Source organism: Streptosporangium sp. NBC_01639 (genome assembly GCF_045209755.1).
Taxonomy (GTDB): domain Bacteria; phylum Actinomycetota; class Actinomycetes; order Streptosporangiales; family Streptosporangiaceae; genus Streptosporangium.
Genome location: NZ_CP109272.1, coordinates 1,426,139 through 2,348,884, shown reverse-complemented (window position 1 = coordinate 2,348,884; position 922,746 = coordinate 1,426,139). Strand labels below are relative to the sequence as shown.

Sequence of the window (922,746 nt, the reverse complement as noted above, 5' to 3'; positions counted from 1 at the left end):
GTCCGCATCACCCAGCTCGCCCGTGCGGCCGGCATCCACCTGGTGATCGCCACACAGCGGCCGTCGGTGGACGTCGTCACCGGCCTGATCAAGGCCAATGTGCCCTCCCGGCTCGCGTTCGCCACCTCCTCCCTGGCCGACTCCAGGGTCATCCTGGACCAGCCCGGCGCCGAGAAGCTGGTCGGCCAGGGTGACGCGCTGTTCCTGCCGATGGGGGCGAGCAAGCCCATGCGGCTGCAGAACGCCTTCGTCTCCGAAAAGGAGATCGGCGAGATCGTCACGCACTGCAAGACCCAGATGGCGGCCGAGTACCGCTCCGACATCGCGGCCGTGTCCGCCGTCAAAAAGGAGATCGACGAGGACATCGGCGACGATCTCGACCTGCTGGTCCAGGCGGCCGAGCTGATCGTGACCACCCAGTTCGGCTCCACGTCGATGCTCCAGCGCAAGCTGCGGGTCGGCTTCGCCAAGGCGGGCCGCCTGATGGATCTGCTGGAGAGCCGCAACGTGGTCGGGCCGAGTGAGGGGTCGAAGGCGCGGGAAGTGATGGTCAAACCCGACGAGCTGGCCGGCCTGCTCATCGACCTGCGGGGAGAATGACCCTCTGACCTGCGCAAAGAATGACCCCCCGCGGTACGCCTCCCGTCCGGTTACTGATTGAATAGGACTCACTACGCAGCGTCGGGGGCTGAGGGGCGTGCGCTATGAGTATTGGCAGCAACCTGGCAGAGGCACGTCGGGCGGCGGGTCTGACGGTCGGCCAGCTGAGCGCGCGTACGCGCGTTCGAGAGGCGTTGATCCACGGGATCGAACGGGATGACTTCTCCCAGTGCGGAGGAGACTTCTACGCGCGGGGACACGTCCGCAACATCGCCAAGGTCGTCGGGCTGGATCCCGAGGCCATGGTGCACGAATACGACGAACTCCACGGCGGCGTGCCGCTGCCGGTGCGGGCGGCCAGCGTGTTCCAGGCCGACACGCCCATCAAGATCCGGGAAAGCCGTTCGCCCAACTGGACGACCGCCATGGCGGTCGCGCTGGCGATCGTCGTGGTGTTCGGGGTGGTGAAGATGATGGGCGGGGGCGGTGACGACACGCCCGCGACGGTGGCCCACCCGGCCTCGGCGCCGGCCGTTCCGCCGCCGGCCGCGGCGGTCGACGCGTTCGGCCGGCCCAAGGTGCCGCCGGTCGCCGGCAAGCGGGTCGGGCCGGTCGTCCTCCAGGTCAAGGCGGTCCGTCCGGCCTGGCTCGACGTGCGAGAGACCGGGGGGCGCAAACTCTTCTCCGGGATGATGGAGGAGGGGAAGACCTCCGTATGGAAGACGAAGAAGGGGGTGAAGGTCACCTTCGGCGACGGGGGGGCCTTCCGGCTCCGGGTGAACGGCAAGAACCTCGGAACCCCCGGTCCTTCCGGGGAGGTTCTCACCCGCTCCTACGGGGCGTCCGCGCCCGAACCGGGTTAGCCGGGCGATGTTGAACGGGGGGAGGTGCATCGGTAGTGGCCAACTCCCGATACCGTAGTGTTCACCATGTCATCCCGCCGAACCGCATCGCTGATCACACTGGGCTGCGCGCGCAACGAGGTCGACTCCGAGGAGCTCGCCGCGCGTCTTGAGGCTGCCGGTTGGCAGGTGGGCGACGACGATCCCGATGTCATCGTCGTCAACACCTGCGGCTTCATCGACTCAGCGAAAAAGGACTCCATCGACACGCTGCTCGCCGCAGCCGACTCCGGCGCCAAGGTGGTCGCCGCGGGCTGTATGGCCGAGCGTTACGGCGACCAGCTCGCCGACGCGCTGCCCGAAGCGGCGGCTGTCATCTCCTTCGACGATTACACTCAGATCGGCACGCGTCTGGACGACGTGCTGGCGGGCAGATCGCTCGTCCCGCACAGTCCCCGCGACCGCAGGACCCTGCTCCCCATCTCTCCGGTCGAGCGTGCCGCCGCCCCCAAGACCAACATCCCCGGCCACGGCGAGCTACCCGAGGGCGTGGCCCCGGCCAGTGGCCCCCGGCCGCTGCGCAAGCGACTCGGCGACGGGCCGGTGGCCTCGCTGAAGCTGGCCTCCGGCTGTGACCGGCGCTGCACGTTCTGCGCCATCCCCGCCTTCCGTGGCGCCTACGTCTCACGTGATCCCGCCGAGCTGCTCGGCGAGGCCGCCTGGCTGGCCGAGCAGGGGGTCAAGGAGCTCGTGCTGGTCAGCGAGAACTCCACCTCCTACGGCAAGGACCTCGGCGACCTTCGGGCGCTGGAGAAGCTGCTCCCCTCCCTGGCCGCCGTCGAGGGCATCGAGCGGGTGCGGGTCAGCTACCTGCAGCCCGCCGAGCTTCGTCCGGGCCTGCTGGAGATGATCGCCTCAACCGAGGGCGTGGCCCCCTACTTCGATCTCTCCTTCCAGCACGCCAGCGGCTCGGTGCTGCGCCGGATGCGCCGTTTCGGCGACCCCAAGCGCTTCCTCGGACTGCTGGAGACGGTCCGGGAGACCGCCCCCGAGGCGGGTGTGCGCTCCAACTTCATCGTGGGCTTCCCCGGCGAGACCGAGGAGGAGTTCGGCGAGCTGGTGGCCTTCCTCCAGGAGGCCAGGCTCGACGTGATCGGTGTCTTCGGCTACTCCGACGAGGACGGCACCGAGGCGGCCGTGCTGCCCGGGAAGTTGGACCAGGAGACCGTCGACGCCCGCGTGAGTGCGCTCACCGAGCTGGCCGAGGAGCTCATGGCCCAGCGGGCCGAGGAGCGGATCGGCACCGAGGTGGACGTCCTCATCGAGGAGGATCTCGGTGACGGCGGCTACGAGGGCCGCGCGGCCCACCAGGGGCCGGAGGTCGACGGTTCTGTCACGGTCCAGGGCATCGGCCTGGTCCCCGGTCAGATCGTCCGGGCCATCGTGGTCGACTCCGAAGGGGTCGACCTGATCGCCCGCATCAAGGCGGCACCATGAACGCGCCGCCGGGCCGGGAGAGCGTATGACCAACACGCCAGAGACCGGCACCGACCCGACCGAGGCGGCTGCGCACCCCAAGGTGAGTGTGTGGAACATCGCCAACGTCGTCACGGTGATACGACTGGCGATGGTTCCGTTCTTCGTGGTCTGCCTCTTCCTGCCGGGTTCCGGCTGGCGGGTCGCCGCCCTGGTGGTCTTCCTGGTGGCCTCGCTCACCGACCTGCTCGACGGTGAGCTGGCCCGCCGTTACGGGCTGGTCACCGACTTCGGGAAGATCGCTGATCCGATCGCGGACAAGGCGCTGATCGGCGCGGCACTGATCAGTCTCTCGGTCCTGGACGAGCTGTCCTGGTGGATCACCGTCGTGATCCTCGGCAGGGAGGTGGGGGTCACCCTCCTGCGCTTCGCGGTCATCAGGCACGGTGTCATCCCCGCCAGTTACGGCGGCAAGGTGAAGACCGTCCTGCAGATCGCGGCGATCGTCTCCTATATGTGGCCGGGGGTGCCCGAGCCGATCCGCTGGGCCGTGATGGGTGCCGCCACTGTCGTGACCGTGGCCACCGGGCTCGATTACGTGGTCCGCGCGCTCAAGCTGCGGCAGGTGGCGAAACGGGCGCGCGCCCAATGAGTCACCGTCTGCTGGCCGCCACCACCGTGCTCTCGCTGCTCGTCCGCCGGGGCGAGACGGTCGCGGTCGCCGAGTCCCTGACGGCCGGACTGATCGGCGCGGCGCTCACCGGCCCCTCCGGGGCGTCGGCGGCCTTCGTGGGCGGAGTCATCTCCTATGCCACCGAGCTCAAGCACCGCCTGCTGGGGGTTCCAGCGGAGCTGCTGGAGCGTGAGGGGGCCGTGCATCCACAGGTCGCGGCGGCGATGGCGACCGGCGTGCGTGAGCTCACCGGCTCCACCTATGGCCTGTCCGCAACCGGGGTGGCCGGTCCGGACCCGCAGGACGGCAGACCGGTAGGCACCGTGCATCTGGCCGTTAGTGGTCCCGATGGGCGGGTATGGCACCGGGATGTCCTTCTTGTCGGAACGCGCGAGGAGATCCGGCAGGCGACGGTGAATGAGGCCGTGGACCTACTTCAAGGTGTGCTGGAGGCGAACGTGGGGGAACATTTCGGGTGATTACTGTGTTACGTCCCCAGCGAACATGCTCACCACGGTCTGCCGCGGTGTCGGTGGATACGGGTACGGTGGAGATGTGAGTGAGGTAAAGGTCAAGCGATGATGACGGCGAGGAGTATGTACCAAGGGTCGCGTTCAAAGAACGGGCAGCACGAACCGATCGCGCGGAGTGTCGCGAAGACACCCGCACCGGGGAGGGAGCGACAGATGGTCCTGCTGCGTCAGCTGCTCGGCGACGTGTTGCGGCGGCTGCGGGTGCGGCAGAGTCGCACCTTGCGTGAGGTGTCCACACTTGCCCGTGTCTCTCTCGGATATCTGTCCGAGGTGGAGCGCGGTCAGAAGGAGGCCTCTTCCGAGCTACTCGCGTCAATCTGCGGCGCCCTTGGCGTGCCGCTTTCACAGGTGCTCCGCGAAGTGTCCGACCAGTTCGCACTGGCCGAGCTTCAGCACGCCCCGGTGCTCTCCGGCGATGTCCCCGAGCGGGAGCGTCTGCCGATCGCCGAGACCGTGCCCAGTGCCATTGCAGATTCCGTGTTCCCAGAGGTCAACGATATGGTCGCCGCCTGACCGCCTAACCGGCCGGCTGACAGTGACGGCACCAGAAGATCAGCCGTTCCTGCGACTGTGCCCCCATCTCTCCACGACTGACCCGATGCCCGCAGCGTAGGCACGGTCTTCCCGCCCTGCCATAGACCCAGGTGCCCCGCCCCGGACGGAGATCACCGGTTGTCGTCCTGCTGCTGCGCTCTCTGTTGGCGTGCAGCAGTTTCTGCGCGAGCCGCACCACCACTCCCATGTCCTCGACCGCTTCCACGGGCCGCCACGGCGAGATCTTCGTGAGAAACAACGTCTCGGCCCGATAGACGGTGCCGAGGCCGGCCAGGTTGCGCTGGTCGAGCAGCGCCTCCCCGACGGTCAGCCCGGGTCTCCCCGCCAGACGCCGTACGGCCTCCACCGGATCCCAGTCGGGTCCGAGCGGGTCGGGGCCGAGATGCCCGACCAGCCGATCCTCCTCAGCCGTCGCCACCAGGTCGACCACGCCCAGCCGTACTCCCACCGCCTGCCATTCGTCATTGGCCAGCACCAGGCGCACCACGTCGCCCGGGGGCAGTGGGCGGCCGGCGGGGGCGATCTGCCAGCTCCCCTCCATCCGCAGGTGCGTGTGGAGGGTCAGAGCGCCTTCGATCCGGGTGAGCAGGTGTTTGCCGCGCGAAACGGTCTCCAGCACGGCCCGGCCGGTGAGGTCGGCGGTGGCATAACGCGGCACTCGGAAGTCGGAACGCGTCAGCGGTCGGCCGTCCAGCGCCTGGCCGAGCCGCCTCGCGGTGCGGTAGACGACGTCGCCCTCGGGCACGAGATCCCGATCAGTCCCATGCGGCGGGATCGGCGGCGAGCTGGCGGACACGCTCCGGCAGCGTTCCGGTGGCCACGCCGGCCAGCGTGACCTCCTCCAGGATCGCCCGCTCGCTGGCCCGCAGTGCGATCCAGACCTGCTGCAACGACTCCGCGGGTCCCCGATAGCCGACGTGCTCGGGCCGTTCGCCCCGCACATTGGCCAGCGGGCCGTCCACGGCCCGGATCACATCGGCCAGAGTGATCTCAGTGGCGGGACGGGCCAGAACGTAGCCGCCCTCGGGGCCGCGCTGGCCGCGGACCAGCCCGGCCCGGCGCATCTGCAGGAGGATGTTCTCCAGGTACTTGGGAGGCATGTCCTGCTCTTTTGCCAGCTCACCCACGGTGGTTGGTCCGTCACCGGCGGCGGCGAGTTCGGCGGCGGCGCGCAGGGCATAGTCGACACGAGCGGATAGGCGCATGTAGTCGATTATCCCGCCTGCTATTGACTGCTTAGGCGTGAGGTCGCAAGAGAACCGATCGTGTCTGTCGCTCCCCGCCCTCACCGGCGGATCGGCACCGGATCGGTGGACGGAGAGGCTGTCCGGCCGAGACGGGTCCGGCGGCCGGACAGTGCGGCGGGGGCGCCTCCGCGACCCCCTCGACTGCCATGCGCGGGGCTGAACTATCAGGAAGCTTTATTAATGAATAGGATCGCTATTCTTGTACGAATGTGAAGCTGACGGGGAAACGGCGGACAAGAGAGCATGCGTATGGAGCGACGTCCTGGCGTGCCCAGGCTGCTGAGGGAGATCAACGACCGGGCCGCCCTGGAGCTGTTGTTCGACTCGGGACCGCTGACACGGGGCCAGATCGGTGAGCTCACCGGCCTTTCCAAAGTGACGGCGTCGCAGACGCTGGCCCGGTTGGAGGGACGCGGGCTGGTCGAGGTGACGGGGGAGCAGGCGGGCGGTAGGGGGCCGAACGCAGCACTTTATGGAATCATTCCGTCCTCTGCTTATGTAGCGGGCCTGGATGTCGGCCCGGAATTCGTCACCACCGCCATCGCGGACATCCACGGCGAGATCGTCTCCGAGGTGGCGGTCGCACCGAACGGGCACGACGACCCGGTCGCCCTCGTGCACAGTGCGGTCGTCAAGGCGTGCCGTTCGGCCAAGGTCGCGCTGTCCAAGCTGCGGACGGTCGTGATCGGCACGCCGGGTGTGGTCGATCCCCGGACCGGGGACGTGCGGTTCTCCTTCGACCTGCCGGGTTGGCACGAGGGCATCCATGAGGCGCTCGCCCGTGACCTGCGCCGCGATGTAAGGATCGAAAACGATGTGAACCTCGTCGCCGTCGCTGAGCGTGCCCTCGGCGCGGCGCGTGGCGTCGACGACTTCGTACTGCTCTGGGTAGGCCGCGGCATCGGCCTGGGCGTCGTGCTCGGCGGCCGTCTGCACCGCGGCCGGTCCGGCAGCGCGGGTGAGATCGGCTATCTTCCGGTGCCCGGTGTGCCGCTGGCCGCGGACGTGCGGGCGGTGCCCGGGCGGCTGCCCTCGCTGGCCGGCGGTCTGCAGTCACTGGTCAGTGCCGAAGCGGTCACCGAACTCGCCGCCACCTACGGCTTCGGGGGAGCCGGCGCCGCCGAGTGCGTGGCGGCGGTCGTGGCGGCGGGGAAGCGTGGCGAGCCGCTGCTGGACGAGATCGCCGGGCGGCTGGCGCTGGGAGTGGCGTCGGTCTCCGTCGTGCTCGACCCCGGGCTCGTGGTGCTGGCCGGCGAGATCAGCCAGGCGGGCGGCGGCGCGCTGACCTCCAGGATCGAGGAGGCGGTGGCCCGGATCTGCCCGGTCCGCCCCCAGGTGGTGGTCAGCGAGGTGGAGGGGAACCCGGTGCTGCGCGGTGCCGTGCTCGCCGCCCTGGATCAGGCGCGGGAGGAGATCTTCGCGTCCTGAGGGACCTGGCCGCGGATGTGGACGGTCGGGCGGGGCGTCCCGACGGGTTCCGTACGGTTTGTGCCGCTCGCCTGCGGTCAGCGGAGACCTTTGCGGTGCCGGAGCCGCTTCAGCGCGAGCCGGCGGGGGCCGTCGAAGAGTGACCGGCCAGGATTTCAGCCGCAGCCTGGGCGTTGGCACGGGCCGCGCCGTACGTGGCCAGATAGGTCGCACCCTCGGGGCGCCAGATCGGCAGGCCCATCTCCACGACCGTGGCGTCCGGACGGGTGGCCAGCAGCGCCGACACCACCGTCTGGCTGCTCTCGTAGCGGTGGGCGTCCTTGACCACGACGACCAGGGAACGGCCGACGGCACGTTCCAGAATGGCCGGCACGTCCGCGGCCTCCGGTCTGACCCGGACGACCTCCGCCTGCGGCATCAGGAGCGCGAATCCCCACGGTACGTCGCCGACGGCGATGGTCGGCGGGGTGTCCACCTCGACTACCAGCGGGTCGACCAGCGGGGCCGCGGAGCCGGTGAGGGTGACCGCGCGACGGGCCGCGGTCAGGCCGATCACGCTCTCCTCGGCCCGGCCCGTCCGGGGCGCGCCGGACCAGGCACGGAGGCGGGCCACGCGCTCGGCCGCGGCCTCCAGCCTGGCAGCGGGCAGCCGCCCGTCCCCCACCGCGGCGACGATCTCGTCGACGATCCGGCGGACATCGTTCTCGGTCGGTAGCGGGCCCAGACAGAGGAGATCGGCCCCGGCGGCGAGCGAGAGCACCGCGCCGCCGGCCAGGCCGACGCTCTCGGTGATGGCGCGCATGTCGAGGGCGTCGGTGACGACCACGCCGTCGTAACCCATCTCGCCGCGCAGCAGACCGGTCAGCGCGGCCGCCGACAGGGTGGCGGGGGCCGTACCGGTCAGGGCGGGGACGCGGACGTGCGCGGTCATGACCGACTTGGTCCCAGCGCCGATCGCGGCGCGGAAGGGCGCCAGTTCGCGTTCGCGCAGCAGCTCGATGGAGGCGTCGACGAGCGGGATCTCCAGATGGGAGTCCTGCCGGGTGGCGCCGTGCCCGGGGAAGTGCTTGACGCAGGCGGCCACCTGGGCCGACTGCAGGCCGTGGACGGCCGCGACGGTGTGCCGGGCGACCAGTGCGGTGTCCGGCCCGAAGGAGCGGGTTCCGATCACCGGATTGTCGTCGGCGGTGTTCACGTCGGCGGACGGGGCCATGTCCAGGTTGACGCCGCACCGCGCCAGGTCGTCGCCGATGGACCGGTAGACGCGCCGGGTCAGCTCGACGTCGTCGACGGCGCCCAGGGCGGCGTTGCCGGGGTAGGGGCTGCCCACGTGGTAGTCGAGCCGGGTGACGTCGCCGCCCTCCTCGTCCAGTGAGATGACCGGCTCGCCTGCCTCGCGCAGGCGAGCGGTGAGCGTGGAGAGCTGCACGGGGTCGGCGACGTTGAAGCCGAAGAGGGTGACGCCGCCCAGGCCGCCCGCAAGCTCCCGTAGGACCCATTCGGGAGGGGTGACGCCCTGGAAGGCGACGAGCAGGGTGCCGGCTGCGAGACGGCGCAGTCCCTGGTCGCTGGGGTCCGCGAGGTGCTCAGACATGGCGCTGGGTGATTCCTTACCTGAGGTTGGCGGATGTCGGATGTGGCCTGGCCGGTACGGCTCGCGCCTTGTGGACGCGGAGCCGTACCGGTGCCGATGGGAAGGGGTTCAGCCCTTGACGGCGCCCGCGACGAGGCCGGTGACCATCCGCCGCTGCACCAGGAGGAAGAAGATGACGACGGGGATGGTCATCATCGTGGAGCCGGCCATGATGGCGCCCCAGTCGGTCCCTCGCTGCCCGAAGAAGAACTGCAGCGCGACCGGCATCGTGTAGCCCGAGGAGTCGGACATCAGGATGAGCGCGAAGATCAGCTCGTTCCAGGCGGTGATGAACGAGAAGATGCTCGTCGCCACCAGGCCGGGAGCCACCAGCGGGAACAGGATCTTCCAGAAGGTCATCAGCCGGCTGGCGCCGTCGATCCAGGCGGCCTCCTCCAGAGACTTGGGCACCGCGGCGACGAACGTGCGCAGCATCCAGATGCCGAAGGGGAGGGTCAGGCCGACGTTGATGACGATCAGGCCCAGCAGCTGGTCGTAGAGGCCGAGCCGCTTGACGTTGAGGAAGAGCGGGATGAGCAGGGCCTCGGACGGGATCATCTGGACGATGAGCAGCAGGACCAGGAAGCTGCTGCGGCCCTTGAACGTGAAGCGGGCGATGGCGGTGGCCGCCAGCAGTGCGAAGACGGCGCCGATGAGCACGGTACCCAGGGCGACGATCGCGCTGTTGCGCATGTAGAGCCAGATGGAGTTGCCCGCCACGCCCTCGCTGAGCACCCGGTCCAGGTGTTCGAAGGTGAACTGCGTGGGGAACGGGATGAAGTCCGTCGTGAAGATCTGGTCGTTGGTCTTGAAGGAGGTCGAGACCATCCAGTAGACGGGGAACACCGCGAAGACGAAGACCAGGACGCCGGCCGTGTTGAGCGCGATCTTCCCGAGACGCTTGCGTGCGAGCGGGGTCATCACATCTCCTCCGTCTTCACGATCTGCCGGACGTAGACGGCGGTGACGACGAGCAGGAGCAGCGTCAGGATCACCGCGATCGCCGCTCCGGTGCCCATCTTCGGCGGGCTGCGGAAGGCCTCGGCGAAGGAGAACATGGACAGGTTGAACGCCTCGCGGTTGGTCGGCCCGTTCATCAGCACGTAGAGCTGGCTGAAGACCTTGAAGTTCCAGATGATGGACAGGATCGTCAGCACCGAGAAGACCGGCTTGAGCAGTGGGAAAGTGATCTTCCGGAAGGTCCGCCAGGGGGTGGCCCCGTCAACTCTGGCCGCCTCGTAGAGCTCTGCGGGGATGCCCTTGAGACCGGCCAGCACCGACACCGCGATGAACGGGAACGACGCCCAGACCACGCAGAGGACCAGCACCAGGTAGACGGTGATCGCGTCGTTCAGCCAGGGCTCGCCGGTCCAGTCGGCCCGGCCGAACAGCAGGTCGGACAGCCCGTCGGGGAGCAGGTTGAGCGCCCAGTTGATCATCCCGGCGTCGGCGTCGAAGAGCCACCGCCAGATGACGCCCTGGGCGACCGGTGGCACGGCCCAGGCGGACATGATGCCGACGACCACGAACGTGGACATCTTCGTGCCCAGCTTGTTGAGCAGGGTGCCGACCGCGGTCCCGAGGACCAGCGTCAGAGTCACCGTGACGACGGCGAACACGACGGTGTTGCGGAGGGAGGACCAGAAGACCTCGTTGTCGAGGATCTTGGTGTAGTTGTCCCAGCCCACCCAGGTCGCCGGCTTCTTGCCGTTGATCTGGGGGATGCCGACCTTCTGGAAGGAAATGACGATCATCTGGAACAGCGGGTAGAGCAGCAGCCCGGCGATCACCAGCAGGCCGGGAACGAGCAGGACGTACGGGATGGCCTTGGGAGGGAGCCCGCTGGCCTTGACGGGTCGCTGCGGACTGCGGCGCCGCCCCGAGGCGGAGGGATTGCCTCCGCCCCGGGCGATCGTAGACGTGTTTGTCATGTGTCTACTGGTTCAGGATCTCTTCGATTTCCCCGTTGGCCTTGGTGAGAGCCTCGTCCGGGGTGGCCTTGCCCTCGATCACGGAGCGCGCGGCGTTCTGCAGCACGGCCTTGGTCTCGTTGGCCTCGGTCCAGTTGGGGTCGGCGGGGAAGGCCTTGGCCTTGGCGAAGGCCGCCGCGAACGGAGCCTGCGCCGGGTCCGAGCTCAGCTTCGCCAGCGCCTCGGGGTAGATCGGCAGCAGACCGCCTTCGGCGGCGTAGCGGTCGGCCCACTCCTTGTTGGTGGCCAGCTTCAGATAGTCGGCCGCGAGCTCCTTGTTCTTGGCACCGTCCCAGACGGCGATGTCGTTGCCGCCGAAGAAGGACGGGGCCTCGCCGCCGGACTTGGCGGGGAGCGGGAAGAAGGCCAGTTTGTCGGCCTTCAGCTTGCCCTTGCTGTCCACCTCGATGCCGGGCAGGTCCCAGCCGGCGGTCAGGTACATGCCGACCTTGTTGTTGGCGAACCGCTTACGGATGTCCACCGTGTTCTGGGTGAGACGCGACTTGCCGGACAGACCGTCGGTGACCAGGCCGGTGTAGGTGGCGAAACCGGCCTTGAACTTGGGGTCGGTCACCTTGCCGACCCACTTGTCGCCCTCCTTGAGGGCGTACTCGCCGCCCTCGGACCAGGCGAGCGCGCCGAGCAGGTGGTTGGCGTCGGAGCCGCCGTTGAAGGCGAAGCCGTCGACGTCCTTGCCCTTCTCGGCCTGGATCTTCTTGGCCGCCGCGACCAGCTCGTCCCACGTCTTCGGAACCTCGATGCCGAGGTCGGCGAACCAGTCCTTGCGGTAGAGGACCGCTCGGGCGCCGGCGCCCCAGGGCAGGGCATAGACCTCGTTGTCGATGGTCTCCAGGCCGAGCAGGTTCTTCGGGATCTCGGTCTGGTCGCCGGCCTCCACCAGGGCGGTGACCGGGGAGAGTGCCTCCTGGCTCTGCCAGAGCGGCACCTGGTCGTTGCCGATCTCGGTGACGTCCGGGCCGGCGCCGCCCGCCGCGGAGGCGGTGAACTTGTCGTTCACCTGGGGCCAGGGGATCCACTCCAGCTTGACCTTGGCACCGGACTCCTTCTCGAAGGCCGCGTTCAGCTCGTCCATATATTTCTGGGCGGCCGGGTTGCTGTCACCGAGACGCCACACGGTCAGCGTCTGACCGGCATATTTCGGGCCGCTGGCAGCGGCGGAGGCGCCGGCCTGGGACTCGGTCTTGGCGGGCTCATCAGTGGAACCACAGGCGGTGAGGCCCAGGGCCAAGGCGGCGGTGGTAGCAGTCGTAACCGCGAACTTCGTGATTTTCACTTCGGGGTTCTCCCTTCCCGGCTTCGCGTCGGGGTCGCACTTCGGGTGCCGGCGCGGTCCCCGTGCCTCGCCGCACCTGGTCGAAGGCGCCTCCTCACGGTCGGCGCTCTGACATCCCGCGGCCGGCTGTGACACTTGCCTGCGGGCTGACTACGGTTAAACTAACAATAAACTTTCTTAAAAGAAACGATCGTTAGCGGATCGTGACGGGGGGAGCCGACCTTGCCCAGCCATCCGGGAACGCCTCAGTTGCTACGCCGGCTCAATGACCGGGCGGCACTGGAACTTCTGTTGTCCAGCGGCCCACTCACCCGTGCCGAGCTGGGAGAACATACCGGGCTCTCAAAGGTGACCGCAGGTCAGCTGCTCGCCAGGCTCCAGGAGCGCGACCTCGTCACCGTGGTCGGTGAGCAGGCCGGTGGACGTGGTCCCAACGCCGCGCTCTACGGTGTCGTGCCGTCATGCGCGTACGTGGTGGGACTTGACGTGCTGCCGGACCGGATCAGCGCCGGAGTGGCCGACATCACCGGCGCGATCGTCGCCGAGGTGTCGGTGGATCCCAACGGCCACGACGACCCGGTACGGCTCGTGCGCAGCGCCGTCGAGAAGGCATGTGCCTCGGGGGACATCCCCATGGCCGGCCTGCGGGCCTTCGTGATCGGCACCCGAGGCGTGGTCGATCCCCGCACCGGCGACGTCAGGTTCTCCTTCGACCTGCCCTCCTGGCACAAGGGGGTGCTCGCCGGGCTCCGGCGTGACCTCGACGTCCCCGTGACGATCGAGAACGACGTGAACCTGGCGGCGCTGGCCGAGCGCTCGCACGGCGCGGCGCTGGGCATGGACGACTTCGTGCTGGTGTGGGCGGGAGTCGGCCAAGGCCTCGGGGTCATGCTCGGCGGACGTGTCCACCGCGGTTTCACCGGCGGCGCGGGTGAGATCGGCTGGCTGCCCGTCCCCGGGGAGCCGCTCCCCACCGACGTGAACGAGCCGCAGTCGGGCTCGTTCCAGCGTCTGGTCGGCGGCGACGCCGTAGCCGGCCTGGCGAGCGCGCACGGTATCGCCTCCCGTTCCGACGGCTCCGTCGGCGGCTACGTCCGTACGGCCGTCGCCGAGGGGGCCGAGGGTTTTCTCGACGAGTTGGCAGGGAGACTGGCGGTCGGCGTGGCGGCGGTGGCCGTGGTGCTGGATCCGGCGCTGATCGTGCTCGGCGGTGACGTGGGCCGGGCCGGGGGGACCGCGCTCGCGGCCAGGGTCGAGGAGGCCGTGGCCAGGGTCTGCCCGAGCCGGCCGGCGGTCGTGGTGACGGGCGTGCAGGGCAATCCGGTGTTGCGCGGAGCCCTGGATTCGGCACTTCAGCAGGCCCGGGAACAGGTGTTCTCTGAGACGGTGTGAGAATTGCCGCTATGCGCGACATCGTTTTGATCTCCGATCCCCGAGTCACCGCGGTCCCGGTCAAGGAGTCCGGAGAGCGGTTGACGGACGTCCGGGGGCGGCTGCGGGTGGACGGGCGGATGGCCGATCCCAGGGGAGCGTTCTCCCATCTCCGGGAGGGGCTGCTGGTCCGGCTGGAGGGCGCGCAGGCCCACCTTCCGTCCGGGTACCGGCTGCTGGTCGTGGAGGGTTACCGGCCGCTGGCGGCGCAGCAGCGGATCTTTGAGGAGTACTCGGCGGAATTGCGGGTGACATTTCCGAAAATGTCGCCCGAGGAGATCCATGTGGCGGCCAGTCGCTACGTCTCGCCCGTCGAGGTCGCGCCGCACACCGCGGGCGCGGCGGTGGACCTGACCCTGTGCACCGAGGACGGGGACGAGCTCGACATGGGCACCCCGCTCAACGCCACCCCGGAGCAGAGCGGCGGCGCGTGCTACACCGACGCCCCCGGCCTGTCGCCCGAGGCCCGTCACCACCGTGACCTCCTGGGGCGTGCACTCGGCTCCGCCGGCCTGGTCAACTACCCCACCGAGTGGTGGCACTGGTCCTACGGCGACCGCTACTGGGCCATGACCACCGGGGCCGGCTCCGCCGTCTACGGTCCCACCTCCGTCTGATCCCGCGCGGCCGCCGATGGTCGTGATGGGGGAGGAGGCCAGAGGTCAGGGAGAGGGCCGCGCCAGGCCGGGGGCGATCGACGGCCGGTCCTTGGGACGCCGCGGACCCGTCCGTCGCGCCGCGAGACGGACGGGCCCGCACCGCGCGGGAGGCTTCCGGGGGCGGCCTGTGATCACGGGTCGTCCCCCATCCGGTCGGGTCACCGGGGACATGCCTTCCCGGGCGGGCGGGGTGCGGTGTTCAGGCGTTTCTGGCCTGGGCGACTCCACCGGCGTCCATGTAGTCACGGCAGTGGACGATGCGGCCGTCCCTGACCCGTAGCACCAGCAGGCCGGGCACCCGGAACGGGTGGCCTGCGGTGCCCGCGGTGCCCACGACCTCGTGCTCGACGACGATCACCTCGGGGTCGGTGGCCTGGTAGGTGACCACGTTGCGGATCTCCTCCACCCGTGCCGGGGACGCCCCCCACATGGCCCGGTATCCGGCGCGGATCTTCTCGCGCCCCTCGAATCGGGATGGCAGGCCAGGAGTGGTGAAGGGGAACTCGTGGACGGCGTCCTCGGTGTAGAGGTCCGCGAGGGCGTCGGCCGACTTGTGAATCATCGCATCGTGATAGCGGGTGACGACCGCTGTGTTCTGCATGACCGCTCCTTTGCTCAACAACCGTTGAGTGTATAGGTGCGACCCTATTGGGTCAACGACTGTAGAGTCACTCCGTGAACCTCTCCCGGGCCGAGCGGCGGAGCCGCTCCGAGCGGCGCATCCTCGAAGCGGCGCGCGGACTGTTCGCCGAGCGGGGCTTCGAGCGCACGACCATCAGGGCCGTCGCCGCGGAGGCGGGAGTCGACCCGGCCCTCGTCATGCAGCACTTCGGCTCCAAGCAGGAGCTGTTCAGCCGGGCCGTCCAGGACGCTCCGGTGCCGGAGGGCGCGGAGCCCGGGGATCTCATCGAGCGGATGTTGGAGACGCTCGGCGTGAAGTTGAGCGGGCTGCCCCCGGCCTCACTGGCGATGATGCGCTCGATGCTCACCCACCCCGAGGCGGCCGACTCCGCCCGGGCCGCGCTGGGCAGGCAGATCGACCAGGTCGGGGCGGTCCTTTCCGGCGACGACGCCCGTCTGCGCGCGGCGCTGGTGACCTCGATCATGATCGGCGTCACCATCGGTCACCAACTGCTCGACCTCGATCCCCTGCGCGACGCGTCCCAGGAGGAGATCGACCGCCTGATGCGCCCCTGCCTGCTCGCGCTCCTGCACGACCAGGCGTGACGTCAGTGCGATCGATGATCGCTGTCGGGGCGTCTCCGCCGGGGCGGAGGGCGCGCACGTCACGGAGTCGCGGGTTCGCCCGGCAGTTCGGTGGCCCCGCCGGCCCGTAGGCCGTCGAGCATCAGGTGCAGAAACCTGGCGGGCTGGGCGGCCACGTGCACGGGCAGTTCGGCGAGGTGGCAGGTGAAGACGTTGAGCAGCAGCACGATGTCGCCTGTGCCGACATCCGCGCGCATCGACCCCTCGGACTGGGCGTCGCGCACGAGGCCGTCGAGCAGTCCGATCCACTGCTTCCGGGCCCTCGCGAACTCCGGCGTGGCCAGGAACGCCGGATCGGCCTCGCCGGCCAGTTCGCCGAGTAGCACAAGATCCCGAAACCGGGACACCAGTGCGACGTTCCTCAGCGGAGGTCGCGGACAGACGGCCGACGACCGCCGTACTCGCCTATCGGCAGGAACGGCTCGATCAACGTCCACTGTTCGTCGGTGAGTTGCCTGCGCGTCACGACCGTCTTCCTACCGGATCCGCCCTCCAGACGGGTCCGGATCGGCAAAGTTGATCGCGACATCAAACAGACCCTAGCGGCTGGCCGCGAGGAGTTGGTGTGCGTACCCGGCGCGCAGGTCCTCCACGATGCGTCGTTGCCACGGGCGGCGGATCACGGCGTGGGTGAGCCGTCGTGAGGTGCGGGGCGTAGCCGCGATGGCCGAGGCGATCTGTCGGGCACGGTTCATGACGTGCTCGGCCGGGAGGATCTCGTTGACCAGGCCCCACCGCAGAGCGGTGGCGGCGTCGATCTTTTGGCCGGTGTAGGCCAGGTAGGCGGCGCGCTTGGTGCCGAGGAGTTCCTGCAGGACCAGGTGCATGCCGTCGCCGGGGACCGAGCCGGCGGTGAAGTTTCCGTCGGCGATGAGGGTGTCGTCGGCGCACAGGGTGATGTCGCACATCAAGGCGAGTTCCATGCGGGGGCCGGGGCCGTTCACCGCGGCGATGGTCGGGATGTCGACGTCGAAGGCAAGGCTCTCCAGCAGTTTCATCCCGTCGGAGTACTGCTCGTAGAGCACGTCGCTGGGCCATTGCGACGGCGGCTCGGAGAAGGACCGGGGATCGAAGCCCGCGATCCACTGGCGGCCGGTGCCGGTGATGATGAGCACCTCGTTGTCGCGATCGGCGCCGACGTCCCTGAGCACGTGGCCCCAGGCGTTGAGCAGGCCGCGCGAGAACATCGCGGGCCCGCCGCCGGTGTGCATCCTGACTTCCACGATTCCGGCGTCCCGGCGGATGTCGAAGTGCTCACCGTATCTGGGCGCGTACTGATCGAGGCTCGGTCGGTCGACGAAACCGCCGAGGCGCTGGTCGCGGTCGTTCAGCGTGTCAGTCATGGAGTTCCTCACGGGTAGACGGCGTGCGCAGTCTGCCATAATAAATGGGGTCAGACCCCATCTAGTGGCAGGGAGGGACGTTCGGTGAATGTCGGCCGAACCCGTCGCACGCGCGCGGACGCCGTAAGAAGCCGCGACCGCATCCTCACTGCTGCCCGCGAGGTCTTTGCCGAGGAAGGGATCGCGGCCTCCCTGGAGAAGATCGCCCAGCGGGCGGGGGCGGGGTCGGCGACACTGCATCGCCACTTTGCCGGACGGGCCGCCCTGGCCGAAGCGGTGCTGCATGACAGGGTTGAGGCGCTTTGTGCCCAGGCGCGGTGTCTATCTGCCGATCCCGATCCCGGCGCTGCCCTTCGGACATGGCTGCGGGCGGTCGTGGACCATAGCAACTCCTTTCGCGGGCTGGCCGTCCTGCTGTCGGGCAAGGAGACGGCGCACCACGATCGGATCCGGTCGGCCGGCTCTGAACTCCTGCTCAAGGCGCAGGGTTCGGGCGAGGCCAGGGACGATGTCACGATCTCCGAGCTGCTCCAACTCGCCAACGGGATCGCGGTCGCCACCGAGCGATCAAAGGATCGAGCGTCCGATGCCGACCGATTGCTGAACCTCATGATCACCGGCGTGAGACCGCGCAGCCGATAACCCCTCATCATCTTGGGCCAGGCGTGGCGGGCAGGGCCGCGATCGAGCCAGCCTGGGGCCTGCCGTCGGCCATCAGCAGGGGCCAATCGCTGCTCGGCGCCGGGATACCCGGTTTGGTGGCTAGTGACAGCCACGATAACGGCACCCCGAGTTCCTCGACCCGTGAGCGGAGGGCCGATCAGAACCTACTTTGGGGCTGGGGACGCCGACGGCTCCAACCTGCGGGTGCGCTCCTCGGGCATCGTGCACGACGTCGCGATGACCCGCTGGTTCGCCGACGAGCACATGCCCGGCCCGGCCTGCATGGTCGGCGTCGGCGGCTGGGATCCGGCCGCAGCCCATCCCGACCGGGGCGCGGTCACCTGCCGCCGCTGCCTGAAACTCACGCACGCCGAGCCGTCGGCGAGCAGCTGGAGCTGTTCGCGGGCCACGCCTCTACTGAAGACACCCAGTGAAGGCCCTCTGCATCGCAAGCCAGGGCATATCCGACCAAAGTTTCTTCAGGACCACCGGGTCCCCGTGACCATCGGCATTCAATGACTGTCGTGCAGCTCAGCGCGAGAGCCGCACGCCACCGGCCAGGGCCGCGCCTTCCGCCGGTCGCCGCCGGCGCTCCCGCAGCCACAGGTAGAGCGGGAGCCCGACCGAGGCGCCGGCGAGCGAACCGATGACGACCCACACGCGATCGCGGATGTGCAGGGCGCGGTCGGTGACGGCCGCGGCGAGCAATACCACCACCGCGATGACGACGTCCCAGACGAAGAACGCGGAGATGTCATTGGCGAGCATGTCGTCGACGAAACGCGGCAGGTCGAGTCCGTGCTCTCCGAGCCAGCCGATGGCGTGGCGATAGGGGACGATGATGCCAATGGCGAGCAGCAGCAGGTAGAGGCGTTGTCGCGGGGTGCTCATCGGGTCTCCTGACATGTACTGAGGAATCGGGGCAGTGCTGGGTGCAGTGCGCCCTGGTTGGCCTCCGGGGAGGCTGAGTGCAGAAATTAGCTGTAGCACTTTCCGTGACATAGGTGACTGACAGTGCAGGCGCATGTTTCGGTTCGGATGTTCCTTGCGGCGTGAGTGCGTCGGAAAACGAGGGCGCGCTCAAAGGGTCGATGCATCACCGCTGTTCAAGATCTCAGCGTAGATCTCTGTCGGAGTGCGATAGCCATGGATCTTGCGGGGCGGTGGTTGAGCTCGACGGCGCGAGCGGCCACGGCCCCGGAGGGCCTGAGCGCCGAGGCCGCCCGCCAGGGCAGGACGGACGTGTCCCTGGTCAGCGTGGACTCCACGATCGCCCGTGCTCACCACGACGCCGCCGGGATGCTCGTCGGCAAGGACGTCATGGAGGCTCTGGACGAGGCCGCCGCCGAGCAGGAACAGGCCCGGCAAAAGGGGGGGCGACGAGGGGAACAAAACGGGTGGGACGACGGAAACGATCCTGAGCGGGAAGAACGCCGACGCGTCCGCCGCCGCCGCAGGCTCCGAAGGAAGCCCTGCTCGGCAGGTCCCGCGGCGGACTGACCAGCAAGATTCACCTCGCCGCCGATCGTAGGCGCCGGCCGCTGTCGTTCGTTCTGACAGCCGGGCAGGCCGCGGACAGCCCCAGTTCATCCCCGTGCTGAAGAAGATCCGCGTCCGCCTGCCGGTCGCCCGGCCGGCCCCGCACCCGGCCGGGCGCGGTGGCTGCGGACAAGGCGTACTCGTCCCGCGCCAACCGCGTCTACCTACGCCAACGCCATATCAAGGCGGTCATCCCGGAGAAGAAGGACCAGGCGGCCAACCGCAAAGAAAGGCAGCCGGGGCGGGCGGCCCGTCAGCCACGACGCCGACCTCTACAAGGAACGGAACGCCGTCGAGCGCCTGATCAACCGGCTGAAGGACTGGCGCGGCATCGCCACACGCTTCGACAAGCCGCCCGAGAGCTACCTCGCCGGCCTCGAACTCCGCGCCTCGATGATCTGACTCGAAGATCTCTTGCAAGCAGCCAATTGATCGCGACATCACACGGCCCCTAGGCCCGCAGGCGCAGCCCCCGAGGAGTCGGGTGGAACCCGGCGTCCTCCAGAGCGGCGCCCAGCGGAGAGTCGTTGATGGCGGCGCCGTCCGCCCGCTCCACGGTCAGTTTGCCGAGGGCGCCGTCGCGGACGGCCAGGGCCAGCGCGTCCACGGCGGGCCTGAGACGGTCGTCGTCGGTGAAGGACAGCAGGGTCTTGCCGCCGCGTTCGACGTAGAGCACCAGGTGCCCGTCCACGAGCACCACCAGAGAGCCCGCCTTCCGGCCCGGCTTGTGGGACACCTCGCCGGGATGGGCGGGCCAGGACAGGGCCGCACCGTACGGGTTGGCAGGATCGGCCGCCGCCAGCACCACCGCTCGCCGGCCGTCTCCGTCCGGTTTCCGGGTGCTCCACGGGTCGGATGCGCCGCCGCCCGGTGGCGTGGCGGTGGCGCGCATCCGGTCGACGGCTCCGGGGAGGGCGAACTGGGCGCCGCCCAGCCCCTCGACGAAATAGCCCCGGCGGCACCGGCCGCTCTCCTCGAAGGCGCGGAGCACCTGGTAGATCGCGGCGAACCCACCGGGTAGCCGCTCGGCGGTCACCGCGCCCCGCGTCACCACACCGTGCCGCTCCAGCAGCACCTCGGCCTGGGCGTGCGCCCGCTGGGTCGGGTCGCCGGCCGCCTGCGGCAGCAGCCACCAGCGTCCGCCCACGGTCGGCGGCCCGCTCCGGGTGGGCAGCACCGGCCGCCGCCTGCGCGTCGTGGCCGGCCGGTGGGCGGGCCGGCCGGTGCCGAGCGTGGCCCGCAGCGGTGCGAGCGTGTCACCGGTGACCCGCCCGGCCCACGCCAGGTCCCACACGGCGGCGGCCAGCATCGCGTCATCCGGGACCGATCCGGCCAGCAGGGCGCCGGCCCGGCCCGCCACCTCCCGGAAGAACAGTGCTCCGCCACCGCCGAGCACCTCCACGACCGCCTCGTGGAGCGGGGTGAGGGTGATCTCCAGCGGCTCGGGCATCAGCACGGGGGCGGTGTCGGCGAAGTACAGGGCCACCCAGCCGTCCCCGCCCGGCAGGGACCCCTGCCCCGCCCAGACGACCTCACCGGAGGACGTCAGCTCGTCCAGCAGCGACGGGTCGTATCCGGGCACCCTCGAGGGCAGGATCAGCGTCTCCAGCGCGGAGGCGGGCACCGCCGCCCCCTGGAGCTGCTCGATCGCGCCGACCAGCGCGTCGATGGGCGGCCTGCCCCGTTGCGGGCTGCCGGTGATGCCGTGCCAGGCGGGGGCGAAGGCGGCCAGGGTCTCGGGGGTGACCGGCTCCACCTCCTTGCGGAGCCGGGCCAGGGATCTGCGGCGCAGCATCCGCAACACCCCGGCGTCGCACCACTCCTCTCCCCGACCACCCGGCCTGAACTCCCCGTTCACCACCCGGCCGGAGGCGGCCAGGCGGCGCAGCGCGTCGGTGACGACCGCCGGGCCGAGACCGAACCTGGCGGCGGCCGTGTCGGCCGGGAACGGGGTGCGGGTGCGGGCGTGCCGGGCGACCAGATCGCCCAGCGGGTCGTCCACCGGCTCCAGGAAGGCGTGTGGCACCCCCACCGGCAGCGGCACGCCGAGCGCGTCGCGCAACCGAGCGGCGTCCTCGATCGCCGCCCACTGCTCCTGTCCGGCCACCCGTACCCGGATCGCCCGCCGGGCGCCCTCCAAGTCGGCCAGCCAGGTGGGGTCGCCCTCGCGCAGGCTCACGTCGGTCGCGAGGAGGGGACCGTGCGAGCGGAGCAGGTCGGCCAGGTCCTCGGCGTCACGGAGCGGCCGGTCCAGCCGGGCCAGTTCGCGCTCGGTGTCGGCGATCACATCGGGGTCGAGCAGCTCGCGCAGGTCCGCCTGGCCCAGCAGTTCGGCCAGCAGGCTCGTGTCGAGCGCGAGTGCCTGGGCGCGGCGCTCGGCCAGCGGGGCGTCCCCCTCGTACATGAACGCGCCGACATAGTTGAACAGCAGCGACGCCGCGAACGGAGACGCCTGGGAGGTCTCGACCTCGACCAGCCGCACCCGCCGCGCCGAGATGTCCCGCATGAGCTGGACCAGCCCAGGAACGTCGAACACGTCCTGCAGGCACTCACGCATCGTCTCCAGCACCACCGGGAACGAACCGTAGCGGCCGGCCACGTTCAGCAGGTGCGAGGCCCGCTGACGCTGCTGCCAGAGCGGGGTGCGCCTGCCGGGCGTGCGGCGCGGTAGCAGCAGGGACCGTCCCGCGCACTCCCGGAACCTCGCCGCGAACAGCGCCGACCCGCCGAGCTCCTCGGTGACGATCTGCTCGATCTCCTCCGCGTCGAAGGTCGCCACGTCCGACGGGGGACCGGAGAGGGTGTCGGGGATGCGCAGCACGATCCCGTCGTCGGAGTGGACGGCCTGGACGTCGACGCCGTAGCGCTCCCGCAGCCGCCGCCCGATCGCCAGGGCCCACGGCGCGTGCACCCGCGCCCCGTACGGTGAGTGCACCACGACCCGCCAGTCGCCCAACTCGTCGTGGAACCGTTCGACCACCAGCGTCCGGTCGTCCGGCACGTATCCGGTGGCCTCCCGCTGCTCGGCCAGGTAGGAGAGCAGGTTGGCCGCGGCGAACTCGTCGAGTCCGGCCGCTCTGATCCGCTCCAGCGCCCCCCCGCGCGCCGAACCTCCCGGCCCGGCCCCGGTGCCGGCGCCCGCGGCCGACATCTCGCGGAGGAACGCGCCGATCGCCCTGCCCAGCTCCGCCGGCCGCCCCGCGTTGTCACCGTGCCAGAACGGCAGCTTGCCCGGCTGACCGGGCGCGGGGGAGACCAGCACCCGGTCGGCCGTGATGTCCTCGATCCGCCAGGAGGTCGCGCCCAGCACGAACACGTCCCCGACCCGGGACTCGTAGACCATCTCCTCGTCCAGCTCGCCGACCCGGGAGGACTTCTCTCCGACCAGGAAGACGCCGAAGAGCCCTCGGTCGGGGATCGTGCCGCCGTTGGTGACGGCCAGCCGCTGGGCCCCGGGCCGGCCCCGCAGGGTGCCGGTGACCCGGTCCCACACGATGCGCGGGCGCAGCTCGGCGAACTCCTCACTCGGGTAACGCCCCGCGAGCATGTCGAGCGTCGCCTCCAGCGCGCTGCGGGGCAGCGTCCGGTAGGGGGCGGCCCGCCGCAGGAGGGTCTCCAGCTCGTCGACCGTCCACTCGTCGAGCGCGGTCATCGCCACGATCTGCTGGGCGAGCACGTCGAGGGGGTTGCGGGGATAGCGGAGCTCCTCGATCTCCCCGCTTCTCATCCGCTCGGCCACCACGGTCGTCTGGACCAGGTCCCCCCGGTACTTCGGGAAGATCACACCCCGTGAGACGGCCCCCACCTGGTGCCCGGCCCGGCCGATCCGCTGCAGGCCGCTGGCCACGCTCGGCGGCGACTCCACGCAGGCGACCAGGTCCACCGAGCCCATGTCGATGCCGAGCTCCAGGCTGGAGGTCGCGACCACCGCCGGCAGCCGCCCCGACTTGAGCGCCTCCTCGATCTGGGAGCGCTCCTCCTTCGACACCGACCCGTGGTGCGCCCGCACGATCTCCGGAATCGCCCCCTTGGCGGCTCCGGCCTGGGCCATCATCGCCGCGGGCGTGGACAGGGAGGCGGGCGGCGCGGCCGGGCCGACGGGCGGCGTGGGGAACCCCTCCGCCCAGTGCGCGGGCTCCTGCGCCGGCGCGCCGTCGGTCCTGCGCTCCCATGCCAGCTCGTTGAGACGGGTGCACAGCCGCTCGGCCAGCCGCCGGGAGTTGGCGAAGACGATCGTCGAGCTGTGCTCTCCGATCAAGTCGAACAGCCGCTCCTCCACATGCGGCCAGATGGTCCGCCGGGCTGGTGGCTCGACCAGCCACTGGTCGTCGTCATCGGGCCGAGGCGGTCGCGGGGCGCCGTCGAGCTCGGTCATGTCCTCGATCGGGACGACCACCTCGATCTCGATCTCCTTCTCGGAGGGCGGCTGGACCACCGTCGCGGGGCGGGAGCCGCCGAGGAAGGCGGCCACCTCGCTCACCGGCCGGACGGTCGCCGACAGGCCGATGCGCTGTGCGGGCTCGGGGAGCAGGGCGTCGAGCCGCTCCAGGCTGAGGGCCAGGTGCGCACCGCGCTTGGTGGCGGCCACCGCGTGCACCTCGTCGACGATCACCGTCTGCACTCCCCGCAGCGCCTCGCGGGCCTGGCTGGTCAGCAGCAGGAACAGTGACTCCGGGGTGGTGATGAGGATGTCCGCCGGCCTGGCCGCGAAACGGCGCCGCTCCTGTGCCGGGGTGTCGCCCGAGCGGATCGCCACCGAGATCTCCGGCACCACGAGTCCGAGCCGCCGCGCGGTCTGCCGCATTCCCGCCAGCGGGGCCCGGAGGTTGCGCTCGACGTCCACCGCCAAAGCCTTGAGCGGGGACACGTAGAGCACCCGGCACAGACCGGCGGGCCCGTCGTCCTCGGCACGGGAGCGGTCTCGCGTGCGGGTGCCGCCCGCGCCGCCGGACGGCGCCGAGGGCCGTCGGTCCGGTATGGGCCCGCCGCCCGCCGACCCTTCGTCCGGCTTCCCGCCCGGCTCCCCGGCCGCATGCTCGGTGGCCAGGCGGTCGAGCGACCACAGGAAGGCGGCCAGCGTCTTGCCGGAGCCGGTGGGCGCGACCACCAGCGTGTTGTCCCCCCGGGCGATCGACGTCCACGCCCCCTCCTGGGCGGCGGTGGGGGAGGCGAAGGCACCGGCGAACCAGTCCCTGGTCACGGGGCTGAAGTGGTCGAGCGCTGATCCGGTCACGGCTCCATAGTGCATCGCCCCACCGACAGAACCGGTCATCGTCGAAAACGCCCCACGGCTGGAACCGGTTGTCTCCATCCGGCCCTGCCGCCGGAGGCGGGCGCGAGGGGGACGCCGTATGGCATGCCCAAAGATCTACGTTGCTCGTCGCTCCCCGGGGAACCGGACCGGAGAAGATCATGGACGTTCACGCGGCCCGGCCGCCCCGCGGTCCCTCCGCTCTCACCCCGGCCGCCGGTCGGAACGGCTGCTCGCCGGTCGGCTCGGTTCCGTCGCACCGGGCGACCGGGAGGGGAGACCGCCACCGGGTCCGCGTTCCCGGACCCCGGTACGTCCATGGAGACCGTGAAGAAGATCCCCCCACCGCGGCGTGACGGCCGGGGAAGGTTCGCGGCGGCCCGTCGCGGAGATAGAGATCGGACAAGCATCCGACGCATCGGGCAGTGAGCCAGCGAGGTGACCCAGCGGTGAGCATCGACCATCCGGCGATGGAGACGGCACGCGAGAGAATCAGGGCGGAGCGCCTGCGAGAACACCGGCCGCCGAGCAGCGCGCGGGGCCTGCACCACTTCGCACTGATCTCCTCCGACGTCGAGACGACGATCGCGTTCTACCAGGACCTCCTGGAGTTCCCGTTGACGGAGATTTTCGAAAACCGCGACCAGCGGGGATCAAGCCACTTCTTCTTCGACATCGGCGGCGGCAACCTGCTGGCCTTCTTCGACTTCCCCGGGCTCGACCTCGGTCCGTACAGAGAGGTGCTCGGCGGTCTGCACCACATCGCCGTCTCCGTCGATCCGTCGACCTGGGAGCGGTTACGGGGCAAGCTGGAGGCCGCGGGCGTGGCGCACCAGATCGAGAGCGGCGCCTCGATCCACTTCAGGGACCCCGACGGAGCCCGTCTGGAGCTGCTCGCCGACCCGCTCGGCGAGATGTACGGCTCCCGCGTCCTCTGACACAGACGGGTCCGCACGTCCTCATGTCCTCCGTCTCCCGGGTGCGGATCGCCGCGCCGCGCGCCCCTGCCCGGTCACGAGCATGCCGGGGAGGGGCCACACTTGGGGGATGCGCCTGTCGGAGTTCTGGAACCGGATGAAACTGCACTTCGGCGATCCGTACGCGGAGTCGTGGGCCCGCGACTACAACATCGCCGAGCTTGGCGGCCGGACCGTGAACCAGGCGCTGGCCGACGGCATCGCCGCGAAGGACGTCTGGCGGGCCGTGTGCGGAGTGTCCGACGTCCCCGCCCGGCTGCGCTGAAACACGGAGGCGCCGGAGGACCGGGTGCGCGACACCGCCAGGCCCGGGCGCCGGAGGGGGCGGTGTGCGGGGGCGCTCGGACGGTGGCGGAGCCGACGGAGATGTCCCGGGCCAGGCGGCCCTCGGCGGCTTGCTCGGCCTGATCGCGGTCGGCGGCATCTGCCAGGTTCCGTCGGCCGACCAGCGGCGGTGCCGCCTATAGGGTGCCGCCTATAGAGCGTGATCCACGGGCCGAACCGCTCGGACAGATCACGCCAGGGCAGTCCGGTCCGGGCCCGGTGCGACACGCCGTCGATCGTCGGGCGACGGTCATTCCACCGCCCGCCCCGACGGCCACCCTCGGGTAGCAGCGGCTCCAGCCGCTCCCCCTCCGCGCTTGTCGAGTCACCACGACCCACGTACCAATCGTGACAACATCACCACGATCAGTCAGCAGATCTTAAGAACCAGCTCTGGCCGTCAATTCCAACGCCCACAGACATGATCAATCGGGGTTGACCGTGGACGCCTCGCTGCGGCTCTCTGGGACGGCAGTGCCGGCGGTGTTGGCCTGGAGAAACGAGGTGAGAGCGGCGGCGACCTCGGCGGGCCGTTCGGCGTGGGGCAGGTGGCCCGTACCGTCGAAGACACGGAGCTTGGCATGGGGCAGGGCGGTGCGTAGGCGCTCGGGCTCAGGCATCGGAGTGACACGGTCCCTGCGCCCCCAGAGTACGAGCGTGGGAACGCCCCGGTCGTCGTTGCGCCGGTAGAGGGTGCCGGCGTCGTGGACGGGCATCCGGCGCACGGAGGAGAGCACGGCCCGCTGAAATCCGGGCGCGGTGGCGTAGGGACGGAACCGCGAGCGCAACGCCTGGACGATATCGGGCCGGTCGGAGTAATCGGGCAGGCGGGACAGCAGGACGGCGGTGCCGGCGACCGCGAGCAGCGCGTCGCCGAGCACCGGACGCTGCATCAGCCGCACGGCCGGGGACATGCGGACGCCGAAGCCGTCCGGCGCGACGTAGGTCAGACTCGCCACCCGTTCGGGACGGCGGTCGGTGAAGCGGGCGGTGACGAGGGCTCCGAACGCGAGCGCGACCAGGTGCACGGGCCCGGTCGGCTGGACATGGTCGAGCAACTCGGTGAGCTGGCGGTCGAAGGCGTCGGCGTCGTAGGAGATGCGCGGTGCGGCCGAGGCGCCCCGGCCGATCAGGTCGTAGCGCAGTACGCGGTGGCCGTTGGCGGCGACGGTGTCGGCAAGTCCGTCCCAGACGAACATCGGCAGGGTGGCGCCGGGCACGAAGACGACGAGGGGCGCGTCGGCCGGCCCGTCGAGTCGGTAGTGGGTACGGCCGGCGGGCAGATCGAGGAACTGGTCGGTCAGGTCAGGCACCGTCGGGGCTTCCTTCGTTGAGGAGGTGGCGGGTGGCAGAAGAGGACTGGGCGATGGTGTCGTGGGCGAGGCCGCGCATGATTCGCCGCCAACCCTCGATCGCGGCCGGGCCGGCGGCACCGAAGACGGCGGACAGATGGGCGAGCTGGGGGCCGGTGGCGGCGCGTTCGAGCGCCTGCCCCTCGGCGGTGGCCGACAGCGACCGCTCGCGCCCGCTGCGTGCGGAGACGTCGCCCGTGACCAGGCCGCGGCGCCGCAGGTCCGACAGCGGCCGGTGCAGCGCCTGGCGGGAGATGCCGAGCGCCGCGGCCAACTCGCCGACGCTGATGCCGGCACTGCGGGCCACGACGTACAGCACCCGGTGATGCACCCGGCTGAGCCCGTGCTCGGCGAGTACGGTGTCGGCGTCATCGACGAAGGAACGCCAGCCAAGGAAGAACAGTGCAACATCACGCTCGTCTACGAACACATCAACAATGTTGACGCATTCCAGCGGAGCTGGGCAAGTGGGCCCTCCACTCGGATCGGCGTCACCGGGGATGAGGTGGCTGTGAGTGATCGGCTCCCATCATCCGATGGGAATCCGGATCGCATCGTGGCTGTTCATCGGCCCCGTGAGAAGACCGACCCGGACGACCGCGGAGCGCCATGGCTTCGCATCCTGATCGAGGCTGCTGTCGGAAGACTTTGACCTGGCCTTTCTCGCTACCTTGCCCTTGCCGGCGCCGACCCGGGTGGAGGACCACTCTGGCAGCCCCGGTGATCTGGCTCCGCGCGTGATCCAGGAAACGGCTCTCAGCCGTCAGACGCGTTCCGAGGGGTGCCGTCCAGCAGCTTTCCGAGCAGGTCGGCCACGTGGACCGGCTCCTCGGCACGCCCCTGGCCGCCCGGCGACCACAGAAAAAGCCAGCCGTCCGCAGCCGGGCCGGCGAAGACGATCGTCTGTCTCCCGCTGCGCGGATGCCATACCCACAGCACCGGAGCGCCGGTTCCGAGCATGCGGCTCGCCAGCCCCCGGGCGGCCAGTTCGGTGGCCAGGGACTCAAGGTGGGCCAGGCGTTGCCGGGCGAACTCGGCGGTCACATCGGGCACATCGGGCACCTCGGGATCCGTTTTCCTTCAGCATCGCCCCAGGTCAGCTCATTGACAACACGACACATGGAATGCCCGGGAATGTCTCCTCCAAGATGGGGTCCACCGTCCTCCGTGGCCTGCGGCGTCCGGGAAACACGTGACGGAGTCGAGCCACGATCGAACAGTCGTTCGGCTATATTGGTCACGCCGTCACTCGTGGCGTGCTCTCCAGAAAATGTCGGTGGCACCCCGTAGCTTTCTGGCAACCGATTCAACCCGCGACCCTTCAGGGGGCTCCCATGGCTGCTAACGACCGCGAGAAGGCGCTTGAGACCGCGCTGGCTCAGATCGAGCGCCAGTTCGGCAAGGGCTCTGTCATGCGCCTCGGTGACGAGACCCGTGCGCCCATCGAAGTGATCCCGACCAGTTCCATCGCGCTCGACGTGGCCCTGGGCATCGGCGGATTCCCGCGTGGCCGCATCATCGAGGTCTACGGTCCCGAGTCCTCGGGTAAGACCACCGTCGCCCTGCACGCGGTGGCCAACGCCCAGAAGGCCGGCGGCATCGCGGCGTTCATCGACGCCGAGCACGCCCTCGACCCGGACTACGCCAAGAAGCTGGGCGTCGACACCGACGCACTGCTCGTCTCCCAGCCCGACACCGGTGAGCAGGCGCTGGAGATCGCCGACATGCTGATCCGGTCGGGCGCCGTCGACATCCTGGTCATCGACTCGGTCGCGGCCCTGGTGCCCAAGGCCGAGATCGAGGGCGAGATGGGCGACAGCCACGTCGGCCTCCAGGCCCGCCTGATGTCCCAGGCACTGCGCAAGGTGGCCGGTGCGCTCAACAACACCGGCACCACCGCGATCTTCATCAACCAGCTCCGCGAGAAGATCGGCGTCATGTTCGGCTCACCCGAGACCACGACCGGTGGAAAGGCGCTGAAGTTCTACGCCTCGGTCCGTCTCGACATCCGTCGTATCGAGACGCTGAAGGACGGCACCGAGGCGGTCGGCAACCGCACCAGGGTGAAGGTCGTCAAGAACAAGATGGCCCCGCCCTTCCGGGTGGCCGAATTCGACATCCTCTACGGCGTCGGCATCTCCCGTGAGGGCGGCCTGATCGACATGGGTGTCGAGCACGGCTTCGTCCGCAAGTCCGGCGCCTGGTACACCTACGAGGGCGACCAGCTCGGGCAGGGTAAGGAGAACGCCCGCAACTTCATGAAGAGCCACCCCGACACGGCCAACGAGATCGAGAAGAAGATCAAGGAGAAGCTCGGCATCGGCCCGCGCCTCGACAGCCCGGCCACTCCGCCGCCCGCGGCTCCGGTTCCCGCCACGTCCGGTCGCGGTTCCAAGGCGGCCACTCCCAAGCCGGGTGACGTCTGAGCCGGTTGACCGATGACAACGGGACCTGACTCCGGTCCGGCCGACGCGGCCGGACCGAGGGACTGGGGAGCCTGGCCGGATGTGCCGGAGGCCGGTCGCTCCGGGGCGGGCAGACGGGGAGGCGGCCGGTCCCGGCGCTCACGCCGGGATCAGCCTGACGCGTGGGGTGGCTCCGAGGCCGAAGACGACCGCGGTCCCACCCCATCGGACGACTCCGGGCACGAGCCTGGCGACCGCTCCGACACGGAGTCCCGAGGCCGGGGTAGGCGGGAGTCCCGCCGTGGTGGGAAGCGGTCCCAGAGCTCCAGGCCGGGGATTCTGCCCGACGGGCCGGTCGACGGTTCTCCAGCGAGCCAGGGACCGCCGGCGGATCCGCGTGCCGTAGCACGGGCGATCTGCCTGCGGCTGCTGACCATGGCACCGCGCACCCGTGCCCAACTCGCCGAGGCGCTGCGCAAGCGCGAGGTGCCCGACGAGGCGGCCGAGGCCGTGCTGGAGCGGTTCTCCGAGGTCGGGCTCATCGATGACGAGGCGTTTGCCGCGGCGTGGGTGAGTTCGCGCCATGCCGGGCGAGGCCTTGCCCGCAGGGCGCTCGCCTCGGAGCTACGTCACCGCGGGGTGGATGAGGAGACCGTCAAGGAGGCGATGGAGCAGCTCGACCCCGAGCAGGAGGTGGAGACGGCTCGCAGGCTCGTGGCGCGCAAGCTCCCGTCGACTCGCGGACTGGATACGGCGGTCAGGACACGGAGGCTGGCCGGCATGCTCGCCCGAAAGGGATACGGCCCCGGTCTCGCCTTCCGTGTGGTCCGTGAGGCGCTTGAGAGTGAAGAGGCGGAAAATCCCGCATTTTCGGCGGAGTTGGATTATCCGCCTGACGAGTAAGAAACACATCGGGACGGTGCGGGCCGCCAGGTGAGTGGCATCCTACTCAGGTAGTCGGATGCCGGTGCGCCTGGATGGGATCAAGGGAGCGACGATTCACCATGCTCCACCCGCAACGGTGAGTGAAGAAAATCCAACCTTCATGTTTAGCCGATCCCCCATGCTCCTTTGCTTGCCCGTTACCTCTTTGAGGCCTAATCTCGACGGCAGTGAGGAGTTACTCCGCGCAGTGCGGATTGTCATAACGGAGAATTGCGGACGAGCAAGCTTGACGGATGCGGGCAGCCGGAGCGCTGGCGGGATCAGCCGGTGCGGTGGCAGGCCTGAGTTCATATCTGTCCTGGTGGAGCCAGCGCTTGGACATTCCGTGCCGTGCGTGTGACCCCTCGCGTGCTGATATCTGCGACGCGAGGAGAGCGGAGCGCGCATGGATCCGGTTGTGGTCGTCATACTGGCGGGAGCGGTTGCGGTTCTTGCCGTGGTGATGACAGCCGCGCTGATCGTGTTGCTGCGTCGCACCGGTGGACTGAGCGGGAAGAGCGGCCCTTCTCCCGAGCAGGAGGCGGAGATCCAGGCCGTGCTGGAGGCGGCCGGGCACGAAGCCGCCGAGATCCGGGCAAAGGCCCAGAACGACGCGGAAGAAGTTCTACGCAGAGCCGAAGCCGCCGTAGAGGCGGCCACCGGGCTGCGTAAGGAGGCCGAGGCCGAAAACCGGGTGCTGAAGCATGAGCTCAAGGAATTCCGGTCCGACCTGGAGCGCAGGGAGAGCCGGCTGGCCGAGCGAGAACAGCGCCTCGACGAGGAGGCCGGGCGGCAGGCCGACCGGGCGCGAAAGCTCGCCGAGACGGAGATCCAGCTCGCAGACCGTCGCGAGGATCTCGAACGGGTCGCCCAGGAACGCAGGGCCATCCTGGAGCGGGTGGCCGGGCTCACCGGTGAACAGGCCAGGGCCGAGCTGGTCCGGGAGATCGAGAACCAGGCCAAGCGAGAAGCAGCGCTGATCGTCAGGGAGATCGAGACCGACGCCCGCAAGGAGGGCGAGAAGCGGGCCACCAAGATTGTCACGCTGGCCGTCCAGCGCGTGGCCACCGAGCAGACCGCCGAATCCGTCGTCAGTGTCCTGCACCTGCCCGGCGATGAGATGAAGGGGCGCATCATCGGCCGCGAGGGCCGTAACATCCGCGCCTTCGAGTCGACCACCGGGGTGAACCTGATCATCGATGACACGCCGGAGGCGGTGCTGCTGTCGTGCTTCGACCCGGTCCGTCGCGAGACCGCCCGGCTGACGCTGGAGAAGCTCGTCCTCGACGGCCGTATCCACCCCCAGCGCATCGAGGAGGCGCACGAGCGCAGCAAGGCCGAGGTCCAGGAGCTCTGCGTGCGCGCCGGTGAGGACGCGCTGATGGAGCTCGGCATCACCGAGATGCACCCAGAGCTGATCACCCTGCTCGGGCAGCTCCGCTACCGCACCTCCTATGGTCAGAACGTGCTCGGTCATCTCGTGGAGTCCGCCCATATCGCGGGGATCATGGCGGCCGAGCTGCGGCTCGACTCGACGCTGCTCAAGCGCTGTACGGTCCTGCACGACATCGGCAAGGCGCTCACGCACGAGGTCGAGGGCAGCCACGCGCTCATCGGTGCCGAGATCGCCAGACGGTACGGCGAGCACGAGGACGTCGTCCATGCGATCGAGGCCCACCACAACGAGGTCGAGGTCAAGACCGTCGAGGCCGTCCTCACCCAGGCCGCCGACGCCATCAGCGGTGGTCGTCCGGGTGCCCGTCGCGAGTCGCTGGAGGCCTACGTCAAACGGCTGGAGCGCCTGGAGGAGATCGCAACCTCCTATGACGGCGTTGACAAGGTCTTCGCCATGCAGGCGGGCCGGGAGATCCGGGTCATGGTGAAGCCCGACTCGGTCGACGACATCCAGGCCCAGGTGATCGCCCGTGATGTCGCCAAGCAGGTCGAGGAGGAGCTGACCTATCCCGGCCAGGTCCGTATCACGGTCGTCCGCGAGTCCAGGGCCACCGAGTTCGCGCGCTGATCCGCCTCGGAGAGCCGTGTGCGTCCCGCTGGGCGGCGTATCGGCCCCTTTGAGGAGTCCCGGTCTTCTGTGGTCGGCAGAAGGCCGTTCAGTGCCGGAAGTCTCGGGCCTCTGAGGTCGGGAGGCGACCGATCAGCGCCGGAAGTCCCCGTCCTCCGTAGTCGGCAGAAGGCCGATCAGTGCCGGAAGTCTCGGGCCTCTGAGGTTGGGAGGAGTTCGATCAGTGCCGGAAGCTCCGGTCCTTAGAGGTCGGGAGGAGGTCGGTCAGCGCCGGAAGATCTGCTGGTAGAAGGCGAGTTCGGTGGCCAGCGCCGCGCTGCGCGTCTCGGCACGGCGGAAACCGTGGGCCTCGCCTTCGAAGGTGAGGTAGGTGCACGGGACGCCGCGCTCGGCCAGAGCGTCGGCGAAGGCCTGCGATTGGACGGCGGGGACCACCGGGTCGGACAGGCCCTGCAGGAGCAGCATCGGGCAGGTCACCCCGGCGACCTGTCCGAGGGGTTCGCGTGAGCCGTAGAGTGCCGGGTCGGCGGGACCCACCAGCCACTCGACGTAGCGGGACTCGAAGTCGTGGGTCGTCGCGACGAACGGGGCCAGCGTGCTCACGCCGTAGTAGGAGACCCCGCCGGCGAACGCGCCGGACACACAGCAGGCCGCCATCACCGTCCAGCCACCCGCGCTGCCGCCCCGGATCGCGATCCGTTCCGGGTCCGCCAGGCCCTCCTCGGCCAGCCACTCGGCTGCGGCGACCGTGTCCTCCACATCCATCACGCCCCACTGGCCGCGCAGCCGGTCGCGGTAGGCGCGGCCGTAGCCGGTGGAGCCGCCGTAGTTGACGTCGAGCACGCCGATGCCCCGGCTGGTGAAGAACGCCTTCTCCAGATCGAGTGCGCCGGTGCTGTGCCCGGTGGGGCCACCGTGGACGAACACGACGTACGGTGCGGGGCCGTCGCCCCGGGCCCTGGGATTGGACGGCGGGTAGAGGAACGCGTGCACCCGGCGTCCGAACCGGCCCTCGATCTCCACGGCCCGCGTCCGCGGCAGATAGGCCGTGTCGGGCGGCGTTTCGACGTCGCGGCGGAGCGCCTGCGTCTGCCCGGTCACGGTGTCCACCCGGACGATCGACCGGGGCACCGCGGTGCCGTACCCGATCCCGGCCAGCATGTGCCCGTCCGAGGCGAGCACCGTGTCCCAGCCGTCGTAGGGCGTCTCCAGATCGGCCAGCGTGCCGCTGTCCGGATCGAGGATGCCCAGCCGCAGGTCTCCCCGGCCGTGCAGGACCGCGATCCGCCCGTCGGCCAGCACCTGGTACGGCGAGGCGCCGAGCTGCCACAGCGGTCCGGCGAACTCCTCCTCCACCGGGTGGAGCGCCTGGAGTGACGTGCCGTTCATCCCGATCCGGTAGAGGTTCCACCAGCCCGACCAGTCGGAGATCAGATAGAGGTGCCGGTTGTCGCGCCACTGCGGGGCGAGCACCGACTCGGCGGGCCCGCCCTTGACCGTCCAGGAGACGCCGTCGGCCAGTCTGGTGATCCGCAGCTCGGTGCCGTTCCACGGCATGCGGGGGTGGTCCCAGCAGACGTGGGCCAGATGCTCGCCGTCGGGGGAGAGGGCGAGGCCGGCGTAGAAGTCGCTCCCGCTCACCCGCTCGCGCGGTGCCTCGCCGCCGTCCAACGGGACGGACACGATCGAACGGCTGATTCCGCCGTCGTGGTGCCGCTCCTGGACGGACCAGACCTGCCCGTCGTGGACGACCATGTCCGCATAGCGGAGCCCGGCCTCCCGCTTGGGTTCCGGCGTGATCGGCCGAGGCCTCCCACCGGGAGGCAACAGGTAGAGCCGTTGGTCGGTGAGGTTGGCGAACACCACGCCGCCCCCGGGGACCACCGCGTAGGACCGTCCGCCGTACTCGTGGACACGGGTCCGGGCGCTCCAGGGCGCGGCCAGCAGCTCCCGGTGCGTTCCGTCGGCATCCCGGTGCACGATCGTGGTCCGCCCGCCCTCCGCGGGACGGTCCTCGGTCCACCACACCTCCTCGCCGAGCACCGTCGGGAATCCCAGGCGCAGCCCGGACCGGGCCACCCCGGTGCTGGAGATCGGAGAAGGCCAGGTGGCGTACGGCAGGACGACCTGCTCGGGGGACATGGCGTAATCCTGCCCGATAACCCGCCGCCTGTCGCCGGTATGGCGCTCATCCCGCGCGACATGCGGGGATTCTGTTTTCCGGAACGCCGGAGGGCGGCCACCGCGACCGGTGACCGCCCTCGACGGAACCTGGACAAGCCCGCCGGAAGCTGGGCTGCCGACGGACAGAGCCCCCTTTTAGTCCACCGCGGAGATGTCGCCCGAACCGGGCGCCACGACCGCCCCGGGCGGGGCGACCGGCTGGGCCGAGGTCTTGCGGCTGCGGCGGCTGCGCCGCTCCAACCAGATGGCGATGACCCCGGTGATCAGATTGATGATGATGTAGACGATCGCGATGACGATCACTGCCGGGATGATGTTGTTGAAGTTGGACGGCAGTACGCGTGCCCCCGCGTTCAACAGGTCCTCGAACGAGACGATGAACCCCAGGGCGGTGTCCTTGAGGAGCACGACGAGCTGCGCGACGATCGCCGGCATCATGGCCGTGACCCCCTGCGGCAGCAGGATCATCCGCATGACCTGGCCCTTGCGCAGCCCGATCGCGAGTGCCGCCTCCGACTGGCCGCGCGGGATGGACAGGATGCCCGCCCGCACGATCTCCGCCAGCACCGACCCGTTGTACAGGACCAGGCCGGTCACCACCGCCATGAACGGGGTCACGGTCAGCCCGAAGACCACGTTCCCGCCGTACATCACCGCGAAGATCATGATGAGCAGCGGGATGGCCCGGAAGAACTCGACCACCGCTCCCGCCGGGACGCGGATCCAGGCGTGGTCGGACAGCCGGCCGATGCCGAAGACGAACCCGAACGGCACCGCGATCAGCGCGGCGACCGCCGCCGCGCTGAGCGTGTTGAACAGGCCGGGCAGGATCAGGTTGATCCACACGTCGCCCCGGAGGAACGGGGTCCACAGGTCGGCGTTGAGCTGGTTCTTCTCATCCAGCTTGGTCACCATCACGTAGACGGCGAGCAGCGCTATGAGCACCACCACCACCGTGAGCACGGTGTTGCGCATCCGGGCGCGGGGACCGGGCGCGTCGTAGAGGACGCTGACCCGATCCGGTACGGACGCGCGTTTGCCTGTCTGCTTCGGCTCCGCGGTCAGCGTGCTCATCGGATCACCGCCAGTCGCTTGGACAGCCAGGTGAACAGCAGTCCGGTGGGCAGAGTCAGGATCAGGAAGCCGACCGCGAACCCGAAGAAGATCGGGACGACCGCGTCACCGTGCGACTCGAAAAGCGTCTTCATTGTCAGGGAGGCCTCACCCACGCCGATGGCGGCGGCGATGGTGGTGTTCTTGATCAGCGCGATCAGGACGCTGCCCAGCGGGGCGATCACCGCGCGGAGCGCCTGGGGCAGCACGATCAGCCGCAGGTTCTGGAAGAAGGTCAGGCCGATGGCGCGGGCCGCCTCGGCCTGGCCGAGCGGCACCGTGTTGATGCCGGCTCGGATCGCCTCGCAGACGAACGCCGCCGTGTAGCTCGACAGGCCGATGATGGACAGCCAGAGATAGTTCGTGGACAGGCTCGTGGAGAACGAGACGTCCAGCACCAGGCCGAGACCCAGCCCGCAGAACACGATCACCAGCGTCAACGGGGTGTTCCGCACGATGTTCACGTACGCCGTGCCGAGTCCGCGCAGCACGGGCAGCGGGCTGACGCGCATCCCGGCGAGGATCGTCCCGAGGACCAGCGCCAGCAGCCCGCTGGCGAGCGTGAGCCGTATCGTCAGCCAGAAGGCGCCCAGGATGACCGGGAATTCGTCGAAGAGTGCCTGCACTCATCCCTCCAATAGCCGTCGGCCGGAGCGTTCGCACGCCCCGGCCGATTCGTGGCCGATCAGTAACGCTCGACGGCCGGCGGGGTGGTGAAGAACTTTCCGAACTCGCCGAAGTTGGCGTCGACGGCCTTCTTCCAGCTGCCGTCCTTGAACATCTTCTCCACGGCCGCGTTGAGCTTCTCGCGGGTGTCCTTGTCGTCCAGCTTCACGCCGATGCCGTACTTCTCCTCGGAGAAGGGCTTGCCGACGAGGCGGAACTTGCCGGGCGACTGGGTGGCGAACCCGGCCAGGATCGTCGCGTCGGTGGAGATCGCGTCGACCTGCTTGTTCTCCAGCAGGGGCAGGCAGGCGCCGTAGCCCTGCTGCTCGGTGAGGTACTGGCCCTTCCAGGCCTCGCCGAACTTGTCGACCAGACGCTTGGGCGAGGACGACCCCTGGGCGCCGCAGACCTTCTTGGCCTTCAGGTCGTCGACACTGTTGATCGTCGTGTCGTCCGCGCGGGTCAGGATGTCCTGGCCGGTGACCAGGTAAGGACCGGCGAATCCGATCTTCTTCTTGCGGTCGTCGGTGATCGAGTAGGTCGCGATCACGATGTTGACCTGGCCCTGCTGGACGAAGGACTCGCGGTTGGCCGAGATGGCCTCCTTGAACTCGACCTTGTCGTCGGTGTAACCGAGCTCCTTGGCGAGATACTTGGCCACGTCGACGTCGAAACCCTTGAACGAACCATCCGGCTGCTTCTGTCCCAGGCCGGGCTGGTCGAACTTGATTCCGACAACGAACTTGTCGCTGTCGCCGCTGCACGCGGTGAGACTCGCGGCCGCGGCCGCCACCGCGATCACTACGGCTCCAATACGACGTACACGCATCCTGCTACCTCTTCATTCTTTAAAGGGGGTGAGCCGTTAGTGCGTAAGGATCTTGGAGAGGAAGTCCTTCGCCCGGTCCGTCCGCGGGGCGGTGAAGAACTCCTCGGGGGTGTTCTCCTCGACGACCTGGCCCTCGGCCATGAACACCACCCGGTTCGCCGCGCGGCGGGCGAATCCCATCTCGTGGGTGACGACCATCATCGTCATGCCCTCCTGGGCGAGACCGATCATGACGTCGAGCACCTCCTGAACCATCTCCGGGTCCAGGGCCGAGGTCGGCTCATCGAACAGGATCATCTTGGGATCCATGGCCAGGGCGCGGGCGATGGCCACACGCTGCTGCTGGCCTCCCGAGAGCTGCGCCGGATACTTCGACGCCTGGGCGCCGATCCCGACCCGTTCGAGCAGCTCCATGCCCCGCCGCTCGGCCTCTGCCTTGGCGATGCCGCGGACCTTGATCGGCCCGAGTGTGACGTTCTCCAGGATCGTCTTGTGCGCGAACAGGTTGAAGGACTGGAACACCATGCCGACCTCGGACCTGAGTCTGGCCAGTGTCTTGCCCTCCGCCGCGAGCGGCTGCCCGTCGAAGGTGATCGTTCCGCTGTCTATCGTCTCCAACCGGTTGATCGTCCGGCACAGGGTCGACTTGCCGCCGCCCGAAGGGCCGATGACGACGAGGACCTCGCCACGGGAGATCGTCAGATTGATGTCGCGCAGGACATGCAGGTTACCGAAGTGCTTGTTGACATCCGCAAGCACGACCAAAGGAGTCGTGTCCCCGTTCTCCGTCATGGTGGACAAGGTAATTCCGCGGAGGGCACCTCAGGCTAACCCTGTGGTACCGATCAGATCACGACCTGCCCGTTTCCGGTAAAATTTGCTTCAAGATCTGTCAGATCTCCGCCAGATACGTCGGATCAAGAGCAAGATCGCATGTTTCGGTGAGTTACGTCACTTTTCCTGCGGCAATGCAGTGAGTGAGCTGCTAGTCGGCTTTCGCGTTACGGCTGCAGGCGAATGCGACCGGAAGTCGATCACCGGCCCGTCCTCGGGAGAACGGCATCCCGATCCGCCGGAAACGGGGTGTGCCCGCTGCCGCGTGCCGGGCGGGCCGGGTCTTCCGGTCCGGCGCCGCGGCGACCGTCGAGAGGATCCCGGCCGCCGCCGTATCCGGAGGACGCGCGGAGCGCCTACCCTTGTCTGTTGAGATGACTGTCACCGTGGAGAGCGCCCGCACGTACGAGGTTCGTACCTACGGGTGCCAGATGAACGTGCACGACTCCGAGCGCCTGTCGGGCCTTCTCGAAGACGCGGGCTACATCCCCGCGCCCGAGGGGGAGACGGCCGACGTGGTCGTGTTCAACACCTGCGCCGTGCGGGAGAACGCCGACAACAAGCTCTACGGCAATCTCGGGCACCTGCGCCCCTCGAAGGTGGGCAACCCCGGCATGCAGATCGCCGTGGGTGGCTGCCTGGCGCAGAAGGACCAAGGGGAGATCGTCCGCAAGGCGCCCTGGGTGGACGTGGTGTTCGGCACCCACAACATCGGCTCGCTGCCGGTGCTGCTGGAGCGGGCACGCGTCCAGCAGGAGGCCCAGGTCGAGATCAAGGAATCCCTGGAGACCTTCCCGAGCACGCTGCCGACCAAGCGGGAGTCCGCCTACGCCGCGTGGGTGTCGGTCTCCGTCGGGTGCAACAACACCTGCACGTTCTGCATCGTGCCGGCGCTGCGCGGCAAGGAGAAGGACCGCCGCCCCGGCGACGTCCTCAACGAGGTGCGGACCCTGGTCGACCAGGGCGTGCTGGAGATCACCCTGCTCGGCCAGAACGTCAACACCTACGGGGTGGAGTTCGGTGACCGGCTCGCCTTCGGCAAGCTGCTGCGGGCCTGCGGCGACATCGACGGGCTGGAGCGGGTCCGCTTCACCAGCCCGCACCCGGCCGCGTTCACCGACGACGTCATCGCGGCCATGGCCGAGACGCCCAATGTGATGCACCAGCTCCACATGCCGCTGCAGTCCGGCTCCGACCGGGTCCTCAAGGCGATGCGCCGCTCCTACCGGGCCGAGCGCTACCTGGGCATCATCGAGCGGGTCCGCGCGGCCATGCCCGACGCGGCCATCTCCACCGACATCATCGTGGGCTTCCCCGGCGAGACCGAGGAGGACTTCCAGGGCACCCTTGACGTGGTGCGCGAGTCGCGGTTCGCCAACGCCTTCACGTTCCAGTACTCCATCCGGCCCGGCACCCCCGCCGCCACCATGGACGACCAGATCCCCAAGGAGGTCGTGCAGGAGCGTTATGAGCGGCTCGTCGCCCTGCAGACCGAGATCTCCTGGGAGGAGAACAAGAAGCAGGTGGGCCGGACGCTCGAGGTGCTGGTCGCCGAGGGGGAGGGCCGTAAGGACGAGGCGACCCGCCGCCTGTCCGGCCGCGCCCCCGACAACCGCCTGGTTCACTTCACGCCGGGTGCCGAGGTCCCGCGCCCTGGTGACGTGGTGAGCGCCGAGGTCACCTATGCGGCGCCGCACCACCTGGTCGCCGACGGTCCCGCGCTGAGGCTCCGCCGCACCCGCGCGGGCGACGCCTGGGAGGCCCGGCAGGGCGCCCCGGCGAGCGCCGGTCCCGGAGTCATGCTCGGCATGCCCTCGATCGGCCGCCCCGCTCCGCTCCCCGAGGCCTCCGGCTGCTCCATCCCCTCCTGAGCTCCGGCACCGGGGGCTGAGCCCCCGGGGGAAGGCCGCACCCCGAGCCGGAGCCCGGATGCGGAGATCCCCGAGGCGGTCACCGTCCCGGGTGTCTCCGCACCACAGCCATCCCGGGCGGTGTGCCGGAAGCGGTTCCGGATGTTTTCGTGCGCCGGATGTGAGCCGCCCCGCCACGCTCCGGGGCGGCGGGGCGTGGCCGGTTCCGCGGTGCCGCCGTTCATCGGAAACCCCGACGGGAGCGGCGATCCCGGCGCCGGAACGGTTCTCGCCGGAGCGGGTGCGTACGGCAGCGCCGCAGATCTCCTAAATGATGATATTTCGTGATTCAGTTGTTGTTGCTGTGCGAGCACTTCCCTGCTGTGACTACTGTGGTTCCGCACCCTCGGAAGCCGTGGAGGTTTCCCCCCGAGAACCGCAGGGAGTTTTTCTCATGCACGTCCCCCCTCAATCTCCGCTCGGTCCCGGAGAGCCAGAGATCCTCACCGGCCCCGGTGACGGGCCGAACCCCCGCCGCAGGAAAAGCAGGAGAAACGGCCCGGCCATAGCCGCTTTCTCCGTCCTCGCCGCCGCCCTGCTGGGCGGAGGCGCCTTCTTCGCCCTCACGAACGACGGTGCGGACGGACCCGGCGCCGCGCAGGTGTCGCAGCCACCGCAGAGCGCCCAGGACCCATCATCGGATCCCGGATCGGGCGAGAGCGCCGAGCAGGCCGGGAAGCAGAAGCCCGACCAGAAGTCGGATGTCGCGTCTGGCCGGCAGAACACCTCCGGCGGAGACACCGGCACCGGAACCGGCACCGGCACGCGCGCCGACGCCAACGCGGGCAAGGCGGCCGAGAAGGACTCGGGCGGTTCGGGCACCGGCAGGCAGACGGCCGACAAGCCGGCCAAGGAGCAGCAGAGCAGTCCGCAGCAGTCGGACGAAGGTCAGGTCGACTCCCGTAGTGACGGCGCCACCGGATACGTCGCTCCTTATGAAGGCGGGAACTGACGATCCCGCACCGGCCGTACCTCTCGGTCCGTGAGGCGCCGGTGCCCATGACCCGGGGCACGTTGATTCCACTCAAGGGTCCGTGAGGCCGTCGGCCGGGGCACGACAGGGACGCGGGGCACAGTGAACTCTCACCGTGCCCCGCGTCGGCAGTACGAGAACGCCGCGAACCTGATCGCGGGCATGCACGGTGAACTCTCACCGCGCCCCGCGTCGCCGTCCGGGCGGTCTCCTCGCCGTGGAACGGCGAGCGGTCTGTGGAGGACGGCCCGCCGGTCTGGATTAGTCTGGCGGGGTGCTTGTCGCCGCGGCCGTGTGCCCGCACCCTCCCCTGTTGGTCCCCGAGCTGGCCGGTGCCGCGGCCGCGGAGCTCGACGGGCTCCGCGCGGCCTGCGCGGCGGCGGTCGGGGCGTTGCGCGACGCCGGTCCCGACGTGCTCCTCGTGGTGGGCGGCGCCGACCAGGACGTCACCTACGGTGCGGACGCCGCCGGAAGCCTGGCGCCCTGGGGCCTCGACGTCCGGACCGGGCGGGGAGAGCCGGTCCTGCCGCTGTCGTTGTCGATCGGCCGCTGGCTGCTCGAAAGGGAACGGCTGACCGCTTCGGCGTTCCACGCGGTCTCCTTCGACGCCGCCCCCGCGGAGTGCGCGGCCCTCGGCGAGCGGCTGGCGGCGGCGGCCGGACGCGTGGCGATGCTCGTCATGGCCGACGGGTCGGCCTGCCTCACCGAGAAGTCACCGGGTTACCTCGACCCCCGCGCGCAGCCGTACAACGCCGCGATCGTCGAGGCGCTCGCCCGGGCCGAGGCTCCGGCGCTCGCGGAGCTCGACGCCGGCGAGGCCGCCGGGCTGTGGGTCGCCGGACGCGCCGCCCTGCAGGTCCTCGGCGGAGCGGCGAGCCCTCTGAACGGAGAGATCCTCTACGACGGCGCCCCCTACGGCGTCGGCTACTTCGTCGCCCGCTGGACGGGATGATCCCGCGCGCCTTCCTGAGATGTCGCCCGGTGCCCGTGGTGGGCTTCGCCGGGGTGAAGGTCCACGCGACAACCGGCTGGGCGTCGGTCGCCGTCAGCCGGTAGGTGGCGGGCTCGGCCGTCGCGCCTGCCCACCGGCCGCGGGCAGCGTCGGAGGCTCAGGACAGGCGGTACGGCGCCTGGCCCCGATCCGCTGACCTCGTACGGTGGTCAGCCGCGCCTGGGGACCGGCACCCGCATCAGGTCCTTGGCCGGCACCACTTCACCGTCGAAGCTGCGACGGACCTCCTCCAGGAACGACGGTTCGTCCGCCGGGCCGTACCTCTCGGAGAAATGCGTCAGCACCAGCCGCCGCACCCCGCACTCGGCGGCGACCCGGCCGCAGTCGAACGCGGTCAGGTGACCGTACTCCTTGGCCAGCGCGGCCTCCGAGGACAGGAAGGTCGATTCGATCACCAGCAGGTCCACGCCCGCGGCCAGGGCGAAAACCCCGTCGCACAGCCGGGTGTCCATGACGAACGCCGCGCTCTGGCCGGGGCGGGGTTCGCTGCACTCCTCCAGCCGGACCGTTGTTCCGTCGGGAGCGGTCACCGTGCCGGTGCGCTGCAGCTCGCCGACCGACGGGCCCCGGATGCCCCGCTCGGCGAGGAGGGAGGGGACCATGCGGCGGCCGTCCGGCTCGTCGAGGCGGTAGCCGTAGGACTCGACGGGGTGGGAGAGCGGTCGTGCGGTGAGGGCCACCGGGCCCGCGTCGAAGGTGGCGACCGGTCCGGAGACGGGACGTTCGACGATCACCGAGGTGTCGGCGAAGGCACTGGCGTGGCGCAGGCGGCGCCAGTAGGTCTCACCGGCGGCGGGGTAGGCCGCCCGGACCTCGTGGGTGACGCCGTCCCTGGCGATGCGCTGGACGATTCCGGGAACACCCAGGCAGTGGTCGCCGTGGAAGTGGGTGACGCAGATCCAGGTGATGTCGTGGGAGCCCACGCCCGCCCGGATCATCTGCCGCTGGGTGCCCTCGCCGGGGTCGAACAGGAAGCCCTGACCGTCCCATCGCAGGAGATATCCGTTGTGGTTACGGTGGCGGGTGGGCACCGCGCTTGAGGTGCCGAGGACGACGAGTTCGCGAAGGGACACAGTCGACATGGTAGGAACCGTGGCGTTCGGGAGCGTCCCGACACCGCTGGGGGACATGACGGTCGCCGTCACGGAGGACGGTGTCGCGGCCGTCGGCTGGAACGCCCGGCCGGAGGGGCTCAGAGCCCGTGTCCTCGCGGGGCACGGGCTGGTCGAGGTGGACGAGCCCGGCCGGACGGCGGTGGCGCTCGGTGAGCTCGCCGAATACTACGCGGGCAGGCTGCGGACCTTCGGTGTTCCGGTGGACTGGAGGCTGACCTCTCCCACGCAGCGCAGGGTGCTCGGCACGCTGTACGAGACGGTGAAGTACGGCCAGGCCGTGACCTACGGCGAGCTGGCCGCGCGGAGCGGGACGGGTGTCCCCGCGCGGGCGATCGGATCGATCATGGGCGCCAACCCCCTCCCCGTCATCGTCCCCTGCCACCGGGTGGTCGCCGGGAACGGCCTGGGCGGGTTCAGCGGGGGAGAGGGCGTGGAGTCCAAGCGGTGGCTGCTGACCATGGAGGGATACCTGCAGCCGACGCTGGACTGGGACTGAGCGCGGCAGCACGGAAACCGCCCGGGCCGGGCCCGGGCGGTCCGCGTCGGATCACACCGGCCTAGCCGGGGTACGGAGGCGTGCCGGTTCCCTCGGGTCGCTGCGGCGGCCGGGTCTCGTCGGTGCCTTCCGGCGGAGTCGTTCCGCCAGGGGCCTGGGACGTGCCGGGCCCGTCGGGCGTCTGGGGTCTGTCGATCTTGCCGTCCAGCGTGTCCGCCTGCTTTCTGGCCATCTCGGCGGCACTGTCGATCTGCTGGTCGTATTTGCCGCCCGTCTTCTCCTTGGCCAGCTGCGCTGCCTTGTCGATGCCCTGGTTGGCGAGTTGCTCGGCTTTGTCGCCGTGCTCGCCGAGCATGCTCTTGACCTTGTCGAATAGCGACATAGGTGGATCCCCCGATCACCATCATGCATTCCGTAGGGGCAAGAAGAACCATCTCCGTCCTTCTTAGGGGCGCGTGTCCGTTTTATAGTCTGCGGAAACAAAAATTCGCCTCAAAAGAGGGTCTCGCCCTGGCGTCCCCGCGTGCTCCGGCCGGCGGGCCGTCCGGTGCGGGAGATCGCCGTTCCCCCGCACCCCCGGGTAGTTGACACACTTGTTCCGTGCGTCAACTACCAGTCATCGCCGTCGTCGGGCCCACGGCGGCCGGAAAGTCCGATCTCGCAGTGGACCTCGCCCTCCGGCTGGGAGGTGAGGTCGTCAACACCGACTCCATGCAGCTCTACCGGGGGATGGACATCGGAACGGCGAAGCTGTCCGTGGCCGAGCGCCGCGGGGTTCCCCATCACCTGCTCGACATCTGGGACGTGACCAGGACAGCGAGCGTGGCCGAATACCAGGCGCTGGTCCGGCCGCTGATCGACGACCTGCGGGCCAGGGAGGTCGTGCCGATCCTGGTGGGCGGCTCCGGGCTCTACGTGCGTGCGGCCCTCGACGACCTGGAGTTTCCCGGCACCGATCCGGAGATCCGTGCCCGGCTGGAGGCGGAGCTTGAGCGTACGGGCCCGGCACCGCTGTACGAACGCCTCCGCGAGTGCGACCCCAGGGCCGCCGAGGTGATCCTGCCCGGCAACGGCCGCAGGATCGTCCGCGCGCTGGAGGTCGTCGAGTTCTCCGGGCGGCCGTTCTCGGCGACGATGCCGTCCTACGACGCGGTCTACGACAGCGTGCAGATCGGTGTGGAGGTGCCGAGGGAGGTTTTGGACGACAGGGTCGCCACACGGGTGGAACGCATGTGGGAGGCCGGACTGGTGGACGAGGTCCGGGAGCTCGCCGCGAGAGGACTCGCCGCAGGCCGTACGGCCAGCCGGGCACTCGGCTACGCCCAGGTGCTGAGGTTCCTCGACGGGGAGTGGACCGAACGGCAGGCGATGGACGAGACGGTCCGCGCGACGCGCCGGTTCGTCCGCCGCCAGGAGTCGTGGTTCCGTCGAGACCCCCGGGTGGTCTGGCTCCCTCAGCAGGCCCCCGACCTCCTCGACCGGGCGCTCGCGAGGGTGCGCCGCTGATCACGACGCCGGGCGAGGGGTCCCGACCGGCGCGGCTAGAGTCGGGATATGCGATTCGTAAAGGGACACGGAACCGAGAACGACTTCATCATTCTGCCCGACCCCGACGGTGAGCTGGACCTGCCCGCCACGCTGGTGGCCGCGGTGTGCGACCGGCGGGTCGGGCTCGGCGCCGACGGAGTGCTGCATGTGATGCGGACGAAGCTCAGCCCGGAGGTGGCCGACCAGGCGGGAGAGGCCGAGTGGTTCATGGACTACCGCAACGCCGACGGCGGCATGGCCGAGATGTGCGGCAACGGGATACGGGTCTTCGCCCGTTACCTGGTCGAGGCGGGGCTGGTCGATGCGGGCGAGTTCGGGGTGGCGACCCGGGGCGGGGTCAAGCGCGTCCGCCTGATGGAGAGCGGCGACGTGAGCGTGGACATGGGACGCCCCAGGATACTGGGCCGCAGCCGTACGGTCGTGGCCGGCCAGGAGTACGAAGGCCTCCGCATCGACATGGGAAACCCGCACCTGGCCTGCGTCATCGGTGACCCGGTGGTCCAGCTCGACCTGGGCTACCAGCCCGTCTTCGACCCCGAGGTGTTCCCCAGCGGGGTGAACATCGAACTGTTCAACCCGGTCGGTCCGCGCCGGGTCGTGATGCGGGTCTTCGAGCGGGGCTCGGGGGAGACGCGGTCCTGCGGCACCGGCGCGGTCGCCTCCGCGGTGGCGGCCGCGGAGCTGGCGGGAGAGACCACCGGCACCTGGGCCGTGGATGTGCTGGGCGGCAGCCTCACCGTCACGCTCGACGAGCGCACCAGCCACCTGGCGGGTCCCGCCGTCCTGGTCGCATCGGGAGAAGTCACCCTCTAACGGCTCGCATGAGCCAAGTCGTTTGGGGCATGCCCGCCGACCTGGCAGACTGACGTCCCATGGACGTGGACATCTGGGCTTGGGTCGGCGACACCCAGCGGCAACTGCACGAAGCCGGGCACACCGGTCTGGCCATGGCGATCGGTGACGTGCCCGGGCAGGCGCTGGAGGGCCGCTACGCGCAGCTCGACGTGCTGGCGCCGGCCATCGCGCAGCAGGCGGAGAACTTGGAGCTGCCCTGGCTTGAGTTCTACGCCCGTTACTGGCACCTGATCGGCCGGGTCGGCGACCGCGCCCAGGGCGCGGTCGCGATGGCCGACGCGGAGACGTTGGTCGAGTTCGCCCGGCGCGAAGACGTCCGCGACTGCCCGGCGGCCCCCGGCGCCGTCATCGCGCTGGTCGTCGCCCAGGTCAACACCGACGGACCCGGCTACGCGGCCGAGCGGCTGGCGGCCCTGTCCGCCACCGGGGTCGAGCCCGAGTCACTGGCCTTCTCCGCCGTCGCCGAACAGTACGTCGCCGCCCTGGTGGACGCCGGCCGCGTCGACGAGGCGATCACTCACGCCGAGTCCGCCGTGGCGAAGCTGGGCGCCGTCGGCCGTGAGGCGAGCTGGGAGCTGGGGGCGGCCTCGGCCCGTGCCCTCCTCGCCGCCGGACGCGCGGAGGACGCGCTCACCGCGCTCACCGCCGCAGCCGACTTCAAGCCGGACGACCCGGTGGCCAAGGAGCACCGTGACGGTGTGCTGCGCGCGCTCGTGCTCGCGAGTCTGGACCGGGTGCAGGAGGCCGTCGACGCCCTTCCCGATCTTGACGTGGTCGGCGACCACCCGCGCGACTGGGTCGAGTGGGCGCACGCCATCGGCAGGCTCGCCGGATCCGCGCAGATCACCAACAGCTGGCAGCTCGGCCGGGTGCTCAAGCAGTGGGTCGACTACTTCGCCATGATGGGCGGTTACCGCGCCCGGGTCGAGCTCGCGCTCATCGCCGGTGAGCTGGCCGTCGCCAGGCAGGGGGTGTGGCAGGCCCGGTCGCTGGCCGACCTCGCCGAGTCCGCCGCCGGGGAGCTCAAGAACCCCGGTGACATCGCCGAGCGGATCGCCGCACTACGCGCCGGAGCCGACGCGGTCACCCCGCAGGCCGCCCCCGGCCCCACGGCCGAGCTGGTCGGCTACTTCGACGCCGCCGACGGCTTCAACGCCGACCCCGAGCGCTGGGTGGGCTGGCTGACCCCGCTGTCCGGACAGGACCTCGAGGCCACCCGGCGGCACACCACCACGCTGGGCTTCCTCGGTTTCCCCGCCAAGGGCGCCGACATCTACTGGACCATGCTGGTCGCCTCCGGCGACATCGAGACCGCCGACCCGCAGGATGTCTCCTATCTCACCGGTCTGCTGATCGAGGCCCGCCAGGACGAGCGGCTGGAGCAGATGGCCGAGCGGCTCCCCGCCGCCCAGCGCCACCTGGCCCTGGGCCGTCTGCACCGTGCGCGGGAGCGCTGGGAGCAGGCCGCGGAAGAGGGTGAGGCGGCGGTCAACGCCGGTGCGGGTGCCGAGGCGAGCCGCCTGTGGTCCAGTGCCGTCCAGCAGAACGGTGACAACGCCAAGGGCGCACAGATCCTGCGCGGGCTCATCGACGCCGAGGACACCGAGCCCGAGGACGTCTGGCGCATGATCACCATGGCGACGGCCGCCGAGGACTGGGAGACCGTCCGGGTGGGCGCCGCCAAGGTCGGCATGCCGCTCCAGTCGGCCGAGGGGCCGATCGAGGAGGAGATGGGCCTGGTGCGCGTCATCCTGCCCGCTCCCGACGGCAGCCAGCGCGCGGTCATCAGTCTCCGGACCGGTCCCGCCACCGCCCGGCTGGCCATCCCGCAGCCTCCTGGTATGGACTACAACGCCGGTGACCTGGTCGTCTTCGACCCGCAGCTGCTGGAGCCGGTCCCGGAGAGCGCGGAGGAGCAGGAGAACTTCATCCCGCCGTTCGCCGCGGTGAGCATGCTCCGCCCAGGTGGCTACACCAGCTGGTTCTTCGACGGGGCGGCTCCCAGCGAGGCCGACTGGACCGAGTTCAACGAGGTCCTGGCCGAGCGCGGCTGGCCGATGTGGGTCTACAGCGACGAGAACTACACCGTGAGCCACCCGACCTCGGGCGAGCGGCTGCAGGGGGTGTTCGGCTGGATCGCGGTCCCGCCGGATGTCACGCCGGTCGAGGTCGACGCGCTGCTCGACGACGCCACCGAGCGCTGGGTGCACCCGCTGGCCTGGCTCGACCTGGCCAAGGCCGTTGACGTCGAGGTGGAGCGGCACGAGCGCATCACCAAGGAGTACGGCCTGTAGGGACGGTTCCGGCGGCCGAAGGTCCCGGACGCATCGCACCGCCCATGAGGGAACCCCCTCATGGGCGGTGTGCTCTCCATCTCTAGAATCTCATTCTGTCATTCTGTGCGGTGGGTTCCGCGCCGAGGAGGAGGATCTGGATGCTGGACCGATTCCGGTTGGACGGCAAGGTCGCGATCGTCACCGGAGCGTCCTCGGGGCTCGGCGTCGCGTTCGCGCGCGGCCTGGCCGAGGCGGGGGCGGACATCGTGATCGGTGCGCGCCGCAAGGAACGCCTTGAGGAGACCCGCGCCTTGGTCGAGGAGACCGGCAGGCGATGTGTCGCCGCGGTGACCGACGTGGCCCGCCCGGAGGACTGCCGGTCGCTGGTCGAGACGGCGGTCGCGGAGCTGGGCGCGGTGGACATTCTGATCAACAACGCCGGTGTCGGTACCGCGGTGCCCGCGCTCAAGGAGACTCCCGAGCAGTTCCGGCAAGTGGTGGAGATCAACCTGTACGGCACCTACTGGATGGCCCAGGCCTGTGCCCGGGTCATGCGGCCCGGCTCCTCCATCGTCAACGTCGGCAGTGTCCTGGGGGAGACGACGGCGGACCTGCCGCAGGCCGCCTACAGTTCCTCCAAGGCGGCGGTCGTCGGGCTCACCCGTGACCTGGCCCAGCAGTGGACCGGCCGGCGCGGCATCCGGGTCAACTGCGTCGAGCCCGGCTTCTTCGCCTCGGAGATGACCGAGCAGTACGCCGAGGGATACCTGGCGCGGCAGCTTGAGCACCGTGTGCTGATGGGGCGCCCCGGCGATCCGGCCGAGCTCGTCGCGGCGGCGATCTTCCTTGCCTCCGACGCGGGGTCCTACGTGACCGGGGCCGTGATCCCGGTGGACGGCGGAATTCTCGTCACCTGAAACACGGTCTCCTTTCGCCATCCCTTTCGATACATGGGGTAATTTGCCACTTCATGGGTAATGAATGCACGTGAGAGGTGGCATGGCGCAGTCGGCGCTGGTAAGAGGTGCGGTCGTCGCGACGGTCGCGTTCACATTGGCCGGTTGCGGCCTCGAAGGTCAGGGCGGCGGCGACCAGGCCGCCGGAACGGGGCAGTCCGCTGCCTCCGCGCTCAAGGACCTCAAGAAACTCGAGGTCAAGGGGCGCGCCCCGATGACCGGATTCGACCGGGACGAGTTCGGTCCCGCCTGGACGGATGTCGACCACAACGGCTGCGACACCCGCAACGACATCCTCAAACGCGATCTCAAGGACGAGACCTTCAAGCAGGGAACCCACGACTGCATCGTGCTGACCGGGGTCCTCGACGATCCGTACAGCGGCAAGACCATCTCGTTCACCCGCGGTCAGAAGACGAGCACGGCGGTGCAGATCGACCACGTGGTCGCCCTGGCCGACGCGTGGCAGAAGGGCGCCCAGCAACTGCCGGAGAGCAGGCGCAAAGAACTGGCCAACGATCCACTGAACCTGCTGGCCACCGACGGCCCGCTGAACGGTCAGAAGGGCGCCGGTGACGCGGCGACCTGGCTGCCGCCGCGCCGCGCCTACCGGTGCACCTATGTCTCACGCCAGATCGAGGTGAAGGTCAAGTACGACCTGTGGGTGACGTCCGCCGAGAAGGACGCCATGCAGACCGTGCTCGACTCCTGCTGATCAGTCGTCGGAACCGTGCCCGTGCCCGTGCCGGTCCTCATGCTCGCGCTCGTACTTGACGATCTTTCCGGTCCTGGCCGACACGTAGACCTCGTACTCCCGGCCGCCCTTGCGCAGTTCGACCTTCCAGACGCGCTGGCCGTGCTCCCACTCACGCTCGACCTCGGTCACGCGTGCGCCGGGGACGCGCTTCCTGGCGATCTGGACGGCCCTGCTGGAGGAGATGCCCGCTGCGGCCGGTGCGGCGACGGCGGCGGCGGACACGGTCGTGGTGGTGGTGGCGGTCGCCGCCTGGCTCGCGGCGAGGGCGATACCGCCCCCGCCGACCAGGAGAGCGGCGGTTCCGATGGACGCGACGGTGATTCTGGTGATCTGTTTCATGGCTCCAGCTTCGCCGCGATCGAGATAGGGCCGCGCTAAGCCTCCGCTAAGAAGAGCGTCACGCTCGCGCCGCCCGTCTCGGAGGCGCTCAGGGAGAGAGAACCGCCCGACGACTCCGCCGTACGGCGGGCGATGTCGAGACCGAGCCCGGTGGATCCGGCGCCGCTCTCCCCACGCTCCAGCAGGGCGGGCGTGGGGAAGCCGGGCCCGGAGTCGGCCACGGTCAGCAGTGCGCCGCCGCGGGCGGGCTCCAGCCGTACGGCGAAGGAGACCCCCTCGGGAGTGTGCGCGAAGACGTTGCCGAGCAGCGCGTCCACACAGGCCGCCAGATCACCCGCGGCGACCCTGACCTGCAGCGGGCCGGAGGCCAGCTGGAGCGTGAAACGGCGTGACTGGTCCTCGGCGAGTACCGACCAGAAGGCGACCCGGGCCTCGGTCACCGCCGCCGCGTCACAGCGGTCCTGATCCTGCGTCCGCCGTCTGGCTTCGATGATCACCGAGGTGACGGCCCGTTCCAGGGCGTCCACCCGGGCCTCGATCCGGGCGGCCTCCTCGGGGTCGCCCAGGGACTCGGCCTCCAGCCGCAACCCGGTCAGCGGGGTGCGCAGCCGGTGGGACAGATCGGCCGCGTTCTCCCGCTCCTCGGCGAGCAGGCCGGTGATGCGCTCGGCGAGATGGTTCAGCGCGAGTCCGACCGCGTGGACCTCCGGGGGACCGTCCGGCACGGTCCTCGCGGACAGGTCGCCGGCGGCAAGCCGGTGCGACACCCGGGCCAGCGAGGAGACCGGCCGGATCACCGCACGGGCGAGCCGGTCGGCGACGCCGATCCCCAGCCCGATCAGGGCGAGGCCGAGAGCCGCCAGTCCGGCCCACACCCGGGGCACGCCTTGGGCCAGGTCGGCGTCGGCGAGGTAGACCCGGACCACGGCCGTGCCGCCGGGCGCTCCCTGGACCGCGACCAGGATCTCCCGTCCACCGGGGACCGCCGCGGTGACGCTGCGGCCCCGGGCGGCGAGCTCGACGGCGGCGGACCGCGGGGCGGGCGCACCGATCATCCGGCCGTCCGGGAGGAAGACCGTCACCGGGTGCGCCGCCCGCTCGGCGGTGAGCCGCAGGGCCTCGGTGCCGACGGTGCCCACCGCCACCGCGACCGAGTCGGCCTCGCTCCCCGCCCGGCTCACCGCTCCGCTTTCGGCCACCGTACGGACCAGCAGCGCGAGCGGGACCAGCAGGGCGATCAGGACCAGGGAGGTGGTCGCCGCCACCAGCAGGGCCAGCCAGCGCCTCATGCCGGAGCGGCCAGTCGCACCCCGACACCGCGCACGGTCTGCAGGTAGCGGGGTTCCGCGGAGGTCTCACCCAGCTTGCGGCGGAGCCAGGAGAGGTGGACGTCCACCGTCTTGTCCGCTCCGCCGTACGGGATCTGCCAGACGTGGGTGAGCAGCTCACGCTTGGTGATCACCTCACCCGGCCGCGCGGCCAGGTAGTGGAGCAGCTCGAACTCCTTGGGACTGAGGTCCAGCACCGCGCCGTCCAGGGTGGCCTCCCGGGTGCGCGGGTCCACCCGCAGACCCCCGACCGTCACCGAGCTGTCGGCACGGCTCTCGCCGGTCCGCCGGAGCACCGCCCGGATCCGGGCGTCGAGCTGGGCGGCGCTGAACGGTTTGACCACGTAGTCGTCGGCTCCCGCATCCAGCAGCCTGACCATCTCCGCATCGCCGTCCCTCGCCGTCGCCACGATCACCGGGATCCGGCTCACCGCGCGGAGCATGCGCAGCAGGTCGAGCCCGTCGAGATCGGGCAGGCCGAGGTCGAGCACGACGAGGTCGGGACGTTCCTCGACCGCCAGCCGGAGACCGTCGAGGGCGGCGGAGGCGGACGACACGGCGTGGCCCCGGTCACGCAGGCCCCGGGTCAGCGAGGTGCGGATCGCGGCGTCGTCTTCGATGAGCAGCACATTGGACATTTGCCGCTACGTTAGCCCGGCGGAGACCTGCGGCATAAGTTCGTTATCGAGGCCTTAACCGGGTCTTAGCGTCCGGAGTGCGAAAGTGGACGCGTGCGCCGACCCCTCCCTCTCGCCATGGCCGGATGGCTGATCACCGGATCTCTAGCGACCGGAGCGGGGGTCGCGGTGATCAACCTTCTGGGCGAGCCGCTCACGTCCGCCGCGCACCGCCCCCTCTCCTCCGCCGAGATCGGTGAGGCGCTCGCCCGCACCACCCCGGCGGCGGTGCGCCACCCGACGTCCACACCCCGTCCGGCGTCCACGCCCACCGCCTCTCCGGCCGCAGAGGCCGCAGAGGACGCAGAGGACGCAGAGGACCGGAGCCGGTTGATCGGCACCGAAGGCGGGACCGTGATCGCCTGGTGCGAAGCGGGGCTGGTGGCTCTGCGATCCTGGAGCCCCGGAGAGGGCTTCCAGGTCAAGAGCGTCGACCGAGGGCCGGACGAGCGCGCCCGTGTCGAGTTCGAGTCGGATGAGACCAAGGTCAAGGTCGAGGTGCGCTGCTCGCCGTCCGGCTCCCCGATCCACACGGTCGACGACTGACAGCATTGACATCCCCCTCCCCGAAGGGCGGGGATTCCCAGCCTGCGGGACCGCGTGACGACGGGAGGCGACAGGGTCAGCGGACGCGGCCTCGGGGCTTCAGCCGGGTCGTCGGGAGGGCGGGGGCCGGCAGCGGGGCGTCTCCTGCGCCGCGGACGGTGCCGAAAGCCCCGCCCTCCGCCCACTCCTGCCGGAAGGCGACGATCTCGTCATGGTCGCGGCCGATGAAGTTCCACCACATCACGATCTCCTCCTCGAACGGCTCGCCGCCGAGCAGCAGCAGGCGTCCCTGCCCGGCCAACCGGAGATCCGGCCGTCCCGAGCCGAGATACAGCAGCGTCCCGCGGTCCAGCCGGGCACCGGCCACCTCGACATCGCCGGACAGCAGGAGGGCCGCATGCTCGAAACCGGGTTCCAGCGGCAGGACGGCGTCACCGGAGATCGTGACCTCGGCGCCGAGCAGCGGCGTGTAGGCGCGGGCCGGCGAGGTGACACCGCCCAGCGAGCCCGTGATCACGGTGACCCGAGCGTCCCCTTCGGTCAGGACCGGCAGGTCGGCGTGGTGCTCGAAGTGCGGGGCCACCTGCCGGTCACCGTCCGGCAGGGCCACCCAGAGCTGCACTCCGTGCAGCAGTGCCTCGGCCGACTCCTCCGCGTGGGAGATGCCACGCCCGGCCGTCATCAGGTTGAGCTGGCCCGGCCGTACCTCCTGCCGGCTTCCGACGCTGTCGCGGTGCAGCACTTCCCCCGAGAGCAGCCAGGTGACCGTCTGCAGCCCGGTGTGCGGGTGCGGCGGCACCCGCATGGCGGCCGCCTCGGGGCCGTAGTCGTCGATGAAACACCATGCGCCGACCATCCGCCGCTCCCGGTTGGGCAGCGTGCGCGTGACCGTCATCGCCCGCGGCCCGCCCAGCGCCACCGCGTGCCCGGTCAGCCGCTCGACGACCGGTCCGGGGGCGGGTGCGGCGGCGCACAGGGTCTCCTGCGGGGCTGTCTCCAGGTTGCTCACCCCCTGACCTTACGGTGCGCGCGGACACGCCCGGCCGGCCGGAGGGCGGCACCCCACGCCGCCCTCCGGCCGGGCCGCGCGGCTCCGGGCACGCCCTCGACCGGGGCACGCCCTCGCTCCACTCGCGTCGCGCACCGTGGATCGGAGGCACCGATCCTCCCCAGCCGTCAGGGTATGGACGGACTTTTCCTGCGCCGAGCCCGGTGGGCGTGCGGTACTAGGATCCGCCCTCTATAAAGAGGGAGTAAAGGAGAAAAGATGAACGCACAGAAGGCCGGCGCGAGACGGCCGCTGGTGAGGTGGTTCCTGCTGGCGGTCGCCGCGGTGGTGGTGCTCGGTTTGGTGCTCAGCGGCTGCTCCCGGGTCAGCACCCAGCCCGACGAGATGGTCCTGCACTACGCGGGAGGCACCTTCGAGGCCATCAAGTTCGAGAGGTGCATCAACCCCTCCAGCGGTGCCACGATCCTCGGTCCCGGTGACACGTCCTACTCCTATCCGTTCGGCCAGCGGACCTTCGACTTCTCCGGGGTCGAGGACGCCGAGTCCAAGCCGTTGTCCGTCGTGTCGAAGGACAACGTCGAGATGACGGTGTCCGGGGTGGCGACGTTCACGCTGAACACCGACTGCAAGACGCTCCAGTACTTCCACGAGAAGATCGGGCTGAAGTTCCGCGCCTACTACGAGGACGGTGAGTCCGCGGGATGGCGGCGGATGCTCAACACCTACATGCGGCTGCCGCTGGACCGGGCCATGGACGCCGCGTCGCAGGAGTTCGAGTGGCGGGGGCTGTTCAACGACCCGAAGGTGAAGCAGGAGTGGGAGACGCGGGTCGGAGTGCTCGCCCGGCAGTTCATCAAGGAGACGGCCGGGGCCGACTATTTCTGCAACCAGAACTACACCGGCAGCGGTGAGTGCGGCGACATCTCCCTGACCATCCAGAAGCCCGAGCCGCCGGATGAGCTGGTGAGCGCCCTCGCCTCCGAGCAGGCCGCGAAGGCCGAGAACGTGGCCCAGGCCCAGCGCAACGCCAAGGTCCGCACCGAGATCGAGTCCATCAAGGACCTCGTCAAGGTCCTCGGTCCGCAGGGCGCCGTGCTCTGGCAGGCCATCCAGAAGGGCCAGGTCTCGGTGGTCCCGGTGCCTCAGGGCAGCAACCTCAACATCACCCCGCAGTCCCCGACCCGCTAGCCGTACGGCCGGCGTCACCCATCCGAAACGTCACTCCGCAGGCCCCGAACCGCTAGCCGTACGGCCGGCGTCACCCATCCGAGGAGGGCCGTACGGGATCCCCGTCCGGCCCGTCCCACGACCGGACGGGGGGCGCCGGCGGCCGGTCCCGCACACTCCCGTTCACCAGACCGGCAGGGCTGGGGCCCAGTTCGGCTCCGAAGTCACGCGCGATCCTCCGCATGCCGTCGGCGAGCTTCTCCCGGTCGAGCGCGTCGATCCGTTCGGCCGGGCCGGACACCGACATTGCGGCGACCATCCGCGCCCCGTCGTGCACCCCTACGGCCAGGCAGTGCACGCCGAACTCCTCCTCGCCCAGGTCCATCGCATATCCCCGCATCCGCACCCGCTCAAGTTCGGTGAGCATGGCGGGCAGGTCGGTGATCGTGTTCTCGGTCCGCCGGGGCATGCCGGTCCGCATCACCAGCGAGGACACCTCCGCGTCCGCCCGGTCGGCCATCAGCACCTTCCCCACCGCGGTGCTGTGCGGCAGCACCCGCCTGCCGACCTCGGCGAACATCCGCAGCCGCCGGGGCGAGGGCACCTGGGCGACATAAATCACGAAGTCGCCCTCCAACACCGCCAGATTGGCCGTCTCACCGGACAGCTCCACCATCCGCGTCAGGTACGGCTGCGCCCAGGTGCCGACCATCCGCTCGGCGACCCCGCCGAGCCGTACCAGCGCGCCGCCCAGCGCGTAACGGCGGTCGGACTCCTGGCGGACGTACCCCCGGTCGAGCAGGGCGCGCAGCAGCCGGTGGATCGTCCCGTACGGCAGGCCGGTCCTGGCCGCGATCTCCGAGAGTCCGGCCTCACCGCCCCGTTCGGCCAGCGCCTCCAGTACGTCCAGCGCCCGGTCGACCGACTGGACCCCACTCATACGACCCCCTCGCCTGGCGGCTCGGAGTCCGCATTCGCGGACACCCTGTGCTGTTTGGTTCGCTCGCTGTGCTCGCTCATGCGACCCCCTCGCCTGGCGGCTCGGAGTCCGCATTCGCGGACACCCTGTGCTGTTTGGTTCGCTCGCTGCGCTCGCTCATGCGACCCCCTCGCCTGGCGGCTCGGAGTCCGCATTCGCGGACACCCCGCACTGACCGTTGTGCTCGCTCATGCGACCCTCCGCAGGCCCCGCAGGGAGGCGTCCAGAACCTGGGCGAGGTGCGCGACGGGGAGCGCCTCGGCGCCCCGGCGGCGGATGGCCGAGGTGATCTGCATGGTGCAGCCGGGGTTGGCCGAGACCAGGAGGTCGGCACCGGTGGCCAGCACCCGTTCCGCCTTTCGGTCCCCGAGTTCGCGGGCGGCCTCGGGCTGGAACAGGTTGTAGGTTCCCGCGGAACCGCAGCAGATGGCCGACTCGGCGATCTCTCTCACCTCCAGCTCGGGGATGGCGGCGAGCAGGTGACGGGGCTGGGACCGGATCCCCTGCGCATGGGCCAGGTGGCAGGCGTCGTGGTAGGCCACCGTGAGCGGCAGCGGATGCCGAACGGCCGCCGGGCCGAGTTCGGCGAGATACTCCGCCAGGTCGACGGTCCTGATCGCCCGTGCCCGGTCGGCCCACTCGCCCTCGAGGATCTCCGCGTACTCCTTCATGGTCGATCCGCACCCCGCCGCGTTGACCACCACCGTGTCCACGCCCGCCCGCTCGAAGGTGGCGATCGTCCGCCGGGCGAACCGCTCGGCCTGCCCCTGCTGCCCGGAGTGCAGCGAGAGCGCGCCGCAGCAGCCCTGCGAGGGCGGGATCACCACCTCGCACCCCTCCATCGCGAGCACCCGGGCGGTGGCGGCGTTGACCTGCGGGAAGAACTCGCCCTGCACACACCCGGTGAGCATCCCGACGGTGGCCCGGTGCCTGCCTCTCGCGGCAACCCGGTGCGGCAGCCGCACCCGCGCCGAGACCGGGGGAGCGAGGTCGGCCATCGCCGCCATCGACGGGTTGATCCGCTCCAACCTCGGTGCGATCCTCCGGCGCAGCCCACCGCTGAGCCGCAACGGCAGCCGCATCGCCCGCAACCGCCGGGGATAGGGGAAGAGCTGGAAGACCACGGCCCGCAACGCCCGGTCGTCCGGCTCCCTCACGTGTTTCCGCTCCACCTCGGCCCGGGTCTGCTCGATCAGCCGGTCGTAGCGGACCCCGGAGGGACAGGCCGTCACGCAGGCCATGCATCCCAGGCACGCGTCGAAGTGCCCGGCCATCTCCGGAGTCAGCGCAGTGCCCTCGACATGCTGCTTCATCAGATGGATCCGGCCGCGTGGGGAGTCCATCTCCTCGCCCCACAGGACGTACGTCGGGCACGTCGGCAGGCAGAAACCGCAGTGCACGCAGTCATTGATCAGCTCGGGGTCCATTCAGATCCCTCCCACAGACCGGCCAGGAGACATCCTCCTGCCGGGGTCGAACCGTTCCTTGACCCGCCGCATCAGCGGCAGCGCGCCGACCGGACCCCAGCGGTCGAGCCGGCCGGTGAGCTCCTGCGGAGCGGCGAGCACGGTCAGCCTGCCGCCCAGGTCGCCGAGGTCGTCACGGAGACGGGAAACATACTCGGTGAGGGCCGCTCCGCTCAGGGCCGCGGGCAACGCGATCTGCAGGACCGCGACCGCGACCGACCCGCGCACGTGCGCGGGCAGTCCCGCGGCCGCCACCGCCCGCAGCGCGCCGCCCATGCGGGACGGCGGGACGCGCAACTCCAGCAGCACGTCCTGGCCGGGAGGGACCCCCCACCAGCCGGGAGGCCCCGTCGTGGTCCTCGCCGTCCCGTACTCCTCCATCAGTGTCTGTACGGCCCCTGCCCGGGTCCCGGCCGCCGTCCCCTCGACCAGGACGGACACCATGGGCCCGATCCGGGCGTCGGGCCAGTCGACCTCGATCGCGCTCGGCTCGACCTGGGACGCCGCGAGCCCGGCGACGAGCGCGCCGAGGCCCGGCGGGACGTTCGTCCGCGCGGCGGCGGGTGTGTCCGGACCCGGCATGAGGTCCGTCCGCCCGGCGGCTCCGGCCTCGGGTGGTGCGACGCTGATCCAGCGGCGGTCGTCCGGGACGGGGTGGAGGCGGAAGGTGGCCTCGGTGATGACGCCGAGCGTGCCGTAGGAGCCGGTGAACAGCTTGCCGAGGTCGTAGCCCGCGACGTTCTTGACGACCTTGCCGCCTGACCTGGCGGTCGTGCCGTCCGCCAGCACGACCGTGATGCCGATCAACAGGTCGCGGGCCGTGCCGTACCGGAACCTGCGGGGGCCGGCGACCGCGGTGGCGAGCGTGCCGCCGACGGTGGCGCCGTCGACGGGGACGTCGAGGGAGAGTTGCTGGCCCTCGGCGGCGAGGGTCTCGGCGAGGGCGTCCATGGTGACGCCCGCCTGGACACGGACGACCAGGTCGCCGGCGGCGTGTTCCAGCACCTGGTTCAGACAGCAGGTGTCGATCAGCAGGTCACAGCGCTCCGGCGGGTTGCCCCAGTGCAGCTTCGTACCGCCGCCGACCGGGGTCACGGCGAGATCGTGTCCGGCCGAGACCCGCATCAGCGCGGCGACCTCGTCGGTCGTCTCCGGCAGCGCCACCCAGCGGGGCATGACTCCGGCCACGTCGTCATCGGGGCCCGCCTCCCGGACCGTCACGCCCGTCTCGCGCAGCGCGTCCGTCGGAAACGCTCCGCCCATTTCGTACAGCGCGTCCATCAGAACTGTTCCGCCTGCCCTGACTCGACCAGCGGGTGCACACCTCTGCGCACTCCCGGGACCTCACCGCACAGGCGCGGGGTGGGGAAGATCTTGCCCGGGTTCGACAGGCCGCGGGGGTCGAAGGCGCAGCGCACCAGTTGCATGGTGTCGAGATCCTTGTCGGAGAACATTCTCGACATATATCGGGATTTGTCGACGCCTACGCCGTGCTCACCGGTGATGGACCCGCCATGCTCGATACAGAGGTCGAGGATCTTCCCCGAGACCAGCTCCGCCCGCTCGCCCGCGCCGGCCTCCGCGTCGTCGAACAGCACCAGCGGATGCAGGTTGCCGTCCCCGGCGTGGAAGACGTTGGCCACCCGGATGCCGTACTCCTTCGACAGCAGGTCGATCCGGCCCAGCACCTCGGGTAGCGCCGTCCTGGGGACGACCCCGTCCTGCACGATGTAGGCAGGGCTGATCCGGCCCACCGCGGCGAAGGCCGACTTACGGCCCTTCCAGATGGCCGCGCGCTCGGCCGGGTCGGCGGCGACCCGCAGTTCGAACGCGCCGTTCTCCCGGCAGATCCGCGTCACCGCCTCGAACTGGTGGGTCACCTCCGCGTCCGGGCCGTCCAGCTCCACGATGAGCACCGCCCCCGCCCCCTCGGGGTAGGCACAGGCCACGGCGGCCTCGGCCGCCTCGATCGCCAGGGCGTCCATCATCTCGATCGCGGCGGGCACGATGCCGCCGCCGATGATCGCCGACACCGCCTGACCGCCCTGCTCGATGCCGTCGAACGCCGCGAGCAGGGTCGTCACGGTCTCCGGCGCCCGGGTCAACCGTACGGTGATCTTGGTGGCGACGCCGAGCGTGCCCTCCGAGCCGACGAACGCGCCCAGCAGGTCGTATCCGGGATCGGTGTCCGACAGTTCGACGATGTCGCCGTCGGGGGTGACGATCTCCAGGGCGAGCACGTGGTTGACCGTGAAGCCGTACTTCAGGCAGTGCGCGCCGCCCGAGTTCTCCGCCACGTTGCCGCCGATCGTGCAGACCTGCTGGCTGGAGGGGTCGGGGGCGTAGTAGTAGCCCAGGTCGCGCACCGCTTCGGTGATCGCCAGATTGGTGACCCCGGGCTCCACCACGGCACGCCGGTTCGCCACGTCGACGGAGAGGATCCGCCGCATCCTGGAGGTGACGATCAGCACTCCGTCGGTCCGCGGCAGCGCTCCGCCGGACAGTCCCGTCCCCGCGCCCCTGGCCACGAACGGCACGTCGTAGGTGTTGCAGACACCGACCACGGCCGCGATCTGCTCGGCGGTCTCCGGCAGCACCACGACGCCGGGAGTGGCCCGATGATGGGTCAGCCCGTCGCACTCGTAGGTGCGCAGCCGTACCGGATCGGTGATCACCGCTGTGTCGCCGAGCAGTCCCCGGAAATGCCGGGCCAGCTCGTCGAGTGTCCTCGTCCCCATCACTCCTCCTCCCACCTGCGCGGGAGCTCGGCGGCGTGCTCACCTCCCCGACCAGCCGGCCGATCGGGGACGTCACCCCTCCCTGTCGCATTCTCGCTCACCACCGGGGAGGATGGGCGCGGGGAGTCCCGCCGAGGGCTCCGCGCCCCCGGACTCAGGGCATCCGCGCGTAGGCGGGAAGGGTCAGGAAATCCGCGAAGTCGTCGTCCAGGGCGACCTCCTTGAACAGGGCGGTCGCCTGGGCGTAGCGGGCCTCGTCGTAGCCCGGCTCTGCCTTGATCTTCGTGAGCTCCTCGTCGATGATCCGCTCGACGAGCTCCTTCGTGACGACGGTCCCGGTGTCGGCGAGCTCGATGTCGTTGTGGATCCACTGCCAGATCTGGGAGCGGGAGATCTCGGCGGTGGCGGCGTCCTCCATCAGGTTGTGGATCGCCACCGCCCCCAGGCCGCCCATCCATGCGGCCAGGTAGCGGAGCGCCACGTCCACGTTGTTGCGCAGGCCCGCCTCGGTGATGTCGCCGGGTGTCTTGGAGACCGACAGCAGGTCGGCGGCGGAGACCGAGACGTCCTTGCGCAGCCGGTCGAGCTGGTTCGGCCGGGTTCCGAGAACGCCGTCGAAGACGTCCCGGCAGATCGGGACCAGATCGGGGTGGGCGACCCAGGAACCGTCGAAGCCGTCACCGGACTCGCGGGACTTGTCGGCGGTGACCTTCTCCAGGGCGATCTTGTTGATCTCGGGGTCGCGGCGCGAGGGGATGAACGCGGCCATGCCGCCGATGGCGTGGGCGCCGCGCTTGTGGCAGGTGCGGACCAGAAGCTCGGTGTAGGCGCGCATGAACGGAGCGGTCATGGTCACCGCGTTGCGCTCGGGCAGCAGGAACTCCCGGCCCCGGGTGCGGAACTTCTTGATCACGCTGAACAGGTAGTCCCAGCGGCCGGCGTTGAGACCGGCGGAGTGGTCGCGGAGCTCGTAGAGGATCTCCTCCATCTCGAACGCGGCCGGATAGGTCTCGATCAGGACGGTCGCGCGGATCGTGCCCTGCGGGATGCCGAGCAGGTCCTGGGCCCTGACGAAGACGTCGTTCCAGAGGCGGGCCTCCAGGTGCGACTCCATCTTCGGCAGATAGAAGTAGGGGCCCTTGCCCTTGGCGATCTGACGGGCCGCGCAGTGGAAGAAATAGAGGCCGAAGTCGACGAGAGAGGCGGAGAACGGGACGCCGTCAAGCGTGAGGTGCTTCTCCTCCAGGTGCCAGCCGCGCGGGCGGACCACGATGGTGGCGAGTTCATCGTCGTGCTTGAGCGCGTAGTTCTTCTCCCCGGCGGAGAAGTCGATCGTCCGGTCCAGTGCGCTCCGCAGGTTGAGCTGGCCGTTGACGGTGTTCTCCCAGGTGGGGGCGTTGGCGTCCTCGAAGTCTGCCAGCCAGACCTTGGCGCCGGAGTTCAGTGCGTTGATCGTCATCTTCCGGTCGACCGGGCCGGTGATCTCCACTCGGCGGTCCGCCAGGGCGGGTGCGGGCGGAACGACCTGCCACTCCGACTCGCGCACGTGCCTGGTCTCGGGCAGGAAGTCCAGAGTGCCGCCGGCCGACAGCTCCGCCTGGCGTGCCTGGCGGGCGTCCAGCAGCTCAAGGCGCCGGGCGCCGAACTCGCGCTGAAGGGTGGCGACGAAGGCCAGCGCCTCCGGCGTGAGGATCTCGTCGAACCGGTCATGAGAGGGGCCGGTGATCTCAACGCCGTCCATGGGCTTCCTTTCCACATTATGGAAAATAGCTTCTGAATTATGGAATTTACGCTACTCGATGGTCACTGCCCGGTCAAAGACCGGGGTACCCCTCAGGGCGGAGTGGGGGAGTTCCCCGATGAGCCGGGAGTCCTGTTCGGTCACAGTTGAGTCGGCTCCCTCCGCAGAGGGAGCCGGAAACGGGCCGCGAGAGGGAGGCGGAGAACCTCCTGGAAACCGAGGATTGGGCCATGAAGAAGAAAGTGATCGTCGGGGGAGCGCTCCTGGGCTCCGTCCTCGTGCTCTCCGGCTGCCGGGTCGACCTCGACTTCGGCGACCGGCGGCAGGAGGTCGTCTCCTATGACGTCTCCGGCAAGCTGACGGCGCTGGACCTGCACGCCGACTCCGGGGACGTCGTCGTCAACGAGTCGGACCGGTCCGGGGTCCGGGTGACCGAGACGATCCACTGGAGCGGCGACAAGAAGGACAGGCCCAAGACCGAGCATCCCGTGGACGGTGGCACGCTCACGCTGCGCCAGGACTGCTCCGACTGCTCGGTCGACTACAAGGTCGAGGTCCCCAAGGGTCTCAAGGTCACGACGAAGGCCGACTCCGGCGATGTCACGCTGCGCTCGCTGACCGGCGAGGTGAACGCCGCCGCCGACTCCGGCGACATCGCTGCCAACGGCCTGGGCGCCAAGCGCCTGGTCGTCGACGCCGGGTCGGGTGACATCGAGGTGCGGTTCACCGCCGTACCGGATCACGTCGAGGTCGAGACAGGCTCGGGGGACATCATGCTGCGGCTGCCGAAGGCCGGCTACAACGTGGCGGCCGAGACCGGTTCGGGTGACAAGAACGTCAAGGTCACCAACGATCCCTCCGCCTCCAGCACCGTCTCGGCGCGGACGGGCTCCGGCGACGTCGAGGTCGTGCCCTCCTGAACGGCGGGGAGCGGTCGGCACGGTTCCGGCCGGAGGCCGATGTCTCCTTCCGGCTTGAAACGGCCGATCGGAGATGCCGGGCGCGGACCTCTGGCTTTGGCCGTGGGGCAAGCCCAGTGCGGGAGGGCCGCCAGGCCGAGCGTGCGCTGACCTGAGGGGCGTTCTCCTTGAGAAGGTAATCGAATCTTTGAGCGGTAGATGGCTTCCTTCTGCATACTGATCAGGGTGATGGTGACGCTCGGACGAACGGCACCATCGCTTTCCGGTGCGCGTTTCAGGTGGTGGGGTGCCCCACGTGTCGGCGGCGGGTTCTGGGTGGTCGGATCGAAGAGCGGCTTGACCAGGTGATCTGTGAGGTGATCGAGGGGAAGGGGGCGTGGCTGGTGGAGCTCGATGCCATGGCCGACCCCGTTCGCCTGCTGGTCGAGGTGGACCCCCGATTCGGGATCCACCGGTTGGTCAAGGCCGTTAAAGGCCGTATTTCTCGCCTGATTGGCGAGGAATTCCCGGTACTGAAGTCGAAGCTGTCGACCGTGTGGACGGACTCCTGCTTCGTGGCGACCGTGGGTGGTGTGCCCCTGGAGGCGGTCGAGTGCTCCGTCGAGAACCGGAAGAACCGGTGATCGCCGATGCTCACCGGACGTAAGTACCGCCTGGACTTCACCCTTGAGCAGGGTGAGTTCGCCGAACGTATCGGCGGGGCGTGCCGGTCGGTGTGGAACACCGCGCTGGAACAGCGCCGGATCTACCGTCGGCGCGGTGGGTGGATCGGTTATCACGACCAGGCCCGCCAGGTGGCTGAGGCGAAAGATGACTTCCCCTGGCTGGCCGAGGTGCCCGGTCACTGTCTGCAGCAGGCGTTGATCGATTTGGATCAGGCGTGTGCCAGGCACGGCACGTGGAAAGTCCGCTGGAAGTCGAAGGCCGGCAACCCGCCGAGCTTCCGGTTCCCCGAGGGCGGGAAGATCACGGTCGAGCGGCTCAACCGGCGCTGGGCGCGAGTGAAGCTGCCGAAATTCGGCTGGGTCCGCTTCCGGATCACCCGCCCGCTCGGCGGGAAGGTCAAGAACGCCACCGTCAGCCGGGACGGTGGGCACTGGTACATCAGCTTTCTCGTCGAGGACGGCGTCGCCTCGCCTGAGCGGCACGCCGACCCCGGCAGCGCCGTGGGGATCGACCGGGGTGTGGTCAAGGTCGTGACCCGCTCCGATGGCCGCTTCCATCATCGGGTGTTCGCCCGTGATCGGGAGGTCGAGCATGCCAAGAAGCTTCAGCAAGGCTTCGCCCGGACCGTGAAGGGCTCGGCCCGGCGGAAGAAGGCTGCCGCGCGGGTCGCCGACCTGGCGCGGACGGTCCGCAGGCGTCGGGAGGACTTCGCCGCCAAGACCGCTCATACCCTGGCCGCGGGTTTTGAGATGGTGGTGTTCGAGGCGCTCACGATCAAGAACATGACCGCCGGCGTCGAACCCCGGCCAGATCCGGAGCGGCCGGGGGTGTTCGTGCCGAACGGGGCCGCCGCCAAGGCCGGGCTGAACCGGTCCATCGTGGACAAGGGCTGGTATCGGATCGAGCTGGCTACCCGGAGTAGGGCCCGGTATACGGGCACCCATGTGATCACTGTCAATCCGGCGTACACGAGTCAGACGTGCAACGTGTGCAAGGTGGTGGATCGGAAGTCCCGCGAGAGCCAAGCGGTCTTCCGGTGCACCTCTTGCGAACACGTCGAGCACGCCGACGTGAACGCCGCCAAGAACGTACTCACCGCCGGGAGGGCGGAGTTCGCGCAGCCCAGGCCGGGTGTGCGAACTGGGGCGCGCAAACCACGCAACCGTGTGGGCCGGAAGGTCAACCGCCAAGCAACAGCAGCGCAGGCCACCGCAACAGCGGCGTCCGGGCTGGCTGGAATCCCCCGGCTCTAGCCGTGGGAGCGCTTCAAAACCAGATGAGACGCGGGCGTTCCCATGGCACCATCTGAGGGAAGAGACCCGAGGGGTTCAGGCGTTCCACTCTTTAGAGAGGACGCATATGAACCACGCATCTGAATGGAGCAACGACATAGACACTCGTGAGCCGCTGGACATCGACCAGTTCGACGACCTGCCCGAGATCGGTGAGATGGATCTGGCCGAACGCCAGGCGCTGCGCCGGGTCGTGGGACTCTCCACAGAGCTTGAGGACGTCACCGAGGTCGAATACCGCCAGCTGCGACTTGAGCGGGTCGTCCTGGTCGGCGTCTGGACCTCGGGTACGGCGACCGACGCCGAAAACTCACTGCTCGAACTGAAGCTTCTCGCCGAGACCGCCGGTTCGGAGGTGCTGGAAGGTGTGATCCAGCGCCGCCAGAAGCCCGACACGGCCACCTACATCGGTTCGGGCAAGGCCCAGGAGCTCGCCGACATCGTCTCCGCCACCGGCGCCGACACCGTCGTGTGCGACGGTGAGCTGAGCCCCGGCCAGCTCCGTCAGCTCGAAGAGGTCGTCAAGGTCAAGGTCATCGACCGGACCATGCTGATCCTCGACATCTTCGCCCAGCACGCGAAGAGCCGCGAGGGCAAGGCACAGGTGGAGCTCGCCCAGCTCAACTACCTGCTGCCGCGCCTCCGCGGCTGGGGTGGCAACCTGTCCCGGCAGGTCGGCGGACGCGCCGCGGGCGGCGTCGGCATGGGCGGTCGCGGCCCCGGTGAGACCAAGATCGAGTTGGACCGCCGCCGGATCCGTGAGCGGATGGCCAAGCTGCGCCGCCAGATCGTCGAGATGACCACCGCGCGCGAGACCAAGCGGTCGCGGCGGCTGGAGCGCGAGGTCCCGGCCGTGGCCATCGCCGGTTACACCAACGCGGGCAAGTCCTCGTTGCTGAACCGGCTGACCGGCGCCGGCGTGCTGGTCGAGGACGCCCTGTTCGCCACGCTGGACCCCACCGTCCGCAGAGCCCACACGCCCGACGGCCGGTTGTTCACCCTGGCCGACACCGTCGGATTCGTCCGGCATCTGCCGCACCAGCTCGTCGAGGCCTTCCGCTCCACGCTGGAGGAGGTCGGCGACGCCGACCTGATCCTGCACGTGGTCGACGGCTCGCACCCCGACCCGGAGTCGCAGCTCGCCGCCGTGCGAGAGGTCGTCTCCGACATCGAGGACGCCCGGAACATCCCGGAGATCGTGGTCATCAACAAGTCCGACGCCGCCGACCCGGTGGTGCTGGCCCAGTTGACCGCGCGCGAGAAGCACACCGTCGTGGTCTCGGCCCGTACCGGCGCCGGGATCGACGAGTTGATGGCCGTCATCGAGCGCGAACTGCCCCGCTTCGACCAGGAGGTCCGGCTGCTCGTGCCGTACCAGCGCGGCGACCTGATCTCCCGGGCGCACAAGGAGGGCGAGGTCCTGGGCGTCGAGCACACCGGGGACGGCACGATCCTGCACGCCAGGGTCCTGCCCGGGCTCTTCGCCGAACTGGAGAAGACCGCCAAGCCGGTCGAGACCGTCTGACGACGGTCGTCGCGGCCCGCCTCGCCGTACGACGCTCCCCTTCGGGGGAAGGTACGGCGGGGTGCGGCCTACACGCGGCGGAAGGCCACGAGCGCCACGTCGTCCTCCCGGGCGCCGAACTGTTCGATGAGCCGGTCGCAGAAGATCTCGAGGTCGGACTCCACGACCTCCGCCAGTTGCCGCACGACCTCCAGGCTCTCGTCGAGCAGCTTGTCGCGGTCCTCGATGAGCCCGTCGGTGAACATCAGCACCGCCCCTCCCTCCGGGAGGGTCAGCCGGTCGACCCGGTAGGTCTCCTCGGCCACGCCCAGCAGCAGGTTGCCCAGTCGGTGGTAGCGGGGCTCCCCGCCGCCGATGAGCAGAAGAGGGATGTGACCCGCGTTGGCGACCTCCATCTCCCCGGTCTCCGGGTTGAGGAGGACCAGGCATACGGTGGCGGTCATGCCGGGGTGATAGCGCCGCAGCACGTCGTTGAGCAGAGCCATGGACACCCCCAGATCGACCGTGCCGATCAGGGAGGCGCGCAGCGCGTGGCGGATCTCCGCCATGACCGTCGCGGCGAGCAGGGAGTGCCCCTGGACGTCGCCGATGGCGATGAGCACCCGGTCTCCCAGTCGCAGCACCTCGTAGAAGTCCCCGCCGACCTCGATATTGTCGATGGCCGGCTGGTACCGCCAGCTGATCACGAGGCCGGGCGTCTCCGGAATCCGCGCGGGCAGGAGACTCCGCTGCAGGGTGAGAGCGATCGCGTGCTCCTCGGCGTAGGCGCGCAGGGCGTCCACCGCCAGGGCCAGGGCCTGGCCGAGCTGGCGCAGGATGTTGAGCTCGTCCCCGTCGAGAGGAGGGACGGTCTCCGTTCCGAGGTAGACGGCCGGTCGGCCGACCTTGGTGCGGCAGATGACGCCCGAGACGTCGCTCCGAAGGTCGGCGTCGGGCAGCAGCCGCACCCAGTCGGCGGCGGGGACGGTGAAGACCTCCGTCCCCGCCGCCTTCCCCAGGGACATCGCACCCAGGGTGAGCAGGGTGTTCGGGGCCGCGGGCCTGGGGACGGCGGTGTTCTCCGGAGGTCTGGCGGTGAACCTGCGGATCCGGCCGTCCGGTGGGAGCGCGAGCGCACCCGCCCGCCTGCCCAGGATCCGGGTCGCGCCCTCGACGGCCGTGGTGAGGAGCTCGTCGAAGGTGTCGGCGGAGTTCATCGCGAGGGTGACCTCGGTGAGGGCCGCCAGCCGCTCGGCCATCCGCTCCGCCCGCTGCCGGGCGCGGTAATAGCGCAGCGTGGCCTCGACCGTCGCCGCGAACTCGTCCGGCTCGACCGGCTCGGCCAGGTAGGCGTCGGCGCCGCGCTCAAGCCCCTGAGCCCGGTCCGCAGGGGTGATCGCCGCTCCGGAGATCTGAATGACCGGTATCGAGGAGGTCGACGGGTCCGCCTTGATCTGCTCGCAGACCTCGTAGCCGCTGATGTCGGGCAACCGTACGTCGAGGACGACCAGGTCCGGCCGGAGCTCTTTGACCTTGACGAGTGCCTCCAGGCCGCCGGTGGCCTGCACCACCTGATGCCCTGATCGCCGTAGCCAGCTGGACAGGATGTAGAGCTTGGTCGGGGTGTCGTCCACGACCAGCACAGTCGCCGACGTCTCATCCATCGTTGTGGCCCAGCACGTTCCGTACGGCCTCCAGGAGGCTCTCCCTGCGCAGCCCGTGCTTGGAGATCACGGTGCTGACTTCCTGCGGGTAGTGACTGGACGTCGCCACGGTCACCACGACCACGGGCACCTCGCGCAGCCGCTCGTCCCTGGCCATCCGGTGGATCAGGGCGGCCCCGTCGAGCCGGGGCATCAGCAGGTCCACCAGCGCGAGGTCCGGGGGGTTCTCCGCCATCATCTGCAGCGCGACCAGTCCGTCGGGTGCCTCGTCGACATGGACGGCGAAACCGGTGAGCATCCGTCGGACGGCGGCGCGGAAGTCGTCGTCGTCGTCCGCGACGAGCACCCGGCCGACCACCGGTGCGCCGTCCTCGCGGTGCGGCAGCCGCAGGGTCACCGTGGTTCCCGCCTCGCCCGTGCTGGCCAGCTGGAGTGTGCCTCCCAGTGCCTCGGCGAGCCGACGGGCGTACGGCAGCCCGAGCCCGGTGCCCTTCGCCCGGGCCTGGATGGGGCCCGGAACCTGGTAGAACTCCTCGAAGACGCGCTCCAGATGCTCCTCGGGGACACCGATCCCGGTGTCGGTCACCGTGAAGACGATCTCGTGGGTGGTGGTGTCGAGGTTCACCTCAAGCCTGACCTCGCCCGTCTCGGTGAACTTCAGCCCGTTGGAGAGCAGGTTGCGCAGGATCCGGGTGAGCATCACCTCGTCCACGAACACCTCCGCCGCGCTGTCCGCGACCTCCACCGAGAGTGTGACCCGGTCGGTGCCGCTGGTGGGGTGCAGCGTCATGCGCAGCCGTTCGGCCAACGCGAACAGATCCACCGTGGACGGCTGCGGGTCGAGCCGTCCCGCTTCGGCCTTGGCCATGTCGAGCAACTCGCTCACCAGCGACAGGAGGGTCTCCGCCGAGGAGCCGATGAGCTGGATCTGGTGGTGTTGCTCCTCTGCCAGGGGGTCGCCGCCGGGACCCACCAGGAGGCGGACCAGACCGATGATCGAGTTGAGCGGGGTGCGCAGCTCGTGGCTGACCGTCGCCCAGAACCGGTCCTTGGCGAGGCTGGACTCCCGGAGCTGCGCGGATTTCTCGTCCAGCTCCGCGTACAGCGCCACGACACCCCTGTTGGTCTCCTCCAGCTCTTCCGAGAGCTGGTTGTACAGGGCGAGCACCCCCTGGTTGGTCTCCTGCAGTTCGGTGTTGAGCTGCAGGACCTCCTCCAGTGTGGCGGCGAGCTCGTGGTTCTGCTGACGCAGTTCCTCAAGAGCGGTGGCGGGGGTCAGCTTGGCGAGTCTGGCGCGGATCTCTTCCAGAGGGGGCCGGAAGGCACTGGGCGGGAGCCGTTTGACCATGTGTATCCGTCCTCTGGCGAGGTCAAGCTCGATCGTGTCGACGAGAAGTCTCGCCAGCGTCACGCCGTCGCCCGGATGGAAGCCGGCCACCGCCGGCATGGCGATGGTGATGATCAGGCTGTCCTGCCCGAGCAGGAAGACGGCGGTCGCGTCGACGCCCTCGCCGAGAACCTCCCGCCCGATCTCACTCAGCGCCGTGGCCACCCGGATCTGATCCTGGGACTCCAGCCCGACCGCCTCGGCGACCTCGCGGCCCAGCTTGCGCATGGCGAACACGTCCTGGTCGTGCTGGACGCGGATCCGAATCAGCTCGTCTCCGGTCATGGCGCCTGTCATGTCCATGGCCTCAGGGCGACCACGCACGCGTCGTCCCTGCGGGTTCCCGCGTCGCGCAGCAGCGTGGCGGCGACGACGGAGGGGGTCCGCGCGACGAGGCCAGGATAGGAGGTGATGTCCCAGCGGTCCGACAGCCCGTCGGAGTGGAGAACGATCACGCTGTCCGGCGGTGCGTTGTATTCGTACTGGCGCAACGTGCGGGCCGCGTAACCGGCTATGCCCGGCACCGAGATCATCCCCTGACGCCCTTCGGGGTGCGTGATCCACGCCGAGACGTTGCCCAGACCGGCGAAGCTCACCGTGCCCGCCGTCCGGTCGATGCGGGCCACGGCGACGGCGCCCCCCCGCGTCGTGCCGAGGCCGCGATGGATCCGTTCCAGGACGGCGACGGGGCCGAGGTCCATGTGCTCAAGGAACAGGCGTGACGCCTCCTGCGAGGCGTACGCGGCCGCGCTGCCATGGCCGAGGCCGTCACAGAGCATCACGTTCGTCGTGGTGCCGTCGTCGGTGCTCGCGAACGCGTCGCCGCAGACGACCTCCTCGCCGATCGGGCGGGTCAGGCCGCTCAGCCGCGACGCGGGGTGCGGGGCGTCGCGTGCGGTGAAGTACATGTCGAGCACGGTTCCCCGGCCGGGCATGGAGTGAACCTCGTATCCGCTCGTCATCCGTGCGATGCCGCCGAGGCCGATGCCGAGCGTGCCCGTCGTGGAGTAGCCGTCGCGCAGGGCGCGGGAGACGTCGCGCATGCCGGGACCCCGGTCGATTGCGATGACCTCGACCGCCGAGTCCAGTTCGGGATGCGGCCGGACCAGCATGACGCCCTCGACGGCGTGTTTCACCATGTTCGACGCGGCCTCGCTCACCGCGACGGCCACCCGGCCGGCGTCCTCCTCGTCGAATCCCCGTTCCTCGGCGAGCGTGACGGCGGCACGGCGGAGGGCGCCGATCGCACTGGCGTCCTCGGCCCTTACCCAGTTGTCGTCCTGAGAGCGGATCACCTTGCCCATTTCGTCACCGTGACCAGCGTCCCCTCGCCGGGAGCCGACTGCAGGTCGAACTCGTCGACCAGGCGGCGGGAGCCGCTGAGCCCGAGGCCGAGGCCGCCACCGGTGGTCCAGCCGTCGACGAGTGCCTGCTGGATGTCGGGGATGCCGGGCCCGTTGTCGCTGAACGCCAGCCGCAGGCCCTGCCGGAGACCGGTGTGCACGATCTCGATCAGCACCTGCCCCCCGCCCGCGTAGACCAGTGCGTTACGGGCCAGTTCGCTGGCGGCGGTCACCACCTTCGTCTGGTCGACCAGAGAGAGCCCGACGTTGACGGCGGCGGTTCTGACGTGCTGGCGCACCAGGACGACGTCGCCGTTGGTCTTGATGGGCAGTTCGGTGGAGGTCGTCACCGGGCGGCCGTGACGATCTGCGCGCCTTCGAGGTGGTTCAGCAGAACGACGCCCTTTTCGAGGTTGAGGGCGGTGCGCACACCACCGAGCGAGAGACCCAGCTCCACAAGCGTGATCGCCACCGCCGGCCGCATGCCGACGACGACGGTCTCGGCGTCGAGCATGCGGGAGATCGCGGCGATGGTGGCCAGCATGCGGCCGATGAACGAGTCGACGATCTCCACGGCCGTGATGTCGATGATCACACCCCGGGCACCGGTCGCGACCACCCGGTCTGCCAGATCCTCCTGGAGCGCGAGCACGCTCTGGTCCTGCAGGTCGATCTGGATGGAGACGATGAGGATGTCTCCGAGCTTGAGGACGGGTACGCGATCCATCAGCCCTCCACGGTCCGTACGGCGATGCGGGTCGCTCTGTTCTTGACGAACTCGACGCCGCTCTGCCGGAGCGCGTGCGCGAGCGCGTCGGCGAGCGAGGCCTTGGTCACGATGTCGCCGAACTCGATTCCGAGGGTGACGATGGTGTGGGCGATCTGCGGGCGGATCCCGGAGATCACGCATTCCGCGCCCATCAGCCGCGCCGCCACCACTGTCTTGAGCAGGTGCTGGGCGACCTGGGTGTCCACCGCGGGCACACCGGTGATGTCGATGACCGCATGCTCGGAACCGGTGTCCACCAGTGTCTGCAGCAGTTTCTCCATCACCACCTGGGTCCTGGCCGAGTCGAGCGTGCCGACCAGCGGCACCGCGACGATGCCCTCCCAGAGCTTGACCACCGGGGTGGAGAGCTCCAGGAGCTGCTCGGCCTGGTCGATGATGACCTTTTCCCTGGCGGTGGCGTAGGTCTCCATCGTGAAGAGCCCGAGCTCGTCGACGAGCTGGGAGAACCAGATGAAACCTCGCAGTGCCTCGGGGGAGCCGTCGTTCTCCACGATTTCGTACAGCGACTCCTTGAGCCCGAACACCACGACGGCGGTCTCGGTCGGCGTGAATCCCCGGCGGGCACGGGTCCGGGACAGTTCGGCGAGCAAGCCGCGCAGATCGCTGGAGTCGCTGGAGTCGCTGAGCGATCGGCGGAGCGCCTGGTAGATCTCGCGGAGCTGTCCGACCATGTCGACACGGTCCACCTGGCCGCTCGTGGAGGAACCGGCGATCTCCAGCCATCGCTTGAAGATGGGTTCCTCGTTCTCCCGGAGGAGTACTTCGATGCGATGCCGACCGGCATCCGCGTGGACGGACAAGGCAACTCCCATATGTGTGACCTGTGTACAGCTCGCACGAAAGATTACACCAAACGTCCTGCTTAGAGCCTATTTCGCAGGTTGCTAGACGGCCTCCACCGGTGAATCCGACAGCCCCGGCTTCGCGTGCGGTTCAGGGGATTCGGCCTTCCTCCGGAGGCCTCTCCCGGCACGGGGCGAGGTGGCCTCCGCCTCTCTCTCCGGGAACCGTCCGTCCGTTCGGGCGGGACGTCGGACTCCGGCCGCGCCGTGCGCTTCCGCCGGCCGCTCGGTGCCGGGAAGACCGTCGAAGATCGGGCAGTCCTCCTGTGTCGGGCGACGAGGCGTCCTGGTTACAGGCTAGGCAGATTCTGTGACTCCTTTCAATGGACGGGCTTGCCCTGAAAGGGATTCGTGGGCTGCACTGGCAATGCAGGAAAACCGACAAAAGCCTTAAAGGTGACAGTGGTCGGCCAGGGTTTGGGTTGCTACCATAAGGCAAATCTACCGAGATGTTAGGGTGCAAGTTGTCTCGGAGGCTGCTGTTGCAGGCGGGAAAATAGGGCCTTGAGCTGCCCGAACACGCTCGGGGTCCAGGGCGGCCATCCAGTCGGTGCGCCAGAGGTGGTTAGGGCGGAGCGGCGTTCTTCCCAATTAGCCTGTACAGCGAGCTCGCTTGTGAAATAACGTAACTGAACTGAAATCGCCTGATCATGATCCCGGCGATACTGTCGCCGCACCACGAACACGCGGATGAGAGCAGGAGACCCCCCAATGTCGTCCGGACTCACAGCGGACCCGGTGGGCATGGAGTCCGGCAACGGCTGGGCTCGTTCATCGTGTCCGGAAGCGGTCTCCCTTCCGATGTCTTTACCTGCGCACAAGGCGGTGATGCGATGACAGTCCGCCTTCTGACCAACATCGGCCGGCTCTGGACCGGTAACGACGTGTGCAGCAACGCCGCGATCCTGGTCCACAACGACCGGATCGCCTGGGTCGGCCGCGCCGCCGACCTGCCCCAGAGCGTGCCCGGCGTGGTGGACGACATCGTCGATGTCGACCACGTCGAGAACCTGGGCGGCGCGCTGGTCACACCCGGTCTGATCGACGCCCACACCCATCCGGTCTACGCGGGCAACCGTTACGCCGAGATGGCGATGCGCTCCGGGGGCTCCACGCCGTCCGCGATCACCGCGGCCGGTGGCGGCATCGGCTCCACCGTCACGGTGACCCGGGGCACCGACCCGTGGACCCTGTGCAACGGCGTCCGCGAGCGCCTGCGTGACTGGCTGCTCGGCGGCACCACCACTGTGGAGGCCAAGACCGGCTACCACCTCACCAGAGACGGCGAGCTGGCCGACGTACGGCTCCTGCGCGAGCTCGAAAAAGAGCCGATGATGCCGCGCGTGCACGTCACCTTCATGGCCGCGCACGTCGTCCCGCCGGAATACTTCGGCCGCCAGCGTGACTACGTCGAGGCCGTGGGCGCTTGGTGCGCCGACGCGGCCGCCGCCGGCGCCGACAGCGTCGACGTCTACTGCGACGAAGGCCACTTCACCACCGACGAGGCCCGTTGGGTGCTCGCCTCCGGCCGCAACGTCGGCCTGCTGCCCCGGGTGCACGCCGGTGCCTACAGCCGTCGCGGCGCCGTACAGCTCGCAGCCGAGCTCGGCTGCGCCTCCGCCGACCTGCTCCACCACACCTCCGACGAGGACATCTCGGTCCTGGCCCGCTACGGCGTCCCCGCGGTGGTCTGCCCGGGAACGGCCCTCCAGCGCGGCAGCCTGCCCCCGGTCCGCCGGATGATGGCTCAGGGCGTCACGATCGCCCTCGGCAGTGACCACAACCCCGGACATTGCGGGATCACCTCGATGTCCCTGGTCATCAGCCTCGCCGTAGCCGCCTTCGGCATGAGCGTCAATGACGCGCTCCGTGCCGCCACCCTCGGCGGAGCCACCGTCCTCGGCGTCCCCGACCGCGGCGTCCTCGCCCCCGGCCGCCTGGCCGACATCGTCCAGTGGGACGCCGACCACGAAGGTGCCTTCGCCTGGGCCTTCGGTCTCAAGCCCCGCCGCGTCTGGCGTGGCGGCACTCCCGTCCAGTAGAGCGCCTCTCCAGCGAGGCGGCGCTGCCGGGCGGCATGTCGCACGGAGAGCGGCCGGAGATCGTTCCGGCCCTGGTCAGGCGGCACCTTCTGGGTAATCTCTATACATGTCGCCATCGGTCGCCGTCGTCACGGACTCCACCGCGTATCTTCCCCGGGACGAGGTCGTCCGCCTGGGGATCACCGTGGTGCCGCTCCAGGTCGTGGTGGGCGGCCGGGCGCTCGACGACGTGGTGGAGATCGACGGCGTGGGGATGAACGACGCGCTCAGGGAGTGGGCTCCGGTGACGACCTCCCGGCCCGCTCCCCAGCGCTTCGCGGACGCCTACGACGAGGCGGCGGCGCGGGGAGCGGTCGCCGTCGTCTCCATCCACCTGTCGGGAGAGATGTCGGGAACGGTCGAGGCAGCCCGAGTCGGAGCCGAGGACGCGCTGATCCCGGTCGAGGTCATCGACAGCAGATCGATCTCCATGGGCCTGGGATTTCCCGTTCTCGCCGCGGCCGAAGCCGCGGCGAGAGGCGCGACTCCGGCCGAGGTGACCGATGCCGCCCGCCGGTGCATCCGCTCCAGCCGCAGCTTCTTCTACGTGGACACCCTGGAGTACCTGCGCAGGGGAGGCCGTATCGGGGCGGCGGCGACCCTGCTCGGATCCGCCTTGATGATCAAACCGCTGCTGCACATAGCGGATGGGGTGATCGTCCCTCTGGAGAAGGTCCGCACCTCCGCCCGGGCCATCGCCCGCCTTGAGGACCTCGCCGTCCAGGCCGCCGGGACCGGCCAGGTGAACATCGCCGTCCAGCATCTCGCCGCCCGATCCCGTGCCGAGGCACTGGCCGCACGTCTGCCCCGGCGTCTCCCCGGACTCGGCGAGGTCACCGTGGTCGAGGTCGGCGCGGTCATCGGTGCGCACGTCGGCCCCGGCATGCTCGGCCTGACGGTCTCCCCTCCGTCCGGCTCGCTGACTTATCTTGACGTTCCGACGGCCTGACGTGGCCTGTCCACAGCTTCACCGCATGCTCGGACAGGTTGTCCACAGAGCCGGACTCGGTCGGTAACCAGGCGCCGACGCCGCCATAGCGTCCTGGACGTGCGGACCACAGATCAGGCCACCGAGCGCTTCCGGGCCGAGTCACGGCTGCGGGTGCTGACGGCGGCCGACGCCCCCACAGCCGTGCCGGACCTCCCTCGACGTCCGGCCCATCGGGTCGGCCCCGCCCACCCTGATGGATCCATCCGGCCTGATGGCCCGGTCGGGTCCGACGGTCCGGCGGCATGGATGCGCTCCGCACCCGTTCCGCCGTCCTTCGAAGCTCTCCGCGCGGTCGTCGCCACTCAGGGCACCGCGCTCGCCCCCGGCCGCCCGGGAATGCGCCTGCTCCTTGTCATCGCCCTCATCGCGGTCGTCGCCGGCGGCGTCTACGCCTGGCGAGCCCAGCCTGAGCCCGAGCCTCTCGCCCCGCCTCCACTCGTCTCCGGCTCTCCGCTCCCGGTATCGGCCTCCGCTCTTTCCCCACAGCCCGGTCCTCCGCAGTCCGGTTCCCCACGGTCCGTCGGCGGCGCCGAGGTCACCATCCATGTCACCGGAAAGGTCCACCGGCCCGGGGTGCTGACCCTGCCCGCCGGTTCCCGGGTCACCGATGCGATTCAGGCCGCCGGAGGGCTCCGCAAGAGGGCTGCCGCCGGTCCTCTCAACCTCGCCCGCAGGCTCGTCGACGGCGAGCAGATCGTCGTGGGCGCCCCCGGGCCCGTGGCGGCACCCGTCACGGCCGACCCCGCCGCGGTCGTCCTCGATCTCAATACCGCCACCCCGCAGCAGCTCGAACAGCTGCCGGGCGTCGGTGAGGTGCTCGCTCGCCGCATCGTCGAATACCGCGACGGCCACGGCGGTTTCCGCACCGTCGAGCAGCTCCGTGAGGTCAGCGGTATCGGCGAGCGGAAGTACGCCGAGATGAAGGACAGGGTTCACGTCTGATGTGGTGCTTTCGAGGGCCGCCGTCGGAAGAACGACAGGATGCGAACGGCGCGGCGCCGCTTTGGCGCGTGCACGCCCTCCATCTGGTTCTGCCCGCCCTTGCCTCATGGGCGACCGCTCTCGCCCTTCTGGGCTGTCCACCGCTGGTGAGCGCCGCGGTGGCCGGGGTCGCAGCCGTGGGCGCGCTCTCAGCGACCGTGATGATTCCCGCCGATGGGATCGCCGGTTGGCGTAATGCGGTGATCGGGGTGCTGGGGTGTGTGGCGGCCGTCGCCGGGACGGTGGCCCTGCACGTGCACGCGATCAGCACGGGGCCGGTGGCCGAGATGGCGGAGAGGAGGGCTTCGGCGACGGTGGAGGCGGTGGTGACGGACGACCCCCGGGAGCTGGCGCAGCACGGAGGACCGCATCGGCGGGAGAGTTTCGTGGTGCCCGCGCGGATCGAGGCGGTGGGGATCGGGCCGGCCAGGACGACCGTGCGGGTCCCCGTGGTGATGCTCGCCTCCGGAGGCGAGTGGAGATCCCTGCTGCCCAGCCAGCGAATCGCCGTCCAGGGGCGCTTCGGGCCGGCCGACTCCGGCGAGCTGCTCGCGGCGGTGATGCTGGTGCGGGGGCCGCCGCGGGTGTTGAGCGGACCCTCATGGGTGCAGAGCACAGCGGGAGCGCTCCGGTCGGGGCTGCGGGAGGCCGCCGGTGTGCTGCCGCCGTTGCAGAGCGGCCTGTTGCCGGGACTTGTGGTCGGCGACGTCTCCCATCTGGACAGGCAGGTGAAAGCCGATTTCAAGGACGCCGGACTCAGCCACCTCACCGCTGTCTCCGGTGCCAATCTGGCGATCGTGGCGGGTGCGGCGGTCGCGCTGGCCCGGACCGCGGGGCTGCCTCTCGCGGTCCGGGCGGCACTGGCGGTGCTCGCCATGCTCACCTTCGCGATCGTCGCCCGCCCGTCGCCCAGCGTGCTCCGTGCCCTTCTGATGGGCACCGTCGCCGCGACGGCGCTCGGCACGGGCCGATCGCGCGACGGCGTGGCGGCCCTGTCGGCGACCGTTCTGGGGCTGATCCTCTTCGACCCCGTCCTCGCCCGGTCCTACGGCTTCGCCCTGTCGGTCTGCGCCACCGGTGGCATCCTGGTCATCGCACCCCGCTGGCGAGACCGGCTGGCGACGCGGATGCCCCGCTGGGTCGCCGAGGCGATCGCCGTGCCCGCGGCGGCCCAGGCGGCCGTCACCCCGGTGCTGGTCCTGATGTCCGGGCAGCTCGCCCCGGTGGCGATCCCCGCCAATCTGCTCGCGGGCCCCGCCGTCGCACCCGCGACCCTGCTCGGCTCCGTCGCGGCGCTGGTCGCCCCCCTGCACATGGGGTTCGCCCAGGTGCTGGTCCGCCCGGCGGGGCTCGCCACCGGATGGATCATCATGGTGGCGGAACGCGCCGCCGGGCTCCCACTCGCGGTCATTCCGTGGCCGGGGGGCGTCATCGGCCTGGCCGTCCTGGCGGTCACGGCTCCGATCGCCATCCTGGCGCTGCGCCGTCGGTGGTCACGCAGGGTCGTCCTGGCGGTGACGGCAGGGGTGATTCTCGCCGTCACCACGGTCGCGCCGATCGTGGCTCGCTGGCCGCCCAGAGGCTGGTTGCTGGTCGCGTGCGACGTCGGCCAGGGAGACGCGCTGCTGGTCGCGGCGGGACCGGGCCGTGCGGTGGTGGTGGACGCGGGGCCCGACCCGGTGCTGATGGACCGGTGCCTGCGGTCCATGGGTGTCAGCGAGGTGCCACTGGTCGTTCTCACCCACCCGCACTTCGACCACGTCGGTGGATTGGACGGAGTCTTCCGAGGGCGCCGGGTGGGAGCGGTGGTGGTCACCCCGCACCGGGTCGCCGAGCGGGAGAGCGGCAGGTTGAGCAACGATCTCGCCCGTCGCAGGGTCGCCGAGTGGGCGGCGCTGCCGGGTGCGAGCTGGCGCTTCGGTCCCTCCGAACTCACGGTCATCGCCCCGCCGGACGGGAGGCCCCCGGAGGGTGGAGGGGAAGGGGCGGTCGTCAACAACGCCAGTGTCGTGCTCTATGTGCGCTGGGCCGCCGGTGCGGCCCTGCTCAGTGGAGACATCGAGACCGAGACCCAGAGGGAGCTGCTGCGACGGGGCCTACCCCAGGTCGATGTTCTGAAAATCCCTCATCACGGATCAAATGGGCATGATCCAGACTTCTTTGCAGCGTCAGGTGCTCGTGCCGCCTTGATCAGTGTCGGAGCCGACAACGACTACGGCCATCCCGCCCCGTCGACCATGGCCCGGCTGAACATGCTCGGTGTCCGGGCCTACCGGACCGACCTGGCGGGGGACCTCGCCGTGGTGGCCCGGGACGGAGGTCTGGCCGTCGTCACCCGAGGTCCGGCCGGCCGGTGAGCGGCACTTGCCGGTCATGACGACAGGTGACACCGGTCGGGCCGAAAGCGATGAGAGAGCCTGGGCGGTCGGCCGGGGCCGGGATCGGGGTGGATGCGAACAGTCGCGTCATTTCCGCATCCGCACGGAAGATGTTCGACAAATATGTCGTACGTTGTACCGTACAGAGTACGATTCATGCTGAGTCGCCGGGGACGGGTCCGCCCGCCCCTCCAGGTGAGCCCCCGCCCTGGCGTATCGGACAACGTGTGCAGGCAACGAAGGAGTGGACAGTGACGGAAGCCCGGAAATCCCCATTCGGCGGCGGTGCCTTCACCCCGACGGCGGAAGATCGGCGGAGCGTCGAGGCCTGGTTCGCCGAGTACGACGCCCACAGTGCGAAGGCCGACGTCGAGCGCATGGCCGACATGGCGATGTTCCCTCTCAACGTGGTGACCGACAGCGCCGACGGTGAGGGTCTGGCGGCCCAGTGGACGCGTGAGCGGTTCATGCGCACGATGGCCGGGGTGATGGGAGGCGACGGGCAGGGCGACATCCAGATGGAGTCCACCCGTACACCGCACTTCCTGACCGAGCACCTGGTCGTCGTCGTCACCGATGCGACGGTGACGGCGAACGGCGAGCCGTACGGCATGCGTTACGCGGATCTGCTGGTGAAAGCCGACGGCCGGTGGGTCTTCCAGACCATGGTGCAGGGAGGGTGGGCCGAGGCGTGGAAGGAGACCCGGCAGGGCGCCTGACATCCATGCGCGTTCCCGGCGCACCGGCTTCTCATCCGCTGTCCCCGGTGCTGTCCCCGGTTTCCCGTGCGGTGGTCAGACCGTGATCTTGGCCGGACCGCGGAACCCGGCGTCCCGGCCGGTGGCGTAGACCGACTGGCTGCGGCGCACAGAGTGATACATGACGGGACCTTCAACCCGTTGATTGCTCCACAGCTGCCGTGCGGCGCCTGTGATCGGATTGCGAACGGCTTGCTGTCGGCGATCCGGTCGCCGGCACGTGGCATGCTGCTGACATGGTGGCAACCGACCCGGCATCTGTGACCCTGGTAATCGGCGACGAGGAGTTGCTGGCCGACCGTGCGGTGGGGGAGGTGATCGCGGCGGCACGGGTGGCTGACCCGGGCACCGAGGTGCACGATCTCATCGGTGGGAAGGTCGAGCTGGGGGAGCTGACCCGGCTGACCTCGCCCTCACTGTTCGGTGACAGATCCGTGGTGGCGATCCGCTCGGCCCAGGATCTGGCCAAGGACGTCATCGCGGAGATCGTCTCCTATACCGCCCATCCGGCCGAGGAGACCGTGATCGTCCTCGTCCATCCCGGTGGGGTCAAGGGGAAGGCCCTGGTCGACGGGGTCAAGAAGGCCGGTGCCCGAGTGGTCACCGTCACCAAGCTCACCAAACCGGCCGAACGGCTCGCCTTCGTCAAGGCAGAGCTGAAGCGGGCGGGGCGGAGCATCGGGACTGACGCGGCCACCGCCCTACTCGACGCGGTCGGCAACGACCTGCGGGAACTCGCCGCCGCCTGTAGCCAACTCGCCTTCGACACCCCGGGCAAGACCATCGACGAGGCGGCTGTCGCCCGCTACCACCGGGGCCGGGCCGAGGTCAGCGGGTTCACCGTGGCGGACTCGGCCGTCGAAGGCCGCCTGGGTGACGCCCTTGAGCAACTCCGCTGGGCGCTCGCCACCGGAACGGCCCCCGTGCTACTGGTGAGCGCGCTCGCCGGGGGGCTGCGGTCGCTGGCCAAGGTGGGCGGCGCCCCGCGCAACCTGCGGGGTGGACAGCTCGCCAGTCACCTCGGGATGCCGCCCTGGAAGATCGACCGGGTTCAGCGGCAGCTGAACGGCTGGGGCCCCAATGGCATCGCCCGGGCGATCCAGGCCGCTGCCGCAGCGGACGAACAGGTCAAGGGGGGTGGCGCCGATCCCGCCTATGCCCTGGAGCACATGATTCAGACCGTTGTGGCCAGCCGTACGGGTCGTTAGCACTCCGTTCGCGGACGAGTATGGCGCGGGCGGCGCTGATTTTGCTGGGGCCGGCGGTGATGTGCTGCAGGGCGCGTCAGCGTTTGGGCGAGGAGGGCGAAGCCGCGTTCGCCGAGGCGGCGCAGTGTGTTGCGGGTGTGGGTGTCGACATCGAGGATGTTGCCGTCGGCGGGTTGGCGGACCGGGACGCGGATGCCGATTCCGGCCCCACCGTAGCCGGGTCGGCCAGAAGGGGCAGGCCGTGGGCGCAGGCGGGATGCAGGAGCGGTAGGACGTGAATGCGGGCGGCGATGATGTCGTGGACCTATCTCGGTTCGCGCTCATCGACGCTGCTTGATGGCGGAAACCTCAGATGCGCAAATCGTTCTCGCTGAGATCGCCTCGGTGGCAAGCGACCAAGGCGATCAAGAAAACACGAAGGCCCAGGACGGCGTAGCGCCTGTTCAAGGGCCTTCGTGCAGCTGTGCGGCCGGAGGTACGCGAGACCTCAACCTTCTGATCCGCAGTTCAGAGCAGGCACTTTGCCGATGACGGCGCGCACGGATCAGATGGTGAATACGGTGCGGTGGAGTGTGACACCTCGCCAGACAGTTAGGTAACTCCGGCCCTTAAATCTCTCTGGCGCGGGGCAGCGCTAGCCTCGGGCTTTCACGGTGAATTTCGCTGAGCTTGATCGTTTACATGAGAAAAGTGCCTGTGACCTGGAAGGATCGGACTTGTCGAAGGTCCCGTCCCCACCAGTTCACGAGGCACTTTTCACGTGAAGACTACCGCTTCCCACCGCAAGATCACTGTGTCCACCGACGGCTCTGGTCTCGTCTCCCAATCAGGCGCTCTGCTCCTGCTGGAAACCCTGCGCGTCACCGGCCTGGACCAGGCCCTATCGGAGCACCTACAGCGGTGGCGGCCATCTCGTGCGATCCACGACCCCGGCAAGACCATCGCCGATCTCGCCCTCACCCTCGCCCTGGGCGGCGACTGCCTGGCCGACATCGCGCTGCTGCGCTCCCAGCCCGACCTGTTCGGCCCCATCGCCTCCGACCCGACCGTCTCCCGGCTCATCGACCGGCTCGCCGCCGACCCCGACCGGGCGCTCAAAGCGATCCGTGCCGCCCGCGCAGGCGCCCGCTCCCGTGCCTGGCACCTGGCCGGGCAACATGCGCCCGGTGCCGATGGTGAACCGATCCCGATCGATCTGGACGCCACCATCGTCATCGCCCACTCCGACAAACAACACGCGACCCCCACCTGGAAGAAGACCTTCGGCTTCCACCCCATGACCGTCTTCGCCGACCACGGCAGCAGCGGCTCCGGCGAACCCCTGGCCATCACACTGCGGCCCGGCAACGCCGGCTCCAACACCGCCGCCGACCACATCACCGCAGTCCGCCTGGCCCAAGCCCAACTGCCGGCACACCTGCGCCGTCAGGTGCTGATCCGCGCCGACGCCGGCGGCGGCACCCACGCGTTCCTGTCCTGGCTGAGCAGACCCGGCCGATGGCTGAGGTACTCGATCGGCTTCACCCTCACCGACGACATCGGCGCCGCGATTCTCCGGCTCCCGGCCACCGCGTGGACACCGGCCTACGACGCGGGCGGCCAGGTCCGGCCCGGCGCGTGGGTCGCCGAGATCACCGGCCTGCTCGATCTGACCTCATGGCCGAAGGGCATGCGCGTCATCATCCGCAAAGAACGCCCGCACCCGGGCGCGCAACTACGCTTCACCGACTCGGGCGGACACCGCTTCACCTGCTTCGTCACCAACACCAAGCACGGCCAGCTCGCCGACCTGGAACTACGCCACCGCCGCCGGGCCCGCTGCGAGGACCGCATCCGCTGCGCCAAGGACACCGGCCTGGCCAACCTGCCCCTGCACGACTTCACCCAGAACCAGATCTGGTGCGAGATCGTCGCGCTGGCCTGCGAACTCCTGGCTTGGATGCAGCTGCTCGCATTGGACGGCCCGGCCCGCCGCTACGAACCCAAACGCCTGCGACTGCGCCTGCTGGCAGTGGCCGGACGGCTGGTCCGCGGGGGACGCCGCGTCCGCCTGCGCCTGGCCGCCCGATGGCCCTGGGTGATACAGATCATTACGGCCATCGCTCGCCTGCAGGCTCTGCCCGCGCCGACCTGACCAGCGAAAACCCGTGTCCACGACAAGCAAGAAGGATCCAACGGGCCAGTGGAACCCCGCCCACCCGGCGCGACAGCCGGGCCACCACGCTGACCAGAAAGCGAAATCAACCCTCAGCCGAATGCCTCAGCCGACCACACGAAGATCGTGAAAGATCGAGGCTAGAGGCACTTGTCTATCTCTTCCTGGACCTGCTTCTCCTTCGCGCCAAAGGCTTTGAAGTCATTGTCGATGTTCACCTTGCCATCAATGATGCCTTGCAATGTGGCCTGGTCGCCGTGCTTCATCAAGACACCGACCATGCAGTCCATGGTTGAAGTCGGAATATCCTTCGATTCCGGCTTCTCCTTCATCTTGTCGATCAAAGTGGCCTTGTCGACGTTCCCGGCACCAGCACTTCCCGCAGTGCTGTCCCCACCGCCGCAGGCAGAGACCGTCGACACCAGGGCCAGAGCCGTGAGGGCCATCGCGGCGGAACGGACGATACTCGAAATATGCATAAAAGAACCTTCCAATTAATGAGGGCATGGCGAAAGAACGCCTTGAGACGTTAGGCACATCAACGATGTATCGCAGTGCCTGATCGATCACCGATCCATCAGGAACCCGGCGACAGACGCGTCGGGTGATTTAGCTCGGTGGAGAAGCTTGCTGATGATCATAGTACGACAACCGAAGATCGTAATATTTACCGAAGGTGTCCGGTACGTGACGTAGGGTGTCCGTGATGACTTGGGTCCGCGGCTTCGTGACCGGGCACCTGGCCACTACCGAAGCGGTCGCGGTGCTGGATGAGTCCGGGCAGGGGAAGAAGAGCACCGCCATGGCCAGGGTGAAACGCCAGCACATCCGCTGCGCAGGCCGGGTCTCCAACGGGATCAATGTCGTGTACCGCAGCTATGCGTCCCCTGCCGGGCACGCACTGGTCGGCGCCCGCTCCTGTTCGCCCAAGGAGTGGGCAGACGGCATCAAACGCCGTCAGGCGGCCGAGTGCCCTTCGCAGCCAAGCCGGAACCGGGCAGCCGAATCCTCGCCGACCTGCACGAGTGAGGATGATCGCCACAGGCGGTCTACGTAATGATCGTCAAGGGTTACCGTCCTCGGCTCGCTCTCCTCGTCGAGATCGAGGAGGTCTTCTACTACGGGCCGCAGTACGGCCTGGCGCCTGTACGACTGACGAGCCACGGAGGGGCACGCGTGTCCCGGCGCTCTGTTCACGGTGCTGTCAGGAGGTTCAAGAGGAGTCATGCGGGCCGGAATGGTCCGATCGGTGGATCCACAGAACGGCGACCTGGGAGGCCTACCGGGCGGAACGCCAGAACGCCGCACCCCTTTAAAGGGGTGCGGCGTCCGGAAGAGCCTGAACTACTTGGCGGCCGACAGCTCGCCGACGCGCTGGGCGATCGCCGACTTGCGGTTGGCAGCCTGGTTCTTGTGAATCACGCCCTTGCTGGCCGCCTTGTCCAGCTGACGGGAGGCGACGCGCTGCAGCGCGACGGCCTCGTCGACGTTGCCCTGGTCGGCGGCCTCGCGGAACTTGCGGACCGCCGTCTTCAGGGAAGACTTGACAGCCTTGTTACGCAGCCGGGCCTTTTCGTTCTGCCGGTTGCGCTTGATCTGGGACTTGATGTTCGCCACGAAGAAGCCTCGGTGAATGTCGTCGGAGTGGGGCGCGCGGGCAGAGAGGGCGCGCCACACGCAGTTGAACAGGCTACCGTCTGTCCGGACGGTCGCTCAAATCGACTGCCTGGACAGAGGGATGCCTAGTTAGTCTAACGTGCCGCTCTCATGCGTGTGACCAGAAACGCTCGTATTCGGCCCAGTCTTCCGCCGTCGCCGCGAAGTCGACGTACAGCGCCAGCCCGAACCGCTCGCGGGGCCGGCCATGGGCGGTCAACGCCAGCCGAGCGCCCTCGGCCGCGGTCGCGACGCTCTCCGCTCCGTCGACCCAGGGCACGCCGTGGTCGTGATAGGCCGGGGCGCCGAGCAGCAGGGTCTTGTCCGATGGCACGAGCTCCAGCGCAATGGTGCCCTGCCGTACGACGTGACCGCCGTAGAGCAGCTCGGAGGGGAGGAAGGAGTCGTAGGTCATGATCGCAACCTGGTCGGTGCGGGCCACGACCTCCTTGAAGTAGTCGGGTGACCAGTACTTGTCGTGGCCGATGACGGCGCGGACGGCCGGGCGCGTCAGCGGGAACGGTTCGATCTGCGGAGTGGAGCTGGAGACCAGGCCGTCACCCACGACCGCGCGTGTCCGGGACAGCAGATCGAGGAAGTCGGTGTCGCCACTGCCGATCGGCTCGAAGTTGTAGTGCACTCCGTCGAAGCCCAGCGCCATGACACGGCTCACGCTGCCCAGCACGTTTTGCCTGGAGGCCGGGTCGTCGAGGTTCAGGACGCCGTCGACCTTCTGGCCGAGCCAGGCCGATACCCGGATGTCCGGCAGCTCCGCATGCCACCATTTCAAGAAATCGCCAGCTTTGGGGTATTTCGCCGTGGGCAGCGTCCCATCGGAGGAGAAAGGCCCCGAGTGGACGTACACGTCCTTGATCCCCGTCTTGCGGAGCCGTACGGCGAGGCCCTTCACGTCGGCGGCGTTCTTGCGGCCGTCAACCCATGCATGGCCGAGCCAGAGGGCATCGTGACCGGTGGTTTTCGCCCACGAAGCGGGTGTCCCGGTAAACTGGATGGTGAGAGTGGCCGCGGCCACTCCTGGCAGCACAAGGAGCACGGCGGCCACCATCGCGAGAAACCGCAGGCTGCGCCGTGCTCTGGTCCGGGCAATCACCCGGACATGTCACCATGGAAGACGGCTGGTATGCCAGTCGTCGATCGTCATCAATCCCGTCGAAACGGACACCGGTGCGCATTCAGCCTGGCCAGACCGATCCCGCGGTGATCCGCAACTTCTGCATCATCGCGCACATCGACCATGGCAAGTCGACGCTTGCCGATCGCATGCTGCAGATCACCGGCGTGGTCGACGATCGCTCCATGCGCGCCCAGTATCTCGACCGTATGGACATCGAGCGCGAGCGCGGCATCACCATCAAGTCGCAGGCGGTCCGGCTGCCGTGGAAGATGGACGACACCGACTACGTCCTCAACATGATCGACACTCCCGGCCACGTCGACTTCACCTACGAGGTGTCCCGCTCGCTTCAGGCGTGTGAGGGAGCGATCCTGCTGGTGGACGCCGCGCAGGGCATCGAGGCGCAGACCCTGGCGAACCTCTATCTGGCCATGAACAACGACATGACGATCATCCCGGTGCTCAACAAGATCGACCTGCCGGCCGCCCAGCCGGAGAAGTACGCCGCGGAGATCGCCCACCTCATCGGCTGCGAGCCGGAGGACGTGCTCAAGGTCTCCGGCAAGACCGGCGTGGGTGTCCGGGAGCTGCTCGACCACGTGGTGCGCAACGTCCCGGCCCCGGTCGGCGACGCCGACGCGCCCGCCCGTGCGCTGATCTTCGACTCCGTCTACGACACCTACCGCGGCGTCATCACCTACGTCCGGGTCATGGACGGTCACCTGGGCAAGCGCGAGCGCATCCTGATGATGTCCACCGCCGCGGCCCACGAGACCCTGGAGATCGGCGTCATCTCGCCGGAGCCGAAGATCGCCGAAAAGGGGCTCGGCGTGGGCGAGGTGGGCTACCTCATCACCGGGGTGAAGGACGTCCGCCAGTCGCGGGTCGGCGACACCGTCACCTCCGTCGGGCGCCCGGCCACCGAGGCGCTCAGCGGTTACGAGCACCCCAAGCCGATGGTCTTCTCCGGGCTTTACCCGATCGACGGCGACGACTATCCCGAGCTCCGCGAGGCTCTGGACAAGCTCCAGCTCAACGACGCCGCCCTGGTCTACGAGCCGGAGACCTCCGCGGCCCTGGGCTTCGGCTTCCGCTGCGGCTTCCTCGGCCTGCTCCACATGGAGATCGTCCGTGAGCGGCTGGAACGCGAGTTCAACCTCTCGCTCATCTCCACCGCGCCCAACGTGGTCTACCGGGTGATCATGGAGGACGGCAAGGAGGTCACGGTGACCAACCCGTCGGAGTTCCCGACGGGCAAGGTCGACAAGGTCTTCGAGCCGATGGTGAAATCCACGGTGCTGGTCCCCTCGGAGTTCATCGGGGCCATCATGGAGCTCTGCCAGAACCGCCGGGGAAACCTGCAGGGCATGGACTACCTGTCCGAGGACCGCGTCGAGATCCGCTACACCATGCCGCTCGGTGAGATCATCTTCGACTTCTTCGACCAGCTCAAGTCCCGGACCCGCGGCTACGCGTCGCTGGACTACGAGCCCTCGGGCGAGCAGGAGTCCGATCTGGTTAAGGTCGACATCCTGCTCCAGGGGGAGGCGGTGGACGCCTTCAGCGCCATCGTCCACCGGGAGAAGTCCTACGGCTACGGCGTCGAGATGGCCAAGAAGCTCCGGGAACTCATCCCGAGGCAGCAGTTCGAGGTCCCGATCCAGGCCGCCATCGGCGCCCGTGTCATCGCCCGGGAGAACATCCGCGCCATCCGCAAGGACGTCCTCGCCAAGTGCTACGGCGGCGACATCTCCCGTAAGCGCAAGCTGCTGGAGAAGCAGAAGGAAGGCAAGAAGCGGATGAAGATGGTCGGCCGCGTCGAGGTGCCCCAGGAGGCCTTCGTCGCCGCGCTGTCCACCGAGTCCTCCATCGACAAGGCCAAGAAGTAGCCTGACCGGCTCCGGCGCGGGCCGGTGAGCTTCGGCCCGCGGTACGGGGCATCGCGGCCGGAGCGGCAGACTGGGTGTCGTGCCATCCACACTTCCCGACGGTGACCCCGTACCGGCCTCGGGCCGGCTCCCCGACAGCGCGCTCCACGGGCTCGGCGGGCGGCCCTTCGGCTTCTACGTCCACGTGCCCTTCTGCGTGACCCGCTGCGGTTACTGCGACTTCAACACCTACACGGCGTCCGAACTGGGCCCGGGCGCCTCGCACCAGGATTACGCCGACACCGCCGTCGACGAGGTGCGGCGGGCGCGTGCCAACCTCGGCGACGTGGAACTGCCGGTCGAGACCGTGTTCTTCGGCGGGGGCACCCCCACCCTGCTGCCGGCGGCGGACCTGGTCCGGATCCTGGGCGCGATCGAGGAGGAGTTCGGGCTCGCCCCGGGCGCCGAGGTGACCATCGAGGCCAATCCCGAGTCCGTGGATCCGTCCTACCTGGCCGAGCTCCGGGCCGGTGGGTTCACCCGGATGAGCTTCGGCATGCAGAGCGCCCGCGAGCACGTGCTCGCGGTGCTGGACCGCCGGCACACGCCCGGCCGCCCGGCGAGTGCCGTACGGGAGGCGAGGGAGGCCGGGTTCGACCACGTCAACCTCGACCTGATCTACAGCACGCCGGGGGAGAGCGACGACGACTGGCGTGCCTCGCTGACGGCGGCGATCGAGGCCGGGCCCGACCACGTGTCGGCCTACTCGCTGATCGTCGAGGACGGCACCAGGCTGGCCGCCAGGATCCGGCGCGGCGAGCTGCCCATGCCCGACGACGACGTGGCCGCCGACCGTTACCTCATCGCCGACGCGATGCTCGCCGAGGCCGGGTTCGAGTGGTACGAGGTGTCCAACTGGGCCACCTCGGAGGCCGGGCGCTGCCGTCACAACCTGCTCTACTGGACCGGTGGCGACTGGTGGGGCGTCGGCCCCGGCGCGCACAGCCATGTCGGCGGCACCCGGTGGTGGAACGTCAAGCATCCGGCGGCCTACGCCCAGCGTCTGGCCGCCGGCACCTCGCCCGCGCACGCGCGCGAGGTGCTGACCCCGCAGGACAGGGCGGTGGAGCGGCTGATGCTGGAGCTCAGGCTGGTCCAGGGCTTCCCGCTCAAGGAGCTCGAACGGCCGCCGGTGGTGGCCCGGGCACTGGCCGACGGGCTGCTGGAGGTGGAACCGTTCAAGGCAGGCCGCGCGGTGCTGACACTGCGCGGCCGTCTCCTGGCCGACGCCCTGGTCCGCGACCTGACCTGAGACCGTCCGCGTTCACCTGAGGAAGCGGATGCTCAGCGGGTAGCGGTAGTTCTCCCCCCGGTTGGCCGCGACGGCGGCGATGATCATGAAGACGATCGAGCCGATCCAGACCACCGGCATCAGGAGGAAGCCGATCAGCATGAACGCCAGGATCCAGGAGACCACGTAGGCGATCACCAGGGTGAGCTGGAAGTTGAGCGCCTCGGCCGCCTGGTCCCGCACGTAGGGGGACTCGTCCTTCTTGACGAGATACAGCACCAGCGGGCCGATGAACCAGGTCAGCAGCCCCAGCAGATGGGCGAGCGTGGCCATGGTGGTGTCGTCGCTCCCGGGCCGGGGGCCGTACGTCCCCGGAGGCGCCGGATGCCCGTAGCCGGGCGGACGCCCGTAGCCGGGGGGCGGGCCGTACCCGCCATATGGCCCGGGAGGCTGGTAGGCACCCGGGTAGCCGTGCCCACCCGGGCCGTACGGCGGGGCACCCTGGTAGCCGTGGCCGCCCGTTCCGTACGGCGGGGCGGGCGGCGGATAGCCCTGGCCGGCCTGCGGATGGTCGTGGCCGCCCGCTCCGTACGGCGGGGCGGCGGGTGAAGGGTGCCCCTGGCCGGGCTGGAAGGGGCCGGAGGGCTCATAGGCGCCCGGGTAGCCGTGGCCGCCCGTCCCGTACGGCGGGGCGGGCGGGGGAGGGCCCTGGCCGGGCTGGGAGGCGCCGGACCGAGGTGGTCGATCGATGCGCCTGGTGTGCTCCTCGGCTGCGGGTTCCTGTCGTGGATCCTCGGGACGGTCGCTCATGGCCCCTCCTGACGGGGTGCGGCGTGGTCAGTCGTTCTCGCCCGGAGCGGTTACGAAGTCGATCAGCTCCTCGACCGGGCCGAGGAGTTCCGGCTCCAGGTCGGCATAGGTGGTGACCGATCCGAGAATACGGCGCCAGGCGTCTCTGGGCTCCAGGTCCCAGCCTAGGGCGGCGATGACGCCCTCTTTCCAGGGAAGACCGCGCGGGACCGGCGGCCAGGAGGCGATCTTCAGTACGGAGGGTCTGACCGCCTGCCAGACGTCCACGAACGGATGCCCCACGATCAGCACGTGTGGCGAGGAGACCTGGGAGGCGATCCGGCTCTCCTTCGAGCCGGGGACCAGATGGTCGACGAGCACGCCCAGACGGCGGTCGGGACCCGGCCCGAACTCCGCCACGATCGAGGGCAGGTGGTCGATTCCCTCGAGATACTCCACGACCACGCCTTCGACCCGGAGGTCGTGGCCCCAGACCTTCTCCACGAGGGCGGCGTCGTGCACGCCCTCCACATAGATCCGGCTCTCCTTCGCCACCCGGGCCCGCAGGCCCTCCACCGCGATGGAGCCCGAGGCGCTCCTCCGGGGAGCCTGCGGCGCGGCGGCGGGCCGTACCAGCGTCACCACCTTGCCCTCCAGGAGGAAGGCGGCGGGCTCCAGCGGGAACAGCCGCCGCCGCCCGAACCGGTCCTCCAGCGTGACGGCTTCCTTGTCGCAGGCCACCACGGCGCCGCAGAAGCCGCCACCGGCGTCCTCCACGACCAGGTCGAGCTCGGCGGGGACCTGGGGGATCTTCCCCTTGAGAGGGCGTCGCCAGTTCTCCGCAAGCACGTCACGCTCGTACATCAGCCACCGCCCGCTCTCTCATCTCGGATCAAGGGGACGGTAGCAAAAAGCCGCGATCACCCGCCGTGCGGCCGCGGCCTGACGCTGCGGGCCGCAGGGCTGTCGAGGTGCGCCGTAGCCCGGTACGTCCGAGGTGGTCCCGCCGGGGGGCATGTCATAAATTGTGAGTCTTACCGCTTGTGTGGCGATAGGGGTTGCTTGACAACCGCTCGACTCTGTCATCCTGACGTCGTGTTATCGCACCCCGCGGGCAAGGGCCGTACACTTGGCACTCGGGAACACAGAGTGCCAGACCTGGCGTTTCGCGTTCGGGTGCGGGCAAGGAGGTGAGCGCGTTGGTCGACGACCGCAAGTTGGCGGTGCTCCGCGCCATCGTCGAGGACTACGTGTCCACCAACGAGCCGGTGGGCTCCAAGGCCCTCGTCGAACGGCACAACCTGGGTGTCTCGCCCGCGACCATCCGTAACGACATGGCGGTGCTGGAGGAGCAGGGCTACATCGCCCAACCCCACACCAGCGCCGGCAGGGTCCCCACCGACAAGGGTTACCGGCTGTTCGTCGACCGGCTTTCGCAGGTGAAGCCGCTGTCGAGCGCGGAGCGGAAGGCCATCGAGACCTTCCTCGCCGGAGCCATGGACATCGACGACGTCGTGATGCGCACGGTGCGGCTGCTGGCGCAGCTCACCCGTCAGGTCGCCGTCGTGCAATATCCCACCCTGACGAACTCCGCGGTCCGCCACGTCGAGCTGGTCCCGCTGAGTGAGCGCCGGCTGATGTTCGTGCTCATCACCAACACGGGACGGGTCGAGCAGCGCGTGGTCGAACTGCCCGACGTGGTCGACGAGACCCGCGTCGCCCATCTGCGCGCGACTCTCAACGCCTGCCTGGACGGCTGCGGGCTGGCCCGTGTCCCGGACATGGTCGCCGACCTGCCCGCCCGGCTTCCGGCGGAGGACCGGCCGCTCGCGGCCACGGTCCTGTCGGTGCTGCTGGAGTCCCTGGTGGACCGGCATGATGAAAAGATTGTCTTCGCCGGGGCCGCCAACCTCGCGGGAGCCGACTTCACCGTCGGACTCCGCGATGTGCTGGAGGCCCTGGAAGAGCAGGTCGTGCTCATGCGCCTGCTCGGTGAGACCTCGGACCTTTCGGCTCTGACGGTGCGGATCGGCTCGGAGAACCCCTACACGGGTCTCCAGGGCACATCGCTCGTCGCCGCCGGATACGGTTCGGGGGACAAGCAACTGGCCCGGCTCGGTGTGCTGGGTCCGACGCGAATGGACTACCCGGTCACGATGGGCGCGGTGCGCGCGGTGGCACGCTACGTCAGCCAGATCCTGGCTGCATCCTAAGAGGTCAACTAAGTGGCTAAGAGCGACTACTACGGCACCCTCGGGGTGCGCCGCGACGCCAGTGCGGAAGAGATCAAGAAGGCATACCGCCGCCTGGCTCGAGAGTTGCATCCCGACGTGAACCCCGACCCTGAGACCCAGGAGCGGTTCAAGGACATCACACAGGCATACGAGGTGCTGTCCGACGCCAACAAGCGTCAGATGTACGACATGGGCGCCGATCCGTTCGCCTCGGGTGCCGGCGCCGGTGCCGGGGGCTTCGGGGCGGGCTTCCCGTTCAGCGACATCATGGACGCCTTCTTCGGCGCAGCCGGCGGCGGCGGTGGCCGCGGTCCGCGGTCACGTGCCCGACGGGGTCGCAACGCGACCATCCGGGTGGAGCTCGACCTGAGCGAGTCGGCCTTCGGCACCACCCGCGAGCTGGTGGTGGACACCGCCGTGCTCTGCGAGGTCTGCACGGGCTCCGGCGCCGCGGCCGGCACCCATCCTGACACCTGTGACATGTGCCATGGCCGCGGTGAGATCTCCCAGGTCACGCGGTCCTTCCTGGGGCAGGTCATGACCTCCCGTCCCTGCCCCCAGTGCGGCGGGTTCGGTTCGATCATCCGCAACCCCTGTCAGGAGTGCTCCGGTGACGGCCGGGTCCGCACCCGGCGGACCATCAAGGTCCGCATCCCGGCCGGGGTGGAGGACGGCACCCACATCCAGCTCGCCGGCGAAGGCGAGATCGGTCCGGGTGGCGGCCCGCCCGGCGACCTGTTCCTGGAGATCGTTGAGCGCTCGCACGAGATCTTCGAACGCCGGGGTGACGATCTGCACTGCACCGTGCAGATCCCGATGACCGCGGCCTCGCTGGGCACCATCCTGACCATGGAGACGCTCGACGGTCCGGAGGAGCTCGACATCCGGCCGGGCACCCAGTCCGGGCAGACCATCCCGCTCTACGGCCGGGGCGTCCAGCACCTCAACGAGAACGGCCGCGGGGATCTGCTGATCCATGTCAACGTGGAGACACCCGCCCGCCTCGACCCGGCCCAGGAAGAGCTCATGCGCGAGCTCGCCAAGCTCCGGGGCGAGGAGCGCCCGCCCGGCAAGTTCGCCCCCGGCCAGCAGGGGTTCTTCTCCCGGCTGCGGGACGCTTTCAATGGCCGCTGACAGGGGCGCCCGCCGGCACGGCTCCAACGGCCGATGACGGCTCCGGTCTTCCTGGCCGAGGCGGCCGATCTGGCCCGTACGGAGTTCACGTTCGGCGGGCCGGAGGGACGGCACGCCGCGGCCGTACGGCGGCTGCGGGCCGGAGAACGGCTGGACCTGACCGATGGCGCAGGCACCGTGGCCGAGTGCGTGGTCCGCGATGCGGGCAAGGACTCCCTCCGTGTCGAGGTGCTCCGCCGTTACGAGGTTCCGGTCCCGCAGCCGCGCCTGGTCGTGGTGCAGGGCCTGCCCAAGGGCGACCGGGGCGAGCTGGCCGTGGAGATGATGACCGAGGCGGGGGTCGACGTGATCGTTCCCTGGGCCGCGGCCCGGTCCGTGACCCGGTGGAAGGGCGACCGGGCGGCCAAGTCGCTCGATCGCTGGCGCTCCACGGCGAGGGAGGCGGGCAAGCAGTCTCGACGGTTTCACCTACCCGAGGTGACCGGACCCGTGACCACCGCCGGAGTGGCCGCGCTGCTGTCGTCGGCCGCCCTGGGGATCGTGCTGCACGAGGAGGCGTCCTCCGCGCTCTCCGCCCTGGAGCTTCCCGGCGCCGGCGACATCGTCGTGGTGGTCGGACCTGAGGGCGGGGTCGCGGAAGAGGAGATCGTCGCGTTCCGGGAGGCGGGAGCCGTACCGGCGCTGCTCGGTCCGACGGTGCTGCGCACCTCGACGGCCGGGGTCGCCGCGGCGGCCGTGCTTCAGACGCGCTCCGGCCGCTGGTGATCTCCTAGCGGCCGGAGGAGACGGAGGTCGGCGCCTCCGTCGGCATCGGTGGCGCCGGTTCGTCGGGCGGCGGGCACTCCTCGACCGGGCAGGGGGTCTCCGAAGGGGTGACGGAATCCGATGGCTTCGAGGTCGGTGTCTCCTTGCACTCCTCCGTGAGCTCCTCCGGCTCGCCCGGTGTGCTTTCGGGGAGCGTCGTGGGGCAGGTGACGGACGGCGTGGGTTTCGGGGTGGGTTTCGGAGTCGGCTTCGGCGTGGCCCTGGGGCTCGGTCCGGTGCTCTTGGCGTGGGTGGGGAGCGGCGCGGGTGCCGTGGTGCCCGACCCCGACCTGGTGACGACCGGGAGGGGGTTGTGATTGTTCGAGGGAGCCCGCGAGGTGGCGGACAGGTCAGGTGCGGTCGACTGGGTGTAGGTGATTTCCTTGCTGTTCACCGTCTGGCTCACCTGCTCGCGGAATGTCGGCACCACCATGACCACGGTGGCCGCGACCAGGACGGCCCCGGCGACAGAGGCTCCGGCGCGCCACCACATCAGGCCGCGGAGCCCGCGTCTTTCCACGCGGGCGCGGATGATCTCCAGTCCGTCGGGGGAGGGAACGACCGAGTTCGCCTCCGCACTGAGGACACGGCGGAGCAGCTCGCCGTACTCGTCGGGGGAGTCGGTCATGACAGTTGCTCCAGTGAGGTCCGTAAGGCGGCCATGCCACGAGCGGTGTGGCTCTTGACCGCGCCCTTGCTGATGCCCATGGCATGGGCGATCTGCGCTTCTGAAAGGTCTCCGTAATAGCGCAGGACCAGTGCCTCGCGCTGGCGTGCGGGCAGCCCGCGCAGTGCCTCGATGACGGCGGACCGCTCGAACTCCCCGATCGCGCCGTTCTCGGCGCTCGGTGCGTCCGGCATGCCCTTGGGGGCGTACTTCTCCACGACTGCCCGGTGCCGAAGCACCGAGCGGGATCGGTTGACGACCGATTGGCGCAGGTAGGCGAGTGCCTTGTCGGTGTCACGCAGGCGACGCCAGGCGCCATGGATGGCGACGAACGCGTCCTGCACGACCTCCTCCGCGGTTGCCATATCACGGACGAGTAGCACAGCGAGACGCACGAGCGACCGGTAATGCGCGCTGTACAGCGCGGTAACGGCCATGTCGGCATCCCACCCGACGGGCACCGCCCCCAGCGACCTGTCGGCCACGAGGGTCTCGGTGGTCACATCAGTGGGACGCTCGGCCTTCCCAGAGGGTTTACGCTCTTCCGGTTCATTAGGGGGCATGACCCAGTCGTGTCCTCGCCAGGCGGCCATATCGTGCGAATCGTAATGGGCTGTGGTTGTTGAAGTTTTGCATACCCACCATATCCGGGTGGATCTTTCTTTGCTGGCGATGCACCATCACCGATTGGCAACGTCAGGGGAGGATAGGGTGCCTGCATGGTGAGCGAAGCCGACTGCCTGTTCTGCAAGATCGTGGCCGGAGAGATCCCCGCGAAGATCGTCCATGAGACCGATCGCACGCTGGCCTTCCGCGATGTCAACCCGCAGGCGCCCACGCACGTGCTCGTGGTCCCCAAGGACCATTACCCGGACGCGGCCGCGCTGGCCGCGGCCGACCACGGACTCGCCGACGACGTGCTCAAGGCCGCACACGCGGTCGCCGAGCAGGAGGGCGTCGCCGACTCGGGATACCGCCTGGTCTTCAACACCGGGCCCGGGGCGGGCCAGACCGTCTTCCACGTGCACGGACACGTGCTGGGCGGGCGTGGTCTGACCTGGCCGCCCGGGTAAAAACCGGTAAGCGCGACAGCGTCGATCACGGATACGATGGCGGAGTAGTTCCGCGCCGATACCTGGAGGCGAACAGGCCGAAAGGCCCGCCTATGTCCGAGACAAACGATTCCAGCAGAACGTCCCCACCACGATCGAAGGGCCCCAGCCGGACCCAAGCAAAGGTGGTGATTCCGGACGATCATTCGATGGTCAGCCTGCTGGGCTCGCGCGATGAGTTGTTGCGGGTCATCGAGGGTGCCTTCCGTGCCGACATCCACGTCCGGGGCAACGAGATCACGATCACCGGCAGCCCGGAGGAGAGCAGCACCGTGGTGCGTCTCTTCGAAGAGCTGTCGGAGCTCGTCCAGGGAGGGGCAGAGCTCACGACGGACGCCGTGGAGCGCAGCATCGCGATGCTGCGGATGACCTCCGACCGTCCTGCCGAGGTGCTCTCCCTCGACATCATCTCCTCACGGGGCCGGACCATCCGTCCGAAGACCGTGAACCAGAAGCGCTACGTCGACGCGATCGACAAGCACACCGTCGTCTTCGGCATCGGTCCGGCCGGCACCGGCAAGACCTACCTCGCGATGGCCAAGGCGGTGAAGGCCCTTCAGGAGAAGAAGGTCAACCGGATCATCCTGACCCGTCCTGCGGTCGAAGCGGGTGAGCGGCTGGGTTTCCTGCCCGGCACGCTCTACGAGAAGATCGATCCCTACCTGCGCCCGCTCTACGACGCGCTGCACGACATGCTCGATCCCGAGTCGATCCCCCGGCTGATGGCCGCGGGCACGATCGAGGTCGCCCCTCTCGCCTACATGCGAGGCCGCACGCTCAACGACGCCTACATCATCCTGGACGAGGCGCAGAACACCTCGCCCGAGCAGATGAAGATGTTCCTGACGCGTCTGGGATTCAACTCGAAGATCGTTGTCACCGGTGACGTCACCCAGGTCGACCTGCCGGGTGGCACACTGAGCGGCCTGAGAGTGGTTCAGGAGATCCTCGAAGGCATCCCTGACATTCACTTCAGCCGCCTGACCAGTGCGGATGTGGTGCGGCACAAGCTGGTGGCCGACATCGTGGACGCCTACGGGCGTTATGACGAGACGCAGCGGCAGACCAACGCGGCACCGGTGATCAAGGGTGTGGTCAAACGCTCCCGGGAGAGAACATGACGAGCGGGCCGCGGAGTGAGCGGGAAGCGGTGAACGACCAGTGAGCGCGGAGCGAATCCGACGCGGTGAGTGGAGCGGGTCGCGAGGTATGAGCGGGCCGCGGAGTGAGCGAGAAGCGGTGAACGACCAGTGAGTGTCGAGGTCAACAACGAATCCGGGGTGGAGGTCGACGAGGGGCTCATCGTCTCCCTGGCCGGATATGTGCTGGGACGGATGGGCATCAACCCGCTCGCCGAGCTGTCGATCCTGATCGTGGACGAAGACGCCATGGCGGTGCTGCACGAGCAGTGGATGGGGGAGCCCGGCCCGACGGATGTGCTCTCCTTCCCGATGGACGAGCTGCGTCCGGGCCCGGGCTCCGGAGCCCGGCAGGAGGGGGACGCCCCCACCGACCCCGCGCTCCTCGGCGACGTGGTGCTCTGCCCGCAGGTGGCTGCCAGGCAGGCGTCCGAGGCCGGGCACAGCACCGAGGCGGAGTTGGAGTTGCTGTGCACGCACGGCATTCTCCATCTGCTCGGTTACGACCACGCGGAGCCCGATGAGCACAAGGAGATGTTCGGCCTGCAGGGCGAACTCCTGGAATCGTGGCGGGAGGTGCGCACCCAACGGTGAACTTCGCCAACGGGTGGTTGTTCTCAGCCATCGTCCTCGTCGTGATCGGCGGGCTGATAGCCAGCGCGGAGACGGCTCTGGCCCGCATCTCGCGCGTCCGCGCTGAGGAGTTCGGCCGTGACGGACGCCGGGGCGCGGGGCGCCTGCAGGCGATCGTCGCCGATCCACCGCGCTATCTCAACCTGCTGCTTCTGCTCAGACTGAGCTGCGAACTGATCGCCACGGTGATCGCCACGCTGCTCTTCATCGACTGGCTCGACGACCAGGGCTGGGCCTACGCCGCCGCGGCCGCGGTCATGATCGTGGTCAGTTACGTCATCGTCGGCGTCTCTCCGCGCACGCTGGGCCGCCAGCACGCCGAGCCGATCGCACTCGCCAGCGCCCCTCTCGTGTACGGCCTGACCCGTATCTTCGGCCCGCTCCCCAAGCTGCTCATCCTGCTCGGCAACGCGGTGACGCCCGGCAAGGGTTTCCGGGAGGGGCCGTTCACCTCCGAGGCCGAGCTGCGCGACCTGGTCGACCTGGCCGAGGAGCGCAGGGTCATCGAGCCGGACGAACGGGAGATGATCCACTCGGTCTTCGAGCTCGGGGACACCCTGGTCCGCGAGGTCATGGTGCCCCGCACCGACATGGTGTTCATCGAACGCGGCAAGACGTTGAACCAGTCCCTGTCGCTCGCCCTGCGCAGCGGGTTCTCCCGGATCCCCGTGGTCGGTGAGAACGAGGACGACGTCATCGGCATCGCCTATCTCAAGGACATCGTGCGCCGGGTGCAGGAGACCGGTGACGGCGGCCAGGCCGAACAGGTCGAGACGATCATGCGTCCGGCCACCTACGTGCCGGAGAGCAAACCCATCGACCAGCTCCTCCGTGAGATGCAGGCCCGCCAGATCCACCAGGCCATCGTCATCGACGAGTACGGCGGGACGGCCGGCCTGGTCACCATCGAGGATGTCCTCGAAGAGATCGTGGGTGAGATCACCGATGAATACGACCAGGAGGCTCCCCGGGTGGAGCCGCTGGACGACGGCTCGGTCCGGGTGACGGCCAGGCTTCCCGTGGGCGACCTGGCGGACCTGTTCGGCATCGAGCTCGAGGTGGACGACGTCGAGACCGTCGGCGGTCTGCTGGCGCACGCGCTGGGCAGGGTGCCGATCGCCGGTTCCGAGGCGGTGGTGGAGGGACTCAGCCTGACGGCGGAGAGCCTCGCCGGGCGCCGTAACCGGATCGGCACGGTTCTCGTCAGGCGGACCGTCACCGCCGAGTCCGACTCGGTCGGAGCCTCGTCAGAACAGGATTGACCCCATAGGGCGATGAACGACGCCGATTGACAGATCCGGTGCGGGGACACGGCGAGCCGCGGGAAAGCCGGCCGCGTCGACGAGTTCCAAACGTTCCGCAACCGATCTGCAAGCGGTGCCTGTCATTCTCGCATTACGGCACCCGGTCGCGCGGGAGCCGGTGGAGATCGTCTTCGATGCCGGGGGGTCAGTGGCACCAGGGATGGCTCCGTGGGGGAAGAGCGCCAAGGTGGCCGTCATCCGGTCCCGCGTCGCTCACTTAAGGGTGTTCTCAAGCGCATAACGCGGTTGAGAACACCCTTTACGTGTTTCTCGATGATTGCCGCTTTTGCCGAGGGGGAAGAAAGCGGAGCGGCGGGGACAGTATTCCTCGCACGTGACATTCGGGGGAACGGTCATGAGGCGAGGGGTCCGAACGGCCATCGCGGTGGGCGCCTGCGGGGTTCTGGCCGGTGTGTCGGCGGCGTGCGGTGCCGGGATGAACTACAGCGAAAAGACGGGAAAAGACGCCGGCGCGGAGCTGGTGCGGCTGCGGGGGCTGTTACCGAAGGCGCAGGAACTACCGGACGGATTCTCCGCCCAGCCCGGTGAGGCGTGGAAGTCTCCTTTCCGCCCGGCCGGTCGCGACTGCCGGCTCGTCTTCGCCATGGCGGGGGGCAGCGCCCCGCAGTGGGCGCCGGAGAGCCGGGTGGACGCGACCTACGCCGGTGAGGAACTGGGTGAGCTGGCCGGTGTCGGTCTGGCGTCCTACACCGTCGACGGCGCCGAGCATCGCTTCGAGGAGCTGACCGAGGCCCTGAACGGCTGTCCGGTCGCCCGGAGTTCCCGGCCGGGCAGGGGCACCTCCCTGAGGGTGTCCAGTCTGGAGCTGGAGGCCTTCGGCGACGACGTGCAGGCCAAACGGCTACGCGGCCGGCTGGACGGATACCCCTACGAGATGCACGTGGTCTTCGCCCGGGTCGGGGGGACCCTGGTCTCGCTGGTGCACACCGGGCTCGCGGACGTCGATGTCAGGCGCACCCAGCAGTTCGCCCGGTTCCTTGTGGAGCGGGCGACCCCCTGACCAGAGCCGGGCCTCATTCCGGCCGGCGGTACGGGACGGCAGGCAGGTCGATGGGGACCGGAGGCCGGATGCTGGCTACCCTTGCGCTGTGAGTGACGCGACCCTCGACCCCGAGGACAACAAGATCATCGTTCTGGCCCGGTCCGCCCGTGCCCGTAACGGCGCCGCCGAGGGTGCCGCCGTACGCGACGAGACCGGCCGGACCTATGCGGCGACGAACGTGGCACTGCCGTCGCTGACGCTCTCGGCGCTGCAGGTCGCCGTGGCGATGGCCGTCTCCAGCGGCGCGGAGTCCCTGGAGGCGGCGGCGCTGGTCACCGCGGGGGCCGGACCGGCCGACGCGGACGCGCGGGCGGTCCGCGAAATGGGCGGTACGACGCTGCTCGTGGCCGACCCCAGCGGCACCGTGCGTCAGAACTGAGGCCGGCATCGGCGACAATGGTTGACGTGAGTTCCTCAGCTGCTGATTTCCATGCCGGTTTCGCCTGCTTCGTCGGCCGGCCCAATGTCGGAAAATCCACGCTGATGAACGCGTTGGTCGGCACGAAGGTGGCGATCACCTCTTCCAAGCCCCAGACCACCCGCCGGGCCATCCGTGGCATCGTGCACCGCCCGGACGCCCAGCTCATCATCGTCGACACACCCGGCCTGCACCGGCCCCGCACCCTGCTGGGCGAGCGACTGGACAGCCTGGTGCTGTCCACGCTCACCGAGGTCGACGTGATCGGGTTCTGCGTGCCCGCAAACGAGCCCATCGGCAAGGGTGACCGGTTCATCGCCGAGAAGCTCGCCGCGGTCAAGAAGACCCCCGTCGTCGCCGTCGTGACGAAGTGCGATCTGGCCACCCGCGAGCAGATCGCCGCCCAACTGCTGGCGCTCTCCCAGCTCGCGGACTTCGCCGAGATCGTCCCGGTCTCGGCGCAGTCGGGTGAGCAGCTCGACGTGCTGGCCGGTGTGCTGATCGACCGGCTCCCCGAAAGCCCCCCGTTGTACGAGGGCGGCCAGCTCACCGACGAGCCCGAGCAGGTGCTGGTGGGCGAGCTGATCCGGGAGGCGGCGCTGGAGGGCGTCCGGGACGAGCTGCCGCACTCGATCGCGGTCGTCGTCGACGAGATGCTGCCCCGGGAGGGCCGCGACGACCTGCTCGACATCTACGCGCACATGTTCGTCGAGCGGCCGTCGCAGAAGGCCATCGTGATCGGGCACAAGGGCAGCCGGCTCAAGGACGTCGGCAGCCGCGCACGTCAGCAGATCGAGGCGCTGCTCGGCACCAGGGTCTATCTCGATCTGCGGATCAGCGTCGCCAAGGACTGGCAGCGCGACCCCAAGCAGCTCCGTCGCCTGGGGTTCTACGACTGATCCCGTCGGGCTGTGCCGTCCGGGCGTGGCCGTCCGCCTGTGTCCGTCCGCCTGTGGCTGGCTGACTGTGCCCATCCGGGCGTGGCCGTCCGAGCGCGTCCGGCTGACTGTGCCCGTCCGAGCGTGTCCGGCTGACTGTGCCCGGCTGACCGTGCCCGTCCGCCTGTGCCCGGCTGACCGTGACCGATCAACGGAACCCGGTCGGCCGGGCCGAGGGCCGGGTGGTGCCGGTCCGGACTCCGCAGCCGGGACTCCTGCGATCAGGCCCAGGCCGGTGCGTTGCCGGTGTCCAGGTGGGACGTGCCCTCTCTCAGGCGCCGCCGCAGCTCGACGGCGTCCCCGCCGAGCGCGGAGACCAGGGTGCCGGGCCCGGCCAGGGGGAGCAGCGCCCAGCCGTCCCCGATCACCGACGCGGGTGCCCGCCCGCTGGTCAGGACGCTGCCGACGCACCGGGCGCCGCCGTACACGGCGGGGCCGGTGTCGATCGCCGGATCACCCACGACGAGCTCCTGCCGGAGCAGCGGGCCGTCCCCGGTTGTGGCGTCGAAGCGGGAGTGGCATCGGCCGGGGCTTTCGCCGTACCGGCCGAAGACGATCTCCTCGCGCCAGAACACCCGGGCGTCCTCGGCCAGTGACAGCCGTACCACCATGCGGTGCAGGCAGCCCGCCGCCAGCACAGTCGGCTCGGGGGCGAACCAGAGCGACGCTCCCGCGCCCACCCTGGCTGTGATCGTCATCAGCGACTCGGCCGGTCCGGAGCCGGGGAGCACCAGCGTGCTCGCGACCGACCGCACGTCCAGCGTGCTGCCCGGTCCCACCTCGATGTCGAGCGCGAGGTCGTCACCGCCGAGTGGCCCGGCGGCGGTGGACACCAGGTGCACCTGACCCGGCGCGGTCCCGCGCAGTGTAAGCGGCGGGTCGGACCGCATCCTGGCGAGCACGGTCCGCCCGCCCGGGCCGCGTTCGGTGACGATCGCGGCCCGGGCGGTCATCGAGCGCCGGGGGGCCGATCGTTCCAGCCGGCCGGTCGTCGGCATGCGGGTCAGACGTGGGTGTGGTCGTGGGACCAGGACCCGACGAGCCCGAGGACCCATTCGGCGACGGCGTGTGCGCCCGGTTCCTCCCTGACCGAGGTGAACAGCACCGGCCTGCCGCCCCGTACGGCCGCCGCGTCGCGGGACATGACCGTGAGATCGGCGCCGACCATGTGAGCCAGGTCGATCTTGTTGATCACGAGCAGATCGGCCGCCGTCACACCGGGGCCGCCCTTGCGGGGGACCTTGTCGCCGCCCGACACGTCCAGCACGAAGATCTGCCTGTCGGCCAGGCCCCTGCTGAAGGTGGCGGTGAGGTTGTCGCCTCCGCTCTCCACGATCACCAGGTCGAGCGGGCCGAACCGCTCCTCCAGGGTCTCCACCGCGTCGAGGTTGGCGGCGATGTCGTCGCGGATGGCGGTGTGCGGGCAGCACCCGGTCTGCACGGCGGCGATCCGCTCCGGGTCGAGCACCCCCGCCGCGCGCAGGAACTCGGCGTCCTCGGTGGTGTAGATGTCGTTGGTCACCACGCCGAGGCGCAGCGTCCGGCCGAGCGTCCGGCACAGGGCCGCGGTCAGCGCGGTCTTGCCGCTGCCCACCGGTCCGCCGATGCCCAGGCGGAGCGCCCGCCCGTGCGGGTCGGCCGCCTGATGGTGGTCGTCGTGGTTGGCGCCCATGGGCGTTACCGTCCTCTCAGGTGCTGGGGTGACGTCGGGTGTTCAGGAGACGAACAATCTCGATTCGGCGCGGGCGTGCCCTTCGGCGAGCAGATCGAGTGCGGGTGCGGCGTGTGCCGGGAGCGCCTCCCACCTGGCCGGAACGCTCGCGGCGATCCGCTCCAGCTGCGGGGCGAGGTCGGCGAGGAGCCGGTGGACCGGGACCGGATCGAGCCCCAGCAGCCGCACCGCCGCGGTGGCCGGTCCGGTGACGGCGGTGTAGGCCGCCGCGAGAGCGGCCTCTCCGGGGGCGCATCCGGCCGCCGCGGCCGCCGCGCCGAGTGCGATCGGATGATGGGCTCCCTGCGGTACGGCACCGGCCAGGTCGTCGAGCACCGGTGACGGCCAGATTCGCCGCGCGGTGCGCAGCAGCAGTCGGCCCTGGGTGCGCCCGGCCTCCCGCTGGGCAGGGGAGGCGGTCCTGGCGTCGGCCTCCGCGTCCAGCCGGGCCCACGGTCCGGTACGGCCGGCGGGAGCCTCCCGGCCGGCTCTCCCCGCGGACGGGTCGGTTGCGTCCGCGGCGCTGCCCGTCCCCGGAACCTCTCCTGCGAGCCGATGGCCGGGCCGACCGGGAAGGTGGTCACCGTTCGCCGGGTCGTCACCGACGACGCGGCGACCGGGAAGGTGGTCACCGTTCGCCGGGTGGTCGCCGACGACGCGGCCGGACGCGCCGAGTTCGCAGGCGGCCGCCGCCAGGCCCGCCGCCACCAGCCCCGCGGTGGCCAGCCGCCCCCGCAGGAAGGAGGCCAGGCTGGACAGGTCGTGGACCGCACCGGTCCTGATCGCCTCCTCGGTGCCCCCCGAGTGCCCGTGGCCCCCGGCGGGCAGCCGGGAGTCGGCCAGCAGCAGCAGCGCGGCGTGCATCAGAAGAGGAAGTAACGCTGGGTCATGGGCAGGGACGCGACAGGGGCGGGCTCGATCAGCTCGCCGTCCACGCGGACGGCGAAGGTGTCGGGATCCACCTCGATCCGGGGCATGGCGTCATTGAGCGGCATGCTCTCCTTACCCCGGCGCCGGACGTCGGCCACCGGCAGCAGGCGCCGCCGTACGGCGAGACGGTCGGCGAGCCCGTCCTCGATCGCGAGAGGGGCGACGAAGTGGACCGAGGTGGCGGCGGCGGTGACCGGGGCGGCGCCGAACATGGGGCGGGGCATGACCGGCTGAGGGGTGGGGATGGAGGCGTTGGCGTCGCCCATCTGGGCGTAGGCGATGACGCCGCCCTTGATCACCAGGTCCGGTTTGACGCCGAAGAAGGCCGGGTCCCACAGGACCAGGTCGGCCAGCTTGCCCGGCTCGACCGAGCCGACCTCTCCGTCCAGGCCGTGGGCGACCGCGGGACAGATCGTGTACTTCGCCACGTAGCGCCGGGCCCGGAGGTTGTCCGCGCGGCCGTCGCCCGCGAGCGTGCCCCGGCGTCCCTTCATCACGTGCGCGGTCTGCCAGGTCCGGATGATGGTCTCGCCCACCCGGCCCATCGCCTGGGAGTCCGAGCCGATCATCGAGATCGCGCCCATGTCGTGCAGCACGTCCTCGGCGGCCATCGTCGACGGCCGGATCCGGGACTCGGCGAACGCCAGGTCCTCGGGGATCGTGGGGTTGAGATGGTGGCAGACCATCAGCATGTCGAGGTGCTCGTGCAACGTGTTGACGGTGTGCGGGCGGGTCGGGTTGGTGGAGGAGGGCAGGATGTTGCCGTGGGAGGCGACCCGGATGATGTCCGGCGCGTGGCCGCCGCCCGCCCCCTCGGTGTGGTAGGCGTGGATCGTCCGGCCGCTGATCGCCTGCAGCGTGGACTCCACGAACCCGGCCTCGTTCAGGGTGTCGGTGTGCAGCGCCACCTGGACACCGGAGCTGTCGGCCACCGACAGGCAGGCGTCGATGGCGGCGGGGGTGCTGCCCCAGTCCTCGTGCAGTTTGAAACCCGAGGCCCCGGCACGGAGCTGTTCCAGCAGGCCCTCGGTGCTGACCGTGTTGCCCTTGCCGAGCAACGCGACATTGACCGGGTAGGAGTCGAGTGACTCCAGCATCCGCGCGAGATACCAGGCACCGGTCACCGTGGTGGCCTTGGTGCCCTCGGCGGGGCCGGTGCCGCCGCCGACGATCGTCGTCACCCCCGCGGCCAGGGCCTCGTCCAGGATCTGCGGGCAGATCAGGTGGACGTGGGAGTCGATCGCCCCGGCGGTCAGGATCTTCCCGTTGCCCGCGAGGATCTCAGTGGACGGGCCGATCACCAGACCGGGGTGGACGCCGTCCATGGTGTCGGGATTGCCGGCCTTGCCGATCGCGACGATCCGGCCGTCCCGGACGCCGATGTCGGCCTTGATCACGCCCCAGTGGTCGAGGATCACCGCGCCGGTGATCACCAGGTCGGGTGCGCCGTCGGCCCGGGTGGTCCTGGCCTGGCCCATCGACTCGCGGATGACCTTGCCGCCGCCGAACACGGCCTCGTCGCCCGCCCCCGCGGGACCCATCGCCAGGTCGTCGGTGACCTCGACGAACAGGTCGGTGTCGGCGAGCCTGATCCGGTCGCCGGTGGTGGGACCGTACAGCGCGGCGTAACGGGATCGTTCAATGAACATGGGGACTCCCGTCGAGAGGGCCGGCCCACTCCGCGCGCAGGCCGGGGACGATCCGTTGTCCGGTGATCGGCACGAGGGTCACGTCGCGCTCGACGCCGGGCTCGAACCGCACCGCCGTCCCCGCCGGCACGTCGAGACGGGTGCCCCAGGCCGCCTGGCGGTCGAACTCCAGGCCGGGGTTGGCGGCGGCGAAGTGGTAGTGCGACCCGACCTGGATCGGTCGGTCGGCGGTGTTGACGACACGGACGACGACGCGCTCGCGGCCCGGGTTGAGCGGGATGGGCGCCTCGCCGTACTGGATCTCACCGGGTCTCATCGCCCGCGGCTCCCCGGTCACGGGATCGGCTGGTGGACGGTGACGAGCTTGGTGCCGTCGGGGAAGGTGGCCTCGATCTGCACCGATTCCAGCATCTCGGGCACGCCGTCCATGACGTCCTGCCGGGACAGCACGGTCCGTCCCGCTTCCATCAGGTCCGCGACGGTCCGCCCGTCCCTGGCACCCTCCATCAGGAAGGACGCGATGAGCGCGGTGGCCTCGGGGTGGTTGAGCCGGAGTCCCCGGGACCTGCGGTCACGGGCGACACCGGCGGCGACGTGGATGAGCAGGCGTTCCTGCTCGTGTGGGGTGAGCCGCATCACCAGACCATAGGAACCGGCGGTTTCCGAAATGTTGCACGGCGATGTCGGGGCGGTTTCCGCATCCCTCGCGGCTCACCTGTGCCCTGCCGCGTACCCCGAGCATACCTTCGCGTGCCTCGGCGGACGGCCGGCGGCCCCCGCTCCGGCCGCCTCCGGCGTGCCGGCCGTGACCTTCGGCCGGGTCGGCGCCCTACGGCACGGCGACCCGGAGCGGAGGATACTGAGCGATCTTGATCTGCACCGACGAGGCGCCGGTGGGCAGTGCGAAAAGGCTCCAGAACTCCTTCGGCCGGCCCGGCGCGATATTTCCCGTGCTCAGGCGGACGCCCGCCATCTCGGTGCAGGCGCAGTAGGTGTCGGTTCCGTCGTCGGTCTGCACCAGGATCCTGCCCGGCAGGTACTGCCGCCGGGCGGCGGCGTCCGTCAACCGCACGTTGCTGGCGGCATGGTACTTGTACGACATCCAGTCGGCCGACCAGTTCAGCTCGTGGTTCCAGGCCTCCGCGTCACCCTCGTTGGAGATCTTGTAAGTGAGGACGCCCAGGTCGCCCGCGAGCCGCCGCAGGCCGGTCACCTCCACGGCGAACGGCTGCCCGTCGTACTTGGCGCGCGACGTGGGGCCGTTCCCGTCCGGCACCGGATCCGCCCCGGGAGTGGTCGCGGGCCGCGTCTCGGCGGGCCGCGGCTTGGCGAACGTCACGGTGACGCGCCGGTTGCGCCGCCGCCCCTCCTCGTCGTCGTTGCTGTAGAGCGGCTTGCGTGAGCCGTACCCCTTGGCCTGGAAGCGCACTCCCGACCTGGTCAGCAGGCCGGACAGGGCGCGCTGCACGGTTTGGGCGCGGCGCTGGGAGAGCGGGTCGTTGATGGCGTCGGTGCCCGAGGAGTCGGCGTGCCCCTCGACCGTGACCGTGGCGCCCGCGGAGGTGTCGACCAGCTTGGCGGTGCGTGTGAGCACGGCCTTGGCCCGGGACGTCAGGTCGGCCTTGTTCAGTGCGAAGAGCACGTCGGAGGAGAGGTTCACCTGCAGATCCCGGCCGTCGTCCGCGGTCTCCTCGGACTTGTCGAGCGACTCCGACGGCACCGTGACCCGGTGACTGATCACGGTGACCGGCTGGGCGTCGGGGTCGGGGATGTCCTGGCCGGGCGGTGGTGTGACGGGGTCGTCGCTGATGGGCACATCGATCATGGGAGGACCGGGTGGGGCGACGACGGTGGTGGTGGCCGGGTTGCCCGAGGGGGCGGGGGTGACGGCGTACACGGTGATCGACTTACCGGGTTCGATGAAGTAGCCCAGGTCGTCACGCTGCTCGTCGCTGCACAGGCAGGGGCTGTCCGCTGGCTTGTAGGGCAGGATCCACCGGTGGGCCGGGGCGTCGAGCACGCCGATCCCCGAGGCCCAGCGGATCTCGCCGAGCGGGCGGGTGTTGTCCCCGAGTTCGCCGGTCCAGGAGAGCTGCTTGTCGGTGCCGGTGTTGGAGAGCCTGAGCTGGATCACCAGGTGCTTGCCCGCGACCCGGTTCAGACCGACAACTTCGATCTTCAAGGTCGGGGTCTCGGTGCTCTGTGTGCTCGCCAGCGCGGGACGGGTGTCCGCTCCGTCACCGGTCGGCGAGGAGGACGCGGACGTCGACGCAGGGACATTCGGCCGCGCGGTGGGTGCGGCCCCGGACTGGCGTTCCTCACCGCCGCCGCCCTGCCGGACACCCGTCAGCCCGCATGACGTCAGCATTGCCGTCACCACTGTCATGGTCACGAGCGACGTCCGTTTCCTCACCATCGCCAGCTCCTCATCCGAAAGGTCCAAGGGAGTCCTCAGGTTAGTGAGCCGACATTCAGGATCGGCATAGTCCCCCACCGGAGGGCCCGGATGCGGGGCGGCCGGCACCGGGGCACGGGCACCGGCGAGGACGGCCGCCCCTTCTGCCCGCGTCGGTCCCAAAGCGGTGTCGCGGGTGGATAGCGGCTGGTCAAAGCGGTGCTCGTGTCCGCGGTTAGCTCACGGTAAACCGCAATTAACAGATGCGATCTCCATGGGAAATCTCACTCGGTCACCTTGACGGCAGATAGATCGGTGCGGGGGCCGTACCGGCAAGGAGGAAGAGCCATTGAGGAATTCAGCCTGGCGTTCCGGTGTCGCCCTCGCGACGTTGGCCACCGCTCTCACCGCGTGCAGTGGCGGGGCTCCCGCCAAGGAGAGCGCCGCCGTCTCCGGCGGTGGTGACGATATCAAGGTCGGCGTACTGCACTCCCTGAGCGGCACGATGGCCATCAGCGAGGTCACGGTCAGGGACGCCGAACTGCTCGCCATCGAGGAGATCAACGCGGCCGGCGGCGTGCTCGGCAAGAAGCTGGTCCCCGTGGTGGAGGATGGCGCCTCGGACTGGCCGACCTTCGCGGAGAAGGCCACCAAGCTCATCCGGCAGGACAAGGTGGCCACCACCTTCGGCGGCTGGACCTCGGCGAGCCGCAAGGCGATGCTGCCGGTCTTCGAGCGGAGCAAGGCGCTGCTGTGGTACCCGGTGCAGTACGAGGGGCTGGAGAGCTCGCCGTACATCTTCTACACCGGCGCCACCACCAACCAGCAGATCATCCCCGGCCTGGACTACCTCAAGGAGCAGGGCAAGAGGAAACTCTTCCTGGTCGGCAGCGACTACGTCTTCCCCCGCACCGCCAACAAGATCATCAAGGCGTACGCGGCGGCGAACGGCATGGAGATCCTCGGTGAGGAGTACACCCCCCTCGGCCACACCGAGTACAGCACGCTGACCAACAAGGTCGTCCAGGCCAAGCCGGACGCGGTCTTCAACACCCTCAACGGTGACAGCAACGTCGCCTTCTTCAAGCAGCTCAACAGCGCCGGAATCACCGCGGAGAAGATGCCCGTCCTGTCGGTGAGCGTCGCCGAAGAGGAGGTCAAGGGTATCGGCGTGGACAACATCGCCGGTCACCCGGTCGCCTGGAACTACTACCAGACCACCGACACCCCGGCGAACGGGAAGTTCGTCGCCGCGTTCAAGGCCGAGTACGGCGCCGACAAGGTGACCTCCGATCCGATGGAGGCCGGCTACAACGCCGTCTACCTCTGGGCGGAGGCGGCCAAGAGGGCCGGCACCGTCGAGGTCGAGGCCGTGCGCAAGGCCGCCGGGGGGATCACCCTGGCCCGCCCCGAGGGCAAGGTCACCATCGACGGCGAGAACCAGCACATGTACAAGACGGCCCGGATCGGAGTCATCCAGCCGGACGGCCTCATCAAGGAGGTCTGGAACTCCGGCGAGCCGATCAAGCCCGACCCCTACCTGAAGGGCTACCCCTGGGCGAGCGGTCTGGCCACCGGCTGACGCCCTCCACAGAGACGGGCGGCCCGCCGGCCGCCCCCGCAGACCGGCTCCGGAGCGCGACGGTCGAACGACCCGCGGACAGAACCGCGGCGCCGCTCCCGCTCCGGAGCCAGACACTCGTAGGAAAGGGACACCGGTGGAGGCGTTTCTCAACCAGCTGCCGATCGGCCTGTCGATCGGCGCGGTGCTGCTCCTCATCGCCCTCGGGCTGACCTTCACGTTCGGCCAGATGGGTGTGATCAACATGGCCCACGGCGAGTTCATCATGGCCGGGGCGTACACGGCCTACCTGCTGCAGGACCTCACCGGCCGGACGGCCGTGATCGTCGCCCTCCCGGTGGCCTTCCTGGTCGCCGGGCTGATGGGGCTCATCCTGGAACGGACCGCCATCCGGCACTTCTACGGCCGCCCACTCGACACCCTGCTGCTCACCTGGGGCGTCAGCCTCGTGCTCCAGCAGCTCGCCCGCGACCTGTTCGGAGCGCCCAACGTCCAGGTCCAGGCCCCGGCCTGGCTGCGGGGCGGAATCGGCATGCTGCCCTACAACCGGCTGTTCATCTTCGCCCTGGCGCTCGCCACCGTCGCCGGCATCTGGGCCTATATGAACCGCACCGGCCAGGGCCGCCGGATGCAGGCCGTGATGCAGAACCGGCGGCTCGCCGCGGTCAGCGGCATCAACACCGGCCGGGTGGACCAGCGGACCTTCTTCATCGGCTCCGGTCTCGCCGGGGTGGCCGGGGTGGCCCTCACCCTGGTCGGCCCGGTCGGTCCGGCGCTGGGCACCTACTACATCGTCGACGCCTTCCTGGTGGTCGTCGCCGGCGGGCTCGGCCAGCTCCGCGGCGCCGTCATCGCCGCCGCCGGGCTCGGCCTGCTGAACTCCTACGCCGAGTTCTGGACCGATGCCAGCCTGGCCAAGGTGATCGTGTTCGCCGGGGTCATCGCCTTCCTCCAGTTCCGGCCCCAGGGGCTGTTCGTCCTCCGATCGAGGGTGCTGTCGTGAACCTCGCACGTCTGAGAGGACCGGCCGTCTTCGCGGCGGTGGCCGTGCTCGCCCTGGTCGTCGCGCCACTCCTACTGGAGCCCTTCCGGCTCGGCCTGCTGGCCAAATACCTCTGCTTCGCGATCGTCGCCCTCGGCATCGGTCTCGCCTGGGGGCAGGGCGGCATGCTGGCCCTGGGACAGGGCGTGTTCTTCGGGCTCGGCGGCTACGCGATGGGCATGCACCTGAAACTGGTGGACGCCCGGGGAGAGCTGCCCGACTTCATGGTGTGGAGCGGGGTCGAGCACCTGCCCGCGCTCTGGAAACCGTTCGCCAACCCGGTGTTCGCGCTGGCCATGGTCGTTGTCGGGCCGATGCTGATCGCCACCCTGCTGGGGCTGCTGGTGTTCCGGCAACGGGTACGCGGCGCGTACTTCGCGATCCTCACCCAGGCACTCGCCGCCGCGTTCGTCATCCTGCTCGTCGGGCAGCAGGGCCTGACCGGAGGCACCAACGGGCTGACCAACTTCTTCGACCTGTTCGGCCGGGACCTGGCGGCGGACTCTACCCAGCGCGGGCTGTATTTCGTGGTCGCGGTCGTGCTCGGCCTGCTCTACCTCGGTGCGCGGCAGTTGGTGAACAGCCGTTTCGGGCGGCTGCTCGTCGCGGTCAGGGACGGCGAGGACCGGGTCAGGTTCCTCGGCTACGACCCGGCCGTCGTCAAGACCGTCACCTTCGCGATCTCGGCGGGCATGGCCGGGCTCGCGGGCGCGCTGTTCGTGCCGGTCGTCGGGATCATCTCACCCGCGCTGCTGGGTGTGGTCCCCTCGCTCGAACTGGTGGTCGGGGTGGCGGTGGGCGGCCGGTCGGTGCTGGCCGGCGCCGTCCTGGGAGCGGTGGTCATGGGATACGCCAAGACGTCCTTCAGCGAGCAGTTCGCCGACGGCTGGCTGTACCTGCAGGGCGCGCTGTTCGTCCTCGTCATGACCCTGGCGCCCAGGGGGATCCTCGGCCTGGCGGCGACGGCGCGCGACGCCCTCGGCCGCCGCAGGGGAGCCGGCCGTACCGGTCCGGCCGCCCGGTCCGCCGAGCCGGGCGCGGCCCGGGTGATGGAGGAGGTCGGATGAGTCCGATGATCGAGATACGCGGGCTTGAGGTGGTGTTCGACGGTTTCCGGGCCATCGACGGCATCGACCTGACCGTCGAGCAGGGGGAGCTGCGGTTCCTGATCGGCCCCAACGGGGCGGGCAAGACGACCCTCGTCGACGTCATCACCGGTCTCACCCGTCCGTCCGCGGGCGAGGTCAGGCTCGGCGGCCGGGACCTGACCGGCCTGCGCGAGCACCAGATCGTCCGGCTCGGCGTCGGGCGGACCTTCCAGACCTCGGTGGTCTTCGAGGAGCTCACGGTCCTGGAGAACCTCGACCTGGCCGCCTCGTTCCGCCTCCCGCTCTGGTCCTTGGCCCGGCGCAGGCGCGGTGCCGGAGAAGCCGTCACCGAGGCGCTGGAGACGACCGGGCTGGGGCCGTTGACCGACCGGCCCGCCGGGGTGCTCTCCCATGGGCAGCGGCAGTGGCTGGAGATCGGCATGCTGCTCGCCCAGCGGCCCCGGCTGCTCCTGCTCGACGAGCCGGTGGCCGGGATGTCGACGGAGGAGCGTGAGCGCACCGGCGAGCTGCTGACGTCGGTGGCGCGCGATCACACGGTGATCGTGATCGAACACGACATGGAGTTTCTGCGCAGGTACGCCTCGCAGGTCACGGTCCTGCACGAAGGCAAGGTGCTGGTCGAGGGGTCGGTCGAGCAGGTGCGCGGCGACCCTCGCGTGCAGGAGGTCTATCTCGGAAGGAGGCCGAGCGATGCTGTCGGTACAGGATCTTGACGCCGGGTACGGCAGGGCCCGGGTGCTGTTCGGGATCTCTCTGGAGGTCGAACCCGGCCAGCTCGTCTGCGTGATGGGCCGCAACGGCGTGGGAAAGACCACCCTGCTCGACACGGTGATGGGGGTGCTCGGGGCGACCGCGGGATCGGTCACCTTCGACGGGCGCGACGTGACCCGCCTCGCGCCGCACGAACGGGTACGGCTCGGCATGGCCTACGTCCCCCAGGGCCATGAGACCTTTCCCCAGCTCAGCGTCCTGGGCAACCTGCTGGTGACGTTGGAGGCCGCAGGCGGTCCGCAGGAGGCGCTGGAGCAGGCCCTGGAGACCTTCCCCCGCCTCAAGCCCCTGCTCAAGCGCCGTGCCGGATTCCTGTCCGGTGGTCAGCAGCAGCAGCTCGCCATCGCCCGCGCGCTGGTCACCCGGCCCAGACTGCTCATCCTGGACGAGCCCACCGAGGGCGTCCAGCCGTCCATCGTCATCGAGATCGAGGAGGCGATCGAGCGCCTGCACGGCTCGGGGCTCGCCGTGCTGCTGGTCGAGCAGTACGTGGATGTGGCCCTGCGCCTGGCGGACCGCTTCCTGATCCTCGACGCCGGGCGCGTCGTCCATTCGGGGGCGGCCGAGGAACTCCGCGGTGAGGAGGTCCACCGCCTGCTCGCGGTCTGACCGGCTCCGGGCGTGCCCGGAGCCGGTCACCGGTTCAGCGGCAGCGCCTCGAAGGAGTTGAAGCTGACCTCCACGCCGGAGCCGCCACCCGCCGCGTGGGCGAACATGCCGATGGAGCCGGAGGCGAACGCGTCCTTCCTGTCGATCCGGGAGACGACCTGCCTGCCGTTGACGCGCAGGCTCAGGCTGGTCCCCGCCGCGACGCTGCGGCAGGTCGCCTGCAGGCTGACGAGCCGGCCGGGGTGGTAACCGGGCACGCGGCCGCGTTTCACCGTGGCGGGCGACTCGCCGCTCTTGGCGATGGAGGCGGCGCCGTCGCTGGTGATCGAGAACTCGTAGCGCCGGGCGCCCCTGTTCAGGCCGCGGCAGAAGACGCCGAAGGTGCCTTCGCCGTCCAGCATCTGGAGTTTCGCGGTGATGGTGGTGTTCTTCACCGGGGTGCTCACCGGGGCGATGAGCGGGAGGTAGTCGTCCGACGCGGCGACGATCCGGTAGGCGCCCCGGACCGGCCGGTGCTTGCCCCTGCCCCGCGCCGCCACGGTCCAGCCGCTTTGCGGGCCGCTGAAGTCGTCCGTGAACGGCAGGGTCCGTGCCGCTGCGGGCTCCGCCGCCGTCGTGGTGGCGGACGGCGAAGGGGCGGCGGACGGTGCCGTGGTGGCGGCCGGCGACGGGGTCGCGGGCGTGGAGAGCGGCGGGAAGTCCGTGGGCCCGGCCGGACCGCTCAGCTCGACGGCCGGTTGCGTCGGGGGCTCGCGGTCGACCGTCGCGCTGTCGTCCGGGAGGAAGAAGGAGACACCGGCGATGACCAGCGCGACCGCCACCCCTCCGGCGAGGGGAAGGGCGACCGACCGCTGCCACCTCGTCGAGGAGGCGCCCACCGGGGCCGGGCCCGGCGGGCGAGCCGCCGGCCGTTCTCTTACGGCGGGGAGCGCGGGGGGCCGTTCCCGCACGGCGGGCGGGCCGGGAGGCCGTTCCCTCGTGGCGGGGAGCGCGGGGGGCCGTTCCTTCGCGGCGGGTGGACCGGGGGTCCGGGAGAGGCGCGGGTCCGGCCCGGCGAGCGGGATGCGGGGGAGGGCCGGGTTGGTGGGAAGGTCGAGTGGTCCCATGTCCTGCGGGCTCGGCGGGGCGAGCGGCGGGGCGAGGGACGTGATGGGGTTGGCGGCGCCCGTCAGGATCCTGAGGATGTCCTGCACGCTCGGGCGGTGCGCGGGATCCCAGGCGAGGGCGCGCCCGGCCAGGTCGCGGAGCGGACCGTGTAGCCCGCTCAGGTCCGGCTCGACGCTGCCACCGGGCGGTACGGCCGGGCCGGGTTCGAGGCCGTTGCCGTGCAGTCCGGTCAGGCCGGGTCCGACGTGGTCACCGTACAGTCCCGTGCCGCCACCGGACGGGGCACGGCCGGTGGCCGCGTACAGGACGACACCGCCCCAGGCGAACACGTCGGACGCGGCGCCGACCTCCTCGCCCCGCGTCTCCTCCGGCGACACGTACCAGGGTGTGCCCGCCCGGCCGGTGAGATGGGCGACGCCGAAGCCGATCACCCTCGGCCCGAGCGGACCCAGCAGGACGGCGGACGGCCGCAGGTTGCGGTGCACGACCCCGGCGGCGTGGACGGCCTGCAGGGCGACGGCGGTGGAGACGGCCAGCGTGCCCAGGGCCGAACCGGTGAGGGGGCCGTCGGATTCGACCCGCCGGCGCAGGTCCGGACCGTCGACGTACTCGGTGACCAGGTAGGCCTGGTCACCGTCGAGCCTGGTGTCCAGAACCGGGGCGATGCAGGACCTGGCGGCACGGGAGGCGGCGACCGCCTCCGGCTGGAACCGCTGCCGGAACACCGGCCCGACGGCCAGGTGCGGGTGGACGAGCTTGACGGCGACCTGGCGGCCGTCGGGGTCACGGGCGAGGAACACCTCGCCCGTGCTGCCCTGCCCGAGCCCGCGCACCACGCGGTACGGCCCAATGACACGATCCATCGTCCCCTGCTTCCAGAGATCTGCCAGTGGATTTTAAGGGGTATTTCGGTCATTGAGTCGGTAGGACGTTTGATCTCGTCTTATTGGCTTTCTCCTTACGGCTGAATCGGGAGTCTCCGCACTTTAAGAGTTTTGTCGAAGAAGCACCCGATCCCGGTGGCGGCGGCATAGTCTGCCAGACAGACCGGGAGCCCGGAGGTGTCATGAGCAAAGAGCCTGCGGACGTGGCAAGGCCGGCAGAGGATCCGCCGGTCCCCTCCGAAGATCACGGCATCCGGCTCGGGCCGGAGCCCGGGCCGCCGTCGGCCTTCGGCATCCCGTCCGAGCCCGTCCGGCCGCCACGGATAAGACGGTTCCGGCTCGCGGCGTGGGTCGCCCTGATCCTGGCCGCACTCGTGGTCGGGGCATCCGTCATGTGGGTGAACGGGCCGCCCACCGAGGCCGACTTGCGGGAGCAGGCCGGGCTGTTCACCAAGGACAGGCTCCGGATCGGGGTGAAGGCCGACACCCCGGGCATCGCCCTCCAGGAGAAGACCGGCAGGCGTGCCTTCACGGGGTTCGACATCCAGATCGCCTACCTGGTCGCCGCAGATCTGGGCTACCCGCCGGACAAGGTTGACTTCCTGGCCATCGAGACCGAGGACAGGGCGCGCATGCAGGCCCTGGACGACAGGGGCCGGTTCGTCAGGGTGGATCTCGTGGTCGCCAGCTTCAGCGTGACGCGCGCCCGGCAGGAGGACCCCGCCGTCGGATTCTCCACCCCCTACCTCTACACCGAGCAGTCCGTGGTGACCAGGTCCGTTCCGCCGGTGAAGATCACCTCGTTGGGTCAGCTGGCGGGTGAGAAGGTCTGCACGCTCGGCACCTCCACCTCCGAGAAGGAGCTGGAGAGCGCGACCAGGGCCGTCGTCACCGCCAAGAACCTGATCAGTGACTGCATGACGGGTCTGCAGGGGAACGAGTTCGACGCGGTGACCACCGACGCGGCCATCCTGGCCGGGTTCGTCGCCGAGTCCCCCGGAGAGCTCAGCCACCATGACATCGCGCTGGAGAAGACCGAGATGTGGGCCGTCAACGCCGGCTCCAACCGCGCGCTGCGGACCCTGGTCGACCTCGCCCTCTACCGTTCCTACGCCGACCCCCAGGATCAGAGGTGGGAAGAGGCCTACCGGACCTACCTCGACCCGCTGCTGGCGGCCAGTCCCAGCGTGAACGTCGCCCAGGCGGAGCAGCCCTGCGCACTGCCCCCGGCGGTGCGCAGGTGGCCGTGGGAGCGCACGCTTCCCGTCCAGGAGTGTCCGTCCCGTTGAAAAGCGTCGGGCGGGTCAAGGACGCGCCGAGGAACCAGGAGTGGTTGCTCACGCTCCTCCCGATCTTCCCCCTCGTCCTGCTGGTGATGCGGCTCTGGTACGCCAGCCGGCAGGACACCCAGACGTTGCTCCTGCTCCTGCAGAACATCAGCCCGCTGGGTCTGCTCAGCGCGGTCCTGCTGACCACCCTCTGGGTGCTGCCCGCGCTCATTCTCGGCGGCCGGGTGCTCGGCACCCTGTACTGGATCAGCACGGGCCGCTCCTCCTGGCTGGTGCGCGCCGCCGAACGGCTGCCCGGCTGGGTGGTGGTCCTGGCCGTCGTGGTGGGCCTGTTCACCTGGCAGCTGCGGTTCCTGCCGACCCTGGCGATGCTGTCGCTGACCGTGGTGGGGCTGACGGTGCGCGACCGGTTCCCCCGCAACGAGTGGCTGCGGGCCGTCGTCTGCTACGCGCTGCCCGTGACGGTCGCGGTGATCTCCTACATCGTGCTCTGGCCGGCCGTCGGTACGGCGGTCGCCGCACACGACGTGGCCACCTCGCTTCTTCTCACGCTCCCGCAGGGGCTCGCGGTGCTGCTGACCGGCCCCGTTCCCCGGGCGCCCGCCTGGGGACTCACCCACGGCATCGCGGTCGCGATGGCGGTGCTCACGCCGTTCCTGGTGGGTGTGGTCGTGATGAAGGCGCCGATCCTCCCACTGATGGCGCTGCAACTGAGCGAGGACGAGAAACCGCAGGTGCTCGTGGGCTATCTGGTCGCCAGTGACGACCAGATGTCCACCGTCCTGGGGCGCGACGGTGTCGTCAGTTTCGTCAGGAACGACCGGCTGCAGTCGAAGGTGCTCTGTCCGGACTTCGGCGAGGTGCCCAGGACCTGGGCGAACCTGCACGGCTGGTATGTCGAGCAGAGCGTGGTCTCCTGGGTCGCCCCGGCTCCGCCACCGGCTCCGGTCGACCCACGGTGCCAGGGCCGCCCCAAGGACCAGCGGACCGTACGGCCCGCGCCGACACCGTCGGAGGCCTCCCCTCCGGCGTGACGGGCGGCCACCCGGCCGGCCTGCCCGGCGAGGCCGCTACGCGCGGCTCCCTACTGGCGATACTCCTCGACCTCGTCGATCGTCCTCGGCGCGGCCGAGTCGGGATCCTCCCCGAACTCCCGGCGTGCCCGGCGCTGCCTGAGCAGGTCCCAGGCTTGGTCGAGGGCCTCCTCCAACTGCGTGATCCGGTTGTTCTCCTCGTGTGAGGAGATCCCGCCGGAGGCCAGCCGCTGCCGGAGGCCGTGCTCCTCGGCGATGAGCTCGTGGATATGGGTGAGGATGTCGTCGTCCTTCATCGCGTTCTCCCATCATGGCTTATTTCGGACTGTATCCGATCAGCGGATGACCGCTCCGATCAGCCGGAACGTGGGAGCGGGGCGCAGGAGGAAGAACCCGCCTCAGGCCCGGAAGACGGTGATGTCGTGGGCGCGGAGCGCCGCCACCGCCTCCTCGGGGGCGTCGTGGCCGGTGACCACGGTGTCGATACGGGACACCGGCGCGATGCGCACGGCACTGCGGCGGCTGAACTTGCTGTGGTCGGCCAGCACCGTCAGGCGACGGGCGGTCGTGATCATGTTGCGGTCCGTCTCGGCCTCGGCGAGATGGGCCCCGAGCATGCCGTACTCGGGGTCGAGGCCGTAGGCGCTGAAGAAGGCCTGGTCGATGTGGATGTCGGCCAGGGCCTGGGTGGTCAGGTGGCCGAGCAGGGAGAGCTCGACGTTGCGCATGAGGCCGCCGAGCACCAGCACCTGCACGTCCTCGGCGGTGGTGCCGATCTCGTAGGCGATCGCGATCGAGTTGGTGACCACGGTGACGTCGGGCGCCGCACTCAGGTGCGGCACCATCTGGGCGGTGGTGGAGCCGCCGGTGAGCAGGATGGTGCTGCCCGGCGTGATGAGCTCGACTGCTTTTGCGGCGATGCGCCGCTTCTCCTCAAGATTGCGGACGGCCCGCTCCGTTATCGAGGTCTCAACAGGCACCGGCACCTCGTCGCCGTCGACGGCCAGCGCCCCGCCGTGCACCCGGCGCAGCAGGCCTCGCCCGTCCATGTCGTCCAGGTCGCGACGGACCGTCGAGACGCTGACGTTCAGCAGTTCGGCGAGGTTTTCCACGCTGATCGACCCGTTGCTCCGGACATGGTGCAGCAGCGTGCTTCTGCGCTTCTCGCTCAGCATCGGTAGCCGGCCTCTCTGTCCACCGGTTTCAGGCGAGGTTCCCTGACGGTCAGGTGACGCCGGTCGGGCCCGTGAACCGGTGAGCTGCACGGGTTTTCGCGGGGCTCGACTGACATCTCGTTTCTATCAGTTTCGCGCGGAAGGCGGCAATCTCTCTCATTGGTCGCAGGACGGTGCGGAACAGGGTGGCACGGTCTCCGCCTCGGTGGCGTTGACAGGCTCGTGTGCTGCTGTCTACGGTTCCATCGTGGAAGTTATGAGAGTTTTTGAAGGTTTTTGATGCATTCGAGCTTAGGAGATCCGCAGTGACCACGCCCCAGCCCGTACTCGCCCGCCACACGCAGGCCGAGGTCGACAGTCAGCCGGAGGTCTGGCAGCGGGTCGTCGACGCCGCCCAGAGTCTGAGCGCGATCCTGCCCCGGTCCGGAGCCAATGTGCTCGGGGCCGGCTGCGGCACCTCCTACTACATCCTCGACTCCTACGCGCACCTGCGGCAGCGCCTCGGCCAGGGCAGGACCCGCGCGGTGATCGCCACCGAGCTCGACGACACCGACCCCTATGACGTGGCCATCCTGCTGTCCCGCTCCGGCACGACCAGCGACCTCGTCCGGCTGGCACGGGAGCTGTCGGAGCGCATGACCACGATCGCGGTGACCGGCACCCCCGGCTCTCCGATCACCGAGGTCACCCACCGGCACGTCCTGCTCGACTTCGCCGACGAGCGCTCCGTGGTGCAGACCCGCTTCGCCACCTCCGCCCTCACCCTGCTGCGCGCCTCGGCGGGCGAAGACGTGGCCGCGCTGCCCGCCCAGGCCGCCGCGGCACTCGACGAGCCGCCGGTCGCCGATCCGGCGGACTACGACCACCTGGTCTTCCTCGGCACCGGCTGGAGCCGGGGCCTGGCCGACGAGGCCGCGCTCAAGTGCCGGGAGGCCGCCCGGCTGTGGACCGAGTCCTACGCCACGCTGGAATACCGCCACGGTCCCATCGCCTGCGCGGGCCCGCGCAGCCTGGTCTGGTCGTTCGCCCCGCTGCCCGCCGACGTCGTCGCCGCGATCACGGCCACCGGGGCGACCCTGCGCGTGGCCGCCGCCGATCCGCAGGCCGAGCTGGTACGGGTCCATCGCCTCGCGATCGCCTACGCCCGCGCCCGCGGACTGGAGTGCGACACGCCCGAGCACCTGTCCCGCGCGGTCGTCGTCGAATAGCCCCCGTCCCGCCCCTTCGATCCCGATCGCCGAGTGAGCCGCCATGCCCTTCCTCCCGCCCGTCACCGGGGAGCCCGACCCGGACCCCTACCCGCCGTCCGTGACGCCGGCCCGGTCCTGGCACCGTGGCCACACCGGCGAGGGAGCGCCGACGTGATCGTCACCGTCACCCTCAACCCGGCGCTCGACGTCACCTACCGTCTCGACGCGCTGACCCTCGACGCCACCAACCGGGTCGCCGAGGTGTCCTGCCGCGCCGGGGGAAAAGGCGTCAACGTGGCCCGGCTGCTGCACGGCCTCTCCGGGGGGCCCGCGACGGCATGCGGCCTCCCCGGCGGGCCCGAAGGAGGAGGCGGCGCCTTCCCGGAAGAGTTCGGGGGGGTGGAGGTGGTGGCCGTCGGACTGGCCGGGGGAACGGCCGGGACGGCCTTCCTGGCCGACCTCGACGAGGCCGGGCTCGCATACGCGTTCGTGCCGTGTGCGGCGGAGACCCGCCGCACGGTCGCCGTCGTCGACAGCGGCGCCGCCACGGTGACCATGCTCAACGAGCCGGGGCCGGTCGTCACCCCGGCCGAGTGGAAGGCGCTGTGCCACCGGCTGCAGGAGCTCCTCCCCGAGGCCACGGTCGTCGTGCTGAGCGGCAGCCTGCCCCCCGGGCTGCCCCCGGACGCCTACGCCACGCTCGTCAGGCAGGCGGAGCGGCACGGCGTGCCCGCCGTCCTCGACGCGGACGGCGGTGCGCTCCTCGCCGCCCTCTCCGCCGGTCCCGAGATCGTGAAACCCAACATCTCCGAGCTGGCCCGGGCGCTGACCGCTCGGAACGGCGCATCCGGATCCGGTGAACCCGCGGGCCCGCCGGACGCGGCCGGGGGAGCGGCGTGGATGCGGCAGGAAGGGGCGCGCGCGGTGGTGGTGTCGGACGGTCCACGCGGTCTGTACGCCGACACCCCCGACGGGCGGTGGCAGGCCGTGCCGCCGGAGGTGCGGGGAGGCAACCCCACCGGGGCGGGCGACGCGGCCGTGGCCGCGCTGGCACTCGGCCTCGCCCTGGGCTGGGACTGGCCCCGCACGCTCGTCCGGGCCGCCGCCCTGTCGGCCGCCGCCGTCCGTCACCCGCTGGCGGGACAGATCGACCCGGCGGTTTATCTCGACCACGTGGGCCGCGTCCGCCTGGAACGCGCCCGGAGCGAAAGTGAGGACAGTCAGTGCCGTTGACACCGACCGGTGAGCTGGTCGCCGAGGCCGCGCGGGCCGGGCGAGGGGTGGGGGCGTTCAACGTCATCCAGATCGAGCACGCCGAGGGCATCGTCTCCGGTGCGCAGCACGCCGGGAGACCGGTGATCCTGCAGATCAGCGAGAACACCGTCGCCTACCACGGCGCGCTGGCGCCGATCGGGGCCGCGTGCCTGGCCATCGCGCGGGCGGCGGCCGTACCGGTCGCGGTCCACCTCGATCACGCGACCCGCGCCGACCTGGTCGACGAGGCGGTGGAGCTGGGTTTCGGCTCGGTCATGTTCGACGCCTCCGCGCTGCCCTACGAGGCCAATGTGGCGGCGACGGCGGAGGTGGCCGCCCGGGTACGGCGGCGCGGGGTCTTCGTGGAGGCCGAACTCGGCGAGGTCGGTGGCAAGGACGGCGTGCACGCGCCCGGAGCGCGCACCGAGCCGGAGCAGGCCGCCGGCTACGTGGCGGCCACGGGAGTGGACGCGCTCGCGGTGGCCGTCGGCTCGTCGCACGCGATGCTCACCCGCGACGCCGTGCTCGATCTCGACCTCATCGCCGAACTCCGCAGGGCCGTTCCGGTCCCGCTCGTGCTGCACGGCTCCTCGGGTGTGCCCGACGACGGCCTCGCGCTGGCCGTACGGCACGGCATGACGAAGGTCAACATCGCCACCCACCTCAACAAGGCGTTCACCGCGGCCGTCCGGGACAGGCTCGCCGCCCGGCGCGAGAAGGTCGACCCGCGCGACTACCTCGGTGCCGCCCGTGACGCGGTCGCCGCCCAGGTCGCCCACCTGCTGGGCGTTCTGGACCCGACCCGTCGGGGAGCCGGCACCTGAGTGGGAACGCCCCATGCCGTTCCCGGGAGGTTCCGACCGACGGTGAGCAGGAAGATCTCACGATGTGAGCTCGCGTCCCGGGCATCCGCCACCGTCTGCTAGCGTGCTAATCATGCTGCGCGGCCTGCTTCTTAGCTGCCGCGACGAGGGCCTGTAAGAGGTCGGCTCCCTCGTCGCGGAGCGAGCCATGCGTGTCGGCCACGATTGCCTTTCCAGTCGAGGAGCCTCTCCATGTATCCGCAGCAGCAGCCCAGCCCCATGCCGTTCAAGCGCTACGAGTCCTACGCGCCGGTCCGGCTCGACGACCGCACCTGGCCCGGCAAGGTCATCGACCGGGCCCCCCGGTGGTGCGCGGTGGACCTGCGTGACGGCAACCAGGCGCTGATCGACCCGATGGACTCCCACCGCAAGCTCAAGATGTTCGAGCTGCTGGTGAAGATGGGCTACAAGGAGATCGAGGTAGGTTTCCCGGCCGCGTCGCAGACCGACTTCGACTTCGTCCGGCAGATCATCGAAGAGGGCCTGGTCCCTGACGACGTGGTGATCCAGGTCCTGACCCAGGCCCGGCCCGAGCTGATCGAGCGGACCTTCGAGTCGATCGAGGGCGCGAAGACGGCCATCGTCCACCTGTACAACTCCACCTCCACCCTGCAGCGCCGGGTCGTCTTCGGCCAGGACCGCGAGGGCATCACCGCCATCGCGGTCGAGGGCGCCAAGCTCTGCCGGAAGCTGGCCGAGGCCACCGACGTGGACGTCTACTTCCAGTATTCGCCGGAGTCCTTCACCGGGACCGAGCTGGAGTACGCCGTGGAGGTCTGCGACGCCGTCAACGACGTCTGGCAGCCCACCCCGGACCGCAAGGTCATCGTCAACCTGCCCGCCACCGTCGAGATGGCCACGCCGAACGTCTACGCCGACCAGATCGAGTGGATGCACCGCAACCTGGCCTACCGCGACTCGATCATCCTCTCGCTGCACCCGCACAACGACCGGGGCACCGCGGTGGCCGCCGCCGAGCTGGGCTACATGGCGGGGGCCGACCGGATCGAGGGCTGCCTGTTCGGCAACGGCGAGCGCACCGGCAACGTGTGCCTGGTCACGCTGGGCATGAACCTGTTCTCCCAGGGCGTCGACCCGGAGATCGACCTGTCCGACATCGACGAGGTCCGCCGGATCACCGAATACTGCAACCAGTTGCCCGTCCACCCGCGTCACCCCTGGGGCGGCGAGCTGGTCTACACCGCCTTCTCCGGCTCCCACCAGGACGCGATCAAAAAGGGCTTCGAGCACCTGGAGCGCGACGCGGCCGCCGCGGGGGTTCCGGTGGACGAGTTCACCTGGGCCGTACCGTACCTGCCGATCGACCCCAAGGACATCGGCCGCAACTACGAGGCGGTCATCCGGGTCAACAGCCAGTCGGGCAAGGGCGGGGTCGCCTACATCATGAAGGCCGACCACCAGCTCGACCTGCCGCGCCGCCTGCAGATCGAGTTCTCCCGCGTCGTCCAGGCCCGCACCGACGCCCTCGGCGGTGAGGTGAGCCCGGCCCAGATGTTCGAGGTCTTCACCGACGAATACCTCCCGAACCCGGCCAGTCCGTGGGGCCGGCTGGGCCTGCTGGCCCATCGCACCGTCTCGCAGGGCGACGACAAGGACGCCATCAGCGCCGACCTGCGCGTCCACGGGGAGATCCGCGAGATCGAGGGGATCGGCAACGGTCCCATCTCCGCCTTCTGCGACGCGCTGGCCGGAATCGGCATCCAGGTCCGTGTCCTGGACTACGCCGAGCACGCGATGAGCGCGGGCACCGACGCCAAGGCCGCCTCCTACATCGAGTGCGAGATCGCCGGTGAGCCCATGTGGGGCGTCGGCATCGACGCCAACACCACCACCGCCTCCCTGAAGGCCGTCATCTCCGCCGTCAACCGCGCCACCCGCTAAGGCGTCCTGCGGGCTTTTCCGCAGAACACGCCCGGTACGGCTTACGCGGCCCCGGTACGACCTGCCGGGGCGACGCGTCCGACAAGCGCCCACAAGGCCTCACGTCGTCTATTCGACCGCGCCCTCCGCGTGACCCGCGGACGCGCGGTCGAGTCATTTCCTCCGACATGGCGGAGGCCGAGGGCCCGGCCGCGGTCTCCTCGGACCCGCAGGCAGGGCACGGCCGCGTCACCGGCGGTGACCGCGATCTCATATACTTTATGAGTAAAATACTTTCTAAGCACATGAGTGGGGGCCATGAGGGGACGACCGGGCATGCTCGTACGGCGGCTGCCGCTGAAGGGAGCGTTCCGGCTCGGCCGGTTCGGCGACATCTGGCACAAGCACGCGCTCAGCGCGGTCGTCGCCCTGGCGGTCCCCGATCTGATCCTCCTCGCGCTCGGCCGCCTGGACCTGGCGGTCTACCCCTCCGCCGGGGCGATGTGCGCCCTGTACGCGCACGGCCTGCCGTACGCGGCCCGAGCGCGCACCCTGTCCTGGGTGGCGCTGGGCATGATCGCGAGCGTGGGGGTGGCGCTGACCGCGGCCGGCCTCACCCGGTCCACCATCGCCCTGATCCTCGTGACCGCGGTGCTGGCCGCCCTGCACAAGGTGATGTGCGACGCCGCCCGGATCGGCCCGCCCGGAAATGTGATCTTCACCTTCATGGCCGCGACGTGTGCCTTCATGCCCCAGCGGCTCAGCGAGGTGCCCTTCCACCTGGTGCTCGCGATGGCGGGTGCGGTCCTCGCCTGGCTGGTCTGCATGGCCCCCGCGCTCGTCCGGCCCGACGGCCCCCAGCGCATCGCCGTCGCCCGTGCCCTGGAGGCGGCCGGCCGCGCCTTGGCGGCGGCCGCGAGGGGCCCGGCGGCGGACGCCGCCGCGTCCCGGGCCCGCCATGACGCCGCCGCGGCGGTGAACGCCGCCTGGCACACCCTCCTCCTCGTGCCCGCGGGGCCGGGCCGGAGCGCTCTGGAGCGCCTCCTGGCGCACGCCGAGGAGTCCCTCGCGACAGGATCCGCCGGGGAAGCCGGCCGGCTCGCCGGCTGGGCCGGGGACCTGCGCCGGAACCGGCCGCTGCCCGAGACGGGCCTCACCGAGGCCGAAGCCGCCGAGCTGACGGGCATAGCGGTGGAACGGGCCGCCCGCAGCGGCCGGCCGCGTCTGCTGCGGGCGTTTCACCCGGCCTCCCCGCTGTTCCCGATCGGGATCCGCGTCGCCGTCGGATCCGCTCTCGCCGGGCTGATATCGATGGCGGCCGGGGTGGGCCACCCCTACTGGGCGATCGTGACGGCCGCCGCCGTCTTCCAGGCCAACGCCGTGCTGTCCTGGCATCGGGCGCTGCAACGCGCGCTCGGCAACTTCGCCGGTCTTCTCCTCTTCACAGCGCTGCTGCCGGTCAGCCGGACCGGGCAGCTCGCGCTGGTGCTGCTCGTGCTGGTCCTCCAGTTCGTCACCGAGGCACTGATCACCCGCAACTACTGGTTCGGCACCGTGTGCGTGACCCCGATGGCCCTGCTGCTGACCGAGTTCCCCGGATACCGGCCCGCCGGGCAGTTGATCACCGATCGTTGGCTGGACACCTGTGTCGGCGTCGCGGCGGGACTGCTCGGCTGCCTGCTGGTGACCAACCGCCGTACGGCCGGCCGGGTCGACGCCGCCCTCCACCGGGTGGCCGCCACCCAGGCCGCGGCGGAGCGCCTGCTGGCGCCCGGTTCTCCCGGACCCGGTGACGTCTCCCGGGTCCGCGGCCTGCTCACCGCCGCCCTGGTGGAGCTCCGCGAGGCCGCCGAGGTCGCCGCCGGCGAGTGGTGGCAGCGCGCACTGCCGGAGGAGCGGATCGCCGGTGCCGAACAGCGAGGCCACCGGACGCTCGCACGACTGGCCGGGCCGGTCCGGGATAGAGTCTGCTGCGGATCGACGGACGGCTGAGGGAAGCGGGGGCGTGGAGGACATCGTCGCGCAGGTGATGCGCCAGTGGCAGCGCATCAACCCGGAGCTGGACACCGCGCCGATGGCCGTGATCGGACGCCTCAACCGTTGTTTCCTGCTGATCCAGCAGGCCACCGACGCGCCGCTGCGCGGGCACGGTCTGACCCGGCCCGAGTTCGACATCCTCGGCACGCTGAGACGGCTGGACCGGGAACTCACCCCCAGCCAGATCGCCAGGGAGACCTTCGCCTCCGGGGCCGCGGTCACCAAGCGCCTGCGGTTCCTCCAGGAACGCGGGCTGGTGATCCGCCGCCCCGACGACCGCGACCGGCGGGTCTCCCACCTCTCGCTCACCGAGCAGGGCCGTACGATCATCGATCGGATGCTTCCCGAGCAGGTCGGATACGACGCGTCGCTGCTGTCGGGTCTGGACGCGGAGCGGCAGCGGGAGCTGGCGGGACTTCTCGGTGAGCTGCTGCTTCTGCTGGAAGGACGGCTGGGCGCCCGCCAGCCCTGACCGCAGTCCTCCGACCTTCCCGACAATGCCCCCATATACCATCAAACTCCCCACCGGTCCCCCAACCGGTCTGATGAGCCCGGCGCGACCATGAGCGGCCCCGGTGACGGTCATCCCGCCGTCACCGGGGCCGCAGGCGCGCCGGTGCCGGCTGCAGAGAGGACATATCGGTGAGCGAACCGCAGACGAACTGGGCGGGCAACGTCACCTACGGGGCGGCACGCCTCCACCGCCCCGACAGTGTCGAGCGGCTGCAGGACGTGGTCGCCGGCAGCGGCCGGCTGCGAGCGCTCGGCACCCGCCACTCCTTCAACCGCATCGCCGACTGCCCGGACGGCGACCTCGTCTCGCTGGAGAACCTGCCGGCCTCGATGGAACTGGACACCGTACGCCACACGGTCACGGTCTCCGCCGGAGTCCGGTACGGCGAGCTGGCCCGGTGGCTGCACGATAAGGGCTACGCCCTGCACAACCTCGGCTCGTTGCCGCATATCTCGGTCGCCGGAGCCTGCGCCACGGCCACGCACGGCTCGGGGGACGCCAACGGGAACCTGTCGACGGCGGTGGCGGGCATCGAGATGGTCACCGCCGACGGCGAGATCACCGTCCTCACCCGGGAGCGGGACGGCGACCGCCTCCGCGGGGCGGTGGTCGGCCTCGGCGCGCTGGGGATCGTCACCCGGCTCACCCTCGACGTCGTCCCAGCGTTCGACATACGGCAGGACGTGTATGAGAACCTCCCCTGGGCGCGGCTGGAGGATCACTTCGAGGAGATCTTCTCCGCGACGTACAGCGTGAGCCTGTTCACCCGCTGGCGGGGACCGCAGATCGACCAGGTATGGCTGAAACGGCGCGTCGACGGATCCGGGGACGCCTGGGAGGCGGCGCCGGAGTGGCTGGACGCCACCCTGGCGGAGACCGAGCTGCACCCGCTGCCCGGGATGCCGGCCGCCAACTGCACCCGGCAGCTGGGCGTGCCGGGCCCGTGGCACGAGCGGCTGCCGCACTTCCGCCTGGACTTCACGCCCAGCAGCGGGGAGGAGCTGCAGTCCGAATACCTGGTGCCGCGCCGGCACGCGATCGGCGCGCTCCGCGCGCTGGACCGCATCAGGGACGGCGTGGCCTCCGTCCTGCAGGTGTCGGAGATCCGGACCGTCGCGGCGGACGATCTGTGGATGAGCCCCTGCTACGGGCAGGGGGCGGTCGCCCTCCACTTCACCTGGAAGAAGGACTGGCCGGCGGTGAGCCGGGTGCTCACCCTGGTCGAGGAGGCATTGGAGCCCTTCGAGGCACGGCCGCACTGGGGCAAGCTCTTCGTCACCAGCCCGGAACGCCTGCGGTCCCGGTACGAGCGGCTGCCGGACTTCCAGCGGCTGCTCGGCGTCCACGATCCCACGGGCAAGTTCCGCAACACGTTCGTCGACGACTACATCCTCGGCGAAAACCCTCGGTGACGAGCCTGCGCCCGGCCCCATCCAGACCACCGGACTGTGTCGGTTCTCCTACCTCTGGGTAGGTAACCACCGTTTCGATCGGTTCATCTGGGGCCGGGCGGCGGGGGAGGGTGTGACGGACCTCCGGCCCTTCTTGCGGCAATCGGGGGGCGGAAACCATGGGACACAACGCACCATCCGGATATGACAGGCCCCGGCAGCCGACGGCCTCGGACTACTCGGGGCCCGGCGTCGAAGCCGAGTTGCCCGGAGCCGAGGGCGGTGACGTCGGCTACGTCCCCCTTTACACGGCACGCGCCTCCTCAGTGGGCGGCAGAACGGGCCGGGTGCGGACGGACGACGGCCTCCTCGACCTGGAGGTCCGCGCGCCGGAGCAGCTCGGCGGCCCCGGTGGCGCCACCAACCCCGAGCAGCTCATGGCCGCGGGGTACGCGGCCTGCTTCCACAGCTCCCTCGTGCTGGTCGCCGGCAGGGAGGGCCTGAACACCGACGGGGTCAGCGTCGAGGCGACCGTGGAACTGCGCAAGCGCGGCAAGCACGACGACTACGCGATCGGCGTCGACGTGACGGTCCACCTGCCGGAGCTGGACCCGCGGCTCGCCGGTCCTCTCGTCGAGCGGGCCCACGAGCACTGCCCGTACTCCAAGGCGCTGCTGGGAAGCGTCGAGGTCGGGGTGCACCTCGCCTGATCCGGTTCCTGGCTGGGCGCAGTCTCAATCTTGAATCGGACATCAAATCATGAGCCGGATCACATATCCGAATTAGGGTAGTCAACTCCCATCACAGTGTTAACAAGGCGATATCTGCCATTGGAAGCGCGAAATTCGCCACTGTGGCAAAGGGGGAAGCAGATGAAACGCAACACCGTCGTGCGCGCCATGCACGATGTCGGGCTGGCCGCCTGGTTCGGGGGCTCGTTGATGGGCGCCATCGGCCTCAACGGCGCCGCCTCCATCGTCAGCGAACGGAGCGAGCGCATGCGGGTGGCGAACACCGGGTGGGAACGGTGGGCGCCGGTCAGCACGCTGGCCGTCGCCGCGCATGTCATCGGCGGGGTCGGACTGCTGATGGCCAACAGGCAACGGATCGCGCACCAGGCCGGAGTGGGCACGAGCACCCTGACCAAGGTCGCGCTGACCGGCGTGGCGCTGGCCGCGACCGCCTACACCGGCGCGCTCGGCGCCAGGATGAAGCAGGCGGGCGAGGTGCCGGTGAAGGGAGCCGTGCAGCCGGACAAGGACACCCCGGAGGACGTGGCGAAGGCGCAGAGGCAGCTACGGGTCCTGCAGTGGGTCATCCCGGCCACCACCGGGACGCTCATCGTCCTGACCTCCCTGCACGGGGAGCAGCAGCGGCCGGGGGAGATGCTGCGCGGCATGGTGCACAACGCCTTTTCAGCCGGAAGCAGGTAGCAGACCGGACTGACCCGCCGGGCGGTCCCGCGGCGATCGCCGCAGGACCGCCCGGCCCCTGCGTGGAACCGGGACGCGTGTCGCCCGCCGGTCCCCGGGTTGGCCCGCCTCCCACTGGAGAGGTCGCCGGGGAAGGACGGGCCCCATCAGACACCTGGACGGAGCCTTATCCTATGCCCCGCACCGTCGTCGGCCGTCATGTGATCTTGATTTGTCCGTGCCGCTGAACGATCATGTAATAGCCGCGCCTGTGCATCCTCAGCCGGGGATGCAATATCCGTTGTCAGGCGTAGGCCGACCGGTAGTACCTCGGCTGCCGGCCCCCGCCGACCTCTGGAGACAGTCCCATGACCAACGGTGCGCCCCCTCCGGGAAACCCCGCCGAGCCGGACTTCTCCTCCGTCTTTCCGCCGGGAGTCGATCTGAGCACCCCCAGCACCGCCCGGATGTACGACTACTACCTCGGGGGGAAGGACAACTTCGCCTCCGACCGTGAGGCGGCGGAGAGGATCATCGCGCTGGTGCCCGGCACGCGCGAGGTCGCGCTGGCCAACCGCGCCTTTCTCGGCCGGGCGGTACGACACCTCGCGGCGGCGGGGATCCGGCAGTTCGTCGACATCGGCACCGGCCTGCCCACGCAGGAGAACGTGCACCAGGTCGCCGGCCGTGAGGCACCCGGCTCCCGGGTGGTCTACGTCGACAACGACCCGATCGTCTTGGCCCATGCCCGCGCGCTGCTCGCCAACAATCCGGACACGATCGTCGTCGAGGGGGACGCGCGTGAGCCCGAGGCCGTCCTCGGTGATCACAGGGTGCGGGCCCATATCGACTTCGACCGGCCGGTCGCGGTCCTGCTCGTCGCGATCCTGCACTTCATCCCGGACGACGAGCAGGTCGCCGGGATCGTCGCGAGCCTGCTGCGTCCGCTGGCCCCCGGCAGTCACCTGGTCATCTCCCACATCTACGCCGGTGACCACGACGACGTGACCATCAGGAAGGGGGCGGACGTCTACGCCAGGTCCAATGCGAGATCCATCACCGCGCGTGGCCCCGAGCACCTGCGCCGCTACTTCGACGGGCTGGACCTGGTGGGGCCGGGCATCGTCCCGGTGGAGGCGTGGCACCCCGGGGAGGACGTGGAGGCCGACCTCGTCAAGCCCGGCATCCTCGGGGTCGTCGGCCGGGTGCGGTGACCTCTCCCCTCGTCGGACAGTGATCAGCCGCTTCCCTCGGACGGGGTGGCACCGAGATCAGTCGGTCGACGTGTACGTCATCACGGATGGCAGGGTCCTGGAGCCCATCTTGGACAAGTACGTCGAGCGCGGTCCGGCCGAGTTGAGGCCTACGGTGCTGACTCTCCCGCCGCTCAGAGATCTGGGCAGCCCGTCGGAGCCGGCGGTCCGTTCCCGCGGAGGAGCGAAGCTCCGGGAGATCCTGGACAGGCTGGGAGATCGTGTCTATGACGCTGCCTAACTACAAGCCACTTTTAGTTTGATGCTTGATCAACACATCAAACTAAAAGTCGTAGGAGACCCGGCCGCAGCACCAGCACCGCCTGGGCGAAGGTGCTCAGCGCCCGTCGGCCTCGGCGCGTCCCGCTCTTGCTGCGCAGTCGGTGCAGCAACGAGGCCAGGTATTCGGCTGTCTCACGGCGGACATCCAACATGGCGGTGTGGGTGATACTGGAAGACACGCAAAACCCCTCGGTCGACCTCATGTTCGCAACATCGGTCTACCAGGGGTTTTGTGCTGTCCAGGCCCTATCGGAGGTCCTAAAAAAATGATCTCTGTCCATGCCTGGGCAGGCTGTTGAGCGTCGATCTGCACGTGAGGAAGGGTGAACGGCCGCCATGGAAGTACAGGTCCGCGTTGGGCAGTTCGGTCTCGCCCTCGACGCCAGAGGCGTGCAGCGTCCGCCGGCCGCGCGGGCTCGGTCGGCGGCCGCTCGGTCGTGGCCAGTCCCTGTCGCGACAGGCTGAACGTGGCATATGCCGCGCTGTAGCGATCGGGGAGATGGATGGCTTCTCGGCCGGTTCGCCTCAGGAGGGGGCAGGGGCCGCGAGTATCCCGGCGGCCATGACGTGCAGCGCCGCGGCCAGCCGCGGCGCCTCTCCGCGCTCCAGCAGCCGCAGCACCGGTTCGCTTTGAAGGCTGCCCAGCAGGATGTGCGCCAGCAGCTCTCCGTCCAGGTCGGGGCGCCGCTCGGCGATCAGTGCGCTGGTGTGGCCGTGCCAGAACCGGTAGACGGGATGGTCGTCCCGCGAGTCCGGAACGTGGTCACCGCCTTCGCCCCGGTGCTCGCCGTGCTCCTTCCACTCCGGCCTGGGCGCTGCCGTGGCGGCGTGGCCGAGCGCCGCGAGGAGCCCCTTGTTGCGGCCGACGACGTCGACGATCGCGTCCAGGAAGGCCGTCAGTCGCTCCTCGGGCGGGGCGCCGGGCCCCAGCGGCGGAGGTCCGCTCGCCACGGCCTCCTCCAGGGCGTAGGCCCGCTCCTGCATCAGCGCGACCATCAGCCCCATCCGGCTGCCGAAACGATGGAACACCGTGCCCTTACCGACCCCGGCTGCGGCGGCGACCTGTTCCATGGAGATCTGCTCGGGCCGGTGCCGGGCGAGAAGGTCCTCGGTCGCCCGCAGGATGGCGCGACGGTTGCGTGCCGCATCAGCGCGTTCGCGACGTTCCTCGATCATCGGCTCCTCTTCCCGTGGACAACTGGACCGCCGGTCAAGTACGCTCGCACCGAACTTGACCACAGGTCCACTTTATCCTCAATGAGGGAGGACGGCATGCGCCGAATCCGTTACCACACCTATGGCGGCCCCGAAGTGCTCACCATGGAAGAGGTGGAGATCCCCAGCCCGGGCCCGGGTCAGGTGCGCATCCGCACCGAGGCGATCGGCGCCAACTTCGTCGACGTGAAGTTCCGCCAGGGGCCGGAGACCGGCGGGATCTACCGGCGCGACCTGCCCGCCGTGCTCACCGGCGACGTGGTCGGCACGGTCGACGCGGTGGGGCCCGGCGTCGACCCCGGCCTCACCGGCCGGCGGGTCGCCGCGCTGGCCGAGGACGCCTTCGCCGACCACGTCCTCGCCGACGCCGAATGGCTCGCGCCCGTGCCAGAGGGAATCGACGACGCCACCGCGAGCATGCTGCCGATGGGCGCCCCCGTGGCGCTGGGCACGTTGCGCGCCGCCCGACTGTCGCCCGGCGAGACCGTGCTCATTCACGCCGCCGCGGGAGGCATCGGCCACCTGGCCGTGCAACTCGCCAAGATCGCCGGCGCCGGCACCGTGATCGCCACAGCAGGCTCCCCCGCCAAGCTGGACTTCACCCGCACGCTCGGCGCCGACGTGGCCGTCGACTACTCCGCGGAGGACTGGCCCGACCAGGTGCGCGAGGCCGCACCAGGAGGAGTCGACGTCGTCCTGGACTCCGTCGGCGGCCGTATCCTGCTGCGCAGCCTCGACCTCCTGGCACCGTTCGGCCGGGCCGTCGTCTACGGAGCAGCCAGCGGCGGGGCAACCGACATCCCGCTGACCAGCCTTTTCGCAATGAGATCGGTAGCCGGATTCTCGCTGATCGCTTGGCGCGCCGCCGCACCGAAACAAGCACGCGAGGACATGGACCAGGTCATACAGCACGCGGTCGAGGGGAGGCTACGCGCCAGGCTGCACACCCGGCTTCCGCTCGACAAGGCAGCCGAGGCGCATCGGATCATGGAGAGCCGCTCCCAGCTCGGCCGCGTCCTCCTCGTGCCCTGAGTCCACCAAGAACCCCCGACTCGATCATCGACGCGTACCAAGCCCGGAGCCGTGCGGGGTGCGACGGCGGGGCTGTTCGGTTACGGCCCGAGGGCGGCTGCTGCCGCTCCACCTTCGGCAGCAGCCGCTCGATCCGCTCCCACAACTCGTCCGGCACGATCCACGGCGGCTGTTCACCCTGACGCGCAGATCGACGTTCGGCAGCCTGCCCGGGTACGGGCAGAGATCATTTGTTGGGACCTCTCAAGGGCTTCCCGAGACGCCCACCCCACCCGCGCGAACTGCACGCTCCGTGACGAGCCATTGCCGAGAAGGGGGTCAGTGAGGTCGGTCTTCGGGAGGTGTGCGAGGCGACCGGAGGCTCAGGAGGGTTCTACACGCCGAGGCCGGTGATCCGGTTCGCGGCCAGGCGGTCGTTCATGTCGCTGGGGGAGAGCATCCTCGGTCTCTGAATTTTTCGTCGACACGATTGATTGCTGCGACGCTTCTTTGATTTCAAGCCGTACGGGGAAGGCTCTCGATTCTACTGAGGGCCTTCCCCGTGCTGAATGCTTCAGCGGCTAGTCGAAATCGCCGTTTTTCACGCCTCCGATGAATGCGTTCCATTCGTCGGGAGTGAAGACCAGCGCCGGGCCGGACGGATTCTTGCTGTCTCTGACACCTCTGCGCCCACGGGACAACTCAGCGACCTCAACGCAGTTGCCGCCGTCAGGTCCCGACCGGGTGGACTTGCACCATGTGACAGTGTGGAGTTCTTGGATTAGCTCGTCCATCGCGGCAGCGTCTCCTTGATCAGCTCTAGGGATTCGCGCTGGGACAGTGCTTCGGAGCGAATCCCGTCGTATCTGTATGCTAGAACGCTGACGTCCTCTGGTCGCTCTGTTACTCGGCTCATGACTCCAGCGGACTCGACGTACGCAGTGTCAAAGACTCCCTGTGTTTGTGCGATGGCGAATCCGCCAGCAAGGCCGGTCGTGGAGTACGCCTTCAGAGGAAGAACCTGGATGGTGACACGGGGGGCCTGGCCGGCTTCGAGAAGGCGGGTGATCTGCGCCGCCATTACAGCGGGGCTACCGATCGGCCGATGGAGGACCGCTTCGTCGATAACCACCCAGTACAGAGGCGGCTTGGCGCGCTTGAGAATGTTCTGGCGCTCCATTCGAGCGGTCACCTGCTCTTCGGTCTGCTCGGGCGTCACGCCGATATCACCGTTCAGGATGGCCCTGGCATAGTCCTCCGTCTGGAGGAGGCCGGGAACAACCAGCGGTTCCCAGGAGCGGAGGGCCTCTGCGGTGGCTTCCACGTCGAGCCACGGCCGGAACCAGGTGGGGGCCGCCGTGTGGCTGACCATCGGCCACAGTCTGATCAGCGCGCCTTCTGCCTCCAGTGCCTCGTCGCAGTGCCGGGCGAACTCCTCCGACGGTCCCCGGCTCGCGGTCTCGATCATGCTGATCGTTCCGACCGAGTAGGGAATCGCCTTCGACAACCGGATCTGGGACCAGCCTCGGGCCTTGCGGTGCCGCCGCAGCTCAAAGCCGAAGAGAGCGGTCGGGGATTCCGACGGATAGAGATCACTTTCCTTTGGCATCTGACCTCCGGGGGAACTTTCACCAACATTTCAGGGATCACCCCGTCGAAACTGTTGATGACTGCTTGAAGTCGATCGACTACCGAATGTATCCGAGGTTTGGGACAGGGCCCCGGCAAGTTGATGTTTTGAACGGATTCGTTCGTATTCGTCCAGCGGCGTAAGTAGGGGCGGGTAAGGAAATACCAAGCCCGCAACGACGGAAAGGCACGGCTCCCGAAGATCAGAGGTGTCTAAAGCCGCCTGATCGAATGAGGAAACCGTGCCTGTCGCGCCATCATCGCTGATCAACGCTGTCGGCTGCGAGCAAGTTGGGCAAACGGATACCGATTCTTCCGCCCGGCTGAAGCTCACCGACCGGTTCGCCCTGATTTCCGACCCACGCTCAGCGCGAGGGCGACGCCACTCGCTGGCCTCGATCCTGGCGATCGTGGCATGTGCCACCGTGGCGGTGGGCGGCGACTGCCTGACCGCGATCGAACAGTGGGCCGACAACGCCCCCCAGCAGGTCCTGGCCGACCTGCACATCTGGCGCGATCCATTCACCGGCCTGCACCAGCCGCCCAGCGAACGCACCATCCGCCGCGTCCTGGCCGGCTTGGACGGTGACGAACTCGACGCCTGCCTGGCAACCTTCCTCGGCCAGCCGCCCACCGTCGAACCGTACGAGCGCGCCCCAGCACCGGTGAGCCGGCGCACCGAGCGCGAAGCCCGCCGCGCCGCTCGCCGATCTCCCGCGCAGACGCCGGGCCTATTGCCGGCCTACGCCGTCGACGGCAAGCGCCTCAAAGGTGCCCACCACCCCGGCGGCGGCCGCGTTCACTTGATCAGCCTGGCCGCCCACCTCGACGCCACCGTCCACGCACAACGCCAGATCCCCGCCAAAAGCAGCGAGATCAGCGCCCTGGACGCGCTGCTGCGTCAGGCCACCGACACCGAACTGACCGGCGCTGTCATCACCGCCGACGCCCTGCACACCCAGCGCGCCTCCGCACGACTGCTGATCGACGACCATCACGCGCACTACGTCATGATCGTCAAAGCCAATCAGCCCACTCTGCGCGCCGCCGCCATCACCGCACTGACCGGCCCCGACGCCAACTTCATTACCGTCACCCACCGCGAGTTCGACCGCGGACACGGCCGCACCGAGCACCGCATCCTTCGCACAGCCCCGGCCGGCGACATCGATTTCCCCCATGCCGCTCAGGTCTTTCGCATCCTGCGCCATCGAGGTGGCCTGGACGGCATACGTCACAGCAAGGAAGTCTGCTACGGCATCACCGATCTGACTCCGCGGCAGGCCGGACCGGCCCAGCTCGCCGCCTACGTCCGCGGCCACTGGAAGGCCATCGAAAACGGCGTCCATCACGTCCGCGACGTCACCTTCGCCGAGGACGCCTGCCAAGCGCGGACCGCCACCTTGCCCCGCGCCTTGGCTGCTTTCCGCAACCTCGCCACCGGCACCCTACGCCGAGCGGGCCATGTCAATATCGCCCATGCCCGCCGCGATTACGGCTACGACCACCAGCGCGTCCTTGACCTGTTCAACCTCGGACCGAAGTGATCACACCGACCAAATCACAAACTTGCCGGGGCCCTGAGGTTTGGGACGGTGGGAAGGGCGAGCGGGATCGACTTCTCCGAGTGGGTGAGTTCATGAAAGCGACGAGTCCGGAGCCGAAGCTCCATGGCGATGTCAGCCTTCCCAGCGTCCGTGATTCTGTTTCACGAGCGCGCTCCGAAGTGCGCCGATGGCTCGGAAACACGCATCCCGTGATCGACGACGTGGTGCTGGCCACGTCGGAACTGGTGACGAATGCGATCATGCACTCCAACGCGAGAGCAAACGATTTCATCCGCCTCACCGTCACCGAAGCGGAGGAGTTCATCGGCATAGAAGTCAATGATCCGGGTTCAACATTTTCGGGACCTCATGTCCGAAAAGAAGCAAACGCGGAAGATGGCCGGGGCCTGCTGATCGTTCGCGAGATCTCGTTGGCATGGGGTGTCCGCGAGCACGGCTGCGGCCTGGGCCGTACGGTCTGGTGCGCCATCCGAACCGTCCCGCTCCCGGATTGCTCGTCCGCTCCCGAACCGGTCTCCGGGCAGGGCGACGGACGCGGCTCCCCGGCCGGTCGCGCGCCGGTGGCCGGGGAACCGGGTGGCCCTGCCTTCTCCGTGGAGGGGTGAGAGGCAGGGCAACCGCCAGATGTCCGGCCGGAGCTTCCCCCGCGACCCGGCCGGATCGACCCCCCGATGAAGCCCCGTCCCACCCCCATCGGGGGGTCAACCCTTGGCGGAAGGTTCCGGCTACGCCGTACGGTCACCGGGGCGGTTGGACGGACGGGATCTGCCGATCCCGGAGGTCACAGTCACTGCCGGGACCCTTTTGAGACAGCCCGTGCGGTCACTGGTTCAGGCGTGCGAGGACCAGGTCGGTGAACCCGTTGGCCAGCAGGATGACGGCGATGGCGGTCAGCAGGATGCCCGCGACCCGGTCCAGAATCATGGCGCCCTGCAGGGAGATGCGACGTTCGAGGTGGCCGGCCAGGTAGAGGGTGATCCCGGTGACGGCTGCGAAAGCGACCGCGGCGACCGACAGCCACGCCTTCTCCGGAAGGCCCGTGGCCGCCGCGGACGCCGCGACGCCGAAGGCGAAGGTGGTCCCCCCGACCGTCAGCGGGAACGACAACGGCGTGAACAGCACCGACTTCGGGTTCACCGCCTCCGATGGCGTGGCCGGGACGACGGCCGGGACGACGGCCGGGTCGAGCTGCTGCTGCTGCCTTTCCAGCTCCTGTTGCTTCTCCAGCTCCTGTTGCTTCTCCAGTTCCTCGACGGCGCCCGCCTTGCCGCGCATGAGGGGAATGGAGGCGTAGGCCAGGGCGATGCCGCCGGTGGCGGTGAGCGCGGCGGTGCTGATCCCCAGGAGTTTCAGCAGCGGCTCACCGACCCAGAGGGCGGCCAGCACGAACACGAGGACATTGCAGGCCAGTCCCAGCGACAGGCGCACGACCTGTACGTGGTTGAAAGGGCGCACGATCGGCAGGTAGGACGCCAGCGCCGCGACCGGACTGTAGAGGCCGAACAGGGCCAGGAACAGGATCAGCGCGGGGTGAGCGCTCATCGCGCGCCCTTTCGACGACGGTGAGCGGTCACGGAGCGTCCCGCAGGATCGGGCAGGTCATGCAGTGGCCGCCGCCGCGGCCCTTGCCCAGTTCGAATCCCTCGATCTCCACGACCTCGACGCCGTGATCGCGGAGCTTGTGGTTGGTGAACTCGTTCTTGTGATAGCCCACGACCACCCCGGGTTCGAGTGCGACGAAGTTGCTGCCGCTGTCCCACTGTTCCCGGGCCTGCTGGAAGTCGTCCCCGCCGGTGGGGATCACGTCCAGCTTGCCGATGCCCAGGGCGTCGGCGATCGCGGCGGCCAGGCCGGGGTCGCGGTGGACCTCCAGGGTCGCGTCCTTGTCGCCCGGTCGCAGCGAGTACACCTCGGCGTTGTCCACCACCGGCGGGTAGCCGGTGGCCTTGTCGACGTCCAGCAGGGTGAAGACCGTGTCCAGGTGCATGTAGGAGCGGTGGGGCGGGATGTTCACCGCGATCACGCGTGTCGCGGCCTGCTGGGCGAACAGTTCCAGGGCGAGGTGCTCGATCATCCGCGTGGTGGTGCGCTCGCTCACCCCGATCGCGACCGCCCCGTTGCCGATCGGCATCATGTCGCCGCCTTCGAGCGAGGCCTGGCCGAAGTCCTCTTCGTCGAAGCTGCCGTCGTCGCCCATCGGCGGATACCAGTACGTGAAGCCGTCGTCGGCGAACATCGGATGGTGGTGGTAGATGAGGCTCTGGTTGAGCGTCTCCAACCGCCTGGCGTGGAAGTACAGCGGGTTCAGCGACACTCCGCCGTACAGCCACGCTGACGGGTCGCGTTGATAGAGCGTGTTGGGCAGCGGAGGCAGAATGAACGCGTACGGATCGGCCATGGCGGCGACCAGACAGCGTGAGTTGAACCCTTCGCGGCTCTCCGTGGCCTCGGCGAAGAACTCCGCCTTGGTCAATCCGCCGATCAGGTGCCGGGCCAGCTTCGTCCCGTCCCAGCCCGCCAGTTCGCTGCGGACCGCATCGACCAGCACCGGCCCGACCGACAGGTGGGTGACCGTGCGCTCGATGGCGTGCCGCTTGGCCTCGGCGCTGGAATCCAGCGCCTGGGCGAGCAGTTCCTGGTGGTAGAACACCTCGATCCCGCGCTCACGCATCACCGCGACGAACGCGTCGTGCTCGATCTGGGCGCGGCTGACCCACAGCACGTCGTCGTAGAGCAGATCTTTCTTGTTCGAAGGCGTCAGCCGTTTCAGGCTGAGATCGGGCCGGTGCACGATCACCTGCCGCAGCCGGCCCACCTCGGAGTGGACTCCGTATCCGGTGCTCATGGCGCCCCCTGATCGCAGGTGATGAAGAAGCCGAAGACTCAGCCGACGACCGGTCGTGTGCTGCGCCCGCCTGGCGTCAGGCAGAAGGCGCGAATCCGATCCGACGGATCTGGCGATGCATTACGCAGTCATTCCACTGCGGCGGTCCCGGCAAATCTCTCGGTGGCAAAAACCAGGCAAAAGGTAGCGGCTGCCCTGCCGCGGTGCTCCGCGAGAACATCGGCTCAGGCAGGTCCTCCTGCGATCTGCCGGTGCTGACGCGCCGCCCGACGGTGCGGGCCGGGACCGGCCTGAGCCGGAGACCCGGCCCACGGCCGCCGGGCGGCGTCAGCGGCTCACCGGGTGGAGCGCGGTTCGATCCCCCATGAGGACGATTCGGCGACCGCCTTCAACGCTCTTGCTCCTCGGTGGTCACGGGCAGGGCGGCGTGCTGAACACCACGCCGTCCAGGAAGTTGCCGACCGCCGGGCTGCCACCCGCGGCCGACACCGAGTGGAAGGCGAATCGGGTGGTGGTCTGCCCCGGCGGCACGATGTACACCCCGGTGTAGCGGCCCCAGGCGGTGTCATCGTCGGAGATGTCCGCCGAGGAGGCCCCGGTGGGCACCTGAGCCACGGTCGCGCCCGGTGCGCCGATGAGCACCTGCATCACGTCGGTACCCAGCCGGCCTCGGTGATACAGCGACCAGGTCATCGGTGTTCCCGGAACGGTGGGAACGTCTTGGTAGAGCGTGGAGACCTGGGTGGCGTTGAGTTCGGCGAATTGCTGGCCGTCGGCTGCCGGGACCCCGCTCGCGCCGCCCCGCCAGAACTCCAGCTTGTTGTCGGTGGCGGTGGTGTGCCAGCCGACGCTCGGGTTGCTGGAGGCGTCGGGGATGGACCAGTCGATCGTGGCCACGGGCGGCGCCTCGAAGCTGCCGTTGACCAGGTTGACCGGTACGGGGTTGCAGGGGACCTTGACGGTGACCGTCGCAGTGCTGGTTCCGCAGGCGGTGGTGATGGTGTAGGTGAAGCTGTCGGTGCCGGCGAAGCCCGGAGCGGGTGTGTAGACCACGCTGCCGCCGGAGATCGTCGCGGTGCCCTTGCCCGGTTGGGTGAGGCCGCTGATCGTCGGCGAGGTCGCGGTGTCGTTGGCCAGGACGGGCACGCTGACGGCGGTGCCCATTGTGGTGGTGGCGGTGTCGTCGGCAGCCCTGGTGGGTGAGATGGACTGCCCGCCCACGATCTGGATCGGAGGGGCGGCGGTGTTGTTGCCGAGCTGGCCCGGAGCGGCGATGACGCTGCTGATCCCGCTCGGCCGGATGGTCATGCTGTTTCCGATGGTGCCTTGCCTGACCTGGAAGGTGATGGTCTTCGCGGCCGGGTCGGTCTTGGAGCCCTGCGAGGGGATCGTCAGGGTGGTGCCGCCGATGGCGCCGGCCCCCGACTGGGCGATGACGTCGGCGTTGGCCAGCAGGGACGACAGGTCCCAGGTGGTGGTGTAGCTCCTGACCAGCAGCGGCCACTGGGCCGTGCGGTGCGTCAGGGTGAGGGTGAAGGTGCCGCCCGGGGTGATCTGCCCGCCCCACAGGGGCGGGGCGGTGTCGACCGAGATCGACCCGCTGCCCAGCCGCATGCCGAACGCGTTCTTCCAGTAGTACTCGACGGGATAGGCCGCCTGCCCCTGCCGGATGCACGGCGCGGCGGCCCGGGTGGCGGTCTGCCGCGCCGTGGTGGCGGCGTGCGCACCGGTATCGGCCGCCACCTGCGTCCCCGATGCGGCCAGCAGCGCCGACAGGGCGCAGGCCAGCACGGTGAGCGTGGATCTGGGTCGTTGTGACATCAACGCTGAACTCCCACTTCGTTGTGAGGGATGTCTTCGTAGATCGACTTCACAGCGACGTTACTATCTGCGATCGATACGTTGCTCTAGGTGTCGGGTCGTGTGATCTCCGTGTCGCACTCCGGGCCGGTGGGGGTGCGCTGTCCGGTCGCGGTGAGCACGCCGGGGCGGCACCCTATGGCGGGGTGTCCTCGATCTCGTGGGAAAGCCGGTATTCGATCGTGGGCGGGTGGCCGGGTGCGGTGACCTGTGCCCGGCCGGCCGTGGTGCGGCGGGGCCGGCGATCCGGCGCCTTCAGGCGCCCTCGCCCTGCCGGGAGGGGAGGCCGAGCATGGCCGCGGAGCAGCGCATGGCATGGTCGAAGGCCGGGCCGCGGTCGATGATCGTGTTGTTGAACTGGCCGAAGAGTTCGAAGTTGAGCCAGCCGAACAGCCCCGTCCAGGCGATCAGGGCGCGGACGATCACGTCGTCGGGGACGTCGGGGATGATCGATCGGACGCGTGCGGCGTCCTCCCCGAACGAGGCGGGGACGGGCGGGTGGATGTCCGGGGGGTTCAGGGCTCCGGCCTGGTGGGCGTCGGAGATGATCCGGCCGTAGACGACGGTGTCGCGGATCGCCGCGGCGACGGTGTCCTGCGGTGCCTGGTAGCCGGGCACGGGCGAGCCGTACAGCAGGGCGTACTCGTGCGGATGGGCCAGCGCCCAGTCCCGTACGGCGTGGCACACCGCCAGCCAGCGGCCGGTGTGGTCTCCGGGCGGGCAGGTCGCGTCGGCGTTCTCCACGGTCTCGCCGAGGGCGTTGTAGCCGTCGATGATCAGGGCGGTGAGCAGGTCGTCCCTGGAGGGGAAGTAGCGGTAGATCGCCGAGGAGACCATGCCCATCTCGCGGGCGACCGCGCGCAGGGAGAGGCCGCCCGCACCCTCGGTGGCCAGGTGTCTCCGGGCGATGTCGGTGATCTCACTCGTCAGTTCGGCGCGGACTCGTTCCCGTGCCGTGCGGCTTGAACTCATGCCGGTCACCTTATCAGAGCACTGAAAATAAAAGAGAGCACTGCTCTTGACGAGTTGTGCTCTCTTGGTAGAGCATTGCTCTCAGAACGGAACGCCACTCTCAAGGAGCCCCCAGATGCTGTCCCTGGCCAAGAACACCAACCTTCTCGTCATGTTCCTGCTGGAGCTGGGCGTTCTTGCCTCGGTCGGTTACTGGGGCTTCGTCACCGGCCAGAACTGGCCGGTGAAGCTGCTCCTCGGACTGGGCGGGCCCGCGCTGTTCATCGCGGTCTGGGCGCTGTTCGGCGCGGCCAACGGCGCCACGATCCCGCTCACCGGCCTCGCCCGGGTCGGCCTGGAGGTTCTCTGGTTCGGTGGCGGCGCGCTGGCGCTGGTCATGGCCGGCCGCCTCACCCCGGGGATCGTCTTCGCCGCCGTCTACGTCGTCAACGCCGTCCTACGGCTCGTCTGGAACCAGTGAGCTCTACGGCACCGGTGAGCTCCACGCGGCCCGCAGACCGGCGGATCCGCGCAGCGGTGAAGCAGCAGTGAAACGGATGAAATCAGTGAAAGGAAGAACGGCCATGGCCAAGCACGTCGTCGTCGGAGCCGGGCAGATCGGTTCCGAGGTGGCCCGCCTGCTGGCGAGCCAGGGACACGAGGTCGTCCTCGTCAGCCGCTCGGGCTCCGGTCCCGACCTGCCGGGGGTCCGCAAGGTCGCGGCGGACGCCTCCGACCGGGAACGGCTGATCGCGCTGACCGAGGGGGCCGACGCGCTCTACAACTGCGTCAACCCGCTCTACCACCGCTGGATGCAGGACTGGCCGCCGATCGCGGCCTCCCTGCTGGCGACCGCCGAGGCCACCGGCGCGGGATACGTCATCCTCGGCAACCTCTACATCTACGGTCCCCCCAGCGGGCCGATGGGGGAGAGCCACCCGCTCCGGCCGACCAGCGAGAAGGCGGAGGTGCGGATCCGGATGTGGCGCGACGCCATGGCCGCGCACGAGGCCGGCCGGGTCCGGGTGACCGAGGTGCGGGGATCGGACTACTTCGGTCCCGGCTGCCTCGACCAGTCGCACCTGGGGGAGCGGTTCGTTCCCCGGCTCCTGGCGGGCAAGCCCGTCCGTTTCATCGGAGACCCGCTCCAGCCGCACAGCTGGACCTACGTGCCCGACGTGGCCCGTGCCCTGGTGACGGCCGCCACCGACGACCGGTCCTGGGGCAGGGCCTGGCACATCCCGACCGCCCCCGCCCTGGCGGCCCAGCAGGTCGCCGACCGTCTCTGCGCGCTGGCCGGCGTCCCCAACCCGGGGGTCAAGGTCATGCCGCACTGGCTCGTCCGCACGATGGGCACCGTCTCGCCCATGCTCGGCGAACTGGAGCACGTCCGCTACCAGTTCGTCAGCCCCTTCGTCATCGACTCCACCGACTTCCAGGCCACCTTCGGCATGGCCCCCACGCCGGTGGACGAGGCGCTCACCGCGACCGTCGCGTGGTGGCGGGAGCGCCTGGCCGTGGCGGCGTAAGCCGTACGCTTTCATCGTGACTTCCTCCTCGGGGTTGAAGCCCGGGGGCTCCACGCGCAAGGAGATTCGATGAAGACCGCTGTGATCGGCCTCGGGGACATCGCGGAGAAGGCGTACCTGCCCGTTCTCTCCGCGACGTCCGGCCTCGATCTCCACCTGTGCACCCGGGACTCCGCCACCCTCGACCGGCTGGGCGACGCCTACCGGATCGAGCGTCGCTTCGCCTCGGTGGACGAGCTGCTCGACGCCGGGGTCGAGGCGGCGTTCGTGCACGCGGCCACGAGCGCCCACGTGAAGATCGTCGAACCGCTGCTCCGCGCGGGCGTCCACGTCTATTTGGACAAGCCCATCGCCTACACCCTCGCCGAGTCCGAGCGTCTGGTACGGCTGGCACAGGAGATGGGTCGATCGCTGTTCGTCGGTTTCAACCGCCGCCGGGCCCCTTCCTACACGGCGCTGCTGGACCTGCCCCGTCACCTGGTGGTGATGCAGAAGCACCGCAGAGACCTGGCCGAGGACCCGCGGACCGCGATCTTCGACGACTTCGTCCACGTCGTCGACACCCTCCGGTTCCTGGTGCCGGGCACGGTCGAGCACACCGGGATCCGGACCCGGGTCCGGGGCGGGCTGCTGGAGCACGTGACACTGGAGCTGTCCGGGGACGGCTTCACCGCGCTCGGGATCATGAACAGGGTGAGCGGGGCGGCCGAGGAGACCGTGGAGGTCATGGGAGGCGGTGTCAAGCGCCGGGTGGTCAACATCGCCGATGTGATCGACTACTCCGGGACGGAGACGCTGGCCCGGCGCGGCGACTGGACGCCGGTCTCCCGCCAGCGCGGCATCGAGCAGGCCTGCCTGGAGTTTCTGGACGCGGTCCGCTCCGGCGTCGTGCTCGACGCCGACGACGCCCTGGCCACCCACCGGATCTGTGAGGACATCGTCCGGGCGGCGAGCCGGTCGGACGCGTGACCTGATCCGGGCGGTGAGCCGGTCGGACGCGTGACCTGATCCGGGCGGTGAGCCGGTCGGACGCGTGACCTGATCCGGGCGGCCCCATCCGGGGTCACCCGGGCCGCGTCGCAGGGCGGTCCGGATGCCCCTCGGACGAGGTGTCCGTCGTCCCCGGGGCGGGACCGTCCCCGAGCCGTCAGCGCTCGGACAGGTAGCGCCGCCCGAGGTCGCGCAGCCGCCCGTGGGCCGACTCGTAGACGTCGGGCCGGCCGAGATAGGCCTTGGGGATCTTGGCGAGCATCGTGTAGTTGGTGTCGCAGACGTTGCCGACCGGTGCCTCGCCGATCTGGCTGACCAGCTGGTAGGCGTCCAGGGTGTCCAGGCCGGTGAGGTCGGCGGCCCAGGTGACCAGGTCGTGCTGGCTGATCCGGAAGGCGTCCTCCAGCGGGCGCGCCGAGCCGGTCGACATCAGGTGGTCGTCGTCCTCCAGGCGCGGCCACGGGGTGCTCACGCCCTTGATCAGCTCCACCGCGACCACGGTGTTCATCGCCGCCTCGACGGCGGTGCCGCACACCTCGCCGTGTCCCTGACGGGCATGCCCGTCACCCACCGCGAACAGCCCGCCCTCGACGTTGACCCCGAGGTAGACGGTCACCCCGGCGCGTAGTTCGGGGGTGTCCATGTTGCCGCCGTGGGCGTCCGGAGTGATCGTCATCCGGGCTTCGGAGGCACCGGGCGCGACACCGACGGTGCCGTGCATGGGGTCCAGCGGGAGCTCCACCGTGTAGTCGCCCCGGCGGGCGTGGTAGCGAGCCACGCCCTTCTCCACGTCGATGTCGTAGCGCCAGACGACCTCGTCCAGCGGCGGGGTGAGCATGGCGGTGGTGTGCGTCCCGGTCAGCGCGCCGAAGTGCGGGAACGTGGCGGACACCGCCCAGTCCCTGGCCGGCTCGATGGAGACGAAGTGCAGGGCGAGCGTGTCGCCGGGCTCGGCACCCTCCACGTGGAAGGGGCCGGTGACCGGGTTCAGGTAGGGAAAGTCGCAGACGTTCGACGGCAGATCGTCGACCGTGCGCACCCGGCCGGCGAAGCAGTCCTCGGTGTACATCTCGACGATCGTGCCGGGCCGGATCCGGCCGACGGCCGGGCGCCCGCCGAAGGTGTAACTCAGCTCTTCGAGAGCGGGCCGGTAGGAGACGACGTTCATCGTGCCTCCGCCCGGCCAGGGCCCGTCGCCGGAGTGGGTCGTGAAGAGGTGAGCCATTCCTCGGTCTCGAGGAAGATATCGAACATGCGGTCCGTCCTTGGGTGATCGGAAAAGTGCAGGCGGGAGAGGGCCGCTACGGCTTCGCGGCCGTCTCCGGCGTGTCGTGCATACCCGCCAGGGTGGGACGCCGACCCCGGGCGTAGGAGACGCCGAGCAGCACCAGGCCGATGGCGAGCCAGATGATCCCGAGCGTCTGGGCCGCGATGCTCGCGTTGACGACGACGTAGACCAGGATCAAGAAGCCGATCACCGGGGCGATCAGGTGCCGCCACCAGTCGCGGCTGCCCTTGCGGACCACGTAGTGGACGACCACCGAGATGTGCAGCGCGAGGAAGGCGGTCATGGCGCCGAAGTTGACCAGCCCGCTGATCAGGGTGATGCCGTCCTCGCGGCTGGCCAGGTAGAGCCCGACGACGAGGGAGACGGCGGCCACGAGCAGGGTGGCGTTGACCGGCACCTTGTGCTTGGGGTGGATCTTGGCGAGGAAGGAGGGGAGCTGCCGGTCGCGGGCCATCGCGTACAGCAGGCGCGAGGTGGCGGCCTGGGCGACCAGCGAGTTGGCGAAGCCCCAGGCGATGGCGGTGGCGACGGCGGTCAGCACACTGAGCCAGTGGCCTCCGGCGAACTCGGCCATGTCGTAGAACGCGGTGCCCGCGGGGTCGCCCTTGCTGAGCAGCTCGGCCCGGTTGGGGGTGAGCAGCGCGGCCACCCAGGTCTGCACGATGAACAGCGCGCCCGCCAGGCCGAGCGCCGCGACCATGGACTTGCCCAGCTTGCGGCTGTCCACCTTGCTCTCCTCGGCCAGCATCGAGATGCCGTCGAAGCCGAGGAAGGACAGCACCGCGATCGAGACGGCCCCGAAGACCAGCGGCCAGGAGAACGTCGAGGAGTCGAACAGCGGGCTGAGGGCGTTCACCTGGGCCTTGCCCTGGGCCAGCGCCACCAGGCCGACGACGATGAAGATCGCCAACACGATGAGCTCGCCGACCAGCATGATCTTCGTGATCCGCGCGGTCATCTGGATGCCGCTGTAGTTCACGACCGTGTTGAGCACCACGAACACGATCAGCCAGCCCCAGATCGGGATGGCGGGGATGAACGAGGCCATCGCCGCGCTCGCGATGAGGTAGAGCAGGGCGGGCACCAGCACGTAGTCGAGCAGGATCACCCAGCCCGATAGGAAACCGACCGGCGCGGCGATGCCGCGGCCCGCGTAGGTGTAGACCGATCCGGCCATCGGGAAGGCCCGGGCCATCTGCGCGTAGGACAGCGCGGTGAAGGCCATCGCCACCATGCCGATGACGTAGGCGAGCGCCACCATGCCGCCGGAGCCCTGGTAGACGCTGCCGAAGATGCCGAAGGGGGCGATCGGCACCATGAAGATCAGGCCGTAGACGAGCAGGTCGGTGAAGGTCAGGGACCTGCGGAGTTCCTGCTGGTAGCCGAATTGCTCCAGGGAGGGCTCAGTGGTCATGGACGGTTCCTCTGGGTGAGTGCAGCTGTATCAGCAGATAAGGGGAGCAATCCTCAGAATATGGCTATTTCTTGAAAAGGAAAAATTTCCGACTGGAAGCTTTTAACGGACGATGTCGAAGTCCAGCCCGTCCGCCCTCCCGATGTGCGCGCGCAGCCGTACTCCCCGGTCCTGAAGCGTCAGCCGGCCCCGCGCGGTGACGATGGAGGTGCCGTCGGCGATGGCGTCCACCGCGGGTACGGCGAGCGTCCCGGCGCGCGAGCCGAGTGCGGCGAGCATCAGCACCGCTTCGTAGCAGCCCTGTCCATGCCCGTTGAGCAGGGGTGCGCTGCTGCCGAACCGGCGGATGTAGCGCTCGCCGAGGCTCAGGCTGTCGTCGGTGACCATGCTGGCGAAGTAGCCCATCGCCCCGTAGAGCTCGCCGGTCGCGTCCCCGCCGATGCCGAGCAGGCCGTGCTCCTCCAGCGCCCCGCAGAGCCTCGGGCACGACAGCCCCGCCGCGGTGAAGGCCCGGTTGAAGGTGACGAGATCTCTGCCGATCAGGCTGATCAGCACCGCGTCGGCCCGGCTGGCCGCGAGCTGTTCCAGGACCAGGGGGAGATCCCGCATGCCGTACGGCACGAACCGTTCGCCGACGACCGTGACGTTGCGGGCGGCGAGATGGCGGCGGGCGGCCTCGTGGACCAGGCGCGGCCAGACGTAGTCGTTGCCGAGCAGGAACCACCTGCGGGCCCGGCGCCGCTCGATGAGCCAGTCGATACCCGGCCGGAGCTGGCGGCCGGGTGTCTCACCCAGGAAGTAGACCCCGGGCAGGTGGCCACTCCCCTCGTACGGCGGGGCGTAGACGAACGGCACCCGCCCGGCCAGCGCCCGGACCACCGCGATCCGTACGTCGCTGCCGTGGGTGCCGGTCACCGCGTCGATCGCCCCGCCGTCCACCAGCGTCGCGACCTCGGCGGCCACCCGCCTCGCGGGGCCGCCGCCGTCGATCAGAACCAGTTCGACCGGCCTGCCGAGCACCCCGCCCGCGAGGTTGACCTCGTCGGCGGCGAGGATCGCGCAGTTGATCGCGCACGGTCCCACCAGGCCGAGGACCCCGGAGACCGGCACCACGAGTCCGACGCGCAGGGCGTCGCTCCGGATGAGCTGGGCTTCCAGAGGATCGATGACCGATGTGACGGTTTCTGCCACGCAGCCGAGTATCCTCCCAAAAGAAGCTTTGGTGGAGCTTTTGCACAATCGGGATACAGGCGGGAGCCTCACGTGGTGACGACCGGACTGGGATCCTCGCTCGCCTACCTGCTCAGCAGGGCGGAGCGGAGCGTCAACCGCGGTCTCGCCGCCGCGGTGACCGCGGAGGATGTCACGGTCGAGCAGTGGCGCATCCTGCGCGCTCTGGCCGATGGGCGGGGCCACTCGATGGGTGAGCTGGCCGAGGCCGTGCTGATGCCGCATCCGACGCTGACCAAGGCGATCGACCGGCTGATCGACCGCTCGCTCGTCTACCGGGGGCACGACCCGGCCGACCGGCGCAGGGTCGCGGTCTTCCTGTCCGACCGGGGGGCCGAACTGCTCGCCCGGGTGGAGGGCGGGGTGGCCGGCCACCACCGGCTGATCGAGGCGGCCTACGGCATCGAACGCACCGAACAGCTCATGCGTGACCTGCACAGCCTGGTCACGGCCCTGGACGAGCCCGCGCGGCCGGCCGAGAGGCCGGACCCGGGTGGTCCCGCCCGTTCGTGACACACCGGCGTTCGTTCGGCGTCCCGTCCACCGATCCGGCCCGCCGGGGGAGGGCCCGGCCCCCGAAACCGCCGGGGAGACCGGGCCGCCCCGTCAGGGGTGGAGACCGCGCAGCCGGTGGGCCTCGGCGACCCTGCCCACACCGATGAGGTGGGCGGCCTGGCGCAGGCTGACCCCGCGCTCCGCGGACATCGCCGTGACCGCGTCGAAGGCGTTCTCCATGAGCTCGCGGAGCTTGGCGTCGACCTCGGCCGCGCTCCAGGAGCAGGCCTGCAGGTTCTGCATCCACTCAAGGTAGGAGACGATCACACCGCCCGCGTTGGCCAGGATGTCGGGGATCACCGTGGTCCCGGCGTCGGCCAGGATCCGGTCCGCCTCCGGCGTGGTGGGCCCGTTGGCGCCCTCCACGATCAGACGGGCCCCGATCCTCGGCGCGTTCTCCGCCGTGATCACGCCTTCCAGCGCGGCGGGGACGAGCACGTCCACGTCGAGTTCCAGCAGGTCGTCGTGGGACAGCGCGTCGGCGTGGCGGTAGCCGTACACGCCCCCCGTCTCCTTCACCCACGCCCGCAGGTCGTCGATGTCCAGGCCGGAGCGGTCGACCACGGCGCCGGTGGCGTCGGAGACGGCCACCACGCGGCAGCCGGCGTCGGCGAGCCGGCGGGCGGCCGGCGCGCCGACCTTCCCGAAGCCCTGGACCGCGACGGTGCGACCCTCGGGAGAGCCCGGCAGGGCCTTGAGCGTGGCGATCAGCACGCCGCGGGAGGTGGCGCCGGACCGGCCCAGGGAGCCGCCGAGGGCCGCCGGCTTGCCGGTCACCACGCCGGGCACGGAGTAACCCGCACTCACCGAGTAGGTGTCCATGATCCAGGCCATGGTCTGCTCGTCGGTGCCGACGTCCGGAGCGGGGATGTCCTTGTCCGGGCCGATGATGGGCAGGATCTCGTTGACGTAGCGGCGGGTGACCCGCTCCAGTTCCCGGGTGGTCAGCGAGGCCGGGTCCACCGAGACGCCGCCCTTGGCGCCGCCGTACGGGATGCCGACCAGCGCGCACTTCCAGGTCATCCACATGGCCAGCGCGGTGACCTCGTGGATGTCGGTGGAGGGGTGGAAGCGGATTCCGCCCTTGGCCGGGCCGCGGGTGGTGTTGTGCTGGACCCGGAAGCCCTGCACGACGTCCATCCGCCCGTCCTCGCGGCGGACGGGCACCGCGACGGTCAGCGAGCGCCGCGGGGTGGCCAGCATCGTGCGCACGCCGTCGTCCAGGTGGAGCCGGTCGGCCGCCTGGTCGAGCTGGAACAGCGCGGAGTCGAGGGCCTGCCGGCCGGGACTGATGAGGGTGGTGGCTGCCGGCGTCGTTGACGGCACCATGAGAGTCATGAAGGAGAGCCTCCGTATGGGGAGCGGAGCGCCGTTGCTCCGCTCAGGGCTACTGGTAATGATCACACTGTTCCGGACTCTTTGCCGGGCCGCGTGAAATTTTGTGTACTTATGTATGTTTTTTGTGTCTTTCCTCACTTTCAGTCTGCTCCGTAGTTATCGATCAGATCCGATGGGCACGGTGGGGGCAACGCGCCAATATGGCAGGCTTCTGTTGGCATGCCTGCCGTTCTGTAGTGCTGAAGGGATCAACGTGCCGGAACTTGTGGTCGGGCCACTGCTGCGTTACGTGAACGAGACCAGCGCGTCGGTGTGGGTGGAGACCAGCGAGCCGTGCGAGGTGACGGTCGAGGTCGGCGGAGCGCGGTCACAGGCGCTGACGTTCACCGTGCACGGCCACCACTACGCGATCGTGGACGTCGGTGCCGAGGGCGCCTACGAGGTCCGGCTGGGCGAGGAGACCGTATGGCCCCCGCCGGGCCAGCGGCCCAGCCGCATCCGCTTTCTCGGCCCCGGCGGGCCGAACCGGGTGGTGTTCGGCTCCTGCCGGACCAGCGTGCCGCATGACACGCTGCACACCATCTCGCACGGGGTCGACGTCCTGCGGGCGTACGGCTGCAGCATGATGGACAGCCCCGAGGAGGAGTGGCCCGACATGCTGCTGCTGCTCGGTGACCAGGTCTACGCCGACGAGCCGTCGGTGGAGATGCTGGAGTTCATCAAGGGCCGCAGGGACGGCGAGCCGGTGGGCGAGATCGCCGACTTCGAGGAGTACGCCGAGCTGTACCGGCAGGCGTGGACCGACCCGGAGATCCGCTGGATCCTCTCCACGGTGCCCAGCGCGATGATCTTCGACGACCACGACCTGCGCGACGACTTCAACACCTCCGCCTCCTGGCGCGAGCAGATGGCCACGGTCTCCTGGTGGCCGCGCCGGGTGACCTCCGGGCTCGGGGCCTACTGGATCTACCAGCACCTGGGCAACATGTCACCGGAGGAGCGCTCCTCGGACGAGCTGCTCAGCAAGCTCTGCGCGGCCGAGGAGGACGGGGGCGAACTGCTCGACACATTCGCCTGGCACGCCTACGAGATCCCCGCCGACAGCCGGTGGAGCTACTCCCGCGACCTCGGCGACACCCGCCTGATCATGCTCGACTCCCGCTGCGCCCGGCAGCTCACCCCGGGAGACCGGCGGATGATCGACCCGGTGGAGTGGGAGTGGCTGACCGAGGAGCTCCGCAGGGGCGGCGTGGAGCGCTTCGTGATCGGCACATCCGTGCCGTTCCTGCTCCCGGCCGGCATCCATCACATCCAGAACTGGAACGAGGCGCTGGCCCAAGGGGCCTGGGGCAGGACGGTGGCCCGCTGGTCCGAAGCGCTCCGCCAGGCCGTCGACCTGGAGCACTGGGCGGCCTTCCGGCGCTCCTTCGAGGACCTGTCCAGACTGCTGGCCGGGACCGGCAAACCGGTGATCCTGCTCTCCGGGGACGTGCACTACTCCTACGTGGCCAAGGCCGACGGACTGCCCGTCTACCAGCTCGTCTGCTCCCCGATCCGCAACCCGCTGAGCCGTACGCTCCGGCTGGCCAACATCATCGCCCAGTTCGGAGTCGCCACGCTGATCGGCGGCTGGCTCTCCCGCCTGGCCAGGATCCCCAAACCCCCGTTCAAGTGGCGGATCACCAACGGCCCCTGGTTCTCCAACGCGATGGCCACCCTGTCCCTGGACACCACGCCGCTGTCCGTCCGCTGGGACACCGCCACCGGCACCGATCTGTCGGAGGTCACCACGGTGAAGCTGCCCGACCCCAGGTGACGGGCTTCGCGGTGAGCCGTACCCACGCCTTTCCGGGGCCGGTACGGCGAGGCGTTCATCGTGTGGCGGGGCGAACTCGGCGATTCCACTTCGGAAGTTGCTCTCATTGATGAAAGTTCCAGCGAAGTTACTAACACCAATGAGAGCACGGCACGGTGCAGTCCATCGGCCGCAAGCGTGAGCTCGGGGGGCGGAGTCCTTCCGATGATCGCCGTCTCGAGGTCCGGGGTGACCACGGGGGGCCTGGCCGCCGCCTACGGACCCGAGGATCTGCTACAGGCCTGGAAATGAGGTCCGGTACGGCCCGCGCACCGGGGCGCGGGGCCGTACCGGGGGGTCACTCCGCGAACTCGGCGAGGGCGTCGACGAGCTGGTCGACGGCCCAGACGAGGTCCTCCTCGGAGACGACGATCGGCGGGGCCAGCCGGATGGTGGAGCCGTGGGTGTCCTTGGCGAGGACGCCGCGACGCATCAGCGCCTTGGATATCTCGCGCCCTGTCGCCAGGGAGGGATCGATGTCGATGCCCGCCCACAGGCCGCGGCCGCGTACGGTCACCACGCCCTGGCCGATGAGGCCGCGCAGTCTCTCGTGCAGGACCGCCCCGAGCTCCTTGGCCCGTGCCTGGTACTCGCCGGTGTTGAGGAGTTCGATGACCGCGCAGGCCACCGCGCAGGCGAGCGGGTTGCCGCCGAAGGTGGATCCGTGCTGGCCCGGCTTGATCACGCCGAGGACGTCCTCGTTGGCGGTGATCGCCGAGACGGGGACGACCCCGCCGCCCAGGGCCTTGCCCAGCACGTAGATGTCGGGGACGACCCCCTCGTGGTCGCAGGCGAAGGTGTCACCGGTGCGGCCGAGGCCGGACTGGATCTCGTCGGCGATCATCAGGATGTTCTCGGCGGTGCAGAGCTCGCGGACCTGGGTGAGGTAGCCGTCCGGCGGGACCAGCACGCCGGCCTCGCCCTGGATGGGCTCCAGCAGCACCGCGACGGTGTTGGCGTCGACGGCCTCGCGGATCGCCTCGACGGAGCCGTACTTCACCACCGTGAAGCCCGGAGTGTAGGGGCCGAAACCGTCATGGGCGTCGGGATCGGTGGAGAAGCTGACGATCGTGGTGGTGCGGCCGTGGAAGTTGTCCTCCATCACGATGATGTTGGCCTGGTCGGGGGCGACGCCCTTGACCTCGTAGCCCCACTTGCGGGCCACCTTGATCGCGGTCTCCACGGCCTCGGCGCCGGTGTTCATCGGCAGGACCATTTCCTTGCCGGTGAGATCGCCCAGCCCGGCGGCGAAGGCGGCGAACTGATCGTGGAAGAAGGCGCGGCTGGTCAGGGTGAGCCTGGCCAGCTGCTGCTGCGCCGCCTCAACGATCTTCGGATTACCGTGGCCGAAGTTCAGCGAGGAGTAACCGGACAGGCAGTCCAGGAACCGCTTGCCCTCCACATCGGTCACCCAGGCGCCCTGCGCCTCGTGGATCACGATGGGAAGCGGGTGGTAGTTGTGCGCGCTGCGGCGCTCACTGAGCTCGATGAACTCGTCTGTGGTGGTCATCCGATATTTGCCGTTTCTTTAGCTTTGGCCGTTATATCCACTTTCATCCCCGAATTTCGAGCGTGCAGCACTTCGGGCCGCCACCTGCTTTGCGTAGCTCCGACAGGTCGACGGGGATGACCTCGAAGCCGCGCCGCTTGAGCTCCAGTTGGAGGTTGGCCGCCTCGACGTTGATCACCACGTGCGTGCCGTCGCTGACTGCGTTGAGGCCCAGTACGGTCGCGTCGCTCTCGTCCGCGAGGACGGCGTCGGGGAACAGATTCCGTAGCACCTCTCGGCTTCCCGCCGAGAAGGCCCCTGGGAAGTATGCCACGTTATGTCCGTTTAGTGGGAACAGTGCGGTGTCCAGGTGGTAGAAGCGTGGGTCCACCAACTGCAGCGTCACCACCGGACGGCCGAGGAACTCCTGGGCCTCCTTGTGCGCGGTGATGTTCGTCCGGAAGCCCGTCCCGGCCAGCACCAACTGGTCGAGGGTGAGGAAGTCGCCCTCGCCCTCATTGGTGAAGGCCGCCTCGTGCACCCGGTCGTAGCCGTTGGCGACGAACCACCTCAGATACGCCGGTCCTTCGGCGGCGCGTTCCTGGTGGGCGAACCGCGCGCCGTAAACCCGGCCGCCGACGACCAGCGCCCCGTTGGCGGCGAAGACCATGTCCGGCAGACCCTCCACCGGGTCGATCAGGCTGACCTGGTGCCCGAGCTCCTCGTATGCGCTCTTGAGTCCTTCCCACTGCCGGACCGCCACCTCCCGGTCGGCGCCGGCCTCGGGGTGCATCCACGGGTTGATCGCATATTCAACCGCAAAGTAGGCGGGCCGACACATGAGGTAGTGCTTGGACATGGAGAACCCCAAAGGATGTCGTGGTGGGAACGGCAACAGCCTAGGAAGAGAGGTTCACGCAGGCCAAGAGTCCGATCGTGCGCGTTGGCGCAGTTCTCTTGCGTATATCAGGCAATAGACGGCGATTCGTTGTGCGCGGTGAGCAACGGAGCGTCGATCAGCCGGGAGAGCACGATGGAGCTCTTGGTCCGCACCACGAAGGCCTCCGAGGCGATGCGCTCGATCACCTGTTCCACGTGGCGCACGTCGGTGGCCCTGATGTGCAGCAGTGCGTCGGCCTCGCCGGTGATGGTGCATGCCGAGACCACCTCGGGAAGGCGGGCGACGGCCACCCCGATCTCCGCCGGCGAGGTCTTGCCCGCGCAGAAGAGCTCCACGTAGGCCTCGGTGGTCCAGCCGAGCGCCGCGGGCTCCACCCGCGTGGTGAACCCGGTGATGGCCCCCGTCTCGCGCAGCCGGTCCACCCGCCGTTTCACCGCCGACGCTGACAGGCCCACCCGCTGCCCGATCTCCGCATAGGTGCTGCGGGCGTCCTCGACGAGCGCCCCGATGATGTCACGATCCAGCCGATCCAGTTCCACGCTGCTTTGTAACACAACAGTTCACACCGGTGGGCGGCGCCGGTCGTGAAACGGCGGCGAGCCGCTCCGCGGCAGGGGAAGCGGGCGCTCCAGGACGCGGGAAGTGGGCCGCTCCGGACACGGGAAGCGGGCCGCTCCAGGACAGAAGCAGGTCGCTCCAGGACATGGGAAGCAGGCCGTTCCAAAACATGGAAAGAGGACCGCGACGGAATGTCGCGGTCCTCTTACCGTCTTACCGTAGTACGGCGGTCCGGATCCGGTATGTCCCGGCCGGGCGCAGGCAGACTAGGCGGGCTCGGCCTCGCCGGTGGCCTGCTCCATGGCCTCCTCCGGAGACGCCTCCAGGTCGTCGCCCGCCTGGGTGAGCGCCGACTGCTTGTCCAGGCGGACCCAGCTCGTCACGCTCTCGATGGCGAACAGCACACCGAGGTAGAGGGTGAGCGCGGCCAGCACCCAGGTCAGCACGTCGAACGCGGCACCGGCACCGATCAGCAGCAGCCGGAGCTCCCAGCCCAGTCCCGCCTTGAACACCCAGTCGGGCGGCCAGATGCTCTGCCTGGTCCGGTAAACCGTGTCGTAGGTGTGGTAGCCGATCACATAGATCAGCACGAAGAGCAGCCACTTGGGCGCGTCGGCGGCCAGGCCGATCAAAATGATCGTGAGGAACTCGGTGGTCCGGATCAGCGGCGGCATCAGCCAGTCGAGCTTGCCCAGATGGTCGCGGGCCGCCGTCGGCAGCACCAGGACCACCATGACCAGAACAGGGACGAGCAGCACGAAACCCTCGTCCAGCATCCCGGTCACCCCGATCGCGACGATCGCGAGCAGCGCGGCGAGCGCGGCCGGCACCGGGGGCAGCCCCGGCCCCATCTTGTCGCGGAGCGCCATCACCAGCGGACCGTCGTCACGGTAGGCGAGCAGCCGCGCCGTCTGGATGCGCAGCCGTTCCTCGTAGGGGTCGGGGACGGGGCTGGTCTGCGGCTGGGTGATCATGCGAGTGACCTCATCAGACGTCCGGTGAGCGTGTAGGTGGCGGCGATGCCGCCCCAGATGATCAGCGTGAGGAAGGTGACCCGGGCGTCGAAGAGGGCGCTGACGATGGCGATGGCGGCGAAACGCTCACCGATCGGGAAGACGATCATCTTGCGGGCCCAGTACACGGACCGGTGCTTGCCCGCCTTGCTCCACATCTTCAGCAGGCCTCTGATCCCGCCGCTACGCGCGATCTTGCGCTGCTCCAGCGCCGCGCGCAGGTCGGTGTCGGCGCTGACCGTCAGCGACACCGAGGGCAGCGGTGACGGGGGCTTGCGCCGGTTGGCCGCGCCGAACGAGAAGTCCAGCAGGTGCTTGCCGGACTGCAGGCTCAGCGCGATCAGCGCCAGTGTCCACACGTCGCCCACACCGGAGACAGCCGCGCCGATCGCCAGGCCGGCGAAGACCACATACTCCTTGAAACGGTCGAAGGTGGCATCCAGCCAGGCCCCGAGCACACCGAACTTGCGGGCGTAGCGGGCGACCTGCCCGTCCACGCAGTCGAACACGAACGCGAAGTAGATCAGGATGCCGCCGGCGACCATCCCCACCCTCGCCCCGGTGGCGAAACAGGCCGCCGCCGCCACACCCAGGGCGATGGAGATCAGCGTGACCTGGTTGGGCGTCAGCCCCCGCCGGGCCGCCCAGCGGGCGATGAAGCGGGAGTAGGTGCTGACGAAATAGGTGGTGAAGAAGCCGTCGGCACCCTTGACCGCGTTGTTCAGCCGGGCTTTGTCCTCGTTGATCAGGGACATCTCGGCCACCGACTCGTCGGCCTGCTCACGACTGACCAGCCGGCGGAAGTACAGGTCGCGGCGGCCTCGGATGCCGACCGAGACGCCTCGCCGTACCAGCCCCAGGACCAGGAGCTGGACCAGGTCGTCCTCGGGGCCGAGCAGGTGCGCCATGTCGGCGAGCTCGCGGGCGGCCTCGGCCAGCGTGGGCGCGTGCTTGTGGTGCAGGTGCAGCGGGCCGAGCAGGACGGCGTTGGGCCGGGTCACCGCGTGGTAGGCCGAGCCCACCGAGATCACCCGGGACTTGCTGACGCGTGCCCGGACTGGCAGGTCTTCCCAGACGTGGTCGCCGATCTCCGGCTCCGCCTCGTCGATCGGGACGTTGGGGACGATGGTGTCGCCGTTCTCGTCCTCCTCACGAGGCTCCTTGGCGACCAGCGCGAGCGCTCCGCGCTTCGACTTGGTGATCTGGTAGATCAGCTCGTCGTGGATCAGGGAGTTGGCCGGGAGAATGAGCAGGTTCTCCGTGGCGTGCTCGACCGCGTCGGCCACGGCGCGCAGGTCGCCGGCGAGATCGGAGGTCTCCACGAGACGACCGGGGAAGCCCCGGTAGGCCGGAGCGTCGCCGGTGCGGGCGATCGTCACCGGTGCGGAGTCGAGCGAGGCGAGCTGACCGTGCAGCTTGCCGATCACAGTGGGGCAGCCGGGCAGCGCGGGCAGAGTCAGCGCGGCGGACGGCGTCGACTGGGCCGGAGCGGCATCGGGGCCGGGCGATGAGCCCAGCAGGACCACGCGGGGCATGGCACCCTTTCGTGCGGGGGCGGGGTAAAACGTGGCGCGGGGAGGTCGCCAGAGGCCAAAGTTTAGTGAGTTTTGGATGAACAACATGCACTCGTGATCTATCTGTGCCACTTGACCATGATTGAAACCCTGTCACGCAGGGCATCCCACTAGACTGATCCAGTGAGTCTTTACCGTGATGACGGCATCGTGCTGCGCACCCACAAGCTGGGCGAGGCCGACCGGATCGTCACGGTCCTGACGAGGCGCACCGGCAAGATCCGAGGGGTCGCCAAAGGAGTCCGGCGGACCATGTCACGGTTCGGTGCCCGACTGGAACCGTTCACTCACGTGGATCTTCAGCTGCACACCGGCCGCACACTCGACGTGATCACTCAGGCCGAGACGATCCGCCCGTACGGCGAGGCGCTCGTCGCGGACTATCCGCGCTACACCGCGGGCAGCGCGATGCTGGAGACCGCCGACCGGCTGACCCTGGGGGAGAAGGAGCCGGCGCTCCGCCAGTTCCTGCTGCTCGTCGGTGGCCTGCGCACACTCGGTTCGGGAGAGCACGAGGCCCGGCTGGTGCTGGACGCCTACTTCCTGCGTTCGCTGGCCGTCGCCGGTTACGCCCCGGCGCTGGAGTCGTGCGCCCGCTGCCGGGCCCCCGCGATCCGGGCGTTCGCCATCGTGGCAGGGGGCGTGGTGTGCGGGGGCTGCCGTCCCGCGGGCGCCGCCGTGCCCGCCGGGGAGACCCTCGCCCTGATGATCGCGCTGCTGAAGGGCGACTGGCTCGCCGCCGACGCCTCCGCGGGCCGGCACCGCGCCGAATGCAGCGGACTGGTCGCCGCATACCTCCAATGGCACCTGGAACACGGCATACGCTCTCTCCGACACGTAGAAAGGGAGCCTGCCTCGTGAATGTCCGTCCCCCGGTCCCGCACCCCTCCGGTGCTGTCCCGCCCCCCATCCCGCGCGACCTCGTGCCCCGGCACGTGGCGATCGTGATGGACGGCAACGGCCGCTGGGCCAAACAGCGCGGGCTGCCGCGGACCGAGGGCCACAAGGCGGGTGAGGCATCGCTTTTCGACGTGATCGAGGGGGCGATCGAGCTCGGCATCCCCTACCTGTCGGCCTACGCCTTCTCCACCGAGAACTGGAAGCGCTCTCCCGACGAGGTGCGCTTCCTGATGGGTTTCAACCGTGACGTCATCCGCCGCCGCAGGGACGAGCTCCACGCCATGGGCGTGCGGGTCCGCTGGGCCGGCCGTCCCGGACGGCTGTGGAAGAGCGTCATCTCCGAGTTGCAGGACGCCGAGAGGATGACCGAGCGCAACTCCACACTGACCCTGCAGTTCTGCGTCAACTACGGCGGGCGCGCCGAGATCGTGGACGCGGCGCTGCGCCTGGCCGAGGACATCGCCGCCGGACGGGTGAAGCCGGGCCGGGTGCGGGAGGAGACCTTCGCCCGCTACCTCGACGAGCCCGAGATCCCCGACGTCGACCTGTTCGTGCGTTCCTCGGGCGAGCAGCGCACCTCCAACTACCTGATCTGGCAGATGGCCTACGCCGAGATGGTCTTCCTCAACCGGCTGTGGCCCGACTTCGACCGCCGGGACCTGTGGGAGGCCTGCGAGACCTACGCCAAACGCGACAGGCGGTACGGCGGGGCACTGCCCAACCCGGTCTGATCCCCCGGCGGGCGGGCGGGGCCCGGCGGCCGGTGAGACCGCCGGGCACGTTCCGGTTCATCGGAGGGTGGAGGAGACCGTCTTCGGCCTGCCGGCGCCGAGGAAGAAGATGCCGGGGAAGCCCTTCGTCTCGAACTTCCCGCTGCGGTTGTCGCGCAGGATGGACTTTTCGATGGTCATGCCGCCGGTGCGGTCGTTGCTGACGAAGAAGACGGCTCCGCCGCCCTCGGCGGCGCTGTTGTGCTCGATGACCGAGCCGGCGATCCGCACGGTGAACCTGTCGCCGTCGGTGTAGACGGCTCCGCCGCTGCCCCCGCCGGGCGTGCCGCCGCGCGCCGGGTTGGCGCCGTTCCCGATCGCCCGGTTGTGGGTCATGACGCTGTTGAGGATCACCCATGACACGCCGATGCTGCTCAGCGCGCCGCCGTTGGAGCACACACCGCCCTGGCCCGCGGCCCCGCCGAACGTGCTGTCGACCACGTAGACCGGCTGGTCGCGCCACTGGTCGAGCACCCGGATGGCCGCCCCGCCGAGGTCCGGCCCGGTGGGCTCGCACCGGTTGCGGACGAAGGAGGAGCCGACCACCTTGAGCCTGCCGCCGCGCACGAACACCGCGCCGCCGCCTCCGCCGTCGGCCCGCTGCCCGGTGGCGTTGCCGTCGGCGAACGTCAGGTTCTGGACCGTGAGCTGCGGCCTGTCCTGGTCTTGGCAGTGCGAGGTGGTCCACTTCTGCGCCTTGTCGCAGGTGTTCATGTAGAGGATCCGCCGCCTGCCCTCGCCGCTGAGCGTCACCTTGCCGCCGCCGTCGAGGACGACCCGCGCGCTGGTGTTGACCACCTTCGCGGTCGCCTTCATCCTGATCGTCACCGGCTTCGGGCCGCAGGAGAAGGTGATGATGCCGCCCGCGGCGACCGCCGCCACCACGGCCTGCGAGGTGCAGCTCGCAGGGGTGCCCCTGCCCACGACGCGGGTGGGCCGGGAGGTGTCGACCGCGCGTGCCTCGGCCGGGACGGACGCGCGCCCTCTCGGGTTGCCCGGGGCGGACCGCACGCCGCTCGGGGTCGACGACAACGAATCACCGGTGCTCCGGGCTACGCCCGCCGCCACCGGGGGGAGGCCCACCGCACCGCCGGCCAGCAGCACAAAACTTGACATAAGGGAGATAACGCCATGCTTTACGTGCATGCCGGGACCTTACCGGTCTCCGCCTCGGCTCCGTGGTGCTTTGCCACGTTCGATGACCGTCTGCTTCGCCTCGGGAGCGGGACGCCACGGCGACTTCGGTGCGCGCCGAGGAGCGGTCAGGCCTTGACCTCGCGCAGGCGGCCGGTCTCGACGTCGTAGATGAAACCGCGCACGGAGTCGGTGTGCGGGATGAAGGGGTCGTCCTTGATGCGGTTGATGGACTGCACGATGTCCTCTTCGAGGTCGGTGAAGGCCTCGGCCGCCCAATCCGGCTTGATCCCGACCTCCGCCTGGATCTGCTGCTTGAACCCGTCGTCGGTGAAGGTGAGCATGCCGCAGTCGGTGTGGTGGATGAGGATGATCTCTCGAGTGCCGAGCAGGCGCTGGCTGATGGCCAGGCTGCGGCGCTCGTCGGCGGTCACCACGCCGCCCGCGTTGCGGATGACGTGCGCGTCGCCTTCGGTGAGCCCCAGCAGGCCGTAGGGGTTGAGGCGAGCGTCCATGCAGGCCAGCACGGCCACCTGGCGTGCCGGCGGCAGCGGCAGCTCGCCCTTGTCGAAGGTCGTCGCGTAACGCTCGGCGTTGGCCAGAAGCTCGTCGGTGACACTCATGGATTCTCCTTCGGGGGATCGAGTCGTCACAGGACAACCTATCCCCATTACCTACTCAGTCAATAGGTAATAACGGAGTGTAGTGTCAGGCGCGGCGGCGGGCGCGGTAGGCGGCGACGTGCATGCGGTTTCCGCACGTCCGGCTGTCGCAGTAGACCCGGGAGCGGTTGCGCGACTCGTCCACGAAGACGTGACCGCAGTCGGGGGCCGAGCAGGTGCGCAGCCGTCCCCACTCGCCCTCGACGAGCAGGTGGGAGAGTGCGACGCCCAGGTCCGCGGAGAGGTGTTCGGCGAGCGAGGCGCCGGGGGCGAAGTAGTGGACGTGCAGGGCGTGGCCGTCGTGCTCGGTCAGGCGCGGGGTGATGCGGCTGCCGCTCAACAACGTGTTCAGCCGGATGACCGCGGTGGGCTGGTCGGGAGCGGTGAAAACCTTGTGGAAGGCCTCGCGCAGGGCGCGCACCTGGCTCAGGTCCGTGGCGTCGAGATCGCCGATGCCGCTCACCTCACGGCGTTCCACGAACTCGCAGAGCTGCGCCAGGTCGGTCAGCCGGTCCTCGCCTCCGGTGGAGGGAGAGGTGTTGACAAGATCGACCACTGTGGCGAGCGAGTACACCATGTCATGTCCGAATGGCATGTTGACTCCCGTTGATGCGGTTTCAGTGTTGAGTTGAGAGGTCCGTACGGCGGCTCGCCGTCTCGGAAGAGTACCTCTCCGGCATGCGTCCTGGGAGATCATGTGATCGCACAACGTCACACGGTACGGGGTGCGCGACCGGTGTGATGCCCACGGCGTCGTTCCCGGCTGCCGCGTCCCGTTCGGTGGCGGCACGCTCCGTCCCCGCATGCGGTCAGGCCCGCCCGGTGTGGCCCGGGTGCCTGTGGCCCGTCAGGCCCGGCTCGACGCCTCCGCGGGTCTGACGGCCACCGAGCAGGAGCCGCAGGTGCCGAAGACCTCGATGGTATGGGTGATCTCGGTGAAGCCGTGTTCGGAGCCGACCGCCTCGGCCCAGCGCTCCACCGCGGGTCCGGCCACCTCCACGGTGCGTCCGCAGCGGCGGCAGACCAGGTGGTGGTGGTGGTCACTGCTGGTGCACGCGCGGTAGACCGACTCGCCGTCGTCGGTCCTGAGCATGTCGACATGACCGCTGTCGGCCAGCGCCTGAAGCGCCCGGTACACCGTGGTCAGGCCGATCTTCGCCCCTTCCGCGCGCATCTCGGCGTAGACGTCCTGCGCGCTGCGGAAGCCCTTGCTCTGGCGGAGAATCTCGTGGACGGCATCACGTCTGTTGCTCATCGGATGGGCTCCTCTGCTCGGCTCCGGCGTACGAATCTACCGAGCCCGAGGGCAAGGACGAACCCCGCGAGAGCCACGATCACGATGATCGCGCCCGGGGGCACCTCGACGTAGAACGAGGAGGTCAATCCGCCGACCGTGGCGACCATCCCGAAAACCATGGAAAGCCCCATCGTGCTCAAGAAACCCCGGGTGAGCTGTTGGCTGGCGGCCACCGGGACCACCATCAACGCGCTGACCAGCAGCAGCCCTACCACGCGCATGGCGATGACGACGGTCAGCGCGGCGGTGACGGCGATCAGCAGGCTGAGGAAGCGCACCGGCAGGCCGCTCGCCCGGGCGACCTCCTCGTCCTGGCAGAGCACGTACAGCTCGCGCCCGAAGAAGGCCACCACGCCCAGCACGGCGATCGCCAGCAAGCCGATCACCCACACGTCCTGGGCGCTGACGCTGCTGATCGAGCCGAACAGGTAGGACATCAGGGTGGCGTTGCTGCCGCCTGGAGCCAGCGAGATGAGCAGCACGCCTCCGGCGATGCCGCCGTAGAAGAGCAGCGCGAGCGCCACGTCGCCACTGGTCCTGCCACGTGCCCGGACCAGTTCGATCGCCACGGCGCCGAGCACCGAGACCACCACGGCGGTCAGCACGGGCGCGGTACCGGTCAGGAAGCCGAGCGCCACACCGGTCAGGGCGACGTGTCCGATGCCGTCGCCCAGCAGGGCCAGCCGGCGCTGCACGATGAACGTGCCGATGGCCGGGGCGGCCAGGCCGACCAGGAGGGCGGCGATCAGCGCCCGCTGCATGAAGTCGAACTGCAGAAGGTCGATCACGGTACCGGTCTCCAGTCGAGCGGGCTTGAGGGTTTCTCCTCGGCGTGCGGATGCACATGGTCATGACCGGGCAGCGCGTGCGTGCCGACGGCGTGGGGCGGCGGCCCGTCATGGCAGACGCATCCGTCTCTGATCACCACCGCCCGGGTGATGAGCGGCTCCAGAGGGCCGAGTTCGTGGGCGACGAGCAGGACCGTCTTGCCCTGCCCGACGAGCACCGACAGGGTGTCGGCCAGCAGCTGCTGGCTCTCGGAGTCCACGCCCGCCGTGGGCTCGTCCATCACGAAGGCGTCGGGCTCTCCGGCCAGGGCGCGGGCGATCAGCACCCGCTGCTGCTGCCCGCCGGACAGGGCCTGGACCGGGTCTCCGGCGCGATGGGCCATGCCGACGGCCTCCAGTGCGGCGGTGGTCGCCGCACGGTCGGCGGAACTGGTCGGACGGAGCCGCCGCTGCCGGGCGATCCTGCCCGAGGCGACGACCTCGCGGATGGTGGTCGGCACGCCGCCGCCCACCGAGAGCCGCTGGGGGACGTAGCCGATCCGCCGCCACTCGCGGAAACGCGCGGGTGGTGTGCCGTACAGAAGGGTCGAACCACCGGACAACGGGGTCAGGCCGAGCAGGGCGCGGATGAGGGTGGATTTGCCCGACCCGTTCGCGCCGAGCACGGCCACGACCTCACCGGGCTCGATGGTCAGGTCGACGCCGCGGAGCACCGGGCGGTGGTCCAGACTGACCTGGCCGCCGCGCATGGTGAAAACAGTTTGGTTGGATGTCACGAGTCGCCTTTATGAGCAGCCGAGGGCCGCTTGAAGTGCGGTGAGGTTCTGGCGCATGGCGGACAGGTAGTCGCCGGTCGCCGGCTGGCTTTCGACCGGGTCGAGGACCGCGGTTTTGGCACCGACCTCCTGGGCGAGCACCTCGGCGACCTTGGGGCTGACGAGGGTCTCGGTGAAAATGGTAGTCACCTTCTCCTGTTTGGACACCTTCACGACCTCGGCGATGCGGGCGGGAGAGGGCTCGGCGTCCGGATTGAGGCCGCTGACCCCGACCTGGCGGAGCTTGTATCGGTCGGCGAGATAGCCGAACGCGGTGTGGCTGGTGACGATCGCCTGCGAACCGCAGGTGCTCAGACCCTGCGCCAGTTCGCCGTCCAGGGCGTTGAGATCGGCCACGGTCGTGGCGGCCCGCTCCCGGTAACCCTGCGCGTGGGCGGGGTCCGCGGTGGCGAGCCGCTCACCGAGCTTGGTCGCGACCGTCGCGAAACGGGAGGGATCCAGCCAGAGGTGCGGGTCGTAGCCGGGGCCGTGGCCGGGTTCCTCGCCCTCGTGCTCCTCGCCGGCGACCGCAGGGAGGGTCGTGACCGTGGTCGCCGCGTCGAAGTCCCGGCCGGCGGCGTGCTGCGCGACCGCCTCGTCCACGGCGGGCTGCACGCCTTTGATGTAGGCGACCAGAGCGGTCTCCTGCAGCCCGGCCACCTGGAGCGGAGTGAGCTCCAGGTCGTGCGGCTCGACGCCCGGCTTGGTCAGACCGGTGACGGTGGCATCGGGACCGCCCACCCGTTCGGCCAGCCACTGCAGGGGATACATGGCGGCGGTGATGTTGGTCTTCCCCCCGGATGCGCCCCCCGACTGGGCGGTGTCGGCCGAGCCGGAACCGCAGGCGGCGGTGGCGGCGAGAACGGTCGAGAGGGCGAGCGCACTAACCGCACGCACAGGTATACGTCGGGAGAAGTCGGACATCATAGGGACCAGTATGGACGCTAATGAAAACGATTGTCAAAATCAATACGGCGAAGCCGGCCCCTGAGGCACGGGTGGTCCCGCCGACCGGCGGGCTCCGAAGCCGATGCGGCGTCTCCGAACCCCGACCGGGCCTCCCGGACCGGTCCGCCTGCTTCCCGCCGAGGATTTCCCGGTCGGCGTTCGGTGGGAGCCGCTAGAAGGCCCCGAAACGATCGGCGGCGAGCAGGATGAGGAAGGTGATCAGGACGACACGCAGCAGACGGCCCCGGACGCCGAGCGACGGCCAGGACATGTAGGCGAGCCAGCCGACGAATCCGAGCACCGGCAGCACCGCGAGGCCGCCCCAGAAGGACGGCACCGCGAAGCCGACCAGAAGCAGGACCACGAGCGCCACCGGGGCGATCCACCGGGGAAGCTGGAACAGGAAGACCAGCGGGGCCGCGCTGCGACGCTCGACCTCCTTCCGCAGGCCGGTCGCGCCCGGGGTGAAGAACTGCTCGCCTGGCGGGAGCGGGCGTTTCCCCTGCTGGGGACGGCGCTGGGCGAGCGGGTGTGCGGGGCGTTCGTTGCGCTTGTCGGCCACAGGTCCGAGCCTAATGCCGGGATGCCCGGGGCAGATAGGGAGCGGGCGCGTGCGTGGTCACCTGCGAGTCCTGCGGAAGGGAGCGGGCGGCAGGGCTCTGGCATGCTGTGCGGATGCTTGCTCTCATCCGTTACTCGGTGCCGTCCGGCAGGACCGAGGAGTTCTTGTCCCAGGCTCACGACATCGTCGACACCTTCGCCGCGCAGCCCGGTTACGTGCGCGGCAAGGTGGTCCGGTCGGTGGACGAGCCGGCGTTGTGGGCGCTGGTCAGCGAGTGGGAGGGGGCCGGCTTCTACCGGAGGGCCCTGGGCGCTGCGCGGATGGCGATGTATCCGCTGATGACATTGATGATCAATGAGCCGAGCGCCTTCGAGGACGTTAGCCGTTCCTGAAGGGCTTTTCGGGGACAAGGCGGGCGTGATGCTCCATGCGCGCCTGCGCTCCCTGCCGACTCCCCTAAGCTGGGAACTCAATTATTCCTCGCCGACCTCCAGCCGGATGGAGATTTTCCCTTATGGCACGCCGTACGGACATCATGGACACCATCGTCAGCCTTGCCAAGCGACGTGGCCTTGTCTACCCCTCCAGTGAGATCTACGGCGGCCTGCGGGCCTCGTGGGACTACGGTCCGCTGGGTGTGGAGCTCAAGAGCAATGTGAAGCGGCAGTGGTGGAAGAGCATGGTGCAGGGCCGCGACGATGTGGTCGGCCTTGACTCCTCCGTGATCCTGGCCCGTGAGGTGTGGCAGGCCAGCGGCCACGTCGAGACGTTCACCGACCCGCTGACCGAGTGCCAGGCGTGTCACAAGCGCTACCGTGCCGACCACCTCGAAGAGGCCTACGAGGAGAAGCACGGCAAGGCGCCCGCTGAAGGCCTGGCCGACATCACCTGCCCCAACTGCGGCAACAAGGGCTCCTTCACCGCGCCCAAGCAGTTCAGCGGCCTGCTGAAGACCTACCTCGGCGCGGTCGAGGACGAGTCCGGTCTGGCCTACCTGCGGCCGGAGACCGCCCAGGGCATCTTCATCAACTACCTCAACGTGCAGCAGTCCGCGCGCAAGAAGATCCCGTTCGGTATCGGTCAGATCGGCAAGTCGTTCCGCAACGAGATCACCCCGGGTAACTTCATCTTCCGCACCCGCGAGTTCGAGCAGATGGAGATGGAGTTCTTCGTCAAGCCGGGCACCGACGAGGAGTGGCACCAGTACTGGATCGACGAGCGCTTCGGCTGGTACACCGACCTGGGCATCAACCCGGAGAACCTCCGCATCTACGAGCACCCGCAGGAGAAGCTGTCCCACTACTCCAAGCGGACCGTCGACATCGAGTACCGCTTCAACTTCACCGGCAGCGAGTGGGGTGAGCTCGAAGGCGTCGCCAACCGGACGGACTTCGACCTGACCGCGCACGGCAAGGCCTCCGGCACCGACCTCAGCTTCTTCGAGCAGGACACCGGCGAGCGCTACGTTCCGTACGTGATCGAGCCGGCCGCCGGCGTCGACCGCGCCACGCTCACCTTCCTGCTCGACGCCTACACCGAGGACGAGGCGCCCAACGCCAAGGGCGTCCTGGAGAAGCGCACGGTCATGCGCCTCGACCACCGCCTCGCGCCCGTCAAGGTCGCGGTGCTCCCGCTCTCCCGCAACGCCGACCTGTCGCCGAAGGCCAAGGACCTGGCCGCCCAGCTCCGCCGCCGCTGGAACGTCGAGTTCGACGACGCGGGCGCGATCGGCCGCCGCTACCGCCGCCAGGACGAGATCGGCACGCCGTTCTGCGTCACCGTCGACTTCGACACCCTCGACGACCACGCGGTGACCATCCGCGAGCGCGACTCGATGGCGCAGGAGCGGGTGGCTCTCGACCAGGTCGAGTCCTACTTCCGCCAGCACCTCAACGACTGATCTTCACCGGTTCCGGATACGGCTCCCGCCACACAGGTGGGAGCCGTATCCGTCTGTCCGGGGTCGACCGCGCTGAACAGCGACAGCCCGTGTCCCTGCGGACGGCGACGCAGCTCACCAGACGGTCGTCCGGCCGGTCCTCCCGGATGGGAATGACGGGCAGCGAGCTCGACCGGTCCTCCCGGATGGGAATGACGGGCAGCGAGCTCGACCGGTCCTCCCGGATGGGAATGACGGGCAGCGAGCTCGACCGGTCCTTGCTGGGGCTGCGCTCGAACAGCGGGGCGAGCCGCCGGTCGCAGCCCCTCTCGGCCGGATGGTCGACCCTTCTCTGGCCCGGCCACCTCCCCTCGGGCCGGTCGAACCTGGCCGGCACCGCACCCTCGTGCGCGTCGGTGCACTCGGCGGGAATCACGTCCCCCACGGTTTCGTCGAACACGTCATCCACGCACGTACCCGGCACGATGCCGTTGATGTAAGCGATCTTTCTGTCGTCCCCGGCCGACTCCTCTGAATGCCGGGTAATTGGTTTATACCAATTGGTTTATACCAATTCTCAGGACGGCCGATACGGCAGTTGATTTGGCGCCGATTATCATTGGATTAGACCGCAGCATGGTGCTTGAGCTGCTCAAACGTGGTGTATGGCATTGAGTGATGTTTCATCATCTTATTCATCGGTAGAGTCCGAAGAGAGGCGGAACCACGCGTCGTTTGAAGTCGCAGAAGGAGCAACCGTGCCCAAGTACGTTTACGACTTCACCGAGGGCAACAAAGATCTCAAAGATCTGCTCGGCGGTAAGGGTGCCAACCTGGCGGAGATGACCAATCTTGGGCTGCCGGTGCCCCCCGGCTTCACCATCACCACCGACGCGTGCCGCCGTTTCCTGAAGGACGGTGCGCTCCCCGACGGCCTGGACGAGGAGGTCTCCGGCCACCTGGCCGCCCTGGAGCGGCGGATGGGACGTCGTCTGGGCCAGGCCGACGACCCGCTGCTGGTCAGCGTGCGCTCCGGGGCGAAGTTCTCCATGCCCGGGATGATGGAGACCGTTCTCAACATCGGGCTGAACGATGAGTCGGTGCACGGCCTGGCCAAGCAGTCCGGCGGCAACGAGCGCTTCGCCTGGGACTCCTACCGGCGTCTCATCCAGATGTTCGGCAAGACCGTCCAGGACATCGACGCCGCGCTGTTCGACGACGCCCTCGAGGAGCTCAAGAACGGCCGTGACGACCTGGATCTGGAGGCGGCCGACTTCCAGCGGCTCGTCGAGACCTACAAGGGCATCATCCGCACCCAGACCGGACAGGACTTCCCGGCCGACCCGCACCAGCAGATGAGCATGGCCGTCAAGGCGGTCTTCGACTCCTGGAACGCCCCGCGCGCCATCCTCTACCGCCGCCAGGAGCGCATCCCGGCCGACCTCGGTACGGCGGTCAACGTCTGTTCGATGGTCTTCGGCAACTGCGGCATGGACTCCGGCACCGGTGTCGCCTTCACCCGCGACCCCGGTACCGGGCAGCAGGGTGTCTACGGCGACTACCTGCAGAACGCCCAGGGGGAGGACGTGGTCGCGGGCATCCGCAACACCATGTCGCTGCAGGAGCTGGAGGGCATCGACAAGTCCGTCTACGACGAACTCCTGCAGATCATGGGGAAGCTGGAGAACCACTACCGCGACCTGTGCGACATCGAGTTCACCGTCGAACGCGGCAAGCTCTGGATGCTCCAGACCCGCGTGGGCAAGCGGACCGCGGGCGCCGCGTTCCGCATCGCCGTGCAGCTCGTCGACCAGGGTCTGATCGACCTCGACGAGGCTGTCAGCCGGGTCACCGGCGACCAGCTCGCCCAGTTGATGTTCCCGCGTTTCGCCAAGGACGCGGAGCGGACGAAGATCACCACCGGGATGAACGCCTCTCCCGGGGCGGCCGTCGGCAGGGCCGTCTTCTCCTCCGAACGGGCGGTCGAGCTCGCGGCCCGGGGCGAGGCCGTCATCCTGGTCCGGCACGAGACCAACCCGGACGACCTGTCCGGCATGATCGCCGCGCAGGGGGTGCTGACGGGCCGGGGCGGCAAGACCTCGCACGCCGCCGTGGTCGCCCGCGGCATGGGCAAGACCTGCGTCTGCGGCGCCGAGGAGCTGAGGGTCTCCGCCGACGATCGCAGTTTCACCGCTCCCGGTGGCGTCGTGGTCTCCGAGGGAGACGTCATCTCCATCGACGGCTCCAGCGGAGCCGTCTACCTCGGGGAGGTGCCCGTGGTCGCCTCCCCGGTCGTGGAGTACTTCGAGGGGACGGGCGACACCGGCGACGAGCTGGTCCAGGCGGTGCACCGCCTCATGGGCCACGCCGACGCGTCCCGGCGGCTGGACGTGCGGGCCAACGCCGACAACGCCGAGGACGCCGCCCGCGCCCGCCGATTCGGCGCCCAGGGAATCGGGCTGTGCCGTACCGAGCACATGTTCCTCGGAGACCGCCGCCGGCTCGTCGAGGATCTGGTCCTGGCCGTCTCGCCCGAGGAGCGGGAGCGGGCGCTGGCCGCGCTGCAGCCGCTGCAGAAGGCGGACTTCACCGAGATCTTCCAGGCGATGGACGGCCTGCCCGTCACGGTCCGTCTGATCGACCCGCCGCTGCACGAGTTCCTGCCCGACTTCACCGACCTGTCGGTCAAGGTCGCCCTCGCCGGCGAGCAGGCCGATGACAGGGACCGCAGGCTGCTCGCCGCGGTCAAGCGCCTGCACGAGCAGAACCCGATGCTGGGCCTGCGCGGGGTACGGCTCGGCCTGGTCATCCCCGGCCTGTTCGCCATGCAGGTCAGGGCGGTCGCCGAGGCGGCCAAGGCGGTCCCGGGAGCCCGCGCGGAGATCATGATTCCGCTCGTCGCCGCCGTTCAGGAGCTGGAGATCGTCCGGGACGAGGCGCGGGCGATCCTCGCCGAGGCCGGGGTCGAAGCGCTGGTCGGCACCATGATCGAGGTGCCGCGCGCGGCGCTGACCGCGGGGCAGATCGCCGAGGCCGCCGAGTTCTTCTCCTTCGGCACCAACGACCTGACCCAGTTGACCTGGGGCTTCTCCCGTGACGACGTCGAGGCCGCGTTCTTCGCCAAGTATCTGGATCTGGGCGTCTTCGGAGTCTCCCCGTTCGAGTCCCTGGACCGAGACGGTGTCGGCCGGCTCGTCCGGATCGCCGTCGAGGAGGGACGCCGGACCCGTCCCGACCTCAAGCTCGGCATCTGCGGTGAACACGGCGGCGACCCCGGCTCCGTCCATTTCTGCCACGAGGCCGGCCTGGACTACGTGTCCTGCTCGCCGTTCCGCATCCCGGTCGCCCGGCTGGAGGCCGGCCGCGCGGCCCTGGCGGAGGGCGCAGGCACCCGCTGACCCCTCGCTCTCGGGGGCCCTCCACCCGCGGGCGGCGGGCCCCCGAGAGCGTCGTGTGGCCCGATGCCGGGTCGGTGAGGATCGCGACCGGGTGCGTGACCTGGCGGAGGGTCCCCGAGAGCGTCGTGCGGCCGGACGCCACTGATGACCGCAGCTCAGCGGTCGTCAGGTGTTTCCCTGCCATTGGGTATGGGGCGCCACTTTCATGGATAAAATCACTGCACTTATGCACGGTTATGACGAGCACGACCAGGCGAGATGGGTACCGGAACCCCCCGGCAACCCGGAGCGAGGCTCGTTCCAGCGGGATCGGGCACGGGTGCTGCACAGCGCGGGGCTGCGGCGGCTCGCCGCCAAGACCCAGGTGGTCGGGCCCGGGGAGACCCTCGGCAGCGGGCAGCACATACCGCGCACCCGGCTGACCCATTCGCTGGAGTGCGCCCAGATCGGCCGGGAGATGGGGCAGTCGCTCGGCCGCGACCCCGACCTGATGGAGACCGCCTGCCTGGCCCACGACCTCGGGCATCCACCGTTCGGGCACAACGGGGAGACAGCGCTCAACGAGCTCGCCGCCGGGTGCGGCGGATTCGAGGGGAACGCGCAAAGCCTGCGCCTGCTGACCCGGCTGGAGGCCAAGGTCCTCACCGAGGACGGCCGCAGCGCCGGGCTCAACCTCACCCGCGCCTCCCTGGACGCCGCGGTCAAATACCCGTGGACTCGCGAGACGAGTCCCAAATACTGCGCCTACGGCGACGACATGGCCGTCTTCGAATGGATCAGGCAGGGCGCCCCGGAGGGACGGGTCAGCTTCGAGGCCCAGATCATGGACTGGGCCGACGACGTCGCCTATTCGGTGCACGACCTGGAAGACGCCGTCCACTCGGGTGCCGTCGTGCCGGAGGGCCTGCGCGACCCCGGCGAGCGCCGGGAGGTCTGCGCGACCACCCGGGTCTGGTACGCCCCGGAGGCCGACCCCGAGGAGCTGGAGGACATCTTCGGACGTCTGGTCGCCCAGCCGCTCTGGCCCCGCCACTTCGACGGCTCGCTCACCGACCTCGCCGCGATCAAGAGCCTCACCAGCTCACTCATCGGCCGTCTCTGCCGGTCGGCGCAGCTGGCCACCCAGGAGGCCTACGGTCAGGCGGGCGGCCGATACAGCGCCGACCTGATCGTGCCCCGGGCCATCCGGCTGGAGTGCGCCCTGTTGAAGGGGCTCACCGCCCACTACGTGATGACCCGGGACGCGCACAACGCCAACCAGGCCAGGCAGCGCGAGCTCATCCACGACCTGGCCCACCTGATCATGCTGGGCGCGCCCGGCACGCTGGAGCCCGCGCTCCGGCCCTCGTTCGTCAGGGCCGGGAGCGACGCCGCGCGGCTGCGCGTGGTCATCGACCAGATCGCCTCGCTCACCGACACCTCCGCGGTCACCTGGCAGAGACACCTGTCCGGCCGCTGACCCCGGGAGCGGTCAACCGCCCACCGTGATGTGTTCGTCGTTGGCCTTCGGGGGTTTCTCGCTGGGCTTGGGCTTGGCACCCGGCTTGGACGCGCACAGGGTCACGCACTTGGGCGCCGCTCCCGTCTGGTTCATCACGGCCTGCATCTCGTCCTTGGGGGAGAGCGTGCGGTTGCCGTTCAGCCAGGCGTCCAGGTAGTTCCACGGGTTGACCATGCCCCGCCGTACCCACCAGAGCGCGGGGGAGGTCTTCCAGGAGATCGCGAAGTAGAGGTTGCTGGCGGTGGAGCGGGCATTGCCCGAGTTGCCGACCTGGCCGAGGAGTTGGCCCGCGCTGACCCGGGTGCCCGGTGCGATCCCGGGAGTGACCCTGTCCAGGTGCCCGCCGAGATAGCGCACGCCGTCGTCCCCGACGACCGTGACGAACCGGCCCTCGCGGTCGGCTCCCCGGTCGGTGGAGGGCTTCCACCGGTTCGTGGTGTTGACCTCGTCGACCACCCCGTTCACGGGCGAGACGAACGAGCATCCCTTGCCGGACCAGATCGTCGTCTTGGGCAGGACCAGCAGCCTGCTCTCGTAGGTCACCCGGCAGTTCTTCACGGGGAAGACGTAGGTGTGTTCGGACACCTTCGGCGGGGGCACCTGCACCGGAGCGGCGGCCTTGGGCCGTTTGATCACTACCGGCACCTTGGGGGCGGGCGTTCCTGTCGGGGGCGGCAGCGTCGAGGTCACCGCGCCGGGCGTCGCGGCGACGACTTCGGCCGCAGAGGCCGGGGGCAGGGTGCCGACGCCTGCCACACCTCCCGGTGACGCGCAGGCCCCCGTGACGAGCACCGCTCCGGTCACGGCGGTCAATCGTGCTATGTGCCCCGATCGCATGATCTCCACCCAGTTAACTTATCGAGAATCCGCCTTTACCTTTGTAACGGACCTTCCGATTGGTCACGACCCGTTCTGGAAAGTCACCTCTGTCGGCAGAGGTCGAGCCGCCGGAGCAGGGCCTGTCCTGCGGCCTCGCCGTGCCGAGACGCCGCCCGGACGACCGCGGTAGGCAAAAGATCTAGGGGCAGGGCCTAGACTCACGGCGTGGCAGGCCGGATCAGTGACGAGGACATCGCGCTCGTGCGGGAGCGCTCACCGATCGCCGACATCGTGGGTGAGCACATTCAGCTCCGCAACGCGGGCGGCGGAAACCTGAAGGGACTGTGCCCCTTCCATGACGAGAAGAGTCCGTCCTTCAACGTCACCCCCACCCGGGGATACTGGTACTGCTTCGGCTGCGCCGAGGGCGGCGACGTCATCACCTTCGTCCGGCGGTTGGAGCACCTGTCGTTCGGCGAGGCGGTGGAACGCCTGGCGAACCGGGCCGGCATCCACCTCCGCTACGAGCAAGGCGGTTACGTCCCCGGCCGGGAGCAGGGGGAGCGGAGCCGGCTGATCGAGGCGCACCGGGCGGCGGCGGAGTTCTACGCCTCGAAGCTGGCCGGGCCGGACGCCGCGATCGGGCGCAAGTTCCTGTCAGAGCGCGGGTTCGAACGGGTCGACGCCGAGCACTTCGGGGTGGGTTACGCGCCCGCCGAGTGGGAGGCGCTCGCGCGGCACCTGATGGCCCGGGGATTCACCAGCGCGGAGCTGGTCAAGGGCGGCCTGGCCAAGGAGGGGCGACGGGGCCCGATCGACCGGTTCCGGGGACGGCTGGTCTGGCCGATCCGCGACATCACCGGTGATGTGATCGGTTTCGGTGCGCGGAAGCTGAACGAGGCCGAGGACGGTCCCAAGTACCTCAACACCCCGGAAAGCCCGCTCTACAAGAAGAGCGAGGTCCTCTACGGCATCGACCTGGCCAAGCGGGAGATCTCCAAGCGCGCCCAGGCGGTGATCGTCGAGGGCTACACCGACGTGATGGCCTGCCATCTGTCGGGACTGCCGACGGCGGTGGCCACCTGCGGGACCGCGTTCGGGGCCGAGCACATCAAGGTGCTGCGGCGGCTGCTGCTGGACCAGTCGGGGTCGCAGGGCGAGGTGATCTTCACCTTCGACGGTGACGCGGCCGGGCAGAAGGCGGCGCTGCGGGCCTTCGCCGACGAGCAGAAGTTCGTCACGCAGACCTTCGTGGCCGTCCAGCCCGATGGGCTCGACCCATGCGAACTGCGCATCAAGCAGGGCGAAGCGGCCGTACGGGACCTGATCGCCAGCAGGGAGCCGCTGTTCGCCTTCGCGATCCGCAGCGTGATCTCCCGCTACGACGTGAGTACCAACGAGGGCCGGCTGTCGGCTCTGGACGCCGCCGCGCCGATCGTGGCCGCCATCAAGGACCGGGCACTCCGTCAGCTCTACGGCGTGGACCTCGACCGGTGGCTGGGTTTCAACAACGAGCGGTTCGTCATGGACCGGATCGCGGAGATCTCCGCCACCCCCCAGTCGCGTCCCCAGCGACCCTCCGGGCCGCGGAAGGTCGCCGATCTCACCGATCCCGGGGTGCGGATCGAGACCGAGGTGCTGAAGCTGGCCGTGCAGCGCCCCGCGTTGATCGGCCCCGGGTTCGACGCCATCGGTGCCGAGGCGTTCACGCTGCCCGAGCATGCCGCGCTCTACAAGCTGATCATGGATGCCGGGGGCACCCCGGCGGCCGGGCACGGCGGCAGGGAGTGGGTGGACCGGCTGCTGGCCGAGGTGACCGACGCGCTGCGCGGGGTGGTCACCCGGTTCGCGGTGGAGGAGCTGCGCGCGGACGTGGCGAGCGAGGAGCGCTACGCCTCGGCCATGCTGGCCGCGCTGGAGCTCGTCTCGGTGACCCGGGCGATCGAGCAGTTGAAGTCGCTCATGCAGCGGACCAACCCGGTCGACGAACAGCAGGACTACAACCGGCTGTTCGGGGAGCTGGTCGCACTGGAACAGCAGCGCCGCGTACTGAAGGAACGCGCCGCCGGAAGTTGATCGCGTAATTGGCTTTAATTTCCATACGGCGATTCGACCAAACCCTAATAAGGTCTCGGTTCGATAATGATCGCGGCCTTACCTTCGGTGCCAAAAATAGGTCTGCCATTTTGGGGGCCCAATACAGCAGACTGTCTCCCGTGGGTGCATCGGTGCTGCCAAGTGGGCCGCCATCGGTAGACCAGGTGGCCGACCTCGTTGCGAAAGGAAGGGAGCGCGGAAGCGTCACGGTCGACGACGTGGCCGCTGCTCTCGACAAATCCGAGCTGCCGTCGGACGCGCTCGAACGCGTCGTCCGCATGCTCGCCGAGCACGGAGTGGAGGTCCTCGAGCCCCAGAGCGACGAGGAGACCACCCGCTCCGATGAGGAGGATGTCGGTAAAAGGGCTCCGACCAGCGATCTGGTCCGCATCTATCTGCGGGAGATCGGACGGGTGCCGCTGCTCACGGCTGAGGAGGAGGTGGAGCTCGCCAAGTCCATCGAGGCTGGGCTGTTCGCCGAGGACAAGCTGACAAGCGTCGTCTCACGACTGGCCTTCCCGGAGTTCAAGGAACTGGTCTGGCAGGGCACACGGGCCAAGCAGAGGCTGATCGAGGCCAATCTGCGGCTCGTCGTATCGATCGCCAAAAGATATGTGGGCCGCGGGATGCTGTTCCTGGATCTGATCCAGGAGGGCAACCTCGGGCTCATCCGGGCAGTCGAGAAATTCGACTACACCAAGGGATACAAGTTCTCCACGTATGCCACATGGTGGATTCGCCAGGCGATCACACGGGCGATCGCCGACCAGGCGCGCACCATACGCATTCCGGTGCACATGGTCGAAACGATCAATAAGTTGGTCCGGGTGCAGCGCCAGCTCCACCAGGACCTCGGCCGCGAGCCGGCGCCCGAGGAGATCGCACTGGAGATGGATCTTCCGATCGACAGGGTGATCGAGATCCAGCGCATCGCCCAGGAGCCCGTCTCGCTGCAGTCGCCGATCGGCGAGGAGGACTCCGACCTCGGCGACTTCATCGAGGACGCGGACGCGGTCGTACCGATGGAGGCCGCGGCCTTCATCATGCTGCAGGACCAGCTCGACGACATCCTCGCGACGCTGTCCGACCGCGAGCAGCGCATCATCCAGTTGCGCTTCGGTCTCGCCGACGGCCATCCCCGGACGTTGGAGGAGGTCGGCCGGGAATTCGGCGTGACGAGGGAGCGCATCCGGCAGATCGAATCCAAGACCCTGGCCAAACTCCGCCATCCGACCCGAGCGCAGATGCTCCGCGACTATCTCGACTGAGAGTCCGTACGGCGAAGGCCCCCTGGTTCCGTTCCCGGGGGCCTTCGCCGTTCTCCGGCCCGAGTCCCCGATAACGGTGAGTGACTTTTTTTGCCCCATCGGTAACTCTGTGGATTGGCAAGATGAGGTAAGGGAAAGCTAAGTCAGGGATGCCAACCGACCATCGGGAGCCTTGATGCCCTCCACCCTCCGCCCAGTCGCCGCCCACGGCCTTCTCGCCGCACGCACCGCCGGCGGTCCGGCCGGTGACGGTCCCGCCGCCCTCGCGGGCTGATCCTTCCGGGAAGGGGAGACATGCCTGATCTCAGCCGACGCAGGCTCCTGACCGGAGCCGGCCTCGCCATGGGTGCCGGTGCCGCCGCGGCCGCGGGAACCGGTCTGATCCGGCAGCCGGAGCCGGTCCGGCCCGACCCGGCGGGCGCCGTGGTCCCGTTCCACGGAGCACACCAGGCGGGGATCGCCACGCCGGTCCAGGGCCGGCTGCACTTCGCCGCCTTCGACCTGAGCACCGGCTCCCGCGAGGAGGTCAGGGCGATGCTGAAGGCCTGGACCGCCGCGGCCGTCCGGATGACCGCGGCGCAGGAGATCGGCGGCGGGGCCACGGGGGCGGAGCTCGCCCCACCGGACGACACCGGTGAGGCCATCGGTCTGCCCGCCTCGCGGCTCACGCTGACCGTGGGCTTCGGCCCCTCGTTCTTCGACAGGCTCAAGCTGCCCCGGCCGGCCCGGCTCAAGGAGTTGCCGCACTTCCCCGCCGACCGGCTCGACCCGGCCCGCAGCGGTGGCGACCTCTGCGTGCAGGCGTGTGCCGACGACCCCCAGGTGGCGGTGCACGCCGTACGGAACCTGGTGCGGATCGGCTTCGGCACGGCCGCCATCCGATGGTCCCAGCTCGGCTTCGGCAAGACGTCCTCGACCACGCCGGACGTGCAGACCCCGCGCAACCTGATGGGCTTCAAGGACGGCACCAACAACATCGCCGGCACCGACGGCGGGAAACTGGACGAGCACGTCTGGGTGGGTGCCGAGGGGCCCGAGTGGCTGCGCGGCGGTTCCTATCTGGTGGCCCGGCGGATCCGGATGCACATCGAGACCTGGGACCGCACCTCGCTGAAGGAGCAGGAGGACATCTTCGGCCGGACGAAGCGCGAGGGCGCCCCGTACGGAGGCGTGCGCGAGCACGATTCCGTGGTCCTGGACAAGATGCCGATCGACGCCCACGTACGGCTGGCCAACCCGGCGGCCCTGGGCGGGGTGACGATCCTGCGCCGGGGCTACTCCTTCACCGACGGCAGCGACGGCCTGGGGCGGCTGGAGGCGGGTCTGTTCTTCCTGGCCTACCAGCGCGACCCCGAAAAGGGCTTCATCCCGATCCAGCGTGCGCTGGCGGCGAAGGACTCGCTCAACGAGTACATCCAGCACGTCGGATCCGGCATCTTCGCCTGCCCGGGAGGGGTGCGGCCGGGCTCGTTCTGGGGCGCGGGGCTCCTGGCCTGAGAGTGCCGGAAGGAGCACGCGGCACCGCCCGGTGGCGGTGCCGTTCATCAGGCGTTAAACACTTTTTGATGTATTTGAGGAGCATGGGATGGGTAAAGCTCTGTTCTATGAGTGATTGCAGGCGCAGACTGGGCAAATGGAGCTGCGGTCGGCGGTAGACGACGCCGCTCTCCGGCGCGAGGCATGGTCGGTGCTCGACGCGAACTGGACGGGATCCGCCACGGTGCCCGCACCCGGCCTCTACCCCCACCAGTGGAACTGGGACGCGACCTTCGTCTCGATCGGCCTGGCCCGATGCGCCCCACGGAGAGCGGGGACCGAACTGCTCAGCCTGATGGCGGGGCAGTGGAGCACCGGCATGGTGCCGCACATCGTCTTCCACCCGGCCCGAGCCGAGGGCTACTTCCCCGGCCCCTCCGTCTGGCGTTCGCAGGACCACCCGGCGTCTCCCAACCGGGTGGCCACCTCCGGGCTGACCCAGCCGCCGCTGCACGCCCTGGCCGTGTGGCGGGTGTGGCGGTACGCCGCCGACCGTGATGAGGCGGCCGCCCTCGTCCGCCGGGTGTATCCGATGCTGGCGGCCCAGCACGGATATCTCGCCGGGACCAGGGACCTGGGCGGCGGCGGGCTGGCCGCCATCGTGCACCCGTGGGAGTCGGGGATGGACGACAGCCCCGCGTGGGACGCCCCGATGGCCGCCCTGCCCCCGGTCCGGCGTTCCCATCGGCGCGGTGAACCTCCCGGCTGTCATCTCGACTCCTATCAGGACCGCTACGTCTGGCTGGCCACGTGTTACCGCGACACCGGTTACGACGGCGCCTACCTGCGTGAGGACCACCCGTTCGCGGTCGAGGACCCGCTGTTCAACGGGATCTGGCTGGCCTCCTGCCAGGCGCTGGCCGAGCTGGCACCGCTGGCGGGCGCCGACCCGGAGCCGTACCGGGAGGCGGCCGAGCGGATCCGTGCGGGGCTCCTGGAGCGGCTCTGGGCCGACGGTGTCTTCCGCGCCCGCGACCTGCGCAGCGGGCGGTTCAGTCCCGTGTGCACGGTCGGATGCTTCGGGCCGATGCTCGATCCAGGCCTGCCCGACGACCTGGTGAAGAAGCTGGTGAGCGTGCTGGAGTCCCCCCGTTTCATGGGCGCCGCCGGATATCCGGTGCCGAGCTGCGAGATCCGCGCCGCGCAGTTCGACCGGACCCGCTACTGGCGGGGGCCCTCGTGGGTGAACACCAACTGGCTGCTCCGGCAGGCGCTGGCCGTACACGGTCTGACGGAGATGGTGTCACTGCTCGGCACGGCCACCCTGCGGATGGTCCGGCAGGCAGGGTTCCGTGAGTGCTTCGACCCCTTCGACGGCAGCGGGCGAGGCGGCCGGGACTTCTCCTGGTCGGCCGCGCTCACCCTCGACCTGCTCACGGATAACGTTGGTCCATGAAGCTCTTCAACCGCATGCCCGCCGAGGTCCGCACCGCCGTCGCGCCGACCGACCGGGTGCTCACCTACGCCGGAGGGCCGGACGGTTACGTGATCGCCACGGACCGGGCACTCTACCTGGGCGGCACCCGGCTGCCGTGGTTCCAGGTGGATCGCGGCGTGTGGGACGAGCAGGGGCTGACGGTCGTCACCACGGCGGGGGAGTCGTACCGCGCCCTGCTACCCGAGCCGGGGCGGATCCCCGAGGCCGTGCGGGAACGGGTGACCGCCTCGATCCTGGTGAACCAGTACGCCCCTCTCGACGCACGCGGGGGAGTCCTGCTGGTGGCCAGGAAGACCGACGACGACCGGGTGGTCTGGGAGTTCGTCTTCGACGCGGGGCTGGACCCCGCCGACCCCGGCCTGCGGGCCCTCGCCGAGCAGGCGCTGGAGGAGACCCGCCGCAGTTTCGGCGTCTGACTCGCGCCGATCGGCCGCCGGCGCCGCGGGTCATCGGGGCCCGGACAGGCGGAAGGCCCCCGAGGGGGCCTTCCGCAGCCGGTCGATCAGGGATGCGGGGCGTGGGCCCGCTCGTCCTCCGGCCAGCCGACTCCGGTCTCGTCGTGCTTCTGGGCCTGCCAGCCGTTCTCCGACTGCAGGAACGGCAGCCGGTTCCTGGCCACGTGGGACACCTTCGTCCTGGCCACATTGGTGACCTTGGAGATCCGGGCGCCCACCAGACCGGCGGTCTCCTGCACCGAGGGGTTGTCGGACACCCGCTGAGCGAGCCGCTTGATCTCTTCGTAACGCTCCCGGCCGGCCCGGCTCCCCAGGATGTAGCCCACCGCGAGACCCACCCCGAACATCATTCGATAACGCATCTCCACCTCCACAACCGTGCTCCGCCAGGCCCCTACCCACGGACCGCGTGTTCTCTCGGACCTACCCCGGTGGATCGATGCGACACACACCCGCAGAGTGCGCTAATCTATTCCTGCGCCGCAAGGAGCGGGGAAAACATCCCAGGCCAAGCGGCGCAGAGCACGATCCCGTGTAGCTCAATCGGCAGAGCAGCCGGCTGTTAACCGGCAGGTTATAGGTTCGAGTCCTATCGCGGGAGCATCATTCAGAGGCCCCAGGAGCCATGCTCCTGGGGCCTCTGCGTTTGTGTACTGATTTGGAAGACAAAACACCTTCAGTCATAGAAGATGACAGATGTCGCGTCACTATCGCTATGATCGCCTGTCAGCGAGGGCGACGCGGCCGCCGCGGAACACACAGCGATCGCAGTGGGGCAAGGGCCGCTGCACACAGGGCACCGCGCCGCCCGGAACGGCCGTCCGTGCCCGTGCACGCATAGGTGGCTGTTCTGTGCTGATCTGGCGAGGGTTCCCCACCCGTACACCGGACCTGATTCACGGTGTCCAGCGAGTGGTGTCCATGTTCTTGAAGACGAAGGAGTTCGTTCCGGTCGTGCAGGGAATCGACATTGCCGCGGTTGCGGACTTCTTCCAGTTGTTCTACCGGGAGAACCCGGCCGCGGGGCCGATGGAGGCTCGCCTGCGCGAGGTCCAGGTCGAGATCTACCAGACGGGAACCTACACCCACACCCCCGAGGAGCTCGCCTTCGGCGCCCGGGTGGCCTGGCGCAACAGCTCCCGGTGCATCGGGCGGCTCTACTGGCACTCGCTGCAGGTGCGTGACCGGCGGTGGGTGAACACGGCCGAGGGTGTGGCCGTGGAGTGCGTGAACCACCTCAGGGAAGCGGCGCCCAACCGCAGGATCCGGCCGACGATCACGGTGTTCGCCCCGGACCGGCCGGGCAGGCCGGGGCCGAGGATCTGGAACGAACAGCTGATCCGCTACGCCGGATACGCGATGGACGACGGGTCCGTCGTCGGCGACCCCCGATATGTGGACTTCACCACGATGGTGCGCAAGCTCGGCTGGCCCGGAGGGCCCGGCACGCCCTTCGACGTGCTGCCGCTGCTCGTCTCGATGGGCGACGGACCGCCGTTGATGGCCACGGTGCCCGGTGACGCCGTGCTGGAGGTGCCGCTCTCCCATCCGTCCTATCCGTGGTTCGAGAGGCTGGGGCTGCGCTGGCACGCCGTACCGGCCATCTCCAACATGTGCCTGGAGATCGGCGGGATCCACTACCGGGCGGCGCCGTTCAACGGCTGGTACATGGGCACCGAGATCGGCGCACGGAACTTCGCCGACACCGACCGCTACAACATGATGCCGATCGTCGCCCACTACCTGGGCCTGGACACCACCAACGAGCGCTCGCTCTGGCGCGACCACGCCATGGTGGAGATCAATGTGGCGGTGCTGCACTCCTTCGACCGGGCGGAGGTGACGATAACCGACCACCACACCGAGTCACAGCGCTTCCTGACCCACCTGAAGCGCGAGGAGAAGGCCGGCCGGGTCTGCCCGGCCGACTGGAGCTGGATCGTGCCACCGATGTCGGGCTCCACCACACCGGTCTTCCACCGCTACTACGACGAGGCCGACCTCTCGCCGAACTTCGCCCACCACCCCGACTCGCTGGAGCGGGGACTCGGTCATGGGAACGTGGCGGGGTGGTGATCCCGGCGAGCCGGGATCGGGCCGTACGTGTGGGGATCCACCTCGTGGTGGAGCGGACCTGAGGGTTCCGCCAGGCCGTGCCGTGTGATGCGGGTGAGGCCGTACGGCAGTGCGCGGGTGAGGCCGTGCCGTGTGACGCGGGTGAGGCCGTACGGCAAGGGCGCGGGACGGCGCTGAGAGGGGCGGGCGCTCCTGAGCCGGCGCGGTTCCTGTCGTAAAGTCGGGAGCCCGACTGCTCAGGAGGATGCCGTGCGCATCGCATTCGCCGGACTGGCCACCAGCCACCCCTTCACCGACGCCCGCACCGTCGCCCGCCGTGCCGAGCTGGTGGTGTGGGAGGACGACGCCGCGCGGCTGGCGCGTTTCACCGAGGAACACCCGGCGGCCACCGTGGTCTCCAGCCTGAAGGAGCTCCTGGCGGCGGAGCCCGACGGCGTCGTCCTCACGGTGCCCACGCCGCGGACGGCGGAGGCGCTGGGACCGGTGCTGGAGACGGGGGCGCCCTGTTTCGTCAACAAGCCGGCCGCCGCCACCCGTGAGGGGCTGCGGGAGCTGGACGAGCTGATCGCGCCGGTCGCCGGGCGGGTGATGTCCGGCTCGGTGCTGCGCTTCGCTCCCGGATTCGCCGGTTACCGCGTCGACCCCGCGCGGGTGCTGGCGGTCCGGGCGACGGTCCGGCACGACGTGGGGATCTGGGCCACCGGCTACAACCCCTGGCAGGACGATCCGGCGGAGGGAGGCGGCACGATGGTGACGATGGGCATCCACGGGGTGGAGCTGCTCGTCGCCCTGCTCGGTCCCGACGTGCGGCTCGTCGGCGCGGCGGGTGCGACCCGTCACTACGGTCCGCTCCGCTCGGAGGACACCGGTGTCATGGCGCTGCAGTGGGGTAACGGCATTCCCGGCACCGTCGAGATCCTCGGGGTCTCCGAGGAGGAGTCCTACACGGTGACCGTCCACACCCGCGACGCCGCCGAGACGGTCGTGCTCCGGGGCGGGGACGACGTGCTCCGCGCACTGGGCTACGAGGGCACGATCGAGGCGTTCCTCGCCATGGTCGGCGGAGCGCCCAGCCCCGTTCCGTGGGAGCAGACCCGCGCCATCCTCGACGTGCTGATCTCGGCGCGGGAGACCGTCTCACCGAGCTGACGCTCCGCCGTGTCCATTGACATTCGTAGCTCGTCAAATTTACGGTCTGGACCGTAAATGAGAGCGAACGGGCCGCCACGGCGCCGGTGCCCGGATCCGGCCGAGTACCTGTCACCGGGCCGGCTCGCCGAGATCGACCGGCTCCGGCGGCTCACCCCTGGCTTCGAGATGCCGACTTCGCCGCCGGGGGCCTCGACCGGCGGCTGGGCTAGAGGGTCAGCCGGTACATGGTCAGTGGGCGGCCGCTCGAACCGCTCGAAAGGTTTCCGGTGCGTTCGGCGAGTCCCGAGAGCTCCAGGCGGTGCAGCATCCGGCGGGCCGTCCGCTGCTGCACCCCGAGGCGCTCGGCGATCTCGCGGGTGGTGAGCGGTTCGTCGCCCACGGCGGCCTGGGCCTCGAGCAACTTCTCCAGTGTCGGGACCGACAGCCCCACCCGGCGCGCGATCACGTTGAGGTTCTTCCCGCCGACCGGCGCGGCGGTGACCGATTCGAGCACGATGTCGGTGTCGGCGCGGAGTGACAGCACCGCGGCCACATCGCCGATGCGGCGGGCGCGGGCGAGGGCGCGACGCGCCAGGCTCTCGGCCTCCGCCGCGCTGCGGCCCAGGCCGAACCCCACCCGCACGACCCGGTTGTGGCTCGCCAGGCGCGACAGCATGGGCAGCGAGGAGAAGCCGCCCGTCGCGTCGGAGAGCGGGCCGCGCGTGGTGACGAGCAGGTGGGTGCCACCGCGGAAGGCGGCCAGCGTGCCGCCGAGCGCGGCGGCCTCACGCAACAGGCCCTCCTCGCCCTCCACCTCGATCAGCCCCAGCGCGATCTGCGCGTCCTCCTGCGCCTGCCCCTCGGCCGACAGCAGAAGCTGGCGCAGGGCGACACGTACCGAGTGCGCCGAAGGGGCCAGGCGCAGCACGTGCATCTCCTCTCGCAGCGCCTCGTGGACCGAGCTGAGGCAGGTGACCGCGGCGTGTTCCCGCCCCCTGCGATGGAACGCGACGGCCTTCTTCGAGCTCATCCCCTGGCGGTAGGGGAGTATTCGGAGATCCTCGGTGGGCAGGCCCGCCTCGGTGAAGGTCGCCACGATGTCGGCGGCGGCGAGAGTGTCGACGGACAGCCGGGTGACGTCCTGTCCTTCGCGCTGCAGGCGGACCAGCGCGCTGAGCAGGGTGGCGCCGGAGTAGTCGACGAACGCGGCGGGCCGGGTGAGCACGTCGGCGTCGCGTGCCAGCATGTACGGCACGATGCCGGTGAACAGCCACCCCTCGACCGCCGGCGCGTGAGCCTCCACGATCGCGGGCGCCTGCGACTCGTGGTCGTAGTCCAGCCGCAGCGCGCTCACCCCGAGCTGCTCGTCGCAGATCGCGGCCACCTCGTCCACCAGGTCGTGAGGGCCGACGACTCCGATGACTGTGCCCACCCGGGCCTCCTCGTTCCCTATTACGGTCGAGACCGCTATCGTTCGATTCTATCTTTGCGAGGTGCTCGTCGAGCCTGACCTTCCCCGGCGTGGCCGGACCGGACGGGCGGACTCTCGGCGACGAGGAGGTGGCCGCCGCCCCCGATCCCGGAGACGGGATCAGCACGACCCCGTGGACCGGCTTCGGCACGGTGGCCCCCATCTTGGCGCAGAACGCCGTTCCTGTCTTCGCGGACGCCGATCCGCTGACGGGGAAGCTCGATCCGGCCGCGGTGGCCGCGCTCGTCGGCCCGCCTGTCAGGTCGCCGCGGCCGATCCGAGCCGGGCATCGCGGCCGATCCGAGCCGGGGACCGCCGGATGCACGCCGCCGGACGCGGCGTCTAGGCTCGCCGGATGCACATCGATTCACGGGCGGCCCTGCTGCGCGACCGGCTGCGCGGCATGCTGGTCGCGGCGGCGGCCACCCCCATGACCGCCGCGGGTGAGGTGGACCTCGACCTCGCCGACGCCTACCTGAGAGGCCTCGTCGCCGACGGGGCCGACGCCCTGGCCGTGCTCGCACACACCGGGCGCGGACCCTTCCTCGCACCGGAGGTCCGTGCGGGCCTGATCGGCCGTGCCGTCGCCACCGGCGTGCCGGTGGTCGTGGGAGTCGGTGGATCCCCTGGTACGGCGGGCGCGGAAGGACCGTCCGGCACGGAGGGCGCCAGCGGCTCTCCGGCCGCGGATCCGGGTACGGCGGCCGGTGCCGACGCGGTCCTCGCCCGGATGGTGGCCGAGGCGCGGACGGCGGCCGACCTCGGTGCGGACGCCGTCCTGGTGTTCCCCGCCGACGATCCGGTGGCCGCCCACGACGCGATCTGGCGTTCGACCGGCCTGCCGATGATCGCCTTCGACCTCTACGTCAGGCCCTACCCGGCCGACGTGCTGCGCCGGGTGGTCAGCCACCCCGGGGTCGCGGGGCTGAAGACGGCGCTGCTGTCGGACGCCATGGGCTGCCAGGAGGCGATCGCTCTCACCCGTGCGGCGGGCAGGCTCGCCATCACCGGCGAGGACCGGATGTTCGGCCCGTCGCTGCTGTGGGGGGCCGAAGCCGCACTGGTGGGCATCGCGGCGGCCCGCGTCGAGGTGACGGCGGAGGTGCTCCACGCCTTCACCGGTTCCGACCTGCGCCGGTTCGAGTGGGCGTCGGCGCGGCTCGACCGGCTCGCGGCGGCGACCTTCACCGAGCCGATGGAGGGGTATGTCCAGCGCATGCTCTGGCTGGCCGCCGCCGAGGGGCGCATCCCGGACAGCCACGCCCACGATCCGTACGGCCCCGGCCTGGCGGAAGACCGGGAGCTCCTGGTGGCCGGTGAGCGTCACGTCCGCTCGCGTACCGAGGAGGCCGGCGACCTCTCCGCCGGCCTCCTCGGCGAGGGCAGGCTGCCGGCGACCGGGCGGACGGAGCCGTCCGCGACGTCACCGTGAGCCGTCGCCGGTCCGGTCAGCGCCGGCCGGAGATCGCGATGCGGACGAGGTTCCGGCCGCGCAGGCCGTACAGCGCGCGACCCGACGGGTCGAGGGAGAGTTTCGGCTCCCCGCCGAACCACTCGCCCGCCAGGCCGCCGGCGATCGTCGTCGCGGTGAGCCGGGGCAGGTCGACCTTGTAGACGCGGTCGCCGTCGGTGCCGTAGGCCACGAGGCCGGTGACGACGAGTTCGCCGCCGCGGTCGGCGACCTTGGCGGTCCGGGTGACCTTGCGGCGCAGGAAGTCGTACTCGAACAACACACCTGTGTTGGTCAGGCCGTACAGGGCGAGAGGGGTCTGCCCGAGGGCGGCGACGTACTGCGCGCCCGGCACCGGTTCGAGCTCCCAGACGAGCTTGCGCTTCCGGAGGTCGAACGCCGCCAGCCGGGCCGTGGTGGTCACCGGCGGCAGACCGAGTCCCTCCTGGATGTTCGTGCCGAGGTAGGCCGTGCCGAGCCGGGTGGCTACCGAGTACACGCTCTGGCGCTCGACGACCGGCCGGTAGGTGTCGAACGCGCCGGTGCGCGGGGAGTACAGCGACAGCGCCCCGTTGATGTGCCCGGGCTCGGGCTGGGTGGGCATCACGATCAGCCCGGTCAGGGTGTCATAGGCCAGGTCGCGTGGCCGGTCCTGCTGGTTGCCGGTCCGGGCCAGCAGCCGCGCCGAGCTCTCGCCGGGCCGGTGGGCGTAGAGCAGCCCCTGGGTGTAGACGCCGAGATACGTGGTGTCCTTGAGCGTCAGCGCCGTCTTCGGCTCGCCCGGGATGCCCAGCCGGGTACGGGTCCCCGCGGCCACGTCGTGGATGTCGGCGCCGCCCTTCCCGCCCACGTAGACGTGGTGGCCGTCGGAGTGCACGGACATCGGCTGCTCGGGCGCGGCCCGGAAGCCGCGCTGGACGAGGCTGCGGTACTCCAGTGAACCGGTCGCCGGGTCGTAGACGAAGACCGCGCCGTCCTGGATGCCGTAGACGCGGCCGTCGTGGACCAGGAGCCGATGGGTGGCGGCCTCGGGATAGGCCACGCCGAGCGACTCGACCTCGCCTCCGGACAGCGGGCACCGGTACAGGGCACCCGACGGCCGGCCGGCGAAGTAGACGTAGCCGTCGTGGATGACCACCGAGGTCACGTACTTCTCCCCCGGGGCGGTCGCCTTGAGGATCCGGTGGTCGGCGGGGTCGGAGGTGGACAGCACGAGCACCTCGCCGGACGACGAGATGCCCGCCGCGAGGTGGGTCCCGGAGAGGGTCATGCTCGCCACGAAGTCCCGGCTCGCGAGCTCGGCCGGGAGGATCTCCCGCTTCGCGCCCGTGGCGCGGTCGATCGCCACCAGGTGGGCATGCGCGCCGACCCCCGCGTAGACGGTGGTGTCGTCGGCGGCGACGCTGCGCACGTACTGCTCGCCCGGCGTCGCGACACCCAGGTCACGGCTGGTGCCGGCGGCCGGGTCGTACTCGACCACCCGGCCGGTCGGCGACAGGCCCATGTAGACCTTGCCGTCGGGCGAGGCCGCCATGGCCCAGATGTAGTCGTCGGAGTAGCCGGCGGCCTTGGTGACGGTACCGGTGAGGGTGTCGAGCCGGTAGAGGTCGGAGGCGCCTCCGTGGGTGCCGATGTACACGTCGGTGCCGGTGGCGCACATCGCCCACACCCCGATGCCGGTGGGGATGTCGAAATGGGCGGTGACCGCGTCCGCGGCGAGGTCGTAGGAGCCCACCGCGTTGGGGGAGAGCCCGCGGGTGGCGGCGTAGAGGACGCCACCGGCGAACTCGGCGTTTCCCAGGGCGCTGGTGACGCTCGCAGGGCCGAGGTCGGTGAGCGTCCCCTCGGGTTCGCCCGTGGCTCCGTGGGCGGGCGCCGACGGGACGGCCGCCGAGACGGCGCCCGTGGCGACCGATCCCGCGGCGAGTTGGAGGAACCGGCGGCGGGGGATCGTGCGTGGGGGGATCATGCGTGCCTCCGAGAAGTTGGGTCGGGCGCAAGGTATAACGGCCCTAGCCGTAATGTCCATAAGCCTTTCTCTGGCATGCCGGTCAAGGCATTGACGCGCGTTTATCCGTCTGGGAAGATTTCGGTCCGTGCCGAAATTGACGGATCTGTCGGTGGTCGACGCCTGGCGCCTGGTCGGGCCCGTGCCGTTCGACGATCTCCCCGCCGATCCCCGGCCGGACATGGACCGGCTGGGGATCGAAGCGGCCTGCGTCACCCACACCCTCAGCCTTTACTCCGACCCGTCGGCCGGGAACGAGGCTCTGTTCGCCCTCGACGATCCCCGGCTGATCCCGGTGCCGGTGGTGGTCCCCGGGGTGCCGGGGGCGAGCGCCCCGGCGACCCTGGACGAGGTGCTCGCCTGGGACGTCAGGTTCGTGCGACTCTGCCCGGAAAGGCATAGGTTCGAGCTGACCGGCCCCGTCGCGCTGCGCTGGCTGGAGGCGATGGCCGGGCGCGACCTGACGGTGGCCGTCGACCTGGAGGAGACCTCGCCCGAGCGGCTCCGCACCCTGGCCGCCGCGCTCCCGCACCTGCGCGTGCTCCTGCTCAATCCCGGTTACCGGCGGCTGCGCGCGGTCGCCGAGCTGATGGCCGAGCTGCCGAACCTCTGGCTGGAGATCGGCACGGTCAACACCCAGCGCGGGGTCGAGTGGCTGGCCGAGCGGTACGGCGCGGACCGGCTGGTGTTCGGCACCGGCGCGCCGGTGCTCGACGACTGCGGGCCCCGGTTCCTCCTCGACCATCTCGACCTCACGCCCGCCGAGGTGGCGCTGATCGCCTCGGGCACCCTGCGGAGGCTGCTGTGATCCTCGACGCCCACGGACACGTCGGCGCCTGGCCCGACTTCCTCATCCCCGACCCCTCGGCCGCGGGGCTGGCCGCGATGATGGACCGGCTCGGCATCGCCGCGATGGGCGTCAGCGACCTGCTCGGTGTCGGGCCGGACGCGGTGGCGGGCAACCGCCGCGCCTTCGAGACGGCGGCGGCGCATCCCGGCAGGTTCGGAGTCTGGCAGGTCTACAACCCGCACCACCGCACGCCGCTGACCGATCGGCCGGAGGCCTGGGGCGTCAAGCTCCACCCCGACGTGCACCAGTGCCGCCTTGACGACCCGCGCTACGAGCCGGTCTTCGCCCTCGGGCTGCCGGTCCTCGCGCACAGCCAGACCGACTCGCCCTGGGGCGATCCCGCGCAGTTCGCCACGGTGGCGGCGCGCCACCCGGACGTGCCGCTGCTGATGGGCCACACCGGCCTGTGGTCGTACGGCTTCACCCGCGCGGCCCGGCTGGTGGCCGACCACCCGTCGGTGCTGCTGGAGGTCTGCGGATCGAAGATCACCGGTCGCTGGATCTCCCGTCTGGCCGCGCTCGCCGGGCCCGAGCGGGTGGTCTACGGCTCCGACGCCTGCTTCCTGGACCTGCGTGCCGGGCTCGGCCGGGTCGCCCTGGCGCCGCTCGCCGAGGTCGATCGCGACCTGATCCTGGGCGGTAACCTCGCTCGCGTCCTGGGCGACCGCCTGACCCTCCCGTCCTCCCCGTCACCGAGGGCCGGGATCTCCCCGCTGGAAGGAAACGGATGAAACTCGCCATCGACGGGGGAACCCCCGTCCGCTCCGCGCCCTGGCCGTCCTGGCCGCCTCCGCTCTCTCCCGCGCAGCGCGAGCTGGTCGGCGAAGTGCTGGAGAGCGGAAACTGGGGAGCCACCCAGGGATCCCGCTGCGCCGAGCTTGCGGCGGCGTTCGCGGCCCGGTCCGCCGTGTCGTACGGCACGGCGGTCGGGAACGCCACCCTGGGGCTGTTCGCCGCCCTGCGCGGCCTCGGCGTGGGGCCGGGGGACGAGGTGATCGTCCCGGCGTACACCTTCGTGGCCTCGGCCACCTCGGTCCTGCTGACCGGGGCGACCCCGGTGATCGTCGACGTCGACCCGGTGGACCTGCACCTGTCCGTGCCGGCCGTCGAGGCGGCGATCACCCCGAGGACGGCCGCGATCATGCCGGTCCACCTCGCGGGCAGCCCTGCGGACATGGACGGCCTGACCGCGTCGGCCGTACGGCACGGCCTGGCGGTCGTGGAGGACAGCGCACAGGCGCACGGCGCCGCCTACCGGGGCCGCCCGGTCGGCGGCCTGGGTGACGCGGGGGTGTTCAGCTTCCAGTCGAGCAAGGCCATGACCGCGGGAGAGGGGGGCATGATCGTCTGCCGGGACGAGGACGTCCACTCCCGCATCTGGTCGGTGTGCAACCTCGGGCGGCGGATCGGCGGTCAGTGGTACGGCCATCCCGAGGTCGGCTGGAACCTGCGGCTGACCGAGATCCAGGCGGCCCTGCTGCTGCCCTGGCTGGACCGGCTGGAAGAGGAGATCGCGCGGCGGAACGCGTTCTGCGTGGCGGTGGAGCGCGAGCTCGCCCGCCTTCCGGCGCTCCCGGCGGCCGGGTCCGGAGACGGCGGGCCTCCGGTGACCGTGGTGCCGCAGCCGCCCGGGACCACCCTGGACTCCCGGCATCTGCTCATGCTGCGGGTGAACGCCCCCGTCGACCGGGAGTTCCTGCTGGCCGCGATGGCGGCCGAGGGGGTGCCGCTGGAGGGCGGCTATCCGCCGCTCGGCACGATGGCGGCCCTGACGGACGCGGGCGCCCGGGTCGAGCCCTGCCCGTCGGCCGAAACCGCCTCGCGGACGGTGGTCTGGCTGCGGCAGTCGATGCTGATGGACGATCCGGCCGGCGCCTCCGACGTCGCCGAGGCGCTGGCCAGGGTGCTGGCCCGCCGGGGCTGACGGCGGATCCGGGTGGGGCCTCGGCCGATCGGTCGCGGACCCGTGTCGGCAGGGGCGTTGCGGAGAAGATGTAGAACATGATTCGGTAGGAGGCGGGCAAGGAGGCGGGAAATGCTGGATCTGGTGCTGTCGTCTGTCGACCGGGGCGTGTTGACGCTGACGTTCAACCGCCCGGACCGGCTCAACGCGTGGACCGACGCGATGGGGCGGCGCTACTTCGACCTGCTGGCCGAGGCCGAGAAGGACCCCGAGGTCCGGGTGATCGTGGTGACCGGAGCGGGGAGGGGCTTCTGTGCCGGCGCCGACTTCCAGACCCTCGACGCCATCCGGGACGGTTCCTACGAGAGAGAGCCGGACAGGCGGCCCCCCACCTTCCCGACCACGATCGGCAAGCCGGTCCTCGCGGCCGTCAACGGCGCCTGCGCCGGGCTCGGCATGGTCCACGCCCTGGTCTGCGACCTGGTCTTCACCGCCGACGAGGCCAAGTGGACCACCGCCTTCGCCCGCCGCGGCCTGATCGCCGAATACGGTCTGTCGTGGATCCTGCCCCGGCTCGCCGGTCAGGTGCGGGCCATGGACCTGTTGCTGTCCGGTCGCACGTTCACCGGTGCGGAGGCCTACGAGCTCGGCCTGGTCAACCGGTCGGTGCCCGGCGAGCACCTGCTGGCGGAGGTCCGGGCGTACGCCCGCGAACTGGTCGCGCACAGCTCCCCGGCGTCGATGGCCGTGATCAAGCGTCAGGTCTGGGGCGACGGGAGCCGGACCATGGAGGCGGCGGAGACCGCCGCCGTGCGCCTGATGGCCGAGTCGTTCGGCCGCCCGGACTTCGCCGAGGGGGTGGCCAGCTTCGTCGAACGCCGCGCCCCCGACTTCCCGCCGCTGTAGGCGTCTGCGCGGCTCTCAGGTCACCTGGGAGAGCCAGTGGGGGGCGGCTCCGAAGGGGGCGGAACCCGCGGTGACGGCCTTCATGAGCCGGGCGGCCGTGGTGCGGGCGTTCTCGATGACGTCCGGGGGATAGGCGTAGCGGACCTGGTGCTCGGCGAACTCGTCCTCGTCGTCCAGGATGATCCGGCCGTCCCGCATGCGGATCACGTCGAGGTCGAGGTCGACCATGGTCACCTGGCCGTCGCTCCACTGGGGCACCGTCGCGATGTCGCAGTAGATCTCGGTCTTGTTCGGTGCGGCGTTGAAGTTGGCCGTCCACCAGGCGTCGCGAGGGAGGAGCAGCACGAACGCGTGCTGCCAGGTGATCGGGGGCTCGGTGCCCTTGCTGCCGGTGGTCCCCGCGGGGCAGCCCGTCCAGACGCCGTGCTCGTCCTCGCCGAGCAGCCGGGCCCGATGGTTCCAGTGCAGCGAGCCGTCGTATTTCCGATAGATCACATTCACCATTTCATGCGACATCCCCCGACAATAAGGCTTGACAGAGATCTATGCATTTCCTACCTTCTAACTAGGTTAAGAGTGTCAGTGCAGAGCCCCGGCTCACTGACCGGCAACCCTCGCGCCGCGGCGGGGTGCCCCCGGGGAAGACCGGGCGGCACGGTGGGCGTGCCGCAAGCGCGGACCCCTCAACGGGTCACCGAGGCATGCCTGGGAGCAGCACATGTCCGAGATCACACTTACCTATGCCGGTCCCGTGGACTTCGACACCTACGGCCGTTACCGGCCGGGTGGCCGGCCCGGTCCGCGCTACCCCTTCCAGGGGCGGATCACCGTGGACGGCACCGGCGAGTTCCCCGCCGAACCCGGGCGCTACCACCTCTACGTCGCGGCGGTCTGTCCCTACGCGCAGCGCGCGGCGATCGTGCGATCCCTCAAAGGGCTACAGGACGTGGTCTCGCTGTCCTATGTGGACGACGAGCGCGACGGTCGCGGCTGGGCGTTCCGGGAGCGGCGCGGAGCCGACCCGGTGAACGGGTTCGCCACGCTCCGCGAGGCCTACGAGGCGACCGAGCCGGGGTTCGACGGGCATGTCTCGGTGCCGACGCTCTGGGACAGGACGTCCGGGCGGATCGTCAGCAACGACTTCCCCGACATCACGATCGACCTGGGCACCCGGTTCGGCGGTGACCCGGACGTCGACCTCTACCCCGAAGAGCTCCGCCCGGAGATCGACGCGCTCAACGTCAGGATCTACGAATACGCCAACACGGCGGCGGGCCGCATCGCCTCGGCCACCACCGAGGCGGAGTACGGCGCGGCGCGGCGGGCGGTGATCTCCTTCCTGGAGGAGCTCGACGCCCGGCTCGCCGACCGCAGGTTCCTGTTCGGCTCGGGGATCACCGAGGCGGACGTGCGGCTCTGGCCGACGCTGCTCCGCTTCGACCTGAGCGACAATCCGGCGGCCGGGATCAGCGAGCGCCCGCTGACCGCCTTCCCCAACCTCTGGGCCTACGCCAGGGACCTCTACCGGCACCCAGCCTTCCGCGAGAACACCGACTTCACCGCCATCACGGCCCCCGCCGCCGCGGAGACCGCCGCCTGGCGGATCCGGGTGGCCCCGCTCCACGCCGACTGGGACGAGCCGCACCGCAGAGCCGCCGTATGAAGCCGCCGCAGAGGACCGCCGCGTCACCGGGCGGGGGGACCGCATGAGCGCCGCCATCGCCGTCGTCGGAGCCGGGCCGACGGGCACCTGCCTGGTGGAGCGGATCTGCGCCAACGCCGCCGACCTGCTCGACTGGCCGTCGCTGGACATCCACGTCATCGACCCCTACCCGCCGGGCGGCGGCCGGGTCTGGCGTGCCGAGCAGCCCGAACTGCTCTGGATGAACTCCACCGCGGCCGACGTGACGCTGTTCACCGACGAGTCGGTCCAGTGCCGGGGCCCGATCCGCCCCGGCCCCTCGCTGGCCGAGTGGCTCGGCGGCGACCCCGGCAGGTTCGCCTCCCGGCCGGTCCAGAACGCCTACCTGTCGCACGTCTTCCAGCGTGCGGTCACCACCGCCCCCCGCGGCGTCCGCGTCCACGTCCACGCCACCCGCGCGCTGGACCTCACCGACATCCCCGGTGGGCAGGCGGTGACCCTGGAGAACGGCCGGACGCTCGAAGTGGACGCGGTGATCCTCGCCCAGGGGAACGGCGACGTGACCCCGACCGGGCAGGAGCGGCAGCTGGCGGGCGTGGCCGGTCGCGACGGGCTGCTCTACCTGCCCACCGGCTACACCGCCGACCTCGACCTGGATCAGGTGCCCGCCGGTGAACCGGTGATCGTGCGGGGCATGGGGCTGGCCTCCGTCGACCTGATGGTGCTGCTCACCTCGGGACGCGGCGGCCGCTTCGTCCGCGAGTACGACGGGGAACTGGTCTACCTGCCCAGCGGCCGGGAGCCGCTGCTGCAGATGGGGTCGCGCCGCGGTGTGCCGTACCACGCGAAGACCGGATACCCGTTCCGGGGCGCCCGCCCGCCGGTGCCGCGCTTCCTCACCGCGGCGGCACTGGGCGAGGGGCCGTGGACCTTCCGCCGGGACGTGTGGCCGCTGGTCGCCAAGGAACTGGGGTTCGCGTACTACCACGAGCTCATCACCGCCCATCCGAGCCGGTCCCGGGTGAGCTGGGCGGAGTTCGAGGAGGCGTACGCGGCAGAGGAGTGGCGCAGCGCCGGGATGCGGGCACTGATCCGCAGGGCCGTACCCCGGTACCTGGACCGGCTGGACTTCGATCGGCTGGATCGCCCGCTGGAGCGCATGCGGTTCGGCGACTCGGCGGGACTGCGCAGATGGATGAACGGCTACCTGGGCGCCGACCTGGAGCGGCGCTCCGACCCGGCGCACAGCGCCGACCACGCCATGATCCTCGGGCTGCTGTCCGTCTACGGCGTCCTCGCCGAGCTGGGTGTCTCCGACCCGTGGTTCCACGGCTTCTTCAGTTACCTCGCCAGCGGCCCGCCCGGTCCCCGGCTGGAGGAACTGCGGGCGCTCGCCGCGGCGGGCGTGGTCACCTTCCTCGGCGCGGACCTGAGGGTCGAGCACCGTGACCGGAGCTGGTGGGCCCACAGCCCCACCGTCCCCGGCGGGGTGGCGGCCAGGACCCTGATCGAGGCCCGGCTGCCCGCACCCAGCGTGAGCCGGGCCACCGATCCGCTGATCTCCGCACTCCGTGACCGGGGCGAGGCCGGCGAGGACTCCGGGCTGCTGAAGGTCCGGCCCGCCGACCGGCGCGTGCTGGACCGGTCTGACGCCCCCCACCCCCGCAGATTCGCCTTCGGCCCGTGGGTCGCCGGTGGCCGGGCCACCGGCGGATTCGCCCGGCCCGGGCTCAACGCCCCGCTTTTCCGGCACGCCGACGCGCTCGCCCGACTCGTGCTGTCCGAGGCCGTCACCACCCAGATCAGACATGTCGCCTGAGCCGCCTGAGCCGTTCGAGCCGTTCGAGCCGTCCGAGTCGTTGAGGAGAAGAGCGTGAAGGTGAGATGGGGTGTCCTGACCCTGGCCGGGGTGCTGGCGATCACGGCCTGCGGAGCCGAGGCGCAGTCCCCGACGGCCGCGGCCGGCGGCGGTGACGGCGGGTCGCTGACCTGGGCGGTGGAGACGCAGCCCACCACGTTCAACCCCCAGCAGTGGGGCCAGAACAAGGCCCGCCTGCTGGTGCACAACCAGTTCGACTCGTTGATCGCCCGCAGCGGCGACGGCGGGTTCCTGCCATGGCTGGCCACGTCCTGGAAGGTCTCCAAGGACGGCCTGACCTACACCTTCCAGCTCCGCGACGACGTCACCTTCCACGACGGGGAGAAGTTCGACGCGGCGTCGGTGAAGGCCAACCTCGACCAGTTCCTCGTGCCGGGCTACAACGCGGCGGTGGCCGCCATCCAGCTCCGCAACCTCGGAAAGACCGAGGTGACCGGCACGCACACCCTCAAGGTCACGCTGAAGGCGCCGGACGGGCTGTTCCTGGACTTCCTGTCCTCGCCCTACGCCGGTCAGGTCTCCCCGAAGTCGCTGAAGAACGCCAAGGACCTCAAGGCCGGCGGCGTCGACGTCGTCGGCACCGGGCCGTTCATCCTCGACCGGTTCACACCCGGCCAGGAGGTCCACTACAAGCGCAACCCGAACTACAACTGGCCGCCCGCCGGATCGGCCCACCAGGGCCCGGCGTACCTGTCGGAGGTGACCTACCGCTTCCTGCCCGAGGCGGCGGTCCGGGTCGGTGCGCTCACCTCGGGCCAGGTCCAGGTGATCGAGGGCGTGCCGGCCACCGAGATCGGCCTCATCAAGGCCGACTCCCGGTTGAGGTTCGAGACCAGCCTCAACTCCGGCAGCGCCTTCTCCTACTACTTCAACGTCTCCCACCCCCCGTTCGACGACAAGCGGATCCGCCAGGCGTTCCGGGACGCCGTCGACGTCGACACCGTGCTCGACTCGGTCTACCAGGGCACCGCCAAGCGGGCCTGGAGTATCATCGGACAGGGCAGCCCGCAGTTCTACGACGCCTCACTGGAGAACACCTTCGGCGACGACTCGGCGCGGGCCAACAAGCTGCTCGACGAGGCCGGCTGGGACAAGCGCGACGCCGAGGGCTTCCGGGTCAAGGACGGCAAGCGGCTGACCGTGCGGACCGTGGCCTCGGCCCCGTTCGTCAGGGACCGCCGCGACATCCTCGCCCAGGCGATCCAGGCCGCGGTGAAACAGAGCGCCGGCATCGACTTCCAGGTCAGGCTGGTCGACCAGGGCACCGCGCTGAAGGCCTACGAGGGCAACCAGTACGAGGTCTTCGAGAACTCACGCGGCGACACCGACGCCGGGGCGGCGCTCAACCTGATCCTGCCGAAGGGTGCCGCGATCAACCGCACCCACTACGAGAGCGCCGAGCTGGAGCGCCTCCTCGACGAGGCGTCGGCCGGCTCCGACGCCGCCGAGCGCAAAAAGCTCTACGCCAAGGTGCAGAAATTCGTCACCGACGAGGCACTGCTCCTCCCGCTCTACGTGCCGGCCGACCAGGTCGCCTACGGCTCCGGGGTCACCGGGCTCACCTTCGAGCCGGTCTCCGGCACCCCCAACAGTGCTTACGACGTCCGGATAGGGACGTGAGCACCCTCACACTCACCCGGCGGCGGGGGCTGGCCGCCGCCGGGTGGCTCGGCCCGGTGGCCCGGCGGCTCGGATCCGGCCTCGCCGTACTCTGGGCCGCCGCCACCGCGGCCTACGTCTCGTTGCTGCTCGTCCCCGGCGACACCGTCGACGTCCTGATCGGCGACGGCCTCGACACCCCCGAACGGCGGGCGCAGATCGTCGCCGAATGGGGGCTGGACCGCTCGGCCCTGCACCAGTACGGCGACTACCTGGCCCGGCTGTTCCACGGCGACCTCGGCCGTTCCTACATCCTGCAGCGCGGCGTCGGCGACGTCCTGGCCTCACAGATCGGGCCGACGGTCCGGCTCGCCCTCGCCGCCGCGCTCATCGGAACCGTCCTGGCCCTGGCGCTCGCGCTGGCCACCGCCGGGCGCCGGACCTGGCTCGGTGGGCTGGCCGGTCTGTCGGAGCTGGTGGCGGTGTCCGTCCCGCCGTTCCTGATCGGGATCCTGCTGCTCGCCGTGTTCTCCTTCACTCTCGGCTGGTTCCCCGTCTCCGGTGACCAGGGGCTCGTCTCCCTGGTACTGCCCGCCGTGGCGCTGAGCCTCCCGATCTGCGGTGTGCTCGGGCAGGTGCTGCGCGAGGGTTTGGAGCGGGCGCTGGAGGAGCCGTTCGCGGTGACCGCGCGCTCGCGCGGCATCACCGAATGGCGGCTGGTCGCCCGGCACGCCCTGCGGCACGCCCTGCTCCCGGCCGTCACCCTCACCGGCTGGTTCACCGGCACCCTGCTCAGCGGCGCGATCATCGTGGAGGCGGTGTTCGGCCGTCCCGGGCTCGGCCAGGTGACCCTGACGGCGGTGACCGGCAAGGACATGCCGGTGGTGATGGCGGTCGTGCTGCTGTCGGCCCTGGTCTACGTCACGGTCAGCACGATCGTCGACCTCACCTACCTCGCGATCGACCCCCGCCTGAGGAGCAGCCGATGACCGCCGTCACCCAGGCGCCGCCGGTCACGGCCGCCGCCCCCACCCCCGCCGGGCGCCGGTACGGCGTGCGCCCCGGGCTGGTCGTTCCGCTGCTCTTCCTGGCCTTCGTCGCGGTCGCCGCCCTGGCCCCGAAGCTGCTGGGCGGCGTGGACCCGCTGGCCGCCGACCCACTGCACGCGCTCACCGCACCGGGCGCCGGGCACTGGTTCGGCACCGACCACCTCGGCCGGGACGTACTGGCCCGGGTCGTCCACGGCGCCGGGCACTCGCTGGGCATCGGCGCGGCCGCGATCCTGTTCGCCACCGGGGCCGGCACCCTGCTGGGCGTGCTGGCCGGGCTGTCCCCCCGCTACCTCGACGAGCTGCTCAGCCGCCTGTTCGACGTGCTGGCCACCTTCCCCGAGCTGCTGCTGGCCCTGCTGGTCATCGCGGTCACCGGCCCCGGTACCGGCAACGTCATCCTCGCCATCGGCCTGGCCCAGGTGCCCAACTACGCCCGCGTGATCCGGGCCCAGACCTTCGTCGTCCGCCGGTCCGGCTATGTCGAGCAGGCGGTCACCTTCGGCCTGCGCCGCCCGGTCCTGGTCCTGCGCCACGTGCTGCCCAACGTCCTGGGCCCCCTGCCGGTGCTCGCCACGATCGGCATGGGCACCGCCATCATCGCCACCTCGGGGCTCAGCTTCCTCGGCATGGGCCCGCAGCCGCCCAGCCCGGAATGGGGCTCCATGCTGTCGGAGGCGCGCAACTACCTGCGCGTCGCCTGGTGGACGGCGCTGTTCCCCGGCCTCGCCGTCACGCTGACCGTCATCAGCCTCACCCTGGTCGGGCGCCGCCTGCAGCGCCGTTTCGAAGGGAGACACCGGTGAGCCTCATCGAGATCGAGGACCTGCGGGTCGCCTTCCCCGCCTCCGGGGTGGAGGCCGTACGAGGGGTGAACCTGTCGATGGCGGCGGGCGAGTGCGTGGCGATCGTCGGGGAGTCGGGTTCCGGCAAGAGCGTCACCGCCAGGAGCCTGGTCGGGCTGGCCGGTCCCGGTTCGGTGGTGACCGCGGCGAAGTTCACCGTGAAGGGCGGAGACGCACTCCGGTTCGGAGCACGCGACTGGCGGCGGCTGCGCGGCCGGTTCGCGGGTCTGGTGTTGCAGGACGCCCTCGGCTCCCTCGACCCGCTCCGCACAGTCGGCGACGAGATCGCCGAGGTGCTCGCCGCCCATGACGTGGTGCCGCGTGCCGGCCGCAGGGCGAAGATGATCGAACTGCTCGACGCGGTAGGGGTGCCGGAGCCTGAGGTGCGTGCCCGGCAGTACGCCCACCAGCTCTCCGGAGGGCTGCGCCAGCGTGCCCTCATCGCCTCGGCCATCGCCGCCGACCCACCGCTCATCATCGCCGACGAGCCGACGACCGCGCTCGACGTCACCGTGCAGGCCCAGATCCTGCGCCTGCTCGCCGCCCGCAGGGCCGCTGGCACCGCACTGCTCATGATCAGCCACGACCTGGCCGTGGTCTCCTCCGTCGCCGACCGTGTGCTGGTCATGAAGGACGGCGTGGTCGTCGAGGAGGGGCCGACCGGCCGTGTGCTGTCCGCGCCCGAGCACGACTACACCAGGCTGCTGCTGGCCGCCGTCCCCTCGTCCGCCTCGCGCGGCACCCGGCTGTCCGCCGTCGCCACCGGGGGAGTCTCGCTGCGCGTCCCGCTGCCCGAGCGGACCGTGGACCGCGACGCGCCGATCGTGCAGGTCTCGGGTCTTTCCGCCGCGTACGGCTCCCGCCGCGTGGTGGACGACGTCTCCTTCGAGGTCCATCCCGGCGAGACCGTCGGCATCGTGGGGGAGTCGGGCTCGGGTAAGACGACCGTCGCCCGGCTGGTGCTGGGCCTGCTGCCACCCCTCTCCGGTGAGGTGCGACTGGACGGCGCACCCTGGTCGGCGGTCTCCGAGCGCAGACGCCGCCCCCACCGGTCCGCCATCCAGGTGATCTCCCAGAACCCACTCGACTCCTTCGACCCCCGCTACACCGTCGGCCGCCTGGTCGCCGAGCCGCTCGCCGGGGTCTCCGGGGAGCGGAAGGCACGGGTGGCCGAGCTGCTGGCGCGGGTGGGCCTGCCGGCCGACATCGCCGGACGGCATCCCCGGCGGCTCTCCGGCGGACAGCGTCAGCGGGTGGCCATCGCCAGGGCTCTCGCTCCCCGCCCCCGCGTCATCGTCTGCGACGAACCCGTCTCCGCGCTGGACGTGTCGATCCAGGCCCAGGTGCTCGACCTGCTCGCGGAGATCCAGGCGGCCGACGGGACCGCCCTGATCTTCATCTCCCACGACCTGGGAGTGGTGCACCACATCAGCGACCGGGTGCTGGTCATGCGCGAAGGCCGGGTCGTGGAGGAGGGGCATGTGGACGAGGTGTTCTTCCTCCCCAGGCACGACTACACCCGGGAGTTGCTCGGCGCGGTGCCCAAGCTCGTGTCCGCGGCACCCTGATCGGGCCGGCCGGGGGTCCGGCCGGACTGGCGGAGGCCGGTGGGAGCCTGACCGGACGGGTGGAGGCCGGTGGGTTCCCGGCCGGCCGGGGGGAGGTCGCCGGGGGCCTCGCCGGACGGGGAGAGGGGCTCCCGGTCCGGCGGGCCGGCCTCGGCATTCGCCCGGCCGAGCCGGCGCACGTCGGGCAGGGCCAGTACCCCCAGGCAGGAGAGGGCGATCAGGGCCGCCGCGCCGTACAGCGTGGGGGCCGTCCCCGCAACCGCGGACAGCGGTCCGGCCAGGGCCATGCCGAGTGGCATCAGCCCCAGGGAGAGCATCCAGTCGTAGGCCGACACCCGTGAGATCGCCTCGGCGGGGATGTGCTCCTGAACTGCGGTCTCCCAGAAGGGGGACATGAACGCCAGGCCGCCGGCCATCAGCCCGTAGGCCGCCGCGACGACCAGGGCGGGCGCCCCGGCGGCGAGTGTGACCAGGGGGAGCGCGCCGAGCGCGAGCGCGAGGTTGGCCGCGACGAGGGGGCTGCGCGGTCTGGCCCGCAGCGCGAGCAACGCCCCGCAGAGGGCGCCGACCGTGCCGCCCTGCACGATCGTCCCCCAGGCCAGCTGACCGCCGAGGCCGGTGACGGCGATCAGCGGGCCGAGCGTGATCAGGACGCAGCGGCCCAGGTTCCACAGTGCGTGGCCGATGAGGTTCGTCCAGTACCACCGGTGGCGGCGCAACACGGTCCAGCCCTCGACGAGTTGCCTGCCGAACCGCTCACGCGGCGCGGACGGGATCGGCGCGAGCCGCAGACGGCCCAGCAGCACCGCGCTGACCGCGAACGTCGCGGCGTCGAGGATCAGCGCCCAGCCCGGCCCGGCGGTCAGCGCGAGGGCGGTGGCGATCCCGGGACCGAGCAGCATGGATCCGCGCTTGGCGATCGCCATGAGCGCGTTGGCCCGGGCCAGGTGCTCGGCGTCGACGGTGGCGGGCACCAGTCCGGTGGTGGCGGGCAGGAAGAACGCCGTCGCCGCGCCGCAGATCGCGGCGAGCACCGCCAGATGGACGATGTCGACCGTTCCGGTGATCAGCTCGATGCCGATGGCGGTGTAGGCCAGCCCGCGGACCACGTCGGCGACCAGCATCACACGCTGGCGGGGGAGCCGGTCGGCCCAGACACCGCCGGGCAGCATCAGCGCCACCGTGGCCGCCGACTGGGCGGCCAGGACCAGACCGAGGTCGATGGCCGAGCCCGTCGCGGTGACGATCGCCAGGGCGAGGGCGACGGGGGTGACGGCGTCGCCGATGTGCGAAAGGGTCTGGCCGGTCCACAACAGACGGAAGCGTGGATCTCGCAAGGGGGTCATACGGGCGAAGTTACTACGAAATAAAAATATACGCATTCATATAAAGCTGACCGCTAATCTGTGGTCATGTCAGAGCAGGACTCGGTCGACCGCCACATCGCGCACTGGTCACGCGAGCTGTCCGACCTCGACCCGCAGGTCGAGGGGATCGTGACGCGCATGCAGATACTCGTGCGGCTGCTGCGGCGCAACAAGGAGACCTGGCTGGCCTCGTCCGGGTTCAAGCCCTGGGAGTTCGAGGTGCTCCACCACCTCGTCGCGGCCGGCCCGCCCTACCAGGTGACGCCGTCGCTGCTGACCGAGTGGCTGGACACCCACCCCGCCACGCTGACCAACCGGCTCGACCGGCTGGAACGGGCCGGATACATCACCCGCGTGCCCGACCCCGGTGACCGCCGCCGCCTGCTCGTCGCGCTGACCGACGGGGGGCGCGCGGTGTGGGAGGAGCGCATGGAGGAGGGCGACCGGTCGGAAAGGGCACTGCTGGACCTGCTCGACCCCGGTGAGCGCGAACTGCTCGACGGCCTGCTGCGCCGACTGGTCCGCGGCGTGGAGGCGGACGGTCCGCCGCTGATGCCGGACTGGTCCCTGGGCGACCGGAAACCCTCTGCCGTCCCGGGGCGCGGTTCGTCGTGAGGGCATGACGAACCGGGTGATGCTCGGCGGCGGTAGGAAGGCTCAGCCGAGCCGGCGGGCCCCGGCGGCCGGGGTGGCGGGGTAGATCTCCGGCGCGGCCCAGCCGCGCTCGGCGTAGGCCCGGGCGACCGACTCCCGTACCGACTCCACCCGGTCGTCGGCGACCAGTGCGATGGCCGATCCGCCGAACCCGCCGCCGGTCATCCGCGCGCCTCTGGCCCCGCCCCGGACCGCCGACTCCACGGCCACGTCCAGCTCGGCGCAGGACACCTCGAACTGGTCGCGCAGCGACAGATGGGAGGCGTTCAGCAGGGCCCCGATCTCCCGCACCGCTCCGGCGCGCAGCAGCCCGATCAGCGCCTCGACCCGGTGGTTCTCGGTCACCACGTGCTGGGTGCGCCTGCGCTCGTCGCCGCTGAGCCCGGCCAGGGCGCCGGCCAGGTCGGTGACGTCGCGCAGCGCGTCCACTCCCAGGCGCTTGGCGGCGTTCTCGCAGTCCTGGCGGCGGCGGGCGTACTGCCCGTCGGCGAGCTCGTGGCGGACCCCGGTGTTGATGATCAGCAGTTGGAGGCCGTGCTGGGCCAGGTCGAACGGGATGTTCCTGGTGGCGAGGCTCCGGCAGTCCATGAACAGGGCCTTGCCCTGCTCGGCGAGGGCCGACGCCGCCTGGTCCATGATCCCGCACGGCATGCCCACGAAGTCGTTCTCGGCCTTCTGCCCGGCCAGGGCGATCTCCATCTTGCTCAGGCCCAGGCCGTACAGCTCGTTGAGCGCGGTCCCGACGACCACCTCCAGCGCCGCGCTCGACGACAATCCCGCCCCCTGCGGCACGTCCCCGTCGATCACCAGATCGGCGCCCCGCACCGGCTGTCCGGCATCCCGGAGCGCCCAGAACACGCCGGCGACGTAGCGCGCCCACCCCTCGGCCTGGTCGAGGGTTTCGATGGTGAGCGGCTCGCCCGCCTGGAGCGACCGGAGCCGGACGACGTCGTCCTCGCGTGGCGCAACCGCCGCGGTGATCCCCCACGGCACGGCGAACGGCAGCACGAAGCCGTCGTTGTAGTCGGTGTGCTCGCCGATCAGGTTGACCCGCCCCGGAGCGTGCCACACTCCCCGTGGGTCCGCACCGAACGACTCACGGAAAGCATCAACAACGCGCATGATCCAACACCCCTCGACATCGTCCCCCCGTAGATTAGCGAGTCCGCCGAGCGCCGGTTCCGCCGCCAAAGGTCACATCTTGAACGCGTACCGCCCGGCGGATGTGCGAACGGGGCGGACCTTTGGTTGAATGCCGCAGTACGGCATGCGCGCGAGGGGCGGTAGCTCAGCCGGTTAGAGCAGGGGACTCATAATCCCTGGGTCGCGGGTTCGAGTCCCGCCCGCCCTACCTCTCGTGACCATACGAAAAGCGCCCCTGACCTGGGTGATCCCGGTCAGGGGCGCTTTCGTCGTGTCCGGTCGTCCAGGGCCGTCGCCGATCGTTCGCGGCCGGCCGTACGGCTCCCGCGGCGACAATCAGGATCGCCGCGGGAACGCCGCAGGTCAGCGTCCTACGGGACGATCTCCATCTGCGCCATCATGCCGAGGGAGGAGTGCTCGAGGAAGTGGCAGTGGTAGACGTACGTGCCGAGGTGGTCGGCGAAGGTCGCCTGCACGCGCATCTTCCCGTTCTCCGACACGTGCACGGTGTCCTTCAGCCCGGCGTCCTGCGGCAGGGGCTTGCCGCCGTCGCGCTCCAGCACCCGGAAGTTCGTCATGTGCAGGTGGAAGGTGTGCTGGACGCCGGGGATGGTGTCGGCGTTGGTGATGTTCCAGATCTCCGTGGTGCCCCGCTTGATCTGGAAATCGATCCGGTTCGGGTCGTACGGCTTGCCGTTGACCAGACCGACCGGCCCGGTGCCCGCCAGGTCGAAGCTCATCGCCACATCGCGCTCGATCGTGGCGGCGGGCAGCGCGGGCAGCGGGCGCAGCGTGCCGGGCAGGCGGCTGAGGTCTATGGCCGGGCGCACCACGTCGAACCGCAGGACGGGGTCGCTCCCGTTGGAGAGCACCAGTTTGGTGCCGACGGGGTAGCGGGCGAAGTCGATCACGATCTCGGCCCGTTCCGCCGAGGAGAGCACCAGTTCGGTCAGGGGCACCGGTGCGGGTAGCAGGCCGCTGTCGGAGGCGATCTGCACCATCTCCTTGCCGCCGAGGTTCAGCCGGAAGACGTGCTCGTTGGCGGCGTTGAGCAGGCGGAACCGGTACTTGCGCGCGGCCACCGGGAAGTACGGCTGGATCTTGCCGTTGGCCAGGATGGTGGTGCGGTTCGCCGGGTCGTCGAAGAAGACCAGGCCGCCGTCCTGATCGAACTGCGCGTCACGCAGCATGATGGGTACGTCGTACTTCCCCTGCGGCAGCGCGAGCCTGTTCTCGGCAGGGTCATCGATGAGGTAGAAGCCGTGCAGGCCGCGGTAGACGTGCTCGGCCTCGGTGTGGTGGCTGTGGTCGTGGTACCACAGGGTCGCGCCCTGCTGGCGGTTCGGGTAGTCGTACACCCGTGACTGGCCGGGCTGGATGACGTCCATGGGGTGGCCGTCGCTGGCCGCGGGCACGTGGCCGCCGTGCAGGTGCACGTTCGCCTGCTCGGTCAGCTGGTTGACGTACGTCACCTTCACGGGGCGGCCGGTCCTGGCGCGGATGGTGGGCCCGACCAGCGAGCCGCCGTAGGTCAGCACGGGTGTCTTGAGGCCGGGGAGAAGCTCGGCGGTCGAGGCCTGGATGGCGATCTTGTAGACGTCCACGCCGGAGGCCGACTGCACCGGCTGGAGCACCGGCGGCACGGGCATCTGCTCGGTGAACGCCGTCACGGTCGGCCGTACCCCGGTGCCGGCGGCCGGCTGGCCGATGCGGTGGGGATTGTGGATCGGATCCCGATCCTCGGCGTCCACGGGGATCAGCCTGGTGAACGGCAGCGCCGTCGCACCGCCCAGTGTGGCACCGAGCACCAGCAATCGCCGTCGGTTCAGCATGCTTTCCCCAATCGATGACCGGCATGAAGCGGCCCCCGGGGTCCGCCGCTAGACCCTCCGCCAGCGAGACGTTCGCCACCAAGAACGTTGCACGTGTGATCTCCGCGTGTCTTCCTCTAAATTGCTCACCGTTCGCTGTTTCTCGGCGTTCACCGGTGCGAAGCGAGTGAGCCGTAAGCCCCGGCAACCCCTCCGACAGACGGTGAAACAAATGCCGATCACCGGCCACTACCCAGTGATGTTTCCCCGATGATCGGAGAACCGGGTGCAGAGAACGACAAGGTGGGCCGGCGTCGCCGTGCTCACCGCGGCCCTGACCGTCCAGCCACAGGCGGTCGCGGAGGCAGGCGACCAGGCGGTGACCGGCGTGCGGACGGTCACACTGGTCACCGGTGACAAGGTGACGGTGACCGGCCCGACGAGCGCGATCGTCGAGCCGGGCGAGGGCCGGGAAAAGGTCACCTTCCTCACCGACGAAGCACGGGGGCGGCTCCGCGTCTTACCCGGCGACGCCGCGGTACTGGTTCGCGCCGGACGGCTGGACCCCCGGCTGTTCGACGTGACAGGGCTGCTGGAGCTCGGATACGACGACGGCCGCAAGGAACTCCCCCTGCTCGTGACCGGGGCCTCCGGTCCCGCGCCGGCCGTCCGCGCGATGACCGGGTTCAGATCGCTGGGCGCGGTGCGGGGCTTCGCCGTACGGCAGCGCAGAGACGACGCCGCGCGGACGTGGCAGGCCCTCGCGGGCGGTACGGGGAAGGTCTGGCTCGACGGGCGCCGGCGCGTCTCGCTCGACGTGAGCGTCAAACAGGTCGGCGCGCCGCAGGCGTGGGAGCGCGGGCACACCGGCGCCGGCGTCAAGGTGGCGGTGCTCGACACCGGGATCGACGCGACCCATCCCGACCTCGCCGGGCGGGTCACGGCACGGGCCGACTTCACCGAGGCCCAGGACGAACGCGACGTGATCGGGCACGGCACGCACGTGGCCTCCACCATCGCGGGCACCGGCGCCGCCTCAGGCGGCACGTACCGTGGCGTCGCGCCGGACGTGACGCTGCTGGACGGCAAGGTGTGCGAGTCGCTGTGGTGCACGGACTCGTCCATCCTGGCGGGCATGCAGTGGGCGGCCGAACAGGGCGCGAGAGTCGTCAACATGAGCCTCGGGTCCACCGACACCCCCGAACTCGACCCTCTGGAAGAGGCCGTAAAGACGCTCACCGAACGCTACGGCACTCTGTTCGTGGTGGCGGCCGGCAACTACGCCGCCGATCGCACGATCAGCTCGCCCGCCACCGCCGACGCGGCGCTCGCGGTCGGCGCGGTCAGCAAGTCGGGCGAGCAGGCCGACTTCGCCAGCCGCGGGCCGCGCGCCGGTGACGACGGCCTCAAGCCGGATATCACCGCCCCCGGCGTGGACATCACCGCGGCCCGTGGCAAGGACAGCCCGGGCGACGGCTCCTACGTCGCCATGTCCGGCACCTCCATGGCCACCCCGCACGTCGCGGGCGTCGCCGCGCTGCTGGCCGGGGCGCACCCCGGCTGGAAGGGCGGCACGCTCAAGGCGGCCCTCATGGGCACCGCCCGGCCGCTGCCGGGGATCGGGGTCTTCGCTCAGGGCGCGGGGCTCGTCGACGCCGCCCGCGGCACCGGCCAGGCCGTCACCGCCGAACCGCCCGGCCTCGGTTTCGGCCGGCAGGCGTGGCCGCACGACGACGACCGGCCGGCCAGTCAGAAGATCGTCTACCGCAACCACCAGCAGCAGCCGGTGACCCTCCGCCTGGAGGTGCGTGGCGACACGTCCTTCGGCGTCACGCCCGCCACGCTGGCCATCCCCGCGGGCGGGCAGGCCGAGGCCACCGTCACCTCCGACACCCGCGCCGGAGGGCCCGACGGCCTCCTCGGCGGGCACGTCGTCGCCACCGGCGACGGAGGGCTGACCCTCAGCACGCCGGTCGGGGTCAACAAGGAGGTGGAGAGCTACGATCTCACGCTCCGGCACACCGACAGGAACGGCCGGCCGGCCACCCAGGTCTACACGACGCTGTACCGGCTGGACGCCGATCAGACGCCGATCGACCTGGAGGAGCCCGAGGGACCGGTCACCCTGCGGCTGCCCAAGGGCAGATGGCAGATCAGGACCGTCATCGTCGACGATCAGAGCAGGACGCTCCTCGTCCACCCGGACCTCCACCTGGACCGGCCGCAGACCGTGGAGGCCGACGCGCGGCTGGGCCGGCCGATCTCGCTGACGCTTCCCCGCGCCGACGCCGCCCCGCTACTGGCCGAGATCGTCTACCAGTGGCAGGAAGCCGACGGGACGCCGCGTAGCTGGGGCTGGCTCGCCGACTCCTACGACGGTGCGTTCACCGCCCAGCTCGGCCCCGCCCGCGCCCATCCGGGCGTGCGCACCAAGGTCGCCGGACAGTGGGCCGCAGCCCGGACCGGCAGCCCGTACGCCTACCGCCTGACCTGGTTCCACACCGGAGGCATGGTCAACGGATTCGAGCGGCGCGTGGCCCAGCGCGACCTGGCCGCCATCCCCACCGACTACGCCCGCCACCTGCCCGACGCGGAGGCCGAAGCGGCCAGCCGCGCCTGGCCGCGCGACGGCGCCATCTTCTCCTACCTGTCGCAGACCACGTTCGGCACGCCGTTCAAGCAGGTCGAGTACGTCAACACCGACGACGGCATCCGCTGGCAGCGCTACCTGTTCGAGTATGCCCCCGACGGCCGGATCAACCGCTTCGAGTCGCCCTTCACGGTCTACCGGTCCGGGCGCACGTACCCGGAAGCGTGGAACCGCGGCGTCTTCTCGCCCGCCCTGCCCTGGGCGGGCGCGCCGGGACATGGCGGCGTCAGCCGCACCGGCGACGTCATCTCGACCGATCTGCTCATGTACGGCGACGCCAGAGGATCGCTCGGCTACTCCTCCCGGGCCACGCAGCGGACCGCCCTCTACCGGGACGGCACCCTCGTGGGCGAGCAGCCGGAGATCGAGACGAGTTTCACCGTGCCCGCAGGGGAGGCCGCCTACCGCCTCGTCGTCGACACCGAGCGCGGGGCGCCCGCGACGCTGTCCACGCGCGTGTCCGGTGTGTGGACGTTCCGGTCCGGGCACGTCACGGGTGAGACGCCCGAGCGGCTGCCCGTGTCGGTCGTGCGCTTCGGCCCTGCCCTCGACAGCGAGAACTCCGCCCCGTCCGGGCGGCGCTTCACCGTGCCGGTGACCGTTCAGCCGTTGGCGGGAAGCGCCGCCGGCCCTGTCAGGCGGCTCTCGGTCGAGGTCTCCTACGACGACGGCGCCACCTGGACCAAGGCCGAGATCCACGGGTCGGCGGCCGTCCTGCGCCACCCGGCCGGCGACGGGTTCGTGTCCCTGCGCGCCCGAGCGCTGGACAAGGCGGGCAACACCGCGGAGCAGACGGTCATCCGGGCCTACCGGATCCGGCCGTCGTGACCCGGTAGCCGTACCGGACACCCGGTGGAGCGGCCGGCCCCGGCCGGCCGCTCCTGGCCGGCCGGGGCCGTCGAATCTTGCAGGCTTCCCTTATCGCCAGGCTGTACTGCTGTCGGCTGGCAAGGGCTCAGGTCTTTCGGCCGTCGCCCGGGTGTATGTGAACTTTTCATCTCGTGAAAGTTTCATCGTCGATTGACAATGGGAAAACGCTTTCCTACCGTGTCAGTGTTCATCTATGTGTATATCGATCACATATGTGAACGCTGAGTGCTCGCTGGGGGGAACCCGAACCGCAGACCACACCGGTCTGCCGGACCAGCAAGGAGCCCGGAAGTGAAACGAAGGATCAACGGAAAGATCGCCGTCGCCGCCGTCGCCGGCGCACTCGGCGCCTCGGGACTGGTCGCCGGCGTGGCCACCGCCGCGGCGGCCGCACCCGCACCCGGGGCCTACACCCTGGTCAACGCCGCAAGCAGCCTCTGCCTCTCCGTACCGGCCGCCAGCACCGCAGACGGCGTACAACTCGTCCAGAACGGCTGCGCCGGCACCGCCGGCCAGACCTGGAACCTGACCGCCGTCAGCGGCGGATTCCAGCTCAAAGCCGCCCACAGCGGCAAATGCGCCGGCGTCAAAGACGCCAGCACCTCCGCCGGCAAAGCCGTCCAGCAGGAAGGCTGCTCGGGCGCCTCGTCCCAGACCTGGCAGCTCACCGCCTCCGGATCCGACTACCGGGTGGTCAACGCCAACGGCGGCAAGTGCCTCAACACCAAGGACAACGCGACCTCGGCCGGCGCCCTCGTCCAGCAGAACTCCTGCGACTCGGTGGCGACCAAGCAGTGGCGACTGGTCTCCGCGGGTTCCGTGACCCCGACGCCCACGGTGACGCCCACGGCGACCCCCACGGTGACACCCACCGCGACGCCGACCGCGACCCCCACGGTGACGCCGACCGGCTCTCCGGGGAACGCCGCAGGTCTGGAAGGTTTCGCGACCCTGAACCTGTACGGCCGGGCCGGCACGAACGGCGGCGCCGGCGGTGAGACGGTGACCGTCAGCACCTACGCGCAGTTGGCGTCCGCTGTCGCCGACGACGCGCCCCGGATCGTCCGGGTGTCCGGCACGATCAGCGGCAACGGTACGGAGATGCTGGACGTCGGGTCGAACAAGACCGTCATAGGCGTCGGGTCGAACGCGACGATCAGCGGATTCGGCTTCGACGTCAACGGGTGGGGCCCGGACGAGGTCGCGTGGGGCGGCGACCTCTGCGACCCTGCCGAGAAGGACGCGTTCACGCACACCCAGAATGTGATCATCCGGAACCTGACGTTCCGGGACTCCGCCGATGACTCGGTCAACGTGCAGTGCTACTCGCACCACGTGTGGGTCGACCACAACACGTTCTACCCGTCCTACGACGGCTCGGTGGACGTCAAGCGCGGGTCGGACCTGGTGACGGTCTCCTACAACCGGTTCGTCGGCACGGACAAGTCGATGCTGCTGGGTCACAGCGACAGCAACGGCGCGCAGGACACGGGTTACCTGCGTGCCACCTACCACCACAACTGGTTCGACCGGTCGAACACCCGTCACCCGCGGGTGCGGTTCGGGTACGCCCACCTGTTCGCCAACTACGTGGACGTCACCGACTACTTCATCGGCCTGGGCAAGAGCGGCAAGATCTACGCCGACGGCAACTACGTGAAGGCCGCGAAGACGATCACGGAGGACCACGGCGACGCGAAGCTGACGTGGACGGGCAGCAACTTCTACGACATCTCCACGATCACGCGGGCGAACAGCAGTGGCAGCACCATGAGCGACTGGCTGCGCGCCGACGGCAGCGTCGCGCCGCCGCCGTACGGCTACTCGGCCGGTTCCGCGTCCTCCAGCCCGCCGGCCGCGGGCGCCGGTGTCGGCGGCGCGGACTCGGTCCCGCAGTGATCCCACCCGGGTAGACCGGGGCCGCGCCGTCGTCCGCAACCGCTCGATCCGCCTCCGGGGCGGCCGGATCGGTCCGGCGGGGGAGAGGAACCACGGCGTCCGGGCTCGGGACTCATGCCCGCACCACGGGCCTTTCCCGTCCGTGACCTACGGACGGGAAAGGCCCGCCGCGTTACCGCTGACACCGGCCGTCACCACCCGGAGAGGTCTCCACGGTTCCGGCGATCGTCCGGATTCTCGCACCGAGCCCCGTGGTGGGGGCGGGGGCGGGACGGACTCGTCGTCCGGTACGGCGAGCAGCCGGGCGGGCCGGTCCAGGTCATGGTCCACGGTCGTGGCTGTGATGATCGCCGCGATGAGCCGCTCGTTACCGGCCGGACGGCCGCGGTCAGCCGTTCTGGACGTTCCGGGCCAGCGTTGCGAGCACCCGCTCGAAGGCGGCGACGTCCTCCTGCTCCAGGCCCGAGCGCAGCTGCCGGTCGAAAGCCATGGCGGCTTCCCGCAGCCGGTGGAACAGCGCCTCCCCTTCCTGGGTGAACTCCACCATGTGGGCCCGCCGGTTGGCCGGGTCGCGGCGGCGGGTGAGCAGGCCCGTGCTCTCCATCGCGTTGAGGTGGTGGGTCAACGTGGCCCCCTGGATGCCGACCGCCTCGGCGAGCTCACGCTGGTTGCCCAGCTGCCGGGTCTTGAGGGAGATGAGGATCAGCCACACCGGCAACGATCCGCCCGCCGCGGCCAGTGCCTCGTCGAAGGCGCGGCCGACGGATTTGGCGGTGCGGGTCAGGTGCAGGCCGATCGGCGGCCCGAAGGGTGGCGGCATGCGCCAACGCTAACATCGCTCTCTAAACGTTTGACATCGAATCATTAGATATCTATGTTTTTTGGCAGGGGGCCGCCGAGATGCGACCGCCCATCTCGCATCGACAGAGAGCCCTCGCATCCACAGGGAGATTCGATGAACGCCCTCACCTTCACCCGGAGCCCGCGATGACCGCCACGACGCACTCGGCCGGAGACCGGCCGCTCGCCGGCAGGGTCGCCCTCGTCGCCGGAGCCAGCCGCGGCATCGGCGCCGTCACCGCTAGGGCCTTCGCCCAGGCCGGCGCCGCCGTCGTACTGGGTGCCCGCGACGGGCAGGCGGTGGAGTCCGTGGCGGAGTCCATCCGCGCCGAAGACGGTGAGGCGCTGGCCGTGCTCACCGATGTGGGCGACGCCATGTCCTCCGAGCGGCTGGTCCGGCAGGCGCTGGACGTGTTCGGCCGCCTGGACGCCGCGTTCAACAACGCCACCGACGGGCCCCCGCTCGCCCCGCTGGCCGACATCGACCCCGACGACTTCGACCGGGGTATCCGCACCAACATCCGCGGCACGTTCCTGGGCATGAAGTACCAGATCCCGGCGATGCTCGCCTCGGGCGGCGGTGCCATCGTCAACATGGCCTCCACCGCCGGTATCCAGGGCACCGCCAACCTTGCCGCCTACGTGGCCGGCAAGGCGGGAATCATCGGCCTGACCAAGGTCGCCGCACTCGACTACGCCGACCAGGGGATCCGCGTCAACGTCGTGGCTCCGGGGCCGATCCTCACCCACCACATCCAGGCCGCGGGCGAGGAGGCCCAGCGACTGGCCGGTCTCGCCACACCGATGCGCCGCATCGGTCAGGCCGCGGAGGTCGCCGACGCCGTCGTGTGGCTCTGCTCCGACCGGGCCTCTTTCGTCACCGGCGTCACCCTGCCCATCGACGGCGGCCAGCAGGCCGGCAACAAGCCGCCGCAGATGTATCGTCAGGGCAGCCCCGTGCAACCGCGGAATCCGTGACCCCGGGAGAAGGGGGGCTGCCGGCGCCGGTCATCGCTTGACCATCACCTCGACCCGTACGGCCGCCCCAGCCTTGAGCGTCACCTTGGCATAGGGGAACTTGCGCGCGGCGAGCGCCTTGTCCAGCTGTGCCACGGTGCACTTGTGCGGGGCCTTGGCCTTACCGGTGCCCTTGCCGCAGATCGTTCCCAGCGTGTCGAGCACCGCCGCGTCCGGGCTGAGCGTGACCTGCTGGGCGTCGCCGTCACCGATCTGCACCGTGATCCGGCCCGGCTGATCCGCGCTCGCGCTGAGCTCTCCGAGCAGGTAGGTGGCGGGCCCCGCGTCTCCGGCCCCGTCGTCCTCGCCCGGCGCATCCGTTGCCGCACCTGTTGCCGCATCCGTTGTGGGCTCCGGGGACGCGGGCTCCGTGGAGGGGGCCGGGGCGGGAGGCGTGGTGACGGCGGCCTCCGGCCCGGTCGAGGAGGCGGAGGCGGCCGGGGCCGCGGAGGAGGCAGACGAGTTGTCCTCCGCCGAACAGGCGGAGAGGCCGGCGGCGAACGCGGCCACCAGGAGGACGTGTGTCATCTTCAACGATCTGCTCATAAGGCGCAACGATCCCACGAGGCCCGGTGTAACGGCTAACCGTCGCTGCGGCGCGGATGGGGGATGCGGTGGTCCTCGGGGTGGCGCGTGTTCCGAGTCGCCCTACCGGCAGGTCCTACCGGCGGGGAGCCGTCACGGCTCGCGGGCGTTCAGGGCGGGGAGCCGTCACGGCTCGCGGGCGTTCAGGGCGCGGAGCCGTCACGGCTCGCGGGCGTTCAGGGCGCGGAGCTGGAAGCCCTCCTGCTGCCCTTCCTCGATGTCGAACCCGACGGCGTCTCCCTCACGGAGAGTGCGGTAGCCGTCTGCGGCGACCGCGCTGAAACGGACGAAGGCGTCGCCGCGGCCGGCGGGAAGGGCTGTGATGGCGTACTCGCGCGCTCGTCCGGTGACCTGCTTGGCGATCTAGACAAATGCGAGTAGAAGCTTGTATTCTCGCCAAAAGGCGAGCTAAAGCTCGCATGTTTGTTACTCCGGGGAGACGACAGATGGCAGAGAACACAGCTTTTTCCGTCGATCGGCGGTCGATGCTGGCGGCGGCGGGGCTGGCGGGACTCGCGGTCGTGGGAACGGCCGGGCGTGCCGAAGCGGCTCCTGCTCCGGCCAAGGGCGCCGCCCGGCGGTTCGAGGACAAGGTCGTCGTCATCACGGGTGCGACGTCCGGAATCGGGCGGGCCACCGCGGTGGCCTTCGCCCAGGAAGGCGCGAAGGTCGGTTTCTGCGGGCGCCGTACCCAGTTGGGGCGCGAGGTGGAACAGGAGATCCGCAGAGCCGGAGGCGAGGCCACCTACGTCAGGGCCGATGTCCGACGGGAAGACGACGTGCGCAGATTCGTCGACCAGATCGCCGGCAAGTACGGCGGGCTGGACATCGCCTTCAACAACGCCGGTGTCAACTGGTTCGTGGAGCTGGAGAAGACCTCGCTGGACCAGTGGAACGACCTGATGGCCACCAATGTCACGGGGGTGTTCCTGGCGATGAAGTATCAGATCCCGCACATGGTCAACCGCGGTGGCGGGGTCATCATCGTCACCTCCTCGGTGGCCGGCACCGCCACCCGGCCCGGCGGATCCGCCTACGCCGCCAGCAAGCGGGCGCTCGCCGGGATCGTCCAGGCGGCTGCGCTCGACTACGGGAGCAAGAAGATCCGGACGGTCGCGATCGCTCCCGGCACGATCCGCACCCCGATCTTCGAGGTGAACCGTCCGGATGGACTGACCGACGAGCAGTGGGAGGCGGAGGTGGTCAAGTGGGGCGCGGCCAACGTCGACGCGCTCAAACGGATCGGCCGGCCCGAGGAGCTCGCCGCCTCCGTCCTGGCCGTGGCGGAGCCGGGGCAGAGCTTCCTGACGGGCACCGAGATCCTTGTCGACGGCGGGATGACCGCCGGCCTGTAGCCGGGCCGGTCCGATGGGGCGCGGCTCACGGTGTCCGCGCCGAGGCGCCGGGGGCTGCGCGGGGGCGGTCCGGGAGGACCAGGGTGGGGCATCCCCGGGAGGCAGGACCGGCTCCCGGGGCCTCGCCCGGTCAGGATGGTGTCGCGCGACGGTGGCGGGGGTATCCGGCCCAAAGGGGAAAAGACCAGCTGACCGTGCTCGATCGGCTCGGGAAGGATGCGAGACGATGCCTTTGAAGCAACCTCGTCACACCGGCCGCGGAAGCCGGGACCTGGAGATCAATCCGATCTTCAGCCGGGAGCCCGTCCGGGTTCCCCGCCACGCCATGCCGGACGGGGAGATGGAGCCGGACACGGCCTACCAGGTGGTGCACGACGAGTTGATGCTGGACGGCAACGCGCGGCTGAATCTGGCGACGTTCGTCACCACCTGGGCGGAGCCGCAGGCGCAGCGGCTGATGGCCGAGTGCGTCCAGAAAAACATGATCGACAAGGATGAGTATCCGCAGACCGCGGAGCTGGAGATGCGGTGCGTGGACATGCTCGCCCGGCTCTGGCATGCCGAGGATCCCCATCGCGCGACGGGCTGCTCGACCACCGGATCGAGCGAGGCGGCGATGCTGGGTGGTCTGGCGCTCAAGCGGCGCTGGCAGCACCGCCGCCGCGGGGAGGGCAGGCCGGCCGACCGGCCCAACCTGGTGATGGGCGTCAACGTGCAGGTCTGCTGGGAGAAGTTCGCCGACTACTTCGATGTCGAACCCCGGTACGTGCCCATGGAGGGCGACCGGTACCACCTGAGCCCCGAGACGGCGGTCGAACTGTGCGACGAGAACACCATCGGTGTCGTCGCCGTCCTCGGTTCCACCTTCGACGGCAGCTACGAGCCCGTCGCCGGCATCGCCGCCGCCCTGGACGACCTGCAGGCCCGGACCGGACTCGATGTGCCGATCCACGTGGACGGCGCCTCCGGTGCGATGATCGCCCCCTTCCTCGACCCTGACCTGCACTGGGACTTCCGGGTGCCGAGGGTGGCGTCGATCAACACCTCCGGGCACAAGTACGGACTGGTGATGCCCGGGGTGGGCTGGGCACTGTGGCGTGATTCCGATGCGCTCCCGGACGACCTGGTCTTTCACGTCAACTACCTCGGCGGGGACATGCCGACCTTCGCGTTGAACTTCTCCCGCCCAGGAGCCCAGGTGGTCGCGCAGTACTACACCTTCCTGCGACTGGGTTTCGACGGCTACCGCCGGGTCCAGCAGACGTGCAGGGACGTGGCGACCCGCCTGGCCGGGGAGATCGCCAAGCTGGACCAGTTCGAGCTGATCACCGACGGCGGCCAGGCGCCGGTGTTCGCCTTCCGGGTACGTGAGGGGATCGACACCTTCACGGTCTTCGACGTCTCGGCCGCGCTGCGTGAGCGCGGCTGGCTGGTGCCCGCCTACACCTTTCCGAAGAACCGCACGGACCTGGCGGTGCTGAGGATCGTCGTCCGCAACGGCTTCAGCAACGACCTGGCCGATCTGCTGATGGAAGACCTGCGCCGGGTCCTGCCCCGGCTGGAGGGCCAAGGTGAACCGCAGCGCAGCGCCGATGACGCCGGCGGCTTCGCGCACGGCGTCGAGACCGAACGCCCCCGGCAGCCGGGCCGCGGTTGAAAGCGTCCGGTCATCGGCCGGGTACGGCCGCCGGTCGCGCAGGGCCTCCGTGGTGAGGGCCGGAGCCACGGCTCCACGCCGGTGGCCGACGGAGTCGATGGAGAGGAGACCCGAGATGTGCCGTCTGTTCGGACTGAGCAGTGTCCCGCAACGTACACATGCCACCTTCTGGCTGCTGGACGCGCCCGACAGCCTGAGCGACCAGAGCCGCCGTGATCCCGACGGGACCGGCCTGGGCTACTTCGACGCCGACGGCACCCCGGAGGTGCACAAGGCCCCCATCGCCGCCTACCAGGACCGGCGCTTCGCCGAAGAGGCCAGGGACGTGGAATCCGCCACCTTCCTGGCCCACGTCCGGTTCGCCTCCACCGGAGGCCTGGAGACCCGCAACACCCATCCCTTCCTGCAGGACGGGCGGCTCTTCGCCCACAACGGGGTGATCGAGGACATGGCCGGACTCGACGCGGAGCTGGGAGAAGACCGGTCGCTGGTCAAAGGGGACACCGACTCCGAGCGCTTCTTCGCCCTGATCACCCGCGAAACCAGGGCGCACGGCGGCGACGTCACCGCAGGCATCGAGAGCGCCGCCCGCTGGATCGCCCGGAACCTGCCCGTCTACGCCCTCAACCTGGTCCTCACCACCCCGGAGGAGCTGTGGGCGCTGCGCTACCCCGACACTCACGAGCTGTACGTGCTCCAGCGTGCCGCCGGCGGCCACCACGGCGACCGGCACCTCGACCACAGCGGCAGCGCGGGCCGCATGCGTGTCCGCTCCCGCGAGCTGGCCGACGCTCCCGCGATCGTGGTCGCCAGCGAACGCATGGACGACAACCCCCACTGGCGCCTGATGGAGCCCGGCGAGCTGCTTCACATCGGACCGGATCTCAGCGCCGCGCACCAGGTCGTGCTGCCCGACGAGCCGGCACACCGGCTGAGCCTCACCGACCTGCGCCCCGAGGCCGCCGCCTCGCAGCGGGCAACCTGAGAACGGGTTCACCTCCTCGTCGGGCATGCGAGGGGATGGCCGCGGTCTGCGGCATCGGGCGCGAGCGCTGATCGGCGGTCACCCCGCCGTTCGGCATAGGGATCCACCTTCCGGCCGCCGGACAGCCGGAGCGAAGGTCACTTCGTGGTCGCGGCCGGTTTCGCGCAGGAGGAGCGGATGACGAGCTGGGCGCCCACCCGGTAGGCCCGGCCGGCCCGGCCCCTCTGGTCCGGAGCCGTTGACCGGTCGGTCCGTTCGATCTGCTGTAGTAGGAGGTTCATGGCGAGATCCCCGAGCTCGCGGGCCCCGTTGTCGACGACGGTGATGGGAGGTTGCCACCAGCGCAGCCAGGGGATGTCCTCGTAGCAGATCAGCGAGAGCTGCTCGGGGATGACGATGCCCGCGCCGACGAGGGTGGGCAGCATGCCGAACACGGCCTCGTGGTTCGCGGCGAACAGCGCCGTCATCTCCGGGTTGCGGCGCAGCAGCCGCTCCGTCGCCTCGGCGCCGAAGGCGGAGTCGAACGGCCCGCGTTCGACGAGCGACTCGTCGACCTGATGGCCGCGTTCCCTCAGCGCCTGCTCGTAGCCGGCGAAACGCTCCAGTCCGGAGTTGGCGCTAGGCAGGCCGCCGATGAAGCCGATCCGCTCGTGACCCAGGTCGAGCAGATGTGAGGTGGCCGCGTGTGCGCCCTCGCGGTCGGAGGCGAGCACCGACGGTGCGGCGCTCTCTGCGGCGGCGCGGATGACGTTGACGACCCCGATGCCCTCGGCGAGCAGCGCGTTGGCCATGGCCACGTTCCGGCCCGTTCCTATCATGATCAGCCCGTCCACCCCGTGCGCGGCGAGGGTCCGCAGGAAGGACTCCTCCCGTCGCGGGTCCGCGTCGGTGATGCAGAGCATCACCTGGTAGCCCTCGGCCGCGGCACGGCGCTGCACGACCTCGGCGATGGTGTGGAAGGACGCGTTGATGAGGTTGTTCAGCACCAGTCCCACGACGTGGGACTGCTTGGAACGCAGGGCGCTGGCCGCGCGGTTGAGGCGGTAGCCCATCCGGTCCGCTACCTCTTTCACCGCCACCCGGGTCTCCGAGGCGATCAGCGGTGAGCCGCTCAGTGCGCGGGAGGCCGTACTGCGCGACACCCCGGCTGCGGCGGCGACGTCCTTCAGCGTGATCGCCATCGTCCTTCTTTCTGGGATCGATCCCATTCAGAGGAGAATTTTGCCACAAGATCATAAAAACTTGGCGAGGTGGAGGGAAATTAACCCAGGTTAAAAACATATTTCAGCCTTGACCTGAACCTCCGGAGTGCTGCAACCTAATGCAAGCGATCCCAAAAAATGACTACAACATTGACCTCCGGGGGTTCCATGAACCGCGACGACGTCACCTGGCACGGCTACTGGCCGGCCGCTCCCACCCCTTTCGCCAGCGAAGGCGGGCTGGACGAGGACGCGTGGCGCGCGCTGCTCCGGCTCTACGCCGCCCAGGGAGTGCACGGAGTCCTGGTCAATGGGAGCACCGGTGAGTGGTTCAGCCAGAGCGCGGTCGAGCGCCGCCGGGTCGCGGAGATCGCGGTGTCCGAGCTCTCCGGCAGGATCCCGGTGATCATCGGTGTCACGGCCTACACCGCCGCCGAGGCGATCGAGTTCGCGCGGCACGCCGCCGAGGTGGGAGCGGACGGCGTGCTCGCCACGCCCCCGCCATACGTGCATCCGGGTGCTGAGGACATCCTCGCCTTCTACCGGCAGGTCAGCTCCGCGACGGACCTGCCGTTCATGGTCTACAACTGGCCGCGCGGCGTGGCCGTCGACATCTCCGCCCACCCCGGGCTGATGTCGAGGCTGGCCGACCTGGACAACGTGGTGGCCATCAAGGACAGCACCGGCGACTGGCTGCGGATGCTCGGCACGGTTGAGGAGGTCAGCGACCGGGTCCGAGTGTTCGGCAGCTTCCTGCACCGGCGAGGGCTCGCCGTACTGCTGGAACTGGGCGGGGACGGGAACATCGACGGCGGCGGCATCGGTGCTCCGTTCGCGGTCCCCTACTACGAGGCGGTCGCGGCCGCCGACCGCGAAGCGGCGCGCGGCTGGGTCGACCGGTACGCGGGGCTCTCCTCCCGGCTGATCAACCCCGACTACAGCGGCGTGTACGGCACGCCCATCGCCCAGCTCAAGGCCGCCATGGCGATGATCGGCCAGCCGGGCGGGCACGTCCGCCCGCCGCTCCTGCCGATCACCGACCCGGAGAAGCTCGCCGCGATCGGTGCGGTGCTGAAGGAGTCCGGCCTGGTCGGCGCCCTGGGGCAGGAGGGGCGATGACAACGGCGCGGGGCCGCACCGCTCCTCGGACGCGGATCGTCGTCGACGGCGACTCCGTGCACGCCGTCGACGGCATCAGTCTCGCCGCCGTCCTCGTCGGCGAGCGGCGGTGGAGCCTGCGGCGCAACCCGGTGGGCGACGACCCACGTGGCCCGTTCTGCGGGATGGGCGTGTGCTTCGAATGCGAGGTGACCGTGGACGGCCGTCCGGGGGTCCGCGCCTGCATCACCAAGATCTATGACGGCATGCGGGTCGAGACGGCCGTGGAGGAAGAGGCTCCGCATGACCGCTGAGCGCAGCGCGGCCCTCCACGGTGAGGTCGTCGAGCGGGACGTCGTGATAGTCGGCGGCGGTCCGGCGGGGCTCAGCGCCGCCGCCAGGCTGGCCTCCGCGGGGCTGGCCGTGACGATCCTCGACGAGCAGCCCGAGCTGGGCGGGCAGTACTACCGGAGACCCGCGCCCGCGGTGGCGGAGCAGTGGGGCGACCACCGGCCCGATGGCGGTCGGCTGATCGCTCGGGTGCGCGCGGCCGGCGCCGAGTGCCGTACCGGCCATCTGGTCTGGGGCGTGGACGACGACGGGCGCACGCTACTCGCCTCCGACGCCGCCGGGCATCCGGTGCGGTTGCGCGCCCGCCACCTGGTGCTGGCGACCGGCGCCTTCGAGCGGGTGTTTCCCTTCCCCGGCTGGCAGCTTCCCGGCGTGACCACCCCGGGCTTCGCCCAGCACCTGGCCGCCGGCGACCACACCACCATCGGGGAGCGGGTGGTCCTGGCGGGTTCCGGCCCGTTCCTGCTGCCGGTCGCCTGCTCGCTGATCGAACTCGGCGTGACCGTGGTGGGAATCGCCGAGGCGGGCAGGCCGTACCGGCCGAGCCTGCGGGCACTGGGCACGCTCGGTCACCCCGCGCGCCTGCGCGAGCTGGCCGGCTACGTCGCGAGGCTGGCCCGCGCCCGGGTGCCCATCTGGCAGGAGACCGTCGTGCTCCGCGCCGACGGCCGCGACCGGGTCTCCTCGGTGACCCTCGCCGCCGCGGCCAGGCCTGCGCGTCCGGTCCGCACCGTCGAGGTGGACGCGCTCTGCGTCGGGTACGGCTTCCGCCCCCAGACCGACCTGGCCCGCATGCTGGGCTGCGCGGTGCGGGTCGACGTGGCGAGTGGAGACGCGGTCCCGGTGACCGACGCGGCGGGCCGCGCCTCCCGGGCGGATGTGTACGTGGTGGGCGAGGCCGCGGGAATCGGCGGCGTGCACGCGGCGAAGGCCAGAGGACTCGCCGCCGCGCACGACATCCTGACCCGTGAGGCCCACGAGACCGTACCGGTGGCCGAGGTCCGGCGGGTGGCGTCGGCCAGGCGCCGTCTGGCACGTTTCACCGCGCTGACCGACTCCCTCTACCCCGGCCCGGCGGCGCTGCTCGCCACGCTGGCGCCCGCGCTGCCCGCCGACACCATGGTCTGCCGGTGCGAGGCGGTCCGCGCGGAGGAGATCCGCGCCACCGCCGCGGGAAGCGCCGACGGCGATCTCAACGCGACCAAGGCCCGGAGCCGCGCGGGAATGGGTCCCTGCCAGGGCAGGGAATGCGGGTTCGCGGTCGCCGGCCTCGTCCGGTCGGTCGCGCCCCGCCCCGGCGCGGGTGACGGCGAGTCCCGGGTGGAGGTCTTCCCCTCCCGGCTGCCGGTCCGCCCCATCCCCCTCGCCACGCTGCTGGAGCTGGCCGGACCCGACTCGCAGGAAGGCGACCGATCATGACCACGCGGACTGCGGACGCGGTGATCGTGGGGGCTGGGGTGCTCGGTGCCTCGGTGGCCAGCAACCTGGCCCGCAGCGGCCACCGGGTGCTCGTGCTCGACCGCGGCGCGCCCGGCAGGGAGGGATCCGGCACCACTGCGGGCAACCTGCACATGCAGGCGGTGCACACCAAGCGCCCCGGCCAGGCCGTGCCGCTGGACAGCGCGCGATTCCTGCCGCTGCAGCGCGCTGCGAGCGACCGGTGGGAGACGCTGGAGGAGGAACTGGAAACCTCGGTCGAGGTCCGCCGCACCGGCGGCTTCACCATCGCCGAGACCAATGAGCAGTGCCGGGAACTGCACGACAAGCACGGCTGGGAGGCCGCCGCCGGGATCCCCACCGAGATCCTCGACGGAGACGCCGCGCGAGCCGCGCTGCCCCTGCTCGGGCCGACCGTGGCCGCCGCCACCTGGTGCGACCTGGACGGTTACGCCAACCCGCTGAAGGTCACCCCCGCCTACCTGGACTCGGCGGCCAGACACGGCGGCCGGACGCTGGCGTTCGCACCGGTCCGGCGGATCACCCGCAACGGCGACGGCTGGCGGGTGGTCGCCGGGCACGGCGCCGCCGAGCGGGTCGTCGACACCCCCGTGGTGGTCGACGTCGCGGGGCCCTGGCTGGGAGAGATCGCGGCGATGGCCGGGATCACGCTGCGGATGACACCGGTGGCGATCCAGATGCACGCCACGGTGCGCTCGTCGGCCACGATGTCCCACCTGGTTCAGCACATCGGTGAGGGACTGTCGGTGAAGCAGGTCGCCGCCGGCAACCTGCTGATCGGCGGCGGCTGGCCGGCACTGAGCATGGACCTGGCCGGACGGAGCGGCACCAGCCTGGACAGCCTGGTGGGCAACGTCGCGCTGGCCGTCCGGGTGCTGCCGTTCATCCGGGATCTGCGGCTGCTGCGGATGTGGGCCGGGCCGCTCGCGGCCACGCCCGACGAGATGCCGGTGATCGGCGAGGTGCCCGGCGCCCCCGGATTCTACGTGGCCGGAGGCACCTACGCCTTCACCTTCGCCCCGCTGTGGGGGGAGACGCTGCGCTGCCTGATCGAGGGGAAGCCACCGCCGGTGGACATCTCCGATCTCGGGCCCGGCCGGCTGATGGTGCCGGCCGGTGGGTCAGCGCGGGACAACGGCTTGGAGCAGGAAAACCCTCAGGACAGAAGGAGCAAGCGGTGCTGACATCACCTCGGCTACGGCCCACGTCGGAGCCCGAGACCCTCTGGTTGACCGGTGGGCACGTCGTGGACGTCCGATCAGGAGTGATCCGCAGGAACGCCAACGTGCTCGTCGCGGCCGGGCGGATCGAGCGGATCACGGCCGACGCCCCGCCCCCGGGAGCGCAGACCGTCGAGCTGGGTGGCAGGTATCTGATGCCCGGCCTGATCTCGGTGCACACCCATCTGTCGGTGCTCTACCCCTTCTCCGCCACCGACGAGTCGGAGGACTCCGGGCTGACCGCGCTGCGCGCACTGTCGCGGGCGCAGGACGCCCTCGTAGCGGGGGTCACCACCATCCGCTGCGTCCACGAGCAGAACCGCGCCGACCTGCTCGTGCGCACCGCCGCCGACCAGGGCTGGGTGGCCGCGCCGCGGATCGTCGGCGCGGGCCGTGCCATCTCCACCACCGGCGGCCACGGTAAGGGCGCCGACTGCTCCTACGCCGACGGGCACGACGGCTTCCTGCGCGCGGCCAGGCAGGAGCTGGACGCGGGCGCCGATCTGCTCAAGATCTTCATCACCGGCGGCATCGCCCACCAGGGCGAGTCGTTCACCGGCGCGCAGATGACCGCCGAGGAGATGCGGGCCGTGGTCCGCGCAGCCGAGGAGCACGGCAGTTACGTGACCGCGCACGCCGGCGCCGGCTCGGCGATCCGCGAGGCGCTCGCCGCCGGAGTACGCGGCTACGAGCACGCCTACGACCTGGACGACGACACGGCCGCTCAGATGGCGGACCGGCGGGTGTTCCTCACCCCGACCCTGTGCGTCACCCGCTGCCCCGACTGGATGGCCGAGCACAGCTTCACGCCCTGGCAGATCGAGCGGGCGGTGGAGGTCGGCCCCGGCCACCTGGCCAGCATCCGGCGGGCGGTCGCGGCCGGCATCGCCGACCCGGACGACCCCGGCGCGCCGGGCATCACCATGCTCGCCGGCACCGACTACCCGCCGGGCGAGCCCATCGAGGACACCGTCGTGGCGGTCCGCGAGATGGAGTTCCTCACCGACGCGGGCCTCAGCCCCATCCAGGCGGTACGGGCGGGCACGTCCGAGGCCGCGCGCCTGGTCGGGCTGGCAGGCCAGGCCGGTGCCGTCGAGGAGGGCCACCTCGCCGACCTGATCGTCACCGAGCGGGACCCGCTGAGCGACGTCTCCGCGCTGCGCCGGATCCCCTTCGTCATGCAGGCCGGCCGGATCGTCCGTGACGATCTGCCGGTCGTCCCCGTCCCGCAGCAGGTCCCTGGAGGTGCCCTGTGAATTCCCCCGACACTCCGGCCGGACTCACCCGGTTCGCCGTGGACATCGGTGGCACGTTCGTCGACGCGATCGCCTACGACGAGGAGACGGGACAGATCCGGTTGCACAAGGCCTCGACCACTCCGGGCGCCCCGGAACAGGGGGTCCTGGACGCGGTGGGCGGCCTCGCCACCCGGCTGGACGGCGTGGAGGCGTTCGTGCACGGCACCACGCTCGGCCTGAACGCGATCCTGCAGCGCCGCGGCGCGAACCTCGGCATCATCACCAACGAGGGCTTCAGGGACCTGCTGGAGATCGCCCGCGCCAACGTCCCCGGTCAGCACATGTACGACTTCTCCTACGCTCCGCCGCCGCCGCTGGTGCCGCGCCACCGGCGGGTCGGCGTGCCCGGCCGGATCGACGCCCAGGGCGACGTGGTGCGGGACCTGGACGAGGACGCCGTGCGTGAGGCCGGGCGGGTCCTGGTCGAGGAGCAGGGGTTGCGCTCGCTGGCCATCTGCTTCCTGCACTCCTACGCCAACCCCGAGCACGAGCGGCGGGCCGCGCGCATCCTGCGCGAGCTCTACCCGGACGTCTCGATCTCGGTCTCCACCGACATCACCCGTGAGTACCGCGAGTACGAGCGGACCAGCACCGTCACCCTGGACGCCTACATCCGGCCGGTGCTGAGCGACTACATCGGCACCCTGGAGGACAGGCTGACCGAGGCGGGGCTCACCCACCCGCTGCACATCATGCGCTCGGGCGGTGGCGCCATGACCGCGGAGCTGGCCCGCCGTGCTCCGCTGATGACCGTGCTGTCCGGTCCCGCCGGGGGAGTGGTGGGCGCCTCCTTCCTGGCCCGCGAGCAGCACCTGCCCAAACTGATCTCCTTCGACGTCGGCGGCACCAGCGTGGACTGCTGCGTGATCGAGGACGGCGAGCCCAGCGAGGTGCACGAGGCGGGCATCGACGGCTTCCCGCTGCTGATCCCGATCTTCGACATCCGTACCGTGGGCGCGGGCGGCGGCTCGATCGCCTGGATCGACGAAGGGCTGCTCAAGGTCGGCCCGCACAGCGCCGGCGCCGTGCCGGGACCGGTGGCGTACGGCGCGGGCGGCACCGAGCCGACCGTCACCGACGCCTCGCTGGCACTCGGCTACCTGGACCCTGCCGCGTTCCTCGGCGGCGACATGACCATCGACGCGGACGCGGCCCGCGCCGCGATCGACGCCAAGCTGGCCGGTCCGCTCGGGGTGAGTGTGACCCAGGCCGCCGCGAGCGTACTGCGGGTGCTGCTGGCCCGCATGGTCGGTGCGCTGCGCGAGATCACCGTGGAGCGGGCGCTGGACCCGCGCGAGTTCGCGCTGCTGGCCATCGGCGGTGCCGGTCCGCTGCTCGGCCCGATGCTGGCCCGCGAGATGGGGATCGCCACCACGATCGTCCCTCAGGTGCCCGCCGCGTTCTCCGCCTTCGGCATGCTCATGTCCGACCTGGAGTACGAGTTCGCCGCCACCGTGCTGCGCTCCCTCAGCGACGACAGCCTGGCCGCCCTGGAAGGCGAGTTCACCGAGCTGGAGGCGCAGGGCGACGAGGTGCTGTCCGCCCAGGGCATCAAGCCGGAGGACCGCACCCTGATCCGCCGGCTGGACATCCGCTACCACGGCCAGGAGCACAGCCTCGGCATCGACCTGCAGCCCGGCGACACCGCCGCCGCCGTACTGGCCCGCTTCAACGCCCAGCACGAGGCGCGGTACGGCCACGCGATGGCCGACACCGGGCAGATCCTCACCCTGCGGGTGCGGGCGGTGGGACGGCTGGCCAAGCCGGCGCTGCGCAAGCTGGCGCCCGCCGGGTCCGGTGGGCCGGAGGCGGTCGGTGAGCGGCCCGCCTTCGACGTCGCCGCCGGGGAGATCGGCACGTTCCTGGTCTACGACCGCGCAACCCTGGCGCCCGGCCACGAGGTGAGCGGCCCGGCGATCGTCGAGGAGGGCACCTCGACGACGGTGATCTTCGGTGATCAGCGGCTCACCGTCGACATCTATGGACAGCTGCTGGTGACCGCCACCGGAGGAACCCGATGAACAGCCCCGAACGTCTGGACGGTGCGACCGTCGAGGTGATCCGCAACTACCTGGTCTCGGTGGGCGAGCAGATGCGCCGCACCCTGGTGCGGGCGGCCTTCAACCCGGTGATCTACGAGGTGCTCGACTTCGGCATCTCGATCTACAACGCCGACCTGGACCTGACCGCCGAGGCCGCGGGAATCACCTCGTTCCTCGGTGCCAACGACCACGCCATCGCCAAGGGCGTGGAATACGTCGGCCGGGAGAACTTCGCACCGGGCGACGTCTACCTGCTGAACTACCCGTACTGGAGCGGCGCGCACTCCTACGACGCGATGCTCTTCGCCCCGGTCTTCCGTGACGGGCACGAGGGCCCCGCCGCCTACCTCGCAGTGCGCGCGCACTGGATGGACCTCGGCGCCAAGTCCCCGGGCTACGTCCTGGACTCCACCGACATGCACCAGGAAGGTCTCATCTTCCCGGGTACCAAGATCGTGAGTCGTGGCGAGGTGGTCCGCGACATCGTCGAGCTCATCCGGTTCAACTCCCGGCTGCCCGACCTGACCATCGGTGACTTCCACGCCCAGCTCGCGGCCCTGCGCACCGGAGAGAACCGGCTGGCGCAGGTCTGGGAGAAGTTCGGCGGCGAAACCGTCGACCAGGCCATCAGGCAGGTCATCGAGCACGGTGAGCGGGTCGCCCGCAAGGCCGTGGCCGCGCTGCCCGACGGCACCTGGACCGCCTTCGACTACTGCGACGACGACGGTATCACCGACGACCTCATCCGGATGGAGGTCAAGGTCACCATCGACGGGGACCGGATGGAGGTCGACTTCAACGGCTCCGACGGCGCGGTGGCCGGCCCGGTCAACCTGCCGATCGGCTCCACCGAGAGCCTGGGTAAGGCCATCTTCAAGGAGCTGACCACGCCCACCGAGCCTTCCAACGCCGGGCACTACCGGGCACTGGAGGTCAAGGCTGATCCCGGCAACTTCTTCCACGCCGTCTACCCGGCCGCGACGTTCACCCAGTGGAGCGCCATCGTCGCGTTCGAACTGATCCACAAGGCGCTGGCCCAGGTGATGGACTCGATCCCGGCCTCCTCCGGCGGCGACGAGCCGGGCTTCATGGCGCTCGGCCACGACCCGCGCACCGGCGCGGACTTCGTGATCAGTAACAACGAGGGCATCGGCTGGGGCGCGCGCAAGGACCGTGACGGCGCCAACGCCCAGCAGCACCCCTCCCAGAGCGTCGTCCGCAACACCCCAGTCGAGGTGCTGGAGCACAAGTCCACCGTGTTCCACGAGCGGCTGGAGCTGATACCCGACTCCGGCGGCGCCGGCCGGTTCCGTGGCGGCGTCGGCGTGCTCAGGCAGGTCCGCTACCTCGCCGACGGCGAGGTGCTTTCGATGAAGAAGAAGAGCAAGACCCGGCCATGGGCGCTGGACGGCGGCCAGGAGCCCGAGCCCAGCGAGATGGTGCTGTGGCCGGACACCGACCAGGCGAAGCGGGTCGGAATGTATCGGGCCGCGATGAAGGCCGGCGACCGGTTCGTGAACCGGACCGCCGGAGGCGGCGGCTACGGCGACCCCCTCGACCGCGACCCGGCGGCGGTGGTGGCCGACGTGCTCGACGGCTACGTCAGCGCCGAGGCCGCGGAGCAGTCCTATGGCGTGATCGTGGACGGCGACGGCTGGCGGCCCACGTCGGCCAGGGCCGCCCGACTCAAGAGTGAAGGGTAGACGACAGTGCACCAACCCCCCGCCACGCCGGTGACGGCGCCGGCCAGGCGACGTGGCCGCAGGGGCACCCTGGGCCTGACCTCCGTCATGCTCGTCGGCGCGCTGGCCCTCGCGGCCTGCGGTCAGAGCACCTCGGGCGCCTCCGGTGGCTCCGACGTCCGCAAGCAGACGCTGATCATCGCGGAGAACGAGCCGCCGGCCACCTTCGACCCGGTCCAGGCCGACAACTCGACCGTCGACGAGGTCTCCATCCCCGCCTACGACACCCTGGTCAAGTACGGCAAGGGCGGCGTGATCGCCCCGGCCGTGGCCACCGAGTGGGCGTTCGCCAAGGACGGTAAGAGCATCAAGCTGACGCTCCGCGGCGACGTGACCTTCCACGACGGCACCAAGCTGACCGCCACCGACGTGAAGTACACGTTGGACCGGATCGGCAGGTTGCAGATGGGCGTCGCGTCGCTGGTGACCGCCTACGACTCCGCGGAGATCGTCGACGACACCCATCTGACGATCAAGCTGAAGCAGTCCTACGCGCCGTTCCTGGGGGCGCTGTCGCGGGTCTACCTGCTCAACTCCAAACTGGTACAGGCCAACGCCGGCTCCGACGACGGCCGCCAGTGGCTGGCGGCCAACGACGCGGGTTCCGGGCCGTACAAGCTGACCGGCTACACCCCCAACCAGGAGGCCAAGTTCACCCGGAACGACGGCTACTGGGGCGGTTTCACCGGCCAGGCCAAGGACGTGGTGATCCGCTACCTGCCGCAGGCGGCGACCCAGAAGACCGCGCTGAGCAACGGTGACGTGGACATCGCGATGGACGTCGACCCCAACGACTGGGCCGGGCTCGAGAGCGGCGGCTACGTGGTGGACAAGGCCGACACCAACGTGCAGCTCTACGTCTTCTTCAAGATGAAGGACTCGCCGGTGGCCGACAAGGCCCTGCGCGAGGCCATCACCTACGCCTACGACTACGACCAGCACCAGTCGGCCATCCTCAAGGGGGCGGGCAAGAAGGCCGCCGGCGTGCTGGCGAGCACGATGGTCTGCGCCGACCCCACCGTCGCGCAGCCCGGCTACGACCTGCAGAAGGCGAAGAGCATCCTGGCCGCCGCCGGGCTGAAGGACGTCACGCTGACGATGAGCTACCTCAAGGCCACCGCCGAGATGGAGCAGGCCGCCACGCTGCTCCAGTCCGACCTGGCCAAGATCGGGGTGAAGGTCGAACTGTCGGCGGTCACCTACCCGCAGTACGTCGAGATGCTCAAGAGCAACGCGACCACGCCCGACCTCGGCATGATCTACGGCTTCCCGCCCAACCCGGACCCGGACTCGGTGCTGCACCTGCAGTTCGACTCGGTGTTCATCAACAACGGGCAGAACAGCGGCGGCTATGACAACCCGAAGGTCGACAAGCTGGTCGAGGACGCCCAGAAGCTGACCGATGAGGATGCCCGCTGCGCCCTCTACAAGGAGGCCCAGCAGACCATCGCGGCCGATTCCGCCTCGATCAACATGTCCAACCCGCAGTACGTGACGGTCTACCGCAAGGGGCTCACCGGCTACGCCTACGACCCCGCGCACCACCAGACGGTGGACGTCTACCAGGTGCAGGTCGGCTGATCCGCCGGGCCCGGCGCGGATCCCCGCGCCGGGCCCGCCCACCATCGGAGATCACCACTGAGGGGAGGTACCCCATGGCTCGTTTTCTGCTGCGGCGGCTCGTGACCAGCGTCGTCGTTCTGGCCGGCCTGGCCGTTGTCACCTTTCTGATGACCCAGGTACTGCCTGGCGACCCGGCCAGGACGGCCGCGGGGCGTAACGCGACCGCCGAACAGGTGGCACAGGTACGGATCCAGCTCGGCCTGGACCAGCCCCTGTGGCAGCAGTTCACCGGCTATCTGGACCGGTTGCTCCACGGCGACCTGGGCATCTCGGTGTTCACCCAGCGGCCGGTGCTCGACGACATCACCGCCATGCTGCCCTCCTCGGTGGAACTCGTGCTCGCCGCGATGGTGATCAACATCGTGGTGGCGGTACCGCTGGGCGTGTACGCCGCCTACCGGCGAGGCCGGCCGGCCGACATCGCCGCCCGGCTCATCGCCCTGCTGGGCGCGGCGGTCCCGGTCTTCTGGCTCGGCCTCATGCTCCAACTCGTCTTCGCCGCCCAACTCAAACTGCTGCCACTGACCGGCCAGCTCGCCTTCGGCCAGGCCGTACCGAAGATCACTGGAATGACCTCGCTGGACGCGCTGCTGAGCGGGAACCTGCCGGCCCTCGGCGACGCCCTGCAGCACCTGGTACTTCCCGCTCTCACACTGGCCGCCTCGTTCGTCGCGGTCGTGGCCCGTACGGTGCGCTCCTCGATGATCACCACGCTGGACTCCGACTACATCACGCTGGCCCGGGCGACCGGCGCCTCGGAGCTGCGTGTGGTGGTGCGGCACGGCCTGCGTAACGCCATGGTCCCGGCCAGCACGATCCTGGGCATGCAGCTCGGCTGGATGCTCGGCTCCACGGTGCTGGTGGAATCCATCTTCGGCAGAACGGGGATCGGCGCCCAAGCGGTCTCCGCCGTCCTGCAGAGCGACCTCTACACCGTGATCGGCACGGTTCTCGTGATCGGAGTGGTCTTCGTGGTGGCGAACATCGCCGTGGACCTGGTCCAGCTCTGGCTCAACCCGCGGCTGCGCAGGACGAAGCGCCGCACGGGTGAGCCGGCCGCACCCACTCTCGCGGAGGTGAGAGCGTGAGCGCCGACGCCCCGGCGGTCACCGGCACGCGGCGCCGCGTCCGGCCCCGCACCCCGATCGTCGAGCTCGCCGCGGTGACGGTGGCCGTGGCGATGGTGCTCCTCGCCGTCGTGGGCCCGCTGATCGCGCCGCACGATCCCTACGCGGTCGACCTGTCCAAGGCCCTGCTGTCCCCTTCCGGCGATCACTGGTTCGGCACCGACGCCAGCGGCCGTGACGTGCTCAGCCGGGTCCTGTCCGGCGCACGGGTGACCCTGCCGGCCACGATGATCGTGATCATCGTGGCGGCCCTGATCGGGACCGTGCTCGGCACCGTCGCCGCCCTCGGCGGCAAGGTCGCCGACGAGGTGCTGATGCGGATCACCGACATCGGCCTCTCGCTCCCGTCGATCATCCTGGCCCTCGGCCTGGCCGCCGCGCTCGGCTCCGGTCTGCAGTCCGCGGTGATCGCCCTGTCCCTCACCTGGTGGCCGGGGTACGCACGGCTGGTGCGTACGCTGGTCCGCGACGTCAAGGACGCCGAGTACGTCGACGCGGCCCGGATGCTGGGCGTCTCCCGGCCCCGTCTCGTCTTCCGGCACATCCTGCCCAACGCGCTGAACACCCTGTACGTGCAGACCACGCTGGACGTCGCCGCCGTGATGCTGGTCATCTCCGGCCTGTCCTTCGTCGGTGTCGGCGCGCAGGTGCCGTCCGCCGAATGGGGGGCGATGATCGCTGTGGCGGCCAACAACCTCACCAACGGCTGGTGGGCGGTGGCCTTCCCCGGCCTGGCCATCATGCTGACCGCGATCTCTTTCAACCTGCTGGGCGACTGGCTGCGGGTGCGCAACGACCCGACGATCCGCGAAGGGGCCGGCCGATGACGAACCCACCGCTGCTCGCCGTACGAGATCTGCGGGCGAGTTTCCCCGGGCCCACCGGGCCGGTCGAGGTCGTGCACGGCGTCGACCTGGAACTGGCCCGCGGCGAGAAGGTCGCGCTGGTCGGCGAGTCGGGCTCCGGCAAGTCGGTCACCGCGCGAGCCGTACTGCGACTGGATGCCGGCGCCACGCTGACCGGGCGGATCGAACTGGACGGCACCGACCTGCTGACGCTGCCGCCACGCCGGATGCGCGAGATCCGCGGTTCGAGAGTCGGCCTGGTCTTCCAGGACCCGCTCGCCTCGCTCAACCCGGTGATGACGATCGGCTGGCAGATCATGCAGCCGCTGGTCATCCGAGGGGTGCCCAAGCGGGTCGCCCGGCGTCGCGGCGTCGAACTGCTCACCCGGCTGGGCGTGCGCGACGCCGAACACCGCTTCGACGACTACCCCCACCAGTTCTCCGGCGGGATGCGCCAGCGGGTGGTGATCGCCATCGCGGTCATCGCCGAACCCGCACTGCTCATCGCCGACGAGCCGACCACCGCGCTCGACGTGCGGGTCCAGGCGCAGGTGCTGCGACTGCTGCACGAACTGGCCGACGAGCGGGACATGGCGGTCCTGCTGATCACTCACGACCTGGGCATCGTGGCCGGATTCGCCGAACGGGTGGTGGTGATGCGCCACGGCCTGGCGGTGGAGACCGGCCAGGTCGAGGAGATCTACGCCCGGCCCCGCCATCCCTACACCAGGGCGCTGCTTGCAGCCGTGCCCCGCATCGGGGGCGACCTGTCCCGGCCGCTGGCCACCATCGGCTCCGCTGCTGAGAAAGCGTCCGAGGAAGCGGCTGAGGAAGGAACGGTGAGCCAGGCATGAGTGAGCCCCTGCTGCGGGTGCGGAACCTGGTCAAGACCTTCGAGGGCAGACGCGTGCTGGACGACGTCTCCTTCGACATGATGCCGGGTGAGGTGCTCGGCCTGGTCGGGGAGTCGGGCTCCGGCAAGTCCACCACCGCGCGGTGTGTGGCGCGGCTGACCGAACCCGACTCGGGCCGGGTGGAGCTCGGCGGGCGCGACGTGCTGGCGGCCGGACGGAAGGAACTGCGCTCCTTCCGTCGCGAGATGCAGATGGTGTTCCAGGACCCGTACTCGTCGCTGAACCCCCGGATGACCGTGGCCGAACTGCTTGAGGAGCCGCTCGCCGTACACGGGCTGGAACCGGACCGGCGTCGGCGCCGGGACCGCGCGGCGGCCCTGTTGGAGACGGTGAGCATGTCCGCCGAACACCTGGACCGCTACCCCAGGTCGTTCTCCGGCGGGCAGCGCCAGCGCATCGCCATCGCCAGGGCTCTGGCGGTCGAGCCCCGGCTGCTCATCTGCGACGAGCCGATCTCCTCCCTGGACGTCTCGGTGCAGGCGCAGGTGCTCAACCTGCTCCGGGACCTGCGCCGGCGGCTGAACCTGTCCATCCTTTTCATCGCGCACGATCTGGCCGTCGTCTACTACCTCTGCGATCGGATCGCGGTCATGGAGCAGGGACGGCTGGCCGAGATCGGCACCCGGGAGCAGGTGTACGAGGCGCCGGAGCACCCCTACACCCGGTCGCTGCTGGCGGCCGTCCCGATCCCCGACCCGGCCGCCGAGCGTGCCCGCCGCGCGGCAGAACCCCAGGACTGAAGGAGGACCCGTGGAGAGTCTGCGGATGTTCGTCAACGGCCAGGCGATGTCAGGCGGCAGCCTGAACACCGCGCTGAGCGGCGCCCGGTTCGTCGGCCCCGCCGAGACCGCGCCCCGCTACCGGTTCTACTCGGTACGCGACGAGTTCCCCGGCCTGTACCAGGTGACCTCCGACGGGCACGCCGTACCCGGCGAGCTGTACGAGGTGACCTACGAGATCCTGCGCGAGCACCTGCTGCCGAACGAGCCCGAGGAACTGGAGCTGAGTGTGATCGAGCTCGCCGACGGCAGCGGATCGCTGTCCATGCGGATGCGCGACGAGTCGCTCACTCTGCCCGGGGTCACCGACATCAGTACGGCCGGCGGCTGGCGCGCCTACCTCGCAGGAGCGTCCGTCCAGCCGGAGGACACGGTTCGATGAGGCCCGCCGAGCTGGTGGTCCGGGGCGGAACCGTGGTCGAGGCGGGATGGTCCGCCCCCGCGGACGTGTTCGTGGCCGGCGGCGTCGTCGTCGCCCTGGCCGAGCCCGGCACACCCGCGCCGGGCACCGCCACCGAGATCGACGCGACCGGACGGCTGGTCATGCCGGGTGGGGTGGACCCGCACTGCCACGTCGGCTTCACCTCCGGCGACTTCACCTCGCTCGACGACTACACCCAGTGCACGACGGCCGCGGTGTTCGGCGGCACCACCACGATCGTGGACTTCGCCATCCCCCGGCCCGGCCAGGCGCCCGCCGACGCGGCGTACGCCCAACGGGCCAAGGCGGCCCTGGGACTGTGCGACAGCGCCCTGCACGCCTGCGTCGTGGAGTGGGACGAGACGGTGCCCGGTCAGCTCGGCGCGCTGGTTGCGGACGGCATGCCCACAGTGAAGATGTTCACCACCTACCGCGGCGAGACCATGGCGGGCGAGGACACCATCCTGCGGACCATGAAGACGCTGCGCGACCTGGGCGGCATGGTGGTGATCCACTGTGAGGCCAACCACATCATCGAGGACACCCAGGAGCGGCACGCGACGAGTGGCAGGATCGGCGCCGAGCACATGGCCGAGACCCGTCCCGAACTGGCCGAGACCGCCTCGGTGGCCGAGGTGCTGGCCATCGCCGAGTCGCTGCGGGCACCGGTCTACTTCGTGCACCAGTCCACCGCCGAGGCCGTCGAACTGGTGGCGGCGGCCAGGCGGCGCGGCGTGCCGGCGTTCACCGAGTCGGTCGCCCACCACCTGGTGCTGGACGATGGCCACTACGCCGGCCCGGCCCCGGAACGGTTCGTCTGCTGCCCGCCGCTCCGCTCCCGCCAGGCGGTCGACGCGCTGGGACGTCACCTGTTCACCGGGGAGATCACCACGATCGGTAGCGACCACTGCTGCTACGACGTGGCCCAGAAGGAGTCGCGGCGCACCGACGTGCGGGCCATGCCCAACGGCCTGCCCGGGGTGGAGACCCGGCTACCGGTGATCTTCTCTGGCTACGTCGCCGGGGCCGGGCTGCCCGCCACCCGGTTCGTCGAGCTGACCTCGGCCAACCCGGCCAGGACCAACGGCCTGTACCCGCGCAAGGGCACGCTGATGCCGGGCGCCGACGCCGACATCGCGATCTGGGATCCGGCCGTCCGGTGGCAGGTGAGCGCCGGTGACCTGCACATGGCGACGGACTACACGCCCTACGAGGGCATGACTCTGACCGGCAGGCCTCGGACGGTCCTGGTCGGCGGCCGAATCGTGGTCCACGACGGCACCCTGGTCGACCCCGTCCCCCGAGGCCGGCACCTGTCCGCGGGACCGATCTCGCTCACCCCGGCACTGGGGCGCGCGGTCCCGTGACGACGGCGGCATGGTCGCGCTGTTTCGCCCGATCGCTCGCACTCCGCGACCAGCCGCCCCATCCACCGCGGCGTATGCAGGGGTCAGTGCCCAGGAGCGTTTCCGGCGCGGGCGATCGGCCGATCCACTTTCACGCGGTTACGTCGCCGGATCGCTCGGCCGGCTGTGCGGTGAGAACGCCGGCCGTGCGCCCCACATGACGGCACCGGCCAGCCCCACCACGGTCAGGGCCGTCCACGGCAGTACGGTCACTCCTGCGGTGGCCAGCAGCAGCCCGCCGAACAGCGCGCCACCACCGATGCCCAGGTTGAACGCGGCAACGTACCAGGATGAGGCCGCGTCGGGAGCGGCCGCGCCCAGCCGGAGGACCGCTGTCTGCAGGCTCACCGGCAGGGACGCCAAGGCGAACCCCCACAGCGCGATGGCCGTCGTGGCGATCGGTGGCAGATGCGCACCGAGGCCCAGCGCGGCCAGCGCGACGGCCATCGACGCGGCGGCACCGAACACGACCAGCCGTGGTCGCCGGTCCACGAGCGTTCCGCTGAACCAGGTGCCGGCCAGGCCGGCCAGGCCGTATATCGACAGCAGCGCGCCGACCGCGGCGTCGGCGGTCCCGGCCTGATGCAGCAGCGGCGTTATGTAGGTGTAGAGGGAAAAATGTCCAAGGATCAGCAATGCGGTCGCCGCCACCACGGGCCCTAGCCGCGGCAGGCGCAGCACCTTGGGCATGTCCGCCGATCGGAGGGCGGCCCCGCCAGGGATGTGTGGAAGGGCGCGCAGTGCCGCGGCGACGGTGACGAGGGCCAGGAGGGCCATGACCCAGAAGGCCGTGCGCCACCCGGCGGCCGCGCCCAGGGTGGCGCCCAGGGGGACGCCCAGAACGAGGGCGGCCGAGTTTCCTGCGAAGACGATGGACGTCGCACGCCCGATGCGTCCGGGACCGGCAAGTGCCGCGGCGTAACCGGCGATGATCGACCAGAACACCCCGTGTGCGGTGCCGCACAGGAAGCGTGCCAGGAGCAGTGTCGGGTAGTCCACTGCGAGCCCGGACAGCACCGTGCCCAAGGCGAACACCGCGCACACCCCGATGAAGAGCCGTTTGCGCGGCCACCGTGACGTCCATGCCGTGAGCGGAGCCGCGGTCAGCCCCACGGTGAAGGCGTACACCGTCACCAGCAAGCCGGCCCGTGACTGCGTGACCCCCAGGTCCTCACTGATCGACGGCAGCAACCCGACCGGCAGCAACTCGGTGGTGACGACGACGAACGTGCTGATCGCGAGCACTGCCAGGCCGACACGTCGGCGCGACGAAGACGCGGTGGGCGGGCCGGCCTGCTCGGTACCGGGAAGAGCCGTCACGCCGGCCGCGGGGCGATCGTCGCGAGGAACTCGCGGACGAGCTGCAGCCAGGTCGCGCGATCGGGCTCCTCCAGAACGTGCGCGGCGCCGGGAAGCTCGACGAGCTTGGCTTCGGGGATGCCGGCGGCCAGGCGGTAGGAACTGTCGGGGAGGACCAGCCGGTCACCGGTCGGCACCACGACGAGGGTGGGTACGGTCACCCGCGCGAGATCCTCGCGCACATCCACCCGCGACACCAGGTCGAAGTGGTCCACCGTTCCCGGTGGCATCACCTCCTGGATCTGCGCCACCATGGCGTCAAGGTCGGCCGGGGGGATCTCCGCCAGGCGCGCCGGTGACATGCACGACAGGCAGGCCAGGCGAGCCAGGGCGCTCCACTCACCCGCACGGGCCAGCGTCTTGATGAGCTGGGCGGCCAGCGCCAGGACCGGATCGGCGACGGGGAACCCCGCGGTGAGCACGAGTGCGGTGACCCGCCGGGGGTGCCGGCTGGCGACCCGGACCGCCACGGCACTGCCCAGCGACTCACCCAGGACGGCGAAGGAGTCGTGTCCCTGCGCGACGGCGGACGCCACCAACTGGTCGGCCAGCTCGTCGAGCTGCAGCGGTTCCGTGGCGACGGGCGTGGCGCCGGCACCCGGGTAGTGCGGGCCGATGACGGTGTGGTCACGTGAGAGGTCGTCGAGGACCAGGCCGAAGTTGCCGTGGATCCCGCCGCCGGCACCGTGGGCGAGCAGGAGCGCGGGACCGTCGCCCTGTACCAGAACATCGAAGCGAGGCTGGGGAAGCGGGTATTCGTTCGTCATGCCGGTCACGCTAAACTCCGACATCAATGTCAGAGTCAAGCCCGGCCGGTGTGAGGCGGAACACATGCGGATGAAGGAGATGGTCCGGCGCACCGGAGTCCATGAGCGGCTGCTGCGCTACTACGAGCAGCAAGGACTGCTCAACCCCGAAAGGCTGCCGAGCGGCTACCGGGTCTACAGCGACTCCGACGTGGAAACGGTGCGCCGTATCCGCTGCCTGCTGACCGCCGGACTCACCACCACCCTGATCGGTCAGGTCCTGCCCTGCATCCGTACGGACGGGGAACGGCTCGTCCCCGTCTGCCCCGACCTGGTCGCCCAGCTGCAGCAGGAACGGCAACGCATCACCACGGCCATCCAGGAGCTGCAGACGTCGCGCACCATGCTGGACCTCGTCATCACCGCCGCACCACACCAGATGGAGGAACAACCGGACGCCTCGGCAGCGTGAGCGCTGCGCCGCTTCCGTCCGTGATCTCGGGAACGTAGCCGGACGGTCTACCGGGTCAACTGGGCCGTAGCAGTTCGACGAGTTCCGGGGCGATGCCCGAAAATTTCCGGTCCGCGGTGAGCAGCGCGTCGGCCCCCACCTCACGGGCGGTTGCGATGATGAGGGCGTCCGGCACGCGAATCGTCAGGTCCGCGGCTCTGAGCAGGGCCGCGGCCTCAGCCGTCGCCTCGTCCACCTCGACGATCCGGTCGATGACGGCGGCACGGAACGCCCCGAGCATCTTCTCGGCCGCGACACTCTTGCGGACCGCCCCCACCCGCAGTTCACTCCAGGTGATCACGGAGACGGTGAACGAGGCCGCCTTGTCCTCCCAGCGGCGAACGGCGTCAAGAGCATGGTTGTGCAGCGCGTCGTCGGGGTTGAGCAGGCCGACGACGACGTTGGTGTCGAGCATGACAATCGGCACCCGTCATCTCCAGCTCTCGCGGCTCGCCTCGACGTCCACGGCCTCGGTGAAGCCCGGGATGGTGCCGATCACACCGTCGAGACGGCTGCGGTGTCGCCGGATGATGATCTGGCCGCCTTCTTCGGCGATGTCGACCGGGTCTCCCGCGTGCAGGCCGAGCTTGCGCAGCACCGCCGCCGGCAGAGTCACCTGGTTCTTGCTGGAGATGCGCGCCGGCCCCGTACGCCTGGCACGTGTTCCCTTGCCGTGCTCCATAACCTTTACTTTAGCCATCACAAGTAAAGGTTAAACTGTGTCGCGCAGAGTATGTGAGCGATCTCAGAAAGTTACCAGCTGTCGTTGAGACCAGCTGATCCGGAGATCCGGCCTCGTGACCGTGCGGCACGTACATTTGGAGATGTGACCGCTGCCCATGACTATGAGGGCATGCATCACCTGGTCGACCGGCTTCCATCTCCGGCCTGAAAGCGGAGGCCCGCCAGAGTCAGCTCCAGCCCGGCGAGGAACTGCTCCCTGTCGTCGTGCCCGTCGAACTCCTCGACGATGTCGTGCACGAACGGAAACTCCTCAGCGTCGAGCGCACGCCACGTCTCGGCATAGCGACCGAGGAACTCGTCGCGGTCCACGAAGCCGTCGAGCACCTCCTGGGGCGGCTCCTGCCCCATGTCGGCGGCGTTGCCGACCACAACACTCACGATCGCCGACACGGCGTGGAACCGCTGCCGTGGCGTGAGGTCGAGTCGAAGCGTCTGCTGCCCTAGCTCTTCATAAAGTCGCAACGAGTTGCCCGGGACGTCGATGTTGTGCATGAAGTGCGCACCCAGCCACGGTCGGTCCACGATCGCGTCGAACAGCGTGACGGCCATCACGCGCAGGTCATCGATCGGGTCGCCGCTGCTGGTCTGTCCTTCGATGGCGGTCAGCACCCCGCCGAGCACGTGGTCGATGGCGCGTTCGAGCAGGTCGTCCTTGCTTGAGACGTACCAGTAGATGCTGCCGACGCCGGTGCCGAGCCGGGCCGCGAGGGCGCGGAGGGTCAGCGCCGGCTCGCCCGCCTCGTCGAGCAGGGCCACGGCCGCAGTGAGAACGGCCTCGATGGAGTGCGAGGCACGTTGACGCCCTCGGGAAGGACGATCGGCGGGTCGTGGTCGCGAGCCTGTCATGGTGCATATCCAATCACAACTTGCACAATTATCGAACCTCGTTCTATTGTCGAACGTCGTTCGATGTTCGGCGACGTTCCGATAGGAGGCCCACCATGACCACGACTGCCACCGCGCCCGCCGCATCACGCACCTATCCGTCCCTGCGCGCGGCATGGATTCCCCTGGCCGCGCTCTGCCTGGCCTTCTTCGTCGAGATGGTCGACAACACGCTGCTCTCGATCGCGCTGCCCACGATCGGCCGAGACCTCGGCAGCGGCACGACCGCGCTGCAGTGGGTCACCGGCGCGTACTCGCTGACGTTCGGCGGCCTGCTGCTGACGGCAGGATCGATGGCCGACCGGCTCGGGCGCCGACGTGTGCTGCTGATCGGCCTGGCGGTGTTCGGTCTGCTGAGCCTGGGCGTCGTCGCGGTCACCACCGCAGGGGAGCTCATCACCTTGCGGGCCGGCCTCGGCATCGCCGCAGCGGCGATGGCCCCCATCACCAACTCGCTGGTCTTCCGGCTGTTCGACGACAAGGCGCTGCGGATGCGCGCGATGACCCTGATGATCATCGTCGGCATGTCCGGCTTCGTCCTCGGCCCCCTGCTGGGCGGCACCGCCCTGGCCCACGCGCGGTGGCAGTGGCTCCTGGTCGTCAACGCCCCGATCGCACTGATCGCGGCCATCGGCATCCGTTTCGGGGTCCCGGCCGACCGGCCGCAGGACCTGACCCACGACAAGCTCGATCTGCCGGGTGCCGCGCTGAGCGTCACCACCATCGGCCTCGCCTGCTACTCGCTGACCAGCGGCGTCGAGCACGGCTGGCTCTCCGCGTCCACACTCGCATCACTCCTCGGCGCCATCGCCGCGGGCATCGCGTTCGTGTGGCACGAGCGCCGCAGCCCATCGCCCATGCTGGACCTCCGCCTCTTCTCCAACGGCACCGTCCGCGGCGCCGCCATCGCGCAGATCGGCACGGCCATCGCGATGGCCGCCGTGATGTTCGGGCTGATCCTCCACTTCCAGTACGCCTACGGGTGGAGCCCCGTACGGGCCGGCCTGGCGAACCTGCCGCTCATCGTGACCATGATCGCTGCCACCCCCCTGTCCGAGTGGCTCGCGGGAAGGTTCGGCCACCGCGTCGCCTGCCTGGTCGGCGCGGCCTGCCTGGCCGGCTCACTGGCCGGCCTGTCCTGGGGCGTCGACCACGGGTACGGTGCCATCGCGGTCTGCATGGTCGTGATGACCGTCGGACTGCGCACCGTCATGACGATCTGCGCCATCGCGCTCGTCGATGCGATGCCGAGCAACCGCACCTCGATCGGCACGGCACTCAACGACACCGCCCAGGAGGTCGGAACCAGCATCGGCACCGCCGTGGTCGGCACCCTGATCGCCGCGCTGGTCACCACACAGCTGCCCGCAGGCACCTGGAGCAACGCTCTGGTGGCGTCGTTCTTCCACGGCGAGCGGATCACCTACGCCGTGGTAGCGGTCGTCGTCGGCCTGGTCGCGGCGGGCGGTGCACTCACACTCACCAACTCCCGCGTCACCGAAGAGCCCCGCTGAGCGGCTTCGGTGAGGTTCGCCGCCGATGCCTGGACGCGGGACCGCCGGCGGGTGAGTGCCTGGTCCGCGGCGGTGCCGATGGGTGCGACGCCGGTGGGCCCGGTCGGGGCCGCCGCCAGACAGGAACCTCGGCGCCGATACCCTCCGCGGTCAGGTCCAGGGCGCCGGCTCCGCCGGGCTTGGTGCGTCCGGAGAACACGGGGCGCTTCACACCCGGTCCGTCTCGTTCCGCCGGTCATGTTTCACCGGGTGGCCTCCAAGGCGTCGCGAGCGTCCATGAGGGCGAAGCCGAGCAGGTTCGGGCCCCGCCACGTGGCGGGGGAGGCGGCACGTCGGTCATCGGCGGTGAGCCCGATGCCCCAGATCCGATCGACGGGGCTGGCTTCGACCAGAACACATGCGCGGGTGCCGAGCAGGAAATCCCTCAGCTCCGGGTGCTGGCCGAACTTGGCGAGGTTGCCACGTACCACGATCTCGTAACGGTGCTCGTCCCATACGGCCTCGTCGAAGCCATGGACCTCGCGGCCGAGCTTTTTGGCCTCGCCGGGATGCTCGGCGGCGAGGATCCGCGCCGCGGTCTTGTCGTCGCCGAACAGCCACGCCTTGTGCGCCATCATGTAGTGCTCGGCCGACCGGAAGACGTGTCCGTCCGCGGTGAAGGTGACCTCCCACCACTGGCTGAGGCATCCGGCGCCGACACCACCGTCACGCGGCGGCTGATGGCCCCAGAAGAACAGGTAACGCAACGGCCGGCCGTCCCGTTCCGCGGTGACGGCCTCGGTAACCGAGCGGGGCAGCTTGCTGAGATCGAACACCGTCATACCGTGCCATGTGCGGCTACCGTCCGGCCAGCGGGTTGTCGGCTCCGTTGGAATTAAGCCCGCCGTGTCTCCCGCGACCGGTGCGCAGAAGCGGCATCAGCCGCTGACCCTGCTCTGGGCGATCGGCCGCGCGGCCAGGGTGAGCCACGCCTCACGCCGGGGAGCACCTATCGCGAGCTCGGATGGCTCATCGAGGAGTTCGGTCTTGAAGAGGACCGGCCCAACCCGGAGTTCCCGGTGCTCTGGCTCTACCACCACGGCCTGTGGGATCTGCCCGGTCACGCCAATGTGCCGTCCGCTGGCGGTCGGCCCGCGCAGCGGTGGATGAAGATTGAGGAGAGCTGGCTTTTCTTGGCTCAGTCGCTGCTACCCGCACGCGTCGCAAGCGCCGGTTGAAGGAAGCTGCACGGAGCAGCGGGGACAGATCTGGGAAGGCCTCTCCGAGCGTACGCTTCGACGGTCGATGGCTGCTTGATGCTTTGGGGCCAGTGCGGGAGTGCCCCCACCAGGGGGCAGGGTTGCGCCGAAGCGCCGGTAGCATTCCAGCCGGGAGTGAGCGGCGTGCTTCTCGCGAGCGAGAACATCGTCTGCCGGCGGCTCTCCTGCGACCTCAAGAACCTCCTTGTAGCCCTCGCCCACCATGCCGTCGTCGGAGTGCACCACCAGAGCGGTGAGCGGCGGGTCGCCGCGGCGATGAGCCTCCCGAACCACCTTGCTCAGAACACCTCCGATCCAGTTGTGGAGCAGAACCCTGGTACGGATACCGGTGCTCTCCTGAATCTTCTCGGCAAGCTCCTTGTAGGTGATGACCGCGTGATACGTATGTGCCACACCAACGAGCAAGGGGTAGGCCTCACGGGCCCAGATCTCTCGGGCCTCCGCTGTCGCCACGGGGGTGTCGTCAGATACGCGCCAATAGCCATGTTGCGACATGTCTAGCCCTCCGAACCCACCGTGCGTTCAGTCGTCCAGCGTCATCCTTCCGTACGCTGCGCGCATGCGCCGTGAATTCGCTTGAGCTGGTTTGATACCGGCCACGTGGCGCAGGCCCCCCGAAGCGCCAATCTCTTTCGAATACGGCTATCGGGCATGAAAGTCGTCGAGATCACCTCATTCTCCATGTATGGGTCAGGCGTTGCTGCTTCGTGGTGAGTGCTGGAATTCCAGGTCATTCATCTGGGTCAGTAGGTCCTGGACGTTTCTGGCTTCGATAGGGGCGGGTGCGTTGGGGAGCCAGGTGGGGAAGGCCCAGTAGCGGCGTGCCCAGCGGCGCCAGAGGATGACCCAGCCTGGATGGCGAGCTTCTAGGCCCTGGGCCAGATCAGTGGCATTGTCCGTGCTCGCTGCGGGTTCCGGGGCGGGGAGGTCGGTGCCACGACGGCGGCGGCCTCGGAGACGGAGGAGGTCGTTTGCTGAGGTGATCATGAGAATCATCGCTTTCCGTCGTGCAGGGATGGGGGAGGCCGGCGTCCCGGACCGGAGTGGGATCAGGGCCGTGGACGCCGGCCTTTTGGAAGGTCCATGCTCGGCGCGGGGGAGCCGTGAGCATGGACCGGCTCCGGGCCCAGGGAGATCGGGGGATGATCCCGCCTGCCCCGGAGGGGCGGGGAGATCAGGGCCGGTGCTGCTGGGCCGGAAGGTCGAACCAGACGCCGGTGGCGAGCTGGCCGGTGCCGCACAGCCGAGTCCATTGGGCGCCGCAACGCCCGTGGGTGAGTTCGGTGACGATGCGCAGGCCCCGCCCGCCGACTTCGAGGTCGTCAACGCGATCGGGGACAGGAAGAGGGCGGTTAAGGAGGTATTCGATCAGGGCGGCCCCGGCGCCGGCGTCGACCACTTCGGCTCTGACCGGCAGGCGGTGGTCGTGCAGGAGGCGTAGTTCGTAGGGGCCGGGGGCGTAGCGGGTGGCGTTGGTGGCCAACTCAGAGACCACGATCTCCAGCTCGTCAAGCACGTCGGCGGCGAGAGGCAGGCCGGACAACCGGTCGCGGAGCAGTCCCCGGGCGCGACGGGCCGCGCCGGTGGGAGGCAGGCACCAGGCGGTCATCCGGAAGCGGCTGCGTGGTTTGCCGTGCCCGCCGGGGTCCGGGACGGGAACGTGCTCGATGAGCATCGTCGCTCCTAACGGGTGGGAATGGGGACGTTTCACCGGCGACGGAAACCGGCTTCAGTGGGTCGCCCATGGCGGGGTGGGACCTGTTCATCAGTGCATGCGCGGAATAGCCGCTCTATTCACCTGTCTGTAACAAATTGATTGCGGAGTGTGATTCAGTAGGGGCGGGCTGGGTCCGACGGCCTCCAGAAAACCCTGTCACCCGCCTCATGAACAGGCGAATCTCGTTGTCCCCGGTTGTCCCCTCCGGCGGGAAGCCCCTCACGGCCTGTTCGAGTGGATTAATCAGATTTACAGTTCGAGGAAGGAGGGGATGTGCATGCCCGAACCAGTGCCCACGCAGCCTGGCGGAGTTTTCGTACACCCTTTGAGCTACGTCCGTGCCGACCGCGGATGGACCTACCAGGACCTGGTGAACGTCATCGCCAGGCGAGTCGGCAATATGGCACGAAGGAGGGAGAAGGCATGGCGCTGGGAGCACTGGGGAGTCGTGCCCGACCGTGAGACACAACTCGCTCTGGCGGCCGAACTCGAGGTCTCCGAAGAGCTTCTCCACGTGCAGCCATGGCCCGATTGGCTGCCCGTCGGCGACCCCATCCGAGTCGACTTCTCCTGGGACCAGCCGGGCAGCATACTCGCTCTCAATCACGCACTGGAAAAGGCGATGATGGACCGACGCGGTTTCATGCGGCTGACCGGAATGAGCCTGGCGGGGTTCGCGACCGACTGGCTCAACGTCGAACCGGCTCAGCTGATGTCCGTACTGCGCGGTGGCCGGATCACTGAGGAGTTCGTGGCCCAGATCGAGGCGGGCCTGCCCCGTCTACGCATGCTGGGAGACAGCTATGGCGGGCAACGGTCACGCAGACTGATCGACGCCGAGCTTGGCATGGTCGTTGAGGTGCTGGAGAAGTCCTCCTACAGCGCGACCGTCGCCCAGCGTCTTCATGGACTGGCTGCGGAACTCGGACGTCTGGCAGGTTTCGCCTCCTTCGACGAGGGCTTGCATTCCGCAGCCCAGCGTTACTGGGTCGCAGCCGTTCACTCCGCGCACGCGGCCGGCGACCGTGCTGTAGGCGCGAACATCCTCAAGTCGATGGCCCTGCAGTGCAAGGACTTCGGGAACTTCGCCGACGGTCTGACCATCGCCCGCACCGCCTACGAGAGCGCCGGAGAGGTCACACCACGAACCGCCAGCATGCTGGCCGTACGTCTGGCCGGTGCTCACGCGAGTGTTGGCGACGTGGCTGAGACCCATCGCCTACTGGGCATCGCCGACACCCAATTCGGGCGCGGTACACGCGCAGACGATCCAGCATGGGCTGGGTGGTTCGACGAAGGGGCTTTCCACGACCACGTCGGTGTGTGTTACCTCGACCTGGGCAACCTGCGACGCGCGGACTCCCACTTGGACAAGGCCCGAGAAGGGTTTTCCCCGACCAGACGCAGAGACCATGCCACCTACCTGATCAGGCATGCCCACGTCCAGAACGGCCTCGGCAACGCCGACCAGGCCGGAGACCTGCTCCACCAGGCGATTCCGCTGATCGAGCAGGCCCCTTCCCAACGCAACGTCGGAAAGCTGCTCGCCGTTCGTGATCGCCTGCCCAATGACACCCGCCGGAGCGACCTCGACCAACGGCTGTCCACTCTGACGGGATGACGGCCTGTAGGCCGGTGAGGACGCGACCGTCGACCTTTATCGCACCACCAGTGACCTGCTGAAGTCCGATGCGCTGTCGCCGAAGGTGTCGCTGTCCCTCCTCACCACGATCGCCAAGGACCTCCCATGAACAAGAACATCCTCGACCCGGCCTGGATCGAGACCCAGCTTCGTGAAGCTCGCTGGCAGACCAGCAGTCTCAGCAGCGGCGGCACCAACTGCGTCCAGGTTGCCTTCCTGTATCAGGGCGTTGTGGCACTCCGCGACTCCAAGCACCCTGAGAAGGCCCCGCACCTGTTCACCGACGCTGAGTACGACGCCTTCACCGGCGGCATCGAGCGTGGCGAACTCCGTCGTCCCTGAGCCTGCCGGTCATGGCGTGACAGGGATCGTCCCAACCCCGGTTCGCAGCCACTTCAGCACCTGCGATCACATCCGGCAGGCAGGTCGCTTTTGATGTGTCCGGAGGATGCGGAGCACCTCAAGGGAGGCCGTGGACCCGCTGGATGAACGTGAACCACTCACCTGGCCGGGTGCCGGTGTGACCGTTATGCCGCAGGGTCAACTCCAAGGTTCGTCTGAGCGGATGCGGAGATTGCATGATGGCTTCGTTTCGCCGCGCCAGCCTGGTCATTTCCGCCGGTGTCGGTGGCCGGTCACTCTTCTGTCTGTTGCACGGTGCGTGTGTGGGGGCCAGGTTCCATACCGCGTCCAGGTCTGGTGTCGTGCCCCGGTCTCCGGGGCCGAGAAGGCGACTCATGAACGAGTAGGGGAAGACGTGGTCGACGGCGATATCGTCGACCCCCGGTGTGATGGGTACCCCGCAGATCAGGCAGAGACCGTGCTGGAAGCCGATGACCGCGTCCGTGACGCCGGCGACCGATCGACGACGCTGTCTGTCGGTGATCCGCAGCGTGGCCATGTCCACGGCGACCCCTTCAAGGACCAGACTTCGGCCGATCCCGGCGGCGAAGGACGTCTCCACAATGCTCCAGCGAGCTGACAGTTCGCCCCGCAGACTCGCGGACTGCTCCGACCGGGCGATGTCGCGGAGATGTTCGCTCAGCCGTACGACCCGCTCTCGGGAGCTTCCCGTCACCTCGTAGAAACGGTGTGGCACCTCCACTCCCTCGCTACGCAGGTTGTGGAATTTCTTCATCACCATCCTGGGCATGGACTGGAGGGTGGCCGCCAGGAGTTCTTCGGTGGGGTGCCCGAGTTCCAGTGACTCCGTGGCCTCTCTTCCGGCCACCGAGAGGAAGTCCGACTCTCCGGTCTTCGCGTTCGAGGACACCTGCGGTGCCTGACCGAGATGCCGGACCAGCCCCATCGCATACGGCACCGCCAGGTCCCGAAGAAGGATCTCCGACCGTCCTTCCGCGGCGGCGTCCAGGAGCGCGGCACCGAGCGCGAACTTGTACGTGCGGGTGTTCGCCCCCATCAGTACGGCCAGGCGCCACGAAGATCGCGCGGTCGGCTCCAGACGGAAGAAATCCATATCCATATGACCCCGCCGCCCTGGTGTGTATTTGCCGAAATACAGGCTATTTTCACCGTCTGCTCAGGGGAACCGGTGCAGCAGAGAAATCCGGTACCGAGATAGGCTCCGTGGCTGCGGAAGGAATCTGGCGCGTGCGGAGGCGAGGCCTGACATGGGAAAACTCGTGCGGGACGGAATTCCGGAGCTCATTCGGCAGCACGGCAGGGAGCCGGTGGTGACCGTTCTCGGCGACGCCGACTATCGCAGGGCTCTACTGGAGAAACTGTTCGAGGAGTCGACGGAGCTCAGCGAGGCTCCGGCAACCGAAGTGGCGGAGGAGATCGCCGACGTGCTCGAAGTGCTGCGGGCCATCGCCACACTGCACGGGCACGAGTGGGCGGACATCGAGAAGGTCGCCGAGGTCAAGCGAGCCGAGCGGGGGGCGTTCCTCGAACGCGTCTACCTCGAAGGATGACGTAACCGGGTAATCCGCAGTCCTTCCTCCCGTCCCCAACGCCGCCCTCCGGAGTCCGGCGAATGATCGAAAATGGGTTGATCCTCTCGGTAGGGTGAACGCGAATGCCGGTTCGAAACCGAGCCGTTCCATGTGGGGGCTGTAGCGCAGTCGGCCGTCGCGCTTTCTCTGGCAGGGGAGAGAAATCCAGCCGGCCCCACCCCAGGGAGGATGACGTGGACTCCGAGACCGTCTCGATGGTCTTGCGAGCGCTCGGCGAGGCCAGGCGGCTCCCGATGGACGATCCGGATCGCAAGTGGATCGCGCACGCGGCGCTCGCACTGGTCCGTGACGGGCAGCAGCGCCGCAAACAGGACCGCGGTCGTGACGCGAAAGAGGCCGATGCCGCAGTGCTGGCGGCCACCGTGATGGGCAGTCCGGGCCGGGTCGTCGACGCTCCTCTCCCGGAGAGACCGGTGGGAGAGCCCGCCGGAGAGCTGCGCAGGCCGCGGCGTTGCTACGTCTGCAAGGATCAGTTCACCCGGGTGGGCAACCTGTATCACCTGCTCTGTCCCTCATGCGCGGCCTTCAACGCCGCGCGCCGTACGGCCCGTGCCGATCTGTCGGGGCGGCGGGCGCTCATCACCGGGGGACGGACGAAGATAGGGCACCAGCTCGCGCTGAAGATGCTCCGCGACGGCGCCCATGTCACGGTGACCACCCGTTTTCCGGCCGACGCGGTCAGGAGGTTCGCCGAAAGCGGTGACTGGGGCGGGCGCCTGGAGGTTGTGGGGATCGATCTGTGCGACCCTCGCCAGGTCATCGCGCTCGGCGACCGGTTCCTGGCGGCCGGAGACCCGCTGGACATCCTGGTCAACAATGCCGCTCAGACCCTGCGCCGGCCGCTGTCGGCTTACGCCGCGCTGGTCGAGGGGGAGCGGGACGGGCTTCCGCCGGGAGCGTCGACGGTGCCGGGGTTCCTGCCGGGGGCCGTGCCGGGACTTACGGTGCCGCTGTCTGGGGGTGGGAACCGGGCTCTGCCGGATCTTACGGTGCCGTCGGGTGACGGGGCCTGGGATGTATCCCCTTCCGGGGATGAGACTCGAGGGCTGCCGGTCCCGACTTCCATGGACGAGGCCGAGCGACTGCGGGTCTCGTCTTCCGGGGGTGAGACCCGAAGGCTGCCGGTCCCGACTTCCATGGACGAGGCCGAGCGGCTACCGGTCTCCCCTTCCGGGGATGTGAATCTGGAGCTGCCGGACGTATCCGGTCTGTTGCTGGACCCGTCGGCACGGAACTCCTGGTCGGTGCGGATCGGGGAGATCGATCCGGCCGAGTTGCTGGAGGTTCAGCTCATCAACGCGGTCGCGCCGTTCTTGCTGATCGACCGGCTGCTGCCGTTGCTGCGCGAGGCGCCCTTCCCGCGCCGGTACATCGTGAACGTCTCGGCGGTGGAGGGCCAGTTCGCGGTGCCGAACAAGACCGGCCGTCACCCGCACACCAACATGGCCAAGGCCGGGCTGAACATGCTGACCCGTACCAGCGCCGCCGATCTGGCGCAGCAGGGTGTGTATATGTGCGGCGTGGACACCGGCTGGATCACCGACGAGAACCCAGTGCCGGTGCGAGAGTGGCTCGACCGCCGGACACCGCTGGACGTCATCGACGGTGCCGCCCGGGTCTACGACCCGATCGTGCGCGGCGAGGCGGGCGATCCGGTGCACGGCGTCTTCCTCAAGGACTACGCGGAGGCACCGTGGTAGGCGGGCCGCATGACGGGGATCGTACGGGCAGCATGGTGGCCGAGCGGCGCGACCAGAACGACGCCGCCCACAAGGATCACACGGGCATCGTGACAGCCGAGCCTCACGCCCGGGATCGTGTGGATATGTCGTGGTAACCGAGCATTCCGGCAAGGACCATGCAGAGCCGCGCGACCTCGATGGGTGGCCACGGTTCTCGGTCGCTCCGGACGGTTGCGACGGCCCATGAAGCGGAGAGCCAGGTACGGTTTCAGCCGGGTGGCGTCTCGCGCGCCCATCGGGGCGGCTTGCGTCTGGCGGCTTCGATCGCCGCGCGGGTGGGACGTCCGACCGAGCCGGGGATCCGGTCGAGGGGGACGCCGAGTGCCTCGGCCCAGAGGCCGCGCCAGGAGAGCCGCCGGGCGGCTTTCCGTTCGGCGCGGTGACGGCGACGATCGGCCTCCGCCCGGGCAGCGGACTCGTCCCGCAGCCACGGCGGGGTTTTCCGGAGCAGCCCCGCGACGTGGTCGGCCGCCCAACGGCCGCTTGCCGGGCGGAGTTGCCGGATCACGTCAACGGGTATGCCGAACAGCTCGGCCACGGACTCGTCGGACAGCCGGGAGGCCACTCGGGCGGCCTGGTCGACAGCGGCTCGCTCGACTCGGTGCCGCTGGGAGGATTCTTCGACGGCACGCTGCTCCTCCGCGTGGACGGCTCGTTGCAACTCCACCTCCGCCCGCGCCCGCAGTAGCCAGGGAGGAGGTGCGGAGACCGTCTCGCGGAGGAGGGGAGCCAGCAGGTGGTCGCCGAAATGGGGCAGCTCTGCTGGGACCATCTCGATGGGCACACCCAGCTCCCGTTCCGCGTCCCGGGGCGAGACCAGGAGACGTACAGGCTCCACTGCTCTCGGGGCGAGTTCGGCGAGCATCACCTCCAGCTCGGTGCGAGAGAGCCGGGCATCGCGCAGCATCTCGGTGAGCGGTGGGACGCGAGGGTCCGCCATACGCTGAAGGGGTCTGAGAGGCCCCGGCCAGACGCCGGCGGCGGCCATCAGCGCAGCGGTCCACAGAAGAACCCGCACGTGGTCCGCGTCGAGGGTGGGCTTGATCGTTTCTATCTCCGCGCGGGCCGCGACAGTGCGCGCGATGTTCAGCTTGCGGGTCTGGACGGCCTTCCTGGCGGCTTCGGAGCGGGAGACCGCCCGCGCGGCGGCGCGTAGTTCGGCGTCCGCGTGGACATGGTCGGCCAGAGCGTCCACGTCGGCGGCACGGTAGTAGCGGACGGTGAGGGTCCGGCCGTACTTCCGGATCTGCTCGGTGGCCACGGGCGCCAGACCGGCGGCGGCGACGATCCGTTTGAAGCGGTCGGCCGAGACGCCGAGCCTGGTCGACGCCTCGGTAATGGTGCAGCGGCGCTCCGCGGCGAGTAATCGCCGGAAGTGCTCGATATCGGCTTCGGCCGCCCTGACGGAGACGGGATCGAAGGTCCGGTCGGGAAGGCGCCGGAGCAGACCGGTCGTGACCGCGAGCTCGATCTCCCAGACGCCGAGCCCGAGCAGCTGCCGGACCATGTTCCTGCCCAGGCCCCGTGCCATGGCCCCACCTCCCGTGTCGGACATCAGTGTGCTGGGCCGCTACGACATTTCAGCGAGTCATCATTTCGCCACGGCGAGTAATCGAGTCTCGTCGTAGGCGTGGCAGACGTCATCACCCAGGAGATCGCCGTTACCGGTGACGCACCGGGACTCCGGCGGGGAGCTGTCAGTGCCTGCGCTTCTTGCCGCGGCCGCTGGGACGGCCCCGCGAGCCGGGCCTCGGGCTCGGCACGAGGCGCAGCCGGTCGCTCCGGGTCAGCATCGGCTCGTACACCAGTGCGCGCAGTTCCTCCAGGGCCACGCGCGCGGGGTGCCCCGAGTCCAGCACTGCCGCGACGAGCTCGGGCGCGTCCCTGCCCGCCGACTCGCGGAGCTGCTCCATGACGGCCTCGGGACCGCCCAGCTCCAGCAGGAAGATCAACCCCTCGGCCAGCAGCAGTGCGTGCTCGTCGTCGGTGAGATCCTCGGGGCGCAGCTCTTCCTTTTCCAGGAGGGTGGTCAGCACGACGGTCCCCAGCACCGGATCACGCCGGAGCCCCGCCCGCATCGACTGGCCGTCGGGGAGCGCCTCCACCAGGGTGGAGAGCATGGCGGCGGCACGGGTACGGAAGGGGCAGGCGCGTATGGCGTCCAGCAGCGGCTCGACGTCACCTCCGTGCGCCGCCAGCCAGCCTTCGAGCTCGACCGCAGCCGTCTCCCGGGGGTAGTGCTGGGCGAGGACGCCCAGCAGTTCGCCTGCCGTGGCGTCCGTCAGCTCCCCGATCAGCGGGGCGTCCCGCCCGTCGGTGAGCATCCGCTCCCGTACGGCTCGCGTGCCCAGGGGTGTCAGCCGTACCAGCGGACCCGGCTCCGCCAGGCGCTGCAGGAGCCGGGCGCACACCTCGGGCGGCAATGGCAGGTCGTCCTCGGTGAGCTCGTCGAACTTGCCGAAGGCACCGGGACGCAGGTCACTGGAGTACAGCTCGTCGGCCACGCCATGGCTCAGCTCGACGGCACCGAGGCCGGAAAGGACATCGAACACCGCGAGCAGGTCGTTTTCCACCTTGCGGTGCCAGACGTCCTGACGGAGGCCGTCCTCCTCGGGGTCGAGCAGGAAGTACTCCTGGCAGGTCAGCCATACCGTCTCCTGCAGCCGGGCCACCGGGACCGGGGTCGGCATGCTGTACATCGTGTTCAGTACGTCGGGCAGCAGCATGTCGAATGCCGGGACGAGCATCGAGTAAGGGGCCCACCCGAAAGTGGGTGTGCAGATCGCGGCGCCCAGCTCGAAGGTCGCCTCGAACGCGCGCCGCCACAGCGCCTCCGGGTCACGCAGGACGGGGGCGGCCTTGGCCACCTGGACCAGGCGGCCCTTGCGCACCCGCACCAGGCCCGTCTTCTTCGCCCACGCCAGCAGGAGGCTCACCCGGGGCAGCTCCGCGGAGCTGCGCGCCCGCAGCTCCTGCTCTCCGGTGCCCAGCAGGGCCGCCAGTTCGCGGGCGTCGGCCAGCCGCAGGTTTCCGGTCTTGGTGAGGGGCTGCCCATCCGTCCCCACCCAGCCGGTCAGGGCGGCCAACTGCCGTACGACCTCGCTCCGGGCGGCCTCGGCGGCGAGTTCGGCGGCCGGAGGGAGGGCGACGGGACGCTGGCTGAAGGCCCGCTCATCGTCGGGTCCGGCATCGGTGAGCTCGGCATCGAGGAGCTTGTCGAGCACCTCGGCATCGAAATGTATCCGGCCTGTGTCGATGTCGCGCTGGAACCTGGCCACGGCCCTTTCGTCGTCGAGGACGATGCCGTTGTCGAGGGCGGTCTGCGCCCAGAACTTCCCGGTGCCCTGCCGGACCGGGTCGGCCAGCGCCGCCGGATACTCGGCCGCGGCCTCCGCCACGGCCGCCTCCAGCTCCGCCGGGGAAGCCCCCCGAGGGTCGCGAAGGCCGGACGCGGCGAGGTAGCGCAGGAGCGTCAGCAGGCTTTCCGGTGCGGTGGCGAGGACCTCCCGTTCGGCCGCGAGGTGCCGGGGAATCCATTCCAGGAGGAAACGCCGCACCTGCCGGGCGTCCCAGTGGGCCAGCCGCCCGTCGCGGCTGCGGTGCCGCGCGTCCAGGGCCGCCGTCAGCATCGCCTCGTCGGCTCGCATGCCGTGCTCACCCGCCCAGGCGAGGCAGCGGCGGACCAGCAGGTCCTTCGCCGCCTCGAACTCCTCGGCCTCCTCCGGATCGAAGTGCGTCCGCACCATGAACCCCCGTACTCATGTTGCCGCGATCGGATCGAGTCGCTCTTTCCCGAGCGCTCCCGCTGCCCGTGCCATGTCCCCGCGGTCCTTTTCCGCCGGGAGGTATACGCAGGTCGTCGGCCAGGAAGTCGTAGAGGACGAGTCCCTCTTCGACATGCACCCGATCCATCGTGCCACTATCGCCGACGGCACGGGATCCTTTGCCCGCCTCCGCCCGCGTGGTGTTTGGCTTTCGCAACCTCACCAACCAGCGCCGCCGCATACGGTTGGCCTGCACACATCAAACGATCAACGTGCCAGCGGCATGAGGGTGAACATCCCCTTCAAATCGAAGAGCCGTCAAACTCCGCTGCTGCCTTCACGGGGACCCCATCATGCAACAGTTTCCGTCTCTGGCTCCTCTTAGAGGTGAGGGAACGACGAAAGGCGAGAGCTGTTGGAAGCTGACCCCCATTACGCGGAGTTCGTCGCCGAACGTGGCGACGCGCTGCTGCGCTACGGCTACATGCTGGCCGGGAATCCGCATGACGCGGCCGACCTGGTCCAGGAGGCGTTGCTGAAGCTGCGCGGGGCCTGGCATCGATTGCACTCGAAGGGAAATCCGGAGAGTTACGCGCGTACCACGATGGCCAGGCTGCACATCGCCACCTGGCGGTTACGCAGGCGCGAGCAGCTTGCCTGGGACCTGCCGGAACGTGAGCACCACGACTCGCTGCCCAGCGGCGACGAGCGAAGAATGTGGCAGGCGCTGGCCGGCCTGCCGCGCAAGCAGCGCGCGGTGCTGGTGCTGCGCTATTACGAGCAACTTGACGACGCCGAGATCGCTGCCGTGCTCGGGATCTCGCGCGGCACGGTACGCAGTCAGGCCGCCCGCGCGCTCGACAAACTCCGCGGCGCCGTCCCGACTAAGCCGATGACCAGGGAGAACGTACGATGACCGAGGTTGAGGAGACTCTCCGTAGGACGTTCGGCCAGGCCGCCGGGCAGGCGCCCCGGTTGCCCGCCTTGCTATCTGAGCGGCTCGAGCGGATCCATCGGCGCAGGAGGCAGCGGGCCCGGATGGCGCTGGCCGCCGCGGCGGTCGTGCTGGTCGCGGGCGGAGCCGTCGCCGTGATGCCCGGCGGCGACACCCTGACGGTCGTGACCGCTTCGGAGAGGCGCTCCGCGACGCCAGCCGAGCACGTGGAGAAGGTCTGGCCGGAGGCGGTGCGGAAGGTCCCGGCGAAGGGGCCCGACGGGGCGTCGTGGCAACCGGAGAGGTTCATCGACGACCGTACGCTGCTCGTGACGGCTCCGGCGGGATTCGACCAGCCGACCGCCGTCTACGCCTACGATGTCGACGACAACTCGCGACGCAAGATTGCCGACCTGCCGTCGCCCGAGGGCACGTCGGGTTTCGCCAACGGTTTCGCCGTGGGCAACGGACATGTGGTGTGGTGGACCGCGACGAAGGATCGCATCGCACACCTTTGGGCCGTGCCGGTGGACGGTGGGACGGCAAAGCTCGTTGCCGACCAGAGCATCAAGGAGGGGGACGGCAGCGGAATCGACTCGCTCACCGTGGCCGACGGCAAGATTATTTTCTCGCTCTACACGGGCGGGGTCTTCGCCGTCCCCCTAGAGGGCGGCACGGTGGAACCGGTCAAGGGAGGCGCCGGGATGCATCTGCTGGCCTGGCCGTGGATCGGCACGCCGGGGTGGGGAGGCGAGCCCCACGGTACCAAGTTCGCCCGGATCCTGAACGTGGAGACCGGTGAGACCAGAACTGCCGTCACCCACCCCGGCGAGGCGATCCGATTCTGCGGCGTGACGATCTGCCTGGGCAGTACCTCGGAACTCCAGACCTTCTTCCGGCATCGGGACGGCTCCTCGCAGAAGATGGTGCCTGCCCACGTGGCCGGTTCGATACCGCCGACCCAGGACCGCTTCTACGTCTCGGCGTACGGCGATGAGAAGTTCGATGGCGTGGGACTGTACGACTTGAACACCGGCGAATCGGGCTATCTGGGCATTCGGGGGGAGGGCTCCACCATAAGCATGCCGTTCGAGGATCCGACCGGCAGGCTCATCAGCTACACGCTCGGGAACGACCTTTACATGATCGATCTGGCCAAGATCCGGTAGCCCGCCGCCGACCCTCTCCTGGACAGGCCCGCTGGCGCATGGTCAACGCACCCCATCTCGTCACCCTGGTCCGGCGCGGACCGTGAGACTGAGCGGGCAGGGGATCTGTCGCCTGGGACGGCTATCTCGACGGGCGGGCGGGTGATCTGTCACCCGGGATGTCCCTCTCGACGTGCGGACGCGTCCGCGCTGCCGGCGACGGTGGAATTGTCGGAGTGGATCACTACTGTTCGCGGCATGTCCAGCCCATACCAACACCCCCCTCTGCTGCCGCACGCGCAGACGACGTCCCCCACGCCCGCCGGCTCCGTCGCCGAGGGGTCCCTCCGGACCGCCCGTCGTCGTGAACGAGCCGGCGCGACCGCCTGGGACGAGATCCGCGGGTTCGTCGACCGCCAGGATGCCTCCGCCGTCGCGGCCCGGGTCGTCGAACTGGACGAGGCGGCGCGCAAGGAGGTCGCCCGCCGCCTTCCCGGATACCTGAAGGTGCTCCGCGACGGACGCGAGTCGTGGGAGGGCGTCGGCGACTACGCCGCGGTGCTCCGCGCGGCCGGGGCCGGGGTCCTTCCCGGCGCGGCCGCCGTGGCGACCTGGTTGAACCGTCGCGACTTCGCCTCCCGCTGGGGCGCGCCGTACGAGGACACCGACCGCATCATGGCGATCCTCGCGACCCGGCCGCCGGAATGGCGGGCCGAGCTGGCCCGGCGGCTCGTGCTGAGGCTCCGGACGGGAGAGGACCGCGGCGTCGAGCTGGCTCTGGCCCTGTTGCGGGCGACCGGGATCGAGGCCCCGATCCACGACCCGCTGGTCGTCGGATGGCTGGAGACCGCCGGCAGGCGGCTGGTGCCGTCCGAGGACCCGCTGTTCGACCTCATGCTTCCCCGCATCTTCGACGCTCAGGGGGTGGGGCGGGCGCTGCAGTGGGAGAGCGGTCCCACCGGGCCGTGGCTGAAGGCTCTCTGCGACCTGGCCACCGGGGACGCGGCGAAACGGCCGACCCTGCTGGAAGGGTGCGTCAGGCGGTTCCTGCTCGGTGGTTCGGCGCTGGACCTGCGGTTCTTCGCCCGCCTGCACGAGGCCCTCGACCCCGCGCCGCACGAGATCGAGCCGCGCGCCCGTGACTACCTGCGGCTGCTGCCCGCCGCGCCGGGACCGGTCGCCGAGCTGGCGCTGCGGCGGTTGCGCAGGCTGGACGGGCTCGACCCCGCCGACCTCGCCGAGGCGTGGGAGGCACTGTTCTTCCGGCCCGAGCGCAAGCTCGTACGCGCCGGGCTCACCTGGCTGGACCAGCTCGTACGGCTCTCGCCCGAGCTGGCCGGGTCGATCGCCGGACCGCTGGCGCTGGCGTTCGCCGCGGACTCCGCCGAGCTGCAGGAAAAGGCGGTGGCGCTCGCGATCAAGCATGCGGGCCGGATGGGCGACGAGGGGCGTGCCGCCGTCGGTGACGCGCTCGGTCTGCTCCCGCCCGACCTCGGACGGCGTGTCCACGCGGTCTTCGGCGGTGTGGATCCGGCCGGGCCCGACCCCGATCCGCAGGACATCTTCGCTCCGCTCCCGCGGCCCGATGGCCCGCGGCGGATGCCCGATCCGATCGGTTCCGTGACGGAGCTGCTGCCCCTGCTGGACGGTTCCGCCGGCTGGCAGGCAGGGGAACGGCTGCTGGCCGGGTTCGTCGCCTTCGTGCACCGGGATCGCGAGGGCACGGCCGCCGCGCTCAAGCCCGGCCTGGCCGGCCGGTACGAACACCTGTACGGGGGCGGTGATCGCTGGCACCGGATCGACCACTGGAACCAGGTCGACCACTGGCTGATCGGTGCCGCGTGCTCCCTCACCGGCATCGCTCCGGTGCGGAACGCCTGGAAGGACCGGCTTCCCGACGCCCGTCATCTCTGCCCGCCCGACCTGCTCCTGCTGCACCGGGCAGCAGAGATCCAGATGGCGGTCGAGGAGGACGTCGTCCCGCCGCTGCTGCTGTCCACGCCCACTCTCACCACCGGGCATGTGGAAGCGTCCGAGCTGGTGACGAGGATGGAGATCATTGAGGCCGCCGGGGCGAAGCCGCTGGCCGCGGACCTGCAGCAGGCCCTGCTGCGGCTGCCGGGGGAGCACGATCCGGAGGCGGCCGGCCGCGCCGGGCGCCTCTCCTCACCGGCCGGTCGCCTGGTGGCCCGATGGCTGGCCGGGGCCCGGCTCGCGGACCCGGTGGTGGAGGTGCGCTGGTCCTACGGCGAGTACGGGGAAAGAAAGTGGTTTGAAGACGGCGAACCGGATGTCTTCCCCGGGGTGAAGCTCGTGCCGTCGCTGCACGCGCCGGCCACCGGGCTGCCGCTCGTCGACCGGGTGTTCGGCGACCCTCGGAGCAGCAGCGGGGTTCATCCGGCATGGTGGCCGTCGATGTTCCCGTCCCACCGGGAGGTGGCCGCCGCTCATCTGCTGCCTCATCTTCTGCACGGTGAGTGGGATGAGCCGAAGGTGCGGGTGAGCCACCTTCGCCGGCTCGCCCGGCTCGACGGTCCGCCGGGAGTCGCGGTCTCGCTCGTCCTGGCCCGCCTGCTGGGCAACCCGGACATGCCCGAGGCCGTCGACGTCCTGTTGGCGATGGCGGGCCGCGGCGACCTGCCCACCGCGGAACTCGGCCGGCAGGCGGCGCTGCTGGTCGGACGCGATCAGATGAGGCTCCGTCAGCTGACGGCGGCTCTGGAGTCGGCGTCCCGCCAGGGCGCCCACCAGGAGGTGTGGACGGCGGTCGCCGCGGCGCTGCCGTCGCTCGTTCCCCGGCCGGGTCGCCGGCCGCACCACGGGTCCGCCGAGTTTCTGGCGCTGGGCACCACCGCGGCGGCGTGGTGCCGTGCCCGTGGCGCGATCCCCGAGGTCGAGGCCGTCGCGGCGCGCAAGGGATCGAGCAACCTGCTCCGTGAGGCACGCCGCCTGCACGAGCTGTTGACCGCGAAGGAAGGATGACCCATGCGCTCGAACCATCACGAGGCGTGCCGCGTGCGGCTGGCGATCGGCGACCTGGTCCGGGCCGCCGCACCTGCCGGCTGGACCGGTGCCACGGTCCGCTGCGCCCAGGTCGGCCGGTTCTCCCTGATCACGGTGGACTGCGACGGGGTGGAGATCGGCGTTCAGGGGCTGGCGGAGCCGTTCCACCTGCTCCGTGAGCTGTCCCATCGCGACGGCGAGGGCAGCTGGTTCTCCTGCGAGCTGCGCTTCACGCCGGAGAGCAGGGCCTACCGGGGACAGGTGGACGCCGAGGAGTTCCCCTTTCCGGAGGGTACGGACGTCCCCGACAACGCGTCGCTGGAAGAACTGACGGTGTTTCCCCGCGACGCCGTTCCCGGCTGGCTGCTGGACGCACTGCCGACCGCGGTCCCGGTCGGGCTCCGCGAGCCCGAGGATCCCTGGCAGCAGCTGCACCGCCAGAGCAGGCCGCCGGTGCCCGAACCGGTCATCTCCGGAGAGCTGGCCTACACGCCGATCGGGCGCCTGGCCGCCCACGGATTCGAGTTCAGGGGAGATCTCGGGGGGCCCACCGTCGTGCTGAACGAGAAGGCCGGGGGCGGTGGCGACTACCTTCTCTTCATCGCCCGTAGCGGCAAGGGCGACCCGCGCTACTGGGTGACCCGCGAGGACATGCGGGGCGCCGGCGGTGGCATCACCGCCTGTGCGCTCGACGAGCGGCGGCTCGTCCTGCATCTCACCCCCGAAGCGGCGGACGCCATGGAGACCGAGACCGTCCTCAGCGTCGACCTGCACCTGGAGGCCGACGAGATGGAGCGGCTCCGGACCGTTCTCGGCAGGATCCTCCGCATCGGAGGGCCCGATCTGACGCCTTCGCTCACCGGGCTCTGATCCCGGGACGGCTGTCGAGGCGGTTGAGCGCGATCACCGGGATGACGCGGGTGGTGCCGGCCTGGTAGGCGGCGAACGCCGGGTCGAGTCCGGACTGGACCGCGTAGAGGCGGTCGCGCTCGTCGCCTTCCAGCGGCACCGCCTCGGCGGCGTACGTCTCGATGCCGCCGTCGCCGGTGCCGATGGCGACGGTGACCCGCGGGTCGGCCAGCAGGTTGTGGTACCAGGCGGGGTTTCTGGGTCCGCCCGCGTTGGAGGCGAAGACCAGGACCCGGTCACCGTCGCGCAGACAGACCGCCGGGGTGGTGTGGGGCCGGCCGCTCCGGGCGCCGGTCGTGGTCAGCAGGACGAGCGGGGCGCCCTCGAACATCCCGCCCACCCTGCCGCCGTTCGCGCGGAACTCGTCCATGACGAACTGGTTGAACTCCGCCGGGGTGGGTTGCCGCTCTGCCATGGGGAAGCACCTCTTCGATAACATCAGCAGGGAAAACAGTTTTGCTATGACATTAAAGCTATTTGTGAATGAAAGCTATTGAGCGGGGTGGCGGATGTCAACCGGTGGTCAGGGCGCGGGCGGCTCCGGGCTGGGCGTCGACGACACGATCCGGACACTGCTGCTGCTCATGCCGCGGATGGTCGGACGGGCCAAGCGGATCCGGATCCCCGAGGAGCTCCAGTCGTTCTCGCTCGCTCCCCGGCACCTGTCGCTGCTCGCCTACCTGCTGTTCGACGGGCCGCTGGCCGTGAACGAACTGGCGGCCCGGCTGGAGGTGGCGCCGGCGACGGTGAGCCTGATGGTCGGCGAGTTGAGCCGTAAGGGCATCCTGGAGCGGCGTGAGGACGAGGACGACCGGCGCCGGAAGATCGTGAGCATCGCCGACGCGCACCGGCCCGCGATCGACGGCTGGCTGGGACAGGGTGCCGGCGCCTGGCGCAAGGCGCTGGAGCCGTTGACGGCGGACCAGCGGCGGATGTTCGTCGACACGCTGGCCGCGTATGAGCGTGGAATCACCGGGGAACGGGAGGACGAGAGCCCCGCGTAAGCGGTCTTCCGGATGATCCGTGATGCTCGGAACGGGGCGTTTGGAGATCCCGAAGGAGGGCCTGCCTCCACCACCTGACGTGCCTCGGCGCAGATCGGTGATCGGAACGTCAGGGCGGCGGTACGGCCGGTGATGGACACGGGACGGCGGGCCGGACTAGGGAAGTTCCGGGGCGGCGGGCTCGTCGTCCGTCCAGCCCGCCTCCAGGACCACCTCGACCTCCTCTCCCGCCGTTCCCGGCCCGCCCGTGTCGGTGGAGGACAGCACCCGGGAGCTGGCCGGGTCGATGATCAGCGTCCGCTGGACGGTCGCAGTGGTCCGCACGGTGAAGGAGAACGCGGCCCCCGCCCGGCCCCGCTCGTCCGTGGTCGTGCCCAGGTAACGGACGTTCGGTAGTTCCGCGAGAGCCCGGTAGGCGGCCGCGCGCACGTCGGGTGGTGACGGCTTGCTCCACAGCAGGCCACTGAGCGCGTCCGCCACGACCCCGTCGACCGAACCGGCCGGTACATCCCGCACCACCTCGGCGACCCGGTTCTTCAGAGCCGCGGGATCGGCCGGCAGCCCCTGGATCTCCCCGAAGCCCATCTCATGCCCGGCCATGCTGAAGGGCGCCCTACCGGTGACGGCGTTGAGGAGGCCTTTGCCCGGCGCGGTGGACAGCCGCCGGTCCGCCCACTCGGTGGGGGAGCCGTCGCGGCGCCAGGCCTCCGTGTCGGCCGGGCTCTCCGGTCGTGCTCCCAGCGTCCGGGAGCCGGCCCACATCCGGCCGTCGGCCGCCACCCACTGCTCGGTGAGCCGCGATTCCACCACCCGGTAACGGTTCCCACCCCTCCCCAGAGGCTCCGGGTAGGTCCGCCGGTGCAGCTTCCTGACACGCCAGTAGCCGTGTGCCGTCGCCGGGTCCGACTCCGCCCTGGTCGCCGCCGTGAGAAGGATCGACCGCCCGGAGATCTCCGTGGCCCGGTCCGGCGGACCCGTCTCCCCGGTCATTCCCGGAAACGCGATCGCCACCGCCGTCGCCGCGGCGGCGAGGCCGGTGACCGCCACCGTCCACGGCAGCCGCCGGCGGCGCCGGAATTCGGTCTCCAGCCGCCTCCGCACCCTGGTCTCCAGGAGCGGATCGGCAGGCGGCTCGCCGTACAGTTCGCGGACCTTCTCCAGCTCATCCACGGTCGGCCTCCTCGGGTTCGAGCATCGGGTTGGTGTCGCCCAGCGCGGCGCGCAGCTTCTTTCTGGCCCGGTTCAACCGCGACCCGACGGTCCCGTACGGGATGCCCAGGGCGGTGGCGATCTCCTCATGGCTCAGTCCGGCCAGGGCCACGAGGAGCAGGACATCGCGGTCCCGTTGGTGGAGCCCGGCCAGAGCCGTCGCCAGGCTCGGTCGCAGGCTCTCCGCACTGACCTGTGCGGCGACCCGCTCCTCGTGCCCCGCGGCGTCGGATTCCAGACCGTAGCGTCCGAGTGCGCGCAGCGTGCGCACCTCGACGCGGCGCTGCCTGCCGATGAGGTTGGTGGCGATGCCGTACAGCCACGCCCGCACACCGGCACGGGACGGGTCGTAACGCCCTCGCTTGCGGAACGCGGTGAGGAAGGTCTCCGCGACGATGTCCTCCGCGCTGTCGCCACCGAGTCTCTGCGTGACGTAGCGGTTGATCTCGCCGCCGTAGCGGTCGAAGATCGCACCGAATCGTTCGGGCTCGTCGAGGGAGAGCCGGACGGCCTCGGCGTCCCCCACCGGATGAGCGGCCTGGAACATCATGGTCACAATGGTCTCTCCGTCATGCGCACCCTTTCTGACGTGACAGGTGGTCCCTCTTTATCGCCCGATCCGCCGATCTGCTTTCACGGTCGGCGGAGCTGCTCCAGCACCCCCGGATCCGGTCGGGACTCTCTCCGCCCCGTTCGGTCGGTCGCCGAGCACGCCGTAGGTCGTGGGACGCGGAGCCCGGCATCCATGAGCCTTTCGGCGGCACCGAGGGGAGCCTGATGTGGCCCGGCGACATACCGACCGGAGGCGATCTCATCCTCACGTCCGTCACCCCTGCTCCGGCCCACCCGTGACCGGCGCGGTCCACGCCGTACGGAACCGCACCGAAGGAGCGTGAACAGCGAGAACTTCCGGGGGCCGTCCCGGGCCGGCCGGCCGGGGGGGCGGCGGCTCCCACGGGACGGCTCCCGCCACCGCCCTGGCCGCCGACCCTCGTGACACGGCCGGATGGCCCGGCCTAACACCACTTCCCCACGGGTTGTGGGGACGCCGCACATGGACCCGCCATGGCGCTTCTCCTAGCCTTTCGGCCAATGCGGTCAGGTTAACCGCCTGAACTTTCCCCGATCTCCTCGATGACGGCAGAAAAGAGTTGACCATGGGTCGAAAGAGTTACGCGGGCCGGATGCCCGCGGTACTGGCCACCGCGACGGCTCTGCTCCTCGCCGCGGCATGCGGCAGCCCGAACACCGCCGATTCGGGGAGCGGTGGTGCCAAGGCTGCGGAGTCGGTCAAGGTGGGGCTCGTCTACTCCAAGTCGGGTCCGCTCGCGACATACGGCAAGCAGTACCTGGAGGGATTCCAGGCCGGGCTCGACTACGCCACCCAGGGGAGCAAGAAGGTCGGCGGCCAGGCGATCGAGGTCACCGAGGTCGACGACGGCGGCGACCCGGCCAAGGCCGTGTCCGCGGCGAAGGACCTGATCGGCAAGGGCTACAAGATCATCGCGGGATCGACCTCGTCGGGCGTGGCCACGCAGGTCGCTCCGATCACCGAGCAGAACAAGGTGCTGTTCATCTCGGGGCCGGCCGCCACCGACGCGGTCACCGGCGCCGGCGCCCACACCTTCCGGTCCGGGCGGCAGACCTCCCAGGACATCAGCACCGCCGCCGCCTTCATCGGCGACGTCCAGGGCAAGAAGGTCGTCGTCTTCGCCCAGGACAGCGCGTTCGGCCAGGCCAACGTGGCCGGGGTGAAAGCGGTGCTGGGGGCCAAGGGGGCCACGGTCGAGCCGCTGCTCGTCCCGGCGAGCGCCACCGACTTCACCCCGTTCGCCACCCAGGCCAAGGAGACCGAGGCGGACCTGCTGTTCGTCGCCTGGGCGGGCACGACCGCGCAGGCCATGTGGACCTCCCTCGGCCAGCAGGGCGTCTTCGACGCGACCAAGGTCGTCACCGGCCTGGACATCACCGCCACCTGGCCGTCCTACGGAAAGGTGGCAGACAAGGTCAACTTCCTGTCGCACTACTTCGCCGGGGCGGCGGGCACCGACATCGAGAAGGCCATGACCGAGCGGGTCACCAAGGCCGGCGGCACGGTCGACCTGTTCACCGGTGACGGCTTCACCGCCGCGCAGATGATCGTGCACGCCGCGGAGCAGGGCACCGACCCGGACGCGATGGCCAAGGCCCTCGCCGGTTGGAGCTTCGACGGCGTCAAGGGCAAGCTCACCGTCCGGGCGGAGGACCACGCGCTGCTCCAGCCGATGTTCCAGGCCAAGCTGACCGGCGGTGAGACGCCCACCGCGGAGCTGGTCGAGAAGCTCGAGGCCGACGCCGTCGCACCCCCGGTCGTCAAGAAGTGACCGCAGCCGCGACCGCCCCCGCCCAGCCGGTCCTGCGCGTGCGCGGGCTCGGCTGGGCGGTCGGCGGCGCCCACATCGTGTCGGATGTCGGCTTCGACGTCGCCGAGGGCGAGTTCGTCGCCGTGATCGGTCCCAACGGAGCGGGCAAGACCTCGCTGTTCAATCTCATCTCGGGGCTGGTCCGGCCGACCGCCGGCACCATCGAGCTGGACCGGGCCGACATCACCGGCACGCCGCCGCACCGGCGGGCGCGACGCGGCCTCGGCCGTACCTTCCAGTCCTCCAGCGTCTTCCCGGCACTGACGGTGGCGGAGAACGTACGGCTGGCCGCGGCGGCCCACCGCGGCACCTGTCTGCGGATCTGGCGGAAGGCCGAATCGGACGGCGAGGCGTGGGCGGCCACCGCGGACGCGCTCCGGCGCGTCGGTCTCGCCGACCGGGCGGCGGAGGTCGCCGGCTCGCTGTCCCACGGGGACAAGCGCAAGCTGGAGATCGCCATCCTGCTCGCCACCGACCCGCGCATCATCCTGCTGGACGAGCCCATGGCCGGGGTCGGCGTGGCCGACGTGCCCGCCCTCACCGACGTCATCCGGGCCGTGCACCGCCAGGAGGGCCGCACGGTCCTGATGGTGGAACACCACATGGACGTCCTGCTCGGCCTGGCCGACCGGGTCGCCGTCATGCACCACGGCAGCCTGCTCACCATCGACGTGCCGGAGAAGGTCATGGCCGATCCCGTCGTCCAGGACGCCTACCTCGGGGAGGCCCTGTGAAACCGCTCCTTGAGGTCGCCGACCTGCACGTGCGGATCGGCACGTCCCACATCCTGCAGGGCGTCGGTTTCACGGTCGCCCCCCAGGGGGTCACCGCCCTGCTCGGACGGAACGGCGCGGGCAAGACCACCACCCTGAAGGCGGTGCTCGGCATCGTGCCGAAGACCGGGACCGTACGGCTCGACGGCCAGGACATCTCCGGCCTGCCCACCCACCTGATCGTCCGTCGGGGACTGGGCTACGCGCCCGAGGACCGCAACGTCTTCGCCGGCCTCACCGTCACCGAGAACCTGCGACTCGCCGAACGCGGGCGCGGGCCGCACCGCTACGACCTGGTCTACGAGATGTTCCCCGAGCTGAAGCAGCGGGGCGCGCAGCGCGCGGGCACCCTGTCGGGCGGACAGCAGCAGATGGTCGCGATCGGCCGCACGCTGCTCAACGACAACCGGATGCTCCTGGTGGACGAGCCGACCAAGGGGCTCGCGCCGAGGATCGTCACCGAGGTCGCCGACGTGCTGGAGCGCGCCTCCCACGACGTGCCCATCCTGCTGGTGGAGCAGAACCTCGCCCTGGTGCGCCGGATCGCCGACCACGTCGTCGTCATCGAGCAGGGGAGCGTCGTGCACACCGGGGACGCCGACTCGCTGCTCACCGACCCCGAACTCACCCGCGACCTCCTGGGGGTGGCGTGAGCAACGTCGTTCTCCTCGCGCTCACCGGCCTCGGCCTGGGCGCGCTGTACTTCCTCATCGCGTCCGGACTCTCGCTGATCTTCGGCCTGGCGGACGTGCTGAACTTCGCCCACGGCCTGTTCCTCGCGGTCGGCGCCTACGGCACCTGGTGGTCCTCGGCGCACCTGGGCCTCGCCTTCGTGCCGGCCGTCGTGTTCGGCGTGGTGGCCGGTACGGCCGTCGCCGTACTGGTCGAGGTGCTGCTGATCCGGCCGCTCTACACCCGGACGATCGAGCAGGTCCTGGTCACCGTCGGGCTCAGCCTGGCAGGGGTGGCGCTGCTGCAGGCCACCTTCGGCGCCGACCCGCTGACCTTCCCCAAACCGGCGTGGGCCGGGGAGACCACCCGCGTGCTCGGGGCGATCGTCCCCAACGACCGGTTCCTGCTGATCGGCGCCGCCGCGGTGGTGCTGGTCGCGATCCAGGTGTTCCTGCGCCGCACCCGCTTCGGCCTGATCGTCCGGGCGGGCGTCGAGGACCGGACCATGGTCACCGCGCTCGGCATCAACGTGCGGACCGCCTTCACGCTGGTGTTCGCCATCGGCGGCGCCGCGGCGGCGCTGGCCGGGGCGCTGGCCGGGGTCTACTTCGGCAACGTCTCACCCGGGCAGGGCACCTCCCTGCTCATCTTCGCCTTCATCGTCGTCGTCATCGGAGGCATGGGCTCGGTCACCGGCTCGGCGGTCGCCGCCGTCCTGGTCGGCCTGGTCCAGCAGTTCACCAGTTTCTACGCCGCCGCAGGGGTCGGAGAGGCCTCGGTGGTGCTCTTGCTCGCCGTGGTCCTGCTGACCCGGCCGGGCGGTCTGGCCGGGAGGGCCGCGTGATCAGAACAGCCATGGCGGACAGAGCCGTGACCGTCGACGACATCCGGCCGCACCCGGAGCCGGCCAGGCGGCGCCTGGTCCGCCGCGCCGTACCCGTGGCCGTGGTCGCCCTGCTGGCGATCCTGCCGTTCTCCACCCTGGATCTGCCCGCGCTGCTCCCCGGCGTGGTCAACAGCCCGGGTTCGCTGCAACTGCTGGCGATCTGCCTGGTGTTCGCCGGGCTCGCGGCCACCTACGACCTGCTCTTCGGCCACACGGGGCTGCTCTCCTTCGGGCACGCCCTCTACATCGCCCTGGGCAGCTACACCGTCAACATCGCGGTGACCAAGCTCGGCCTCTCGCTGCCCGCCGCCCTGCTGCTGGCCGTGCTGGTAGGCCTCGTGGTGCCCGCGCTGCTGGGAGCCGTGGCCCTGCGGGTGAACGGCATCGCCTTCTCCATGGTGACCCTGGCCATGGCGCAGGTCGGCTCCATCGTGGTGATGAGCGACCCGGGCCGGCTCACCGGCGGTGAGGAGGGGCTGTCGCTGGCGCCCACCGCGCTGCCCGATTTCCTGTCCGGGGTGGCCAACACCGCCAACCTCTACTGGCTCGCCCTCGGCTACCTGATCCTGGTGCTGGCCGTCATCGGCTGGGCGGTGAACTCCGAGCCCGGCCGGGTCTGGCAGGCGATCCGGGAGAACGAACTGCGGGTGTCGGTGCTGGGGCTGCCGTCCTACCACTTCCGCCTGCTCTCCTTCGTGGTCGCGTCCTTCCTGGCGATGCTCGGCGGGGTCGTGCACCTCTTCCTGGTCGGCGGGTCCAGCCCGCAGATCACCACCTCCAACTTCACTCTCGCCTTCCTGGTCATGGTGGTGCTCGGCGGTACGGGGAGCAGGTGGGGGGCGATGCTCGGCGGAGTCCTCTACACCTACCTCGACCACCGGCTCGCCGCACTGGGCACCTCCGACGCCGTCGCGAACCTGCCGGCGGTGCTGCGGGCACCGCTGTCGGAGCCGCTGTTCGTGCTCGGCGTGCTGTTCATCGTGATGGTGTACTTCATGCCGGGCGGCCTGGCGAGCCTGGCCACCCGGCTGCGCCGGAGTCCGGCGGGGAAGTGATCGCGGAGGAGTACGGTCCCTCTGGTCCCGGCGGGTGAGACGACCGCGGTGGTGCCGTCCTCCTCTCTGGTCCCGGCGGGTGAGACGACCGCGGGCCGCCGTCCTCCTTCCCGGAGTGCCCGGGGAGGAGGACGGCGGCCCGTGACGGGTGGTTCGGCCGGCTCGGGAGCGCGTCCTCGCCAGGTGGCTCAGCTTGCCGGGAGCGTGTCCTCGACCGCCAGCGACGCCCCGGTGGCGGCGCGCACCTCGTCCACACTGACGCCGGGCGCGAGCTCACGCAGGGCCAGGCCGTACGGTGTGACGTCGATGACGGCCAGGTCGGTGATGACGCGGTCGACCACGCCCTGACCGGTCAGCGGGAGCGAGCACTCCTCGACGATCTTGGGTGAGCCGTCCCTGGCCACGTGCTCCATCAGGACGACCACTCGTCGGGCGCCGTGGACGAGGTCCATCGCGCCGCCCATACCCTTGATCATCTTTCCGGGGATGGTCCAGTTGGCCAGGTCGCCGGTCGCGGAGACCTGCATGGCGCCGAGCACGGCGGCGTCCAGGTGACCGCCGCGGATCACCCCGAAGGACAGGGCCGAGTCGAAGAACGAGGAGCCGGGCAGGAGGGTCACGGTCTCCTTGCCCGCGTTGATCAGATCGGGGTCCTCCTGACCCGCATACGGGTAGGGGCCCAGGCCGAGGATGCCGTTCTCGCTGTGCAGGATCACCTCCACACCCTCCGGCAGGAAGTTCGGGATCAGCGTGGGCAGGCCGATGCCGAGGTTGACGTACTGGCCGTCGGTCAGTTCGAGTGCGGCCCGGGCGGCCATCTGCTCGCGGGTCAGTGCCATCAGAAGGTCCCTTCCGGAACGGGGCGGACCGTCGTCCGTTCGATCCTCTTCTCCGTCCGTCCCACGTGGACGACCCGCTGCACGAAGATCCCCGGCAGGTGCACCTCGCCGGGATCGAGCGCGTCGACAACCTCTTCTACCTGGGCGACGGCCACCCGGCCGGCCATCGCGCACAGCGGGTTGAAGTTCTGCGCGGAGGCGTTGAAGCGCAGGTTGCCGAACCGGTCGCCGACGGCGGCGTGGACCAGCGCGAAATCGGTGACGATCGCCTCTTCGAGGACGTAGGGGCGGTCGCCGAAACTGCGCGTCTCCCGCTCGGGGGAGGCGGTGACGACCGCCCCTCCGGCGTCGTGGCTCCAGGGCAGCCCGCCCTGGGCGATCTGGGTGCCGACCCCGGCCGGGGTGTAGAAGGCGGGTACGCCGCAACCGCCCGCGCGCAGGCGTTCGGCCAGGGTCCCCTGCGGCACCAGCTCCACCTCCAGTTCGCCGTTGAGGTACTGCCGGGCGAACTCCTTGTTCTCTCCCACGTACGAGCTGGTCATCCGGGCGATCCGCCGGTCGGCCAGGAGGATGCCGAGGCCCCAGTCCTGCACGCCGCAGTTGTTGGAGACCACCCGCAGCCCGGAGACGCCGAGCGCGTGCACCTCGCGGATCAACTCCATCGGCGTCCCGCACAGCCCGAAGCCGCCCACGGCGACCGAGGACCCGTCCGAGATGTCGGTCACCGCCGTGGCGGCCGAACTCGTCAACTTGTTCATGACTGTCGAACGTAGGCGGGCGCGGGGGCCGTGCCTACGTGGCCGATCCACATTGTCCGAGGTCAGAGGGTGGTGGAGCGAGCTTCGCGGAGGAGCCGTCAGGGTTCCGGAGCCGAGGGGGTCTGTTGAACACCCGATGATGACGGGCCAGTGAACTTTCAGGGCCAAAAGTGAAGTGATCATTTGGGGCCGGTGAAAGCCCTGAGCCGGATGGTATTTTTGAGCCCATCGGTACCTGGGAGTTCTGGACGTGCGCGGGTGGGCGAAGTGCTTCGGTCGGAGGTAAGAGGGCCGAGTGGGAAACGCGTCCCCAGCGGGCGCGCCACGGTGCCCCCGCCTCGGCCGTCTGTCCCGGCCCACCTCGGCGAGGTCGCGAGCATCCGCGACGGACTGAAGGCGAACGCCGCGGCATGTGAGGCCGCCGAGTTTCCGTCTGGTGGATGAGGCCCATGGGGTTCGACAGTTTCTGGGTGCCGGATTGGGCCAAGCCGTACGTGGGCTGGGCCGTGGGCATGGACTGGCCCGAAGGCGACGAGTCGCGATGCTTCCGGCTGGCCGACGCGTGCGCGGCCACGGCCAGGAAGGTCGCGGGGGAGGGCCCGCTGTCCTCCCAGGGGCCGCTGAGGGCGTCACCGGCGGGCGCTGTGCAGTGGGACGGAGAGGCGCTCAAGGCGTTCGCCGAGCACGTCAAGCTGGTCCCGGGCGGTAGGCAGGCCGAGCTGGTCGATCGCCTGGTGGCGGCGGCGCTGGAGCTCAACAACGCCGGAGTCCAGGTCGAGTACACCAAAAAGATGATCGTGGTGTCGATCTGGTTCCTGATCTTCCAAATCGGCTGGCTGCTGGCGGCGTCGATGGGGCCGTGGGGCGGGGTGTCGCTGGCATTGATCGGCGCACGGGTGCAGCTCACCCGGATGACGATCAGGCAGATCGGGATACGCCTGCTGATCAACATGGGCCTGTTCGGCGGGATCGTCGCCGGGTTGGACCTGGGGGTGCAGGCGTCCCAAGCACGGCGCGACGGCATCGACTGGGAGCAGGTCGGGGCATCGGCGGAGATGGGCGCGCTGGCCGGTGCGCTGCTCACCGGCGTGTCGGCCGGGCTGTCGCAGCTGTCGACCGCGGGCCTGCAGGCGGGGTTGAGCAGAGCCGAGATGACGGTCTTCGAGAAGGTGCTGGCGGCTTCCACCAAGTCGGTGTGGGGCATGATGGGCCAGTCGGGAGCGGCCAACGGGCTGGCCGGCGCGATCAACCTGGGCATGAACGGCCAGTTCGACTGGGACCTGGTGTTCAAGAACACCGTGGCCGGTGTGGTCGGTGGCGCGGACGCGCACTGGGCGGGCTGGAATCCCTCCTGGCGTACGGCGGGCGCCGATGGGCCCGGCGACGTCCGAGGCTCCGGCGGAGGATCGCACCCGGGGCCCGATCCCTCGCCGAATCCGGGCAGCGGTCCTCGCCCGGACAGTCACGCGGTCCCGGAGGGTGACTCCTCCGTCCCGTTGCGGCGGGATCGGTTGGCGGAGGTGGATTCGGCGGGGTTGGAGCCAATGGCCGGGCGACTTCCGGACCATCACGACCCGGCCGCGACCCAGGCACGAACCGCATCGGATGGAAACACCCGGCAGGAGGGTGGGATGGAGCCTGCGCCGCAGCAGGTCCGCCATCCTGTCGCCGAACCTGCGCCTCGGGTTGCCGCCGAACCTGTGCCGCGAGCTGCGGACGGTTCGGCACGGTCTGCGGACGGTTCCACGACGAAGCACGCCACACCGGAGCGCGTGGAAGCGGACGGCGCGACACCCAGAACCCAGCCCAATCTCGACGAGCGTCTCAACCACGGAAAAACGGTGGGCGGACGCGAGCGAGATGCCGGACCTGCCCCGGTGAGGCACCCTCCGGACCCTCCCGGCATACCGTCGCCTGCCCGCGCCGCGGAACCGGTGAGCAGGCCGGCGTCGATCCCGGCGCTTCTTCCCGACGGTTCGCTCTCCACTGATCCGGCCCGACCGGTTCCGTCTGCCGACCCGCAGGTGACGGCGGGTGTCGGCGACCCGCCGTCGCACACCGCGCCCGTTCCATCGGATGGATCCATTCGGACATCGTCTCCGGACACGCCCGGCGTGCCGCCCGCGGACGCCCAGTCGGCGCGGTCCGGCTCCGAACTCTCCGGAGCCGACCGGCACGCGCACGACTCCGCGCACTTCGCTCTGTTCAATGAGCGGCACATGCCGCCGGCGAAGGTCGGAGAGGTGTGGGACTCGCTGACGCCGTCGCAACGCGAGCTGTCGATGCTGATCCAGGGCGCTCGGATCGGCGCGCTGGACGGCATCCCCGTGGCGGCCAGGGATCAGGTCAACAGACCCGTGCTCGCGGACCTGAAAACCCGGCTGATCGCGGAGCGGGACCGTATCGAGGCCCTGCCGACGACCGATCGCGCGGAGACGAAGCGGCTGGAGAAGCGACTGCGGCGGTTGAACGACAAGCTGAACGGCATCCATGCGATCGAGGAGCGGCTGGCGGTGCCGCCGAGCGCCGCGCAACCGCGGCCGTACCTGCTGATGGTCAGCAACATGGGGCCGGGATGTGCGATCGTCGCCGTCGGCGATCCGGACACCGCCGCGAATGTGGCGACCTTCGTACCGGGTACCCGCTCCAGGGTCGGCCTGATGGACCTCTATCTCAAGCGAGCCGACGCGATGTGGCTCTCCGCCACGAAGGCCGGCTCGCCGTCGACTTCGGTGATCATGTGGATGGGTTACCGGGCGCCACAGACGATCACGACGGAAGCGGGGTCGGCACGGTTCGCGGAGTTCGCGGTGGACAGGCTGAACCGGTTCCAGGACGGCTTGCGGGTGACACACGACGGGCCGCGTTCGCACAACACCGTGATCGGACACAGCTACGGCGCCACGGTCGTCGGTTACGCCGGCAGAGACGGGGTGCTGAACGCCGACGACGTGGTGTTCCTGGCCAGTCCGGGAGTGGGGGTGAAACATGCCGGCCAGCTGCGGCTGACCGATGTCGACCCGGCGGACGTCAGCGGACGGGTGCACGCCTCGGTCGCCCGGCATGATTTCATCAAGCTCGTCGCACGCCACGGTCCGGCACCGGACCTGCCGCCCTTCGGAGGAAACAGGTTCACCTCAAGCTCCGAACCCGGACGCCGCTATGACGTCCCGCGCAAGGGAATCCACAGTGGGTACTGGGAGCCGGGCAGCGACGCTCTGGTCAACCTGGGCCGTCTGATCGCCGGCCTGCCGTCTTTTTAGCGGAGGAATCATGCCGCTCAGGCTGTCCCTGGAACAGGCCACCCGAGGAGTGGAGGACAACTTCCGGAAGGCGTTCGCACAACTGCCCGCGCACGCGCGGGCCGAGAAGATCGCCGAGGGCACGTCGCCAGGTGATGAGCCGGTCGGCGGCGGACCCCCGGGAGGGGTCGTGGCCTCGGTCGACTACCGGATCCATGGCCTGTCGCCCGCGGAGTACGGCCACTGGTTCGACGTGTTGAGCGCCTGGTGGACCGGCAACGGGTTCGTCGTGCTGGCCGATGCCCGGCCGCGGGGGCTCTACCTCTGGGTGGAGGACGGCGCGGCCGGGTTCCGGATGGCCGCTCAGGCGAACGACGCCGGCGGCCTGTTCCTCACCGCCACCTCTCCCCGCGTCCGGCCCGGCAGCGGCCCGTGACGAGAGGCGCGACCCCGGATCGGTCGCGATCGTGGCCGATCTCCCTTGACCGCGGACCACCGCCTTGGTGAACGGGGCCCGCACCGAAGGGATTCAGCCCGGCGGTGCCGGCACGGATCGGGGCGGTGGGAGATCCGGCAGGTCACTCCAGTCCGATCGACCCCGCCTCCGCGTGCGGGGCCGGGGGCACCAGCGGGTACGCGACGAACATCTCCAGTGCGACGGCGCTGCGCTGGTCGTCGAGTGTGGTGAGCGCCCAGCCCGCCTGGGCGGCCAGCAGCGCCGCCTGGTAGGTGCGGGCCATCCCCCACGCCACCTCGCGGCAGGCAGCGGGATCGGGTTCACGTGAGGTGAGGTCCCGTACGGCGGCGCGGATGGTCTCTGCGGCTGCTTCGACACGGGGGTGCGGATGAGCGGCGAGCTGCGCCTCGACGTCGTCGCGGAACGCGGCGGCGGCCTCGGGATCGGCCAGCGCCCGCATGACGTCGAGGGCCAGGACGTTCGTCGTGCCCTCCCAGATGGACTGGACCTGCACGTCGCGCAGGACCTGCGGGATGCCGGTGTCCTCCAGGTAGCCCGCGCCACCGAACGACTCCAGCAGTTCCGAGCACGTCCGCACGGCCTGGCGGGCGGTCGACATCTTGGCGAGCGGCACCACGACGCGGGCCAGCCGCTCGTCGCCGGAGCCGCTCTCCCGCAGGCCGACGAGCTGGGCGGCGCGCAGCGCCATCTGCACCATGGCCTCGTACTCGGCCGCGATCTCGGCGAGCCAGCCCAGGTGGACGGGCGACTCCGCCAGCGGGACGCCGCCCCGCACCCGGCGCCTGCGGGCGTAGTCGCGGGCGAGCTGGAGGAGGTGGCCCGTCGCGCCGGGCCCCGCCTGGGCCGACTCCATACGGGCGACGTTGAGCACGGTCACGATCTTGGCTATGCCGTCACCGATCCCGCCGACCGGGGTCGCCACCGTGCCGTCCAGATCGAGCTCCGCGGTGGGCAGGCCGTGGGTGCCGTACTTGTCCTTCAGCCGGCGCACGCGCAGGCCGTTCCAGGAGCCGTCCGGCCTGCGCAGCTCCAGTGCGAACAGGGACAGGCCGCGGCTGCCGCGTTCGGCGCCCGCGGGCCGCGCCAGGGCGACGGCGATGTCGGCGGTGGTCGCCGAGGTGAACCACTTGGTCCCGCGGAGTGCCCAGGTGCCGTCGCCGAGGGGCGTCGCGACGGTTCCCGAGCGGGACAGGTCGGAGCCGCCCTCCTTCTCCGTCATCCACTGGCCGGAGGTCCAGCCGCCCACCCGCCTGGTCAGCAGCGGGACGTATCTGGCGGCGAGGCCCGCGTCGTGCTCCCGGAGGCACGCGACCGCGCCGTCGCTCATGCCGAGCGGGCAGAGCGCCGTGGCGCTCACGGCCTGCGCCATCTGGAAGAGGACGGCCTGCACGACACGGCTGTGCGGGCCGTACGTTCCTTCGTGGGGGATGGCCACCGCGCCGAGCCCCTGCAGGAGTGCCACCAGCTCCGTCCACGCCGGATCGATCTCGATCCGGTCGACCCGGTTGCCCCAGGCGTCGTAGGGCACGTGCCGGGGCGGGTTGGCCTCCGCGCGCGCACCCAGCGGCGCCATCTCGGTCACGCAACGCTCCGCGGCGTGCTCCAGGTCTTCGGCGGCCTTCGCGAAGACGTCGGCGGGAAGGAGCCGCCGCACCGCCTGACGCAGCACCCGGTCCGCCGTCCAGCGGTTGGCGAGCCGCGGCGCCTCCTGGACGAACGGGTCCACCTCGAACTGCTCAGCCGGCATCGGCACTCACCCCTGTCACGTTCAGCACCAGTGTTGTCACGGCGGCGATTCGGGTCAAGAGGTTCCGGACGGCGCCCGCCGGCCGGGCGACGATCCGGCCGGCGGACATGGTGCCTCCGGAGGCCGATCCGGGCGAGGAGGGTCAGCGCACCGGGTCGAAGTCCCGCAGGGCCGCGGGCTGCCGGCCGGTGGTGATCTGCTCGGCGAGCATGCGTCCGGTCACCGGCCCGTGGGTGAGTCCCCACATGCCGTGGCCGCCGGCGACGAACCTGCCGGGGGCGTTGGTGGCTCCGATGAGGGGGCGCCCGTCGGGCGTGACGGGACGCGGGCCGACCCAGGTGTCGGTGCGCTCGGCCCAGGAGACGCCGGTGAGCAGCTTCCGGGCGGACCTGATGATCGCGTCGACCCGCCCGGAGTGCAGCGGGGCGTCGGCGTCACGGAACTCCATCGTCCCGGCGACGCGCAGCTTGCCCTGGTACGGCGTGCAGGCCACGCGTACGGCGGGCAGGTAGATCGGCCCGGACACGGGTTCCTCGGTCGGCACGGTGAACGAGTAGCCGCGCCCGGCGCGGACCGGCACGCGGACGCCCCACTCCCTGCCCAGCCCGTTCAGCCAGGCTCCGGTGGCCAGGACGACGACGTCGGCCCGCACGGAGTCTCCGTCGCCCGACCGGACGACGAGCCCGCCGGAGCCGTTGTCCACCCCGGTGACCAGGAAGCCGGACCGGATCGTGCCGCCGCGAGCGGTGACGGCGCCGGCCAGCGACCGGGTGAACCGCCCGGGGTCGACGTAGCGCTGACCGTCCAGCCTGATCCCGGCCTTCGCGCTGAGGGAGAGCTGCGGTGCCTGCTTGTGGAGGTCCTCACCCTCGAACGCGCTGTAGTCGATCCGCAGCCCGGACCGGTTGATGCGCTGGAGCTCGTGCAGGAGCCCCACGGCCTGCCGAGGGTTCTCGAACGCGGCCATGATCGGGGCTTCGACCGTGGGAGCCTCGACGCCCCCCGCGGTGAGCACGTCGAACGCCTCCAGGCACTCCTCGTTGAACGGGAGGTTGGCCTGTACGGCGCGGCCCCAGGACTTCCAGGTGCAGTTCGCGGCGAACCGGGCGAGGAAGGACCACAGCCCCGGGTCGGGGGTGGCCGGCACGTGCAGCGGCGCGTTCCGGTCGAGCAGGGAGCGCAGGCCGTAGCGCAGGACTCCCGGTTCGTTCAGTGGGATGGCCAGCCCCGGCGAGAGCCAGCCCGCGTTCCCCCACGATGCGCCCGCGGCCACCCCGTCACGATCGACCACGGTGACGTCCACGCCGCGTTCCTGCAGGAACCACGCGGTGGACAGCCCGACCACGCCGGCGCCGATCACCACCGCTGAGCGCGGCCCACCATCGATACCCATGACCATTTCTCCGCTCTGACCTCTGCTGCCTGGCGCGAGCGTCGCCCGCGCGACACGAGCATCGCCCGCGCGGCACGAGAACGGTCTGTGCGTGTTGGACAAGAGGGCGGGGAGACTCTGTCCGGTCCCGACAAACGCCGGAGATCAGGGCTGCCCGTCCTGGTGTACGGCCAGCGCGATGATCATCGCCAGCCGTTTCTCCGGCAGTTCGAGCCGCAGGTCCGTGAGCTCGGCCATCCTCCGGAGCCGGTAGCGGACGGTGTTCGGATGGACGTCGAGGCGGCCGGCGGCGGCGGCCAGCTCGCCCTGGGCCTCCAGCCAGGCGCGTAACGTCGCGATATACCGGGTGCCGTGCTCCGCGTCGTGCCGGGTCAGCTCGGCGACCGGTCCACGAGCGGGAACGCGCCCTGACGAGGCGGCCGCCCGGAGACGTTGCAGCAGGATCTCGTCCCACGACTCGTCGTAGACGACCGCCAGGGCGCCGCCGGGCCGTCCCGCCCGCAGGGCGAGGCTCTCGTCGGCTTCCTGCCTGCTCGCGGGCAGCTGGGCGGGCTCCGCCACGCCGCCGATGCCGGCGAACACGGTGACCCGCCGCGGCAGGACGTTCACGATCGAGGCGAGCCAGTCGTGGGCGGGCGTGACGTCGTTGTCGCAGGGCAGCAGGGTGTAGAGGGTGTTGCCGAACAGCGTGCTGCGTCCCGGCCGCGACCAGCCGAAACCCGTGGTCGCGCGTTCGAAGGCCAGCAGGATCGCGGCATGCCTCTCCTCGGCGACGTGCGCCTGGATGGCGATCACCCGGAACCGGCCCGGTGGCAGGCCGAGCCTGCTGACCACGGCGGGCGCGTCGGGCGCGCCCTCCAGCAACCGGATGACGAGGTCGGATTCCACCTGACGCTCCAGGTCCGCGCTGACCCGGGAACGCAGGAGATGCAGTGCGACCGCGCGTGCCCCGTCCCCCAGGACGATCCGGCGCTCCTCGGAGAGCGGGCGCTGGCACTCGACCCATATCGATCCCAGCAGCTCGCGTCCGGCGCGCACCGCGACGACCATGCGGCCGGTGAGGCCGTGTTCCGCCGAGGGGGCGACGAACAGCGGTTCGTCGGAGGTCGCCAGATGGGCGAAGACGCCCTCCCGCTTGAAGAGCCGGCGCATGGTGTCCGGCACCCGCCTGCCCAGGATCGTCTCCAGCCGTGCCGGGTCGGCGGTCTGCTGCAAGCCGGAGTAGGCCAGGACGCGGGACATCTGGTCCTCGATCGTCACCGCGGAGCCGACCTCGGCCGCGAGCGTGTCGGCGAAGGCGAACAGGCCGGTCGGCCCGCGCCCCGCCTCGGTCTCGCGGCCTTCGAGCACCAGGCCGTACACCACGCCGAAAAGCTGGCTCCAGGACACCTCCGGCTCCACGAGCAGCACGGCGATCCCGCCGTCCCGGGCGTCCGCCAGGGCGTCCCCCTCCAGTGGCGGGCTCCCGCGCACCAGCACCACAGAGGCCCGCGCGGACCGGGCCAGGCGCACGGCGTCGGCCGCCGAATCCACGCCGACGGCCAGGAACACGTCACCGGTGGTGGGGCGGGTGTCGGTCGGATCGTGCACCATCACACTGCGCAGCTCCACCTCCCGGGACGCGGGAGCGCAGCAGAGCCGGGCCCCGTAACCGCCCAGGACGTTCACCAGCCGATCCAGCCGCAGCATCCGCCTGCCCCCTTCTGCCCTGCCGTGCCTCCTCACCCGCGGCCGTACCCGGTGAAGCGGGTGGTCCTGCACCCCGTCACCGGCTCCCGAGTGGATCCGTTCCCTGTCAATGATCCTCCCTTGTCCCCACAAGTAGGACATTCGCGACAGGAACGCCGGCCGAGCAGGGCCAGCAGACCGATCATGACAAGTCCGAGGACGGCCAGCCCGATGCGGTCGGCGAGGGTCTCGGCGTTGGCGATCAGCCCGAACACGGTGTGGGCCGTCAGAGCGCCGCAGGCCAGGGCGAGGCTGTGCCGGTCGGTCCATCCGCCACCTGTCGTCCAGCGGCGTACCAGCCACCCGGCGACCACCGCGAGGGCCGCCGCGGCCAGCATCGGCACCGCCACCCAGCCGCCCCGGGTGAAGGCGGGCTGGACGGCCCCGCCGAACGGGTACAGCAGGGCGAGATACCCGAAGGCGGCCAGGCCGCAGGAGACGCCCACGGTCCACGGGCGGGGCGGGAGCACCCGCGGCGCGGACGGCTCGACGGGGGCCGACGACAGCCGGGGGCCCACACCCAGCGCCACGGCCGCGAGCAGGGCGACGGCCGCCAGGCAACCCGCCACGATCGGGGCCGGCGCCTGGTAGCCGGGGTCCATGAAAACCGCCACGCTCCACCGCAGCAGGACTCCGCCCAGCACGAACGCCGCGGCGGCGACCACGAGACCGATCCTGCCCAGGTAGGGGCGGCGGCGCAGGCCGGGGAAGAGCAGGTCGGCCAGCAGGATCGGCAGCGCCACGCTGAACACCGCGTGGTAAAGGATGTTGAGCTCGGTGTAGGCGCTGTTCAGGCCGAGAATCCTGGGGGCCCAGTCCGCCACGCCGTACAGGGTGGGACTGCTGAGCGACTGCAGCACCAGGCCCTCCTCGACGATGCCGTAGGCGGCTCCGAGGAGGAGGATCGCGGGCCAGCCGGCGCCGCTCCGCCGTACCAGCTCGCGGACCAGCACGGTGCCCCCGCCGTAGATCGGCACCCACAGGAGCAGCAACCAGACCTGGCTGAGCGGCGGGTTGCCCAGCGTGAACTCGGCGACGATCGGGGTGATGAGCGCGAGCAGCAGCGCGGCCCACCGGCCGGGTGCCCTGGAAACAGTTGTGGTCATGCGATCAGGGTGGCCCGCGGCCGGGGCCCGTCGCCGCTGCCGGAAGGCCGCACCGTGGCAACCCGGGTCGACTCCGATCGGCGACTTTGGTTGCTGCCGGACCACCCGGGAGGCGGGCTACGATCTGTGGCTGTGTTCCTGGCCAACGTGGAAAACGTACGGCCCGGCCGGATTCGGTCCCGGCGGGACCGGGCGGTCGCCGCCGGCGGCTCTGTGCTCGCGCTCGCCGGGGCGGCCGCGGTGGTCTGGGGTGATCTGGCCGGTTCGCCGGTGCCCCCCTGGTATCTGGTCGCCGACGTGGTGGGTGGCGCATCGGCCTGCGCGGCGCTGTGGTTCTGCCGCAGGTGGCCGGTCGCCGCGGGGCTGGCCGTCGTCGCGCTGTCGGTACCCGCGGCGGCCGCATCGGTGGCGGCCGGGATCGCCACGCTGATCGCGGCCCTGTATCGGCGGCCGCCCGCGGCGATCGCGGTGGGGGCGGCGGGCGTGTCGGCGACGCTGGTCCGGTTCGCCTGGCGGCCGCCCGGCCTGGCGCCCTACCCGGTCTGGGCGCTGGTCGGTGTGCTGATCGGCGGGGCGCTGACCGGCTGGGGCATGCTGGCGCGCACCCGGCGGGAGCTGATGCTGTCGCTGGCGGAACGTGCCCGCAGGGCCGAGGCCGACCAGCGGCTCCGCGCCGAGCAGGCCCGCCGCGCCGAACGCGTCGGCATCGCACGCGAGATGCACGACGTGCTCGCGCACCGGCTGTCGCTGCTGGCGCTGCACGCCGGGGCGCTGGAGTTCAACGCGCAGGCGAAGCCCGGTGAGGTCGCCGAGGCCGCAGGAGTGATCCGGTCGAGTGCGCACCTGGCGCTTCAGGATCTGCGGGCGGTCATCTCGGTGCTCCGTGAGGCTCCGGCGTCGGAGGACTACGCGGTGCCGAGCGGCGACCGTGCGGGCCCCGCCGACCTCGCGTCTCTCGTCGAGGAGTCCCGGCGGGCCGGGACCCGGGTCGAACTGCTCGACCACGGAGTACGGCTCTCCGACCTGCCGGACGCCACCGGCCGCGCCGCCTTCCGCATCGTCCAGGAGGGACTCACCAACGCGCGCAAGCACGCCCCCGGCAGGCCGGTCACCGTGGTCCTCTCGGGTACGGCGGGCGCCGGGCTGACGATCGAGATACGCAACCCGCTGCCCGGCGGAGCCGTCGCGCCGGACAGGCCGGGGCCCCCGCGCCCGCCCGGTGCCGACATCGAGCTGACCGGAGCGGGTGCGGGACTGGCCGGGCTGACCGAGCGGGCCTCGCTGGCCGGCGGGCGGCTGGAGCACGGGCACACCGCGGACGACGAGTTCCGGCTGACGGCGTGGTTACCATGGCCGACGTGAACGGGCCACGCCCACCGATCAGGGTGCTGATCGTCGACGACGACGCGCTCGTCCGCGCCGGTCTGACGCTGATGCTCGGCGGCGCGGCCGACCTCCAGGTGGTGGCCGGGGTGGCCGACGGCGGCGAGGTCCAGGCCGCGGTCGACGCCCACGCTCCCGACGTGGTGCTGATGGACATCCGGATGTCCGGCCTGGACGGCATCGAGGCCACCCGCCGCCTGCGCCGCCGCCCGAACCCGCCCGAGGTGATCATCCTCACCACCTTCGACGCCGACGACCATGTCTTCCGCGCCCTACGGGAGGGCGCGAGCGGCTTCCTGCTCAAAGACACCCCGCCGGAGGGGATCGTGGACGCCGTCCGCCGGGTCGTCGGTGGCGAGCCCGCCCTGTCGCCCAGCGTCACCCGGCGGCTGATCGCCCACCTGGTGCCGGAGGAGGAGAGCCGCCGCCGCGCCGACGCCCGGCGGGTGCTCGCCCGGCTCAGCGCGCGGGAGCGCGAGGTGGCCCTGGCGGTCGGCCAGGGTAAGCCCAACGCGCTCATCGCCGCGGAGTTGCACATGAGCGTGGGCACGGTCAAGAGCTACATCTCCCGCATCCTCACGAAGGCGTCCCTGGACAACCGCGTCCAGCTCGCCCTCGTCGTCCACGAAGCCGAGGCCCCGTAGGCCGCCCGCGGGTCCGCGGGAGCGGGGCTCCTAACGGCTGTTCCGCTGTTCCTCAATTGGGATGCCCGCCGGCCGGACGGGTCAGAGAGTGTCGAAGCCGCGCAACATGGCCTCGAGCGCGAAGTCGAAGCGAGGGTCCGGCCCGGAGGAACGCCGCAATCGTGTGGCCTGGGCGAGGAGCGGGGTCTGCTGCAGGTCCTGGTCGGGTATCGCCCGCATCCCTCTGGCCGGCGTGTGCCCGTCCCGCCCGGCGGCCAGGATGGCGACGTGGCCGACGACGAAACCGGTCACGGCGTACAGCATGTCCAACGCTCGCTCCGGCGGCAATCCCGCAGCCTGCAGCGTGTGGAGCGCGTTCTCCATGAGGCGGTGGTTGTGCGGAGTGATCGCGGGACGGCTCACCACCAGAGGGATGACGTTCGGGTGCGCAAGCAGGACGCGCAGCAGCGCGCGGGCGTACTCGCGCAGGCCTTCCTGCCATGAGGCCGCCTCGGTAAGCGGTGGCGCGGCCTGCGTGAAGATCTGCTCCACCAGCCCGTCCAGCAAGGCGTCCTTGCTGGCGACATGCTGGTAGAGGGACATGGCCTCGACCCCGAGTTCTTGGCCGATGCGGCGCATCGACAACGCCTTCAGCCCATCGCGGTCGGCCAGCGTCAGGGCCGCCTGGAGGATGGCCTGGCGGGTCAGCCCGGCGTTCTGGCCGCGGGTGCGGTTCGGGGACATGGTGGCCTTTCTCACATCAACGATTCTTACGTCGTAAGTATAGTGGCGGCATGCTAAACATACGTTGTAAGAATCCGAGTCGGCTGACGCCCTGCCGGGAAGCCACCAGCCACGCTTGCCGATCCACGCTTACGGAAGGACTCACGCCATGACAACGCTGGCAACGAACAAGCAAGGAGCTCTCGCAACGATGTACGTCGGCGCCGGGCTCACGGTCGTCGCTACCCTCTTCGCGTTCATCGACCGGGCCGGCTTGGCCGATCACATTCGGGCGGGTTACCCGGCTTACGGACCGGCGGAGATCGACAGCGCCGTCACCGCATACACGGCGATCCTGTCCGGGGTGGGGGCACTGGGACTGCTCGGCTGGCTCGGCACCGTCTGGGTGGTCCGCATCGGCAAGGGCGGTGCCCGCTGGTTGGCAAGCGGCCTCTTCACGATCGCGATCTGCGTCGCGCTCGCTGCCCTGACCGTCCAGGACACCAATGGTGAGGTCGGTCTTGCGCCGCTGCTGGGCTGGCTTCAGGTCCTTCCGTGCGTCGCCGGTCTCGCAACGGCCGTGCTGTTGTGGAGAAGGTCGGGGTGAGCGCCAGGTATGTCGCGCGGGCCGTCATGCGCGGGGCCGCGGCGTTCAAGCGCTGGATGTATCGAGACGGGTGGCCCAACGCCTTCATGCGGCGCGTGAACCGTTTCGACGTGCTGATGTACGGGTCCCGGTTGCTGTCGCCGCGCCATGCCGCCGTCCTCAAGGTGATGGGGCGCCGCAGCGGGCGCCTCACGTCGCTTCCGGTCGTGGTCACCGAACACCGGGGTGCCGAGTTCCTCGTGTCGATGCTCGGGCCGGAGGCGAACTGGGTGCGGAACGTCCAAGCCGCGGGTGGCAAGGCCGTTCTGTGCCGTCACGGTCGCGAGACTCCGGTCGCGCTGAAGGAAGTCCCGCCCGAGCAGCGTGCTGAGATTCTGCGTCGCTATCTCGCCGTCGCCCCCGGTGCGCGGCCGCACATCCCGGTGAACCGGCATGCCCCACTGCCGGAGTTCGAGAAGATCACGCACCAATACCCGGTCTTCCGGATTGCCGGCCCCGATACCCCGCTACTCCAGCTGTAGTTCGTGATGATCTGTGGGGCAGGGTAGGAGCATGTCTACGTACGAGACGATGTCGTTCCACCTTGAGACCGAGCGGCTGATAGTGCGGCCGTGGGCCGAGTCGGACGCCGCCGAGCTCTGGAATCCACGGGGCCATCCCCGGCATCAGGGCAACCAGTTTCGGATCCAGCTGCGCCCCGGACCGCCGTGCCATCCTCACCGGGTACGAGATGAAACGGCTCGGCCGGTCGCGGGCCAGTCGCCCGCGCGGCCGAGCTGGGCGGGCACCCGGCCGCCCAGTCCGGCCTCGACGAGGGCCGCGGCGGCGAGCACGCCGGTCAGGTCGGCGCCGGTCGTCACGCCTGAGCGGTGCAGCAGGTAGAGCAGGTCCTCGGTGGCGATGTTGCCGGTCGCGGCGGGTGCGAAGGGGCAGCCGCCGATGCCGCCGGCGCTGGCGTCCAGGGACGCGGCACCCACTTCCAGAGCGGCGAGGGCGTTGGCGTAGCCGGTGTTGCGGGTGTTGTGGAAGTGGAACCGCAACGGGAGCGCCGAGACCTCCCGGACCGCCTCCACCAGGCGGCGCACGTCGGCCGGGACGCCCACACCGATGGTGTCGGCCAGCGCCACCTCCTGCGCGCCGGGGCAGCGCCGTACCAGCTCGGCGACCCACGCGGGGTCGACCTCGCCCTCGAACGGGCAGCCGAAGCTCGCGGCCACGGTCAGCGTCACTCCGAGGCCGGCCTCGCGTGCGCGCTCGGCGATCGCGCCGAAGCCGCGGACCGCGTCGCCGACCGACATGCCCTGGTTGCGCTGGGAGAAGGTCTCGGTGGCGACCACGACGACGTTCACCTCGTCCACGCCGGCTTTCAGCGCCCGGTCCAGGCCACGCCCGTTGAGCACCAGCCCGGCGTAGCGGACCCCGGTGACGCGGGGCACCCGGGCCATGACCTCCTCGGCGTCGGCCATCTGCGGCACCCGGCCCGGATGTACGAAGCTGACCGCCTCGATCCGTCTCAGACCCGCGGCCACCAGCGCCTCGACGTAGGCGACCTTCACGGCGGAGGGCACGGTCACCGGCTCGTTCTGCAGGCCGTCACGCGGACCGACCTCGACCACCTCGACGTTCATGAATTGTATGCAACCCCTTGTGATAGGACAGGCATATACCCATCATGGTGACATCCGCCCCGGAGGAATGTACACATGCCAGTGATCGATGATGTCCGCAGCCTGATCCTCGGAGGGCGGTACGCCCCCGGTGACCGGCTCGGTGAGGTCGAGCTGGCCGAGGCGCTCAGCGTCAGCCGGACCCCGGTCCGCGAGGCGCTGCGGCGCCTGCAGGCCGAGGGACTCGTCGAGATCACGGCCAACAAGGGCGCCCGCGTCATGGAGTACCCCCGGGGCGACCTGGAGACGATCTTCGAGCTGCGGGCCAGGATCGAGGGGCTCGCCGCCCGCCAGGCGGCCACCATCGCGACCGCCGAGCACGCCGAAGCCCTCCACGAGGTCGCCCTCGCGATAAGGGAGCACGCCGAGCGGGGTGACTCCGACGCGGTCTACCGGCTCAACGCCGAGTTCCACCAGTCCCTGGTGGGGATCGGCGGCAGCGCCGTACTCGCCCAGTCGATCAGCTCGCTGGTCCACTCACCGGTGCTGCTGCGCACCTACGGCTCCTTCGACGAGGAGGCCATGCGCCGCAGCGTCAACCACCACATCGAGATCGTGGCGGCCATCCGGGCCGGAGACCCCGAATGGGCGGAGGCGGTCATGCGCGCCCACCTGTTCTCGGCCAGGGCGTCACTGCTGGGCCCCCGACACCAGGAGAACCCGTGACCTCCTTCCCAAGGGCCGAAGCCCGGGGTCCCCACGCGCAAGGAGATTCGATGAGAGGCCTGCCACTCGGCGACGTACGCGTCGTCGAACTCGGCCAGCTACTGGCCGGGCCGTTCTGCGGCCAACTGCTCGGCGACTTCGGCGCCGAAGTGATCAAGGTCGAGGACCCCGGCCGAGGTGACCCGATGCGGCAGTGGGGCCGGGAGAAGCCGTACGGGAAGTCGCTGTGGTGGCCGGTCGTGGCGCGCAACAAGAAGTCGGTGACATGCGACCTGCGCACCTCCCGAGGGCAGGAGCTGGTCCGCGGGCTGGTCGAGAAGGCCGACGTGCTGCTGGAGAACTTCCGGCCCGGCACCCTGGAGCGCTGGGGCATGTCCCCGCGGGAACTGCACGCGATCAACCCCCGGCTGGTCGTCACCCGGGTCAGCGGGTTCGGCCAGACGGGACCGTACGCGCCACAGGCCGGGTACGGCTCGATCGGCGAGGCCATGGGCGGCATCCGCTACGTCACCGGCGACCCCGACCGGCCGCCGTCGCGCGCCGGCATCTCGCTCGGCGACTCCCTCGCCGCCGTGCACGCCTGCATCGGCACCCTGGTCGCGCTGCACGAGCGCGACCGCAGCGGGCATGGCCAGGTCGTCGACTCGGCGATCTACGAGGCGGTGCTCGCCATGATGGAGTCGATGCTGCCGGAGTGGCAGCAGGCCTCCTACCAGCGCGAGCGCACCGGTTCCGTGCTGCCCAACGTCTCGCCGAGCAACGTCTACCCCACCGAGGACGGCGACTCCATCCTCATCGCCGCCAACCAGGACAGCGTGTTCCGCCGGCTGACCGCCGTGATGGGCGCGGAGGAGCTGGCCGAGGACCCCCGCTATGCCACGCACGGCGCGCGCGGCGAGCACATGGCCGCGCTCGACCAGATCATCGCCACCTGGACGGCGGGATCCCCCGCCGCGGAGTTGCTGGCCCTGCTCAACGGGGGCGGCGTCCCCGCCGGGCGCATCTACCGGGCCAAGGACATGTTCGAGGACCCGCACTTCGCGGCACGTGAGGCGATCGTCCGCGTCCCCCATCCGGACTTCGGTGAGCTGGCCATGCACAACGTCGTGCCCAAGCTGTCGGCCACCCCCGGCAGCGTGCGCACCACCGGCCCCACCCTCGGCCAGCACAACGACGAGGTCTACCGCGAGCTGCTCGGCCTGACCGCCGAGGAGATCGCCGGCCTGTCGGCCGACGGCGTCATCTGACCCCTGAAGAACCTATGCGGCCCCTGCGGTGAGGAGTGCGGCCCGGTGACCAGAGCCCACGAGGAGGTGTTCGGAGGCACCCTGCCGTTCGGGGAGCGTCCGGCGCTCGTTCTCATCGACCTGATGCGCGCCTACTTCGAACCGGGCGCCGAGCTCTACCTGGGCTCGCGCGCCTGTCTGGACGCGGCGGCCCGCATCCTGGCCGCCGCCCGCGCCGCCGGTGTCCCGATCATCCACACCCGTGTCGCCTTCGGTCCCGGCGGCGTCGACGGCGGCCTGTTCTTCCGCAAGGTCGCCCCGCTCCGCCACCTGGTGGGCGATGGGCCACTCGGCGCCCTGATGCCCGAGGTGGCCCCGATCCCCGGCGAACTGGTGATCGTCAAGCAGTACGCCAGCGCCTTCTTCGGCACCACCCTGGCCTCGACCCTCACCGCGCTGCGCGCCGACACCCTGCTCATCACCGGCGTCTCCACCAGCGGCTGCGTCCGGGCCACCGCCGTCGACGCCGTCCAGCACGGCTTCGTGCCCGTCGTCGTCCGCCAGGCCGTCGGCGACCGCGACCCCCGACCGCACGAGGCGAACCTGTTCGACATCCAGGCCAAGTACGGCGAAGTCTGGGACGACACCCGGGTGATCGCCCGGCTGACCGGGCGGGAGTGATCAGACCGGAGACCCGGCTGACCGAGCGAGGGTGATCAGACCGGAGGGCGGTGGCCGCCGAGCCGCCACGCCGGCCGGCGGCGCCGTTCCATGGGCGGACGTCCGTCAGGTCGCGGTACGAGGGCCGAGGATGTCGCGCGGCGCGTCCGCGGCGGCCCGCTGCGAGGCCGGACTACCATCGAAAATGTGGCCGCCGAGGGGGACGCCGTCACACAGGGCAACCACGGTCCGCGGCCACCCGCGGAACCGTCGAGGAGGCTCCGATGGAGGAATCCAGTCTTCAGGAGCTCGTGGGCCGGGTCGTGCTGGACATGGGGGCCGCGTTCGGAGCGGCGACGGTCGTGATCGGCGACCGGCTCGGCCTGTGGAAGGCGATGGCCGGGGCGGGACCGCTCAGCGCCGGTGAGCTGGCCCGGCGAACCGGCACCGGCGAACGGCTCGTCGCCGAATGGCTGGCCGCGCAGGCCGCCGCCGGATACGTCTCCTATTCCGGCGGTTCCGGTGCGGGCGGCACCGAGGGTTCGGGTGGTTCCGGCGGTTCCCGTGGCGGCGGCGCGGAGGGTTCTCGCGGTTCCGGCGAGAGTGGCGCGAAAGGCTCCGGTGGTTCCGGTGCGGGTGGCACGTACACGTTGACCGAGGAGCAGGCGACGGTGTTCGCCGACGACTCCAGTCCGGTCTTCATGACCGGGCTCGCCGAAGTGATCTCGTCGGTCTACCGTGACGAGGACAAGATCGTGGACGCCTACCGCGGCGGCAAGGCCCTGGCCTGGGGCGACCACGACCCGGCGCTGTTCGAGGGCACCGAACGGTTCTTCCGCCCCGGATACGCCGCCAACCTGCCGACCGACTGGATCCCCGCGCTCCGCGGTGTCCAGGAGAAGCTGACCGGCGGAGCCCGGGTGGCCGATGTGGGCTGCGGGCACGGCGCCTCGACCCTGGTGCTGGCCCGGACATATCCGGAGGCGCGCCTCACCGGCTTCGACTCCCACGGACCCTCGATCACCCGGGCCCGCGAGCTGGCCGTACAGGCCGGGGTGGCGGACCGGGTGACCTTCGAGACGGCCCGCGCCGACGACTACCCCGGCACCGGCTACGACCTGGTCTGCCTGTTCGACTGCCTGCACGACATGGGAGACCCCGTCGGTGCCCTGCGGCACATCCGCACGACCCTCGCCCCCGACGGCACCGTGCTGCTGGTCGAGCCGTTCGCGTACGGCAGGCTGCCGGACGACCTCAACCCGGTGGGCCGGCTCTTCTTCAACGCCTCCGCCACGGTCTGCGTGCCCGGCGCGCTCTCCCAGGGGGCGACGAAGGCACTGGGTGCCCAGGCCGGGCAGGAGCGATTGTTCGAGGTGGCCGGGCAGGCGGGGTTCACCCGGTCGCGCCAGGCGGCCGCCACTCCGTTCAACCTGGTGCTGGAGCTGAAACCGTAGCGAGCGGATCTCGCCGCTCCATGTCTGACAGGGATCGGGTTCGCGGACATCGGCCCGCGAGGGTCCGCGCTCGGTACGGGGAGCCGTACGTGGACCGGCTGTGGACGGTCAGTTGACATGACTGCGCCGGAGACCCGACGTCCCTTCCCAGAAGCGACGCCTTGGCGACCAGAGGACGTGTTTCGAAAAATAGGTCCATGCCGTCAATGTGCTGGGCGAGGTACCGATCGGCACAGTTCGCCATGACAGGCTCAAGACATGACTTGACCTGACCTGACCTGCGCCTAGCTGAGCAGCACATCGCAGGCTGAGGTGCTCGGGCTCGCCTTATCGGGGCAGCCAAGAGAAGTTACTTGAAAAGCGGCCTCATGAGACCGCCAGCAGCTTTTCTATCTCGTCTATCGCCTGGGTGTTGTTCTGGTAGTGAATCGCGTGAATGCCAGCGTCGCGTGCGCCGGCGACGAACCCATCCACATCATCGAGAAACACCATCTCCTCGGGGCGAACGCCAAGTCGTGCACAGGTGAGTGCGTAAATTCGCGGATCGGGCTTACTCATGCCGACCTCGTGTGAATAGATGATCTGCTCGACAAGGTCTTCGAATCCGTAAGCCGTCTGCTCTTGTTCCCGGGCGCCGACGAAGCTATTGCTGAGTATCGCAGTGCGGCACCGTGAGCGGAGCTCGCGGACATATTCGATCAATTCAGTGTTGGGTACGCCGAGGTATTGCCGCCAGATGGCAGCCATGAACGCTTCGACGTGCTGGTCGGCCAGACCGAGGCGGTCGGCAATCGCTTGGTGCACCTCGTTCTCGGTGATCGTGCCGACACTGCCCGCCATCCAGACATCGAACATACGGTTGTTGAGTTCACCGGCGGGCAAGCTGAGATGCTCCTCCCACTGCTCAGCGACCCCGAGGTCTGCAGTGATCTCCAATACGCCGCCGACATCGAACACCACCGCGCGAATCGTCACGATCATCAAGCTACGGTAGCCATTGTGAATGGATCAACCCTCTATCGATGCCGTCCCGCGGACGTTCCGCTCGGCAAAACTGAAGACGATGTCATCCGATGCCACAACGTCGGCCTGATCGATGTCGTGCACGCGTTCTCACATGCCCACTTTCGAGGCCCGGGTGAGCGGGCGAATGCTCCAGCTCAAGAGCTGGAGCATCCTCCGCAAGCTCCGCTGCAGCCCCAACAAGGCCGGGCACTTGTGCAAGGCCATCGCCGTCCTGCAGAACCACCGGATCGCTCAATGATGAAAAGGTTCATTGTGTCGGTCGGTGCTGCGAGCATGACGAAATGATCGCGCCCCCTGACGACTATGCCTGGTTCTCCTACGAGCGCTTCCCCGACCTGGCGGAGGCCTACTGCTTCACCTACGTCCGCGGCCTGACACCCGAGCAACTCGTGGCCCGGCTCGGTGCCCGGCCGGAGGACTTCACGCTTATGACGCTTGAGGAGCTGATCGCGACCAGCTACAAGCACGGCTACGGCAACGCGTTCCTCGGCGCCACGACCATCGGCGACTGGGCGTTCGTCGTCGAGCCCAACGGCGGAATCGGTGCCGATGAAGGAATCATCACGCCGTTGTCGGCGGGCACCCGCATCGTCTCCCACTTCCGCGACGTCGAAGGCGTCGAATCCTTCTACTGGAGCGAAGATGGAGAGATCCGGTTCTGCTTCATCGCTGATGACGGTTACTCGGAAGAGGCGCCGGAGGAGATCGTGGAGAGCATGCAGCGGATCGACTCCGACTACAGACGCCTCTACCCCAGCGAAGGGCCGGCGTTCCTCATGGCTGAGCGTCTCACCGGAATCACGCTGACACCGGAACTGCTGGAGGGATCCACCTACCTGTGCGGAGCCATTCCCGAACCGGGGTGAGCAGGATCCATTGTCTGTGACCTCCGCAGGCTAGCCGCAGCCGGTGGATCACTCCGCTGCAAGCTCCTACGAGATTCACCGGGGGCACCGTTCTGCGCAGACCCGCTGTACTAGGCCATCAGGGTGAAAAGCTTCACTGGGGCGTCCCTGGTCTTCGCCGGTATTGTCGCGAACTACGAACGATCGTGCTCCAATAAGATCACGGAACTAAGGTATGAAACCTGAGCTTTATCCTGCGAATATGCGGCGTTGGCTCGGGGTTGTGATTGCTGTTGTAGTTGTCATGGGTATTACCGGTTGCACGCCTGCCATAGGCGGGATGACTGGAGTGAGTGTTGACGCGGAGGGTCATCCGATCATCGTTCTGGCGTGGTGTGACGGTGCGACTCCTGACGGTGTGATCGTTTACCACGACGAGGATACCTCGGGGGTGCCAGATGTCGGTATCTCAGGTGAAAGTTCCGCCCTCCCGAGCATTACATCGTCGACTAAGGTTGTCGATGATGTGCGTTTCAGCGCGCCATCTCTCGATGGGCAGAGCGCTTCAGTCCGCCTTGACGTACCAACCGATGGTTGGACTGTGCAACCGAGACCGTTCGTCATGGTGCCGGGGGTTGAGTATCACGCGTTCGGTGGCAGGCGCGACAACAATTTCAGTACCGCTCATGTCAGTTTCACTGTTGGTGATATCGCAAAGCTCAAGCCTGGAGTGGTTCTTCTCCAGCAGTACGACGAGAAGGCAACGCCGGGAGGCGACTGGGTTGATGTAACGATCTCCCAGGAGGAGTTTGACCGCCAAGGCCAGGAGCGATCCAGCTGTGCAGGAAACTGAGAAGACGCCGATCCGGCAAGGCAAATCGGGATGGAAAGTGGCGCGGCATCTACTGAGGCGATCTCAGTGGGATCAACTTGGAAGGTTGGAATTTGATCTCGCTAGAGTGGTGCTGGAGTACATGAAATGATGGGCGACATGGGTGAGTTGATCGCATTCTTGCGCAATCGTATCGACGATGACGAGCAAGAATGGCGTACTCCACCTCGAAAACTGAGATCGATATCTTCAAGGATGCTTGGCGACGTCGAGGCGAGACGACGGATAATTGACCGCATCTCCGGTGGTGATCAGACCCATGATGACCTGCTGGTTTTAATGGGGCTCGCCACGCGTTACTTCGACCACCCCGACTATCGGCGAAAATGGTGGACGTATCCAGATGAGTAAATAGTCACGAAAGATCAATTTGAAAGCCGCTGAGTTTGCCTTACTTCTAAATGACAGAAGAGGCTTCGCGAGCCGATTGTCATTTCTGATGTCGCCGCAGGTCGCGATCGTGCGGAATCGTAACCCGATCTACAGTAAGCCTTTTTCATCCTCGTACCCCGGACGTCCTGAGCCCGGTCGGCAGGGGACGGATCGGATGGGATCGCAGGATGGCCTGCCAGATAGTGCTTCTTGCCTCCTCGCGAAGGAAGTCACCCTGCTGGGCTGCGGCAACAGGCTGGAAAAGACTTGATCTCTTTCTACGTCGATAACCTGGCCGTGATCGCCTCAGCAGGGCCAGGTGGACGCACTCACCTCGAAGGTGTCATCCGAGTCCGGGTCGAACCGTACTTCGAGGCTGACCTCTGCGTCTTTGACCTCCTTGACCATGCATCTCGGCTTGTCGGCGGAGCCCTCGGTAGGGAGGAGCTTCCAGCCGTTGCGCAAGGCGAGGTCTCGATAGAAGGACTCAATGTCCTTGGGCGAGCTGTGCTGCCCCGAAAGGCGGTAGGAGCGGCCGACGGTGGCATGGTGGTCGTCAGTGTCAGGGCACTCGCGGTCGCGCTCTCCGTCCAGGGCCACACCGGCCGGGGTGGCATCCGGGACGTCGAACGACGTCAAAGCGGATTCGACCCTGTCGTAGTTCTCGTCGCAGGCCCTCCGATGCTCCCAGCCTCCGGAGATCAGGGGGGCGGCGAGACCGGCCACCACCAAGGAGCTCGCCACCACCATCAACGAACAACTGAGCATCCTTTTCATGATCAAGACCATAGCGGCCTCAGCGACGTTGCGTAATGAATCTTTTCGTCCCCGAGTGACGGTCTGTCCGGTCACATCACGATCGCGAGTGCGGCGTTCGCCTAATGACGCAAAGAAGCTCCTGGTAAACGGGCCGATGAGGATGAAAAAGGCTCAGTGTGTGTCGCCTCCTGAGGTTTCCAGGCAACCGCCTGGTTCCGCCTCTCCATTCCCTGATACGCCCTCATGAAGATCATTTGTTGAGAAGTGCACGCCCTTCGGGCAATCCGACCGTGCACTTCTCAACAAACGATCACTGGTCGGCGGGCCCGCACCTCCATCCGATCCCTCCTCTCTACGGCGGTCGGCCCTGCACTGGTCGGAGAGGAACGCGTCAGCTACGGTGATCGACTCTGAACGGCCCGCACGGATCGCTTCAGCATCGGCGAGATCCATGGGCGGCCGGAAAGCAAGCAACTGCGGTCCGCACGCCGTACGGCGAGACAGCCTGGCGCGGAGGTGGGTGGGTGTTCCGGCCGGCTTATAAAAAACCGTAACCACCGCGCCCGTCAGGCCGGAGGCCTGAAAAACGAGACGGTCACTGCGACGGCCGGCCGGAACACCCACCCACCGCAGCGCGAACGGCGAACCCCCCGAACACCCGCCCCAGCGAGAACGCCGGTAAACCCTCAGTCCGAAACACCCATAGCGCGTACAGTGAACGCCGCATCAGCGGCACCGCCGAAGCAGATGACACCCTGTTTCCCCAGCGCCCGCCAAGCCTTCCAACTGCGCTGCGGTGTCGGCGATCTGGACGGCGTCCGGACCAGCAAAGAGATCGTGTACGGCATCACCGGCCTGCCCGCCGAAGCGGCCGGGACCGCTCATCTCCACCACTGTGAACGGGCGCACCCGGGGAGGTGGAAAACCGTCTCCAGTGGGTTCGTGACATGGCATTCCGGGATGATAGTTCCCAGGCCAGGACAGGAACTCACCCCTCGGTAGCCTCGTCTCCGCGTCGCGTTCTCCAACGCCAAGATCAAGCGGCCACTACGTATGGCCGGTACCGCACTGCTGGCCCGGCGCGTTCTCATCGGTCGTATCGAGATGAGTGAGGCCGATGTCCGGGGTAAGGGGGATCGGGTCCGCGGACATCGGCCTGTGAGGGTCCACGCCCGGCACGGGGGAACCGTACGTGGACCGGTCATGGGGGGACGGGCGGTCAGTGACCGCCGCGAGGCTCCTGCGGGAGGCTGGTGATCAGGAGGTACGGAGGCTCGGTGGTGCGCGCGGGGCTTTTTTCTGAGGGGAGAGCAAGCTCGGCGGTGATGCCAGGACCGGTGGCGGGAGATACCGGCTCCGCGCTGACACTCTCGGGATTGGGAGCGAGCAGGGGGAACGGAGTCAGGAATTCGACGTGGCGCATCTGGTCCAGTAGCTCCTGGATGTCCCCGGCTTCGAGTGGCTCGGGGGCGTCGGTGATCCAGAGAGGGAAGGCCCAGAACCGTCGGGCCCAGCAGCGCCAGAGGACGACCCAGCCGGGGTGACGGGACTCCAGGTCACCGGCGTCGGCGGCGGCGTTGTCCAGAATCCTCACGTGCTCCGGGCTCTCAGGGGTGGCGCGTCCCGGGCCTGCTCTGCGGCGGCGACGACCACCGCGTCGGAAAGGATCTCCTTCGGGCCTGACCATGAAAACCACCAGCCTTCTCACTGTGTCGTAAAGGCGTTTTCGGATGGAGTCGGTGAATGGCGGTCTTGAAGTCGGTGCGCGGGCCGTACCTTTGAAGCACCTGGCCGACCGGGTCATTGCGGTACGGCGAACCAGATCACTTTTCCGCCGCAGCCTTGTGCTCCTGCGAGTTTCAAATGGCGTATGCCGCAGTCTCCCTGGGAGAGCGCGACGACGGCGAGGAGGCCGCGCCCATGTTCAAGCGCTGTGAGTTCGGTGGAGTCGATCTCGCCCAGCGTCACCTCGGGGATCGGACTGCTGGGCAGGAGCACCGTCTTGCAGTCGCCGTCGGCGAACTCCACGACGGTACGGCGATGCGTGTGGTAGACCCGCAGCTCATAGGGCGGGCAGGCGTGAGCTTCCGCGTTGCTGGCGACCTCGTTGACCATGAACAGAGCGTCATCGAGGTTGTCGAACTTGGCGGGTAGCGCGATCAGCGCCGTTTTGAGCAAGCGTCTGGCCTGACGCGCGAGCGGAGCCTCCACGGTCAGGGGCCATAAGAGAATCGCGGTGTGGGCAGAGCGGCGGCGACGCTGGCCGCTCTCGGCTGTGGACGGGATCATCGCCGTCTTCCCTTCGAGGTGGGCAGGCATGAAGGCACTCGCGCGTCTCACACCACATGGAGAAACTGTGACGATGTCGCTACGGAAAGTGCTGGACGGCTATCATTATGCGGAACTTCCCTACTCCGCAATGACTCATTGATGAGAATTCTCAAACTCGCGACTGTCTTACGAGGATGAATTCCAAAGAATTCATGACAGTAACGGACATAGAGGTGATGAAATGCGGTACAGCTTGTCAGTCCGCGGACGCAGGTTGCTGAGAGAACTGCGCGCCATCCGCGAATCGCGTGGCCTGTCGCCCGAACAGGTCGCCAAGCGACTGGGCTGGTCCCGATCGAAGATCTATCGCGTGGAAAACGGCGAGAGCCGCCTGATCCTCGAAGACCTCGAACTGCTCCTCAACGTCTACGGGGTGCCCTCGCCGCAGGCGGAAGCGCTCGGCAAACTCTGCCGGGAGGCATGGAAGCGCGGTTGGTGGCTGGCCTACAGCGACATGTACAAAGGGGGCTCGTACTTCGTTCTGGAAGACGACGCCTCAGCGATCACGTTCGTCGCCCACAACATCCCTGGACTGCTGCAAACCCCTGAGTACGCTCACGCTCTGATCGCGGAGACCTTGTTGGACGGATCTGATCAGGAGATACGTCGACGTGCTGAGACGCGCGTCGCCCGCCATCAGATTCTCGGCCGTGCCAACGCACCTCGGATCACCGTCATCCTGGACGAGGCCATCCTGTGGCGAGCCGTCGGCGGGACCGAAGTCGCCCACGCTCAACTCGACCACCTGATCGGTGTCGCAGCCCATCCGGAGATCACCGTTCACGTCATCCCTTTCAATGCGGGAGGTCATCCGGGCCTGGATGGGGAATTCACCATTCTGGATTTTCCCGACAAGGAGGACCCTCCTGTGGCCTATCAGGAGGGTCTGTTCGGAGATATCTTCGTGGAGGCGCCCGAAGACGTCGCCCGTTACTACCGGGCCGCCGATACCGCACGCGAAAGAGCCCTTGTCCACGACGATTCGGTGGCGCTGATCAAGGACGTGAGGAAGGCGACACGATGACCGGCGAGCAGGAATGGATCACCAGCAGCTACAGCGGCAGCGGCCAGCAGTGCGTTCAGATGAAGCCGACACCGTCCGGAGTCACCGTTCGCGACTCCAAGAATCCGGACGGCGCATGGCTGTCGTGCACTTCTGAGGCCTGGCGGTCACTGGTGGCCGCAGCCAAGGACGGCGTCTACGATCTGCCCGCGCACGTGCGGGAAGCACCATCTCGGCCGGCGAAACCAGCCTTTGGAGACCTTCGCCTGATGACAGCCAGGTGGCTGCCCGTTCCCCGTCGAGACGATGGGCACCTGTCGATCGCGTTCGTTGACGACCACGTGGCGATGAGGCTCTCCCCAAGGCCTGAGACGCTCGTCTTCACCCCGGGTGAATGGGACGCGTGGCTGTGCGGGGCCAGAGACGGAGAGTTCGACCGTCTTGCTCCTGTGCTTTGTGCGGAGGATTAGCCAAGGTGTTGCCGCTGCTCCTCGCCATCGCCAAGGAGCCCTGATGGACGAGACCCCTCAGAAGGCTCCGTCCTTCTCCAGCGCGAAGAACCAGATGGCCCCAAGACCGATGTTCCAGTCCGGCTCGTATGTGCCGGTGCGGACCGTGGTGTTGTCGATGATCCGCAGGTGCCCGGTGAACGCCTCGGCGCCGGAGGCCGGAATCCGTCACCAGCGCATGTGGACCTGTTCGGCCCAGCCGAGCAGGCCGTCCACCTCGATCGGAGACCCGCCGGCGGGGCGGATGACGCCGGAGTAGTGGCCGAAGCACTGGTGGGTGTCGTTGAGGATCAGACCGGTATCGGTCCGGTCGGCGCGTTCGTGGAACGGGGTGAAGGTCAGCTCGACCCGATCGGATCCGGGGGTCCGGACCGTCCAGGGGCCGAGGAAGTCGGAGTATCCCCAGTCGAGCTCTTCACCGATCTTGGTGAGCCGGCCGTCCACGCACAGCGCGTTCTCGGTCATCCCGGTACCGACGGTCCACTTGCCGCCCAACTGCAGGCCCACCGTGTGCCCGCCGGTGTATCCCGAGGCCGCGCCCCAGTTCCACAGGGTGTCGTACGGCCAGCGTCCCCGGCCGTGGTCGAGGACTCCCCAGCCGCCGGTGAAGTCGATCGCGGTCGAGCCGATCCGGACGGTGCCCTCGGCGGGGCGGGCGGTGTGCTTGGAGGTGTACTGGAAACGGCGCCCGCTCCACGGGACGACCACGCTGAGCGTTTCGTGCCCGGGTGGGAGGGCGACCAGAAGATCCGCTTCCAGCGGCCCGTCAGGGGTGGCGCACCGGGCCGTCAGGCGGGTGCCGCTCTCCTCCTGCCGGATCCCGACGGTCACCGCGCCCCGTACGGTCACGTCCCCGTCGCCGAGACTCTGCGGCAGCCGCACGCCGCGAGCGAGAGGGATCATGCTGGTTCTGGCGAGCTCGCGGCCGCCGTACTCCAGGAAGTAGACGCTGTTGAGGCCCAGGTAGTCGATGTCGCTGACGGTGATGGCGATCAGGTGCGTCGGTGTCGTGACGCACCAGTACTCCCAGCGTTTGGTCCGGCCCCAGCCACGCAGGTTGCAGCGGTGCAGCGGTGTCCGCGACCAGCCGACGGCCGCCGGGTTGAGCCGCCCGCCGGGAGTGCACAGATCGGTCGGCGCGGTGATCTCCCGCTCGTGGGTGGACGCCTCGTGAGTGGACATGGGCCGCAGCCTAACCGGATGCGGCCGGCGGTCGACAGCATCCGGTGCCGTGCGTGAGAGGCTGCCGAAGCAGGCTCGGATTCGCGGTGGCCGTCGGCTCAGCGCCCGGCGGGGGTGATGGCGGAGATCTGCGTGGCGAGCGCGGCCAGATGCGTGAGCGAGGAGTCGGCGGCGGCGTCGGGGACGGCGACGATGACGTGGTCGATGCCCAGGGCGGCCAGGTCGCCGCAGCGCTGGACACTCTCCTCGACACTCTGGCCGTCGGGGATGCGCATGTGGAGGGTCTTCTCGATCTCCTCGTAGGGCCGCCCCAGCCGTGCACAGTGAGCGCGCAGCACACCGAGTTTGTGCGGCACGTCGGCGCCGTACAGGAAGTTGCAGGCGTCGGCGTACTCGGCGACGAGACGGAGGGTCTTCTTCTCACCGCTGCCGCCGATCAGGATCGGCGGGCGTGCCTGGGGCGCGTTGAGCGTACGCTCCAGCCGGTAGTGCCGGCCCTCGTACGGCTTGTCGTCATCGCTCCACATCTGCTCGGCGATCTGGAGCGTCTCCTCCAGCCGCTCGAACCGTTCGGCCAGGGAAGGGAAGCGGAGGCCGAGACCGCGGGCCTCCTGCTCGTACCAGCCGGCGCCGATGCCGAGGACGGCGCGTCCACCGGAGAGCGCGTCCAGGGTGCTGACCTGTTTCACCAGCAGGCCGGGCTCGCGGTAGACGGCGCCGGTGACGAGGGTGCCCAGCGTGACCCGGCTGGTGAGGGCGGCGGCGTAGGACAGCGCGCCGTACGCCTCCAGCATCGGATCCTCCACGGCGCCGAAGTTGGGGATCTGGAAGAAATGGTCCATCACCCACAGACTGTGCAGCCCCGCTTCGTCGGCGCCGCGGGCGACGGCCGCGAACCGCCCGGCGATGGCGGAGTCACCGCCGGTCCAGGTGAAGCGCGGGCAGGTCAGACCGAGTTTCATCGAATCTCCTTGATCGGGTGGGCATACCGGCCGCAGGATGACGCGCCACTGCGGCTGCGGGCATGAAAAAACCCTCTCGACCGGGTTGCTGGACCCGAGGCCGAGAGGGCGTCGTAGGAATGATTATCTCATGGGCTGCGCGCGACACCCGCTTGAGGCTTGGCGGCCGTGACGAAACCGAGCAAGGCGGAACCGGATGCGTTGGTCGAAGAGGCCACCGTCTCGGCCAACGCCGTACCCAGGCCTTGGCGGCGAACCGTCGCCGGAGAAGGTCATCAAGGGCAAGGCGCTGTGTTGCATCGTCTGTGACGGACGACTGCTGGCGAACGCCCATGTCCTCCAGTCGGGGCAAGGCGCCCTACTGGGCCTGCTCTCCACCTGATCCCGATGATGCCGGCCGAGGTAGATCAACCGATGAGCAGCGGTGTCGTTGCTCGCGGGTGGCTCGGTCCGGTTACCGTGGGAGAGGTGGATGAGAACCGGGCACGGCGGGTCGTCGACACGTTGCGCGAGCGCGGCATAGACGCTCACCTGGCGAGAGTCGGCGTCTATCAGTTCGGAGTGCGGGTGCTGCTGCCCGGAGGGCGTGAGGCGGACTGGGACACCGACGGCACCGCGGGTCTCGAAGCGCAGGTGATGCGGAACGGGATGCTGGTCGGGTTCGTGCCGGTGATCGAGGGGTCGGAGGACTTCGACGAGCAGCAGGTCGTGGACGCCATCGCGCGGACCGACTACGACCGGCCCATCGCCCGGCAGCACGCGGTGGCGCCGCCGCCGGCCGAGCCGCTGCCCCGCCTGGGCGGGCTCTTCCGTCGCTTCCTCGACGGCTTCCGCTATCGGTGACGGCCGCCTCCGTGCCATGAGTGCGACGCCGAGGTGATCAAGCCGAGGCCGCCGACCGCAGGGCCGACACCAGCAGACGGCCCGGATACTCACGCAGCCGGGGGTGGGCGCTTCGGTGATGGCGGTTCCCGCCGCGGCTCGTCGGCGGCTTGCCAACGGTAGTGGGCGTCGGGGAGGTGCTCCTCGTTGCCGCCGCCGTCTCCCAGCGCCATCGGGGTGAAGCCGTACCGCTCGTAGAAGCGCCGGGCGCCGGTGTTCCGCTGGAACACGTGCAGGTCGAGCAGGTGGGGCCGGGCCTTCTTGGCCTGGGAGAGCAGGGCCGCGCCGAGGCCGTGGCCCTGGGCGTCCGGGGCGACGTACAGGTGCTCCAGCCACTGGCCGTCCAGTGCGGCGAACCCGGCGATCCGGCCGTGCCGTTCGGCCACCCACACCTCGTGCCGGGCGACCACGACACCGGCGATCCAGGCCCTGGTCTCCTCGTCGGTGTGCAGGCGCGGCAGGTAGGTCATCTGGCCGCGTGCGGCCAGGAAGACGTCCGCGATCCGTTCCGCGTCGCCGCGCCAGGCCCGGCGCACGAGCGGCAGCGCGTCGTGCGCCACGAGCTCGGCCATCTTGTGCAGCCGCAGGAAGTAGGTGAACGCCTCATGGAAGGACCGGGGATGGCCGAGCCGTACGGCACGCAGGTCGGCCAGGCAGTTTCGCAGGATGCCCCGATGGTCGGGATGCAGGGATCCGCCCCGGCGCAGGTAGGTCCATACGCAGCCCGCGACGACCGAGTCCAGCACGGCCAGATCGGCCTTGTCCACGGACGGCACCTCCGGGAAGGGCAGCCGTTCGTGCCGGGCCCACAGGGCCTGGACCGTCTGGTGCATCGCCTCGTGCGCGTCCGGTCCCGGCCAGCGCCAGCCGTGCCGGTAGTGGTGCTCGGCGGCGGACACGGTGCGGCGATCACGCTTCTCCGCCGTACGGCGCAGCGCGAACGCCGTCGTCTCCGCCAGCCGAGCCTCCCTGCTGGTCTCCAGGATGTCCAGCGCGCGGAGCAGGGCGACCTCGTCCGTGCGCACCCGCCCGGCGCGGCCGGTGATGTAGTCCCAGGTCGCGTTGTAGCCCAACGGCATGTAGCGCTCGACCGCGCATCTGAGAGCTGTGTGGCGCCGGCCGTACGGAAGATCCTGATTCCGGACCTGGCGCGCGTAACTGCCGAAGCTCATGATCCCGCTTGGGGGATATCGCGGGCGCTCGGATCAGGGCATGGCATTGCCATACAGTGCCATGTCCGGATGTGAACGGGCCAGTGGATATCGCGGCGTCCCCACGCTCCTCCGCTGCCGGTCCGGCCGTCGGTCAGAGCCAGAAGGTGTCGTGGCGGAAGTAGAAGGCGGCCAGCTCCTCGTCACTGGGACGGCCGGAGACGGCGAAGTCCGCCAGACCTTCGAAGTAGCCCTCGCGGGGAGCGCCCGGGGCGAAGTGCAGCAGCATCGAGGCGGGCTCGCCCGACTCGTTGCGGAACGCGTGCACGCCGCCCTCGGGGACGTGCACGAAGTCACCCGGCTTGGTGTCGATCCAGCGGGTGCCGTCGTAGATCCGCACGGTCCCGGTGAGGATGAAGAACGACTCGGAGATCGACCGATGGAAGTGCTGGTCGGGGCCGCTGGGCTGCGGTCCCATCTCCCAGCGGTAGAGACCGAAATTGCCGTTGGTGGAGGCCCCCGTCGCCAGATAGTGCACCGTGTTGCCGGTCTGGTAGGTCAGCTCGGGTTCATGGGCGGCCGGGCGGTAGGTCGCATTGATTTCACCCTTGTCGCCGAAGTAGATCGGATCCGGATATGTCATGATCTGCCCTCTCACCTGCCTGGTACCCGCGTTTCCCGGGCTCCGTACGGCGCGGCCGGGAGCGCCACGACCTTCTCGGGAACACCGGCCCGGGGGTGACCAGGCGCACCTGCTCACCCCTCGGCGCCCCGAGCATGTCGCGGCGCCCGGCCGGCACCTCGGCCGATCCTGCCAGCTCCGGGCGGTCGTCCGCCAGACTCACCCGGTGAGGAACTCCCTCAACGAGGGAACCTCCCAGTCCACACGGTGAACTCCGGCCCCCCCAGAGCGGGGAGCACGTCAACCGGCCAGCACCTCCACCGTGCCGCGCTCGCCGTCGACCCGGATGCGGTCGCCGTCCCGTAGCCGCATGGTCGCGTTGCCGGTGCCGACCACGGCCGGGATGCCGAGCTCGCGCGCGACGATCGAGGCGTGGGAGAGGGGAGCGCCCATGTCGGTCACCACGGCGGCGGCGCGGGGGAACATCGGGGTCCAGCCGATGTTGGTCAGCGTCGTCACCAGGATCTCGCCGGGAGCGAGCCGGTCGCCGTCCTCGGGTCCGGCGATGACGCGGGCGACACCCTCGACGACGCCGGGCGCGCCGGGGAAACCGGTCACCGTGTCGCTCACCGGCGCGCTGCCGCCCCGCGCGTCGAAGATGTCGCCGCGCCGGTCGGGATCGGCGGCCCAGCGGACCGGGTCGAACCGGCCGACGATCAGCGTGGGGTAGGCGGGCAGGGCCGCGTAGCGCTCGTGGGTGGCCCGCCGGACCGCTACCCGTGCGAGCGGGGTGCCGTCGCCGCGCAGGACGGCGAGGATCTCCTGGATCGACAGGAAGAACAGGTCGTCACCGTGCCCGGTCAGCTCTCCGGCCCGCTGGACGAAGGCGCGCAGCGCCCAGAAGGCCCGGACCACCTCCGAGCGGGTGCTCTCCCGGTCGCGGACGATCGCGTTCCACCGCCGCACCTGCTCGCGCGTCTTCGCCGCCTTACCGGGATGACGCCGCTCGAACCGCTCCCAGGCCGCCTCGCCGGCCTCCCGCTGGCGGGCGAGCAGCGTGTCCGCCTGGTGCCGGGTGTCGGTCATGGCCGCGAGCTGCGCGTCGATCCACTCCGGGTCCTCGCCGGGACGGGGGAGGGAGACCTCGAACTCGTGCGCGCCGCGGTGCCCGTAGGTGCGGGCGAACGCCTCCCGGTCGATCTCACCCCTCGCGAGCTTCCCCAGGCCGACGATGGGCCCGAGGCTGGCCAGCTCTCCGTCGGCGTTGGCCCCGGTGAGCATCGCCTCGGCGTCGGTCTCGCCCGCCAGCTTGCGCAACCTGTCACGGGTCAGGACCAGGGCGGCGCCGCCCTGCCGCCCGGCGGCCTCCAGCATCTGGCAGGCCTCGACGAAGTGCGGCAGCAGCTCCCGCTCCCACAGCGTGGTCAGCTCGTCCGCCGTCGTGGCCGCGGCGGCCCGCTCGCGCAGCGTCGTGCACCGCCGCTGTGCCGTGGCGAGGAAACCGGGCATCTTCGCGACGTTGGCCGCCACCCGTCTGCGCAGGCTGAAGACGAGCGGCAGCACGCTCTTGGCGACCTGCCAGCGTGAGGCGGGCAGCAGCGGCACGTCCAGACCGGGCGGGAGTTTGCCGAAGACCTGCTCGATCGCGCCGAGCCTGCTCCCCATGCCCATCGCCTTGGCGATCGAGAACGCGATGCTCAGGTTCATGTAGAAGCGGCCGCCGATGTTGCCGACCAGGTTGAAGCCGGGCATGGCGGAGGTGGACATGGCCTCGCGGATGAAGATCTGGACGAGGGACCAGGTGCAGGGGGTCATCACGTCGGGGATGGCCTCACCGAGGTTCGCGCCGGTCCACAGGTAGTCGCCGGTCAGGCTGTCGTTCCACTCCTCGACCTGCTGCCTGAGCCGGGTGATCGGGCGGGCCTGCACGATGAAGAAGGTCCCGTCGTGCACGGCCCACTCGACGTCCATGGCCGTGCCGTACAGTTCCTCGATCTCCGTGCCGAGCCGTGCGAGCCGTACGGCCTGCGCCCGGTCGAGCACGCGGCGGTGACGCAGTTCCTCGGGCACCGGCTCCTCGTGGGTGCCGCCGGGCGTGCGGACCGTCATGACGGCCTTGTCGCCCACGTGCTCCTCGACGACGTCGCCGCCGGCCTTGCCGACGACGACGGTGTCGGGCGTCACCTGCCCGCCGACGACGGCCTCGCCGAGGCCCCAGGAGGCGTTGATCACGACGCGGTCGCGCGCGCCGGTGACCGGGTCGGCGGTGAACAGGATGCCCGCCGCGTCGGCGGGCACCAGCTCCTGGACGACCACCGCCAGCGCCACGTCGCCGTGCGGCACGCCGTTCCCGGCCCGGTAGGCGATGGCGCGCGCGGTCCAGAGCGAGGCCCAGCAGCGCCTGACCGCGTCCAGCAGGGCGTCGCCGCGGATGTTGAGGTAGGTGTCCTGCTGCCCGGCGAACGACATGTCGGGAAGGTCCTCGGCGGTGGCCGACGACCGTACGGCGACCGGCACGTCGTCGCCGAGCTTGGTGTAGGCCGCGAGGATCTCCTCGGCGGTCTCCCGCGGCATCTCGTGCTCGGCGAACAGCGCCGCGATCCGCGGGGCGGCCTGCTCCGGCGGCAGGTCCGAGACGGCGCGCAGAACCTCGTCGTGCAGGCCGCCGGTGCGGACGAAGTCCCGGTAGGCGTCCGTGGTGACGTGGAAGCCACCGGGGACCGGCAGGCCCGCGCGGGCCAGCCGGGCCAGCGAGCTGCCCTTGCCACCGGTCAGGGCGAGGTCGGCCGCCTCGTCGGGGAGGGGGAGGACGTTCACTTCACATTCTCCTCAGAGCCGAGGGACGCACGCAGCTTCTGCTGCGCGCGCTCCACGGCGAAGTCCACGAAATCCAGGGTCGCCCGCGCGATCGCGCGGGCGTTCTCCGCCGTCATCGGGCCGTCGGTCTCCATCGTGCGGCTTCCGGCGTCGGCGAGCAGTTCCACCAGCCGTTCGTTGGACGGCCGGTACTCCTCGGGCATCATCTGCGGCACCAGAAGGAACCCGTACAGGACGGAGACGAGTGCGGTCACGTGTTCGGCGGGTGAGAGGTCGGTTCGCAGGGCGCCGTGCCTGAGCAGCGCACCGAGGTAGGTCTCGAAACCGTCGCGCAGGCCGATGCCGGCGCCGTCCCGCTTCATCCGGGTGAGCTTGCCCAGCACCTCCGAGTCGCCGAGCAGGACCGCTCTCACCAGGGGTCTGTTCACGATCTCGAAGGCCAGTAGTCCGAGCAGGTCGCGCAGCGTGCCGGGGCTTTCCTCGACGCGCCGCCGCACCTCGTCAAGCATCTCGACCCGCTCCCGGCGCAGCAGCGCGGCGAACAGCTCCTCGCGCGTTCTCCAGTGCAGGTAGATCGTGCCCTTGGCGACTCCGGCCCGCCGGGCGATGTCCTCGATGGTGGTCTTGTCGTAACCCCAGCGCAGGATCAGGTCCGTCGCGGCGTCCAGGATACGGTGCGCCCGCTCCAGGTGGTGTGCGACGTCCTTGGGTGGCCGCCCCGCCTTTCTGGCCTGTGGCTTCATGGCTCCGCGTCCCACCGTCCATCAAAACTTGACCAAATGAATTTATTTGGTCATTTAATTGATAGCACACCATTGGGCAGGAGTACCAGGGAGGGGCGTCCGGTGCCGGTCAGGACGCGCCGCCGCGCCGGAGGACTCAGCGCAGCACGCAGGACAGAACTCAGGGCAGGACCCGGCGCAGGGATCAAGGCAGGGCTCAGCGCAGCACGAGCACGCTCCCGGCGCGGGGGATCAGCTCACCGATCACCGGGGCGCCGGGGAGTTCCCCGGCGACGAGCAGCCCACCGGAGGTCTGCGCGTCGGCGAGCAGCAGGCGGGTCTCCTCGTCGGTCCGCCCGAAGTCGGTGTGCGGCGCCACCCAGTCCAGGTTCCGGCGCGACCCGCCGGGGACGTATCCGTCCCGTGCGGCCTCACGTGCCCCCGCGAGATACGGTACGGCCGCCGTGTCGACGACCGCCGTCACCCCGGAGGCCCGGGCCAATTTGTAGAGGTGGCCGAGCAGCCCGAAGCCGGTCACGTCGGTGGCGCACGCGATGCCTGCCTCGACGGCGGCCCGGCCCGCGGCGGCGTTCAGCCGGGTCATCGTCTCGACCGCCTCGGGGAAGCTCTCCCCGGTCGCCTTGTGCCGGTTGTTGAGCACACCGAGACCGAGGGGTTTGGACAGGCTGAGCGGCAGGCCGGGACGGCCGGCGTCGTTGCGGAGCAGTCGGTCGGGATCGGCGACACCGGTCACCGCCATGCCGTACTTGGGCTCGGGGTCGGTGATGCTGTGCCCCCCGGCGAGATGGCAGCCGGCCTCGGCGGCGACGACCGCGCCGCCGCGCAGCACCTCGCGGGCGAGGTCGTAGGAGAGGGTTCCGGTGGGCCAGCAGAGCAGGTTGAGCGCGACCAGAGGGCGTCCGCCCATCGCGTAGACGTCGGAGAGCGCGTTGGCGGCGGCGATCCTGCCCCAGTCGAAAGGGTCGTCGACGACGGGGGTGAAGAAGTCCACGGTGCTCACGACAGCCACGTCGTCCCGGATGCGGACCACCGCGGCGTCGTCCCCGGTCTCCAGGCCGACGAGCAGTTCGCCGGGGGCGTGGCGGGGCGGTGTGACGCCGAGCCCGGCGAGGGTCTGCTCCAGCTCACCCGGCGGGATCTTGCACGCGCATCCGCCGCCCTGGGCGTACTGCGTCAGTCGTCGTTCCATCGGTGCCCCTCGTGGGAAGTCGGGTGTGCACGGCGCCGGTGGTCCGGCCGCTGTGCGGATCCTTCCCCGTCCACCCGCGTGCCACCATGACGGGACGCGGGCCGTCCGGTCGCGGGGTGCCGGCAAGGTTGGCCCCACCAGCCGCCATCTGTGGCATTTCCGCAGTTGGAGGCCGCTGGCGACACGGTATTCCTGCACTGCTTGCCCGGGTACCGATGGGGCTGGACTCACACGTGTCTGTCGCGAGCCTGCCGGGGGTGGGTACCAGCGGTCATCGAGCCTTCAGGGCGCAGTCGGAGTGCGGCAACGATGAGCAGGATGATCGCGAGGCGCGTGGTCTTGCGGCGACCGGGAACCGGGCCGGGATGAATGCGGCTGCGATTCGGAGGGGCTTCGGTTCCGCCCTGCGGGTCGGAAGGGTATCGGTGCGACGAGCGCCCCCTCTGACGTGCGAGTTCCGGAGTCGGTCTGCCAATCGTGATCGGCGGAACATCCATCCCGAGCCAGACCGATGCCAATCTGTGCCAATATGGCTTGTTAGTGGCATCACGGTGTGCCATAGTGATGCCATGGACTTGACCCCGTATGTGGCCTCCCTCGGTCGCGAGCTGCTGACCGCCGTCGAGACCGGTGATGGTGACGCCAATGTGCTGATCGAGCGATTGACCGTGTCGATGGAGCCGGCGATCCGGCTCACCCTGCTCGAGGTGTTGTCGGCGGCTGCCGACGAGATCACCCGAGACCTGGCTCCCGGTTCGGTCCAGGTGCACCTGCGTGGACGTGACCCGAACTTCGTCGTGACGGTTCAGCAGACGGAGCAGCCATTCCAGGACACCCCGGATCTGGGCGCGGTGCCGGCTGACGACGCCGCGGCGCGCTTCGAGGACGGCCCAGTGACACGGATCAACGTCCGCCTCCCGGAACAGCTCAAGGCCGCGATCGAGGAGGCGGCAGGCAAGGAAGGCCGCTCGCTCAACGCCTGGCTGGTGCGGGCCGCCTCGACCGTACTGCGCGCCACGGAGCGCGACCACGGCTCCGACCGGCGAGGCAAACGCAGCGCGCAGCGTTACACCGGCTGGGCTCGCTAGCCACGCCGACACCCAGAACCACTTTCTTCGTACATCCCCGACCAGCGGGGATGTACTTCCGACCCATTCCGAGGAGATAGCCATGCCTGTTTTCGCTACGCCTGAACCGATTTTCGCCACGATTGAGCTCTCCGTCGGTGACGTGCAGATCATCGCGAGCGATCGGACCGACACCGTCGTCGAGGTGCGGCCGAGCGATGAGACCGACGCGTCCGATGTGGACGCCGCGCAGAAGACGCGCGTCGAGTACGCCGACGGCACGTTGACGGTCCGTGGGCCGAAGACCCGCATTGCCGACTTCTCCAAGAAGACCAGGTCGGTCGACGTGCTGATCGAACTTCCCACCGGCTCGCACGTGCACGCGGACCTGTCGGCAGCGGACCTGCGCGGCGTCGGCACACTGGGGGAGTGCCGGCTCAAGGCGTCGGTCGGGCATTTCCGCCTCGACCGGACCGGACCGCTACGACTGGGCACCTCCGGTGGCGACATCACCGTCGAAACAGTCGCGGGCAACGCCGATGTCTCCACCGGCGCCGGGCGCGTGCACATCGGCGAGATCGGCGGCACCGCCGTCATCAAGAACTCCAACGGCAAAACCGACATCGGCACTGTCGCCGGCGAGCTGCAGGTGCGCTCGGCCAACGGCGACATCTCCGTCGGCCGGGCCGACGCCATGGTGGAGGCCAAGACCTCCAACGGAACCATCCGCGTCGGCCAGGTCACGCGCGACACCGTCACGCTACGCACCTCGACCGGCCACCTCGAAATCGGTGTCGCCGCCGGCACCGCCGCATGGTTCGACCTGAACACCTCATACGGGCGGGTGGAGAACTCGCTGGAGGGTCTCAGCGAAGCACCGGAGAAGTCCGAGCAGACCGTCGAAGTCCACGCGCACACGTCGTTCGGCGACATCACCGTCCGCCGTTCCTGACCAGATCTCGAAAGGGGTCTCATGACCATGCCGTCCCAATCTGCGATCACGGCGACCGGACTGCGCCGATCGTACGGCGACCACGTCGTGCTCGACGGCGTCGACCTGAACGTCCCGCATGGCACCGTTTTCTCGTTGCTCGGCGCCAACGGCGCCGGCAAGACCACCACAGTCAAGATCTTGTCCACCCTGATCCGCGCAGACGGGGGCAGCGCGCGGATCGCGGGTCACGACCTGTCCGCCGAGCCGGACGCGGTGCGTGCCGCGATCGGCGTCACCGGCCAGTTCTCGGCGGTCGACAACCTGCTGACCGGTCAGGAGAACCTGACCCTGATGGCTGATCTGCACCGTCTCGGCCGGAAGGCGGGCAGGCGCAGGACCGCCCAGCTGCTCGAACAGTTCGACCTCGTCGATGCAGCCAAGAAGACGGCGGCGACCTACTCCGGCGGGATGCGGCGGCGGCTCGACCTCGCGATGACGCTGGTCGGCTCACCGCAGGTGATCTTCCTCGACGAGCCGACCACCGGGCTGGACCCGCGTAGCCGCCGCGCCATGTGGCAGATTGTGCGGGAGCTCGTGGCGGGTGGCGTCACCATCTTCCTCACCACCCAGTACCTGGAGGAGGCCGATGAGCTCGCCGACCGGATCGCGGTGCTCGACCACGGGAAGATCGTCGCCGAGGGCACCGCGGACGAGCTCAAGCGGCGCATTCCCGGCGGCCACGTCCTGCTGCGGTTCGCCGACGAGCGTGACCTCCAATCCGCCGCGCGCGCCGTGGGCCGGGTGTCTGGCGACAGCGACACGCTCGTCTTGCGTGTATCGCACGACGGCAGCCTCAGGTCGCTGAAGGCGCTGCTCGACCGGCTTGACCAGAACGCGGTCGTGGTCGACTCGCTGAGCGTGCACACCCCCGACCTCGACGACGTCTTCCTCGCTCTCACCGGCAACAAGGAGAAGGTGACCGCACGATGAGCACTGTGTCGTACGCCCTGACCGACTCGGCGACGATGCTTCGCCGCAACCTCAAGCGCATGGCGCGCTACCCGTCCATGACACTGATGCTCATCGGCATGCCGATCGTCTTCCTGCTGTTGTTCGTCTACGTCTTCGGCGGCACGCTCGGCGCCGGGCTCGGCGGCGTCTCCGGCGGACGTGCGGAGTACGTCAACTACGTCACCCCCGCGATCATCCTGATGACGATCACCGCCGCGGTCCAGGGCACCACCATCGCGATCGCCATGGACATGACCGAGGGCATCGTCGACCGGTTCCGCACCATGGCCATCGCCCGCGTGTCCGTCCTGACCGGACACGTCATCGGCAGCCTCATCCAGACGATGCTCAGCATCGCGGCGGTCATCGGCGTCGCGCTGCTCATCGGCTTCCGGCCGTCGGCGGGGCCCGGCGACTGGCTCGCCCTCATCGGTGTCCTGGTGATGATGAGCTTCGCCTTCATCTGGCTGGCGGTCGCGCTCGGTCTGGCCAGCAAGACCGTCGAGGCCTCGAGCAACGTCGGTATGCCGCTGCTGCTGCTCCCGTTCCTGGGCAGCGGGTTCGTCCCGACCGACTCGATGCCCACCGTGCTGCGCTGGTTCGCCGAGTACCAGCCGTTCACGCCGCTCATCGAGACCCTGCGCGGCCTGCTGCTGGGCACGCCGATCGGGAACAACGCCGTCATCGCGGTCGGCTGGTGCGCCGTCATCGCGCTCGGCGGCTACCTCTGGTCGAAGAAGCTGTTCAACCGCGAGTCCACCCGCTAAGCCACACCTGAGCCAAGGAGAAACGATGCAGCACCAACAGATTTCGCCGGTCGACTCACTGCCCGTCACCCGCCCCGAGGGTTGCCCGTTCGATCCGCCACAGGAACTGGGCCGGATCCGTGAGGCGAACCCGATCACCAGGCTGACCTATCCCGACGGGCACGTCGGCTGGCTGGTCACCGGCCATGCCTCAACCCGCGCGGTCCTGGCCGACACCCGGTTCAGCTCCCGGTACGAGCTCATGCACTTCCCGCTGCCGATTCCGGGCGTCACCGAGTTGCCGCCCGCGCCGGTCGGCGATCTCACCGGGATCGACGCGCCCGAGCACACCCGCTACCGCAAGCTGCTCACCGGCAGGTTCACCGTGCGCCGGATGCGGGTGCTCACCGAACGCGTCGGGCAGATCACCGCCGAGTACTTGGACGCCATGGAGAACCACGGTCCGTCCGTGGATCTGGTCGAGGCATTCGCCCACCCTGTCCCGGCGATGATGATCTGCGAACTGCTCGGCGTGCCGTACGAGGACCGCGTGACCTTCAACCGTCATGCGAAGGCGCTGACCTCCTCGGACACCTCCCAGGAGGAGATGTACGCGGCCTGGAACGCGCTGCAGGAGTACATGTATGGACTGGTGCAGGCCAAACGCGCGAACCCCACCGACGACGTGCTCAGCGAGCTGACCGCGAGCGGCCTGAGCGACGAGGAGGTCGCCGGCCTCGGCGCGTTCCTGCTCGGTGCCGGGCTCGACACCACCGCCAACATGATCGCGCTCGGCACCTTCGCCCTGCTGAGCCACCCGGACCAGCTCGCCGCACTGCGCGCCGACCCGAGCGGCGTGGACCGGGCGGTGGAGGAACTGCTGCGCTACCTGACCATCACGCACACCAGCATCCGGGCGGCGTTGGAGGACGTCGAGCTGGACGGACACCTGATCAAGGCGGGCGAGACGGTCACCCTCGCGGTCCAGACCGCCAACCGCGACCCGGAGAAATTCCCCGACCCGGACGCCCTCGACCTGAGCAGGCAGGCCACCGGGCACCTGGCCTTCGGCCATGGCATCCACCAGTGCCTCGGCCAGCAGTTGGCCCGAGTCGAGATGCGGGTCGCGCTGCCCGCGCTGTTCGGCCGGTTCCCGACCCTCCGCCTGGCCGTCCCGGCCGAGGACGTTCCGTTGCGCCACAACATGAACATCTATGGCGTGCACCGGCTCGAGGTCACCTGGGACCAGGAATAGCCGCCCGGAATCGTTCGACGCCTGGGGAGGCGATTACTCCGTCTCCCTCTCCCAGGTGGTCGTCACGGCGATCGTGCTAGTCCAGCGGGTCGGCGACCGGGCACTGGAAGAACGGTACGCGCCCGGCCGGTGGGGGTGGCCGCCGCGGGCTGCACGGGACTGCTCGCGGTGCTCACCTGGCAGCCCGGACGGAGCGTCGGCGGTAGGGGATTTCCTGATTGCCGTGTCGGGAGATTCTGCGGGGGAACGTGACCTGATATGACACCCCCTGTTCCCGAAGCCGGACCGGTCTCCCTCAAAAGGGCCATCGGTCCCAAGCTCCTCATCCTCTTCATCGTCGGTGACATCCTCGGCACCGGCGTCTACGCCCTCACCGGCAAGGTGGCGGGCAAGGTCGGCGGCGCCCTGTGGGCGCCGTTCCTGATCGGGTTCGTCATCGCGCTGCTGACCGCGATGTCCTACGTCGAACTCGTGACGAAGTATCCCCGGGCGGCCGGCGCCGCCCTCTACACCCAGCGTGCCTTCCGGACGCCGTTCCTGACGTTCATGGTGGCCTTCGCGGTCATGTGCTCCGGGCTCACCTCGGCGAGCGCGGCGGCTCGCGCCATCGGGGGCGACTACCTGGAGGAGTTCGTCACGATTCCCGCCGTCGTCGTGGGCGTCATCTTCATCGTGGCGGTCGCGCTGCTGAACTACCGGGGCGTCTCGGAGTCGGTGAAGACCAACATCGTGTTCACGATCATCGAGCTGACCGGGCTCGCAGTGATCATCGCCATCGGCGTGTACGCGGTCGTCACCGGTGCCGGCGAGCCGGCCCGGCTGACCGAGTTCCGCACCGACCAGGGAGGCGGCCTGCTCCTCGCGCTGCTCGGCAGCACGGCCCTGGCCTTCTTCGCGTTCGTCGGATTCGAGGACTCGGTGAACATGGCCGAGGAGACCCAGGACCCCTCGCGCAACTTCCCCCGGGCGATCTTCCTCGGGGTGGCGATCACCAGCGTGATCTACATCCTCGTCGCCCTCACCTCCTCGCTCCTGGTCGACTACCGGGTTCTGGAGAAGTCGTCGGGACCGCTGCTGGAGGTGGTCAAGGCCGGTGGGATCAGCTTCCCGCCCCAGCTGTTCGCGGCGATCGCCATGTTCGCGGTGGCCAACTCCGCGCTGATCAATATGATGATGGCCTCCCGGCTGGTGTACGGCCTGGCCGGCGAAGGGGTGGTGCCACGCGCGCTGGGCTGGGTCGATCCGCGCCGCCGTACCCCGGTGGTCGGCATCCTCTTCACCACGGCGCTCGCCATCGCCCTGATCTCGACGGGGGAGATCGCCGGCCTCGGCGACACCACCGCGTTCCTGCTGCTGTGCGTCTTCGTGGTCGTGAACGTGGCCGTCCTCGTGCTCCGCAAGGACACCGTGGAACACGCGCACTACCGGGTGCCGACGGCCCTGCCCGTGATCGGCGCCGCCTTGGCCTTCGTCCTTGCCAGCCCCCTGACGGGCCGGCCCGCGGAGGTCTACATCCGGGCCGGTGTCCTGATGGGCATCGGCCTCCTGCTGTGGGTGGTCAACTGGTTGGTGACCCGCCGCCAGGTGCCCGCCGGGTGACCGGGTGACCGGGTGCCGTGGCATGTCACGGCACCCGGTCAGGGCACCGGCCCGGCGGTGTCGAGGACGGGTCATCGCTCCCGTGTCACGCGACTCTGATGTCTATCTGCGGGGAGCGCTTCGGATCCATCCAGCGCAGCACCTGCAGCAGTTCGTCGACCGGCAGGCTGACGCAGCCGGCGGTGGGCGCGCCGGTACTGGCGTGAAGGAAGATCGCACTGCCCAGGTAGGGCGTGCGGTTCTCAGTATTGTAGGCGATCACGGCGCCGTGGTCGTAGGCCGGGGGATTCGCCATGTTCTCGGGATCGGCCCCGGGATCGGCGCGGCGGGCGTCCACCCACGTGTTGTAGAGGGGACTGGTGGGGTCGTCATCCCACTTGTCGTAGGAGAACACCTGCCGGTACGGGAACCTCACGCCGGGGTCGGGCTTGATCCCGAACATGAAGTCGAACCCGAACGTGCCGGACGGGGTGCGCCCGTCGCCCTCCCGTTTCTGGCCCGGCGGCGCGATGCCGTTCTCGCCGACGTTCGCCGTCCACGGCCCGTACGCCTTCACCCAGCGGCCGTCCTGCGCGGTGTAGGCGACCAGCGTGGCGGTGGTCTCCTGGTAGGAGTCGGCCCTCACGGTGATGAGCTGCCGTCCCGGAGACGGGGGTGGCAGGGTGGCCTCGGCGGCGGACGCGGCACGGGTGCCGGAAAACCCGCTGAAAATCATGACGAGTGCAAGCAGGGCGGCACTCACCCGGACGGAAGCCGTTCTCGGGTCCGCGGCCGCTCTCCGATCAGCGTTGTCCATACAGGTCACGCTAACCAGGTGAGAGGCATGCCCGGCATGGCGCCCCCGCTCTTCCGGCCGCGGCCGTGGGGGAGACCTCGTCGCGGAGAGGTCATCGCCCGTTCTGGGAGAAGTGCTGGTAGTCCTTCTCGCTCGACCAGGACCCGCCCCAGCCCCAGCCGATCTTCTTGAACGCGTTCACCACGTTGTCACCGGGGTTGATGACCCCCGGCCGGTCCAGAGGCCGCCGGACGTAGTTCTTCGCGTTCGGGGGAGCGACGGTGCCCCCTGGATAGGGATGGATGTAGGGATTCAACCGGGGGTTGACGTCGATCGCCAGGCCGTAGGCGTGCTGCGACCAGCTGCCGCTGGTCTCGACGCGCCGGCAGTTGAAGGCCGAGGTGTTGTCCGCCGCCATGGAGGCGTCGTCGCTGCCCTTGTAGGCGTCCACCGGCCGCATCTGCCGGATCGGGAAGCGCTGACCGTACAGCTTCCTGAAGACCGATACGACCTCCTCGGCTACTGATTCATTGACCACCAGCTCTCCCTTGTGGGGCCTGTCGTCGAAGCCCCAGTAGGTCATGCTGATCATCCTGAGGTCGCCGGGACCCACCGGGCAACCCCGGCGCCAGGAGTGGCGCAACCGGTCCGGGGACACCGGCGTCACCGTGGCGGTGAACGCCTGCGGTGTGTCGGAGGGAGCGGGCGTCGGCGGTGCCGCCGCAGCCGTCGTCATGGCGATGCCGGTCACGCCGAGCAGGACGAGTGCCGCTGCGGTCGGCGTGCGGTGCGGGATGTGTGCCATCTCCTCAGCGTAGGCAATCGCCGGTCGGCTGCTCCGATCGACCGGAGCCGACCGGCCGGGCGGCACCGTTCTTTGCGCAGTTCATGTCATCTGTTGGCCATCGAATGCGTGTCGTCGGCGACACACGGGAGATCTCACTAATAATCGGAAAGTACTGTCCGGCATTCGAGGGCTCGGCGATCGCCGGCCGCGGGGCAGGTCACATGTCCTCGGGCGCCGAAGCCGGCGGCCCGTCCGTGACCGCGGCGCCCGCCTCCAGGGCGGTTCACAGAAAGGGCGAGCCGTACAGCTTCCAGAAGAGGGACGTACATGGCGAACCCCAGAAAGCTTCCTGAGATCACCGGCGAGCTGGCCGCCGAGTTCGCGGGGACCATGATTCTGATCCTGTTCGGCGTGGGCGTCGTCGCCCAGGTGGTCGCCGGCGGACTCGGTGACCACGACAGCATCGCGTGGGCATGGGGACTGGGTGTCACGTTCGGCGTCTACGTGGCGGGCCGGATCAGCGGGGCGCATCTCAACCCGGCGGTCACCATCGCCCTCGCGGCCTTCAAGGGCTTCTCCTGGCGCAAGGTGCTGCCATACTCCCTGGCGCAGACCGCGGGCGCGTTCGTGGCGGCCCTCATCGTGCGGTGGAACTACACCGATGTGCTCGCGGCGTTCGATCCCGGCCACACGATCAAGAGCCAGTTCGTCTTCTCCACCCTGCCGGGCAACGGGTCGTCGCTCATCGGCACCTGGGGCGGGTTCCGCGACCAGATCATCGGCACCGCGATCCTGCTGTTCCTCATCTTGGCCGTCACCGATCTGAGCAACTCGCCTCCCGCCGCCAACCTCGCCCCCTTCATCATCGGCCTGATCGTGGTGGCGATCGGCATGGCCTGGGGCACCAACGCGGGCTACGCGATCAACCCGGCGCGTGACTTCGGGCCCCGGCTCGCGTCGTTCCTCACCGGCTACGCGACAGCCTGGCGAGATCAGAACGGCCAGCTCTACTTCTGGGTACCCATCGTGGCACCGGTGATCGGTGGATTACTGGGCGCCGCCCTGTACGAACTGCTCGTCGGCCGGTTCCTGCCGCCCGTGGAGCAGGCCGAGGTCGACCGTTTCCCCAGCGAACCCGAACCCGGCCGTCTCCCCAGCGAGCCCGAACGCGGACCCGACTGAACCGCCGGAACATCAGAGAGGAGGCGGGACTCCATGGCTGACTTCGTCGGAGCCGTCGACCAGGGAACCACGAGCACCCGTTTCATGATCTTCGATCACGGTGGCAACGAGATCGCCCGCTACCAGCTCGAGCACGAGCAGATCCTGCCGCGGGCCGGCTGGGTCGAGCACAACCCGCTGGAGATCTGGGAGCGCACCCGCGCGGTGATCGAGACGACGCTGAACAGGGCGGACCTGTCGGCGTCCGATCTGGCCGCGCTCGGTGTCACCAACCAGCGCGAGACGGCCGTGGTCTGGAACCGGATCACCGGGCGCCCCTACTACAACGCCATCGTCTGGCAGGACACCCGGACCGACCGCATCGCCTCCGCACTCGACCGGGAGGGCAAAGGCGACGTCATCCGGCGGAAGGCCGGTCTGCCGCCCGCCACCTACTTCTCGGCGGGCAAGATCCAGTGGATCCTGGAGAACGTCGACGGGGTGCGGAAGGCGGCCGAGGCGGGGGAGGCGATCTTCGGCAACACCGACACGTGGCTGCTGTGGAACCTCACCGGCGGGATCGACGGTGGTGTGCACGTGACGGATCCGACCAATGCCAGCCGGACGATGCTGATGGATCTGGAGACGCTGGACTGGGATGAGGAGCTGTTGTCCTTCTTCGGTATCCCCCGGCGGATGCTGCCCGACATCCAGCCCTCCTCCAACCCCGGCTTCTATGGCCTGACCAGGAGCAATGGCCCGTTGCGGGGGGAGGTGCCGCTGTCGGGTGATCTCGGTGACCAGCAGGCGGCCACCGTGGGGCAGGTGTGTTTCGAGGTGGGGGAGGCCAAGAACACCTACGGCACGGGCAATTTCCTGCTGCTGAACACCGGTCATGAGCTGGTGCGCTCGCAGAGCGGGTTGCTGACCACGGTCTGCTACCGGTTCGGGGCGGATCGGCCGGTGTATGCGTTGGAGGGGTCGATCGCGGTGACCGGTTCGGCGGTGCAGTGGCTGCGTGACCAGTTGGGGATCATCTCGGGGGCGGCCGAGAGCGAGGCGCTGGCCCGGCAGGTGGCCGACAACGGCGGGGTGTACTTCGTGCCGGCTTTTTCGGGGTTGTTCGCGCCGTATTGGCGGTCGGACGCGCGGGGGGCGATCGTCGGGCTGTCGCGGTTCAACACCAACGCGCATATCGCGCGGGCCACGCTGGAGGCGATCTGTTATCAGAGCCGGGATGTGGTGGAGGCGATGCGGCGGGATTCGGGGGTGGCGCTGGATGTGTTGCGGGTCGACGGCGGGGTGACGGCCAACGAGCTGTGTATGCAGATCCAGGCCGATGTGCTGGGGGTGGCGGTGTCGAAGCCGGTGGTGGCCGAGACCACGGCGTTGGGTGCGGCGTACGCGGCGGGGTTGGCGGTCGGGTTCTGGAAGTCGACCGAGGAGTTGAAGCAGAACTGGAACGAGGATCGGCGCTGGCAGCCGCAGTGGTCCGACGAGCAGCGGGCCGAGGGGTATGCCGGGTGGAAGAAGGCCGTCGAGCGCACCCTCGACTGGGTCGACGTCGACTGACCGGCCACCCGCCCCCGTCCAGGCCGCGACCGGACCGCGACCGCACCGCGACCGGGCAGCGTCCGGGCAGCGTCCGCACCGGACGACACCGGGCCCCGACCTCAATCGGACCCTGACCGCACCGGAAGACAGCGCTCGCCCTGAACGAGAGGAAGTCCTACCGTGAAATCTGCAGCACTGGGACCGCGAAACCGTGCGACGGCACTACGGGAGATGAGCGAGAACACCTACGACGTGCTCGTCATCGGTGGCGGCATCGTCGGCGCCGGAGCCGCGCTCGACGCGGCGTCCCGCGGCATGTCGGTCGCGTTGGTCGAGGCCCGTGACTGGGCGTCCGGCAGTTCGAGCCGGTCCAGTAAACTGATCCACGGTGGCCTGCGCTATCTCGAACAGCTGGACTTCCGGCTCGTCCGGGAGGCGCTCAAGGAGCGCCACCTGCTGCTGACCAGGCTGGCCCCCCACCTCGTCCATCCCGTTCCGTTCCTCTTCCCGCTCAAGCACCGGATCTGGGAACGGTTCTACATCGGCGCCGGCATGACCCTGTACGACTTCCTGGGCGGGCTGCGTTCCGTCGTCCCCCGCCACCGGTATCTCAACCACCGCCGCGCACTCGAGGAGGCGCCCGGTCTGCGTCCCGACGCGCTCATCGGAGCCCTGCAGTACTTCGACGGACAGACCGACGACGCGCGGATGACCCTGGCGGTCGTGCGTACGGCCGCGGCCTACGGTGCCGACGTCGCCAACCGGGCCCGCGCCACCGAGCTGCTCCGCGAGGGGGAGCGCGTCACCGGGGCACGCGTGCTGGACCTGGAGAGCGGCCAGGAGACCACCGTGCGCGCCCGCCAGGTGATCAGCGCCACCGGTGTCTGGACCGACCAGATCCTGGCGATGGCCGACATCGGGGGGACCCCCACCATGAAGCCGTCGAAGGGCGTGCACCTCGTGGTACCGCGTGAGGTGATCGACCTCCGCAGCGCCATGATCCTCCGGACCGAGACGAGCGTGCTCTTCGTGATCCCGTGGGGGCAGTACTGGGTCATCGGGACCACGGACACGCGGTGGAGCCTCGACGAGGACCATCCCGTGGCGAGCCGTGCCGACATCGACTACCTGCTCGACCACGTCAACACGGTGCTGCGCAGGCCGCTGACCCGCGACGACATCGAAGGCGTGTACGCGGGGCTCCGCCCCCTGATCTCCGGCGACGCGGCGAACACCGCGAAGCTCTCGCGCGAGCACCTGGTCGCGACCCCCGCCCCGGGCCTCGTGATCGTCGCCGGAGGCAAGTACACCACCTACCGGATCATGGCCGAGGACGCCGTCGACATGGCGGTGAAGGACCTCGACGGTGTCGTACCGGAGTCCGTCACCGAACGGGTTCCGCTCCTCGGCGCGGCCGGGTACGAGGCGCGGTGGAACGGTCGTCGCCGGCTCGCCGCGCGTTCCGGGCTGAGTGTCCTCACCGTGGAACGCCTCCTGCGCCGTTACGGTTCGGACGTCGAAGAGGTGCTCGAACCGGTCGCCGCCGACCCCACCCTGGGACAGCCGCTCCACGGAGCCCCGAGCTACCTGAGGGCCGAGGTCGTCTACGCCGCGTCGCACGAGCAGGCGCTGCACCTGGAGGACGTGCTGACCCGCCGGACCCACATCTCGATCGAGGAACGGGACCGGGGTCTCGCCGCCGCGCCCGAGGCGGCCGCCCTCATGGCCACGGTGCTGGGCTGGGACGACGACACGCTGCGCCGCGAAACGGAGAACTACCGGCTGCACGTCGAGGCGGAGATCGCCGCGGAGAGACAACCGGACGACGTCACGGCGGAGGTGATCCTGCACGACGTCCCGGAGCCGTCCGCCTTCTCCGGCGCCGCTGAGACGAGCCTTTGACGTTCCGCCGCGCCGGCGCCCTTCCCATCGGGCCGGACGTTCCGCTCCGGCGGCCCAGGTGCCGCCGTCATGATCGATATCCGTGAACGCGATCCCGGCGGGCACCCGTAAGGTGGGGTCCCAATTGCCGGGCTCGGAATCGATGGCGGAAATCGTGGGTGGTTGGGAACAGACGCCGGACCTACTCGTCGGCCGATATCGGCTGGAGGAGTTGATCGGCCGGGGCGGGACGGGCGAGGTATGGCGGGGGCACGACCTGCGGCCGGACTGGCCGGTAGCGGTCAAGCTCCTGTTGCCGGAGGTGGCCGACATCCCGATGCGCGAGCGGTTCGCCCGGGAGGCACGGACCGCCGCGCGGATCGTCCACCGCAATGTGGTGACGGTTTTCGACGTGGGGGAGCACGAGGGCAGGCCGTTCCTGGTGATGGAACTGCTGGCCGGTCGCGACCTCGCCACCGAGTTGGCCAAGAACGGCCCGCTGGATGTTTCCGCGGTGTGTCGCCTGGTGGGGCAGGCGGCGATCGGACTGGACGCCGCACACCGAGCCGGGGTCGTGCACCGCGATGTCAAACCGGCCAACCTGCACCAGAGCGCGGACGGCGTGCTCAAGGTGGTCGACTTCGGGACCGCCCGTGTCGCGACCGAGGCCGCGGCCCGGCTGACCTCGACGGGAAGCGTCATCGGCACGGCCGCCTACCTGTCACCCGAGCAGATTCTCGGCGAGGCGGGCACCGCGGCCTCCGACCTGTACGCGCTCGGCTGCGTGTGCTACGAGCTGTTGTGCGGACGTCCCCCGTTCGTCGGACCGGTGTCGGACCTGATCTCCCAGCATGTCCGCGATCTTCCAGACCCACTCCGCCGACACCGCCCGGACGTCCCGGTGGAGCTGGAGCGGCTGGTGCTGGCGCTGCTGGAGAAGGATCCCGCCGCACGGCCCGCCAGCGGAGAGATCGTCCGCCGGGTGCTGGCCGAGGTAGTCCGGCGGGCTGTGCCCCGCGCCCGTGACGGCGTGGTGTCCCCGCTGCCGGAGCCCGGCCGGTCGCCGGAGCCGCGCGCAGCGGTGATTTCCACGGCTGAGACTCATGCAACGCGGACTCGGGCCCCGGAGGCGTGGACGGCGGAGACTCATACGGCGGAGGTATGGGCGGCGAAGCTCATTCCGGACCGCCTGCGGAGACGGCACGTCGGGGCCGCGCTGGGCGTGGTCGCCGTGCTCATGGTCGGGGTCGTGTGGACATCGGCCCCGTCGGATCCGGCGGAATCGGCCGGCGCCGTCGCGATCCCGTCCGCGCAGCGGTCCGTACCACCGTCGCCGACCGTCTCCCGCAGTGTGAGCGCGGTCCCGTCCCCGGCTCCCAGCCGGACCCCGCGGCCGTCGCCGGCGGCGGTCGGGTGGCAGGCACGTCTGCAGGCCTTCAGCCGGGCCGTCACCGACCAGGAACGGCGCGGTGGCATCGACGCCAAGCTGGCCCGCAGGCTCCGCGAGAAGATCGCCAAAATCACCAGGAAGCTTCAGGAGGGCAAGGGCCGGGATGTCCGTGGCGAACTGCGCGACCTGGGCCGTGATCTGGCCAGGGCACGGCAGAAGGGCGAGCTCGCCTCCGAGGGGCCGCTCGTCGTCTTCCTCCGCGAGTCCGGTTTCACCCTTCCGGCCCGCGAACGCGAGTCCGACGACGACTGACGCCGCGGCGGTGAGATGGTTCAGCGCGTCGAACCGCTCCGGCGTTTCGCCCAGACGTCGAAGGCCACGGCGGCGAGCAGCACCAGGCCCTTGAAGAGCATCACCCGTTCGCTCGGCGCGCCGATGAGGGACATGCCGTTGTTGATCACGGCCATGATGAGGCCGCCGGTGATGGCCCCGACCACCTTGCCGACCCCGCCCTGGACGGCGGCGCCGCCGATGAACGCGGCCGCGATGGCGTCCAGTTCGAAGCCGTTCCCGGCGGTGGGGCCCGCCTGGTTCAGCCGTCCGGCGAAGATGACGCCCGCGAGGGCGGCGAGCACGCCCATGTTGACGAAGATCCAGAACGTGACGGACTTGACCTTGATACCGGACAGGCCCGCGGCGTGCACGTTGCCGCCGATGGCGTAGATGTGGCGGCCGAAGACGGCGCGGCTGGTCAGGAGGCTGTAGGCCAGGACGAGCGCCGCCAGGAGCACCAGGACCCAGGGCAGGTTCTTGAACCGCGCCAGTTGCACGATGACCGTCATCACCACCACCGAGGCGGCGGCGATCCGGAGCAGGAACAGGGGCAGCGTGTCGACCTTCTGCCGGTAGCCGATCCGCGCCTGGCGGGCGCGCCACTGCGTGACGACGATCGCGGCCACCGCGACCAGGCCGACGAGCAGCGTGAACAGGTCCGCGCCGTCGAGCGGGCCGAGGCCGATGTTGCCGAGGTAGGAGGGGGTGAAGCCGTTGGACAGCGTGCGCACCGCGTCGGGGAAGGGGCCGATGCCCTGGTTGCCCAGCACGGTCATGGTCAGGGCCCTGAAGATCAGCATGCCGGCCAGGGTCACGATGAACGCCGGGATGCCGAAGTAGGCGATCCAGTACCCCTGCCAGGCCCCGATCAGTGCGCCCGCGGCGAGTGTGACGAGCACCGCCAGCGGCCAGGCCATGTGCTGGTCGACCATCAGCACCGCCGAGATGGCGCCGGTGAGGGCGACCACCGATCCCGCGGACAGATCGATGTGACCGGCGATGATGATCAGGATCATGCCGATCGCGAGGATCAGGATGTAGGAGTTCTGCACCATGATGTTCGAGATGTTCTGCGGTTTGAGCAGCTCACCGTCGGTCACGAAGGAGAACAGGACAATGATCAGTGCGAACGCGATGTAGATGCCGCCCTGCCGCAGGTTGACCGAGAAACGGCTTCCCGGCGCCCGCGGGGGGACGGCGGCGGCGCCCGCAGGCGGGCTCTGACGGGCGGGGGCCTGGCCGCTGCTCATCTGCGCCATTCCTCTCTTTCCTTGTTCTCGGTCACGGATTCCCCGGTCACCGGCTCTCCCTGGTCATGAGTTGCATGAGCCGCTCCGGGGTGGCGTCCGCCCGGGTGACCTCACCGGTGACGCGCCCGGCCGACAGGGCGTAGATGCGGTCGCAGACACCCAGGAGCTCGGGAAGCTCCGAGGAGATGACCAGGATGGCTCTGCCCTGGTCGGCGAGTTCGTTGATGATGGAGTAGATCTCGTACTTGGCGCCCACGTCGATGCCGCGGGTCGGCTCGTCGAGGATCAGCACGTCGGCGTCAGTGAAGATCCACTTCGACAGCACCACCTTCTGCTGGTTGCCGCCGCTGAGCTTCCCGGTGACCGACAGGACGCTGGGGGCCTTGATGTTCATGCTGTCGCGGAAGCCGTCGGCGACCCGGTACTCCTCGTTGTCGTCGACCCAGCCCCGCCTGGCCAGTTTCCCCAGCGCGGCGGCCGAGACGTTGCGTTTGATGTCCTCGATCAGGTTGAGCCCGTACCGCTTGCGGTCCTCGGTGGCGTAGGCGAGCCCGTGCCCGATCGCCTCGCCGACCGAGCGGAGCTGGATCTCCTTGCCGTCCTTGTAGACGCGGCCGGAGATGCCGACCCCGTAGCTGCGGCCGAACACGCTCATCGCCAGCTCCGTACGGCCGGCGCCCATGAGACCGGCCAGGCCGACGATCTCACCGCGGCGCAGCGTCAGGTCGACGCCGGACACGACGACGCGGCCGTGCTGGGTGGGGCTGTGCACGGTCCAGTCCTCGATCCGCAGCACCTCCTCGCCGATTTTCGGCTCGTGTGGCGGGAAGCGGTGTTCCAGGTCACGGCCGACCATGCCCGCGATGATCCGCTCCTCGGTGACCCCGGCACCCCGCATGTCCAGGGTCTCGATCGTCCGCCCGTCGCGCAGGATCGTGGTGGAGTCGGCGACGGCCTCGATCTCGTTCAGCTTGTGGGAGATGATCACCGAGGTGATGCCCTCCTCGCGCAGTCCGCGCAGCAGGCCGAGCAGGTGGGCCGAGTCCTCGTCGTTGAGTGCCGCGGTCGGCTCGTCGAGGATCAGCAGCCGAACCCGTTTGGACAGCGCTTTGGCGATCTCGACCAGCTGCTGCTTGCCCACCCCGATGTCCATCGCGAGCGTCACCGGGTTCTCGTGGAGCCCGACCCGCTCCAGCAGCTCCGCGGCCTCGGCGTTGGTGCGGTTCCAGTCGATCAGGCCGCGGGTCGCCCGCTCGTTGCCGAGGAAGATGTTCTCGGCGATCGACAGATAGGGGATGAGGGCGAGCTCCTGGTGGATGATGACGATGCCGCGTCGCTCGCTCTGCCTGATGTCGGCGAACCGGCACGGCTCTCCGTCGAAGACGATCTCACCCTCGTAGGAACCGTGGGGGTGGACGCCGGACAGCACCTTCATCAGGGTCGACTTGCCGGCGCCGTTCTCCCCGCAGATCGCGTGTATCTCACCTCTCCGTACCGCCAGGTTGACGTCCTGGAGGGCGCTGACCCCCGGGAACGCCTTGGTGATCCCGCGCATCCGGAGTATGTCGTCGGTCATGCCGTCCGCCTCCTCGGTGCCCTCCGGGGTGCGGGTGGTGAGCACGTCACCTGAGCTGGTCCTCGGTGTAGTAGCCGGAATCGATGAGGATCTTCTTGTAGTTGTCCTTGTAGACCACGACGGGATCGAGCAGGTAGGACGGGACGACCTTGTTCCCGTTGTCGTAGTCCTCGGTGTTGTTCACCTCGGGCTTGGTGCCCTTGAGTACGGCGTCGGCCATCTTGACGGTGACCGCGGCCAGTTCGCGGGTGTCCTTGTAGATCGTGGCGTACTGCTCGTCGGCGACGATCGACTTGACCGAGGCGACCTCGGCGTCCTGGCCGGTGACGACCGGGTAGGGCTGGCCGGCCGTGCCGTACCCGCTGCTCTTCAGCGCGGACAGGATGCCGATGGACAGGCCGTCGTACGGCGAGAGCACGCCGTCGACCAGGGTGTCGCCGGAGTAGGACTTGGTGATCAGGTCCTCCATCCGCTTCTGCGCGGTGGCCGGGTCCCAGCGCAGGATGGCGACGGTCTTGAAGTCGGTCTGACCGCTCTTGACGACCAGGGTGCCGGCGTCGATGTAGGGCTTCAGGGTCTCCATGGCGCCGTTGAAGAAGAAGGTGGCGTTGTTGTCGTCCGGTGATCCGGCGAAGAGCTCGATGTTGAACGGGCCCTTGGCGTCGCCGTCGGAGCCGTCCTCCTTCTTCAGCCCCAGGCCCACCAGCAGCGAGGTCGCCTGCTGCACGCCCACCTTGAAGTTGTCGAACGTGGTGTAGTAGTCGACGTTGGGCGTGTTGCGGATGAGCCTGTCGTAGGCGATCACCGGGATCTTCTTGTCGGCCGCCTGCTGCAGCTGCGTGGTGATCGCGGTGCCGTCGATCGAGGCGACGATCAGCAGCTTGGCGCCCTTGGTGATCTGGTTCTCGATCTGGTTGACCTGGGTGGGGATGTCGTTCTCCGCGTACTGCAGGTCGACCTGGTAGCCCAGCTTCTCCAGGGAGCTCTTGACGTTGTCGCCGTCGTGGATCCAGCGTTCCGACGACTTGGTGGGCATGGTGACGCCGATCAGGGCGTTGGCCGGCACCGTCGCCGCGCCCGAGGCGCTCTGGTCGACGGTCTTGGTGCTCGAACCGCAGGCGGATATTCCCATGACGAGAACCAGGCCCACCGGTACGGCGGCCAGCTTCGCGAACCTCATGTCTCTCCTTCGGATGGCGCGGTACGCAGAGGCACGCGTCCGTGGCGCGGTCTCCCGGCGCTCACGGTTCGGCTCTGCATCTGGGGGGTGATGGCGGGTGTGGAGGCGGCGGAGGGAGTCGACGGGCTCGGGACGTCGCCGGGCCGGCGGGCGAGGTGAGCGAAGCCGGTGACGCCGTCGCGCGGGCCGGCACACCCGGCGGCCTGACCCACCCGGTGGTGTTAACGCTCACATCAACCGTTGCAGACCTTGCGATGATCCGATTGGCTGTGTGACGAGTTATCAAATGCCTGCGTCGGCCGACTGTCAAGCCTTTTGTGATCATCGCTGGTGAGACCCGTACCGCGGAGATCCCGGCGGCCGGTGACAGGACCGGGGCTTCCTGGGTAACTCCTCGGGTATGACTTCACCGACAGGCGATCCGCTGGCGGATCTCGACCCTTTCGACATCTTCGACACCGAGGCGGCCCGCCTGGACCGTCATTTCTCCCGGCTCGACGAGGAGGGCTGGAACCGTCCCTCCCGGTGCGCCGGCTGGTCGGTGCGGGACGTGCTGGCCCACCTGGCCGGGGAGGAGCTGTACAACCACGCCTGCCTGGACGGCGACATCGAGGGGTTCTCCGCGATGCTCGGGCGCGAGGGGGTCACCGGCGGGTTCGACGGTTTCAACGACTGGTGCGTACGGCGCCGCCGTGACGTGCCCGTCGAGGAGGTGCTCCGGGAGTGGCGGCGCGCGAACGGGGAGACGCGTGAGCGCATGCGCGCGCTCGGCCGCGACGCGGAGCTGCAGACCCTGGCCGGGCCGTACCCGGTGGGTCTGCAGGCCTTCCACTACGACTCCGAGTACGCCACGCACGCCGACGACGTGGGAGCCTCCGTAGCGGAGGACGAGGCCGGCGAGCGGGCCCGGTGGCGGGCCGAGGTGGCGGCGTTCGTGCTGGTGGAGCAGGGTGCCAAGGCGCAGGTCGAGATGACCGCCGAGCGGGTCTGGGTGCACGTGTCCGGGATGAGCGAGCAGTTGCCCGTCGCCGCCTTCGTCGAGGCGACGGTCGGCCGGCTGCCGGACGGCCATCCGCTGGACCGCAGGTTCAGGGCCGCGCTGCGCTGCCTGGCCTGAACTCCCGGCCATCGGCCAGGGCGAACGGGCTCCTGTGCGACCTCCTCGGCTCCCGGGTGATCCGTCGATGCTCCGGCTCCGGGCCGGGGAGCACGTCAAAGGCCGGAGTTCGTCGATTCGGCGTTCGGCGCCTCCGTTCGCGATGGCCGGGTCACTTACTACTACCGCGAATGAAGCTAAGTTTCTAGAGGGTGCGACAGAAAGAAAATTTATTCCTGTCCCTTATTGACCGGAACGTCATTTCGTCGGAAAGCTTTGTGCACAGCCGAGGCGAAGGGACCCGAGGGTGACGATCACTGTGCGCGCTTTTGCCGGGGGGGACGAGTCCGCCCTGCTCGACGGGTGGAACCGGAGCCTGCCCGCCGACCCCACGACGGCCGGCTGGCTGCGGGACTGCGTGCTCCTCGACCCCAACTTCGACCCGGCCGGGTTGCGGGTCGCCGTCCTGGCCGGTCAGGTCGTGGGAGCCTGCTACGCCGTGCGACGGCTGACCCCGCTCGCCGGCACGGACCTCGATCCGGAGACCGGCTGGATCCCGTTCTTCTTCGTCGCCCCCGAGCACCGCCGTGGCGGCCTCGGCCGCCGGCTGCTCGGAGAGGCGCTGGACTTCCTCCGCGGCGAGGGCCGTACCCAGGTCGACTTCGCCTCCTACACGCCGAATTATGTGCTGCCCGGAATCGATCCGGAGGCATATCCCGACGGCCACCGGCTGCTGACCGGCCTCGGTTTCACGACGCTCTACTCACCGGTGGCCATGGACCGCGGTCTGGTCGGCTACGTCACGCCGGACGAGGTCCGCGAGCTCCGGGCCGGGCGGGCCGGCGACGGTTACGACTTCCGCAGCCCGCGGGACGGGGAGCTGCCCGAGCTGATCCGGTTCGCCGCCGACGTCTTCAACCCCGACTGGGGTGAGGCGCTGAGGAACGCCGTCCTCGGCGGCATCCCGCGTGAGCGCATCCTGATCGCCCGCAGGGACGGGATCGTGGGTTTCGCGATGTACGGGGCCTACCGCGGCGTCCCCGAGCGGTTCGGCCCGTTCGGCGTCGACCCCGCCGAGCGCGGCACCGGGCTCGGCAAGATCCTGCTGCACGCCACGATGACCCGGATGCGCGCCGAGGGACTGCACTCTTCGTGGTTCCTGTGGACCGGGGAGACCAGCCCCGCCGGCCACCTCTACACCAGGGCCGGCTACGCGATCACCAGGAGATTCCACGTCATGAGGTGGCGGGCGGACGAGCACGGCGAGACCACCGGCTGACAGAGCACGGCTCAGGAGGAAGCATGACCCATGTCCTGGCCATCGGCGCCCACGCGGGCGACATGGACCTCACGGCGGGCGCCGTACTCGCCCAGCACGTCCAGGCGGGAGACCAGGCCACCCTGCTGCACCTGACGCTCGGCGAGCGCGGCCATCCCCGCGTCCCCGTCGCCGAGTACGCGGAGCAGAAGCGGGAGGAGGCGGAGAGGTTCGCGGCGGCGATCGGCGCGGGCGTCCGGTTCCTCGACTACGAGGACGGCCTGCTCCCCGAGGACGAGGACGTCAAGATGCGGGTCGGCGACCTGATCAGGGAGCTGCGGCCGGACGTCGTCCTGACGCACTGGAGCGAGAGCATCCACAAGGACCACGCCCGCACCCACCGCATCGTGCTGGACGCCCGCTTCTACGGCGGTCTGCGGACCCTGGCACGCGAACTGCCCGCGTACTGGGCGGGAGAGCTCTACTACGCCGACAACTGGGAGGACGCCGAGGGCTACCGGCCCGACGTCTCCGTCGAGCTGACCGAGGAGGCCTACGAGACCTGGTCGCAGGCCATCACCGGGTACGCGTTCGCCCGGGGCGAGACCTACGGCTTTCCCTACGTCGACTACTACCGCGCCCTGACGATCGTGCGCGGCGCCCCCGCCGGATTCCGGCGGGCGCAGGCGTTCATGGCCCCCAAGGGATCCCGGGACGTCCGGACCCGCTATTTCGGAAAGAGGGATGCCGCATGAGCGCGCGCCACTGGAAACGGTCCCGTACCTCGCTCCGCCACCTGCCGATCGCGGCCGTGGCGGCCCTGGTGCTGGCCGGCTGCTCGGGCGCGCCCCAGGAGAAGGGCGCCGCCGCCGGAGGGGAAGCTCCGCCGCTGGTGATCCACGCCATCGACGCCGGCTCCTTCCAGGAGGACTTCAACCCCTTCCACCTGGAGGGGGTGAACTTCGGCAGCACCGGGATGATCTACGAGACGCTGGAGTTCGTCAACAAGCTCAAGCCCGGCGAGAGCACCCCCTGGCTGGCCACGAAGCACGAATGGGCGGACAAGGGCAAGACCCTGACCATCACCCTGCGCCAGGGGGTGAAGTGGTCCGACGGCACGCCGTTCACCGCCGACGACGTGGCCTTCACGTTCGACACGCTGAAGAAGCACCCCGAGCTCAACACGGGCGCCCTCGACCTGACGGGCACCACGGTGCTCGCCCCCGACAAGGTCGAGCTCGACTTCGGCTCGACGTCGTACGCCAAGCTGTACAACATCGTCGGCAACCGGGCGATCGTGGCCAAGCACCTGTTCGAGAAGGAGAACCCGGTCACCTTCACCAACCCCAAGCCGGTCGGCACCGGGCCGTACGTCCTCTCGGCGTTCTCCTCCCAGCTCTACGAGATGAAGAAGAACCCCGCCTACTGGCAGCCGGGCAAGCCCGTGGTGCCGACCCTGCGCTTCCCGGCCTACACCGCCAACGCCGTGCAGAGCGGCCTGCAGCAGGGGGAGATCGACTGGGCCGGCGCCTTCGTGCCCGACATCGACAAGATCTACGTCCAGGGACAGCCGGAGACCAACAAGTACTACTTCCCGCCCGAGGGGCTGGTCTCGCTCTATCTCAACCTGACCAAGCCGGCCTTCGCCAAGCCCGAGGTACGGCAGGCGATCAGCCTCGCGGTCGACCGGGACAGGATCGTCAAGGTCGCCGAACGCGACTACACCACCGTGGCGCACCCGAGCGGCGTGCCGATGCCGGGCGGTGACGCCTACCTGCCGCCCGAGCACAAGGATGCCGAGTACGCCGTCGACGTGGCCAAGGCCAAGCAGCTGCTCCAGCAGTCGGGCGTGAACCCGGCGGAGCTGTCCTTCACGCTGCTGGTGCCCTCGCCCTACACCGACTGGGTGAACGCCGCCCAGCTCATCCGGGAGGACCTGGCCAAAATCGGTGTCAAGGTCGAGACACGGGGCGTGGCCTTCCAGGACTGGGTCTCCAAGGTCGGCAAGGGCACCTACGACATGACGATCCGCGGCACGCCCGGCGGTCCCACGCCGTACTCCGCGCTGCGCACCCTGCTCGACGGGGACCTGGCCAAGCCGGTCGGCACCTCCTCCTCCGGCAACTACGAGCGCTGGAAGGACGGGGAGACCGACAAGCTGATCGCCGACTACGCCGCGACCGACGACCAGGCCGCGCAGGAGCAGGCCGTGCAGGGGCTCGGAAAGATCATGGTGGAGAAGCTGCCCGTCCTGCCGCTGTTCTACAGCCCCGCCTGGTCCCAGTACCGCACCGGCAAGTATGTCGGCTGGCCCAGCGAGCAGGATCCGTACGCGATGCCCTCGCCGTACACCTCTCCCGACGCGGCGGTGGTGCTGCTCCACCTCCGGCCGGCGGGCACGTGAGATTCCTCGCCAGGCGGCTCGGGTTCTACCTCCTCACGGCCTGGGCCGCCGTCACCCTCAACTTCCTCATCCCCCGGCTGATGCCGGGGGACCCGGTCGACCTGCTGGTGGCCCGGTTGAAGGGCAACGTCGACCCGGCCGCGATCGACGCGATGAAGCGCGCGTTCGGGATCAGCGATGCCGGTGTCTGGCAGCAGTACCTCGACTACCTGGGGAACCTGTTCCACGGCGAGCTGGGCCGGTCGATCACGTTCTTCCCCACCGAGGTGTCCACGATCATCGCCGGCAGCCTGCCGTGGACGGTCGGCCTGGTCGGGGTCGCCACGCTGCTCAGCTACCTGGTGGGCACCTTCCTCGGGGTGATCGTCGCGTGGAGACGGGGGAGCTGGCTCGACGGGGTGCTGCCCGCCACGACGTTCATGCACGCGGTGCCGTACTTCTGGGTGGCCCTGGCGCTGGTGTTCGTCTTCGGGGTGACGCTGCGGTGGTTCCCGGTGAGCCGCGCCTACGGCCTGGACGTCATGCCCGCCTTCGACGGTCCGTTCGTGTCGAGTGTGCTCTACCACGCGGCGCTGCCGGCCATCACGATCGTGATCGCCTCGATGGCCGACCGCATCCTCGGGATGCGCAACGTCATGGTCACCACGCTGGGTGAGGACTACGTGGTGATGGCCGAGGCCAAGGGGCTCACCAGCCGCCGGGTCATGTGGGCCTACGCCGCCCGCAACGCGATCCTGCCCAACATCACCAGCTTCGCCCTGTCGCTCGGGTTCGTGGTCGGCGGCTCGGTGCTCACCGAGATCGTCTTCTCCTACCCGGGCATCGGGTCGATGCTGCTCAAGGGCGTGGAGAACGAGGACTTCCCGCTGATGCAGGGCATCTTCCTGGTCATCTCGCTGGCGGTGCTGGCCGCCAACCTCCTCGCCGACCTGGCCTACGTCGTGCTCGACCCCCGCACCCGGCAGGAGGCCTGACATGCGCTCGTGGAAGATCAGGATCGGCCTGCTGATCCTCGCCTTCTTCGCCCTGATGGCGATCTTCGGGCCACTGCTGCTCACCGGCGACCCGTCCGCCACCGGCGGCGAGGCGCTGGCGGGGCCGTCGGCCGAGCACTGGCTCGGCACCACGCAGACCGGCCAGGACATCCTCCTGCAGGTCGTGCACGGCTCCCGTGTCTCGCTGGGCGTGGGGGTGCTGTCAGCGGTGATCGCCACCGTGGTGTCGATCGCCGTCGGACTGGTCGGCGGCTACTTCGGCGGCGTCGTGGACGAGACGCTCTCGGTGCTCACCAACATCTTCCTGGTGCTGCCGGCGCTGCCGCTGGTGATCGTGCTCGCGGGCTACCTGCCCCAGCGCGGCGTCGCCTCCGTCGCGGTCGTCATCGCGGCGACCGGCTGGGCCTGGGGCGCCCGCATCCTGCGCGCACAGACCCTGTCCATCCGCCGCCGCGACTTCGTCGAGGCCGCCAGGGCCGGCGGTGAGAAGCCACTGAGGATCATCTTCTACGAGATCCTCCCGGTCGAGCTGCCGGTGATCGCCACCAGTTTCCTGGCCACCGTCGTGGCCGCGATCCTCGCCGAGGCGGGGCTGTCGTTCCTCGGCCTGGCCGACCTGTCCACCGTCAGCTGGGGGAGCATGCTCTACTTCGCGCAGAACGGCCAGGCCCTGCTCGTCGGCGCCTGGTGGTGGTTCATCCCGCCGGGGCTGTGCATCGCACTCGTCGGCGCCGGGCTCGGCCTGATGAACTTCGGCATCGACGAGATCGCGAACCCCCGGCTGCGGACCGTGCGGGCGCCCCGGCGCTCCCGCCGTGGATCCACCGCGGTGCTCGAGACCGCGGGAGAGGTGGGCCCGTGAACATCCTGGAGATCCGCGGCCTCAGCGTGGACTACCTGTCGGCGGGAGGTACCGTGCACGCGGTCGACGACGTCTCGCTGGACCTGCGGCGCGGTGAGATCCTCGGGGTCGCGGGGGAGAGCGGCAGCGGCAAGTCGACGCTCGCGCACGCTCTCGGACGGCTGCTGCGGCCCCCGGCCGTGGTCACCGGCGGCTCCATCCTCTACCACCGGGCCGGCGGCGGGCCGGTCGACGTCCTGGACCTCGACCGGGCGGCGCTGCGGGCGTTCCGCTGGAAGGAGCTCGCGATCGTCTTCCAGAGCGCGATGAACTCCCTCAACCCGGTGAGCACCGTCGGCGCCCAGATCGACGACGTGCTCCGCACCCACGAGCGCGAGCTGCCGCGCAAGGCCAGGACCGAACGGGCGGCCGAACTGCTGCACCGGGTCGGCATCGGCGCGGACCGGTTGCGCAGCTACCCCCATGAGCTCTCCGGGGGCATGCGGCAGCGTGCCGTGATCGCCATCGCGCTCGCCCTCAACCCCGAGATCATCATCATGGACGAGCCGACGACCGCCCTCGACGTCGTCGTCCAGCGCGACATCCTGCACGAGATCCGGGCGCTGAAGGACGAGTTCGGCTTCGCGGTCGTCTTCATCACGCACGACCTGTCGCTGCTCATGGAGATCTCCGACCGTATCGCGGTCATGTACGCCGGCCGGGTCGTGGAGACCGGGGACGCCCGCGCACTGCACCGGGCGCCGCGTCATCCGTACACGCTCGGTCTGCTGCGGTCCTTCCCCAAGCTGCGCGGGCCCCGTCAGGAGCTGCTCAGCATCCCCGGCACACCGCCGGACCTGCGGGAGCCGCCGCCCGGCTGCGCCTTCCACCCCCGCTGCCGCTTCGCCCTCGACGAGTGCCGCTCGACGCATCCGCTGCTGCGTCCCGGCCCCGAGGGAGCGGTCGCCTGCCTGCTGCACGACGGGACCGGCGTGCCCGTCCCCACCGGACCGACGTCGGAGGTCGACGCATGAGCGCAGAAGTGGTGCTGGAGGGACGGAACCTGACCAAGCACTTCACCGCGGCCCGGGGTCCGAGAGGGCGGCTGGGCCGGCGCCCGCCGATCCGCGCGGTGGACGACGTGTCGCTGGCGCTGCGGGCCGGCTCGGTGACCGCACTGGTGGGGGAGAGCGGCTGCGGCAAGAGCACGGTCGCCCGGCTGCTGGCGCAGGTCTATCCCGCGACCTCGGGGGAGGTGCTGCTGCGCGGCCGTCCGGTGCGGGCCCACCGGGGGGCGGAGTTCCGCGACTACCGCCGCCAGGTACAGCTGATCTTCCAGGACCCCTTCGCGTCGCTCAACCCCTTCCACCGGGTCCGCTACCACCTGGCCAGGCCGTTGCGGATCCACGGTCACGCGCGCTCGTCCGCCGAGGAGACCGAGCAGGTGGCCGAACTCCTCGAAAGGGTCAGCCTCACTCCGGTCGAGCAGTTCATGGACAAGCTTCCGCACGAGCTGTCGGGCGGGCAGCGCCAGCGGGTGGCGATCGCCAGGGCCCTCGCCGTACGGCCGGCCGTGCTGATCGCCGACGAGCCGGTCTCCATGCTCGACGTGTCGATCCGGCTGGGGGTGCTGCGGCTGCTGGAGCGGCTGGCCGACGAGAGCGGCCTGGCCCTGCTGTACATCACCCACGACATCGCGAGCGCGCGCTACTTCGCCGAGGACATCACGGTGATGTACGCCGGACGGCTCATCGAGAGCGGTCCGGGGGAGGTCCTCACCCAGGAGCCGACGCATCCGTACACCCGCCTGCTCCTGTCGGCCGCCCCCGATCCGGATCGCGTGTCACCACCGGAGATCCTCAGCCGCGGCGAGCCCCCCAGCCTGGCCGATCCGCCGGGCGGCTGCCGGTTCCATCCCCGCTGCCCGATCGCCCTGCCGGTCTGTTCGGAGCGGATCCCGCTCCGCACCGAACTCGGCGACGGCCGCTGGACCGAGTGCTGGCACTACGGGGACGGCTGAGCCGGGGCGCCCGGCTGCGGCGGATCGTCCAGCCGCCGCAGCCGGTTGCGGACGCCCTCGAAGTGGGCGTGCACCGCGGCGATGGCCGCCGCCTTGTCCCCGGCCGCGACGGCGGCGTGGATGTCGCGGTGCCGCCGCACGACGTCGGCCGGGGACTCGTCTGGGCTCCCCAGATTGTCGCGTAGCTGGTGGTAGACATCCCAGAAGGCGCCGAGAAGCTGCCCGACCAGGGGGTTGCCCAGCGGGCGGTAGAGCACGTCGTGGAAGAGCCGGTCGGTGTCCGGTGAGACGTCTCCTACGAGAGCCTCGGCCTCCATCTGCTCCATCACCACGTCGACCGGGGACAGGTCGGCCTCCTGATGCCGGTCGATCAGCCGCTGGACCAGGCCGGTTTCGAGGATCTCGCGGATCTCGATGAGGTGGCCGAGATCGTTCCGGCCGTCCTGCATCGTGATCCGGCCGTGGAAGGCCAGTTCGTCGACCAGGCCGGTCAGCGACATCCGGCCCACGAACATCCCGAAGCCGTGGCGGATGTCCACGATGCCGACGGCCTGCAGGGCCTTGAGCGCCTCGCGGACCGAGTTGCGGCTGATCCCGAGCTCCTCGATCAGCTCGGACTCGGTGGGCAGCGGGTCACCGGCCGCGAGCCTGCGCCGCAGGATGATGTCCTTGACGGCCTCTTGGACCTCGACGGCACGGCTGAGCCGGCCGCGGAACGGGCGGGGGGCTGTGGTCACGGTGGTTCCCCTGTGATCGGCGGCCGGTGGCGGTGCCCCGCGCCGGGTGGCAGTCGTCGGTGGTGCGAGACCAGGTCCCCGGCTTGCTCCCGACCCGACAGCATACGACGCGGTTTTCCGGTCGGTGACGCGGCGGAGCCGCCGGAGGGTGGTCCCGACGAAACATCGCGGACACATTCCCGCCGACTTCTGTTGACCAGACGACGGCTCGCCCTCTACGGTCCACTCTAATACACAACGTAGGACGTAGGACGTCCTAGGAATTCTTTCCCTGGTTCCGACGCCTGTAGGAGGCACCGTGAGCGCCCCCCCATTCCGGCCCGCCCTCAGCCGCCGCGACTTCCTGCGCTACAGCGGAGCGGCAGGTGCGGCGGCGGCCATCGCGACCTCCCTCTCCGCCTGTTCGGGCGGACCCGCCTCGACCGGCTCGGTCGGCGCCGGATCGGACAAGGACCTGGTCACCGCCGTCATCGGATACGGCAACGACCAGAGCTGGGACCCGACGCAGACCGCCTCCGCGTTCACGATGGCCGGCATCAGCCACATCTACGAGGGGCTGCTGGACACCGACCCGATCACGCGCGAGCCGTATCCCGCCCTGGCCACCGCCTTGCCGGCGGACCCGGCGGCCACCTCGTGGAAGTTCACCCTCCGCGAAGGCGCGAAGTGGCACGACGGCCGGCCGGTGACCGCCGACGACGTGGTCTTCACCTTCCAGCGGATCCTCGACCCGGCCGAGAACGTGCTCGTCGGCAACTTCTTCAAGGCATGGCTGCGGGAGGTGAAGAAGATCGACGACCGCAACGTCGAACTGGTCTTCAAGTTCCCCTTCCCCGACGCGGCGCCCCGGCTGACGATCGCCAAGATCATGCCCAAGCACGTCTTCGGCGCCCCCGGCGCCTGGGACGCGGCCAAGGGCGGCAAGACCTGCGGATCCGGCCCCTACCGGCAGACCGCGCACAACCCCAAGTCGAACACGACCTTCGAGGCGTTCGCCGACTACAACGGCCCGCGGCCGGCCACCGTCAAGAAGATGAACTGGCTGTCCATCGTCGACGCGGCGGCGCGGGTCGCCAAGATCTCCGGCGGCGCGGCCGAGGCGCAGATCGCCGACAACGTCCCCTACGCCAACATCGACCAGCTCGCCGCATCAGGGCTGACCGTCGAGGGCGGCAAGGGCATGAACCACCTGTTCCTCATGTTCAACACCGGTACGAAACCCTTCGACGACGTGCGGGTACGGCAGGCGCTGCACTACGCGATCGACCGGCAGAAGATGATCCAGGTGGCGCTCAAGGGGCACGGCACCGCGTCGAGCTCCTTCCTCAACGAGGGGCACCCCGACCACGCCAGGGCGGCCACCGTCTACGACTACGACCCGGACAAGGCCAGGGCGTTGCTCAAGGAGGCCGGGGCCGAGAACCTGACGATCAACCTGATGGCGGTCAACCTGAGCTGGATCACCGACTGCCTGCCGACCATCGCCGCCTCCTGGGAGGCGGTCGGCGTCAAGACCACGCTGGAGCCGCAGGACACCGCCGCGCTGTTCGCCAAGATGGACCAGTTCCAGGAGTACCAGGTGGTCGCCGCCGCGTCGAACCCCAACCAGTTCGGCATGGACGCCGACCTGATCCTGCACTACAACTACGTCCGCGGCGGCCTGTGGATGAAGTACAGCCGCTGGGAGGGCGGCAAGGCGGCCAAGGACCTCTTCGAGATGATGGACAGGGCCACCGAGGAGCCGGACAAGTCGGCGAAGACCGAGCTGGTCCGCGAATACATCGACGTCATCGCCGAGCAGGCGGTGCTCTACCCGGTCGTGCACACCGAGTTGATGACCGCCTGGGATCCGAGGAAGGTCTCCGGAGTCCGCCCGCAGCCGTACCCGGGCATCAACCTGCTGCAGGCCAAGCGCACCTGACCATGGCCGTCATCGCCAGGATGCTTCTCCGCCGCGTCCTCATCCTGATCCCGCTGCTGCTGGGCGTCGTCCTGTTCGTCTTCATCGTCATGCGGTTCTCGAACAGCAAGCCCGAGTACGCCTACTTCCAGGGCGCCAACCCGACCCCGGAACAGATCCACCGGTTCCAGGTCGAGAACGGCCTGCTGGACCCGCTGCCGCTGCGGTACGTGCGCTTCGTCGGCGACCTGCTCCACGGTGACATGGGCACCAGCGTGCTCACCAAGGCCCCCGTGCTCGACTCGGTGCTCACCGCGCTGCCGCTGACCGTCCAGCTCACCTTCCTGGGGCTGGGAATCGCCGTGGTCGTCGCCCTGGTCTTCGGCGTCACCGCGGCGCTCTTCCGGGATCGCTGGCCCGATCAGGTGATCCGGGTGGTGTCGCTGGTCGGGGTGGCGGCCCCGGCCTTCTGGCTGGCGCTGCTGATGATCCAGTGGCTCGCGGTGAGCAAGGGGATCTTCCCGACCGGCGGATACATCAACCCCGCCGACTCCCTCACCGGCTGGCTGCGGTCGATGACACTGCCCGCCCTGTCGCTGTCCCTCCCGGTGGCGGCCCAGCTCATCCGGATCATCCGCACCTCCATGGTCGAGGAACTGGACCGGGACTACGTCCGCACCGCGATCGGCAGCGGGCTCCCCCCGCTGGTGGTCGTCGGGCGCAACGTGCTGCGCAACGCGCTGATCAACCCGCTCACGGTGCTGGGCCTGCGGATCGGGTACCTGCTCGGCGGCGCGGTGGTCATCGAGCAGATCTACTCCCTCCCCGGAATGGGGCAACTAATGATCAATGCCGTACGTGACGGCGACCCGGCGGTGGTCCAGGGTGTGGTGCTGACCATCGCCGTCGGATTCATGGTCGTCAACCTGGTCGTCGACATCCTCTACCTGCTGGTCAATCCCCGGCTGAGGAGCGCGGCCTGATGCGAAGAGGACTGACGGACGCGCTGACCCGGCCCGGGATCACCTTCCGGAGGCTGTCTCCGCTGTCGTGGGCCGCCCTGGGCATTCTGGCGGTGGTCATCCTCGCCGCCCTGTTCGCACCCCTGCTGGCCCCGCACTCGCCGTACCTCCAGCAGGCCGCCGGCGGCGGGCCCTCCGCCGGCCACTGGATGGGGCTGGACAGCGCCAACCGCGACATCCTGAGCCGGCTGATGCACGGGGCGCGCTGGTCGCTCCTCATCGGTCTGGGAGCGACCGCCCTGGCGCTGGTGGCCGGGTCCGTCGTCGGAGCCGTCGCCGCCACCTCCCGCAGGTGGATCGACGAGACGATCATGCGGGTCCTCGACGTCGTCATGGCCTTTCCCGGGATCGCGCTGGCCGCGGTGCTGGTGGCGGTCTTCGGCGGCAGCGTCACGGTGCTGGTGGCCGCGATCGGCTTCCTGTACATGCCGTCGGTGGCCCGCGTGGTCCGGGCCAACGTGCTGGCGCAGTACGGAGAGGACTACGTGGCGGCCGAGAGGATCATCGGTGCCCGGACCCCGCACATCCTGATCAGGCATGTGGCCGTCAACTGTGCGGCGCCCGTGCTGGTGTTCTGCACGGTGACGGTCGCCGACGCCATCGTCTTCGAGGCGTCGCTGTCCTTCATCGGCGCCGGGGTCCGGCCGCCCGACCCGTCCTGGGGCAGCGTCATCGCCGACGGCAGGAACATGGTGCTTCTCGGAGGATGGTGGGCCACCGTCTTCCCCGGCCTGCTGATCCTGCTCACCGTGCTCTCGCTGAACATCCTGTCCGAAGGGGTGTCCGACGCCTGGGCGGCACCGGCGGCACCGGCGGCCCGTCGGCCCGCCGACCCGGAGAAGCCCGCCGAGGTGGATGCCCTGGAGCAGGCGCGGCCCGGGACCGGAGAGGTCACCGAACTGCCGGGGCTGGCCGAGGCGGCCCGTCGCCTGGCCGGACGTGCCCGCCCGCTGCCCACCGGCGAGCCGGTCCTGCGGGTGACCGACCTGGCCGTCGGCTTCGACGGCCGGCACGACGGCGTGGACATCGTCGACGGGATCTCCTTCGACGTCCGGCCGGGCGAGGTGCTCGGGCTGGTCGGCGAGTCCGGGTGCGGCAAATCGCTCACCGCGCTGACGGTCATGGGCCTGCAGCCGCGCGGAGCGCGGATCCGCGGCGAGATCCGCTTCGACGGCAAGGATCTGCTGAGGCTCTCCCGGCCGGCCCGCCGCAGGCTGCTCGGACACGACATGGCGATGATCTACCAGGACGCCCTCTCCTCGCTGAACCCCGCGATGACCATCAAGGCACAGCTGAAGCAGGTGGTCAGGCGGGGCGGCAGGCGGAGCGCGGCCGAACTTCTGGAGCTGGTCGGGCTGGACCCGGCGCGGACCCTGCCCGCCTACCCGCACGAGCTGTCCGGCGGCCAGCGCCAGCGGGTGCTCATCGCGATGGCCCTGTCCCGCAGCCCCAAACTGATCATCGCCGACGAGCCCACCACCGCCCTGGACGTGACGGTCCAGGCGCAGGTGATCGAACTGCTGCTGCGGCTCCGGTCCGAACTCGGCTTCGCCCTGGTCCTGGTCTCCCACGACCTCGCCCTGGTGGCCGACGTCACCGATCGAATCGTGGTGATGTACGGCGGGCAGATCGTCGAGACCGGGATCACCGCAGCACTCGTCGGAGCCCCGGCGCACCACTACGCCCGGGGGCTGCTCGGCTCGGTGCTGTCGCTGGAGGCCGGCGCGGAGCGGCTCACCCAGATCCGCGGGGTGGTCCCGTCCCCCGCCGACTTCCCCGCCGGCTGCCGGTTCGCCGACCGCTGCCCGATGTCCACGGACGTCTGCCGCACGGACGCCCCCGGGCTGGACGGAGACGTCCACCGCCACTCGGTGGCCTGCCACCATCCGGCGGTCGAGATCACGACTCCGGTGTTCGCCGGGAAGGAGACCTGATGGCGACGGACCCCGGCCCGGCCGAGACCCTGCTCGAACTCGCCGACGTCCATGTCGTGCACCGGGCGCGCTCCGGCGGCCTGTTCTCCCGCGACCGGGTGTACGCCCTCACCGGGGCGGACCTGACCGTCGCCGCCGGTCAGACGGTCGGTGTCGTGGGGGAGTCCGGCTGCGGCAAGTCCACCCTGGCCAAGGTGCTCGTGGGGTTGCAGCGGCCCACCTCCGGCACGGTGTCCTTCAGAGGGCGGGACCTCTGGTCGACGAAGGACGCCGAGCGCCGGACGCTCGTCGGGTCGAGCACCGGAATGATCTTCCAGGATCCGTCCACCGCGCTCAACCGCCGGCTGCCCGTCCAGCAGATCCTGCGTGACCCGCTGAACGTGCACCGGCGCGGCACCGCGCGGTGGCGGGACGAGCGGGTGCGCGAGCTGCTCGACCTGGTCGGCCTGCCCCCGAGCTCCGCCGACCTGCTGCCGGGCCGGCTCTCCGGAGGCCAGCGCCAGCGCGTGGCCATCGCCAGGGCGCTCGCGCTCGAACCGGAGCTGCTGATCGCGGACGAGCCGACGAGCGCGCTGGACGTCTCGGTCCGCGCCCAGATCCTGAACCTGCTGCTGGAGCTGAAGGGCAGACTCGGCCTGACGCTGGTCTTCGTCTCGCACGACATCCAGACGGTGCGGCGGATGAGCGACCAGGTCGTCACGATGTACCTGGGACGGGTCGTCGAACGGGCCTCCGCGCAGGCCGTACCGGACCATGCCCGCCATCCGTACACCCGGGCACTGTTCTCCGCCACGCCGGGACTGCTCTCGCCGATCAATCCGATCCCGCTGGTGGGCTCGGTGCCGTCGGCGACGCGGCCGCCGAGCGGATGTCCCTTCCGCACCCGGTGCTGGAAGGCCGACGACGCGTGCGCCGTGGAGATGCCGGCGATGCGGGCCGGCGGCGGCCCGTCCGGCGACCACCTGTTCCGCTGCCACCACCCGGTCCCCGCCGGGGCCACCGACCTCGACCTGATCAGCCAAGCACAGGAGCGTCAATGACAACCGCCACCGCACTGACCGGCGTCATCCCCCCGGTGTGCACCCCGTTGACCCCGGACTTCGAGGTCGACACCGGATCGCTGACCCGGCTGGTGGACCATCTGCTGGCCGGCGGGGTGGACGGGCTGTTCGTCCTCGGCTCCTCCTCGGAGGTGGCGTTCCTGCCGGACGGACACCGCAGGATCGTGCTGGACACGGTGCTGGGGCACGTGGGCGGCCAGGTCCCGGTGCTGGCCGGTGTGATCGACATGACCACCCCGAGGGTGCTGGAGCACGTGCGGGCCGCCGTCAAGGCGGGCGCGGACGGGATCGTGGCGACCGCGCCGTTCTACGCCCGTACCCACCCCGTGGAGATCGCCGCGCACTTCCGGGCCGTCGCCGACCGGGCCGGTCTGCCGCTGTACGCCTACGACCTGCCCGTCTCCGTGCACAGCAAGCTCGGCGCCGACCTCCTGCTCGGCCTGGCGGCCGACGGCGTGCTGGCCGGGGTGAAGGACTCCAGCGGTGACGACGCCGGCCTGCGCGAGGTGATCCTCGGCCGGCGGGAACGGAGTGACGTCGGCTCCTTCAGCGTGCTGACCGGATCCGAGCTGACCGTCGACTCCGCCCTGTGGATGGGGGCCGACGGCGTGGTGCCCGGACTGGGCAACGTCGACCCCCACGGGTACGCGCGGTTGTTCCGCTCGGCGTCGGAGGGCGACTGGGCGGCCGCCCGCGCCGAGCAGGAACGGCTGTTCCGCCTGTTCGAGCTGGTGAGGGTCGGCGGGGCGCGGATGGGGGCGGGGTCCTCGGCGATGGGTGCCTTCAAGGCGGCCCTGCACCTGCGCGGGATCATCGACCACCCGACCACCGCGCTGCCGCAGATCCCGCTGGACGGGGACGAGACGGGTCGCGTCGGCGAATACCTGGCCGCGGCCGGCCTGCTGTGACGGACCGGTCCGGCCGCCCGGCCGGGCCGCTGGAAGGGAGCGTCGAAAATGAGCAGGATGGATCGGCTGTACCGGCGGCTGGGGGGCATCGCCTACGGCGGTGACTACAACCCCGAGCAGTGGCCGGAGGAGGTGCACACCGAGGACGTCAAGCTGATGCGGGAAGCCGGGGTCAACCTGGTCAGCCTGGGCGTCTTCTCCTGGGCCGTCGTGCAGCCGGAGCCGGACCGGCTGGAGTTCGGCCGGCTCGACAAGATCATGGACCTGCTGGCGGACGGCGGCGTCGGCGTCGGCCTGGCCACCATGACCGCCTCCCCGCCCCCCTGGCTGAGCGCCCGCCACCCCGAGACGCTGCCGGAGCAGGCGGACGGGACCCGGCTCTGGCCGGGCGCGCGCCAGCACTACTGCCCTTCCAGCCCGGTCTACCGGGAGCACGCGGCACACCTGGTCACCGCCGTGGCCGAGCGCTACGGCGACCACCCGGCGCTGGTCATGTGGCATGTCGGCAACGAGTACGGCTGCCATGTGCGGGCGTGCTACTGCGACGTCTCCGCCGAGGCGTTCCGCGGCTGGCTGCGCGGGCGCTACGGCGACGTCGAGGCGCTCAACGACGCCTGGTCGACGGCGTTCTGGTCGCAGCGGTACGCCTCCTTCGAGGAGGTGCTGCCGCCCCGCACCGCGCCGACCATCCCCAACCCCGCCCAGCAGATCGACTTCGCCCGGTTCGGCTCCGACGAGCTGCTCGCCTGCTACCTCGCCGAGAGGCGGATCCTCGACCGGATCACCCCCGAGGTGCCCGCCACGACCAACTTCGTGCCGCTGGCCAAGACCCTCGACCTGTTCCAGTGGGCCCCCCACCTGGACGTCGTCAGCTACGACTCCTACCCCGACCCGTACGACGAGCACGCCGCGCCCAGGGCCGCCCTCTCCTACGACGTGATGCGGTCGCTGCGGGACGGCCAGCCGTACCTGCTCATGGAGCAGGCGCCGAGTGCCGTCAACTGGCGGGCCTGCAACGCGCCCAAACCGCCCGGCGTCATGCGGCTGTGGAGCTGGCAGGCCGTCGCGCACGGCGCCGACGCGGTGATGTTCTTCCAGTGGCGGCAGTCGCGCGGCGGGGCCGAGAAGTACCACTCGGCGATGGTCCCGCACGGCGGCACCGGTACCCGGACCTTCCGGGAGGTGCGGGAGCTCGGCCGGGAGCTCGCGAGCGTGCCGGAGCTGTTCGGCACGCGGTCGCCCCGCGCCGACGTGGCCGTCGTCCTGGACTGGCAGAGCTGGTGGGGCCTGGAACAGGCCGCCCGTCCCAGCGCCGGCCTTCGTCTCGACGACCTCGTGTTCGCCCACTACCTGCCCCTCCACCAGGACAACGTGGCGTGCGACGTCGTCCGGCCGGGCGGTGACCTGACCGGCTACCGGCTGGTCGTCGTGCCCAACCTCTACATGGCCGGCGAGGAGGAGGCGGCCAACCTCGAACGGTACGTCGAGGGCGGCGGGACACTGCTGATGTCCTTCTTCTCGGGGATCGTCGACCCGTGCGACCGGGTCCACCTCGGCGGTTACCCGGCTCCCTTCCGGCGGATGCTCGGCCTGCGCGTGGAGGAGTTCTGGCCGCTCGACGACGGGGGCACCGTGGAGCTATCCCAGGGGAGGGGCAGCCTGTGGTCGGAGGAGATCGCGCTGGAGGGGGCCGAGGCCGTCGAGTCCTTCGCCGCCGGTGAGCTCACCGGCCTGCCCGCCGTCACCCGGCACCGTTTCGGGCTGGGCACCGCCTGGTATCTCGGCACCCTCCCCGATCCCGCCACGATGCGCGCGGTGCTGCGCCGCGCCGCGGCGGAGGCGGGCGTCCGGCCCGTCCTGCCCGGCCTGCCCGGCGGCGTGCAGGCACGGGTACGGCAGGCGGCCGACGGCACCTCCCGCTACGTGCTGCTCAACCACTCCGCCGCAGCGGTGACCGTACCCCTGCCGGCCCCGATGACCGACGACCTCACCGGCGCCGGCCCGTCGGACCACGTACGGCTCGCCCCCCGGGGGGTGGCCCTGCTCCGCCCGGCGGCCGTACCCGCCTGACGGAGTCCTCGCAGCGGGAGCGGCCGGAGCGGCGGGCTTGGACTCCGGTGATCCGCGCCGGCGCTGAGCCGTACCTGCGGCTCAGCGTCCGGTGGCCCGGCCGAGCACGCGATCCCAGTCGGACAGGAAGCGGCCGAGGCCGTAGCGGGCGAGCGCGGCGGTCCGGGCGGCCTTCCCGCACTGCCGGGCCCGGGCCGGGTCGGTGACGAAGCCCCGCAGCGCGTCGGTGAGGGTGGCGACGCGGGTCGAGATCACCCCCGCCTCCGGCGGCACCGCCTCCACGGCCTCGGTGGTGGCCAGCGCCACGACGGGCATGCCGAGCAGCATGGCCTCGATCAGGGAGGGCCCGAGCGAGGTCCACCGGTAGGGGTGCAGGTAGACCCGCCGACGGGCCAGTTCGGCGTGCATCTTCTCCCGCGGCAGGTCCTCGAAGGTCCCGAACGGGAAGCGGAGCCGGTACGGCAGGCCGGTGACCTTCAGGCCGAAGACGTCGAGCGGGGCCGCGGCGGCGAACCTCGGGAGCAGGTCCGTTCCGGTGACCCGGGCGCGCCGGATCGGATCGTCGACGACGGCGCCGGCGCGCGGGAGCTCACCCGTGTAGTGGTGGCCGGGGTCGACGACGCCGTGCTCGACCACCTCGGTGGGGGCCCTGCCGGAGTCCCAGAACAGGTCGTTGAAGTGGGTCACGTGGACCAACGGGATGTCGTCACGGCCGGCCAGCGGGTGCCGGGTGCCGGGTGCGTTCCCCGCCGGAGCGTCGTGCTCGACGTAGACGGCCGGCACGTCCCGGCCCGGCCGGCGGCGCAGCCAGCGCCGGACGAGGTCCAGCTCGCGGGGGCGCTGCAGGACGACCAGGTCGACGTCTTCGCCGCGGAGCCGGTTCCACGGCACCTCGCGCACGGTGGCGGGCCAGGGGGAGGCCCGCGGGCGGCCGCGTCCGTCGGGGCCGCGGTCCGGGACGAGGGGGACGAGATAGTCGTGGGCGCCCCGGACGAACGCCGTCGTCCAGCGTTCGTGGACGTGCCAGAGCAGGATTCTCATGGACGGGTCCCGGCGTCCGGACGGGCTCCCGGCACGGGCTCCATCCGGACGGTGCCGTGGTCGCGGGGAACGTCCGCGATCGGGGCGCCGGCACGGTCGGGCAGGACGGCGGCTGGAGGTCTACGGCTCGGCACGGGCGTCTCCGGGGTGTTCTCGGTAACGGGTTCGGTACGCGGCGGGCCGATAGAAAAAAGCCCCAAAAAACTACAGAAAGTGACATATGCAGATATGCAGGTCTCTTACCTGGACTTTTCCCCGTTCCTTCGTTTTGAGAAGCGCTCCGCTCGGTAGTTAACCAGTTACACACGAGAGGCGAATCCATGAGATTTCTCGGGATAAACGCGATCTTCCATGACCCGGCGGCGGTGCTCGTCGTCCACGGGGACCAGGGGAAGCCACGCGCCGCCTACGCCCGCCGCGCCCCGGTTGTCCCGGCCGTGCCGATCCGGAAGCCGTCATGAGCCCCGGTGGGCGCCCGGCCGGGGAGGCGCCGGTCATGGTGGTGCTGCGCGGCCCCGGCCTCGGTGGCCTCCTCACCGCGGTCCCGGCGCTGCGCGCCCTGCGGCGCGCCCACTCCGAGCACCGGATCGTGCTGGCCGCGCCCGCCTCGCTGGCCGGTCTGCTGCCGCTGATCGGCGCGGTGGACGAGCTGCTGGACGTGGCGGGGCCGGGCCCGCTGCCGCCCGTCCCGTCTCCTGACATCGCGGTCAACCTGCACGACGGGAGCCCGCAGAGCATCGCCGCGCTGCGCCGTACCCACCCGGGACGGCTGCTCACGCACGCCCACCCCGGCTTCCCCGACGTGCCGGGACCGTCATGGCGCCAGGACGCGCACGAGGTCCGGCGCTGGTGCGACCTCCTCGGCTGGTACGGCATCGCCGCGGACCCGGCCGATCTGGCGCTGAAGGTCCCGCTGCCCGGAGAGCCCGCACCGGTCGTCGTCCACCCCGGAGCCGCCGGCCCGGCCAGGCGCTGGCCGCCGGAGCGGTTCGCGCTGGTGTCCTTCGTGCTGCGGCAGGCCGGTCACGACGTGGTGATCACCGGGAGCGCCGGGGGGCGGGCACTCGCCGAGCACGTGGCCTCCCTCGCCTGCCTGCCGGAGACGTCCGTGCTCGCCGGCCGTACCGACCTGGGCGAACTGGCCGCACTGGTCGCGCGGGCCCGGCTGGTCATCTGCGGCGACACCGGCGTGGCCCGGCTGGCCACCGCGCTCGCCACCCCCTCCGTGGTGCTGTTCGGGCCCGTCTCGCCCGCTCGATGGGGACCGCCCCCCGGATCGCACGTTTCCCTGTGGGCGGGACGCTCCGGCGACCTCTACGGGAACCTGCCCGATGAGGGCCTGCTGGAGATCGGCGTCCGGGATGTCCTCGGCGCCGCCGTCAATCTGCTGGAGGTAAGGGCCCGATGAACATGCGGCGGGTGGTGGTGACCGGCGGAGCCGGTCTCCTGGGGTCGTATCTGTGTGAACGCCTTCTCGCGGAGGGAGCGGGCGTGATCTGCATGGACAACTTCCTGACCGGCTCGCCGCGCAATGTCGAGCAGCTGATGGGCCGGGCCGCGTTCCGCCTGGTGGAGTGCGACCTCACGGGATTCGTCCATGTCTCCGGCGACGTCGACCTGGTGCTCCACTTCGCCTCGGCGGCCTCTCCGGCCGACTACCTGCGCTACCCGATAGAGACGCTCAAGGTGGGCAGCATCGGCACGCTGCACGCCCTCGGGCTGGCCAGGGAGAAGGGCGCCCGCTTCGTGCTGGCCTCCACCAGCGAGGTGTACGGCGACCCGCTGGAGCACCCGCAGCGGGAGGGCTACTGGGGCAACGTCAACCCGGTGGGGCCGCGGAGCGTGTACGACGAGGCCAAGCGGTTCGCCGAGTCGCTGACGACGGCCTATCGCAACTCCCACGGGACCGACACCGCGATCGTGCGGATCTTCAACACCTATGGGCCGAGGATGCGGCCCCACGACGGCAGGGCCATCCCCACCTTCATCCGCCAGGCCCTGCGCGGCGAGCCGATCACCGTGACCGGCGACGGCGGGCAGACCCGGTCCATCTGCTACGTGGACGACACGGTCGAGGGGGTCCTCGCCCTCGCCGGCAGCGACTTCGCGGGCCCGGTCAACATCGGCAACCCGGTCGAGCTGACCATGCTCGCCCTCGCGGAGACGATCCGGGAGCTGACCGGCTCGGACTCGCCGATCCACTTCGTCGACCGTCCCGCCGAGGACCCGGAGGTCCGGTGCCCGGACATCTCCCTGGCCGCCTCCCGGCTGGGGTGGGCGCCGAAGGTGGACATCGTCGACGGGCTGAGCCGTACCATCTCCTGGTTCGCCGAGGAGCTGCGCGAGCCGGAGGAACTCCTCCGGCACTAGCATCCGATCGTCTGCGGGCCCTCGGACTTCTCCGGGCTCGGCGGCCGTCGGGCGGGCCGGTCCTCCTGTCCGGGTGACACCGGCCTGCCGCCGGCCCACCGCTGGTCGGCACCGGAGAAGCGCGGGGGCGCGACTACAGTGCTTCGACCAGCTGGGGCTCGGCGGCCGCGGGCTTGGCGTCGTCTCCCTGACGGGCTCGCCTGCCGCTGTTCTCGTGCAGCCAGTGGGCGAACTTGTCGAGCGCGACGTTGATGGCGATGAAGATGACGGCGATGAGGATGGCGGCGGGGATGACGTTGGAGAAGTTCGCGGCGATGCCGTTGAGACCCCGGTCCACCAGCTCGTCGTAGCCGACGATGAACCCGAGCGCGGAGTCCTTGAGCAGCACCACGCACTGGCTGACGATCGCGGGCATCATGGTGCGGACGGCCTGGGGGAGCAGGACGAGCCGCATGACCTGGCTCTTGCGCATGCCCAGCGCGTAGGCGGCCTCCGCCTGGCCCTTGGGCAGGTTGTGCACGCCGGACCTGACGATCTCGGCGATCACCGAGCCGTTGTAGAGCGTGAGCCCGAAGACGACGGCGGTGAACGCGGAGACGCTCGTCCCGATGAGCACGAACGAGCCGAAGAACGCGAAGAAGATGAGCAGCAGCAGCGGGACGGCGCGGAAGAACTCCACGACCACGGCGGCGGGCACCCTGAGCCAGCGGTGCTCGGACATCCGGGCGGCCGCGAAGACGAACCCGAAGACGGTGGCGAGGAAGATCCCCGCGACGGCGGCCTTCAGCGTGCCGAACAGGCCGGGCAGGATGAACGTGCTCCACACGTCGGGGCGGATCAGCGGTGACCACTTCTCCGCCGCCCACTGCTCGTTCGCGTCGAACCTGACGTAGACGAGGACGGCGACGGCGATCATGACCACGGTCGCGGCCGCGGCCAGCATCCGGTTGCGGCGGACGCTGCGCGGGCCCGGGGGCTCGTAGAGGTTGCCGGGGGCCGCGCTCATCGGGCCACCGCCAGACGGCGCGACAGCCAGCCGAAGAACAGCCCGGTGGGCAGGCAGAGCAGGACGAATCCGGCAGCGAATCCGAAGAAGATCTGAATCACCTGGTCTCCGTACACCTCGATCATCTCCCGCATCCGCACGGATGCCTCGGCCACCCCGACCACGAGGGCGATGGTGGTGTTCTTGGTCAGCGCGATCAGGATGCTGCCCAGCGGCACGACGACGGCCCGGAACGCCTGGGGCAGGATGATCAGGCGCAGGGTCTGCTGGAAGGTGAGCCCGATCGAGCGGGCGGCCTCGGCCTGGCCGACCGGCACGGTGTTGATGCCGGAGCGCAGCGCCTCGCACACGAAGGCGGAGGTGTAGGCGGTCAGCCCGATCACGGCGAGCCAGAAGTTGTTCACGTTGATGTCGTCGGATAACTCGACACCGAGGTTCGCGCCCACGCCCAGGCCGGTGAACAGGAGCACGAGGGTCAGCGGGGTGTTGCGGGCCACGGTGACGTACCCGCCGGCGGCGGTGCGCAGGACCGACAGCGGCGAGACCCGCATCGCGGCCAACAGGGTGCCGAGCACGAGCGAGCCGACGGTGCTGACCGCGGTGAGCCGTACGGTCATCCAGAAGGCCAGGAGGATGGTGTCTCGCTCGAGGATCAGTGCGTTCATGGGTACCTCAAGTCCGGTCGAGGTACAGCGGGCACCGGACAGGATGCGATGCCCGCCGTACGGGGAGGGGGGTCAGTACCTCTCGAGCTTCGGCACCTCGGGGGCGGCGAAGCCGGCGGCGCCGAAGTTGGCGTCGATCGCCTTCTTCCAGCTCCCGTCGGCGAACATCTTGGTCAGCGCCTCGTTGATGGCGTCACGGCCCTGCTTGTCGTCCTTCTTGAGGCCGATGCCGTACTTCTCGGTGCTGAACGGCTTGCCGGCCACCTTGAGCTTGCCGGTGTGCTGGGCGGCGTAGCCGGCGAGGATCACGTTGTCGGTGGTGAGGGCGTCGAGCTGGCCGCCGAGCACCCGGTCCACGCACGCGGAGTAGGCCCGCTCCTCCTGGAGCTGGACCTCCTTGGCGTAGGCGTCCTTGACCTTCTGCGCGGAGGTCGAGCCGGCGACGGAGCACAGCTTCTTGCCGTTGAGCGCCTCGGGCCCGGTCAGCGTGTTGTCGTCGGCACGGACGAGCAGGTCCTGCCCGGCGACGAAGTACGGCCCGGCGAAGGAGATCTTCTGCTTGCGGGCGTCGGTGATGGAGTAGGTCGCCACCACCATGTCGACCTGGCCCTGCTCGATGAACGCCTCGCGGTTGGCCGAGACGGTCTCCTTGAAGGTGATGTTGGCGGCGTCGACGCCGAGGGCCTTGGCGACGTACTTGGCGACCTCGATGTCGAAGCCCGCGAAGGTGCCGTCGGGCGTGCGCAGGCCGAGGCCGGGCTGGTCGGCCTTGACGCCGATGACGAGCTTCTTCTCGTTCTTCGCCTTGTCCACGATGGAGGCGGAGGCGTCGTCGCCGCCGCACGCGGAGGTCAGGGTGACGAGGGCCAGGGCGAACGCGGTGACGATGGATCGTCTGAACATGGTCATCCTTCTGGGGGTCAGTGACTGAGAATCTTGGCGAGGAAGGACTGGGCGCGCTCGCTGCGCGGCGCGGTGAAGAAGAGGTCGGGGGTGTTCTCCTCGACGATCTGGCCGTCGGCCATGAACACGACCCGGTCGGCGGCGCGGCGGGCGAAGCCCATCTCGTGGGTGACCACGAGCATCGTCATGCCGTCGCCGGCGAGTGCCGTCATCACGTCGAGCACCTCGTTGACCATCTCGGGGTCGAGCGCGGAGGTGGGTTCGTCGAAGAGCATCACCTTGGGGTCCATGGCCAGCGAACGGGCGATGGCGACGCGTTGCTGCTGCCCGCCGGACAGCTGCGCCGGATACTTGCCGGCCTGGTTGCCGATGCCCACCCGGTCGAGCAGTTCGCGGCCCCGCCGCTCGGCCGCGTCCTTGCTCTTCCCGAGCACGGTGACCGGTCCGAGCGTGACGTTCTCCAGGACCGTCTTGTGGGCGAAGAGGTTGAAGTTCTGGAACACCATGCCGACGTCGGCGCGGAGCCGGGCGAGCTGCCGCCCCTCGGCGGGCAGCGGGGTGCCGTCGATGGTGATGGCACCCGAGTCGATGCTCTCCAGCCGGTTGATCGCGCGGCACAGGGTGGACTTGCCCGACCCGGACGGCCCGATGATCACGATCACTTCGCCGCGCCGGACGCTCAGGTCGATGTCCTGAAGCACGTGCAGCTCGCCGTAATGCTTGTTGACCTTGTCCAGCACCACCAGCGGCGCCTCCGCGGAGGCGGGCTCCTCGGTGGCCACCCCGTGTACGGTCATCGTCACGCTCCTTCAATCCGGCGATCAACTGTCCGCAGGCCGCACCGGACCGTCGGATCGTCGGATCATCGGGTGGAGGGCGCGTCGAGCGGCGTTGGCGTAACGGTAGAAGCCGCTTGTGTCACGAAAGGTGTTGTGCGCGTTTTGCTCAGTGCCGGTCGGATGCGGGCTTGGCCTGTCCGGCGGCGGCGCCCGCGACGCCGATGGTGTCCCGGAAGGCGCGGTCCCACCGGCCGTCGCGCAGGTAGCCCGCGATCAGCCCGTCGAGATAGCCGCGGAAGGCGGCGTCGTCGCGGCGGACGCCCATGCCGTACGGCTCCCTGCCGAACGGCTTGCCCAGCAGCCGCACCTGCTCCGGGTGCTGGAGCATCAGCCCGAGCAGGATCGTGTCGTCGGTGCTGATCGCGTCGATCCGCCCGGTGATCAGGGCGGTCACGCACTCCATGTAGGTGTCGACGATCTCGAGCTTGGCGCGGGGGACGGTGGACCGCAGCCGGTCCACCGAGGTGGAGCCCCTGGCCGTGCACACCTTCTTGCCGCCCATGTCCGCCGGTTCCTGGACGGCCGTGTCGTCGGCACGGACCAGCACGTCCTGCCCGGCGTAGTAGTAGGGGTCGGTGAAGCCGACCAACCTGCGCCGCGCGGGTGTGATCGAGTACGTCGCGAGGACGACGTCGACCACGCCGCGCTGCAGGAAGTCCTCGCGGTTGCGGGGGATGGTCTCGATGAAGCGGATGTTGCTCTCACTGCCGGTGAGGTCTTTGGCGACGAGCCGGGCGATCTCCGCGTCGAATCCGGTGATCCGCCCGGTGGCCGGGTCCTTGTAGCCGAACAGCGGATGGTCGAACTTGATGCCCACGGTGAGGACGCCGCGCTCCCGGATGAGGGCCATGGTGGAGCCGTCGGGGAACGCCGAGTGCTGCGAGGGCGAGCCGGACACGCCGCAGCCGGCGAGCGCCAGCCAGATCAGCGCGGCGAGCGCCGCCCTGAAGGCGGTCACGGCATCCGCATCCGGTACCTGTGCTGCGGGCGGCCCGTCGGTCCGTAACGCAGGCCCGACTCGACCTGCCCCAGCTCGGCGAGGTACTCCAGATAGCGCCGGGCGGTCGCCCTGCTGACGCCGATCGTCTGCGCCATCTCGTGCGCGGACAGATCGGCCTCGGCCGCGGCCAGCGCGTCGAGCACCGACTGCTCGGTGGCCGCGGAGATGCTCTTCGGCCGGGCCGTCTGGTCCAGGTGCAGCGAGCGGAAGATCCGGTCGATCTCCTGCTGCTCGATGCTTCCGGACCCCGCCAGTTGCGCGATGGTCGCGGCGTACCGGTGCAGCGTCTGTTCCAGGGTGTCCACGCGGGTGGGCTTGACCAGGTAGTAGAGGGCGCCGCGCTGCATCGCCGCCCTGACGGCGGCCGAGTCCTTCTGGCCGGAGACCACGATGACGTCCATGGGCGGCTGGTTGGGCCGCCGGAGCTGGTGGGCGACCTCCAGGCCGGGCAGGTCGGGCAGGTGCAGGTCGAGCAGGACGAGCCGCGGTGCGAAGTGGTGCGCGGCGGCCAGGGCCGCCTGCCCGGTGTGTGCGATGCCCACCACCTTGAAGCCGAAGATCCGGTTCACCTGCGCGCGCAGCGCGGTGGTGACGACCGGATCGTCATCCACGATGAGGACGGTGATGTCCGTCGTCACGCTGCTCCTATGTCCGTGCTCCTCTGACGCTTGCGTCATCTTAAAGGCGTTTTGTTACAGCCAGGAATCTTCTGTTCCTTCTGCTCATGGGGATCCACTCCGCAGATCCGATCCCTTTACTATCAGGGCCTGAAACGGGGACTGGGCGGCGTCAGCCGCAGGCGGGGTGACGAGATTGAAAGGGCTGTTCGCCGTCACGGCGCTGTGGATCCTGCTCGGCATGCTGCCGCTGGCACTGTTGACCTCCTCCAGCATCACTCTGTCGGAGCAGGCCGTCCGCAGTGAGGTGCGCGATCGGGTGGAGACCACCGCCTCGGTGAGCCGGGTCGTGGTCGAGCAGCAGATGGGTTCGCTCAAGCAGTTGGTCGGCGCCTTCGCCCAGCGGCCGGAGGTACGGCAGGCGGTGATCTCCGGCGAGTCGGCGGCCCGCCTCGCGCTGTCCGGATATCTGAAGGAACTGGCCCACATGCGCGGCGGGATCAGCGGTGTGATCGTCATCGGGCCGGACGGCGACATGATCGGCGCGGAGCCGCCGAGCGGGCTGCCGCAGGACGTGAGCACCACCGACTGGTACCTCGCGGTGCGCAGCCGCGGCCAGGCACACGTGTCGCAGGCGTACACACCCACCATGCGGGGCGTGTCCAGGGCCGTCGCGGTGGCGGCGCCCATCCCGGCCGCCGACGGCGGAGAGCCGCCCGGCATCCTCGCGGCGGTCTACAGCCTGGACGCCATTCAGGACTTCGCCTCACAGGCGGCCGAGGCGCAGGGGATCCGGCTGCTCATCACCGACCAGTCCGGCGTGCTCGTCGCAGACCCCGGACGGAAGGTCTACGCGCTCACCTCCCTGCGGGAGGACCGGAGGGTGGACGCCGCGCTGGCCGGCCGTTCGCTGTTCACCGGATTCGACGGCACGGTGCTGTCCGCCTCGGAGCCCATTCCCGACATCGGCTGGACGGTGACCGCCGAGGTGCCCACCGCCGAGGCACTGGCCTCGGCGGCGACCCTCCGGATGCGGGTGCTGTCCGTGGCCGCGCTGCTGGCGGTTCTCATCGTCGCCGGACTGGTGGTGCAGATCCGCACCACCCGGGGCCGCCGCCGGGCGCAGGCCACCCTGGCCAGGTACGCGGAGGCGCTCGCGGCGGCACGGGACGAGGCGGTCAGCGCGTCCGTGGCCAAGACCGAGTTCCTGGCCAAGGTCAGCCACGAGATACGCACTCCCATCAACGGCGTGCTCGGCATGAACGGCCTGCTGCTCGGCACCCGGATGGACGACGAGCAGCGCCACTACGCGGGCACCGTCCAGGCGTCGGCACAGAACCTGCTGCGCCTGCTCGACGACTTCCTCGATCTGTCGAAGATCGAGGCCGGCCGGCTGGAGGCCGAGGCCGTGCCGTTCGACCTGCCCCGGTTGTGCGACGAGGTCGTGGCGCCGCTGGCTCCGCAGGCCTATCGGCAGGGGCTCTGGCTCACCCTCCGCCTGGACGACGACGTGCCCCAGCACGTCGTCGGCGACCCGGTACGGCTGCGCCAGGTGCTCAGCAACCTGATCGGCAACGCGCTGAAGTTCACCGTGCAGGGCGGAGTCGACCTGGAGGTCGCGCTGGAGCCGGCCGAAGGGGAGGGTGCGGCCGGGGATGATCATGTCACGCTGCGGTTCGCCGTCACCGACACCGGGGTGGGCGTGGGGCCCGACGACAGGAGCCGGGTCTTCGAGGTCTTCCGCCAGGTGGACTCGCCCATCACCCGCCGTACCGGCGGCAGCGGGCTCGGCCTGGCCATCAGCCGGCAGCTCACCGAGCTGATGGGCGGCCGGATCGGGCTGGACAGCATGGAGGGGATCGGCAGCAGGTTCCACCTCACCCTGCCGGTGGACGTGCTGACCTGGTCGGCCCCCGCCTCCGCGGCGTTGCGCGGCCGGCGGGTCCTCGTCGCCGACACGCGGCAGGAGGACCGCGCGTCGGCCGGGCGGATCCTGGCCGGTGCGGGACTCGTCGCCGAGCAGGCGCAGGACGCGACGGCCGCGCTCGCGACGCTGCGGGCCGCCGCCGGCGACGGCCACCCCTTCGACCTGGCCGTCGTCGACCTCGACATGAGTGCCGTCCCCGAGGCCGACGAGCCGGTCTCGCTCGCCGACGCCATCCTGTCCGACCCCCTGCTCCACGCCACGAACGTGGTCGTGCTGGTCACCCCGGGACGGACCGGATCGGCCTGGCCGGACGTGTCCGTCGCCCCCGACCGGATCGTGCAGTCGATGACCCGTCCGCTCAGCCGCCGCCGCCTGCTCGCCGCCGTCGAGAACACGCTGCCCACGGCCGACCGGGACGACGAGTCCGGCATGGCCGAAGTGGCGTCCAGGTCCGAGCCGGTACGGATCCTCGTCGCCGAGGACGACGAGGTGAGCCGCGAGGTCGCCAGGCTCGTCCTGCGCAAGGCCGGGCACCGGGTCGACGTGGTCGGCGACGGAGAGCAGGCGGTGCGGGCGGTCCTCGGTGGCGACTACGACCTGGTCTTCATGGACTGTCAGCTTCCCGTGCTCGACGGTCTGGCGGCGACGGTGGACATCCGGCGGCAGGAGCGGCCCGGCCGTACACCGATCATCGCGATGACCGCCGCCGCGATGCCGGACGACCGGGTCCGCTGCCTTGAGGCGGGGATGAACGCCCACCTCACCAAGCCAGTGGACTGGCAGCACGTGCTCGGCCAGATCCCGGTCTGGGTGAGCCCGGAGGTCCCGGCCGAGCTGGAGGGCCTGTCGCCGGAGGAGGTGGCGGACGTCGCGCAGGCGTTCCTGTCCAGCGTGCCCGGCGTCCTTCGCGAGCTGCAGGAGGCGGTGGGCGCGGGGCGTCTCGAGCGGGCCGGGTCGCTCGCGCACCGCCTCAAGGGCAGTTGCGCGGCTGTCGGCGCGGTGCGGGCCGCCGAGCTGTGCCGGCATGTCGAGGAGGATCCCGCGATGAGTGCCGTGTCGGAGCTGGCGGCGGAACTGGAGCGGGTGTTCGACGAGATGACACGCCTAGCAAGCGGACAAGTGATGATTAACGGGGCATAGCATCACATTAAACACATTAGTAACATTGGCTATGTAACATCCCTTTGTCATCAGTTGTGATATCCAGTGATGTTCGGCAAGAGGGAATGACGATGACGGCCTCCGATGAGCCCAGCCCCGCAGCGACCAGCAGTCCCAGTCCCACCGGTAGGGACAATCCGTCTCCCACGGCGAGTCCGTCGCCCACGGATGACTCGTCTCCTACGCCGAGTCCGTCTCCCACGGGTGGCCCGTCTCCGAGTGCCTCGCCCGGCCCGGGTTCGCCCGAGACGCCGAGCGCCACGCCGACCCCCACCTACGGCCCGTATGTGCCCGTCCGCCCGGTCTCGCCCCCTTCGAGTGGGAATGCCTCGGCCGACCAGGTCGTCATCGACTGGACGTCCATCCGAAAGCTGGCCAGGTTGTTCGATCAGACGGGCGATGCCATCGCGCTCGAGAGCGCCGTCGCCATGGACCTGGCGAGCACGCGGGGCCTCGTCGGCGACGACGAGGACGGCGTGGCGTTCGCCGAATGGTACGGCGAGGGCTTCCACGCCCTCACCTCCGCCATCAATGACATGGCGGAGGTGAGTTTCTCGGTGGCCGGAGGCCTGCGCGACTTCAGGAAACTCTGGGACATGCTCGAAGAGAACATCATCACGTCGCTCCCGTCGATCGCCGAGCTTTCCAGCCCCCCGATTCCCGAGTCTCCCCCTGCCAAGACGGGTGCCTGAGCCACGATGGGTGATGTCCAGACATGATGGATCCATTTCAGGCGCTCGCCTGGTTCGCGGGCGTGCGCGTGCCCGAGGCCGACACGTCCAACCTCCGAGCCCGCGCGCAGAGCCTGCGGGCCTTCGCGGACTCGATCGAGAAGATCGCCGGCCGTACGGGGGCGGGCGTCAGCATGGTGCGCAAGAGCAATGACAGCCGTACGGTCGACCGTTTCGCCGATCTCTGGCCGGATCAGCTCGCTCCTCGCTACTCCGTCATGGTGACGAACCTGAGGGAACTCGCCGATGGTTGCGATGAGTACGCCGAGATGGTGGACGAGCACCGCGAACAGCTCAAGATCATCGGTACCCAGCTCGCCGCCATGGCGTTCACCATGCTGTTCGGCTACCTGTACCCCTCCGCGAGGTTCATGGCGGAGGCGGCCATGAAATCGCTGGTGGCCAGGGCGAAGCTGGAGAAGACCATCTTTCAGAAAATCATCAAGATGGTTCTCGCCAAGCGGATCGGCAAGTATCAGGTGGGCACCTACCTCGTGCGCGAAGGGCTCGACGCGGTGTCCGACGCCGTCGTCTGGACCGTGGTGAAGACGGGCGTGCACGTGGCGTCCTCGGTCGCCAGCGGCCAGCCCGTCGGCTCGATCCCGGAGTACATGGCCAAGCACTTCGCCGCCGAGCTGGCCTACAACGGCGGCATCAAGGCGATGCGCGACGTGCGCAAGTTCATTCCGGCCACAAAGGTCACCGAGACGCTTCTCGGCAACGGTCACGCGGGCCGCTTCTTCCGGCGCACGGTGTCGGCCTCGCTGGTCTACAACGGTGTCACCGGATCGATATCCGACGAGGCGACGCTCCGGTCCGCCCTCGCGCACGCCCCGCGGGCCTTCATCCTCAAGCGGTGAGCGGTCAGCGGCGGTCGTCGCCCCATGACGGATCTATGAGGGGCTGGGTCAAGGCGGTCATCTGGTTCGTGACGTCCTCCTCGGCCTGCCTGACCGCCTCCAGGATCGTCTCGGCCAGCACCTCGGAGCCGAGCCGCATCGCGCGCGGATCGATTCGCAGCGTCGCGAGCGAGCCGGTGGCCAGGACCTCGACGGTGACCTGGCCGTTCGCTCCCTCGCCGCGCCCCCTGGTCTCCTCGATCTGGCGCCTGACCTCCTCGAACCCGGCTGTCTCCGCCATGAACTGGGACAGTGCGCGGTCGATCTCCGGGTCGCCGGTCTGCCAGGAATTATCCCCAGATGTCGTCATTCGATTCCTTCTATCGCTTTACTGCTTTATGAGTGGTATGTCGAGCGTAGCGGCGCATCGACCACCATCTTGCCGCCCATGATCTCGGTGTCCGGCAGTGCGAGCCGTCCCTGACCCGGTAAGCGCCTCCTCGCCCAGCGGATGCGTGGCCACCGGGTGGAGCCGCCCGCCCCCGTCGAGCACGCCCCGTTCCCGGTTCGCCGGAACGGGCCGAAACAGGTGAGAACCCGTCTCACGGTGTCCGCGAGGGCCTCGGTCAGGTGCCGACGTAGGCCGCGAGGTGCTCGCCGGTGAGGGTGGAGCGGGCGTCGACGAGGTCGGCGGGTGTGCCCTCGAAGACGATCCGGCCGCCGTCGTGGCCGGCGCCGGGCCCGAGGTCGATGATCCAGTCGGCGTGCGCCATGACCGCCTGGTGGTGCTCGACGACGATGACCGACTTGCCGGAGTCGACGAGCCGGTCGAGCAGGCCGAGCAACTGCTCGACGTCGGCGAGGTGCAGGCCGGCGGTCGGCTCGTCGAGGACGTAGACGCCGCCCTTATCGGCCATGTGGGTGGCCAGCTTGAGCCGCTGCCGCTCGCCGCCGGACAGCGTGGTGAGCGGCTGGCCGAGGCTGAGGTAGCCGAGCCCGACGTCGGCGAGCCGGTCGAGGATGGCGTGCGCGGCCGGCGTGCGCGCCTCGCCGGCGCCGAAGAACTCCTTGGCCTCGGTCACCGACATCGCGAGCACCTCGCTGATGTCGCGGCCGCCGAGGTGGTGGTCCAGCACCGATGCCTGGAACCGCTTCCCCTCGCACTCCTCGCAGGTGGTGGCGACGCCGGCCATCATCGCCAGGTCGGTGTAGATGACGCCGGCGCCGTTGCAGTTGGGGCAGGCGCCCTCGGAGTTGGCGCTGAACAGCGCCGGCTTCACGCCGTTGGCCTTCGCGAACGCCTTGCGGATCGGGTCGAGCAGCCCGGTGTAGGTCGCCGGGTTGCTCCGTCGCGAGCCGCGGATCGCGCCCTGGCCGATCGACACCACATCCGCGCCGCGGGGGATCGACCCGTGCACGAGCGAGCTCTTGCCGGAGCCGGCGACGCCGGTGACGACGACGAGCACCCCGAGCGGGACATCGACGGCGACGTCACGCAGGTTGTGCGCCGTCGCGCCGCGGATCTCCAGCGTGCCGGTGGGCGTCCGCACCTTCTCCTTGAGGGCGGCCCGGTCGTCGAGATGGCGGCCGGTGACGGTGCCACTGGCCCGCAGCCCCTCGACGGTGCCCTCGAAACAGATGGTGCCGCCCGCCGTACCGGCGCCGGGGCCGAGGTCGACGACGTGGTCGGCGATCGCGATCGTCTCCGGCTTGTGCTCCACGACGAGCACCGTGTTGCCCTTGTCCCGCAGCCGCAGCAGCAGGCCGTTCATCCGCTGGATGTCATGGGGGTGCAGGCCGATGGTGGGCTCGTCGAAGACGTAGGTGACGTCGGTGAGCGCGGAGCCGAGGTGGCGGATCATCTTGACGCGCTGTGCCTCGCCGCCTGACAGCGTGCCCGACGGCCGGTCGAGCGAGAGGTAGCCCAGCCCGATCTCCACGAACGATTCGAGAGTCTGCCGCAGCGTGGTGAGCAGCGGCGCCACCGACGGCTCGTCGAGGCCGCGGATCCATTCGGCCAGGTCGCTGATCTGCATCGTGCAGGCGTCGGCGATGCCGATCCCCTTGATCTTGGAGGACCGGGCCGCCTCGCTGAGCCGGGTGCCCCCGCACTCGGGACAGGAGGTGAACGTCACCGCCCGCTCCACGAAGGCCCGGATGTGCGACTGCAGCGCCTCCTTGTCCTTGGACAGCATCGACTTCTGGATCTTCGGGACCAGGCCCTCGTACGTCAGGTTGATGCCTTCGACCTTGATCTTGGTCGGCTCCTTGTAGAGCAGGTCGTGGAGCTCGGCCTCGGTGTACTCGCGGATCGGCCTGTCGGGGTCGAAGAAGCCGCAGCCGCTGAAGATCCGGCCGTACCAGCCGTCCATGCTGTAGCCGGGGATCGTGAGCGCACCCTCGTTGAGCGACTTGGAGTCGTCGTAGAGCTGGGACAGGTCGATGTCGGTGACCCGGCCCATGCCCTCGCAGCGCGGGCACATGCCGCCGGTGACGTTGAAGTCGCGCCGCTCCTTCACACTCTTCCCGCCGCGCTCGAACGAGACCGCACCTGATCCGCTGATGGAGGCGACGTTGAAGGAGAAGGCCTGGGGCGAGCCGATGTGCGGTCGGCCGAGCCGGCTGAAGAGGATGCGCAGCATCGCGTTGACATCGGTGACGGTGCCGACCGTGGAGCGGGGGTTGGCCCCCATCCGCTCCTGGTCGACGATGATCGCGGTCGTCAGCCCTTCGAGGACGTCGACCTCGGGCCGTGCCAGCGTCGGCATGAAGCCCTGCACGAAGGCGCTGTACGTCTCGTTGATCAGCCGCTGCGACTCGGCGGCGATCGTGCCGAACACCAGAGAGCTCTTGCCCGAGCCGGAGACGCCGGTGAACACCGTCAGCCGGTGCTTCGGGATCTCGACGCTGACGTCCTTGAGGTTGTTCTCGCGCGCGCCCTGCACACGGATCAAGCGGACCACATCGTGGCTGCCGGCGATGTACGGCGCAGGCGACTGCGTATCTGTCCTCGTGGTCATGCTCAACGTGTCTCCATCTGTTACGCGGGCCGTCTTCACGGTCTTCGTCGGCGTCGCCTGGCTCGATCTAACCAGCTTTGGATAGTACGTCTGGTTTTCGGTCGTCGACGTGGTCGCGGCTGTCCATGGCAGTCACGCTAGGCGTAGCCCGGTGACCGGCGCTTCTCGATTCCTGATCGGTCTGGCCACCTGTTTCGCCACGCCCGACGGCATCCCCGCCATCGCGCACGCCGCCTGGCGCCGATGGCCGCCAGATGACCCCTGGCCCGGCTCGACAGGGATGTTCCCGTGCGGATCGGGTGCGCCGGGAGCGGGTGGTCGATCCGGCCGGAGTCAGCCGGTGAGGCGGGCCAGTTCCCACGGGTCGTGGGCGCTGAAGACGCTGACCTGGTCGCCGTGGTCGCGCACCAGTTCCCGCAGCCGGGCGTGGGTGCCCAGTCGCAGGTCGTGGTGCACCTCCGAGGAGGTCTGGACGAAGTCGAGCAGCGGGTGCGGGTGGGGATCGGGCTGGATTTCGCGGTGGTAGTAGTAGGCGTCGCCTGCGTGCAGCAGCCAGCGGTCGCCGTCCCGGACGGCCACCCCGGTGTGGCCGTGGGTGTGGCCGCCGAGCGGGACCAGCAGGATGTCCGAGAGCCCCTGCGCGGCCACGGCGTCGAACCCGAACCACTGCTCGGCGGGCTGGGTGACGGTGTAGGTGACCCAGTGGGGGCCGTGTGCCCAGTGCGCCGGGCGGTAGCGGAAGCTGGGCGCCTCGGCCAGCGCGGCGTCGAGTTCGGCGGCCATGACGTGGACTTGGGCGTGGGGGAAGTCGGGCAGGCCACCGCAGTGGTCCACGTCCAGGTGGGTGACGATGACGTGCCGCACGTCGGCGGGGGAGTAGCCCAGGCGTTCGATCTGCCGGATGGCGGTCTCCTGCTCGTCGAGCACGGGCTGGGCCATCTCGACCCAGTCGGCGCCCAGGGTGCCTGCGGGGTCGCGCACGTCGTCCAGGCCAAGACCGGTCTCGACCAGCACCAGGCCGTCGTTGTCGGTCTCGATCAGCAGGCAGTGGTTGACCGCGTGCGCGGGCGTCGGTCCGTTGTAGGTGGCCTCGATCTCTCGCACGGATCCGCAGTTGAGGTGGTGGATTCGCATGGCGGCAGACTCCTTTAGAGTACGAACGTTCGTCTGTTTTTGACGAACGATCGGTAGGTTATGCTCGGATCATGAGCCCGCGCAAGTCCGTCGTCGAAACGGCCGCCACCCGCACCCGCATCATCGAGTGCGCCCTGGCCGCGGCCTCGGCCGACGGCCTCGAAGGTGTCACGATCGGCCGCCTGGCCGGCGAGCTGGACATGAGCAAGGCCGGAGTGATCGGCCACTTCGGCACCAAGGAGGCCCTGCAACTGGCCGTCCTCGACGCCGCCGTCGACAGGTTCGTCCGGCGGGTGCCCGCGCAGGTGATGGGCGCGCAACCGGGTGCCGAACGGCTGGCGCGCGCGTTCGGCGAGTGGTTCGACTACATGGCCGACGACCACAGAGGCTGCTTCCTCACCTCGGTCGCCACCGAGTTCGATGACCGCCCCGGCCCGGTCAGGGACGCCGTCATCGCCGCTCTGTCCCGATGGTCGGCCTACGTCCTGGACGAGCTCGGCGCAGCCGTCGACTCCGGCGAGCTTCCCCGCGGCACCGACCCCGCCCAGCTCGCCTTCGAGCTCAACGGCGTCGCCCTGGCCACCGCGCAGGCCGTACAACTGCACCACGACCCGCTGGCCGCCACCCGCGCCCGCCGCGCGCTGGCCCGCCTCCTGCCCTCGTAGGTCCTCCGCCCGGGTCGCGACTTCGTGCACGGTGCCCGACGAGTGCACCCGCAGGTTCGAGCCGTCGGGGTAGGCGGCCCGCGCCGCGGCGGCGATCGCGGGCTGCCCGGGGTACTACCAGGCTTGTCCCTCCGGCAGGTCGCCCAGGCCCGGGGCGGACAGGTGCAGTACCTCGTAGCGCTCGGTCGCGTCCTCGTCCGGCGCGGACGTGTCCGCCCACAACACGAACCGCAGCAACTGCCAGTGGTGGGGGTCGACGGCCAGTGCGGCGGTGTGCACGCCGTCATGGCGGGAGAGCCGTTGCAGCTGTTCGGCCTCCCGCGCGAGCAGCGCGGACAGGCCCACGCCGGTGCCGTCCGGGTCCGCGTCGGAAGGCACAGGGGTGAGGCGGCGCGAGGCTGCCCTGGGAGGAGCCGTACGGGCGGGGCCGGCGTGGCAGGCGATGCCTGTCCAGTGGTGGACGATGGGGCGGCCGAAGTCCCGGATGATGTTCTGGAATCCGCCGCCTCCGACGAGGAAGTGGGCCATCGGGCCGGTGCCGTTCCACAGGTAGAAGGGGGCGTACTGGTTGACCGGCGAGCCGTCGACGCCGCGTTCGCGGATGACATACGCCTTCAGGCCCAGTCCGGCGCGGTCGTCGAGGGCGTGGCCGCCATCGGCCACTCGCTTGCGGATGATCTTCATGTCGTAGTCGGCGGGCAGGGTGATCTCGTATTGCGTGGCGTGCACGAAGGGTGCTGCCTTTCCCGGTGAATGGTCAGTGGGGCAGAGAGCCGGTGGAGTGTTCGGCCTCGGTGTTTCCACAGCAGTTCGCGAGTGCTTGCGATGAGACGTTCCGCAGTGCTTATGAGATGACTATACATACTAGTAGGTACAGTCATATCCTGAGGCTTTCCGGGCAACTGTGGACCCTCACGGACAGGGGCGGTTGCCAGGGTTTCGCGCTCCGGCGGCCGTCGATCCCGTTCCCGCAGGTCGCCGTGCGTAGCAGCCTCGCAAAACAGGCATGTTGTGCGAGACGGTTCTGAGAGAGCTTCGGTCAGGGTGATATGCCGGGCGTTTCAACCTGAGGCGCGGCCGCGCACGTCTATGCGGACCGCCAGACGACCTCACCGTCGACCCGGCCGTCGGTCGGGACGAGACCGATCCGGCGGGCCACCGCCGAGGAGGCCGCGTGATCGGGGTGGACCGTCGCGACGAGGGAGTCCACGCCGTGTTCCCCGAGCCAGCCGGTGAGGGCGAGCGCGGCCTCACCGGCGATGCCCCGGCCCTGCCAGGGGGTGCCGACCACCCAGGCCAGCGCCGCCCGGCCGGAGGTCACGGTGGCCTGGACGTAGCCGACCAGGCGGTTCGGACCGTCCAGGCGGATCACCCAGTTGAGCCAGGCGTCGTCACCGCCGGCCGGCGGCCCGGCGACCATGCGGGTGTAACGGTCGCGGAGCTGCTCGGCGGTCGCGGGGGAGCCTCCGATGAATGTGTGGAGAGCCGGGTCGCTGAGCGCTTCGGCCATCTCGGCGGCGTGCTCCACGGCCAGCGGTTCGAGCATCAGCCGTGGGGTCCTGATCGGTTCGGCGTCCATGGCGGGCAGCATCCCACGATCAGGCGCGGGTGACGGCCTGGTCGACGGTGCCGGGCGCCAGGACGTGCTCGATGACCATGACGGCCGCGCCGATCACCCCCGCGCGGTCGCCGAGCTCGCTGGCGGTGATCGTCAGGTGCTGGGTGGCGAGAGGGAGGGATCGGCTGTAGATGACCTCGCGGAGGCCGGCGAGGATCTGCTCGCCGGCCTCCGCGATGTCGCCGCCGACCACGATCACCGAGGGGTTGAAGAAGTTCACGATCGACGCGAGGACGTCGCCGACCTCGCGGCCGGACTGGCGGATGAGCTGGACGGCCTGGGTGTTGCCGCTGCGCACCAGGCGCACCACGTCGCGGCTGTCGGAGGCCTCCACCCCGGCGGCGGACAGCCGGGCGGACACGGCGGCGCCACTGGCGACGGCCTCCAGGCAGCCGAGGTTGCCGCAGCGGCAGACGGTGTCGACGGCCGAGGCCACCTGGATGTGGCCGATGTCGCCGGCCGCGCCCTGGGCGCCGCGGTGCAGGTGGCGGTCGCTGATGATGCCGCAGCCGATGCCGGTGCCGATCTTGACGAAGATGAGGTGGTCGGCCTCGGGGCGGGCGGCCCAGTGCTCGCCGAGGGCCATGATGTTCACGTCGTTGTCGACGAGCACGGGTGCGCCGAACCGCTCGCCGAGCCACTCGGGGACGGGAAAACCGTCCCAGCCCGGCATTATCGGCGGATTGACCGGCCGGCCCGAGCTGTGCTCGACCGGACCGGGCAGGCCGACGCCGATGCCGCAGACCTCCGCCACGGTGTGCCCGGTCTCGGCGAGCATGTCCTCGAAGGTGTGCTGGAGCCAGGTGAGCGTCTCCACGGGGCCGCGGTCTATCGACACCTCGTCCGCCCGCTCGGCCAGCACCTCGGTGCCCAGGTCGGTGATCGCCACCCGGGCGTGGGTGGCGCCGAGGTCGGCGGCCAGGACGATACGGGCGGTGCGGTTGAAGGTGAAGGCGACGGCGGGGCGGCCTCCCGAGGAGATGGCCTCCTCGGTCGGGACGATCCACTGCTGGCTCAGCAGCGCGTCGAGCCGCTGTCCGAGGGTGGACCGTGCCAGCCCGGTCAGCTGCACCAGTTCGGCCCGGGTCCGGGCCTGACCGTCACGCAGGATCGTCAGAAGCGCCCCCGCGCCGGCGATTGAACCGTTCGCTTCCCTCAGCATGCGCACAGTCAACACTCCTCGTTTACACCGCGTCAAAGCAGCTTACGCTTGCCCATGTCTCCATTATGCCTATATGTCATCGACTTTTGCTTGACCATCGCCATAAGTTGCCTTTGGCATCTCGCAATGTGGAGGCAATCGGCCGGTTGCCGGCGGATGCGCCCTGTACGAGTGTCGTCGGAACCGCACAGCGCCTGGAGGCGGACGCGTCGGGATGCTGAAGATGCGCGGTATCGCCAAGAGCCTCCCCGGAGTACGCGTGCTGAGCGGGGTCGGCCTGGAGGCCGTCGCAGGCGAGGGCGAGGGCGAGGGTAGTCGGTGAGCGACCGAGCGGCAATCAGAATTTACAAGATCTTGACGAATGAATATTGGTTATGGATAACATGTATGTAGCTGATTGACCGCGCCATCGGAGCCTGCGGGCCATGACGACCTCTGCCATGAGCCGGGCCCGGTTGATCGTCTTTTTTGTGGTCTCCGCAATGAAAAGGCGTGCGAATGCCGATTTCTGCCGGCTGGTGGGCCGGAACGGCTGCGGAAGATTTCGCTACACCGAACAATCCTCAGTAAGGAGAACTTCTGTGCGCAAATTCAAACAGGGTGCCCTGTTGACGCTCGCCACCATGGTCGCGTTTTCCGGATCCATCTTCACGAGCAGCTCGGCGATGGCGGCGTCGTCGCCGGTCGCGGCCTGCGGCGGCGGCTCCTACCACGTGATCGACAAGCACGACCTCGGCAAAGCCGTCATCTACCTGATGTACAACGGCACCACCAACTGCGTGGTCACCTGGAAGGACAGCCCGGACAGCAAAAAAGTCGTGGCCGGGATCCTGGTCCAGGGGAACACACAGGAAAATCGCGACGCCGATTACTACCAGTATTACGCCGGTCCGGTGAAGGCCTCCGCTGCGGGAAAATGCATCATATGGGGCGGCGCGTACGGTGCCGGTGATTACGATTACTCGGGCTCCTGGTACCGCTCGCCCTGGGAGCACTGCGGCTGATCAGGCCCCTGTCTGGTCCGGATTCTTCGTCGATCTCGCGCGGATGACCCGGCGCGGGCGACAGCCGGTCCGGATCTGACGGGCAGATCCCCATGATGTGCGGGCCCGCCTGCCGAGCGCGCGGGCCCGTCTGCGGATGCGCCGGTCTCCCGAGGAAGCCCTCCTTGCGGTCCGATCAATGGCCGGTCCTGTCGGGTAAGGCTTGTCGAACAGCCTCTATATCGGTTGAATGATCGGACCAATCGCCGGGGAGAGCCATGATCGACGCGCATCACCACGTCTGGGACCTGTCCGTACGGGACCAGGAGTGGATCACCGGCCCGGAGATGGCCCCGCTGCGGAGGAATTTCGGCGTCGAGGACCTGCCGGCGGCCGCCTCCGGGGTGACGGCCACCGTGCTCGTGCAGACGATCACCACGCCGGAGGAGACGCCGGAGTTCCTGGCCCTGGCCGAGGCGCACGACCTGGTCGCGGCGGTGGTCGGCTGGACCGACCTGACCGCGCCCTCGGTGGCCGACGACCTGGCCGCGCTGCTGGCCGCACCGGGGGGCCGCTACCTGCGCGGCATCCGGCACCAGGTGCAGGGCGAGGCCGACCCGCGCTGGCTCTGCCGCGACGACGTACGGCGCGGCCTCGCGGCCGTCGGGCGGGCCGGACTCGTCTACGAGCTGCTCACCCTCCCGCACCAGCTGCCCGCCGCGATCGAGACCGTGACCGCGCTGCCCGAGGTGGCCTTCGTCCTGGACCACTGTGCCAAGCCGCCGGTCGCCTCGGGTGAGCTGGAGCCGTGGGCCACGCCGATCCGCGGGCTGGCCGCCCGTCCGAACGTCACATGCAAGCTGTCCGGCCTGGTCACCGAGGCCGACTGGGGCGGCTGGACGGTCCGGGACCTACGGCCCTACGCCGACGTGGTGCTGGACGCCTTCGGGCCCGCACGGGTCATGTTCGGCTCCGACTGGCCGGTATGCCTGCTGGCCGCGCCGTACGAGACCGTGCTGCAGAGCGCCCGCGAGCTCACCGCGCACCTGTCGGCCGCCGAGCGGGACGGGGTGTTCGGCGAGGTGGCCGCCCGCGTCTACGGTCTCACCTGAACCCGCCGGAGGTTCCGCACCTCGCTGACCAGGTAGGGAACTCCGGCGACCGGTAGATTCGATACATGTAGAGTAACTCTATGAAGCTCGACGCGCTCCGCGGGCAACTGGACGCACTGATCCTGGCGGTGCTGGAGCAGGGGCCACTGCACGGCTACGCCATCATCACCACCCTCAAGTCCCGCAGCGGCGGATCCCTCGACCTTCCCACCGGGACCGTCTACCCGGCGCTCCGCCGGTTGGAGCGGGCCGGGCACGTCAGCAGCGACTGGAGCACCGTCGCCGGACGCAAGCGCCGGACCTACGAGCTGACCTCCGCCGGACACCGAGCGCTCGCCGGCGAACGCGCGACCTGGAAGACGTTCAGCGGCATCGTGGGCACGGTGCTGGGCTCCGACTGACCGGAAAACGCCGGGCCCGCGCTGCAACCGCTCCGACAACGCCGGGCTCACGCCACGCCGATCGACGCTCGTGCCAAGCCCGCACGCCGCATCCGAGGCGCCGGGTTCCCACGGAGACGCCGGGCCCGCCCGGCCGCGACGCCGCGCCGGGCGGGCCGTCACGGAGTGGCCGGGGCCCGTCCGGCCCGCCTGAAGAAGGCGGCCACCGCGTACGGGTCGATCGGGTCGGTGAGCAGGGCGAGCATCTCCTCCCGCCGTGCCGGGTCCACCTTGAACGGGTGGCCGAACACGCGCGGCCCCTCCCCGTCGCCCAGCAGCCTGGTCAGCATCAGATCGCCGGGCAGGGCCTGCTGGGGGAGCAGCTCGTCGGTCAGCGTCACCGGCTCCCCGCCGTCACCCCCGGTCTCCCGCAGGGTGATCCGGTCTCCGGCGACGTCGACGACCTCCCACAGGCGCAGCGGCGTCCTGCGCCAGGACTCCAGCAGCCGCACCTCGTCGTCGCGCAGCCAGTCGCTTCGCGCATCCAGGAACTCGCCGACGACGTCGTTCTCGAACAGCGCCAGGTCGGCCAGAGCGGGCTCGGCCACCCGGACGCTCAGCGTCACCAGGTCGTCGATCAGGCGGCGGCGGGCCGGGCGGTAGCCGTACGCGAGCAACTGCCGGAACAGATGCGCGGCCCGCACGGGCAGCGGGTCGTCCGGAGCGGTACGGCAGGCGGCGTACTCGGCCGCGTCCCGCTGGGCCGGGGCCAGGTCCGGGGCGAGAGAGAGCACCTCGGTGATGAGCCCGGCGGCCTCGAACGACCGCCCCTCGCCCTCGGCCGACCGGGCGAGGAGCAGCAGCGCGGCCGGTTCGTCACGGGGGAGCGCCCCGACCAACCCGGGGCCCAGCGGCTCGCGTTCCACCTCGTCGGCGATCCTCGCGAGCACCGCCTCCGACCGGGACAGGTAGGCGACCGCCTTGGACAGATCGGCGCCCTCGTCGTAGGTGCGCAGTGCGCTGCGCACCAGCGCGAGCCTGATGATGTCCAGCGGGGCCAGGTCGGCGACCGACTCGGTGTCCCAGGGCGCGCCCACGATGCCGACCCGTCCGCCCCGCACCTCCAGCGTGGCCTCGCGCAGCAGCGGGGCCAGCGGCGGGAGCGGATCGGCGAAGGTCTCCGGCGCCTTCATCAGCAGCTCCAGGACCACCACGTCGATCGAGACGCCGGGGCTGGGCTCCAGCCCTTCGGCGAAGGCGCGCAACGCCTCCAGCGCCTGCTCGCCGAACTCCTCGACGACCTGGATCGCCCGTTCCGCGGGGAAGTCGGTCAGCGTCGCGGTGGACAGCTCCAGCGCGCCGTCGCGCAGGCGGAGCGCGACCATGTCCTCGGGCTCCACCCCCGCCAGCCAACCGGCCGGTCCCGTCAGGGAGGGCTCGCCCGTCTCGACCACGGTGCGGACCACCCCGCCCCCGGCCAGCGGCAGCCCCTCACCGTCGGCCAGCCGTGCCCACAGCCGCAGGTCGTCGACGGCCGTCAGGGCGCCGGCCGCCAGCTCGGCACGGGTGACCAGGTGTGTCAGCACCGCGCCCTCGCTCAGCCTCAGAAGCTCGCTCATCCGTCCATTCTTCTCGACCTCCCGACACGACGGCGCCGCCGCCCCTTCCGGACGGCGGCGCCGACCGGTGGGGGAGGTCAGGGAGAGGTGCCGAACCGGGGGTTGCCGGTCAGCCAGGCGGTATACCGCGGGTTGCGCCGTACCGCGTCGGCGTGCGCGGCCTTGGCCTGCTCGGCGACCGCTGTCGCGACCCGCGCGGCGGGTGCCTCCGGATGCCAGCCGAGCAGTTGCCGCCAGTGCAGCGGCGCGTCGGCGAGCGGCACCATCGCCACACCCGGGGCCGGCTGGAAGGTCGCCTTGCACAGTACGGCGGCGCGGCCGACGGCGGCCAGGTGCAGGCAGGTGGCCACGTCGGTCTCGTAGATGGTCTGGGGGGTGAAGCCCGCACGGGCGCAGGCCGTGACGAAGCAGTCGCCGAAACAGCTGTCGCCGGGCGTGCCCGCCCACCGCTCGCCGGCCAGTTCGGCCAGCGCCACCTCCTTGCGGTGGGCGAGCGGGTGATCCTCGTCGAGCAGCACGAAGACCGGGTCCACGCCCACCGTCAGCCACACCACCGGGCCGGCCGTCGGAGGCGGGCTCTCCCCGCAGGCGCCGATGAGCGCGAAGTCGAGCCGGCCGAGCATGACCATCGTGGTGAGTTCTCTGGAGGACCAGGAGGTGTGGGTGCTCACCGGGGTCGACGGCCACGCTGTGGCGAGCCGGTCCACCAGCCCGCCCAGGATCGGTCCGTTGGTGGCGCCCAGCCGGTAGCTGGGGACGTCCCTGCCCGCGTTGGCGAACCGCACCGCCTCCTCCTGGAGTTCCCGGGCGGCGGGCAGCAGCACCATCGCCCTGGACAGCACCAGCTCGCCGAGGGGAGTGGGCCGTGCGCCGTTGTGGTCACGTTTGAAAAGAGCTCCCCCGAGCACCCGCTCTATCCGTTTGAGCTGTGCGGTCAGCGCAGGCTGGGCCAGCCCGAGGTGGGTGGCCGCCTTGGTGACGCTCCCGGCTTCGGCGACCGCACGCACGATCTTGAGATGTCGGAGCTCAAGGTCCATACCGGGAAAGGTAAGGCCGTCACGTTATGCCTGCAATGCAAATAAGTCATGAAATATGACTCAATTTAGTGAAATCGTTCTAATAGAAACGACGGAGCATGGAGTGAGGAAAGGTCGTGACGGGGTAGCGAGATCTCATGACCATGGGAATCGATCCGGCAGACTTGACAGAGGACGACATGCTCCGCGAGTTGCGGCACCTGCACGCGACCCGCACCGAGGCGCTCCTGCACGGTTCCGGCGACGCGCTCGCCAACCACACCACGCGCACCGAGGAACTGGAGCGGGAATACCTGCGCCGCCATCCCGAGCGGGACATCGACCCCGGTCGATTGCGTGACGGCGCACGGCGGCGTTAGGAGGCGCGATCACGGACGGCCGCCCGGCGTCCACGGCGCTCATCGAATCTCCTTGAGCGTGGAGACCCCGGGCGGCCGTCCGTGGGAGGAGATCAGTCCTGCCAGACCTTGGCCACGACGTCGATGACGGCGGGGGCCTGGGCGAGGCCGGCCTCGAAGGCGGGCCGCCACAGGCCCGGATCGAGGACGTTGGCGCCGAACACGGCGACGGCCGCCTCGTCGGGGGCCACGTGGGCCACCGCGGCGTCGCCCAGCTCGGCGAGCTCGGCTTCGAACCGAGCTCTGGGGGCGACGTGCGCCAACGGCTCCAGGATGACCACGGTCGCGCTGCCCGCCGCCAGGTCGGCGTTCGTGGCCGAGCGCACCCCACCGTCCATGTAACGGCGTCCGTTGATCTCCACCGGCGGGAAGATGCAGGGGACCGCGCAGCTGGACGCGACCGCCGACACCAGCGGTGCGCCGGAGTCGCGCTCCCAGACCACGAACTCGCCGGTCCCGGCGTCGACCGCGGTGATCAGCAGGCGGCGGTCCGGCCACTCCTTCACCGGCAGCCGGTCGCCGATCGTGTCGATCCGGTGACCGTTGTCCCTGACCGCCAGGGCCAGCTCGCCGACCCGCCGCCGGGCCTCCCCGGGTTGCAGGGACGGGTCGTACAGGATGCCGAAGGCGGCCATCACCGGCTCCATGTCGATCGCGGGGACCGTCACGGTCTCCGCGCCCGCCGAGGCCGCGACCGAACTCTCCAGGTCGGCTCCGGTGGCGACGAGCGCCCCCACCACCGACCCGGCCGAGGTGCCGACCACCACCTCGGCCTCTCCCAGATCCAGGCCCGCACTCCGCAGGCCGGTGATGATCCCCGCCTCCCAGGCGATTCCCGCCACGCCTCCGCCACCCAGCACCAGTGTCTTCGTCATGCGCCCATTGTCGTCCACTCACCCCGTGAGTCCAGAGCGGGAAACCCTCTCGCTACGCGGCTCCGCGCCCGCATGGTCGCCCGACCGCCTCGGCACTCTCTTCCACCTGGGCGAACGTCATGGGCCGAACAGGCGACCTCACCTATGGTTGAGGTCGGGCTAGAGTAAGGCGTGCCCAAGAATGTGGAGATCACCGTCGGCCAGCTGGCCTCCCGCAGTGGGGTCGCCGTCTCGGCCCTGCACTTCTACGAGTCCAAGGGGTTGATCCGCAGCCGCCGTACGGCCGGCAACCAGCGCCGCTTCACCCGCGACACGCTGCGCAGGATCGCCTTCATCCGGGTCTCGCAGCGGGTCGGCATCCCGCTCAGGACGATCCAGGAAGCGCTGACCGCCCTGCCCGACGAGCGCACTCCCACCCGGGATGACTGGGCGAGGCTCTCGATGGCCTGGCGGAGCGAGCTGGACGACCGGATCAAGCAGCTCCAGCGGCTCCGCGACGGCCTGACCGAGTGCATCGGCTGCGGTTGCCTGTCCCTGGGCCTCTGCGTGCTGGCCAACCCCGATGACGTGGCGGCGGCCCGCGGTCCCGGCTCGCGCCTGATGGTCCTCCCGCGCCGCGACTGCGTCTCTTCCTCTCCTTGCGAAGACCCGGCCGCGGACCCTTCGGAGACCCCGGAGGTGTGACGACGGCGCCCGGAGAGCGCGGAGAGGACGCGACGGCGTCCGCCGGGGAGGTCAGCGGGCGAGGGTGAGGGTGAGGTCAGATGCCGTGGGCGCGGAGCCAGGCGCGGTTGGCGCGCTGGTCGGCCAGGATCCGGTCGAGGTCCTGGCCGGAGCCCGGAACGTCCTGCTCGACGACCAGCCAGCCCTGGTAGCCGCCGAGCGCGCCCAGCACGGCGGGCAGGTCGACCTCTCCCGCGCCGAGTGCGGGAAACGCCCCGCCCGCGACGGCCGCGGCCAGGTCGCCGCCGGCCGCCCGCGCCCGGTCGTGTGCCTCCCGGCTCGCGTCCTTCAGATGGAACTGGCCGATCCGGTCGCCCCACTCCCGCAGCGCCGTCACCGGATCGCCGCCGGCCAGCCAGAGGTGACCGGTGTCCAGGCAGAGCGAGACGTCGGTGAGCTCCAGCAGCCGCTCGACCTCCTCGGGGGTCTCCACGAGCGTTCCCGCGTGATGGTGGAAGACGGGCTCCAGTCCGTGGTCCCGGCATCGGTCGGCCGCCCGCTGGACGCGGGAGGCGAACGCCGCCCACTCCTCGCCCGGCAGGCCGGGGGCGGCCCCCCCGGCGAACCGCGGCGGGTGGGCGGGGCAGGCCAGGGTGGGCCGGGGTGCGAACCGCCCGTCGGCGACCGGCACGCTCGCGAACACCGCCAGCGCCGCGTCCAGTCCGGCCAGATCGGCCGCGAAGGCGCCGGGGTCCTCGTAGCGCAGGTCCACCCAGCCGCCGGCCAGTCCCATCCCGGTCCGCTCCAGCCGCTCCCGCAGCCGGGCGCCGGTGCCCAGGTAGCCGATCGGGCCCGAGTCGATCCCGGCGTAGCCGGCCCCGGCGAGCGCGCCGAGCAGGGCGTCGGCGTCCAGCGGGGCGCCCTCCACCCGGTAGACCCCGAAATTGACGGGGGCGTTCGCGACCTTGATCGACACGGGTTACTCCAGGTGGCTCAGCCAGCGGAGGGGGTTGTCGTGGGTGATCAGGCGGATGGTCTCCTCGCTGACCCCGGACTCGCGCAGCCGGGGCAGGAAGGTGCGGAACAGGTGGCTGTAGCCGGCTCCGCCGTACCGCTCGATCTCGGAGACCTTGGACAGGCCGCTGCTGAGCAGCAGGCGGTGGGCGTATCCGGCCTCGATGAGGTCCAGTGCCTGCCGGAGCCGGTCACCGCCGAGGGAGGAGAGGCAGACGTAGCCGCCACTCTCCACGATCTTACCGGGGATCGACGGGTCGGTCCCCGAGCCGGCGACGCTGACCCGGTGGGCGGGCAGGCCCTCGTCGAGCAGGATCTCCAGTAGCGCCAGGCCGCCGCGGTGGTGGGTGGCGACGGGCAGGCCGGAGGCCAGGGCGGCCCTGGCGGCGGCGGCCACGCAGCGCTTGTCGGCGGGGGTGGGCTCCTGGCCCCAGATGCCGATCTCGCCGATCACACCGGGACGGATGCTGGTGCCGTCCAGGCCGTCCTCGATCTCGGTCAGCAGGTGCGCGGTGAGGGTGTCCACGTCGGCGTCGAGGGCCCAGGAGGGGGTGAAGGGGCCGGAGAAGAAGCCGGTCCCGGCCACCACGGCCACCCGGCTGCCGGCGGTGATCCGGGCCAGCGTGGCGACGTCGCGGCCCATGCCGATGCAGCTCAGCTCGACGACCAGGCCGAGCCTGTCGGACTGGCGCAGCCCGCACAGCTCCCGGGTGACCTCCTGCTCCTCGTCCAGCCAGCGGTGCGGGTCGGATCCCGCGTCGGCGGCCCTGCGCATGTCGCTGCGCAGGTGCTCGCGGGGAAGGACGGCCCCGTCGACGGCGGACGGGGTGCAGGAGCCGGTGACGGTCCTGACAAGGGGAGCCTCGATTGTGTCGAGGAGAGCCTTGGGCATGAACGGACATTAACCCATATTTTGGTTAAACATAATGGAAGTCCCAAGGGTTTTACCTTGGCACCCTTAGTTGGATCGGCAAACTATTGACGATCCTTGCGCAGTATGTGAACCTCTGGGCGTTCATGCACGCGCATCATGGGCGGTCGAAGGTCAGGGTCCCGTCACCTGATCGTGCATGGCGGTTTGTCCGTTGCTCTGCGAAGGGAAGCCGTACATGCGAAGAAGGCTGTTCAGCATGCTCGCCGCCGTGGCGGTGGCGTGCGCGGCGATCGGCACCGCCGCCGGAGGAGGGGCCGCGTCGGCGTCCTCCTCCACGGCCGCCGCCGAGTCGTACGAATGGAAGAACGTCCGGATCGACGGCGGCGGGTTCGTGCCGGGGATCATCTTCAACCAGACCGAGAAGAATCTGATCTACGCCCGCACCGACATCGGCGGCGCCTACCGCTGGGAGCAGGCGTCCAAGACCTGGACCCCGCTCCTCGACTGGGTGGGCCAGGACAAGTGGGGCTACAACGGCGTGGTCAGCCTCGCCACCGACCCGGTGGAGACCAACCGGGTCTACGTCGCCGCCGGGATGTACACCAACAGCTGGGACCCCAACAACGGCGCGATCCTGCGTTCGGCCGACAAGGGGAAGACCTGGCAGGCGACACCCCTGCCGTTCAAGCTCGGCGGCAACATGCCGGGGCGCGGGATGGGCGAGCGGCTGACCGTGGACCCCAACGACAACCGCGTCGTCTATCTCGGGGCACCGGACGGCAACGGCCTGTGGCGCAGCACCGACAAGGGCGTGACCTGGGCCAAGGTCGCGAGCTTCCCCAACCCCGGCAACTACGCCCAGGACCCCGGTGATCCCAGCGGCTACCTCAGCCACCGGCCGGGCGTGGTCTGGGTGACCTTCGACCCGTCCTCGGCGACCAAGGGGACCCCGACGAAGAAGATCTACGTCGGGGTCGCCGACAAGGAGAACACGGTTTACAGCTCCGCCGACGCCGGTGCCACCTGGACCAGGGTCGCCGGGCAGCCGACCGGCTACATCGCGCACAAGGGCGTTCTGGACCATGCGGGCCACGCGCTGTACATCGCCACCAGCGACACCGGCGGGCCGTACGACGGCGCCAAGGGCGACGTCTGGAAGCTGGACACCGTCGGCGGCGCGTGGACCCGGATCAGCCCGATCCCGTCGACCTCGGCCGACGACTACTTCGGCTACAGCGGCCTCACCATCGACCGGCAGCATCCCGGCACCCTGATGGTCGCCACCCAGATCTCCTGGTGGCCGGACGTGATCTTCTTCCGGACCACCGACGGCGGCGCCACCTGGACCCGGATCTGGGACTTCACCTCCTACCCCAACCGCAGTTTCCGCTACACGATGGACGTCTCCTCCTCGCCGTGGCTCACCTTCGGGACGAACCCGCAGCCACCGGAGACGACGCCCAAACTCGGCTGGATGACGGAGTCGCTGGAGATCGACCCGTTCGACTCCAACCGCATGATGTACGGCACGGGCGCCACGCTCTACGGCACCGAGGACCTGCTGAAGTGGGACACCGGCGGCCAGTTCACCATCAAGCCGATGGTGCGGGGGCTTGAGGAGACCGCCGTCCTCGACCTGATCAGCCCGCCCTCCGGTGCCCCGCTGATCAGCGGCCTCGGGGACATCGGCGGCTTCCGGCACGCCAACCTCGACGCCGTGCCGCCCATGATGTTCACCTCGCCCGGCTTCACCTCGACGACGAGTCTCGACTACGCCGAGACCAACCCGGCCGTCATGGTCCGCGCGGGTAACTTCACCGACGCGGACCGGCCGGGCGACAGCCACGTCGCCTTCTCCACCGACGGCGGCGCCAACTGGTTCCAGGGCACCGAGCCGGCCGGGATCAACGAGGGCGGCACGGTCGCGACGGCCGCCGACGGATCACGGTCCGTCTGGGCGCCCAAGGGTGTGGCCGTGCACTACTCGGTGGGCTTCGGCACCTCCTGGACCGCCTCCACCGGCATCCCCGCCGACGCCGTGGTCGAGTCCGACCGGGTCAACCCCAGCAGGTTCTACGGTTTCAGCGCCGGGAAGTTCTACGCCAGCACCAACGGCGGAGCGTCCTTCACGGCCACCGCCGCGACCGGGCTGCCGTCCACGGGCAACGTCAAGTTCAAGGCCGTCCCCGGCCGCGAGGGGGACATCTGGCTGGCGGGCGGTGACTCCGGCCTGCTGCACTCCACCAACGGCGGCGCGTCGTTCACCAAGGTCTCCGGTGTCACGACCGCGGGCAACATCGGCTTCGGCAAGGCCGCGCCCGGCAGGAGCTACCAGGTGCTCTACGCGGCCGCCACGGTCGGCGGGGTGTCCGGCGTCTTCCGCTCCGACGACACCGGCGCGACCTGGGTCAGGATCAACGACGACCAGCACCAGTACGGCAACATGGGCGAGGCCATCACCGGCGATCCCCGGGTCTACGGCCGCGTCTACCTCGGCACCAACGGCCGGGGCGTCCTCTACGCCGACAACGGCGGGACCGTCCCGCCCGGCGACACCACCCCGCCGTCCAAACCCGGCAAGCCGGTCGCCTCGGCGATCACCTCCTCGGGCGCCACGCTGACCTGGACGGCGTCCACCGACAACACCGCGGTGACCGGCTACGACGTCTACCGGGAGGCCGGGACGACCGACGTGCAGGCCGGTTCGCCCTCCTCGGCCTCGTTCGCGCTGACCGGTCTGGCCGCCGACACCTCCTTCACCTACTATGTGGTCGCCCGTGACGCGGCGGGCAACAGCTCCACCGCCTCCGACCCGGTCACCTTCAAGACGGCCGCCGGATCGGGTGGCGGCGCCGGGTGCTCCGCGGCCTACAAGGTCACCAACTCCTGGACCGGCGGCTTCCAGGGCGAGGTGACGGTGAAGAACACCGGGACCTCGGCGATCAGCGCCTGGACCGTCACCTGGTCGTTCGCGAACGGCCAGCAGATCACCCAGCTCTGGAGCGGCGTCCACACCCAGACCGGCGCCGCCGTCACCGTCAAGAACGCGAGCTGGAACGGCGCCCTGGGAGGCGGGGCGTCCACGACGTTCGGCTTCGGTGCCAGCTGGACCGGTACCAACGGCGTCCCCGCCACCGTCACCTGCACGGCCGGCTGACCGGCCGTACCGACCCCGGTCCCGCGCGGTCCTCCGAGGCCGCGCGGGACCATCACCGTCGTCCCCGCCGTGCGCCTGGGGTCGCGGATGCGTCTCCTTCTCCGGAACAGGCGCGGCTCATCCCCCAGGAGGAGCGGCGACGAAACGGGCTGGCCTATTCTGGAACGAAACCGACTGTCCGGGGGATCACGTGGCTATCTCTGATGAGGTGCGGAACACCCAGGCGGCGGCCGGGCGGCCGTCCGAGACCGGTGACGCCGACGCCCTGAAAGCCGAGGCGGTGCGGCGGTCGGGCATCCACGGCCGGCTTGACGGCATCAGGGCCACCCGGGCGGGCCGGCTCACCCTCAAGATCGTCATCGGTGTCCTCGGTGCCGTGCTGGTCACCGCGGGCCTCATCATGGTGCCCTTTCCCGGGCCGGGCTGGCTGGTGGTCTTCGCCGGCCTCGCCGTGCTCGCCACCGAGTTCCACTGGGCGCACCGGCTGCTGGCGTTCGGCAAGCAGACCCTGTCCACCTGGACGGCCTGGCTCGGCCGCCGGGGCTGGACCGTCAAGATCCTGGTCGTCCTGATGGCCGCCGCGGCCGCCGCGGCCATCGTCTACTACGGCCTCAAGCTCAGCTTCCACTTCGACCTGATCACCGAGGCGCAGAAGCTGCTGAACCGCCAGGCACGGTGATCGACCGGGGCCGTCTCCCCGGTCCCGGCGCCGGCCGGGTCGTCCGGCCGAGGTGATCGCGTCCCCTGCCGGGTGTGACGTCTCCGGCGAGGTTTTACCAGGACCTGCCAGTCACATGATCATTTCGGGATGTCGCCCTCCGTAGTCTCTCTCCGTCTGATCTTCGAAGCCGGATACAAGGAGAGTGACGTCCGATGCGCGCCCTGACCTCGATGGTCGCCCTGGCGGCGGCCGGAATCGTTGTCGTGACCGGCGTCTCCGCCCGGGCCGACACCGTCAACCTGGGGGCGACGATCCTGCCCGGTGCCGAGGTGTTCCTCGCCAAGGGACTCGTCCCCACGGCTCCGTACAAGGGCAAGGTCCTGGTCAAGCTGGAGAACAACACCGTGCCGACCGAGGTGAAGATCGGCACCTGCAAGGGCAGGTACATCGGCGCGGTGACCATCGTCGCCAACGACCACGCGCCCTACGTCGCCGCCGACCCCGACACGGCCCCGGCCTGCATCCGCTTCAAGGTGAAGAACCTCGGCACCACCCCCGCCACCATCGCGGGCGCCGGTTACTTCTGACCCCGTTCCGGCGCCGGGGCCGGGACGCCCCGAACGGCCGTCCGTGGCGTTCCCGCATGTAACGGAGGAACCCGCATCCTTTACATGTCGGTCACAGGATCCGACAGGGGATGTAACTCGCGGTAGCCAGCCTGGGGTGCATGAGTGAGACGGAACGGAGACGATCCGCCTCGGGGTGGACGCTCAACAGGGAACTGCTCAACGTCGGCGCGATCATCGTCGCCGCAGGTATAGCCCACCTCGTCATGGGCCTGATCGGGCACGACAAGTACGGTCCGGTGATGCTTCTGCTGCTCGGCGCGATCCTGGTGGTGGCCGCTCTGGGTCACCGGTTCTACGAGGAGCGGCGGCTCCGCGTCACGATGGCGGCCGAGTGCGCACGATGCGGGGAGGTGGCGGCCGCCGCCCCGGAGCCGGTACGGCGGAGCTGATCCGGTGCCGGTACGGCGGAGCCGGCCCGGAGCGGCGGGTCCGCAGGCCCTTCGCCGCCCGTGCGGGTGTCCGGGCGGCCACCGGGGTGGCCGGCCGCCCCGCTCCGTGCGCGGAAGGCCACGTGATCAGCCGGCCAGAGCCCGGCTGTCGAGTGAGATCGCGTTCTTGGCCCGCTCGACCGACTCCTCGGAGGCCGGGGCGCCGGGGTTCTCGGTGGCGAGTGCCTGGTTGAGCTCGACGAACGGGCGCATGCGCTCCTCGTAGCGGGCGAACGCGGCGCGGTGGTCGCCGCCCGCCCCGCCGAGCTCCTCGGCCAGCACATGGGCGCCGACCAGGGCCAGGCTGGTGCCCTGGCCGGACAGCGGCGAGGGGCAGTGGGCGGCGTCGCCCAGCAGCACGACCCGGTCGTCCGACCAGCGGTCCATATGGATCTGGGCCATCGCGTCGAAGTAGAAGTCGTGCGCCTTCCACATGGCCTCCAGCAGCCTGGTCGCCTCCCAGCGCAGGCCGGTGATCTGCTCGGCGACGATCCGCTTCTGCTGCTCGATGTCGCGGTGGTCGTAGTCCAGCGGTGACGAGCCGAAGCCGAACGAGATCTGGAGCTCGGTGTTCCCGCGCGCCGGGTAGATGCCGTAGCCCTTGTCGCCGTCCCGGAGCCACATCTGCCAGTCGTCGAGGTTCAGGAAGTTGTCGGCGCGGAAGATCGCAAGATAGGTGCCCAGGTGGTGGATGAAGCGGGACTCCTCGCCGAAGACGAGCCGGCGTACGTTGGAGTGCAGGCCGTCGGCGCCGACCACCAGGTCGAAGGTGCGGGGCTCGGCGCGCTCGAAGGCCACCCGGGCGCCGTGCCCGTCCTGCTCGACGGCGGTGATCGAGTCGCCGAAGACGTACTCCACGCCGTCGCGCGTCCTGTCCATGAGCAGGCGGATCAGGTCGTCGCGCATGATCTCGATGTCGTCGTTGTCGAGCCTGCCGGAACTGTAGGTCGCCTCGGTCGTGCGCATCACCTCGTTGCCGTCGCCGTCGAGCACGGACATCCCGCGCATCCGGGTGGCGAGCGCGCGCGCCCCGGTCAGGATGTCCATCCGGCCGGCCACGTCGAGAGCCACGCCGCGGATGTCGACCGCCTGACCGCCGCGGCGCGGCTCGGGCGCCCGCTCGACGATGGTCGGACGGAAGCCGTGGCGGAGCAGCGAGCATGCCAGGGCAGGGCCGGCGATGCTTCCGCCGGAGATGAGGATGTTCTTCATGGACTCTCCTAATACGTCGTACGCAAAGCTGAATGTACGGCGTACGCACAAAGCTCGCAACTCGCATTTTCCCTGTTTAATAAGGCAAACAGCACTAGTACAGGCTGGTGGTCATGGGGCGATTTGGGCTGCTGTCAGGTGATACTCTGTCCTAGTACAGAAGGACCGAGGAGGCGCGATGGGCCCGCAAACGGTTCCGCCCTATGTCCGGATCGTCACCGAGATCCGCCGCCGGATCGCAGACGCTGAGATCGGCCCGGGGGAGCGCGTGCCGTCGACCCGGCAGATCGCCAGGGAGTGGGGGGTCGCCCTGGCCACCGCCACGAAGGCGCTGACCGTCCTGCGTCAGGAAGGTCTCGTCCGTGCCGAGCCCCGGGTCGGCACCGTGGTCGCCGAGGCGCCACCGGTCCGGTCCGGTCACCCGGCAGCCTCCGGGCGCGGTCCGGCCTCCGGCCACGGATCGCCCCATGGGCCTGGACCGGCCCGCGACCACGGGCCGGCTCCGGAGCGTGAGCTGACCCGCGAGCGCGTCGTGCGCGCCGCCATCGAGATCGCCGACACCGAGGGGCTGGCCGCCCTGTCCATGCGCAGCGTCGCGGCCCGGTTGGGTGTCGCCACCATGTCGCCCTACCGGCACGTCGCCGGCAAGGACGACCTCGTCCTGCTGATGACCGACGCCGCGTTCGGTGAAAGCTCCTATCCCGCCGAGGCCCCCTCCGGCTGGCGGGCCCGCCTGGAGCTGAGCGCGCGCATGCTCTGGGCCCTGTGTCGCAGACATCCGTGGCTGGCCCAGGTCAGCTCGCTGACCCGGCCGTTGCTGCTGCCCAACCTGATGATCCACGCCGAGTGGGCGCTGAGCGCCCTCGACGGCCTCGGCCTCGACCCGGCGGTCATGATGAACCTGCATGTGCTGGTCTACAGCTACGTCCAGGGCATCGCGGTCAACCTGGAGAGGGAGGCGCAGGCCGAGGCCGTCACGGGCCTGTCGGAGGAGCAGTGGATGGACACCCAGGAGTCCGCGTTCGCCGCGTTGGCCGCGTCGGGTGACTATCCGACGTTCGTCAGGCTCTCCGGAGCCCTGGAGTACGACCTCCGCCTCGACGAGCTGTTCGAGTTCGGCCTCAAGCCGATGCTCGACGGCCTGGCCGTGTTCATCGAGAGCCAGAGGGCGGAGAGATCCACCTGACCGGTCGTGCTCGTCGAGAGCCGGAGCGGACCACCTGATCGGCCGGGCTCCCACGCGGCCGATCGGGTGGACGGGGTGCCGCCCTGTCCAGCGGACGGGGAAACGTCCGACCGCTGATTCTTTAATACGGCCCCGACATTTACGCATTAATATGCCGCCGCCGATGAATGTGCCCGATAAACCAATCCGGCATGGGGAAGATATCGGGCTGATTCCCGGATTAAAATGCCGCCGTGTCTGTGACTCCTGGGATTTACCGACTGCTCGGCTGCGCCGTCATCGCCGTTTCGGCGGCCGCGCTGACCCCGACCGCCTCATCCGCCGCCAGATCCGTGGACGTCGCGCTCCCCGACACCCGGGTGACCCTGCGCGAGAACGCCGCGGACCCACTCAAGATCACCTCCTACACCCTCGGCAACGTGGCATACCTGCGCAGGAACACCGGGTTCGTCAAACAGAACGGCTATCAGGAGATCACCGTCGCGCCGAAGGGGGCCATGGCCCTCGCGGTGCCCACCTCCTACAGCGCGGGCCGTGACTCGGTGCTCCTCGCCGACCTGGTGACGAACAAGGCCGGCAAGGTCGAGACCGTCGCCAAGCCGTACATCGCCAAGTTCGCCCACTGGTCCCGCAGCGGAGGAAAGGCGGTCCTCACCGTCCAGCGGAAGAACGGCACGATCTGGGAGACGACGGGCTTCGTGATCGTCGACGCGACGGCGAAGACCGCCCGGACGGTGACCGTGCAGGGGGTGGACCGGGCCGCGAGGTTCCGCTGGAGTCCCGACGGCGCCGATGTGGTGGCCGACTACCAGGGGGGCACCCGTTTCTACGGCCAGGACGGTGCGCTCCGGCGCACGCTGGCCAAGACGGGGATCCCGGCCGGCGGCGAGGACGTCTTCTCGCCCTCCGGAGGCACCCTCATGACCTGGTGCCCGGCGACCTACACCGAGTACGTCTGCTTCTGGAACCGCACCTCGGGAAAGCTCACCGCCAAGGCGAACGTCAAGCCGAAGGCCCTGCTGGGCTGGTGGGACGACAAGCACGTCCTCGCCGTGGTGGCCAGTGGGAGCGCCTACCGGGTCGCCGTGATCGACCTCCAGGGCAAGGCCACCCGGGTGCTCGCCGACATCTCCGCCGAGGACTGGAAGAACAAGGTCTATCTCAGCTACACCCGGCGGTGACGGCTCCGGTCCGGTACGGCGAACGCCCGCCGTACCGGACCGCCTCGCCTCGCCGAAGACTCCCGGCACCGGGCGCCCCGGCACCGGCCACCGGCGGGTCGCGCCCTTGGAACCTGCCGACAAAGGCTTAAATGCTCGTGGGTACGGGACCGGTGCAGGGAGGTCCGTAACCCTCGTGGGGTAGAGTCCCGGCACATGATCGACATCCCGCTCTGGTCAGCGGCTCCTCCCGGCACGGCTACTGGTGAACCGCCCGGCCTGACGCTGTACGGAACGGACACCCCGGCCTCGGGTGCGGTGGTGGTGTGCCCCGGCGGCGGTTACGCCAGACTGGCCGAGAATGAGAGCACGGACGTGGCCCGCTGGCTGGTCATGCTGGGCGTCGACGCCTACGTGCTCCGCTACCGGGTGGCCGAGGGCGAATTGGGCCGCGAGCCGCTGCATCCGGCTCCCTTGCACGACCTGCGCCAGGCGATGAACGTCGTCCGGCAACGCGGCGCCACGCGGGTCGCCGTCATGGGGTTCTCCGCCGGCGGCCATCTCGCCGCCACCCTCGCCACCTCCAAAGACGGCTCGAACGCCGGGGATCGCCCGGATGCCGTGGTGCTCGGTTACCCGGTCATCGACCTCACCGGGGTGCACTCCTCGTCGCGCCACCGACTGCTCGGCACCGACGGCAGCGAGGAGCAGGCGACAGCCCTATCCGCCCACCTGAACGTGACGGCCGAGACGCCGCCGACATTCCTCTGGCACACCGCGAACGACACTGTGGTCCCGGTCGACAACAGCCTGCTGTATGCCGCCGCACTCGCCCGCGCCGGGACACCGTTCGAGCTCCACGTCTTTCCCGAGGGCAAACACGGGCTTGGGCTCGCCCAGGGCGAACAGGCCGCGTCCGCTTGGACCAGCCTCTGCGCCACCTGGCTCGCGGCCCAAGGCTTCGGCCCGCGTCCCTGATCGCCGCCGCCCGCAAGGGGCGGCGGCCTGTGGCCTTCCTTTTGCCAGCAGGCTCTTACAGGTACAGGCCGGTGCCGTTGTCGGTCTGCGGGGTGGCGATGGCGTGCAGGTCGCGTTCGCGCATGATCAGATAGGTCCGGCTGTGGACCTCGACTTCGTACTGGTCCTCGGGATTGAACAGCACCTTGTCGCCCACCTTCACCGCCCGGGCGTTCGGGCCCGCACCGCAGACCTCACCCCAGGCGAGCCGGTTGGCCAGCTTCACCGTCGCGGGGATGACGATGCCCGCCGTGCTGCGTCGCTCCTCCGACTCCTGATCGACCTTGATCATGACGCGGTCGTGGAGCATCTGGATTTCGAACTTCGGGTCACCCACAACAGAAAGCTTATGGGACCGCCGGGATCACCCCGGCGGATCCGGCGGCCCGGCTGTCCCCGGCGGAGGGCCGCAGGCGGGCCCGTACCGGCCGGAATCCCGCGGTGGACCGGATCCGGCCGGTCACCGCGCGGCTCAGGGGAGTCTCAGTTCGGCGAAGACGGCCCGGTGGTCGGTGCCGGGGACACGGTGGACACCGAACGACCGGACCGCGATCCGGGGGTCGGCGAGCACATGGTCGAGGGTCACACCGGGGACCGGCTCCCAGCCCTGCTGGGGCCAGGTCGGGGTGAACCCCTGCCCGGTGACGTCGGCGGCGTCGCGGTAGCCGGCGATGAGGAGTTCCCGCATGACCGCATGGTCGAGGGTGGCGTTGAAGTCCCCGGCCAGGATCCGGTACGGCCCGGCGCCGGGCCTGGGCAGCGCCCGCAGGCCCTGGGCCCAGCAGGCCGCCTTGTAGTCGAACCGGGGGGCACAGGGGTGGACCGAGACGATCTGGAGGTTCTGCTCGGGCGCGACGGCCACCGACTGGCGGAAGTTGCCGTAGTTGAGCGCGGCCTGGTCCGCGCGGAGCGGGAACCGTGCGTAGACGCCGGAGCCCCAGACGCCCGGGACGGGCTCGCCGACCATGTGGGGGAGGGCCTTGCGGATGCCCGCCTTCTCCAGGCGCCCGGCCGCCTCGGGGGTGAGCTCCTGGAGGGTCAGGACGTCGGGCCTGAGCCGCAGGACGAGGTCCATGACCGTCTTGGTGTCGGCGTCGCCGCGTGCGAGGTTGGCGGCCAGCACCCGCAACGGGGTCCCGCCGGAGGGCGGCGGGGTGTCGGCGAGGGCCCGGGGGAGCACCGCCCCCGCGAACGCTCCCACGATGACCACGCCCACCACGCCCGCCGCCCAGCGGCGCAGGACCAGGGCGAGCAGCGCGACGGCGACCGAGGCCGCCGCCACGTACGGGGTGAACGCCACGAGCTGGATCCACCGGAACCCGGCGTCCCACCCGGTCGTCCGCAGCACCGCCCAGGCCGCGAACGGCGTCACCAGGATCCAGATCAGGACGCCGATCCAGCGCCTCCGGCGCGGGCGGCCGGCGGGCGGGGCCGTAGTGGAGATCGTTTCAGTGGTCATTCCGCCGGACGCTACCGGTTCGGGAACGCCGAAAGAAGACCTGGATCACCGCTCCTGCGGGGGTGGCGGTGGCTCAGCAGGTTTTCCGGCCGGCACACTCCAGGACCTCGCAGAGTCCGGTCAGCGTGGTGAACCGGATGTCAGGAGTGCGGAGTAGGCTCACCGGACATGACGGACCTCTCCCCTGACCTGGTCGGTGACTACCTCGACTGGTACCTCGCGGCCAACCCCATCCACGCCGCCCTCGCGGGCGCGGAGGGCTATGACAGGACCCTCGGCGACTTCACCGAGGCCGGCATCCTCGCCCGTGAGCGGGAGTCGCGCCACTGGCTGGAGCGCTTCCAGGCGGTGCGGGGCGGAGACTTCGAGGACGTGCTCGACCGCGAGCTGATCATGTCCACCCTGCGCGGCGGGCTCGCCTACGAGTCCTGGCCCGCCTGGCGGCGCGACCCGTCCGTCTATCTGGGGCCGGTCTTCAACTCGATGTTCAGTCCGTTCCTGAGCCGGCTCGCACCCGAGGGTGAGCTGGTCGAGGCGGCCGTCGCGCGGCTGGCCGAGGTGCCCGGCGTCATCGCGGCCTGCCGGACGAACCTCGACCCGGCGCTGGCGGCCCCGCTGCTCATCGAGCGGGGCCTGGGCCAGGCGCGGACGGCCCGGCGCTTCCTCACCGAGACGATCCCCGGTCAGGTGGCGGACGAGACACTGCGCGCCCGGCTGGTCGCGGCGGCCGAGCCCGCGGCGGCGGCCTTCGACGGGTTGGTGGAGTTCCTGGAGGGTTTCCAGGCCACCGGCGCCTGGCGGATGGGGGAGGAGCTCTACTCCACGCTGCTGCGCGAGCGGGAGATGCTCGGTTACGGAGCCGACGAGCTGCTCAAGCGCGGCCAGGCGGCCTACGACGACCTGGACGCGCAGATGCGCGAGGTCGCCCGGCTGCTGCCGGGGGGCTCCGACGACTGGCACGCGGCGGTCGTCGCCCTTCAGGACGACCACGCGCCGACCCTGGAGGACATGCGGGCCGAGTACGACGCCGAGACCGAGCGGGCCAGGAGGTTCGTGCGCGAGCACGGCCTGGTGACGTTCGCCGAGGGCGAGGAGTGCCGGGTGGTGCCGTCGCCGGAGTTCCAGCGGCCCGTTCTCGCCGTCGCCTCCTACCTGCAGCCCCCACCCCTGTCCACCTCGCGCGTCGGGCACTTCTTCGTGCCGTTCACCCCCGACTCCTTCACCGAGGAGCAGGTGCGCCAGCGGCTGCGCACCAACGCCAGGGCGCAGATGCCCTCCATCGCCGTCCACGAGGCCTACCCCGGCCACCACTGGCACCTGTCCTGGATGGCGGGCAACCCGCGCCGGGCCCGCAGGCTGTTCCGCACCCCTTACTTCACCGAGGGCTGGGCCCTGTACGTCGAGAAGGTCATGCGGGAGCAGGGTTACTTCACCACCCCCGCCCAGGAGCTCGCCCACCTGGACTTCCGCCTCTTCCGGGCGGCCCGCATCATCGTGGACACCTCGCTGCACTGCGGCGACATGAACGTCGAGGAGGCCGAGGCGTTCATGACCACCCGCTCCTCGCTCACCCCCGGCACGGCCAAGGGCGAGGTCGCCCGCTACTGCGCCTGGCCCACCCAGGCCCCCTCCTACCTGACCGGTGCCCTGGAGATCGACCGCATCCGCGACGACTACCTGGCCGCGGGCCGCGGTGACCTGCGCACCTTCCACGACAGTCTGGCGGGCTCCGGCGGCCTCCCCCTGGGGCTGGCCCGCCGGGTGGCTCTGGAAGGCTGACGGCATGTCCGACGATGAGGCGAGGGTCCTGGACGCCCTGGACGAGGCGGAGACGGTCCGGCTCCTGACCGAGCTGGTGCGGGTGCCGAGTGTGACCGGCACCGACGCCGAGTCGGACCTGCAGCATCGCTGCGGGAGACTGCTCGGTGAGGCGGGGCTGGACGTCGACGTCTGGAAGCTCGACCTCGACGCCCTCCGGGCCGCCCCCGGCTTCCCCGGCACGGAGGCGCCCCGGGTCGAGGGCTACGGCGTCGTCGGCGTCACCGAGGGCGAGGGCGACCCCGCGCTGGTCCTGCAGGGGCACGTGGACGTGGTGCCGACCGGTGACCTGGCCAGATGGGAGGGGGGCGACCCCTTCGGCGCCCGGATCGGCGGGAACGTCCTGCACGGCAGGGGTGCCTGCGACATGAAGGCGGGGCTGGCGGCGAACCTCGCCGTCGTCGCCGCCCTCCGCAGGGCGAAGGTACGGCTGGCCCGGCCACTGGCCGTGCACTGCGTGGTGGGGGAGGAGGACGGCGGCCTGGGCGCGTTCGCCACCCTGGCCCGCGGTCACCGGGGCGAGGCCGCGGTGATCACCGAGCCGACCGGCGGGGCGATCATCGCGGCGGCGGCCGGCGCGCTGACGTTCCGGATCGAGGTCGCCGGGCGGGCGGCCCACGGCGCCACCCGCTACGAGGGTGTCAACGCCCTGGAGGTCTTCTGGCCGGTCTTCGAGGCGATCAGGCGGCTGGAGGCCGACCGCAACCGCGACCCGGACCCGGTCTTCGACGGCAACCCGCTGCCTTACCCGATCGAGATCGGGACAGTCCGTGCGGGTGACTGGGCCAGCAGCGTGCCGGACCTGCTCGTCGCCGAGGGCCGTCTCGGCGTGCGCCTGGACGAGGACCCGGCCGACGCCCGTCTCGCCCTGGAGACCGTGATCGGCGAGCTCGGCCACCCGTGGCTGCGCGAGCACCCTCCGGCCGTCACCTGGCCGGGGGGCCAGTTCGCCAGCGGGCGGCTGCCCGCCGGACACGAGCTGCTCGATCAGGTGGCCGCCGCGGTGGCCGACGTGAGCGGGATCCGTCCCGCCGAGACGGCCGCGCCGTACGGGAGCGATCTGCGCCTGTACGCCGCGGGCGGCATCCCGGCCCTGCACTACGGGCCGGGTGACGTCCGCTTCGCCCACGCTCCGCGCGAGCAGGTCGATCTGCGCGAGCTCCGCGACGTCACCCGGGCGCTCGCCCTGCTGGTGCTGCGCCGCTGCGGAGTCAGGGGCTGAGCATCAGCGGATGCCGTGGAGCCCGCTATGGACGTCAGGCTGCGGGAACGAGGCCGGTATGGGTGATCCGTCCGGGTGGTGTACCGGTCAGGCGTAGTTGCCGCGGACCTCGACGATGTCGGCCAGCGGGAACTCCAGATAGTCTCCGGCCTCCTCGCACCACGCGTCGAGCACACCGCTGCGCAGCTCGCCGTGGCTGATGGTGGCGGTCAGGCCGTCGGTCAGCGTGATCGCCGCCCGCACCCCGCGGTCCACCACGAAGCCGAGCAGCGACTGCTGGGCGGTCGGCAGCCGGGTGGCCATCCGGCCGATGACCGCCCATGTCCTGCCCTGCTGGTGGGCGGCGTCGTCCTCGGCGGCGAGCAGCCGCCGCGCGTGCTCGTGCGGGTCGGGCGGCGGCTCCAGCAGGGGATACGACTGCTCCAGCTCGGCCACCCGGCCGCCGGGCAGCAGGATCAGCCGCCCGTTCTGCGGCTCCTCGATCCGGGCGCGGCGGATGGTGATCTCCCCGGTGTCCTCGATCGGCACCGGCGCGTAGCCGTTCTCCCGGAGCGCGGCGAGGGTCCGGTCGGCGGGCATCGCGCTGGCCAGCACGGTCGGCGCGAGCAGTCGCAGGCCCAGTCTGCCCAGCCGCCGGTGCCCGGCGATCTCGGCCAGCAGCACCGGGTCGGAGGCCTGCACGATGCAGGCGACCGTGGTCACGGTGACCTCGCCGTGCCGCCTGGCCACGTCGTGCACCAGATAGTCGAGGGGCTGCGGCACCGTGCCCACCTCGGCGAGGTCGGCCAGGAGGGCGTCGGCACCGTAGCCCGCGTCCATCGCCCGGCGCACACTCGCCGGGGTGAACCGCCACACCGAGGCCGCGCCGCGTGACTCGCGTTCGGCGGTCCGGTCCAGCAGTTCGGCCAGTTCGGTGGAGGGCGGCCCGGTCACCACAGCGGTGAGGTCGGCGCCGAACAGGGCGCTCCGCCGTACGCTGGCCAGCGCGCGGGTGGAGCACTCCGCCAGCACCGGGTCGTGCTCCACGGCCGGGGTGGAGTCGTCGTTCTCGTCGCCCGCCCAGGCGTCCAGGGCGGCCAGCGCGCGGCCCAGGTCGGTGATCGTGTCACCGGCGACGAGCCCGAGCATCCGGGCCTCCTCCAGTACGGCGGGGGCGCACTCGGCCAGGAGCGACTGCTCCAGCAGCGGGGCATGCCAGTGCGCGGCCCTGACCAGCCCGGCCCGGTCCGCGCACGCCGTACTGGCGGGCAGCCGTGCCAGCACGCCGAGCACCGCCCGCCGGGCCCGGCCGACCGCGGCTCCGGCGGGGTCGTCGCCGAGCACCGTGCCGTATTTGCCGTCGATCCTGCGGAGCGACGAGCGCTCCATCCGCCACCACGCCGCCAGCAGCACCCGTAGCCTGGCCGCCGCGTCGTCCAGCCGCCAGCGGTCGAACTTCTCGGTGGGCACCAGCCCTCCGGCCGACTCGTCCCAGGCCAGCAGCCGGGCCACCGCGCAGATCTCCAGCAGGAGCCGGGTCTCGTCCTCGTCGCAGCCGGTGTCCTTGGCCAGCCGGCGGATCTCGCGCACCCCGATCCCGCCCGCCTTCAGCAGCGGCAGCGGAACCTTGGCGGTGTTCTCCAGCATCGCGGCGCAGCGTTCGACCACGTGCGGGGCGGCCAGCGTCATCAGGTGGTCCACGGTCTCGGGATCCACCGGGACGGTCGCGAGGTCGGGCGGACGGGGGGTGAACGGCGGGTGGTAGTCGGGGCCGCGCAGCGCGAGCGCCACCTCCCGGGGCATCTCGGCCACGTTCCAGCTCGGCCGGAAGAGCAGTCCGTGGTCGGCGACCCACTTCTCCGGCGTGCCCGGCATGACGAACCGGCCGCCGTCCACGTCGCGGATCGGGCCGTCCCAGGCGAACTCCTCCAGCAGCCGCTCGGTGCCGCTCGGAGCGCGCTCGACCATGGCGGTCACCCGCCGGGGATCGGAGAGCACCTCGGTGACCCTGGCGACCGTGCGCCTTTTGGGGCCGTGGGGCAGGCCCAGCGCCCTGGCCAGCGCGCGGAGGGCGTCGGTACTGACCGTCCAGGAGTTCAGGTAGTGCGAGAGCGGCTCACCGAGCCCGCAGGGGGCCGTCCACCAACGGGAGACCCCGTCGGCGACGCGGATCCGCCCCTCGTCGTCCGGCCAGGCCAGGGCATGGTCGAACAGTCGGTCGATCCAGGGGGCCACCTCGGCCTCCGGCACGCCCATGAAGTGGGCCAGTGTCTCCAGGCTGACCCGGTCGCCCAGGGACAGGGCGGCCTGCGCGACCTCCAGGCACGGGAGGGGGAGTCCGCGCATGACGGCCATCAGCGCGAACCCGTTGCCCAGCCGCTGCGCCAGGGTGTCCAGGCGGCGCGGCCACGGCGGGGCGATGGCGTCCGGCCGGTTCGCCAGCACGTGGGTGAGCCGTTCTTCGTCGAGGGTTTTCAACCAGCCGAGCAGGTGATCGTCCATCTCGCAGCTCTCTCAGGAATCTCTCGCGGGGACTCTCCGTGAGCCATGGCAATCCACGGTAATGCAGAGGGCATCCCCGACGGCATGTACCGCGCAGAATGCGACGTGTTCCGGGGGCGTTCTCCCGCATTCTTGACCGATCCCGGGACCGCCGGCGGGGGAGGCTCGGCGGCCCGGGACCGATCGGCGCCTGATGAGGGGAAGAGGCGGCGCCTTCACGGGAAGGTCTTCTGATGGGAGAGGCCTGCTGGGGCCTGCTCACGGGTGTTACCGGAGGATCGCCCAGACGATCTTTCCATAGGGGGCCAGCGGCGCCCACCCCCAGCGGAGGCTGAGCGACTCGACGATGTGCAGGCCAAGGCCGCCGATCTCCAGCGGTGACGGGTCACGGAGTGCGGGAAGACCCGCTCCGGGATCGTTGAGCGCGCAGGCGACGAGGTCGTCCCGGCGGAGCAGGGAGAGTCTGATCGGTTCCCTGGCGCGCGACTCGGCCAGCCGCAGGCCGTGCCGGAAGGCGTTGGTGGCCAGCTCCGAGACGACCAGTTCCATGCTCTCGCTCAGCTCGGTGAGGTTCCACCCGGTGAGGGTGCCCGTCGCGAAGCTGCGAGCCGAGTGGACGGACTCGGCCTGCGGGGGGAGCACGAAGGTGGCGCTGGCCATGGCCGGTGACCCGGACAGGAGATCACGCGCCGCGTCTGGCCACCAGCCGACTGGAGGCCACCAGTCGAGCGCTGTCCAGGACGTTCGGGGGGGCGCGGTTTGGGCGGACTGCACATCGGTCATCATGGTGCAAACTCATGTGCAGGTGCAAGAGCGAATGCACGTGCATAAGGGGTGTGCAACCGCTACGGTTACCCCAGATTCGGCAATCCGCACGGAAAGGGGACCTTGTCCGCGGCTAAGGAATCTTGGCCCGCATAGTGACAGACTGTCGGTCAGGGAAGCGAGCAAGGAGCACATACGTGTCCATGGACCCGCCCGGTACCGGTTCCACCGTTCGGCGCATCATGCTCGGCGCAAGCCTGCGCCGCCTGCGTGAGGAGAAGGGGCTCACCCGTGAGGTGGCCGGATTCCACATCCGCGCCTCCGAGTCCAAGATCAGCAGAATGGAACTCGGCCGCGTGGGATTCAAGACCCGGGACGTGGAAGACCTGCTCACCCTATACGGCGTGCTCGACGACGCCGAACGGCGCGGCCTGCTGGAGATGGTCCGCGAGGCGAACACCCCCGGCTGGTGGCACAAGTTCGGCGATCTGCTGCCGAACTGGTTCACCACCTACGTGGGGCTGGAGGAGTCGGCGGACGTGATCCGCACCTACGAGGTGCAGTTCGTCCCCGGTCTGCTGCAGACGTCCGCCTATACGCGCACGGTGATGCGGCTGGGCTATCCGGACGCGCCGGAGGTGGAGATCGACCGTCGTGTGCATATGCGCATGCAGCGGCAGGAACGCCTGACGAAGAAGAACGGCCCGCGTCTGTGGGCGGTCGTCGACGAGGCGGCCCTGAGGCGACCCATCGGAGGCAAGGAGATCATGCGTGAACAGCTCCAGCATCTGCTGGAGGTGGCCACGTTGCCCAACATCACCCTCCAGGTGATGCCCTTCCGATTCGGTATGCACGCGGCCGAGGGGGGCGCGTTCAGCATCTTGCGGTTTCCCGAGTCCGACTTGTCGGACGTCGTTTATGTCGAGCAGCTCTGGGGTGCCCTCTACCTGGACAAACGTGAGGACGTCGATCCATACCTCACGGCCATGGAGCAGTTGTGCGTGGAAAGCACCACGCCCGGGGGTACCGCCGAGATCCTCGGCGACCTTCTCAGAGAGATCTAAATGGAGCAGATCTACAACGGCATGCCCGCCACGGACCTGGCCGGAGCCAGTTGGCGCAAGAGCCGTCACAGCAACTCACAGGGCAACTGCGTGGAGCTCGCCAAGCTGTCGGACGGCAGCATCGCGGTCCGTAACTCCCGTTTTCCCGACGGTCCAGCCCTGATCTACACCCGCGACGAGATCCGTGCGCTGGTGCTCGGGGTGAAGGACGGCGAGTTTGACAGCCTGACGGTGTAACACTGTTTTTACATCCGCCCCGCTCCGTAACCCTGGTGCGTCGATGATGTAACGCAAGAAGTAGGCAGGTCAGGCAGAGTCTGAGTTCCCAGAGGATATTGGGGCGGAGAAAATGGGGGCCCAGACCATGCTTGACCAGATGACCTTGTATCCCGTGGCGGACGACGTGCTGTTCGCGCCCGGTGGCCGGGTCGTGATCCGCACCTATGGCGTCGCCTCGGTGGCCATGCATGAGGGAGACGTCTCCTCGGTCGCCTATCGGACATGGGTCACCGGGGTCCGTGACCAGCCCCGTTACTGGCGTTGGGGGCACTTCGAAGACGCCTGCCAGGGGCATCGCAAGGTTCTGGAGTGGCTGACCGGGCGAGGACCGCAGCCGCAGCCGCACGCCGCGGCCGCCTGACCTGGACTCTTGAAGGGTGTGGTGGCCGCCGGCCGGGGCCTCGGTTTTCACCGCGGGGCCGATGCCGGGCCTCGGTTTTCACCGCGGGGCCGGTGCCGGGTGATCGGCGCCGGGTGCGGCCACCGACCGCGCCCGGCGCTCCGTTCGCTCTGATCAGACGGGGGCGTTCCAGGCGAGGACGACGGGTTCGCCGTGCTCGAAGCCGAGCCGGGAGTAGGTGCCGGTGTCCAGGCGGAAGAACCGGCCGTCCTGCGGGGCAAGGCCGAGCCAACGGGCACACAGCACCCGCAGGTAGTGCCCGTGGGCGACCAGCACCACGTCGCCGTCGACCGCACGGGCCCGGTCGATCAGCCGGTCGGTGCGGGCTGCGACCTCCTCCACGCTCTCGCCGGGGTGCTCGGTGTCGCCGGGGATGACCCCGTCACGCCACAGATACCAGTCGGGGCGGGTCCGGCGGATGTCCGGCGTGGTGATGCCCTCGTAACCGCCGTAGTCCCATTCCCACAGGTCGGGATCGGTGTCATAGGCCGTGAGCCCGGCGAGGTCGGCCGTCCGTTGGGCGCGCAGCGCGGGGCTGACGAGAGCCAGGTCGAAGGTCCGGCCCTTGACCAGCGGGGCGAGTGCCCGCGCCTGGTTCTCGCCCTTGCCGGTGAGCGGCAGGTCGGTGCGCCCGGTGTGGCGTCCGTCCCTGCTCCACTCGGTCTCGCCGTGCCTCAGCAGAATCATCTCTTTCATGGTGGTCCCCATCATGCCGGTACGGCCTGCGATGACCGGGCAGCGCCCCGCGAGATCCACAGGCTCCGCACGGCACCCGAAGACCGTGATCGGAACATGGCGGCGTGAGAAGCTGGGCCAGTGACGATATCTGTGGGTTTGGTGGGCGCGGGGCCCTGGGCGGAGAAGGTGCACGCGCCGATGCTGGCCGCCGGACCCCACACGCGCCTGGCGGGCGTGTGGGCGCGGCGCCCCGAGGCGGCCTCGAGATTCGGCGTCCCCGTCTTCGAGCGTGTCGAGGAGCTGTTCGACAACTGCGAGGCGGTCGCGTTCTCGGTGCCGCCCGCCGTACAGGCCGAGATCGGTGTCCTCGCCGCCAACGCGGGTAAGGCGCTGCTGCTGGAGAAGCCGCTCGCCGCGGACCTGGACGGGGCACGGCGGCTGGCCGAGGCTGTCGGCGAGGCGGGTGTCGCCTCACAGATGGTGCTCACCTGGCGCTACTCGGCCGCCACCCGCTCCTTCCTGGCACGGGTGTCGGCCCTCGAACCGTTCGGCGGGTACGCGGCCAACATCTCCGGGGCACTGCTCGGCGGTGACTTCGCCAGTCCGTGGCGGCTGGAGCGCGGGGCGATCCTCGACGTCGGCCCACACATGATCGACATGCTGGACGCCGCGCTCGGCCGGGTCACCGGGGTCCGCGCCCACGGCAACACGCTGGGCTGGGCCGGCCTGCTGCTGGAGCATGAGACCGGCGCGGTGAGCGAGGCCTCGCTCTGCATGAGCGTGCCGGGCGAGACACCGCCCTCCAGGGTGGAGGTCTACGGCAGGCTGGGCCGGGAGGCCATCGACGGCGGCCAGCTCGGTTCCGACACCTTCGCCGTCATGCTCACCGAGTTCGCCCAGACCGTGCGCCGGGGCGGCGGCCACCCCCTCGACGCCGCGCACGGCCTGCACCTCCAAGAGATCATCTCCGCCGCGGAGGAGCAGCTCGGGTAGAGGGGTGGCGCACCGTGCCGGTCACCGGGACCGCACCGGGTGCCACCGGCGCCTTGCGCGGTCATCGGCCGATGCCCAGCTGTTCCGCGGTGGGGACCGTCCTGCCCGTACGGCGTGCGTGCCAGAGCATGAGCGCGCCCAGTGTGCACCCGATGAGGATGGGCGCACCGTGCTCGTCGCCGATCACCACCAGGACGACCGCCCCGGCCGGCAGCGCCGCCGCCGTCACACGGGGAGGGACGGGCAGCCGGGCGTGGCCGAGGCCCACCCAGGCGGCGAGTCCGCCGAGCAGGCCGGCGATGGCGACCGAGGACCCGGCGCCGTAGTTGTCCGTCGCGTAGCTGAAGATCTCTCCCGCGAGCGCTCCGGCCAGGTAGAGCGTGCCCCAGCGGAGCCGGCCGTAGACCCGCTCGGCGACCGTGCCGAGGACGAGCAGCGCTGCGGCGTTGAAGATGATCTGGTGCCAGCCCTCCGGGTTGATCGATATCGGGCTGATCAGCCGCCACCACTCGCCCGTGAAGAAGGCCGGGGCTCTGTCCAGTGCCGATCTCGTCGCGGGGGAGAGCAGGCCCGCGGCCGTGGTCGCCGCCGTGACGGCGAAGACGGTCCAGGTCAGCCAGGCCCGGTGAGGGCGCGTGGCGGCAAGGCCGGAGCGGCGCGGAAAGGCCGCAGGCCGGGGGTCGTCGGTCATCGAATCTCCTTACCGGCGGGCCTGAGGTGCCGCCGAGATGACTGCCGACAAGCGAGGGAGGCCATGGTCGTGACTATAAACGAAAAATTTACATCTGGACAATATTTCGTCCCAGACTATTTTTATCCTTGGTATATTTGGTGGCATGGCCGAGGAACCGCGCCTGCGTGAGCGCAAGAAGCTGCAGACCCGCCGTGCCCTGTGGCACACCGCGATCGGCCTGTTCGTGGAGCGAGGCTTCGACAACGTCTCCGTCGCGGAGATCGCAGCGGCCACCGACGTCTCCAAGAAGACCGTCTTCAACTACTTCCCCGCCAAGGAAGACCTGGTCATGGCACCGATGGAGGAGCATGTGGACGAGCCGGCCCGGATCGTCCGGGACCGGGCGGCCGGGGAGTCGGCGGTCACGGCCCTGCGCCGCCATTTCGTCGCCGCGCTGGCCGCCCGGGACGCGGCGACCGGCCTCAGCGACGCCCCCGGGACGCTCGACGTCCAGCGGCTCATCCGTACCACCCCCACCCTGATGCAGCGCGCCTATGCCTTCTTCGCCCGGAGTGAGGATCTTCTGGCACGCGAGCTGGCCGCCCAGACGCAGGCGGCGGGCACCACCGCGCGGGTGCCGGCCATCGCCGCCCGTGTCGCGGCCGCGCAGATCATGGGTGTCCACAACGCGCTCGTGGCGGAGAACCTGCGGCGGATCCTGGACGGGGAGTCCGCGGACGCCGTTCATCCCTCCGCGGTCGCCAACGCCGAACACGCCTTCGACGTGCTCGAAAACGGCCTCGGTTCCTACTGCACCCGTGAGGCGGTCGAGGGCCGGCCGACCGACGTACGGCACCCGGCTTGACTTCTTCCCCACGGCCGAAGCCGAGGTCTCCACGCACAAGGAGATTCGATGAGCGCCGCATGACGGCCGGGGAGAAGGCGGGTGACGGGTGGAGGGGGCGGGCGGAAACCCACGGCGATGGAGAGGGGCGGGCGGGAGCCCGGGGCGGTGAAGAGGCCGGGGTGGAAACCTCCGGCACACTTGGTAACGTTTGTCCCACGCGCAGCGCATAGCGAAGTCCGGTGTGAGTCCGGCGCTGTCCCGCAACTGTCATGGTCCTCATGGATCGAGCCAGGTCGCCTTCCGCTGCGTCGACGCCGTCAACCCTCGTGGAAAAGGGTGATCCGTCCCATCTGCGGGTCTCTCGGTTCCGGTCACTGAAAGGACCTCGCTTGAGGCCCGTACGTACCGCACTCGCCGGCGCGCTCCTCGGCGTGCTGACTCTGGCCGGATGCGGCCAGACCTCCCCCGCCCCGGACGCGGACGCCGCGTCCCCGGCCTCCTCGGCAGTCTCCCCAGCCGCCGCCGGCTTCCCGGTGACCGTCGAAGCGGGCAACGGCTCGGTCGCCTTCGCCAAGAGGCCCGAGCGGATCATCTCGCTGTCGCCCACCGCCACCGAGAGCCTGTTCGCGATCGGAGCCGGCCCCCTGGTCGTCGCGGTGGACGACCAGTCGAACTACCCGGCCGAGGCGCCGAAGAGCGACCTGTCGGGCTTCAAGCCGAACGCGGAGGCGATCATCGCCCAGAAGCCCGACCTGGTGGTGCTCGCCAACGACAGCGACAACATCGTGGCCAAGCTGACCAAGATCAACGTCCCGGTGCTGCTGGAACCCTCGGCCACCAAACTCGACGAGGCCTACGACCAGATCACCGACCTCGGCGCGGCCACCGGCAACAAGGCCAAGGCCGACGAGGTCGTGGCCGGGATGCGGAAGCAGATCGACGCGCTCGCCGCGGCCGCCCCGAAGGACAAGAAGCTCACCTATTACCACGAGCTGGACATCACGCCTTACGCGGCCACGTCCACCACCTTCATCGGCCAGATCTACGGCCTGTTCGGCCTGACCAACGTCGCGGACAAGGCCCCCGATGCGGCCGGCGGCTACCCCAAGCTCTCCGCCGAGTTCGTCGCCCAGACCGACCCGGACCTCATCTTCCTGGCCGACACCAAGTGCTGCGCCCAGTCCAGAGACGCCCTCGCCAAGCGCCCCGGCTGGTCCAAGCTCTCCGCTGTCAAGAACGACCAGGTCGTCGGCCTCGACGACGACATCGCCTCCCGGTGGGGGCCGCGCATCGTGGACCTCGCAAAGGAGGTCGGCGACGCCGTCCAGAAGGCCACGACCGACTAGATGACCGATCTCTCCCGTCCCACCGGAGCCACCCACCCGGCTGGAACCGCCGGGGCAACCGATCCTCCCGCCCCGGACGACCCTGCAGCGGGGCGTGACGCAGGCCTGCCGCAGGGCCCGGTGGCGGAGCCCGGCGCGGACTCCTCGCAGGAGCCTGGTGCGGACTCCTTGCAGGACCATGCGGCGGAACCCGGCGCGGACTCCCCGCCGGGCTCGGTGGCGGAGCCTGGCGCGGTCTCCTCGCAGGACGGGACGGCGGGGCGTGATGTGAAGGCGACCGGTGTCCCGCCGCGGCGGGCGACCGGTCTCCGTCGGCTGGCATGGTTGCCGGCCTCGGTCTTCCTGCTGGTGAGCATGCTCGCCGCCCTGCTGATCGGTGCGGCGGACATCGCGCCGGGGAAGGTGGTGCTGCAACTGCTCGACTGGCTGCCCTTCGTCTCCGCCGACTCCGGGCTGGCACCGGTCGAGCAGGGCCTGCTGCTGGAGCTCCGGCTGCCCAGGGTCCTGCTCGCCGCGATCGTCGGCGGGCTGCTGGCCGCCGCGGGCGCCGGCTACCAGGGTGTGTTCCGCAACCCGCTGGCCGATCCCTACCTGCTGGGAGCCGCCGCGGGCGCCGGTCTCACGACCACGGCGGCGATCGTGTTCATGAAGGGCGACAACGACGCCCTCCTCATCCCGGTCGCCGCGTTCGCGGGTGCCATCGGCGGCGTCCTGCTCGCCTACGCCCTGGGTAACGTCGCCGGCCGGGGCGGCGGCACCGCCACGCTGGTCCTCGCCGGCGTGGCGGTCTCATCCTTCCTCACCGCCGTCCAGACCTTCCTGCAACAGCTCAGGGTGGACGAGCTCCAGCGCATCTACGCCTGGATCCTCGGTGACGTCGGCGGCGGCTGGGACCAGGTCAGGCTGGTCACGCCGTACGCCGTGGTGTCGGTGGTGATCATGCTGCTCCACGGCAGGCTGCTCGACGTGCTCTCGGTCGGCGACGACGAGGCGGCCAGTCTCGGCCTGAACGTCGCCCGGGTCAGGCTGACCGTACTGCTCGCCGCCTCCCTGGCCACCGCGGCCGCCGTCGCGGTCAGCGGACTGATCGGCTTCGTCGGCATCGTCGTCCCGCACGTGGTCCGCCGCCTGTTCGGCGGCTCGTACCGTGTCGTCCTCCCGCTCTCGCTGCTCGGTGGCGCCGTCTTCCTGGTCTTCGCCGACCTGATCGCCCGGACCGTACTGGCCCCGGCCGAACTGCCCATCGGCGTCGTCACCGCCTTCTTCGGCGCGCCGTTCTTCGTCGCCGTGCTGCGCATGACCAGGCGGGTGGAGACGTGAGCGGCCCGGCCGCCACGCGCGGCGCACCCGATCGCGCGGACACGGGTCCGCAGAACGGAGGAGCGGCGTGAGCCACATCGAGGCGCGGGACCTCACCGTCGTCCTGGAGCCGCGGACCGTGCTGTCCGGCATCGACTTCCAGGTGCGCGGCGGTGACTGGCTGGCCGTCATCGGGGCCAACGGCGCGGGGAAGTCCACTCTGCTCAGGGCGCTCGCCGGGGTGCTGCCGTGCTCCGGCGAGGTGCTCATCGACGGCACACCCGTCCGACGGCTCAGGCCCAGGGACAGAGCTCGGCTGCTCGCCTACGCCCCGCAGGCCCCGGCGCTCCCCGTCGACATGACCGTGTTCGACTACGCCCTGCTGGGCCGCACGCCGTACATCTCCTATCTGGGCAGGGAGAGCCGCCGTGACCGCGAGGTGACCGCGTCGGTGCTGGACCGGCTCGATCTGGCGTCGTTCGCCTCCCGCTCCCTCGGCCACCTGTCGGGAGGTGAGCGCCAGCGCGTCGTGCTCGCCAGGGCACTGACCCAGCAGGCCCCCGTGCTTCTGCTCGACGAACCCACCACCGCCCTGGACCTGGGGCACCAGCAGCAGGTCCTGGAACTCCTGGACCGGCTCCGCCTGGCCGACGGGCTGACCGTGGTCACGACCCTGCACGACCTGAGCCTCGCCGGCCAGTACGCCGACTCGATGATGCTGATCGCCGGAGGCCGGGTGGCGGCCTCCGGCGTCCCGGTCGAGGTGCTGACGGAGAAGCTCATCGGCGAGCACTTCGACGCCCGCGTCCGTGTCGGAACGGGTGCCGGTGGCCGTCCCGAGGTCCATCTGGAACGCCCGTGAGACGGGGGTGTGCCGTCCCGGACGGGGATGTGGACAAGGTGCCCGGGGAGCCCGGGTGTACCGGCCTGGGCCGGGATGTGAACGGGGTGCCCGGGGAACGGGGCACCGGCCTGGACCGGGATGTGAATGAAGTGCCCGGGGAGCCGGGGTGTGCCGGCCTGGGCCGGGATGTGGACGGGGTGTCCATGGCATCGGGGTGTACCGGCCTGGACCGAGACATGGAGGAGTGCCTGTGAAGCTGAGCCACCGGCAGGAGGGCGGGGCCCGGCTGGCCTCGCTGCTGTGGGAGTTCGGCCCCGGCCGGCGGGCGATCTCCTCGGCCATGGTCGGCGGCGGCATCGGCCCGGTGAAGTGGGTGCTCAACGCCCAGGTGGCCGGCGGTTACGCGCGGATGGATCCGGTGAACCACCTGCTGGAGATGGCCCCGCCGGGACCCGGCGTCGGCATGCTGACCGCGGCCTCGGTCGACCGGTTCACCCGGGCGGCCGACGGGGGAGTGGAAGCGGTGGCGACCGTCGGCCTGCGCGTCCCCACCTGGGCCGCCGCCCCCGACGGCGTCCCCGACCCCGAGCTCGCACCCATCCATCTCCCCGGCACGGTCAACATCATCGTCGCCGTACCGGTCGCGATGAGCGATGCCGCGCTGGTCAACGCGGTCATGACGGTGACCGAGGCCAAGACCCAGGCACTGCTGGAGGCCGGCTTCCCCTGTACGGGCACGGCCTCCGACGCGGTCTGCGTGGCCGTACGCGACGACGGCCCCGAGGAGCTGTTCGGCGGACCCCGGTCGACCTGGGGTGCCCGCGTCGCCCGTGCCGTCCACGACGCCGTACGGCGAGGCGCCCGTGACTGGGCGGAACGCGACCGGCCGACTACTTTGAGTCAAGAAATTATGGGAAGTAGCATGTGAACGAGCGCGAGACTCCCGACAATGAGCAGGTGACCGCGATGGCGACGACAGAGCCGACTACCAGGCGGACGGTTCTTCAAGGAGAGCCGCCGTTCACCGTCAACGACCTGCTCACGTTCCCCGACGACGGGAACCGCTATGAGCTCTTCAACGGGAGCCTACTGGTGAGTCCCTCTCCAACCCCCCTGCACCAATATGCGAGTCTGCGCCTTGTGCGGATCATCGAAGACGCCGCACCGCCGGAGTTTCAGCCTCTGCAGGAGGTCAACCTCCGGGTGGGCACCCAGGACTTCTTCATCCCCGATCTCGTCGTGGTGCGGGCGGAGACCGTCGAGGACACGGAGCTCATGTTCACCCCGAAGGACATCCTGCTGGCCATCGAGCTGGTCAGCCCGACCTCCCAGATGCGCGACAGGCACATGAAGAGGTCCGCCTACGCGGCGGCGGGCATCCCGCTGTACTGGCGGATCGAGCTCGGCGACGGTCCTTCCCTGCATGTCCACGAGCTGGCCGGCGACGACTACAAGCCCGCGGCCAGGCATGAGGCGGGGAAGGTCGCGACGCTGTTCGCCCCCTTCGAGGTCTCTCTCGACCCCGCCGTGCTCCTGCGTCCGCGCGTCTGACCGGGCCGTCATTCCCGTTGTGAGTCCGATCCGTCCTTTTTATGTTCTGATTTCGTATTCATAGATATGGCCGTGCCCGCCGGATTTCCGAGAAAGCGCGGGTTGTTCGCCTGGTAATCGGCTGTCTGGCCGTTGTTCTATTGACTTCTGCACTACGGTTGCCACGCTGGTCCTTATCCCCTTTTATGGAGTGGCGATGCGGCGATTCGGCTCGGCTCTGACGATCTTCGGCGGCCTCGTGCTGGCCGTCGCCGCGATGTCCCCCGCCCTGGCGCACGAGCATCCCAGCGGGATCACCGATCTGGTCACCCCCGCGGTCGTCCGGATCGAGGCGGAGGCGCGCGTCGACATCACCCTGCTGGACCACATCGGCGAGCTGGTCCACGTGGAGCGGAGCTATACGGTGCCGATCGGCAGCGGCACCGGCACCGTGATCAACCCCGAGGGCGGCATGGTCACCCTCACCCGGGTGGTCAAGACCGACAAGGACCTTGAGGTCTACGCCGCCAACAAGGTCTTCGCCGAGCACCACAAGGTCAAGATCCCCGACGACTTCAAGCGGCACACGATCAAGAACGATCAGCTCAACCACCATCTGCAGGAGTGCTACCCGCCCAAGCAGCCCACCGCGACCTGCATCATCAACGTGACCACCGAGATCCACGCCTTCCCCAACATCTCGCCTCCCGACAAGGAGGGGTTCAAGGCCGAGATCGTCCGCGCCGACGCCAAGCCCGACGGCCCCGCGGTGCTGGTGCCTGTCGGGCGTGCCGACGGCGGCGCGGGTCTGCCCACGGCGCCGCTCGCGGCCACGGTGCCGGACAAGGACGGGTCGCCGGTGGCGGTCGCCGGGTTCACCGGGCGGCCCGCCGTCAACCTGCCCGAGACCGTGGACATCGCGCACCTGCGCGCCGGGGGCACCGGTGAGAGCGGGCGGCAGTTCAGGGACCCGCAGAACAAGGCCAACGAGCCGGAGAAACTGGGCGCCCTCGTCGACAAGGGGTTGGTCGGCGGACCGGTGATCGAGGACAAAAAGGGTGAGGTCGTCGGGCTGCTGGTCGGCGGCGGCAAGGACGGCCGGATGATCGGCGTCCGGGAGATCACCAAGGCGCTGGCCGAGGCGAAGGTCGCGCCCCGGCGCGGTCCGATCGACGCGGCCTTCGAGCAGGCGCTGACCCGTTTCCACACCAAGTACTACGGCGACGCCGTGCCCGCCTTCCAGCGCGTCCTGGACCTGTATCCCGGGCACACCGTGGCGGCGGCGCATCTGAAGACGTCCCAGCAGAAACGCGGCACCGCCGAGGACGAGGGGGCCAAGAAGGCGGACGCCGCCGTCGACGGAGGCGACGGGCCGCCGCTGTGGCTGTTCCCGGCCGTCGGCGGCGTGCTGGTGGTGGCCGTGGTGGCCGCCGCGCTGCTGCTCTGGAGGCGCAGGTCATCGCCGGAGCCCGGGGAGGTCCGGTCCGCGGTCACCCGCCCCGGTGACACCTCCACCGGGGGCACCCGGTCCGGGAACACCCCGCTGCCGGTCCCGGGGCCGCCGCCTCCGCTGCGGCGTCCGCTGCCCGACGAGGGGGCCGCCCCGACCGTGGTGGTCGGCCGGTCCTTCCCCGCGCTGCCCAAGATGTCCCCGACCTCACCGGGGCAGCCCGTACTGGTCGCGCGAGATCCCGGCGCCAAACCGGCGGACCCGGCCGCCCCGGGGCACACCGGTGCCAGATCGGCGGACCCGGCGGCCCAGAAGTACTGCACCGCCTGCGGGATGCGGCTGGGCCCCGCGCACCGCTTCTGCGGCTACTGCGGCCACCCCTCCGAGGCGTGACGGCCGTGAACGAGCGGGCCCTGATCGGGCAGGAGGTGGCCGGTTACCACATCGAGGACATCATCGGTAAGGGCGGCATGGCCGTGGTCTACCTCGCGGTGGATCCCCGGCTCAACCGCCGGGTGGCGCTGAAGATCCTCAATCCGCTGCTGGGTGAGGACGACCGGTTCCGCCAGCGCTTCGTCCTGGAGTCGCGGACGGTCGCGAGCATGGACCACCCCAACATCATCCCGATCTACGAGGCCGACTCGGCCGCCGACGGGACGCTCTACATCGCGATGCGCTACGTCGACGGGCCCGACCTGCGCCGTCTCTTCTACGACCGGGGGCCGATGCCGGTCAGCCAGGTCAACAGGATCTTCGCCCAGGTGGCCGCCGCGCTGGACACCGCGCACGCGCACGACCTGATCCACCGAGACGTCAAGCCCGCCAACATCCTGATCGCCGGCCACACCGAGGGGGACCACGCCTACCTCACCGACTTCGGCATCACCAAGCACCGCACCTCGATCTCCGGGCTGACCCAGACCGACCAGTTCATCGGCACCCCCCGCTACATGTCTCCCGAACAGATCAACAAGGAGCACATCGACGGCCGCTGCGACCAGTACGGCCTGGCCTGCGTGGTCTACGAGGCGTTGGCCGGGCGGCTGCCGTTCCAGCGTGACAACGAGATCGCGCTGCTCTGGGCCCATCTGGCCGAGACGCCCACCCCGCTCAGCACGCTCCGGCCCGAGCTTCCGATGGAGGTCGACGGTGTCATGATGCGGGCGCTGGCCAAGTCGCCCGAGCAGCGGTACGACACGTGCACGCAGTTCATCGCCGAACTCCGGGACGCGATCAGCGGCCAGCCCTACCAGCTCGCCCAGAGTCCCCCGGCGGCGCAGCCGAAGCAGAAGCGGCAGAAGGAGCCCAGGGCAGGTGGCCGGGGCATCCTCATCGGCGCGGGAGCGGCGATCGCGGTGATCGTCGCGCTGGTGGTGGTGCTCGCGACGGTGCTGCGGGGCGGCGACTCCTGGGTGGCCTACGAGGGCTCCGCCGCCGTGCCGATCGCCTTCGAGCGTCCCGCCGACTGGACTCTGCGCCCGCACGCGGACGTGTTCGTGGTGGCCTCGCCGAAGGTGGGGGAGTTCGACACGCTGTTCGGCACACCGGTCACCGCCGACTGGGCGGCCGTCAACGAGATCATCAAGGACACGCCGGAGGAGGCCACCGGCGTCTACGCACAGACCCTGGACACCCTCGATCCCCGCAGCGGCGCCCAGCAGCTCCAGGAGACCCTGCAGTCCTCACTGCCCGGTACGGTCAACGTCTACTCCGAGGTGGTCCAGGTGCGGGTGGGCGGCACACCCGCCGTACGGCTGGAGGGGTCGATCACGGACCCGCAGCGCGGTGGCCGGCTCGACTTCACAGGGTGGGCGGTGGAGCGGGCGGACAAGCCCGCCCTCATGATCTACTTCTGCGCGCCCGGCACCTGTGACGACGCGCTCGCCAACCGGTTCGTGCGGAGTGTGTCGTTTCAGGCGTCGTGACTTGTCGTCCGGTTGCAATTGACTTATTGGGAGGATTTGTCCTATAGGAAAGGCCGGTACGAGCATTTAGTCTCCCGACATGGCGGTTCCCCTTCCCTCTGTCCGAGGCCTCAGCGCGGTGCCGTTCACCCGGCTTCTGCACACCGTGCCACCCAAGGAGGAGAAGTGAACATCCGTGTCGTGATCGCCGACGATCAGGCGATGGTCCGCGCCGGTCTCAAGCTCGTCGTGCAGGGCGAGCCCGGCATGGAGGTGGTGGGGGAGGCGTCCGACGGGCTGGAGGCCGTCGCGGTGGCCTGCCGTACCCGGCCGGACGTCGTGTTGATGGACATCTCCATGCCGCGCATGGACGGTCTCACCGCGGCCGGGCAGCTGCTCGGCCGGCCGGATCCGCCGAAGGTCGTCATGCTGACCACCTTCGACACCGACGAGAACCTCTACGCCGCACTCCGGGTCGGGACCAGCGGATTCCTGCTCAAGGTGTCGCCGCCCGAGCAACTCCTGGAGGCCGTCCGGGTCGTCTTCGGTGGTGACGCCCTGCTCGACCCGGCCGTCACCACCCGGGTCATCGCCTCCTTCGCCGGCCGTCACGACCCCGTACCCCCGCCCCAGCTCGCCGGCCTCACCCCGCGCGAGCTGGAGGTGCTGCGGTTCCTGGCCCGTGGCCTGACCAACGCCGAGATCGCGAGCATGCTGTTCGTCGGCGAGGCCACGGTCAAGACGCACGTGGCGCGGGTGCTGATGAAGCTCCATCTGCGGGATCGGGCTCAGGCGGTGGTGTTCGCGTACGAGTCGGGCGTGGTGCGGCCGGGGGCGGCCGTCGGATAGTAGGAGATCCACTCTTCCCGGTCCATCCGGAGCATCCTGATCCCGAGCGAGCCCAGCGCGACCACCGGGACGGCCCACATCACGACCGTCGCCGGGCCGTAGGGGACCAGGAGCGAGGTGCCGTAGCCGATGCCGACGGCGAGTGGGACCCACCAGTGCGCGAACCCGGAGCGCCAGACGCCGACCAGCAGGACGGGCAGGCCGAAGAGGGCGAAGAAGATCCACGGCATCTGGAAACCGAAGACGACGCCGGGCAGGTTCAGCATCTCGTCAAGGATCTGGGCGCTCTTCTCGGGGCTGTTGTGCTGTCCGAGCCACCACTCCACCGGGTCGATCATGAGCAGCCCCGACAGGTTGATGTAGCCGAGAGCGGTCAGCGGGCCCACGATGTGGCCGAAGAGCACCATCCGGCGGCGCATCACATGCAGGAGGGCGAGGGCGACCAGGGCCATCAGCAGGTAGGCCCAGTGGTACATGGCCGACTCGGTCTGGGCGAGAGCGGGATTGACGCCGTAGCTGACGGCCTCGCGGTCGTCACCCCAGGTGCCGGGGTCGAGGACGACGGCGATCGACTGGAGGAGGGGGGCGACGATCAGCAGCACGCCGGAGGCGATGCGCCGGAAGTCGGCGGAGTCCTTGAACATGGGGCTTCCTTGCCTGTGCGGGGTTGTCGCACAGGACGGTAGGCCGCGTGCCTCCCTCCGGTCGTCCGCCGCCTGACGGACGACCGGTCCCCCTCGCGGACTAGAAGGTTCAGATCATGTGACGGGCGCGAGGCTGCGGACCCAGAGGATGGCGCGCGTAGGTGGAGCCCGGCGAGGTAGCTGTCAGAGGACTTGTCGCATTTGTTCTGCACCGTTGATGTCGGAGGCGGCCGCGGTCAGGGCGCGTGGGTGGCCACGGCGACGACGGCGTCGGTGAGCGCGGCGGCGTAGGCGTCGGTGAGCTTGCCGACGTCGAACAGCAGCGCGTACCACATCGGGCCGAAGACCAGGTCGATGAGCACCTCGTCGTCGGTGTGGGCGACCTGCCCCCGGTCCCGCGCCCGGCTGAGGATCTGGCGGACGGCGTCGCGGCGCGGCGCGATCAGTTCGCTGTTCACGCGCTGGGCGAAGGCGGGGGCCTGTAGCGCCTCGGCGGCCAGGGCCTGGTTGAGTGCGCCGGGCACGCCGCGCTGGGCGGCGAAGGTGTTCTCCAGCAGGGCCAGCAGGTCTTCGCGCAGGTCGCCGGTGTCGGGCGTGGGCAGCCGGGTGCGGGCGTAGGCGGCCAGCACGTCCAAGATCACCTCACCCTTGCCCGGGTAGCGGCGGTAGACCGCCTGTTTGGACACGCCGCTGCGGGCGGCGATGCCCTCCATGCTCACCCCCCGATAGCCCTGCTCGGTGATCAGGTCCAGGGCGGCCTGGCGGATGGCGTCGTCGACGGCGGGATCACGGGGTCGTCCGGTCATGGTCCGCAGTCTATTTGACATACGCACCGGTCCGTATTTAAATCTCATACGCAACGAACCGTATTGAAAGGTCGGAGTATGCGCCCCCGTTCCTCCACCCCCGCGCTACTGTCGCTGGCCCTGGGGTACTTCGCGCTGGGCACCGCCTCACTGGCGGTGGTCGGTCTCAGCGGCCCGATGGCCGCCGACCTGCAGGTGTCGGCCGCCACCGTCGGCACCCTGGTCACTGTCTTCTCCCTGGCATTCGCCGTGGCCGCCCCGATCGCGGCGGTAGCCCTGGGCCGCCTGGACCGCCGCCGGGTGCTGCTGCTGGGCCTGGCACTGATGACGATCGGCGGCATCGCCGGCGCGGTGGCCCCCACTTTCGCGGCCCTGGCCGCCGCCCGGGTGGCCGCCGGACTGGGGGCGGCGATCTTCGGCCCGGCCGCCTCGGCCACCGGCTCGATGATCGTTTCGGTCGAGCAGCGCCCCCGCGCGCTGGCGGTGGTGTTCGGCGGGATGACCGCCGCCACCGTGCTGGGCGTGCCGCTGGCCTCGGCCGTGGGCGCCGCGATCGGCTGGCGGGCCACGATGACCGCGGTGGTGGCGCTGACTCTGGTGGCGGGCGGGCTGCTGGCGGTGCTACTGCCGCCGGTGGCGGCGGGACCGGCCCCCACCGCGCGGGCGTTCGCCGGGGTGCTGCACACCCCCGGAGCCCTATCGATGATCGCCACCACGCTGCTGGTGCTGACCGCCCAGTTCACGGTCTACGGAGTCGCCGGGGCCTACCTGGCCACCCGGTTCGGCGCCGGTCCCGGCCTGGTGTCGCTGACCCTGCTGGTCTTCGGCGCCCTGGGCATGGCCGGCAACGCCGCCGGGGCCCGCATCTACACCCGTCTGGGTGGCGGACGCACCATCGCACTGGCGCTGGCCGGGCTGACCATCACCTTCCTGGCCCTGAGCGGCGTTCCCGCCCTGCCCGCAGCCGGTGTCGCGGTGTTCGCCTTCTGGGCCGTCTTCAACACCCTGTTCATGGCCCCGCAGCAGGGCCGCCTGGTGGAGTTGCTGCCTGAGCAGCGCGGCATCCTGCTGGCCCTGAACGCCTCGGCCCTGTACCTGGGCATGAGCCTGGGCAGCCTGCTGGGCAGCAGCCTGCTGCCCGCCCTGGGCGGGCGCTGGCTCCCGGTCCTGGCGCTGCTGCCACTGGCCCTGGCCGCCGGTGCGCACGCCGCCTCGCTACGCCCGCACCCCACCCGCCCGATCGCCCCGGATGCCACCTCCGCTCCAGCGCGCCACTGACTTTCCTGCTCTCCCGCCATCCATCAAGCACCACCGTCAACGATCACAGGAGAACCAGATGTCCCAGCCCGCCGCTCAGCTCGTGCGTGACTACTTCGAACTGGTGTGGAACCAGGGCCGCACCGAGCTGGCCGATCAGTTCCTGGCCGCCGGCCTGATTCAGCACAACCCCAACCTGTCCAACGGCCGCCAGCCGCTGGCCGAGTTCATCGACGGGATGCGCGCCCAGCTGCCCCAGGCCCGCTTCGAGATCTGCCGCATGGCCGTCGACGGCGACCTGGTGTTCACCCACAGCCTGTTCACCGCCCAGCCCGGCCACTCCGGCATCGCGGTGGTGGACGTGTTCCGCATCGCCGACGGCCTGATCGCCGAACACTGGGACCTGCGCGAGGACGTCCCCGAGTCCACCGTCAGCGGCAACCCGATCGTCTGACCCCGCCCCATCCCGCTTTCAAGCCCTGCGAGGTCGAACCCCGTGACCACCTACGGCACCCGCCCGTTGCACGACCAGACCATCCTGATCACCGGCGCCACCGACGGCCTCGGCCGCGCCCTGGCCCACCGCCTTGCCGCCCAGGGCGCCACCTTGATCCTGCACGGCCGCAACCCGGCCAAGGGTCAGGCGCTGCTGACCGAACTACATGACCAGACCGGCAACGACCGGCTCACCTTCGAACAGGCCGACTTCGCCTCCATCGACCAGATCCGCGCCCTGGCGGACCGTCTGGCAGACCGCGACCGACTGAACGTCCTGGTCAACAACGCCGGAATCGGCGTCGAGACGACCCCTCAGCGCAGCGCCGACGGCCTGGAGCTGACCTTCCAGGTCGACTACCTGGCCACCTACATGCTCAGCTGCCTGCTCACCCCGCTACTGGCAAGCACCGCCGCCCTGCGTTCAGCCACCACGCACCCGGCCCCCGCCAGGATCGTCAACGTCAGCTCCGCAGGACAGTCGCCCTTGGACTTCGACGATGTGCTGCTGGAGCGCCACTGGGACGGCGTGCAGGCCTACTGCCAGGCCAAACTCGCCCAGATCATGCTCACGCTCGACCACGCCGAACTACTGCGCGACCACGGCGTCACCGTCAACGCCCTGCACCCCGCCTCCTACATGCCCACCAAGATCGTGACTCACCTGTTCACTGTGCAAAGCACCCTGGACGAAGGCGTCACCCACACCGCGCGCTTGGTCACCGACCCCGCCCTGGCCGAGGTCACCGGCACCTACTTCAACCGGGCCCGCCCCGCCCACGCCCACCACCAGGCCTATGACACCGCTGCCCGAACCCGCCTGCGGGAGATCAGCCGGCACCTCACCGGCGTGCCCTTCCCCACCACGCCACTCCAGGCCGCCTGACCCTCCACCACCCGCCGCGCGGCTGAAGACGCCGCCGAACGATACGGCGCGGAGCACACCGGAACACTCAAGAGGCGATCAATGCTGGCCGCTGAACCCCCGGTACAAGCGAAGCAACCGAGGGATGCCTGCCAGGCGTTCTTCCCTGTCGAGACGGTGAGCTCGACCGCGATGGCTGGGCGACGGGGGACACCCCCGTCGCCCAGCGCGAGGGCGAAGGTGAGCATGTCGTCGTCGATGACCTCCAGCCGGCCCCGTGGATTATCGCGTGCTGTGTCCATGGGAACAAAGTCGTTCCCGATGGCGTCCAACTCCCATGATCAGCGTGACGCTCTCTCTGCTGCTGGCCCTGTCCCCTGTGACCGTGACCGAGATTCCGAGGAACTTCCTGCTGACCGAACGCGACGCGCGAAGGCACTTGAGCCCGGAAGAGGCAGCCGAACTGGGCTACGAGATCAGCGACAAGCTCACCAAGCCTTTGGAGCTGAACCCGTGCGTGCACCGGAGCTCCGTCGACCGCGACCGGGTGGCGGCCCGCACGATCTCGCACTGGACCAGCGGTCCCAGCGGCTCCTCCGAACAACTCGTCATCTACAAGAGCTCCCGCGCCGCGCACGCGGCGTTCACTCTTTTGCGCGCCGAGGCCAAGAAGTGCGCACGCAAGAGCATCCCCTCGGCACCCGAACTCAAGATTCAGTGGCGAACGAGCAAGGCCAAGGTGGGGAGCGAGGCCGTCGGCATGGGCTACCAGACTCGGCAGGACGGCAGCGTGAACGAGACGATCAGCGGTCTCATCGCCCGCAAGGGCAGAGCACTGATGATCTACACCACCACTGAGGGAGAGTACGAGCCTGGCCGGATGACCAAGGACGCCAAGAAGATGGCCGCCAAGGTGTGCAAGTTGCGCGGCGTCTGCTAGTGCTCCGTTCCTCAAAGTAGGTAGATAAAGCGATGCCGGCGCTGCCGAGGGGAAAGGGCTGGTCGACCCCAGATCCAACGATCACGTCCTTCGGAGGCGACGGGCAAGGTCGGGGTCGAGCAGGAAGGCGGTGCCGTACGGCGAGAGCGAGCCGGTCGGCGCCCCACCGGACGGGACCATGCCGGGGGGCATACCGGAAAATCCCTGGCAGCCTTCCGGCAGGAAGCCCGACAATCATTCGATGGAGCACGTCACCTTGACCACGCGGCGCCTTCTGCTGCGTCCTCTTGAGCCCCTCGACACCGAGGCCGTCTTCCTCGCCTGCCAGGACCCCGACATCCAGCGCTGGACCACCATCCCTTCGCCGTACGAACGTCAGCACGCCGAGTACTTCCTGGAGCAGGTGGTACCGGAGGGGTTGCGGAGCCGGACCATGTTCCACTTCGCCGTGGAACCCCGTTCCGGTGGACCCCTGCTGGCCTCGGTCAATGTGCACAATCACACCGGCACCTGGGAAGTCGGCTACTGGACGGTCAAGGAGCACCGGGGCCACGGTTACGCGACCGAGGCGGTGGGCGCGATAGCCCGCTGGGCCTTCGGCGCATTGGGCGTGCAGCGCCTGGAGTGGCGTGCCGAGGCCGGCAACGAGGGTTCGCGGACGGTTGCCGAGAAGGCGGGTTTCGTCTTCGAGGGAGTGCTGCGCGCGGCGTTGATGACCAGAGACACGGTGCGGGACGTCTGGATCGGCGCGCTTCTCCCGTCCGATCTCGGACCGTCCTCCGCTGACGCCGCATAGCGGCCCTGTTCGGGCGATCTGCCCGAACCGGCCGTCATGGTCTCAGGGCGTCTTCGACCCCGTCGGCCGCCGAGAGCCGTCCGGACCCGGAGCGCGCCCAGCCGTGTGGTCGCTGCGCGTGACGCTCCTGAGGGGGCCCGTTCTCCGAGCCGTCGGGCGCGGAGTCGTCCGACGGAGGCGTGGGCCGATGGGTCAGGGGGACGGGGCGATGCCGTTCATGACGGTGGCTACCAGGTCGTCCACGAAACCGGGCGGGACCTCCAGAGAGGTTGGGGCGGAACCGCGGAACAGGTGGGGCAGGACCAGTTCGTGGCAGGCTCCGACGACCATCGTGGCGGCGGCCTCGGCGCGGGCGTGCCGGGCGAGGCGGCCGAGATCCTGCTCGGCCCGGAGGTATGCGGTCAGCTCCGCCTTGAGCCCGTGCCCTTTCCCGACGGGGTCGGGCATGCCGGTCAGCAGGCTGAGGACCTCCGGCTGGGACAGCAGCCCGGCGAAGGCGGGCAGGATGGCGGTGTGCAGCGCCAGGCCGTAGACGACGTAGGCACGCAGGTTGGCCTCGACGGTGCCGCTGCCCGCCGCTGCGGGCAACTCGCCCAACCGGCGCCGGACGGTCTGGACGTGGGCCTGCAGGGCGAGCGCGATGAGCTCTTCCTTGCCCGCGAAGTGGTTGTAGAGCACCCCGTCGGCGACCTGTGCCGCACGGGCGATGTCACGCACGGTGAGCCCGGCGGTGCCCCGCTGGGCTATGAGGCGTTCGGCGGCGGCGACCAGGTGCTCGCGCAGGCTCTGGCCGCCGCCGTCACGCAGGACCGCTGCTTTTCTCGGTGACATCACAGTGCATCGTAGGAGCGCCGCGCCCCGGCTGTCGCCGCCGCGTGGCCGTACGGCCACAGACCGGTGGCCGGGTCGCGGTGGCCGGTCATGCGGTACGGCCTCGGAGTGGGGCTCGGGTCGCGGTGACCGGTCATGCGGCACGGCTCCGGAGCGGGCGGTGGTGAGCGGCCGGATGGCGCGGGAGGAGTGTGGCCCGGATCAGGGGCGGTAGGGGTGAACGGCCGGGTGGTGCGGGACGGGCGTGACTCGGGTCAGGGGCGGGTGGCGGTGACCAGCCAGGCGGCGCCGCGCAGCCGTACGGCGTCGGGCTCCTCGTAGGGGCGCAGCGCCGCGGTGAGCGCGGCACGGGCACGAGCGGCGGCGGCCTCGTCGACCTGGTCGAGCATGAAGCGGAGTGGGCCCCACGCACCGAGGAAATCCCCCGCGTCCTCGGCGTCCCGGCCCCACACCTGGGGGGCGTCGACGGCTGTCGAGGTCACCTGCTCGAACCCCGCGCCGGTCAGCACCTCCCGGATGCGCGCCGGGTCGGCCAGTGACTCCGGCCCGGCGGCGCCGGGCCCGGTGGAGGCGGGCCTTGCCGGGAGATGCCGTGCCATCGCGGTGAGAACGGGGCCGAGGTCGTTGTCTCCCATGTCCCGCAGCGACAGGAAGGCCAGCCGTCCACCTGGCCGCAGCGCGCGGCCGATGTTGGCGAACGCGGCGACCGGGTCGGCGAAGAACATGATCCCGAACCGGCTGAGGGCGACGTCGAAACCGCCGTCCGAGAAGGGGTGGATCTGGGCGTCACCGCGCTCGAACGCCACATTGGCGATCCCCTCGCCGGCCGCACCGGCCTCGGCCCGCCGCAGCATCGGCGCCGACAGGTCGATCCCGGTGGTGTGCCCGAGCCGTGCCCGCCGGGCGGCCAGCCGGGTCACCTGCCCGTTGCCGCAGCCGATGTCGAGCACGCGGTCGCGCTCACCGATGGCGGCCGCCCCGATGAGGTGGTCGTTGAAGCCGCTGTTGACGGCGTCGTAACGATCCTGGTGGTCGGCCCAGTGGTTGCCCTCGTAGCCGTTCCACGCCTCGGCCTGATGGGTGTTGACGACGGACTGCATCTACTTCCTCCTGCGGTCGTCCCCGGGTGCCGCCGGATGATCCCGTCGGTCCCGGATGCTCTGCGATTTCGTTGTGAACGCTTGTTCATGAACGTATGTTCATAATGAGGCGACAGGTCGAGAGGTGTCAACAGGACACGACACCGATGGCAGCCGGTCGCCGACCGGCTATGACGTCTCCCGGACAGGTCCCCGTGTTCTCCCGGACGGGTCCCTGCATTCCTCCGGACGGGTCCCTGCGTTCTTCCGGAGGGGTTCTCTGCGTTCTCCCGGACGAGTCCCCGTGTTCTCCCGTACGCCGAAGGACCGACGCCCATCTCCGGCGACCGCTCGTGGGAATGGTCGAAGGCAGGCCGGGTGATTCGAACGGTGTCGCCGATGGAATCGCCGTTCAAGCTGCTCTCTGTCCGCACGGCCTTTCCCGGGGCGGTGCCCCGGATCGGAGAGCGGTGACGAATCGAGGCTCTCCGGCAGGCGTTTTCACTTCGGCCGTTCTCCCGGCGGCGTCAGGTCGAACCAGCCTTTCTTGGCCCTGCGGAGAAACGCCTCCCAGGCGTCGAAGCCGAATGCGACCTCGCCCTGTTCCGGGGCGCCGATCCGGACCTCGTCGCGAGTGATGACCACGATCACCCGCATGCCGGCTCCGCCGGGGTGGAGCCGGTGTCGAGGGCGCACCACACGGTCCGTCCCAGGTCGCCGTGGTCACGGACTCCCCAGCGCTGTACGGAGATCTCGCCGACGATGGCCAGGCCGCGTCCGCTCTCCTCGTCGTCGGGTACGGCCTCGGGCGTTCGCGGCCTCCACGAGGTGCCGCCCGGATCCGTGACCGCCAGGTAGAACAGGTCCGCCGTCTGGGTGAGTGTGAGCATTATCAGGTCGTGCGGGCGTGGCCGGCCGGTATGGACGACGGCGTTCGTCACCAATTCGGATGTCGCCAGCCGTACGTTCTCATATGCCGGGTGGTCGGCGCCGATCCAGGCGCGTATATGGGCGCGGGCCTGCCCGGCGGAGGTGGGATCGATTTTCAGATAAGCCTCCCCGAGAACTTTGGATTCTCCGTCCATGTCCTTCTCCCTGACACTCATGGCGGTATTCACATCGACCCGCTCTGCCGATCGGATTCCCGATATTCCTGTGCAGGATCGCACCGAGCGGATACATTAAGTAGTCGAACGACTGCGGAATGCGTTCAACGAATCATGTGAAACCCGTGAGTGAAACCTCATATGAAACCCGTGCGTGAAACCGAGGTGCCCCCGATGCCCGGACTCAAGGAACTCGACCCCGGCACGTCGCCGATCGCGTTATTCGGCTACGAGCTGCGCCGATACCGCCAGGAGGCGGGTCTGTCCCAGTCGAAGCTGGCCAGACGGATGGGATATTCGCTGGGCACCGTGTCGATGGCCGAGACCGGCAGGCGACCGCCGACGGAGGACTTCGCGCGGCGATGCGACGAGGCCCTGGGTGCCGAGGGCGCGCTCGTCCGGATCAAGGAGATGATCGACAACGTCGCCGCCCGGCTACCGGCCTGGTTCCGGCCGTGGGCCGAGATCGAACAGACAGCCGAGAGCCTTCACACATGGGAACCACTCATCGTTCCCGGGCTGCTCCAGACAGCGGACTACGCGCGGGTGCTCTTCAACGGTGAGCTGCATCCCTTGCCGGAAGAGGTGGAGAAGGACGTGGCCGCCCGGCTGGAGCGTCAGCGCATTCTGGAGCGGGAGAATCCACCTCGGCTCTGGGCGGTCATCGACGAGGGCGTGCTCGGCCGTCGTATCGGTAACGACCTGATCATGTCGGCTCAGCTCGACCACCTTATTCAGGTGGCTGGTCTGCCGCATGTCGCCATTCAGGTTCTGCCGTTTGATTCGGGCTGTACGGTCGGCCTGCTGGGTGGATTCGTCATTGCACAGGCCCGAGGGCTTACCAATACTGTCTACATGGAGTCGGCAGGCCGGGGTCAGGTCACCGACCGGCCCGATGACGTGGCGGACATCATGACCAAATATGAGGCGATTCGAACTGAGGCACTTCCTCAGCGGCTGTCGCTGAAACTCATTGGGGAGATGAAGGACCGATGGATCGGGAACTGAATGAGGCCGTGTGGGTGAAGTCGTCCTTCTCGGGTGGCAACGGCGGTAACTGCGTTGAGGTCGCAAAGCTGTCGAGGGGCCGGGTGGGTGTCCGGGACAGCAAGGACCAGGCGGGTCCGGCGCTGGTGTTCACCCCGGGGGAGTGGGCCGCTTTCACCCGCTGGATCCGTACCGACGGAACGGTCTGATGCTCTGACGAGCCGGTGTCTCGACCGCGCATACGGCCGGACGGGGGGCACGTCCCGCCGTATGTGCGGGTCGAGAGTGGGATTTTCTTCGCAGCGACCTTGAGAGCATGCTGACAAAGGATTCGGTCGCTGAGGCCGGGGCCAGGGATGCCCTGGTCGAGGTCATTTTCGAGTGATACGCCCGCGAACAGAAGCGGGCTCTTGATAGCCGAGGTGTTGTCTACGCAACGCGGCGGCCAGGAGCCCGTGATTGTCTGTCTACTCGTGCGCATATCCGCCGCGTTCAACCCTGGCCTCAAGGGGGTGGACTTTTCCGCCCTGGGTCTTCCTGCTCAGGGCCGCCCGTCTTGTGACCGAGAGGGCTGTGGCGTGGGGAGCGGAAGGGCCAGGCCGGTCTTGACGGTGTCGAAGACGAGCAGGGTTTCGTAACGCCTGATGTTGTCGTCGGCCTTGAACAGGCGGTTGCCGAGGCGGCTGCAGTCGCGCATGCTTCGTGCGGCCAGGACGACTATGTAGTCCCACGGTCCCGCGACCTGGTAGCACTGCTGGACCTGCGGGTTCGAGCGCATCCGTTCGGCGAAGGCCTGGTGGTGCTCGAACGATTCCTGCTCCAGGGTCACCAGGACCGTGGCTAGGACGGTGGGGCCGAAGCGGTGCGGGTCGAGGACGGCGACCTGCCTGGTGATAAGGCCATCCTTGCGGTAGCGAGCGATCCGCCGCTGGACGGCGCTCGCTGAGAGGCCGATCTGTTCACCGAGGTCGTGCAGGGTGCGTCCAGCGTCGTGTTGGAGCAGGTCCAGCAGCTGGGCGTCGATCTCGTCCAGGCGCGGTGGCGGTGATTCGGGCATGCAAGATTATTGCGTTTCGGCGCGAGAATTCTCAATCGCTTCGATCGGGAGTTCGGATAGCGTCGGCCGGGTCCGCAGGGCTCCGAAGAAAGGCGACGCGCATGGACCTGGACGTGGCGCGAATCGAGAAGGCCGTACAGGTGATCGATCCGGTGTTCCTCAACACCCCGCAGTACCTCGACGAGCAGCTGTGCCAAGCGCTGGGCGGTCGCGCGGTGACGGTGAAGGTGGAGACGGCCAACCCGGTACGCAGCTTCAAGGGTCGGGGTGCCGACCTGATGCTGAGCACGCTCGCCCCCGGCACGCCGGTGGTGTGCGCCAGCTCGGGCAACTTCGGGCAGGCCGTCGCCTACGCGGGGCGCGCCCGGGGGATGCCGGTCGAGGTGTTCGTGCCCGAGACGGTCAATCCCGCCAAGCGGGAGCGGATGGAAACCTTCGGCGCCCGGGTCGTCACGGCGGGGGCGGACGGTACATCGGCGCGAGAGGCCGCGGCCGCCCACGCCGAACGCCATCCTGACCGCGTCTACCTGCAGGATGGCCTGCAGGCGGCGATCGCCGAGGGCGCCGGGACGATCGGTGTCGAACTGACCCACGGCGCACCGGGTGGCCCGGGCGGTCCGGGCTACGACGCCGTTGTGCTCCCAGTCGGCGACGGAGCGCTGATCAACGGCGTGGGGCGCTGGATGAAGGCGCACGCTCCCGGCACCCGGATCGTGGGGGTCAATGCCGAAGGCGCTCCCTCGATGCTGGAAAGCCTGCGCGTCGGCCGCGCGGTCCGCATCGAATGCGCTCGCACCTTCGCCGACGGCATAGCGGTGCGTGGCCCGCTGGAGGCCTCGGTGCGGCGGGCCCGCGCCCTGGTGGACGAGATCGTCCTGGTGACAGACGAGGCCATCGCCGCCGCCATGGAGCTGGCGGCGCGCACGCTCGGGATCGTCCTGGAACCGGCGGGGGCGGCTGGCCTGGCGGCGATCGCCGAGGGCGAGGTCTCCGGTCACCGATTGGCCACAGTGCTGACCGGCGCCAACCCGCGTCCCGAACAGGCCCGGGAGCTGGCGGCCCGGCTGACACGGGCTGTCCGGAACGCGCCGGACCCGGCAGAAACCCGAACCCCTGGGGGCATCGGGCCCGCAGGACGTACAACTCTCCGATAAGGCTTCGTTAGGTCCTGTGATGGGGTTCGGGGGTTGGCGCGGGTTGGCCGCATATCGAGCAGACGCCGGTCCAGGTGGCCAGGAGGGCCCGGGGTTCGCGGAGAACCGCGTAGCGGGTCAGGCCGGCGCAGGGACTTTTGGGTCGAGCCTGAGCAGGGTGCAGAAGCCTGGGCGAGTGAGGCGAGGGTGACGTGGCGGTGCCAGCTGAGGTGGATGCGGCGTCCCCGCCACGCCCTCACAAAGATCATTTGTTGAGAAGTGCACGCCCCACGGGCAATCCGATCGTGCACTTCTCAACAAACGATCACCGGTCGGCGAGCCCGTACTTCCCTCCCAAGCCTCCCTACGGCGGTCGGCCCTGCACTGGTCGGAGAGGAACGCGTCAGCTACGGCGGTCGACCCTGAACGGTCCCGCACGGATCGCTTCAGCGTCAGCGAGATCCATGGGCGGTCCGAAAGCAGGAAACTGCGGTCCGCACGCCGTACGGCGAGACAGCCTGGCGCGGAGGTGGGTGGGTGTTCCGGCCGGCTTGTAAAAAACCGTAACCACCGCGCCCGTCAGGCCGGAGGCCTGAAAAACGAGACGGTGACTGCGACGGCCGGCCGGAATACCCACCCACCGCAGCGCGCACGGCCACCCACCCGGCCGGAACGCCCATCCACCGCACCGCGAACCGCGAAACCCGAACACCCATCGCAGCGCGAACGGCGAACCCCCGTCGGCTGGTGGTCACCTTGACGTTGACCGCGTGCGCCCCGCTCGTGGTCGACGGCGACAGCATCGCGGCGATCCGGCCGGGATACGGCCGGACGAACACGTCCGGCCGTATCCCGGAGCATCGGCCACGATGCCTGCCGCTGCTCATCGGTCGGATGCCCGCGCACGCTGTCCGTTGACACGCCGCGATCGGCGCAGCGAGAACCAACGCGGGGATCACCTTATGAAACGGACCTCAGTACGCCAGGGCCCAGAACTTGGTGCCGGCGATCTTGGTCGTGGTGCAGTAGTAGCCCGGGCCGGCCACGTTGGCGTCATTGTGGCACTGCGTCGCGCCCTTTGTGGTGTACGAGTAGATCCGGCTGATCGTCTGGGCGGAGGCCGCGCCCGGCAGCAGGGTGACGGTCACGGCAGTGGCTGCGACAAGGGTGGCCATCCCGGCGGACAGGCGCTTGAGGGTGGTCTTCATGGTTTGTTCCCCTTTGGAGCGATAGCTGTATCGAGATCCCGTGCCGTGGGTGCCAGGCACTCACGGGGACAATCTTCGCGAAGCACTTATAGTGCGGCAAGATCGACATTTGGGAGCATACAAGCTCGGCTAACTCCCTGTCAGTAGGCGTGGCAGGAATCGAGCGACCCGAACCCACCCTCCGCTCTAGCGCATTTCTGAACAAAAAGGACAAAATTGCATTAAATCGAACATATGTGTCGAGATGTGGACTTTCTTCGCAGTGGCCTTAAGGGCGACTGTGGCTTTGCGGCCATTCCTGCGGTGAGAACGAGCGTGGTTCGACGGTCCACGGATGAGTCCAGCCTGTTCAGAAGGCCAAGCCGGCCCTGATGTCCGTCTGGTGTTCCATCGGCCGTCGGGACGGCTTCGTGCGCCGGGACGCGATCATCGCCCCGGCGCACGGGGGTCAGGCGGGGTGACCGGCGAGAGCGGTCGCCGTGGCCGCGCGGCCGGCGAGGAGGGAGTCGCGGATCTCGCCGGCGCGGACGGCGATGGTGGACAGGAGGGTGGAGCTGAGGCCGTGGGTGTGCTCGGTGCCTCCCTGGAGGTAGATACCGGCGGTTACCTCGGGGGCGACCTCGACGCGGTGGTCGCGGCCGACCCGGACGGAGTCCTCGTCGTCGCGCAGGCAGAGCTTGGCCGCCTCGCCCAGGAGGGCGCCGATGTCCTGGGGGCGGTAGCCGGTGGCGTGGAGGAGAACGTCGGCGGTGAGGACTTCCTGCTCGCCGGTGGGCAGGAACTCCACGGTGATCTCCAGGCGGTCGTCCAGAGCGCGCACCTCCCGGATGCGGGAGACGTTGAGGATGCGCAGGCGCTCGGTGCCCTGGACCTTCTCGCGGTAGGCGGTCGCGTACAGGGACTGGATGAGGTCCATGTCGACCACCGAATAGTTGGTGCTGCGGTGGTAGTCGAAGAGGGACCGCTTCACCTCGGAGGGGGCGTTGAAGTAGACGTCGACCGCCTCGGGATCGAAGATCCGGTTGGCGAAGGGGCTGTCGTCGGCGGGGGTGTAGCCGTACTTGGCGAAGACCGCGCAGACCTCGGCTCCGTCGAAGGTGCGGTGCAGGTAGTCGACCGCCTCGGCGGCGCTCTGCCCGGCGCCGAGCACCAGGACGCGACGCACCGGGGTGCCGGCGCCGGTCAGTTCGGCGACGCGGGGGATCAGTTCGCTGTTGTGCCAGACCCGGTCGGAAAGGACGGTGCTCGGCGGCAGGTGGGGTTCCAGGCCGGTGGCCACGGAGATGTTGCGGGCCCGGTGCGTCACGGTGCGGCCCGGCTCATCCGGGTCGCGGCTGATCACGTCGAACCAGCGGACCTCTCCGTCCTCCATCACCACCGGCTCGATGGAGAGGACCTCGGCGGAGTAGTCGACCAGGTGGTCCACCCGGGCGGCGGCCCATTCGAGGTAGTCGTGGAACTCGACGCGCAGCGGGAAAAGGGTCTTCTGGTTGAGAAAGTCCGCCAGCCTGCCGCGGTCTTTCAGGTAGCACAGGAAACTGAACTCACTTGTCGGGTCGCGCATCGTGACCAGGTCCTTCAGGAAGGACACCTGCATTGTCGCGTCGTCGATGAGCATGCCCCGGTGCCAACCGAAATGCGGTTGCTTCTCCAGGAATCCGGCATGGAGCCGTTCCGCCGCGGGAGCCCCCGCGTTGTGCTCCTCGACGGCTATGGCCAGCGCGAGGTTCGAGGGTCCGAAACCGACTCCCAGAATGTCGTAGATGCTGTCTGGCCCACTGCGCAGCGTGTCCACCGCGGCATCGCCTCCCTCTGTGCGTCACACCCTAAATAAGGTTAGCCTTGCCTTGCAATGATGCATGCCGAGAAGAGAATCCACCATGGGGGTCGCCATGTTCGTCTGTCAGACCTGGGGCCGTCGCGCGCTTCCAGCGTGACCGCCGTCCGTCGCCCGAGGCGACCGCCGGCGGAGGGGTCAGGCCGTCTCGGCGACCACGCCGGTGCCGGAGGCGTCGTGGTGGCGGCCCATCGGGATGATCAATGGTGTGCCGCTCACCGGGTCCGTCATGACCTGGCAGCGCAGATCGAAGATCTCCTCCACGGCCTGGGCGGTGATGACATCGGCCGGGGCGCCCTCGGCGACGATGTGGCCGGACTTCATGGCGATGACGTGATCGGCATACCGGCAGGCCTGGTTGAGGTCGTGAAGGACCATCACGACCGTACGGCCTTCGCGCCGGTTGAGGTCGGTGATCAGGTCCAGGACGTCGATCTGGTGGGCCAGGTCCAGGTAGGTCGTCGGCTCGTCCAGGAGCAGCACCGGGGTGCCCTGGGCGACGGCCATCGCGATCCAGGCGCGCTGGCGCTGGCCGCCGGAGAGTTCGTCGACCGTACGGTTGGCGAGGTCGGTCATGCCGGTGGCGGCCAGCGCACCGTGGACGGCCTGCTCGTCGGCCTTCGACCACTGCCGCCACCAGGTCTGGTGCGGTGACCGGCCCCGGTTGACCAGGTCGATGACGGTCAGCCCCTCCGGGGCGACCGGTGTCTGCGGCAGGATGCCCAGCCGCTGGGCCAGTTCTCTGGTGGGGATGGACTGCAGAGCACGACCGTCGAGCTGGACGGTGCCCTGACGCGGCGCGAGCAGCCGGGCCAGGGCCCGCAGCAACGTGGACTTGCCGCAGGCGTTGGCGCCGACGATGGCGGTGATGCTGCCCGGCGGGATGACCAGGTCGAGGTCCTCGACGACCAGCCGGTCGTCGTATGCCAGGTGCAGGCCGCTCGCCCGCAGGTCCGGGCCATTGGTCGACATGCGTTCAGCCTCCTGAGCCCGCGCGGTTGGCGCGGATGAGTAGCCAGAGCAGGACCGGTGCGCCGAGCACACCGGTGACGATCCCGACCGGCAGTTCCATACCGGAGATCAGGTTGCGTGCGACGAGGTCGCCGGAGAGGACGACCAGGGCCCCGGTCAGCCCCGAGGTGATCGGGGGCGGCCAGGCGGTGTGCGCCAGCCGCTGGGCTATCTGCGGTGCGGCGAGTGCCACGAAGGCGATCGGCCCGGCCGCCGCGGTGCCGAAGGCGACCAGCCCGACACCGGTGAGCAGCAGCGCGAGGCGGACCGGCTGTACGCGGGTGCCGAGGCCGGCCGCGACGTCGTCTCCGAGTTGGAGCGTGCGCATCAGGCGGCCCAGTATCAGTGCCGCCGGCATCAGCAGCGCCATGACGACGATGAGCGGGACCACCTGGTCCCAGGTGCGGCCGTTGAGGTTGCCCACCAGCCAGCCGAGCGAGGCCTGTGCCTGGAACCGTTCGCCGTTGGCCATCAGGTAGTCGGTGGCGCTGGTGCAGATCCACGAAACCCCGATGCCCACCAGGATGATCCGGTAGCCGGTGGTGCCGTTCTTCCAGGCCAATGTGTAGATGAGCAAGGCGGTGATCAGCGCGCCGAGCAGCCCGAGCGTCTGGGTGCCGAGGCCGCCGTCCCAGCCGAGGACGATGCCGGCGACCACGGCGGTGCTGGCGCCCTCGGTGATGCCGATCATGTCCGGGCTGGCCAGCGGATTACGGGTCATGGTCTGAAACAGCGCGCCGGAAACGGCGAAGGCGATGCCGACCAGGAGCCCGATCACGGCGCGCGGCAGCCGCAGTTCCCGGACGACCAGCAGGGTTCCGGGGTCGCCGGAGCCGATCAGCGCCCTCATCACGTCGGTCAGACCGATCGGGTAGTCCCCGACCGAGATGCCCCAGCAGAAGACCAGGAAGGTGGCGACGGTGAGTGCCGCGCACACCGCGATCAGGCGGGGCCGCAGGAACCCGGAGACGGGCGGCGCGGCCAGCCGGAAGGGCCGGTGGGAGGGGGAGGAGACGGGCTCGCCGGGACGGTGCGAGGTCCTTCGGGGACGCAGGGGCGAGAGACGGGTCATGCTCACACCTCCGCGAGCCGACGGCGGCGGACCAGGGCGATGAAGAACGGGCCGCCGATGAAGGCGACCAGGAGTCCGGCCTGGATCTCGGCAGGCCGGCCGACGACCCGTCCGATGATGTCCGCGGCGAGCAGCAGACAGGGGGCGAGCAGCGCAGACAGCGGCAGCAGCCAGCGGTGGTCGGGTCCCAGCCCGGCGTACTGGGCGAGGACCCGGGCGATGTGCGGGACCACCAGCCCGAGGAAGACGACCGGGCCGATGACCGCCACCGCCCCGCCGGTCAGCAGGGTGATCGCGACCACGCCCTGGAGGCGGATGAGACCGAGCCGCCGCCCCAGTGAGGCGGCCACGTCATCGCCGAGGGCCAGGCTGTTGAGCGTGGGCGCACAGGCCAGCGCCAGCACCGCGCCGGCGACGACGAATGGCAGGAGCCGGAGGACCACATCGCCGTCCTGGCCGGCGAGCGAGCCGGCCGACCAGAAACGGTAGCGGTTGAGCGCCTCCGGGTTGGTCAGGACGACGGCGCTGGTGAGCGAGAACAGCAGCGAGGTCACGGCGACCCCGGCGAGCGCGAGTTTGACGGGCGTCAGGCCGGAACGTCCCATTCTGCCCAGCAGGAAGACCAGGACGCTCGCGATGAACGCGCCCGCGAACGCGAACCAGATGTAGCCGAACAACGACCTCAGCCCGAGCACCGCGACGGCCAGCACGATCGCGAAGGCGGCGCCCGCGCTCACCCCGAGCACACCGGGGTCGGCGAGCGGATTGCGGGTCAGCGCCTGCATGAGCGCGCCGGACAGTCCGAGGGCCAGGCCGGCCGTCAGGCCCAGCGCGGTGCGCGGCACGCGTACGGACCAGATGACGTTCTCGACGAGCCGGCTGCCCGGGTGACCGGACAGGGTCCGCACGACCTGGTCGAGGGGGACGTTCAGGGCGCCGAGCGCGATCGACAGCAGGCAGAGCAGGACAAGGGCCGCACCGAGCAGTGCGACGAGAAAGGCTGGGCGGAGTCCCTCGCTCCGGGTCATCGGGCTTTCCCCACTTTGCGACTTCCTTAGGTTGGGCAGGCCTCGACTTCGGCCATCGGGGGACGCGGTCCCTCTCTGCTAAGATCTATCTACTTAGGTAATGCTTACCTTAGTGCAAGGTCGCTCATGGCTCGGCGGGGCCGGGCCCAGGTGCACGGGAAAGGGACCGGGCCGCGAAACGCTTCGCGGCCCGGTCCCCTTCCGCGTCGTACGCCCGCTCAGGAGCTCGGCTGCACCACCTTCGTGGCGGCGTCGCCGTCGACCGCCGCCGCGAGCTGCGGGACGAGCCGGTCCAGGACGTACGGCAGGCTCAGCACCGTGACGAACGAGAAGGCCTTGCCGTAGTCGCCGTTCTCATTGATGAAGATCTCGCGATCCTGCTTCACCACCTGCAGGTCCTTGTAGACCTTGTCCTTGTGGAGTGTGTCCGAGTCCTTGGCGATGTCGGGCACGGTCCACACGATCGCGTCCTGGTCGAGCAGGTCGCTGCGCTCCTTGCTGATGCTGGCGCCGAACTTGTCGCCGATGACCTTGTCGAGATCGGCCGGCAGCGTGAAGCCGAGCGAGGTGAGGGTGCGTGAGCGGGGGTCCTGGCTGCCGTAGACGAAAAATCCCTCGTAGGGTGTGGTCACCACCGCGCCGGCCCCGGTGAACTCCGGGTGCTCCTTCCGCGCGGCCGCGAACCCGGCCTCGACGTCCTCGATGAGTTTCCCGCTCTCGGCCTCCTTGCCGAGGGCCTTACCGACGATCTCGGTCTGCCTCTGCCAGGGAATGCCGTAGTCCTTGTACTCCTTCGGCTGGGCCACGACCGGAGCCAGCTTCGACAGGGTCTCGTACTGCTCCTTGGTGAGACCCGAGTACAGCGCGAAGATCAGATCGGGCGCGAGCGCGGCGATCTTCTCCACCTGAGGTCCGGTGCCGGTGTCGGTCAGCATGGTCGGCGCGGCGGCACCGCCCAGTTTGCCGGTGGCCCAGGGGCCGATGGCGCCGGTGTAGCCGCCGAGCCAGTCGGTGGTGCCGACCGGGATCTTGCCGAGGGCCAGCACGGCGTCCTGGTCGGTCAGGCCGACCGTGACGATCCGCTTGGGTTCGGACGTGATGGTGGTGCTGCCGAACTTGTGCTCGATCGTCACCGGGAAGGCGCCGCTCTTCGGCGCGGTGGCCGCGTGGTCGGCGGGAGCGGGGGCGGGGTCGGAGCCGCATGCGACGGCGGAGAGCAGCACGGCGGCGAGTGCCGTGGCAAGCCGGCGGCCTCTCAGGAAACGGATCATCGAAGGGTCCTTCACGTTCTCTTACAGGTGGTGGGTTCGTCGGGTGCAGGGGGTGACGACGAGCGATGGCACGGATGTCCGAGTGTTTTCGTCGAGTCCCGCGGGCCGTGGCCGGTACGGTTCCCGGGCGGGTGTCGTGCCGCTCCCGGGCGGATCGGAGTGGACACCGGTCCCGTGTGACGGGAACCGGGCGACGGCCGGGAAAGGCATCACTCGTACTGCTCGGAACGGCCCATCCGCCAGTAGCCCATGAACGCCACCGACCGGCGGTTCAGCCCGCGCTCGGCGACCAGGTGGCGGCGGAGCGTCCTGATGACGGCCGCCTCACCGGCCAGCCACGCGTACATCGGACGGGGCAGTTCGTGCATGCCCGTTGTCCGCGAACAGGTCGAGATCGTCGCCGGTGAAGGTCACCCGCAGGAACGAAGGGCTGAGCCGTACCAGCCTGCTCACCCGCACATGAAAAATGCGGAAGGGGTCGATCATCGGGCTCTCCCTTGGCTGCGTCCGCCCGTCGGTGGCAAAGTAAAGTTAGGCTAACCTATCTTTCGATTGGAAGGACTTGCGGCCTCCGCGCGCTGTCGCGGACAGGGCCGGACGAGCTGATCACCGCGTTGACGTTGCCGGCCGAAGGCGGGGCCGTTCAGGTCGAGGCGCGGCCAGGGCCGTTCAGGTCGAGGCGCGGACGGTACGGTACGGAAGCGGTGGGGGAGGCCCGCCGTACCCGCGCAGAGGAGTTCGGACAGTGTTCCTTGTGACCGGCATTCAGGCGGCCGGGAAGTCGACCGTCGCGCAGCTGCTCGCCGAACGGCTGCCGCGCTCGGTGCACGTGCGCGGTGACGCGTTCCGCTGCATGGTGGTCGGAGGGCAGGAGGAGATGACTCCTGAGCCGTCGGAGGAAGCCCTGCGGCAGCTCCGGCTGCGCCATCGGCTGACCGCACAGGTGAGTGAGAGCTACACCGAGGCGGGGTTCACCGTCGTCGCGCAGGACGTGATCCTCGGCGAGCATCTGGCCGAGACGGTCGCGCTGATCAGGGTCCGTCCGCTCCGCGTCGTCGTGCTCGCTCCGCACCCGGATGCCATAGCCGTCCGCGAAGCCGGGCGGGACAAGGATTCCTACGATGTCTGGGCGGTCAGGCAGTTGGATCACATCCTGCGGCATGAGACGCCCCGCATCGGTCTCTGGCTGGACACTTCCGACCAGACGCCCGCCGAGACGGTTGAGGAGATCCTCGTCCGCGCGCGAAGCGAGCCCTGAGACCGCACCCGGTTCCAGGGTTCTGTCCTGCGCGGCCGTGAAAAATCCCGCCGACGCCATCGGGTCCCGGACCGCCGCGGCGGGAGATCGGGGAAAGCCGCCTCGCCGTGGTTTCTCCATGAGCGGATGGAATCGCTCAGGGTGTTCAGCGGAATCACCGTACCCTGCCACGCATCCCGCGGATCCTCTTCCCAGCCTGATCCTTCACTTCTTCTCATGAGCGTCGCCCGACGGGTGAGACCGCTTGAATTCCTCCACGAATTTTTCTTTTTCTTCCCTGGTCGTGAACCCGTCGAAGGACTCCCATATCCGCCGGGCGTCTTGCCTGGGGAGCCCGGCCTGCTCGATCGCCGAGGCGAGATCCATGATCGGTTGCCCGAATTCTCGGCGCGCGAACGCATTGTTCATGAACAGGAATTCAGGGTCGGGTCGACCGCCGAGTATCCAAGCGCGCACATTGGACACGAATCTGTCTCTTCCCCGGTCGAGCTCGCCCTGCCAGTCGCCGCCTTTCGACTTCAGAGCCATGATGTTTCTCGCGCAGTCGTCGACACCGATCAGGTTGATTCGCAGTACGGCTTCGCGGACCAGCGGATCGGTGAGGATGCCTGGCATGAGGATGGGGTTCAGCCCATGCAGAGGTGTTGGATTGTCGCGTTCGAGGGCCTGGATGGGATGGCCGTCCTCATGAACTCGAACGGGGCTCGACAGCGGCCCCTGCGTGGTTTCCTCGATGGCATAGAGTGCCCAGTTGCTCCGGAACGTGAGCTCGACCTCCTTTGGAGGGAGTAAATCGTACAGCGGGGATCCGGCGTTACTCCGGTCGAGTCCCAGATGGAATTCGTAACCCTGCTTCGATTCGGGATGCGGATCGCCCGGAGATTGGGAGAAAAACATATAGCGCCCCGTGAATGACGTCTCCGGGTACATGGCGGTCAATATCTCTTGAATGGTCCCCCGGAAGCCGTTGTCGACGATGGTGACGGCGCCTTCGCGACCGACGGGAACTCCGCTGAGTTGGAGATGCTTGGTCAACCGCTGAGCGGCCCCGTCGACGTCACCGGAATCCACAAGCTTTGCGAAATGCCGGAACTTCTCCAGCTGGGGAAAGGTTCTGCCGGTGCGCTCCAGGTCCTGGATCGCGGATTCGGCTAATTTTCGGGACACGAGAGCCATGGTGCAATGGCGATCAAAGAATTCCGGATCCAGTGCCCGGGCCGCGATGGCCATGGTGGCTCCGTCGCGTCCGAGGTAGACGATCGTGCGGCCTGCGTCCGCGTCCGCTTTCACGTCGGGGAGCATTTTCATGACGCATCTCACGATGTATGGCCCGTGATTTGCTCTGACCACGTCATACGCCACCTTCAGGGCGTTCAGAGCCTCTGGATCCGACAGACCCAACGCTGTGCTGATCTTTTCGACCGCTTGGGCTCGTTGATGCTGATAGTCGAGTGCGCTCGGCGCCGAACCGTTGCCGGCCTCGGTACCGTGCGCTTCCACCGCGGTCCGTACCCACTCGGATGTGGTCAGCCGCGCGTGATCCGACGGTTGTCGATGCGCCTGGGGCCGGGGGTGCTCGGCAGCATGCGTGACGGTTGCGCCGCCCGCCTGGGGCGGCGTTCCACCGGGAGCGATCCCCTGGGCGTTGTGATCGGCACTCTCGGGATTTCCGGTCACGTCGGCGACGTGTGCGGGCTCCGTCGTGGTCCGCCCGCCCTTGGCGGGGTCCGGGCCGGCGGGTTCGGCCCCGCCGGATGTGCCGGGCACGTGCGGGTGGGCGGGCGCGGGCGGTCCGGCACTGTCGGAGAGCGCGGTGGCCGGGGGCTTCGCGGTGGGGTTGAGCAGCCGCTCGATCCGGCCGGCCGGAGCCTCGTCACCGGAGGTTCTGTGATGGGACACCGGCGGGGCGTCCCCATCGGCTCGTGCCGGCGGGGCCGCCGCAGGCAAGTCCCGTGGAGCGTCCGCCGCGCGGGAGAGGGAGACCGGATCGCCGGTGCTCGCGGGGCCGTCGTGATGAGGACGGTCAGGGTGCGGGCCGTCGTGAGCAGCGGAGGAGAAGGACGTCGCTTCCGGGGTGGTGGCGTTGCTCAACGTGGTGTCACGGGCGGTGCCCGTGAGGGGGTCGAAACCCCTCCTGGGCGGTTCGGAATCCCCGGGCGGTTCGGAATCCCTGGACGGTTCGGGGTCCCTCCTGGGGGGTTCGGAAACCCTGGACGGTTCGAGACCGGGCAGGGGGCCGGGGCCGGGCGGGGCGTCAGGGGCAGGGGGCGCGGGATGGGCGAATGGAGACGGGCCACCACCAGGCGTGCTGCCACCGGGCGGAGCGCCACCGTGGGGAGCGCTGCCGGGCGGGGGGCCTCCGGGTGGCGGGCTGCCGGGTGGCGGGGAGCTTCCGGGTGGCGGTGGGCTGCCGTGGGGGAGGGTCGTGGTGAAATGCTGGCCGTCGGCGCCCAGCGCGCTGGAGGTGACGGCCTTGGCGAGCAGGTCCCAGTCGAAGTCGCCGCTGATGATCATGCTGCCCGCGGTGGTGATACCACCGGTCAGCGCGTACTGCGCGGCCTGCCCGTACAGGGAGCTGGTGGCGGCGGCCAGCAGTTTTTCGGCCACGCTCATCTCTGCCCGCGACAACCCCGCCTGCAGGGCCGGGGTGGCCAGATGGGTCAGTCCACCCGACAACCCGCCCATCAGGGCGCCCATCGCCCCGCCGGTCACCGCGGAGATCAGCAGCTGCCGTTCGTCGAAGTCGTCGCGGCGGCCCCGGGCGATCTGCAGGGCCTGGACCCCGCCCTCCATCCCGCCGACGATGGCGGCGAACAGCACCATGTTGGCCAGCGCCCGCCGGACGATCTGCCTGACCATCAGCCGGGCCAACTGCACCCGGGCCGGGATGAACGCCAGACTCGCGCCCCCGCTGGCCACCGCCATGGCCAGCAGGTAGCCCACCTGCACGATCAGCAGCCACACGGTGGCCTCGATCATGTACCTGGCGTACTGGATCTGCACCCCGACGTTGTTCAACCTGACGGCGGCGCCGATCAGCCGGTTGACCAGATCGGCCACCTGCCCGCCCGCGACCCGGGTGACATGCTCGGCGAAGGCCTCGTGTGCCGCACCGTCCCACGCCTGGCCGATCTTGTCCGCACTCCGCGGCAGATCGGCCCAGGTGCCCGCAACGACCTCATGCGCAGCGGTCACACAGGCGTCGGCGAGCCGGAAACACCCCTCCTCGTCCCCCTCGGGCCAGTCCATCCCGACCACCCAGCCGATATACGGCTTGGCCCAATCCGGAACCAGAATCCCATCGAACCCCACAGGCGATCAGCCGCTGCCGCCAGGCTGCTCGATGTGGTGGTACCTTCCGGCGCCGGCGCGCAGCCCACCGGCGATACCGTCCCGTTCTTCGACGCAGGCGTCGAAGGCGCCGAAGATCCCGGCTTCGACGCCGGGCGGCTGGTTCTCCAGCTCGGCCACGTACCGATCGTCTCCGAGGGCACGCCGGGACCGGTCGAAGGCCGCACGCAGCACCTCCCGCGCCCGGAGTACGTCATCGCGCCGCTCTCCGGAGACCGGAGCCTGCCGGTTCGGCGCCGAGCGCTCCACGGAGTAGCCGGGCTCCGTCACGCCGTACTCCCCGGGGCCGCCGCCGAGCGCCACCGGCGGGAACGGACCGGGACCCGTATCCACGCCAAGGGCCTCCTCATTCGGCGGTCCCTCGGGCATCAGCGGCTCCATGATCAAGTAGGCGAATTGCGAAAGGAGACCGTTTTCACGACGGCATGGCGGGAGGTTTCGATGCTTCCGGGGTCGCCGGTAGGCGGGCGGGACGAACCGGCGATGGCCCTCGCCTCCAGCACGAGCGCGTCCTGCCGGAAAATCATCTTCGTCTCCGCGTCAATGAAGGTCAACTTCGCCCCGGCCGCCCCCACGGCGCTGGACGAGTAGGTCCCGTCGGGTCGGTGGTCCCCGCGCGCCGGTCTCCTGCGCGCCACGTCCCCGAAGGGCACGCACGGCCAGGCAAGCGGATCGCTCGCTGTCGCCGGATTCCATTCCACTGTGCTCCGCCCGTGTCGCACCGAGCCCGGGATCCCCGGTGGGCGGCGGATCCGGCGCTGCCGGTGTCGATCATCCCGCCGCCGGTGGGAGGCCTTCACTTCGGCTGCGCCGTAAGGGATATGTCAATATTTGGATGGATTGTGTATATTTTCCGGTATTGAGTCTCGTCTGAGGGAGGATTTATCGTGAGAGCTTTCCCGCGCGTGCTGTTCGACGAGGCGCACAGCGAGTCGTGGACCATCCGGCGGGACGTGGCCGAGACGATGAATCCGGGACATCCCGACGACAACGGCTACGTCCGCGCCGCCGACGTCCTGCGCCGCCTGGGTCACACCGTGGCCGCGCACACCGAGGGCCCGATCACCCCCGCCCTGCTGAACTCCAACGACGTCTTCGTGATCGCGCACCCCTCGGCCGACCGCTGGGAGCGCACCACCGGACTGGGCAGCCCGGTCTTCCCCGTCGAGGAGCTCGACGCGATCGAGGCCTACGTCAGCGACGGCGGCGGCCTGGTCGTGCTGGCCGAGTGCGAGCAGGAGAAGTACGGCAGCAACCTCGACGAACTGCTCGCCCGGTTCGGCGCCGGCGTCGAGCACACCACCGTCCAGGACCCCAGGAGCGCCCACAACGGCGTGGCCTCCTGGGTCCTGGGTTCCCCCGTCGACGCCGACGACCAGGATCTCCTCGCCGGAGCCCGGCGCGCGTGCTTCTACCGTGCCGGAGTCCTGACCGCGCCCGCCGATGCGACCGTCCTGTTCCGGACGTCGCCCACCGCCGACCCCGCGGGCCGGCCGCTGGCGGTGGCGATACGGCACGGCAGGGGCCGCGTCGTGGTGCTCGCCGACTCCGACCTGTTCGGCGACGACTCGATCGGCGACTACGACCACACCGCGCTCTGGGGCAATCTCGTCACCTGGGCCGCGCGCGTCCCCGTCCCGGCGGCGACCACCGGGGAGTCGGCGGCGCGTGCGGCGTTCCGGGAGCTCAAGGACGCCGTGGAGGCGATCAGGCCGCTCCAGGCCAAGGACGGTTCGATCGAGGGCGACCGTGACCGGGCGGCCGAGCTGGTCTCCGAGATCGTCGACCACGTCGTACGGCTCGCGCCCCGCTTCCCGCATGACGAGGCCTACCTGGCCGCGGTGGTCGCCGACTTCCGCAAGTGGGTCGAGCAGGGCCTGGGCGTGCCCGACTTCCTGGACTCGCTCGACGCCTTCCACCCCGACACCCAGCGGATCGACGGCCTGGAGCATCTGGTCGTCTTCCCGATGTACACCCAGAACGGCACCACCTTCCGGCACATCGAGGCCGTCTGGATCCGGACCATCTGGCCGGAGTGGCTGGCCGAGCTGGAGAGCTCCGGCTACGACAACCCGATGTTCGTGCCGATCGCGTTCGAGGACTTCACCTCCGGTTACGACACCAACTCCGCGGTGCTCTTCCCCGAGACGGTCGCGGTCCGGCAGACCCCGCCCCGCTTCACCTGGGGCGGCATCTTCGCCGACCGTGAGGCCGCCCGGTTCCGCGCGGTGAGCGAGGCCGCCGCGGCGACGCTCAAGCTGGCGCTGCCGCCGGACGCGGCCCGGCTGATCGAGTCGCAGGACCTGGCGCAGGACACCTTCGTCCTCTGGGACCTGATTCACGACCGCACCCACAGCCACGGCGACCTGCCCTTCGACCCGTTCATGATCAAGCAGCGCATGCCGTACTGGCTGTACTCCCTGGAGGAGCTCCGCTGCGACCTGACCGCGTACGGCGAGGCCGTGAAGCTGGAGAAGGAGGGCGTTCCGCACGCCCGCTACGTGCGGCTCGCGATCCTCTTCGACCGGCTCTTCCGCTTCCCGATCACCGGTGACCGGGTCCGCAACTACGACGGGCTCGGCGGCCAGCTCCTCTTCGCCTACCTGCACCGCAACGACATCGTCCGGTGGACCGACAACCGGCTGAGCGTCGACTGGAGCCGGGTCGCCGACGGGGTCGCGGACCTGCGCGGCGAGGTGGAGAAGCTCTACCGCGACGGCATCGACCGCGCCAAGCTCGCCCACTGGCTGGCCGCGCACCAGCTCGTCGCCGCCTACGTCGCGCCGCACCCCGCCTCCGCCTGGGCCCGCGGCGTGGACGCGCTGCCCGTCGAGGGGTTCCCGAAGGCCGTGGTGGACGCGGTGCTGCCCGACGAGTTCCCCCTGAGCATGTTCTACGAGGCCCTGCGTCGTAAGCTCGGCGATGTCGTCGAAGCCACGAAGGGGATCCGAGCATGATCATCCTTGTTACCGGAGCGGCCGGCCCCGCCGGTCAGGCCGTTGTCCGCCGCTTCACCGACAAGGGGCACACGGTCGTCGGCGTGGACAAGTCCGGCGCCGACGGGACGCTGGCGGTCGACCTGCTCGACTTCGACGCGGTGAAGAGGCTCGCCCGGGACGTCGAGGCCGAGCACGGCCACCTGGACGGGATCGCCCACCTGGTCGGCGGCTGGCGCGGCGCCAAGACCTTCGCCGAGACGGACCTCGCGGACTGGGACCTCCTGCACGACCTGCTGATCCGCACCCTCCAGCACGTCACGCTCGCCTTCGAGCCGCTGCTGAAGGCGAGCGGGCGGGGCCGGTTCGCCATCGTCTCCGCCAAGGCGGCCGAGCACCCCACCCAGGGCGGCGCGGCCTACGGCACCGCCAAGGCCGCCTCCGAGGCATGGACCCTGGCCTTCGCCGACGCCCTGGCGGGCACCGGCGCGACGGCCAATATCCTGGTGGTGAAGGCGCTGGTGAACGAGGCCATGCGCGTGGCGAGCCCGGAACGCAAGTTCCCCGGCTTCACCGACGTCGACGATCTCGCCGCGGCGATCGAGGGTCTCTGGGACACCGACGCCAACGGCACCAGGATCGACCTCACCCACGGGTGAGCGCCCGCGGTCGGGGGGACGCGCACGACGGCGCCCCGTCACCGGCGGTGAGAGGCACGCACGACGGCGGCCCGCCCTCAGGTGGCGGGCCGCCCTGCTAAGGGGAACAAGTGACCGACGCGATTCGCAGGCATGACCCGCTGGTGAAGGGTTTCGCCAGCGACAACTACGCCGGGGTGCACCCGGAGATCCTCCAGGCGATCGCCCTGGCCAACGGGGGGCACCAGACCTCCTACGGCGGCGACGTCTACACCCAGGCGCTGCAGGAGGTCTTCAGAAAGCACTTCGGCCCGGCGGCCGAGGCCTGGCCGGTGTTCAACGGCACCGGCGCCAACGTGGTGGCGCTCCGCGCGATGACCGCGCACTGGGAGGCGGTGGTCTGCACCGAGTCGGCGCACATCCACACCGACGAGGGCGGGGCACCGGAGCGTACGGCCGGGCTCAAGCTGCTGCCCGTTCCCACTCCGGACGGCAAGCTCACCCCGGAGCTGATCGACCGGCAGGCGTGGGGCTTCGGCGACGAGCACCGTGCCCAGCCCAAGGTGGTCTCGATCACACAGACCACCGAGCTGGGCACGCTCTACACCCCTGAGGAGATCGCGGCGATCTGCGAGCACGCCCACGGGCTGGGCATGCTCGTCCACCTCGACGGTTCCCGTGCCACCAACGCGGCCGCCGCGCTGGACGTGCCGCTGCGCGCGTTCACCACGGACGCGGGGGTGGACGTGCTGTCCTTCGGCGGCACCAAGGCCGGGCTGATGTTCGGCGAGGCCGTCGTGGTGCTCAACCCCGACGCCGTGCGCGGCCTGCGCTACCTGCGCAAGACCGCGATGCAGCTCGCCTCCAAGATGCGGTTCGTCTCGGTGCAGTTCGAGGCGCTGCTCGGCGGTGACCTGTGGCTGCGCAACGCCCGCAACGCCAACGCCATGGCCCGGCGGCTGGCCGCCGCCGTCCGGGAGATCCCGGGCGTCGAGGTGCCGCGCCCGGTGCAGGCCAACGCGGTCTTCGCGATCCTGCCGCCGGAGGTGACCGAGCGCCTGCAGAAGCGCTTCCGGTTCTACACCTGGAACGAGGCCACCGGCGAGGTCCGCTGGATGACCGCGTTCGACACGACCGAGGCCGACGTGGACGCCTTTGCCCGCGCGGTCGCGGAGGAGATAAGATCCTGACCATGAGCACGCACAGTCTGGGTCTGTGGCGGGCCGCCCATCGGCGGACCCGCTAGCCAGCCTCGACTGCGCAACCAGACGGCCGCCGTGAACCGGCGGCCGTTCTCCGTTTCCGGGTACGGCCCGGCGCGCGGCGGTCCCTTCCCACCAAGGAGTGACCATCATGACCAAGCGCGTCTTCTCGGGGTTCCAGCCCACCGGCCACCTCACGATCGGCAACCTGCTCGGCGCGATCCGGCCCGCCGTACAGCTCCAGGACGAGGCCGACTGCGTCTACGCGGTCGTCGACCTGCACGCCCTGACCGTCAGGCACGATCCGGAGCGCCTGCGTGCCCGGACCAGGGAGGCGGCGACGCTGCTGCTCGCCTGCGGCCTGGACCGATCGCTGGTCTACATCCAGTCCCAGGTGCCCGCGCACACCGAGCTGTCCTACCTGCTGGAGAGCACCGCCTACTTCGGCGAGATGCGGCGGATGATCCAGTTCAAGGAGAAATCGGCCGGGCAGGAGGAGGTCCGGCTCTCGCTGCTCACCTATCCCGCGCTGATGGCCGCCGACATCCTGCTGCACCGGACGGACCTCGTGCCCGTGGGGGAGGACCAGCGCCAGCACGTCGAGCTCACCCGTGACCTCGCCCTGCGGTTCAACCGCCTCTATGGCGAGACGTTCACCGTGCCCGAGGCGGTGCACCCGCGGGTCGCCGCCCGGGTCATGGACCTGACCACGCCCACCTCGAAGATGGGCAAGTCCAACGGCTCGACCGCCGGGACGGTCTACATGCTCGACCCGCCCGCCGACGTCCGCCGCAAGGTGATGCGCGCGGTCACGGACTCCGGCACCGAGGTCCGTTACGACCCGCAGGACAAGCCCGGCGTCTCCAACCTGCTCGCCGTCCTCGCGGCCTGTTCCGGGCGGCCGGTCGAGTCGCTCGCCCACGAGACGTACGGCGCGCTCAAGCGGGACACCGCCGAGGCCGTGGTGGAGACGCTGCGGCCGATCCAGGAGCGCTATCTGGAACTGTCGGCCGACCCGGCCGAACTGTCGCGGCTGCTGGCCGCCGGTGCCGCGCGGGCCGCCGAACGCGGCGCCGGCCTGCTGGCCGCCGCCCGGGAGGCGATCGGCCTGCCCTGAAGGGAGCCGGACGGTCCGGCGCCCCGCGGGTCAGTTCTTCCGGCCCGTCTCCTGCTCGTAGGCGGTGAGCTGCTGTTCCAGGGCCTTCATCAGCTCGAACACCTGGCTCGGAGGGATCCGGATCCGGCTGACGATCCGGGTCGGCACACTGACGAAGTGCTGCCCGGAGGAGGGGTCGTTGGCGAGCTGGGGAGGTCTGGTGATCACCGCGAAATCCAGGACGAACCCATCCTCGGTATGCCAGACGGAGGCGAAGTTCGCGTACTGTCCCGCTTCTACCTCAGCGGAGATACTCACCTCCAGGCGGTTCTCCGGCTCATCGTTCACCATGATGTTCCCGTCTCCTCCGGCCAGGTTGGCTCCATGCTGCCCTGGCCGGAAACCGGCCGCGCAAGGACGCGCCGACGCTATCTAAGGATGGAAGGCAGCGGTTGGGCGCCGCGCTGCCGCAGCATGTCGGTCATCAGCTTGATCTCACCCGTCTGACCCTCGACGATGTGCCTGGCCATGGTGGCCACCTCGTCGCGGTCCGACAGTTTCAGCAGGCCCTGCGCCATCTGCACGCCGCCCTCGTGGTGGCGGATCATGAGCTGCAGGAAGAGGACCTCCTGGTCCTTGCCGGTGGCCTCGCGGAGCCTTGTGAGCTCCTCCTCGCTGGCCATACCGGGCATCGCGGCGGAGGCCGGGGCTGTTGCACCGTGGCCGTGACCGGCCATCCACGCCATCGACGGCCGCTCGCCGGCCTGGTCCAGCCCCCACTGCTGCAGCCAGCCGCTGAAGATTCCGCGCTGGGCGGTCTGCGTGACGATGATGTCGTACGCGAGCCGCCGTAGCTCCTCGTCCTTGCTGCCGTCTCTGGCGGCGAAGGACATCTCGACGGCCTGGGCGTGATGGACGGCCATGTCGCGGGCGAACCCCGCCTCGGCGGAGGCGTCGGTCGGGGTCGTGCTCCTGCCGACGATCAGCAGCAGGACGGCCGCCACGGCCAGGCAGCCGAGCAGCAGGCCGAGCGCCACACGGCGTCTGGGGTTCGGATTGTCACGGGGAGGCGTTTCCATCGCCTGCCCAGCGTACCCACTGTCAGGAATCGTTGCTGTATCACCCGTTGTGTTGGCTTTATTCTCCACACACGCTAGTAGGGCATAGTGTGACCCGAAATCAGTTCCCGGCTGGAGGGTCGATGACGGAGAAAAAGGCGCAGGCGAGACGGGAACATCTCGACCGGATGCGCCAGGAGCAGAAGCGCAAGGAGCGCCGGACCGCGTTCCTGATGTGGGGCGCCGGTGGCGTCGTCATCGTCCTGCTCGTCGGGCTCGTCGGCTTCTACCTGGTCAACGAGCGGGCGGTGAGTTCGCTGGACGCCGTCACCAGCGCCAAGTATCCGGGCAGCGTGCACGTCCAGACCAAGGTGGCCTACAAGGAGAACCCCCCGATGGGGGGTGAGCACAATCCGGCCTGGCAGGACTGCGGCATCTACGACCAGCCGATCAACAACGAGAACGCCGTGCACGCCATGGAGCACGGTGCCGTGTGGATCACCTACCAGCCGGACCTGCCCAAGGCCCAGGTGGACAGGCTCAAGGAACTGTCCTCCAAGGAGTACATGCTCCTGAGCCCGTACCCGGGACTGCCCGCCAAGGTCGTGGCCAGTTCCTGGAACAAGCAGCTCAAGCTGGACAGCGCCGAAGACCCGCGCCTGCCCAAGTACATCGCCAAGTACCGGAACAACAGCGCCGAGACCCCCGAGTTCGGCGCCTCCTGCAGCGGGGGCGTGGGCACCACCACCGCCGAGGCCCCGATCCCGGCGACCACCCCGACGGCCGCCCCGAGCGGGGACCCGTCGGCGGACCCGTCCACGGCCCCGGAGGCGACCCCCTCGCCCAGCTCGACTCCGAGCTCCTGACCCCGCCGCCGCGGCCCGCATCCCCCGCGGCAAGCCCGTCCGGTACGGCCCGCACCCCGGTGCGGGCCGTACCGGGCCGGAGCACCGCTCAGGCCAGCACCCGCTCCAGGGGCACCGCCTCCAGCCCGTGGGCCTCGGCCACGGGCCGGCTGGTCAGGTGCCCCTCGTGCGTGTTCAGGCCCCCGGCCAGCGCGGGGTCGCCGCGCAGCGCCTCGCGCCAGCCCAGGTCGGCGATCGCCAGCGCATAGGGCAGGGTCACGTTGGTCAGCGCGTACGTCGAGGTGTGCGGGACCGCGCCCGGCATGTTGGCCACGCAGTAGAAGATCGAGTCGTGCACCCGGTAGGTGGGCGCGTCATGGGTGGTCGGCCGGGAGTCCTCGAAGCAGCCGCCCTGGTCGATGGAGATGTCGACCAGGACCGAGCCGGGCCTCATCCGCGAGACCAGTTCGTTGCTCACCAGCCTCGGTGCCTTCGCACCGGGCACCAGCACCGCTCCGATGACCAGATCGGCGGCCAGGACCGCGCGCTCGACCTCGTAGCTGTTCGACGCGACGGTCTGGCAGTGGCCCTGGTAGATGATGTCGGCCTGGCGGAGCCGGTCGATGTTGCGGTCCAGCAGGACCACCTCGGCCTGCATGCCGAGCGCGATGACCGCGGCGTTCATGCCGGACACTCCGGCGCCGATCACGACCACGTTGGCCGCGTGCACGCCCGACACCCCGCCCATGAGAACGCCCCGCCCGCCTTCGAGCCGCATCAGGTGGTACGCCCCCACCTGCGGGGCGAGCCGTCCGGCCACCTCCGACATCGGGGCCAGCAGCGGCAGCGAGCCGTTCTCACTCTGCACGGTCTCGTAGGCGATGCCGGTGACGCCGGATTCGAGCATGGCCCGGGTGCACGGCTCGGACGCGGCCAGATGCAGATAGGTGAAGAGCACCTGCCCCTTGCGCATCCGGTGGTACTCCTCGGCGATCGGCTCCTTCACCTTCAGCACCAGATCGCCCTCGGCCCACACCTCGTCCGCCGACTCCAGGATGGTCGCGCCCACGCTCTGGAAGTCGGCGTCGGTGATCGAGGATCCGGTGCCGGCGTCCTTCTCGACGAAGACCCGGTGACCGTGCCGGACGAACTCGTGGGCTCCGGCGGGAGTGAGGGCCACGCGATACTCGTGGCTTTTGACCTCGCGGGGAACTGCGATCTTCACGGCCCCTCCAGGATTGCACCTGTACCTTCTTCACTCTGCGTCCCCTGGGAGGGGGGCACCATGCGCATGATGGAAGGAATCAACAAAAGTTGCTGCCGCTTTGTCAGGAAGCGTAAAACGCTGGTCCGCAGAGCCGGCCCGCCCGGCCGGTTACCGGCTCTTTTCGGTGATCGGTAGGCTCTCCGCGAACCAGATGTGAGGATTGCAGTCATATGACGATGGAGACGCACGCGGGTCCGGGCGACCCACCCGTACCGCAGGGGCCTCCACCTGGGCCGCGGGACCCCCTTTCCGGGCCGTCCGGGCCGCATGATCCCCCGCTCGCCGGTCCTCCCTCGGGGCCGGGAGGCCCGCAGGGACCGGGGAGGCCGGGGACCGGTCCCGGTGACGGCGCGCCGAAGGACCCCCGGGCGAGCCGGGTCACCACCGTCATCCTGGTCGTCGCCCTGGTCGTCGTCGTGCTCACCACCGGCGTGCTCGGCACTCTCGCGGTGCTCATGACCAGGGATCCCGGCGTGCCGCTCGGCGCGCCCCCTCCCCAGCGCCTGCGGGTCCCCATCCACTTCGCCCCGGTGACCGGCTCGCAGCCCGGCGCCTGCACGACCCCCGACGGCGTGCCCGACGACGCGGGACAGAACTGCTACACCCTCGCCGCCGGAGTCAGCGTGAACGCGGTGCGGAAGATCGAGACGGTTCAGGACAAGAGCGGCGCCTACTCGGTCAGGATCGCCTTCGCGCCCGCCTTCCGCGACCAGATCAACGACCTGACCCAGGAGGCGGTCAGGCAGCAGCTCGCGATCGTCGCGGGGGAGAAGGTGGTGGCGGCGCCCCGGGTCGCCCAGGTGATCACCGAGGACAGTCTCAGCATCGCGGGCTCCTTCACCAAGGAGCAGGCGGACGCCATGGTCGTACGGCTGACCGGGGCCCCGGGCACCGCGACGCCGGTCCCCGGCCAGTCGCAGCCGGCCCCGGTGGCCACATCCCCGGCCCCCGGCCAGTCGCAGCCCGCCCCGGTCGGCACGCCCCCGCCCACCGGCGGACCCGTGACCCCACCGGCGACCACCGCTCCCACCACCGCTCCCACCGGGGCGACCACGGCTCCCACCGGCGCGCCGATCGCCTCGGCGAACGGCGCGACCGCGGCTCCGGCCGGCAACAGGACAAGGGACACGGCCACCGGGCCTTCGACGGCGACCTCCGCCGACGGCTCCGAACGCAGGTATCCCAGCTGCGAGGCCGCGGTCAAGGAGGGCTACGGCGGGCCCTACTACCGGGGTGTCCACCCGCAGTACGCGTGGTATCCCGACAAGGACAACGACGGCATCGCCTGCGACCGGGAATGACGCACCCTAGACGAACAGTCCCCGGATGCCCTCGACGGCGAAATACGCCGCGAAGACCAGCGTGACCACCCAGAGCAGCCACGGGACGCCCCGGGCCCGGCCGGTCGCCGCCTGGATGACCGTGTAGGTGACCACACCGGCTCCGACGCCGTTGGTGATGCTGTAGGTGAACGGCATCAGGGCGATCGTCAGGAACGCCGGAACGGCCAGCGTCAGATCCTCCCAGGGCACGTTCCTGGCCTGCGTCATCATCAGCGCGCCCACCAGCACCAGCGCGGGCGCCGCCGCCGCGGCCGGGACGACCGTCGCCAGCGGGGTGATGAAGAGGGTCAGCACGAACATGCCGCCGGTGACCAGGGCGGCCAGGCCGGTCCGGGCCCCCTCGCCGACACCGGCCGCCGACTCGACGAAGACCGTGTTGGCCGAGGCACTGGAGAACCCGCCGATCGCCCCGGCCACGCCGTCGGCGGTCAGGATCGCCCCCAGCCGGGGCACCCGGCCCTCGGCGTCCACCAGGCCCGCCTCGTCGCTCACCCCGATGATCGTGCCCATCGCGTCGAAGAACCCCGACAGCACCAGGGTGAACAGCACGACCGTCGCGGTCACCACCCCCGCGCGGGCGAACCCGCCGAACAGGTCCACCTGGCCGATCAACCCGGTGTCCGGCAGCGACACCACCGCGTCCGGCACCCGGGGCACCACGACGCCCCAGGTCGCCGGGTCGATCGTCGCGACCGAGTTGACCACGATCGCCAGTACGGCGGTGACCACGATGCCGATCAGGATGGCACCCCGGACCTTGCGCAGGAACAGCACGATCACCAGCAGCAGACCGAAGCAGAACACCGCCACCGGCCAGCCCGTCAGGTGTCCGGTGGCGCCGAGCTGTATCGGCGTCCCCGTCCCCTTGGCGACGAACCCGGCGTCCACCAGCCCGATCAGTGTGATGAACATCCCGATCCCCACGCTGATCGCGTGCTTCAGGGCGAGCGGGATGGCGTTCATGATGAGCCGGCGAACCCCGGAGACCGCCAGCACCACGATCACCAGTCCCTCCAGCACGACCAGCCCCATCGCCTGCGCCCAGGTCATGAACGGCGCGGCCTGGTAGGCGACCACCGCGTTCAGTCCCAGCCCGGCGGCGACGCCGAAGGGGGCGTTGCCCACCAGCCCGATCAGGATCGTGCTCACCGCCGCGGCGATGATGGTCGACGTGGTGAGCTGGAGGATCGACAGCTTCGCCCCGGTGACGTCGACGGGTCCGCCCAGGATGATCGGGTTCAGCAGGATGATGTAGGCCATCGCCATGAACGTGGTCAGACCGCCCCTGACCTCCTGCCCGACACTCGACCCGCGTGCCGTCAGCTCGAAGAACCGATCCATGACCCCCCTCTCACGAGCGGGGGATGAGCGGTTCCTACCCGTTCAACGCGATGTCATGGGGGCGGATGGGCACGCGGCGCAGGGGCAGGCCGGTGGCGGCCCGTACGGCGGCGGCCACGGCCGGGGTGGACGACAGGGTGGGGGGCTCACCCGCGCCGCGCAGGCCGTAGGGGGCGTTCGGGTCGGGGTTCTCCAGGATCGACACCCGTATGGGCGGCATGTCGAGGATGGTGGGGATCAGGTAGTCGGTGAAGGAGGGGTTGAGCACCCGTCCGCCGGTGACCTGGATCTCCTCCATCAACGCCAGCCCCAGTCCCTGTGCGGAGCCGCCGTGGATCTGCCCCTCCAGCGCCTGCAGGTTCATGATCTTTCCTACGTCCTGTACGGCCGCCAGCTCCACCACCTTGACCAGGCCGAGTTCGGTGTCCACGTCGACGACGGCACGGTGCACGCACAGCGCGAGCTGGGTGTGGGAGTCGCCCTGACCGGTGACCGGGTCCAGCGGGAAGGTCGGCCGGTGCCGGTACTCGCGAGTCTCCTCGACCGCACCCGCCCGCTCCAGCGCCTCCTCCAGCGTCACGCCGCCGGCCCGCAGGTCGTCCAGCCGCTTCCGGACGGCCTCACAGGCGGCCTTCACCGCGCCGCCGGTGACGTAGGACTGGCGGGAGGCGGACGAGGACCCGGCCGAACCCACCGTCGTGTCGGCCTGGGCGACCGTCACCCGGTCGATGCCCAGCTCGGTGCGGGCGATCTGCTCCTGGAGCGTCACCAGGCCCTGGCCGACCTCCGCGGCGGCGGTGTGCACCAGGGCGTGCGGCTCGCCGCCGAGCAGCTCGACCCTGACCCGGGCGGTGGAGTAGTCGTCGAACCCCTCGGAGAAGCAGATGTTCTTGATGCCCACGCCGTACCCGACGCCCCGCCGCACCCCCTCGCCGCGGGTGGTCTGCGACACGCCGCCGGGCATGTCCAGCAGGCCCGCGCCACCGGGCTCGGGCAGCGGCATGGCCGCCAGCTCGCGGAGCATGTCGGCCAGCGGCGCGGGGCTGTCGATCACCTGCCCGGTGGCCAGCGTGGAGCCCTGGGAGACCGCGTTGCGAACGCGGACCTCTACCGGGGAGATGCCGCACGCCTCGGCCAGCGCGTCCATCTGCGACTCGTAGGCGTAGCAGGCCTGCACGGCGCCGAAACCGCGCATCGCCCCGCAGGGCGGGTTGTTGGTATAGACGCCGTAGGCGTCGATCCGGACGTTGTCCACCTCGTACGGGCCCACTCCGAGTGAGGCGGCGTTGCCCACCACGGCCAGGGAGGACGAGCAGTAGGCGCCGCCGTCGAGCAGGATCTCCGCCTGCACGTAGACCAGCCTGCCGTCCGCGGTCGCGCCGTGCTCGTAGCGCATCCGGGCCGGATGCCGGTGCACGTGCCCGAAGAACGACTCCTCACGGCCGTAGACGATCTTCACGGGGCGGCCGGTCCGCAGCGCCAGCATGCACGCGTGCACCTGCATGGACAGGTCCTCGCGGGCCCCGAACGCGCCGCCGACCCCGGCCAGCGACAGCCGTACCCGCTCCGGTTCCAGTCCGAGGCAGGGTGCGATCTGGTCGCGGTCCACGTGCAGCCACTGGGTGGCGACGAACAGGTCCACCCCGCCGTCCTCGGCCGGTACGGCCAGGCCGGACTCCGGGCCGAGGAAGGCCTGGTCCTGCATGCCCACCTCGTACTCCCCGGTGACCACCACCGGGGCCTCGAAGTGCGAGCCGACCCGGACCGGCTGGTGGCGCAGCACGTTGCCATGCTCGTGGACGGCCGGGCAGGAGGGGTCGAAGGCGGCCCGGCGCGGGTCGACGACCGCCTCGCGGACCTCGTACTCCACGACGATCGCCGCGGCCGCCCGTCTGGCCCGTTCGGGATGGTCGGCGGCCACCAGCGCCACCGGCTCCCCCTGGTAGCGGACCTGGTCAATGGCCAGCACCGGCTGGTCCCGGTGCTCCAGGCCGTAGAACTTCTCGCCCGGCACGTCCTCGTGGGTGAGCACCGCCAGCACGCCCGGCATGGCCAGCGCGGGACCGATGTCGACGGAGCGGATCCAGGCCGACGGATGCGGGCTGCGCAGGGTCACCCCCCAGATCATGTCCGCGAGGTAGAGGTCGGAGGAGTAGGCGAACTCGCCCGTCACCTTCAGCGTCCCGTCGGGGCGCGGCGCACTCGTGCCGACGCCGCGGTCCCGCGCCGGACCCCGTGTCGCGCCCTGGCTCTGGCGAGTCTCTGTGCCGCTCACCATTGCAGTACATCAGCCCAGGTCAAGGGTGAACATGGCGGAGGCGACGAAACGCGGGACGGGGTGGTTGACGGCGCTTGTAGTTTTATCCAATCATGCGGATACGTGACCTGGTCGGGATGGCCGAGCTCGGGCTCACCCTGCTTGCCGGCGAGGAGCAGCTGGACCGCGACTTCAGCGGCGTGCAGATCACCGACCTGCCCGATCCCGGACGCTATCTGTCGGGCGGGGAGCTGGTCCTGTCCGGGCTCATGTGGCGCAACGGCCCCGAGGACTCCGAACGGTTCGTCGGCCGGTTGGCGGAGGCGGGGGTGGCCGCGCTCGGCGCCGGCAGCGCCTGGCTCGGCGCGGTGCCCGAGGACCTCGTCCGGGCCTGCCACGCGCACGGCCTGCCGCTGCTCGCGGTACCCGTCGAGGTCTCGTTCCGGACGGTCGCGGAGCTGGTCGCCCCCCGACACGCCGAGTTGCGCGACGCCCTCGGCCGCCACCGCAGGATCGTCGCGGCGGTCGCCGAAGGGGCCGGCCTGCCGGAACTGTTCGCGTTGATGGGCACCGAACTCGCGATGGAGGGCGCGGTCGTCTCGGCCGTCGGCACGGTGATCGCCGGAACCCTCGACCAGGCGGACGCCGTACGGCTGGCACACGGGTATCTGGCCGCGCCCCGGCTGCCGCACGTGGTCCGCGCCCCGTCGGGGACCTTCACGCTCTTCGGCGTGGGCCGCGAGCACCGCGCCGCCGGTTGGGCCCTGGCCTGCGGCGGCGACCTGCTCGGCGAGGCCGACCTCGGCTTCGAGCTGGCGGCCTGCGTCGCACTGGAGCGGAGCAGGGCAGAGGAGGGCAGGCGGGTCGAGCGCCGTCTCGCCGAGCAGCTGATCGCGCTGGCCTGCTCGGCGGGCGGCGATCCGGCCGAGCTCAACGCGGGGCTGCGTACCTGCGGGATCGGCCCGGCCGAACCGTACTCCGTGGTCAACGTGACCGTCACCCGTCCCGGCGCGACCCGGGGACCGGACCCGGCGCGGCTCGGCGGGCAGGTGCTGGAGGAGCTGCTGCACCCTCGGGTGGTGGCCGCGGCGGGGGCGGACGGGGCGGTGGCGCTGGTGCCGTTGGCGCCGCCGTCCGCACCGGCGGGCGAGCCGATCGGCACGGCGGGCAAGTCGACCGGCACGGTGGGTGAGCCGATTGGCGCTGCGGGCGTGCCGGCCGGTACGGCGGGCGAGCTGGCCGAGAGACTGCGGGCCGGTGCGCGGGTGCTGACGGCCGGGTTGCCCGGCATCCGGGTCTCGATCGGGGTGAGTGCCGCGCTGCGCGGCCCGTCGGCGGTCCGGGGCGGCGTGGCGGAGGCGGGTCACGCGCGGCGGCTGGCCGAGGCCCGGGGCGGGGCGGTCGTGACCAGCGACGAGATCTACACGCACGCGCTGCTGCTGGCCACCGTCCCCGACGATGTGCGGCGCTCGTTCGCGGCCAGGACACTGGATCCGCTGTTCGACTACGACCGGCGGCACGGTTCGGAGCTCGTGCGGACCCTCGGCACGTTCCTCGACTGCGTGGGCTCGTGGAACGCCTGCGCCGAGCGCATGAACGTGCACGTCAACACGGTCCGCTACCGCATCCGCCGGGTGGAGGAGCTCACCGGCCGGGACCTGTCCACGATGACCGACCGGGTCGACCTGTTCCTGGCCCTCAGGGGGTCATGACCCTGTCCGGGACCGTGAGAGGCCTGCCGCGCGCGGCCAGGAGGGCTTCCCTCTCCTGCGCCAGCGGTTTCTCCAGCAACCGGTCTCTTGTCACCTCGGCGGTCGCGAAGGCCCGCTCCAGGTAGGCCGACGCCTGCTCGACCTCGCCGAGGAGCCGGGAGGAGCGGGCCAGGCCGAGCAGCATGTAGGGCTCGGCGACCGTCACTTTCGCTGTGTGCGCGCAGGACAGCGCGGCTCTGTAATGGTCCCTGGCCGCCGCGGGATCCCCCCGGTCGAGATGGATGTCGCCGAGCTTCTCAAGCACGCTCGTCTCCTGGTAGACGTCGCCGTTCCTCCGGGTCCGAGCCAAGGCGTCTCCCAGCACGGTGAACGCCTGGTCCAACCGGCCCAGGTGATGGTGCGCGGCGCCGATCATGGTGAGGGCGTGATGCTGACCCCGGTTGTGGCCGAGCGCGGTGGCGATCCTCCACTGCCCTTCGGCGAAACCGAGTGCCTCCTCGTAGTGGTTCAGGCGGAGATGAAGCTCGGCGAGGCTGCCCAGAGCTCTTCGCTCCCCGTGCGGATCGGACAGTTCACGGCAGAGGAACAGCTGCCTCTGGACGTGGCGCACGGCATCTTCACAACGGTTGGCCATGCTCAGGGAGATGGCCAGATAGTTGTGCGCGTCCGCCTCGATGCCGCGATCGCCCAGCCGTTGACCGGCCGCGAGACACTGCTGGTTGACCGCGTGAAATCCCGGGGGGAGCCCTGAGTGGTGGAAGTGCCAGAAGAGCGAGAAGGTGAGGGCGACCCCGAGCCGGGCAGTCCGTTCCTCCGGGGCCTCCATCGCCTGTGAAGCGGCCGACAGGAGATTGGCCCGCTCCCGCCGCAGCCACGTACGAGCCTCCTCTTCGGAGGCCAGCGGAGCGGGATCCGTGCTGAGATCGACTTCCGCCGGCGCTCCGTTCGGATAATCGAGGAGATCCACGGCCAGGCGCGCCGTCGCGACATAGGAGCTCAACGCCCGATCCAGTGCGGCACCGCGGGCCGCCGGAGTTCCCTGCTGCGGGGCCTGCTCGTTCGCGAACAGCCGCACCAAGTCGTGCAGCCGGTATCTCCCGGTCTCGTCCACCTCCGCGAGATGCCCGTCGACCAGCCGCTCCATCGCGCGTTCGGCCAAGTCGGAGGGCACGTCCAGGAGCGCGCCGACGATATGGGGTGCTACGTCGGGCACCTGCAGCAAACCGAGCTCGCACAGGGCGCGGGCGGCCATCCGGTTGAGGGGGTGGGCGCTGCCGAGCAGCAGGTCGTAGCTGACCGTCAGGCTGGACCTGACCGCGAGGTCGCCGACCTCCAGCTCGTGCAGCCGCCGCCGTTCGTTCGCCAGCCGTTCCACCAGGTCGGCCACGTGCCAGTGCGGCCGGTTCGCCAGCCGGGCTCCCGCGATGCGCACCGCCAGGGGCAGGCTCCCGCAGAGACTGATGAGGTGCGCCGTGGCCGTCATGTCCTCGGCGACCCGCTGGGCGCCGGCCAGTTTCGCCAAGATGGCGGACGCCTCCGTCCCGCGCAGGCTGCCGAGCGGCACCTCGGCGCAGCCGTCGAGCATGGCGAAGGTCTCCCGGCTGGTCGTCAGGATCGTGTTTCCCACCGGGACCGACAGCAGCGGACGGACCTGTGCCAGGTCGGCGGCGTCGTCCAGCACGACGAGGATCTTGCGGCCGTCGAGCTCGCTGCGCCACACCGCGGCCGCCTCATCGGCGTCATCGGGGACGATGTGCGGAGGGACCCCCAGATCGCGCAGGAACCGGCCGATCACCTCGGCGGGCTCAAGCTGCTTGATCCCCGGTGTGGCCCCGTGCAGATTCGCGTAAAGCTGCCCGTCCGGAAAGTGACCGCGAGCCATGTGGGCGGCCCGGACGGCCAGGGTCGACTTCCCCGATCCCGGTGCCCCGGTGATCGCGACGATGTGCTGGGGCGGGTTGCCGTCCCATGGGGCGAGCAGCGATCCCAGCCGGACGAGTTCTTCCGCCCGCCCGACGAAGTCGGCGGGATCGCGCGGCAGCTGCCGGGGGATCGGGGCCTGCGGACGTGCCTCGACGGCGGGGAGGGGAGCCTGCGGCGCCGTCAGGTCGAGGACGCTCGCGGAGGCGAGGATCCGCTGATGGAGATTCTGGATCGGCCGGCTTGGCTCGAGCCCTGTCTCCTCCACGATCGTCTTCCTGAGGCCCTGATAGGTGCTCAGCGCCGCGGCACGGTCTCCTGCCCCGTACAGGCCCAGCATCAGCTGTCCCCACAGCCGCTCTCGTAACGGGTTGGCGCTGACCGCCGGGCGCAGGTCGGACACCACCTCCCGGTATCTGCCCAGACTGAGCCGGATCTCCGAAAGCTCCTCCAGAGAGGCGACGTACTCCTCGGAGAGGCGGGCCGCGGCGTCGTCGAGAGCCCGGCTCCCCTTGGTGTCCAGAAGAGGTTTGCCGCGCCACAGGTCCAGGGCCCGTTCGAAGTGGTGGTGCGCGGTGTCCGAATCCCGGTTCCGTGCGGCACGCTTGGCCTGCCGGACGTGGTCTCGGAAAACCGATAGATCGAGATCGTCCCGGTCGAGGGCGATGAGATATCCGTCCGCCTGTGTCTCTATCGGTGTCGAGCGCAGATCATCGGGACAGAGCAACTTGCGCAATGTATGAACGTATGTCTTGATGTTTCGCTCTGCGGACGGCGGAGGGTCGTCACCCCAGAGCGACTCCATCAGCTGATGATTGGAGACGGGGAAGTTGGCCTCAAGGAGAAGTGTCGCCAGAAGCTGGCGATGCTTAAGGCGCCGGACGGGGACGATCGTGCCGTTGACGTCGCGGATCTCCAGCCTGCCGAGCATCAGAAAGTTCATGCGGTCAGTCCTAATGCCATGGCGCCAAGTCGCCTCAAGTGCTTTCAATGAATCCTTTGTCGCCAATGATATTCCCCGAGAGCGTGGCGGGACGGGTGCGGAGCAGTCGCCGGTCGCAATGTATTCACGGTGTATCGCCGCTCCTGGAATCGACATCCACCGGTGGTGGAATCGGAACTCGCCGGATGCGTCCTTCCGGGTGGGCGGGGGATCGCGGCGCCTGGTCTGCCGCGGTGCGCCACTCGTCTCGCGACGGGCGTCCAGCCTGGCGTGGAGCGGCTACGCGCAGGTGGCCCGGGCCGGTGGGAACGGCGACCGCCCGGCATGGGGGGAGGGATGCGAAGCCTGCCGAAAGGTCGAAGCAGCTTAGCCGCCGGAGGCCGACTCGATGGGTCAGGTCGCGCCGCCGTGCTGGACGGGCGAATGACGCCATGGGAAAAATCGCGTCAGAACCGGAACGGTGCACGATCGCCGCATCGACGGTTCGCCGTTTTCGATGGCCATGTGATCCGGGTGCTTCCGTCGGAATCCGTCCACATCCGGTGTGATGCCTTTGTTCGGGGAATCCTCGCCGCCGGTCGAACGGTTCGACCCCGATGGAAAATCTTCATCAGTTCGACAGGAAAGCGGATGGGATTTCATCCCGTTCTTGTCTGTGAAATCAAAAAGCGATCCATGGAATGCGCCGCATTCTTTGGGTGCCCATCCGTGATCCGGGTGCGGATCGGCAGTGGCCGCGGATGGCGCGCAGACGCTTTCCGTGTCATAGGCGGAGTGACACGTCAAGCATCTGCGCGTTGAAGCCCTCAACAGATCATCTTCTACCTGTGCCGGCCCCGTGGCTGGGGGCGGCGGCCGTGCGGGGTGGTGATCTTTCGGTGCCGCACGGGAGGCGGGCCTGCGCTTTATTCAGGCCAGGTCCAACCGGACTGCAGTGTCGTGGTCTCAGGGGAAGACGAAACGGCGGTCGCAGCCGTAGCATTACCGGTGATGGCGAACGTGGCCGCGAAGGCGGCGGTGAGGGCGGCCAAAGCGAGACGTTGTCGCATGGGGGAGACTCCTGTCATGGGTTCTGCTGCTCAAACGATATCTTTCAAGGAGTAACGTGGTCGGTCAAGACTTGGTGGGGCAGCGCATCAAAGCCACGCGGCGTCAGCGCGGTTTCTCTCAGGCCCAACTCGCTCATCCGGAATTATCCGATAGCTACGTCTCTCTCATCGAGAGCGGTAAGCGTACCCCTACACCGGCGGTCCTAGAGCTTCTGGCCGAGAAACTCGACTGTTCCCTCACTTATCTCATCAACGGCGTGACGGCCGAACAGATGGAGGAGATCGAGCACGCGCTGAGTTACGCCCGGCTGGCTCTGAACAACGGAGAGGTGGTCGAGGCGCGCACTCGCTACGCGGAGCTGCTCGGCGACAGCGGCCTTGCGGGCCTGTCCCAGCAGAGGCAGGACGCGGAGTACGGTCTCGCGCTGGCCACCGAGGCCTGTGGCGATCTGGACGGGGCGATCGCCCTTCTCAATGGGCTGAGGCGGAACTCGGTGGCCGGAATGGCTCCCGAACGGCATGTCAGTGTGGCCGTCGCGCTCAGCCGCTGCTACCGCGAGCGCGGTGATCTGACCCAGGCCGTACAGGTCGCGGAGGACATCCTGGGCGGCGCTGTCCGCCCGGTCTGGAGCGAGGGGTTGATCGAGCTCGGTACAGCCCTGCTGGCGGCCTACGCCGAGCGCGGAGACCTGCTCAGAGCGCACCAGTTCGGCATCGAGCTGCTCGCCGCGGCCGAGCTGGTCAACACTCCCCGGGCCATGGTGCTGGCTCTCTGGGCAGAGGCGATCGTCGCCGTGGAAACCGGGCGCTTCGACAACGCCGTCGCCATGGCAGACCGGGCCCTGGCCATCTACTCCGAGTACGGCCAGCCACGTGGGGTGGCCAAACTCCGCCTTGACTACGCGCAGATCCAGCTGATCGCACGGCCGTCCGAAGCCGCGCTCTGCCGCGACATGATGACGCGGGTGGAGACCGAACTCCGGGAAAGCTCTGCCGTCGCGGCGGACAAGATCCGGTGTGTGCACCATCTGACCCGCGCCGAGTTGATGCTCGACCATCCCGAGCAGGCCAGGGAGCACATCCAGAGTGTTCTCACCATGGTCGAGGACATGTCCAAGGAGCTCCAGACCGAGGCTCACCTGCTGGCCGGTGAGGCGATGGCCAAGCTCGACCGGTCCGAAGAGGCCTCCCGCGAACTCACGGCGGTGGCCGACCTGCTCGAACAGGCGCCGCCCACCAGGCAGGCCGCTCACTGGTGGCTGTCCGCCGCCCAGGTCCTGGAGCGGATCGACGAACCGGCCCGGAGCGTGGACGCCTACCAGCGGGCACTGGCCTGCGTGGGACTGTAGACCGGGACGGGGAGGTCGGACCGTGTCGGGGCGTCGGTAGCCTTGGAGATGTCATGAAGACTTCCCCAGTCGCGGTCGTTCTCGCGCTTCTCGCCGCCCTCGTCCTCGGCACGGCCTTCGCCTCGCCCGCTCTCGCCCATGACACGCTCAAAAGCAGCACCCCTGCCAAGGGCGCCAAGGTCGAGAGCCTGAAGCAGGTGAAGCTGACGTTCAGCGCCACGGTGCGCTTCCCGAACGTCATCGTGCACACCGAGGACAACACCGCCCACCAGGACGGCAAGCCCGTCGTCGACGGCCCGGTGGTCACCCAGAAGCTCAAGGACGACCTGCCGCCCGGTGAATACGTCATCGCCTACCGGGTGGTGTCCTCGGACGGCCACCCGATCGAAGGGGAGATCCCCTTCACCCTCGTCGGCCAGAAGTCCCCGTCCCCGTCGGTGAGTGCCTCGACGGCCGCGGCGCCCGCCCCGGCCACGCTCGCGGCCACGCCCACTCCGGCACCGGTCGCGGCTACGCAGAGTGAGTCCGAGCCCACAGGCGGCGTGCCCGGCTGGGCGTGGCTCGTCGTCGGCGGTCTGCTCGGGGTCGGCATCGGCCTGTTCTTCAGCATGAGGAAAAAGAAGCAGCCGTGAGCAACCAGGAGCAGGAGACGGTCGTCCAGGAGACGCGGACGGGGAACGGCCGGACGGTGAAGGTCGCGCTCGCGGGCGTGGCTGCGGCCGTGGCCGCCCTGGTGATCGCCATGATCGCCGGAGGCGCCGCGTTCCCGCGCATCATCCCCGGCCTGCCCGACGAGGGCGCGTTCACCCGCTGGGGGCTGCCGCTGTCCAAGCTGGCGATGGACGGGGCGGGTGTGCTCACCGTGGGCGCGCTGCTGGCCGCCGCGGTCTTCCTCCCCAACGACAAGGGCCTGCTCGGCAGGCCCGCCCTCGCCTACATCAGAGCCGCTTCGTGGTCCGCCCTGGCCTGGGCGGTCGCGGCGGCCGCGACGATGGTGTTCAGCCTGTCCGAGGTGCTCGGCCTGCCCGTCGCCGACGTGCTCGCCGGCAGCGAGCTCACCAGCTTCGCCAGCCAGGTGTCCCAGGGCATCGCACTGACCCTGGTCGTGCTGTTCGGAGTGGCGATCGCGCTGTTCGCCCGGGGGGCGATCACCGTCGGCGCGGCCGGCGGTCTGCTCGTGCTCGCCCTGGTCACCCTGCTGCCTCCCGCGCTGACCGGGCACTCCGCCTCCTCGCCCAACCACGACCTGGCCACCACCGGGGTCGCGGTTCACCTGATGGCCCTCGCGCTCTGGGTGGGCGGGCTCGCCGTCCTCTGCTTCCACGCGCTGCGCCGGCAGTCGCTGCTGGAGGTCGCCGCCACCCGGTTCTCCTCGATGGCGCTGTGGTGCTTCGTCGCCGTCGGCCTGTCGGGGCTGTTCAGCGTCGTCGCCCGGCTGACCTCGGTCTCGGAGCTGTTCACCTCCGCCTACGGTGTGCTGCTGCTGGCCAAGACCGTGGCGTTCGCGGGTCTCGGCGCCATCGGCTGGTGGCACCGGAAGCGGACCCTGCCCCGGCTCGCCGCCGGCGGCCCGGGGACCTTCGTCCGGTTCGCCTCCTGTGAGATCCTCATCATGTTCGCGACCGTCGGACTGGCCGTCGCCCTCTCCCGTACCGCTCCGCCGGAGGCGGTCCTCCCCGCCGACCGCGCCTTCGAGGTGCTCGGCTACTCCATGCCGCCGGAGATCTCGCCGGCCAACCTGGCCACGCTGTGGTGGTTCGACCTGTTCTCCGGCACGCTGATCGTCCTGCTCGGCGGCCTCTACCTGGCCGGAGTCGTACGGCTCGCGCGACGCGGCGACTCCTGGCCGGTGGGCCGTACCGTCGCGTGGTTCACCGGTGTGCTGATCCTGATCATCGCCACCCAGAGCGGCGTCGCCCGCTATGCCAAGGTGCTGTTCAGCGTGCACATGGCCGAGCACATGACGCTCTCCATGCTGGTGCCGATCTTCCTGGTGCTCGGCGCTCCGGTGACGCTCGCGCTGCGCGCGCTCAGGCCCGCCGCCCGCCGGGGAGACCGGGGGCCTCGCGAGTGGCTGACCACGATCCTGCACAGCAGGTTCGTCGGCTTCGTGGCCCACCCGGCGATCGCCACTGCCATCTTCATCGTCTCCACCTACGCGCTGTACTTCACCCCGCTGTTCGCCGCCGCGATGGAGGAGCACCTCGGCCACATCGCCATGACGGTGCACTTCCTGCTCAGCGGCTCCCTGTTCTTCTGGGTGATCATCGGCGTGGACCCGGCACCCCACAAGCTGCCCCATGTCGCCAGACTGATGGTGCTGTTCGTCACGATGCCCTTCCACGCGTTCTTCGGCATCGCGCTGATGAGCATGGGCACGGTGCTGGCCGGTGAGTGGTACGACCAGCTCGGCCGCACCTGGGGCGCCTCCTCGGTCGCCGACCAGCAGACCGGCGGCGCCATCGCCTGGGGCTTCGGCGAGATCCCGACGCTGATCGTGCTGCTCGCGCTGGCCTTCCAGTGGTGGCAGGACGACGATCGCAAGGCCCGCCGGGCCGACCGCCGCGCCGATGCCGCCGCAGCTCTCACCGGAGGCACCGGTGACGTGCAGCTCGACGCCTACAACGATTACCTGGCCAAGCTCAGTAAGCGAGACGGCGCCGAGTAGCCGGGTGGATACGGCTTCTAAACTTTATCTCTCCTTTCATGCCCCTCCGGTAGCCTTGGATGGGGGATAAGGCATCATCGCAGCGGGTGCAGCATCTGATCATCGCGCCACACCTGGTCACACGCGTCAGCCATATGCTGAGGCCGGGAACCGGTGGCTCCCATGTGCATGGGGAAGGTCGAGCAGTGTCCGAGGAAGTACGCATGCGTGAGAGGCGGAGCCGTAGTCTCGCCCAAGATCTTGAGGAGTATCTCTCCCGGTGGACCGAACGCACCGGAATCGCCGTCGAGGTCTGGGCGTTGCCCGCCGACGGCACCTCGACCAGGGTCGCCCAGGCCGTGCTGGCCACGCTGAGCGAGGCGCTCACCAACGTCGAGCGGCACAGCAACGCCGATGTCGTCTCCATCGCGGTTACGCTGGGTGACAGAGGGCTGCGCATGACGGTCAGCGACGACGGTGTCGGGTTCTCCGGTCCGGCCGCCGGCAGAGGCGTCACCGCCATGCGGGCCAACTTCGCCGACCTCGGAGGCACGCTCACCGTCAACGGCGTCGAAGGCGGAGGCACCACCGTCACCGCGACGGCGCCCCGGCGAGCCCGCGGAGTTTGAGACGGCGGGGCCCGGCGCCGGGCACGGGCAGGCTTCGGGATCCTGGGCGGCGCCGGGCACGGGCAGGCTTCGGGATCCGGGGCGGCGCCGGGCTCAGGGCAGCGTCAGGACCTCATGGCCGGTGTCGGTGACCAGGATGGTGTGCTCGAACTGCGCGGTCCGCTTGCGATCCTTGGTCACCGCGGTCCAGTTGTCGGGCCAGACGTCGTAGTCGATGGTGCCGAGGGTCAGCATGGGCTCGATGGTGAACGTCATGCCGGGCTCCAGCGTGACGGCCAGCGCCGGATCGTCGTAGTGCGGGACGATCAGACCGGAGTGGAACGTGGTGCCGATGCCGTGACCGGTGAAGTCACGGACCACGCCGTAGCCGAACCGCTTGGCGTAGGCCTCGATGATGCGTCCGACCACGTTGAGCTGGCGACCGGGGGCTACGGCCTTGATGGCCCGGTTGGTGGCCTCAAGGGTGCGCTCGACCAGCAGGCGTGACTCCTCGTCCACGTCGCCGACCAGGAAGGTGGCGTCGGTGTCGCCATGCACGCCGCCGATGAAGGCGGTGATGTCGATGTTGACGATGTCGCCGTCGCGCAGCACCGTGTCGTCCGGGATGCCGTGGCAGATCACCTCGTTGATCGAAGTGCACAGCGACTTGGGGTAGCCCCGGTAGCCGAGCGTGCTGGGGTAGGCCCCGTGGTCGCAGAGGAACTCATGGCCGATCCGGTCGAGCTCGTCGGTGGTGACGCCGGGCGCCACGTGCCTGCCGACCTCTTCGAGCGCCTGGCCGGCCAGCTTGCCCGCGACGCGCATCCGCTCGATGATCTCGGGCGACTTGACGTCGGGCTCGCCGGTCTTCGGGGATTTCTTCCCGACATACTCCGGCCGCTCGATGCCGGCGGGAACCTTGCGGAGGGGCGAGATCCGCCCGGGCTGGAGCAGTGTCGTCATGGTCGCTCAGTCTAGTTGCGGTTCCCAGTGGGCAGTATTGCCGTCATGAGTGATCGATGGTGGTTCTGTCTCACGCACATGGCGGTCGAGCCTGACGAGGGCTGCCCCAACAAGGACCGGATGGGGCCTTACGAGACCCGGCAGGCCGCGGCCAACGCGTTGAAGACCGCGGCCGACCGTAACGAGGCGTGGAAGGAGGAGGACAAGTCCTGGAACGGGGACGACTAGGAGTCTTCCAGGCGGGCACGACCGGGCGAGTCGGCCGATGGGTTCCCCGTTCGCGGAGGAACCCATCGATGCGCGGCCGGTCCGTCGGTGTCCGGCTGTACGCGTGACGTTGCGGATGGACGACTCCGTGCGACACGGCGTGTTCCCGGCCCCGGTGGGCTCACCGTCCCGGCCGGCGTGGCCACGCCCTGTCCTGGGACGCGGGTGAAAGACCTGGGATGCTATCCGTCCACGACCGCGTAGGCACGGACCGGGAAGGTGCCCAGGCCGGCGACCATCGGCGGAGCGGCGTGGAAGCGGAATCCCGTGTCGGGGAGCGCGGCCAGGCCGGTCATGTGCTCCACGATCGGGATGCCCGCACCGAGCAGGAGCGTGTGCGCGGGACGCTCGCCCCGGGGCGGGGTGTCGTCGATGTTCAGCGTGTCGATCCCGACGAGTGCCGCGCCCTGGTCCGCGAGCCACCCGGCCGCCGAGGGTTCGAGGTAGGGGTGGCCGTGGAAGTATTCCTCGGTGCCGAAGTGCCGGTCCCAGCCGGTCTGGACGAGCACGGCCTTCCCGCGCACGTCGAGTCCGGCGAACCGGTCCCGGCCCACCGAGCGCAACCCCTCGGCCCGTACCACCAGACCGGGCAGGTCGGCGATCGCCTCCAGCGGGACGCCGGACAGGTCGGGGCCGTCCGGGTAGCGGTGGTGGGGGGTGTCGAGGTAGGTGCCGGTGTTGGCGACCAGTTCGATGCTGCCGATGTGGAACTCGGTGCCGGGCGCGTAGACCTCGCGTGAGGCCTCCCGGCTCAGGTGCACACCGAGCCGCGGTCCGGGCACCCCCGGATAGGTCCGCATGCCCTCGGTGATGCGGTGGCTCAGTTCGATCAGCCGGGTCATGGGGTGTTCACCGTTCTCTTTCCGGTCCGGACCGTGACCATCCTGGTGATGGCCGTCAGGCCGATCACGCTCCAGACGACGTTGAGGATCGCCGAGGGCCAGGCGGAGTGGTAGGACGAGTTGACCATCAGGGCGATCGCCCCGATGAGGTTGAGCATCTGGTACGGCAGGCCGTCTCCGGCCATCCGGGAGGCGGAGACCATGGAATAGCCGTACAGCATGACGACGGCGCCGATCCAGCCGAGCGCGTTGAGCAGGACGGACACCGGATCACGCACCGGTTGCGGGGGTGGGCATGCCCCAATGGTCCCGGTTCCCTTCACTGAAGGGCAAGTGAAGTCTCCTTAACTTCTACGTAAGCTCAGCTTCATGGAAATCGACCCCCGCCGCCTGCGGGTACTGCATGAGGTCGCACGGCGCGGAGGCGTCATGCGCGCGGCCGAGGCACTGCACCTGACCGCCTCGGCGGTCTCCCAGCAGCTGGCCCTCCTGGAGCGGGAGGTCGGCCTCGCCCTCGTCGACCGGTCACAGCGCAGGGTGGCGCTCACCCCGGTCGGCCGGGTCCTCGCCGGATACGCCGAACGGATCGAGGAGGAGCTGACCGAGGCGAAACGGGAGCTGACCCGGTTCGCCGAGCTGCTGGCCGGGCCGGTGTCGATCGCGGCGTTCCCCACGGTCATCCGGCACCTGCTGGTGCCCGCGCTGGACACGCTGGCCGGACGCCATCCGCAGATCAGGCCCCGCATCCAGGAACTGTACGGCCCGCCCGCGCTGCAGGAGCTCCGCCTCGGCGGTATCGACCTGGCCATCGTCGAGCAGGATGCCGACAAACCCGTCCCGGTGCGGTCCTCGACCGTCCACCACCCCCTGCACGTGGACGAGTACCGCATCGTGGCGCCGCCGGGCTGGGCCCGGATCCCGCGCGACGTCACGGAGCTGGGCGGAGTGCCCTGGGTGGCGGGACCACCCGACCAGGCCTGCGGGTACGCACTGGACCGGCTGGCCACCCTGCACGGTTTCACCCCGCACCGGGCGCACGTGATCGAGGAGTTCCCGCCCGCCCTCGCGCTGGTCGCGGCGGGGCACGGGGTGGCGGTCGTGCCGTCGCTGGCGCTGCTGGAGGTCCCGGCCGGAGAGGTGGTGGTCACCGGCATCACCGGCGTGGGCGCCCGCCGGTTGGACGCCGTCACCCGCGTCGGCCGCACCCGGTCGGGGGAGCCCGGCCCGGTACAGGCCGTGGTCATCGCCGCGCTCAGGGAGGCGGCGGAGGGCTTGGCCGTGCGACTCGGGGAGCGCGAGGGAGGATGACCGGGCAGACCCACCGGCGGCGTCACCACGTACATCGCTGTCAGTCGGTGAACTGAGGTCCGCTGACCCGCTCCAGCAGTCTGGCCAGCCGGTCGCGCAGGCCCGGGCGCCGGCCCACCTCGCCCGCCGCCATGCTGACCAGGTGCTGAGCCCCGTCGAAGGTGATCGGGCCCTGGCCGGGGACCGTCAGTGCGTCGTGGGCCAGGTCCTCCAGGCGGCGGTCTCCGCCGTCCAGCGCCAGGATCGTCGCCCCGGTGCGCCGGGCGTCGCCCACTCGCTCCAGCAGCGAGTCGGGGGCCTGCCGCTCGGTCACCACGAACAGCGTCTCACCACGGCGGGCGTGTTCGAGCCGTTCCAGCCCGACCCGCAGATGCGCGGGCGCGTCCGCGGCGGGTGTCCAGCGGACCAGCGTCGGCGCGAGCTGGGGCAGCCCGGCCAGCCGGGCCTCGTCGCTGAGGTGTGCGGTCAGGTGCCAGGGTTCGTCCGCGGGGGAGCCCACCATCAGCAGGCCTCCCGGGGACCGCGTCGCGCGCAGCGCGAGACCGAGTTCGCGGGTGCGCTGCACCCACCCGGTGGAGTCGAGAACCTCGCGCAGGAGTGCCACCGACTGAGCGTCCATGCGCCCCATCGTGCCCCAGTCACCCCTGAATGGTCCCGGGAACACGCACCCTGGCATCATCGGACCATGCCCTACGGCCGGACGAGCCCGATGCCGGCCGGCCAGGAACGACGAGGAGCGACGAGTGAGCACTGACAGCCCGGACGTGAGCGGGATCTCGATCGGGATCCTTGGCGGCACCGGTGATCAGGGCAAAGGCCTTGCCCGGCGGTTCGCCCTGGCGGGACACACCGTGCTGATCGGGTCGCGTAGCGCGGAACGGGCCCAGGAGGCGGCGGAGGCCATCGGGCTGTCGGCGCGCGGCGCCGAGAACGCGGCCGTGGCAGCCGAGGCCGACGTGGTGATCGTCGCCATTCCCTGGGACGGCCACAGGTCCACCCTGGAGTCCCTGCGAGCCGAGCTGGCCGGAAAGATCGTCATCGACTGCGTCAACCCGCTGGGCTTCGACAAGCAGGGCGCCTACGCGCTGGTCGTCGAGGAGGGCAGCGCCGCCCAGCAGGCCGCCGCGGTCCTCCCGGACAGCCGTGTGGTCGCCGCCTTCCACCACGTCTCGGCCGTCCTGCTGCTGGACCCCGAGGTCGCCGAGATCGCCCTGGACGTGCTGGTCCTGGGCGACGACCGCGAGGCCACCGACACGGTCCAGGAACTCGCGAGCCGGATTCCGGGAGCCCGCGGCGTGTACGGCGGCCGCCTGCGCAACGCCCACCAGGTCGAGGCGCTGACCGCCAACCTCATCTCGATCAACCGCCGTTACAAGGCCCACGCCGGGTTCCGCGTCACCGACGTCTAGGACCGGTACGGACTTCGGATCTTCCGGCGGGTCGGCGGCTTCGGATCCACATCCCGAACCTCCCCGGGTCCAGCCTGACGACCCTTCGGCCCGCGTGGACTCGGGGAGATCTCGACCCTCCGCGGGGAGAGGACGGCGTTTCAGCAGTCGCAACTGCAGTTGCAGCACTCGCAGCACTCGCAGCAACCGCTACAGCCGTCGCAGCACTGCCCACAGGCGTCGCAACCGCCGCAGTCGAAGCGCTCACCGCACGATTTGAAGCGGTCCTCGTCCCATGGCGGCCGGTACAGCCCGCACGTGCAACAGGCCAGTGCGACGCACAACCCCGACAGCAGCCCGCCGGGATCGGGCTTCAGCCGCGGATCGCGGGGCGGGGATTGAGGGCTCTCCTGCTCGGCCGCCGCGAAGGTCCTGGTGACGGCGTGCCCGACCTCCCTGACCAGCAGCGCCTTGACCAGAGCGGGTCGCTCAAGGTCGAGTTCGGCCACTGCCAGGCGCAGGCCGGCGAGCGCGTCGTCACAGTGCCCCCTGGCGGCGGCCAGGCCGGTGCCGGAGGCGGCCAGCGGGTTGAACGCCCCCGAGGCGTGATCGCTCGCAAGGTCTTCGACGGCGTCGAGCAGGTGCGCCAGCCGGCCGAAGTAGCGTCCCACCTCGCGCAGCGTCTCCTGGTTGTGCGGCTTTCCGGCCAGCAGGGCGGTGTGCGCGAAGGCGGCGGCGACGGCGGCCTCGGTGGGCGCGGTCAGCTCCAGCGGGCCCAGGCCCGGCACGCTCTCCAGCCGGGCTTGCTCCTCGACCGCGCCCGTCAGGGGGGCGGGGTCGAGTCCGAGGGCGGTAGCCGTACCCGTGCCTGCGGCCGCCCAGCGATCGGCGAGCCGCGAGGCACCCGCGGCCACCAGCCTGTTCGCATAGAGCCCGTCGCCGTCGGCGACGTGGTCGCCGACCTTGCCCGCGGCCAGGATCAGCGAGACCGCGGCCGCCAGCCGTACCCCCTCGGCCTCGGCGACGTCGGCGCCCTTGAACCCGCGCAGGGCGCAGGCCGCCGCACGGCGGCGCGGGGAGGACCTCGGCGCCTGCGCCTCCACCAGCACCGACACCAGCAGGCCGTCGTAGTTGGTCACCAGGCGGGCGGCGTGCCCGTGCTCGTCCCTGAGCGCCAGGCAGAGCCCGCACAGATGCGCCATCCACTCTTTGAACAACCCACTGCACATCCCATGGCGGCATGGACGGACGATCCCAAACACTTTGCACCCTTCTGTCGTACGGCCTGCGCCAGCCTCCCAGCCCTTGCTTGCCAACCGCTACCGGGCCCGCCTTTTCGCCAGGACCGAACTGGCCCGCCTGTCGGACCTCTGACGCCGCCACCCCGCCGACGGCTGCGCCCGTACGGTTGTTCGTGCGGGCCCTGGAGCGCCGCCTCCAGACCGTGGCCGCCCGGTTCGGCTCGCCGGAGCAGGCGGAGTTCCCGCCGCGTGGAGGGCCGGCCTTGGGTGTGCCACCGAAGTCCGAGCGATGACGGAACAGCGCATCGTCTTCGAATATGCCGCCCTGGGTTCAACCACAGACAAAACAGAACTCGTTGCCTTCCGGGTCGGCCATGACCTGGAAGGAGCCCTGATCGTCGGTCGCGGTCTCGCCGATCTGCGTAGCGCCCATCCGCAGCGCCTGGGCGATGGCCGGCTCGATCGCCACGACCGCGATGTCCAGGTGAAGCCGGTTCTTCACTGCCTTGTCCTCGGCCACCGGCTGGAAGGCCAGCCGTACGCTCCCAGGCGGTTCGACGTGGGACCAGCCCCGGGTGTGATCCACCGGATCGCCGCCGAGCAGGGCAGCCCAGAAGCGTACGAGGCTCCGTGGATCCCTGCAATCCACCACGATCTGGTTGAGGCGTGCATTCATGACGGCCAGGGTAGTGAGTGACCTGGGCAAGCCATATCGCGATCGCTCAGGCTTCGGTGGCACGCATTCAAGGTTCGCTGTCACAGGTTCAAGGTTTGCTGTCACAGGACGTCCGCGGCTGCCGTGCCCGGGAGACGGGCACGAGGCCCATGCCGGATCGTGCTGCGGAGGTGGCGCCGGTGCCGCCGATGTTGCGCTAGTCCAGCGCTACCCAAGGCAGCGTCGGGCCAAAGAGGGTTCTTACATCCGTTTTGGCGATCTGGCGTATTTCTGTCTCCGATAGACCGCTGACTCCGCGCAGGTCCGCACCGTCCAGGTCCGTGCCGAGCAGATTCGTGTCGCTCAGGTCCGCGCGGTCCAGATTGGCGGGGCTTAGCTCGGCGAGGTGAGGTTATGCCCTGAGGGATTTCGGCGACGGGCCGCCGAGCTCGTTAACGAACTGATCGACGACGACCACCACCCGAACATGGACGCCTACCTCCAGGCGCGTCCCGGACGGTCGAAACACCGGAAACTCGATATGGTGCCCGATAATGTCCCGAAGTGATCAATGCGAACAAAGGCTCACCACCGACCGCTGGTCCGATGTGTGAAGGATTGAACGCTATGACGACGCTGCCACTTTCGTCCGCCGCCCTGAGCTCGTCCAAGACCCGGTGATCCGCAAGCGCGCCGCGCGGCCCGCGCGGCCCACGCAGCGGATCGATGTGACCGACCTTCCCGAGGACGTCGTGGCTCTCATCGACGCCCTCCAGCCCGGTGAGAGCCTGGTCGTCACACGGGACGGCCAGTCGATCGCGGCGATCTCCAGCACTATCGACGTGCTCCAAGGCGCCGTCGTCGATCGCGACACGCCAGAGGAGGCCGACGACCAACCGCCGATCGACTACGACGGCGTGACCGTCGTCGCCACCGCGATGAAGCTGTCAAAGGCGGCCCGGATGTCGCTGTCCACCCAACTGGGGGCGGACTACATCGTGCTCGACATGCACGCGGCTCCCGCAACGGCCGACGTGCTGCTGGCACCGCCGGTCAGTCCACAGTTGATCGGAAATCTCCGATCGATGTTCCCGAAGGCTCGCGTCATCATCACCGAAGTCGAGGACGAGGAGCTCGGAGTCAATTACCACGGCCCGGTCCGACGCCTGCTCAACGCCGGTGCCGACGCCTACCTGCCCGCGACGAGCGTCCCTCGTCTGGCCAGGCAACTCGACTACACGCTCACTCATGGGCTTCAGCTCACCGGCGGGATCGCCACACCACGAGAGATCGCACCGGTCACGGAACCACCGGATCCCGAAGACGACTGATCCCGTGATCGTTGTCTGGGGTGGCCAAGCGAACCAGCCGGTCAACCGCTTGAAGGCCGTCAAGCCACGTAAGGCGAGTAGGCCGGCCGTCACTGCCGCGCCGGTGGATCGTCGAGAGCTTCATGTCCGGCCGGCTGGAGCGCGCGCTGCGAACCGGTGGCAACCTCCTGGAGGCCGGCCAGGTGAGCGTCAACGCCACGGGTGCGGGCGAGTGCGGCAGCCTCAGATAAAGGTCCCGTATTCTATGATCATGGTCCTATGGGCCAATTGCCCACGCTGTCTGCCACGGATGTCCCTTCGGAACGGCTCCTGCTGCGCAAGGCGCACGATGCCGACCGTGAAGGATTCATCGAGCTCCTGACCGACCCCGAGGTTCGGGCATACCTCGGTGGTCCCCGGCCTCGGAGCGGGAGCTATATCCAGCCGGCGTCCTCGGCGATCCGGATGGCCTCGATCTTGTTGCGGGCACCGGCCTTGGTGATGGCGTTCGTCAGGTAGTTGCGGACCGTCCCGGGGGAGAGATGCAGCCGTCCGGCGATCTCCTCCGCCGAGGCGCCCTTCGCGGCCTCCCGCAGCACGGTGGCCTCGCGGGGCGTCAGCGGGCTCGCGCCGTACTCGACGGCGGTGGCGACCAGTTCCGGATCCAGCACCCGCAAGCCCTGGGCGGTGCGCCGGATCGCGTCCGCCAGATGGTCACCGGGGGCGTCCTTGACCAGGAACGCCTGGATGCCCCCCGCCAGCGCCCTGCGCACCTGTCCCGGCTGACCCATCGCGGTGAGGATCAGCACCCGGCAGCCGGGCAGCCGCTCCCGCAGCTCCATCGAGGCGGTGATGCCGTCGACGCCGGGCAGGTCGATGTCCAGCACCGCCACGTCCGGCCTGGTCCGCAGGGCGGCGGGGACGATCTCGTCACCGCGGACGACCTCGGCGACCAGTTCGATGTCGGACTCCAGTCTCAGCAGCGCGCCGAGCGCCGCCCTGATCATGTGCATGTCCTCGGCGAGCAGCACCCGGATCAAGCGGGCACCTCCCGCTCGGCCCGGAATCCGTCTCCGCCGGTCACGGCGTCGACCTCCACGGCGAGCCGGAACCCGCCGTTCCCGGTCCGTTCCGCGCTGACCGAGCCGCCCAGGCCGCCGATCCGCTCCCGCAGGCCGGTCAGGCCGTTGCCGTCCGCCGCGCCCTTACCGGCCCGGTCATTGACCAGCTCCAGCCGTACGGTGCCCGCTCCGGCGGAGGTGCTGATCGAGCAGGTCGTCGCGTGGCTGTGCCGTACGACGTTGGTGGCACCCTCACGCACCGCCCAGGCCAGCGCCTCGTCGACCGGCCGGGAGACCCGGAGGTCGGCGAGGTTGGTCTGGCAGCTCACCCCGGAGGCCTCCAGCAGCGCGACCGCCCGGTGAACCTCCTCGGCCAGCGATATCTCCCGATAGCCCGATGCCCAGGCCCAGGAACAGCGCCACGGACGTGCTCAACGCCAGGCGATCCCGCCAGAACAGCCGGCCGTTGAAGCGGGTCACCACCGCCAGATCGCGTGCCGACATGCTCACGCCACCTCCTTCTCGTGCTTGCCGTCCTGCTCGCCGGCGGCGAGGTCCAGGAACAGGTCTTCGAGCGTCGCGGTACGGACCTCCAGCCCGCGCAGGCGCAGGCCGCGCTCGCCGGCCCAGCCCAGCAGGGTCTGCGCGGCGAGGTCGGGGTCGGCGACGCGGCACACCGCGACCCGGCCCTCCATCGAGGAGACCGGGACCGGCAACTCCTCCGGGGAGACGGAGGCGGGCAGCTCGAAGGTGACCCGGCCGGTCTGGGCGGCCAGGGTCTCGGCCATGCCGCCGCCGGCGACGATCCGCCCCCGATCCATGATCACCATGCTGGCGGCCAGCCGCTGGGCCTCCTCCAGGTAGTGCGTGGTGAGCAGGACCGTGGTGCCTCGCCCGGCGAGGTCCCGGATGAGCTCCCAGGTGCTCTGGCGCGCCTCGGGGTCCATCCCGGTGGTGGGCTCGTCCAGGAACAGCACGTCGGGCCGGCTCAGGACGGCCAGGGCCAGGTCCAGGCGGCGCTTCTCCCCACCGGAGAGCCGGCGCACCTTCGTGGCCGCCCTGGCCCCCAGCCCGACCGACTCCAGGGCCTCGGCGCGGGGCCGGGGCGCGGCGACGAAATCCCGCCAGGCGTCCACCGTCTGCGCCACGGTCAGGTCGGGGAAGAACCCCGCCTCCTGGAGCAGGATCCCGATGCGTGCCCGTGTTTCGGCACGGTACCGGACCGGATCGAGACCGAGCACGCGCACCGTGCCCTCATCCGGCGCCTGGAAGCCCGCCAGGACCTCCACCGTCGTGGTCTTCCCGGCACCGTTCCGCCCGAGCAGGGCGAAGATCTCTCCCTGGGGAACATCGAACGAGACGCCCCTGACGGCCGCGAAGTCTCCGTAGCTCTTTGTGAGCCCTTCCACCTGAATCGCTGTCATGCCTCCGATCCTGGAGATCATCGGCGTCCGGCGACAGTGAGAAATTCACGACCGTGACCGGTCGCCCGCTTTCACGGCCCGCCTCGGGCCTTTCGGGGCGGTCGTGCGGCGCGGGCTTCCGGGACGGTCGTGCGGTGTGGGCTCCCGGGACGGTGATGCGGCGCGGCCTTCCGAGAAGGTCGCGTGGCGCAGGCCTTCCGGACCGTCGCTCAGCGCGGGCCCCGGGACCGTCGCCGTGGGATCAGTCGCGGACCCCACCTCACCTGGGCTTTTCCATGACCCGGCGATGACCACTCCGCCATCTGCCCGCTCGGAGGCGGTGGCTAGACTCGGTTCTCATGTCCAGCGAGCCCAGTGAACTCCGTCCGGAGACCCGCACCGTCCACCTTCCGCAGCCGCAGCTCCACGGCAGTCGCCCCATCGCGGTGCCGTTGTACCAGACCTCGGGTTTCGTCTTCGACGATCCGGCCGTCTTCGCCGACGGGATGGGCCGTCCCGACGGCGCCTTCGTCTACGGGCGGCTGTCGAACCCCACCGTGCGTTCGCTGGAGGAGGCCGTCGCCGGACTGGAGGGCGGGGTGGGCGCCGTCGCCACCGGTTCGGGTATGGGGGCCATCAACTCCGTGCTGCTCGGCCTGCTCAAGCCCGGAGACCACCTGATCGCGCAGAAACCGCTCTACGGCGGCACCGCCGCGATGATCAACGACCTGGCCGGGCGGTTCCAGATCTCGGTCTCCTACGTGCCCGAGGACGACCCGGCGGCGCTGCGCGCGGCCGTACGGCCGGAGACCAGGCTGGTCTATCTGGAGACCATCGCCAATCCGGTCACCCAGGTCGCCGACCTGCCGGGGATGTGCGCGGTGGCCCGGGAGAAGGGGCTGATCTCGGTGGTGGACAACACCTTCGCCTCGCCGATCCTGTGCCGCCCGCTGGAGCACGGCGCCGACATCGTCGTCCACTCCACCACCAAGTATCTGAGCGGGCACACCGACGTGCTCGGCGGCATCGCGGTCTTCGCCTCCGAGGAGCTCTACCGGAAGGTGTGGCATTTCGCGGTCGAGCTGGGTGCCACGGCCGACCCGTTCGCCGCCTGGCTCACCCTGCGGGGCATCCAGACCCTGCCACTGCGGATGGAGCGCCACTGCTTCAACACCCGCGAGCTGGCGACCCGCCTGGACGGCCACCCGGCGGTGTCGGCCGTGCACTGGCCGGGCCTGCCCTCACACCCCTCGCACGAGCTGGCCACCAAGCTGCTGCCGGACTTCGGCGGGGTGTTCTCCTTCGACCTGGCCGGCGGGCGTGCGGCGGGGGAGCGGTTCATGAGCGCGGTACGGCTGGCGCTGCTGGCCCCGTCGCTCGGCGGCGTGGAGACGCTGATCCTGCATCCGGCGACCACCTCCCACCGCTCGCTGACGGCCGAGGAGCTCGCCCGGCACGGGATCGGGGAGGGCACGATCCGGGTCGCGGTCGGCATCGAACACATCGAGGATCTGTGGGCGGATTTCGCCCAGGCGCTTTCCTGATTTTTCGCGGAATGCGACTGTGTAGTCCGGAAAGTCGTTCTTTTCGGAAGGTGGAGCAATGCCGCTGAAGAGCTACGGGGTTCTCGCCGGACGGGCCGTCGCGAGCCGGCGCGAGGGCGGGGCCGACACTCCGCACTACCAGATCCACCTCACCGACCAGGCGGGCACCTCCTACCGCGTCGCGGTCAACGTCGAGTCCCAGGAGATCCCGTCTGATCTGCTCCAGCTCGTCGTCGACGACTTCCGGCACCCGGTGACCCAGGGCCTGCCCCGGACCGCCGCCGGCTGGACGGCACTGCCGTCCCGTTCCGGCGGCGCCGCCCTCGACTACATCCGGGGCAACCTGTTCGACCCCGCGGCCGTGCGGCCCCTCCCGCCCGACCTGCCGGGCGTGGACAACGACCTGGCCGACCGGCTCGACCACTACGTCCAGCGGGCGATCGCCGATCCGGGCGCGATCGTCTACGCCTTCGGTGAGCGCTGGGGCCCCGAACCGGCGACCCCCGACAAGGTCTTCGGGTTCCGGCCGGGCAACGGCGTGCACGACATCCACATGAACCAGGGGAACTCCGGGCGCTTCCGCGGCGACGACGGCGTGTGGCAGGACGGCGGCCTGCTGCTGTACTTCCCCGCCGAACCGCGCTGGGTCGCGATCTTCCTGGCCTTCCAGTCCCAGAGCTGGCACACCGACGACGCCACCGGGCACACCCTGGACGGCGCCCCCGTACGGCCGGGCGCCGGAGAGGAGCCCGTCCGCGTCCTCGCGGCACTGGTCAACCCCGCCGGTCCCGCCCCCGAGCCGGAGAGCGTCCTGGTGATCAACGCCTCGCCGGATCCGGTCGACCTCACCGGCTGGCGGCTGGCCGACCAGCAGAAGAACACCTTCCCGCTGCCGCCCGGCCCGCTGGCCCCCGGCACCACGCTCACGATCGCCGTCGCGGCCCCGTTCGCACTCGGCAACGGGGGAGGAGCGATCACCGTGCTCGATGCCGCCGGACTCAAGGTCCACGGAGTCTCCTACACTACGGCGCAGGGCCGCCGGGAAGGCTGGACGGTCACCTTCTGAGGGGGGATCCGTACATGAGCGTGTCTGTCGAGGACGTGCGCGAGGCCGCTGAACGGATCGCCGGGTACGCCCGCCGTACTCCGGTGCTGGAGGTGTCGTCCGGGCTGGTGCTGAAGCTGGAGGGGATGCAGCACGCCGGATCGTTCAAGGTCCGGGGTGGCTTCAACCGTGTGCTGGCCGCGGGGCCGCTCCCCGAGGCGGGGGTGATCGCGGCGAGCGGCGGCAACCACGGCCTGGCGGTGGCGTACGTGGCGCGGACCCTCGGCGTCAGGGCCGAGATCTTCGTGCCGGAGGTGTCCAGCCCGGTCAAGGTCGCCGGACTGCGGGCACTGGGCGCGCGGGTGACCCAGACCGGTGCCATCTACGCCGAGGCGTACGAGGCGTCGGCCAAGCGGGCGGCCGAGAGCGGCGCCCTGGAGATCCACGCCTACGACCAGGTCGAGGTGATCGCCGGGCAGGGCACCGTCGGGCTGGAGGTGCTGGAGCAGACCGGGGGAGTGGACACGATCCTGGTGGCGGTCGGCGGCGGTGGACTGGTCGCCGGGATCGCCGCCGCCGTCGACGGCCGGGCACACGTGGTCGCGGTCGAGCCCGAGCTCATCCCGACCCTGAATCGGGCGCTGGAGGCCGGAGGCCCGGTGCCGGTGGGGGTCAGCGGTGTGGGGGCGGACGCCCTGGGCGCCAGCCGGATCGGCGCGATCGCCTATGACGTCACCGCCGCCGCGGGAGTCCAGAGCGTCCTGGTCTCCGACGAGGCCATCGTCGAGGCCCGGCGGGAGATGTGGCGGTTCTACCGGATCGCCGCCGAGCACGCGGGAGCCACGGCCTTCGCCGCCCTGCGTTCGGGCGCCTACACCCCGGCGCCCGGAGAGCGGGTGGCCGTGGTCGTCTGCGGCGCCAACACCGATCCGGCGACACTGGTCTGAGCGGCTTCCCTTCCACGCCGGCCCGCGGTCCCTGCGCGCACCGCCCCCGCGCGGCCTGGACTTCCAGGAGCGCGAGGGCGGCGGTCGGTGACGCGTCGGCGGCGGCCGTACTCGGGGGTGGGTCAGCGGTAGCTGTGCTCGGGGGCCGGGAAGGCTCCGGCCGTCACCTCGTCGGCGAAGGCACGGACGGCCCGGTCCATCTCCCCGGCCAGGTCGGAGTACTTCTTGACGAACTTGGCGGGCTGGGCGGTCAGGCCCATCAGATCCTGCCAGACCAGGACCTGCGCGTCGGTGGCCGGGCCCGCGCCGATGCCGACGGTGGGGATCGACAGGGACGTGGTGACCCGTTCCGCGAGGTCGGCGGGGACGCACTCCAGGACCACGGAGAAGGCCCCGGCGTACTCCAGGTCCTTGGCGTCCGACATCAGCTCGTCCCCGGACTGACCGCGGCCCTGCACCCGGTAGCCGCCGAAGGCGTTGACCGACTGGGGGGTCAGGCCGAGGTGGGCCATGACGGGGATGCCGGCCGAGACCAGCGCCTCGACCTGGGGGAGCACGCGCCGGCCGCCCTCCAGCTTGACCGCGTGGGCACCGGCCTCCTTCATGAAGCGGGCGGCCGTCTCCAGCGCCTGCTGCGGTGAGGACTGGTAGGAGCCGAACGGCAGGTCGGCGACCACCAGCGCGCGGGACGAGCCGCGCACCACGGCGGCCGTCAGCGGCATGAGGTCGTCCACCGAGACCGGCAGCGTCGAGTCGTAGCCGTACACGACCATGGCGGCCGAGTCGCCGACGAGCAGCACCGGGATGCCGGCCTCGTCGAAGACCCTGGCGGTCATCGCGTCATACGCGGTGACCATCGGCCACTTCTCCCCGCGCTCCTTGGCGGCGGCGATGTCGCGGACGGTGATCCTTCGTCCTGCCTGGCCGCCGTAGAGAGCGGTCGACCGGCTGGTGACAGAAGAGGACATGAGAACCCTCCAGAAGAGTCTCGAGGCGCCCCAGTGGCGTCCCCGGACGTTTCCGATGATTGCACGCGTGCGACGTGTTAAACACCCCCGGCCCCGCAGGTAATCCAGTGGCGGAACTGTCGGTGCCATACGCCACAATGCATGCGGAGGTAAGCAATCACAATGGCTATAGAACCTTACCGTCGCCTGCTCACCCTTCCGGGCGTGCGGACGTTGATGCTGGTGGGCCTGCTCGCCCGGATCCCGTCCACGGCGACGGGCATCACGCTGACGCTGCACATCCGCAGCCTCGGTCTGAGCTGGCTGGCGGCAGGGGCGGTCGGTACGGCCACCACGGTGGGGATGGCGGTCGGATCGCCGCTGGCCGGGCGGTTCGTCGACCGGCACGGCCTCCGTCCGGTGCTGCTGGTGACCGGCGTCGCGCAGCTCGCCTTCTGGTCTTCGGCCTGGGCGCTGCCGTACCCCGTGCTGCTGGTCGCCGCGGTGGTCGCCGGGCTGCTGGCCCTGCCGGTGTTCAGCGTGATCAGGCAGTGCCTGGCCGCGCTGGTCCCGGTGGAGCAGCGCAGGATCGGGTTCTCCCTCGACTCGATAATGGTCGAGCTGTCCTACATGGCCGGCCCGGCCCTCGGCGTCCTCGGGAGCACCATGCTCGGCAGCACGTGGACGATGTGCGTCGTCGCGGCCGGTCTCACCTGTTCCGGCGTGGCTCTGATCCTGCTGAACCCGCCGACCCGCTCGGCCGAGGAGCTGGAGGCTCCGGCGGAGAAGGTCCTGAGGCGGCAGTGGCTCACCCCCGGCCTCCTCACGCTGCTCGGCACCGCCGCCGCGGCCACCTTCGTGCTGACCGCGACCGAGCTCGCGCTGGTGGCGGTGATGGATCACTCCGGGGAGACCGAGTGGACCGGACTGGCCATCGGACTCTGGTGCGTCTGCTCGCTGGTCGGCGGTTTCGTGTACGGAGGCCTGTCGAAGGGCTTCTCGCCGCTGGTCCTGATCGGTGGGATGGGCCTGCTCACCATCCCGGTGGGACTGGTGGGCGGTGACTGGCGATGGGTGATCGTGGCGCTCGTCCCGTCGGGGGTGCTGTGCGCCCCCGGGCTGTCGTCCACGGTCGAGGCCCTCAGCCGCTGGGTCCCGGCGGGGGCTCGGGGCGAGGCGATGGGCCTGCACGGTACGGCGCTGCTCATCGGCGGCGCGGTCTCCTCGCCGATCGCCGGAGCGGTCATCGACGGTGCCGGTCCCGGCTGGGCCTTCGCTGTCGCGGGGCTGGTCAGCGTGACGATGGTGCTGATCGCCCTGCCGTTCTGGCGCCGGATCCCGTCGCCGATGGAGCAACCGATGGAGCAGCCGATGGCGGCCGCCGCCTGATGTCCCGTGTGAACGGCATGTAAATACGAAACGACACTGTTGCGTATCGAAAATCGAAGCGCTACGGTTGCGTTGCGAAACTTTGCCGTATCGAAAACGGGGACTCATGGAACAGCAGCTCGGACATCCGAGACGGTGGCAGATCCTGGGAGTGCTGGTCTTCAGCCTTCTTGCCGTCGTGCTCGACAACACCATCCTCAACGTCGCACTGAAAACGATCGCCGACCCGGGCGAGGGCCTGGGCGCCACCCAGAGCCAGCTGGAATGGGCGATCAACTCCTACACGCTCGTCTTCGCCGGTCTGCTGTTCACCTTCGGGGTCATCGGTGACCGGACCGGCCGCAAGCGCATGCTGCTCGTCGGGATGGTGCTCTTCGGGCTCGCCTCGCTGGCCAGTGCCTACGCCCAGGACCCGGGGCAGCTCATCGTGGCCCGCGCGTTCATGGGGATCGGCGGCGCCGCGATCATGCCGGCCACGCTGGCGATCATCTCCAACGTCTTCCCGCCCCAGGAGCGCGGCAAGGCGATCGGCGTCTGGGCCGGCGGCGTCGGCCTCGCCGTGGCGATCGGCCCGATCACCGGCGGCCTGCTCATCGAGCACTTCTGGTGGGGCTCGGTCTTCCTGATCAACCTGCCGATCGTGCTGATCGGCCTGGTGCTCATCGGCATGGTCGTGCCCGAGTCGCGTGACCCCAAGCCGTCCAAGCTCGACCCGGTCGGCGTGCTGCTGTCCATCGTGGGCCTGGTGGCCATCACCTACGGCATCATCCGGGGCGGGGAGCTGGCCACCGTCGCCAGCGCCCAGGTGCTGGTCCCGACCCTCCTGGGCGTGGCCGTGCTGGCCGGCTTCGTCTGGTACGAGCGCCGCATCGACCACCCGGCCTTCGACGTCACCTACTTCCGTGACGCCCGCTTCGCCACCGCGGTCGGCATGATCGGCGTCGTGTTCTTCGCGATGATGGGCGCGATGTTCTTCCTGGTCTTCTATCTGCAGATCGTGCTGGGCTTCAGCGCGCTGCAGGCCGGCGCGCTGATGATCCCGTTCGCCGCCGCCCAGCTCATCTTCGCCCCGCTCAGCCAGCAGATCACCAAGCGCTTCGGCGGCAAGCTGGCCAGCACGGTGAGCATGGTCATCGTGGCCGCCGCACTGGGCAGTTACGCACTGATGGACCAGAACACCTCCGTCCTGGTGATCGAGATCGTCTTCTTCGTCCAGGGCGCGGCGATGGCCAACATCATGCCGCCCGCGACCACCGCCATCATGGAGTCGCTGCCCCGGGAGAAGGCCGGTGTGGGCTCGGCCATGAGCAACACCGTCCGCCAGCTCGCGGGCGCCCTCGGCGTCGCCCTGCTGGGCTCGCTGCTCTCGGCGACCTATCGCGACGAGATCGCCCCCGCGCTGACCGGCCTGACCGACCAGCTCCGGCACGTCGCGGGCGAGTCCCTGACCGGCACGCTCGGCGTGGCGGGCAGTCTCGGCGAGCGCGGCGCGGCGCTGATCGCACCCGCCAAGCAGGCATTCATCGAAGGCATGCACGTCACCGCCCTGGTGTCGGCGGTGATCGCACTGCTCGGCGCCCTGGTGGCGCTCAGGTGGATGCCCGGCAAGCAGGTTCTGGCCGCTCCCGCCGAACGCGCGGATCACGACAAGGAACCGGCAGTAGTGTAGACACGCTATGACGACGACGGATGAGACGCAGGCGGCCCGCCCGGCGGGCCGCCCCCGCAGCGCCCGGGCAGAGAAGGCGATCATTGACGCCACCCTCGACCTGATAGGCGAGGGCATCGGCCTCGGCGAGCTGTCGATCGAGGCGATCGCGGCCCGGGCCGGGGTGGGCAAGACCACGATCTATCGGCGCTGGTCCAACAAGGAGGACCTGTTCGTCGACGCGATGGCCAAGCTCAAGTCGCCTCTGCCGAAGCTGGGCGGCGGGTCGGTCCGCGAGGATCTGATCGCCTACCTTGAGGTCGTCCGCCATGACGCGTGCGACGCGCGCAGCCGGTGCGTCCTGAGCATCGTGATGAACGACGCCGAGCGGCACCCGCGCCTCGCGGAGCGGGTCCGCCAGGCCTCGATCGAGCCGCGCAGGGCGGCGATGACCGAGTTGCTCCGCCGGGGCATCGCGACAGGCGAGCTCCGCTCGGACCTCGACGTGCCCATCGCCATGTCGACCCTGATCGGCACCATGATGTGGTACGCCCGGAGCCTGAGATTCGGCGAGGACGCCGAGCTTCCGGACGACATCGCCGAGCGGATCGTCGACGAACTCCTGGCCGGCCTCGCCCCCCGCTGAAGTCCTCCGCGTGTCCTGGGGCTGAGGTGTGGGTGCCTCCGGGAAAGGGCCTCCTACCCTCCCGCTCATCGTCCCGCTGCGGGTGAAACCACCGTGAACCTTGCTGAGAACCCCGGCAGCCACCTGCCGGGGTTCTCGCATTTCGGAAACGGCCTCAAGTGGTGTCATCCGCCATCCTCGCGGGCGCAGCGCGCCAGGATGAAGGCGACGTACTTGACGTACTTGACGTACTTTAGATAGAGATGGACAATCGGTTCGGGAGGCCCTGTGACATCTCTGCATTACGACAGTTACACCGAGGCACGTGCCCATCTGAAGGATCTTCTGGACGCGGCCGAACGCGGTCAGACCGCTACTCTTCGCCGGGACACGGCCAGAGCGGTGGTCGTCGATGTTGGGCGTCTAAGGGATTTCCTGGCCATGGTGACTCCGTCCCGAGCCGAGGTGGTGCCCGAGGACGGCGGCTGGTCCGTGTTCATCCCCGGGCTGCCGGTGGCGGCGGACGGTCCCACCTTTGACACGGCGATCGATGAGATGGTCGACGCTCTCCGCGACTATGCCGAGGATTGGCAGGATCATCTCCTCGACGCGCCCAACCATCGGGACAACTGGGGCCTGGTTCAGCTGATCACCCTTAGCGACGATGGTGAGCTCCGTCGCTGGCTCACAGGACAGGCGTCGTGACCTGGCCCCCGGCAGCCAGAGAGGACCACGAGAAATTCTGTCTGTCAGAGGGGTGGACCAGGGTCCGCGACGCACGTGGCCGTTCGGGGACCCATCACGTAACCTACGAACTACATCTTCCGGACGGCCGGATCCTGCGGACCCGGATTTCCCATCCGCCCGACCGCACCTCCTACGGCCGCAGCCTCTGGATCCACATCCTCCGTGACCAGCTCCACGTCACCGAGGAGGAGTTCTGGAGATGCGTGAAGGAAGGTCGAAAGCCGGACCGGGGCATACCGATCATTCCGGCGGAGACGCTCCCCGCCGACCTCGTCCACCTGCTGATCATGAGAGTCGGCCTCTCCGAGGCAGAGGTCGCGAAGATGACAAGGGAAGCGGCCATCGCTCGGCTGCAGGCCTTCTGGTCTGACGGGGTGTGATCTCGGCGAGGTTGCTGACCATTCTCGCTACATGCTTCGCCCCTTTCAGGATTAGGGCCCCGGGGTTGATTCGCTGTATCCCGGTTCGTTGGATTGATCAGATGGCATGAATGTCGGGGCTCTGGGGTGTTCGCGGGGTTCGCTGTGTGGTCGGGGGTTTCGCTGTGCGCGCTGCGGTGGGTGGGTGTTCCGGTTTTCGCCGTGCGCGCTGCGGTGGGTGGGTGTTCCGGCCGGCCGTCGCAGTCGCCGTCTCGTTTTTCAGGCCTCCGGCCTGACGGGCGCGGTGGTTACGGTTTTTTACAAGCCGGCCGGAACACCCACCCACCTCCGCGCCAGGCTGTCTCGCCGTACGGCGTGCGGACCGTAGTTGCTTGCTTTCCGGCCGCCCATGGATCTCGCTGACGCTGAAGCGATCCGTGCGGGGCCGTTCAGGGCCGGTCGCCGTAGCTGACGCGTTCCTCTCCGACCAGTGCAGGGCCGACCACCGTAATGAGGGAGGAGGGGCGGGCTTGCCGACATTGCCTATGCCCGCGTCATTGTTTCCTCGTCCATGAGGCCGCCTTCGCCGTTTACGGCATCCGATCAACGATCCCTAATCGGATAGATCCCATGAACGCCGGGGCCGTGTTTTCAGGATGAATGACGGGCACCCGGCCCGGCGAGGACGGGTGCCAGGTGTGAGACCGTCAGTCGTCGAACTCGCCGAGCTTCACTCCGGCGACGAAGGCGTCCCACTCGGCCTGGGTGAAGAACAGTTTCGCCCCGTCGGGGTCCTTGGAGTCGCGGAGCACGTGGAGGGAGCCGAGGTCCGCCTTGTGACCGGTGCCGGGAGCGTCCACGACGGCCACCTCGACGCACTCGCCGCCGCTGGAGCCGCTGCGCGAGGACTTGCGCCAGGTCGCGCCGGTCAGATCTGCTGCCATTCCGTCATCACCTTCGCTATGAGGTCGGCGCTGGCCCGCGCGGGCAGGGCCGCCGAGCGGATCGACTCGTATCGCTTGCAGATCACCGCCACGTCGCGCGGATGGTCCGTGACGTGCCCTACGGCGGCGGACTCCACGAATACACTATCCAGGCTGCCCTCGATGCCCGCAATGAGGAATCCCCCTTCCAGACCCGCGATCGCGCCTCCGGTGGCCCCCGACTCTCTCGACAGGACCTGTACGGAGACCTGCCTGCGCTCCGACACGGCCAGCAGGGCGGCGAGCTGGTCCCGCATGACCTCCGGCCCGCCGATACTGCGCCGCAGGACCCCCTCGTCGAGCACGGTCCACAGCAGCGGAGGGGCGGTGCTCGCCAGCATCTTCTGGCGCTCCAGCCGGGCGGTGAGAAGCTCCTCGACCCGCTCGTCGGTCACCCCGGGATCGGCCTGCAGGATCGTGCGGGCGTAGCCGGGAGTCTGCAGGAGTCCCGGAACCAGCAAGGGGTGCCAGCCCCGCAGCGTGTGGGCCTGCCGCTCGATGTCCACCCACGGGCGGAACCGCGACGGAAGGGCGCCGTAGGCCAGCATCGGCCAGATCCGGACGAGCGTGCCGTCGGTGTCGAGCGCCTGGTCGCACCGTTCGGCGAAATCCAGCGACGGGATGCGCCGGGCCGTCTCGACCATGCTGATCAGGCCGTTCGAATAGGAGATCTCCTGGCCGAGCCGGCCCTGTGACCATCCGGCCTGTTCGCGCAGGCGGCGAAGCTCGGTGGCGAAGAAGGCGAGGGGACTGGCCTCGCCCTCGGGTTCACGCGCGGGGGGCATCGCGGACTCCTTTCCCGCGCCGGACCCGCTCAGGGAGCCCGCCGCAGCTGTCGTAATCAGTCAACTACGAAAAGTAATGGCTCGTTGCGGCGATGGAAAGCGCATCTCCAAAATGCGGCGAAAAGTGTTTCTGGTTCATGATCGATCGGTTCGGGGGCGCATATTTCCCCGCCGTCCGCCAGGCCCTTCCTATTAACACCTTCGACTGTTGAGAATCGGGGATAATATGTTGAGGCTCTGTTGTTCCGGCGTCTCTCCCCGAGGAGGCCAGGCGAGTTGGCGGAGTTTGTCGGCATTGATCCGGCCGGTGCGCGGCGCCTCATCAGCTCCATGGGCGATGCCGTGCAGCGCGCCAAGACGCTCCGGCCGTCGCTGTCGGCCTCCATCGCCGAGGCGGGGCCGGACTGGCCGGCCGGTCCCGGCGCGGAGGTGCTCGACAACGTCGGACGCTTCCTCTCCGAGGCGCAGCGGGACCTGACCTGGCGGGTGCAGACGATCGAGCGCGTCGAGAAGACCACGGCCCAGGGCGGCCTCACGACGGCCGAGCTGCCCTTCGGTGACGCTTCGTCGGCCCGCGCCGCCGGGACGCTCGCCGGGGAACAGGCCCTGGCGGCCTGGCGGGACTACCTCAAGGACCCCGGCGTCAAGAACTGGGAGAAGGTCCAGGCGACGCTCCGGGAGGGGCGGGGGAGAGCCGCCGACCCGGCATATTCGACCGGACTGCTGACCACGCTGGGCGCCACGGCCTTCGGCGCCGTCTTCGCCACGGTGAGCGCGCGCAACCAGAACGACCCGCGCGGCTACAGCCCCGACAACCTGAAGGAGGCGGGAAAGGACCTGAAGCCGCTGGCCGAGGCGTTCGCGTCGGCCGACGCGGCGGGCACCCTCCCCAAGGACCTGCGGGACCATGCGCTGGGGGATCTCCCGATCGGCGGCATGGCCGCACTTCTGGGCCTGGCCCGCCAGTCACGCGAGTTCGTCCTGCAGGCCGGAGCCAAGGTGCTCCAGTACGGCGGAAACCGCGACAGCGGGAAAGACTGGAACACCTACTGGCTGGTCAAAGCGCTGAGCCAGGACGTCGGGACGACCCAGAGATTCCTCACCACCGGCGACAACGCGGCGCTGCTGCTACGCCCCGAGGTGGTGAACGGCCTCCCGGGCACGGATTTCGAAGACCTGCTGGCCACGGCCCTGGACAGGGCGCTGGCCCCCGGGGCGGGAGACGCCGTCCTTCGCCGTGACGCCTGGCTCAACATCATCGACCTCTACAGCAGAAAGAACTTCTGGCCCGCACTGAAGGATCCATCCCCGGTCGGCCGGGTGCTCGCCACACACATCTCACAGTATTTTCCCGACCTCATCGCTGTATGGCGGAGAGATCGCGATTCTGTGAAGACGGCGTCAAGTGCTGAATGGGAGGGACTCAAGTCTGATGCGGTCGTCGGTTTTATTGGGGGTCTGCTGCAGAGTCCTGAAGTGCTGGTGCCGCTCAAAAAGGGTTATGGGGACTTCCTGCGAAATATCGATTTGGGGAAAGACCATCCTTTTGGTGATGCTCCTACTGAATATGCCAGGCAGGGACAGCGTGATCGCTTCTACGGAAAGGTGGTGACGGTGGGGGCGCTGGCATCGCTTCTTTTTAGTGGACTGCATGAAGCTGATCTGTCTGCCGATGATGCCGATAAGGCAATTGTGGAGCTTCTGGTGCTCCCTCTGGACGTGCTCACTGCAGGAGTGAGTGGTAAATTCATCGACGGCGTAGTGAGAGAAACCTTTTTTGGAAAAGCGCTCGACTTGAGTCAGAAGAACCCCTTGAAAGATACGGTCGAGAGCTATCTCGATGGCGAAAGGCCGGGAGATGCCTCGGATCTGGTTGAGGTTCTGGTCGATGCTCAGGTGTCTGCCTTCAATGCCTCCCGTCAGAGCCACGGGCGCTCACCCCTCAGTCGAACGGACTTGGATCAGCTAAAGGCAATCTTTTCTGGGCAGCTTACTCCGGTTCTTAGTTCGGCACTCGAAGCGCGCGGAGGATAATGGTGGAACCAGCCAACTTGCTCCGCCAAGCGGAGGAGAAGGAGTTGCTCGCTGACCGCTTCGAAGGCTACATGAAGAGCCTGGAAAATCTTCTCGATCGTGCCAAGACCGATTCGGCCGACGATGGTCCGGTCTGGACGGGAGCTGCCGCTCAGCGTTTTGAGCAAGATGCTATGCGAAGGCGATCGGATGTGATCCGACTTGCAGAACAGTGTCAGGCGGCTGCACGTAGCCTAAGGAAGTCCGCTTTGCAGCTCCGGGAACGAGCCCGTCTTTTGCGAGTTCCTCTCTGATCGGCTTTCGCTCGGAAGGCAGTCGGTTTTACCAATGATCTCTATGTTCGGGGCGGAATCCTGTATAAGAAGGATGAAAGTAATTCCAGGGTCCTTCTTGTGGAGAACAACAGAACTGCGACCGGGGCGTGCCCAGCTCGCGCTGCGATCAATCTCATAACCCAGTCCTACAAGATTGCTCTGCAGGGGATCGCTGGCCAGATCGGCTCGTTCGGCTTGCTCGGCGGGGGTCATTTGACCGCTTTCGTCGAAGCTTCCGCTGAATTGGTAGGAGCGAGTTGCGGTGCCCCCTGGACAGCCCGCGGCGTCATCGTTCCCTTCGCCGGTCTTGTCGACGGTTTTCTTGCCAGCCATCGAATAGGAGGACTCAAGTTTCTTGGCGTCCGCAGCCAGCACCTGGGCGGCCTCGTCGAGAGTCGGGCCGCCGCTCGTACAGCCTGCGGCCAGCAGCACTACCAGCAGGGCACATCCCACGACACGACGCACCCTGCCGACTGTACTGATCGTTTCCCTGCCAGGGGAGCCCACTGGCCGGAAACGGTCTTGGTCTCAGAAAATCAAGATCTCAGAAGATCAGGCGGTCGTCTCGCGCCAGCGGTTGGTGATGGGCAGGCGGCGGTCACGGCCGAAGTTCTTGGGGGTGATCTTGGGGCCCGGAGGATATTGGCGGCGCTTGTACTCGGCGAGGTCGACCAGGCGGATGACGCGGGCGACCAGGGCGGGGTCGTGGCCGACGGCGATCAACTCGGCGGAGCCCATGTCCTTTTCGACGTAGTCGTCCAAGAGACGGTCCAGTACGTCGTACTCCGGCAGGGAGTCGGTGTCGCGCTGGTCGGGGCGGAGCTCGGCGCTGGGCTCCTTCTCGATGGAGTTCTCCGGGATCGGCGGTGCCGTGAAGCCGTGCAGGAACGCACCCGAGATGCCCGCCTGGGCGTTGCGCCACCGCGACAGCTTCCAGACCTGGGTCTTCAGCACGTCCTTGATGGGGGCGAAACCACCCGCGGAGTCGCCGTAGAGGGTGGAGTAGCCGGTGGCCAGCTCGCTCTTGTTGCCGGTGGTGAGCACCAGGTGCCCGTGCTGGTTGGACAGGCCCATCAGGATCATGCCGCGCACCCGGGCCTGGAGGTTCTCCGCCGCCAGGCCGGACAGCTCGATCTCCTTCTCGAAACCGTCCACGATGTCGGCGATCGCCACCACCTGGGCGTTGATCCCCTGCCGGCGGACCAGCTCCCAGGCGTCCTCCAGGGAGTGCTCCGAGGAGTAGCGCGAGGGCATCAGGACCGCGTGCACCCGGTCGGGGCCGATCGCGTCGGAGGCGATCGTGGCGGTCAGGGCGGAGTCGATTCCGCCGGACAGGCCCAGGATGACCGACTCGAAGCCGTTCTTGGCCACGTAGTCGCGGACCGCGAGGACCAGCGCGGAGTAGACCTCGGCGCTGTCGTCGAGGTGCGGGGCGACCGAGGGGGTCTCCGGGGCGTACGGCTCCACCGGGAAGGCCGACAGCTCCATCCGCTCCACCGTGATGACGGTCCCGTCCCCGGCGTCCACCTGGAAGGTGCCGAGACCGCCGAACCTGGCCTCGGGTAGCTCCAGATCGGTGATCAGCAGCTCCTCGGTGAACTGCGCGGCCCGCGAGACCAGCTCACCGGAGGCCGAGACGATGATCGAGTCGCCGTCGAAGACCAGCTCGTCCTGGCCGCCCACCTGGTTGACGTAGGCCAGGGCGCAGCCCGCCTCCTGTGCCCGGCGGGAGACGAGGGCGAGCCGTACGTCGTCCTTCTCCTTCTCGTACGGCGAGGCGTTCGGCACCACCAGCAGCCCGGCTCCCGCCTCGGCCACCACCGCGACCGGCCCGCCCTCCTGCCACAGGTCCTCGCAGACCGCGATCGCCACGTCGACTCCGTGCAGCCGGAAGATCGGCAGTCGGTCCCCGCGTACGAAGTAGCGGTATTCGTCGAAGACGCCGTAGTTCGGCAGGTGGTGCTTGGCGGTCTTGGTGACCACCTGGCCCCGGTGGAGCAGCGCGGCCGCGTCGAGCGGGGAGCCCTTGGGCTGCCCCACCCGCGGAGCCAGGTCCGCCCGGTCCACGTAGCCGACGACCACCGGGATCTCACCGAGCCCCTCGTCGGCCAGCCGCCGGGCGAGGGCCCCGACCGCGGTGATCGAGGCTTCCACGAATGAGCTACGCAGCACCAGGTCCTCGACTGGATACCCGGTCAGGAACATCTCGGTGAACACCACCAGATGCGCGCCGCGGTCGGCGGCGCGCCGGGTCCACTCGACGAGCTTGTCGGCGTTTGCCGCCAGGTCACCGACTACGGGATCGGTCTGGGCCAGAGCGATACGGAGTTGAGCCACGTGCTCCACCCTATTCCCGTCGGCGGACGTGCCCGCTCACGGGTGATCGGCCCTCCGCGGGGGCGGGGTCTCCCTTCCCCGCCTCCGCGGAGGCCTGCCGAGCGGCGTTCCACGCCCCGGGGCCTTCCGGTGGCGATCCGGCCGAGAACTCCGGCGGGGAGCCGGTCAAGAATCCCGGCGAGGAGTCAGCTGAGCACCCTGGCGGGGAGCCGGCCGAGAACCTCGGCGGGGCGTCAACCGAGAACCCCGGTGAGGAGCCGGCCGAGAATCCCGGTGGCGAGTCAGCCGAGCACGCCGAGCAGACCGAGTTTCCTGGCCTTGGTGGGCTCGGCCACGCGCTGGAGCTCCTTGCCGGAGGCATTGAGGATCACCAGCGTGTTGGCGGTCCCGCCCTTGACCCGGACCGCGAGCCGGCCGTCGCGCAGGTAGCGGGCGCCCAGCAGGGTGCCTCCGACCGGGATGGTGATCTTCTTACCCGTCTTGGTGTCGTAGATCGACGGGGTGAACGACGTGGACCAGGAGCCGTCGCCGGCGGGGTCGTTCGCGCTGATCGCGTTCACCACGACCCGGCGGCTGTCGGGGGACAGGCTCTCCACGTGGTTGGCGAGCTTGATTCCGAGAGCCTTGCGGGAGACGCGGGACCGGGTGTCCAGCAGGTGGACGCCACGGGTGTCCCCGGCGTACCCGGCGAGCGTCCTGCCGTCGGCCGACCAGGTCAGGTGGCAGATGCCGACGGTCTTGCCGGAGTCGACCACGTTCCTGCCGTCGGCGCCGACCACGATCACGGTCGTGGCCGTCGCGGTGCCCTTCTTCGGGTAGGCGATCCTCCTGCCGTCGGCGGTCCAGGCGGGGGTCAAGCAGGGACTGCCGTAGGCGGCGTCCCTGGCGATCACTTTATCCCCGCTCGCGGACTTGACGTGCAGGCGGCTCTTCTCGTCGATCCAGGCGACGCGCTTTCCGTCGGGCGCCGCGGAGAACTGCCCGGAGAAGGCTCCGCCGCCGACGGCCAGAGAGGTCCAGCCACCCCGGTGGGTCAACACCTCGATCTTGCTGCCCTGGTAGCCGAAGTAGACGGCGCCGGTGACCGGCGCCGTCCGCGACGAGGCCAGGGCGGGGGTTGCGACGGCGGCGGTGGACACGGCCAGTGCGGTGCCGACGGCTATGGCCCAGTGCTTCATACGATCTCCTCAGGTCAGTTCCTCAAACGGATAGTTAGAGACCTGAGCGACCGGAAAGGTTCACAGCTCGGGCCGATCACCGGGTCATGGGAGGTCGCGGGCAGTCAGATCCCGGCGGGTTCGCGGTCCGTTCACCGGCGTCATGGGAGGTCGCGGGCGGTCAGACCCCGGCCGGGTCGCGGTCCGTTCGGGCATCCGACGCGGGCCAGTGTCTCAGCGTGCCGTCGAGAGCGTCGATGATCCTGTCCCAGGACGCCTGGAGGTCGCGCGGGTGACCGAACCCCCCGGCGGCCTCAAGACTGGTGAACCCGTGAAAGGTGCTGCGGAGCAGGCGCACCGCGTCGGTCAGGTCCGGTTCGACCAGGCCGTACGCGCGCAGCAGCGAAGAGGTGGTCTCGTTGCCCCGCAGGGCCGCCGCGGCCTTGGCGACGACGGCGGGGTCGAGCCGGATCTGGGTCGCCGCGTATCGGCCGGGGTGGGCCAGCGCGAACTCCCGGTAGGCGCCGGCGAACGCGGCCAGGGCGTCCTTGCCGGACCGGCCCGCTATCGCCGAGGTGACGCGGTCGCTGAGTTCGCCCGCCGCGCGCAGCGCGACCCGGGTCCGGAGGTCCTGAACGTTTTTGACGTGAGAGTAGATGCTCGCGTCCGCGACCCCGAAGCCCCGTGCCAGTGCGGAGATCGTGACATTCTCGAACCCGACGGCGTCCGCCAGATCCGCGGCCGCCTCCGTCACGCGATCGGCCGTCAACCCCGCACGAGCCATCCGGCACCTCCGCAGCGAAAAGCTTGCCTTCCTAGGATATAACCTAGGGTATCTAGGTTTCCTGGCGCAAGCCGGTGCGCGCGACGGACCGGGCCGCATTGAACGGACCGGATTGAACGGACCGGATTGAACGGACCGGATTGAACGGACCGGATTGAACGGACCGGGCCGCGTCGATCGGCCACGACCGGCGTCAGATCCGGCCGACCGGGATCGGCAGGACGGCCTCCACCAGCGTGCCACCGCCCGGGGCCTCGCCGATCACACACGTCCCGCCGAGTTCGGCGGCGCGCTCGCGCATGGACAGCAGGCCCACGCCGGAGCGCGACCCCGTCCGCAGCCCGTGGCCGTCGTCCTGGACCCGGACCACCAGTGATTCGCCGCGCCGCAGCGACACCGTCGCCGAACGGGCCCGCGCGTGCTTGCGGATGTTGGTGAGCCCCTCCTGCGCGATCCGGTAGGCGGCCACCTCGGCGGCGGCGGGGAGATCGGACAGGTCTCCTTCGGTCTCCACGGCCACCTGCGGATCGCCCTCGACGGCCAGCGCCCGTACGGCTTCCGCCAGGCCGAGCTCGTCCAGGGTCGGCGGGCGCAGGCCGTACACCAGTTCCCTGATCTCCTGGCCGACCGCGTCCATGCCGGTGCGCAGCTCGGCCAGGAGCCGGTCGGCCGAGGCGGGGGCGGAACGCAGGTTGATCCTGGCCATGTTGATCGACATCGCCATGTCGGTCAGGGCGTGGCCGAGCCCGTCGTGCAGGTCCCGGCGCAGCCGGCGCCGCTCCTCCTCGCGGGCGGTGAGGATGCGCTCGCGGGAGCGCTGCAGGTCGGCGGTCATCCGTACGGCGTGCACCACGTCCGCCATGTACGGGGTGACCACCGCGATCAGCCGGTCGTTGTGGGCGGCGGCGAACCTGCGGGGGCCGGGCGAGCCGAGCAGCAGCCGCCCGACCGGTTCGCCGTGCCAGATCAGCGGCACCGCGCGCGGAGCCGGGTCCAGCAGGCCGATCTCCACCCGCCTGGTCCCCGGGTCGTTCACCTCGACCGCGACGCCGGTGACGCCCAGCCCCTCACGGATCACGGCGGCCGTGGCGGCGAGCGCGTTGGCGGGCTCCGCCTCGCCGACCTCCTGGGCCAGCCGGGCGGCGAGGGCCCGCGGGTCGCCGTGCGTGCCGTACATGAGCCGGTCGACCCAGCGCCGCAGCAGCCGGCGCAGCGGGTGGAAGACCGCCCCGGCGAACAGCGCCGCCGCCAGGCCGCCGATCCGGTCGTATCCGGACAGGGTCAGCCCGGCGAGCGCACCGGCCCCGAAGTAGACCGCGCTGACCGCGGCGATCAGCCCGGCGGCCACGAAGGCCCGGCTGACCACGGTGTCGATGCCGTACAGCCGGTAGCGCAGCATCGAGAAGGCGATGGCGACGGGGATCAGCCCGGTCGCGATCGTGCCCGCCAGCCACCAGCTCTCCCCGGCCAGCAGGCAGACGATGTAGAGGGCGAACGAGGTCAGCGGCCAGGCGATCTGGCGGCGGGTGGTGGGGTCGGCCCGGTGGGCGCGCAGGGCCAGGGAGAGCAGCGACAGGACCGCGAGAACATTGATCAGCAGCGCCAGGGAGTCCTGGATCGTGGCGTGGTAGGGGCTGAGCGCCTCGATCGCGAGCGGATTGGGGATGATCCGGGGCAGCGGGTAGTTCTCGGCGGGCGGTGTCGGGCGCACGACGAGCCGGGCCGCCTCGGCCACCATGACCAGGGCCGCCGCGGCCACCATCGGCCGCCAGCGCCGGGAGGGCAGCCGCCCGTCGGGGGAGTACAGCGGGAGCATGATCGCCAGCAGGGTGCCGCCCACGATCCAGCCGAGTCCGCCGACGTAGCGGTAGTGGCCGGCCGTCGCCAGCGCGCCGTCGGCGCCGGCGCGGAGCATCATGGCGGAGCCGAAGATGTTGAGGGCGCAGCCGATCCCGCCGACGTACATCACCCAGGCGGCGGCCGAACGCGGGCGGTGCACCAGCAGGAAGGCGCCCACCAGCGGGAAGGCCAGGCCGGCGGCGTGATCGGGGGTCGCGGGCGGGTCGGAGACCCAGCTGGACGGCAGGCCGCCGGTGATGACGATCCCGGCCACGGTGAGCGCGAACGCGCCGACGGACACGGCGACGATCGCCAGGCGCAGCGGGGAGGCCGGCAGGTCACGTGTGACGCTCGTGGCCGGACGCAGGGGGGTCATCTGGATATCGCTATCTGCCCACGCCGCCCGGACTGACCAGCCCCGACTCGTAGGCCGCCACGACGAGCTGGGCCCGGTCGAACAGTCCCAGGTGGTCCAGGAGCCGGGACACCGACTGTGCCACCGCACGCTCGGGGACCGACAGGGTCACGGCGATCTGCCGGTTGGTGAGCCCCCGGGTGACGAGCTTCATCAGGTCCAGCTCGGCGTCGCCGAGACCGGCGAGGCCGGGCGGGGCCAGCGGGTCGGTACGCCCGGCGAAGGAGGCGATCAGCCGGGTGGTGACGGCCGGGTCGATCAGCGCGTCACCGGCCTGCGCGGCACGCAGCGCCGTGATGAGCTGCTCGGGAGCCGAGGTCTTGAGCACGAAGCCGCTCACCCCGGCCCGCAGCGCCGCATAGAGGTTGTCGTCCGTGCCGAACGTGGTCATCATGATCACCTTCGGCGGGGACGGGTCGGCGAGGATGCGCCGCGCGGCGGTCAGGCCGTCCAGCCGGGGCATCTGGATGTCCATCAGGACCAGGTCGGGTGAGGTCTCCCGGACGGCCGCGATCGCCTGCTCGCCGTCCCCGGCCTCGGCCACGAGGCGGAAGCCGGGTTCGTTGTCCAGCACGACCCGCAGGCCGGTGCGGACCAGGGCCTGGTCGTCGGCCACCACGACACGCAGGTCGGCCGGCGCCGCCGTCCGCTCCGCCCGCCGTTCGGCAGTGCGCACGAAGACCGTCTCCCCGGACGCCGCGGGCGGGTCCAGGTGGGCGGCCTGTGACAGCATGTCGGACTCCAGTCGCTGGAGGGTGGCGCCGAGGTCGAGACCGAGTTCGTCGCGGAGCACCCCCCTGGCCCGGCGGAGCGCGCCGAGCGCGTCGCCCTGCCTGCCGCGGTGGTAGAGGGCCAGCGCGAGCAGCCGCCAGGCCTCCTCCCGCAGCGGATGGGCCGAGGCGTGCGCCTCCAGGTCGGCGACCAGGGCGCTGGAGCGCCCGAGCAGCAGGCCCGCGTCGGCGCGGCGCTCGACCGCGATCAGCCGCAGCTCCTCCAGCCGCCCGGCCTCGCTCATCGCCCAGGGCAGATCGGCGAACTCGGCCAGCGCGGGTCCACGCCACAGGGCGAGAGCGTCGTCCAGCCGCCCCCACACGGCGGCCGGCCCGCCCTCCGTCTTGACCGCGTTCTCGAAGGCCCAGCAGTCCACCTGGCCGGGGGCGGCGCGCAGCGCGTATCCCGGTGGGGCGGAGACCAGCACCTCCGCCTCCTCGCGGGGCGCGCGGCCGGGTTCCAGGGCGCGCCGCAGTCGCGACACGTAGCCCTGGATGGTCGACAGCGCCTGGGCCGGGGGCTCTCCCGGCCAGAGCTCGTCGATGAGCACGCTTACCGGTACGGCGCGACCGCCCGCCACCAGAAGCCGGGCCAGCACCGCCATCTGGCGTTGGCCGCCGAGGTCGAGCGTCACGTCGCCGTGGCACGCCTTGAACGGTCCTAGAGCATGAAATGTCAGCATTTCGGGGGCAAGCGTAGAGCCACCTGGTCGTACGTCATACCGCAATTCCCGCCATCGTTCGCAAGCTGTGAGAAACCATCAGCTGTCAGATTGTGAGCTCCACATCGCGCGACAGATCGGAAACACCGGGCTCGGCCCGCCCGCCGCCCCGGCCCCGCTCCGTCCTGCTCAAGGAGACCGTAACGGGCGCGGACCGCAGATCGATCAACAAGCGTTCAACGCGGGACCGACGCCGTACGGCGGCGCAGCGCCGGGCCGAGCGCGAGCAGTCCCGCGGCGGCCACCAGATCGACGGCGCCGATGGTCAGCCAGAGCGCGGCCGGGTTCACCTCCAGCAGTCCGGCGCCGAGCAACGGGGCGAGCAGGGCCCCGCCCGACCACGCCAAGCCGTACATGCCGGCATAGCGTCCGCGCAGGTGAGGAGGGGCGAGCGCGGCCACGATCGCGCCCGGGATGCCCGCGGTGACGATCTCGCCCGCCGTCCACAGGACCACCGAGGCCGCATATCCGGTGAGATCGGAGACGAAGGCGGTCAGCGCGAAGCCCACACCGATCACCGCCGAGCCGGCGGCGAGCACCGTGGTGTGGTCGCGCCCGCCGAACCAGGCGCCGGTCAGCGGCTGGACGATCACGATCAGGACGCCGTTGACGGCGATGACCAGGCCGTAGTCGACGGTGGTGAAACCCGCGTGGGTCATCGCCAGCGGCAGGGTCGTGAACGCCTGGGTGTAGGCCACGGTGGAGACGACGGTGATCAGGCTGAAGGCGACCATCAGCCGGTCTCCGAGCACGTCGGCGAACCGGCCGCGGGGCCGTGAGCCGGGCGCCGGCAGCGTCTCCGGCACCGCCCGCCATACCAGCAGGCCGAAGATCAGCGAAGTGACGGCGTTGACCCCGAACATCCAGCCGTACCCGACCTGGGCGAGCCAGCCACCCGCGACCATCGCCACCGCGAAGCCCAGGTTCAGCGCCCAGAAGATCAGGCCGTAGGCGCGCGGCCGGTCCTGGGGCGGGATCAGATCGGCCACCAGGGCGTTGGACGCCGGCCGGTAGAGGTCCATGCTCAGACCGAGCAGGAACATGGTGGCGACGATCGCCGGGAGCGAGGTGCTGTAGCCGAGCGCCACCATGATGAACGCGGTCGCGACCATGCCGCCGGTCAGCGTGATCCGCCTGCCGAACCGGTCGGCCAGCCATCCGGCGATGATCTGTGACAGCAGCGAGCCGACGCCGAAGACCGCCATCACCGTGCCGGCGCCGGAGTAGGACATGCCGCGCATCTGGGTCAGATAGACGCCGATGAACGGCTGGACCATCATGCCCACCCGGTTCACCAGCGTGCCCGTCCACAATGCCCAGAATGCCGGGGGCAGACCGCCGATCTTCGACTGCAGGAAACCGGGGCGGGCAAGGGTGGCGTTCGTCATGGCAGCAGAGTTGGACACAGGCCCGGCGGTGCGCGAACCTTTTAGCCGTGCCTAAAAAGTCCTGTCGCGTCGAATGGATCTTCACCCCCGGCGACGTGGCCCGGATCCGCTTCGCGTTCTCCCCCATCTGGGAGCTGGTCGCCAGCCTGCGCGCGCTGCGCGATCCGGCCGGGCACTCCCTCCACCTGCCCTGGGTGCGCGCGGTTCGGCCCCGCCTCGACGGCGCCGAACTGGCGGAGCTGTTCGCGCTGGTCCCGCTCCGGGGCTACCTCGTCGACTTCCTGACCCCCACGCCGCAGACCCCGATCCCCGACTTCGCCGCCGACCTCGACCGGGTGCGGCGGACTCCTCCCGCGCGAGCGGCCGAGGAGGCGGGCTGGGTGACCGGGTCCGACCCCCGCGTCATCGAGCGCTTCAGGGCCGACCCCGAGGCGGGCGTGGCACGGGTCGCCGACACCCTGGAGCGCTACTGGGAGGCGGCGTTCGCCGAGTTCTGGCCCCGGATCTACGGCCTGCTGGAGGCCGACGTGCTCCGGCGCTCCCGGCAGCTCGCGGTCGGCGGGGCCCGCGAGCTCTTCACCGACCTGCACCCGAGCGTGCGCTGGCGCGGCGACCGGCTCAGCGTCACCCGCTCCTGGGACTACTCCGAGCCGATCGGCGGCGACGGCCTGGTGCTCGTGCCGACCGCCTTCTACTGGCCGGACACGGCCGTGATGGTCGAGCCGTACCAGCCGATGCTCCTCTACCCGGCGACGGGTGTCGGCACGCTGTGGACCTCGGGCCCGCCGCCCGCCCCCGGAGCCCTCGCCGCGCTGCTCGGCCGTACCCGGGCGCAGATCCTGACCGCCCTGGCCGACCCCGCGACCACCACGGCGCTCGCCCGGCGAATGGAGCTCACTCCCGGCGCGGTCAGCCAGCACCTGACGGTCCTGGCCGACGGGGGCCTGGTGACCCGTCGCCGTCTCGGCCGCGAGGTCGTCTACCGCCGCACCCCGGTGGGCGACTCCCTGACCTGCGTTTCCTGACGGGCCGGCGGAGGCGCGGTCACGTCATGCCGTACCTGCTGGACTCCAGGAGCCATTCCAGCTGTGCCCGGGGAGCCGCGAGGAACGCGCACGCCACCTTGCTGAGATCCCTCGCCTGCGCCGCCGGGATCCCGAACCGGTCGAACATCTCCGGCAGCCGTATGGCGGCGGCCCGCAGGTCGCCGGCGCGTTCGGCGATCCGGTCGTTCACCCACGCGACGGCGTCGGCGTCGGCGAACCCGAACGTGTCGGCGGCGACCGTCACGTAGTTGTGCACGTCCCCGTGCGCGCGCTCCTTGGGATACGACGCCACGTCGTTGCACCACGCGGTCACGTCGTTGCAGGCGTCCACCAGCGTCCGCCAGGTCGGGCTCTCTCGCAGCGCCGGCGGCACCTCCACCCCCAGGCACGGTTCGACCAGGTCGAACAGGTAGGGTCCGGCCGTTCCCCGCCGGAGCGCCGGATACTCCCCGATCGAGGGCACCCGGCCGGTGCGCCTGTTGTCCGCCTCCGTACGGCAGGCCGCCCCCTGCTCGCGCAGCCCCCGCGCGAACCGCTCCCGCCAGTGCGTGCTCATCCGCCCGGCGGTGAGCCGCCAGAGGTCCTGGAAGGCCACCTCGACCGGGGTGCCGCCCGCCGCCTGGGGCGGTACGGCACCCGCCAGCCGCCCCAGGCGGGCGAAGGTGGCCTCCACGGTCTCGGTCGCGTGCCCGGCGGGCTTCTCGTCCCATTCGTCGTCGAAGTGGAACAGCCAGGTCAGCCACTTGGCGAACAGCAGCGCCGCGTCCACGCCGAACCCCGCGAAGGCCCGGCCGGCCATCCGCTCGAACCTCGCCCCCTCGGGTGGTTCCAGGCCCACCTCGCGGGCCCATCGGGCGAGGGAGAGTTCGATCCGCTCGACGGCGGGGTGCATGCGACACGGTGCGGCCATCGCGGGTATCCGGCCGACGAGAGGCAGCAGCAGGGCCGCGGCCGTCGGGGGACCGCCTTCCCGCGGTGACCGTACCCCCGTCTCGTCGGCTCCTCTGGGGGCCGTCTCGGTGAACATCACTACAGCGGGCCGAACAGCCAGTTGCCGGCCGCGTGCGGGTCGGCGCTCGTGTAGTACTGCCGGACCGCCTCGACCAGCTCGCCGACCGGAATGCTCCCGTCGTAATCCCGGTCGAGCCGGTCGAAGGCGGCGTCCACGTCGTCGTGCGCCGTACCGAAGGCGGTCAGCATGACCCGGAACCCGGCAGGTCTGACGGCCCCGTCCCCATCGGTGTCGCACAGCTCCGCGATCGTCTCCGCCACCGGCCGCAACACTGCGTCGAACCGGTCGCCCTCGACGAACGCCGAGGTCATGGCCGAGCGGAACTCCTGCGGGGAGATCGCGCCGTCGGCGTCGATCCCGGCCGACAGGGTCTGCCAGAGTGACTCGAAGGCATGGACGAGCCTGCTGCCGGTGGGTGTGGTCGGCGACTCGCCGAAGCCGATCAGGATCCGGGCGCCGAGCCCGAGCAGGTCGTCGCGTTCGATCTTCCCGTTGCCGTTCACGTCCATATGCGCGAAGGCGCGGTCCAGTTTGTGATGGAGAAGCTCTGTGCTCATCGTGACCCCCGTATTACTAAAAGAACTCGTACGGTTACCGCAAGTGACGATAGCGGGATGATTCCAAGAGCCACTCCAGGTAAGCCCTGGGAATGGTCAAGAAAGCACAGACGACCTGTGTCACCTCGCGGGAGGCGGTGAGACCGAGGCCGTGCCGTTCCAGGACCGGGGGAACCGCGCGGGCGGCGGTCCACAGCTCCTCCATCCGGGCCGTCACACGGTCGATCACCCACCGCTCGGCCGCCGCGCCGTGCAGACCCAGCGAGACCGAGGCCGAGGTCAGGTAGCCGCTCCCGGCCATCAGGTCGTGACACCAGGCGGCCACGTCGCCGCTCGCCTCGGCGACCGCCCGCCACGGGGCGCTCTCCCGGACCGGTGCGGGCACCTCCACCCCCGTGCAGGGCTCCACCAGGTCGAACAGATAGGACCCGAACCCGGCCCGGCCCAGGGCCGGGTAGTCCCCGACCGGCGGGGTCCGGGTGTCGAGCAGCGCGGCGTGCTGTGCGGCCAGCCCGGTCAGGAAGCGCTCGCGCCACCCGTCGCCCGCCCCGGGCGCGGGGGTCCGCCACAGGTCGGCGAAGGCACGCTCCAGTGGCGCCCCCGGTTCGCCGCCCGCGGCCACGGCGATCACCCCGGCGAACGCCGAGGGGCTCTCCCGGAGATGGGACGCCCAGGTCAGCCAGCGCGCGAACAGGGTGGCCGGGCCTGTGCCGTACCGGGCGAACACCCGTCCGGCCAGCAGGTGGGCGCCCACCCCGGGGGCGGCGCCCAGGCCGGCCTCGCGTGACCAGTCGATGACCGCGGCCTCGATCTGGTAGGTCGACGGGTGGGCCGGGCACGGGACCGTCATCGCCGCCAGCCGTTCGCTGAACGAGATGTGCGGCATTGCCCCGTTCGGTGGTCGGTCGTGTTCGGTGCGCATCGTCTCTTCCCCCCGGACGGCACGTCAGCGGCTCCGGCGCACACTGTAAGAGGGGACGGGGTGAGGACCGGGGAGGCGCGACGAAGGCAGGTCGCGGACGGGGGGAGAGGGGGCCGATGCGGCATCTCACCGCGCTTCCTCGTAACGTGTGCGAAACACGGAGCGGGCAGACTGGGAGAAGACCAGGCGTGTCACACCGCGTCGGTGTCGGAAGTGAAGGAGAAGGCCTTGGACCGCCAGCAGGAGTTCGTTCTCCGCACTCTTGAGGAGCGCGACATCCGGTTCATCCGGCTCTGGTTCACCGACGTGCTCGGGTTCCTCAAATCAGTGGCGATCGCCCCCGCCGAGCTCGAAGGGGCCTTCGCCGAGGGCATCGGCTTCGACGGTTCGGCGATCGAGGGCTTCGCCCGGGTCTACGAGTCGGACATGCTGGCCAAGCCGGACCCGTCGACGTTCCAGATCCTGCCCTGGCGCAGCGAGACGCCGGGCGCGGCCAGGATGTTCTGCGACATCCTCATGCCGGACGGCTCGCCCTCGCACGCCGACCCGCGCTGGGTGCTCAAGCGCACCCTGGCCAAGGCCTCCGACATGGGGTTCAGCTTCTACACCCACCCCGAGGTCGAGTTCTTCCTGCTGAAGAGCCGGCCCGAGCGCGGCGCGCGTCCCGAGCCGATCGACGACGGCGGCTACTTCGACCACACCCCGCACAGCTCCGGCCACGACTTCCGGCGCAACGCGATCATGATGCTCGAGTCGATGGGCATCTCGGTGGAGTACAGCCACCACGAGGGCGGCCCCGGCCAGCAGGAGATCGACCTGCGCTACGCCGACGCGCTGACCACCGCCGACAACATCATGACCTTCCGCCTGGTGATGAAGGAGGTCGCGCTGGAGCAGGGCATCTGGGCGAGCTTCATGCCCAAGCCTTTCACCGAGCATCCCGGCTCCGGCATGCACACCCACATGTCGCTGTTCGAGGGTGACCGCAACGCCTTCTACGAGCCCGGTGCGGACTACCAGCTCTCCAAGGTCGGCCGTTCCTTCATCGGCGGGCTGCTCCGGCACGCCGCCGAGATCACCGCGGTCTGTAACCAGTGGGTGAATTCTTACAAACGCCTGTGGGGCGGAGCCGAGGCGATCGCCGGAGCCGGCGGCGAGGCCCCCAGCTACGTCTCCTGGGGCCACAACAACCGCTCGGCCCTGGTCCGGGTGCCGATGTACAAGCCGCACAAGAGCGGCTCCACCCGCATCGAGTTCCGCTCGCTCGACTCGGCCTGCAACCCCTATCTCGCCTTCGCGGTGATCCTGGCCGCGGGCCTGAAGGGCATCGAGGAGGGCTATGAGATGCCCCCCGGCGCCGAGGACGACGTCTGGGCGCTGACCTCGGCCGAGCGCCGTGCGCTGGGCATCCAGCCGCTACCCCAGTCGCTGGACGAGGCCATCGCGGTCATGGAGCGCAGCGAGCTGGTCGCCGAGACCCTCGGCGAGCACGTCTTCGACTACTTCCTGCGCAACAAGCGGAGCGAGTGGAACGAATACCGCCGCCAGGTCACCGAATTCGAGCTCGGCCGGTATCTTCCTGTGCTGTAGGAGGTCCCGCTCTCCGGGGCGGGGCCGCCGGCCCGTACGGCATGCCGCGCGCTGCCGTACCACTCCGGCACCATCGACCCCCTGATTCGCTGCGCACGCATCGGTTCCGGTAAAATCGGTCGGTCCCTTTAGAGTGATTTTTGACGATCAATAGCCATATAAGGCGATAGGGAGGTCGGCATGACGACGGCTGCCGAGCTGCAGACCGTGGTGACCGTTCCGGCGCGTTTCCGCGGGCCCGAAGGCACCGCGAACGGCGGTTGGATCGCGGGCACGGTCACCGAGGCCCTGCACGGTGCCCGGCACGACTCGGCCGTCGAGGTCACGCTGCACGCCCCCACGCCGCTGGACACCGAGCTGGCCCTGCGCCACCTCGCCAGCACCGCGACCCTCACCCACGGCGACACCCTTCTCGTCGAGGCCATTCCGGTCACCGAGGAGCTCGACGCCCCGGCGTTCGTGCCCTTCAACAAGGCGGCCCTGGCCGAGGGCGGCTTCGCCGGATTCGCCGGCCACGCCTTCCCCGGCTGCTTCGTCTGCGGCCTGCGCGACCCCGGCGACGGCCTGCGGATCTTCCCCGGCTCGGTGGCCGGCACCGACCTCGTCGCCGCCGGCTGGCGGGTGCCGATGACCGTCACCGACGAGGACGGCGCCGTCCCCGACTCGATCATCTGGGCCGCGCTCGACTGCGTCACCGGCTGGGCCCACTTCGCGCCCGGCGAGTTCGCCCTGCTCGGCCGCCTGACCGCGCAGGTCCACCGCCGGGTCTACCCCGGTGGCACCTACTCCGTGGTCGGCCGCGCCACCGGCCGCGAGGGCCGCAAGCTCTTCGGCGAGAGCGCCGTCTACGAGGTGGACGGCACCTTGGTCGCCGCCGCCAAGGCCGTCTGGATCGCTCCCGCCTGAAAGTACCGGGTCCGCTCCGGGCCGAGCATCGATCCGTTCCGGACTGAGCCGCCGGTCCGCCCGGACTGAGCCCCCGGCCCGGGTCGGGCGGACCGGCGGACCATCGGGCCGCTCCAGCCAGGCGGTCAGGCCGCCCGGACCGGGTCGGCGAGCTGCGCCAGGCCGAACCATCCGTCCGATTCCGGCGTTTACCATGCCGTGGTGATGTCGCAGAGACTCGGCGCCGGCGATCCGCAGCGCATCGGTGACCATCTCCTGGCCGGCCGTCTCGGCGAGGGCGGCCAGGGAGTGGTCTACGACGCGTACGACCCCGACGGGCACCGGGTCGCGATCAAACTGCTGCACGCCGACGCCGACCGGGCCCGGATCGCCAGGGAGATCGCCGCCGCGACCAGGGTCTCCTCGTTCTGCACCGCCCGGGTGCTGCACGCCGATCTCGACGTGCCCCGCCCCTACATCGTCAGCGAGTTCATCGACGGGCCCAGCCTGCGCCAGGCCGTACAGGACACGGGGCCGTTGGCGGGGGACCGGCTTCGCCGCCTGGCCATCGCCGTCGCCACCGCGATGACCGCCATCCACGGGGCCGGGGTGGTCCACCGCGATCTCAAACCGGACAACGTGCTGCTCGGCCCCGACGGCCCCCGGGTCATCGACTTCGGCATCGCCCGCACCGCCGAGATGTCCCTCACCTCGACGGGGCTCGTCGTCGGCACCCCGACCTACATGGCGCCCGAGGTCCTCGCCGGGGCACGGGCCGGCGCCCCCGCCGACGTCTTCGCCTTCGGCGCCATCGTGCTCTACGCGGCCACCGGCCACGACCCCTTCCGCGCCGAGACCCTCGGCGCGGTCATGCACCGCGTGCTCTCCGTCCAGCCCGACGTCTCATCCCTGCCGCCGGATGTGCGCCCGCTGGTCTCGGCCGCCCTGGCCAAGGACCCCGCCGGCCGGCCGGCCGCCCGCGAACTGCTGCTGGCGCTGCTCGGCCAGGACAGCCCGGAGGCCGGGAGCCGGGCCGCCGCCGTCCTGCGGGCCGAGGCCGCACCCTCGCTCGGCCAGGTCGCCGAGGAGGTGTTCGCCCGGCTCGGGCCCGGCGAGCAGGAGGTCGTCCCCCAGATCCTGCTGCGCCTGGTCAGCGCGGACGGCTGTGAAGCCCGCGGCGCCGGGCGGGCCGAGATCGACGCCTCACCGGAGGCCGAACGGGTGCTGGCCGCGTTCGCCGCCGCCGGGCTGGTCCGGGTGACGGCCGAGATCGTCACGCTGGAGCGGCCGGGTCTGCTGCGGGCCTGGCCGCGCCTGCGCGAATGGTCCGCCACCGAGCTGCCCGGTCTGCCGGTCCGGCAACGGGTCAGCGACGCCGCGCGGCTCTGGGAGGCGGGCGGGCGCAAGGACGGTGACCTCCTGCAGGGCACCCCACTCGACGAGGCGATGGAGTGGGCCGCCACCGGCCGCGGCCACATCAGGCTCAACCACCTGGAGACCGCGTTCCTGCGGGCCGCCGCCTCCCTGAGCCGCCACCGGGTCCGCAGGCGCCGCCTGTTCACCGCCGCCCTGGCCGTACTGCTCGCGGTGGCGCTGGCGGCGACGGTCATCGCCGAGCAGCGCCGGATCACGGTGGCCGCGCAGGGTGAGCGCATCGCCGCCCAGCTGGACGAGGCCGTCGCCCGCCGCCTGGCCGGTCAGGCCGACGCGCTGAGGCGGGCCGACCCGCTGACCGCGATGCGGCTCAGCACGGCTGCCTACGCGATCGCCCCGGTGGCCGAGTCCCGGGCGGCCCTGCAGAGCTCCCTCACCCAGCGGGAGACCTCGGTCGTGCCGGCGCCCCGATCCGGAACGCACTACACGCTGAGCGTCGACGGCACGACGATGGTCGGCGCGGGCACCGGCGTGATCACCCTCTGGGACGCGGCCAGCGGTCGGGAACTGCGCTCGATCCGGGCCCCCGGCCTGGTCCCGACCGGCATCGCGCAGGGCGCCACGCGGGAGTACGCCGCGATCGACACCGCCGGGGGCCTGCGCCTGTGGGACCTGCGAACCGGCAGGCGACTGCCCGGAGCGTACGGCGAGGCGGGAAGCTGGGCCGCGATCAGTCCGGCCGGCACGGACCTGCTGTCGTTCGACGGCCCCACCCTGGTCGTCCGCGACCTCGAACATCGCAAGGAGAGGCTGCGTGTCCCGGGTGACCAGGTCTGGGGCCGGGCCGCAGGGGGCGGCCGCGCTGTGACGACCTCGGGGACGGGGGCCGTCCGGCTGTGGGACCTGCGGACCGGCAGGGCGCTGCGTGCCCCGGCGCTGCCCGAGGGGACCGGAACGGTCGACGCCGCGCTGAGCGCCGACGGGCGGACCCTGGTGCTGGAGCGGGAGGGCGCGCTGACGTTCCGGGACGTGGACTCAGGCAGGCGGCTCGGCGAGATCGACGTCCCGCGAGGAGGACACCTGCTGTTCGCCCCGGACGGCCGCACCCTGGCGGTGCTCCATCAGGGCGGGGTCACCCTGGTGGGCGTGCCCGGTGTCGTGACGCTGCTGGACTACTCCACCGACGAGCAGCCCACTGTCGAGAGTGTGCGCTTCTCCGAGGACGGCCGGGCGCTGCGCTTCGTCGACGGTGCCGGTTCGGTGGTCACGCTCAGCGTCCCCGGACGGTCCGGTGCCGGGATCGTCCAGGGCGGGACGCTCAGCCCGGACGGTGCCCGCACCGCCGCCCAGACCGCCTTCGGCACCCACCGGAAGGTCGAGGTGCGAGACGCCCGCACGGGCCGGGCCGCGGTCACGATGACCGTACCGCCGACCCCGCCGGCCCCCGAGTCGGGCGCCGGGTCGCTGGGCCTCGTCTTCAGCCCCGACGGTGCGACCCTCGCCGTCATCCCCGACTCCGAACCGGTGGTGCACCTGTTCGACACCACCTCGGGTGCACGCCTGGGCGAGCTGCGCTGGGACGGCAAGTCCGCGTCGCGGGTCGCGTTCGACGCCGCGGGGAAGGGTCTCGCCGTCGCCGCGTCCAGCAGATCCGACCGGCCGTTCGTCCAGTTGTGGGATGTCGCCTCCCGCAGGCAGGTCGGCCGGCTACCGGGCGGGGACACGACGGCCCTCGCTCTGGCGTTCCATCCGGACGGTGCGCGGCTGGCCCAGGGGAGTCCCGGCGGGGTCGCCCTGACGCCGCTGCGCGACGGCGCCGCCGCCGCGCTCGACGGGGTGGGCGACGCGCGTGCGGTGTCGTTCGACCCCGGCGGAGGGCTGCTCGCCGTCGGCGACGCCGCCGGGCGGGTCCAGCTGTGGGAGACCGCCACCCGGAGGCCGCGCGGTCCGGCGATCGCCGCGCACCCCGGAGGGGTGGATCTCGCGGTGTTCTCGCCGGACGGCAGGCTGCTGGTCACCTCGGGCGGTGGCCGGGTGGCGCTGTGGGACACGGCGGGCGGCGGGCAGATCGGGCAGCCCGCGGCGGGTGTGGAGCGGGCCGTGACGGGTGTGGCGTTCCCGGACGGCGGCAGGACGCTGCGGACGGTCAGCGCGGACGGCACCGTCGTCGACCGGCCACTCGACCCGGGCCGTGCCGCCGGCGCGGTGTGCTCCCGCGCCGGCGGCGGGCTGTCCCCCCAGGCCTGGGCCCGGCACATCCCCGAACTCGCCTACCGCCCCACCTGCCGGTGACCGCCGCTCAGCCGGACAGCCGGTCGGCGACCAGGGAGGCGCAGCGGTCCTCCAGCAGGATGGTGTAGTGGTTGCAGTCGTCGACCAGTTCGTCCTCCAGCGCGGGCAACCGCTCGGTCCAGGTGGCGGCCAGTTCCGCGGGGATCATGCCGACCGGCTGGTCGAGCAGCCCACGCGGGGCCCGCAGCAGCGACAGCGGCGACTTCACCGCGTGCAGCGCGGTCCCGATCGCCTCGCTCTCGGTGAGCAGCCACCGGCCGTCCTCGCGGACCGGCTCCTCCTGGGCCCGCGAGCGCACCGCGCCCTCCGGCCCGGTCGCGTCGTAGCGGACGTACTCCTCCACCAGGTCGTTCCAGTTCCCGGCGAAGGCGGGGTGCGCCTTGAAGAAGTCGACGTAGGCGCCGGTGCTCGGGAAGGTCTGGCCGAGCCGGGCGATGGCCGGGCCGAGCGTGGCAGACAGGACCGCGTCGGGGTCCAGCCCGGGAGGCAGCGGCAGCGGGAGACCGCCGTCGACCAGCACGACCTTGGCGTAGTCGCGGTCGGCCGCGGCCAGGGCGGCGACGTAGGCGCCCATCGAGTGACCGGTCAGCACGATGTCGGACTCCGCGCCCAGGGACCGGGCGACCAGGCCGACGTCCTCGGCATGCCGCCGCAGGCCGTACGGGCCGGGAAGACCGGCGCTGTGACCGCGGCCCCGCAGGTCCATCGCGACCAGCGACCACTCCGCGGGCAGCCGCCGTGCGACCCCGGCCCAGGCCATGAGCGAGGCGGTGATGCCGTGTACGGCCACCACCAGACGCGGCCCGGTGCCGAACCGGGCGACCCGCAGCCGTCCCCCGGGGACGTCGACATCGCCGAAAACAGGGTTCAAGGGGTTCTCCTCGGGATCGGCAGGAGCTATCGCAAACTTGGAGCATGCTCCCACAGCTCATAATTACCGCATGAGGGTTACCGTTGTTGAGCATGAAGCCGCCGCCGGTCTTGGGTTCTTCGCGGGGTGGCTGGACGCCGCAGGGGTCGGGTGCGAGGTCGTCCGGCCCTATCTGGGCGAGGCGGTGCCGGAGCGCGCCGGGGACGGGCTGATCGTGCTCGGCGGCGAGGCGGCGGCGTGGGAGGACGAACAGTACCCCTGGCTGCCCGCCACCCGCGACCTGATCCGGAGCTCGGTCGGCGGCGGCGTGCCGACCCTGGGAATCTGCCTGGGCGCCCAGCTCATGACGCTCGCCTGCGGAGGCGCCGTGGAACGGGGCGAGCACGGACTGGAGGTGGGCGCGACGGAGATCGTCCCGCTGCCGGCCGCCGACGCCGACCCGCTGTTCGCCGGGATCGGCCCCGCCCTCGCCGTCCAGTACCACGGGGACGCGATGACCCGGCTGCCCGCGGGCGCGGTACGGCTGGCCACCGGGGATCCCTACCCCAACCAGGCCTACCGGCTGGGCGAGCGGGCGTGGGCCGTGCAGTTCCACCCCGAGGCCACTCCGGAGATCTTCACGGAGTGGACCAGCGGATCGGCCGACCAGCTGACCGCCCGGGGTTACTCGGTCGAGGAGCTCGGCACGCAGGTGAAGGAGGCCGAACCGCGCCTCATCGACGCCTGGCGGCCGCTCGCCCGACGTTTCGCCGCCGCCGTCCAAACCGCGTGACCGCGCGATTACGTTGCGAATCCGCTAACGACGCTGCACACTTTCAGGATTAGCGTGTGCGATGGCGCCTCCGGTCGCCTGGAGGGTGGGGCGGCCCCGGGAGAGCGGGCGCAGGAGGAGCGGCGCCGTCCGCGCGGCCGGCCGGGACCGGAGCCGGGCGCGACCTCGGGCGGACGCGCTCCTTCGATCCGTCGGGACAGGGATGTCGGGGTAGGGATTGGGAAAGGCCACCCGTGCTTGCGATGGAGGACGAGGGAGGGTCGGTGAACGCCGCATCCCGGATGCAGACGACCGCGGGGAGACTGGCCATGATCGGTTTCGCCGACGGGGCCAGGGCCGAGAGGCTCCTCGACGAGCTGGGCCCCGAGGCGGTCGGCGACTTCGACCTGCTGGGCTCCCTGGTCGTCACGGCGGACCCCGATCTGGCGCTCACCTCGCTCAACAGGCTGACCGAACAGGACCCGAGTGTCCTCGGCGCGCTCCGGTCCGACCCCGGCCTGCGCCGCCGCCTTCTCGGGGTCTTCGGCGTCAGCGCCGCTCTCGGAGAGCACGTGGTCAGGCATCCCGAGCACTGGCGGCTCCTCGGCGAAACGCAGGCCGTACAGCGCCCGACCTCGCAGCAGCTTCGCGCGGAGCTGCTGCTCGCGGTCGGCGCCGACCCCGACGACCCCGAGCCGCGGGCGGTGGACGCGGGCACCGCCACCCTGGTCGCGCTCCGGGTCGCCTACCGGGGCCGGCTGCTCCAGTTGGCCGCACGCGACGTCACCGGCGCGGCCTCGCTCACCGAGATCGCCGCGGAGCTGTCGGACCTGGCGGGAGCCGCGCTGGAGGCGGGACTCGCCGTCGCACGGGCCGAACACCCGGAGTCCGGCTCGGTACGGCTGGCCGTCATCGGCATGGGCAAGTGCGGAGCCCGCGAACTCAACTACATCAGCGACGTCGACGTCGTCTTCGTGGCCGAACCCCAAAAGGACGCCTCGGGGGCCGTTGACGAGACCAAGGCCCTCCAGCTCGCCACCCGCCTGGCCCAGGGCATGATGCGCGCCTGCTCGGCCAGCACCCCCGAAGGCTCGCTCTGGGAGGTGGACGCGGCACTGCGTCCCGAGGGCAAGGCCGGCCCGCTGGTCCGCACCCTCGCCAGTCACCAGGCCTACTACCGGCGCTGGGCCAAGACCTGGGAGTTCCAGGCGTTGCTGAAGGCCCGGCCGGTGGCGGGCGACCCCGCGCTCGGCGAGCAGTACGTCTCCGCGATGAACGAGATGGTCTGGCAGGCCGCCACCCGTGAGAGATTCGTCGAGGACGTGCAGGCCATGCGCCGCCGGGTCGAGGAGCACATCCGCGCCGGCGAGGCCGAACGCCAGCTCAAGCTCGGGCCGGGCGGCCTTCGCGACATCGAGTTCGCGGTCCAGCTGCTCCAGCTCGTCCACGGCCGCCTGGACCCCCTGCTACGCCGCCGTGCCACGCTCCCCGCGCTCGCCGCGCTGTCCCGAGGCGGCTACGTCGCCAGGGAGGACGCCAAGGCCCTCGCCGAGGCCTACACGTTCCTGCGCCAGGTCGAGCACCTGATCCAGCTGCACCGGCTCCGCCGTACCCACGTGGTGCCGGAGGACGTCAACGACCTGCGGCGGCTCGGCCGGGGGCTGGGCATGACCAGCGACCCGGTGGGGGAGTTCACCACCCGATGGAGGCGGCACGCGATGGAGGCCAGGCGCCTGCACGAGAAACTCTTCTACCGGCCGCTGCTGCAGGCCGTGGCCCGCCTGCCGGAGTCCGAGGCCCGGCTGTCGGCCGTCGCCGCGCAGGCCCGGCTGGAGGCGCTCGGCTACACCGACCCGGCCGGGGCGCTCCGCCACATCAGCGCGTTGACCAGCGGCGTCTCACGCCGTGCGGCGATCCAGCGGACGCTGCTGCCCGTCATGCTCGGCTGGTTCGCCGACGCCCCCGACCCCGACGCCGGCCTGCTCGGCTTCCGCCAGATCTCCGACAAACTCGGCGCCACCCCGTGGTATCTGCGGCTGCTGCGTGACGAGACCGCGGTGGCCGCCCGGCTCGCCCGGCTGCTCGGCACCAGCCGTTACGCGACGGGACTGCTGCTGCACGCCCCCGACGCGGTCGCGATGCTCGCCTCGGACACGGAGCTGGATCCCCGGCCGCCCGAGGCCCTGCTGGCGGAGGCGCGGGCGACGGTGGGCCGCTACCCCGCCCACGCGGAGAACGCGGTGGCCGCGGTGCGCGGGCTGCGGCGCAGGGAGCTGTTCCGCACGGCGGTCGCCGACCTCACCGGGCACATCGACATCGAACAGGTCGGCCTGGCGCTGTCCGCGCTCAACGACACCACGATCCAGGCCGCACTGGACGCCGCGATCGGCAAGGTCGAGATGGAACGGCGGGCCCCGCTGGGCACCCGGTTCGCGGTGATCGCGATGGGCCGCCTCGGCGGGCTCGAATGCTCCTACGGCAGCGACGCCGACGTGATGTTCGTGCACGCGCCGCTGGCGGGGGTCCCGGAGCGGGAGTCGACCGACGCGGCCTTCGCGGTGGCCAACGAGCTGCGCCGCCTGCTGACCCTGCCGGCCCCGGACCCGCCGCTGCTCATCGACCCCGACCTGCGTCCCGAGGGCCGTCAGGGCCCGCTGGTCCGCACGCTGGCCTCCTACGCCGCCTACTACGAGCGCTGGTCGTCGCCGTGGGAGTCCCAGGCGCTGCTGCGTGCCCGGTTCGCCGCGGGGGATCCCTTGCTCGGAGCCGGCCTCCTCGCGCTGGCCGACCCGCTGCGCTACCCGCCCGGCGGCATATCAGACACGGCGCTGCTGGAGATCAGGAAACTGAAGGCACGCATGGAGGCCGAGCGGCTGCCCCGGGGGGCCGACCCGGCTCTGCACACCAAGCTCGGCCCCGGAGGGCTGTCCGACGTGGAGTGGGTGGCCCAGCTCATCCAGCTCCGCCACGCCGGGCGCCTGCCGTCACTGCGGACCACCCGCACCCTGGAGACGCTCCGCGCGGCGGTCGCCGAGGGGCTGCTGTCCGCCGAGGACGAGACCGCACTGGCCCAGGCGTGGCGGTTCGCCTCACGCATCCGCGACGCCGTCGTCCTGGTCCGGGGCCGTGCGGCCGACTCGATCCCGGTGGACCTGCGCGAGCGCGCGCTCATCTCCCGCGCGATGGGATATCCGTCCGACAGCAGCGAGGACCTCGTGGAGGACTACCGTCGCATCACCCGCCGTGCCCGCCGGGTCATGGAACGTGCCTTCTACGAGGACTGATACTTCTCCCGCAGTTAACCTCAAGATCACTTTCTGTTCGGTTCCCACCTTGAGGATCTTTTTCGGCCTGTTAAAAAACGGGTCACATCCCGAGGAAAGGAACCCCATGCGCAGGTCTGTGAAGGCTCTCGCCGCGGCCGGAGCGCTGGCCGGCGGACTGATGCTGGTCCAGCCCACGTCGGCGACGGCCGCGGTCGACCCCGCGGGTGTGTGCGGGTCGGGCTACCGGGTCATCGACAGCCAGGCGCTGAAGAGCGGGAGCCTGACGCTCGCGACCGTCTACCTGACCTACAACTCGGGCAACGGCTACAACTGCGTCGTCACCACCCTCGCCCACCCCAACGGTGCCCGGTACTACCTGAAGGCGACCCTCCAGGCCTCAGGCGGCAGCCAGAAGGTCGACTCCGGCGAGTTCACGTCGTACGCCGGGCCCCTGTACGTGTCCGCGACGGACAAGTGCGTGAAGTGGGGCGGCCAGTTCGACACCGACCCGGGCTTCAAGTACACCAGCCCGTTCGAGCACTGCGGCTGACGTTCCAGGTCCCGGTACGGCACGCTTGGAGCGGGTGCCGTACCGGGACCACCGGAACTTTCGACGGCGTCGCGCCTGCCGGAACCCTGGAAGGCATTGCGCTTGCCGGGACGGACGTGTATCAAAGTTGCGGGTGATCCACTTTGATATCCGTTTACATTGATCTGGCCATCGGGCTGGTTCTGGCCTTCCTGATGCTCTCGCTCCTGGTGAGCGGGATCAACGAGGCCTTCGTCCGGCTGTTCGGGATCCGCAGCAAGTTCCTGTGGGCCTACATCCGCGACACCATGGACGGCGGTCCGCAGGAGGGGCGGTCGTGGATTCCGGCGAAGGTCGCCGACGTCTTCGCCAGGCTGCCCTTCTCCGGGAACGATCCGCGTCCCCGGCACGACCCGGACCCCGCGCCGCCGGTGGTCGACCCGGTGCCGATCGACCCCGCCGCGGTGCTCGCCACCGAGACACCCGCCCCGGCGGTCGACATGACCGGGCGGCTGTACGGCCGGCTCCAGGAGATCGACCACCCCAGGGGCACGCGGACCGGCATCGCGAACATCCCGCCCGAACGGTTCTCCGGGGCGATGCTGGAGTTGGTCTCCGCCGAGGAGGGCGGGGTCGACGGCCTGCTCGGCAAGCTGGAGGCCATCGGCAGCCCGCTGGCCGGGCACCTGCGGGGTGTCTGGGAAGGCGCGCAGCGGGACCTGGGGAAGTTCCGCAAGGGAGTGGAGGCCTGGTTCGACGGCGAGATGCAGCGGCTGTCCACGCTGTACCGCCGCTACGTCAAATGGGTGATCCTCGCGCTCGGTCTGGTGCTGACGCTGCTGTTCAGCATGGACGCGCTGGAGTACGGCAAGACCCTGCTGCGCGACAACGCCTACCGCGCCGGGGTCGCGGCCATCGCGGGCGGTAGCGAGGACGGCCTGAGCGCGCTGCGGGACAAGTGCGCGGTGGACGGCGCCACCGAACCCTACGCCTGCGTGACCGAGTCCTTCAGCTCCCCGGCCCTGGTGAAGATCTTCGACCACGCCATCGTGAGCGTGACGATCCCCCCCGACGGCTCGGCGGACCCGTCCTTCAACTGGAACGGCGCCCTCTGGTGGGAACGCCTGACCTCCCCGGGCCACTGGCCCGGTTACCTGGTCAGCGTGGTCGCCCTGCTGTTCGGGGCGTCCTTCTGGTGGGACGTCCTGCGCCGGCTGACCGGCATCCGGAGCCACCGCTCGTAACCTCTCCGGCCGCGCCGCCGCGCGGTCTCCGGGTGCGCCCGGGGCCGGCTCTCAGCGCAGCTCCGCCAGCACCAGTTCTATCTGGGGGAGGGGGTCCGGTCCGAACGGGCGGAGCACCACCGTGTCGGCGCCCGCCTCCCACAGCGTCCTGACCTGGTCGGCGGCGGACTCGGGGGAACCCACCGCCATCACCACCTCGTCCGGGCCGACGCGCAGGAACTCCGCCGTGCCGGCCGCCAGGCGCGGGCCCACCGTGGGATCGTCGCCGACGTAGAAGTTGGTGAACACCACCAGTTCGTGGTCGTCTCCACCGGTCAGCTTCCGCGCTTCCCCGATCTGGGCGGGGCCGACGCCTTCGGGCAGGATCGTGCCCTGCGCCACCCGCCCGGACAGCTCCAGCGAGCGGGGCCGTACGACCCCCGCGAGGACCGGCGGCACGGCCGCGGGCGGATGGACCAGGCTCACCCCGTCGATCCGTACGGCCCGCCCCTGGAGGGTAACCGTCTCGCCGCGCAGCAGTGCGCGCACGGCCACGACGGTCTCCTCCAGCAGTGCCAGCGGCGAGGGGGCCAGTGCGCCCACCTGACGCATCCAGTCCTGGACGCCGTGGCCGATGCCGGCCGCCAGCCGGTGCGGATGCAGGCGGGCCAGGTTGCCGAGCTCCATGGCCAGCAGCGCCGGATTGCGCAGCGGGGCCGGGGCGATCCCGATGCCCACGCGGAGCCGTTCGGTGACGGCGAGCGCGGTGGCCGCCGACGAGATCGAGCCGGTCCAGCCCAGGTCCTCCACCACCCAGAGATCGTCGACCCCGGCCGTGTCCAGCTCGCGGCAGAAGGGGATGAGCGACTCCGGAGGAAGGTCGCGGTCGAACATCACGCCCAGGCGCATATCTCTCCTACTGGTAGCGGAAGTAGCCGGCGAAACCCTTGACGGCCGTCAGGCGGTCGATCCGGATCTCGGTGCCGGTTCTCAGCGCGTTGATCATTCTTCCCCGGCCGACGTAGATGCCGACATGGTGGGTCTTCACCCTACGGTCGCCGATCTTGCCGTAGAACACCAGGTCGCCCGGCCGGGCCTTCGCGGCGGGCACCTCCGTGAGCCGCCTGACGTGGTCGTCGGTGTTGCCCGGCCCCAGGACGTCGCGGCCGTAGGCCAGGCGGTAGACCCACCGGGCCAGCCCGGAGCAGTCAAGCCCGAGGGTGTCGGTGGCGGGACAGGGGCGGATCGCGCCGCTGTAGCCGCGGCAGGTGCCGAGCGAGGGGCCGGGGTCGTCGTCGTGGCCGCCGCCCCACGAATAGGGGATCGTCCCGCCCGGCCAGCCCGGTTGCCCCTGCCCGGCTTTGATCGCGTAGGCGATGGCGGTCACCCGGTTCAGGGTGGCGGGCAGCAGCGGCACCGAGCCGCTGACGACCACGAGCATCCCGGCGAGTACGGCCAGCGTGACCGGCCACCGGTGCCACGGGGAGATCTCCGGATTCCACCGCACGCCCCGGGGTGTCCCGGCCACATCCACCCACCTCGATTTATCGCTGTAAGTCAGGATTTATTCTGCCCAACGTATTGCCGTTCTGCGGTGTGCGCTCGCAACTGCCGCCGCGCTGTCGCTGCTCTGTCGCGGGCGACCGCCGGGGGCGGGATGAGCGGCGACACGCCGCAGGTCACTCATCGTGACCGGTCCGCCGGGAACGACCCGGCACGATGTTACTTTCGGTGACGAGATCACCCCGGCGGATCAGCTGCTCGGGTGAATCAGCGATGTCGCGTGCGGAGCGCGGCAGTGTGGAGAGCCGAAGGTGACCATCCGGCTGAGGCGTGGCAGTGTCGCCCTGCTGAGCGGCGCGTGCCTGCTGTGGATGATGGGCCCGGCCCAGGCGGGGACGCCCCCTCCCACCCCCGAAACGGACTTCTCGTTGACGGTGAGCCCGACCCGGCTTGCCGTCCAGCCCGACGACCTCGGCAGGAAGCAGGTGTTTCAGGTCCTGAACCAGGGCCGGCTACCGGTCGAGGTCGAGGTCCGCAGGGCGGATTTCACGTCACGGCTGGACGGCACACTGCTCTTTCGGTCTGGCGCCGCCTACTCCGCCAGAGACTGGGCCACCGTCACCCCCCGCCGCTTCCGCCTGGCGGCGGGGAGGTCCGCGCCGGTGTCCGTCCGGATCAGGGTGCCGTCCGATCCGGAACCGGGTGATCATCAGCTTGCCGTGGTCTTCCTGGTGCCGGCCGGGACCGGCACCGGCAACATCCACATCAACCGGGGGATCGGTGCCCCGGTCTACGTCGCCGTGCCCGGTCCCGCCGACGACTCGGTGGAGGTCACGGACCTGCGCGCACCGGGTTTCACGCTGGGCGGGCCACTCACCTTCACCGCGAGGGTCCGCGACACCGGGACCGTGCACCGGGACTTCCGCGGCACCGGCCGCCTGCGTCTGCAGGTGAACGGAGAGAGTGTCCCGTTTCCCGACTTCACCGTGGGCCGGGGCGCCACGCGTGAGATCGCCACGACCTTCGACCCGCCGCTGCTGTGTCTGTGCCGGGCCACCGTGTCCCTGCCCGGAGGAACGTCCACAGGTGTGACCGTCGTCGTCTTTCCGCTGCACTGGCTGGCCGCCATGATCCTGCTCGGCGGACCGCTCCTTTTGATGATGTTCCTACGCAGGCGCCACCTGGCCCGGATGAGCGCCGCTACGCGTGTCCCGAGCGGGATCGAGGAGGAGAACGACGTCGGGCAGCCGCGGTGAGCGATCCTCCGGGGCCGCGACCCGGGCCGCCGAGGTGCCCAGGCCGGTCGGCAGGAACGAGAACCCGGCCGGCGCCGGGGGCCGGCTGCGCCGGAGCTCGGCCTCGGTGTACCGCGCGCACCGGCGATGCCACTCCAGGATCCCCGACATCCACTCCTTGAGGTCGTCGGCGTGCCGGGTGAGGATCTCACGGACCGGCCCGTCGAGGGCGAAGTCCTCGAACAGCGCCGGCAGGTCGTTGGCGACGATGTGCTCGAACTGCCGCATCCGTGCCGCCATCAGGTCGGCCACGATGTCCCGGGCCTTCCAGCGGTCCACCTCCAGGAAGTTCTCCACGACCAGGACGAGGTTGTGGACCTCACCCTCGAACTCGATCTCCTTCTGGTAGGAGAACAGGTCGTTGGTGAAACAGGCATAGTCCTGCGCCGCGGTGTCCAGCTCGCGCATCACCCGCGTCTGGTAGAGCTCCGGAGGGACCACGTCCGAATGCGCGAGCCGGGCCAGGCTCATCGTCATGTCCGACCCGAACGTCCTGCGGCGCATCTCGATGTAGTCGACCGGGTCGGGGACCCGGTTCTGGGCCTGGTTGGCCAGCTCCCACAGCCAACTGGAGGTCATCTCCTCGACCGCTGTACGGAACTGCCGCCGGGCGGGCGGGCTCATCGGCGCCGCGGTGCGCCGCCACAGGTCCGCGAGGCCCCGTTCGACGGCATTCGTCGGCTCCGGGACGGCCGCCTCGGTCTCCAGCGGCATGAACGCCGACAGCCGTTCGTTGCAGAGCTTCGCCGCCGCGAGATCGCGGGGAGCCCCGAACACCACGGGGAAGTAGTCGTCGCCGTAGGTCCCCCACGCCAGCCAGTCGGAGGACAGGTTGAGCTGTTCGGAGCTCGCGTCGGCATGGATCATCGCGGCGCAGTGGGCGAAGTCGAAACCGACGAAGCGCCGTTCGTCCCAGAGCCCGCCGGCCTCCACCCCGGGCGCCGAGTCGAACATGCCCATCCGCCGCGCCCAGCCGACCGCGTAGCGTCGCGCGGCCGCCAGATGCGGGCTGGTCCGGATCGGGTAGGGCATGTAGAGCTCCGGCAGCGGCAGGTGCCCCACCGGCTGAAACGGCAGGTACGACTGCTGCCTGACCCTGCGCCGCAGTCCGAGTTTCGCGGGGGAGAACGCCAGCCGGGCGGCGGAGGTGCCCAGACCGGTCGGGCTCCCCAGCGCGCCGCCGGGGTCGGTGACGGCCCCCTCGTTCATGTAGCGGCTGGAGCGCGCGTGCCACTCGTGGCCGCCGGACTGCCAGTCCTGCAGGCCCTTGACGTAGGCGGCCACTCCGGCCTGCTCGTGCGCCGGCACGGCGTGCTCGGCCAGCAGGGCCGGGACCTCGGTCAGCGTCGTGTTCTCGAACTGCTGCAGCCGGGAGGTCAGCAGCTCGTTGACCAGCTCGGCCGCGTCCTGCGTCGAGCAGTCGAAGAACTTCTCGAAGACCAGAACCGCGTTGGAGTTCTCTCCCTCCTCCCGGACCTCACGCTGGTAGGAGAAGAGGTCGTTGCGCAGGTGCACGGCGTCGGAGAAGGTGTCCGACAGGACGCGCATCGGCCGCATCCCGGCGAGGCCGTCGGGGATCTCCGCACCGACGGCGTACTCGACGAGGTTCGCCGACCACGGCGCTCCGCCGACCCTGCGCCGCATCTGAACGTATTCGATCGGATTGGCTATCCGGCCGCGGTCGATGTTGTCCAGCTCCCACATCGACTCGACCATCAGGTTGTGCGTGCTGGTGATGAAGCGCTCCCGCCACCCGTGCGACATCGACGGGACCGTGCGCGCCCACAGGTCCTTCAGTCCCGCCTCCGCCGGGTTGGCCGGCTCCGGAGGCGTCTCCCCCTCCGCGGTCATGAACAGCTCGAGGCGGTCGAGGTGGGCCTTGGCGCCGGGAAGGTCGCGGGAGTATTTGAACTGCTCCAGAAAGTGGTCGTCGAAGAAGAACACCCAGACGTACCAGTCGGTGATCAGGTCCAGGGCGGGGCCGTCGCAGTCGGGATGGGTGTAGGCGCACATCAGCGCGTAGTCCATCCTGGCCAGCGCCGCCTCGTCCCAGACGACGCCGCCGCCCGGCTTGGGCGAGTCGAGCATGCCCATCTGCCGGGCCCAGGCCGCGCTGTGCTCGCGGGAGCGTTCCAGATGGGGATTGATCCTGGCTGGATACGGCATGTAGAAGTCGGGGAGCGTGAAAGCCTGCATGAGCGCGCCTACTCTCTTGGACCGACTGGCAAACTTCACTTAAAGTGACGGTAAACGAACCTAGAGTACCGCCTCGTGCCGCCCGGCCGAGTGGTATCCCCGAATATCCGCCCGTCGCAGGTGTCACGCCGGGATCGTCCGCCGTCCGCCGCTTACCCCGTTCGCCGGTCACCCTGTTTCGCCGTCCGCCGCTCACCCCGTTTCGCCATCTGTCCGTTCGCCGTCCGCCCCGTCCGCCGTCCGTCCGGTCACCCCGTCGCCGGGGGCTCCCGCGTCCCGGCGACAGGCAACCGCTCGGTCCGCGTGCCGGGCCGGCTGAGCGCGACGGCGCTCCCGTCGCGCTCCCTCCGCCCGTGTGCCGCGACGTCAGGCGATCATGCGGAGGTTGAGATCTGCCCGTTGGGGATCGCCTCGAGAAGCCGGCCCCACTCCGGATAGGTCGCGACCTTCTTCAGGTGCATCTTCATGATCTTTTCGTTCAGTTCGGGATCCGCGTCATCCGACAGGCGGACCGCCGAGAGCCTCGCGAAGTGGGGGAGGATCCCGGAATCGCCGTCGAGGTGAACCTGGTCGTACAGGTAGCGCTCCAGTGCCGCCAGGTCCTCGACCGCCGCGCAGTACGCGTGGGTGTAGCCCTCGGCGGGGTCGCCGAGATCCTGGCCGACGGTCGAGAACGACACCGACTCGACGGCCGCCGTACGTCTCATCGCCGCCAGCACTTCGGCCTTCTTCTCCTCCGTGGTTCCGTCTTTGAAGCTGAAGCGCAAGATGTTGACAATCATGGATGCTTCCCTCGTACCCGTTGGTGGGTCTTGAATTGAACTTGTCGGTTCACTGTAATGATCTGGTTAGGTAAGGACAAGCAGGTTCGTAGAAATGGACCACCCGGTTCAGATCACCTGCGGGAACGGTTACAGTGCGAGGGTGACGGGAGTGACAACCTCGGCCGGGCGGACGGCCTCAAGAGGGCGTATCGACAAGCGGCAGGCGATCCTGGATGCCGCTTTCGCGGTTTTCGCCCGAAAGGGTTACTCGCAGGCCTGCGTACAGGAGATCGCCGAAGAGGCAGGCGTCGCCAAGCTGACGGTCTACAACCACCTCGGCGACAAGGAGAACCTGTTCCGGCATGCGATGGAGGCCGCGGCCGACGCGGTGATGGCAGAGAACCTCGCCGTCGTCGAGCGGCTGCGTGACCCCGGTGACGACCTGCGCGCGACCATGGAGGACGTGGGGTACCGCATGCTCCAGGTGTGCTGCAGCGAGCGCTCCCGTGCGCTGCGGTGGCTGACCTATGCGCAGGTCGCGCGTTTCCCCGACATCATCGAGGTCGTCCAGGGGCGCACCTCGAACCGGCTCGGCGAGGCGTTGGCGGACCGGCTGGCACGGCTCTCGCTGTCCGGGCGCGTACGGTCGTGCGACCCGGCGCAGGCCGCGGAGCAGTTCCTGGCGCTGCTCACCGGTCCGATGGAGGCGCGTTCCGGGCTGGGCACCCGCAAGGTCTCCGCCGCCGAGACGCGCACCGTGGCGCAGGCCGCGGTCGACACCTTCCTACGGGCGTACGGGACGGCGGCCGACCAGGCCGGCTGACCTCGGCCCCGTGACCGGTCGGGCCGGTGCGCGGCCGGGAGGAACGCAGACGAAAGGCCGTCGAGCGTGCCCTCAGCGGAGGGACGGTCGACGGCCTTCGCGAGAACGCCTGAATGCCCTGTGCGGCCCCCGGCGGATCAGCGGCTCATCGGCTCAGACGTCGTAGTAGAGCTCGAACTCGTGCGGGTGCGGACGCAGGCGGATCGGGTCGACCTCGTTCTCGCGCTTGTAGGCGATCCAGGTCTCGATCAGGTCCGGCGTGAACACGCCGCCCTCCAGCAGGTATTCGTGGTCGGCCTCAAGGGCGGCGAGCACGTCCGGCAGCGAGCCCGGGACCTGCGGGATGTTGCGCGCCTCCTCCGGAGGAAGCTCGTAGAGGTCCTTGTCGACCGGCTCGACCGGCTCGATCTTGTTGCGGATGCCGTCGATGCCGGCCATGAGCTGGGCGGCGAAGGCGAAGTACGGGTTGCAGGACGGGTCCGGCACGCGGAACTCGATGCGCTTGGCCTTCGGGTTGGAGCCCGTGATCGGGATGCGGATGCACGCCGAGCGGTTGCGCTGGGAGTAGACCAGGTTGACCGGGGCCTCGTAGCCGGGGACCAGGCGGTGGTAGGAGTTCACCGTCGGGTTGGTGAAGGCGAGCAGCGACGGGGCGTGCTTGAGCAGGCCGCCGATGTAGTAGCGGGCGGTGTCGGACAGGCCCGCGTAGCCGACCTCGTCGTAGAAGAGCGGCTCGCCGTCCTTCCAGAGCGACTGGTGGCAGTGCATGCCGGAGCCATTGTCACCGAAGAGCGGCTTGGGCATGAAGGTGACCGTGTGGCCGTGCTCCAGCGCCGTGCTCTTGACGATGTACTTGTACAGCATCAGGGTGTCGGCGGCCTTGAGCAGCGTGTTGAACCTGAAGTCGATCTCGGCCTGACCGGCCGTGCCCACCTCGTGGTGCTGCATCTCCACCTCGACGCCGGCGTCGATCAGCCGGCGGACCATCTCCGAACGCAGGTCGGTGAAGTGGTCCATCGGCGGGACCGGGAAGTAGCCGCCCTTGTAGCGCGGCTTGTAACCGAGGTTGCCGCCGTCCTGGGCCTTGCCAGTGTTCCAGGCACCCTCGATCGAGTCGATGTGGTAGTAGCTCGAGTGCGCGCTGGTCTCGAACCGCACGTCGTCGAAGATGTAGAACTCGGCCTCGGGACCGAAGTAGACCGTGTCGGCGATGCCGGTGCCCTTGAGATACTCCTCGGCCTTGCGGGCGACGTTGCGCGGGTCGCGGCTGTAGGCCTCACCGGTCAGCGGGTCGTGCACGAAGAAGTTGATGTTGAGCGTCTTGTGCTGCCGGAACGGGTCCAGCACGGCCGTGGACGGGTCGGGCAGCAGGAGCATGTCCGACTCGTGGATGGCCTGGAAGCCACGGATCGACGAACCGTCGAACATGAGACCGTCGGTGAAGACGCTCGCACCGAAGTTCTCCGTGGGGAAAGTGAAGTGGTGCGTCGTCCCCGGCAGGTCGGTGAACCTGACATCGACGAACTGCACCCCTTCATCCTTGATGAACTTCAGGACGTCGTCGGCGGAGTTGAACACGCGAACCTCCCAAGGGGCACGGGCTATCAGAGCCGAAGGTAGGCCTGTGCCGTTACCGCCCCGTGTCTCGTTTGTTTCACTCGTGTTAAGGGAAAGCAGCCTCCACGTTAGCCTTGCGATCCGGTGGACCGAGGCATGAAAGGCGGTCTTTTGCCCGACTCTTACGCCTGGGGCTGCCTGCGCCCTATGTCCGGAGCCGCCCGAATCCTCTGGCCGGGCCGTCCGCGTCTCACGTCCGGCCCGACCTGGATCTCACATCCTGGCCACCCGGATCTCACGCCCGGGGCCGCTCGGATCTCAGGTCCGGGACGCCAGCTGACAGCCTTCGCCGTGCGTCTCCTCGCGGGAGTAGGGATCCGTGGGGGCGCCGGTGGCCGCTGCGGCCTTTTCGTCAGTCTCCGAGTCGGAGTAGAAGGGGTGGACGAAGCCGTCGTCGACGTCGCACCGGGCCGGAGTCGTGCCGCCGCTGTTCCACTGCGCCACCCAGAACCGCAGCCGGCCGCTGTCCTTCCACGCCTCCAGTGTGCCCACGCTGTGCGCGACGAGCCGCATCGTGGTGGCCGGCTGTCCCGGCCGCCGGATCGCGTACACGAACAGGTAGTTCACCTTGATGCGGACGATCCTCCTGCCGTGGTCGCGGAAGACGGACAGCCGCGTTTCGCCGTTCACCTTGATGGCCTTGACGGCGAGTTCGGCTGTTCCGGGGGCGAGACTGGTCACCCATGGCCGGCTGTCCGTCCTGCTCTTCCCACTGCGGTCGAGATTCCTGGCGAACCACTCCCGCTGCTCGGCCTCCAGCAGGGCGAGCAGCTTCTTCGGCCGGCCGCCCATCAGCACTCCGCGATCCAGATGCGAGGCCGCAAGCAGTTTCCCGGCCCGTTCCAGCGCGGCGGACACCTCCTTGCGGCTCAGCCCGCCCATCGCCTTGGCCTCCGGCATCACCAGGCCCTTGGCGCCCTCGGCGTACTTCTCGGCGGGTGAGCCGTAGAAGGGGGAGAGTTCCACCGGTTTCACGTCCACCGGCATGGTCTCCTCGGGGATCGCGCCGAGATTCATGCCGCCGTCCACTCCGGTGAGTCCCGTGTGGATCCCATCGACGAGATCGGGCCGGTAGGTGACGGTCAGCCCGGTGCCCGCCAGCACGGCGACCGCGATGACCGCTGCGATCCGCAGCCTCCGGCGGCGACCGCGCCGCAGCGGGCGCGTCTGCCCCCGGGCGGCGGAGCTGGCCATCCTCTGACGCTCGTCCTGGCTGATCTGAGCGGTGAGCGCGTTGAAACGCTGGTCGATGTCATCTATGTCAGACATTTGGGGGGTTCTCCGGGAAATGTGCTTGAAGAGAAGGGTGATGCACATGATCCACGGCTTTCGCATGATCCGGGTAGCGGGCTCGGGCGGATGCGGGGGCGCCCTCCGGGGCAGATACCGTTTAACAATGAGCAGCAGGCAGCAACCCCGTTGGACCCAGACCTGGCTCGGCGGCGTCCGGTCGGCCGGAGTCGACCTGGGCTACCCCGGGGAGCAACTCGGACTGCCCCGGCAGGGCAGTGGAGCGGTGGCGGGGTTCGGCCGCCGGATCGGCGCCATCGTGATCGACTGGCTGATCTGCACCTGGGCCATCGCCCAGGGACTCCTGCGGGTGAACGCGGCCGAGCAGGGCTGGGTGCCGCTTGCGATCTTCGCCGCGGCCAACATCCTGCTGGTGGGCACCATGGGCATGACCTTCGGCATGCGGTTGCTCAACATCCGGGTCGCCGCGCTCGGCGGCGGTCGTCCCGGCCTCGTCGCGGTGCTGGTGCGGACCCTGCTGCTCTGCCTGGCCGTACCGGCGCTCATCTGGGACCGCGACCAGCGCGGCCTGCACGACCGCGCGGCGAACACCGTGGTCGTGCGACTCTGAGCCCCTCCCCAGGAGGGCGAGGCGGCCCCTCCTGCCCGCTCGGACGGAGTCCCTCAGGGCGGAGCGGACGTCAGGGCAGAGTGGACGTCAGGCCGGTCGCACGCAGGTGAAGATCGCGGTGCCGGGCAGGTGCCGGCCGCGCAGCGGACTCCAGCCGCCCCACTCGCGGTCGTGACCGTCGGGCCACTCCGGCTCCACCAGAGCGGTGAGCGTCAGACCCGAGCCGACGATGTGCCCGATCCAGTCGGCCATCGTGCGGTGGTGCTCGACGTAGGAGGGCCGCCCGTCGTCGCCGATCTCCACGTACGGCGAGCGGTCGAAATAGGAGCGGTCGGCGGTCAGTCCGCGGGGGCCCGGATCGTCGGGGAAGGCCCAGCGGACCGGGTGGCTGACCGAGAAGACGAGGCGTCCGCCGGGGCGCAGCACCCGGCGGGCCTCGGTGAGGACGGCCGGCACGTCGGCCACGAACGGCAGCGCGCCGAAGGCCGAGCAGACCAGGTCGAACGCCTCGTCGGCGAAGGGCAGGACCTCGGCGTCGGCCTGGACCACCGGGAGCGGCGAGCCGCCACCGAAGTCGATCCGGCGGGAGTGCTGGAGCTGGCGGAAGGACAGGTCGAAAGCCACGACCCTGGCTCCCTGCCCGGCCAGCCACCGCCCGCACTGCCCCGCCCCGCAGCCGATCTCCAGGACGTCTCTGCCCGCGACGTCGCCCAGCAGGCGGGCGTCGGCTTCGTCGAGGCCCTCCGGGCACCAGACGAAGCCGGAGTCACGGAGGAAGTCTCCGTGCTCGGCCTGGTATTCGTCGGCGGCGCCGTCCCACCAGCCGCGGTTGGCCCGCGAGGTGCCGGCGGCGTCCACCTGGCGCCGCTCGACTCCTGCGAGATCCATCAGCGCATCTTCGGCCGGGGCATTCTCGCCCCGCGCGGCAGCGGGCCCTTGGGCATCTGCACCGTCTGGGGGAGGGCCTTGAGCCGGTTGTTGATCTCATAGACCGCGGGCTTCTTGAGGTTGCGCGGCAGCTTCATCAGGTGGCGCTGCAGCTTGGCGAGCGGGATCTGCCCCTCACCGTCACCGGACTGGATGTCGTAGACCGGGACGTCGAGCGCGACCCGCTGGACGCGCTTCTTCTCGGCGACCAGCATCTTCTGCACGCGGCTGCCCGGCCCCTCGGAGACCAGGACGATGCCGGGGAAACCGACCACCCGGTGCACGAGGTCCTGGTCACGGTTGAGCGCGACGGCAGGAGTGACCTCCCAGTTGCCGCGCATTCCCTGCAGGATCGAGGCGGCGGCGCCGAGCTGGCCGTGCAGCATCGAATACTGCGACCTCTGGGCGATCTGCCCGAACACCACCAGCCCCACGGTGAGAGCCAGCATGACCCCGATGAAGAGCAGGTACCAGAACCAGCCGGTGACCAGGCCGATCACGATGCACAGCGCGAGCGTGCCAAGTGCCGACGCGTAGACGATCGGCATCCCCTTGGGGTTAACCTCCTTGACGATCTGCGCGACCATACGGAGTTGCTTGATGCGCCCCGGGCGCTCTGGGTCTTCGGGCTTCTTGGCCATACTCCGAAGGATACAAATCCAGGGGTCAAGAAATGAAAACGTGACCTACCGCGTACCAGCGGTCCGGCGGGTGATGTGACGATTCACACAGCGCCGGCCGGTGAGGTCCGGTCCACCGGGAAAACGCCATGGGCCCCGCGCGTCAGCGCGGGGCCCATGGCCGAGGTGGACGTCAGGCGTGCTGACGGGCCTCGATGGCCTGCTTGTAGAGGCGGCCGGCCCGGTAGGAGGAGCGGACCAGCGGGCCGGACAGGACACCGGCGAAACCGATGGCCTCGGCCTCCTTCTGGAGCTCCACGAACTCCTCGGGCTTCACCCAGCGGTCCACCGGGTGGTGGCGCGGGGTGGGCCGCAGATACTGCGTGACGGTCAGCAGGTCGCAGCCGGCCTCGTGCAGGTCGCGCATCGCCTGGACGACCTCCTCGCGGTCCTCGCCCATGCCGAGGATCAGGTTGGACTTGGTCACCAGCCCCGCCTCGCGCGCCTTGGTGATCACACCCAGGGACCGCTCGTAACGGAATCCGGGACGGATCCGCTTGAAGATCCGCGGCACGGTCTCGACGTTGTGCGCGAAGACCTCGGGTGCGGCGGAGAAGACCTCCTGGAGCTGGTCCTCGTCGCCGTTGAAGTCGGGCACCAGCAGTTCGACGCCGCAGCCGGGCAGCAGCGCGTGGATCTGCCTGGCGGTCTCGGCGTACAGCCACGCGCCACCGTCGGGCAGGTCGTCACGGGCGACGCCGGTCACGGTCGCGTAGTTGAGGCCCATCTGCTGGACCGACTCCGCCACTCGCCGCGGCTCGTCGGTGTCGTACGCCTTGGGCTTGCCGGTGTCGATCTGGCAGAAGTCACATCGCCTGGTGCACTGGTCGCCGCCGATGAGGAAGGTGGCCTCGCGGTCCTCCCAGCACTCCGAGATGTTGGGACATCCGGCCTCCTGGCAGACGGTGTGCAGGCCCTCCCGTTTGACCAGTGCGCGCAGCTCGGTGTGGTTGGGACCGGTCCTGAACTTGGTCTTGATCCACTCGGGCTTCTTCTCGATGGGGGTCTCGGCGTTGCGGACCTCCAGGCGGAGAAGTTTCCGGCCTTCCGGAGCCACGGTCATGCGACCTCCCTCGTCGGTCGCGGGACCGAGATGCCTTGTCTATTCGCTCGCTCGCTACGCTCGCTCACCGCCCCAGCTTATGTCCCGCCGGAGCATGGCCGTGCGCGGGGGTGGGGCGCTCCGGGCGCCGCTCAGCGCCGGAAGAGGTCCTCCTCCGGAAGCTCGAAGGACTGCGCGTCGAGCGCCTCGGCCAGATGCTTCTCGGCGTACGGCATGACCTCGTCGACCACGATCCTGCGGCCGGTCTCGGCCGACAGCGAGGAGACCCCGGCGTCGCTGATCCCGCACGGGACGATCCGGTTGTACCAGCTCGGGTCGTTGGAGCAGTTGAGCGAGAACCCGTGCATGGTGACCCCTCGCGCCACCCGGATGCCGATCGCGCCGACCTTCCGGTCGGGCAGGCCGTGCGAGGGGTCGCCGGCCACCCAGACGCCGCTGCGTCCCGCCACCCGTCCGGCCTGCACCCCGAAGTCGGCGCAGACACGGATGAGCGTGTCCTCCAGGAGGCGGACGTAGGAGATCACGTCCAGCCGCTCACCCAGTCCGACGATCGGGTAGCCCACGAGCTGGCCGGGACCGTGCCAGGTGATCCGGCCACCCCGGTCGACGTCGATGACCGGGGTACCGTCGGTGGGCCGTTCGCTCGGGGCGGTGCGCTTGCCGGCCGTGTAGACCGGCGCGTGTTCGAGCAGCAGGCAGGTGTCGGGAATCTCGCCGGCCACCCGGCGGGCGTGGATCCGCCGCTGGAGATCCCAGGCCTGCTCATAGGGGAAGTCAACGCCAAGACGGACGATCGCCAGGTCACTCACGTATCAAGAGTAGTTGACCCGCTCGTGGTCATGCCGTGAGAAGTCGAGGCTCGATGCGGAACTCCTTCACCCCGCCCGTTCCGTCGTGCTCGATCCGGTAGGCGTAGCCCTTCGGATCGACGGTGACGGCCTGGATGAACTCGGTGCCCACATAGTGCAGGGCGACGCCCTCGTCGGCGGCGTAGCCGTCGGGCAGCTCACCCGAGGCCACCGCCTCGTGCAGCAGCGCGCGGCGCTGCGGGTCGGAATTGTAATGAACGCCACAGGAGTGCGGAAGCAGCCCGAGCCCGTCCGCCCACGTCCGCAGGGTCGGCCCGAAGGAGTCGGTGTTGCCGCCCACGTGCCAGCAGAGCGCCCCGGCGCTCTGCCCGGACAGCACCACGCCCGCCTGCCACGCCTCCTCGAACGCCTCGTCCAGGCCGTGCAGCCGCCACAGCGCCGCCAGGTTGGCCACGCTGCCGCCGCTGACGTAGATGACGTCCTGGCTCAGGATCCACTCGCGGGGATCCTCGACGTTGGGCATGGAGAACACGGTCAGATGGCTGACCTCCACGTCCCAGTCGCGGAACGCTCCGTACATCTTCAGCAGCCAGTCGGAGTCGTCGCCCAGGGCGGTGGCGAGCAGGCCCAGCTTCGGCCGGTCCTGGCCGGTCAGGTCAAGGGCGTACCGCAGCAGCGGGCTCGCCTCTATGAACCCGTGGCGCTCGGACGGACGGAACGAGCCACCCCCGATGGCAAGGATGTGAGACTGCCCGGAACTGCGCATACGTGACCTCTTCGACGGCTTTGGTGGAAACAGGGACCCTAGAGTACGGCGGCCAGCGCCTCGTTGAGACGCGTATGCCGGAACGCGTGGCCAGACTCCAGGAGGCGCCGGGGCAGCACCCGTTGCCCGGTCAGCACCCCTTCCTCGGCGAACCCGCCGATGGCCGTGCGCAGCGCGAACCCGGGCACGGCGATCGGCATGGTGGGCCGGTGCAGGGCCTCTCCGAGCGCCTTGGTGAACTCCGCGTTGGTGACCGGCTGCGGGGCGGTGAGGTTGACCGGGCCCGAGATCTCCGGATCGTCCAGGATGCGCAGTACGGCGTGCACCCAGTCGTCGATCGAGATCCACGACCAGTACTGCCTCCCCGATCCCAGGGGCGCGCCCAGCCCCAGCTTGAAGATCGGCAGGATCTTCGCCAGCATGCCGCCCTCGCCGCTCAGCACCAGGCCGGTGCGGAGCCGGGCCACCCGGATGCCGGCCTCCTCGGCGGGTGCCGTCGCGGCCTCCCAGGGCACCACCACCTCCTGGGCGAGGAATCCCTCGCCCGGCGGCGCCGTCTCGTCGACCTCGCGGTCCCCGGTGTCGCCGTAGTAGCCGATCGCCGACGCGGACAGCAGCGTCGGAGGCCGGTCCGGCAGCTCCACCAGCGCCTTCGCGAGCGTCCTGGTCCCCTCGACCCGGCTGCGGACCAGTTCGCGCTTGACGTCGTCGCTCCAGCGCCGGTCGCCGATCCCCGCTCCGGCGAGGTGGACCACCGCCTGCGCGCCCTGCAGGGCCGCCGGGTCGATGAGCCCCTTTCCCGGGTTCCAGAACGACTCGTCGGCGCCCTTCGGCGCCCGCCGTACCAACCTGACCACCCGGGTGCCGTCGGCCCGCAGAGCCTTGACCAGAGCCGATCCAAGCAGGCCCGAGGATCCGGTCACGATGATCGCCATACCGTCCAATCTAGTCGACCTCCCCTGCGATCTTCGGGAGCCCGGCGGTCACCGGACGCGCCCGGAGCGGAAGACGCCCGCGAAAGGTGACACGGAAAGGACGGAGAGCGGGAACGGACCGGGCCGGCCCGCGGAACGCGGACCGGCCCGGCGGGACGGAACGGTGACTAGCCGTTGAGACCCAGCTGGTTCTCGAAGCGGCCCTCCTCCAGGCGACGCTTGATCGTCGTCAGGAAGCGGGCGGCGTCGGCGCCGTCGACCAGGCGGTGGTCGTAGCTGAGCGCGAGGTACACCATCGAGCGGACGGCGATGACCTCGCCATCGGCGGTGTCCACGACGATCGGGCGCTTGACGACCACACCGGTGCCCAGCATGCCGACCTGCGGCTGGTTGAGGATCGGCGTGTCGAACAGCGCGCCCCGGCTGCCGGTGTTGGTCAGCGTGAACGTGCCGCCGCCGAGCTCGTCCGGGCTCACCTTGTTGGTGCGGGTCCGCTCGGCCAGGTCGGCGATCTTACGGGCGAGGCCGGCGATGTTGAGGTCGCCCGCGTCCTTGATCACCGGAACGACCAGGCCGCGCTCGGTGTCCGTCGCGAAACCGAGGTGCTCGGCGTCGAAGTAGGTGACCTCGTTGGTCGCGCTGTTGATCGTGGCGTTCAGCTTCGGGTGCTGCTTGAGCGCCTCGATCGCGGCGAGGGCGAAGAACGGCATGAACGAGAGCTTGACGCCCTCACGCCGCTGGAACTCGCCCTTCGCCCGGTCGCGCAGCCGCGCGATCTTGGTGACGTCGACCTCGACCACGCTGGTGAGCTGGGCCGAGACCTGCAGCGATTCGACCATGCGCTTGGCGATGGTCTGACGCAGGCGCGACATCTTCTCGGTACGGCCGCGCAGCGTGGTGTCCACCGCGACCGGCTCGGGGGCCTGGGCCGGGGCGGACGCCTGGGCCGGAGCCTGGGCGGCGGCCTGGGGGGCCGGCGCCTGCGCGGCGGCCTGCTCGCGATGGTTGCGGGCGGCCTCGAGCACGTCCTGCTTGCGGATGCGGCCGCCGACGCCGGTGCCGTTCAGCGCGTCGAGGTCGACGTTGTGCTCGCCGGCGAGCTTGCGCACCAGCGGGGTGACGTACGGGCTGTCGCCCGACGCCGGGGTCGCGGCGGGGGCCTGGGCAGCCGGGGCCTGCGGGGCCGGGGCCTGAGCCTGCGGGGCCGGGGCCTGCGGAGCGGGAGCCTGTGGGGCCGGTGCCGGGGCGGGAGCCTGGGGGGCCGGAGCCGGGGCGGCGGCCTGGGGGGCGGGCTGCGGGATCGAGGAGATCGGCTGGGCCGGCTCGGGGGCCGGCTCGGGAGCGGCCTCCTGGGCCGGGGCCGAAGCCGCGCCCTCGGTGCCGTTCTCGTCGATGACGGCCAGTTCGGCGCCGACCTCGACGGTCTCGTCCTCGGCGACGACGATCTTGGTGAGGATGCCCGCGGCCGGCGACGGGATCTCGGTGTCGACCTTGTCGGTGGAGACTTCGAGGAGCGGCTCGTCGGCCTCGACGCGCTCGCCTTCCTTCTTCAGCCAGCGGGTGACGGTGCCCTCGGTGACGCTCTCGCCGAGCTGGGGCATCTGTACGGACTTCGGCATGGGGTGTCTTCTCTCGCGTTCCGAGTGAGGGCTGGTATCAGTTGTGGACGTGCAGGGGCTTGCCTGCGAGGGCGAGCATCGCCTCGCCGACGGCCTCGGACTGGGTGGGGTGCGCGTGGATGAGCTGCGCGACCTCGGAGGGGAGTGCCTCCCAGTTGTAGATGAGCTGACCCTCGGTCACGAGCTCACCGACGCGACGGCCGACCATGTGCACACCGAGCACCGGGCCGTCCTTCGCGGTGATGACCTTCACCGCGCCCTGGGTCTGCAGGATCTGGCTCTTGGGGTTGCCGGCGAGGTCGTAGGTGAACTCGACGATCTCGTGACCACGCTCGCGGGCCTGGGCGGAGGTGATGCCCACCGACGCGACCTCGGGATCGGAGTAGGTGATCCGCGGCACGCCGTCGTAGTCGATCGGCACCGGGTTGAGCCCGGCGATGTGCTCGGCCACCAGGATGCCCTCGGCGAAGCCCGCGTGGGCGAGCTGCAGGGTCGGGATCAGGTCGCCGACCGCGTACACGCCCGGCACGCTGGTCTGGCAGAACTCGTCGACGGTGACGGTGCCCCGCTCGATCGCGATGCCCGCCTCCTCGAAGCCCATGCCCGTGGAGACGGCGCCACGGCCGACGGCGACGAGCAGCAGCTCGGCGTCGAGGGTCTTGCCGTTGGCGAGTGTGACGACCACGCCGGTTTCGGTGCTCTTGACGCCCTCGAAGAAGACGCCCAGCTCCTGCTTGATGCCGCGGCGGCGGAAGGAGCGCTCCAGCAGCTTGGAGCTCGACTCCTCCTCCAGCGGGAGCAGGTGCGGCAGGGCCTCGACGATCGTCACCTCGGCGCCGAAGGAGCGCCACACGCTGGCGAACTCCACGCCGATGACGCCGCCGCCCAGCACGATGACCGAGGTCGGCACCCGGTCGAGCTTGAGCGCGTGCTCGCTGGTGATGACCCGCTCGCCGTCGATGTCCAGGCCGGGCAGCGACCGGGGCGCCGAGCCCGTCGCCAGCACGATGTTGCGGCCCTCGTAGACGTCGGAGCCCACGGTGACCCGGTTCGGGCCGGTGAGCCGGCCCTCGCCCTCGACGATCGTGATGCCCTTGCTCTTGAGCAGGCCCTGCACGCCCTTCCAGGCGCGGGTGACGATCTTGTCCTTGAACGCGTGGACGCCGTCCATGTCGATGCCCTCGAACCGGGCCTTGACGCCGAACGCCGCGCTCTCCCGCGTCTCGTCGGCCACCTCCGCCGAGTGCAGAAGGGTCTTGGTGGGGATGCATCCCCGGTGCAGACAGGTGCCGCCGATCTTGTCCTTCTCGATCAGCGCGACCGTCTTGCCCAGTTCGGCCGCCCGCAGGGCGCAGGCATACCCACCGCTACCGCCCCCCAGGACCACGATGTCGTAGGGGCCGCTGCCATCAGCCACAGGAAAGCTCCTTGTCAGATTGGAATACCGTCTTCGCGGCCGCGCCCGCTCCGTACCCGGGCCGGACGTCCGTGGAGACCGTTCTCGTCTCCATGCACTCCCCCGGGACGGCTCGCCGCACCGCCGGGGTCCGGCCCCGGCAACCGCATCTTTTCATCTGTCCATGTCGTACGTGACCCGCTTGCACGGCGTCAGCCCGCGTAGCGCTCGGCGAGGCCGACGAGGGTCCGGGTGATCGCCCCGGTGCCGCCCTTCGGGGTGTAGCCGTGCGGTTCGCCCTTGTTGAAGGCGGGGCCTGCCATGTCGATGTGTGCCCAGCGGACTCCTTCCGGCACGAATTCGCGCAGGAAGATGGCGGCCGTCAGCATGCCGCCGAAGCGCTCCGGGTGGAGGTTGGCGATGTCGGCGACAGGAGAGTCGAGCCCCTTGCGGAGCTCCTCCGGCAGGGGCATGCCCCAGGCGGCCTCGCCCTGCTCGCCGGCGGCCAGGACGACCTCCTCGCGGAGCTCGTCGTCGTTGGCCATGACGCCGGCCGTACGCCAGCCCAGCGCCACGATCTGCGCGCCGGTGAGCGTGGCGATGTCCACGATCACGTCGGGGTTGTCCTGACCGGCGCGGGCTATGCCGTCGATCAGGACCAGGCGGCCCTCCGCGTCGGTGTCGAGCACCTCGACGGTCTTGCCCGCGTAGCTGGTGAAGACGTCGGAGGGGCGCTGGGCGGTGCCGCTGGGCATGTTCTCCGCCAGGCAGAGGTAACCGACCGCGTTGACCTTGAGACCCAGCTTGGCGATCGCGACGAGCGAGCCGAAGACCGCCCCCGCGCCGCCCATGTCCGACTTCATCCAGTCCATCGCGGCCGACGGCTTGAGCGACAGGCCGCCCGAGTCGAAGGTGATGCCCTTGCCGACGAACGCGAGCGTCTTGGTGGCCTCCGGGTGGTTGTAGGCGAGGCGGACCAGGCGCGGCGGCCTGGCCGATCCCTGGCCCACCGCGACGATGCCGCCGAAGCCCTGCTCCTTGAGCGCGTCCTCGTCCAGGACCTCCACCGACAGGCCCGCCTTCGAGCCGGTCTGCTCGGCGATCTCGGCGAAGCGGGCCGGCCACAGGTCCGAGGGCGGGGTGTTGACCAGGTCGCGGACGAGGGTGACCGACTCGGCCAGGGTGGTGGCGCGCTCGATCGCGGCCTGGGCGCCGTCGGCGGCGCTCAGCACGGTCAGCTCGGCCACCGGGGCGGTCTGCTCACCGGTGGTCCGGTAGGTGGTGAAGGTGTAGGCGCCGAGCAGGCCGCCCAGGGCGACGGCTCCGGCGCGCTCGGCGTCCGCGGCGGGCAGGGCGAGCGCGACGCGGGAGGTCCCCGCGAGGGCCCGGGTGGCCGTACCGGCGGCGCGGCGCAGCGTCTCGGGGTCGTAGCCGCCCTCGGGGGCGTCGCCGAGGCCGACGACGGCCAGCAGCGGGGCGGTCAGCGCGCCGAAGGTCGGAAGCTTGGCGATCTCGCCCACTTTGCCCTTGACGCCCATCGCGCCGAGCGTCGCGGCGAGCCTGCCGCCGAGCGCCTCGTCCAGGCTCTCGGCCCCCGGAGCGGGGCGGGGGCCGTCCGGACCGGTATGGACGCCGACGACCAGCGCGTCGGTATCAAACGAGACAGCGTTGTCAGTTGAGTTCAGCCGCACAGTGGTCACGTCGCCTGATGCTAGTCGGCTTTGGCAGTACGCATAAACGCGGGTTCGTCCTACGAATTTTAGGCTCCCGATGAAACCAATGCGACTAGCACCATCTTAACCATGGTGCTAGTGTAAGTAGCATCATGTTGCTCACTTTGGATCTGAACGACCCCCGGCCGCTCCACGAGCAGGTCTCCGGGACGATCCGGCGTGCCATCGCCGACGGCTCCTACGCGCCCGGAGACCGGCTGCCGCCCGCCCGGGATCTGGCGGACGCGCTGGGAATCAACGCCAACACCGTGCTGCGCGCGCTGCGTGAACTGCGCGACGAGGGCCTGCTGGAGTTCCGCCGCGGGCGGGGCGTCAGCGTGCTCAGCCGGCCCGACGCCCGCGTGGTGCTGGAGGAGGCGGCGCGCGAGCTGCTCGCCGAGGCCGACCGGTACGGCTACGGCCCCGAAGAAGTCATCCACATCATCAGGGAGTTGTCATGACCCGGCCCGTACGGCTGCCGCCCGCACATGACACCCGAGAAGAAGGAGGTGACATGGCCGCCCGAGGCCGCACCGTCGCCGTGGTCTGGGGCGCGCTCGTCACCGCCCTGCTGGCCGCCGTCCCCCTCGTGCTGCGCGACCGCCTGCCCGAACCGCTGGCGACGCACTGGAACGGATCCACCGCCGACCAGGCCATGTCCTTCGCCGGCAACCTCGCGTTCGGCCTGGCCCTCTGGCTGGTGGCCTGGGCCCTCCTGCTCGGCGCAGCGTTCCGTGGCGCGGCCTGGCGCACCCGGCTGGGGCGTGTCCACTGGTGGGCCTTCCTCTTCGGCTGGGCGGTGCTCGCCCTCGGCGTGACGGGCTCCATCCTTTATGCGAACCTGGACGTCGCCGACTGGCGTCAGGCCGCGCTGCCCGGCCCGCTGATCGCCGCCGTGATCGGCGCCGCCGTCGCGGTCGGCGTGCTGGCGGGCTATCTCGGCAGGGGAGAGCCCGACCGGCCCCGCGACCACACGGAGACCGCGGCCATGCGGCTGCGGCCGGGACAGCGCGCGGTCTGGGTGGGACGCGTCTCCAACCCCTGGCTGGTCGGTGCCTCCACCGTGGCCCTGGTGGCCACCGTGGCCGTGGGCGGGCTCTACGCGGTGGGCGTGCCGGCCGGCCGATCGGCCTGGGGCATCCTCATCCCCCTGCTGGTGGTGACCCTGCTGGGATTCGCCACGAGTTCGGTCGGCGTCCGGGTCGACGGCGGCGGTCTGCGCGTCGGCTTCGGCCCGCTCGGCCGGCTCGCCTACCGCGTCCCGATCGGCAAGATCGAGTCGGCCTGGGCGGAGGAGCGCCTCCCCACCCAGGTCGGGGGCTGGGGCCTGCGCGGTCTGCCCGGCACAGGCCGGATGACGGTCATGCTGCGCGGCGGTGACCACCTGGTCATCCGGCGTACCGGGGGAGGCGTGTTCGCCGTCTCCGCCGACGACGCCGAGCGCGGCGCGGCCCTCCTGAACGCCTACATCGCCGAGCGCTCCGGTTCGTGACCCGCCGCGTCCCCGGCCTGCTGCCCGGTCCCGGCCCCTGCCCGCCCCGCCCGCTCCCGTTCTCGGGACGGGCCGGTCCCTCTCCCGCTCCCCGACGTTTTCGAAGGTTGCGTCATGTCACGTCGTTCCTCCGACCTCCGGCTGTTCCTGCTCGCCGCGTTCGGCCTGTCCTGGCTGGTCGCCCTCCCCATCTGGCTGACCGACGTCCCGCTCGGCTCCCCGCTGATCACATTGTTCGGCGGCGTGATGATGTTCACCCCCGCACTCGGCGTCCTCGCCGTCCGGCTGTACGGCAGGCGGCGGGAAGAGCCCCGGACCACCCGGCGTGAGTGGGCCCGGCGGACCGGCCTGACCTTCGGTGAGAGCCGGGGCGGCACGTTCGCCCTCATGGCGCTGGCCTGGCTCGGCACTCCGCTGCTGGTCGTCGTGGCGATCGCGCTCAGCGCCGCCCTCGGCCTGCTCGCCGTCGATCTCGACGGGCTCAGCCTGTTCCGCGCGGCCCTGGCCGCAGGCCCCGGGGGGCAGCCACCCGGGATGGACCCCGCGACGCTGGCCGCCGTGCAGCTCGCGGCCGCCCTCCTGATCGCCCCGCTGATCAACTCGATCGCGGCGTTCGGTGAGGAGTGGGGCTGGCGGGGCTGGCTCCTGCCGCGCCTGATGCCACTGGGCACCTCGCGGGCACTGCTGGTCTCCGGGGTGATCTGGGGCGCCTGGCACGCCCCGCTCACCCTGCGCGGCTACAACTACCCCCAGCTCGGCGCGTGGGCGGCACCCATGTTCGTCGTCTTCTGCGTGGCCTACGGGGCCCTGCTCGGCTGGCTCCGTCTCCGCTCCGGCAGCATCTGGCCCGCCGTCATCGGCCACGGCGCGCTGAACGCGTCAGGGAGCATCATCCTGCTCGTGGGCGACGCCGCCCACCCGCCGAACCTCGTCGTCGCCGGGATCACCGGCCTGGTCGGCTCGGCGCTGCTGGCCGTGGTCGCCGCCGCGCTGTTCCGGTTCCGGCCGGTCCGGCGGCCCGATCCGGTCGCCGTCTGACCTGGGTTTCCCAGGGGTCTCGTCGTCCGGGACCGGTGGCTCGACAGCGGCCACCCGATCAGCCCACGGCCATCGCGCACACCACCAGCACGGTGGCCGTGGCGACCTCGACGAGGGCGCCGAGCACGTCGCCGGTGATCCCGCCCAGCCGCCGTACCGCCCTGCGCCGCAGGGCCCACGCGGCCGTCAACCCCGCCAGGACGGCAGCGGGCAGGCCCCAGATCACCGTGGCCGTCTCATTCCACCGCAGGAGCAGGCCGTCCGTCGGGAAGGACCCGGTGGTCTCGAAAGCGTCGAGGTCGCCGATCCCGGCGGTGATCCGGTATTCACCGGGCGACGGGAACGGTGACGTCGCCCCCGCGAGCCACGGCTCCAAGACCCCGGTGAAGTGCAGGAGCGCCCACGCGACCGTCCCGGCGAGCACGAACGCCGTCACGGCGAGCGCGGGGCCTCGCCGTACGGTGCCCGCGACCATCGAGCCGAGCCCCCCGGGACGGGCGGAGGGGACGCCCGCGCGGCAGGCCCAGGTGAGCGCCAGTCTTCCCGTCGCGCAGGCGACGACCACCGCGGCCGGGCCCATCCCGGCCGCGGTGACCTCCGCCAGCGTCGCCACCTGGACCAGCAGGGTGAGGACCAGCGTCACGACGCCGAACGGCCCGATATCGGACTTTTTCATGATGTCCAGTGCTGGTCCGGCCGGTCGGCCGCTGCCCAGCCCGTCGGCCAGGTCGGCCAGTCCGTCCAGGTGCAGTCCCCGGGTGAGCAGTGCCAGCGCCGCCACGGCCAGCACCGACGCGGGGAGCGGCGTCACCCCCAGCCGGAGCGCCACCGCGAGCACGGCCCCGGCGACGACTCCGATCAGCGCTCCGACGAACGGGGCGGCCGTCATCGCGATCCCCGCGGCCCTGCGGTCGACCACCCCGGGGCGGACCGGGAACACGCTCAGCGTGCCGATCGCGAGACGCACCCCGTCGGCGAACGTGGACGGGCTCTCCGAAGGCGGCGTTCCAGACACGGTCGACGAGCGTAGCCCGTGCACCCGCCCGCGGGCCGGGTGCCCGTCCGGACGGGCACTCAGACGGGCAGTCAGACGGGCAGTCAGACGGGCAGGGGGAGGACGCGGCCCGCCACCACCAGCGCGACGTCCTCGGATTCGAGCGCCAGCCGCTGGTTCAGGCGACCCAGGGCGTCGCGGAACATCCGGCCGCTGGAGGTGGCGGGCACCACGCCGAGCCCGACCTCGTCGGAGACCGCGACGACCGGTACCCGGACCTGCCGCCAGGCGGCGACCAACTCGTCGCACCGGGCCGTGACCGCCTCCCGGCCGTCCCCGCTCCAGGCGTCGCACGCGTCGAAGACCGCGGCGATCCAGGTGCCGAGCCCGTCGATCAGCATCGGAATCTCGGCGGCCCGGAGCAGTCCGGCCAGGTCGGTGGTCTCGGCCGTGCCCCAGTGGGCGGGCCGGCGCTCCCGGTGCGCCCGGACCCGTCGGCCCCATTCGGCGTCACCGTCGCCGGACGGCCCGGTCGCGACGTAGAGGACCTCGGGCTCGGCGGCCAGTCGGAGCTCGGCCTCGGCCGACTTGCCGGAACGGGTCCCGCCCAGGACCAGGGTGCGCCGCGGCCGCGTGGGCGGGGCGGGCACGGGCCCGTCGGTGTCGAGGACCGTCCCGTCCGGTACGGCCCGCACCCCCCAGAACGCGGCCCGGCGGGCCAGCTCCGCCTCCGTCGGCACCCGGTGGTCGATGTCCACGGCCACGACGTGGGTCCGCTCGCCGACCACGCCGCGGCGGCGCAGATCCCCCAGCCGCTCCGGCCGGTCGAGCACGTCCATCAGCACCAGCCCGTACGTGGACCGCGCGTCCTCCGCGGGCGCCGGGTCTGGAGCGCCCTTCGTGTACGCCGGGTCCGGGGAGTCCTCCGTGGATGCCGAGGACGGCCCCCGCCCGGTCCGCTCGCCGTACCGGCCAGGGGGAGGGGAGGGGAGGGGGGCCGCGTAGAGGATCCGTTCCCCGCTGGGAGCGGTGAGGGTGAGGCCGTCGGGGCCGGTCGAGGTCCGGTACCCGGGTGGGAGGGGACCTGCGGGCGGGAGCCGTACGGGTCCGTCGGAGGTGGGCCCGGCGGGTGCGGGCTGTACAGGTGCGTCGGGGATGGGGCCGGTGGGCGGGAGCCGTGTGAGGCCGGGAGTGGGTCCGGTGGGCGGGGGCGGCGCGGGATCGGTGAGGACGACGTCGGTGGGGCGGCGGTGGCCGGGGGCGAGCCGCGTGCAGGAGGCGCACTCGCAGCCCGGCGCGGGCCAGCCGTCGCCGGCCGCCGTTCCGGAGATCAGGACCTTCACCGCTTCAGCGTAGGGGCGGGGTTCCGCCGTCCGGCCGGGGTCGTGTCGCGGGTGCTCGCACCCGCCTGTCTCCGGGACGTGCGATGTAGGGTTCGCTGGAGTCGTCGGAGGCACCGGGAACACGCGCGAAGGGACCGTATGGCATGACGTGGCACTGGCGTTATGAAAACGCGAATGGCGGCATCGTGACGGAGGGGGTCACGCCGTCCGACACGTTTCCGAGTCAGGCGGATGCGGAGTCATGGCTCGGGGAGAGCTGGCGTGAGCTGCTGGAGTCCGGTGTCGAGAAGGTCACTCTGCTCGATGGCGACCGGGTCGAATACGAGAAGATGTCGCTGCGCGCCGAATAAAGCCGAATAAAGCCGCGCCGAACAAGTCGAATGACTGAGAAACCCCCGGGTCTCCGTCACGGAGGCCCGGGGGTCGTCTGTCTGTCAGGGGCGCTTCGCGGGGCTGACGGTCTTGGCCGGGTCCCGCTCGATGACCGGGCCGAGGACGTCGTCGATCTTCTTCAGCACCTCGGCGTCCAGCTTCACACCGGAGGCCTTGACGTTGTCGCGGACCTGCTCGGGCTTGGTCGCGCCGATGATGGCGGAGGCCACGTTCTGGTTCTGCAGCACCCACGCCACCGCGAGCTGGGCCATGCTCAGCCCGAGGTCGGCGGCGATCGGCTTCAGGTCCTGGACGCGGGTGAGCACGTCGTCGTTCAGCATCCGGGAGATGAAGTTGCCACCGCTGGGGTCGGTGGCCCGGGAGCCCGCGGGCGGCGGCTGGCCCGGCAGATACTTGCCGGTGAGCACGCCCTGGGCGATCGGGGACCAGACGATCTGGCTGAGGCCCTCCTTCTCGGAGAGCGGCACGACCTCGGACTCGATGACCCGCCACAGCATGGAGTACTGGGGCTGGTTGGAGACCAGGCGGTCGAAGCCCATCTCGTCGGCGATCCTCAACGCCTGGGCGATCTGGTCGGCGGTCCACTCGCTGACGCCGACGTAGAGGACCTTGCCCTGCCGGACGAGGTCGTCGAAGGTCTTGAGGGTCTCCTCCAGCGGCGTCTCGTTGTCGAAACGGTGGGCCTGGTAGAGGTCGACGTAGTCGGTCTGCAGGCGACGCAGGGAGCCGTGGATGGACTCGGTGATGTGCTTGCGCGACAGGCCGCGGTCATTGGGACCGGGGCCGGTGGGCCAGAAGACCTTGGTGAAGATCTCCAAGGACTCGCGGCGGACCCCCTTCAGGGCACGTCCGAGCACCTCCTCCGCCTTGGTGCCCGCGTATACGTCGGCGGTGTCGAAGGTGGTGATCCCTTCGTCGAGGGCCGCCTGCACGCACTCCTTCGCGGCGTCCTCCTCGACCTGGGAGCCATGAGTGATCCAGTTGCCATAGCTGATCTCGCTGACCATGAGACCGCTGCGGCCAAGGTGACGGAATTCCATGCTTCGACCTTAGTAGGTGCCATCCGACAGATCTTTTCGGGATACTCTGCCCGGCGTGCTGCGCTTGATCACTTCTCGATGGGTACGGCTCGCGGCCGCGGCCGCCGTGGTGACGGCGATCGTCGTGATGGTCCTGCGGCTACGCCGTGCCCCTGCCGTCCCCGGGGCAGCCCGCCGGGCCGGGGCCGATCCGGATGCCCGGTCCGCCGCGGCCGGCCGGAGCGGCCTCCATGCCGAGGCCGTGCCTCCGTGGCCCCCCGTCCCGATCCTCGGCGTCCCCACCGCCGACGATCTCAGGCGCTATGCCAAAAAGTCCTACATCCCTGGCTTCCTCAGCGCCGAGTCCTCTCCGCGGCAGCCCCTGGACGCCGCCGCCCGCCGCCGCCTGAACCGCTGGGGCGCCGTCGCGGCGGCGCTGTGCCTGCTGGTCTTCGGCACCCAGGCGCTGGAGAACGCGACCTTCTCCAAGGAGACGGGCGGGGAGGCCGAGTACGCCGAGACGTACTACCCCGCCGAGGTCGGGGAAGACCGTTACGGCGTGGTCTCCGGCTCCGTGACCGGCTCGTGTCACCTCCCGTACGCGGAACCGCCGGGCACCTATGCCGGCCCGCTCTGCGATGCGGGCGTGAGTGACGGGGACCTGGAGGCCGCGGTACGGGAACGGCTCTCGTCCCACGCCGACGCCACTCCGGGGCCGGCCCCCACCGCCACGGGGGATCCGGACGGGTCGGCTCCGGACGCCGACTGCCACCCCGCGGCGCGGGCTCCGCGGGTGCGGGCGCTCAGCCCGAGGATGGTTCGGGCGGTCGGCAGGCAGTGGGCGCGGATCGAGAGGTGGCTGAAGGCCAACGACCCCGCGAGCTACCGCACGCTCGGACCGCCCGCCAGGGCCCGGACGATCGCGGTCGCGGAGGCGCAGATGGGCCTGCGGTTCCCCGACGACCTGCGGGCCTCGCTGATGCGGCACAACGGGGCCACGGCGACGGGTGGGAGCTGGCCGTTCGGCTTTCTGGGAAACATGGGGATGGGTGTCCGGGAGATCCGCGACACCTGGCGGATGCTGTGCGAGATCGACGACATCGACAAGGGCGACCCGCGTGCGGAGTGGTGGGACGGGCGCATGATCCCCTTCGGTTCCGACGGGAGCGGCAACCACCTCGTGGTCGACTCGGTCCGGCGCGACGTGGGGGACACCGACCACGAGGGCCAGCTGAGTTTCACGCCGGGCGGCGTCCCGATCCGCTCGCACTACGCGCTGCTCAAGGCGACCGCCGCCGCGATGGAGACCGGTGGGTCCGTCGGCTACTGGAGACCCGCGATGATCGAGGGCGGGTTCGACTGGGAGATCGTGGACTGAGCGCCAGGTGGACCGATGATTCGCCTGCGAAACGACAAAAAGCCCGTCCCCGGGGAGGGGACGGGCTTTTGTGGCTCAGTTCTTCGGCGGGACGGGCTTGCCGCCGGGCAGCAGGGCGGGGGGTGGGAAGCGCAGCTTGCGGATCTGCAGCGCACGCATGGCGGCGTAGAAGCCGACGCCCTTGGTGCTCTCGCCGGGGAACTTCTCGGTCACCAGCTTCTTGACCTTCCACGACACCCAGACCGAGGTGAGCAGCACGCCCACCATCATGATCGGCCAGCCGATCGTGATGACCGCGACGTTGACGTAGCCGCGGATCTCGCCGGGGAAGGGGACCCAGGTGAGAAGCAGGATCAGCAGCGAGAAAGGCAGGAAGTACTGGCTGACGACCCGGCGGGAGTCGACCCAGTCACGGGCGAACTTGCGGGCCGGGCCCCGGTCGCGCGCCGGGAAGTAGCGCTCGTCGCCGCGCATCATGCCCTCGCGCGCCTTGACGCGGTCGTTGGCCTGGCGCTCACGGAGTTGCTTGTATGCCTCTTTGCGGTTCTGGGGGGCGTTCACCGGCTGGCGGCGACGGCCTTCGGCGTCCCGGCGCTTGGGTGTGGGACGCCCCTTGCCCGCAGGCTTAGGATCGTTAGCGGAGGCGGGGGAGTCGTCCGCAGTGGTCTGGGTACGTCGGAACACATCGTCAGCCTACCGGGACTGCAACTTAGTGACGCCCTCGTGCGTTATGCGTAGGGTGAACCTAGGTGGCTCCAGTGCTTTCTTGGGGGGCTGGAATCACTGGGTGACCCGAAGGCATTTGAAGAAGGGGACGGCCGACGCGCATGAGCGTGATGAAGAGACTTTCGCTGATCTTCCGGTCCAAGGCGAACAACGCGTTGGACAAGATGGAAGATCCTCGCGAAACCCTGGACTACTCATATCAGCGCCAGCTTGAGCTGTTGCAGAAGGTGCGCCGGGGAGTGGCCGACGTCGCCACCTCGCGCAAGCGGGTGGAGCTGCAGATCAACCAGATCGAGGCCCAGTCGCGCAAGCTTGAGGAGCAGGGGCGCAAGGCGCTCGGCGTCGGCCGCGAGGACCTCGCCCGCGAGGCGCTGAGTCGCCGGTCGAGCCTGCAGACCCAGATCGCCGACCTCCGCGTGCAGCACGACAACCTGCAGGGCGAGGAGGAGAAGCTCACCACCGCCTCACACCGGCTGCAGGCCAAGGTCGACTCCTTCCGTACCCGCAAGGAGACGATCAAGGCGACCTACACCGCGGCCGAGGCGCAGACGCGGATCAACGAGGCCTTCTCCGGCATCTCCGAGGAGATGGGCGACGTCGGTCTGGCCATCCAGCGGGCCGAGGACAAGACGGCCTCGATGCAGGCCCGTGCGGGTGCCATCGACGAGCTGCTGGCCAGCGGGGCGCTCGACGACTTCAGCGGGCAGCGCGGCGACGACATCCAGGCCGAGCTGGACCGCATGGGCGGCGGCCACGACGTGGAGCTGGAGATCGCCCGGATGAAGGCCGAGCTCGGTCAGGGCCCCGCGCCCAAGAGCGCGATCGAGTCCGGTGGCCCCCAGCCGCAGCAGCAGCCTCAGCAGCCGCAGCAGTCCCCCCAGACGCAGCAGTACCGTCAGCCGGGGGAGGGGCTGTGATCGTTCGCATCATGGGTGAGGGGCAGACCGAGATCGCGCCGAGTGATCTCGACGTCCTGAACGCCCTGGACAGTGAGCTTGAGGCGGCCATCGAGGCCGGCGACGAGGAGACGTTCAGATCTCGCCTGCACGACCTGCTGGACAAGGTGCGTCACGTGGGGAAGGCACTTCCGGACGACAGCCTGGAGCCCTCCGAGCTGATTTTGCCTCCGGCCGACGCTTCCATGGAAGAAGTGCGGGAGATGCTCGGCGATGAAGGGCTGATTCCCGGATAGTTTGGGCATATGGCACAGACCCGGTTTGCCCCGGACCGGGGCTTGACCAGCCGCATGGTTGCGACCATGTTCCTGCTCGGACTGCTGTATGTGATCTTCGTGGGTGCGTTGGTCGCCCTGGGGGTCCGAACCCTCCTGGTGCTGCTCATCGCCGGAGGCGCCCTGCTGGTCCAGTACTTCATGTCCGACCGCATCGCGCTGTTCGCGATGCACGGACATGAGGTCACTCCGGAGCAGGCCCCCGAGCTGCACGGCATGATCGACCGGCTCAGCGCCATGGCCGACATGCCCAAGCCGAGGGTGGCGATCGCCGACTCGGACATCCCGAACGCGTTCGCCACCGGCCGCAACCAGAAGAACTCCGTGGTGTGCGTGACCACCGGCCTGCTGCGCCGTCTGGACCGGGCCGAGCTTGAGGGCGTGCTCGCCCACGAGATGTCCCATGTCGCCCACCGCGACGTCGCCGTGATGACCATCGCCTCCTTCCTCGGCATCGCCGCCGGCCTGATGACCAGATTCGCGCTCTACTCCGGTCTGGGGCGTGGCCGCGACGACAGGGGCGGTCTGCCGATCGGCCTGATCATCATGCTGGTCTCGCTCCTGGTGTACGCGGTCAGCTTCCTGCTCACCCGTGCCCTGTCCCGCTACCGTGAGCTGGCCGCCGACCGCGCCGGCGCGCTCCTCACCCAGCGCCCCTCGGTGCTGGCGAGCGCACTGGTCAAGATCAGCGGAGAGATGGCCCGCATCCCGACCAGGGACCTGCGTGAGGCCGAGCCGTTCAACGCCTTCTTCTTCGCCCCGGCGCTGTCCGGGGGCACCAGCCTGGCCGCGCTGCTCGCGACCCACCCGCCGTTGAACCGGCGCCTGGAGCAGCTCGCCAGGATATCCGCCCAGCTCGGACAGGGAGTGTAACGGTGAAGTGGTGGGACGCGTTGCTGGGCCGTACCGACCCTGTCCAACCGGACCTGGACGCGCTGTTCGCGCTGCCGTCGGCGGCGGTGACCCTGCAGGCCGCGACCGGGCTGGTGCCGGCCGGGACGGGGGCGGTCTGCTTCCGCGCGGCCGAGGGCGGGGCCTTCGCCGAGCTGGAGCGCGACGTCGCCGGGCTGCTCGCCGCCGGGGACGGGCCGCCGGTGGAGGAGTCCACGGACACCTACGGTTACAGCTGGCTGCTGGTGCGCCGCCCGCCCGAGCAGCTCAGCGAGCTGGTCACCGACCTGCACGCGGTCAACTCCTCCCTGGAGGCGGCGGGCTTCGGCCCCTCCCTGCTCTGCTCGCTGGTCTCCTTCGCCGACGGTTCCGCCCGCAACGTCGCCCTGGTCTACCTCTACAAACGAGGCACCTTCTACCCGTTCGCGCCGCTGTCCGGACAGCACCGGGACAACGCGCTGGAGCTTCAGGTGCGCGGCGCGATCGAGGGCGAGCTGCCGCTCGAACCCGATCTCGGCCGATGGTTTCCCCTGTGGGGCGCGCCAGGGCTCTGAGGAGATGCGCGCCGGGCGGAGGCTGACCAAGGTCGCGGCCTACGCGTTCGCCGTCGCGGCCGTGGGGTACAGCGCCTGGGTTCCGGTGCAGTTCCTCAACACCGGCCTCGGCGGGCCGGGCGCCTACGTCAGCGAGCTGGCCGCGGCCGACCAGCCGTGGTCGTGGCTGGTACGGGCCGCCGATGTGCTCTCCGGGATCGCCTGCCTGACCGCCGTGGCGCTGGTGCCCGACGAGCGTCCCGGCCGCTGGGCGACGGCCGGCTGGCTCGGTCTCGCGCTGCTGGGCGTGATGACGATCCTGGACAGCGGCGCCTTCCCGCTGGACTGCGCCGCGCTGAGCGACCCCTCCTGCACCGCGGCCGAGGCGGCGGGACGGGTCTCGGCCGCGCACCGGATCCACACGGTGACCAGCGCCCTGGCGGCCGCGGGAGCGATACTCAGCCTGGTGGCGCTGCCGGTGAGCGCGCTGCGGCGGCACAGGTGGCCGCTGATCGGGTACGGCGGGGCGGTACTGGCCGTGCTCATGACCGCCGCCACGGCCTGGACCCTGGCGGCCATCGCGTCCGGCGCCCCGGTGGGGGTCGCGCAGCGGTTCCAGGTGGCGGTCATCGGGCTCTGGCTGCTGCTGCCGGCGGTCGCGCTCTGGCGGGACCGGACGGTGCCGCCCCCACCGAAGGCGCACGTCCTGCTGGAGGGAGCCGGCACGCCCCCGGTGCTGATCTGCGCCGGCATGGCGGCGGCGTGGTTCCACTGGGACCGGGTCGCCGCCGACCTGGGCCGCGACCACCTGGTGATCCGGTTCGACCGGCCGGGCCTGGGACTCAGCTCCGGCCACCGCACGCCGCCCACGTTGCGCGAGGAGGCGGAGCGGATCGGCGCGCTGGCGGACGTCCCCATGGTGGTGGCCCACTCGGCGGCGGGCCGGCACGCGGAGGCGTTCGCCCGGCTCCATCCGGGGCGGGTGGCGGGGCTGGTGCTGGTCGACCCCAGCTGCGACCCCGTGGCACGGCCCCGGGGCACCGTGCGCGCGGCAGCCGTACGCGCCGTGCAGCGCGCGCTGCCCGCGCTCGGCGGCACGTTCGGCGCGACCGTCCTCGCCGCTGTCGTGCTGCCCGTCGCGCACCGCCTCCTCATGGGGGCGCACGACCGCGCCCGGGCCGTGTACGGCAGGGGCCGCGTGCTGGCCGCCGCGCTGGCCGAGTGGCTCGCCTACCGGGACATGGCCGTCGAACTCGGCGGGTTGCGCGTGACCCACCCCTTCCCGGACGTCCCCGTCGTCATCCTCAGCGCCGGCCCGCGGGACCGCTGCCACCGTGACCTCGCCGCGCTGCTGAACGCCACGCTGATCTCCCTTCCGGACAGCGGGCACGAAGTCGAACTGGAACGGCCCGGCGCGATCGCCGAAGCGGTACGGATGATCAGTAGATTTCACGATACGTAGCCGGGTATACGACCTGGGTAGCGATCCTCTCGGGGGTGTGGTGATGGCATCTCGGCCGAAGGGGCGGCGCTGGACGGCGGCGGTGCCCCGGACGCTGGGCGTGTTCTTCGCGGTGCTGGCGGCCTACTCGACCGCCATCGCGGTCTTCGGTCCGCTGCGGAGGCTGCTGCGGCCGATCACCGACGCGGTCAGCACCAGCATCTTCTCGGTCGAGGCGAACCTCGGCTACGCCGTGTTCGTGGCCATCCTCTCCGGAGCCGTCGCCCGCCGCAAGCGCGCGGCGTACTGGCTGCTGGTGGTGCTGCTGTCGCTGACCGCGCTGCTCGACGTGATCCTCCTGCCGCCGTTCTCCCCACTGGGCGACAACGTCATCCGGCGGCTCGGATCCACCTGGTTCCTGGTCACGGGCACGATCAACCTGGTCTTCGCCACCGGTCTGCTGGCCGTACTGGTGCTCGCCCGCCGCGAGTTCTACGCCAAGGTGCAGCGCGGCGCCTTCCGCAAGGCGCTGCTGACCCTCCTCGTCCTGCTCGCGGCCTCCTTCGGCGTCGCCTACCTGCTGGTCACCCTCTTCCCCGGCACGCTGACCCCGCCGGGCAGGTCCGCCTGGGCGCTGGAGAAGGCGCTGGGCGGCGCGGTCACCTTCGACCTCGACCGCGTGGGGCATCCACCCGCCTGGGTCGGCTTCGTCGTGGGCCTGCTGACCGCCGTCGCGATCCTGTCGGCCTTCCTGGTGCTGTTCCGCTCCCAGCGGGCCAGCGCCGGGCTGCTCCCGTCGGAGGAGGCCCGGATACGCGCGCTGCTGGCCGCCACGGGAGAGCGCGACTCGCTGGGATACTTCGCCACCCGGAGGGACCGGGCCGCCGTCTTCTCGGCGAGCGGCAAGGCGGCCGTCTCCTACCGGGTGGTCGCCGGCGTCAGCCTGGCCGGGGGCGACCCGATCGGCGACGTGGAGGCCTGGGAGCCGGCCATCCGGACCTGGATGGACCAGGCGGGCGAGTACGGCTGGACCGCGGCGGCCATCGGAGCGAGCGAGGAGGGCGCCCGGGCCTACAACCGGGCGGGACTGCGGGTGCTCCAGCTCGGCGACGAGGCCGTGATCGAGGTGGCCTCCTTCGGCCTGTCCGGCCGGGAGATGCGCGGCGTACGGCAGGCGGTCAACCGGGTCGAGCGGGCCGGATACACGCTGCGCGTCCGGCGGCACGAGGAGCTGACCCCGCAGGAGATGCACCAGATCATCGACCGGGCCGAGGCGTGGCGGGACACCGAGGCCGAACGCGGTTTCTCGATGGCGCTGGGCAGGCTGGGGGATCCGGCTGACGGCAGATGCGTCCTGGTCGAGGCTCTCGCGCCGGACGGCGGCCACGCCGCGCTGCTGTCCTTCGTGCCGTGGGGCGAGCACGGCCTGTCCCTGGACCTGATGCGCCGGGACCGCGAGTCCGACAACGGCCTGATGGAGTTCATGGTCTCCGGCCTCGTCGGGCAGGCGCCCGCCCTGGGGGTGGCGCACATCTCGCTGAACTTCGCGGTCTTCCGCGCCGCCTTCGAGGAGGGCGCCAGGATCGGCGCCGGGCCGGTGCTGCGGGCCTGGCGGGGGATGCTGCTGTTCTTCTCCCGCTGGTGGCAGCTGGAGTCGCTGTACCGGTCGAACGTGAAGTACCGCCCCGCGTGGGTGCCGCGCTACCTGGCCTACGAGGACGGCCGTGACCTGCCCAAGGTCGGTCTGGCCTCGGTGATCGCCGAAGGTTTCCTGGGGCACGGGCCGAGTCTGCCCACACTGCTGCGGCGCGGGGAGAGACCGGTCCCGCCGGCGGCGGAGGCTCCCCGCACCGCGACGGCGGACGCCGCGCCGGACCGGGACGAGAGCCGCCGGGGCCCGGCCGTACCGGAACAGATGCGGGTCCGTCTCGCCAAGCTGGACCGGATCCGGGCCGAGGGCGGCGATCCGTACCCGGTGGGCCGTCCGCGCACCCACACCGCCGCCGAGGTGCGGCTGGCCCACCCCGGCGTCCCCGCCGACGTGCGGACCGGAGAGCGGGTCACGGTGGCGGGGCGGGTGATGCTGGTCCGCGACCACGGGAAGCTGCTGTTCGCCACCGTCACCGACTGGACCGGCACCCTGCAGCTCATGCTCGACCAGAGCGCGGACCTGGCACGCTGGCGCCGTACCGTCGACCTGGGAGATCACGTCGGCTGCACCGGCGAGGTCGTCACCAGCCGGGCCGGGGAGCTCTCCGTGCTCGCCGGGGAGTGGGCGGTGACCGCCAAATGCCTGCGCCCGCTCCCCGGCGGGCAGCACGGCACGGCCGGTCCGCGGGCGCGGGTACGGCGACGCTACCTCGACCTGGTGACCGACGCCGAGGCCCGCGAGACACTGCGGATCCGGGGCGCGGTCCTGCACGGCCTGCGGGACGCGCTGGTCCGCCGGGGTTTCCTGGAGGTCGAGACGCCTGTCCTGCAGCCCGTCCACGGGGGCGCCGACGCCCGGCCGTTCACCACCCACATGAACGCCTACGACCTGAGGCTCTCCCTGCGGATCTCGCCGGAGCCGCACCTGAAGCGCCTGTGTGTGGGCGGCGTGGAGCAGATCTTCGAACTCGGCCCGGTCTTCCGCAACGAGGGGGTCTCCTACCGGCACAACCCCGAGTTCACGATGCTGGAGGCGTACCAGGCCTACGCCGACTACCGGGCGATGCTGGACCTCGCCCGCGAACTCGTCCAGGAGGCGGCCACCGCGGCGTTCGGCGCACCGGTGGTCCGCAGGCACGGGCAGGAGATCGACATCTCCGGAGCCTGGCCGGTGACCACCGTGAACGAGGCCGTCTCGGCGGCCGCGGGGGAGCAGGTGACCGCGGACACCTCCGTCCAGGAGCTTCGCAAGCTGGCCGGTCGGCTGGCGGTGCCGTACGACCCGAAATGGGAGCGGGGCGCGATGCTGGTGGAGCTGTACGAGCGGCTCGTGGAGGAGCGGACCGTCGAACCGGCCTTCTACACCGACTTTCCGGCGGAGGTATCCCCCCTCGCCCAGCCGCACCGCGGTGACCGGCGGCTGGCCGAGCAGTGGGACCTGGTCGCCTTCGGAGTCGAGATCGGTACCGCCTGCTCCGAGCTGACCGACCCGGTCGAGCAGCGCCGCCGGCTGACCGAGCAGTCGCTGCGGGCCGCCGCCGCCGGAAATCCGGACGCGATGGACCTGGACGAGGACTTCCTGCAGGCGCTGGAGTACGCCATGCCGCCCACCGGCGGGCTCGGCATCGGCGTCGACCGGCTCATCATGATGCTGACCGGGAGGTCGGTCAGGCAGTCGCTGACCTTCCCGCTGGTCCGGCCCCGCGATTGACCCACCAACTGTGACTATTTGCCCGCACAATAGGCGATAAAGGGCCATCGGCGGGGGTGCGGTCATGCCGGATCTCGTGTCCTTACGAGCTGGGGACCCGGAGCGGGTGCGGGAGTATCGGCAGGCGGAGACGACGGCCGGGCGGCCGGGACCCGGGCGCCAGCCGGCACCTCGCCGCCTGGCGGCGCGGCGGCGTCGGGCGCGAGGCGGTGGTGATCGATATCGGGTGCGAGGCGGTAGTGATCGACTTCCGGGGGCAGGTGAGCCGCGCGCCGGCCACCAGCACCGGCGGCACCGAGTACGACAGGTAGTTCACGCGCTTCACACGGGAGGACCGAGTTGAGGGACTGGACCCACGCCGAGCACGTCCAGGCGGCCGTCAGGGAGATCACCGAGATGGCGGAGGCCCTTCGGGACCGCGACATGTCCACCCCGGTGCTCACCTGCCCGGGCTGGGACGTGGCCGCACTCACCGTGCACACCGGCAGTGTGCACCGATGGGCCGCCGCGATGGTCCGCGACCTGGCCGGGCGGCGCTACGACCGCGACGCCATGGAGATGGGCCTGCCGGCGGACCCCGGCGGCTACGCCGCCTGGCTGGGGGAGGGGTCCGGTCTCCTGTCCGAGGCGTTGCTGTCGCATCCGCCCGAGGCGCCGATGTGGTCCTGGGGCGCCGACCGGAGCGTGCGGTTCTGGTCGCGGCGGCAGCTCCACGAGACCGTGGTCCACCGGATCGACGCCGAGCTGGCACTGGGCCTGCCGGTCTCGGTCGACGAGGACGTGGCGGCCGACGGAGTGGAGGAGTTTCTCGACGTCCTGCCGTACGCGCGCTGGAGTCCGGGCGTGGCCGACCTGCGGGGTGCGGGCGAGACGATCTCCCTGCAGGCCGACACCGGCGCCGGATGGGTGGTCACGCTCGATCCGGACCGCTTCCACCATGTGCGCTCCCTCCAGCCGGGGAGCGTCACGGTCCGCGCCGCCACCTCGGCGGACCTGCTGCAGGTCGTGTGGGGCCGCCGCAGCGCCGACGACTACGCCGTGGAGGGCGACACCGCGCTGTTCGGCTGGTGGCGGGAACGCACGGTGATCTGACGTTCCACGGTGATCTGACGTTCAAGGTATGACAGGGCACACCGACGGTTCCCCGCCGCCGTCGCCGCCCCGTGCTGCCATGATCTTATGATCAAGATGACTCATGCCGTGGCCACGGCCGCGCTCCTCACCATGGGCATGTTCGGCGGGACCGCGTCCGCCGACCCCGCTCCCCGGCACGGTCTCCGTTCCGGCCTCGCGAAGGTGACGCTGGAGGACGATCGGTCGCGGATCACGGTCGTGGGGGAGGGCTCCCAGTCCGCCGTCCCCGACGTCATGCGCCTGAACGCCGGCGTCGAGGTGCGCCGCGCCACCGCGGGCACCGCCTTCGCCGACGCGCGGGCAGCCGCCGCGAAGCTGACCGAGGCGCTGAAGGCGGCGGGGATCCAGGCCAAGGACCTGCGGACCAACGAACTGTCCCTCGGCCCCGAGTACAGCACCTATCCCACCGTCTCCGGTTACCGGGCGGCGCAGGGCGTCGAGGCCGTGGTTCGCGACATCGCCTCCGCCGACAAGGTGATCGACACGGTGGCCGGCGTGGGCGAGGAGGCCCGCCTGAACGGCATCTCCTTCGAGGTGTCCGACAACCGCAGGCTGGTGCGGGCCGCGCGCGACGCGGCGTTCAGGGACGCCACCGCCCGCGCCGCCCAGTACGCCAGGCTGTCCGGCCGCAGGCTCGGCCCCGTCCTGACGGTCGCCGAGGAGGACGCGTCGCCCCCGCCGATCAGGTTCGCCGGTGCCGCGCTGGCCGACAAGGCGTCCATCAGCCCCGGCCAGCAGTCCATCTCGGTCCATGTCCGGGTGGTCTACGAACTGCTCTAGCCCTGGGGCGTGGGACGGCGGCCCCGTCCCACGCCCCAGGAGGACCCTCAGGGAAGGGCCAGCATCCGGTCCAGGGCGACCTTGGCCCAGCGGGTGGTGTCCTCGTCCACGGTGATCTGGTTGACGACCTGACCGGCCGCCAGGGACTCCAGTGCCCAGACCAGGTGCGGCAGGTCGATCCGGTTCATCGTCGAGCAGTAGCAGACGGTCCGGTCCAGGAACGTGACGTTCTTGTCGGGGAACATCTGCCCGAGCCGCTTGACCAGGTTCAGCTCGGTCCCCACCGCCCAGGAGGACCCCGCCGGGGCCTCTTCGAGCTTCTTGATGATGTATTCGGTCGAGCCGACGTGGTCGGCCTTGGTGACCACCTCGTGCCTGCACTCGGGGTGCACCAGCACGTTGACGCCGGGGATCCGCTCGCGGACGTCGTCGACGCACTCGGGGCTGAAACGCCCGTGCACCGAGCAGTGCCCCTTCCACAGGATCACCTTGGCGTTCTCGAGCTGCTCGGTGGTCAGCCCGCCGTTCGGCCGGTGCGGGTTGTACACGACGCAGTCGTCCAGCGACAGGCCCATCTCCAGCACCGCGGTGTTGCGTCCCAGGTGCTGATCGGGCAGGAAGAGCACCTTCTCGCCGCGGGAGAACGCCCAGTCGAGGGCCCGCCTGGCGTTGGAGGAGGTGCACACCACACCGCCGTTGCGTCCGCAGAACGCCTTGATGTCGGCGCTGGAGTTCATGTAGGTGACCGGCACCGTGACACCGGCGATCCCGGCGTCCTCCAGCGCCTCCCAGCACTCCTCGACCTGGTCGAACGTGGCCATGTCGGCCATCGAGCATCCCGCGGCGAGATCGGGCAGCACGACTCTCTGCGCGTCGCCGGTGAGGATGTCGGCCGACTCGGCCATGAAGTGCACGCCGCAGAAGACGATGTACTCGGCATCCGGCCGGGCCGCGGCCTCCCGGGCGAGTTTGAAGGAGTCCCCGGTCACATCGGCGAACTGGATGACCTCGTCACGCTGGTAGTGGTGACCCAGCACGAAGACCCGGTCGCCCAGCGCCGCCTTGGCCCGTCTGGCGCGCTCCACGAGCGCCGGATCCGAGGCGGACGGCAACTCACCGGGACAGTCGACACCGCGCTCGCTGTGCGAGTCGGTCCCCCTGCCGAGGACGAAGAGCGGAAGTCCGGTATCGGTGGTCGTCACGACCACACCCCCTTATCGTCGAACTGACGACTATGATGACACACGGCCCCCGGGGCTTTATTCCGGGGCGGAGGGGTAGTTCCGGACCGAGGAATGTGTAGCCGTCGGCGGGTGTTGGTAGCGTCTAAGAAGGACGTCAGAAACAGACAGCCGTTCCGACCGGGCGGTTGACGCAGACGCGGGAGTCACCACATGTCGGTTGAGAGCAGCGAGACCACGGCGCAGGGTCTGATCCTTAGTGACGCGGCCTCCGCCAAGGTCAAGAGCCTGCTGGAGCAGCAGGGCGAGGAAGGTCTCCAGCTTCGCGTGGCCGTGCAGCCCGGTGGCTGTTCCGGCCTGCGCTATCAGCTCTTCTTCGACGATCGTTCCATGGACGGCGACGTCGTCACGGACTTCAACGGTGTCAGCGTGGTCACCGACCGGATGAGCGCTCCCTACCTGGTGGGTGCCACGGTCGACTTCGTCGACACGATCGAGAAGCAGGGCTTCACGATCGACAACCCGAACGCCACGGGTTCGTGCGCCTGCGGCGACTCGTTCAACTAGTCGCCGAAACGCCGCACGCCAGGCGAAAAGCTGGGAAGCGACGGCCCCGTAGGGTGAGATCTGTCACCCTGCGGGGCCGTCGCGTGTCTGCGAGGTCGCGTATTCTTGCTGGGTTTCACTGCCCGCTCTTTTCTCAGATGCTGACAACGAGGAGAAAGATCCCGTGCGCATCGCCGTCACCGGCTCTATCGCGACCGATCACCTGATGACCTTTCCCGGCAGCTTCCGGGATCAGCTCATCGCCGAACAGCTCGACCGGGTGTCCCTGTCGTTCCTCATCGACGATTTGCAGATCCGCCGCGGCGGCTGCGCGGCCAACATCGCCTTCGGCATGGGCTGCCTGGGACTGACCCCCATCCTGGTCGGTGCCGTCGGCGCGGACTTCGCCGACTACCGTTCCTGGCTGGAGCGGCACGGAGTCGACTGTGAATCGGTCCACGTCTCCGAGCTCCACCACACCGCCCGGTTCCTGTGCACCACGGACGAGGATCACAACCAGATCGCGTCCTTCTACACCGGTGCGATGGCCGAGGCCCGGCTGATCGAGCTCGGCCCGATCGCCCAGCGCCTCGGCGGCCTGGATCTGGTGCTGGTCAGTCCCAACGACCCCGATGCGATGCTCCGGCACACCGAGGAGGCTCGCGGGCGGGGCATCCCGTTCGCAGCGGACCCGTCGCAGCAGCTCGCCCGGATGCCCGGTGAGGACATCCGCCTGCTGATCGACGGCGCCGCCTACCTTTTCAGCAACGACTACGAAAAGGGTCTCATCGAGCAGAAGACCGGCTGGTCGGACGAGGAGGTCCTCAACCGGGTCGGCGTCCGGGTCACCACGCTCGGTCCCAAGGGCGTCGTGATCGATCGCAAGGGCGAGCCGTCCCTGCACGTCCCGGCCGCCCCCGAGCTCGGCAAGGTCGACCCCACCGGGGTGGGCGACGCCTTCCGCGCCGGCTTCCTGTCCGCCCTCGCCTGGGAGCTGCCGCTGGAGCGCTGCGCCCAGGTCGGCAACCTCGCCGCCACCCACGTCCTGGAGCACGTCGGCGGCCAGGAGTACCAGCTCGGCCAGAAGGTCTTCCTGGAGCGCTTCACCGCCGCCTACGGAGCGGAGGCCGCCGCCGAGGTGGCGCCTTCCGTGAAGTGCCACCACGCCTGATCTTTCACTGCCGACGAGTACGGCGGGCCCGGTGAGGGCCGTCCGCCGCCCACCGGGCCCGCCGTACTCCACGCTCCTCGCCGGACACCGCCGCCCGCCGTCGCGTCGGAACCGTCGTGCCGCCGGGCGGGTCAGGCTCCCGCGTAGATGCGGTGGACGAAGTCGGCGAGCTGGTCGTCCGGGAGGTGCCTGGCCAGATCCGCCTCGCTGATCATCCCGATGATGCGGTTGTTCTCGATCACCGGGAGGCGCTTGATCTGGTGCTCCTCCATCTTGGCCAGAACCTCGGAGACGGTGGCGTTCGAGGGCACCCAGACCAGGCCGGTGGCCATCTCCCCGGCGGTGACCTGCGACGGGTCCTTGCCGGCCGCCACGCACTTCACCACGATGTCGCGGTCGGTGATGATGCCCTTGAGCCGGTCGTCGCTTCCGCAGATGGGCAGCGCCCCCACTTTCAGCTCCCGCATCAGCTGCGCGGCCCGGTCGAGCGTCTCGTGTGCCTCTATGCACCGGGCACCCGAACTCATCAGGTCCCTGGCGGTCTCACCGTTCATATGTTCCCCCCGAAACGTATGCGGACTTTTCGGGAGAGTCTTACCCGTTTTCCGATAAGTCAGTAGTTGCGCCGTACGTGGATGGCCCAGCCGCCCCCGGGCAGCTCGTGGCTCGCCACGTGGTGGTGGGACTTCAACCGGCACCAGGCCGGGATGTCGGTGAAGGCCGCGGGGTCGTCGGCCAGCACCGAGACGATCGCGTTGCGCGGCACGGCGTTGATCTGCTCGGCGAGCATGATGATGGGGATCGGGCACTTCTTGCCCAATGCGTCGATGGTCAGTGCCGGAGGCTGGGTGGATCCCTCGGTGGCGGCGTGCCTGGACGTCATGACGCCTTCCCTCCCCAAACGCTGGTCACAACTTTACTCCCGCATCTTCGCGGATCTTCTTCACTATGTCAGGAAGAACGGTGAGGAAGCGGTCGACATCCGCCGCGGACGCGCCCTGCGGCAGCGACACCCGGATGTTCCCGTGGGTGAGGACGCCCATGGCCTCCAGGACGTGTGACGGCCGGAGCGTGCTCGCCGTACAGGAGCTGCCGGAGGAGATGGCGAATCCCGCCTTGTCCAGCTCCGTCAACAGCGCTTCCCCCTCCACGTAAAGACACGAAAAGGTGACAATGTGCGGGGCTCGTGCGACGGGGTCGCCGATGACCTCGACGTCCGGGACGAGCCGGGGCACCTCCGTCCTGATCCGGTCCACGAGCGCCGAGAGCCGCGCCGACTCCCGCGCCCACCCGGCCGTCATGGCGCGCAGCGCGGTGGCGGCCGCGACGATCGCCGGGACGTTCTCGAAGCCGGGGACCCGGCGGTACTCCCGGTCGTCCTCGGGGAGCGGGCTGCGCCACCGGGTGCCCTTGCGGACCACCAGCACGCCGACCCCGGCCGGGCCGCCCCACTTGTGCGCGCTCGCCGTCAGCACCGACCAGCCACCCGGCAGCGGCATCCGGCCCACCGTCTGCGCCGCGTCCACCAGCAGCGGAACGCCCGCCCTGGCGCACAGGGCCGCCACCTCGGTGACCGGCTGGACGGTCCCGACCTCGTGGTTGGCGCTCTGCAGGCAGGCCAGGGCCGTGCCGTCGGTGAGGACCGCCTCCTCGAACGCCGCCAGGTCCACCGCGCCGGTGCGGCCGACGCCGACCGTCTCCACCAAACCGCCGGAGCGTTCGTGCACACCGGCGGCGTGCAGCACACTGGAGTGCTCCACCGCCGACGTCACCAGGCGGCGCCCGGCGCGGCGCCGTCCGTGCAGGGCACCGAGCACGCCCAGATGCACGGCCTGGGTCCCCGAGGTGGTGAACGAGACCTCGTCGGGCCGGACGCCGAGCACTTCGGCGACCTCGGTCCGCGCCTGTTCCAGTAACATCCTTGCCCGGCGGGCGGGACCGTACAGTCTTGCCGGGTCGGCCCAGCCGACGTCGAGCGCCGCGATCAGAGCCTCGCGTGCCTGAGGGTGCAGCGGCTCGGTGGAGGCCGCGTCGAAGTACGCCACTCCTCAATCGTCGCACCATGTGCGACGCATGCGGGGGCTGCGCGGGGGGGCGAGGGCAGTCCGCGCTAGTGTGTCCCCCAGCGTAAAGCTGTGAACTACATGTTGTAAGCACGAATAAACGACCGCTCAGGAGCGACTCCTGGGCTTCATCTGTGGGGTAGGCGATCCGTGAGTCCGACCCGCCGTTCTGCACGGCGTCCGTTGGCCCGCCGCCGGGTGCCACGCGCTGCCGCTCTGGCGCTGCTGCTGGTGTCCGCAACGGCGTGCAGTGCCGAAGACTGGTCCCGAGGTGGCTTGCCCAAGGGCATCACCAAGCAGGCCGAGACCGTTCAGAATCTGTGGAACGGGTCCTGGATCGCCGCTCTCGCCACCGGTGTGGTCGTGTGGGGCCTGATCCTGTGGTCCGTTGCCTTCCACCGCAAGAAGAAGCACTCGAAGGACGAGCTGCCGCCCCAGGTGCGCTACAACCTCCCCATCGAGATCCTCTACACGGTGGTGCCGATCATCATGGTCGGCGTGTTCTTCTTCTTCACCGCGCGCGACCAGAACTATGTCAACGCGATGTCCGGCCATCCTGACGTGAAGGTCAAGGTCGAGGGCTTCCAGTGGAGCTGGCGCTTCACGACGGACTACAACGGCAAGCAGGTCGAAGTGGTCGGCAGGCCCGCCGGTGACTACACCAAGGGGCCGCAGCTGGTGCTCCCGGCCGGCAAGAAGGTCGAGTTCGACCTCGTCTCCCCGGACGTCATCCACTCGTTCTGGGTCCCGGCCTTCCACTTCAAGCGCGACGTGATCCCGGGTGTCGACAACAAGTTCGAGGTCGACACGCTGGAGAAGAGCGGCGTCTTCGCCGGCCGTTGCGCCGAGCTCTGCGGCGTGGACCACAGCCGCATGCTCTTTTCGGTGAAGCTCGTGCCCCAGGCCGAGTTCGACCAGTACATCGCTAGCCAGGCGGGTGCCCAGTGACCGCACTTAACGAACCCATCACCATTTCGCCGGTGGCGACCCGTAAAGGGTCGATCATCGCGAAGTGGACCTCGTCCACCGATCACAAGATCATTGGACATCTCTACCTGATCACCTCGTTCGTCTTCTTCCTGATCGGCGGCGTCATGGCGCTGATCATGCGAGCCGAACTGGCCCAGCCGGGCCTGCAGTTCACCAGCAACGAGCAGTTCAACCAGCTGTTCACCATGCACGGCACGGTCATGCTGCTCATGTTCGCGACGCCGCTGTTCGCCGGCTTCGCCAACGAGCTCATGCCGCTGCAGATCGGCGCGCCCGACGTGGCGTTCCCCCGGCTGAACATGGTCAGCTACTGGCTCTTCACCTTCGGCAGCACCATCGCCCTGTCGGGGTTCATCACCCCCGGCGGCGCGGCCAGCTTCGGCTGGTTCGCCTACACCCCGCTGTCGAACGCGATCAGCTCGCCCGGCATCGGCGGCGACCTGTGGATCGTCGGCCTGACCATCAGCGGTCTGGGCACGATCCTCGGCTCGGTGAACTTCATCACCACGATCGTCTGCATGCGCGCACCCGGCATGACCATGTTCCGGATGCCGATGTTCACCTGGAACATCCTGCTCACCTCGATCCTGGTGCTGATGGCCTTCCCGGTGCTCGCCGCCGCCCTGCTGGCCCTGGAGGCCGACCGCAAGCTCGGCACCCACATCTTCGATCCGGCCACCGGAGGCGCGCTGCTCTGGCAGCACCTGTTCTGGTTCTTCGGCCATCCCGAGGTCTACATCATCGCGCTGCCGTTCTTCGGCATCGTGACCGAGATCCTGCCGGTCTTCAGCCGCAAGCCGCTGTTCGGCTACATCAGCCTCGTCGGGGCGACCATCGCCATCGCGGGTCTGTCGATCACCGTGTGGGCGCACCACATGTTCCCGACCGGCCAGGTGCTGCTGCCGTTCTTCTCGTTCATGACCTTCCTCATCGCGGTCCCGACCGGAGTGAAGTTCTTCAACTGGATCGGCACGATGTGGCGGGGACACCTGTCCTTCGAGTCGCCGATGCTGTTCTCGATCGGCTTCCTGGTCACCTTCCTCTTCGGTGGTCTGACCGGCGTCATCCTGGCCTCGCCGCCGCTGGACTTCCAGGTGGCGGACTCCTACTTCGTCGTGGCCCACTTCCACTACGTCGTCTTCGGCACCGTGGTGTTCGCCATGTTCGCGGGCTTCTACTTCTGGTGGCCCAAGTTCACCGGCAAGATGCTCAACGACAAGCTGGGCAAGGTGCACTTCTGGACGCTGTTCATCGGCTTCCACACCACCTTCCTGGTCCAGCACTGGCTGGGCGCCCAGGGCTTCCCGCGCCGCTACGCCGACTACAGCCCGATCGACGGCTTCACCGACCTGAACATGGTCTCCTCGGTCGGCGCCTTCCTGCTCGGTGCCTCCACACTGCCGTTCCTCTACAACGTGTGGAAGACCCACAAGACCGCGCCGAAGGTGACCGTGGACGACCCGTGGGGCTTCGGCAACTCCCTGGAGTGGGCGACCTCCTGCCCGCCGCCGCGGCACAACTTCACCTCGCTGCCGCGCATCCGGTCCGAGCGCCCGGCGTTCGATCTCAAGCACCCGTATGCCACGTCCCCCCGTGAGCTGGAGGAGGTCTGATGAGGGTTCAGGGTTGGTTGTTCATCCTCTGCGGAGTCTTCTTCGCGGCGGTGGACGTCGTCTACTGGTTCTGGTCCAGGGAACCGGTCGGTACGACGGCGATGGCCATCTCGGTGGGCTTCGCCTTCATGATCGGCTATTACCTCATGTACACCGCCCGCCGCATCGGCGAGCAGCCTGAGGACAACAAGCAGGGTGAGATCAGCGAGGGGGCCGGCGAGCTCGGCTTCTTCAGCCCGCACAGCTGGTGGCCGCTGTTCGTCTGCCTGGCCGTCGCGCTCAGCGCGGTCGGCCTGGTCATCGGCTGGTGGCTCTTCATCATCGGTGTCTTCGCGATCATCATGAGCATGATCGGGTTTGTCTTCGAGTACTACCGGGGGCATTTCTCGCACTGATTTCTGCCGACTCTCCACCGAAAAGCGGACCACGGAAAATTTCTGTGGTCCGCTTTTTGGCGTTTGTTGGCAGGTTAGGTCGGATGTCCTCCGTGGTGAACCGCTTACTCCGGGTAGTAACAGAATCAGTAGATCAGTCCGGGACAGGGGAGTTCACGTGGGGCAGGCGATCCGTGGTTCGAGCCAGGGGGCCGGGTTGCTGGCTCTGGTGCTGGTGACCTCATGTGCGGCCGGGGGCGGCGCCGGTGCCGGTGCGCCGGTCACGGCGAGTTCCAAAGGGTACGAGGACGCCGTCGTCACCGTGGCGCCCGCGGACAAGGCAGGCAGGGTGCCCACCGATGCGACCGTCCTGGTGGCGGCGCAGGGCGGGGTGCTGAAAAAGGTCACCGTGCGAGGCCCCAAAGGCTCCCTGCCGGGCGTGCTGAGCGCCGACGGCACCCGGTGGCGCAGCCGGGGTACGGCGACTCCTGGGACCTCCTACCAGGTCAGCGCGTCGGCGGTGAACCCGGCGGGCAAGGTCACCGAGACCACCACCTCCTTCGCCACGGCCAAGGCCGACAAGACCTTCGCCATCGACAGCTTCATGCCGAGCAAGGACATGACGGGACTCACCGTCGGCGTCGGCATGCCGGTCATGATCACCTTCGACCAGCCCATCACCGACCGCGTCTCGGTGGAGCGGAACCTGCTGGTCCACAGCTCCAAGCCGGTCTTCGGGGCGTGGCACTGGTTCGACGACAAGACGGTGCACTTCCGTCCCCGGAAGTTCTGGCCGGCCCACACCAAGGTCCGGGTCGAGGCCCGGCTGGCGGGCGTGCGCGGCGGCGAGGGCCTGTACGGCAAGCGGAACCAGGGCATCGACTTCACGGTCGGCCGCTCCCAGATCACCCGGGGCAGCACCCAGTCCCACCATCTGATCGTCAAGCGCGACGGCAGGAAGATCCGGGAGATCCCCATGAGCGCGGGGCAGGGCGGTGTCTGGAAGTACTACACCACCAGCGGCGTCCACCTGGCCATGTCCCGTGAGCCGGTCACCGTCATGACCTCGCCCGGCATCGGTCCGGGGCAGTCGGGCTACTACCAGATGACCGTCTACAACACCGTCAGGATCTCCAACAGCGGTGAGTACATCCACAGCGCCCCGTGGTCGACGGGCTCGCAGGGCTACGCCAACGTCAGCCACGGCTGCGTCAACGTGAGCCCGGAGAACGCCAGCTGGTTCATCGACAACACCCTGATCGGCGATCCGATCATCATCACCGGCTCGCCCCGCAAGCTGGAGCCCACGAACGGCTGGGGCCACTGGCAGGAGGACTGGAAGGAGTGGCTCAAGTGGAGCAGCGTCAAGAACTTCACCACCGAGTCCCGCTGACCGCCGGCGGAGGATTCCGGAAGGGTCTCAGGAGACGCTGAGCGGGCCGCAGGGCCCATCGGGGCCGCAGCGCGCCCGCAGGTGCCGGGCCGGGCCCAGAGGCAGGTCAGCGGCCGTTTCAGAGAAGCGACAGGGCCCGGACACCGAGGTGTCCGGGCCCTGTCCGTGGCGAATCAGCGGATCAGTGGGTGAGGGACCTGTCGTCCTCCGTGCCCGAGCCGATGGCTGCGTGCTCGTCGTGGCCGTGGTCGCCGTCGAGCGGGATCTTCTCGCCGCCGTAGACCTTGCTCAGCTTGGCGCGGAGCCTGCCGAGCGGACCGCGCATCGCCTTCGACGGGACGCCGTCGGTGTCGGCGTCGGGTCCGGCGACCATCGGGACGGCCGTCTTGCCCCGCATGTGGGCCGCGATGTCCTCGTTCGGCGGGACGTGGACCTCGATGTACTCGCCGGAGGGCAGGCGCTTGATCACACCGGACTCCACGCCGTGCCCGATCACCGCGGCGTCGCTGCGCTGCAGGCCCAGGCAGAACCGGTAGGTGATGAGGTAGGCCACCGCCGGGCCGACGAAGATCAGCACCCGGCCGATGTAGGTCGTCCAGTTCAGCGAGACGTGGAAGAACGCGGCGATCTCGTCGTTCGCGCCCAGCAGCCACAGGATGCCGTAGAACGTGACCGCGGAGATGCCGATCGAGGTGCGGTGCGGGTTGTTGCGGGGGCGCTCGGCGACGTGGTGCTCGCTGCGGTCCCCGGTGACCCACTGCTCGATGAAGGGATACAGGGCCAGGCCCGTCATGATGATCCCCATCGGGACCAGCGCCGGGATCAGCACGCTCATCGGCAGTGTGAAGCCCAGGACGTTGATCTCCCACGCGGGCATCAGGCGGAGCGAGCCCTCCAGGAAGCCCATGTAGAAGTCGGGCTGCGAACCCGCCGAGATGTCGGCCGGCGTGTAGGGGCCGAACAGCCAGATCGGGTTGATCTGCGCGAAGGTGCCCAGCAGCGCGATGGTGCCGAACGTGAACATGAAGTACGCACCGGCCTTGGCCATGAAGGCCGGGTAGAACGGCGCGCCCACCACGTTGGTGTTCGTACGGCCCTTGCCCGGCATCTGCGTGTGCTTCTGCACCCACATCAGGATCATGTGAGCGGTGATGAGCGCCAGCAGGATGCCCGGGATGAGCAGGATGTGCAGCGAGTAGAACCGCGAGACCACGTCCTCGCCGGGGTATTCGCCGCCGAACAGGAAGAAGGTGATCCAGGTGCCGACCAGCGGCAGCGAGATCGCCACACCCTCGGTGATCCGCAGACCGGCGCCGGAGAGCAGGTCGTCGGGGAGGGAGTAGCCGGTCAGACCTTCGAGCAGGGCCAGCGTCAGCAGCCCGACGCCGATCAGCCAGTTGAGCTCACGCGGCTTGCGGTACGCACCGGTGAAGAACACTCGGAGCGCGTGCACCATCATGCCGGCGACGAACAGCAGGGCGGCCCAGTGGTGCATCTGCCGCATCAGCAGACCGCCGCGCACGTCGAAGCTGATGTGCAGCGACGAGGCGTAGGCCTCGGACATCATGACGCCCTTGAGCGGCTCGTAGGAGCCGTCGTAGACGACGTGACCCATGCTGGGCTTGAAGAAGAAGGTCAGGAAGGTGCCGGTCAGCAGCAGGATGATGAACGAGTACAGCGCGATCTCACCCAGCAGGAACGACCAGTGGTCGGGGAAGATCTTCCGCAGGTTGCGCTTGAGGAAGTTTCCCGCGCCGATGCGGTCGTCGATGAAGCTGCTCGCACCCGCTATGGGCTTGGGGACGTTTCCGGTGCTCATGCGTGGCCTCCGTTCTCACGGACCTCGGCCTCGGCGTCGCCGCGTTCCCAGAAGCTGGGCCCGGGTGGGACGGCGAAGTCCGCCGTGGCGACGAGGTAACCCTCGCTGTCCACGGCGATGGGCAGCTGCGGCAGAGGCCGGGCGGCCGGACCGAAGATGACCTTGGCGCCGTCGGCGGCGTCGAAGGTGGACTGGTGGCACGGGCACAGGATGTGATGAGTGCTCTGCTCGTACAGGGCCGCGGGGCAGCCGACGTGCGTGCAGATCTTGGAGTACGCCACGATGCCGTTGTGCGTCCAGTTCAGGTTCGTTCCGGACTTGATCTCTTCCGGGCGGAATTTGATCAGGATCAGGGTGGCCTTGGCCAGTGCGTTCAGGTCGTGCTCGTAGCCTTCGGGCACGACCGACAGGATGCCGCCGGGGGAGTTGAAGTCCGCCGCGCGGATCGGCGCGCCGGTGCCCTCGACGACGAGCTTGCGGGGCTTGCCGTCCTTGGTCTTCTCGCCCCAGACGGTGTGCCTGAGCTTGCTCGGGAAGTTGGCGTAGGCCGGGCCGAGGTCGCGCAGCAGGACCAGCGGGGCCAGGCCCAGCGGGGCCGCGGCCAGCAGCAGCGTCCGGCGGAGCAGCGGCCGCTTGGTGACGCCGCTCTCCGCCACACCCTGGGTGAAGGTCTCGGCGACGTACTGCCGGGTCTGGCTGTCGGAGGCCATCTCGTGGCGCTCCTGGACCAGCTTGTACTTCGGCATGATCATCCGGACCCAGACCACGATCCCCGCGGCCAGCGCGAGCAACGCCACCGTGAGCGAGCCGCCCAGGGCGAGGGTGGAGATCTGGGTCTTCTCGACGTCGCCGACCTGGAACACCACATAGGCGACGATGAAGGCGATGCCCGCGATGAGGGCGACCGTGAAGAGCAGGGCGGCGATCTTCTCGCCCTTCTTCGCCGTCGCCTCGTCCTGCAGGGTCACGCCGGGGACGTCGTGGTCTGCGGCGCGCTGCTCCTCCGCTCCCAGCAGGGACGTGCCCGTCGCGGAGGAGGGAGTGCCGATGACGCGCTTGGGCACGCGGTCCTCGGGCTGCTCGATGTCGTGATTGCTGTCAGTCATTGGTGGGCCTGTCGCTTCTTCGCGGTGATCCAGATGGCGGCCAGGGCGAGCAGGCTGATGCCCGCGATCCAGGCCACCAGGCCCTCGGTTACCGGGCCGATGCGGCCGAGACCTGCGCCGCCGGGGTTGGGCTCCTCACGCACGCCCACGATGTAGGCGATCATGTCCCGCTTCTGCTCGGGAGTGATGATGCTGTCGTTGAACACCGGCATCGCCTGCGGACCGGTGATCATGGCCTCGTAGATCTGCGTCGGAGTGGCCTCGTGGAGCGGCGGGGCGTACTTGCCCTGAGTCAGGGCGCCGCCGGAGCCGACGAAGTTGTGGCACTGGATGCAGTTCGCGCGAAACAGCTCGCCACCCTTCGCCTTGTCGCCCTTCGCGGGGTCGACCTGCTCCTGCGCGGGAACGGTCGGGCCGCCGCCGAGGGACTGGATGTAGGCCCCGAGCTGACGGACGGTGTCGTCGTTCACCCACGGCGCCGGAGCCTTGCGGGGGGCCTGGGAGCTGGGGTTGGCCAGGGGCATACGGCCACTGCTGACCTGGAAGTCCACAGCCGCCGCGCCCACGCCGATGAGCGACGGGCCCTGCGCGCTGCCCTCGGCGTTGAAGCCGTGGCAGCTGGCGCAGCTCGTCTCGAAGAGTTTCTTGCCCTGCGCGACGTCGTCTGCCCTGCCGGAGGCGATGGCCGCGTCGGCTCGCTCGCTCGGCGGGGCGACGAGGGTGTAGAACCCTCCGACCAGCGCGAGGGCCAGGAGCAGGACGGCGTATCTCGCGAGGGGATGCCGCCGCCTAGCGGTGATCCTGTTCACTGAGATCCCCGATTCCTTAATGAATGCCGTAGATGGTCACGAAAAGGCCAATCCAGACCACGTCCACGAAGTGCCAGTAGTAGGACACGACGATGGCGCTGGTCGCCTGCTCACGGGTGAAGCGCTTCGCGGCGTACGTGCGTCCCAGCATGAACAGGAACGCGATCAGTCCACCGGTCACGTGAAGGCCGTGGAAGCCCGTGGTCAGGTAGAACACCGAGTCGTACGCGGAGTGCGACAGGGTGTGCCCCTCATGGACCAGCTGGCTGTACTCGTACAGCTGGCCGCCGACGAACACGGCGCCCATCAGGAAGCTGACGATGTACCAGAAGCGCAGCTTGGCGACCTGGCCCTTCTCTGCCGCCCACACGCCCATCTGGCAGGTCACACTCGACAGGACCAGGATGATCGTGTTGACCAGCGAGAACTTGACGTTCAAATCGGCCTCGGGCCAGGGCAGGCCCTGGCCGAGGCTCACTGACCGGATGGTGAAGTACATCGCGAACAGCGCCGCGAAGAACATGAGCTCGGAGGACAGCCAGACGATCGTCCCCACGCTGACCAGATCGGGCCGGCGGGACGAATGTGCTGTCGTCGTCGTTGAGATTGCGGATGCTGTCGCCACGCCAGCATTATTGCGGCTCTCCAGCTCGGGTCGCCGCACGACCCCCCAGTAGAGACCTCAAATGTCCATTCAAACTGGATATACGGGGCATTTTTCTCGCTGGAGCCTCCGGCCTGGGTCCTCGGGCCAGGTGACCGGTACCATCCCAGGTGACCATACATCGACAAGGGATAGTGAGCGCGACCGTGAGCACCGACGACAAGATGAGGGTCCTCGTCTACAGCGACGACGCGAGCACCCGCGAGAAGGTGCGGCAGGCGATCGGCCGGCGTCCCGCCGCCGACGTGCCCCTCGTGGAGATCGTGGAGTGCGCCACCCACGCGAAGGTCGTCCAGCACCTCGACTCCGGTGAGATCGACGTCGCCGTGCTCGACGCCGAGGCCCAGCCGGCCGGTGGCATGGGTGTGGCCCGCCAGGCCAAGGACGAGGTCCACGACTGCCCGCCGATCTGCCTGCTGATCGCCCGCCGGGACGACCGATGGCTGGCCGAATGGTCCCGAGCCGAGGCCGTCGTGCCGCAGCCGATCGACCCGGTGGTCCTGGCGGACACCGTCGCCGACCTGATGCGCCGTCGCCTCTCCACCCGTCTGCCCGCCCGGTAAACACCCAGGAGACCCCCATGGACGCGCGCACCACCTGGCCCGCGCTGCTGACAGCCCTGATCGCCGGCGAGCACCTGACGGCGGACGAGACCGCCTGGGCGATGAATGAGATCATGTCCGGCTCGGCCACGTCCGCGCAGATCGCCGGCTTCGCCGTGGCGCTGCGAGCGAAGGGGGAGACGCCCGCGGAGGTGACCGGACTGGCGCGCACGATGCTGGAGCGGGCCGTCCCGCTGTCGGTCGAGGGCCCCGTCGTCGACATCGTCGGCACCGGCGGCGACCGCGCACACACCGTCAACGTGTCGACCATGGCCGCGATCGTGGCCGCCGCCGCGGGCGCGCGGGTGGTCAAGCACGGCAACCGCGCAGCTTCCTCCTCGTGCGGCGCCGCCGACGTGCTGGAGCATCTGGGGGTCGTGCTCGACCTGCCTCCCGCCGGCACGGCACAGGTCGCGGTGGAGGCCGGCATCGCCTTCTGCTTCGCGCCGTTCTACCACCCGGCGCTGCGCTTCGTCGGTCCGGCGCGCAAAGAGCTCGGCATCCCGACGGTCTTCAACTTCCTGGGCCCGCTGACCAACCCGGCCCGCCCCCAGGCGCAGGCGATCGGCATCTTCGATCCGGGCATGCTCCCCGTGGTCGCGGGTGTCTTCGCCGAACGCGGAGTGTCGGCGCTGGTCTTCCGGGGCGACGACGGGCTGGACGAGCTCACCACCGCCACCACCTCCACGGTCTGGGTGGTCCGCGAGGGCACCGCCACGCGGACCGTCCTCGACCCGGCCGCGCTGGGCATCCCCAGATCCCCGGCCGACGCGCTGCGCGGCGGGGACGTCACGTTCAACGCCCGGGCCGTGCACGACCTGCTCCAGGGCGGGACCGGTCCGATCCGTGACGCGGTGCTGCTCAACGCCGCCGCCGCGCTGGTCGCCCTCGACGGCGTCGGAGAGGACCTGGAGGCGGCCATGTCCGCCGGCTACGCGCGGGCCGCCCAGGCCGTCGACTCCGGCGCCGCCGCCACGACCCTCGACCGCTGGGTCGAGATCAGCCGGTCGCTGAAGCAGCGCTGACCTCGGCTCTCCCCTCACGGGCGGATGGAGGATCCGCCCGTGAGGGGATGCGGGCAGCGCGGGCCCGCCCTGGATCGCGCTCATGTGGCGTGTCGCCCTCCCGGCCGAGCCGGTGCCGCTCCTCCTGGCGCTGTCCGTGCTGTCCGGTCTCTGCCTGGTCGTCGTGGCACTCGCCCGGGACCGCCGGCGCCTGCTCCGCAGACTCCGCGGCCCGCGCGCGGACGTCAGTCGGACTCGCCGAGACCGATCGAGAAGGCGGCGTCGAGGTCGTGCCGGGAGTAGGTGCGGAAGGCGATGTGCGTCTCGGTGCGCAGCACACCCTCGACCTTGTTGATCCGCCCGGGAATGACCTCGGCGATCTCCTCGTAGGCGGAGACGCGGACCATGGCCATCAGGTCGTACTCCCCGGTGACCGAGTAGACCTCGCTCACCCCGTCGATCTCGGCGATCGTCTGGGCGACCTCGGGAATCCGGTCCACCTCGGCGTTGATGTGCACGATGGCGGTGACCACGAGCTTCCTCCTCGTTGAGTACGGCTTGCAGGCTCTGAAGCTATCAGCGCGTCGGGCGGCCCTCACGCGCCTGGTGCGGTTCGGAGGACCGGTAGGCGCGGTCGAGGCGGGCCTTGAGCCGCCCCGCGCCGTCGATCGGCAGGCTCCAGGTGCCGTCCACCTGCACCAGCCGCACCCCCGGGGTCTCCAGCCAGCGCAGGATGCACTCGGTCTCCTCGGCGCTGGCGGCGGGGACGGGGCCCGGTCCCGGTACGACGGTCTCGGCGGTGGCCACCAACGCGTCCACGAACGGGGTGGGATGGGCGCCCCGGGGCATCACCCCGGCCGATGCCAGCCGGCCGTGCCGGACGACGTGGATCTGCCAGCCGCCGCCCGCCGCGGGGGAGGCCGCGACCATCTGGGGGATCACGGTCAGCGCCCGCAGCCGCTGCATGCGGGCGGAGGCGCGGACGTAGGAGGCGAGCCGGTCGCGGTCGGCCGCGGCCTCCTCGTAGCGCTCGTCGAGGGCCAGCCGCTCCATCCGCTTCTGGACGGCCGAGAAGACCGGGGTGACGTCCAGCTCCATCGCCCGTCGCGCGGCCGTGGCGTGCAGGCCGTACTCCTCGACGCTCTGGTGGCCCTCGCACGGCGCTCCACATCTGCCGAGCCCGGCGAGAGCACAGGCGGAGCGCCGGGTGCGCGGGGTGATCCTCTCGGTGCACTGCCGCAGCGGGATCGCCTCGTGCAGCGCGGTGCGGGCGTCCTCCGCCGCCCGGGCGCTGGTGAACGGTCCCAGGTAGCCGGCACCGTCGTCCCTGATTTCGCGGACGACCGACAGCCGGGGGAACGCCTCGTCGGTGAGCTTGAGCCAGACCATCTTCTCCGGGAAACGGGATCTGCGGTTGTAGCGCGGTTTGGCCGAGCCGATCAGCCGCAGTTCCCTGACCTCGGCCTCCAACGCGGTCGCGCAGACGATCGGCCTGACCCGCTCGACGATGCCGATCATCTCGCGGATCCGGGGCCGGGTCTCGCTGGCGGTGAAGTAACTGCGCACGCGGCTGCGGAGATTGGTGCTCTTGCCGACGTAGAGCGGGTCGCCGCGCTCGTCCTCGAACACGTAGACGCCGGGGCCGGTCGGCACCGTGTCGGCCAGGTGCCGTTTGCGGCGCTGCTCCGGCGTCGGCGCGCGGACGAAGCCCTTCAACTCCTCCAGGGTGTGCACCCCGAAGGAGCCCGCCCGCTCCAGCAGCGCGTGGAGCACGTCCACGGTGGCCTGGGCGTCGGCGAGCGCGCGGTGGCACGGCTCCGTCCTGCTGAAGATCCGCGCCAGCGTGGCGAGCTTGCAGTTCGGTGCCTCGTCGCGGGTCAGCAGCTTGCGCGCCAGCACGACGGTGTCGACCACCGGATGGGTGGGCGCGGGGTAGCCGTGGGCGGCGCAGGCGGACTTGAGGAACCCCAGGTCGAACCCGGCGTTGTGCGCCACGAGGGTGGTGCCCTCGGCGAACTCCAGGAACGACGGCAGCACCGACTCGATCCTCGGAGCCGCCACGACCATGGCGTCGGTGATGCCCGTCAGCACCGAGATGAAAGGCGGGATCGGCGACCCGGGATCGACCAGGGTGGCGAACTCCCCCAGGACCTCACCGCCCCTGACCTTGACCGCCCCGATCTCGGTGATCGCGTGCTCACCCGCCGAAACCCCGGTGGTCTCCAGGTCGAACACGACGAACGTGAGCCGGCTGAGCGGTGTGCCGAGCTCGTCCAGCGTTCCCTGCACGGCGTAATCCACGACTCAGACCATAGGAGCCTTGACTGACATTTAACATTCCGGTCCCCGGCGCACCGGTCGCCGCGACGGTCACGGACCGGTGCGCTCTCCCGCATGCCGATCATGCCCGGCTCGCTCCCGAACGGCATGGGTCACCTGTCGCCGGAGGCGGTCTTATACCTAAGATCACAACTTATCCCCATACAGTTCACCTTTATGCCCGGTAAAAGCATGATTTCTGGTCATGTCCGGGTCGGGGTGCGGTAGCCGTACCCTTGATGTGAAGACCAATCCGAGTAGGGGCCGTGATGAGTTCAGCCGGAGAAGGCCTGTCTCGTCCGTTGCCCGAGCAGGTTCGCTTACATGTCGTGGAGCTGGCATCCCAGGTTCTCGGGTCGATGCCCGCCACCACGGTGCCCCTGCCGCTCAGAGGGATCGCGAAATTCGATCCTCGTAAACGGGCCAAACTGGGTAGTGCTCCGATCGCCGCCCAGCTGGAGAGTGACAAGGAGTTCCGGGAGCTCGTCGCCGAGACCCTGAGCACGGGCTGGCCCGAGCTGGTGACGAGCCTCGCCGAGGGCATCGTGCCGCCGGCCGCCGAGCCCGTCCTGGTCGCCGCCGCCGCCTACCTGACCCGGCCGCCGAGCTGGGCGGAGATGGTGGAGGCGGCCCGCGCGGACCTGGAGCGGTCGGCCGCCGCGGCCGAGGGCACGGCGCAGGAGCAGACCCTCAACCGGCTGCGCGAGCAGCTGGCCGGGCAGAAGACCTCGGCCAAGGAGGAGTCCGACCGATTGCGCGAGCAGCTCAAGGTGGCGCGCTCGGAGATCTCCGACCTGCGCCGTAAGCTGCACGACGCCCGCGAGCGGGCCAAGGCGGCCGACGCGCGGGCCGCCGAGGTGGAAGAGGCCGCCCAGGAGATCAGGGCCGCCGCCGCGTCGGCGGGCAGCGCGGGGGAGAGCGAGCTGCGCCGCCTGCGCGACCGGCTGGCCGACGCCGAGCGGCAGCTGGAGGCCACTCGCAGGGCCGCACGCGAGGGCCGCAGCGTGGAGGACACCAAGGTCCGCATGCTGCTCGACGCGCTCCAGGACGCCGCCGCGGGGTTGCGCAGAGAGCTCGCCCTGCCCTCCAGCATCAGCAGGCCCGCCGACTCGGTGGCCTCGGTCGCTCCCGGCAGGCAGGGGGTCCAGGCGGTGCCGGCCAGGGCCCTCGCCGACGACGACCCGGTGCTCCTCGACCAGTTGCTCGCGCTGCCGCAGATCCATCTGATCGTGGACGGCTACAACGTGACCAAGACCGGCTACGGCTCACTCACCCTCGCCGACCAGCGCAACCGCCTGCTCACCGGCCTGGGCGCGCTCTACGCGCAGACCCGCACCGAGCTGACCTGCGTCTTCGACGGCGCCGAGCTGAACGCCCCGGTCCCGGTGTCGGCTCCCCGGGGGGTCCGGGTGATGTTCAGCGCTCCCAACCAGATCGCCGACGACCTGATCCGCCAGCTGGTCCGCGCCGAGCCCGCCGGCCGTGCCGTCGCGGTCGTCTCCTCCGATCGCGAGGTGGCCGACTCGGTGCGCCGGATGGGGGCGCGACCGGTCCCTTCGGTCTTGCTTCTGCGGCGTCTCGGGCGGGGATAGACCTTCCGGGCTTATGGTGCATCGGATCACATTGGAGGTTGATTCGATGCAGAAGATCGTCGCGCTGTCCTGTGCCGCCCTCGTCGCCGCCACGGCCGCCGCCGCTCCCGGGATCCCCCGGGGCTTCCTGCTGTCCGAGAGGGCCGCGGCCACGAAGGACGCGGACCCCCAGACGAACTGGAAGGTCAGCGACTCGCTGAAGACCCGGTTCGCGCTGGACCCGTGCGGCAGGAACGCCCCCGGCAGGACCGGCCGGGTGGCCGCGCGGACGGTGACCTTCACCGGGGTGCCGGACTTCATGAAAGTCGAACAGGTGCTCCTGTACGGCTCGCAGGCGAGCGCCGCGCGGGCCGTGTCCCAGGTCCGTGCCGCCCTGTCCGCGTGCGGCTCCAGGAAGGACGGCGGCTCCGCCTACCGTTACGCCTCCACGGCCGTGACCGGGCTCGGTGACGAGGCTCTGAAGGTCTCCGGGCAGATCTACTACGGCGCGAAGGCCGGCGTGGGCGGGGACCGGACCGTGCTCGTCCGCAGGGGCAACGCCGTGCTGGTCTACCTGCGGGCGGGGGAGTACGCCAAGCCGGTCGGGCGGGACTGGGCCGACCAGCTGCGGGACGCCACCAGGATGACCGCGAAGATCTGCGGGATCGCCACCTGCTCCTAAAGGGTAAAACGGCCAAAAAGGTGAGCTGATCCTTACTTGTTCTGTACTATTCCGCCCAGGTCTTTGCACTGGGGAGGCGGCAGCGTGGCCGTGGCGGGTATGCCGGTTGGGTTCGGGCGGATGCCGATTGCCGCAGGGTTGGCTCTCGCGTTCCTGCTGTTACCGGTCGGCGGTGCGCTCGCGGAGCCGAAACCGACCGCGGCCGCGGCCAAGAAGAGGCTGGAGAAGCTCAACGACCAGGCCGACAAGATCGTTGAGAAGTACAACCAGGCCGGCGAGAACCTGAAGAAGGCCCGGAAGAAGTACGCGACGCTGGACGCCGACCTCACTCGCCGGAACGCCAAGGTCGCCGGGCTGCGCAAGGAGCTCATCACCATGGCTGTGAGCTCCTACCAGCTCGGCGGCGTGAGCGGCTGGGAGGGCCTGGTCAACCTGCCCGACCCCGTCACGCTGCTCAGCGGCATGGCCGCGGCCGATCAGATGTCGGCCTCCCGGGCCCTGGCGCTGAACGCCTTCGACGCGGAGAACAAGGCGCTGAGCGACAACCGCGACAAGGCCAAGGTGGCCCTGTCGGAGGCCGACGAGAAGCGCGACGACCTGGCCGACGCGAAGGCCAAGGCCGACAAGATGGTGAAGGAGCAGACCCGCCTGCTGAACAAGCTCAACGCCTTCCAGCCGGGAAACCCCAACAGCACCGGGCTCCAGTACAACGGCCCGGCCTCGGGCAACGCCAGGGCCGCGCTGAGCTTCGCCTTCGCGCAGATCGGCAAGCCGTACCGGTACGGTGGCACGGGACCGAGCGGCTGGGACTGCTCGGGCCTCATTCAGGCCTCCTGGCGCAGCGGCGGTGTCAGCCTCCCCCGCACGACCTGGGAGCAGTGGAGCTGGGGTGCGAGCCGTAAGGTGTCGATGAGCGAACTCCAGGCGGGGGACCTCATCTTCAGCGAGGGTCTGGGCCACGTGGGCATGTACGCGGGCAACGGTAAGGTCGTCCACGCCCCCCAGACCGGAGACGTGGTCAAGGTCGTCCCGCTGTCCTCCTACGGCCGCCGCGTGGTCGGAGCCGTCCGCCCGTAGGTCACACCGGCACGATGCCGGTCCCGGCGCCGCCGAGCGCCGCTGTGGCGGCGTCGGCGACGGAGCCGATGGGCGGCCGGTGCCCGCCCATCGTGACCGCTTCCGTCCAGCTGGCGACTCCGTCCAGCTGGCGACTCCGTCCAGCCGGCGGCTCGGGTCAGGCGCCGGCGATCGCGGGCTGACGCCGCCCTGGAGCGCGGGCTGACCCCGCGCCGGTCGACGTCGAAGTCCCGCCACCCCGGTTCGGGGCGCATGGCCTGTCCGGTCGCGGAGAGACCCGGCGCCGGGAGAGACGGCTTCCCGGGGACGACGCGACGGCCCCGGCCTCGCGGGACCCGCGCTGCCGGCCGGCTCCGCCGTGCGGCGGCACCGATCCGCTCCGTCGGACGCCGCGGTCGTCTCCCGGCGCACCGCGGCGGTCCGAACGCGGGGGCGTACCGATGACGGCGGGCTCCGGGCGATCCCCGGCCGTTCGCCGCCTCACATGATCAACAGCCGCTCAACCGACTTCGCCGAAGCTCCGGGGTATCCCAAGGCGCCCCTTGGCGGGGCGATGCCGGTCGTTCTACGAGCCGGGAAACAAAGATCAAAAACCGGAAAACAAAGATCACACCCAATGTGATGAAAGTTACAGAAGTAATGTGCTTTTAGATCTTGATGCAGTGAATGTGACGAGAGTCATAGCCCAATGGGGGAGCCGCATATCACGCGGTGATCAAGAGGCCGGGAAGGGGCTTACCGATCTCCATATTCATGGCATTGCTTTGCCGAAATTTTTGGTTCGCGGTAACTTCTGGCGGCGCGGTGACATGCCATGTCACCGCATTGTGTGACTGCTCTCCGGAGTAGGCATCGCGCTAGAAATCCAATTGGCCGCTGCTCCCCTAAGGGGTTGATCCCCATGGCGGCGGCCTGCCGAATCCGTGCAGCCAGGAGGCACGGAACCGGGGACCCAAAGGCCTTCGCGTAAGGCCAGGGGTGAATCGGCATATGTCATGCCGTAGGGCGACTTCCCTGCCCGAATCCGTCAGCTAACCCGGTAGGCATCAGTGGAAGTCCCAAGGAGAAATCCTGTCTACCACCCTGCGTAACCCCCGTCTGTCGCGCCTTGCCCGCCTTTCCCTGGGCGGTGCCGTACTCACACTGGCCGCTTCGTCGGGAGCGGTCGTACTGGGATCCACAACGGCACAGGCGACGGCCGACACCGGGCCCACTCTCCAGGTCAGAAGCACCGGCTCTCAGGCTGAGAGCACGGTCAAGGCCTCCGCCGGCACCGCGGCGCGCAGCAGCGCCAAGAAGGCGAAGGCCAAGAAGACCACGTTGAGCAGGGCCGCACTGCAGAAGGTGAAGGCCGGTAAGGCGGTCTCGGCGGCCAGGAAGCAGATCGGCGATCCGTACCGGTGGGGAGCCTCCGGTCCCGGCGCGTTCGACTGCTCCGGGCTCGTCCAGTACGCGTGGCGCAAGGCTGGGGTGACCCTCCCCAGGATCACGACCAGCCAGTACCGCGCCGTCCGGAAGAAGGTCTCGTGGCGCAGCCTGCGCCCCGGCGACCTGATGTTCTTCTACGGCAAGGGCCACGTGGGCATGTACGTCGGCAAGGGCAAGATGGTGCACTCGCCGAGCAGCGGCAAGACGGTCCGGACCGTGAGCCTGAAGGGGTACTACAGGTCCTCCTTCGCCGGCGCGGTCCGTCCCGGCGGCTAGACCGAGGAAATCGGCCCAGTCCGCCCTCCGTGGAGACACCGTTGGCGAAGTAGATCAACGGAAACGGCCTCGTGATCACTGGCGTGATCGCGAGGCCGTTCCGTGTGTGGAGCCGTATGCCGATCCGGCTGCACCGCTGAGCTTGTTCTTCTGTCCTCCGGATTTTTGTAGCGCTGTGAGGGTGCGGCCGCGTGCGACGGTCTTGCCGACGTCGCAGCGAGGCGTGGGTCGACGGTCGCCGAGATGCGGACGTGCGGTTCAGCCGGTCCGGAAGGCGTCGGCGTTGCGTGCGCACCAGGCGGCGAAGGTGCGGGGCTTGCGCTGGAGCAGGCGCTCCACGGTGTCGGTGCGGAATCCGGCGGTGTCGGCGCGCATGAGGTGGAACCCCTCGGTGATGGCCTCGGCCAGCGCCGGAGGTGCCCCTTGGGGGAATCGGGAGGCGACGGCCTCCTCTGCGGTGGTCACTGCCCGGACCGCGATGTCCCGGCCGACCGCCGCGGCGAGGATCTCGACCTGTTCGGTGACGGTGAACAGCTCCTCGCCGGTGAGGACATACTCCTGGCCTTGGTGGCCGTCGCCGGTCAGCGCCAGGGCGGCGACGGCGGCGATGTCGGCGGGGTCGATCGGCGCGTACCGGCCGGGGCCGGCCGGATCGAGGACATAGTCCGCCTCGCGGATGGTGGGCAGCCAGTCGAAGGCGTTGGTCATGAAGCCGCCGGGCCGCAGGAAGGTGGCCGGGATGTCGGAGGCCCGGATGGCCTGCTCGCGTTCGTGGTGCCAGCGACCCATGGCGGGCATGGGGTCGCCGAGCACGTTGAACGAGGACAGGTGCACGATGTGGCGCACCCCTGCGGTCTGGGCGGCGGCCACGGCGTGCCTGGTGTGGTCGAGGCCGATGCCGGGGGTGAGCAGGAACAGCCGGTCGACTCCGGCGAAGGCGGGCGGCAGCGTCGCCGGGTCGCTCAGGTCCGCCACGACGCGTTCGGCCCGCTCGGGCAGCGTGGCGGCGCGGGCCGGGTCGCGGACCAGGATGCGGAACGTCACGCCGAGCTCGTCCAGTTGGTGGACGAGCTCGCGGCCGATGTTCCCGGTGGCGCCGGTGACGAGTATCATGAAGATCCCTAAATCGTGTACCGGTTAACGAACGAGAAGAACGTTAACCGGTACACGATCTACCGTCAACCGCACCCTGGCGTCACCGGAGGTCTCGACGTGCCCGAGTTCCTGGACCTGCACAGCAAGATGTCCAAGGCGCTGCGGGCGGCGGCCGAGACGGCCGTACGGCGGCACGGGCTGCACCTGGGGCAAGATCACCTGCTCGCGGTGCTGTGGCGGCAAGACGGCCGCACTCCGGGCGAGGTCGCCGCCATGCTGAACGTCACCACCCCCAACGTGGTCAAGGCGGCAACCCGGATGGCCGCGGCCGGCCTGCTCACCCGGCGCCGCGACGACCGGGACAACCGGCTGGTCCGACTGTGGCTCACCGACGCCGCACGCGCCCTGCAAGCCCCCATCGAAAAGGAACGGCGGCTGCTCGAAGAGCAGGTCACCGCCGACCTCACCGATGCCGAACGCGAACATCTCCTCAGCGCACTGACGAAGATCCACCGCTCGGCGGCGGCCTTGCTGAACGCCCCCGCTGATCAACGCAACCCGGCCGTCACCTGACGCCACGATCTCCAGGGCCTTTTCCCCGAGCCCGGTCTGCTCTGAGCATCGCCTTGATCGTTTACTTTGCCGGCGGCGTCTCCTCCGTGGACGGGCGGGGCCGCTCCATGTCCGTCGAGTAGCATCGATCCCTGTGTCCGTCCCGAGAGGGCGCCGCGCCGTGCTCACCGGGATGCTGGCGCTGATCGGCGCCGGCCTGCTCACCGGGGCGGAGCCGCCGTCGCGGGAGACGCACGGCCCGTGGCCGGGCGCCGCCACCGTGGTCCGCGGTGAGCACTCCGTCGTGATCGGCCACCATGTCCCGCCCGCCCGCCTCCGTGACCTGGCCTCCTGTGCCGACCGCGCGCACCGTGCCGTCGGGCGGATCTGGGGACCGGTCCGGGCCGTGATCCTCTTCCCCGCCACCGACGCGGAGGCGGCGGAACTCGCGGGCGCCGGAAGCACCCGCGGGCTGGCCGCGATGGCCACCTCCGACCGGGTGATCGTCCTGCCGTCGGGCTACGCGAGGCTCACCGGGACGGGCCGGGACGTGGTGGTGGCCCACGAGCTCACGCATGTGGCCACCGGCGCGACCAGGGGCGGCCGGGTGCCGATGTGGCTGTCGGAGGGCTTCGCCGACTACGTGGGATACCGCGACTCCGGGATCGGGGTCCGCGAGGCCGCCGCCGAGCTGGCCCAGGAGGTGCGCGCGGGGCTGCTGCCCGCCCGGCTCCCGGTGGCCGCGGACTTCGCCCCCGGTGCCCCCAGGCTCGCACAGGCCTACGAGGAGGCGTGGCTCGCCTGCCGCTACATCGCGGAGCGCTTCGGCGAGAAGGCACTGGTGAGGCTCTACGGTAGCGATGTCGGCAGCGCGCTCGGCCTGTCGCAGGCGGAGCTCACCGCCGCCTGGCGTGACCACCTCCGGGAGGAACTGGCATGACGCAGACCATGACGGAGACGCGCCCGCGCAGCCGGGCGGCGGGGTGGGCGCTGGCCGCCCTCGGCGTGGTCACGCTGGCGGTCGTGGCGTTCACCACCCCCTGGCGGGCGCTGCCCGCCTCCGCCCCGTCCGTCGTCCCGGACCCGGCCCGCGATTTCACCCCCGGCCAGATCGCCCGCGCCGGCGCCTTCGACGCCGCGGTCAGCGCGCCCGCCTACCTCTCGCTCGGCCTGACCCTGGTGGCGGCCGGGGTCCTGGTGGGCACCCCGCTGGGCGCGCGGCTCGCCGGCCGGCTGAGGGGCCCGTGGTGGCTGAGGGTGCTGCTGGGCGTCCTCGTGCTCTCGGTGGCGGTGGCGGTCCTGCGCTGGCCCCTGGGCATGTGGTCGGAGACCCAGCTGCGCGCGTACGGCCTGTCCACCCAGGACTGGCTGTCGTGGAGCACCGACCGGATCAAGAACCTCGGCATCGGGACCGCACTGACCGCGATCATGGTGCTCGCGCTGGTCGCGCTGGCCCGCCGTTACCGGCGCTGGTGGATCCCCGCCGCCGTCGGCGCGTTCACGCTGACCGTGGTCGCCTCCTTCGCCTATCCGGTGCTGATCGAACCGGTCTTCAACGACTTCACGCCGATGGCCGCCGGACAGCTCCGCGACGACCTGCTCACCATGGCCGCCCGCGACGGGGTGCCCGTCGAGGACGTCCTGGTGGCCGACGCCTCGCGGCGGACCACCGCGCTCAACGCCTACGTGTCCGGGTTCGGCGCGACCCGCAGGATCGTGGTCTACGACACGCTGCTCCGGGCGCCCGCGGACGAGGTCGAGCTGGTGGTCGCGCACGAGCTGGGCCACGCCAAGGCCGGTGACGTGCTGTACGGCACACTCGTCGGCGGCCTGGGCGCGGCCTGCGGGGCCTGCCTGCTCTACCTGCTGACGTCGTGGGAGCCCCTGCGGCGGCGCACCGGGGTCGCCTCGGTCGCCGATCCGAAGGCGGTGGGGCTGCTCGTGGGGCTGCTCAGCCTGGCCACGTTCCTGTCCGGCCCGGCGCAGAACGTGGTGAGCAGGCAGATCGAGGCCCGCGCCGACGCGCACGCGCTGGACCTGACCAGGGATCCGGCCGTGTTCGTCTCCATGCAGAGAAGGCTGTCCGTGACCAACATCTCGGATCTGACGCCGGACGTCTTCGAGTACGTCCTCTACGGCTCGCATCCCACGGCGCCCGAGCGCATCGCGATGGCACGCTCATGGGCACTGCTGAACGGCATGCGGGAGCCGTGAGCCGGGCGCTGATCGTCACCAACGACTTCCCGCCCCGGGCCGGCGGCATCCAGTCGTTCGTGCACGGTCTCGCCGCCGGCCGCCCGCCGGACTCGGTGGTCGTCTACGCTCCTCGGTGGCCCGGCTGCGACGGCTTCGACGCCGGCCGGCCGTATCCCGTCGTACGGCATGCCACCTCGCTGATGCTGCCCACCCGCGCGGTCGCCCGCCGGGCCGTGGAGCTGGTCGCCGAGTTCGGGTGCGACACGGTGGTGTTCGGGGCGGCGGCCCCGCTCGGCCTGCTCGCGCCCGCCGTGCGTGCCGCCGGGGTGCGGCGCGTCGTCATGATCACCCACGGCCACGAGGCGTCCTGGACGCAGGTCCCGCTCACCCGCCCCCTGCTGGCCAGGATCGGCGGCCACGCCGACGTGGTCACCTATCTGGGGGAGTACACCCGGCAGAGACTGGCCCGCGTCATCCCCGAGGAGAAGCTGGTACGGCTCGCGCCGGGCGTCGACACCGCCGTGTTCCATCCGGACGCCGGCCGGGAGAAGGTGCGCGCGGCGCTGGGGCTGGGGGACCGGCCGGTCGTGGTCTGCCTGTCCCGGCTGGTCCCCCGCAAGGGCCAGGACGTCCTGTTGCGGGCCTGGCCGCGCGTGCTGCGCGCGGTGCCGGACGCCGTACTGCTGATCGTCGGCGGTGGGCCGTACCGCAGGACCCTGGAGCGGCTGGCCCGGCCGGTGGCGGGCTCGGTCAGGATCATCGGGCCGGTGCCGTCGGCGGCGCTGCCCGCCCACCTCGCCGCCGGCGACGTGTTCGCCATGCCCTGCCGTACCAGGTTCGGCGGCATCGACGTGGAAGGACTCGGCATCGTCTACCTGGAGGCCTCCGCCAGCGGGCTGCCGGTGGTGGCGGGTTCGTCGGGCGGGGCCCCCGACGCGGTGCTGCGGGGGGAGACCGGCCTGGTCGTGGACGGGACCTCCCCGGCCGAGGTGGCCGGGGCCCTCGTCGACCTGCTGCGGGACCCGGAACGGGCCCGGACGTTGGGGGAGCGCGGGCGCGAGTGGGTCACCCGGGAGTGGGGCTGGGAGCTCGTCGCCGCCCGGTTCGCCCGACTGCTCGACCCCGTGCTCTGAAGGGCCCGTTCCAGGCCGGTCCCGTGCTCTGAGCCGCCTGTCCCCGGCCGGTCCCGCGCTCTGAGGGGTCCGTTCCCGGCCGGGGATGAGCGGCCGTCAGCCGTACAGGGAGTCGATCTGCTGGGCGAAGTCGCGCATCACGAGGTTGCGCTTGACCTTGAGGGTCGGGGTGAGGTGCCCGCTCTCCTCGGTGATGTCGATGTCGAGCACCGTGAATTTCTTGATCTGCTCGGCCTTGGAGACCGACGCGTTGGCCCTGTCCACCGCCTTCTGCACCTCGGCGAGGATCACGGGGTCGGTGCTGAGGCCGGCGAGGGTGGCCCCGGCCTTGCCGTTGGCGCCCTTCCACTGCTCCAGGGCCTCGGGATCGAGTGTGACGATCGCCGCGACGAACGGCCGGTCGTCGCCGACCACCATCGCCTGGCTGATCAGCGGATGGGCCCGGATGAGGTCCTCCAGCGGCCCCGGGGCGACGTTCTTGCCCGCGGCGGTGACGATGAGCTCCTTCTTGCGGCCGGTGATGCGCAGGTAGCCGTCCCCGTCGAGCTCGCCGATGTCGCCGGTGTGGAACCAGCCGCCGGGGTCGACCGTCTCGGCGGTGGCCTTGTCGTCGTTCCAGTAGCCGGCGAAGACGTGCCGGCCCTTGACCAGCACCTCGCCGTCCTCGCCGACGCCGATCGTGACACCGGGGAACGGCTTGCCGACGGTGCCGATCTTGTTGGCGCCAGGGATGTTCACCGCGGACGGCGCCGAGGTCTCGGTCAGGCCCCAGCCCTCCAGGATCTCGATGCCCGCGCCGCGGAAGAAGTGCCCGAGCCGCTCGCCCAGGGCGGAGCCCCCGCAGACGGCGGCACGGAGCCTGCCGCCGGTGGCGGCACGGAGCTTGCCGTACACCAGCCGGTCGAACAGGACGTGCTTGAGCCGCAGGCCCAGCCCGGCGCCACCCGACGTCTCCGCCCGGCTCCACGCCACGGAGACGTCGGCCGCGGCGTGGAAGATCTTGCCCTTGCCGCCGGAGACGGCCTTCTGCTCGGCGGCGTTGTAGACCTTCTCGAACACCCGCGGCACCCCCAGCAGGAGCGTCGGCCTGAAGGTCTGCAGGTCGGGGCCGACGTTCTTCATGTTCGGGCTGTGCCCGAGGACCGTGCCGGTCTCGACCGCCACGACCTGGATGATCCGGGCGAAGACGTGCGCGAGCGGCAGGAACAGCAGCACCGCCCCGTCGCCGGCGCCGAGCAGCTGCTCCAGCGGGCCGTACGCCACGTTCCTTGCGGTGAACAGCAGGTTGTCGTGAGTCAGGGCGCAGCCCTTGGGCCTGCCGGTGGTGCCCGAGGTGTAGACGATGGTGGCCAGGTCCGCGCCGCCGCGGCCGGTCCTGCGCTCGTTCAGCGTCTCGTCGGACACCTCGGCGCCTCGCTCGGCCAGCTCCGCGAGGGCGCCGCCCTCGATGCTCCAGACGTCCTTGAGCTCCGGCAGCTCGTCCAGCACCGCACGGACGGTCTCCTCGTGCGAGGGCAGCTCCACGAAGGCGGCCTTCGCGCCGCTGTCGGAGGCGATCCACTTGACCTGGTCGGACGAGGAGGTCTCGTAGATCGGCACGGTGACCGCGCCGGCCGTCCAGACGGCGTAGTCGATCACGGCCCACTCGTAGCGGGTGCGTGCCATCAGGGCCACCCGGTCACCGGGGCCGACGCCCGCCGCGATCAGTCCCCTGGCGACGCCGGCGACCTGGTCGCGGAACTCCCCGGCGGTGACGGCGGCCCAGTCGTCGCCGTCCTTACGGCGTAGGCGGACGGTGCCCGGCTCCCGCTCGGCACGCTGGAACACCGTGTCGGTCAGATTGGCTGAGGAGGGGACATCCACCAGTACGGGGACGCTGTACTCGCGCACGGGTCGCTCCTGAAGACGCACGGATCAATGGGACGCCTGAAGCTATCGCGATGGGTTACGCGTGGGTAGATCCGTGCTCCAGGCGGTGCCGAGGGCGATTTCACGGTATCAGCCGTGCGATGTGACGCCCCCGGGTCGCCCTTCACCAGCAGCGTTGCCTCTAAGTTGTTACTTTTGTCCGTATTTTGCCAACGGTTAGGATGTCCGGCATGCGGGTTCATGTCGTCAGCGATGTGCACGGAAGGACCGACGCCCTGGCACGTGCGGGAGACGGCGCCGACGCGCTCGTCTGCCTGGGCGACCTGATCCTGTTCGTCGACTACGACGACCACTCCCAGGGCATCTTCCCCGACCTGTTCGGGCGGGAGAGGGCCACGCAGCTCGTCACGCTCCGGACGGCCAAGCGGTTCGACGAGGCGCGGGCCCTGTCGGCCGAGCTCTGGGCGTCGCTGGACGGCGACCCCCGCGACCACATCGAGCGATCGGTCCGCCGGCAGTACGACGAGATCTTCGCCGCCATGCCGACCCCGGCCTATCTCACCCACGGCAACGTCGACCTGCCGCACTACTGGCCCGACTACCTCAGGGAGGGCCACCACATGCTCGACGGGCAGACCGTGGAGATCGGCGGGCTCCGGTTCGGCTTCGTCGGAGGCGGGCTGCGCACGCCGTACCGGACGCCTAACGAGATCGACGACGAGGAGTTCGCCCGCAAGGTGGAGGCGGTGGGGGAGGTGGACGTGCTCTGCTGCCACATTCCCCCCGCCGTCCCCGAACTGCTCTACGACGTGGTCGCCCGGCGCTTCGAGCGGGGCAGCGAGGCCACCCTGGAGGCGATCCGGCGGACCCAGCCGCGTTACGCCCTGTTCGGCCACGTGCACCAGCCCCTGGCCGCCCGCACCCGGATCGGCAGCACCGAATGCCTCAACGTCGGACACTTCCGCAGCCGGGGAGTCCCCTTCGTCCTTGAGTGGTGAGCCGTGGGCCCACGGGGAAAGGATCAACGAGTACGGTGATCCCATGGCTGATCGCACCACTTCGAGCATCATGATCGGCGCAGGCCGGTCCCCCATCATGACGGTGATCGCCGACTTCGCCGCATACCCGGAATGGGCGGGTCAGGTGAAGTCGGCGCGGGTCCTGTCCACCGGCGAGGACGGGCTCCCGGCCACCGTCCGGTTCGTCCTGGACGCGGGTGTGATCAGCGACGAGTACACCCTCGCCTACACCTGGCACGGCGAGGACTCCGTCGACTGGCGGGTCGCGGAGGCCGGGAAGATGGTCTCCGGGCTCACCGGGAGTTACCGCCTCGCAAGCGGGGGCGGCGGCACGGAGGTGACGTACGAACTCGCCGTCGACCTCAAAGTGCCGATGATCGGCATGATCAGGCGGAAGGCGGAGAAGGTCATCATCGACACCGCGCTGAAGGGACTGAAGAAGCGCGTCGAGGCAGTGTGAGCGGGCCCGGGGCCGGGCCGCGGAAGGAGAGGACCCGTGAGCAGGATCCTGCTGTTCACCGGCAAGGGCGGCGTCGGCAAGACGACCGCGGCGGCGGCCACCGCCACGCTCGCGGCCCGGTCGGGGCGCAAGACGCTGGTGGTCTCCACCGACACCGCCCACTCGCTCGCCGACACGCTCGGGGTGACCGCCGGCAGCGAGCCCACCGAGGTCTCGCCCGGCCTCTACCTGCACCAGGTGGACACTCAGAAGGCGCTGGAGCGCCAGTGGGGTGACCTGCGCGACTACGCCAGAGACTTCCTCACCGAGCTGGGCCTCGACGAGGTCACCGCCGAGGAGATCACCGTGCTGCCGGGCGCCGAGGAGGTCATCGCCCTGCTGGAGCTGCGCGAGCAGGCGCGCAGCGGCCGCTGGGACGTCGTCGTCATCGACTGCGCGCCCACCGCCGAGACGCTCCGGCTGCTCGCGCTGCCCGAGGCCCTCGACTGGCACGTCAACCGCCTGCTGCCGGTCGGCAGGCGCCTGCTGCGCACGTTCTCCCCGCTGGTCCGCCGGGTGGCGCAGGTCAGCGTGCCCGAGGACCATGTGATCGGCGCGGGGGAGCGGCTCCACCGGGGACTGCTGGAGGTCCGCGAGCTGCTCACCGGCCCCGGCGCCAGCGTCCGGCTGGTGCTCACCCCCGAGGCGGTCGTGCTGGCCGAGGCCCGCCGTACGCTCACCTCCCTCAGCCTGTACGGCTACCGCGTCGACGCGGTGATCGCCAACCGGGTCTTCCCTGCCGCCGGCGCCGACCCGTGGCGGCAGCGGTGGGTCGCGGCCCAGGCCGGGCATCTGGCCGACGTCGAGCGGTCCTTCGCCCCGCTGCCCGTCCACCGGGTGCCCTATTTGGACGCCGAGCCCATCGGGACCGACGCCCTCGCCGGGGTCGCCGAGGCCATGTACGGCGAGACCGACCCCTTCGCCCCGCCGACCGGGGACCCGCCGCTGCGGATCACCCCCGAGGGCGAGCTGATCCTGGCACTGCCGCTCGCCGGCAAGGACGAGGTCGACCTGGCCCGCAAGGGCGACGAGCTGATCGTCAACGCGGGCCCCTACCGCCGGGTGCTGGCCCTGCCCGCGGCCCTGGCCCGCAGGCCCGTGCAGAGCGCGGTGCTCCGGGACGGCCTTCTCCGGGTACGGTTCCAATCGGGAGGGCCTGATGACTGAGAAGACCGAGAAGCCGGAAAACGACAGAGACCCGCTGGGCAGCGCGGCCGAGGAGGCGCTCAAGCTTTTCGACGCGCTTCAGCAGAGAGCGGCGCGGGAACTGCGCAAGAACCTGGTCCGAGGCACGATGTCCGGGTTCGGCAGCGCGTTCTCCGGCGGATCGGAGCGCGGTGGCGGCCGGGACGTGTGGGGGGAGGCGGTCTCCGAGCACGACGAATACATCTGCCGGGCCTGTCCCGTCTGCCGGGCGATGGCCGCCCAGCGCGAGTCCGGCGGAGCGGTCACCGACAACCTGATGCAGGCGGGCAGCGAGCTGTTCGCCGTCTTCAAGTCGGCCGTCGACGGGCTCAACAGGCCCTCGCCCGCGCAGCGGGCACGGGAGCGCGGCAGGGACGAGACCCCCGTGGAGCACATCGACCTGGGGTGATCCCAGGGAGGACTGGGGTCATCCCAGAGAGAGAACTGGGTTATCCCAGGAAGAAAGGGTGGACAATGGCGCTGACCATCGGCGTTGACATCGGCGGCACCAAGGTCGCGGCGGGCGTCGTGGACGACGACGGCCGGATCGTCGAACAGCTTCTCCGGCCCACCCCGGCCACCGATCCCGAACAGGTCGCCGAGACGATCGCCGAGGCGGTCCGGGAGCTGTCGAAGGGCAGGGAGATCGAGGCCGTGGGCCTCGGCGCGGCCGGCTTCGTCGACGAGACCCGCTCCATGGTGCGGTTCGCGCCCAACCTCGCCTGGCGGGAGGAGCCGCTGCGGAAGAAGGTCTCCGACCTCGTCGGCCTGCCCGTGGTGGTGGAGAACGACGCCAACGCGATGGCCTGGGGCGAGGCCAGGTTCGGCGCCGGGCGTGGTGAGAGCCATCTGGTCTGCGTGACCGTCGGCACCGGCATCGGCGGCGGGATCGTGTTCGACGGCTCCCTCTACCGGGGCCGCTGGGGTATGGGCGCCGAACTCGGCCACATGCAGGTGGTCCCCGAGGGGCGGCTGTGCGGCTGCACGAACCTGGGCTGCTGGGAGCAGTACGCCAGTGGCAACGCCCTGGTCGCCGAGGCCAGGACGATCGCCGAGGCCGATCCGGCACGGGCCGCCACCCTGCTGGAGATCGCGGGCGGCACCCCCGACCAGATCGAGGGCCAGGAGGTCACCGAGGCGGCGAGGCGGGGCGACCCGGCCGCGCTGGCGGCCTTCTCCTCCCTGGCCGAGTGGCTCGCCCAGGGACTGAACGACCTCGCCGCGATCCTCGACCCCAGCTGTTTCGTCCTCGGCGGCGGGGTCTCGCGGGCCTCGGACCTCTGGATCGACCAGGTCCGTGCGGCCTTCGCCCGCAACCTGACCGGCCACGGGCACCGGCCCCTGGCCGACATCCGCCTCGCCGAGCTGGGCGCGTCGGCGGGACTGGTCGGCGCGGCCGACCTCGCCAGGAGGCGCTGAGGCGGCTGCGGGCCCTGGCCCGCCAGGGCCCGCAGAGCTACGCTCGCGGCATGTCTCATCGCATTTCATGGCGTTTCGCCAAGTGAGGTAGCCGTGGTGCTCAGGGTCGCCAGCTACAACGTGCGTTCCATGAAAGACGACGTCGCCGCGCTGGGGCGGGTGATCACCGTGCTCCGCGCCGACGTGCTCTGCGTCCAGGAGGCACCCCGGTTCCTGAGGTGGCGCCACCGCCGCGGACTGCTGGCCGCCTCCGGCGGACTGACCGTGGCGGCGGGTCGCCGGCGGGGCGGGGTCGCCGTGCTGGTCGGCCGGGATGTGCGCCTGCTGCACGGCGAAGGGCACCTGCTGACGTGCTTCCCCGGCCTGGAGCGGCGTGCGATCGCGATCGCGGTGGTGGAGGCGGGGGGACATCGGACGGCCGTCGGATCGATCCACCTGGACCTCGACGGGGCCGCGAGACTCCACCACGCCGGAGAGGCGCTGGCCCTGCTGCGGGCGGTCGCCGACCGGTTCGGCGCACTTCCGGTGCTCGCCGGGGACATCAACGAGCACTCCCACGAGCCGACCTGGTGCCACCTCGCCGGGCACCTGACCGACTGCTATCCGGCCTCGCCACGCGGTGACGGCCTCACCTTCCCCGCACGGGGCGCGCGAGGGCGCATCGATGCGATCTTCGCGGCGGAGAGGTTCCCGGTCATCTCCTGCGGCGGGGCCGAGGCGGACCCCGCCGACCTGCGAGCCGCCACCGATCACCTGCCGGTGGTCGTCGAGCTGGGCCCGCCGCGGCCCGTGGGCGGCGAGCTCCGGGGAGGATGACCGGGGAGTTGTACGCGGTGCCGGGCGTGGCCCGTACCATTTGAGGCATGACCAGTCGCCTTCCGCGGCGTGCACTGGCGCTGTGCGCGGGAAGCGTGCTCCTGTTCTCCACGCCTGTGCTCGCCGCCTACGCCGAGCCTGTCCGCCCGCCCGCCGCCGAGGCGTGGCAGGCGCCGACCAGCGCCCGGCTGACCCGCGACGGGTCGCTGTCCGACGTGGTCGGGGTCTCCGCCACCGATGTCTGGGCGGTGGGGCAGCAGAGCGTCTGGGACATCTGGCAGAGCCGTGGTGCGATCACGCACTGGGACGGCGCGCGCTGGACCGAGATCGGCATCCGCAACGACCCCACCGGCGCCGGTCTGCTGCGGTCGGTGGCCGCCGCGTCCTCCACCGAGATGTGGGCGGCCGGGGAAGGGCATGACAGCCTTCCCTACCTGGCGAGGGGAGACGGGACGGCCTTCGACAGGGTCACCGTCGACAAGCTGCGGGTGGGCGACTGGCTGGGCGGGGTCGCCGCCGTCCCGGACCGGGTGGTCGCGGTCGGCCGGCGCGACAAGCAGCCGCTCGTCGTCACCGGCGCCGGGGACGGCAAGTGGAAGATCACGCAGCTCAAGCAGGAGGGCACGCTGTACGGCGTGGCGCTCTCGGGGAAGAGCGGCGGATGGGCGGTGGGCGACGCCGAGGACAGACCGCTGATCGCGAGGCTCTCCGACGGCCGCTGGAAGACCTTCCAGGCCCCCGACATCCCCGGTGGCTACCTGCGCGACATCCATCTTGACGGGCCGAAGCGGGCACTGGCCGTCGGCGGCGTCTACGACGACTCCGGCAGTGGGATCACGCCGCTGGTCCTGTCCTGGAACGGCAAGAAGTGGCACCGGGTGAGCCCGCCCCGGGGCGACGTGCGCCTGTACGGCGTGACCGGCGACGGCAAGGGTCGTTTCTGGATCTCCGGAGTGGACCTGAACCGGCCCGGCGAGGCGTTCCTGCTCCACTACGACGGTCACACGTTCACGGCGCGCCGCGGCGCGGCCGGTGCCGCGGCGCAGACCGTCCGGCTCCAGTCGGCGGCCTACCTGCCGGGCAGCGGCACCGTGCTGACCGTGGGGCACGTGGTGGACGCGGCCGGCCGCTACACCGACGTGATCGAGCGACTCGACACGGCGGAGCGGCACGGCGCGTCGGAGCACGACAAGTCGTAGCCGCCGGGCGGCGGTGCGGGCATCCCGGCCGTGGCCGTCAGAGGACCGCGCCGTCGTCCCAGCCGGAGTCGTTGGGCGGACCGTCGCCCATCCGCACCACCAGTGCCACGAAACCGCCGATGAACGCCGCGACCGCGGTGAACAGCATCCAGCCCTGCAGGTTCCAGTTCAGGGCGGCGCTGAGCAACAGGTATGCCGGACCGCCGAAGAGACCCAGCCATGCGACCTTGGTCGTGGCGTCCGTCCTGGGCAGCGGAGGCGGCGGCGGGGGGACGTAGTGGCCCTCGTCGTCGGGATCCTCCTGCTCGGCGTCGTCACCGCCACCCTCGGCGGCGGAGTCGGCCTTCACCGAGGGGCGCTCGTCCTCCTCCGACTGTTTGACCACGCGTCGGAGAGGCTCGGAGGGCAGGTTCTCGCTGTCCGGCCACGGCTGGTCGGCAGCGTCGCGTTCAGCGGTGTCATTGAAGGACGCGACGATCTGACGCCAGACCTCGTCCTCATCGCTTTGAGGTGTCACTTAGGTGAGCTCGTTACTCATCGGCCGGCCACTTCCTCCCGGAAACCGCGCATCCCCATGTGCGATCAGTCCCTCCGCAAGGGTACCGAGGCGTTCGTATGGATGAACTCCACGCTCCCCGCAAAGATCCGATCCGCGTCGTTGTCGAGCGTTGCGACGTGGTAGCTGTCGTTGAGCTCCACCACATTAAGATTCCCCCCGCTCAGCCTCTCACGCAGGATACGCACACTGGCCGGTTTCACCACATGGTCCTGTGGACTGTGGAAGACCAGCACCGGCTGGGTGACCTTGCCCAGTTCCGCCTGGGTCAGCGCCCACAGCCGGGGAAGGGTGGCCGCGGCCCTGACCGGCGTGCGTGCGTAGCCCAGCTCGGACACCCCCTCTTTCCTGATGTCGCCCGCCACGCCCGGGACGGACGAGACCACCAGCCTGAGCAGTGGCGCCAGCCGGAGCAGCGGCACGTCGTTGGTGATCGACGGGTTGACGACCACCAGTCCCCTGATCCCCTCACCGTGGACCTCCGCCAGCCGGAGCGCCATGCAGCCGCCCAGCGACAGGCCCATCACGAAGACCTCGGCGCAGCGGCCGCGCAGGTCAGCCAGGGTCTTGTCCAGTTCGGCGTACCAGTCCTCCCAGCGGGTGCGGTTCATCTCCTGCCAGGTGGTGCCGTGGCCGGGCAGCCGGGGCAGCGCCACGGTCATGCCCGCCGCCGCCAGGTGCTCGCCCCAGGGGCGCAGGGACTGGGGCGACCCGGTGAATCCATGGCAGAGCAGGACGCCGATCTGCCCACCTTTATGGTGGTACGGCTCTGCGCCGGGCATGACTGGCATCGCAGCTCCTTGTAATGTTCGCCCGATCGTCGCACGAGTGGGGCGTATTTTGCGAGAGGTCGATATGAGTGGTTTCGCAATGTAGGTGGCCGGGTCCGAAGGTGCGAAGATACTTCCAGGTCCCTCTGCCGATCGAAGGAGCCCCGCGTGTTCTACTGGGTGGTGAAGGCCATCCTCTGGCCCTTCCTGCATGGTGTCTTCCGTCCGTGGGCGGAAGGGGTGAAGAACGTGCCCAAGGAGGGACCGGTGATCCTGGCCGGCAACCACCTGTCGTTCGCCGACCATTTCTTCGGAGCGCTGTTCCTGCCGCGAAAGGTGATCACTCTCGGCAAGTCCGACTACTTCACCGGCCGTGGCATCAAGGGCATTCTCAGCCGCGGCTTCTTCAGCGGCGTCGGGACCGTTCCCATCGACCGTTCGGGGGGCAAGGCGAGCGAGGCGGCGCTGCGCACGGGCAAGCGCATCCTCGGCGAGGGGCAGGTGCTCGCCATCTACCCCGAGGGCACCCGATCCCACGACGGCCGCCTCTACAAGGGCAAGACCGGCGTGGCCAGGCTGGCCCTGGAGTCGCGAGTGCCGGTCATCCCGTGGGCGATGGTCAACACCTTCGAGATGATGCCTCCCGGCCGGCCTCTCCCCAAGCTGGGCATCCGCCCGGGGGTGAGGTTCGGCAAGCCGCTGGACTTCTCCCGCTACTACGGGATGGAGGAGGACCGTCTCGTCCTGCGCGCCGTCACCGATGAGATCATGTACGCGCTGATGGAGCTCTCCGGCCAGCAGTACATCGACAAGTACGCGGCGAGTGCCAAGGCCGAGGCCGCCCAGTCGGCGAAGGAGAAGGGCAAGCGCCGGGGCTAGGCCGGTGCGGGCGAGGCGACGGGGGGGATCTGTGGCCGAGACACCTGACGCACCCGGCCGTCGTGCGCCCGATCCGGTGACCGCTCCCGGTGTCGACCCGCGCGCCGGCCGTCGGCGCGCCGAGCTGCGCCGGGCGCCGTGGGCGATCCTCGGTGCGATCTCGGCCGGGGGCGTGCTCGGGGCGCTGGCCCGTCACGGACTGACCGTCGCGTTCCCGCATCCGCCGGGAGGGTTCGCCTGGGCGACCTTCGGCATCAATGTGACCGGATGCCTGCTGATCGGTGTGCTGATGGTGCTGATCACCGAGACCTGGCAGGCCCACCGGCTGGTCCGCCCGTTCCTGGGGGTCGGGGTGCTGGGCGGGTTCACCACGTTCTCCACCTACGTCGTCGACATCGGCCGCGCCGCCGCGGCGGGCGCCCCGCGGACCGCTCTGGTCTACCTGGCGGCCACGGTGGCCGGCGCGCTGGCCGCGGTCTACGCCGGAACCGCCCTGACCCGCGTGGTCACCCGCAGGCTGCGACCGGACGGAGGGCGCTCATGAAGCTTCAGGGGCCGGCCCTCCGGTTGACGATCTTCATAGGCGAGACCGACCAGTGGCGTCACAAGCCGCTCTACCACGAGATCGTGCACCGGGCCCACCGGGCCGGACTGGCCGGGGCGAGCGTGCTGCGCGGCATCGAGGGCTATGGCGCCTCCAACCACATCCACACCACCCGGATCCTGTCGCTGTCGGAGGACCTCCCGCTCGCCATCGTGATCGTCGACGCAGCGGAGCGGGTCCGGGCGTTCCTTCCCCAACTCGACGAACTGGTCGGTGAAGGGCTGGTCGTCATCGACGAGGTCGAGGTGATCCGCTACGTCGGCCGGCCGGGCGACCCGGCACGGGAGACGCGGTGAGCGTCCTGCTGGTCGCACTCGGCGCCGCCGTCGGCGCGCCGTTGCGCTATCTGACCGACCGGGCCGTCCAGGCCCGCCACGACACGCTGTTCCCCTGGGGCACCTTCACGGTCAACGTCGTCGGGTCGGCCGTTCTGGGCTTCCTGGCCGCCCTGCCGGCGAGCGGAGCGGTGATGGAGCTGGCCGGGGCCGGGTTCTGCGGCGCGCTCACCACCTACTCCACTTTCAGCTACGAGACATTGCGGCTGGTCGAGGACGGTGCCCGCCTGTTCGCGCTGGCGAACGTCGTCGCCGGCGTCGTCGCCGGTCTCGCCGCCGCCTTCTGCGGCATGTCCCTGGCCCAGCTGCTCGCCGCCTGACACAGGTCCGGCGCCGCTCGCGCCGCCCCGGTCTCCCGGCCGGACCTGGATAGTCTGAGCGGATGTGGGGCGGAGCGTAGCCCGGGGGGTGTTCAGGCCGGGGTGGTGTCCGCCGGCCGGTCGGCGGCGATGCCCGTGGTGGTCAGGGAGAGCATCCGGTCGATCATCCCGGTCGGCTCGGCCGACTGCTCGCTCGCCCAGGCGATGCCCGCCACGAGGGCGAGGAGTTCGCCCGCGGTGAGATCGGCGCGGACGGCTCCGGACTCCTGGGCTCGCGCGAGGAGGCGGCCGCCGGCGGCCCGCATGGCGTGACAGGAGGCGTGGAGCTCGGAGCTCTCTTCGCGCAGAGCGGTCATCACCGACTCGGGGAGGCCGCGGTAGGCGGTCGAGCCGACGGCGAACTCACGCAGCCAGGCGAGCAGTCCGTCGCGGGGGGAGGGGGCGCCGAGGAGGTCCTCGGCGCTGGCCCGGAGGACGTCGAAGCGACTGCTCATCAGGGCTTCGAGCAGGGTTTCGCGGGTGGGGAAGTGCCGGTACAGGGTGCCGATCCCGACGCCCGCGCGGCGGGCGACGTCGCGGAGGGAGGCGTCGGTCCCGTGTTCGGCGAAGGCCTCCCCGGCGACGGCCAGCAAGTGCTCGTAGTTACGGCGCGCGTCGGCGCGCACTGCCTCGGCCATGCGATGGGTCCTCCGGTGTTCTCTCGGCGTTGACAAAGGGAGCAGTGCTCCGTTTAATATCGGAGCACTGCTCCACATACTAGCCGAGGAGAGACATGTCCGACTCGAAGAAGATCATTCTGGTTACCGGCGCCACCGGGCAGCAGGGCGGTGCCGCGGCGAGGCGGCTGCTGGCCGACGGATGGCGGGTCCGGGCCCTGGTCAGGGACGCGTCGGCCGAGGCGGCCCAGGCGATCGCCGGAGCGGGTGCCGAGCTGGTCAAAGGCGACATGGGTGACCGGGCCTCGCTGGACGCGGCGGCCGAAGGCGTCCACGGCGTCTTCAGCGTCCAGCCGGCCTTCGGCGCGCCGCACAACGACGGCGGCGAGGTGCGGTTCGGGGTGAACGTCGCCGACGCGGCGCTCGCGGCCGGAGCCCGGCACCTCGTCTACGCCTCGGTCGGCGGGGCGGACCGCGACACCGGCATCAGCCACTGGAACACCAAGTGGGAGATCGAGCAGCACATCCGCGCGATCGGCCTGCCGCACACGATCCTGCGCCCCGTGATGTTCATGGAGAACCACGCGTCGGGGCCGTTCGGCGTGTTCGGCGAGACCGCGCTGATCAGGATGATCCCGGCGCACTCCACGGTCCAGCTCATCGCGGTGACCGACATCGGCGCGTTCGCCGGGCTGGCCTTCGCCGACCCCGGCACCTACCTCGGCAAGGCCATCGAGCTGGCCGGTGACGAGCTGACGCACCCGCAGCTCGTCGCCGCCATCGAGCAGGTCGTCGGGCGCACGCTCCTGACCGAGTCCATCACGACCGAGAAGCTCAAGGAGGCCGGGGTGAACACCGAAGACACGGCCCGCGCCGAATCCTTCGGCGGCTGGCAGGCCGACATCCCCGCCCTGCGCGCGCTGCACCCCGGCCTGATGGACTTCGCCACCTGGCTGGATCGGGAGGGCAAGGCCAAGTTCGACGCCCTGACGGACGGTCTGGCATAGATCCCGTGTTCAAAGCCCCGACGGACAGCCTGGCGTGGATCCTGTCTCGGCATCCCGAGGCAGGGCCCTTCCCGCCCCCGTGGCTCCGGGGCCGGGCCGTCTTCTGCCGCTCTGCGGAGGCGTGGCAGGAGACGGCCGGAGAGCTCAGCGGGTCGACTCGCGGACGACCAGTTCGGGCTGGAACATGATCTGCTGGTGGGCGTGGGACTCCGGGTTGTCGCACTCGTCGAGCAGCAGCTCGGTGGCGACCCGGCCCAGCCGGTGGGTCGGCTGCCGGATCGAGCTGAGCGAGACCGCCGAGGCCGAGGCGAAGTCGATGTCGTCGTAGCCGATGAGCGCGACGTCCCCGGGCACCCGGACCCCCGCCTGCAGGAGCCCGCGCAACAGGCCCAGGGCCAGGAGGTCGTTGGCGCAGAACACGGCGTCCGGCAGCCGCCCCTCGGAGATCATCTTCTCGGCCGCCTCCTGGCCCGCCCGGGCGGTCATCGCGCCCGTCGTGATCTGCCGCATCGCCTCGCCCGGGTCGCGGCCCGCCGCCACGAGCGCCCGCTCGGCCCCGATCCGCCGGTCGAGGCACTGGCGGATCGTGAGAGGACCGGTGACGTAGGCGAGCTGCCCGGCCCCGCCGTCCAGCAGGTGGGAGAGCGCCAGAAAACCGCCGGTGACGTCGTTGACCGCCACGGAGCACTGGTCGGGCCCCGTCGCCGGATAGTCCACCAGGACCGTGTGGATGCCGCGTTCCCTGAGCCGCTCCAGCTCGCCGGGCCCGGTTCCCGTCGGGGTGATGAGCACGCCCCGGACCCGGTGCTCGGCGAAGACCAGCAGGTTGCGCTCCTCCTTGAGCCGGTCGCCCGAGGAGTTGCCCAGGATCACCGCGTACCCGCGCTCGCTGGCCACCTCCTCCACCCCCGCCGCCACGTCGGTGAAGAAGGGGTTGCCGATGTCGATGACCGACAGGCCGACCGTGCGGCTGTGCCCGGCCCGCAGGCTGGAGGCCGAGCCGTGGCGGACGAATCCGAGCTCGCGGATGGCCCCCTCGACCCGGGCGCGGGTGGATCCGGCGACCTTCTCCGGGCGGTTGAGCACGTTGGACACCGTGCCGGGGGAGACCCCGGCACGCGCCGCGACGTCCTTGATGCTCACCGAACTCATGGACACCGATTAAAACGTAACAACCGCCCGGATGCCATCAGGCTCTCAGCGCTTCCGACGGGCCGGCGGCGCCGTTCTCGGAGCCGGAGGAGGGCCGTCCGCCGGTCCGCAGGTCCCGGGCGACCTTCAACTGCTCGGCCACCTGGGCGGACTGGCCGCCCTCGTGGCCGTTGAACCGCCACACGCGGATGTCCTTGGGGCCCGCGTAGTGGTTGTAGGCGGCGAAGCCGGTGGAGGCGGGGGTCACGCCGTCGAGCAGGGCGACCGAGAAGAGGGCCGGGGTGGTGTTGCGGGCGGCGAAGTGCAAGCCGTCGAAGTAGTCGAGGGTGGTGAAGACCTGGTCGATGCGGTGGCGGTGGTTCCGCATGAACTGGTTGAGCTCGCCGTAGGGGTTCTCGTCGGTGATCTCGAGGGCCCGGCGGATGTGGGTCATGAACGGCACGTCGATGAAGGCGAACAGCAGGTCGGGGACCAGCGCGCTGACGGCCATCGCGGAGCCGCCGCCCTGGCTGCCGCCCGCGACGACGACGCGGGCGGGGTCCACCAGCGGGTGGGAGCGGGCGGCCTCGACCGCGCGGACGCCGTCGGTGTACAGGCGGCGGTAGTAGTAGCCGTCGGGGTCCAGCACGCCCTGGGTGAGCTTGCCGCTCACCTGCGGTCCGTTGCCGCCCACCGGGTCGGCGGTGTCGCCGGTACGCCAGCCGCCGCCCTGCCCCCGGGTGTCCATCACGAAGGTCGCCCAGCCGGCCGCCGGCCAGGTCAGCCAATCGTGCGGCAGGCCCCGGCCGCCGCCGTAGCCGATGTACTCCACCACGCACGGCAGCGGGCCCTCGGCCGTGGCGGGCACCAGCAACCAGCCCCGGATCTCGTGGCCGCCGAAGCCCGCGTAGCGGACGTCGAAGCAGCGGATCAGGGTCAGGCCCATGTCCACCTCGGTGAAGACGGGGTTCAGGTCGTGCTGTCGCGCCTCGGCCAGGGTCCGCTCCCAGAACGCGTCAAAATCGGCGGGCTCGTGACGCTCGGGCTGGTATTTCCTGAGTTGTTCCAGAGGCATGTCGACGAACACGGAAGTCTCCCGATGGTGAAGCATTTTCAATGGCGGGCCGGGTGAGCCGATGGCGTCCGGCCCCGAGGGGTGCCGCGACGTCCCCGATCGGCGCCGCCGACGGCACCGGCCATTCTGTCCGTTCACCCGGGCATCCGCCAAGGGGGGTTCTCGCCGCCTGTGCGGCCACGCCCGCCGGGCGCGGGGGTGTTGACAGTGGTCACACGGCCCGCGTAGGTTCGCCGGCAGTATGTTAAATCGTTTTTAAACGAGGTGTCCATGAAGCGCGTCTGCTTCCTGCTGAAGGTGCGGCCGGACCGGCTGGAGGAATACCGCGAACGCCACGCCGCGGTGTGGCCGGAGATGCTCGACGCCCTGCGGTCCGCCGGCTGGCACAACTACTCGCTGTTCACGCGGGAGGACGGACTCCTCGTCGGCTACCTGGAGACCGACGACTTCGAGGCGGCCCTGGCGGGGATGGCCGCGACCGAGGTCAACGCGCGGTGGCAGGCGGAGATGGCGCCGTTCTTCGAGAACTTGGAGGGCCACCCCGACGAGGGCATGGCGGCCCTCGCCGAGGTCTTCCACCTCGACTGATCCGCAGGCCCCGGGCTCAGCCGGCTTTCAGGTGCTCGCGGATCTGACGGATGTGCTCGGGGGTGGTGCGGCAGCATCCTCCGACGAAGGCGGCGCCCGCGGCGTGCCACCCGGCCGCCGCCTCGCCGAACCCGACGGGGTCGGCCGGCCCGAGCCAGCGGCGCCCCGCGGCGTCCCAGGCCTCGCCGGAGTTCGGGTAGGCCATCACCGGCTTGCCGTCGATCCGGCCGATGAGGCCGGGCACGTGACGGGGGGCCGTGCAGTTGACGCCGACCGCGATCACCTGCGGGTTGCCGGCGAACAGCGCGGCGGCGTCCTCGATCGGGGTGCCGTCGTTGATGTGCGCGCCGTCTCGGCAGGAGAAGCTCACCCACGCCCGCATCCCGGGCGTCTCGGCGAGCAGCCGGCCGAACGCCCTGGCCTCCGGGTAGGACGGGACGGTCTCGCAGGCCAGCAGGTCGGCCCCGCTGCCGGCCAGGATGTGCCAGCGCTCCCGGTGCCAGTCGGCCAGACCGTCCTCGTCGAGGTCGTAGTCGCCCGTGTACTCGGCACCGTTGGCCAGGTAGGCGCCGTAGGGGCCGACGCTCGCGGCCACCGTTCCGGTGCCGTGCAGGTCCCGGGCCTCCACGGCCAGGCGTACCGAGAGGAGGATCAGCTTCTCGGCCTCGTCCGCGCCGAGCCCCCGGCGGACGAACGCCGGGATGCTCGCCTGGTAACTCGCCGTGGTCGCCACCTCGGCCCCCGCGGCGAAGTAGTCGAGGTGCGCCTGCCTGATCAACGAGGGATTCTCCAGCAGGAGCTTCGCCGACCAGAGCTCGTCCCGCAGCTCGGCGCCGAGCGCCTCCAGATGCGTGGCCAGGCCGCCGTCCAGAATCACCATCTCGCTCCTCAGGTCACTCGTCGTGCCCGCGCCGGACCTCCCCGGCGACCCCACCCGTCCGGAAAGACCCGTGCGCGACCGTGACCCGGATCGCGGGCGGCCGTCGGCCGGGCTCCCGCGATCCGGACGGAATTCTTCCCGGCGTCAGCCGATCCTACGCAGGGCGTCGGCCAGGCCGGCCAGGCCGACCGGCCCGAGATCCAGTGCGGCGGTGTGCCAGCGGCGCAGGTCGAAGTCCGCGCCCAGGCGCTGCCGGGCCTCCTCACGGGCGGCCAGCCAGGCGCGCTCGCCGAGCTTGTAGGAAGGGGCCTGGCCCGGCCAGCCGAAGTAGCGGACCACCTCGGCATGGACCCGGTGCGGTTCGCTGCGGCCCCGGTTGAGCAGCACGTCGCAGGCCTTTTCGAAGGTCCACTTCGAGCCGTCGGGGAGCGGCAGGTCCAGATGGACGCCGATGTCGATGACCACCCGTGCGGCCCGCAGCGCCGACCCGCCGAGCATGCCCAGCCGGGTGCCCGGCTCGGTGAACCAGCCCAGTTCGTCGGCCAGCCGCTCGGAGTAGAGCGCCCAGCCCTCGCCGTGGCCGCTCACCCAGGAGTTCTTCCCGAAACGCGACAGGTCGTCCCCGGCCACCCGGGTGGCCCCGAGCTGGAGGTGGTGACCGGGCACGCCCTCGTGGAAGATGGTGGTCAGCTCGCTCCAGGTCGCGAACCTGGTCTGGTCGCCGTTCACTGGCCACCAGGTACGGCCCGGCCGGGTCAGGTCCTCGTTCGGCGAGGTGTAGGAGGCCGCCCCCGAGGTCGAGCCCAGGGCCAGCGTGACGTCCACCCGGCGCAGCGGCTCGGCGATGTCGAAGTGGGTGCCGTGCAGCTCCTGGATCGCCCAGTCGTGACGCTCCTGCAGCCAGCCCCGGTAGGCGTCCAGGCCTTCGACGTAGTACGTCTCGTTCAGGATCGCGGTCGCCTCCTCCAGCGAGGCGCCCGGCCGTACCCGTCCCGCCTCGGCCGTCAGTTCGGCCTCGATGCGGGCCAGTTCGGCCCAGCCCCACTCGTAGGCGTCCACCAGGTCGATGTCGGCACCCAGGTTGAGCCGGGCGGCCACCGCGTAACGCTCGGCGCCGACCGCGTCCCCCGCCGCCGCCCGGGGGGCGTAGTCCTCGCGCAGGTAGCGGGCGGCCTCGGCATAGCCGGCGTGTGCGGCCGCGGCGCCCCGGTCCAGCTCGCCGCGGACCGGGCCGTCGCCGTACTTCGCGATGAACTCCCCGTGGGTGCCGTCCGCGGCGAACAGGTCGAGCTGTACGGCCAGCTCCAGAGCCTGGCGGCGGGCGGCCCGCAGGTCCTGGGCCAGACCCGACTCCAGGCTCGCCCGCCAGCTGTCCAGCATCCCCGGAACGGCCGCGAGCCTGGCCGCCACGTCACGCCACTGGTCGTCGGTGCCGTGCGGCAGCAGGTCCACGCTGTCGCGCAGGTCGCTGACCAGGCCGAACGGTGCCTGCACATCGCGGAGCGGCTCACCGATCCCGTGCCAGGCGAGCTTGGCCTCCAGACGCTCGCGCAGGTGCGCCGCGGCCCGCACGTCCGCCTCGTTCTGCGGCTGCAGGAGGGTGAGCCTGCCCAGCGTCTCGCTGATCAGGGCGGCCCGGGCGGCGTGACCGTCCGGGCCGTAGTCGGTGGCCGGGGCGAACGCGACGTCGAGGCCGTCCATCCCGGCACGGACCGGGTCGAGCACCGCTAGCCGGGTTACGTATTCATCGCAAAGGGCGAAAATCGGGCTGGTCATTTCGGCACTTTAACCGACCTTTCGGGTAATCGACCTGACCCCTTTGGCGGCGGTCTACCTCTTCCAGAACGGCCGTCGCTCTCCGGGCCGGATCAGCGCCTGCAGCCCGTCGACGGCCCGGCGCCACAGCGCCACCACGTCCCCGCCGGCCTGCAGGTCCGCGGCCAGGGACTCGAGCTCCGGGTGGCCGCCCAGGTAGACCGCCAGGGCCGCCAGGCGGCTGCCCAGGTCGGCCAGGTAGCGCAGCCGGTCGGCGGCGCCGAGCGACTCGGCGGCGCGCAGCCGCTTCAGCTCCTCCTCGATCTCGGCCCTGGGCAGTTCCCTCGCCACGACGGGCGCCGGAGCGGAGCGGGGCGCCCTCGGGGCGCCGCGGGTGGCCTCGGGGGCCCCGGCCCACGGGGTGGGGCTCATCCCACCGGCTGCGAACCTCGGCGCTCCGCCGGGCGCGGGGGGTGCGGGCGCGCCCGCCTGGGGCTGGGCCATCGAGGTCAGCATCATCGGTGACGCCGTGACGGCCGGGCTCTCCCAGCCGCTGGGCAGTTCCACCGGCTGGATCACCCGGTGCCCCGGTCCGCCCTCGGCGACCACCGTGCTGTCGACCGCGACGAACGCGGTGAACCGGCAGAGCACGCCGTACCCGAGCGAGATCCCGACGATCTCCTCCTCCAGCGAGTGGTCACCCGCGGCGTAGCGGTCCTCCAGGGTCCGCAGCCGGGTCCGCGCCCAGATCGCCCGGGTCGCGGGACTGTCCGCGCGCGTCCCGGCGACCCGCCGCTCCCAGGGCTGCCCGGCCGCGTCCAGCCCGTGCACGGTCAGCGCTCCGGCGGCGGCTCCCCGATAGCGTCCCAGGACGGTGAGCGGCACGCCCGGGTAGATCGAGCCGAGGTGGCCGACCGTGCCGGGGACCAGGTCGAGCCCGTCGGCCTTGAGGGACAGGTCGGTGACCAGGGGGGCGCCGATCCTGCGGTGGATGTGCTCCATCGCCTCGTCCAGGCGGTCCTCCGACTCCACCAGCTCGCACCGGCCCGCACCCAGGCCGGCCAGCCTGCCGAGGAATCCGGCGTTGACCGCGCGGTCGATGCCGACCGTGTGCACCCGCATTCCGGACAGCCCGCCGCCGATCCGCTCCAGGATCTGGTCCTCGTTGCCGACCTGCCCGTCGGTGACGAGCACCAGGACCCGGTCCCGGGCCGAGTCGGCGAGCAGCGCGACGGCCTGCTCCAGCGGGGCCAGCATCTCGGTGCCGCCCCGCGCCTCCAGTCGGGCGAGGTGCTCCACCGCCCGGTAGCGGTTGCGGTCGGATGCCTGCGACAGTCCCCGGCCGAGCCCCTCGGGCGTCTCCACCACGGTGTCGAAGGAGAGCACCGCGAACCGGTCGCCGCCGGTGAGCGTGTCGACGATGCGGGCGGCGGCGCGCCGGGCGGCGACCATCTTCCAGCCGGTCATGCTGCCCGAGCGGTCCAGCACCAGCACGACGTCCTTGGGGGTGGCCGTGACCCGGGCCTGCTCGGGGACGACGGTCAGCGTGAACGTGCCCTCCTCGCCGCCGTCGGGGTCGGGGACCAGCGCCAGCGAGGTGGAGGTGTCGAAGGACAGGCGCAGGATGAAGTCGCGGTCCAGTCGCTCGCCCGGCTGGAGCCGGACCGTCGTCCCCTCCTGGAGGACGGCGTGCAGGCTGGAGCCGAGCTCGCGCAGCTCCAGCCCGGCCGGGTCGACGGAGACCGCGAGCGAGAGCCGTACCGGATTGGGGAAGCCGGGCAGCAGCACCGGGGGCGTGATCCGGGAGGCGTCCGGGACCGCGTCGGTGTCCGGGGACCAGCCGCCGCCGGACGGCTCCCCGTCGAGCGGAGTGCCGGGGATGTAGCGGGGGGCGACGACCAGCGGGAAGCGGAAGGTCGCCGCGCCGTCCTCGTAGGGGAGCGGCTGGTTGAGCGTGAGATGCACGGTGACCCGCTCGCCCGGCACGATGTTGCCGACCCTGATGGTGAAGACGTCGGGCCGGTCCTCCTCGGCGATCGCGGCCCGCTTGCCCTCGGCGATCGCCCGGTCGTAGTCGGCCCTGGCCTGGCCGCGCTCCTTGAGGATCCCCTCGATGACCCGTCCGTCGGCCTCCATCCTGAAGGCGGTCACGGCGGCCCGGTCGGGCAGCGGGAAGACGTAGGTGGCCTCAAGAGCCACGTCGTGCGGGTTGCGGAAGCCCTGGACCACCTCGACCCCGGCGATCAGCCCGGCCACGGCGGCGGTGACGTCCACGCTCTCCAGCGGCAGGTTGCCGCGCTCGGTGATGAGTGCTCCCAGTCCGGCGTCCGGGACGGGCTCGCACTCCTCCGGTCGGAGCGTTGCGATCGAGGTGATCATGACGATTTCCCTTCAGCAGGTGCGAGGTCGTGTTTGCGCAGGACCGCCAGGAGCGCCCCGGAAGCGGCGGTGATCTCGGCGAGGGCCTCGGGCGAGGCGGTACGGCCGCCGCTGTCGAGCAGCAGCGTCACGCCGGTCGCCAGCCGTACGCCGTGGACGAGCACGGCGGGTGGCACGGGCGGCGGGGCCCCGGTGCCGGACGCGTGCGGCGGCGCGGCGGGCCGGGGAGCCGGTGGCCGCGGTGCGGCGGGACCGGCTGGGGCGCGGCGCGGGGTGGAGGGCGGCTCGGCCCAGAACCGCGGGCGGGCCGCCCTGGGCGCGGCCGGTTCCACCGGGGGCGCCGGGATGCCGGCGATCGACTCCAGGAGCTGGTCGCCGGCCCCGGCCAGCTCGGCCTGGATCTCGGCGATCGTCCGGCCGTCGGCCTGGCGGCGCTTGACGGCGATGAGCTGGAGAAGGTGGCGCCTGCCGTAGACGGCGACGCGACCGCGGCGGGCCGACGGCGGGTCGAGCAGCCCGATCGTGGAATACCACCGGATGACGCGCTCGGTGGGCACGTCTGTGACCCGCCCGTTGAGCTGGGCGGTGGGGGCCAGCGCCGCGGAGGCCCGCTCAGCCAGTTCACCGATGGTCCATTCCATACCTCGATAATGACACTGTAATCGTGACAGTGTCAATGTTGGAGAGGTCTCGACATAAGGGGAGGGGTGAGTGGGTAGGGACATTTCAGTACAAATAGGAAACTGACGTCGAAACGGGGGGACGTTTCATGTCCGCGATCACCAGCCCGCTCAATCCCGAAGCCAAGAAGGTCGTCGGCACCGTGCTCCAGGGCGCGCTCGTCGACCTGCTCGACCTGTCGCTGCTGACCAAGCAGGCGCACTGGAACGTGATCGGCCACAACTTCCGCTCGCTGCACCTGCAGCTCGACAAGATCGTTTCAGCGGCCAGGAAGCACGCGGACACCGTCGCCGAGCGCGCGGTTGCCCTCGGGTGCAACCCCGACGGCCGGGCTTCGACGATCGCGAGCACGACCGAGGTGCCGCAACTGGAGACGGGTTACATCAACGACGGCAAGGTCGTCGCCGCGATGACGGACATCCTCGGGTCCATCACCCGCCGGATGCGTGAGCGCATCACCGCCACCGAGGAGGCCGACCTGGTGACCCAGGACATCCTGATCGAGATCACGCAGGACCTGGAGAAGCACCACTGGATGATCGAGGCCCAGCGCTAGACCGTCCCGCCGCCACCCAAGGTGCCCCGGACCGCGCGGTCCGGGGCACCTTCTCGTCCTCGGGCTCCGTACCGATGTGCCGATGTGCCGATGTGCCGATCGAGCGTGCCCGCCGGTCATGAGGGTGGCGGAGGGCGGTGCGGCGGGGGACGGCGGTCGCCGGCCCCGACGGGCCTGCGGGGTGCGTAGGGTGGCGGCGGTCACCGGCTCCGACGACAGGTCTGCGGGGGTGCGTAGGGTGGCGCCGTGACGGAGACGGAGAGCACCGGCTACGACGGCCTGTCGTCTCGCCTGGTTCCGGAGGCCGAGCTGCGGGCGTTCCTGCTGGACTGCTTCGGGGTCGCCGGGCACGAGTTGTTCGTCGGCCACGACGACCGGGTCGACGAGGAGCTGCGGGACGTCCCACGGGACAAGGTGTTCGCCGCGTTCTGCACGTACCGGCCGACCTCCGGCCACTTCGCGATGGGCTTCGACGTCGGCATCGAGGGCCGGTTGGCCGACCGGGTCGGCCGCCGGGAGTTCGCCGAACGGTTCGCCGCCCGTTTCGACTCCTACGTGCTGTACGGCGACACCGAAGCGCCGGGACTGTGGACGGTGATCCTGGCGGACGGCAGCCGCCTCCTCGCCGCGATGGACGAGGAAGACGACCGGTACATGCTCTACGCGGCCACGGCGCCGGTGCCGGGCCTGCCAGGGCTCCGGGTGGACGAGGGGCTCTGGCGGATCCGCTGACCGACCCCCACGGGGACTCGGAACGGTGATGCGACGGAGTACGCCGTGGACTTTCCCGGGCCTGGCCGCGAACTCTCCGCCGACTACGCCCTGGAGTGGTTCCTTCGCCGCTGCTCTTGGGAGGGATAGGGCAAAAAAGGCGTTTCGCTGTTCATCGCGATCATCGATGTGTTGAATGGCGACATGATCGGAAGTCCTATCGAGGGGCCATCGGACTCGTCGACGAGCCGGGGGCAGGGACCGCTACTGTCGCCGTTCACCCGCACGCTGACCGGTCCTCCCGGCCGCTGGCTGCTCCCTCTCGTCGCGTTCGCCGGGCTCGTCCTGCTGTACGGCGTGAGCGCCCCCGGCGGGTACTTCATGGAGACGATGTTCGGCGGTTTCCTGGGCCTGGTCCTCGTGATCGTCTGGGCTCCCCGGTTCGTCGTGGCGCTGTGCCGCGCGGACGGCCGTCCGGGGCTGCGCAGGCACTGGACGCGCTGGGCGGCGGCCCCGCTCATGGGGGTGGCTGTGATCGGACTTGTGCACTTCGACGTCCCCTACACCGCCCGGTTCGCGCTCTCCGAGACGAGCCTGGAGCGCTACGCCCAGGCGGTGGCGGCGGGAACGGAGCCCGAGATTCAGGAAAAGACGGTGGGACTGTTCTCCCTGGCGTCGATCGAGCGCACCGGCACCGGTGCGCGGTTCCGGGTGCGGGGCACGGGTTTCCTCAGCTCCTATGGTTTTGCCTGGAGTCCCGGAGGGGAACCCTCGGGTGACTATGAGGGTGAGTACGAGCACCTGCGCGGGCACTGGTACGAATGGATGGAAGGATCCTGGTAGTGAACATCCCCGGCAAGCCGGCCGTCTGGATCGGTGTCGTCGTCGCCGTCTTCATGGCGATGTTCCTGCTTCCTGGTGACGTCACCTGGCTCCTGGTCCTGGTCGTCGCGCCGGCCGCCATGTTCGCCGCCGTGATCACGGCCTATCAGGAGGCCGCCCGATTCCGGGCCGCCGAGCACCCGGCTGAGCCGGCCGTCGGTGTGCCGGATCTCGACCCCACACATGACTGACCGGAGGACGGATCAGGCGCAACCCTCTTCGAGGTCCTACGGGGCGGACGCTTCGGCCTCACATTCCCCGAGCCAGACCAGATCGGAGCGGAGTCGCCACGCTGCACGGTGGGCGTTGGTCCATCGGCCGAACCCGTGACCGTTCGCGCCGACGGTCGCCGCTGTTCCATCCGGTAGTGCCAGCCCATAGGCCACCACCTCCGTCAGGCTCTCGCCGTCGTCCTCGTCGAACTCCTGGACCAGGGCGAACATGCGCGGGAGGTCACCGCTCGGCATACAGGCACCCTTGCATGCACGCTTCGAAACTGTGCTCTGCGGGTCACGTCCGTCGAAGTCCTGAACGTGGTGGGCGGATGACTGGTCGGAACCGGTGTGGTGCTCCATGTCGTGGTGCTCCCTTCTGGCGCTGAACCTAAGTGGAGATTTGGCGGACGGCTCCGATCCGGTTTCCCTATGTTCTCGATCGGATACCGAATGTGACCATCCAGGTCCTGCCGTTCACCGTCGGCGCGCACGCCAGTCCGGAAGGATCCTTCACGATCTTCGACATGCCGGAACCCTACGTTGACGTGGCGTATGTGGAGACCAGGGGAGGGGCCGTCTACACCGAAGCGGAAGATGCCGAGGTTTTCGCGCGAGCGTACGATTCGCTCCAAAGCGCCGCACTCACCCCGGATGCGTCCGCGATTGTCATCCGAGATGCGGTCAGCCGTGTCGGATAAGCGAAAGGGAGGGGCGCGTGATGGTCACCCCCGAAGAGTTGGCGGGCGTTGCCTGGCATATCAGCACCAGGAGCGCCAACGGTGGCGGTCAGTGTGTCGAGGCCGGGCCACTGGCCGACGGCAGTGGGCGCGTCGCCGTACGGCACAGCCATCATCCCGACGGAATGGTGATCGTCTACACCCGGGCCGAGTGGGAGGCGTTCGTGGGCGGCGTCAAGGACGGCGAATTCGATTTCCCCGCCGGGTGACCGCTCCCATCTCTGTTGTCGCCCTTTTTCGGACCAAGGCATGTGACGGCTTCTCTGCCTGTTCCTAGGACGTCGTGATCCACTGGAAGAGCCTGCGAGGCGTGCGTCGTCACCACATCGCGCTGACGCCATGGTGGCGGCCATCGACAGGGAACTTGGGACACGGGCGAAGGGACTGAAAGTGACACCGGAGGAGCAACTGGAGATGCTCGGGGCACGGCTGTACGACGCGATCGGCGGCGCCTACATCGCGACACGGCGTACCGAGCCGCGGATCGCCGCGCAGATCTGGGACGCGCTCGGGGATGCCCAGACGGTGCTGAACGTCGGGGCCGGCACCGGCTCCTACGAGCCTGCTGATCGCGACGTGACCGCGGTGGAGCCATCGGCGGTCATGCGGGGGCAGCGGCCTGCCGGCTCGGCGCCGTGTGTGGCCGCCGCCGCCGAGAGTCTGCCGTTCGAGGACCACTCCTTCGACGTCGCGATGGCCGTCTCCACCGTTCACCACTGGGGGGACCCGATAACGGGGCTGCGCGAGATGCGGCGCGTGGCCCGCCGCGTGGTGGTGCTCACGTTCGACACCGACGAGCCCGGATGGCAGGACCGGTTCTGGCTTACCCGCGACTACCTGCCCGAGTTCGCCGCCGTCCTCGCGGAATTTCCCTTGCTTACTAAGATGGCCGACGCGATCGGCGCCCACGCTGAGCCGGTGCCCATCCCGTGGGACTGCGCTGACGGCCTGTTCGAGGCGTACTGGCGCCGACCGGGGGCGTATCTGGAGGATCACGTGCGCCGTGCGATGTCGGTGTGGACGAGGGTCGGGCCGAAGGCCGAGCAGCGGGCGGTACGAAGCCTCAGCGACGACCTCGACTCCGGCCGGTGGGCCGAGCGCAACAGCGACCTCGCCGACCTCGACGCGGCAGATCTCGGCCTCCGCCTGCTCATAGCTTGAACCGCGTCGCAGCGTCTGTGTCATGGCGGCTCCTGGACGGCCCGCCGGTCATATGCGGCGCTGACCGGGCATGGCGCTGTGGACAGGACAGGACCGGCGGGTCGACCCGGCATGCCCAGGTCGATTGACGGGGTTGGCGTCGTTGCACCATGAGGCTGTCAACGTGGCTTGGCGCGGAACGTCCGGCGGTAGGCGCCGGGCGTTGTGCCCAGGGCATTGTGGAAGCGCCTGCGCAGGTTGGTGGCCGAGGAGAGGCCGACACGGCGGGCGATGGCGTCCAACGGGAGGTCGGTAGATTCCAGCAGGTCCTGGGCCGTGGCGATCCGCTGGGCCAGCAGCCACCGCCCTGGGCTGGTGCCGAGTTGGTCGGCGAATTGCCGGGCGAGGGTACGCGTTGAGACGCCCGCGTGCCCGGCCATGCCCTCGATGGTGACCGGTTCGCCGAATCTCTCGGTGATCCACTCCAGCAGCGGCGCGAGTGTGCCATCCATCTGTGCGGGATGTGGCGGCGCCGCGTACTGCAACTGCCCGCCCTCGCGGTGCGGCGGCATCACCATGGTCCGTGCGACATGTGCGGCGTACCGAGCGCCCTGGTCCTTGCGGATCAGGTGCATGCACAGGTCGAAGCCGGCCCCGGCGCCGGCACTGGTGGCCACGTCACCGTGGTCCACGTACAGCACGTCCGGGTCGATGTGAATGTGCGGGAAGCACGCTGCGAGCTCGTCCGCCAGCTCCCAGTGGGTGGTCGCCCTTCGTCCGTCCAGCAGGCCGGCGTGCGCTAGCGCGAAGACGCCGGAGCAAATGCTGACCACCCGTGCTCCGCGGGAGTGTGCGCGGCGCAGCGCCCGGACGACCGCAGACGAGGGTGGCTCCTTGACGGGCAGCCAGCCGGGGATGATCACGATGTCCGCTCGGTCGAGTGCGTCCAGCCCATCGGTGACGAGCATGTCGTACCCGGCGTGTGTCGCGATCGGCCCGGGCTGCTCCGTGCACACGCTGAAGGCGTACCGCGTCGGAAGTCCTGGCCGCTCGATACCGAACACCTGGGCCGCGCAGCCGAGTTCGAAGGTCGATTGCGGTGGGCGGATGAGGGCCACTACGCGGTGCATGGCAGGAAAGTACCGCATGATGTCTTTCCTGGCACTCGGCGCGATAAGCGGTCGGCCGCCAGGCTGGCTCCATGACGCCAGAACAGAACATGGCTGCCTATATGTCGCCTGCCGTCCCAAACGGCGCTGAGGATGCCGTGGGCTGGTTTGGGGGGCGCAGCTAGATGACCAAGAATGAAACAGTTTCGGGAACGTCTCCATGGCGTGCCCGGGCTGCGGTTCTGACCCTGGGAACGTTCGCGGTCGGAACTGACGGATTCGTCATCGTGGGTCTCCTTCCCCAGATCCAGAAAACGCTCCAAGTCAGTACTGCTGCAGCCGGTCAACTGGTGAGTGTGTTCGCCATTGCCTACGCGCTCTTGGGGCCCGTCTTCGCCGCACTCACGGGCAGGTGGTCCAAGCGCCGGGTCCTCGTGACTGGGATCGCGCTGCTCGCGGCGGGAAACGCCGTGACGGCGTCGGCTCACGTTTACGGGCTGGTCCTCGCGTCCCGTGTCCTGGCCGGGTCCGGCGCGGCGCTGTTCGTCGCGAGCGCTGTGGCTACGGCCGCACACCTCGCCGGCGAACAGCGGCGGGGGAAGGCCATCGCCATGGTGACCGCTGGAGCGACGCTCTCGCTGGTGCTGGGTGCTCCGCTGGGTACGCTCATCGGCGGCGCATGGGGCTGGCAGATGGCCATTTGGTTCGTCGCCGCAGTCGCCGTAGGCGTCGCGGTCGTCATCGCCGTGCTGCTGCCGCCGATCAGACTCGATCAAGGCGCGACACTGCGGCAGCGCATCGCGCCGTTGACCGACCAGCGGGTCCTGCGGGTCCTGGTCGTCACACTGCTGACGTTCATCGGCATTTTTCTTCCCTTCACGTACATGAGCGCGGTTTTCGCGCCGGCGATCGGCGGCGAGCAAGCCAGACTCGCGCTCCTACTACTGGTGTTCGGAGTCGCGGCCACGGCAGGCAACCTGACGGCTGGCTCGTTGACCGATCGGTACGGCTCGCGGCGCGTCGTCATCGGCGCCGCCATGGGCGTCGCCGCGGTGTGCGTGGTCATGCTTGCGGTTCAGCAAGTCTTCATCCTCGTGGCGATCGCCCAAGCGCTCAGCGGTGTCGTGTCGTACTCAGTCATGGGACCTCAGCAGCATCGGATCATCGCCTACGCGGCTCCTGAGAGCGCGTCGCTCGTGACCTCGCTGAACACGTCTGCCGGCTACCTCGGCAACTTCTTGGCCAGCAGCATCGGAGCGGCCATCCTCACCATCACCGGTTCCGCGGCCCCCCTCCTGCTCATCGCTGCGGCCTTCGCCGCGTTCGCGGCGTTCCTCGCCTGGTGGCTGTCACGATCCACCGGAGAACGCGGTGGGGAGGCTGTCGACGAGACCGGCGAGCCGACCACCACACCGCCGGAACAGGCACCTTCGACACGATGAGATGGAAGCGCACGTCGAGCACATTGCGTGGCGGGCACGAGCGGACGTCGGCCAAGAGAGCTGCGCGCTGCGGTAGGGAGCGCTCGGCGTCGTTGAACCGCGTCCAGCCGCCGGCGGTCGCGGTGTACGTCACCTCCTGATAAGACCTGCGTCGACGTACACCTCATCCTCGGTCGGCGGCAGAACACCGGCTGGTGCGACGGCGACTGGCACCTGCCGTCGGGGCACTTGGACTCGGGTGAGTCAGCAAGCGCCGCGCTGATCCGGGAGGCGGCCGGTCGTACTGCGGGTCGGAGTCGTCCTCGTACGGCATACCTGCGACGTGCCATATCAACACGCGCTCGCCGGGACGCGGCCCGGCCGCCCGGGCCGGGAGCTCGGCAGAACGCCGTCACGGATTTCCGGAAAAATTTGTCCGGGGGCAGCCGTCCTGTTCATGTGAGTTTGATCAACTGGACGCGTACCGTGGAGGCAACGAGGAGGCGCCATGCTTCGCCGTACGTTGATGCGAACCGGGGGACTGGCCGCCGGGGCGGCCTTCGCCGGATCGCTCTGGCAGGGGGCCGCGCAGGCTCTCCCGCGTCGTGGCCCCGGCCCCTACGGTCCGCTCGTCGCGCCCGACGTCAACGGCGTCGCGTTGCCCGCCGCGTCCACCGGCCGCTCCACCTGCGAGCCCTACGCGGTGAAGCCGGCCTCCCGGTCGGCAGCCGCGAGCTGCTCGAAGAAGCGCTTGTGCACCCAGTGCTTCTCGCCGAGGAGCTCGATCGTCCACCAGTTGCCGTGGCCCGGACCGAGCTTGGTGCGGCGCGGCATCGTGCCCAGCAGCTTCTGCGGGCTGGCGCCGCCGGACAGCTTGGTGCTGTCGAGCACGTAGATCTCGTCCTTCGTGACGGCCACGCACCGGTACTTGTTGACGAGCATCGTCAGACCGGTCATGTACGTCACGACGAAGAACAGGAAGTTCGGCGCGCTCTGCGCGATGAACGCCTGTCGGATCTCGCTGCCCGGCGGCAGGAACTCCACCGCGCGCGACACCAGGTCCGGCCGAGGTTCAGGGTTCAACCGGCTGCTCTTGTTGGCTTCCTGGGTCACCGTTGTTCCACCCGTGTCTCTGATCAGCTGCCGGACGCAGCGAGGCTACCGCAGGGACAGCCACGGCCGCCGTCCCCAACGCGACCACCCGATAGTCGACTTGAAAACTTCCGACCACCGGGGCCGTTCGCCAAGGGCTGTCCCGTACAGCTGTTGGCCTCGGCAGATGGATCAGTGAGCGCGGGGAAGAGGCAGCGAGCATCCATAGACCGCCGATTCGCCGCGCGGCATCCTGATCGAGATAGGCGTCCAGGTGCCGATCGTGGTCGGTGATCACGGCGTGGACCAGTGGCCGGGCTGGTCGGATGACTCTGAACTCCGTGGAACCGAGCCGTAGAGGCCGTGTGCGGGTCACCCAGGTGGCGATTGAGCAGGCGTGTCGTTGCGGACTACTTGCGCGCCGCAGCCGGCCGGAGATGGTGCGGTCCGAGGCCGTCGAGGTGATGCGTATCACTCTGTGGGCGCCTCGGGCCGGGCGTGCGCAATCATGACCGGAATGAACACGCGTTTCCTTGGTATCACTGATCTGGTCGAAACCCCGCCCGTGGCGGTCGTCGTCGACGTCATGCGTGCTTTCACCGTGGCTGCCTGGGCCTTTGCCCAGGGGGCGGAGAAGATCGTGCTTGCCGAGTCGCTGGACGAAGCCCAGGCGCTCAAGGCTCGCCACCCGGATTGGGTGGCACTCAAAGACGGCCCGCCCATGCCAGGGTTCGACGCCGTCAACTCGCCGGCCCTGCTGCGGTCGATCGACCTCGGCGGACGGACCGTTGTGCAGAAAACCACGGCAGGGACGGTCGGCGCCCTTGTGGTCAAGGAGGCGCCGCTGGTGCTGTGCGCCGGCTTCGTGGTGGCGGAGGCGACGGCTCGCCTCTTGCGGGCGCGCAAGAGCGACAGCGTCACGTTCGTGGTCACCGGCGAAGACGGACAGGCCGATGAAGATCTGGCGTGTGCTCAGTACATCGCTCGGAGAGTCACCGAGGCTGGGACGGACGCTGCTGAGTTCCTTCGCCGCGCCGCCGAGTCGCGCGCCGCCGCCGAACTGGCGGAGGGGGTGCGTCAAGGAGTCCATCCTGATGACGTCGCGCTCTGCCTTGAGGTCGACCGGTTCCCCTTCGCCATGGTGGCGACCCTGGAAGGCACGCTCATGGTCCTGCGTCCACACGCGATGCCTTCGCCGACCGACGAGGACCCGGTCTGATCGCCGGTGAGGTCTACTTTCAGCGAATTCGCCGACGTCTTGCAGTGCCTGGAGGCGCCGCTCGACTCGGTGCGGAGGTGAACGTAGGGGCGGGCGCCGTAGAAAGCGGTGCGAACGCCGTCGCGGATTTCCGGAAAAATTTGTCCGGGGGCAGCCGTCCTGTTCATGTGAGTTTGATCAACTGGACGCGTACCGTGGAGGCAACGAGGAGGCGCCATGCTTCGCCGTACGTTGATGCGAACCGGGGGACTGGCCGCCGGGGCGGCCTTCGCCGGATCGCTCTGGCAGGGGGCCGCGCAGGCTCTCCCGCGTCGTGGCCCCGGCCCCTACGGTCCGCTCGTCGCGCCCGACGTCAACGGGGTCGCGTTGCCCGCCGGGTTCACCGGCCGGGTCGTCGCCCGCACCGGTCGGCGGGTCGGCGGGGTGCTCTGGCATCCGGCGCCGGACGGCGGCGCGTGCTTCCCGGACGGTGACGGCTGGATCTACGTCTCCAACTCCGAGGTCCCGCTGCTCGGCGGCGCGACGGCGATCAGGTTCGGCCCGGGGGGAGCCGTCCGCGGCGCCTACCGGATCCTGTCGGGCACCAACCTCAACTGCGCCGGTGGCCGTACGCCCTGGAACACCTGGCTGTCGTGCGAGGAGATCCTGCGTGGGCGGGTCTTCGAGTGCGACCCGTACGGCTCGCGCGCCGCGATGCCGCGCCTGGCCATGGGCAGGTTCAAGCACGAGGCCGCCGCCTGCGACCCGGACCGGCAGGTGGTCTACCTGACCGAGGACGAGCCGGACGGCTGCTTCTACCGGTTCCGGCCGGCCCACTGGGGTGATCTGACGGCGGGCCGGCTGGACGTGCTCTGCGCCTCCTCCGCCGGGGCGGTGACCTGGCAGCGGGTGCCGAACCCGGCGGCGCTGCTGGAGGCGACCCGCCACCAGGTGGACGCCGCCCGACATTTCAACGGCGGAGAGGGGTGCCACTACGCCGACGGTGTCTGTTTCTTCACCACCAAGGGTGACAACCGGGTGTGGGGCTACGACGCGGAGCACGAGCGCCTGGAGATCGTCTACGACGCCGACGCCCCGCTGGGGGTCGTGGACAACCTCACCGGCACTCCCGGCGGGGATCTCTACGTCGCCGAGGACACCGGGAACATGGAGATCAACCTGATCACCCCCGACCGGGTGGTCACCCCGTTCCTCCGGGTCGACGGTCACCCGAAGTCGGAGATCACCGGCCCCGCCTTCTCTCCCGACGGCCGCCGCCTCTACTTCTCCTCCCAGCGTGGCGTCCGGGGGGACACCGCCGGGACGGACGGCGTCACCTACGAGGTCACCGGCCCGTTCCGCCACTGAGCCCGGCCCTCTCGCGGCGGTCTCAAGGAGGTTGATGCACCACGAGGAACCTCGGAACCGGAGCGCGCCTGCACTCTCGGTAATCGAATTCTCGCAGAGTGCCGAACCTGGCTTCTGTACTCATCGTCCCCGGTGACCCTTCGGACAGTTCTGGCGACTGGTGCACCGGGGTCCCAGGCGGCTGAATCCGGTTGCAGCGGGACTGGTGCGCCTGATGAGGTACCTGCATGGACGGGGACACGCAGCAGGCGCAACGGGTGAGGACAGGAAGAGACCGTGCGACCACGCGGCGACCGGCTCCATGGCACAGGCCGGCGGTGCTCGGGGCCCTGATGCTGGCCGCCCTCACCTTCAACACCGCGGAGAACCTGCCGGTCGGCCTCCTGGAGCTCATCTCTGAAGACCTGCGGGTGTCCCTGTCAGCGGTCGGTCTGCTGGTCACCTGTTACGGCGTGACGGTGGCCATCGCGTCTGTGCCGCTCGCCCACGTCGTGCGGGCCGTGCCCCGACGCCATGTGCTCACGGGACTGCTGGCCGCGCTCGTGGTGTCGAGTCTCGTTGCGGCGCTGGCCCCCTCTTACTGGCTGCTCCTCGTGGCGCGGCTGCTGACCGCGCTCGCCCAGGCGCTGTTCTGGGCCGTGATGGGGCCGGTCGCGGTAGGCCTGTTCGCACCCGAGGTCCGGGGGCGGGTGGTCGGGGCGCTGTCCGTGGCTGGTTCGCTCGCCCTCGTGCTCGGTGTTCCCGCCGGGACCTGGCTGGGCCGGCAGAGTGACTGGCAGGTGCCCATCGCCATGCTGGCGGCGCTGGGGCTCGTCTCTCTGGTGACGATCGCCGTTCTGCTGCCGACTTCGCGTCCGGAAGAGGAGCCCGCCGCGTATGCGAGCAGTCCCGACGTCCGGCGGTTCGGGACGGTGCTGACGGCCGGGACCCTGTCCGCCACCGGGGCGTTCACGGGATACACCTACATCGTGACGTTCCTGGGGGACGTGAGCGGGTTCTCCCCGAGCGCGGTCAGCGCCCTGTTCGTGGTGTTCGGTGTCGCGTGTCTGGCCGGGGTGAGCATCACCGGGGCGTTACTGGACCGCTTTCCGCAGTCCGCGCTGACCACCGCCGTGGCCACGCAGGCGGTGGGCATGCTCGGCCTGTACGCGTTCGGCGGCCATCCGGTGGCGGCGGTGATGTTCCTTACGCTGATGGGCGGCGCACTCGGTCCGGTGTTCATGACCACCCAGAACGCGATGCTGTACTGCGCGCCGGGCCGCACGGACATGGCCTTCGCGGCGAACTCCGGTGCCTACAACGCCGGCATCGCGGCGGGCGCCGCGCTTGGCGGACTGGTCCTGCCGCTTGCCGGTGTACGGGGCACCTTCCTCGCCGGCGGGCTGCTGACCGTCGGGTCCTGCGCCGTCCTGCTCGGCGGCCGGCTGCTCCCTGGGCCGCGCCGTACAGAAGGCTCAATACCCTGACAAGAGGGCAGCGGCTCGTACCATCGGCGGCGGCCGCCTCCGGTGCGCGCCGCCCCAGGCGAGGATGTGGTTCGGGTCGATGTCGAGGCCTTCTCGACCGCCCGGCGTCTCCCCGGTGTCTCGGCGTTCTCCGTCTCCTCCTCGGACCGGGCTCCTACGGAGACGGGGTCAGGCCGGGGGCCAGGTAGGCCAGCAGCATGGCCTTCAGTTCGGCGATCAGCTCCGGTGCCCGCTCCGGCGGCGCGACCGCGACCAGGGGCATCACCGCCTTGACCGCCGCCACCGCCATCGTGGCGAGGACCAGGCGGCGCTCGCCGTCCAGGTGGGGCGCACGCAGCGCGAAGAGCCCGGCCAGCCGCCCGGCGACCCCCAGGTGGAGCTGTTCGGACGCGGCCGCCAGGCGGTCGCCGGTGGCCGAACCGTGCAGGAGCGCCCAGTAGGCCGGGCGGGTGGTCTTGTAGGCGACGATCTCGTCGACCAGCCGGTCGATCAGCTCCGGCAGGGGCATGTGCGCGAGGTCGCCGGTGAGCCGCGTCTCCCAGTGCTCGCGCCGCCCGTCGGTGAACCGGTCGAGCAGCCCCTGCAGGATCTCGTCCTTGTTGTGGAAGAACTGGTACAGCGAGCCCGGTGACATCCCCGCCCGGGCGGCGACCGCGTTGGTGGTCATCTCGGCGTATCCCACCTCGGTGATCACCAGTTCGGCCGCGTCGAGGATCTCCTCCATGCGCCTGAGGCCGCGCGCCTGCCGCCTCACCGTGCGCTGCTCTTCGGGCATGCGTCTCCCCGATTCCCGGGCATGCCCCGTCGCTTGGGCACGCGCCGTCCCGTTGACAAACACGAGCAATTACTTGTATTTCTGTTCCGAACGCTTAATGCGAGCAGTTTACCGACTTTCGGGGATGATCATGAAAACCGATACGCGCCCCGCCGTGGCGCCACCGGCCGTTCCACGTCTACGCAGGCTGGGATACCTGCTGGTCCGCCGCCGCCGGCTGGTGATGATCGTCTCCCTGCTGGCCACGCTCGCCATGGCCGTGCTGGCGGTCGGCGCGGTGGGCGGCCTGTCGCTGGCCCGCTTCGAGGCGCCGGGCTCGGAGTCCGACCGGGCGGGGGCCGAGCTCGCCGAGCGGTTCGGCACCGGCAGCGTGGACCTGATCCTCCTCGTCACCGCCAGGAGCGGCGACGTGAACGCCCCCGCCGTCGTCGCCGCCGGGCAGGCGCTGACGCGGGAGCTGGCCGCGTCGGGCGGGGTCGCCGAGGCGGCCTCCTACTGGACGCGGGGCCGTCCGGCGACCCTGCGCAGCGAGGACGGCCGCCACGCACTGGTCGTCGCCCGCATCCCCGGTGACGCCGATGCCGTGCGCTCCCGGATCCTCCCGGAGCTGGTACCCCGGCTCACCAAGGGGAACGAGGTGATCTCGGTCAGGTCCGGCGGGGGCGAGGAGGTGTTCCGGCAGACCGTCCCGCAGGCCAGACAGGACTTCGTCCGGGCCGAGATGGTGATCTTCCCCCTCGTCTTCGTGCTGCTCTGGCTGTTCCTGCGCCGCGCGGTCGCCGCCCTGCTGCCGATCCTGGTGGGCGTGTCCGCCATGGTGACGGCGCTGGCGCTGCTGCGCGGGGTCCTGCTGTTCGCCGACGTCTCCACCTTCGCGCTGAACCTGACCCTGGCCATGGGCCTCGGTCTGGGCATCGACTACTCGCTGTTCGTGATCTCCCGGTTCCGGGAGGAGGTGGCTCGGGGGCACGGTCTCCACGAGGCCGTCGCGCGCAGCGTGGAGCGGGCCGGCCGTACGGTGATCTTCAGCGGGGTGACCGTCGCCGCCTCCGTCGCGGTGCTGCTGGCGCTGCCGTTCGACTTCCTGCGCTCCTTCGCCTACGCCGGGATCGCGGTCGTCGTCGGCGGGATGGCCGGTGCGGTCGTCGTGCTGCCCGCGATCCTGGGCGCGGTGGGCCACCGGGTGCTGCCCCGACGTGACCGGGGCGAACGGACCGAGGGGTTCTGGCACGCCCTGGCCACCCGGGTCATGCGCAGGCCGGTGGTCTACGGCGGCGTGGCGACGCTCGTCCTGCTCATGCTCGGCTCGCCGTTCCTGGGACTGCGCTTCGGTGTCGCCGACGACCGGGTCCTGCCCGCCTCCGCTCCCGCCCGGCAGACCCAGGAGGTGATCCGGGCCGGCTTCCCCGCCGAGGAGACCGACGCGCTGCAGATCGTCTCGACGGGCACGGCGGCGGACGTGGCGGGATACGCCACGACGCTGTCCCGGCTGCCGGGCGTGGCGCAGGTCGACTCCGCGGCCGGCTCCTTCGCGGCGGGCCGCCGGGTCGGCGACGGGGATCCGGCGCGGTTCACCGGAACGGAGGGGACCTGGCTGTCGGTGGTGCCCTCGGCCGAACTGATGGAGGACGATCCCGTCCGCCTCGTCGAGCGGGTCAGGGCGGTCCGGGCACCGTTCGGGGTGCTGGTCGGCGGCTACCCCGCCGAGCTCGCCGACTACCGCTCCTCGGTGGTCGACCGGTTGCCGCTGCTGCTGGCCGTCATGCTCGCGGTGACCTTCGTCGTGCTGTTCCTGATGACCGGGAGCGTGCTGATCCCGTTGAAGGCGACCGTGCTGAACCTGCTGAGCATGTCGGTGATGTTCGGCGCGCTGGTCTGGGTCTACCAGGACGGCCACCTGTCCGGGCTGCTCGGCTTCACCCCGACGGGCACCCTCGATCCGAGCATCCCGATCCTGATGTTCTGCGTCGCCTACGGGCTGTCGATGGACTATGAGGTGTTCGTGCTGTCGCGGATCAGGGAGGAGTACGGGCGCACGGGTGACACTCCGGCGGCGGTCGCGGCGGGCCTGCAGCGCAGCGCCCCACTGATCACGGCGGCGGGTGTGATCCTGGCGCTCTCCTTCGCCGTCTACGCGAGCGCGGGGGTGGTGTTCGTGCAGATGCTCGGGGTCGGCATGGCCGTCGCGATCCTCGTGGACGCCACAGTCATCCGGGCGGTCCTCGTCCCGGCCTTCATGAGGCTGGCCGGTCCGGCCAACTGGTGGGCACCGGCTCCGCTGCGCCGCCTGCACGCCCGCCTGGGTCTGTCCGACTGACCGCGGGGCCGGGCGGGGGACCGCCCGGCCGCGATCCTGGTCACCCGCGCCACGAAGCCCTGGCCCCAGCCGTACTCCTGGCCGTGCGGCACGCCTGCCGGTACCCCACCCGGCCGCCGGCCGCCGTACGGCTGCGCTAAGTTCGCAGACTGGTCGGCAGAGGGCGCTCTGCCTGCGGTTCGCATAAGTCGTCCCGCTGCGGTGAGAGGAACACGATGACTGAGCTTGCGTATATCGGTGGATACACCTCTGACACCGGCGGATCGGGCGCGGGGATCACGCTGGTGGATCTGGACGGCCTCGTACGGCTCGGCGAGACGGAGGCCTCGGGCCCGTCCTTCCTCGCCGCCCACCCCCATCTCCCGATCCTGTACGCGGTGGGGGAGGGCGAGCAGGGCACGGTGAGCGTCTTCGGCCGTGCCGACGACGACGCCCTGACCCTCCTCGCCCGGCGGCCGAGTGAGGGATCGTTCCCCTGCCAGCTGGCCGTCGACCCGTCGGGCACCCTGCTCGCGGTGGCCAACTACGGCGACGGCACGGTGAGCGTACACGGGATCGACGGCTCCGGCCTGCTCACCGACCTGTGGACCTTCCCGCACCGGGAGGGCTCCCACGCCCACCAGGCCGTCTTCGGCCCCGACGGCGTGCTGTACGTCACCGACCTGGGCACCGACGAGGTCCGCCGCCACCTCGTCGACGGCGAGGTGACGGCGCATCCCGGCGGTCCGGTACGGCTCGCGTCCGGCATGGGCCCCCGGCACATGGCCCGGTCCGGGGACCGCTGGTACGTCGCCGGGGAGCTGGACGGCACGGTCCGGGTCTACGACGAGGCCTGGCGCGAGCTCCGGGCCGTCCCCGCCGGTGCCGGCGGGGGCGAGAACGCCCCCTCGCACCTGGAGGTGTCCGGCGGATACGTCTACGTCGGCAACCGGGGTCCCGACACGATCTCGGTGTTCTCCGCTGCCCTGGACCCGATCGCGGAGGTCGGCTGCGGGGGCGTCTGGCCGAGGCACTTCGCCGTCGCCGGCGACCGGATGTACGTGGCCAACCAGCGCTCCGACGGCGTCGCCGTACTGGCGGTGCAGGACGGGATCCCGCGGTTCGACGGGGAGGTGTTCGCGGTGGGCACCCCTTCGTGCGTACTGCCGCACGCCTGACACCAAGATCCCTCCAAGTCCGGTGCGGGAGACCCCCGCGCGGGACATGCTGCCGACCATGTTCCGAGTGCCGCTGTGCATGGCCGTCGCGCTGACGCTGACCCTGGTCGTCGGGTGCTCCGCCCCCGGCGGGTCCGCGACCTCCGGAGACGGCTCCTTCGCGCAAGAGAGCCCCTCCCCGGCCGGTGGCGCGGCTCCGGCGGGGAGGGCGGGAGCCGCCGACGTCACCCAGGCGGCGAGAGACGCCACCGTGGCCGAGAACGCCAGGGCGGGAGACCCGCGCTGGCGGCTCCGTGAGCCCGGCGCCGAGCACGAGATCGAGGGCTTCGCCGACCGGGTGAGCGTACTGCCGGGGGAGGACTTCCGGCTGTACGTCTCGACCACGGCCGGCCACTACACCGCCCGCGCCTTCCGGATGGGCTGGTACGGCGGAGCCGGGGCCAGGCAGGTCTGGAAGTCCGCCGAGCTGCCCGGCCGGAGGCAGGCTCCGCCCAGGACGGTCGCCGCCACCCGCACGGTGACCGCCGTCCACTGGAGGCCGGGCCCCGAGGTGGACACCTCCGGCTGGCCCGAGGGCACCTACCTGATCCGGCTGGACGCCGCCACCGGAGGCCGGCGCTACGTCCCCCTCACGGTCAGATCCGCCTCCACCCGGGGCCGCCTGGTCATCGTCAACGCGGTCACCACCTGGCAGGCCTACAACGACTGGGGTGGCCGCAGCCTCTACAAGGGGCCCGGCGGCTTCGCGGACAGGTCCCGCGCGGTCAGCTTCGACCGCCCCTACGACACCTCCGGGGCCCGGCTCTTCCTGGACATGGAACGCGACGCCGTCGCACTCGCCGAGCGCGACGGCCTGCCCCTCGCCTACGTCACGGACGTGGAGCTCGACCGCGACCCCCACGTCCTCGACGGCGCCCGGGGCCTGGTCTCCCTCGGCCACGACGAATACTGGTCGGACCGCATGCGCCGCACCGTCGAGGCGGCCCGCGACCACGGCACCAACATCGCCTTCCTGGGAGCCAACGCCGTCTACTGGCGGATCCGTTTCGCCGCGACGCCCCTGGGTCCCGGCCGCCTCGTCGTCTGCCACAAGGACGCGGCCGAGGATCCCACGACGACCCTCTGGCGGGAGAGCGGCAAGCCGGAGAGCTCCCTGACGGGTCCGATGTACGACTGCTATCCCTCCGAGTCCGCCTACGTGGTCGACCGTCCCGGAAACTGGATCTTCAAGGGGACCGGGGTCCGGCGCGGAACCTCCTTCCCCGGCATGGCCGGGGTGGAGACCGACCGGGTCGGCGCGGGCGCGCCCCGTCCCATGGAGGTCCTGTCGGTCTCCCCGGTCGACTGCGGCGGCCGGACCACGGTCGCGCACAGCGCCTACTACACCGTGCCGAGCGGCGCCGCGGTGTTCAGCTCCGGCACGATGCGCTGGGTGTGCGCGATGAGAGGCGCCCGCTGCGGCCACGGCGTCACCGGACGGGCCGGTGTCTTCGTCCGGAGAGCCACCGGGAACATCCTGCGGGCCTTCGCGGCCGGACCGGCCGGGCGCAGCCACCCGGCCGACGACAACCTCGAATCCCTGGGGCTGGCCGGACCGGTGCTCCGTTGAGGGGCCTTCCCCGGTACCGCTCCGCCGACTTCCGGAGTGCGGGAGGGTGGCGCGGAACGGTCGCCTGCAAGCACGCGGAAAAGGTGGAGACTGGAAGGGGGGAGACGGCGTCACACGAGCTCGGCCGCTCCGGCGACGCCGATGAGAACCGGCGACCGAGAAATCGGGACTCCGCCAATTTGGTCTAGACCATTGGCCACATCAGCAGGCAGAATGCGTTGCGTCGGCGGCGGAAATCCCTCGTCGGCCGCACCACCACGCTTAGTCTGGCCGTCTTGCCTCGGAACCACCACGGAGGATGCCATGCGTATTGGAGTGCTAACCGGAGGCGGCGACTGCCCCGGCCTGAACGCCGTTATCCGGGCGGTCGTGCGCAAGGGGGTCAGCGTCTACGGGCACGAGTTCGTCGGATTCCGCGACGGCTGGCGCGGCCCGCTCGAAGGCGACACCATGCCGCTGGACATCCATGCCGTACGGGGCATCCTGCCGCGGGGCGGCACGATCCTCGGCTCGTCGCGGACCAACCCGATCAAGATCGACGGCGGCGTTGAGAAGATCAAGGACAACCTGCTGGCGAGCGGGGTCGACGCGCTGATCGCGATCGGCGGCGAAGACACCCTGGGGGTCGCCAAGGAGCTCTTCGACAGGGGAGTGAAGGTCGTCGGGGTGCCGAAGACGATCGACAACGACCTCAACGCCACCGACTACACCTTCGGATTCGACACCGCCGTCAACATCGCCACCGAGGCGATCGACCGGCTGCACACCACCGCCGAGTCCCACCACCGCGCGCTGATCTGCGAGGTCATGGGCCGGCACGCGGGCTGGATCGCCCTGCACGCGGGCATGGCCGGCGGCGCCAACGTCATCCTCATCCCGGAGAAGCCCTTCGACATCGACCGGGTGTGCGCCTACGTCGAGTCCCGCTTCAAGACCCGTTACGCACCGATCATCGTCGTCGCGGAGGGAGCCCACCCGATCGAGGGCCAGATGGCGTCGCAGGCGGGTGAGCTCGACTCCTTCGGCCACGTCCGGCTGGGCGGCATCGGCGAGGTGCTCGCCAAGGAGATCGAGAAGCGGACCGGCAAGGAGGCCCGCACCACCGTGCTCGGCCACATCCAGCGCGGCGGCACGCCCACGGCCTTCGACCGGGTGCTGGCCACCCGGTTCGGCCTGCAGGCCATCGACGCCGTGCACGACGGCCAGTTCGGCGTCATGGTCGCGCTGCAGGGCACCGACATCGTCCGGGTCGGTCTCGCCGAGGCCACCAAGGAGCTGAAGACCGTGCCGGTCAGCCGCTACGAGGAGGCCGAGGTCTTCTTCGGCTGACACGCCGGTGAGGGGGCTCACGGGCCCCCTCACCCTCAGCGGACGGGCGACCGCGATCTCGCGGCGGCGGACGGTGGTGGCCTGGCCTCGTCCGCATACGGCGCTCACCTCGATCAGACGGCCTGCGATGACGCAGGCCGTACGCCGGTTCTCGCCGGGGCCGAACTCAGCTCTTGCCGGGGTCGAACAGCGAGGGCCGCTCCGGTGCCCCGGCCGGCGATGCGGCCGGCGATATGGACGGGGTGAGGGGCGGAGCCGCGCTCTGCAGAGTCTCCAGCTGTGCCAGCAGCGCGTCGTCGTCCTGCTGTTCCTGCTCCGAAGGCGACAGCACCACGGCCAGCAACAGGCCGAGCGTCAGCAGGCTGACCACGACCAGGGTGGGCAGGATGAAGTCTCCGCCCCGCATCCCGGTGACCGGCGTCAGGGAGACCTGGGACTGCACCTCCACCGCGAACATGCCGACGTAGTGCATGCCGCATACCGCGATGGCCATGATCAGGGCCGCGCCGCCGGTGGCGAGCGCGCCGTCGACCCGCCGGGTGAACCAGAGCGCCACGGTCGAGGCGGCTATCGCGATCACCACCGAGAGCCCCACCAGCAGCGGGTCGTAGGAGATGCGCGCCGACATGTTCATCGCGAACATGCCGACGTAGTGCATCCCGGCCATGCCGAGACCGGTGAGCAGCCCACCGCCGAGAAGAGGGACCAGCCTCTCGTCCCCGCGGGAGGCCAGGAACAGGCCGGCGCAGACGACGACCACCGCCGGCACCGCCGAGCCGATCGTCATGGGTACGTCGTAGCGGATCCGGCCGCCCACGGTGAACCCCATCATGGCGATGAAGTGCATGCCCCAGACGCCGGTGCCGCCGATGGACAGTGCCCCGCCGATCAGCCATCGCAGCCGGGACGGACCTGTGGTCACCCGTGCCCTCGCGGTGAGCAGCAGGCCCAGCAGGCAGCCGATGCCCGACATGACATAGGCCAGCACGGGGGTGAGCAGGCCGTAGGAGAAGTGGTCTACGTGAGACATGATCCATTTCTCTATGTGGGGGAACGGCGATTATCGCAGCTGATCATGGTTCCACCGGTACAGATGGCCGGATCTCCTGGCGATCGGGTGGCCGTCCGAGCGGACCGTCGCGAGTGCCGTGCCGTCCGTAGTCGCGCCCCACACCCGCGCCTCGCGCCCCATACTCCGCGCCCCACACTCCGCGCTCCGCACCCCGCACCCCGCGCTCGGACCTTGTACGGCGGCCCGCCGACCTCGCCGGAGTCCATGGGAAATGCTGAGAAATCCAGCTATACCTGACCGGCCCGGCGAAAGCATTTCCCGCAGATGATGGGTTCAGGTCGCGATGACCTACCGGGTCGTTGCACTCGGGAGCTGAGGAAATCCTTTGGAAGAAAGGCCCTCGGCGGATAAATGTAGCCGAGTGTGACCGGGTGGTCCCTGTCGGTTCCAGTGGCGAATCGAAGGGTAATCCCGGTGAATGAATGCTTTTGCCTCGCTGTTATAAGCGCCGAAGTTCTCCTCAACTAGCGTGGAATTTGGATTATGTGCCGTATCGGCTTTTTCGTGACGTCGATTCGGCGATCCGCCGGCCCGGGTACTGCCCGGGCATGTCCGTGCGATGCGAAGGAATCTCTCATGATCAAGGTCAAGAACACATTCGCCGCCGGTGTGATGGCGGCCTCCGCTCTCATCGTCCCCATGACGATGCCGGGCCAGGCCGCAAGTGCCGCCACGCCGTCCTACGCCGCTACGACATCCGTTTCCATGGGACATCCGTGCGAGTTCCACAACAATCCCGCGCGCTGTAGACGAAGAGGCCATCAACAGCAGCAGCAGCAGCAGCAGCAGCAGCAGCAGCAACAGCAGCAGCAGCAGCAGCAGCAGCAGCAGCAGCAGCAGCAGCAACAGCAGCAACAGCAGCAACAGCAACAGCAACAGCAACAGCAACAGCAGCAACAGCAGCAGCAACAGCAGCAACAGCAGCAGCAACAGCAGCAGCAACAGCAGTAACGACCGGACTGACGCGGGCGGGAACCGGAGCCTGCCGGACGGCGGGTGAGCCCTCATGGCCGGCCCCCGGGGGAGTGAAACGGACGCTGCCCGGGTGTCGGCCCGTCAGAACGGCTCCGGCGCCGAAGGCAATACCTGCGGAGTCCCTTCGGAAGGCGATGATAATTCCTGAGGTGATCGTGCCATTGCCGCCGGACGATCCCCGCCTGGCAGGAAGGCGATTCAGGAAGTGAGGTCTTCGGTCGCCGTCGGTGCAGAAAGGCGGTGATCGGCCGAGGGGATCGAAATGGGGTCCGGTGCCCGGATCATCGATTGTCGAATGGTCCGGGTGTCGCCGGGGCATCGAATCCCGGATAATCGCAGATTCGGCGCGTCATTTTCATGCGCGTAATTCGTGCTGCGCGGAACCGGCCCTTTAAATTACCGCCGGTGGTATTTCGGCATGCGTTTTCACTGTGGCGATTTCCGGGTGGGCGAGCCCGGGGCCGACCGCGATGTCGCGGCCGGCCCCGGGACGTCCATGCGACACGTCCATGCGGCAGGCGAGATCGCGCCCATGCCAGGTGCCGGCGGCCACAACCCCGTACGGGCCCGGCGCCGGCGGCATCGGCGGGGTTCCCTATGCGAGCCACTCCATCAGCAGGCGGTTGAACTCTTCGGGACGTTCCACATTGGACAGGTGCCCGGCGCCCTCGATCACGGTAAGCCGCGCACCGGGCACCGCCGCGACGATGGCCTCGCTCTCCACCACGCCGGTGACGAGGTCACGGTCACCGGCGACGACCATCGTGGGTACGGTGAGCGTGCCGAGCGCGTCGCTGTGATCGGTCTCGGCCATCGACGAGGCGGCGTAGGCATAGCCGGGCAGCCGGATCGACCGGGTCATCGCGGCCGCCACCCGCTCCACCAGTTCGGCGGGCGCCTCGGGGGACACCAGCCTCGGACCTCGGGCCGCGGCGAACGCGGCCGGGCCGAGTTCGCCCAGTTCGGCCGCCCGGGATCGCATCGCCGCAGCCTGCGCGGCCGTACGGCCGGAACCGCGCAGCGAGTCGACCAGCACAAGCGACCGGAGCACGTCAGGATGCTCAAGCGCGAGCCGGGTGGCGATCACGCCGCCCCAGGAGACTCCCACCACGTGTGCGGGGGTCGCTCCGCGTTCCCGCAGCAGCAGCGCCGCGAGCGCGGCGTAACCGGACATGCCGGGTGCCGCGTCCGGATCGGCCGAACGGGCGTAGCCGGGCGCGTCCCAGGCCAGCACCCGATGGCGGGACGACAGGGCGGCGAACTGCTCGGTGAAGGAGTCGGCGCTGCCGCCGATGCCGTGCAGCAGCAGGACCGGATCGCCCGTCCCGCCGCTGTCACGGACATGGAGGCCCTCCAGGGCGGCCGCGGGGACGGATCGCACAGCATCGCCGGTGCGGGTGTCCGCCGCGCCCGCCGCGGCACCGTAGGTGTCACTCATCGCGCCAGTTCCCTCAGCGCCGTCAGTACGGCGTGCGGCACGACCTGGCTGCTGGCCGGGTTCTGCTCCGACGGCCGGTTGCGGATCTCGAACCGGTAGTCGCCCGCCGGTCCCGATGCGGTGATCACATGCGAGGTCAGCGTGGCGGCGGGGTCGGCCATGACGACCGCCTCGACGATGTCGAAGGAACCGGCCGCGAGCGCCACCGCCGCGGCCACGTTGGTGGACTTGGGGAAGGCCGCCGCGATCTGCCTGGCCGGACCGCGCATGACCTCCACCGGCCCGCCCGTATCCGGGACGCCCAGGGTGGACGGCTTCTTGGTGGTGACGATCCGTACCGTCTCCAGCGGCGCCATCAGCGCGGCGGCGCGGAGCAGGTCCAGTCCGCCGATCGCGCCCGAGGTGAGGAAGAGCCGGCCGGGTCCGCCGCGCAGCCGCTCGTGCAGGGCGTCGTCGGTGAGCGCGCCGATCGAGACGACGAGCAGATCCTTGCCGGCGTCGATCACCTTGGGGCCGAGTTCGGCCAGGGCGCGTTGCCCGGCGCATTCGACCACGAGGTCGGCGAGGGGGAGGGCGTCCTCCAGCGAGTCGCCGAGGTTCACCACGGCGGTCAACCGGGCGCCCGGAACCTCCCCGGATTCCAGTGCGGAGATGACCACACCGCCGATCGCGCCGCTGCCCAGCACGGCTACCCGCATCACTTCTCCCTCCTTCGGACCGGCTCGGCGGTCAGCGAACGCATGGTCTCGTCCGCCTCACCGGACGGGCGGGTGCCGGTCTGCTCCGGAGCCGGTACGGCGCGGCATCGCTTGAACATGTCAGTCCCGGGTGACGCCGTGCATCGCCGAGGTGGCCGGGTAGGTGGGAACCTGCGGCTTCTGCGTCCCGATGACCACGCAGAACAGCGCGTCGGTGTCGCCGATGTTGCGCAGGCTCCTGGGGACGCCCGCGGGCACCCGGATCAGGTCTCGGTAGCCGAGCACGCGGCTCGCGGTCTTCGTGCCGTCCTCGACGTCGTGCACGGTGACCTCGAGGGTGCCCTCCAGGACGAAGAAGGCCTCCTCCGCGTCATGGTGGGTGTGCTCGGGCCCCACGGCACCGACCGGCAGGCGCATGTTGGAGAAGGTGAAGCCGCCCGAGGGGATGATCCGGTTGTCGGTCTCGTGGTTGCCGGTGGCGCCGGAGCCGACGTAGCGGATCTGTGCGCGGCGGAACTCGTCGCCCGCCTTGGCCTGGAAGCCCAGGGTGTCCCAGTCCTCGTAGCGGCTGTCACGGCTCGCGATGCACGAGTCGATGAGGGCGTCGAGGTTCACTGGAGTGGTGGCTTCGGGCTGGCTCATGGGAGTTGTCCTGCTTCCGTGTCGACGACAATTAGCTTGGTGCAAAGATATTTTGCTATAAGTGTTTTAGCACCAAGCTAAATATGGACGCAACCCCGCCGGGCAACATGTGGGATCTTGCGCAGGGCACGGGCCTGCCGATGCGGCGGAGCGGCCCTCGCTGTCGCTCAGACGCCTGCCCAGGGCAGCGGCTCCTCGCCCATTCCCCAGTAGAGGCTCTTCTGCCGGGCGTAGGCGAGGATGCCCTCGCGCCCCTTCTCCGTGCCCGTGCCGCTCTGCTTCCACCCGCCGAAGGGTGTGGAGATGCTGAACTGCTTGTAGGTGTTGATCCAGACCGTGCCCGCCTCGATCCGGCGGGCCACCCGCCAGGCCGTGCGGTAGTCGCGCGTCCAGATGCCGCAGGCCAGGCCGTACACGCTGTCGTTGGCCTGCTGCACCAGGTCTTCCTCGTCGGCGAACGGGAGGGCGACGAGCACCGGGCCGAAGATCTCCTCCTGGCAGGTGGCCGAGCCGTTGGACAGGCCGTCGAGAATGGTCGGCAGGTAGTAGGCGCCCGCGGCGTACTCCGGTCCCTCCGGCGGCCGGCCGCCGCACAGCACCCGGGCGCCCTCCTCGCGGGCCCGGTCCACCATCGCGGCCACCCGGTCGCGGTGCGCGTGGGTCACCAGCGGGGCCACCTGCGTGGCCGGATCGCCGCCCGGACCGATCCGTAGCTTCTCGGTGTGCCGTACGAGCCGGTCGAGCACCTCGTCGTAGTGGTCGGCGTGGATGAACACCCGGGACCCCGCGATGCAGCTCTGACCCGACGAGGAGAAGATCCCGTAGAGGATGCCGGCCACGGTCAGGTCGAGGTCGGCGTCGGGGAAGACGATCGTCGGCGACTTGCCGCCCAGTTCCAGCGAGACCGGCATGATCTTCTCGGCGGCGGCCGCGCCGATGGCGCGGCCGGTGACCGTGCCACCGGTGAAGGTCACCTTGCCCACCAGGGGATGCCGGACGACCGCGTCGCCGATCGTCCTGCCCGGCCCCGGCAGCACCGACAGCAGCCCGGCCGGCAGTCCCGCCTCCGTGATCAGCCGGCCGAGGGCCAGGGACACGAGCGGAGTCCATTCGGCCGGTTTGAGCACCACCGCGTTGCCGGCGGCGAGGGCGGGAGCGATCTTCTGGGCATCGCTGGCGATCGGCGAGTTCCACGGCGTGATCGCGCCGACGACTCCGATCGGCTCGTGCACGCTCATGCTCAGATACTGGCCGCGCGGGGGAGTCCGGGCTCCCTCCAGGGTCTCCAGCGCCGCGGCGAAGTAGCGGAACGTTCCAGCGGCGCTGGCCACCAGCGCCCGCGTCTCGTTGACGGACTTCCCGGTGTCCGTGGTCTGCAGCGTGGCGAGCTTCTCGGCCCGTTCGTCGATCAGGCCGGCGATCCGGACGAGGAGACGCGCCCGCTCGTGGGGGAGCAGGTCCCGCCATCCGGGTTCGGCGGCGGCCCGGCGTCCGGACTCCACCGCCTGGTGCACGTCGTCGAGGTCGGCGCCGTGAATCGCGGTGATCACCTCACCGGTCGCGGGGTCGCGCGTCTCGATGAGCTCGCCGCCGCCCCGCCGCCACACACCGCCGATCAGGATCTCGTCGGTGAACCGCATGTCATCGTCTCCTGTTCTGGGCGGCCCGCATCGACTCTTCGAGGACGGACAGGGCATCGGCGATCCGCGCGCGGTCCTCCGGTGACAGGTCGCCCAGCAGGGCCTCCTCGTTGGCGAGGTGCACCGCGAAGGCCTCGTCGATGAGCTTGATGCCCGCGTCGGTCAGCTCGGCGTACATCACCCGGCGGTCGGTAGGGTGGGGCGTGCGCCTGATGAGGCCCTGGCCTTCGAGTCCGTCGAGGCGGCCGGTCATCGCGCCGCTGGACAGCAGCGACGACTCGGCCAGCTGGGACGGGGTCTTGCGGTAGGGGGCGCCGCCTCTGCGGAGGTTGGCGAGCACGTCGAAGGACTTCGGCGTCAGGCCGAACGGGGCCAGGTAGGCCTCCAGCTCGTGGCGGGACATCTCGGCCGCCTGGCGCAACCGGGCGAAGACGCCTATCGGCGAGGCGTCGAGATCGGGCCTCTCGCGGCGCCACTCGTGAAGCACCTTCTCAACAGAGTCCATCGTCGCCACCCGTAGGTAAGGGGAAATCCAGCCGGGGTATCGTAGCGGAACCAAGATACCTTGACACAAGCTACTTGCTGTAGAAATACTTTGCACCAAGTTAATTTGCCATGTCCATCCCCAGGCGATGGATGTTCCCGCGGACGGCCGGCGTCGTCTGCTTTCAGCTCAGATGAGGCAGTGATGCGTAAACCTTTCACCTCTCTCCGCTGGCCGCGCAGGACGCTTCCGGGTGCTCTCCTGGCGGTTACGGCGCTCCTCGCCGTCTCCGCGTGCGGGGGGTCCGGCGACTCCCAGGACGGGGCCGAGCAGGCGTCGGTCAAGGTGCGGACGGACGTCTTCTACACGGGCGCCGTGCTTCCCCTGCTGGCCGGGGTGGACAAGGGCATCTACCGCAAGCACGGCATCGACGTGACGCTGAACCCCGGCAAGGGGTCGGCCACCACGATCCAGACCGTGGGCAACGGCTCCGACGACATCGGCTACGCCGACGGCGGCGCCCTGGTCCAGGCCGTCGGCAAGGAGGTGCCCGTCAAGATGGTCGCGGGCATGGTCCAGCGTTCCCCGCTGACCCTCTTCGTCAGGGCGGACTCCGGGATCAAGAGCGCCAAGGACCTGGCCGGCAAGACCTCCGGCTTCACCGCGGGTTCCGCCTCCGAGATCCTCTTCCCCGCCTTCGCCAAGGCCAGCGGCCTCGACCCCGCCTTGGTGACCTTCAACAAGGTGGACATTCCCACTCGGGACAGCCTCTTCGTGCAGGGCGAGTCGCAGTTCACCTTCGGACTGCTGAACGTCACCAAGGCGAACATGGAGGAGAAGTGCAAGTGCGAGCTGGTCGAGTTCAGCTACGCCGACGCCGGGCTCGACGTGCTCAGCTCGGGCATCGTCGCCTCTGACACCTTCGTCAAGGAACAGCCGGAGACGCTGAAGAAGTTCCTCGCCGCCACCGCCGAGGCCGTCGAGTACACCAACAAGAACATCGACGACGCCGTGGGCTCCTTCTTCAAGGTGGCCAAGACCAGCGCCCTGTCCAAGGAGGTCGTCAAGGCCCAGTGGCTGGCCTCGGCCGACCTGATGACGACCAAGGCCAGTGAGGGCCAGCCGTTCGGCTGCACCGCCGAGGCCGACTGGACGAGCACCATCAAGCTGATGGAACAGTACGGCGGAGTCGCTGCGGGGAAGGTCACGCCCGCGGGCGCCGCGAGCAACGCCCTGCTGTCGGGCTGTACGGACTCTCTCGGAGAGGGGAAGTAGCCGATGGCCACCGTAGCCCCCTTCGTGGAGTTCGACCGTTTCGCCAAGGCGTTCGACACCGGGAACGGCGTCGTCACCGCGGTCGAGGAGATGTCCTTCGACCTGGATCGCGGCGAGTTCCTGGCGATCGTCGGGCCGAGCGGTTGCGGCAAGAGCACGCTGCTGATGGCGCTGGCCGGGCTGACCCAGCCGACCGGAGGCCAGGTGCGGGTGTCCGGCCGCCCGGTGCTGGAGCCGTACACCGACCTGGGGATGGTCTTCCAGAACGCCGAACTGCTGCCCTGGCGTACGGCACTGCAGAACGTGATGCTGCAGGCGGAGATCAGACGCACCGCCAGGGACCAGGCGGAGGCGCGGGCCCGTGAACTCCTCGCGCAGGTGGGCCTGGCCGGGTTCGAGGACCACCACCCCGACGAGCTGTCCGGCGGCATGCAGCAGCGGGTCGCGCTGTGCAGGGCGCTGCTGCACGACCCGGAGATCCTCGTCATGGACGAGCCCTTCGGCGCGCTCGACGCGCTGACCCGCGACCAGATCCAGATCGACCTGCAGCGGCTGTGGATGGAGCGGCGCAAGACCGTCGTGTTCGTCACCCACAGCATCGATGAGGCGGTGTTCCTGGCCGACCGGGTGCTGGTGTTCTCGCCGCGCCCGGCCAGGATCGCCGCGGAGTTCCGCGTTCCGCTGGAGCGCCCGCGCCATCTGAGCGTGCGGGGATCACGGGAGTTCGCCGACCTCGTCGGAGACATCCGGCACGTCTTCGAGAACCTCGGTGTGCTCAAGGAGGAGGACAAGTGACCCAGACCGACCAGCGTCCGGCGGCGTCCCCCGTTCGGGGAGGACGGCGCCGTCCCGCCCCGCAGGGCCCGCCGCTGAAGGAGCGGGTGGCCGACTGGGCGCTGCCGATCGGCCTCGTCATCGTGATCATCGCGATCTGGCAGGGGCTGGTGACCTTCGGCGGCCTGAAGGAGTACGTCCTTCCCGCTCCCGGCGACGTCATCGCGAAGATGTTCACCGACCTCGACGTGTTCGCCGAGCAGTCGGTGCCGACGATCATCGCCATCTTCGTCGGGTTCGCGCTGGCGATCGTCGTCGCACTGCCCATCGCGGTCGCCATGATCTACAGCAGCATCGTGCGCCGGGCGGTGTATCCCCTGCTCATCGTCGCGCAGGTGGTGCCCAAGGTGGCGATCGCGCCGCTGTTCATCATCTGGTTCGGCTTCGGTCAGCTACCGAAGATCCTGATGGTCGCGCTGATCTGCTTCTTCCCCGTGGTCATCGACGCGCTCGTCGGCTTCCGCGCGGCCAGGCCGGAGAGCCTGATGCTGGTCAGGTCGATGGGGGCCAACCGGTGGCAGGCGTTCTGGAAGGTCCGCTGGCCCTGGGCGCTGCCGAGCATCTTCGCCGGCATCAAGGTCGGCATCACGCTGGCCGTCGTGGGCGCCGTGGTGGCCGAGTTCGTCGGCGCCGACACCGGCCTGGGCGTGCTGCTCATCACCGCGCGCGGTGACATGGACAGCCTCACCGTCTTCGCCGCGATCGCCTGGCTCACGATCATCGGCTTCGCGCTGTTCATCCTGGTCGAGGTGCTCGAACGGATGCTCGTGCCGGGCAGGCGCGGCAAGCGCGGCTTCGAGGCGTCGGGAGGCCTGTGATGAGTACCCAGACCGCCGTCGTCTACGCGGAGCCGGGGCGGGCCGAGGTCCGCGAGGTCCCGCTGCCCTCCCTCGACGTACGGCCGGCGCCCGGCGTCCTGCCGAGGCGATGCGACCACGGTGTGATCATCCGGACTCTCGCCACCGGCGTGTGCGGCTCCGACCAGCACACCCTGCACGGCCCCGGCGCGGCCCCGGGCATGGTGCTCGGGCACGAGCTCACCGGGGTCGTCACCGAGGTCGGCAGAGACGTCGAGCGGGTCAGCGTGGGCGATGTCTGCTCGGTGCCGTTCAACGTGGCCTGCGGGCGGTGTGCGAACTGCCGCTCCGGGCTCACCAGCCACTGCCTGAGCGTCAACCCGGCCAGACCGGGCGGGACCTACGGGATGGGCGAGGGTTTCGGCGGCTGGTGCGGCCTGCAGGCCGAATTCGCGCTGGTGCCCTACGCCGACTTCAACCTGTACGTCCTCCCCGACGCCGACCAGGCGGGAGAACGCCTGCTCGACGTCGCCCTGCTCGGCGACGTCCTGCCCACCGGCTACCACGCCGCGTTGAACGCCCGGGTCCGTCCCGGCTCGACCGTCTACATCGCGGGTGCGGGACCTGTCGGGCTGGCGTGCGCGGCGGCCTGCCGGCTGCTCGGCGCCGCCGCCGTCCTGATCGGCGACTTCAACACCGAGCGCCTCACGCACGCCCGGACCGTCGGCTTCGAGCCCGTCGACCTCTCCCGGGGCGACCTCGCGGACGCGGTGGCGGAGATCACCGGACGGCGGCACGTGGACGCGGGCATCGACTGCGTGGGGGCCTCGGCCCCCGGGCTCGACGGCGAGGGCACACCACCGGCCGCCGCGTTCAACGACGTGGTGTCGGTGGTGGGGCCGGGCGGCGCCGTCGCCGTCCCCGGCGTCTACCCGGGAGGCGGGGCACCCCTGGGAGTACGGCTGGGCGGGATCTGGTCCAAGGCGCTCACCGTGACCTCGGGCGCCACCCCCGCCCGCCGCTACCAGGACGAACTGGCCCGTGCCGTGCTCCTGGGCGGGTTCGACGCCGGGAAGATCGTCGGAGCCACCGCCGTGCCGCTGGCCCAGGCCGGCGACGCCTACGCGCGGTTCGCGGCGGGTGCGGGACGGAAGTTCATCCTGGTCCCGTGACGCATGGCCCGTCCGCCGGGCCCGGATCCCGGCGAGGGCAGGTCATGGGGGCGACTAAAGTGGCGAGGCCGAGCCTTTGTCTTTACGCGACCACGCGCGACACTTGGCGATGAACCTACATTCCCCTCAAAGCGCCACCGGAGGTTGCACCATGACCATGTCCGCCTTGGGCGAGCCCTGCGTTCTGCTCAAACTGGGCGAGGTCGTCCTCAAGGGAAACAACCGCGAGCTTTTCGAACAGCGGTTGCAGGCCAACATCAAGGCGGCCCTGAGGGATTTCGACTTCAAGGTGGACGTGCGCCAACGCCACGGCGTGATCGCCCTCTTCCTGCCCGACGGCACCTCCGCGGAGGTCGCCGACGCGGTCGCCGAGCGGGTCACCTACGTCCCCGGGCTGGTCTGGGTCCACCGGGCATGGCGGGTGGAGAAGGACCCGGGGGCGGTCACCAAGGCGGCGATCGAGCTGCTGGCCGACCGGGACGACGTCAGGCGCGGGGTCTCCTTCGCGGTCCGCTCCCGCCGCCGCGACAAGCGCTTCCCGATGACCTCGATGGAGATCGACCGTTCGGTCGGCGGCGAGCTCAACGACATCTACGGCCTGCCGGTCGATCTGAAGAACCCCGAGCTGGTCGTCTCCATCGAGGTGGACAGGGACGAGGTCTTCGTCTTCACCGGCGGCCTGCCCGGCCAGGGCGGCCTGCCGGTCGGCACCAGCGGCCGGGCGCTGGTGCTGATGTCCGGCGGCATCGACTCCCCGGTGGCCGCCTACCGGATGATGCGGCGCGGTCTGCGGGTGGACTTCCTGCACTTCTCCGGCATCCCGTTCACCACGTCGGAGTCCATCTACAAGGCGTACGCCCTGGTGCGCGCCCTGGACAAGTTCCAGGGCCGGTCACGGCTCTGGGTCGTCCCCTTCGGCAAGGCCCAGCAGTCGATCAAGGCCTCCGGTCAGGAGCGCCTGGCGATCATCGCCCAGCGCCGCCTCATGCTCAAGACCGCCGAGGAGGTCGCCCGCCGTCTCCGTGCCAGGGCGCTGATCACCGGTGACTCCCTCGGTCAGGTCTCCTCCCAGACCCTGCAGAACATCACCGCCCAGGACGACGCCGTCGACCTGCCGATCCTGCGCCCGCTCATCGGCCTCGACAAGACCGAGATCATGGCCGAGGCCCGCCGTATCGGCACCCTGGAGATCTCCGAGCTCCCCGACGAGGACTGCTGCACCCTGCTGGCCCCCCGCCGCGTCGAGACCGCCGCCAAGATCGCGGATCTGAAGCAGATCGAGAGGCGGCTGGACGCCGAGGAGCTCGCCGTCCAGCTCGCCGGATCCCTCCAGGAGTACCGGCTGGAGGGCTGAGCCCGTCCCGGCCCGAACCACCGGTGAGACACGGCCGGCGGCTTGTGGTGCCGCGGCCGTGGCGTGGGTGCACAGGGCGTGATCCGGCGACGGTCAGGCGGGCGTCAGCGTGTCGCCCGCCGCGACCTTGCCCACCAGCGGCGGGAACTCGCGCAGCACGCGGGCGAGCTCGTGCAGATCCCCGTCGACCAGGGCCTGGGGGCCGTCGCAGAGGGCCAGCTCGGGGTGCGGGTGGACGTCGATGATCACGCCGTCGGCACCGACCGCGATGGCGGCGCGGGTGAGCGGCAGGACCAGGTCCCGCAGGCCGCCGGAGTGGGACGGGTCGACGATGACCGGAAGGTGGGACAGGCGCTGGGCGACCGGGACCGCGGAGACGTCCAGGGTGTTGCGGGTCGCGGTCTCGAAGGTGCGGATGCCGCGCTCGCACAGCACGATGTCGAGGTTGCCGCGCTGGGCGATGTACTCGGCGGCCATCAGCCACTCCTCGATGGTGGCGTTCATGCCGCGCTTGAGCATGACCGGCTTGCCGATGGCGCCGACCGCCTGCAGCAGCGCGAAGTTCTGCGCGTTGCGGGTGCCGACCTGCAGCATGTCGGCGTAGGAGGCGACCAGTTCGACGTCGTGGGCGTCCACCACCTCGGTGACCACGGGCAGCCCGGTCTGCTCACGCACGTCGGCGAGGATGCGCAGGCCCGCCTCACCCAGTCCCTGGAAGGCGTAGGGGGAGGTGCGGGGCTTGTAGGCGCCGCCGCGCAGCAGGGTCGCCCCGGCGGCCTTGGCCATCTCGGCCGCCTCCAGGGTCTGCTGCGGGGTCTCCACCGCGCACGGGCCGGCGATCAGGGTGACCGTGCCGGGGCCGATCGGCACGCCGCCGACCCGGACCGTGGACCGCTCGGGATGGTTGTCCCTGCTCACCAGCTTGTACGGGGCGGTCACCCGGATCACGTCGGCCACTCCGCGCATGCCGCGCAGGTCGAGTGTGCCGAACTGGACGACGTCGCCCACCAGCCCGATGATCGTGCGGCTCACCCCCCGGCTGACGAACGCCTCGCCACCCGCCCCGCCGATGGTCTCAACGATCGCCTCGATGTCCGCCGGTACGGCGTCGGGGCCCATGACGATGACCATGTCTCTCCTTCGATGAAAAGGTCCGCCAACGCAGAAGGCCCCGGGTCCGTAATCGGACCCGGGGCCTTCGCGTTCGCCTGGCTGTCAGCGCAGCATCTGGTGGCGAACGGTCCGACCCACGGGTCCGTCGCCATACCAAAACCAGAACACGGTACGCATTGCCGGAAAGGATACCGCACCGCCGGAGCACGTCCGCGCCCCGGGCGCTCCGGCGTACGGCCCGGGGCGCCCGGGGTACGGCCTCCGAGCGGGCGAGAAGGCGTTATCCGGTGGCCGCCGGGGCGGCGCGGGAGACGCGATGGCAGGATTACCCCGTGCCGTCGGGGAAGAGGATCACCGCGTGCGAGCGGGACACGGCGAGGGGAGTGACGGTGGAGCAGCCCGAACCCCCGGAGGAGGCTCGCCTGCCTCCGGGCCAGTACGTCCCCCGGGGACGTCCTGTGATTCACTACGGCCGGGTGCCCACGTTCCGCCCGGCGACGTGGGAGTTCCGCGTCATGGGCGCGACCGCCTCGGGCGAGCAGTACAGGTTCACCTGGCCCGAGTTCTCCGAGCTGCCGCGGACCACGGTCCTGGCGGACTTCCACTGCGTCACCAAGTTCTCGATCATGGGCAACGAGTGGCGCGGGGTGTCCGCGGCGACGCTGATGGAGCTGGCCCCGCCCGCCCCGGGGGTGAAGCACGTGATGGTCTGGGCCGAGTACGGCTACAGCGCCAACCTGCGGATGAGCGACTTCGCCCGCCCCCACACGCTGTTCGCCCTCGAACTCGACGAGAAGCCCCTCTCCCCGGAGCGCGGGTTCCCGGTCCGGGTGGTCGTCCCTCATCTGTACGCGTGGAAGAGCGTCAAATGGGTGCGCGCGGTGGAGTATCTCCTGGAGGACAGGCGCGGCTTCTGGGAGGAGCGCGGATACCACAACGTCGCCGACCCCTGGCGGGAACAGCGCTACTCCTATCAGGAGGAGCCGGGCGAGGGGCCACCGTGATCGATTACCGGGAGGAAGCGGGCGAAAGCCCGCCGTGATCGGCGTTCCCCCCTGATCCGCAGGAGCGGTTGACTACGGTTTCCCGCATGTGGTCGACCGGCGGCTGGGTGCTGCTCTGCGCTGTCAGCACTCTTCTCGGGTTCGTCCTGTCCCGTCGCCGGCCGCCGTCCCCCCGCCACCGGTCCGTCTCGGCGGGCGAGACCACCTTCGCCACCCTGCACGTCGCCGCGCTGGCGGCGCCGTCCCTGCGTGCCGGACTGACGCGCGACTCGGCCCGCCGGGCGGTCCGCCACCTGCGCGCGCTGCTGGGCGCCAGCGCCGTCGCGGTGACCGACGCCGACGGCGTGCTCGCCTGGGACGGAGCGGCGGACTGCCACCGCGGGCACGCGTCCGAGCACGTCCGCACCGTGCTCTCGTCGGGCCGTCCGCACGTGGTGGCGGGGAGCGCGCTCGACTGCGGCACGCCGGGCTGCGTGATCCGGGGGGCGGCGGTGGCGCCGCTCACCGTGGACGGCCGGGTGATCGGCGCGCTGACCGCCTATGACACCGAGATGAGCGTGGCGCTGGTCCGGGCCGTCACCGAGGTCGCCCGCTGGGTCTCCGGCCAGCTCGAACTGGCCGACCTCGACTCATCCCGCAGACGCGCGACGGAGGCCGAGACCCGGGCGCTGCGCGCGCAGATCTCCCCGCACTTCGTCTACAACTCCCTGACCACCATCGCCTCCTTCGTTCGCACCGACCCCGAGCGGGCCCGCGAGCTGCTGATGGACTTCGCCGACTTCACCCGGCACGCGCTGCGCCGAGGGGGGGACTTCACCACCCTGGCCGACGAGCTGCGCTGCGTGGACCGCTATCTGCTGCTGGAACGGGCCAGGTTCGGCGAACGGCTCCGCTTCACCGTCCGGGTCGCCCAGGAGGTGCTGCCGGTGCCCGTGCCGTTCCTGTGCCTGCAGCCGCTCGTCGAGAACGCCATCAAGCACGGCATAGCGGCCACCGGCGGCTCCGGTGAGGTGCGGGTGGTGGTCAGGGACGCCGGCCCCGAGGCCCACATCAGCGTCGAGGACGACGGACTCGGCATGGACCCGGCGCGGGCCAGGCGGCTGCTCGGCGACGGCCCGTCCCGGGGGCCGGATGAGGGCGGGATCGGCCTGGCGAACGTGGACGTGCGGTTCCGGCACATCTACGGCGAGGAGTACGGGCTCGTGGTGGAGACCGCTCTGGGCGCGGGGACCAAAATACGGCTGCGCGTACCCAAGCTTCCCTCCAGTAATAGCTATTAGTAGTCATACTTTTACTTAAAGTTGACATTTCTATTGCGCTGAACGCGCTTCGGGGGCAGCGTGGGGCCATGCTGCGAGTCCTGGCCGTTGACGACGAGGTCCCTGCGCTGGCGGAGCTGGCTTATCTGCTCCGCCACGACCCTCGCATCGAGCACGTCTCCACTGCCCCCGGAGGAATCACCGCGCTTCAGGACATGGTTCAGATGATCGGCGCCGGCGAACGGCTCGACGGCGTCTTCCTCGACATCCGGATGCCCGGTCTCGGCGGCCTCGACCTGGCCCGCCTCATCGGCGCCTTCCCCAACCCGCCCCGGCTGGTCTTCGTCACCGCTCACGAGGACTGCGCCATCCAGGCCTTCGACCTGGAGGCCGTGGACTACCTGCTCAAGCCGGTCCGGGCCGACCGTCTGGCGGAGGCCGTACGGCGTCTGGAGTCCATGACGCCGGCGGCGAGCGAGCCGGTGCCGGAGGACGTCATCCCGGTCGAGCTGGGCGGCCGGACCCGGTTCATCGCCCAGCAGGCGGTCCGGTTCGCCGAGGCGCAGGGAGACTACGTGCGGCTGCACACGGCCGACGGCACCTACCTGGTGCGCATGTCCCTGGCCGCGCTGGAGCGGCGCTGGGCCGGCTCGGGGTTCATCCGCGTGCACCGCAGCACGCTGGTCTCGATGCGGCATGTGAGCGAGCTGCGCTTCGACGGCGGGCGGGTGACGCTTCAGGTCGGCTCGGAGACGCTGCCGGTCAGCCGCCGGCACACCCCGCTGGTCCGCGCCCAGCTCATCCGGAACCGCCAGCTTCAGGACCGGCCGCTGTCCTCCGGTGCGACCCGATAGAACGACCGCTCGTCGCTCTCGTCCGACCGCTCGTCGCGTCGTAGCGCTCCGCACATCGACGGCTACCCACCGTTGGTCGCGCTGGCCGCAAAGCACGAGTCGCCCGTCTGGGCGCCCCTCTAGTGTTCCCCTCATCGGAGAACCGAAACCGCCGCATCAGGGGGGACAGAGCCGGAAGGCTCGAACAAGATCTGGTGCGCGGAGTCCCGGAGGGCCGCCGACGGCAGGCCGTCCGGTTGCCGGCCCCTGCTTTTTTGGGGGGAGGGGCCGGCGATCTCCGGTGAGACGGGACGCCCGCGTCAGCCCACTGGCCGGACCGTGATCTGGCCAGCGGGGGCGGCCGGATCACGAGAGCGGGCGTCCCGTCCCACCCCGCCGCCGACGGAGTGGGACGAGGTCAGCGGGCGAAGCCCGCGGCGTCGTGGACCAGGACGCCGCCGACCGCGGTGGCGAGCACCGTGACGTCACGGATGCGCTCGGCCGGCACCGTGAACAGGTCGTCGGAGAGCACGGCGAGGTCGGCCAGCTTCCCCCGGCTGAGATCGCCCTTCAGCCGGTCCTCGTGCACCGCGTGCGCCGAGCCGACGGTGAAGGCGTGCAGCGCCTGCGCGACGGTGAGCGCCTCGGCCGGGTTGAAGGGGGCCCCGGTGGCGGTGCGCTGGTTGACCAGGTCGTGGATACCGAGCAGCGGGGCGCCGTCGGCGACCGGGCAGTCGGAGCTGCCGGGCAGGATGATCCCGGCGTCGAGGAAGGACCGCTGCCGGTAGCAGCCGCGCGACCGCTCGGGACCGAGCGCGGCGAGCATCCCGTCGCCGAGTTCGGAGACGAAGCGGCCCTGCGGGACCGGGATCACGCCGAGCCGGGCGATCCTGGCCACCTGGGCGTCGTCGGTGACCGCGCAGTGCTCGATCCGGTGGCGGGCGTCGGGCCGCGGGTGGCGGGCCTGTGCCTCCTCGTAGGCGTTCAGGATCACCTCGACCGCGTGGTCGCCGATGGCGTGTGTGGCGATCTGCCAGCCGGAGGCGTGGGCGCGCAGGATGAAGGCGCGGAGCGCCTCGGCGTCCTCCTGCAGCAGCCCCCGGTTGCCCGGGTCCTCCTGGTAGTCGCAGCACATGGCCGCGGTCCTGCCGATCAGCGAGCCGTCGGAGAACAGCTTGACCGGGCCGATCCGCAGCCGCTCGTCTCCCAGGCCGGTGCCGATCCCGAGATCCAGCCCCAGCTGGTCGGCGCCCACGTCGTGCAGGTTGGGCGATCCCGGCATGAGGGTGGCGCGCTGCAGCAGCAGGCCCTGCCGTACCGCCTCCTGGAAGGCGGCCACGTCCCAGGCGCCGTTCCCGGCCAGGCCGTGTCCGACCCCCGGTTCGGTGAAGCTGGTCAGCCCCTCGGCGGCGGCCACCCGGCTGGCGAGCGCCAGGCCCCGGATGTAGTCCTCGTGGGAGACCGGCCGCAGCACCCGGTTGGCGAGTCCCTGGGCCTGTTCGGTGAGCAGGCCGTCGGGCAGCCCGGCGGCGTCCCGCCCCACCGTGCCGCCGGGGACCTCCGGGACGTCCTCCAGCCGGGGGAAGCCCATCAGCGCGAAGGCCGCGGTGCTGGCGACGCCCATGTGGCCGGAGACATGCTGGAGCCAGACCGGGCGCCCGCCCGCGGCCCTGTCCAGGCCTTCACGCGTGGGATGGGCTCCCAGCTTGTTCTGGTCGTATCCGGCGCCGCGGACCCACGCGTCCCGGGGCAGTCCGGCCGCGCGCTCGGCCACCTTCGCGTACAGCTCGTCCAGCGACCCCACCTGGCTCTCGCGCAGGTCCACCTCGCGCAGCCGCTGGCCCCGCATGCTCAGGTGGTGGTGGGCGTCGTTGAAGCCGGGCACCACCGGGGCGCCGCCGAGGTCGATCACGAGATCGGCGGTGACGCCGTCCAGTTCCTCGTCCAGCCCCGCGATCCGGCCGCCGAACACGCCCAGACGGGTGGCCTGCGGCCGGCGGGGGTCCAGCGTGGTGAACCGGCCGTTGACGAACAGCGCGTCGAGACGCATGGCGACCCTTCTCTACTCTCGGTTCTCTCAGGCGCTCACGGGGGCCGGTTCGACGGCGGCCGCCGAGCGGCGGTTCAGCGCGGCGACACAGGCCATGGTGAGCAGGATGATGAGGATGTACTGGATGACGACCGTCCAGATCGTGCCGGACCAGCCCAGCAGGGCCTGGGCGATCATCGGGGCGGTGCCGCCGAGCAGCGCGCCGCAGAGCTGGTAGGACAGCGAGATCCCGGTGTAGCGGACCCGGGCGGGGAACACCTCGGCGAGGAAGCCGGCCAGCGCGGCGTAGGACGAGCCGCCGAACACGATGCTCAACGCCAGGCCCAGGGTGGCCAGCACGGGCGATCCGGTCCCCACCATCAGGAACGTGATCGGCGTGCAGACCAGCAGCGCCGTGAAGGCGATCAGCATGTACCGGGCCGCGCCCCACTTCTGGCCGAGCACCGCGCCGATCGGCTGGGTGACGAACTGGGTGACCGCCACGATGAGCAGCACGTTCAGCATGGTGCCCTTGGCGATGCCCAGGTCGGTGGTGGCCCACGACAGGATGAAGGTGTTGGTGAAGTAGGCGGAGGCGATGCCGACGCCGCTCGCGCCGATGCCGAGCAGGACCAGCGGCCACGCCGTACGGAAGACCTCCACGACGGGGAGCTTGACGACCTCGCGCTCCTCGCGCATCTTGACGAACTCCGGCGACTCCTCGACTTTGAGCCGGATGACCAGGCCGATCGCCAGCAGCACGGCGGACGCCAGGAACGGGATGCGCCAGCCGTACGACAGGAAGGCGTCCTCGGGGAGCAGGCTGACCAGCGCGAACATGCCGGTGGCGAGGATCGAGCCGGCCGGCGAGCCCTGCTGGGCGAAGGCGGCGTACAGGACGCGCTTCGGCCCGGCGTGCTCGGCGGCGATCAACACCGCGCCGCCCCATTCGCCGCCGACCGCGATGCCCTGCACCAGGCGCAGTACGGCCAGCAGGACGGGGGCGAGCATGCCGGCCGTCGCGTAGGTGGGCAGCGCGCCCACCAGCGTGGTCGCGCCGCCCATCATCAGCAGCGTGGCCACCAGTGTGCCCTTGCGCCCGATGCGGTCGCCCAGGTGACCGAAGATCACACCGCCGAGCGGCCGGGCCAGGAAACCCACCCAGAACGTGGCGAAGGACGCCATGACTCCGGCGGTGGGGCTGGCCTCGGGGAAGAAGAGCCTGCCGAAGACCAGCGCGGACGCGGTTCCGTAGATGTAGAAGTCGTACCACTCGATGGAGGTGCCGACGAAGGAGGCGAGACCCGCACCGCGGGCTTTCGACGTGCTCATAGAGGTCACCAGGGGGGCTAGGCGAAGTGATGGAGACGGGCGAGGGGCACCTCGGTCGCGGGCGCCACGTCGACCTCGGCCCCGTCCACGAGGACGGGACCGGGATCGCGAGGTACCTCAACCCGGGGGGTCGCGGTATTACGGCACATGTCGGCCCTGGTCAGGCCGCGGGAGTGCCGGATGGCCGCGTAGCGCAGGCCGGTGGGCAGCGCGTCGCGGGATTCGGCGGAGTCGAGCGCCTCGTGAGCGACGAAGATCCGCGACAGCCGGCTCGGCGCGTCGCCGAGCCCGCCGAAGTAGGGGCGGTAGGCGCGGGGCTGGGTGAGCCGGGTGGAGCCCGAACCGCTGCCGGACACGCCGTGGGCGACGAAGCCGCCCTTGAGCACGAGTTCGGGTTTGGTGCCGAACCACGCCGGGTGCCAGAGCACGATGTCGGCCAGCCGGCCCGGCTGCAGGGTGCCCACCTCGTGGGCGAGGCCGTGGGCGACGGCCGGGTTCAGGGTCAGCTTGGCCAGGTAGCGCAGCACCCGGGCGTTGTCGACGCCCGGCGTGCCCGCACGCAGGGCCTGCAGATGGGCGAGCTGCCAGGTGCGGCGGACGGTCTCGGCGACCCGGCCCATGCCCATCGAGTCGGAGTTGACGATGCTGATCGCGCCCAGGTCGTGCAGCACGTTCTCGGCGGCGATGCCGTGGACGCGCAACCGGGTCTTCGTCACCTCCACGTCGCTGTCGATGTGGTGGTTCTGCCGGTGCACCGTCATCGTCATCGGGAACAGCTCGCCGACCGTGTTGGTGGTGTAGGGGATGGTGGGGGTGGTGGAGGAGGCGAGGATGTGCCGCTCGCCGAGGATCTCCAGCAGGTCGGGGTGCCCGCCGCCGCCCTCCACGTGGTAGGCGTGCACGGTACGGCCCCGCGTGGCCGCGACGGTGTCGGCGAGGTAACCGGACTCGTTCATCGAGTCCGAGTGCAGCGCCACCGGCAGGTCCGCCTGCTCGGCGACGCCGAGGCAGGTGTCCACGATGCGGGGGGTGGCGCCGAAGTCCTCATGGATCTTGAAACCGCCGGCCCCGGCCAGCACCGCCTCCTCCAGCAGGGTCGAGGAGCTGGAGGAGCCCCTGGCCAGGAACGCGACGTTCAACGGGGTGCCGCGCCAGGCGCTCATCAGGGTGTGCAGGTTGTGCGCCGGGTTGCAGCCCACGTCCCAGACGCCGCCCAGGCCCATGCCCACGATCGTCGTGACGCCGGAGGCCAGCGCCGCCGGAGCGATCTCCGGGGACGACAGGTGGACGTGCGAGTCGACGACGCCGGGAGTGGCGATCAGTCCCTCGCCGGGCACGATCGCGGTGTGGGAGTCGATGACGGCGCCCTCGAAGGGGACGATCCGGCCGTCCTTGACGCCGATGTGGGTCTTGCGCACCCCCAGCACCGGGTCCATCAGCACGACCCCCGCCACCACCACGTCCAGCGCGGAGTCGCGGTCGCCGCGCGGACTGGCCAGCAGGCCGTCACGCAGGGTCTTGCCGCAGCCGCCCAGCAGCTCGTCGCCGTGCGGGACGTCGTCGTGCTCGATCTCGACCCACAGGCAGGTGTCGCCGAGGCGGACCCGGTCTCCGGCGGTCGGGCCGTACAGCTTGTTGTAGGTGTCGCGGGACACGCCGCTCATGACGACCTCACCACCAGTTCAACCTCCAGGGTCTCGCCGGGAGGGAAGGCGGTGGCCGTCCCGGCCGGGATGTCGAGCCGCATTCCCGCCGCCCGCTCCCTGTCGAAGCTGAGGGCGGTGTTGACCTCCGTCAGCGGGAAGTGCGAGGACACGTAGACGGTGCGGTCGCCTTCGTTGCGTACGGCGAGGGTGAGCCGTTCGCGTCCCAGGTTCAGTTCCACCGAACCCTCGCCGGTCTCGACCCACCCCGGTCCCCGCTCGGCGGGGTGGCCGAAGGGGGCGTCCACCGCGACCAGCGCGGTGCCGTTCGGGAAGAGCGCCTCCACCTGGACCTGGGTGACCAGGGACGGCACGCCGTCCATCACGTCCTCGGCGGACAGCAGGTTCCGCGCGGCCGAGACGACCTCCTCCAGCGGGGCGCCGTCCCAGGCGTGCTCCAGGATCTCGTCGCAGATCAGCGCGATCGCCTCGGGGGCGTTGAGGCGACGGCCCCGGGAGCGTCTCCGGCGGGCGAGCTCCGCCACGGTGAAGATGGTGAGCCGCTCCTGCTCACGAGGTGTCAGGTGCACAGTGCCCGCGCTCCCTTCCGGCTTGTAATGTCCCATTCACCGTATGGGCAGGTCAGAGAGGTATCCAACGTCGATACGGCGCGTAAATGAGCCGGTAGATTGTGCATGTGCCCAATGAAGTGCTCTCCCGACTGGCCCTGGAATGCCTGGCCGACCTCCAGAAGCTCATCGAGGGCTGGGCCGACGAGGTGATGGCGCTGGAGCCGTACGCCGAGGGACGCGTGAGCCGCGAGGAGGTCGGCGAGGGGGCCCGGATCGGGTTCGCGCTCATCCTGCGGCACGTCGCCGAGGGCAGGGTCCCGCCCGAGCTGGCCGAGCACTCCGAGGCGCTGGGAGAGCGGCGGGCCGGGCAGGGCGTGCCGCTGGCGTCCCTGCTGGCCGCCGGGCGGCTGGACGCGCGGGCGCTGTGGCAGGGGCTGATCGGCCGGGCCGCCCCGGAGGACATGAGCGAGCTGCTGCGAGGCGCGCACCTGCTCTGGGAGGCGGTCGAACAGCACGTCACCGGGCTGATGGCGGGCTACCAGCGGGCGGTGCTGGAGATGGGCAGGCAGCGCGAGGACCAGCGCCGTGCCTGGTTCGCCCGGCTTATCGACAACGACGGCCGCAACCCCGACGTGGTGCGGGACGCCGGACAGGTGCTGGGCTTCGACGTCTCCGGCCGGTTCTTCGTGGCGGTCGCCGACCCGGCGGCGAGCGCCGGGCTGCGGGCCGCCGTGATCGCGACGATCTCCTCGGGCCTGCGCTGCCACCGGCACGAGTCGCCGGGCGGGGACATCCTCGTGATGCAGTTCCCGGCACGGGCGCCCGCACCGGAGAGGTCGGTGCTGAGCCTGCTTCGCGGCGTGCGGTGCGGGGTGTCACCCCAGGTGGGCGACCTCGCCCAGGTCCCCTACGCGGTACGGCTGGCGGCGGCGGCCGCCCGGCCGGGGGCCGAGGGGCCGCAACGGCTGGAGGACCGCTGGTTGGACGTCTTCGCCGCGCACACCCCCGAGCTGGCCGCCGCGCTCGCCGACCGGGTGCTGGGACCGCTGGCCGCCATCGGCGCGGCCGAGCGCGACCGGCTGCTGGAGACCGTGCGCACCCACCTGTCGGGCACCGGATCGATCGCCGACACCGCGACCGCGCTCTACTGCCACCGCAACACGATCCAGCACCGCTTCGCCCGCTTCCGCGAGCTCACCGGCCGTGACGTCCGCGCTCCCGGCGACGCCGCCGTCGTCGCCCTCGCCCTCCGTGCCGAGGCACTGAACCCGGCCAGGTGAGCCGGGTCCCGGCGGGCCCGCCGGGATGCCCGACCCGACCTGACCGAAGTGGTCCGTGTCCTCGCTCGCCGGGGGTGCCGGGCCCGGCGGGTCGGGTCGGGCGGTCAGCTGTCGCGGAGCTTCTTCAGCAGCTCGATGTCTTCGCGGTGCTTGTCCACGCCGCCCGGGGTCTCGATGCAGAGCGGCACTCCGGCGGCGACCGGATGGCGCATCAGCTCCGCGAAGGGCTCGATGCCGATGTGTCCGTCGCCGATGTTCTCGTGCCGGTCCTTCTTGGAGTCGCAGACGTCCTTGGAGTCGTTGGCGTGGATCAGCTTGAGACGGCCCGGGGCGATCGCGTGCAGGGCGTCGAGGGTCTCCTGGACGCCGTCGGCGGTCGACAGGTCGTGGCCGGCGGAGAAGGCGTGGCAGGTGTCCAGGCAGATGCCCGCCTTCGGGTGCCAGTCGAGGGCGGCCAGATAGGGCTCCAGGTCCTGGACGGTCGCGCAGAGCATCGCGCCCTGCCCCGCCATCGGCTCCAGCAGCAGGTCCGGGCCGTCGTCGGGGATCTCCTCCAGCAGGGGGAGCAGCTGCTCGTGCAGCTGACGCAGGGCGTCGTCGCGGTGCCGGCTCACCGCCGAGCCGGTGTGGACCACCAGGCCCGCGGCGCCGATCACGTGGGAGCGTTGCAGGCCGTGCCGCACGGTGGCCACCGACTTCTCCAGCGTGTCGGCGCTGGGGGAGCCCATGTTGACGAGGTGGGGCGCGTGCACGAAGGAGAGCATGCCCGACTCGCGTAGTTTGACGTCCTGAGCGGGGTCGCCCGCGGAGAGTGACCAGCCGCGGGGGTTGGTGACGAACACCTGGATCATCTCGGCGCCGATGTCCGAGGCGTACCGCAGGCCGCCCTTGGCCAGGCCGCCGGTGACGGACACCTGTCCGCCGATGAGGGAGAGAGAAGTCATGATGCCGTCATTTTAGGCGCGACGGCCGACATTTCCCGGGCGGGCGCGGTCACCGATCCGGCGGAGCCGGCCGCCGACCTGGTCAGACGGTTCCCCGGCGGGCGCGGTCACCGGACCGGTGGAGCCGGCCGCCGACCTGGTCAGACGGTTCCCGGGCGGGCGCGCTCACCGGACCGGCCGGGCGTCCGGCGACCCCCTCGCAACCGGCCGGTCGCGGCGATCTCCGTCGGGCGGCGCCGGACCGCTTTGGAGCATGACACGAAAAGGCGGGGCGAACCTTTAGCCCACTTGGGAGTTCTCGCTGCTGGACCCGGTGCGGTGGCGGTGTGTGTACTGCTCACATGCCGAAAGCGAATTCCGCGGCGCGGGTGCCGGGACCGGCCGGCTTCAACGCGCTCGGCGCGGCCGAGGCCGAGGCCGGGCTGCTGACGTGCTGCGCGTCCCGGGCCTTCGCCCGCGAGGTGGCCGCGCGGCGCCCCTACCGTGACCTCGCCGACCTGGCCGAGGCGGCCGAGGCGGCCGTACGGGACCTGACCTGGCCGGACATCCGGGAGGCGCTGGCCGCGCATCCAAGGATCGGCGAGCCGCCCCGCGAGAGCGGCCGGGCCGCACCTGCGTCCGTGGCAAGGATCGGCGAGCCGCCCCGCGAGAGCGGCCGGGCCGCACCTGCGTCCGTGGCGAGGATCGGTGAGCCGCCCCGCGAGAGCGGCCGGGCCGCACCTGCGTCCGTGGCGAGGATCGGTGAGCCGCCCGACGACGGCGAGGCCGCAGCGGGGACCGGTGAGCCGCCCGATGGCGGCGCGGCCACGGCGGCGGAGGGGCGGGAGGCGTCCTGGTCGCGTCAGGAGCAGTCCGGCGTGGACGCGGCCGGCCAGGCGGTGCTCGACGGGTTGGCCGAGGGCAACCGTGCCTACGAGGAGCGCTTCGGTCACGTCTACCTGGTCTGCGCCACCGGTATGACGGCCGAGGAGATGCTGGATCGCCTGCGGGAACGGCTCCGCAACGACGAGTCCACCGAACGAGGCGTCGTCCGGACCGAGCTCGCCAGGATCACCCGCCTGCGGGTGGCCAAGCTGCTGGGGGAGGAAACGTGAGCGAGCCGTACCAGGCCGGGAGATCGGGAGGCACCGGATGAGCCTGTCCACACACATCCTGGACGCCGCGCTGGGCCGGCCCGCGGCAGGCGTCGCCGTACGGCTGGAGCGGGCGGGCACCGTGCTCGCCGAGGGCGTCACCGATGCCGACGGCCGGATCGGCGGGTGGGTCCCCGGAGCGGGCGCCCACCGGCTGGTCTTCGACACCGGCGGCTACTTCGCCGCCCGCGCGGTGGACGCCTTCTACCCGGAGGTGGCGATCGACTTCACCGTCACGGACCCCGGTGAGCACTACCACGTGCCCCTGCTGCTGAGCCCGTTCGCCTATTCGACGTACCGAGGGAGCTAGGCATGGCCGTCATTCTCGGCCCCAACCGCTACGGCAAGGCGGAGACCCGGGTGGTCCGTGTCGTCAGAGACGGCGGCGTCCACCGCATCAAGGACGTCAACGTCAGCTCCGCCCTCTCGGGTGACATGGACGAGGTCCACCTGAGCGGCGACAACAGCGCCGTGCTGCCGACGGACACGCAGAAGAACACCGCCTACGTCTTCGCCAGGAAGTACGGTCTGGAGCAGATCGAGGACTTCGCGCTCCTGCTGGCCCGCCACTACGTGGACTCCCAGCCCGCCGTCCACCACGCCCGGGTGGAGATCGAGGAGTATCTCTGGGACCGCATCCCCCTCCCCGGTCCGCAGGCCGAGCGGCACTCCTTCGTCCGCTCGGGCAGGGAGACGCGCACCTGCGTGGTCCACCACGACCGCGACGGGACCACCACCGTGGTCTCCGGGCTCAAGGATCTGGTGGTGCTCAACTCGACCGGCTCGGAGTTCTCCGGATTCGCCGTGGACGAGTACACGACGCTCCAACCGGCCACCGACCGGGTGCTGGCCACCGAGGTGTCGGCCGGATGGCGCCATGTCCCGGGAGCCTCTCCGGCCGGCGGATCAGCCGGGTTCGGCGAGTCGTACAGTGAAGTACGGCGATGCCTGCTGGAGGCGTTCGCCGACACGCACAGCCTGTCGTTGCAGCAGACGCTCTACGCGATGGGCAGGCGGGTGCTGGAGACGCGCGGCGAGATCTGCGAGGTGCGCCTGGCGATGCCGAACAAGCACCACTTCCCGGTGGACCTGACCCCGTTCGGGCTGGACAACCCGGGCGAGGTGTTCTACGCCGCCGACCGCCCCTACGGGCTGATCGAGGGCGTCGTGCTCGACGACGGCACCCCCGCCGCCCCCTCGGCCTGGGAGTGACGACCATGGAATTCCTGCGGCCCGCCACCTGGGCGGAGGCACTGGAGGCCAAGGCCGGCCTGCCGGCGGCGGCGCCCATCCAGGGCGGCACCGACCTGATGGTGGAGCTCAACTTCGACGTGCACCGGCCCGCCGCGCTGCTCGACCTGAACCGGATCGCCGAACTCACCCGATGGACCACCGAGGACGACGGGCGGCTCCGGATCGGCGCGGGCGTGCCGTACGCGCGGCTGATCGCCGAACTCGGCGACCGGCTACCGGGCCTGGCGCAGGCGGCGCGCACGGTCGGCTCGCCGCAGATCCGCAACCGCGGCACCGTCGGAGGCAACCTCGGCGCGGCCTCGCCCGCCGGCGACAGCCACCCGCCGCTGCTGGCCGGGGACGCGGTCATCGAGGTCGAGTCCGCCGCCCGCGGCGTACGGATGATCCCCGCCGCCGCGTTCTACCTCGGGGTCAAGCGGAGCGCGCTGCGATCCGACGAACTGATCAGGGCGTTCTGGATGAGCCCGGCGAGCGGCCCCCAGTACTTCTCCAAGGTCGGCACCCGCAACGCCATGGTCATCGCGGTCTGCTCGTTCGCGATCGCGCTGCACCCCGGCGAGCGGCGGGTGGGCACCGGCATCGGCTCGGCCGCCCCCACCCCCCGCAGGGCGGTCGCGGCCGAGGAGTTCCTCGCCGCCGAGCTCGACTGGGACGCCCGGCTCGACCCCGAGGTGCTGGCGCGTTTCGGCGAGCTGGCGGCGGAGGCGGCCTCGCCGATCGACGACGTGCGCGGCACCGCCGACTACCGCAGGCACGCCGTCGGCGTGATGGCACGCCGCACCCTGACCTGGGCGTGGCACGAGTTCCGGTCCGGACAGCACGGAAGGAGGGCGGGCTGATGCGCGTCAGCTTCACCGTCAACGGCCGCCGGGAGACGGCCGACGACGTCTGGGAGGGCGAGAGCCTGCTGTACGTCCTGCGTGAGCGGGTCGGCCTGCCCGGTTCCAAGAACGCCTGCGAGCAGGGCGAGTGCGGCTCGTGCACCGTCTACCTCGACGGTCTGCCCGTCTGCGCCTGCCTGGTGGCGGCCGGCCAGGTGGAGGGGCGTGAGGTCCGCACGGTCGAGGGGCTCGCCGAGGGCGACCGGCTGGATCCGGTCCAGGAGGCCTTCGTCGAGTGCGGCGCCGTCCAGTGCGGCTTCTGCACCCCCGGCCTCGTCGTCCAGGCGCACGACCTGATCGGGCGGATCCCGCGGCCCTCCGACGCCGAGATCCGGGAGGCCCTGGCGGGCAACCTCTGCCGGTGCACCGGCTACGAGAAGATCATTGACGCCGTACGGCTCGCCGCGGCCCGTAAGGCGGAGACCCGGTGAGCACCATTCTGGTGGAGAACGTCCACATCGCCCCGGTGGTGGGCCCGGAGATCCCCTCCGGTCACATCCACATCGAGGGCGACCGGATCGCGGCCCTCGGCGCCGGGCCCGCCCCGGCGGTCCCGGACGCCGTCAGGATCGACGGCACCGGCTGCCTGGCCACCCCCGGCCTGGTGAACACCCACCACCACCTCTACCAGTGGGCCTCCCAGGGACTGGCCCAGAACGCCACGCTCTTCGAGTGGCTGGTGGAGCTCTACGAGATATGGGCGGCGATGGACGCCGAGGTGGTCAGGGGCGCGGCCGGCGCGGGCCTGGGCTACCTGGCCCTGTCCGGCTGCACCACCTCTTCCGACCACCACTACGTCTTCCCCAAGGGCCGCGGCGACCTGTTCGCCGCGGAGATCGAGGCGGCCCGGGAGCTGGGCATCCGCTTCCATCCCGCGCGGGGGTCGATGGACCGCGGAAAGTCCCAGGGCGGCCTGCCGCCGGACGTCGTGGTCGAGGAACTCGACGAGATCCTGGCCGCCACGGCCGAGGCCGTCGACACCTACCACGACCCGTCCTTCTCCTCGAAGCTGCGGGTCGCGGTCGCCCCGTGCTCGCCGTTCTCGGTCAGCGCCGACCTGATGATCGAGGCCGCCGCGCTGGCCAGGTCCAAGGGGGTGCGCCTGCACACCCATCTCGCCGAGACCCTCGACGAGGAGGAGCACTGCCTGGCCCAGGTCGGCCTGCGCCCGGTCGACTACATGGAGCGGCTCGGCTGGCTCGGCCCGGACGTGTGGTTCGCCCACGCGGTCCACCTGAGCGACACCGACATCGACACGTTCGCCCAGACGGGCACCGGCTCCGCGCACTGCCCGAGCTCCAACGGCCGCCTCGGCGCCGGCATCGCCCGGGTGTCGGAGATGCTGCGGCGCGGCGCCGTCGTCGGTCTCGGGGTGGACGGCAGCGCCTCCGCCGAGCTGACCTCGCTGTCCGGGGAGATGCGCCAGGCCCTGCTGTTCCAGCGGGCCAGGTACGGGCCCACCGCGCTCACCGCCCGGCAGGCCCTGGAGATCGCCACCCTCGGCGGGGCCAGGAACCTGGGCCGTCAGGAGGAGATCGGCTCCCTGGAGGCCGGGAAGCTCGCCGACATCGCGCTGTGGCGGACCGGCGGCGCCTTCGCCTCGGCCGTCACCGACCCGGTCTGCGCCCTGGTCTTCGGCAGCCGCCAGCCGCCCCTGGCCCGCCTCCTGGTGGGCGGCGAGACGGTCGTCGAGGACGACGAGCTGCGCACGGTCGCCCAGGACGCGCTGGGCCGCGCGGGCGGCGAGGCCCACCGCCGCCTCCTGCGGCTCGCCGGGGAGCGGGGCTCCGTCGCCCGCAGGGAGGTCGGCCGCTGAGCGGGCTCCGGGAGCGCGGGCCGGCTGATCGCGGGCCGTGGCGGAGAGTCTTTTTCGGGAGTGCGGGTTGGAGGCCGTCACCGGCCGGGTGTGATGATGGTCGTCCGTCTCACCGGCTTCCGGGAGGCGCCGCTGCCCGCTCGCACCGGGCCGGGGCGCGTGTCCGCCGGTTCTTCACCAAGGAGCAGGGTTGTCTGAGTCTACGGGACATGTCCTCATCGCCCCGGACAAGTTCAAGGGGTCGCTGACCGGGGCGGAGGTCGCCGCCCGGGTGGCGGCGGGGCTGGGCCCGGATGTCGTCACGGTGGCGCTGCCGGTGGCCGACGGCGGCGACGGCACCGTGGACGCCGTCGTGGCCTGCGGGTTCACCCGGGTCGAGGTCGAGGTCACCGGTCCCACCGGGCAGCCGGTCCGCGCCGCCTACGCCTGGCGCGAGCCGGCCGGTGCCGGAGAGGCCGGTCCGTCCGTCGTGCCCTCCCCGGTGGACGGGGTGCCGACGGCCGTCGTCGAGCTCGCCGAGGCGTCGGGCCTGCGCCGCCTGCCCGGTGGGCTCCAGGCGCTGACCGCGACCAGCTACGGCACCGGCGAGCTGATCGCCCACGCCGTACGGCGTGGCGCCCGGCGGATCGTGCTCGGGCTCGGCGGCAGCGCCTGCACCGACGGTGGCACCGGCATGATGCGGGCGCTGGGCGTACGGTTCCTCGACGCCTCAGGGCAGGAACTGCCCCCTGGTGGAGCCGCCCTGCGCAGCCTGGAAAAAATTGATAAATCAGGACTTATGGCGATGGATGATGTCGAATTCGTGGTGGCCAGCGACGTCGACAACCCGCTGCTGGGCCCGCACGGCGCCGCCGCCGTGTACGGCCCGCAGAAGGGCGCGAGCCCCGAGGAGGTGAAGCTCCTCGAAGGAGCCCTCGCCCGGCTCGCCGCCGTCGCCGCGCACACCCACGGCCTGGCCGGCGCCATCGAGCACGACGGGATCGTCCGGCCCATGGGCGTGGCCGCCCAGCCGGGTGCGGGAGCCGCCGGAGGGGTGGGCTTCGCCGCCCTGGCCTTCCTGGCCGCCGACATCCGCCCCGGCATCGAGTATCTGCTCGACCTGCTCGGCTTCCACGACCGGCTGGACGGCGCCCGCCTCGTCATCACCGGCGAGGGCTCGCTGGACGAGCAGACCCTGCACGGCAAGGCCCCCGCCGGGGTGGCGGCCGCCGCCGCCAAGGCCGGAGTCCCCGTCGTCGCCGTCTGCGGCCGCCGCGCCCTCGGCGACGAGGAGCTGAACGCGGCGGGCATCACGGCCGCCTACGCACTCACCGACATCGAGCCCGACCCGGCCGTGTGCATGGCCGAGGCGGGACCGCTGCTGGAGCGGCTCGCGCGCGAGGTCGCCCGGAGACACCTTTGACGGATGTCCGGCCGCCGGATCACCCGCGCCACCTCGTGGCACGGACGGTCCGGCGGCCGGGCGGAGAATACGGGAGGCGCTGAACGTGCGGACCGAACAGGCGGTGGACCTGGTCATCCGGTCGCGCCGGGCCGTACTGCCCGGCGGAGAGGGACCGGCGGCGGTGAGTGTGCGGGAGGGCAGAATCGCCGGCCTGCACGCCTACGACGCCGACCTGGCGGCCGCCGAACAGATCGACCTCGGCGGCACCGCGCTGCTGCCCGGGCTGGTGGACACCCACGTGCACGTCAACGAGCCGGGGCGCACGCACTGGGAGGGCTTCGCCTCCGCCACCCGGGCCGCGGCGGCCGGCGGCGTCACCACGATCGTCGACATGCCGCTCAACTCGCTGCCGCCGACCGTGAACGTGGACGCGCTGGCCGAGAAGAAGCGGGCCGCGGCCGGGCAGTGCCTGGTGGACGTGGGCTTCTGGGGCGGCGCGATCCCCGGCAATCTCAAGGACCTCAAGGGGCTGCACGAGGCCGGGGTGCACGGCTTCAAGTGCTTCCTGTCCCCGTCCGGCGTGGAGGAGTTCCCGCCGCTCGGCGCGGACGAGCTACGGGCGGTCATGGTGGAGATCGCCTCCTTCGGCGGCCTGCTGGTCGTCCACGCCGAGGACCCGGCCCTGCTCGGCGAACCGGCGGGCCCCGGTTATCCCGAGTTCCTCGACTCCCGTCCCGGCCAGGCCGAGCTCCGGGCGGTCGAGCGGGTCGTCGCGCTGGCGGAGGAGACCGGCGTGCGGGCGCACATCCTGCACGTGTCGTCCGCGCTCTGCCTGGCGCCGCTGGCCGAGGCGCGGCGGCGGGGCGTGCGGATCACCGCGGAGACCTGCCCGCACTACCTGACGCTGACGGCCGAGGAGGTGCCGCCCGGCGCGACCCAGTTCAAGTGCTGCCCGCCGATCCGCTCCTCGGCCAACCGCGAGGAACTCTGGCGCGGACTCGCCGACACCGTGTTGAGCTGCGTCGTCTCCGACCACTCGCCGTCCACCCCGGATCTGAAGGTGCCCGACTTCGCCACCGCCTGGGGCGGGATCTCCTCCCTCCAGCTCGGCCTGCCCGCTGTCTGGGCGGAGGCCTCGCAGCGCGGGTACGGCCTCGGTCAGGTGGTCCGGTGGATGTCGGAGAACCCGGCGGCGCTGGCCGGGCTGGCCGGTAAGGGGGCCATCGCCGTGGGCAACGACGCCGACCTGGTCGCCTTCGACGCCGACGCCGACCACCCCGTGGACGTGGCCGCCCTGCACCACAGGAACCCGGTCACGCCCTACCACGGCAGGACGCTGCGCGGGTCGGTCCGCGCCACCTGGCTGCGCGGTCAGGTCGTGGACGACGTCCCCAGGGGAGTCTTCCTGCGCCCGAGTCCGGCGGGCGCCACGGCCGGGTCGCGTCGTACGGAACCGGGGGACGCCACGGCCGGGTCGCGCCCTGCACGACCGGAACGCACCGCAGAAGAGAGGCCCTCCCGTGAGTGAGTTCATCGCCCTGCCCGACCTCGCCCTGCGCACCCTCGGCGGATCGGTCATCGCGGCCAGCGACGAGTCCTTCGCCGAGCGGGAGAGCCTGATCCGCCCCGGCCGCCCCGGCTTCCAGGCGCACACCTTCGGGGCCAAGGGACAGGTCTACGACGGCTGGGAGACCCGGCGGCGGCGCGAGCCCGGCCACGACTGGGCACTGGTCAGACTCGGCCTGCCCGGGGTGATCCGCGGCGTCGTGATCGACACCGCGTGGTTCCGGGGCAACTACCCGCCGCAGGCCTCCGTCGAGGCCACCGCGGTCGAGGGGTATCCCACCGCGGCCGAACTGGAGGCCGCCGACTGGGTGGAGATCGTCCCCAAGAGCGATCTCGGGGGCGACGCCGAGCACTTCTTCGCCGTGACCGACGAGCGGCGCCACACGCACGTCCGGCTGAACATGTTCCCCGACGGCGGCATCGCCCGGCTGCGCGTGCACGGCGAGGTCAGACCCGACCTGACGCCGTACGGCGACCTCGGCCTGGACCTGGCCGCGCTGGCCAACGGCGCGCTGGTCGTCGGCTGCTCCAACGAGTTCTACTCCTCGCCCAACAACGTCATCGCCCCCGGCCTGGCCCGGCACCAGGCCGAGGGCTGGGAGACCGCCCGCCGCCGCGACGACGGCAACGACTGGCTGCTGATCCGCCTGGCGGGTCCCGGCGTCGTCAGGCTCGCGGAGATCGACACGACCAACCTGCTGTTCAACGCTCCGGGCGCGGTCGCGCTCACCGGCACCGCGGACGGGGCCACCTGGACCGAACTGCTGCCCAGGACCCGCCTGCAGCCCGACACCCCGCACCGCTTCCGCATCGACGACGCGCCCGTGGTCACCCACGTCCGGGTCGACGTCTACCCCGACGGCGGCCTCGCCCGCGTCCGCCTGCACGGCTTCCTGGGGGCCCGGTAGTAATAAAGAAATCTTCCACGGACATGCCGCTGACCTGCGCCGAGGTGGAGACCTGGGCAAGGTCGGCGGCATCCGCTGGATTTTCCGCGATCACCACCGGGACTCCAAGGAACAACCGGGGACCCGTCCGAAGGCTCACCTTCCCCCCGGCCCATGGGCTTGACATCCACAAACCCCGATCAGTCGATGAGGCTCACGAGCGGCGGAAGGTGGGCAGAGGGTCCCATGAGCGTCGCCTCATTGCCATACCCCCGCAGCTGATCATTCGCGCACGGGTAGACCATAGGAGACCGCCAGGCGGCCGAGCGCCGCGCTGAGCGCGGTCTGCTCGGACGAGGTGAGGTCGGCGGCGAGTTTCGCGTCGAGAGCGAGCGCCTTAGCGGTGCATTCCGCGAGGAGGTCGCGCCCCTTGTCGGTGAGGCTCAGGATCTGGCGGCGACGGTCGGCCGGGGCGCGGAGCCGCTCGATGGCGCCCATGGATTCGAGGCGGTCGGCGAGGGAGACCACGAGGCTGGGCGCCACCCGCAGCAGCTGGGCGATCTCGAGCTGTGAGGCGGCCAACCCCGAGTCGAGGACGCCCAGCAGGCCGACGTGCTTGGGCTTCAGATCGTGGACGGCCAGAGCCTTCGCGTACTGATCGGCGACCAGTGCGCCCAGGGCGCCGAGCCGGAAGCTGAGGGTCTCGCTCCACTTGACATCGTTCACAACCAGCATGCTACCGTCTTCAAATAATTCAGCCTATGAATGATTTTGGATGAGAACAATGATCGATCATCGCACCCTGCAGATCGTCTTCGCCGACCTGCAGGACAGCATCGTGGCCCTGAGCAGCACAAACAGCCCCGAGACCATCAGGCGCTCGGCCGGGGTGCTCGGCAAGGTCGCCCAAACGCTGGACATCCCGTTCACCGTGTCGGTCGCCCCCAGGCCCGACGGACCCGGCGTCATCGCCGAACTTCCCGAAACATCCCCGTTCGTGCGCGGCGGACCGTGCTGCTGGGACGACCGGGCATGGCGCGAAGCGATCACCGCCCAGGCCCGCAAAACACTGGCCATCTGCGGCGTGACCTCAGAGATCGTGGTCCTGCACACCGCACTCGCCGCCCTGGCCGACGGCTACGACGTGATCGTCCTGGTCGACGCGAGCGGCGGCATATCGGAGCGCACGGAGAACGCGGCACTGCGCCAGATCGAAGCAGCGGGCGGCACGGTGACGTCGGTGGCGAGCCTCGTCACGAGCATGGTGCGCGACTTCACCACCCCCACCGGCCGCACCGTCATCACCGCACTGCACGACCTGACGGGCTGACCAGCGCTGCCGCAGCCCTTGCCCTCACCTTGTCACCAGCCGCCCAGGCCTCCGAAAGAAGTCCCATGAAACTCGCACCCCATCTGCACCGCCTCGGCAACGATCTCGTGGCGTGCTATCTCGTCGACACCGCCGAGGGCATCACGCTCATCGACGCCGGACTGCCCGGCCACTGGCAGGACCTGCAGCGCGAACTCCGCTCCCTGGGCAAGTCCGTCGCCGACATCCGCGGACTCGTGCTGACCCACGGCGACTCCGACCACATCGGCTTCGCCGAACGCCTGCGCAGCGAGCACGGCGTACCGGTGTTCGTACACGCCGCCGACGCCGTCCGCACCCGCACGGGAGAAAAGCCCAAGGTCGCGGTCGGCCCCATGCGCCTGGGCCCGACGCTCGGATTCTTCGGGTACTCCATCCGCAAGAACGGCCTGCGCACCCGCTACGTCGGCGAGGTCACCGAGATCGGTGACGGCGACGTCCTGGACCTGCCCGGCAAACCGGTGATCGTGGACATGCCGGGGCACTCCCCGGGCAGCGTGGCGGTGCACGTCCCGCTCGCCGACGCGGTCTTCGTCGGCGACGCCCTGACCACGCGGCACGTCCTCACCGGCCGCACAGGCCCCCAGCCCGCGCCCTTCACCGACGACCCGGCCGAAGCGCTCTCCTCCCTCGACCGGATCGCCAGACTGTCGGCATCCTGGGTGCTCCCCGGCCACGGCGCCCCCTGGCGCACCGCACCGGCCCAGGTGAGCGAGGCGGTTCGGTCAGCATCAGTGCGCTAAGTGGTCGTCGCCGAACTGGCCTCACACGTCCTCGACGCTTGGCCTGCTGGCGGCCGCGGGGCCGGTTCATCTCGTCGATCGGGCATTCGACGAGGCGGCCGGTCATCTGGTGGATCTCGACCTTGTGCCGAAGCTCCAGGAACAGGAAGAACGTCTGAGAGGGCAGGCAACCTGCACGGTCTCCTCGGAGAGATCGGGAAAGAGGGCCGGCCCCCGTGGGGGCCGGCCCTCTCACCCCGGGCAGCGCGCCCCGGTCGCTCAGTGCCAGAGGGTCACCTCGGTGCCCGGCGGAACCTGCTGCCCGCCCGGCGGGAGCTGGGCCAGGACCGTGGCCCGCCCCGAGCCCCTCTTCACCTTCACCTTCACCCCCGCCGCGCGCAGCTCGTCGCGGGCGGCCCGCAGATCCTTGAACAGCACGTTGGGGACGACGACGATCTGCCGGTCCTCGTTGACGTTCTGGTCGTTGTTCTCCCAGGGCCAATGCCACTCGCCGTTGTTGCACTGCGACAGGGTCATCCGGATGACGGCGCCCTTGTCGATCTCCGCGTTGGGCTGGGGGTCCTGGGCGATGACCGTGCAGGGCTGGGCGGCGTCGGTCTGCTCGACGAACTCGGGCACGAAGCCCGCGCCCCGCAGCATGGCGTCGGCCTGGTCCCGGGGCATGCCCTTGACGTCCGGCGCGAGCAGGCCCGCGCTCATCACCAGGGCGACCTTGCTGCCCTCCTTGACCTGGTTGCCCACCGCGGGGCTGGTCTTCATCACCTGGCCGCGCGGCACGGTCTCGCTGGCCTGTTTCTTGGCGCCGCTGACGACCAGTCCGACCTCCGCCAGCTTCGTCCGCGCGCTGTTCTCGTCCAGGCCCACGACGTTGGGCACCGGGATCCGCTTGGGGCCCGCCGAGGCGATGAGGATCAGCTTGGACTTGCCCTCCACCTCGGCACCCGCCACCGGGTCGGTCCGGATCACGTTGCCCTTGGGCACGTCCTCGCTGTTCTCGGCCTTGCCGATCTCGACGACGAAGCCGATCTGCTTGGCCTCGCCCTCGGCGATCGTCACGTTCTTGCCGACCAGCTTGGGCACCACGATGGTGGTGCTCTGGGAGAACAGCCAGCCGGTCACCCCGACCGCGGCCACCATCACCACGGCCAGTGTGATCACGAACCAGTTGGGCCGGAACTGCTTGCGCGCCGGGGAGGCGGGCGGGGCGTGGTCGGAGACGGGGCTGGTGAGCAGGTCGACGCGCGGCTGGATCAGGGTGTGGTTGGCGGGCGGGGGCGCCGAGCCCTGCCCGTGCACGGCGCCGGCGGGGCCGACGGGGACGGACGGCACCGGGCCGCTCTCCCGAGGCAGGGTCCGGTGCGCCTCCACCGCGGCGACCAGCAGCGCGGTCGCGTCCGCCGGGCGGTCCGCGGGATCGCGCGCCGTCGCCTGGGCCACCAGCGTGTCCAGCAGCGGTGAGATCTCCGGCAGCAGGGCCGAGGGCATGGGCACGCTGTCGTGCACGTGCCGGTAGGCCACCGACATGGGAGTGTCGCCCTCGTACGGCTGACGGCCGGTGATCAGCTCGAACAGCATGATCCCGGCCGAGTAGACGTCGCTGCGGACGTCGGCTGCTCCGGAGGTCACCTGCTCGGGCGACATGTAGCCGATGGTGCCGATCATGACACCCGTACGGGTCTGGTTGGTCGCCTCGATCGCACGGGCCAGGCCGAAGTCCACCACCTTGATCCGGCCGTCGTCGCTGAGCAGTACGTTCTCCGGCTTGACGTCCCGGTGAACCAGCCCGGCCTGGTGCGCGGCGCCCAGCGCGGCGAGCACCGGGATCATGACCTCGAGGGCCTCGCGGGCGGGCAGCCTGCCCCGGGCGCGGAGCACGTCGCGCAGGGTGCGTCCCGGCACGTACTCCATCGACAGGTAGACGTTGTCTCCGTCGGTGCCCTGGTCGAAGACGTGCACCACGTTCGGATGCGAGAGGCTCGCAACCGACTTGGCCTCGCCGATGAACCGCCGCACGAACGCGGGGTCCTCGGCGAGGGAACGGTGCATCACCTTCACCGCGACCGTGCGGTCGAGCCGGATGTCCAGAGCCACATAGACGGTCGCCATGCCGCCCCGGGCAATCCGGGACTCAACGCGGTAACGCCCGTCGAGGAGCTTCCCGACGAGGGGGTCCGTAAGCGTCGTGTCCACGCGGCTGAGTTTACGGGCGATTTGATGCCCGCAGGGTCCTCGTGTTCCAAACCGATGCCGAGAAGTTGGCCGTTTCTTATGGATTCATCGGTGAGGAGGCCTCAGCGTAGCGCCGCCGGGGGATCCGTCCGGCCAGCCGGGCCTGGCGGCCCGCGACGACCGCCGAGCGCATGGCCTGCGCCATCAGCTCCGGCCGCTGCGCCCGGGTGACCGCCGTGGCCAGCAGCACCGCGTCGCACCCCAGCTCCATCGCCAGGGCCGCGTCGCTGGCCGTGCCGATTCCGGCGTCCAGGATCACCGGCACCCCGGCGGACTCCACGATGAGCTCGATGTTGTGCGGGTTGCGGATGCCCAGTCCCGAGCCGATCGGCGCGCCCAGCGGCATCACGGCCGCACAGCCCGCCTGCTCCAGCCTCCGGGCCAGCGCCGGATCGTCGCCGATGTAGGGCAGCACCGTGAACCCGTCGGCGACCAGTCGCTCGGCCGCGTCGAACGTCTCGATCGGGTCGGGAAGCAGGGTGCGCTCGTCGGAGATGACCTCCAGCTTGACCCAGGAGGTCTCCAGCGCCTCCCTGGCCAGTCTGGCGGTCAGCACGGCCTCGCCGGCCGTGAAACAGCCGGCGGTGTTCGGCAGGACCTTGATGCCGCGCCGGCGCAGCACGTCGAGCACGGAACCCCGTGAGGCCGGATCCAGCCGCCGCATCGCGACCGTGGTCAGCTCGGTGCCCGAGGCGGCGAGCGACTGGTCCAGGACCTCCAGCGAGGGCGCGCCCCCGGTGCCCATGATGAGGCGGGAGGAGAACTTCTCCCCGCCGATGATCAGGTCGTCGTCCATCTCCGTCACCCTCCCTGCACCGCGGTCAGCACCTCGACCCGGTCGGCCTCCGCCAGCGCCGTCGCGTCCCACGCGCCCCGTGAGACGACCTCGTCGTTCACCGCCACGGCCACGCCGCTCCTGACCTCGGTCAGCGTCCGTACGGCCTGCGTCACGGTGGCCCCGGCGGGCAGTTCGTGCGAGGCGCCGTTGATCGTCACGTTCAAGAATGCTCCTGGAAGCGCAGCGGCGAGCAGATCGCCGACAGTTCGGGGCCGGCCTCGCCGGAACAGAGGTCGGCGGTGAGCGGGGCGAGCAGTACCCCGCCCCGGTGGTGCCCCGTGGCCAGGGACAGGCCGGGCAGCGCGGTCGGGCCGACCAGCGGCAGGTTGTCCGGGGTGCCGGGGCGCAGTCCGGCGATCACGTCGGCGAGCTCCAGCTCCGTCACGCCGGGGACCAGCTCCCGCGCGTCGCGCAGCAGCTCCCACAGCCCTCCGGCGGTCACGCGGGTGTCGAACCCCATCTCCTCCTGGGTGGCCCCGACGACCGTCTCCCCGTCGCCGCGCGGCACGAGGTAGACGTGCGCGCCGTGCACGACGCCCCGCACGCAACGCCGCAGGATCGGCGTGGGGGAGCGCAGCCGCATGATCTGGCCCTTGATCGGCCGCACCGGCGGCAGCACCTCGGGCGGCAGCCCCTCCAACGTGCCCGACCAGGCCCCGGCCGCCAGGACCACCCGGGCGGCCCCGACGGTCTCCCCGGACGCCAGCCGTACCCCTGTGACGGCCTCAGCGGTCGTCTCCAGCCCCGCGACCCGGGCCCGCACCTGAGCGCCGCCCCGGCGTTCCAGAGCGGCCAGGAGGGCCCTGGTGACCCTCCTGGGGTCCACCCACGCGTCCGCCCCGGCCAGCAGGCCGCCGCGGACGGCCGGTGCGAGCATCGGCTCCAGCCGGCGGCACTCGCGGCCGGTGAGCCGCTCGGCGGGCAGTCCCAGTTTGTCGACGAACGCGGCGAGATCGTCCAGCACCGCGAGGTCGTCGGCGCCGAAGGCGACGTCCAGTGTGCCGTCGGTGCGGTAGTCGAGGTCGTGGCCGCTGTCGGCGGTGAGCTCGGCGGCGAACGCCGGCCATCGCTCCAGGGAGGCCAGTCCCAGCCGGAGGAGGGGCTCCTCGGTGTAGGTGACCTCGCTGACGGGTGCGAGCATGCCCGCCGCCGCGTGCGAGGCCCCCGAGGCGGGTGCGGGATCGACCACCGCCACCTTCAGGCCCCGCCGGGCCGTACGCCATGCCACCGACAGCCCGACGATGCCCCCGCCGATGACGAGGACGTCGAAGTGGTGCGTCATAGGTGCTCCGCTCCCTTCGCCGGCATGATCCGGATCAGGTTCGTGGCGGTCGAGGGCTCGCTTGCGGCCGCACCGGGATCGCCGTCCGCCCCTGTGCCGTGCCCGTCAGCGCCTGAGGCGCGACCTTTCCCGCACGTCACCGGGCCCACCGCGGCCCTCGTCGCTCCGCAGCCCTCCTCTCAGCCCGGTGCGTTCCGGGCTCCCGCGCGTCTTGTCCCTCCCACCTTAAGGGCATCGGACAACACCATCATCGCGCTGGATGTGAGCTAAATACCGTTTTCGTTATCGAACCGCGTTGGTAGCGGGTCGTCCCGGCCGTTTAGGCTCGTGAGTTGTGAATCATGTCGTGGTGGTTGGCGCCGGCCTCGCCGGCGTGCGAAGTGTCGAGGCACTACGGGCCCACGGGTTCGGCGGCACGATCACGTTGATCGGGGAGGAGGCGCACCGGCCCTACGACCGCCCGCCGCTGTCGAAGAGCGTCCTGCTGGGCGAGACCGACTCCACGGTCGTCGACTCCGACCTGGACGCCCTGGAGGTCGACTTTCGCGCGAGCGTCGTCGCCAAGGGGCTCCGCGAGGGCGTGGTGGAGACCACGGAGGGCGAGCTGGCCTACGACGGGCTGGTGATCGCCACCGGATCGCGCCCGATCCGCCTCCGCGGCGACGGCAGGCAGCATGTGCTGCGCACCATCGACGACGCGCTGGAACTGCGTGCCCTGCTCACCGCGGGCACGAAGGTCGCCGTCATCGGCGCGGGCTGGATCGGCGCCGAGGTCACCACCGCGGCCCGCAGGGCGGGCTGCGAGGTGACCGTCGTCGAGGCCGCCGACGTCCCCCTCAGCGCCGCCCTCGGCCCGGTGGGCGCGCACACCGTCTCCTGGTACGGCCAGGCGGGTGCGGACCTGCGCCTGGGCACCGCGGTCGCCTCGGTCGACCAGGGCGGGCTGACCCTGGGCGACGGCTCCCTGGTCGAGGCCGACGTGGTCGTCACCGGCGTCGGGGTGCGGCCCGCGGTCGAGTGGCTCGCCGGCTCCGGCGTCGAACTCGACAACGGGGTCGTCACCGACGAGCACCTGCGCACCTCGCTGCCCGACGTGGTCGCCGTGGGCGACTGCGCGGCCTGGTGGTCGCGCCGCTACGGCCGCCGCCTCCGGGTCGAGCACTGGGACACCGCGCTGGGGGCTCCCGACGTGGCCGTGGCCAGCCTCCTGGGTGACGAGGCGGTCTACGACCCGGTGCCCTATTTCTGGTCCGAGCAGTTCGGCCACATGGTGCAGTACGCCGGGGACCACGACGGCGGCCGCCTGGTCCTGCGCGGAGATCCGGCGACCGACACCAGGTGGGGGGTCTGCTGGGTGAGCGAGGAGGGCAGGCTCACGGCGGTGCTCGCGGTCAACCGTCCCCGCGACCTCGTCCAGGGCCGCCGCCTCATCGAGCGGGGGCAGCGTCTCGACGTCGAGCGTCTGGCCGACCCTGCGGTAGCGTTGCGCGACTGTACGGCGGCGTAACCTCGCCGCCAGGTGTTTGGCGAAGGGCTCGATGTGGTAGTGGTGGATTCGTGACGCTTTCTGTTGCGCAGATCGACCGGGAAACCGACCAGTTGGTGGGCGAGTGGCTCACCCTGAGCGAGGTGGCCAGGAGGCTCAACCTCAGCGCCGGTCGCGCCAAGCAACTTCTCAAGGACCGCAAGCTCATCGGAGTGCGCCGGGGAGGCGGAGAGCCCCAGGTCCCCGCCGCCTTCATCGCCGCCGACGACGTCGTCAAGGGACTGCCGGGCACGCTCACCGTGCTGCTCGACGCGGGCTACAGCGACGTCGAGTCGCTCCGGTGGCTGTTCACCCCGGACGACACACTGCCGGGCTCACCGGTGGACGCGATCGTCGCGGGCCGCCATACCGAGGTCAAGCGACGTGCCCAGGCCCTCGGTTTCTGACGCCCGCCTCTACCTGTGCACCGACGGACGCCGTGACCGCGGAGACCTCGCCGACTTCCTCGACGCCGCCCTGGCCGGCGGCGTCGACATCGTGCAGTTGCGCGAGAAGGGCCTGGAGGCGCGCGAGGAGCTCGAACTCCTTGAGGTCTTCCGTGCGGCCTGCGACCGCCACGGCAGGCTCCTGGCGGTCAACGACCGCGCGGACATCGCCTACGCGGCCCGTCCCGACGTGCTCCACCTCGGCCAGGACGACCTGCCGGTGCCGGTCGTGCGCGAGATGCTCGGCGACGACATCCTCATCGGGCGTTCCACTCACGCCGCCGACGAGGCGTCCGCCGCCGCCGTCGAACCCGGGGTCGACTACTTCTGCTGCGGCCCGATCTGGCCGACGCCCACCAAGCCGGGACGGCACGCCCCGGGGCCCGGTCTGCTCCGGCACGCCGCGTCCCTGGCCGGGGACCGGCCCTGGTTCGGCATCGGCGGCATCGATCTCGCCAACCTGGACGAGGTCATGTCGTACGGCGTGCGCCGGGTCGTGGTGGTGCGGGCCATCACCGAGGCCGACGACCCGAAGGCGGCCGCAGAGGAGTTCCAGCGGCGGCTGGCCGGTCACGGGTGACCCGGCCCGAGTGACCCGGTCCGGAGCGGTCAGGCGAGGTGACCGGCCCGTGCTGACCCGGACCGGAGCGGCCGGCTGAGGTGACCGGCGCGGTCCGGCGGGTCCGGGGCGGTCGGGCCCGGAGTGACCGGCTCCGTGCCGGTTCTGGTGCCGGTCCTGGTGCCGGTCCTGGAGCCGGTCAGGTGCGGCGCGACGTCGCGGCCACGGCCAGCTCGGCCAGGGCCGTGCGGGCCTCCGCGGTGATCGGGGCGTCGTCCAGCGAGCCCAGGGCGTCTTCGAGATACTTCTTGATCATTTCCTCGCAGGCGAGGAGCGCCCCGGTCTCCTCGATGATCTGGCGGAGCCGCTCGACCCCGGCCACGTCCAGTTCCGGGTCGCCGAGCGTGGTCCGCACGGCCTCCGCCTGGGCGGGGGAGGCCGCGGCGAGCGTGCGGGCGACGAGCATCGTCCGCTTGCCCTCACGCAGGTCGTCCCCGGCGGGTTTGCCGGTCTCCGCCGGGTCGCCGAACACGCCGAGGATGTCGTCGCGGAGCTGGAAGGCGATGCCCACGCACTGGCCGTAGTCCTCGCACAACCGGTCGATCCACGGTGCGCGCTCCCGCGCGGCCAGCACCAGTCCGAGCCGGAGCGGTTGCTCGACGGAGTATTTGCCGCTCTTGAAGAGGGCGACCCGCAGCGCGCTGTCGAAGCTGTTCTCGCCGGTGGCCTGTTCCAGCAGGTCCAGATACTGGCCGCACATCAGCTCGGTGCGCATGTGGTCGTGGACCTCCTGCGCCGCGGCGAGCGAGGCGGGCGGCAGGCCGCTGCCCCGCCACATCTCACCGGACCAGATGAGCATCAGGTTGCCCAGCAGGATGGCGGCGCCCTCGCCGAACTGCTCGGCGGAACCATGCCAGCCGGCCTTCTCGTGCAGCGCCTGGAACCTGCGGTGCGCCGACGGCATCCCCCGGCGCAGATCGCTGGCGTCCATGACGTCGTCGTGCACCAGGGCGCTCGCCTGGAGCAGTTCGAGAGAGGCGGCGGCCGTGAAGAGCGCGGGGTCCTCGCCGCCTCCCGCGCCGCGCCAGCCCCAGTAGCAGAACGCCGGTCGCAACCGCTTTCCGCCCGCGAGGAATTCCTCGGCGGCCGAAATGAGAGGGGCCACCTCGGGAGCGCTGACCCGAGGTCGCTGCCGCTCGACGAATTCCCTGAGTGAATGATCCACTTCAGAGCGGATGGTGTCGAGCGCGGCTGCGGAACTGGTCATGCCATGACATTATCGGGCCTTAGCAGTGACTCCTATCTGTAGAGGTGGGTGTTTCACCACTAATTGGGGTTATTGGCAGCGGCGGTGTGACCAGTACCCTAGGAGTCATGGCTCTGGGTCGCTCGTCAGTCCTTCCCGACCGCGTGCCCACCGTCCGCGAGATCCTCGCCGCCGGTGGCCGGTCGTTCTCCTTCGAGTTCATGCCTCCGAAGACCGATGAGGGGGAGCGGCAGCTCTGGCGCGCCATCCGGGAGCTGGAGGCGCTGCGCCCGTCGTTCGTGTCGGTCACCTACGGCGCGGGCGGCGGCACCCGCGACCGCACGGTCGAGATCGTCGAGCGGCTCGCCCACGAGACCACGCTGACCCCGGTCGCCCACTTCACCGCGGTCAACCACTCCATCCGCGAGCTGCGTCATCTGGTCGGCCGTTTCGCGGACGCGGGCGTGCGCAACATCCTCGCCGTGCGGGGAGACCCGCCCGGCGACCCCATGGGGGAGTGGGTGCGCCACCCCGAGGGCGTCCGCTACGCCGACGACCTGGTCCGGCTGATCCGCCAGGCCGGCGACTTCTGCGTGGGCGTGGCCGCCTTCCCCTACAAGCACCCCAGGTCGACCTCGGTGGAGGCCGACACCGAGCACTTCGTGCGCAAGTGCCGTGCGGGCGCCGACTACGCGATCACTCAGATGTTCTTCCAGGCGGACGACTACCTGCGGCTGCGCGACCGGGTGGCGGCCAAGGGCTGTGACACCCCGATCATCCCCGGCATCATGCCGGTCACCCAGATGAGCACGATCGCCCGGTCCGAGCAGCTCTCCGGCGCGCCGTTCCCGGCGGACGTGGCGGCGAGGTTCGCGGCCGTCGCCGACGATCCGGCCGCCGTGCGGCGGCTGGGCATCGAGCACGCCGCGGAGCTCTGCCAGACCCTGCTCGACGAGGGCGTGCCCGGGATCCACTTCATCACCTTCAACCGCTCCAGCGCGACCCGCGAGGTCTTCCAGGCCCTCGACGTCGAGCGCCAGGCGGCCACGCTGGGCGTCTGACCGGCCCGTCCGGCCCCTCCGGTCGGCCCCTCCGGTCGGCGGGCGTCACCCACGCTGAGAGCCGGGGCGGCTTCGGCCGTACCGCCTGAGCAGTGGACCGGTTGGTGGCGGCTTCGGCCGTACCGCCTGAGCGGCGGGCCGGTTGGTGGCGGCTTCGGCCGCGTCGCCCGAGCAGCGGGCCGGTCGGCGGGCGTCATCCGCTCAGCGGGAGCACCGCCCCGAGGATCGCGTAGCGTTCGTAGCCGCCCGGGAAGACGAACTGGGTGAGCAGATCCACGAAGCCGGCGCTGCGGTAGAGGTGGCGGGCCGCGGTGGGCTGGTCGCGGGTGGACAGTACGGCGGTGCGTTCCGGTCGGCCGGCGCACATGCCCGTGACCAGGGTCCGGCCGATGCCCTTGCCCTGGTAGTCGGGGTGGACGTGGATCTCGGCGAGCTCCAGGGCGTCGCCGAGCCAGCCGCGCGCGCTGCCCTCGCCGTACAGCTCCGCCATGGCCTGGTGGACGACGTCGTGCCACCACTGCCCACCGGCCCCGTGGAAGCCGTAGGCCACACCCACCGGCATCCCGTCGGACCGCTCGGCGAACAGGCAGGTGAAACCCGGGTGGACGGCGTGGTTTCCCATGATCGTCTTACGCCCGGACAACTGGTCGGCGGGCGGGTTCATCGCCGCGGTGTAGATCTCCAGAACCGCGTCCAGCCGGGTCGCGAACTCCCCGGGGCCGACCTGTCGCAGTCCGATCACTCCACGCACCCTAGCAGGGCGGACATCGCCGGTCGGTGAAAGGTGCGTAAGTGACGTTTGGTAGTTCTCGCTGATTCGCCGAACGTCTTTTCCGCCGTCCCCGCCTTGGAGATCAACGTTTTTCCGCCGTCCCCGCCTTGGAGATCACGGACCCTGGAGCGGGGACGGGCAGGTCTTCCGCCCGCGGCCGGGCGGCGGCGGGACCGCGGACGCCGGCTCCCGCGGTGCGGGAGCCGGCGTCCGTCAGCGCTCCACGTCCGTCGGGACGCCGCCGGTGATGCGGACGAGTTCGGCGAAGGAGGTGGGGAAGACCGTGTGCGGATGGCCCGCTGCGGCCCAGACCACCGGGTGCCGGTCGAGCCAGGTGTCGACCAGCGTCCTGAGCGGGGCGGGGTGGCCGACCGGGGCGACGCCGCCGATGACCTGGCCGGTGGCGGCGCGGACGAAGTCCGGGCCGGCCCGCTTTATCTTCGACGCGCCCACCTGCTCCGCGATCAGGGCGGTGTCCACCCGGTGGGCGCCGCTGGTGAGGACGAGCAGCGGGTCTCCGTCGGCCTCGAAGACCAGGCTGTTGGCGATGGCGCCGACCTCGCAGCCGATCTGCGCGGCGGCGGCCACCGCGGTCGGGGCGGCCTCCGCGAACACGACGATCTCACCGGAGACACCGTGCTCGTCCAAGACGGCGGCGACCTTCTCAATGTTGGGATGCAACTTTTCTGGCACGCGGCCACTCTAAACAGATCGACCATTGATTACCGCTTCATTACTAATGGTAGAGGCGGGTGATCCATACGCTATGGTCCCTTGATCCACGCATTAGTTATATGAGGGGATGATTTCAGGTGGGGGTTGACCGACGGCTCGGAGTGGCCGCGCTCATGACGGCGGGGGCCGTGTTCGTCTCTACTCTCGGCTCCCCCGGGGTCGCGAGCGCCCGGACCGCCGTCGCGGCGCCATCGGCCGTCGCGGTGGCGGCAACAGCGGCGGCGACGGGGACGACGGGGGCGGCGACGGGGACGGCCGCGTTCGCCGCGCCCGGCAAGACACTCAAAATCGGCGCCAAGGGCGCCGCGGTCAAGGTGCTGCAGACCCGGCTGAAGGAGCTCGGCTACCTGCCGGGCAAGATCGACAGCCGGTACGGCGGCGCCACCCAGGCCGCCGTCTGGGCCTTCCAGAAGGTCAACGGCATCGCACCGACCAGCACCGTGGCCCGCAGGACGTGGACCGCGCTCGAGGCCCCGAAGGCGCCCAAGGTGCTGGTGCCCCGCGGCAAGCCGACCCGGGTCGAGATGAACCTCACCACGCAGGTGATGGTCCTCTACGTCGGCGGCCGGGTGAAGCTGATCAGCCACACCTCCTCCGGCAGCGGGATCCCGTACTGCGAGACGGCGACCTGGGGCGGCAAGGTGCAGCGGTTCTGCGGCGATGCCCGCACGCCGACGGGGGACTACAAGACGACCTGGCGCAGGGACGGCTGGCACAAGTCCTACCTCGGCCAGCTCTACAACCCGATCTTCTTCAACGGCGGCATCGCCTTCCACGGCGCGCTGTCGGTGCCGCTGGCCCCGGCCTCGCACGGCTGCGTCCGGCTCCCCATGAACGTGGCGGCGGTGCTTCCCGGCCTGCTGGGCAAGGGTGTTCCGGTGCACGTGAGGGGCAAGTTCGTCCGATAGCCGCAGGTGAAGGCCCCGGGAGATCACGATCTTCCGGGGCCTTGCCGTTTCCGGGAGTAGCGGGCTTCCGTCCATCGCTTCACTTGACACTACGAGTGATCGAATTTATGTTCGATGTAATGACGTGAGACTCGCGGATCACGTCCAGGGTGGTCGATCGGGTCCGCGTCGTCGTCGCAGACGATCGGGCCAGGTCGGGGCGGACGGGGAGAGGGGAAGCTCCTCGTCCGGCCGCCCGGCGGATTTGTCGGTGGGGTCTGCAAGTGTTGACATCACCGGCGAAAACACCGGGAGCCGCTTGCGATCTAGGAGGCTGAAGCACATGACCCCTCGGCTCAGCGATTCCGGCGGGCCCCGATTGTCGTCCGCCGCGCGGGCGCGTCTGTCCGACGCGCGCGACTGCCTGGAGGAGGCGGCCGCCGCCCGGACCCCCGCCACCCGTTACGTCGCCGCCCACCTGGCGGCGCTCAGAGCCGCGGCCGCCATCCTGGCGGCACGGCCGCGCCCGATGGACGGCCGCCGGCGCCAGCTGCGCAGCGCCTGGGAGCTGCTTCCTGAGGCCGAGCCGCGCCTCGCCGACTGGGCGCCCTACTTCGAGATGAGCGCGGCCAAGCGGGCCTCGGCCGAGGCGGGGCTGACCCGCGTGGTGTCGGCACGGGACGCGGAAGAGCTGATCTCCGAAGCGGAGCGGTTCGTCACCACGGTGGAGAAGCTGCTGGGCGTGCCCACCCAGCCCACGCTGCTCGGCCGCGTCCCCCTCGCCGGTTAGCTCCGGCCCGCCCGCGCATCCCGCCGATCAGGCCGCCGTGGAGGTCGCCGTAGAGGCGGCCGGGTGGGCCGCGCGCTGACGCAGCAGGAGCATGGCCGCGTCGTCGCCCAGCGGACGGCCCACGTGCCGCAGCAGGTCGGCGCGGAGGGCGTCCAGGGAGAGCTGCGGATCGGCGCCGTTCAGCAGATGGGCCCGTGCGGAGAGGGGATAGAACTCTCCCGCCCCGTTGCGCGCCTCGATGACCCCGTCGGTGTAGAAGAGGACCTGGTCGCCCGGCTCGAAGGGGATCTGGTACGGCACCGGATCGCTGGCCTTCAGCGATCCCATGCCCAGGGGGAGCGCCTCGTCCGGAGGGTCGGCGAACCAGTGCTTGGCGTCGGTGCCGAGCACCATGGGTGACGGGTGGCCGCAGTTGATCACGGTGATGGAGGCCCCGCCGATGATCTCGGCCAGGATCGCGGTGACGAACTGCTCGCCGGACAGCTCACGGGTCAGGGCGTTCTCCAGCCGGGTCACCACCCCCTGGAGCTTGGCCTCGTCGTGAGCCGCCTCCCGGAAGGCGCCGAGCACCACGGCCGCGGTCTCCACCGCCTCCAGGCCCTTGCCCTGGACGTCTCCCACGATGATCCGGACCCCGTGCGGGGTGGCGACGACCTCGTACAGGTCGCCGCCGATCCGGGCCTCCGCGGTGGCCGAGGTGTAGGAGACGGCGACGCCGATCCCCGGCCCTGCCCGGCGCGGCACCGGCCGCAGCAGCACGCGCTGGGCGGCCTCGGCCACCGATCGGACGTCGGCGAGCTGGCGCTCGTGGCGGAGCCGTCCGGCGCTGGCCAGCACGCTGGCCACGGTGACACCGAGGATGGCGAGCATGGTGATGTTGGTGCGGGAGGTCCAGAGGATGTCGTTGTAGAGGCCGAGCGCGACGCACAGGGCCAGGGCGACGACGCCGACCAGCGTGGTCCTGGCCAGCCCGCAGGCCACGCTGGCGAACGCCGGACCGAGGGCGAGCAGGGGGAGAAGACCGGCGGTCGGGCCGGAGGCGAAGTCGATCAGGGCCACCACCGCCATGACGGTGAAGGGCAGGAGCCTCAGGGTCTCCTGGGTCCTGTCGCCTCCGACGGAGGTCAGCAGTCTCAGGAAGGCACGGGTCTTGGTCGATCCCAGCAGCGCCATGAGAGTGTCGATACGGCTCCGCGGGCGCCTCCGAGAGTGATCATGCCGATCCTCTCCCCCTGCCATGTCCACCACATCTCGTTAAATGCCATGTTTGCCTTTTCCTACCACAGGGATCGTCGACCGTGGCGGTATGCAGGCGAGGTTCTGGCAACAGAGAGAGATTCGCCGGATCCACCGGGGGTGGGCACGCCGGTCACCGGCGCACCCACGACCGGACGGCTGTCAGAAGGAGTCGACGGCGCGACGTGCCTCGGGGTCCAGAACACCCCAGCTGATGAGCTCCTCGGTGAGTTCGGTGGGGGACTTGTCATAGATCACGGCAAGGGAGCGCAGGTCCTCCTGGCGGATGGACAGCACCTTGCCGTTGTAGTCGCCACGCTGGCTCTGGATCGTGGCGGCGTAGCGGGCGAGGGCGCCTGCCTTCTCCTTGGGGAGCTGGGCAAGACGCTCAAGGTCGATCACAAGCTTCGGTGTCGGGCCGAGCGGGCTCGGGGCGGCGCCGCCTGGCAGCAGCTCCGAGACCGGGACTCCGTAGAAATCAGCCAGTTCGGCAAGCTTCTGCACCGTTACGGCACGGTCCCCGCGCTCGTAGGAGCCGACGACAACCGCCTTCCAGCGTCCACGGGACTTCTCTTCGACTCCGTGCAGGGACAGGCCCTGCTGGGTGCGGATCGCGCGGAGTCGTGCACCCAGCGACTTGGCGTACTCAGACGGCATCGTGTGGCCCCCCGGCTCTGTTATGTGCTGCTTTCACTTGATTGTGCTCCCTCGCAACATATGCCCCAACCACCGGGTTGATGCCTGGGGTAGCACCTTCGGTGACGGGGAGGTTGGGGTTTACCCGATAACGCCGCGAGGTGTGGTTACGGACAGTGACGGTAAAGCGATGGGCGCCTAAGGTCAAGCTGATTGGAAAAAAGATGCCGAATCCGATCCGGTATGGTCCTCCTCAAACGCCACACTTGTCCCATCTCTCCGGGTGACCCGTCAGAGTTTTCCCTGCTCACCGAGGATCCCGGGCTTCCTGGGCGGGTTTCGGGGCAACATCATCACCGGGCAGGGCGCGGAGCGTATGATCTTCGACGAGATGTCGCCGAGGAAGACCCGGCGCAACGGTCCCGTTTCGCTGGAGGCGCAGACCAGCATCGCCCCCTCGCAGTCGGTGGCGCCGAGTGCCGCTGCCACGTTCCTGCCCTCCAGGACCTCCACCTCCACCTCCAGACGCCCGTGACCCCGGGCGGCGGCCCTGAGGTCGGCCATGACCCTCTCCCGCAGCCGGTTGAGCATCTCCTCCTCCATCCTCGCCTGCCGTCCGCCGCGCACGACCAGGGTGATCAGACGCAGCGGCACGCCCATCCGCGCGGCGATCACGGCGGCCCGCAGGACCGCCTCGTCGGATGCGGGATCGCGCCGGTAGGCCACGGTGAGTCGCCGGATTCCGGGCGGGTGGTCCTCGCCGTATCCCCTGGGCGCCAGGGCGACGGGCACGGGGGAGGCGTGCAGGAGCTGGTCGGCGGTGCTGCCCAGGCGGATACGCCCCCGGACGCCTCCGGGGGCGGGGCCGATGACCACCACGTCGGCCTTGCTCCGGCCGGCGAGCTGCACCAGGCCGCGCCCGCTGCCCCGGTTGCCGGTGAGGACGTAGTCGATCGGCACGTCGCGCACGTCCGCCAGCAGGCGCCGTGCCTGTTCGAGGCTATGGGCGGCGTCCTCGGCCACGTAGGCCTGCCACTCCGCGTCGACCTTGCCCGGCCCCGGCGTGGTCCAGGCGGGCGCGTGCACGTAGGCCACCGTCAGCCGGGCCCCGCTCTGCCTGGCCAGCAGTACGGCCAGCGCCAGCCCGTCCCTGCATCGCGGCTCGGGGACGAACCCGGCGAGGACATGCTCGATCTTCATCGAATCTCCTTGACCATGGAGACCCCGGACTGCGGCCCCGGGGCGGAAGTCAACGGACGCTCCGGTTGAGGCGGGAGTGGCGGTAGCCGTACAGGAAGTAGGCGAGCAGGCCGACCAGCATCCAGATCGTGAAGGCCAGCCAGGTGACTCCGGCCAGTCCGAACATCACGATGACGCAGAAGACCACCCCGAGCACCGGCGTGACCGGGAAGAACGGTGTCCGGAAGCTGCGGGGCAGGTCGGGCCGGGTACGGCGGAGCACCAGTACGCCGACGTTGACGATGGCGAAGGCGAACAGGGTGCCGATGCTGGTGGCCTCGGCGAGCTGGCCCAGCGGGATGAACCCGGCGAGCACGGAGATGAACAGGGCCACGATGAGCGTGTTGGCCACCGGGACCTGGCGCCGCGGGTCCACCTTCTGGAAGATCTTCGGTATCAGGCCGTCGCGCGACATCGCGAACAGGATGCGGGTCTGCCCGTACATCACGGTGAGGACGACACTGGCGATGGCGACGACGGCTCCGAAGGAGATGATGACGCCCGCCCAGGTGGAGCCGGTGGCCCGGTTCGCGATGAGGGCGAGGCTGGCCTCGGTGGTGTTCGGGTCGAACTGCTGCCAGGGCATGGCGCCGACGGCGGCCAGCGCCACCGCCACGTAGACGACCGTGACGATGACGAGTGAGAAGACGATCGCCAGGGGCAGGTCGCGCCGGGGGTTCTTGGCCTCGTCGCCGGCGGTGGACGCCGCGTCGAAGCCGATGTAGGAGAAGAAGACCTGGGAGGCGGCGGCGGTGATGCCGGCGATGCCCAGCGGGGCGAACGGGGCCAGGTTGCCCGTGTTGAACGCGGTGAAGGCCACGAAGCAGAAGAACACCAGTACCGCGACCTTGAGCAGCACGAAGATCACGTTGGCGGCGGCGCTCTCGGACGCGCCGCGCATCAGCAGCCAGGTCGCGAGCAGGACGATCAGGATCGCGGTGAGGTTGAAGACGCCGCCCTGGCTGCCGGGGGAGTGGGTGATGGCGGCCGGTAACTGCCAGCCAAACAGGTCGTGGAAGAAACGGTTGAGATATTCGCCCCAGCCGACCGCCACCGCCGCCACCGAGACGGCGTACTCCAGCATCAGGCACCAGCCGCACACCCAGGCCACCAGTTCGCCCAGGGTCGCGTAGGCGTAGGAGTAGGACGACCCGGAGACGGGGAGCGTGCCGGCCAGTTCGGCGTAGGACAGGGCCGAGAACAGGGCCGTGATCGCCGCCAGCACGAAGGAGGCCACCACGGCGGGGCCGGCCTTCGGCACGGCCTGGCCGAGGATGACGAAGATGCCGGTACCGAGTGTGGCGCCGACGCTGAAGAGGGTGAGCTGCCACAGGGTCATGGTCCGGCGCAGTTCGCCGCCCTCGCCGTGGCCGCCCTCGGCGACGATCTCGTCGGCGGGTTTGGTGCGGAACAGCCGCTGCGCCACCGGAGCCATGTCGTGTCCCCCTTGACCGGGCCTGGATAGTGATGGTCTGTCGTGTGGGGGGACCGGGGCCTGACCGCCGAAACGCGGACCCGGACCCCGGATCAGAGGGTGCTGGCCAGCGGCCAGGTGGCGTTGGGGGTGACGATCGTGCCCCCCATGCCCTCCAGGATCCGCTCCGCCTCGTCCAGCATGCCGATCGCGGCCATGTCGCCGGTCGTCTCCACGAACCGGCAGGCCGCCTCCACCTTCGGGCCCATCGAGCCGGCCGGGAACTTCTCGGCGCGCAGCTGGTGGGGTGTGGTGTGGGTGATGTCCTCCTGCTGGGGGGTGCCGAAGTTCCTGGCCACCCGTGGCACGTCGGTCAGCATCATGAAGACGTCCGCCTCCAGCGCCTCGGCGAGCACCGATCCGGTGAGGTCCTTGTCGATGACCGCCTCGACGCCCTGGAGCCGGCCCTTCTCGTTGCGGATGACCGGGATGCCGCCGCCGCCCGCGCAGACGGTCAGGACGCCCTCGCGGACCAGGCGGCCGATCAGCCGGGTCTCCACAAGCCGCTGCGGGGTGGGGGAGGGCACGACCCTCCGCCAGTACCGCCCGTCCTGCTTGATCGTCCAGCCATACTCCTGGGCCAGTTTCTCGGCCTCCTCCTGGCTGTAGACCTCGCCGACGAACTTGGTGGGATTCTCGAACGCGGGGTCCACTGCGGAGACGAGCGTCTGGGTGACCAGCGCCGCGACCTGCCGTCCGGGCAGCGCGTTCTGCAACGCCTGGAGCAGCCAGTAGCCGATCATGCCCTGGGTCTCGGCGACGATCGTGTCGAGGGGGTAGGGCCTGGTCAGGTTGGGGTCCTGGGAGCTCTCCAGCGCCAGCACGCCCACCTGCGGGCCGTTCCCGTGCGTGATGATCAGCTCATGCCGTTCGGCGAGCCTGGCCAGTGACGTGACCGAGGCGCGGAGGTTGTTCTGCTGGATGTCGGCGTCGGGGCTCTGCCCCCGCCGGAGCAGCGCGTTTCCTCCCAGGGCTACCAGAACACGCATCGGTCGCTCCCCCGTGGTGGTGTGGTGTGGCATGGTGTGTGTGGTCTCGGTGTTCCAGGGTGGCCGGGCCTGCTCGTGCCTTGATGGTGTGGTGTGTGTGGTCTCGGTGTTCCAGGGTGGCCGGGCCTGCTCGTGCCTTGATGGTGTGGTGTGTGTGGTCTCGGTGTTCCAGGGTGGCCGGGCCTGCTCGTGCCTTGATGGTGTGGAGTGCACGGGTCTCAGTCCCCCAGGGTGGCCACCATGATGGCCTTGATGGTGTGAAGCCGGTTCTCGGCCTGGTCGAAGACGATCGAGCGCGGGGATTCGAAGACCCCTTCGGTGACCTCCAGCGCGTCGTGGCCGGTCTTCTCGAACAGTTCCTCGCCGACCTTCGTCTCCCGGTTGTGGAAGGCCGGCAGGCAGTGCATGAACTTGACTCCCGGATTGCCGGTGGCCCGCAGCACCTCCGCGTTGACCTGGTACGGCATGAGCAGTTCGATGCGCTCGTCCCACACCTCCCCGGGCTCGCCCATGGACACCCACACGTCGGTGTAGAGGTAGTCCACGCCCTTGACGCCCTCGGCCACGTCCTCGGTGATGGTGATCGTGGCGCCGGTCTTCCTGGCGAGGTCCCTGGCCGGGCCGACGATCGCCTCCTCGTCCGGCCAGAGGTCCCGGGGCGCGACCATCCGCACGTCCATGCCGAGCATCGCGCCGGTGACCAGCAGCGAGTGGCCCATGTTGTTGCGGGCGTCGCCGAGGTAGGCGTAGGAGATCTCGTGCAGGGGCTTGTCGCTGTGCTCCTGCATGGTGAGCATGTCGGCGAGCATCTGCGTCGGGTGCCATTCGTCGGTGAGGCCGTTCCAGACGGGCACGCCGGAGTAGGCCGCGAGTTCCTCGACATGGGCCTGTCTGCTCCCCCGGTACTCGATCCCGTCGAACATGCGGCCGAGGACCCGCGCGGTGTCCTTCACCGACTCCTTGTGGCCCATCTGGGAGCCGCCGGGGTCGAGGTAGGTGACGTGGGCGCCCTGGTCGTGGGCGCCGACCTCGAACGCGCACCGGGTGCGGGTCGAGGACTTCTCGAAGATCAGCACGATGTTCTTGCCGGCGAGGTGGGGGACCTCGCTCCCGGCGTACTTGGCGGCCTTGAGGTCGGCCGACAGCTTGATCAGGAACTTGAACTCCTCCGGAGTGAAGTCCAGCTCCTTCAGGAAGCTGCGGTTGCGCAGGTTGTATGCCATGTGTGTCCCCCGGGCCGGTGGAGCGGGTCAGATGCCGTCGCGTTCGAGTGGGCAGCTCATACAGCGGGGGCCGCCGCGGCCCCGGCCGAGCTCGCCGCCGGGGGTCGTGATCACCTCGACGCCGTTGTCGCGCAGGTAGTCGTTCGTGGTCGTGTTCCGTTCGTAGGCGACGACGACACCGGGTTCGACGGCCAGTACGTTGCAGCCGTCGTCCCACTGCTCCCGCTCGGCGGCGTAGACGTCCTGCGTGGGGGTGAGGACCTTGATGTCGTCCAGGTCGAGGGCCCGGGCGATGGCCTTGTGCATGTCCTCGGCGGGATGGTCGGTGATCTTCAGTTCCTTCTCCGTGTCACCGGGTTCGACCGTGTAGGAGGGCAGCATGCCCAGACCGGCGAACTTGGTGAACACCCCGACGTCCACGTTCGTCATGACGGTGTCCAGGTGCATGAACGCCCGGGCCTTCGGCATGTCCAGCGCGACGATCCGCTCTGCGGCGCCTTTGCTGAACAGGCTCCGCGCGAGCATCTCCACCGCCTGCGGCTGGGTGCGCTCGCTCATCCCGACCAGTACCGACCCCCGGCCGATGACGAGCACGTCGCCGCCCTCGATGGTGGCCGGCGCGGCGGCCAGCCCCCGCATCCAGACGTTGTAGCCGCCCTCGCCGGGCCGGTCGTAACCGGGGGCGAACATCGGGTGGTAGCGGTAGACGGCCTCGTAGTTCACGGTCTCGCGCTGGCGGGCCTTCTTCCGCATCGCGTTGACGGAGACGCCGTCGTAGATCCAGCAGGAGGTGTCACGGGTGAACATGTGGTTGGGCAGCGGCGGCAGGACGAAGCCGTCGGGCGGGAGCGTGTGGAACGCCAGGCTCTTGGGGTCGGTTCCCCTGTCCACCAGTTCGCGCTTGGTGATGCCCCCGACGAGGTAGAGGGAGAGCTCGTCGGAGTCCATCGCGTCCAGCACGTTGCGGAGGGCGTCGACGGCCATCGGCCCGAAGTACCGTTCGTCGACGACGTTGTCCAGGATGTACTTGCGGGCTTCGGGGATCTCCACCGTCTCGTGCAGCAGGTCGTCCAGCAGGTGGACGGTGATGCCCCGGTCGCGCAGCACCCGCTGGAACTGCTCGTGCTCCTCCAGCGCGCGTTGCACCCACAGCACGTCGTCGAAGAGGAAGTCGTCCTTGTTCGACGGGGTGAGCCGCTTCAGCGCCAGCTCGGGCTTGTACAGCAGGACCTGATGGAGCCTGCCCACCTCGGAGTCGACATGAAAGGTCATTCGCGTCTTCCTTCGTCGTTGTCAGAGCGGTCGGGGAGCCGGAGCCTCGTTCCTTGGGCCGTATTCGCCGCGTTTCGCCTTGGCCCAGATGTAGACCGGGATACCCACGAGCATCATCAGGAAGCCGATGAAGACCGCCTCCATGCCGGCGCCGTACGCCATCCAGAAGCCGAACAGGATCGCCACGGCGGTTATGGCCAGGTCACGGCCCAGGCGGGCCCCCTGCACCGTTCTGCCTCCGGTGGCCAGCCAGAAGAGCTGGGCGCACGCGGAGAAGAAGTAGGGGATGATCGTGGTGAAGGTGGCGATCAGCAGGATCTTGTCGAAGCCGTTGACCGTGCCGAAGTAGTTGTAGAGCGCGACCAGCGTGGTCAGCGCGGTGCCCATGACGATGCCCACCCACGGGGCGCCCCGGCGGTTCTCCCTGGTGAAGATCTGCGGGAACAGGCCGTCCCTGGCCGCGGCCATCGGCATCTCGGCCACCAGCATGGTCCAGCCGTTGATGGCGCCGATGCCGGAGACCACCGCGCAGGCCGCCATGACGCCGCCCCCGACGCCGCCGCCGAACATGTTGTTGATCGCGTCGGCGAACGGGGCGCTGGAGGTGGCGAGGGCGGCGTGCGGGACGGTGCCGAAGATGGCGACGGTGCTGAGCAGGTACATCGCGGCGCAGATCAGCACGCCGTAGACACTGGCCCGGCCGATGTTGCGCGCCGGATCCTTGATCTTCTCCGCCACGATGGTGACGCTCTCCACGCCGGAGTAGATGAACAGCGCCAGCGCGCCCGCGGTGGACAGGGCGCCGACCCAGTTGCCGTCGGTGGCGTTGAACGGGCCGAAACTGGCGCTCCTGACGAAGAAGAGACCGACCACGGCGACGAAGATCAGCGGGATGAACTTCAGCACGGTGGTGACCAGGGTGAACATGCCGATGTTCCGCACACCGCTCAGGTTGATCAGGGCCGGGATCCACAGGGCGGCGAGCGCCAGGGCCAGCTGGCCGGCGGCCGAGTCCCAGTGCAGGAAGTAGTTGGCGTAGTTGACCCAGACGACGGCGATCGCGGCGTTGCCGATCCAGGCGGTCAGCCAGAACGACCAGGCGTTCCAGAAGCCGGGAAACTCGCCGAAGGCGTCCTTGGCGTAGGCGTAGGGTCCGCCCGCGGCGGGCACCCGCGCGCCGAGCCTGCCGAAGACGACGGCGAGCGCGATGGCGCCGATCGACACCAGGCCCATCGCCAGGATGCCGACCGTGCCGTAGGCGGCGAGGGAGGCGGGCAGCAGGAACACCCCCGTGCCCACGATGTTGCCGACGACGAGCGAGGTCGCCGCGGGGAGGCCGAGCTTGCCGTGCTCGGCCGCCAGGGTCGCCGCCGCTCCGTCGCGAAGTGCGTCCTCCTCCGCGGCGATCCGTCCCCGCGGAGGCTCGCCAGAAGATTCCTCCATCTCGCCCCCCGGCACAGGTCCCCCGTGTCACCCGGGTCCATGGGTGATATCGATGAGTTCCCCGAGGTCAGAAGGTATGAAACTCCCTTTAACGGCTCAGATGTCACCCGGCTTCCCCTGCTTCGTGGACCCTGGGACGCGCCCGGGGCCGGGGCATGGTGACGGCGGGGCCGGAGTTCGGTCACCACCGGCCGTGCCCCGGCGGTCCTGCACCACGTCCGGGGCGGCATGAGTTTGCCGATCAATGATCTACACCGGCCATGGAGTACTGTATGTAGACCTATGTCCTGGTTTGTCATCGTTACGGAATCAAGAGACCGATTCCGGCGTGCCGCCGTACGGCTGCTAACGTGAGGGCGTTGACTTCCTTTAAGACCCGTCCTGTGAGGCGGGAAAGGTGGTGTTTTCTTTGACTGATGCGATTTCGCATGCCCGCGGCAGCGTCCGTGCGGTCCTCGAGGGACCTGACATCAACCGCGCGCTGATCCGCATCTCCCACGAGATCCTTGAGCGCACCAAGGGCGCCGAGGACATCGTCCTTCTCGGGATCCCCACCCGGGGCGTGCACCTGGCCCGCCGGCTGGCCGCCTACGTCAAGCAGTTCGAGGGCCGTTCGGTGCCCGTCGGATCCCTTGACGTGACGATGTACCGCGACGATCTCCGGCTCCGTCCCGCCCGCGCCCTGGGTCGCACCGAGCTGCCCGCCGACGGCATCGACGGCAGGGTCGTCGTCCTCGTCGACGACGTCCTCTACTCCGGCCGCACGGTCCGCTCCGCGCTCGACGCGCTCAACGACCTGGGCCGCCCGCAGGCCGTCCAGCTCGCCGCCCTGGTGGACCGCGGTCACCGCGAGCTGCCCATCCGGGCCGACTACGTGGGAAAGAACCTCCCGACCTCCAAGTCCGAGATCGTCAAGGTCTACCTGGAGGAGAACGACGGCCGCGACGCGGTCCTGCTGCTGAAGGAAGACGACAAGTGAAGCGGCATCTGATCTCGGCGGCCGACCTGAGCCGTGATGACGCCCTGCTCATCCTGGACACCGCCGACGAACTGGCGAAGATCTCGGAACGTTCCATCAAGAAGCTGCCGACCCTGCGCGGCCGTACCGTGGTCAACCTCTTCTTCGAGGACTCCACCCGGACCAGGATCTCCTTCGAGGCCGCGGCCAAGCGCCTGTCGGCGGACGTCATCAACTTCTCCGCCAAGGGCTCCAGCGTGTCCAAGGGCGAGTCGCTCAAGGACACCGCGCTCACCCTGGAGGCGATGGGCGCCGACGCCGTCGTCATCCGGCACGGCGCCTCCGGCGCGCCGCACCGGCTGGCCGGCTGGGTGCGCGGCAGCGTCGTCAACGCCGGCGACGGCACCCACGAGCACCCCACCCAGGCCCTGCTGGACGCCTTCACCATGCGCCGCCGCCTCGGCCCGCTGGACGGCAGGAGGGTCACCATCGTCGGCGACGTGCTGCACAGCCGGGTGGCCCGCTCCAACGTGCTGCTGCTGAGCACGCTCGGCGCCGAGGTGACCCTGGTCGCCCCGCCCACCCTGCTCCCGGTGACCGTGGACTCCTGGCCCTGCGAGGTCTCCTACGACCTCGACACCGTGCTGCCGAAGTCGGACGTGGTCATGATGCTGCGCGTGCAGCGCGAGCGGATGAACGCGGCGTTCTTCCCCACCGAGCGGGAGTACAGCCGCCGCTACGGCCTCGACCGCGACCGCGTCGCCAAGATGCACGACGACGCCATCGTGATGCACCCCGGCCCGATGAACCGGGGAATGGAGATCGCGGCCGAGGTGGCCGACTCTCCGCGCTCGACGATCGTCGAGCAGGTCGCCAACGGTGTGACCACTCGCATGGCCGTCCTTTACCTGCTGCTTGGCGGCGCCGACCTCGGGGGAGAGATCCAGTGACCAGCATCGTCATCAAGGGCGCGAGAATCATCGGCGGCGAGCCGGCCGACATCCTGATCCGCGACGGCCTCGTGGCGGAGATCGGACAGGGGCTGAGCGGCGACGAGACGGTCGACGCCCGCGGCCTCATCGCCCTGCCCGGCCTGGTGGACCTGCACACCCATCTGCGCGAGCCCGGCCGCGAGGACGCCGAGACCGTCGCCACCGGCACCCGCGCCGCCGCCCTGGGCGGCTACACCGCCGTGCACGCCATGGCCAACACCGAGCCGGTCGCCGACACCGCGGGCGTCGTGGAGCAGGTCTGGCGGCTGGGCCAGGAGGCCGGCCACTGCGACGTGCGCCCGGTCGGGGCCGTCACCGTCGGCCTCCAGGGTGAGCGGCTGGCCGAGCTCGGCGCGATGGCCGACTCCGCCGCGCGGGTCCGCGTCTTCTCCGATGACGGCAAGTGTGTCTCCGACGCGGTGCTCATGCGCCGCGCGCTGGAGTACGTCAAGGCCTTCGACGGGGTGGTCGCCCAGCACGCCCAGGAGCCGCGCCTGACCTCCGGCGCCCAGATGAACGAGGGCGCGGTCTCCGGCCGGCTCGGCCTCACCGGCTGGCCGGCGGTCGCCGAGGAGGCGATCATCGCCCGCGACTGCCTGCTCGCCGCGCACGTCGGCTCCCGCCTGCACGTCTGCCACCTGTCCACGGCGGGTTCGGTGGAGATCGTCCGCTGGGCCAAGTCCAAGGGCTGGGACGTCACCGCCGAGGTGACCCCGCACCACCTGCTCCTCACCGACGACCTCGTCGAGGACTCTCCCGTCGGCTCCTACAACCCGATCTACAAGGTGAACCCGCCGCTGCGCACCCGCGCCGACGTGGCGGCGCTGCGCGAGGCGCTGGCCGACGGCACGATCGACTGCGTCGCCACCGACCACGCCCCGCACCCGCTCGAGGACAAGGAGACCGAGTGGGCCGCCGCGGCGATGGGCATGATCGGTCTGGAGACGGCGCTGTCGGTGGTCCAGGAGGCCATGGTGGAGACCGGGCTGCTCGACTGGGCCGGTGTCGCCGAGCGCATGTCCGCCGCCCCGGCCAGGATCGGCCGGCTGGAGGGCCACGGGCAGCCGATCGAGGTCGGCGCCCCGGCCAACATCACCCTCTACGACGCCGCCGTCCGCGCCGAGGTGGACCCCGCGGGCTACGCCTCCAAGAGCCGTAACACGCCGTACGAGGGCAGATCCCTGCCCGGCCGCGTCGTGGCCGTCTTCCTGCGTGGCCGGCCGACCGTCCTGGACGGAAAGCTCGCGTGACGGCACTCACCCCCAGGCGCGGCCGGGCCGTGCGCGGGGGCGTCCCACATCGTGGAGGCCCGCCTCTCCGATGTGCCGGATATTTCATACTTTGCGGAGCAATGACCGAGACGATCGGGGTGTTTGAGTGACCGCAGTGCTTGTGCTGGAAGACGGCCGTGTCTTCCATGGGATTCCCTACGGTGCCGAGGGCGAGACCTTCGGCGAGATGGTCTTCAACACCGGGATGACCGGTTACCAGGAGACGCTCACCGACCCCTCCTACCACCGCCAGATCGTCGCGATGACCGCGCCGCACATCGGCAACACCGGGGTCAACGACGAAGACCCCGAGTCCTCGCGCGTCTGGGTCGCGGGCTACGTGGTCCGCGAGCCCGCGCGCGTCTCCTCCAACTGGCGCGCCGACCGCTCCCTCGACGACTACCTCAAGGGGCAGGGCGTCGTCGGCATCGCCATCGCCGGCACCCGTGCCCTCACCCGCCATCTGCGCGAGCGCGGCGCCATGCGCGCCGGAGTCTTCTCCGGAGGGGCGCTCGCCCCCGTCGAGGAGCTGCTGGAACGGGTACGGCGCAGCCCCGCGATGGAGGGCGCGGACCTGGCCGAGGCGGTCTCCACCGCCGAGCCGTACGTCGTCCCGGCGATCGGCGCCAAGCGGTTCACCGTCGCGGCCGTGGACCTCGGCATCAAGGCGATGACCCCGCACCGGATGGCCGAACGCGGCTGCGAGGTGCACGTCCTGCCCGCCTCCAGCACCGCCGCCGACATCCTCGCGCTCAACCCCGACGGAGTGTTCTTCTCCAACGGCCCCGGCGACCCGGCCACCGCCGACGGGCCGGTCGAGGCGCTACGCGGCGTCCTCGACTCCGGCACGCCGTTCTTCGGCATCTGCTTCGGCAACCAGATCTTCGGACGGGCCCTCGGCCTGGGCACCTACAAGCTGCGCTACGGCCACCGCGGGGTCAACCAGCCGGTCCAGGACCGCCGCACCGGCAAGGTGGAGATCTCCGCGCACAACCACGGCTTCGCCGTACAGGCCCCCCTGGAGGGGCGCTTCGACACGCCGTACGGCCCGGCGGAGGTCAGCCACGTCAACCTCAACGACGACTGCGTCGAGGGGCTGCGGCTGGTCGACCGTCCCGCCTTCAGCGTCCAGTACCACCCCGAGGCCGCGGCCGGCCCGCACGACTCCGCGGGGCTGTTCGACCGGTTCTGCGCGTCGATGGAGCAGGCGAGGGGACGCGTCCGCGCAGCGGGTGAGGAGCCGAGCGCGACCATGAGCACAGAGGAGAGCAAGGGTGCCTAAGCGCACGGACATCCAGTCGGTCATGGTGATCGGCTCCGGCCCGATCGTGATCGGGCAGGCCTGCGAGTTCGACTACTCGGGCACCCAGGCCTGCCGCGTGCTGCGCGCCGAGGGCTACCGCGTGATCCTCGTCAACAGCAACCCGGCGACGATCATGACGGACCCCGAGTTCGCCGACGCCACCTACGTCGAGCCGATCACCCCGGACATCGTCGAGAAGATCATCGCGAAGGAGCGCCCCGACGCGCTGCTGCCCACCCTCGGCGGGCAGACCGCGCTGAACACCGCGATCGCCCTGCACGAGGCCGGCGTCCTGGCCAAGTACGACGTCGAGCTGATCGGCGCCGATGTGGCGGCCATCCAGGCGGGCGAGAACCGCGAGCTGTTCAAGGGCATCGTGGCCAAGGTCGCCGCCGAACGCGGCCTCAACGCCGAGTCGGCCCGCAGCGTCGTCTGCCACACCATGGACGAGTGCCTGGCCGCCGTGGGCGAGCTGGGCTACCCGCTGGTGGTACGCCCCTCCTTCACCATGGGCGGTGTCGGCTCCGGCTTCGCCTACGACGAGGAGGGCCTGCGCCGCATCGCCGGGGCGGGCCTGGACGCCTCGCCGACCACCGAGGTGCTCCTGGAGGAGTCCATCATCGGCTGGAAGGAGTACGAGCTGGAGGTCATGCGCGACAAGGCCGACAACGTCGTCATCGTCTGCTCCATCGAGAACATCGACCCGATGGGCGTGCACACCGGCGACAGCGTCACCGTGGCCCCCGCCCTGACGCTCACCGACCGCGAGTACCAGAACATGCGCGACGTCGCCATCGCGGTCATCCGCGAGGTCGGCGTGGACACCGGCGGCTGCAACATCCAGTTCGCCGTGGACCCGCGCACCGGCCGCATGGTCGTCATCGAGATGAACCCGCGCGTCTCCCGCTCCAGCGCCCTGGCCTCCAAGGCCACCGGCTTCCCGATCGCGAAGATCGCCGCCAAGCTGGCCGTCGGCTACACCCTGGACGAGATCCCCAACGACATCACCAGGGAGACCCCGGCGTCGTTCGAGCCCTCGCTCGACTACATCGTGGTCAAGGTGCCGCGCTTCGCCTTCGACAAGTTCCCCGGGGCCGACCAGACCCTGACGACCCACATGAAGTCCGTCGGCGAGGCCATGGCCATCGGCCGCTCCTTCCCGGAGGCTCTGCAGAAGGCGCTGCGCTCGCTGGAGAAGAAGGGCGCCGTCTTCACCTGGGCCGGGGAGCCGGGCGACAAGGACGCCCTCCTCGCGGCCTGCCGCACCCCGCACGACGGGCGCCTGTTCACCATGCAGCAGGCCATCCGCGCCGGGGCCACGCCCGAGGAGCTGTTCGAGGCCACCGCGGTGGACCCGTGGTTCGTGGACCAGCTGTTCGCGATCGACGAGGTCGCCGCCGAGCTGCGCAAGGCGCCCCAGCTCACCGCCGAGGTGCTGGCGAGGGTCAAGCGGTACGGTTTCAGCGACCTGCAGATCGCCGAGCTGCGCGACATGACGGAGCCGAGGGTGCGCGACCTGCGCCACGCCCTGGGCGTCCGGCCGGTCTACAACACCGTCGACACCTGCGCCGCCGAGTTCGCCGCGCAGACGCCCTACCTCTACTCCACCTACGACGAGGAGACCGAGGTCCCCTACGGCGATCGCCCCAAGGTGCTCATCCTCGGCTCCGGGCCGAACCGGATCGGCCAGGGCATCGAGTTCGACTACGCGTGCGTGCACGCCTCCTTCGAGCTGTCGGCGGCCGGATTCGAGACCGTCATGGTCAACTGCAACCCCGAGACGGTCTCCACCGACTACGACACCTCCGACCGCCTCTACTTCGAGCCGCTCACCCTGGAGGACGTCCTGGAGGTCGTCCACGCCGAGCAGCAGACCGGACCGGTCGCCGGCGTCATCGTCCAGCTCGGCGGTCAGACCCCGCTCGGCCTCGCCCAGGCGCTCAAGGACGCTGGGGTCCCGGTCGTCGGCACCTCTCCGGAGTCGATCCACCTGGCCGAGGAGCGCGGCGCGTTCGGCCGCGTCCTGGCGGAGGCCGGGCTGCCCGCGCCCAAGCACGGCACCGCGGTGACCGTGGACGAGGCGCTGGCGATCGCCGAGGAGATCGGCTACCCGGTCCTGGTCCGGCCCTCCTACGTCCTCGGCGGCGCGGGCATGGCCATCGTCTACGACGACGAGACGCTGACCACCTACATGTCCAGGGCGGGCGCGGCCAGCGACCACCCGGTGCTGGTGGACAAGTTCCTCGACGAGGCCGTCGAGATCGACGTGGACGCGCTGTTCGACGGCGAGGAGCTCTACCTCGGCGGGGTGATGGAGCACATCGAGGAGGCCGGGATCCACTCCGGCGACTCGGCGTGCTCGTTGCCCCCGATGACGCTCGGCAGCCACGACATCAAGCGCATCCGCACCGCCACCGAGGCCATCGCCCGCGGGGTGGGCGTGCGCGGCCTGCTCAACGTGCAGTACGCGATGTCGGCCAACATCCTCTACGTGCTGGAGGCCAACCCGCGTGCCAGCCGTACGGTGCCGTTCGTCTCCAAGGCCACGGCGGTGCCGCTGGCCAAGGCGGCGGCCCGGGTGATGATGGGGGCCACGGTGGCCGAGCTGCGCGCGGAGGGCATGCTCCCGGCCGAGGGCGACGGCGGCACGCTGCCGCTCGACGCGCCCATCGCGGTCAAGGAGGCGGTGCTGCCGTTCAACCGGTTCCGGGGCGTCGACACCATCCTGGGCCCGGAGATGCGCTCCACCGGCGAGGTCATGGGGATCGACGAGTTCTTCGGCACGGCTTACGCCAAGTCGCAGGCCGCCGCCTACGGCTCGCTGCCGACCAAGGGGCGGGCGTTCGTCTCGGTGGCGAACCGGGACAAGCGCGCCATGATCTTCCCGGTCAAGGCGCTCGCGGACCTCGGTTTCGAGATTCTGGCCACCGAGGGAACGGCAGAGGTGCTGCGCCGCAACGGCGTCCATGCCAAGATCGTGCGAAAGCAGAGCGAGGGAACGGGCCCCGAGGGTGAGCCGACCATCGGCCGTCGCATCCTGGATGGCGAGGTGGATCTCATCGTGAACACGCCCTTCGGCAGCCCCGGCCAGTCCGGGCCGCGGCTGGACGGCTACGAGATCCGCACCGCCGCCGTGCTGCGGGGCATCCCCTGCATCACGACGGTCCAGGGACTCGCCGCCGCCGTCCAGGGCATTCAGGCCATCGTCCGCGGCGACATCGGCGTACGGTCGCTCCAGGAGCACGGCGAGCGGCTCAGGGGACGGATGAGCGGAGTGGCCGGTGAAGGATGAGCCGTCCGCGGAGCGAATGAGGAGCCGGGCGCGACCATGGGCACGAGCGGCTCAGGGGACGGATGAGCGGAGTGGCCGGTGAAGGATGAGCCGTCCGCGGAGCGAATGAGGAGCCGGGCGCGACCATTGGCACTGCGGCTGCGGGGCTGATGCCCGGGCGGAGGTGAGAAAGACGCCTGTTACTCCGGTGCAGGTGACGGGCACGGTGCTGACGACGCGCCGGGTCGACGCCTACCATGCGCTGACCGTGGTGGCGCCCGGCATCGCCGAGCGCTTCCGGCCCGGCCATTTCGTCGCCGTGGCGGTCGGCGGTGCGCAGACGGCGATGCTGACGCGCCGTGCCTTCTCCGTGCACGACGTCAAGCCCGACTACGGCGGCACGGTGGAGTTCGTCTTCTCGGTGCGCGGTCCGGGCACGACGTGGCTGGCCGAGCGCCGCGCCCGCGACACGCTCGACCTCGTCGGGCCGCTGGGCCGGCCGTTCCCGCTGCCGCGCGATCCGGTGAACTGCGTTCTCGTCGGCGGCGAGTACGGCTCGGCGACGCTGTTCGCGGTGGCCGACGCGCTCCAGCAGCGTGGCTGCCGGGTCGACTTCGTGCTCGGCGCGGCCTCGGCCGACCGGGTGTTCGGCGCGCTGCGCGCCCGGCGGATGGGTGAGACGACCACGCTGACCACCGAAGACGGCTCGCTGGGCCTGCGCGGCCGGGTGACCGACGTGCTGCCCGGGGTGATCGCCGACGTCCGGGCCGACGCGGTCTACGCCTGCGGTCCGATGCCGATGCTGCGCGGCGTCACCGCGGTGGCGGTCGAGTTCGACATCCCGGTCCAGGTGGCCGTGGAGGAGCGGATGGCGTGCGGGGTGGGCGTGTGCATGACGTGCGTGCTGCCGGTCATCGGGGACGACGGTGTCACCCGGATGGTCCGCTCGTGCGTCGAAGGACCGGTCTTCCGGGGCGAGCGCGTCCGCTTCGACGATGTGGGAACGATCCCGTTCGACGCGCTCGGAGCGCCCGGTGGGGGATCGCGGAACAATGCCGGTTGACATGCGGACGTACCTGGGGCACGTGGAACTGGTCAATCCGATCACCACGGCCGCCGGGTGCGCGGCGTCGGGCTCCGAGCTCTCCCAGTTCTTCGACCTGGGCCGGATCGGCGCGCTGACCACGCGGTCGATCACGATGGCCCCCAGAGCGGGCCGTCCGACCCCCAGGATGGCCGAGACGCCCTCGGGCATGCTCAACGCCGTGGGACTCCAGGGGCCGGGCGTGGACGCCTTCCTGGAGCGCGAGCTGCCCTGGCTGGCCCAGCGGAGCATCAGGACCGTGGTCTCGATCGGCGGCGGCACCGTGGCCGAGTACACCGCGCTGGCCCGGAGGCTCACCGACGCCCCCGGGGTGAGCGCGGTGGAGGTCAACCTGTCATGCCCCAACATCGAGGACCGGGGCCGGGTCTTCGCCCGCGACGGCGCCGCCTCGGCCGAGGTGATCGCCTCGGTGCGCTCGGTGATGCGCTACGACGTGCCCGTGGTGGCCAAGCTCTCCCCGGACGTGGTGGACATCGTGAGCGTCGCCCGTGCGTGCGTGGACGGCGGCGCCGACGCGCTCTCAATGATCAACAACCCACTCGGCATGAGCATCGACACCGAGGCCATGCGCCCCTCGCTGGCCGCGGTCACCGGCGGGCTGTCCGGACCGGCCATCCGCCCGCTGGCCGTACGCTGCGTCTGGCAGGTCCACGCGGCGCTGCCCAGCGTGCCCATCATCGGCATGGGCGGTGTGCTGACCGGCAGGGACGCCTTCGAGCTCATCCTCGCCGGGGCCTGCGTCGTCGCGGTGGGCACGGCGCTGTTCCACGACCCCTACGCCTGCCTGCGCATCCTGCGCGAGCTGGAGGAGCTCCTGGCGGCCCGGGGGTTCCACCGGCTGGCCGACGCGGTCGGGCTGGCCCATCGCCCGCCGGGGGCGTCCACCCGGCATCGGATAGATCTAGAGGAGAGTTCCCTGTGAGGCCCGCACCCATCGCCGTTGCCCTGGACGCACCCGACCTGGAGACCGCCGCCCACTGGGCGAGTCTGGTGACGCCTCATGTCAGCACCGTCAAGATCGGACTCGAACTCTATCTCCGCTACGGCCCCGAGGTGATCGCCTCGATCCGCGGGGCGAGCGGTGTCCAGGTGTTCCTGGACCTGAAGCTCCACGACATCCCGAACACCGTCGAGGGGGCGGCCAGGGCCGTGGCACGGCTCAGGCCCGCCATCCTGACCGTCCACGCGGGCGGTGGCCCCGCGATGATCAGTGCGGCCGTGGAGGCCCTGCCCGCCACCCAGATCGCGGCCGTGACGGTGCTCACGTCGCTCTCCGAGGCCGATCTGGAGCGCATCGGCATCGCCGGACCCTCCGAGGACGCCGTGCGCCGCATGTCGGCCATGGCCGTCGGCGCGGGCGCCCAGGCCCTCGTGTGCTCGCCGCGTGAGGTCGCCACGGTGCGGGCAGAGGTCGGACCGGACATCACCCTCATCACTCCGGGCATCCGCCCCGCCGGCGCCGAGAGTCAGGATCAGGCAAGAATAGCGACTCCCGAGCAGGCTCTCGCCGACGGGGCCGATCTTCTCGTGATCGGCCGCCCGATCACCGGTGCGGCCGACCCGGGAGCCGCCGCCGCGGGGATCGCCGCGGCGCTCCGGCGCACCCTCGCCGACAGTGATCGCGCGGTCTGATCGCCGGTGTGATCCACATCGCTGGAAACGCCGGGTCCGGCCTACTTTTGTAGACACTCAGCGATATCGTCGGCACACAGAGTGACGAAGTAGATTTTCTACGGTGAGAAACCGGTCTTGACGTTGCTTGAAGCGCCATGACCAGCTAGTTTCCCTTCCCGTCCGAGTACATCGACAGGAAATTCGAGGTGACCCGGCGTGGCTCTTCCTCCCCTTACCCCTGAGCAGCGCGCCGCAGCCCTAGAGAAGGCTGCCAAGGCCCGCCGAGAGCGTGCCGAGGTTAAGAATCGCCTGAAGCACGGTGCGATCTCTCTGACCGAGGTGCTCAAAGACGGGCAGGCCGACGACGTCATCGGAAAGATGAAGGTGTCGGCGCTTCTGGAGTCGCTCCCCGGCGTGGGCAAGGTCCGCGCCAAGCAGCTGATGGAGCGGCTCGGCATCGCAGAGTCCCGCCGCGTGCGGGGTCTCGGTGCCAACCAGCGGGCTTCGCTCGAGCGTGAGTTCGGCGGTGCCGAGAGCTAGTCTCGGTTCAGAAGGAACACGCTCACCCCGGATCAACGGGGATGGCAACAACGGGGGGTTGTGGAGTGACCGGAACATCGTGGTCCGACGAGAGTCGGGTCCCGGAGGAGACCGCTGAGAGCGGGTCCGGTGGCTTCACCTCCCCGGTCGGAGGTCCGGAGGCGGCGCGAGCCTTCGCCGGACCGACCGGCAAGCGCCTGACGGTCCTCTCAGGGCCGTCAGGCGTCGGCAAGTCCACGGTCGTCGCCGAGCTTCGGCGGGCATACCCCGAGGTGTGGCTGTCGGTCTCGGTGACCACCAGGAAGCCCCGGCCGGGGGAGACCCACGGGGTGGAGTACTTCTTCGCCGACGACGACGAGTTCGACCGGTTGGCCGCCTCCGGCGAGCTGCTGGAGTGGGCCGAGTTCGCCGGCAACAGATACGGCACGCCGCGCGGTCCGGTGCTCCGGAAGATCGACGCCGGGGTGCCCACGCTGCTGGAGATCGATCTCCAGGGCGCGCGCCAGGTCCGGGCGAGCATGCCCGAGGCGACACTGATCTTCCTGGCTCCGCCCACCTGGGAGGAGCTGGAGAAGCGCCTGCGGGGCAGAGGCACCGAGCCGGAGGACGTCATCGCCCGCCGCCTGGCGGCCGGCCGGATCGAGATGGCGGCCGAGCAGGAATTCGACCTGACTCTTGTGAACACGTCCGTCCAGGATGTATGTCATCGGCTGATAGCCTTACTGGCTGATGCTCCCGAGGCTTCGCGCCCCGGACGTTCACCTAGCTAGGGGAAATCACAACGTGGCAACGAACGCCGCCTACTCCGAAGGCATCACCAACCCGTCGATCGACGCGCTGCTCGACATCGTCGACAGCAAGTACAGCCTTGTGATCTTCGGCTCGAAGCGCGCGCGCCAGATCAACGCCTACTACTCCCAGCTCGGCGAAGGCCTGCTGGAGTACGTCGGCCCGCTCGTGGAGACCCACGCGCAGGAGAAGCCGCTCTCCATCGCGCTGCGCGAGGTCAGTGAGGGTCTGCTCACCTCCGAGCCGATCGAGGGCTAGTCCCACCGATGGGTGGCCGACCCGCCGTCGTGCTTGGCGTGAGCGCGGGCATCGCCGCATACAAGGCCTGCGAGTTGCTCCGCCTGTTCACGGAGTCGGGCCACGACGTCCGTGTCGTCCCGACCAGGGAGGCGCTCCGTTTCGTCGGCGAGCCGACCTGGGCGGCGCTGTCCGGCAACCCCGTGACGGCCGACGTCTGGGACTCCGTGCACGAGGTCCCGCACGTGCGGATCGGCCAGGACGCCGACCTGGTGGTGGTCGCTCCCGCGACCGCCGACGTGCTCGCCAGGGCCGCCCACGGGCTGGCCGGTGACCTGCTCACCAACACCCTGCTCACCGCGCGGTGCCCGGTCGTGTTCGCTCCCGCGATGCACACCGAGATGTGGGAGCACCCCGCGACCCGGGCCAACGTGGCCACCCTCCGCGAGCGCGGCTCGATCGTCATCGACCCCGCCGCAGGCCGCCTGACGGGCGCCGACACCGGCCGCGGCCGGCTGCCCGATCCCAAGGAGATCTTCGAGGTCTGCCGCAGAGTCCTGACCGGGCGCCCCGCCGACCTGGCCGGCCGCCGCCTGGTGATCTCCGCCGGAGGGACTCGCGAGGCCATCGACCCGGTCCGTTTCATCGGCAACCGCTCCTCGGGCCTGCAGGGCTACGCGCTGGCCCGTACGGCGGTGGCCCGCGGCGCCGAGGTCACCCTGGTGAGCGCGAACGTCGCGCTGCCCGACCCGGCCGGGGCCACGGTGATCCGGGTGGAGTCGGCCGCGGAGCTGCGCGACGCCGTGCTGGGCGCGGTGGGGGGCGCCGACGCCGTGGTCATGGCCGCCGCGGTCGCCGACTTCCGGCCCCTCGTGCAGAGCGATTTGAAGATCAAGAAGACCTCGGCCGACCCTGACCCCATCCATCTGACGAAAAATCCCGACATCCTCGCCGAGCTGGGAGATCGCCGCCGCACGGGGCTCAAGCCGTACCCGCCGGTGATCGTGGGGTTCGCGGCCGAGACCGACGACGTCCTCGCCAACGGACAGGCCAAGCTCGCCCGCAAGGGCTGTGATCTGCTCGTCGTCAACCAGGTGGGCGCGGGCGTCGCCTTCGGCACCCCGGACAACGCGGCGGTGGTCCTGGTCGCCGGCGGGGAGTCGGTGGAGATCCCGCGCGGCCCCAAGGAGGACCTCGCCGACACCGTCTGGGATCTTGTCGTCCACCGGCTTCCCTGATCCGCTTGCCGGGGATCTCCCCGGGGCGGATACTGCGTCCGAAATGACCTGGCACGTTGCAGCGTGAAGGGATTCGATCATGCCGGTGCCCGCCGCTGTCAGGGCTCGCTGTCGCGCTCTGCTCCCTCCGGGGGAGGAGATGCGCTATGTCCTGCCCGCACTGTCGGTGGGTTCGCCGGGGATGGCGACCTTCCTGATCGTGGTCACCGACCGTTCGATCGCCGTGCTGTCCACCAAGTTCTTCGACCAGGACGCGCCGACCTCGGTCTACGCCACCCACACGCGCCGCACCCGGCTCGGCCCGGTGGAGTTCTCCACGGGTGCCGCCATCGAGCTCGGCGGCATGGTGTTCGAGATCGACGAGGAGTACGCCGCGGTGGTCCGCGCAGCCGACGCCGAGGTCTTCGAGCCCGAGACGTTGCCCCCCGATCCACTGCCCGACCTGTGACCTCATACCCTGAACGGGTGGGGGTCCGTAGGGGCAGGGAGACCACTTGGCGATGATCCGGTCCGCGGGGCGGTTGCGGGGCCGGTGGGGGGCTGCGGGTGCTACATCTCGTCCGTGTGCTGGTCGCGCTGGCTCTGACGCTGCCGCCGGGGGATCCCGTGGCGCGCGTCGACCCGCCGGCCGCCGTCTCGGCGCAGGTGACCGACCGAGCGGGCGTGCTCGGTGGGCGCCGGGCCGAGGTCGAGGCGGCCGTCGCGAAACTGCGGGCCCACCGGGGGGTGCGCCTGTACGTCGTCTACGTCGAGAGCTTCTCCGGTTCGAGCGCGACCGACTGGGCCGCGGGGACGGCCCGGCTCAGCGGTCTGGGCCGGCTCGACCTGCTGCTGGCCGTCGCCACCGCGGACGGCCGTTACGCCGTCTTCGCCGACCAGGCCTTCCCGCTCTCCGGCGAGCAGCTCGACTCGGTGGCCGCGACCACGATCGAACCCGAGCTCCGGCGGTCCGATTGGGCGGGGGCGCCGATCGTCGCGGCGAGGGAGTACGACGCGGTGCTGGCCTCGCCGAGCGTGGTCTCCGCGTCGGCTCCGTTCCGGTCCGTTCCCCCCGGTGGGCGGCCGGGGAAGGGCCCGCTGACCAGCCTTAAGGAGAAAATTTGGGCGGCGCACTCAAATTGAGCACGTATGGTTTCGCGGCGCTGCTCCGGGTACGGCTAGACTTCGGCTCAGCGCTACTGGTGTCGTGTCGACGCCAGAGCCCCCAGACGCCAGCAGCCGCTGCATGAGGAGCAACTGTCTTGTCCCGTCGCCTGTTCACCTCCGAGTCGGTCACCGAGGGCCACCCGGACAAGATCGCCGACCAGATCAGTGACGCGATTCTCGACGCCATGCTCAAGGGTGACCCCAAGAGCCGCGTCGCAGTCGAGACACTGATCACCACCGGTCAGGTCCACGTCGCCGGAGAGGTGACGACGGAGACCTACGTGGACATCCCCGGTCTCATCCGGGAGAAGATCCTCGAGATCGGTTACGACGCCTCCCACAAGGGCTTCGACGGTGCCTCCTGCGGCGTGTCGGTGTCCATCGGCGCGCAGTCGCCCGACATCGCGCAGGGCGTCGACGACGCCTACGAGAACCGCGAGGGTGAAGGCGCCGACGAGCTCGACCGCCAGGGCGCCGGCGACCAGGGCCTGATGTTCGGCTACGCCTGCCGCGAGACCCCCGAGCTGATGCCGCTGCCGATCCAGCTGGCGCACCGCCTGGCCGCGCGCCTGTCGCAGGTCCGCAAGGACGGCACCGTGCCCTACCTGCGCCCCGACGGCAAGACCCAGGTCACCATCGAGTACGACGGCGACAAGCCGGTCCGTCTCGACACCGTGGTGGTCTCCACCCAGCACGCCGCGGAGATCGACCTCAAGGAGATGCTCGCGCCGGACATCAAGGAGCACGTGGTCGACCCGGTGCTCGCCGACCTGGAGATCTCCACCGAGGGCTACCGCCTGCTGGTCAACCCGACCGGCCGCTTCGAGATCGGCGGCCCGATGGGTGACGCCGGCCTGACGGGTCGCAAGATCATCGTTGACACCTACGGCGGTATGGCCCGCCACGGTGGCGGCGCCTTCTCCGGCAAGGACCCGTCCAAGGTGGACCGCTCGGCCGCCTACGCCATGCGCTGGGTCGCCAAGAACATCGTGGCCGCGGGGCTGTCCGACCGCGCCGAGGTCCAGGTCGCCTACGCCATCGGCAAGGCGCACCCGGTCGGCGTCTTCGTCGAGACCTTCGGCACCGAGAAGGTCGAGATCGAGACGATCCAGAAGGCCGTGCTCCAGGTCTTCGACCTGCGCCCGGCCGCGATCATCCGCGACCTCGACCTGCTGCGCCCGATCTACTCGGCGACCTCCGCCTATGGACACTTCGGCCGGTCCGACTTCTCCTGGGAGGCCACCGACCGCGCCGAGGCCCTGCGCACCGCCGCCGGTCTCTGACGCTTCTCCGTCCGCAGCCCCCGGTGAGAGCTCTCACCGGGGGCTGCGCCGTTCCCGCGGGCGGGGCCCGGCGTTCTGACAGACGGCGAAGCGGGGACGCCGTGGTCCGCCGGACGGTCGTCTTCGCCGCCTCGGGAATCTGGTAGGACAAGTGGGTGACCCACCCCAGCCCCTCATCGGACGACGACGCCCTGCTACCGCTCGACGCCGTGCGTGAGCGGCCCGCGCCCGGCTCCGCCAAGCCCGCCAGGGGGGTGCCGGAGCCGGCCGCCGTGCTGCCGATCGCCCGGGTCGCCGTGGACACGCCGCTGCCGCACCTCGACCGATTGTTCGACTACGTCGTCCCGGTCACCCTGGACGCCGACGCGGTGCCGGGCTCGCGAGTCCGCGTCCGGTTCGCCGGAAAGCTCGTCGACGGTTTTCTGCTGGAGCGGGTGGCCGGCAGCGAGCACGAGGGAAAGCTCTCCCGTCTGGAGAGGGTGGTCTCCCCCGAGCCCGTCCTCGTCCCTGAGATCGCCGCTCTGGCCCGCGCCGTGGCCGACCGCTATGCCGGGACCATGGCCGACGTGCTGCGCCTGGCCGTGCCTCCGCGCCACGCCAGGGTGGAGGCCGAGGACCGCGCGGCGATCCGGCCCGGCCCGGAGGCCGGCGCCGGTGTCCCGGACGTCCGGGTTCCGCCGAAGGCCGCGGACGGCGCCGGTGTCCCGGACGGCCCGCTTCCGCCGAAGGCCGCGGACGGCGCCGGTGTCCCGGACGGCCCGCTTCCGCCGAAGGCCCCGGACAGGGCCGGCGGGCCCGGTGCATGGGCGGACTACCCCGACGGGCAGGCGTTCCTGGCGGCCCTGGCCGGTGGGGGTGCGCCGCGCGCCGTGTGGACCGCACTGCCCGGGACCGGGGACGGCGGGCCCGAGTGGCCCGGGGCCGTGGCGGTGGCCGTCCGGGAGACCCTGCGCAGCGGCAGGGGGGCGGTGGTGGTGCTTCCCGACGGAAAGGACGTGGCGCTGGCCGACGCGGCGCTGGGCGCCGTCCTGGGGCCCGGAGAGCACGTGGCGCTCACCGCGGACCTGGGGCCCGCGGAACGCTACCGCCGATGGCTCCGGGTGGCCCGGGGACAGGTGCGCGCCGTCGTCGGCACCAGGGGGGCGGCCTTCGCGCCGGTCAGGGAGCTCGGGCTGGCGGTGGTCTGGGACGACGGCGACGACCTGCACGCCGAGCGGCTCGCCCCGTACCCGCACACCCGGGAGATCCTCGCGCTCCGTGCCCACCAGGGCCGCGCGGGCCTGCTCATCGGCGGATACGCCCGTACTGCCGAGGCCACCCAGCTCGTCGCAGGAGGCTGGGCCGGTCCCCTCGTCGCCGCCAGGGAGACGGTCAGGGGCAGGGCCCCCAGGGTCCGGCCGGCCGGTGAGGACTCCGAGCTGGCCAGGGACGAGGCGGCCAGGGCGGCCCGGCTGCCCAGCCTCGCCTGGCGGGCGCTGCGTGCCGGCCTGACGACCGGCCCGGTGCTGGTGCAGGTCCCCCGGCGGGGCTACCTGCCGGCGCTGGCCTGCCAGAACTGCCGGGCGCCGGCCCGATGCGGCCACTGCAGCGGACCGCTCGCGCTGCGCGGCGGCCACGCCGCCCCCTACTGCCGCTGGTGCGGCCGGATCGCGGGGGAGTGGCGCTGCCCCGCCTGCGGGGGCGTCCGGGTGCGGGCGCAGGTGGTGGGCGCCCGCCGTACGGCCGAGGAGCTGGGGCGCGCCTTCCCCTCGGTCAAGGTCAGGACCTCGGGCAAGGACGGCGTGCTCGCCACGGTGGGCGCGGCCCCCGCGCTGGTGGTGGCCACCCCGGGGGCCGAACCGGTGGCCGAGGGCGGTTACGCGGCGGCCGTGCTGCTGGACGGGTGGGCGCTGCTCGGCCGGCCGGACCTACGGGTCGCGGAGGAGACGTTGCGCCGGTGGATGAACGCCGCCGCGCTGCTGCGGCCCAGAGCCGAACTGGTCGTGCTGGCCGACTCCTCGGTGCTCGCCGTACAGGCGCTGCTGCGCTGGGACCCCGTCACTCACGCCGAGCGCGAACTGGCCGGCAGGACAGAACTCGGTTTCCCCCCGGCGGTGCGGATGGCCACGCTGACCGGTTCTCCTTCGGCGGTCAGGGAAATGCTCGGGGAGGCCGTGCTGCCGGGGGAGGCTCAGGTGCTCGGGCCCGTCCCTCTCGACTCGCCCAGGGGCGATCAGGTGCGGGAACGCGCCATGGTGAGGGTTCCCCGAGGGTCGGGGGCGGCGCTGTCCGCGGCGTTGAAGGGGGCCGTCGGAGTGCGGTCCGCACGCAAGACTCCTGAGGTGGTCAGGGTATGCATTGACCCTCTCGACGTGATTTGAGCTGTTTCCCCGATTCGCGGTGCTGACAGTAAGCCGTTAATTTTCCCCTGTGTCGATCGAATGGGTAAATCGGGCCGTAGACGATCTGCGTGCGTGGGGGCGCGCGCACGGCCTGGACGTTGACGTGGACGAGGTGCGGCTGCTCTGCGACTATGCGAGCGATTATCTGAACGTGAACGAGCTGGGTGATTTCACTCCCGTCACTTTCGAGGAACTGCTGCTCAACATCTACCCGCGCAAGGTCATCGCCCCACCGGAAAGTGCCCCCGAGACCGTTGCCGCCGCCCGCACCCTTGTCGATTTCCTGCTCGCGACCGAGGAGATCGGCGGCAAGATGGCCGTCCGCATGCGGGTGGTCCTGGACCGGATCGAGCCCGAGATGCCGATCGCGCTCGCCGACACCTCCAGATTCGGCATGGCCAAGAGCCTGTTCAGCGCGATGGGCGCCGACTCGCTGGAGCAGGGCGACGTCTCGGTGTCGGCGGTGGCGGAGCCCCCCGACGACCCCTGCGAGTGCCCGGGCTGCTCCCCCCTGCCGCCGGCGCGGCTGGCACCCCGTGAGGCGCTCGCCGAGAGCGCCCTGCGGGTTCCCCTCGTGACCGACGTCCGGCGGCTGGTCCAGTGGATGCTGGCCGGAGGCCGCAGGCCGACCGTCAAAGGGCGCCTGAGGGTCCGCGACGCCGCCGAGGCGGCCGCCCAGCTCGCGGTGGCCGACCCCGGCTTCCTGTGGAGGCTGGCGGTGCACACCGGCCTGGTGGAGGTCGAGGGCACCGCCATCTTCGACGGCGAGGACCCCGACCCGCTCGACGTCTGGGCCGCGCTGGTCGACCACCTCGTGGAGAAGGAGACAGGCGGCGCCGTGACCGGCAGCCCCTCCCTCGACGAGGAGCTCTACGGCCTGTGCGACATGCTCTACCGGCTGCAGGCACCGGTGCCGATCCCGCTCGTCAGCGCCTACCTGGAGGAGATCGGCCTGGTCGACCACGGGGAGGTGGATGTCGCCGAGGCTGTACGGGGGTTGGCCTACTGCGGCATCGCCGAGCAGAGCGAGGAGACCCTGGAGCTGTCCGCGCTGGCGGTCTGGGGCCTGCGGGAGCACTACACCGATCTGGGCATCGAGGCGCCCGAGGCCGCCGACCTGACCGCGGCCGACGCGCCCGACCTCATCGAGGGACTGCTCTCCGGGCTGCCCACCGAGATGGCCGAGGCGGACATCCAGGGCTGGCTGCGGAGCCGGACCCCCCAGGAGGCCGCCACCGAGATGCTCGGTGCCGCCTCCGGAGCGCCCTCGATCGTCCGTGGCATCGCGGTGACGATCGTGGACCGGCTCGGCCCGGAGGCCGAGCCCGCGGTCCGCCCGTACCTCGACGAGGCCGAGCTGCGCCCGCACGCCGTCAGCTGGCTCTCCGCCCGGGGCCTGGTCGCCCCGGCGCTCTCCCAGGATGAGGTGCTCTGGATGAGCGTGGACATGCTCGCCCTGGCCATCTCCACCGCCGAGGACGATCCGGAGGCGTTCGCCGAGAATCTGGCGTCCTCCGGTCCGCCGACGCACATGATCGAGGAGATGTGGCGGGTGGACCACCCCGAGGTCGTCGAGGTCCTTGAGCTGCTCGGTCGTTCCCTGAACGACCAGAACGTGGCCAAGGCCGCCCGTAAGGCCGCTTTCAAAGCACGTTCTCGCGCGATCGGTTAGCCGTACACCCGTGGGGCTCCAGTGCAGTAAGTTTCACGGGTGGCAAAGAGCGGGAACATGGGCAATGTCTTCGATCTCGGCGAGCTGCGCAGGCTGGTGGACGAGCTGGGATCGGGGTCCCGTGAGGCCCGCGCGACCATGCTCGACGCGGTCTCCGCGGCAGGCAAGGACTGTGAGTGCCAGAGCTGCGGCACCGAGGCGCTGAGCTTCCCGCCGGTCGTGCTCGCCACCGACGACGTGCTCGCCGCCGCCGTCCTCAGGGTCCCGTTGGTGCGGGACGCCCAGCGGCTGGCGGCGTGGACCGGCACCCGGCAGCTGACCCCCGAGGGTCTGCTGCCCGACCCGTTCCTGCCCTGCGCCGAGCTCGGGGTGCCCAACCCGGCGCGACTGCACCTGCTCTGGGTCGTCGCGGTCAACACCGGAATGGTGCGCATCGTCCGGGGCGTGGCGACGGCCGGCCCGCTGGCGCTCTCCGCCGAGCTGCCCGCCGCGGCCCTGCTGGGATTCTGGGACGGCGTGGTCATGGACGTCCTGGACCGCGCGGACGAGAGCCTGACCGGGTCGGAGGTGGTCGACGACCATCTCGCCGAGATGCTCGCCACGATGTACGCCGTGAGCGACGGCCTGTCTGCCGCCACCCTGGTCAAGGGGATCCTGCAGTCGCACGAGGTGGCCTGCGAGACCCGGCCCGCGCAGATGCGGGAACTGGCCGCCGTGCTCCCGGCCGAGCTGGAGGGCGCGCTGTCGCTGCTGGGCTACTGCGGGCTCGTCGAGCCGTCCGAGGCGGGCCGGCCCCGGCTGACGCCACTGGGCATGTGGGCGGTCCGCCAGGACCTGCTGCGGGAGGGGCACGACGCCCCCACCGAGGCCGAGGTGGCCGTCTTCGCCGACCTCGGCGCCGACGAGCTGGTTGACGCGATCATGAAGCGCTCCGCCGCCCCCAGCGCCGTCACCGTGTGGCTGGAGTCCCGCCTCCCCGAGACCGCCGCCCGCGAGCTGGTCAAGATCGCCGCATCCGGTACGGCAGGCCAGCGCGGCACCGTGGGGACGATCCTGGAGGAGCTCGGGCCCGAGGCGGAGGCCCCGCTGCGGGAGGCGCTCACCGAGCCCGCCATGTGGCGTTACGCCGCCTCCTGGCTGCACATCCGCGACCTGCCGGCGCCCGCGCTCACCCCCGCCGACAGCACCTGGATCGCCGTCGACACGATCGCCTCGCTGATCCACCTGGGCAACGCCCCCGAGGCCGTGTGCGAGTTCGGCATGCTCGAACCCGCTGAGGATCTGGTCCGGGTCGTCGAGGAGATGACCCTGGTGGACCACCCCGACACGATCGCCGTGCTGGACCTGCTGGGCGCCCGGCACAGCGACGCGGCGGTCGCCAAGGCGGCCCGGAAGGCGGCCATGAAGGCCCGCTCACGCTGAACCGCATCTCCTCGCAGGCCGGCGGGGGAGCGGAAGATCCGAGGGGCACTCCATGCGGCCCTTAGACTGTGGGCATCCCCGAAAAGTGTGAGGAGAGCCCTGTTGGCCATTCAGTCGATCCGCCTTTTCGGCGACCCCGTGCTGCGCACCCCCGCGGAGCCGGTCAAGGACTTTGACAAGGAGCTGCGCAAGCTCGTCAAGGACCTCACCGACACGATGCTGGACGCCCCCGGAGCCGGGCTTGCCGCCCCGCAGATCGGTGTCGGCCTGCGGGTCTTCACCTACTACGTGGACGAGCAGCTCGGGCATCTGATCAATCCCAACCTCGACCTCTCCGACGACTTGGACGAGGAGGGCGAGGAGGGCTGCCTGTCCTTCCCCGGCCTGTCGTTCCCCACACCCCGGGCGATCCGGGCGGTGGCGAAGGGCGTCAACATGCACGGCGAGCCGGTGACCCTTGAGGGCACCGACCTGATGGCCCGCTGCTTCCAGCACGAGACCGACCACCTGGACGGGGTGCTGTTCATCGACCGGATGGACCTGCGGCAGCGCAAGCTCGCCATGAAGGAGATCCGCGAGGCGGAGTGGAGCGGGCTGTCGGCCCCCGCGTTCAAGTTCTCCCCGCATGCCACCCAAGGGAAGGCTCTGTAGGAACGTGCGCCTGGTCTTCGCCGGAACCCCGGACACCGCCCTGCCCTCGTTGCGGGCCCTGCTCGACTCGCCGCGCCACGACGTCGTCGCCGTCGTCACCCGGCCGGACGCCCAGTCGGGCCGGGGCCGCAAGGTCCACCCGAGCCCCGTCGCCGAGCTGGCCCGGGAGGCGGGCGTGGAGGTCCTGCGGCCGCCGAAGGCGGGGGATCCCGAGTTCCTGGAGCGGTTGCGGCAGATCGATCCCGACTGCTGTCCGGTGGTGGCCTACGGAGCGCTCCTGCCGCAGGCCGCCCTGGACATCCCCCGGCACGGCTGGGTCAACCTCCACTTCTCGTTGCTGCCCGCCTGGCGGGGGGCCGCCCCCGTGCAGCACGCCGTGCTCCACGGGGACCAGATCACCGGCGCGACCACCTTCCAGATCGTCAAGGAGCTGGACGCGGGCCCGGTCTACGGCGTGGTCACCGAGGAGCTCCGGCCCGCCGACACCAGCGGCGACCTGCTCGCCCGGCTCGCCGATTCCGGCGCCGGACTGCTGGTGGCCACCATGGACGGGATCGAGGACGGCAAGCTGGAGGCCGTGCCCCAGCCCGCCGAGGGGCTGAGCTTCACCCGGAAGATCAGCGTGGACGACGCCCGGGTCGACTGGTCCGGGTCCGCCATGCGGGTGGACCGCCTCATCCGTGCCTGCACCCCGGCCCCGGGCGCGTGGACGGAGTTCCGCGGCCAGCGGGTCAAGCTCGGTCCGGTACGGCCCGCACCCGACGCCCCGGCCCTGGAGGCCGGGCGGATCGCGGCGTCCAAGAAGTCCGTCCTGGTCGGCACGGCCACCCACCCGGTCGAGCTGGGCGAGGTGCAGCCGCAGGGCAAGCGCCCGATGGGCGCGGAAGAATGGGCCCGCGGTGTGCGGCCCGCAGACGAAGATCGGCTGGGATAGACCATGAGCGATCGGGGGAGCGGCGGGGACGCCTCGCGCGGCGGCCACGGTCCGGGGAACCGCTCACGCGGCGGTCGGACGGGTGCGTCCGGCAGCCGGGAGCACGGTTCCGGCGGTGGCCGGGGCGGTGGGCAGCCAGGGGCCTCCGGCGGGAAGCAGGGCTCCGGCGGGAGTCGCGGCCAGGCCGGCTCCGCCGGCCGGGGGCGGGGTTCCGATGGTCAGACGGGTGCGTCCGGCGGTCAGGGCCGGGGTCCCGGAGGGAGCCGAGGCGGCCGTCCGGCCAGGCCGGTCCGTGACGAGGCCCGCAATGTCGCCTACGACCTCCTGCGCGCCGTGGACGAGCGAGACGCCTACGCCAACCTCCTGATGCCCACGCTGCTGCGTGAGCGCCGCCTGTCCGGACGGGACGCGGGCCTGGCGACCGAGCTGGCCTACGGCACCCTGCGCGGCCTCGGCACCTACGACGAGGTCATCGCGGCCTGCAGCGACCGGGCTCCGGAGGACCTGGACCCACCGCTGCTCGACGCCATCCGCCTGGGCGTGCACCAGCTGCTCAAGACCCGGATCCCCCCGCACGCCGCGGTCGGCACGACCGTCGACCTGGTAAGGCTGCGCGTGGGCACCGGCGCGTCGAAGTACGCCAACGCCGTGTTGCGCAAGGTCGCCGGACGCTCGCTGGAGCAGTGGCTGCCCATCGTGGCCCCCGACCCCGAGCAGGATCCGGTCGGTCACCTGGCCGTGGCGCACAGCCATCCCCGGTGGATCGTCACCGCGCTGCGCGACGCCGTGGGCGGCGACTTCGACGAGACGGCCGCCCTGCTGGCCGCCGACAACGAGCGCCCCCGGGTCACCCTGGTCGCCCGGCCGGGCCTCTCGTCGGTCGAGGAGCTGCTCACCTCCGGTGCGGAGCCGGCTCACTACTCCCCCTACGCCGCCTACCTGTCCGAGGGCGACCCCGGCCTGATCCGGGCCGTGGCCGAGGCGCGTGCCGCCGTGCAGGACGAGGCCAGCCAGCTCGTGGCGCTGGCCCTGACCCGCGTCCCGGTGACCGGTGGCGACACCCGCTGGCTCGACCTGTGCGCGGGACCCGGCGGCAAGGCCGGCCTGCTGGACGCCATCGCCGTCCACGGTGACGAGGCCGCCCCGGCCCGGAGGGGACTCGACGAGGAGCCCCGGGAGCCGTATGGACCGTCCGGCGCCGGGCGGGAGCCCCGCGGGCAGCAGCAGGGGCCCGGTCCCGTTTCCTTCACGGGCGGGGCCCGCCTGCTGGCCGCCGAGCTTCAGTACCACCGCGCCCGCCTGGTCCGGCAGACCACCCGCGAGGCGGCGGTGATCACCGCCGACGGCACGGTCCCCGCCTGGCGTGCCGGAGCCTTCGACCGGGTCATGGTCGACGCGCCCTGCACCGGGCTGGGCGCCCTTCGCCGCCGCCCGGAAGCCCGCTGGCGGCGCGACCCCCGGAGCCTCCCCGATCTCGGCAGGCTCCAGCGTGAGCTGCTCACCTCGGCCCTGGAGGCGGTCCGTCCGGGGGGAGTGGTCGCGTACGTCACCTGCTCGCCCCATCTGGCCGAGACCGTCACCGTGGTCGGAGACGTCCTGCGCCGCCGCGACGACGTGGAGGCCCTCGACGCCCGCGCCTACCTTCCCGGGGTGGAGGGACTGGGCGAGGGACCCCACGCCCAGTTCTGGCCGCACCGCCACGGCACCGACGGGATGTTCCTCGCCCTCCTGCGCCGGGGATGAGCTCCTCGCCCCCGGCGCATAGCGGCAGTCGATCGCCTGTTACAAATGAATTTGGTCACGAAAACCAAGTGGGCCTGGAGCAGGAAACACAGTGCCTACCGGTCCTTGTCGCTGTATTCGGCCACAACCCAATGTTGGATCAGGCAGGATTGCGGCCATGAGCGGGCAGGGGATGGTCAAGCGGCAGCGCGGGCATAAAGCCCGCCTGGAGCTGACCTGCGCTCAGTCCGCGCTCCTGGACGGGCAGGTGTCCGCCGCGATCACCGTGTGGAACTGCCTGCACGCCTATTGGACGCATTTCTCCGGCAGAAGGCCGACCCTGGCCCAGGCCTATCAGACGATTCGTCAATGAGGTCTAGCCAGGAATCCCGGCCCCCCAGGGCCGGGAGGAATGGCTTCCCTGCCTGCGCCCGGACGCCAGTCCGGGCGTTTTTGGTTCTCGATGTACTCGCGGATGATCTGAAGCGGTGCGCCGCCGCAAGATCCGGCGAAATACGAGGGCGACCACAGGTGGCCATGCATGATGTGCCGGTTGATCCGGCCGGTGAACTCCTTGCGCAGGTAGTGCGCGGAGACGCCTTTGAGTCGGTTGACCAAGGTCGTGATGGGCAGCTTGGGCGAGTAGTGCACGAGCAGGTGCACGTGATCGTCCTCGCCGTTGAACTCCCGCAAGGTCGCGCCGAGCTGGGCGCACACGTCCCGCATGACGTCCTCGCAGCGGGTGAGCATGGCGTCGGTGAGGACATCACGCCGATACTTCGTGACAAAGACAAGATGTACGTGAAGGTCGTAGACGACGCTACGACCGCGCCTTACCAGCGGATCTGGTTCCCACCGTGGTGACATGGATAAGAAGCTACAATATGGGAATGAAGATCGTGGTGCAGGTGAAACTGCTCCCGGACGCGCCCACCGAGACAGCCCTCCGGGAGACGCTTCGCGCCTGCAACCACGCCGCCAATCACGCCTCCCGCCGCGCGTTCGACACCGGGATAACAGGCAAGACCTCGTTACAGCGCCTGGTGTACGGGGAGCTGAAGGAGATGGGCCTGTCTGCTCAGCCCGCGATCCATGCCGCCCGCAAGACGGCCGGGGCCTACGCGACGCTGACGGCGAACCTGAAGGCCGGGAACTACGGCCGCGAAGGATCGAAGCGACGCACGATCGTCGAGGCCAAGCCGATCCGGTTCCGCAAGGACGCCGCCCAGCCGTTCGACGACCGATGCCTGTCCTGGCAGACGGACGCCCGCACCGTCTCGATCTGGACCGTGCGTGGACGCTCCGGCCGTATCCCCTTCGCGTGCTCCCCGCAGCAGTTGAAGACGCTCACCGAGCACCGCCGGGGCGAAAGCGACCTGGTGTACCGGGGCGGCCAGTGGTACCTGTACGCCACCTGCGACATTCCCGAGCCCGAACTGATCGAGCCGGACGCTTTTCTCGGCGTCGACCTCGGCATCGCCAACATCGCCACCACTAACGACGGCACCGTCCACGCGGGCAAACACTTAAACCAGGTCCGCCACCGCAACCGCCGCCTGCGCAGTCGCCTCCAGGCCAAGGGCACCACATCCGCCAAACGGCTCCTGCGCAGGCTCTCCGGCCGGGAAGCACGCTTCGCCGCCGACACCAACCATCGCATCTCCAAGCAGATCGTGACCGAGGCCCAACGCACCTGTCGCGGCATCGCCCTGGAAGACCTGGGCGGCATCCGCGAGAGGGTACGGCTCCGCAAGCCCCAGCGGGTCACGCTGCATTCCTGGAGCTTCCGGCAGCTCGGCGCATATATCGCCTACAAGGCGACCCGCGCCGGGCTGCCGGTGGTTCATGTGGACCCCCGTTACACCTCTCAGGGGTGTTCGGCATGCGGCCACATCGACAAGAAGAACCGGCCCGACCAGGCCACCTTCTCCTGCACGTCGTGCGGCTTCGCTGAGCACGCCGACGTGAACGCAGCCCGTAACATCGCCGCGCGCGGTGCCGCGAGCTGGGCAGTGAGTCACGCTGCCGACGACGCGGCCTGATCCGTGCACCCCATGCACGGCGAGGAGCTGCAAGCTCGACCCTTCAGGGCCGAGAAGCTGACCGCCCCCTGGTCGATGAAGACCTTCGACGGCAGGGAGAAGAGCCTGCTGCGCGCCGCCTCGGCCGACCTCCTGCCGCGTTCGGTCCTGGAACGGCGCAAGAGCCCCTACCCTTCGACGCAGGACCCGGCCTACGGGCAGGCCCTGCGTGCGGAGGCGGCCCGGCTGCTCGACCAGGGCGACGTGGCCGCGGCGCCGCTGATCGACCTGGAGAAGGTCAGGGCCATTCTGGACCGGCCGACGGATGCCGGCGGATCCCGGGCGTCGCTGGAGCGGTTCCTCCAGCTCAACGCCTGGCTGGAGGACTACGGGGTGCAGATCGGCCTCTGACGACCCGGCTGGGCCGTCCACCGATGACGTGCCGCCGGTGGCCGCGCCATAGAATCGACCGCATCATGGCCGTACAGATCTCGCCCAGCATCCTGTCCGCCGACTTCGCCCGCCTCGCCGAGGCGGCCGCGGCGGTTCCCAACGCCGACTGGCTGCACGTGGACGTCATGGACAACCACTTCGTGCCCAACCTGACGCTCGGCCTTCCGGTCGTCGAGTCCCTGCTCAAGGCCACCTCGCTGCCACTCGACTGCCATCTCATGATCGAGGATCCGGACCGCTGGGCCCCGGCCTACGCCGAGGCCGGGGCGGGCAGCGTGACCATCCACGCCGAGGCGGCCAAGGCCCCGATCCGCACCCTGCGCGAGATCCGCGCCGCCGGGGCGCGTTCCGGTCTCGCGCTGAACCCGGGCACCCCGGTCGAGCCGTACGAGGACCTGCTCGGTGAGATCGACATGCTGCTGCTGATGACCGTCGAGCCCGGGTTCGGCGGCCAGAAGTTCCTCGACGTGGTCCTCCCGAAGATCCGCCGGGCCCGCGCGCTGATCGACAAGCATGGGGGCCGGGTCTGGCTCCAGGTGGACGGCGGGGTGTCGGACCGCACCATCGAGCGCTGCGCCGAGGCGGGGGCCGACGTCTTCGTGGCGGGCAACGCCGTCTACGGTGCCGACGACCCGGCCATGGCGGTGGACAGCCTGCGGTCCATGGCCGAGAAGAGCTGATCTCCCCTCCGCTCCCTCCGCGCCGGACCGCCAGGGGGTCCTTAGGCCGGTCGTCGTTGCACGACGTCGGCGATGGCCGCTGTCACGAACGTGTCGACGGCTGCAGTGGTCGGCGGGTCGAGGTCGCGGTCTGCGAACAGGAGATGCCCGCCGCCGACCAGGGAGAGGGTGAGTGAGTCGATGTCGGCGTCGGCCGCGATGCGGCCCAGTTCACGCTCGTCGGTCAGATAGGCGGAGATCGCGGTCGTGGCCTGGGCGAGGATCGCGATGCCGCCTCCGGGTCTGGCCTGCCGCAGCCGTGCGCGCAGCTCGTCCCGGAAGGTGATGAGCGGGATGATCCCCATCGGGATCGGTCCGAACAGGGTGGTCAGCGCGCTGGTGAGGTTGGCGGCCACCGTGCCGACGCCGGCGGACTCGCCCAGCGCACTCGCCTGCGTCTCGAGCTGCGCGGCCCGGTCGAGTACGAGGTCGGTGAGGAAGGCGTCGAAGTCGGTGAAGTGCCGGTGCAGGACGCCTTTGGCGCAGCCTGCCTCGTCGGTGACGGCCCGGCTGGTCAGCCCGTTCGGCCCGTCCCGCAGGAGCACGCGTTCGGCGGCGTCGAACAGCTGCTGCCGCGCGTCGCGAAGGTGCACACCAGTCGGCACTCAGAGATCCTTTCGTGCGTCGACCCGCTGGCATCCGTTGCCTAGTGGGCATGTGCCCACTAAGGTGGGCGCATGCCCATACTACCTCGAGAGCAATCGGAACCGTCCCCGTCGGAGTCGCACAAGGCCCGGCGGATGGCCGAGTCGTTCGGCGTGGACGCGCAACGCTACGACCAGGCCCGGCCCGGCTACCCCGATGCGCTGGTGGCGCGGATCATCGCCGGGAGCCCCGGGTCTGACGTGCTCGACGTCGGCTGCGGTACCGGCATCGCGGCCCGCCAGTTCCAGGCCGCCGGCTGCGCCGTACTCGGTGTCGAGCCCGATGCGCGGATGGCCGACTTCGCGCGATCCCGCGGCCTGCAGGTCGAGGTGGCGGCCTTCGAGTCCTGGCAGCCGGCCGGTCGGACGTTCGACGCGGTCATCGCCGCCCAGTCGTGGCACTGGGTGGATCCGGTCGCCGGAGCCGGGCAGGCGGCACGTGTGCTGCGTCCGAGGGGACGGCTGGCGATCTTCGGGCACGTGTACGAGCCGCCTGCCGAGGTGGCCGAGCCGTTCGCCGCCGCCTACCGGCGGGTGGCGCCCGACTCCCCGTTCAACGACCAACCGGCCCGACGTCTGCTCGACCTCTACCAGGCGGCGTACGTGAAGTTCGCCGACAAGCTCTGCGAGACCGGACAGTTCAACGATCCCGAACAGTGGCGATTCGACTGGGAGCGGTCCTACACGCGCGACCAGTGGCTGGACCTGCTCCCCACCACCGGCGGCCTCACCCGGCTCCGTCCCGATCAGCTGGCCGAGATACTGGACGCGGTCGGGAGCGCCATCGACTCCCTGGGTGGACGCTTCACGATGAACTACACCACCCTGGCCGCGACCGCCGTACGCGCCGACCCCTCCTGAGTCCCTCCGCCGAATCGCCGCCGATCCGGGAATCCGCGCGGCCGTTCGACGCTCCGCCGGGAGTCGCCGGCACGGGATCCGGGGGCGCCGTCGCGAAACGGTCCACGCCGATCAATGGCCCGGTTGTCCATTCTTTTTGTGTGGTTTCAATCAGGTCATGGCGGTAATTCCGTTGATCGTGTTCGAGGGGCGGAGATGACAGCCGAATCCCCGGAAAGTTGATATTCACCGGCCTGTGACATGCTGATGGTATGGCCATGACGGTGCGTTCCGACGTCGCCGCCCGTGCCGAGGTCGCAGGATCGGCGGGACGTGTGCTGTCCGGCCGACGGGGTGGTTCGGGCAGGTGCGAGGGAGGTGGCGCATGGACCACGGGCTGTTCGGGCCGGGTTCGGTGACCTGGCGGGTGATGGGGGAGCCGATCCTGCTGGTCGGCGGGTTCCGGGCGCTGCTCATGCAGGGGCTTCACCCCCGGGCGATGCGCGGAGTCGCGCAGAACTCCTCCCTCATGGACCCGGCCGAGGCGTGGTCGCGTTTCCTGCGCACCACCGAGTTCGTCCGCGTGCGCACCTACGGCACCAGCGCCGAGGTCGCCGCCGCCGGCGCGCGGGTCAGGAGGATCCACTCCCGGCTCACCGCGTTCGACCCCGACACCGGGGAGCGCTTCCGCCTCGACGACCCCGCGGCGCTCCTCTGGGTCCACGTCGGCGAGGTCGACTCCTACCTGTCGGTGGCCCGGCGCGCGGGGGTGCGCCTGAGCGACGAGGAGGCCGACCGGTTCGTGCACGAGTGGCGGCGAGCCGCCGAGGTCGTCGGCCTGAGCCCCGGCGACGTGCCCGGTTCGGTCGGCGAGATGCGCGACTACATCCAGGGGTGCCGTCCCGGCCTCTACTTCGCCCCCGAGGTGCCCCATCCGATGCGCCAGTCCCTGAGCCAGTCCCTCGGCGCGCCGCTGCCGACGTACCTGCTCCCGCTCAAGCCGGTCATCCCGATGCTCACCGTGCTGGCCTTCGCGACCCTGCCACGCTGGGCCCGCAGGCTGTACGGCCTGCCCGCGACGCCGCTCGGCGACCTGTGGGCGACGGTCACGCTGAAGGCTCTGCAGACCGGGATCGGCCTGGTGCCGGCCCCGGTCAGATACGGTCCGGACGCCCGCAGGGCGCGGCAGGTGACGGCGGAGCGGGCCGCCTAGGGCCGGGGGGCCAGGGGCGGGTCGCATACGACCCTGGGGTGTTCCTCCGCTTGCCGGTCATGGCACACTGATGTATGGGAAGCGGACCCGAAGGGCGAGCGACCCGTCAGGCAAACAGCGTGCTCCGGGGTCGGTGAAAGTCCGAACCGGCGGTTACAGTCCGCGACCCGGTCGAGTCCATCGACCGGTTGACCCGGTGGAATTCCGGGACCGACGGTTAAAGTCCGGATGGGAGGCAGCGCGCGAACGGAGAGTGTCTTCGGGCACCCTCCGTCAGAAGGGTGTGCACACACCCGTGATCCCCCGGGGCCCGCCGTGGCAAAAAGCTACTGGCGAGTAGGAGACCCGGGTGACTGATCAGGCGCACATGCGCCGGGCGATCGAGCTCGCCGCGCACGGACGCGGCACCACCAGCCCCAACCCCGTCGTCGGATGCGTCGTCCTCGACGCCGCAGGGCAGGTCGCGGGAGAGGGCTTCCACGCCTACGCCGGCGGCCCGCACGCCGAGGTGGTCGCGTTGCGCGCCGCCGGGGAGCGTGCCAGGGGCGGCACCGCGTACGTCACCCTCGAACCCTGTGACCACACCGGGCGCACCGGGCCCTGCGTGCTCGCCCTGCTGGAGGCCGGGATCGCCCGCGTCGTCGTCGCGGTGAGCGACCCCAACCCGATGGCGGCCGGCGGCGCCGACCGCCTCAGGCGGCACGGTGTCACCGTGGTGACCGGTGTGCTCGCCGAGGAGGCCGGGCGCGGCAACGCCGAGTGGCTGACCTCCGTCCGTCTCGGCCGGCCACACGTCACCTGGAAGTACGCCGCCACGCTGGACGGCCGCTCGGCCGCCGCGGACGGCACCAGCCAGTGGATCACCTCACCCGAGTCCCGCGCGGACGTGCACCGCCTGCGCGGCGAGGCCGGCGCGATCATCGCGGGCATCGGCACCGTCCTCGCCGACGACCCCCGGCTCACCGTCCGCCGCCCGCCCGGGGACGGCCCGTCCGCGGCGGGAAGCCCGCTCCACACGACCGTGGACGGCCCGCCGTCCGCCGTGCCGCCGCTCCGCGTGGTCGTGGACAGCGACGCCCGGACCCCGCTCACCGCCCGCGTCCTGGACGGCCGGGCGCCGACGCTGGTGGCCGTCGCCGCCGACGCCGACGCCGGCGCGCTCGCCGCCAGGACCGAGGTGGTACGGCTGGCGCGGCGGCGGCCGTACGGGATCGACCTGGGAGAGCTCCTGGCCGAGCTGCACCGCCGCCAGATCGTCAGCGTGTTGCTGGAAGGCGGACCGGCCCTCGCGGGTTCCTTCCTACGGGAGGGCCTGATCGACCGGGTCGTCGGCTACCTCGCCCCGGCGCTGCTGGGCGCGGGAGCCGCCGCGCTCGGTCCGGCGGGCGTCGCCACGATCGCCGAGACCCACCGCCTGGAGTTCGAGGATGTCACCCCCACCGGACCGGACCTGCGTCTGACCGCCCGGCCGGTACCTGCGAAGGAGCTGTGAATGTTCACCGGAATCGTTGAGGAACTGGGCGAGGTCACCGCGATCGAGCCGTTACGGGACGCGGCCCGGATGTCGATCCGCGGCAGGGTCGTCACGGCCGACGCCGGGCACGGCGACTCGATCGCCGTCAACGGCGTCTGCCTGACCGTGGCGGAGGTGGACGGCGAGGTGTTCACCGCGGACGTGATGAAGGAGACCCTGGACCGCAGCTGCCTGGGGGCGCTGCGGCCCGGCTCCCGGGTCAACCTGGAGCGCGCGGTCCGCGCCGACCAGCGGCTGGGCGGCCACATCGTGCAGGGCCACGTGGACGGGACCGGTGCGCTGCTGTCGCGCGAGCCCGGCGAGCACTGGGAGGTCGTCCGGCTCTCGCTCCCGGAGGGGCTGGACCGCTACGTGGTCGAGAAGGGCTCGATCGCGGTGGACGGCATCAGCCTGACCGTGGTCGGCGTGGACCGCGACGGGTTCACCGTCAGCCTGATCCCCACCACCCTGCGGATGACCACCCTCGGCGCCAAGCAACCGGGGGACCCGGTGAACCTCGAGGTCGACGTGATCGCCAAGCACGTGGAGAAGCTCGTGGGCGCGTACGGTCCGGGGGCCGGCCGGTGAACTGGGCGGAAGCGGGCTTCGAGGCCTTCGGGGTGCACGTCCTCTGGACGGACCTGGTCGGGAACGTGGCCGCCCTGGCCACCGTACTGCTGGCCATCCGCAAGTCGATCTGGACCTGGCCGGTGCAGCTGACCGGCTCGGTGCTGCTCTTCGTCGCCTCGGTCAACGCGCACATCACCGGTAACGCGCTCAAGCAGTTCATGTTCGGCGCCCTGGCCGTCTACGGCTGGTGGCGCTGGACCCGCGGCACCCAGGAGGGCCGCGGGCTGGCCGTGCGCCCCGCGACGACCCTCGAACGGTTCGGGCTGGTCGGGATCATGCTCCTGGGCACGCTCGCGGTCGCGGTGATCTTCTTCGTCACCAAGCTGTCCTGGGGCGCCTCCATCCCGCCGCCCAAGGGCTACCTCCTCGTCCTGGCCGACGCCTACATCTTCGTCGGCAGCGCGGTCGCCACCTGGGCGCAGGGCCAGGCGCTGGTCGACTTCTGGCTGATCTGGATCGCCGTCGACCTGGTCGGCGTACCGCTGGCCTTCAGCTCGGGGCTCGTCGTCTCCGGGGCGGTGTACGGAGTGTTCTTCGTGCTCGTCCTGGTCGGATTCTTCAACTGGCTGAAGGAGTACCGGTCAAGGGCCGTGCTCGTCCCCGAGGAGGCAGTGTGACCAGGCTGGACCCGATCGACAGGGCGATCGCCGACATCCGCGACGGCCGGCCCGTGGTGGTCGTCGACGACGAGAACCGCGAGAACGAGGGCGACATCATCTTCGCCGCGGCCAAGGCCACGCCGGAGCTGCTGGCCTTCACCATCCGCCACACCAGCGGCGTGATCTGCGTGTCGATGCCCGGAGAGGACCTCGACCGGCTCGGCCTGCCGCTGATGGTCCACGACAACAAGGAGCGGCTCCGCACCGCCTACACGATCAGTGTGGACGCCCGCGACGGGGTGAGCACCGGCATCTCGGCGGCGGACCGGGCCCGGACCATCCGGACCCTGTGCGACTCGGCGACCGAGCCGTTCGAGCTGGTACGGCCCGGCCACGTGTTCCCGCTCCGCTACCGCGCCGGCGGCGTGCTGGCCCGGCGCGGCCACACCGAGGCGGCCGTCGACCTGGCCAGGCTCGCCGGGCTGAGCCCGGCGGGCGCGCTCGCCGAGGTCGTCAACGACGACGGGACCATGAAGCGGCTGCCGGAGCTGCGCCGGTTCTGCGACGAGCACGATCTGGCGCTGGTCTCGATCGAGCAGCTCGTGGAGTTCAGGCGCCGCAGCGAGCGGATGGTGACCCGGGTCGCCGAGACGCGTCTGCCGAACAAGTACGGGATGTGGCGCGCCTACGGCTACGCGAGCGCACTGGACGGCGGCGAGCACCTGACGCTGGTCTACGGCGACATCGAGGACGGGGAGAACATCCTGGTCCGGGCGCACTCCGAGTGCCTGACCGGCGACGTGCTCGGGTCACTGCGGTGCGACTGCGGGGTCCAGCTCGACCACGCGATGGCGACGATCGCCGCCGAGGGCCGGGGCGTGGTCGTCTACCTTCGCGGGCACGAGGGCCGCGGGATCGGCCTGCTGGCCAAGCTCAAGGCGTACAGCCTGCAGGACGACGGCCGGGACACCGTGGACGCGAACCTGGAGCTCGGGCTGCCGGTGGACGCCCGGGAGTTCTCCAACGCCGCGCAGATCCTCGCCGACCTCGGGGTGAAGTCGGTCCGGCTGCTGACCAACAACCCGGCCAAGCTGCGCGGCATGGACGGGTACGGCATCAAGGTGCTCGGCCGTGAGCCGATGCCGGTGGCGATGAACCCCTACAACGAGAAATACCTGCAGGCCAAGCGCGAGCGCCTCGGCCACGACATCCACGAGGAGACGCCATGACCGAGCGCGACGGCGGCCGGGGAACGCACCCCGGCCCGCGGAGTGGGGAGCGCGCATGAGCGGCACCGGACGGCCGGCGGCGTCCGCCGTCGAGGCCGGCGGGCTGACCGTCGGCATCGTGGCCGCCCGCTGGCACGAGAAGATCACCGACCAGCTGGTGGCCCGTGCCGTACAGGCCGGCAGCGACAGCGGCGCCGCGGTGACCGTGGTCCGGGTGGCCGGGACCCTGGAGATCCCGGTCGTGGTTCAGGCCCTGGCCAGGCGGTGTGACGCGGTCGTCGCCCTGGGGGCCGTGATCCGGGGGGAGACCGCCCACTTCGACTACGTCTGCGACTCGGTGACGTCGGGCCTGACCCGGATCTCCCTCGACGAGGAGACCCCGATCGGCAACGGTGTGCTGACCTGCGACTCCCTCGACCAGGCCGTCGACCGCTCCGGGCTGCCGGGCAGCCACGAGGACAAGGGCTACGAGGCGACCGTGGCCGCCCTGGAGACCGCCCTGCTGCTGAGGGACCTCCGGGACTGACCGGAGACGGGGCGGGCCCGTCTCCGCTCCCGTCCCGTCCCGTCCCGTCCCGTCCCGTCCCGTCCCGTCCCGTCCCGTCCCGTCCCGCCCCGTCCCGTCCCGCCCCGCGGCGGGGCGGGAGCCTCCCCGCGGAGTCGGGGGCGACGAGGTGGTGCGGTAAATTTCACTCGGCACTGTGTCGGCCGTCACACCGGTTGTGACCGGCGGTTTTCCCAAAGGATCGTGATCTTCGAGTGAGCCCCGAGAACGTCTCTCCGCCCGAGCTGCCCGTGGTGTGGCGGCCCCAGAAGGGACGGATCGTGGCGTACGGCTTCGCGGTGGCGATCATGCTGGGGGCGCTGCTGCTGGCGATCTTCCTGCCGCCGCCGTTCACCCTGGCCGACAAGGTCGCCATGGTCGTGCTCGGCGGGGTGATCGCCGGAGTGCTGCATCTGCTGGGGCGCTGCCGGGTTGAGGCGGACGAGCGGGGGATCACCGTGGTCAACGCGTTGCGGGTGCACCGCTACGAGTGGCCGGAGGTGCTGGGGGTCACGCTGGGCCAGAGCGAGCCCTGGGCGAAGATCGACTTCACGGACGGGGCGACGATCGGGGCCATGGGACTGCAGGGGTCGGAGAAGGACCGGACCGTGCGGCAGGTGCAGGAGCTCGCCGCGCTCATCCGCCGGCGCGGCGAGGCCGAGGAGACCCGTTAGGCCCGACCGCCGGCCAGGCGGCCGTCTGCGGGTCGCCGCCCTGCCGGGTGCCCGGTGGTGGCCGTTCTGCCGGACGGGCACCCGGCGGACTCAGGTCTCCTCGGCGAACCGCTCGGTCTTGTCGGTCTCGCCCGCGACGAGCAGGGTGTCGCCGCCGTTGACGACCGTGTCGGAGGTGGCGTAGGTGAACCTGCCGCCGGGCTGCTTGATCCCGACCACGGTCACCCCGTACTTCTTGCGGATGCCCAGCTCGCCCAGAGTCCTGCCGTTCGCCCACCGGGGTGCCTTGGTCTTGACCAGCGCGTAGTTCTCGTCCACTTCGACGTAGTCGAGCATCCGGCCGGTCACCAGGTGCGCGACCCGCTCGCCCATGTCGTGCTCGGGCTGCACCACGTGGTGGGCGCCGACCCGCTCCAGGATCCTGCTGTGCTGGAGGCTGATCGACTTGGCCCAGATGTCGGGCACGCCGAGATCGGCCAGGATCGAGGTGGTCAGGATGCTCGCCTCGATGTCGGTGCCGATGCCGACCACGGCCCGGCCGAACTCGGCGATGCCCAGCTGGGTGAGCGCGTCGGGATCGGTGGAGTCGGCGCAGACCACATGGGTGAGCCGCCCGGAGAACTCCTGGACGTTCTTGGCGTCGCTGTCCACTCCCAGCACCTCGACGTCGCGTCCCACCAGCTCCGCCGCCAGCGCACCGCCGAACCGGCCCAAACCGATCACCACGACCGCCTCGCCGCGGCTCTTCTTGTCAACCAACTAGGGGACGCTCCTCCGGATAGCGGAACCTACGGGTCTGGACGTGCAGCGCCAGCGCGGCACCGAGGGTCACCGGACCGAGCCGGCCGACGAACATCAGGGCCGTCAGGGTCAGCCGCCCGGCGGTGCCGACGTCAGGGGTGATCCCCGTGGACAGCCCGACCGTGCCGAACGCGGAGACCACTTCGAACAGTACGCGGTCGAGCTTGAACGGGGTGACCATCATCATGACGAACGTCCCGGCGGCGACCGAGGCCACGCTGAGCAGGGCGATGGTCAGCGCCTGCCGCTGGAGCTGCTCGGGGATGCGGCGACGCCCCCCGGTGACGTCGGGCTCACCGCGCAGCTCGGCCAGGATGACGTAGCCGAGCAGCGCGAACGTCGTCACCTTGATGCCGCCGCCGGTGCTCGCGCTGCCCGCACCGATGAACATCAGCACATCGCTGACCAGCCAGGTGTTCTCGTTCATCTGGGAGATGTCGACGGAGTTCAGGCCGCCGCTGCGGGTCATGGCGCTGTGGAAGAAGCCGGCCAGCACGCGCAGCCCCGGGGAGAGCCCGCCCAGTGTGTGGGGATTTCCCCACTCGATGGCGGTGACGGCCACCGTCCCGCCGGACAGCAGGACGGCGGTCACCCCCAGTGTGATCTTGGTGTGCAGCGACCAGCGCGACGGACGACGCCAGCTCTGCCGGAGTACGGCGTAGACCGGGAAGCCGAGCCCCCCGGCGACCACCGCCAGCGCGAGGGGGAGGCAGATCCACGGATCGGTGACGAACCGCATCATGCTGTCCGGCCAGAGCGCGAACCCGGCGTTGGTGAACGCCGAGACCGCGTGGAAGATCCCGTGATAGGCGGCACGGCCGAACGGCTCGCCGTACCCGGTGACGAAACGGGCGGTGAGCACCGCGGCGGTCACCGCCTCCACCACCAGCGTGACCTTGGCGACGCCCGCGATCACCCGGCGGACGTCACCGGGGCCGAAGGTCTTGGTCTCGGCCTGGGTGTTGAGCCGGGCGCGCAGACCGAGCTTGCCGGAGACGACCACGGCGAGGATCGAGGCGAGCGTCATGATCCCGAAACCGCCGATCTGCATCAGCACCAGGATCACCATCTCACCGAAGAACGTCCAGTGCGCCGCCGTGTCCTGCACGGCGAGTCCGGTGACGCACACCGCCGAGGCCGCGGTGAACAGGGCGGAGGTCCAGGACGCCTGCTGGCCCGCCTCGACCGCGGCGGGCAGCGACAGCAGCACCGAGCCGCCGAGGATCACCGCCAGGAAGGCGGCGACCACGACTCGCGACGGGGTGTTGATCTGCCGGATCAGGTTCCTCACAGAGACCTCCGGGCGATGCCCCGGCCTTCGGGCCGGGCAGGAGTCCGGGCCCCGCAAGGGGTGGCCCGGCGGAGCCGGGACAACCCAGGGCGCCAAGCGCACATGACTTTCTCCTTCTGCTTACAGATGTTTATGTGGTGCGGCAAAATGCGAACATGCGTACGGCATACAAGGTGCGGGTCTACCCCACCACCGAACAAGCCGCGGTGCTGAACCGCACGTTCGGCTGCGTACGCCTGGTGTGGAACAAGACGCCGGCATGGCGGCACCGGCGCTACCACCATGACGGAACCAAGACGTCCTACGCGCAGACCGACCGGTACCTGACCGAACTGAAACGCGACCCCGAGTTCGCCTTCTTGTTCGACGTCTCCTCGGTGCCGCTCCAGCAGACATTGCGCCACCAGTACACGGCGTTCGTGAACTTCTTCGCCGGACGCGCCCGCTACCCCCGCTTCAAGTCCCGGCACGGCAAGCAGACGGCGACCTACACCCGCTCGGCGTTCCGCTGGAAGGCCGGGCAACTGTTTCTGGCGAAGATGGACGCCCCGCTGGCGTTCGTGTGGTCCTGGCCCGACATCGATCTCGCGACGTTGGACCCGGCGACGGTGACCGTCTCCCGCGACCCCGACGGCCGCTGGTACGCCTCCCTCGCCGTCGAAACCGCCGACGATCCCGAGCAGGCCCCGCTCACCGGCTCGACGGTCGGTGTCGACCTGGGGGTGAAGGACTTCGCGGTCCTGTCCATCGGCGAGAAGATCGCCAACCCGCGCCCCCTGGAACGCAAAGCCGGGAATCTGGCCCGCTACCAGCGGCGCATGGCCCGCAAGCAGCGCGGCTCCAACAATAGGAAGAAGGCGAAGGCGAAGGTCGCCCGCGCCCACACCAAAGTCCGTGACGCCCGCGCCGACTTCCTGCACAAAACCTCTGCCCGGCTGGTCCGCGACCACGACCTGATCGTGATCGAGGACCTGGCCGTGAAGAACATGATCCGCAACCGCTGCCTCGCGCGGGTCATCTCCGACTGCGGGTGGGGCGAGTTCCGACGGCAGCTGCAGTACAAGACCGCGCGTGCCGGGCGGCACCTGATCGTGATCGACCGCTGGTACCCATCCAGCAAGACCTGTTCGGCGTGCGGACATCTGCTCGCCGAGCTTTCGCTCAGCACCCGGACGTGGCAGTGCCCGTCCTGCGGCACCCGGCACGATCGGGACGTCAACGCCGCCAAGAACATTCTGGCCGCTGGTCGAGCGGTGTCTGCCTGTGGAGCTGATGTGAGACGGCAAGGGTCCTCCCTTCCGCAGTCGGCTGTGAAGCAGGAAACCTCATCCGTGAGGGTGGGAATCCCCCTCCCCTAGGAGGAGGGGGAGGAAGTCAAAGAGGGTGAGAATACGCCCGTCCGGAGCAGGGGCCCGCGCCGCGCACGCGCGAGCCCCGGCGGTACGGGGCCGCGAGGGTGCGCCGGACCGGTGGGACGGCGCTTCTGGGGCCACGGCCGCCGGGCCGCGGAGACCGCCCGATCCCCGTCGCCGTTCGCCGAGCCCGGATCGGCGGTCCGGGCGTAATCTGAGGTGGTGGTGAGGCGGACGATCGAGGCATCGGAGCTGGGCTCGCCCGGAGAGCTGGCGGAGCTGCTCGACCGGCACGCCTACCTCGCCGGCGAGGGACTGGCCACGGCGGCGTTCCTGGCGCTGCGGATGGGCCGTCCACTGCTGCTCGAAGGTGAGGCCGGGGTCGGTAAGACCGAGCTGGCCAGAACCCTGGCGGCGGTGCTGGGCGCGCCGCTGATCCGGTTGCAGTGCTACGAGGGCCTCGACGGTCCCCAGGTGCTCTACGACTGGGACTTCGCCCGCCAGCTCCTGCACCTGAAGGCGGCTGAGGCCGGCGGGCTCACCGATCCGGCCCGGCTGGAGGGCGAGGTCTACGACCGGCGGTTCCTGATCGCCCGGCCGCTGCTCAGAGCCATCGAGACTCAGCCCAGCGTGCTGCTGATCGACGAGATCGACCGGGCCGACGTGGAGTTCGAGGCCATCCTGCTGGAGGTCCTGTCGGACTTCGCGATCTCCATCCCCGAGCTCGGCACGATCCGCGCCGAACGGCCGCCGGTGGTCGTGCTGACCTCCAACCGCACCCGCGAGGTGCACGACGCGCTGAAACGGCGCTGTCTCTACCACTGGCTGGAGCATCCTTCCTTCGACCGGGAGGTGGCGATCCTGCTGCGGCGCCTGCCCGCCTGCTCCGAGACCCTCGCCGAGCAGGTCGCCAAGGCGGCCGGACGGCTCCGTGAGGCCGGTCTCGCCAAGCCGCCCGGGGTCGCCGAGACCATCGACTGGACCGAGGCGCTGCTGACCCTCGGCGCGCGCGAGCTGGACCCCGACCTGGCCGCGGCCACGCTGGGAGCCCTGCTCAAGCACCGCGAGGACCACGAGGCCGTGCTCGGGAACGGCTTCTTCGGTGGCTCCCGTGGCTGAGGGGCACGATCCGTCCGGAGGCGGCCGCGACGGGCCCGGGGAGGGACGAGTGAGCTGGTCCGGGGGCCGTGACGGGCCCGGGGAGAAACGTGCGAGACGGCCCGGGGACCGCGACCGGCCCGGGGACGGCCCGTCCGGGCAGGGGTCGGCCGGGGAGCTGGTCGCCGTCATGACCGGGTTCGCCAGGACACTGCGCGCCGCCGGGGTCCCCGCCGACCACGAGAGGACCCAGGGCCTGCTGCGCGCGCTGGCGCACCTGGACCCGGCGAAACCCCGTGACGTCTACTGGGCGGGCCGGTTCACCCTGTGTGCCTCGGCCGACGACCTGCTCCGCTATGACCGGGTCTTCCACGCCTACTTCGGCGGCCTGCGCGCGGGGCGCGGGGAACCGGCCGCGATCACCGTCACCCGGCACACCGTCGGCATGCTCACGGCCCCCGGCGGTGACGAGGGCCCCGCTCCGGTGGCCAGTGCCAGTGCGGCGGAGGTGCTGCGCAACCGGGACGTGGCCAAGATGACCGGGACCGAACGGGCCGAGGTGCACCGGCTGCTCGCCCTGTTCCGGGTGGGACGCGAGCAGCGCAGGTCGCGGCGGCTGCGACCCTCGCACCGGGGACGGCTGGACAGCAGGGCCACGATCCGCGAGACCCTGAGGCGCGGCGGGGAGACCGCCCGTCTCCGTTACCGCGCGCCCCGCACCAGGCCCCGCAGGGTCGTGCTGCTGGTCGACGTCAGCGGCTCCATGACCCCCTACGCCGACACGCTGCTCCGGCTGGCCCACGCGCTCGTCAGGTGTGAGCCCCGGGCCACCGAGGTGTTCAGCGCGGGCACCCGGCTCACCCGGCTCACCGCCGAGCTGCGCCACCGCGACCCGGCCACCGCGATGGACGCCGTCTCGCGGGCCATCCCCGACTGGAGCGGCGGCACCCGGCTGGGCGAGGAGCTCCGGAGGCTTCTCACCCTGAACGACGCCCGGGGGGCGGTGGTGGTGATCGCCTCCGACGGCTGGGAACGCGGCGACGTCTCGCTGCTCGGCGCGGAGATGGGCCGGCTGTCCCGGATGGCGCACCGGGTGATCTGGGCGAATCCCCACAAGGGGCAGGAGGGTTACCAGCCGCTCACCGCCGGGATGCGCGCCGCGCTGCCGCACATCGACGACTTCGTGGCCGGGCACAGCCTGGCCGCCTTCGAAAAACTGGCCGGCCTGCTGGGAGGGACACATGCGTGACGTGCTGTCACAGATCGTGCGGTGGTGGGAGTCCGGGCAGACGTTCGGACTGGCGACCGTGGTGAACACCTTCCGCAGCGCGCCCCGCCCGCCCGGCGCCTCCATGGCCGTGCTCGGCGGGGAGGCGGAGGGCAGCGTCTCGGGCGGCTGCGTCGAGGGGGCCGTCTACGAGCTGGCCCAGGAGGTGGTCGCTTCCGGGACCCCGGTCCTGCAGCGGTACGGCGTGAGCGACGACGACGCCTTCTCGGCCGGTCTGACCTGCGGTGGCATCCTGGACGTGTTCGTCGAGCCGGTCTCGCGCGAGACGTTCCCCGAATTGGGGGCGATCGCCGGATCGGTGCGGGGACGTGAGCCGGTGGCGGTGGCGACCGTGCTGTCCGGCCCGGGGGCCGTCGGCGCCCGCAGAGTCGTCTGGCCGGACCGCTCCTCCGGCTCGCTGGGCGTCGCCCGGCTGAATGAGGCGGTCGACGACGACGTGCGCGGCATGCTCGCGCAGGGGCTCACCGGGGTCCGGCGGTACGGCTCGCGCGGTGAACGGCGGCTCGACGAGCTGTCGATCTTCGTGCACTCCTTCGCACCGCCGCCCCGGCTGCTGGTCTTCGGCGCGATCGACTTCGCCGCGGCGGTGGCCAGGATCGGCAAGTTCCTCGGCTACCACGTGGTCGTGTGCGACGCCCGCCCGGTCTTCACCACGGCCAAGCGCTTCCCGGAGGCCGACGAGGTGATCGTCAAATGGCCGCACGACTACCTGACCTCGATCAGCGTCGACGAGCGGACCGCGATCTGCGTCCTCACCCACGACCCCAGATTCGACGTTCCCCTGCTGGAGGTGGCGCTGCGCACCTCCGCCGGATATGTCGGTGCGATGGGCTCACGCCGTACCCACGAGGACCGGCTGGCACGGCTGCGCGAGGCGGGCCTGGAGGAGGCCGAGCTGAAGCGGCTCCGCTCGCCGATCGGGCTGGACCTGGGTGCGCGGACCCCGGAGGAGACCGCCGTCTCCATCGCCGCCGAGCTCATCCAGCTGCGCTGGGGCGGCTCGGGACGGCCGCTCACCGACGGCTCCGGCCGGATCCACGGAGACGGGACCCAGGCGTGATCACACGGGCGGAGGCGTCCCTGCGGACGGCGAGCGCGGGGCTGCTGCTGGCGGCCGGATCGGGTTCCCGGCTCGGCATGCCGAAGGCGCTGGTGGAGTTCCGCGGGGAGCGGCTGGTGGACCGCGGGATCCGGCTGCTCCACGACGGCGGCTGCCATCCCGTGGTCGTCGTGCTGGGGGCCGCCACCGCGCAGGTGCGCGGAGCGGTGGCGGTGCGCAATCCGCTGTGGCACTCGGGGATGGGCTCCTCGCTGCGCGTCGGGCTGGCGGCGCTCTCCGACGACGTGGAGCGTGTGGTGATCGCCCTGGTCGACCAGCCGTTCATCGGTCCTCAGGCGGTGGAGCGGCTGATCGGCGCGGCCCGGGACGGTGCCTCGATCGCCGTCGCGACCTACGGTGGGGCGCCGAGGAATCCGGTGCTGATCGGCAGGGAGCACTTCGCGGAGGTCGCCGAGCTCGCGACCGGTGATGTCGGTGCCCGGCCGTTCCTCCGGGCGCATCCGGAGCTGGTCGTCGAGGTGCCCTGTGACGATGTCGGCGACCCCTCCGACGTCGACACCCCGGCGGACCTGTCCGCCCTGCGGGCGACGGAGGCCCGGCCGGGGCCGCGGTGAGCCGGCCGGCCTACCGCCCCGCCATCCGCAGCGTGGCGACGGCGGCGCGGTGGTCGCTGCCGGCGGCCTGTTCGACACCGGAACCGGTGGCGGTGAGCCCCCGGTAGAGGATGTGGTCGGGGCGGGTGATCGGGAAGGACGACGGCCAGGTGAAGCCGAAGCCGGAGCCCGCCTCCTGCTGGGCGTCCGACAGCGGGGGGACCAGGTTCGAGCGCTTGCGGTCGGTGGTGGCGGTGTTGAGGTCGCCGAGCAGGAGCAGGTGCTCGCTGTCGTCCTTGTCGATGAGCCTGCGGGCGTAGGCGAGGGTCTCGTCGCGCTGGGCCGTCTCGCCGGGGCGGGCCGAGGCCAGGTGCATGACGTAGACGGTCAGCTCTCCCTTGGGGGTCCTGACCACGACCCGCAACGCCCTGACCCAGTCGAGACCGATGTCGGCCTTGCGGGCGTCGACGATCGGGAACCGGCTCCACAGGCCGACGGTGGAGACCTGGTAGTGGTGCGGGAACCGTCTGTTGAGCGCTTTGGCCGCCGGGCCGCCGTCGGTCAGCTCCTGCGCGGCGACCAGGTCCCGGCCCTTCGAGACGGCCCGTACGGCCTCCCCGGAGGCGGCGTTGGTCACCCCCACGTTGAGCGTGGCGACCGACAGGTCGCTCGGGCCGCCCGGCGGGGTGCGCAGCAGGGTGGGACCGAACAGGACCGCCCACACGGCCGCCGGGAGCAGTGTCGCGACGACCGTCCGCCACGAGCGGGTGAACAGCGCGGCGACCAGCAGCACCGGCACGGCGAGCCCGAGCCAGGGGAGCCCGCTCTCCAGCACCGGGGTGAAGCCGCCCAGCTCCGGCAGGAGCCCGTGCCCGCCGAGAATCAGGGCCAGCGCCCCCGCCACCGCGATGATCGAACTTCTCAGCACGCCGCTCCTCGTCCGTCTGACCACGGGAGCCGCCTCCGCCCCGGGATGCGTACGCTACCGGCCCCGGCCCGGGGATGCGGGGCTTGGTGCTTCGGTGGTGAGTCGATACCCTTTTGCCTGGAGAGAACGGAACATCATTCGGTTTCGTGGGCGCGCGGAAGGACGATCTCGGGATGCGTATAGGAATGGCCCTGAACTACTCAGGGGGCTTCAAGGAGACGGTGTCCGCATTGGCCGACTACGAGAAGGCCGGTCTCGACATCGTCTTCGTCGCCGAGGCCTACAGCTTCGACGCGGTCAGCCAGATGGGTTACATCGCGGCCAAGACCGAGCGCCTGCAGATCGCCTCCGGCATCCTGCCGATCTACTCCCGGACGCCCACCCTGCTGGCCATGACCGCCGCGGGCATGGACTACGTCTCCGACGGCCGCTTCACCCTGGGCCTCGGTGCCTCGGGCCCGCAGGTCATCGAGGGCTTCCACGGCGTGCCGTACACCGCTCCGCTGGGTCGCACCCGCGAGGTCGTCGAGATCTGCCGCCAGGTCTGGAAGCGTGAGCGCCTGACCTACGAGGGCAGGCACTACACCGTCCCGCTCCCCGCCGGCCAGGGCACCGGCCTGGGCAAGCCTCTGAAGATCATCAACCACCCCGTCCGGGACCGCATCCCCATCGTGATCGCCGCCATCGGCCCCAAGAACGTCGAGCTGTCGGCGGAGCTGGCCGAGGGCTGGGAGCCGATCTTCTACATGCCGGAGAAGGCCGCCGACGTCTGGGGCGCCTCGCTGGCGGCCGGCAAGGCGAGGCGCGACCCGGCCCTGGGTGAGCTGGACGTCATCGCCCAGGCGTCGCTGGCCATCGGCGACGACGTGTCCGGCTGGCTGGAGCTGGGCCGTCCGATGGCCGCCCTCTACATCGGCGGCATGGGCGCCAGGGGCAAGAACTTCTACAACGACCTGGCCCGCCGGTACGGCTACGAGAAGGAGGCCGAGCAGATCCAGAACCTCTATCTCGACGGCAAGAAGGACGAGGCCGCCGCGCTCGTCCCGCACGAACTGCTGGAGAAGATGTCCCTGATCGGCTCCGAGGGCCACGTCCGCGAGCGCATCCAGGCGATGAGGGAGTCGGGTGTCACCACCCTCAACGTCGCGCCGCTCGGCCGCACGCACGAGGAGCGCGTCCGGCTCATCGAGAGGGTCAGGGAACTCGCGTCCTGATATCTCACGTGAAGGGCCCCGTCCTCATGGATCTCGAAGTCCGTCGCGTCCCCGGATCGGGGTGGTGCGGCGACCACCGGAACCCATGCCTGGCCGGGGTCTTTTTCCTGTCCGCGCCTCCCCGGAGGCCTCGACGAGATCCTTTTCTGCGCGTAATGTGATGTGTATCACACAGTAAATCGGAATATATGCTTTGTATGGGGAGGTTCTACCCCCTCGTGAGGTTTTCCCCAGTGATCGTGTGGCTTGTCGAGCGGCTACACGTCGACCTGTGCCGCCTGAACAGCCAGCTCTGTCGCTGAACGCTGTCCCTCCCCCCACATCTCCTCACTCCGCATGTCCGTGTCCGCCCCGGCATGCCCTTCCACGGAGCCCCGTACATGAAAAGGTTCTCTTTCTCCCTGCAGTTGCTGCTGGGCCTGGTCGTCGGTGTCGTCCTCGGGCTCATCGCCCGCGCCGGTGACGTCACCTGGCTCACCACCACCCTGACCGAGGTCGGCAAACTCTTCGTCCAGCTCCTCAAGCTGGCCGTCCCGCCGCTGGTCTTCACCGCCGTCGTCGTCAGCGTGGCCAATCTGCGCAACGTCAACGGAGCCGCCCGACTCGCGGGCAAGACGCTGCTGTGGTTCCTGGCCACCTCGCTGATCGCGGTGGCCTTCGGCATCGGTCTCGGACTGATCCTCAATCCCGGCCTGGGCGTCAACATCGCCACCGAGGGTGCCAAGGCGGTGGACCTGGAAGGCGCCGGAACCTGGGTCGACTTCCTGACCGGCATCATCCCGACCAACATCGTCACCGCCTTCACCGAGCTCAACGTCCTCCAGATCGTCTTCCTGGGAGTCGTCCTGGGCGCCGCCGCCCTGGCGGTGGGGGAGAAGGCCGAGCCGTTCCTGGACTTCAGCCGCTCGGTGCTTGAACTGGTGCAGAAGGCTCTGTGGTGGGTCATCCGGCTGGCCCCGATCGGCACCGCCGGTCTCATCGGCAAGTCCGTCGCCAGCTACGGCTGGGACCTGCTCGCCCCGCTCGCCAAGTTCAGCGCGGGCGTCTACATCGGGTGCCTCCTCGTCCTGCTGGTGAGCTACCCGCTGCTGCTCGCGTTCGTCGGCAAGGTCAGCCCGATCACCTTCTACCGCAACGCCTGGCCCGCCATCGAGCTGGCCTTCGTCTCCCGGTCCTCGGTCGGGACCATGCCGCTCACCCAGCGCGTCACCACCGAGCGCCTCGGCGTGGACCGCGACTACGCCTCCTTCGCGGTGCCGTTCGGCGCGACCACCAAGATGGACGGCTGCGCCGCGATCTACCCGGCACTCGCCGCGATCTTCGTGGCCCAGGTGTTCGACATCCCGCTCGGCGTCGGGGAGTACCTGCTGATCGCGTTCGTCTCCGTGGTGGGTTCCGCCGCGACCGCCGGGCTCACCGGGGCGATCGTGATGCTCACGCTCACCCTGAGCACGCTCGGCCTGCCCCTGGAGGGCGTCGGGCTGCTGCTGGCCATCGACCCGATCCTCGACATGATCCGCACCGCCACCAACGTGGCGGGGCAGCTCGTGGTGCCGGTCCTGGTGGCCCGCTCGGAGGGAAGGCTGGACGAGAGCGTGTTCAACGCCCCGCCGCAGCCGCTCGACGAGGCCCCCCGCTCCACCGTCCGGGTATCGTCCGAACCCCTTCCGGCCTGACACCGCCCGCCGCACGGGCTCCAGCCGCCTGATCGCCGCCCACCGTACGGGCTCCAGCCGGCCGGAGCCCGTACGCACGCCGGTCCCCGGTCCTGGGGCCCGTCCGCGCGCCGGTCCCCGGCCCTGGAGCTCATCCGCGCGCCGTTTCCAGGCCAGGACGGGGAACGGCGCCGGGAACGGTCATAGCATGCGAGTCATGACCGCCACCCACGCTCGCCGCCGTCAGCAGCTCGCGGCCCTGCTCCCGGCCCACGAGGCCGACGCGATCCTGGTCACCCGCGGTGTCAACGTGCGCTACCTGACCGGTCTGGCCAGCTCCAACGCGGCCGTGCTCGTCCGGGCGGACGCCCGCGCCACGCTGGCCACCGACTCCCGCTACGCCGAGACCGCCCGCCGGACCTGCTCCGACATCGAGGTGATCGAAGAGCGTGACGTCGCCGGATGCCTGATCCCGATGGCCGACCGGGTCGCCGTCGAGGCCCATCACATGCCCGTCGCCGACTACTTCCGGCTCGGCGACGATCTGCTGCGCCTGTCCGGAGTGGTGGAGTCGGTACGGCGGATCAAGGACGAGGCCGAGATCGACCTCATCCGCACCGCGTGCGCGCTCACCGACCAGGCCCTCGCCGACGTGCTGCCCACGCTGCGGCCCGGGATGACCGAGAAGGAGATCGCCAGGGCGCTGGAGTCCCGGATGATCAAACTGGGCGCCGAGAAGCCCGCCTTCGAGTCGATCGTGGCGAGTGGCCCCAACGGCTCGATCCCGCACCACTCTCCCTCGGACCGGCCGCTGGAACGCGGTGACCTGGTCACGATGGACTTCGGTGCGCTCTACGAGGGCTACCATGCCGACATGACCCGGACGGTGGCGATCGGCGAGCCCGCCTCCTGGCAGCGTGAGCTGTACGACCTGGTCCGCGCCGCCCAACGGGCCGGTCGCCGTGCCGTACGGCCCGGCGCCGTCACCCATGAGGTGGACGCCGCCGCCCGTGACCTCATCGCCGAGGCGGGCTATGGAGACTACTTCGGGCACGGCCTCGGCCACGGCGTCGGACTGGAGATCCACGAGGCGCCGTTCCTGTCTCCGGCGAAGCCAGAGCCCGACGATGAGCACGCTAGACTAGAGGATCGAGTTCCGGTCACCGTTGAGCCAGGAGTTTACCTACCGGGCAGGGGCGGCGTCCGCATCGAGGACACGCTCGTGACGCGTGATGACGGACCGGAACTTCTCACACGGACGACCAAAGAGCTGCTTGTCCTTTAAGAGCGGCCGTACGCAGGAGAAACTAGTGGCGACGACGAACGACCTCAAGAACGGCCTGGTGCTCAAGCTCGACGGCGGTGAGCTCTGGACGGTCGTGGAGTTCCAGCACGTCAAGCCCGGCAAGGGTGGTGCGTTCGTCCGCACCAAGATGAAGAACATCCTTTCCGGCAAGGTCGTCGACAGGACCTTCAACGCCGGCGTCAAGGTCGAGGTGGCCACCGTCGACAAGCGTGAGATGCAGTTCTCCTACATGGACGGCGACGACTTCGTCTTCATGGACACCGAGACCTACGACATGCTCCACGTCTCCCGGGCCGCGGTCGGCGACGCCGCCAACTACCTGCTGGAGAACATGCTCGCCACGGTGGCGATCAACGAGGGCAACGTGCTCTACGTCGACCTGCCCGCGGCCGTCGAGCTGATCGTCGCCGAGACCGAGCCCGGCCTCCAGGGCGACCGCTCCACCGGCGGCACCAAGCCCGCCACGCTGGAGACCGGCGCCGAGATCAAGGTGCCGCTGTTCATCACGACCGGCGAGAAGGTCAAGGTCGACACCCGCACCGGCGATTACCTCGGCCGGGCCTGATGTCGGCACGGGGTAAGGCGCGTAGGCGCGCGCTGGACATCCTGTTCGAGGCCGAGGCGCGGAGCCAGGACCCGCTGAGCGTCCTGGCCGAGCGCCTGGAACGGGCGGAACCGCCCGTCAACGAATACACCACGACGATCGTCGAGGGCGTGTGCCGGCACCGGACGCGCATCGACGAGCTGATCACCACCTATGCCGAGGGGTGGACGCTCGACCGCATGCCCGCGGTCGACCGCAACCTGCTGCGCGGCGGCACCTACGAGCTCCTGTGGATGCCCGACGTTCCCGAGGGCGTCGTCATCAGCGAGTGGGTCGGCCTGGCCTCCGAGCTGTCGACCGATGAGTCACCGCAGTTCGTCAACGGCCTGATGGCCCGGTTCAAGCAGCTCAAGCCCTCTCTGACGCTGTAGCGCGTGCCGCGGGGGCCGATCTCCGGTCTCCCGCGGTGACGCGGCCCTTGCGGGCTTCGGTCTCTTTTGTCCACCGGGGTTCTCCCGGTGCCGAAAAAGACTCGCCCAAACACGAGTATGGATCGTCCTTGGGCTGCTTCGGGGGCCGCCCGGCGTAGGCTGGGCTCGTCACCCGAAATAGGAGGCGATCTGAAGTTGCACGCCGTAGGCATCTCGCGGCAGGCAGGCACTCCGGCGGTCCGCACCGCCGTCGTCTGGGACGTCCTGCGGGCTGTGCTGGCCGACCGGGTGTCCACCACCGGGCGCGTCCGTCTTGACATCGTCGACGCCGGAGGCGGCACGGGGGGCTTCGCGGTTCCGCTGGCCGAGCTCGGGCACACCGTCACGGTCGTCGATCCCAGCCCCGACTCGCTGGCCGCCCTGGAGCGCCGCGCCGCGGAGGCGGGCGTGGGGGTGCGCGCGCTGCAGGGCGACGCCGCCGATCTGGGGGAGCTGCTCCCGGCCGACTCCGCCGACCTGGTGCTCTGCCACAGCGTGCTGGAGTACGTGGAGGATCCGGCCAGCGCGCTGACGGCCATGGCCGCCCTGCTGCGCGAGGGCGGTGCGATCAGCGTGCTGGCCGCCAATCCGCTCGCCGCCGCGCTGCACCGCTCGATCGCCGGCCGGTTCGACGAGGCCCGTCAGGTGCTGGACGACCCCGAGGGGCGCTGGGGCGACCGTGACCCCACTCCCCGGAGGTTCACCCGCGAGGCCCTGGCCCGGCTTCTCGCGGTGACCGGTTTCACCCCCGGAGAGGTGCACGGTGTCCGGATCTTCGCCGATCTGGTGCCCAGCCGGTTGCTCGACGGCGAGCCGGGGGCCGCACGGGCCCTGGTCGCCCTGGAGCAGGCGGCGGCCGCCCATCCCGTGCTCCGGGACATCGCCACCCAACTGCACGTCCTCGGCCACCGGTGAGGCTTGTGTCGAACGCGCGTTCCCATAGGATGGTGCCGTGTCGAGGAAGCAGCAGATGCCGCGCCCGAGGTCCGATCTGGGCGCCGACGACACCGGCTGCCCGATCCTCCACGTCGACATGGACGCGTTCTACGCCAGTGTCGAGCTGCGCGAGCGCCCGGAGCTCCAGGGCACGCCTGTCATCATCGGCGCGCCCGGCGCGCGCGGCGTGGTGCTCAGCGCCACCTACGAGGCCCGGAGGTTCGGGGTGCACTCGGCCATGCCGATGACCCGGGCCCGCCGGCTCTGCCCCCAGGCGGTGGTCATCCCGCCGAGCCGGGGAAAATACGCCGAGGTGTCCCGCGGCGTGATGGAGATCTTCCACACGTACACCCCCGAGGTCGAGCCGATCGCCTCCGATGAGGCGTTCCTCGACGTGGGCGGGGCGCGCAAGAGGCTCGGTCCGCCGGCCGCCATCGCCGCGATGATCCGTGAGCAGGTCGTGCGGGAGCACGGGATCACCTGCTCCGTCGGCGTGGCGAACAGCAAGTTCGTCGCCAAACTCGCGTCCCAGCACTGCAAGCCAGACGGCCTTCTGGTCGTTCCGGCGGACAGGGTGGTGGATTTCCTCCATCCTCTCCCGGTAGGGGCCCTGTGGGGCGTAGGGGAGCGTACGGAGCAGTCTCTGGTGCGGTTGGGCGTCAGAACCGTCGGTGATCTCGCGGCCATCCCGGTCGCCACTCTGCAGCACCAGCTCGGCCAGGCCGTCGGAGCCCATCTGGCCGCACTCGCCTGGGGGCGCGACGAGCGTCCGGTGACCCCGCATGTGCCGGACAAGAGCATCGGGGCCGAGGAGACATTCGCCACAGACGTCGACGATCCCGTGAAGATCCGCAAGGAGCTGCTCCGCCTCTCCGAACGGGTCGCGGTCAGGCTCAGGGAGGGTGGCCACGTCGGCCGCACGGTCAGCGTGAAACTCCGCCGTGCCGACTTCAGCACCGTCTCCCGGTCCCGGACGCTCCGGGAGCCCACGGATGTCGCCCAGGTGCTCTACGCGACCGCCTGTGACCTCTACGCCGCGGCAGGCCTGGAGAAAGTCCGGCTCCGCCTGGTCGGGGTGCGGGTGGAGAGCCTGCGTCCGGCCGGTGAGGCGCCCAGGCAGCTCGGTCTGGGCGAACGGGAGTCGGGCTGGCGGGAGGCCGAACAGGCGATGGACAGGGCGGCCCGAAGATTCGGTCGCGATGTGGTGCTCCCGGCGTCGCTTGTTCGCCCACCATTTGGTGAAATAGACCCATGACGCCTCCTCCGGTTTGGACTACGTTGGACGTTTTCTTTCGTCTACGTCTACAGCCTCGTATTCTGGGGATAACCGACCGCGAGGTTCGGACACCCCGTGTCGTTCGTCACCGTCTTCCCCGTCCTGGGGCTGTCCTTGGGAGGCGCCGTGCCGCTCTCTGATCACGAGCAGCGCCTGCTCGACCAGATCGAGCAGGCCCTCTACGCTGAGGACCCGAAGTGGGCCAACACCGTGCGGATCAGTGATCCACGCAGCCATTACAAGCGCCGCCTGGTCAAGGCCTCCATCGGCTTCATCCTGGGCATCGTGCTGCTGATGGTCGGCGTCGTGATCATCAACATCCCGCTCGGTGTCGGCGGTTTCGTGGTCATGCTCGCCGCGTGTCTGTGGGGTCTGTCCAGCTGGAAGCGGATGAACGGGTTCGGTGAGGCCGCGGCCGCACCGCCCGGGCGACCAGGTAAGACCAGGCGCCGCGGCGGCGCCCGGCAGAGCTTCATGGAGCGGATGGAAGAACGCTGGCGCCGTCGTCACGACGAGCGTTAGGGCGAAGGCCCCGCCCCTGCCATGGTGGCGGGACCCCTCGCCGATGACCGTGGGCCGCCTCCGGTGGAGACGACCCACAGGTGATCGATCCGGCCTTCCCGCCGGCTCCGGAGCCCTCAGACGCTTCGCCGGGCCGGTCGGCGGAGCCGGAGATTCTCCAGCCGGTCGAAACCGTCCAGCGCCCGCGTCCCCAGCCGTCGCGCCCGCAGGAGGGTCGAGGGCGGCAGCAGCACCGCACGGATCCGCCGGCCCCGGGTCACGGTGGCCGCCAGTGCCCGCCGTACCCGGCGGAGATCCTCGGGCAGCGAGCCGATCTCTCCCGTGGTGCGGGCGAAGAGCATCCGTTCCACCGCCATGGCGATCCTGGACACCGCGGCCTCGGCCTCCGCGTCGAATCCGTACTGCTCGGTGAGCCGCCGGGCCAGCGCCCTGGGACTCTCACTCGGCTGACGTGACATGCCGTAGTCGCACAACGCGTCGTCGAGTTCCGCCCATGCCGCGTTCACCGCCGACTCCCGCCGGTCCGCCCGGACCGCCACGACCTCGGTGGGCTCCGCGCCGGGGGGTCCCGCGGCAGGAGCGTCCGTCCCGCGCGCGTAGGACCTGCGCCGCCGGGCGCGCAGCTCCCAGCGGAGCATCCCGGGGATCAGCGCGATCAGCAACGCGACGGCGGCCCCGATGCCGATCCGCGCCACCAGGGGCATGCCCTCGTCCACCGCGATCGGCGCCCCGCCGAGGTCGCGGTCGAGCAGCGGGTCACGGCGGTCGCGGGCGGCTCCGTCCGGCAGGTCCGTTCCGGTGGGATCCGGGGCCGGAGCCGAGCTCTCCCCGTCATCGTCGACCGGCGCGGCCTGCGCCCGGGTGTAGGACGGCGCCGTCGCGCCGCTCTGCCCCGTGCTGCCTCCCGGCGTGGGCTCGAACCGCAGCCATCCGGTGCCCTCGAAGTAGAGCTCCGGCCAGGCGTGGGAGTCGTGCGTGCGCACCTGCCACTCACCGGCGACGTAGTCGCCACCGGTGTAGCCGATGGCGACCCGGGACGGGATGCCCAGGATCCGCGCCAGAACCGCCATCGAGGCGGCGAACTGCTCGCAGAACCCGGTCCGGCTGCGGATCATGAAATCCGTCAGCGCCTGACCGCTGTGCCCCTGGGTCGACAGGCTGTAGGTGAACCCGCCCTTCTTGGTGAAGAAATCCTGGAGCTGGATCGCCTGCTCGAAGGGGCTGGAGTCCTGCTCCGTCACCCGCCTGGCCAGTTCCCTGATCTCCCGGGGGAGATTCTCCGGCAGCTGCAGGTATCGCTCGTCGACCTGCGCGGCGGCCGATGCCCTGAGCGCCTCCGGAGTCGGATCGGGCTCGCCGGTGACGACCTCGTAATTCAGCCCCCCGGCGGTTTCCTCGCTGGAGAACACCATGAGCGTGTCCCGGTCGGCCCGCCAGTCACCCTCGATCCGGACCCGGCTGGCGGGGTAGGGCAGTGGCAGGAACTTCAGCTCTCTGACCTGTTCGCTCACCTTGACCTTGAGAGTCGTCTGCGTGACGGCCAGCCCCGCGGCCTGGCCGGGGGGAGTCGGCAGCGGCCCCTCGGAGACCCGGTCCTCGGCATGGCCCTGCGGGTCCGTCATCGTCCACCGGTCGCCGTCGAAGACGTCCAGCGCGTACAGCCGCAGGTAACGCGGCGCGCCGTCGTTGACCGTGTAGGTCATCATGGTGGCGTTGGTCGGCAGCGAGAGTTTCCCCCGCAGGTCGGCTATCGGGTCCGGGATGGTGATCAGGTTGCCGCCCCCGCCTCTGCCGTTGCCCACCCCGAACCCGAACAGCGGGTTCGGCTCCAGCGTGGGCAGCAGCGCGGGCAGCAGGATGGCCAGCACGATCGCCGTGAAGCCGATGCGCTTACCCGACAGCCGCAGGGATCCGGTGTCGGGGGCGGGCTTCGGGGCCACGAAGGACGGGGTACGGCGTACCAGCACCGCCCGGCCCCAGTGGTTGATCCGTTCACGTCCGTCGGCGGCCAGCAGCCCCAGGTAGCCCAGGGCCGCGATGATGAAAGCCGGCCAGCTGATCGGCTCGGAGACCACCGCGGCGGGGACGGTGAACAGCGCCAGCAACGGCAGGCCGGTGAGCGCGGCCCGGCGCAGCCGGGAGGCCACCAGATCGACAAGGATCGCGATCAGTCCGACGCCGCCGCAGGTCAGCAGGGTGATACTGGTGTTGGCCGGCACCGGGGCGGCGTATCGCTGGATGTCGGTGAAGCCGGTGGCCAGCAGTTTCGCCAGTCCGACGACCGACTCCTTGGTGGGCACCAGCCCCGCCCAGGCCTTGCCGCCGGTGAACACCGCCGTCAGGTAGATCAACACCACGATCAGCTGGGCCAGGGGCACCAGCCAGTTCGGCAGGGCGTAGCGGGTGCCCAGCATGCCGACACCCGTGACCGCCAGGATGATCCCCAGGCACGCCCAGAACCAGCCACCGCCCTGGAACAGGGGGTAGAGCGCGATCGCGACCGCTCCCGTGGCCGCGCCCGCCGCGATGGGAAGTCTCATGAGCCGCTCCCGCTGAGTGTGAATCGTCCGCGCTGTGCGGCGTCCGGCCACACGCTCGCGATCGAGGTGCCCGCGGGCAACCGAACGATGTGCCAGCCCGTCCCGGCGAAGATCGCCTGAGCCGCCCGGTACTCCTCGTTCTGGCCGAGTTCGGGCCGCTCCCAGCCCGCCACGTCCAGCAGCACGGCCACGCCGGTCGCGGTGCCGCGCCTCAGCCTGGCCAGTGCCTGGGCCTGCTCCACGTCGATCCCGCCGAGGACCGCCACGATCAGGCCGTCGCCCCCGCCCTGCCGCAGCGCGTTCAGGCCGTACTCCAGCGACCGCGCCGAACTGGTACGCACCACGGCGAGGGCGTCCAGCAGCGACCAGCTCAGCCCGGTGTCGTTGAGGTGCTCGGCCCCCTGGTCGGTGACCAGGCGCAGGCCGAGCCCCTCCCGTGCCAGGTGCACGCCGATCGAGGCCGCGGTCGAGACCGCCACCTCGAACGACGAGCGGGGACCCTCGCCGCGGTGCGCGTACCGGCGGGTGTCCAGCAGCAGGGCGCCCCGGCTCTGCCGCTGCTGTTCCTCGCGCCGCACCATTAGCTCGCCGTACCGGGCGGTCGAACGCCAGTGCACGCGCCGCAGGTCGTCGCCCTGCCGGTACTCCCGCGGCGCGATGTCGTCGTCACCCGCGGTCGCCACGCTCCGGGTGCGGCTGTCGCCGCCGCCCGTCCACTCGCCGGAGAGGCGGACCTGCGGGAGCGCCGTGACCTGGGGCGTCACCACGAGCGTGTCGCTGATGCTGAACGACCTGGTCAGCTCGACCAGGCCGAACGGGTCGGTGATCTTGATGGTGAGCGGGCCGATCCCGAAGCGGCCGCGCAGGTCGGACCGGACCCGGTAGTCGATCTCCCGGACGCCGTGTGGCTCCACCCGGTCCAGGACGAACCTGGGCCGGGCCCCCAGCGCGTAGGGAACGGTGTCCTCGATCATCAGCAGGCCGGTCGGCAGCCGGGTGACGTTCTCCAGCCGCAGTGTCACGGTCGCCTCTCCGCCCACCTCCGCCCGGGGCGGATCCAGGCGCCGCGCGCAGCTCAGCCGGTAACGGGTGCGGGCCACCACCATGGCCGCCAGCAGCGGCAGGGAGACGACCAGCACCCCGATCCTGAGCAGGTCGTGTTCCCCGAGGACGAAGGCGCACACCAGCGCCGCGACGCCGGACGCGAAGAACGACCGGCCACGGGCGGTGAGCGCCTTGAGGCCGGACATCACTTGCCTTGTGTCTCGGGCACGGGCACCCGGCGGACCAGCTCGGCCATCACCTGCTCGGGTGTACGGCGCTGGCCCTGGGCCTCGACGCTGGGCAGCAGCCGGTGGGCGAGGACGGGCAGGCACAGCTCCTGCAGGTCGTCGGGGATGACATAGTCGCGGCCGGCGAGCGCGGCGTGCGCCCGTGCCGCGCGGACCAGTTGCAGGGTCGAGCGTGGGGAGGCGCCGAGCCTCAGGTCGGGGCTGTGGCGGGTGGCGGTCACCAGATCGATGGCGTACTTCTTGACCGGCTGCGAGACGTAGACCGCGCGTACCGCCTCGATCAGCGCCCGGACCTCGGCGGTGGTCGCCACCGGCTCCAGCTTGTCCAGCGGGGAGGCGGCGCTGTGCACGTCGAGCATCTCCAGCTCGGCCGTGGGTTCGGGGTAGCCCATCGCTATCCGGGCCGTGAAACGGTCGCGCTGCGCCTCGGGGAGGGGGTAGGTGCCCTCCATCTCGATGGGGTTCTGGGTGGCGATCACCATGAACGGGCCGTCCAGCCGGTAGGTCGTGCCGTCGACGGTGACCTGGTGCTCCTCCATGCACTCCAGTAGGGCCGACTGCGTCTTCGGCGAGGCGCGGTTGATCTCGTCGCCCACCACGATGTTGGCGAACACCGGGCCGGGCTTGAACTCGAACTCCCTGGTCTGCTGGTTGTACGCGCTCACTCCGGTGATGTCGCTGGGCAGCAGATCCGGGGTGAACTGGACCCGGCGCACCGGGCAGTCGATGGATCGTGCCAGGGCCTTCGCGAGCATGGTCTTGCCCACTCCGGGCACATCCTCGATGAGCAGATGCCCCTCGGCGAGGAGAACGGTCAAGGTCAGGCGGATGACGTCGCCTTTGCCCTCGATCACCGACTCGATCGCCTGACGGATCCGGTGCGCGGTGACGACCAGATCATCGAGTCGAGGTGAGACGTCATGGGTTACTGCCACCAGGCCTCCATGAAGGTGCGGCGGTTTCGCGCCGGGGTGCGTATTTCCGGGACCTTTGCGATCCCTTTCCATTGTGAGTACCGACACTACGGCGCCATGCGTTCCCGGGCGACTCTATGTGGGCATTAAGGGGCATTTCGGGTGAACGACCATAGTGTCTGTGCTGAGCGTGACGTTCTTATCCGATAGATGTACTGATCTCGTGACAAGTCCGTAGGGTGCTCCATTTTTCACTCCCGGTCACCGCCGGTCAGTCGATTTCGTAATCGCCCGGCCATCGGGGTGCTTCTCGACACGCCCAGCGCGTCCCGGGGGCGCGTCGCCCCTCCACTCCGCTCCACCCGTATTGACCTGGGGAAATATCGCCGGAGTCGGCCGTGAAGACGGGCGGAATCAGTTGACGGTGGAGAGAAGTGGAGTATGGTGGTGCGCAGTGGAGAGCAGGGACTACAGCGCCAGGCGCTCCGCTAGGCACGGGAGGTGGGGCCGGTGTTCCTCGGCACTCATCACCCGCGTCTCGATGACAAGGGACGGCTGTTCCTGCCGGCGAAGTACCGCGAGGAGCTGGCGGAGGGTCTGGTGATCACCAAAGGCCAGGAGCGCTGCCTCTACGTCTTTCCCGTAGAGGAGTTCCAGCGCATCACCGAAGCTCTGCGCGCAGCGCCGGTGACTGCCAAGGCGGTCCGTGACTACAGCCGTGTCTTCTTCGCCAGTGCATCTGACGAGGTCGCCGACAAGCAAGGCCGGATCACCATTCCACAGGCTCTGCGGGAGTATGCCAGCCTGCGCCGTGACTGCACGGTCATCGGAGCCAACACACGGCTGGAGATCTGGGACGCACACGCCTGGGACACCTATCTGGCCGACCAAGAGCAGGCTTTTGCCGATCTGTCGGAGGAGGTGCTGCCAGGGATTCTGTGACTTCACGGTCGACTCATCGGTGAAAACGTCGTTCGGCGAGGTCTCCACCCGCAACCACCATGCACGTGAGCTGATGCACCTTCCCCGGTGTCAGGTGACGGGCGGACGCGTGGGTGCGGATGGGGACCTGGCCGGACGGTCCGGGGGTGGGGGCCAGCAGGGACACCGGTGAACACCCGTCGCGTATCCGCGAGCGCGGCGGCAAGAGGGGGGTTTGCGCTTCATGCGCGCCGAGAACGACATGCGTGATTTTCAGGCCCCGGGCGGCCATGTGCCCGTGATGCTCGACCGGGTGCTTGAGCTCCTGGCTCCCTCGCTGGCAGGTCCCGACCCCGTCGCGGTCGACGCGAACCTGGGTCTCGGCGGCCATGCCGAGGCGCTGCTGGCCGCCCATCCCGCACTGCATCTGATCGGGATCGACCGCGATCCCACCGCGATCGAGCGCTCGACGTCCCGGCTGGCGCCGTACGCCGACCGGATCACCCTGGTCCGCGCGGTCTCCGACGAGCTGACCGAGGTGCTGGCCGAGGCCGGCCGTCCCCGCGTCAACGCCGTCCTGTTCGACCTGGGGGTCTCCTCGCCCCAGCTCGACGAGGCCGAGCGCGGCTTCGCCTACTCCTACGAGGCCCCGCTGGACATGCGGATGGACCGTGACCAGGAGCTGACGGCCGAGATCGTCGTCAACACCTACTCGGCCGCCGAACTCATCCGGATTCTCCGCGATTACGGCGAAGAACGATTCGCTCCGCGTGTCGCGCGCCTAATCATCAAGGAACGGGGCAACGAGGCCATAACGTCGACTAAGCGGCTTGCGGAGATCGTCCGTACGGCGATCCCGGCCGCTACCCGACGAACTGGGGGAAACCCCGCAAAAAGGACTTTTCAGGCATTGCGGATCGAGGTGAACGCGGAGTTGACGGCCCTGGAACGCGCGCTGCCCGCCGCGCTCGACGCGCTGACGCTTGGCGGGCGCGTGGTCGTGCTCGCCTACCACTCCCTTGAGGACCGGCTGACCAAGCAGGTCCTGGCGGCACGGGTCAGGGACACCGGCCCACCGGGGCTGCCCGTCCCGTTGCCGGCCCACCAGCCGCGGTTCGCCCTACTGACAAGAGGAGCCGAGCTTCCGAGCGAAGAGGAGGTGGCCCGCAACCCGCGGGCGGCCTCTGCCCGGTGTCGGGCAGCAGAGAGGATCCGTGAGGCAGTTGACGACGAGGAGTGATTCAGACGTCCGGACCGCGCCGAGCCGCGGCGGGCGACCTGCGCGCGTCCCGCGCGCGACGCCGCAGCCGGTCAGGTCCAGGCCGGTCAGGCCCAGGCCCGTCGCCGACGCCGCGCCCTCGGCCCCGGTTCCGGCCGCCCGGCGGGGACGTTCGCCGCGCGCTCCCTTCGTGCTGCTCGTGGTCAGCCTCCTCTGCGGCGGTCTGATCAGCCTCCTGCTGCTGAACGTCGTCCTCGCTCAGGACTCTTTCAAGGCCAATGAGCTCAGTAGGACCAACGAACAGCTCCGCCAGAAGAAGGATGCGCTGAAGTACGAGAACATGCTCCGGGAGCAGCCCAACGTGCTCGCCCGGGACTCCGCGGGGCAGGGGCAGGTGCCTGACTGGGAGAAGGTCAGGGCCATCACTCCCGACCGGCCCGGCGGCAGCCGGGTCGCGAGTGAAGGCCAGACGCCCACCGGACAGGAGCGAGTGCCGGGCACGGGCCGGTGAGGGAGCCCGGCGGCCGAGGTCCCGGCCGAGGCGGCTCCGGTAACGGATCCGCCGGAGGATCCGGGCGCCGGGCGCCGGGCGGTCCCGGCCGTACCGGTAAGCCGCCCGGCCCGGACGCGGCAGGAAGGCCGGGCCCCTCCGGCAGGCCCGCCCGCCCGGAGGGACCGGGCAGGACCGACGGCCCCGACGGTCCCGGCAGGCCTGCCAGGACCGAGGGGCAGGGCGCGTCCGGCCGGCCCGACGGAGCCGGGGGAAGGCAGGGCGGTCCTGCGGGGACCGGCAAGGACGGGGCTCCGAGGACGGGGAAGTCCGGCGCCCCGGGCGGATCCGGCGCCCCCGGTAAACCTGGCGTCTCGGGTAAGTCCGGCGCTCCGGGTAAGTCCGGCGCCTCCGGTAAGTCCGGCGCCTCGGGCAGGTCCGGCGCCCAGGGCAGGCCGGCCGGGGCCGGCAGGCAGCGTTCCGACGGTCCCGCCAGACCGGGTGGTCCTCCGGCGGCGGGCAGGTCCGCGCGCCCCGAGGGCGCCGGCAGGCCGTCGGGTCCGGAGACGTCGCGCAGGCCACGCAGCTCTCCGCGGCCGGACGCGCCGGAGCGGGGCCCGCGCGGAGCGGGAGCCGGGAGCGGCCGTACGCCGGGCAGGAGCGGACCGGGCGGCCGGCCGCCCCGGCCGCCGGTGCGCCCGCCCGCGGTGCTGCGCCTGGGCAACCCCGGCCGGCGGATCAACATCGGCCTGATCGTGATGATCTTCGTGCTGTCCGTCTTCGCCGGACGGCTGGTGCAGCTCCAGGGCCTCGACTCCAAGCTCTACGTCGCGCAGGCGGCCAAACAGCGGGTCCAGGCCGAGAAGCTGACCGCACGACGGGGCTCGATCACCGATGTCAACGGGCACGAGCTCGCGCTGACCCTGAAGGCGCGCGAGATCTTCGTCGACCCTTCGGAGATCACCCCGGCCAAGCGCGACCAGGTGGCCACCGCACTGGCCGCCGAGCTGAACCAGCCCAAGGAGCAGATCGCGGCCAAGCTCGTCAACAGCGCCAGCCGCTACCAGCAGGTGGCCGCCGCCGTCGAACCGTCCGTCGCCCAGCGGATCATGGACCACGAGCCCAGGCTCGTGGGGGTCGGGAGCAAGGACGTCTACCGGCGCGACTACCCGGGCGGTGACCTGGCGGGCACCCTGCTGGGCTTCGTCGGCGCGGACGGCACCGGCCTGAGCGGACTGGAGAGCACCTATGACGAACTGCTCGCCGGCCGTGACGGCGAGCAGTTCGTCGAGACAGGCCGCGGCGGGCAGCGCATCCCGATGACCCGCAGCACCCTCAAGGCGCCCGTGGAGGGCAGGGATGTGCGGCTCACCGTCGACCGCGACATCCAGTGGGCCGCCCAGAAGGCGATCACCGACCAGGTCGCGGCCACCGGCGCGCGCACCGGCAGCGCCATCGTGATCGACGTGCCCACCGGCCAGGTGGTCGCCATGGCCAACGCGCCCGAGCTCGACCTGAAGAACTGGGCGAAGGCCGCCCCCGAAGACTGGGTCAACCGCTCGGTGACCGACGTGTTCGAGCCGGGCAGCACCAACAAGGTCATCACCGCGGCGGCCGCCCTGGAGTCGGGGGCCGTGCGGCCCGAGACCGTGTTCAAGGTCAACGACAGCATCACGTGTGCCGACCGGGTGCTGAGGGACTCCCACCCGCACCCCATGGAGCGCCTGACCTTCTCCGGCGTGGTCGCGACCTCCAGCAACGTCGGCACGATCCTCGCCTCCCAGAAGGTCGGCGACCAAAAGCTCCACGAGATGCTGCAGCGCTTCGGGTTCGGCGTCAAGCCCGGCACCGGTCTCCTCGGCGAGGAGGCGGGACTGCTGCCGGACTGGAAGAAGTGGTCGGGCAGCCAGCGCTGCACGATCGCCTACGGCCAGGGCGTCTCGGTGACCGCGCTCCAGACGGCCAGCGTCTACCAGACCATCGCCAACGGCGGGACCCGCGTCACCCCGCAGGTCGTGGCCGGCACCACCACCGAGAAGGGCGCGTTCGTGCCGTCCGCGCCGGCCAAGCGGACCCGGGTGGTCAGTGAGCGCACGGCCGAGGAGGTCACCGGGATGCTGGAGGCCGCCGTCAGCGCGGAGGGAACCGGCAATCTCGCCGCCATCGACGGCTACCGGGTCGCCGGCAAGACAGGCACCGCGATGCGCTACGACGTCAAATGTCAGGGATACTGCGGGTACACCTCGACATTCGTTGGTTTCGCCCCGGCGGACCAACCCCGCCTGGTCGTCCTCGCGGTCGTTCAAGACCCCCACAAGGGCTACTACGGTGGGGAGATCGCCGCCCCGGTCTTCAAGAAAGTGATGACGTTCGCGTTGAAGAGCAAGAAGATTCCGCCCACAGGAACGACAGCCTCCTCGGTGCCGATACGCGCCGGGGAGTGATGAGGGAAGGTACGCTCTCGCCGTGCGTCCCCCGTCGTCCATGCGACCGTCAACCAGTTCACCCCGTCCGCTCTCGGGGCTGGCGAGCCTGCTCGGCGCGCCTTCCGGCACGTCACGGGCACCGCTGGCCGCGGTGTCCGGGATCACCATCGATTCGCGCCGAGTCCAGCGCGGAGACCTCTACGTAGCGCTGCCCGGAGCCGCCTCCCACGGAGCCGACTTCTCCGCGCAGGCGCTCGCCGCAGGGGCCAGCGCCATCCTGACCGACGAAGCGGGCCGGCCGGCCGCCGTGGCGACCGGCCTGCCGGTCCTCGTCGTTCCGGACCCGCGCGCCGTGCTCGGCCAGGTCTCCGCCTGGGTGTACGGCCGCCCGGCCGCGGATGTGATGGTCATCGGCGTCACCGGCACCAGCGGCAAGTCCACCACCAGCTTCATGCTGGAGGCCGGGCTGCGGGCCGCCGGGCACCGGACCGGGCTGATCGGTGGTGTGGAGATCCACATCGGCGAGCTGCGCTCCGTGCCCAAGCTGACCACGCCGGAGGCCAGCGACCTGCAGGGGCTGTTCGCCCTCATGCGCGAGCACGGGGTCACCGCGGCCGCGATGGAGGTCTCCAGCCACGCGCTGGCGATGGGCCGCGTGGACGGGGTCTTCTACGACGTCGCGCTGTTCACCAACCTCTCCCAGGACCACCTGGACTTCCACCGGGACCTCGACGACTACTTCGCGACGAAGGCCCGGCTGTTCACGCCCGAGATGAGCCGCGCGGGGGTCGTCAACATCGACGACGCCCACGGACGCGAGCTTCTCGGCCTGAGTAAGATCCCGATGACCACCTTCTCCGCCGAGGGCGCCGTCGAAGCCGACTGGCGGGCCGTGGACGTGCGCCTCGGCGGTGACGGCTCCTCCTTCCGGGTCGTCGGCCCCGGCGGCGTCGAGGAGCAGGCCACGGTGGCCCTGCCCGGCCCGTTCAACGTCGCCAACGCGCTCGGCTCGATCGTCTCCCTCGTGGAGGCCGGGGTGCCCCTGAGGACCGCGGTGGCCGGCGTCGGTACGCTGACCGGTGTGCCCGGCCGGATGGAGCGGGTGTCCGGTGGCCAGGACTTCCAGGCCATCGTCGACTACTCGCACAAACCCGGAGCGGTCGAGGCGGTGCTCCGCGCCCTGCGTCAGATCACGGCCGGCAAGCTGACCGTGGTGCTGGGCTGCGGCGGCGACCGTGACCGGGGCAAACGCCCGATGATGGGGGAGGCCGCCGCGCGGCTGGCGGATGTGGCCATCCTCACCAGTGACAATCCTCGCTCGGAGGATCCGCTGCGGATCCTCGCCGAGATGATGAACGGAGTCCTCGGCGTGTCTCAGCATGAGCGCGCGCATGTGATCATTGAGCCGGACCGGGCTGCGGCCATCGACCTGGCGATCGGCCGGGCCGGTCCCGGCGACATCGTCGTCGTGGCCGGCAAGGGGCACGAGCAGGGCCAGTACGTCAGGGAGGAAATACTCCCGTTCGACGACAGGCAAGTGGTGGCCGACGCGATCGTCAGACGGCGGAACCGGCCGGGCCCCGAAGACACGTATGGAGAGTAGGTAAGACGCATCATGATCCCGTTGCCGCTGGCCAGGATCGCCGAGATCACCTCGGGCGCCCTCGCTGGTATGGCCGATCCCCGTGCGGTCGTACGCGGTCCGGTCGTCATCGACTCCCGCGCCGTCGAGCCTGGGTCGTTGTTCGTCGCCATCAAGGGTGACCGGGTCGACGGGCACGACTTCGCCGCCCAGGCCGTCGAGGCCGGCGCCGTCGCCGTGCTGGCGTCCCGACCCGTCGACGCCCCCGCGGTCGTCGTCGGCGACACCGTGACCGCCCTGGCGGGCCTGGCCAACGCCGTCTGCGCCCAACTGCCGTCGGTCACCGTCATCGGCGTGACCGGCTCCGCGGGCAAGACCACCACCAAGGACCTGCTGGCCCGCCTCACCGCCAGGGTCGGTCCGACGGTCGCCCCGGCCGGCTCGTTCAACAACGAGATCGGCCACCCGCTCACGGTGCTGAAAGCCGACGAGAACACCCGTTACCTGGTGCTGGAGCTCAGTGCGAGATACGCGGGCGACATCGCCCATCTCGCCCGGGTCGCCCCGCCCAGGATCGGGGTGGTCCTCAACGTCGGCACCGCCCATCTGGGCGTCTTCGGCGGCAAGGAGGCGATCGCCAGGGCCAAGGGTGAGCTGGTCGAGGCACTGCCCGCCGACGGCGTGGCCGTACTGAACGCCGACGACCCGCTGGTGGCCGCGATGGCCGGCCGTACCGACGCCCGGATCACCTGGTACGGCCGCGCCGAGTCCGCCGCGGTGCGGGCCGAGGGGGTGACCCTCGACGGGCGCGGCCGGGCCTCCTTCACCCTGCGCACCCCGTCCGGCGCCGCGCCGGTCGCGCTCCGCCTGTACGGCGAGCACGCCGTGGAGAACGCGCTCGCCGCCGCGGCGGCGGCCTACGAACTGGGCCTGCCGGTCGCCACCATCGCCGAGGAGCTGTCGGAGGCCGAGCCCCGCAGCCGGTGGCGGATGGAGGTCACCGACCGGGAGGACGGCGTCACCGTGATCAACGACGCCTACAACGCCAACCCCGACTCCATGCGGGCCGCCTTCGGCACCTTCGACGTCCTCGCGGGCGGACGCCGCCGCTTCGCGGTCATCGCCGCCCTGCGCGAGCTGGGGGAGGAGAGCGCGGCCCTGAACGAGGACCTGGGCCGGCTGGCGGGTGGCGCGGGACTCGCGGGCCTCTTCGTCGTCGGACCCGACGCGGAGGAGATCCTGGCCGGTGCCCGCGCCGCGGCGGGCGGCGCACCGGACGCCACGCGGATCACGCATGTGGCCGACGCCGAGGCGGCGGGTGCCGCGCTGTCGGCACTCCTGGCCCCCGACGACGTGGTGCTGGTCAAGGGGCCCCGCGCCGCCGGGCTGGAGCGCGTGGCCGAGACGCTGCTCGGGGGTGACCGCCGATGAGGGAGATCCTCATCGCGGCGGCGGTGAGCCTGCTGCTGTCCATGTTCGGCACGCCTCTGGCGATCCGCCTGTTCTCCCGGCGCGGCTACGGCCAGAGCATCCGGGAGGAGGGGCCCTCCGGGCACCACGACAAGCGCGGCACCCCCACCATGGGCGGCACCGTGATCGTGATAGCGGCGCTGGCCGGGTTCGCTTGCGCCCACCTGGCCACCTGGACCCAGCCCACCGTCTCCGCGGTCCTGGTGCTGTTCCTGATGGTGGGTCTGGGCGCGGTCGGCTTCCTCGACGACTTCATCAAGATCTACAAACAGCGCAGCCTCGGCCTGCGCAGCGGCGCCAAGGCGCTGGGCCAGCTCGTCATCGGCGCGGTCTTCGCGGTCCTGGTGACCCGCTTCCCGAACGCCTACCTGATCACCCCGGCCGAGACCCGGCTGTCGTTCCTGCGGGACTTCGGCCCGTCCATCGGCATCGTCGGGTTCACGCTCCTGGTGCTGTTCATGATCGTGGGCTTCTCCAACGCGGTGAACCTGACCGACGGCCTCGACGGCCTGGCCAGCGGTGCCACCGGTGTGGTGCTGGCCTCCTACGTGCTGATCGGCAACTGGCAGCTCCGCAACAGCTGCACCACCCAGCTCGGTCCCAACTGCTACTGGGTCCGCGACCCGCTGGACCTGGCCGTGGTCGCCGCCGCCGTGCTCGGCGCGCTGGTGGGCTTCCTGTGGTGGAACGCCCCGCCCGCGAAGATCTTCATGGGCGACACCGGCTCGCTGGCCCTGGGCGGGGTGATCGCCGGTCTGGCCATCACCACCCGCACGCAGCTCCTGCTGGTGATCCTGGCCGGGATGTGCGTGATCATCACGATGTCGGTGATCATCCAGGTCGGCTTCTTCAAGATGACCGGCAAACGGGTCTTCAAAATGGCTCCCCTCCAGCACCACTTCGAGCTGTCGGGGTGGGCGGAGACGACGATCGTGGTCCGCTTCTGGCTCCTCGCCGCGCTCTGCGCCGCCGCCGGCCTCGGGCTGTTCTACGTCGAATGGATGCCGAAGCCGTGACGGCGGCGAGCACGGCCGCGCGGCGGGCAGGAGTGATCACGTGATCTGCGTCGCCGGTCTCGGCGTCTCGGGTACGGCCGCCGCCCGCGCGATGGCCGCCCGGGGCGAGAAGGTGGTCGTCCTGGAGGGCAGGGACGGGGAGCGGGCCAGGGCCACCGCCGCGGAGCTGGCCGGGATCGGGGTCGAGGTCCGTTTCGGCGAACCGGCCGCCCTGCCCGCCGGCGCCTCCCTCGTCGTCGCCACCGGCTGGCCGCCGCACCACCCGCTGCTCGTCGCGGCGGCCGAGGCCGGGGTGGAGGTGATCGGCGAGGTCGAGCTGGCCTGGCGGCTCCGTCCGGCGGACGCCGCGCCCTGGCTGGCGCTGACCGGCACCAACGGCAAGACCACCGTGGTCCGGATGCTCACCTCGATGCTGACCGCCGCCGGGCACCGGGCGCTGGCGGTCGGCAACGTCGGCACCCCCATCGTGGAGGCCGTCACCGGGCCCGCCGACGTGCTGGCGGTGGAGCTGTCCAGCTTCCAGCTCCACCGCTCGCCCAGCCTCGCCCCGCACACCGCCGCCGTCCTCAACGTCGCCCCCGACCACCTTGACTGGCACGGCTCCATGGAGGAGTACGCCCGGGCCAAGGGGGAGATCTTCGCCCGGGCCGGGACGGTCGTCCACAACGCCGACGACGAGTGGGCGGCCCGGCTGGCCGCGCCGTACGACGGGGGCGCGCACACGGTGGGCTTCACCCTCGGAGTGCCGGCGCCCGGCCAGGTCGGCGTGGTCGAGGACCTGCTGGTGGACCGGGCGTTCGTGGCCGACCCGGTGCGCAACGCCACCGAGCTGGCCTCGTTCGCCGACATCCGGCCGTTCGCGCCGCACAACGTGGCCAACGCCCTGGCCGCCGCCACCATGGCCCGCTCCTACGGGGTGCCCCCGGAGGCCGTACGGCAGGGCCTGCTGGACTTCGTCCCCGACCCGCACCGGATGGCGCAGGTCGCCCGGGTCGGCGAGGTCGACTACGTGGACGACTCCAAGGCCACCAACCCGCACGCCGCGGCGGCGTCGCTCGCGGCCTACCCCTCGATCGTCTGGATCGCCGGCGGGCAGCTCAAGGGCGCCGACGTGGACGAGCTGGTCCGGCGGGCCGCGCCACGGCTGCGCGGCGCGGTGCTGCTGGGCGTCGATCGTGAGCGAATCCGGCAGGCTCTGGCGCGACACGCCGAAAATGTCCCGGTGGTGGAGGTGGCCGGCCAAGACACTGGGGTCATGGACCGTGTCGTCACCGAAGCCGCGAGGCTCGCCGTTCCCGGGGACACCGTGCTGCTGGCTCCGGCCGGGGCATCCCTGGACATGTTCCCCAACTACGGGGCGAGGGGGAAAGCCTTCGCTCAGGCCGTCCTCGCGCGCCTGGACGGATCGCGGCGCGATGCCGAGGGCGTGTGATCACGAAGGGTGGGTCCGGTCGGCGGAGCGGGGGGAAAGATGACCGCTGAGACCGATCGGGCGCCGGCCTTCGACTCCTTCAACGGCCGCCTCGCCCGGGTGCGTGAGCTGCTGGCACGCCCCCTCTTCTCCTACCACCTGCTGCTCGGCGTCAGCGCGCTGCTGATGGCCCTGGGGCTGATGATGGTCCTGTCCGCGTCGAGCATCGAGGCGCTCCAGACGCGGCAGTCGGCGTTCGCGCTCTTCGGCCGGCAGTTCATCGCGGCGACGCTGGGCCTGCTGCTGATGTGGATCTGCTCCCGGCTGCCCATCAGGTTCTTCCGGCTGGCCGGCTACCCGCTGATGGTCTTCGCCGCCCTGGGCCTGGTCCTGGTCCTCTTCATCGGCGACGCGGAGCAGGGCGCGCAACGCTGGATCTACATCGGCGAGCTCACCGTCCAGCCGTCGGAGCCGGCCAAGCTCGCACTGGTGGTGTGGGGTGCCGACCTGCTGGCCAGATGGGCGCGGGCCGGGCAGATCGAGTGGCGCAGACTGCTGATCCCCCTCCTGCCCGGGCTGGCGATCATGGCCGTCCTGGTGATGCTGGGTAGTGACCTCGGCACCACCCTGGTGCTGATGATGATCTTCCTTGCCCTGCTCTGGGTGGTGGGCGCGCCGCTGAAGCTGTTCGGCGGCATGCTGGCGGTCATCCTGCTGGCCGTCATCACGATGATCAGCTCTGAGGGCTACCGCTCGAACCGGATCGCCGGCTGGCTCAACCCGCAGGGCACCGCGCAGGGCGCGGGATACCAGTTGGTGCAGGGGCAGATGGGGATAGGCAGCGGCGGCTGGTTCGGGGTCGGGCTGGGGGCCGGCAAGCAGAAGTGGAACTGGACCCCGCACGCCGAGAGCGACTTCATCTTCTCCGTCATCGGTGAGGAGTTCGGTCTGATGGGCACGCTGATCGTGGTGATCCTGTTCGGGCTGCTCGGCTACGCGGGCCTGCGGGTGGCCAGCCGGGTCAGGGACCCGTTCGTCCGGCTCGCCTCGGTCGCCGCGGTCGCCTGGATCGTCGGCCAGGCGATCGTCAACATCGGAGCCGTCACCGGGATGCTGCCCATCACCGGAATCCCGCTGCCGCTGGTCTCCTACGGCGGATCGGCGCTGTTGTCGACCCTGGCCGCGCTGGGGATGCTGCTCGCCTTCGCCAAACACGAGCCCGGCGCGCGGGAGGCTCTGGCGGCGCGTGGCCCCGGACCGGTGGCTCGGGGCCTAAGCTGGCTTGGCCTGGGTGGTCCGGTTAAGAAACGGCGGCCGGTCCGCGCGAGGCGGTAGGCGACCGGGTGGTTCTGCGCGGAAACGACGCCTGGTCCAAGGAAGACGATAAGTGAGATAAGTGAAAGGACCGACATGAGGGTGGTCCTCGCCGGCGGCGGGACGGCCGGTCACATCGAGCCGGCGTTGGCCCTAGCCGACGCGCTCCGCCGACTGGTCCCCGACATCGGGATCACATGCCTTGGCACGGAGCGCGGCCTGGAGACGCGGCTGGTGCCGGCCCGCGGTTACGACCTGCAACTTGTGCCCGCGGTGCCACTGCCCCGGGCGATCACACCCCAGCTGCTGACCGTGCCCGGACGGCTGGCGGGCGCCATCAGCGCCGCCGCCGGCATCATGGAGCGGGTCCAGGCCGACGTGCTGGTCGGGTTCGGCGGCTATGTGGCGACCCCCGCCTACCTGGCGGCGCGGCGGCGAGGGGTGCCGATCGTGGTGCACGAGGCCAACCCGCGGCCGGGTCTGGCCAACCGGCTGGGTGCGCGGCTCACCGACCACGTGTTCACCGGCCACCAGAACACGCCACTGAACCGCGCCGAACACGTGGGCATCCCGCTCCGCCGCGAGATCGTCACGCTGGACAGGCTCTCCATGGGAGACAAGGCGCGTTCCTGGTTCGGCCTGGAGGCCGATCTGCCCACGTTGCTGGTCACCGGGGGCTCCCAGGGCGCGCGGTCGCTCAACCAGGCGGCGCTGGCCGCCGGTCCGGCGCTGCGCCGGGCAGGGGTGCAGGTCCTGCACGTCATCGGGCCGAAGAACACGCTGGCGGAGGAGCCGCCGCCCGGTGACCCGCAGTACGTCGCGCTGCAGTACGTCGACCGGATGGATCTGGCCTACGCCGCGGCGGACTTCGCCCTGTGCCGCAGCGGCGCCATGACGTGCGCCGAGCTGACCGCGGTGGGGCTGCCCGCCGCCTTCATCCCGCTGCCGCACGGCAACGGCGAGCAGCGGCTCAACGCCGAGCCGATCGTGCAGGCCGGTGGCGGCCTCATGATCGACGACGCCGACCTGACACCGGAGTGGATCATCCAGAACGTGCTGCCCATCCTGTCCGATCCCGAGCGGGTGGTCACCATGTCGGAGGCCGCCTCCAGGATGGGCCGGAAGGACGCCGACGTGACGCTCGCCCGTAGGGTGTTGCAGATCGCGTCGGGGGGGAGGGCCTGATGGCCGAGCGAGGAACGAGGTCGTCCGCGTGGCGGACGAGGAGGGGCGAGCGACCGATGAGCGGGGAGCGAGCCCGATGCGGTGAGCACGGCGGCCTGCCGAGGGACGAGGCCGTCCGCGTGGCCAATGAGGAGGGGTGAGCGGCCGATGAGTCTGGTCAAGTTGGTGGATCCGGTCGCGGCCGAGGAGCTCGGGCGTGTCCACTTCATCGGGATCGGCGGCGCCGGCATGTCCGGCATCGCCCGCATCCTGCTCAAGCGGGGCGTGCCGGTCTCCGGCAGTGACGCACGCGGCTCGGACATGGTGACCGAGCTGCGGGAGCTGGGTGGCCGGGTCCACATCGGCCACGCCGCCTCGCACATCAAGAACGTCGACACGGTGGTGGTCTCCACCGCGATCCGCGACTCCAATCCCGAGCTGGGTGAGGCGCTCAGCCAGGGGCTGCGGGTCATCCCCAGGGCCGCCGCGCTCGCCTCGGTCATGGCGGGCCGTACCGGCGTCGCCCTGGCCGGGACCCATGGCAAGACCACCACGACCTCGATGCTCACGGTGGCGCTGCAGAAGTGCGGCGTCGATCCGTCCTACTGCGTCGGAGGTCAGCTCGTGACCACCGGCCTGGGGGCCGACGAGGGGGCGGGCGGGGTGTTCGTCGCCGAGGCCGACGAGAGCGACGGCTCCTTCCTCATGCTGGCGCCGGACATCGCCGTGGTGACCAACGTGGAGCCGGACCACCTGGACAACTACGGTGAGCCGCGCGCGGTCTACGACAGCTTCGCCCGGTTCGTCGAGCGGGTCGGCACCTCCATGGTGATCTGTGTGGACGATCCGGGTTCGGCCGCGCTGATCCCCATCGCCCGTGCACGGGGCCTGAAGGTGATCACGTACGGTGAGACCGAGGACGCCGACTTCCGGGTGAGCGGGATCGTCCCCGACGGTCTGGGCATCTCCTTCGCGGTCGACGGCCGCGGAGAGGTCAGGCTGGCCGTCCCCGGCCGTCACAACGCGCTCAACGCCACCGCGGTCATCGCGGTGGCGATGGAGCTGGGGGTGTCCTTCGACGAGATACGCGACGGCCTGGCCGCCTTCACCGGTGCCAAGCGCCGCTTCGAGGCCAAGGGCGAGGCCGGCGGGGTGGCGGTCTTCGACAGCTACGCCCACCACCCGACCGAGCTGGCCGCGGACCTGCGCGCGGCGCGGGACGTGGTGGCGTCCTTCTCCGGCTCCGGCAGGGTCGTCGCGGTCTTCCAGCCGCACCTCTACTCCCGGACGAGATTCTTCGCCGACGAGTTCGCGACGGCCCTCGGCCTGGCGGACGAGGTCATCGTGCTGGACGTCTACGGCGCCCGCGAGGATCCCGAACCGGGTGTCTCCGGGGCGCTGGTGGCGGGCAAGGTCTCCCTGCCGTCCGGTCAGGTGACCTACGCGCCGCAGCGCGACGCGGTCCCCGACCTGGTGGCGGACCGGGCCAGGCCCGGTGACATCGTGCTCACCATGGGGGCGGGTGACGTGACCGAGCTGGGCCCCCGCATCGTGGCGGCGCTGGCCGCCAGGTGAGCCGCGGCAGGGGGTGCGGGACGCCGGAGCCCGGGCCGCCGGACGAGGTGAGACGGTGAACGGGATGTGGAGGTCGGCCTTCCTGGCCCTGCTCACCGTGGGGGTGGTGGGAATCGCCGCCTGGCTGGTCTTCTTCTCCTCCGTGCTCGGGGTGCGCGACATCCAGGTGCGGGGGAACCTCGGCATTCCCGCCCAGCGGATCCAGCAGGCGACGGGAGTGCCCGAGGGCAGGCCCCTGGCCACCGTGGACGTGCCCGAGGTCGAGGAGCGGATCATGAAGATCCGGCAGATCCAGTCGGTGACGGTCAGCCGCGGCTGGCCCGGCACACTGGTGGTGGAGGTGGTGGAGCGTGAGCCGATCGCGGTGGTACCGGTCGGCACCCGGTTCGCCCTCATGGACCGGCACGGTGTGATGACCGAGGTCAGAGATGTCGCGCCCGCGACGCTTCCGGTGTTGCGCGCGGACCGCGCACAGCCCGGCGATCCCGCGACCGGTGCGGCGCTGGCCGTCATGGAGGCACTGCCGGATGATCTGGTCCCGCGGATCGCGGAGGTGCTCGCCCCCACGTCCGAAACCGTCTCGCTGCGTCTGAAGGACGGCCGCACGGTCATGTGGGGCGGCCGGGACCGGGCGGCGGACAAGGCGAAGATCCTCGTTACGCTGCTGAAACGTCCGGCCGACACCTATGACGTGAGCTCGCCTGACGTCGTGACGGTGAAGTGATCCCGGTCGGCCCGCGCGTTCGCCGAAAAGGACGGCCTGCGACACGCCGGGCGTGCTTGCGGCGCGGTTAGTTGACCCGCCTGGAGCGTAACTCCTACTGTCCGTATCACTCCTCAGGTTGACATAAATCTAAATCTCAACTTGAGGGTGAGAGTTTTGGAAGCGACGGCACGGGCCCCGTGCCGCATGAAATTGCAAGTAAACGAGCGGAAAGGCCCCTCGTCGTGGCAGCACCGCAGAACTACCTCGCGGTCATCAAGGTTGTAGGAATCGGCGGAGGCGGAGTCAACGCCGTCAACCGGATGATCGAGGAGGGACTCAAGGGCGTCGAGTTCATCGCCATCAATACCGACGCTCAGGCGCTGCTGATGAGTGACGCCGACGTCAAGCTCGATGTCGGGCGTGAGCTCACCCGCGGCCTCGGCGCGGGGGCCAACCCCGAAGTCGGGCGGAAGGCGGCCGAGGACCACCGCGAGGAGATCGAAGAGGTCATCAAGGGCGCCGACATGGTGTTCGTCACCGCCGGAGAGGGAGGTGGCACGGGCACCGGCGGCGCCCCGGTGGTGGCCAACATCGCACGTTCGCTGGGCGCACTGACCATCGGCGTGGTCACCCGGCCCTTCAGCTTCGAGGGCCGGCGAAGGGCGATGCAGGCCGAGGCGGGCATCGAGACCCTCCGTGAGGAGGTCGACACCCTCATCGTGATCCCGAACGACCGGCTGCTGTCGATCTCCGACCGGCAGGTGAGCGTGCTTGACGCCTTCAAGGCGGCCGACCAGGTGCTGCTCTCCGGTGTCCAGGGCATCACCGATCTCATCACCACGCCGGGTCTGATCAACCTCGACTTCGCCGATGTGAAATCGGTCATGTCCGGTGCCGGGTCGGCGCTCATGGGCATCGGCCACGCACGCGGCGACGACCGGTCGGTCGCGGCGGCCGAGATGGCCGTCTCCAGCCCATTGCTGGAGGCCAGCATCGACGGTGCGCACGGCGTGCTGCTCTCGATCGCCGGCGGCTCCGACCTCGGACTGTTCGAGATCAACGAGGCGGCCCAGCTCGTCTCCAACGCGGCGGCGCCGGATGCCAACATCATCTTCGGTACGGTCATCGACGACGCCCTCGGTGACGAGGTACGCGTCACGGTGATCGCGGCGGGGTTCGACGAGCCGGTCGCGGAGACCAAGGCCGCCGCACCGCAGCCGGCCGCCCGTCAGCAGTCGGTGCCGCGTCCGGCCCCCGCGACCCCGCCGACGCGTCCGGGACCGCCCACGGTGAAGGCAGAGCCCCGGCCCGAGCCGAGGCCCGAACAGCCGCCGTCGCCGGCCCGGCCGGTCGCCGGCCCCCCGCCCGCGCCGGCGGAGGCGTCGATCACGCCCGCCGCACAGCAGATCCACCCTGTCCAGCCGCCGGCGCATCACTCCGCCGAGCAGGCTGAGCAGTCCCGCGTGGACGAGCCGCCGGCTCCGCCGGTGTCCATCCCGCGCCCGGCTCCCGAGCCGTCGCAGCCCACCCCCATCTCCGCGAGGCTCTCCGACCCCGCCCGACGGCGCCCGGTGATCTTCGAGGAGCAGGAGGAGGAGCTCGACGTTCCCGACTTTCTGAAGTGACATTGCTCACGGCCAGGTGAACGACGGATCACTCGGCAGAGACAGGGAAGATGGATTCCGCCGGTTTGTCGGTAATTGAACGGCGGAGATGTGACGGAAGCAACACGACGTGATGAGATCGCGGCCGGTCTGGCCCAGGTCGAGGCGGAGATCGCCGAAGCCTGCCGGGCCGCCGGCCGTGCCCGCGACGAGCTGACGCTCGTCGCGGTGAGCAAGACCTACCCCGCCTCTGACGTGCGTCTTCTGGCCGCGCTGGGGGTGACGAACGTGGGGGAGAACCGCGACCAGGAGGCCGCGGCCAAGGCGCGTGACTGCGCCGGGCTCGGTCTCACCTGGCACTTCATCGGCCAGTTGCAGACCAACAAGGCCCGCTCCGTGGTCGGCTATGCCGACGTCGTCCACTCGGTGGACCGTCCGCGCCTGGTGGCCGCACTCAGCCAGGAGGCGGTCCGGGCGGGCAGGGAGCTCGGCTGCCTGGTGCAGGTCGCTCTGGACGGCGATCCCGGACGGGGCGGGGCACGGCCGCAGGACGTGCCCGCGCTGGCGGAGGCCCTCGCCGCCGCTCCGGGGCTGCGTTTGGGCGGGGTGATGGCGGTGGCGCCCCTGGGCGGAGAGCCGGCCAGGGCCTTCGCGGAGCTTCGGGAGATCGCGCAGGCCGTACGGGACGCCCACCCGGGCGCCGACGTCATCTCGGCGGGTATGAGCGGCGATATGTCCGAGGCTATTGCGAATGGCGCGACACACCTACGTGTCGGTACGGCGTTGCTCGGTCGCAGGAAGCCCTTAGTCAGGTAATGTCCCTTCAAGTGGACCTTGGCGTCCGCGTATCCAGATAGAGGTCGATCGGTGGTGAGCTCCAAGGGGGTGCGGCTACCGCCCCGGGCAAATCGGAGTAAGGCGGAGGAAGAAGTAGCGATGGCCGGCGCGATGCGCAAGATGGCGGTCTACCTCGGTCTTGTGGAGGATGACCGCTATGAGAGATACGACAGCTATCCCGACGACGAGTACGACGACTTCGACGACTCGCGGCGGGTTGGCGACGAGCGGCCTGGCACGGTCCACGACCGCGATGACGACACCGATCCCGGTGTGCCCGCCCCCAGGCCCGCGACGGCTGTCATAGAGCGTCGTACGACCGATCTGGCGCGTATCACGACACTTCATCCCCGCACCTACAACGAGGCGCGGACAATCGGTGAGCACTTCCGCGACGGGACCCCGGTCATCATGAATCTGACCGAAATGGTTGACAGTGACGCTAAGCGGCTTGTCGATTTCGCGGCAGGTCTTGTCTTTGGCCTACATGGCAGCATTGAACGTGTTACCAACAAGGTGTTCCTGTTGTCCCCTGCCAATGTCGAGGTGACCGCCGAGGACAAGGCCCGAATCGCGGAACGCGGGTTCTTCAACCAGAGCTAGAGTTCCACCATGAACAGTGACTGGCCGGACAGGTCCCGACAAGACCGGGGTTGGCGGAGCAGAGTGGAGGCGGGGACAGACCGTGGGGATCGTTAGCGAGATCTTGGTCATCGTCCTGTCCCTCTACCTGGTGCTGCTGATCGGCAGGATGATCTTTGAGACGGTGCAGGCGTTCGCGCGTCAGTGGCGGCCCACCGGGCCCGTCCTCGTTCTGGCGGAAGCCGTGTACACGGTGACCGATCCACCTCTCAAGTTCCTCCGCCGTTTCATTCCACCACTCCGGTTAGGTACGGTGGCCTTTGACCTAAGCTTCACAGTGCTGTTCATTGTGGTCTTGGTCTTGATCCAACTCGTGTCCGCGCTTCGTTGATCGGGTACCGTCCCTCCGGACAGACTCCAAGCGCGCCAAGGAGACCGAAATGCCGCTGACGCCCGCTGATGTGCGGAACAAGCAATTCAGTACGACTCGGCTCAGGCCGGGTTACGACGAGGAAGAGGTAGACGCCTTCCTTGATGAGGTGGAGTCCGAACTGGACCGCCTCATTCAGGAGAACGAGGAGCTCCGCGCCAAACTGGCGGAGTGCCTCCGGGGCAAGGTGCCCGGCGGGATGGGGATGGCCATGGCCCCGGCCCCCGTCGCCGAGCCCAAGCCCGAGATGATGATGCCGCAGCCGGAGCCCATGCGGGCCCCCGAGCCGGTTCAGCACCAGCAGTCTGTTCCCGTCGGCATGGGGATGCCCCCGGCTGAGGACAACATGGACACCGCGGCCCGCGTGCTCGCGCTGGCCCAGCAGACGGCCGACCAGGCGATCGCCGACGCCCGCCGGGAGGCGGACGAGACGGTGACCCGGGCGCGTCGCGAGGCCGACGACATCCTCGGCAAGGCACGTCGTCAGGCTGAGCAGGTCATCGGTGACGCCCGTGCCCGCGCGGAGACGCTGGAACGCGATGCCCAGGAACGGCACCGTCAGGCCATGGGCTCGCTGGTGCAGACCCGTGACGAGCTTGAGCGCAAGGTCGAGGAGCTCCGCAGTTTCGAGCGCGAGTACCGCAGCCGTCTGAAGCTCTACCTGGAGAACCAGCTCGCCGAGCTGAACGTGGCTGCCGAGGGCAGCGGCGGGTTCCCCATGGTGGGCGGACCCCCGGCCATGTCCCACTCCGTGCCTCAGGGCGGCCAGCAGCCGATCCAGAATGCCCCCAACCCGTTCGGCGGTGAGCCGTCGCAGCATTCGGGTGCCTTCCAGGGCGTTGACGGTCCGCACAACGACCGCCGCTAAGGTGTCGGGTCATTCCCTCTGACCCGTATCCGGGAGTTCCTCTGTGATCCTTATCAGCGCTGGTTTGGTGGTCACGGCCATCGTCCTGCTCATCGCGGGATTTTTGCTGGGCCAAGCCTTTCTGGTCATGTGGTCGATCGCGGTCAGCGTGCTGTCCGCGGTCTTCCTGGTGATCGGGGCGTTGTTGCGCCGCCATGAGCTGTTCCCCAGCGGTGGGCACGCCGGACAGGCTCCGCCCCCGCAGGGGGGACCGGTTCCGGCCGGACCGACGCCCGTGCCGCGCATGGTTCCGGACCAGCACGTCTCCTCGGCCCCGCACGCGATGGCGTCGCAGGGCATGCGGCAGACGGCCACGCCCCAGCCCCGGATGAGTCCGGCGGCCGGGCGGGCTCCCGCCGCGCGGCGGGGACTCCTGGGTGCCAAGGCGATCGTTCTGGTGATCCCCGGGCGCAAGCGGTACCACGTCGCCGGATGCAGGCAGCTGGACAGCAGGGATCATGAGGAGCTGACTCACGAGGAGGCGCGGGAGGAGGGCTTCACGCCCTGCACCACGTGCCTGCCCGAGTTCACCGGCGGGAGCCGGCCCCAGGACGCCTCCTACAAGACGCAGGAGCCGGCCGCGCCCCTGACGTCGTCTCAGGAGTCCGGCACCTCCACCGCCGCCCGCGAGGCCGCCGCCGGACCCACTGCCCGCTTCAGCCCGCCGTACGGGCCTGTCACCTCCTCCAGCCCGCAGGAGACCGCCGGGGTCCGTCCCCGGGGCCAGGGCGCTCCGGCCGCTCAGGAGCCGGTACAGTCCCGGGAGCAGGCCGATCCGCCGCTGCGCGCAAGCAGGCCCGCCGACCGGCCGGCAGCGGAGTCCGACCCGGCCTCCCCACCGCAGACCCCCGACGACTCCGCGGCGACCAGCTGGTTCAGCCGCGACATGGTCGAGTCCGTCGCCGCCGCCTCGGAGACACCGGGCTCCGGCCCTTCCGGGGATTCCGAGGACCAGGTTTCGGCTGAGCCGGAAGAATCCGTCCCCTCCGGTCCCGCCGAGGCCGAGGTTCCCGACCGGTCCGGTGGTCCGGTGGAATCGGGGTCCGCCGAGGCCGAGAGCAGCCCTGTCGGATCCGGTGGCCCGGTGGGACCGGAGTCCGCCGAAGCCGAGATCTCTGTCGGGTCCGGTGGCTCGGTCGGATCGGGGTCCGCCGAGGCCGAGAGCAGCCCTGTCGGATCCGGCGCTCCGGTGGAATCGGAGCCCGCCGAAGCCGAAGCCGAAGCCGAGGACGGGGCCCCGGCCGCGCCCTCCGGATCCGGTGCCCGGCCCGGCCCCGCCGGGCGGAAGCCGTCCGCCGAGGAGCAGGACTCCCTCGGCGAGCCCGTGTCCGCGGAGCCGGACAGCACCCCCGAGCCGGTGGAGCCGGCTGAGACCGCACCCGGGCGCGCCGGGCAGCCGGTGTCGGCCGACTCCACCTCGGAGGAGACGGAGCCCTCCACGCCCTCCACGGACGGCCGGAAGGCCGGCGCCCCCGAGGAGGCCGTCGACGAGAACGACGAGGACACCGATACCGCTCCGCACGGAATCCCGGTCATCCAGGACGGGCCGAAACCCGGCAGCCCGGAAACGGTCAAGGTCATCGTCGGCACCCGCCGCTTCCACAGCTCCGCCTGCCCGCTCATCAGGGGCACGGACGACGACGGCATCGAGACCATGTCCCGGGCCGAGGCCGAGGAGTCGGGCCTGACCGGTTGCTCGGTCTGCCAGAACGGCCGCTGAGCACACCCGCCGGGGCACGGACGTACGGACGTCACGCCGGACCGGCCACACCCGCGTGAAGGGCCCCGGGAGGATCTCCTCCCGGGGCCCTTCACACAGGTGCATGTCGGTCCCCTCGGGAAGAGGGGACCGCTGTTCGAGGTCAGACGGTACGGCGGAGCTGGAAGGTCAGACCGAGGTCGGCGTCGTGCCGGCTGGGGAGATCGTCGGTGGCGCCCTCGTTGAGGGAGACGGCGAGGATCTCGGCGGCGACCGTGCCGCCCTGGGTGCGCAGCGCCTCGGCCAGGTCGCCATCGCCGGTGGACCACCACACGTCGATCCGGTCGGTGATGGACAGGCCGGTCGACTTGCGGGCCTCCTGGAGCAGCCGGATGACGTCGCGGAGCAGGCCGGAGCGGCGCAGGTCGTCGGTGATGGTCAGGTCGAGGGCGACCGTCTCGCCGGTGCCGGTGCCGATGGCCCCGGTCTCCACGGCCCAGCCGGACTTCGGCTGCTCGGTGACGATCACTTCCTCGCCGCTCAGCTCGACCGTCCCCAGCTCGCCGGCGTCCACCGAGACCGCCGCTCCCGCGCGGAGGGTGCGGGCGAGTGCTCCGGCGTCGGCGGCGTTGACGGCCGCGGCGACCAGCTTGGTCTGCGAGCCGAACCTCTTGCCCAGCGCCCGGAAGTTGGGCTTGACCGTGAAGGAGACCAGATCGGCCCCCATCCCCGACAGGTCCTCCAGACCCTGCACGTTGAGCTCGTCGGCGATCAGCTCACGCAGCTCCGGAGAGAGCGAGGCCCAGCCGCGAGCGCCGACCAGCGCGCGGCCGAGCGGCTGGCGGGTCTTGACCCCGCTGGAGGCGCGGGCCGAGCGGCCCAGCTCCACCAGGCGGCGGACCAGCGCCATCTGCTCCGAGAGCGCGGGGTTCAGCAGGTCCTCGGCCACGGAGGGCCAGGTGGCCAGGTGGACCGAGGAGGGGCTGCCGGTGTCGCGGAGCACGTCCCAGACGTAGTCGGTGATGAACGGCACCACCGGCGACATCAGCCGGGTGACGGTCTCCAGGCACTCGTACAGGGTGGCGAAGGCTGCGGCGTCACCGGACCAGAACCGGCGGCGGGAGCGCCGCACGTACCAGTTGGACAGGTCGTCGAGGAACTCCGCCAGCCGTCGTCCGACCCGGGCGGTGTCGAACTCGTCCAGCGAGGCGGTGACCTCGGCCACCGTCCGGTGCAGCTCGGCCAGGGCCCAGCGGTCGATCAGCGGGCGCTCGGCGTGCGGGGGGGCCTCGGCGAGCATGGACGGCGACCACGACTCGGCGTTGGCGTAGAGCGTGAAGAAGGACGCGGTGTTCCAGTAGGTCAGCAGGACCTTGCGGACGATCTCCTCCAGTGCGCCGTGCCCCACCCTGCGGGCCGCCCACGGCGAACCGGCGCAGGCCATGTACCAGCGCAGCGCGTCGGCGCCGTTCTGGTCCATCAGCGCGATCGGCTCCAGTACGTTGCCCAGGTGCTTGCTCATCTTGCGGCCGTCCTCGGCGAGGATCAGGCCGAGGCAGAGCACGTTCTCGTACGAGGACCTGCCGAAGACCAGCGTGCCGACCGCCATCAGCGAGTAGAACCAGCCACGCGTCTGGTCGGTGGCCTCGCAGATGAACTGCGCGGGGTAGGCCGTCTCGAGCATGTCGGGGTTCTGGTACGGCGCGCCCCACTGGGCGAACGGCATCGAGCCCGAGTCGTACCAGGCGTCGATCACGTCCGGCACCCGGCGCGCCTCGGCCCCGCAGGTGGGGCAGGGCAGTGTGACGTCGTCCACGTAGGGGCGGTGCGGGTCGAGCGCGGACACGTCCTGGCCCGACAGCCGGCCCAGCTCCTCCAGCGAGCCGACGCAGGTGACGTGTGAATCGTCGGCGGAGCAGATCCACAACGGCAGCGGCGTGCCCCAGTAACGCGACCGCGACAGCGACCAGTCGACGTTGTTGCGCAGCCATTCGCCGAAGCGGCCCCACTTGATCGTCTCGGGGTACCAGTTGGTCTGCTCGTTCTCGGCGAGGAGCTGCTCCTTGATCGCCGTGGTACGGATGTACCAGGCGGGGAGCGCGTAGTAGAGCAGCGCGGTGTGGCAGCGCCAGCAGTGCGGATAGCTGTGCTCGAAGTGGCCGCCCCGGTAGAGCAGGCCGCGGGCCTGAAGGTCCTCGGTGAGGCCCTCGTCGGCCTCCTTGAAGAACTGCCCGCCGACCTGCGGGACGCCGTCGAGGAAGCGCCCGTCGGGACCGATCGGGTTGACCACCGGCAGGCCGTACCGCTTGCAGGTGGTCAGGTCGTCGGCGCCGAAGGCGGGGGCCTGGTGGACCAGTCCGGTGCCGTCCTCGGTGGTGACGTAGTAGCCGAGCACCACGTAGTGCGCGCCGGGGATGTCGATCAGGTCGAAGGGGCGGGAGTAGGTGGTGTGCTCCAGGTCCGCGCCCTGGAAGGTGGCCAGCACCTCGGCGTCCTCGCCCAGCGCGGAGACCAGCAGCGGCTCGGCCACCACCAGCACCTCGTCGGATCCCGCGGGGCGCGCCGCGACGTAGGTCACGTCGGGGTGGACGGCCACCGCGGTGTTGGAGACCAGGGTCCAGGGTGTGGTGGTCCAGATCAGCAGCGAGGCGCCGAGATCGGCCAGCGGACCCGAGGTGGCGGGCATGCGGACGTAGACCGACGGGCTGGAGACGGTCTCGTAGCCGCCCGGCTGGCCGAGCTCGTGGTCGGACAGGCCGGTGCCGCAGCGCGGGCAGTAGGGGGTGATCCGGAAGTCGCGGAACAGCAGGTCCTTGTCGAAGACGACCTTGAGCGACCACCAGACGGACTCCACGTAGGCCGGGTCCATCGTGCGGTAGGCCGCCGACAGGTCGATCCAGTAGCCCATCCGCTCGGTCATGTCCTCGAAGGCGTCCACGTGCCGCAGCACCGACGCGCGGCACTTGTCGTTGAACTCGGCGACGCCGTACGCCTCGATGTCCTTCTTGCCGGAGAGGCCGAGCTCCTTCTCGACGGCGACCTCGACGGGCAGGCCGTGGCAGTCCCAGCCCGCCTTGCGGGGCACGTTGTAGCCCTGCATCGACTTGTAGCGGGGAAAGAGGTCCTTGAAGACGCGGGCCTCGACGTGGTGCACCCCGGGCATGCCGTTGGCGGTGGGCGGGCCCTCGTAGAAGACCCAGTTGGGGCCGCCGGCGTTCTGCTCGACCGAGCGCTCGAAGACCTTGCCGTCCCGCCAGCGGTCGAGCACCTCGTGTTCAAGCGCGGGCAGGTCGACCTGCGCGGGAAGAGAACGGAAATAGGCGGACATGACGGGCGGGACCTCCACGCTGGTGCTGGCAGTGGCGTGGAGGGACGAAGCCATGACGGCCCCGCGGTACCACCCTCCTTGACCTTCCGGTGGGAAGGCCCTCTTCTTTTGGTCGCTGCCGGGTCTACTGGGTTGCGGGAACCGTTCTTCCGGCGGCTCCGGGGTGATTCTCCCTCCGGGCCTCGCCCCGGGCTCACACCGTCCCCGGGTCGCTCGTGCGAGGGGGTTCGGAGGTGGCTGTCCCCATCAACGCCTTGCGAACTCACACGATAACGCACCGGCCTGCTCAAAGCTTCCCGGTATGAACCGCGCGGGGGAATCGGGGGAGCGGGGCCGGATGTTACGGGAGTGGTAAACATCGCGGCGGGTCGTTTGCCGTTCTGTTATGAGGGACCTAGGCTGCCCGCACCGTTTACCGCATGGGATACGGTCCGATCGAGCAAGGAGGCCGACATGGCCGCGACTGTACGCGCAGACGGGAGCGCGGTAGCGCCGTCGGAGGACAGTACCGTCGTCACCTGGTCGGCCGAGGAGCTCGCGGAGGTCCGCGAGCAACTGGCCACGGAGATCCAGGAGCTGAACCGGGAGATCAACAAGGCCGAGACCGAGATCGCCTCAAGTGACGTGGCCGACGGGGCGGGGGACGACCAGGCCGATGCCGGGGCCCGTACGTATGAACGGGAACGCGAGATCGCCCTTACCCTGAATTCACGCGACCTGGTCGCGCAGAACGAGCGGGCGATCGCCCGGATCGACGCGGGAACCTACGGAGTGTGCGAATCGTGCCACAAGCCGATCGGCAAGGAGCGCCTTCAGGCGTTCCCGAGGGCGACGCTGTGCGTGGCCTGCAAGCAGCGGGAGGAGCGCCGCTGACCGGCGACGTCGTGGACGGGGCGGCCGCCGCCCCGTCCGGGGTGCGGCGGATCGCCGTGCTGGCGGCGATCGCCCCGATCGTCTACATACTCGACCTGGTCACCAAGACGGTCGTGTTGAGGACGCTCGAAGACAGGGAGCCGTTTGTCGTCATCCCCGGACTGCTCCAGTTCCGGGTCATCTTCAACTCCGGGGCCGCGTTCAGCATCGGCACCGGCATGACGATCGTCTTCACGTTCGTCGCGGCCGGAGTGGTGATCGCGATTCTGCGTACCGCGCGTCAGCTGCGCAGTCTGCCGTGGGCGGTCACACTCGGCCTGATGCTCGGCGGGGCGTTCGGAAACCTGACCGACCGAATCCTCCGCTGGCCCGCGGGCTTCGGCCGGCCGTCGCCGTTCCAGGGGCATGTGGTCGACTTCATCGAGACCTTCCCGGGACACTTCCCGGTCTTCAACGTCGCCGACTCGGCGATCGTCTGCGGTGGGATCCTGGCCGTCTTCCTCGCCTGGCGGGGCTACCAGATCGACGGCACGCGCGACATGGGAGAGAAGAAGAGCGATGGCTGAACAGCGGAGTCTCCCGGTCCCCGAGGGGCTGGAGGGCGAGCGCCTCGACGCCGCCCTGTCCCGGCTGTTCGGCCTGTCGCGCACCCGTGCGGCCGAGCTGATCGTCTCCGGCGACGTGCTGGTGGACGGCTCGCCCGCCGCCAAGTCCGACCGGGTCCACGCCGGCGCGTGGCTGGAGGTCAGTCTGCCGCCGCCGCCCACCGCGCCGATGCCGGTGGCGGAGCCCGTCCCCGGCATGAAGATCATTTATGAGGACGACGACATCGTGGTCGTCAACAAGCCCATCGGGGTGGCCGCCCATCCCACCACCGGCTGGACCGGGCCCACCGTGATCGGCGGGCTGCTCGGCACCGGGCACCGGGTGGCGACGAGCGGCGCCGCGGAGCGCCAGGGGATCGTGCACCGCCTGGACGCCAACACCACCGGCGCGATGGTCGTGGCCAAGAGCGAGCACGCCTACTCGCATCTCAAGCGGGCCTTCAAGGAGCGCACGGTCGAGAAGCGCTACCACGCGCTGGTCCAGGGCCACCCCGATCCGCTGCGCGGTACCGTCGACGCGCCGATCGACCGGCACCCTTCCGGAGACGGCCGGTTCGCGGTCGTGGCCGGAGGCAAGGAGTCGGTGACCCACTACGACACGATCGAGGCGTTCCGTGCGGCGTCGCTGCTGGACATCAAGCTGGAGACCGGCCGGACCCACCAGATCCGGGTGCACATGTCGGCGCTGCGCCACCCGTGTGTCGGCGACATGATGTACGGCGCGGATCCCACGCTGGCCGCGCGGCTGGGCATGTCGCGGCAGTGGCTGCACGCGGTCTCCCTGGCCTTCGAGCATCCCGCGACGGGCGAGTGGGTCTCCTTCGTCACCGACTACCCCGACGACCTGGCCCATGCCCTGAAGGTCGTCGGCAACGAGTCATAGCGGCCACCCGTACGCGCGGGGCGGCACCCCTCAGCCGTCGGCCTGTCCTGAGGCGCTCGTTCAGTCGTGGAGGGCGGCGGCCTGCTCGGTCAGGGAGTCGTCCGGAGCCTGTCCCCGGTCCTGGGTGACGTCGTCTCCGGAGGTGCCGGGCCCCTGGTCCGCACTCTCATCCGCACCCTCGTCGGGGGCCGGGTCGTCCTGCGGCTTCTCGCCGGAGTCGTCCTTCGGAGGCTTCTTGCCGGGGTCGTCCTTCGGGGGCTGCTCCGTCGGGTCGCTCGACGAGGACGAGGACGGGCTGCGCGACGGTTCCGGGCTCTTGTGGGGCCGCTCCGGGACGGGTGGGGTGGAGGGCCGGTACCGGCCCTCGTCGCCGGTCCTGGCCGGCGAGGTGGGCTCCTTCTTCTCCGTGGGCAGCTGCGCCTGCTGGGTCTTCTTCTCCTGAGTGTCGTCCTCGGCCGGTACGCTCGCCGAGGTGGGAGGCTTCGAGGACGGCTCGGTGGGGGAGTTGAGGGTCACCCAGGCCGCCGCACCCGAGGTCAGGACGACCGCGATCACGGTGGCCACCAGGGCCGCGACGGCCGGCCGCCTGCGCCGTGTCACGGCGGGGGCCACGGCGGTGTCCGCCGCGGTTGCCGCAGCCGCGAACGCAGGGGGTGGCTCGGCCGCCGCGACGGCCGTCTGGACCGGTAGCTGGAACGGCGCGGTGGGCTGCGGTTCGGTCCCGTTCACGACCGCCCGCAGGTGGATCTGCACCTCCTGGGCCGACATCCGCTGCGCGGGGTCCTTGCGGAGCAGGCCGTAGATCACCGGCCCCAGTGGCCCGGCGAACTTCAACGGGGCCGGCTCCTGGTGCATGACCGCGCTGAGCGTCGCCAGCGGGTGGGCGCGCTCGAAGGGGGAACGTCCCTCCACCGCCATGTAGAGCGTCACGCCCAGCGACCACAGGTCGGAGGCGAACTCCGCCGGGCCGCCGCTCGCCCGTTCCGGCGCGATGAAGGCCGGGGTCCCGATCAGGGCGCCGGTCCTGGTCACCGACGAGTCGCCTTCGAGCACCGCGATGCCGAAGTCCGTCAGCACGGCCCGCCCGTCCTTGGCGAGCAGCACGTTGTCGGGCTTCACGTCACGGTGCAGTACGCCCGCCCGGTGCGCGGCGAGCAGTGCCACGAGCACCTCGAACCCGATCTGCGCCACCCGTGCGGGCGGCAGCGGACCGTCCTCCCGGACCACGGCCCCGAGCGTCCGGGAGTCCACGAGCTGCATCACGATCCACGGGCGGCCGTCCTCCTCGAACACGTCGTAGACCGTCGCGACACCCGGGTGCCCGATCCGCCCGGCGGCGCGGGCCTCCCGCAGCGTCCGTACGGTGAACACCTCGCGTTCAGGGTCGGTCAGGTCGGGAGAGGGGATGACCTCCTTGACCGCCACGTCCCTGCCGAGCACCTCGTCCCGTGCTCGCCAGACGGTGCCCATGCCTCCGCGGCCGATGCGTTCCAGCAGCCGGTAGCGGGCGCCGATGATCCCCTGAGAGTCGGACATGGGACTTCGCCTACCCGTGTTTGACGTGGACAATCCGTACAAGTCACACCATATGGACAATGTTGTCGTGGCATGACAGAAAAATTATCGATGGAACGACGTGGCGGCGGGCACCGGACGGGCCCACCGCCACCGATCAAGCGGTGAACCAGCGTAGCGCGGCCGTGGCGATGGCCGCCGACGCGAGCACCACCAGGAAGGGCGCGCGCAGCAGCAGGGCGACCACGGCGGCCCCGAGTCCGGCGGTGCGCGGCAGGTCGAAGTGGAGCGACTGGCCCTGGGCGAAGGTCTGCACCGCGATCAGTGCGGCGAGCAGTGCCACCGGGACCAGGGCGGCGAAGCGCTGCACCGTCGGATGGTCGAGCATCCGGCGCGGGGCCGACAGCCCGGCGAGCTTCAGGGCGTAGCAGCCCGCGCAGGTCACGATGATGGCCCACCAGACGGTCATTTCGGGCTCCTCAGGATCACGGCGAGCACGGCCACCGCCGCGATCAGCACGGGTACGCCCGGCGGGGCGAACGGGGTCGCGGCCAGCGCCGTCACCGCGCCGCCGGCGGCGATCAGCCGCAGCGTGCGGCTCTCGGCGCCGCCGGCGGTCAGCCGGGGCCAGAGGATGGCCAGGAACGTCGCCGGGCCCACCACGTCAAGGCCGAACACGGCGGGGTCGGCCACCTGGGAGGTGCCCACCGCGCCGAGCAGGGTGGTGGCGTTCCAGATCAGATAGAGACTGACGAACGTGACGAGGAACCCGGTCCTGGCCGACCGGGTGTCGGGCTGCGCCAGGGCCACCGCCGTCGTCTCGTCGATCACGCCGTGGGCCGTCGGGAGCCTGCGCCAGCCCCGGGCCCCCAGCAGATCGGACATGCGCAGTCCGTACAGGCCGTTGCGGACCCCGAGCAGCAGCGCACCCGCCGTGCCCGCGACCAGGCTGCCGCCGCCCGCGACGACCCCCACCATGGCGAACTGCGAAGCTCCGGTGAAGGCGAACAGGCTCAGCACGCACGCCTGCGCGACGCTCAGCCCCGCGGTGACCGCGGCGGCGCCGAACGCCACCCCGGACAGTCCCACGGCGATCCCCACGCCCAGTCCGTCCCTGACTGCCGAGGAACGAGTGGTTGAATCCATGACAACGAGGTTATGTCCGGTCGTGGAGTCCTGGCTTGTACGTTCCTGCACGTTGGTAGGCGGCGGGTGGCACGCCGATGATCCGCTTGAAGTGCCTGGTCAGATGGGCCTGGTCGGTGAATCCCAGCTCTGCGGCGACCTGCGCGGCGGGCGTGCCGGAGTCGAGCAGCCCCCGGGCCCGCCGGACCCGGAGCGTGGTCAGGTAGGCGTGCGGCGGCAGGCCCGTCGCGGCTTTGAAGGCCCGGATCAGCGCGAACGGCCGCACCTGTACGGCCTGCGCCAACTCCTCCAGGGTGGGCGGGTCGACGAGGCGTTCGTGCAGGATCTCCCGTGCCCGCCGTACCGCGTGACCGCCCGCCGAGGGCCGGGCGCCCGCCGGGCGGCGGGCGGCGTGGTGCCGCAGCAGGACGCCGAAGGCCGTGCGGGCCAGCGTGGACGAGGCGAGGTCGTCGCCGTGTTCGGTGGCGGCGTGCGCGGCCCGCAGCAGCGCGGCGCTGTGCGGGTGGAACACGACGGCCTCGGGGAAATAGGGGGTGCCGCGCCCGGCCAGGAGTTCGGCGGCGATGTCTCCCATGATCTCGATCGACGGGTACAGCATCCGGTAGGCCCAGCCGCCGGGCTCCCCCGCCTGGCCGGTGTGCGCCTCCTCGGGATCGACCAGCACCAGGCTCCCGCCGCCCGCCCGGTGCCGGGCGCCCCGGTAGTCGAACTCCTCGACCCCGGACAGGATCACCCCGATCGCGTAGCCGCTGTGCGCGTGCCGGGAGAACCGGTGGGTCACGTATCTGGCCTTCAGCAGATCCACCCCCGGCAGCCCCGGGCTGCGCCAGAAGTGCGCGGCCTCCCGCCCGCTCATGGCCGGAAGGTCGCCGTGAAACCGTCGAAGAACACCCTGTTCGCTCGGCCGTCGTCCGGGCTCTCCCAGTAGATCGCGTACGGGCGGCCGGTGGACGTGCGGAAGCCCCGGTCCAGGACGCGCACCCTGACCTTGTCCTTCAGGTAGGTGAACTCCCAGTCCGCGGCCGGGAGCCCGCGGTATCTCAGCGGGGTGATGCCGAACCGCTCGTAGCCCGGCCAGATCTTCTTGGCCAGCCCGCCCCGCTCCACCTTCTCCCAGTGCTTGACCGGGTCCGTCTCGGGGTCCTCGGTCGACTCGATCCACAGGAAGCCGTTCCGGCCCGGAGCCCGGAACTCGACCCGGTCGCGGTCGGAGAACCGCTTGACCGCCCAGCCCTTGGGCACCGCGACGGTGAAGCCCAGCGGGTCCCGGTGCAGCCGCCAGTTTGCGGGGACCGCCGGAGACGGCCGGCGGGACGGGGTCGCGGTGGCGGTCACGCGGGGGGTCACGGAGGGTTCGGTGGAGGCGGTCGTCTCGCCGGGGACCGCCGTGCCGGCCGTCGACGAGACGGCCACCGGGTCGTCCTGGCCGCCCCGGTCGTGGAGGACCAGCCACGCCCCGGCCCCGGCCGCCATCGCGAGCAGGGACGCCCCGGCCGCGAGCGCCATCCGCTCCGCTCTCGGCCGCCGCGCCGGGGGAGCGGACGGGTCGGTCTCGGTGGGCCGGCCCTGGTGCGGCCACCGTTCCGGTCGCGCCGGGTCCTGGTAGGGCGGTCCGACGTGGGTGGGGCCGAGGTGGGGCGGCCGGACCGGGTCGGGGGAGGACTGCCCGGCGGGGGCGGGGCCGCTCGGGTAGGACGGCCGCGCCGGGTCGACGGTGGGGAGTGACCGCCCACCGTGCCCCGCCTGCCACCCGCCCGGCGCCTCCCCGGTCCGCGGGGAGGTCTGCTCGGTGTACGGCCGATCCGCGCCGTACGGGGAGCCGGTGTGGCGGGGCGTCGAAGGCGGCGGCGCGCCGATGGGGTTCCGGTGCCCGGGGGAGCCGCCCGCGGCCGCGCGGCCGAGCAGAGCCATGGCGTGCTCGGCGGTCATCCGGGTGGCGGGGTCCTTGGTCATCAGGCCGAGGACCGCGTCGGTCAGGGGACCGGTGTGCGCCAGGGGGGCGACCTCGCCGTGCAGGACGGCCATCATGGTCGCCGCCGCCGTGGCCCGCTCGAACGGAGGCCGGCCCTCCAGCGCCGCGTACAGCGTCGCGCCGAGAGACCACAGGTCGGACTCGGGGGTGGCGGCCAGCCCGTGGAGCCGTTCCGGGGGGAGGAAGGCCGGGGTGCCGACCATCCCGCCGGTCCGGGTGATCCCCGTCTCCTGCGCCATCGAGGCGATCCCGAAGTCGGTGAGCACCACCCGGCCGTCATGGGCCAGCAGCACGTTCTCCGGCTTGACGTCCCGGTGCAGCACCCCGGCGGCGTGCGCGGCCAGCAGGGCGCCCAGCACCTGCAGTCCGACCGAGGCCACCTGCTCGGGCGCCAGCGGCCCGTCCTCGCGGACGACCTGGCCCAGCGAGCGTGACCGGACCATCTGCATGACGATCCAGGGCCGCCCCTCCTCCTCGACCACGTCGTGCATGATGATCACGGATGGATGGTCGAGCCGTCCGGCGGTCCTGGCCTCCCGGATCGTCCGCCGGTTCAGGTCGGCGCGTGCGGCCTCGTCGACCCCGTGGTAACGGACCTCCTTGACCGCCACCACCCGGTCGAGAAGCTCGTCATGGGCCCGCCAGACGACGCCCATCCCGCCCTCGCCGATGGGCTCAAGCAGGCGGTAACGGCCCGCCACCTTCCGTTCGGACATTCTTCCGCCCCTCCCCAAACGCACGAATCGTAGCCGGTTGGGGCGGACTTCACTTTTTCGAGGAGAAGGTCTGGGTGAACCCCTCGAAGAGCGGGAAGTTCTTCTTCCAGTCCTTCTCCAGGGTGTGCCAGTAGATCGCGTATCCCCGGCCGCCCTTGGTGACGAACCCCCGGTTGATCACCCGGGCCCTGCCCGAACTGGTGTTCCAGGTGAACACCCAGTCGGCGGCCTTCTCCATGTAGTCGACATTCTCGATCCGGACCCGCTTGTAGCCGGGGAAGTTGCCCCGGCTGGCCCGCTCCCCGTCGTACCAGTCCTGCTTCGGGTCGGGCCCCGCCTTGTCGACGTACTCCACGAACACGAAGCTCGTCCGGTCGGGTCCGCGGAACCAGACCTGCTTGCCCGGCCGCCGATCCACGTTCCATCCCTTGGGCAGGCCGATCGAGAAGTCGTTGCTGTCCTTGTGCATGTGCCAGCCCTTGGGGAGCGCCGACTTCTCCTCCGTCTTGGTGGGACTGGGACTGGGAGTGGGACTGGGATCGGAGGTCGGCGAGGTGGACGTGGACGGGGTGGCGTTCGAGGTCGTCTGGGCCGTCCCGGCTGATCCGGCCGATCCGCTCGGGCGCGGCGCCGACCCGGTGTCAGTCTCGCGGCTGCGCATCCCGAGCCATCCCGCTATCGCCCCGACGACCAGAACCGCGGGTACGACCACCAGCAGGCCCCGTTTCACGGAGGACCGGGGCCCTTGCGAGGTCACCGTCGGCGAGGTGGAGTGGTATCCCGCCGCCGGCGCGGCGACCCGGTCTCCACCGGGATCGAAATCCCGCGCCGCCGGGGCGGGAGCGGGGGCGGGCCGAGGCGGCGCGACCGGCTCGGGTCTGGGGCGGGGGACGGGTTCTCGCCGGACCGGGGGGAAGGGGGCGCGTCCGGCCTTGGGCGCCTCTCCGGCCGCCTTGGGCGTCTCCACGGGAGCCTTGGGCGCCTCCGCGAGCGGGGAAGTGGGCTTCTGCCGTACGGCGGCGGGCTTCTGCGGCTCCGGCCGTCGTGCCGGTGCGGCGGGAGGGGGCGGGGCCGGCTCCAGCTTCACCCCGGTCGCGGGGAAGCCCTCCGCCCCGTACTGGATGCCGGGGTCGGTCTCGTCGGTCGGCGAGGTGCCCACGGCGGGCATGACGGTCGTCTTGGCGGGCTTGGCCGCTCTGGCGGGCCGCTGCCTGCCGCCCTCGGCCACCTCGCGCAGCAGCCGCGCCGCCTCGTCGTAGGACATCCGCCGGTCCGGGTCCTTGCGCAGCAGCCCGTCGAGGACCGTGGTCAGCACGCGGCCCGCGTGGACCGGGGGCTCGGGTTCGTCGTTCAGCACGGCGTGCATGGTCGGCAGCGCTCCGCCCCGATCGTGCGGCGGCTTGCCCTCCACGGCCGCGTACAGCGTCGCGCCGAGGGACCACAGGTCCGACTCGCGCTGCGCGCTGCCGCCCTTGATCCGCTCCGGCGGGATGAACGCGGGCGTGCCCGCGATGCCGGTCATGGTCAGCGCGGTCTCGGTCTCCAGCGTCGCGATGCCGAAGTCGGTGAGCACCACCCGGCCGTCATCGGCCAGCAGCACGTTCTCCGGCTTGACGTCCCGGTGCAGCACACCCTGGGCGTGCGCGGCGCGCAGGGCGTCGAGCACCCGGAGCCCGATCTCCGCCACCCGCTCCGGCGGCAGCGGCCCGTCCTGCCGGATGACCTTGCCGAGCGACCGGGACTCCACCAACTGCATGACGATCCAGGGACGCCCGTCCTCCTCGATCACGTCATGGACGACGACCACGTTCGGGTGCGTCAGCCGCCCGGCGGCACGCGCCTCGCGCTTGGTGCGCCGGTTGAAGTCTTCCTGGCTGTCCTCGCCGAGCATGTCGGCGTAGCGGACCTCTTTGACCGCGACCTCACGGTCGAGGAGCTCGTCGTGCGCCCGCCAGACGATGCCCATGCCACCTCGGCCGATGGGCTCGCGCAGGTGGTAGCGGGCGGCAATGCGACGTCCCTCAGAAGACTGTGCTTCGGCCATCAACCGCACCTACCCCTTTCTAAACCCCCGAATACTCTCATAGGCCGAGAACGACGATCGACTTCCGCGGAACCCGAGTGTCCACAATTCGAGACCCATTGTCCAACGGGTGGCGCCTGATCGGGAGATGGCATATCGTCGATTCCGTGACTTGCTATTTCGCGTTTATCGAGCCGGTTCCGGGAGGGCCGGTCGTGACAGCGTGATGTAGCGACCATCCGGAGCCGGCACCAGGCAGAGACCACGTCTCTGCCTTTTTTGTTTCTTACGATTCGCCGGCTCGCGGAGGGTGCGCCGGCTGAGCATGGGGAGCCGAGATGTCGTTGTCGACCGCAGAGCTGGAGCGCGGAGCCGTGAACCTGGGAACACTCGCGGTGGGAACCGGACCGGCCGTGGTGATCGGCGGACCGGGCGCGGACGCCCGCTGGATCAGCCTGCGCGACCATCACGGACGGGTGAGCGCGGCCGGGGCCGTGGCGGCGGTCCGCACCGGCTGGGCCGGGCCGGTCCTGGTGGAGCCGTTCTCCGCGGGCGATCTGCCGGAGGTCGCCGAGCACGCCGACGGTGTGGTGGTCGGCGCGGCCTGGATGCAGGACTTCCAGCTGGTCCGCGCGGTCGCCCGGCTGGGCCTGCCGGTGCTCGTCCAGCGCGGTCCGGCGGCGACCCTGGAGGAGTGGCTGGCCATCGCCGACTACTGCGTGGCCGAGGGCAACGACCGGATCCTGCTCTGCGAGAGCGGCAGCCGTACGCACCTGGCGGGGGTGACCCTCGACCTGACCCTGATGCGGGCCGCCCGGGAGCGGTCGGGCCGCCCCGTCCTGGCCGACCTCGGAGCGGATCCGGCGCTGGCCGCCGCCGCGATCGCCGCCGGAGCCGACGGTCTTCTCCTGGCCCCGGGCGCGGGCGAGCAGGCCGCCCTCGCCGCCCAGGAGGCCGTGAAGGTCGTCGGGGCGCTCACCCGCCCCGAGGCGCCCGGCTCCGTCCTCGCCGCCCGGGGCGCCATCGACCGGGTCGACGCCGCCCTCGCCGTCCTCCTGGAGCGCCGTGCCGAGCTCGCCGGCGTCGTCCAGCGTCTCAAGCCCGTCGGCGGCTTCGCCGGCCGCGACATGGACCGGGAACGCCGTCTGGTCGCCGAGATGGCGCGCCGTGCCCCCACCCTCGGTGAGGAACGGCTCGCCGCCATCATGAACGCCGTCATCGAGGCGGGGCTCCACCTGGCGGAGGAGCGGCGGGCGGGAGGTCAGGCCTGACCTCCCGCCCGCGGTGGTCCGGGGACCGTGACGGTGCCCCGGACCTCCCCGCTGTGACCGCGCCCGGCGCGTTCAGTCAACGGGCACTCCCGGCACTCCCGGCACCTTCGGCAGCTCCGGCGCCTCGACGTGGCGCCGGGAGCCGACGATCCGCCAGCCGGCCACGATGACGACCACCAGCAGGGGGATGCAGAAGAAGGCGATGCGCTGGTCGGCGTCGGCGAACGGCATGAGCAGCACCACCAGGGCGAGGAAGCCCAGGGTCAGCCAGCCGGTGTACGGCGAGCCCGGCATCCGGAAGGGCGGACGTTCGAGCAGGCCCCGCTCGGCGGCGCGGCGCAGCCGGATCTGGCAGAAGACCAGGGTCCCCCAGGTGGTGACCACGCCGAGGGAGGCGATGGCGGTGGCGATGTTGAAGGCGCGCTCCGGGACGAAGTAGTAGAGGACGACCCCGGCGACGAACACGGTCGCGGTGATGAGGATGCCCCCGTAGGGGACGTGGCGGGAGCTGAGCTGCCCGGCGAAGGCGGGGGCCTCGCCCTTTCGGGCCATGGCGCGCAGGATCCTGCCGGTGGAGTAGAGGCCGGAGTTGCACGACGACATGGCCGCGGTGATGACGACCAGGTTCATGGCGTCGGCCGCCCAGGGGGCGCCGAGCGCGGCGAAGACCGTCACGAACGGGGACTGGTCGGGGCCGTAGGCGGTCCACGGCAGGACCATGCCCAGCAGCAGGACCGAGCCGACGTAGAAGAACGCGATCCGCCAGATCACGCTGTTGATCGCCTTGGGCATGACCTTCCTGGGGTCCTTCGTCTCGCCCGCCGCGATGCCCACCACCTCGATCGAGGAGTAGGCGAAGATCACCGACTGGAGGCTCATCAGCACCACGGGGAACCCGTTGGGGAAGAAGCCGTCGTGGGCGGTGAGGTTCGCGATCCCCGCGCTGTTCCCGCCCAGGTCCAGCCCGAAGATCACCAGCACCAGCCCGATCACCAGGAACGCGCAGATGGCCAGCACCTTGAGCAGGGCGAACCAGAACTCCAGCTCGCCGAAGAGCCGTACCGACAGCAGGTTGACGGTCAGCACGAACGCCAGCGCGATCAGCGCGGTGAGCCACCGGGGGAACTGCGGCGCCCACATGCTCACGTAGATGGAGATCGCGGTCAGTTCGGCGATGCCGGTGAACGCCCAGTTGACCCAGTACATCCAGCCGCTGGCGAAGGCCGCCCACGGTCCGACGAAGTCCGCGGCGTACTCCACGAACGAGCCCGAGGTCGGTCGGTAGAGCACCAGTTCGCCGAGGGCCCGCATCACGAAGAACGCCGCGAGCCCGGCGACCGCGTACGACAGCACCAGGGCCGGGCCGGCCGCGTGCAGCCGTCCGCCGGCCCCGAGGAACAGCCCGACGCCGATCGCGCCGCCGATCGCGATCATCTGCACCTGGCGGTTGCCGAGCGCGTGGCTGTACCCCTCTTCGGTCTGCACGACGTCCCCCTGTATGCCCAGCTCAGAAAGAGAGCATTACTCAAAGTAGCGGATCATCGCTCAGCGTGTGCGGGGGTGGGGTCGCGGAGGGGCCGCTCGTGCTTTCGGAACACGCTCACGATCGCGGCGGCGGCGTTCGCCGGACCTCGGTGCGGGCGCGGGTGAGGTCCCGGGGCCGGGTCACCACCATTCGCGCATCCACCTTCTCCACTCGTGATGCCTGCGGTTCTCCCGGGCCCTGAAGTGGTCGCGGTACCGGCGGTACGTCCCGCGCTCGACGGCGCGGCGCTCCCTGGCGAAGCGCCCGCCGGGACGCCTGCTCACCTCCTCGGCCTTCTCCTCCTTCTCGTCCTTCTCCAGGCCGGGGGTGTGACCGCCGCCGAAACGCCCCATGTCGGGGTGGTGGAAGGACGACGGGGGGACGTCCCGCAGGGCGGCGGACATGGACGACACCCAGATCGGGCCGGGCAGGGAGGCGCCCTGGACCTCGCCGTAGTATTCGCCGCCTATCTCCACGTCCCGCAGCGGGTAGCGGTAGGAGCCGCGGATGTCGCCCAGGCTGACCGCGGCGGCCAGGTCGGGGGTGTAACCGGCGAACCACGCCGAGGTGTAGCCGTTGTTGGTGCCGGTCTTGCCCGCCGCGTCGCGGTCGATGCCCTGGCCCGTCATGGTGCCCTTGGTGAACACCCCGGACAGGATGTGGTTGACCGCGTCGGCCACCCCGCGGTCGATCGCCTGGTTGCAGCTCGGCGACACCTGGATCCGCCTGCCGTTCCGCTCGACGATGTCGCTGATGGCCATCGGGCGGCAGTAGCGGCCCCGCGCGCCGAAGGCGGCGAACGCCCCCGCCACCGTCACCGGGTCCATCTCGTTGGCCCCGAGGGTGAAGGTCGGCACCTCGCGCAGCGGCGTGCCGTCCGCGCGGGCGATGCCGAGCGCCTTGGCGGTCTTGACCACCCGGCACAGGCCCACCCGCTGCTCCAGCATCATGTAGAAGATGTTCACCGACTTCCAGGTGCCGGTGGAGAGGCTGTACGGGCCGCCCGAGCCCTCGCCGCCGGCGTTGAAGATCTCGGTGTCGGGGTCGTTGACCTTGTGCCCCCGGCAGTCGGTGAAGCCCGAGCCGGGCACGAAGCTGCCCGGTGTCAGGTAGCCCTGGTCGAACCGCCAGCCCCGGCTCAGCGCGGTCGCCAGGGTGAACACCTTGAACGTGGAACCGGCCTGGAAACCCTGCCCGCCGCCGTGCGCCACGTCGGCGGGCAGGTTGTAGGTGGTCCTGGGGCCGTTGTTGGTGTTGCCGGAGTTTCGGCCGTACTTCTTGCTGGCGGCCATCGCCCGGATCCGTCCGGTGCCCGGTTCGATCATGGCCTCGGCCGCGACCTCGGTGTCGTCGGCGCCGACCCGTGAGGAGATGGCGCGCTGCGCGGCCCGCTGGGCGACCGGGTCCAGCGTGGTGCGCAGCACGGCGCCGCCCTTGGCCAGCCGGCGCTCCCGTTCGGCGCGGGTGTTGCCGAAGACGGGGTTGTTCAGCAGCTCCTTGTGGACGTAGAGGCAGAAGTAGGGGTAGGCACTCTCGGCGCAGCCGCCGGGCTCCGGTTTCAGCCGGATGCGCAGGGGTGCCTTCTTGGTGGCGTCGGCCTTGGCCTGGGTGATGTTCCCCACCTGGGCCATCCTGTCCAGCACGATGTCCCGGCGCTCACGTAAGCGCTTGCGGCGCTGCGTGTCCAGCGACGGGTCCGTCGCGTACGGCGTGCGCACCGCGCCGGCCAGGGTCGCGGCCTGTCGCAGGGACAGCTTGGCGGCCGGCACCGAGAAGAACCGCTGGGCGGCGGCCTCGACCCCGAACGCGCCCGCGCCGAAGTAGGCGATGTTGAGATAGCGCTCCAGGATCTCGGCCTTGCTGTACTTCTTCTCCATCGCCAGCGCGTACCGCAGCTCGATGATCTTCCGTTTGAGGCTCGGCGCCCGGGCCTGGGCGCGCTCGGCGCTGGTCTGGGCGTTCTCGACCAGGATGTTCTTCACGAGCTGCTGGGTGAGGGAGGACCCGCCCTGCCGGACCCCGCCGGCCCGGGCGTTGGTCACCAGCGCCCGGAGGGTTCCCTTGATGTCCAGGCCGGCGTGCTCGTAGAAGCGGGAGTCCTCGATCGCCACGATCGCCTGGCGCATGACCGGGGCGACCTTGCGCAGCGGGACGATCGTGCGATTCTCCGTATAGAACTGGGCGAACTGTTTACCGTTCCGGTCCAGCAGCACCGTGCGCTGCTGGAGCGGGTTCTCGTGCGGGCTGGGAGGCAGGTCGGTCAGGGTGCGCGCGACGCTGTTGGTGGTGATCCCGACGCTGCCGACCACCGGCAGGAGCGTGGCGGCCGCCAGCAGCCCGCCGAGCACGCCGCAGGCCAGCAGCGCCGGCAGGCACACGGCGGGACCGCGCCTCACCTCGTGTCGTCGCGATATCACAGATAGTAAGGTGCAACCGGATGATCAGCCATAAACATCCGGGTGGAAAATTTTACCCCTGGAGGGCCTCCGCCCTGCTGACCTTCAGGCCCAGGGAGGCGAACTGCTCGAACGGGCGGTGGTAGCCCCGCTCGATGTGGTGCACCCCGCGCAACGTGGAGGTGCCCTCCGCCGCGGCGGCGGCGAGCACGGCGGAGAACCCGGCCCGGATGTCGGGCAGCGTCACGTCGGCGCCGCGCAGCTTGGACACGCCCCGCACGACCGCCGAGTGCTTGGCGTTGGTGTCGTGGTAGCGGCACGCGGGGCCGCCGAGGCACACGTCGAAGACCTCGATCTCGCAGCCCATCTTCTGCAGGGCGGGCACATAGACCAGGCGGTTCTCGAACACCGTCTCGTGCAGCACCGACATGCCCTGAGCCTGGGTGAACAGCACCATCAGCGGGGTCTGCCAGTCGGTCATGAACCCCGGATGCGTGTCGGTCTGCACCGCCGCCGCCCGCAGCCCGTCCGGTGCCGACGCCGACACGTAGTCGTCGGTGATGTCCATCTCGGCGCCCATCCGGGCGAGTGTGGTGATCGCGGTGACCAGCCGGTCCTGGGGGCAGCCGTGCACCCGGACCTCGCCGCCGGTGATCAGCCCGGCCGCCAGGTAGGAGAACGCCTCGATCCGGTCGCCGTTGAGCCAGGTGGAGGCGCCGCGCAGCCGTTCCACGCCCTCGATCACGATGCGCCGGTCCGGGCTGAGCTCGATGCGCGCGCCCATGCGCTGCAGGAACAGGGCGAGCTCCACCACCTCGGGCTCCATGGCCGCGCCCTTGAGCACGGTCTTGCCCTCGGCGAGCACCGCCGACATCAGGATCGTCTCGGTCGCGCCGACGCTCGGGTAAGGCAGCTCGATCCGGGTCCCGCGCAGGCGCTTGGCCCTGGCGTAGACGCCGGTGTCGCTCACCTCGACCTCGGCCCCCATGGCGCGCAGCGCCTCGACGTGGAAGTCGACGGGCCGCCGGCCGATCGGGTCGCCGCCCACCAGCGGCACGAACGCCTCGCCCGCCAGGTGCAGCAGCGGACCCAGCATCAGGATGGGGATCCGGTTGAGACCGGTGAACGCGGCGGGCACGTGCGGGTTGATCTGCGGCCCCTGGGCGATCCTGATCTCCCGGGGCGTGATCTCCACGTCGATGCCGAGGGCCCGCAGCATCTGCGCGGTGATCCCGACCTCGCCCACGTCGGGGGCGTTGTGAATCGTGCTCTCGCCGACGCCCAGCATCGCGGCGACCATGTGCTTGGAGACGCCGTTCTTGGACCCGCGGACCTCGACGTCGCCGCGCAGCGGCCCGGACGGTTCGATCAACCATACCTCTTCGTTCACCAGGACAGACTAACGGGATTCGGTCAGAGTCTCGGGGAGCACAGGCCGAGAGGTCGGTAACATCGGGCACATCAGTACACAGGGTGGGGGGACACATTGCGGCACGCGCGCGACTTCGCCGTCACAGTGCTGGTGCTCGGCCTGCTGGGCGTGGGCGCCGGTCTCCTGTGGTCCCTTCTCGCGCCACGCCCGCCGTACGTCGTGACCGAGCGGGGACCCCTGCTCGCCGATCCCTCCACCCAGGCGCTCATCGCGGCCGACGGCTGGTTCGCGGTCGTCACCGGCGCGCTCGGGCTGGCCTGCGGGGCCATCGGCTACGGCCTGTCGCGCAGCGGCCGCCCGCTCGCGGTGGTGCTCGGCCTGGCCGCGGGCGGCCTGCTCGGCGGCTACCTCACGCTGGTGGTCGGCCAGGCGGCCAATCTGGGGGCGGGCAGCGTCACCGCCGCCGGGGCGGCGGTGTCCCTGATCCCCGGCCCGCTGGGCCTGACCGCCCCAGGGGTGATGTGCGCCTGGCCGCTGCTGGCCGTCGGCGTGTTCTTCGGGCTGGAGGGCGTCGCGGGATACCGTGACTCGCCGCTGCGACGCCCGTTCGGCGGGCAGGACCCCTACGGGCCGGTGTCCTCCTACGACATCAGCGGCAGGTGACGCCCGCGGGCGGGTGCGGCCTTCCCGTCCGATGGGCCTCCCGGGGCCGGCTCCGGTGCCGGGTGCGGCGGGTCGTACGAGGTCAGAGGGCCGGTCTGCGCGCGCCGTGCCCGGTCGCCCGCTCGAACGCGTGGGCCAGCCGCAGCACCCCCAGGTCGGCGAAGGGCGGTCCGACGATCTGCACGCCCACCGGCAGCCCGCCGGTGGTGAACCCGCACGGCACGGACGCCGCGGGGGCGTGCAGCACGCTGATCCAGTAGGCCGAGCGCATCCACGCCAGATAGTCCGGCAACTCCTGCCCGTCGATCTCCGAGACGTACGGCGCGTCCACCGGGAACGGCGGCACCTGGCTGACCGGCGCGATCAGGAAGTCGTAGGTGCCGAAGAAGCCGGTCATCCGCCGGTAGAGGCCGCTGCGCAGCCGCTCGGCCCTGGCCAGGTCCGCCCCGGTCACCGCGCGCCCCCGCTCGACGTTCCAGCGGACGTTCTCTCCCAGGGCGTCCTGGGGCAGGTCGCCGAAGGACAGGGCGTAGTACCACGCCCGGTAGATCCGGAACGCGTCCTCGGCGTCCGACAGGTCCAGCTCCACCTGCTCCACCCGCGCCCCCAGGCCGGTGAGCACCGCGGGGGCCCCGGCGGTGACCCGCGCCGTCTCCGCGTCGACCGGCAGGCCGCCCAGGTCCGGGCTCCAGGCGATGCGCAGTCCGGTCAGGTCGAGCTCCAGCGGTCCGGTGAAGACCGTGCCGCTCTCGGTGATCGACAGGGGGGAGGCGGCGTCGAACCCGGCGATCACGCTCATCAGCAGCGCCAGGTCCGCCACGGTGCGGGCCATCGGGCCCGGCACGCCGAGGGTGAACCACGCCGCCGTCGGTGAGGGGGCCGGCACCCGGCCGGGTGTCGGCCGCAGCCCCACCACGTTGCAGAACGAGGCCGGGTTGCGCAGTGAGCCGCCCATGTCGGAGCCGTCGGCCAGGGCCGTCATCCCGGTCGCCAGCGCCGCCGCGGCGCCGCCGCTGCTGCCGCCCGCCGACTTCGACAGGTCGTAGGGGTTGCGGGTGGCGCCGAACAGCTTGTTCACGGTGTGCGAGCCGGTGCCGAACTCCGGGGTGTTGGTCTTGCCGATCGTGATCGCCCCGGCTTCGCGCATCCGCCGCACGATGGGGGAGTCGGTGTCGGGGACGTGGTCGGCGAAGAGCGGCGAGCCGTACGTGGTGCGGATCCCGGCGGTGTCGGTCAGGTCCTTGTGCGCGACCGGCAGGCCGTGCAGCGGCCCGTGCGGGCGCCCCCTCGCCAGATCCCGGTCGGCCTCCGCGGCCTCCTGCCGGGCGCGGTCGGCGGCCAGGGTGACGATCGCGTTGACCCGCGGATTGACCTCCTCGATCCGGTCCAGGTGCGCCTGGAGCAGTTCGGTCGCGCTCACCTGCCTGGTGCGCAGCAGTTCGAGCATCGTGGTGGCGGTCAGATAGTGCATGTGCTCTCCCCGGTCGGGTGCGGCCTGCGCCGAGTCTCGCCGAAGGGGGCCCGGTGCCGCGTCGTCAACCTTTGACGACACGGGCGCCGGGGCCTAACCGGCTCTGCCGATGGGGGCGGTGACCGCCTGCGTCAGCCGTACCAGCTCGGCGGGGGCGGTCTCGATCTGCAGGCCGCGCCGTCCGGCCGAGAAGTAGATCGTCGCGAAGTCCAGTGCCGAGGCGTCGACCACGGTCGGCAGCCGCTTGCGCTGCCCCAGCGGGCTGATCCCGCCCACCACGTAACCGGTGACCCGTTCGACCTTGGCCGCGTCGGCCATCGCCGCCCGCTTGCTGCCCAGTGCCGCCGCGAACGCCTTCAGGTCCAGTTTGCCCGACACCGGCACCACGGCGACGGCCAGCCCGCTCTCCACCTCGGCCACGAGCGTCTTGAAGATCTGCCCGTACGGCACGCCGAGCGCGTCGGCGGCCTCCTCACCGTAGGCCTGGGCGGCGGCGTCGTGCTCGTAGGGGTGAAGGGTGAAGTCGGCGGCGGCCTGGGTCAGTGCCACCGTGGCCGGGGTGCCCTGTCCACCCTTGTTCCTGCTCTTGCTCATCGGAGAACCTTAACCGCTGAATAAAATCTACATTGTAAAGGCCGTGTCCGGATGGCGGACAGAACAGGACCGGGTGCCGGACCTACGTAGACTAGATAGGTGATTTCCCGTACCGACCTGCGCGGAACCCTCCCAGAGGACCTGCGCGACGTGCTGCCCCGTGCCGAGCTCGACGTCGAAGCCGCCCTGGAGAAGGTGCGGCTGATCTGCGAGGACGTGCATCATCGTGGCGTCGAGGCCGTGCGGGAGCTGACCGCGAGGTTCGACGGCGTCGAGCTCGCCTCCACCCGCGTGCCCGCCGAGGCGGTCACCGAGGCGCTGGAGAAGCTCGACCCCAGGGTCCGGGCGGCCCTGGAGGAGTCGATCCGCCGCGCCCGCCTGGTCCACCGCGACCAGCGGCGCACCGACGTCACCACCCAGGTCGTGCCCGGCGGCACCGTCACCGAGCGGTGGGTCCCCGTCGATCGGGTGGGGCTCTACGTCCCCGGTGGCCGGGCGGTCTATCCCTCCAGCGTGGTGATGAACGTCGTCCCGGCGCAGGAGGCGGGGGTGCCGTCTTTGGCGGTGACGTCGCCGGCGCAGAAGGAGTTCGGCGGGTTGCCGCACCCGGCGATCCTGGCCGCGTGCGCTCTGCTCGGGGTGGACGAGGTCTACGCCGTCGGGGGTGCCCAGGCGGTGGCGATGTTCGCCTATGGCACCGAGGAGTGCGCGCGGGCCACCATGGTCACCGGGCCCGGCAACATCTGGGTGGCCGCCGCCAAGCGGTTGCTCAAGGGGCGGATCGGCATCGACTCCGAGGCGGGGCCCACCGAGATCGCGATTCTCGCCGACGCGTCGGCCGATCCGGTGCATGTGGCCGCTGATCTGATCAGTCAGGCCGAGCACGACACGATCGCCGCGGCGGTCCTGGTCACCGATTCGGTGGAGTTGGCTGAGGCGGTGGAGCGTGAGCTGCCCCGCCAGGTCGGTGCCACCAAGCACGGTGAGCGCATCACCGAGGCGCTGTCGGGGCGGCAGTCGGCGATTTTGCTGGTCGATGACATGGAGGCGGGGCTGCGGGTCGTCGATGCTTATGCGGCCGAGCATCTGGAGATCCACACCGTTGACGCGCCTGCGTTGGCGGCCCGGGTCCGCAACGCTGGGGCGATCTTCGTTGGCACGTATGCGCCGGTGTCGCTCGGTGACTATCTCGCCGGGTCCAATCATGTGTTGCCCACCGGTGGTTGTGCCTGTCATTCCTCGGGGTTGTCGGTGCAGAGTTTCCTGCGCGGCATCCATGTCGTGGACTACACCCGTGAGGCCCTCGCCGGCGCGGCCGGGCATGTGTGTGTGCTCGCCGATGCCGAGGATCTGCCCGCGCACGGTGCGGCGGTCCGTGCGCGGTTCGACTGGGAGGTGCCTTCGTGAGGGTCTGCGGGTCCGTGGTGACACCGTGTCCGTTGCGGCTGGGAGGCGTTTCCCCGAGGGGCGTCCGGGCCGTGTCCGTCCGTGTGAGGTTCGATGGGGAGACGTCCGCGTGAAGCTTGAGGATCTGCCGATCCGGGATGATCTGCGGGGGCGGTCGCCGTACGGTGCTCCCCAGATCGATGTCCCGGTCCGGCTCAACACCAATGAGAACCCGTATGGGCCTTCGGCGTCGCTGGTCACCGATCTGGCGGAGGCGGTGCGGCGTGGTGCGGTGGGGCTCAACCGTTATCCCGATCGTGATGCCGTCGCTCTCCGTGGTGAGCTGGCCGATTATCTGGGTCATGGCCTGGGGGTCGAGCAGGTCTGGGCGGCTAATGGGTCCAATGAGGTGCTTCAGCAGATTTTGCAGGCTTTCGGGGGGCATGGTCGTACGGCGCTCGGGTTCGAGCCGTCGTATTCGATGCATCCGATCATCACTACGGGTGCCTCGACTGAGTGGATCTCCGGGGCGCGTGAGGAAGATTTCGGGATTGATCCGGATAAGGCTGTTGCCGCGATCGGTGAGCACCAGCCGGATGTGGTCTTTCTGACGTCGCCCAACAATCCGACCGGTACGGCGCTCGATCCGGCGGTGATCGCTCGGATCGTCGCGGCGGCGCCGGGCATGGTCGTCGTGGACGAGGCCTATTTCGAGTTCGCGCGGGCCGGCACGCCGTCGGCGTTGAGCCTGTTGCCGGACAATCCCCGGTTGATCGTCACGCGGACCATGTCGAAGGCGTTCGCGATGGCGGGCACCCGGCTTGGTTATCTGGCCGCTCATCCGGCGGTGATCGAGGCGTTGCTCCTGGTCCGGCTGCCGTATCACCTGTCGACGCTGACCCAGACGGCGGCGCGGGTGGCGCTGAGTCACCGGGCCGAGTTGCTCGGTGCGGTCGACGCGTTGCGGGCGGAGCGGGACGCCACGGTGGAGTGGTTGCGCGGCAGGGGGTTGGCGGCCGCCGACTCCGATGCGAACTTCGTGTTGTTCGGGCGCTTCGAGGATCGGCATGCGGTCTGGCGGGGCATGCTGGAGCGCGGAGTGTTGATCCGTGAGGTGGGGCCGCCGGAGTGGCTGAGGGTTTCGATCGGAACGACCGAGGAGATGGCGGCCTTCCGGGCCGCTTTGGAGGGGGTCTTGTGAGCAGCGTCGGCGGAGCCGGGTCGGCCAGGCGTTTCGGCCGGGTGGAGCGGGTCACGAAGGAGACCTCGGTGCTGGTGGAGGTCGATCTCGACGGGAGCGGGCACGTGGAGGTGTCCACCGGTGTCGGGTTCTACGACCACATGCTGAACCAGCTCGGTAAGCACGGTCTGTTCGATCTGACCGTCAAGACCGAGGGTGATCTGCACATCGACTCCCATCACACGATCGAGGACACCTCGCTCGCGTTGGGGGCGGCGTTCCGTGAGGCGCTGGGTGACAAGTCGGGTGTGCGGAGGTTCGGTAGCGCGTCGTGTCCGTTGGATGAGGCTCTCGCGCAGGTGACGGTTGATCTGTCCGGTCGGCCGTATCTCGTGCATGCCGAGCCTGAGGGTATGGCGCCGATGATCGGTGCGGAGTACGACACGACGATGACCAGGCACATTCTGGAGTCGTTCGTCGCCCAGGCGGCTATCTGCCTGCATGTGCGGGTGCCTTATGGGCGTAATGCCCATCACATCGTCGAGGCCCAGTTCAAGGCGCTGGCCCGGGCGTTGCGGGAGGCCTCCGAGCTTGATCCTCGGGCGAGCGGGGTGCCGAGCACCAAGGGTGTGCTGTGAGTGGGCGGATCCGTCCGGCGGGGGAGGGCCGGTGAGTGATAACTGGTCGGCCACGGCGATGGCCTTCATCGCTCTTTTCCTGGTCGGCGGGATCGTCTCCTTTTTCAAGCAGGGACTGAAGAAGGGCGCGCTGTTGCTGGCCGTCCTGGCGGTCATGGCGACTACCGCGGCGGTGCTCTGGTGGTGAAGGTAACGGTTCTCGACTACGGGTCGGGCAATCTCCGTTCGGCTGAGCGGGCGCTGGCCCGGGTCGGGGCGGAGGTCACGGTGACGTCCGACTACGAGGCGGCGATGGAGGCCGACGGTCTCGTCGTTCCGGGTGTCGGTGCGTTCGCGGCCTGTATGGCCGGGCTGCGTGCCGTGCGCGGTGACCGCATCATCGATCGGCGTCTGTCGGCCGGGCGGCCGGTTCTGGGGATCTGTGTCGGTATGCAGATCCTGTTCGAGACGGGTGTCGAGCACGGCGTCACGTCCGAGGGGTGTGGTGAGTGGCCGGGGACGGTGGAGCGGCTTGAGGCGCCGGTCCTGCCGCACATGGGCTGGAACACGGTCGAGGCGCCGGAGGGCACGGTGCTGTTCGACGGTATGGATCGTGACACGCGTTTCTATTTCGTCCATTCCTACGGGGTGCGGAGCTGGGGGTTGCAGGCCGGGCCGGGGTTCGCCGATCCGCTGGTCACCTGGGCCGAGCATGGTGTCCCGTTCGTGGCGGCGGTGGAGAACGGTCCGTTGACGGCCACGCAGTTCCACCCGGAGAAGTCGGGTGACGCCGGGGCGCAGTTGCTCACCAACTGGCTGGGGACCGTCAAGTGAGTCCGCCGGCCGGTTCTTCGGCGGGTGGTCGCCGGACGGGTTGCCGGTGGGTCGTCGGTGAGTAAGGAGCGGGCCAGGCGCAGGGCCGAGCGGGAGGCCGAGCAGGCGCGTCAGGCGGCTCTGCGGGCCGAGCGTGAGGTCAGGTCGGCCCGGCGGCGTGAGCGGGTGGGGCGGATCACCGCGTTGCTGCCCGGCAGGCCGGTGCGGATCGCGGTTCAGGGCGGCATCATGGCCCGTCGCCGGCGTGCGCAGAACGGTCTGGTGGCCGTGCTGTTCTTCATTGTTCAGGTGATCGCCTGGTTGTTGTGGTCCTCGTGGGCCGCGCGACTGGGGGTTTTTGTGCTTTCGGTGCTTTTCGTGCCGCTTTTTGTCACTCTTGTTTTCGACCGGAGGTCCTGATCAGATGTCGCTAGAGTTGCTGCCCGCCGTGGACGTCGCCGACGGCCAGGCGGTCCGCCTGGTTCAGGGTGCGGCGGGCACCGAGACCTCCTACGGCGACCCGCTGTCGGCCGCGTTGGCCTGGCAGGAGGCCGGTGCGGAGTGGATCCATCTGGTGGATCTCGACGCGGCTTTCGGCCGGGGTTCCAATCGGGATCTGCTGGCCTCCGTCGTGGCCGCGCTCGATGTCAAGGTGGAGATGTCGGGTGGTATCCGTGATGACGCGTCGTTGGAGCTGGCGCTGGCGACGGGTTGCCGGCGGGTGAACATCGGTACCGCGGCGTTGGAGAATCCCGCCTGGTGCTCCAAGATCATCGCTGAGTACGGTGACCGGGTCGCGATCGGTCTCGATGTCCGCGGCACCACGCTCGCGGCCCGGGGCTGGACGAAGGAGGGCGGTGACCTGTGGGAGGTGCTGGAGCGTCTGGAGGCCGATGGTTGCGCCCGTTATGTGGTCACCGACGTCACCAAGGACGGTACGCTGCGCGGTCCCAATCTCGAGCTGCTCCGTGAGGTCTGTTCCCGTACCGATCGGCCGGTGGTCGCCAGCGGGGGGGTGTCGTCCCTGGACGATCTGCGGGCGCTGGCGGAGCTGGTCCCGCTCGGGGTGGAGGGTGCGATCGTCGGCAAGGCCCTGTACGCGCAGGCTTTCACCCTTGAAGAGGCGCTGGCCGCAGTGAGTTCGTAGGGTGCGTCATTTGGGGGGGAACGCGGTGGCTCACTGCTCGGGCGCCCGGGTGTTCAGCGGTGGTGTCTGGGAGGAGCGGTACGGCTATGCCCGTGCGGTGGTGGCGGGTCCGTGGGTGCTGGTCTCGGGGTGCACCGCCACCGTCGAGGGTGAGGTGCAGCATGTCGGCGACGCCTACCGGCAGGCGTTGACCGCCTTCGGTATCGCGCTGGACGCGGTGGAGAAGGCGGGGCTGTCCCGCCGCGACGTGGTCCGGGTCCGTTACTTCGTGGTCGACGACGCCCATTACGACGAGGTCGGCCGGGCGCACGCCGAGCTGTTCGGTGACGTCCGTCCGGTGTGCACCGGGGTGCGGGTGGCGGGTCTGATCGATCCGCGCATGCTTGTCGAGGCCGAGGTCGAGGCATACCGTGAGTGAGGGAGCTGTGAAGAGATGAGTGTCGCGGTACGAGTGATCCCCTGCCTGGACGTGGATGCCGGGCGGGTCGTCAAGGGTGTCAACTTCGAGAATCTCCGCGATGCGGGGGATCCGGTCGAGCTGGCCCGGCGTTATGACGCCGAGGGGGCGGACGAGCTGACGTTTCTCGACATCACGGCCTCCAGTTCCGACCGGTCGACGATGTATGACGTGGTGCGGCGGACGGCCGAGCAGGTGTTCATTCCGCTGACCGTCGGCGGGGGGGTGCGTGCGGTCGAGGATGTGGACCGGCTGTTGCGCGCGGGGGCGGACAAGGTGGGGTTGAACACCGCGGCGATCGCCCGGCCGGAGTTGCTGACCGAGGCGTCGCAGCGCTATGGCGCGCAGTGCATCGTGTTGTCGGTGGACGCCCGCCGGGTGGTCGACGGTCCGGCGACGCCGTCCGGGTTCGAGGTGACGACTCATGGGGGCCGCCGGGGTACGGGCATCGACGCGGTGGAGTGGGCCCGCCGGGGTGAGGAGCTGGGGGTGGGGGAGATCCTGCTCAACTCCATGGACGGTGACGGCACCCGGCACGGTTATGACCTGGAGATGATCCGGGCGGTCCGGGCGGCCGTGTCGGTTCCGGTGATCGCCAGTGGCGGGGCGGGGGAGCTGGAGGATTTCCCGCCTGCGGTGGAGGCGGGTGCGGACGCGGTGCTGGCGGCGTCGGTGTTCCACTTCGGGCAGTTGCGGATCGGCGAGGTGAAGGACGCGCTGCGCGCGGCGGGGCATCCGGTGCGCTGACTCCGTGTCGGGCGGTCTCGCGGTGCGGGGGCCGGCAGCCGTGTCAGGCGGTCTCGCGGACGGCCGCTTCCTTTTCGGGCCGTCCGGCGGGCCCTGTCGCCGTTGCAGGGCCCGCCGGGTGACGGGCGCCTGTCACCCGGTCAGGTGGACGGGCGCCCGTCATCGGGTCAGGCGCGGAAGGCGTCGGCGTGTTCGGCGGCCCACTGGGCGAAGGTGCGTGCGGGGCGGCCGGTGACCTGTTCGATGGTGGAATTGACGATGTTGGGTTCCTCCGGCACGTTGCCGAAGACGTTGATGAGGAAGTCGATCAGTTCTTCCGGCTGGCCTTCGGCCGCCATCTTCTCGCGTGCCTGCGCTTCGGTGAGTTCGACGAACTCGATGGTGCGGCCGATCGTCTCGCCGATGATGCGGACCTTGTCGCGGGTGGTCAGTCTCTCGGGGCCGGTCAGGCCGTAGGTCCTGCCCGCGTGGCCGTCCTCCGTCAGCGCCTTGGCGGCGACGGCCGCGATGTCGGCCTCGTGGACCATGGCGGTGGTGGCGTCGCCGAAGGGCTCGCGTACCACTCCCGCGCGGACGGCCTCGGTCCAGTGCAGGGCGTTGGACATGAACTCCGTCGGCTGGAGGAAGGTCCAGTCCAGGTCGCCGGCCCTGACGGCCGGTTCCAGTGTCCCCTCGTCCCAGCCGCCCAGGACGGTGGCCTTGCGCACGCCGGCCTTGACGGCAGACTCGACGATCTCCGGGCCGTTGCGGAGTGGTCCGTATCCGTCTCCGCCGAAGGTGATCAGGTGGATCCCGGTGACGCCGTCCAGGGCGGGCAGGAGGCTGTCGGTCGCGGTGAGGTCGCCGGCCACGATCTCCACTTCGGCGGGGAGGTCCGCTCTGGAGGGGTCGCGGGTGAGGGCGCGTACCCGCCGGCCGGCCTGGAGGAGTTCGTCGACCATGTGGCGGCCGACGGTCCCGGTCGCTCCGGTTACAAGGATCGTCATGGGGGTCTCCTCTGTCTGTTGGGCTCTGAGGAAGACGCTATTGACCGGAGCGGCCAGTTTTTGTCCTCAATTGGAGGAATCTGCGGGGTCGCTCCGGACTCCCTGCCTCAAGATCACTGGAGGGGCGCCGACGCGGGTCGACGTCCCGTCTCCGCAGCCGGGTTCGGCGCGTGGGTCGTGGCGTCGAAACCGTCCTCGGTCTTGCCGGGTGACCGTCATGCCGAGGTTCGTGCCCGCCGGTTGTGGAAGAGGCCGTATCCGACCGTCCAGCAGCCGCCCACCACGGCCGCGACCACCCAGACCCAGCCCCATCTGTCGTCGAGGAGCTCGCCGGCGATCCAGAGCGCGGCCAGCGGCGTCACGAGCACCAGCTGCTGGCCGAGCGTGAGGTGCCGCGGCGCGATCCCGGACCGGCTGACCCGCCGGTTGTAGACGCGCTCGGTCACCACGTAGCCCGCTATCACCACTGCTATGGCCAGCAGCGCCAGCTCGGGGGCGATGGCGTCGCTCTGGAACAGCATGACGCCGGCCACCAGCAGGCCGACGGCGGGGAAGAACCAGGCGGGGATCGGGCTGTATCCGGCGGCGCGGGCCTGCTGGGCCGTCTCCAGCGCGGCGGCGGCCTCGGCCGGGGAGGGGCGCTGGAAGCTCTCGTTTGTTTCCATACCAGAAACAGTCACCCAGACTTTCCAAGTTGTCAACACTTGACTTTCCATCGCGGAAACCGAGATGATCGTGATCACCAAGACGGGTCGGGTGAGGCCCCGGGAAGGCCCGGCCGCGCCCGCTGCGGGCGGCACCCGGCACGCCCGTCGCTTTCGGCTCCATGCCGCGCGGCGCGGTCCCGTACGCCTTGGCGGTGATGCGATCGCGGCGCGGTGTACGGGCCGCAGGCGACCGGCGCACGCTGGAGGCCGTGGAACGGGCGCTGCGCGGCCTGGCGCCGCCGCGTGAGCCGGAGCCGGTGGCGGCCTGGTGACGACCATCGGCTGCGCCGCCACCGCGCCTGTGGCGCCCGGGTCACGGGCGCCACAGGCGCGTCGGCGGCCGTCTGGGCGCGGTAGGAGACTAGCGTGCCCACCCGGGGCCGAGGTACGCGCCGCCGGTGGCGTCGAGCACGTTGCCGGTGATCCAGCGGGCGTCGTCGGAGGCGAGGAATGCGACGGCGTCGGCGATGTCGGCCGGCCGGCCGATCCTGCCGAGCGCGGTCAGATCCGTCAGGACGGCCCGGAACTCGGGGTTGTGCAGGGTGTCGGTCACCTCGGTGTCGGTGCTGCCGGGGCTCACCGTGTTCACCGTGATGCCGCGTTCGCCGAGCGCGTTCGCCAGCGTCCGGCTCATGACCTCCAGGGCGCCCTTGGTCATCGCGTAGGCGATCTGGCCGGGCAGGGCGACCCGCGTGGCGAGCGAGGAGATGTTGACGATGCGCCCGCCGTCGGGCATCAGCGGCAGTGTCGCCTGGATGAGGAACAGCGGCGCCTTCACGTTGATCGCGAAGACCTCGTCGAACTGGCCAGGGGTCAGCCGATCGATCGACCCGGCCCGCACCGTGTCCTGGTTTCCGCAGGCCGCGTTGTTGACCAGGATGTCCAGCGGCCGCCCGTGCAGGCCCGTGGTCAGGCCGGTGAGCAACGTTCGAACGTCGCCGTCCGTGCCGAATTCCGCCTGGACCGGGAAAGCCTCGCCACCGGCCTGTTCGATCGTGGCCACTGTCTCCTTGGCCGCGTCGGCGTTGCGGCTGTAGTGCACCGCCACCAGCGCGCCGTCTGCGGCCAGCCGCTGGGCGATGGCTCGGCCCATTCCCCGTGAAGCGCCGGTCACCAGCGCGGTCTTGCCTTTCAGGCCCGTCATGTCGTTCTCCTGTCAGTGATAGGCGATGACCGGAGACTGGCAGGGGCCGCTCACCACGCACTCACCACCCGTACACCGGCCCTTCACCGTCCACCGGCGTCGAACGCGGCCACCGCGGCCAGAGCCTCAGCCGAGGCGGCGGCAGCGGGACGATCTCCGTACGCGCGCGCGGTGGCGAGGGCCTGCCGGTAGTGGAAGCGGGCCTGACCGGCGTCCTGTTCAGCCTCCGCGACCCGGCCTAGGCCGGTGAGAATCCGCCAGCGCGTCTGCGCGGCGCCCATCGATGCCCGGCTGCAGTCTCGCAGCGCCCGGTCGTACAGCTCGCGGGCGGCCGGCAGATCGCCGTGCAGGCGCGCGACGTCCGCGAGCCCGCGCTGGGCGCCGGCCTGGGTCTCGGGCGTGCCGGCGCGGCGGGCGAACTCGATGGCGCGCTCGTACTCCGCGCGTGCGGCGGGCAGCCGGCCGGCGTCGGCCAGCCCGTCGGCGTTCCTGACGAGCAGCCTGGTCAGGTCCTCCACCGCGCCCAGCCGTCCCGCCAGGTCGATGGCCTCCGCCATCAGTGCGGCGAACCCCGTCTCGTCCGCGAGCCCGGCCATCTGCTCCAGGGCGGTGAGGACTCCCCAGCGGTCCCCGATCCCGCGAAACCCCTCCAGCGCGGCGCGGAACGCCCGCTCGGCGGTGTCCCGCTCGCCGTCGAGGAGGCTCTTGACCCCTGATTCCAGGCGGGTGAACGCGTGAGACCACGGATCGGCGGGGACCTCCCCGCCCGCGCGGTGGGGGCCGTTCACCATGAACCGCAGGACGTGCAGGAACGGGTAGCGGAGACGCCGATCGGCAAGGTGCTCCAGATGATCGCGCAGTCGCTGGTCGTGCACGTTGTCGGCGGCCGCGGCGTGCGCCAGGCACAGCGTGTACTCCTCTTCGAGGCCGGCGGGCGGCTCGTCGCCGATCGTCAGGAGCAGGCCGGCGGCCACCGCGGCTCGCTCGCCGGGCAGTCCCCGCAACTGCCCCTGCCACGCCAGGGCGGCGAGCAGGCGGAGCCCGAGCGTGGGGTCGGCGTGCGCCGCCCAGCGGAGCGCCGCGTGGAAGTTGCCGCGTTCGGCGTCGAGGCGGGCCAGCCACTCCAGCTGGTCAGGGTCGCGCAGGTGCGGCTCGGCGGCCTGGGCCAATTCGAGGAAGTACGCCGCGTGGGCCGCTCTCACCTGTTCCCGCTCGCCGTCGGCGGCCAGCCGCTCGGCGCAGAACTCATGGACGGTCTCCAGCATGCGGTACCGGCCCTCGCCGGCCTCCACCAGGGACTTGTCGACGAGGTCGGCGAGCAGTTCGACGACCTCGCCCTCGGACGGCCCGCAGACCCGGGCGGCCGCATGGAGCGGCGCGCCGCCGCTGAAGACCGTCAGCCGCGCGGCCAGCGCCTGTTCGGGGCGGCTCAGCAGGTCCCAGCTCCACCCGATGACCGAGCGGAGCGTCCGGTGCCGGGGCGCCGCCGAACGATCGCCACGCGACAGGAGCCGGAACCGGTCGTCCAGCCGGGCCTCGACCTCCTCCAGCGTCAGCGACCGCATCCGCGCGGCCGCGAGCTCGATCGCCAGCGGCAGTCCGTCGAGCGCCCGGCAGACCCGCAGCACCGCGTCGACGTTGGCGTCGTCGATCAGGAAACCGGGCCGCACGGCTGCGGCCCGATCGGCGAACAGCCGCACCGCCGGATGGCCGAGCGCCTCCGGGCCGCCGCCCTCCAGGGGCAGCGGCGGGACCGGGTGCAGCGTCTCCCCGGTGATGCCCAGCCTCTCCCTGCTGGTGACCAGGATCCGCAGGTCCCGGCAGGCCGCCAGCAGCCGGCGGGCGAGCACGGAGACCTCGGCGGCGACGTGCTCGCAGTTGTCCAGGACGAGCAGCACCCGCCGATCGGCCAGCCCCGCGACCAGCCGTTCCACGGGGTCGATCGGCCCGGACAGCGCAGGCACCAGCCCGGCCTCGCGCAGGCCCAGCGCGTTGATCAGGACCTGCGGGGCTGCCGTACCGTCGGCGAGCGGGGCCAGGTCGACGAAGCGGACCTCATCCTGCTCCCGCCCGGCGGCCTCGACCGCCAGCCGGGTCTTGCCGACCCCGCCCGGCCCGGTGAGCGTGACCAGGCGTCGCTCGCCGAGCAGCGTGCGGACGCGTTCGAGGTCGCCGTCGCGCCCCACGAAACTGGTGAACTGGGCCGGAACGCCGTCGCCCGCCGCCTCGGCGGGCGAGGGCCCGGCGCGCAGCACCGCCAGGTGCACACCACCGAGCTCAGGGGAGGGATCGACACCGAGCTCGGTGGCCAGCGTCCGCCGCGCGTCTTCGAACACCTGGAGCGCCTCGGCCTGCCGGCCGCTGCCGTACAGGGCCCGCATGAGCTGTGCGCGCAGCCGTTCCCGCAGCGGATGCGCCGCCACGATCTCCGGCAGCTCCGCCGCCAGGTCGCGGTGCTCACCGTGCGCCAACCGCGCCTCGACCATGTCTTCGAGTACGGTGACCCGCAACTCCTCCAGCCTGGCGGCCGGCTCCCCGGCGAAGGGCGCGTCGATGACGTCGGCCAGCGCCGGCCCCCGCCACAGTCCCAGGGCCTCGCCCAGGAGCCGGGCGGCGCCACCGTGATCTCCGGCGGCGAGCACGTGCCGCCCTTCGCCGGCGAGCCGCTCGAATCGGTGCGCGTCGACGTCGTCGGGCTCGACGAGCAGCCGGTATCCGGCGGGACCGAACTGGAGCAGATCCTCTGTTTCGCCCGCAACCCCGAGCCGGCGACGCAGCCGGGACACCTGGGACTGCAGGGCGTGTGCCGCACCGCTCGGCGCCTGCGGGCCGTACAGGCCCTCGACGAGCCGCCGCACGCCCACCGTCCGGCCCGCGTTCAGCAGCAGCACCGCCAGCAGCGCACGCAGCCGCGGTCCGCCGACGGCGACCGTCTCGCCGTCGGCGGACCACATCCCCAAGGCACCCAGGACACCGAATCGCACGGCAGGCAGGATAGTCAGAAGCCGGTGAGGGCGGGCACGGCGGCGCCCACCGTCTGCACCGTTGCGGTCATACGGCGCATGGCGTGGCGGGTCCGGAGTCCACGGCGGGTGTTCAGAAGACGCGGAAGTGGTGGAACAGTTCGTAGGCGGTGTCCTGGACGGCGAAGGCCCGGGCCTCGGAGCGTTTGACGGCCAGGTAGGCGGAGCCGCGCAGGGGGCCCAGGGCGTCCATGAGGACGTCGTCGGCCTCCAGCGCGTCGAGAGCCTCGTCCAGGGTGGTCGGGAGGCGGGGGACGCGTCCTTCGGGGAGGGTGGCGGGGTCGACGTTGACGGGCTCGCCGGGGTCGAGTCCGCGGCGGATGCCGTCGAGGCCGGCGTGCAGGACGGCGCCGAGGGAAAGGTAGGGGTTGGCCGAGGAGTCGGAGGGTTTGAACTCCAGGTTGGCCGAGGCTTCGGTGTCCTGCCCGGTGGGGGAGCAGATCCGTACCGCGGCCTCGCGGTTGTCCATGCCGTAGCAGGCGTAGGCGCTCGACCACATGCTCGGTGCCAGCCGGCGGAAGCTGTTGACCGAGCCGCAGGTCAGTGCGGTGAGCGCCGGGAGGTGGGCGATCAGGCCGCCGATGAAGCGGTAGGCGGTGGCCGACAGGCCGTAGCGGTCGGCGGGGTCGCTGAAGGCGTTGACCCGTAGTTCGGGGTCCCACAGGGACAGGTGCAGGTGGGCGCCGTTGCCCGCCTGGCCGGCGAGGGGTTTGGGGGCCAGGGAGGCCCACAGGGACATGCCGAGGGCGACGCCGCGGACGGTCTCGCGGTAGAGGACCTGGTTATCGGCGGCGCGCATGGCGGTGGCGTGGCGGATGGAGAGTTCCTGCTGGCCGTGGCCGAGTTCGGGGTGGTAGTGCTCGACCTGCAGGCCCTGGATCTCCATGGCGTGGACCAGGCGCATCGTGTAGTCGTGGGCCTCATCGAAGCCGGTGGTGGAGTAGCAGAGGCTGTCGTCGACCGGGATCAGCCGGTCCAGGCCGCCCCCCGGGTCGGCTGTCCGGCGGCCGAGGGTGAACTCGGGTTCGTAGGCGGCGACGGCGACGTGGCCCTCGGCGGCCAGGGTGGCGATCGCCTCGCGCAGGAAGGTGCGTGGGCAGCCGGGCCAGGGGGAGCCGTCGATCTGGCGCAGGTCCGACAGCATGGCGGCGGCGCCGGGGGCGTAGGGGAGGGGGACGAAGGTGGTCGGGTCGGGGACGAGGCGGACCTCGCCGACCGGGCCGAGGTGTTCGACGTTCTGGAGCTGGTCGAGCATGTTCATCGCCATCATGGCCACGGTGTGCCCGACGCCGGTGGTGAAGCGTTCGGGCAGCCGGGAGCGTGAGACGGCCTTGCCCCGGATCACTCCGCCGTGGTCGGCGTAGAGGAAACGGATCAGCTCGATGTGCTCGGTCTCGGCGTGTTCGATGGCACGCAGGGCCACCGGGCCGAGCAGATGGACTCCGATGCCGCTGTGACGATCTCCCATGCTCTCTGCGTAACACGTCTGTGCGGGCAGGCAAAGCACATCAGGGAGTGGCTCGGTCTACTGGAGGGTGCGCGCTCCCGCGTGGATCGGACGGGAGCGCCGGGAGAGGGTCGGCAACATGAGTCAGGGGCGGAGCAAACCTCCGCCGGCGGTCAGCTCAGCACACGTGTGAAGAACAGGGCCAGTTGGTCCGCTCCCCTCACGATCCCGTCGAAGACTCCGGTCACCGCGTCCGCCGCCTGGGCGGGTTTGGTGAACAGATAAAAGGCCACGAACGCCACCGCTACGTAGGTAGCGACCTTTTTGACCTGCATGGGGGCCTCCTGCGGTTCCAGTCCCAGCCTTACATACCCGGATTTTAAGGACCTCTGGCATCTTCGGCCCGGGTGGCTCCCGGATTTTGTTGATCATACCTGTCCGGCCGGGGCGAGCCATGGCCAGATCGCTGGATTGGCATGAGTCCCCCTACGCCATCGTGCGGTGGGAAGGGGCACATGTCCAACCCTTACTGCCATATGTACCGGTAGGGGTAGGCCCGGGGCTCCGGCGAGGGGCGACACGGAGGTCGCCGCCGTCGGCCGGTGGACGGCTCCGGCGCCGTGAAGCCCGGGATCCGGCGTCGTCAGCCGCCTGAACGCCTACTCGCCGACCGGCCGGCGCCTCCCGCAGGATGCGCCGGCCGGAGACACGCACGGCGCGACTTCGGGCACCCCACTTCGGGCACCCGGAACCGGGGCGGCGGATGGCAGCCGCCCCGGTCCGGCTCGTCAGCGCAGGCTGAAGGCCCGCGTCACAGTGTGCTTGAGCCGGTTGCCCGCCTCGTCCCATGCCTCGGCCTTCAGGCTGACCGCTCCCTTGGTCGCGGCGAGCGCCGGGTACTTCGTGGTGGCACGGTAGGTGCCGTCGTGCTGCCGTTTCACCTCGACGGGCCGCCAGGTGGCGCCGTCGTCGGTGCTCGCCCACAGCTTGAGCCCGGCGATCTTCGGCATCTTGCCCCCTGACGGGGCGTGGTAGGGCTCGACGGTGAAGGTGTGGGACCTGCCGGCCGCCACGGTGTTGTCCATTCTCAGCTCACGGCCCAGGTCGTAGCCGACGAACACGGCCTGCGTGGGCCCGCACTCCTTGGCGGCGCCCTGGATGATCTGGCCGATGCAGATGAAGCCGGGCTGCGGCGTGCCCTTGACGGGCCGGGAGGCGAAGGTCCACTCGGCCTCCTCCCCCTCCTTCTTCGCGGTGAGCCGGTAGGCGCCCGGCCCCTGAGGGATGGTGAAGGCGGGCGCGTTCTTCAGCGACGGGTCGAGCGGAGCCTTCGGGAGTTCCACGTCGTCCCGGTAGAACTTCACCTCATAGGCCGGGTTGAGCATGCCCAGGTTCCAGAACCCGTTGCTGAAGTCCCTGTCCTCCAGCACCCCGTTCGTGACGCCGATCTCGGCCCACAGCACGTCGCCCTCCACGCAGATGGCGCAGCGCAGGGTCGTGCCCTGCTGGGTTCCCGGCGCCGCCTTCGGGTCGGGGATCGACAGCGCCTTCGCCGGGGCCGACGCGGCGCCGAGCGTGGACGGCGTGGCGAACCACTGCTGACTGGTGCGCGTCGGCCGGTCGAACGCCTCGGTCCGGTACCGGGTCTCGTAGGTGGTCGTCTCGTCGAGGCTCAGCGCGGTCATGCCGTGCAGGTGCGTGACCTTGGGATCGAGCGGGCCGACCCACTCCGACCGGCTGCGGGGCCCGGTGAAGGCCACCGCGCCCCACTCGGACACCGACGTCGCCTCCATGAACAGGTCGTCCTGCTTCCAGAGGTAGCGGAAGTCCTGGAAGCCGGCCGGCTGGGAGGAGTGCACGTCCAGGTCCACCTGGGCCAGGTTCCTCGCACCGAGGTCGTAGCGCATCGAGGCGGGGACCCTGCCCTCCACGTACGGCTTGAGCACGTAGGTGTAGGGAGTCTCGGGGGTCCCGGTCACCCTGACGGTGACCGGCCCGGCCGCGAGGCGTCCGCGCAGGTCCATGGCCTCCTGGTAGGACACCGAGACGTTGCTGACGCCCACCGGCTTGGGGTCGCCGGTGAGCGGCTTCTGGATGATGTCCAGCGGGATCGTGCAGTTCGTGCCCTTCGCAGGGAAGTCAACGATGCCGGCGGCGCCGGCGTCTCTGATCGGGCCGACCCGCTCGACCTGCAGGCCGCAGACCGGGCCGATCCCCCCCTCGTCTCGGTCGGCCTCCACCAGTGCCAGCTTGCCGCGCAGGTCCTTCCCTGCGAGGTCCTCGGGCCGGCCCAGACCGACGTCGACGACCTGCAGGTCCTGCGTTCCGGTGAACGGCACGAAGCCGGGGTGGAAGCTCTGCTGGTCGAGGCGCTCGTGCTGCGGCGTCGCCGGGTGCAGCGTGGTCCGCTTGCGCCCGGTCACGCTCATGGCCACCTCGGCCTGCCCCAGCGTCCATGCGGTCGCGAACCTGAACGCGCCCTTGGTGACCTTCTCGGTCGGCAGCACCCACATCTTGTCCCACGGCTTAGCCGGCGCCGACCCCGCCCAGGTCTCGCCGCCGGCGGTGGTCCGCTGGAAGAAGCCGTAAGAGTTGCTGTTCAGCGGCTCGGCCGGCTTGGGGGTGTCGAAGCGCAGCTGCGAGGCTTTCCTGACGTCGAGCGTGATCTCCGTGTCGCTCTCGACGGCGACCTGCGGGTTCATCAGCCAGGCGGTGTTGTTCCTGTCGTCGCCGTCGGACCAGGAGGCGAGCTGGGTCACGCTCACCGTCCCCTCGGGGACGCGGACGGCGACGGTGCCCTCGCCGACGAGCGCCTGGTCGCCGAGGAGGCCCAGGTTCCCGTCCACGTCGATGGCGTACTGGGTGCTCGGGTTGAGCGGCTTGCCGTCCCTGCCGATCGTGTGCACGGTGAGTGTGTGCATGGGGGCCTCGCGCACGGCGCCCACGGGCGTGGTCAGCCGCACGTCGCCGGCCTGCGCGATGACCGTCCCGGTGAAGCGGCCGATCTCCAGGCCGGCGGGGTCCAGCGTGACGGTGGTCGTGGCCGTGCCGGACGCGGGGACGGTCAGTGAGGACTCCGTCGTCAGCGCGCCCTCGATCGCCGGCCCACGCATGTCGCGCAGCGCGCCGGTCAGCGTGAGCGTGACCGGTTCCGAGCCCAGGTTGGTGTAGCTGATCTTCCGTTCGAGCTTCGCGCCCGGATCGCTCACCGAGGCGAAGTCGGCGGCCGGGGTGGTGGCGAAGACCGTCTGCCGATGCGCGCGGGCCAGGTCGACCCGGCCCGCGCCCTGCTCGTAGACGGCGAGCGCGTCGTCCTTGGCCGTCGACATCAGGGCCGTCTTGATCAGCGGCCCCTTCCAGTCGGGGTGCTGCTGGGCCATGATCGCCGCGGCCCCGGCCACGTGCGGGGTGGCCATCGAGGTGCCGTTCGCCTTGGTGTAGTACTCGTCGACCGGGGCGCCCATCGAGGTACCGGCCGCGCGGCCGGCCGTGATGTCGACGCCGGGGGCGGCGATGTCGGGCTTCAGCGCCATGTCGCCGAAGCGCGGGCCCTGGCTGGAGAAGCCGGCCAGTCGGTCGCTCTTGTCGACGGCGGCCACGGTGAGGGCCGCGTCGGCCGCGCCGGGGGCATCGACCGATCCGACCTTGCCGGCGTTGCCGGCGGCGACGACGAACAGCGCGCCGTTGGCGGCGGTCAGCTCGTTGACGGCCTGGCTCACCGGGTCGGTGCCGTCGGTGACCCCGCCTCCGAGGCTCATGCTGATCACCTTGGCGCCGCTGGCGGCCGCCCACTCCATGCCGTCGATGAGCCAGGAGTCCTGGCCGCTGCCGCCGTTGCTGAGCACCTTGCCGACCAGGAGGTCCGCGCCGGGCGCGACGCCCTTGTTCTTCCCGCCTGATGCGGCTCCGCTGCCCGCGATCGTGGTGGCCACGTGGGTGCCGTGTCCCATGAGGTCCTGCACGGCCTCGTCCGGCACGAACGACCGGGAGCCGGCGATCTTCCCCTTCAGGTCGGGGTGGCCGGCGTCGACACCGGTGTCCAGCACCGCGACCTTGACGCCGGCGCCGTCGTGGCCGCCCGCCCATGCCTCGGGCGCGCCGATCATCGGGACGCTCTCCGCGAGGTCCATCTTGATCTTGCCGTCGAGCCAGATCTTGGAGATCCCGCCGGCGAGCCTGGCCGCGCCAGGGGTGAAGGAGCCGCGGACGGCCTGCCAGAATGTGCCGGACTCGCCCTTGGTCACCTCGACCGCGGCCCCGTGGACGCTCTCCAGGGTGTGCGTGGGCACGCTGGCCGGGATGGCGTCGGCCGTGCTCTTGAGCGAGGCGGCGGCGGGCGCGCCCTGGTACTGCACGATGACCGGGACCTGCGCGGTCGCGTCGTCGGTGTAGCCGTTCTCGGCCAGGTACTTCACGTTGAACAGCCGGCGGTCGAGCTTGCCCGCGTCGATGGCGGGCATCGCGTCGCTCGGCAGGACGTAGAGGCCGTCGGGGCCGCTCAGCGTGGCGAGCGTGGGCAGGTCGCCGTCCGGTCGCGGGACGGGCTCGGTGTCGACGGCGTACCTGCCGGCGCCCATGTCGGTGAGCCTGACCTTGTCTCCGGTGATCAGGGTGACGGCGTGGACGCCGGCACCCAGGCCGGACAACGGGACGGACGGCGGGACGGACGGCGGGGCGGACGGCGGGACGGCGGCCGCGGCCGGTTCCGGCTCGGCCTGGGCGGCCGGCGGGGGAAGCGCCGCGAGGAGCGCGAGCGCGGTCGCGGCGGCGTACAGGGACTTCTTCACAGGCACAGGGGGGACTGCCTTTCCGCAGGGGTGATGCTCATACCGGCTCGAAACCGTCAGGAGGCGCGAGTTCGAACTTCGCATCCGGCTCAGGTCCGGTCTCTGGCTCGGTCTCTGGTTCGGGGTCGGGGGCGGACATGAAGCAAGCCTGGGGGCCGACCGCTGGGAGGAGTTATGGGGAACCCCTGGGGAAAACTCCCCAATTCACCGGTAGAAGAGGGCCAGTTCCGTGCGCGACCGGGCTCCGACCTTGCGCATCGCCGCGCTGAGATGCTTGTCCACCGTCTTCGGTGACAGGAACATCTCCTTGGCGATCTCCTGGTTGGTCAGTCCCGTGGCGGCCAGCCTGGCGACCTGCTCCTGGCGCGAGGACAACGCGGAGCCTCCCGCCTCGCGCGGCTGGGCGAGCTGCGGGAGGCGTACCCCCCAGGTCCGGCCGAGCAGGTTGGCCCGGTCGAGATCCCACCGGGCGCCGAGCTCCGCGTACACCGTGGTCACCGCCTGAAGGATCGGCCCGGCGGCGGGGTCGCCGGCCCTGAGGAGGCAGGCCGCCGCCTGCTCGTCCGCCTGCGCTGCGTCGTAGGCCGCCGGGAGCGCGCGGAAGCCCTCCGCGGCCGCGGTAAGCGACCGGGCGGCCTCGGCCCACCGCTGGTCCGCCGCCTGCAGCAGCCCGCGGGCCTGTCCCAGCGCGGGAACGGCCAGCGGCGCGTCCAGCCCGCGCAGGCGTGCCTCGTAGCGCTCCACCAGCTCGGCGGCGTCATCCCCCCGTCCGGCTGCGAGCAGCGTCTCCACGAGCGCCGGTACCGCGCGCACCCCCGCGGGCCACATCTCCTTGCTCTCCCACGCGCGCACCGCGGCGGCGGTTTCGGCGATCGCCGCGTCGTGCTCGCCGCGCGCGACGGCCAACCGGAGCAGCATCGAGACGGGCACGGGCAGCAGGTCGAAGTCACCCCTGGCGAACGCGCGCCCGACGACGTCGCGCAGGACGTCCAGCGCGAGATCCAGGCGTCCCGGCGCGGGCGCCAGGCACGCCGCGACCGTGTCCACGATGAGGCTCTCGTGTGGCCGGGCGTCACCCTGCCTGCGCAGGGCGTCCACCATCGGGCGGAGTCCGCCCCACGCGCCGCGGCAGTAGTCGACGATGGTCAGCCTCGTCCTGGTCCGTTGCTCGCTGACCCCCTGCAGGTCGGGGTTGGCGGTGTCCAGCGCCGTCTCCAGCAGGCTCCGGGCGAGGTCGTGGTGGCCGGCGTAGCCGGCGTCCTCGGCGATGGAGCAGTAGGCGTTGGCCTCCTGGTGATCGCGGGCGTGACCGCCGGTCTCCGCGCGGAGCTGCTCGGTCAGGTCCGCCCAGCGCGCGTCGCCCATCACGACGAACACCATCGCCAGCTTGCCCAGGATCAGCACCCGCATGGCGCGGTCCTCGACGGCGGGCAGCAGTCCGAGCGCCTGGTTCAGCCGATCGCGCTCCTCCTCGGGCGAGACGCCCGCCACGATCGGCAGTCCCAGCAGCACCAGCGCCCATGCGGCCAGGTCGGGACGGTCGCCCAGATCCTCTAGGGCCCCGGCCAGCACGCTGTTCCTACGCGTGGGATCGTCCCGCGTCACCTCGAAGTGCATGCCCGACAGGAAGCGCAGCTCGCCGCGGAGCGCGGTCGGCAGCTCGGAGCGGAGCGCCTCGGTGATCAGCTCGCGCATCTGCGGGAAGGGCAGCACCTGCAGGGCCGCCCAGCCCAGGCGCACGGTGAGCTGCGCCCGCCGTACCGGATCCAGCTCCGCGTTGCGCAGCAGGTCCTCGAGCAGCCGGGCGGCCTCGGCCTCGTCGCCGAGGGCGGCCGCCTGCTCGGCCGCCCTGGCGGCTGCGTCCGCCCACTCGGGCGTCCGGCCCGACTGCCGCAGGTGGTGCGCCATCTGCCCGAGCGGCACCTGCCGCAGTTCCTGTACGGCCGCCGCCGCGGCGGCGTGCATCGCCCGCCTGCGCCCCACCGGGATCGCCTCGTAGACGGCCTGCGCCGCCAGTACGTGCCGGAACCCCACCGTCCCGTCACGTTCGGCCAGCAGCCCGGAGTCGAGTGCGCCGTCCATCGCCTCGGGCTCGGGCCGGCCGGCCGTGTGCGCCAGCACCGAGACGGGCACCGCGAGCTGGAGCACCGCGGCGGTCTCCACCACGGCCCGCGCCTCGGCGGGCAGCCTGGAGACCCGTTCCTGCACCGAGGCGCGCACGCCCACGGGCACGTCCAGCGCGTCGAGGGTTCGGCGGGCCCAGCCGCCCTCCCATTCGATCAGCGCGCCGCGCGTGCGCAGCAGCGCGAGCAATTCCTGTACGGCCAGCGGCAGCCCCGAGGCACGCGCGCGCAGGTGCTCCGCGAACTCCTCCGTCACCTCGTCCACGCCCAGGATCGCCGCGGCGAGCGTGCGGGTCTGCGCCGTGTCGAGCGGAGCGAGCGCCAGGTGCTCATGCCTGACCGAGTCGGGTGGGCGCGCCGTCATCGCGCGGACGGCCGCGGCGGCCTCGTCGCCCCGGTAGGTCAGCACCACCGACAGCTCTCCCTGCGGTGTTCCCAGCAGATAGCCCAGGAACTCCACGGTCTGCTCGTCAGCCCAGTGCAGGTCCTCCACCACCAGGATGGCGGGGCCCAGCGCGGCCAGCACCTCGACCAGGCCGCGAAACAGCCGGTGCCGTTCGGCCGCCCGGTTCTCCAGCGGCGGAGGAGGTTGCGGGAGCACTCCTTCGAGTTCGGGCAGGAGCCCGCGCAGGGCGCCCGCCACCGGTGACAGGGCGGCGCCGGTCAGGTCGGTGGCGCGGCCGCGTATCGCCTCCACGATCGGGCCCAGTGGGAACGGCTCCCTGATCTGCCCGCAGCCGCCGCTGAGGAGGCGGCGATCCGCCAGCTCGGGCCGGGCGGCCAGCTCGGCCAGCAGCCGTGACTTGCCGATGCCCGCCTCCCCCTCGACCACGGACACCGAGGGGGCCGCGGTCACCGCGGCGACGAGCCTCTCCAGCTCTTGATCCCGGCCGACCAGGAGGGGCGACACCGTCCTGCCCAGTGCCCCGGGTCCGTTCACCAGCACCAGCCGCGCATCTCTCACCGTGCCTTGATCGCCGCACCGGCCATGTAATCATGAAATTTAGCCCCAGGGCATCATAAATTCACGAATATCGGTCGGACGAGAAGGGGCTTTTCGGCTGTCGCCGTTGATGATCGCACCGGCGTCTCGTGTCCGCGGCCCGGCGTGCCCAGGCCGAAGGCGAGCCGGTCGAGCAGAACGTGCCACCGGTCCCGGTGCGCCACGAGGCGCTGGTTGTCGGTATGGAGGTAAGAGACCACCGGCGCTTCGCCGTCGATCCGAGCCGCTGGGACTTCCCGTTCGTCCTCGGCGGCGGCACCGCCTGACGGCCGCCTGCGGTGTCTCAGACGCCCAGCCGGACGTCCATCAGCGCGGCCACGGCCTCCTCGGGGCCGGCCAGGTCGACGAGGGCGTGGGACTGGCGGCCGAAGCAGAACAGCAGCAGCTCACCGGCGGTGCCCGTCACCTCGACCACCGGTGCGTCCCTGGTGCCGCCGAGGGCGACGCCACCGCCGATGCGGTGCAGGACGACGCCGACCGGGGACTTGCGCAGGAACACCCGCCTGCCGGTCCGGACGCGCTTCCAGAAGAGCGCCTCCAGGTCGGCGGGGAGTTCGCGCGGCTCCCAGACCCGTTGCGCACGCCGTACGTCCTCGTGGTGGACGAAGAACTCCAGGGCGTTGACGGTGCTGTCCATGCCGGGTACCCGGTAGAGTCCGGCCGGGCCGGAGCGGATCAGCTCCACCAGGCGCGGGTAGCCGTACCTGGCCTTCAAGGTCTCCTGCACGGAGGCGGTGTATCCGGCCAGCGGCCGGAGGGCGATCCCGCCCGCGGCGTCCGGGCGGCGTTCGCGCAGGACGAGGTGGGCGGCGAGGTCGAAGGTGGTCCAGCCCTCGCAGAGCGTGGGGGCGTCCGGGCCGAGCTGGGCGAGCAGGTCGCCGAGAGCGGCGCGTTCGGCGCGGGCGTGAGTCATCTGATCATCCTAACAATACCGTCACCTGGGCTCCCTCCCCCGTGACCTGGGTTCCCGCCCCCGGTCGGGGCGGGAACCGACACTCCGGGGAGGGGTTGGGGGAATAAGGGGGCGATCGCGCGTGATAGCTACTTACGTAGCAATGTTCATCTTCGAAAGGACACCCCCCGAGTGGCGAGCAAGGTGACTCCCGCCGTCATGCGTAAGGGATTCCACGTACTCGGGGTGGCCATCCGAGCCGAGAAGGCGGTCTTCGCCGCGGCCACCCTGTCCAGCGCGCTCTACGGCGTCATGACGGTCGGGTCGGCGTGGGCGCTCGGCTGGGCCACCGAGCACGTCGTGTTGCCGGCGTTCGCCAAGGGGGACGTCGCGACCGGCACGCTGGTGACGGGTGCGCTGCTCATCCTGGGCGTCGCGCTGCTGAAGGCGTTCGGCGTGGCCGGCCGGCGGTTCTTCGCCGGGGTCATGCAGTACCGGATGCAGGCCCGCTCCCGGCGGGAGGTCACCCGCCAGTACCTCAGGCTCCCGCTGGCCTGGCACCACCGGCACCCGACCGGTCAGCTGCTGTCCAACGCCGGCTCCGACGCCGAGGCGGCCTGGGCTCCGCTGGCCCCGCTGCCGATGGCGGTCGGCGTGGTCGTCATGCTCGTCACCGCCGCCTTCGCGCTGGTGCTCACCGACCCCGTCCTCGCCCTGGTCGGTTTCCTGATCTTCCCGGCGATCGCCGTGCTGAACCTGGTCTACCAGCGCCGGCTCAGCCCCCTGGCGACCCGCGCCCAGCAGTTGCGCGCCGAGGTCAGCGAGATCGCCCACGAGAGCTTCGACGGAGCCCTGGTCGTCAAGACCCTCGGCCGCGAGGACGAGGAGACCGCCAGGTTCCAGGCCAGGGCCGAGGAGCTGCGCGACGCCAACATCGCGGTCGGCCGGGTCCGCGGCCTGTTCGACCCGATGCTGGAGGCGCTGCCCACCCTGGGTGTGCTCGCGGTGCTGGTCGTCGGGGCGTGGCGGCTGGAGGGCGGCGCGGTCAGCTCGGGGGTCCTGGTCCAGGTCGCCTACCTGTTCACCCTGCTGGCCTTCCCGATCCGCGCGCTCGGCTGGGTGCTCGCCGAGCTGCCCCGCGCCGTCGTCGGCTACGAGCGGGTGCAGGCGGTCCTGACCGCGACCGGCTCCATGGAGTACGGCACCGCCACGCTGTCCGGTACGCTCCCGGCCCGGTTGGAGGTCCGCGACCTCGACTACGCCTACGACGGTTTCCCGGTGCTGCGCGGGGTCGGGTTCGAGGCCGAGCCGGGCCGGACGCTCGCGCTGGTCGGGCCCACCGGTTCGGGCAAGTCCACCCTCACCCAGACCCTCGTCCGCCTGGTCGACCCGGCGGCCGGAGCCGTGCTGGTGGACGGGGTGGACCTGCGTGACGTCGTCCGCGGCGGGGTCAGCGGGGCGGTGGCGCTGGTGGCGCAGCAGACGTTCCTGTTCGACGACACCGTGCGGGACAACGTCACCCTCGGCCTGCCGGTCGGTGACGAGGACGTCTGGGCGGCGCTGCGCCTGGCCCAGGCCGACGGCTTCGTCAGCGCCCTGCCCTCCGGGCTCGACACCAAGGTCGGCGAGCGCGGCACCACCCTGTCCGGTGGCCAGCGCCAGCGCCTGGCCCTGGCCCGCGCGCTGGTCCGCCGGCCCCGGCTGCTCATCCTGGACGACGCCACCTCCAGTGTGGACCCGCAGGTCGAGGCCAGGATCCTGTACGGCCTGCGGGACGCGGCCCAGGCCTCGACCGTGCTGGTCGTCGCCTACCGGATGGCCACCATCGCCCTGGCCGACGAGGTCGTCTACCTCGAACACGGCGAGGTCGCCGACCGGGGGACCCACGAGGAGCTGCTCGTCCGCTGCGGGGGCTACCGCAACCTGGTCACCGCCTACGAACGCGAAGAGGCCGAGCGTGAGGCGCTCGGGGCAGAGGAAGAGGAAGAGGTCAGCGCGTGAGCAGTCTCACGACCACCGACGAGAGGATGGTGCGCCGGTGAGCGGGCGAGCCGGTCGACACAGCGGCGCGGGGAGCCCGCGGGCCGCCGGCCCGTCCGCCGGGAGGCGCGCGTGAGTTCGCTTCACGGGGTCGAGCGGTCGGCGATGGCCACCGTCAGGCACGGGCTGTCGCTCACGCCGGAGTTCCGCAAGGGGCTGGCCGGGACGCTCGCGCTGGCCGTGCTGGCGACCCTGGGCAAGGTGATCGTGCCGATCGCCGTCCAGCAGACCATCGACCGGGGCCTGAAAGGGGAGGTCCCCGACCTGCCCTACATCCGCACCGCCGTGCTGCTGTGCGCCGCGGCCGTGGTGGTCACCGCGCTGTGCGCGTACCTGATGAACATCCGCCTCTACCGGGCCACCGAGACCTCCCTGGCCGGGCTGCGGGTGCGCGGGTTCCGGCATGTGCACGACCTGTCGGTGCTCACCCAGAACTCCGAGCGCCGCGGTGCCCTGGTCTCCCGGGTCACCGGCGACGTGGACCAGATCAGCGTGTTCATGCAGTGGGGCGGGCTGATGATCATCATCGCCCTGGGGCAGCTCCTGGTCGCCACCGTGCTGATGTTCGTCTACTCCTGGCAGCTCGCCCTGCTGGTCTGGGTCTGTTTCCTGCCGCTCCTGGTCGTGCTGCCGCGCTTCCAGCGGTGGCTGTCGGGCGCCTACACGGTGGTCCGCGAGCGCACCGGCGACATGCTCGCCGCCGTCAGCGAGTCGGTGGTGGGCGCGGCGGTGGTCCGGGCCCACGGTTCGGAGGCCCGTACCGCCCAGCGGCTGGACAGCGCGATCGACGCCAACAAGACCGCGCAGGCCCGCACACAGCGGCTGGTGGCGACCGTGTTCCCGCTGACCGAGATCGTCGCGTCGGTGGCGATCGCCGGGGTGGTGCTGCTCGGGGTGAAGCTGGGCATCGCCGGTGAGATCACCGCCGGGCGCCTGATCGCCTTCCTGTTCCTGATCACGTTGTTCGTCTCGCCGCTGCAGACCGCCACCGAGATGCTCAACGAGGCGCAGAACGCGATCGCCGGCTGGCGGCGCATCCTCGGGGTGCTCGACACCCCGCCGGACGTCGCCGACCCCGGTCCGCAGGGCGTCGACCTGCCGCGCGGGCCCATCTCGGTCCGCTTCGAGGAGGTCGGCTTCGCCTACCCGGGCGGAGCGCCGGTGCTCAGCGAGGTGTCGGTGGACATCCCGCCGCGTTCGCGGATCGCGGTGGTGGGGGAGACCGGCTCGGGCAAGACGACCTTCGCCAAGCTGCTCACCCGTCTGATGGACCCGGTCTCCGGCCGCGTCACCGTGGACGGTGAGGACCTGCGCGGGGTCCGCTTCTCCTCGCTGCGCGAGCGGATCGTCATGGTGCCGCAGGACGGGTTCCTGTTCGACGGCACCCTGGAGGAGAACATCCGTTTCGGCCGCCCGGCGGCGACCGGGGCGGAGATCCGGCTGGCCATGACCGAGCTGGGGCTCACCGACTGGTTGGAGGGCCTGCCCGCGGGCCTTTCCACCCGGGTCGGCCAGCGCGGGGAGTCGCTGTCGGCGGGGGAGCGTCAGCTCGTCGCGCTGGCCCGCGCCTATCTGGCCGATCCCGACCTGCTCCTGCTCGACGAGGCCACCTCCGCGGTGGACCCGGCGACGGAGGTACGGCTGGCACGCGCCCTGGAAGGGGTGACGCGGGGCCGTACCGCCATCTCCATCGCCCACCGGCTGTCGACCGCGGAGGCCGCCGACGAGGTGCTCGTCTTCGACCGGGGCCGCATCGTGCAGCGCGGTCCGCACGCCGAGCTCGTCGGGGAGCCCGGCGTCTACGCCGACCTGCACGCCTCCTGGGTCTCGGCCGCCCGCTCATAGCCCTGCCGTACGGCCTGGCGTTCCGGTTCGCGCACGACGGCGCTGGCGGGGCCGAGACCGCACCGGCGGCGCGGAGGATTAGCGACCTCCAAGGGAGGTAGGGGGCAGGAGTGAGCGCGAAGTCTTCTCGGGGGTGGGGATTCATGTCGGATGTGCTGGGCGAGGAGCCCAAGGAGACGCAGTTCCCCGTGCTCGACGTGCGCTCGGCCGTGGCCCGCAGCGACCTGCTGGACGAACTGCCGAACCTGCGGGTTTTGGACGACGATGACGACGATCCCGTCCTGGTGCGGCTGGACGGCACTCCGGTGGACACCTGGCGGGAGCGCTACCCCTACGGGGAGCGGATGGACCGGGCCGAATACGACCGCCTCAAGCGGCTGCTCCAGATCGAGCTGCTCAAGCTGCAGTACTGGATCAAGGACACCGGCGGCCGGCTGGTCGTCCTGTTCGAGGGGCGTGACGCGGCCGGCAAGGGCGGCACGATCAAGCGGTTCATGGAACACCTCAACCCGCGCGGGGCCGCCGTGGTCGCGCTGGAGAAGCCCAGCGAGCGCGAGAGCACCCAGTGGTACTTCCAGCGCTACGTCTCCCACCTGCCGGCCGCGGGGGAGATCGTCTTCTTCGACCGCTCCTGGTACAACCGCGCGGGGGTGGAACGGGTGATGGGCTTCTGCTCGCCCGAGGAGTATCTGGAGTTCATGGAGCAGGCGCCCGAGTTCGAGCGGATGCTCGTCCGCGACGGCATCCACCTGGTGAAGTTCTGGTTCTCGGTCTCCCGCTCCGAGCAGCGCACCCGGTTCGTGATCCGCCAGGTCGACCCGGTGCGCCAGTGGAAGCTGTCACCCATGGACCTGCAGTCGCTGGACAAGTGGGAGCAGTACACCCAGGCCAAGGAGGACATGTTCCTCTACACCGACACGGAGGACGCGCCGTGGACGGTGATCAAGAGCAACGACAAGAAACGGGCCAGGATCGAGGCCATGCGCCACCTCCTCAGCCAGTTCGAATACGACAACAAGGACCACGAGGTCGTGGGTGAGCCCGATCCCAGGATCGTCGTCCAGGCGGCCGACCTGTTCGACGACGACCGCACGCGCTGAGCCGGCGGCGCGGGGCCGCCCTCCGGTTCCGCGCCGGGCCTGCCGCGGGCCTGCTCCGGGCCTGCTCCGGTTCCGCTGCGGGCCTGCTCCGGGCCGGGCCGGGCGTCACCCCTGCCCCCGGCTGCGGCACAATTGCCGCATGTCCCTTGACCCCGCCATCGCGGCACGGCTGAAGCGCACCACCGACGGCCTGGTGCCCGCGATCGTCCAGCAGTACGACACGGGCGAGGTGCTGATGCTCGCCTGGATGGACGACGAGGCCCTGCACCGCACGCTCACCACCGGCCGTGCCACCTACTGGTCGCGCAGCCGCGGATCCTACTGGGTGAAGGGTGACACCTCCGGCCACGTCCAGCACGTCAGGTCCGCGGCCCTCGACTGCGACGGCGACACGATCCTGCTCAAGGTCGACCAGGTGGGCGCCGCCTGCCACACCGGTGACCGGACCTGTTTCGACGCCGACCGGCTGACGGCGGATCCCAGATGACGGCCGGGCGGGCGCTGTGGACCTGGGCGGCGGCCTGCGTGGCGGGAGCCGCGCTCGTGCTGCTCGCCGCCGGGCGTGACTGGTTCACCGTCACCTCCGGCGCGCGCACGGTGGCGGTCCCCGCCGCGGAACTGGCACCCGCCCTCGGACCGGCGGCGTGGGCGGCGCTCGCCGCGGTGGTCGCCGTGCTCGCGACCCGGGGCGTGTGGCGCAGGGTCGTCGGCGTGGTGATCGCGCTCTGCGGGGCGGGTGTGCTCGCCTGGGCCTGGCAGGCGAGCCGTACGGGCGCGGCGTTGCGGGTGGGGACCGAGCGGATCCCCATGGCCGAGACCGGCGGCCTGCACGCCGTGCCGGTGTCCGCCTGGCCGGTGGTCGCCGGGCTGGGCGGCCTGCTCCTGGTGGGCGGGGGAGTGGTGGCGGCCCTGCGGGGCGCCGGATGGCCCGGCATGTCCGACCGCTACGAGCGCCGCGGACCCGGCCGTGCGGGCTCCGGGGAGGCGGGCCGTACCGGCGAGGGCGTTCGGAGCGAGCGGGCGCTGTGGGACGCGATCGACCTCGGCGCCGACCCGACGGTCGGACCGGATGACACGGTTGAGCCGGACAAAAGGGAGCAGTGATGCTCATTCGCACTGCCCTTACGGTCACAACTTGCCTACGGAGGTTATGCGTTTTCTTAGGTGAGACACGGGTTTCGTTAGGCTTCTGCCCGCAACTCGCATATATGGGGAGTCTTATGAGTTACGGGAATCAGTCCGGTGGTTACGGGCCGCCGCAGGGCGGCGGGTACGGTTCCTCCGGCGGGTACGGCCCGCCCCCCGGCGGCGGCTACGATCCCTACGGCTACGGCGCCCCGCCGCCCCGCGGCAACAACGGCATGTCCATCGCCGCGCTGATCCTGGGCATCGCCGGGCTGTTCATGTGCGGTGTCACCTCGGTCGTGGGCATCGTGCTCGGCCATGTCTCGCTGAACCAGATCAAGCGGACGGGCGAAGAGGGGCGGGGCATGGCCATCGCCGGCCTGGTCCTGTCCTATTTCGGGGTGGCCTGCTGGCTGGTCGTGCTGGTGGTCTGGCTGGTCGCGATCGGCGTTCTGGCCGGTTCCGCCTCGCTGTCGGGTTACTGACGGGGGTCCGCGCCCGCCGTGGGTATCGTGGCCGGTGACGGGGGAGGTCCGGTGGCCGGGGAAGGGGCGCGGAGGAGGCCGATGGCGACGGGGAGAGCGGCCGGCGCGCGAAGGGCCGGAAGGGTCGGGGCCCTGCTGGTCCCGTTCGGCGCCGCGCTGACGGCCGGCGCCGCGGTCGCGTTCGTGGGCGTGGTGGACCCGAACGTGCCGGGACACTACCCCACGTGCCCGTTCCTGATGCTCACCGGTCTCTACTGTCCGGGCTGCGGTGGCCTGCGGGCCGTGTACGCGCTGGCCCACGGCGACCCTGTCACCGCTCTCGGGCTCAATCCCCTGATCGTGGCCATGGTCCCGCTCGCGGTCTTCCTGTGGGGGCGCTGGGCGTTGCGTTCCTGGCGGGGTGGAGTGCCGGCCGGGAAAGCCGTACGTCCTGTCTATGCGTGGATATTCCTCGCATTAATGACCGCGTTTTGGATAGTACGAAATATTCCCGGTGCGGAATTATTGGCTCCGTAGTAACCGATAGGCGTCACCCCGTGGCGGGGTGACCTCGGCAAGGCCGATAGCATCGGCTGGACAAGGCAATCGATCGGGAGGGGCCTTACTCGTGAGCGAGTGGAGCGAGCGGACCATGGGCACGGCAGCGTTCGCGGACATGACCTCCGAGTTTCGCGAGGAGGGCAAGTGAGCGTGCTGGAGGAAATCCTCGAAGGAGTCCGCGCCGATCTGGCCGACCGGCAGGGGGCGGTGTCGCTGGCCGAGCTCAAGGAGCGGGCCGGGCGGGCGCCCACCCCCCGCGACGCCTACGCGGCGCTGGGGGGCGACCAGGTGGCGGTCATCGCCGAGGTGAAGCGTTCCAGCCCGTCCAAGGGCGCGCTGGCCGCGATCGCCGATCCCGCCGCGCTCGCCGGTGACTACGAGGCGGGCGGCGCCCACGTCATCAGCGTGCTGACCGAGAGGCGCCGCTTCGGCGGCAGCCTCGACGACCTGGCCGCCGTGCGCGCCGTGGTCGACATCCCGGTGCTGCGCAAGGACTTCGTCATCACCTCCTACCAGCTCTGGGAGGCCCGCGCCTACGGCGCCGACCTGGTGCTGCTGATCGTGGCCGCGCTGGACCAGAACGCGCTGGTCTCGCTCATCGAGCGGGCCGAGTCGATCGGGCTGACCCCGCTGGTCGAGGTGCACACCGAGGAGGAACTCGGACGGGCGCTCGAAGCCGGGGCCAGGATCGTCGGCATCAACGCGCGCAACCTCAAGACCCTCGAGGTGGACCGCGACGTGTTCGCCAAGCTGGCTCCGAAGATCCCCGAAGGCGTCATCAAGATCGCCGAGTCGGGTGTGCGCGGTCCTCACGACCTGCTCGCCTACGCCAGGGCGGGCGCCGACGCCGTCCTGGTGGGCGAGAGCCTGGTCACCGGCAAGGACCCGAGGGCCGCCGTGGTGGACCTGGTCACCGCAGGCGCCCACCCCGCATCCCGACCAGAGGGGCAGTAAGCAGTGGCAACGACAGACGGAATCCTTCTCACCCCGGCCGACCTGGCGGGCAACGGGGTCCACGGCGACGACCCGGACGTCCACGGCAAGTTCGGGATCTTCGGCGGACGTTACGTCCCCGAGGCGCTGATCCCGGCGCTGGACGAGGTGGCCGCCGAGTACGCCAAGGCCAAGAACGACATCGCGTTCCTGCGTGAGTTCGACCACCTGCTGCGCACCTACGCCGGACGGCCGACCACGCTCACCGAGGTGCACCGGTTCGCCGAGCAGGCGGGTGGCGCCCGGATCATCCTGAAGCGTGAGGACCTGACCCACACCGGCGCCCATAAGATCAACAACGTGCTCGGCCAGGCCCTGCTCACCAAGCGCCTGGGCAAGTCGAGGGTGATCGCCGAGACCGGCGCGGGCCAGCACGGCGTGGCCACCGCCACCGCCGCCGCCCTGATGGGCCTGGAGTGCGTGATCTACATGGGGGCCGTCGACTGCGAGCGCCAGGCGCTCAACGTCGCCCGCATGAAGCTGCTCGGCGCCACCGTCGTCCCGGTCACCAACGGCAGCCAGACCCTCAAGGACGCCATCAACGAGGCCTTCCGCGACTGGGTCGCCAACGTCGACGACACCCACTACCTGTTCGGCACGATCGCCGGCCCGCACCCGTTCCCGGAGATCGTCCGCGACTTCGCCCGCATCATCGGTGTCGAGGCCCGCCGGCAGATCCTGGAGCTGACCGGCAGGCTGCCGGACGCCGTCGCGGCGGCGGTCGGCGGCGGATCCAACGCGATCGGCATCTTCCACGCCTTCATCGGCGACGAGGGCGTCCGGCTGCACGGCTACGAGGCGGCCGGCCACGGCCTGGAGAGCGGCAAGCACGCCCTCACCCTCACCGAGGGCTCCATCGGAGTCCTGCACGGCTCGCGCACCTACGTCCTGCAGGACGACGAGGGCCAGACGATCGAGTCCCACTCGATCTCCGCCGGTCTCGACTACCCGGGCGTCGGCCCCGAGCACGCCTGGCTCAAGGACACCGGTCGCGCCTCCTACCACGGCATCACCGACGCCGAGGCGATGGAGGCCTTCGCGCTGCTGGCCCGCACCGAGGGCATCATCCCGGCGATCGAGTCCTCCCACGCGCTCGCCGGGGCCCTCAAGCTCGGTCGCGAGATGGGCCCCGAGGCGACCATCCTGGTCAACCTCTCGGGCCGTGGCGACAAGGACATGGGCACCGCCATGAAGTACTTCAACCTCTGACGACCGCTTGCTTCCCCTCCGGCGGGGTCGGAGGGGACTAAAAGGCCCGAACCGCAACGGAACCCAAGATGACGACTCTTCAGACGGTGTTCGCCAAGGCGAAGGCGGACGATCGCGCCGCCCTCATCGGCTATCTGCCCGCCGGATTCCCCACGAAGGACGGCGCGATCAAGGCCGCCGCCGCCATGGTGGAGGCGGGCTGCGACGTGATCGAGATCGGCCTCCCCTACTCCGATCCGCTCATGGACGGCCCGACGATCCAGGACGCCGTGCACCGGTCGCTGACCAACGGCACCCGCATCGCCGACGTGCTGCGCACCGTCGAGGGAGTGGCCAGGACGGGCGCCGCCACGCTGGTCATGACCTACTGGAACCCGATCGACCGCTACGGCGCCGACCGGTTCGCCCGTGACCTGGCGGCCGCGGGCGGGGTGGGCACCATCACCCCCGACCTGACCCCCGAGGAGTCCGAGCCCTGGCGGGCGGCCAGTTCCGCCGCCGGGATCGACACCGTCTTCCTGGTCGCGCCGAGCTCCCCGGAGAGTCGCATCGGGGCCGTCGCCGGATGCTGCACCGGTTTCGTCTACGCCGCCTCGCTGATGGGCGTCACCGGCGCCCGCGACTCGGTCGGAGAGGCCGCTCAGGGATTGGTGGAGCGGACCCGCCTGCAGACCGATCTGCCGGTCTGCGTCGGGCTGGGCGTCGGCACCGGCAAGCAGGCGGCCGAGGTGGCCCGCTACGCCGACGGCGTCATCGTGGGCTCGGCGTTCATCCGCCGCCTGCTGGACGCCCCCGACGAGGCCTCCGGCCTGGCGGCGGTCCGCGAGCTGGGCGCCGAACTGGCGGCGGGCGTCCGGGAGTAGTCCTCCGTCCTGCGATGCGGCCGTCCGGTGGGACGGCCGCATTCTGCTTTCCCGACAGGCCCGTGCCGGTGCCGTACGGCGGCGCGAAGACGCTGTCTGCCCCTACCGGAACGCAAGTTCGCCGTAGGATGCTGCCTGCTGTACCGGCCCGTCACCTGCGTGTTCCTGGTATGGCGGCTCTGCGATTTCCTGTCCGGTAAATAACTTATTCGACGCTTATCTAGCTCGTGATGGGGTTTTCTCCAGATATAGCCGTATCCGTGGGGGTACGTCATAAATGGGGGCCCGGAATAGGAGACGATGGTGCTCGTGACTTCTGACAAGCCCGTGCTTCGTCGATCGCGTTCGGCGAGTTCAGCGCTACCCTGGGTGACGACCGTCTCCCGGCTGGTGCTGGCGGGTGTTCTGATCTTCGCCGGATGGGGCAAGATCGGCACCCCGGTGCTGTCGGTGCAGTCGGTCAAGGCATACGAACTGCTTCCGGACTCGCTCGCCACGGTGGTCGGCTACGGCCTGCCCATCCTGGAGATCGTCGTAGGGGTGTTGCTGATTGTCGGGCTGCTCACCCGGGCTGCGGGCATCGTCTCCGCGCTGCTCATGCTGGCGTTCGTCATCGGCATCGCCTCGGTGTGGGCGCGCGGGCTGCGGATCGACTGCGGCTGCTTCGGCGGCGGCGGTCAGCTCAAGGCCGGGGTGGAGCCCGACTACCTCATCGACATCCTGCGAGACTCCGGTCTCTTCGTGCTCGGTGTCGTCACCGCCTGGCTGCCGCCGGGACGCTTCGCCCTGGACTCCGCGCTGGGGCTGGCCCCCGACCGGCGGTCGTATGACGACGATGACGACACCGAGGGCGACGAGGAGAAGCCCTACGAAAAGGAGAACCACTGATGGGCAAGGCCGCGCGGGATCAGTCGGCGCGTGATCGGATCAAGGCGCAGCGCGAGGAGCAGCTGCAGAAGGAGCGGCTCCGGCGCATCGTGACGATCACGGCAGCGGCGGTCGTCGCGCTCGGCGCCATCGGGGCCGGCTGGTGGTACGCCGCGCAGGGAAGCAAGTCCGAGCAGGTCACCGAGGCGCTGGCGCCGATCACCGTCGCCGCGGACGGCTCCGTGGTGATGGCCAGACAGGGCGTGGAGAAGCCGGTGCTGGAGGTCTACGAGGACTTCCAGTGTCCCGCCTGCAAGGCGCTGGAGGAGACCAGCGGCGCCACGATCAAGAACCTGGCCGCCGAGGGCAAGGCCAAGGTCGTCTACCATCCGATCACGATCTTCCCGCAGGAGATGAACAAGGGCGTGACCCGCGGCAACTCCGTCCGCGCCGGAGCGGCCTCCCGCTGCGTTCCCGGCGGAGCCCCGTGGATGAAATACCACGACAAGCTGTTCAAGGAGCAGCCGTCGGAGACCGTCGAGGGCTTCAAAGTCGAGGATCTGGCCGCCTGGGGCGAGGACGTGGGAGTCACCGCTCCCGGCTTCGCCACCTGCGTGACCAAGCAGGAGAAGGCCACCCAGCACATCGACTACAGTGCCAAGATCCTGGAGTCGGCCAAGCTCAAGGGCACCCCGACACTGAAGCTCGACGGCACCGAGGTCGACAACGACGTCGCCTTCAAACCAGGCGAACTACGCAAGGCCGTGCTTGATGCGGCCAAGTAGCCCGGGACACGGTAACGTCATCTGACATGCCCCTCGCCTCGATTCCCAGCCCCTCCCAGGGGGTCTGGCACCTCGGCGTGGTCCCCATCAGGGCCTACGCATTGTGCATCGTGCTCGGCGTCATCGTGGCCGTCATCATCGGTGAGCGCCGCTGGCGCGCCCGTGGCGGCGCGCCCGGCACCATCGTGGACCTCGCCGTCTGGGCCGTGCCGTTCGGCCTGGTCGGCGGGCGCCTCTACCACGTCATCACCGACTGGCAGCTCTACTTCGGTCCGGACGCGCCGAACAGGCCCATCGAGGCCCTCTACATCTGGAACGGCGGGCTGGGCATCTGGGGGGCCGTCGCGCTCGGCGCCCTGGGCGTGTGGTTCGGCTGCCGAGGCCGGGGGATCTCGCTGTCCGCGATGGCCGACACCGTCGCCCCCGGCATCGCCGTCGCCCAGGCCATCGGCCGCTGGGGCAACTACTTCAACCAGGAGCTGTTCGGCAGCCCGACCGACCTGCCCTGGGGCCTGGAGATCGATCCCGACCGGCCGGGCACGGTGGCGGGCGTCTCCACCTACCACCCCACGTTCCTGTACGAGTCGATCTGGGACCTGGGCCTTGCCCTCGTCCTGATCTGGGCCGGCCGCAGGTTCGCGCTCCGGCACGGCCGGGTGTTCGCCCTCTACGTCGCGGGCTACACCCTGGGCCGGTTCTGGATCGAGGGTCTGCGGGTGGACACCGCCCACCACATCCTCGGCCTGCGGCTCAACCAGTGGACCTCGATCATCCTGTTCGTCGCGGCCATGGCCTACTTCTGGTACGCCGGGAGGAAGACCGGCGAGGAGTCCGTGGGCGTCACCCCGGAGCCCGTGCCGGACGGCGCGGGGGCCGTCGACCCGGCGCACCCGTCCGACTCGGGCGACGAGGCCGATGAGGCCGACGGCACGGAGCAGTCCGCTGCGACGGACCCCGGCGCGGAGGCCGCCGCCGAGGGGGCCGTCGATCCGGCGCACCCGTCCGACCAGGCCGACGAGGCTGAGCAGGACGAGCACGGCGACGGACCGGACAGGCCCGCGGCCTCTCCCGAGGAGATCACGCCGCACGCCGTGTCCGGGGGAGAGAAAGAGAAGCGGTAGTCGATGAGTTCAGGCGAGTCCGGCGGACGCGCAGAGATCCATCACGCACACCGTGACGTCAACGGCGGCTGGCTGCGGCCTTCGGTGTTCGGTGCCATGGACGGGCTGGTCTCCAACTTCGCCCTGATCGCGGGCGTCGCCGGCGGTACGGCCAGCACGAAGGTCATCGTGCTGGCCGGGATGGCCGGGCTGGCCGCGGGCGCGTTCTCGATGGCCGGCGGCGAGTACGTCTCGGTGGCCAGCCAGCGGGAGCTCGCCCTGGCCGAGATCGACATCGAGCGGCGCGAGCTCCAGCGCAACCCCGAGTCCGAGCAGGATGAGCTGGCCAGACTCTACGAGTCGCGCGGTGTCGACCCCGAGCTCGCGGCCGAGGTGGCCAGGCAGATCTCCCGAGACCCCGAGAAGGCGCTGGAGGTGCACGCCCTGGTCGAGCTGGGGGTCACCCCGGACGACCTGCCCGCACCCGGGACCGCCGCCGTCTCCTCGTTCCTGTCCTTCGGCGTGGGCGCGTTCCTGCCGCTGCTGCCCTACCTGCTGGGGGTCACCAGCCTGGTGAGCTCGGCGGTGATCTCCTGCGTGGCCCTGTTCGGCGCGGGGGCGCTTGTCTCCCGGGTCACCGCCCGCAGCTGGTGGTACAGCGGGCTGCGCCAGCTCCTCGTCGGCGTGGTCGCGGCGGCCCTGACCTTCGGCCTCGGCCGCCTCCTGGGAGGGGGCGGGCTGTGATGGGCACCTCCGCACGCAAGCGCCGCCGTACCCCGGCCAAGGAGCCGTCCTGGAACAGTTCCCGGCTGGAGGAGTGGGGGCTGAGCCGGGGGCAGCAGCGGCTGCTGATGGTCGTCGCGTCGGTGGCCGGTGTGCTGGTCGCCGTTGTCGTCCTCATCTTCGCCATCGGTTCGATAGGCAACGACTTCGTGCCCGAGCGGGCCACCACCGCGGCCATCGCCACCCAGCCCCGGCCGGACGCCTACAAGGGCTGGGTCTCCCCGAAGCTGTTCGCACCGATCGCGCAGCACAAGGCCGATCCCACTCCGCTCACCCTGAAGGACGTCTTCGCGGAGAAGGTCCTCAAGGAGGGCAGGATCACCCTGAGACTGGGGGCCACCAAGCTGGACGCCGGCTGTTCGGCGGCGGTCTGGGGGCAGGGCCTGGTCGACCAGCTCGCCCAGGCCGGCTGTACCCAGGCCGCCCGGGGCGTCTACGCCAGCGCCGACGGCCGCTACATCGCCCAGTACACCCTGCTGAACCTGCGGAACACCGCCGCCGCGGACTCGCTGGTCCAGTCCCTGACGGCCCTGCACCGGGGCGGCTGGACCCGGTCGCTGGAGTCGGGCAGGGCGCACTTCCCGCTCAGCGGCTACACCGAGGCCAGCGGCCATGCCATGGGCCACTACGCGGGCCTGGTCTGGATCGGCCGGGCCGACGGTGCCGAGCCGGGGGTCAAGGACGACTTCGTCTCACTGTCCCTGGCGGTCCGCGGCGCTGAGAAGGTCGTGTTCCGCCGCGTCGTCGCGGCCGCTCCCCCGTCCTAGACCTGCGCGGGAGCGGTGGCCGCAGTAGGCTCATCGGTCATGCGCAAGTGGATCGCCGTCACCGCCGTGCCGCTCGTCGTCATCGCAGGGGCGGCGTTCCTGTGGCTGCGGGACGGACAGGACGCCCCGCGCCCGGCCACCTTGCGGAGCGAGCCGACCACGGCGCACTACGCGCCGATCGCCGCCCGCGCCGCCGACCCCGAGCCGCTGACCGTGGCGGAGATGTTCCCCGCCGGGTCGGTGACCTCGGGTCAGATCACGCTCATGAGTGAGGGGACCGAGACGCTCACCGACTGCGCCTCGGCGGTGTGGGGGAGCGCCGAGGACGCGGTGGCGGGCTGCACCCAGGTGTTGCGGGCCCGCTACGCCTCCCCGGACGGCCGGGTCTCCGGGCAGTTCGTCATCTTCAACCTGGCCGACTCCGCCGCGGCGGACCGGCTGGTGGCCGCCTTCGGAAACGGTGGTTTCGTACGGCAGGCCCCCGGCACCCCCGCGGGTTTCGACGCCTCCCGCAGCTGGGCTCAGGCCCGGGCGCTGGGGCACTACGCCACGGTGAGCTGGGTCGCCCCGGTGGGGCAGGCGAGCCAGGTGGACCTCACCTACCCGCAGGTCGCGGTGGACAGCCTCAGCCTGGTGATCCAGCGGCGTCTGCTGCGGTGAGGGAGGCCGCCACCGCGTCCGGGAGCTGCTCCAGGCGGTGGGCGGGCAGTTCGAGGACGGTGACGTCGTCGGCCCAGGGGGCGACGCCGGTGATGAGCGCCCTGGCCTGCTTCTTGGTCAGGTCGCCCCGGGCCCTGATGAGCGCCTCGCGCCAGGTGTTGGCGAGCTTGCTGTGGGCGGTGTCCAGGATGCGGCGCAGGATCCGCCCGGAGTCCGTTGAGGGGAGCGGCAGCCGTACGGCGTGGATCGTCGCACCCCGGGTGGTCAGTCCGTAGACCGCTGACAGCGGGCCGGTGGGGAGGTCCTGCGGCGGTCCGGCCAGGGTGACGTGGACGTGCTGGGCGCGGGTGGCCAGCAGGAGCCGGGGGAGTGCCGCCTCCAGCCCGGCCGGGACGGCGATCGCCACCCTGGCGGGGTCGCTGGCGTAGGGCTTGGCGAGCCAGGTCGTCAGGCGGGCCCGGGGCGTCTTCGCGAGCAGATCCTTCGGCCATTCGCCGACGAGCACGTCGGGGGCGTCGGTGTCGGTGCTCTGGCCGGCGGCGGCCGCCGTGGGGGAGGCCGGGGCGGCGGACTCGACGGACTGGGGGCCGTGGGTGTAGATGGCGGCGCCGAAGCCGTCGACGCGGGCCGCCACGGCGGGCCAGGTCTTGGTGGTGGGGCGCAGGATGTAGAGGTCGGCGGCGGAGCCGATGGCCTCGGCGCCGTGATAGCGGTTGAAGTCGGGATAGATCGCCTCGTTGACGAGGTTGAGCTGGGAGAGGGTGTGCTGCACCTTGAGGGCGAGGGCCGGGGTGCGTTCGCTGGCTCCGTAGGCCAGCAGGATCCTGCCCCGCTCGCGGTCGCGCAGGCCCTCCGCGGCGCGGGCGGTGAACAGCCCGATGCCCTCGGGGGTGTAGGGCGGGTCGGTGACGGCCAGGTCGGCCCAGGACTGCGCGGCCGCGGGCAGGCCCAGGCGCAGGTCGGCCCAGCGGGTCCGGACGTTGAGGCCGGACCGGCCGGCCTCCTCGTCGATGTAGGCCAGGATGCGCTCGTCGATGTCCACCACGGTCACCTCGACGCCCGGATGCAGCATCGCGGTCGCCAGCGAGGTCAGGTCGTGGTCGCCCACGCACAGCAGGCGGGCCCCGTCCAGCCAGAACCGGGCGTCCAGCAGCAGCGCCCTGCGGACCACGGTGTCGGCGGTCGCGGCCACGTGGTCCAGTGCCTGGCGGCCGCGGGGCGCCTTGGCGACGAGCTCCTCCATCCGGGCCAGCAGGCCGGGGTGACCGGGCAGCAGGTGTGCCACCGGGTCGGCCGGTGCGATCCGGCCTCCCACCAGGCCGGTCAGCGGCTCCCGGAGCCGGAAGCGGTCACCGGAGCGCTCCAGCTCGACCTCGCGCAGCAGGGACTCGACGGTCCGCCGTGAGGTCGCACTCTCCCGGACGAGATCCGCCAGCGTCCACCAGCGGCCGTCGTTCAGGTACGCCAGCACCGTCCGCAGCCGTCTGCCGTCCACACCCGCCTGCGCGATGAGCGCCGCAATCGCTTCCATGGGGCAACCCTAGAGCCCTCACCTGGAATGTCCTGCCCCGCTGCCGCGTTGTGCAGAGCAGACGCACCAGTACGAAATGTTCGCGACACGGACCGGGTAGGCATGTTTCCGGCAGGGTACTGTAATGTCTACACACCACGCAGCAGGGCCAACGTCGTCCCTTTGCTTGTCCACAGAAGCAAGACGACGGGAGGGATTCAATGCCTGCTGCCCACCTCGGCTTCCCCGAGCCCCAGGGCCTGTACCACCCCTCGAACGAGCACGACGCCTGTGGTGTCGCCATGGTCGCGGATGTCGCCGGACGCCGTAGTCACGACATCGTCGAGAAGGCTCTGACCGCGCTCTGCAATCTCGATCACCGAGGGGCTCAGGGTAGTGAGCCGGACACCGGCGACGGCGCCGGAATCCTGACGCAGATCCCCGATGCCTTCTTCCGCGCGGTGACGGCGTTCCCGCTGCCCGCCCCGGGCTCCTACGCCGCCGGCATGGCCTTCCTGCCCGCCGGCGCCGAGGCCCGCGAGGCCGCGGTGCGGATGATCGAGGAGATCGCGGCGGAGGAGGGCCTGACGGTCCTCGGCTGGCGCGAGGTGCCGGTCGACCGGGCTCTGCCCGGCCCGAGCGCCCGCGCGGTGATGCCGTTCTTCGGGCAGCTCTTCGTGAGCTCCCCGGGCGGCGAGAGCGGTCTGGAGCTGGACCGGCTGGCCTTCTGCCTGCGCAAGCGGGCCGAGCACGAGGCGGACGTCTACTTCCCGTCGCTGAGCGCCCGGACGCTTGTCTACAAGGGCATGCTCACCCCCGGCCAGGTCGAGGCGTTCTTCCCCGACCTGAGCGACGAGCGCTACGAGACCGCGATCTCGCTGGTCCACTCGCGCTTCTCCACCAACACCTTCCCGTCGTGGCCGCTGGCTCACCCCTACCGCTACGTCGCCCACAACGGTGAGATCAACACGGTCAAGGGCAACCGCAACTGGATGCGGGCCCGCGAGGCCATGCTGAAGTCCGCCGCCCTTCCGGGTGAGCTGTCGCGGCTCTTCCCGATCTGCGACCCCCAGGGCTCCGACACGGCCTCCTTCGACGAGACGCTGGAGCTGCTCCACCTCGCCGGCCGCAAGCTGCCGCACGCCGTGCTGATGATGATCCCCGAGGCGTGGGAGAACCACACCGAGATGGACCCCGCACGGCGGGCGTTCTACGAGTTCCACTCCACCCTCATGGAGGCCTGGGACGGCCCGGCCTCGATCACCTTCTCCGACGGCACCCTGGTCGGCGCGGTCCTCGACCGCAACGGCCTGCGTCCCGGCCGGTTCTGGGTCACCGCCGACGGCCTGGTCGTGCTGGCCTCCGAGGCGGGTGTGCTCGACATCGCGCCGCAGGACGTGGTCCGCAAGGGCCGCCTGCAGCCCGGCAGGATGTTCCTGATCGACACCGAGCTCGGCAAGATCATCGAAGATGACGAGATCAAGGCCGAGCTGGCCGCCGAGCTGCCCTACGGCGAGTGGCTGCACGCCGGGCTGGTCCGCTTCGAGGAGCTGCCCGCCCGTTCGCGCGAGATCCCGACGCACGAGGCGCTGATCAAGCGGCAGCAGACCTTCGGCTACACCGAGGAAGAGCTGCGGATCATCCTGTCGCCGATGGCCAAGGCGGGTGCCGAGCCGATCGGCTCGATGGGCACCGACACCCCGGTCGCGGTGCTCAGCGAGAAGCCCCGGCTCCTGTTCGACTACTTCAGCCAGCTGTTCGCGCAGGTCACCAACCCGCCGCTGGACGCCATCCGCGAGGAGCTCGTCACCTCCCTGGCCAGCACGCTCGGTCCCGAGGGCAACCTGCTGGACCCGGGCCCGGCCTCCTGCCGCCAGCTCGTGCTGCCGTACCCGGTGATCGACAACGACGAGCTCGCGAAGATCATCCACATCAACGACGAGGGCGCGCTGCCGGGCTTCCACCCGTATGTCGTCTCCGGCCTGTACGAGGTCGCCGGCGGCGGGGAGGCGATGCTGCACCGCATCGAGGAGATCCGCGCCGAGGTCTCGGCCGCGATCGAGGGCGGGGCGCGGATCATCGTGCTCTCCGACCGGGGCTCCTCCGGCGCCCTGGCGCCGATCCCGTCGCTGATGCTCACCGGCGCGGTCCACCACCACCTGATCGCCGAGAAGACCCGCACCCGGGCCGGCCTGGTCATCGAGACCGGTGAGGCCCGCGAGGCCCACCACATGGCACTCCTCGTCGGTTACGGCGCGGGCGCGGTCAACCCCTACCTCGCCATCGAGACCGTCGAGGACATGGTCGACTCCGGCGTCCTGAAGGTCGACAAGCACAAGGCCGTGCGCAACCTCATCAAGGCGTACGGCAAGGGCGTGCTGAAGGTCATGTCCAAGATGGGGGTGTCCACCGTCGCCTCCTACACCGGTGCGCAGATCTTCGAGGCGCTCGGTCTCGGCAAGGACGTCATCGACTCCTGCTTCGCCGGGACGACCTCCCGCCTGGGCGGCGTCGGCTTCGACGTCCTGGCGCAGGAGGTCGCGCTCCGCCACGGGCGGGCCTACCCGCGGGCCGAGAACGCCCACCGCCGCCTGGAGGTCGGCGGGGAGTACCAGTGGCGCCGCGAGGGCGAGCCGCACCTGTTCAACCCCGAGACCGTGTTCAAGCTGCAGCACGCCACCCGCTCGCGCCGTTACGAGATCTTCAAGGAGTACACCGGCCTGGTGGACTCCCAGGCCGAGAAGCTGATGACGCTGCGCGGCCTGTTCAAGTTCAGGGACGGCGTCCGCGAGCCGGTGCCGATCGACGAGGTCGAGCCGGTCTCCGAGATCGTCAAGCGGTTCTCCACCGGTGCGATGTCCTACGGCTCCATCTCGATGGAGGCGCACGAGACCATCGCGATCGCGATGAACCAGCTGGGCGGAAAGTCCAACACCGGTGAGGGCGGCGAGGACCCCGAGCGGCTCCACGACCCCGCCCGCCGTTCGGCCATCAAGCAGGTGGCCTCGGGCCGGTTCGGCGTGACGTCGGAATACCTGGTCAACGCCGACGACATCCAGATCAAGATGGCGCAGGGCGCCAAGCCCGGCGAGGGCGGCCAGCTGCCGGGCCACAAGGTCTACCCGTGGATCGCCAAGACCCGGCACTCCACCCCGGGCGTCGGCCTCATCTCGCCGCCGCCGCACCACGACATCTACTCCATCGAGGACCTCGCCCAGCTCATCCACGACCTGAAGAACGCCAACCCGGTCGCCCGCGTGCACGTCAAGCTCGTGGCCGAGGTCGGCGTCGGCACGGTCGCGGCGGGCGTGTCCAAGGCCCACGCGGACGTCGTGCTCATCTCCGGTCACGACGGAGGCACCGGCGCCTCCCCGCTGACCTCGCTGAAGCACGCGGGCGCCCCCTGGGAGCTCGGCCTGGCCGAGACCCAGCAGACGCTGCTGCTCAACGGCCTGCGCGACCGGATCGTCGTGCAGGTGGACGGCCAGCTCAAGACCGGCCGCGACGTGGTCGTCGCCGCGCTGCTCGGCGCCGAGGAGTACGGCTTCGCCACCGCCCCGCTGGTCGTCTCGGGCTGCGTGATGATGCGCGTCTGCCACCTGGACACCTGCCCGGTCGGCGTCGCCACCCAGAACCCCGAGCTGCGCAAGCGTTTCACCGGCAAGCCCGAGTTCGTGGTCAACTTCTTCGAGTTCATCGCCCAGGAGATCCGCGAACACCTCGCCGCGCTGGGCTTCCGCAGCCTGGACGAGGCCATCGGCCACGCCGAACTGCTGGACACCACCTCGGCCGAGCACCACTGGAAGGCCGCAGGGCTGGACCTGGCGCCGATCCTGCACCAGCCGGAACTGCCCGAGAGCGCCGCGCTCCGCCGTACCCAGGAGCAGGACCACGGGCTGGCGGCGGCGCTGGACCACACGCTGATCCAGCTCGCCGAGGGAGCGCTCAAGGAGGGCCGGCGGGTCACCCTGGAGCTGCCCATCCGCAACGTCAACCGCACGGTCGGCACCATGCTCGGCCACGAGGTGACCAAGCGGTACGGCGGAGCCGGGCTCCCCGACGACACCATCGAGGTCCGGTTCACCGGCTCGGCGGGCAACTCCTTCGGCGCCTTCGTGCCCAGGGGTGTCACGCTGCGGCTGACCGGCGACGCCAACGACTATCTCGGCAAGGGCCTGTCGGGCGGGCGGATCACGGTCCAGCCGCACGACGCGGCCCCGCTGGAGGGCAACATCATCGCCGGCAACGTCGGCCTGTACGGCGCGACCTCCGGCGAGGCGTTCGTCCGCGGCGTCATGGGGGAGCGGTTCTGCGTCCGCAACTCCGGCGCCACCGCGGTCGTCGAAGGAGTCGGCGACCACGGCTGCGAGTACATGACGGGCGGCAGGGTCGTCGTCCTGGGCCCGACCGGCCGTAACTTCGCGGCGGGCATGTCCGGCGGCGTCGCCTACCTGCTCGACCTCAACGCCGACCGGGTCAACCGCGAGATGGTGGAGATCGAGGCGCTGGACGAGGCGGAGTCGGAGACGCTGCGGGAGATCGTCGAGGCGCACCTGACGGAGACCGGTTCCACGGTCGCCAAGGCACTCCTCGCCGACTGGGACCCGGCCCGGTTCAGCAAGATCATGCCGACGGACTACAAGCGGGTCCTGCGGGCCGCCGAGGCCGCGCGCCTCGAAGGCCGTGACATCGACGAGGCGGTCATGGCCGCTGCGGTTCAGGGATAAGGGGGCATACCGATGGCCGACCCGAAGGGTTTCCTCACTCACGGACGCGCGCTGCCGGCGCGTCGCCCGGTCGACGTGCGCATCCGCGACTGGCGGGAGGTCTACCAGGACTTCCCCAAGCCGGAACTGACCAAGCAGGCCGCGCGCTGCATGGACTGCGGCATCCCGTTCTGCCACAACGGCTGCCCGCTGGGCAACCTCATCCCCGAGTGGAACGACCTGGTCTACCGCGACGACTGGCGCGAAGCCATCGAGCGCCTGCACGCCACCAACAACTTCCCGGAGTTCACCGGCCGGCTGTGCCCGGCGCCGTGTGAGGCGGCGTGCGTGCTCGGCATCAACTCCGACCCCGTCGCGATCAAGCGGGTCGAGGTCGAGATCATCGACCGTGCCTTCGACGAGGGCTGGGTCACCCCCCAGCTCCCGACGTCGAAGACCGGCAAGCGGGTCGCGGTCGTCGGGTCGGGCCCCGCGGGACTGGCCGCCGCCCAGCAGCTCACCAGGGCCGGGCACGACGTGGTGGTCTTCGAGCGCGCCGACCGGATCGGCGGCCTGCTCCGCTACGGAATCCCCGAGTTCAAGATGGAGAAGCGGCACATCGACCGCAGACTCGCGCAGATGCGGGCCGAGGGCACCGAGTTCCGTACCGGTGTCGACGTCGGCGTCGACATCACCGCGGCACAGCTGCGCGAGGAGTTCGACGCGATCGTCCTGGCGGGCGGCGCGACCCAGTGGCGGGATCTGCCCGTGGCCGGGCGCGAGCTGGGCGGGGTCCACCAGGCGATGGAGTATCTCCCGCCGTCGAACAAGGTCCAGGAGGGCGACTACCCGGTCTCGCCGATCAGCGCCGAGGGCAAGCACGTCGTCGTGATCGGCGGCGGCGACACCGGAGCCGACTGCATCGGCACCGCGATCCGCCAGGGCGCCGCGTCGGTGACCCAGCTGGAGATCATGCCCCAGCCTCCGGCGGACCGCCCGGGCAGTCAGCCGTGGCCCACGTTCCCCATCCTGTTCAAGATGGAGAGCGCCCACGAGGAGCTGGCCGACGGCGGCGGCGACCGGGTGTACGCGGTCTCCACCACCGAGTTCGTCGGTGACGCCGACGGCAACGTGCGGGCGCTGCGCCTGGTCGAGGTGGGGGGCCCGGCAGAGGGGTTCGCGCCGGTCCCCGGCACCGAGCGGGAGATCCCGGCGGAGCTGGTCACCCTGTCGATGGGCTTCGTCGGCCCGCAGAAGGCCGGTCTCCTGGAGGAGCTGGCCTCGGTCGCCGAGGGCGAGTTCTTCGACGCGCGGGGCAACGTCGCGCGGGACAAGGGCTACATGTCGTCGGTGGACGGCGTGTTCGTGGCCGGTGACGTGGGCCGCGGGCAGTCCCTGATCGTGTGGGCGATCGCCGAGGGCCGGTCGGCCGCCTCGGCGGCCGACCGCTACCTCACCGGCCAGACGGCCCTGCCGGTGGCCATCCCGCCGACCGCCCGTCCCCTGGTCTGATCGTCTACGGTGTTTCCGGTACGGCGCCGCTCGCCGTACCGGAAACAGGGTGGGAATCGGTGTTCAGGGTGTTATGCGGGTTATATCCCTGAAGAGGATTCTTTCTGGTGTAGGTCGATATGGGGGATAAATGAATCGGTGGAGTAGCCGTCTGACCAGTGCGGCGATGGGAGTGGCCTTGACGGGCACTCTCACGGTGGGGGCCCTGGCCGGCGGGACGGCAGCCGCCACCGCGCAGCTCCGCGACTATCTCGTCTTCTACGCCGACGGAGCCCGGGACCGGGCGGTCGCCGCGATCGAGAAGGACGGCGGCACCGCTCTGTCCACCGAGGCCAAGCTCGGCTACGTCGTCGCCCGGGGGCCGGGCGACGGGTTCATCGAAGACCTCTCCGCCAGCGACGCCGTCGCGGGCGTCTCCTCCGACCGCAGGATCGGTTCGGCGACCGCGTTCTCCGGCGCCGGCTCCCCGGGCCGCGCCCCCGCCTCCGACATCCGGGAGATCGTCTCTCCCGGTGAGGAGCCGCTGGCCGGGCGGCAGTGGGACATGAAGATGATGGGCGCCACCGCCGACGGCTCCTACGCCACCGCTCCCGGCAGCAAGAAGGTGCTGGTCGGCATCATCGACACCGGCGTGGACGGAGAGCACCCCGACATCGCCCCGAACTTCAACCGCGAGCTGAGCCGTAACTTCGTGACCGACCGGCCCAAGGACTCCGTGGGGGAGAACTTCGACGGTCCCTGCGAGTTCAAGGGGTGCAAGGACCCGGTCGACTGGGACGACGACGGCCACGGCACCCACGTCGCCAGCACGATCGGCTCGCCGATCAACGGCCTGGGCGTCGCCGGCGTCGCCCCGAACGTGTCCCTGGTCAACCTGCGCGCCGGCCAGGACTCCGGCACGTTCTTCCTCAAGCCCAGCCTCGACGCGCTCACCTACGCCGCGGACGCCGGGATCGACGTGGTCAACATGAGCTACTACGTCGACCCCTGGCTCTTCAACTGCGCCGCCAACCCCGCCGACTCCAAGGCCGAGCAACTCGAGCAGCGCGGTGTCATCACCGGCATGCAGCGCGCCCTGGACTACGCCCGTGCGCACGACGTCACCCTGATCAGCGCCCTCGGCAACGGCATGACCGACCTGGGCAGGCCCAAGGCCGACACCCTCAGCCCCGACTACCCGTCCGGTGCGGCGCGTCCGCGCAAGGTCGACAACTCCTGCATCAACGTCCCGGCCGAGTCCAAGGGCGTGATCTCGGTGTCGGCCCTCGGCGAGAGCGGGCGCAAGGCCTACTACTCCGACTACGGCGTCGAGCAGACGGACCTGTCGGCCCCCGGCGGCGACGAGTACGACGGCACCGGCGAGTCCGACATCACCCGGACCATCCTGGCCGCCGCCCCCGAGAAGGCGATGCGCACCCAGAACCTGATCGACGCCGACGGCCGGCCGAAGAGCCGCTCCGTGGTCCGCGACTGCCACGACGGCACCTGCGCCTACTACCACTATCTCGCGGGCACCTCCATGGCCGCGCCGCACGCCACCGGCGTCGCCGCCATCCTCATCAGCCGTTTCGGCAAGCCGGGCAAGGGCGGTGTCGCGATGCCGCCCGCCGACGTCGAGCGCCTGCTCTACGCCAGCGCGGTCAGGAAGCCCTGCCCCTCGCCGCACACCTACGTCTACCGGCTCGCGGGCCAGAAGATCCCCCAGACCTGTGAGGGCGGCACGGCGCGCAACGGTTTCTACGGCCGGGGCGTCGTCAGCGCCGCCGGGGCGGCCACGGTGGCGCCCCGGCGGTAGACGGCGGCGGAGGGCGTCAGGTGCCGCACCGGTAGAGGTCGCTCACCCCGTCGAGGGGAACCTGGGTGCAGTCGCGTCGCACCCAGGTGAGCCGGGGGTCGTCCTCGGCGCCCTGACCGGTGAAGCCTGACAACTGGACGAACCGCAGGTCGCCCGCCCCGACCAGCCGCTGGAGCCGTTCCAGGCTCACCGCTTGATCCGTGGCGTTGTAACCGCCCATCGCGATCACGTCCTCGCCCGTCGCGATGATGTACGGCGCGGCGCCCGTCGCCGACAGGGTGGCGAGCAGGATCCGGGCCCCGTCCCGGTGGGCGGTGACGTGGTCCAGCACGCTCCGCTGCGACGCGGTCAACGTCCCGTCGGCCACGCCCCACGTGGACAGGCCCCCGCCGCCGCCCGGAAGGCCGCCCCACGCGGCCGGCCCCCCGCCGGTGCCGTCCGTCCTCCAGCCACCCGGGCGGCCCCCGCCGCGCCCGGGAACGCCCCGTCCGGGGCCCATTCCGCCGCCGAAACCCGTCTGCGGCCCGGCCGACGGATTGACCCCGTCGGTGCCGTCCGGCCCGTTGAGAGGCTCGGCCGCCGACCACGCCGCCGGTGCGGCCAGTAGGGCCACGGCCGCCGCCGCGACGGAGACCGCCGCGATCCGCAGCGCGCGCGGGCGGGACGCGCCCAGCAGGAACCGGCCCGCCGGCAGACCGGCCGCTCCCAGCGCCCCGGCCGTCGCGATCAGCGGGGTCAGCCACGGCAGCCAGTCCGGCGTCCGCCGTACCAGCACCAGAGCCCACAGCGCGGTGACCCCCACCGCCACCGGCAGCAGCGCCCAGGCCGCTCCCACCGGCCGCAGGTACAGCCGCCACATCGTCACCGCGCCCGCCCCCGTCAGCGCGGCGACCGCCGGGCCGAGCTGCGTGGTGTAGTACGGGTGGAAGATGCCCTCGGCGAAGCTGAAGACCGCCCAGCACAGCGCCAGCCAGCCGCCCCACAGCACCCACCCCGCCCGGACCGGGCCGGCCGGCGCGGTGCCGTCCGGTGTCCCGTCCCCGTCAGGGGCGTCCGGCCGGCCCCGTGTGACGGCCATGACGACCGCCGCGACCAGGGCCGTCACGCAGAAGGGCAGCAGCCAGCCGATCTGACCGGCCACCTGGTCGTTGAACAGCCGGTCCCATCCGGGGTCGCCGCCCATGCTCGGTCCCGCGTTCCCCAGCCCCGTCCCGGCTCCGTCGCGTGTTCCGAGCACCCGCCCCAGGCCGTTGTAGCCGATCACCAGGTCCCAGGCTCCGCCGTCCCTGCTGCCGCCGATGTACGGCTTGGCCCCCGGCCACAGATCGACCGCCACCACCCACGCCAGCGACACGGCCACCATGACCCCGCCGGCGGCGGCGGCCTGCCACAGCCGCCGCCACGACGGCCGGACCACGAGCCAGGCCGCGAACAGGGCCGGGGCCACCAGCCAGGCCTGCAGCATCTTGGCGGTGAACGCCAGTCCCACCAGCGCGCCGGCCGCGAGCAGCCAGCGCGGCCGGTCGCCCCGGACGGCGCGCGTCGCCGCGTAGGCCGCGCACACCAGCAGCAGGACCAGCAACGTGTCCGGGTTGTCGTCGCGGTTCACCGCCACCGTGACCGGCGTCAGCGCCAGCACCACCGCCGAGATCGAGGCCGCCGCCGGGCCCGCCCAGCGCAGCACGGCCCGGTGCAGGACGGCGACCGCCAGCACCCCCTCGGCGACCTGCGGCACGATGAGCGCCCAGCCGTGGTAGCCGAACACCCGCACCGACAGCGCCTGCACCCACAGCGCGCCCGGCGGTTTGTCCACGGTCGAGACACCCAGCGGGTCGAATGCCCCGAAGAAGAAGTTCGACCAGCTCTGGCTCATCGAGCGGGCCGCCGCCGCGTAGTAGGAGTTGCCGTATCCCATCGAGCCCAGCGCCCAGCCGTACAGCACCCCGCCCAGCGCACACGCCGCGACCAGCGCCCATCTCGACCACCGTGGCTCTCTCCGCACGTCCATGGGCACACCCTCGGGAAAACCCCTCAACGCGCCCTTGGCCCCGCATGAGGATGCGATGAGAACTCTTCGGAATGTTCCGAGGCCGGTTCGCCGCCCAGCAGGAGGCCGGGTAGCGTAATGTCACCGAGTTTTTCATCTGCGCCATGACCAACGTAACAACCGAGTGGTCTGTACCAATTAGGGTGGGACCCGTGACCCGTCGTGCGAAAATCGTCTGTACTCTCGGCCCTGCCACCTCCTCTCCCGAACGCCTCCGCGAGCTCATCGTCGCAGGCATGGACGTGGCCCGTTTCAACCTCAGCCATGGCAGCCACGAGCTGCACAAGGAGGTCTACGACAGGGTGAGGGAGGTCGCCGCCGAACTCGGCCGCGGCGTGGGCGTGCTGGCGGACCTGCAGGGTCCCAAGATCAGAGTGGGCAGATTCGAGGAGGGCCCGGTCCGCCTGGGCTTCGGTGACGTCTTCACCATCACCACCGAAGAGGTCCCCGGCGACCGCGATCAGGTCTCCACCACCTACCTGGGCCTGCATAACGACGTCAAGCCGGGCGACAGCATCCTCGTCGACGACGGCCGCGTCCACCTGGAGGTGACCAGGGTCGACGGCCCGCGCGTCACCACCCGCGTGATCATCGGCGGCATGATCTCCGACAACAAGGGCCTCAACCTGCCCGGCGTCAACGTCAGCGCGCCCGCCCTCACCGACAAGGACGAGACCGACCTGCGCTGGGCACTGCGCACCGGTTTCGACCTGATCGCGCTCTCCTTCGTCCGCCGTCCCTCCGACGCCGACGTGGTGCGCAACATCATGGAGCAGGAGGCCGTCCGCCTTCCGCTGCTCGCCAAGATCGAGAAGCCGCAGGCCGTGGATCGGCTCCCCGAGATCATCGAAGCGTTCGACGGCATCATGGTCGCCCGCGGCGACCTCGGCGTCGAGCTGCCCCTCGAAGAGGTGCCGATCGTGCAGCGGCGGGCCATCGAGCTCTGCCGCGAGAAGGCCCGCCCGGTCATCGTCGCCACCCAGATGCTCGACTCGATGATCAGCGCGCCGCGCCCCACCCGTGCCGAGGCCTCCGACGTCGCCTACGCGGTCATGGACGGCGCCGACGCGGTCATGCTGTCCGGGGAGACCTCGGTCGGCAACTACCCCATCGAGTCCGTGGAGACGATGAGCCGCATCGCGACCACCGCGGAGAAGACCTGGCTGCAGGCCACCCACAGCCTCGACCGGCTGCCGGAGACCACCGGCGGGGCCATCGCCCGCGCCGCGGCCGAGGTCGGCGCCATCGTCGGCGCCAAGGCCCTGGTCGCGTTCACCATGTCCGGTGAGACCGCCCGCCGCCTGGCGCGCTACCGGTCGCCGATCCCGCTGCTGGCCTTCACCTCCGCCCCGCACGTCCGCAACCAGCTCGCGCTGACCTGGGGCGTGGAGACCTTCGAGGTGCCGTTCGTCCACCACACCGACGACATGGTCCGCCAGGTCGAGGCGTCCCTGCTGGCCAACGCGCGTCTGGAGAAAGGCGACAAGGTGGTCATCGTCGCCGGTTCGCCTCCCGGGACAGCCGGCTCCACCAACGCTCTGCGCGTCCACACCATCGGCGCGGCCGTCTCGCACCCGGCCTGACCTCTTCATCGGATACGGCCACCGCCCCGGCCTGATCTCCTTTTCGGATACGGCCACCGCCTCGGCGGTGGCCGTATCCGCATGTTGAGCCACGTTGATCGCGCTGCGTAGCAGCAAAGGCCGAAAAATACGGTCTTGTGGTGTCCCGAACCCCTGTCAGAGGATCAGCACATGGCGTGCGCGGCGATACGCCCGAGGTCTGAGCGAAGGGTGCCGGATGGTGCAGAGCGGTCGACCGGAGGAAGACCGGCGAGACGACGGCGCGGGCGGCGCACCAGGCCGTCCCGGGCAGGTCGCCGGGGGTGCGGACAGGGTCGCCGCGATGATCGAGGCCCGGCTCGGCCGGGCGGTCGACCCCGACGAGAACTTCTTCGAGGCCGGGCTCAACTCGATGGCCCTGGTCGAGCTCCACGCGGAGATCACCGGCGTGTTCGGGATCGACATTCCGGTCACCTCCATGTTCACCCGGCCCAATGTGCGGGCGCTCAGCCGTCTCGTCGAAGGCTCGCAGGAGCCGGGCAGGAACGACCTCACGCGACCACGCCCGACCGGTGGCAGCCGTAGGGACGTCCGCGCGCGCATCCGCAGGGACGGCGGGACGTCTCGGTGACGGGCGGCGCGCCGATCGCGGTGATCGGTGTGGGACCCTGCGCGCCGCTCACGGCCGGAACCGTCGAGGCCGCGCTGGAGGACGCCGGGCACGACCCCGCGGCGCCGCCGGGCGTGCTGGGCGTCCACGAGGAGGCGGCGGAGGCGTGCCGGTCGCTGAGCTCCGGCCACTGCGACGTGGTGGTCACCCGCGCCGGAACGGCCCTGGCCGGCCTCGGCCCGCCGGACGCCGTGATCGTGCTCAGGAGACGGGACGACGCGCTGCTCGACGGTGACTTCGTCCGCGCCGTGCTCGGCTTTTCCGGACCCGGCGGTTCTCCCGGACCCGGCGGTTCTCCCGGACCCGGCGGTTCTCCCGGACCCGGCGGCTCTTCCGGACCCGGCGGTCCTCCGGGGCGGCCGACGGTGGAGAAGGGCTTCGCGCCGGTCCATCTGCCCGCCGGCACCCGGCCTCGTGTGGTTGTGTGGTCCGGCCGTACGGCCGAGGAGGCCGAGAGCGTACGGCAGAGCCTGGCCGGCTTCTTCGCGGCTCTCGGTGAGGCCCGGTTCGCCGACGCCGTGGCCACCCTGCAGCGAGGCCGTACACCGCGACCGGTGCGGGGGGCCGTCGTCTGTTCCACCGCCGCCGCGACCGCGACCGCCCTCGCCGGTGCCCGGACCCCGGGTGAGGCCGCCGGTAGCGCCTCGAAGGTGCGGTTTCACTTCCCCTCGGGTGGCACGGGTCGGCTGGGAGCCGGGCTGTACGGGACCGAACGGCTGTTCAGCGAGACGATGGACGTCTGCCTGGAGGAGTTCGAGCGGCACGGGATCGATCTTTACGACGGATGGCTCGCCGGAGACCGGGACGACGGACCCGTCACGTTCGCCGTGACCTACTCCCTGGCCACCACTGTGGCGGGCTGGGGGGTCACCGCCTGGAGTTGCACGGGTGAGGGGGCGGGTGAGATCGCCGCCGCCGCCTTCTCGGGAACACTCGATTTCGACGAGGCGGTCGCCCGGGTGGCGGCCGGTCTCCTCCCGCCCGGCGGGACGGCCGTGCGGCCGGGGGACGGAGAGGCCCCCGCGCCGACCGGTGGCGGCCCGGAGCCTTCGGGCAGCGGGTCCGACGGGGAGAGGGCAGCGGGGACACCACCCGGCGGTACGGCCGGCACGCTCGTCCTCGGTGCCGATCCGATCCGTCACCGAGCGGGCGGCCCCGTGTTCACCTGCGGGGACGACCGCCAGGGCCTGCTCACCGCGCTCGCCCGGCTGTGGACGCTCGGCTGCCCGGTGGACTGGGTGGCGCTCGACCCCGACCACCCCCTGCAGCGGATGCCGGTCCCCACGACGCTCCGTCCCGCCCACCTCACAGCGGCCCCGGAGCTGGCAGCGCCTCTCGTCTCCGCGCCGCCGACCCACGACGCGGCCCCGGCGGTGTCCGACCGGCCGCACGCCGCACACGAGTATGCGGGATCGCCGGAGCCGGTGGAGGGCTCGGTGGTGTCCGGTGGGGTGCGGTCCGGGCGCGGGTCTGAGGGGCTGCCGGAGCCGGTGGGGGGCTCGGTGGTGTCCGGTGGGGTGCGCTCCGGGCGCGGGCTTGATGGGCTGCCGGAGCCGATGGAGGCGGTGCGCGGGCTGGGCGCCGTTCCCTACTCGTTCTGGGTGCTGGAGCACCTGGCGGGGGCGAGCGGGGTGTCCAACCTGGCGGTGGCGTTCAGAACCCGCGAGCCGTTGCGCTCGTTCCCGCTGCGGAACGCGGTGAACCGCCTGGTCAAGCGGCACCCCGCGCTGCGTCTGAGGTTCCCCGAGGTGGACGGCGTGCCCGTCCGGCACCTCACCGCCCCGCAGGACGCGAAGATCGCGCTGACCGGCGGGCAGACGACCGAGGAGACGATGGTCGCCGATCTTCAGGCGTTCCTGGACGAGCCCTTCGACCTGGCCCGTGACCTGCTGTTCCGGGCGGCCCACTTCACGCTGCCCGACGGGGCGGGCAGCGTGGTCTGCCTGGTCGGCCATCACATCGTCATCGACGCGACGTCGATACAGTCGCTGGTGGAGGAGCTGGGCGGCTTCTACGACGCGCAGACGGGCCAGGACCCGCTGCCCGCCGCGCTCGCGGGCACCGCTCCGATGCTGGAGCCGCAGGAGGCCTCACCCGAGTCGCTCGCCTACTGGCTCGACCGGCTCGACGGGGTCGACCCCGGGGCCATGGTGCTGCCGGGCAGCCGCCCCTCGCCCGCCCGGCCGACGTTCGCCGGGCACACCTGCTCGTGGGAGGTGGACGCGCCGACGCGGCAGGCACTGGACACCCTGCGCGTCAGGCTGCGCACCACCGACAACATCGTGCTGGCCAGTGCCTTCCTGCTGGCCCTGCGCGGCCACGGCGCCGGTCCCGAACTGGTCGCCGGAGTGCCGGTCTCCACCAGGACGGCCGCGACACGCGGCCACGTCGGATACGGCGTGAGCACGCTGCCGCTGCGGGTCCGGACGGATCCGGACGAAGGATTCGCGGCTCTGGTCAGGCGGGTCGAGGACGCCTTCCTCGAAGGGGTCGAGCACGCCGACGCGTCAGTGGAGGCCGTGCTGGTCGTGCGCGGCCACGGCACCGGGGACTGGCGGGTGCCGCTCTTCCGGCACATGTTCAACTACCGGCCGTGGACCGACGAGCAGGTCCGCATCCGCGGCGCCGTGCCCGAGTACGTCGAGGACCTGTTCGACCGCAGCCGCCTGGATCTGCAGTGCATCGCCGTACAGGAGCCGGACCGGCTGACGGTCCGGGTATGGCACAGCACGGAGGTTCACGACGAGGCCGAGGTCGCCGCGTTCGTCGCCCGGATGACCTCGCTGCTCCGGCAGGCCGCGGAGGACGCCGAGCGGCCGCAGCGTGAGCTGGAGGCGTTCTCGGCGGCGGACCGGGAGCTGCTCGGCCGGTTGAACGACACGGCCCGCCGGTGGGACGGTCCGCCCACGCTGCTGGAGCGGATCGCCGCCCACCGGGGTACAGCGGTCCGCGACGGCGACCGGGAGGTCACCTACGACGAACTGCTGGCCTCGGCGGCGGCCGTCAGGGACGCGCTGGTCACCCGTGGGGTCGGGCGCGGCGACATCGTGGCACTCGGCCTGGGGCGGTCGGCGGAGATGGTGGCCGCCGTACTCGGCGTGTGGGCGGCCGGAGCGGCCTACCTCCCGCTGGACCCCCGCCAGCCTGAGCTGCGCCTCTCCTACCAGGTGGAGGACTCCGGGGCCCGGCTGGTCATCGCCGCCTCCGAGGTCTCCTGGGCGGGACAGACCCCCGTCCTCACCGTTTCCAGCGCACCTGACCGTCTTTACGGCGCTGACCCCGTTTCCGGTGGTATGCGTGGGGTATGCGATATTTCTGAGGGTTCTGGGGCGGTCAGTGCTTCCGGTCCCGGTGACGGGTCTGCGTCCGCCACCGGGACCGGGTCCACTTCCGGCGGCGCGTCCGTGTCCTTCACCGAGCTCGGGACCGGAGCCGGCCGCGGGTTCACCTCGGTCCCGCTCACTGCCGGCGACCTCGCCTACGTGATCTACACCTCGGGGTCCACCGGGCTTCCCAAGGGGGTGGCCGTCACCCACGGCAACCTGGCCAACCTCGTCCTGGATTTCGCGGAGCGGCTGGGACTGGACGCCGCGGCCCCGGTGCTGTGGTCGACCACCACGTCGTTCGACATCTCGGCACTGGAGCTGATGCTCCCGCTCACCCTGGGCGCCACCCTGGTCGTGGCCTCCGACGGGCACCAGCTCCAGCCGCGCGAATTCCTTGAGCTCGTCGCGGACCGGGACGTGCGCGTCGTGCAGGCCACGCCGACGGCCTGGCGGCTCATCGCCCCGGAGGCGGCCGGTGAGCTGGCCGGGCGGATCGTGCTGTGCGGTGGGGAGCCGATGCCCGCCGCGCTCGCCAGGGACCTGCTCGGGCTGGGCTGCTGGCTGTTCAACGTCTACGGGCCGACCGAGACGACCATCTGGTCCACCGCCGCGGAGATCTCCGGCGTCCCGCGGGACCCGGTGCCGATCGGGGTGCCGCTGGCCAACACACGGATCTTCATCAGGGACGCGGACGGGCGCGAGGCCCCGCCCGGCGTCCCCGGAGAGCTGTGCGTCGCGGGCGCCGGGGTGAGCGCCGGGTATGTCAACCGGCCCGAGCTCACCGCCGAGCGGTTCGGCGAGCACCCCCGCCACGGCCGCTTCTACCGGACCGGTGACCTGGCCAGGATCAGGCACGACGCCACCGTCGAGCTGCTCGGCCGCGACGACCGCCAGGTCAAGCTGCGCGGGCACCGGATCGAGCTCGGCGAGGTCGAGGCGGTGCTGCACGGCCACGACGGCGTCAAGGTCGCGGCGGTCGTCGTCCACGACGACAGGCTGATGGCGTTCGTGCAGCCCACCCACCTGCCCGACGGCGAGGCGGCGGCCGCCGTGCGGGAGGAGCTGTGGCGCTACGCCAGGACCCGGCTGCCGGACTACGCGGTCCCCTCGGGGATCGTGCTCGTCGAAGGTCTCCCGGAGACCGCCAACGGAAAGATCGACTACCGGGGGCTGGCCGTACCCGAGGAGGACCGCGTGCCGGATTCTCCGGCCGTGTCCGGCTCGGAGCTCGCCGGGGGCATCCTGCGGCTCTGGCGGGAGGCGCTGGGCCGCCCGGGACTGGGCGAGCACGACAACTTCTTCCTCAACGGAGGCCATTCGGTGCTCGCCGTACGGCTGATCACACCGCTGGAGGAGCTCGCCGGGCGGCCGATCACCGTGCGGGCCGTCTTCGACCACCCCACCCCGGCCGAGCTGGCGGCGTTCCTCAAGGAGGTTCGATGAGCGCGCCGTGGTTCGTGCCGGTGGGGGAGCGGGCCGAGGGCCGGGTCCGGCTCTACGTCTTCCCGAACGCGGGCGGGGGTCCCGCGTCCCTCACCGAGCTGGCCGCGGGGTTCCCTCCCGAGGTCGGGGTGTGGGCGGTGAACCTGCCGGGCAGGCAGGCCCGGCTGGCCGAGCCGCCGCTGACCGACCTGCACGAACTGGTCGACCTGCTGGCCCGCGACCTGCTGGCGACCGCGCGCCGGCCGTACGCGCTGTTCGGCTACTGCAGCGGCGCGCTCCTGGCCTACCTGGTCTGCCGCCGCCTGGCCGAGCTGTCGCCGCCGCCCGGCCCCGGAGCGCCGCCCGCCCTCGGAGCGCCCCCGGGGCCCGAGCGGCTGCTGGTCGGCTCGTTCGCCGCCCCCGACGTCGCCCTGCTGCTGCGCAGGCTGCCGTCCCTGCCGTCGTGGCTGTTCTGGGAGCAGCTGATCGAGCTCGGCGGGGTCCCGGCGGAGGTGGCCGGGCGCGAAGCGCTCAGACCGGTCCTGGAACCCGCGCTCCGTGCCGACTTCGGCATGCTCGCGGGCTACCGGCACCACCCGGGGCCGCCGCTGCCCACCCCGATCACCGTCCTGTACGGCAAACGTGACGGCTCCGTGTCACGGGGCGGGCTGCTCGGCTGGCGCAGGCAGAGCGTCTCCAGGCCGTCGCTGCGCGAGCTCGACGCCTCCCACTGGCTGGCCGAGGAGACCCCCGACCGGCTCGCCGCCGTCATCGCAGAGGAGATCGGATGCGCCTGGGCTACAGCATGAGCTACTGGGGCGGGGCCGGCCTCGGTCCCGCCGACCACCTCACCCTGGTCCGCGAGGCCGAGCGGCTGGGGTACGACTCGGTGTGGGCGGCCGAGACCTACGGCACCGACCCGGCCGCCCTGATGGCCTGGGTCGCCGGCCGTACCGAGCGGATCGGCCTGGGCACCGGGGTGCTGCAGATGTCGGGGCGCAAACCCGTGGTGGCGGCGATGGCGGCCGCCACGATCGACCAGGTCTCCGGCGGCCGGGCCCGGCTGGGCGTGGGAGTGTCCGGCCCGCAGGTCGTGGAGGGCTGGCACGGGGAGCCCTTCGACCGGCCGGTGGGCCGGGCCCGCGACTACCTGTCGGTGCTGCGGCTGGCCCTGGCCGGGCGGCCGGTGAGCTACTCGGGCGCGACCATGACGCTGCCGTTGCCCGGCGGCCAGGGCAAGGAGCTCTCTCTCGCCGTGTCCCCGGTCCAGGACCGGCTGCCCGTCTACCTGGCCGCCATGGGCCCGGAGACGACCGCGCTCGCCGGCGAGCTGGCCGACGGGTGGCTGGCGATCCACTTCCCGCCTGAACACCTGGCCGAGCGTACGGCGCAGCTGCGCCGGGGCGCGGAGCGGGCGGGCCGGAGCCTGGACGGCTTCGACGTTGCCCCGATGGTGCTGACCCTGGTCGACGAGGACGAGGAGCTGGCCTTCGACATGATGCGGCCGATGCTCGCGCTCTATCTGGGCGGCATGGGCTCGCGCCGGACCAACTTCTACAACCGCCTGGCCCGCTCCCTCGGCTTCGAGAAGGAGGCCGAGGCGGTCCAGGAGGCGTTTCTGGGCGGGCGGCAGGGAGAGGCGATGTCCCTGCTCCCGGACGCGCTGGTCGACGCGATGACGATGTGCGGGCCGGTGGGCAAGTTGCGCGAGCGGGTGGCCGCCTACCGCGAGGCGGGGGCGACCAGCCTGATCGTCGGCCTGGTCACCCCCACCCTGCGGCTCCGCCTGGAGCAGTTGGAGCTGGTCGCGGAGCTGACCGCCTGACGGACCGGTCCGCGGAAGGTCGCGGCGGGGGCTCCCGGCGCTATGGCGCGGTCCTGGACTTTCCGAGGAGCGCGCGGCGGCCGTACGGAACACCGCCGCCGTCGGCATCCCGGATCCTCGGCCGGAGCTCCTGAATCCGCCGGCCGCGGCGGGCGGCACGGCCGGTCTCAGGGTTTCAGGGTCACCCTGACCCCGTCGGAGAACATCGAATCGTGGAGTTCGATCGTTGTGATCTCCTTGCCCCTCGGCACGTCGAAGGCGACCACGCCGCTCACCTTGCCCCCGGGTTTGATCTCCTCGTAGAGGCTCTTGGACCTCGGATCGGAGGTGACGGCGCTGCTGTCGGCCAGGAACTCGTTGCCCTCGTCGTCCGACAGCTTCTGGTTGTCGCCGAAGAAGATCCGGGCCTCGCCGCCGATGTTCCGTACGGTGAGGTGCACGAGAACGAACCTCCCCCTGGCCTTCCGGGCGAGAGGCCCGTCGCCCACGCTGGACGCCGTGGAGACCTTGGTGACGGTGAACTCGAACGAGCCCTCCCGCACCTTCTTGCCGATGCCGGTCGCTCGGGACTTCGACGGCGGATCCATCGGTTCGCCGAAGGTGTACCTGCCGCAGTTGCCGCCGCAGCCGACGGCGGTGACGACGACGCCGGCCAGAGTGATCAGACTGATCACTCCGGCGGCGACCGTCAGCCGGGTGCGCCTGCCCGGACGGGAGCGTTTACCGGAGGGCGCGGGGCGAGGGTGGGACTGCTGGGGGACGGGTGGCCGCTGCGGAACTTGTCCTTGGGAGTCGGGCATCGGGGGCTCCAAAAGGAGAGGTGCTCGTGCCGTGGCAACACCTGCCACATATACCGGGTTCCCCGGTTTCGGTCCCCTGAGCAGCATTGTTATTAAACTGTATTACTTAGGGTAAGTGTTTGGATGCTGAAAGTCACGATATTTGGTAATTAATTTTAGAGTTTGGGACACCTGGGCCGACTGCCTGCCCTTATCCGAATCGACGGATGCCGTCACGGCCGAGGGATCTCCCTCGTCCTCGGGATGGGGGAGAAGACCAGCAGCAGGATTGGCAGGATGGCACCGGCGACCACCGCGACGAGGATGGCCGGGCGCAGGCCGAGGGCCTCACCGAGCAGACCCGCGCCGAGCGCACCGAGCGGGGCGGGGATCAGGCCGAGGGAGTAGACCGTGCCGATCACCCGGGCCTGCAGGTTCGGCGGGGTGATCGACTGGACCAGGGTCATGTTGCTGACGAAGAAGATCTGGTTGCTGGCCCAGACGATGAACTGGGAGGCGCCCAGCATCACGGCCGCCGTCCAGGCCGAGCCGGAGGCGAACGGCACCAGCAGCAGCGCGCAGTTGCCGATCACCGTGCTCCACAGCAGGGTGGGGCCGATGCCCAGCCGGCGCATGGTCCGCACCGACAGGGTCGCGCCGAGGATCGCCCCGACCCCACCGGTCGCCATGACGACCCCCACCCACTCCACCGGCAGGTTGGGCCCGCCCTTGAGCAGGAACAGCATGTAGATCGACTGCATCGCCCCCATGACGAAGAACGAGTACAGCCCGCTGGCGATGGCCAGCGGCCGGATCAGCGGCTGCTCCATCACCCAGCGGAAACCCTGCCAGATCGCCAGATGAATGCTCGCCGGGGTCTCGTCGTCGGGGACCGGCGGCGCCTCCTGCCTGCGGATCCGCAGCAGGGCCACCGCCGACAGCAGGTAGGACGCCACGTCGATCAGGATCAGCAGCGGCGCGGCCACCACCTTCAGCAGCGCCGACGCCGCACCCGGACCGGCCGTCTGCGCCAGTGACTCGCTCAGCTGCAGCTTGCCGTTGCCGTCCCCCAGATGCTCCATCGGCACCAGGAAGGGGAAGTAGGAGCGGTAGGCCACCTGGAACAGCACCGACAGCAGGCTGAGCACGAACACCACCGCGTACAGCACGCCCAGCGTGAGCGAGTCCATCACGTACAGCAGCGGCACCAGCGCCAGCACCACTGCCCGGCCCAGATCCGACCAGATCAGCACCGGCCGCTTGCGCATCCGGTCCACGTAGACGCCGAACAGCAGGAACCCCAGCATCGGCAGCCGGAGGAGGGCGCCCAGCACCCCCATCTCGGTCGCGCTCGCACCCAGGGTCACGACCGCGATCAGCGGGATCGCGAGATAGGAGATCTGCGACCCGAACTGGGAGAGGGTCTGCCCCGTCCAGAGCCGGAGGAAGTCATGGTTGCGCCAGAGGCTCTCCCCGGTCCCGGCGCTCGCAGGCGGCTCCGGATCGCCCGTGCTCTGCGTGCTCTCAGCCTCCGGTGACACCATTGTCGATCCAACTCCTCAGTTTGGCGGCCGCCTCGGCGACCAGCGGTTCGAACAGGATGACCACCCGCTCGCCGGGGATCGGCTCGATCGCGAGCGCCCCCTTCACCACGGAGCCCCAGCCCAGGTCGGGCCGGTCCCCGGCGGGGGCGAACAGCGCCACGTCCCCGTCGTAGGGGTCGTGCCGGTAGCGGCCGACCGCGTGCGCGTTGGCCCGGAACACCCGCAGGTAGCGCCGGGCCTGCTCGACGTCGGCGGTGTCCGGGGCCAGCCGCCGCTCCCGGCCGGCCGCGTCGATGACCGCCAGGAGCATCTCCTCCGGATCGAGTCCGGCGAACTCGGCGGCGTCCGCCTCCAACGGCCCACCGGCCAGCGCGTGCGTCATGAGCGAGGCGTCGTCCTCCAGCGAGCTGGTGATCACCGGTTCGTCGGCGTCGGAGTAGAACAGCGCCACCAGCGGCACGTCCTCCCCCAGGGCGCGCAGCCGCCGGGCCATCTCCAGCGCGATGTTGCCGCCGATGCAGAAACCGCCCAGGATGTACGGCCCGGCCGGCCGCAGCGCGCGCAGCCGGGCCACGTAGTCCTCCACCATCTCGGCCATGGTGCGATGCGGATCCTCGCCCGGCGCCAGCCCGCTGGCCGCGACGGCGTAGACGGGCTGGTCGGGACCGAGCCTGCGGGCCATCGGCAGGTAGCGGAACACCTGCCCGCCCAGCGCGTGCACCAGGACGATCGGCGGGCGGTCGCCCGCCGCGTTGAGCGTGACCACCCGCTCCTCGGCGCCCATGTCCTCGGGGGCGCGCAGCACGTCGGCCAGGCCCGCGACGGTCGGCGCGGCCAGCACGGCGGCCACCGGCAGTTCCCGGCCGAACTCCTGCCGCACCCGCATGGCCAGCCGGAGCGCCAGCAGGGAGTGCCCGCCCAGGTCGAAGAAGTCGTCGAACGCCCCCACCCCGGTGACGCCCAGCACGTCCTCCCAGATCAGTGCGAGCCGCCCCTCGACGGGATCCCTCGGCGGCACCCGGTATCCCCCGGCGCCCGGCTGGTCCGGCGCGGGCAGCGCGGCCCGGTCCAGCTTGCCGTTCGGGGTGAGCGGCAGGGCGTCCAGCGTGACCCACGCAGACGGGATCATGTGCTCGGGAAGGCCGGCGCGCAGCCGCGCCCGCCAGTCGACCGAGGCGTCCCCGGTGACGAGGTAGCCGATCAGGCGGTCGCCGCGGGCGACGACGGCGGCGGCGCGGACCTCGGGCTGGCCGAGCAGGGCGGCCTCGATCTCGCCGGGTTCGACGCGCATGCCGCGGATCTTGACCTGGGTGTCGAGGCGGCCGAGGTAGTCGAGTTCGCCGTCGGGTCGCCAGCGGGCGCGGTCTCCGGTGGCGTAGAGGCGGGAGCCGGGTGGGCCGTAGGGGTCGGGCAGGAAGCGTTCGGCGGTCAGCGCGGGGCGGCCGAGGTAGCCGCGGGCCAGCTGGACCCCGCCGATGAACAGCTGCCCCGGGCTCCCCACGGGAACGCGCCCGAGCCGGTCGTCGAGCACCTCCAGCCGGGTGTTGTCGACCGGTCGGCCGATCGGCACGACCTGTTCGGCGGGGTCGCACCGGTGCCAGGAGACGTCCACGGCGGCCTCGGTCGGGCCGTAGAGGTTGTGCAGCTCCACCCCGGGCAGCCGGTCGGCGAAGCGCCGTACCAGGTCGGCGGGGAGAGCTTCGCCGGAGCACACGATCCGGCGCAGCCCACCGGCGGCCAGTTCGGGCGTGTCGAGGAACGGGTCCAGCATGGACGGCACGAAATGCGCGGTGGTGATCCGCTCGGTGGTGATCAGCTCGGCGAGGTAGCCGGGCTCGTAGTGGCCGCCGGGCTCGGCGACCACCAGCCCGGCACCGGTGACCAGCGGCCAGAACAGCTCCCACACCGAGACGTCGAAGGAGACCGGCGTCTTGTGCAGCACCCGGTCGGCAGCGGTGAGGCCGTACGCCTCCTGCATCCAGCGCAGCCGGTTCACGATCGCCCGGTGCGAGACCCCCACCCCCTTGGGCCGCCCGGTCGATCCCGAAGTGAAGATCACATAAGCGAGCGCGTCCTCGGCCTCCGGGCCGTCCGGGGGAGCGGCAGCCACCGCGGCCTCCGGCAGCAGGACCACCCGGGGAGCCCGCGGAGCCTGACCCGCCAGGGCCGCGGAGGTGAGCAGCACCGAGGCGCCGGCGTCGGCGAGCATGCTCTCCAGCCGCCCGGCCGGATGGCCGGGCTCCAGCGGCAGGTAGGCGCCTCCGGCGGCCAGCACACCGAGCAGGGCGACGGGCAGGTCCGCGCTCCGCTCCAGGTGGACGCCGACCGGCTGGTCGGGCCCCACCCCCGCCCGGCGCAGCTCCGCCGCGATCCCGGCGGCCCGGCGGGCCAGCTCGCGGTAGGTGATCCACGAACCGCCGAAACCGACCGCCGGGGCGTCCGGGGTCCGGGCGGCCTGGGCGAACACCAGGCCGTGCAGCGTGCCCCCCGGATGATCGCGGCCGGTGGCGTTCCAGCGGGTGATCGCCTCCGTCTCGGCCGCGCCGATCACCGGTTCGCCGGTCAGGGCGTCGAGCACCCGCTCGGTGAGCGTCTCGATCTGCTCACGCGGGAACTCGGCGCGGTCGTAGGAGACGACGAGGGTCAGGCCACCGCCGGGCACCCGGACGAAGGCGACCGTGCACGGCAGGTCGGTCTGCTCGAAGAACTCCTGACCGGTGATCGCCGAGCCCTCGCCCGGCAGCCCGCCGTACACGTGGAAGTCCCTGAAGTCGAACAGCGTGTCCAGCAGCGGCGAACGGCCGGCGGCCCGCTGGATCTCGAACAGCGGATAGTGCCGGTACGGCACCGCCGCCACCTCGGCCTCGAAGACCCGGCGCACCAGTCCGGCCCGGCTTCCGGCGGCCACGTCCACCCGGACGGGCAGTGTGTTGAGGAACAGCCCGAGGACCTCGCCGCCGCCCTCGCTCTCGGGCCGGCCGTGGCTGAGCACGCCCGTCATGACCTCCCGCTCGCCGGTGACCAGGCTCAGCGCCCGCAGGTGCGCGGCCAGCAAAGTCGTGCGCAGCGGGACCCGCAGCTCCCGGCTGTCGCGCTCCAGCACGGCCACCGTCTCCTGCGGCACCGGTACGGCCAGCACCTCGACGGCGCGCGGCCCGCCGGTGGGAAAACCCGGCAGCCGGGGCAGCCGGCTCTGCGGGGCGTCGGCCACCCGCTCCCGCCAGAACTCCCGCGCCCGCGCCGAGGCCACGGCCGAGCGCTCGGCCGCCACCAGATCCCGGAACCGGGCCGCCGGCGGGGCCGGATCGCCGCCGCCGGGCGCGGTGTAGCGGCGCAGCAGCTCGGTGACCAGGGCCGCCACGCTCCAGCCGTCGAGGATCGCGTGGTGGAAGCTGAGGCTGAGCGCGAACGCGTCGTCGGCCAGCACGTGGGCGTACACCCGCATCAACGGCGGCGACGACCACACGAACGGGGTGAGCTTCTCCTCCTCCCGCCACGCGGCCAGCCGCTCCAGGGCGTCGTCGCCGCGCAGGTCGGCGACCTGGAGCGGGAGGACGGCCGTGTCGTGTACGAGCTGCAGCGGCTCGCTGAAGCCGGTCAGGTCGAAGGAGGTGCGCAGCACCGGGTGCCGGGCCGTGACCTCGGCCAGTGCCCCGGTCAGTGCGGCGACGTCGAGTTCGCCGCGCAGGGTGACCGTCATCAGGTCGTGGTAGGTGGGGCCGCCCGGTTCGAGCTCGCTGTGATACAGCATGCCCGCCTGCAGCGCGGCCAGCGGATACGCGTCCTCGATCATCGGTCGCCTTTCCTGAGCTTGGCCAGGTCTTCTGGGCTGAGCAGGCCGAACGCCTCGGTCGCCGGTGCGGGTTCCGGCCCCGCGGAGGGGTCGTGGCCCGGCGCCTCCAAGACGGTGGCCAGCTCCGCGACGGTCTGGTGGGTGAACAGGTGCTGCAGGTCCAGCGCGTAGCCCAGGCTGCGCAGCCGCGCCACCACCGAGAGACTGCGGATGGAGTCGCCGCCGACGGCGAAGAACCCGTCGTGGCGGCCGACCTCGTCCAGGCCCAGTACGGCCTGCCACACCTCCGCCACGACGTCTTCCGCCTTGGTGCGGGGCGGCTCCCAGGGCAGGTCGCCGCCCCGGGGCGGCGGTGGCAGCGCGACCCGGTCGAGCTTGCCGTTCGGGGTGAGCGGCAGGGCGTCCAGCATCACCCAGACGGTGGGGATCATGTGCTCGGGCAGCTCGTCCCGGAGCCAGTCGCGAGGATCGGGCCGCCCGGCGTCACCGGCGGACCCCGTCACGCCCCTGTCTCCGGGCGTGCCTCCGGCTCCGGGTGTGTCCCCGTCTCCGAGCGTGTCTCCGTCTCCGGTCGCGGCCTGATCTGCCGCTCCGTCTCCGGCCCGCCCTGCCACGTCCTCGCGCCGGACCCCGTACCCGACCAGGCGCGCCCCGGAGCCGTCGTGCCACACGCCGACCGCCGCCGCCCGCAGGTCCGGGTGGCGGATGAGCACGGCCTCGATCTCGCCGGGTTCGACGCGCATGCCGCGGATCTTGACCTGGGTGTCGAGGCGGCCGAGGTAGTCGAGTTCGCCGTCGGGTCGCCAGCGGGCGCGGTCTCCGGTGGCGTAGAGGCGGGAGCCGGGTGGGCCGTAGGGGTCGGGCAGGAAGCGTTCGGCGGTCAGCGCGGGGCGGCCGAGGTAGCCGCGGGCCAACTGGACCCCGCCGATGAACAGCTGCCCCGGGGTGCCGACCGGCACCGGACGCAGCGCCTCGTCCAGCACGTACAGGCGGGTGTTGTCGACCGGACGGCCGATCGGCACGACCTGCTCACCCGGCACGTAGCGGTGCCAGGAGACGTCCACGGCGGCCTCGGTCGGGCCGTAGAGGTTGTGCAGCTCCACCCCGGGCAGCCGGTCGGTCAGCCGTCGCGCCGCCCCGGCGGTCAGCTCCTCGCCGCTGCAGACGATCCGGCGCAGCGAACGGCACTCCTCGATCCCCTCCTCGGCGGTGAACGCGGCCAGCATGGAGGGGACGAAATGGGCCGTGGTGATCCGCCGGTCCGTGATGACCTCGCGCAGGTAGACGGGGTCGCGGTGGCCGCCGGGCCGGGCGAGCACCAGCCGCGCCCCGGCGGTCAGCGGCCAGAACAGCTCCCACACCGAGACGTCGAACCCGGCGGGGGTCTTCTGCAGGACGGCGTCGGAGGAGTCGAGGCCGTAGGTCCGCTGCATCCAGCGCAGCCGGTTCACGATCGCCCGGTGCGAGATGCCCACTCCCTTGGGCCGCCCGGTCGACCCCGAGGTGAAGATCACATAGGCGAGCGAGTCCTCCGGGACGTCCCCGCCGCGAGACGCGCCGGCGGACGGCTCCAGGGCGGCGCCGGCCGGTGCTTCCAGGGCGGCGCCGAGCTCCACGGCCCCGGCGTCGGCGAGCATGAGGCGCACGCGGCGCTCCGGCAGACCGGGGTCGAGGGGGAGGTAGGCGGCTCCGCTCTTGAGGACGGCGAGCAGCTGGACGGGCAGGTCGAGGGAGCGTTCCGCGCGCACGGCCAGCACCGAGCCGGGGCCGATACCCCGGGCGGTCAGCCGCCCGGCCAGCAGACCGGCGCGGGCGTCCAACTCGGCGTAGGTGAGCGTCAGATCCTCGAACACCACGGCCGGGGCGTCCGGAGTCCGTACGGCCTGCGCCTCGATGAGGCCGTGCAGCGTCGACGCGGGGGAGAACGCCACCGAGGTGGCGTTCCACCGGGTCAGCACCAGCTCCCGCTCCTCGGGTGAGAGGACCTCCAGGTCGCCCAGCCGGGTGCCGGGGTCGGCGACGGCCGCGCGCAGCAGGGTCCGGAAACCGGCGGCGAGCCGCTCGACCGTGTCCGGCCGGAACAGGTCACGGTCGTAGACGAACCTCGCCGACAGGCCCTCGCCGGTCTCCGCGGCGTACAGCTCCAGATCGAACCGGGTCGTGGTGGTGTCCAGCGAGAACGGCTCGGCCCGCGATCGCCCGGGGCCGGACGTCTGGCCCAGGTAGCTCTGCAGGGCGAACAGCACCTGGACGACGGGCGGGCGAGTGGCGTCCCTGGCCAGGTCCAGCTCGGCGACGAGCTTCTCGAAGGGGAGCTCCTGGTGGGCGTAGACGTCTAGGGCGGCGTCACGGGTACGGCCCAGCAACTCGGCGAAGGTGGGGTCGCCGTCGAGCCTGGCCCGCAACGGCAGCAGGTTGACGAACAGCCCGATCAGGCCCTCGAACTCCGACCGGTCCCGCCCGGAGACCGGCGAGCCCACCGCGAAGTCGCGCTGCCCGGACCAGCGGGCGAGCGTCGCTTGGAAGGCGGCGAGCAGCGTCATGTAGAGGGTCGCTCCGTGGGCACGGGCCAGTTCCCGCAGCGCCGAGGTGAGTGCGCCGTCCAGCCGCAGGTCGTGCCAGGCGCCCCGGTGTCCCCGCCGGACGGTCCTGGGCCCGTCGAGCGGCAGGTCGAGCGGCGGCAGGCCGGCCAGCTCCTGCCGCCAGAACTCCAGATGCCGTTCCAGCCGGGACCCGGCCATCCGGTCGCGCTGCCAGCGCGCGTAGTCGCCGTACCCGATCTCCGGCTCTGCCCGGCTTTGTCCGGTTGTCCGGTCCGCCGGGCCGTGCGCGACCGGGTGCTCCACCGGGCCGTCCTCGCCGGTGAGCAGCTCGTCCAGCAGGATCTCAGCCGACCAGCCGTCGGCCACGATGTGGTGCACGGCGACCAGCAGGACGTGGTCGTCGGGCCCGAGTCCGACCAGCGTCGCCCGCATCAGCGGACCGCGGTCCAGTTCGAAGGGGAGTGCCGCGTCGGCGCCGGCGATCTTACGTGCCTCCTCGGCGGAACCCGCCTCGGCCAACCGCAGCCGGACGCGCGCATCCGGGTCCGCCGCCGCGACGACCCGGACCTCCGGCTGGCCGTCAGGGGTGGCGGGGAAGCGCATGCGCAGGCTCTCGTGCCGCGCCACGACGCCGTCCAGCCGTGCCTGGAGGGCGGCGACGTCCAGCGGTCCGCGCAGCCGTGCCGTGGCGGGCAGCACGTAGGCGGGGGTGCCCGGAGTGAACTGCTCCATGAACCAGAGCCGCTCCTGCGCGAACGACAGGGGCGGCGCCGTGTCCTCCGGCCTCCTCGCCACCTCCGGCCCGGCACCCGGCTTCCTCGGCAGGTCCCGCTCGGACCCTTCCCCGTCCGCGGCCAGCCGGTCCAGCGCCCGCGCCAGGTCCCGGGCGGCGGGATGACCGAACACCAGCTTGAGCGGCACCTCCACGCCCATCGCGGCCGACAGCCTGGCAGTCGTCCGGGTGGCCAGCAGTGAATGCCCGCCGAGCTGGAAGAAGTCGTCGAGCACCCCGACCCGCTCGACCCCGAGGACCTTTGCCCACACCGAGCAGACCAGCTTCTCCGCCGGGGTCCGCGCGGGTCGGTAGCCCCGGTCCGACCGGTGCTCGGGTACGGGCAGCGCCCCCTGGTCGACCTTGCCGGCGGGGGTGAGCGGAATCCGGTCGACCGTCACGACGGCACTCGGCACCAGATGCGGGGGCAGCTCCGCCGCGAGGTAGGCCCGCAGCTCCCCGGCGACCCGGTCGCCGGCCGTTCCGCCTTCGGTGTCCTGCTCGTCGGTCGTCCGGTCCCGGCTGTCTCGGTCGCCGGTGGTCTGGTCGTCGGCCGTTCCGTCTTCGCTGTCCTGGTCGTCGGTCCTCCGGTCCCGGTCGTCCGGGTCGCCGGAGCGCTCCGCCTCCCGAGCCGGCTCCTCCCGTCGCACGACGTAGGCGACCAGCCGGCGGTCGCCGGGTGTGTCCTCCCTGACGGCCACGGTGGCCTGGACGATCAGCGGGTGGGCCAGCAGCCGGGCCTCCACCTCGCCGGGTTCGACGCGGTAACCGCGGATCTTGACCTGACGGTCGAGACGGCCGAGGATCTCCAGGCGCCCGTCGGCCCGGAAACGGGCCCGGTCACCGGTCCGGTAGAGGCGGGATCCGGCCGGACCGTACGGGTCGGGGACGAACCGTGCGGCCGTCAGGCCGGGTGATCCCCGGTAGCCGCGCGACAGCCCGGCGCCGCCGACGCAGAGCTCGCCCGGCACTCCGACGGGGACCTGCTCGCCGTGTTCGTCCAGCACGTGGACCCGGGTGCCGGTGAGCGGGCGTCCCACGGTGGGGCGCCTGGACGCCTCGGAGGGGTCCAGCTCGGCGGCGGTCGCGATGATCGTGGTCTCGGTGGGACCGTAGCTGTTGACCAGGCTGACGCGCTCGCCGTGTGCGGCGTACCAGGCGGCCAGGGCCGGAGCGGGGAGCGGGTCGGCGCCGAGGATGAGCAGGCGCAGCGAGGGAGGCCAGGCCACTTGCGCCGCGACCAGCTCCCGCCAGTAGGACGTGGGCAGGTCGATGACCGTCAGCGCCGCCCCCTGCGGAGTCCGCAGGAAGTCGGGGAGCGGCTCGTCCGGGGCGAGCACGAGCTCGGCCCCCGAGGTGAGCGCGGGATAGATCTCCTCGGCATGCGTGTCGAAGCCGACGGAGGCGGACTGCAGCACGCGATCGCCGGGCCCGATGCCGTACTCCCGCCGCATCCACGTCACGCGTTCGGCCAGCGCCCGCCGCTCGACCTGCACGCCCTTGGGGCGGCCGGTGGAGCCGGAGGTGTAGATCACATACGCCAGGGCCGCCGGATCGGGCGCGGGCGGGGCACCGTCCGACAGACGGACGGCCATGCCGTACGGCGGGCCGGCAGCCGGCGGGAGGGTGATCGCGGGGTCCGGCGAACCGTCGATCGTGATCGCCGGCAGGTCGCACTCCAGCAGGCCGTCCTGGCACAGCAGCAGGGCGGCCCCGGAGTCGCGCGCCATCCAGCGCAGGCGTTCGGCCGGATAGGCCGGATCGAGAGGGAGGTACGCGCCGCCCGCCGCCGCCACCGCCAGCAGTGCCACGACCAGCTCGGGGCTGCGCCGGGCGCACACCGCGACCACCGTCTCGGGCCGCACCCCGGCCGAGGTGAGCCGCGCGGCCAGCCGTACGGCACGGGCGTGCACCTCGGCGTAGCTCAGCCGCCGGTCGCCGTGGCTGACCGCGATCGCGTCCGGTGCCAGCCGTACCCGCTCCGCGAAGAGATCGATCACCCCGGACGCGCTGTCTATTCCAGACGCGTCGCCTATCCCGGATGCACTGCCCGTCCTGGACGCGTCGCCTGCCCCGGATGTGCTGCCTATCCCGGACGTGTCGCCCGTCTCGGACGTGTCGCCCACCCCGAACACGTCGCCCGTCCCGGACGGCCGCACCACCGGTGGAGCCGAGGCGGACGGCCGGATCGAGCCGGACGCGACAGGCAGGGACGCGGTGGTACCGGGAAGGCGGTCCTCGGGCAGGAGCATCGCGGCGCGCAGCCGCGACAACGGGATGTCGCGGTCGTCGGAGGCGGCCTCCAGCATCCGCTCGTACCTGCGCAGCATCCGGTCCACCGTGTCCGGCTCGAACAGGTCGGCGTTGTAGGAGAGCAGCGCGTACAGCGAACCGGAACGCGGCGTCACATCCAGCATCAGGTCGAACTTCGCCTGCCGCGCACCCGGATCGAACATGCCGCTCTCCACGCCGGGCAGCACCAGCTCGGACGCGTCCTTGTCCTGCATCACGAACATGGCCTGGAACAGCGGTGTGGTGCTCAGGTCACGCTCGATCCGCAGGTCGTTCAGCAGCCGCTCGAACGGGATGTCCTGGTGGGCGAACGCGTCCAGCACCGTCGCCCGGGTACGGCCCAGCAGCTCACGGAAGCCCGGGTCGCCCGACAGGTCGCCGCGGAGCGCGAGCGTGTTGGGGAAGAACCCGACCACCGGCTCCAGCTCGGGACGGTCCCGGCCGGCGATCACCGAACCCACGCACACGTCGTCCTGGCCCGAGTGGGCTCCCAGCAGCGCCTGGAAGGCGGCCAGCAGCACGATGAACGGCGTGCACCGCTCCTCCCTGGCGAGCTGCTCCACCCGCGCGGCCAGCTCCGGTCCGATCCGCCGCACCGTGTAGTCGCCGTTCGAGGACCTCACCGGCGGCCGGGGCCGGTCGGGTGGGACGTCGAGCACGGGCACCCCGGCGAGCTGCCCGCTCCAGTAGTCGAGCTGGCGCCGCACGGTCGCCTCGTCCAGCCGCTCACGCTGCCAGGCCGCGTAGTCGGCGTACTCCAGCGGCAGCGCCGGCAGCTCGGCCTCGCGTCCCTCCAGATGGGCGGTGTAGCAGGCGGCGAACTCACGCAGCATGATCTTCAACGACCAGCCGTCGGCCACGATGTGATGCAGCACCACGCAGAGCACGTGGTCGGTCTCCGACAGCGTGATCAGATGGACCCGGAGCAGCGGCCCGAGCGCCAGGTCGAAGGGCCGGTTGGTGAGGTCGGCGACCAGTTCGATCGCGTGGCTCTCCCGTTCGGCGGCCGGCATCCGGGTCAGGTCGATCAGGTCCGGCTCGACGGGCAGCGGCGGTCCGATCTCCTGCACCGGGCCGCCGTCGCGGGAGGTGAAGCGGGCCCGCAGGGTCGCGTGCCGCGCCACCAGGCGGTCGAGCGCGTGGCCGAGCGCGGCCGTGGAGATCCGACCGCGCAGCCGCTGCACCATGAACATGTTGTAGGAGGCGTCCGCCGGGTCGAGCCGATGAAGGAACCAGAGCCGTTCCTGCCCGAAGGAGAGCGGCGGCTCGCTCCCGCCCGCCCGCCGTGGGATGCCCTCCTGCCGCGGCGGCGACGGCTGCCGCCGCATCTTCTCCTCCAGTGCGGCCCGCTGCTCCGGGCTGAGCCGCGCCAGCCGTGCCCTCAGCTCACTCATGCCTCGGGGTCCTCCAGCGCGGCCAGCAGCTCTTCCAGCCCCTCATCCTGCTCAAGCTGCATTTCGAGTACGGCGAGCGCGTGCTCGGCCACCGTGGTGATCTCGAAACACTGCCGCAGCGGCAGCTCCACGCCGTAGCCCTCCCGGTAGCGGGTGACCAGCAGCACCGCCAGCAGCGAATGGCCGCCGAGCTGGAAGAAGTCGTCGTCCACACCGATCTGGTCGCGGCCCAGCAGCTCGGCCCAGAGCGCGCACAGCTCGCCCTCCATCGGGGTACGCGGCTCCAGGTACGGGGTGCCGAGATCGGCCCGGCCGGAACCGCCCGGCGAGGGCAGCGCACTCCGGTCGAGCTTGCCGCTCGGACCGAGCGGGAGGGCGCTGATCCCGACGAACGCCTGAGGGATGAGCGCCGAGGGCAGCCGCCGGGCCAGCGCCCTGCGCAGCTCCCCGGTGAGCTGCGCCGGATCGCCCGCCCAGTCCACGTAGGCGACCAGCCCGCGCCCGCCGGGCGCGTCGTCCCGCAGGGCCACGACCGCCTGGCGCACCTTGGTGTGCTCGGCGAGCACCGCCTCGATCTCACCCGGCTCGACCCGCCAGCCGTGCACCTTCACCTGGTCGTCCAGGCGCCCCAGGAACTCCAGGTCGCCGTCGGCGTTCCACCTGGCCCGGTCGCCGGTGGCGTAGAGCCGCGAGCCCGGCGGGCCGTACGGGTCGGGTACGAACCGTTCGGCCGTCAGGCCGGGCCGGCCCGCGTAGCCGCGCGCGACCTGCGTACCACCGATGTGCAGGTGGCCGGGGACGCCGATCGGCACCGGCTCAAGCCGCCCGTCCAGGACATACAGCTGGTTGCCCGGCATGGGACGGCCGATGGGCAGCGTGTTCCGCGTCCCGCCCGGCTCGCAGCGCCAGGCGGTCACGTCCACCGCCGCCTCCGTCGGCCCATACAGGTTGTGCAGCTCCACATCGGGCAGCCGTTCGAAGAACCGCGCCGCCAGCCGGGGCGGCAGCTCCTCGCCGCTGCAGATCACCCGTTTCAGCGAGCGGCACGACTCGATGCCCGTCTCCTCCACGAACATCGCCAGCATGGAGGGCACGAAGTGCATCGTGGTCACCGCGTGCGCCTTGATCAGGTCGCGCTGGTGGGTGGGGTCGCGGTGCCCGCCGGGCCGGGCCGTCACCAGGTGGGCGCCGGTGACCAGCGGCCAGAAGAACTCCCAGACCGAAACGTCGAAGCTCGCCGGGGTCTTCTGCATGACCGCCTCACCCGGGGTGAGCCCGAACCTGCGCTGCATCCAGCCGAGCCGGTTGACGATGCCGCGATGGCTGTTGACCACCCCCTTGGGCCGCCCGGTCGAACCCGAGGTGTAGATCATGTAGGCGGCGTCGCCGGGACCGGCCACCGGGTCGGGGTTGTCCGCCGGCTGCCGCCCCCAGCTCTCCGGGTCGTCGAGCAGGACCGGTTTGGTCGCCCCCTCGGGGAGCAGACCGCGCAGGTGGCGCTGGGTCAGCAACACCTTGGCCCCGCTGTCGGCCAGCATGAACGCCAACCGGGACGGCGGATACTCCGCGTCCAGCGGGACGTACGCCCCACCGGCCTTCAGTACGGCGAGCAGCCCGACGACCAGTTCGGCCGAGCGCTCGGCGCAGACCGCCACCGGGCTGCCCCGGCGCACTCCGATCCGGCGCAGCCAGTGGGCCAGCCGGTTGGCGCGTTCGTTCAGCTCGGCGTAGGTCAGCGTGACGTCGCCCGCCACCACGGCCCGGGCATCCGGGGTCCTGGCCACCTGGGCCTCGACCAGCCCGGTCAGGGTCGCGCCGGAACCGCCGGCGTGCGCACCCGCACCGAGGGCCAGGACCTCCGCCCGCTCGGCCCCGGTGAGCAGCGGCAGCCGGGAGAGCGGCACATGGGGGTCGGCGACGGCCGCGGTGAGCAGCGTCTCCAGGTTCGCGGCGAACCGTTCGACCGTGGAGCGGTCGAACAGGTCGGTGCTGTACTCCAGGCGGCTGTGCAGCCGGCCCTCGCGCATGTTCAGATCGAGCTGCAGGTCCACCTTGGCGGTGCCGTTGGCGATCTGACCCTCGTTGGAGTCGGCGGCCAGGTTGAACATCACCTGGTACAGCGGCGGCACACTCAGGTCACGGGTCGCCTGCAGCGCCTCCACCAGCCGCTCGAACGGCAGCTCCTGATGGTCCAGCGCCTCGGCGACCGTGGTCCGTACCCGCACCGCCGCCTCGGCGAACGTCGGATCCCCGCCCAGGTCGGTGCGGAGCGCCACCGCGTTCACGAACATGCCGATGACCGGCTCCGTCTCCGGCAGCATCCGCCCCGCCACCGGTGTGCCCACGACGATGTCCCGCAGGCCCGACCAGCGCGACAGCACACCCGCGAACGCGGTGAGCATGACCGTGAACAGCGTCGAGTTCAGATCCTTGGCCAGCCGCTCCACCCCGGACGACAGCTCCGCGGAGAACGCGCCCAGCAGCATCTCCCCCCGGTAGGTGCGCCGACGCGGGCGCGGCCGGTCGGCCGGCAGCCCCAGATCGGCCGGCACCCCGGCGAGCCGCTCCTGCCAGTGGGTCAGCTCCGCCGCCAGGAACTCGCCGGTGAGCCTGCCGCGCTGCCAGACCGCGAAGTCGGCGAACTGGATGGGCAACTCCGGAAGCTTGGGCTCCCGGTTCTCGCCCAGCGCGTCGTAACACTCCTCCAGTTCGTTGAGGAAGATGTGGCTGGACACCCCGTCGAACACGGTGTGGTCGAACACGCAGACCAGCCGCAGGTCGTCGTCGGCCATCTTCACGTGCCGCATCCGCCACAGCGGCGCCTCGTCCATGGCGAACGGCGTCACCCCGTCCGCTCTGGCCAGCCTGGTCAGCTCGGCCTCCCGCTCGGCGGGCGGCAGCTGGGTGAGATCGGTCTCGGTGAGCCGGACCGGGGGAGAGGCGCCGGTGATGATCTGCATCACCTGGCCGTCCCGGAACTCGAACACGGTGCGCAGCACCTCGTGCCGGCTGACCACCCGGGCGACGGCCCGCTCCAGCCGGCGCGGGTCGACCGGCTGGCGGGCGGTCATCGGCATCACCATGCCGATGTTGTAGACGGCCAGCTCGGGTTCGAATCGGGCGAGGAACCACATCCGCTCCTGCCCCGAGGAGGACGGGAAGACATCCACCGCCTGGTCGGTCACCTGGACTCCCCCGCGTCCATGGCCGCACGCAGGCTACGGGGCCGCATGTCCATCCAGACCTCCTCGATGTGGGCCAGGCAGTCCTCCCTGGTCCCGCTGAAACCCTCGTCGTGCCAGCCGTCGGGGTTGTCCCGGCCGGCCGGCCAGACGGAGTACTGCTCCTCGTCGTTGACGACGACCTTCGTCTCGGTGGGGGATTCGCTCACTGCTGCTCACTCCTGCGCGGAAGCCGGGGGATCACGGATTGGTCGGTGGCCGAGGCCGAGGCCGTGGCCGGAGCGGCGGCGCGGGCCTGCTCGATCAGCGAGGTGACCCCGGCGACCGTGGGCTCCTCGAACAGACTGCGCATCGGCAGCCGCACGCCGAGTTCCTTGCGGATGAGCGCGATGAGCTGCACCGCGATCAGCGAGTTGCCACCGAGCTCGAAGAAGTCGTCGTCCACGCCGATGCGCTCACCGCCGAGCACCTCGCTCCACAGCCGGGCGATGGCGGACTCGACCTCACCACGCGGGGCCACGTAGTCGTCGCCCGCCGTACGGGCCGGACGGTCCGCCACGGCGGCGGAGTCCAGCTCCGTCTCGACCGTCTCCTGCGTCACCGAGCCGACGCCCGCGAGGTAGGCGGCCACCGGGGTCGCCGCGATCACCACCTGCGGGCCGAGCGGGGTGGCCAGCAGCCGGTGGAACGCCTCGGCTCCGTCCGCCGGGCGGATGCCGACCGCGTCGGGTCCGCCGCCGGCCGGCGCGACCTGGCCGCCGTGGCTGCCCTGGACGTCCGGCCCGCTCCGCACGGCGGCGGTGGCCGCCCGCTGGGCGCCCGCGCCGGCGGTCACTCCGGCCACCACGGCGTCGGTGTTGATCCGGCGCAGCACGTAGTCGGAGATCTCCGTCACGACGGTGCCGTCCGCGGCGATGAGCGTCACGTCCACCGCGAGCACCTCGTCGGTGTCGCTGTCACGGAACCGCAGATGACTCCAGAACGCGCCGGGCAGCCGGTCCCGCACAGTGATGCGGCCGTAGCCGAGCGGCAGGTAGTGCCCCTGGATGTCCACCCAGGTGAAGGAGGTGGCGCTGTCCATCATCGCGGGGTGCAGGCCCCAGCGGTCCAGGTCCAGCCCGACCAGCTCGTCGGCCTCGAACCAGCCCAGGGCCTCGTTCTGGCCGATGTGGCAGCTCCGCAGGTTGTGGCCCCAGTGCGGGCCGAGCGTGAGCAGCCCCGACAGCGGCACACCGCCCTGCTCGTCGCCCGCAGGGGCGCACCGCTCCACGATGGCCGCCACGTCGACGTGCCCGGCGGGCCCCGGATCGACCCGGGCGGCCGTACCGCGCGCATGCGTGCGCTGCTCGCCGCCGATGACGCTGCGCACCTGGAACTCCGCGCCGTCGGCCTCGGGACTGAACACCACCCTGATCTCGGCGGTCGCCCCGTCGGCCACCGACAGCGGCTCGACGAACACCACGTCACGCAGTTCCACGACCCCGCCGGACGGCGGCAGCACCGCGTCGCTCGCACAGCGGGCCATCTCGACGTGCCCGGTGCCGGGAAGCACCGACACATCGGAGATGCGGTGCTCGTCCAGCGCCCAGTGCGTCTCGGGGGAGATGCTGCCGCCGGCCCAGCCGAGACCGTCACCGTCGGCCTCGTGCCAGGCCGTGAGGATCGGATGGTCGATCGCCCTGATCCGGTCGCCGTGCTGCAGCGCCACGAACCCCGCCGGGGCGGCGACCTCGGCCGCCATGCCGACCTCCAGCCACCTGCCCCAGTTCGCGGAGACGACCGTGGCCGCCCGCCAGCCGTGCTCACCCCTGGCGTGGGCGTCCAGGAAGTTGTTGGCCGCGCAGTAGTCGACCTGGCCGAAACCGCCCGCGACGGCGGTGATGGACGAGCACAGCACGACGGCCTCCAGGTCGAGGTCGCCGAAGGCCTCACGCAGCGCCAGCGTGCCGGCCACCTTGGGAGCCAGCACCCGCTCGGCCGCGGCCCGCTCCTTCACCTCCGCCATGCCGCCGCCGGGCAGCCCCGCCGCGTGCACGATCACGTCCACCCGGCCGAACCTGTCGAGCGTCTCCCGCCTGACCCGCCGCATGTCACCGGCGTCCGTGACGTCCGCCGCCAGCACCAGCACCTCCGCGCCCGCGGCCTCCATCCGGCGGATCGCCGTGACCGCCCGGCCCTCGCGGCCCGCCGCGTGCGCGTCCCACCTGTCCCGGCCAGGCAGCCCCGACCGGGACAGCAGCACCAGCCGCACCCGTGCCCGCTCGGCCAGGTCCTCGGCCAGCGAGATCCCGATCCCGCCCAGGCCACCGGTGATCAGATAAACCTGTCCGTCCCTGGGCCCCGTCTGACCGGCCTCGCCGCCCTCCGGTACGGTGTCCGCCCGGTCCGCGTCCCCGTCGTCGCGCACGGCGCCCGCCCCGCCCGCGCCCGCCCCGCCCGCACCCGTCCCGCCCGCGCCCGTACGGTCCGGTGCGGACCCGGACCCGGACGCGGCCGGAACCTCGATCTGCTCGTAGTGCTGCAGCCACCGCCGGCCACCCCGGACGCTCACCGTCGGCAGCAGCCCGGCCTCGTCCGGCTCGATCCTCCTGGCCAGCTCGGCGACCGCGTGCCTGACCCGGTCACGCCCGTCCAGGTCGACATGGCGGACCCGCAGCCACGGTGTCTCCAACGGCACCACCCGGGGGAACCCGGCCAGCGTCGCGTGCTCCGGACGGAGCAGATCACCACCGGTGACGTCCTGGACCCCGGAGGTCAGCAGGGTCAGCTCCACCCCACCCGCCGGCTGCACCGCCGTCAGCGCCTGCACCAGCGCCAGCACGCTGAAGAAGCCCCGGTCCTGCGCCCGCCAGGTCTCCTCGATCCCCTCGGCCGGATCCCCGTCGAGTGTCCAGGCGTGCACCACCCGGTCCGGCGGCTCACCCACGGCCGACAGCAGCGCGTCATAGTCGGCCCGTTCCGCCGGCCGTACCGTGAAACCGCCGTCCACCGCCGCGAACCCCGCGCCCGGCCGCACCTCGACCACCTCGGCCCCCGACGCGCGCAGCGCACCGGCCAGCGCCGCCGAGTCTCCGTCGGCGAACAGCAGGACACGGGTGAACGGCGACAGCGGCGCCGGACCCGGCGGAGCCTGCCGCCACACGGGAGCGCTGAACCAGCGCTCCAGCGGCAGGTCCTTCTCCTCCTCCGGAGCGTGGTTGGCCACCCCGCCGACGAACGCCCCCTGCGGGTCCGGGTCGATCCACGCGCGCCGCCGCTCCCACGGGTAGGTCGGCAGCGAGATCCGGCGGCCCGGCTCACCGAACTCCCCGAGCGCCACGCCGTTCACCCACAGCGTGCCGAACGCGGCCGACAGCACCCGCAGGTCACCGCCGTCCGCCGGCCCCGGCAACGAGGCGAGCGGCGCGACCGCGCCGGTCGCGACCTGTGCCTTCGCCAGCCCGGCCAGCTGCCTGCCGGGACCGCACTCGATCATGATCCAGTCGCCGTCGGCGAGCAGGTTCGCCACACAGTCGCCGAACCGCACCGGCTCACGCAGATGCCTGGCCCAGTAGGACGGGTCGGTCGCCTCGGCCGCGGTGATCCACGTGCCGGTCACGTTGGACAGGAACGGCAGGCTCGGCGCCGACCGCTCGGTGGCGGCCACCAGCGCGTGGAACTCGCCCAGGATCGGATCCATCATCGCCGAGTGGAAGGCGTGCGAGGTGCGCAGCGGCATCCGGCCGACGCCTTCCTCCTCCAGCAGCGCCGCCAGCTCACCGATCGAGGCGGACGGCCCCGCGACCACGCACGTGCCGGGTCCGTTGACGCCCGCCACCGACACGTCGTCGGGCAGCAGCGGGCCGACCTCGTCCGGGTCGAGCTGCACCGCCAGCATCGACCCCGCGGGCAGGCCCTGCACCAGCCGCCCCCGCGCCGCCACCAGCCGCAGCGCGTCAGGCAGGCTGAACACCCCCGCCACCGTCGCCGCCACGTACTCGCCGATGCTGTGGCCGATCATCCCCGCCGGTTCGGCACCCAGCGAACGCCAGAACCTGGCCAGCGCGTACTCCACGGTGAACAGCGCCGGCTGGGTCAGCGCGGTCTGCCGGAGCCGCTCACCGGCCTCCTCGCCCGTGCCGAACATCAGCTCCCGGATGTCCTCGCCCAGCTCCGGCAGCAGGATCTCGGCGCACTCGTCCACCGCGTCCCTGAAGACCGCCTCGGTCCGGTACAGCTCGGCACCCATGCCCGCGTACTGCGACCCCTGCCCGGAGAACAGGAACGCCAGCTGCGGAGTACGCCGCGACGCGGACCCCGACAGCGTCCGCCGTGGGTCGGCCAGCGCGGCGACCGCGTCGGCGACGTCGGAGACCACCACCGCCGCCCTGCGCGACAGCTCCCTGCGGCCCACCCGCAACGTGTGCGCGACATCGGCCAGATCCGCATCGGGATGCGCCGCCAGATGCGCCGCCAGCCGCTCCCGGGCGGCGGCCAGCGCCGTGTCCGTCCTGGCCGACAGCCGCAGCAGATGCGCCGGACGGGGCTCCCGCTCCTCCCGGACGGAAGACGGCGCCTCCTCCAGCACGATGTGCGCGTTGGTGCCGCCGATCCCGAAGGAACTGATGCCCGCCCGCCGGGGGAAACCGTTCCGCTCCCACTTGGTCGGCGCCGCCGCCACGTAGAACGGGCTCGCCGCGAAGTCGATCTTCGGGTTCGGACTCTCGTAGTGCAGCGTCGGCGGGATCAGCCCGTTCTCCAACGCCAGCACCGCCTTGATGATGCTGGCGATACCCGCCGACTGGCCGAGATGCCCGATGTTGCTCTTCACCGAGCCGATGCCGCACCACTGGGTGTCGTCGGTGTCCTGCCGGAACACCGAACTCAGCGCCGCCACCTCGATCGGATCACCCAGCGCGGTCCCGGTGCCGTGCGCCTCCACGTACGTCACCGTGCGCGGATCCACCCCGCCCACACCCAGCGCCTGCGCGATCACCGCGGCCTGCCCGTCCATGCTGGGCGCCGAGAAACCGACCTTGCTCGCCCCGTCGTTGTTGATCGCGTTGCCCAGCACCACCGCCCGGACGTTGTCACCGTCGGCGAGCGCCTCCGACAACCGCTTCAGCACGACCACCCCGCCGCCGCTGCCCCAGATCGTGCCCGCCGCCTTCGCGTCGAACGCCCGGCAGTGGCCGTCGGGGGAGACGATGCCGTCCTCGTCGTAGACGTACCCCTGCCCCTGCGGCAGGTCCAGCATCGCGCTGCCCGCCAACGCCATGTCGCACTCGCCGTTGCGCAGCGCCTCGGCGGCGACGTGCACCGCCACCAGCGACGTCGAGCACGCCGTGTGCAGCGTGTAGCTCGGGCCGCGCAGATCCAGCTTGTACGACGACAACGTCGCGCAGTAGTCGACGTGGTTGCCGACCATGACGGCCAGCCAGCCCGCGTTCGCATGCGCCTGGGCGTTGCTCCGGATGTTGATCCACTGGTAGAAGTCCGACCCCGAACCGGCGTAGACACCGATCTCACCCGGATACCTGAACGGGTCGTAGCCCGAGTCCTCCAGAGCCGTGTGCGCCAACTCCAGGAAGAGCCGGTGCTGCGGGTCCCGGACCTCCGCCTCCCTGATCGACATGCCGAAGAACGCGGCGTCGAACCCCTGGTGGTCGTCCAGCATCATGGCGGCCGGCACGAAGTTCGGATCGTCCAGCGCCCGCTCCGACACACCGAACGCCCGCTGTTCCTCGCGGGTGAAGTGGGTGAGCGACTCGACTCCGTCGGCGAGATTACGCCAGAACTGCTCAGCGTCTCCGGCTCCCGGCACCCGGCACGAAAGGCCGATGATCGCGATCGGCTCCACGGTGGGTTCCTCGGCCATGCGTGAGTCCCTTTCTCCTTGCCTGAGGCGCGGTGGCGCCGGTGAGAAAATCAGTTCGGTCTCTGGGAACGGTCCTTCAACCGGTCCCGCCGTACGGCGAGCCGGCGGGCCGCACGGTCGAGGCCGGGGGCGTGGCCGCCACCGTCGAGATGGGCCGCCAGGTCGCGGATCGTCGGATGGCGGAACAGATCCACGATGGGCACCTCCCGGCCCACCACCGCGACCAGCCGCGCCTGCACCGCGGCGATCGCCAGCGAATGGCCGCCGATCTCGAAGAAGTTGTCCGTCGGACGGACCCGCGGCACGCCCAGCACGGCCCGCCACACCTCGGCCACCGCCCGCTCCGTCGGCCCCGACAGCTCCCCGCCCGCGCCGCTCTCCGGCCGCGGCGCCGGCCGGCGCAGAGCCGCCCGGTCGATCTTCCCGTTCGGTGTCAGCGGCAGTGCCGCCAGCACCACCACCTCGGCCGGTACGGCGTGCTCCGGCAGCACCTGCCGCAGGTGCTCCAGCAGCCGCTGCGCGGCCGTCCCCGGCCTGCGCGGCACCGCATAGGCGTAGAGCACGGCCTCGCGCCCCTCGCCCCGATCCACCACCGCCGCCGCCGAGCGCACCTCCGGGTGGGCGGCCAGCGCCGCCTCCACCTCGCCCAGCTCCACCCGGAACCCGCGGACCTTTACCTGGTCGTCCCGCCGCCCGACCACGGTCACGGTCCCGTCCGGATTCAACCGCCCCAGATCCCCGGTCCGGAACACCCGCACCCGCCCGCGGGCCGCCGCACCGGGCGTCTCCCGGACCTCCGCGCCGGGCCCTCCCGCGCCGGGCAGATCGGGAGCGAAACGGAGCCGGGTCAGACCGGCGTCGAGATAGCCGTCCGCGAGGTTGACGCTGCGCACCACCACCTCGCCCAGCTCACCCACCCCGGCCCGGCCGCCGTGCCCGGCCAGCACGACCAGCTCACTGCCCTCCACCCCGCGCCCCGCGGGGACCGGTTCGGCGCTCTCCCGCAGACCCTCCGGAACCTCGTACCAGCCATGCGCCTGCGGCGTCTCCGTCGCGCCGTAGAACGCCACCAGCCGGGCACCCGGCACCAGCCGGCGCAGCCGTACGGCGTCGGCCTGGGTGAGACGGTCACCCCCGGTCGCGACCAGCCGCACCTGCGGCAGCACCCCGCCCGTCCCGCAGAGCATCCGCGCGAGCTGCGGGGTCAGATGCAGCACGGTCACCCGGTGCTCACGCAGCCACGCCGCCAGCCGTACCGGATCACGGACCAGCTCCCGCTCCGGCACGCACAGCCGGGCGCCCGTGGCCAGCGGCACGAACAGGTCACGCAACGCCGGATCATGCGCCGGCCCCGACAGCAGCGCGAACCGGTCGGCCGGCGTCACCCCGAACGTCACCGCGTACCAGTGGACGAAATGCGCCAGCGGCCCCTCACCGGTCACCACCGGCTTCGGATCACCGGTCGTGCCCGACGTGAGCGACAGATACCCCCGCTCGGGATACGGCACCTCCGCCGGTCCGCCGTCATCGGATCCGCCGTAAGCGGACCTGTTGTCCTCGGGCCTGTTGTCAGCGGACCCGTCGTCATCGGGCAGGAGGATCTCCGGCAGTCCCGGCAGCGGTGGCGCGCCCGGACAGCGCACCACGGCCCGCACCCCGGCCACTGCGGCCTGCCGGGCCAGCACCGCCTGCGGATACGCCGGATCGAGGATCACCCACCTGGCCCCACCGGCCAGCACACCCAGCAGCAACCCCGGCAGCTCCGGGACCCGGGCCGCCAGCACGCCGACCGCCGCACCCGGCCCGACCCCGGCTGCACGGACCGCCCCGGCCACCCGGCGGCGCAGCGACGCCAGCCCGGCACGGTCCAGCACTCGCCCGGCACCCTCCACCACGACATCCCCGTGCAGGGTGTCCAGCAGGCCCGGCCCCTCCCAGACCGGCAACGGCACCGGCACCGGCTCCGGCGCCAGCCGCGCCCGCTCCACTGCCGCATCCGGACGGTCCAGCAGATCACCCAGCAGACACGCGTAACCCGCCAGCAGGGCGTCCATCCGGGCCGCCGAGAACAGATCGGGGTTGTAGACCAGCTGCAGGGCGTAACCGTCGCCCAGCTCGCTGACGTACAACGTCAGATCGAACAGCGACCCCGGCAGCCCGGCCGCCAACGGCTCGGCCACGCAGCCCGGCAGATCCAGCCGCGCCTCGGCGAAGTTGTACATGTTGAACAACACCTGCGTCACCGGGTTGCGCCCCAGATCACGCGGGACCCGCAGCGCCTCCACCACACGGTCCAGCGGGACGTCGCCGTGCGCGACCACCGCCGCCAGCTCGTCCCGGCAGCACGCCACCTGCTCCTCGAACGAGGCCGCACCATCCAGCCGCAGCCGCAGCGGCAGCACCCGCACGCACATCCCCACCAGCGACTCGAACGCGACATCCCCCCGATCGGCGTACGGCGTGCCGACCACCAGGTCCCGCTGCCCCGACAGCCGCGAGAGCAGCTCCCCGAACGCCGCCAGCAGAACCGGATACGGCGTCACCCCCAACCGGGCCGCCAACTCCCCGACCCGCCCGCCCAGCGCCCCGTCCAGCTCCGCCCGGCGCACCGCCCCCCGGAACGTCTGCACCGGCGGCCGGGCGGCGTCCCTCGGCAGGTCCACCACCACGGGCGCGTCCCGCAGATGCTCACGCCACCACTCCAGGCCGCCGCCGTCCGCCCGCTCCCGCGACCAGCGCACATAGTCGGCGAACCCCGCCCCCGCCGGCTCCAGCACGCCACCCCGGTAGGCCACTCCCAGATCCCGGTAGAAGACGTCCTGCGACCAGCCGTCGAACACGAGATGATGCACCGTCACGGCCAGCACGTGATCGTCGTCGGCCAGCCGTACCAGCCGCGCCCGCAGCAGCGGCCCGGCCGCCAGATCGAACCGCGTCCGCGCCTCCGCCTCCAGCAGCTCCGCCAGCGCCGCCTCTCGCGCCTCCACCCCGGGCGGTTCCGCCAGCGCCGCCTCTCGCGACTCCGGCTCCGGCGACTCCGCCGGCGCCGCCCCCCATGCCTCCGGCTTCCGGGCATCCCCGCCGTCGTCCGCCCGCCCGGCGCGGGAGGCCCGCGCCGGAGCCTCCACCACCTGCGGCGACAGATCGACCAGCGGCAGCGGCACCTCACCCGCCGGAGCCACCGACACGCACGGCACCCCGCCGGAGGCGGCGATCCGCCAGCGCAGCGCCTCGTGCCGCGCCACCACCGCCGTCAGCGCCCGCCGCAACGCGCCATGGTCGAGCGGGCCGCGGATCCGCTCCGCCATCGCGATGTTGTGCGCCGGCGTCTCCGGAGCCAGCCGCTCCACGAACCACATCCGCCGCTGCGCCGCCGACAACACCGGCGCCTCACCAGCCGAGACCCGACCAGCGACCGCCGGCGGCGCATCTGCCACACCCGACGCGAGCGCCCCGAAGGTGCGGGCCGCGTACACCTCCTCCACCGAGATGTCCCGGCCCAGCTCCGCCCGGACCGCCGACACCAGCCGCATCGCCCGCAGCGAATGACCACCACGCGCGAAGAAGTCGTCCTCCGCCACCGGATCGGGAGCCTCCAGCACCCGCGCCCAGATCCCCGCCAGCCCCTCGGCGGCTCCACCCGGCACGGCCCGCCGATCCGCCGCCCGCAACGCCTCGACGTCCACCTTGCCCGACGCGTTCAACGGCAGCGCGGGGACCCGCACCACCCGGGTCGGCACCATGTACGGCGGCAGCCGCATCGCGCAGTACTCCCGCAGCTCCGCCAGATCGGGGGCGTCCAGCGGGGCGACATACGCCACCAGCTCGCCCGGCGCGTCGACCACGGCCTGCAACACACCCGGATGAGCCCGGACCACCGACTCGACCTCGCCGATCTCGACCCGCTGCCCCTGCACCTTCACCTGACGGTCCAACCGCCCCATGAACGCGATCCGGCCGTCCTCCTGCCAGGCGACCCGGTCCCCCGTCCGGTACAGCCGCGCCCCCGGCCCGCCGCCGAACGGATCCGGCACGAACCGCTCCGCGGTCAGCCCCGGCCGCCCCAGATAACCCCGGCTCACCTGGGGGCCGCCGATGTACAGCTCGCCCTCCACCCCCACCGGGCACTCCCGCATCTCCCCGTCCAGCACGTGCGCCCGGCAACCGCCCAGCGGACGGCCGATCGGCAACGGCCGATCCCACACCCCGGAAAGCTCCGCACCGACCACGCACACCGTGGTCTCCGTCGGGCCGTACCAGTTGTGGAAACGCACCCGCCCCGACCAGCGGGCCACCTGCTCCGGACCGGGCGGCTCACCCGCCGTGACCAGATCCCGCAACTGCGGCAGCCCCGCCGGATCGACCAGCGGCAGCAGAGCCGGGGGAACGAACCCCCAGGTGACCTCGTGCGCCTGCAGGAACCGCTGCAACCGCGCCGGATCGACCCGGTCCTCGTCGGGCACCAACTGCACGCACCCGCCCGCCGCCAACGGCGCGAACATGTCGAGCACCGAGACGTCGAACCCCAGCGCCGAGAACGCGATCGACCGGCACGATCCGTCCAGCCCGAAATGAGCCACCGCCGCCGACACGAACGCCGCCGCGGACGCGTGATCAACCACCACCCCCTTGGGACGGCCGGTCGACCCCGAGGTGTACAGCACATAGGCCGCGTTCCCCGGCCGGGCCAGGCCGCCCCGCAGCACACCGGCCACGTCGCCCGCCTCCGGGACCCCGGGAGCGAAGCCGTCCCCGGCCCGCGGCGCACCGAGGTCTCCCACCTGCGGCGCGGCGATGTCTCCCGCTTTCGGAGCGTCGGACTTCCCCGTCTGCGGCGCGGTGACGCCCCCCGCCTCCGGAGCCCCGGCTCGCCCGTCCGTCTCCGGCGCGACCAGCGGGAGGCCGCAGCCGTCGAGCAGGGCACGACCGTCTCCGTCGACCACCACGACCGGTATCGACGCGTCGTCGAGTATCTCCTGCAACCTGCGCCGCGGATGCCCCGGATCCAGCGGGACATAAGCCCCGCCCGCCAGCATGACGCCCAGCGCGGCGACCGGAAGGAACGGTGTACGCCTGGCACACAGCCCCACCCGCGTCTCCGGACCGACTCCCAGAGCCCGCAGCCGTACGGCCAGCGCGCCGGCGGCGGACAGCAGCTCGCGATAGGTGAGGACGACGCCCCACTGGCGGACCGCCGGAGCATCGGGGGTGCGCGCGGCCTGGGCCGCGATGAGGTCACACAGGGAAACGTCGGGAGCGACACGGGGCGGGCCGAACGTCCAGCCGACGGGAACCGGCGACATGGACGGCTCCCACGGCTCCAGCGGCTCCGGCGGCTCCGGGACGATGGATCGCTCTGCTGTCGGTGTCGATGCGGGGGGTGAGGCCGGTGACGGAGTCGGCAGTGATGTCGAGGCCGGTGCCGGCAGCGGGGGCGTGGTCGGGGGTGATGTCGGTGTCGGAGAGGCGGATGACGGACCGGGCGGCGAGGCGGACGAAGGGTCCTCGCGCGTAGCTTCGAGCATTCACCCCCCATAGCCCCAAACAGGGTTTTTGCCCTGTCAGGTATTCACAAGTGGTAAGGCACGACATTCCTACTTATCCAGGCTTGAGGCCGTCAAGAGATGAAAATTCAACGTATGCCAAAATGCCAGTTTCGGGCGTGAAGGAAGATCACAACTCGTCGTCAGACCTCGACATCTGCGCAGGTCAATCCATGATTGCGGGGGAGGGGTGGTCTGCCGCTCACGGTCCACCTGTTGCGTCGCACCCCCCGGACACCAACGAGCAACGGCGGACTACGAAGAGCAAGCAACCCAAATAGGGATTTCGGTCATGGTCCATTTTGATGGGGTTTCGGTTGGATTCGCGGTTGATGAGACCACGCCGTGCAGCCCCGAACCCGACCATGGAACGTCACGACCACACAAAACGGCCCCCGCCGACCAACAGCGGACGTCCCACTGCAGGTGCTCCCACGTCCCGGAGCCGGCGGGCGCGACGTTGCGGGTGCTCTCGCGTTCGCAACGTCAGTGAACGCCCGTTACAGGTGTTCCCACGTCTGCAGCGCCAACGGACGCCCCTTCTCCTCCGCCAGAATCGGTGGCGCATCCGTCAACCGATACCCCGCCGCACGCGCCACCGCCGCGCTCGCCGCATTACCCGCCTCGATCTCCAGCAACAGACGGGCGACCCCCACCGTGCCACGCGCGAAATCCGTCATCACCCGCACCGCCCGGCCCGCCAGCCCCCGCCCCCGATGCGCCACCCCCACGATGTAGCCGATCTCCGCCACATCCAGACCCGCCCCCGACAGCATGAGCATCACCTCGCCCAGCGGCTCGACCCCATCGGCCGTGATCGCCAACTGAACCCGCAACCCCGCCGCCCGCCGCTCCCGCGCCCGCTTCAGATAGACCCGCGCCGCACCCAGATCGAACGGCGAGACCAGCGGCGTCCAGTACGCCACATCCGGATCGTCGAACAGCCTCGCCATCGCCGCGAGATCCCCGTCGTCCCATTCCCGCAACACCAGACCATGCCCGACCAACCGGACGTCGGCCGGAAAAACCCCCGGAACGCCGACGCGATCCCCCTCAACGCGGCTCACCGTTCACCCCTGCCGTTGACCTGGATCCGCCCCTTGCAGGCAACTTACTGGATCGCCGTTTCCGCTCTCCTGTCCCTTCAGTACTTCGGCCCCACGAACATATCCAGCCGCTCGACCGCCTCCCGCTTCGCGACCGAGATCGTGTTGGGCTTGGAGTGGCGCCACGCGACACCGAGAAGGTCGAGTGTCTCCCCGCAGAGCCGGAGGATGTCCCGGGACTCGTTGGCGAAGAGGTAGCGCGGGTATTCGTACCAGCGATTGCTTCCGTTGGAATGGCGCCGAACCCGGTTTGTCCCCCGGTAGCCGTCGGAGTGGATCAGGCCTCGCGCGAATCGACCCGGATGTTCTTCGATGATCTCGCGCTGCCATTGTTCCAACGTGATCTCACGTTCGTGCTTCCGGCCAGGCCCATGCTGAGGGAACAGGCAGGCCCAGTGCTTGGAGTAGCTCTTGACTTCCGTACAGCCCGAGAAGCGGCGGCGGCTGACAGAGGAGGTCGGCATGACCACCGCCATGGTCTCGGCTGCGGCTTCCAGCAATCCGGGCCAGGTGTTACAGCATGCCAGCGAGAGTTGGTAGACATCTTTCTTGCAGAGCAGGATATGGCCGTCACCGAGGTAGAGCCCGAGCAGGTAGGCGTAGGCCTCCAAGTCGAGCGCCCGGTTGTGGCAGCGAGGACATGACCGGTGTCTCCTGATGTCCTCGTTCTCGCTTGTCCGGCGTGTCCGCGTCCGCCATTTCTGTACGGCGCCGAGAGACACGCCGCACAGCTGGGCGACTTCGCGGTCGACCAGTCCGAGGGCGGAGAGTCGGAGTGCGCGGTCAACGGTTTCGCGGGGGTGCATGAAGCAACCATGCCAAATGTCACTGACAGTTTCAGGGCGAGCACATTCGGTAGTGGCCTGGGCCGACCAAGCGACGAAACGGCAGCACGGCTTTTGAGGTCGAAAACCAGTCGAGTGAGTGCCGGAAGCGGGATTCGAACCCGCACACCCTTTCAGGTAGACGCTTTTGAGGCGTCCGCGTATGCCATTTCGCCATTCCGGCCGATATTTCCGGACGTGTCCGGTTTGTGTGCGCCAGTGATGAGCTTACCCAGAACTGGATCAGTCTCAGGCACCAGCGTGGTCCCAATCTAGCGGACGTCGGTACTCTCTTGCTCGTGAGTACTCAGCGGCGCGTAGTGATCGCGGAAGACGAGGCGCTGATCCGTCTCGATCTCAAGGAGATGCTGGAAGAGGACGGGTATGCCGTCGTCGGTGAGGCCGGGGACGGGGAGACCGCGGTCAAACTGGCTGTGGAGCACCGGCCGGACCTGGTGATCCTGGATGTGAAGATGCCCGTCCTGGACGGCATCTCGGCCGCCGAGCAGATCGTGTCGCAGCGGATCGCGCCGTGTTTGATCCTTACCGCGTTCTCGCAGCGGGATCTGGTGGAGCGGGCCAGGGACGCGGGGGCGATGGCGTATCTGGTGAAGCCGTTCACGAAGTCGGATCTGGTTCCGGCGATCGAGATGGCGGTGAGCAGGCATGAGGAGCTCGCCGCGCTGGAGCGGGAGGTGGGGTCGCTCTCGGAGCGGTTGGAGACGCGGAAGTTGGTGGAGCGGGCGAAGGGGCGGCTGATGGATCAGCACGGGTGGAGTGAGCCGCAGGCGTTCCGGTGGATTCAGAAGGCGTCGATGGATCGGCGGTTGAGCATGCGTCAGGTGGCGCAGGTGGTGGTGGACGGGACGCCCGGTCCGGCCGGGTCCGAGGGGTCGGAAGGCGTCTGAGGCGCCGAAGGTGTCCCGGGGGGCCGGGGAGCACCTGAGAGCGCTGAGAGTGTTCCGGGGTGCCTGAGGTGTCGGAGAGTGCCTGAGGCACTGGGGATGCGGGGGCCGGAGAGCGCCTGAGGGGCTGAGGGTGACGGGGGTGCTGAAGGGGTTCTGACGGGGCCGGGGCGGGGTGAGGGGCGTTCTGTCGTTCCTGGTCCCGCCCGGTCGTGGTGTTCCGCCGTGCCGTGGGTGGCCGGTCTTTTCGTGGGTGAGCCCGCGTGTCCTTCGTGTCAAGGGGATGCGTGGGCTTTCGTGCACTCGGAGTGATCATGTCGGGTCCGGGAGATTGCCGTGACCATGGCTTTTGTCGTGGTAGCCGAAAAGAATCGGTGTTGTAACGAAACGATAACCGAGGGCCGTCCTGTATCGACCCGTAACCTCGGCTGGTTGTACTAACCGACACAACCCCCTGGCCACTCCGTCAGGGGAGGGCATCTGTGAACCCGGTCCTGACGCGGGATCGGCGAAAGGAAGGCAACCTTGCGGCCTAAGACTGCTCGCCTCGGTGGAGTGCTCGCTGCCGGTGTGGCGCTCACCCTTGGCCTCGCTGCCTGTGGCGATGGCGGCACGGACGCCAAGCCGGCGGACGGTGGCTCCGGCGCCGCCGCTGCCGGTACGGTCAAGATCGGCTTTATGGGTGACCTGACCGGTCCCAACGCCGGCATCGTCATTCCGCCCAGGAACGGCGCGAAGCTCGTCTTCGACGAGTACAACAAGACCAACCCGGCGACGAAGATCGAGATCGTCGAGTACGACAGCCAGGGTGACGCCTCGAAGGCCGTCGCGCTGGCGCAGCAGGCCATCAAGACCGACAAGGTCGTCGCGCTGCTCGGCCCGGCGTTCTCGGGTGAGTCGGCGCAGGTCGGCCCGGTGCTGGAGGAGGCGGGGATTCCCAGCATCAGCGCCTCGGCGACCAACACCAAGCTCGCTGAGAACGGCTGGAAGTTCTGGCACCGGGTGCTGCCGAACGACGGTGTTCAGGGTCCCGGCATCGCGGACTTCATCGCCGGTGCGGCGGCCGCGAAGAACGCTTTCGTGATCGACGACAAGTCGGAGTACGGCAAGCCGCTGGCCGACGCGGTCCGTGCTCAGCTCGCCACCAAGGGCGTGAAGGTCACGGACGACTCGCTGGACCCGGCGGAGAGCGACTACTCCTCGGTGGTGAACAAGGTGGCGGCGGCGAAGCCGGACGCGATCTTCTTCGGTGGTTACTACGCGGCGGGTGGCAACCTGCTCAAGCAGCTCCGTGACAAGGGTGTGAAGGACGCGAAGTTCTTCTCCGGTGACGGTTCGCTGGACAAGGGTCTGATCGACGGTGCCGGTGCGCCGAACGCCGAGGGCGCCCTGGTCGGTTGCCCGTGCTACATCGCGACGCCGGATGTGACGGACGCCAAGGTCAAGGGCTTCGCCGACGCTTACAAGGCCGCTTACAGCGCCGACCCGGCGATCTACGCGGCTGAGGGCTATGACGCGGCGACGGTGTACGTCGAGGCGATCAAGGCGGGCAACACCACCGCGGACAAGATCAACGAGTTCATCAAGACCGTTGACCTGGCCGGTGTCTCCAAGCAGGTCAAGTTCGCGCCCAACGGCGAGGTCGAGGCCAAGGACATCTACATCTACCAGGTCAAGGACGGCGCCATCACGCTGCTTGGCAAGGCGGCCGAGGCGAAGCTGGGCTAGTCGCGACTTCGAAGACAGCAGGTAGTTGACGCGGGAGCGGGAACTCCGCGGTTGGGTTCCCGCTCTTGGCGTTCTTCCAGAGACCCAAGAGGTTCTGCTGGAAACGGTGTGCTACCGGAAGTGCAGGCGACCCCCGCTAGAAGTGGTAATCCCTAGTGCTCAATGACTTCATCAATCAGTTCTGGCCGGCCACGATCGACGGTCTGGCCTTCGGCTCCATTTATGCCCTGATCGCGCTTGGTTACACGATGGTGTACGGCGTGCTGCGGCTGATCAACTTCGCGCACTCTGAAGTGTTCATGATCGGAACCTTCGGTGCGATGTTCGTCCCCTTTGTGTTCGGCATCAATTCGGCGCTCACGGGTCTTGCCCTGGTGGGTGTGATCGTGTTGATGATCCTGGCCGGCATGCTGGCCTCGGCGGGTACGGCGCTGGCGCTTGAGCAGATCGCCTACCGGCCGCTGCGCAAGCGCGGGGCGTCCCGTCTCGCTGCGCTCATCTCCGCCATCGGTGCTTCGATCTTCCTGCAGGAGCTGTTCGCCCTGTTGGTGATCCCGAAGGTTTTCAACCGTCCGCAGCAGGGCCGTATTCAGATGGCCCTGCCCCGGTTGATGGAGCGGACCGAGCTTTTCTCGATCGCGGGTCACTCGGTCCGGGTGGACCAGGTGCTGGTGATCGTGGCGGCGGTCGGCATGATGATCGCGCTCGACGTGCTGGTGAATCGCACGAAGATCGGCCGTGGTATCCGTGCGACCGCGCAGAACCCCGAGGCGGCCGTGCTGATGGGGGTGGACATCAACAAGATCGTCCGGATGACGTTCCTCATCGGTGGCGGCATGGCCGGTGTGGCCGGTGCGCTCTATCTGATCTCGTATGAGAACACGACTTACTACATCGGCTTCCTGTTCGGTATCAAGGCGTTCACCGCGGCGGTCCTGGGTGGCATCGGCAACCTACGGGGTGCGCTGGTCGGCGGGGTCGTGCTCGGTCTGGTGGAGAACTACGGAGCTATTTTCTTCGGTTCCGACTGGAAGCACGTGATCTCCTTCAGCATCCTCGTCTTGGTCCTGATGTTCCGCCCCACCGGAATTCTCGGTGAATCACTCCAGCAGGCGCGCGCATGAACCAGAACCCCCTGGAACGCTTCCGTACCCAGCTCGGCCGCTACGGCGACGCCATGCACGATCGCTGGCTGCACACGCCCGGCTGGCAGCGGTGGACGCTCTACATTCTTCTGATCGTGGGGGCCCTGCTCCTGCCGTCGGAGTCCATCGGCAGTTTCATGTCGCCCTACACCGACTGGGCGAGCATCCTGTTCTTCCCGATCGGCACCTATGTGGTGCTGGCCATCGGCCTGAACGTGGTCGTCGGTCAGGCGGGTCTGCTGGACCTGGGTTTCGTCGCGTTCTACGCCGTGGGCGGTTACGCGATGGCGCTGATCGGCACGGAGCTCGGCTGGAACTTCTGGCTGATCCTGCTGGCGGGCATCGGGATCTGCGCCCTGTCGGGTATCACCCTGGGCGGTCCGACGCTGCGGTTGCGCGGTGACTATCTGGCGATCGTGACGCTGGGTTTCGGGGAGATCATCCGGATCACCGCGCGGAACACCGACGCGATCGGCGGTCCGAACGGTATCCGCAGCATTCCGCACCCGCCGAGCCTCGACGAGCTGCACATCTTCGGTGTGGACGTCTACGAGCTGCTCGGCGTGAAGATCTTCAAGTACGGCGTGCTGGACCCGCGGCCTTACTACTATCTGCTGGTCGCGCTGGCCGTGATCGTGATCATCCTGGTGAAGCGCTGGGAGAAGAGCCGGGTCGGGCGGGCGTGGGCGGCGATCCGTGAGGACGAGGACGCGGCCGAGGTCATGGGCGTGCCGACGTTCCGGTTCAAGATGCTGGCGTTCGCGATCGGTGCCTCGATCGGTGGCGCGATGGGCGTGCTGTGGGCGTCCAAGGTCATCTCGCTCAATCCGAACGACTTCCAGTTCCTGCTGTCGGCGACGATCCTGGCCGCGGTGGTCATGGGTGGTGCGGGCAACCTGCCCGGCGTCATGCTGGGCGCGTTCGTGGTGGCGTGGCTGCCGGAGCGGTTCCGCGGTCTGCAGGAGTACCGCATGTTGATCTTCGGTGCGGTGCTCGTCGCGTTGATGATCTTCCGTCCCGAGGGCCTGCTGCCGTCGCGTCAACGCAAGGCGGAGTTGAAAGAGGGATCGGGCGGGATGGGCACGCTCGCGGCCGAGGTTCCCGGGCCGGAGTCGCATGGTGAGGAGGTGGCTTCCAAGTGAGCGCTGAGGTGAGCCAGGAGCGGACCGGCCGGGCGATGCTGGAACTGCAGGGTCTGGTCATGCGGTTCGGCGGTGTCACGGCGCTGAAGGATGTCAACCTGACCATCAACGAGGGCGAGATCTTCGCTCTGATCGGTCCGAACGGCGCGGGTAAGACGACGGTGTTCAACGTGATCACCGGTGTCTACCAGCCGACGGAGGGTCAGGTCCGCTTCCAGGGTGAGAAGATCAGCGGCATCAAGCGCTTCAAGATCACCAAGCGGGGCGTCGCCCGTACGTTCCAGAACATCCGGCTTTTCCACAACATGACGGCGATCGAGAACGTCATGGTGGGTGCGGACGCCCATCACCGCTCGGGCATGGTCAGCGTGGCGCTGGGGCTTCCCTGGCACCGCAGGGCCGAGCGCGAGGGCCGTGAGATGGCGATGGAGCTGCTCGACTTCGTCGGCATCTCCCACCGCGCGCACGACCACGCCAAGAACCTGCCCTACGGTGACCAGCGGCGGCTGGAGATCGCCCGTGCGCTGGCGACCCAGCCGAAGCTGCTGCTGCTGGACGAGCCGGCCGCCGGTATGAACCCGGCGGAGAAGGTGGCGCTGCAGCAGTTGATCCGGGACATCCGGGACGCCGGCCGGACGATTCTGATCATCGAGCACGACATGAGCCTCATCATGGGCATCAGTGACCGCATCGCGGTGCTGGACTTCGGTCAGAAGATCGCCGATGGCCTGCCGGACGAGGTGCGGAACGACCCCCGGGTCGTCGAGGCGTATTTGGGGGCTCCCGCAGATGCTTCTTGAGATCAAGGACATCCGTGTCCACTACGGCAAGATCGAGGCGCTCAAGGGCATCTCGGTCGAGGTGAACGAGGGCGAGATCGTCACGCTCATCGGGGCGAACGGGGCGGGCAAGACCACGACCCTGAAGACGATCTCGGGTCTGCGCGGCCTGACGTCGGGGAGTGTCGTCTTCGACGGCAAGGACATCAGCAAGATGCCCGGCCACAAGCGGGTCATGGCGGGGCTGGGCCAGGCCCCCGAGGGCCGGGGCGTCTTCCCCGGCATGACGGTCCACGACAACCTGCTCATGGGCGCGTACACCCGTTCGGGGGACTTCGGCGCGGACCTGAAGGAGGTCTACGAGCTGTTCCCGCGGCTGGCCGAGCGCCGGACGCAGATGGGCGGCACGATGTCGGGCGGTGAGCAGCAGATGCTGGCCATCGGCCGCGCGCTGATGGCCAAGCCGAAGGTGCTGCTGCTGGACGAGCCGTCGATGGGTCTGGCGCCGCTGATGGTGCAGCAGATCTTCGAGATCATCGAGGAGATCAACCGCCGGGGTACCACGGTGCTGCTGGTGGAGCAGAACGCCCAGCAGGCGCTGAAGCTCGCGCACCGGGCCTACGTGCTGGAGACCGGGAAGGTGGTCAAGAGCGCGCCCGCCGCGGATCTGCTCAACGACCCCGACGTGCAGGCCGCCTATCTCGGCGGTGGTCTCGCGCATGACGCGCCGCCGGTGGAGCGGCCCGACACGTCGGCGGAGCGGTCCGGCACGACGCCGGAGCGGGACGCTCCGGCGGAGAGCGGGGCGCCGGAGGGTGACGGACCGGAGGGTACGGCGCCGCGCGAGCAGGCGTGAGCCGTACCAGGTGACACCGGGCAGGCTCGCCGCGTACGGCGTGTGCGGCGGGCCCGCCCGGTCAGGTGAGGGGCACCTTGACGCCGTCGGTGCTGCCGCCGACGCCGAGCGGCGGGTCGCCGAACAACTGGACCGCGGCGGCCTTCGCCTCCTCGGGGATGTCGAACCACAGGTCCAGTTCGATTCTGACCTCGGCGCCGAGGGGGAGCGTGTCGGGCTGGCGTTTGATGGCCTGGGCGAACCTGTCGATGCCGTGGGCCGTGCCGTCGGCGGTGATGAGCTTCTGCCGTTTGGCGTCGAAGCGGGAGTTGGCGCGGCCGGGGTTCTCCACGACGATGCGCACGACCACGTACTGGCCCTTGGCCTGCCATTCGGCGTGGGTGCCGAAGAAGCCGCGCAGGCCAGTCTGCAGGCCGATGACCTGGAAGCGGGTGTCGCCGTCGGTGACCGGCGGGGCGTTGACCGGGCGTTCGCCGGGGCGGACCGGGCGGGGGGTCAGGGCGTAGGCGGGGGTGGGCGTGGCGGAGGGGGCCGTGGATTCCGGTGGCCCGGTCCCGGTGCAGCCGGTGAGGACGGCGCCGGCCAGAACGGCACCGGCGAACCGTAGTGGGGGGGTGCGCACATCGGGCAACGTAACCGAGCGGGACCGCCGAGTTCAATGAGCGGGCCGGTGGTCTCGCGATGCGCGACGGGTCGCCGAAAGCCCGGAACCGCCGCCGGTGGGGCGGGCCGGTTTTCCGGATGCCAGAGCTTGAGCTATCTGGGTGAAATGACCCTGAAGTGCAGGTATAGACTATTTTTAGATTCAGGATCCGATATCAACCGATTCGGATTCGCAGCAGTCGGCTCAAAGGCGAGTCGCCGACCCTTCGATGAACAGGCGCGTCATGATCGGTGCCGGCAGGGTATCGATCGGGCGCCACCGAGTGTGGTTGTTGTCCGAATTGTGTCGTGTCGGTGATCTGCATGGCTATGCACGTGGGGCAGCATCACCAGCACTGAGGTGTCTGTTCGAGATGCGACATTGACTGTGAGGAGGCCTTTGTGGGCCTGAGTTTTCTTTCCCGGCGGACGCTCGCGGTAGGCGCGGTGGTCGTCGCCGGCGCGCTTGGCCTGTCCGCGTGCGGCGGTGACACCACCAGTGCGAGCTCCGACGGCGCCGCCTCGTCGAGCGCCCCGGCCGCCGGAGGTCCCAAGCTCGTCACTCCCGGCAAGCTCACCACCTGCACCAACCTGCCGTACGAGCCCTTCCAGTTCAAGGAGGGCGACAAGACCGTCGGCTTCGACGTCGACATCGTCGACCTGGCGGCCAAGAAGCTCGGCCTGACGCAGGAGATCGTCGACATCGACTTCGCCGTCATCAAGAGCGGTGCAGCGATGGCCGCCGGCAAGTGCGACGTGGCCGCGGCGGGCATGACCATCACCCCGGAGCGCCAGGCGAACATCACCTTCTCGGTGCCCTACTTCGACGCCACCCAGGCGCTGCTGGCCAAGAAGGGTGTCGGCGTCAAGACGCTGGACGAGATCAAGGCCAAGGGCCTCAAGCTCGGCGCCCAGGCCTCGACCACCGGTCTGGACTACGTCAAGAAGCAGGGCCTCAACCCCAAGGAGTTCGCCGACTCTCCCAAGGAGCTCCTGGGTCTGCAGTCCGGTCAGGCCGACGTGATCGTCCAGGACCTGCCCGTCGTTCTGACCTGGCTGAAGAAGCCGGAGATCGCCGACAAGTTCGAGCTGGTGGGCAGTTTGGACACCGGTGAGCAGTACGGCATCGGCCTGAAGAAGCAGGCCGACCCGATTCTGCTCAAGGCCATCAACGACGCGGTCACCACGGCGAAGTCGGACGGCACTTACGAGCAGATCTTCGTGAAGTGGTTCGGCAAGAAGCCCGGCGAACTCGGCTGATCGATGACCGAACAGTCGACGCCGGCTGAGTCGTCCGGTCCTGCCGGGGCTCCCCCCGGCAGGAGCGGGCTCAGCCCCCGTAAGAAGCAGCAGATCAGCCGGATCGTCCAGTACGTCGTGCTTGTGGCCGTCGTGGTCTTCCTCGCGCTGCGCATCGAGTGGGGCCAGCTCGCCGAGAACTTCGCCAAGCCCGAGGTCGCGGCGGAGACGTTGCCGGACCTGTTCACGGTCGCGCTGAAGAACACGATCATCTACTCGGTGGGAGGGTTCTTCTTCGCCTTCCTGCTGGGCCTGGTGTTCGCGCTGATGCGGATGTCGTCGGTGCTGGTGTACCGGTGGATCGCGATCCTCTACATCGAGGTCTTCCGGGGCCTGCCCGCCCTGCTGATCTTCCTGCTCATCCTGTTCCTCCCGCTGGCCCTGCCCGGCTTCGAGGTGCCCGGCGGCACCTACGGCCAGGGCGTCCTGGGCCTGACCATCGTGGGTTCGGCCTACATGGCCGAGACGCTCCGCGCGGGCCTGCAGGCGGTCCCCAAGGGGCAGATGGAGGCGGCGCGGTCGCTGGGCATGTCGCACGCGCGGGCCATGGCGAGCATCGTCATCCCGCAGGCCGTGCGCATCGTGATCCCGCCGACGACCAACCAGTTCGTGTCCCTGCTCAAGGACTCCTCGCTGGTGCTGTTCCTGGGCGTCTCCGGGGAGTACGTCGAGCTCACGAAGTTCGGCAACGACATGGCCTCGACTTTCGCGAACGCCACCCCGATCCTGGTGGTCGGTGTGACGTACCTGCTGGTCACCATCCCGCTGGGGTATCTCGCGTCCCGGCTTGAGAAGCGTCAGGCGAGGGGACGGTGACTCCGGTGAACCACGCGGTCGAGATCCGTGACCTGCACAAGCGTTTCGGCGAGCTCGAAGTGCTGAAGGGGATCGACTTCGCCGTCGACCCCGGCCAGGTGGTCTGCGTCATCGGCCCCTCGGGGTCGGGCAAGTCCACGCTGCTGCGCTGTGTGAACCTGCTGGAGCAGCCCACCTCGGGGAGGGTGGTCCTGGAGGGCGTCGAGCTGACCGACCGCGACGTCGACATCGACGCCGCCCGCCGGCGGGTCGGCATGGTCTTCCAGCAGTTCAACCTGTTCCCCCACATGACCGCGCTGCAGAACGTCATGATCGCCCAGCGGCGGGTGCTCAAGCGGGGCAGGGCGGAGGCCGAGAAGATCGCCAGGGAGAACCTGGAGAAGGTCGGCATCGCCGACAAGTGCGATGCCTATCCGCTGCAGATGTCCGGCGGCCAGCAGCAGCGGGTCGCCATCGCCAGGGCCCTGGCGATGAGCCCGGCGCTGATGCTCTTCGACGAGCCCACCTCGGCGCTGGACCCGGAGCTGGTCGGCGACGTGCTCACGGTCATGCGCAAGCTGGCCGAGGAGGGGATGACCATGCTCGTGGTCACCCACGAGATGGCGTTCGCCCGGGACGTGGCCGACCGGGTGGTCTTCATGGACGGCGGTGTCATCGTGGAGGACGGCCCGGCCGCCCAGGTGATCGGCGACCCGCAGCACGAGCGCACCAAGACCTTCCTGCGCCGCGTGCTCGACCCGACGCACACCGACATCTGAGGACCCGGATCGCCGTACGGCCCGTGCCCACGTGGCGCGGGCCGTCGTCGTACGAGCCCGGGGGAGGCCTTTGGCACCGTACGGAGCTTCCCCGACCCCGCACGTTTTCTACTCGGCCTCCCCACGGGCACCGCTGTGACTCACAGTAGCGGAACATGTGGCAAGAGTGAAGAAAGGGGCGCTCGTGGCATCGGCGAATCCTGGGATCAGAGGTCGCGCAGCATGCAGGTGAGACGTGAGGTGCACACCCGCCGGCCCTGATCGTCGGTGATTTCGATGTCGTAGGTGGCGAGCGTCCGGCCGCCGTGGATCCGGGTCGCCACGCCGGTGACGTGCCCGGCGGTGGCCGAGCGGTGGTGGGTGGCGTTGATCTCGATGCCCACGGCGCCGCGGCCGGGCCCCGCGTGGAGGGCCGCGCCGGTCGAGCCGAGGGTCTCGGCGAGCACGCACGAGGCGCCGCCGTGCAGCAGGCCGTACGGCTGGATGTTGCCCTCCACCGGCATCCGGCCCACCACCCGCTCGGGGGTGGCCTCGGTGATCTCGATCCCCATGCGCTCGACGAGCGTGTCGCGGTGGGAGGCGCCGAGCTGTTCTGCCATGCGGCGGGTGACGTCGTCGGGTTCGGTCATGGTCAACGGGGTGTCTCCTGTCGCGTGTGGCCAGGTTTTCTGTCGCAGGGGCAGACTAGGCTTCTCCTGTGCCGAAGAGCGAAGCGACCCCCTCTCGTCCCTGCCTCCTGCTGCTGGACGGGCATTCCCTGGCCTACCGGGCCTTCTATGCCCTGCCGGAGGAGAATTTCTCCACGACGACGGGTCAGACGACAAACGCGGTCTACGGGTTCACGTCGATGCTGGTCAACGTGCTCCGCGACGAGAAGCCCACGCACGTGGCGGTCTGCTTCGACCGGTCGGAGCCGACGTTCCGGCACGAGGAGTACGCCGAGTACAAGGCGAACCGGAGCGCGAGCCCCGACAGCTTCCGCAGCCAGATGAGCCTGATCTACGAGATGCTCGACGCGTTGAGCGTCCCGCACCTGTCGCTGGCGGGCTACGAGGCCGACGACCTGATCGCCACCCTCGCCACCCGGGCCGCCGACCAGGACATGAACGTCCTGGTCGTCACCGGCGACCGCGACGCGCTGCAACTGGTCGACGAGCGCGTCACGGTGCTGATGACCCGGGTCGGGATCAGCAACATGACCAGGTTCACCCCCGAGGCGGTGCTGGAGAAGTACGAGCTGACCCCGGCCCAGTACCCCGACTTCGCGGCCATCCGCGGCGACTCCAGCGACAACCTCAAGAACATCCCCGGGGTGGGGGAGAAGACCGCGGCCAAGTGGATCCGCGAGTTCGGCTCGCTGGAGGAGCTGGTCGACCGGATCGACGAGGTCAAGGGCAAGGTCGGCGACAAGCTCCGCGACCACCTCGACCAGGTCCTGATGAACCGTCGCCTCACCCAGCTCATGCGCGACGTCCCGCTGGAGCACGAGGTCGGGGCACTGACGGTCGGCCAGGCAGACCGCGACGAGGTCAACAAGATCCTCGACACGCTGGAGTTCCGCGGCGAGATCCGCGACCGCCTGTTCAAGACGCTCGGCTCGGGGGAGGTCGAGGCGGAGGACGGCTTCGAGGTCGAAGCCGTCACGCTCGGCCCCGGCGAGGTCGCCGGATGGCTGGAGGCGCTGCCCGAGGGCCGGGCCGGGCTCGCCTTCAGGGGCGCCTACGGCAGCGGCACCGGGCGGATCGACAGCCTCGCGATCGCCGTGCCCGGCGGCCGCGCCGCGTTCGTCGACCCCACCACGCTGACCGAGGCCGACGAGGCGGCGCTGCGCGCCTGGCTCGGCGACCCCGACAGGCCCAAGGCCGTGCACGACGCCAAGGGGCCGATGCTGGCGCTGTGGGCGCAGGGGATGGACCTGCGCGGCCTGACGTGCGACACGGCGCTGGCGGCCTACCTCGCGATGCCGGGACAGAAGACGTTCCTGCTGGAGGACCTGGTGCGCACCTACCTCCAGCGTGAGCTGCGCAGCGAGGCCGACGCCGGCGGTCAGGCCAGCCTCTTCGACGACGTGGACGCCGACGACGCCCGGGAGCTGGGGCTGCGGGCCCTGGCCGTCCTGGAGCTGGCCGGGGCGCTGGAGGCGTTCCTGGAGCCGCGGGACGGCACCCGGCTGATGCGCGAGGTGGAGCTGCCGCTGGTGACCGTGCTGGCCGAGGTGGAGCGGGCCGGCATCGCCGCCGACCGGGATTACTTCAGCGGCCTGGAGGCCGAGTTCGGCGGCGCGGTCAAGCAGGCCGTCGAGGCGGCGCACGCGTCCGTGGGGGAGCAGTTCAACCTGGGCTCGCCCAAGCAGCTGCAGGAGATCCTCTTCACCCGCCTGAACCTGCCCAAGACCAAGAAGACCAAGACGGGCTACACCACCGACGCCGACGCGCTGGCCTGGCTGGCCGCCCAGACCGAGCACGAGCTGCCGACCATCATGCTGCGCCACCGTGACCAGGCCAAGCTGAAGGTCACGGTGGAGGGGCTGATCAAGGAGATCTCCGACGACGGGCGGATCCACACCACCTACAACCAGATCATCGCGGCCACCGGGCGGATCAGCTCGGAGAAGCCCAACCTGCAGAACATCCCGATCCGCACCGTCGAAGGCCGCCGGATCCGGCAGGGTTTCACGGTCGGGGCGGGATACGAGACGCTGCTGACCGCCGACTACAGCCAGATCGAGCTGCGGATCATGGCGCACCTGTCGGGCGACGAGTCGCTGATCGCGTCGTTCGCCTCCGGGCACGACTTCCACAAGGCCACCGCCGCGCGGGTCTTCGACGTCGAGCCCGAGCAGGTGACGGGGGAGCTGCGGGCCAAGATCAAGGCCATGAACTACGGCCTGGCCTACGGACTGTCGGACTTCGGGCTCTCGGCGCAGCTCACCATCCCGGTGTCGGAGGCGAGGGCGCTCAAGGAGGAATACTTCGAGGAGTTCGGCGGCATCCGCGACTTCCTCAACGCGACCGTCGCCCAGGCCAGGCACGACGGCTACACCGCGACCATCATGGGCCGCCGCCGCTACCTGCCCGACCTCAACAGCGACAACCGCCAGCGCCGCGAGATGGCCGAGCGGATGGCGCTCAACGCGCCGATCCAGGGGTCGGCGGCCGACATCATCAAGGTCGCCATGCTCAACGTGCAGAGCGCCCTGAAGGAGGCGGGCCTGCGCTCCCGGATGCTGCTCCAGGTCCACGACGAGCTCGTGTTCGAGGTGGCGCCGGGCGAGCTGGAGGTTCTGCGCGAGCTGGTCACCGGCCGGATGAACGCCGCCTACGCGCTGCGCGTCCCCCTGGAGGTCTCCGTGGGCTCCGGCCGGACCTGGGAAGACGCCGGTCACTGATCGAGATTGCCCGGCCTGTCCGACTCTGTTCTAGGGTGGTGAGACAGCCAGATTCCTCGACAGGACCGGGAGTTCCGTGCGGAGTTCAGCCCCCTTCACGCTGATCATCATGATGGCCAACGTCGTGGTGGTGGCCGCCGCGGTGGTGGTGCTTCTCACGCTCCCCACGGAGGCCGTCCCGCGGGCCGCGCCGATGACCGGCGCGGTGACGGGCACCCCCGCGCCGCAGCCGTCTCCGGAGCCCGACCTGCCCTCGGCGGATCTTCCGCCGCCGGTCCAGGCGACCCCGGAGTTCGCCCGTCAGGTCAAGGCGAACGAGGCGGGCACGGTTCCGGTGCTGATGTACCACCGGATCATGAAGAAGCGGCTGGCCTCCATCGACCGCACGCCCGCCCAGGTGCGCCAGGAGATGGAGAAACTGGCCGAGGACGGTTATGTGCCGATCACCGCGCGAGAGTTCGTCACCGGAAAGATCAACATTCCGGCGGGCAAGCACCCGGTCGTGCTGACCTTCGACGACGGGCACGCGAGCCACTTCGCGCTGGACGGCAACGGCATGCCGGCCAAGGACACCGCGGTCGGGATCATCTACCAGGTCGCGAAGAAGCATCCGGGGTTCCGGCCCGTCGCCACCTTCTGGGTCAACCGGGAACCGTTCGGCCTGCGTGAACGGCGGGACCAGACGCGCGCCGTGCAGTGGCTGACCTCGCGCGGCTTCGAGGTGGCCAACCACACCTGGACCCACCCCAACCTGCCGGGCCTGTCGAAGAAGAAGGTCGCCGAGCAGATCGTCCGGACCGAGCGGCTGCTCGACAAGCTCGGCGCCGGCCCGTCCGACACCCTCGCGCTGCCGTTCGGCGCGATGCCGCGCAAAAGGTCCACCGCGCAGTCCGGGAAGTGGGACGGGAGCCGCTACGCCTTCAAGGGAGTCTTCCTGGCCGGCGCGCAGCCGTCGGAGTCACCCTTCGTCAAAAATTTCGACTGGCGGGCCATCCAGCGGATCCAGAGCAACGGCAAGAAGGGCGAATGCCGCAAGTGGTGCTCGCAGTACTGGCTGGAGTGGCTGAAGAAGCATCCTGACCGGCTCTACACGGCGGACGGCGACCCCGACAAGGTGTCCGTGCCGAAGAAGATCCGGGGTACCATCACTTCCAAGTGGAGACGGCAGGTCAATGCCTACTAACGTAGGCTGACGCTCTGTTTACGGCGTGTCGTGCCTTCGGATTGACCAGACTCGTCTGGTCTCATATGCTGATCGCTGCGCTGTGGGCTCGCGCGTGTCTCGGACGGAGTGGGCTCGCGCTCGTCACGCCGATGGATTTCTTCGGCTGAACGATAAGAGGCCTGCCGCGTGTTCGCCACATCGACATCTGTCCGCGTTCGGAGCAATTCCACACATGACGAGCAGCACCGAGGCCACCTCGAGCACCCCGCAGGTAGCGGTCAACGACATCGGTTCCGAGGAAGACTTCCTCGCAGCGATCGATCTGACCATCAAGTACTTCAACGACGGCGACATCGTCGAGGGCACCGTCGTCAAGGTCGATCGAGATGAAGTTTTGCTCGACATCGGCTACAAGACCGAGGGTGTCATCCCCTCGCGTGAGCTCTCGATCAAGCACGATGTCGACCCCGCGGACGTCGTCGAGGTTGGCGAGCACGTCGAGGCCCTGGTTCTCCAGAAGGAGGACAAGGAAGGGCGTCTGATCCTGTCCAAGAAGCGCGCTCAGTACGAGCGGGCCTGGGGCACGATCGAGAAGATCAAGGACGAGGACGGCATCGTCACCGGCACCGTCATCGAGGTCGTCAAGGGTGGTCTCATCCTCGACATCGGTCTCCGTGGCTTCCTGCCGGCGTCCCTGGTCGAGATGCGTCGTGTCCGCGACCTCCAGCCGTACGTCGGCCGTGAGCTCGAAGCGAAGATCATAGAGCTGGACAAGAACCGCAACAACGTGGTTCTCTCCCGCCGCGCCTGGCTTGAGCAGACCCAGTCCGAGGTGCGCCAGACGTTCCTCAACACCCTGCAGAAGGGTCAGGTCCGCAAGGGCGTCGTCTCCTCGATCGTCAACTTCGGTGCCTTCGTGGACCTGGGCGGCGTCGACGGTCTGGTCCACGTCTCCGAGCTCTCCTGGAAGCACATCGACCACCCCTCCGAGGTTGTCGAGGTCGGCCAGGAAGTCACCGTCGAGGTTCTCGACGTCGACATGGAGCGCGAGCGGGTCTCCCTGTCGCTCAAGGCGACGCAGGAGGACCCCTGGCAGCAGTTCGCCCGCACCCACCAGATCGGTCAGGTCGTTCCCGGCCGGGTCACCAAGCTGGTGCCGTTCGGTGCGTTCGTCCGCGTCGAAGAGGGCATCGAGGGCCTGGTCCACATCTCCGAGCTGGCCGAGCGCCACGTCGAGATCCCCGAGCAGGTCGTCCAGGTCGGCGAAGAGATCTTCGTCAAGATCATAGACATTGACCTGGAGCGTCGCCGGATCTCGCTGTCGCTCAAGCAGGCGAACGAGAGCGCGGCCGGTGCCGACATCGAGTTCGACCCCACGCTGTACGGCATGGCAGCGACCTACGACGACCAGGGCAACTACATCTACCCCGAGGGCTTCGACTCCGAGACGAGCGAGTGGCTCGAGGGCTTCGAGAAGCAGCGTGACGAGTGGGAGCGGCAGTACGCCGAGGCCCAGACCCGTTTCGAGGCTCACAAGAAGCAGGTGGAGGAGGCCCGCAAGGCCGAGGCCGAGGCGGGCGAGGCTGCCCCCACGTCCTACTCCGGTGAGACCCCGGCTGCCGGTGGTTCGAGCTCCAGCTCCAGCTCCAGCAGCTCTTCTGCTCCGGCGGCGGGTGCCCTCGCCTCCGACGAGGCTCTCGCGGCTCTGCGCGAGAAGCTCGCGGGCGGCCAGAGCTGACGCAGGTGAAGCACTAGGGATCTGAGGATCCCGACGGAAGGGCCCCGCCTCGGCGGGGCCCTTTTCGGTGTCTCCGCTAGGGTTGCGCCGTGACCGTGATCGAATGGGCGGAGCCCGAGGACGCCGGCGAGATCCTGACCGTGCAGCGGGCCGCGTACGTCACCGAGGCCCAGCTTTACGGCGATCCGTTCATCCCGCCCCTGGTGGAGTCCGTCGGGCAGGTCCGCAAGGCCGTCGAGACCGCGACGGTGCTCGTCGCCCGTGAAGGCGGGCGGATCGTCGGCGCGGTCCGCGGCCAGATGTCCGCCACGACCTGCCTGGTCGGCCGTCTGGTGGTGGCGCCGGACGCGCAGGGCCGGGGAGTGGGCGGCACCCTGCTGACGGCCCTGCACGACGAGGTGGCCGCCGCTTCGGCGTTCGACCTGTCCACCGGGCACCTGTCCGAGGGCAACCTGCGGCTCTACCGCCGCCACGGTTACCGCGAGACGCGCCGGGAGCGGATGAGCGACCACCTGACCCTGATCCACATGCGCCGCGACCTCCAGCCATGAATCGCAAAGAATCGTCGATCACCGTCCTGGTCATCCTTCGCGACGGATGATCATCGTCCCGGAGTCCCGGAGTCCCGGAGTCCCGGAGTCCCGGAGTCCCGGAGTCCCGGAGTCCCGGAGTCCCGGAGTCCCGGAGTCCCGGAGTCCCGGAGTCCCGGAGTCCCGGAGTCCCGCTCGGGGGCCGGGCCGTACCGCGTATGCTGCGGATCATGTTGAAAGTGGGTCTCACCGGCGGGATCGGGTCGGGAAAGAGCGAGGTGTCACGGCGGCTGGCGGCCAGAGGGGCCGTGGTCATCGACGCCGACAAGATCGCCCGTGAGGTGGTCGAGCCCGGAACCGCCGGGCTGGCGCGCGTCGTCGGAGTCTTCGGGGACGAGGTGCTGCGCGAGGACGGGTCGCTCAACCGGGAGAAGCTCGGTTCGATCGTCTTCGCCGACTCCGAGAAGCTGGCCGCGCTCAACGCCATCGTGCATCCGCTGGTCGGGGAGCGGGTCGCCGAGCTGCAGCACCAGGCGGACGACGGCGCGATCGTGGTCTACGACGTGCCGCTGCTGGCGGAGAACGGCCTCGCCCCGATGTACGACGTGGTGATCGTCGTCGACGCCGCCGACGACGTCCGGATCACCCGGCTGGTCGAACGGCGCGGCATGAGCGAGCAGGACGCCCGGGCCCGCATCGCGGCCCAGGCGGCCCGCGAGGACCGGCTGAAGGTCGCCGACCTCGTGGTGCCGAACGAAGGGGCGCTGGAGGAACTGGAGGTCAGGGCGGACGAGGTCTGGGCCGAGCTGTCGGCCCGCAACGGCTGAGCGAGGCGGACACCGGCCCGTGACGGGCCCCGAGGCGCCGCCGCCACCCGTCCGTGCCGACGGCGTCAGCCGCGGCCTCCGGCCGCCTGGGCGGGAACACCGGGAGAGACGGCGGCCACCTGATCCCGATAGGGATCCATGTGGTTCAACGCCTGCGTGACGATCTCCGCGACGTCGTGATCCTCATACCCCGCCGGCAACGGCAGCCGTAGGGCGTCGAACAACAGCCTCGCCTCCTCCGCCGTCGGCTCCACGCCGAGCGGGGTGGCCTCCTCCACGGGCACCCGGCGAGCCTGGCTGAGGCTGGTCCGCAGTTCGGTCCGCCAGAGGTTGTAGTGCGGGCTGTCCCGGGTGAACACGACGGCCGGAAAGCGCGGCCCGCGCTGGGTGATGATCAGACGACTACCCGACATGTCCCAGCGGAACAGCGTCATCGTGCCGGAGAGCCGGACCTCCAGATCGAGGATCTGCCGGTAACGTTCCCGGTACCAGCAGGCGGCCAGGATCGTGGCGTACAGGTCCTTGCGGGTGCCCTCGGCGGTCCAGTTCTTCTCCTCGGCACCGGGCGCCGCCAGTTCCTGGTGCAACTGGGTGTACTGGGTGCACAGTCTGTCGTCGGTGGGATCGAGGATCTCGATCCGGAACTCCAGCGGACGGCGCTTGCGCAGCGAGATGGTGATGCACTCGGGCAGGGTGACGGCGCGCGTGTAGGTGCCGGTGCCGCCCTTGAACAGCCAGCGGTCGGTGTCGAGCCGGGCTTCGGCGAGCTCCAGGCTGATGGCCGAACCCGTGAGGGTGCGGGTGCCCTCGGTGGCGCTCAGCAGATCCCTGATGTCACCGGTGCCGGCGACCACCACCGCGACCTGCTGGGAGAGTTTGGTGCTGCGCGAACGGTCACGGAGCCAGGCGAACGCCAGCGCGGCCAGCACCGGCAGGATCGCGCCCGCCGCGTTCGCACCGTCGACCGCGTTCAGCACGTCGAGTGCGCCCACGATCAGTGCGACCAGGAAGACCACGACGAGATCGAAGTTCTCCCATGCGCTGCGCAGGGAGTTGTGGAGCCGTTGAGCGATCCGCATTCTGCCACCTTGATGTGGGCTGACCCGCGACGTCCGTTCTCGTGATCCGAATGCTAACCCGCCGGTCCTCGGCCGGGGAACGTGTTCAGAACTCCGCGTCCAGGGCGATCCGGCGGATCGCCGACAGGTAGGTGTCCAGCTCTCCCGGCTCGAACCTGCGGGTGCCGATGACGTACCAGAACTGCCCGGCCACCTCGCCCGACAGCTTGTAACGGCCGTCCGGGGCGATCGCGGCCCATCCCTCCGGCAGGCCGAGGAGGGTGGCCCGCTGGGTGGGGGCCGCACCGGGCCGGAGGTCCCACAGGACCACCACGCCGTCGTCTCCCGCGCTGGCCAGCAGGTCCCCCGCCGGGGCGAAGGCCACCGACCAGATCCGGCGGGTGTGCCCGGTCAGCGCGTGCAGGTGCCGGCCGGTCTCGGCGTCCCAGAGCCGCACGGTCAGGTCGTCGCCGCCGGTGGCCAGGAGCGAGCCGTCCGGACTGAAGGCGACGGTCCACAGCCGCCCCGAGTGGCGGGTGATGGCGTGCGCGAGCCGCGCCTGCCAGCGGGGCCCGGGGCGCAGGTCCCACACGCGGGCGTCACCGTCGTTGCTCGCGCTGGCCAGCCGTACCCCGTCCGGGCTGAAGGCCACCGAGTAGACCCGGTCGGTGTGGCCCTCCAGGACCGCGACGCACTCCCCGGTCTCGATGTTCCAGATCCGCACCAGCCGGTCGTCGCAGCCGGTGGCCAGGTGGCGGCCGTCCGGGTTGAAGGCGATGGAGCGGACCCGGCCGTGGTGCCCGGCGAGCTTGGTCACCTGGCGGCCCGTCGCCCGGTACCAGACGCAGACGTTGTCGTCGTCGTTGGCGGTGGCGATGTGCTCTCCGCCGGGGCTGAACGCCTCCGCCCACACGTGGTCGGTCTCGACGTCCAGTTCGCGCTCGTAGTCGCCGGTGGCGGCGTTCCAGAAGTGCACGCCGCCGTCGTTGCTCGCGGCGGCGAGCATGGGCCCGGCCGGGCTGAAGGCAGCGGAGATGAGCCGGTCCGCCTGCCCGGTGAACTCCCGCAGGCGGCGGCCGGTACGCGGCTCCCAGATCCGTACGACCCCGTCGTTGCCGCTGGTCGCCAGCATCCTCCCGTCGCCGCTGAACCGCACCGAGGTGATCTTGCGGCCGTGGCCGCGCAGGACGCGCTGGCATCGCCCTTTGACCGGATCCCACAGGCGGACGGTGCCGTCGTTGCTGCTGGTGGCCAGCTGACCGCCGTCGGGCCGGAACACGAACGGCCAGACGGTGCCGCGGTGCCCGGTCAGCTCCACCCGTTCCCCGTCGACGTCGACGCCCCGCAGGTGGACGGCGCCGCCCGCGTCCGAGCTGGCCAGCACCGAGCCGTCCGGGCTGAACCCGACCTGGTAGACGGCCGCCCGGTGGCCGGCGCGCACACCCCGTGAGGCGCCCGACACCGGATCCCAGAGCCGGATCTCGCCGTCGGTGTCGCCGGTCGCCAGCAGCCGGCCGGAGGGGGCGAAGGCCAGCGCGTAGACGCTGCCGGTGTGCCCGGTCAGCTCGTGCAGCACCCGCCCGTCCCGGGGATCCCAGATCCGCACCACGCCTTCACGGTCGCCCGCGGCCAGCAGCGTGCCACCGGGGTCGTAGGCGATGCGGTAGACGGAGCCGTGCTGCCCGGTCAGGGCTCTGATGAGCTCACCGGTCCGCACGTCCCACATCCGGACCGTTCCGCTCGCGTCGCCGGTGACGAGCGTGTCACCGCCCGCGTCGAACGCCGCCGTGTAGATCGGCGCCAGATGGCCGGGGAACTCCCGGTACGGCAGGCCGGTGGCGGTGTCCCAGATCCGCACGGCGCCGTCGGCTCCGCCTGCGGCTATCAACCGCCCGGTGGGACCGAACACCACCGGCCACACCCCGTCGCGGTGACCGGTGAGCACATGGGAGGCGCTCGCGGTGACCGGGTCCCAGAGCCGGACCGTGCCGTCGCTCGCCCCGGTGGCGAGCAGGTCGCCCGAGCGGCTGAAGGTGACGGCGTAGACCCGACCCCGATGCCCCGGCAGGTTCCTGATCGGCAGGCCCGTGCCGCTCTCGCAGAGCAGCACCCCGCCGTCGTCGCTGCCGATCACCACGGTCTCCCCGTCAGGGCTGTAGGCGATGGGTTCGGGCAGCCTGCTGGTCTGGAAGTGATGGCCGTACGGCACGCCGAGTGTGGCCGGGGCCAGCTGGGTCTCCACCGGATGACCCGGTGCGATCGCGGCGCCGCGCAGTTCGGGGATGCCGGCCACCGTGCCGGTGACGTCGATCAGCGCGGCCCGCTGCCAGCGGCTGCCCGCCAGCGACACGTCCCGCAGATCCGCCCTGGACAGCCGGGCCCGGGTCAGATCGGCGCCGCGCAGGTCGGCTCCGGTGAGCCGGGCGTCGTCCAGCCGGGCCCCGACCAGCCGTGCGTCGCGGAGCACGGCGCGCGACAGGTCGGTCCCGACCAGGACGGCGTCGGTCAGGTTCGCGCCGGTGAGGTCCACCTCACGCAGGTCGCGTGCCGACAGGTCCTCGCCGCGCAGGTCGGCGCCGCGCAGGTCGGTCATGGACGGGGTGCGCAGCCGTGTGGTGATCTTGATGGCGTTGGTCCGGGAGACGTCGGGCGCGGTGGGGTCGGCGAGGATCCCGGCGGCCCAGGACTGGCAGGCGCGCACGTCGGCCAGGTCGCACAGGAACTCCACGGTGAGCTGCGTCAGCGGCCTGCGCGCGAGTATCACCGGGTCGGCGAAGGTCGTGGCGATGTACCGGGCGACCAGCCACTCCATGACCGACGAGTGGATGAACCCGAACAGGCCCTCCTCGGTGCGGACCATCAGGCTGCCGGCCCCCACCGCGTGCGCGGTCTGCTCGCCCGACAGCTGTCCGTCCGCCAGGCCGGTCAGCGTCCCGGCGACCTCGGCGAGCTCCGCGGGCCGCAGGTAGGCCTCCCCGCTCTCCCACAGCCGCAGCGCCAGCGTGGTCACCGCCTGCCACAGCTCCCCGGCCCGCAGCCCGGCGGGCGAGCCCGGCACGTCCCGCACCCTGTGCTCCTCGAAGGCGAGCCAGGAGCCGAGGATCTCCTCGTACAGCAGTGCCGCGCTGAGGGTGTGCCGGGCCTTGGCGACGGTGGCCAGCCGCCGGTCGTCGAGGTCGGCGATGAAACTGAGCATGCGCGGGTTGGCCGCCAGACCGAGCAGGTCCTCGATCTCGCTCATCAGCGAGAACCGGTTCCCGGCCGCGCCCTCGTCGCCGTCGTAGCGGTTGACGAGATAGGAGTGGATCTGCGGGCGGGTGAAGTCCTCCACGCTGAGCAGCCGCCGTTGCGGGAGGACCCCCACCTTCTCGCCGAGCTTGGTGAGCACCTGGGTGCTGGACGCGAAGTGCTGGGTACGGCTGGCCACGACGATCTTCGCCCTGTCCTCGGTGGCCTGGAGCAGCGTGTCCAGGTGGTCGGCGGCCCGGTCGTAGGTCACCCGGGTCACCAGTTCGTCGAACCCGTCGAACAGCAGCACGATGCGGCCCTGGCGGAGCAGGTAGTGGAAGGCCTTCAGGTCGATGACGTCCTCGCCGTGGTTGGCCAGGTGCGCGGCGACCAGCCCGTCCAACGAGTGCGCCTTGTCCAGCGCGCGGAGCTCGATCAGGATCGGCACCAGATGGGGCAGCTCCACCGGGATCCGCCTGGCCAGCTCCCGCAGGGCGAAGGTCTTGCCGTGCCCGAAGTCACCCAGCACCAGCAGGAACCGGCCGTGGTCGGTGGCCAGCAGCCGGAGCAGCTCGTCGGTGAGCCCCTCCCGGACGCCCAGGCCCGGACGGTCCAGCTCCCGGAAGCGCTGCGGCACGTACAGCTCCTTCGGGTAGCGCCGGTCGGCGCGCAGCCGCGCCGTCTGGTCGGCCACGTATCCGGTCAGGTCGAGCAGTCCCTGGAACTCGGTGAAGCTGCGCAGCCGCAGCCCTCGCCGGGTCATCTCCTCGCGCAGTGCCCGCGCGGGCGGCGGCCCCTGGTAGACCAGCTCGGCGCCGTGCTCCAGCCCGGAGGCGTGCACCTGCCCGGCGAAGGCCTCCACGTCCGGAAGGCTCAGCTCCCCGGCGTGCGCGCCTATCCGCAGCTGCCGGACGAAGCCGTCTTCGGGATAGGTGACCAGGAGTTGCGGGACGTCGCCCGGCACTTTTCTGATCTTGACGCGCTCGTGCCGGGCCTCGCAGACCTCCGCGATCCGGTCCAGCAGCAGTGCGGTCGGGCCTGCCGCCCGCTCGGGCTCGGCCGCCGCGGGCCGGTCCTGCGGCGGCAGTGCGGCCGGTGCGACGCCTCCGGAGGAGAACGTCAGCCCCGTCGCGGTCCAGCGGCGTGCCAGCTTCTCAGCGGGAACGGGGTCGTCGCGGTCGCGATCCCAGCGGCGCAGGCCGTCGGATGTCAGCTCGACGAGCCGGTGGCGGCCGGGGGCGGGAGCGGGCAGGCAGAGCAGGTCGTCCGGGCCGCCCTCGCCGGCTCCGTGCAACAGCAGGTTCAGCCTCCTGGCCAGCAGGTGGTCAAGGGTCGCCGCGTCCCGCAGGTGGGCCGGCGAGGGCGGATGGGCGACGGCGCCGACCCGCAGCCAGCCCGCCTCCTCGAACGGCCGCAGCCGTTCGGCGAACCACGCGGCCTGTGCCTCGCCCAGGTAGCCGTACCGGTCCTCCTCGCGGTGGCTCATGGCCATGGTGGAGTTCAGCCCGGCCACCACGACCTTCAGGTCGGGGACGGCGAAGAGCGTCCACGGCTGGGCGCTGTCGAACTCCGGACCGTCGAGTCCGAGGTAGAGCTCCTCGAACAGGCCGGTGAAGTGCCGCCACTTGGGCCAGTACGGCGGCTGCGGGTGCACGTCGTCGGCCTCGCAGTTGCTGAAGTACGCCCGCGACGCGGCCTTCGTCACGTCCCGGGGCCCCGGGACGACGATCAGCCGCTGCGGCTCCAGCCCGAGCAGCACCCGCAGTCCGGTCAGGAACGTCGCGGCCTCGCCGAACTCCCGGCGGCTGCCCGACTCGGTCAGGTCCCCGGTCACGACCAGCAGATCCGGCCGCGGCACCCCGGCGTCCCGCAGCCGGGTCATGTCGGCCCAGATCCTCGGCTGCAGCTCCTCGGCCGTCAGCGGCTCGTCCTCGGCGGCCAGTCCCCGGCCGAACCGGGGGCCCGCCACGTGCAGCAGCGTGATCGACTCGCGCGGGGTGTGCGCCGACGGCCCGGCGGGATACGCGGGCGGCGCCACCGGGGTACGGCGGGCGCGGGCAGGCCGGTGCCGGACCGGTGCGGGCAGTATCTCGCCGGGGATGGTCGCGGGGCCGTTGGGGAACGACGGCCGGTCCAGCGGTTTGGCCCGGCCCGCCAGTGCCTGGCCGATCCGGTTCAGCAGCAGGGCCCGCGCCTGGTCGGGGTCGGCCACCCCGACCAGGTCCACCCAGGTGATCGTGGACAGCAACCCCTCCAGCGGGCAGTCCTCCAGCCGGACCGTGACCAGCTTGTTGGAGGGGTTCTCCGGGTCGGCGCGGAGCGCGGCCTGCCACTCCATCCGCCCCCAGCGGGATCTGAGGTAGTTGCGCGACAGCACCGCCACCACCAGCGCGGCCTCGCTGACACCCCGGTCCATGAACTCGATGAACTGGGTTCCCGGCACGAAGTCCCAGGCCTGGATCATGGTCCGGTATCCGGCGGCCTCCAGCTCCCACGCGATCCACGAGGCCCAGCGTTCGTCGGCGGGGGAGTAACTGACGAAGATGTCGACCGGTCTGTCGTCCCGTACCATCGCGTCTGCACCCCTCGCCACCGTCTCCGGAGTTCAGTATTCCCTGTGGGGACGGGGATTTGGAGGGGTTTGATCAAGGGCGTGCGATCTTGGCCGATCTCGTAGATCATGGGCGGTGTGCTGCGGCGACTGAGCGTGCTGGACTGGATCCGGATCGGCCTGCTGGTGGTCGGCGTCCTGTCCGTCGTCACCGGCCTGCTGCCGGCCGAGGAGGCCCGAGGTGAGCTGGCGCGCATCGCGCCCATCCTGCTGTTCCTCGGCGCCGTGATCGTGCTGGCGGAGCTGGTCAAGGAGGCCCAGGTCTTCGATGTGATCGCGACCCGGCTGGCGGTGGTGGGCCGGGGAAACTACGCCGCGCTCTTCCTGCTGTGCACGGCCTTCGCGTCACTGGTCACCATGTTCCTGAACCTGGACACCACGGCGGTGCTGCTGACGCCCGTCATGCTCGCCCTGGCGGCCAGGGCCGGGATCGCCGCGCTTCCGCTGGCCATGACGACCGTCTGGCTGGCCAACACCGCCAGCCTGCTGCTGCCGGTCTCGAACCTGACGAACCTGCTGGCCATGGAGCGGCTCGGCATGTCCACCCAGGAGTTCGCCGGGCGGCTCTGGCTGCCGCAGCTCGTCTCCGTCGCGGTCACCATGGCCTTCCTGTGGACGTTCTTCTGGCGGCGTGGCAGGCGCGGCGCCGACCGTTACGATCCGCCGTCCCCGGTGCCGGTCGCCGACCCGCTGCTGTTCCGGACGGCCGCCACGGTGTGCGCGCTGTTCATCGCCGCGATCCTGCTGGGGCTGCCGATCCAGGCGGCCGCCCTGGTCTCGGCGGTGCTGATGATCGCCGCTTTCGCCTGGCGCGACAGGTCCAAACTCACCTTCGCGCTGTTCCCCTGGCAGCTTCTCGTCTTCGTCACCGGCCTGTTCCTGGTGGTGCCCACCCTGAGCCGGTACGGCCTGGCCGGACTGATGGGCGCCCTGGCCGGGACCGACGGCGACGGCGACGGCGCCTACCGGGCGGCGGCCGTGGGAGCGGGGCTGTCCAACCTGATCAACAACCTGCCCGCCTACACCGCGGTGGAGAAGGTCATCCCGGTCGGGAACCAGGAACAGCTGCTGGCCCTGCTCACCGGCACGAACATTGGGCCGGTGATCACCCCATGGGCCTCGCTCGCCACCCTGCTGTGGTTCGAGTGGTGCCGCCGTCGCGGGGTGCGCGTGCCGCTGGTCACCTTCGTGCTGGCCGGGGCGGGGCTGGCGGTGGTGGGCGTGGCCGCGACCGTGGGCGTGCTGCTGCTCACCGGCTGACCCGGACCGCCTCCAGCAGCTCCTCCTGGAGCCCTGCCCGGCTCGCGACGAAGTCGCGCCCGCCTCCGGTCAGCGGAGCGCAGTCGAAGGGAGTGCCGTCGAAGGCGCTGACCACCGCCCCGGCCTCCTGCGCGATCAGCAGACCGCCCGGCAGGTCGACGATCCCGGTCTGGTAGCCGACGATCCCGTCGATGTCGCCCCGGGCGAGCATCACCCAGGCCAGCAACGGGGCCCAGAGCCGCAGCACCCGGCGGGCACGCCTGTCCAGCCCCGCCTTCAGCGCGCAGGCCACGGTGTCGCCGCGCCGTACGCCGTACCCCTGGATCCAGGCCAGTACGGGGCCGCCGCCGGCAGGCCGGTGGGGCGGGGCGGACAGCGGTCCACCGGGGCCGAGCGCCCCCCGGCCCCGGACGGCCGACCACGTCCTGCCGGTCACGGGCTCGTGCACGACTCCCAGCTCGGGTCGTCCGTGCCGGCACAGGGCCAGGCCCACGGCGTACAGGGGGAGGCCGATCGCGACGTTGTTGGTGCCGTCGAGCGGGTCGATGACCCAGGTCCACTCCGACTCCGCGTCGCCCAGCTCGCCCGACTCCTCGGCGATCACCGCATGGCCGGGGAAGGCGGTCAGCACCCGTTCCAGCAGCAGCTTCTCCGCGGCCAGATCCAGGTCGGTGACCACGTCGCCGTCATCGCCCTTGGCGTTGATCTCGATGGTTCCCCGGGTGCCCGCGACGATCAGCCGGCCCGCGGCCTCCGCGGCCTCGACGGCGATCCGGCGGGCGTGCTCGAGATCCGTCTCCTGGAGCATGCGGTCCTCCTCGGTGGTGCCGCGGGCCGGGCGTCCCGCCGGAGCGGGCGCGCGTCCCGGCGGGTGGCTAGGGCAGACGGTCGGCGGCGTGCAGCGCGGCCCGGGCGGTCTCCCGCGGATCGCAGTGCCGGCGGGGGACGAGATGGGCGCCGAGGTCGGGCGGGCCCAGGGACAGGTCGCTGCGGCCGGGGCGTCCCCGGCCCAGTGCGATGGTCGCGCTCTCCCCGCCGGGGACCACGCTGGCGTGGAACACCCCGGCGGGCAGCGCGTAGGTCTCGCCAGGACCGTACACCTCGCTCATCCCGGGGGAGCACCGCACGGTGCGCGGGGTCGGCCGGATGCGGTCGCCGTCGGCCCCGCTGACCACCTCGAAAACCCGGTGGGTGACGGCGGAGACCGTGTCGCCGACGTCGGCGCGTACGTTCTCCACCTGGCCGTACAGCACGTGGCTGAGCAGGTCCCAGCTGTGGCAGTGGATCTGGGAGGTGGTGGACGCGGCGTGCGGGAGCGCGCCGGACCAGATGTGCACGCACACGCCGTACTCCTCGGTCCGCTCCAGCGGCAGGCAGAGGAAGCCCAGCGGATGGCGTACACCGATGATCGGCGAGTCGCCGGAGCCGATGGCTTCGAGCACTCTCCGCGCCCAGCCGGGCAGGGATTCGCGGGCCGTGCCGCCGATCATCGCGTCATACAGATCCTGGTATCTCATCACAGATACGGGTTCTTGGCCCGAAGCGCCTTTCGCGTGAGGTCGGCGATGTCCCTGTCGGTGTAGGACCGGGGGAGTGGCAGACCGAGGGTCTCGAACAGTCTGCGCACCTCCTCGATCGTGGGCTCCTCGCTGAGCGGGACCGACCGGGCCAGCTCGACCGGAACCCGCCTGGCCTGCTCCAGGCTTGCCATCAGCTCGGTGGTGCAGCTGTCGTAGTAGAAGGAGCCCCTGCGGGTGATGAGCGCGCGGCGGGGATCCTCCCCGGTGATGATCAGCGACGAGGAGGACAGGTCCCACCGGAACGTCGTCATGGTGGCCGACAGCCCGATGTGGAGCTCCAGCAGCCCGAACCGCTGGTGATGCCAGCAGCCCGCGAGGATGGTGCCGAAGGCCTCCTTGCGGGTGCGCTCGGGCGTCCAGACCTCTCCCGTGCCGTCCGGCTCCTGCGACATCGACCGGCGGAAACGGGCGTAGGCCTCGCAGACCCGTTCGTCGCCCGGGTCGATGATCTCCAGGCGCATCAGCAGCGCGCGCCGTTCCCGGCGGGCGGCCGCGACGCATTCGGGCAGCGTCACCGCGCGCAGGTAGGTGCCCGTGCCGCCCTTGAAGATCCAGCGGTCGGTGTCTGCGCGTGCCTCCGCGTGTGCTCTGGCGATCTCCTCGGGGCCGTTGAGCACGTTCACGATCGACAGGTCCTGCAGTGCCCGGCCGGCCCCGGAGACCACGCCCTCCAGCCGTTCCAGCCGCTCCGGCAGCGTCACGGTCCTGGCGAAGCTCTCCCGCATCGCCTTCTCGGCCGGCTCCTGGCGCCAGCGGTCCCGCAGGATGGCGGTGGTCAGCAGCGCCAGCACCAGCAGGGTGCCGGACTCGATCACCTGGTCGCGCAGGGCCTTGTCGATCGAGTCGTCCAGCAGGCCCACCACACCGACGCCCACGGCGAGCAGCAGCGCGACGAAACCGTCGATGTTCTTACCGAGCCATGCCCCGAACCGTGCCATCCGCCCCATGTACGCCCCGTCCGTCCGGCCGCCGGTCAGCCCCGCCGCCATGGTAGATCGAGAACCGGGCCGTACTCCAGGGGTGGGGTGATCACCTGCCGCAGCCGCCGGGGCGGCGGCGCCCGGGTCGTCCGGGCCCTGACAGGCGGGCATCGGGACACTCGGGGGCGTCACACCCCGTCACCCCGGGTGGTCCGCCGGACGCCCGCCCGCCCTCCGCCTCCGCGGAGTGCGTGGACCGTCGTCCGGCAGCCACCGGAGAGGGATCAGAACCAGCCACGCCGCTGGGCCATGGCGTGCAGGCCGGCGCGGAGCGACTGCTCCACCTGCCCCGGGTGGTCGCTGTAGCGGACCGTGAACCGGTTGTAGGTGTCGTGGCTGGAAGTCAGGAAGCCGCCGCGCTTGTCGGCCTCCAGGATGACGTCCATCGCCTGCGGACCGGCGATGAAGGTCAGCTCCAGCTCGTTGAAGTGCCGGGCGTACTCGTGGCCCGCGTAGTACTCGATCTCCTGGAAGAACGGCATCCGCGAGCCGCGCAGGGTGCCGCGCTCCAGGTCGGCCTTCTTGAAGCGGAAGCCCGCGCCGTCCAGTGCGGCGAGCACGTGGTCCTGGGCGGGCAGCGGGCTGACGAACAGCGGGTCGAGGTCGCCCTTGTCCAGCGACCCGGCCAGGGCCAGCTCGGTGGAGACGCCCAGCTGCATGCCGCGCAGCGGATGGCCGCCCACGGCGCTGATCGGGGTCTCCCACGGCACGGGGATCTCGAAGGGGGCCGACTGCTGGGCGCCCGCGGGGAGATGGAACGGGCCGGCGACCTGCTGGCGCAGGAAGCTGTAGGTCGATCGGTGCTCGTTGTCGCCGCTCTCGACCTCGACCACCGCGGTGAGGTCGATGAAGATGCCCTCGACCTTGTAGTCGGAGCCGCCGCCGCGGAAGTTGACCTGCCCCCGCAGGACCTCTCCGGGGCGGACGCCGGAGTTGTTCAGGACCGTGTCGACTTCGACGCCCGCGCCGAACGCGGCCATCAGCTTACGGAACACCATCGGGCACTCCCAGGGGATAGAGGGTTTCAGTTGGGTTCAACGGGCGGCCTGATCTGACCGTTCCCGCGGCCGAGCTGCGGCAGGATCTGGGCCAGGAGCATGGTCGACAGTGCGGAGGACTCCCCGGATCCGCCGTCGGTGCGGACGACGACGGGGCGCGGGGCGTTCTCGGCGAGCCGGGCCCCCACGTCCAGGCGGCGCCGGGCCAGCTCGTACTGGAGCACGGCGCGGTTGTCCCGGTAGGAGTCGGCCAGCCGGCGCAGCCCCTTGGCCTCGTTCTCCGCGGAGGTGAGCTCGGCCCGCCCCTTGGCCTCGATCTCCCAGCGCACCCGCTGCGCCTCGGTCTCGTGCTCCTCCAGCATGCGGGCGACGTCTTTGCGCGCGGTGTTGGCGGCTGCCCGCACCTCCACGATGCGGGCGTCCCGCGTCTTCTTGGAGCGCTCGATCTCCATCAGCAGCGTGTCGATCCGCCGCTTGCGGGTGAGCTCCCACTCCCGTTCGAAGGCCGACAGCTCCTTGGCCACCTTCTCGCGGGTGGCCAGGTGCTGCTGGTACTGGTCGGGAAGCTGCACGTCCGGGATGTTGGCACCGGTGATCTTCACGCCGTACCGGCCGAGCTGGCGGGTCAGCAGCTCCTGCATGTCGCCGACGTCGGAGCCGCGCAGGTCGTAGGCGCGTTCGGTGTGCACCAGGCGGCTGCGCTGGCGGATGGCGTCCTGTACGGCGCTGCTGAGCACCAGGTCGAAGTTGCCCGCGCCGATCGTCCGGACGAAGGCGACGGGGTCGACGATGCGGAACTTCAGGAAGAACTCGATCGACTTCAGCGGCACGTTCTCCGCGGTCGGGCAGGCGACGATCGGGGCGGAGTAGGGGATCTCGGTGGAGGTGTCCACCACCGCGTCCACCCGGTCCCACGGCAGCCACAGGTAGTGGCGGCCCGGGGGCAGGGTGCCCACGATCGCCCCCCACCGGCTGCGCACCCCGGTGGTGCCCTCCTCGATCTCGATGATCGCCCGGCGCCAGAGCCAGACCAGCGCCGCGAGCAGGGACAGCACCGCGCCGAGCGCGGCGAGGGCGGAGAACACCCCGCCGGCCAGCAGTGCCGTACCGGCCAGGTAGAGGGCGAGGAACAGCAGCGTCACCCAGGCGAAGCCGCGGCGGTCCTTGGGGATGACCACCGGGACGAGCTGGCCGGACTCGCCGCCGCGCAGCAGCTGGCGGATCTCCGACCAGGAGGCCAGGGATTCCTTGATCTTGGAGAACTCTCTGCTCACCTCAGACCTCCTCTTCTTCCTGTGCGGTCTCCCGCGCGGCGGGCACCGTCGGCTGCGGAGCTCCGCCCGCGATGGGGAGCGCGGTCTCGGTGACCGGGTTGAGCAGGGCGTCGATCTCCGCGTCGCGGTCCTCGACCCGCTTGCCGATCTCGGTGATCCGTCCTCTGATCGCCGCCATGTCCGCCTCGGAGAACAGCTGCGTCTCCCGGCTGCCGACCAGCTGCCTGGCCAGGACGAGCAGGTCGATGTCGACGGACTCGCCGATCTGCACCACGTGGGGCAGGTGGGAGGCGACCGACTCCAGCTTGTCGAGCAGGTCCTGCTGGAACCGGTAGTCCAGGATCTCGGGGGCCTCGGCGGCGCTGAGCGCGCGGATGTCCAGCGCCTGCGCCTCCAGCAGCGCCGCGTTGGCCTTGGCGGTGGACTCCGCCTCCACCAGCCGCTGGCCGCCCTGCGCCTTCGCCTGGTGGGACGCGCGCTCCAGCGCGGTGTCCATCCGGGCCTGGTATCCGGCGATCTCGGCGTGGATGGCCGAGAGCTGCTCCTGCAGCCCGGCGAGCTCCTTGATCAGGTCGCCCTCGTTCTGCTCCTTGCGCAGCTGGAGTTCGTACTCGTAGGTGTACGCCTCCTTGGCGACCCTGATCATCTCCGGGGCGGCCAGGTCCATCCGGTACTCCTGGCTGGACGGCTCGGCGTGGGTGATGTTCACGTCGGTGAGCCGTACGGCGGGCAGGAACTGCTGGTTGAGGTTGTCCAGCATGCCCATGGTGCTCTCGCCGACCAGGTCGTAGATGTCCTCGGCGCGCTGGGCGTAGATGAGGGAGCGGGTGACCTCGCTGATGGCGTTCTGCAGCTTGGCCTGGAAACCGCCGACCGAGCCGAGGACGAAGATGAACTCGGCGGGGTCCTCGATCCGGAACTGCAGGAACAGGTCCACGCTGGCCTTGACGCCCTGCTGGGTCGGGGCCTCGCGGATGGGTGCGTTGAAGGGATACTCACGGGTGGTGTTGACGATGTAGCTGACCCGCTTCCACGGATTGAACAGGGTCACCCTGCCCGGTTCGGCGATCTGCACGAGCTTGCCGAACTTGGTGATCAGGGCTCTGCAGCCCTCGGGCACCATGACCACGCTCCGCCGCCACCACAGGAACGCGGCGGCCAGCACCAGCACGGCCCAGTAGTGCGGCCCGAACAGCACCCGCGCACCGGGGATGAGGCCGGTGGCGGCCAGTCCGACCAGGCCGAGTGCCGCCAGCACGACCAGGGGGATGACCACCCGGGCCGTGGTGCCCTTGGGGATCACCACCGGCGAGATCACATGGGCCGCCTCGCCGTCCGGGCCGGTGCCGGTGAAGCTGCGGTTGACGATCTCACCGGCCTCGTTCAGCGACGCGGTGCGGGCCTCGATGACCGTGCTCACGGACACGCCCTGCTCGCGGGCGGCCAGGAAGTCGCCCGGATTGAGGGAGAACCCCGGTTCGCCGGATCCCTGGCCCATGACCTGGCCCGCCACCTGACCGGCGAGCTGGCCCACCACCTGCCGCGGATCGCCGCCCTGCCCTATCGCCTGCGCGGCGGCCACCGCCGTCCGCATCGCCTCTCTTGGCCGGGACATCAAACCTCCGGAGTAGATATGTAGCGAACGTCCGATATATCACGATTCGTAAGTGGCTGCACGCGGAACAGTGAAGGGCATCCGGCTTGCGGAACGCTTGCTGGATGATTGAAAGGGACGGCCCGCTCCCGGACGAGAAGGAATGTCGGTGGCTCCACCTACAGTGGGTGGAGTGAGGCCGGTAACTGATTTGCAGCGCAAGGTGGCTCCCTTCGAGGTCGTCACCGACATGACCCCTTCGGGCGACCAGCCCACCGCGATCGCCGAGCTCGAGCGGCGGGTGAAGGCCGGTGCGGTGGACAACGTCCTGCTGGGCGCCACCGGCACGGGCAAGACCGCCACGGTCGCCTGGCTGATCGAGCGGCTGCAGCGGCCGACCCTGGTCATCCAGCCCAACAAGACGCTCGCCGCGCAGTTCGCCAACGAACTGCGCGAGATGATGCCCAACAACGCGGTCGAATACTTCGTCTCCTACTACGACTACTACCAGCCCGAGGCGTACGTCCCGCAGAGCGACACCTACATCGAGAAGGACTCGTCGATCAACGACGAGGTCGAACGGCTGCGCCACTCGGCGACCAACTCGCTGCTGACCCGCCGCGACACGATCGTGGTGGCGTCGGTGTCGTGCATCTACGGCCTGGGCACCCCGCAGGAGTACGTCGACCGGATGACCCGGCTCAAGGTCGGCCAGGAGATCGAGCGCGACAGGCTGCTGCGCCGGCTGGTCGACATGCAGTACACCCGCAACGACCTGGCCTTCACCCGGGGCACCTTCCGGGTGCGCGGCGACACGATCGAGATCATCCCGAAGTACGAAGAGCTCGCGGTGCGCATCGAGATGTTCGGCGACGAGATCGAGAAGCTCTCCACCATGCACCCGCTGACCGGCGAGGTGATCACGGAGGACACCGAGCTCTACATCTTCCCCGCCTCCCACTACGTCGCGGGCACCGAGCGGATGGAGAAGGCCGTCCGGGGCATCGAGGCCGAGCTGGCCCAGACCCTGGAGACGATGGAGCGGCAGGGCAAGCTCCTGGAGGCCCAGCGACTGCGCATGCGCACCACCTACGACCTGGAGATGATGCGCCAGATCGGCACCTGCTCCGGCATCGAGAACTACTCCCGCCACATGGACGACCGCGAGCCGGGCAGCGCCCCCAACACCCTGCTCGACTACTTCCCCGAAGACTTCCTGCTCGTCCTGGACGAGTCGCACCAGACCGTGCCGCAGATCGGCGCGATGTACGAAGGCGACGCCTCCCGCAAGCGCACGCTCGTCGAGCACGGCTTCCGCCTGCCGTCGGCGATGGACAACCGCCCGCTCAAATGGGAGGAGTTCCTGGAGCGGATCGGCCAGACCGTCTACCTGTCGGCCACCCCGGGCAGCTACGAGCTGGGCCGTTCCAAGGGCGACGTGGTGGAGCAGGTCATCCGGCCGACCGGCCTGGTCGACCCCGAGGTGATCGTCAAGCCGACGAAGTCCCAGATCGACGACCTGGTCCACGAGATCAGGACCAGGACCGAGAAGGACGAGCGGGTCCTGGTCACCACGCTCACCAAGAAGATGTCCGAGGACCTCACCGACTACCTCCTGGAGCTCGGCATCCGGGTCCGCTACCTGCACAGCGAGGTCGACACCCTGCGCCGCATCGAGCTGCTCCGGGAGCTGCGGATGGGGGAGTTCGACGTCCTGGTCGGTATCAACCTGCTCCGTGAGGGCCTCGACCTGCCGGAGGTCTCGCTGGTGGCCATCCTGGACGCGGACAAGGAGGGCTTCCTGCGCTCGGAGACCTCGCTGATCCAGACCATCGGCCGCGCGGCCCGTAACGTCTCCGGCCAGGTGCACATGTACGCCGACCGCATCACCCCCTCGATGGAGCGGGCGATCGACGAGACCAACCGGCGCCGGGCCAAGCAGACGGCCTACAACGAGGCCAACGGCATCGACCCGCAGCCGCTCCGGAAGAAGATCGCCGACATCCTCGACTCGCTCAACCGGGAGGACGCCGACACCGCCCAGCTTCTCGGCGGCAGCGGTCGCCAGCAGTCACGCGGCAAGGCCCCGGTCCCCGGCTTCGCGGTCAAACAGGCCGGCCAGCACGCCAAGGCGATCGCGGGGGAGATGCCCCGGGCCCAGCTGGAGGCGCTGGTCGAGTCGCTCACCGACCAGATGCACCAGGCCGCCACCGACCTGCAGTTCGAGGTGGCCGCCCGGCTCCGCGACGAGATCAAGGAGCTCAAGCGCGAGGTCCGCGACATGCGCGAGGCCGGGGTCTCCTGACGGAGCCGATGTCACCTGATCCGGCCGAGGTCACCTGACGTGGTCGGGGCACCTGACGGAGCCGAGGTCTCCTGATCCGGCCGAGGTCACCTGACGGAGCCGAGGTCACCTGACGTGGCCGGGTCTCCTGATCTGGCCGGAGTCTCGGGGGCGGGCCCAGCGTCGATCGCGGCCTGAGACGGCCGGCTCTCCTGGAGAAGGAGCGCCGATCCACCGCCCGCGCGGACGGCTAGGAGCATGAGCGCCGGTATCCGCCGCCCGCACAGGCGGCGGATACCGGCGCGGCGCCGCCGGTCGCCGGTCAGGACAGCCGGGCCTCGGCCCGCAGGAGTGCGGCCAGCGATCCGGCATCGGCCGCGGCCACGCCACGCCCGGCGAACCAGGTGGCGACGTTGCGGGCGTCGCGGTCGAGAAACTCCGCGCCGACAGGGTGGGCCACCACGTCCACGATCTGCGGCAGGTCGATGATGACCAGCCGGTCCTCGTGGACGAGGATGTTGTAGGGCGACAGGTCCCCATGAGCCAGGCCCTCGCGGGCCAGGACCACCATGGCGTCCACGAGCTGCTCCCACAGCTCCGCCAGCCCCTCGGAGACGGCGGCCAGGCGGGGTGCGGCGAAGCCGTCGGGAGTGCCGACGAACTCCTCCAGGATCTCGGTGCCGACGATCTGCACCGGGTACGGCACGGGCACCCCCAGCCCCCGCAGTCGGCACAGCGCCGCGAACTCGGCGCCGGCCCACTGCCCGGCGATCATCTGCTTGCCGAACCGGGATCGGCTGGCCATCGCCCGGCTGATCCGGCTGTCCCGCTCGCCGCGTCCTTCCAGATATCCGGCGTCGCGATGGAAGAGGCGGTTCTCCGCCGAGCGGTAGCGCTTGGCGGCCAGCAGGCAGACCCGGTCGGTGTCCGGGACGCCTCGCGAGATGAGATGGACGTCGGCTTCCTTGCCGGTCTTCAGGATGCCGAGTTCGGTGTCGACGGCGGCCAGTTCGGTGACGAGCCACTCGGGATGCGGCCGGGGGCCGCGCTCGGTGGGGGTGCTCAGGTCCCAGGTGGACCAGCGGTCGCCGGACGGCGGTCCGTCGAGGTCCTCGGGGGTGTTGGCAAGCCATTCGACGTCGTCGTCATCGAGCGCGTACTTGCCACGGCGGCGGTGTTCGGGATGCTTCGGCACTGCGGGTTCTCCGGATCGAGAGGCCCACCGGTGCGGCGATCAGGTCAGCGAGGACCGGTGGGAGAGGACTTGCGGGCATGAGAGAAGAAAGCAGCCACGGTCACCCTCCCTTCGTTCACGGCGCACAGCGGGCGCCGGATGATCGACGTCGACGATTATGCGGGGCCGTCCCGACCTGCCGCAAGCCATTTATCCGCCCGCCCTATGAGAGCGGACGGACAAGGCACTTCCGTCCCTGGTGCAGTGCCGCGTCGATCCTGTGAGGGTTGATCATGAGGCTCGGAATGGGCTGCCGACCCGCATCAGGCAACGTTTGCCCGGTTGTTTCGATGGACGCTTGGTTCTGGTCAGGGCTTGTGGACGTGTGCGTCGTAAAGCCTCCGGAGGAGGTCGTTGAGGTGCCTACGGTCCTGGTCGTCCAGCACACTGAGGAAGTCGTCTTGGCCCAAGGCTGCCGCGGCGGTGATGGTGTCGGCGAGCGTCTTCCCGTGGGCGGTGAGGGTGATCATACGGCGGCGGCCGTCTGCCGGGTCGGGCTGTCGCTTGATCAGTTCTTTGGCGGCCAGCAGATCCAGCACCGGCACGATGTTGCGGGCGTCCATGGCGACCAGGTGCGCGAGGTGCTGCTGGCCGATGGGTCCCTGATCCTTGAGCACCACAAGTATCGAGTGCTGGCTCTGGGACAGCTCGTGGGCGGTCAGGAATGCCGTCCACGAGCGTGCGGCCAGTGATCCCAGACGCGCCAGCAGAAAGCCGGTGCCGCGCTCGAACGCGGGACGGTCTTCGCTGCTTCCATTCATGGCCTCCACACTAGCAAATAGACATGAATCATGTCTTTCGATATACATGAAACATGTCTATTGAGCTGCGTCACACCCACCTGAACACCGGAGACGGCACGCTGCACGTCGTCGAGGCCGGCGACCCGCGCAGTCGGCCGTACCTGTTCCTGCACGGCTGGCCGGAATCGTGGCAGGCTTGGACGGACGTCATGACCCTGGCCGCACCAGACGCCCGCGCCATCGCCATCGACCTGCCGGGGGTGGGCCAGTCAACCGCCACAGGAGACGGGGGCGTCAAGCGGCTCGTGGCCGCCAGAATCCACGAGCTGATCCAGGCCCTGAATCTCACCGACGTCACCCTGGTAGGTCACGACGCCGGAGGGATGGTGGCCTACGCCTACCTCCGCCGATACCCTCAGACCGCTCGCGTCGTCATCATGAACACGGTGATCCCCGGAGTGGAGCCGTGGACCGACGTTCTCAAGAATCCCTATATCTGGCACTTCGGCCTGCACAATGTGCCGACACTGCCCGAGACGCTGGTGCAGGGACATCAGGCCGAGTACTTCGGCTACTTCTACGACGTCTTGTCAGTCGACCCATCGAAGATCGGCCCGGAGTCGCGTGCCGCCCACGCCGCTGCTTACAGCAGTGATGCCTCTCTCACCGCCGGATTCGACTTCTACCGGGCATTTGCTCAAGATGCCCGAGACAACACCGCTTCCGCCGCGGCCATTCGCACCCCGCTGCTCTACCTACGAGGCCAGAGCGAGGGAGGCGACATCGCGACCTACGCAGCCGGATTCCGTGAAGCCGGGATCGAGAACCTGACCACGGCTGTAGTACCAGGAGCGGGCCACTTTGCGCCAGAAGAAGCACCCGCCGAGGTGTGGCGACTCATCCGTGAGTTCGCTACCCGGTAGCTCCGCATCGACTTGCTGAGTGGTTTCGAGGTGAAGAGGTGAGCAAGGTGGCGAGTCCGCACGTCGTGGTGCTGCCTGCGGCGGTGCGCAAGCGGTTGAAGAAGCTCGCGTGTGCCTCGCCCCCGTACCGGCAGGTGGTGAGGGTGAAGATTCTGCTGGCTGCTGCGGGCGGGATGCGCAATACCGCGATCGCTGCCAAGGCCGGGGGTGCATGTGGAGACGGTCTGGCGACTGCGGAAGCGGTTCTGTGCCGAAGGTGAGGCGGCGATGACCGATCGGCCGCGCCCGGGCCGGGTGTCCGTCTACGGGCCTGCGGCGCGACTGAAGATCGTGGAGACGGTGACTGGGGAGAAACCCGAAACCGACTCGCACTGGTCTCGTGCCCTGCCGGCTGCTCACCTGGCTGGGCAGATTGGAATCTCAGCCGCGCAGGTCGGCCGGATCCTGGCTGACCTCGACCTTAAGCCGCACCGGGTCAGGGGCTGGCTGAACCGGCCGAAAGATCCTGAATTCGCGGCCAGAGCCCGCGCGGTCTGCGATCTATATCTGAACCCGACACCGAACGCGGTTGTGTGCCCTCGCATCGGTACCACGGCTGCGGCCGCGAAGGGCGGGCACGTCTTGAGGGGGAGACTCACCCCCCGATGAACGGGCTCAGATCGAGGTCGATGTCAACGTCGAAGCCGATGTAGGTGCGCAGCCGTCTGCGGTGGATGCCGGTGGGCACGTAGGCCTTGACGGAGGGCTCCAGCTCGAAGGTATAGACGACGGGCTGCTCGTCCTCCTGCTCGACTCGCCAGAAATGCCTGATCCCGGCGTCGGAGTATTTGATCGGCTTGGTGGTCCGATCTCGATCCATCGATTCGGGGGAGACCACTTCGACGGCAAGGCGCACGTCCGCGGGTTTGAAGGAGGTCGTCTTCATGGTCATCAACGCCGACCTGTCCACCACCATGATGTCGGGCTCGGGTCGTTGGCGGATCCCGAGCGTCACCGTCATCTCCCGGACGACGGTGAGATCGTCAGGAGGCGTGAGCTCCTGCTCGAAACGCCTCAGCACGAACATGTGAAACGCGGTCTGGGGAGACATCATGATCAGCGACCCGTCGATCAGTTCGACGTGCCGGGGGGCGTCGGGGGGGAGACGATCGAGCATGTCGGCCGTCCACCCGCCCGGCGGGCCCGGGTAGAACCATTCGGGAAGCGCCATGGTCATGGTGACCTCCTTCGACTCGCCCCTCGAAATTGCGCGACGTGTCCATGGTGACACGTTCCGTGGCCGTCAGCGGTGCTCTTCGGGGTGGGAGCGGTCGACCATGGCGCGCCGGTGGAGCTCGTCGATCTGGTCCAGCGGGTCGGGGGCGCGGCGGCGCGCCTCGATCTCGATGTCGGTGCGGTTCTGGATGTCGGCGATCCCGCCGGCCGCGTGCGCCATCTGGTCGTTGAGCAGGTCGGCGCGGATCCGCGCGCAGGAACTGGTCAACTTGGCGTGGTGCTCGCGCAGGCGGCCCAGGGAGGCGTGGTCGGCGTAGGCCGACACCCGGCTGTGCTGGGCGTAGAGACCGAGCTGGGCGTCGAGCTGGTCGGCGTGCGTGCCGATCTCGGCCACCAGCTGGGGCAGGTCGCCCAGGCCCCACCCGTCACGCAGCGCGTGGTCGACGGCCTGGCGGGTCAGGGAGACCTCACGGCGCAGGTCCAGGCGCATCCGCTCGGTCTCGGCGGCGTCGCCGGGGCCCATCGCCGCCATGTGGGAGGCGACCCGGGTGCTCACCTTGCGGGCCTTCTTGGTGGCCTTCTTGCCGACCTTGACCAGAAGGTAGATCCCGGCTCCTCCCAGGAGAAGGAGGAACAAGAAGATCACCAGCACGATGGTGAGGAAAGTGCCGATCGGAGCCACCTCCCGATGGGGGCGAAATGAGATTCTTCGAGCATAGCCCGCGCGTTCGGATGTGTGCGGTCGTCGATCAGCGGCGCTCTCCCCGCACGGTCACCGGTCAGGCCGGACTCCGCCGGAGCGTGCGGCGGCGCCGTACCTTGCGGATCGCCCACCAGGCGAACAGTGCCAGCACGGCCACCCCGATGACGACCAGGACCGGCAGGAAGATCGCGATCAGGCTCATGCCGAGCGCTCCGACGTCCTCCACGGTGCTGACGACGGGCGCGCCGACCCCTGCGGTCGACACGTTGACCACCGGCCTGGCGGTCGTCTTCATCACGTGCACGGCCAGCGCGATCACGATGCCCAGCACCCAGCTCAGCCAGGGGTTGTGGCTCATCCAGGTTGAGCCGTCGAGCCGGGCGGCCGCCTCGGTGGCGCTGAACACCACGCCGCCGGCCGCCGGGCGGACCACGGTCTGGATCATGTCGTTGACGCTGTCGACCACCGGGACCTTGTCGAGCACGACCTCGGCGAGCAGCAGCACGCCGATGATCCCGAGCACCCAGCCGTTGGACAGCCAGGCGAACTCCTGGGGGAGCCGTAGGCGATCGGTGAAGTTGGCGATCAGGCCGACCACGAGCAGGGGGATGTAGGCGTTCAACCCCGCCGCCGTGGAAAGGCCGAGACCGGTCAGTGCCGCGAGCATCGTGCCTCCGTCGTGTTCTCGTCCATCCTTCAACGGTTCCCGGACGCCGATGGATCCCGCCGGGCGCATCCGGATGCCTCCGGATGCGCCCGGGTGCCGCCGTCACGGCCGGGATGGGCGCCCGTCGTCGGTGAGCCGCCGGAGGCGCTCCATGGCGGCGGCGAACTCCTCGACCATGCCGAAGACGGTCTCGCGGGCCGGTCGGACCTGGTTCAGCTGGCCGACGACCTGCCCGACGAAGTAGTTGGCCAGCTCCACCGCCCCCGGCCTGCCCAGTTCGGCCGCCCGGCCGATCCGGGCCATCGCGCTCTCGGCCAGCAGCATCTGCAGCGGCATCGGCAGCGGTCCGGGACTCTCCTGAGCCTCGTCCCACTCCTCGGTCCAGGCGGACTTCAGCTGCCGGGCGGGCTTGCCGGTCCGCGACCGGGACCGCACGGTGTCGGAGGAGGTCGCGGCCAGCAGTTTGCGCTTGACCGCGGGGATGGTCTCGGCCTCCTCGGTGGTCAGCCAGACCGAGCCGCACCACACCCCCTCGGCCCCCAGCGCGAGCGCCGCCGCCACCTGGCGGCCGTCGGCGATGCCTCCCGCCGCCAGTACCGGGACGTCCACGGCGTCCACGACCTGGGGAACCAGCACCATGGTGGAGATCTCCCCGGTGTGTCCGCCCGCCTCCGACCCCTGCGCCACGATCACGTCCACCCCCGCCGCCACCTGGCGCCGGGCGTGCTCGACGGTCCCCACCAGCGCGGCGACCGGCACCCCGGCCTCCCTCGCCTTGCCCATCATCTCCGTCGGCGGCGGCCCGAGAGCGCTGGCGATCAGGGCGATCGGGTGTTTGAGCGCCACGTCGACGAGACCGGTCGCGCCCTCGGCGGTCACCTGCCGGCCCATCTCGTCGGCGTGGGCCGACATCGTGCCGGTGAACGGGTCGGGCGTGGTCACGCCGTACTTGCCGAACAGGTATGCGACGAAGTCGCGGTGCCGCTCGGGAATGGAGTCGGCGAGACGGCCACTCCGGTCGGCCGCCGACGCGTCGATCCTGCCGGGGACGAGGACGTCCACACCGTACGGCCGGCCGCCGACACGCCTGTCGATCCAGCTCAGTTCCGCGTCGAGCTGCCGGGGGGAGTAGGCGACGGCGCCGAGCACGCCGAACCCTCCGGCGTTGGTCACCGCGGCGACCACGTCGCGGCAGTGGCTGAAGGCGAAGAGCGGGAACTCCACGCCGAATCTCTCACAGATCGCGGTGCGCATGCCGCGACCGTAAGTCTCGGAAGCTCGTACGGTCCAGGGCCGGGGCTCGGCCGATGTTCAGCCGGGCCCGGCCGGGCCTCAGCCGGGGCTCAGCCGGGGCTCAGCCGGGCCTCAGCCGCGCCGGCCGGTCCGGCCCCGACCCGCTCGGCTCCGGCCGGTCCGGTGTCCCCGCCGGTCCCGCCGGTCCCGCCGGTCCCGGTGTTCCCGCTGGTCCCGCCGTCCGCGACGGCCTCGGTCTGCTCGGCCGGCTGGGTGCGGGATCCGGCGAGGTGGGGCGGCAGCCATCCGTCTCCGGGCACGTAGCGGCGGACGACCTTGGCCGGCACGCCGGCGATCACGCTGTGGTCGGGGAACTCGCCGCGGACCACGGCTCCGCCCGCGACCACGCACTGCCTGCCGATCCGGGTGCCCGGCAGGATGATCGCGCCGGTGCCCAGCCAGGAGCCCGAGCCGATGACCACGGGATTGTTGCGTGGCCACTGGCGGCCGATCGGCGTCTCCGGGTCGTCGTAGACGTGGTTCTGGTCGGTGATGTAGACGTACGGGCCGGTGAACACGTGATCGCCGATGTCGATCGACTGGTGGCCGACGATGTGGCTGCCCCGGCCGATCGAGCAGCTCCCGCCGATCCGCACGATCGAGGCCGGACCCAGGTCCACCCCCGGGCCCATGCCCGCGGAGATGGAGACGCGCTCGCCGACCAGGGTGTGCTCGCCTATCTCGATCCAGGCCTCGCCGAAGATCGCGCCGACGGGGAACGACAGGCAGGTGCCCTCGCCGAGACGGCGGAAGCGGTAACCGGCCGGATTGGCGGGGCTCACCGTGCCGGCGGCACGGATCGCGGCCCAGCCGCGATGGATGAGGCCGCCGGCGGCACGCCGTATGGCGCCACGAATCGACATAGCGAGCTAAGTTACCGCTTGGTCATGTACCCGGGGGATACGGGGCGGGGAACGTGCGGACGGTCCGCGGGAACCGTTTGATATTCTGAGAGTCCGTGGACAGGTGGGCCGCTATCAGGGTGTGCCGACTGATCTATGACGACCACGGGAGACTTCTTGCGCAGCGCCGCACACACCAAGCATCTGTTCGTCACCGGCGGCGTCGCCTCCAGTCTCGGTAAGGGACTGACGGCGTCGAGCCTCGGGCGTCTTCTCAAACTGCGTGGTCTGCGGGTCACCATGCAGAAGCTCGACCCCTACCTCAACGTCGACCCCGGAACGATGAACCCGTTCCAGCACGGTGAGGTCTTCGTCACCGACGACGGGGCGGAGACCGACCTCGACGTCGGTCACTACGAGCGCTTCCTCGACACCGAGCTGCACGGATCCGCGAACGTGACCACCGGCCAGGTCTACTCCAACGTCATCGCCAAGGAGCGACGCGGCGAGTATCTCGGTGACACCGTGCAGGTCATCCCGCACATCACCAACGAGATCAAGGACCGCATCCGCTCCATGGCCGGCCCCGACGTGGACGTGGTCATCACCGAGGTCGGCGGCACCGTCGGCGACATCGAGTCGCTGCCCTTCCTGGAGGCCGTCCGCCAGGTTCGCCACGAGGTCGGCCGTGACAACGTGTTCTTCCTGCACGTCTCGCTGCTGCCCTACATCGGCCCGAGCGGCGAGCTGAAGACCAAGCCGACGCAGCACTCGGTCGCTGCACTGCGCAGCATCGGCATCCAGCCCGACGCGATCGTCCTGCGCTCCGACCGCCCGGTCAGCACCTCGATCAAGCGCAAGATCAGCCTCATGTGCGACGTCGACGAGGACGCCGTGGTCTCGGCGATCGACGCGCCGAGCATCTACGACATCCCCAAGGTGCTGCACTCCGAGGGCCTGGACGCCTACGTCGTCCGCCGCCTCGGCCTGCCCTTCCGCGACGTCGTCTGGAAGGAGTGGGAGCAGCTCCTGCGCCGGGTGCACCACCCGGCCAAGGAGGTCACGATCGCCCTGGTGGGCAAATACATCGACCTGCCCGACGCCTACCTGTCGGTCACCGAGGCGCTGCGCGCGGGCGGCTTCGCCAACGACGCCCGCGTCAACATCCGCTGGGTCAAGAGCGACGACTGCGAGACTCCCGAAGGAGCCGCCCGCGAGCTGGACGGCGTGGACGGCGTGCTCGTGCCCGGCGGGTTCGGCGTGCGCGGCATCGAGGGCAAGCTCGGTGCGATCCGGCACGTCCGGGAGAACAGGATCCCGCTGCTCGGCATCTGCCTGGGCATGCAGTGCATGGTCATCGAGGCGGCCCGCAACCTCGCCGGCATCGAGGACGCCGGCAGCACCGAGTTCGATCCCGAGACCACCCACCCGGTCATCTCCACCATGGCCGACCAGGAGGACGTCGTCTCCGGCGAGCGTGACATGGGCGGCACCATGCGGCTGGGCCTCTACCCCGCCAAGCTCGCCGAGGGCTCCCTCGCCCGCCAGATGTACGGCATGGCGAAGGTGGACGAGCGCCACCGCCACCGCTACGAGGTCAACAACTCCTACCGGGAGGAGCTGGAGAAGGTCGGCATGGTCTTCTCCGGACTGTCGCCCGACGGCCGCCTGGTGGAGTACGCCGAGCTGCCCGCCGACATCCACCCGTTCTTCGTCGGCACCCAGGCGCATCCGGAGTTCCGCTCCCGGCCGACCCGCTCGCACCCGCTGTTCAAGGGCCTGGTCGGCGCCGCCCTGACCTACGCCGACATCCGGGGCGCCTCCGCCAGGACCGGGCGGGGCAAGTGAGCACTCCCGCGTTCGAGATCCGGGACGTCCCGGAGGAGTGGAAGGTCGTCTCCTCCGCCGAGCACTTCAGCGGACATGTCATCACCGTGGTGACGGACGAGGTCCTCATGCGGGACCAGGAGGTCGTCGGCCGCGACTACGTGGTCCACCCCGGATCGGTGGCCGTCGTCGCGCTCGACGACGCCGGCCGGGTGCTGATGATCCGCCAGTACCGCCACCCGGTCCGGCGCCTGCTCTGGGAGCTGCCGGCGGGTCTGCGCGACGTCGAGGGCGAGGCGCTGCAGGCCGGAGCGGCCCGCGAGCTCGCCGAGGAGGCGGGCTACCGCGCCGGGAGATGGCACACCCTGATCGACACCTTCATCTCGCCGGGAATGACCGACGAGCGGACCCGGATCTTTCTCGCCAGGGACCTCAGCCCCATCCCCGAAGGGGAATCGGACTTCGTCCACCGGCACGAGGAAGTCGACATGCCGGTGGTCTGGATCCCCCTGTCCGACGCGGTTCGGCGTGCCCTGGCGGGAATGATCCACAATTCCCAAGCCGTGGCCGGTATTCTCGCCGCATACGCCGCTTCGGCGGATGGTTTCGCCTCGTTGCGCCCCGCTGACGCACCGGAGGCATGACGGGAGGACACCCTGAGCGAGACGGAGGCCGTCCTCTCCAGCTACCTCACCCATCTGGCGGTGGAACGGGGTCTGGCCGCCAACACCCTGGCCTCCTACCGCCGTGACCTTCTGCGCTACGTGGATCACCTGAAGAGCCGAGGCCATGTCTCCTTCAGAGAGGTGGCCGAGGCCGACGTCACGGCCTTCCTGGCCGCGCTCAGGGAGGGCGACGAGGAGCACCAGGCCCTCGTCGCCAGCTCGGCGGCACGTGCCGTCTCCGCGGTACGCGGCCTGCACCGCTTCGCGCAGCGCGAAGGGGCCGCAGGCCACGACCCGGCCCACGGCGTACGGCTGCCGCGGCAGCTCAGACGGCTGCCCAAGGCGATCAGCGTGCACGACGTGGAGCGGCTCATCGCCGCCTCCGGACCCGAGGGGGCGCCCCTCACGATGCGCAACCGGGCGCTCCTGGAGCTGCTGTACGGCACGGGAGCACGTATCTCCGAGGCCGTTGGTCTCGCCGTGGACGACGTCGATCTGAGCTCACGGGCACAGCAGGTGCGCCTGCGCGGCAAAGGCGGACGCACCCGCCTGGTGCCCCTGGGCCGGTTCGCGAGAGAGGCGCTGGGCGCCTATCTCACCCGGGCGCGACCGGGTATCGCCGCCCACGGCCGGGGCACCTCGGGACTGTTCCTCAACGCCAGAGGCGGGCGGCTCACCCGTCAGGGGGCCTGGGAGGTGCTCCAGGCGGCGGCCGAACGGGGAGGGCTGGCAGGAATCTCACCCCATATCTTGCGACATTCCTTCGCAACACACCTCCTGGACGGGGGTGCAGACGTTAGGGTGGTTCAGGAATTGCTCGGCCACGCCTCGGTGACCACCACGCAGGTATACACCCTGGTAGCAGTCGACAAGCTCCGCGAGGCCTGTGCCGTCGCGCAACCGCGCGCGCGGCATTGACCTTGCTTATGTCCGGGCGTGCCGCCTTGCCGCATACGTGTTGACGCCATAGTGTCCGTCCGGACGGTCCGGTTCAAGGCCGTCAGGGAGGTTCGACTGGTGACTGTGACCACCGACGGTTCTGTCCGGGGAACGACCCCTGGAAACCCCGAGAATCCCTGGGGTGACACCAAAACCGCCGGGACCCCTCGCACTGGGGGAGTTCTCGGCCCGACCGGGCGACCCCGCCCGGTCTTTCCCGACCCGCCTCCTCGTACGGTGCACGGACCGGCGCGTGTCGTGGCCATGGTCAACCAGAAGGGCGGCGTCGGCAAGACGACCACCACCATCAACCTGGGCGCGGCGCTGGCCGAGGCCGGGCTCAAGGTGCTGCTGGTCGACTTCGACCCGCAGGGTGCCCTCTCTGTCGGCCTCGGGATCAACCCCCACCAGCTCGACCTGACGGTCTACAACCTCCTCATGGAGCGGCAGATCACCGCCAGGGACGTGCTGATGGAGACCGGCGTCGACGGCATGGACCTGCTGCCCAGCAACATCGACCTGTCCGCGGCCGAAGTCCAGCTCGTCACGGAGGTCGCCCGCGAGCAGGTGCTCGGCCGGGTGATCAAGCCCCTCCTGCCCGAGTACGACGTGTGCCTGATCGACTGCCAGCCCTCCCTGGGCCTGCTCACGATCAACGCGCTGGCCTGCGCGCACGGTGTCATGGTGCCGCTGGAGTGTGAGTTCTTCGCACTGCGCGGGGTCGCGCTGCTCATGGACACCATCATCAAGGTCCAGCAGCGCATCAACGAGGACCTGGTCATCGAGGGTCTGCTCGCCACCATGTACGACGCGCGGACCCTGCACGGCCGTGAGGTGCTGGCCCGGGTGGTCGAGGCGTTCGACGACAAGGTGTACCACACGGTGATCAACCGGACGGTCCGCTTTCCCGACGCCACCGTGGCCGGTGAGCCCATCACCAGCTTCGACTCCTCCTCGCTCGGCGCCAGCGCCTACCGCGAACTGGCCCGCGAAGTCCTCACCAGGTGGGCCGCGCTGGAACAGTGATCACGGTCCCGGTGCGGGACAATGAGGGAATGACCGAGCAGCCGCAGTTGGCCGACAACACCTTCAGGGTGCACCTGGAGGTCTTCGAGGGCCCTTTCGACCTGCTGCTCGGTCTGATCTCCAAGCACAAGCTCGACATCACCGAGGTCTCGCTCAGCCAGGTCACCGACGAGTTCATCTCCTACATCCGGGCCCGGGGCCCGCAGTGGGACCTGGAGCAGACGAGCCACTTCCTGCTCGTCGCGGCCACTCTGCTCGACCTCAAGGCGGCCAGGTTGCTGCCTTCGGGTGAGGTCGACGACGAGGAGGACCTCGCCCTCCTGGAGGCGCGCGACCTGCTGTTCGCCCGTCTCCTGCAGTACCGGGCCTACAAGGAGGTCGCGAAGGTCTTCTCCGCCCGGATGGCGGAGGAGGCGCTGCGCTTTCCCCGGACGGTGCCGATGGAGGCCCCGTTCGCCGACCTCCTCCCCGAGCTGATCCTGGGCATCGGTCCCGACCGTCTCGCCCAGCTCGCTCAGCGGGCCTTCGCGCCCAAGGCACCCCCGTCGGTCTCCGTCGCCCACATTTACCAACCGCTCGCCAACGTCAAGGATCAGGCGGTTATCCTTGTGGAGCGGCTGCGGCGGGTGCGCCGGGCGACCTTCCGGGCCCTCACCTCCGACTGCGCAGGCACCTTCGAGGTCGTCGCGCGTTTCCTGGCCGTCCTGGAGCTCTACCGGGAGGCGGCCGTCTCCTTCGACCAGGTGGAGCCCCTCGGAGAACTGCACGTGACCTGGACCGGTAGCGACGACGGAGACGTCGCCGTGGCCGACGACTACGACGAGAGCGTCAAGAAAGAGCCGCCTGATGACTGACGTGGTGCCCGAGCCGGACCTGCGCACAGGGCTGGAGGCCATCCTTCTCGTGGTCGACGAACCGGTCAGTGAGATGGCCCTCGCCCAGGTTCTGGAGCGGCCCACCGCCGAGGTCGCCGCCGCACTTCGCCGGCTGTCGGCGGAATACACTGAGGACGGCCGGGGTTTCGATCTGAGAGAGGTCGCAGGCGGCTGGCGGTTCTACACGCGGGCCGAGTGTGCGACCCTCGTGGAGCGGTTCGTCCGCGACGGCCAGCAGGCACGGCTCACCCAGGCCGCGCTGGAGACCCTGGCCGTGGTCGCCTACCGGCAGCCGATCAGCCGGGCACGGGTGGCGGCCGTCCGAGGCGTCAACAGCGACGGTGTCATGCGCACGCTGGTGACGCGAGGGCTGGTCGAAGAGGCCGGCACCGAACCGGAGAGCCAAGCACTGCTCTACCGGACAAGTCCCTATTTTCTCGAGCGGATGGGCCTGCGGGATCTCGACGAGCTCCCCGAGCTGGCACCGTTCCTGCCCGACGACGTGGAAACCTTAGAGGAGCACAAGTAGTGAACAGCAGGCGTAGTACCCCGTCCGGTGATGGACGCGGTCAAGGCCGTGGCGGAGCCCCGCGCGGCGGCAACCCCCGGGGCGGCTCACGCTCCGGCGGACCCCGAGGCGGTTCGCAGGGCGGGTTCCGTTCGGACGGTCCGCGTCGCGACGATCGTGGTGGTTCGCAGGGCGGGTTCCGTTCGGACGGTCCGCGTCGCGACGATCGTGGTGGTTCGCAGGGCGGGTTCCGGTCGGACGGTCCGCGTCGCGACGATCGTGGTGGTTCGCAGGGCGGGTTCCGGTCCGATGCTCCGCGCCGTGATGACCGCGGCGGGTTCCGTGCTGAGCGTGACGGCTCGCGTAGCCGGTACGGCAGGCCCGCCGAGGGCGGTCCGCGCCGTGACGATCGTGGGGGTTCGCAGGGCGGGTTCCGCTCCGATGCTCCGCGCCGCGATGACCGCGGCGGGTTCCGGTCGGACGCCCCGCGTCGTGACGATCGTGGCGGTTCGCAGGGCGGGTTCCGGTCCGATGCTCCGCGTCGCGATGACCGCGGTGGGTTCCGTTCGGACGCTCCGCGCCGCGATGACCGCGGCGGGTTCCGCTCCGACGCCCCGCGTCGTGATGACCGTGACGCGCCCCGTAGTGGTTCGCAAGGCGGGTTCCGCTCCGACGGTCCGCGCCGTGACGGCCGTGGCGGTCCGCGCGGAGCCTCCGGCTCGGACCGTGGCCGTTCCAACGCGTCCGGTGGCGGTTCCCGCGGCCGGTTCGGCAGGACCGACCGGCGGGACGAGATTCAGACGATCGGCGGCAAGCGGCCCGGCTCGTACGGCGAGCGGCGCCCCGGTGCCGACCGCGGCCCCGCGAAGGCCGAGCGCCGTCCCGGTGCGATCGAGAACGACCGGTTCAAGACCGCCCGCCAGCCCAAGCGTGACTCGGACTTCTACGACAGGGACTATGTCGACGAGCGCGACACCACCGAGGTCCCCGACGGCGTCCGGCTGCAGAAGGTCCTGGCCCAGGCGGGCGTGGCCAGCCGCCGGGCCTGCGAGGACATGATCGGCGACGGCCGGGTCACGGTCGACGGCCAGGTGGTCCGCCGCTTCGGTGCCCGGGTCGACCCGGCCAAGCAGGTCATCCACGTCGACGGCAAGCGCCTGCCGACGATGCCCGACCTGGTCTACCTCGCCATCAACAAGCCGATCGGCGTCGTCAGCACCATGTCCGACCCCGACGGCCGCCCCTCGCTGGCCGACTTCGTGGCCGACCGCACCGAGCGGCTTTTCCACGTGGGCCGCCTGGACACCGAGACCGAGGGTCTCATCCTGCTCACCAACGACGGCGAGTTGGCCAACCGGCTCACCCACCCGAGCTACGGCGTGCAGAAGAAGTACTGGGCGAAGGTCCCCGGCAGGATCGAGCGTGATCTGGGCCGCCGCCTGAAGAAGGGCATCGAGCTGGAGGACGGCGTCGCCAAGGCCGACTCCTTCACTCTGGTCCAGGAGCACGGGCAGCAGGCGCTGGTGGAGATCGTCCTGCACGAGGGCCGCAAGCACATCGTCCGCCGCATGCTGGAAGAGGTCGGGCACCCGGTCATCGACCTGGCCCGCATCGAGTTCGGCCCGGTCAAGCTCGGCCGTCTCAAGCCGGGCACCGTCCGTGCGCTGAGCCTCAAGGAAGTCGGCGAGCTCTACGCCGCCGTCGGCCTGTAACCTTCCTGGACGACACGGATTCGACACGCCGGATCGCCTGCGGGCGGTCCGGCGTGAACGGTATGGAGGAGCGACGATGGTGCGGGCGATTCGGGGTGCGGTCCAGGTCGATGGCAACGACCGGGAGGCCATCCTGGTAGGGGTGACCGAGCTGGTCACCGAGGTGATGGAGCGCAACAGGATCACCACCGACGACGTGATCAGCGTGATCTTCACGGCCACCCCCGACCTGACCGCGGAGTTTCCCGCTCTGGCCGCTCGCAAGCTCGGCTTCCACGACGTCCCGCTGATCTGCGCGTCCGAGATCGACGTTCCCGGCGCGCTCCCCCATGTCGTACGGCTGATGGCTCACGTGGAGACCGATCGGCCGCGTCAGGAGATCCAGCACGTCTACCTGCGGGGCGCGGCGGCCCTGCGCGTGGACATCGCCCAGTGATCCTGTCGTGCGTCACCATGCCCAAGAAGCCCAGGGAGGACGTGTGAGCGGTCTCGAGAGCGTCCTCGTCGTCGGAACCGGCCTGATCGGCACCTCCGTCGCCCTGGCGCTGCGCGAGCAGGGGATCACCGTCTACCTGGCCGACCGGGACGAAGGGGTCGTACGGCTGGCACGCGAGCTGGGTGCCGGCACCGAGTGGATCGCCGGGCGAACGGTGGATCTCGCGGTCATCTCGGTCCCCCCGCACCTGGTCGCCGAGCAGCTCGCCGATCTCCAGAAGGCGCGGGCCGCCCGGTTCTACACCGATGTGGCCAGCGTCAAGGTGCTGCCGCTCCAGCAGGCCGCCGACCTCCGCTGCGATCTGACCACCTACATCGCCGGACACCCGCTGGCGGGCCGGGAGCGCTCGGGGCCCGCCGCGGCCCGGGCCGACCTGTTCCTGGGCCGTCCCTGGGCGCTGTGCCCGACAGAGGAGACCCTGCCCGACGCGGTCGAGGTCCTGCTGGAACTGATCAAGCTCTGCGGTGGCGAGGCCGTCAAAGTCGGAGCGGCCGAACACGACCGCGCCGTCGCGATCGTCTCCCATGCCCCGCACGTGGCCGCCGCGGCGGTCGCGGCCCGGCTCGCGGCCGCCCCGGCGGCCGCGCTCGGTCTGGCCGGGCAGGGCGTCCGCGACGTCACGCGCATCGCGGCCGGCGACCCCGGCCTGTGGACCGGCATCCTGTCGGGCAACGCGCTGCCGGTGGCCGACGTGCTGGAGAAGGTGGCCGCCGACCTGGCGGCCGTGGCCGCCTCGCTGCGTGCCTCCACCGACCCCGCGGCGATGGGTCAGGTCACGGAGCTGCTGCACCGGGGTGTCGCGGGCACGGACCGGATCCCCGGCAAGCACGGCGGTCCCGCGCGCGCCTACACGACCGTCCAGGTCATCATCGGCGACCGTCCCGGCGAGCTGGCCCGGCTGTTCCAGGTGGCCGAAGAGGCGGGCGTCAACATCGAGGACGTCCGGTTGGAACACGCCCCCGGCCTGCCGCTGGGCGCCGCCGACCTGTCCGTGCAGCCGGAGACGGTGCCCGCCCTGTCGGCGGCGCTGCGCGCGCACGGCTGGCACCTGCCGTGACGCTCCGCCACGACCCGCTCGGTGAGTCGTGGCGGATCCTTCCCGAGCCGATCGATGCGTGGTTCCGTCCCCGCTCCCGGTAGCCTCGGACAGACAATTGAAACGGGTTGTAAGGGAGAGGCACCGTGACCGGACTGGTCGTCGCCATGGACGGTCCTTCGGGGTCGGGCAAGTCGAGTGCGTCGCGCGGTGTCGCGCGGGCGCTGGGACTGCGTTATCTCGACACCGGAGCGATGTACCGGGCCGTCACGTGGTGGATGCTCGAGCAGGGCGTCGATCTCGCCGATCCGGCGGCGATCGCCGCCAGGGCGCTGGTCCCGGTTCTCTCGATGGGCACCGATCCGGACGCCCCGACGGTGGCCGTGGACGGCGCCGACGCCGCCGTGGCCATCCGCAGCTCCGAGGTCACCGCCGCCGTCTCCGCGATCAGCGCGGTGCCCGAGGTACGTCGTCGGCTGGTGGCCGAGCAGCGTGAGATCATCGGTGCGGGCGGCATCGTCGTCGAGGGCCGTGACATCGGTACGGTGGTCACTCCCGCCGCCCCGGTCAAGATCTATCTGACCGCGAGCGCGGACGCCCGGGCGCTCCGCCGTACGGCGGAGCTGACCGGGACCACGGTGGAGGCGCAGCGGGCCGCGATGGCCCGGCGCGACACCCTGGACTCGACGAGGAAGACCGACCCACTTGCCATGGCGGCTGACGCCGTCGAACTGGACACCACGGCGCTGAACCTGGAAGAGGTCATCGCCGAGGTGCTACGTGTGATTAAGGAAAAGGCGTGACCGGGGAAGAAGAAAGCGGCTGGATCGAGGCTGAGCTGGCCGATCTGGGTACCGAAAACAGCTCTGAGGGCGAGGGTCCGGACGAGGGCCCTCAGCCGGTCGTGGCCGTGGTGGGCCGTCCCAACGTGGGCAAGTCCACCTTGGTCAACCGGATCATCGGCCGCCGTGAGGCGGTCGTGGAGGACGTGCCGGGCGTGACCCGCGACCGGGTCACCTACGACGCCACCTGGCGTGGACGCCGGTTCACGGTGGTCGACACCGGCGGCTGGGACCCCGACGCGACCGGGATGGCACTGAAGATCGCCGAGCAGGCGCAGATCGCGGCCGAACTGGCCGACGTGATCCTGTTCGTGACGGACGCCGTGGTCGGGGTGACCGACGCCGACGAGATCGTCGGTCACGTGCTGCGTGGCTCCGGCAAGCCGGTCATCCTGGCGGCGAACAAGGTCGACAACCAGCAGATGGAGCTGGAGGCCGCCGCTCTGTGGTCTCTCGGCCTGGGCGAGCCGCAGCCGGTCTCGGCCCTGCACGGCCGCTCCAGCGGCGATCTGCTGGACGTGATCCTGGACAAGCTGCCGGAGACGCCGCAGCAGCGTTTCGGCGTCCAGCGCGGACCGCGCCGGGTGGCTCTGGTGGGCAAGCCCAACGTGGGCAAGTCCTCCCTGCTGAACAAGCTGGCAGGCGAGGAGCGCGTGCTCGTCGACCCGATGGCGGGCACCACCCGTGACCCGGTCGACGAGCTGATCCAGCTCGGCGGCAAGCCCTGGCGTTTCGTGGACACCGCGGGCATCCGCCGGCGTGACCGTGAGCTGAAGGGCGCCGACTTCTACGCGAGCATGCGCACCAGGGCGGCCCTGGAGCGCTCGGAGATCGCGGTCGTGCTCATCGACGCCAGCGACGTGCTGACCGAGCAGGACCTGCGGATCATCTCGCTGGTGATCGAGTCGGGCCGTGCGATGGTCGTGGCGTTCAACAAGTGGGACCTCCTCGACGAGGACCGCCGCTACTACCTGGAGAAGGAGATCGACCGGCAGCTCGTCCGGGTGCCGTGGGCGCTGCGGGTCAACATCTCCGCCAAGACCGGCTGGCACGTGGAGAAGCTCGTCCCGGCTCTCGACAAGGCGCTCGACTCCTGGTCCACCCGGGTGCCGACGGCGCGTCTCAACGCCTTCCTCACCGACCTGGTCGCGGCCACCCCGCCCCCGGTCCGCGGCGGCAAGCAGCCCAAGATCCTCTTTGCCACCCAGGCGTCGACGGAGCCGCCCAAGTTCGTGCTGTTCACCTCGGGCTTCCTTGAGGAGACCTACCGCCGCTTCATCGAGCGCCGGATCCGCGAGGAGTTCGGTTTTGCCGGTTCTCCCCTCGAGGTCACGATGAAGATCCGCGAGAAGCGGCAGGGGCAGAAGCAGAAGAAGTGATGTGACCACGTCGCGAACGGCCCGGCTGACGCCGGGCCGTTCGTCGTTTCCGGTCTCTGTCGCACGGCGGCGACGTGCGGTGATCCGTCATCGGGGCGACCGGGCCGGCGCGGGAGGCTGAGGTGCGACACGACTTCGATTACAGAGCGTGATTCTTCGTTCATCGAGTGGCGCGTGTTACCAAGGGCTTGTTGATCTTTCAGCGATGCTCAGGAGATTCGATGAAACTCGTTCCTGCCGGCCAGGTCATGGCCCTGGTCGCCGCCCTGCTCGCCGGTCCGCTCACCGTCACGTCTGCGGCGGACGCGGCGGACGCCGCGTCCGCCGCGCGGCCGGAGGGGCTTAGGGCCAAGTTCACCGCGACCCTGGTGGCCCGGCACAGCGGAAAGTGCCTGGACGTGTCGGGCGTCAGCCTGGAGCAGGGGGCCAACGTCCACCAGTGGACCTGCATTGACGGACAGGCCAACCAGGAGTGGAACCTGGTGGCGACCGACGGCGGCTACTACACGCTGCGGGCGACCCACAGTGGCAAGTGCCTGGACGTTTCGGCTGTCAGCATGAGCGACGGGGCCAACGTCCAGCAGTGGACCTGCCTGTACCACCAGCGCAACCAGGAGTGGAAACTCGTTCAGCAGGACAACGGTTACTTCACCCTGGTGGCCCGGCACAGCGGAAAGTGTCTGGACGTGGCGTCTGTCGGCAGGCAGAACGGTGCCAACGTCCAGCAGTGGACCTGCCTGTACCACCAGCGCAACCAGGAGTGGCGACTCGCCTGATCCGGTGGCTCCGCACCGTTCACACCTCGGGCCCGGGCCGTGGAAGCGACGGGCGTTGTCCTTGGTCGCCCGACTGCGCTCTCAGGGGGTTCGTCATGGCCACGGACGTCGACCACGCCGTGACGGATCGGCCGGCCGGTGCGCTCCCGTTTCAGCAGTGGTATCTCCTTCAGGGGAGAGGCGGCTACTTCGCCCTCGTGGCTCGGCACAGCGGTAAATGCCTGGATGTACAAAGAGCCGGCACGCAGGACGGCGTCAACGTCAGACAGTGGGCCTGCGTCACCGGCCGGCGGAATCAGGAGTGGCGGCTCACCTGAGCTCAGGGTCTCCGCCCGACCCGGGTCGGTCCGGATCTCCTCGCAGGTCGACGCCGTCCCGCCGGTAGGCGTCTCCCGCCGCCGGGAGCCGGAATCTGCGGGCCGGGTCAGCCCGTATCCGTTCTCCGGGACCCCCGTGGGAGCAGCAGAGCCACCACTGTTCCCACCGCGCACAGCGCGGCGGTGATCAGGAAGATCTCGCTGTACTCGGTGTGCAGGGCGGCGCGGACCCGGTCACCGTACTCGGCCAGCCGCCGGGCGTGGACGGCGGGGTCCACGCCGAACGGCAGCGGTGTGTCCAGGTCGGCGGTGAGCGCCTGGAACCGGTGGAAACCCCAAGCCGACAGTCCGGCGACGCCGAGCAGCATGCCCATCATCCGGGCCACCACCACGGCCGCGGACGCCACGCCGTGCTGGACGGCCGGAACGGCCCGCAGCACCGCGGAGGAGACGGGGGCGATCACCAGTCCCAGGCCGAGGCCCGCGACGACGAGGTCGACGTCCATGCGATGCCCGGCGCCGGCCAGGCCGAGGGGCCACTGGCCGATCCGGGCGTAGCCGACCGTGGCGAGCGCCAGCCCGGCCACCGCCACCGCCCGCTCGCCGTACCGGCGGGCCATGACCCCGCCCAGCAGCGCGGCCACCGAGAGGGCGACGAGGAAACGGGACAGCACCAGCGCCCCGTCCAGCGTCCCCAGCCCCAGCAGGGTCTGCGCGGACAGTTGCACGTCCACGAGCGTGACCAGCAGCGCCGCGCCGGTCAGGAAGCTCACCCCGAGGGAGGCGAAGAACGGGCCGCGCAGCACCCCCGCCATGTCGATCAGCCGGGTCGGGGACCGCCGCTCCCACCAGAGGAACGCGAGGGCGGCCACCACCCCGGCCGCGATCGTGGCCGGGCCCCACGCCGGGAGGACCGACCTGCTCGGGTCGGGGTTGTAGAGCCCGGCCACGAGCAGGCCCAGGGCGAGGGCCAGCAGCAGGCCGCCGACCAGGTCGACGCGGGCTGCGCGACCCGGGGCACGCGCCGGTGGCGGTACGGACCGCTGTACGGCGACGGCGGCCAGGACGATGAGGGGGAGGTTCAGCCAGAAGATCGACCGCCAGCCGCCGAGCTGGACGCCGCCCAGACGCAGCGTCGCGGGCACCAGGGCGGTGAGGGCCGCGCCGTACAGGGGGCCGAGCACGCTGCCGAGCTCCTGGGCCGCGCCGATGGCGCCGAGGGCCGTCGGGCGGTCGTGCTCGTCCCACAGGTCTCCGGCCATGGCCATGGTGATGGGCAGCAGCGCGCCGCCCGCGACGCCCTGCAGGCCGCGCCCGGCGACCAGCCAGGGAACCGTGCCGGCCAACGCGGTGACGACCGAGCCGGCCGCGAAGCCCGCCAGGCAGAGGTGGATCAGCGGGCGCCTGCCGTACCGGTCGGAGAGTCCGCCGAGCAGTGGCATGGCAGCGATGTAGCCCAGCAGGAAACCGGTGATGATCGGGGTGGCCCGCTCCAGGTGGTTCACCGGGACGTCGACGTCCCTGGCGATGTCGACGAGGACGGTCACCACGACGTAGGCGTCCAGGGCCGCCAGGAGCACCGCTGTGCCGCCGGCGCCGAGGGCCGTCCGCCGGCTCCTCCGGCCGCTCCGGGACGGGGGACGGGGCCGGTCGGCGGCGGGCCGCGCCACGTGCTCGGTCATTCCGCCGGCGCGGTGACCCGGACCGGCACGTCGTAGTCGTGGAAGGAGACGATCACCTTGCCGCCGTTCAGCGGCAGGTCGGCCTTGAGCAGGCGGCTGGTGGCCTTGTCGATCCAGAGCCTGCTGTTCACGCTCTGCGCGATCCCCGGCACCAGACCGGCGAGGACCTGCTGGGAGAGGGTGGCCGCGACCCGGTAGGCGTCGGTGCCGTCCACCTTCTCCTCGGCCTCGGTCCTGGGGTCCAGGGCGTTGGTCATGAGCTGGACGACGCCCCTGTCGGGGTCGAGGATGGCCGAGGGATCGTAGATCGCGGCCAGCTCGCTCCGCGACATCTTCTGGAATCCGCCGGTCACGCCCTTGAAGTGGACGACCTCTCCGAGAACGACGAAGCTGATCTCCTGGAGGCTGCCCGCCAGGTCGATCTGGATGGTGCCGTCGGCGTCGCCGGTCCCGTTGAGGCGGCCGGTGGCCTTCTTGACCGGCACCGGCGGCGTGCCCTCGGTCTCCATGGTGAAGGCGGCCGATGTGGCGGTCCGCATCGCCTCCGCCGACTTCTTGACCAGTTCGGCCCCGCCGGGCAGTGCCGCCTTGCCGTCGGCGGCACCGCCGCCGCACGCGGTGATCAGGGAGAGCGCGGCGACCACCGCGGCGAGGAGGATCCGGCGAACAGGCATGGGCGGATGGTAGCGACCGCCCGGCCGGCTAGGGGAGGACTCGTCGGTATCGGTTTCGCTTCACCGCAGGCTTTTCAGGTGGCTCACCACGGGGGTGTAGGCCTTCTCCAGCTCGTGGAGCTGGTCGTCGGTGAGCAGGTCGATGAAGTGCTGCCGGACGCTGGACACGTGGTGCGGCGCGACCTTCTGGATGGTGGCCCAGCCGTGCTCGGTGAGCACGGCGAAGGTGCCGCGCCGGTCGTCCGGGCAGTTCTCCCTGGCCACCAGCCCCGCCGCCTCCATCCGGGAGATCTGGTGGGACAGGCGGCTGCGCGACTGGATCGTGGCGTCCGCCAGATCGCTCATCCGCATGCGGTGATCGGGGCTCTCCGAGAGGTTGACCAGGATCTCGTAGTCGTTGACGGAGAGCCCGAAGGGGTGCAGCTCACGGTCGAGGCGGTGTTCCAGAAGCTTGTGCGCGGCCAGGTGGGCACGCCAGGTCCGCTGCTCGATCGAGGTGAGCCAGCGCGGCTCCTCATCGTTCACTGGTCGCTCACCATTCCTTGTCAGCCGGGCGGTTCCGGCCGGTCGGCCGCTGCTCTTCCCATGATGGGTCCGCTCCCGGTCCATGGACCAGAACCTACCTCAGACGGTGGTGACGACCTCGTCGTAAGCCAGCCGGGGCAGGCGGTCGCGCCAGGCGTTCTCGCCGGGCCTGCCGATGTTGACGACCGCCAGCACGGTGTGGGCGCCGTCGAAGAACTCCTTGTCGACGCCGGCGGCGTCGAAGCCGGCCATCGGACCGGCGGCCAGACCCGCGGCCCGGACACCCAGGATGAAGTAGCCGACCTGCAGGGTCGCGTTGAACCTGGCGGACTGGATCCGCTTCGCCTCGTCGCCGGCGAACATCTCCCTGACGCCGGTGGCGTGCGGGAAGACCCTGGGGAGTTCCTCATGGAAGTCCAGGTCGGCGGCGAGGATGGCGACCAGCGGGGCCGCGGCGGTCTTGGCCTGGTTGCCCGGGGACATGAGGCCGACCAGGCGTTCGCGGGCCTCGGGGGAGCGGACCAGGACGATCCGGAGCGGCTGCTGGTTCATCGCGGTGGGGGCGTGCTTGACCAGGTCGTAGATCGCCTGGACCTGATCGTCGCCGACCGGCTCGTCGGTGAAGGTGTTGGCCGTACGGGCATCACGGAAGAGGAGGTTCTGGGCGTCGGAGGAGAGAGCCAGAGTCATCATTAATCCTTTTTGCGTCTTATGGGCTGTTTTTTCTCTCAACCTGGGTGAACGTTCAACTATTCCAGGAGGCCGCGGGACACACGGCACGGGCGCGTACAGTGATCGAGTGGTGGAGGAAACAGGAGAAAAGTCCGGGTCGGAGAGCGTCGGCACGGTGATCGTAGCGGGGCTGGCCAACCTCGCGATCGCGGTGGCCAAGCTGGTCGCGGGTCTGATCAGCGGTTCGTCGGCGATGCTGTCCGAGGCGATGCACTCGGCCGCGGACACGGTCACCGAGGTCCTGCTGTTCGTCGCCGTGCGCCGCGCCGACCATCCCGCCGACTCCCGGCATCCCTTCGGACACGGCATGGCCGGGTTCTTCTGGGCGCTGATGGCCGCTTTCGCCACGCTCATCGGCGGAGCCGGATTCTCGATCACCCATGGCCTGCACGAGATCAGCCACGGTGAGGAGCTCGCCGATCTGAGGATCTCCTACGTGGTCCTCGCGGTCTCGTTCGTGATCGAGGGAATCTCGTTCCTCAAGGCGCTGTCGCAGGTGCGCGGGGAGGCCAGGCGGCTGAGGGTGAGCCCGCAGCGCTACGTCGCCAAGACCTCCGACACGGCGCTCAAGGCCGTGCTCTTCGAGGACGCCGCCGCCCTGGTGGGCCTGCTGATCGCCGCAGGCGGCCTGCTGGCCTACCAGCTGACCGGCTCGTCGCTCTGGGACGGCGTCGCCTCGGTGGTGATCGGCCTGCTGCTGCTCGGGGTCGCGCTCAACCTCATCCGCACCAACGTGTCCCTGCTGATCGGGCAGGCGGCACCCCTGCGGATGGAGCAGGAGATCAGAGCCGAGCTGCTCGCCCAGCCCGAGGTCGACGCCGTGGTGGAACTGCTCACCATGATGCTGGGGCCGAGCGAGGTGCTGGTCGCCGCCCGCGTCGACTTCGCCGACGACACCACGGGAGCCGCCCTGGAACGGGCCGCCGACCAGGTGGAACGCAGGCTCGGTGAGCGTTTCCCGTCGATCTCGCAGGTGTTCCTCGACCCGACCCCCGGAAGGTCAGCCCAGGGTCGCCGGATGGTCGGTGACGACGCAGACCGCGACGCCTGAGCCGGTCCGCCACTCCAGCAGGTGCCTGCCCTCCCACTCCAGGCGGCGGAGCCCGTCCCCGTCGAGGGGGAGCTCGGACAGGTCCGTCGTGCGCAGGTCGTCCATGGTGAGCTCACCCCGTTTGATGAGCGCCTCCTTGCGGACCCAGAAGCGGATCAGTGCCTCGTTGTCGCGGACCAGGGGTCTTTCCACCGGGGCCAGGGCGTGCGTCACCAGGGCCTCGTCAAGCGGGCCCCCGGGGACGCGCTCGGCGTCCACGCCGACCCGTCCCGGGCCCACCGCCGCGCAGACGTAGCCGTTGCAGTGGCTCAGGCTGACGCCGAGCTCGGGAACCTCGGCGAGGTACGGCTTGCCGTGCCCGGGCCCGCAGCGGTCGCAGTGCTGGAGCAGTGTCAGCCGGTCCTCGGGAACGCCGACGACCTTGGCCGCGCACCGCCGTACCAGCAGGTGGGCCGCCACGAAGTCACGCCGGTCGCTCTCCCGGAGGAACTTCGCCGCGCGGTCACGCTCGATCCCGGTCAGGAGATCCATGTCGGCGGGGGTGTGGATCTCGTCGGTGGCGCCGGCCATCACCAGACAATCGCGCATTGATCCAGATTAGGCGGTCCGGCGGCGTCTGCGGGGGTCTTGCCGCCCGCGTTCTGGGCTACTCGTCCTGCTCGGTGCTGTTCGGAGAGGGGGTGGCGGCCGGTTCCACCGTCCTGCCCTGGGGGTCGGTGATCAGCTCGTCGGCCGTGCCCATCACGGTCGCGTCGTTGATCTTCCACTGGCCGCCGGCCTTGACCAGACCGAGCTCCAGATAGGTGCCGAGCATGCGCCGGGTGCCCGCTGTGCTCGTGACCTGGGAGTCCACCACGGTGATCGCCTTCGCCCTGCCCCGGGCGACCTCGGCGACGTAGACGCCTCTGACCGAGGCGGACGAGTTCGCCTTCATCGAGGTGATCACGCTCTCCAGCGGGCCGAACGCCTCGTCGTAGACCTTCTCGAAGTCGGCGTCCGAGATGGCCAGGATCTGGTCGCGATAGGCCTGGAGGTCGGAGTAGTCGTAGGTCTGCAGGGCCATGGAGAACTCACGCGCTCGCGCGAAGACCGCACCGCGCTCGGCCTCCTCCCCGGCCAGGCGATCGGCCGTCGTCCACTGGAGCACGGCGACCGTCGCGGCCGCCGCGAGCGCGGTGGCCGCGGCCGCGTCCAGCAGTCTGCGCCGCCACACCGTGGGCCCCGCGCGGGGCCCACCCCGGCCTCCGTCCCCGCCGGCGGCCGGGTCTGCGATGGCCCGGTCTGCGATGGCCCGGTTCGCGGCGGCCCGGTCCAGGGCCGCCCGGACAGCCGCCGCGGCGACGGAGTTCGGCTCGGTGGGCTCTCCGCCGTCCTCGGGGATCCGGCCGCGAGCCGAGCCCGCCCCCCTGAGGGGTTCCTCGGGCTCCTGAGGGACTGGGCTCACCTGCTGCTCCTGTTCGCGGCGGCGCGGCCCGCGGCCCGTGACCGCGGACTCGCTGTTCACCTTCGGGGCCGGCGCCGGCTCGGCCAGGTCGGCCGCCCTCTTGGGAGTGTTCCCCGCCACGTCTCCATCAGCACGTCAACCCGCGGTACGAACTTCGCAGGCTGCCCGCGAAGCGCCGATCAGGCGGAGAGCGCGCCCAACCAGCCCTCGATCTCGTCGGGGTGGCGGGGCAGCCCGGCCGACATCAGGCGGGCGCCGTCGGCGGTGATGACGAGATCGTCCTCGATGCGCACCCCGATGCCGCGCAGCTCCGGCGGGAGGGTCAGGTCGTCCGGCTGGAGGTAGAGGCCGGGTTCGACGGTGAGCACCTGGCCCTCCTCCAGCACGCCGTCCAGGTAGACCTCCGAGCGGGCCCTGGCGCAGTCGTGGAGGTCCATGCCGAGCATGTGGCCGCTGCTGCACAGGGTGTAGCGGCGGTACAGCCCGCTGTCGGTCTCCATCGCCTCATCGGGGCCGATCTTCAGCACACCCCAGTCGTACAGGCCCTCGGCGATGACCCGCATGGCCGTCCGGTGGAAGTCGCGGAACCTCGCGCCGGGCTTCAGGACGGCGATGGCCGCGCTCTGGGCCTCGTAGACCAGCTCGTAGACCTGGCGCTGGACCGGGCTGAACCGGCCGGAGAGCGGCAGTGTCCTGGTGATGTCGGCGGTGTAGAGGTTGTCGGTCTCCACACCCGCGTCGAGCAGCAGCAGGTCGTCGCCGTTCAGCCGCCCGTCGTTGCGGATCCAGTGCAGCACGCACGCGTGGGCGCCGGAGGCCACGATGCTGTCGTAGCCGACCGCGTTGCCCTCCAGGCGGGCCCGGAGACCGAAGACCCCTTCCAGGTAGCGCTCGCCGCGCCGGTGGGCCAGCGCCGCGGGCAGCGCCCGCACCACGTCCTCGAACCCGCGCGTGGTCGCGTCCACCGAGAACTGCAGCTCGGCGATCTCCCATTCGTCCTTGATCAGCCGCATCTCGGAGAGGAACGCCTCCAGTTCGCCGTCCCCGTCGTGCGGTGCGACCCGGGCGTCCACCGAGGCGTCCACCCCGCGCAGCACCCGTGCGGGTCCGCCGAGCACCTCGTCGAGCCGGTCGGCGGCCGCGCAGTCGATCAGGTAGAGCGCCTCCGCCTCGGCCAGGTCGGGGCGGCGACCCACCCAGAACTCGCCGTAGCGGCGGTCCCGGTAGAACTCCTGCCCGGCCGTTCCGGGCGCCGAGCGCGGCGAGCGCGGTCGCAGGAACAGGGTGGCGGACCCGGACGGTTCGATGACCAGGACGTTGTCCGGTTCCTGATCGCCGGTGAGGTAGGTGAACGCGCTGTGCGCCCGGAACCGGTAGTCGCTGTCGTTGCTGCGGGACTTGAGCGTGCCGGAGGGGATGATCAGCCGCTCGCCGGGGAAGCGCGCGGCGAGCGCGGCGCGGCGCTTGGCGGTGTAGGAGGCCAGCGGCAGCGCGGTCAGGCCGTCGCGGCGGGTGTCGGCCCAGCCGGTCTCCATGAACGAGGCGAGGGCCTCGGAGACCGGCAGGTCGTGGCTGCCGGTGTTGAGCTTGTCGGTCATGGTGTCCCCGAGAGCGAAGATGCGTGGTATTTCACACGCTATCGCTGGCCGGTACGGCTCGCACCCCACTCACGGCCCGTCCTCCCGCGCCGGGCCCGTACGGCTCGCACCCTCCCTCCCGGCCGGTGCGAGCCGTACCCCGGACCGTTGATCAGCCGACCGGCACCGGGTAGTCCTTGGCCAGATCGGAGATCGCCGCCTCCTTGAAGATCACGGCACCGCCGAGCGCCTCCTTGTCCGGCTTGAGGACGAAGGAGGAACGCGAGGCGGGCTTGTCGAACACGCTGAAGTCCATCACCGTGCCGTAGTCGCCGCCCCAGGAGGACTGGGTGCGGTGGGCCGCGACGACGGCGGCGCGGCTCAGGTCCTTGCCCTGGCAGGCCTTCTTCAGCGCGTCGACGACGATCGCCGCCGCCGAGTAACCCGTGGCGACCCCGCTGTCGATGACCTGGCCGGGATACTTCGCCGTGTAGTCCTCCGCCAGTTTCTTCATGGCCGGGAGCGGGGCGCTGATCGGGGCGCCGCCGGTTATGTAGTAGAAGTCCTTGAGCAGGGCGGGGCCGGCCGGGGTGGGCAGCAACTGCGGGGAGTAGGCCGAGTTGCTGCCGACGAACGGCACGTCCATGCCCTTGGCCAGCGAGACGCCGACGAGCGAGGCCGTCTGCTTGGGGCCGACCGAGACCAGCACGGCCTTGACCCCCTCGGCCTTGAAGGCGGCCACCTGGGCGCTCATGTCCTGGTCGGTCGCCTTGATCTTCTGCTCCACGAGCTTCAGGCCGAGTTTCTCCGCGGCGTACTTGGAGCCGTTCAGCGCGCTCTCGCCGTAGTCTCCCTCGAAGTACAGGTGGCCGATCTTGTCCCCGGACTTGAGGCCCTTCTCCTTGACCAGGAAGTCCACCCCGTTGATCATGTCGACGTCGTAGGTGGTGGCGGTGACCTGGATGGCCTTGCTGCCCAGCAGCCCGGTCGCCCAGGCCATCGGGATGGTCAGCAACTGGTCGGCCTCGATGCGCTGCTTGAGCGCGACGACCATGGGAGAGCCGATGAAGTGGGCGATAGCCACGGACTTCGGGGCGATCTCGGTGTAGGCGGCGACGGCCTTCTGCGCGTCGTAACCGTGGTCGCGCACGATGGCCGCGAGCTTGCGGCCGCACACCCCGCCATCCGCGTTGACCTGCTCGAAGTAGAGCTGCTGCGCCTGGGTCAGGCTCTTTCCGAACGAGGCGTAGGGGCCGGTGAGGTCGGTCATGAGCCCCAGGGTGATCGTGTCGGCGGTGACGCCGGGGCCGGTTTTCACCCCGTCGCCGCCGACGGCCGGTGCGGTGGGGGCGCCCCCGGTGGCCTTGTCGCTGGCACACGAGGTGACCGCCAGGGCCAGGAGGACCACCGCCGCGGTCCGCCGGCAGGAGGTGCTTGCGATTGTCATGTCGATTCCTTGTGTCGGGGGGACGGGTTCGGAGAGGGCTGCCTCGCCGCGGACAGGGACGCGATCCGGCGGTTCACGCCGTGGCGCAGCCGGCCGGTCAGGCTGACCAGACCGCCCGGCAGGAAGAGGACGATGACGACGACGGCCGCGCCGTACAGGATCCGGGCGGCCTCGGCGGGGGAGACGCCGCCCGCGCCCGGTTCGGCCACCAGTGGGAGGGCGTCGCTGTAGCGGGTCAGCAGTTGCGGCAGCAGCGAGACGAAGACGGCGCCGATCACCGCGCCCGCGACCGAGCCCAGCCCGCCGATGACGATCATGGCGAGGTAGTCGAGGGAGAGCAGGATGCCGAAGTAGTCCGGCACGGTCCGCTGGAAGACCAGGGCGAGCAGGACGCCGGCCAGCCCGCCGTACATCGACGACAGCACGAACACCCCGGCGCGGTAGCGGGCCACCGGGACGCCCATCACCCCGGCCGCGATCTCGTGGTCCCGGATGGTGTTCATGGCCCGTCCCGGGCGCCCGGCGAGCACTCCGCGGGCGAACAGCGCCGCACCGACCAGGACCGCCAGGCCCAGGAACCACAGCCGTTCCAGCGCGCCGAACGGCACCTGGGCCACCACGAGCGCGGGGGAGTCGGCGAAGACGAGCCCGAACAGCTCCATGGGCGGGACCGGACGGCCGTTGTAGCCGCCCGTCACGGGCGCGGCGTTGAACAGCAGATGCTGGCCGAGGAAGATCAGCGCGAGGGTGGCGATGCCGAGGTAGGCCCCCTTCAGCCGGCCGGCGATCGGGCTGAACACGCCCCCGGCGACACCCGCGGCGAGTACCGCCAGCACCGCCGCGACGGGGGTGGGCAGGCCCAGGCCGCCCAGGCCGTGCTCGGGAGCGGAGGAGAAGTAGACGTAGGAGTAGGACCCGACCGCGAGGAAGAACGCGTGCCCCATGGACAGCTGGCCGGTGGCGCCGGTCAGCAGGTTGATGCCGATCGCCCCCACGGCCGCCGACATCGAGAAGAGCCCCGCCTGCAGCCAGAAGCCCTCCAGATAGAACGGCACGGCCACCGCCACGGCCAGGACCGCCGACCAGGTGAGGACTTTCGCCCATCTGTCAGACACGTGCCAGCTCCCTCGTCCCGAACAGCCCGGCGGGCCGGATCAGCAGGACCACGATCATCACGAGGAACGGCGCGACGTCGCCGACGCCCCTGCCGAGGAAGGTCAGGTCGTTCTGGTAGCCGCTCATCAGGGTCTCGGTGACCCCGATGATCAGACCGCCCGCCAGTGCCCCCGTGGTGGAGTCCAGGCCGCCGAGGATCGCCGCGGGGAACGCCTTCATGGCGGCGAACGTCGTGCTGCGGTCCAGGCCCGGCGTGGGGAACACGCACAGGAAGAGTGCGGCGACGGCGGCCAGGCCCCCGGCGACCGCCCAGGCCCCCATCGACACCCGGCCGCGCCGCACGCCCATCAGTGCGGCGGTCTCGGGGTCTTCGGCGGTGGCGCGCATGGCGACACCCCAGCCGGTGTACTTGAACGCGAGCAGGAACGCGGTGATGAGGGCGGCCGCGACGCCGAGCGCGACGAGCCGGGTCTCCGCGATGCCGACGGCCCCCAGATGCACCACCCGGTCACGCCACGGGTCGCCCAGGGCGAGCACGTCGGTGCCGATCTGCCGGGTCAGCTCGGTGGTCAGCACGATGTCGACGCCGATCGTCACGATCGCGAGGACGCTGTGGGAGGAGGCGTTCGCCCGGCGGATGATCAGAAACTCGATCAGGGCGCCCAGCACGGCCGCACCGGCGACGCCGAGCAGGAGGGCGGCCCAGAAACCGATCACCGGATGCAGTTTCGCGACGACGAAGCCGCCGGCCAGCAGCAGCGAGGCGTGGGCGAAGTTGACCACCTCGGTCGCCTTGAAGATGATGACGAATCCGAGCGCGATCAGCGCGTACACCGCGCCGACGGAGATCCCGTTCGCCAGAAGCTCCAGGAAAGTGATCACGGAGTGTCCTCCCCTGTCTCGCTCGCCGCACCGAGGTAGGCGCGGATGACCTCGGGATCGTTCTGCACCTCGGAGGGCGGCCCGTCGGCGATCCGTCTGCCGAAGTCCAGGACCGTCACCGTGTCGGCGAGCCGCATGACCATTCCCATGTCGTGTTCGACCAGCAGGATCGAGATGCCGAGGCTCTCCCGGACAGCGATGATCAGTTCGGCCATGTCGCGGCGCTCGCCGCCGTTCATGCCGGCCACCGGCTCGTCGAGCAGGAGCAGCCGCGGTTCCATGCACAGGGCCCGAGCCAGTTCGACCCGTTTCTGCACGCCGTACGGCAGGAGCCCGACCGGGGTGGCGAGCCGCTCGGCGAGGCCGGTGAAGGCGGCGATCTCGGTCACCCGGTCGCCGTGCCGCCTGGCCTCCCGCCGTGCCGACGGCAGCCGCAGCCCGGCTGCGACGAATCCGGCGCGGGTCAGCCGGTGCCGGCCGAGCATCAGGTTCTCGCGCACCGACAGGTGCGGCGACAGGGCGATGTTCTGGAAGGTGCGGGCCACGCCCAGGGCGGCGATGCGGTGCGGCGCGAGGGCGGTCAGCTCCGCCTCCCCGAACCGCACGCTGCCCGAGGTCGCCCGGTAGACCCCCGACAGGACGTTGAAGCAGGTCGACTTGCCCGCGCCGTTGGGTCCGATGACCGCGTGGACGCTGCCGGGTTCGACGGTGAAGCCGACCGCGTCCAGCGCGGTGAGCCCGGCGAAGCGCACGGTCAGCTCCCTGACCTCCAGCCGGGGGGCGGAGACGGTGTCCGGGGTTTCGGGCGTGGGGCCGGCGGTGTTCATACCGTCCGGTTGGTATGTGTCGTTCACGCCGACCACCTCGCCAGCACCGGGCGCCCGGCGGCCGGTCCTGCCGGGGAGACGCCTTCGTCCTCGTCCTCGATCCCCAGATAGCGGCGGCGCACCTCGTCGCTCCGGGCGAGATCGGCGGCGGCGCCGGACAGGACCACCTCGCCGACCTCCAGCACGTACGCGTGGGAGGCCAGGGAGAGGGCCATGGCGGCGTTCTGCTCCACCAGGAGCACCGTCGTCCCCCGCGCGTTGATCTCACGGACGGTGTCGGCGATCCGCGCGGCCATCATCGGGGCCAGACCGAGGGTGGGCTCGTCGAGCAGGAGCATCCTCGGCCTCGCCATCAGCGCGCGGCCGATGGCGAGCATCTGCTGCTCGCCGCCCGACAGCAGCCCCGCGCGCTGCCGGGCGCGCTCGGCGAGCACCGGGAAGAGCGCGAGTACGCCCTCCTTGGCCTCGGCCGCGGCCCGGCGGTCGCGCGCCCCCAGCGCCCCGGCCCGCAGGTTCTCCTCCACGGTCATCCGCGCGAAGATCCTGCGTCCCTCGGGCACCTGGACGACGCCCCGGCCGACCACGGCGGAGGCGGCCACCCCCGACAGCCGGGTCCGGTCGAAAACGATCTCGCCCGCCGCGATCCCGCCCCGGTGGAACCTGAGCGTGCCCGAGACGGCGCGCAGCAAGGTGGACTTGCCGGCCCCGTTGCCGCCGAGCACCGCGACGATCGAACCGCGCGGGACACTGAGCGAGATCCCGCGCAGCGCGGTCACCGGTCCGTAGTTCACCGCCAGTTCCCTGACGACCAGCCCGGAGTCCTCGGGCGGTGGAGGGGCGTGGGCATCCCTGCCACCTGGCGGATGAGCTGCTGGATCTACCCGGTGGGTGAATCGCTTCACTGTTATGGTTCTTCCGTTCGAAACGGTCGGGGATGGGCCGCCGCGTACCTCGGCCGAGGGAAACGAGAAGCCACTCCTTTTGGGTGAGCGGAGGAGTTGCACATGCCTCCTGAGGACCGATGAACGCACCTAATCCGGGTGATTCACCAGAGTCCATAGGCGGAGGTGAAGTCGGGGCCCGCGCCCATGAGGGACCGGTGCCGGTTGTGCGTCAGCACAGCGTGTGATCACGAAACAGAACAGAACCCTGTTCTGTTGGGTGTGCGGCTGACACCATTGTCCGATGGGGATCCGCTCCACCGCCGACGACGAGGTGCGCAGGGTCATGCGCATGGCCGCCGCCCGACTGCTGCAGCGGCTCCCTGAGCTCACCGACGAGCTGGTCACCAGGACGCGTGACACCGACGAGGCATACCGCCGGATGGTGCCCACCGACGACCACTGGCAGAGCGTGTACGACGCCCTGCGCGTCGGCATCGGCGCGATCCTGCTGCCCCTCGCGGAACGGCGGGACCTGCAGCAGGCCGAGTCGACCGCCCGGCGCCGCGCCGAACAGGGCCTGCCGATGGACTCGCTGCTGCGCAGTTACCGCGTCTCCGCCCAGGTGATGTGGGACGGGCTGGTGGGAGTCGTCGCCGAGGAGGAGCCGGACAGCATCCCGGTGCTGATCCGGAGCGCCACCAAGGTCTGGCACGCCGTGGACCGGCAGGCGGTCGCCGCCGCCGAGGCCTACCGCAGCCGGGAGGCCGAGATGTTCGGCCGCACAGCCGAACGGGTCCAGGCGCTGCTCGACGCCCTGCTGGAGGACCGGGCCGACACCTTCCTCACCCGCAGCGCCGCCGCGGCGCTGGACCTGCCCGAACTCGGCCGCTACGCGGTCGTCATCACCCGGCTGCCGGGCCGCCACGACCACCGTGACGACGCCGCCCGTCCGACGGCCCTGGGGGTGATGCGGTTGCTGTGGCGGATGCGCCCCGACTACGAGGTCGCGGTCGTCCTGCTCCACGAGGCGGGGATGGAGGACCTGACCCGCGAGCTGCGCCCGCACGTCACCGGCTGCGCCGGGATCAGCCCGGTGGTCGAGGGACTGGCCGAGCTGGGCCGGGCCCGCAGGCTCGCCGAGCTCGCCCTGCGGACCTGTGCGGGGGAGGGGCCGGAGATCGCCCGGCTGGAGGACCGGCTGCCCGCGGCGCTGGTGGTGAGCCAGCCCGAGCTGGCCGGCCACCTCAGCGCCGCCGTGCTCCGGCCCATCCTCGCCCTCGACCCGCCCGACCGGGAGGTGCTGCTCGGCACCCTGGAGGCGTGGCTGCGCTGCGAGGGCTCCGCGATACGCGCCGCCGGGCAGTTGTACTGCCATCGCAACACGGTCTTCAACCGGATCCGCCGCATCGAGCAGCTCACCGGGCGTTCCCTGGCCCGCCCGCTGGACATCGTGGAACTCGCCCTGGCCCTCGACGCGGTACGGCTGCTGCCCCTCACCTGAGGGCGTCTTCTTTGCGGCCGCCGGTGCTTACCGGACGTTTCACTCAGTTCCTGGGCCGTTGCTCGAAGCCCTCGCTGACTCAGACGTCTCGTGCGAAGGGGACGGTGTCCAGGTCAGGTTCCACAGGGACGCAGGAGGGGTAGTCGCGAGCGTTGCCGCGGCGGTCGGGGGCGAAGTTCAGCACGGTCCCCACCAGGCGAGCGCCGACGGAGGAGAGCAGGTCCAGTGCGTGTGCCATGTCTTGCCGACGGGGCCTGCCGCACCCGGCCACGAGGAGTACCCCGTCGCAGCTTGCCGCGAGCGTCGCCGCGTCGGTTACCGGCAATAGCGGCGGTGTATCAATGATCACGATGTCGCAGGTGCCGACGAGTTCGTCGATCAGCAGGCGCATTCGCGGGGAGCCGAGCAGCACGCTCGGGTTGGTCGGCAGCGGCCCGCTGGGCAGGATGGACAGCCGGCCCGCGGGCACGTCCCGTTGCCGCATCACCGCGGACGTCCCGGCCCGGCCGACGAGTACGTCGGTCAGTCCGGGCCGGTTGCTGATCTTCAGGTATTCGCCGATACTCGGCCGTCTCAGGTCACCGTCGACGAGGGTCACCTGCAAGCCCGCCTCGGCCAAGACGATGGCGAGGTTGCTGCAGACCGAGGATACGCCCTCTCCGGACAGGCAACTGGTGACCACCAGCGATCTAGGCCTGTGCTCGGCATTCATGAACTGCAGGTTCGTGCGCAGCGTGTTGAAAGCCTCGGCCCGGGTGGAGGGGCTGCTCTGCTCGGTGATCAGCGGGTTTCGCCGGGCGCCGCGCTCATGGCCGATCTCACCCAGGACCGGCACCGTGGTGACCTGCCGGAGCGCTTGCGGAGTCCGGATCGTCGTGTCCAGCCGATCCTTCAAGATGATCGCGCCCCCGATGACCGTCAGGCCGACCAGCGCGCCCAGAGCTACGTTGATCGACAGCTGCGGTTTGATCGGCACTGACGGCACCTGCGCCTGGTCGACTACCGAGATGCTCACTTTTGCTCCGCCGGAGGATCGAGCGGGGCGTTCGAGGTCGTCGATGAGTTGCGCGAAGGCCTGGCTGAGGGAGTTCGCCAGCCGCGCCGCCCGGTGGGGATCACCGTCGGTGACGGTGGCGCGTAGCAGCACGGTATCGGGTACGGCTTCGGCCTTGACATTCTCCCGCAATTTGTCCACGTCTTCGCCCTTGACGATGGCCTGGATCACCCTCCTGCTGGTGAGCAGGCTCGCATACGACTGCATGCGCTGCTGGGAGAGCAGAGCTGCCTGATAGGCGGTGGACATACCGCGTTCTTGGTTGCTGGCCGAAACCAGCATGGAAACACTCGCGGCGTAGGTCGAGGGCGTGCCGGCGGTCAGCAGCAGCGCCGTCATCACCGACAGCATCAGCGACCCGGCGATGAGCAGCCAGTTCTTTCGCAAGAGCCACAGGCAGGAGAGCAGATTCACCGCGGAACTCCGTCTTTCGAAATGCTTGCCGGTGGAAGCGGCGGCGGAAAAGGATGGCCGGGACTCCATTTCGCCAATACCGGACATTGGGTGCTTAATGCATTTTCGTGCGCCTGTTTCCGGTTGCTCACCTAGCTATGCCAGTGTTGCCTCCATAGTGTCATCGATCAACTGCGATAAGTTATGAACCGTCGTTCGGAGGCCCTTCGTCAACACGCTGCGCGTGCTCATTCTTTGCAGCGAGATTGACGTGGGCGGCAAGGCAAGCGCGAGGCGGTGAGGTGCAGCTGTGCTGGCAGGGATCGTGCCGCTGAAACGGCCTTCGCCGAACCAGGTCGTCGTGCTGGCGATACTCATGACGCCCTTCCTCGTCACCGCAATGGTGAGGTACCCATGGCTGGCGGCCGCAGCGGTCCTCGCACCCTGCGGGCTCGCGCTGGTGCGGCGCCCATGGCGCGGCGGCCTGCTCATAGCACCGTTGGCCGTCATCGGCGGTATGGCCGGGCTGCCCTGGTGGTGCGCCCCGCTGCTGGCACTCGTGACGGCCGCCATGTGTCTGGGTTTCCCCGCGCAGGTCAGGTTCGGCTCTGAGCATGTGATTGTGGCGTTGCTGGTCCTGCTGCTGGTGGTCAGCTGGGTTTTTCCCGCCGGGCAAGGGGCTCCGGGCCACCTGGCTTTGCATGACATGACGCAGGTGACGGCCGGATTGATGATCTCAGCTGTCTGCGCCGCCGCACCGTCTTCCGCGGAGCGACTGCTGACGGTGGTCGCGCTGTCGGGCATGGTCGTTGCGGTGGCGGCGCTGCTCATCGGTGATGCCCATGACGGGACCCGGCTGCAGGGGTTCGGACTGAACCCCAATTACCTGGGGAGCCTGCTGGTCTTGCCCATGGTGGTGTCCTTCGCCATGGCCTGGCTGCGGCGTGCCCTGCTATGGGCGGTTCCCGGCGCGGTGGCGCTGGTCACAGTCGCCGCCACCGATTCGCGGGGGGCGGTGTTCGCGGTCGTGGCCGGCCTGGCGGCCATCGTGCTGCTGCGCGGCTCGCGCTCGGCTCGATTGCTGCTCGCGTCGGCGATCGCGGTCGTGGCGGTGCTGGCCGCCACCGTGCCCGGGGGGCTCAATGTGAGCAGCGGCATCCGCGGTGCCGCCGAACTGGAGCGCAATAACGATGTCAGAGCGCAGTCAGCCGTCCTGGCCGCCAGGATGGCCGCTGAATACCCGCTGCGCGGGATGGGGTACGGCACCTTTCCCGAGCAGGCCGCTCGCTCTCCGCAACTGGGCATCTTCATCAACACCCACAACGACTACCTTCGGCTGGCCGCCGAGAGCGGCGTCGTCTCGGCGCTGCTGCTGGTGCTGCTCGTCTGCCGGGCGGTCCGGCGGGCCGCGGGCGCGTACGAGCACATCCTGGCCGGGGGGATCGTGGCCTACGCGGTCGTGCTGCTGTTCGGCAACACGTTGTCGAACCTGATGGCCAGTACGCAGTTCTGGGTCTGCCTGGGGGCGCTGCTCGGGGCCCGGCGTCGGGAGACAGTGCGTGACGGCTCACCGGACATCACCGCGCACGGCGCGCGGCACATGGCAGGAGACAGCGATGGATGACAACCTTCTTCAGGTCCAGCGGGGTGACCGGTTCGCCTTCGGCCGCAACTGGAAGTCCTTCACCGGCCTCGTCGACGAAAGCCGCATCCGGCACGCGATCGACTC

Annotated in this window: 826 protein-coding genes, 3 tRNA genes, 3 pseudogenes and 3 riboswitches (2 of these 835 only partly in view); of the genes and pseudogenes, 484 read left to right on the top strand and 348 right to left on the bottom strand. The window is 70.4% G+C overall.

Annotation, left to right across the window (positions count from 1 at the left end; all coding sequences use genetic code 11):
* The 6 genes from OHA77_RS10530 to OHA77_RS10505 form a co-directional block, all read left to right on the top strand.
* Window positions 1–600 carry the 3' portion of a DNA translocase FtsK gene (locus OHA77_RS10530; protein WP_406317726.1) on the top strand. Its footprint begins 1,899 nt before the window's first position, so 600 of the gene's 2,499 nt are visible here — the last part of the coding sequence; its start codon lies off the left edge, out of view; the stop codon is at window positions 598–600.
* Window positions 601–704: 104 nt separating this feature from the next.
* Window positions 705–1,463, top strand: a complete 759-nt coding sequence (locus OHA77_RS10525; protein ID WP_326820817.1) for a helix-turn-helix domain-containing protein — start codon at window positions 705–707, stop codon at window positions 1,461–1,463.
* A gap of 66 nt (window positions 1,464–1,529) precedes the next feature.
* On the top strand, window positions 1,530–2,939 hold the full coding sequence (gene rimO / locus OHA77_RS10520) for a 30S ribosomal protein S12 methylthiotransferase RimO (RefSeq protein WP_326820818.1): 1,410 nt from the start codon (window positions 1,530–1,532) through the stop codon (window positions 2,937–2,939).
* Between the two features lie 25 nt (window positions 2,940–2,964).
* Entirely contained in the window at window positions 2,965–3,570 is a 606-nt protein-coding gene (gene pgsA, locus OHA77_RS10515; protein WP_406317724.1) for a CDP-diacylglycerol--glycerol-3-phosphate 3-phosphatidyltransferase, read from the top strand.
* Window positions 3,567–4,070: a nicotinamide-nucleotide amidohydrolase family protein gene (locus OHA77_RS10510; RefSeq protein ID WP_326820820.1), complete on the top strand. Its 504-nt coding sequence runs from the start codon at window positions 3,567–3,569 to the stop codon at window positions 4,068–4,070. Before pgsA ends, OHA77_RS10510 begins: the two co-directional genes overlap by 4 nt.
* Window positions 4,071–4,277: 207 nt before the next feature.
* Window positions 4,278–4,637, top strand: coding sequence for a helix-turn-helix transcriptional regulator (locus tag OHA77_RS10505; RefSeq protein ID WP_326820821.1), 360 nt, complete (start codon window positions 4,278–4,280; stop codon window positions 4,635–4,637).
* 4 nt (window positions 4,638–4,641) lie between these two features.
* On the opposite strand, the gene OHA77_RS10500 is transcribed toward OHA77_RS10505, so the two are convergent.
* Window positions 4,642–5,424, bottom strand: a complete 783-nt coding sequence (locus tag OHA77_RS10500) for an Fpg/Nei family DNA glycosylase (RefSeq protein ID WP_406317722.1) — start codon at window positions 5,422–5,424, stop codon at window positions 4,642–4,644.
* Window positions 5,425–5,434: 10 nt separating this feature from the next.
* Window positions 5,435–5,884, bottom strand: coding sequence for an Rrf2 family transcriptional regulator (locus OHA77_RS10495; RefSeq protein WP_326820823.1), 450 nt, complete (start codon window positions 5,882–5,884; stop codon window positions 5,435–5,437).
* A gap of 291 nt (window positions 5,885–6,175) precedes the next feature.
* Here OHA77_RS10495 and OHA77_RS10490 point away from each other — a divergent pair, with 291 nt between their 5' ends.
* Entirely contained in the window at window positions 6,176–7,354 is a 1,179-nt protein-coding gene (locus OHA77_RS10490; RefSeq protein WP_406317721.1) for an ROK family transcriptional regulator, read from the top strand.
* A gap of 109 nt (window positions 7,355–7,463) precedes the next feature.
* Here OHA77_RS10490 and OHA77_RS10485 read toward each other — a convergent pair whose 3' ends face one another.
* The 4 genes from OHA77_RS10485 to OHA77_RS10470 form a co-directional block, all read right to left on the bottom strand.
* Window positions 7,464–8,948 carry a glycoside hydrolase family 3 protein gene (locus tag OHA77_RS10485; RefSeq protein ID WP_406317720.1) on the bottom strand — a complete coding sequence of 495 codons (1,485 nt, stop codon included), beginning with the start codon at window positions 8,946–8,948 and terminating at the stop codon, window positions 7,464–7,466.
* Window positions 8,949–9,056: 108 nt separating this feature from the next.
* Window positions 9,057–9,908 carry a carbohydrate ABC transporter permease gene (locus OHA77_RS10480; RefSeq protein ID WP_406317719.1) on the bottom strand — a complete coding sequence of 284 codons (852 nt, stop codon included), beginning with the start codon at window positions 9,906–9,908 and terminating at the stop codon, window positions 9,057–9,059.
* Window positions 9,908–10,918 carry a carbohydrate ABC transporter permease gene (locus OHA77_RS10475; protein ID WP_406317718.1) on the bottom strand — a complete coding sequence of 337 codons (1,011 nt, stop codon included), beginning with the start codon at window positions 10,916–10,918 and terminating at the stop codon, window positions 9,908–9,910. Before OHA77_RS10475 ends, OHA77_RS10480 begins: the two co-directional genes overlap by 1 nt.
* Window positions 10,919–10,922: 4 nt before the next feature.
* Window positions 10,923–12,251 (bottom strand): sugar ABC transporter substrate-binding protein, encoded by a 1,329-nt coding sequence (locus OHA77_RS10470; protein ID WP_406317716.1) that lies wholly within the window; start codon window positions 12,249–12,251, stop codon window positions 10,923–10,925.
* Window positions 12,252–12,473: 222 nt separating this feature from the next.
* On the opposite strand from OHA77_RS10470, the gene OHA77_RS10465 reads away from it, so the two are divergent.
* Both OHA77_RS10465 and OHA77_RS10460 read left to right on the top strand, forming a co-directional pair.
* Window positions 12,474–13,643, top strand: coding sequence for an ROK family protein (locus OHA77_RS10465; protein ID WP_406317714.1), 1,170 nt, complete (start codon window positions 12,474–12,476; stop codon window positions 13,641–13,643).
* An 11-nt stretch (window positions 13,644–13,654) separates the two neighbouring features.
* Window positions 13,655–14,299, top strand: a complete 645-nt coding sequence (locus tag OHA77_RS10460; RefSeq protein WP_406317713.1) for a M15 family metallopeptidase — start codon at window positions 13,655–13,657, stop codon at window positions 14,297–14,299.
* A 241-nt stretch (window positions 14,300–14,540) separates the two neighbouring features.
* Here OHA77_RS10460 and OHA77_RS10455 read toward each other — a convergent pair whose 3' ends face one another.
* The gene (locus OHA77_RS10455) at window positions 14,541–14,942 is read right to left on the bottom strand and encodes a nuclear transport factor 2 family protein (protein WP_406317712.1); all 402 of its coding nucleotides are present in this window, start codon (window positions 14,940–14,942) and stop codon (window positions 14,541–14,543) included.
* Window positions 14,943–15,016: 74 nt separating this feature from the next.
* Between OHA77_RS10455 and OHA77_RS10450 the strand changes: the two genes are divergently transcribed.
* On the top strand, window positions 15,017–15,568 hold the full coding sequence (locus tag OHA77_RS10450; RefSeq protein WP_406317710.1) for a TetR/AcrR family transcriptional regulator: 552 nt from the start codon (window positions 15,017–15,019) through the stop codon (window positions 15,566–15,568).
* 59 nt (window positions 15,569–15,627) lie between these two features.
* Here the strand turns inward: OHA77_RS10450 and OHA77_RS10445 are convergent, their stop codons facing one another.
* From OHA77_RS10445 to OHA77_RS10435, 3 genes are read right to left on the bottom strand one after another with little or no spacing between them, the layout of a single operon-like run.
* Window positions 15,628–15,954, bottom strand: coding sequence for a hypothetical protein (locus OHA77_RS10445; RefSeq protein ID WP_406317709.1), 327 nt, complete (start codon window positions 15,952–15,954; stop codon window positions 15,628–15,630).
* 14 nt (window positions 15,955–15,968) lie between these two features.
* Window positions 15,969–16,136 (bottom strand): hypothetical protein, encoded by a 168-nt coding sequence (locus OHA77_RS10440; RefSeq protein WP_406317708.1) that lies wholly within the window; start codon window positions 16,134–16,136, stop codon window positions 15,969–15,971.
* A gap of 10 nt (window positions 16,137–16,146) precedes the next feature.
* Window positions 16,147–16,950, bottom strand: a complete 804-nt coding sequence (locus OHA77_RS10435) for an enoyl-CoA hydratase/isomerase family protein (RefSeq protein WP_406317706.1) — start codon at window positions 16,948–16,950, stop codon at window positions 16,147–16,149.
* Between the two features lie 84 nt (window positions 16,951–17,034).
* Between OHA77_RS10435 and OHA77_RS10430 the strand changes: the two genes are divergently transcribed.
* Entirely contained in the window at window positions 17,035–17,592 is a 558-nt protein-coding gene (locus tag OHA77_RS10430; protein WP_406317704.1) for a TetR/AcrR family transcriptional regulator, read from the top strand.
* A 185-nt stretch (window positions 17,593–17,777) separates the two neighbouring features.
* On the opposite strand, the gene OHA77_RS10425 is transcribed toward OHA77_RS10430, so the two are convergent.
* Both OHA77_RS10425 and OHA77_RS10420 read right to left on the bottom strand, forming a co-directional pair.
* On the bottom strand, window positions 17,778–18,023 hold the full coding sequence (locus tag OHA77_RS10425; RefSeq protein WP_406317703.1) for a hypothetical protein: 246 nt from the start codon (window positions 18,021–18,023) through the stop codon (window positions 17,778–17,780).
* Between the two features lie 121 nt (window positions 18,024–18,144).
* On the bottom strand, window positions 18,145–18,504 hold the full coding sequence (locus OHA77_RS10420) for a DUF2834 domain-containing protein (RefSeq protein ID WP_406317702.1): 360 nt from the start codon (window positions 18,502–18,504) through the stop codon (window positions 18,145–18,147).
* Between the two features lie 309 nt (window positions 18,505–18,813).
* Here OHA77_RS10420 and OHA77_RS10415 point away from each other — a divergent pair.
* Window positions 18,814–19,554, top strand: a pseudogene (locus tag OHA77_RS10415) (IS5 family transposase); the annotation flags it as partial.
* A gap of 49 nt (window positions 19,555–19,603) precedes the next feature.
* Here the strand turns inward: OHA77_RS10415 and OHA77_RS10410 are convergent.
* On the bottom strand, window positions 19,604–24,400 hold the full coding sequence (locus tag OHA77_RS10410) for an ATP-dependent helicase (RefSeq protein ID WP_406317701.1): 4,797 nt from the start codon (window positions 24,398–24,400) through the stop codon (window positions 19,604–19,606).
* A gap of 452 nt (window positions 24,401–24,852) precedes the next feature.
* On the opposite strand from OHA77_RS10410, the gene OHA77_RS10405 reads away from it, so the two are divergent.
* Together OHA77_RS10405 and OHA77_RS10400 are read left to right on the top strand one after the other, a co-directional pair.
* Window positions 24,853–25,341 carry a VOC family protein gene (locus OHA77_RS10405; protein ID WP_406317700.1) on the top strand — a complete coding sequence of 163 codons (489 nt, stop codon included), beginning with the start codon at window positions 24,853–24,855 and terminating at the stop codon, window positions 25,339–25,341.
* A 109-nt stretch (window positions 25,342–25,450) separates the two neighbouring features.
* The gene (locus tag OHA77_RS10400) at window positions 25,451–25,645 is read left to right on the top strand and encodes a DUF3046 domain-containing protein (protein WP_326820835.1); all 195 of its coding nucleotides are present in this window, start codon (window positions 25,451–25,453) and stop codon (window positions 25,643–25,645) included.
* Between the two features lie 263 nt (window positions 25,646–25,908).
* Here OHA77_RS10400 and OHA77_RS10395 read toward each other — a convergent pair.
* The 4 genes and pseudogenes from OHA77_RS10395 to OHA77_RS10380 all read right to left on the bottom strand — a co-directional run.
* Window positions 25,909–26,043, bottom strand: a pseudogene (locus OHA77_RS10395) (transposase); the annotation flags it as partial.
* Between the two features lie 86 nt (window positions 26,044–26,129).
* Window positions 26,130–27,017 (bottom strand): alpha/beta fold hydrolase, encoded by an 888-nt coding sequence (locus tag OHA77_RS10390; protein WP_406317698.1) that lies wholly within the window; start codon window positions 27,015–27,017, stop codon window positions 26,130–26,132.
* Window positions 27,010–27,486, bottom strand: coding sequence for a MarR family winged helix-turn-helix transcriptional regulator (locus OHA77_RS10385; RefSeq protein WP_406317696.1), 477 nt, complete (start codon window positions 27,484–27,486; stop codon window positions 27,010–27,012). Before OHA77_RS10385 ends, OHA77_RS10390 begins: the two co-directional genes overlap by 8 nt.
* 326 nt (window positions 27,487–27,812) lie before the next feature.
* On the bottom strand, window positions 27,813–28,109 hold the full coding sequence (locus tag OHA77_RS10380; RefSeq protein ID WP_326820838.1) for a hypothetical protein: 297 nt from the start codon (window positions 28,107–28,109) through the stop codon (window positions 27,813–27,815).
* 281 nt (window positions 28,110–28,390) lie between these two features.
* On the opposite strand from OHA77_RS10380, the gene recA reads away from it, so the two are divergent.
* The 3 genes from recA (at window position 28,391) to rny (ending at window position 32,408) form a co-directional block, all read left to right on the top strand.
* Window positions 28,391–29,482, top strand: coding sequence for a recombinase RecA (recA, locus tag OHA77_RS10375; RefSeq protein ID WP_406317695.1), 1,092 nt, complete (start codon window positions 28,391–28,393; stop codon window positions 29,480–29,482).
* Window positions 29,483–29,494: 12 nt separating this feature from the next.
* Window positions 29,495–30,364: a recombination regulator RecX gene (gene recX / locus OHA77_RS10370; protein WP_406317694.1), complete on the top strand. Its 870-nt coding sequence runs from the start codon at window positions 29,495–29,497 to the stop codon at window positions 30,362–30,364.
* 427 nt (window positions 30,365–30,791) lie between these two features.
* Complete coding sequence (gene rny, locus OHA77_RS10365) at window positions 30,792–32,408, top strand: ribonuclease Y (RefSeq protein WP_406317693.1); 1,617 nt, start codon at window positions 30,792–30,794, stop codon at window positions 32,406–32,408.
* Between the two features lie 264 nt (window positions 32,409–32,672).
* Here the strand turns inward: rny and OHA77_RS10360 are convergent, their stop codons facing one another.
* The 5 genes from OHA77_RS10360 to OHA77_RS10340 all read right to left on the bottom strand — a co-directional run bounded on the left by OHA77_RS10360 (window position 32,673) and on the right by OHA77_RS10340 (window position 37,992).
* On the bottom strand, window positions 32,673–34,550 hold the full coding sequence (locus OHA77_RS10360; RefSeq protein WP_406317692.1) for a prolyl oligopeptidase family serine peptidase: 1,878 nt from the start codon (window positions 34,548–34,550) through the stop codon (window positions 32,673–32,675).
* Window positions 34,551–34,727: 177 nt separating this feature from the next.
* The gene (locus OHA77_RS10355; RefSeq protein WP_406317691.1) at window positions 34,728–35,666 is read right to left on the bottom strand and encodes an amino acid ABC transporter permease; all 939 of its coding nucleotides are present in this window, start codon (window positions 35,664–35,666) and stop codon (window positions 34,728–34,730) included.
* A complete protein-coding gene (locus tag OHA77_RS10350; protein ID WP_326820844.1) occupies window positions 35,663–36,331 on the bottom strand; it encodes an amino acid ABC transporter permease in 669 nt (222 codons plus the stop codon). The genes OHA77_RS10355 and OHA77_RS10350 overlap by 4 nt, the downstream gene beginning before the upstream one ends.
* A gap of 59 nt (window positions 36,332–36,390) precedes the next feature.
* Entirely contained in the window at window positions 36,391–37,200 is an 810-nt protein-coding gene (locus tag OHA77_RS10345) for a glutamate ABC transporter substrate-binding protein (RefSeq protein ID WP_406317690.1), read from the bottom strand.
* Between the two features lie 36 nt (window positions 37,201–37,236).
* Entirely contained in the window at window positions 37,237–37,992 is a 756-nt protein-coding gene (locus tag OHA77_RS10340; RefSeq protein ID WP_326820846.1) for an amino acid ABC transporter ATP-binding protein, read from the bottom strand.
* Window positions 37,993–38,408: 416 nt separating this feature from the next.
* On the opposite strand from OHA77_RS10340, the gene miaB reads away from it, so the two are divergent.
* The 3 genes from miaB (at window position 38,409) to OHA77_RS10325 (ending at window position 41,869) form a co-directional block, all read left to right on the top strand.
* The gene (gene miaB, locus OHA77_RS10335; protein WP_406317689.1) at window positions 38,409–39,905 is read left to right on the top strand and encodes a tRNA (N6-isopentenyl adenosine(37)-C2)-methylthiotransferase MiaB; all 1,497 of its coding nucleotides are present in this window, start codon (window positions 38,409–38,411) and stop codon (window positions 39,903–39,905) included.
* Between the two features lie 433 nt (window positions 39,906–40,338).
* The gene (locus OHA77_RS10330) at window positions 40,339–40,896 is read left to right on the top strand and encodes a hypothetical protein (protein WP_406317687.1); all 558 of its coding nucleotides are present in this window, start codon (window positions 40,339–40,341) and stop codon (window positions 40,894–40,896) included.
* Window positions 40,897–41,191: 295 nt separating this feature from the next.
* A complete protein-coding gene (locus tag OHA77_RS10325; RefSeq protein ID WP_406317686.1) occupies window positions 41,192–41,869 on the top strand; it encodes a hypothetical protein in 678 nt (225 codons plus the stop codon).
* A gap of 209 nt (window positions 41,870–42,078) precedes the next feature.
* Here the strand turns inward: OHA77_RS10325 and OHA77_RS10320 are convergent, their stop codons facing one another.
* Window positions 42,079–43,002, bottom strand: coding sequence for a ribonuclease Z (locus OHA77_RS10320; protein WP_406319811.1), 924 nt, complete (start codon window positions 43,000–43,002; stop codon window positions 42,079–42,081).
* A 19-nt stretch (window positions 43,003–43,021) separates the two neighbouring features.
* Between OHA77_RS10320 and OHA77_RS10315 the strand changes: the two genes are divergently transcribed.
* The gene (locus OHA77_RS10315) at window positions 43,022–43,540 is read left to right on the top strand and encodes a methylated-DNA--[protein]-cysteine S-methyltransferase (RefSeq protein WP_406317685.1); all 519 of its coding nucleotides are present in this window, start codon (window positions 43,022–43,024) and stop codon (window positions 43,538–43,540) included.
* Window positions 43,541–43,601: 61 nt separating this feature from the next.
* On the opposite strand, the gene OHA77_RS10310 is transcribed toward OHA77_RS10315, so the two are convergent.
* On the bottom strand, window positions 43,602–43,922 hold the full coding sequence (locus tag OHA77_RS10310) for an antitoxin (RefSeq protein ID WP_406317684.1): 321 nt from the start codon (window positions 43,920–43,922) through the stop codon (window positions 43,602–43,604).
* A 218-nt stretch (window positions 43,923–44,140) separates the two neighbouring features.
* On the opposite strand from OHA77_RS10310, the gene miaA reads away from it, so the two are divergent.
* The 5 genes from miaA to OHA77_RS10285 all read left to right on the top strand — a co-directional run bounded on the left by miaA (window position 44,141) and on the right by OHA77_RS10285 (window position 49,890).
* Window positions 44,141–45,046, top strand: a complete 906-nt coding sequence (gene miaA, locus OHA77_RS10305) for a tRNA (adenosine(37)-N6)-dimethylallyltransferase MiaA (RefSeq protein ID WP_326820855.1) — start codon at window positions 44,141–44,143, stop codon at window positions 45,044–45,046.
* A gap of 48 nt (window positions 45,047–45,094) precedes the next feature.
* Window positions 45,095–45,901 carry a diaminopimelate epimerase gene (gene dapF / locus OHA77_RS10300; RefSeq protein ID WP_406317683.1) on the top strand — a complete coding sequence of 269 codons (807 nt, stop codon included), beginning with the start codon at window positions 45,095–45,097 and terminating at the stop codon, window positions 45,899–45,901.
* A gap of 59 nt (window positions 45,902–45,960) precedes the next feature.
* Entirely contained in the window at window positions 45,961–48,237 is a 2,277-nt protein-coding gene (locus OHA77_RS10295) for a tetratricopeptide repeat protein (RefSeq protein ID WP_406317682.1), read from the top strand.
* 140 nt (window positions 48,238–48,377) lie between these two features.
* A complete protein-coding gene (locus OHA77_RS10290; protein ID WP_406317681.1) occupies window positions 48,378–49,136 on the top strand; it encodes an SDR family NAD(P)-dependent oxidoreductase in 759 nt (252 codons plus the stop codon).
* Between the two features lie 64 nt (window positions 49,137–49,200).
* Window positions 49,201–49,890 (top strand): HNH endonuclease family protein, encoded by a 690-nt coding sequence (locus OHA77_RS10285; RefSeq protein ID WP_406317680.1) that lies wholly within the window; start codon window positions 49,201–49,203, stop codon window positions 49,888–49,890.
* Here the strand turns inward: OHA77_RS10285 and OHA77_RS10280 are convergent, their stop codons facing one another.
* The 3 genes from OHA77_RS10280 to OHA77_RS10270 are packed head-to-tail and all read right to left on the bottom strand — an operon-like array spanning window position 49,891 to window position 52,237.
* The gene (locus OHA77_RS10280) at window positions 49,891–50,271 is read right to left on the bottom strand and encodes a PepSY domain-containing protein (protein WP_406317679.1); all 381 of its coding nucleotides are present in this window, start codon (window positions 50,269–50,271) and stop codon (window positions 49,891–49,893) included.
* Between the two features lie 35 nt (window positions 50,272–50,306).
* Window positions 50,307–51,560: an ATP-binding protein gene (locus OHA77_RS10275; RefSeq protein ID WP_406317678.1), complete on the bottom strand. Its 1,254-nt coding sequence runs from the start codon at window positions 51,558–51,560 to the stop codon at window positions 50,307–50,309.
* Window positions 51,557–52,237, bottom strand: coding sequence for a response regulator transcription factor (locus OHA77_RS10270; RefSeq protein ID WP_326820862.1), 681 nt, complete (start codon window positions 52,235–52,237; stop codon window positions 51,557–51,559). Before OHA77_RS10270 ends, OHA77_RS10275 begins: the two co-directional genes overlap by 4 nt.
* Window positions 52,238–52,330: 93 nt before the next feature.
* Between OHA77_RS10270 and OHA77_RS10265 the strand changes: the two genes are divergently transcribed.
* Window positions 52,331–52,822 carry a hypothetical protein gene (locus OHA77_RS10265; protein ID WP_406317677.1) on the top strand — a complete coding sequence of 164 codons (492 nt, stop codon included), beginning with the start codon at window positions 52,331–52,333 and terminating at the stop codon, window positions 52,820–52,822.
* 76 nt (window positions 52,823–52,898) lie between these two features.
* On the opposite strand, the gene OHA77_RS10260 is transcribed toward OHA77_RS10265, so the two are convergent.
* On the bottom strand, window positions 52,899–53,831 hold the full coding sequence (locus OHA77_RS10260) for a pirin family protein (RefSeq protein ID WP_406317675.1): 933 nt from the start codon (window positions 53,829–53,831) through the stop codon (window positions 52,899–52,901).
* 258 nt (window positions 53,832–54,089) lie between these two features.
* Here OHA77_RS10260 and OHA77_RS10255 point away from each other — a divergent pair, with 258 nt between their 5' ends.
* On the top strand, window positions 54,090–55,019 hold the full coding sequence (locus tag OHA77_RS10255; protein ID WP_326820865.1) for an SPFH domain-containing protein: 930 nt from the start codon (window positions 54,090–54,092) through the stop codon (window positions 55,017–55,019).
* A 70-nt stretch (window positions 55,020–55,089) separates the two neighbouring features.
* On the opposite strand, the gene OHA77_RS10250 is transcribed toward OHA77_RS10255, so the two are convergent.
* The 5 genes from OHA77_RS10250 to aceB form a co-directional block, all read right to left on the bottom strand.
* The gene (locus OHA77_RS10250; protein ID WP_326820866.1) at window positions 55,090–55,938 is read right to left on the bottom strand and encodes an IclR family transcriptional regulator; all 849 of its coding nucleotides are present in this window, start codon (window positions 55,936–55,938) and stop codon (window positions 55,090–55,092) included.
* A 227-nt stretch (window positions 55,939–56,165) separates the two neighbouring features.
* Window positions 56,166–57,404 (bottom strand): (Fe-S)-binding protein, encoded by a 1,239-nt coding sequence (locus OHA77_RS10245; RefSeq protein WP_406317674.1) that lies wholly within the window; start codon window positions 57,402–57,404, stop codon window positions 56,166–56,168.
* Window positions 57,405–58,724 carry an FAD-binding oxidoreductase gene (locus OHA77_RS10240; RefSeq protein ID WP_406317673.1) on the bottom strand — a complete coding sequence of 440 codons (1,320 nt, stop codon included), beginning with the start codon at window positions 58,722–58,724 and terminating at the stop codon, window positions 57,405–57,407.
* Entirely contained in the window at window positions 58,724–60,181 is a 1,458-nt protein-coding gene (locus tag OHA77_RS10235) for an FAD-linked oxidase C-terminal domain-containing protein (RefSeq protein WP_406317672.1), read from the bottom strand. The genes OHA77_RS10240 and OHA77_RS10235 overlap by 1 nt, the downstream gene beginning before the upstream one ends.
* Window positions 60,182–60,335: 154 nt before the next feature.
* Complete coding sequence (gene aceB, locus OHA77_RS10230) at window positions 60,336–61,922, bottom strand: malate synthase A (protein ID WP_406317671.1); 1,587 nt, start codon at window positions 61,920–61,922, stop codon at window positions 60,336–60,338.
* Window positions 61,923–62,152: 230 nt separating this feature from the next.
* Between aceB and OHA77_RS10225 the strand changes: the two genes are divergently transcribed.
* The 4 genes from OHA77_RS10225 to hflX all read left to right on the top strand — a co-directional run bounded on the left by OHA77_RS10225 (window position 62,153) and on the right by hflX (window position 66,325).
* Window positions 62,153–62,842, top strand: a complete 690-nt coding sequence (locus tag OHA77_RS10225) for a DUF4097 family beta strand repeat-containing protein (RefSeq protein ID WP_406317670.1) — start codon at window positions 62,153–62,155, stop codon at window positions 62,840–62,842.
* A 209-nt stretch (window positions 62,843–63,051) separates the two neighbouring features.
* Complete coding sequence (tnpA, locus tag OHA77_RS10220; protein ID WP_406319810.1) at window positions 63,052–63,465, top strand: IS200/IS605 family transposase; 414 nt, start codon at window positions 63,052–63,054, stop codon at window positions 63,463–63,465.
* A 6-nt stretch (window positions 63,466–63,471) separates the two neighbouring features.
* Window positions 63,472–64,761: an RNA-guided endonuclease InsQ/TnpB family protein gene (locus OHA77_RS10215; protein ID WP_406317668.1), complete on the top strand. Its 1,290-nt coding sequence runs from the start codon at window positions 63,472–63,474 to the stop codon at window positions 64,759–64,761.
* A gap of 106 nt (window positions 64,762–64,867) precedes the next feature.
* Window positions 64,868–66,325 (top strand): GTPase HflX, encoded by a 1,458-nt coding sequence (gene hflX / locus OHA77_RS10210; RefSeq protein ID WP_406317666.1) that lies wholly within the window; start codon window positions 64,868–64,870, stop codon window positions 66,323–66,325.
* Between the two features lie 68 nt (window positions 66,326–66,393).
* Here the strand turns inward: hflX and OHA77_RS10205 are convergent, their stop codons facing one another.
* From OHA77_RS10205 to OHA77_RS10180, 6 genes are read right to left on the bottom strand one after another with little or no spacing between them, the layout of a single operon-like run.
* Window positions 66,394–67,968 (bottom strand): SpoIIE family protein phosphatase, encoded by a 1,575-nt coding sequence (locus tag OHA77_RS10205; RefSeq protein ID WP_406317664.1) that lies wholly within the window; start codon window positions 67,966–67,968, stop codon window positions 66,394–66,396.
* Window positions 67,961–69,679 carry a hybrid sensor histidine kinase/response regulator gene (locus OHA77_RS10200; RefSeq protein ID WP_406317663.1) on the bottom strand — a complete coding sequence of 573 codons (1,719 nt, stop codon included), beginning with the start codon at window positions 69,677–69,679 and terminating at the stop codon, window positions 67,961–67,963. The genes OHA77_RS10205 and OHA77_RS10200 overlap by 8 nt, the downstream gene beginning before the upstream one ends.
* Window positions 69,649–70,659 (bottom strand): ATP-binding protein, encoded by a 1,011-nt coding sequence (locus OHA77_RS10195; protein WP_406317662.1) that lies wholly within the window; start codon window positions 70,657–70,659, stop codon window positions 69,649–69,651. The genes OHA77_RS10200 and OHA77_RS10195 overlap by 31 nt, the downstream gene beginning before the upstream one ends.
* Window positions 70,647–71,048, bottom strand: a complete 402-nt coding sequence (locus tag OHA77_RS10190) for an anti-sigma regulatory factor (protein ID WP_406317660.1) — start codon at window positions 71,046–71,048, stop codon at window positions 70,647–70,649. The genes OHA77_RS10195 and OHA77_RS10190 overlap by 13 nt, the downstream gene beginning before the upstream one ends.
* Window positions 71,045–71,425: an STAS domain-containing protein gene (locus OHA77_RS10185; RefSeq protein ID WP_406317659.1), complete on the bottom strand. Its 381-nt coding sequence runs from the start codon at window positions 71,423–71,425 to the stop codon at window positions 71,045–71,047. The genes OHA77_RS10190 and OHA77_RS10185 overlap by 4 nt, the downstream gene beginning before the upstream one ends.
* Window positions 71,425–72,288: an STAS domain-containing protein gene (locus OHA77_RS10180; RefSeq protein ID WP_406317657.1), complete on the bottom strand. Its 864-nt coding sequence runs from the start codon at window positions 72,286–72,288 to the stop codon at window positions 71,425–71,427. Before OHA77_RS10180 ends, OHA77_RS10185 begins: the two co-directional genes overlap by 1 nt.
* Before the next feature lie 875 nt (window positions 72,289–73,163).
* Here OHA77_RS10180 and hutI point away from each other — a divergent pair.
* From hutI to OHA77_RS10145, 7 genes are all read left to right on the top strand, one after another.
* Complete coding sequence (hutI, locus tag OHA77_RS10175) at window positions 73,164–74,372, top strand: imidazolonepropionase (protein ID WP_326820878.1); 1,209 nt, start codon at window positions 73,164–73,166, stop codon at window positions 74,370–74,372.
* A gap of 106 nt (window positions 74,373–74,478) precedes the next feature.
* Window positions 74,479–75,360, top strand: coding sequence for a DegV family protein (locus OHA77_RS10170; protein WP_406317656.1), 882 nt, complete (start codon window positions 74,479–74,481; stop codon window positions 75,358–75,360).
* Window positions 75,361–75,459: 99 nt separating this feature from the next.
* The gene (locus OHA77_RS10165; protein ID WP_406317655.1) at window positions 75,460–76,344 is read left to right on the top strand and encodes a helix-hairpin-helix domain-containing protein; all 885 of its coding nucleotides are present in this window, start codon (window positions 75,460–75,462) and stop codon (window positions 76,342–76,344) included.
* Window positions 76,345–76,412: 68 nt separating this feature from the next.
* Complete coding sequence (locus tag OHA77_RS10160) at window positions 76,413–78,740, top strand: ComEC/Rec2 family competence protein (RefSeq protein WP_406317653.1); 2,328 nt, start codon at window positions 76,413–76,415, stop codon at window positions 78,738–78,740.
* A gap of 272 nt (window positions 78,741–79,012) precedes the next feature.
* On the top strand, window positions 79,013–79,480 hold the full coding sequence (locus OHA77_RS10155) for a nuclear transport factor 2 family protein (protein ID WP_406317651.1): 468 nt from the start codon (window positions 79,013–79,015) through the stop codon (window positions 79,478–79,480).
* 275 nt (window positions 79,481–79,755) lie between these two features.
* Window positions 79,756–80,727 carry a DNA polymerase III subunit delta gene (gene holA, locus OHA77_RS10150; protein WP_406317650.1) on the top strand — a complete coding sequence of 324 codons (972 nt, stop codon included), beginning with the start codon at window positions 79,756–79,758 and terminating at the stop codon, window positions 80,725–80,727.
* A gap of 760 nt (window positions 80,728–81,487) precedes the next feature.
* Window positions 81,488–82,861 (top strand): IS1380 family transposase, encoded by a 1,374-nt coding sequence (locus tag OHA77_RS10145; RefSeq protein ID WP_406316051.1) that lies wholly within the window; start codon window positions 81,488–81,490, stop codon window positions 82,859–82,861.
* A 161-nt stretch (window positions 82,862–83,022) separates the two neighbouring features.
* Here the strand turns inward: OHA77_RS10145 and OHA77_RS10140 are convergent, their stop codons facing one another.
* Window positions 83,023–83,361 carry a hypothetical protein gene (locus tag OHA77_RS10140; protein ID WP_326820884.1) on the bottom strand — a complete coding sequence of 113 codons (339 nt, stop codon included), beginning with the start codon at window positions 83,359–83,361 and terminating at the stop codon, window positions 83,023–83,025.
* Between the two features lie 227 nt (window positions 83,362–83,588).
* Here OHA77_RS10140 and OHA77_RS10135 point away from each other — a divergent pair, with 227 nt between their 5' ends.
* Window positions 83,589–83,939 carry a transposase gene (locus OHA77_RS10135; protein ID WP_406317649.1) on the top strand — a complete coding sequence of 117 codons (351 nt, stop codon included), beginning with the start codon at window positions 83,589–83,591 and terminating at the stop codon, window positions 83,937–83,939.
* A gap of 287 nt (window positions 83,940–84,226) precedes the next feature.
* Here the strand turns inward: OHA77_RS10135 and rpsT are convergent, their stop codons facing one another.
* Window positions 84,227–84,499 (bottom strand): 30S ribosomal protein S20, encoded by a 273-nt coding sequence (rpsT, locus tag OHA77_RS10130; RefSeq protein ID WP_184756966.1) that lies wholly within the window; start codon window positions 84,497–84,499, stop codon window positions 84,227–84,229.
* Between the two features lie 148 nt (window positions 84,500–84,647).
* Window positions 84,648–85,649 (bottom strand): hypothetical protein, encoded by a 1,002-nt coding sequence (locus tag OHA77_RS10125; RefSeq protein ID WP_406317648.1) that lies wholly within the window; start codon window positions 85,647–85,649, stop codon window positions 84,648–84,650.
* 74 nt (window positions 85,650–85,723) lie between these two features.
* On the opposite strand from OHA77_RS10125, the gene lepA reads away from it, so the two are divergent.
* Together lepA and hemW are read left to right on the top strand one after the other, a co-directional pair.
* Complete coding sequence (gene lepA, locus OHA77_RS10120) at window positions 85,724–87,562, top strand: translation elongation factor 4 (protein ID WP_406317646.1); 1,839 nt, start codon at window positions 85,724–85,726, stop codon at window positions 87,560–87,562.
* A gap of 79 nt (window positions 87,563–87,641) precedes the next feature.
* Window positions 87,642–88,853: a radical SAM family heme chaperone HemW gene (hemW, locus tag OHA77_RS10115; RefSeq protein ID WP_406317644.1), complete on the top strand. Its 1,212-nt coding sequence runs from the start codon at window positions 87,642–87,644 to the stop codon at window positions 88,851–88,853.
* Window positions 88,854–88,865: 12 nt separating this feature from the next.
* Here hemW and OHA77_RS10110 read toward each other — a convergent pair whose 3' ends face one another.
* Together OHA77_RS10110 and OHA77_RS10105 are read right to left on the bottom strand one after the other, a co-directional pair.
* Window positions 88,866–89,642 carry a DUF4870 domain-containing protein gene (locus OHA77_RS10110; protein WP_406317643.1) on the bottom strand — a complete coding sequence of 259 codons (777 nt, stop codon included), beginning with the start codon at window positions 89,640–89,642 and terminating at the stop codon, window positions 88,866–88,868.
* A 27-nt stretch (window positions 89,643–89,669) separates the two neighbouring features.
* Complete coding sequence (locus OHA77_RS10105) at window positions 89,670–90,485, bottom strand: DUF3097 domain-containing protein (RefSeq protein ID WP_326820890.1); 816 nt, start codon at window positions 90,483–90,485, stop codon at window positions 89,670–89,672.
* Window positions 90,486–90,820: 335 nt separating this feature from the next.
* Here OHA77_RS10105 and hrcA point away from each other — a divergent pair, with 335 nt between their 5' ends.
* From hrcA to OHA77_RS10090, 3 genes are read left to right on the top strand one after another with little or no spacing between them, the layout of a single operon-like run.
* Window positions 90,821–91,834, top strand: a complete 1,014-nt coding sequence (hrcA, locus tag OHA77_RS10100; protein WP_326827024.1) for a heat-inducible transcriptional repressor HrcA — start codon at window positions 90,821–90,823, stop codon at window positions 91,832–91,834.
* Window positions 91,835–91,846: 12 nt separating this feature from the next.
* On the top strand, window positions 91,847–92,989 hold the full coding sequence (dnaJ, locus tag OHA77_RS10095; RefSeq protein WP_406317641.1) for a molecular chaperone DnaJ: 1,143 nt from the start codon (window positions 91,847–91,849) through the stop codon (window positions 92,987–92,989).
* Between the two features lie 33 nt (window positions 92,990–93,022).
* Window positions 93,023–93,754 (top strand): 16S rRNA (uracil(1498)-N(3))-methyltransferase, encoded by a 732-nt coding sequence (locus OHA77_RS10090; RefSeq protein WP_406317639.1) that lies wholly within the window; start codon window positions 93,023–93,025, stop codon window positions 93,752–93,754.
* A gap of 4 nt (window positions 93,755–93,758) precedes the next feature.
* On the opposite strand, the gene OHA77_RS10085 is transcribed toward OHA77_RS10090, so the two are convergent.
* Both OHA77_RS10085 and OHA77_RS10080 read right to left on the bottom strand, forming a co-directional pair.
* The gene (locus OHA77_RS10085; RefSeq protein WP_406317637.1) at window positions 93,759–94,421 is read right to left on the bottom strand and encodes a hypothetical protein; all 663 of its coding nucleotides are present in this window, start codon (window positions 94,419–94,421) and stop codon (window positions 93,759–93,761) included.
* Complete coding sequence (locus OHA77_RS10080; protein ID WP_043655278.1) at window positions 94,418–94,897, bottom strand: SigE family RNA polymerase sigma factor; 480 nt, start codon at window positions 94,895–94,897, stop codon at window positions 94,418–94,420. Before OHA77_RS10080 ends, OHA77_RS10085 begins: the two co-directional genes overlap by 4 nt.
* A gap of 285 nt (window positions 94,898–95,182) precedes the next feature.
* Here OHA77_RS10080 and OHA77_RS10075 point away from each other — a divergent pair, with 285 nt between their 5' ends.
* From OHA77_RS10075 to era, 7 genes are all read left to right on the top strand, one after another.
* Window positions 95,183–95,533, top strand: coding sequence for a histidine triad nucleotide-binding protein (locus tag OHA77_RS10075; RefSeq protein WP_326827025.1), 351 nt, complete (start codon window positions 95,183–95,185; stop codon window positions 95,531–95,533).
* A gap of 92 nt (window positions 95,534–95,625) precedes the next feature.
* Entirely contained in the window at window positions 95,626–96,693 is a 1,068-nt protein-coding gene (locus OHA77_RS10070) for a PhoH family protein (RefSeq protein WP_406317635.1), read from the top strand.
* A gap of 129 nt (window positions 96,694–96,822) precedes the next feature.
* Window positions 96,823–97,305 carry an rRNA maturation RNase YbeY gene (gene ybeY, locus OHA77_RS10065; RefSeq protein WP_326820895.1) on the top strand — a complete coding sequence of 161 codons (483 nt, stop codon included), beginning with the start codon at window positions 96,823–96,825 and terminating at the stop codon, window positions 97,303–97,305.
* Window positions 97,302–98,606: a hemolysin family protein gene (locus tag OHA77_RS10060; RefSeq protein ID WP_326820896.1), complete on the top strand. Its 1,305-nt coding sequence runs from the start codon at window positions 97,302–97,304 to the stop codon at window positions 98,604–98,606. Before ybeY ends, OHA77_RS10060 begins: the two co-directional genes overlap by 4 nt.
* 397 nt (window positions 98,607–99,003) lie before the next feature.
* On the top strand, window positions 99,004–99,669 hold the full coding sequence (locus tag OHA77_RS10055; protein ID WP_326820897.1) for a hypothetical protein: 666 nt from the start codon (window positions 99,004–99,006) through the stop codon (window positions 99,667–99,669).
* 88 nt (window positions 99,670–99,757) lie between these two features.
* A complete protein-coding gene (locus tag OHA77_RS10050) occupies window positions 99,758–100,090 on the top strand; it encodes a cytidine deaminase (protein ID WP_406317632.1) in 333 nt (110 codons plus the stop codon).
* Window positions 100,091–100,107: 17 nt separating this feature from the next.
* On the top strand, window positions 100,108–101,028 hold the full coding sequence (era, locus tag OHA77_RS10045; RefSeq protein WP_406317630.1) for a GTPase Era: 921 nt from the start codon (window positions 100,108–100,110) through the stop codon (window positions 101,026–101,028).
* Window positions 101,029–101,288: 260 nt separating this feature from the next.
* Here the strand turns inward: era and OHA77_RS10040 are convergent, their stop codons facing one another.
* The 7 genes from OHA77_RS10040 to OHA77_RS10010 all read right to left on the bottom strand — a co-directional run bounded on the left by OHA77_RS10040 (window position 101,289) and on the right by OHA77_RS10010 (window position 107,773).
* Window positions 101,289–102,065, bottom strand: a complete 777-nt coding sequence (locus tag OHA77_RS10040) for an urease accessory protein UreD (RefSeq protein ID WP_406317629.1) — start codon at window positions 102,063–102,065, stop codon at window positions 101,289–101,291.
* Between the two features lie 5 nt (window positions 102,066–102,070).
* A complete protein-coding gene (gene ureG / locus OHA77_RS10035; RefSeq protein ID WP_406317627.1) occupies window positions 102,071–102,739 on the bottom strand; it encodes an urease accessory protein UreG in 669 nt (222 codons plus the stop codon).
* Window positions 102,740–102,781: 42 nt separating this feature from the next.
* Window positions 102,782–103,642 (bottom strand): urease accessory protein UreF, encoded by an 861-nt coding sequence (locus tag OHA77_RS10030; protein ID WP_406317626.1) that lies wholly within the window; start codon window positions 103,640–103,642, stop codon window positions 102,782–102,784.
* Window positions 103,642–105,357 carry an urease subunit alpha gene (locus tag OHA77_RS10025; protein ID WP_406317624.1) on the bottom strand — a complete coding sequence of 572 codons (1,716 nt, stop codon included), beginning with the start codon at window positions 105,355–105,357 and terminating at the stop codon, window positions 103,642–103,644. The genes OHA77_RS10030 and OHA77_RS10025 overlap by 1 nt, the downstream gene beginning before the upstream one ends.
* On the bottom strand, window positions 105,347–105,673 hold the full coding sequence (locus OHA77_RS10020) for an urease subunit beta (RefSeq protein WP_406317622.1): 327 nt from the start codon (window positions 105,671–105,673) through the stop codon (window positions 105,347–105,349). The genes OHA77_RS10025 and OHA77_RS10020 overlap by 11 nt, the downstream gene beginning before the upstream one ends.
* Window positions 105,674–105,690: 17 nt before the next feature.
* A complete protein-coding gene (locus OHA77_RS10015) occupies window positions 105,691–105,993 on the bottom strand; it encodes an urease subunit gamma (protein ID WP_326820905.1) in 303 nt (100 codons plus the stop codon).
* A 193-nt stretch (window positions 105,994–106,186) separates the two neighbouring features.
* Window positions 106,187–107,773, bottom strand: coding sequence for an OmpA family protein (locus OHA77_RS10010; protein WP_406317620.1), 1,587 nt, complete (start codon window positions 107,771–107,773; stop codon window positions 106,187–106,189).
* Between the two features lie 328 nt (window positions 107,774–108,101).
* Here OHA77_RS10010 and urtA point away from each other — a divergent pair, with 328 nt between their 5' ends.
* From urtA to urtE, 5 genes are all read left to right on the top strand, one after another.
* A complete protein-coding gene (gene urtA, locus OHA77_RS10005) occupies window positions 108,102–109,334 on the top strand; it encodes an urea ABC transporter substrate-binding protein (RefSeq protein ID WP_406317619.1) in 1,233 nt (410 codons plus the stop codon).
* Window positions 109,335–109,470: 136 nt separating this feature from the next.
* Window positions 109,471–110,337, top strand: coding sequence for an urea ABC transporter permease subunit UrtB (urtB, locus tag OHA77_RS10000; protein WP_406317618.1), 867 nt, complete (start codon window positions 109,471–109,473; stop codon window positions 110,335–110,337).
* Window positions 110,334–111,443: an urea ABC transporter permease subunit UrtC gene (urtC, locus tag OHA77_RS09995; protein WP_406317616.1), complete on the top strand. Its 1,110-nt coding sequence runs from the start codon at window positions 110,334–110,336 to the stop codon at window positions 111,441–111,443. The genes urtB and urtC overlap by 4 nt, the downstream gene beginning before the upstream one ends.
* A complete protein-coding gene (gene urtD, locus OHA77_RS09990) occupies window positions 111,440–112,198 on the top strand; it encodes an urea ABC transporter ATP-binding protein UrtD (protein WP_406317614.1) in 759 nt (252 codons plus the stop codon). Before urtC ends, urtD begins: the two co-directional genes overlap by 4 nt.
* Window positions 112,176–112,865 (top strand): urea ABC transporter ATP-binding subunit UrtE, encoded by a 690-nt coding sequence (gene urtE / locus OHA77_RS09985; protein WP_326820910.1) that lies wholly within the window; start codon window positions 112,176–112,178, stop codon window positions 112,863–112,865. The genes urtD and urtE overlap by 23 nt, the downstream gene beginning before the upstream one ends.
* Before the next feature lie 26 nt (window positions 112,866–112,891).
* On the opposite strand, the gene OHA77_RS09980 is transcribed toward urtE, so the two are convergent.
* Window positions 112,892–114,835, bottom strand: coding sequence for a protein kinase domain-containing protein (locus tag OHA77_RS09980; protein ID WP_406317613.1), 1,944 nt, complete (start codon window positions 114,833–114,835; stop codon window positions 112,892–112,894).
* Between the two features lie 224 nt (window positions 114,836–115,059).
* Here OHA77_RS09980 and OHA77_RS09975 point away from each other — a divergent pair, with 224 nt between their 5' ends.
* The gene (locus OHA77_RS09975) at window positions 115,060–116,145 is read left to right on the top strand and encodes a transporter substrate-binding domain-containing protein (protein ID WP_406317611.1); all 1,086 of its coding nucleotides are present in this window, start codon (window positions 115,060–115,062) and stop codon (window positions 116,143–116,145) included.
* Window positions 116,142–117,179, top strand: coding sequence for a hypothetical protein (locus OHA77_RS09970; RefSeq protein ID WP_406317609.1), 1,038 nt, complete (start codon window positions 116,142–116,144; stop codon window positions 117,177–117,179). Before OHA77_RS09975 ends, OHA77_RS09970 begins: the two co-directional genes overlap by 4 nt.
* 50 nt (window positions 117,180–117,229) lie before the next feature.
* Here the strand turns inward: OHA77_RS09970 and OHA77_RS09965 are convergent, their stop codons facing one another.
* Both OHA77_RS09965 and OHA77_RS09960 read right to left on the bottom strand, forming a co-directional pair.
* On the bottom strand, window positions 117,230–117,475 hold the full coding sequence (locus tag OHA77_RS09965; RefSeq protein WP_326820914.1) for a DUF2630 family protein: 246 nt from the start codon (window positions 117,473–117,475) through the stop codon (window positions 117,230–117,232).
* 102 nt (window positions 117,476–117,577) lie between these two features.
* Complete coding sequence (locus OHA77_RS09960) at window positions 117,578–118,354, bottom strand: DeoR/GlpR family DNA-binding transcription regulator (protein WP_406317607.1); 777 nt, start codon at window positions 118,352–118,354, stop codon at window positions 117,578–117,580.
* Window positions 118,355–118,659: 305 nt separating this feature from the next.
* Between OHA77_RS09960 and OHA77_RS09955 the strand changes: the two genes are divergently transcribed.
* The 10 genes from OHA77_RS09955 to OHA77_RS09910 all read left to right on the top strand — a co-directional run bounded on the left by OHA77_RS09955 (window position 118,660) and on the right by OHA77_RS09910 (window position 130,110).
* Window positions 118,660–119,562, top strand: coding sequence for an SIS domain-containing protein (locus OHA77_RS09955; RefSeq protein WP_326820916.1), 903 nt, complete (start codon window positions 118,660–118,662; stop codon window positions 119,560–119,562).
* 153 nt (window positions 119,563–119,715) lie between these two features.
* Window positions 119,716–120,777 carry a 1-phosphofructokinase family hexose kinase gene (locus OHA77_RS09950; RefSeq protein WP_406317605.1) on the top strand — a complete coding sequence of 354 codons (1,062 nt, stop codon included), beginning with the start codon at window positions 119,716–119,718 and terminating at the stop codon, window positions 120,775–120,777.
* Window positions 120,768–121,622, top strand: coding sequence for a ketose-bisphosphate aldolase (locus OHA77_RS09945; RefSeq protein WP_406317604.1), 855 nt, complete (start codon window positions 120,768–120,770; stop codon window positions 121,620–121,622). Before OHA77_RS09950 ends, OHA77_RS09945 begins: the two co-directional genes overlap by 10 nt.
* 231 nt (window positions 121,623–121,853) lie before the next feature.
* Entirely contained in the window at window positions 121,854–123,563 is a 1,710-nt protein-coding gene (gene leuA, locus OHA77_RS09940) for a 2-isopropylmalate synthase (RefSeq protein WP_326820919.1), read from the top strand.
* Between the two features lie 297 nt (window positions 123,564–123,860).
* Complete coding sequence (locus OHA77_RS09935) at window positions 123,861–125,534, top strand: FUSC family protein (RefSeq protein ID WP_406317603.1); 1,674 nt, start codon at window positions 123,861–123,863, stop codon at window positions 125,532–125,534.
* A gap of 13 nt (window positions 125,535–125,547) precedes the next feature.
* Window positions 125,548–126,051 (top strand): MarR family transcriptional regulator, encoded by a 504-nt coding sequence (locus OHA77_RS09930; RefSeq protein WP_326820921.1) that lies wholly within the window; start codon window positions 125,548–125,550, stop codon window positions 126,049–126,051.
* Window positions 126,052–126,221: 170 nt separating this feature from the next.
* On the top strand, window positions 126,222–127,505 hold the full coding sequence (locus tag OHA77_RS09925; protein WP_406317602.1) for an FAD-binding protein: 1,284 nt from the start codon (window positions 126,222–126,224) through the stop codon (window positions 127,503–127,505).
* A 158-nt stretch (window positions 127,506–127,663) separates the two neighbouring features.
* Window positions 127,664–128,194: an Ohr family peroxiredoxin gene (locus OHA77_RS09920; RefSeq protein ID WP_406317600.1), complete on the top strand. Its 531-nt coding sequence runs from the start codon at window positions 127,664–127,666 to the stop codon at window positions 128,192–128,194.
* A gap of 162 nt (window positions 128,195–128,356) precedes the next feature.
* A complete protein-coding gene (locus OHA77_RS09915) occupies window positions 128,357–128,917 on the top strand; it encodes a hypothetical protein (protein ID WP_406317598.1) in 561 nt (186 codons plus the stop codon).
* 347 nt (window positions 128,918–129,264) lie between these two features.
* Window positions 129,265–130,110: an SAM-dependent methyltransferase gene (locus tag OHA77_RS09910; protein WP_406317597.1), complete on the top strand. Its 846-nt coding sequence runs from the start codon at window positions 129,265–129,267 to the stop codon at window positions 130,108–130,110.
* Window positions 130,111–130,956: 846 nt separating this feature from the next.
* Here OHA77_RS09910 and OHA77_RS09905 read toward each other — a convergent pair.
* Entirely contained in the window at window positions 130,957–131,607 is a 651-nt protein-coding gene (locus tag OHA77_RS09905; protein WP_406317595.1) for a TetR/AcrR family transcriptional regulator, read from the bottom strand.
* Between the two features lie 96 nt (window positions 131,608–131,703).
* Here OHA77_RS09905 and OHA77_RS09900 point away from each other — a divergent pair, with 96 nt between their 5' ends.
* Window positions 131,704–132,678 (top strand): zinc-binding alcohol dehydrogenase family protein, encoded by a 975-nt coding sequence (locus OHA77_RS09900; RefSeq protein ID WP_406317593.1) that lies wholly within the window; start codon window positions 131,704–131,706, stop codon window positions 132,676–132,678.
* 560 nt (window positions 132,679–133,238) lie between these two features.
* Here OHA77_RS09900 and OHA77_RS09895 read toward each other — a convergent pair.
* Both OHA77_RS09895 and OHA77_RS09890 read right to left on the bottom strand, forming a co-directional pair.
* Window positions 133,239–133,451 carry a DUF397 domain-containing protein gene (locus OHA77_RS09895; RefSeq protein WP_326820927.1) on the bottom strand — a complete coding sequence of 71 codons (213 nt, stop codon included), beginning with the start codon at window positions 133,449–133,451 and terminating at the stop codon, window positions 133,239–133,241.
* The gene (locus tag OHA77_RS09890) at window positions 133,439–134,266 is read right to left on the bottom strand and encodes a helix-turn-helix transcriptional regulator (RefSeq protein WP_326820928.1); all 828 of its coding nucleotides are present in this window, start codon (window positions 134,264–134,266) and stop codon (window positions 133,439–133,441) included. The genes OHA77_RS09895 and OHA77_RS09890 overlap by 13 nt, the downstream gene beginning before the upstream one ends.
* A gap of 262 nt (window positions 134,267–134,528) precedes the next feature.
* Between OHA77_RS09890 and OHA77_RS09885 the strand changes: the two genes are divergently transcribed.
* Window positions 134,529–135,833 (top strand): ISAs1 family transposase, encoded by a 1,305-nt coding sequence (locus tag OHA77_RS09885; RefSeq protein WP_406317592.1) that lies wholly within the window; start codon window positions 134,529–134,531, stop codon window positions 135,831–135,833.
* Between the two features lie 80 nt (window positions 135,834–135,913).
* Window positions 135,914–136,459 carry an ATP-binding protein gene (locus OHA77_RS09880; protein WP_406317591.1) on the top strand — a complete coding sequence of 182 codons (546 nt, stop codon included), beginning with the start codon at window positions 135,914–135,916 and terminating at the stop codon, window positions 136,457–136,459.
* A 217-nt stretch (window positions 136,460–136,676) separates the two neighbouring features.
* Here OHA77_RS09880 and OHA77_RS09875 read toward each other — a convergent pair whose 3' ends face one another.
* The 4 genes from OHA77_RS09875 to OHA77_RS09860 form a co-directional block, all read right to left on the bottom strand.
* Window positions 136,677–137,396: a MarC family protein gene (locus OHA77_RS09875; protein WP_406317589.1), complete on the bottom strand. Its 720-nt coding sequence runs from the start codon at window positions 137,394–137,396 to the stop codon at window positions 136,677–136,679.
* Between the two features lie 28 nt (window positions 137,397–137,424).
* Window positions 137,425–138,699: an arginine deiminase gene (locus tag OHA77_RS09870; protein ID WP_326820931.1), complete on the bottom strand. Its 1,275-nt coding sequence runs from the start codon at window positions 138,697–138,699 to the stop codon at window positions 137,425–137,427.
* A 411-nt stretch (window positions 138,700–139,110) separates the two neighbouring features.
* Window positions 139,111–140,520, bottom strand: a complete 1,410-nt coding sequence (locus tag OHA77_RS09865; protein WP_406317587.1) for an Ig-like domain-containing protein — start codon at window positions 140,518–140,520, stop codon at window positions 139,111–139,113.
* 294 nt (window positions 140,521–140,814) lie between these two features.
* Entirely contained in the window at window positions 140,815–141,531 is a 717-nt protein-coding gene (locus OHA77_RS09860) for a TetR/AcrR family transcriptional regulator (protein WP_406317586.1), read from the bottom strand.
* A 115-nt stretch (window positions 141,532–141,646) separates the two neighbouring features.
* Between OHA77_RS09860 and OHA77_RS09855 the strand changes: the two genes are divergently transcribed.
* The 3 genes from OHA77_RS09855 (at window position 141,647) to OHA77_RS09845 (ending at window position 144,008) form a co-directional block, all read left to right on the top strand.
* Window positions 141,647–141,991, top strand: coding sequence for a YrdB family protein (locus OHA77_RS09855; protein ID WP_326820934.1), 345 nt, complete (start codon window positions 141,647–141,649; stop codon window positions 141,989–141,991).
* A 103-nt stretch (window positions 141,992–142,094) separates the two neighbouring features.
* The gene (locus OHA77_RS09850) at window positions 142,095–143,039 is read left to right on the top strand and encodes an NAD-dependent epimerase/dehydratase family protein (RefSeq protein WP_406317584.1); all 945 of its coding nucleotides are present in this window, start codon (window positions 142,095–142,097) and stop codon (window positions 143,037–143,039) included.
* A gap of 69 nt (window positions 143,040–143,108) precedes the next feature.
* Window positions 143,109–144,008: a Gfo/Idh/MocA family protein gene (locus OHA77_RS09845; protein ID WP_406317582.1), complete on the top strand. Its 900-nt coding sequence runs from the start codon at window positions 143,109–143,111 to the stop codon at window positions 144,006–144,008.
* Between the two features lie 178 nt (window positions 144,009–144,186).
* On the opposite strand, the gene OHA77_RS09840 is transcribed toward OHA77_RS09845, so the two are convergent.
* From OHA77_RS09840 to OHA77_RS09830, 3 genes are all read right to left on the bottom strand, one after another.
* The gene (locus OHA77_RS09840) at window positions 144,187–145,197 is read right to left on the bottom strand and encodes an acetamidase/formamidase family protein (protein ID WP_326820937.1); all 1,011 of its coding nucleotides are present in this window, start codon (window positions 145,195–145,197) and stop codon (window positions 144,187–144,189) included.
* Window positions 145,198–145,330: 133 nt separating this feature from the next.
* Complete coding sequence (locus OHA77_RS09835) at window positions 145,331–146,731, bottom strand: APC family permease (RefSeq protein WP_326820938.1); 1,401 nt, start codon at window positions 146,729–146,731, stop codon at window positions 145,331–145,333.
* Window positions 146,732–146,833: 102 nt separating this feature from the next.
* The gene (locus OHA77_RS09830) at window positions 146,834–147,922 is read right to left on the bottom strand and encodes a substrate-binding domain-containing protein (protein ID WP_326820939.1); all 1,089 of its coding nucleotides are present in this window, start codon (window positions 147,920–147,922) and stop codon (window positions 146,834–146,836) included.
* A 75-nt stretch (window positions 147,923–147,997) separates the two neighbouring features.
* Here OHA77_RS09830 and OHA77_RS09825 point away from each other — a divergent pair, with 75 nt between their 5' ends.
* Entirely contained in the window at window positions 147,998–148,474 is a 477-nt protein-coding gene (locus OHA77_RS09825) for a MarR family winged helix-turn-helix transcriptional regulator (protein ID WP_406317580.1), read from the top strand.
* 93 nt (window positions 148,475–148,567) lie between these two features.
* On the opposite strand, the gene OHA77_RS09820 is transcribed toward OHA77_RS09825, so the two are convergent.
* Entirely contained in the window at window positions 148,568–149,854 is a 1,287-nt protein-coding gene (locus OHA77_RS09820; RefSeq protein ID WP_406317579.1) for a Glu/Leu/Phe/Val dehydrogenase, read from the bottom strand.
* Window positions 149,855–150,107: 253 nt separating this feature from the next.
* Here OHA77_RS09820 and OHA77_RS09815 point away from each other — a divergent pair, with 253 nt between their 5' ends.
* A complete protein-coding gene (locus OHA77_RS09815) occupies window positions 150,108–151,670 on the top strand; it encodes an alkaline phosphatase D family protein (protein ID WP_326820942.1) in 1,563 nt (520 codons plus the stop codon).
* A gap of 337 nt (window positions 151,671–152,007) precedes the next feature.
* Here OHA77_RS09815 and rocD read toward each other — a convergent pair whose 3' ends face one another.
* The 5 genes from rocD to OHA77_RS09790 all read right to left on the bottom strand — a co-directional run bounded on the left by rocD (window position 152,008) and on the right by OHA77_RS09790 (window position 157,205).
* Complete coding sequence (rocD, locus tag OHA77_RS09810; protein ID WP_326820943.1) at window positions 152,008–153,219, bottom strand: ornithine--oxo-acid transaminase; 1,212 nt, start codon at window positions 153,217–153,219, stop codon at window positions 152,008–152,010.
* A gap of 43 nt (window positions 153,220–153,262) precedes the next feature.
* Window positions 153,263–154,057 (bottom strand): dimethylargininase, encoded by a 795-nt coding sequence (gene ddaH / locus OHA77_RS09805; protein WP_406317577.1) that lies wholly within the window; start codon window positions 154,055–154,057, stop codon window positions 153,263–153,265.
* Between the two features lie 107 nt (window positions 154,058–154,164).
* Window positions 154,165–154,638 carry an Lrp/AsnC family transcriptional regulator gene (locus OHA77_RS09800; protein ID WP_326820945.1) on the bottom strand — a complete coding sequence of 158 codons (474 nt, stop codon included), beginning with the start codon at window positions 154,636–154,638 and terminating at the stop codon, window positions 154,165–154,167.
* A 285-nt stretch (window positions 154,639–154,923) separates the two neighbouring features.
* On the bottom strand, window positions 154,924–155,631 hold the full coding sequence (locus OHA77_RS09795; protein ID WP_406317576.1) for a DUF5941 domain-containing protein: 708 nt from the start codon (window positions 155,629–155,631) through the stop codon (window positions 154,924–154,926).
* Window positions 155,628–157,205, bottom strand: a complete 1,578-nt coding sequence (locus OHA77_RS09790) for a CDP-alcohol phosphatidyltransferase family protein (RefSeq protein ID WP_406317575.1) — start codon at window positions 157,203–157,205, stop codon at window positions 155,628–155,630. The genes OHA77_RS09795 and OHA77_RS09790 overlap by 4 nt, the downstream gene beginning before the upstream one ends.
* 162 nt (window positions 157,206–157,367) lie before the next feature.
* Between OHA77_RS09790 and recO the strand changes: the two genes are divergently transcribed.
* Entirely contained in the window at window positions 157,368–158,105 is a 738-nt protein-coding gene (recO, locus tag OHA77_RS09785; RefSeq protein ID WP_326820948.1) for a DNA repair protein RecO, read from the top strand.
* Window positions 158,102–158,875 (top strand): isoprenyl transferase, encoded by a 774-nt coding sequence (locus OHA77_RS09780; protein WP_326820949.1) that lies wholly within the window; start codon window positions 158,102–158,104, stop codon window positions 158,873–158,875. The genes recO and OHA77_RS09780 overlap by 4 nt, the downstream gene beginning before the upstream one ends.
* 57 nt (window positions 158,876–158,932) lie before the next feature.
* On the opposite strand, the gene OHA77_RS09775 is transcribed toward OHA77_RS09780, so the two are convergent.
* The 8 genes from OHA77_RS09775 to OHA77_RS09740 form a co-directional block, all read right to left on the bottom strand.
* Window positions 158,933–160,030: a hypothetical protein gene (locus tag OHA77_RS09775; RefSeq protein WP_406317573.1), complete on the bottom strand. Its 1,098-nt coding sequence runs from the start codon at window positions 160,028–160,030 to the stop codon at window positions 158,933–158,935.
* A gap of 146 nt (window positions 160,031–160,176) precedes the next feature.
* The gene (locus OHA77_RS09770) at window positions 160,177–160,671 is read right to left on the bottom strand and encodes a beta-class carbonic anhydrase (protein WP_406317571.1); all 495 of its coding nucleotides are present in this window, start codon (window positions 160,669–160,671) and stop codon (window positions 160,177–160,179) included.
* An 85-nt stretch (window positions 160,672–160,756) separates the two neighbouring features.
* Window positions 160,757–161,305, bottom strand: coding sequence for a CGNR zinc finger domain-containing protein (locus OHA77_RS09765; protein ID WP_406317569.1), 549 nt, complete (start codon window positions 161,303–161,305; stop codon window positions 160,757–160,759).
* A gap of 252 nt (window positions 161,306–161,557) precedes the next feature.
* On the bottom strand, window positions 161,558–161,965 hold the full coding sequence (locus OHA77_RS09760) for a transcriptional repressor (protein ID WP_326820952.1): 408 nt from the start codon (window positions 161,963–161,965) through the stop codon (window positions 161,558–161,560).
* A complete protein-coding gene (locus OHA77_RS09755; protein ID WP_406317567.1) occupies window positions 161,962–162,795 on the bottom strand; it encodes a metal ABC transporter permease in 834 nt (277 codons plus the stop codon). Before OHA77_RS09755 ends, OHA77_RS09760 begins: the two co-directional genes overlap by 4 nt.
* The gene (locus OHA77_RS09750) at window positions 162,792–163,571 is read right to left on the bottom strand and encodes a metal ABC transporter ATP-binding protein (RefSeq protein WP_406317566.1); all 780 of its coding nucleotides are present in this window, start codon (window positions 163,569–163,571) and stop codon (window positions 162,792–162,794) included. The genes OHA77_RS09755 and OHA77_RS09750 overlap by 4 nt, the downstream gene beginning before the upstream one ends.
* Before the next feature lie 9 nt (window positions 163,572–163,580).
* A complete protein-coding gene (locus OHA77_RS09745) occupies window positions 163,581–164,507 on the bottom strand; it encodes a metal ABC transporter substrate-binding protein (protein ID WP_406317564.1) in 927 nt (308 codons plus the stop codon).
* Between the two features lie 223 nt (window positions 164,508–164,730).
* Entirely contained in the window at window positions 164,731–165,120 is a 390-nt protein-coding gene (locus OHA77_RS09740) for a DUF6703 family protein (protein ID WP_406317562.1), read from the bottom strand.
* 113 nt (window positions 165,121–165,233) lie between these two features.
* On the opposite strand from OHA77_RS09740, the gene OHA77_RS09735 reads away from it, so the two are divergent.
* Together OHA77_RS09735 and OHA77_RS09730 are read left to right on the top strand one after the other, a co-directional pair.
* Complete coding sequence (locus OHA77_RS09735; protein WP_326820956.1) at window positions 165,234–165,512, top strand: antibiotic biosynthesis monooxygenase; 279 nt, start codon at window positions 165,234–165,236, stop codon at window positions 165,510–165,512.
* Between the two features lie 122 nt (window positions 165,513–165,634).
* On the top strand, window positions 165,635–167,020 hold the full coding sequence (locus tag OHA77_RS09730; RefSeq protein ID WP_326820957.1) for a glycine--tRNA ligase: 1,386 nt from the start codon (window positions 165,635–165,637) through the stop codon (window positions 167,018–167,020).
* Here the strand turns inward: OHA77_RS09730 and OHA77_RS09725 are convergent.
* Entirely contained in the window at window positions 167,010–167,468 is a 459-nt protein-coding gene (locus OHA77_RS09725; protein WP_406317561.1) for a hypothetical protein, read from the bottom strand. The two genes, OHA77_RS09730 and OHA77_RS09725, sit on opposite strands and share 11 nt — an antisense overlap.
* Before the next feature lie 289 nt (window positions 167,469–167,757).
* On the opposite strand from OHA77_RS09725, the gene ppdK reads away from it, so the two are divergent.
* Window positions 167,758–170,397 carry a pyruvate, phosphate dikinase gene (gene ppdK, locus OHA77_RS09720; RefSeq protein ID WP_406317560.1) on the top strand — a complete coding sequence of 880 codons (2,640 nt, stop codon included), beginning with the start codon at window positions 167,758–167,760 and terminating at the stop codon, window positions 170,395–170,397.
* Window positions 170,398–170,623: 226 nt separating this feature from the next.
* The gene (locus tag OHA77_RS09715) at window positions 170,624–171,856 is read left to right on the top strand and encodes a deoxyguanosinetriphosphate triphosphohydrolase (RefSeq protein WP_406317558.1); all 1,233 of its coding nucleotides are present in this window, start codon (window positions 170,624–170,626) and stop codon (window positions 171,854–171,856) included.
* Between the two features lie 12 nt (window positions 171,857–171,868).
* Here OHA77_RS09715 and OHA77_RS09710 read toward each other — a convergent pair whose 3' ends face one another.
* Complete coding sequence (locus OHA77_RS09710) at window positions 171,869–172,702, bottom strand: M23 family metallopeptidase (RefSeq protein WP_406317557.1); 834 nt, start codon at window positions 172,700–172,702, stop codon at window positions 171,869–171,871.
* A gap of 240 nt (window positions 172,703–172,942) precedes the next feature.
* On the opposite strand from OHA77_RS09710, the gene dnaG reads away from it, so the two are divergent.
* The 5 genes from dnaG to OHA77_RS09685 all read left to right on the top strand — a co-directional run bounded on the left by dnaG (window position 172,943) and on the right by OHA77_RS09685 (window position 179,472).
* On the top strand, window positions 172,943–174,793 hold the full coding sequence (dnaG, locus tag OHA77_RS09705) for a DNA primase (RefSeq protein ID WP_406317556.1): 1,851 nt from the start codon (window positions 172,943–172,945) through the stop codon (window positions 174,791–174,793).
* Window positions 174,794–174,978: 185 nt separating this feature from the next.
* Window positions 174,979–176,082, top strand: coding sequence for an RNA polymerase sigma factor RpoD (gene rpoD, locus OHA77_RS09700; RefSeq protein ID WP_406317554.1), 1,104 nt, complete (start codon window positions 174,979–174,981; stop codon window positions 176,080–176,082).
* Between the two features lie 294 nt (window positions 176,083–176,376).
* Window positions 176,377–177,579, top strand: coding sequence for an iron uptake transporter deferrochelatase/peroxidase subunit (gene efeB, locus OHA77_RS09695; RefSeq protein ID WP_406317553.1), 1,203 nt, complete (start codon window positions 176,377–176,379; stop codon window positions 177,577–177,579).
* Window positions 177,580–177,715: 136 nt separating this feature from the next.
* The gene (locus tag OHA77_RS09690) at window positions 177,716–179,014 is read left to right on the top strand and encodes an MGH1-like glycoside hydrolase domain-containing protein (RefSeq protein ID WP_406317552.1); all 1,299 of its coding nucleotides are present in this window, start codon (window positions 177,716–177,718) and stop codon (window positions 179,012–179,014) included.
* Window positions 179,011–179,472, top strand: coding sequence for a hypothetical protein (locus OHA77_RS09685; protein ID WP_326820963.1), 462 nt, complete (start codon window positions 179,011–179,013; stop codon window positions 179,470–179,472). The genes OHA77_RS09690 and OHA77_RS09685 overlap by 4 nt, the downstream gene beginning before the upstream one ends.
* Before the next feature lie 86 nt (window positions 179,473–179,558).
* On the opposite strand, the gene OHA77_RS09680 is transcribed toward OHA77_RS09685, so the two are convergent.
* Window positions 179,559–179,873, bottom strand: coding sequence for a YtxH domain-containing protein (locus OHA77_RS09680; protein WP_326820964.1), 315 nt, complete (start codon window positions 179,871–179,873; stop codon window positions 179,559–179,561).
* A gap of 166 nt (window positions 179,874–180,039) precedes the next feature.
* Here OHA77_RS09680 and OHA77_RS09675 point away from each other — a divergent pair.
* The 3 genes from OHA77_RS09675 (at window position 180,040) to OHA77_RS09665 (ending at window position 182,736) form a co-directional block, all read left to right on the top strand.
* Window positions 180,040–180,112, top strand: a tRNA-Asn gene (locus OHA77_RS09675).
* Window positions 180,113–180,432: 320 nt separating this feature from the next.
* Window positions 180,433–181,587 carry a nitric oxide synthase oxygenase gene (locus OHA77_RS09670; RefSeq protein WP_406317550.1) on the top strand — a complete coding sequence of 385 codons (1,155 nt, stop codon included), beginning with the start codon at window positions 180,433–180,435 and terminating at the stop codon, window positions 181,585–181,587.
* 249 nt (window positions 181,588–181,836) lie between these two features.
* Window positions 181,837–182,736 (top strand): Gfo/Idh/MocA family protein, encoded by a 900-nt coding sequence (locus tag OHA77_RS09665; RefSeq protein ID WP_406317548.1) that lies wholly within the window; start codon window positions 181,837–181,839, stop codon window positions 182,734–182,736.
* Between the two features lie 208 nt (window positions 182,737–182,944).
* On the opposite strand, the gene OHA77_RS09660 is transcribed toward OHA77_RS09665, so the two are convergent.
* Window positions 182,945–184,150, bottom strand: coding sequence for a hypothetical protein (locus tag OHA77_RS09660; protein WP_326820967.1), 1,206 nt, complete (start codon window positions 184,148–184,150; stop codon window positions 182,945–182,947).
* An 89-nt stretch (window positions 184,151–184,239) separates the two neighbouring features.
* Between OHA77_RS09660 and OHA77_RS09655 the strand changes: the two genes are divergently transcribed.
* Window positions 184,240–184,623 (top strand): DegT/DnrJ/EryC1/StrS family aminotransferase, encoded by a 384-nt coding sequence (locus OHA77_RS09655; protein WP_406317547.1) that lies wholly within the window; start codon window positions 184,240–184,242, stop codon window positions 184,621–184,623.
* The gene (locus OHA77_RS09650) at window positions 184,545–185,621 is read left to right on the top strand and encodes a dihydrodipicolinate synthase family protein (RefSeq protein ID WP_406317546.1); all 1,077 of its coding nucleotides are present in this window, start codon (window positions 184,545–184,547) and stop codon (window positions 185,619–185,621) included. Before OHA77_RS09655 ends, OHA77_RS09650 begins: the two co-directional genes overlap by 79 nt.
* Window positions 185,622–185,637: 16 nt before the next feature.
* Here the strand turns inward: OHA77_RS09650 and OHA77_RS09645 are convergent, their stop codons facing one another.
* Window positions 185,638–187,608, bottom strand: coding sequence for a hypothetical protein (locus OHA77_RS09645; protein WP_406317544.1), 1,971 nt, complete (start codon window positions 187,606–187,608; stop codon window positions 185,638–185,640).
* Window positions 187,609–187,735: 127 nt separating this feature from the next.
* Between OHA77_RS09645 and OHA77_RS09640 the strand changes: the two genes are divergently transcribed.
* The 4 genes from OHA77_RS09640 to OHA77_RS09625 all read left to right on the top strand — a co-directional run bounded on the left by OHA77_RS09640 (window position 187,736) and on the right by OHA77_RS09625 (window position 191,306).
* Entirely contained in the window at window positions 187,736–188,455 is a 720-nt protein-coding gene (locus OHA77_RS09640; protein ID WP_326820970.1) for an amidohydrolase family protein, read from the top strand.
* Window positions 188,452–189,228 (top strand): amidohydrolase family protein, encoded by a 777-nt coding sequence (locus tag OHA77_RS09635; RefSeq protein WP_406317543.1) that lies wholly within the window; start codon window positions 188,452–188,454, stop codon window positions 189,226–189,228. The genes OHA77_RS09640 and OHA77_RS09635 overlap by 4 nt, the downstream gene beginning before the upstream one ends.
* Window positions 189,225–190,421: a DegT/DnrJ/EryC1/StrS family aminotransferase gene (locus tag OHA77_RS09630; protein WP_406317542.1), complete on the top strand. Its 1,197-nt coding sequence runs from the start codon at window positions 189,225–189,227 to the stop codon at window positions 190,419–190,421. The genes OHA77_RS09635 and OHA77_RS09630 overlap by 4 nt, the downstream gene beginning before the upstream one ends.
* A gap of 111 nt (window positions 190,422–190,532) precedes the next feature.
* The gene (locus OHA77_RS09625) at window positions 190,533–191,306 is read left to right on the top strand and encodes an enoyl-CoA hydratase-related protein (RefSeq protein WP_406317541.1); all 774 of its coding nucleotides are present in this window, start codon (window positions 190,533–190,535) and stop codon (window positions 191,304–191,306) included.
* 15 nt (window positions 191,307–191,321) lie between these two features.
* Here OHA77_RS09625 and OHA77_RS09620 read toward each other — a convergent pair whose 3' ends face one another.
* Window positions 191,322–191,822, bottom strand: a complete 501-nt coding sequence (locus OHA77_RS09620; protein WP_406317540.1) for a DUF402 domain-containing protein — start codon at window positions 191,820–191,822, stop codon at window positions 191,322–191,324.
* A 52-nt stretch (window positions 191,823–191,874) separates the two neighbouring features.
* Window positions 191,875–191,987, top strand: a riboswitch (SAM riboswitch).
* Window positions 191,988–192,024: 37 nt separating this feature from the next.
* On the opposite strand from OHA77_RS09620, the gene OHA77_RS09615 reads away from it, so the two are divergent.
* From OHA77_RS09615 to OHA77_RS09590, 6 genes are read left to right on the top strand one after another with little or no spacing between them, the layout of a single operon-like run.
* Entirely contained in the window at window positions 192,025–192,969 is a 945-nt protein-coding gene (locus OHA77_RS09615) for a glutathione S-transferase C-terminal domain-containing protein (RefSeq protein WP_406317539.1), read from the top strand.
* A gap of 43 nt (window positions 192,970–193,012) precedes the next feature.
* Window positions 193,013–194,767, top strand: coding sequence for an FAD/NAD(P)-binding protein (locus OHA77_RS09610; RefSeq protein WP_406317538.1), 1,755 nt, complete (start codon window positions 193,013–193,015; stop codon window positions 194,765–194,767).
* Between the two features lie 54 nt (window positions 194,768–194,821).
* Window positions 194,822–196,447: an ABC transporter substrate-binding protein gene (locus OHA77_RS09605; protein ID WP_406317536.1), complete on the top strand. Its 1,626-nt coding sequence runs from the start codon at window positions 194,822–194,824 to the stop codon at window positions 196,445–196,447.
* Window positions 196,444–197,415, top strand: coding sequence for an ABC transporter permease (locus OHA77_RS09600; RefSeq protein ID WP_406317534.1), 972 nt, complete (start codon window positions 196,444–196,446; stop codon window positions 197,413–197,415). Before OHA77_RS09605 ends, OHA77_RS09600 begins: the two co-directional genes overlap by 4 nt.
* Window positions 197,412–198,281 carry an ABC transporter permease gene (locus OHA77_RS09595; protein ID WP_406317533.1) on the top strand — a complete coding sequence of 290 codons (870 nt, stop codon included), beginning with the start codon at window positions 197,412–197,414 and terminating at the stop codon, window positions 198,279–198,281. Before OHA77_RS09600 ends, OHA77_RS09595 begins: the two co-directional genes overlap by 4 nt.
* Window positions 198,278–199,888, top strand: a complete 1,611-nt coding sequence (locus OHA77_RS09590) for a dipeptide ABC transporter ATP-binding protein (protein ID WP_406317531.1) — start codon at window positions 198,278–198,280, stop codon at window positions 199,886–199,888. Before OHA77_RS09595 ends, OHA77_RS09590 begins: the two co-directional genes overlap by 4 nt.
* Here the strand turns inward: OHA77_RS09590 and OHA77_RS09585 are convergent.
* On the bottom strand, window positions 199,834–201,234 hold the full coding sequence (locus OHA77_RS09585) for an MFS transporter (protein WP_406317530.1): 1,401 nt from the start codon (window positions 201,232–201,234) through the stop codon (window positions 199,834–199,836). The genes OHA77_RS09590 and OHA77_RS09585 overlap by 55 nt on opposite strands.
* Window positions 201,235–201,300: 66 nt before the next feature.
* Here OHA77_RS09585 and OHA77_RS09580 point away from each other — a divergent pair, with 66 nt between their 5' ends.
* On the top strand, window positions 201,301–201,870 hold the full coding sequence (locus OHA77_RS09580) for a MarR family winged helix-turn-helix transcriptional regulator (RefSeq protein WP_326820982.1): 570 nt from the start codon (window positions 201,301–201,303) through the stop codon (window positions 201,868–201,870).
* 42 nt (window positions 201,871–201,912) lie between these two features.
* Here the strand turns inward: OHA77_RS09580 and galK are convergent, their stop codons facing one another.
* On the bottom strand, window positions 201,913–203,031 hold the full coding sequence (gene galK, locus OHA77_RS09575) for a galactokinase (protein WP_326820983.1): 1,119 nt from the start codon (window positions 203,029–203,031) through the stop codon (window positions 201,913–201,915).
* A gap of 155 nt (window positions 203,032–203,186) precedes the next feature.
* On the opposite strand from galK, the gene OHA77_RS09570 reads away from it, so the two are divergent.
* Window positions 203,187–203,260 (top strand) — tRNA-Ile (locus tag OHA77_RS09570).
* Between the two features lie 163 nt (window positions 203,261–203,423).
* Here OHA77_RS09570 and OHA77_RS09565 read toward each other — a convergent pair.
* Window positions 203,424–204,884 (bottom strand): multicopper oxidase family protein, encoded by a 1,461-nt coding sequence (locus OHA77_RS09565; protein ID WP_406317528.1) that lies wholly within the window; start codon window positions 204,882–204,884, stop codon window positions 203,424–203,426.
* A gap of 265 nt (window positions 204,885–205,149) precedes the next feature.
* On the opposite strand from OHA77_RS09565, the gene OHA77_RS09560 reads away from it, so the two are divergent.
* Complete coding sequence (locus tag OHA77_RS09560; protein WP_406317526.1) at window positions 205,150–208,341, top strand: S8 family serine peptidase; 3,192 nt, start codon at window positions 205,150–205,152, stop codon at window positions 208,339–208,341.
* A 333-nt stretch (window positions 208,342–208,674) separates the two neighbouring features.
* Window positions 208,675–210,282: an RICIN domain-containing protein gene (locus tag OHA77_RS09555; protein ID WP_406317525.1), complete on the top strand. Its 1,608-nt coding sequence runs from the start codon at window positions 208,675–208,677 to the stop codon at window positions 210,280–210,282.
* Between the two features lie 388 nt (window positions 210,283–210,670).
* Here the strand turns inward: OHA77_RS09555 and OHA77_RS09550 are convergent, their stop codons facing one another.
* On the bottom strand, window positions 210,671–211,102 hold the full coding sequence (locus OHA77_RS09550) for a MarR family winged helix-turn-helix transcriptional regulator (RefSeq protein WP_406317524.1): 432 nt from the start codon (window positions 211,100–211,102) through the stop codon (window positions 210,671–210,673).
* A 167-nt stretch (window positions 211,103–211,269) separates the two neighbouring features.
* Between OHA77_RS09550 and OHA77_RS09545 the strand changes: the two genes are divergently transcribed.
* Complete coding sequence (locus tag OHA77_RS09545; protein ID WP_406317523.1) at window positions 211,270–212,100, top strand: SDR family NAD(P)-dependent oxidoreductase; 831 nt, start codon at window positions 211,270–211,272, stop codon at window positions 212,098–212,100.
* 30 nt (window positions 212,101–212,130) lie between these two features.
* On the opposite strand, the gene OHA77_RS09540 is transcribed toward OHA77_RS09545, so the two are convergent.
* Window positions 212,131–212,685 carry a hypothetical protein gene (locus tag OHA77_RS09540; RefSeq protein WP_406317521.1) on the bottom strand — a complete coding sequence of 185 codons (555 nt, stop codon included), beginning with the start codon at window positions 212,683–212,685 and terminating at the stop codon, window positions 212,131–212,133.
* A gap of 198 nt (window positions 212,686–212,883) precedes the next feature.
* Complete coding sequence (locus OHA77_RS09535) at window positions 212,884–213,048, bottom strand: cold shock domain-containing protein (protein ID WP_406319809.1); 165 nt, start codon at window positions 213,046–213,048, stop codon at window positions 212,884–212,886.
* A 122-nt stretch (window positions 213,049–213,170) separates the two neighbouring features.
* On the opposite strand from OHA77_RS09535, the gene OHA77_RS09530 reads away from it, so the two are divergent.
* The 3 genes from OHA77_RS09530 (at window position 213,171) to OHA77_RS09520 (ending at window position 216,721) form a co-directional block, all read left to right on the top strand.
* On the top strand, window positions 213,171–214,079 hold the full coding sequence (locus OHA77_RS09530) for an SDR family NAD(P)-dependent oxidoreductase (RefSeq protein ID WP_406317520.1): 909 nt from the start codon (window positions 213,171–213,173) through the stop codon (window positions 214,077–214,079).
* 226 nt (window positions 214,080–214,305) lie between these two features.
* Entirely contained in the window at window positions 214,306–215,736 is a 1,431-nt protein-coding gene (locus OHA77_RS09525; RefSeq protein ID WP_406317518.1) for a glutamate decarboxylase, read from the top strand.
* Between the two features lie 115 nt (window positions 215,737–215,851).
* A complete protein-coding gene (locus OHA77_RS09520) occupies window positions 215,852–216,721 on the top strand; it encodes a class II glutamine amidotransferase (RefSeq protein ID WP_406317516.1) in 870 nt (289 codons plus the stop codon).
* A 137-nt stretch (window positions 216,722–216,858) separates the two neighbouring features.
* Here OHA77_RS09520 and OHA77_RS09515 read toward each other — a convergent pair whose 3' ends face one another.
* Window positions 216,859–217,902, bottom strand: a complete 1,044-nt coding sequence (locus OHA77_RS09515; RefSeq protein ID WP_406317514.1) for a LacI family DNA-binding transcriptional regulator — start codon at window positions 217,900–217,902, stop codon at window positions 216,859–216,861.
* Window positions 217,903–218,091: 189 nt separating this feature from the next.
* On the opposite strand from OHA77_RS09515, the gene OHA77_RS09510 reads away from it, so the two are divergent.
* From OHA77_RS09510 to hydA, 14 genes are all read left to right on the top strand, one after another.
* Entirely contained in the window at window positions 218,092–219,042 is a 951-nt protein-coding gene (locus OHA77_RS09510) for a dihydrodipicolinate synthase family protein (protein ID WP_406317512.1), read from the top strand.
* Window positions 219,039–219,335, top strand: coding sequence for a (2Fe-2S)-binding protein (locus OHA77_RS09505; protein WP_406317510.1), 297 nt, complete (start codon window positions 219,039–219,041; stop codon window positions 219,333–219,335). Before OHA77_RS09510 ends, OHA77_RS09505 begins: the two co-directional genes overlap by 4 nt.
* Entirely contained in the window at window positions 219,325–220,791 is a 1,467-nt protein-coding gene (locus tag OHA77_RS09500) for an NAD(P)/FAD-dependent oxidoreductase (RefSeq protein WP_406317509.1), read from the top strand. The genes OHA77_RS09505 and OHA77_RS09500 overlap by 11 nt, the downstream gene beginning before the upstream one ends.
* Entirely contained in the window at window positions 220,788–222,014 is a 1,227-nt protein-coding gene (locus tag OHA77_RS09495) for an NAD(P)/FAD-dependent oxidoreductase (RefSeq protein WP_406317507.1), read from the top strand. Before OHA77_RS09500 ends, OHA77_RS09495 begins: the two co-directional genes overlap by 4 nt.
* Window positions 222,008–223,306: an amidohydrolase family protein gene (locus OHA77_RS09490; RefSeq protein ID WP_406317505.1), complete on the top strand. Its 1,299-nt coding sequence runs from the start codon at window positions 222,008–222,010 to the stop codon at window positions 223,304–223,306. The genes OHA77_RS09495 and OHA77_RS09490 overlap by 7 nt, the downstream gene beginning before the upstream one ends.
* Window positions 223,303–225,369, top strand: coding sequence for a hydantoinase/oxoprolinase family protein (locus OHA77_RS09485; protein WP_406317504.1), 2,067 nt, complete (start codon window positions 223,303–223,305; stop codon window positions 225,367–225,369). The genes OHA77_RS09490 and OHA77_RS09485 overlap by 4 nt, the downstream gene beginning before the upstream one ends.
* A complete protein-coding gene (locus OHA77_RS09480; protein WP_406317502.1) occupies window positions 225,366–227,093 on the top strand; it encodes a hydantoinase B/oxoprolinase family protein in 1,728 nt (575 codons plus the stop codon). Before OHA77_RS09485 ends, OHA77_RS09480 begins: the two co-directional genes overlap by 4 nt.
* A gap of 6 nt (window positions 227,094–227,099) precedes the next feature.
* Window positions 227,100–228,713, top strand: coding sequence for an ABC transporter substrate-binding protein (locus OHA77_RS09475; RefSeq protein ID WP_406317501.1), 1,614 nt, complete (start codon window positions 227,100–227,102; stop codon window positions 228,711–228,713).
* Between the two features lie 74 nt (window positions 228,714–228,787).
* Entirely contained in the window at window positions 228,788–229,843 is a 1,056-nt protein-coding gene (locus OHA77_RS09470) for an ABC transporter permease (protein WP_406317500.1), read from the top strand.
* Window positions 229,840–230,709, top strand: coding sequence for an ABC transporter permease (locus tag OHA77_RS09465; protein ID WP_406317499.1), 870 nt, complete (start codon window positions 229,840–229,842; stop codon window positions 230,707–230,709). The genes OHA77_RS09470 and OHA77_RS09465 overlap by 4 nt, the downstream gene beginning before the upstream one ends.
* The gene (locus OHA77_RS09460) at window positions 230,706–231,581 is read left to right on the top strand and encodes an ABC transporter ATP-binding protein (RefSeq protein WP_406317497.1); all 876 of its coding nucleotides are present in this window, start codon (window positions 230,706–230,708) and stop codon (window positions 231,579–231,581) included. Before OHA77_RS09465 ends, OHA77_RS09460 begins: the two co-directional genes overlap by 4 nt.
* Window positions 231,578–232,381, top strand: coding sequence for an ATP-binding cassette domain-containing protein (locus OHA77_RS09455; RefSeq protein WP_326821011.1), 804 nt, complete (start codon window positions 231,578–231,580; stop codon window positions 232,379–232,381). Before OHA77_RS09460 ends, OHA77_RS09455 begins: the two co-directional genes overlap by 4 nt.
* Window positions 232,382–232,391: 10 nt before the next feature.
* A complete protein-coding gene (locus OHA77_RS09450; RefSeq protein WP_406317492.1) occupies window positions 232,392–232,802 on the top strand; it encodes a gamma-glutamylcyclotransferase in 411 nt (136 codons plus the stop codon).
* Entirely contained in the window at window positions 232,799–234,208 is a 1,410-nt protein-coding gene (hydA, locus tag OHA77_RS09445; protein WP_406317491.1) for a dihydropyrimidinase, read from the top strand. Before OHA77_RS09450 ends, hydA begins: the two co-directional genes overlap by 4 nt.
* Window positions 234,209–234,346: 138 nt before the next feature.
* On the opposite strand, the gene OHA77_RS09440 is transcribed toward hydA, so the two are convergent.
* On the bottom strand, window positions 234,347–235,567 hold the full coding sequence (locus OHA77_RS09440; RefSeq protein ID WP_406317489.1) for an MFS transporter: 1,221 nt from the start codon (window positions 235,565–235,567) through the stop codon (window positions 234,347–234,349).
* Window positions 235,564–236,373: an alpha/beta fold hydrolase gene (locus OHA77_RS09435; RefSeq protein ID WP_406317487.1), complete on the bottom strand. Its 810-nt coding sequence runs from the start codon at window positions 236,371–236,373 to the stop codon at window positions 235,564–235,566. Before OHA77_RS09435 ends, OHA77_RS09440 begins: the two co-directional genes overlap by 4 nt.
* 64 nt (window positions 236,374–236,437) lie before the next feature.
* On the opposite strand from OHA77_RS09435, the gene OHA77_RS09430 reads away from it, so the two are divergent.
* Window positions 236,438–236,824: a MerR family transcriptional regulator gene (locus OHA77_RS09430; RefSeq protein WP_406317486.1), complete on the top strand. Its 387-nt coding sequence runs from the start codon at window positions 236,438–236,440 to the stop codon at window positions 236,822–236,824.
* Window positions 236,825–236,879: 55 nt separating this feature from the next.
* Here the strand turns inward: OHA77_RS09430 and OHA77_RS09425 are convergent, their stop codons facing one another.
* The 3 genes from OHA77_RS09425 to OHA77_RS09415 all read right to left on the bottom strand — a co-directional run bounded on the left by OHA77_RS09425 (window position 236,880) and on the right by OHA77_RS09415 (window position 238,363).
* Window positions 236,880–237,290, bottom strand: coding sequence for a PIN domain-containing protein (locus OHA77_RS09425; RefSeq protein WP_326821016.1), 411 nt, complete (start codon window positions 237,288–237,290; stop codon window positions 236,880–236,882).
* A gap of 3 nt (window positions 237,291–237,293) precedes the next feature.
* Entirely contained in the window at window positions 237,294–237,545 is a 252-nt protein-coding gene (locus OHA77_RS09420; RefSeq protein ID WP_406317485.1) for an AbrB/MazE/SpoVT family DNA-binding domain-containing protein, read from the bottom strand.
* Window positions 237,546–237,721: 176 nt separating this feature from the next.
* Complete coding sequence (locus OHA77_RS09415; protein ID WP_406317483.1) at window positions 237,722–238,363, bottom strand: TetR/AcrR family transcriptional regulator; 642 nt, start codon at window positions 238,361–238,363, stop codon at window positions 237,722–237,724.
* A 185-nt stretch (window positions 238,364–238,548) separates the two neighbouring features.
* Here OHA77_RS09415 and OHA77_RS09410 point away from each other — a divergent pair, with 185 nt between their 5' ends.
* Complete coding sequence (locus OHA77_RS09410; protein WP_406317481.1) at window positions 238,549–240,006, top strand: MFS transporter; 1,458 nt, start codon at window positions 238,549–238,551, stop codon at window positions 240,004–240,006.
* Between the two features lie 242 nt (window positions 240,007–240,248).
* On the opposite strand, the gene OHA77_RS09405 is transcribed toward OHA77_RS09410, so the two are convergent.
* Together OHA77_RS09405 and OHA77_RS09400 are read right to left on the bottom strand one after the other, a co-directional pair.
* Window positions 240,249–240,827 (bottom strand): NADAR family protein, encoded by a 579-nt coding sequence (locus OHA77_RS09405; RefSeq protein WP_406317480.1) that lies wholly within the window; start codon window positions 240,825–240,827, stop codon window positions 240,249–240,251.
* Window positions 240,828–240,923: 96 nt separating this feature from the next.
* Window positions 240,924–241,085, bottom strand: coding sequence for a hypothetical protein (locus OHA77_RS09400; RefSeq protein WP_406317478.1), 162 nt, complete (start codon window positions 241,083–241,085; stop codon window positions 240,924–240,926).
* A 303-nt stretch (window positions 241,086–241,388) separates the two neighbouring features.
* Here OHA77_RS09400 and OHA77_RS09395 point away from each other — a divergent pair, with 303 nt between their 5' ends.
* Complete coding sequence (locus OHA77_RS09395; RefSeq protein WP_406317477.1) at window positions 241,389–241,766, top strand: hypothetical protein; 378 nt, start codon at window positions 241,389–241,391, stop codon at window positions 241,764–241,766.
* Between the two features lie 673 nt (window positions 241,767–242,439).
* Here OHA77_RS09395 and OHA77_RS09390 read toward each other — a convergent pair.
* On the bottom strand, window positions 242,440–242,940 hold the full coding sequence (locus tag OHA77_RS09390) for an ATP-binding protein (protein WP_406317476.1): 501 nt from the start codon (window positions 242,938–242,940) through the stop codon (window positions 242,440–242,442).
* Between the two features lie 412 nt (window positions 242,941–243,352).
* Here OHA77_RS09390 and OHA77_RS09385 point away from each other — a divergent pair, with 412 nt between their 5' ends.
* Window positions 243,353–244,603, top strand: a complete 1,251-nt coding sequence (locus OHA77_RS09385) for a hypothetical protein (protein ID WP_406317475.1) — start codon at window positions 243,353–243,355, stop codon at window positions 244,601–244,603.
* A gap of 126 nt (window positions 244,604–244,729) precedes the next feature.
* Window positions 244,730–244,966, top strand: coding sequence for a DUF397 domain-containing protein (locus OHA77_RS09380; protein WP_406317473.1), 237 nt, complete (start codon window positions 244,730–244,732; stop codon window positions 244,964–244,966).
* A gap of 118 nt (window positions 244,967–245,084) precedes the next feature.
* Here the strand turns inward: OHA77_RS09380 and OHA77_RS09375 are convergent, their stop codons facing one another.
* Window positions 245,085–246,101, bottom strand: coding sequence for a hypothetical protein (locus tag OHA77_RS09375; protein WP_406317472.1), 1,017 nt, complete (start codon window positions 246,099–246,101; stop codon window positions 245,085–245,087).
* Window positions 246,102–246,318: 217 nt separating this feature from the next.
* On the opposite strand from OHA77_RS09375, the gene OHA77_RS09370 reads away from it, so the two are divergent.
* On the top strand, window positions 246,319–246,558 hold the full coding sequence (locus OHA77_RS09370; protein WP_406317470.1) for a hypothetical protein: 240 nt from the start codon (window positions 246,319–246,321) through the stop codon (window positions 246,556–246,558).
* A gap of 215 nt (window positions 246,559–246,773) precedes the next feature.
* Window positions 246,774–248,300, top strand: a complete 1,527-nt coding sequence (locus tag OHA77_RS09365) for an SDR family NAD(P)-dependent oxidoreductase (protein ID WP_406317469.1) — start codon at window positions 246,774–246,776, stop codon at window positions 248,298–248,300.
* Between the two features lie 250 nt (window positions 248,301–248,550).
* Here OHA77_RS09365 and OHA77_RS09360 read toward each other — a convergent pair whose 3' ends face one another.
* On the bottom strand, window positions 248,551–249,873 hold the full coding sequence (locus tag OHA77_RS09360; RefSeq protein ID WP_406317467.1) for a hypothetical protein: 1,323 nt from the start codon (window positions 249,871–249,873) through the stop codon (window positions 248,551–248,553).
* Window positions 249,874–250,039: 166 nt separating this feature from the next.
* A complete protein-coding gene (locus OHA77_RS09355) occupies window positions 250,040–252,088 on the bottom strand; it encodes a hypothetical protein (protein WP_406317465.1) in 2,049 nt (682 codons plus the stop codon).
* 433 nt (window positions 252,089–252,521) lie between these two features.
* Here OHA77_RS09355 and OHA77_RS09350 point away from each other — a divergent pair, with 433 nt between their 5' ends.
* From OHA77_RS09350 to OHA77_RS09335, 4 genes are all read left to right on the top strand, one after another.
* The gene (locus OHA77_RS09350) at window positions 252,522–253,022 is read left to right on the top strand and encodes a SigE family RNA polymerase sigma factor (protein WP_326821030.1); all 501 of its coding nucleotides are present in this window, start codon (window positions 252,522–252,524) and stop codon (window positions 253,020–253,022) included.
* Window positions 253,019–254,209, top strand: coding sequence for a hypothetical protein (locus tag OHA77_RS09345; protein WP_326821031.1), 1,191 nt, complete (start codon window positions 253,019–253,021; stop codon window positions 254,207–254,209). Before OHA77_RS09350 ends, OHA77_RS09345 begins: the two co-directional genes overlap by 4 nt.
* Before the next feature lie 237 nt (window positions 254,210–254,446).
* Window positions 254,447–257,170 (top strand): hypothetical protein, encoded by a 2,724-nt coding sequence (locus OHA77_RS09340; RefSeq protein ID WP_406317464.1) that lies wholly within the window; start codon window positions 254,447–254,449, stop codon window positions 257,168–257,170.
* A 3-nt stretch (window positions 257,171–257,173) separates the two neighbouring features.
* On the top strand, window positions 257,174–258,061 hold the full coding sequence (locus OHA77_RS09335; protein ID WP_406317463.1) for a hypothetical protein: 888 nt from the start codon (window positions 257,174–257,176) through the stop codon (window positions 258,059–258,061).
* On the opposite strand, the gene OHA77_RS09330 is transcribed toward OHA77_RS09335, so the two are convergent.
* Complete coding sequence (locus tag OHA77_RS09330) at window positions 258,048–258,515, bottom strand: nitroreductase family deazaflavin-dependent oxidoreductase (RefSeq protein ID WP_406317462.1); 468 nt, start codon at window positions 258,513–258,515, stop codon at window positions 258,048–258,050. The genes OHA77_RS09335 and OHA77_RS09330 overlap by 14 nt on opposite strands.
* A gap of 94 nt (window positions 258,516–258,609) precedes the next feature.
* Here OHA77_RS09330 and OHA77_RS09325 point away from each other — a divergent pair, with 94 nt between their 5' ends.
* Entirely contained in the window at window positions 258,610–259,104 is a 495-nt protein-coding gene (locus OHA77_RS09325; protein WP_326821035.1) for a MarR family transcriptional regulator, read from the top strand.
* Between the two features lie 156 nt (window positions 259,105–259,260).
* On the opposite strand, the gene OHA77_RS09320 is transcribed toward OHA77_RS09325, so the two are convergent.
* Both OHA77_RS09320 and OHA77_RS09315 read right to left on the bottom strand, forming a co-directional pair.
* Window positions 259,261–260,274, bottom strand: a complete 1,014-nt coding sequence (locus OHA77_RS09320; RefSeq protein WP_406317459.1) for a CU044_5270 family protein — start codon at window positions 260,272–260,274, stop codon at window positions 259,261–259,263.
* A complete protein-coding gene (locus OHA77_RS09315) occupies window positions 260,267–260,863 on the bottom strand; it encodes an RNA polymerase sigma factor (protein ID WP_326827033.1) in 597 nt (198 codons plus the stop codon). Before OHA77_RS09315 ends, OHA77_RS09320 begins: the two co-directional genes overlap by 8 nt.
* 607 nt (window positions 260,864–261,470) lie before the next feature.
* On the opposite strand from OHA77_RS09315, the gene OHA77_RS09310 reads away from it, so the two are divergent.
* From OHA77_RS09310 to OHA77_RS09290, 5 genes are read left to right on the top strand one after another with little or no spacing between them, the layout of a single operon-like run.
* Entirely contained in the window at window positions 261,471–262,676 is a 1,206-nt protein-coding gene (locus OHA77_RS09310; RefSeq protein ID WP_406317458.1) for a substrate-binding domain-containing protein, read from the top strand.
* A complete protein-coding gene (locus tag OHA77_RS09305; RefSeq protein ID WP_406317456.1) occupies window positions 262,673–263,449 on the top strand; it encodes an ABC transporter ATP-binding protein in 777 nt (258 codons plus the stop codon). The genes OHA77_RS09310 and OHA77_RS09305 overlap by 4 nt, the downstream gene beginning before the upstream one ends.
* Entirely contained in the window at window positions 263,446–264,141 is a 696-nt protein-coding gene (locus OHA77_RS09300; protein ID WP_406317455.1) for an ABC transporter ATP-binding protein, read from the top strand. Before OHA77_RS09305 ends, OHA77_RS09300 begins: the two co-directional genes overlap by 4 nt.
* Window positions 264,138–265,004 carry a branched-chain amino acid ABC transporter permease gene (locus OHA77_RS09295; protein WP_406317453.1) on the top strand — a complete coding sequence of 289 codons (867 nt, stop codon included), beginning with the start codon at window positions 264,138–264,140 and terminating at the stop codon, window positions 265,002–265,004. Before OHA77_RS09300 ends, OHA77_RS09295 begins: the two co-directional genes overlap by 4 nt.
* Window positions 265,001–266,101: a branched-chain amino acid ABC transporter permease gene (locus tag OHA77_RS09290; RefSeq protein ID WP_406317451.1), complete on the top strand. Its 1,101-nt coding sequence runs from the start codon at window positions 265,001–265,003 to the stop codon at window positions 266,099–266,101. The genes OHA77_RS09295 and OHA77_RS09290 overlap by 4 nt, the downstream gene beginning before the upstream one ends.
* A 188-nt stretch (window positions 266,102–266,289) precedes the next feature.
* Here the strand turns inward: OHA77_RS09290 and OHA77_RS09285 are convergent, their stop codons facing one another.
* Both OHA77_RS09285 and OHA77_RS09280 read right to left on the bottom strand, forming a co-directional pair.
* Window positions 266,290–266,940, bottom strand: a complete 651-nt coding sequence (locus OHA77_RS09285; RefSeq protein WP_406317450.1) for a CoA transferase subunit B — start codon at window positions 266,938–266,940, stop codon at window positions 266,290–266,292.
* Window positions 266,940–267,698 carry a CoA transferase subunit A gene (locus OHA77_RS09280; RefSeq protein ID WP_406317449.1) on the bottom strand — a complete coding sequence of 253 codons (759 nt, stop codon included), beginning with the start codon at window positions 267,696–267,698 and terminating at the stop codon, window positions 266,940–266,942. Before OHA77_RS09280 ends, OHA77_RS09285 begins: the two co-directional genes overlap by 1 nt.
* Window positions 267,699–268,147: 449 nt before the next feature.
* Between OHA77_RS09280 and OHA77_RS09275 the strand changes: the two genes are divergently transcribed.
* A complete protein-coding gene (locus tag OHA77_RS09275) occupies window positions 268,148–270,961 on the top strand; it encodes an alpha/beta hydrolase (protein WP_406317447.1) in 2,814 nt (937 codons plus the stop codon).
* 10 nt (window positions 270,962–270,971) lie between these two features.
* Window positions 270,972–271,376 (top strand): hypothetical protein, encoded by a 405-nt coding sequence (locus OHA77_RS09270; protein ID WP_406317445.1) that lies wholly within the window; start codon window positions 270,972–270,974, stop codon window positions 271,374–271,376.
* Window positions 271,377–271,518: 142 nt separating this feature from the next.
* On the opposite strand, the gene OHA77_RS09265 is transcribed toward OHA77_RS09270, so the two are convergent.
* From OHA77_RS09265 to OHA77_RS09250, 4 genes are all read right to left on the bottom strand, one after another.
* Complete coding sequence (locus OHA77_RS09265; RefSeq protein WP_406317443.1) at window positions 271,519–273,165, bottom strand: acyl-CoA dehydrogenase family protein; 1,647 nt, start codon at window positions 273,163–273,165, stop codon at window positions 271,519–271,521.
* A 142-nt stretch (window positions 273,166–273,307) separates the two neighbouring features.
* Window positions 273,308–274,558 carry an NAD(P)/FAD-dependent oxidoreductase gene (locus OHA77_RS09260; protein ID WP_406317442.1) on the bottom strand — a complete coding sequence of 417 codons (1,251 nt, stop codon included), beginning with the start codon at window positions 274,556–274,558 and terminating at the stop codon, window positions 273,308–273,310.
* 144 nt (window positions 274,559–274,702) lie between these two features.
* On the bottom strand, window positions 274,703–276,247 hold the full coding sequence (locus tag OHA77_RS09255; protein WP_406317440.1) for a PucR family transcriptional regulator: 1,545 nt from the start codon (window positions 276,245–276,247) through the stop codon (window positions 274,703–274,705).
* Between the two features lie 32 nt (window positions 276,248–276,279).
* The gene (locus OHA77_RS09250; RefSeq protein ID WP_406317439.1) at window positions 276,280–277,392 is read right to left on the bottom strand and encodes a hypothetical protein; all 1,113 of its coding nucleotides are present in this window, start codon (window positions 277,390–277,392) and stop codon (window positions 276,280–276,282) included.
* 126 nt (window positions 277,393–277,518) lie between these two features.
* On the opposite strand from OHA77_RS09250, the gene OHA77_RS09245 reads away from it, so the two are divergent.
* Entirely contained in the window at window positions 277,519–278,754 is a 1,236-nt protein-coding gene (locus OHA77_RS09245; protein ID WP_406317437.1) for a sensor histidine kinase, read from the top strand.
* Entirely contained in the window at window positions 278,742–279,419 is a 678-nt protein-coding gene (locus OHA77_RS09240; protein ID WP_406317436.1) for a response regulator, read from the top strand. The genes OHA77_RS09245 and OHA77_RS09240 overlap by 13 nt, the downstream gene beginning before the upstream one ends.
* A gap of 81 nt (window positions 279,420–279,500) precedes the next feature.
* On the opposite strand, the gene OHA77_RS09235 is transcribed toward OHA77_RS09240, so the two are convergent.
* Window positions 279,501–280,157, bottom strand: coding sequence for a TetR/AcrR family transcriptional regulator C-terminal domain-containing protein (locus tag OHA77_RS09235; protein ID WP_406317434.1), 657 nt, complete (start codon window positions 280,155–280,157; stop codon window positions 279,501–279,503).
* Window positions 280,158–280,332: 175 nt separating this feature from the next.
* On the opposite strand from OHA77_RS09235, the gene OHA77_RS09230 reads away from it, so the two are divergent.
* Entirely contained in the window at window positions 280,333–280,728 is a 396-nt protein-coding gene (locus tag OHA77_RS09230; protein ID WP_406317433.1) for a hypothetical protein, read from the top strand.
* Entirely contained in the window at window positions 280,710–281,249 is a 540-nt protein-coding gene (locus OHA77_RS09225) for a nitroreductase/quinone reductase family protein (protein ID WP_406317432.1), read from the top strand. Before OHA77_RS09230 ends, OHA77_RS09225 begins: the two co-directional genes overlap by 19 nt.
* A gap of 195 nt (window positions 281,250–281,444) precedes the next feature.
* Here the strand turns inward: OHA77_RS09225 and OHA77_RS09220 are convergent, their stop codons facing one another.
* On the bottom strand, window positions 281,445–282,356 hold the full coding sequence (locus OHA77_RS09220; protein WP_406317430.1) for a hydroxymethylglutaryl-CoA lyase: 912 nt from the start codon (window positions 282,354–282,356) through the stop codon (window positions 281,445–281,447).
* A 75-nt stretch (window positions 282,357–282,431) separates the two neighbouring features.
* Between OHA77_RS09220 and OHA77_RS09215 the strand changes: the two genes are divergently transcribed.
* From OHA77_RS09215 to OHA77_RS09200, 4 genes are all read left to right on the top strand, one after another.
* Window positions 282,432–283,061, top strand: a complete 630-nt coding sequence (locus tag OHA77_RS09215; protein ID WP_406317428.1) for a GntR family transcriptional regulator — start codon at window positions 282,432–282,434, stop codon at window positions 283,059–283,061.
* Window positions 283,062–283,111: 50 nt separating this feature from the next.
* Complete coding sequence (locus OHA77_RS09210) at window positions 283,112–284,308, top strand: CaiB/BaiF CoA transferase family protein (protein WP_406317427.1); 1,197 nt, start codon at window positions 283,112–283,114, stop codon at window positions 284,306–284,308.
* Window positions 284,309–284,353: 45 nt separating this feature from the next.
* The gene (locus OHA77_RS09205; protein WP_406317425.1) at window positions 284,354–284,968 is read left to right on the top strand and encodes an isochorismatase family protein; all 615 of its coding nucleotides are present in this window, start codon (window positions 284,354–284,356) and stop codon (window positions 284,966–284,968) included.
* Window positions 284,969–285,231: 263 nt separating this feature from the next.
* A complete protein-coding gene (locus OHA77_RS09200; RefSeq protein WP_406317423.1) occupies window positions 285,232–286,401 on the top strand; it encodes a class I SAM-dependent methyltransferase in 1,170 nt (389 codons plus the stop codon).
* A gap of 366 nt (window positions 286,402–286,767) precedes the next feature.
* Here OHA77_RS09200 and OHA77_RS09195 read toward each other — a convergent pair whose 3' ends face one another.
* Complete coding sequence (locus tag OHA77_RS09195; RefSeq protein WP_406317422.1) at window positions 286,768–287,382, bottom strand: HAD family hydrolase; 615 nt, start codon at window positions 287,380–287,382, stop codon at window positions 286,768–286,770.
* Window positions 287,383–287,514: 132 nt separating this feature from the next.
* On the opposite strand from OHA77_RS09195, the pseudogene OHA77_RS09190 reads away from it, so the two are divergent.
* The 4 genes and pseudogenes from OHA77_RS09190 to OHA77_RS09175 all read left to right on the top strand — a co-directional run.
* Window positions 287,515–287,665 (top strand): annotated as a pseudogene (locus tag OHA77_RS09190) (IS5/IS1182 family transposase); the annotation flags it as partial.
* Window positions 287,666–287,708: 43 nt separating this feature from the next.
* Window positions 287,709–288,293, top strand: coding sequence for a DUF6461 domain-containing protein (locus tag OHA77_RS09185; RefSeq protein ID WP_406317420.1), 585 nt, complete (start codon window positions 287,709–287,711; stop codon window positions 288,291–288,293).
* Between the two features lie 214 nt (window positions 288,294–288,507).
* Window positions 288,508–289,125: a hypothetical protein gene (locus OHA77_RS09180; protein WP_406317419.1), complete on the top strand. Its 618-nt coding sequence runs from the start codon at window positions 288,508–288,510 to the stop codon at window positions 289,123–289,125.
* Window positions 289,126–289,263: 138 nt separating this feature from the next.
* The gene (locus OHA77_RS09175) at window positions 289,264–289,515 is read left to right on the top strand and encodes a DUF6221 family protein (RefSeq protein ID WP_326821062.1); all 252 of its coding nucleotides are present in this window, start codon (window positions 289,264–289,266) and stop codon (window positions 289,513–289,515) included.
* Window positions 289,516–289,842: 327 nt separating this feature from the next.
* Here OHA77_RS09175 and OHA77_RS09170 read toward each other — a convergent pair whose 3' ends face one another.
* The 3 genes from OHA77_RS09170 to OHA77_RS09160 form a co-directional block, all read right to left on the bottom strand.
* Window positions 289,843–290,313, bottom strand: a complete 471-nt coding sequence (locus OHA77_RS09170; RefSeq protein WP_406317417.1) for a hypothetical protein — start codon at window positions 290,311–290,313, stop codon at window positions 289,843–289,845.
* A gap of 1,201 nt (window positions 290,314–291,514) precedes the next feature.
* Window positions 291,515–291,889 carry a hypothetical protein gene (locus OHA77_RS09165; RefSeq protein ID WP_406317416.1) on the bottom strand — a complete coding sequence of 125 codons (375 nt, stop codon included), beginning with the start codon at window positions 291,887–291,889 and terminating at the stop codon, window positions 291,515–291,517.
* A 206-nt stretch (window positions 291,890–292,095) separates the two neighbouring features.
* The gene (locus OHA77_RS09160) at window positions 292,096–292,614 is read right to left on the bottom strand and encodes a hypothetical protein (RefSeq protein ID WP_406317414.1); all 519 of its coding nucleotides are present in this window, start codon (window positions 292,612–292,614) and stop codon (window positions 292,096–292,098) included.
* A gap of 226 nt (window positions 292,615–292,840) precedes the next feature.
* On the opposite strand from OHA77_RS09160, the gene OHA77_RS09155 reads away from it, so the two are divergent.
* Window positions 292,841–293,650, top strand: a complete 810-nt coding sequence (locus OHA77_RS09155) for a helix-turn-helix domain-containing protein (RefSeq protein ID WP_406317412.1) — start codon at window positions 292,841–292,843, stop codon at window positions 293,648–293,650.
* Window positions 293,647–294,099, top strand: coding sequence for a DUF397 domain-containing protein (locus OHA77_RS09150; RefSeq protein WP_406317410.1), 453 nt, complete (start codon window positions 293,647–293,649; stop codon window positions 294,097–294,099). Before OHA77_RS09155 ends, OHA77_RS09150 begins: the two co-directional genes overlap by 4 nt.
* Window positions 294,100–294,306: 207 nt before the next feature.
* On the opposite strand, the gene OHA77_RS09145 is transcribed toward OHA77_RS09150, so the two are convergent.
* The gene (locus OHA77_RS09145) at window positions 294,307–295,320 is read right to left on the bottom strand and encodes a DUF2804 domain-containing protein (RefSeq protein ID WP_406317408.1); all 1,014 of its coding nucleotides are present in this window, start codon (window positions 295,318–295,320) and stop codon (window positions 294,307–294,309) included.
* Window positions 295,321–295,418: 98 nt separating this feature from the next.
* The gene (locus tag OHA77_RS09140; protein ID WP_406317406.1) at window positions 295,419–296,282 is read right to left on the bottom strand and encodes an LLM class F420-dependent oxidoreductase; all 864 of its coding nucleotides are present in this window, start codon (window positions 296,280–296,282) and stop codon (window positions 295,419–295,421) included.
* A gap of 468 nt (window positions 296,283–296,750) precedes the next feature.
* On the opposite strand from OHA77_RS09140, the gene OHA77_RS09135 reads away from it, so the two are divergent.
* Entirely contained in the window at window positions 296,751–297,125 is a 375-nt protein-coding gene (locus tag OHA77_RS09135; protein WP_406317405.1) for a hypothetical protein, read from the top strand.
* Between the two features lie 89 nt (window positions 297,126–297,214).
* Here the strand turns inward: OHA77_RS09135 and OHA77_RS09130 are convergent, their stop codons facing one another.
* The 5 genes from OHA77_RS09130 to selD form a co-directional block, all read right to left on the bottom strand.
* Entirely contained in the window at window positions 297,215–298,243 is a 1,029-nt protein-coding gene (locus OHA77_RS09130) for a GNAT family N-acetyltransferase (RefSeq protein WP_406317403.1), read from the bottom strand.
* Between the two features lie 226 nt (window positions 298,244–298,469).
* Window positions 298,470–298,958: a cupin domain-containing protein gene (locus OHA77_RS09125; RefSeq protein WP_406317402.1), complete on the bottom strand. Its 489-nt coding sequence runs from the start codon at window positions 298,956–298,958 to the stop codon at window positions 298,470–298,472.
* Between the two features lie 279 nt (window positions 298,959–299,237).
* On the bottom strand, window positions 299,238–301,754 hold the full coding sequence (locus OHA77_RS09120; RefSeq protein WP_406317401.1) for a PEP/pyruvate-binding domain-containing protein: 2,517 nt from the start codon (window positions 301,752–301,754) through the stop codon (window positions 299,238–299,240).
* Entirely contained in the window at window positions 301,751–302,497 is a 747-nt protein-coding gene (locus OHA77_RS09115) for a helix-turn-helix domain-containing protein (protein ID WP_326821076.1), read from the bottom strand. Before OHA77_RS09115 ends, OHA77_RS09120 begins: the two co-directional genes overlap by 4 nt.
* A gap of 196 nt (window positions 302,498–302,693) precedes the next feature.
* Window positions 302,694–303,686: a selenide, water dikinase SelD gene (gene selD, locus OHA77_RS09110; RefSeq protein ID WP_326821077.1), complete on the bottom strand. Its 993-nt coding sequence runs from the start codon at window positions 303,684–303,686 to the stop codon at window positions 302,694–302,696.
* A gap of 569 nt (window positions 303,687–304,255) precedes the next feature.
* Between selD and OHA77_RS09105 the strand changes: the two genes are divergently transcribed.
* The 6 genes from OHA77_RS09105 (at window position 304,256) to OHA77_RS09080 (ending at window position 310,298) form a co-directional block, all read left to right on the top strand.
* Window positions 304,256–304,774 (top strand): toxin-antitoxin system HicB family antitoxin, encoded by a 519-nt coding sequence (locus OHA77_RS09105; RefSeq protein WP_406317400.1) that lies wholly within the window; start codon window positions 304,256–304,258, stop codon window positions 304,772–304,774.
* An 82-nt stretch (window positions 304,775–304,856) separates the two neighbouring features.
* Window positions 304,857–305,705: a DUF4097 family beta strand repeat-containing protein gene (locus OHA77_RS09100; RefSeq protein WP_406315083.1), complete on the top strand. Its 849-nt coding sequence runs from the start codon at window positions 304,857–304,859 to the stop codon at window positions 305,703–305,705.
* A gap of 27 nt (window positions 305,706–305,732) precedes the next feature.
* On the top strand, window positions 305,733–306,677 hold the full coding sequence (locus tag OHA77_RS09095; RefSeq protein ID WP_326821080.1) for an ATP-binding cassette domain-containing protein: 945 nt from the start codon (window positions 305,733–305,735) through the stop codon (window positions 306,675–306,677).
* Window positions 306,674–307,465, top strand: coding sequence for an ABC transporter permease (locus OHA77_RS09090; protein WP_406317398.1), 792 nt, complete (start codon window positions 306,674–306,676; stop codon window positions 307,463–307,465). Before OHA77_RS09095 ends, OHA77_RS09090 begins: the two co-directional genes overlap by 4 nt.
* A 25-nt stretch (window positions 307,466–307,490) precedes the next feature.
* Window positions 307,491–308,699 (top strand): cytochrome P450, encoded by a 1,209-nt coding sequence (locus OHA77_RS09085; RefSeq protein WP_326821082.1) that lies wholly within the window; start codon window positions 307,491–307,493, stop codon window positions 308,697–308,699.
* A gap of 258 nt (window positions 308,700–308,957) precedes the next feature.
* On the top strand, window positions 308,958–310,298 hold the full coding sequence (locus OHA77_RS09080; RefSeq protein WP_406317395.1) for an APC family permease: 1,341 nt from the start codon (window positions 308,958–308,960) through the stop codon (window positions 310,296–310,298).
* Between the two features lie 85 nt (window positions 310,299–310,383).
* Here OHA77_RS09080 and OHA77_RS09075 read toward each other — a convergent pair whose 3' ends face one another.
* Together OHA77_RS09075 and OHA77_RS09070 are read right to left on the bottom strand one after the other, a co-directional pair.
* Entirely contained in the window at window positions 310,384–311,094 is a 711-nt protein-coding gene (locus tag OHA77_RS09075; RefSeq protein WP_406317394.1) for a L,D-transpeptidase, read from the bottom strand.
* 91 nt (window positions 311,095–311,185) lie between these two features.
* A complete protein-coding gene (locus OHA77_RS09070) occupies window positions 311,186–311,878 on the bottom strand; it encodes a M15 family metallopeptidase (protein ID WP_406317393.1) in 693 nt (230 codons plus the stop codon).
* 309 nt (window positions 311,879–312,187) lie between these two features.
* Here OHA77_RS09070 and OHA77_RS09065 point away from each other — a divergent pair, with 309 nt between their 5' ends.
* The 4 genes from OHA77_RS09065 (at window position 312,188) to OHA77_RS09050 (ending at window position 318,158) form a co-directional block, all read left to right on the top strand.
* Entirely contained in the window at window positions 312,188–313,042 is an 855-nt protein-coding gene (locus OHA77_RS09065) for an MIP/aquaporin family protein (protein WP_406317391.1), read from the top strand.
* 33 nt (window positions 313,043–313,075) lie between these two features.
* The gene (gene glpK / locus OHA77_RS09060) at window positions 313,076–314,593 is read left to right on the top strand and encodes a glycerol kinase GlpK (protein ID WP_406317390.1); all 1,518 of its coding nucleotides are present in this window, start codon (window positions 313,076–313,078) and stop codon (window positions 314,591–314,593) included.
* Between the two features lie 213 nt (window positions 314,594–314,806).
* Window positions 314,807–316,477 (top strand): glycerol-3-phosphate dehydrogenase/oxidase, encoded by a 1,671-nt coding sequence (locus OHA77_RS09055; RefSeq protein ID WP_406317388.1) that lies wholly within the window; start codon window positions 314,807–314,809, stop codon window positions 316,475–316,477.
* Window positions 316,478–316,631: 154 nt separating this feature from the next.
* Entirely contained in the window at window positions 316,632–318,158 is a 1,527-nt protein-coding gene (locus OHA77_RS09050) for a protein kinase domain-containing protein (RefSeq protein ID WP_406317386.1), read from the top strand.
* Window positions 318,159–318,178: 20 nt separating this feature from the next.
* Here OHA77_RS09050 and mmsB read toward each other — a convergent pair whose 3' ends face one another.
* Genes mmsB through chvE form a run of 3 tightly spaced genes read right to left on the bottom strand, consistent with a single transcriptional unit; the run spans window position 318,179 to window position 322,185 of the window.
* Window positions 318,179–319,438: a multiple monosaccharide ABC transporter permease gene (mmsB, locus tag OHA77_RS09045; protein ID WP_406317384.1), complete on the bottom strand. Its 1,260-nt coding sequence runs from the start codon at window positions 319,436–319,438 to the stop codon at window positions 318,179–318,181.
* A gap of 37 nt (window positions 319,439–319,475) precedes the next feature.
* On the bottom strand, window positions 319,476–321,005 hold the full coding sequence (gene mmsA / locus OHA77_RS09040; RefSeq protein ID WP_406319808.1) for a multiple monosaccharide ABC transporter ATP-binding protein: 1,530 nt from the start codon (window positions 321,003–321,005) through the stop codon (window positions 319,476–319,478).
* A 46-nt stretch (window positions 321,006–321,051) separates the two neighbouring features.
* Window positions 321,052–322,185 carry a multiple monosaccharide ABC transporter substrate-binding protein gene (gene chvE, locus OHA77_RS09035; RefSeq protein WP_406317382.1) on the bottom strand — a complete coding sequence of 378 codons (1,134 nt, stop codon included), beginning with the start codon at window positions 322,183–322,185 and terminating at the stop codon, window positions 321,052–321,054.
* Window positions 322,186–322,585: 400 nt separating this feature from the next.
* Between chvE and OHA77_RS09030 the strand changes: the two genes are divergently transcribed.
* From OHA77_RS09030 to OHA77_RS08995, 8 genes are all read left to right on the top strand, one after another.
* A complete protein-coding gene (locus OHA77_RS09030; RefSeq protein ID WP_406317381.1) occupies window positions 322,586–323,302 on the top strand; it encodes a maleylpyruvate isomerase family mycothiol-dependent enzyme in 717 nt (238 codons plus the stop codon).
* 286 nt (window positions 323,303–323,588) lie between these two features.
* Entirely contained in the window at window positions 323,589–324,560 is a 972-nt protein-coding gene (locus tag OHA77_RS09025; protein WP_406317380.1) for a GNAT family N-acetyltransferase, read from the top strand.
* A gap of 23 nt (window positions 324,561–324,583) precedes the next feature.
* Window positions 324,584–325,294, top strand: a complete 711-nt coding sequence (locus OHA77_RS09020) for a PIG-L family deacetylase (RefSeq protein WP_326821094.1) — start codon at window positions 324,584–324,586, stop codon at window positions 325,292–325,294.
* The gene (locus OHA77_RS09015; RefSeq protein ID WP_406317378.1) at window positions 325,291–326,943 is read left to right on the top strand and encodes an ABC transporter substrate-binding protein; all 1,653 of its coding nucleotides are present in this window, start codon (window positions 325,291–325,293) and stop codon (window positions 326,941–326,943) included. The genes OHA77_RS09020 and OHA77_RS09015 overlap by 4 nt, the downstream gene beginning before the upstream one ends.
* Entirely contained in the window at window positions 326,940–327,917 is a 978-nt protein-coding gene (locus OHA77_RS09010) for an ABC transporter permease (protein WP_326821096.1), read from the top strand. Before OHA77_RS09015 ends, OHA77_RS09010 begins: the two co-directional genes overlap by 4 nt.
* Window position 327,918: 1 nt before the next feature.
* Window positions 327,919–328,800, top strand: a complete 882-nt coding sequence (locus tag OHA77_RS09005) for an ABC transporter permease (RefSeq protein WP_406317377.1) — start codon at window positions 327,919–327,921, stop codon at window positions 328,798–328,800.
* Complete coding sequence (locus OHA77_RS09000) at window positions 328,797–329,813, top strand: ABC transporter ATP-binding protein (RefSeq protein ID WP_406317375.1); 1,017 nt, start codon at window positions 328,797–328,799, stop codon at window positions 329,811–329,813. Before OHA77_RS09005 ends, OHA77_RS09000 begins: the two co-directional genes overlap by 4 nt.
* Window positions 329,810–330,799, top strand: coding sequence for an ABC transporter ATP-binding protein (locus OHA77_RS08995; protein WP_406317374.1), 990 nt, complete (start codon window positions 329,810–329,812; stop codon window positions 330,797–330,799). The genes OHA77_RS09000 and OHA77_RS08995 overlap by 4 nt, the downstream gene beginning before the upstream one ends.
* Here the strand turns inward: OHA77_RS08995 and OHA77_RS08990 are convergent.
* On the bottom strand, window positions 330,784–331,536 hold the full coding sequence (locus OHA77_RS08990) for a FadR/GntR family transcriptional regulator (protein ID WP_406317373.1): 753 nt from the start codon (window positions 331,534–331,536) through the stop codon (window positions 330,784–330,786). The two genes, OHA77_RS08995 and OHA77_RS08990, sit on opposite strands and share 16 nt — an antisense overlap.
* A 298-nt stretch (window positions 331,537–331,834) precedes the next feature.
* Here OHA77_RS08990 and OHA77_RS08985 point away from each other — a divergent pair, with 298 nt between their 5' ends.
* Genes OHA77_RS08985 through OHA77_RS08960 form a run of 6 tightly spaced genes read left to right on the top strand, consistent with a single transcriptional unit; the run spans window position 331,835 to window position 340,431 of the window.
* The gene (locus OHA77_RS08985) at window positions 331,835–333,457 is read left to right on the top strand and encodes an ABC transporter substrate-binding protein (RefSeq protein WP_406317372.1); all 1,623 of its coding nucleotides are present in this window, start codon (window positions 331,835–331,837) and stop codon (window positions 333,455–333,457) included.
* A gap of 20 nt (window positions 333,458–333,477) precedes the next feature.
* Window positions 333,478–334,419: an ABC transporter permease gene (locus OHA77_RS08980; protein WP_406317371.1), complete on the top strand. Its 942-nt coding sequence runs from the start codon at window positions 333,478–333,480 to the stop codon at window positions 334,417–334,419.
* Window positions 334,419–336,392: a dipeptide/oligopeptide/nickel ABC transporter permease/ATP-binding protein gene (locus tag OHA77_RS08975; RefSeq protein WP_406317369.1), complete on the top strand. Its 1,974-nt coding sequence runs from the start codon at window positions 334,419–334,421 to the stop codon at window positions 336,390–336,392. The genes OHA77_RS08980 and OHA77_RS08975 overlap by 1 nt, the downstream gene beginning before the upstream one ends.
* On the top strand, window positions 336,392–337,432 hold the full coding sequence (locus OHA77_RS08970) for an oligopeptide/dipeptide ABC transporter ATP-binding protein (RefSeq protein ID WP_406317367.1): 1,041 nt from the start codon (window positions 336,392–336,394) through the stop codon (window positions 337,430–337,432). Before OHA77_RS08975 ends, OHA77_RS08970 begins: the two co-directional genes overlap by 1 nt.
* Complete coding sequence (locus OHA77_RS08965) at window positions 337,429–338,361, top strand: dihydrodipicolinate synthase family protein (protein ID WP_406317366.1); 933 nt, start codon at window positions 337,429–337,431, stop codon at window positions 338,359–338,361. The genes OHA77_RS08970 and OHA77_RS08965 overlap by 4 nt, the downstream gene beginning before the upstream one ends.
* Window positions 338,362–338,409: 48 nt before the next feature.
* Window positions 338,410–340,431: a beta-galactosidase gene (locus OHA77_RS08960; RefSeq protein ID WP_406317364.1), complete on the top strand. Its 2,022-nt coding sequence runs from the start codon at window positions 338,410–338,412 to the stop codon at window positions 340,429–340,431.
* 81 nt (window positions 340,432–340,512) lie between these two features.
* Here OHA77_RS08960 and OHA77_RS08955 read toward each other — a convergent pair whose 3' ends face one another.
* Window positions 340,513–341,472, bottom strand: a complete 960-nt coding sequence (locus tag OHA77_RS08955; protein WP_406317362.1) for a glycosyltransferase — start codon at window positions 341,470–341,472, stop codon at window positions 340,513–340,515.
* 457 nt (window positions 341,473–341,929) lie between these two features.
* Here OHA77_RS08955 and OHA77_RS08950 point away from each other — a divergent pair, with 457 nt between their 5' ends.
* Together OHA77_RS08950 and OHA77_RS08945 are read left to right on the top strand one after the other, a co-directional pair.
* Window positions 341,930–342,880 carry a glycosyltransferase family 9 protein gene (locus OHA77_RS08950; RefSeq protein ID WP_406317361.1) on the top strand — a complete coding sequence of 317 codons (951 nt, stop codon included), beginning with the start codon at window positions 341,930–341,932 and terminating at the stop codon, window positions 342,878–342,880.
* The gene (locus OHA77_RS08945) at window positions 342,877–343,842 is read left to right on the top strand and encodes a UDP-glucuronic acid decarboxylase family protein (RefSeq protein ID WP_406317359.1); all 966 of its coding nucleotides are present in this window, start codon (window positions 342,877–342,879) and stop codon (window positions 343,840–343,842) included. The genes OHA77_RS08950 and OHA77_RS08945 overlap by 4 nt, the downstream gene beginning before the upstream one ends.
* Window positions 343,843–343,975: 133 nt before the next feature.
* Here OHA77_RS08945 and OHA77_RS08940 read toward each other — a convergent pair whose 3' ends face one another.
* From OHA77_RS08940 to OHA77_RS08915, 6 genes are all read right to left on the bottom strand, one after another.
* On the bottom strand, window positions 343,976–344,848 hold the full coding sequence (locus OHA77_RS08940; protein ID WP_406317358.1) for an amino acid ABC transporter permease: 873 nt from the start codon (window positions 344,846–344,848) through the stop codon (window positions 343,976–343,978).
* Entirely contained in the window at window positions 344,845–345,513 is a 669-nt protein-coding gene (locus OHA77_RS08935) for an amino acid ABC transporter permease (protein ID WP_406317356.1), read from the bottom strand. Before OHA77_RS08935 ends, OHA77_RS08940 begins: the two co-directional genes overlap by 4 nt.
* Before the next feature lie 72 nt (window positions 345,514–345,585).
* The gene (locus OHA77_RS08930; RefSeq protein ID WP_406317355.1) at window positions 345,586–346,416 is read right to left on the bottom strand and encodes a glutamate ABC transporter substrate-binding protein; all 831 of its coding nucleotides are present in this window, start codon (window positions 346,414–346,416) and stop codon (window positions 345,586–345,588) included.
* A 17-nt stretch (window positions 346,417–346,433) separates the two neighbouring features.
* Entirely contained in the window at window positions 346,434–347,156 is a 723-nt protein-coding gene (locus OHA77_RS08925; RefSeq protein ID WP_406319807.1) for an amino acid ABC transporter ATP-binding protein, read from the bottom strand.
* 205 nt (window positions 347,157–347,361) lie between these two features.
* Complete coding sequence (locus OHA77_RS08920; RefSeq protein WP_406317353.1) at window positions 347,362–348,213, bottom strand: glutamate ABC transporter substrate-binding protein; 852 nt, start codon at window positions 348,211–348,213, stop codon at window positions 347,362–347,364.
* Window positions 348,210–348,893 carry a response regulator gene (locus OHA77_RS08915; RefSeq protein WP_326821114.1) on the bottom strand — a complete coding sequence of 228 codons (684 nt, stop codon included), beginning with the start codon at window positions 348,891–348,893 and terminating at the stop codon, window positions 348,210–348,212. Before OHA77_RS08915 ends, OHA77_RS08920 begins: the two co-directional genes overlap by 4 nt.
* A 166-nt stretch (window positions 348,894–349,059) precedes the next feature.
* Between OHA77_RS08915 and OHA77_RS08910 the strand changes: the two genes are divergently transcribed.
* The 3 genes from OHA77_RS08910 to OHA77_RS08900 all read left to right on the top strand — a co-directional run bounded on the left by OHA77_RS08910 (window position 349,060) and on the right by OHA77_RS08900 (window position 353,551).
* Window positions 349,060–351,939 carry a response regulator gene (locus OHA77_RS08910; protein WP_406317351.1) on the top strand — a complete coding sequence of 960 codons (2,880 nt, stop codon included), beginning with the start codon at window positions 349,060–349,062 and terminating at the stop codon, window positions 351,937–351,939.
* 308 nt (window positions 351,940–352,247) lie between these two features.
* Complete coding sequence (locus tag OHA77_RS08905) at window positions 352,248–352,652, top strand: hypothetical protein (protein ID WP_406317350.1); 405 nt, start codon at window positions 352,248–352,250, stop codon at window positions 352,650–352,652.
* A gap of 23 nt (window positions 352,653–352,675) precedes the next feature.
* Window positions 352,676–353,551 carry a hypothetical protein gene (locus tag OHA77_RS08900; protein WP_406317348.1) on the top strand — a complete coding sequence of 292 codons (876 nt, stop codon included), beginning with the start codon at window positions 352,676–352,678 and terminating at the stop codon, window positions 353,549–353,551.
* Between the two features lie 4 nt (window positions 353,552–353,555).
* On the opposite strand, the gene OHA77_RS08895 is transcribed toward OHA77_RS08900, so the two are convergent.
* From OHA77_RS08895 to OHA77_RS08885, 3 genes are all read right to left on the bottom strand, one after another.
* Entirely contained in the window at window positions 353,556–353,900 is a 345-nt protein-coding gene (locus OHA77_RS08895; protein WP_406317346.1) for a YbaB/EbfC family nucleoid-associated protein, read from the bottom strand.
* A gap of 256 nt (window positions 353,901–354,156) precedes the next feature.
* Complete coding sequence (locus OHA77_RS08890) at window positions 354,157–356,550, bottom strand: ATP-binding cassette domain-containing protein (protein ID WP_406317344.1); 2,394 nt, start codon at window positions 356,548–356,550, stop codon at window positions 354,157–354,159.
* A gap of 333 nt (window positions 356,551–356,883) precedes the next feature.
* Window positions 356,884–357,684, bottom strand: coding sequence for an MBL fold metallo-hydrolase (locus OHA77_RS08885; RefSeq protein ID WP_406317343.1), 801 nt, complete (start codon window positions 357,682–357,684; stop codon window positions 356,884–356,886).
* A gap of 71 nt (window positions 357,685–357,755) precedes the next feature.
* Between OHA77_RS08885 and OHA77_RS08880 the strand changes: the two genes are divergently transcribed.
* Window positions 357,756–358,349 (top strand): TetR/AcrR family transcriptional regulator, encoded by a 594-nt coding sequence (locus OHA77_RS08880; protein WP_406317341.1) that lies wholly within the window; start codon window positions 357,756–357,758, stop codon window positions 358,347–358,349.
* 114 nt (window positions 358,350–358,463) lie between these two features.
* Here the strand turns inward: OHA77_RS08880 and OHA77_RS08875 are convergent, their stop codons facing one another.
* The 3 genes from OHA77_RS08875 to OHA77_RS08865 all read right to left on the bottom strand — a co-directional run bounded on the left by OHA77_RS08875 (window position 358,464) and on the right by OHA77_RS08865 (window position 361,129).
* Complete coding sequence (locus tag OHA77_RS08875) at window positions 358,464–359,078, bottom strand: DUF4865 family protein (RefSeq protein ID WP_406317340.1); 615 nt, start codon at window positions 359,076–359,078, stop codon at window positions 358,464–358,466.
* 358 nt (window positions 359,079–359,436) lie between these two features.
* Window positions 359,437–359,928, bottom strand: a complete 492-nt coding sequence (locus OHA77_RS08870) for a GNAT family N-acetyltransferase (protein WP_406317339.1) — start codon at window positions 359,926–359,928, stop codon at window positions 359,437–359,439.
* A gap of 19 nt (window positions 359,929–359,947) precedes the next feature.
* Window positions 359,948–361,129, bottom strand: coding sequence for an ROK family protein (locus OHA77_RS08865; RefSeq protein ID WP_406317337.1), 1,182 nt, complete (start codon window positions 361,127–361,129; stop codon window positions 359,948–359,950).
* 425 nt (window positions 361,130–361,554) lie between these two features.
* Between OHA77_RS08865 and OHA77_RS08860 the strand changes: the two genes are divergently transcribed.
* From OHA77_RS08860 to OHA77_RS08850, 3 genes are all read left to right on the top strand, one after another.
* Window positions 361,555–362,133, top strand: coding sequence for a hypothetical protein (locus OHA77_RS08860; RefSeq protein WP_406317336.1), 579 nt, complete (start codon window positions 361,555–361,557; stop codon window positions 362,131–362,133).
* A 257-nt stretch (window positions 362,134–362,390) separates the two neighbouring features.
* Window positions 362,391–363,224 (top strand): amidohydrolase family protein, encoded by an 834-nt coding sequence (locus OHA77_RS08855; protein ID WP_406317334.1) that lies wholly within the window; start codon window positions 362,391–362,393, stop codon window positions 363,222–363,224.
* A gap of 80 nt (window positions 363,225–363,304) precedes the next feature.
* The gene (locus tag OHA77_RS08850; RefSeq protein ID WP_326821126.1) at window positions 363,305–363,625 is read left to right on the top strand and encodes a helix-turn-helix transcriptional regulator; all 321 of its coding nucleotides are present in this window, start codon (window positions 363,305–363,307) and stop codon (window positions 363,623–363,625) included.
* Between the two features lie 158 nt (window positions 363,626–363,783).
* Here the strand turns inward: OHA77_RS08850 and OHA77_RS08845 are convergent, their stop codons facing one another.
* Both OHA77_RS08845 and OHA77_RS08840 read right to left on the bottom strand, forming a co-directional pair.
* Complete coding sequence (locus OHA77_RS08845) at window positions 363,784–365,223, bottom strand: hypothetical protein (protein ID WP_406317333.1); 1,440 nt, start codon at window positions 365,221–365,223, stop codon at window positions 363,784–363,786.
* Between the two features lie 77 nt (window positions 365,224–365,300).
* The gene (locus OHA77_RS08840; protein WP_406317331.1) at window positions 365,301–366,260 is read right to left on the bottom strand and encodes a LysR family transcriptional regulator; all 960 of its coding nucleotides are present in this window, start codon (window positions 366,258–366,260) and stop codon (window positions 365,301–365,303) included.
* A 137-nt stretch (window positions 366,261–366,397) separates the two neighbouring features.
* On the opposite strand from OHA77_RS08840, the gene OHA77_RS08835 reads away from it, so the two are divergent.
* Entirely contained in the window at window positions 366,398–366,619 is a 222-nt protein-coding gene (locus OHA77_RS08835) for a DUF6158 family protein (protein WP_326821129.1), read from the top strand.
* Between the two features lie 92 nt (window positions 366,620–366,711).
* On the opposite strand, the gene OHA77_RS08830 is transcribed toward OHA77_RS08835, so the two are convergent.
* Window positions 366,712–367,533 carry a patatin-like phospholipase family protein gene (locus tag OHA77_RS08830; RefSeq protein ID WP_326821130.1) on the bottom strand — a complete coding sequence of 274 codons (822 nt, stop codon included), beginning with the start codon at window positions 367,531–367,533 and terminating at the stop codon, window positions 366,712–366,714.
* Between the two features lie 171 nt (window positions 367,534–367,704).
* On the opposite strand from OHA77_RS08830, the gene soxR reads away from it, so the two are divergent.
* Complete coding sequence (soxR, locus tag OHA77_RS08825) at window positions 367,705–368,217, top strand: redox-sensitive transcriptional activator SoxR (protein ID WP_406317328.1); 513 nt, start codon at window positions 367,705–367,707, stop codon at window positions 368,215–368,217.
* A 76-nt stretch (window positions 368,218–368,293) separates the two neighbouring features.
* Here the strand turns inward: soxR and OHA77_RS08820 are convergent, their stop codons facing one another.
* Together OHA77_RS08820 and OHA77_RS08815 are read right to left on the bottom strand one after the other, a co-directional pair.
* The gene (locus tag OHA77_RS08820) at window positions 368,294–369,172 is read right to left on the bottom strand and encodes a TIM barrel protein (protein WP_406317327.1); all 879 of its coding nucleotides are present in this window, start codon (window positions 369,170–369,172) and stop codon (window positions 368,294–368,296) included.
* A gap of 3 nt (window positions 369,173–369,175) precedes the next feature.
* The gene (locus tag OHA77_RS08815) at window positions 369,176–370,102 is read right to left on the bottom strand and encodes an aryldialkylphosphatase (protein ID WP_326821133.1); all 927 of its coding nucleotides are present in this window, start codon (window positions 370,100–370,102) and stop codon (window positions 369,176–369,178) included.
* A 217-nt stretch (window positions 370,103–370,319) separates the two neighbouring features.
* On the opposite strand from OHA77_RS08815, the gene OHA77_RS08810 reads away from it, so the two are divergent.
* From OHA77_RS08810 to OHA77_RS08795, 4 genes are all read left to right on the top strand, one after another.
* Window positions 370,320–373,241 (top strand): cellulose binding domain-containing protein, encoded by a 2,922-nt coding sequence (locus OHA77_RS08810; protein WP_406317326.1) that lies wholly within the window; start codon window positions 370,320–370,322, stop codon window positions 373,239–373,241.
* 190 nt (window positions 373,242–373,431) lie between these two features.
* On the top strand, window positions 373,432–373,920 hold the full coding sequence (locus tag OHA77_RS08805) for a TIGR02611 family protein (protein ID WP_406317325.1): 489 nt from the start codon (window positions 373,432–373,434) through the stop codon (window positions 373,918–373,920).
* 194 nt (window positions 373,921–374,114) lie between these two features.
* On the top strand, window positions 374,115–374,489 hold the full coding sequence (locus OHA77_RS08800; RefSeq protein ID WP_326821136.1) for a hypothetical protein: 375 nt from the start codon (window positions 374,115–374,117) through the stop codon (window positions 374,487–374,489).
* A gap of 140 nt (window positions 374,490–374,629) precedes the next feature.
* Window positions 374,630–374,920 (top strand): hypothetical protein, encoded by a 291-nt coding sequence (locus OHA77_RS08795; RefSeq protein ID WP_326821137.1) that lies wholly within the window; start codon window positions 374,630–374,632, stop codon window positions 374,918–374,920.
* Window positions 374,921–375,046: 126 nt separating this feature from the next.
* Here the strand turns inward: OHA77_RS08795 and OHA77_RS08790 are convergent, their stop codons facing one another.
* Window positions 375,047–376,171, bottom strand: a complete 1,125-nt coding sequence (locus OHA77_RS08790) for an FAD-dependent monooxygenase (protein ID WP_406317323.1) — start codon at window positions 376,169–376,171, stop codon at window positions 375,047–375,049.
* 178 nt (window positions 376,172–376,349) lie between these two features.
* Here OHA77_RS08790 and OHA77_RS08785 point away from each other — a divergent pair, with 178 nt between their 5' ends.
* From OHA77_RS08785 to OHA77_RS08775, 3 genes are all read left to right on the top strand, one after another.
* Complete coding sequence (locus OHA77_RS08785) at window positions 376,350–377,357, top strand: TetR/AcrR family transcriptional regulator C-terminal domain-containing protein (protein WP_406317322.1); 1,008 nt, start codon at window positions 376,350–376,352, stop codon at window positions 377,355–377,357.
* A gap of 233 nt (window positions 377,358–377,590) precedes the next feature.
* Entirely contained in the window at window positions 377,591–378,538 is a 948-nt protein-coding gene (locus tag OHA77_RS08780; protein WP_406317321.1) for a hypothetical protein, read from the top strand.
* A 195-nt stretch (window positions 378,539–378,733) separates the two neighbouring features.
* Window positions 378,734–379,495 carry an alpha/beta hydrolase gene (locus OHA77_RS08775; protein WP_406317320.1) on the top strand — a complete coding sequence of 254 codons (762 nt, stop codon included), beginning with the start codon at window positions 378,734–378,736 and terminating at the stop codon, window positions 379,493–379,495.
* A 55-nt stretch (window positions 379,496–379,550) separates the two neighbouring features.
* Here OHA77_RS08775 and OHA77_RS08770 read toward each other — a convergent pair whose 3' ends face one another.
* Complete coding sequence (locus OHA77_RS08770) at window positions 379,551–379,871, bottom strand: GroES family chaperonin (RefSeq protein WP_406317319.1); 321 nt, start codon at window positions 379,869–379,871, stop codon at window positions 379,551–379,553.
* 135 nt (window positions 379,872–380,006) lie between these two features.
* Window positions 380,007–380,993 (bottom strand): endonuclease/exonuclease/phosphatase family protein, encoded by a 987-nt coding sequence (locus tag OHA77_RS08765; RefSeq protein WP_406317318.1) that lies wholly within the window; start codon window positions 380,991–380,993, stop codon window positions 380,007–380,009.
* 168 nt (window positions 380,994–381,161) lie between these two features.
* On the opposite strand from OHA77_RS08765, the gene OHA77_RS08760 reads away from it, so the two are divergent.
* Both OHA77_RS08760 and OHA77_RS08755 read left to right on the top strand, forming a co-directional pair.
* Window positions 381,162–382,772 (top strand): DUF885 domain-containing protein, encoded by a 1,611-nt coding sequence (locus OHA77_RS08760; RefSeq protein WP_406317317.1) that lies wholly within the window; start codon window positions 381,162–381,164, stop codon window positions 382,770–382,772.
* Between the two features lie 4 nt (window positions 382,773–382,776).
* Complete coding sequence (locus OHA77_RS08755; protein ID WP_406317315.1) at window positions 382,777–384,033, top strand: ArgE/DapE family deacylase; 1,257 nt, start codon at window positions 382,777–382,779, stop codon at window positions 384,031–384,033.
* A gap of 87 nt (window positions 384,034–384,120) precedes the next feature.
* On the opposite strand, the gene OHA77_RS08750 is transcribed toward OHA77_RS08755, so the two are convergent.
* Together OHA77_RS08750 and OHA77_RS08745 are read right to left on the bottom strand one after the other, a co-directional pair.
* On the bottom strand, window positions 384,121–386,514 hold the full coding sequence (locus OHA77_RS08750) for a helicase-associated domain-containing protein (RefSeq protein ID WP_406317313.1): 2,394 nt from the start codon (window positions 386,512–386,514) through the stop codon (window positions 384,121–384,123).
* A gap of 267 nt (window positions 386,515–386,781) precedes the next feature.
* On the bottom strand, window positions 386,782–387,174 hold the full coding sequence (locus OHA77_RS08745) for an ATP-binding protein (RefSeq protein ID WP_326821143.1): 393 nt from the start codon (window positions 387,172–387,174) through the stop codon (window positions 386,782–386,784).
* Window positions 387,175–387,482: 308 nt separating this feature from the next.
* Here OHA77_RS08745 and OHA77_RS08740 point away from each other — a divergent pair, with 308 nt between their 5' ends.
* The 3 genes from OHA77_RS08740 (at window position 387,483) to OHA77_RS08730 (ending at window position 388,983) form a co-directional block, all read left to right on the top strand.
* Window positions 387,483–388,343 carry a helix-turn-helix domain-containing protein gene (locus OHA77_RS08740; protein ID WP_406319806.1) on the top strand — a complete coding sequence of 287 codons (861 nt, stop codon included), beginning with the start codon at window positions 387,483–387,485 and terminating at the stop codon, window positions 388,341–388,343.
* The gene (locus OHA77_RS08735; RefSeq protein ID WP_326821144.1) at window positions 388,344–388,580 is read left to right on the top strand and encodes a DUF397 domain-containing protein; all 237 of its coding nucleotides are present in this window, start codon (window positions 388,344–388,346) and stop codon (window positions 388,578–388,580) included.
* 139 nt (window positions 388,581–388,719) lie between these two features.
* Window positions 388,720–388,983 (top strand): hypothetical protein, encoded by a 264-nt coding sequence (locus tag OHA77_RS08730; protein WP_326821145.1) that lies wholly within the window; start codon window positions 388,720–388,722, stop codon window positions 388,981–388,983.
* Between the two features lie 153 nt (window positions 388,984–389,136).
* Here OHA77_RS08730 and OHA77_RS08725 read toward each other — a convergent pair whose 3' ends face one another.
* Entirely contained in the window at window positions 389,137–389,718 is a 582-nt protein-coding gene (locus OHA77_RS08725; protein ID WP_406317311.1) for a histidine phosphatase family protein, read from the bottom strand.
* 120 nt (window positions 389,719–389,838) lie between these two features.
* Between OHA77_RS08725 and OHA77_RS08720 the strand changes: the two genes are divergently transcribed.
* On the top strand, window positions 389,839–390,693 hold the full coding sequence (locus OHA77_RS08720; protein ID WP_326821147.1) for a Gfo/Idh/MocA family oxidoreductase: 855 nt from the start codon (window positions 389,839–389,841) through the stop codon (window positions 390,691–390,693).
* A 61-nt stretch (window positions 390,694–390,754) separates the two neighbouring features.
* Here OHA77_RS08720 and OHA77_RS08715 read toward each other — a convergent pair whose 3' ends face one another.
* The gene (locus OHA77_RS08715; protein WP_406317310.1) at window positions 390,755–391,384 is read right to left on the bottom strand and encodes a rhomboid family intramembrane serine protease; all 630 of its coding nucleotides are present in this window, start codon (window positions 391,382–391,384) and stop codon (window positions 390,755–390,757) included.
* A gap of 145 nt (window positions 391,385–391,529) precedes the next feature.
* On the opposite strand from OHA77_RS08715, the gene OHA77_RS08710 reads away from it, so the two are divergent.
* The 9 genes from OHA77_RS08710 to OHA77_RS08670 all read left to right on the top strand — a co-directional run bounded on the left by OHA77_RS08710 (window position 391,530) and on the right by OHA77_RS08670 (window position 401,435).
* Window positions 391,530–392,231: a TetR/AcrR family transcriptional regulator gene (locus OHA77_RS08710; RefSeq protein ID WP_406317308.1), complete on the top strand. Its 702-nt coding sequence runs from the start codon at window positions 391,530–391,532 to the stop codon at window positions 392,229–392,231.
* Window positions 392,232–392,602: 371 nt separating this feature from the next.
* Window positions 392,603–393,559 carry an ABC transporter substrate-binding protein gene (locus OHA77_RS08705; protein WP_406317307.1) on the top strand — a complete coding sequence of 319 codons (957 nt, stop codon included), beginning with the start codon at window positions 392,603–392,605 and terminating at the stop codon, window positions 393,557–393,559.
* 267 nt (window positions 393,560–393,826) lie between these two features.
* Window positions 393,827–394,879 carry a FecCD family ABC transporter permease gene (locus OHA77_RS08700; protein ID WP_406319805.1) on the top strand — a complete coding sequence of 351 codons (1,053 nt, stop codon included), beginning with the start codon at window positions 393,827–393,829 and terminating at the stop codon, window positions 394,877–394,879.
* A gap of 67 nt (window positions 394,880–394,946) precedes the next feature.
* A complete protein-coding gene (locus tag OHA77_RS08695; protein WP_406317306.1) occupies window positions 394,947–395,720 on the top strand; it encodes an ABC transporter ATP-binding protein in 774 nt (257 codons plus the stop codon).
* Window positions 395,721–395,952: 232 nt separating this feature from the next.
* The gene (locus tag OHA77_RS08690) at window positions 395,953–396,630 is read left to right on the top strand and encodes an adenosylcobinamide amidohydrolase (RefSeq protein ID WP_326821153.1); all 678 of its coding nucleotides are present in this window, start codon (window positions 395,953–395,955) and stop codon (window positions 396,628–396,630) included.
* Window positions 396,627–397,253 (top strand): Uma2 family endonuclease, encoded by a 627-nt coding sequence (locus OHA77_RS08685; protein WP_406317304.1) that lies wholly within the window; start codon window positions 396,627–396,629, stop codon window positions 397,251–397,253. The genes OHA77_RS08690 and OHA77_RS08685 overlap by 4 nt, the downstream gene beginning before the upstream one ends.
* A 196-nt stretch (window positions 397,254–397,449) precedes the next feature.
* Window positions 397,450–399,075 carry a hypothetical protein gene (locus OHA77_RS08680; protein WP_406317302.1) on the top strand — a complete coding sequence of 542 codons (1,626 nt, stop codon included), beginning with the start codon at window positions 397,450–397,452 and terminating at the stop codon, window positions 399,073–399,075.
* A 5-nt stretch (window positions 399,076–399,080) separates the two neighbouring features.
* Entirely contained in the window at window positions 399,081–400,607 is a 1,527-nt protein-coding gene (locus tag OHA77_RS08675) for a serine/threonine-protein kinase (protein WP_326821156.1), read from the top strand.
* 165 nt (window positions 400,608–400,772) lie between these two features.
* Entirely contained in the window at window positions 400,773–401,435 is a 663-nt protein-coding gene (locus OHA77_RS08670; RefSeq protein ID WP_326821157.1) for a response regulator transcription factor, read from the top strand.
* Here OHA77_RS08670 and OHA77_RS08665 read toward each other — a convergent pair.
* Both OHA77_RS08665 and OHA77_RS08660 read right to left on the bottom strand, forming a co-directional pair.
* Window positions 401,375–402,079: a hypothetical protein gene (locus OHA77_RS08665; RefSeq protein WP_406317300.1), complete on the bottom strand. Its 705-nt coding sequence runs from the start codon at window positions 402,077–402,079 to the stop codon at window positions 401,375–401,377. The genes OHA77_RS08670 and OHA77_RS08665 overlap by 61 nt on opposite strands.
* A 236-nt stretch (window positions 402,080–402,315) precedes the next feature.
* On the bottom strand, window positions 402,316–402,885 hold the full coding sequence (locus OHA77_RS08660; RefSeq protein ID WP_406317298.1) for a TetR/AcrR family transcriptional regulator: 570 nt from the start codon (window positions 402,883–402,885) through the stop codon (window positions 402,316–402,318).
* A 78-nt stretch (window positions 402,886–402,963) separates the two neighbouring features.
* On the opposite strand from OHA77_RS08660, the gene OHA77_RS08655 reads away from it, so the two are divergent.
* The 5 genes from OHA77_RS08655 to OHA77_RS08635 all read left to right on the top strand — a co-directional run bounded on the left by OHA77_RS08655 (window position 402,964) and on the right by OHA77_RS08635 (window position 407,238).
* Entirely contained in the window at window positions 402,964–404,163 is a 1,200-nt protein-coding gene (locus OHA77_RS08655) for an MFS transporter (protein ID WP_406317296.1), read from the top strand.
* A 58-nt stretch (window positions 404,164–404,221) separates the two neighbouring features.
* A complete protein-coding gene (locus tag OHA77_RS08650) occupies window positions 404,222–404,596 on the top strand; it encodes a nuclear transport factor 2 family protein (protein ID WP_406317295.1) in 375 nt (124 codons plus the stop codon).
* Between the two features lie 42 nt (window positions 404,597–404,638).
* Entirely contained in the window at window positions 404,639–405,523 is an 885-nt protein-coding gene (locus tag OHA77_RS08645; protein WP_406317293.1) for an SDR family NAD(P)-dependent oxidoreductase, read from the top strand.
* 325 nt (window positions 405,524–405,848) lie between these two features.
* On the top strand, window positions 405,849–406,442 hold the full coding sequence (locus OHA77_RS08640) for a hypothetical protein (RefSeq protein ID WP_406317291.1): 594 nt from the start codon (window positions 405,849–405,851) through the stop codon (window positions 406,440–406,442).
* Between the two features lie 241 nt (window positions 406,443–406,683).
* A complete protein-coding gene (locus OHA77_RS08635) occupies window positions 406,684–407,238 on the top strand; it encodes a GNAT family N-acetyltransferase (protein ID WP_406317290.1) in 555 nt (184 codons plus the stop codon).
* Window positions 407,239–407,430: 192 nt separating this feature from the next.
* Here OHA77_RS08635 and OHA77_RS08630 read toward each other — a convergent pair whose 3' ends face one another.
* The 5 genes from OHA77_RS08630 to OHA77_RS08610 all read right to left on the bottom strand — a co-directional run bounded on the left by OHA77_RS08630 (window position 407,431) and on the right by OHA77_RS08610 (window position 410,233).
* Window positions 407,431–408,069 carry a helix-turn-helix domain-containing protein gene (locus OHA77_RS08630; protein ID WP_326821166.1) on the bottom strand — a complete coding sequence of 213 codons (639 nt, stop codon included), beginning with the start codon at window positions 408,067–408,069 and terminating at the stop codon, window positions 407,431–407,433.
* A complete protein-coding gene (locus OHA77_RS08625) occupies window positions 408,069–408,206 on the bottom strand; it encodes a hypothetical protein (RefSeq protein ID WP_406317288.1) in 138 nt (45 codons plus the stop codon). The genes OHA77_RS08630 and OHA77_RS08625 overlap by 1 nt, the downstream gene beginning before the upstream one ends.
* Before the next feature lie 117 nt (window positions 408,207–408,323).
* Window positions 408,324–409,169 (bottom strand): class I SAM-dependent methyltransferase, encoded by an 846-nt coding sequence (locus OHA77_RS08620; RefSeq protein WP_406317286.1) that lies wholly within the window; start codon window positions 409,167–409,169, stop codon window positions 408,324–408,326.
* Between the two features lie 480 nt (window positions 409,170–409,649).
* Window positions 409,650–409,805 carry a hypothetical protein gene (locus OHA77_RS08615; RefSeq protein ID WP_326821168.1) on the bottom strand — a complete coding sequence of 52 codons (156 nt, stop codon included), beginning with the start codon at window positions 409,803–409,805 and terminating at the stop codon, window positions 409,650–409,652.
* The gene (locus OHA77_RS08610; protein ID WP_406317285.1) at window positions 409,796–410,233 is read right to left on the bottom strand and encodes an ATP-binding protein; all 438 of its coding nucleotides are present in this window, start codon (window positions 410,231–410,233) and stop codon (window positions 409,796–409,798) included. The genes OHA77_RS08615 and OHA77_RS08610 overlap by 10 nt, the downstream gene beginning before the upstream one ends.
* A gap of 195 nt (window positions 410,234–410,428) precedes the next feature.
* On the opposite strand from OHA77_RS08610, the gene OHA77_RS08605 reads away from it, so the two are divergent.
* Window positions 410,429–411,262 (top strand): helix-turn-helix domain-containing protein, encoded by an 834-nt coding sequence (locus OHA77_RS08605; RefSeq protein WP_406317283.1) that lies wholly within the window; start codon window positions 410,429–410,431, stop codon window positions 411,260–411,262.
* Window positions 411,247–411,450, top strand: coding sequence for a DUF397 domain-containing protein (locus OHA77_RS08600; protein WP_406317282.1), 204 nt, complete (start codon window positions 411,247–411,249; stop codon window positions 411,448–411,450). The genes OHA77_RS08605 and OHA77_RS08600 overlap by 16 nt, the downstream gene beginning before the upstream one ends.
* Before the next feature lie 332 nt (window positions 411,451–411,782).
* Here OHA77_RS08600 and OHA77_RS08595 read toward each other — a convergent pair whose 3' ends face one another.
* Entirely contained in the window at window positions 411,783–412,298 is a 516-nt protein-coding gene (locus OHA77_RS08595) for an Lrp/AsnC family transcriptional regulator (RefSeq protein ID WP_326821171.1), read from the bottom strand.
* Window positions 412,299–412,399: 101 nt separating this feature from the next.
* Here OHA77_RS08595 and OHA77_RS08590 point away from each other — a divergent pair, with 101 nt between their 5' ends.
* Window positions 412,400–413,452, top strand: a complete 1,053-nt coding sequence (locus tag OHA77_RS08590) for a threonine/serine dehydratase (RefSeq protein ID WP_406317281.1) — start codon at window positions 412,400–412,402, stop codon at window positions 413,450–413,452.
* A gap of 953 nt (window positions 413,453–414,405) precedes the next feature.
* Here OHA77_RS08590 and OHA77_RS08585 read toward each other — a convergent pair.
* The 7 genes from OHA77_RS08585 to OHA77_RS08555 all read right to left on the bottom strand — a co-directional run bounded on the left by OHA77_RS08585 (window position 414,406) and on the right by OHA77_RS08555 (window position 421,226).
* Entirely contained in the window at window positions 414,406–414,639 is a 234-nt protein-coding gene (locus OHA77_RS08585; protein ID WP_406317280.1) for a hypothetical protein, read from the bottom strand.
* 448 nt (window positions 414,640–415,087) lie between these two features.
* Window positions 415,088–416,434 (bottom strand): lysine N(6)-hydroxylase/L-ornithine N(5)-oxygenase family protein, encoded by a 1,347-nt coding sequence (locus OHA77_RS08580; RefSeq protein WP_406317278.1) that lies wholly within the window; start codon window positions 416,432–416,434, stop codon window positions 415,088–415,090.
* 180 nt (window positions 416,435–416,614) lie between these two features.
* On the bottom strand, window positions 416,615–417,448 hold the full coding sequence (locus tag OHA77_RS08575; RefSeq protein WP_406317277.1) for an ABC transporter ATP-binding protein: 834 nt from the start codon (window positions 417,446–417,448) through the stop codon (window positions 416,615–416,617).
* Between the two features lie 4 nt (window positions 417,449–417,452).
* Entirely contained in the window at window positions 417,453–418,559 is a 1,107-nt protein-coding gene (locus OHA77_RS08570) for a FecCD family ABC transporter permease (protein WP_406317276.1), read from the bottom strand.
* 2 nt (window positions 418,560–418,561) lie between these two features.
* On the bottom strand, window positions 418,562–419,587 hold the full coding sequence (locus tag OHA77_RS08565; RefSeq protein ID WP_406317274.1) for a FecCD family ABC transporter permease: 1,026 nt from the start codon (window positions 419,585–419,587) through the stop codon (window positions 418,562–418,564).
* Between the two features lie 218 nt (window positions 419,588–419,805).
* Window positions 419,806–420,858, bottom strand: coding sequence for an iron-siderophore ABC transporter substrate-binding protein (locus tag OHA77_RS08560; RefSeq protein WP_406317273.1), 1,053 nt, complete (start codon window positions 420,856–420,858; stop codon window positions 419,806–419,808).
* Between the two features lie 209 nt (window positions 420,859–421,067).
* Entirely contained in the window at window positions 421,068–421,226 is a 159-nt protein-coding gene (locus OHA77_RS08555) for an SIP domain-containing protein (protein WP_406317271.1), read from the bottom strand.
* Between the two features lie 377 nt (window positions 421,227–421,603).
* On the opposite strand from OHA77_RS08555, the gene OHA77_RS08550 reads away from it, so the two are divergent.
* Entirely contained in the window at window positions 421,604–422,116 is a 513-nt protein-coding gene (locus OHA77_RS08550) for an AAA family ATPase (RefSeq protein WP_406317269.1), read from the top strand.
* 204 nt (window positions 422,117–422,320) lie between these two features.
* On the opposite strand, the gene OHA77_RS08545 is transcribed toward OHA77_RS08550, so the two are convergent.
* A complete protein-coding gene (locus OHA77_RS08545; protein WP_406317268.1) occupies window positions 422,321–425,365 on the bottom strand; it encodes a hypothetical protein in 3,045 nt (1,014 codons plus the stop codon).
* 69 nt (window positions 425,366–425,434) lie between these two features.
* Entirely contained in the window at window positions 425,435–425,800 is a 366-nt protein-coding gene (locus OHA77_RS08540) for a hypothetical protein (RefSeq protein WP_406317266.1), read from the bottom strand.
* A gap of 108 nt (window positions 425,801–425,908) precedes the next feature.
* Here OHA77_RS08540 and OHA77_RS08535 point away from each other — a divergent pair, with 108 nt between their 5' ends.
* From OHA77_RS08535 to trpS, 5 genes are all read left to right on the top strand, one after another.
* Window positions 425,909–426,058, top strand: a complete 150-nt coding sequence (locus OHA77_RS08535) for a hypothetical protein (RefSeq protein WP_406317265.1) — start codon at window positions 425,909–425,911, stop codon at window positions 426,056–426,058.
* Window positions 426,059–426,354: 296 nt separating this feature from the next.
* Window positions 426,355–428,424 (top strand): DUF6421 family protein, encoded by a 2,070-nt coding sequence (locus OHA77_RS08530; RefSeq protein WP_406317264.1) that lies wholly within the window; start codon window positions 426,355–426,357, stop codon window positions 428,422–428,424.
* Window positions 428,421–429,062 carry an SDR family NAD(P)-dependent oxidoreductase gene (locus OHA77_RS08525; protein WP_406317262.1) on the top strand — a complete coding sequence of 214 codons (642 nt, stop codon included), beginning with the start codon at window positions 428,421–428,423 and terminating at the stop codon, window positions 429,060–429,062. Before OHA77_RS08530 ends, OHA77_RS08525 begins: the two co-directional genes overlap by 4 nt.
* 110 nt (window positions 429,063–429,172) lie before the next feature.
* Window positions 429,173–430,231 (top strand): threonine aldolase family protein, encoded by a 1,059-nt coding sequence (locus tag OHA77_RS08520; protein ID WP_406317261.1) that lies wholly within the window; start codon window positions 429,173–429,175, stop codon window positions 430,229–430,231.
* Window positions 430,232–430,394: 163 nt separating this feature from the next.
* The gene (trpS, locus tag OHA77_RS08515) at window positions 430,395–431,360 is read left to right on the top strand and encodes a tryptophan--tRNA ligase (RefSeq protein WP_406317259.1); all 966 of its coding nucleotides are present in this window, start codon (window positions 430,395–430,397) and stop codon (window positions 431,358–431,360) included.
* Between the two features lie 30 nt (window positions 431,361–431,390).
* Here trpS and OHA77_RS08510 read toward each other — a convergent pair whose 3' ends face one another.
* Window positions 431,391–431,690: a DUF3467 domain-containing protein gene (locus OHA77_RS08510; RefSeq protein ID WP_184757272.1), complete on the bottom strand. Its 300-nt coding sequence runs from the start codon at window positions 431,688–431,690 to the stop codon at window positions 431,391–431,393.
* 77 nt (window positions 431,691–431,767) lie between these two features.
* Window positions 431,768–432,418, bottom strand: coding sequence for a DUF305 domain-containing protein (locus tag OHA77_RS08505; protein WP_326821180.1), 651 nt, complete (start codon window positions 432,416–432,418; stop codon window positions 431,768–431,770).
* Window positions 432,419–432,540: 122 nt separating this feature from the next.
* On the opposite strand from OHA77_RS08505, the gene OHA77_RS08500 reads away from it, so the two are divergent.
* Window positions 432,541–433,263, top strand: a complete 723-nt coding sequence (locus tag OHA77_RS08500; RefSeq protein WP_406317257.1) for a DUF3105 domain-containing protein — start codon at window positions 432,541–432,543, stop codon at window positions 433,261–433,263.
* Window positions 433,264–433,351: 88 nt separating this feature from the next.
* Here the strand turns inward: OHA77_RS08500 and ald are convergent, their stop codons facing one another.
* The gene (ald, locus tag OHA77_RS08495) at window positions 433,352–434,467 is read right to left on the bottom strand and encodes an alanine dehydrogenase (RefSeq protein WP_406317256.1); all 1,116 of its coding nucleotides are present in this window, start codon (window positions 434,465–434,467) and stop codon (window positions 433,352–433,354) included.
* Between the two features lie 212 nt (window positions 434,468–434,679).
* Between ald and OHA77_RS08490 the strand changes: the two genes are divergently transcribed.
* A complete protein-coding gene (locus OHA77_RS08490; RefSeq protein ID WP_406317255.1) occupies window positions 434,680–435,810 on the top strand; it encodes a SecDF P1 head subdomain-containing protein in 1,131 nt (376 codons plus the stop codon).
* 6 nt (window positions 435,811–435,816) lie between these two features.
* Here OHA77_RS08490 and OHA77_RS08485 read toward each other — a convergent pair whose 3' ends face one another.
* Both OHA77_RS08485 and OHA77_RS08480 read right to left on the bottom strand, forming a co-directional pair.
* Complete coding sequence (locus OHA77_RS08485; protein WP_326821184.1) at window positions 435,817–437,193, bottom strand: NCS2 family permease; 1,377 nt, start codon at window positions 437,191–437,193, stop codon at window positions 435,817–435,819.
* A gap of 34 nt (window positions 437,194–437,227) precedes the next feature.
* Window positions 437,228–439,471 carry a xanthine dehydrogenase family protein molybdopterin-binding subunit gene (locus tag OHA77_RS08480; RefSeq protein WP_406317253.1) on the bottom strand — a complete coding sequence of 748 codons (2,244 nt, stop codon included), beginning with the start codon at window positions 439,469–439,471 and terminating at the stop codon, window positions 437,228–437,230.
* 92 nt (window positions 439,472–439,563) lie between these two features.
* Here OHA77_RS08480 and OHA77_RS08475 point away from each other — a divergent pair, with 92 nt between their 5' ends.
* A complete protein-coding gene (locus OHA77_RS08475; protein WP_406317251.1) occupies window positions 439,564–441,162 on the top strand; it encodes a PucR family transcriptional regulator in 1,599 nt (532 codons plus the stop codon).
* On the opposite strand, the gene OHA77_RS08470 is transcribed toward OHA77_RS08475, so the two are convergent.
* Window positions 441,149–444,025: a BTAD domain-containing putative transcriptional regulator gene (locus tag OHA77_RS08470; RefSeq protein WP_406317250.1), complete on the bottom strand. Its 2,877-nt coding sequence runs from the start codon at window positions 444,023–444,025 to the stop codon at window positions 441,149–441,151. The genes OHA77_RS08475 and OHA77_RS08470 overlap by 14 nt on opposite strands.
* 1,105 nt (window positions 444,026–445,130) lie before the next feature.
* Here OHA77_RS08470 and OHA77_RS08465 point away from each other — a divergent pair.
* The 4 genes from OHA77_RS08465 to OHA77_RS08450 all read left to right on the top strand — a co-directional run bounded on the left by OHA77_RS08465 (window position 445,131) and on the right by OHA77_RS08450 (window position 449,699).
* Window positions 445,131–446,423: a helix-turn-helix domain-containing protein gene (locus OHA77_RS08465; RefSeq protein ID WP_406317249.1), complete on the top strand. Its 1,293-nt coding sequence runs from the start codon at window positions 445,131–445,133 to the stop codon at window positions 446,421–446,423.
* Window positions 446,424–446,476: 53 nt separating this feature from the next.
* Window positions 446,477–447,055: a copper resistance protein CopC gene (locus tag OHA77_RS08460; protein WP_406317248.1), complete on the top strand. Its 579-nt coding sequence runs from the start codon at window positions 446,477–446,479 to the stop codon at window positions 447,053–447,055.
* The gene (locus tag OHA77_RS08455; RefSeq protein WP_406317247.1) at window positions 447,052–449,091 is read left to right on the top strand and encodes a cytochrome c oxidase assembly protein; all 2,040 of its coding nucleotides are present in this window, start codon (window positions 447,052–447,054) and stop codon (window positions 449,089–449,091) included. The genes OHA77_RS08460 and OHA77_RS08455 overlap by 4 nt, the downstream gene beginning before the upstream one ends.
* A 203-nt stretch (window positions 449,092–449,294) precedes the next feature.
* Window positions 449,295–449,699 (top strand): sensor histidine kinase, encoded by a 405-nt coding sequence (locus tag OHA77_RS08450; protein ID WP_406317245.1) that lies wholly within the window; start codon window positions 449,295–449,297, stop codon window positions 449,697–449,699.
* 93 nt (window positions 449,700–449,792) lie between these two features.
* Here OHA77_RS08450 and map read toward each other — a convergent pair whose 3' ends face one another.
* The gene (gene map / locus OHA77_RS08445) at window positions 449,793–450,641 is read right to left on the bottom strand and encodes a type I methionyl aminopeptidase (RefSeq protein WP_406317243.1); all 849 of its coding nucleotides are present in this window, start codon (window positions 450,639–450,641) and stop codon (window positions 449,793–449,795) included.
* 45 nt (window positions 450,642–450,686) lie between these two features.
* Here map and OHA77_RS08440 point away from each other — a divergent pair, with 45 nt between their 5' ends.
* A complete protein-coding gene (locus tag OHA77_RS08440) occupies window positions 450,687–450,869 on the top strand; it encodes a hypothetical protein (RefSeq protein ID WP_326821193.1) in 183 nt (60 codons plus the stop codon).
* 221 nt (window positions 450,870–451,090) lie between these two features.
* Here OHA77_RS08440 and OHA77_RS08435 read toward each other — a convergent pair whose 3' ends face one another.
* Entirely contained in the window at window positions 451,091–451,750 is a 660-nt protein-coding gene (locus OHA77_RS08435) for a cyclase family protein (RefSeq protein WP_326821194.1), read from the bottom strand.
* Window positions 451,747–452,028 carry a hypothetical protein gene (locus OHA77_RS08430; RefSeq protein WP_406317240.1) on the bottom strand — a complete coding sequence of 94 codons (282 nt, stop codon included), beginning with the start codon at window positions 452,026–452,028 and terminating at the stop codon, window positions 451,747–451,749. Before OHA77_RS08430 ends, OHA77_RS08435 begins: the two co-directional genes overlap by 4 nt.
* A 91-nt stretch (window positions 452,029–452,119) precedes the next feature.
* On the opposite strand from OHA77_RS08430, the gene OHA77_RS08425 reads away from it, so the two are divergent.
* A complete protein-coding gene (locus OHA77_RS08425) occupies window positions 452,120–453,058 on the top strand; it encodes a LysR family transcriptional regulator (protein WP_406317239.1) in 939 nt (312 codons plus the stop codon).
* Window positions 453,059–453,098: 40 nt separating this feature from the next.
* On the opposite strand, the gene OHA77_RS08420 is transcribed toward OHA77_RS08425, so the two are convergent.
* Window positions 453,099–453,677, bottom strand: coding sequence for a hypothetical protein (locus tag OHA77_RS08420; protein WP_406317237.1), 579 nt, complete (start codon window positions 453,675–453,677; stop codon window positions 453,099–453,101).
* Window positions 453,678–453,801: 124 nt separating this feature from the next.
* On the opposite strand from OHA77_RS08420, the gene npdG reads away from it, so the two are divergent.
* On the top strand, window positions 453,802–454,467 hold the full coding sequence (gene npdG, locus OHA77_RS08415) for an NADPH-dependent F420 reductase (protein WP_326821198.1): 666 nt from the start codon (window positions 453,802–453,804) through the stop codon (window positions 454,465–454,467).
* Window positions 454,468–454,607: 140 nt separating this feature from the next.
* Here the strand turns inward: npdG and OHA77_RS08410 are convergent, their stop codons facing one another.
* From OHA77_RS08410 to OHA77_RS08400, 3 genes are all read right to left on the bottom strand, one after another.
* Entirely contained in the window at window positions 454,608–455,648 is a 1,041-nt protein-coding gene (locus OHA77_RS08410; RefSeq protein ID WP_406317235.1) for a DUF5685 family protein, read from the bottom strand.
* A 370-nt stretch (window positions 455,649–456,018) separates the two neighbouring features.
* A complete protein-coding gene (locus OHA77_RS08405; RefSeq protein WP_406317233.1) occupies window positions 456,019–456,363 on the bottom strand; it encodes a VOC family protein in 345 nt (114 codons plus the stop codon).
* A gap of 196 nt (window positions 456,364–456,559) precedes the next feature.
* Window positions 456,560–456,709 carry a hypothetical protein gene (locus OHA77_RS08400; RefSeq protein ID WP_406319804.1) on the bottom strand — a complete coding sequence of 50 codons (150 nt, stop codon included), beginning with the start codon at window positions 456,707–456,709 and terminating at the stop codon, window positions 456,560–456,562.
* A gap of 310 nt (window positions 456,710–457,019) precedes the next feature.
* On the opposite strand from OHA77_RS08400, the gene OHA77_RS08395 reads away from it, so the two are divergent.
* Entirely contained in the window at window positions 457,020–457,673 is a 654-nt protein-coding gene (locus OHA77_RS08395; RefSeq protein WP_406317231.1) for a hypothetical protein, read from the top strand.
* A gap of 413 nt (window positions 457,674–458,086) precedes the next feature.
* Here the strand turns inward: OHA77_RS08395 and OHA77_RS08390 are convergent, their stop codons facing one another.
* The 3 genes from OHA77_RS08390 to OHA77_RS08380 all read right to left on the bottom strand — a co-directional run bounded on the left by OHA77_RS08390 (window position 458,087) and on the right by OHA77_RS08380 (window position 460,137).
* Window positions 458,087–458,692 (bottom strand): DNA-binding response regulator, encoded by a 606-nt coding sequence (locus OHA77_RS08390; protein ID WP_406317230.1) that lies wholly within the window; start codon window positions 458,690–458,692, stop codon window positions 458,087–458,089.
* Complete coding sequence (locus tag OHA77_RS08385) at window positions 458,689–459,042, bottom strand: sensor histidine kinase (protein WP_406317228.1); 354 nt, start codon at window positions 459,040–459,042, stop codon at window positions 458,689–458,691. The genes OHA77_RS08390 and OHA77_RS08385 overlap by 4 nt, the downstream gene beginning before the upstream one ends.
* A 177-nt stretch (window positions 459,043–459,219) precedes the next feature.
* Window positions 459,220–460,137, bottom strand: a complete 918-nt coding sequence (locus tag OHA77_RS08380) for an ABC transporter ATP-binding protein (RefSeq protein ID WP_406317225.1) — start codon at window positions 460,135–460,137, stop codon at window positions 459,220–459,222.
* A 338-nt stretch (window positions 460,138–460,475) separates the two neighbouring features.
* Here OHA77_RS08380 and OHA77_RS08375 point away from each other — a divergent pair, with 338 nt between their 5' ends.
* The 3 genes from OHA77_RS08375 to OHA77_RS08365 are packed head-to-tail and all read left to right on the top strand — an operon-like array spanning window position 460,476 to window position 463,652.
* A complete protein-coding gene (locus OHA77_RS08375) occupies window positions 460,476–461,660 on the top strand; it encodes a trans-sulfuration enzyme family protein (protein ID WP_406317224.1) in 1,185 nt (394 codons plus the stop codon).
* A 58-nt stretch (window positions 461,661–461,718) separates the two neighbouring features.
* A complete protein-coding gene (locus OHA77_RS08370; protein WP_406317223.1) occupies window positions 461,719–462,726 on the top strand; it encodes a DUF2278 family protein in 1,008 nt (335 codons plus the stop codon).
* Between the two features lie 14 nt (window positions 462,727–462,740).
* Window positions 462,741–463,652, top strand: coding sequence for a threonine/serine dehydratase (locus OHA77_RS08365; RefSeq protein ID WP_406317221.1), 912 nt, complete (start codon window positions 462,741–462,743; stop codon window positions 463,650–463,652).
* Window positions 463,653–463,774: 122 nt separating this feature from the next.
* On the opposite strand, the gene panB is transcribed toward OHA77_RS08365, so the two are convergent.
* Window positions 463,775–464,620, bottom strand: a complete 846-nt coding sequence (gene panB / locus OHA77_RS08360; RefSeq protein WP_326821209.1) for a 3-methyl-2-oxobutanoate hydroxymethyltransferase — start codon at window positions 464,618–464,620, stop codon at window positions 463,775–463,777.
* Between the two features lie 162 nt (window positions 464,621–464,782).
* On the opposite strand from panB, the gene OHA77_RS08355 reads away from it, so the two are divergent.
* From OHA77_RS08355 to OHA77_RS08335, 5 genes are all read left to right on the top strand, one after another.
* The gene (locus tag OHA77_RS08355; protein ID WP_406317218.1) at window positions 464,783–465,988 is read left to right on the top strand and encodes an MFS transporter; all 1,206 of its coding nucleotides are present in this window, start codon (window positions 464,783–464,785) and stop codon (window positions 465,986–465,988) included.
* Window positions 465,989–466,094: 106 nt separating this feature from the next.
* The gene (locus tag OHA77_RS08350; protein WP_406317217.1) at window positions 466,095–467,657 is read left to right on the top strand and encodes an MFS transporter; all 1,563 of its coding nucleotides are present in this window, start codon (window positions 466,095–466,097) and stop codon (window positions 467,655–467,657) included.
* A 7-nt stretch (window positions 467,658–467,664) separates the two neighbouring features.
* Window positions 467,665–468,282, top strand: a complete 618-nt coding sequence (locus OHA77_RS08345; RefSeq protein WP_406317216.1) for a TetR/AcrR family transcriptional regulator — start codon at window positions 467,665–467,667, stop codon at window positions 468,280–468,282.
* A 267-nt stretch (window positions 468,283–468,549) separates the two neighbouring features.
* Window positions 468,550–468,966: a prevent-host-death protein gene (locus OHA77_RS08340; protein WP_406317215.1), complete on the top strand. Its 417-nt coding sequence runs from the start codon at window positions 468,550–468,552 to the stop codon at window positions 468,964–468,966.
* Window positions 468,963–469,388, top strand: coding sequence for a cytotoxic translational repressor of toxin-antitoxin stability system (locus OHA77_RS08335; protein WP_406317214.1), 426 nt, complete (start codon window positions 468,963–468,965; stop codon window positions 469,386–469,388). Before OHA77_RS08340 ends, OHA77_RS08335 begins: the two co-directional genes overlap by 4 nt.
* A 686-nt stretch (window positions 469,389–470,074) precedes the next feature.
* Here OHA77_RS08335 and OHA77_RS08330 read toward each other — a convergent pair.
* The gene (locus OHA77_RS08330) at window positions 470,075–470,311 is read right to left on the bottom strand and encodes a DUF397 domain-containing protein (RefSeq protein WP_406317213.1); all 237 of its coding nucleotides are present in this window, start codon (window positions 470,309–470,311) and stop codon (window positions 470,075–470,077) included.
* Window positions 470,296–471,135 carry a Scr1 family TA system antitoxin-like transcriptional regulator gene (locus tag OHA77_RS08325; RefSeq protein ID WP_406317211.1) on the bottom strand — a complete coding sequence of 280 codons (840 nt, stop codon included), beginning with the start codon at window positions 471,133–471,135 and terminating at the stop codon, window positions 470,296–470,298. Before OHA77_RS08325 ends, OHA77_RS08330 begins: the two co-directional genes overlap by 16 nt.
* Window positions 471,136–471,411: 276 nt before the next feature.
* On the opposite strand from OHA77_RS08325, the gene OHA77_RS08320 reads away from it, so the two are divergent.
* Window positions 471,412–473,169, top strand: a complete 1,758-nt coding sequence (locus tag OHA77_RS08320; protein WP_406317209.1) for a hypothetical protein — start codon at window positions 471,412–471,414, stop codon at window positions 473,167–473,169.
* A 233-nt stretch (window positions 473,170–473,402) separates the two neighbouring features.
* Here OHA77_RS08320 and OHA77_RS08315 read toward each other — a convergent pair whose 3' ends face one another.
* From OHA77_RS08315 to OHA77_RS08285, 7 genes are all read right to left on the bottom strand, one after another.
* The gene (locus tag OHA77_RS08315; protein ID WP_406317208.1) at window positions 473,403–473,948 is read right to left on the bottom strand and encodes a hypothetical protein; all 546 of its coding nucleotides are present in this window, start codon (window positions 473,946–473,948) and stop codon (window positions 473,403–473,405) included.
* Between the two features lie 87 nt (window positions 473,949–474,035).
* On the bottom strand, window positions 474,036–475,820 hold the full coding sequence (locus OHA77_RS08310; protein ID WP_406317206.1) for an NAD+ synthase: 1,785 nt from the start codon (window positions 475,818–475,820) through the stop codon (window positions 474,036–474,038).
* 281 nt (window positions 475,821–476,101) lie between these two features.
* On the bottom strand, window positions 476,102–476,998 hold the full coding sequence (locus OHA77_RS08305) for a hypothetical protein (RefSeq protein WP_406317204.1): 897 nt from the start codon (window positions 476,996–476,998) through the stop codon (window positions 476,102–476,104).
* 160 nt (window positions 476,999–477,158) lie between these two features.
* Complete coding sequence (locus OHA77_RS08300) at window positions 477,159–477,761, bottom strand: TetR/AcrR family transcriptional regulator (RefSeq protein WP_406317202.1); 603 nt, start codon at window positions 477,759–477,761, stop codon at window positions 477,159–477,161.
* Window positions 477,762–477,954: 193 nt separating this feature from the next.
* Complete coding sequence (locus OHA77_RS08295) at window positions 477,955–479,976, bottom strand: sensor histidine kinase (RefSeq protein WP_406317200.1); 2,022 nt, start codon at window positions 479,974–479,976, stop codon at window positions 477,955–477,957.
* Window positions 479,977–479,986: 10 nt separating this feature from the next.
* The gene (locus tag OHA77_RS08290; protein WP_406317198.1) at window positions 479,987–481,468 is read right to left on the bottom strand and encodes a BTAD domain-containing putative transcriptional regulator; all 1,482 of its coding nucleotides are present in this window, start codon (window positions 481,466–481,468) and stop codon (window positions 479,987–479,989) included.
* A 215-nt stretch (window positions 481,469–481,683) separates the two neighbouring features.
* A complete protein-coding gene (locus OHA77_RS08285; RefSeq protein ID WP_406317197.1) occupies window positions 481,684–482,895 on the bottom strand; it encodes an MDR family MFS transporter in 1,212 nt (403 codons plus the stop codon).
* A gap of 47 nt (window positions 482,896–482,942) precedes the next feature.
* Between OHA77_RS08285 and OHA77_RS08280 the strand changes: the two genes are divergently transcribed.
* Window positions 482,943–483,920 (top strand): DUF5937 family protein, encoded by a 978-nt coding sequence (locus tag OHA77_RS08280; RefSeq protein ID WP_406317195.1) that lies wholly within the window; start codon window positions 482,943–482,945, stop codon window positions 483,918–483,920.
* A 19-nt stretch (window positions 483,921–483,939) separates the two neighbouring features.
* On the opposite strand, the gene OHA77_RS08275 is transcribed toward OHA77_RS08280, so the two are convergent.
* From OHA77_RS08275 to OHA77_RS08265, 3 genes are read right to left on the bottom strand one after another with little or no spacing between them, the layout of a single operon-like run.
* Window positions 483,940–484,968: a terpene synthase family protein gene (locus OHA77_RS08275; protein WP_406317193.1), complete on the bottom strand. Its 1,029-nt coding sequence runs from the start codon at window positions 484,966–484,968 to the stop codon at window positions 483,940–483,942.
* A 2-nt stretch (window positions 484,969–484,970) separates the two neighbouring features.
* A complete protein-coding gene (locus tag OHA77_RS08270) occupies window positions 484,971–485,510 on the bottom strand; it encodes an EF-hand domain-containing protein (protein ID WP_406317191.1) in 540 nt (179 codons plus the stop codon).
* Window positions 485,511–485,544: 34 nt separating this feature from the next.
* Window positions 485,545–486,432 carry a terpene synthase family protein gene (locus OHA77_RS08265; RefSeq protein WP_406317189.1) on the bottom strand — a complete coding sequence of 296 codons (888 nt, stop codon included), beginning with the start codon at window positions 486,430–486,432 and terminating at the stop codon, window positions 485,545–485,547.
* Between the two features lie 228 nt (window positions 486,433–486,660).
* On the opposite strand from OHA77_RS08265, the gene glnA (OHA77_RS08260) reads away from it, so the two are divergent.
* The 3 genes from glnA (OHA77_RS08260) to OHA77_RS08250 all read left to right on the top strand — a co-directional run bounded on the left by glnA (OHA77_RS08260) (window position 486,661) and on the right by OHA77_RS08250 (window position 492,573).
* Window positions 486,661–488,022, top strand: coding sequence for a type I glutamate--ammonia ligase (gene glnA / locus OHA77_RS08260; protein WP_326821227.1), 1,362 nt, complete (start codon window positions 486,661–486,663; stop codon window positions 488,020–488,022).
* Window positions 488,023–488,202: 180 nt separating this feature from the next.
* Window positions 488,203–488,928, top strand: a complete 726-nt coding sequence (locus tag OHA77_RS08255) for a hypothetical protein (protein ID WP_406317188.1) — start codon at window positions 488,203–488,205, stop codon at window positions 488,926–488,928.
* A gap of 204 nt (window positions 488,929–489,132) precedes the next feature.
* A complete protein-coding gene (locus tag OHA77_RS08250) occupies window positions 489,133–492,573 on the top strand; it encodes a protein kinase domain-containing protein (RefSeq protein WP_406319803.1) in 3,441 nt (1,146 codons plus the stop codon).
* Window positions 492,574–492,580: 7 nt separating this feature from the next.
* Here the strand turns inward: OHA77_RS08250 and OHA77_RS08245 are convergent, their stop codons facing one another.
* A complete protein-coding gene (locus tag OHA77_RS08245) occupies window positions 492,581–493,444 on the bottom strand; it encodes an alpha/beta hydrolase (RefSeq protein WP_406317187.1) in 864 nt (287 codons plus the stop codon).
* Window positions 493,445–493,514: 70 nt separating this feature from the next.
* Here OHA77_RS08245 and OHA77_RS08240 point away from each other — a divergent pair, with 70 nt between their 5' ends.
* From OHA77_RS08240 to OHA77_RS08225, 4 genes are all read left to right on the top strand, one after another.
* Window positions 493,515–494,216: a type 1 glutamine amidotransferase gene (locus OHA77_RS08240; RefSeq protein WP_326821230.1), complete on the top strand. Its 702-nt coding sequence runs from the start codon at window positions 493,515–493,517 to the stop codon at window positions 494,214–494,216.
* A 242-nt stretch (window positions 494,217–494,458) separates the two neighbouring features.
* Window positions 494,459–497,479: a bifunctional [glutamine synthetase] adenylyltransferase/[glutamine synthetase]-adenylyl-L-tyrosine phosphorylase gene (locus OHA77_RS08235; RefSeq protein ID WP_406319802.1), complete on the top strand. Its 3,021-nt coding sequence runs from the start codon at window positions 494,459–494,461 to the stop codon at window positions 497,477–497,479.
* A gap of 106 nt (window positions 497,480–497,585) precedes the next feature.
* Entirely contained in the window at window positions 497,586–498,011 is a 426-nt protein-coding gene (locus OHA77_RS08230; protein WP_326821231.1) for a spore-associated protein A, read from the top strand.
* Window positions 498,012–498,154: 143 nt separating this feature from the next.
* Window positions 498,155–499,234, top strand: a complete 1,080-nt coding sequence (locus OHA77_RS08225; protein ID WP_406317185.1) for a hypothetical protein — start codon at window positions 498,155–498,157, stop codon at window positions 499,232–499,234.
* 51 nt (window positions 499,235–499,285) lie between these two features.
* Here OHA77_RS08225 and OHA77_RS08220 read toward each other — a convergent pair whose 3' ends face one another.
* On the bottom strand, window positions 499,286–500,122 hold the full coding sequence (locus OHA77_RS08220; RefSeq protein ID WP_406317183.1) for an LLM class flavin-dependent oxidoreductase: 837 nt from the start codon (window positions 500,120–500,122) through the stop codon (window positions 499,286–499,288).
* Between the two features lie 7 nt (window positions 500,123–500,129).
* On the bottom strand, window positions 500,130–500,741 hold the full coding sequence (locus tag OHA77_RS08215; RefSeq protein WP_406317182.1) for a C40 family peptidase: 612 nt from the start codon (window positions 500,739–500,741) through the stop codon (window positions 500,130–500,132).
* A 286-nt stretch (window positions 500,742–501,027) separates the two neighbouring features.
* Here OHA77_RS08215 and OHA77_RS08210 point away from each other — a divergent pair, with 286 nt between their 5' ends.
* Window positions 501,028–501,972, top strand: coding sequence for a hypothetical protein (locus tag OHA77_RS08210; protein ID WP_406317181.1), 945 nt, complete (start codon window positions 501,028–501,030; stop codon window positions 501,970–501,972).
* Here OHA77_RS08210 and OHA77_RS08205 read toward each other — a convergent pair.
* A complete protein-coding gene (locus OHA77_RS08205) occupies window positions 501,883–504,207 on the bottom strand; it encodes a family 2 encapsulin nanocompartment cargo protein terpene cyclase (RefSeq protein WP_406319801.1) in 2,325 nt (774 codons plus the stop codon). The genes OHA77_RS08210 and OHA77_RS08205 overlap by 90 nt on opposite strands.
* A gap of 374 nt (window positions 504,208–504,581) precedes the next feature.
* The gene (locus OHA77_RS08200) at window positions 504,582–504,989 is read right to left on the bottom strand and encodes a Dabb family protein (protein WP_406317180.1); all 408 of its coding nucleotides are present in this window, start codon (window positions 504,987–504,989) and stop codon (window positions 504,582–504,584) included.
* 142 nt (window positions 504,990–505,131) lie between these two features.
* Here OHA77_RS08200 and OHA77_RS08195 point away from each other — a divergent pair, with 142 nt between their 5' ends.
* Window positions 505,132–505,794 carry a TetR/AcrR family transcriptional regulator gene (locus OHA77_RS08195; protein ID WP_406317178.1) on the top strand — a complete coding sequence of 221 codons (663 nt, stop codon included), beginning with the start codon at window positions 505,132–505,134 and terminating at the stop codon, window positions 505,792–505,794.
* A 153-nt stretch (window positions 505,795–505,947) separates the two neighbouring features.
* Here the strand turns inward: OHA77_RS08195 and glnA (OHA77_RS08190) are convergent, their stop codons facing one another.
* The gene (glnA, locus tag OHA77_RS08190; RefSeq protein ID WP_326821239.1) at window positions 505,948–507,372 is read right to left on the bottom strand and encodes a type I glutamate--ammonia ligase; all 1,425 of its coding nucleotides are present in this window, start codon (window positions 507,370–507,372) and stop codon (window positions 505,948–505,950) included.
* A gap of 297 nt (window positions 507,373–507,669) precedes the next feature.
* The gene (locus OHA77_RS08185; protein WP_406317176.1) at window positions 507,670–508,680 is read right to left on the bottom strand and encodes a hypothetical protein; all 1,011 of its coding nucleotides are present in this window, start codon (window positions 508,678–508,680) and stop codon (window positions 507,670–507,672) included.
* Window positions 508,681–508,807: 127 nt separating this feature from the next.
* Between OHA77_RS08185 and OHA77_RS08180 the strand changes: the two genes are divergently transcribed.
* Entirely contained in the window at window positions 508,808–509,272 is a 465-nt protein-coding gene (locus tag OHA77_RS08180; RefSeq protein WP_326821241.1) for an RDD family protein, read from the top strand.
* An 87-nt stretch (window positions 509,273–509,359) separates the two neighbouring features.
* Here the strand turns inward: OHA77_RS08180 and OHA77_RS08175 are convergent, their stop codons facing one another.
* From OHA77_RS08175 to OHA77_RS08135, 9 genes are all read right to left on the bottom strand, one after another.
* Window positions 509,360–510,160, bottom strand: a complete 801-nt coding sequence (locus tag OHA77_RS08175; RefSeq protein WP_406317175.1) for a class I SAM-dependent methyltransferase — start codon at window positions 510,158–510,160, stop codon at window positions 509,360–509,362.
* On the bottom strand, window positions 510,160–510,840 hold the full coding sequence (locus tag OHA77_RS08170; RefSeq protein ID WP_326821243.1) for a DUF4191 domain-containing protein: 681 nt from the start codon (window positions 510,838–510,840) through the stop codon (window positions 510,160–510,162). The genes OHA77_RS08175 and OHA77_RS08170 overlap by 1 nt, the downstream gene beginning before the upstream one ends.
* A 172-nt stretch (window positions 510,841–511,012) precedes the next feature.
* Window positions 511,013–511,942 carry a lipoyl synthase gene (gene lipA / locus OHA77_RS08165; protein ID WP_326821244.1) on the bottom strand — a complete coding sequence of 310 codons (930 nt, stop codon included), beginning with the start codon at window positions 511,940–511,942 and terminating at the stop codon, window positions 511,013–511,015.
* Between the two features lie 131 nt (window positions 511,943–512,073).
* Window positions 512,074–512,751, bottom strand: coding sequence for a lipoyl(octanoyl) transferase LipB (gene lipB / locus OHA77_RS08160; protein WP_406317173.1), 678 nt, complete (start codon window positions 512,749–512,751; stop codon window positions 512,074–512,076).
* A 28-nt stretch (window positions 512,752–512,779) separates the two neighbouring features.
* Entirely contained in the window at window positions 512,780–513,517 is a 738-nt protein-coding gene (locus OHA77_RS08155; RefSeq protein ID WP_406317171.1) for a Type 1 glutamine amidotransferase-like domain-containing protein, read from the bottom strand.
* A gap of 38 nt (window positions 513,518–513,555) precedes the next feature.
* Window positions 513,556–514,452: a TIGR01777 family oxidoreductase gene (locus OHA77_RS08150; protein WP_406317170.1), complete on the bottom strand. Its 897-nt coding sequence runs from the start codon at window positions 514,450–514,452 to the stop codon at window positions 513,556–513,558.
* 167 nt (window positions 514,453–514,619) lie between these two features.
* Window positions 514,620–516,071 carry a 2-oxoglutarate dehydrogenase, E2 component, dihydrolipoamide succinyltransferase gene (sucB, locus tag OHA77_RS08145; RefSeq protein ID WP_406317169.1) on the bottom strand — a complete coding sequence of 484 codons (1,452 nt, stop codon included), beginning with the start codon at window positions 516,069–516,071 and terminating at the stop codon, window positions 514,620–514,622.
* A gap of 37 nt (window positions 516,072–516,108) precedes the next feature.
* Window positions 516,109–517,488: a dihydrolipoyl dehydrogenase gene (gene lpdA / locus OHA77_RS08140; protein ID WP_326821249.1), complete on the bottom strand. Its 1,380-nt coding sequence runs from the start codon at window positions 517,486–517,488 to the stop codon at window positions 516,109–516,111.
* Window positions 517,489–517,679: 191 nt separating this feature from the next.
* Window positions 517,680–519,167 carry a leucyl aminopeptidase gene (locus tag OHA77_RS08135; RefSeq protein WP_406317167.1) on the bottom strand — a complete coding sequence of 496 codons (1,488 nt, stop codon included), beginning with the start codon at window positions 519,165–519,167 and terminating at the stop codon, window positions 517,680–517,682.
* Window positions 519,168–519,292: 125 nt separating this feature from the next.
* Between OHA77_RS08135 and OHA77_RS08130 the strand changes: the two genes are divergently transcribed.
* From OHA77_RS08130 to OHA77_RS08120, 3 genes are all read left to right on the top strand, one after another.
* Window positions 519,293–519,640, top strand: a complete 348-nt coding sequence (locus OHA77_RS08130) for a GntR family transcriptional regulator (RefSeq protein ID WP_184757372.1) — start codon at window positions 519,293–519,295, stop codon at window positions 519,638–519,640.
* 53 nt (window positions 519,641–519,693) lie between these two features.
* Window positions 519,694–520,671: a hypothetical protein gene (locus OHA77_RS08125; protein WP_406317165.1), complete on the top strand. Its 978-nt coding sequence runs from the start codon at window positions 519,694–519,696 to the stop codon at window positions 520,669–520,671.
* A gap of 114 nt (window positions 520,672–520,785) precedes the next feature.
* Window positions 520,786–521,709, top strand: coding sequence for a CPBP family intramembrane glutamic endopeptidase (locus OHA77_RS08120; RefSeq protein WP_406317164.1), 924 nt, complete (start codon window positions 520,786–520,788; stop codon window positions 521,707–521,709).
* A gap of 58 nt (window positions 521,710–521,767) precedes the next feature.
* Here OHA77_RS08120 and OHA77_RS08115 read toward each other — a convergent pair whose 3' ends face one another.
* Both OHA77_RS08115 and OHA77_RS08110 read right to left on the bottom strand, forming a co-directional pair.
* Window positions 521,768–522,724: an adenosylcobinamide-GDP ribazoletransferase gene (locus tag OHA77_RS08115; protein ID WP_406317163.1), complete on the bottom strand. Its 957-nt coding sequence runs from the start codon at window positions 522,722–522,724 to the stop codon at window positions 521,768–521,770.
* A gap of 83 nt (window positions 522,725–522,807) precedes the next feature.
* Window positions 522,808–524,046, bottom strand: coding sequence for a bifunctional adenosylcobinamide kinase/adenosylcobinamide-phosphate guanylyltransferase (locus OHA77_RS08110; RefSeq protein WP_406317161.1), 1,239 nt, complete (start codon window positions 524,044–524,046; stop codon window positions 522,808–522,810).
* Between the two features lie 143 nt (window positions 524,047–524,189).
* On the opposite strand from OHA77_RS08110, the gene OHA77_RS08105 reads away from it, so the two are divergent.
* A complete protein-coding gene (locus OHA77_RS08105) occupies window positions 524,190–524,396 on the top strand; it encodes a hypothetical protein (protein WP_326821255.1) in 207 nt (68 codons plus the stop codon).
* Window positions 524,397–524,480: 84 nt separating this feature from the next.
* Here OHA77_RS08105 and OHA77_RS08100 read toward each other — a convergent pair whose 3' ends face one another.
* The gene (locus OHA77_RS08100; protein ID WP_326821256.1) at window positions 524,481–525,479 is read right to left on the bottom strand and encodes an aldo/keto reductase family protein; all 999 of its coding nucleotides are present in this window, start codon (window positions 525,477–525,479) and stop codon (window positions 524,481–524,483) included.
* A gap of 55 nt (window positions 525,480–525,534) precedes the next feature.
* Between OHA77_RS08100 and OHA77_RS08095 the strand changes: the two genes are divergently transcribed.
* Window positions 525,535–526,836, top strand: a complete 1,302-nt coding sequence (locus OHA77_RS08095) for an SMI1/KNR4 family protein (protein WP_406317159.1) — start codon at window positions 525,535–525,537, stop codon at window positions 526,834–526,836.
* A 75-nt stretch (window positions 526,837–526,911) separates the two neighbouring features.
* Here OHA77_RS08095 and OHA77_RS08090 read toward each other — a convergent pair whose 3' ends face one another.
* On the bottom strand, window positions 526,912–527,520 hold the full coding sequence (locus OHA77_RS08090) for a DUF3043 domain-containing protein (protein WP_326821258.1): 609 nt from the start codon (window positions 527,518–527,520) through the stop codon (window positions 526,912–526,914).
* A 143-nt stretch (window positions 527,521–527,663) separates the two neighbouring features.
* Here OHA77_RS08090 and OHA77_RS08085 point away from each other — a divergent pair, with 143 nt between their 5' ends.
* The 8 genes from OHA77_RS08085 to OHA77_RS08050 all read left to right on the top strand — a co-directional run bounded on the left by OHA77_RS08085 (window position 527,664) and on the right by OHA77_RS08050 (window position 536,933).
* Window positions 527,664–528,479, top strand: a complete 816-nt coding sequence (locus OHA77_RS08085) for a PspA/IM30 family protein (RefSeq protein ID WP_326821259.1) — start codon at window positions 527,664–527,666, stop codon at window positions 528,477–528,479.
* A complete protein-coding gene (locus OHA77_RS08080; protein WP_326821260.1) occupies window positions 528,476–528,754 on the top strand; it encodes a PspA-associated protein PspAA in 279 nt (92 codons plus the stop codon). Before OHA77_RS08085 ends, OHA77_RS08080 begins: the two co-directional genes overlap by 4 nt.
* A 9-nt stretch (window positions 528,755–528,763) precedes the next feature.
* On the top strand, window positions 528,764–529,666 hold the full coding sequence (gene htpX, locus OHA77_RS08075) for a zinc metalloprotease HtpX (RefSeq protein ID WP_326821261.1): 903 nt from the start codon (window positions 528,764–528,766) through the stop codon (window positions 529,664–529,666).
* 2 nt (window positions 529,667–529,668) lie between these two features.
* Window positions 529,669–530,238 carry a hypothetical protein gene (locus tag OHA77_RS08070; protein ID WP_406317157.1) on the top strand — a complete coding sequence of 190 codons (570 nt, stop codon included), beginning with the start codon at window positions 529,669–529,671 and terminating at the stop codon, window positions 530,236–530,238.
* A 4-nt stretch (window positions 530,239–530,242) separates the two neighbouring features.
* The gene (locus OHA77_RS08065) at window positions 530,243–531,679 is read left to right on the top strand and encodes an alpha/beta fold hydrolase (protein WP_406317155.1); all 1,437 of its coding nucleotides are present in this window, start codon (window positions 530,243–530,245) and stop codon (window positions 531,677–531,679) included.
* A 43-nt stretch (window positions 531,680–531,722) separates the two neighbouring features.
* Window positions 531,723–535,019 carry a bifunctional lysylphosphatidylglycerol synthetase/lysine--tRNA ligase LysX gene (lysX, locus tag OHA77_RS08060; RefSeq protein WP_406317153.1) on the top strand — a complete coding sequence of 1,099 codons (3,297 nt, stop codon included), beginning with the start codon at window positions 531,723–531,725 and terminating at the stop codon, window positions 535,017–535,019.
* Window positions 535,020–535,358: 339 nt separating this feature from the next.
* On the top strand, window positions 535,359–536,111 hold the full coding sequence (locus tag OHA77_RS08055; protein ID WP_406317151.1) for a maleylpyruvate isomerase family mycothiol-dependent enzyme: 753 nt from the start codon (window positions 535,359–535,361) through the stop codon (window positions 536,109–536,111).
* Window positions 536,112–536,198: 87 nt separating this feature from the next.
* Window positions 536,199–536,933: an SIMPL domain-containing protein gene (locus OHA77_RS08050; protein WP_406317149.1), complete on the top strand. Its 735-nt coding sequence runs from the start codon at window positions 536,199–536,201 to the stop codon at window positions 536,931–536,933.
* 47 nt (window positions 536,934–536,980) lie between these two features.
* On the opposite strand, the gene nadA is transcribed toward OHA77_RS08050, so the two are convergent.
* A complete protein-coding gene (gene nadA / locus OHA77_RS08045; protein ID WP_406317148.1) occupies window positions 536,981–538,135 on the bottom strand; it encodes a quinolinate synthase NadA in 1,155 nt (384 codons plus the stop codon).
* 192 nt (window positions 538,136–538,327) lie between these two features.
* Between nadA and erpA the strand changes: the two genes are divergently transcribed.
* Window positions 538,328–538,681, top strand: a complete 354-nt coding sequence (gene erpA / locus OHA77_RS08040; RefSeq protein WP_184757387.1) for an iron-sulfur cluster insertion protein ErpA — start codon at window positions 538,328–538,330, stop codon at window positions 538,679–538,681.
* Between the two features lie 163 nt (window positions 538,682–538,844).
* Window positions 538,845–539,831 (top strand): carbohydrate kinase family protein, encoded by a 987-nt coding sequence (locus OHA77_RS08035; protein WP_406317147.1) that lies wholly within the window; start codon window positions 538,845–538,847, stop codon window positions 539,829–539,831.
* 131 nt (window positions 539,832–539,962) lie between these two features.
* On the opposite strand, the gene OHA77_RS08030 is transcribed toward OHA77_RS08035, so the two are convergent.
* The 3 genes from OHA77_RS08030 to OHA77_RS08020 are packed head-to-tail and all read right to left on the bottom strand — an operon-like array spanning window position 539,963 to window position 541,876.
* Complete coding sequence (locus OHA77_RS08030) at window positions 539,963–540,385, bottom strand: CBS domain-containing protein (protein WP_406317145.1); 423 nt, start codon at window positions 540,383–540,385, stop codon at window positions 539,963–539,965.
* A gap of 59 nt (window positions 540,386–540,444) precedes the next feature.
* Window positions 540,445–540,714 carry a sulfurtransferase TusA family protein gene (locus OHA77_RS08025; protein ID WP_326821270.1) on the bottom strand — a complete coding sequence of 90 codons (270 nt, stop codon included), beginning with the start codon at window positions 540,712–540,714 and terminating at the stop codon, window positions 540,445–540,447.
* A 25-nt stretch (window positions 540,715–540,739) separates the two neighbouring features.
* Window positions 540,740–541,876, bottom strand: coding sequence for a cysteine desulfurase family protein (locus OHA77_RS08020; protein ID WP_326821271.1), 1,137 nt, complete (start codon window positions 541,874–541,876; stop codon window positions 540,740–540,742).
* 294 nt (window positions 541,877–542,170) lie between these two features.
* Between OHA77_RS08020 and coxB the strand changes: the two genes are divergently transcribed.
* The 4 genes from coxB to OHA77_RS08000 all read left to right on the top strand — a co-directional run bounded on the left by coxB (window position 542,171) and on the right by OHA77_RS08000 (window position 546,264).
* Window positions 542,171–542,842 carry a cytochrome c oxidase subunit II gene (gene coxB, locus OHA77_RS08015; protein ID WP_406317143.1) on the top strand — a complete coding sequence of 224 codons (672 nt, stop codon included), beginning with the start codon at window positions 542,171–542,173 and terminating at the stop codon, window positions 542,840–542,842.
* A 32-nt stretch (window positions 542,843–542,874) separates the two neighbouring features.
* Complete coding sequence (gene ctaD, locus OHA77_RS08010; RefSeq protein WP_406317141.1) at window positions 542,875–544,497, top strand: cytochrome c oxidase subunit I; 1,623 nt, start codon at window positions 542,875–542,877, stop codon at window positions 544,495–544,497.
* Entirely contained in the window at window positions 544,497–544,892 is a 396-nt protein-coding gene (locus OHA77_RS08005; RefSeq protein ID WP_326821274.1) for a cytochrome c oxidase subunit 4, read from the top strand. The genes ctaD and OHA77_RS08005 overlap by 1 nt, the downstream gene beginning before the upstream one ends.
* Before the next feature lie 157 nt (window positions 544,893–545,049).
* A complete protein-coding gene (locus OHA77_RS08000) occupies window positions 545,050–546,264 on the top strand; it encodes an Ig-like domain-containing protein (RefSeq protein ID WP_406317139.1) in 1,215 nt (404 codons plus the stop codon).
* A gap of 181 nt (window positions 546,265–546,445) precedes the next feature.
* On the opposite strand, the gene OHA77_RS07995 is transcribed toward OHA77_RS08000, so the two are convergent.
* From OHA77_RS07995 to OHA77_RS07980, 4 genes are read right to left on the bottom strand one after another with little or no spacing between them, the layout of a single operon-like run.
* The gene (locus OHA77_RS07995; protein WP_406317137.1) at window positions 546,446–548,083 is read right to left on the bottom strand and encodes a cytochrome bc complex cytochrome b subunit; all 1,638 of its coding nucleotides are present in this window, start codon (window positions 548,081–548,083) and stop codon (window positions 546,446–546,448) included.
* Window positions 548,080–549,189, bottom strand: coding sequence for a Rieske 2Fe-2S domain-containing protein (locus OHA77_RS07990; RefSeq protein ID WP_326821277.1), 1,110 nt, complete (start codon window positions 549,187–549,189; stop codon window positions 548,080–548,082). Before OHA77_RS07990 ends, OHA77_RS07995 begins: the two co-directional genes overlap by 4 nt.
* Window positions 549,186–549,998, bottom strand: a complete 813-nt coding sequence (locus OHA77_RS07985) for a cytochrome c (protein ID WP_326821278.1) — start codon at window positions 549,996–549,998, stop codon at window positions 549,186–549,188. The genes OHA77_RS07990 and OHA77_RS07985 overlap by 4 nt, the downstream gene beginning before the upstream one ends.
* A 16-nt stretch (window positions 549,999–550,014) precedes the next feature.
* Entirely contained in the window at window positions 550,015–550,563 is a 549-nt protein-coding gene (locus OHA77_RS07980; RefSeq protein ID WP_326827043.1) for a heme-copper oxidase subunit III, read from the bottom strand.
* 263 nt (window positions 550,564–550,826) lie between these two features.
* On the opposite strand from OHA77_RS07980, the gene OHA77_RS07975 reads away from it, so the two are divergent.
* Window positions 550,827–551,225: a hypothetical protein gene (locus OHA77_RS07975; protein ID WP_326827044.1), complete on the top strand. Its 399-nt coding sequence runs from the start codon at window positions 550,827–550,829 to the stop codon at window positions 551,223–551,225.
* 17 nt (window positions 551,226–551,242) lie between these two features.
* On the top strand, window positions 551,243–552,289 hold the full coding sequence (trpD, locus tag OHA77_RS07970; RefSeq protein WP_326821279.1) for an anthranilate phosphoribosyltransferase: 1,047 nt from the start codon (window positions 551,243–551,245) through the stop codon (window positions 552,287–552,289).
* A 224-nt stretch (window positions 552,290–552,513) separates the two neighbouring features.
* Here trpD and OHA77_RS07965 read toward each other — a convergent pair whose 3' ends face one another.
* A complete protein-coding gene (locus OHA77_RS07965) occupies window positions 552,514–552,801 on the bottom strand; it encodes an Lrp/AsnC ligand binding domain-containing protein (protein WP_326821280.1) in 288 nt (95 codons plus the stop codon).
* Between the two features lie 43 nt (window positions 552,802–552,844).
* Window positions 552,845–554,569 carry a DEDD exonuclease domain-containing protein gene (locus tag OHA77_RS07960; RefSeq protein WP_406317136.1) on the bottom strand — a complete coding sequence of 575 codons (1,725 nt, stop codon included), beginning with the start codon at window positions 554,567–554,569 and terminating at the stop codon, window positions 552,845–552,847.
* A 347-nt stretch (window positions 554,570–554,916) separates the two neighbouring features.
* Between OHA77_RS07960 and OHA77_RS07955 the strand changes: the two genes are divergently transcribed.
* The 4 genes from OHA77_RS07955 to OHA77_RS07940 all read left to right on the top strand — a co-directional run bounded on the left by OHA77_RS07955 (window position 554,917) and on the right by OHA77_RS07940 (window position 559,621).
* A complete protein-coding gene (locus OHA77_RS07955) occupies window positions 554,917–556,179 on the top strand; it encodes an NYN domain-containing protein (RefSeq protein ID WP_406317134.1) in 1,263 nt (420 codons plus the stop codon).
* A 46-nt stretch (window positions 556,180–556,225) separates the two neighbouring features.
* Window positions 556,226–556,840: a hypothetical protein gene (locus tag OHA77_RS07950; protein ID WP_406317133.1), complete on the top strand. Its 615-nt coding sequence runs from the start codon at window positions 556,226–556,228 to the stop codon at window positions 556,838–556,840.
* Window positions 556,841–556,960: 120 nt separating this feature from the next.
* A complete protein-coding gene (locus OHA77_RS07945) occupies window positions 556,961–557,917 on the top strand; it encodes an NlpC/P60 family protein (protein ID WP_406317132.1) in 957 nt (318 codons plus the stop codon).
* Window positions 557,918–558,820: 903 nt separating this feature from the next.
* A riboswitch (cyclic di-AMP (ydaO/yuaA leader) is annotated at window positions 558,821–558,978 on the top strand.
* Between the two features lie 259 nt (window positions 558,979–559,237).
* Complete coding sequence (locus tag OHA77_RS07940; protein ID WP_326821286.1) at window positions 559,238–559,621, top strand: C40 family peptidase; 384 nt, start codon at window positions 559,238–559,240, stop codon at window positions 559,619–559,621.
* A 258-nt stretch (window positions 559,622–559,879) separates the two neighbouring features.
* On the opposite strand, the gene OHA77_RS07935 is transcribed toward OHA77_RS07940, so the two are convergent.
* On the bottom strand, window positions 559,880–560,734 hold the full coding sequence (locus OHA77_RS07935) for an NAD(P)H-binding protein (protein WP_406317130.1): 855 nt from the start codon (window positions 560,732–560,734) through the stop codon (window positions 559,880–559,882).
* A gap of 99 nt (window positions 560,735–560,833) precedes the next feature.
* Between OHA77_RS07935 and OHA77_RS07930 the strand changes: the two genes are divergently transcribed.
* From OHA77_RS07930 to OHA77_RS07915, 4 genes are all read left to right on the top strand, one after another.
* Entirely contained in the window at window positions 560,834–561,289 is a 456-nt protein-coding gene (locus OHA77_RS07930; RefSeq protein ID WP_406317128.1) for a MarR family winged helix-turn-helix transcriptional regulator, read from the top strand.
* A 133-nt stretch (window positions 561,290–561,422) separates the two neighbouring features.
* Window positions 561,423–562,208, top strand: a complete 786-nt coding sequence (locus tag OHA77_RS07925) for a hypothetical protein (protein WP_406317126.1) — start codon at window positions 561,423–561,425, stop codon at window positions 562,206–562,208.
* Window positions 562,205–563,482, top strand: coding sequence for a M48 family metallopeptidase (locus OHA77_RS07920; protein ID WP_406317124.1), 1,278 nt, complete (start codon window positions 562,205–562,207; stop codon window positions 563,480–563,482). The genes OHA77_RS07925 and OHA77_RS07920 overlap by 4 nt, the downstream gene beginning before the upstream one ends.
* The gene (locus OHA77_RS07915; RefSeq protein WP_406317123.1) at window positions 563,479–564,597 is read left to right on the top strand and encodes a glycosyltransferase family 4 protein; all 1,119 of its coding nucleotides are present in this window, start codon (window positions 563,479–563,481) and stop codon (window positions 564,595–564,597) included. The genes OHA77_RS07920 and OHA77_RS07915 overlap by 4 nt, the downstream gene beginning before the upstream one ends.
* 96 nt (window positions 564,598–564,693) lie before the next feature.
* Here the strand turns inward: OHA77_RS07915 and OHA77_RS07910 are convergent, their stop codons facing one another.
* The gene (locus OHA77_RS07910) at window positions 564,694–566,487 is read right to left on the bottom strand and encodes an AMP-dependent synthetase/ligase (protein WP_406317121.1); all 1,794 of its coding nucleotides are present in this window, start codon (window positions 566,485–566,487) and stop codon (window positions 564,694–564,696) included.
* Window positions 566,488–566,696: 209 nt separating this feature from the next.
* Between OHA77_RS07910 and OHA77_RS07905 the strand changes: the two genes are divergently transcribed.
* The 7 genes from OHA77_RS07905 (at window position 566,697) to OHA77_RS07875 (ending at window position 572,603) form a co-directional block, all read left to right on the top strand.
* Complete coding sequence (locus tag OHA77_RS07905) at window positions 566,697–567,464, top strand: metallophosphoesterase (protein WP_406317120.1); 768 nt, start codon at window positions 566,697–566,699, stop codon at window positions 567,462–567,464.
* Window positions 567,465–567,507: 43 nt separating this feature from the next.
* Entirely contained in the window at window positions 567,508–567,945 is a 438-nt protein-coding gene (locus OHA77_RS07900) for an SRPBCC family protein (protein ID WP_406317119.1), read from the top strand.
* A 36-nt stretch (window positions 567,946–567,981) separates the two neighbouring features.
* Entirely contained in the window at window positions 567,982–569,151 is a 1,170-nt protein-coding gene (locus OHA77_RS07895; protein WP_406317118.1) for an ArsA family ATPase, read from the top strand.
* Window positions 569,144–569,578 (top strand): hypothetical protein, encoded by a 435-nt coding sequence (locus OHA77_RS07890; protein ID WP_326821295.1) that lies wholly within the window; start codon window positions 569,144–569,146, stop codon window positions 569,576–569,578. The genes OHA77_RS07895 and OHA77_RS07890 overlap by 8 nt, the downstream gene beginning before the upstream one ends.
* A gap of 65 nt (window positions 569,579–569,643) precedes the next feature.
* Entirely contained in the window at window positions 569,644–570,588 is a 945-nt protein-coding gene (locus OHA77_RS07885; protein WP_406317117.1) for an ROK family glucokinase, read from the top strand.
* 129 nt (window positions 570,589–570,717) lie between these two features.
* Window positions 570,718–571,404 carry an endonuclease/exonuclease/phosphatase family protein gene (locus OHA77_RS07880; RefSeq protein ID WP_406317115.1) on the top strand — a complete coding sequence of 229 codons (687 nt, stop codon included), beginning with the start codon at window positions 570,718–570,720 and terminating at the stop codon, window positions 571,402–571,404.
* Window positions 571,405–571,451: 47 nt separating this feature from the next.
* Window positions 571,452–572,603, top strand: coding sequence for a hypothetical protein (locus OHA77_RS07875; protein WP_406317113.1), 1,152 nt, complete (start codon window positions 571,452–571,454; stop codon window positions 572,601–572,603).
* Between the two features lie 37 nt (window positions 572,604–572,640).
* Here the strand turns inward: OHA77_RS07875 and OHA77_RS07870 are convergent, their stop codons facing one another.
* On the bottom strand, window positions 572,641–573,120 hold the full coding sequence (locus OHA77_RS07870) for a hypothetical protein (RefSeq protein ID WP_406317111.1): 480 nt from the start codon (window positions 573,118–573,120) through the stop codon (window positions 572,641–572,643).
* Between the two features lie 65 nt (window positions 573,121–573,185).
* Window positions 573,186–573,950, bottom strand: coding sequence for an alpha/beta fold hydrolase (locus OHA77_RS07865; RefSeq protein WP_326821300.1), 765 nt, complete (start codon window positions 573,948–573,950; stop codon window positions 573,186–573,188).
* 147 nt (window positions 573,951–574,097) lie between these two features.
* On the opposite strand from OHA77_RS07865, the gene OHA77_RS07860 reads away from it, so the two are divergent.
* From OHA77_RS07860 to crcB, 4 genes are read left to right on the top strand one after another with little or no spacing between them, the layout of a single operon-like run.
* Window positions 574,098–574,808: a lysophospholipid acyltransferase family protein gene (locus OHA77_RS07860; protein ID WP_406317109.1), complete on the top strand. Its 711-nt coding sequence runs from the start codon at window positions 574,098–574,100 to the stop codon at window positions 574,806–574,808.
* Window positions 574,809–574,839: 31 nt separating this feature from the next.
* Window positions 574,840–575,352: a fluoride efflux transporter FluC gene (locus OHA77_RS07855; RefSeq protein WP_406317107.1), complete on the top strand. Its 513-nt coding sequence runs from the start codon at window positions 574,840–574,842 to the stop codon at window positions 575,350–575,352.
* Entirely contained in the window at window positions 575,349–575,708 is a 360-nt protein-coding gene (locus OHA77_RS07850; RefSeq protein ID WP_406317105.1) for a DUF190 domain-containing protein, read from the top strand. Before OHA77_RS07855 ends, OHA77_RS07850 begins: the two co-directional genes overlap by 4 nt.
* Window positions 575,705–576,067, top strand: coding sequence for a fluoride efflux transporter CrcB (crcB, locus tag OHA77_RS07845; protein WP_406317104.1), 363 nt, complete (start codon window positions 575,705–575,707; stop codon window positions 576,065–576,067). Before OHA77_RS07850 ends, crcB begins: the two co-directional genes overlap by 4 nt.
* A 92-nt stretch (window positions 576,068–576,159) precedes the next feature.
* Here crcB and OHA77_RS07840 read toward each other — a convergent pair whose 3' ends face one another.
* Complete coding sequence (locus tag OHA77_RS07840) at window positions 576,160–576,744, bottom strand: TetR/AcrR family transcriptional regulator (protein WP_406317102.1); 585 nt, start codon at window positions 576,742–576,744, stop codon at window positions 576,160–576,162.
* A 95-nt stretch (window positions 576,745–576,839) separates the two neighbouring features.
* Here OHA77_RS07840 and OHA77_RS07835 point away from each other — a divergent pair, with 95 nt between their 5' ends.
* Window positions 576,840–577,730, top strand: coding sequence for an NmrA/HSCARG family protein (locus tag OHA77_RS07835; protein ID WP_406317101.1), 891 nt, complete (start codon window positions 576,840–576,842; stop codon window positions 577,728–577,730).
* Window positions 577,731–577,874: 144 nt separating this feature from the next.
* Here the strand turns inward: OHA77_RS07835 and OHA77_RS07830 are convergent, their stop codons facing one another.
* Both OHA77_RS07830 and OHA77_RS07825 read right to left on the bottom strand, forming a co-directional pair.
* Window positions 577,875–578,882: a LacI family DNA-binding transcriptional regulator gene (locus OHA77_RS07830; protein ID WP_406317100.1), complete on the bottom strand. Its 1,008-nt coding sequence runs from the start codon at window positions 578,880–578,882 to the stop codon at window positions 577,875–577,877.
* Between the two features lie 37 nt (window positions 578,883–578,919).
* On the bottom strand, window positions 578,920–579,948 hold the full coding sequence (locus OHA77_RS07825) for an acetylxylan esterase (RefSeq protein ID WP_406317099.1): 1,029 nt from the start codon (window positions 579,946–579,948) through the stop codon (window positions 578,920–578,922).
* 258 nt (window positions 579,949–580,206) lie between these two features.
* Here OHA77_RS07825 and OHA77_RS07820 point away from each other — a divergent pair, with 258 nt between their 5' ends.
* Complete coding sequence (locus OHA77_RS07820; RefSeq protein WP_406317098.1) at window positions 580,207–580,524, top strand: L-rhamnose mutarotase; 318 nt, start codon at window positions 580,207–580,209, stop codon at window positions 580,522–580,524.
* Between the two features lie 16 nt (window positions 580,525–580,540).
* Here the strand turns inward: OHA77_RS07820 and mmuM are convergent, their stop codons facing one another.
* The 4 genes from mmuM to OHA77_RS07800 all read right to left on the bottom strand — a co-directional run bounded on the left by mmuM (window position 580,541) and on the right by OHA77_RS07800 (window position 586,179).
* Window positions 580,541–581,404 (bottom strand): homocysteine S-methyltransferase, encoded by an 864-nt coding sequence (mmuM, locus tag OHA77_RS07815; protein ID WP_406317096.1) that lies wholly within the window; start codon window positions 581,402–581,404, stop codon window positions 580,541–580,543.
* Between the two features lie 144 nt (window positions 581,405–581,548).
* On the bottom strand, window positions 581,549–583,180 hold the full coding sequence (locus OHA77_RS07810; protein ID WP_406317095.1) for a DUF885 domain-containing protein: 1,632 nt from the start codon (window positions 583,178–583,180) through the stop codon (window positions 581,549–581,551).
* A gap of 54 nt (window positions 583,181–583,234) precedes the next feature.
* Window positions 583,235–585,538: a VIT domain-containing protein gene (locus tag OHA77_RS07805; protein ID WP_406317093.1), complete on the bottom strand. Its 2,304-nt coding sequence runs from the start codon at window positions 585,536–585,538 to the stop codon at window positions 583,235–583,237.
* On the bottom strand, window positions 585,535–586,179 hold the full coding sequence (locus OHA77_RS07800) for a MerR family transcriptional regulator (RefSeq protein WP_406317091.1): 645 nt from the start codon (window positions 586,177–586,179) through the stop codon (window positions 585,535–585,537). Before OHA77_RS07800 ends, OHA77_RS07805 begins: the two co-directional genes overlap by 4 nt.
* 128 nt (window positions 586,180–586,307) lie before the next feature.
* On the opposite strand from OHA77_RS07800, the gene OHA77_RS07795 reads away from it, so the two are divergent.
* The 4 genes from OHA77_RS07795 (at window position 586,308) to OHA77_RS07780 (ending at window position 588,559) form a co-directional block, all read left to right on the top strand.
* On the top strand, window positions 586,308–586,775 hold the full coding sequence (locus OHA77_RS07795; RefSeq protein ID WP_326821315.1) for a DNA starvation/stationary phase protection protein: 468 nt from the start codon (window positions 586,308–586,310) through the stop codon (window positions 586,773–586,775).
* 246 nt (window positions 586,776–587,021) lie between these two features.
* The gene (locus tag OHA77_RS07790) at window positions 587,022–587,507 is read left to right on the top strand and encodes a hypothetical protein (RefSeq protein ID WP_406317090.1); all 486 of its coding nucleotides are present in this window, start codon (window positions 587,022–587,024) and stop codon (window positions 587,505–587,507) included.
* Between the two features lie 183 nt (window positions 587,508–587,690).
* Complete coding sequence (locus OHA77_RS07785; RefSeq protein ID WP_406317089.1) at window positions 587,691–588,329, top strand: hypothetical protein; 639 nt, start codon at window positions 587,691–587,693, stop codon at window positions 588,327–588,329.
* Window positions 588,329–588,559: a hypothetical protein gene (locus OHA77_RS07780; protein WP_406317088.1), complete on the top strand. Its 231-nt coding sequence runs from the start codon at window positions 588,329–588,331 to the stop codon at window positions 588,557–588,559. Before OHA77_RS07785 ends, OHA77_RS07780 begins: the two co-directional genes overlap by 1 nt.
* A gap of 36 nt (window positions 588,560–588,595) precedes the next feature.
* On the opposite strand, the gene OHA77_RS07775 is transcribed toward OHA77_RS07780, so the two are convergent.
* Complete coding sequence (locus OHA77_RS07775) at window positions 588,596–588,835, bottom strand: hypothetical protein (RefSeq protein WP_406317087.1); 240 nt, start codon at window positions 588,833–588,835, stop codon at window positions 588,596–588,598.
* A 200-nt stretch (window positions 588,836–589,035) separates the two neighbouring features.
* Here OHA77_RS07775 and OHA77_RS07770 point away from each other — a divergent pair, with 200 nt between their 5' ends.
* From OHA77_RS07770 to OHA77_RS07760, 3 genes are all read left to right on the top strand, one after another.
* Entirely contained in the window at window positions 589,036–589,281 is a 246-nt protein-coding gene (locus OHA77_RS07770; protein ID WP_406317085.1) for a Scr1 family TA system antitoxin-like transcriptional regulator, read from the top strand.
* Between the two features lie 20 nt (window positions 589,282–589,301).
* Window positions 589,302–589,529 carry a DUF397 domain-containing protein gene (locus tag OHA77_RS07765; RefSeq protein ID WP_326821321.1) on the top strand — a complete coding sequence of 76 codons (228 nt, stop codon included), beginning with the start codon at window positions 589,302–589,304 and terminating at the stop codon, window positions 589,527–589,529.
* Window positions 589,530–589,710: 181 nt separating this feature from the next.
* A complete protein-coding gene (locus OHA77_RS07760) occupies window positions 589,711–590,481 on the top strand; it encodes a class I SAM-dependent methyltransferase (protein ID WP_406317083.1) in 771 nt (256 codons plus the stop codon).
* A gap of 158 nt (window positions 590,482–590,639) precedes the next feature.
* On the opposite strand, the gene OHA77_RS07755 is transcribed toward OHA77_RS07760, so the two are convergent.
* Complete coding sequence (locus OHA77_RS07755; RefSeq protein WP_406317081.1) at window positions 590,640–591,590, bottom strand: helix-turn-helix domain-containing protein; 951 nt, start codon at window positions 591,588–591,590, stop codon at window positions 590,640–590,642.
* Window positions 591,591–591,754: 164 nt separating this feature from the next.
* Between OHA77_RS07755 and OHA77_RS07750 the strand changes: the two genes are divergently transcribed.
* Window positions 591,755–593,011: an MFS transporter gene (locus tag OHA77_RS07750; RefSeq protein ID WP_406317080.1), complete on the top strand. Its 1,257-nt coding sequence runs from the start codon at window positions 591,755–591,757 to the stop codon at window positions 593,009–593,011.
* A 675-nt stretch (window positions 593,012–593,686) separates the two neighbouring features.
* Here OHA77_RS07750 and OHA77_RS07745 read toward each other — a convergent pair.
* Window positions 593,687–594,103, bottom strand: coding sequence for a hypothetical protein (locus OHA77_RS07745; protein WP_406317078.1), 417 nt, complete (start codon window positions 594,101–594,103; stop codon window positions 593,687–593,689).
* Window positions 594,104–594,599: 496 nt separating this feature from the next.
* Between OHA77_RS07745 and OHA77_RS07740 the strand changes: the two genes are divergently transcribed.
* The 3 genes from OHA77_RS07740 to OHA77_RS07730 all read left to right on the top strand — a co-directional run bounded on the left by OHA77_RS07740 (window position 594,600) and on the right by OHA77_RS07730 (window position 598,114).
* On the top strand, window positions 594,600–595,301 hold the full coding sequence (locus tag OHA77_RS07740) for a 2-phosphosulfolactate phosphatase (protein WP_406317076.1): 702 nt from the start codon (window positions 594,600–594,602) through the stop codon (window positions 595,299–595,301).
* A 216-nt stretch (window positions 595,302–595,517) separates the two neighbouring features.
* The gene (locus OHA77_RS07735; RefSeq protein WP_406317075.1) at window positions 595,518–596,648 is read left to right on the top strand and encodes an alkaline phosphatase PhoX; all 1,131 of its coding nucleotides are present in this window, start codon (window positions 595,518–595,520) and stop codon (window positions 596,646–596,648) included.
* Window positions 596,649–596,965: 317 nt separating this feature from the next.
* Entirely contained in the window at window positions 596,966–598,114 is a 1,149-nt protein-coding gene (locus OHA77_RS07730; protein ID WP_406317074.1) for an MFS transporter, read from the top strand.
* 154 nt (window positions 598,115–598,268) lie between these two features.
* Here the strand turns inward: OHA77_RS07730 and OHA77_RS07725 are convergent, their stop codons facing one another.
* Window positions 598,269–598,889 (bottom strand): TetR/AcrR family transcriptional regulator, encoded by a 621-nt coding sequence (locus OHA77_RS07725; RefSeq protein WP_406317073.1) that lies wholly within the window; start codon window positions 598,887–598,889, stop codon window positions 598,269–598,271.
* Between the two features lie 130 nt (window positions 598,890–599,019).
* Here OHA77_RS07725 and OHA77_RS07720 point away from each other — a divergent pair, with 130 nt between their 5' ends.
* The 4 genes from OHA77_RS07720 to OHA77_RS07705 all read left to right on the top strand — a co-directional run bounded on the left by OHA77_RS07720 (window position 599,020) and on the right by OHA77_RS07705 (window position 605,301).
* Window positions 599,020–601,206 (top strand): MMPL family transporter, encoded by a 2,187-nt coding sequence (locus tag OHA77_RS07720; RefSeq protein WP_406317072.1) that lies wholly within the window; start codon window positions 599,020–599,022, stop codon window positions 601,204–601,206.
* A gap of 215 nt (window positions 601,207–601,421) precedes the next feature.
* Window positions 601,422–602,363, top strand: coding sequence for a lactonase family protein (locus OHA77_RS07715; RefSeq protein ID WP_406317071.1), 942 nt, complete (start codon window positions 601,422–601,424; stop codon window positions 602,361–602,363).
* Between the two features lie 58 nt (window positions 602,364–602,421).
* On the top strand, window positions 602,422–603,972 hold the full coding sequence (locus tag OHA77_RS07710) for a N,N-dimethylformamidase beta subunit family domain-containing protein (protein WP_406317069.1): 1,551 nt from the start codon (window positions 602,422–602,424) through the stop codon (window positions 603,970–603,972).
* Window positions 603,973–604,275: 303 nt separating this feature from the next.
* Window positions 604,276–605,301, top strand: coding sequence for a 6-phosphofructokinase (locus OHA77_RS07705; RefSeq protein WP_326821338.1), 1,026 nt, complete (start codon window positions 604,276–604,278; stop codon window positions 605,299–605,301).
* A 166-nt stretch (window positions 605,302–605,467) separates the two neighbouring features.
* On the opposite strand, the gene OHA77_RS07700 is transcribed toward OHA77_RS07705, so the two are convergent.
* Window positions 605,468–606,331 (bottom strand): MHYT domain-containing protein, encoded by an 864-nt coding sequence (locus tag OHA77_RS07700; protein ID WP_406317068.1) that lies wholly within the window; start codon window positions 606,329–606,331, stop codon window positions 605,468–605,470.
* A 618-nt stretch (window positions 606,332–606,949) separates the two neighbouring features.
* Here OHA77_RS07700 and OHA77_RS07695 point away from each other — a divergent pair.
* Window positions 606,950–607,324: a hypothetical protein gene (locus OHA77_RS07695; protein WP_406317067.1), complete on the top strand. Its 375-nt coding sequence runs from the start codon at window positions 606,950–606,952 to the stop codon at window positions 607,322–607,324.
* Window positions 607,325–607,943: 619 nt separating this feature from the next.
* On the opposite strand, the gene OHA77_RS07690 is transcribed toward OHA77_RS07695, so the two are convergent.
* From OHA77_RS07690 to OHA77_RS07670, 5 genes are all read right to left on the bottom strand, one after another.
* Window positions 607,944–608,786, bottom strand: a complete 843-nt coding sequence (locus OHA77_RS07690; RefSeq protein WP_406317066.1) for an alpha/beta fold hydrolase — start codon at window positions 608,784–608,786, stop codon at window positions 607,944–607,946.
* Entirely contained in the window at window positions 608,783–609,484 is a 702-nt protein-coding gene (locus OHA77_RS07685; RefSeq protein WP_406319800.1) for an aspartate dehydrogenase domain-containing protein, read from the bottom strand. Before OHA77_RS07685 ends, OHA77_RS07690 begins: the two co-directional genes overlap by 4 nt.
* A gap of 120 nt (window positions 609,485–609,604) precedes the next feature.
* On the bottom strand, window positions 609,605–610,126 hold the full coding sequence (locus tag OHA77_RS07680) for a cupin domain-containing protein (protein ID WP_406317064.1): 522 nt from the start codon (window positions 610,124–610,126) through the stop codon (window positions 609,605–609,607).
* A gap of 167 nt (window positions 610,127–610,293) precedes the next feature.
* On the bottom strand, window positions 610,294–611,766 hold the full coding sequence (locus tag OHA77_RS07675; protein WP_406317063.1) for an aldehyde dehydrogenase: 1,473 nt from the start codon (window positions 611,764–611,766) through the stop codon (window positions 610,294–610,296).
* 1 nt (window position 611,767) lies between these two features.
* Entirely contained in the window at window positions 611,768–612,271 is a 504-nt protein-coding gene (locus OHA77_RS07670; RefSeq protein WP_326821347.1) for a MarR family transcriptional regulator, read from the bottom strand.
* A 183-nt stretch (window positions 612,272–612,454) separates the two neighbouring features.
* Here OHA77_RS07670 and OHA77_RS07665 point away from each other — a divergent pair, with 183 nt between their 5' ends.
* The 5 genes from OHA77_RS07665 to thiI all read left to right on the top strand — a co-directional run bounded on the left by OHA77_RS07665 (window position 612,455) and on the right by thiI (window position 617,682).
* Window positions 612,455–613,525, top strand: a complete 1,071-nt coding sequence (locus OHA77_RS07665; protein ID WP_406317061.1) for an ABC transporter substrate-binding protein — start codon at window positions 612,455–612,457, stop codon at window positions 613,523–613,525.
* Window positions 613,526–613,528: 3 nt separating this feature from the next.
* Window positions 613,529–614,320, top strand: coding sequence for an ABC transporter ATP-binding protein (locus tag OHA77_RS07660; protein ID WP_326821349.1), 792 nt, complete (start codon window positions 613,529–613,531; stop codon window positions 614,318–614,320).
* Window positions 614,317–615,177, top strand: a complete 861-nt coding sequence (locus OHA77_RS07655) for an ABC transporter permease (protein ID WP_406317060.1) — start codon at window positions 614,317–614,319, stop codon at window positions 615,175–615,177. Before OHA77_RS07660 ends, OHA77_RS07655 begins: the two co-directional genes overlap by 4 nt.
* Window positions 615,177–616,328, top strand: a complete 1,152-nt coding sequence (locus OHA77_RS07650) for an alcohol dehydrogenase catalytic domain-containing protein (RefSeq protein WP_406317059.1) — start codon at window positions 615,177–615,179, stop codon at window positions 616,326–616,328. Before OHA77_RS07655 ends, OHA77_RS07650 begins: the two co-directional genes overlap by 1 nt.
* 151 nt (window positions 616,329–616,479) lie before the next feature.
* Complete coding sequence (gene thiI, locus OHA77_RS07645) at window positions 616,480–617,682, top strand: tRNA uracil 4-sulfurtransferase ThiI (RefSeq protein WP_406317058.1); 1,203 nt, start codon at window positions 616,480–616,482, stop codon at window positions 617,680–617,682.
* Between the two features lie 93 nt (window positions 617,683–617,775).
* Here the strand turns inward: thiI and aroF are convergent, their stop codons facing one another.
* The gene (gene aroF, locus OHA77_RS07640) at window positions 617,776–618,813 is read right to left on the bottom strand and encodes a 3-deoxy-7-phosphoheptulonate synthase (RefSeq protein ID WP_326821353.1); all 1,038 of its coding nucleotides are present in this window, start codon (window positions 618,811–618,813) and stop codon (window positions 617,776–617,778) included.
* A gap of 365 nt (window positions 618,814–619,178) precedes the next feature.
* Here aroF and OHA77_RS07635 point away from each other — a divergent pair, with 365 nt between their 5' ends.
* The 3 genes from OHA77_RS07635 to OHA77_RS07625 all read left to right on the top strand — a co-directional run bounded on the left by OHA77_RS07635 (window position 619,179) and on the right by OHA77_RS07625 (window position 621,912).
* On the top strand, window positions 619,179–619,799 hold the full coding sequence (locus tag OHA77_RS07635) for a molybdopterin-dependent oxidoreductase (protein WP_406319799.1): 621 nt from the start codon (window positions 619,179–619,181) through the stop codon (window positions 619,797–619,799).
* 86 nt (window positions 619,800–619,885) lie between these two features.
* Window positions 619,886–621,079 carry a histidine kinase gene (locus tag OHA77_RS07630; protein ID WP_406317056.1) on the top strand — a complete coding sequence of 398 codons (1,194 nt, stop codon included), beginning with the start codon at window positions 619,886–619,888 and terminating at the stop codon, window positions 621,077–621,079.
* A 68-nt stretch (window positions 621,080–621,147) separates the two neighbouring features.
* Window positions 621,148–621,912, top strand: coding sequence for a LytTR family DNA-binding domain-containing protein (locus OHA77_RS07625; RefSeq protein WP_326821355.1), 765 nt, complete (start codon window positions 621,148–621,150; stop codon window positions 621,910–621,912).
* Window positions 621,913–622,309: 397 nt separating this feature from the next.
* On the opposite strand, the gene OHA77_RS07620 is transcribed toward OHA77_RS07625, so the two are convergent.
* From OHA77_RS07620 to ureA, 4 genes are read right to left on the bottom strand one after another with little or no spacing between them, the layout of a single operon-like run.
* Window positions 622,310–623,941, bottom strand: a complete 1,632-nt coding sequence (locus tag OHA77_RS07620) for an amidohydrolase (RefSeq protein ID WP_326821356.1) — start codon at window positions 623,939–623,941, stop codon at window positions 622,310–622,312.
* Window positions 623,942–623,968: 27 nt separating this feature from the next.
* Entirely contained in the window at window positions 623,969–625,252 is a 1,284-nt protein-coding gene (locus tag OHA77_RS07615; protein ID WP_406317054.1) for an MFS transporter, read from the bottom strand.
* A gap of 17 nt (window positions 625,253–625,269) precedes the next feature.
* Window positions 625,270–626,916, bottom strand: coding sequence for an urease subunit alpha (locus OHA77_RS07610; RefSeq protein ID WP_406317053.1), 1,647 nt, complete (start codon window positions 626,914–626,916; stop codon window positions 625,270–625,272).
* The gene (gene ureA / locus OHA77_RS07605; RefSeq protein WP_406317051.1) at window positions 626,913–627,485 is read right to left on the bottom strand and encodes an urease subunit gamma; all 573 of its coding nucleotides are present in this window, start codon (window positions 627,483–627,485) and stop codon (window positions 626,913–626,915) included. Before ureA ends, OHA77_RS07610 begins: the two co-directional genes overlap by 4 nt.
* 107 nt (window positions 627,486–627,592) lie before the next feature.
* On the opposite strand from ureA, the gene OHA77_RS07600 reads away from it, so the two are divergent.
* Window positions 627,593–628,747, top strand: a complete 1,155-nt coding sequence (locus OHA77_RS07600) for a PucR family transcriptional regulator (protein ID WP_406317050.1) — start codon at window positions 627,593–627,595, stop codon at window positions 628,745–628,747.
* A 104-nt stretch (window positions 628,748–628,851) separates the two neighbouring features.
* Here the strand turns inward: OHA77_RS07600 and OHA77_RS07595 are convergent, their stop codons facing one another.
* A complete protein-coding gene (locus OHA77_RS07595; RefSeq protein ID WP_406317049.1) occupies window positions 628,852–629,691 on the bottom strand; it encodes a deoxyribonuclease IV in 840 nt (279 codons plus the stop codon).
* Between the two features lie 341 nt (window positions 629,692–630,032).
* Here OHA77_RS07595 and OHA77_RS07590 point away from each other — a divergent pair, with 341 nt between their 5' ends.
* The 9 genes from OHA77_RS07590 (at window position 630,033) to alc (ending at window position 638,633) form a co-directional block, all read left to right on the top strand.
* Window positions 630,033–630,785 carry a 2-oxo-4-hydroxy-4-carboxy-5-ureidoimidazoline decarboxylase gene (locus OHA77_RS07590; protein WP_406317048.1) on the top strand — a complete coding sequence of 251 codons (753 nt, stop codon included), beginning with the start codon at window positions 630,033–630,035 and terminating at the stop codon, window positions 630,783–630,785.
* A 37-nt stretch (window positions 630,786–630,822) separates the two neighbouring features.
* Complete coding sequence (gene uraH, locus OHA77_RS07585) at window positions 630,823–631,134, top strand: hydroxyisourate hydrolase (RefSeq protein ID WP_406317047.1); 312 nt, start codon at window positions 630,823–630,825, stop codon at window positions 631,132–631,134.
* A 2-nt stretch (window positions 631,135–631,136) separates the two neighbouring features.
* Complete coding sequence (gene pucL / locus OHA77_RS07580; RefSeq protein ID WP_406317045.1) at window positions 631,137–632,036, top strand: factor-independent urate hydroxylase; 900 nt, start codon at window positions 631,137–631,139, stop codon at window positions 632,034–632,036.
* A 5-nt stretch (window positions 632,037–632,041) separates the two neighbouring features.
* Window positions 632,042–632,917, top strand: coding sequence for an FAD binding domain-containing protein (locus OHA77_RS07575; RefSeq protein ID WP_406317043.1), 876 nt, complete (start codon window positions 632,042–632,044; stop codon window positions 632,915–632,917).
* Complete coding sequence (locus tag OHA77_RS07570; RefSeq protein WP_326821366.1) at window positions 632,917–633,390, top strand: (2Fe-2S)-binding protein; 474 nt, start codon at window positions 632,917–632,919, stop codon at window positions 633,388–633,390. Before OHA77_RS07575 ends, OHA77_RS07570 begins: the two co-directional genes overlap by 1 nt.
* Window positions 633,387–634,775 carry an 8-oxoguanine deaminase gene (locus OHA77_RS07565; protein ID WP_406317041.1) on the top strand — a complete coding sequence of 463 codons (1,389 nt, stop codon included), beginning with the start codon at window positions 633,387–633,389 and terminating at the stop codon, window positions 634,773–634,775. The genes OHA77_RS07570 and OHA77_RS07565 overlap by 4 nt, the downstream gene beginning before the upstream one ends.
* A gap of 190 nt (window positions 634,776–634,965) precedes the next feature.
* Window positions 634,966–636,177: a glycerate kinase gene (locus OHA77_RS07560; protein WP_406317039.1), complete on the top strand. Its 1,212-nt coding sequence runs from the start codon at window positions 634,966–634,968 to the stop codon at window positions 636,175–636,177.
* A gap of 85 nt (window positions 636,178–636,262) precedes the next feature.
* Window positions 636,263–637,687 (top strand): allantoinase AllB, encoded by a 1,425-nt coding sequence (gene allB, locus OHA77_RS07555; protein ID WP_406317038.1) that lies wholly within the window; start codon window positions 636,263–636,265, stop codon window positions 637,685–637,687.
* Window positions 637,680–638,633 (top strand): allantoicase, encoded by a 954-nt coding sequence (alc, locus tag OHA77_RS07550; RefSeq protein WP_406317036.1) that lies wholly within the window; start codon window positions 637,680–637,682, stop codon window positions 638,631–638,633. Before allB ends, alc begins: the two co-directional genes overlap by 8 nt.
* Before the next feature lie 261 nt (window positions 638,634–638,894).
* On the opposite strand, the gene OHA77_RS07545 is transcribed toward alc, so the two are convergent.
* Complete coding sequence (locus OHA77_RS07545; RefSeq protein WP_326821371.1) at window positions 638,895–639,347, bottom strand: MarR family transcriptional regulator; 453 nt, start codon at window positions 639,345–639,347, stop codon at window positions 638,895–638,897.
* A gap of 40 nt (window positions 639,348–639,387) precedes the next feature.
* Between OHA77_RS07545 and OHA77_RS07540 the strand changes: the two genes are divergently transcribed.
* A complete protein-coding gene (locus OHA77_RS07540; protein WP_406317035.1) occupies window positions 639,388–639,942 on the top strand; it encodes an isochorismatase family protein in 555 nt (184 codons plus the stop codon).
* Between the two features lie 65 nt (window positions 639,943–640,007).
* Window positions 640,008–640,724 carry an MBL fold metallo-hydrolase gene (locus tag OHA77_RS07535; RefSeq protein ID WP_326821373.1) on the top strand — a complete coding sequence of 239 codons (717 nt, stop codon included), beginning with the start codon at window positions 640,008–640,010 and terminating at the stop codon, window positions 640,722–640,724.
* A 258-nt stretch (window positions 640,725–640,982) separates the two neighbouring features.
* Here OHA77_RS07535 and pknB read toward each other — a convergent pair whose 3' ends face one another.
* From pknB to thiO, 4 genes are all read right to left on the bottom strand, one after another.
* On the bottom strand, window positions 640,983–642,914 hold the full coding sequence (gene pknB, locus OHA77_RS07530; RefSeq protein WP_406317033.1) for a Stk1 family PASTA domain-containing Ser/Thr kinase: 1,932 nt from the start codon (window positions 642,912–642,914) through the stop codon (window positions 640,983–640,985).
* Window positions 642,915–642,990: 76 nt separating this feature from the next.
* Complete coding sequence (locus OHA77_RS07525; RefSeq protein ID WP_406317031.1) at window positions 642,991–643,749, bottom strand: thiazole synthase; 759 nt, start codon at window positions 643,747–643,749, stop codon at window positions 642,991–642,993.
* Window positions 643,750–643,754: 5 nt separating this feature from the next.
* Window positions 643,755–643,949: a sulfur carrier protein ThiS gene (gene thiS, locus OHA77_RS07520; RefSeq protein ID WP_406319798.1), complete on the bottom strand. Its 195-nt coding sequence runs from the start codon at window positions 643,947–643,949 to the stop codon at window positions 643,755–643,757.
* Window positions 643,950–643,951: 2 nt separating this feature from the next.
* Window positions 643,952–645,073, bottom strand: a complete 1,122-nt coding sequence (thiO, locus tag OHA77_RS07515) for a glycine oxidase ThiO (protein ID WP_406317030.1) — start codon at window positions 645,071–645,073, stop codon at window positions 643,952–643,954.
* A 346-nt stretch (window positions 645,074–645,419) separates the two neighbouring features.
* Between thiO and OHA77_RS07510 the strand changes: the two genes are divergently transcribed.
* From OHA77_RS07510 to thiE, 3 genes are read left to right on the top strand one after another with little or no spacing between them, the layout of a single operon-like run.
* Window positions 645,420–646,580 carry an NAD(P)/FAD-dependent oxidoreductase gene (locus OHA77_RS07510; RefSeq protein WP_406319797.1) on the top strand — a complete coding sequence of 387 codons (1,161 nt, stop codon included), beginning with the start codon at window positions 645,420–645,422 and terminating at the stop codon, window positions 646,578–646,580.
* Window positions 646,581–646,630: 50 nt separating this feature from the next.
* On the top strand, window positions 646,631–647,005 hold the full coding sequence (locus OHA77_RS07505; RefSeq protein WP_326821379.1) for an Rv2175c family DNA-binding protein: 375 nt from the start codon (window positions 646,631–646,633) through the stop codon (window positions 647,003–647,005).
* On the top strand, window positions 646,983–647,624 hold the full coding sequence (gene thiE / locus OHA77_RS07500; RefSeq protein ID WP_326821380.1) for a thiamine phosphate synthase: 642 nt from the start codon (window positions 646,983–646,985) through the stop codon (window positions 647,622–647,624). The genes OHA77_RS07505 and thiE overlap by 23 nt, the downstream gene beginning before the upstream one ends.
* A 178-nt stretch (window positions 647,625–647,802) precedes the next feature.
* Here the strand turns inward: thiE and OHA77_RS07495 are convergent, their stop codons facing one another.
* Window positions 647,803–648,870: a polyprenyl synthetase family protein gene (locus tag OHA77_RS07495; protein WP_326821381.1), complete on the bottom strand. Its 1,068-nt coding sequence runs from the start codon at window positions 648,868–648,870 to the stop codon at window positions 647,803–647,805.
* A gap of 107 nt (window positions 648,871–648,977) precedes the next feature.
* Here OHA77_RS07495 and metF point away from each other — a divergent pair, with 107 nt between their 5' ends.
* Window positions 648,978–649,910 (top strand): methylenetetrahydrofolate reductase [NAD(P)H], encoded by a 933-nt coding sequence (gene metF, locus OHA77_RS07490; protein WP_406317029.1) that lies wholly within the window; start codon window positions 648,978–648,980, stop codon window positions 649,908–649,910.
* Between the two features lie 193 nt (window positions 649,911–650,103).
* Here metF and OHA77_RS07485 read toward each other — a convergent pair whose 3' ends face one another.
* Window positions 650,104–650,652 carry a GNAT family N-acetyltransferase gene (locus OHA77_RS07485; RefSeq protein ID WP_406317028.1) on the bottom strand — a complete coding sequence of 183 codons (549 nt, stop codon included), beginning with the start codon at window positions 650,650–650,652 and terminating at the stop codon, window positions 650,104–650,106.
* A gap of 243 nt (window positions 650,653–650,895) precedes the next feature.
* Window positions 650,896–651,375 (bottom strand): YbaK/EbsC family protein, encoded by a 480-nt coding sequence (locus tag OHA77_RS07480; protein WP_406317027.1) that lies wholly within the window; start codon window positions 651,373–651,375, stop codon window positions 650,896–650,898.
* Between the two features lie 119 nt (window positions 651,376–651,494).
* Between OHA77_RS07480 and OHA77_RS07475 the strand changes: the two genes are divergently transcribed.
* Together OHA77_RS07475 and OHA77_RS07470 are read left to right on the top strand one after the other, a co-directional pair.
* Window positions 651,495–652,325 (top strand): peptidoglycan-binding protein, encoded by an 831-nt coding sequence (locus tag OHA77_RS07475; protein WP_406317026.1) that lies wholly within the window; start codon window positions 651,495–651,497, stop codon window positions 652,323–652,325.
* 322 nt (window positions 652,326–652,647) lie between these two features.
* Window positions 652,648–653,094 (top strand): SAV_6107 family HEPN domain-containing protein, encoded by a 447-nt coding sequence (locus OHA77_RS07470; protein WP_406317024.1) that lies wholly within the window; start codon window positions 652,648–652,650, stop codon window positions 653,092–653,094.
* 27 nt (window positions 653,095–653,121) lie between these two features.
* Here the strand turns inward: OHA77_RS07470 and OHA77_RS07465 are convergent, their stop codons facing one another.
* The 8 genes from OHA77_RS07465 to OHA77_RS07430 form a co-directional block, all read right to left on the bottom strand.
* Window positions 653,122–654,267, bottom strand: a complete 1,146-nt coding sequence (locus OHA77_RS07465; RefSeq protein ID WP_406317022.1) for a PP2C family protein-serine/threonine phosphatase — start codon at window positions 654,265–654,267, stop codon at window positions 653,122–653,124.
* 225 nt (window positions 654,268–654,492) lie between these two features.
* Complete coding sequence (locus tag OHA77_RS07460; RefSeq protein WP_326821388.1) at window positions 654,493–654,987, bottom strand: transcriptional regulator; 495 nt, start codon at window positions 654,985–654,987, stop codon at window positions 654,493–654,495.
* A 270-nt stretch (window positions 654,988–655,257) separates the two neighbouring features.
* Window positions 655,258–656,166 carry a universal stress protein gene (locus OHA77_RS07455; protein ID WP_406317020.1) on the bottom strand — a complete coding sequence of 303 codons (909 nt, stop codon included), beginning with the start codon at window positions 656,164–656,166 and terminating at the stop codon, window positions 655,258–655,260.
* Between the two features lie 49 nt (window positions 656,167–656,215).
* Window positions 656,216–657,640 carry an amino acid permease gene (locus tag OHA77_RS07450; RefSeq protein ID WP_406317019.1) on the bottom strand — a complete coding sequence of 475 codons (1,425 nt, stop codon included), beginning with the start codon at window positions 657,638–657,640 and terminating at the stop codon, window positions 656,216–656,218.
* A gap of 92 nt (window positions 657,641–657,732) precedes the next feature.
* Complete coding sequence (gene arcC, locus OHA77_RS07445; RefSeq protein ID WP_406317018.1) at window positions 657,733–658,668, bottom strand: carbamate kinase; 936 nt, start codon at window positions 658,666–658,668, stop codon at window positions 657,733–657,735.
* Between the two features lie 218 nt (window positions 658,669–658,886).
* The gene (gene argF / locus OHA77_RS07440; RefSeq protein WP_406317017.1) at window positions 658,887–659,891 is read right to left on the bottom strand and encodes an ornithine carbamoyltransferase; all 1,005 of its coding nucleotides are present in this window, start codon (window positions 659,889–659,891) and stop codon (window positions 658,887–658,889) included.
* Between the two features lie 27 nt (window positions 659,892–659,918).
* The gene (locus OHA77_RS07435) at window positions 659,919–661,163 is read right to left on the bottom strand and encodes an arginine deiminase (RefSeq protein WP_406317015.1); all 1,245 of its coding nucleotides are present in this window, start codon (window positions 661,161–661,163) and stop codon (window positions 659,919–659,921) included.
* Between the two features lie 21 nt (window positions 661,164–661,184).
* Window positions 661,185–662,606 (bottom strand): amino acid permease, encoded by a 1,422-nt coding sequence (locus OHA77_RS07430; protein ID WP_406317014.1) that lies wholly within the window; start codon window positions 662,604–662,606, stop codon window positions 661,185–661,187.
* A gap of 409 nt (window positions 662,607–663,015) precedes the next feature.
* On the opposite strand from OHA77_RS07430, the gene pyrR reads away from it, so the two are divergent.
* The 22 genes from pyrR (at window position 663,016) to OHA77_RS07320 (ending at window position 687,508) form a co-directional block, all read left to right on the top strand.
* Complete coding sequence (gene pyrR / locus OHA77_RS07425) at window positions 663,016–663,585, top strand: bifunctional pyr operon transcriptional regulator/uracil phosphoribosyltransferase PyrR (RefSeq protein WP_326821395.1); 570 nt, start codon at window positions 663,016–663,018, stop codon at window positions 663,583–663,585.
* Window positions 663,582–664,514, top strand: a complete 933-nt coding sequence (locus tag OHA77_RS07420) for an aspartate carbamoyltransferase catalytic subunit (protein ID WP_184757485.1) — start codon at window positions 663,582–663,584, stop codon at window positions 664,512–664,514. The genes pyrR and OHA77_RS07420 overlap by 4 nt, the downstream gene beginning before the upstream one ends.
* Window positions 664,511–665,806 carry a dihydroorotase gene (locus tag OHA77_RS07415; RefSeq protein ID WP_406317012.1) on the top strand — a complete coding sequence of 432 codons (1,296 nt, stop codon included), beginning with the start codon at window positions 664,511–664,513 and terminating at the stop codon, window positions 665,804–665,806. Before OHA77_RS07420 ends, OHA77_RS07415 begins: the two co-directional genes overlap by 4 nt.
* Window positions 665,807–665,933: 127 nt before the next feature.
* Window positions 665,934–667,109 carry a glutamine-hydrolyzing carbamoyl-phosphate synthase small subunit gene (carA, locus tag OHA77_RS07410; protein WP_326821397.1) on the top strand — a complete coding sequence of 392 codons (1,176 nt, stop codon included), beginning with the start codon at window positions 665,934–665,936 and terminating at the stop codon, window positions 667,107–667,109.
* Window positions 667,102–670,422 carry a carbamoyl-phosphate synthase large subunit gene (gene carB / locus OHA77_RS07405; RefSeq protein ID WP_406317011.1) on the top strand — a complete coding sequence of 1,107 codons (3,321 nt, stop codon included), beginning with the start codon at window positions 667,102–667,104 and terminating at the stop codon, window positions 670,420–670,422. The genes carA and carB overlap by 8 nt, the downstream gene beginning before the upstream one ends.
* Window positions 670,423–670,585: 163 nt before the next feature.
* Window positions 670,586–671,464: a dihydroorotate dehydrogenase electron transfer subunit gene (locus OHA77_RS07400; RefSeq protein ID WP_406317010.1), complete on the top strand. Its 879-nt coding sequence runs from the start codon at window positions 670,586–670,588 to the stop codon at window positions 671,462–671,464.
* Window positions 671,454–672,428 (top strand): dihydroorotate dehydrogenase, encoded by a 975-nt coding sequence (locus OHA77_RS07395; RefSeq protein ID WP_326821399.1) that lies wholly within the window; start codon window positions 671,454–671,456, stop codon window positions 672,426–672,428. Before OHA77_RS07400 ends, OHA77_RS07395 begins: the two co-directional genes overlap by 11 nt.
* The gene (pyrF, locus tag OHA77_RS07390; protein WP_406317008.1) at window positions 672,425–673,138 is read left to right on the top strand and encodes an orotidine-5'-phosphate decarboxylase; all 714 of its coding nucleotides are present in this window, start codon (window positions 672,425–672,427) and stop codon (window positions 673,136–673,138) included. Before OHA77_RS07395 ends, pyrF begins: the two co-directional genes overlap by 4 nt.
* A 198-nt stretch (window positions 673,139–673,336) precedes the next feature.
* A complete protein-coding gene (mihF, locus tag OHA77_RS07385; RefSeq protein WP_326821401.1) occupies window positions 673,337–673,660 on the top strand; it encodes an integration host factor, actinobacterial type in 324 nt (107 codons plus the stop codon).
* Between the two features lie 197 nt (window positions 673,661–673,857).
* Window positions 673,858–674,430, top strand: a complete 573-nt coding sequence (gene gmk, locus OHA77_RS07380; RefSeq protein ID WP_406319796.1) for a guanylate kinase — start codon at window positions 673,858–673,860, stop codon at window positions 674,428–674,430.
* Window positions 674,431–674,443: 13 nt separating this feature from the next.
* Window positions 674,444–674,707 (top strand): DNA-directed RNA polymerase subunit omega, encoded by a 264-nt coding sequence (gene rpoZ, locus OHA77_RS07375; protein WP_012889517.1) that lies wholly within the window; start codon window positions 674,444–674,446, stop codon window positions 674,705–674,707.
* 8 nt (window positions 674,708–674,715) lie between these two features.
* A complete protein-coding gene (gene coaBC / locus OHA77_RS07370; RefSeq protein WP_406317007.1) occupies window positions 674,716–675,924 on the top strand; it encodes a bifunctional phosphopantothenoylcysteine decarboxylase/phosphopantothenate--cysteine ligase CoaBC in 1,209 nt (402 codons plus the stop codon).
* 79 nt (window positions 675,925–676,003) lie between these two features.
* Complete coding sequence (locus tag OHA77_RS07365; protein ID WP_326821404.1) at window positions 676,004–676,372, top strand: hypothetical protein; 369 nt, start codon at window positions 676,004–676,006, stop codon at window positions 676,370–676,372.
* Window positions 676,373–676,470: 98 nt separating this feature from the next.
* The gene (locus OHA77_RS07360) at window positions 676,471–677,046 is read left to right on the top strand and encodes a TPM domain-containing protein (protein ID WP_406317005.1); all 576 of its coding nucleotides are present in this window, start codon (window positions 676,471–676,473) and stop codon (window positions 677,044–677,046) included.
* Window positions 677,047–677,165: 119 nt separating this feature from the next.
* Entirely contained in the window at window positions 677,166–678,353 is a 1,188-nt protein-coding gene (gene metK / locus OHA77_RS07355) for a methionine adenosyltransferase (protein ID WP_326821406.1), read from the top strand.
* 155 nt (window positions 678,354–678,508) lie between these two features.
* Complete coding sequence (locus OHA77_RS07350) at window positions 678,509–680,713, top strand: primosomal protein N' (protein ID WP_406317003.1); 2,205 nt, start codon at window positions 678,509–678,511, stop codon at window positions 680,711–680,713.
* 49 nt (window positions 680,714–680,762) lie between these two features.
* A complete protein-coding gene (locus OHA77_RS07345; protein ID WP_406317002.1) occupies window positions 680,763–682,406 on the top strand; it encodes a hypothetical protein in 1,644 nt (547 codons plus the stop codon).
* Between the two features lie 57 nt (window positions 682,407–682,463).
* The gene (locus tag OHA77_RS07340; RefSeq protein ID WP_406317000.1) at window positions 682,464–683,828 is read left to right on the top strand and encodes a hypothetical protein; all 1,365 of its coding nucleotides are present in this window, start codon (window positions 682,464–682,466) and stop codon (window positions 683,826–683,828) included.
* A 102-nt stretch (window positions 683,829–683,930) separates the two neighbouring features.
* Window positions 683,931–684,479 carry a peptide deformylase gene (def, locus tag OHA77_RS07335; RefSeq protein WP_326821410.1) on the top strand — a complete coding sequence of 183 codons (549 nt, stop codon included), beginning with the start codon at window positions 683,931–683,933 and terminating at the stop codon, window positions 684,477–684,479.
* 4 nt (window positions 684,480–684,483) lie between these two features.
* On the top strand, window positions 684,484–685,413 hold the full coding sequence (fmt, locus tag OHA77_RS07330; RefSeq protein WP_406319794.1) for a methionyl-tRNA formyltransferase: 930 nt from the start codon (window positions 684,484–684,486) through the stop codon (window positions 685,411–685,413).
* A gap of 3 nt (window positions 685,414–685,416) precedes the next feature.
* Window positions 685,417–687,156, top strand: a complete 1,740-nt coding sequence (locus OHA77_RS07325) for an RsmB/NOP family class I SAM-dependent RNA methyltransferase (protein ID WP_406316998.1) — start codon at window positions 685,417–685,419, stop codon at window positions 687,154–687,156.
* 157 nt (window positions 687,157–687,313) lie between these two features.
* Window positions 687,314–687,508, top strand: a complete 195-nt coding sequence (locus tag OHA77_RS07320) for a hypothetical protein (RefSeq protein WP_406316997.1) — start codon at window positions 687,314–687,316, stop codon at window positions 687,506–687,508.
* On the opposite strand, the gene tnpA (OHA77_RS07315) is transcribed toward OHA77_RS07320, so the two are convergent.
* A complete protein-coding gene (gene tnpA, locus OHA77_RS07315; protein WP_406316995.1) occupies window positions 687,502–688,002 on the bottom strand; it encodes an IS200/IS605 family transposase in 501 nt (166 codons plus the stop codon). The genes OHA77_RS07320 and tnpA (OHA77_RS07315) overlap by 7 nt on opposite strands.
* A 23-nt stretch (window positions 688,003–688,025) precedes the next feature.
* Between tnpA (OHA77_RS07315) and OHA77_RS07310 the strand changes: the two genes are divergently transcribed.
* The 3 genes from OHA77_RS07310 (at window position 688,026) to rpe (ending at window position 690,289) form a co-directional block, all read left to right on the top strand.
* A complete protein-coding gene (locus tag OHA77_RS07310; protein ID WP_406316993.1) occupies window positions 688,026–689,177 on the top strand; it encodes an RNA-guided endonuclease InsQ/TnpB family protein in 1,152 nt (383 codons plus the stop codon).
* A 12-nt stretch (window positions 689,178–689,189) separates the two neighbouring features.
* Entirely contained in the window at window positions 689,190–689,567 is a 378-nt protein-coding gene (locus tag OHA77_RS07305) for an asparagine synthase-related protein (RefSeq protein WP_406316992.1), read from the top strand.
* Between the two features lie 65 nt (window positions 689,568–689,632).
* The gene (rpe, locus tag OHA77_RS07300; protein WP_326821414.1) at window positions 689,633–690,289 is read left to right on the top strand and encodes a ribulose-phosphate 3-epimerase; all 657 of its coding nucleotides are present in this window, start codon (window positions 689,633–689,635) and stop codon (window positions 690,287–690,289) included.
* 41 nt (window positions 690,290–690,330) lie between these two features.
* On the opposite strand, the gene OHA77_RS07295 is transcribed toward rpe, so the two are convergent.
* Entirely contained in the window at window positions 690,331–690,933 is a 603-nt protein-coding gene (locus OHA77_RS07295; RefSeq protein WP_406316990.1) for a TetR/AcrR family transcriptional regulator, read from the bottom strand.
* Window positions 690,934–691,005: 72 nt separating this feature from the next.
* Between OHA77_RS07295 and OHA77_RS07290 the strand changes: the two genes are divergently transcribed.
* The 8 genes from OHA77_RS07290 (at window position 691,006) to OHA77_RS07255 (ending at window position 698,214) form a co-directional block, all read left to right on the top strand.
* Entirely contained in the window at window positions 691,006–691,833 is an 828-nt protein-coding gene (locus OHA77_RS07290; protein WP_406316989.1) for a class I SAM-dependent methyltransferase, read from the top strand.
* 364 nt (window positions 691,834–692,197) lie between these two features.
* Window positions 692,198–693,025, top strand: a complete 828-nt coding sequence (locus OHA77_RS07285) for an oxygenase MpaB family protein (RefSeq protein WP_326821417.1) — start codon at window positions 692,198–692,200, stop codon at window positions 693,023–693,025.
* A gap of 115 nt (window positions 693,026–693,140) precedes the next feature.
* Window positions 693,141–693,271, top strand: a riboswitch (FMN riboswitch).
* 103 nt (window positions 693,272–693,374) lie between these two features.
* Complete coding sequence (gene ribD, locus OHA77_RS07280) at window positions 693,375–694,517, top strand: bifunctional diaminohydroxyphosphoribosylaminopyrimidine deaminase/5-amino-6-(5-phosphoribosylamino)uracil reductase RibD (RefSeq protein ID WP_406316988.1); 1,143 nt, start codon at window positions 693,375–693,377, stop codon at window positions 694,515–694,517.
* Complete coding sequence (locus OHA77_RS07275) at window positions 694,518–695,126, top strand: riboflavin synthase (protein WP_406316986.1); 609 nt, start codon at window positions 694,518–694,520, stop codon at window positions 695,124–695,126.
* The gene (locus tag OHA77_RS07270) at window positions 695,123–695,785 is read left to right on the top strand and encodes a nicotinamide mononucleotide transporter family protein (protein ID WP_326821420.1); all 663 of its coding nucleotides are present in this window, start codon (window positions 695,123–695,125) and stop codon (window positions 695,783–695,785) included. The genes OHA77_RS07275 and OHA77_RS07270 overlap by 4 nt, the downstream gene beginning before the upstream one ends.
* Window positions 695,782–696,996 carry a bifunctional 3,4-dihydroxy-2-butanone-4-phosphate synthase/GTP cyclohydrolase II gene (locus OHA77_RS07265; RefSeq protein WP_406316984.1) on the top strand — a complete coding sequence of 405 codons (1,215 nt, stop codon included), beginning with the start codon at window positions 695,782–695,784 and terminating at the stop codon, window positions 696,994–696,996. Before OHA77_RS07270 ends, OHA77_RS07265 begins: the two co-directional genes overlap by 4 nt.
* Before the next feature lie 55 nt (window positions 696,997–697,051).
* Window positions 697,052–697,522: a 6,7-dimethyl-8-ribityllumazine synthase gene (gene ribH, locus OHA77_RS07260; RefSeq protein ID WP_406316982.1), complete on the top strand. Its 471-nt coding sequence runs from the start codon at window positions 697,052–697,054 to the stop codon at window positions 697,520–697,522.
* Between the two features lie 233 nt (window positions 697,523–697,755).
* Complete coding sequence (locus OHA77_RS07255) at window positions 697,756–698,214, top strand: PH domain-containing protein (RefSeq protein ID WP_406316981.1); 459 nt, start codon at window positions 697,756–697,758, stop codon at window positions 698,212–698,214.
* Between the two features lie 90 nt (window positions 698,215–698,304).
* Here the strand turns inward: OHA77_RS07255 and OHA77_RS07250 are convergent, their stop codons facing one another.
* Entirely contained in the window at window positions 698,305–698,973 is a 669-nt protein-coding gene (locus OHA77_RS07250; protein ID WP_406316980.1) for a potassium channel family protein, read from the bottom strand.
* Entirely contained in the window at window positions 698,966–700,306 is a 1,341-nt protein-coding gene (locus OHA77_RS07245) for a TrkH family potassium uptake protein (RefSeq protein ID WP_406316978.1), read from the bottom strand. The genes OHA77_RS07250 and OHA77_RS07245 overlap by 8 nt, the downstream gene beginning before the upstream one ends.
* Before the next feature lie 155 nt (window positions 700,307–700,461).
* On the opposite strand from OHA77_RS07245, the gene OHA77_RS07240 reads away from it, so the two are divergent.
* The 5 genes from OHA77_RS07240 (at window position 700,462) to OHA77_RS07220 (ending at window position 705,718) form a co-directional block, all read left to right on the top strand.
* Window positions 700,462–701,664: an RNA-guided endonuclease InsQ/TnpB family protein gene (locus OHA77_RS07240; RefSeq protein ID WP_406316977.1), complete on the top strand. Its 1,203-nt coding sequence runs from the start codon at window positions 700,462–700,464 to the stop codon at window positions 701,662–701,664.
* Between the two features lie 216 nt (window positions 701,665–701,880).
* On the top strand, window positions 701,881–702,777 hold the full coding sequence (locus tag OHA77_RS07235) for a MoxR family ATPase (protein ID WP_326821426.1): 897 nt from the start codon (window positions 701,881–701,883) through the stop codon (window positions 702,775–702,777).
* A gap of 49 nt (window positions 702,778–702,826) precedes the next feature.
* Window positions 702,827–704,005 (top strand): vWA domain-containing protein, encoded by a 1,179-nt coding sequence (locus OHA77_RS07230; RefSeq protein WP_406316975.1) that lies wholly within the window; start codon window positions 702,827–702,829, stop codon window positions 704,003–704,005.
* Window positions 703,998–705,104 carry an XdhC family protein gene (locus tag OHA77_RS07225; protein ID WP_406316973.1) on the top strand — a complete coding sequence of 369 codons (1,107 nt, stop codon included), beginning with the start codon at window positions 703,998–704,000 and terminating at the stop codon, window positions 705,102–705,104. Before OHA77_RS07230 ends, OHA77_RS07225 begins: the two co-directional genes overlap by 8 nt.
* 77 nt (window positions 705,105–705,181) lie before the next feature.
* Window positions 705,182–705,718: an NTP transferase domain-containing protein gene (locus OHA77_RS07220; RefSeq protein WP_406319792.1), complete on the top strand. Its 537-nt coding sequence runs from the start codon at window positions 705,182–705,184 to the stop codon at window positions 705,716–705,718.
* A 10-nt stretch (window positions 705,719–705,728) separates the two neighbouring features.
* Here OHA77_RS07220 and OHA77_RS07215 read toward each other — a convergent pair whose 3' ends face one another.
* Entirely contained in the window at window positions 705,729–706,625 is an 897-nt protein-coding gene (locus tag OHA77_RS07215) for an endonuclease/exonuclease/phosphatase family protein (RefSeq protein ID WP_326821429.1), read from the bottom strand.
* A 173-nt stretch (window positions 706,626–706,798) separates the two neighbouring features.
* On the opposite strand from OHA77_RS07215, the gene OHA77_RS07210 reads away from it, so the two are divergent.
* From OHA77_RS07210 to OHA77_RS07175, 8 genes are all read left to right on the top strand, one after another.
* Window positions 706,799–707,839, top strand: coding sequence for an LLM class F420-dependent oxidoreductase (locus OHA77_RS07210; RefSeq protein ID WP_326821430.1), 1,041 nt, complete (start codon window positions 706,799–706,801; stop codon window positions 707,837–707,839).
* 380 nt (window positions 707,840–708,219) lie between these two features.
* Window positions 708,220–709,515, top strand: a complete 1,296-nt coding sequence (locus tag OHA77_RS07205; RefSeq protein ID WP_326821431.1) for a dicarboxylate/amino acid:cation symporter — start codon at window positions 708,220–708,222, stop codon at window positions 709,513–709,515.
* Window positions 709,516–709,711: 196 nt separating this feature from the next.
* Window positions 709,712–710,779, top strand: a complete 1,068-nt coding sequence (locus tag OHA77_RS07200) for a M24 family metallopeptidase (protein ID WP_406316970.1) — start codon at window positions 709,712–709,714, stop codon at window positions 710,777–710,779.
* A gap of 25 nt (window positions 710,780–710,804) precedes the next feature.
* The gene (efp, locus tag OHA77_RS07195) at window positions 710,805–711,365 is read left to right on the top strand and encodes an elongation factor P (RefSeq protein ID WP_326821433.1); all 561 of its coding nucleotides are present in this window, start codon (window positions 710,805–710,807) and stop codon (window positions 711,363–711,365) included.
* Window positions 711,365–711,775 (top strand): transcription antitermination factor NusB, encoded by a 411-nt coding sequence (gene nusB, locus OHA77_RS07190; protein WP_326821434.1) that lies wholly within the window; start codon window positions 711,365–711,367, stop codon window positions 711,773–711,775. Before efp ends, nusB begins: the two co-directional genes overlap by 1 nt.
* 195 nt (window positions 711,776–711,970) lie before the next feature.
* Window positions 711,971–712,729 (top strand): methyltransferase domain-containing protein, encoded by a 759-nt coding sequence (locus OHA77_RS07185; RefSeq protein WP_326821435.1) that lies wholly within the window; start codon window positions 711,971–711,973, stop codon window positions 712,727–712,729.
* Between the two features lie 55 nt (window positions 712,730–712,784).
* Entirely contained in the window at window positions 712,785–714,005 is a 1,221-nt protein-coding gene (gene dinB / locus OHA77_RS07180; RefSeq protein ID WP_406319790.1) for a DNA polymerase IV, read from the top strand.
* A 147-nt stretch (window positions 714,006–714,152) separates the two neighbouring features.
* Window positions 714,153–714,548, top strand: coding sequence for a DUF3040 domain-containing protein (locus tag OHA77_RS07175; protein WP_326827051.1), 396 nt, complete (start codon window positions 714,153–714,155; stop codon window positions 714,546–714,548).
* 116 nt (window positions 714,549–714,664) lie between these two features.
* Here the strand turns inward: OHA77_RS07175 and OHA77_RS07170 are convergent, their stop codons facing one another.
* Genes OHA77_RS07170 through OHA77_RS07160 form a run of 3 tightly spaced genes read right to left on the bottom strand, consistent with a single transcriptional unit; the run spans window position 714,665 to window position 719,387 of the window.
* Window positions 714,665–717,088 (bottom strand): DUF3488 and DUF4129 domain-containing transglutaminase family protein, encoded by a 2,424-nt coding sequence (locus tag OHA77_RS07170; protein WP_406316967.1) that lies wholly within the window; start codon window positions 717,086–717,088, stop codon window positions 714,665–714,667.
* Entirely contained in the window at window positions 717,085–718,338 is a 1,254-nt protein-coding gene (locus tag OHA77_RS07165; protein ID WP_326821437.1) for a DUF58 domain-containing protein, read from the bottom strand. Before OHA77_RS07165 ends, OHA77_RS07170 begins: the two co-directional genes overlap by 4 nt.
* Window positions 718,338–719,387, bottom strand: coding sequence for an AAA family ATPase (locus tag OHA77_RS07160; protein ID WP_406316964.1), 1,050 nt, complete (start codon window positions 719,385–719,387; stop codon window positions 718,338–718,340). The genes OHA77_RS07165 and OHA77_RS07160 overlap by 1 nt, the downstream gene beginning before the upstream one ends.
* 417 nt (window positions 719,388–719,804) lie before the next feature.
* Here OHA77_RS07160 and mraZ point away from each other — a divergent pair, with 417 nt between their 5' ends.
* The 18 genes from mraZ to OHA77_RS07070 all read left to right on the top strand — a co-directional run bounded on the left by mraZ (window position 719,805) and on the right by OHA77_RS07070 (window position 740,668).
* Window positions 719,805–720,236, top strand: coding sequence for a division/cell wall cluster transcriptional repressor MraZ (gene mraZ / locus OHA77_RS07155; protein ID WP_406316962.1), 432 nt, complete (start codon window positions 719,805–719,807; stop codon window positions 720,234–720,236).
* Between the two features lie 223 nt (window positions 720,237–720,459).
* Window positions 720,460–721,455, top strand: coding sequence for a 16S rRNA (cytosine(1402)-N(4))-methyltransferase RsmH (gene rsmH / locus OHA77_RS07150; protein ID WP_326821440.1), 996 nt, complete (start codon window positions 720,460–720,462; stop codon window positions 721,453–721,455).
* A gap of 169 nt (window positions 721,456–721,624) precedes the next feature.
* The gene (locus OHA77_RS07145) at window positions 721,625–721,945 is read left to right on the top strand and encodes a hypothetical protein (protein ID WP_406316959.1); all 321 of its coding nucleotides are present in this window, start codon (window positions 721,625–721,627) and stop codon (window positions 721,943–721,945) included.
* A gap of 671 nt (window positions 721,946–722,616) precedes the next feature.
* Window positions 722,617–724,368 (top strand): peptidoglycan D,D-transpeptidase FtsI family protein, encoded by a 1,752-nt coding sequence (locus OHA77_RS07140; protein WP_406316957.1) that lies wholly within the window; start codon window positions 722,617–722,619, stop codon window positions 724,366–724,368.
* Between the two features lie 40 nt (window positions 724,369–724,408).
* A complete protein-coding gene (locus OHA77_RS07135) occupies window positions 724,409–725,953 on the top strand; it encodes a UDP-N-acetylmuramoyl-L-alanyl-D-glutamate--2,6-diaminopimelate ligase (protein WP_406319788.1) in 1,545 nt (514 codons plus the stop codon).
* Between the two features lie 12 nt (window positions 725,954–725,965).
* Window positions 725,966–727,363, top strand: coding sequence for a UDP-N-acetylmuramoyl-tripeptide--D-alanyl-D-alanine ligase (gene murF / locus OHA77_RS07130; protein ID WP_406316955.1), 1,398 nt, complete (start codon window positions 725,966–725,968; stop codon window positions 727,361–727,363).
* Window positions 727,360–728,418 (top strand): phospho-N-acetylmuramoyl-pentapeptide-transferase, encoded by a 1,059-nt coding sequence (gene mraY, locus OHA77_RS07125; RefSeq protein WP_326821444.1) that lies wholly within the window; start codon window positions 727,360–727,362, stop codon window positions 728,416–728,418. The genes murF and mraY overlap by 4 nt, the downstream gene beginning before the upstream one ends.
* A gap of 40 nt (window positions 728,419–728,458) precedes the next feature.
* Entirely contained in the window at window positions 728,459–729,850 is a 1,392-nt protein-coding gene (gene murD / locus OHA77_RS07120) for a UDP-N-acetylmuramoyl-L-alanine--D-glutamate ligase (protein WP_406316953.1), read from the top strand.
* Window positions 729,851–729,889: 39 nt separating this feature from the next.
* The gene (ftsW, locus tag OHA77_RS07115) at window positions 729,890–731,164 is read left to right on the top strand and encodes a putative lipid II flippase FtsW (protein ID WP_326821446.1); all 1,275 of its coding nucleotides are present in this window, start codon (window positions 729,890–729,892) and stop codon (window positions 731,162–731,164) included.
* Between the two features lie 75 nt (window positions 731,165–731,239).
* The gene (gene murG, locus OHA77_RS07110) at window positions 731,240–732,328 is read left to right on the top strand and encodes an undecaprenyldiphospho-muramoylpentapeptide beta-N-acetylglucosaminyltransferase (protein WP_406316950.1); all 1,089 of its coding nucleotides are present in this window, start codon (window positions 731,240–731,242) and stop codon (window positions 732,326–732,328) included.
* Between the two features lie 147 nt (window positions 732,329–732,475).
* Entirely contained in the window at window positions 732,476–733,882 is a 1,407-nt protein-coding gene (murC, locus tag OHA77_RS07105) for a UDP-N-acetylmuramate--L-alanine ligase (RefSeq protein ID WP_406316948.1), read from the top strand.
* 64 nt (window positions 733,883–733,946) lie between these two features.
* Complete coding sequence (locus OHA77_RS07100; protein WP_406319787.1) at window positions 733,947–734,606, top strand: cell division protein FtsQ/DivIB; 660 nt, start codon at window positions 733,947–733,949, stop codon at window positions 734,604–734,606.
* Between the two features lie 224 nt (window positions 734,607–734,830).
* Complete coding sequence (gene ftsZ, locus OHA77_RS07095) at window positions 734,831–736,213, top strand: cell division protein FtsZ (protein WP_406316946.1); 1,383 nt, start codon at window positions 734,831–734,833, stop codon at window positions 736,211–736,213.
* A 90-nt stretch (window positions 736,214–736,303) separates the two neighbouring features.
* Entirely contained in the window at window positions 736,304–737,008 is a 705-nt protein-coding gene (locus OHA77_RS07090) for a YggS family pyridoxal phosphate-dependent enzyme (protein WP_406316944.1), read from the top strand.
* A gap of 120 nt (window positions 737,009–737,128) precedes the next feature.
* Window positions 737,129–737,632: a cell division protein SepF gene (locus OHA77_RS07085; protein WP_326821451.1), complete on the top strand. Its 504-nt coding sequence runs from the start codon at window positions 737,129–737,131 to the stop codon at window positions 737,630–737,632.
* An 82-nt stretch (window positions 737,633–737,714) separates the two neighbouring features.
* Window positions 737,715–738,002: a YggT family protein gene (locus tag OHA77_RS07080; RefSeq protein WP_326821452.1), complete on the top strand. Its 288-nt coding sequence runs from the start codon at window positions 737,715–737,717 to the stop codon at window positions 738,000–738,002.
* Between the two features lie 49 nt (window positions 738,003–738,051).
* Window positions 738,052–738,909: a DivIVA domain-containing protein gene (locus OHA77_RS07075; RefSeq protein WP_326821453.1), complete on the top strand. Its 858-nt coding sequence runs from the start codon at window positions 738,052–738,054 to the stop codon at window positions 738,907–738,909.
* Window positions 738,910–738,973: 64 nt separating this feature from the next.
* Window positions 738,974–740,668 (top strand): hypothetical protein, encoded by a 1,695-nt coding sequence (locus OHA77_RS07070; RefSeq protein ID WP_406316942.1) that lies wholly within the window; start codon window positions 738,974–738,976, stop codon window positions 740,666–740,668.
* Window positions 740,669–740,810: 142 nt separating this feature from the next.
* On the opposite strand, the gene ileS is transcribed toward OHA77_RS07070, so the two are convergent.
* Window positions 740,811–743,975 carry an isoleucine--tRNA ligase gene (ileS, locus tag OHA77_RS07065; protein ID WP_406319785.1) on the bottom strand — a complete coding sequence of 1,055 codons (3,165 nt, stop codon included), beginning with the start codon at window positions 743,973–743,975 and terminating at the stop codon, window positions 740,811–740,813.
* A gap of 453 nt (window positions 743,976–744,428) precedes the next feature.
* Between ileS and OHA77_RS07060 the strand changes: the two genes are divergently transcribed.
* Genes OHA77_RS07060 through OHA77_RS07050 form a run of 3 tightly spaced genes read left to right on the top strand, consistent with a single transcriptional unit; the run spans window position 744,429 to window position 746,336 of the window.
* Window positions 744,429–744,848 carry a TraR/DksA family transcriptional regulator gene (locus tag OHA77_RS07060; RefSeq protein WP_406316941.1) on the top strand — a complete coding sequence of 140 codons (420 nt, stop codon included), beginning with the start codon at window positions 744,429–744,431 and terminating at the stop codon, window positions 744,846–744,848.
* On the top strand, window positions 744,812–745,414 hold the full coding sequence (locus tag OHA77_RS07055) for a signal peptidase II (RefSeq protein WP_326821466.1): 603 nt from the start codon (window positions 744,812–744,814) through the stop codon (window positions 745,412–745,414). Before OHA77_RS07060 ends, OHA77_RS07055 begins: the two co-directional genes overlap by 37 nt.
* On the top strand, window positions 745,407–746,336 hold the full coding sequence (locus OHA77_RS07050) for an RluA family pseudouridine synthase (RefSeq protein ID WP_326821467.1): 930 nt from the start codon (window positions 745,407–745,409) through the stop codon (window positions 746,334–746,336). The genes OHA77_RS07055 and OHA77_RS07050 overlap by 8 nt, the downstream gene beginning before the upstream one ends.
* A 60-nt stretch (window positions 746,337–746,396) precedes the next feature.
* On the opposite strand, the gene OHA77_RS07045 is transcribed toward OHA77_RS07050, so the two are convergent.
* The 6 genes from OHA77_RS07045 to OHA77_RS07020 form a co-directional block, all read right to left on the bottom strand.
* Window positions 746,397–747,872 carry a protein kinase domain-containing protein gene (locus OHA77_RS07045; RefSeq protein WP_406316938.1) on the bottom strand — a complete coding sequence of 492 codons (1,476 nt, stop codon included), beginning with the start codon at window positions 747,870–747,872 and terminating at the stop codon, window positions 746,397–746,399.
* Window positions 747,873–748,008: 136 nt separating this feature from the next.
* On the bottom strand, window positions 748,009–748,320 hold the full coding sequence (locus OHA77_RS07040) for an AzlD domain-containing protein (protein ID WP_326821469.1): 312 nt from the start codon (window positions 748,318–748,320) through the stop codon (window positions 748,009–748,011).
* Window positions 748,317–748,997 carry an AzlC family ABC transporter permease gene (locus tag OHA77_RS07035; protein WP_406316936.1) on the bottom strand — a complete coding sequence of 227 codons (681 nt, stop codon included), beginning with the start codon at window positions 748,995–748,997 and terminating at the stop codon, window positions 748,317–748,319. The genes OHA77_RS07040 and OHA77_RS07035 overlap by 4 nt, the downstream gene beginning before the upstream one ends.
* Window positions 748,998–749,007: 10 nt before the next feature.
* Entirely contained in the window at window positions 749,008–749,853 is an 846-nt protein-coding gene (locus OHA77_RS07030; RefSeq protein ID WP_406316935.1) for an AraC family ligand binding domain-containing protein, read from the bottom strand.
* Window positions 749,850–751,685 (bottom strand): protein kinase domain-containing protein, encoded by a 1,836-nt coding sequence (locus tag OHA77_RS07025; protein WP_406316934.1) that lies wholly within the window; start codon window positions 751,683–751,685, stop codon window positions 749,850–749,852. The genes OHA77_RS07030 and OHA77_RS07025 overlap by 4 nt, the downstream gene beginning before the upstream one ends.
* Window positions 751,686–751,734: 49 nt before the next feature.
* Window positions 751,735–753,729 (bottom strand): serine/threonine-protein kinase, encoded by a 1,995-nt coding sequence (locus OHA77_RS07020; protein WP_406316932.1) that lies wholly within the window; start codon window positions 753,727–753,729, stop codon window positions 751,735–751,737.
* 317 nt (window positions 753,730–754,046) lie between these two features.
* Here OHA77_RS07020 and OHA77_RS07015 point away from each other — a divergent pair, with 317 nt between their 5' ends.
* A complete protein-coding gene (locus tag OHA77_RS07015) occupies window positions 754,047–754,979 on the top strand; it encodes a chorismate mutase (RefSeq protein ID WP_406316931.1) in 933 nt (310 codons plus the stop codon).
* A gap of 72 nt (window positions 754,980–755,051) precedes the next feature.
* On the opposite strand, the gene OHA77_RS07010 is transcribed toward OHA77_RS07015, so the two are convergent.
* The 3 genes from OHA77_RS07010 to murA all read right to left on the bottom strand — a co-directional run bounded on the left by OHA77_RS07010 (window position 755,052) and on the right by murA (window position 760,290).
* Window positions 755,052–756,464 carry an amino acid permease gene (locus OHA77_RS07010; protein ID WP_406316929.1) on the bottom strand — a complete coding sequence of 471 codons (1,413 nt, stop codon included), beginning with the start codon at window positions 756,462–756,464 and terminating at the stop codon, window positions 755,052–755,054.
* A gap of 180 nt (window positions 756,465–756,644) precedes the next feature.
* Window positions 756,645–758,900 (bottom strand): transglycosylase domain-containing protein, encoded by a 2,256-nt coding sequence (locus OHA77_RS07005; protein ID WP_406316927.1) that lies wholly within the window; start codon window positions 758,898–758,900, stop codon window positions 756,645–756,647.
* A 73-nt stretch (window positions 758,901–758,973) separates the two neighbouring features.
* Entirely contained in the window at window positions 758,974–760,290 is a 1,317-nt protein-coding gene (murA, locus tag OHA77_RS07000) for a UDP-N-acetylglucosamine 1-carboxyvinyltransferase (protein WP_406316926.1), read from the bottom strand.
* 96 nt (window positions 760,291–760,386) lie between these two features.
* On the opposite strand from murA, the gene OHA77_RS06995 reads away from it, so the two are divergent.
* Window positions 760,387–760,935, top strand: coding sequence for a hypothetical protein (locus tag OHA77_RS06995; protein ID WP_406316924.1), 549 nt, complete (start codon window positions 760,387–760,389; stop codon window positions 760,933–760,935).
* A gap of 82 nt (window positions 760,936–761,017) precedes the next feature.
* Here the strand turns inward: OHA77_RS06995 and OHA77_RS06990 are convergent, their stop codons facing one another.
* Both OHA77_RS06990 and ybaK read right to left on the bottom strand, forming a co-directional pair.
* Window positions 761,018–762,406: an amidase gene (locus OHA77_RS06990; RefSeq protein WP_406316923.1), complete on the bottom strand. Its 1,389-nt coding sequence runs from the start codon at window positions 762,404–762,406 to the stop codon at window positions 761,018–761,020.
* Window positions 762,407–762,499: 93 nt separating this feature from the next.
* Window positions 762,500–763,000, bottom strand: a complete 501-nt coding sequence (gene ybaK / locus OHA77_RS06985; RefSeq protein ID WP_406316921.1) for a Cys-tRNA(Pro) deacylase — start codon at window positions 762,998–763,000, stop codon at window positions 762,500–762,502.
* 99 nt (window positions 763,001–763,099) lie between these two features.
* Between ybaK and hisD the strand changes: the two genes are divergently transcribed.
* From hisD to hisF, 9 genes are all read left to right on the top strand, one after another.
* Window positions 763,100–764,407 carry a histidinol dehydrogenase gene (hisD, locus tag OHA77_RS06980; protein ID WP_326821481.1) on the top strand — a complete coding sequence of 436 codons (1,308 nt, stop codon included), beginning with the start codon at window positions 763,100–763,102 and terminating at the stop codon, window positions 764,405–764,407.
* A 109-nt stretch (window positions 764,408–764,516) separates the two neighbouring features.
* A complete protein-coding gene (locus OHA77_RS06975) occupies window positions 764,517–765,587 on the top strand; it encodes a histidinol-phosphate transaminase (RefSeq protein ID WP_326821482.1) in 1,071 nt (356 codons plus the stop codon).
* Window positions 765,584–766,204, top strand: coding sequence for an imidazoleglycerol-phosphate dehydratase HisB (gene hisB, locus OHA77_RS06970; protein WP_326821483.1), 621 nt, complete (start codon window positions 765,584–765,586; stop codon window positions 766,202–766,204). The genes OHA77_RS06975 and hisB overlap by 4 nt, the downstream gene beginning before the upstream one ends.
* 31 nt (window positions 766,205–766,235) lie before the next feature.
* Complete coding sequence (locus OHA77_RS06965) at window positions 766,236–766,391, top strand: hypothetical protein (RefSeq protein WP_326821484.1); 156 nt, start codon at window positions 766,236–766,238, stop codon at window positions 766,389–766,391.
* Entirely contained in the window at window positions 766,382–767,017 is a 636-nt protein-coding gene (gene hisH, locus OHA77_RS06960) for an imidazole glycerol phosphate synthase subunit HisH (protein ID WP_326827054.1), read from the top strand. Before OHA77_RS06965 ends, hisH begins: the two co-directional genes overlap by 10 nt.
* Window positions 767,018–767,074: 57 nt before the next feature.
* A complete protein-coding gene (locus OHA77_RS06955) occupies window positions 767,075–767,416 on the top strand; it encodes a hypothetical protein (protein WP_326821485.1) in 342 nt (113 codons plus the stop codon).
* A gap of 4 nt (window positions 767,417–767,420) precedes the next feature.
* The gene (gene priA / locus OHA77_RS06950) at window positions 767,421–768,143 is read left to right on the top strand and encodes a bifunctional 1-(5-phosphoribosyl)-5-((5-phosphoribosylamino)methylideneamino)imidazole-4-carboxamide isomerase/phosphoribosylanthranilate isomerase PriA (protein WP_326821486.1); all 723 of its coding nucleotides are present in this window, start codon (window positions 767,421–767,423) and stop codon (window positions 768,141–768,143) included.
* A 10-nt stretch (window positions 768,144–768,153) separates the two neighbouring features.
* A complete protein-coding gene (locus OHA77_RS06945; RefSeq protein ID WP_406316920.1) occupies window positions 768,154–768,561 on the top strand; it encodes a RidA family protein in 408 nt (135 codons plus the stop codon).
* Window positions 768,562–768,576: 15 nt separating this feature from the next.
* A complete protein-coding gene (gene hisF / locus OHA77_RS06940; protein WP_326821488.1) occupies window positions 768,577–769,347 on the top strand; it encodes an imidazole glycerol phosphate synthase subunit HisF in 771 nt (256 codons plus the stop codon).
* 167 nt (window positions 769,348–769,514) lie between these two features.
* Here hisF and OHA77_RS06935 read toward each other — a convergent pair whose 3' ends face one another.
* The 8 genes from OHA77_RS06935 to OHA77_RS06900 all read right to left on the bottom strand — a co-directional run bounded on the left by OHA77_RS06935 (window position 769,515) and on the right by OHA77_RS06900 (window position 784,528).
* Window positions 769,515–770,333 carry an NAD(P)H-binding protein gene (locus OHA77_RS06935; protein WP_406316919.1) on the bottom strand — a complete coding sequence of 273 codons (819 nt, stop codon included), beginning with the start codon at window positions 770,331–770,333 and terminating at the stop codon, window positions 769,515–769,517.
* 215 nt (window positions 770,334–770,548) lie between these two features.
* Complete coding sequence (locus OHA77_RS06930; protein ID WP_406316918.1) at window positions 770,549–770,998, bottom strand: hypothetical protein; 450 nt, start codon at window positions 770,996–770,998, stop codon at window positions 770,549–770,551.
* 403 nt (window positions 770,999–771,401) lie between these two features.
* Window positions 771,402–772,184 carry an SDR family NAD(P)-dependent oxidoreductase gene (locus OHA77_RS06925; RefSeq protein ID WP_406316917.1) on the bottom strand — a complete coding sequence of 261 codons (783 nt, stop codon included), beginning with the start codon at window positions 772,182–772,184 and terminating at the stop codon, window positions 771,402–771,404.
* An 83-nt stretch (window positions 772,185–772,267) separates the two neighbouring features.
* Window positions 772,268–775,168: a BTAD domain-containing putative transcriptional regulator gene (locus OHA77_RS06920; protein WP_406316916.1), complete on the bottom strand. Its 2,901-nt coding sequence runs from the start codon at window positions 775,166–775,168 to the stop codon at window positions 772,268–772,270.
* A gap of 112 nt (window positions 775,169–775,280) precedes the next feature.
* Complete coding sequence (locus OHA77_RS06915) at window positions 775,281–776,675, bottom strand: glutamine synthetase family protein (protein WP_406316915.1); 1,395 nt, start codon at window positions 776,673–776,675, stop codon at window positions 775,281–775,283.
* A 152-nt stretch (window positions 776,676–776,827) separates the two neighbouring features.
* Window positions 776,828–776,989, bottom strand: coding sequence for a hypothetical protein (locus tag OHA77_RS06910; RefSeq protein WP_012889618.1), 162 nt, complete (start codon window positions 776,987–776,989; stop codon window positions 776,828–776,830).
* A 453-nt stretch (window positions 776,990–777,442) separates the two neighbouring features.
* Window positions 777,443–781,441 carry a S8 family peptidase gene (locus tag OHA77_RS06905; protein WP_406316914.1) on the bottom strand — a complete coding sequence of 1,333 codons (3,999 nt, stop codon included), beginning with the start codon at window positions 781,439–781,441 and terminating at the stop codon, window positions 777,443–777,445.
* A gap of 204 nt (window positions 781,442–781,645) precedes the next feature.
* A complete protein-coding gene (locus OHA77_RS06900; protein WP_406316913.1) occupies window positions 781,646–784,528 on the bottom strand; it encodes an AAA family ATPase in 2,883 nt (960 codons plus the stop codon).
* 128 nt (window positions 784,529–784,656) lie between these two features.
* Between OHA77_RS06900 and OHA77_RS06895 the strand changes: the two genes are divergently transcribed.
* Window positions 784,657–784,833, top strand: coding sequence for a hypothetical protein (locus OHA77_RS06895; protein ID WP_406316911.1), 177 nt, complete (start codon window positions 784,657–784,659; stop codon window positions 784,831–784,833).
* Window positions 784,834–784,850: 17 nt separating this feature from the next.
* On the opposite strand, the gene OHA77_RS06890 is transcribed toward OHA77_RS06895, so the two are convergent.
* Window positions 784,851–785,480, bottom strand: a complete 630-nt coding sequence (locus OHA77_RS06890; protein ID WP_406316910.1) for a TIGR03085 family metal-binding protein — start codon at window positions 785,478–785,480, stop codon at window positions 784,851–784,853.
* Between the two features lie 198 nt (window positions 785,481–785,678).
* Here OHA77_RS06890 and OHA77_RS06885 point away from each other — a divergent pair, with 198 nt between their 5' ends.
* The 16 genes from OHA77_RS06885 to OHA77_RS06810 all read left to right on the top strand — a co-directional run bounded on the left by OHA77_RS06885 (window position 785,679) and on the right by OHA77_RS06810 (window position 800,621).
* A complete protein-coding gene (locus tag OHA77_RS06885; RefSeq protein WP_326821500.1) occupies window positions 785,679–787,460 on the top strand; it encodes an ABC transporter ATP-binding protein in 1,782 nt (593 codons plus the stop codon).
* Between the two features lie 144 nt (window positions 787,461–787,604).
* Window positions 787,605–789,344: an ABC transporter ATP-binding protein gene (locus tag OHA77_RS06880; RefSeq protein WP_406319783.1), complete on the top strand. Its 1,740-nt coding sequence runs from the start codon at window positions 787,605–787,607 to the stop codon at window positions 789,342–789,344.
* Window positions 789,345–789,487: 143 nt separating this feature from the next.
* On the top strand, window positions 789,488–790,444 hold the full coding sequence (ppk2, locus tag OHA77_RS06875) for a polyphosphate kinase 2 (protein WP_406316908.1): 957 nt from the start codon (window positions 789,488–789,490) through the stop codon (window positions 790,442–790,444).
* Window positions 790,445–790,583: 139 nt separating this feature from the next.
* Window positions 790,584–790,931, top strand: coding sequence for a phosphoribosyl-AMP cyclohydrolase (gene hisI, locus OHA77_RS06870; protein ID WP_406316907.1), 348 nt, complete (start codon window positions 790,584–790,586; stop codon window positions 790,929–790,931).
* Window positions 790,928–791,548 (top strand): Trp biosynthesis-associated membrane protein, encoded by a 621-nt coding sequence (locus OHA77_RS06865; protein ID WP_406316906.1) that lies wholly within the window; start codon window positions 790,928–790,930, stop codon window positions 791,546–791,548. The genes hisI and OHA77_RS06865 overlap by 4 nt, the downstream gene beginning before the upstream one ends.
* Before the next feature lie 116 nt (window positions 791,549–791,664).
* Window positions 791,665–792,054: a DUF4190 domain-containing protein gene (locus OHA77_RS06860; RefSeq protein ID WP_326821505.1), complete on the top strand. Its 390-nt coding sequence runs from the start codon at window positions 791,665–791,667 to the stop codon at window positions 792,052–792,054.
* An 81-nt stretch (window positions 792,055–792,135) separates the two neighbouring features.
* On the top strand, window positions 792,136–792,570 hold the full coding sequence (locus OHA77_RS06855; RefSeq protein WP_326821506.1) for a DUF2752 domain-containing protein: 435 nt from the start codon (window positions 792,136–792,138) through the stop codon (window positions 792,568–792,570).
* 168 nt (window positions 792,571–792,738) lie between these two features.
* Entirely contained in the window at window positions 792,739–793,548 is an 810-nt protein-coding gene (gene trpC / locus OHA77_RS06850; RefSeq protein WP_406316903.1) for an indole-3-glycerol phosphate synthase TrpC, read from the top strand.
* A gap of 42 nt (window positions 793,549–793,590) precedes the next feature.
* Entirely contained in the window at window positions 793,591–794,796 is a 1,206-nt protein-coding gene (gene trpB, locus OHA77_RS06845) for a tryptophan synthase subunit beta (RefSeq protein WP_406319782.1), read from the top strand.
* Between the two features lie 68 nt (window positions 794,797–794,864).
* Window positions 794,865–795,659, top strand: coding sequence for a tryptophan synthase subunit alpha (gene trpA / locus OHA77_RS06840; protein WP_326821508.1), 795 nt, complete (start codon window positions 794,865–794,867; stop codon window positions 795,657–795,659).
* 369 nt (window positions 795,660–796,028) lie between these two features.
* A complete protein-coding gene (locus OHA77_RS06835) occupies window positions 796,029–796,547 on the top strand; it encodes a MauE/DoxX family redox-associated membrane protein (RefSeq protein WP_406316902.1) in 519 nt (172 codons plus the stop codon).
* Entirely contained in the window at window positions 796,547–797,311 is a 765-nt protein-coding gene (locus tag OHA77_RS06830; protein ID WP_406316900.1) for a thioredoxin domain-containing protein, read from the top strand. Before OHA77_RS06835 ends, OHA77_RS06830 begins: the two co-directional genes overlap by 1 nt.
* Before the next feature lie 26 nt (window positions 797,312–797,337).
* Window positions 797,338–798,432, top strand: coding sequence for a prolipoprotein diacylglyceryl transferase (gene lgt, locus OHA77_RS06825; protein ID WP_406316899.1), 1,095 nt, complete (start codon window positions 797,338–797,340; stop codon window positions 798,430–798,432).
* Window positions 798,433–798,435: 3 nt separating this feature from the next.
* Entirely contained in the window at window positions 798,436–799,155 is a 720-nt protein-coding gene (locus OHA77_RS06820) for a VIT1/CCC1 transporter family protein (RefSeq protein ID WP_326821512.1), read from the top strand.
* Complete coding sequence (locus OHA77_RS06815) at window positions 799,155–799,961, top strand: hypothetical protein (protein ID WP_406316897.1); 807 nt, start codon at window positions 799,155–799,157, stop codon at window positions 799,959–799,961. The genes OHA77_RS06820 and OHA77_RS06815 overlap by 1 nt, the downstream gene beginning before the upstream one ends.
* Window positions 799,962–800,000: 39 nt before the next feature.
* Window positions 800,001–800,621, top strand: a complete 621-nt coding sequence (locus OHA77_RS06810; RefSeq protein ID WP_406316896.1) for a hypothetical protein — start codon at window positions 800,001–800,003, stop codon at window positions 800,619–800,621.
* Here the strand turns inward: OHA77_RS06810 and OHA77_RS06805 are convergent.
* A complete protein-coding gene (locus OHA77_RS06805; protein ID WP_406316894.1) occupies window positions 800,587–802,152 on the bottom strand; it encodes a bis-aminopropyl spermidine synthase family protein in 1,566 nt (521 codons plus the stop codon). The genes OHA77_RS06810 and OHA77_RS06805 overlap by 35 nt on opposite strands.
* A 200-nt stretch (window positions 802,153–802,352) precedes the next feature.
* On the opposite strand from OHA77_RS06805, the gene gltB reads away from it, so the two are divergent.
* The 3 genes from gltB to OHA77_RS06790 all read left to right on the top strand — a co-directional run bounded on the left by gltB (window position 802,353) and on the right by OHA77_RS06790 (window position 810,144).
* Complete coding sequence (gene gltB / locus OHA77_RS06800; RefSeq protein ID WP_406316892.1) at window positions 802,353–806,858, top strand: glutamate synthase large subunit; 4,506 nt, start codon at window positions 802,353–802,355, stop codon at window positions 806,856–806,858.
* Between the two features lie 12 nt (window positions 806,859–806,870).
* Window positions 806,871–808,349, top strand: coding sequence for a glutamate synthase subunit beta (locus tag OHA77_RS06795; protein WP_406316890.1), 1,479 nt, complete (start codon window positions 806,871–806,873; stop codon window positions 808,347–808,349).
* 172 nt (window positions 808,350–808,521) lie between these two features.
* On the top strand, window positions 808,522–810,144 hold the full coding sequence (locus OHA77_RS06790) for a S8 family peptidase (RefSeq protein ID WP_406319780.1): 1,623 nt from the start codon (window positions 808,522–808,524) through the stop codon (window positions 810,142–810,144).
* Window positions 810,145–810,160: 16 nt separating this feature from the next.
* Here the strand turns inward: OHA77_RS06790 and OHA77_RS06785 are convergent, their stop codons facing one another.
* Entirely contained in the window at window positions 810,161–812,152 is a 1,992-nt protein-coding gene (locus tag OHA77_RS06785) for an ArnT family glycosyltransferase (RefSeq protein ID WP_406316889.1), read from the bottom strand.
* A 191-nt stretch (window positions 812,153–812,343) separates the two neighbouring features.
* Here OHA77_RS06785 and pyk point away from each other — a divergent pair, with 191 nt between their 5' ends.
* From pyk to OHA77_RS06760, 5 genes are all read left to right on the top strand, one after another.
* Window positions 812,344–813,774, top strand: a complete 1,431-nt coding sequence (gene pyk / locus OHA77_RS06780) for a pyruvate kinase (RefSeq protein WP_326821523.1) — start codon at window positions 812,344–812,346, stop codon at window positions 813,772–813,774.
* 217 nt (window positions 813,775–813,991) lie between these two features.
* Window positions 813,992–814,384, top strand: a complete 393-nt coding sequence (locus OHA77_RS06775) for an acyl carrier protein (RefSeq protein ID WP_406316887.1) — start codon at window positions 813,992–813,994, stop codon at window positions 814,382–814,384.
* A complete protein-coding gene (locus tag OHA77_RS06770) occupies window positions 814,381–819,192 on the top strand; it encodes a non-ribosomal peptide synthetase (RefSeq protein WP_406316885.1) in 4,812 nt (1,603 codons plus the stop codon). Before OHA77_RS06775 ends, OHA77_RS06770 begins: the two co-directional genes overlap by 4 nt.
* Window positions 819,189–819,980 carry a thioesterase II family protein gene (locus OHA77_RS06765; protein WP_406316884.1) on the top strand — a complete coding sequence of 264 codons (792 nt, stop codon included), beginning with the start codon at window positions 819,189–819,191 and terminating at the stop codon, window positions 819,978–819,980. Before OHA77_RS06770 ends, OHA77_RS06765 begins: the two co-directional genes overlap by 4 nt.
* Window positions 819,959–820,996, top strand: a complete 1,038-nt coding sequence (locus OHA77_RS06760; protein WP_406316883.1) for an LLM class F420-dependent oxidoreductase — start codon at window positions 819,959–819,961, stop codon at window positions 820,994–820,996. The genes OHA77_RS06765 and OHA77_RS06760 overlap by 22 nt, the downstream gene beginning before the upstream one ends.
* Before the next feature lie 167 nt (window positions 820,997–821,163).
* On the opposite strand, the gene OHA77_RS06755 is transcribed toward OHA77_RS06760, so the two are convergent.
* The 11 genes from OHA77_RS06755 to OHA77_RS06705 all read right to left on the bottom strand — a co-directional run bounded on the left by OHA77_RS06755 (window position 821,164) and on the right by OHA77_RS06705 (window position 850,809).
* Entirely contained in the window at window positions 821,164–821,796 is a 633-nt protein-coding gene (locus OHA77_RS06755) for a DUF4352 domain-containing protein (RefSeq protein WP_406316882.1), read from the bottom strand.
* Between the two features lie 212 nt (window positions 821,797–822,008).
* Window positions 822,009–823,319, bottom strand: coding sequence for an MFS transporter (locus tag OHA77_RS06750; protein WP_406316880.1), 1,311 nt, complete (start codon window positions 823,317–823,319; stop codon window positions 822,009–822,011).
* A complete protein-coding gene (locus OHA77_RS06745; RefSeq protein WP_406316878.1) occupies window positions 823,300–827,112 on the bottom strand; it encodes an amino acid adenylation domain-containing protein in 3,813 nt (1,270 codons plus the stop codon). The genes OHA77_RS06750 and OHA77_RS06745 overlap by 20 nt, the downstream gene beginning before the upstream one ends.
* Window positions 827,109–834,113: an amino acid adenylation domain-containing protein gene (locus OHA77_RS06740; RefSeq protein WP_406316877.1), complete on the bottom strand. Its 7,005-nt coding sequence runs from the start codon at window positions 834,111–834,113 to the stop codon at window positions 827,109–827,111. The genes OHA77_RS06745 and OHA77_RS06740 overlap by 4 nt, the downstream gene beginning before the upstream one ends.
* Window positions 834,110–837,298, bottom strand: a complete 3,189-nt coding sequence (locus OHA77_RS06735; RefSeq protein WP_406316875.1) for a non-ribosomal peptide synthetase — start codon at window positions 837,296–837,298, stop codon at window positions 834,110–834,112. Before OHA77_RS06735 ends, OHA77_RS06740 begins: the two co-directional genes overlap by 4 nt.
* Entirely contained in the window at window positions 837,295–837,504 is a 210-nt protein-coding gene (locus OHA77_RS06730) for an MbtH family protein (protein ID WP_406316874.1), read from the bottom strand. Before OHA77_RS06730 ends, OHA77_RS06735 begins: the two co-directional genes overlap by 4 nt.
* On the bottom strand, window positions 837,501–843,152 hold the full coding sequence (locus tag OHA77_RS06725) for an SDR family NAD(P)-dependent oxidoreductase (protein ID WP_406316872.1): 5,652 nt from the start codon (window positions 843,150–843,152) through the stop codon (window positions 837,501–837,503). The genes OHA77_RS06730 and OHA77_RS06725 overlap by 4 nt, the downstream gene beginning before the upstream one ends.
* Window positions 843,153–843,202: 50 nt before the next feature.
* A complete protein-coding gene (locus tag OHA77_RS06720; protein WP_406316870.1) occupies window positions 843,203–848,455 on the bottom strand; it encodes an amino acid adenylation domain-containing protein in 5,253 nt (1,750 codons plus the stop codon).
* A gap of 740 nt (window positions 848,456–849,195) precedes the next feature.
* On the bottom strand, window positions 849,196–849,762 hold the full coding sequence (locus tag OHA77_RS06715) for a GNAT family N-acetyltransferase (RefSeq protein WP_406316868.1): 567 nt from the start codon (window positions 849,760–849,762) through the stop codon (window positions 849,196–849,198).
* A gap of 77 nt (window positions 849,763–849,839) precedes the next feature.
* Entirely contained in the window at window positions 849,840–850,607 is a 768-nt protein-coding gene (locus OHA77_RS06710; protein WP_406316867.1) for a helix-turn-helix domain-containing protein, read from the bottom strand.
* A gap of 119 nt (window positions 850,608–850,726) precedes the next feature.
* Window positions 850,727–850,809 (bottom strand) — tRNA-Leu (locus tag OHA77_RS06705).
* 115 nt (window positions 850,810–850,924) lie between these two features.
* Here OHA77_RS06705 and OHA77_RS06700 point away from each other — a divergent pair.
* The 6 genes from OHA77_RS06700 to OHA77_RS06675 all read left to right on the top strand — a co-directional run bounded on the left by OHA77_RS06700 (window position 850,925) and on the right by OHA77_RS06675 (window position 857,180).
* On the top strand, window positions 850,925–851,533 hold the full coding sequence (locus OHA77_RS06700; RefSeq protein WP_406316865.1) for an ANTAR domain-containing response regulator: 609 nt from the start codon (window positions 850,925–850,927) through the stop codon (window positions 851,531–851,533).
* A gap of 522 nt (window positions 851,534–852,055) precedes the next feature.
* On the top strand, window positions 852,056–853,258 hold the full coding sequence (locus OHA77_RS06695; RefSeq protein ID WP_406316864.1) for a branched-chain amino acid ABC transporter substrate-binding protein: 1,203 nt from the start codon (window positions 852,056–852,058) through the stop codon (window positions 853,256–853,258).
* Window positions 853,259–853,413: 155 nt separating this feature from the next.
* Window positions 853,414–854,382 (top strand): branched-chain amino acid ABC transporter permease, encoded by a 969-nt coding sequence (locus tag OHA77_RS06690; protein ID WP_326821540.1) that lies wholly within the window; start codon window positions 853,414–853,416, stop codon window positions 854,380–854,382.
* A complete protein-coding gene (locus tag OHA77_RS06685; protein WP_326821541.1) occupies window positions 854,379–855,545 on the top strand; it encodes an ABC transporter permease subunit in 1,167 nt (388 codons plus the stop codon). Before OHA77_RS06690 ends, OHA77_RS06685 begins: the two co-directional genes overlap by 4 nt.
* 35 nt (window positions 855,546–855,580) lie before the next feature.
* Window positions 855,581–856,345: an ABC transporter ATP-binding protein gene (locus OHA77_RS06680; RefSeq protein WP_406319778.1), complete on the top strand. Its 765-nt coding sequence runs from the start codon at window positions 855,581–855,583 to the stop codon at window positions 856,343–856,345.
* Window positions 856,335–857,180 carry an ABC transporter ATP-binding protein gene (locus OHA77_RS06675; protein WP_406316862.1) on the top strand — a complete coding sequence of 282 codons (846 nt, stop codon included), beginning with the start codon at window positions 856,335–856,337 and terminating at the stop codon, window positions 857,178–857,180. The genes OHA77_RS06680 and OHA77_RS06675 overlap by 11 nt, the downstream gene beginning before the upstream one ends.
* A 61-nt stretch (window positions 857,181–857,241) precedes the next feature.
* Here the strand turns inward: OHA77_RS06675 and OHA77_RS06670 are convergent, their stop codons facing one another.
* Window positions 857,242–857,802 carry a DUF4352 domain-containing protein gene (locus tag OHA77_RS06670; protein ID WP_406316861.1) on the bottom strand — a complete coding sequence of 187 codons (561 nt, stop codon included), beginning with the start codon at window positions 857,800–857,802 and terminating at the stop codon, window positions 857,242–857,244.
* Between the two features lie 422 nt (window positions 857,803–858,224).
* Here OHA77_RS06670 and OHA77_RS06665 point away from each other — a divergent pair, with 422 nt between their 5' ends.
* From OHA77_RS06665 to OHA77_RS06655, 3 genes are read left to right on the top strand one after another with little or no spacing between them, the layout of a single operon-like run.
* Window positions 858,225–859,082: an ABC transporter substrate-binding protein gene (locus OHA77_RS06665; RefSeq protein WP_406316859.1), complete on the top strand. Its 858-nt coding sequence runs from the start codon at window positions 858,225–858,227 to the stop codon at window positions 859,080–859,082.
* 3 nt (window positions 859,083–859,085) lie between these two features.
* The gene (locus OHA77_RS06660; protein ID WP_326821546.1) at window positions 859,086–859,937 is read left to right on the top strand and encodes an amino acid ABC transporter permease; all 852 of its coding nucleotides are present in this window, start codon (window positions 859,086–859,088) and stop codon (window positions 859,935–859,937) included.
* A complete protein-coding gene (locus OHA77_RS06655) occupies window positions 859,934–860,695 on the top strand; it encodes an amino acid ABC transporter ATP-binding protein (protein WP_326821547.1) in 762 nt (253 codons plus the stop codon). The genes OHA77_RS06660 and OHA77_RS06655 overlap by 4 nt, the downstream gene beginning before the upstream one ends.
* A 206-nt stretch (window positions 860,696–860,901) precedes the next feature.
* Here OHA77_RS06655 and OHA77_RS06650 read toward each other — a convergent pair whose 3' ends face one another.
* A complete protein-coding gene (locus tag OHA77_RS06650) occupies window positions 860,902–861,294 on the bottom strand; it encodes a PaaI family thioesterase (protein WP_406319777.1) in 393 nt (130 codons plus the stop codon).
* 98 nt (window positions 861,295–861,392) lie between these two features.
* On the opposite strand from OHA77_RS06650, the gene polA reads away from it, so the two are divergent.
* The 5 genes from polA to coaE all read left to right on the top strand — a co-directional run bounded on the left by polA (window position 861,393) and on the right by coaE (window position 868,343).
* Window positions 861,393–864,083 carry a DNA polymerase I gene (gene polA, locus OHA77_RS06645; protein ID WP_406316858.1) on the top strand — a complete coding sequence of 897 codons (2,691 nt, stop codon included), beginning with the start codon at window positions 861,393–861,395 and terminating at the stop codon, window positions 864,081–864,083.
* A gap of 76 nt (window positions 864,084–864,159) precedes the next feature.
* Window positions 864,160–865,266: a polysaccharide deacetylase family protein gene (locus tag OHA77_RS06640; protein WP_406316856.1), complete on the top strand. Its 1,107-nt coding sequence runs from the start codon at window positions 864,160–864,162 to the stop codon at window positions 865,264–865,266.
* 214 nt (window positions 865,267–865,480) lie between these two features.
* The gene (rpsA, locus tag OHA77_RS06635; protein ID WP_326821550.1) at window positions 865,481–866,986 is read left to right on the top strand and encodes a 30S ribosomal protein S1; all 1,506 of its coding nucleotides are present in this window, start codon (window positions 865,481–865,483) and stop codon (window positions 866,984–866,986) included.
* Window positions 866,987–867,075: 89 nt separating this feature from the next.
* Entirely contained in the window at window positions 867,076–867,537 is a 462-nt protein-coding gene (locus tag OHA77_RS06630; protein ID WP_326821551.1) for a GNAT family N-acetyltransferase, read from the top strand.
* A 209-nt stretch (window positions 867,538–867,746) separates the two neighbouring features.
* The gene (gene coaE, locus OHA77_RS06625; protein ID WP_406316854.1) at window positions 867,747–868,343 is read left to right on the top strand and encodes a dephospho-CoA kinase; all 597 of its coding nucleotides are present in this window, start codon (window positions 867,747–867,749) and stop codon (window positions 868,341–868,343) included.
* Window positions 868,344–868,408: 65 nt separating this feature from the next.
* Here the strand turns inward: coaE and OHA77_RS06620 are convergent, their stop codons facing one another.
* Window positions 868,409–869,422 (bottom strand): hypothetical protein, encoded by a 1,014-nt coding sequence (locus OHA77_RS06620; protein WP_406316852.1) that lies wholly within the window; start codon window positions 869,420–869,422, stop codon window positions 868,409–868,411.
* An 85-nt stretch (window positions 869,423–869,507) separates the two neighbouring features.
* Window positions 869,508–875,201, bottom strand: coding sequence for a TIR domain-containing protein (locus tag OHA77_RS06615; protein ID WP_406316850.1), 5,694 nt, complete (start codon window positions 875,199–875,201; stop codon window positions 869,508–869,510).
* Between the two features lie 108 nt (window positions 875,202–875,309).
* Between OHA77_RS06615 and OHA77_RS06610 the strand changes: the two genes are divergently transcribed.
* A complete protein-coding gene (locus OHA77_RS06610; RefSeq protein WP_326821554.1) occupies window positions 875,310–876,500 on the top strand; it encodes an SLC13 family permease in 1,191 nt (396 codons plus the stop codon).
* Here OHA77_RS06610 and OHA77_RS06605 read toward each other — a convergent pair.
* From OHA77_RS06605 to OHA77_RS06580, 6 genes are all read right to left on the bottom strand, one after another.
* Window positions 876,490–877,308 carry an inositol monophosphatase family protein gene (locus OHA77_RS06605; protein ID WP_406316849.1) on the bottom strand — a complete coding sequence of 273 codons (819 nt, stop codon included), beginning with the start codon at window positions 877,306–877,308 and terminating at the stop codon, window positions 876,490–876,492. The two genes, OHA77_RS06610 and OHA77_RS06605, sit on opposite strands and share 11 nt — an antisense overlap.
* Before the next feature lie 67 nt (window positions 877,309–877,375).
* The gene (locus OHA77_RS06600) at window positions 877,376–878,017 is read right to left on the bottom strand and encodes a hypothetical protein (RefSeq protein ID WP_406316847.1); all 642 of its coding nucleotides are present in this window, start codon (window positions 878,015–878,017) and stop codon (window positions 877,376–877,378) included.
* A complete protein-coding gene (locus tag OHA77_RS06595) occupies window positions 878,017–879,069 on the bottom strand; it encodes a hypothetical protein (RefSeq protein WP_406316845.1) in 1,053 nt (350 codons plus the stop codon). Before OHA77_RS06595 ends, OHA77_RS06600 begins: the two co-directional genes overlap by 1 nt.
* Before the next feature lie 215 nt (window positions 879,070–879,284).
* On the bottom strand, window positions 879,285–880,058 hold the full coding sequence (locus tag OHA77_RS06590) for a sporulation protein (protein WP_406316844.1): 774 nt from the start codon (window positions 880,056–880,058) through the stop codon (window positions 879,285–879,287).
* A 26-nt stretch (window positions 880,059–880,084) separates the two neighbouring features.
* Complete coding sequence (locus tag OHA77_RS06585; RefSeq protein WP_326821559.1) at window positions 880,085–881,332, bottom strand: SPFH domain-containing protein; 1,248 nt, start codon at window positions 881,330–881,332, stop codon at window positions 880,085–880,087.
* 1 nt (window position 881,333) lies between these two features.
* The gene (locus OHA77_RS06580) at window positions 881,334–882,947 is read right to left on the bottom strand and encodes an SPFH domain-containing protein (RefSeq protein ID WP_326821560.1); all 1,614 of its coding nucleotides are present in this window, start codon (window positions 882,945–882,947) and stop codon (window positions 881,334–881,336) included.
* A 172-nt stretch (window positions 882,948–883,119) separates the two neighbouring features.
* On the opposite strand from OHA77_RS06580, the gene uvrB reads away from it, so the two are divergent.
* Window positions 883,120–885,231, top strand: a complete 2,112-nt coding sequence (gene uvrB, locus OHA77_RS06575) for an excinuclease ABC subunit UvrB (protein ID WP_406316842.1) — start codon at window positions 883,120–883,122, stop codon at window positions 885,229–885,231.
* Window positions 885,232–885,532: 301 nt separating this feature from the next.
* On the opposite strand, the gene OHA77_RS06570 is transcribed toward uvrB, so the two are convergent.
* Window positions 885,533–886,405: a serine protein kinase RIO gene (locus OHA77_RS06570; RefSeq protein ID WP_406316841.1), complete on the bottom strand. Its 873-nt coding sequence runs from the start codon at window positions 886,403–886,405 to the stop codon at window positions 885,533–885,535.
* A gap of 347 nt (window positions 886,406–886,752) precedes the next feature.
* The gene (locus OHA77_RS06565) at window positions 886,753–887,205 is read right to left on the bottom strand and encodes a MarR family winged helix-turn-helix transcriptional regulator (protein ID WP_326821563.1); all 453 of its coding nucleotides are present in this window, start codon (window positions 887,203–887,205) and stop codon (window positions 886,753–886,755) included.
* Window positions 887,206–887,258: 53 nt separating this feature from the next.
* Between OHA77_RS06565 and OHA77_RS06560 the strand changes: the two genes are divergently transcribed.
* Genes OHA77_RS06560 through OHA77_RS06550 form a run of 3 tightly spaced genes read left to right on the top strand, consistent with a single transcriptional unit; the run spans window position 887,259 to window position 888,758 of the window.
* The gene (locus OHA77_RS06560; RefSeq protein ID WP_406316839.1) at window positions 887,259–888,110 is read left to right on the top strand and encodes an alpha/beta fold hydrolase; all 852 of its coding nucleotides are present in this window, start codon (window positions 887,259–887,261) and stop codon (window positions 888,108–888,110) included.
* Window positions 888,111–888,148: 38 nt separating this feature from the next.
* Entirely contained in the window at window positions 888,149–888,370 is a 222-nt protein-coding gene (locus OHA77_RS06555; RefSeq protein ID WP_406316838.1) for a hypothetical protein, read from the top strand.
* 7 nt (window positions 888,371–888,377) lie between these two features.
* On the top strand, window positions 888,378–888,758 hold the full coding sequence (locus OHA77_RS06550; RefSeq protein ID WP_406316837.1) for a hypothetical protein: 381 nt from the start codon (window positions 888,378–888,380) through the stop codon (window positions 888,756–888,758).
* Here OHA77_RS06550 and OHA77_RS06545 read toward each other — a convergent pair.
* The 5 genes from OHA77_RS06545 to OHA77_RS06525 all read right to left on the bottom strand — a co-directional run bounded on the left by OHA77_RS06545 (window position 888,745) and on the right by OHA77_RS06525 (window position 892,851).
* Window positions 888,745–889,326: a Uma2 family endonuclease gene (locus tag OHA77_RS06545; protein ID WP_406316836.1), complete on the bottom strand. Its 582-nt coding sequence runs from the start codon at window positions 889,324–889,326 to the stop codon at window positions 888,745–888,747. The two genes, OHA77_RS06550 and OHA77_RS06545, sit on opposite strands and share 14 nt — an antisense overlap.
* A 66-nt stretch (window positions 889,327–889,392) precedes the next feature.
* Window positions 889,393–890,007 (bottom strand): hypothetical protein, encoded by a 615-nt coding sequence (locus OHA77_RS06540; protein WP_326821566.1) that lies wholly within the window; start codon window positions 890,005–890,007, stop codon window positions 889,393–889,395.
* Between the two features lie 97 nt (window positions 890,008–890,104).
* Window positions 890,105–890,695 (bottom strand): DUF4126 domain-containing protein, encoded by a 591-nt coding sequence (locus OHA77_RS06535; protein ID WP_326821567.1) that lies wholly within the window; start codon window positions 890,693–890,695, stop codon window positions 890,105–890,107.
* Between the two features lie 102 nt (window positions 890,696–890,797).
* Window positions 890,798–891,949, bottom strand: a complete 1,152-nt coding sequence (locus OHA77_RS06530) for an NAD(P)H-dependent flavin oxidoreductase (protein WP_406316835.1) — start codon at window positions 891,947–891,949, stop codon at window positions 890,798–890,800.
* 89 nt (window positions 891,950–892,038) lie between these two features.
* Entirely contained in the window at window positions 892,039–892,851 is an 813-nt protein-coding gene (locus tag OHA77_RS06525; RefSeq protein WP_406316834.1) for an acyltransferase, read from the bottom strand.
* Window positions 892,852–893,007: 156 nt separating this feature from the next.
* On the opposite strand from OHA77_RS06525, the gene OHA77_RS06520 reads away from it, so the two are divergent.
* From OHA77_RS06520 to OHA77_RS06460, 13 genes are all read left to right on the top strand, one after another.
* On the top strand, window positions 893,008–894,678 hold the full coding sequence (locus OHA77_RS06520; protein ID WP_326827057.1) for a CTP synthase: 1,671 nt from the start codon (window positions 893,008–893,010) through the stop codon (window positions 894,676–894,678).
* Complete coding sequence (locus OHA77_RS06515) at window positions 894,675–895,301, top strand: NUDIX domain-containing protein (protein WP_406316832.1); 627 nt, start codon at window positions 894,675–894,677, stop codon at window positions 895,299–895,301. Before OHA77_RS06520 ends, OHA77_RS06515 begins: the two co-directional genes overlap by 4 nt.
* A 12-nt stretch (window positions 895,302–895,313) precedes the next feature.
* Complete coding sequence (locus OHA77_RS06510; RefSeq protein WP_406319776.1) at window positions 895,314–896,240, top strand: site-specific tyrosine recombinase XerD; 927 nt, start codon at window positions 895,314–895,316, stop codon at window positions 896,238–896,240.
* A 99-nt stretch (window positions 896,241–896,339) separates the two neighbouring features.
* A complete protein-coding gene (locus OHA77_RS06505) occupies window positions 896,340–897,287 on the top strand; it encodes a ParA family protein (protein ID WP_326821571.1) in 948 nt (315 codons plus the stop codon).
* A 29-nt stretch (window positions 897,288–897,316) separates the two neighbouring features.
* Window positions 897,317–898,141, top strand: a complete 825-nt coding sequence (locus OHA77_RS06500) for a segregation/condensation protein A (RefSeq protein ID WP_326821572.1) — start codon at window positions 897,317–897,319, stop codon at window positions 898,139–898,141.
* Window positions 898,134–898,691 (top strand): SMC-Scp complex subunit ScpB, encoded by a 558-nt coding sequence (gene scpB / locus OHA77_RS06495; RefSeq protein ID WP_326821573.1) that lies wholly within the window; start codon window positions 898,134–898,136, stop codon window positions 898,689–898,691. The genes OHA77_RS06500 and scpB overlap by 8 nt, the downstream gene beginning before the upstream one ends.
* Window positions 898,691–900,382 carry a pseudouridine synthase gene (locus tag OHA77_RS06490; protein WP_406316829.1) on the top strand — a complete coding sequence of 564 codons (1,692 nt, stop codon included), beginning with the start codon at window positions 898,691–898,693 and terminating at the stop codon, window positions 900,380–900,382. The genes scpB and OHA77_RS06490 overlap by 1 nt, the downstream gene beginning before the upstream one ends.
* A 76-nt stretch (window positions 900,383–900,458) precedes the next feature.
* Window positions 900,459–900,818: a chorismate mutase gene (gene aroH / locus OHA77_RS06485; RefSeq protein WP_406316827.1), complete on the top strand. Its 360-nt coding sequence runs from the start codon at window positions 900,459–900,461 to the stop codon at window positions 900,816–900,818.
* Window positions 900,819–900,861: 43 nt separating this feature from the next.
* The gene (locus OHA77_RS06480; protein ID WP_406316825.1) at window positions 900,862–901,935 is read left to right on the top strand and encodes a prephenate dehydrogenase; all 1,074 of its coding nucleotides are present in this window, start codon (window positions 900,862–900,864) and stop codon (window positions 901,933–901,935) included.
* Window positions 901,936–902,081: 146 nt separating this feature from the next.
* The gene (gene cmk, locus OHA77_RS06475; RefSeq protein WP_406319775.1) at window positions 902,082–902,717 is read left to right on the top strand and encodes a (d)CMP kinase; all 636 of its coding nucleotides are present in this window, start codon (window positions 902,082–902,084) and stop codon (window positions 902,715–902,717) included.
* Between the two features lie 35 nt (window positions 902,718–902,752).
* Entirely contained in the window at window positions 902,753–904,135 is a 1,383-nt protein-coding gene (der, locus tag OHA77_RS06470) for a ribosome biogenesis GTPase Der (protein ID WP_406319774.1), read from the top strand.
* Window positions 904,136–904,356: 221 nt separating this feature from the next.
* Complete coding sequence (locus tag OHA77_RS06465; protein WP_406316823.1) at window positions 904,357–904,911, top strand: RICIN domain-containing protein; 555 nt, start codon at window positions 904,357–904,359, stop codon at window positions 904,909–904,911.
* 95 nt (window positions 904,912–905,006) lie between these two features.
* A complete protein-coding gene (locus OHA77_RS06460) occupies window positions 905,007–905,228 on the top strand; it encodes an RICIN domain-containing protein (RefSeq protein ID WP_406316822.1) in 222 nt (73 codons plus the stop codon).
* Between the two features lie 107 nt (window positions 905,229–905,335).
* Here OHA77_RS06460 and OHA77_RS06455 read toward each other — a convergent pair whose 3' ends face one another.
* From OHA77_RS06455 to OHA77_RS06440, 4 genes are all read right to left on the bottom strand, one after another.
* Entirely contained in the window at window positions 905,336–906,910 is a 1,575-nt protein-coding gene (locus OHA77_RS06455) for an MFS transporter (protein ID WP_406316821.1), read from the bottom strand.
* Window positions 906,907–907,584, bottom strand: a complete 678-nt coding sequence (locus tag OHA77_RS06450; RefSeq protein WP_406316819.1) for an LppX_LprAFG lipoprotein — start codon at window positions 907,582–907,584, stop codon at window positions 906,907–906,909. Before OHA77_RS06450 ends, OHA77_RS06455 begins: the two co-directional genes overlap by 4 nt.
* A gap of 60 nt (window positions 907,585–907,644) precedes the next feature.
* On the bottom strand, window positions 907,645–908,109 hold the full coding sequence (locus OHA77_RS06445; protein ID WP_326821581.1) for a MarR family winged helix-turn-helix transcriptional regulator: 465 nt from the start codon (window positions 908,107–908,109) through the stop codon (window positions 907,645–907,647).
* 99 nt (window positions 908,110–908,208) lie between these two features.
* On the bottom strand, window positions 908,209–908,799 hold the full coding sequence (locus OHA77_RS06440) for a malonic semialdehyde reductase (protein ID WP_406316817.1): 591 nt from the start codon (window positions 908,797–908,799) through the stop codon (window positions 908,209–908,211).
* Window positions 908,800–908,908: 109 nt separating this feature from the next.
* Between OHA77_RS06440 and OHA77_RS06435 the strand changes: the two genes are divergently transcribed.
* Window positions 908,909–909,892, top strand: coding sequence for a cation diffusion facilitator family transporter (locus OHA77_RS06435; RefSeq protein WP_406316816.1), 984 nt, complete (start codon window positions 908,909–908,911; stop codon window positions 909,890–909,892).
* Here the strand turns inward: OHA77_RS06435 and OHA77_RS06430 are convergent.
* The 8 genes from OHA77_RS06430 to OHA77_RS06395 all read right to left on the bottom strand — a co-directional run bounded on the left by OHA77_RS06430 (window position 909,842) and on the right by OHA77_RS06395 (window position 917,997).
* Window positions 909,842–910,480, bottom strand: coding sequence for a phosphopantetheinyl transferase-like protein (locus tag OHA77_RS06430; protein ID WP_326821584.1), 639 nt, complete (start codon window positions 910,478–910,480; stop codon window positions 909,842–909,844). The two genes, OHA77_RS06435 and OHA77_RS06430, sit on opposite strands and share 51 nt — an antisense overlap.
* Window positions 910,481–910,538: 58 nt before the next feature.
* Window positions 910,539–911,456 carry a hypothetical protein gene (locus tag OHA77_RS06425; protein ID WP_406316815.1) on the bottom strand — a complete coding sequence of 306 codons (918 nt, stop codon included), beginning with the start codon at window positions 911,454–911,456 and terminating at the stop codon, window positions 910,539–910,541.
* Window positions 911,457–911,515: 59 nt separating this feature from the next.
* The gene (locus OHA77_RS06420) at window positions 911,516–912,934 is read right to left on the bottom strand and encodes an aminopeptidase P family protein (RefSeq protein ID WP_406316814.1); all 1,419 of its coding nucleotides are present in this window, start codon (window positions 912,932–912,934) and stop codon (window positions 911,516–911,518) included.
* Window positions 912,935–913,085: 151 nt separating this feature from the next.
* The gene (locus OHA77_RS06415; protein WP_326821587.1) at window positions 913,086–914,360 is read right to left on the bottom strand and encodes an ABC transporter substrate-binding protein; all 1,275 of its coding nucleotides are present in this window, start codon (window positions 914,358–914,360) and stop codon (window positions 913,086–913,088) included.
* Window positions 914,357–915,475, bottom strand: a complete 1,119-nt coding sequence (locus OHA77_RS06410) for a branched-chain amino acid ABC transporter permease (protein WP_406316813.1) — start codon at window positions 915,473–915,475, stop codon at window positions 914,357–914,359. Before OHA77_RS06410 ends, OHA77_RS06415 begins: the two co-directional genes overlap by 4 nt.
* The gene (locus tag OHA77_RS06405) at window positions 915,468–916,358 is read right to left on the bottom strand and encodes a branched-chain amino acid ABC transporter permease (protein WP_406316811.1); all 891 of its coding nucleotides are present in this window, start codon (window positions 916,356–916,358) and stop codon (window positions 915,468–915,470) included. Before OHA77_RS06405 ends, OHA77_RS06410 begins: the two co-directional genes overlap by 8 nt.
* The gene (locus tag OHA77_RS06400; RefSeq protein WP_406319773.1) at window positions 916,355–917,185 is read right to left on the bottom strand and encodes an ABC transporter ATP-binding protein; all 831 of its coding nucleotides are present in this window, start codon (window positions 917,183–917,185) and stop codon (window positions 916,355–916,357) included. The genes OHA77_RS06405 and OHA77_RS06400 overlap by 4 nt, the downstream gene beginning before the upstream one ends.
* Window positions 917,186–917,208: 23 nt before the next feature.
* Complete coding sequence (locus OHA77_RS06395) at window positions 917,209–917,997, bottom strand: ABC transporter ATP-binding protein (protein ID WP_406319771.1); 789 nt, start codon at window positions 917,995–917,997, stop codon at window positions 917,209–917,211.
* Between the two features lie 373 nt (window positions 917,998–918,370).
* Between OHA77_RS06395 and OHA77_RS06390 the strand changes: the two genes are divergently transcribed.
* Window positions 918,371–919,570, top strand: a complete 1,200-nt coding sequence (locus OHA77_RS06390) for a helix-turn-helix domain-containing protein (RefSeq protein ID WP_326821591.1) — start codon at window positions 918,371–918,373, stop codon at window positions 919,568–919,570.
* A 79-nt stretch (window positions 919,571–919,649) separates the two neighbouring features.
* Here OHA77_RS06390 and OHA77_RS06385 read toward each other — a convergent pair whose 3' ends face one another.
* Window positions 919,650–921,125: a polysaccharide biosynthesis tyrosine autokinase gene (locus OHA77_RS06385; protein ID WP_406316809.1), complete on the bottom strand. Its 1,476-nt coding sequence runs from the start codon at window positions 921,123–921,125 to the stop codon at window positions 919,650–919,652.
* Between the two features lie 202 nt (window positions 921,126–921,327).
* Here OHA77_RS06385 and OHA77_RS06380 point away from each other — a divergent pair, with 202 nt between their 5' ends.
* Together OHA77_RS06380 and OHA77_RS06375 are read left to right on the top strand one after the other, a co-directional pair.
* The gene (locus OHA77_RS06380; protein WP_406316807.1) at window positions 921,328–922,641 is read left to right on the top strand and encodes an O-antigen ligase family protein; all 1,314 of its coding nucleotides are present in this window, start codon (window positions 921,328–921,330) and stop codon (window positions 922,639–922,641) included.
* Window positions 922,634–922,746 carry the start of a methyltransferase domain-containing protein gene (locus OHA77_RS06375; protein ID WP_406316806.1) on the top strand. Its footprint extends 805 nt past the window's final position, so the window shows 113 of its 918 coding nt (coding positions 1–113); the start codon lies at window positions 922,634–922,636; its stop codon lies beyond the right edge, outside the window. Before OHA77_RS06380 ends, OHA77_RS06375 begins: the two co-directional genes overlap by 8 nt.

Coding starts and splice junctions, on each gene's coding strand:
- rsmH (WP_326821440.1), top strand. CDS start 720,460: ATGCGCGCCGAGAACGACATGCGTGATTTTCAGGCCCCGGGCGGCCAT.
- OHA77_RS09960 (WP_406317607.1), bottom strand. CDS start 118,354: ATGCTGAGCGAGAAGCGCAGAAGCACGCTGCTGCACCATGTCCGGAGC.
- OHA77_RS07040 (WP_326821469.1), bottom strand. CDS start 748,320: ATGACCGTCTGGTGGGCCATCATCGTGACCTGCGCGGGCTGCTACGCC.
- OHA77_RS10015 (WP_326820905.1), bottom strand. CDS start 105,993: ATGCGGCTCACCCCACACGAGCAGGAACGCCTGCTCATCCACGTCGCC.
- OHA77_RS08565 (WP_406317274.1), bottom strand. CDS start 419,587: ATGACCCGGAGCGAGGGACTCCGCCCAGCCTTTCTCGTCGCACTGCTC.
- OHA77_RS09240 (WP_406317436.1), top strand. CDS start 278,742: ATGGCCGACGTGAACGGGCCACGCCCACCGATCAGGGTGCTGATCGTC.
- OHA77_RS06595 (WP_406316845.1), bottom strand. CDS start 879,069: ATGGCGGCGGGGCTGACCGGCGGCCGGACGGACGGGGCGTACATGGGG.
- OHA77_RS06450 (WP_406316819.1), bottom strand. CDS start 907,584: ATGCCTGTTCGCCGGATCCTCCTCGCCGCGGTGGTCGCCGCGCTCTCC.
- OHA77_RS09965 (WP_326820914.1), bottom strand. CDS start 117,475: ATGAAGGACGACGACATCCTCACCCATATCCACGAGCTCATCGCCGAG.
- OHA77_RS08715 (WP_406317310.1), bottom strand. CDS start 391,384: ATGACCGACGACCCCCGGCCTGCGGCCTTTCCGCGCCGCTCCGGCCTT.
- OHA77_RS09260 (WP_406317442.1), bottom strand. CDS start 274,558: ATGGGTATCGATGGTGGGCCGCGCTCAGCGGTGGTGATCGGCGCCGGC.
- OHA77_RS07990 (WP_326821277.1), bottom strand. CDS start 549,189: ATGACTGACAGCAATCACGACATCGAGCAGCCCGAGGACCGCGTGCCC.
- OHA77_RS07775 (WP_406317087.1), bottom strand. CDS start 588,835: ATGCCGAGCGGTGACCTCCCGCGCATGTTCGCCCTGGTCCAGGAGTTC.
- OHA77_RS08485 (WP_326821184.1), bottom strand. CDS start 437,193: ATGGATCGGTTCTTCGAGCTGACGGCACGCGGGTCGAGTGTCGGGCAG.
- OHA77_RS08300 (WP_406317202.1), bottom strand. CDS start 477,761: ATGGCTCGTGCGGGGTTGACGGCCGATCGCGTGACGGAGGCGGCCGCG.
- OHA77_RS08130 (WP_184757372.1), top strand. CDS start 519,293: ATGTTGCTCACTTTGGATCTGAACGACCCCCGGCCGCTCCACGAGCAG.
- OHA77_RS06740 (WP_406316877.1), bottom strand. CDS start 834,113: ATGAGTGAGCTGAGGGCACGGCTGGCGCGGCTCAGCCCGGAGCAGCGG.
- OHA77_RS09530 (WP_406317520.1), top strand. CDS start 213,171: ATGGCAGAGAACACAGCTTTTTCCGTCGATCGGCGGTCGATGCTGGCG.
- pucL (WP_406317045.1), top strand. CDS start 631,137: ATGGCCGTCATTCTCGGCCCCAACCGCTACGGCAAGGCGGAGACCCGG.
- OHA77_RS08525 (WP_406317262.1), top strand. CDS start 428,421: ATGATCATCCTTGTTACCGGAGCGGCCGGCCCCGCCGGTCAGGCCGTT.
- OHA77_RS09055 (WP_406317388.1), top strand. CDS start 314,807: ATGAGCGAGAACACCTACGACGTGCTCGTCATCGGTGGCGGCATCGTC.
- OHA77_RS10495 (WP_326820823.1), bottom strand. CDS start 5,884: ATGCGCCTATCCGCTCGTGTCGACTATGCCCTGCGCGCCGCCGCCGAA.
- OHA77_RS08050 (WP_406317149.1), top strand. CDS start 536,199: ATGATCAAGATGACTCATGCCGTGGCCACGGCCGCGCTCCTCACCATG.
- OHA77_RS07865 (WP_326821300.1), bottom strand. CDS start 573,950: ATGCCAGTCATGCCCGGCGCAGAGCCGTACCACCATAAAGGTGGGCAG.
- OHA77_RS06820 (WP_326821512.1), top strand. CDS start 798,436: ATGAGTTCAGGCGAGTCCGGCGGACGCGCAGAGATCCATCACGCACAC.
- OHA77_RS07085 (WP_326821451.1), top strand. CDS start 737,129: ATGGCCGGCGCGATGCGCAAGATGGCGGTCTACCTCGGTCTTGTGGAG.
- OHA77_RS08325 (WP_406317211.1), bottom strand. CDS start 471,135: ATGCCCCCCGCGCGTGAACCCGAGGGCGAGGCCAGTCCCCTCGCCTTC.
- OHA77_RS09315 (WP_326827033.1), bottom strand. CDS start 260,863: ATGATGTTCCAGGCCGCTCATCCGGTGGGGGACGCCGAGGCCGTCCGG.
- OHA77_RS07590 (WP_406317048.1), top strand. CDS start 630,033: ATGCCGAAAGCGAATTCCGCGGCGCGGGTGCCGGGACCGGCCGGCTTC.
- OHA77_RS09480 (WP_406317502.1), top strand. CDS start 225,366: ATGAACAGCCCCGAACGTCTGGACGGTGCGACCGTCGAGGTGATCCGC.
- OHA77_RS09200 (WP_406317423.1), top strand. CDS start 285,232: ATGGAGGAATCCAGTCTTCAGGAGCTCGTGGGCCGGGTCGTGCTGGAC.
- coaBC (WP_406317007.1), top strand. CDS start 674,716: ATGGGTGGCCGACCCGCCGTCGTGCTTGGCGTGAGCGCGGGCATCGCC.
- OHA77_RS06745 (WP_406316878.1), bottom strand. CDS start 827,112: ATGATCGAGGACGCGTATCCGCTGGCCGCGCTGCAGGCGGGCATGCTG.
- OHA77_RS08460 (WP_406317248.1), top strand. CDS start 446,477: ATGAAGACTTCCCCAGTCGCGGTCGTTCTCGCGCTTCTCGCCGCCCTC.
- OHA77_RS07205 (WP_326821431.1), top strand. CDS start 708,220: ATGAAAAGGTTCTCTTTCTCCCTGCAGTTGCTGCTGGGCCTGGTCGTC.
- OHA77_RS09410 (WP_406317481.1), top strand. CDS start 238,549: ATGACCACGACTGCCACCGCGCCCGCCGCATCACGCACCTATCCGTCC.
- OHA77_RS09775 (WP_406317573.1), bottom strand. CDS start 160,030: ATGTCAAGTTTTGTGCTGCTGGCCGGCGGTGCGGTGGGCCTCCCCCCG.
- OHA77_RS08630 (WP_326821166.1), bottom strand. CDS start 408,069: ATGTCACCGAGAAAAGCAGCGGTCCTGCGTGACGGCGGCGGCCAGAGC.
- OHA77_RS09435 (WP_406317487.1), bottom strand. CDS start 236,373: ATGACGAACGAATACCCGCTTCCCCAGCCTCGCTTCGATGTTCTGGTA.
- OHA77_RS06775 (WP_406316887.1), top strand. CDS start 813,992: ATGGTGCAGAGCGGTCGACCGGAGGAAGACCGGCGAGACGACGGCGCG.
- OHA77_RS07630 (WP_406317056.1), top strand. CDS start 619,886: ATGTGGTCGACCGGCGGCTGGGTGCTGCTCTGCGCTGTCAGCACTCTT.
- OHA77_RS08005 (WP_326821274.1), top strand. CDS start 544,497: ATGAGGGTTCAGGGTTGGTTGTTCATCCTCTGCGGAGTCTTCTTCGCG.
- thiI (WP_406317058.1), top strand. CDS start 616,480: ATGACCATGTCCGCCTTGGGCGAGCCCTGCGTTCTGCTCAAACTGGGC.
- OHA77_RS06615 (WP_406316850.1), bottom strand. CDS start 875,201: ATGGTACGGGACGACAGACCGGTCGACATCTTCGTCAGTTACTCCCCC.
- hisI (WP_406316907.1), top strand. CDS start 790,584: ATGTCCCTTGACCCCGCCATCGCGGCACGGCTGAAGCGCACCACCGAC.
- OHA77_RS08585 (WP_406317280.1), bottom strand. CDS start 414,639: ATGAAGACCACCCTCAAGCGCCTGTCCGCCGGGATGGCCACCCTTGTC.
- OHA77_RS09250 (WP_406317439.1), bottom strand. CDS start 277,392: ATGACCACAACTGTTTCCAGGGCACCCGGCCGGTGGGCCGCGCTGCTG.
- OHA77_RS06580 (WP_326821560.1), bottom strand. CDS start 882,947: ATGTCCCGGCCAAGAGAGGCGATGCGGACGGCGGTGGCCGCCGCGCAG.
- OHA77_RS08800 (WP_326821136.1), top strand. CDS start 374,115: ATGCGCGCCCTGACCTCGATGGTCGCCCTGGCGGCGGCCGGAATCGTT.
- OHA77_RS09340 (WP_406317464.1), top strand. CDS start 254,447: ATGTCCAGCCCATACCAACACCCCCCTCTGCTGCCGCACGCGCAGACG.
- OHA77_RS08545 (WP_406317268.1), bottom strand. CDS start 425,365: ATGGACTGGCCCGAGGGGGACGAGGAGGGGTGTTTCCGGCTCGCCGAC.
- OHA77_RS06685 (WP_326821541.1), top strand. CDS start 854,379: ATGAACCAGAACCCCCTGGAACGCTTCCGTACCCAGCTCGGCCGCTAC.
- OHA77_RS07755 (WP_406317081.1), bottom strand. CDS start 591,590: ATGCACCGCGTAGTGGCCCTCATCCGCCCACCGCAATCGACCTTCGAA.
- OHA77_RS10110 (WP_406317643.1), bottom strand. CDS start 89,642: ATGAGCGACCGTCCCGAGGATCCACGACAGGAACCCGCAGCCGAGGAG.
- OHA77_RS08950 (WP_406317361.1), top strand. CDS start 341,930: ATGAGCCCCGGTGGGCGCCCGGCCGGGGAGGCGCCGGTCATGGTGGTG.
- OHA77_RS06465 (WP_406316823.1), top strand. CDS start 904,357: ATGAAACTCGTTCCTGCCGGCCAGGTCATGGCCCTGGTCGCCGCCCTG.
- OHA77_RS09935 (WP_406317603.1), top strand. CDS start 123,861: ATGAGGGGACGACCGGGCATGCTCGTACGGCGGCTGCCGCTGAAGGGA.
- mmsA (WP_406319808.1), bottom strand. CDS start 321,005: ATGACCGACGACATACTCCGGATGCGCGGGATCACCAAGGCGTTCCCG.
- OHA77_RS08935 (WP_406317356.1), bottom strand. CDS start 345,513: ATGAACGCACTGATCCTCGAGCGAGACACCATCCTCCTGGCCTTCTGG.
- OHA77_RS07665 (WP_406317061.1), top strand. CDS start 612,455: ATGCGTAAACCTTTCACCTCTCTCCGCTGGCCGCGCAGGACGCTTCCG.
- OHA77_RS08505 (WP_326821180.1), bottom strand. CDS start 432,418: ATGGAAACGCCTCCCCGTGACAATCCGAACCCCAGACGCCGTGTGGCG.
- OHA77_RS08185 (WP_406317176.1), bottom strand. CDS start 508,680: ATGTCTGACATAGATGACATCGACCAGCGTTTCAACGCGCTCACCGCT.
- OHA77_RS10455 (WP_406317712.1), bottom strand. CDS start 14,942: ATGCAGAACACAGCGGTCGTCACCCGCTATCACGATGCGATGATTCAC.
- OHA77_RS06385 (WP_406316809.1), bottom strand. CDS start 921,125: ATGTCCGGTATTGGCGAAATGGAGTCCCGGCCATCCTTTTCCGCCGCC.
- OHA77_RS09545 (WP_406317523.1), top strand. CDS start 211,270: ATGACCGCCACGACGCACTCGGCCGGAGACCGGCCGCTCGCCGGCAGG.
- OHA77_RS07525 (WP_406317031.1), bottom strand. CDS start 643,749: ATGGACGACGACCTGATCATCGGCGGGGAGAAGTTCTCCTCCCGCCTC.
- OHA77_RS08205 (WP_406319801.1), bottom strand. CDS start 504,207: ATGCAGGCTTTCACGCTCCCCGACTTCTACATGCCGTATCCAGCCAGG.
- OHA77_RS06935 (WP_406316919.1), bottom strand. CDS start 770,333: ATGACGATCCTTGTAACCGGAGCGACCGGGACCGTCGGCCGCCACATG.
- OHA77_RS08830 (WP_326821130.1), bottom strand. CDS start 367,533: ATGACGAAGACACTGGTGCTGGGTGGCGGAGGCGTGGCGGGAATCGCC.
- OHA77_RS10475 (WP_406317718.1), bottom strand. CDS start 10,918: ATGACAAACACGTCTACGATCGCCCGGGGCGGAGGCAATCCCTCCGCC.
- OHA77_RS08370 (WP_406317223.1), top strand. CDS start 461,719: ATGCCGCTGAAGAGCTACGGGGTTCTCGCCGGACGGGCCGTCGCGAGC.
- OHA77_RS09900 (WP_406317593.1), top strand. CDS start 131,704: ATGCGCCGAATCCGTTACCACACCTATGGCGGCCCCGAAGTGCTCACC.
- OHA77_RS06525 (WP_406316834.1), bottom strand. CDS start 892,851: ATGTCGATTCGTGGCGCCATACGGCGTGCCGCCGGCGGCCTCATCCAT.
- OHA77_RS07650 (WP_406317059.1), top strand. CDS start 615,177: ATGAGTACCCAGACCGCCGTCGTCTACGCGGAGCCGGGGCGGGCCGAG.
- OHA77_RS07200 (WP_406316970.1), top strand. CDS start 709,712: ATGACCGCCACCCACGCTCGCCGCCGTCAGCAGCTCGCGGCCCTGCTC.
- OHA77_RS08945 (WP_406317359.1), top strand. CDS start 342,877: ATGAACATGCGGCGGGTGGTGGTGACCGGCGGAGCCGGTCTCCTGGGG.
- OHA77_RS07660 (WP_326821349.1), top strand. CDS start 613,529: ATGGCCACCGTAGCCCCCTTCGTGGAGTTCGACCGTTTCGCCAAGGCG.
- OHA77_RS07785 (WP_406317089.1), top strand. CDS start 587,691: ATGATCGGAAGTCCTATCGAGGGGCCATCGGACTCGTCGACGAGCCGG.
- OHA77_RS07935 (WP_406317130.1), bottom strand. CDS start 560,734: ATGATACTCGTCACCGGCGCCACCGGGAACATCGGCCGCGAGCTCGTC.
- OHA77_RS09140 (WP_406317406.1), bottom strand. CDS start 296,282: ATGAAACTCGGTCTGACCTGCCCGCGCTTCACCTGGACCGGCGGTGAC.
- OHA77_RS09865 (WP_406317587.1), bottom strand. CDS start 140,520: ATGTCACAACGACCCAGATCCACGCTCACCGTGCTGGCCTGCGCCCTG.
- OHA77_RS08930 (WP_406317355.1), bottom strand. CDS start 346,416: ATGTTCAGACGATCCATCGTCACCGCGTTCGCCCTGGCCCTCGTCACC.
- OHA77_RS08760 (WP_406317317.1), top strand. CDS start 381,162: ATGACGGACCTCTCCCCTGACCTGGTCGGTGACTACCTCGACTGGTAC.
- OHA77_RS07715 (WP_406317071.1), top strand. CDS start 601,422: ATGACTGAGCTTGCGTATATCGGTGGATACACCTCTGACACCGGCGGA.
- OHA77_RS08965 (WP_406317366.1), top strand. CDS start 337,429: ATGACAACCGCCACCGCACTGACCGGCGTCATCCCCCCGGTGTGCACC.
- OHA77_RS07100 (WP_406319787.1), top strand. CDS start 733,947: ATGTGGAGGTCGGCCTTCCTGGCCCTGCTCACCGTGGGGGTGGTGGGA.
- OHA77_RS06795 (WP_406316890.1), top strand. CDS start 806,871: ATGGCCGACCCGAAGGGTTTCCTCACTCACGGACGCGCGCTGCCGGCG.
- OHA77_RS09265 (WP_406317443.1), bottom strand. CDS start 273,165: ATGCCGGCTGAGCAGTTCGAGGTGGACCCGTTCGTCCAGGAGGCGCCG.
- OHA77_RS10030 (WP_406317626.1), bottom strand. CDS start 103,642: ATGCACGCCGCGCTGCTGCTGCTGGCCGACTCCCGGCTGCCCGCCGGG.
- OHA77_RS09895 (WP_326820927.1), bottom strand. CDS start 133,451: ATGGACGAGCTAATCCAAGAACTCCACACTGTCACATGGTGCAAGTCC.
- OHA77_RS09015 (WP_406317378.1), top strand. CDS start 325,291: ATGAGCGCGCGCCACTGGAAACGGTCCCGTACCTCGCTCCGCCACCTG.
- OHA77_RS10105 (WP_326820890.1), bottom strand. CDS start 90,485: ATGTACGAGCGTGACGTGCTTGCGGAGAACTGGCGACGCCCTCTCAAG.
- OHA77_RS09285 (WP_406317450.1), bottom strand. CDS start 266,940: ATGGCACTGACCCGCGAGCAGATGGCCGCCCGGGCCGCACTCGAACTG.
- OHA77_RS10280 (WP_406317679.1), bottom strand. CDS start 50,271: ATGAAACAGATCACCAGAATCACCGTCGCGTCCATCGGAACCGCCGCT.
- OHA77_RS09625 (WP_406317541.1), top strand. CDS start 190,533: ATGCTGGATCTGGTGCTGTCGTCTGTCGACCGGGGCGTGTTGACGCTG.
- OHA77_RS08235 (WP_406319802.1), top strand. CDS start 494,459: ATGGAGGACGAGGGAGGGTCGGTGAACGCCGCATCCCGGATGCAGACG.
- rpe (WP_326821414.1), top strand. CDS start 689,633: ATGGCCGTACAGATCTCGCCCAGCATCCTGTCCGCCGACTTCGCCCGC.
- OHA77_RS08600 (WP_406317282.1), top strand. CDS start 411,247: ATGGATCGGGAACTGAATGAGGCCGTGTGGGTGAAGTCGTCCTTCTCG.
- OHA77_RS08250 (WP_406319803.1), top strand. CDS start 489,133: ATGTCGCAGAGACTCGGCGCCGGCGATCCGCAGCGCATCGGTGACCAT.
- rimO (WP_326820818.1), top strand. CDS start 1,530: ATGTCATCCCGCCGAACCGCATCGCTGATCACACTGGGCTGCGCGCGC.
- scpB (WP_326821573.1), top strand. CDS start 898,134: ATGACTGACGTGGTGCCCGAGCCGGACCTGCGCACAGGGCTGGAGGCC.
- OHA77_RS07545 (WP_326821371.1), bottom strand. CDS start 639,347: ATGCTGGTTGTGAACGATGTCAAGTGGAGCGAGACCCTCAGCTTCCGG.
- OHA77_RS08790 (WP_406317323.1), bottom strand. CDS start 376,171: ATGAAGAACATCCTCATCTCCGGCGGAAGCATCGCCGGCCCTGCCCTG.
- OHA77_RS08850 (WP_326821126.1), top strand. CDS start 363,305: ATGAAGCTCGACGCGCTCCGCGGGCAACTGGACGCACTGATCCTGGCG.
- OHA77_RS07805 (WP_406317093.1), bottom strand. CDS start 585,538: ATGATCACCTCGATCGCAACGCTCCGACCGGAGGAGTGCGAGCCCGTC.
- OHA77_RS08710 (WP_406317308.1), top strand. CDS start 391,530: ATGGCCGAGGAACCGCGCCTGCGTGAGCGCAAGAAGCTGCAGACCCGC.
- cmk (WP_406319775.1), top strand. CDS start 902,082: ATGGACGGTCCTTCGGGGTCGGGCAAGTCGAGTGCGTCGCGCGGTGTC.
- OHA77_RS10460 (WP_406317713.1), top strand. CDS start 13,655: ATGCGCGACATCGTTTTGATCTCCGATCCCCGAGTCACCGCGGTCCCG.
- OHA77_RS08510 (WP_184757272.1), bottom strand. CDS start 431,690: ATGGTGAACGATGAGCCGGAGAACCGCCTGGAGGTGAGTATCTCCGCT.
- OHA77_RS10435 (WP_406317706.1), bottom strand. CDS start 16,950: ATGACTGACACGCTGAACGACCGCGACCAGCGCCTCGGCGGTTTCGTC.
- OHA77_RS09690 (WP_406317552.1), top strand. CDS start 177,716: ATGGAGCTGCGGTCGGCGGTAGACGACGCCGCTCTCCGGCGCGAGGCA.
- OHA77_RS06460 (WP_406316822.1), top strand. CDS start 905,007: ATGGCCACGGACGTCGACCACGCCGTGACGGATCGGCCGGCCGGTGCG.
- OHA77_RS10170 (WP_406317656.1), top strand. CDS start 74,479: ATGTCGCCATCGGTCGCCGTCGTCACGGACTCCACCGCGTATCTTCCC.
- rocD (WP_326820943.1), bottom strand. CDS start 153,219: ATGACCACCACAGACGAGTTCATCGAGCTCAGTGAGCGCCGCAGCGCG.
- OHA77_RS09760 (WP_326820952.1), bottom strand. CDS start 161,965: ATGAGCAACAGACGTGATGCCGTCCACGAGATTCTCCGCCAGAGCAAG.
- aroH (WP_406316827.1), top strand. CDS start 900,459: ATGGTGCGGGCGATTCGGGGTGCGGTCCAGGTCGATGGCAACGACCGG.
- OHA77_RS09020 (WP_326821094.1), top strand. CDS start 324,584: ATGACCCATGTCCTGGCCATCGGCGCCCACGCGGGCGACATGGACCTC.
- OHA77_RS09505 (WP_406317510.1), top strand. CDS start 219,039: ATGACAACGGCGCGGGGCCGCACCGCTCCTCGGACGCGGATCGTCGTC.
- OHA77_RS09500 (WP_406317509.1), top strand. CDS start 219,325: ATGACCGCTGAGCGCAGCGCGGCCCTCCACGGTGAGGTCGTCGAGCGG.
- panB (WP_326821209.1), bottom strand. CDS start 464,620: ATGTCCTCTTCTGTCACCAGCCGGTCGACCGCTCTCTACGGCGGCCAG.
- OHA77_RS09270 (WP_406317445.1), top strand. CDS start 270,972: ATGCCGCTCAGGCTGTCCCTGGAACAGGCCACCCGAGGAGTGGAGGAC.
- galK (WP_326820983.1), bottom strand. CDS start 203,031: ATGCGCGTTGTTGATGCTTTCCGTGAGTCGTTCGGTGCGGACCCACGG.
- OHA77_RS08840 (WP_406317331.1), bottom strand. CDS start 366,260: ATGGACCTTGAGCTCCGACATCTCAAGATCGTGCGTGCGGTCGCCGAA.
- hutI (WP_326820878.1), top strand. CDS start 73,164: ATGACAGTCCGCCTTCTGACCAACATCGGCCGGCTCTGGACCGGTAAC.
- OHA77_RS08835 (WP_326821129.1), top strand. CDS start 366,398: ATGACCATGGGAATCGATCCGGCAGACTTGACAGAGGACGACATGCTC.
- OHA77_RS08175 (WP_406317175.1), bottom strand. CDS start 510,160: ATGGATCTCGCAGGAGTCGAGCGGCGCCAGGTGGACGCCGCCGGCACC.
- OHA77_RS06610 (WP_326821554.1), top strand. CDS start 875,310: ATGGGCGGTGTGCTGCGGCGACTGAGCGTGCTGGACTGGATCCGGATC.
- OHA77_RS07540 (WP_406317035.1), top strand. CDS start 639,388: ATGAGAACAATGATCGATCATCGCACCCTGCAGATCGTCTTCGCCGAC.
- trpD (WP_326821279.1), top strand. CDS start 551,243: ATGGACGCGCGCACCACCTGGCCCGCGCTGCTGACAGCCCTGATCGCC.
- OHA77_RS07060 (WP_406316941.1), top strand. CDS start 744,429: ATGGCCGCGACTGTACGCGCAGACGGGAGCGCGGTAGCGCCGTCGGAG.
- OHA77_RS08480 (WP_406317253.1), bottom strand. CDS start 439,471: ATGGTGAGCGGCACAGAGACTCGCCAGAGCCAGGGCGCGACACGGGGT.
- OHA77_RS09280 (WP_406317449.1), bottom strand. CDS start 267,698: ATGAACAAGTTGACGAGTTCGGCCGCCACGGCGGTGACCGACATCTCG.
- OHA77_RS07135 (WP_406319788.1), top strand. CDS start 724,409: ATGCGACCGTCAACCAGTTCACCCCGTCCGCTCTCGGGGCTGGCGAGC.
- holA (WP_406317650.1), top strand. CDS start 79,756: ATGGTGGCAACCGACCCGGCATCTGTGACCCTGGTAATCGGCGACGAG.
- OHA77_RS06390 (WP_326821591.1), top strand. CDS start 918,371: ATGGGGATCCGCTCCACCGCCGACGACGAGGTGCGCAGGGTCATGCGC.
- OHA77_RS07670 (WP_326821347.1), bottom strand. CDS start 612,271: ATGGACTCTGTTGAGAAGGTGCTTCACGAGTGGCGCCGCGAGAGGCCC.
- OHA77_RS09550 (WP_406317524.1), bottom strand. CDS start 211,102: ATGCCGCCACCCTTCGGGCCGCCGATCGGCCTGCACCTGACCCGCACC.
- OHA77_RS08265 (WP_406317189.1), bottom strand. CDS start 486,432: ATGCGCACCGAACACGACCGACCACCGAACGGGGCAATGCCGCACATC.
- OHA77_RS10355 (WP_406317691.1), bottom strand. CDS start 35,666: ATGAGCACGCTGACCGCGGAGCCGAAGCAGACAGGCAAACGCGCGTCC.
- OHA77_RS06455 (WP_406316821.1), bottom strand. CDS start 906,910: ATGACCGAGCACGTGGCGCGGCCCGCCGCCGACCGGCCCCGTCCCCCG.
- chvE (WP_406317382.1), bottom strand. CDS start 322,185: ATGAGGTTCGCGAAGCTGGCCGCCGTACCGGTGGGCCTGGTTCTCGTC.
- OHA77_RS08615 (WP_326821168.1), bottom strand. CDS start 409,805: ATGCGGGTGATCGTGGTCATCACTCGCGACGAGGTCCGGATCGGCGCC.
- OHA77_RS09855 (WP_326820934.1), top strand. CDS start 141,647: ATGCTGTCCCTGGCCAAGAACACCAACCTTCTCGTCATGTTCCTGCTG.
- OHA77_RS09095 (WP_326821080.1), top strand. CDS start 305,733: ATGCCGTCCCAATCTGCGATCACGGCGACCGGACTGCGCCGATCGTAC.
- OHA77_RS10505 (WP_326820821.1), top strand. CDS start 4,278: ATGGTCCTGCTGCGTCAGCTGCTCGGCGACGTGTTGCGGCGGCTGCGG.
- OHA77_RS06680 (WP_406319778.1), top strand. CDS start 855,581: ATGCTGGAACTGCAGGGTCTGGTCATGCGGTTCGGCGGTGTCACGGCG.
- OHA77_RS08660 (WP_406317298.1), bottom strand. CDS start 402,885: ATGACCGGACGACCCCGTGATCCCGCCGTCGACGACGCCATCCGCCAG.
- ppk2 (WP_406316908.1), top strand. CDS start 789,488: ATGTCGGATGTGCTGGGCGAGGAGCCCAAGGAGACGCAGTTCCCCGTG.
- OHA77_RS06760 (WP_406316883.1), top strand. CDS start 819,959: ATGCGCCTGGGCTACAGCATGAGCTACTGGGGCGGGGCCGGCCTCGGT.
- OHA77_RS08200 (WP_406317180.1), bottom strand. CDS start 504,989: ATGATTGTCAACATCTTGCGCTTCAGCTTCAAAGACGGAACCACGGAG.
- OHA77_RS09175 (WP_326821062.1), top strand. CDS start 289,264: ATGGGTGAGTTGATCGCATTCTTGCGCAATCGTATCGACGATGACGAG.
- OHA77_RS09980 (WP_406317613.1), bottom strand. CDS start 114,835: ATGGATCGTGTCATTGGGCCGTACCGCGTGGTGCGCGGGCTCGGGCAG.
- ureG (WP_406317627.1), bottom strand. CDS start 102,739: ATGGGCGCCAACCACGACGACCACCATCAGGCGGCCGACCCGCACGGG.
- OHA77_RS07795 (WP_326821315.1), top strand. CDS start 586,308: ATGTCCGCGATCACCAGCCCGCTCAATCCCGAAGCCAAGAAGGTCGTC.
- OHA77_RS07725 (WP_406317073.1), bottom strand. CDS start 598,889: ATGCCCGAAGAGCAGCGCACGGTGAGGCGGCAGGCGCGCGGCCTCAGG.
- OHA77_RS09180 (WP_406317419.1), top strand. CDS start 288,508: ATGAAACCTGAGCTTTATCCTGCGAATATGCGGCGTTGGCTCGGGGTT.
- OHA77_RS07920 (WP_406317124.1), top strand. CDS start 562,205: ATGACGCAGACCATGACGGAGACGCGCCCGCGCAGCCGGGCGGCGGGG.
- OHA77_RS09715 (WP_406317558.1), top strand. CDS start 170,624: ATGCACGGTTATGACGAGCACGACCAGGCGAGATGGGTACCGGAACCC.
- mraY (WP_326821444.1), top strand. CDS start 727,360: ATGAGGGAGATCCTCATCGCGGCGGCGGTGAGCCTGCTGCTGTCCATG.
- erpA (WP_184757387.1), top strand. CDS start 538,328: ATGTCGGTTGAGAGCAGCGAGACCACGGCGCAGGGTCTGATCCTTAGT.
- OHA77_RS09610 (WP_406317538.1), top strand. CDS start 193,013: ATGAGCGCCGCCATCGCCGTCGTCGGAGCCGGGCCGACGGGCACCTGC.
- OHA77_RS08365 (WP_406317221.1), top strand. CDS start 462,741: ATGAGCGTGTCTGTCGAGGACGTGCGCGAGGCCGCTGAACGGATCGCC.
- OHA77_RS08725 (WP_406317311.1), bottom strand. CDS start 389,718: ATGAAAGAGATGATTCTGCTGAGGCACGGCGAGACCGAGTGGAGCAGG.
- OHA77_RS07450 (WP_406317019.1), bottom strand. CDS start 657,640: ATGGCTCCGGTGGCGCAGCGGCTGTTCCGCACCAAACCCGCCGACGAG.
- OHA77_RS08270 (WP_406317191.1), bottom strand. CDS start 485,510: ATGAGCACAGAGCTTCTCCATCACAAACTGGACCGCGCCTTCGCGCAT.
- OHA77_RS09005 (WP_406317377.1), top strand. CDS start 327,919: ATGCGCTCGTGGAAGATCAGGATCGGCCTGCTGATCCTCGCCTTCTTC.
- urtE (WP_326820910.1), top strand. CDS start 112,176: ATGCTGTCGGTACAGGATCTTGACGCCGGGTACGGCAGGGCCCGGGTG.
- OHA77_RS09915 (WP_406317598.1), top strand. CDS start 128,357: ATGAAACGCAACACCGTCGTGCGCGCCATGCACGATGTCGGGCTGGCC.
- OHA77_RS06545 (WP_406316836.1), bottom strand. CDS start 889,326: ATGACCATGGCGCTTCCCGAATGGTTCTACCCGGGCCCGCCGGGCGGG.
- OHA77_RS10025 (WP_406317624.1), bottom strand. CDS start 105,357: ATGTTCATTGAACGATCCCGTTACGCCGCGCTGTACGGTCCCACCACC.
- OHA77_RS09160 (WP_406317414.1), bottom strand. CDS start 292,614: ATGCCTGCCCACCTCGAAGGGAAGACGGCGATGATCCCGTCCACAGCC.
- trpA (WP_326821508.1), top strand. CDS start 794,865: ATGACGACTCTTCAGACGGTGTTCGCCAAGGCGAAGGCGGACGATCGC.
- OHA77_RS09325 (WP_326821035.1), top strand. CDS start 258,610: ATGTCAACCGGTGGTCAGGGCGCGGGCGGCTCCGGGCTGGGCGTCGAC.
- OHA77_RS06990 (WP_406316923.1), bottom strand. CDS start 762,406: ATGCACTATCTGACCGCCACCACGATGCTCGAACTGCTGCGCACCAGG.
- OHA77_RS08885 (WP_406317343.1), bottom strand. CDS start 357,684: ATGCGAATCCACCACCTCAACTGCGGATCCGTGCGAGAGATCGAGGCC.
- OHA77_RS06430 (WP_326821584.1), bottom strand. CDS start 910,480: ATGCGCGATTGTCTGGTGATGGCCGGCGCCACCGACGAGATCCACACC.
- OHA77_RS10420 (WP_406317702.1), bottom strand. CDS start 18,504: ATGAGCACCCCGCGACAACGCCTCTACCTGCTGCTGCTCGCCATTGGC.
- OHA77_RS09085 (WP_326821082.1), top strand. CDS start 307,491: ATGCAGCACCAACAGATTTCGCCGGTCGACTCACTGCCCGTCACCCGC.
- OHA77_RS07875 (WP_406317113.1), top strand. CDS start 571,452: ATGACCAGTCGCCTTCCGCGGCGTGCACTGGCGCTGTGCGCGGGAAGC.
- OHA77_RS09680 (WP_326820964.1), bottom strand. CDS start 179,873: ATGCGTTATCGAATGATGTTCGGGGTGGGTCTCGCGGTGGGCTACATC.
- OHA77_RS08285 (WP_406317197.1), bottom strand. CDS start 482,895: ATGACGAACGCCACCCTTGCCCGCCCCGGTTTCCTGCAGTCGAAGATC.
- priA (WP_326821486.1), top strand. CDS start 767,421: ATGTCGCTAGAGTTGCTGCCCGCCGTGGACGTCGCCGACGGCCAGGCG.
- OHA77_RS09195 (WP_406317422.1), bottom strand. CDS start 287,382: ATGATCGTGACGATTCGCGCGGTGGTGTTCGATGTCGGCGGCGTATTG.
- OHA77_RS07015 (WP_406316931.1), top strand. CDS start 754,047: ATGTCGTTGTCGACCGCAGAGCTGGAGCGCGGAGCCGTGAACCTGGGA.
- OHA77_RS10090 (WP_406317639.1), top strand. CDS start 93,023: ATGACGGCTCCGGTCTTCCTGGCCGAGGCGGCCGATCTGGCCCGTACG.
- OHA77_RS06500 (WP_326821572.1), top strand. CDS start 897,317: ATGACCGAGCAGCCGCAGTTGGCCGACAACACCTTCAGGGTGCACCTG.
- OHA77_RS08970 (WP_406317367.1), top strand. CDS start 336,392: ATGGCGACGGACCCCGGCCCGGCCGAGACCCTGCTCGAACTCGCCGAC.
- OHA77_RS07810 (WP_406317095.1), bottom strand. CDS start 583,180: ATGACCAGCCCGATTTTCGCCCTTTGCGATGAATACGTAACCCGGCTA.
- OHA77_RS09460 (WP_406317497.1), top strand. CDS start 230,706: ATGACGAACCCACCGCTGCTCGCCGTACGAGATCTGCGGGCGAGTTTC.
- OHA77_RS07885 (WP_406317117.1), top strand. CDS start 569,644: ATGGCGCTGACCATCGGCGTTGACATCGGCGGCACCAAGGTCGCGGCG.
- OHA77_RS08960 (WP_406317364.1), top strand. CDS start 338,410: ATGAGCAGGATGGATCGGCTGTACCGGCGGCTGGGGGGCATCGCCTAC.
- hisF (WP_326821488.1), top strand. CDS start 768,577: ATGAGTGTCGCGGTACGAGTGATCCCCTGCCTGGACGTGGATGCCGGG.
- OHA77_RS10020 (WP_406317622.1), bottom strand. CDS start 105,673: ATGAGACCCGGTGAGATCCAGTACGGCGAGGCGCCCATCCCGCTCAAC.
- OHA77_RS07735 (WP_406317075.1), top strand. CDS start 595,518: ATGCTTCGCCGTACGTTGATGCGAACCGGGGGACTGGCCGCCGGGGCG.
- OHA77_RS10055 (WP_326820897.1), top strand. CDS start 99,004: ATGAGGCGAGGGGTCCGAACGGCCATCGCGGTGGGCGCCTGCGGGGTT.
- OHA77_RS09630 (WP_406317542.1), top strand. CDS start 189,225: ATGAAACTCGCCATCGACGGGGGAACCCCCGTCCGCTCCGCGCCCTGG.
- OHA77_RS10205 (WP_406317664.1), bottom strand. CDS start 67,968: ATGGATGAGACGTCGGCGACTGTGCTGGTCGTGGACGACACCCCGACC.
- OHA77_RS07820 (WP_406317098.1), top strand. CDS start 580,207: ATGAAGCGCGTCTGCTTCCTGCTGAAGGTGCGGCCGGACCGGCTGGAG.
- OHA77_RS07800 (WP_406317091.1), bottom strand. CDS start 586,179: ATGGAATGGACCATCGGTGAACTGGCTGAGCGGGCCTCCGCGGCGCTG.
- OHA77_RS09380 (WP_406317473.1), top strand. CDS start 244,730: ATGAACAAGAACATCCTCGACCCGGCCTGGATCGAGACCCAGCTTCGT.
- OHA77_RS06675 (WP_406316862.1), top strand. CDS start 856,335: ATGCTTCTTGAGATCAAGGACATCCGTGTCCACTACGGCAAGATCGAG.
- OHA77_RS08030 (WP_406317145.1), bottom strand. CDS start 540,385: ATGAACGGTGAGACCGCCAGGGACCTGATGAGTTCGGGTGCCCGGTGC.
- OHA77_RS06620 (WP_406316852.1), bottom strand. CDS start 869,422: ATGCGGATCGCTCAACGGCTCCACAACTCCCTGCGCAGCGCATGGGAG.
- OHA77_RS08940 (WP_406317358.1), bottom strand. CDS start 344,848: ATGAGCGCGGCCCCCGGCAACCTCTACGAGCCCCCGGGCCCGCGCAGC.
- OHA77_RS08900 (WP_406317348.1), top strand. CDS start 352,676: ATGATGGATCCATTTCAGGCGCTCGCCTGGTTCGCGGGCGTGCGCGTG.
- OHA77_RS10215 (WP_406317668.1), top strand. CDS start 63,472: ATGCTCACCGGACGTAAGTACCGCCTGGACTTCACCCTTGAGCAGGGT.
- OHA77_RS08450 (WP_406317245.1), top strand. CDS start 449,295: ATGCGTGAGAGGCGGAGCCGTAGTCTCGCCCAAGATCTTGAGGAGTAT.
- OHA77_RS08220 (WP_406317183.1), bottom strand. CDS start 500,122: ATGCGCCTGGGCGTGATGTTCGACCGCGACCTTCCTCCGGAGTCGCTC.
- OHA77_RS08775 (WP_406317320.1), top strand. CDS start 378,734: ATGATCGACATCCCGCTCTGGTCAGCGGCTCCTCCCGGCACGGCTACT.
- OHA77_RS09620 (WP_406317540.1), bottom strand. CDS start 191,822: ATGTCGCATGAAATGGTGAATGTGATCTATCGGAAATACGACGGCTCG.
- OHA77_RS08330 (WP_406317213.1), bottom strand. CDS start 470,311: ATGGCAGCAGATCTGACCGGCGCGACCTGGCGCAAGTCCTCGCGCAGC.
- OHA77_RS08575 (WP_406317277.1), bottom strand. CDS start 417,448: ATGTCGACCAATGGCCCGGACCTGCGGGCGAGCGGCCTGCACCTGGCA.
- OHA77_RS08750 (WP_406317313.1), bottom strand. CDS start 386,514: ATGGACGATCACCTGCTCGGCTGGTTGAAAACCCTCGACGAAGAACGG.
- miaB (WP_406317689.1), top strand. CDS start 38,409: ATGACTGTCACCGTGGAGAGCGCCCGCACGTACGAGGTTCGTACCTAC.
- OHA77_RS07720 (WP_406317072.1), top strand. CDS start 599,020: ATGAAAACCGATACGCGCCCCGCCGTGGCGCCACCGGCCGTTCCACGT.
- OHA77_RS09730 (WP_326820957.1), top strand. CDS start 165,635: ATGGCACGCCGTACGGACATCATGGACACCATCGTCAGCCTTGCCAAG.
- OHA77_RS10485 (WP_406317720.1), bottom strand. CDS start 8,948: ATGTCTGAGCACCTCGCGGACCCCAGCGACCAGGGACTGCGCCGTCTC.
- ftsW (WP_326821446.1), top strand. CDS start 729,890: ATGACCGCTGAGACCGATCGGGCGCCGGCCTTCGACTCCTTCAACGGC.
- OHA77_RS09310 (WP_406317458.1), top strand. CDS start 261,471: ATGGGTCGAAAGAGTTACGCGGGCCGGATGCCCGCGGTACTGGCCACC.
- OHA77_RS08435 (WP_326821194.1), bottom strand. CDS start 451,750: ATGACCCGGCTGATCGAACTGAGCCACCGCATCACCGAGGGCATGCGG.
- OHA77_RS06860 (WP_326821505.1), top strand. CDS start 791,665: ATGAGTTACGGGAATCAGTCCGGTGGTTACGGGCCGCCGCAGGGCGGC.
- OHA77_RS08890 (WP_406317344.1), bottom strand. CDS start 356,550: ATGACCACGAGGACAGATACGCAGTCGCCTGCGCCGTACATCGCCGGC.
- OHA77_RS07625 (WP_326821355.1), top strand. CDS start 621,148: ATGCTGCGAGTCCTGGCCGTTGACGACGAGGTCCCTGCGCTGGCGGAG.
- OHA77_RS07695 (WP_406317067.1), top strand. CDS start 606,950: ATGATCAAGGTCAAGAACACATTCGCCGCCGGTGTGATGGCGGCCTCC.
- OHA77_RS07165 (WP_326821437.1), bottom strand. CDS start 718,338: ATGTCCGGCCTCAAGGCGCTCACCGCCCGTGGCCGGTCGTTCTTCGCG.
- aceB (WP_406317671.1), bottom strand. CDS start 61,922: ATGGACGGCGTTGAGATCACCGGCCCCTCTCATGACCGGTTCGACGAG.
- OHA77_RS09585 (WP_406317530.1), bottom strand. CDS start 201,234: ATGACCCCCTTGCGAGATCCACGCTTCCGTCTGTTGTGGACCGGCCAG.
- OHA77_RS08755 (WP_406317315.1), top strand. CDS start 382,777: ATGTCCGACGATGAGGCGAGGGTCCTGGACGCCCTGGACGAGGCGGAG.
- mmsB (WP_406317384.1), bottom strand. CDS start 319,438: ATGGCGCAGATGAGCAGCGGCCAGGCCCCCGCCCGTCAGAGCCCGCCT.
- recA (WP_406317695.1), top strand. CDS start 28,391: ATGGCTGCTAACGACCGCGAGAAGGCGCTTGAGACCGCGCTGGCTCAG.
- OHA77_RS10195 (WP_406317662.1), bottom strand. CDS start 70,659: ATGGGCAAGGTGATCCGCTCTCAGGACGACAACTGGGTAAGGGCCGAG.
- OHA77_RS06420 (WP_406316814.1), bottom strand. CDS start 912,934: ATGACCGACAAGCTCAACACCGGCAGCCACGACCTGCCGGTCTCCGAG.
- OHA77_RS08290 (WP_406317198.1), bottom strand. CDS start 481,468: ATGCTGACATTTCATGCTCTAGGACCGTTCAAGGCGTGCCACGGCGAC.
- OHA77_RS10275 (WP_406317678.1), bottom strand. CDS start 51,560: ATGAGGCGCTGGCTGGCCCTGCTGGTGGCGGCGACCACCTCCCTGGTC.
- OHA77_RS07595 (WP_406317049.1), bottom strand. CDS start 629,691: ATGACTTCTCTCTCCCTCATCGGCGGACAGGTGTCCGTCACCGGCGGC.
- OHA77_RS09850 (WP_406317584.1), top strand. CDS start 142,095: ATGGCCAAGCACGTCGTCGTCGGAGCCGGGCAGATCGGTTCCGAGGTG.
- OHA77_RS08440 (WP_326821193.1), top strand. CDS start 450,687: ATGAGTGATCGATGGTGGTTCTGTCTCACGCACATGGCGGTCGAGCCT.
- OHA77_RS07905 (WP_406317120.1), top strand. CDS start 566,697: ATGCGGGTTCATGTCGTCAGCGATGTGCACGGAAGGACCGACGCCCTG.
- OHA77_RS07030 (WP_406316935.1), bottom strand. CDS start 749,853: ATGAGCGGGCGGGAGGCCGCGCACTTCTGGCGCAGCCCGGGGCTGCCG.
- OHA77_RS08475 (WP_406317251.1), top strand. CDS start 439,564: ATGCGGATACGTGACCTGGTCGGGATGGCCGAGCTCGGGCTCACCCTG.
- OHA77_RS08355 (WP_406317218.1), top strand. CDS start 464,783: ATGGCTATAGAACCTTACCGTCGCCTGCTCACCCTTCCGGGCGTGCGG.
- OHA77_RS08025 (WP_326821270.1), bottom strand. CDS start 540,714: ATGACGTCCAGGCACGCCGCCACCGAGGGATCCACCCAGCCTCCGGCA.
- OHA77_RS08155 (WP_406317171.1), bottom strand. CDS start 513,517: ATGCGCAGTTCCGGGCAGTCTCACATCCTTGCCATCGGGGGTGGCTCG.
- OHA77_RS07160 (WP_406316964.1), bottom strand. CDS start 719,387: ATGGAAAGGGATCGCAAAGGTCCCGGAAATACGCACCCCGGCGCGAAA.
- OHA77_RS10245 (WP_406317674.1), bottom strand. CDS start 57,404: ATGGACCCCGAGCTGATCAATGACTGCGTGCACTGCGGTTTCTGCCTG.
- OHA77_RS07880 (WP_406317115.1), top strand. CDS start 570,718: ATGAAAGACGACGTCGCCGCGCTGGGGCGGGTGATCACCGTGCTCCGC.
- OHA77_RS07535 (WP_326821373.1), top strand. CDS start 640,008: ATGAAACTCGCACCCCATCTGCACCGCCTCGGCAACGATCTCGTGGCG.
- OHA77_RS10010 (WP_406317620.1), bottom strand. CDS start 107,773: ATGGTGAGGAAACGGACGTCGCTCGTGACCATGACAGTGGTGACGGCA.
- OHA77_RS09795 (WP_406317576.1), bottom strand. CDS start 155,631: ATGATCACCCAGCCGCAGACCAGCCCCGTCCCCGACCCCTACGAGGAA.
- OHA77_RS08605 (WP_406317283.1), top strand. CDS start 410,429: ATGCCCGGACTCAAGGAACTCGACCCCGGCACGTCGCCGATCGCGTTA.
- OHA77_RS09355 (WP_406317465.1), bottom strand. CDS start 252,088: ATGGTGCGGACGCACTTCGATCCGGAGGAGGCCGAGGAGTTCGAGGCG.
- ileS (WP_406319785.1), bottom strand. CDS start 743,975: ATGTCCGCCTATTTCCGTTCTCTTCCCGCGCAGGTCGACCTGCCCGCG.
- OHA77_RS07830 (WP_406317100.1), bottom strand. CDS start 578,882: ATGAGTTCGGTGAGCATCAAGGACGTCGCGGCGCGTGCCGGGGTCTCC.
- ybaK (WP_406316921.1), bottom strand. CDS start 763,000: ATGAGCAAGAGCAGGAACAAGGGTGGACAGGGCACCCCGGCCACGGTG.
- OHA77_RS10250 (WP_326820866.1), bottom strand. CDS start 55,938: ATGAGTGGGGTCCAGTCGGTCGACCGGGCGCTGGACGTACTGGAGGCG.
- OHA77_RS10340 (WP_326820846.1), bottom strand. CDS start 37,992: ATGACGGAGAACGGGGACACGACTCCTTTGGTCGTGCTTGCGGATGTC.
- OHA77_RS08845 (WP_406317333.1), bottom strand. CDS start 365,223: ATGAGCGAGCTTCTGAGGCTGAGCGAGGGCGCGGTGCTGACACACCTG.
- OHA77_RS06535 (WP_326821567.1), bottom strand. CDS start 890,695: ATGCTCGCGGCACTGACCGGTCTCGGCCTTTCCACGGCGGCGGGGTTG.
- OHA77_RS07465 (WP_406317022.1), bottom strand. CDS start 654,267: ATGGCGCTGCTGGGATCGACCAAGACCCGTGCCTTCCTGAGACTGCTG.
- OHA77_RS06400 (WP_406319773.1), bottom strand. CDS start 917,185: ATGAACACCGCCGGCCCCACGCCCGAAACCCCGGACACCGTCTCCGCC.
- era (WP_406317630.1), top strand. CDS start 100,108: ATGGTTGACGTGAGTTCCTCAGCTGCTGATTTCCATGCCGGTTTCGCC.
- trpS (WP_406317259.1), top strand. CDS start 430,395: ATGACCAAGCGCGTCTTCTCGGGGTTCCAGCCCACCGGCCACCTCACG.
- OHA77_RS09420 (WP_406317485.1), bottom strand. CDS start 237,545: ATGGAGCACGGCAAGGGAACACGTGCCAGGCGTACGGGGCCGGCGCGC.
- OHA77_RS07850 (WP_406317105.1), top strand. CDS start 575,349: ATGAAGCTTCAGGGGCCGGCCCTCCGGTTGACGATCTTCATAGGCGAG.
- OHA77_RS09580 (WP_326820982.1), top strand. CDS start 201,301: ATGTCAGAGCAGGACTCGGTCGACCGCCACATCGCGCACTGGTCACGC.
- murF (WP_406316955.1), top strand. CDS start 725,966: ATGATCCCGTTGCCGCTGGCCAGGATCGCCGAGATCACCTCGGGCGCC.
- OHA77_RS09100 (WP_406315083.1), top strand. CDS start 304,857: ATGCCTGTTTTCGCTACGCCTGAACCGATTTTCGCCACGATTGAGCTC.
- OHA77_RS09905 (WP_406317595.1), bottom strand. CDS start 131,607: ATGATCGAGGAACGTCGCGAACGCGCTGATGCGGCACGCAACCGTCGC.
- lgt (WP_406316899.1), top strand. CDS start 797,338: ATGCCCCTCGCCTCGATTCCCAGCCCCTCCCAGGGGGTCTGGCACCTC.
- OHA77_RS08975 (WP_406317369.1), top strand. CDS start 334,419: ATGCGAAGAGGACTGACGGACGCGCTGACCCGGCCCGGGATCACCTTC.
- OHA77_RS08345 (WP_406317216.1), top strand. CDS start 467,665: ATGACGACGACGGATGAGACGCAGGCGGCCCGCCCGGCGGGCCGCCCC.
- OHA77_RS09130 (WP_406317403.1), bottom strand. CDS start 298,243: ATGCCGTTGGGCTACAACGCGACCTGGGACTACATCACCGGCCGCGCC.
- OHA77_RS08380 (WP_406317225.1), bottom strand. CDS start 460,137: ATGACAGCGATTCAGGTGGAAGGGCTCACAAAGAGCTACGGAGACTTC.
- OHA77_RS07750 (WP_406317080.1), top strand. CDS start 591,755: ATGACCAAGAATGAAACAGTTTCGGGAACGTCTCCATGGCGTGCCCGG.
- OHA77_RS10070 (WP_406317635.1), top strand. CDS start 95,626: ATGTCCGAGACAAACGATTCCAGCAGAACGTCCCCACCACGATCGAAG.
- OHA77_RS10225 (WP_406317670.1), top strand. CDS start 62,153: ATGAAGAAGAAAGTGATCGTCGGGGGAGCGCTCCTGGGCTCCGTCCTC.
- OHA77_RS09520 (WP_406317516.1), top strand. CDS start 215,852: ATGTGCCGTCTGTTCGGACTGAGCAGTGTCCCGCAACGTACACATGCC.
- OHA77_RS06880 (WP_406319783.1), top strand. CDS start 787,605: ATGGCCACCGTCAGGCACGGGCTGTCGCTCACGCCGGAGTTCCGCAAG.
- OHA77_RS09125 (WP_406317402.1), bottom strand. CDS start 298,958: ATGACATATCCGGATCCGATCTACTTCGGCGACAAGGGTGAAATCAAT.
- OHA77_RS08590 (WP_406317281.1), top strand. CDS start 412,400: ATGGACCTGGACGTGGCGCGAATCGAGAAGGCCGTACAGGTGATCGAT.
- OHA77_RS08860 (WP_406317336.1), top strand. CDS start 361,555: ATGACGACCTCTGCCATGAGCCGGGCCCGGTTGATCGTCTTTTTTGTG.
- leuA (WP_326820919.1), top strand. CDS start 121,854: ATGTATCCGCAGCAGCAGCCCAGCCCCATGCCGTTCAAGCGCTACGAG.
- OHA77_RS08180 (WP_326821241.1), top strand. CDS start 508,808: ATGAGCAGCAGGCAGCAACCCCGTTGGACCCAGACCTGGCTCGGCGGC.
- argF (WP_406317017.1), bottom strand. CDS start 659,891: ATGGCATACAACCTGCGCAACCGCAGCTTCCTGAAGGAGCTGGACTTC.
- OHA77_RS08620 (WP_406317286.1), bottom strand. CDS start 409,169: ATGCAGTCCGTCGTCAACACCCATCAGGCCGAGGCGTGGAACGGCTAC.
- OHA77_RS06530 (WP_406316835.1), bottom strand. CDS start 891,949: ATGCGCACCGCGATCTGTGAGAGATTCGGCGTGGAGTTCCCGCTCTTC.
- OHA77_RS08425 (WP_406317239.1), top strand. CDS start 452,120: ATGGAAATCGACCCCCGCCGCCTGCGGGTACTGCATGAGGTCGCACGG.
- OHA77_RS08680 (WP_406317302.1), top strand. CDS start 397,450: ATGCGGCGATTCGGCTCGGCTCTGACGATCTTCGGCGGCCTCGTGCTG.
- OHA77_RS07610 (WP_406317053.1), bottom strand. CDS start 626,916: ATGAGCGGCGTGTCCCGCGACACCTACAACAAGCTGTACGGCCCGACC.
- OHA77_RS07765 (WP_326821321.1), top strand. CDS start 589,302: ATGGTCACCCCCGAAGAGTTGGCGGGCGTTGCCTGGCATATCAGCACC.
- OHA77_RS06865 (WP_406316906.1), top strand. CDS start 790,928: ATGACGGCCGGGCGGGCGCTGTGGACCTGGGCGGCGGCCTGCGTGGCG.
- OHA77_RS09910 (WP_406317597.1), top strand. CDS start 129,265: ATGACCAACGGTGCGCCCCCTCCGGGAAACCCCGCCGAGCCGGACTTC.
- OHA77_RS07975 (WP_326827044.1), top strand. CDS start 550,827: ATGAGGGTCCTCGTCTACAGCGACGACGCGAGCACCCGCGAGAAGGTG.
- OHA77_RS07050 (WP_326821467.1), top strand. CDS start 745,407: ATGGCTGAACAGCGGAGTCTCCCGGTCCCCGAGGGGCTGGAGGGCGAG.
- OHA77_RS09335 (WP_406317463.1), top strand. CDS start 257,174: ATGCGCTCGAACCATCACGAGGCGTGCCGCGTGCGGCTGGCGATCGGC.
- OHA77_RS07945 (WP_406317132.1), top strand. CDS start 556,961: ATGCCGATTGCCGCAGGGTTGGCTCTCGCGTTCCTGCTGTTACCGGTC.
- ribH (WP_406316982.1), top strand. CDS start 697,052: ATGAGCGGCACCGGACGGCCGGCGGCGTCCGCCGTCGAGGCCGGCGGG.
- OHA77_RS08560 (WP_406317273.1), bottom strand. CDS start 420,858: ATGATCCGTTTCCTGAGAGGCCGCCGGCTTGCCACGGCACTCGCCGCC.
- OHA77_RS07900 (WP_406317119.1), top strand. CDS start 567,508: ATGGCTGATCGCACCACTTCGAGCATCATGATCGGCGCAGGCCGGTCC.
- OHA77_RS06810 (WP_406316896.1), top strand. CDS start 800,001: ATGCGCAAGTGGATCGCCGTCACCGCCGTGCCGCTCGTCGTCATCGCA.
- sucB (WP_406317169.1), bottom strand. CDS start 516,071: ATGCCGAAGTCCGTACAGATGCCCCAGCTCGGCGAGAGCGTCACCGAG.
- OHA77_RS09845 (WP_406317582.1), top strand. CDS start 143,109: ATGAAGACCGCTGTGATCGGCCTCGGGGACATCGCGGAGAAGGCGTAC.
- OHA77_RS10040 (WP_406317629.1), bottom strand. CDS start 102,065: ATGCCGACGACCGGCCGGCTGGAACGATCGGCCCCCCGGCGCTCGATG.
- OHA77_RS08655 (WP_406317296.1), top strand. CDS start 402,964: ATGCGCCCCCGTTCCTCCACCCCCGCGCTACTGTCGCTGGCCCTGGGG.
- OHA77_RS08410 (WP_406317235.1), bottom strand. CDS start 455,648: ATGGCGCATCTGTGCGGGCTCTGCCTGGCGCTCAGGGACGAGCACGGG.
- OHA77_RS07460 (WP_326821388.1), bottom strand. CDS start 654,987: ATGCCGTCTGAGTACGCCAAGTCGCTGGGTGCACGACTCCGCGCGATC.
- OHA77_RS06710 (WP_406316867.1), bottom strand. CDS start 850,607: ATGCACCCCCGCGAAACCGTTGACCGCGCACTCCGACTCTCCGCCCTC.
- OHA77_RS07455 (WP_406317020.1), bottom strand. CDS start 656,166: ATGAAGATCGAGCATGTCCTCGCCGGGTTCGTCCCCGAGCCGCGATGC.
- OHA77_RS09345 (WP_326821031.1), top strand. CDS start 253,019: ATGACCGAGGTTGAGGAGACTCTCCGTAGGACGTTCGGCCAGGCCGCC.
- OHA77_RS06785 (WP_406316889.1), bottom strand. CDS start 812,152: ATGGACGTGCGGAGAGAGCCACGGTGGTCGAGATGGGCGCTGGTCGCG.
- OHA77_RS07435 (WP_406317015.1), bottom strand. CDS start 661,163: ATGACCTTTCATGTCGACTCCGAGGTGGGCAGGCTCCATCAGGTCCTG.
- OHA77_RS10295 (WP_406317682.1), top strand. CDS start 45,961: ATGGACGTGGACATCTGGGCTTGGGTCGGCGACACCCAGCGGCAACTG.
- OHA77_RS09645 (WP_406317544.1), bottom strand. CDS start 187,608: ATGATCCCCCCACGCACGATCCCCCGCCGCCGGTTCCTCCAACTCGCC.
- OHA77_RS09105 (WP_406317400.1), top strand. CDS start 304,256: ATGGACTTGACCCCGTATGTGGCCTCCCTCGGTCGCGAGCTGCTGACC.
- OHA77_RS07675 (WP_406317063.1), bottom strand. CDS start 611,766: ATGCGGTTCACCGACGAGATCCTGATCGGCGGTGTGTGGCGGCGGGGC.
- OHA77_RS09510 (WP_406317512.1), top strand. CDS start 218,092: ATGAACCGCGACGACGTCACCTGGCACGGCTACTGGCCGGCCGCTCCC.
- OHA77_RS09255 (WP_406317440.1), bottom strand. CDS start 276,247: ATGCTGCGGCTGGATCGGCTGGTGAACGTCCTGGGCGGTTACGGGGCC.
- OHA77_RS10285 (WP_406317680.1), top strand. CDS start 49,201: ATGCACGTGAGAGGTGGCATGGCGCAGTCGGCGCTGGTAAGAGGTGCG.
- OHA77_RS08150 (WP_406317170.1), bottom strand. CDS start 514,452: ATGGCGATCATCGTGACCGGATCCTCGGGCCTGCTTGGATCGGCTCTG.
- OHA77_RS10270 (WP_326820862.1), bottom strand. CDS start 52,237: ATGTCCAATGTGCTGCTCATCGAAGACGACGCCGCGATCCGCACCTCG.
- OHA77_RS08855 (WP_406317334.1), top strand. CDS start 362,391: ATGATCGACGCGCATCACCACGTCTGGGACCTGTCCGTACGGGACCAG.
- hflX (WP_406317666.1), top strand. CDS start 64,868: ATGAACCACGCATCTGAATGGAGCAACGACATAGACACTCGTGAGCCG.
- OHA77_RS07325 (WP_406316998.1), top strand. CDS start 685,417: ATGAGCGATCGGGGGAGCGGCGGGGACGCCTCGCGCGGCGGCCACGGT.
- OHA77_RS07025 (WP_406316934.1), bottom strand. CDS start 751,685: ATGTCCGAACGGAAGGTGGCGGGCCGTTACCGCCTGCTTGAGCCCATC.
- OHA77_RS09615 (WP_406317539.1), top strand. CDS start 192,025: ATGTCCGAGATCACACTTACCTATGCCGGTCCCGTGGACTTCGACACC.
- OHA77_RS08745 (WP_326821143.1), bottom strand. CDS start 387,174: ATGGCCAGCGCCACCTTCGTGCTCCCCCCGCAGGCCGAGTCCGTCCAC.
- OHA77_RS08120 (WP_406317164.1), top strand. CDS start 520,786: ATGTCACGTCGTTCCTCCGACCTCCGGCTGTTCCTGCTCGCCGCGTTC.
- OHA77_RS09840 (WP_326820937.1), bottom strand. CDS start 145,197: ATGAACGTCGTCTCCTACCGGCCCGCTCTCGAAGAGCTGAGTTACACC.
- OHA77_RS06560 (WP_406316839.1), top strand. CDS start 887,259: ATGTCTATTGAGCTGCGTCACACCCACCTGAACACCGGAGACGGCACG.
- OHA77_RS07220 (WP_406319792.1), top strand. CDS start 705,182: ATGCCGAAGGCGCTGGTGGAGTTCCGCGGGGAGCGGCTGGTGGACCGC.
- OHA77_RS06855 (WP_326821506.1), top strand. CDS start 792,136: ATGGCGACGGGGAGAGCGGCCGGCGCGCGAAGGGCCGGAAGGGTCGGG.
- OHA77_RS06930 (WP_406316918.1), bottom strand. CDS start 770,998: ATGGAAACAAACGAGAGCTTCCAGCGCCCCTCCCCGGCCGAGGCCGCC.
- murG (WP_406316950.1), top strand. CDS start 731,240: ATGAGGGTGGTCCTCGCCGGCGGCGGGACGGCCGGTCACATCGAGCCG.
- OHA77_RS10490 (WP_406317721.1), top strand. CDS start 6,176: ATGGAGCGACGTCCTGGCGTGCCCAGGCTGCTGAGGGAGATCAACGAC.
- OHA77_RS07225 (WP_406316973.1), top strand. CDS start 703,998: ATGCGTGACGTGCTGTCACAGATCGTGCGGTGGTGGGAGTCCGGGCAG.
- OHA77_RS09670 (WP_406317550.1), top strand. CDS start 180,433: ATGTTCTTGAAGACGAAGGAGTTCGTTCCGGTCGTGCAGGGAATCGAC.
- OHA77_RS08100 (WP_326821256.1), bottom strand. CDS start 525,479: ATGGAATTCCGTCACCTTGGCCGCAGCGGTCTCATGGTCAGCGAGATC.
- OHA77_RS08295 (WP_406317200.1), bottom strand. CDS start 479,976: ATGACCCCCCTGCGTCCGGCCACGAGCGTCACACGTGACCTGCCGGCC.
- aroF (WP_326821353.1), bottom strand. CDS start 618,813: ATGGTCATCGTCATGGGCCCCGACGCCGTACCGGCGGACATCGAGGCG.
- OHA77_RS09650 (WP_406317546.1), top strand. CDS start 184,545: ATGCACATCGATTCACGGGCGGCCCTGCTGCGCGACCGGCTGCGCGGC.
- OHA77_RS07690 (WP_406317066.1), bottom strand. CDS start 608,786: ATGAGTGACACCTACGGTGCCGCGGCGGGCGCGGCGGACACCCGCACC.
- OHA77_RS08240 (WP_326821230.1), top strand. CDS start 493,515: ATGAGGGTTACCGTTGTTGAGCATGAAGCCGCCGCCGGTCTTGGGTTC.
- OHA77_RS09210 (WP_406317427.1), top strand. CDS start 283,112: ATGAGAGGCCTGCCACTCGGCGACGTACGCGTCGTCGAACTCGGCCAG.
- OHA77_RS09330 (WP_406317462.1), bottom strand. CDS start 258,515: ATGGCAGAGCGGCAACCCACCCCGGCGGAGTTCAACCAGTTCGTCATG.
- OHA77_RS08865 (WP_406317337.1), bottom strand. CDS start 361,129: ATGCTGAGGGAAGCGAACGGTTCAATCGCCGGCGCGGGGGCGCTTCTG.
- OHA77_RS06910 (WP_012889618.1), bottom strand. CDS start 776,989: ATGCAGGTCAAAAAGGTCGCTACCTACGTAGCGGTGGCGTTCGTGGCC.
- OHA77_RS09080 (WP_406317395.1), top strand. CDS start 308,958: ATGACACCCCCTGTTCCCGAAGCCGGACCGGTCTCCCTCAAAAGGGCC.
- OHA77_RS06915 (WP_406316915.1), bottom strand. CDS start 776,675: ATGGGAGATCGTCACAGCGGCATCGGAGTCCATCTGCTCGGCCCGGTG.
- OHA77_RS07035 (WP_406316936.1), bottom strand. CDS start 748,997: ATGGATTCAACCACTCGTTCCTCGGCAGTCAGGGACGGACTGGGCGTG.
- OHA77_RS09835 (WP_326820938.1), bottom strand. CDS start 146,731: ATGACCACTGAGCCCTCCCTGGAGCAATTCGGCTACCAGCAGGAACTC.
- OHA77_RS08535 (WP_406317265.1), top strand. CDS start 425,909: ATGCTTCCGGGGTCGCCGGTAGGCGGGCGGGACGAACCGGCGATGGCC.
- OHA77_RS09735 (WP_326820956.1), top strand. CDS start 165,234: ATGCTTGCTCTCATCCGTTACTCGGTGCCGTCCGGCAGGACCGAGGAG.
- OHA77_RS08170 (WP_326821243.1), bottom strand. CDS start 510,840: ATGGCCAAGAAGCCCGAAGACCCAGAGCGCCCGGGGCGCATCAAGCAA.
- OHA77_RS09275 (WP_406317447.1), top strand. CDS start 268,148: ATGGGGTTCGACAGTTTCTGGGTGCCGGATTGGGCCAAGCCGTACGTG.
- OHA77_RS09890 (WP_326820928.1), bottom strand. CDS start 134,266: ATGCCAAAGGAAAGTGATCTCTATCCGTCGGAATCCCCGACCGCTCTC.
- OHA77_RS10360 (WP_406317692.1), bottom strand. CDS start 34,550: ATGTCCCCCGAGCAGGTCGTCCTGCCGTACGCCACCTGGCCTTCTCCG.
- OHA77_RS08625 (WP_406317288.1), bottom strand. CDS start 408,206: ATGACCGGTCACCGCGACCCGAGCCCCACTCCGAGGCCGTACCGCATG.
- OHA77_RS06550 (WP_406316837.1), top strand. CDS start 888,378: ATGACCGATCGGCCGCGCCCGGGCCGGGTGTCCGTCTACGGGCCTGCG.
- OHA77_RS07430 (WP_406317014.1), bottom strand. CDS start 662,606: ATGGAGGAATCTTCTGGCGAGCCTCCGCGGGGACGGATCGCCGCGGAG.
- OHA77_RS09185 (WP_406317420.1), top strand. CDS start 287,709: ATGATCGCGCCCCCTGACGACTATGCCTGGTTCTCCTACGAGCGCTTC.
- OHA77_RS08275 (WP_406317193.1), bottom strand. CDS start 484,968: ATGTTCACCGAGACGGCCCCCAGAGGAGCCGACGAGACGGGGGTACGG.
- OHA77_RS08570 (WP_406317276.1), bottom strand. CDS start 418,559: ATGACCCGTCTCTCGCCCCTGCGTCCCCGAAGGACCTCGCACCGTCCC.
- OHA77_RS09405 (WP_406317480.1), bottom strand. CDS start 240,827: ATGACGGTGTTCGATCTCAGCAAGCTGCCCCGCTCGGTTACCGAGGCC.
- OHA77_RS07680 (WP_406317064.1), bottom strand. CDS start 610,126: ATGAGCCAGCCCGAAGCCACCACTCCAGTGAACCTCGACGCCCTCATC.
- OHA77_RS07890 (WP_326821295.1), top strand. CDS start 569,144: ATGACTGAGAAGACCGAGAAGCCGGAAAACGACAGAGACCCGCTGGGC.
- OHA77_RS08555 (WP_406317271.1), bottom strand. CDS start 421,226: ATGCACGAACTGCCCCGTCCGATGTACGCGTGGCTGGCCGGTGAGGCG.
- tnpA (WP_406316995.1), bottom strand. CDS start 688,002: ATGTCACCACGGTGGGAACCAGATCCGCTGGTAAGGCGCGGTCGTAGC.
- OHA77_RS07275 (WP_406316986.1), top strand. CDS start 694,518: ATGTTCACCGGAATCGTTGAGGAACTGGGCGAGGTCACCGCGATCGAG.
- OHA77_RS08405 (WP_406317233.1), bottom strand. CDS start 456,363: ATGAATGCACGCCTCAACCAGATCGTGGTGGATTGCAGGGATCCACGG.
- OHA77_RS09595 (WP_406317533.1), top strand. CDS start 197,412: ATGACCGCCGTCACCCAGGCGCCGCCGGTCACGGCCGCCGCCCCCACC.
- OHA77_RS09090 (WP_406317398.1), top strand. CDS start 306,674: ATGAGCACTGTGTCGTACGCCCTGACCGACTCGGCGACGATGCTTCGC.
- thiO (WP_406317030.1), bottom strand. CDS start 645,073: ATGACGCACCACTTCGACGTCCTCGTCATCGGCGGGGGCATCGTCGGG.
- OHA77_RS07710 (WP_406317069.1), top strand. CDS start 602,422: ATGTTCCGAGTGCCGCTGTGCATGGCCGTCGCGCTGACGCTGACCCTG.
- OHA77_RS06755 (WP_406316882.1), bottom strand. CDS start 821,796: ATGCCCGACTCCCAAGGACAAGTTCCGCAGCGGCCACCCGTCCCCCAG.
- OHA77_RS09075 (WP_406317394.1), bottom strand. CDS start 311,094: ATGGACAACGCTGATCGGAGAGCGGCCGCGGACCCGAGAACGGCTTCC.
- OHA77_RS07700 (WP_406317068.1), bottom strand. CDS start 606,331: ATGTCTCACGTAGACCACTTCTCCTACGGCCTGCTCACCCCCGTGCTG.
- OHA77_RS09360 (WP_406317467.1), bottom strand. CDS start 249,873: ATGGCACGGGGCCTGGGCAGGAACATGGTCCGGCAGCTGCTCGGGCTC.
- OHA77_RS08895 (WP_406317346.1), bottom strand. CDS start 353,900: ATGACGACATCTGGGGATAATTCCTGGCAGACCGGCGACCCGGAGATC.
- OHA77_RS06750 (WP_406316880.1), bottom strand. CDS start 823,319: ATGGTGTCACCGGAGGCTGAGAGCACGCAGAGCACGGGCGATCCGGAG.
- OHA77_RS08730 (WP_326821145.1), top strand. CDS start 388,720: ATGACCTTGTATCCCGTGGCGGACGACGTGCTGTTCGCGCCCGGTGGC.
- OHA77_RS07620 (WP_326821356.1), bottom strand. CDS start 623,941: ATGCGTCTCGACGCGCTGTTCGTCAACGGCCGGTTCACCACGCTGGAC.
- OHA77_RS10080 (WP_043655278.1), bottom strand. CDS start 94,897: ATGGCCGTTACCGCGCTGTACAGCGCGCATTACCGGTCGCTCGTGCGT.
- OHA77_RS06830 (WP_406316900.1), top strand. CDS start 796,547: ATGGGCAAGGCCGCGCGGGATCAGTCGGCGCGTGATCGGATCAAGGCG.
- OHA77_RS07290 (WP_406316989.1), top strand. CDS start 691,006: ATGCCCATACTACCTCGAGAGCAATCGGAACCGTCCCCGTCGGAGTCG.
- map (WP_406317243.1), bottom strand. CDS start 450,641: ATGACGACACTGCTCCAGCCCGGGCGGATCTCGCCCCTCCGCAAGGTT.
- arcC (WP_406317018.1), bottom strand. CDS start 658,668: ATGCGTGTTCTGGTAGCCCTGGGAGGAAACGCGCTGCTCCGGCGGGGG.
- OHA77_RS09215 (WP_406317428.1), top strand. CDS start 282,432: ATGCCAGTGATCGATGATGTCCGCAGCCTGATCCTCGGAGGGCGGTAC.
- OHA77_RS10400 (WP_326820835.1), top strand. CDS start 25,451: ATGCGCCTGTCGGAGTTCTGGAACCGGATGAAACTGCACTTCGGCGAT.
- nusB (WP_326821434.1), top strand. CDS start 711,365: ATGTCGGCACGGGGTAAGGCGCGTAGGCGCGCGCTGGACATCCTGTTC.
- OHA77_RS06660 (WP_326821546.1), top strand. CDS start 859,086: ATGACCGAACAGTCGACGCCGGCTGAGTCGTCCGGTCCTGCCGGGGCT.
- OHA77_RS09220 (WP_406317430.1), bottom strand. CDS start 282,356: ATGAACGTCGAGGTGGTCGAGGTCGGTCCGCGTGACGGCCTGCAGAAC.
- OHA77_RS10310 (WP_406317684.1), bottom strand. CDS start 43,922: ATGTCGCTATTCGACAAGGTCAAGAGCATGCTCGGCGAGCACGGCGAC.
- OHA77_RS09470 (WP_406317500.1), top strand. CDS start 228,788: ATGGCTCGTTTTCTGCTGCGGCGGCTCGTGACCAGCGTCGTCGTTCTG.
- metF (WP_406317029.1), top strand. CDS start 648,978: ATGGCTCTGGGTCGCTCGTCAGTCCTTCCCGACCGCGTGCCCACCGTC.
- OHA77_RS06590 (WP_406316844.1), bottom strand. CDS start 880,058: ATGGTGTTCCGTAAGCTGATGGCCGCGTTCGGCGCGGGCGTCGAAGTC.
- OHA77_RS10135 (WP_406317649.1), top strand. CDS start 83,589: ATGACTTGGGTCCGCGGCTTCGTGACCGGGCACCTGGCCACTACCGAA.
- OHA77_RS06650 (WP_406319777.1), bottom strand. CDS start 861,294: ATGGCAGAACAGCTCGGCGCCTCCCACCGCGACACGCTCGTCGAGCGC.
- OHA77_RS08650 (WP_406317295.1), top strand. CDS start 404,222: ATGTCCCAGCCCGCCGCTCAGCTCGTGCGTGACTACTTCGAACTGGTG.
- OHA77_RS08125 (WP_406317165.1), top strand. CDS start 519,694: ATGGCCGCCCGAGGCCGCACCGTCGCCGTGGTCTGGGGCGCGCTCGTC.
- OHA77_RS07470 (WP_406317024.1), top strand. CDS start 652,648: ATGACCCCTCGGCTCAGCGATTCCGGCGGGCCCCGATTGTCGTCCGCC.
- OHA77_RS10330 (WP_406317687.1), top strand. CDS start 40,339: ATGCACGTCCCCCCTCAATCTCCGCTCGGTCCCGGAGAGCCAGAGATC.
- OHA77_RS08795 (WP_326821137.1), top strand. CDS start 374,630: ATGAGTGAGACGGAACGGAGACGATCCGCCTCGGGGTGGACGCTCAAC.
- OHA77_RS09875 (WP_406317589.1), bottom strand. CDS start 137,396: ATGAGCGCTCACCCCGCGCTGATCCTGTTCCTGGCCCTGTTCGGCCTC.
- OHA77_RS06885 (WP_326821500.1), top strand. CDS start 785,679: ATGCGTAAGGGATTCCACGTACTCGGGGTGGCCATCCGAGCCGAGAAG.
- OHA77_RS07570 (WP_326821366.1), top strand. CDS start 632,917: ATGCGCGTCAGCTTCACCGTCAACGGCCGCCGGGAGACGGCCGACGAC.
- OHA77_RS09030 (WP_406317381.1), top strand. CDS start 322,586: ATGACTTCACCGACAGGCGATCCGCTGGCGGATCTCGACCCTTTCGAC.
- OHA77_RS07495 (WP_326821381.1), bottom strand. CDS start 648,870: ATGACCAGTTCCGCAGCCGCGCTCGACACCATCCGCTCTGAAGTGGAT.
- OHA77_RS06600 (WP_406316847.1), bottom strand. CDS start 878,017: ATGAGATACCAGGATCTGTATGACGCGATGATCGGCGGCACGGCCCGC.
- OHA77_RS07365 (WP_326821404.1), top strand. CDS start 676,004: ATGCCGGTGCCCGCCGCTGTCAGGGCTCGCTGTCGCGCTCTGCTCCCT.
- OHA77_RS09765 (WP_406317569.1), bottom strand. CDS start 161,305: ATGCCATTCGGACATGACATGGTGTACTCGCTCGCCACAGTGGTCGAT.
- OHA77_RS07045 (WP_406316938.1), bottom strand. CDS start 747,872: ATGTCCGACTCTCAGGGGATCATCGGCGCCCGCTACCGGCTGCTGGAA.
- ddaH (WP_406317577.1), bottom strand. CDS start 154,057: ATGTCCAAGCACTACCTCATGTGTCGGCCCGCCTACTTTGCGGTTGAA.
- OHA77_RS10480 (WP_406317719.1), bottom strand. CDS start 9,908: ATGACCCCGCTCGCACGCAAGCGTCTCGGGAAGATCGCGCTCAACACG.
- OHA77_RS08085 (WP_326821259.1), top strand. CDS start 527,664: ATGAGCGTGATGAAGAGACTTTCGCTGATCTTCCGGTCCAAGGCGAAC.
- OHA77_RS06890 (WP_406316910.1), bottom strand. CDS start 785,480: ATGACTCACGCCCGCGCCGAACGCGCCGCTCTCGGCGACCTGCTCGCC.
- OHA77_RS07575 (WP_406317043.1), top strand. CDS start 632,042: ATGGAATTCCTGCGGCCCGCCACCTGGGCGGAGGCACTGGAGGCCAAG.
- OHA77_RS08230 (WP_326821231.1), top strand. CDS start 497,586: ATGCGCAGGTCTGTGAAGGCTCTCGCCGCGGCCGGAGCGCTGGCCGGC.
- OHA77_RS08815 (WP_326821133.1), bottom strand. CDS start 370,102: ATGCCCAAGGCTCTCCTCGACACAATCGAGGCTCCCCTTGTCAGGACC.
- OHA77_RS10235 (WP_406317672.1), bottom strand. CDS start 60,181: ATGGGGACGAGGACACTCGACGAGCTGGCCCGGCATTTCCGGGGACTG.
- OHA77_RS08305 (WP_406317204.1), bottom strand. CDS start 476,998: ATGAAGCACTGGGCCATAGCCGTCGGCACCGCACTGGCCGTGTCCACC.
- pgsA (WP_406317724.1), top strand. CDS start 2,965: ATGACCAACACGCCAGAGACCGGCACCGACCCGACCGAGGCGGCTGCG.
- OHA77_RS09150 (WP_406317410.1), top strand. CDS start 293,647: ATGACCGGCGAGCAGGAATGGATCACCAGCAGCTACAGCGGCAGCGGC.
- gltB (WP_406316892.1), top strand. CDS start 802,353: ATGCCTGCTGCCCACCTCGGCTTCCCCGAGCCCCAGGGCCTGTACCAC.
- OHA77_RS08375 (WP_406317224.1), top strand. CDS start 460,476: ATGTCCAGCGAGCCCAGTGAACTCCGTCCGGAGACCCGCACCGTCCAC.
- rny (WP_406317693.1), top strand. CDS start 30,792: ATGGATCCGGTTGTGGTCGTCATACTGGCGGGAGCGGTTGCGGTTCTT.
- OHA77_RS08870 (WP_406317339.1), bottom strand. CDS start 359,928: ATGGACGCCGAACCGATCAGGACCCCACGGCTGATGCTCGAACCGCTG.
- OHA77_RS08105 (WP_326821255.1), top strand. CDS start 524,190: ATGACGTGGCACTGGCGTTATGAAAACGCGAATGGCGGCATCGTGACG.
- OHA77_RS08980 (WP_406317371.1), top strand. CDS start 333,478: ATGCTTCTCCGCCGCGTCCTCATCCTGATCCCGCTGCTGCTGGGCGTC.
- OHA77_RS09230 (WP_406317433.1), top strand. CDS start 280,333: ATGTACGTCGGCGCCGGGCTCACGGTCGTCGCTACCCTCTTCGCGTTC.
- OHA77_RS07285 (WP_326821417.1), top strand. CDS start 692,198: ATGGACCACGGGCTGTTCGGGCCGGGTTCGGTGACCTGGCGGGTGATG.
- OHA77_RS07740 (WP_406317076.1), top strand. CDS start 594,600: ATGAACACGCGTTTCCTTGGTATCACTGATCTGGTCGAAACCCCGCCC.
- OHA77_RS06805 (WP_406316894.1), bottom strand. CDS start 802,152: ATGGAAGCGATTGCGGCGCTCATCGCGCAGGCGGGTGTGGACGGCAGA.
- dinB (WP_406319790.1), top strand. CDS start 712,785: ATGCCGCGCCCGAGGTCCGATCTGGGCGCCGACGACACCGGCTGCCCG.
- dapF (WP_406317683.1), top strand. CDS start 45,095: ATGCGATTCGTAAAGGGACACGGAACCGAGAACGACTTCATCATTCTG.
- OHA77_RS07305 (WP_406316992.1), top strand. CDS start 689,190: ATGCACGGCGAGGAGCTGCAAGCTCGACCCTTCAGGGCCGAGAAGCTG.
- OHA77_RS08880 (WP_406317341.1), top strand. CDS start 357,756: ATGAGCCCGCGCAAGTCCGTCGTCGAAACGGCCGCCACCCGCACCCGC.
- OHA77_RS09390 (WP_406317476.1), bottom strand. CDS start 242,940: ATGCTCATCGAGCACGTTCCCGTCCCGGACCCCGGCGGGCACGGCAAA.
- OHA77_RS07950 (WP_406317133.1), top strand. CDS start 556,226: ATGCAGAAGATCGTCGCGCTGTCCTGTGCCGCCCTCGTCGCCGCCACG.
- OHA77_RS08470 (WP_406317250.1), bottom strand. CDS start 444,025: ATGAACTTTCTGATGCTCGGCAGGCTGGAGATCCGCGACGTCAACGGC.
- OHA77_RS08255 (WP_406317188.1), top strand. CDS start 488,203: ATGACGACGGCTGCCGAGCTGCAGACCGTGGTGACCGTTCCGGCGCGT.
- OHA77_RS09115 (WP_326821076.1), bottom strand. CDS start 302,497: ATGAAGCCACAGGCCAGAAAGGCGGGGCGGCCACCCAAGGACGTCGCA.
- urtD (WP_406317614.1), top strand. CDS start 111,440: ATGAGTCCGATGATCGAGATACGCGGGCTTGAGGTGGTGTTCGACGGT.
- OHA77_RS10290 (WP_406317681.1), top strand. CDS start 48,378: ATGCTGGACCGATTCCGGTTGGACGGCAAGGTCGCGATCGTCACCGGA.
- OHA77_RS08810 (WP_406317326.1), top strand. CDS start 370,320: ATGCGAAGAAGGCTGTTCAGCATGCTCGCCGCCGTGGCGGTGGCGTGC.
- OHA77_RS09430 (WP_406317486.1), top strand. CDS start 236,438: ATGCGGATGAAGGAGATGGTCCGGCGCACCGGAGTCCATGAGCGGCTG.
- OHA77_RS06765 (WP_406316884.1), top strand. CDS start 819,189: ATGAGCGCGCCGTGGTTCGTGCCGGTGGGGGAGCGGGCCGAGGGCCGG.
- OHA77_RS07240 (WP_406316977.1), top strand. CDS start 700,462: ATGCGTACGGCATACAAGGTGCGGGTCTACCCCACCACCGAACAAGCC.
- recX (WP_406317694.1), top strand. CDS start 29,495: ATGACAACGGGACCTGACTCCGGTCCGGCCGACGCGGCCGGACCGAGG.
- OHA77_RS06725 (WP_406316872.1), bottom strand. CDS start 843,152: ATGGCCGAGGAACCCACCGTGGAGCCGATCGCGATCATCGGCCTTTCG.
- OHA77_RS09565 (WP_406317528.1), bottom strand. CDS start 204,884: ATGCTGAACCGACGGCGATTGCTGGTGCTCGGTGCCACACTGGGCGGT.
- OHA77_RS07075 (WP_326821453.1), top strand. CDS start 738,052: ATGCCGCTGACGCCCGCTGATGTGCGGAACAAGCAATTCAGTACGACT.
- rpsA (WP_326821550.1), top strand. CDS start 865,481: ATGACGAGCAGCACCGAGGCCACCTCGAGCACCCCGCAGGTAGCGGTC.
- OHA77_RS08735 (WP_326821144.1), top strand. CDS start 388,344: ATGGAGCAGATCTACAACGGCATGCCCGCCACGGACCTGGCCGGAGCC.
- lysX (WP_406317153.1), top strand. CDS start 531,723: ATGGCATCTCGGCCGAAGGGGCGGCGCTGGACGGCGGCGGTGCCCCGG.
- OHA77_RS09065 (WP_406317391.1), top strand. CDS start 312,188: ATGGCGAACCCCAGAAAGCTTCCTGAGATCACCGGCGAGCTGGCCGCC.
- hydA (WP_406317491.1), top strand. CDS start 232,799: ATGAGGCCCGCCGAGCTGGTGGTCCGGGGCGGAACCGTGGTCGAGGCG.
- mmuM (WP_406317096.1), bottom strand. CDS start 581,404: ATGGTGATTCTGGACGGCGGCCTGGCCACGCATCTGGAGGCGCTCGGC.
- OHA77_RS09770 (WP_406317571.1), bottom strand. CDS start 160,671: ATGAGTGTCACCGACGAGCTTCTGGCCAACGCCGAGCGTTACGCGACG.
- OHA77_RS07340 (WP_406317000.1), top strand. CDS start 682,464: ATGGGCAATGTCTTCGATCTCGGCGAGCTGCGCAGGCTGGTGGACGAG.
- OHA77_RS06605 (WP_406316849.1), bottom strand. CDS start 877,308: ATGCTCCAGGAGACGGATCTCGAGCACGCCCGCCGGATCGCCGTCGAG.
- OHA77_RS06925 (WP_406316917.1), bottom strand. CDS start 772,184: ATGACGGGCCTGAAAGGCAAGACCGCGCTGGTGACCGGCGCTTCACGG.
- OHA77_RS07840 (WP_406317102.1), bottom strand. CDS start 576,744: ATGGCCGAGGCAGTGCGCGCCGACGCGCGCCGTAACTACGAGCACTTG.
- OHA77_RS10345 (WP_406317690.1), bottom strand. CDS start 37,200: ATGCGTGTACGTCGTATTGGAGCCGTAGTGATCGCGGTGGCGGCCGCG.
- OHA77_RS07685 (WP_406319800.1), bottom strand. CDS start 609,484: ATGCGGGTAGCCGTGCTGGGCAGCGGCGCGATCGGCGGTGTGGTCATC.
- OHA77_RS08490 (WP_406317255.1), top strand. CDS start 434,680: ATGACGATGGAGACGCACGCGGGTCCGGGCGACCCACCCGTACCGCAG.
- OHA77_RS07320 (WP_406316997.1), top strand. CDS start 687,314: ATGAGCGGGCAGGGGATGGTCAAGCGGCAGCGCGGGCATAAAGCCCGC.
- OHA77_RS09145 (WP_406317408.1), bottom strand. CDS start 295,320: ATGTCCACTCACGAGGCGTCCACCCACGAGCGGGAGATCACCGCGCCG.
- OHA77_RS08955 (WP_406317362.1), bottom strand. CDS start 341,472: ATGAGAATCCTGCTCTGGCACGTCCACGAACGCTGGACGACGGCGTTC.
- OHA77_RS09495 (WP_406317507.1), top strand. CDS start 220,788: ATGACCACGCGGACTGCGGACGCGGTGATCGTGGGGGCTGGGGTGCTC.
- selD (WP_326821077.1), bottom strand. CDS start 303,686: ATGGAACGACGACTGACGCAGTACGCCCAGGGCGGCGGATGCGCGTGC.
- coaE (WP_406316854.1), top strand. CDS start 867,747: ATGTTGAAAGTGGGTCTCACCGGCGGGATCGGGTCGGGAAAGAGCGAG.
- murC (WP_406316948.1), top strand. CDS start 732,476: ATGAGTCTGGTCAAGTTGGTGGATCCGGTCGCGGCCGAGGAGCTCGGG.
- OHA77_RS08350 (WP_406317217.1), top strand. CDS start 466,095: ATGGAACAGCAGCTCGGACATCCGAGACGGTGGCAGATCCTGGGAGTG.
- OHA77_RS08785 (WP_406317322.1), top strand. CDS start 376,350: ATGGGCCCGCAAACGGTTCCGCCCTATGTCCGGATCGTCACCGAGATC.
- OHA77_RS09515 (WP_406317514.1), bottom strand. CDS start 217,902: ATGGCGATCACGCTGAAGGACGTCGCCGCCGCAGCCGGGGTGTCGCGC.
- OHA77_RS10255 (WP_326820865.1), top strand. CDS start 54,090: ATGAACGCACAGAAGGCCGGCGCGAGACGGCCGCTGGTGAGGTGGTTC.
- OHA77_RS09455 (WP_326821011.1), top strand. CDS start 231,578: ATGAGTGAGCCCCTGCTGCGGGTGCGGAACCTGGTCAAGACCTTCGAG.
- htpX (WP_326821261.1), top strand. CDS start 528,764: ATGGCACAGACCCGGTTTGCCCCGGACCGGGGCTTGACCAGCCGCATG.
- OHA77_RS06815 (WP_406316897.1), top strand. CDS start 799,155: ATGGGCACCTCCGCACGCAAGCGCCGCCGTACCCCGGCCAAGGAGCCG.
- OHA77_RS07835 (WP_406317101.1), top strand. CDS start 576,840: ATGTCCGACTCGAAGAAGATCATTCTGGTTACCGGCGCCACCGGGCAG.
- OHA77_RS07995 (WP_406317137.1), bottom strand. CDS start 548,083: ATGAGCACCGGAAACGTCCCCAAGCCCATAGCGGGTGCGAGCAGCTTC.
- OHA77_RS10525 (WP_326820817.1), top strand. CDS start 705: ATGAGTATTGGCAGCAACCTGGCAGAGGCACGTCGGGCGGCGGGTCTG.
- uraH (WP_406317047.1), top strand. CDS start 630,823: ATGAGCCTGTCCACACACATCCTGGACGCCGCGCTGGGCCGGCCCGCG.
- OHA77_RS08065 (WP_406317155.1), top strand. CDS start 530,243: ATGCGCGCCGGGCGGAGGCTGACCAAGGTCGCGGCCTACGCGTTCGCC.
- OHA77_RS10240 (WP_406317673.1), bottom strand. CDS start 58,724: ATGGACGCGCTGTACGAAATGGGCGGAGCGTTTCCGACGGACGCGCTG.
- OHA77_RS08610 (WP_406317285.1), bottom strand. CDS start 410,233: ATGGACGGAGAATCCAAAGTTCTCGGGGAGGCTTATCTGAAAATCGAT.
- OHA77_RS09790 (WP_406317575.1), bottom strand. CDS start 157,205: ATGCCCCGCGTGGTCCTGCTGGGCTCATCGCCCGGCCCCGATGCCGCT.
- OHA77_RS07705 (WP_326821338.1), top strand. CDS start 604,276: ATGCGTATTGGAGTGCTAACCGGAGGCGGCGACTGCCCCGGCCTGAAC.
- OHA77_RS08420 (WP_406317237.1), bottom strand. CDS start 453,677: ATGGACGCTCAGTCGGTGGCACTCCTGCGCGAGGTTCTCGACTCCACC.
- OHA77_RS09870 (WP_326820931.1), bottom strand. CDS start 138,699: ATGAGCACCGGATACGGAGTCCACTCCGAGGTGGGCCGGCTGCGGCAG.
- OHA77_RS10440 (WP_406317708.1), bottom strand. CDS start 16,136: ATGTCGCGATCAACTTTGCCGATCCGGACCCGTCTGGAGGGCGGATCC.
- OHA77_RS07170 (WP_406316967.1), bottom strand. CDS start 717,088: ATGAGACTTCCCATCGCGGCGGGCGCGGCCACGGGAGCGGTCGCGATC.
- glpK (WP_406317390.1), top strand. CDS start 313,076: ATGGCTGACTTCGTCGGAGCCGTCGACCAGGGAACCACGAGCACCCGT.
- OHA77_RS07395 (WP_326821399.1), top strand. CDS start 671,454: ATGCCGGTTGACATGCGGACGTACCTGGGGCACGTGGAACTGGTCAAT.
- OHA77_RS06720 (WP_406316870.1), bottom strand. CDS start 848,455: ATGTCGCCGGTTCCCGTCGGCTGGACGTTCGGCCCGCCCCGTGTCGCT.
- OHA77_RS08740 (WP_406319806.1), top strand. CDS start 387,483: ATGGACCCGCCCGGTACCGGTTCCACCGTTCGGCGCATCATGCTCGGC.
- OHA77_RS06415 (WP_326821587.1), bottom strand. CDS start 914,360: ATGACAATCGCAAGCACCTCCTGCCGGCGGACCGCGGCGGTGGTCCTC.
- OHA77_RS08995 (WP_406317374.1), top strand. CDS start 329,810: ATGAGCGCAGAAGTGGTGCTGGAGGGACGGAACCTGACCAAGCACTTC.
- OHA77_RS09525 (WP_406317518.1), top strand. CDS start 214,306: ATGCCTTTGAAGCAACCTCGTCACACCGGCCGCGGAAGCCGGGACCTG.
- OHA77_RS08595 (WP_326821171.1), bottom strand. CDS start 412,298: ATGCCCGAATCACCGCCACCGCGCCTGGACGAGATCGACGCCCAGCTG.
- OHA77_RS09540 (WP_406317521.1), bottom strand. CDS start 212,685: ATGAGCAGATCGTTGAAGATGACACACGTCCTCCTGGTGGCCGCGTTC.
- OHA77_RS08765 (WP_406317318.1), bottom strand. CDS start 380,993: ATGACCACTGAAACGATCTCCACTACGGCCCCGCCCGCCGGCCGCCCG.
- OHA77_RS07615 (WP_406317054.1), bottom strand. CDS start 625,252: ATGAGCACGTCGAAAGCCCGCGGTGCGGGTCTCGCCTCCTTCGTCGGC.
- OHA77_RS10085 (WP_406317637.1), bottom strand. CDS start 94,421: ATGACCGACTCCCCCGACGAGTACGGCGAGCTGCTCCGCCGTGTCCTC.
- OHA77_RS09860 (WP_406317586.1), bottom strand. CDS start 141,531: ATGAGTTCAAGCCGCACGGCACGGGAACGAGTCCGCGCCGAACTGACG.
- OHA77_RS06565 (WP_326821563.1), bottom strand. CDS start 887,205: ATGAATGGAAGCAGCGAAGACCGTCCCGCGTTCGAGCGCGGCACCGGC.
- lipA (WP_326821244.1), bottom strand. CDS start 511,942: ATGACCGTGGCTCCGGAAGGCCGGAAACTTCTCCGCCTGGAGGTCCGC.
- OHA77_RS09170 (WP_406317417.1), bottom strand. CDS start 290,313: ATGAAAAGGATGCTCAGTTGTTCGTTGATGGTGGTGGCGAGCTCCTTG.
- efeB (WP_406317553.1), top strand. CDS start 176,377: ATGCCTGATCTCAGCCGACGCAGGCTCCTGACCGGAGCCGGCCTCGCC.
- OHA77_RS09920 (WP_406317600.1), top strand. CDS start 127,664: ATGGGACACAACGCACCATCCGGATATGACAGGCCCCGGCAGCCGACG.
- OHA77_RS08665 (WP_406317300.1), bottom strand. CDS start 402,079: ATGTTCAAGGACTCCGCCGACTTCCGGCGCATCGCCTCCGGCGTGCTG.
- OHA77_RS07210 (WP_326821430.1), top strand. CDS start 706,799: ATGCGTATAGGAATGGCCCTGAACTACTCAGGGGGCTTCAAGGAGACG.
- OHA77_RS09375 (WP_406317472.1), bottom strand. CDS start 246,101: ATGGATTTCTTCCGTCTGGAGCCGACCGCGCGATCTTCGTGGCGCCTG.
- OHA77_RS07020 (WP_406316932.1), bottom strand. CDS start 753,729: ATGGCCGAAGCACAGTCTTCTGAGGGACGTCGCATTGCCGCCCGCTAC.
- OHA77_RS10140 (WP_326820884.1), bottom strand. CDS start 83,361: ATGCATATTTCGAGTATCGTCCGTTCCGCCGCGATGGCCCTCACGGCT.
- OHA77_RS10410 (WP_406317701.1), bottom strand. CDS start 24,400: ATGCACTATGGAGCCGTGACCGGATCAGCGCTCGACCACTTCAGCCCC.
- OHA77_RS09820 (WP_406317579.1), bottom strand. CDS start 149,854: ATGACTCTCATGGTGCCGTCAACGACGCCGGCAGCCACCACCCTCATC.
- OHA77_RS08635 (WP_406317290.1), top strand. CDS start 406,684: ATGGAGCACGTCACCTTGACCACGCGGCGCCTTCTGCTGCGTCCTCTT.
- OHA77_RS07310 (WP_406316993.1), top strand. CDS start 688,026: ATGAAGATCGTGGTGCAGGTGAAACTGCTCCCGGACGCGCCCACCGAG.
- OHA77_RS09070 (WP_406317393.1), bottom strand. CDS start 311,878: ATGGCACACATCCCGCACCGCACGCCGACCGCAGCGGCACTCGTCCTG.
- OHA77_RS10510 (WP_326820820.1), top strand. CDS start 3,567: ATGAGTCACCGTCTGCTGGCCGCCACCACCGTGCTCTCGCTGCTCGTC.
- OHA77_RS09685 (WP_326820963.1), top strand. CDS start 179,011: ATGAAGCTCTTCAACCGCATGCCCGCCGAGGTCCGCACCGCCGTCGCG.
- OHA77_RS06440 (WP_406316817.1), bottom strand. CDS start 908,799: ATGACTCTGGCTCTCTCCTCCGACGCCCAGAACCTCCTCTTCCGTGAT.
- OHA77_RS08500 (WP_406317257.1), top strand. CDS start 432,541: ATGACGGAGAAAAAGGCGCAGGCGAGACGGGAACATCTCGACCGGATG.
- OHA77_RS10185 (WP_406317659.1), bottom strand. CDS start 71,425: ATGGATCGCGTACCCGTCCTCAAGCTCGGAGACATCCTCATCGTCTCC.